The 829,623-nt window shown below is 46.5% G+C and carries 863 protein-coding genes, 17 tRNA genes, 1 rRNA gene, 1 other RNA gene, 6 pseudogenes, 2 riboswitches and 5 other annotated features (1 of these 895 only partly in view); of the genes and pseudogenes, 617 read left to right on the top strand and 271 right to left on the bottom strand.

Annotated elements, in window-relative coordinates; genetic code table 11:
• From rrf to BW42_RS08710, 20 genes are all read left to right on the top strand, one after another.
• Positions 1–108 (top strand): 5S ribosomal RNA (gene rrf / locus BW42_RS08805); the annotation flags it as partial.
• 6 nt (positions 109–114) lie between these two features.
• Positions 115–189, top strand: a tRNA-Asn gene (locus BW42_RS08800).
• A gap of 26 nt (positions 190–215) precedes the next feature.
• Positions 216–306: transfer RNA gene (locus tag BW42_RS08795), tRNA-Ser, on the top strand.
• A 21-nt stretch (positions 307–327) separates the two neighbouring features.
• Positions 328–402 (top strand) — tRNA-Glu (locus BW42_RS08790).
• Positions 403–412: 10 nt separating this feature from the next.
• Positions 413–486, top strand: a tRNA-Met gene (locus BW42_RS08785).
• Between the two features lie 8 nt (positions 487–494).
• Positions 495–568 (top strand) — tRNA-Asp (locus BW42_RS08780).
• A gap of 9 nt (positions 569–577) precedes the next feature.
• Positions 578–653 (top strand) — tRNA-Phe (locus tag BW42_RS08775).
• Between the two features lie 31 nt (positions 654–684).
• Positions 685–768, top strand: a tRNA-Tyr gene (locus BW42_RS08770).
• Between the two features lie 4 nt (positions 769–772).
• A tRNA-Trp gene (locus tag BW42_RS08765) sits at positions 773–843 on the top strand.
• 9 nt (positions 844–852) lie between these two features.
• A tRNA-His gene (locus tag BW42_RS08760) sits at positions 853–925 on the top strand.
• Between the two features lie 10 nt (positions 926–935).
• Positions 936–1,007: transfer RNA gene (locus BW42_RS08755), tRNA-Gln, on the top strand.
• 8 nt (positions 1,008–1,015) lie between these two features.
• A tRNA-Gly gene (locus tag BW42_RS08750) sits at positions 1,016–1,090 on the top strand.
• Between the two features lie 6 nt (positions 1,091–1,096).
• Positions 1,097–1,170 (top strand) — tRNA-Cys (locus tag BW42_RS08745).
• Positions 1,171–1,206: 36 nt separating this feature from the next.
• A tRNA-Leu gene (locus BW42_RS08740) sits at positions 1,207–1,287 on the top strand.
• Positions 1,288–1,291: 4 nt separating this feature from the next.
• Positions 1,292–1,362: transfer RNA gene (locus tag BW42_RS08735), tRNA-Gly, on the top strand.
• Positions 1,363–1,400: 38 nt separating this feature from the next.
• Positions 1,401–1,471, top strand: a tRNA-Gly gene (locus BW42_RS08730).
• An 87-nt stretch (positions 1,472–1,558) separates the two neighbouring features.
• The gene (gene queG, locus BW42_RS08725; protein WP_035409457.1) at positions 1,559–2,719 is read left to right on the top strand and encodes a tRNA epoxyqueuosine(34) reductase QueG; all 1,161 of its coding nucleotides are present in this window, start codon (positions 1,559–1,561) and stop codon (positions 2,717–2,719) included.
• On the top strand, positions 2,694–3,173 hold the full coding sequence (locus BW42_RS16655) for a methylated-DNA--[protein]-cysteine S-methyltransferase (protein WP_035409455.1): 480 nt from the start codon (positions 2,694–2,696) through the stop codon (positions 3,171–3,173). Before queG ends, BW42_RS16655 begins: the two co-directional genes overlap by 26 nt.
• Before the next feature lie 3 nt (positions 3,174–3,176).
• Positions 3,177–3,650, top strand: a complete 474-nt coding sequence (trmL, locus tag BW42_RS08715) for a tRNA (uridine(34)/cytosine(34)/5-carboxymethylaminomethyluridine(34)-2'-O)-methyltransferase TrmL (protein WP_023467320.1) — start codon at positions 3,177–3,179, stop codon at positions 3,648–3,650.
• Between the two features lie 238 nt (positions 3,651–3,888).
• On the top strand, positions 3,889–4,455 hold the full coding sequence (locus tag BW42_RS08710) for a DUF5366 family protein (RefSeq protein WP_035409453.1): 567 nt from the start codon (positions 3,889–3,891) through the stop codon (positions 4,453–4,455).
• 1 nt (position 4,456) lies between these two features.
• Here BW42_RS08710 and BW42_RS08705 read toward each other — a convergent pair whose 3' ends face one another.
• Positions 4,457–6,232, bottom strand: a complete 1,776-nt coding sequence (locus tag BW42_RS08705) for a transglycosylase domain-containing protein (RefSeq protein ID WP_035409451.1) — start codon at positions 6,230–6,232, stop codon at positions 4,457–4,459.
• A 206-nt stretch (positions 6,233–6,438) separates the two neighbouring features.
• Between BW42_RS08705 and BW42_RS08700 the strand changes: the two genes are divergently transcribed.
• Genes BW42_RS08700 through BW42_RS08685 form a run of 4 tightly spaced genes read left to right on the top strand, consistent with a single transcriptional unit; the run spans position 6,439 to position 12,631 of the window.
• Positions 6,439–7,599, top strand: a complete 1,161-nt coding sequence (locus BW42_RS08700; RefSeq protein WP_035409448.1) for a glucose-1-phosphate adenylyltransferase — start codon at positions 6,439–6,441, stop codon at positions 7,597–7,599.
• 13 nt (positions 7,600–7,612) lie between these two features.
• Positions 7,613–8,713 (top strand): glucose-1-phosphate adenylyltransferase subunit GlgD, encoded by a 1,101-nt coding sequence (gene glgD / locus BW42_RS08695; RefSeq protein ID WP_035409446.1) that lies wholly within the window; start codon positions 7,613–7,615, stop codon positions 8,711–8,713.
• Between the two features lie 14 nt (positions 8,714–8,727).
• Positions 8,728–10,179, top strand: coding sequence for a glycogen synthase GlgA (gene glgA, locus BW42_RS08690; protein WP_035409444.1), 1,452 nt, complete (start codon positions 8,728–8,730; stop codon positions 10,177–10,179).
• A 28-nt stretch (positions 10,180–10,207) separates the two neighbouring features.
• On the top strand, positions 10,208–12,631 hold the full coding sequence (locus BW42_RS08685) for a glycogen/starch/alpha-glucan phosphorylase (RefSeq protein WP_035409442.1): 2,424 nt from the start codon (positions 10,208–10,210) through the stop codon (positions 12,629–12,631).
• A 41-nt stretch (positions 12,632–12,672) separates the two neighbouring features.
• Here BW42_RS08685 and BW42_RS08680 read toward each other — a convergent pair whose 3' ends face one another.
• The gene (locus BW42_RS08680; RefSeq protein WP_035409440.1) at positions 12,673–13,491 is read right to left on the bottom strand and encodes a sulfurtransferase; all 819 of its coding nucleotides are present in this window, start codon (positions 13,489–13,491) and stop codon (positions 12,673–12,675) included.
• A 92-nt stretch (positions 13,492–13,583) separates the two neighbouring features.
• On the opposite strand from BW42_RS08680, the gene BW42_RS08675 reads away from it, so the two are divergent.
• Both BW42_RS08675 and BW42_RS08670 read left to right on the top strand, forming a co-directional pair.
• On the top strand, positions 13,584–15,320 hold the full coding sequence (locus BW42_RS08675; RefSeq protein ID WP_035409437.1) for a phospho-sugar mutase: 1,737 nt from the start codon (positions 13,584–13,586) through the stop codon (positions 15,318–15,320).
• Between the two features lie 137 nt (positions 15,321–15,457).
• The gene (locus tag BW42_RS08670) at positions 15,458–16,354 is read left to right on the top strand and encodes an aldo/keto reductase family oxidoreductase (protein ID WP_035409436.1); all 897 of its coding nucleotides are present in this window, start codon (positions 15,458–15,460) and stop codon (positions 16,352–16,354) included.
• A gap of 174 nt (positions 16,355–16,528) precedes the next feature.
• On the opposite strand, the gene BW42_RS08665 is transcribed toward BW42_RS08670, so the two are convergent.
• The 5 genes from BW42_RS08665 to BW42_RS08645 form a co-directional block, all read right to left on the bottom strand.
• The gene (locus tag BW42_RS08665; protein WP_035409434.1) at positions 16,529–16,717 is read right to left on the bottom strand and encodes a hypothetical protein; all 189 of its coding nucleotides are present in this window, start codon (positions 16,715–16,717) and stop codon (positions 16,529–16,531) included.
• Positions 16,718–16,858: 141 nt separating this feature from the next.
• A complete protein-coding gene (locus BW42_RS08660; RefSeq protein WP_035409432.1) occupies positions 16,859–17,509 on the bottom strand; it encodes an amino acid ABC transporter permease in 651 nt (216 codons plus the stop codon).
• Complete coding sequence (locus BW42_RS08655) at positions 17,506–18,273, bottom strand: transporter substrate-binding domain-containing protein (RefSeq protein ID WP_035409429.1); 768 nt, start codon at positions 18,271–18,273, stop codon at positions 17,506–17,508. The genes BW42_RS08660 and BW42_RS08655 overlap by 4 nt, the downstream gene beginning before the upstream one ends.
• 164 nt (positions 18,274–18,437) lie before the next feature.
• Positions 18,438–19,544, bottom strand: a complete 1,107-nt coding sequence (locus BW42_RS08650; protein ID WP_035409428.1) for an ABC transporter ATP-binding protein — start codon at positions 19,542–19,544, stop codon at positions 18,438–18,440.
• A 117-nt stretch (positions 19,545–19,661) separates the two neighbouring features.
• Complete coding sequence (locus BW42_RS08645; RefSeq protein WP_035409426.1) at positions 19,662–20,495, bottom strand: CdaR family transcriptional regulator; 834 nt, start codon at positions 20,493–20,495, stop codon at positions 19,662–19,664.
• Between the two features lie 78 nt (positions 20,496–20,573).
• Here BW42_RS08645 and BW42_RS08640 point away from each other — a divergent pair, with 78 nt between their 5' ends.
• On the top strand, positions 20,574–21,710 hold the full coding sequence (locus BW42_RS08640; protein ID WP_035409424.1) for a DUF445 family protein: 1,137 nt from the start codon (positions 20,574–20,576) through the stop codon (positions 21,708–21,710).
• Between the two features lie 20 nt (positions 21,711–21,730).
• On the top strand, positions 21,731–22,105 hold the full coding sequence (locus BW42_RS08635) for a YlbF family regulator (protein WP_023467337.1): 375 nt from the start codon (positions 21,731–21,733) through the stop codon (positions 22,103–22,105).
• A 53-nt stretch (positions 22,106–22,158) separates the two neighbouring features.
• Here the strand turns inward: BW42_RS08635 and BW42_RS08630 are convergent, their stop codons facing one another.
• The 3 genes from BW42_RS08630 to BW42_RS08620 all read right to left on the bottom strand — a co-directional run bounded on the left by BW42_RS08630 (position 22,159) and on the right by BW42_RS08620 (position 24,478).
• Entirely contained in the window at positions 22,159–22,371 is a 213-nt protein-coding gene (locus tag BW42_RS08630; RefSeq protein WP_035409422.1) for a YhzD family protein, read from the bottom strand.
• 58 nt (positions 22,372–22,429) lie between these two features.
• Positions 22,430–23,509: a DNA polymerase IV gene (gene dinB / locus BW42_RS08625; RefSeq protein WP_035409420.1), complete on the bottom strand. Its 1,080-nt coding sequence runs from the start codon at positions 23,507–23,509 to the stop codon at positions 22,430–22,432.
• A gap of 63 nt (positions 23,510–23,572) precedes the next feature.
• The gene (locus tag BW42_RS08620; RefSeq protein ID WP_035409418.1) at positions 23,573–24,478 is read right to left on the bottom strand and encodes a magnesium transporter CorA family protein; all 906 of its coding nucleotides are present in this window, start codon (positions 24,476–24,478) and stop codon (positions 23,573–23,575) included.
• A 104-nt stretch (positions 24,479–24,582) separates the two neighbouring features.
• Here BW42_RS08620 and BW42_RS08615 point away from each other — a divergent pair, with 104 nt between their 5' ends.
• Positions 24,583–25,503 carry an HD domain-containing protein gene (locus BW42_RS08615; protein ID WP_035409417.1) on the top strand — a complete coding sequence of 307 codons (921 nt, stop codon included), beginning with the start codon at positions 24,583–24,585 and terminating at the stop codon, positions 25,501–25,503.
• A 12-nt stretch (positions 25,504–25,515) separates the two neighbouring features.
• On the top strand, positions 25,516–26,547 hold the full coding sequence (namA, locus tag BW42_RS08610) for an NADPH dehydrogenase NamA (protein WP_035409415.1): 1,032 nt from the start codon (positions 25,516–25,518) through the stop codon (positions 26,545–26,547).
• A 174-nt stretch (positions 26,548–26,721) separates the two neighbouring features.
• On the opposite strand, the gene BW42_RS16030 is transcribed toward namA, so the two are convergent.
• The 5 genes from BW42_RS16030 to BW42_RS08585 form a co-directional block, all read right to left on the bottom strand.
• The gene (locus tag BW42_RS16030) at positions 26,722–27,342 is read right to left on the bottom strand and encodes a hypothetical protein (protein ID WP_052019077.1); all 621 of its coding nucleotides are present in this window, start codon (positions 27,340–27,342) and stop codon (positions 26,722–26,724) included.
• Positions 27,343–27,753: 411 nt separating this feature from the next.
• Complete coding sequence (locus tag BW42_RS08600; RefSeq protein ID WP_035409413.1) at positions 27,754–28,668, bottom strand: peptidylprolyl isomerase; 915 nt, start codon at positions 28,666–28,668, stop codon at positions 27,754–27,756.
• A 265-nt stretch (positions 28,669–28,933) separates the two neighbouring features.
• Entirely contained in the window at positions 28,934–29,503 is a 570-nt protein-coding gene (locus BW42_RS08595) for an HTH-type transcriptional regulator Hpr (RefSeq protein WP_035409411.1), read from the bottom strand.
• 83 nt (positions 29,504–29,586) lie between these two features.
• Positions 29,587–29,928, bottom strand: a complete 342-nt coding sequence (locus tag BW42_RS08590; protein WP_035409409.1) for a hypothetical protein — start codon at positions 29,926–29,928, stop codon at positions 29,587–29,589.
• A gap of 114 nt (positions 29,929–30,042) precedes the next feature.
• On the bottom strand, positions 30,043–30,468 hold the full coding sequence (locus BW42_RS08585) for an HIT family protein (protein ID WP_035409407.1): 426 nt from the start codon (positions 30,466–30,468) through the stop codon (positions 30,043–30,045).
• A 130-nt stretch (positions 30,469–30,598) separates the two neighbouring features.
• Here BW42_RS08585 and BW42_RS08580 point away from each other — a divergent pair, with 130 nt between their 5' ends.
• A complete protein-coding gene (locus BW42_RS08580; protein WP_035409406.1) occupies positions 30,599–31,651 on the top strand; it encodes a hypothetical protein in 1,053 nt (350 codons plus the stop codon).
• A gap of 57 nt (positions 31,652–31,708) precedes the next feature.
• Here the strand turns inward: BW42_RS08580 and BW42_RS08575 are convergent, their stop codons facing one another.
• Together BW42_RS08575 and BW42_RS08570 are read right to left on the bottom strand one after the other, a co-directional pair.
• On the bottom strand, positions 31,709–31,960 hold the full coding sequence (locus BW42_RS08575) for a GlsB/YeaQ/YmgE family stress response membrane protein (protein WP_023467348.1): 252 nt from the start codon (positions 31,958–31,960) through the stop codon (positions 31,709–31,711).
• Between the two features lie 33 nt (positions 31,961–31,993).
• The gene (locus BW42_RS08570) at positions 31,994–32,242 is read right to left on the bottom strand and encodes a GlsB/YeaQ/YmgE family stress response membrane protein (protein WP_035409405.1); all 249 of its coding nucleotides are present in this window, start codon (positions 32,240–32,242) and stop codon (positions 31,994–31,996) included.
• 316 nt (positions 32,243–32,558) lie between these two features.
• Here BW42_RS08570 and BW42_RS08565 point away from each other — a divergent pair, with 316 nt between their 5' ends.
• Together BW42_RS08565 and BW42_RS08560 are read left to right on the top strand one after the other, a co-directional pair.
• Complete coding sequence (locus tag BW42_RS08565; RefSeq protein WP_035409404.1) at positions 32,559–33,293, top strand: ABC transporter ATP-binding protein; 735 nt, start codon at positions 32,559–32,561, stop codon at positions 33,291–33,293.
• Positions 33,290–34,426, top strand: a complete 1,137-nt coding sequence (locus tag BW42_RS08560; protein ID WP_035409403.1) for an ABC transporter permease — start codon at positions 33,290–33,292, stop codon at positions 34,424–34,426. The genes BW42_RS08565 and BW42_RS08560 overlap by 4 nt, the downstream gene beginning before the upstream one ends.
• A gap of 62 nt (positions 34,427–34,488) precedes the next feature.
• Here BW42_RS08560 and BW42_RS08555 read toward each other — a convergent pair whose 3' ends face one another.
• Positions 34,489–35,787, bottom strand: a complete 1,299-nt coding sequence (locus tag BW42_RS08555; protein WP_035409402.1) for an ammonium transporter — start codon at positions 35,785–35,787, stop codon at positions 34,489–34,491.
• Positions 35,788–35,904: 117 nt separating this feature from the next.
• Here BW42_RS08555 and BW42_RS08550 point away from each other — a divergent pair, with 117 nt between their 5' ends.
• The 7 genes from BW42_RS08550 to mscL all read left to right on the top strand — a co-directional run bounded on the left by BW42_RS08550 (position 35,905) and on the right by mscL (position 42,673).
• On the top strand, positions 35,905–36,207 hold the full coding sequence (locus BW42_RS08550; protein WP_035409401.1) for a MerR family transcriptional regulator: 303 nt from the start codon (positions 35,905–35,907) through the stop codon (positions 36,205–36,207).
• 142 nt (positions 36,208–36,349) lie between these two features.
• Positions 36,350–37,396, top strand: a complete 1,047-nt coding sequence (gene hemE, locus BW42_RS08545) for a uroporphyrinogen decarboxylase (RefSeq protein WP_035409400.1) — start codon at positions 36,350–36,352, stop codon at positions 37,394–37,396.
• Positions 37,393–38,325: a ferrochelatase gene (gene hemH / locus BW42_RS08540; RefSeq protein WP_023467355.1), complete on the top strand. Its 933-nt coding sequence runs from the start codon at positions 37,393–37,395 to the stop codon at positions 38,323–38,325. Before hemE ends, hemH begins: the two co-directional genes overlap by 4 nt.
• Positions 38,315–39,724 (top strand): protoporphyrinogen oxidase, encoded by a 1,410-nt coding sequence (hemG, locus tag BW42_RS08535; RefSeq protein ID WP_035409399.1) that lies wholly within the window; start codon positions 38,315–38,317, stop codon positions 39,722–39,724. Before hemH ends, hemG begins: the two co-directional genes overlap by 11 nt.
• A gap of 135 nt (positions 39,725–39,859) precedes the next feature.
• A complete protein-coding gene (gene cls / locus BW42_RS08530; RefSeq protein WP_035409398.1) occupies positions 39,860–41,311 on the top strand; it encodes a cardiolipin synthase in 1,452 nt (483 codons plus the stop codon).
• 75 nt (positions 41,312–41,386) lie between these two features.
• Entirely contained in the window at positions 41,387–42,268 is an 882-nt protein-coding gene (locus BW42_RS08525; RefSeq protein ID WP_035409397.1) for a Cof-type HAD-IIB family hydrolase, read from the top strand.
• Positions 42,269–42,280: 12 nt separating this feature from the next.
• Positions 42,281–42,673: a large-conductance mechanosensitive channel protein MscL gene (gene mscL / locus BW42_RS08520; RefSeq protein ID WP_035409394.1), complete on the top strand. Its 393-nt coding sequence runs from the start codon at positions 42,281–42,283 to the stop codon at positions 42,671–42,673.
• Between the two features lie 51 nt (positions 42,674–42,724).
• Here mscL and BW42_RS08515 read toward each other — a convergent pair whose 3' ends face one another.
• A complete protein-coding gene (locus BW42_RS08515; protein WP_035409392.1) occupies positions 42,725–44,887 on the bottom strand; it encodes an ATP-dependent helicase in 2,163 nt (720 codons plus the stop codon).
• Positions 44,888–45,134: 247 nt separating this feature from the next.
• Between BW42_RS08515 and BW42_RS08510 the strand changes: the two genes are divergently transcribed.
• Positions 45,135–45,632, top strand: coding sequence for a GNAT family N-acetyltransferase (locus BW42_RS08510; RefSeq protein ID WP_035409789.1), 498 nt, complete (start codon positions 45,135–45,137; stop codon positions 45,630–45,632).
• A 49-nt stretch (positions 45,633–45,681) separates the two neighbouring features.
• On the opposite strand, the gene BW42_RS08505 is transcribed toward BW42_RS08510, so the two are convergent.
• From BW42_RS08505 to BW42_RS08495, 3 genes are all read right to left on the bottom strand, one after another.
• On the bottom strand, positions 45,682–47,148 hold the full coding sequence (locus BW42_RS08505; RefSeq protein ID WP_035409786.1) for a sucrose-6-phosphate hydrolase: 1,467 nt from the start codon (positions 47,146–47,148) through the stop codon (positions 45,682–45,684).
• A gap of 86 nt (positions 47,149–47,234) precedes the next feature.
• A complete protein-coding gene (locus tag BW42_RS08500) occupies positions 47,235–48,818 on the bottom strand; it encodes a diguanylate cyclase domain-containing protein (RefSeq protein ID WP_035409390.1) in 1,584 nt (527 codons plus the stop codon).
• A gap of 26 nt (positions 48,819–48,844) precedes the next feature.
• On the bottom strand, positions 48,845–49,315 hold the full coding sequence (locus BW42_RS08495) for a GNAT family N-acetyltransferase (protein WP_052019076.1): 471 nt from the start codon (positions 49,313–49,315) through the stop codon (positions 48,845–48,847).
• A 152-nt stretch (positions 49,316–49,467) separates the two neighbouring features.
• On the opposite strand from BW42_RS08495, the gene BW42_RS08490 reads away from it, so the two are divergent.
• Together BW42_RS08490 and BW42_RS08485 are read left to right on the top strand one after the other, a co-directional pair.
• Positions 49,468–50,385, top strand: coding sequence for an ABC transporter ATP-binding protein (locus tag BW42_RS08490; protein WP_035409389.1), 918 nt, complete (start codon positions 49,468–49,470; stop codon positions 50,383–50,385).
• On the top strand, positions 50,363–51,106 hold the full coding sequence (locus BW42_RS08485) for an ABC transporter permease (protein ID WP_035409387.1): 744 nt from the start codon (positions 50,363–50,365) through the stop codon (positions 51,104–51,106). Before BW42_RS08490 ends, BW42_RS08485 begins: the two co-directional genes overlap by 23 nt.
• A 56-nt stretch (positions 51,107–51,162) precedes the next feature.
• Here BW42_RS08485 and BW42_RS08480 read toward each other — a convergent pair whose 3' ends face one another.
• Complete coding sequence (locus BW42_RS08480) at positions 51,163–51,735, bottom strand: hypothetical protein (RefSeq protein WP_231496882.1); 573 nt, start codon at positions 51,733–51,735, stop codon at positions 51,163–51,165.
• A gap of 239 nt (positions 51,736–51,974) precedes the next feature.
• Between BW42_RS08480 and BW42_RS08475 the strand changes: the two genes are divergently transcribed.
• The 14 genes from BW42_RS08475 (at position 51,975) to BW42_RS08415 (ending at position 65,354) form a co-directional block, all read left to right on the top strand.
• A complete protein-coding gene (locus tag BW42_RS08475; RefSeq protein WP_023467370.1) occupies positions 51,975–52,538 on the top strand; it encodes a glycerol-3-phosphate responsive antiterminator in 564 nt (187 codons plus the stop codon).
• A 196-nt stretch (positions 52,539–52,734) separates the two neighbouring features.
• Positions 52,735–53,559 (top strand): MIP/aquaporin family protein, encoded by an 825-nt coding sequence (locus BW42_RS08470; protein ID WP_035409382.1) that lies wholly within the window; start codon positions 52,735–52,737, stop codon positions 53,557–53,559.
• A 30-nt stretch (positions 53,560–53,589) separates the two neighbouring features.
• The gene (glpK, locus tag BW42_RS08465) at positions 53,590–55,080 is read left to right on the top strand and encodes a glycerol kinase GlpK (protein WP_035409380.1); all 1,491 of its coding nucleotides are present in this window, start codon (positions 53,590–53,592) and stop codon (positions 55,078–55,080) included.
• A gap of 133 nt (positions 55,081–55,213) precedes the next feature.
• Positions 55,214–56,869: a glycerol-3-phosphate dehydrogenase/oxidase gene (locus BW42_RS08460; RefSeq protein ID WP_035409379.1), complete on the top strand. Its 1,656-nt coding sequence runs from the start codon at positions 55,214–55,216 to the stop codon at positions 56,867–56,869.
• Between the two features lie 146 nt (positions 56,870–57,015).
• Entirely contained in the window at positions 57,016–57,696 is a 681-nt protein-coding gene (locus BW42_RS08455) for a DsbA family oxidoreductase (RefSeq protein WP_035409376.1), read from the top strand.
• A gap of 39 nt (positions 57,697–57,735) precedes the next feature.
• Positions 57,736–58,725, top strand: a complete 990-nt coding sequence (locus BW42_RS08450) for a lipoate--protein ligase (RefSeq protein WP_035409374.1) — start codon at positions 57,736–57,738, stop codon at positions 58,723–58,725.
• A 50-nt stretch (positions 58,726–58,775) separates the two neighbouring features.
• Complete coding sequence (locus BW42_RS08445) at positions 58,776–59,663, top strand: glucose 1-dehydrogenase (RefSeq protein WP_035409372.1); 888 nt, start codon at positions 58,776–58,778, stop codon at positions 59,661–59,663.
• A 124-nt stretch (positions 59,664–59,787) separates the two neighbouring features.
• A complete protein-coding gene (locus BW42_RS08440) occupies positions 59,788–61,335 on the top strand; it encodes a fatty acid--CoA ligase family protein (protein WP_035409371.1) in 1,548 nt (515 codons plus the stop codon).
• A 66-nt stretch (positions 61,336–61,401) separates the two neighbouring features.
• Positions 61,402–61,836 (top strand): methylglyoxal synthase, encoded by a 435-nt coding sequence (mgsA, locus tag BW42_RS08435; protein ID WP_029340960.1) that lies wholly within the window; start codon positions 61,402–61,404, stop codon positions 61,834–61,836.
• 96 nt (positions 61,837–61,932) lie between these two features.
• Positions 61,933–62,088, top strand: coding sequence for a hypothetical protein (locus tag BW42_RS16435; protein ID WP_197026224.1), 156 nt, complete (start codon positions 61,933–61,935; stop codon positions 62,086–62,088).
• 134 nt (positions 62,089–62,222) lie between these two features.
• Complete coding sequence (locus BW42_RS08430) at positions 62,223–62,885, top strand: response regulator transcription factor (protein ID WP_023467381.1); 663 nt, start codon at positions 62,223–62,225, stop codon at positions 62,883–62,885.
• The gene (locus BW42_RS08425) at positions 62,882–64,264 is read left to right on the top strand and encodes a HAMP domain-containing sensor histidine kinase (RefSeq protein WP_035409370.1); all 1,383 of its coding nucleotides are present in this window, start codon (positions 62,882–62,884) and stop codon (positions 64,262–64,264) included. Before BW42_RS08430 ends, BW42_RS08425 begins: the two co-directional genes overlap by 4 nt.
• A gap of 110 nt (positions 64,265–64,374) precedes the next feature.
• Positions 64,375–64,848 carry a competence protein ComK gene (locus tag BW42_RS08420; protein WP_035409368.1) on the top strand — a complete coding sequence of 158 codons (474 nt, stop codon included), beginning with the start codon at positions 64,375–64,377 and terminating at the stop codon, positions 64,846–64,848.
• A gap of 98 nt (positions 64,849–64,946) precedes the next feature.
• Positions 64,947–65,354, top strand: coding sequence for a hypothetical protein (locus tag BW42_RS08415; protein ID WP_035409366.1), 408 nt, complete (start codon positions 64,947–64,949; stop codon positions 65,352–65,354).
• 44 nt (positions 65,355–65,398) lie between these two features.
• Here the strand turns inward: BW42_RS08415 and BW42_RS08410 are convergent, their stop codons facing one another.
• Together BW42_RS08410 and BW42_RS08405 are read right to left on the bottom strand one after the other, a co-directional pair.
• Positions 65,399–65,740 (bottom strand): hypothetical protein, encoded by a 342-nt coding sequence (locus BW42_RS08410; RefSeq protein ID WP_029340963.1) that lies wholly within the window; start codon positions 65,738–65,740, stop codon positions 65,399–65,401.
• Between the two features lie 60 nt (positions 65,741–65,800).
• Complete coding sequence (locus tag BW42_RS08405) at positions 65,801–66,178, bottom strand: truncated hemoglobin (RefSeq protein ID WP_231496881.1); 378 nt, start codon at positions 66,176–66,178, stop codon at positions 65,801–65,803.
• A gap of 138 nt (positions 66,179–66,316) precedes the next feature.
• On the opposite strand from BW42_RS08405, the gene addB reads away from it, so the two are divergent.
• The 9 genes from addB to BW42_RS08360 all read left to right on the top strand — a co-directional run bounded on the left by addB (position 66,317) and on the right by BW42_RS08360 (position 81,867).
• Positions 66,317–69,748 (top strand): helicase-exonuclease AddAB subunit AddB, encoded by a 3,432-nt coding sequence (gene addB, locus BW42_RS08400; protein WP_035409364.1) that lies wholly within the window; start codon positions 66,317–66,319, stop codon positions 69,746–69,748.
• A complete protein-coding gene (addA, locus tag BW42_RS08395) occupies positions 69,745–73,296 on the top strand; it encodes a helicase-exonuclease AddAB subunit AddA (protein WP_035409363.1) in 3,552 nt (1,183 codons plus the stop codon). Before addB ends, addA begins: the two co-directional genes overlap by 4 nt.
• A 198-nt stretch (positions 73,297–73,494) precedes the next feature.
• Positions 73,495–73,872 (top strand): response regulator, encoded by a 378-nt coding sequence (locus BW42_RS08390; protein WP_035409361.1) that lies wholly within the window; start codon positions 73,495–73,497, stop codon positions 73,870–73,872.
• Complete coding sequence (locus tag BW42_RS08385) at positions 73,853–76,396, top strand: sensor histidine kinase (protein WP_035409359.1); 2,544 nt, start codon at positions 73,853–73,855, stop codon at positions 76,394–76,396. Before BW42_RS08390 ends, BW42_RS08385 begins: the two co-directional genes overlap by 20 nt.
• A gap of 84 nt (positions 76,397–76,480) precedes the next feature.
• Positions 76,481–76,861 (top strand): DUF1516 family protein, encoded by a 381-nt coding sequence (locus BW42_RS08380; RefSeq protein WP_035409357.1) that lies wholly within the window; start codon positions 76,481–76,483, stop codon positions 76,859–76,861.
• A 139-nt stretch (positions 76,862–77,000) separates the two neighbouring features.
• Positions 77,001–77,999 (top strand): trans-aconitate 2-methyltransferase, encoded by a 999-nt coding sequence (locus tag BW42_RS08375; RefSeq protein WP_035409355.1) that lies wholly within the window; start codon positions 77,001–77,003, stop codon positions 77,997–77,999.
• Positions 78,000–78,105: 106 nt separating this feature from the next.
• Positions 78,106–79,596: an NAD(P)/FAD-dependent oxidoreductase gene (locus tag BW42_RS08370; protein ID WP_035409353.1), complete on the top strand. Its 1,491-nt coding sequence runs from the start codon at positions 78,106–78,108 to the stop codon at positions 79,594–79,596.
• A complete protein-coding gene (locus BW42_RS08365; RefSeq protein ID WP_035409351.1) occupies positions 79,593–81,074 on the top strand; it encodes an NAD(P)/FAD-dependent oxidoreductase in 1,482 nt (493 codons plus the stop codon). The genes BW42_RS08370 and BW42_RS08365 overlap by 4 nt, the downstream gene beginning before the upstream one ends.
• The gene (locus BW42_RS08360) at positions 81,034–81,867 is read left to right on the top strand and encodes a phytoene/squalene synthase family protein (RefSeq protein ID WP_035409348.1); all 834 of its coding nucleotides are present in this window, start codon (positions 81,034–81,036) and stop codon (positions 81,865–81,867) included. The genes BW42_RS08365 and BW42_RS08360 overlap by 41 nt, the downstream gene beginning before the upstream one ends.
• A gap of 421 nt (positions 81,868–82,288) precedes the next feature.
• Here BW42_RS08360 and BW42_RS08355 read toward each other — a convergent pair whose 3' ends face one another.
• The 7 genes from BW42_RS08355 to BW42_RS08325 form a co-directional block, all read right to left on the bottom strand.
• Positions 82,289–83,761, bottom strand: coding sequence for an NAD(P)/FAD-dependent oxidoreductase (locus BW42_RS08355; RefSeq protein ID WP_035409346.1), 1,473 nt, complete (start codon positions 83,759–83,761; stop codon positions 82,289–82,291).
• 15 nt (positions 83,762–83,776) lie between these two features.
• Positions 83,777–84,853, bottom strand: coding sequence for a glycosyltransferase family 2 protein (locus BW42_RS08350; protein WP_035409343.1), 1,077 nt, complete (start codon positions 84,851–84,853; stop codon positions 83,777–83,779).
• Entirely contained in the window at positions 84,850–85,551 is a 702-nt protein-coding gene (locus BW42_RS08345; protein WP_035409341.1) for a lysophospholipid acyltransferase family protein, read from the bottom strand. Before BW42_RS08345 ends, BW42_RS08350 begins: the two co-directional genes overlap by 4 nt.
• Positions 85,520–86,275, bottom strand: coding sequence for a carotenoid biosynthesis protein (locus tag BW42_RS08340; protein ID WP_035409339.1), 756 nt, complete (start codon positions 86,273–86,275; stop codon positions 85,520–85,522). The genes BW42_RS08345 and BW42_RS08340 overlap by 32 nt, the downstream gene beginning before the upstream one ends.
• A 136-nt stretch (positions 86,276–86,411) precedes the next feature.
• Positions 86,412–87,158 carry a CDP-diacylglycerol--serine O-phosphatidyltransferase gene (gene pssA / locus BW42_RS08335; protein WP_174316042.1) on the bottom strand — a complete coding sequence of 249 codons (747 nt, stop codon included), beginning with the start codon at positions 87,156–87,158 and terminating at the stop codon, positions 86,412–86,414.
• Positions 87,159–87,179: 21 nt separating this feature from the next.
• Positions 87,180–87,647 (bottom strand): aminoacyl-tRNA deacylase, encoded by a 468-nt coding sequence (locus BW42_RS08330; RefSeq protein ID WP_035409337.1) that lies wholly within the window; start codon positions 87,645–87,647, stop codon positions 87,180–87,182.
• Entirely contained in the window at positions 87,607–88,989 is a 1,383-nt protein-coding gene (locus BW42_RS08325) for an MATE family efflux transporter (RefSeq protein WP_035398439.1), read from the bottom strand. Before BW42_RS08325 ends, BW42_RS08330 begins: the two co-directional genes overlap by 41 nt.
• 194 nt (positions 88,990–89,183) lie before the next feature.
• Between BW42_RS08325 and BW42_RS08320 the strand changes: the two genes are divergently transcribed.
• A complete protein-coding gene (locus BW42_RS08320) occupies positions 89,184–89,957 on the top strand; it encodes an enoyl-CoA hydratase/isomerase family protein (protein WP_035409335.1) in 774 nt (257 codons plus the stop codon).
• A 68-nt stretch (positions 89,958–90,025) separates the two neighbouring features.
• Here the strand turns inward: BW42_RS08320 and BW42_RS08315 are convergent, their stop codons facing one another.
• Positions 90,026–91,177, bottom strand: coding sequence for a cation:proton antiporter (locus BW42_RS08315; RefSeq protein WP_035409333.1), 1,152 nt, complete (start codon positions 91,175–91,177; stop codon positions 90,026–90,028).
• A gap of 140 nt (positions 91,178–91,317) precedes the next feature.
• Positions 91,318–93,105, bottom strand: a complete 1,788-nt coding sequence (locus BW42_RS08310) for a glycoside hydrolase family 13 protein (RefSeq protein ID WP_035409331.1) — start codon at positions 93,103–93,105, stop codon at positions 91,318–91,320.
• A gap of 455 nt (positions 93,106–93,560) precedes the next feature.
• On the opposite strand from BW42_RS08310, the gene BW42_RS08305 reads away from it, so the two are divergent.
• The 7 genes from BW42_RS08305 (at position 93,561) to BW42_RS08275 (ending at position 103,311) form a co-directional block, all read left to right on the top strand.
• On the top strand, positions 93,561–94,817 hold the full coding sequence (locus BW42_RS08305; RefSeq protein ID WP_035409778.1) for an extracellular solute-binding protein: 1,257 nt from the start codon (positions 93,561–93,563) through the stop codon (positions 94,815–94,817).
• A 126-nt stretch (positions 94,818–94,943) separates the two neighbouring features.
• Entirely contained in the window at positions 94,944–96,299 is a 1,356-nt protein-coding gene (locus tag BW42_RS08300) for a carbohydrate ABC transporter permease (RefSeq protein ID WP_035409329.1), read from the top strand.
• 1 nt (position 96,300) lies between these two features.
• Complete coding sequence (locus BW42_RS08295) at positions 96,301–97,134, top strand: sugar ABC transporter permease (protein ID WP_035409327.1); 834 nt, start codon at positions 96,301–96,303, stop codon at positions 97,132–97,134.
• Positions 97,135–97,156: 22 nt separating this feature from the next.
• Positions 97,157–98,680 (top strand): alpha-amylase family glycosyl hydrolase, encoded by a 1,524-nt coding sequence (locus BW42_RS08290; protein WP_035409325.1) that lies wholly within the window; start codon positions 97,157–97,159, stop codon positions 98,678–98,680.
• 34 nt (positions 98,681–98,714) lie between these two features.
• Positions 98,715–99,746 (top strand): LacI family DNA-binding transcriptional regulator, encoded by a 1,032-nt coding sequence (locus BW42_RS08285; protein ID WP_035409775.1) that lies wholly within the window; start codon positions 98,715–98,717, stop codon positions 99,744–99,746.
• Between the two features lie 225 nt (positions 99,747–99,971).
• A complete protein-coding gene (locus BW42_RS08280) occupies positions 99,972–102,272 on the top strand; it encodes a glycoside hydrolase family 65 protein (RefSeq protein ID WP_035409323.1) in 2,301 nt (766 codons plus the stop codon).
• A gap of 187 nt (positions 102,273–102,459) precedes the next feature.
• Positions 102,460–103,311: a YitT family protein gene (locus BW42_RS08275; RefSeq protein WP_035409321.1), complete on the top strand. Its 852-nt coding sequence runs from the start codon at positions 102,460–102,462 to the stop codon at positions 103,309–103,311.
• Between the two features lie 50 nt (positions 103,312–103,361).
• Here BW42_RS08275 and BW42_RS08270 read toward each other — a convergent pair whose 3' ends face one another.
• Positions 103,362–104,171, bottom strand: a complete 810-nt coding sequence (locus BW42_RS08270) for a Cof-type HAD-IIB family hydrolase (protein WP_035409319.1) — start codon at positions 104,169–104,171, stop codon at positions 103,362–103,364.
• A 198-nt stretch (positions 104,172–104,369) separates the two neighbouring features.
• On the opposite strand from BW42_RS08270, the gene BW42_RS08265 reads away from it, so the two are divergent.
• The 15 genes from BW42_RS08265 to BW42_RS08195 all read left to right on the top strand — a co-directional run bounded on the left by BW42_RS08265 (position 104,370) and on the right by BW42_RS08195 (position 116,696).
• Positions 104,370–104,564: a YjzD family protein gene (locus BW42_RS08265; RefSeq protein WP_035409317.1), complete on the top strand. Its 195-nt coding sequence runs from the start codon at positions 104,370–104,372 to the stop codon at positions 104,562–104,564.
• Between the two features lie 63 nt (positions 104,565–104,627).
• Positions 104,628–105,761: a beta-aspartyl-peptidase gene (gene iadA / locus BW42_RS08260; protein WP_035409315.1), complete on the top strand. Its 1,134-nt coding sequence runs from the start codon at positions 104,628–104,630 to the stop codon at positions 105,759–105,761.
• Between the two features lie 13 nt (positions 105,762–105,774).
• Positions 105,775–106,263, top strand: a complete 489-nt coding sequence (locus BW42_RS08255) for a thioredoxin family protein (RefSeq protein ID WP_035409313.1) — start codon at positions 105,775–105,777, stop codon at positions 106,261–106,263.
• Positions 106,256–107,035, top strand: coding sequence for a phosphatidylserine decarboxylase (locus tag BW42_RS08250; protein ID WP_081780405.1), 780 nt, complete (start codon positions 106,256–106,258; stop codon positions 107,033–107,035). The genes BW42_RS08255 and BW42_RS08250 overlap by 8 nt, the downstream gene beginning before the upstream one ends.
• Before the next feature lie 59 nt (positions 107,036–107,094).
• On the top strand, positions 107,095–108,435 hold the full coding sequence (locus BW42_RS08245) for an ArsB/NhaD family transporter (RefSeq protein WP_035409769.1): 1,341 nt from the start codon (positions 107,095–107,097) through the stop codon (positions 108,433–108,435).
• A gap of 136 nt (positions 108,436–108,571) precedes the next feature.
• Entirely contained in the window at positions 108,572–109,156 is a 585-nt protein-coding gene (locus BW42_RS08240; RefSeq protein WP_035409311.1) for a YqeG family HAD IIIA-type phosphatase, read from the top strand.
• 143 nt (positions 109,157–109,299) lie between these two features.
• Complete coding sequence (gene yqeH, locus BW42_RS08235; RefSeq protein WP_023467421.1) at positions 109,300–110,409, top strand: ribosome biogenesis GTPase YqeH; 1,110 nt, start codon at positions 109,300–109,302, stop codon at positions 110,407–110,409.
• On the top strand, positions 110,409–111,197 hold the full coding sequence (aroE, locus tag BW42_RS08230; protein WP_035409309.1) for a shikimate dehydrogenase: 789 nt from the start codon (positions 110,409–110,411) through the stop codon (positions 111,195–111,197). The genes yqeH and aroE overlap by 1 nt, the downstream gene beginning before the upstream one ends.
• A gap of 2 nt (positions 111,198–111,199) precedes the next feature.
• A complete protein-coding gene (gene yhbY / locus BW42_RS08225; protein ID WP_023467424.1) occupies positions 111,200–111,493 on the top strand; it encodes a ribosome assembly RNA-binding protein YhbY in 294 nt (97 codons plus the stop codon).
• Positions 111,490–112,059 (top strand): nicotinate-nucleotide adenylyltransferase, encoded by a 570-nt coding sequence (nadD, locus tag BW42_RS08220; RefSeq protein WP_035409307.1) that lies wholly within the window; start codon positions 111,490–111,492, stop codon positions 112,057–112,059. Before yhbY ends, nadD begins: the two co-directional genes overlap by 4 nt.
• Entirely contained in the window at positions 112,049–112,624 is a 576-nt protein-coding gene (yqeK, locus tag BW42_RS08215; RefSeq protein ID WP_035409306.1) for a bis(5'-nucleosyl)-tetraphosphatase (symmetrical) YqeK, read from the top strand. The genes nadD and yqeK overlap by 11 nt, the downstream gene beginning before the upstream one ends.
• Entirely contained in the window at positions 112,621–112,968 is a 348-nt protein-coding gene (gene rsfS / locus BW42_RS08210; protein ID WP_023467427.1) for a ribosome silencing factor, read from the top strand. Before yqeK ends, rsfS begins: the two co-directional genes overlap by 4 nt.
• Positions 112,968–113,696, top strand: a complete 729-nt coding sequence (locus tag BW42_RS08205) for a class I SAM-dependent methyltransferase (protein WP_035409303.1) — start codon at positions 112,968–112,970, stop codon at positions 113,694–113,696. Before rsfS ends, BW42_RS08205 begins: the two co-directional genes overlap by 1 nt.
• Before the next feature lie 229 nt (positions 113,697–113,925).
• On the top strand, positions 113,926–114,534 hold the full coding sequence (locus BW42_RS08200) for a helix-hairpin-helix domain-containing protein (protein WP_035409301.1): 609 nt from the start codon (positions 113,926–113,928) through the stop codon (positions 114,532–114,534).
• Complete coding sequence (locus tag BW42_RS08195; RefSeq protein ID WP_035409299.1) at positions 114,534–116,696, top strand: DNA internalization-related competence protein ComEC/Rec2; 2,163 nt, start codon at positions 114,534–114,536, stop codon at positions 116,694–116,696. Before BW42_RS08200 ends, BW42_RS08195 begins: the two co-directional genes overlap by 1 nt.
• Positions 116,697–116,732: 36 nt before the next feature.
• Here BW42_RS08195 and BW42_RS16170 read toward each other — a convergent pair whose 3' ends face one another.
• Entirely contained in the window at positions 116,733–116,894 is a 162-nt protein-coding gene (locus BW42_RS16170) for a YqzM family protein (protein WP_023467431.1), read from the bottom strand.
• Positions 116,895–116,994: 100 nt separating this feature from the next.
• On the opposite strand from BW42_RS16170, the gene holA reads away from it, so the two are divergent.
• On the top strand, positions 116,995–117,996 hold the full coding sequence (gene holA / locus BW42_RS08185; protein ID WP_023467432.1) for a DNA polymerase III subunit delta: 1,002 nt from the start codon (positions 116,995–116,997) through the stop codon (positions 117,994–117,996).
• 12 nt (positions 117,997–118,008) lie between these two features.
• The gene (locus tag BW42_RS08180; RefSeq protein ID WP_035409297.1) at positions 118,009–118,452 is read left to right on the top strand and encodes a GNAT family N-acetyltransferase; all 444 of its coding nucleotides are present in this window, start codon (positions 118,009–118,011) and stop codon (positions 118,450–118,452) included.
• 127 nt (positions 118,453–118,579) lie between these two features.
• Here the strand turns inward: BW42_RS08180 and rpsT are convergent, their stop codons facing one another.
• Entirely contained in the window at positions 118,580–118,840 is a 261-nt protein-coding gene (gene rpsT / locus BW42_RS08175; protein ID WP_023467434.1) for a 30S ribosomal protein S20, read from the bottom strand.
• Positions 118,841–119,072: 232 nt separating this feature from the next.
• Between rpsT and lepA the strand changes: the two genes are divergently transcribed.
• From lepA to BW42_RS08100, 15 genes are all read left to right on the top strand, one after another.
• Positions 119,073–120,896, top strand: a complete 1,824-nt coding sequence (gene lepA, locus BW42_RS08170; protein WP_035409294.1) for a translation elongation factor 4 — start codon at positions 119,073–119,075, stop codon at positions 120,894–120,896.
• Positions 120,897–120,960: 64 nt separating this feature from the next.
• The gene (hemW, locus tag BW42_RS08165) at positions 120,961–122,100 is read left to right on the top strand and encodes a radical SAM family heme chaperone HemW (protein WP_290773627.1); all 1,140 of its coding nucleotides are present in this window, start codon (positions 120,961–120,963) and stop codon (positions 122,098–122,100) included.
• Positions 122,101–122,426: 326 nt separating this feature from the next.
• On the top strand, positions 122,427–123,461 hold the full coding sequence (gene hrcA, locus BW42_RS08160) for a heat-inducible transcriptional repressor HrcA (RefSeq protein WP_035409289.1): 1,035 nt from the start codon (positions 122,427–122,429) through the stop codon (positions 123,459–123,461).
• A gap of 24 nt (positions 123,462–123,485) precedes the next feature.
• A complete protein-coding gene (gene grpE, locus BW42_RS08155; protein ID WP_035409287.1) occupies positions 123,486–124,043 on the top strand; it encodes a nucleotide exchange factor GrpE in 558 nt (185 codons plus the stop codon).
• Between the two features lie 48 nt (positions 124,044–124,091).
• Entirely contained in the window at positions 124,092–125,918 is a 1,827-nt protein-coding gene (gene dnaK / locus BW42_RS08150) for a molecular chaperone DnaK (protein WP_035398411.1), read from the top strand.
• Positions 125,919–126,050: 132 nt separating this feature from the next.
• Entirely contained in the window at positions 126,051–127,157 is a 1,107-nt protein-coding gene (gene dnaJ, locus BW42_RS08145; RefSeq protein WP_023467442.1) for a molecular chaperone DnaJ, read from the top strand.
• A 25-nt stretch (positions 127,158–127,182) separates the two neighbouring features.
• On the top strand, positions 127,183–128,130 hold the full coding sequence (prmA, locus tag BW42_RS08140) for a 50S ribosomal protein L11 methyltransferase (RefSeq protein ID WP_035409285.1): 948 nt from the start codon (positions 127,183–127,185) through the stop codon (positions 128,128–128,130).
• 4 nt (positions 128,131–128,134) lie between these two features.
• Complete coding sequence (locus tag BW42_RS08135) at positions 128,135–128,881, top strand: 16S rRNA (uracil(1498)-N(3))-methyltransferase (RefSeq protein ID WP_035409283.1); 747 nt, start codon at positions 128,135–128,137, stop codon at positions 128,879–128,881.
• Positions 128,882–128,886: 5 nt separating this feature from the next.
• Entirely contained in the window at positions 128,887–130,221 is a 1,335-nt protein-coding gene (gene mtaB, locus BW42_RS08130) for a tRNA (N(6)-L-threonylcarbamoyladenosine(37)-C(2))-methylthiotransferase MtaB (protein ID WP_035409280.1), read from the top strand.
• A 107-nt stretch (positions 130,222–130,328) separates the two neighbouring features.
• Positions 130,329–131,024, top strand: a complete 696-nt coding sequence (gene rluF, locus BW42_RS08125; RefSeq protein ID WP_035409278.1) for a 23S rRNA pseudouridine(2604) synthase RluF — start codon at positions 130,329–130,331, stop codon at positions 131,022–131,024.
• A 54-nt stretch (positions 131,025–131,078) separates the two neighbouring features.
• Positions 131,079–131,954, top strand: coding sequence for an EamA family transporter RarD (gene rarD, locus BW42_RS08120; protein WP_035409277.1), 876 nt, complete (start codon positions 131,079–131,081; stop codon positions 131,952–131,954).
• A gap of 16 nt (positions 131,955–131,970) precedes the next feature.
• A complete protein-coding gene (rarD, locus tag BW42_RS08115; protein ID WP_035409275.1) occupies positions 131,971–132,855 on the top strand; it encodes an EamA family transporter RarD in 885 nt (294 codons plus the stop codon).
• 75 nt (positions 132,856–132,930) lie between these two features.
• Positions 132,931–133,596, top strand: a complete 666-nt coding sequence (gene deoC, locus BW42_RS08110; protein ID WP_035409273.1) for a deoxyribose-phosphate aldolase — start codon at positions 132,931–132,933, stop codon at positions 133,594–133,596.
• A 137-nt stretch (positions 133,597–133,733) separates the two neighbouring features.
• Entirely contained in the window at positions 133,734–134,708 is a 975-nt protein-coding gene (locus BW42_RS08105) for a BMP family protein (protein ID WP_035409271.1), read from the top strand.
• Positions 134,705–136,354, top strand: coding sequence for a methyl-accepting chemotaxis protein (locus BW42_RS08100; protein ID WP_035409269.1), 1,650 nt, complete (start codon positions 134,705–134,707; stop codon positions 136,352–136,354). Before BW42_RS08105 ends, BW42_RS08100 begins: the two co-directional genes overlap by 4 nt.
• Before the next feature lie 63 nt (positions 136,355–136,417).
• Here BW42_RS08100 and BW42_RS08095 read toward each other — a convergent pair whose 3' ends face one another.
• Complete coding sequence (locus BW42_RS08095; RefSeq protein ID WP_035409266.1) at positions 136,418–137,665, bottom strand: murein hydrolase activator EnvC; 1,248 nt, start codon at positions 137,663–137,665, stop codon at positions 136,418–136,420.
• A 335-nt stretch (positions 137,666–138,000) separates the two neighbouring features.
• The gene (locus tag BW42_RS08090) at positions 138,001–138,750 is read right to left on the bottom strand and encodes an SDR family NAD(P)-dependent oxidoreductase (RefSeq protein ID WP_035409264.1); all 750 of its coding nucleotides are present in this window, start codon (positions 138,748–138,750) and stop codon (positions 138,001–138,003) included.
• 136 nt (positions 138,751–138,886) lie between these two features.
• On the opposite strand from BW42_RS08090, the gene BW42_RS08085 reads away from it, so the two are divergent.
• The 3 genes from BW42_RS08085 (at position 138,887) to BW42_RS08075 (ending at position 140,661) form a co-directional block, all read left to right on the top strand.
• Positions 138,887–139,321 (top strand): YkvA family protein, encoded by a 435-nt coding sequence (locus BW42_RS08085; RefSeq protein ID WP_035409261.1) that lies wholly within the window; start codon positions 138,887–138,889, stop codon positions 139,319–139,321.
• Positions 139,322–139,451: 130 nt separating this feature from the next.
• On the top strand, positions 139,452–140,015 hold the full coding sequence (locus BW42_RS08080) for a DedA family protein (RefSeq protein ID WP_035409260.1): 564 nt from the start codon (positions 139,452–139,454) through the stop codon (positions 140,013–140,015).
• Positions 140,016–140,028: 13 nt separating this feature from the next.
• The gene (locus BW42_RS08075) at positions 140,029–140,661 is read left to right on the top strand and encodes an HAD family hydrolase (protein ID WP_035409257.1); all 633 of its coding nucleotides are present in this window, start codon (positions 140,029–140,031) and stop codon (positions 140,659–140,661) included.
• Between the two features lie 86 nt (positions 140,662–140,747).
• On the opposite strand, the gene BW42_RS08070 is transcribed toward BW42_RS08075, so the two are convergent.
• Complete coding sequence (locus tag BW42_RS08070) at positions 140,748–141,806, bottom strand: PTS transporter subunit IIC (RefSeq protein ID WP_231496880.1); 1,059 nt, start codon at positions 141,804–141,806, stop codon at positions 140,748–140,750.
• Between the two features lie 187 nt (positions 141,807–141,993).
• On the opposite strand from BW42_RS08070, the gene BW42_RS08065 reads away from it, so the two are divergent.
• Positions 141,994–142,989: an NADP-dependent oxidoreductase gene (locus tag BW42_RS08065; protein ID WP_035409255.1), complete on the top strand. Its 996-nt coding sequence runs from the start codon at positions 141,994–141,996 to the stop codon at positions 142,987–142,989.
• Positions 142,990–143,044: 55 nt separating this feature from the next.
• Here the strand turns inward: BW42_RS08065 and BW42_RS16430 are convergent, their stop codons facing one another.
• Positions 143,045–143,209, bottom strand: coding sequence for a hypothetical protein (locus tag BW42_RS16430; protein WP_197026223.1), 165 nt, complete (start codon positions 143,207–143,209; stop codon positions 143,045–143,047).
• 287 nt (positions 143,210–143,496) lie between these two features.
• Between BW42_RS16430 and BW42_RS08060 the strand changes: the two genes are divergently transcribed.
• The 13 genes and pseudogenes from BW42_RS08060 to pulA all read left to right on the top strand — a co-directional run bounded on the left by BW42_RS08060 (position 143,497) and on the right by pulA (position 160,995).
• Entirely contained in the window at positions 143,497–146,121 is a 2,625-nt protein-coding gene (locus tag BW42_RS08060; protein ID WP_035409253.1) for a glycosyltransferase, read from the top strand.
• The gene (locus BW42_RS08055; RefSeq protein WP_035409251.1) at positions 146,118–147,122 is read left to right on the top strand and encodes a bifunctional 2-polyprenyl-6-hydroxyphenol methylase/3-demethylubiquinol 3-O-methyltransferase UbiG; all 1,005 of its coding nucleotides are present in this window, start codon (positions 146,118–146,120) and stop codon (positions 147,120–147,122) included. Before BW42_RS08060 ends, BW42_RS08055 begins: the two co-directional genes overlap by 4 nt.
• The gene (locus tag BW42_RS08050) at positions 147,017–148,333 is read left to right on the top strand and encodes a glycosyltransferase family 4 protein (protein WP_231496879.1); all 1,317 of its coding nucleotides are present in this window, start codon (positions 147,017–147,019) and stop codon (positions 148,331–148,333) included. The genes BW42_RS08055 and BW42_RS08050 overlap by 106 nt, the downstream gene beginning before the upstream one ends.
• Positions 148,330–149,583 (top strand): glycosyltransferase, encoded by a 1,254-nt coding sequence (locus BW42_RS08045; protein WP_035409247.1) that lies wholly within the window; start codon positions 148,330–148,332, stop codon positions 149,581–149,583. The genes BW42_RS08050 and BW42_RS08045 overlap by 4 nt, the downstream gene beginning before the upstream one ends.
• A 278-nt stretch (positions 149,584–149,861) precedes the next feature.
• A complete protein-coding gene (locus tag BW42_RS08040; protein ID WP_035409245.1) occupies positions 149,862–151,154 on the top strand; it encodes a nucleotide sugar dehydrogenase in 1,293 nt (430 codons plus the stop codon).
• Positions 151,151–151,951, top strand: a complete 801-nt coding sequence (locus tag BW42_RS08035) for an ABC transporter permease (RefSeq protein ID WP_035409242.1) — start codon at positions 151,151–151,153, stop codon at positions 151,949–151,951. Before BW42_RS08040 ends, BW42_RS08035 begins: the two co-directional genes overlap by 4 nt.
• Before the next feature lie 11 nt (positions 151,952–151,962).
• A pseudogene (gene tagH, locus BW42_RS08030) lies at positions 151,963–152,703 on the top strand (teichoic acids export ABC transporter ATP-binding subunit TagH); the annotation flags it as partial.
• Positions 152,704–152,815: 112 nt separating this feature from the next.
• Positions 152,816–153,916 (top strand): non-hydrolyzing UDP-N-acetylglucosamine 2-epimerase, encoded by a 1,101-nt coding sequence (gene wecB, locus BW42_RS08025; RefSeq protein WP_035409238.1) that lies wholly within the window; start codon positions 152,816–152,818, stop codon positions 153,914–153,916.
• On the top strand, positions 153,913–154,398 hold the full coding sequence (locus tag BW42_RS08020; RefSeq protein ID WP_035409236.1) for a hypothetical protein: 486 nt from the start codon (positions 153,913–153,915) through the stop codon (positions 154,396–154,398). The genes wecB and BW42_RS08020 overlap by 4 nt, the downstream gene beginning before the upstream one ends.
• Positions 154,388–155,776: an MBOAT family protein gene (locus BW42_RS08015; RefSeq protein ID WP_035409233.1), complete on the top strand. Its 1,389-nt coding sequence runs from the start codon at positions 154,388–154,390 to the stop codon at positions 155,774–155,776. The genes BW42_RS08020 and BW42_RS08015 overlap by 11 nt, the downstream gene beginning before the upstream one ends.
• 15 nt (positions 155,777–155,791) lie before the next feature.
• Positions 155,792–156,964 (top strand): DHHW family protein, encoded by a 1,173-nt coding sequence (locus BW42_RS08010; protein ID WP_035409231.1) that lies wholly within the window; start codon positions 155,792–155,794, stop codon positions 156,962–156,964.
• 13 nt (positions 156,965–156,977) lie between these two features.
• The gene (locus BW42_RS08005; RefSeq protein ID WP_035409229.1) at positions 156,978–157,904 is read left to right on the top strand and encodes an LCP family protein; all 927 of its coding nucleotides are present in this window, start codon (positions 156,978–156,980) and stop codon (positions 157,902–157,904) included.
• A gap of 178 nt (positions 157,905–158,082) precedes the next feature.
• Positions 158,083–160,995 (top strand): type I pullulanase, encoded by a 2,913-nt coding sequence (pulA, locus tag BW42_RS08000; RefSeq protein WP_035409228.1) that lies wholly within the window; start codon positions 158,083–158,085, stop codon positions 160,993–160,995.
• Positions 160,996–161,062: 67 nt separating this feature from the next.
• On the opposite strand, the gene BW42_RS07995 is transcribed toward pulA, so the two are convergent.
• Positions 161,063–162,316 carry a dicarboxylate/amino acid:cation symporter gene (locus tag BW42_RS07995; protein WP_035409227.1) on the bottom strand — a complete coding sequence of 418 codons (1,254 nt, stop codon included), beginning with the start codon at positions 162,314–162,316 and terminating at the stop codon, positions 161,063–161,065.
• 313 nt (positions 162,317–162,629) lie between these two features.
• On the opposite strand from BW42_RS07995, the gene rpsU reads away from it, so the two are divergent.
• The 21 genes from rpsU (at position 162,630) to BW42_RS07890 (ending at position 181,788) form a co-directional block, all read left to right on the top strand.
• Positions 162,630–162,803 (top strand): 30S ribosomal protein S21, encoded by a 174-nt coding sequence (gene rpsU / locus BW42_RS07990; RefSeq protein WP_012369719.1) that lies wholly within the window; start codon positions 162,630–162,632, stop codon positions 162,801–162,803.
• Positions 162,804–162,824: 21 nt separating this feature from the next.
• Positions 162,825–163,271: a GatB/YqeY domain-containing protein gene (locus BW42_RS07985; protein WP_035409225.1), complete on the top strand. Its 447-nt coding sequence runs from the start codon at positions 162,825–162,827 to the stop codon at positions 163,269–163,271.
• A 182-nt stretch (positions 163,272–163,453) separates the two neighbouring features.
• Positions 163,454–163,963 (top strand): NfeD family protein, encoded by a 510-nt coding sequence (locus BW42_RS07980; RefSeq protein WP_035409223.1) that lies wholly within the window; start codon positions 163,454–163,456, stop codon positions 163,961–163,963.
• Positions 163,960–164,943 (top strand): flotillin-like protein FloA, encoded by a 984-nt coding sequence (gene floA / locus BW42_RS07975; RefSeq protein ID WP_035409222.1) that lies wholly within the window; start codon positions 163,960–163,962, stop codon positions 164,941–164,943. The genes BW42_RS07980 and floA overlap by 4 nt, the downstream gene beginning before the upstream one ends.
• A gap of 13 nt (positions 164,944–164,956) precedes the next feature.
• Positions 164,957–165,427, top strand: a complete 471-nt coding sequence (locus BW42_RS07970) for a hypothetical protein (protein WP_035409220.1) — start codon at positions 164,957–164,959, stop codon at positions 165,425–165,427.
• Between the two features lie 171 nt (positions 165,428–165,598).
• Positions 165,599–166,561, top strand: coding sequence for a PhoH family protein (locus BW42_RS07965; protein ID WP_052019074.1), 963 nt, complete (start codon positions 165,599–165,601; stop codon positions 166,559–166,561).
• 36 nt (positions 166,562–166,597) lie between these two features.
• The gene (locus tag BW42_RS07960; protein ID WP_052019073.1) at positions 166,598–168,655 is read left to right on the top strand and encodes an HD family phosphohydrolase; all 2,058 of its coding nucleotides are present in this window, start codon (positions 166,598–166,600) and stop codon (positions 168,653–168,655) included.
• The gene (ybeY, locus tag BW42_RS07955) at positions 168,652–169,128 is read left to right on the top strand and encodes an rRNA maturation RNase YbeY (RefSeq protein WP_035409215.1); all 477 of its coding nucleotides are present in this window, start codon (positions 168,652–168,654) and stop codon (positions 169,126–169,128) included. Before BW42_RS07960 ends, ybeY begins: the two co-directional genes overlap by 4 nt.
• A complete protein-coding gene (locus BW42_RS07950) occupies positions 169,125–169,475 on the top strand; it encodes a diacylglycerol kinase family protein (RefSeq protein ID WP_035409213.1) in 351 nt (116 codons plus the stop codon). Before ybeY ends, BW42_RS07950 begins: the two co-directional genes overlap by 4 nt.
• A gap of 48 nt (positions 169,476–169,523) precedes the next feature.
• Complete coding sequence (locus tag BW42_RS07945) at positions 169,524–169,922, top strand: cytidine deaminase (protein ID WP_023467498.1); 399 nt, start codon at positions 169,524–169,526, stop codon at positions 169,920–169,922.
• A complete protein-coding gene (gene era, locus BW42_RS07940) occupies positions 169,915–170,823 on the top strand; it encodes a GTPase Era (RefSeq protein WP_023467500.1) in 909 nt (302 codons plus the stop codon). The genes BW42_RS07945 and era overlap by 8 nt, the downstream gene beginning before the upstream one ends.
• Before the next feature lie 3 nt (positions 170,824–170,826).
• On the top strand, positions 170,827–171,576 hold the full coding sequence (gene recO / locus BW42_RS07935) for a DNA repair protein RecO (RefSeq protein ID WP_035409211.1): 750 nt from the start codon (positions 170,827–170,829) through the stop codon (positions 171,574–171,576).
• A gap of 288 nt (positions 171,577–171,864) precedes the next feature.
• Positions 171,865–172,755, top strand: coding sequence for a glycine--tRNA ligase subunit alpha (gene glyQ, locus BW42_RS07930; RefSeq protein WP_029341034.1), 891 nt, complete (start codon positions 171,865–171,867; stop codon positions 172,753–172,755).
• Complete coding sequence (glyS, locus tag BW42_RS07925; RefSeq protein WP_035409209.1) at positions 172,748–174,808, top strand: glycine--tRNA ligase subunit beta; 2,061 nt, start codon at positions 172,748–172,750, stop codon at positions 174,806–174,808. The genes glyQ and glyS overlap by 8 nt, the downstream gene beginning before the upstream one ends.
• 21 nt (positions 174,809–174,829) lie before the next feature.
• Positions 174,830–175,459: a helix-turn-helix transcriptional regulator gene (locus BW42_RS07920; protein WP_029341036.1), complete on the top strand. Its 630-nt coding sequence runs from the start codon at positions 174,830–174,832 to the stop codon at positions 175,457–175,459.
• 12 nt (positions 175,460–175,471) lie between these two features.
• Entirely contained in the window at positions 175,472–176,281 is an 810-nt protein-coding gene (locus BW42_RS07915; RefSeq protein ID WP_035409206.1) for a pyruvate, water dikinase regulatory protein, read from the top strand.
• Between the two features lie 146 nt (positions 176,282–176,427).
• A complete protein-coding gene (dnaG, locus tag BW42_RS07910; protein WP_035409205.1) occupies positions 176,428–178,224 on the top strand; it encodes a DNA primase in 1,797 nt (598 codons plus the stop codon).
• A 34-nt stretch (positions 178,225–178,258) separates the two neighbouring features.
• A complete protein-coding gene (gene rpoD / locus BW42_RS07905) occupies positions 178,259–179,344 on the top strand; it encodes an RNA polymerase sigma factor RpoD (protein WP_023467512.1) in 1,086 nt (361 codons plus the stop codon).
• Positions 179,345–179,497: 153 nt separating this feature from the next.
• The gene (cccA, locus tag BW42_RS07900; protein ID WP_035409203.1) at positions 179,498–179,839 is read left to right on the top strand and encodes a cytochrome c550; all 342 of its coding nucleotides are present in this window, start codon (positions 179,498–179,500) and stop codon (positions 179,837–179,839) included.
• Between the two features lie 120 nt (positions 179,840–179,959).
• On the top strand, positions 179,960–180,676 hold the full coding sequence (locus BW42_RS07895) for a tRNA (adenine(22)-N(1))-methyltransferase TrmK (protein ID WP_052019072.1): 717 nt from the start codon (positions 179,960–179,962) through the stop codon (positions 180,674–180,676).
• On the top strand, positions 180,676–181,788 hold the full coding sequence (locus tag BW42_RS07890; protein ID WP_035409201.1) for a Nif3-like dinuclear metal center hexameric protein: 1,113 nt from the start codon (positions 180,676–180,678) through the stop codon (positions 181,786–181,788). The genes BW42_RS07895 and BW42_RS07890 overlap by 1 nt, the downstream gene beginning before the upstream one ends.
• Positions 181,789–181,886: 98 nt before the next feature.
• On the opposite strand, the gene BW42_RS07885 is transcribed toward BW42_RS07890, so the two are convergent.
• Positions 181,887–182,834 (bottom strand): 4-hydroxy-3-methylbut-2-enyl diphosphate reductase, encoded by a 948-nt coding sequence (locus tag BW42_RS07885; protein ID WP_035409199.1) that lies wholly within the window; start codon positions 182,832–182,834, stop codon positions 181,887–181,889.
• A 145-nt stretch (positions 182,835–182,979) separates the two neighbouring features.
• Here BW42_RS07885 and BW42_RS07880 point away from each other — a divergent pair, with 145 nt between their 5' ends.
• The 5 genes from BW42_RS07880 (at position 182,980) to BW42_RS07860 (ending at position 188,732) form a co-directional block, all read left to right on the top strand.
• Complete coding sequence (locus tag BW42_RS07880) at positions 182,980–184,743, top strand: nitrogen regulation protein NR(II) (protein ID WP_035409197.1); 1,764 nt, start codon at positions 182,980–182,982, stop codon at positions 184,741–184,743.
• On the top strand, positions 184,740–185,693 hold the full coding sequence (locus BW42_RS07875; protein ID WP_035409195.1) for a sugar ABC transporter substrate-binding protein: 954 nt from the start codon (positions 184,740–184,742) through the stop codon (positions 185,691–185,693). Before BW42_RS07880 ends, BW42_RS07875 begins: the two co-directional genes overlap by 4 nt.
• Positions 185,694–185,740: 47 nt before the next feature.
• The gene (locus tag BW42_RS07870) at positions 185,741–187,093 is read left to right on the top strand and encodes a DEAD/DEAH box helicase (RefSeq protein ID WP_035409194.1); all 1,353 of its coding nucleotides are present in this window, start codon (positions 185,741–185,743) and stop codon (positions 187,091–187,093) included.
• Positions 187,094–187,191: 98 nt separating this feature from the next.
• Positions 187,192–188,094 (top strand): deoxyribonuclease IV, encoded by a 903-nt coding sequence (locus tag BW42_RS07865; protein WP_035409192.1) that lies wholly within the window; start codon positions 187,192–187,194, stop codon positions 188,092–188,094.
• 20 nt (positions 188,095–188,114) lie between these two features.
• Complete coding sequence (locus BW42_RS07860; protein ID WP_035409190.1) at positions 188,115–188,732, top strand: hypothetical protein; 618 nt, start codon at positions 188,115–188,117, stop codon at positions 188,730–188,732.
• 120 nt (positions 188,733–188,852) lie between these two features.
• Here BW42_RS07860 and BW42_RS07855 read toward each other — a convergent pair whose 3' ends face one another.
• The 3 genes from BW42_RS07855 to BW42_RS07845 are packed head-to-tail and all read right to left on the bottom strand — an operon-like array spanning position 188,853 to position 192,766.
• The gene (locus BW42_RS07855) at positions 188,853–189,023 is read right to left on the bottom strand and encodes a XapX domain-containing protein (RefSeq protein ID WP_023467523.1); all 171 of its coding nucleotides are present in this window, start codon (positions 189,021–189,023) and stop codon (positions 188,853–188,855) included.
• Between the two features lie 54 nt (positions 189,024–189,077).
• A complete protein-coding gene (locus tag BW42_RS07850) occupies positions 189,078–191,231 on the bottom strand; it encodes an RNA degradosome polyphosphate kinase (RefSeq protein WP_035409188.1) in 2,154 nt (717 codons plus the stop codon).
• Positions 191,228–192,766: a Ppx/GppA family phosphatase gene (locus BW42_RS07845; protein WP_035409186.1), complete on the bottom strand. Its 1,539-nt coding sequence runs from the start codon at positions 192,764–192,766 to the stop codon at positions 191,228–191,230. The genes BW42_RS07850 and BW42_RS07845 overlap by 4 nt, the downstream gene beginning before the upstream one ends.
• Before the next feature lie 215 nt (positions 192,767–192,981).
• Here BW42_RS07845 and BW42_RS07840 point away from each other — a divergent pair, with 215 nt between their 5' ends.
• The 5 genes from BW42_RS07840 (at position 192,982) to BW42_RS07820 (ending at position 198,525) form a co-directional block, all read left to right on the top strand.
• Positions 192,982–193,749 carry a metal ABC transporter ATP-binding protein gene (locus tag BW42_RS07840; protein ID WP_035409184.1) on the top strand — a complete coding sequence of 256 codons (768 nt, stop codon included), beginning with the start codon at positions 192,982–192,984 and terminating at the stop codon, positions 193,747–193,749.
• Positions 193,746–194,615, top strand: coding sequence for a metal ABC transporter permease (locus BW42_RS07835; RefSeq protein ID WP_035409182.1), 870 nt, complete (start codon positions 193,746–193,748; stop codon positions 194,613–194,615). The genes BW42_RS07840 and BW42_RS07835 overlap by 4 nt, the downstream gene beginning before the upstream one ends.
• A complete protein-coding gene (locus BW42_RS07830) occupies positions 194,587–195,018 on the top strand; it encodes a Fur family transcriptional regulator (protein ID WP_035409180.1) in 432 nt (143 codons plus the stop codon). Before BW42_RS07835 ends, BW42_RS07830 begins: the two co-directional genes overlap by 29 nt.
• A 95-nt stretch (positions 195,019–195,113) precedes the next feature.
• Positions 195,114–196,544 (top strand): bifunctional ADP-dependent NAD(P)H-hydrate dehydratase/NAD(P)H-hydrate epimerase, encoded by a 1,431-nt coding sequence (locus BW42_RS07825; protein ID WP_035409177.1) that lies wholly within the window; start codon positions 195,114–195,116, stop codon positions 196,542–196,544.
• Positions 196,545–196,695: 151 nt separating this feature from the next.
• Positions 196,696–198,525 carry a GGDEF domain-containing phosphodiesterase gene (locus BW42_RS07820; RefSeq protein WP_035409175.1) on the top strand — a complete coding sequence of 610 codons (1,830 nt, stop codon included), beginning with the start codon at positions 196,696–196,698 and terminating at the stop codon, positions 198,523–198,525.
• Positions 198,526–198,585: 60 nt separating this feature from the next.
• On the opposite strand, the gene BW42_RS16025 is transcribed toward BW42_RS07820, so the two are convergent.
• From BW42_RS16025 to BW42_RS07800, 4 genes are all read right to left on the bottom strand, one after another.
• Positions 198,586–199,665: a diguanylate cyclase gene (locus BW42_RS16025; protein ID WP_052019071.1), complete on the bottom strand. Its 1,080-nt coding sequence runs from the start codon at positions 199,663–199,665 to the stop codon at positions 198,586–198,588.
• Positions 199,666–199,763: 98 nt separating this feature from the next.
• Positions 199,764–200,333, bottom strand: coding sequence for a hypothetical protein (locus BW42_RS16425; RefSeq protein WP_231496878.1), 570 nt, complete (start codon positions 200,331–200,333; stop codon positions 199,764–199,766).
• A 98-nt stretch (positions 200,334–200,431) separates the two neighbouring features.
• The gene (gene ispG, locus BW42_RS07805) at positions 200,432–201,541 is read right to left on the bottom strand and encodes a flavodoxin-dependent (E)-4-hydroxy-3-methylbut-2-enyl-diphosphate synthase (RefSeq protein WP_035409173.1); all 1,110 of its coding nucleotides are present in this window, start codon (positions 201,539–201,541) and stop codon (positions 200,432–200,434) included.
• 167 nt (positions 201,542–201,708) lie between these two features.
• On the bottom strand, positions 201,709–202,194 hold the full coding sequence (locus tag BW42_RS07800; protein WP_035409172.1) for a hypothetical protein: 486 nt from the start codon (positions 202,192–202,194) through the stop codon (positions 201,709–201,711).
• 207 nt (positions 202,195–202,401) lie between these two features.
• Here BW42_RS07800 and BW42_RS07795 point away from each other — a divergent pair, with 207 nt between their 5' ends.
• From BW42_RS07795 to BW42_RS07690, 22 genes are all read left to right on the top strand, one after another.
• Positions 202,402–204,045 (top strand): Na/Pi cotransporter family protein, encoded by a 1,644-nt coding sequence (locus BW42_RS07795; protein WP_035409170.1) that lies wholly within the window; start codon positions 202,402–202,404, stop codon positions 204,043–204,045.
• A 126-nt stretch (positions 204,046–204,171) separates the two neighbouring features.
• A tRNA-Met gene (locus BW42_RS07790) sits at positions 204,172–204,245 on the top strand.
• A gap of 11 nt (positions 204,246–204,256) precedes the next feature.
• Positions 204,257–204,330: transfer RNA gene (locus BW42_RS07785), tRNA-Ile, on the top strand.
• A gap of 115 nt (positions 204,331–204,445) precedes the next feature.
• Positions 204,446–205,906 carry an alpha-amylase gene (locus BW42_RS07780; RefSeq protein ID WP_035409168.1) on the top strand — a complete coding sequence of 487 codons (1,461 nt, stop codon included), beginning with the start codon at positions 204,446–204,448 and terminating at the stop codon, positions 205,904–205,906.
• A 93-nt stretch (positions 205,907–205,999) separates the two neighbouring features.
• Positions 206,000–206,608, top strand: a complete 609-nt coding sequence (locus tag BW42_RS07775) for a superoxide dismutase (RefSeq protein WP_035409166.1) — start codon at positions 206,000–206,002, stop codon at positions 206,606–206,608.
• A 133-nt stretch (positions 206,609–206,741) separates the two neighbouring features.
• The gene (locus tag BW42_RS07770) at positions 206,742–208,814 is read left to right on the top strand and encodes a penicillin-binding protein 2 (protein ID WP_035409164.1); all 2,073 of its coding nucleotides are present in this window, start codon (positions 206,742–206,744) and stop codon (positions 208,812–208,814) included.
• A gap of 226 nt (positions 208,815–209,040) precedes the next feature.
• Positions 209,041–209,985, top strand: a complete 945-nt coding sequence (locus BW42_RS07765) for a PstS family phosphate ABC transporter substrate-binding protein (protein ID WP_035409162.1) — start codon at positions 209,041–209,043, stop codon at positions 209,983–209,985.
• Between the two features lie 89 nt (positions 209,986–210,074).
• On the top strand, positions 210,075–211,016 hold the full coding sequence (gene pstC, locus BW42_RS07760) for a phosphate ABC transporter permease subunit PstC (RefSeq protein WP_035409160.1): 942 nt from the start codon (positions 210,075–210,077) through the stop codon (positions 211,014–211,016).
• 1 nt (position 211,017) lies between these two features.
• Positions 211,018–211,926 carry a phosphate ABC transporter permease PstA gene (gene pstA / locus BW42_RS07755; protein ID WP_035409158.1) on the top strand — a complete coding sequence of 303 codons (909 nt, stop codon included), beginning with the start codon at positions 211,018–211,020 and terminating at the stop codon, positions 211,924–211,926.
• A 95-nt stretch (positions 211,927–212,021) separates the two neighbouring features.
• Positions 212,022–212,798, top strand: a complete 777-nt coding sequence (pstB, locus tag BW42_RS07750) for a phosphate ABC transporter ATP-binding protein PstB (RefSeq protein ID WP_052019099.1) — start codon at positions 212,022–212,024, stop codon at positions 212,796–212,798.
• A gap of 18 nt (positions 212,799–212,816) precedes the next feature.
• Entirely contained in the window at positions 212,817–213,479 is a 663-nt protein-coding gene (gene phoU / locus BW42_RS07745) for a phosphate signaling complex protein PhoU (RefSeq protein ID WP_035409154.1), read from the top strand.
• Positions 213,480–213,586: 107 nt separating this feature from the next.
• Entirely contained in the window at positions 213,587–214,312 is a 726-nt protein-coding gene (locus BW42_RS07740) for a DUF4912 domain-containing protein (RefSeq protein WP_035409152.1), read from the top strand.
• Between the two features lie 31 nt (positions 214,313–214,343).
• Positions 214,344–216,527 carry a 1,4-alpha-glucan branching protein domain-containing protein gene (locus tag BW42_RS07735; protein ID WP_035409150.1) on the top strand — a complete coding sequence of 728 codons (2,184 nt, stop codon included), beginning with the start codon at positions 214,344–214,346 and terminating at the stop codon, positions 216,525–216,527.
• A gap of 104 nt (positions 216,528–216,631) precedes the next feature.
• The gene (gene rpmG / locus BW42_RS07730; RefSeq protein WP_012369771.1) at positions 216,632–216,781 is read left to right on the top strand and encodes a 50S ribosomal protein L33; all 150 of its coding nucleotides are present in this window, start codon (positions 216,632–216,634) and stop codon (positions 216,779–216,781) included.
• 57 nt (positions 216,782–216,838) lie between these two features.
• Positions 216,839–217,384: a 5-formyltetrahydrofolate cyclo-ligase gene (locus tag BW42_RS07725; RefSeq protein WP_035409149.1), complete on the top strand. Its 546-nt coding sequence runs from the start codon at positions 216,839–216,841 to the stop codon at positions 217,382–217,384.
• A complete protein-coding gene (locus BW42_RS07720) occupies positions 217,378–218,157 on the top strand; it encodes a DUF92 domain-containing protein (protein ID WP_035409147.1) in 780 nt (259 codons plus the stop codon). The genes BW42_RS07725 and BW42_RS07720 overlap by 7 nt, the downstream gene beginning before the upstream one ends.
• A 163-nt stretch (positions 218,158–218,320) precedes the next feature.
• Positions 218,321–219,277, top strand: coding sequence for an L-lactate dehydrogenase (locus tag BW42_RS07715; protein ID WP_035409145.1), 957 nt, complete (start codon positions 218,321–218,323; stop codon positions 219,275–219,277).
• A 254-nt stretch (positions 219,278–219,531) separates the two neighbouring features.
• On the top strand, positions 219,532–220,041 hold the full coding sequence (locus BW42_RS07710; RefSeq protein WP_035409143.1) for a GNAT family N-acetyltransferase: 510 nt from the start codon (positions 219,532–219,534) through the stop codon (positions 220,039–220,041).
• Positions 220,042–220,201: 160 nt separating this feature from the next.
• The gene (locus tag BW42_RS07705; RefSeq protein WP_081780393.1) at positions 220,202–221,239 is read left to right on the top strand and encodes a M42 family metallopeptidase; all 1,038 of its coding nucleotides are present in this window, start codon (positions 220,202–220,204) and stop codon (positions 221,237–221,239) included.
• Positions 221,223–221,426 carry a YqgQ family protein gene (locus BW42_RS07700; RefSeq protein ID WP_035409139.1) on the top strand — a complete coding sequence of 68 codons (204 nt, stop codon included), beginning with the start codon at positions 221,223–221,225 and terminating at the stop codon, positions 221,424–221,426. The genes BW42_RS07705 and BW42_RS07700 overlap by 17 nt, the downstream gene beginning before the upstream one ends.
• A gap of 83 nt (positions 221,427–221,509) precedes the next feature.
• Positions 221,510–222,460 carry an ROK family glucokinase gene (locus BW42_RS07695; protein WP_035409137.1) on the top strand — a complete coding sequence of 317 codons (951 nt, stop codon included), beginning with the start codon at positions 221,510–221,512 and terminating at the stop codon, positions 222,458–222,460.
• A gap of 216 nt (positions 222,461–222,676) precedes the next feature.
• Positions 222,677–224,602, top strand: a complete 1,926-nt coding sequence (locus BW42_RS07690) for an LTA synthase family protein (RefSeq protein ID WP_035409136.1) — start codon at positions 222,677–222,679, stop codon at positions 224,600–224,602.
• 106 nt (positions 224,603–224,708) lie between these two features.
• Here BW42_RS07690 and BW42_RS07685 read toward each other — a convergent pair whose 3' ends face one another.
• Positions 224,709–224,888 (bottom strand): DUF2759 domain-containing protein, encoded by a 180-nt coding sequence (locus BW42_RS07685; protein WP_035409134.1) that lies wholly within the window; start codon positions 224,886–224,888, stop codon positions 224,709–224,711.
• A 168-nt stretch (positions 224,889–225,056) separates the two neighbouring features.
• Here BW42_RS07685 and BW42_RS07680 point away from each other — a divergent pair, with 168 nt between their 5' ends.
• Positions 225,057–225,674: an MBL fold metallo-hydrolase gene (locus BW42_RS07680; protein WP_035409132.1), complete on the top strand. Its 618-nt coding sequence runs from the start codon at positions 225,057–225,059 to the stop codon at positions 225,672–225,674.
• A gap of 42 nt (positions 225,675–225,716) precedes the next feature.
• Here BW42_RS07680 and BW42_RS07675 read toward each other — a convergent pair whose 3' ends face one another.
• Positions 225,717–225,980: a DUF2626 family protein gene (locus BW42_RS07675; protein WP_023467555.1), complete on the bottom strand. Its 264-nt coding sequence runs from the start codon at positions 225,978–225,980 to the stop codon at positions 225,717–225,719.
• Positions 225,981–226,204: 224 nt separating this feature from the next.
• Between BW42_RS07675 and BW42_RS07670 the strand changes: the two genes are divergently transcribed.
• The 12 genes and pseudogenes from BW42_RS07670 (at position 226,205) to gcvPB (ending at position 235,009) form a co-directional block, all read left to right on the top strand.
• Complete coding sequence (locus BW42_RS07670; protein ID WP_035409130.1) at positions 226,205–226,591, top strand: Spx/MgsR family RNA polymerase-binding regulatory protein; 387 nt, start codon at positions 226,205–226,207, stop codon at positions 226,589–226,591.
• Between the two features lie 62 nt (positions 226,592–226,653).
• Positions 226,654–227,496: pseudogene (locus BW42_RS07665) on the top strand (ATPase, T2SS/T4P/T4SS family).
• 14 nt (positions 227,497–227,510) lie between these two features.
• Positions 227,511–228,452, top strand: a complete 942-nt coding sequence (locus tag BW42_RS07660; protein WP_052019070.1) for a type II secretion system F family protein — start codon at positions 227,511–227,513, stop codon at positions 228,450–228,452.
• A 17-nt stretch (positions 228,453–228,469) separates the two neighbouring features.
• Entirely contained in the window at positions 228,470–228,781 is a 312-nt protein-coding gene (locus tag BW42_RS07655) for a competence type IV pilus major pilin ComGC (protein ID WP_023467559.1), read from the top strand.
• The gene (locus BW42_RS07650; RefSeq protein ID WP_035409128.1) at positions 228,750–229,211 is read left to right on the top strand and encodes a prepilin-type N-terminal cleavage/methylation domain-containing protein; all 462 of its coding nucleotides are present in this window, start codon (positions 228,750–228,752) and stop codon (positions 229,209–229,211) included. The genes BW42_RS07655 and BW42_RS07650 overlap by 32 nt, the downstream gene beginning before the upstream one ends.
• Positions 229,212–229,216: 5 nt before the next feature.
• A complete protein-coding gene (locus BW42_RS16165) occupies positions 229,217–229,576 on the top strand; it encodes a type II secretion system protein (protein WP_081780392.1) in 360 nt (119 codons plus the stop codon).
• Positions 229,577–229,858: 282 nt separating this feature from the next.
• Positions 229,859–230,131, top strand: a complete 273-nt coding sequence (locus BW42_RS07640; RefSeq protein WP_231496877.1) for a hypothetical protein — start codon at positions 229,859–229,861, stop codon at positions 230,129–230,131.
• Entirely contained in the window at positions 230,124–230,609 is a 486-nt protein-coding gene (locus BW42_RS07635; protein WP_035409124.1) for a shikimate kinase, read from the top strand. Before BW42_RS07640 ends, BW42_RS07635 begins: the two co-directional genes overlap by 8 nt.
• The gene (locus tag BW42_RS07630) at positions 230,606–230,920 is read left to right on the top strand and encodes a hypothetical protein (RefSeq protein WP_035409123.1); all 315 of its coding nucleotides are present in this window, start codon (positions 230,606–230,608) and stop codon (positions 230,918–230,920) included. Before BW42_RS07635 ends, BW42_RS07630 begins: the two co-directional genes overlap by 4 nt.
• A gap of 184 nt (positions 230,921–231,104) precedes the next feature.
• Positions 231,105–232,187 (top strand): glycine cleavage system aminomethyltransferase GcvT, encoded by a 1,083-nt coding sequence (gene gcvT / locus BW42_RS07625; protein WP_035409121.1) that lies wholly within the window; start codon positions 231,105–231,107, stop codon positions 232,185–232,187.
• A gap of 13 nt (positions 232,188–232,200) precedes the next feature.
• Positions 232,201–233,547 carry an aminomethyl-transferring glycine dehydrogenase subunit GcvPA gene (gene gcvPA / locus BW42_RS07620; RefSeq protein ID WP_035409120.1) on the top strand — a complete coding sequence of 449 codons (1,347 nt, stop codon included), beginning with the start codon at positions 232,201–232,203 and terminating at the stop codon, positions 233,545–233,547.
• Entirely contained in the window at positions 233,540–235,009 is a 1,470-nt protein-coding gene (gene gcvPB / locus BW42_RS07615; RefSeq protein WP_035409117.1) for an aminomethyl-transferring glycine dehydrogenase subunit GcvPB, read from the top strand. The genes gcvPA and gcvPB overlap by 8 nt, the downstream gene beginning before the upstream one ends.
• A gap of 64 nt (positions 235,010–235,073) precedes the next feature.
• Here the strand turns inward: gcvPB and BW42_RS07610 are convergent, their stop codons facing one another.
• Entirely contained in the window at positions 235,074–235,454 is a 381-nt protein-coding gene (locus BW42_RS07610; protein ID WP_035409116.1) for a rhodanese-like domain-containing protein, read from the bottom strand.
• Between the two features lie 138 nt (positions 235,455–235,592).
• On the opposite strand from BW42_RS07610, the gene BW42_RS07605 reads away from it, so the two are divergent.
• From BW42_RS07605 to hpt, 3 genes are all read left to right on the top strand, one after another.
• Positions 235,593–236,423, top strand: coding sequence for a lipoate--protein ligase family protein (locus BW42_RS07605; RefSeq protein WP_035409114.1), 831 nt, complete (start codon positions 235,593–235,595; stop codon positions 236,421–236,423).
• A gap of 24 nt (positions 236,424–236,447) precedes the next feature.
• Entirely contained in the window at positions 236,448–236,870 is a 423-nt protein-coding gene (mntR, locus tag BW42_RS07600; protein WP_035398709.1) for a transcriptional regulator MntR, read from the top strand.
• A 148-nt stretch (positions 236,871–237,018) separates the two neighbouring features.
• The gene (gene hpt / locus BW42_RS07595; RefSeq protein WP_035409112.1) at positions 237,019–237,546 is read left to right on the top strand and encodes a hypoxanthine phosphoribosyltransferase; all 528 of its coding nucleotides are present in this window, start codon (positions 237,019–237,021) and stop codon (positions 237,544–237,546) included.
• Between the two features lie 56 nt (positions 237,547–237,602).
• Here hpt and BW42_RS07590 read toward each other — a convergent pair whose 3' ends face one another.
• Both BW42_RS07590 and BW42_RS07585 read right to left on the bottom strand, forming a co-directional pair.
• Positions 237,603–238,004, bottom strand: a complete 402-nt coding sequence (locus tag BW42_RS07590; RefSeq protein ID WP_035409109.1) for an SA1362 family protein — start codon at positions 238,002–238,004, stop codon at positions 237,603–237,605.
• Between the two features lie 20 nt (positions 238,005–238,024).
• Positions 238,025–238,957 (bottom strand): DUF1385 domain-containing protein, encoded by a 933-nt coding sequence (locus BW42_RS07585; protein WP_035409107.1) that lies wholly within the window; start codon positions 238,955–238,957, stop codon positions 238,025–238,027.
• 156 nt (positions 238,958–239,113) lie between these two features.
• Between BW42_RS07585 and aroQ the strand changes: the two genes are divergently transcribed.
• The 15 genes from aroQ (at position 239,114) to spo0A (ending at position 252,915) form a co-directional block, all read left to right on the top strand.
• On the top strand, positions 239,114–239,542 hold the full coding sequence (aroQ, locus tag BW42_RS07580; protein ID WP_035409105.1) for a type II 3-dehydroquinate dehydratase: 429 nt from the start codon (positions 239,114–239,116) through the stop codon (positions 239,540–239,542).
• Between the two features lie 14 nt (positions 239,543–239,556).
• Positions 239,557–240,621, top strand: a complete 1,065-nt coding sequence (locus BW42_RS07575) for a Xaa-Pro peptidase family protein (protein WP_035409103.1) — start codon at positions 239,557–239,559, stop codon at positions 240,619–240,621.
• A 35-nt stretch (positions 240,622–240,656) separates the two neighbouring features.
• Positions 240,657–241,223: an elongation factor P gene (efp, locus tag BW42_RS07570; protein ID WP_023467577.1), complete on the top strand. Its 567-nt coding sequence runs from the start codon at positions 240,657–240,659 to the stop codon at positions 241,221–241,223.
• 168 nt (positions 241,224–241,391) lie between these two features.
• Positions 241,392–241,841 carry an acetyl-CoA carboxylase biotin carboxyl carrier protein gene (gene accB / locus BW42_RS07565; RefSeq protein WP_035409101.1) on the top strand — a complete coding sequence of 150 codons (450 nt, stop codon included), beginning with the start codon at positions 241,392–241,394 and terminating at the stop codon, positions 241,839–241,841.
• A 15-nt stretch (positions 241,842–241,856) separates the two neighbouring features.
• A complete protein-coding gene (gene accC, locus BW42_RS07560) occupies positions 241,857–243,209 on the top strand; it encodes an acetyl-CoA carboxylase biotin carboxylase subunit (protein WP_035409099.1) in 1,353 nt (450 codons plus the stop codon).
• Positions 243,210–243,332: 123 nt separating this feature from the next.
• Positions 243,333–243,734, top strand: a complete 402-nt coding sequence (gene nusB / locus BW42_RS07555; protein ID WP_035409747.1) for a transcription antitermination factor NusB — start codon at positions 243,333–243,335, stop codon at positions 243,732–243,734.
• 71 nt (positions 243,735–243,805) lie between these two features.
• On the top strand, positions 243,806–244,639 hold the full coding sequence (folD, locus tag BW42_RS07550) for a bifunctional methylenetetrahydrofolate dehydrogenase/methenyltetrahydrofolate cyclohydrolase FolD (RefSeq protein ID WP_081780391.1): 834 nt from the start codon (positions 243,806–243,808) through the stop codon (positions 244,637–244,639).
• Positions 244,636–245,958 carry an exodeoxyribonuclease VII large subunit gene (xseA, locus tag BW42_RS07545; RefSeq protein ID WP_035409097.1) on the top strand — a complete coding sequence of 441 codons (1,323 nt, stop codon included), beginning with the start codon at positions 244,636–244,638 and terminating at the stop codon, positions 245,956–245,958. Before folD ends, xseA begins: the two co-directional genes overlap by 4 nt.
• 2 nt (positions 245,959–245,960) lie before the next feature.
• Positions 245,961–246,182 carry an exodeoxyribonuclease VII small subunit gene (xseB, locus tag BW42_RS07540; protein ID WP_023467583.1) on the top strand — a complete coding sequence of 74 codons (222 nt, stop codon included), beginning with the start codon at positions 245,961–245,963 and terminating at the stop codon, positions 246,180–246,182.
• The gene (locus tag BW42_RS07535; protein ID WP_035409095.1) at positions 246,179–247,048 is read left to right on the top strand and encodes a polyprenyl synthetase family protein; all 870 of its coding nucleotides are present in this window, start codon (positions 246,179–246,181) and stop codon (positions 247,046–247,048) included. Before xseB ends, BW42_RS07535 begins: the two co-directional genes overlap by 4 nt.
• A 118-nt stretch (positions 247,049–247,166) precedes the next feature.
• The gene (gene dxs / locus BW42_RS07530; RefSeq protein ID WP_035409092.1) at positions 247,167–249,053 is read left to right on the top strand and encodes a 1-deoxy-D-xylulose-5-phosphate synthase; all 1,887 of its coding nucleotides are present in this window, start codon (positions 247,167–247,169) and stop codon (positions 249,051–249,053) included.
• 6 nt (positions 249,054–249,059) lie between these two features.
• Positions 249,060–249,866: a TlyA family RNA methyltransferase gene (locus tag BW42_RS07525; RefSeq protein ID WP_035409090.1), complete on the top strand. Its 807-nt coding sequence runs from the start codon at positions 249,060–249,062 to the stop codon at positions 249,864–249,866.
• Between the two features lie 154 nt (positions 249,867–250,020).
• On the top strand, positions 250,021–250,470 hold the full coding sequence (gene ahrC / locus BW42_RS07520; protein WP_035409088.1) for a transcriptional regulator AhrC/ArgR: 450 nt from the start codon (positions 250,021–250,023) through the stop codon (positions 250,468–250,470).
• Positions 250,471–250,482: 12 nt separating this feature from the next.
• Positions 250,483–252,189: a DNA repair protein RecN gene (gene recN, locus BW42_RS07515; protein ID WP_035409085.1), complete on the top strand. Its 1,707-nt coding sequence runs from the start codon at positions 250,483–250,485 to the stop codon at positions 252,187–252,189.
• Between the two features lie 3 nt (positions 252,190–252,192).
• Complete coding sequence (gene spo0A / locus BW42_RS07510; RefSeq protein WP_035409083.1) at positions 252,193–252,915, top strand: sporulation transcription factor Spo0A; 723 nt, start codon at positions 252,193–252,195, stop codon at positions 252,913–252,915.
• A 156-nt stretch (positions 252,916–253,071) separates the two neighbouring features.
• Here the strand turns inward: spo0A and BW42_RS07505 are convergent, their stop codons facing one another.
• Both BW42_RS07505 and BW42_RS07500 read right to left on the bottom strand, forming a co-directional pair.
• Entirely contained in the window at positions 253,072–253,656 is a 585-nt protein-coding gene (locus tag BW42_RS07505; RefSeq protein WP_035409081.1) for a dihydrofolate reductase family protein, read from the bottom strand.
• 675 nt (positions 253,657–254,331) lie between these two features.
• Positions 254,332–254,586: a DUF2627 family protein gene (locus BW42_RS07500; protein ID WP_023467590.1), complete on the bottom strand. Its 255-nt coding sequence runs from the start codon at positions 254,584–254,586 to the stop codon at positions 254,332–254,334.
• Positions 254,587–254,708: 122 nt separating this feature from the next.
• Between BW42_RS07500 and BW42_RS07495 the strand changes: the two genes are divergently transcribed.
• The 15 genes from BW42_RS07495 (at position 254,709) to trpA (ending at position 271,311) form a co-directional block, all read left to right on the top strand.
• Positions 254,709–256,364: a sigma-54-dependent Fis family transcriptional regulator gene (locus tag BW42_RS07495; RefSeq protein ID WP_035409079.1), complete on the top strand. Its 1,656-nt coding sequence runs from the start codon at positions 254,709–254,711 to the stop codon at positions 256,362–256,364.
• A gap of 145 nt (positions 256,365–256,509) precedes the next feature.
• The gene (gene yqiS / locus BW42_RS07490; protein ID WP_035409077.1) at positions 256,510–257,430 is read left to right on the top strand and encodes a phosphate butyryltransferase; all 921 of its coding nucleotides are present in this window, start codon (positions 256,510–256,512) and stop codon (positions 257,428–257,430) included.
• Positions 257,431–257,443: 13 nt separating this feature from the next.
• Positions 257,444–258,568 carry a Glu/Leu/Phe/Val dehydrogenase gene (locus BW42_RS07485; RefSeq protein WP_035409075.1) on the top strand — a complete coding sequence of 375 codons (1,125 nt, stop codon included), beginning with the start codon at positions 257,444–257,446 and terminating at the stop codon, positions 258,566–258,568.
• A gap of 16 nt (positions 258,569–258,584) precedes the next feature.
• On the top strand, positions 258,585–259,688 hold the full coding sequence (buk, locus tag BW42_RS07480; protein ID WP_035409073.1) for a butyrate kinase: 1,104 nt from the start codon (positions 258,585–258,587) through the stop codon (positions 259,686–259,688).
• Complete coding sequence (gene lpdA, locus BW42_RS07475; protein ID WP_035409071.1) at positions 259,658–261,079, top strand: dihydrolipoyl dehydrogenase; 1,422 nt, start codon at positions 259,658–259,660, stop codon at positions 261,077–261,079. Before buk ends, lpdA begins: the two co-directional genes overlap by 31 nt.
• A gap of 13 nt (positions 261,080–261,092) precedes the next feature.
• A complete protein-coding gene (locus tag BW42_RS07470) occupies positions 261,093–262,106 on the top strand; it encodes a thiamine pyrophosphate-dependent dehydrogenase E1 component subunit alpha (protein ID WP_035409069.1) in 1,014 nt (337 codons plus the stop codon).
• Positions 262,103–263,086 carry an alpha-ketoacid dehydrogenase subunit beta gene (locus BW42_RS07465; protein ID WP_035409067.1) on the top strand — a complete coding sequence of 328 codons (984 nt, stop codon included), beginning with the start codon at positions 262,103–262,105 and terminating at the stop codon, positions 263,084–263,086. The genes BW42_RS07470 and BW42_RS07465 overlap by 4 nt, the downstream gene beginning before the upstream one ends.
• 14 nt (positions 263,087–263,100) lie before the next feature.
• A complete protein-coding gene (locus BW42_RS07460) occupies positions 263,101–264,369 on the top strand; it encodes a dihydrolipoamide acetyltransferase family protein (protein WP_035409065.1) in 1,269 nt (422 codons plus the stop codon).
• Between the two features lie 56 nt (positions 264,370–264,425).
• Positions 264,426–264,677 (top strand) — a binding site (T-box leader).
• 48 nt (positions 264,678–264,725) lie between these two features.
• Positions 264,726–264,975: a binding site (T-box leader), on the top strand.
• Between the two features lie 50 nt (positions 264,976–265,025).
• Positions 265,026–266,420 (top strand): anthranilate synthase component I, encoded by a 1,395-nt coding sequence (gene trpE, locus BW42_RS07450; RefSeq protein WP_035409061.1) that lies wholly within the window; start codon positions 265,026–265,028, stop codon positions 266,418–266,420.
• Positions 266,417–266,983, top strand: a complete 567-nt coding sequence (locus tag BW42_RS16580; RefSeq protein WP_035409060.1) for an aminodeoxychorismate/anthranilate synthase component II — start codon at positions 266,417–266,419, stop codon at positions 266,981–266,983. The genes trpE and BW42_RS16580 overlap by 4 nt, the downstream gene beginning before the upstream one ends.
• A 6-nt stretch (positions 266,984–266,989) precedes the next feature.
• Entirely contained in the window at positions 266,990–268,006 is a 1,017-nt protein-coding gene (trpD, locus tag BW42_RS16575) for an anthranilate phosphoribosyltransferase (RefSeq protein WP_035409058.1), read from the top strand.
• The gene (trpC, locus tag BW42_RS07435) at positions 268,003–268,770 is read left to right on the top strand and encodes an indole-3-glycerol phosphate synthase TrpC (RefSeq protein WP_035409056.1); all 768 of its coding nucleotides are present in this window, start codon (positions 268,003–268,005) and stop codon (positions 268,768–268,770) included. Before trpD ends, trpC begins: the two co-directional genes overlap by 4 nt.
• Positions 268,767–269,330, top strand: a complete 564-nt coding sequence (locus BW42_RS07430) for a phosphoribosylanthranilate isomerase (RefSeq protein ID WP_035409055.1) — start codon at positions 268,767–268,769, stop codon at positions 269,328–269,330. Before trpC ends, BW42_RS07430 begins: the two co-directional genes overlap by 4 nt.
• A gap of 2 nt (positions 269,331–269,332) precedes the next feature.
• Positions 269,333–270,529, top strand: a complete 1,197-nt coding sequence (trpB, locus tag BW42_RS07425) for a tryptophan synthase subunit beta (RefSeq protein WP_035409053.1) — start codon at positions 269,333–269,335, stop codon at positions 270,527–270,529.
• A complete protein-coding gene (gene trpA, locus BW42_RS07420; RefSeq protein ID WP_035409051.1) occupies positions 270,529–271,311 on the top strand; it encodes a tryptophan synthase subunit alpha in 783 nt (260 codons plus the stop codon). Before trpB ends, trpA begins: the two co-directional genes overlap by 1 nt.
• 50 nt (positions 271,312–271,361) lie before the next feature.
• On the opposite strand, the gene BW42_RS07415 is transcribed toward trpA, so the two are convergent.
• The 6 genes from BW42_RS07415 to BW42_RS07390 all read right to left on the bottom strand — a co-directional run bounded on the left by BW42_RS07415 (position 271,362) and on the right by BW42_RS07390 (position 278,880).
• Positions 271,362–271,832, bottom strand: coding sequence for a GNAT family N-acetyltransferase (locus BW42_RS07415; protein ID WP_081780390.1), 471 nt, complete (start codon positions 271,830–271,832; stop codon positions 271,362–271,364).
• 19 nt (positions 271,833–271,851) lie between these two features.
• Positions 271,852–273,825: a penicillin-binding transpeptidase domain-containing protein gene (locus tag BW42_RS07410; RefSeq protein WP_035409048.1), complete on the bottom strand. Its 1,974-nt coding sequence runs from the start codon at positions 273,823–273,825 to the stop codon at positions 271,852–271,854.
• Between the two features lie 116 nt (positions 273,826–273,941).
• Positions 273,942–274,658, bottom strand: coding sequence for a peptidoglycan DD-metalloendopeptidase family protein (locus BW42_RS07405; RefSeq protein WP_035409046.1), 717 nt, complete (start codon positions 274,656–274,658; stop codon positions 273,942–273,944).
• A 245-nt stretch (positions 274,659–274,903) separates the two neighbouring features.
• Positions 274,904–275,797, bottom strand: coding sequence for a diacylglycerol kinase family protein (locus BW42_RS07400; RefSeq protein WP_035409044.1), 894 nt, complete (start codon positions 275,795–275,797; stop codon positions 274,904–274,906).
• 67 nt (positions 275,798–275,864) lie between these two features.
• Positions 275,865–277,721, bottom strand: a complete 1,857-nt coding sequence (abc-f, locus tag BW42_RS07395; protein ID WP_052019068.1) for a ribosomal protection-like ABC-F family protein — start codon at positions 277,719–277,721, stop codon at positions 275,865–275,867.
• A gap of 277 nt (positions 277,722–277,998) precedes the next feature.
• Positions 277,999–278,880: a DUF1002 domain-containing protein gene (locus BW42_RS07390; RefSeq protein ID WP_052019067.1), complete on the bottom strand. Its 882-nt coding sequence runs from the start codon at positions 278,878–278,880 to the stop codon at positions 277,999–278,001.
• Between the two features lie 193 nt (positions 278,881–279,073).
• Positions 279,074–279,180, top strand: a riboswitch (TPP riboswitch).
• Positions 279,181–279,252: 72 nt separating this feature from the next.
• On the opposite strand from BW42_RS07390, the gene tenA reads away from it, so the two are divergent.
• On the top strand, positions 279,253–279,948 hold the full coding sequence (gene tenA, locus BW42_RS07385) for a thiaminase II (protein WP_035409043.1): 696 nt from the start codon (positions 279,253–279,255) through the stop codon (positions 279,946–279,948).
• Between the two features lie 51 nt (positions 279,949–279,999).
• Positions 280,000–280,296 carry a hypothetical protein gene (locus BW42_RS07380; protein WP_035409041.1) on the top strand — a complete coding sequence of 99 codons (297 nt, stop codon included), beginning with the start codon at positions 280,000–280,002 and terminating at the stop codon, positions 280,294–280,296.
• A 30-nt stretch (positions 280,297–280,326) separates the two neighbouring features.
• Here BW42_RS07380 and BW42_RS07375 read toward each other — a convergent pair whose 3' ends face one another.
• Together BW42_RS07375 and BW42_RS07370 are read right to left on the bottom strand one after the other, a co-directional pair.
• Complete coding sequence (locus BW42_RS07375) at positions 280,327–282,243, bottom strand: glycoside hydrolase family 3 protein (RefSeq protein ID WP_035409039.1); 1,917 nt, start codon at positions 282,241–282,243, stop codon at positions 280,327–280,329.
• A gap of 202 nt (positions 282,244–282,445) precedes the next feature.
• Positions 282,446–283,219 carry a sporulation protein gene (locus BW42_RS07370; RefSeq protein WP_035409037.1) on the bottom strand — a complete coding sequence of 258 codons (774 nt, stop codon included), beginning with the start codon at positions 283,217–283,219 and terminating at the stop codon, positions 282,446–282,448.
• 110 nt (positions 283,220–283,329) lie between these two features.
• On the opposite strand from BW42_RS07370, the gene BW42_RS07365 reads away from it, so the two are divergent.
• The 7 genes from BW42_RS07365 (at position 283,330) to BW42_RS07335 (ending at position 288,707) form a co-directional block, all read left to right on the top strand.
• Positions 283,330–284,514, top strand: coding sequence for an SAM-dependent methyltransferase (locus tag BW42_RS07365; protein WP_035409035.1), 1,185 nt, complete (start codon positions 283,330–283,332; stop codon positions 284,512–284,514).
• Positions 284,515–284,544: 30 nt separating this feature from the next.
• Positions 284,545–284,970: a BrxA/BrxB family bacilliredoxin gene (locus tag BW42_RS07360; protein ID WP_023467616.1), complete on the top strand. Its 426-nt coding sequence runs from the start codon at positions 284,545–284,547 to the stop codon at positions 284,968–284,970.
• A gap of 288 nt (positions 284,971–285,258) precedes the next feature.
• Entirely contained in the window at positions 285,259–286,032 is a 774-nt protein-coding gene (locus tag BW42_RS07355; RefSeq protein ID WP_035409033.1) for a transporter substrate-binding domain-containing protein, read from the top strand.
• A 57-nt stretch (positions 286,033–286,089) separates the two neighbouring features.
• A complete protein-coding gene (locus BW42_RS07350; protein WP_035409731.1) occupies positions 286,090–286,749 on the top strand; it encodes an amino acid ABC transporter permease in 660 nt (219 codons plus the stop codon).
• Positions 286,750–286,762: 13 nt separating this feature from the next.
• Entirely contained in the window at positions 286,763–287,485 is a 723-nt protein-coding gene (locus tag BW42_RS07345; protein WP_035409728.1) for an amino acid ABC transporter ATP-binding protein, read from the top strand.
• 65 nt (positions 287,486–287,550) lie between these two features.
• On the top strand, positions 287,551–288,087 hold the full coding sequence (locus tag BW42_RS07340; protein WP_035409031.1) for a GNAT family N-acetyltransferase: 537 nt from the start codon (positions 287,551–287,553) through the stop codon (positions 288,085–288,087).
• A complete protein-coding gene (locus BW42_RS07335) occupies positions 288,069–288,707 on the top strand; it encodes an HD domain-containing protein (protein ID WP_035409030.1) in 639 nt (212 codons plus the stop codon). The genes BW42_RS07340 and BW42_RS07335 overlap by 19 nt, the downstream gene beginning before the upstream one ends.
• A gap of 63 nt (positions 288,708–288,770) precedes the next feature.
• On the opposite strand, the gene BW42_RS07330 is transcribed toward BW42_RS07335, so the two are convergent.
• The 4 genes from BW42_RS07330 to BW42_RS07315 form a co-directional block, all read right to left on the bottom strand.
• Positions 288,771–289,484, bottom strand: a complete 714-nt coding sequence (locus tag BW42_RS07330) for a ZIP family metal transporter (protein WP_035409029.1) — start codon at positions 289,482–289,484, stop codon at positions 288,771–288,773.
• A gap of 298 nt (positions 289,485–289,782) precedes the next feature.
• The gene (fadH, locus tag BW42_RS07325; RefSeq protein WP_035409027.1) at positions 289,783–290,547 is read right to left on the bottom strand and encodes a 2,4-dienoyl-CoA reductase; all 765 of its coding nucleotides are present in this window, start codon (positions 290,545–290,547) and stop codon (positions 289,783–289,785) included.
• 84 nt (positions 290,548–290,631) lie between these two features.
• Complete coding sequence (locus tag BW42_RS07320; protein ID WP_035409025.1) at positions 290,632–291,567, bottom strand: manganese-dependent inorganic pyrophosphatase; 936 nt, start codon at positions 291,565–291,567, stop codon at positions 290,632–290,634.
• A 57-nt stretch (positions 291,568–291,624) separates the two neighbouring features.
• Positions 291,625–292,701 carry an N-acetylglucosaminidase gene (locus tag BW42_RS07315; protein ID WP_035409023.1) on the bottom strand — a complete coding sequence of 359 codons (1,077 nt, stop codon included), beginning with the start codon at positions 292,699–292,701 and terminating at the stop codon, positions 291,625–291,627.
• Between the two features lie 86 nt (positions 292,702–292,787).
• Between BW42_RS07315 and BW42_RS07310 the strand changes: the two genes are divergently transcribed.
• Entirely contained in the window at positions 292,788–293,741 is a 954-nt protein-coding gene (locus tag BW42_RS07310; RefSeq protein ID WP_035409021.1) for an aromatic acid exporter family protein, read from the top strand.
• Between the two features lie 231 nt (positions 293,742–293,972).
• A complete protein-coding gene (locus tag BW42_RS07305; protein ID WP_035409019.1) occupies positions 293,973–295,097 on the top strand; it encodes a M20/M25/M40 family metallo-hydrolase in 1,125 nt (374 codons plus the stop codon).
• A 61-nt stretch (positions 295,098–295,158) separates the two neighbouring features.
• Here BW42_RS07305 and BW42_RS07300 read toward each other — a convergent pair whose 3' ends face one another.
• On the bottom strand, positions 295,159–295,338 hold the full coding sequence (locus BW42_RS07300; RefSeq protein ID WP_023467629.1) for a hypothetical protein: 180 nt from the start codon (positions 295,336–295,338) through the stop codon (positions 295,159–295,161).
• A 108-nt stretch (positions 295,339–295,446) separates the two neighbouring features.
• Here BW42_RS07300 and rnz point away from each other — a divergent pair, with 108 nt between their 5' ends.
• Genes rnz through BW42_RS07265 form a run of 7 tightly spaced genes read left to right on the top strand, consistent with a single transcriptional unit; the run spans position 295,447 to position 300,198 of the window.
• Positions 295,447–296,352, top strand: coding sequence for a ribonuclease Z (gene rnz / locus BW42_RS07295; RefSeq protein ID WP_035409018.1), 906 nt, complete (start codon positions 295,447–295,449; stop codon positions 296,350–296,352).
• Positions 296,353–296,355: 3 nt separating this feature from the next.
• Positions 296,356–297,252, top strand: a complete 897-nt coding sequence (locus tag BW42_RS07290; RefSeq protein ID WP_035409016.1) for a hypothetical protein — start codon at positions 296,356–296,358, stop codon at positions 297,250–297,252.
• Positions 297,249–297,653 carry a DUF4430 domain-containing protein gene (locus BW42_RS07285; RefSeq protein WP_035409014.1) on the top strand — a complete coding sequence of 135 codons (405 nt, stop codon included), beginning with the start codon at positions 297,249–297,251 and terminating at the stop codon, positions 297,651–297,653. The genes BW42_RS07290 and BW42_RS07285 overlap by 4 nt, the downstream gene beginning before the upstream one ends.
• On the top strand, positions 297,631–298,350 hold the full coding sequence (locus tag BW42_RS07280; protein ID WP_035409011.1) for a hypothetical protein: 720 nt from the start codon (positions 297,631–297,633) through the stop codon (positions 298,348–298,350). The genes BW42_RS07285 and BW42_RS07280 overlap by 23 nt, the downstream gene beginning before the upstream one ends.
• Complete coding sequence (locus tag BW42_RS07275) at positions 298,286–299,239, top strand: ABC transporter ATP-binding protein (protein ID WP_035409009.1); 954 nt, start codon at positions 298,286–298,288, stop codon at positions 299,237–299,239. Before BW42_RS07280 ends, BW42_RS07275 begins: the two co-directional genes overlap by 65 nt.
• A complete protein-coding gene (locus BW42_RS07270; protein ID WP_035409007.1) occupies positions 299,236–299,799 on the top strand; it encodes a hypothetical protein in 564 nt (187 codons plus the stop codon). Before BW42_RS07275 ends, BW42_RS07270 begins: the two co-directional genes overlap by 4 nt.
• A 27-nt stretch (positions 299,800–299,826) precedes the next feature.
• On the top strand, positions 299,827–300,198 hold the full coding sequence (locus BW42_RS07265) for a hypothetical protein (RefSeq protein ID WP_035409004.1): 372 nt from the start codon (positions 299,827–299,829) through the stop codon (positions 300,196–300,198).
• Positions 300,199–300,240: 42 nt separating this feature from the next.
• On the opposite strand, the gene BW42_RS07260 is transcribed toward BW42_RS07265, so the two are convergent.
• Entirely contained in the window at positions 300,241–301,056 is an 816-nt protein-coding gene (locus tag BW42_RS07260) for an SDR family oxidoreductase (RefSeq protein ID WP_035409002.1), read from the bottom strand.
• 145 nt (positions 301,057–301,201) lie between these two features.
• On the opposite strand from BW42_RS07260, the gene BW42_RS07255 reads away from it, so the two are divergent.
• Entirely contained in the window at positions 301,202–302,662 is a 1,461-nt protein-coding gene (locus BW42_RS07255; RefSeq protein ID WP_035409000.1) for an MDR family MFS transporter, read from the top strand.
• Positions 302,663–302,705: 43 nt separating this feature from the next.
• Here BW42_RS07255 and BW42_RS07250 read toward each other — a convergent pair whose 3' ends face one another.
• Positions 302,706–303,605, bottom strand: a complete 900-nt coding sequence (locus BW42_RS07250) for a DMT family transporter (RefSeq protein ID WP_035408998.1) — start codon at positions 303,603–303,605, stop codon at positions 302,706–302,708.
• A 44-nt stretch (positions 303,606–303,649) separates the two neighbouring features.
• On the opposite strand from BW42_RS07250, the gene BW42_RS07245 reads away from it, so the two are divergent.
• From BW42_RS07245 to BW42_RS16020, 5 genes are all read left to right on the top strand, one after another.
• Complete coding sequence (locus BW42_RS07245; protein ID WP_035408996.1) at positions 303,650–305,767, top strand: type IA DNA topoisomerase; 2,118 nt, start codon at positions 303,650–303,652, stop codon at positions 305,765–305,767.
• The gene (locus BW42_RS07240) at positions 305,767–306,186 is read left to right on the top strand and encodes a hypothetical protein (protein ID WP_035408994.1); all 420 of its coding nucleotides are present in this window, start codon (positions 305,767–305,769) and stop codon (positions 306,184–306,186) included. The genes BW42_RS07245 and BW42_RS07240 overlap by 1 nt, the downstream gene beginning before the upstream one ends.
• A 71-nt stretch (positions 306,187–306,257) precedes the next feature.
• Positions 306,258–306,704, top strand: a complete 447-nt coding sequence (locus BW42_RS07235; RefSeq protein WP_035408992.1) for a hypothetical protein — start codon at positions 306,258–306,260, stop codon at positions 306,702–306,704.
• Between the two features lie 207 nt (positions 306,705–306,911).
• Positions 306,912–309,467 (top strand): sensor histidine kinase, encoded by a 2,556-nt coding sequence (locus tag BW42_RS07230; RefSeq protein ID WP_035408990.1) that lies wholly within the window; start codon positions 306,912–306,914, stop codon positions 309,465–309,467.
• 144 nt (positions 309,468–309,611) lie between these two features.
• Entirely contained in the window at positions 309,612–310,721 is a 1,110-nt protein-coding gene (locus BW42_RS16020) for an MFS transporter (RefSeq protein ID WP_081780388.1), read from the top strand.
• Positions 310,722–310,773: 52 nt separating this feature from the next.
• Here BW42_RS16020 and BW42_RS07220 read toward each other — a convergent pair whose 3' ends face one another.
• From BW42_RS07220 to BW42_RS07195, 6 genes are all read right to left on the bottom strand, one after another.
• Positions 310,774–311,946, bottom strand: a complete 1,173-nt coding sequence (locus tag BW42_RS07220; RefSeq protein ID WP_035408988.1) for an MFS transporter — start codon at positions 311,944–311,946, stop codon at positions 310,774–310,776.
• A 114-nt stretch (positions 311,947–312,060) separates the two neighbouring features.
• The gene (locus BW42_RS07215) at positions 312,061–313,089 is read right to left on the bottom strand and encodes an ABC transporter permease subunit (RefSeq protein ID WP_035408986.1); all 1,029 of its coding nucleotides are present in this window, start codon (positions 313,087–313,089) and stop codon (positions 312,061–312,063) included.
• Positions 313,089–313,949, bottom strand: coding sequence for an ABC transporter permease subunit (locus tag BW42_RS07210; RefSeq protein WP_035408984.1), 861 nt, complete (start codon positions 313,947–313,949; stop codon positions 313,089–313,091). The genes BW42_RS07215 and BW42_RS07210 overlap by 1 nt, the downstream gene beginning before the upstream one ends.
• A 29-nt stretch (positions 313,950–313,978) precedes the next feature.
• Positions 313,979–315,046, bottom strand: coding sequence for a DUF58 domain-containing protein (locus tag BW42_RS07205; RefSeq protein WP_035408980.1), 1,068 nt, complete (start codon positions 315,044–315,046; stop codon positions 313,979–313,981).
• Positions 315,047–315,052: 6 nt separating this feature from the next.
• A complete protein-coding gene (locus BW42_RS07200) occupies positions 315,053–315,976 on the bottom strand; it encodes a MoxR family ATPase (protein WP_035408977.1) in 924 nt (307 codons plus the stop codon).
• Between the two features lie 17 nt (positions 315,977–315,993).
• The gene (locus BW42_RS07195; protein ID WP_035408976.1) at positions 315,994–316,683 is read right to left on the bottom strand and encodes a hypothetical protein; all 690 of its coding nucleotides are present in this window, start codon (positions 316,681–316,683) and stop codon (positions 315,994–315,996) included.
• Between the two features lie 181 nt (positions 316,684–316,864).
• Between BW42_RS07195 and BW42_RS07190 the strand changes: the two genes are divergently transcribed.
• Positions 316,865–317,479, top strand: a complete 615-nt coding sequence (locus BW42_RS07190; protein WP_035408973.1) for an NAD(P)-dependent oxidoreductase — start codon at positions 316,865–316,867, stop codon at positions 317,477–317,479.
• 46 nt (positions 317,480–317,525) lie between these two features.
• Here the strand turns inward: BW42_RS07190 and amyS are convergent, their stop codons facing one another.
• Positions 317,526–319,049: an alpha-amylase gene (amyS, locus tag BW42_RS07185; RefSeq protein WP_369792031.1), complete on the bottom strand. Its 1,524-nt coding sequence runs from the start codon at positions 319,047–319,049 to the stop codon at positions 317,526–317,528.
• A gap of 355 nt (positions 319,050–319,404) precedes the next feature.
• On the opposite strand from amyS, the gene BW42_RS07180 reads away from it, so the two are divergent.
• Positions 319,405–320,229 carry an endonuclease I family protein gene (locus BW42_RS07180; RefSeq protein ID WP_035408967.1) on the top strand — a complete coding sequence of 275 codons (825 nt, stop codon included), beginning with the start codon at positions 319,405–319,407 and terminating at the stop codon, positions 320,227–320,229.
• 149 nt (positions 320,230–320,378) lie between these two features.
• A complete protein-coding gene (locus BW42_RS07175) occupies positions 320,379–320,963 on the top strand; it encodes a YdcF family protein (protein ID WP_155960166.1) in 585 nt (194 codons plus the stop codon).
• A 53-nt stretch (positions 320,964–321,016) separates the two neighbouring features.
• Here BW42_RS07175 and BW42_RS07170 read toward each other — a convergent pair whose 3' ends face one another.
• On the bottom strand, positions 321,017–321,568 hold the full coding sequence (locus BW42_RS07170) for a hypothetical protein (protein WP_035408962.1): 552 nt from the start codon (positions 321,566–321,568) through the stop codon (positions 321,017–321,019).
• Between the two features lie 134 nt (positions 321,569–321,702).
• A complete protein-coding gene (gene ytzI / locus BW42_RS16300; protein WP_155960165.1) occupies positions 321,703–321,876 on the bottom strand; it encodes a YtzI protein in 174 nt (57 codons plus the stop codon).
• 126 nt (positions 321,877–322,002) lie between these two features.
• Here ytzI and BW42_RS07165 point away from each other — a divergent pair, with 126 nt between their 5' ends.
• On the top strand, positions 322,003–323,106 hold the full coding sequence (locus BW42_RS07165; RefSeq protein WP_035408959.1) for a PP2C family protein-serine/threonine phosphatase: 1,104 nt from the start codon (positions 322,003–322,005) through the stop codon (positions 323,104–323,106).
• Positions 323,107–323,187: 81 nt separating this feature from the next.
• Here the strand turns inward: BW42_RS07165 and BW42_RS07160 are convergent, their stop codons facing one another.
• The gene (locus BW42_RS07160; RefSeq protein ID WP_023467658.1) at positions 323,188–324,123 is read right to left on the bottom strand and encodes a magnesium transporter CorA family protein; all 936 of its coding nucleotides are present in this window, start codon (positions 324,121–324,123) and stop codon (positions 323,188–323,190) included.
• 122 nt (positions 324,124–324,245) lie between these two features.
• On the opposite strand from BW42_RS07160, the gene BW42_RS07155 reads away from it, so the two are divergent.
• Positions 324,246–324,614, top strand: a complete 369-nt coding sequence (locus BW42_RS07155; protein WP_035408957.1) for an Hpt domain-containing protein — start codon at positions 324,246–324,248, stop codon at positions 324,612–324,614.
• A 53-nt stretch (positions 324,615–324,667) separates the two neighbouring features.
• Here BW42_RS07155 and BW42_RS07150 read toward each other — a convergent pair whose 3' ends face one another.
• Complete coding sequence (locus tag BW42_RS07150; protein WP_035408954.1) at positions 324,668–325,546, bottom strand: chemotaxis protein CheV; 879 nt, start codon at positions 325,544–325,546, stop codon at positions 324,668–324,670.
• A 218-nt stretch (positions 325,547–325,764) separates the two neighbouring features.
• On the opposite strand from BW42_RS07150, the gene BW42_RS07145 reads away from it, so the two are divergent.
• The 11 genes from BW42_RS07145 to BW42_RS07095 all read left to right on the top strand — a co-directional run bounded on the left by BW42_RS07145 (position 325,765) and on the right by BW42_RS07095 (position 335,229).
• A complete protein-coding gene (locus tag BW42_RS07145) occupies positions 325,765–327,204 on the top strand; it encodes an NADP-dependent glyceraldehyde-3-phosphate dehydrogenase (RefSeq protein WP_035408951.1) in 1,440 nt (479 codons plus the stop codon).
• Between the two features lie 173 nt (positions 327,205–327,377).
• Complete coding sequence (locus tag BW42_RS07140) at positions 327,378–328,349, top strand: MBL fold metallo-hydrolase (RefSeq protein WP_035408946.1); 972 nt, start codon at positions 327,378–327,380, stop codon at positions 328,347–328,349.
• Complete coding sequence (locus BW42_RS07135) at positions 328,349–329,107, top strand: SDR family oxidoreductase (protein ID WP_035408943.1); 759 nt, start codon at positions 328,349–328,351, stop codon at positions 329,105–329,107. Before BW42_RS07140 ends, BW42_RS07135 begins: the two co-directional genes overlap by 1 nt.
• 19 nt (positions 329,108–329,126) lie before the next feature.
• The gene (locus tag BW42_RS07130) at positions 329,127–330,323 is read left to right on the top strand and encodes an ABC transporter substrate-binding protein (protein WP_035408940.1); all 1,197 of its coding nucleotides are present in this window, start codon (positions 329,127–329,129) and stop codon (positions 330,321–330,323) included.
• Positions 330,310–331,068, top strand: a complete 759-nt coding sequence (locus BW42_RS07125) for an ABC transporter permease (protein ID WP_035408937.1) — start codon at positions 330,310–330,312, stop codon at positions 331,066–331,068. Before BW42_RS07130 ends, BW42_RS07125 begins: the two co-directional genes overlap by 14 nt.
• Complete coding sequence (locus BW42_RS07120; RefSeq protein ID WP_035408934.1) at positions 331,065–331,811, top strand: hypothetical protein; 747 nt, start codon at positions 331,065–331,067, stop codon at positions 331,809–331,811. Before BW42_RS07125 ends, BW42_RS07120 begins: the two co-directional genes overlap by 4 nt.
• Complete coding sequence (locus BW42_RS07115) at positions 331,783–332,670, top strand: ABC transporter ATP-binding protein (RefSeq protein ID WP_035408932.1); 888 nt, start codon at positions 331,783–331,785, stop codon at positions 332,668–332,670. Before BW42_RS07120 ends, BW42_RS07115 begins: the two co-directional genes overlap by 29 nt.
• A 1-nt stretch (position 332,671) precedes the next feature.
• Entirely contained in the window at positions 332,672–333,253 is a 582-nt protein-coding gene (locus BW42_RS07110; protein ID WP_035408929.1) for a CDP-alcohol phosphatidyltransferase family protein, read from the top strand.
• On the top strand, positions 333,250–333,840 hold the full coding sequence (locus BW42_RS07105) for an NUDIX domain-containing protein (RefSeq protein WP_035408926.1): 591 nt from the start codon (positions 333,250–333,252) through the stop codon (positions 333,838–333,840). The genes BW42_RS07110 and BW42_RS07105 overlap by 4 nt, the downstream gene beginning before the upstream one ends.
• 155 nt (positions 333,841–333,995) lie before the next feature.
• Entirely contained in the window at positions 333,996–334,532 is a 537-nt protein-coding gene (locus tag BW42_RS07100; protein WP_035408921.1) for a PadR family transcriptional regulator, read from the top strand.
• Between the two features lie 79 nt (positions 334,533–334,611).
• Positions 334,612–335,229, top strand: a complete 618-nt coding sequence (locus BW42_RS07095; protein ID WP_035408918.1) for a DUF5320 domain-containing protein — start codon at positions 334,612–334,614, stop codon at positions 335,227–335,229.
• 66 nt (positions 335,230–335,295) lie between these two features.
• Here the strand turns inward: BW42_RS07095 and BW42_RS07090 are convergent, their stop codons facing one another.
• Together BW42_RS07090 and BW42_RS07085 are read right to left on the bottom strand one after the other, a co-directional pair.
• Entirely contained in the window at positions 335,296–335,955 is a 660-nt protein-coding gene (locus tag BW42_RS07090; protein ID WP_035408915.1) for a type 1 glutamine amidotransferase domain-containing protein, read from the bottom strand.
• Between the two features lie 67 nt (positions 335,956–336,022).
• On the bottom strand, positions 336,023–336,877 hold the full coding sequence (locus BW42_RS07085; RefSeq protein WP_035408912.1) for an aldo/keto reductase: 855 nt from the start codon (positions 336,875–336,877) through the stop codon (positions 336,023–336,025).
• 167 nt (positions 336,878–337,044) lie between these two features.
• Between BW42_RS07085 and BW42_RS07080 the strand changes: the two genes are divergently transcribed.
• The 11 genes from BW42_RS07080 to BW42_RS07030 all read left to right on the top strand — a co-directional run bounded on the left by BW42_RS07080 (position 337,045) and on the right by BW42_RS07030 (position 346,143).
• Positions 337,045–337,575, top strand: coding sequence for an NUDIX domain-containing protein (locus tag BW42_RS07080; protein ID WP_035408909.1), 531 nt, complete (start codon positions 337,045–337,047; stop codon positions 337,573–337,575).
• Between the two features lie 101 nt (positions 337,576–337,676).
• Positions 337,677–338,159: a Fur family transcriptional regulator gene (locus BW42_RS07075; protein WP_023467675.1), complete on the top strand. Its 483-nt coding sequence runs from the start codon at positions 337,677–337,679 to the stop codon at positions 338,157–338,159.
• A gap of 125 nt (positions 338,160–338,284) precedes the next feature.
• Positions 338,285–339,169, top strand: a complete 885-nt coding sequence (gene xerD / locus BW42_RS07070; RefSeq protein ID WP_035408906.1) for a site-specific tyrosine recombinase XerD — start codon at positions 338,285–338,287, stop codon at positions 339,167–339,169.
• 118 nt (positions 339,170–339,287) lie between these two features.
• Positions 339,288–340,460: a phosphopentomutase gene (gene deoB / locus BW42_RS07065; protein WP_035408904.1), complete on the top strand. Its 1,173-nt coding sequence runs from the start codon at positions 339,288–339,290 to the stop codon at positions 340,458–340,460.
• 18 nt (positions 340,461–340,478) lie between these two features.
• Entirely contained in the window at positions 340,479–341,291 is an 813-nt protein-coding gene (locus BW42_RS07060; RefSeq protein ID WP_029341181.1) for a purine-nucleoside phosphorylase, read from the top strand.
• Positions 341,292–341,338: 47 nt separating this feature from the next.
• Entirely contained in the window at positions 341,339–342,640 is a 1,302-nt protein-coding gene (locus BW42_RS07055) for a pyrimidine-nucleoside phosphorylase (RefSeq protein ID WP_035408901.1), read from the top strand.
• Positions 342,641–342,744: 104 nt separating this feature from the next.
• The gene (locus BW42_RS07050; RefSeq protein ID WP_035408897.1) at positions 342,745–343,389 is read left to right on the top strand and encodes a hypothetical protein; all 645 of its coding nucleotides are present in this window, start codon (positions 342,745–342,747) and stop codon (positions 343,387–343,389) included.
• Between the two features lie 83 nt (positions 343,390–343,472).
• Positions 343,473–344,477: a S66 peptidase family protein gene (locus BW42_RS07045; RefSeq protein WP_035408893.1), complete on the top strand. Its 1,005-nt coding sequence runs from the start codon at positions 343,473–343,475 to the stop codon at positions 344,475–344,477.
• A 103-nt stretch (positions 344,478–344,580) separates the two neighbouring features.
• Positions 344,581–345,018, top strand: coding sequence for a peptidylprolyl isomerase (locus BW42_RS07040; protein ID WP_023467682.1), 438 nt, complete (start codon positions 344,581–344,583; stop codon positions 345,016–345,018).
• 97 nt (positions 345,019–345,115) lie between these two features.
• Complete coding sequence (locus tag BW42_RS07035; RefSeq protein ID WP_035398198.1) at positions 345,116–345,643, top strand: type 1 glutamine amidotransferase domain-containing protein; 528 nt, start codon at positions 345,116–345,118, stop codon at positions 345,641–345,643.
• Positions 345,644–345,795: 152 nt separating this feature from the next.
• Positions 345,796–346,143, top strand: a complete 348-nt coding sequence (locus BW42_RS07030; protein ID WP_023467684.1) for a GNAT family N-acetyltransferase — start codon at positions 345,796–345,798, stop codon at positions 346,141–346,143.
• Between the two features lie 17 nt (positions 346,144–346,160).
• Here BW42_RS07030 and BW42_RS07025 read toward each other — a convergent pair whose 3' ends face one another.
• Positions 346,161–346,625: a DUF309 domain-containing protein gene (locus tag BW42_RS07025; protein WP_035408890.1), complete on the bottom strand. Its 465-nt coding sequence runs from the start codon at positions 346,623–346,625 to the stop codon at positions 346,161–346,163.
• 93 nt (positions 346,626–346,718) lie between these two features.
• Here BW42_RS07025 and BW42_RS07020 point away from each other — a divergent pair, with 93 nt between their 5' ends.
• The 38 genes from BW42_RS07020 (at position 346,719) to BW42_RS06835 (ending at position 389,202) form a co-directional block, all read left to right on the top strand.
• The gene (locus BW42_RS07020; protein ID WP_035408886.1) at positions 346,719–347,474 is read left to right on the top strand and encodes a segregation/condensation protein A; all 756 of its coding nucleotides are present in this window, start codon (positions 346,719–346,721) and stop codon (positions 347,472–347,474) included.
• Positions 347,464–348,036 carry an SMC-Scp complex subunit ScpB gene (gene scpB / locus BW42_RS07015; RefSeq protein WP_023467687.1) on the top strand — a complete coding sequence of 191 codons (573 nt, stop codon included), beginning with the start codon at positions 347,464–347,466 and terminating at the stop codon, positions 348,034–348,036. The genes BW42_RS07020 and scpB overlap by 11 nt, the downstream gene beginning before the upstream one ends.
• On the top strand, positions 348,036–348,797 hold the full coding sequence (locus BW42_RS07010; RefSeq protein WP_023467688.1) for a pseudouridine synthase: 762 nt from the start codon (positions 348,036–348,038) through the stop codon (positions 348,795–348,797). Before scpB ends, BW42_RS07010 begins: the two co-directional genes overlap by 1 nt.
• Before the next feature lie 126 nt (positions 348,798–348,923).
• Positions 348,924–349,514 carry a redoxin domain-containing protein gene (locus tag BW42_RS07005; protein WP_035408882.1) on the top strand — a complete coding sequence of 197 codons (591 nt, stop codon included), beginning with the start codon at positions 348,924–348,926 and terminating at the stop codon, positions 349,512–349,514.
• A 22-nt stretch (positions 349,515–349,536) separates the two neighbouring features.
• Complete coding sequence (locus BW42_RS07000) at positions 349,537–351,084, top strand: cytochrome c biogenesis protein ResB (protein ID WP_081780387.1); 1,548 nt, start codon at positions 349,537–349,539, stop codon at positions 351,082–351,084.
• Complete coding sequence (gene ccsB, locus BW42_RS06995) at positions 351,081–352,247, top strand: c-type cytochrome biogenesis protein CcsB (protein ID WP_035408879.1); 1,167 nt, start codon at positions 351,081–351,083, stop codon at positions 352,245–352,247. Before BW42_RS07000 ends, ccsB begins: the two co-directional genes overlap by 4 nt.
• A gap of 171 nt (positions 352,248–352,418) precedes the next feature.
• A complete protein-coding gene (locus tag BW42_RS06990) occupies positions 352,419–353,135 on the top strand; it encodes a response regulator transcription factor (protein ID WP_035408876.1) in 717 nt (238 codons plus the stop codon).
• 2 nt (positions 353,136–353,137) lie between these two features.
• Complete coding sequence (locus tag BW42_RS06985; RefSeq protein ID WP_035408873.1) at positions 353,138–354,865, top strand: ATP-binding protein; 1,728 nt, start codon at positions 353,138–353,140, stop codon at positions 354,863–354,865.
• A gap of 33 nt (positions 354,866–354,898) precedes the next feature.
• Positions 354,899–355,447 carry a cob(I)yrinic acid a,c-diamide adenosyltransferase gene (locus BW42_RS06980; protein WP_035408870.1) on the top strand — a complete coding sequence of 183 codons (549 nt, stop codon included), beginning with the start codon at positions 354,899–354,901 and terminating at the stop codon, positions 355,445–355,447.
• Positions 355,447–356,700, top strand: coding sequence for an EF-P 5-aminopentanol modification-associated protein YfmF (gene yfmF, locus BW42_RS06975; RefSeq protein ID WP_035408867.1), 1,254 nt, complete (start codon positions 355,447–355,449; stop codon positions 356,698–356,700). Before BW42_RS06980 ends, yfmF begins: the two co-directional genes overlap by 1 nt.
• Positions 356,697–357,968, top strand: coding sequence for an EF-P 5-aminopentanol modification-associated protein YfmH (gene yfmH, locus BW42_RS06970; protein WP_231496875.1), 1,272 nt, complete (start codon positions 356,697–356,699; stop codon positions 357,966–357,968). Before yfmF ends, yfmH begins: the two co-directional genes overlap by 4 nt.
• Positions 357,968–358,672 carry an elongation factor P 5-aminopentanone reductase gene (ymfI, locus tag BW42_RS06965; protein WP_035408860.1) on the top strand — a complete coding sequence of 235 codons (705 nt, stop codon included), beginning with the start codon at positions 357,968–357,970 and terminating at the stop codon, positions 358,670–358,672. The genes yfmH and ymfI overlap by 1 nt, the downstream gene beginning before the upstream one ends.
• A gap of 94 nt (positions 358,673–358,766) precedes the next feature.
• Positions 358,767–359,549, top strand: coding sequence for a DUF3388 domain-containing protein (locus BW42_RS06960; protein ID WP_035408857.1), 783 nt, complete (start codon positions 358,767–358,769; stop codon positions 359,547–359,549).
• Between the two features lie 27 nt (positions 359,550–359,576).
• Complete coding sequence (locus tag BW42_RS06955) at positions 359,577–360,476, top strand: RodZ family helix-turn-helix domain-containing protein (protein WP_035409716.1); 900 nt, start codon at positions 359,577–359,579, stop codon at positions 360,474–360,476.
• Between the two features lie 64 nt (positions 360,477–360,540).
• The gene (pgsA, locus tag BW42_RS06950; RefSeq protein WP_035408854.1) at positions 360,541–361,119 is read left to right on the top strand and encodes a CDP-diacylglycerol--glycerol-3-phosphate 3-phosphatidyltransferase; all 579 of its coding nucleotides are present in this window, start codon (positions 360,541–360,543) and stop codon (positions 361,117–361,119) included.
• A 71-nt stretch (positions 361,120–361,190) separates the two neighbouring features.
• Entirely contained in the window at positions 361,191–362,423 is a 1,233-nt protein-coding gene (locus tag BW42_RS06945; protein ID WP_035408852.1) for a competence/damage-inducible protein A, read from the top strand.
• 111 nt (positions 362,424–362,534) lie between these two features.
• Positions 362,535–363,578 (top strand): recombinase RecA, encoded by a 1,044-nt coding sequence (gene recA / locus BW42_RS06940; protein WP_023467702.1) that lies wholly within the window; start codon positions 362,535–362,537, stop codon positions 363,576–363,578.
• A 193-nt stretch (positions 363,579–363,771) separates the two neighbouring features.
• Positions 363,772–365,334, top strand: coding sequence for a ribonuclease Y (gene rny, locus BW42_RS06935; RefSeq protein ID WP_023467703.1), 1,563 nt, complete (start codon positions 363,772–363,774; stop codon positions 365,332–365,334).
• A 49-nt stretch (positions 365,335–365,383) separates the two neighbouring features.
• Positions 365,384–366,178 carry a TIGR00282 family metallophosphoesterase gene (locus BW42_RS06930; protein WP_035408850.1) on the top strand — a complete coding sequence of 265 codons (795 nt, stop codon included), beginning with the start codon at positions 365,384–365,386 and terminating at the stop codon, positions 366,176–366,178.
• 29 nt (positions 366,179–366,207) lie between these two features.
• A complete protein-coding gene (locus tag BW42_RS06925) occupies positions 366,208–366,468 on the top strand; it encodes a stage V sporulation protein S (protein ID WP_023467705.1) in 261 nt (86 codons plus the stop codon).
• A 191-nt stretch (positions 366,469–366,659) separates the two neighbouring features.
• On the top strand, positions 366,660–368,408 hold the full coding sequence (locus BW42_RS06920; RefSeq protein ID WP_035408849.1) for a 2-oxoacid:acceptor oxidoreductase subunit alpha: 1,749 nt from the start codon (positions 366,660–366,662) through the stop codon (positions 368,406–368,408).
• Entirely contained in the window at positions 368,395–369,261 is an 867-nt protein-coding gene (locus BW42_RS06915; RefSeq protein WP_023467707.1) for a 2-oxoacid:ferredoxin oxidoreductase subunit beta, read from the top strand. The genes BW42_RS06920 and BW42_RS06915 overlap by 14 nt, the downstream gene beginning before the upstream one ends.
• Before the next feature lie 99 nt (positions 369,262–369,360).
• The gene (tdh, locus tag BW42_RS06910) at positions 369,361–370,449 is read left to right on the top strand and encodes an L-threonine 3-dehydrogenase (RefSeq protein ID WP_035408847.1); all 1,089 of its coding nucleotides are present in this window, start codon (positions 369,361–369,363) and stop codon (positions 370,447–370,449) included.
• Positions 370,449–371,624: a glycine C-acetyltransferase gene (locus tag BW42_RS06905; RefSeq protein WP_035408845.1), complete on the top strand. Its 1,176-nt coding sequence runs from the start codon at positions 370,449–370,451 to the stop codon at positions 371,622–371,624. Before tdh ends, BW42_RS06905 begins: the two co-directional genes overlap by 1 nt.
• Before the next feature lie 148 nt (positions 371,625–371,772).
• Entirely contained in the window at positions 371,773–373,386 is a 1,614-nt protein-coding gene (locus tag BW42_RS06900; RefSeq protein WP_231496874.1) for an alpha/beta hydrolase, read from the top strand.
• Complete coding sequence (locus BW42_RS06895) at positions 373,383–374,837, top strand: NAD(P)/FAD-dependent oxidoreductase (protein WP_052019065.1); 1,455 nt, start codon at positions 373,383–373,385, stop codon at positions 374,835–374,837. Before BW42_RS06900 ends, BW42_RS06895 begins: the two co-directional genes overlap by 4 nt.
• A gap of 124 nt (positions 374,838–374,961) precedes the next feature.
• Entirely contained in the window at positions 374,962–375,249 is a 288-nt protein-coding gene (locus BW42_RS06890; protein WP_029341204.1) for a hypothetical protein, read from the top strand.
• 105 nt (positions 375,250–375,354) lie between these two features.
• Positions 375,355–376,623, top strand: coding sequence for a DUF445 domain-containing protein (locus BW42_RS06885; protein ID WP_035408840.1), 1,269 nt, complete (start codon positions 375,355–375,357; stop codon positions 376,621–376,623).
• Complete coding sequence (locus BW42_RS06880) at positions 376,620–377,447, top strand: DNA-3-methyladenine glycosylase (protein WP_035408837.1); 828 nt, start codon at positions 376,620–376,622, stop codon at positions 377,445–377,447. The genes BW42_RS06885 and BW42_RS06880 overlap by 4 nt, the downstream gene beginning before the upstream one ends.
• Before the next feature lie 112 nt (positions 377,448–377,559).
• Positions 377,560–377,997, top strand: a complete 438-nt coding sequence (locus BW42_RS06875; RefSeq protein WP_023467714.1) for a RicAFT regulatory complex protein RicA family protein — start codon at positions 377,560–377,562, stop codon at positions 377,995–377,997.
• 62 nt (positions 377,998–378,059) lie between these two features.
• The gene (gene mutS / locus BW42_RS06870) at positions 378,060–380,591 is read left to right on the top strand and encodes a DNA mismatch repair protein MutS (RefSeq protein WP_035408834.1); all 2,532 of its coding nucleotides are present in this window, start codon (positions 378,060–378,062) and stop codon (positions 380,589–380,591) included.
• Between the two features lie 10 nt (positions 380,592–380,601).
• Complete coding sequence (gene mutL, locus BW42_RS06865; protein ID WP_035408831.1) at positions 380,602–382,434, top strand: DNA mismatch repair endonuclease MutL; 1,833 nt, start codon at positions 380,602–380,604, stop codon at positions 382,432–382,434.
• 431 nt (positions 382,435–382,865) lie between these two features.
• On the top strand, positions 382,866–383,255 hold the full coding sequence (locus BW42_RS06860; RefSeq protein WP_052019064.1) for a CidA/LrgA family protein: 390 nt from the start codon (positions 382,866–382,868) through the stop codon (positions 383,253–383,255).
• Positions 383,248–383,931 carry an LrgB family protein gene (locus BW42_RS06855; RefSeq protein ID WP_035408827.1) on the top strand — a complete coding sequence of 228 codons (684 nt, stop codon included), beginning with the start codon at positions 383,248–383,250 and terminating at the stop codon, positions 383,929–383,931. The genes BW42_RS06860 and BW42_RS06855 overlap by 8 nt, the downstream gene beginning before the upstream one ends.
• 99 nt (positions 383,932–384,030) lie before the next feature.
• Entirely contained in the window at positions 384,031–384,555 is a 525-nt protein-coding gene (locus BW42_RS06850) for an AAA family ATPase (RefSeq protein ID WP_035408824.1), read from the top strand.
• A gap of 101 nt (positions 384,556–384,656) precedes the next feature.
• Positions 384,657–386,696, top strand: a complete 2,040-nt coding sequence (locus BW42_RS06845; protein WP_035408821.1) for an ATP-binding protein — start codon at positions 384,657–384,659, stop codon at positions 386,694–386,696.
• Positions 386,697–386,936: 240 nt separating this feature from the next.
• A complete protein-coding gene (locus BW42_RS06840) occupies positions 386,937–388,766 on the top strand; it encodes an anaerobic ribonucleoside triphosphate reductase (protein ID WP_035408818.1) in 1,830 nt (609 codons plus the stop codon).
• Positions 388,738–389,202 carry a 4Fe-4S single cluster domain-containing protein gene (locus BW42_RS06835; RefSeq protein WP_035408815.1) on the top strand — a complete coding sequence of 155 codons (465 nt, stop codon included), beginning with the start codon at positions 388,738–388,740 and terminating at the stop codon, positions 389,200–389,202. The genes BW42_RS06840 and BW42_RS06835 overlap by 29 nt, the downstream gene beginning before the upstream one ends.
• Before the next feature lie 40 nt (positions 389,203–389,242).
• Here BW42_RS06835 and BW42_RS06830 read toward each other — a convergent pair whose 3' ends face one another.
• Complete coding sequence (locus tag BW42_RS06830; RefSeq protein ID WP_035408812.1) at positions 389,243–390,715, bottom strand: DHA2 family efflux MFS transporter permease subunit; 1,473 nt, start codon at positions 390,713–390,715, stop codon at positions 389,243–389,245.
• A 162-nt stretch (positions 390,716–390,877) separates the two neighbouring features.
• On the opposite strand from BW42_RS06830, the gene BW42_RS06825 reads away from it, so the two are divergent.
• The 10 genes from BW42_RS06825 to BW42_RS06780 all read left to right on the top strand — a co-directional run bounded on the left by BW42_RS06825 (position 390,878) and on the right by BW42_RS06780 (position 402,759).
• Positions 390,878–391,786 (top strand): TetR/AcrR family transcriptional regulator, encoded by a 909-nt coding sequence (locus BW42_RS06825; RefSeq protein ID WP_035408809.1) that lies wholly within the window; start codon positions 390,878–390,880, stop codon positions 391,784–391,786.
• Positions 391,787–391,858: 72 nt separating this feature from the next.
• Positions 391,859–393,301 carry a SulP family inorganic anion transporter gene (locus BW42_RS06820; RefSeq protein ID WP_035408806.1) on the top strand — a complete coding sequence of 481 codons (1,443 nt, stop codon included), beginning with the start codon at positions 391,859–391,861 and terminating at the stop codon, positions 393,299–393,301.
• A 196-nt stretch (positions 393,302–393,497) separates the two neighbouring features.
• On the top strand, positions 393,498–393,950 hold the full coding sequence (locus BW42_RS06815) for a hypothetical protein (RefSeq protein WP_035408802.1): 453 nt from the start codon (positions 393,498–393,500) through the stop codon (positions 393,948–393,950).
• Positions 393,951–394,211: 261 nt separating this feature from the next.
• Positions 394,212–395,036 carry a fumarylacetoacetate hydrolase family protein gene (locus BW42_RS06810; RefSeq protein ID WP_035408799.1) on the top strand — a complete coding sequence of 275 codons (825 nt, stop codon included), beginning with the start codon at positions 394,212–394,214 and terminating at the stop codon, positions 395,034–395,036.
• 287 nt (positions 395,037–395,323) lie between these two features.
• Entirely contained in the window at positions 395,324–396,070 is a 747-nt protein-coding gene (locus BW42_RS06805; RefSeq protein ID WP_035408796.1) for a DeoR/GlpR family DNA-binding transcription regulator, read from the top strand.
• The gene (pfkB, locus tag BW42_RS06800) at positions 396,067–396,987 is read left to right on the top strand and encodes a 1-phosphofructokinase (protein WP_035408794.1); all 921 of its coding nucleotides are present in this window, start codon (positions 396,067–396,069) and stop codon (positions 396,985–396,987) included. The genes BW42_RS06805 and pfkB overlap by 4 nt, the downstream gene beginning before the upstream one ends.
• A gap of 17 nt (positions 396,988–397,004) precedes the next feature.
• Entirely contained in the window at positions 397,005–398,939 is a 1,935-nt protein-coding gene (locus BW42_RS06795) for a fructose-specific PTS transporter subunit EIIC (protein ID WP_035408791.1), read from the top strand.
• Between the two features lie 107 nt (positions 398,940–399,046).
• Complete coding sequence (locus tag BW42_RS06790; protein WP_035408788.1) at positions 399,047–400,192, top strand: aromatic acid exporter family protein; 1,146 nt, start codon at positions 399,047–399,049, stop codon at positions 400,190–400,192.
• Positions 400,193–400,262: 70 nt separating this feature from the next.
• Positions 400,263–400,467: a binding site (T-box leader), on the top strand.
• 60 nt (positions 400,468–400,527) lie between these two features.
• Positions 400,528–402,177, top strand: coding sequence for an aromatic amino acid hydroxylase (locus BW42_RS06785; protein ID WP_035408785.1), 1,650 nt, complete (start codon positions 400,528–400,530; stop codon positions 402,175–402,177).
• Between the two features lie 51 nt (positions 402,178–402,228).
• Positions 402,229–402,759, top strand: a complete 531-nt coding sequence (locus BW42_RS06780) for a hypothetical protein (RefSeq protein WP_035408781.1) — start codon at positions 402,229–402,231, stop codon at positions 402,757–402,759.
• 60 nt (positions 402,760–402,819) lie between these two features.
• On the opposite strand, the gene BW42_RS06775 is transcribed toward BW42_RS06780, so the two are convergent.
• The 3 genes from BW42_RS06775 to BW42_RS06765 all read right to left on the bottom strand — a co-directional run bounded on the left by BW42_RS06775 (position 402,820) and on the right by BW42_RS06765 (position 404,684).
• Complete coding sequence (locus BW42_RS06775) at positions 402,820–403,116, bottom strand: MGMT family protein (protein WP_035408778.1); 297 nt, start codon at positions 403,114–403,116, stop codon at positions 402,820–402,822.
• Entirely contained in the window at positions 403,113–404,081 is a 969-nt protein-coding gene (locus BW42_RS06770) for a cation diffusion facilitator family transporter (RefSeq protein WP_035408776.1), read from the bottom strand. The genes BW42_RS06775 and BW42_RS06770 overlap by 4 nt, the downstream gene beginning before the upstream one ends.
• Before the next feature lie 117 nt (positions 404,082–404,198).
• Complete coding sequence (locus tag BW42_RS06765) at positions 404,199–404,684, bottom strand: pyridoxamine 5'-phosphate oxidase family protein (RefSeq protein ID WP_035408773.1); 486 nt, start codon at positions 404,682–404,684, stop codon at positions 404,199–404,201.
• A 163-nt stretch (positions 404,685–404,847) separates the two neighbouring features.
• On the opposite strand from BW42_RS06765, the gene BW42_RS06760 reads away from it, so the two are divergent.
• Complete coding sequence (locus BW42_RS06760; RefSeq protein ID WP_035408770.1) at positions 404,848–405,858, top strand: LLM class flavin-dependent oxidoreductase; 1,011 nt, start codon at positions 404,848–404,850, stop codon at positions 405,856–405,858.
• Positions 405,859–405,877: 19 nt separating this feature from the next.
• Here BW42_RS06760 and BW42_RS06755 read toward each other — a convergent pair whose 3' ends face one another.
• Positions 405,878–407,146: an MFS transporter gene (locus BW42_RS06755; protein WP_035408765.1), complete on the bottom strand. Its 1,269-nt coding sequence runs from the start codon at positions 407,144–407,146 to the stop codon at positions 405,878–405,880.
• A 120-nt stretch (positions 407,147–407,266) separates the two neighbouring features.
• On the opposite strand from BW42_RS06755, the gene BW42_RS06750 reads away from it, so the two are divergent.
• Positions 407,267–408,457, top strand: a complete 1,191-nt coding sequence (locus BW42_RS06750) for a helix-turn-helix domain-containing protein (protein WP_052019062.1) — start codon at positions 407,267–407,269, stop codon at positions 408,455–408,457.
• 29 nt (positions 408,458–408,486) lie between these two features.
• On the opposite strand, the gene BW42_RS06745 is transcribed toward BW42_RS06750, so the two are convergent.
• Positions 408,487–408,666, bottom strand: coding sequence for a hypothetical protein (locus BW42_RS06745; protein WP_035408763.1), 180 nt, complete (start codon positions 408,664–408,666; stop codon positions 408,487–408,489).
• An 88-nt stretch (positions 408,667–408,754) separates the two neighbouring features.
• Positions 408,755–410,188 carry a C40 family peptidase gene (locus tag BW42_RS06740; RefSeq protein WP_035408760.1) on the bottom strand — a complete coding sequence of 478 codons (1,434 nt, stop codon included), beginning with the start codon at positions 410,186–410,188 and terminating at the stop codon, positions 408,755–408,757.
• Positions 410,189–410,386: 198 nt separating this feature from the next.
• On the opposite strand from BW42_RS06740, the gene BW42_RS06735 reads away from it, so the two are divergent.
• Positions 410,387–412,099 (top strand): ABC transporter ATP-binding protein, encoded by a 1,713-nt coding sequence (locus tag BW42_RS06735; protein ID WP_035408758.1) that lies wholly within the window; start codon positions 410,387–410,389, stop codon positions 412,097–412,099.
• Positions 412,100–412,222: 123 nt separating this feature from the next.
• Positions 412,223–413,083, top strand: a complete 861-nt coding sequence (locus tag BW42_RS06730; protein WP_035408756.1) for a DUF4003 family protein — start codon at positions 412,223–412,225, stop codon at positions 413,081–413,083.
• A gap of 80 nt (positions 413,084–413,163) precedes the next feature.
• Here BW42_RS06730 and BW42_RS06725 read toward each other — a convergent pair whose 3' ends face one another.
• Together BW42_RS06725 and BW42_RS06720 are read right to left on the bottom strand one after the other, a co-directional pair.
• Positions 413,164–414,411, bottom strand: a complete 1,248-nt coding sequence (locus BW42_RS06725; RefSeq protein ID WP_035408754.1) for a lysine N(6)-hydroxylase/L-ornithine N(5)-oxygenase family protein — start codon at positions 414,409–414,411, stop codon at positions 413,164–413,166.
• 76 nt (positions 414,412–414,487) lie between these two features.
• A complete protein-coding gene (locus BW42_RS06720) occupies positions 414,488–415,618 on the bottom strand; it encodes a S1C family serine protease (protein WP_035408750.1) in 1,131 nt (376 codons plus the stop codon).
• 205 nt (positions 415,619–415,823) lie between these two features.
• Between BW42_RS06720 and BW42_RS06715 the strand changes: the two genes are divergently transcribed.
• On the top strand, positions 415,824–416,174 hold the full coding sequence (locus tag BW42_RS06715; RefSeq protein WP_035408747.1) for a membrane protein: 351 nt from the start codon (positions 415,824–415,826) through the stop codon (positions 416,172–416,174).
• A gap of 38 nt (positions 416,175–416,212) precedes the next feature.
• Here BW42_RS06715 and BW42_RS06710 read toward each other — a convergent pair whose 3' ends face one another.
• The gene (locus BW42_RS06710; RefSeq protein ID WP_035408745.1) at positions 416,213–416,977 is read right to left on the bottom strand and encodes an SGNH/GDSL hydrolase family protein; all 765 of its coding nucleotides are present in this window, start codon (positions 416,975–416,977) and stop codon (positions 416,213–416,215) included.
• A 126-nt stretch (positions 416,978–417,103) separates the two neighbouring features.
• On the opposite strand from BW42_RS06710, the gene BW42_RS06705 reads away from it, so the two are divergent.
• Together BW42_RS06705 and BW42_RS06700 are read left to right on the top strand one after the other, a co-directional pair.
• Positions 417,104–418,024 (top strand): ABC transporter ATP-binding protein, encoded by a 921-nt coding sequence (locus tag BW42_RS06705; protein ID WP_023467748.1) that lies wholly within the window; start codon positions 417,104–417,106, stop codon positions 418,022–418,024.
• The gene (locus BW42_RS06700) at positions 418,017–419,015 is read left to right on the top strand and encodes an ABC transporter permease (protein WP_035408742.1); all 999 of its coding nucleotides are present in this window, start codon (positions 418,017–418,019) and stop codon (positions 419,013–419,015) included. Before BW42_RS06705 ends, BW42_RS06700 begins: the two co-directional genes overlap by 8 nt.
• 36 nt (positions 419,016–419,051) lie before the next feature.
• On the opposite strand, the gene BW42_RS06695 is transcribed toward BW42_RS06700, so the two are convergent.
• The gene (locus BW42_RS06695) at positions 419,052–419,579 is read right to left on the bottom strand and encodes a hypothetical protein (protein WP_035408739.1); all 528 of its coding nucleotides are present in this window, start codon (positions 419,577–419,579) and stop codon (positions 419,052–419,054) included.
• Positions 419,580–420,088: 509 nt separating this feature from the next.
• Between BW42_RS06695 and miaA the strand changes: the two genes are divergently transcribed.
• Positions 420,089–421,015 (top strand): tRNA (adenosine(37)-N6)-dimethylallyltransferase MiaA, encoded by a 927-nt coding sequence (miaA, locus tag BW42_RS06690; protein ID WP_035408737.1) that lies wholly within the window; start codon positions 420,089–420,091, stop codon positions 421,013–421,015.
• Between the two features lie 48 nt (positions 421,016–421,063).
• A complete protein-coding gene (hfq, locus tag BW42_RS06685; protein WP_023467753.1) occupies positions 421,064–421,312 on the top strand; it encodes an RNA chaperone Hfq in 249 nt (82 codons plus the stop codon).
• A gap of 150 nt (positions 421,313–421,462) precedes the next feature.
• On the opposite strand, the gene BW42_RS06680 is transcribed toward hfq, so the two are convergent.
• On the bottom strand, positions 421,463–422,434 hold the full coding sequence (locus BW42_RS06680; protein WP_035408734.1) for a tyrosine-type recombinase/integrase: 972 nt from the start codon (positions 422,432–422,434) through the stop codon (positions 421,463–421,465).
• A gap of 139 nt (positions 422,435–422,573) precedes the next feature.
• On the opposite strand from BW42_RS06680, the gene hflX reads away from it, so the two are divergent.
• The 6 genes from hflX to BW42_RS06650 all read left to right on the top strand — a co-directional run bounded on the left by hflX (position 422,574) and on the right by BW42_RS06650 (position 427,630).
• A complete protein-coding gene (gene hflX, locus BW42_RS06675; RefSeq protein WP_034785946.1) occupies positions 422,574–423,815 on the top strand; it encodes a GTPase HflX in 1,242 nt (413 codons plus the stop codon).
• A 2-nt stretch (positions 423,816–423,817) separates the two neighbouring features.
• Positions 423,818–425,095 carry a methionine gamma-lyase family protein gene (locus BW42_RS06670; RefSeq protein WP_035408732.1) on the top strand — a complete coding sequence of 426 codons (1,278 nt, stop codon included), beginning with the start codon at positions 423,818–423,820 and terminating at the stop codon, positions 425,093–425,095.
• A gap of 141 nt (positions 425,096–425,236) precedes the next feature.
• On the top strand, positions 425,237–425,635 hold the full coding sequence (locus BW42_RS06665) for a MerR family transcriptional regulator (RefSeq protein WP_023467758.1): 399 nt from the start codon (positions 425,237–425,239) through the stop codon (positions 425,633–425,635).
• Between the two features lie 45 nt (positions 425,636–425,680).
• The gene (gene glnA, locus BW42_RS06660; RefSeq protein WP_035408729.1) at positions 425,681–427,027 is read left to right on the top strand and encodes a type I glutamate--ammonia ligase; all 1,347 of its coding nucleotides are present in this window, start codon (positions 425,681–425,683) and stop codon (positions 427,025–427,027) included.
• Positions 427,028–427,143: 116 nt separating this feature from the next.
• On the top strand, positions 427,144–427,380 hold the full coding sequence (locus tag BW42_RS06655; protein WP_050678346.1) for a (4Fe-4S)-binding protein: 237 nt from the start codon (positions 427,144–427,146) through the stop codon (positions 427,378–427,380).
• A complete protein-coding gene (locus BW42_RS06650) occupies positions 427,355–427,630 on the top strand; it encodes a GNAT family N-acetyltransferase (RefSeq protein WP_035398130.1) in 276 nt (91 codons plus the stop codon). Before BW42_RS06655 ends, BW42_RS06650 begins: the two co-directional genes overlap by 26 nt.
• 313 nt (positions 427,631–427,943) lie before the next feature.
• On the opposite strand, the gene BW42_RS06645 is transcribed toward BW42_RS06650, so the two are convergent.
• Complete coding sequence (locus BW42_RS06645; protein ID WP_035408727.1) at positions 427,944–428,270, bottom strand: AzlD domain-containing protein; 327 nt, start codon at positions 428,268–428,270, stop codon at positions 427,944–427,946.
• Positions 428,249–428,950: an AzlC family ABC transporter permease gene (locus BW42_RS06640; RefSeq protein WP_035408725.1), complete on the bottom strand. Its 702-nt coding sequence runs from the start codon at positions 428,948–428,950 to the stop codon at positions 428,249–428,251. Before BW42_RS06640 ends, BW42_RS06645 begins: the two co-directional genes overlap by 22 nt.
• A gap of 154 nt (positions 428,951–429,104) precedes the next feature.
• On the opposite strand from BW42_RS06640, the gene dhaK reads away from it, so the two are divergent.
• Genes dhaK through dhaM form a run of 3 tightly spaced genes read left to right on the top strand, consistent with a single transcriptional unit; the run spans position 429,105 to position 431,061 of the window.
• Positions 429,105–430,073 carry a dihydroxyacetone kinase subunit DhaK gene (dhaK, locus tag BW42_RS06635; protein WP_035408722.1) on the top strand — a complete coding sequence of 323 codons (969 nt, stop codon included), beginning with the start codon at positions 429,105–429,107 and terminating at the stop codon, positions 430,071–430,073.
• Between the two features lie 24 nt (positions 430,074–430,097).
• Positions 430,098–430,700, top strand: a complete 603-nt coding sequence (gene dhaL / locus BW42_RS06630; protein ID WP_035408719.1) for a dihydroxyacetone kinase subunit DhaL — start codon at positions 430,098–430,100, stop codon at positions 430,698–430,700.
• Positions 430,693–431,061, top strand: coding sequence for a dihydroxyacetone kinase phosphoryl donor subunit DhaM (gene dhaM, locus BW42_RS06625; protein WP_035408716.1), 369 nt, complete (start codon positions 430,693–430,695; stop codon positions 431,059–431,061). Before dhaL ends, dhaM begins: the two co-directional genes overlap by 8 nt.
• An 87-nt stretch (positions 431,062–431,148) precedes the next feature.
• Here dhaM and BW42_RS06620 read toward each other — a convergent pair whose 3' ends face one another.
• The 5 genes from BW42_RS06620 to lexA all read right to left on the bottom strand — a co-directional run bounded on the left by BW42_RS06620 (position 431,149) and on the right by lexA (position 435,098).
• Complete coding sequence (locus tag BW42_RS06620; protein WP_035408712.1) at positions 431,149–431,469, bottom strand: hypothetical protein; 321 nt, start codon at positions 431,467–431,469, stop codon at positions 431,149–431,151.
• A 78-nt stretch (positions 431,470–431,547) separates the two neighbouring features.
• Positions 431,548–433,050 carry a glycerol kinase GlpK gene (glpK, locus tag BW42_RS06615; RefSeq protein WP_035408709.1) on the bottom strand — a complete coding sequence of 501 codons (1,503 nt, stop codon included), beginning with the start codon at positions 433,048–433,050 and terminating at the stop codon, positions 431,548–431,550.
• A gap of 43 nt (positions 433,051–433,093) precedes the next feature.
• Positions 433,094–433,795 carry an MIP/aquaporin family protein gene (locus BW42_RS06610; RefSeq protein ID WP_035408708.1) on the bottom strand — a complete coding sequence of 234 codons (702 nt, stop codon included), beginning with the start codon at positions 433,793–433,795 and terminating at the stop codon, positions 433,094–433,096.
• A 186-nt stretch (positions 433,796–433,981) separates the two neighbouring features.
• Positions 433,982–434,452 carry a metal-binding protein gene (locus BW42_RS06605; protein ID WP_035408706.1) on the bottom strand — a complete coding sequence of 157 codons (471 nt, stop codon included), beginning with the start codon at positions 434,450–434,452 and terminating at the stop codon, positions 433,982–433,984.
• A 31-nt stretch (positions 434,453–434,483) separates the two neighbouring features.
• Positions 434,484–435,098, bottom strand: a complete 615-nt coding sequence (gene lexA / locus BW42_RS06600; protein ID WP_023467770.1) for a transcriptional repressor LexA — start codon at positions 435,096–435,098, stop codon at positions 434,484–434,486.
• A gap of 211 nt (positions 435,099–435,309) precedes the next feature.
• Between lexA and BW42_RS06595 the strand changes: the two genes are divergently transcribed.
• From BW42_RS06595 to BW42_RS06565, 7 genes are all read left to right on the top strand, one after another.
• Entirely contained in the window at positions 435,310–435,597 is a 288-nt protein-coding gene (locus BW42_RS06595) for a hypothetical protein (protein ID WP_023467771.1), read from the top strand.
• A gap of 45 nt (positions 435,598–435,642) precedes the next feature.
• Positions 435,643–436,296 carry a recombinase family protein gene (locus BW42_RS06590; protein ID WP_035408704.1) on the top strand — a complete coding sequence of 218 codons (654 nt, stop codon included), beginning with the start codon at positions 435,643–435,645 and terminating at the stop codon, positions 436,294–436,296.
• Positions 436,297–436,409: 113 nt separating this feature from the next.
• The gene (locus BW42_RS06585) at positions 436,410–436,646 is read left to right on the top strand and encodes a DUF896 domain-containing protein (RefSeq protein ID WP_035398122.1); all 237 of its coding nucleotides are present in this window, start codon (positions 436,410–436,412) and stop codon (positions 436,644–436,646) included.
• 278 nt (positions 436,647–436,924) lie between these two features.
• Entirely contained in the window at positions 436,925–438,913 is a 1,989-nt protein-coding gene (tkt, locus tag BW42_RS06580; RefSeq protein WP_035408701.1) for a transketolase, read from the top strand.
• A gap of 123 nt (positions 438,914–439,036) precedes the next feature.
• Positions 439,037–439,267 carry a YneF family protein gene (locus tag BW42_RS06575; protein WP_012370001.1) on the top strand — a complete coding sequence of 77 codons (231 nt, stop codon included), beginning with the start codon at positions 439,037–439,039 and terminating at the stop codon, positions 439,265–439,267.
• A gap of 120 nt (positions 439,268–439,387) precedes the next feature.
• Positions 439,388–441,139, top strand: a complete 1,752-nt coding sequence (locus BW42_RS06570; protein WP_035408699.1) for an ABC transporter transmembrane domain-containing protein — start codon at positions 439,388–439,390, stop codon at positions 441,137–441,139.
• Positions 441,136–442,899, top strand: coding sequence for an ABC transporter ATP-binding protein (locus BW42_RS06565; RefSeq protein WP_035408695.1), 1,764 nt, complete (start codon positions 441,136–441,138; stop codon positions 442,897–442,899). The genes BW42_RS06570 and BW42_RS06565 overlap by 4 nt, the downstream gene beginning before the upstream one ends.
• Positions 442,900–442,958: 59 nt before the next feature.
• Here the strand turns inward: BW42_RS06565 and BW42_RS06560 are convergent, their stop codons facing one another.
• The 3 genes from BW42_RS06560 to BW42_RS06550 form a co-directional block, all read right to left on the bottom strand.
• Positions 442,959–443,861 carry an SH3 domain-containing protein gene (locus BW42_RS06560; RefSeq protein ID WP_035408692.1) on the bottom strand — a complete coding sequence of 301 codons (903 nt, stop codon included), beginning with the start codon at positions 443,859–443,861 and terminating at the stop codon, positions 442,959–442,961.
• A 304-nt stretch (positions 443,862–444,165) separates the two neighbouring features.
• The gene (locus BW42_RS06555) at positions 444,166–444,585 is read right to left on the bottom strand and encodes a hypothetical protein (protein ID WP_035408690.1); all 420 of its coding nucleotides are present in this window, start codon (positions 444,583–444,585) and stop codon (positions 444,166–444,168) included.
• A gap of 73 nt (positions 444,586–444,658) precedes the next feature.
• Positions 444,659–444,853 (bottom strand): aspartyl-phosphate phosphatase Spo0E family protein, encoded by a 195-nt coding sequence (locus tag BW42_RS06550; protein WP_023467779.1) that lies wholly within the window; start codon positions 444,851–444,853, stop codon positions 444,659–444,661.
• Between the two features lie 220 nt (positions 444,854–445,073).
• Between BW42_RS06550 and BW42_RS06545 the strand changes: the two genes are divergently transcribed.
• A complete protein-coding gene (locus tag BW42_RS06545) occupies positions 445,074–445,772 on the top strand; it encodes a cytochrome c biogenesis CcdA family protein (protein ID WP_035408688.1) in 699 nt (232 codons plus the stop codon).
• 16 nt (positions 445,773–445,788) lie between these two features.
• On the top strand, positions 445,789–446,268 hold the full coding sequence (locus BW42_RS06540) for a CcdC family protein (RefSeq protein ID WP_035408686.1): 480 nt from the start codon (positions 445,789–445,791) through the stop codon (positions 446,266–446,268).
• A gap of 42 nt (positions 446,269–446,310) precedes the next feature.
• Here the strand turns inward: BW42_RS06540 and BW42_RS06535 are convergent, their stop codons facing one another.
• On the bottom strand, positions 446,311–446,736 hold the full coding sequence (locus BW42_RS06535) for a DUF2621 family protein (protein ID WP_035408684.1): 426 nt from the start codon (positions 446,734–446,736) through the stop codon (positions 446,311–446,313).
• Between the two features lie 91 nt (positions 446,737–446,827).
• Between BW42_RS06535 and BW42_RS06530 the strand changes: the two genes are divergently transcribed.
• On the top strand, positions 446,828–447,151 hold the full coding sequence (locus tag BW42_RS06530) for a hypothetical protein (protein ID WP_023467783.1): 324 nt from the start codon (positions 446,828–446,830) through the stop codon (positions 447,149–447,151).
• Between the two features lie 43 nt (positions 447,152–447,194).
• On the opposite strand, the gene BW42_RS06525 is transcribed toward BW42_RS06530, so the two are convergent.
• The 3 genes from BW42_RS06525 to BW42_RS06515 form a co-directional block, all read right to left on the bottom strand.
• The gene (locus BW42_RS06525) at positions 447,195–448,499 is read right to left on the bottom strand and encodes an LD-carboxypeptidase (protein WP_052019061.1); all 1,305 of its coding nucleotides are present in this window, start codon (positions 448,497–448,499) and stop codon (positions 447,195–447,197) included.
• Positions 448,500–448,525: 26 nt separating this feature from the next.
• Positions 448,526–449,539, bottom strand: coding sequence for a hypothetical protein (locus BW42_RS06520; protein ID WP_035408681.1), 1,014 nt, complete (start codon positions 449,537–449,539; stop codon positions 448,526–448,528).
• Positions 449,540–449,631: 92 nt separating this feature from the next.
• Entirely contained in the window at positions 449,632–450,072 is a 441-nt protein-coding gene (locus BW42_RS06515; protein ID WP_035408678.1) for an Rrf2 family transcriptional regulator, read from the bottom strand.
• A gap of 140 nt (positions 450,073–450,212) precedes the next feature.
• Between BW42_RS06515 and BW42_RS06510 the strand changes: the two genes are divergently transcribed.
• Entirely contained in the window at positions 450,213–451,010 is a 798-nt protein-coding gene (locus BW42_RS06510) for a hypothetical protein (RefSeq protein ID WP_035408676.1), read from the top strand.
• Between the two features lie 57 nt (positions 451,011–451,067).
• Here the strand turns inward: BW42_RS06510 and BW42_RS06505 are convergent, their stop codons facing one another.
• A complete protein-coding gene (locus BW42_RS06505) occupies positions 451,068–452,312 on the bottom strand; it encodes an MFS transporter (RefSeq protein WP_023467788.1) in 1,245 nt (414 codons plus the stop codon).
• A gap of 402 nt (positions 452,313–452,714) precedes the next feature.
• On the opposite strand from BW42_RS06505, the gene BW42_RS06500 reads away from it, so the two are divergent.
• The 5 genes from BW42_RS06500 (at position 452,715) to BW42_RS16295 (ending at position 456,836) form a co-directional block, all read left to right on the top strand.
• The gene (locus tag BW42_RS06500) at positions 452,715–454,295 is read left to right on the top strand and encodes a peptide chain release factor 3 (protein ID WP_035408673.1); all 1,581 of its coding nucleotides are present in this window, start codon (positions 452,715–452,717) and stop codon (positions 454,293–454,295) included.
• Between the two features lie 125 nt (positions 454,296–454,420).
• Entirely contained in the window at positions 454,421–454,882 is a 462-nt protein-coding gene (locus BW42_RS06495; RefSeq protein ID WP_035408671.1) for a general stress protein, read from the top strand.
• A 119-nt stretch (positions 454,883–455,001) separates the two neighbouring features.
• Complete coding sequence (locus BW42_RS06490) at positions 455,002–456,090, top strand: MBL fold metallo-hydrolase (RefSeq protein WP_035408668.1); 1,089 nt, start codon at positions 455,002–455,004, stop codon at positions 456,088–456,090.
• Between the two features lie 220 nt (positions 456,091–456,310).
• Entirely contained in the window at positions 456,311–456,619 is a 309-nt protein-coding gene (locus BW42_RS16015) for a hypothetical protein (protein ID WP_052019060.1), read from the top strand.
• Positions 456,620–456,674: 55 nt separating this feature from the next.
• Positions 456,675–456,836, top strand: coding sequence for a hypothetical protein (locus BW42_RS16295; RefSeq protein ID WP_155960163.1), 162 nt, complete (start codon positions 456,675–456,677; stop codon positions 456,834–456,836).
• Positions 456,837–457,083: 247 nt separating this feature from the next.
• Here the strand turns inward: BW42_RS16295 and BW42_RS06480 are convergent, their stop codons facing one another.
• Positions 457,084–458,322 (bottom strand): purine/pyrimidine permease, encoded by a 1,239-nt coding sequence (locus BW42_RS06480; protein ID WP_035408666.1) that lies wholly within the window; start codon positions 458,320–458,322, stop codon positions 457,084–457,086.
• A 107-nt stretch (positions 458,323–458,429) separates the two neighbouring features.
• On the opposite strand from BW42_RS06480, the gene BW42_RS06475 reads away from it, so the two are divergent.
• The 3 genes from BW42_RS06475 to BW42_RS06465 are packed head-to-tail and all read left to right on the top strand — an operon-like array spanning position 458,430 to position 461,099.
• Positions 458,430–459,251 (top strand): LysR family transcriptional regulator, encoded by an 822-nt coding sequence (locus tag BW42_RS06475; protein ID WP_035408665.1) that lies wholly within the window; start codon positions 458,430–458,432, stop codon positions 459,249–459,251.
• Between the two features lie 27 nt (positions 459,252–459,278).
• Positions 459,279–460,463 (top strand): RNA-splicing ligase RtcB, encoded by a 1,185-nt coding sequence (locus BW42_RS06470; RefSeq protein WP_035408663.1) that lies wholly within the window; start codon positions 459,279–459,281, stop codon positions 460,461–460,463.
• A 33-nt stretch (positions 460,464–460,496) separates the two neighbouring features.
• Entirely contained in the window at positions 460,497–461,099 is a 603-nt protein-coding gene (locus tag BW42_RS06465) for a hypothetical protein (RefSeq protein ID WP_035408660.1), read from the top strand.
• A 33-nt stretch (positions 461,100–461,132) separates the two neighbouring features.
• Here BW42_RS06465 and BW42_RS06460 read toward each other — a convergent pair whose 3' ends face one another.
• Positions 461,133–461,627, bottom strand: a complete 495-nt coding sequence (locus BW42_RS06460; protein ID WP_035408657.1) for a hypothetical protein — start codon at positions 461,625–461,627, stop codon at positions 461,133–461,135.
• 257 nt (positions 461,628–461,884) lie between these two features.
• Here BW42_RS06460 and acnA point away from each other — a divergent pair, with 257 nt between their 5' ends.
• From acnA to BW42_RS06410, 10 genes are all read left to right on the top strand, one after another.
• The gene (acnA, locus tag BW42_RS06455; RefSeq protein WP_035408655.1) at positions 461,885–464,611 is read left to right on the top strand and encodes an aconitate hydratase AcnA; all 2,727 of its coding nucleotides are present in this window, start codon (positions 461,885–461,887) and stop codon (positions 464,609–464,611) included.
• Positions 464,612–464,668: 57 nt separating this feature from the next.
• Positions 464,669–465,133 carry a DUF3939 domain-containing protein gene (locus BW42_RS06450; protein ID WP_035408653.1) on the top strand — a complete coding sequence of 155 codons (465 nt, stop codon included), beginning with the start codon at positions 464,669–464,671 and terminating at the stop codon, positions 465,131–465,133.
• A gap of 190 nt (positions 465,134–465,323) precedes the next feature.
• Positions 465,324–466,031 (top strand): hypothetical protein, encoded by a 708-nt coding sequence (locus BW42_RS06445; protein WP_035408650.1) that lies wholly within the window; start codon positions 465,324–465,326, stop codon positions 466,029–466,031.
• A gap of 76 nt (positions 466,032–466,107) precedes the next feature.
• Complete coding sequence (locus BW42_RS06440; protein ID WP_035408647.1) at positions 466,108–468,351, top strand: AAA family ATPase; 2,244 nt, start codon at positions 466,108–466,110, stop codon at positions 468,349–468,351.
• A 12-nt stretch (positions 468,352–468,363) separates the two neighbouring features.
• Complete coding sequence (locus tag BW42_RS06435; RefSeq protein WP_035408645.1) at positions 468,364–468,801, top strand: thioesterase family protein; 438 nt, start codon at positions 468,364–468,366, stop codon at positions 468,799–468,801.
• A gap of 238 nt (positions 468,802–469,039) precedes the next feature.
• A complete protein-coding gene (locus BW42_RS06430) occupies positions 469,040–470,107 on the top strand; it encodes a D-alanyl-D-alanine carboxypeptidase family protein (RefSeq protein WP_035408643.1) in 1,068 nt (355 codons plus the stop codon).
• Between the two features lie 17 nt (positions 470,108–470,124).
• Complete coding sequence (gene plsY, locus BW42_RS06425; RefSeq protein ID WP_035408639.1) at positions 470,125–470,739, top strand: glycerol-3-phosphate 1-O-acyltransferase PlsY; 615 nt, start codon at positions 470,125–470,127, stop codon at positions 470,737–470,739.
• A 192-nt stretch (positions 470,740–470,931) separates the two neighbouring features.
• Positions 470,932–471,696: a DeoR/GlpR family DNA-binding transcription regulator gene (locus BW42_RS06420; protein ID WP_035408636.1), complete on the top strand. Its 765-nt coding sequence runs from the start codon at positions 470,932–470,934 to the stop codon at positions 471,694–471,696.
• A 25-nt stretch (positions 471,697–471,721) separates the two neighbouring features.
• The gene (locus BW42_RS06415; RefSeq protein ID WP_035408634.1) at positions 471,722–472,384 is read left to right on the top strand and encodes a copper homeostasis protein CutC; all 663 of its coding nucleotides are present in this window, start codon (positions 471,722–471,724) and stop codon (positions 472,382–472,384) included.
• A 185-nt stretch (positions 472,385–472,569) separates the two neighbouring features.
• Entirely contained in the window at positions 472,570–473,199 is a 630-nt protein-coding gene (locus BW42_RS06410) for a DUF975 family protein (protein ID WP_035408632.1), read from the top strand.
• Positions 473,200–473,251: 52 nt separating this feature from the next.
• On the opposite strand, the gene BW42_RS06405 is transcribed toward BW42_RS06410, so the two are convergent.
• Positions 473,252–474,133, bottom strand: a complete 882-nt coding sequence (locus BW42_RS06405) for an NAD(P)-dependent oxidoreductase (RefSeq protein WP_035408629.1) — start codon at positions 474,131–474,133, stop codon at positions 473,252–473,254.
• Complete coding sequence (locus BW42_RS06400; protein WP_035408627.1) at positions 474,130–475,875, bottom strand: ABC transporter ATP-binding protein; 1,746 nt, start codon at positions 475,873–475,875, stop codon at positions 474,130–474,132. Before BW42_RS06400 ends, BW42_RS06405 begins: the two co-directional genes overlap by 4 nt.
• Before the next feature lie 124 nt (positions 475,876–475,999).
• Between BW42_RS06400 and BW42_RS06395 the strand changes: the two genes are divergently transcribed.
• The 4 genes from BW42_RS06395 to BW42_RS06380 all read left to right on the top strand — a co-directional run bounded on the left by BW42_RS06395 (position 476,000) and on the right by BW42_RS06380 (position 480,267).
• On the top strand, positions 476,000–476,431 hold the full coding sequence (locus BW42_RS06395; protein ID WP_035408624.1) for a YaiI/YqxD family protein: 432 nt from the start codon (positions 476,000–476,002) through the stop codon (positions 476,429–476,431).
• Positions 476,432–476,514: 83 nt separating this feature from the next.
• The gene (locus BW42_RS06390; protein ID WP_231496873.1) at positions 476,515–478,149 is read left to right on the top strand and encodes a cell wall metabolism sensor histidine kinase WalK; all 1,635 of its coding nucleotides are present in this window, start codon (positions 476,515–476,517) and stop codon (positions 478,147–478,149) included.
• 32 nt (positions 478,150–478,181) lie between these two features.
• On the top strand, positions 478,182–479,936 hold the full coding sequence (locus tag BW42_RS06385) for an EAL domain-containing protein (protein ID WP_231496872.1): 1,755 nt from the start codon (positions 478,182–478,184) through the stop codon (positions 479,934–479,936).
• 61 nt (positions 479,937–479,997) lie between these two features.
• Entirely contained in the window at positions 479,998–480,267 is a 270-nt protein-coding gene (locus tag BW42_RS06380) for a hypothetical protein (RefSeq protein WP_035408622.1), read from the top strand.
• An 83-nt stretch (positions 480,268–480,350) separates the two neighbouring features.
• Here BW42_RS06380 and BW42_RS06375 read toward each other — a convergent pair whose 3' ends face one another.
• Positions 480,351–481,316 (bottom strand): DUF4003 family protein, encoded by a 966-nt coding sequence (locus tag BW42_RS06375; RefSeq protein ID WP_035408619.1) that lies wholly within the window; start codon positions 481,314–481,316, stop codon positions 480,351–480,353.
• Positions 481,317–481,370: 54 nt separating this feature from the next.
• Positions 481,371–481,886 (bottom strand): DUF1836 domain-containing protein, encoded by a 516-nt coding sequence (locus BW42_RS06370; protein ID WP_035408615.1) that lies wholly within the window; start codon positions 481,884–481,886, stop codon positions 481,371–481,373.
• Positions 481,887–481,998: 112 nt separating this feature from the next.
• Here BW42_RS06370 and BW42_RS06365 point away from each other — a divergent pair, with 112 nt between their 5' ends.
• From BW42_RS06365 to BW42_RS06320, 8 genes are all read left to right on the top strand, one after another.
• A complete protein-coding gene (locus tag BW42_RS06365; RefSeq protein ID WP_035408614.1) occupies positions 481,999–482,646 on the top strand; it encodes a hemolysin III family protein in 648 nt (215 codons plus the stop codon).
• 120 nt (positions 482,647–482,766) lie between these two features.
• Positions 482,767–484,491 (top strand): M3 family oligoendopeptidase, encoded by a 1,725-nt coding sequence (locus BW42_RS06360; RefSeq protein WP_052019058.1) that lies wholly within the window; start codon positions 482,767–482,769, stop codon positions 484,489–484,491.
• A gap of 42 nt (positions 484,492–484,533) precedes the next feature.
• Positions 484,534–485,232, top strand: a complete 699-nt coding sequence (gene rpiA, locus BW42_RS06355) for a ribose-5-phosphate isomerase RpiA (RefSeq protein WP_035408611.1) — start codon at positions 484,534–484,536, stop codon at positions 485,230–485,232.
• 21 nt (positions 485,233–485,253) lie between these two features.
• Positions 485,254–485,514, top strand: a complete 261-nt coding sequence (locus BW42_RS06350; protein ID WP_035408609.1) for a hypothetical protein — start codon at positions 485,254–485,256, stop codon at positions 485,512–485,514.
• 257 nt (positions 485,515–485,771) lie between these two features.
• Positions 485,772–486,824, top strand: a complete 1,053-nt coding sequence (locus BW42_RS06345) for a LytTR family transcriptional regulator DNA-binding domain-containing protein (RefSeq protein WP_162236126.1) — start codon at positions 485,772–485,774, stop codon at positions 486,822–486,824.
• A 122-nt stretch (positions 486,825–486,946) separates the two neighbouring features.
• Positions 486,947–487,795 (top strand): ABC transporter ATP-binding protein, encoded by an 849-nt coding sequence (locus tag BW42_RS06340; protein ID WP_035408605.1) that lies wholly within the window; start codon positions 486,947–486,949, stop codon positions 487,793–487,795.
• Positions 487,792–488,502, top strand: coding sequence for an ABC transporter permease (locus BW42_RS06335; RefSeq protein ID WP_029341298.1), 711 nt, complete (start codon positions 487,792–487,794; stop codon positions 488,500–488,502). The genes BW42_RS06340 and BW42_RS06335 overlap by 4 nt, the downstream gene beginning before the upstream one ends.
• A gap of 1,855 nt (positions 488,503–490,357) precedes the next feature.
• Positions 490,358–490,912, top strand: a complete 555-nt coding sequence (locus BW42_RS06320; protein WP_035408597.1) for a hypothetical protein — start codon at positions 490,358–490,360, stop codon at positions 490,910–490,912.
• A 150-nt stretch (positions 490,913–491,062) separates the two neighbouring features.
• Here BW42_RS06320 and BW42_RS06315 read toward each other — a convergent pair whose 3' ends face one another.
• From BW42_RS06315 to BW42_RS06310, 3 genes are read right to left on the bottom strand one after another with little or no spacing between them, the layout of a single operon-like run.
• Positions 491,063–491,467: a DUF350 domain-containing protein gene (locus BW42_RS06315; protein WP_023467822.1), complete on the bottom strand. Its 405-nt coding sequence runs from the start codon at positions 491,465–491,467 to the stop codon at positions 491,063–491,065.
• Between the two features lie 13 nt (positions 491,468–491,480).
• Positions 491,481–491,648 carry a hypothetical protein gene (locus BW42_RS16420; RefSeq protein WP_197026221.1) on the bottom strand — a complete coding sequence of 56 codons (168 nt, stop codon included), beginning with the start codon at positions 491,646–491,648 and terminating at the stop codon, positions 491,481–491,483.
• A 55-nt stretch (positions 491,649–491,703) separates the two neighbouring features.
• Positions 491,704–492,819 carry a diguanylate cyclase gene (locus tag BW42_RS06310; protein ID WP_052019057.1) on the bottom strand — a complete coding sequence of 372 codons (1,116 nt, stop codon included), beginning with the start codon at positions 492,817–492,819 and terminating at the stop codon, positions 491,704–491,706.
• Between the two features lie 240 nt (positions 492,820–493,059).
• On the opposite strand from BW42_RS06310, the pseudogene BW42_RS16690 reads away from it, so the two are divergent.
• From BW42_RS16690 to BW42_RS06275, 8 genes and pseudogenes are all read left to right on the top strand, one after another.
• Positions 493,060–493,705, top strand: a pseudogene (locus BW42_RS16690) (GntP family permease); the annotation flags it as partial.
• 86 nt (positions 493,706–493,791) lie between these two features.
• Positions 493,792–494,499 (top strand): annotated as a pseudogene (locus tag BW42_RS16685) (GntP family permease); the annotation flags it as partial.
• Positions 494,500–494,523: 24 nt separating this feature from the next.
• Entirely contained in the window at positions 494,524–495,225 is a 702-nt protein-coding gene (locus tag BW42_RS06300) for a CoA transferase subunit A (RefSeq protein WP_029341303.1), read from the top strand.
• Between the two features lie 13 nt (positions 495,226–495,238).
• A complete protein-coding gene (locus tag BW42_RS06295; RefSeq protein WP_035408593.1) occupies positions 495,239–495,901 on the top strand; it encodes a 3-oxoacid CoA-transferase subunit B in 663 nt (220 codons plus the stop codon).
• A gap of 5 nt (positions 495,902–495,906) precedes the next feature.
• Positions 495,907–496,683 (top strand): 3-hydroxybutyrate dehydrogenase, encoded by a 777-nt coding sequence (locus BW42_RS06290; RefSeq protein ID WP_035408589.1) that lies wholly within the window; start codon positions 495,907–495,909, stop codon positions 496,681–496,683.
• Positions 496,684–496,696: 13 nt separating this feature from the next.
• The gene (locus BW42_RS06285) at positions 496,697–497,890 is read left to right on the top strand and encodes an acetyl-CoA C-acetyltransferase (RefSeq protein WP_035408587.1); all 1,194 of its coding nucleotides are present in this window, start codon (positions 496,697–496,699) and stop codon (positions 497,888–497,890) included.
• Positions 497,891–498,173: 283 nt separating this feature from the next.
• The gene (brnQ, locus tag BW42_RS06280; protein WP_035408585.1) at positions 498,174–499,514 is read left to right on the top strand and encodes a branched-chain amino acid transport system II carrier protein; all 1,341 of its coding nucleotides are present in this window, start codon (positions 498,174–498,176) and stop codon (positions 499,512–499,514) included.
• Positions 499,515–499,668: 154 nt separating this feature from the next.
• Positions 499,669–500,778, top strand: coding sequence for a glycerol dehydrogenase (locus BW42_RS06275; RefSeq protein ID WP_035408583.1), 1,110 nt, complete (start codon positions 499,669–499,671; stop codon positions 500,776–500,778).
• A gap of 42 nt (positions 500,779–500,820) precedes the next feature.
• Here BW42_RS06275 and BW42_RS06270 read toward each other — a convergent pair whose 3' ends face one another.
• The gene (locus tag BW42_RS06270; RefSeq protein ID WP_035408580.1) at positions 500,821–501,765 is read right to left on the bottom strand and encodes a peptidoglycan DD-metalloendopeptidase family protein; all 945 of its coding nucleotides are present in this window, start codon (positions 501,763–501,765) and stop codon (positions 500,821–500,823) included.
• A gap of 256 nt (positions 501,766–502,021) precedes the next feature.
• Positions 502,022–502,762: a peptidoglycan DD-metalloendopeptidase family protein gene (locus BW42_RS06265; RefSeq protein WP_035408577.1), complete on the bottom strand. Its 741-nt coding sequence runs from the start codon at positions 502,760–502,762 to the stop codon at positions 502,022–502,024.
• A 316-nt stretch (positions 502,763–503,078) separates the two neighbouring features.
• Here BW42_RS06265 and BW42_RS06260 point away from each other — a divergent pair, with 316 nt between their 5' ends.
• The 8 genes from BW42_RS06260 (at position 503,079) to BW42_RS06225 (ending at position 508,191) form a co-directional block, all read left to right on the top strand.
• Positions 503,079–503,558, top strand: a complete 480-nt coding sequence (locus BW42_RS06260; RefSeq protein ID WP_052019056.1) for an NUDIX hydrolase — start codon at positions 503,079–503,081, stop codon at positions 503,556–503,558.
• Between the two features lie 87 nt (positions 503,559–503,645).
• Positions 503,646–504,521, top strand: coding sequence for an SDR family oxidoreductase (locus BW42_RS06255; RefSeq protein ID WP_035408573.1), 876 nt, complete (start codon positions 503,646–503,648; stop codon positions 504,519–504,521).
• A 10-nt stretch (positions 504,522–504,531) separates the two neighbouring features.
• Positions 504,532–504,723 carry a hypothetical protein gene (locus BW42_RS06250; protein WP_231496870.1) on the top strand — a complete coding sequence of 64 codons (192 nt, stop codon included), beginning with the start codon at positions 504,532–504,534 and terminating at the stop codon, positions 504,721–504,723.
• 155 nt (positions 504,724–504,878) lie between these two features.
• Entirely contained in the window at positions 504,879–505,259 is a 381-nt protein-coding gene (locus BW42_RS06245; protein ID WP_023467846.1) for a GntR family transcriptional regulator, read from the top strand.
• Positions 505,252–505,929, top strand: a complete 678-nt coding sequence (locus BW42_RS06240) for an ABC transporter ATP-binding protein (RefSeq protein WP_035408568.1) — start codon at positions 505,252–505,254, stop codon at positions 505,927–505,929. The genes BW42_RS06245 and BW42_RS06240 overlap by 8 nt, the downstream gene beginning before the upstream one ends.
• Entirely contained in the window at positions 505,926–506,741 is an 816-nt protein-coding gene (locus BW42_RS06235; protein WP_035408565.1) for a hypothetical protein, read from the top strand. Before BW42_RS06240 ends, BW42_RS06235 begins: the two co-directional genes overlap by 4 nt.
• Positions 506,742–506,979: 238 nt before the next feature.
• The gene (locus BW42_RS06230) at positions 506,980–507,819 is read left to right on the top strand and encodes a hypothetical protein (RefSeq protein WP_155960162.1); all 840 of its coding nucleotides are present in this window, start codon (positions 506,980–506,982) and stop codon (positions 507,817–507,819) included.
• Positions 507,820–507,897: 78 nt separating this feature from the next.
• Complete coding sequence (locus BW42_RS06225; RefSeq protein WP_035408560.1) at positions 507,898–508,191, top strand: hypothetical protein; 294 nt, start codon at positions 507,898–507,900, stop codon at positions 508,189–508,191.
• 28 nt (positions 508,192–508,219) lie between these two features.
• Here BW42_RS06225 and BW42_RS06220 read toward each other — a convergent pair whose 3' ends face one another.
• Both BW42_RS06220 and BW42_RS06215 read right to left on the bottom strand, forming a co-directional pair.
• Complete coding sequence (locus BW42_RS06220) at positions 508,220–508,708, bottom strand: DoxX family protein (protein ID WP_052019055.1); 489 nt, start codon at positions 508,706–508,708, stop codon at positions 508,220–508,222.
• A 126-nt stretch (positions 508,709–508,834) separates the two neighbouring features.
• Positions 508,835–510,019 (bottom strand): MFS transporter, encoded by a 1,185-nt coding sequence (locus tag BW42_RS06215; protein ID WP_035408556.1) that lies wholly within the window; start codon positions 510,017–510,019, stop codon positions 508,835–508,837.
• 190 nt (positions 510,020–510,209) lie between these two features.
• Here BW42_RS06215 and BW42_RS06210 point away from each other — a divergent pair, with 190 nt between their 5' ends.
• From BW42_RS06210 to BW42_RS06175, 8 genes are all read left to right on the top strand, one after another.
• Positions 510,210–510,635 carry an OsmC family protein gene (locus tag BW42_RS06210; protein WP_023467853.1) on the top strand — a complete coding sequence of 142 codons (426 nt, stop codon included), beginning with the start codon at positions 510,210–510,212 and terminating at the stop codon, positions 510,633–510,635.
• A complete protein-coding gene (nagZ, locus tag BW42_RS06205) occupies positions 510,632–511,852 on the top strand; it encodes a beta-N-acetylhexosaminidase (protein ID WP_035408554.1) in 1,221 nt (406 codons plus the stop codon). Before BW42_RS06210 ends, nagZ begins: the two co-directional genes overlap by 4 nt.
• A 56-nt stretch (positions 511,853–511,908) precedes the next feature.
• A riboswitch (TPP riboswitch) is annotated at positions 511,909–512,011 on the top strand.
• Between the two features lie 86 nt (positions 512,012–512,097).
• Positions 512,098–512,688, top strand: a complete 591-nt coding sequence (locus BW42_RS06200) for a thiamine phosphate synthase (RefSeq protein WP_231496869.1) — start codon at positions 512,098–512,100, stop codon at positions 512,686–512,688.
• Positions 512,685–513,629 carry an FAD-dependent oxidoreductase gene (locus BW42_RS06195; protein ID WP_035409687.1) on the top strand — a complete coding sequence of 315 codons (945 nt, stop codon included), beginning with the start codon at positions 512,685–512,687 and terminating at the stop codon, positions 513,627–513,629. Before BW42_RS06200 ends, BW42_RS06195 begins: the two co-directional genes overlap by 4 nt.
• Positions 513,626–513,826, top strand: coding sequence for a sulfur carrier protein ThiS (gene thiS / locus BW42_RS06190; RefSeq protein ID WP_035408549.1), 201 nt, complete (start codon positions 513,626–513,628; stop codon positions 513,824–513,826). The genes BW42_RS06195 and thiS overlap by 4 nt, the downstream gene beginning before the upstream one ends.
• A 2-nt stretch (positions 513,827–513,828) precedes the next feature.
• Complete coding sequence (locus BW42_RS06185) at positions 513,829–514,593, top strand: thiazole synthase (protein WP_035408546.1); 765 nt, start codon at positions 513,829–513,831, stop codon at positions 514,591–514,593.
• Positions 514,590–515,597 (top strand): ThiF family adenylyltransferase, encoded by a 1,008-nt coding sequence (locus BW42_RS06180; protein ID WP_035408544.1) that lies wholly within the window; start codon positions 514,590–514,592, stop codon positions 515,595–515,597. The genes BW42_RS06185 and BW42_RS06180 overlap by 4 nt, the downstream gene beginning before the upstream one ends.
• Before the next feature lie 122 nt (positions 515,598–515,719).
• Positions 515,720–516,076 carry a hypothetical protein gene (locus BW42_RS06175; RefSeq protein ID WP_035408542.1) on the top strand — a complete coding sequence of 119 codons (357 nt, stop codon included), beginning with the start codon at positions 515,720–515,722 and terminating at the stop codon, positions 516,074–516,076.
• Positions 516,077–516,207: 131 nt separating this feature from the next.
• Here the strand turns inward: BW42_RS06175 and BW42_RS06170 are convergent, their stop codons facing one another.
• A complete protein-coding gene (locus tag BW42_RS06170; RefSeq protein WP_035408540.1) occupies positions 516,208–516,579 on the bottom strand; it encodes a hypothetical protein in 372 nt (123 codons plus the stop codon).
• 231 nt (positions 516,580–516,810) lie between these two features.
• Between BW42_RS06170 and BW42_RS06165 the strand changes: the two genes are divergently transcribed.
• The 6 genes from BW42_RS06165 to BW42_RS06140 all read left to right on the top strand — a co-directional run bounded on the left by BW42_RS06165 (position 516,811) and on the right by BW42_RS06140 (position 523,841).
• On the top strand, positions 516,811–517,050 hold the full coding sequence (locus BW42_RS06165) for a hypothetical protein (protein WP_035408538.1): 240 nt from the start codon (positions 516,811–516,813) through the stop codon (positions 517,048–517,050).
• Between the two features lie 210 nt (positions 517,051–517,260).
• Positions 517,261–518,382, top strand: a complete 1,122-nt coding sequence (locus BW42_RS06160) for an exonuclease SbcCD subunit D (RefSeq protein WP_035409684.1) — start codon at positions 517,261–517,263, stop codon at positions 518,380–518,382.
• A complete protein-coding gene (locus BW42_RS06155) occupies positions 518,364–521,369 on the top strand; it encodes an AAA family ATPase (protein WP_035408535.1) in 3,006 nt (1,001 codons plus the stop codon). Before BW42_RS06160 ends, BW42_RS06155 begins: the two co-directional genes overlap by 19 nt.
• Before the next feature lie 13 nt (positions 521,370–521,382).
• Entirely contained in the window at positions 521,383–522,174 is a 792-nt protein-coding gene (locus BW42_RS06150) for an aminoglycoside N(3)-acetyltransferase (protein WP_035408533.1), read from the top strand.
• Positions 522,175–522,231: 57 nt separating this feature from the next.
• A complete protein-coding gene (locus BW42_RS06145; protein WP_035408531.1) occupies positions 522,232–522,969 on the top strand; it encodes a Bax inhibitor-1/YccA family protein in 738 nt (245 codons plus the stop codon).
• Positions 522,970–523,295: 326 nt separating this feature from the next.
• Complete coding sequence (locus tag BW42_RS06140; protein ID WP_035408529.1) at positions 523,296–523,841, top strand: methyltransferase domain-containing protein; 546 nt, start codon at positions 523,296–523,298, stop codon at positions 523,839–523,841.
• Between the two features lie 40 nt (positions 523,842–523,881).
• Here BW42_RS06140 and BW42_RS06135 read toward each other — a convergent pair whose 3' ends face one another.
• On the bottom strand, positions 523,882–524,757 hold the full coding sequence (locus BW42_RS06135) for a LysR family transcriptional regulator (protein WP_035408527.1): 876 nt from the start codon (positions 524,755–524,757) through the stop codon (positions 523,882–523,884).
• 117 nt (positions 524,758–524,874) lie between these two features.
• On the opposite strand from BW42_RS06135, the gene BW42_RS06130 reads away from it, so the two are divergent.
• Genes BW42_RS06130 through BW42_RS06115 form a run of 4 tightly spaced genes read left to right on the top strand, consistent with a single transcriptional unit; the run spans position 524,875 to position 527,047 of the window.
• On the top strand, positions 524,875–525,441 hold the full coding sequence (locus BW42_RS06130; RefSeq protein ID WP_035408524.1) for a DapH/DapD/GlmU-related protein: 567 nt from the start codon (positions 524,875–524,877) through the stop codon (positions 525,439–525,441).
• A gap of 49 nt (positions 525,442–525,490) precedes the next feature.
• The gene (locus BW42_RS06125; RefSeq protein ID WP_052019053.1) at positions 525,491–525,883 is read left to right on the top strand and encodes a cyclophilin-like fold protein; all 393 of its coding nucleotides are present in this window, start codon (positions 525,491–525,493) and stop codon (positions 525,881–525,883) included.
• Between the two features lie 25 nt (positions 525,884–525,908).
• On the top strand, positions 525,909–526,655 hold the full coding sequence (locus BW42_RS06120) for an SDR family oxidoreductase (RefSeq protein WP_035408522.1): 747 nt from the start codon (positions 525,909–525,911) through the stop codon (positions 526,653–526,655).
• 17 nt (positions 526,656–526,672) lie between these two features.
• On the top strand, positions 526,673–527,047 hold the full coding sequence (locus BW42_RS06115) for a cupin domain-containing protein (RefSeq protein WP_231496868.1): 375 nt from the start codon (positions 526,673–526,675) through the stop codon (positions 527,045–527,047).
• Between the two features lie 43 nt (positions 527,048–527,090).
• On the opposite strand, the gene BW42_RS06110 is transcribed toward BW42_RS06115, so the two are convergent.
• Positions 527,091–527,396 carry a hypothetical protein gene (locus tag BW42_RS06110; protein WP_035408516.1) on the bottom strand — a complete coding sequence of 102 codons (306 nt, stop codon included), beginning with the start codon at positions 527,394–527,396 and terminating at the stop codon, positions 527,091–527,093.
• A gap of 130 nt (positions 527,397–527,526) precedes the next feature.
• On the opposite strand from BW42_RS06110, the gene BW42_RS06105 reads away from it, so the two are divergent.
• The 6 genes from BW42_RS06105 (at position 527,527) to BW42_RS06080 (ending at position 532,011) form a co-directional block, all read left to right on the top strand.
• Entirely contained in the window at positions 527,527–528,261 is a 735-nt protein-coding gene (locus tag BW42_RS06105) for a nuclease-related domain-containing protein (RefSeq protein ID WP_035408514.1), read from the top strand.
• 75 nt (positions 528,262–528,336) lie between these two features.
• The gene (locus BW42_RS06100) at positions 528,337–528,759 is read left to right on the top strand and encodes a MarR family winged helix-turn-helix transcriptional regulator (RefSeq protein ID WP_035408512.1); all 423 of its coding nucleotides are present in this window, start codon (positions 528,337–528,339) and stop codon (positions 528,757–528,759) included.
• Between the two features lie 68 nt (positions 528,760–528,827).
• Positions 528,828–529,838, top strand: a complete 1,011-nt coding sequence (locus BW42_RS06095; RefSeq protein ID WP_052019052.1) for an ABC transporter permease — start codon at positions 528,828–528,830, stop codon at positions 529,836–529,838.
• A 136-nt stretch (positions 529,839–529,974) separates the two neighbouring features.
• A complete protein-coding gene (locus tag BW42_RS06090) occupies positions 529,975–530,307 on the top strand; it encodes a PadR family transcriptional regulator (RefSeq protein ID WP_035408510.1) in 333 nt (110 codons plus the stop codon).
• The gene (locus BW42_RS06085; protein WP_052019051.1) at positions 530,297–530,824 is read left to right on the top strand and encodes a DUF2812 domain-containing protein; all 528 of its coding nucleotides are present in this window, start codon (positions 530,297–530,299) and stop codon (positions 530,822–530,824) included. Before BW42_RS06090 ends, BW42_RS06085 begins: the two co-directional genes overlap by 11 nt.
• A 209-nt stretch (positions 530,825–531,033) precedes the next feature.
• Positions 531,034–532,011, top strand: a complete 978-nt coding sequence (locus tag BW42_RS06080) for a hypothetical protein (protein WP_197026220.1) — start codon at positions 531,034–531,036, stop codon at positions 532,009–532,011.
• A gap of 312 nt (positions 532,012–532,323) precedes the next feature.
• On the opposite strand, the gene BW42_RS06075 is transcribed toward BW42_RS06080, so the two are convergent.
• On the bottom strand, positions 532,324–532,962 hold the full coding sequence (locus BW42_RS06075) for an SDR family oxidoreductase (protein WP_035408505.1): 639 nt from the start codon (positions 532,960–532,962) through the stop codon (positions 532,324–532,326).
• Between the two features lie 264 nt (positions 532,963–533,226).
• Here BW42_RS06075 and BW42_RS06070 point away from each other — a divergent pair, with 264 nt between their 5' ends.
• A complete protein-coding gene (locus BW42_RS06070; protein WP_035408503.1) occupies positions 533,227–534,057 on the top strand; it encodes a transporter substrate-binding domain-containing protein in 831 nt (276 codons plus the stop codon).
• Positions 534,050–534,847, top strand: coding sequence for a transporter substrate-binding domain-containing protein (locus BW42_RS06065; RefSeq protein ID WP_035408501.1), 798 nt, complete (start codon positions 534,050–534,052; stop codon positions 534,845–534,847). Before BW42_RS06070 ends, BW42_RS06065 begins: the two co-directional genes overlap by 8 nt.
• Positions 534,848–535,134: 287 nt before the next feature.
• Here BW42_RS06065 and BW42_RS06060 read toward each other — a convergent pair whose 3' ends face one another.
• From BW42_RS06060 to BW42_RS06040, 5 genes are all read right to left on the bottom strand, one after another.
• Positions 535,135–536,502 (bottom strand): amino acid permease, encoded by a 1,368-nt coding sequence (locus tag BW42_RS06060; RefSeq protein WP_035408498.1) that lies wholly within the window; start codon positions 536,500–536,502, stop codon positions 535,135–535,137.
• Between the two features lie 166 nt (positions 536,503–536,668).
• A complete protein-coding gene (locus BW42_RS16010) occupies positions 536,669–537,553 on the bottom strand; it encodes a hypothetical protein (RefSeq protein ID WP_052019050.1) in 885 nt (294 codons plus the stop codon).
• 60 nt (positions 537,554–537,613) lie between these two features.
• Complete coding sequence (locus BW42_RS06050) at positions 537,614–538,207, bottom strand: DedA family protein (protein WP_035408496.1); 594 nt, start codon at positions 538,205–538,207, stop codon at positions 537,614–537,616.
• A gap of 124 nt (positions 538,208–538,331) precedes the next feature.
• On the bottom strand, positions 538,332–539,651 hold the full coding sequence (locus BW42_RS06045; protein WP_035409669.1) for a Na+/H+ antiporter family protein: 1,320 nt from the start codon (positions 539,649–539,651) through the stop codon (positions 538,332–538,334).
• Between the two features lie 313 nt (positions 539,652–539,964).
• Positions 539,965–540,516, bottom strand: coding sequence for a carbonic anhydrase (locus tag BW42_RS06040; RefSeq protein ID WP_023467896.1), 552 nt, complete (start codon positions 540,514–540,516; stop codon positions 539,965–539,967).
• Positions 540,517–540,852: 336 nt separating this feature from the next.
• Between BW42_RS06040 and adhE the strand changes: the two genes are divergently transcribed.
• The 3 genes from adhE (at position 540,853) to BW42_RS06020 (ending at position 548,216) form a co-directional block, all read left to right on the top strand.
• Complete coding sequence (adhE, locus tag BW42_RS06030; RefSeq protein ID WP_035408492.1) at positions 540,853–543,447, top strand: bifunctional acetaldehyde-CoA/alcohol dehydrogenase; 2,595 nt, start codon at positions 540,853–540,855, stop codon at positions 543,445–543,447.
• A gap of 191 nt (positions 543,448–543,638) precedes the next feature.
• Positions 543,639–545,039: a hypothetical protein gene (locus tag BW42_RS06025; protein WP_035408491.1), complete on the top strand. Its 1,401-nt coding sequence runs from the start codon at positions 543,639–543,641 to the stop codon at positions 545,037–545,039.
• Positions 545,040–545,495: 456 nt separating this feature from the next.
• Positions 545,496–548,216, top strand: a complete 2,721-nt coding sequence (locus BW42_RS06020) for a bifunctional 2',3'-cyclic-nucleotide 2'-phosphodiesterase/3'-nucleotidase (protein ID WP_035408489.1) — start codon at positions 545,496–545,498, stop codon at positions 548,214–548,216.
• Positions 548,217–548,254: 38 nt separating this feature from the next.
• Here the strand turns inward: BW42_RS06020 and BW42_RS06015 are convergent, their stop codons facing one another.
• Positions 548,255–549,136 carry a LysR family transcriptional regulator gene (locus tag BW42_RS06015; RefSeq protein WP_052019049.1) on the bottom strand — a complete coding sequence of 294 codons (882 nt, stop codon included), beginning with the start codon at positions 549,134–549,136 and terminating at the stop codon, positions 548,255–548,257.
• Positions 549,137–549,237: 101 nt separating this feature from the next.
• Here BW42_RS06015 and BW42_RS06010 point away from each other — a divergent pair, with 101 nt between their 5' ends.
• The 8 genes from BW42_RS06010 to BW42_RS05975 all read left to right on the top strand — a co-directional run bounded on the left by BW42_RS06010 (position 549,238) and on the right by BW42_RS05975 (position 558,513).
• Positions 549,238–550,257 carry a ketopantoate reductase family protein gene (locus BW42_RS06010; protein WP_035408487.1) on the top strand — a complete coding sequence of 340 codons (1,020 nt, stop codon included), beginning with the start codon at positions 549,238–549,240 and terminating at the stop codon, positions 550,255–550,257.
• Positions 550,258–550,270: 13 nt separating this feature from the next.
• The gene (locus BW42_RS06005; RefSeq protein WP_035408485.1) at positions 550,271–551,008 is read left to right on the top strand and encodes an acetoacetate decarboxylase; all 738 of its coding nucleotides are present in this window, start codon (positions 550,271–550,273) and stop codon (positions 551,006–551,008) included.
• A 101-nt stretch (positions 551,009–551,109) separates the two neighbouring features.
• Positions 551,110–551,628, top strand: a complete 519-nt coding sequence (locus BW42_RS06000) for a GrpB family protein (protein WP_035408483.1) — start codon at positions 551,110–551,112, stop codon at positions 551,626–551,628.
• Positions 551,621–552,067 (top strand): DinB family protein, encoded by a 447-nt coding sequence (locus tag BW42_RS05995; protein WP_035408481.1) that lies wholly within the window; start codon positions 551,621–551,623, stop codon positions 552,065–552,067. The genes BW42_RS06000 and BW42_RS05995 overlap by 8 nt, the downstream gene beginning before the upstream one ends.
• 19 nt (positions 552,068–552,086) lie before the next feature.
• A complete protein-coding gene (locus BW42_RS05990; protein WP_035408479.1) occupies positions 552,087–552,971 on the top strand; it encodes an alpha/beta fold hydrolase in 885 nt (294 codons plus the stop codon).
• Between the two features lie 257 nt (positions 552,972–553,228).
• Positions 553,229–554,350 carry a GTP-binding protein gene (locus tag BW42_RS05985; protein WP_035409665.1) on the top strand — a complete coding sequence of 374 codons (1,122 nt, stop codon included), beginning with the start codon at positions 553,229–553,231 and terminating at the stop codon, positions 554,348–554,350.
• Positions 554,351–554,461: 111 nt separating this feature from the next.
• On the top strand, positions 554,462–555,985 hold the full coding sequence (locus tag BW42_RS05980) for a cardiolipin synthase (protein ID WP_035408477.1): 1,524 nt from the start codon (positions 554,462–554,464) through the stop codon (positions 555,983–555,985).
• A 152-nt stretch (positions 555,986–556,137) separates the two neighbouring features.
• Positions 556,138–558,513, top strand: coding sequence for a glycoside hydrolase family 31 protein (locus BW42_RS05975; protein WP_035408475.1), 2,376 nt, complete (start codon positions 556,138–556,140; stop codon positions 558,511–558,513).
• Positions 558,514–558,588: 75 nt separating this feature from the next.
• On the opposite strand, the gene BW42_RS05970 is transcribed toward BW42_RS05975, so the two are convergent.
• The 3 genes from BW42_RS05970 to BW42_RS05960 form a co-directional block, all read right to left on the bottom strand.
• Positions 558,589–559,389: an SMI1/KNR4 family protein gene (locus BW42_RS05970; protein ID WP_035408473.1), complete on the bottom strand. Its 801-nt coding sequence runs from the start codon at positions 559,387–559,389 to the stop codon at positions 558,589–558,591.
• A gap of 110 nt (positions 559,390–559,499) precedes the next feature.
• Positions 559,500–560,081, bottom strand: coding sequence for a DUF1643 domain-containing protein (locus BW42_RS05965; RefSeq protein ID WP_035408471.1), 582 nt, complete (start codon positions 560,079–560,081; stop codon positions 559,500–559,502).
• 15 nt (positions 560,082–560,096) lie between these two features.
• Positions 560,097–560,780, bottom strand: coding sequence for a lytic transglycosylase domain-containing protein (locus BW42_RS05960; RefSeq protein ID WP_035408468.1), 684 nt, complete (start codon positions 560,778–560,780; stop codon positions 560,097–560,099).
• Between the two features lie 107 nt (positions 560,781–560,887).
• On the opposite strand from BW42_RS05960, the gene BW42_RS16005 reads away from it, so the two are divergent.
• The 5 genes from BW42_RS16005 to BW42_RS05935 all read left to right on the top strand — a co-directional run bounded on the left by BW42_RS16005 (position 560,888) and on the right by BW42_RS05935 (position 565,124).
• Entirely contained in the window at positions 560,888–561,562 is a 675-nt protein-coding gene (locus BW42_RS16005; RefSeq protein ID WP_052019048.1) for a CPBP family intramembrane glutamic endopeptidase, read from the top strand.
• A 147-nt stretch (positions 561,563–561,709) separates the two neighbouring features.
• Positions 561,710–562,132: a hypothetical protein gene (locus BW42_RS05950; RefSeq protein ID WP_035408466.1), complete on the top strand. Its 423-nt coding sequence runs from the start codon at positions 561,710–561,712 to the stop codon at positions 562,130–562,132.
• Between the two features lie 413 nt (positions 562,133–562,545).
• The gene (locus tag BW42_RS05945) at positions 562,546–563,226 is read left to right on the top strand and encodes an ATP-binding cassette domain-containing protein (RefSeq protein ID WP_035408464.1); all 681 of its coding nucleotides are present in this window, start codon (positions 562,546–562,548) and stop codon (positions 563,224–563,226) included.
• Positions 563,223–564,041, top strand: coding sequence for a hypothetical protein (locus tag BW42_RS05940; protein WP_035408462.1), 819 nt, complete (start codon positions 563,223–563,225; stop codon positions 564,039–564,041). The genes BW42_RS05945 and BW42_RS05940 overlap by 4 nt, the downstream gene beginning before the upstream one ends.
• A 12-nt stretch (positions 564,042–564,053) precedes the next feature.
• Positions 564,054–565,124, top strand: a complete 1,071-nt coding sequence (locus tag BW42_RS05935) for a hypothetical protein (protein WP_035408460.1) — start codon at positions 564,054–564,056, stop codon at positions 565,122–565,124.
• Positions 565,125–565,221: 97 nt separating this feature from the next.
• On the opposite strand, the gene BW42_RS05930 is transcribed toward BW42_RS05935, so the two are convergent.
• The 3 genes from BW42_RS05930 to BW42_RS05920 form a co-directional block, all read right to left on the bottom strand.
• Positions 565,222–566,115 (bottom strand): hypothetical protein, encoded by an 894-nt coding sequence (locus BW42_RS05930; protein ID WP_035408459.1) that lies wholly within the window; start codon positions 566,113–566,115, stop codon positions 565,222–565,224.
• Positions 566,116–566,204: 89 nt separating this feature from the next.
• A complete protein-coding gene (locus BW42_RS05925) occupies positions 566,205–566,411 on the bottom strand; it encodes a DUF2922 family protein (protein ID WP_035408457.1) in 207 nt (68 codons plus the stop codon).
• A 35-nt stretch (positions 566,412–566,446) separates the two neighbouring features.
• Positions 566,447–566,674 carry a hypothetical protein gene (locus BW42_RS05920; RefSeq protein WP_035408455.1) on the bottom strand — a complete coding sequence of 76 codons (228 nt, stop codon included), beginning with the start codon at positions 566,672–566,674 and terminating at the stop codon, positions 566,447–566,449.
• Between the two features lie 68 nt (positions 566,675–566,742).
• Between BW42_RS05920 and BW42_RS05915 the strand changes: the two genes are divergently transcribed.
• The 4 genes from BW42_RS05915 (at position 566,743) to BW42_RS05900 (ending at position 570,366) form a co-directional block, all read left to right on the top strand.
• A complete protein-coding gene (locus BW42_RS05915; protein ID WP_231496867.1) occupies positions 566,743–567,738 on the top strand; it encodes a TrkA family potassium uptake protein in 996 nt (331 codons plus the stop codon).
• A 69-nt stretch (positions 567,739–567,807) separates the two neighbouring features.
• Positions 567,808–568,500, top strand: a complete 693-nt coding sequence (locus BW42_RS05910; protein ID WP_035408451.1) for a hypothetical protein — start codon at positions 567,808–567,810, stop codon at positions 568,498–568,500.
• Between the two features lie 59 nt (positions 568,501–568,559).
• Positions 568,560–568,973, top strand: a complete 414-nt coding sequence (locus tag BW42_RS05905) for a hypothetical protein (protein WP_023467922.1) — start codon at positions 568,560–568,562, stop codon at positions 568,971–568,973.
• A gap of 49 nt (positions 568,974–569,022) precedes the next feature.
• Positions 569,023–570,366, top strand: coding sequence for a S8 family serine peptidase (locus tag BW42_RS05900; RefSeq protein WP_035408449.1), 1,344 nt, complete (start codon positions 569,023–569,025; stop codon positions 570,364–570,366).
• Between the two features lie 46 nt (positions 570,367–570,412).
• On the opposite strand, the gene BW42_RS05895 is transcribed toward BW42_RS05900, so the two are convergent.
• On the bottom strand, positions 570,413–570,856 hold the full coding sequence (locus BW42_RS05895; RefSeq protein WP_029341396.1) for a hypothetical protein: 444 nt from the start codon (positions 570,854–570,856) through the stop codon (positions 570,413–570,415).
• 134 nt (positions 570,857–570,990) lie between these two features.
• On the opposite strand from BW42_RS05895, the gene rnpB reads away from it, so the two are divergent.
• Together rnpB and BW42_RS05890 are read left to right on the top strand one after the other, a co-directional pair.
• Positions 570,991–571,364: RNase P RNA component class B (rnpB, locus tag BW42_RS16155), an RNA gene on the top strand.
• Between the two features lie 111 nt (positions 571,365–571,475).
• On the top strand, positions 571,476–572,621 hold the full coding sequence (locus tag BW42_RS05890) for a class I SAM-dependent RNA methyltransferase (RefSeq protein WP_035408447.1): 1,146 nt from the start codon (positions 571,476–571,478) through the stop codon (positions 572,619–572,621).
• Between the two features lie 71 nt (positions 572,622–572,692).
• Here the strand turns inward: BW42_RS05890 and BW42_RS05885 are convergent, their stop codons facing one another.
• On the bottom strand, positions 572,693–573,838 hold the full coding sequence (locus tag BW42_RS05885) for a site-specific integrase (RefSeq protein ID WP_035408445.1): 1,146 nt from the start codon (positions 573,836–573,838) through the stop codon (positions 572,693–572,695).
• Positions 573,839–573,921: 83 nt separating this feature from the next.
• The gene (locus BW42_RS05880; protein WP_035408444.1) at positions 573,922–575,172 is read right to left on the bottom strand and encodes a hypothetical protein; all 1,251 of its coding nucleotides are present in this window, start codon (positions 575,170–575,172) and stop codon (positions 573,922–573,924) included.
• Between the two features lie 562 nt (positions 575,173–575,734).
• Between BW42_RS05880 and BW42_RS05875 the strand changes: the two genes are divergently transcribed.
• Positions 575,735–576,325, top strand: coding sequence for a hypothetical protein (locus BW42_RS05875; protein WP_035408443.1), 591 nt, complete (start codon positions 575,735–575,737; stop codon positions 576,323–576,325).
• 29 nt (positions 576,326–576,354) lie between these two features.
• A complete protein-coding gene (locus BW42_RS05870) occupies positions 576,355–577,200 on the top strand; it encodes an SMI1/KNR4 family protein (protein WP_035408442.1) in 846 nt (281 codons plus the stop codon).
• 56 nt (positions 577,201–577,256) lie between these two features.
• Here the strand turns inward: BW42_RS05870 and BW42_RS05865 are convergent, their stop codons facing one another.
• The gene (locus tag BW42_RS05865) at positions 577,257–577,445 is read right to left on the bottom strand and encodes a hypothetical protein (RefSeq protein WP_029341400.1); all 189 of its coding nucleotides are present in this window, start codon (positions 577,443–577,445) and stop codon (positions 577,257–577,259) included.
• 187 nt (positions 577,446–577,632) lie between these two features.
• Between BW42_RS05865 and BW42_RS05860 the strand changes: the two genes are divergently transcribed.
• The 4 genes from BW42_RS05860 to BW42_RS05845 all read left to right on the top strand — a co-directional run bounded on the left by BW42_RS05860 (position 577,633) and on the right by BW42_RS05845 (position 579,237).
• Entirely contained in the window at positions 577,633–577,923 is a 291-nt protein-coding gene (locus BW42_RS05860; protein ID WP_035408441.1) for a hypothetical protein, read from the top strand.
• A gap of 25 nt (positions 577,924–577,948) precedes the next feature.
• Positions 577,949–578,449: a GNAT family N-acetyltransferase gene (locus BW42_RS05855; protein ID WP_035408439.1), complete on the top strand. Its 501-nt coding sequence runs from the start codon at positions 577,949–577,951 to the stop codon at positions 578,447–578,449.
• 19 nt (positions 578,450–578,468) lie between these two features.
• Positions 578,469–578,687 (top strand): hypothetical protein, encoded by a 219-nt coding sequence (locus tag BW42_RS05850; RefSeq protein WP_035408437.1) that lies wholly within the window; start codon positions 578,469–578,471, stop codon positions 578,685–578,687.
• A gap of 73 nt (positions 578,688–578,760) precedes the next feature.
• Entirely contained in the window at positions 578,761–579,237 is a 477-nt protein-coding gene (locus BW42_RS05845; RefSeq protein WP_035408435.1) for a glutathione peroxidase, read from the top strand.
• 79 nt (positions 579,238–579,316) lie between these two features.
• Here the strand turns inward: BW42_RS05845 and BW42_RS05840 are convergent, their stop codons facing one another.
• Entirely contained in the window at positions 579,317–579,778 is a 462-nt protein-coding gene (locus BW42_RS05840; RefSeq protein ID WP_035408433.1) for a hypothetical protein, read from the bottom strand.
• Between the two features lie 3 nt (positions 579,779–579,781).
• Positions 579,782–580,693, bottom strand: a complete 912-nt coding sequence (locus BW42_RS05835; protein WP_035408431.1) for an EamA family transporter — start codon at positions 580,691–580,693, stop codon at positions 579,782–579,784.
• A 156-nt stretch (positions 580,694–580,849) separates the two neighbouring features.
• Between BW42_RS05835 and BW42_RS16570 the strand changes: the two genes are divergently transcribed.
• The 8 genes from BW42_RS16570 to BW42_RS05800 all read left to right on the top strand — a co-directional run bounded on the left by BW42_RS16570 (position 580,850) and on the right by BW42_RS05800 (position 587,305).
• The gene (locus BW42_RS16570) at positions 580,850–581,290 is read left to right on the top strand and encodes an SMI1/KNR4 family protein (protein ID WP_231496866.1); all 441 of its coding nucleotides are present in this window, start codon (positions 580,850–580,852) and stop codon (positions 581,288–581,290) included.
• Between the two features lie 138 nt (positions 581,291–581,428).
• Positions 581,429–581,803, top strand: a complete 375-nt coding sequence (locus BW42_RS16565; protein WP_231496865.1) for a hypothetical protein — start codon at positions 581,429–581,431, stop codon at positions 581,801–581,803.
• A gap of 36 nt (positions 581,804–581,839) precedes the next feature.
• Complete coding sequence (locus BW42_RS05825) at positions 581,840–582,268, top strand: BsuPI-related putative proteinase inhibitor (RefSeq protein WP_035408429.1); 429 nt, start codon at positions 581,840–581,842, stop codon at positions 582,266–582,268.
• Positions 582,269–582,712: 444 nt separating this feature from the next.
• On the top strand, positions 582,713–583,606 hold the full coding sequence (gene murQ / locus BW42_RS05820; protein WP_255344363.1) for an N-acetylmuramic acid 6-phosphate etherase: 894 nt from the start codon (positions 582,713–582,715) through the stop codon (positions 583,604–583,606).
• Positions 583,607–583,618: 12 nt separating this feature from the next.
• The gene (locus BW42_RS05815) at positions 583,619–584,992 is read left to right on the top strand and encodes a PTS transporter subunit EIIC (RefSeq protein ID WP_035408424.1); all 1,374 of its coding nucleotides are present in this window, start codon (positions 583,619–583,621) and stop codon (positions 584,990–584,992) included.
• An 82-nt stretch (positions 584,993–585,074) separates the two neighbouring features.
• Positions 585,075–586,121: a DUF871 domain-containing protein gene (locus BW42_RS05810; RefSeq protein ID WP_035408422.1), complete on the top strand. Its 1,047-nt coding sequence runs from the start codon at positions 585,075–585,077 to the stop codon at positions 586,119–586,121.
• Positions 586,118–586,645 carry a hypothetical protein gene (locus BW42_RS05805; protein ID WP_035408421.1) on the top strand — a complete coding sequence of 176 codons (528 nt, stop codon included), beginning with the start codon at positions 586,118–586,120 and terminating at the stop codon, positions 586,643–586,645. The genes BW42_RS05810 and BW42_RS05805 overlap by 4 nt, the downstream gene beginning before the upstream one ends.
• A gap of 102 nt (positions 586,646–586,747) precedes the next feature.
• A complete protein-coding gene (locus BW42_RS05800; RefSeq protein ID WP_035408419.1) occupies positions 586,748–587,305 on the top strand; it encodes a DUF1349 domain-containing protein in 558 nt (185 codons plus the stop codon).
• 71 nt (positions 587,306–587,376) lie between these two features.
• On the opposite strand, the gene BW42_RS05795 is transcribed toward BW42_RS05800, so the two are convergent.
• The 6 genes from BW42_RS05795 to BW42_RS05770 all read right to left on the bottom strand — a co-directional run bounded on the left by BW42_RS05795 (position 587,377) and on the right by BW42_RS05770 (position 593,518).
• On the bottom strand, positions 587,377–588,483 hold the full coding sequence (locus tag BW42_RS05795) for a citrate synthase/methylcitrate synthase (protein WP_035408417.1): 1,107 nt from the start codon (positions 588,481–588,483) through the stop codon (positions 587,377–587,379).
• A gap of 492 nt (positions 588,484–588,975) precedes the next feature.
• Positions 588,976–589,671 (bottom strand): FAD-dependent oxidoreductase, encoded by a 696-nt coding sequence (locus BW42_RS05790; RefSeq protein WP_035408415.1) that lies wholly within the window; start codon positions 589,669–589,671, stop codon positions 588,976–588,978.
• 28 nt (positions 589,672–589,699) lie between these two features.
• Positions 589,700–590,452 (bottom strand): ABC transporter ATP-binding protein, encoded by a 753-nt coding sequence (locus BW42_RS05785; protein WP_035408413.1) that lies wholly within the window; start codon positions 590,450–590,452, stop codon positions 589,700–589,702.
• On the bottom strand, positions 590,449–591,513 hold the full coding sequence (locus tag BW42_RS05780) for an iron chelate uptake ABC transporter family permease subunit (protein ID WP_035408411.1): 1,065 nt from the start codon (positions 591,511–591,513) through the stop codon (positions 590,449–590,451). The genes BW42_RS05785 and BW42_RS05780 overlap by 4 nt, the downstream gene beginning before the upstream one ends.
• Entirely contained in the window at positions 591,510–592,505 is a 996-nt protein-coding gene (locus BW42_RS05775; protein ID WP_035409660.1) for an ABC transporter permease, read from the bottom strand. The genes BW42_RS05780 and BW42_RS05775 overlap by 4 nt, the downstream gene beginning before the upstream one ends.
• Before the next feature lie 20 nt (positions 592,506–592,525).
• Entirely contained in the window at positions 592,526–593,518 is a 993-nt protein-coding gene (locus tag BW42_RS05770) for a siderophore ABC transporter substrate-binding protein (protein ID WP_035408410.1), read from the bottom strand.
• A 382-nt stretch (positions 593,519–593,900) separates the two neighbouring features.
• On the opposite strand from BW42_RS05770, the gene BW42_RS05765 reads away from it, so the two are divergent.
• On the top strand, positions 593,901–594,857 hold the full coding sequence (locus tag BW42_RS05765) for a sensor domain-containing diguanylate cyclase (RefSeq protein WP_035408408.1): 957 nt from the start codon (positions 593,901–593,903) through the stop codon (positions 594,855–594,857).
• Between the two features lie 55 nt (positions 594,858–594,912).
• On the opposite strand, the gene BW42_RS05760 is transcribed toward BW42_RS05765, so the two are convergent.
• A complete protein-coding gene (locus tag BW42_RS05760) occupies positions 594,913–595,470 on the bottom strand; it encodes a hypothetical protein (RefSeq protein ID WP_035408407.1) in 558 nt (185 codons plus the stop codon).
• A 253-nt stretch (positions 595,471–595,723) separates the two neighbouring features.
• Between BW42_RS05760 and nikA the strand changes: the two genes are divergently transcribed.
• From nikA to BW42_RS05735, 5 genes are read left to right on the top strand one after another with little or no spacing between them, the layout of a single operon-like run.
• A complete protein-coding gene (nikA, locus tag BW42_RS05755) occupies positions 595,724–597,334 on the top strand; it encodes a nickel ABC transporter substrate-binding protein (RefSeq protein WP_035408405.1) in 1,611 nt (536 codons plus the stop codon).
• A 12-nt stretch (positions 597,335–597,346) separates the two neighbouring features.
• Positions 597,347–598,288, top strand: a complete 942-nt coding sequence (gene nikB / locus BW42_RS05750) for a nickel ABC transporter permease (protein WP_035408402.1) — start codon at positions 597,347–597,349, stop codon at positions 598,286–598,288.
• Positions 598,285–599,130 carry a nickel ABC transporter permease subunit NikC gene (nikC, locus tag BW42_RS05745; protein WP_081780379.1) on the top strand — a complete coding sequence of 282 codons (846 nt, stop codon included), beginning with the start codon at positions 598,285–598,287 and terminating at the stop codon, positions 599,128–599,130. The genes nikB and nikC overlap by 4 nt, the downstream gene beginning before the upstream one ends.
• On the top strand, positions 599,127–599,933 hold the full coding sequence (locus BW42_RS05740; protein WP_035408401.1) for an ABC transporter ATP-binding protein: 807 nt from the start codon (positions 599,127–599,129) through the stop codon (positions 599,931–599,933). Before nikC ends, BW42_RS05740 begins: the two co-directional genes overlap by 4 nt.
• On the top strand, positions 599,930–600,727 hold the full coding sequence (locus tag BW42_RS05735; protein ID WP_035408398.1) for an ABC transporter ATP-binding protein: 798 nt from the start codon (positions 599,930–599,932) through the stop codon (positions 600,725–600,727). The genes BW42_RS05740 and BW42_RS05735 overlap by 4 nt, the downstream gene beginning before the upstream one ends.
• A gap of 46 nt (positions 600,728–600,773) precedes the next feature.
• On the opposite strand, the gene BW42_RS05730 is transcribed toward BW42_RS05735, so the two are convergent.
• The 3 genes from BW42_RS05730 to BW42_RS05720 are packed head-to-tail and all read right to left on the bottom strand — an operon-like array spanning position 600,774 to position 602,649.
• Positions 600,774–601,544: an ABC transporter permease gene (locus BW42_RS05730; RefSeq protein ID WP_035408395.1), complete on the bottom strand. Its 771-nt coding sequence runs from the start codon at positions 601,542–601,544 to the stop codon at positions 600,774–600,776.
• The gene (locus tag BW42_RS05725; RefSeq protein ID WP_035408394.1) at positions 601,541–602,425 is read right to left on the bottom strand and encodes an ABC transporter ATP-binding protein; all 885 of its coding nucleotides are present in this window, start codon (positions 602,423–602,425) and stop codon (positions 601,541–601,543) included. The genes BW42_RS05730 and BW42_RS05725 overlap by 4 nt, the downstream gene beginning before the upstream one ends.
• Entirely contained in the window at positions 602,422–602,649 is a 228-nt protein-coding gene (locus tag BW42_RS05720) for a PLD nuclease N-terminal domain-containing protein (protein WP_035408392.1), read from the bottom strand. Before BW42_RS05720 ends, BW42_RS05725 begins: the two co-directional genes overlap by 4 nt.
• A gap of 183 nt (positions 602,650–602,832) precedes the next feature.
• Here BW42_RS05720 and BW42_RS05715 point away from each other — a divergent pair, with 183 nt between their 5' ends.
• The gene (locus tag BW42_RS05715; protein ID WP_035408390.1) at positions 602,833–603,183 is read left to right on the top strand and encodes a hypothetical protein; all 351 of its coding nucleotides are present in this window, start codon (positions 602,833–602,835) and stop codon (positions 603,181–603,183) included.
• Between the two features lie 232 nt (positions 603,184–603,415).
• Here the strand turns inward: BW42_RS05715 and BW42_RS05710 are convergent, their stop codons facing one another.
• Together BW42_RS05710 and BW42_RS05705 are read right to left on the bottom strand one after the other, a co-directional pair.
• On the bottom strand, positions 603,416–604,498 hold the full coding sequence (locus BW42_RS05710) for a hypothetical protein (protein WP_035409655.1): 1,083 nt from the start codon (positions 604,496–604,498) through the stop codon (positions 603,416–603,418).
• Between the two features lie 76 nt (positions 604,499–604,574).
• Positions 604,575–605,093, bottom strand: coding sequence for a hypothetical protein (locus BW42_RS05705; RefSeq protein WP_035408389.1), 519 nt, complete (start codon positions 605,091–605,093; stop codon positions 604,575–604,577).
• A 150-nt stretch (positions 605,094–605,243) separates the two neighbouring features.
• Between BW42_RS05705 and BW42_RS05700 the strand changes: the two genes are divergently transcribed.
• Positions 605,244–605,492 carry a hypothetical protein gene (locus tag BW42_RS05700; RefSeq protein ID WP_035408387.1) on the top strand — a complete coding sequence of 83 codons (249 nt, stop codon included), beginning with the start codon at positions 605,244–605,246 and terminating at the stop codon, positions 605,490–605,492.
• 55 nt (positions 605,493–605,547) lie between these two features.
• On the opposite strand, the gene solA is transcribed toward BW42_RS05700, so the two are convergent.
• The 3 genes from solA to BW42_RS05685 all read right to left on the bottom strand — a co-directional run bounded on the left by solA (position 605,548) and on the right by BW42_RS05685 (position 609,462).
• Positions 605,548–606,690: an N-methyl-L-tryptophan oxidase gene (solA, locus tag BW42_RS05695; RefSeq protein WP_035408385.1), complete on the bottom strand. Its 1,143-nt coding sequence runs from the start codon at positions 606,688–606,690 to the stop codon at positions 605,548–605,550.
• Between the two features lie 70 nt (positions 606,691–606,760).
• Positions 606,761–608,506, bottom strand: coding sequence for a methyl-accepting chemotaxis protein (locus tag BW42_RS05690; protein WP_035408383.1), 1,746 nt, complete (start codon positions 608,504–608,506; stop codon positions 606,761–606,763).
• Positions 608,507–608,991: 485 nt separating this feature from the next.
• Positions 608,992–609,462 (bottom strand): DUF2975 domain-containing protein, encoded by a 471-nt coding sequence (locus BW42_RS05685; protein ID WP_035408382.1) that lies wholly within the window; start codon positions 609,460–609,462, stop codon positions 608,992–608,994.
• A 146-nt stretch (positions 609,463–609,608) separates the two neighbouring features.
• On the opposite strand from BW42_RS05685, the gene BW42_RS05680 reads away from it, so the two are divergent.
• The 3 genes from BW42_RS05680 (at position 609,609) to BW42_RS05670 (ending at position 610,556) form a co-directional block, all read left to right on the top strand.
• On the top strand, positions 609,609–609,833 hold the full coding sequence (locus BW42_RS05680; RefSeq protein ID WP_035408380.1) for a DUF2188 domain-containing protein: 225 nt from the start codon (positions 609,609–609,611) through the stop codon (positions 609,831–609,833).
• A 137-nt stretch (positions 609,834–609,970) separates the two neighbouring features.
• Positions 609,971–610,180 carry a helix-turn-helix transcriptional regulator gene (locus tag BW42_RS05675; protein ID WP_035408378.1) on the top strand — a complete coding sequence of 70 codons (210 nt, stop codon included), beginning with the start codon at positions 609,971–609,973 and terminating at the stop codon, positions 610,178–610,180.
• Positions 610,173–610,556, top strand: coding sequence for a hypothetical protein (locus tag BW42_RS05670; protein WP_035408375.1), 384 nt, complete (start codon positions 610,173–610,175; stop codon positions 610,554–610,556). The genes BW42_RS05675 and BW42_RS05670 overlap by 8 nt, the downstream gene beginning before the upstream one ends.
• 310 nt (positions 610,557–610,866) lie before the next feature.
• On the opposite strand, the gene BW42_RS05665 is transcribed toward BW42_RS05670, so the two are convergent.
• A complete protein-coding gene (locus BW42_RS05665; protein WP_035408373.1) occupies positions 610,867–611,781 on the bottom strand; it encodes a hypothetical protein in 915 nt (304 codons plus the stop codon).
• 109 nt (positions 611,782–611,890) lie between these two features.
• On the bottom strand, positions 611,891–612,442 hold the full coding sequence (locus tag BW42_RS05660) for a GNAT family N-acetyltransferase (protein WP_035408371.1): 552 nt from the start codon (positions 612,440–612,442) through the stop codon (positions 611,891–611,893).
• A gap of 83 nt (positions 612,443–612,525) precedes the next feature.
• Positions 612,526–612,771: a binding site (T-box leader), on the top strand.
• 57 nt (positions 612,772–612,828) lie between these two features.
• Between BW42_RS05660 and BW42_RS16000 the strand changes: the two genes are divergently transcribed.
• Positions 612,829–613,116: a hypothetical protein gene (locus tag BW42_RS16000; protein ID WP_052019046.1), complete on the top strand. Its 288-nt coding sequence runs from the start codon at positions 612,829–612,831 to the stop codon at positions 613,114–613,116.
• Here the strand turns inward: BW42_RS16000 and BW42_RS05650 are convergent.
• Together BW42_RS05650 and BW42_RS05645 are read right to left on the bottom strand one after the other, a co-directional pair.
• Entirely contained in the window at positions 613,095–613,346 is a 252-nt protein-coding gene (locus BW42_RS05650; protein WP_052019045.1) for a hypothetical protein, read from the bottom strand. The two genes, BW42_RS16000 and BW42_RS05650, sit on opposite strands and share 22 nt — an antisense overlap.
• Before the next feature lie 58 nt (positions 613,347–613,404).
• Positions 613,405–614,061, bottom strand: a complete 657-nt coding sequence (locus BW42_RS05645; RefSeq protein WP_035408369.1) for a hypothetical protein — start codon at positions 614,059–614,061, stop codon at positions 613,405–613,407.
• Between the two features lie 132 nt (positions 614,062–614,193).
• On the opposite strand from BW42_RS05645, the gene BW42_RS05640 reads away from it, so the two are divergent.
• The 4 genes from BW42_RS05640 (at position 614,194) to BW42_RS05625 (ending at position 616,719) form a co-directional block, all read left to right on the top strand.
• Positions 614,194–614,880 carry a glyoxalase gene (locus BW42_RS05640; protein WP_231496864.1) on the top strand — a complete coding sequence of 229 codons (687 nt, stop codon included), beginning with the start codon at positions 614,194–614,196 and terminating at the stop codon, positions 614,878–614,880.
• A 31-nt stretch (positions 614,881–614,911) separates the two neighbouring features.
• The gene (locus BW42_RS05635; protein ID WP_035408367.1) at positions 614,912–615,322 is read left to right on the top strand and encodes a hypothetical protein; all 411 of its coding nucleotides are present in this window, start codon (positions 614,912–614,914) and stop codon (positions 615,320–615,322) included.
• 20 nt (positions 615,323–615,342) lie between these two features.
• Positions 615,343–615,819, top strand: a complete 477-nt coding sequence (locus BW42_RS05630) for an NUDIX hydrolase (RefSeq protein ID WP_035408365.1) — start codon at positions 615,343–615,345, stop codon at positions 615,817–615,819.
• A 267-nt stretch (positions 615,820–616,086) separates the two neighbouring features.
• Positions 616,087–616,719 carry a hypothetical protein gene (locus BW42_RS05625; protein WP_035408363.1) on the top strand — a complete coding sequence of 211 codons (633 nt, stop codon included), beginning with the start codon at positions 616,087–616,089 and terminating at the stop codon, positions 616,717–616,719.
• 45 nt (positions 616,720–616,764) lie between these two features.
• Here BW42_RS05625 and BW42_RS05620 read toward each other — a convergent pair whose 3' ends face one another.
• Genes BW42_RS05620 through BW42_RS05610 form a run of 3 tightly spaced genes read right to left on the bottom strand, consistent with a single transcriptional unit; the run spans position 616,765 to position 618,708 of the window.
• Positions 616,765–618,135, bottom strand: coding sequence for a CDP-glycerol glycerophosphotransferase family protein (locus BW42_RS05620; protein WP_035408361.1), 1,371 nt, complete (start codon positions 618,133–618,135; stop codon positions 616,765–616,767).
• Between the two features lie 12 nt (positions 618,136–618,147).
• Entirely contained in the window at positions 618,148–618,378 is a 231-nt protein-coding gene (locus tag BW42_RS05615; protein WP_035408360.1) for a hypothetical protein, read from the bottom strand.
• 42 nt (positions 618,379–618,420) lie between these two features.
• Complete coding sequence (locus tag BW42_RS05610; RefSeq protein ID WP_035408358.1) at positions 618,421–618,708, bottom strand: hypothetical protein; 288 nt, start codon at positions 618,706–618,708, stop codon at positions 618,421–618,423.
• A 379-nt stretch (positions 618,709–619,087) separates the two neighbouring features.
• Between BW42_RS05610 and BW42_RS05605 the strand changes: the two genes are divergently transcribed.
• The 5 genes from BW42_RS05605 (at position 619,088) to BW42_RS05585 (ending at position 623,620) form a co-directional block, all read left to right on the top strand.
• Complete coding sequence (locus BW42_RS05605; RefSeq protein ID WP_035408356.1) at positions 619,088–620,584, top strand: glycosyltransferase; 1,497 nt, start codon at positions 619,088–619,090, stop codon at positions 620,582–620,584.
• 34 nt (positions 620,585–620,618) lie between these two features.
• Positions 620,619–621,485: a UTP--glucose-1-phosphate uridylyltransferase GalU gene (gene galU / locus BW42_RS05600; RefSeq protein WP_035408354.1), complete on the top strand. Its 867-nt coding sequence runs from the start codon at positions 620,619–620,621 to the stop codon at positions 621,483–621,485.
• A gap of 132 nt (positions 621,486–621,617) precedes the next feature.
• The gene (locus tag BW42_RS05595; RefSeq protein ID WP_035408352.1) at positions 621,618–622,430 is read left to right on the top strand and encodes an ankyrin repeat domain-containing protein; all 813 of its coding nucleotides are present in this window, start codon (positions 621,618–621,620) and stop codon (positions 622,428–622,430) included.
• A gap of 126 nt (positions 622,431–622,556) precedes the next feature.
• On the top strand, positions 622,557–623,027 hold the full coding sequence (locus BW42_RS05590) for a DinB family protein (RefSeq protein WP_035408351.1): 471 nt from the start codon (positions 622,557–622,559) through the stop codon (positions 623,025–623,027).
• Between the two features lie 62 nt (positions 623,028–623,089).
• Positions 623,090–623,620: a GNAT family N-acetyltransferase gene (locus BW42_RS05585; protein ID WP_081780403.1), complete on the top strand. Its 531-nt coding sequence runs from the start codon at positions 623,090–623,092 to the stop codon at positions 623,618–623,620.
• A gap of 46 nt (positions 623,621–623,666) precedes the next feature.
• Here BW42_RS05585 and BW42_RS05580 read toward each other — a convergent pair whose 3' ends face one another.
• Complete coding sequence (locus BW42_RS05580) at positions 623,667–624,650, bottom strand: ketoacyl-ACP synthase III (protein WP_035408347.1); 984 nt, start codon at positions 624,648–624,650, stop codon at positions 623,667–623,669.
• Positions 624,651–624,819: 169 nt separating this feature from the next.
• Between BW42_RS05580 and BW42_RS05575 the strand changes: the two genes are divergently transcribed.
• Both BW42_RS05575 and BW42_RS05570 read left to right on the top strand, forming a co-directional pair.
• On the top strand, positions 624,820–625,494 hold the full coding sequence (locus BW42_RS05575) for a permease (RefSeq protein WP_035408345.1): 675 nt from the start codon (positions 624,820–624,822) through the stop codon (positions 625,492–625,494).
• 204 nt (positions 625,495–625,698) lie between these two features.
• The gene (locus BW42_RS05570; protein ID WP_052019044.1) at positions 625,699–627,726 is read left to right on the top strand and encodes an acyltransferase family protein; all 2,028 of its coding nucleotides are present in this window, start codon (positions 625,699–625,701) and stop codon (positions 627,724–627,726) included.
• 58 nt (positions 627,727–627,784) lie between these two features.
• Here BW42_RS05570 and BW42_RS05565 read toward each other — a convergent pair whose 3' ends face one another.
• The 5 genes from BW42_RS05565 to BW42_RS05545 all read right to left on the bottom strand — a co-directional run bounded on the left by BW42_RS05565 (position 627,785) and on the right by BW42_RS05545 (position 635,996).
• Entirely contained in the window at positions 627,785–631,309 is a 3,525-nt protein-coding gene (locus BW42_RS05565) for a CDP-glycerol glycerophosphotransferase family protein (protein WP_035408343.1), read from the bottom strand.
• A 161-nt stretch (positions 631,310–631,470) separates the two neighbouring features.
• A complete protein-coding gene (locus BW42_RS05560) occupies positions 631,471–633,045 on the bottom strand; it encodes a glycosyltransferase (RefSeq protein WP_035408342.1) in 1,575 nt (524 codons plus the stop codon).
• Positions 633,046–633,192: 147 nt separating this feature from the next.
• Positions 633,193–635,085: a glycosyltransferase family 2 protein gene (locus tag BW42_RS05555; RefSeq protein ID WP_035408340.1), complete on the bottom strand. Its 1,893-nt coding sequence runs from the start codon at positions 635,083–635,085 to the stop codon at positions 633,193–633,195.
• Positions 635,086–635,260: 175 nt separating this feature from the next.
• A complete protein-coding gene (locus BW42_RS05550) occupies positions 635,261–635,647 on the bottom strand; it encodes a hypothetical protein (RefSeq protein WP_035408338.1) in 387 nt (128 codons plus the stop codon).
• Between the two features lie 109 nt (positions 635,648–635,756).
• Complete coding sequence (locus BW42_RS05545) at positions 635,757–635,996, bottom strand: hypothetical protein (protein WP_035408336.1); 240 nt, start codon at positions 635,994–635,996, stop codon at positions 635,757–635,759.
• Positions 635,997–637,087: 1,091 nt separating this feature from the next.
• Between BW42_RS05545 and BW42_RS05535 the strand changes: the two genes are divergently transcribed.
• The 17 genes from BW42_RS05535 to BW42_RS05465 all read left to right on the top strand — a co-directional run bounded on the left by BW42_RS05535 (position 637,088) and on the right by BW42_RS05465 (position 647,449).
• The gene (locus BW42_RS05535) at positions 637,088–638,383 is read left to right on the top strand and encodes a suppressor of fused domain protein (RefSeq protein ID WP_035408332.1); all 1,296 of its coding nucleotides are present in this window, start codon (positions 637,088–637,090) and stop codon (positions 638,381–638,383) included.
• A gap of 16 nt (positions 638,384–638,399) precedes the next feature.
• Entirely contained in the window at positions 638,400–638,939 is a 540-nt protein-coding gene (locus BW42_RS05530; RefSeq protein WP_035408330.1) for a hypothetical protein, read from the top strand.
• A 31-nt stretch (positions 638,940–638,970) separates the two neighbouring features.
• Entirely contained in the window at positions 638,971–639,693 is a 723-nt protein-coding gene (locus BW42_RS16150; protein WP_081780377.1) for a DUF2750 domain-containing protein, read from the top strand.
• 1 nt (position 639,694) lies between these two features.
• The gene (locus tag BW42_RS05520) at positions 639,695–640,279 is read left to right on the top strand and encodes a hypothetical protein (RefSeq protein ID WP_052019043.1); all 585 of its coding nucleotides are present in this window, start codon (positions 639,695–639,697) and stop codon (positions 640,277–640,279) included.
• Positions 640,280–640,325: 46 nt separating this feature from the next.
• Positions 640,326–640,931 (top strand): hypothetical protein, encoded by a 606-nt coding sequence (locus BW42_RS05515; protein ID WP_035408328.1) that lies wholly within the window; start codon positions 640,326–640,328, stop codon positions 640,929–640,931.
• A gap of 86 nt (positions 640,932–641,017) precedes the next feature.
• Positions 641,018–641,497 (top strand): hypothetical protein, encoded by a 480-nt coding sequence (locus BW42_RS05510; RefSeq protein WP_035408326.1) that lies wholly within the window; start codon positions 641,018–641,020, stop codon positions 641,495–641,497.
• A 15-nt stretch (positions 641,498–641,512) separates the two neighbouring features.
• On the top strand, positions 641,513–641,875 hold the full coding sequence (locus tag BW42_RS05505; protein WP_035408323.1) for a hypothetical protein: 363 nt from the start codon (positions 641,513–641,515) through the stop codon (positions 641,873–641,875).
• A 55-nt stretch (positions 641,876–641,930) separates the two neighbouring features.
• Complete coding sequence (locus tag BW42_RS16415) at positions 641,931–642,143, top strand: hypothetical protein (protein WP_197026218.1); 213 nt, start codon at positions 641,931–641,933, stop codon at positions 642,141–642,143.
• Between the two features lie 22 nt (positions 642,144–642,165).
• Positions 642,166–642,648: a DUF2691 family protein gene (locus tag BW42_RS05500; protein ID WP_035408322.1), complete on the top strand. Its 483-nt coding sequence runs from the start codon at positions 642,166–642,168 to the stop codon at positions 642,646–642,648.
• A gap of 58 nt (positions 642,649–642,706) precedes the next feature.
• A complete protein-coding gene (locus tag BW42_RS16560) occupies positions 642,707–643,711 on the top strand; it encodes a DUF2716 domain-containing protein (RefSeq protein ID WP_052019042.1) in 1,005 nt (334 codons plus the stop codon).
• A gap of 14 nt (positions 643,712–643,725) precedes the next feature.
• A complete protein-coding gene (locus BW42_RS16410) occupies positions 643,726–643,893 on the top strand; it encodes a hypothetical protein (protein WP_197026217.1) in 168 nt (55 codons plus the stop codon).
• Positions 643,883–644,659, top strand: a complete 777-nt coding sequence (locus BW42_RS05490; protein WP_231496863.1) for a hypothetical protein — start codon at positions 643,883–643,885, stop codon at positions 644,657–644,659. Before BW42_RS16410 ends, BW42_RS05490 begins: the two co-directional genes overlap by 11 nt.
• A gap of 33 nt (positions 644,660–644,692) precedes the next feature.
• The gene (locus BW42_RS05485) at positions 644,693–645,127 is read left to right on the top strand and encodes a hypothetical protein (RefSeq protein WP_035408320.1); all 435 of its coding nucleotides are present in this window, start codon (positions 644,693–644,695) and stop codon (positions 645,125–645,127) included.
• Between the two features lie 348 nt (positions 645,128–645,475).
• Positions 645,476–645,916, top strand: coding sequence for a hypothetical protein (locus tag BW42_RS05480; protein ID WP_035408318.1), 441 nt, complete (start codon positions 645,476–645,478; stop codon positions 645,914–645,916).
• Between the two features lie 57 nt (positions 645,917–645,973).
• Positions 645,974–646,591 (top strand): hypothetical protein, encoded by a 618-nt coding sequence (locus BW42_RS05475; protein WP_035408316.1) that lies wholly within the window; start codon positions 645,974–645,976, stop codon positions 646,589–646,591.
• A 31-nt stretch (positions 646,592–646,622) separates the two neighbouring features.
• Positions 646,623–647,018, top strand: coding sequence for a hypothetical protein (locus BW42_RS05470; protein ID WP_035409635.1), 396 nt, complete (start codon positions 646,623–646,625; stop codon positions 647,016–647,018).
• Positions 647,019–647,068: 50 nt separating this feature from the next.
• Positions 647,069–647,449 carry a DUF5412 family protein gene (locus BW42_RS05465; protein WP_035408315.1) on the top strand — a complete coding sequence of 127 codons (381 nt, stop codon included), beginning with the start codon at positions 647,069–647,071 and terminating at the stop codon, positions 647,447–647,449.
• 558 nt (positions 647,450–648,007) lie between these two features.
• Here BW42_RS05465 and BW42_RS05460 read toward each other — a convergent pair.
• Together BW42_RS05460 and BW42_RS05455 are read right to left on the bottom strand one after the other, a co-directional pair.
• A complete protein-coding gene (locus BW42_RS05460) occupies positions 648,008–648,607 on the bottom strand; it encodes a DUF624 domain-containing protein (RefSeq protein WP_035408312.1) in 600 nt (199 codons plus the stop codon).
• Between the two features lie 30 nt (positions 648,608–648,637).
• Positions 648,638–649,762, bottom strand: coding sequence for a GntR family transcriptional regulator (locus BW42_RS05455; protein ID WP_035408310.1), 1,125 nt, complete (start codon positions 649,760–649,762; stop codon positions 648,638–648,640).
• Between the two features lie 372 nt (positions 649,763–650,134).
• Here BW42_RS05455 and BW42_RS05450 point away from each other — a divergent pair, with 372 nt between their 5' ends.
• The 13 genes from BW42_RS05450 (at position 650,135) to BW42_RS05395 (ending at position 664,889) form a co-directional block, all read left to right on the top strand.
• The gene (locus BW42_RS05450; protein WP_155960175.1) at positions 650,135–651,478 is read left to right on the top strand and encodes a sugar ABC transporter substrate-binding protein; all 1,344 of its coding nucleotides are present in this window, start codon (positions 650,135–650,137) and stop codon (positions 651,476–651,478) included.
• Positions 651,479–651,545: 67 nt separating this feature from the next.
• Positions 651,546–652,442, top strand: a complete 897-nt coding sequence (locus tag BW42_RS05445; protein WP_035408306.1) for a carbohydrate ABC transporter permease — start codon at positions 651,546–651,548, stop codon at positions 652,440–652,442.
• A gap of 72 nt (positions 652,443–652,514) precedes the next feature.
• Entirely contained in the window at positions 652,515–653,357 is an 843-nt protein-coding gene (locus tag BW42_RS05440) for a carbohydrate ABC transporter permease (RefSeq protein WP_081780401.1), read from the top strand.
• 73 nt (positions 653,358–653,430) lie between these two features.
• On the top strand, positions 653,431–654,828 hold the full coding sequence (locus tag BW42_RS05435) for an arabinan endo-1,5-alpha-L-arabinosidase (RefSeq protein WP_035408304.1): 1,398 nt from the start codon (positions 653,431–653,433) through the stop codon (positions 654,826–654,828).
• A 278-nt stretch (positions 654,829–655,106) separates the two neighbouring features.
• A complete protein-coding gene (gene araB, locus BW42_RS05430) occupies positions 655,107–656,798 on the top strand; it encodes a ribulokinase (protein WP_035408303.1) in 1,692 nt (563 codons plus the stop codon).
• Positions 656,792–657,490 (top strand): L-ribulose-5-phosphate 4-epimerase, encoded by a 699-nt coding sequence (araD, locus tag BW42_RS05425; protein ID WP_035408302.1) that lies wholly within the window; start codon positions 656,792–656,794, stop codon positions 657,488–657,490. Before araB ends, araD begins: the two co-directional genes overlap by 7 nt.
• Positions 657,491–657,523: 33 nt before the next feature.
• Positions 657,524–659,011 carry an L-arabinose isomerase gene (gene araA / locus BW42_RS05420; protein WP_035408301.1) on the top strand — a complete coding sequence of 496 codons (1,488 nt, stop codon included), beginning with the start codon at positions 657,524–657,526 and terminating at the stop codon, positions 659,009–659,011.
• Positions 659,012–659,054: 43 nt separating this feature from the next.
• Complete coding sequence (locus tag BW42_RS05415; RefSeq protein ID WP_052019041.1) at positions 659,055–660,581, top strand: alpha-N-arabinofuranosidase; 1,527 nt, start codon at positions 659,055–659,057, stop codon at positions 660,579–660,581.
• 1 nt (position 660,582) lies between these two features.
• Positions 660,583–660,822 (top strand): DUF6171 family protein, encoded by a 240-nt coding sequence (locus BW42_RS16405; RefSeq protein ID WP_197026216.1) that lies wholly within the window; start codon positions 660,583–660,585, stop codon positions 660,820–660,822.
• Positions 660,823–660,839: 17 nt separating this feature from the next.
• Positions 660,840–661,838, top strand: a complete 999-nt coding sequence (locus BW42_RS05410; RefSeq protein ID WP_035408300.1) for an aldose epimerase family protein — start codon at positions 660,840–660,842, stop codon at positions 661,836–661,838.
• Complete coding sequence (locus BW42_RS05405) at positions 661,835–663,004, top strand: sn-glycerol-1-phosphate dehydrogenase (RefSeq protein ID WP_052019040.1); 1,170 nt, start codon at positions 661,835–661,837, stop codon at positions 663,002–663,004. Before BW42_RS05410 ends, BW42_RS05405 begins: the two co-directional genes overlap by 4 nt.
• Positions 663,001–663,948 carry a family 43 glycosylhydrolase gene (locus tag BW42_RS05400; protein ID WP_035408299.1) on the top strand — a complete coding sequence of 316 codons (948 nt, stop codon included), beginning with the start codon at positions 663,001–663,003 and terminating at the stop codon, positions 663,946–663,948. The genes BW42_RS05405 and BW42_RS05400 overlap by 4 nt, the downstream gene beginning before the upstream one ends.
• On the top strand, positions 663,945–664,889 hold the full coding sequence (locus BW42_RS05395; protein ID WP_035408298.1) for a family 43 glycosylhydrolase: 945 nt from the start codon (positions 663,945–663,947) through the stop codon (positions 664,887–664,889). Before BW42_RS05400 ends, BW42_RS05395 begins: the two co-directional genes overlap by 4 nt.
• A gap of 145 nt (positions 664,890–665,034) precedes the next feature.
• On the opposite strand, the pseudogene BW42_RS16680 reads toward BW42_RS05395, so the two are convergent.
• Positions 665,035–665,175, bottom strand: a pseudogene (locus tag BW42_RS16680) (hypothetical protein); the annotation flags it as partial.
• A gap of 87 nt (positions 665,176–665,262) precedes the next feature.
• Between BW42_RS16680 and BW42_RS05390 the strand changes: the two are divergent.
• The 5 genes from BW42_RS05390 to BW42_RS05370 all read left to right on the top strand — a co-directional run bounded on the left by BW42_RS05390 (position 665,263) and on the right by BW42_RS05370 (position 671,280).
• Positions 665,263–665,448 (top strand): hypothetical protein, encoded by a 186-nt coding sequence (locus tag BW42_RS05390; RefSeq protein WP_035408297.1) that lies wholly within the window; start codon positions 665,263–665,265, stop codon positions 665,446–665,448.
• A gap of 791 nt (positions 665,449–666,239) precedes the next feature.
• The gene (locus tag BW42_RS05385; RefSeq protein WP_231496862.1) at positions 666,240–667,910 is read left to right on the top strand and encodes a DUF6044 family protein; all 1,671 of its coding nucleotides are present in this window, start codon (positions 666,240–666,242) and stop codon (positions 667,908–667,910) included.
• 24 nt (positions 667,911–667,934) lie between these two features.
• Entirely contained in the window at positions 667,935–668,891 is a 957-nt protein-coding gene (locus BW42_RS05380; RefSeq protein WP_231496861.1) for a glycosyltransferase family 2 protein, read from the top strand.
• Positions 668,888–669,265 (top strand): GtrA family protein, encoded by a 378-nt coding sequence (locus tag BW42_RS05375; RefSeq protein ID WP_052019038.1) that lies wholly within the window; start codon positions 668,888–668,890, stop codon positions 669,263–669,265. Before BW42_RS05380 ends, BW42_RS05375 begins: the two co-directional genes overlap by 4 nt.
• A 779-nt stretch (positions 669,266–670,044) precedes the next feature.
• Entirely contained in the window at positions 670,045–671,280 is a 1,236-nt protein-coding gene (locus BW42_RS05370; RefSeq protein WP_035408295.1) for an MFS transporter, read from the top strand.
• A gap of 256 nt (positions 671,281–671,536) precedes the next feature.
• Here the strand turns inward: BW42_RS05370 and BW42_RS05365 are convergent, their stop codons facing one another.
• Together BW42_RS05365 and BW42_RS05360 are read right to left on the bottom strand one after the other, a co-directional pair.
• Complete coding sequence (locus BW42_RS05365) at positions 671,537–672,580, bottom strand: Fic family protein (protein ID WP_035408293.1); 1,044 nt, start codon at positions 672,578–672,580, stop codon at positions 671,537–671,539.
• 283 nt (positions 672,581–672,863) lie between these two features.
• Positions 672,864–673,703, bottom strand: coding sequence for a helix-turn-helix transcriptional regulator (locus tag BW42_RS05360; RefSeq protein WP_035408292.1), 840 nt, complete (start codon positions 673,701–673,703; stop codon positions 672,864–672,866).
• A gap of 118 nt (positions 673,704–673,821) precedes the next feature.
• Between BW42_RS05360 and fabF the strand changes: the two genes are divergently transcribed.
• The gene (gene fabF / locus BW42_RS05355) at positions 673,822–675,060 is read left to right on the top strand and encodes a beta-ketoacyl-ACP synthase II (protein WP_035408290.1); all 1,239 of its coding nucleotides are present in this window, start codon (positions 673,822–673,824) and stop codon (positions 675,058–675,060) included.
• A 416-nt stretch (positions 675,061–675,476) separates the two neighbouring features.
• Here fabF and BW42_RS05350 read toward each other — a convergent pair whose 3' ends face one another.
• The 3 genes from BW42_RS05350 to BW42_RS05340 all read right to left on the bottom strand — a co-directional run bounded on the left by BW42_RS05350 (position 675,477) and on the right by BW42_RS05340 (position 677,412).
• Entirely contained in the window at positions 675,477–675,746 is a 270-nt protein-coding gene (locus BW42_RS05350) for a type II toxin-antitoxin system RelE/ParE family toxin (RefSeq protein ID WP_035408288.1), read from the bottom strand.
• Positions 675,743–675,967 (bottom strand): type II toxin-antitoxin system RelB family antitoxin, encoded by a 225-nt coding sequence (gene relB, locus BW42_RS05345; protein ID WP_026829710.1) that lies wholly within the window; start codon positions 675,965–675,967, stop codon positions 675,743–675,745. The genes BW42_RS05350 and relB overlap by 4 nt, the downstream gene beginning before the upstream one ends.
• Before the next feature lie 500 nt (positions 675,968–676,467).
• On the bottom strand, positions 676,468–677,412 hold the full coding sequence (locus BW42_RS05340; protein WP_035408286.1) for a DUF2268 domain-containing protein: 945 nt from the start codon (positions 677,410–677,412) through the stop codon (positions 676,468–676,470).
• A gap of 238 nt (positions 677,413–677,650) precedes the next feature.
• Here BW42_RS05340 and BW42_RS05335 point away from each other — a divergent pair, with 238 nt between their 5' ends.
• Positions 677,651–677,974 carry a hypothetical protein gene (locus tag BW42_RS05335; RefSeq protein ID WP_231496860.1) on the top strand — a complete coding sequence of 108 codons (324 nt, stop codon included), beginning with the start codon at positions 677,651–677,653 and terminating at the stop codon, positions 677,972–677,974.
• A 269-nt stretch (positions 677,975–678,243) separates the two neighbouring features.
• Here BW42_RS05335 and BW42_RS05330 read toward each other — a convergent pair whose 3' ends face one another.
• Complete coding sequence (locus tag BW42_RS05330) at positions 678,244–679,119, bottom strand: LysR family transcriptional regulator (protein WP_035408284.1); 876 nt, start codon at positions 679,117–679,119, stop codon at positions 678,244–678,246.
• 148 nt (positions 679,120–679,267) lie between these two features.
• On the opposite strand from BW42_RS05330, the gene BW42_RS05325 reads away from it, so the two are divergent.
• The 6 genes from BW42_RS05325 (at position 679,268) to sstT (ending at position 685,229) form a co-directional block, all read left to right on the top strand.
• Positions 679,268–680,401, top strand: coding sequence for an NADH-dependent flavin oxidoreductase (locus BW42_RS05325; RefSeq protein WP_035408282.1), 1,134 nt, complete (start codon positions 679,268–679,270; stop codon positions 680,399–680,401).
• Between the two features lie 31 nt (positions 680,402–680,432).
• On the top strand, positions 680,433–681,347 hold the full coding sequence (locus BW42_RS05320; RefSeq protein WP_155960159.1) for a DMT family transporter: 915 nt from the start codon (positions 680,433–680,435) through the stop codon (positions 681,345–681,347).
• 381 nt (positions 681,348–681,728) lie between these two features.
• The gene (locus BW42_RS05315; protein WP_035408278.1) at positions 681,729–681,986 is read left to right on the top strand and encodes a hypothetical protein; all 258 of its coding nucleotides are present in this window, start codon (positions 681,729–681,731) and stop codon (positions 681,984–681,986) included.
• Positions 681,987–682,029: 43 nt separating this feature from the next.
• Entirely contained in the window at positions 682,030–682,674 is a 645-nt protein-coding gene (locus BW42_RS05310) for a hypothetical protein (protein ID WP_035408276.1), read from the top strand.
• Positions 682,646–683,329 carry a hypothetical protein gene (locus BW42_RS05305; protein WP_035408273.1) on the top strand — a complete coding sequence of 228 codons (684 nt, stop codon included), beginning with the start codon at positions 682,646–682,648 and terminating at the stop codon, positions 683,327–683,329. The genes BW42_RS05310 and BW42_RS05305 overlap by 29 nt, the downstream gene beginning before the upstream one ends.
• A gap of 628 nt (positions 683,330–683,957) precedes the next feature.
• Positions 683,958–685,229, top strand: a complete 1,272-nt coding sequence (gene sstT, locus BW42_RS05300) for a serine/threonine transporter SstT (RefSeq protein WP_035408270.1) — start codon at positions 683,958–683,960, stop codon at positions 685,227–685,229.
• 113 nt (positions 685,230–685,342) lie between these two features.
• On the opposite strand, the gene BW42_RS05295 is transcribed toward sstT, so the two are convergent.
• Both BW42_RS05295 and BW42_RS05290 read right to left on the bottom strand, forming a co-directional pair.
• On the bottom strand, positions 685,343–685,729 hold the full coding sequence (locus BW42_RS05295; RefSeq protein ID WP_035408269.1) for a hypothetical protein: 387 nt from the start codon (positions 685,727–685,729) through the stop codon (positions 685,343–685,345).
• Positions 685,730–685,933: 204 nt separating this feature from the next.
• Complete coding sequence (locus BW42_RS05290; RefSeq protein ID WP_052019037.1) at positions 685,934–686,185, bottom strand: hypothetical protein; 252 nt, start codon at positions 686,183–686,185, stop codon at positions 685,934–685,936.
• Positions 686,186–686,263: 78 nt separating this feature from the next.
• On the opposite strand from BW42_RS05290, the gene BW42_RS05285 reads away from it, so the two are divergent.
• The 3 genes from BW42_RS05285 (at position 686,264) to BW42_RS05275 (ending at position 688,645) form a co-directional block, all read left to right on the top strand.
• A complete protein-coding gene (locus BW42_RS05285) occupies positions 686,264–687,538 on the top strand; it encodes an alkaline ceramidase (RefSeq protein ID WP_035408266.1) in 1,275 nt (424 codons plus the stop codon).
• Between the two features lie 299 nt (positions 687,539–687,837).
• Entirely contained in the window at positions 687,838–688,086 is a 249-nt protein-coding gene (locus BW42_RS05280) for a hypothetical protein (RefSeq protein ID WP_069201460.1), read from the top strand.
• Between the two features lie 79 nt (positions 688,087–688,165).
• A complete protein-coding gene (locus tag BW42_RS05275) occupies positions 688,166–688,645 on the top strand; it encodes a DUF4825 domain-containing protein (protein WP_035408264.1) in 480 nt (159 codons plus the stop codon).
• Between the two features lie 54 nt (positions 688,646–688,699).
• Here BW42_RS05275 and BW42_RS05270 read toward each other — a convergent pair whose 3' ends face one another.
• Both BW42_RS05270 and BW42_RS05265 read right to left on the bottom strand, forming a co-directional pair.
• A complete protein-coding gene (locus BW42_RS05270) occupies positions 688,700–689,605 on the bottom strand; it encodes a TerC family protein (RefSeq protein WP_035408262.1) in 906 nt (301 codons plus the stop codon).
• A 256-nt stretch (positions 689,606–689,861) separates the two neighbouring features.
• Positions 689,862–691,064 (bottom strand): MFS transporter, encoded by a 1,203-nt coding sequence (locus tag BW42_RS05265; protein ID WP_035408260.1) that lies wholly within the window; start codon positions 691,062–691,064, stop codon positions 689,862–689,864.
• Positions 691,065–691,374: 310 nt separating this feature from the next.
• Here BW42_RS05265 and BW42_RS05260 point away from each other — a divergent pair, with 310 nt between their 5' ends.
• The 6 genes from BW42_RS05260 (at position 691,375) to BW42_RS16675 (ending at position 695,061) form a co-directional block, all read left to right on the top strand.
• Complete coding sequence (locus BW42_RS05260) at positions 691,375–691,704, top strand: helix-turn-helix domain-containing protein (RefSeq protein ID WP_035408258.1); 330 nt, start codon at positions 691,375–691,377, stop codon at positions 691,702–691,704.
• Between the two features lie 385 nt (positions 691,705–692,089).
• Positions 692,090–692,308 carry a hypothetical protein gene (locus BW42_RS05255; RefSeq protein ID WP_035408256.1) on the top strand — a complete coding sequence of 73 codons (219 nt, stop codon included), beginning with the start codon at positions 692,090–692,092 and terminating at the stop codon, positions 692,306–692,308.
• 55 nt (positions 692,309–692,363) lie between these two features.
• Positions 692,364–693,092, top strand: coding sequence for an ATP-binding cassette domain-containing protein (locus tag BW42_RS05250; RefSeq protein ID WP_035408255.1), 729 nt, complete (start codon positions 692,364–692,366; stop codon positions 693,090–693,092).
• 58 nt (positions 693,093–693,150) lie between these two features.
• Positions 693,151–694,413, top strand: a complete 1,263-nt coding sequence (locus tag BW42_RS05245; protein ID WP_231496859.1) for a hypothetical protein — start codon at positions 693,151–693,153, stop codon at positions 694,411–694,413.
• Entirely contained in the window at positions 694,410–694,685 is a 276-nt protein-coding gene (locus BW42_RS05240) for a hypothetical protein (protein ID WP_035408250.1), read from the top strand. Before BW42_RS05245 ends, BW42_RS05240 begins: the two co-directional genes overlap by 4 nt.
• On the top strand, positions 694,675–695,061 hold the full coding sequence (locus BW42_RS16675) for a metalloprotease family protein (RefSeq protein ID WP_081780372.1): 387 nt from the start codon (positions 694,675–694,677) through the stop codon (positions 695,059–695,061). Before BW42_RS05240 ends, BW42_RS16675 begins: the two co-directional genes overlap by 11 nt.
• A gap of 101 nt (positions 695,062–695,162) precedes the next feature.
• On the opposite strand, the gene BW42_RS05230 is transcribed toward BW42_RS16675, so the two are convergent.
• Together BW42_RS05230 and BW42_RS05220 are read right to left on the bottom strand one after the other, a co-directional pair.
• On the bottom strand, positions 695,163–695,855 hold the full coding sequence (locus tag BW42_RS05230; protein WP_035408246.1) for a hypothetical protein: 693 nt from the start codon (positions 695,853–695,855) through the stop codon (positions 695,163–695,165).
• 243 nt (positions 695,856–696,098) lie between these two features.
• Positions 696,099–696,398 carry a hypothetical protein gene (locus BW42_RS05220; protein ID WP_035408243.1) on the bottom strand — a complete coding sequence of 100 codons (300 nt, stop codon included), beginning with the start codon at positions 696,396–696,398 and terminating at the stop codon, positions 696,099–696,101.
• Positions 696,399–696,689: 291 nt separating this feature from the next.
• On the opposite strand from BW42_RS05220, the gene BW42_RS05215 reads away from it, so the two are divergent.
• Positions 696,690–697,022, top strand: a complete 333-nt coding sequence (locus BW42_RS05215) for a zinc-binding dehydrogenase (RefSeq protein WP_052019035.1) — start codon at positions 696,690–696,692, stop codon at positions 697,020–697,022.
• 356 nt (positions 697,023–697,378) lie between these two features.
• On the opposite strand, the gene BW42_RS05210 is transcribed toward BW42_RS05215, so the two are convergent.
• Both BW42_RS05210 and BW42_RS05205 read right to left on the bottom strand, forming a co-directional pair.
• The gene (locus BW42_RS05210) at positions 697,379–698,281 is read right to left on the bottom strand and encodes an NAD(P)/FAD-dependent oxidoreductase (protein WP_035408240.1); all 903 of its coding nucleotides are present in this window, start codon (positions 698,279–698,281) and stop codon (positions 697,379–697,381) included.
• A 76-nt stretch (positions 698,282–698,357) separates the two neighbouring features.
• A complete protein-coding gene (locus tag BW42_RS05205) occupies positions 698,358–698,765 on the bottom strand; it encodes an Rrf2 family transcriptional regulator (protein ID WP_035408238.1) in 408 nt (135 codons plus the stop codon).
• A gap of 196 nt (positions 698,766–698,961) precedes the next feature.
• Between BW42_RS05205 and BW42_RS05200 the strand changes: the two genes are divergently transcribed.
• On the top strand, positions 698,962–699,711 hold the full coding sequence (locus tag BW42_RS05200; protein ID WP_052019034.1) for a collagenase: 750 nt from the start codon (positions 698,962–698,964) through the stop codon (positions 699,709–699,711).
• Positions 699,712–699,737: 26 nt separating this feature from the next.
• Positions 699,738–699,998 carry a hypothetical protein gene (locus BW42_RS05195; protein WP_035408236.1) on the top strand — a complete coding sequence of 87 codons (261 nt, stop codon included), beginning with the start codon at positions 699,738–699,740 and terminating at the stop codon, positions 699,996–699,998.
• 94 nt (positions 699,999–700,092) lie between these two features.
• Here BW42_RS05195 and BW42_RS05190 read toward each other — a convergent pair whose 3' ends face one another.
• The 15 genes and pseudogenes from BW42_RS05190 to BW42_RS05120 all read right to left on the bottom strand — a co-directional run bounded on the left by BW42_RS05190 (position 700,093) and on the right by BW42_RS05120 (position 713,534).
• Complete coding sequence (locus BW42_RS05190) at positions 700,093–700,419, bottom strand: hypothetical protein (RefSeq protein WP_035408234.1); 327 nt, start codon at positions 700,417–700,419, stop codon at positions 700,093–700,095.
• Positions 700,420–700,904: 485 nt separating this feature from the next.
• Positions 700,905–701,258, bottom strand: a complete 354-nt coding sequence (locus tag BW42_RS05185) for a hypothetical protein (RefSeq protein ID WP_035408232.1) — start codon at positions 701,256–701,258, stop codon at positions 700,905–700,907.
• Positions 701,259–701,420: 162 nt separating this feature from the next.
• Positions 701,421–701,873 (bottom strand): GNAT family N-acetyltransferase, encoded by a 453-nt coding sequence (locus BW42_RS05180; RefSeq protein ID WP_035408230.1) that lies wholly within the window; start codon positions 701,871–701,873, stop codon positions 701,421–701,423.
• Between the two features lie 210 nt (positions 701,874–702,083).
• The gene (locus tag BW42_RS05175) at positions 702,084–703,259 is read right to left on the bottom strand and encodes a hypothetical protein (protein ID WP_035408228.1); all 1,176 of its coding nucleotides are present in this window, start codon (positions 703,257–703,259) and stop codon (positions 702,084–702,086) included.
• 37 nt (positions 703,260–703,296) lie between these two features.
• The gene (locus BW42_RS05170; RefSeq protein WP_035408226.1) at positions 703,297–703,629 is read right to left on the bottom strand and encodes a hypothetical protein; all 333 of its coding nucleotides are present in this window, start codon (positions 703,627–703,629) and stop codon (positions 703,297–703,299) included.
• An 18-nt stretch (positions 703,630–703,647) separates the two neighbouring features.
• Positions 703,648–703,929: a hypothetical protein gene (locus BW42_RS05165; protein WP_035408225.1), complete on the bottom strand. Its 282-nt coding sequence runs from the start codon at positions 703,927–703,929 to the stop codon at positions 703,648–703,650.
• 33 nt (positions 703,930–703,962) lie between these two features.
• Complete coding sequence (locus tag BW42_RS16545) at positions 703,963–704,205, bottom strand: hypothetical protein (protein ID WP_231496858.1); 243 nt, start codon at positions 704,203–704,205, stop codon at positions 703,963–703,965.
• A gap of 416 nt (positions 704,206–704,621) precedes the next feature.
• Positions 704,622–705,476 (bottom strand): NmrA family NAD(P)-binding protein, encoded by an 855-nt coding sequence (locus BW42_RS05155; RefSeq protein WP_035408222.1) that lies wholly within the window; start codon positions 705,474–705,476, stop codon positions 704,622–704,624.
• A 53-nt stretch (positions 705,477–705,529) separates the two neighbouring features.
• Positions 705,530–705,949 (bottom strand): Rrf2 family transcriptional regulator, encoded by a 420-nt coding sequence (locus BW42_RS05150; protein ID WP_035408220.1) that lies wholly within the window; start codon positions 705,947–705,949, stop codon positions 705,530–705,532.
• A 36-nt stretch (positions 705,950–705,985) separates the two neighbouring features.
• Positions 705,986–706,279 carry a hypothetical protein gene (locus BW42_RS05145; RefSeq protein ID WP_023468121.1) on the bottom strand — a complete coding sequence of 98 codons (294 nt, stop codon included), beginning with the start codon at positions 706,277–706,279 and terminating at the stop codon, positions 705,986–705,988.
• Complete coding sequence (locus BW42_RS05140) at positions 706,266–707,144, bottom strand: NAD(P)H-binding protein (RefSeq protein ID WP_035408218.1); 879 nt, start codon at positions 707,142–707,144, stop codon at positions 706,266–706,268. Before BW42_RS05140 ends, BW42_RS05145 begins: the two co-directional genes overlap by 14 nt.
• 372 nt (positions 707,145–707,516) lie before the next feature.
• Positions 707,517–707,690 (bottom strand): annotated as a pseudogene (locus BW42_RS05135) (EamA family transporter); the annotation flags it as partial.
• A gap of 140 nt (positions 707,691–707,830) precedes the next feature.
• Positions 707,831–711,559 carry an ABC transporter permease gene (locus BW42_RS05130; RefSeq protein ID WP_052019033.1) on the bottom strand — a complete coding sequence of 1,243 codons (3,729 nt, stop codon included), beginning with the start codon at positions 711,557–711,559 and terminating at the stop codon, positions 707,831–707,833.
• A 207-nt stretch (positions 711,560–711,766) separates the two neighbouring features.
• Positions 711,767–712,288, bottom strand: a complete 522-nt coding sequence (locus tag BW42_RS05125; RefSeq protein ID WP_035408214.1) for a GNAT family N-acetyltransferase — start codon at positions 712,286–712,288, stop codon at positions 711,767–711,769.
• Between the two features lie 19 nt (positions 712,289–712,307).
• Positions 712,308–713,534, bottom strand: coding sequence for an MFS transporter (locus BW42_RS05120; RefSeq protein ID WP_035408211.1), 1,227 nt, complete (start codon positions 713,532–713,534; stop codon positions 712,308–712,310).
• 65 nt (positions 713,535–713,599) lie between these two features.
• Positions 713,600–713,856 (bottom strand) — a binding site (T-box leader).
• 200 nt (positions 713,857–714,056) lie between these two features.
• On the opposite strand from BW42_RS05120, the gene BW42_RS05115 reads away from it, so the two are divergent.
• Positions 714,057–714,536 carry a hypothetical protein gene (locus BW42_RS05115; RefSeq protein ID WP_035408209.1) on the top strand — a complete coding sequence of 160 codons (480 nt, stop codon included), beginning with the start codon at positions 714,057–714,059 and terminating at the stop codon, positions 714,534–714,536.
• A 46-nt stretch (positions 714,537–714,582) separates the two neighbouring features.
• Here the strand turns inward: BW42_RS05115 and BW42_RS05110 are convergent, their stop codons facing one another.
• From BW42_RS05110 to BW42_RS05100, 3 genes are all read right to left on the bottom strand, one after another.
• Positions 714,583–715,020 (bottom strand): hypothetical protein, encoded by a 438-nt coding sequence (locus tag BW42_RS05110; protein ID WP_035408207.1) that lies wholly within the window; start codon positions 715,018–715,020, stop codon positions 714,583–714,585.
• 319 nt (positions 715,021–715,339) lie between these two features.
• Complete coding sequence (locus BW42_RS05105) at positions 715,340–715,834, bottom strand: hypothetical protein (protein WP_052019032.1); 495 nt, start codon at positions 715,832–715,834, stop codon at positions 715,340–715,342.
• Positions 715,835–715,859: 25 nt separating this feature from the next.
• Entirely contained in the window at positions 715,860–716,201 is a 342-nt protein-coding gene (locus BW42_RS05100; RefSeq protein WP_052019031.1) for an alpha/beta fold hydrolase, read from the bottom strand.
• A gap of 11 nt (positions 716,202–716,212) precedes the next feature.
• Between BW42_RS05100 and BW42_RS16290 the strand changes: the two genes are divergently transcribed.
• On the top strand, positions 716,213–716,440 hold the full coding sequence (locus tag BW42_RS16290) for a hypothetical protein (RefSeq protein WP_155960156.1): 228 nt from the start codon (positions 716,213–716,215) through the stop codon (positions 716,438–716,440).
• Here BW42_RS16290 and BW42_RS05095 read toward each other — a convergent pair.
• The 3 genes from BW42_RS05095 to BW42_RS05085 form a co-directional block, all read right to left on the bottom strand.
• Positions 716,429–717,040 carry a YdeI family protein gene (locus tag BW42_RS05095; RefSeq protein ID WP_035408205.1) on the bottom strand — a complete coding sequence of 204 codons (612 nt, stop codon included), beginning with the start codon at positions 717,038–717,040 and terminating at the stop codon, positions 716,429–716,431. The two genes, BW42_RS16290 and BW42_RS05095, sit on opposite strands and share 12 nt — an antisense overlap.
• 62 nt (positions 717,041–717,102) lie before the next feature.
• On the bottom strand, positions 717,103–718,188 hold the full coding sequence (locus BW42_RS15990; protein ID WP_052019030.1) for a GGDEF domain-containing protein: 1,086 nt from the start codon (positions 718,186–718,188) through the stop codon (positions 717,103–717,105).
• Positions 718,189–718,343: 155 nt separating this feature from the next.
• Positions 718,344–718,727: a hypothetical protein gene (locus BW42_RS05085; protein ID WP_035408203.1), complete on the bottom strand. Its 384-nt coding sequence runs from the start codon at positions 718,725–718,727 to the stop codon at positions 718,344–718,346.
• Between the two features lie 348 nt (positions 718,728–719,075).
• Between BW42_RS05085 and BW42_RS05080 the strand changes: the two genes are divergently transcribed.
• Entirely contained in the window at positions 719,076–719,579 is a 504-nt protein-coding gene (locus BW42_RS05080; protein ID WP_035408201.1) for a hypothetical protein, read from the top strand.
• 107 nt (positions 719,580–719,686) lie between these two features.
• On the opposite strand, the gene BW42_RS05075 is transcribed toward BW42_RS05080, so the two are convergent.
• The 3 genes from BW42_RS05075 to BW42_RS05065 form a co-directional block, all read right to left on the bottom strand.
• A complete protein-coding gene (locus tag BW42_RS05075; protein WP_035408199.1) occupies positions 719,687–720,109 on the bottom strand; it encodes a MarR family winged helix-turn-helix transcriptional regulator in 423 nt (140 codons plus the stop codon).
• 19 nt (positions 720,110–720,128) lie between these two features.
• A complete protein-coding gene (locus tag BW42_RS15985) occupies positions 720,129–720,548 on the bottom strand; it encodes a MarR family winged helix-turn-helix transcriptional regulator (RefSeq protein ID WP_052019029.1) in 420 nt (139 codons plus the stop codon).
• A gap of 141 nt (positions 720,549–720,689) precedes the next feature.
• Positions 720,690–721,229 (bottom strand): hypothetical protein, encoded by a 540-nt coding sequence (locus tag BW42_RS05065; RefSeq protein WP_052019028.1) that lies wholly within the window; start codon positions 721,227–721,229, stop codon positions 720,690–720,692.
• 193 nt (positions 721,230–721,422) lie between these two features.
• On the opposite strand from BW42_RS05065, the gene arr reads away from it, so the two are divergent.
• From arr to BW42_RS16285, 3 genes are all read left to right on the top strand, one after another.
• Complete coding sequence (arr, locus tag BW42_RS05060) at positions 721,423–721,824, top strand: NAD(+)--rifampin ADP-ribosyltransferase (RefSeq protein ID WP_035408197.1); 402 nt, start codon at positions 721,423–721,425, stop codon at positions 721,822–721,824.
• Positions 721,825–721,840: 16 nt separating this feature from the next.
• Positions 721,841–722,356 (top strand): hypothetical protein, encoded by a 516-nt coding sequence (locus tag BW42_RS05055; RefSeq protein WP_052019027.1) that lies wholly within the window; start codon positions 721,841–721,843, stop codon positions 722,354–722,356.
• 106 nt (positions 722,357–722,462) lie between these two features.
• A complete protein-coding gene (locus BW42_RS16285) occupies positions 722,463–722,639 on the top strand; it encodes a hypothetical protein (RefSeq protein WP_155960154.1) in 177 nt (58 codons plus the stop codon).
• Between the two features lie 11 nt (positions 722,640–722,650).
• On the opposite strand, the gene BW42_RS05050 is transcribed toward BW42_RS16285, so the two are convergent.
• Entirely contained in the window at positions 722,651–723,088 is a 438-nt protein-coding gene (locus tag BW42_RS05050; protein WP_035408195.1) for an Rrf2 family transcriptional regulator, read from the bottom strand.
• Between the two features lie 163 nt (positions 723,089–723,251).
• On the opposite strand from BW42_RS05050, the gene BW42_RS05045 reads away from it, so the two are divergent.
• Both BW42_RS05045 and BW42_RS05040 read left to right on the top strand, forming a co-directional pair.
• Positions 723,252–723,887 carry an NAD(P)-dependent oxidoreductase gene (locus BW42_RS05045; protein WP_035408193.1) on the top strand — a complete coding sequence of 212 codons (636 nt, stop codon included), beginning with the start codon at positions 723,252–723,254 and terminating at the stop codon, positions 723,885–723,887.
• A gap of 128 nt (positions 723,888–724,015) precedes the next feature.
• Complete coding sequence (locus tag BW42_RS05040) at positions 724,016–724,198, top strand: hypothetical protein (RefSeq protein WP_035408191.1); 183 nt, start codon at positions 724,016–724,018, stop codon at positions 724,196–724,198.
• A 57-nt stretch (positions 724,199–724,255) separates the two neighbouring features.
• Here the strand turns inward: BW42_RS05040 and BW42_RS05035 are convergent, their stop codons facing one another.
• The 4 genes from BW42_RS05035 to BW42_RS05020 form a co-directional block, all read right to left on the bottom strand.
• A complete protein-coding gene (locus BW42_RS05035) occupies positions 724,256–724,537 on the bottom strand; it encodes a hypothetical protein (RefSeq protein ID WP_035408189.1) in 282 nt (93 codons plus the stop codon).
• A 91-nt stretch (positions 724,538–724,628) separates the two neighbouring features.
• On the bottom strand, positions 724,629–725,024 hold the full coding sequence (locus BW42_RS05030; protein WP_035408187.1) for a hypothetical protein: 396 nt from the start codon (positions 725,022–725,024) through the stop codon (positions 724,629–724,631).
• The gene (locus tag BW42_RS05025) at positions 724,990–725,793 is read right to left on the bottom strand and encodes a hypothetical protein (RefSeq protein ID WP_035408185.1); all 804 of its coding nucleotides are present in this window, start codon (positions 725,791–725,793) and stop codon (positions 724,990–724,992) included. The genes BW42_RS05030 and BW42_RS05025 overlap by 35 nt, the downstream gene beginning before the upstream one ends.
• Before the next feature lie 25 nt (positions 725,794–725,818).
• The gene (locus BW42_RS05020) at positions 725,819–726,361 is read right to left on the bottom strand and encodes a GNAT family N-acetyltransferase (RefSeq protein ID WP_035408183.1); all 543 of its coding nucleotides are present in this window, start codon (positions 726,359–726,361) and stop codon (positions 725,819–725,821) included.
• 214 nt (positions 726,362–726,575) lie between these two features.
• Between BW42_RS05020 and BW42_RS05015 the strand changes: the two genes are divergently transcribed.
• From BW42_RS05015 to BW42_RS05005, 3 genes are read left to right on the top strand one after another with little or no spacing between them, the layout of a single operon-like run.
• Entirely contained in the window at positions 726,576–727,205 is a 630-nt protein-coding gene (locus BW42_RS05015; protein ID WP_035408181.1) for a DedA family protein, read from the top strand.
• A gap of 54 nt (positions 727,206–727,259) precedes the next feature.
• Positions 727,260–728,387, top strand: a complete 1,128-nt coding sequence (locus BW42_RS05010) for a glycosyltransferase (protein ID WP_052019026.1) — start codon at positions 727,260–727,262, stop codon at positions 728,385–728,387.
• A gap of 16 nt (positions 728,388–728,403) precedes the next feature.
• Positions 728,404–729,090: a polysaccharide deacetylase family protein gene (locus BW42_RS05005; RefSeq protein WP_035408179.1), complete on the top strand. Its 687-nt coding sequence runs from the start codon at positions 728,404–728,406 to the stop codon at positions 729,088–729,090.
• 46 nt (positions 729,091–729,136) lie between these two features.
• Here BW42_RS05005 and BW42_RS05000 read toward each other — a convergent pair whose 3' ends face one another.
• Genes BW42_RS05000 through BW42_RS04990 form a run of 3 tightly spaced genes read right to left on the bottom strand, consistent with a single transcriptional unit; the run spans position 729,137 to position 730,917 of the window.
• Complete coding sequence (locus tag BW42_RS05000; protein ID WP_035408177.1) at positions 729,137–729,382, bottom strand: hypothetical protein; 246 nt, start codon at positions 729,380–729,382, stop codon at positions 729,137–729,139.
• 33 nt (positions 729,383–729,415) lie between these two features.
• Entirely contained in the window at positions 729,416–729,790 is a 375-nt protein-coding gene (locus tag BW42_RS16670) for a YkvA family protein (protein WP_035408175.1), read from the bottom strand.
• A 17-nt stretch (positions 729,791–729,807) separates the two neighbouring features.
• Positions 729,808–730,917 (bottom strand): GGDEF domain-containing protein, encoded by a 1,110-nt coding sequence (locus BW42_RS04990; RefSeq protein ID WP_035408174.1) that lies wholly within the window; start codon positions 730,915–730,917, stop codon positions 729,808–729,810.
• Positions 730,918–731,071: 154 nt separating this feature from the next.
• On the opposite strand from BW42_RS04990, the gene BW42_RS04985 reads away from it, so the two are divergent.
• A complete protein-coding gene (locus BW42_RS04985; RefSeq protein WP_052019025.1) occupies positions 731,072–731,605 on the top strand; it encodes a DUF402 domain-containing protein in 534 nt (177 codons plus the stop codon).
• A 317-nt stretch (positions 731,606–731,922) separates the two neighbouring features.
• Here the strand turns inward: BW42_RS04985 and BW42_RS04980 are convergent, their stop codons facing one another.
• Positions 731,923–732,387: a hypothetical protein gene (locus tag BW42_RS04980; protein WP_035408172.1), complete on the bottom strand. Its 465-nt coding sequence runs from the start codon at positions 732,385–732,387 to the stop codon at positions 731,923–731,925.
• Positions 732,388–732,601: 214 nt separating this feature from the next.
• On the opposite strand from BW42_RS04980, the gene BW42_RS04975 reads away from it, so the two are divergent.
• On the top strand, positions 732,602–733,087 hold the full coding sequence (locus BW42_RS04975; protein ID WP_035408170.1) for an NUDIX hydrolase: 486 nt from the start codon (positions 732,602–732,604) through the stop codon (positions 733,085–733,087).
• 40 nt (positions 733,088–733,127) lie between these two features.
• Here the strand turns inward: BW42_RS04975 and BW42_RS04970 are convergent, their stop codons facing one another.
• On the bottom strand, positions 733,128–733,619 hold the full coding sequence (locus BW42_RS04970) for a DinB family protein (protein ID WP_035408168.1): 492 nt from the start codon (positions 733,617–733,619) through the stop codon (positions 733,128–733,130).
• A 91-nt stretch (positions 733,620–733,710) separates the two neighbouring features.
• Between BW42_RS04970 and BW42_RS04965 the strand changes: the two genes are divergently transcribed.
• From BW42_RS04965 to BW42_RS04950, 4 genes are all read left to right on the top strand, one after another.
• Positions 733,711–734,466 (top strand): helix-turn-helix domain-containing protein, encoded by a 756-nt coding sequence (locus BW42_RS04965; protein WP_035408165.1) that lies wholly within the window; start codon positions 733,711–733,713, stop codon positions 734,464–734,466.
• Positions 734,466–735,101 (top strand): M15 family metallopeptidase, encoded by a 636-nt coding sequence (locus BW42_RS04960; protein WP_035408163.1) that lies wholly within the window; start codon positions 734,466–734,468, stop codon positions 735,099–735,101. The genes BW42_RS04965 and BW42_RS04960 overlap by 1 nt, the downstream gene beginning before the upstream one ends.
• Positions 735,071–735,343 carry a phage holin gene (locus BW42_RS04955; RefSeq protein ID WP_081780369.1) on the top strand — a complete coding sequence of 91 codons (273 nt, stop codon included), beginning with the start codon at positions 735,071–735,073 and terminating at the stop codon, positions 735,341–735,343. The genes BW42_RS04960 and BW42_RS04955 overlap by 31 nt, the downstream gene beginning before the upstream one ends.
• Positions 735,344–735,477: 134 nt before the next feature.
• On the top strand, positions 735,478–736,614 hold the full coding sequence (locus BW42_RS04950) for a GGDEF domain-containing protein (RefSeq protein ID WP_035408160.1): 1,137 nt from the start codon (positions 735,478–735,480) through the stop codon (positions 736,612–736,614).
• A 55-nt stretch (positions 736,615–736,669) separates the two neighbouring features.
• Here the strand turns inward: BW42_RS04950 and BW42_RS04945 are convergent, their stop codons facing one another.
• Both BW42_RS04945 and BW42_RS04940 read right to left on the bottom strand, forming a co-directional pair.
• Positions 736,670–736,963, bottom strand: coding sequence for a hypothetical protein (locus tag BW42_RS04945; protein ID WP_035408158.1), 294 nt, complete (start codon positions 736,961–736,963; stop codon positions 736,670–736,672).
• Positions 736,964–737,167: 204 nt separating this feature from the next.
• Positions 737,168–737,851: a hypothetical protein gene (locus tag BW42_RS04940; protein WP_035408156.1), complete on the bottom strand. Its 684-nt coding sequence runs from the start codon at positions 737,849–737,851 to the stop codon at positions 737,168–737,170.
• Between the two features lie 124 nt (positions 737,852–737,975).
• Between BW42_RS04940 and BW42_RS04935 the strand changes: the two genes are divergently transcribed.
• Complete coding sequence (locus tag BW42_RS04935; RefSeq protein WP_035408153.1) at positions 737,976–739,049, top strand: low specificity L-threonine aldolase; 1,074 nt, start codon at positions 737,976–737,978, stop codon at positions 739,047–739,049.
• On the opposite strand, the gene BW42_RS04930 is transcribed toward BW42_RS04935, so the two are convergent.
• Positions 739,019–739,426 (bottom strand): MerR family transcriptional regulator, encoded by a 408-nt coding sequence (locus BW42_RS04930; protein WP_035408151.1) that lies wholly within the window; start codon positions 739,424–739,426, stop codon positions 739,019–739,021. The two genes, BW42_RS04935 and BW42_RS04930, sit on opposite strands and share 31 nt — an antisense overlap.
• Before the next feature lie 82 nt (positions 739,427–739,508).
• Between BW42_RS04930 and BW42_RS04925 the strand changes: the two genes are divergently transcribed.
• Positions 739,509–740,258 (top strand): SDR family oxidoreductase, encoded by a 750-nt coding sequence (locus BW42_RS04925; RefSeq protein ID WP_035408149.1) that lies wholly within the window; start codon positions 739,509–739,511, stop codon positions 740,256–740,258.
• 526 nt (positions 740,259–740,784) lie between these two features.
• Entirely contained in the window at positions 740,785–741,126 is a 342-nt protein-coding gene (locus tag BW42_RS04920; RefSeq protein ID WP_035408148.1) for a DUF3139 domain-containing protein, read from the top strand.
• Between the two features lie 443 nt (positions 741,127–741,569).
• On the opposite strand, the gene BW42_RS04915 is transcribed toward BW42_RS04920, so the two are convergent.
• A complete protein-coding gene (locus tag BW42_RS04915; RefSeq protein WP_035408146.1) occupies positions 741,570–741,896 on the bottom strand; it encodes a DUF3139 domain-containing protein in 327 nt (108 codons plus the stop codon).
• Positions 741,897–741,967: 71 nt separating this feature from the next.
• The gene (locus tag BW42_RS04910) at positions 741,968–742,477 is read right to left on the bottom strand and encodes a hypothetical protein (protein WP_035408144.1); all 510 of its coding nucleotides are present in this window, start codon (positions 742,475–742,477) and stop codon (positions 741,968–741,970) included.
• A gap of 137 nt (positions 742,478–742,614) precedes the next feature.
• Here BW42_RS04910 and BW42_RS04905 point away from each other — a divergent pair, with 137 nt between their 5' ends.
• Together BW42_RS04905 and BW42_RS04900 are read left to right on the top strand one after the other, a co-directional pair.
• Positions 742,615–742,896 (top strand): class I SAM-dependent methyltransferase, encoded by a 282-nt coding sequence (locus BW42_RS04905; protein WP_035408142.1) that lies wholly within the window; start codon positions 742,615–742,617, stop codon positions 742,894–742,896.
• A gap of 134 nt (positions 742,897–743,030) precedes the next feature.
• Complete coding sequence (locus BW42_RS04900) at positions 743,031–743,963, top strand: cation diffusion facilitator family transporter (protein WP_035408140.1); 933 nt, start codon at positions 743,031–743,033, stop codon at positions 743,961–743,963.
• Positions 743,964–744,010: 47 nt separating this feature from the next.
• On the opposite strand, the gene BW42_RS04895 is transcribed toward BW42_RS04900, so the two are convergent.
• Positions 744,011–744,328 (bottom strand): hypothetical protein, encoded by a 318-nt coding sequence (locus BW42_RS04895; protein WP_023468204.1) that lies wholly within the window; start codon positions 744,326–744,328, stop codon positions 744,011–744,013.
• A gap of 175 nt (positions 744,329–744,503) precedes the next feature.
• On the opposite strand from BW42_RS04895, the gene BW42_RS04890 reads away from it, so the two are divergent.
• The gene (locus BW42_RS04890; protein WP_035408138.1) at positions 744,504–745,703 is read left to right on the top strand and encodes an MFS transporter; all 1,200 of its coding nucleotides are present in this window, start codon (positions 744,504–744,506) and stop codon (positions 745,701–745,703) included.
• A 376-nt stretch (positions 745,704–746,079) separates the two neighbouring features.
• On the top strand, positions 746,080–746,820 hold the full coding sequence (locus tag BW42_RS04885; RefSeq protein WP_035408136.1) for a sugar nucleotide-binding protein: 741 nt from the start codon (positions 746,080–746,082) through the stop codon (positions 746,818–746,820).
• 49 nt (positions 746,821–746,869) lie between these two features.
• On the opposite strand, the gene BW42_RS04880 is transcribed toward BW42_RS04885, so the two are convergent.
• Together BW42_RS04880 and BW42_RS04875 are read right to left on the bottom strand one after the other, a co-directional pair.
• Positions 746,870–748,009 (bottom strand): globin domain-containing protein, encoded by a 1,140-nt coding sequence (locus BW42_RS04880; RefSeq protein ID WP_035408134.1) that lies wholly within the window; start codon positions 748,007–748,009, stop codon positions 746,870–746,872.
• Positions 748,010–748,148: 139 nt separating this feature from the next.
• Positions 748,149–749,780, bottom strand: a complete 1,632-nt coding sequence (locus BW42_RS04875; protein ID WP_035408132.1) for an ABC transporter substrate-binding protein — start codon at positions 749,778–749,780, stop codon at positions 748,149–748,151.
• A gap of 102 nt (positions 749,781–749,882) precedes the next feature.
• Between BW42_RS04875 and BW42_RS04870 the strand changes: the two genes are divergently transcribed.
• Both BW42_RS04870 and BW42_RS04865 read left to right on the top strand, forming a co-directional pair.
• On the top strand, positions 749,883–751,118 hold the full coding sequence (locus tag BW42_RS04870) for an MFS transporter (RefSeq protein ID WP_035408131.1): 1,236 nt from the start codon (positions 749,883–749,885) through the stop codon (positions 751,116–751,118).
• Between the two features lie 15 nt (positions 751,119–751,133).
• Complete coding sequence (locus BW42_RS04865) at positions 751,134–751,697, top strand: GNAT family N-acetyltransferase (RefSeq protein WP_035408129.1); 564 nt, start codon at positions 751,134–751,136, stop codon at positions 751,695–751,697.
• A gap of 91 nt (positions 751,698–751,788) precedes the next feature.
• On the opposite strand, the gene BW42_RS04860 is transcribed toward BW42_RS04865, so the two are convergent.
• The 5 genes from BW42_RS04860 to BW42_RS04840 form a co-directional block, all read right to left on the bottom strand.
• Positions 751,789–752,304 carry a DinB family protein gene (locus tag BW42_RS04860; RefSeq protein ID WP_035408126.1) on the bottom strand — a complete coding sequence of 172 codons (516 nt, stop codon included), beginning with the start codon at positions 752,302–752,304 and terminating at the stop codon, positions 751,789–751,791.
• Positions 752,305–752,380: 76 nt separating this feature from the next.
• Entirely contained in the window at positions 752,381–753,286 is a 906-nt protein-coding gene (locus BW42_RS04855) for a YafY family protein (protein WP_035408125.1), read from the bottom strand.
• Positions 753,287–754,315: 1,029 nt separating this feature from the next.
• On the bottom strand, positions 754,316–754,729 hold the full coding sequence (locus BW42_RS04850; protein ID WP_035408123.1) for an SRPBCC domain-containing protein: 414 nt from the start codon (positions 754,727–754,729) through the stop codon (positions 754,316–754,318).
• Positions 754,730–754,855: 126 nt separating this feature from the next.
• A complete protein-coding gene (locus BW42_RS15980; RefSeq protein ID WP_052019024.1) occupies positions 754,856–755,614 on the bottom strand; it encodes a hypothetical protein in 759 nt (252 codons plus the stop codon).
• A gap of 1 nt (position 755,615) precedes the next feature.
• A complete protein-coding gene (locus BW42_RS04840) occupies positions 755,616–755,939 on the bottom strand; it encodes a PadR family transcriptional regulator (RefSeq protein WP_035408121.1) in 324 nt (107 codons plus the stop codon).
• Positions 755,940–756,080: 141 nt separating this feature from the next.
• Between BW42_RS04840 and BW42_RS04835 the strand changes: the two genes are divergently transcribed.
• The 3 genes from BW42_RS04835 to BW42_RS04825 are packed head-to-tail and all read left to right on the top strand — an operon-like array spanning position 756,081 to position 758,399.
• The gene (locus BW42_RS04835) at positions 756,081–756,746 is read left to right on the top strand and encodes a GntR family transcriptional regulator (protein WP_035408119.1); all 666 of its coding nucleotides are present in this window, start codon (positions 756,081–756,083) and stop codon (positions 756,744–756,746) included.
• Positions 756,746–757,678, top strand: coding sequence for a multidrug resistance efflux transporter family protein (locus BW42_RS04830; protein WP_035408118.1), 933 nt, complete (start codon positions 756,746–756,748; stop codon positions 757,676–757,678). Before BW42_RS04835 ends, BW42_RS04830 begins: the two co-directional genes overlap by 1 nt.
• A 16-nt stretch (positions 757,679–757,694) precedes the next feature.
• Complete coding sequence (locus BW42_RS04825; protein WP_035408116.1) at positions 757,695–758,399, top strand: DUF554 domain-containing protein; 705 nt, start codon at positions 757,695–757,697, stop codon at positions 758,397–758,399.
• Between the two features lie 44 nt (positions 758,400–758,443).
• Here the strand turns inward: BW42_RS04825 and BW42_RS04820 are convergent, their stop codons facing one another.
• Both BW42_RS04820 and BW42_RS04815 read right to left on the bottom strand, forming a co-directional pair.
• A complete protein-coding gene (locus BW42_RS04820; RefSeq protein ID WP_035408114.1) occupies positions 758,444–758,914 on the bottom strand; it encodes an 8-oxo-dGTP diphosphatase in 471 nt (156 codons plus the stop codon).
• Positions 758,915–758,919: 5 nt separating this feature from the next.
• Complete coding sequence (locus BW42_RS04815; protein WP_052019023.1) at positions 758,920–759,663, bottom strand: arylamine N-acetyltransferase; 744 nt, start codon at positions 759,661–759,663, stop codon at positions 758,920–758,922.
• Positions 759,664–759,846: 183 nt separating this feature from the next.
• Between BW42_RS04815 and BW42_RS04810 the strand changes: the two genes are divergently transcribed.
• From BW42_RS04810 to BW42_RS04800, 3 genes are read left to right on the top strand one after another with little or no spacing between them, the layout of a single operon-like run.
• On the top strand, positions 759,847–760,767 hold the full coding sequence (locus tag BW42_RS04810; protein WP_035408112.1) for a Fe(3+) dicitrate ABC transporter substrate-binding protein: 921 nt from the start codon (positions 759,847–759,849) through the stop codon (positions 760,765–760,767).
• Between the two features lie 58 nt (positions 760,768–760,825).
• The gene (locus BW42_RS04805; protein WP_035408110.1) at positions 760,826–761,809 is read left to right on the top strand and encodes an iron ABC transporter permease; all 984 of its coding nucleotides are present in this window, start codon (positions 760,826–760,828) and stop codon (positions 761,807–761,809) included.
• Between the two features lie 5 nt (positions 761,810–761,814).
• On the top strand, positions 761,815–762,774 hold the full coding sequence (locus tag BW42_RS04800) for an iron ABC transporter permease (RefSeq protein WP_035409590.1): 960 nt from the start codon (positions 761,815–761,817) through the stop codon (positions 762,772–762,774).
• Between the two features lie 105 nt (positions 762,775–762,879).
• Here BW42_RS04800 and BW42_RS04795 read toward each other — a convergent pair whose 3' ends face one another.
• On the bottom strand, positions 762,880–763,455 hold the full coding sequence (locus BW42_RS04795; protein WP_035408108.1) for a hypothetical protein: 576 nt from the start codon (positions 763,453–763,455) through the stop codon (positions 762,880–762,882).
• Positions 763,456–763,530: 75 nt separating this feature from the next.
• Between BW42_RS04795 and BW42_RS04790 the strand changes: the two genes are divergently transcribed.
• Positions 763,531–763,863 (top strand): hypothetical protein, encoded by a 333-nt coding sequence (locus BW42_RS04790; protein ID WP_035408106.1) that lies wholly within the window; start codon positions 763,531–763,533, stop codon positions 763,861–763,863.
• A gap of 118 nt (positions 763,864–763,981) precedes the next feature.
• On the opposite strand, the gene BW42_RS04785 is transcribed toward BW42_RS04790, so the two are convergent.
• The 3 genes from BW42_RS04785 to BW42_RS04775 are packed head-to-tail and all read right to left on the bottom strand — an operon-like array spanning position 763,982 to position 766,042.
• Entirely contained in the window at positions 763,982–764,911 is a 930-nt protein-coding gene (locus BW42_RS04785) for an ABC transporter ATP-binding protein (protein WP_035408104.1), read from the bottom strand.
• A complete protein-coding gene (locus BW42_RS04780; protein ID WP_035408101.1) occupies positions 764,911–765,600 on the bottom strand; it encodes an ABC transporter permease in 690 nt (229 codons plus the stop codon). Before BW42_RS04780 ends, BW42_RS04785 begins: the two co-directional genes overlap by 1 nt.
• A 28-nt stretch (positions 765,601–765,628) precedes the next feature.
• A complete protein-coding gene (locus tag BW42_RS04775) occupies positions 765,629–766,042 on the bottom strand; it encodes a DUF4064 domain-containing protein (RefSeq protein WP_035408100.1) in 414 nt (137 codons plus the stop codon).
• A 187-nt stretch (positions 766,043–766,229) separates the two neighbouring features.
• On the opposite strand from BW42_RS04775, the gene BW42_RS04770 reads away from it, so the two are divergent.
• The gene (locus tag BW42_RS04770) at positions 766,230–766,532 is read left to right on the top strand and encodes a DUF2089 family protein (RefSeq protein WP_035408098.1); all 303 of its coding nucleotides are present in this window, start codon (positions 766,230–766,232) and stop codon (positions 766,530–766,532) included.
• A complete protein-coding gene (locus BW42_RS04765; RefSeq protein ID WP_035408095.1) occupies positions 766,529–766,813 on the top strand; it encodes a hypothetical protein in 285 nt (94 codons plus the stop codon). Before BW42_RS04770 ends, BW42_RS04765 begins: the two co-directional genes overlap by 4 nt.
• 135 nt (positions 766,814–766,948) lie before the next feature.
• Here BW42_RS04765 and BW42_RS04760 read toward each other — a convergent pair whose 3' ends face one another.
• Positions 766,949–770,170: an ABC transporter permease gene (locus tag BW42_RS04760; protein WP_035408094.1), complete on the bottom strand. Its 3,222-nt coding sequence runs from the start codon at positions 770,168–770,170 to the stop codon at positions 766,949–766,951.
• Between the two features lie 445 nt (positions 770,171–770,615).
• Here BW42_RS04760 and BW42_RS04755 point away from each other — a divergent pair, with 445 nt between their 5' ends.
• Positions 770,616–771,089: a hypothetical protein gene (locus tag BW42_RS04755; protein ID WP_035408091.1), complete on the top strand. Its 474-nt coding sequence runs from the start codon at positions 770,616–770,618 to the stop codon at positions 771,087–771,089.
• Positions 771,090–771,154: 65 nt separating this feature from the next.
• On the opposite strand, the gene BW42_RS04750 is transcribed toward BW42_RS04755, so the two are convergent.
• The 3 genes from BW42_RS04750 to BW42_RS04740 are packed head-to-tail and all read right to left on the bottom strand — an operon-like array spanning position 771,155 to position 773,693.
• The gene (locus tag BW42_RS04750) at positions 771,155–771,532 is read right to left on the bottom strand and encodes a VOC family protein (protein ID WP_035408090.1); all 378 of its coding nucleotides are present in this window, start codon (positions 771,530–771,532) and stop codon (positions 771,155–771,157) included.
• A 17-nt stretch (positions 771,533–771,549) separates the two neighbouring features.
• Positions 771,550–772,713, bottom strand: a complete 1,164-nt coding sequence (locus BW42_RS04745) for a sugar MFS transporter (protein ID WP_035408088.1) — start codon at positions 772,711–772,713, stop codon at positions 771,550–771,552.
• Positions 772,710–773,693, bottom strand: coding sequence for an ROK family protein (locus tag BW42_RS04740; RefSeq protein ID WP_035408086.1), 984 nt, complete (start codon positions 773,691–773,693; stop codon positions 772,710–772,712). The genes BW42_RS04745 and BW42_RS04740 overlap by 4 nt, the downstream gene beginning before the upstream one ends.
• A 260-nt stretch (positions 773,694–773,953) precedes the next feature.
• Between BW42_RS04740 and BW42_RS04735 the strand changes: the two genes are divergently transcribed.
• The 4 genes from BW42_RS04735 (at position 773,954) to BW42_RS04720 (ending at position 776,529) form a co-directional block, all read left to right on the top strand.
• On the top strand, positions 773,954–774,859 hold the full coding sequence (locus BW42_RS04735) for a methyl-accepting chemotaxis protein (RefSeq protein WP_035408084.1): 906 nt from the start codon (positions 773,954–773,956) through the stop codon (positions 774,857–774,859).
• Between the two features lie 110 nt (positions 774,860–774,969).
• Positions 774,970–775,458 (top strand): GNAT family N-acetyltransferase, encoded by a 489-nt coding sequence (locus BW42_RS04730; RefSeq protein WP_035408082.1) that lies wholly within the window; start codon positions 774,970–774,972, stop codon positions 775,456–775,458.
• A 34-nt stretch (positions 775,459–775,492) separates the two neighbouring features.
• Positions 775,493–776,071: a GNAT family N-acetyltransferase gene (locus tag BW42_RS04725; RefSeq protein WP_035408080.1), complete on the top strand. Its 579-nt coding sequence runs from the start codon at positions 775,493–775,495 to the stop codon at positions 776,069–776,071.
• Entirely contained in the window at positions 776,053–776,529 is a 477-nt protein-coding gene (locus BW42_RS04720) for an N-acetyltransferase (protein ID WP_035408078.1), read from the top strand. The genes BW42_RS04725 and BW42_RS04720 overlap by 19 nt, the downstream gene beginning before the upstream one ends.
• A 39-nt stretch (positions 776,530–776,568) precedes the next feature.
• Here the strand turns inward: BW42_RS04720 and BW42_RS04715 are convergent, their stop codons facing one another.
• On the bottom strand, positions 776,569–777,621 hold the full coding sequence (locus BW42_RS04715; RefSeq protein ID WP_035408076.1) for a C45 family peptidase: 1,053 nt from the start codon (positions 777,619–777,621) through the stop codon (positions 776,569–776,571).
• Positions 777,622–777,783: 162 nt separating this feature from the next.
• Between BW42_RS04715 and BW42_RS04710 the strand changes: the two genes are divergently transcribed.
• Positions 777,784–779,490, top strand: a complete 1,707-nt coding sequence (locus BW42_RS04710; RefSeq protein ID WP_035408074.1) for a methyl-accepting chemotaxis protein — start codon at positions 777,784–777,786, stop codon at positions 779,488–779,490.
• 142 nt (positions 779,491–779,632) lie between these two features.
• Here the strand turns inward: BW42_RS04710 and BW42_RS04705 are convergent, their stop codons facing one another.
• Positions 779,633–780,136, bottom strand: a complete 504-nt coding sequence (locus BW42_RS04705) for a DNA topology modulation protein (RefSeq protein WP_035408072.1) — start codon at positions 780,134–780,136, stop codon at positions 779,633–779,635.
• A 477-nt stretch (positions 780,137–780,613) separates the two neighbouring features.
• On the opposite strand from BW42_RS04705, the gene BW42_RS04700 reads away from it, so the two are divergent.
• The 6 genes from BW42_RS04700 to BW42_RS04675 all read left to right on the top strand — a co-directional run bounded on the left by BW42_RS04700 (position 780,614) and on the right by BW42_RS04675 (position 785,660).
• The gene (locus tag BW42_RS04700) at positions 780,614–781,054 is read left to right on the top strand and encodes a VOC family protein (RefSeq protein ID WP_035408070.1); all 441 of its coding nucleotides are present in this window, start codon (positions 780,614–780,616) and stop codon (positions 781,052–781,054) included.
• Positions 781,055–781,133: 79 nt separating this feature from the next.
• Complete coding sequence (locus BW42_RS04695) at positions 781,134–781,463, top strand: helix-turn-helix transcriptional regulator (protein WP_052019022.1); 330 nt, start codon at positions 781,134–781,136, stop codon at positions 781,461–781,463.
• Positions 781,464–781,482: 19 nt separating this feature from the next.
• Entirely contained in the window at positions 781,483–782,778 is a 1,296-nt protein-coding gene (locus tag BW42_RS04690; protein ID WP_035408067.1) for an arsenic transporter, read from the top strand.
• 15 nt (positions 782,779–782,793) lie between these two features.
• Positions 782,794–784,452: an FAD-dependent oxidoreductase gene (locus BW42_RS04685; RefSeq protein ID WP_035408065.1), complete on the top strand. Its 1,659-nt coding sequence runs from the start codon at positions 782,794–782,796 to the stop codon at positions 784,450–784,452.
• Between the two features lie 108 nt (positions 784,453–784,560).
• Complete coding sequence (locus tag BW42_RS04680; protein WP_035408063.1) at positions 784,561–785,178, top strand: flavodoxin family protein; 618 nt, start codon at positions 784,561–784,563, stop codon at positions 785,176–785,178.
• Positions 785,175–785,660 carry a YusW family protein gene (locus tag BW42_RS04675; protein ID WP_035408060.1) on the top strand — a complete coding sequence of 162 codons (486 nt, stop codon included), beginning with the start codon at positions 785,175–785,177 and terminating at the stop codon, positions 785,658–785,660. Before BW42_RS04680 ends, BW42_RS04675 begins: the two co-directional genes overlap by 4 nt.
• A gap of 478 nt (positions 785,661–786,138) precedes the next feature.
• Here the strand turns inward: BW42_RS04675 and BW42_RS04670 are convergent, their stop codons facing one another.
• The 3 genes from BW42_RS04670 to BW42_RS04660 all read right to left on the bottom strand — a co-directional run bounded on the left by BW42_RS04670 (position 786,139) and on the right by BW42_RS04660 (position 787,283).
• Positions 786,139–786,615, bottom strand: a complete 477-nt coding sequence (locus BW42_RS04670) for a hypothetical protein (protein ID WP_035408058.1) — start codon at positions 786,613–786,615, stop codon at positions 786,139–786,141.
• Positions 786,615–786,821, bottom strand: a complete 207-nt coding sequence (locus tag BW42_RS04665; RefSeq protein ID WP_035408056.1) for a helix-turn-helix transcriptional regulator — start codon at positions 786,819–786,821, stop codon at positions 786,615–786,617. The genes BW42_RS04670 and BW42_RS04665 overlap by 1 nt, the downstream gene beginning before the upstream one ends.
• A gap of 180 nt (positions 786,822–787,001) precedes the next feature.
• Entirely contained in the window at positions 787,002–787,283 is a 282-nt protein-coding gene (locus BW42_RS04660; protein WP_035408054.1) for a hypothetical protein, read from the bottom strand.
• 173 nt (positions 787,284–787,456) lie between these two features.
• Between BW42_RS04660 and BW42_RS16280 the strand changes: the two genes are divergently transcribed.
• The 3 genes from BW42_RS16280 to BW42_RS04650 all read left to right on the top strand — a co-directional run bounded on the left by BW42_RS16280 (position 787,457) and on the right by BW42_RS04650 (position 789,266).
• Positions 787,457–787,675, top strand: a complete 219-nt coding sequence (locus BW42_RS16280; protein WP_155960153.1) for a hypothetical protein — start codon at positions 787,457–787,459, stop codon at positions 787,673–787,675.
• A 114-nt stretch (positions 787,676–787,789) separates the two neighbouring features.
• Entirely contained in the window at positions 787,790–788,689 is a 900-nt protein-coding gene (locus BW42_RS04655) for a PhzF family phenazine biosynthesis protein (RefSeq protein ID WP_197026215.1), read from the top strand.
• Positions 788,661–789,266 (top strand): HAD-IA family hydrolase, encoded by a 606-nt coding sequence (locus BW42_RS04650; protein ID WP_035408052.1) that lies wholly within the window; start codon positions 788,661–788,663, stop codon positions 789,264–789,266. Before BW42_RS04655 ends, BW42_RS04650 begins: the two co-directional genes overlap by 29 nt.
• A gap of 40 nt (positions 789,267–789,306) precedes the next feature.
• On the opposite strand, the gene BW42_RS04645 is transcribed toward BW42_RS04650, so the two are convergent.
• The 3 genes from BW42_RS04645 to BW42_RS04635 all read right to left on the bottom strand — a co-directional run bounded on the left by BW42_RS04645 (position 789,307) and on the right by BW42_RS04635 (position 792,270).
• On the bottom strand, positions 789,307–790,488 hold the full coding sequence (locus BW42_RS04645; protein ID WP_035408050.1) for an MFS transporter: 1,182 nt from the start codon (positions 790,486–790,488) through the stop codon (positions 789,307–789,309).
• An 8-nt stretch (positions 790,489–790,496) separates the two neighbouring features.
• The gene (locus BW42_RS04640) at positions 790,497–791,099 is read right to left on the bottom strand and encodes a TetR/AcrR family transcriptional regulator (RefSeq protein ID WP_231496856.1); all 603 of its coding nucleotides are present in this window, start codon (positions 791,097–791,099) and stop codon (positions 790,497–790,499) included.
• A 118-nt stretch (positions 791,100–791,217) separates the two neighbouring features.
• Entirely contained in the window at positions 791,218–792,270 is a 1,053-nt protein-coding gene (locus tag BW42_RS04635; protein WP_035408048.1) for a hypothetical protein, read from the bottom strand.
• A 291-nt stretch (positions 792,271–792,561) separates the two neighbouring features.
• Here BW42_RS04635 and BW42_RS04630 point away from each other — a divergent pair, with 291 nt between their 5' ends.
• The 3 genes from BW42_RS04630 (at position 792,562) to BW42_RS04615 (ending at position 795,975) form a co-directional block, all read left to right on the top strand.
• Positions 792,562–793,854 (top strand): globin-coupled sensor protein, encoded by a 1,293-nt coding sequence (locus tag BW42_RS04630; RefSeq protein WP_035408046.1) that lies wholly within the window; start codon positions 792,562–792,564, stop codon positions 793,852–793,854.
• 78 nt (positions 793,855–793,932) lie between these two features.
• On the top strand, positions 793,933–794,628 hold the full coding sequence (locus BW42_RS04625; protein ID WP_035408044.1) for a hypothetical protein: 696 nt from the start codon (positions 793,933–793,935) through the stop codon (positions 794,626–794,628).
• Between the two features lie 405 nt (positions 794,629–795,033).
• Positions 795,034–795,975, top strand: a complete 942-nt coding sequence (locus BW42_RS04615) for a sensor domain-containing diguanylate cyclase (RefSeq protein WP_231496893.1) — start codon at positions 795,034–795,036, stop codon at positions 795,973–795,975.
• A gap of 51 nt (positions 795,976–796,026) precedes the next feature.
• On the opposite strand, the gene BW42_RS04610 is transcribed toward BW42_RS04615, so the two are convergent.
• On the bottom strand, positions 796,027–796,647 hold the full coding sequence (locus tag BW42_RS04610; protein WP_035408039.1) for a serine/threonine protein kinase: 621 nt from the start codon (positions 796,645–796,647) through the stop codon (positions 796,027–796,029).
• Between the two features lie 155 nt (positions 796,648–796,802).
• Between BW42_RS04610 and BW42_RS04605 the strand changes: the two genes are divergently transcribed.
• The 5 genes from BW42_RS04605 to BW42_RS04585 are packed head-to-tail and all read left to right on the top strand — an operon-like array spanning position 796,803 to position 800,973.
• Positions 796,803–798,281, top strand: coding sequence for a carboxypeptidase M32 (locus BW42_RS04605; protein WP_035408037.1), 1,479 nt, complete (start codon positions 796,803–796,805; stop codon positions 798,279–798,281).
• Positions 798,281–799,003, top strand: a complete 723-nt coding sequence (locus BW42_RS04600; protein WP_035408035.1) for a glycerophosphodiester phosphodiesterase — start codon at positions 798,281–798,283, stop codon at positions 799,001–799,003. The genes BW42_RS04605 and BW42_RS04600 overlap by 1 nt, the downstream gene beginning before the upstream one ends.
• Positions 799,004–799,016: 13 nt before the next feature.
• Entirely contained in the window at positions 799,017–799,466 is a 450-nt protein-coding gene (locus tag BW42_RS04595; protein WP_035408033.1) for a hypothetical protein, read from the top strand.
• Between the two features lie 10 nt (positions 799,467–799,476).
• Positions 799,477–800,034, top strand: a complete 558-nt coding sequence (locus BW42_RS04590; protein ID WP_035408031.1) for a guanylate kinase — start codon at positions 799,477–799,479, stop codon at positions 800,032–800,034.
• Between the two features lie 51 nt (positions 800,035–800,085).
• Entirely contained in the window at positions 800,086–800,973 is an 888-nt protein-coding gene (locus tag BW42_RS04585) for an aminoglycoside phosphotransferase family protein (RefSeq protein ID WP_052019019.1), read from the top strand.
• Between the two features lie 74 nt (positions 800,974–801,047).
• Here the strand turns inward: BW42_RS04585 and BW42_RS04580 are convergent, their stop codons facing one another.
• The 4 genes from BW42_RS04580 to BW42_RS04565 form a co-directional block, all read right to left on the bottom strand.
• Positions 801,048–801,296, bottom strand: coding sequence for a hypothetical protein (locus BW42_RS04580; RefSeq protein ID WP_231496855.1), 249 nt, complete (start codon positions 801,294–801,296; stop codon positions 801,048–801,050).
• Positions 801,297–801,376: 80 nt separating this feature from the next.
• Positions 801,377–801,862 (bottom strand): tetratricopeptide repeat protein, encoded by a 486-nt coding sequence (locus BW42_RS04575; RefSeq protein ID WP_035408026.1) that lies wholly within the window; start codon positions 801,860–801,862, stop codon positions 801,377–801,379.
• Positions 801,863–801,934: 72 nt separating this feature from the next.
• Positions 801,935–802,378, bottom strand: coding sequence for a MarR family winged helix-turn-helix transcriptional regulator (locus BW42_RS04570; protein WP_035408025.1), 444 nt, complete (start codon positions 802,376–802,378; stop codon positions 801,935–801,937).
• A gap of 71 nt (positions 802,379–802,449) precedes the next feature.
• Positions 802,450–803,526, bottom strand: coding sequence for a GTP pyrophosphokinase family protein (locus BW42_RS04565; RefSeq protein WP_231496854.1), 1,077 nt, complete (start codon positions 803,524–803,526; stop codon positions 802,450–802,452).
• Between the two features lie 140 nt (positions 803,527–803,666).
• Between BW42_RS04565 and BW42_RS04560 the strand changes: the two genes are divergently transcribed.
• Positions 803,667–804,803 (top strand): hypothetical protein, encoded by a 1,137-nt coding sequence (locus BW42_RS04560; protein ID WP_035408023.1) that lies wholly within the window; start codon positions 803,667–803,669, stop codon positions 804,801–804,803.
• Positions 804,804–805,149: 346 nt separating this feature from the next.
• On the opposite strand, the gene BW42_RS04555 is transcribed toward BW42_RS04560, so the two are convergent.
• Positions 805,150–805,572 (bottom strand): organic hydroperoxide resistance protein, encoded by a 423-nt coding sequence (locus tag BW42_RS04555; RefSeq protein WP_023468292.1) that lies wholly within the window; start codon positions 805,570–805,572, stop codon positions 805,150–805,152.
• Between the two features lie 108 nt (positions 805,573–805,680).
• Here BW42_RS04555 and BW42_RS04550 point away from each other — a divergent pair, with 108 nt between their 5' ends.
• On the top strand, positions 805,681–806,112 hold the full coding sequence (locus BW42_RS04550) for a MarR family winged helix-turn-helix transcriptional regulator (protein ID WP_023468293.1): 432 nt from the start codon (positions 805,681–805,683) through the stop codon (positions 806,110–806,112).
• 17 nt (positions 806,113–806,129) lie between these two features.
• Here BW42_RS04550 and BW42_RS04545 read toward each other — a convergent pair whose 3' ends face one another.
• Positions 806,130–806,585, bottom strand: coding sequence for a hypothetical protein (locus tag BW42_RS04545; RefSeq protein ID WP_023468294.1), 456 nt, complete (start codon positions 806,583–806,585; stop codon positions 806,130–806,132).
• A 126-nt stretch (positions 806,586–806,711) separates the two neighbouring features.
• Here BW42_RS04545 and BW42_RS04540 point away from each other — a divergent pair, with 126 nt between their 5' ends.
• The 5 genes from BW42_RS04540 to BW42_RS16535 are packed head-to-tail and all read left to right on the top strand — an operon-like array spanning position 806,712 to position 810,414.
• Positions 806,712–807,203, top strand: a complete 492-nt coding sequence (locus BW42_RS04540) for a PH domain-containing protein (RefSeq protein WP_035408021.1) — start codon at positions 806,712–806,714, stop codon at positions 807,201–807,203.
• Positions 807,200–808,648, top strand: a complete 1,449-nt coding sequence (locus tag BW42_RS04535) for a PH domain-containing protein (protein ID WP_035408018.1) — start codon at positions 807,200–807,202, stop codon at positions 808,646–808,648. Before BW42_RS04540 ends, BW42_RS04535 begins: the two co-directional genes overlap by 4 nt.
• Positions 808,649–808,682: 34 nt before the next feature.
• A complete protein-coding gene (locus BW42_RS04530) occupies positions 808,683–809,603 on the top strand; it encodes an alpha/beta hydrolase (protein ID WP_035408017.1) in 921 nt (306 codons plus the stop codon).
• Positions 809,604–809,621: 18 nt separating this feature from the next.
• Positions 809,622–810,206 (top strand): protein phosphatase 2C domain-containing protein, encoded by a 585-nt coding sequence (locus tag BW42_RS04525; protein WP_231496853.1) that lies wholly within the window; start codon positions 809,622–809,624, stop codon positions 810,204–810,206.
• Complete coding sequence (locus BW42_RS16535; protein ID WP_231496852.1) at positions 810,193–810,414, top strand: hypothetical protein; 222 nt, start codon at positions 810,193–810,195, stop codon at positions 810,412–810,414. The genes BW42_RS04525 and BW42_RS16535 overlap by 14 nt, the downstream gene beginning before the upstream one ends.
• A gap of 35 nt (positions 810,415–810,449) precedes the next feature.
• On the opposite strand, the gene BW42_RS16275 is transcribed toward BW42_RS16535, so the two are convergent.
• Positions 810,450–810,596 carry a hypothetical protein gene (locus BW42_RS16275; RefSeq protein ID WP_155960151.1) on the bottom strand — a complete coding sequence of 49 codons (147 nt, stop codon included), beginning with the start codon at positions 810,594–810,596 and terminating at the stop codon, positions 810,450–810,452.
• Between the two features lie 148 nt (positions 810,597–810,744).
• Between BW42_RS16275 and BW42_RS04520 the strand changes: the two genes are divergently transcribed.
• Both BW42_RS04520 and BW42_RS04515 read left to right on the top strand, forming a co-directional pair.
• Positions 810,745–811,341, top strand: coding sequence for a hypothetical protein (locus BW42_RS04520; protein WP_035408015.1), 597 nt, complete (start codon positions 810,745–810,747; stop codon positions 811,339–811,341).
• Positions 811,342–811,362: 21 nt separating this feature from the next.
• Positions 811,363–812,547: a hypothetical protein gene (locus tag BW42_RS04515; RefSeq protein WP_035408013.1), complete on the top strand. Its 1,185-nt coding sequence runs from the start codon at positions 811,363–811,365 to the stop codon at positions 812,545–812,547.
• Between the two features lie 46 nt (positions 812,548–812,593).
• Here the strand turns inward: BW42_RS04515 and BW42_RS04510 are convergent, their stop codons facing one another.
• Positions 812,594–813,004 carry a hypothetical protein gene (locus BW42_RS04510; RefSeq protein WP_035408012.1) on the bottom strand — a complete coding sequence of 137 codons (411 nt, stop codon included), beginning with the start codon at positions 813,002–813,004 and terminating at the stop codon, positions 812,594–812,596.
• 82 nt (positions 813,005–813,086) lie between these two features.
• Positions 813,087–814,550 (bottom strand): potassium/proton antiporter, encoded by a 1,464-nt coding sequence (locus BW42_RS04505; protein WP_035408010.1) that lies wholly within the window; start codon positions 814,548–814,550, stop codon positions 813,087–813,089.
• A gap of 160 nt (positions 814,551–814,710) precedes the next feature.
• On the opposite strand from BW42_RS04505, the gene BW42_RS04500 reads away from it, so the two are divergent.
• The 11 genes from BW42_RS04500 (at position 814,711) to BW42_RS04450 (ending at position 825,669) form a co-directional block, all read left to right on the top strand.
• The gene (locus BW42_RS04500; RefSeq protein WP_035408008.1) at positions 814,711–815,583 is read left to right on the top strand and encodes an SDR family NAD(P)-dependent oxidoreductase; all 873 of its coding nucleotides are present in this window, start codon (positions 814,711–814,713) and stop codon (positions 815,581–815,583) included.
• Between the two features lie 222 nt (positions 815,584–815,805).
• A complete protein-coding gene (locus BW42_RS04495) occupies positions 815,806–816,291 on the top strand; it encodes a GNAT family N-acetyltransferase (protein WP_035408006.1) in 486 nt (161 codons plus the stop codon).
• A gap of 73 nt (positions 816,292–816,364) precedes the next feature.
• Entirely contained in the window at positions 816,365–817,414 is a 1,050-nt protein-coding gene (locus BW42_RS04490; RefSeq protein ID WP_035408005.1) for an oxidoreductase, read from the top strand.
• A gap of 183 nt (positions 817,415–817,597) precedes the next feature.
• A complete protein-coding gene (locus tag BW42_RS04485; protein WP_035408002.1) occupies positions 817,598–818,674 on the top strand; it encodes a C39 family peptidase in 1,077 nt (358 codons plus the stop codon).
• 139 nt (positions 818,675–818,813) lie between these two features.
• Positions 818,814–820,517, top strand: coding sequence for a DUF2339 domain-containing protein (locus tag BW42_RS04480; protein WP_035408000.1), 1,704 nt, complete (start codon positions 818,814–818,816; stop codon positions 820,515–820,517).
• A gap of 134 nt (positions 820,518–820,651) precedes the next feature.
• On the top strand, positions 820,652–821,470 hold the full coding sequence (efeO, locus tag BW42_RS04475) for an iron uptake system protein EfeO (protein ID WP_035407998.1): 819 nt from the start codon (positions 820,652–820,654) through the stop codon (positions 821,468–821,470).
• Positions 821,471–821,472: 2 nt separating this feature from the next.
• Complete coding sequence (efeB, locus tag BW42_RS04470; protein WP_369792028.1) at positions 821,473–822,705, top strand: iron uptake transporter deferrochelatase/peroxidase subunit; 1,233 nt, start codon at positions 821,473–821,475, stop codon at positions 822,703–822,705.
• Positions 822,689–824,362: an FTR1 family protein gene (locus tag BW42_RS04465; RefSeq protein WP_035407994.1), complete on the top strand. Its 1,674-nt coding sequence runs from the start codon at positions 822,689–822,691 to the stop codon at positions 824,360–824,362. Before efeB ends, BW42_RS04465 begins: the two co-directional genes overlap by 17 nt.
• 86 nt (positions 824,363–824,448) lie before the next feature.
• Complete coding sequence (locus tag BW42_RS04460; protein ID WP_035407992.1) at positions 824,449–824,910, top strand: general stress protein; 462 nt, start codon at positions 824,449–824,451, stop codon at positions 824,908–824,910.
• Positions 824,911–825,004: 94 nt separating this feature from the next.
• Entirely contained in the window at positions 825,005–825,370 is a 366-nt protein-coding gene (locus BW42_RS04455) for a YciI family protein (protein WP_035407990.1), read from the top strand.
• Positions 825,367–825,669: a putative quinol monooxygenase gene (locus BW42_RS04450; RefSeq protein ID WP_035407987.1), complete on the top strand. Its 303-nt coding sequence runs from the start codon at positions 825,367–825,369 to the stop codon at positions 825,667–825,669. The genes BW42_RS04455 and BW42_RS04450 overlap by 4 nt, the downstream gene beginning before the upstream one ends.
• A 40-nt stretch (positions 825,670–825,709) precedes the next feature.
• Here BW42_RS04450 and BW42_RS04445 read toward each other — a convergent pair whose 3' ends face one another.
• Together BW42_RS04445 and BW42_RS04440 are read right to left on the bottom strand one after the other, a co-directional pair.
• Positions 825,710–826,027 carry a hypothetical protein gene (locus tag BW42_RS04445; RefSeq protein ID WP_035407985.1) on the bottom strand — a complete coding sequence of 106 codons (318 nt, stop codon included), beginning with the start codon at positions 826,025–826,027 and terminating at the stop codon, positions 825,710–825,712.
• Positions 826,028–826,106: 79 nt separating this feature from the next.
• Complete coding sequence (locus tag BW42_RS04440; protein WP_035407983.1) at positions 826,107–826,643, bottom strand: flavodoxin family protein; 537 nt, start codon at positions 826,641–826,643, stop codon at positions 826,107–826,109.
• Between the two features lie 145 nt (positions 826,644–826,788).
• Between BW42_RS04440 and BW42_RS04435 the strand changes: the two genes are divergently transcribed.
• Positions 826,789–827,457: a hypothetical protein gene (locus BW42_RS04435; RefSeq protein WP_035407981.1), complete on the top strand. Its 669-nt coding sequence runs from the start codon at positions 826,789–826,791 to the stop codon at positions 827,455–827,457.
• Here the strand turns inward: BW42_RS04435 and BW42_RS04430 are convergent.
• Positions 827,445–828,296 carry an alpha/beta fold hydrolase gene (locus BW42_RS04430; RefSeq protein ID WP_035407979.1) on the bottom strand — a complete coding sequence of 284 codons (852 nt, stop codon included), beginning with the start codon at positions 828,294–828,296 and terminating at the stop codon, positions 827,445–827,447. The genes BW42_RS04435 and BW42_RS04430 overlap by 13 nt on opposite strands.
• Before the next feature lie 113 nt (positions 828,297–828,409).
• On the opposite strand from BW42_RS04430, the gene BW42_RS04425 reads away from it, so the two are divergent.
• A complete protein-coding gene (locus BW42_RS04425) occupies positions 828,410–829,414 on the top strand; it encodes a YafY family protein (RefSeq protein ID WP_035407977.1) in 1,005 nt (334 codons plus the stop codon).
• Positions 829,415–829,568: 154 nt separating this feature from the next.
• Positions 829,569–829,623: the 5' end (the start) of a hypothetical protein gene (locus tag BW42_RS04420; RefSeq protein ID WP_035407975.1), read on the top strand. 272 nt of this gene lie beyond the right edge of the window; only the first 55 of its 327 coding nucleotides appear in the window; the start codon lies at positions 829,569–829,571; its stop codon lies beyond the right edge, outside the window.

The following is an 829,623-nucleotide window of genomic DNA, read 5'->3' as shown; positions in this document are numbered from 1 at the left end:
CGATAGCCAAGTGGTCACACCCGTTCCCATGCCGAACACGGAAGTTAAGCACTTGAACGCCGAAAGTAGTTGGGGGCTTCCCCCTGTGAGGATAGGACGCTGCCAGGCGATCGTTCCGCAATAGCTCAGCGGTAGAGCAACCGGCTGTTAACCGGTAGGTCGTAGGTTCAAATCCTACTTGCGGAGCCATTTATTACTTCTTCACCACGTACAATGGAGAGCTGTCCGAGTGGCCGAAGGAGCACGATTGGAAATCGTGTAGGCGTCAAAAGCGTCTCAAGGGTTCGAATCCCTTGCTCTCCGCCATCATCACTTTCAATTCAGAATGGCCCGTTGGTCAAGCGGTTAAGACACCGCCCTTTCACGGCGGTAACACGGGTTCGAATCCCGTACGGGTCACCATTTATAGCGTCGCGGGGTGGAGCAGTCTGGTAGCTCGTTGGGCTCATAACCCAAAGGTCGTCGGTTCAAATCCGGCCCCCGCAATTACATACGGTCCTGTGGTAGCGGTTAACATGCCTGCCTGTCACGCAGGAGATCGCGGGTTCGAATCCCGTCAGGACCGCCATTTTAAATCGGCTTTGTAGCTCAGTTGGTAGAGCAAAGGACTGAAAATCCTTGTGTCGGCGGTTCGATTCCGTCCAAAGCCACCATCTTTATTAACAACATGATTTTCCCATTTGTGGGGGGGTAGCGAAGTGGCTAAACGCGGCGGACTGTAAATCCGCTCCCTCGGGTTCGGCGGTTCGAATCCGCCCCCCCCCACCACCATAGGGGCATAGTTTAGCGGTAGAACTACGGTCTCCAAAACCGTCAGCGCGGGTTCGATTCCTGCTGCCCCTGTTTACCATGGCGATTGTGGCGAAGTGGTTAACGCACCGGATTGTGATTCCGGCATTCGTGGGTTCAATTCCCATCAGTCGCCCTCTTATTATTGGGCTGTAGCCAAGTGGTAAGGCACTGGATTTTGATTCCAGCACGCGAAGGTTCGATCCCTTCCAGCCCAGCTTTTCAAGCGGAAGTAGTTCAGTGGTAGAATACGACCTTGCCAAGGTCGGGGTCGCGGGTTCGAATCCCGTCTTCCGCTCCAATGAGTGGCGCCATAGCCAAGTGGTAAGGCAGAGGACTGCAACTCCTTTATCGTCAGTTCGATTCTGACTGGCGCCTCCAACTATTTCTCAATTAAATAGTTTTGCAAGAGATTGTGCCGGTGTGGCGGAACTGGTAGACGCGCACGACTCAAAATCGTGTTCCTTTGGAGTGTCGGTTCGATTCCGACCACCGGTATCTTGCGGGTGTAGTTTAATGGTAAAACCTCAGCCTTCCAAGCTGATGACGAGGGTTCGATTCCCTTCACCCGCTTTATACTTTTTACACAATCTGATGTTTCACCTGATCATGCGGGTGTAGTTTAATGGTAAAACCTCAGCCTTCCAAGCTGATGACGAGGGTTCGATTCCCTTCACCCGCTTACCTAAAAAGAGCAATGTGTCGTTTTCGCTGACACCTTGCTCTTTTTGTTTAGGAAGGAATCTTAAGAGGAAAGGAGCGTGTCGTAATGGATGGTGTACAATTGAAATTGGCTTTACAAGAGTACGCAGTTGAGATTGGAATCGATGAGCTGAAGGTGACGACGGCTGACCCTTTTCTTGTCTTAAAACGTCGACTTCAAGCACAACAGGAGAAAGGATTTGCTTCTGGTTTTGAAGAGCCCGATCTCGATCTACGAACGACTCCTTCGTTACTCGTAGAAGATGCGGCTTCGATCATTGCCATTGCGGTCGCGTATCCAAGTACTCTCAAAAATGCACCTCGTGGCAAGGAAGGGGAGCGGCGGGGTATTTTTTGTCGATCGTCCTGGGGACTGGATTACCATCAGGCGTTGCGACAACGTTTGACGTTGCTTGAAGAAAAAATTCAAGAGTTGAGTCCAGGTGCAAGGACGCGCTCGATGGTCGATACAGGAGAACTCGTCGATCGTGCAGTAGCAGAACGAGCAGGTATTGGATTCAGTGGTAAAAATTGCTCGATCATCAGTGAAGAGCACGGATCGTATCTTTATCTTGGTGAATTGATTACTGACCTCGTCTTGCCGCCGGATCAGCCAGTCGAAGAATTATGTGGAACATGCAATAAATGTATCGATGCTTGTCCGACGGATGCGCTAGTTGAACCTGGTGTCATCGACGCTAAACGATGTATCTCGTTTTTAACACAGACGAAAACGTTACTGCCAGAACCGTTTCGGATGGCGCTTGGGAACCGTCTGTATGGGTGTGATACATGTCAGCAAGTATGTCCATATAACCGGAAGAAGAATGCGACACATCATGTTGAACTACAACCGGATCCGGAGCAGGTCAAACCGCTCCTTGTTCCACTCTTATCAATGAGTAACCGTGAGTTCAAGAGTCGTTTCGGAACATTATCCGGAGCATGGCGTGGTAAGAAGCCGATTCAACGTAATGCGATTTGTGCGCTTGTTCATTATCGAGACAAGAGTGCTATTGACGCGCTACGGTTAATGACGGAAACAGATGCCCGCGAAGACATGCGGGCGCTTGCACTCTGGGCAGTCGGTCGGATTGGCGGAATTGATGAGAAGTCGTACATCGAATCCCGTCTTTTAGCGGATACTGCAGTGGATGTTCAGACAGAAGGACAACGGTTAATTGAAGAGTGGGGGGAAGCAGATGCCATTTCAACAGCTCACTTATAAGTTCGGTACATTGCTCGTCGCATGGGAAAAAGAGCAAATCGTGTACCTCGACTTTGGGTTGAATAAAGATCGTGCTCGGACCTATTTAGCAGAAGAGACAGACGAAGGTACATTACCGAAAGCTTGGCGTATGGCGTTTGATCGTTATGCACAAGGAGAGGTACAAGCGCTTGATGCGCTTCCTTGTCAGTTGCGTGTCACACCATTTGCAGAGAAAGTGTTACAAGCTTTGCGAACCGTTCCGTTCGGTCAGACGATCAGTTATGGTGAACTGGCTCGAATGATTGGAAAACCACAGGCAGCACGAGCTGTTGGCGGTGCCTTGAATCGGAATCCGATCGCATTGATTTATCCATGCCACCGTGTCATCGGGGCGACCGGTAAATTGACGGGTTTCGCAAGCGGAATTGCCCATAAAGAAGCGCTTTTAGCGCATGAGATAGGAGAGAATTGAACCATGGCTATTCATGTCGTTATGTATCAACCGGAAATTCCTCAAAATACAGGTAATATTTCGCGAACATGTGCAGCGACGCATTCCGTCCTTCACTTGATCCGACCGCTCGGCTTCTCGACAGACGATAAGCAACTTAAACGTGCAGGTCTTGACTACTGGGAATTTGTCGATGTCCGTTATCATGATTCGTTAGAAGAACTGTGGGAAAAACATCCGGAAGGTATTTTCTACTATATTACGAAATACGGGGAACAGTACCCAAGTCAGATTGACTTATCGGACGTTGAACAGGACTATTTCTTCGTCTTTGGTCGGGAAACAAAAGGATTGCCGCTTGAAGTCATCGATGCAAACGCAGAACGGTGTATCCGTTTACCCCAATCGAATCTCGTTCGTTCACTGAACGTCTCGAACACGGCAGCGATCATCGTCTATGAAGCATTACGTCAGCAAGGATACGCAGGTCTTCTGTAAAGCAAAAGCTCCATCCTGATTCAGGATGGAGCTTTTATGAGTTATTCGTTACCTTCAGGTTTTTTGTTGTAGCCTGCAGTGAAGATTGCTGTCAAAAACGCAAGACTTACGCCGACCATTAAGATAAATGCCATTTTTGTTTCCCCCTTCAGTCTCTTGAACCGATATAATCTATTATAGTATACCTGTAAGTGAAATTGTGTGCTACATATGAATTTTCTATGAATGGAGACTCCACATGCGTACGAACGTTTACCTATTAAGTTATGCCCCACTGATCAGCATCTTGTTATTTAGTACATCCCTTGCGATCGCGACGACGGAACTTGCATTGCATTGGCTCGATCAAGTCGGCGTGTACGATGAACTGCTCCAGCTACTGACGGCACGTGATACGAAGCTCGTCGTTTGGCTTGGTTTTTTGATCGTCTATTTCATGATCTTTAGTTCGCTTAAACTACTATCGGACACGATCAATCAGCTCGGTTTCGCCTTTTTCATCAAAGAACAAGAGGGAACGACACTCGGTATGTTACGTCCGGGCAGTATTCTCCTGCTCGTCGGAGGATGTGTCAGCTTTGCTTTCATGACGTCCTTCTTGCACGTTGGGATCGTATTGCTTGTATCCTTCTTCATCTATTTTATCTTTTACACGGTACAGATTAGTAAAATGACGAGTGCGGCTGGAGCTGTTGGGTTAATCATCTTCTCCTTCTTAGCCTGGGGCGTTCTACTCGCTGGTCTATCATGGGTTGGTCTGACCTTATTCAATTCCTTTGGAGAAGCAATTTTATTTCCGAGTTGACTCAAGGACGTAAAATCGTCGCCCACGTCTGGACCTGTAACGTTGCATTGGCTTCAGCAGGGAAAGGGCGGGGACGGTCAGCTCCTAACCAAATACCCCCGATGTGTTGATTTTTGATACCGACGAACCACATATCCTTATTATCATTCGTTGTTCCTGTTTTTCCTCCGATATAGCGCGCGGAAGGATCGTATCCTTTGCGCCCTGTTCCATACGTCATGACATTCTTTAAACCAGCCCGTAATTCACGGTTCGTCTGACTGGACCAAATCCGTTGTTCCTTTTCCTGCGGTCGTTCGACCGTTCCGTTTCGAAACGTAATACTTTTAATCATCGAAGCCGGTCGATAGAGCCCGTCATTTACGAATACGGTATAGGCATTTGTCAGTTCAAACGGACTAATGCCGTACTGCAAACCGCCCAAAGCGCTCGTGAAGGCATCATCCTTCCGTGTCCACTGACTGAAATGGAACGGACGGATGGACTTCAATCCTTCTTGGAAAGAAACAGCAAAAGCACGGATCGCTGGTGTGTTATAAGAATAAGCGATCGCATCGGCAATCGTCACTTGTCCAAGGATTCGATTTCCGCTATTTGATGGACAGTATCCATCGATACAGACAGGACTACCGTCTAACGTACTCGACAATCGAGCTTTCGTCTTCTCGAGATAAGGACCATAGACAAGTAAAGGTTTGATGGATGAACCAGGTTGTCGGTACGACTGCACTGCTCGGTTGAACTGACCGGTCAAATTTGATTTGTAGCCGACTAAAGCCGTAACCCCGTGTGTTTGTCCATCAATGCCAACATAGGCTCCCTCAATCGGGTCTGGTAGACGACGAAGAGCTTCCTTAGCCCGTCGTTGTTCTGCTGAGTCGAGATATGTCGAGATGATCGCACCTTGTTGATGTAGATATTCCGAAGCATGCTTCTCACTCCATCCGTGCTGTTGAGCGGTCATCCGGATGGCAGCTTGGACGGTTGCATCGATATAGTCCGGATAAGGAACCCGCGGCTTATAGGATCGAGGTGTCACATGAGAAATAGTAAAATCTTTCGTCAGTACACGATCGCGCACTAATGCTTGAGCGATTCGTTGCTGACGTTTTTTTGTATTTTCAGGAAAACGAAGCGGATCGTAGAGTGACGGATTGTTCGGAATCGCTGTCAAAAAGCTGATTTCAGACCAATTCAACTCGCGCGCTGGCTTATTGAAATATGATTTTGCGGCCAGTTCGATCCCGTAAATATTATTCGCGAAATATGCTTGATTGACATACGCTGTCATCAGTTCTTTTTTCGAATATTTTTGCTCCAAAGACACAGCAATTAGCAACTCTTTTATTTTTCTAGTATATGTTTTTTCGTTTGTTAGATATGTCATTCTTGCTAGTTGTTGTGTGATCGTACTGCCACCTTGAGATTTAGAATCAGACTGGTTTTTCGTAAACGCGCGTAAGATTCCTGTGATGTCATATCCGTCATGTTGATAGAAACGCTGATCTTCGATAGCAACAAACGCTTGCTCGACTTTTTTCGGCAATGTTCGAGGCGTTAAGTCATCCCGTCGCAATCCGTCATAGAGCTCGACCCGTTTGTTTTCATAGGTTACGGTGATTGGTTGGTAGGAGGTCAGTGGATGTCGTGTCGTCTGTTCATCGGCCCAGAAAAAAAGTGTGCGTGCTGTTTTTAACTCATCTTTAATTGAAAATAAGGAAAACAGAAGCATCATCGTAAGACCAAGTAAGACGAGATATCCTGTCGTAATTCGCATGAGAACTCCTTTCAAAAAGCCATTTCATTCCTATTATCGGTCTTTTATGGAGAAATCAATAGATTTTTTTTCGATTTTTGTATTTTAATAAACCTATTTTGCAGGAATGTTATATTAAAAAGAGAAAAGATTGGGTATATAGAAGTATCTGTGGATTTTAGAACGCGAGTCATCTGTAAAAAAAGAGCATAAATGGAGGGGACGAAATGGCTAAAAAGAATGTCGTTGCGATGTTACTTGCAGGCGGAGAAGGGAAACGTCTGGGAGCTTTAACGAAACACACTGCGAAACCAGCTGTTGCATTTGGAGGAAAATACCGGATCATTGATTTCCCACTTTCGAACTGTACGAACTCAGGAATCGATACAGTTGGCGTGTTGACGCAATACGAACCATTAGAGTTGAATCGATACCTTGGCATTGGAAGTCCATGGGATTTGGATCGCCGTAATGGCGGATTAACGATTCTTCCACCATACCAAGCACAGAACGGCAAAAACTGGTATGAGGGCACAGCAAATGCTATTTATCGAAATATGAGTTATATCAATCAATTTGACCCTGAATATGTTCTTGTTCTATCAGGCGACCATATTTATAAAATGGATTATGAAAAAATGATCGAGGAGCATCGACTTGGTGGAGCTGACGTGACGATTTCCGTACGTGAAGTACCATGGGACGAGGCACCGCGATTTGGTATCCTCAATACGGACGATGACTTACGAATCAATGAATTCGAAGAAAAACCAAAAAATCCGAAATCAAATCTTGCATCGATGGGGATTTATGTCTTTAACTGGGATATCTTAAAACGCCACTTGATTCAAGATGCCGGCGATGCGGAATCAAGCTTTGACTTCGGTAAAAATATCATCCCGAACATGCTTTTTGAAAATCTCAATATCCGTGCGTATAAATTCAAAGGATACTGGAAAGACGTCGGGACGATTCAATCCCTTTGGGAAGCGAACATGGATCTATTGACGGCAGAGCCTGAATTCGATTTGTATGAACCGTCATGGAAAGTACATTCGGTCAACCCGAATCAGCAACCACAATATATCGGGAACGCTGCAACGGTCGAGACATCGATCATCAACGAAGGATGCCACATCGAAGGAGAAATCAATCATTCGGTTCTCTTCTACGGTGTCGATGTAGCAGAAGGATCACTCGTCAAAGACTCGGTCATCTTCCCGAACGTCAAAATCGGACGAGACGTCACGATTCACCGGGCGATTTTAGCAGATGGTGTCATCGTTGAAGATGGTGCGACGATTGGATCTCCGGACGGAGAAGTCTTCGTCATTGAAGCAGACAGCATCGTTAAAAAGAACGAAGTCATCAAAGAAGCAATTCAATAAGGGGGATATTCGAATGAAGGTCGATTTATTAGGCGTCATCAATCTAAGTGGTGAAGAAGGATTTTTCAAAGAACTAACAGAGCATCGTAACTTGGCAGCTGTGCCATTTGCGGGTCGTTATCGATTGATCGATTTTACATTAACGAACATGGTACAAAACGATATCGCGAACATCGGGATTTTTACGCTCGAGAAATATCGTGGCATGATGGACCATCTTGGATCTGGTAAAGAGTGGGATCTTGACCGTTCAAACGGTGGACTCTATATCTTCCCACCTGCATTGTCACAAGATGCGAACGAGTTCCGTGGGGATCTATCGAACTTCCACCTTCACCGTGATTTTTTCCTTCGCAGTAAGGAAAACTATGTCGTCGTCTCTGGTTCGAACATCTTATCAGCCGTAGATTATCGTGATGTCTTGCGCGAACATAAAGAATCGAATGCGGATATCACAGTCGTTTATACGAAGCGTGAACTGCCTTGCAAATACTGCCGTCCAATTCGCTTTGGCGAGCAGAACCGCGTGACTGCAATCGGATCACGAGGGTTCCAGCCGACTGATGAGACGTTCTACATGGAAACGGTCGTTCTATCGAAGAACCTATTCGTTCGTTTGATTGATGAGGCGATTGCGCGTGGTGAGTACGATTTACTACAAAGCATCATCCGTTCGCAGCTAAATCGCTTGCATGTACATGGTTATGAATATCGTGGTACATCACAAGTCATCCATTCACTTCGTTCATACTACCGTGAGAGCATGCTATTGCTTGAACAGTGGGGAGCAATCAACGACTTCCAGCATGTCTACACGAAAATCAAGCATGAACCGCCGACACGTTATTTGCCAGGTTCAGCGATTAAGAACTCACTCGTCGCAAACGGCTGTAAGTTAGAAGGCACGACGACGGATAGCATCCTGTTCCGTGGTGTTAAAGTCGGAAAGCATGCGCGCGTCAAAAACTCGATCATCATGCAAAAATCGGTCATTGAAGAAGGCGCGGTCGTTGAGTACGCGATTCTCGACAAAGAAGTGACCGTCAAACGCGGTCAAGTCATTCGCGGTACGGCAGAAGAACCAATCGTCATCAAAAAACAAACAATCGTTTAAAGGAGATGTCATTCATGAAGGTATGGTTTGCTGCCACGGAAGCGACACCCTTCATCAAGACAGGGGGGCTAGCTGACGTCGTCGGCTCGCTCCCTTTAGCGCTTGCTGAGGAAGGGGCAGACGTTTCGGTCGTCTTACCCAATTATGGTCAAATCAAGGAACAATACAAATCAGAGATGGAGTTTTTATTCGACTTCATCGTACCAGTTGGCTGGCGACAGCAATTTGGTGCTGTCCTCCGATTAAAACAAGATGGTGTAACGTTCTATTTCATCGATAATGAGTACTATTTCAAACGCGATGGTGTCATTTATGGACATTACGATGATGCGGAACGATTTGCGTATTTTTCACGTGCCGTTCTTGAGATGATTCAACATCTCGATCGGAAAGAAGTACCGGACGTCATCCATTGTCACGATTGGCAAACAGGTGTGATTCCGGCGTTCCTACGAATCCATTATCAGCACCTAGAGCGCTATCAAGATATTAAAACGGTCTTTACGATTCACAATCTACAATATCAAGGTGTTTTCCCGGAGGAAGTACTCGGTGATTTACTTGGATTGAGTCATGAACACTTCACAGCCGATGGTATTGCTCATAACGGTCTCGTCAATTACATGAAGGCAGGACTCGTCCATTCCAATCAAATCACGACAGTCAGTCCATCATATCGTGATGAGATCATGGATCCGTATTACGGTGAGACGCTTGAACCCGTCTTACAACATCGCGCTGTCGACGTACGCGGAATCTTGAATGGAATCGACTATCGTCAATTTGATCCTGCACATGATCCGCATCTCGTTGAGACGTATTCGGTCGATACCGTCACGGAAGGAAAAGCGAAGAACAAAGCTGCCTTACAAGAAGAACTAGGTCTCCCCATCAATCCGGATGTACCATTGTTTGGTTTCGTTTCTCGTCTCGTCGACCAAAAGGGGATTGATTTGCTCGCGCATATCTTGCCAGATTTGTTTGAACTCGATGCGCAGTTCATCATCCTTGGATCAGGTGAAGCGGAATATGAAGGGTTGTTCCATCATGCGACATCGATTCGTCCAGACAAAATCGCTTCTTACATCGGGTTCGATGTTGGTCTCGCGCAACGAATCTATGCGGGCAGTGACGCCTTCTTGATGCCTTCGCGTTTTGAACCATGTGGTCTCAGTCAGTTGATTTCGATGAAGTACGGCTGTTTACCAGTCGTCCGGGAAACAGGTGGTCTTCGTGATACGGTCAAGCCATTCAATCAGTTTACGTTAGAAGGAAATGGATTCTCGTTCGCGAATTATAATGCACATGAGTTTTTAGAAGCGATTAAACGTACCATTGAGGTCTATCATGATCGCCCGGTCTTTGAGCACTTGATTGAGACGGCGATGAATGAGGATTTCAGTTGGTTGCGTTCAGCCGACGAATACTTGGCGTTATATCGTTTGATTGCACCGTCCGCCACTTGATCGTATCACTGGGAAAAGGAGTTACGTCATGTTCAAAGATATAGAGAAGTTCAAGGAGAGGTTTACGGAACGATTCGTTTCGATGCATGGCAAGGCAATAACGGAAGCAACAGAAAACGATATCTATCAGACACTTGCTTATCTGGTACGTGAGACGGTCACGACCGATTGGTTACGGACAAAGGAAACATATACCCATAAAAAAAGTAAGCAAGTCTATTACTTTTCACTCGAGTTTTTGCTCGGACGTTTCTTGCATAATAACCTATTAAGCCTTGACGTCTTAAAGGATGTGGAACGGGGACTGGAAGAACTCGGATATCAGCTCAGTGACCTGACAGAAGAAGAGCCGGAACCAGGACTCGGAAACGGAGGTCTCGGTCGTCTCGCAGCCTGTTTTCTTGATTCCTTGGCTGCGCTTGGTCTACCGGGACATGGGAACGGTATCCGATACCAATATGGTCTGTTTAAGCAAAAAATCATCGATGGCTATCAAGTCGAGCTACCGGATAACTGGCTGAAGAACGGAAACATGTGGGAAATTAGACGTTCTGATAAAGCGGTCGATGTTTCATTCGGTGGACATGTGTGGCTCGAAGAAGTCGGTGATGGGTATCGCGTCCATCATGAACCGACTGAAATCGTCCGTGCTGTTCCGTACGATATGCCGATCGTTGGCTATCAAAACAAGGTTGTCAATAACCTGCGACTCTGGAGTGCTGAGTCTCCACTTGATGATGATGAATTACTTAGTCAATACCGTGGGAACTATAAAGATTTACTGGCACATAAACAATCGATTCAGACGATTTCAGAGTTCTTGTATCCGGATGATACGACGTACGAAGGAAAAGAACTCCGTCTGAAGCAACAATATTTCTTCGTCTCTGCAGGATTACGGAGTATCTTGACGTCCTTTAAAAAACGAAACCATTCATTGAAGCAACTCGGGAATCATATTGCCATTCATATCAATGATACGCATCCGGTCGTCGCGATTCCGGAATTGATGCGGATTCTTGTTGATGAAGAAAGGTTTGGATGGGAAGAAGCGTGGCGGATCACGAAGAGTGTCATGTCGTTTACGAACCACACGTTATTATCAGAAGCACTCGAACGTTGGCCGGTTGATTTGTTCCGTCGCTTGTTGCCACGCATCTATCTCATCATCGAGGAAATCAACCGACGCTTCTGTAAAGATGTGCTGGCGAACTATCCACACATGGAAGCACATATGCGAGATATCGCCATCATCGCGGACGATCGGATCAACATGGCGAATCTGGCTGTCGTCGGCACGCATTCAACGAACGGTGTCGCTCAGATTCATACTGAGATTCTGAAGCAGCGCGAGATGCGACTATTCTATGAGATGTTTCCGCTTCGATTTAATAATAAGACGAACGGGATTACACATCGTCGCTGGCTTCTCTCATCGAACCCAGCACTGGCAAACCGTGTGACAGAAGCGATCGGGGATGGTTGGATTCAGCATCCGTCCGATTTGCAAAAATTGACGAAATGGGCAGAGGATTCAGCACTGCAGAAGGACATCGCCGAGATCAAGCTTCAACGTAAGGAAGAATTAGCGTTGCTCATTGAAAAGGAAACAGGTATCGTCGTTGATCCAACCTCGATTTTTGATGTTCAAGTCAAGCGATTGCATGCGTACAAACGTCAACTCTTAAATGCGTTACACATTCATTCGCTCTATTATCGTCTGAAGGAAGACCGTTCCTTTACGATGACACCGCGGACATTCATCTTTGGTGCAAAGGCAGCGCCAGGCTATCATTATGCAAAAGAAGTCATTCGTTATATCAATGCGTTAGCTCGCTTAATTAATCAGGATCCAGAGGTCAGCCCATACTTGAAAGTCGTCTTCCTAGAAAACTATCGTGTATCGCTTGCTGAAAAGATTTTCCCGGCAAGTGATGTCAGTGAGCAGATTTCGACTGCCAGCTATGAAGCCTCTGGAACCGGCAATATGAAGTTCATGATGAATGGCGCCTTGACGATTGGAACGCTCGACGGAGCGAACATCGAAATTCGAGATGAAGTTGGGGATGCGAACATCTTCATCTTCGGCTTAACGCCGCAGGAAGTCATGAATTATAAGCAATACGGCGGTTATAGTGCGTATGATCAATACAGTGCCCAACCCGAGTTGCGACGAATCATCGACAGTCTCGTCGACGGGACATTATTTGCTCCGGGTGAATTCCAAGCAATTTACGATTCATTATTGACGTATAATGATGAGTATCTGATCCTGAAAGACTTCATGTCGTATCAACAAGCGCAGGAACGTATCGATCGGATGTATCAGCAACCGGAAGAATGGTATAAACGTGTCATTCTTAATATTGCTCGGTCAGGTGTGTTCTCAAGTGATCGAACGATTAAAGAGTATGCGAATGCGATCTGGAACATCAAACCAATTCAACTCTAAACAAAAAGACACTGACAGATAATTCTGTCAGCGTCTGATGTTTACGAACGGGAGACGTCTTCACCGCGGCTGACCCAATCACTATAAGAGCCGGCGTAAAGCCGGACATCGGTTTTCCCGAGTGAGTGGAGAGCGATGACATTGACGCACGCTGTCACACCGCTTCCACAGTAGAGGATAGGTGCCGTGACCGGCAGGATGTCGGCGTATAGTTCTTTCAGATCTTCCGCATCTCGTAAACGACCATCTGGTGAGAGTGCTTGTTCAAAGTAACAATTTACGGCACCCGGAATGTGTCCGGCGACATGATCGAGTGGTTCGATTTCTCCGCGATACCGATCGGGCGCACGGGAATCGATGACCATCGTTTCTGTCAGCTGATCCTTTAGCTCTTCGAACGAGACGAGCATCTCGTCTTGGAAACGCGGCGTGTACTGAGAGGGTTCATAAGTAAAAGTCTCGTCTGTAACCGGAAGATCGAACGCTAGGTAAGAGGAGAATCCGCCCTCGAGAACGACGACACGCTCATGTCCGATCCATTTAAATAACCACCACGCACGAGCGGCATACGGAAAACCATCATCATACAAAACGACGAAGTCTTCCGGGGTCACACCATGCTGTTCCAGTGTGTGTTGCCACGCTTCTTTTGAAGGAAGCGGATGCCGACCGCCGACCTCATCGATTGGACCAGAAAGGTCAGTCGTTAAATCCAGGTGCTGTGCACCTTCGACGTGTTGTTCCAAGAAAGCATTTCGTCCATATTCAGGTTGTTGTAAGTCATAGCGGCAGTCAAACCAGCGAATCTGATCCGTACGGACGAGCTGTTGAAGGTCTGCCATTTGAATCGTAGGAAACATGCCTCATCACCTTACCCTTTCTAGTGTTAATCATATGAAAGGTATCGCATCATCGCAAGTCTTACCCTCATTCAAAAAGGAGTCGATTTACTATGTCATGGAAAGAAACCTATCGAAAATGGGATCAGTTCGCTGATCTTGACAGTACATTAAAAGAAGAACTCGTCACGCTAGCAGCGGATGAAAAAGCAGCTGAAGAAGCATTCTATAAAGAACTCGAGTTTGGAACAGGTGGTATGCGCGGGGAGATCGGTGTCGGAACGAACCGGATGAATGTGTATACGGTTCGAAAAGCATCACAAGGGTTCGCAGCATTCATTAAGGCATCAGGAGAAGAAGCGGCAGCAAAAGGAATCGTCATCGCACACGATTCACGGCATTTCTCACCAGAATTTGCGCTGGAGGCGGCGCGGACGCTCGCAAGTAACGGCATCAAAGCGTATCTGTTCGACGGTCTACGTCCGACACCAGAACTTTCGTTTGCGGTTCGGTCTTTACAAGCAGCGGGCGGGATCGTCATCACGGCGAGTCACAACCCACCAGAATACAACGGATATAAAGTGTACGGAGACGACGGTGGACAACTTCCACCAAAAGAAGCGGATGAACTCGTATCGTACGTCAGTCAAATCGAAGACGAGCTGTCGATTGAACTTGAGCAAGAAGAAGTCCTTCGTGCGAACGGTTTAATCGTCCGTGTCGGCGAAGAACTTGACGAAGCGTATCAAGAAAAATTACAGACGATTCGTGTCTTACCTTCAATCCAATCGGAATTAGCCGATCCACTAAAAATCGTTTTCACTCCACTTCACGGAACAGGTCTTGTACCGGTAACAGAAGGCTTGAAACGTTACGGTTTCGAACACGTGACAGTCGTCAAGGAGCAAGCAGAGCCAGACGGTGCATTCCCGACCGTGACGTCACCGAACCCGGAAGAACATGCTGCCTTTAAGCTGGCGATCGAATACGGAGACCGTACAGATGCCGACATCTTGATTGCGACAGATCCCGATGCTGACCGCGTCGGAGTAGCAACACGTGATGCAGACGGAGAATGGACAGTCTTGACAGGGAATCAGACGGGGGCATTGTTGCTTGACTACATCCTTTCACAAAAAGCGGCGCAGGGGACACTACCAGAGAACGGATTTGTCGCGAAGACAATCGTTACTTCAGAACTAGGTGCGTTGATTGCACGTCATTATGATCTCCATGTCGAGAACACGTTGACAGGCTTTAAGTTCATCGGGGAAAAAATCAAACAATACAATGCATCGGGTCAATATGAGTATCTCTTCGGCTATGAAGAGAGCTATGGATATCTCATCGGGGACTTCTGCCGCGACAAGGATGCCGTCCAAGCGTGCTTGTTAGCTGCTGAGATGGCTGCGTATCACAAAAAAGAAGGACGGACGCTCTATGAAGCATTACAGTCGATTTACGAGCAGTTCGGGTACTTTGAAGAGTCACTCCGCTCTCTGACGCTCAAAGGGAAGGATGGCGTGGCACAGATCGGTCGTATCATGGATACGTTCCGTGAGAATCCACCAAAACAAGTGGCTGGAGAACAGGTCGTCTTGTTCGAGGATTATGATGCGAGCATCGCTCACGATCTGAAGACACATCAACCCTCACCGATCAATCTGCCAAAATCCAATGTCTTGAAGTTCACGCTCAGTGATGGATCGTGGTTCTGCCTTCGTCCATCGGGCACGGAACCAAAAATTAAGTTCTATTTCAGCGTCACGTCACCAGATGCTGCTGAGACGACACGAAAACGTCAGCAAATCGAAGATGAAGTCATGCAGGAAGTCGAGCAAATTCAATAAGTCCTAAACAGGATTCCGTCGATGACGGAATCCTGTTTTTTGTCTTAGAGCATTGAAAATTGAAATTCGTGCAACCGTTACCATTTTGAGGTACAGTAAACGAGATAGAGTTCATACGATAGAGGAGTGGAAGAAACATGGAACGGATTCAGCTAACAGAAGATTTATCATTCTCACGGATCATTCATGGTCTGTGGCGATTGAATGAATGGGAAATGACGAAGGAAGAGCGTCTTGAATTGATTGAAGCATGCCTTGCTTTAGGAATTACGACGTTTGATCACGCAGATATCTATGGCGATTATACGAATGAACGCTTATTCGGGGAAGCTCTTGCCTTAAAACCGGAATTACGTGACCGGATGGAGATCGTCACGAAGACGGGCATCAAAATGAAAGGGAATCATTTCTCGGATCAGTCATTATCGTTCTATGATACGACGAAAGAGCATATTATCAAACAGGTCAATCGTTCCCTGCAAGAACTCGGTGTCGAGTACGTCGATACGTTGTTGATTCACCGTCCAGATCCATTGATGGATCCGAACGAGATTGCAGAAGCGTTCGTTGAGCTGAAGGACGCGGGTAAGGTACGGACATTCGGTCTATCGAACCATACACCTGCACAACAGAGTCTTATACAATCACGCTTACCGTTCATGCTCGTGACGAACCAACTCGAGTTATCGGTTTCGGAACTGAAACATTTCGAGGATGGATCCGTCGATCTGTGTCATGAAAATGAGATGCCATTGATGGCATGGAGTCCGCTTGCGGGCGGTCGTCTCTTTAAGGACGAGCGATACGCACCGTTACGTGAAAAATTAGCTGAGATCGCTGAAAAGATCGGGGCAAAAGAAATCGACGAAGTCGCATATGCATGGTTACTTAAACATCCAGCACGTATCATGCCGATCGTTGGTTCTGGTAAGATTGAACGCATCGAATCTGCTGTTCGTTCGACGAAGCTGTCGTTGACGCGCGAGCAATGGTTTGAGATTTTGAAGGCATCACGAGGTCGTGATGTCGATTAATCTAGACTGTGAGACAGAAATAAACGCATAAAGTATTTTCTGTTTAAGAAATGAAGCGAGAGGATCGACCAGTACACGATCTGGAAACGATCCTCTCTTTCGTTTATGAATAGAGTAACAGTAAACAAAAAAAGTCCCATCTCAAGGGGGAGGAGAGATGGGAGATCTATGAGGTTAAGCTTCTAAGCGAAGCATCTCCTGACGATATTTATCTAAACGATCTTTACTTGCTGACATGCCAGCTTGGTCATTGGCTTGAATCGCATCGAAGAGCGTACTGAGCTCATAATCGATTTCGAGACGTAGCACTGGAATTCGCTGCTCTGCATCTTGTCTACGGAAAGCTTCAATTACTTGTTTCATCTCGGCCACGCTCCTTTGTAATTTGTCAGATAATTCTGATTTTTATTAGTATACTTGATTATTCCCGGATTGACTAGTGCTAAACCTCAAAAAATCTAAAAAAACACACTTGAAATCCTAACGGTTCCAAGTGTGAAAAATTCATTCTGGAATGCTGAAACGTGCTTCTAAACGATGTTGGACGCTTTGAATAAGTGTTGACATGATCCAGTAAATCGCAGCGGAGAACAAAAGTAGCGGCATGACGAGGTATGTCGTCGCTGAAATCTGGTCAGAGACGTACGTTAATTCCTCGACAGCAACGATCGTACCGAGTGATGTCGACTTGATGATATCGATGACAGAGTTCGAAAGCGGTGGAATCGCCCGAGATAGTGCTTGCGGCAAGATAACGTCCTTGAATGTCTTGCGACGCGGAATTCCAAGTGAGTCAGCAGCTTCCCATTGTCCACGATCGACAGAGGAGATGGCAGCGCGGAACGATTCCGAAATATATGCGGAAAAGTGAAGCGACAAACCGAAGGCAAGTGCTTGGAATCCAGTCAATTGAAGCGTGACGAGACCATTATAAAGAATCAAGATTTGCAACAAGAGTGGCGTTCCGCGGAAGAACGAGACGTATAAACGTGCAAAACCGCTGAAAACGGCAACGCGGCTATCACGCATGACGGCAAGAATCAACCCGAGAATAAGCGCAAAGACGATGGCGAGACCACTTGCTAGAAGGGTCGTGCCAATCGCCTTTGCGTAGACGTCCGAGTTATCCCGAACGATCGTCAGTAATTCACTCACTTACTGATATCCTCGTTGAAGTACTTCTTACCGATTTTTGCAAGAGTGCCGTCTTCTTGCATCTCAGCGAGTGCTTTGTTGAAGTCTTTTGTATACTTGCTATTTTTCGCCATCATGAAGCCTGATTCGTTCTTGTCAAATGTCTTATCAACAGCTTTAACTTTATAATTAGTTTTTTTCAACTGCGTCAAAACGAAGAGGCGATCGTTCAGTGCTGCATCAACGCGACCTGCTTCAAGATCTTTCAGGACTTGGTTCGCACCTTTATAGTATTTTACTTTAGCGCCTGCTTTTTCAGCCGTTTTCGCATAAAGTGAACCTTGTGTCGAACCGACTGTCTTTCCTTTTAAGTCGTCGAGTGTTTTGATGTCGTTCGTTTTATTGTTGACGATGATCGTTGAACCAGAGACCGTATACGCATCAGAAAAAGCATACTTCTTTTTTCTATCCTTGTTTATGCCCATTTGGTTCGCGATGACATCGATTCGTTTTGAATCAAGTGCCGGGATGAGTCCTTTAAAGTCCATCGCTTTGTAATCGACTTTATAGCCGGCACGTTTTGCGACTTCGTTCATGACGTCTACGTCATAACCTGTCAATTTTCCTTTTTCTTTATAAGTGAAAGGTGGGTATGTTGCTTCCGTTCCGACTGTAATGACTTTTGACTCTTTACCAGAACCTGCGTTGTCGTTCGAAGCGCCGCATGCTGCAAGCACCCCCGCTGTCGATAATGCTGCTACAGCTAATTTCAAACCGTGTTTCATAGCGCTCTCTCCTTTTATAAATGAATGATTTCAATTCCTAGTTTTCGAATAGGATTAATTTTAAGCTACAAGCAGTATCATACAAAGTTACAGGAACGTCTGTCAATAAAAAAGACTGCCCTTAAATGGACAGTCTGAAACATCATAACTGATCGATGATGTGATTAACGAATCGTTGCTTCTGTTGAAGCATCGAAGAAGTGTGCTTTTGTCATATCGAAGAAGAGATCAAGCTGTGATCCCATCTCGACATGTGAACGTGAATCGACACGTGCCGTGAATGCTTGTTGTCCGACTTTTGAGTAGAGATAAGACTCTGCACCCATCAATTCAGAAACTTCGATATGCGCTGGGAAACGATGTGCTGTTTTAGTGTCTTGGTAGATCAATTCCGCATGGATGTCTTCTGGACGAATTCCGAGGACGAGATCTTTATTCGTGTAACCGCGGTCGCGGAGAACTTTCATTTTTCCTTCTGGTACTTCGAATTTCTCTTCTGTTCCTGAAACATGGAAGAGACCGTCTTCTGCCAGTTTACCTGTCAAGAAGTTCATCGATGGTGAACCGATGAATCCAGCAACGAACATGTTATCCGGGTGATCATAGACTTCCTTCGGCGTACCGACTTGTTGAATGATTCCGGCTTTCATGATGACGATCCGTGTCGCAAGCGTCATCGCTTCCGTCTGATCGTGCGTGACGTAAATCGTCGTCGTCTCAAGACGTTTGTGTAACTGAATGATCTCCTTACGCATTTGTACACGTAATTTAGCGTCCAAGTTCGAGAGCGGCTCATCCATTAAGAAGACTTTAGCATCACGAACGATGGCGCGACCAATCGCGACCCGTTGACGCTGACCACCAGAGAGTGCTTTTGGCTTCCGCTCGAGATATTCTTCAAGACCAAGGATACGAGCTGCGTTATCAACGCGTTGCTTGATTTCATCTTTCGGGAACTTCCGAAGCTTTAATCCGAACGCCATGTTATCGAAGACGTTCATGTGTGGATACAAAGCGTAGTTTTGGAAGACCATCGCGATATCGCGATCTTTTGGCGCTACATCATTCATGCGTTTACCATCGATGATAAAGTCTCCACCTGAAATTTCTTCAAGTCCAGCGATCATCCGGAGTGTCGTCGATTTCCCACAACCAGATGGTCCAACGAAGACGATGAATTCCTTATCTTTAATATGCAGATTGAAATCATCAACCGCTTTTGCATCACCTGAGTAGATTTTATCGATATGTTCAAGACGAATTTCAGCCATGTTGTAGTTCCCCCTAGTAAATGATGAAATAATAACGCTTACAAGAAATAGTATAAAAGAAGTCAGGTAGTCTGCCTATGGACAACCTGACTAAATGCAAACGTTTTCAATTAGGCATCATGCTACAAGTAGCAAGGTATAAAGGAAAGTAGCTCCTTCAAACGACCGGACATCGATTTCCGTCTGTTCCGTCAACCGGTCAAGTCGATACTGGAGACTGTTCCGATGTAAGAATAGATGTTTTGCTGTCAAAGAGACATTCAAGTTAGCTCGGCAAAAAGCGAGGATCGTCTCACGAGACTCTGGCTCGAGGGACAGGATGAACTGATCGACGAGTGTTGCCCGATATCGGTCATCTAGACTTGCAAGACGAGTCATGGCAGGTAAAAAACGTTCGATTTGCATGGAAGGGACGGAGGTGAGCGCTGCTTGTTCGAGTTGGAATTGAACGGCAATGTCGCCGGTAGCACGCTGTTGACCAAGCAACACCTTACCATCGAGCACAAAATCAGATTGTAGTGCTAAAAATAAATCGTGTAGTTCTGCCTCAATAACGAATTCTTCTCGTTCGATGATCGTAAAACGATGAGTACTGAAAGGAATGAGCGTACTGGTCTGCGAAAAGAAAGAGGAGAGCAGTTGTTGGATTTCCTCACTCATACGTTCATCAGTTGGATTAAATAAAAAGTGGACAAGTCGAAATGGTCGATCTTCCACAGCATGAGCAGATTGGAGACGTTCTCGCCATAGATCGATATCTGACCGCGACGTCGTGATGATGCGCTCGGCAAATACATCAAGCAGTTGTTGTTCACGGTCGGAGATGGCAGTCGTCTTGATCCCAAAACAAAGCCCATCTGTAAGACGATATACGCTATACTGTTCCTGGCAATACAGATTCGGATCGGTCGTAAGCTGGTCATTGAATACAGTCATCAGTTGTCGTAACACACGGCATCACTCCTAAATCGTACATAACTAACTATCTCGACTTTACCATAAGTCGAAAATCGGAAGGAATGATAACTTATGTCAGATACTTTGTTACTCGTGTTGAAGCTTGTTGGAATCGTCATCATCGGTGCCCTCATCGGAGCGATCACGAACCATTTGGCGATCCGAATGTTGTTTCGACCACTTGAACCGAAATACATTGGAAAATTTCGCGTACCATTCACGCCTGGTCTGATTCCAAAACGACGGAATGAACTGGCAGCAAATCTCGGACGGACGGTCGTCAAGCATCTCTTGACGCCAGAAGGGATTGGGAAACGTCTCGCATCACCAGCTGTTCGTGGAGCCGTCACGCGTCTCGTCGAACAAGAAGTCATGAAATGGACACGCTCGGAAGAGACGACGGAAGCGTGGATTAGTCGATTCATCGACGAACCAAAACAACGGATCCAAGGGAAGATCAGTTATCAATTGGAGCAGGAGTTTTCGCGTCTGATGAATAAATGGCGGGAGCAATCTGTGCGAAACTTGATCGGAGCAAGCGGAGAACAAAAAATCGAAGAAGTCATGCCAAGACTCGTCACATCTGTATTGCACCAAGCAGAGGTATATTTTGATGGACCTGAAGGACGTCTACAACTCGAGGAAACCGTTGCTCGTTTCATCCAACAGCGACTGGGTGGCGGGATGTTCGGGATGTTGCTCGCAAATGTCAACATCGTCGATATGATTCAGCCGGAGCTGAAACGGGTACTTCAATCAGAGTCGACGTCTCAGTTCATTCTTGCCTTATTACGTCAGGAATGGCAAAAGGGACTGGATTGCCCGCTTTCATCCTATATGACGGAAGAGACGGAGTCGCGGATTCGACAGACTGTCAAAGAACAGATCATGGCACGTTTACCGATTGAATCGATGCTTGCTACACCGTTACGCGTCTGGTTGAATCCACTCGAGTCACAACTACTCGAGCAACATGTACCTGTCGTCATCGATCACCTATTCGAACGGACGACGAATCAAATCGGACAGATCCTACAGACGCTCGACCTCGAAACGATCGTTCGAGAAGAAGTCGATTTGCTTGATACTGCGTATCTCGAGGAAATCGTCTTATCGATTTCCAAGCGGGAATTCCGTGCTATCACTTGGCTTGGAGGGTTGTTAGGTGGTTTAATTGGATTGATACAGGCGGGACTTTATCTCGTCTAAACAAATTGGAGGTTTTACTCATGGCAGAAACAAATTTATACGATCACGCGTACACGCTGGAGCGTGCATTACGCGAAACTTCGGAGTACACGACATTAAAAGATTTGTATACGCAAGTTAACGCAGATCCGGAATCAAACGAATTGTTCGCGTCGTTCCGTAACATCCAACTCGAATTACAACAAAAACAGATGCAAGGTGAAGAAATTACACCAGACGATATGGCGTCTGCCCAAACAAAGATGCTTGAAGTACAAAACAATCCATTGATCAGTCAGCTGATGCAAGAAGAGCAACGGATGCACACGATGTTGACGGAAGTCACACAAATCATCATGAAGCCGTTAGAAGAGCTCTATGCGCCAATGATGGAGCAACAAGACGACGTGCAATAAGTAAACAAAAGGAAGACGTGCCAGCTGGCGCGTCTTCCTTTTTCATGTATCGCTCAAGATGAAGCAGGGACGATCCGTCGCAAGTAGGCGCGCTCGAAATGAATCAAACGGCCTGAACGTGTGACGCGAGCGGCATGATGGGCATAACCACTCTCATTGAGGCGTCGAATCCCTTCTTCTCGTGCCTGTCCATCCGACTCTGCTTCGAAGACGTCATCGAGTAACGTTTCACCACGATCTGAAAAGACTGTAATCGTATACTGCATACTTGTTCCTCCCTTGTCTGATCGGTCTTGTACTTAGTATAATGAATATCCGTTCATTTTACAAGCGCAAGTCCAAGTCCTGCCACGTCAGCTGTCTCGCAGCGGGAGGAGTAGTCAGGTGACTGACCGTCATACCAATCAAGCGGATCGGTCCGTCAAAGGTGATGCCATTGAACAGTTTCGTTGTTTCCTCAAGTAGTCGTTCTTCGTCCGCCGTCTCTTCTGCAAACGTATGCCGTTTCGAACGTGACTGGAATGTGTCGGTCTTCCACTTGATCGTAATCGTTCGGCAGACGAGTTCTTTTTTTTGAAGACTTGCAATGACAGATTTTGATTCTCGAATCAACGTCTCAAATATCGTATCGATATCCTCCGTATCTTCTTCAAAGGTCGTCTCAGAACCAATCGATTTTCGCTCGCGTTCCGGACGAACTGGTCGTTCATCGATCCCATGCGCCATCGCATGTAGTTCCGTTCCCCGATCGCGTCCAAGCAAAGCCCGCAATTGTTCGACGGGCATTGCTTGAACATCTGCGACGGTTTCAATCCCTTGTTTTCGTAACGCTTGTTCCGTGACTTTTCCGACGCCATGTAAATCTCCAATTTTCAATGGAGACAAGAAATTGAGAACTTCTTCTGGTGGGACGACGGTCATCCCGTTTGGCTTTTCATATCCGGAAGCGACCTTCGCGACGAGCTTAGAGTTAGAGACACCGGCAGAGGCTGTCAGACCCGTTCGTTCTTTAATTTGTTTCAGGATATATTGCGCAATATACGTCGCACTTTTTTGATCGAAATAATTTTCCGTGACGTCAAGATACGCCTCATCAAGCGAGAGCGGCTCGACGAGCGGTGTCACTTCTCGAAAAAGCGCCATGATTTGCGCACTGACGGTCCGGTAGACATCAAAACGAGGACGAATGAAGACGGCACGAGGGCACAGTTGGAACGCGCGTCTTGACGGCATCGCGCTATGGATACCGTATTTCCGTGCTTCATAGGAACAAGTCGCTACGACACCACGGGCATGAGGGGGTCCACCAACGACGACAGGAACACCTTTTAATCGAGGACGATCGCGTTGCTCGACGGAAGCATAAAAGGCGTCCATATCAATATGAATGATTTTTCGTTCCATCGGACAAGCATCTCCTTTCAGTGGATATGATACAATTAGTATAACGAACTTATGTTCTGATATCTATTTTTTTGGTCGACTATTCTTTGGCATACGCACAAGAGCGCCTAACCATCCACGCCAGCGCATCCAGTAAAAGATACCACTAGTCGATAAAAAGATTAGACCGAGGGATATGGCGTAGCCGTATTTCCAGTCTAATTCCGGCATGATTTTAAAGTTCATCCCCCAAATCGCACCGAGGGCCATCGTCGGTGTCGCGACGGCAGTAAAGATCGTTAATGCCTTCATAATCTCGTTTCCTCGGAAGTTCGAAACGGTCGTTGATAAGTCGAGAAGGACTTCAATGTCTTTTTGGTAGTGTTCAATGAGCATCAACAGACGGCGGACACGTTTCATAGCTAGTTTCAAGGAAATGTCCTCAAGATACGTTTCTTCCTCGAGAAACGACTCTTCGCCAGCCATGACGAGTTCTTGAAATGGAACGATCAAATCGGACCAGTTCTCAATCGTGTCGCGTAACGCGAAGATGCTATCAAGCGAATCTTCATTGATGCTGCCGCGTAGTTCATCTTGTCTTGAAAACAGTTCTGTCTCAAACTGATCGATACCGGCGAAATACGTATTCAACTGTAAAGCGAGAATCGTATAAAAAGCCGCGAATGGATGAGCGGGAGAATAGGGAGCGACCAGTGTCACAATCGATTCCGACAATCCGATCGTGATCAGTTTTTCTTTCGTTACATAAAAGCAAATCGAGCGGCGGTCACTTTTGTCGACAGGGTTTTGCCATGTGACGACAGCGCCATAGAGAACCCCTTTTTCTGAACGCGTGAAGTTCATATCTTTCGATCGCAACTGCGTGATCCAGTCCATTTCGGATTGGTCGACGGCAGCCGTCGGAAATATTTGTTCATAGTCAGCTAAATCAAGATAGCGGGACCAATTAAATTGAGGTTCCAGTTCCATGTTCATGACTCCCATATAGTAGAATGAAATAGTATATGCCTTAAGTGTAGTCAATGGAATATAAAAAAGACACCTATTTTACAGATAAAGGACGTGTTTCAAGAATGAAAGGAATCGGTAAATTAGCAGTTGGAGAAACGCTCGATCAACGAGCGATGATCAAGCAAGCAGTCAAAGGAATTGCAGCAAATGGGAAACCATACCTGACGCTCATCTTGACAGATAAGACAGGCGAAATCGAGACGAAGATGTGGGATACGAGTGACCTTGAAAAATATGCGCCAAAGTCAATCGTTCATGCTGCTGGAGAAGTCATGGACTATCGAGGACGGACACAACTGAAGCTCAAACAAATTACGGTCCTAGAGGAGACGAATGTCGAGGACTATGTTCAATCAGCACCTATTCCACGAGAGCAGATTGAGACGGAAGTACTCGCGTTCGTAGAATCGATTCAAAACAGTGACATGAAAAAGCTCGTCAAACATTTGATCACTTCACGATTTGACGCCTACTTCACGCATCCGGCAGCGGTCAAGAACCATCATGCCTTTTACTCGGGACTGTCGTACCACGTCCTTTCGATGTTGCGCTTAGCGGATCAAATCGCTCAACTCTATCCGACCTTAAACCGTGACGTGCTAATCAGTGGCATCATTCTACACGATTATGCGAAAATCAAGGAGTTATCCGATCCGGTTGCACCGGAATATACGTTGCCTGGTAAACTCGTCGGTCATATTACGATGATGGTAGCGGAACTCGAAAAAGTCGGAGCAGAATTACAAATTGACGTAGAAGTACTGACTGTCTTGCAACATCTCGTCTTAAGCCATCATGGACGACCGGAATGGGGATCTGCTGTAGCACCACAAATGCGTGAGGCTGAAGTCTTGTTCTTGATCGATAACCTCGATGCGCGAATGACGATGATGGATCGTCTTCTTGAATATGTCGAACCGGGACAGTTCTCGGAACGATCATTTGCACTAGATAATCGTGCTTTCTACCGTCCGAAGCTATAAGGGGGAAGAAAGATGAAGACGAAGTTGTTTGATACGGTTCAACTCGGAACGTTGACGTTCCGCAATCGGGTCATTATGGCGCCAATGTGCATGTACAGTGCAAAAGAAGATGGACTCGTTACGGATTGGCACGTCACACACTATGCAACCCGTGCAATGGGAGGCGTTGGTGGTGTCATTTTAGAAGCGAGTGCTGTCACGCCAGACGGTCGCATTTCAGCTGGGGACCTTGGGATCTGGTCAGATGCACATATTGAAGGATTACAACGAATCGCAGAGCAAGTCAAAGCAGCGGGCGCAAAAGCGGGGATCCAACTGGCCCATGCCGGGCGTAAAAGCACGACGGCAGAACCACCCGTCGCACCGAGCGCTTTACCGTTTGATGATACGTATATGCATCCACATGCATTGACACTTGATGAAATCGCGACAATCAAACAACAGTTCATCGATGCAGCATTAAGAGCGGAACGAGCAGGATATGACTTCATTGAAATCCATGGCGCACATGGTTATTTATTGAACACGTTCCTCTCTCCGTTATCCAATATTCGAGAAGACCAGTACGGCGGATCGACTGAAAATCGGATGCGCTTGTTGTTAGAAATCATTGATGGAATTCAAGCAGTCTCACAGCTCTCGATTTGGGTCCGGATTTCAGCAGCGGATCACGCAACAGGGGGAATGACGGCGACGGATTATATTCCACTTGCGAAAGAACTAGCTGCACGTAACATCGATCTACTCGATTGTAGTTCTGGTGCTGTCGTCGCCAATGCGGTACCTGAAGTGTATCCGGGCTATCAAGTCAGCTATGCGGAAGAGTTGAAACGAGAGACAGGTATCGCCACGGGAGCGGTTGGATTGATTACGACAGCTGCTCATGCAGAAGAGATCGTCTGTAACGGTCGAGCAGATATCGTCCTGCTCGCACGTGAACTACTTCGCCAACCATACTGGGTCTATCATGCGGCAGCCGAACTAGGGGATACGGTTGCCTTGCCGAAACAATACGAACGGGCACCGATTCGGACGGTTCGCTAAAGTAATCATTTTTTAAGGGAGCGAATTAAAAGAAAGTATAGTTTAGGGAACTTCTATTATAGTTTTTGTTCACTATAAAAAAGCCGCAAAATTAGTTTTTTTATCATCTATGTTTTCCAATACAACAAACCCTCATTTCAAAAAAATGAGGGTTTGTTGTATTGGAATTCTATTTTAACTTACTCCACCAGTTGTACTGCAATAAAACTCAACTGAGATATTATGTGAAGAAGTAAGACCATTTTGAGTATATTTTCCTCCAACAGTAATATCATAAGTTTTAGCTGCATCAATTAAATTTGCTGTGTACCCAGTTTGTTTCCAAGTTCCCTTTGAAGAAGTATCAGTAGAGCGAATTGAGTTTATACCTGAAAAAACTTGTCGCTTAGCAGATGATCTATACTCTGTATTAAAATCACCAGTTATTGCTATATTTACTGAAATTCCATTTGATTTAATGGTTTTTGTTTTTTTAGCAGTATCAGCAGACATTTTCATTGAGACATTATTAGATTGTTCAAATTTAGCATTAATACGCTTTTCGGCAATTTCTTTAAAACGTTTTGGTGTAATCCAATCGCTTTCTTTAAAAGATTTTTTTGGAGCTACTTCTAAAAGAGAAGTAGAAGTACTTTTATTAATTTTTTTTACTGTTAATAAGTATTGCTCATAATATGCATTTTTTTGCTGCTGTGATAATGCAGTTTGCTTTGAAGTTGCGTCTACGTTTCCCACTAGTGAAGCAGATAAAATACTACCTAAAGATAAAACACTAAGAACTTTTACAAATTTCATGATAAGACTCCTTTTTTATGTAAGTTTATGACTCTTACATAATTTATCATATCAAAAAAACTATTCCTATAGTTTTAGTTGGTATTTTTCTTAATTTTATCTTTTTAAGATAAAATTACTAATTTCTTATTTTTATCTTTAAATTAATGTTTTTAATTTCAAATAATCTTGTTCTTAAAGTTAATACATTTAAATTAAATATTATTAAGTTAAAAATGTATAACTAATCTAGATATTTAACGAATAAATATACAAATTGCGAACATGGGTACTAAGGCTCTATAAAAAACAGCACTAATTTTTGAAATGTGAATGCCTTAATCTGAAAAAGCTCTCCACAAAATGTACAGATTAATTCTTTAACCTGTACATCTTATGGAGAGTATATTGATACAAATGCTTCTTTTTTGATTATTGCTGTTGTTGCATCATTTGTTGTTGCATTTGTTGTTGTTCTTGTTTGTCTAGATCGAAAGCGTCTTTGAAGTCTTTATTTTCGACTTTGACATTGTATTCTTTCATGAGTGAACGATAAATATCGTTCGGGTTGACTTGTGCTGCTTTTTCTTCAGCAAGTGCTTTTTTAATACGTGCTTTTTCTTTATCGAGCGTGAAGTTTTTCTTCTCTTTACGATCGACTACTTTAATGATGTGATAGCCGAACTGTGTTTTGATCGGATCGGAGATTTTACCTTCAACGCCATCCTTGAACGCGTAATCTTCGAATTCCTTGACCATCTTACCTTTTGTGAAGTACCCGAGGTCTCCACCTTTTGCACCGCTACCTGTATCTGTTGATTTTTCTTTTGCAAGTTTCGCGAAGTCTGCGCCTTTATCCAATTGCTTTTTGATGTCTTTTGCTTCTGACTCTTTCGCAACAAGGATATGGCTTGCTTTGACTTCGACTTTTTCTTGATCGAAACGCTCTTGGATTTCTTTATCTGTTACTTTGGATTTCGCAGATTTTGCTTCTGTTAAGAGCATTTGTGTGCGAAGTACTTTTTCGAATTCTTTTTCGTTCTTAATTCCAGCAGATTTCAGTGTTGAGCTGAACTGCTCTTTATCCGGGAACTGGTCTTTTGTTTTCTTGACTTCTGCTTCGACTTCTTTGTCCGTGACTTCCTTACCGTATTTCTTTTCAAGCAATTTGTTCATCGTTTGCTGGAAGGCGATTTGAGCACCAGCTTTTTCGTATGCTTCATCTTGGACGTCAGCCTTGTTGACTTCGCCACCTTTGTAATTGATGACGGCTTCGTCATTTGATCCACATGCTGCTAACGTAAATACACTTGCGACTGCTGCTGCGCCTAGCAATTTCTTTTTCATACATACACCCCTAATTTACCATTTATTTCAACCGTTTTATCATATCATATTCTCGTTTGGTTGACAGCTGTATCTTGTCATGCCAAGAGATACTTGCTCTTTTCCATGCTATCACATCCAGGTAGTCGGTTGAGGATAATTTTTATGGGAAATTGTGAGGGAAATAACGCTCTTGAGACATAGTAGTAATGTCCCTGTCATGAGGAAATAAGACCTAAAAAAAGCATTCTAGCTGAAGGCTAAAACGCTTTTGATGATAGTATGCTTATGCTTTTTTTATCGAGTCCATGACAGGATCTTGCGGACGGCGATCTGCTTCTTCCGTGATCATCTTCGATGTCTCGGCAAAGATGTCCATGAAGCTGTCTCCGTACAAACGACGCACGATTGCAGAAATATCCGTCAGTTCTGGGAACTTACCGTACAATTCCTGAAGAGGAAGTGATGCGCGGAAGACGCCATTTTCTTCGGGACGGAATGCTTGGATCGTCTCGAGTAAAAGCGATTCGCCTGCCGGTGTCAACTGGACATAGGTATTTCGTTTATCGGTTTCCTTTTTCGAGAACGTCAACAATCCGCGGTCCTCTAACTTCTTCGAGAAGTTGAATGCCGTCGAGACGTGCATGACACCATACTTCGCGATCTCAGAAATCGAGGCACCACCTAGGGCATGCGAAATCCATAAAATATGGTGTTCGTTGATGTTTAGATCAAAAGGCTTGATCCAATTTTGCCAATCTTTTTCTACCGTTTTCCATAGTGCTTTGCTTAATTGGACAATTTTATGGCTATACAATAATGCTTCTTGTCCAGGATATAACTTTTCGTGTTCCATATCTGACTCATCCTTTCGAAAGGTGACAATGGCTCAAACGCGCAAAATGCAAACTATACAAAAACAAATCGAAGCAACGGATCTTACTTTTGTGGAGAAAGCTGGTCTGCTTCCTGTTTCGCTTCATCAGCGAGAGACTGGATCTTCGTGAGCGATGCTTGGACTTCCGTTTGGTATTCCGAGACGCTCTGCATGACTTCTTCCTTGAAGTGCATACCAGACACTTTTGCTGTCTCTACTAAGTTCTTGCCCTCGTGGGTCAAATCCTGCACATTCGTTACGATTGTAGAATAAGAATTTCGACGTTGATGACCGTTCGAAGAGTCGCTTTTCGTACCTTGGCGAAGCGCCTTTAGACCATAAAAAGTCACAAGTGTTAGCGTAGCACCAAAAGCGACCCAGTTACGGGCGGGACGCTTCGACATGATAAACCTCCTTTTTAATATTAAAATATTTGTTTCATATTATTTTACCGAAAATTGAGTGAAAGAAACCTATTTCGGCAATATTTTTCTAAGAAGAGAAGAAAAAGAACAGCCTTAGATATGCGAAGCGATTGAATTTGCGAGCTCAGCCAATTCTTCTGCCGTATACTCGTCGTTATGGACTTCCCACTTCGCGCTGAATCCGTCTTGCTTATCGTGACGAGGAATGAGATGCAAATGGAAGTGTGAGACTGATTGACCAGCTACTTTTCCTGTATTGGATAGAAGGTTCATACCAGCTGCATTTGTCTCTTGTTGAAGCGCACGGCTGATTTGCGGAATCGTCGCAAACACGTCCTGTGCCTGTTCAGGCGAGAGATCATACATATTATCGGCATGCTGTTTTGGGATAACGAGCGTATGTCCTTTCGTCACTTGTGACAAGTCGAGGAAGGCGAGAACGGTTTCGTTCTCAAATACGATATGACCAGGGACTTCTTTGCGAGCGATTTTACAGAAGATACATGATTCTTTTTGCATGGAACAGTCACTCCTTTGGGTAAGATAATATTAGTATACGGAAAGTTTCCGCCTTCCGCACGATTGACAGTAAACTTGAACCCGATACACTTAAGACCATACAGCTAATGGAGAAAAAGGAGCGAAGTGCATGGCATCACGAATAGCCTCAACGGCACAGAAAAAACGAAAACGACGTTTACTCATTGGTAGCGCCTTCATCGCCTGTCTGTTTTTGTTAGTTGCCTTTTGGTTTGGGCGCAACATGCAAGAGGCGGCAAAAATGGAGAAAACGGACGAGCGGCTTGCTACTCTATTGAAGGAAAAGGATCAGCGTGGATTCCAACAACTAGTCACGATGAACGATAAACCATTACCGATGAGTGAGGCGACACGACTCATTACTTGGTTGACGACTGAATCAGAACGAACAGATCGGGTCATCAAACAAGTCAAACAGGATCAAGACTCTGGTAAACAAGTAAAGGCACATCTATTTACGTTACAAAAAGAGGATGGATGGCTTTGGTATGACCGGTATTCTCTCAATCTGAATCCACAACGATTGATCGTTTCAAGTGATGTCCCTAAAACAGAAGTATCATTAGACGGGGAAGTCATTGGAACGATGGATGGAACATCACTAGAAATCAAGCGTTCTCCAGGAGAATATGATGTCCAGGTGAGTGCCGACCAATCAGGACAGACCGTTCAGGACTCAAAAACCGTTCAACTCGGTGATGAACCAAACACGGCAGTTGATTTTAAATTAGCTGATCAGTTCAATACGACTGTATCAAACGAATATGCAGTCGATATTAAAACATTACTTGAGACGGAAGTGAAAGCGCGGACTGGAAAAAGTATCGATACGATGACCAGCTATCTCGGGAAATCGCGCGATGCATTCGAGAACGCGTTCGGAACGCCTGATTCGACAGTTGCGAATCGAGCACGGTACGATGGATATGAAGTGACCTATCAGTCGGGACAGGTGGAGGAGTTATTAATCCGATTGAATAAAACTCCGGATGAATTGGAAGCTGTCGCTGGAAAACCAGAACGAAAGAAGCGAGAGCGCGTCGGTACGGTTTGGGAATATCCATCTAGCTTTCTCGAAGGCGTGTTCGAATGGTTGAATTTACGAGTGGAAAAACGTGTCGTCGAGCGAGAAGATGGCATGTGGTTACAATTAAAAGATTAAAGTATAAAAAACTAACGCATAAAAAATCCTCGGACATCATGTCCGAGGATTTTTTGTTTATCGTTTATTCACCGCACGGAGAATGAACGATACAATGAGGATGAGAATGATAGCTCCGAGTAAAGCAGGTACGATTGCGAATCCAGCAACCATTGGACCCCAATTTCCGAATAATGCCTGACCGATCAATGCACCAACGAAACCAGCGATGATGTTACCAATGATACCGCCTGGTACGTCTTTACCTAAAATTAGACTTGCTAACCATCCAATAATACCACCAACGATTAATGCCCATAAGAATCCCATTTCAAAACACTCCTTTTCGATTAGAATATATGATTACTTGCGTACTGCCCGGAGAATAAGTGAGACGATGAAGATCAAAATGACTGCCCCGAGAATAGCCGGAATGACTGCAAATCCGCCAATTTCTGGTCCCATTGAACCAAAGATAGCTTGACCAATCATCGAACCGATGAAACCAGCGATGATGTTACCGATGATGCCGCCCGGTACATCTTTTCCAATGATTAAACTTGCGATCCAACCGATGAGACCACCAACGATTAATGCCCATAAGAATCCCATTTTTAAACAACTCCTCTACATATTAGTTTTACCTGTTTTCAGGCAGTTATAAACACGTGTGAAAGTGAAAAAATTGAAATCATTCATTCATTGAAAGGACTAGAAGATTAGACCACTTGATAAAGATTAAATGAACGATTCATCGTTTTCACTTTCGATTTGCATGTAAATCGTTTTCATATATTGATGTAACGATTACACTTAGAGTAATTGCCGAAAAAACAAGTATTAAAACATTATATTTTTAAAAATGAGGCACGAAGCTAGAAAGTCTAAGAAGATCTACCTTACGATGAGCTTAAAGGGAGTGGCAAACATGTTATTAGAGATCAAGGGTTTATCAGGAGGATACGGATCTAAAACAGTCCTTCATGATATCAATATTGAAGTGGATCAAGGGGAACTCGTTGGTTTAATCGGTTTAAATGGTGCGGGGAAATCAACGACGATTAAACACATCCTCGGTCTATTACCGGTCAAAACGGGATCTGTACGAATCAATAGATTGGATTTAGCGACGAACGAAACCGAGTATCGTCGTCAAGTCGCGTATATTCCGGAACAGCCGATGTTATATGAACAACTAACGTTACGGGAGCACCTTCGCCTCATGGCACAAGGATATGATGTCGAAGAAGCAGTAGCGATAGAACGAGCAAATCATTATGCTGAACGCCTTCGAATGACGAAACAATTAGAGTGGTTTCCAAGTGTCTTCTCAAAAGGGATGAAACAAAAAGCAATGATCTTGTGCGCCCTTGTCACGGGGAGTGAATTGTTGATCGTTGATGAACCATTCGTTGGACTTGATCCACTGGCAATCCGAGAGTTGCTTCAGATTTTCAGTGAACTCAAGCAGGACGGTAAAGGAATTTTAATGTCAACGCATATCCTGGAGACAGCCGAGCGCCACTGCAACCGATTCGTTCTCTTACATGAAGGACATATTGCGGCGGAAGGGACAACGGCTGCTTTACGAGCTCGCTATGGACTACAAGATGGAACGCTGGATGATCTGTACGTTGCTGCGATCGAGGAGGCAGAACGATGAATAGCCAGTCCTTATGGAAGGAACGGTATCAGGCGGCGATGACGGAAACGGTGAAATATACACGATATATGGCGAATGGTGGACTGTTGTTCACCGTCTACTTTGTCATTTTATACGCATTAGTCGTCTACGGCCGTTTCCTCGACCAACTCGACCCATCGTTTCCAGGTCGATTCGTCATGGCAGCCCTATTTCTGATTCTGCCGCTCTACCGGACAAGTCGAACGTTTCTTGTCGAGGCAGATCAAGTATTTCTATTACCCGTATTAGCGAAGTTATCAAGTTTCATGCAACAGGTGCGCATATATAATGCGATTTTTGGCATCATTCGAGCCGTGATTCCGTTTCTAGCAGTCGTTGTCCTCTATGTTCGGACGGAACAGACGACGCCGTTTGAACTTGTCTTAATGGGCGTAGCTCTTGCCCTGTTCGGAGCGGCAGCGAATTTGTCGAAGCTTGAAGGCATCGCCCATCGGACGGTGTTATTGTATGCGTTTGGAGCAGCACTACTCGTCATCATCGATATGGCGTGGATGACGATCGTCGTTGCCTTACTGTTACTGGTCGTCCTCCATCTGAAGCGTCAGGATCATCTCCCGTTACGTGAATGGATTGCGCTCGAACAAGAATCACGTGATCGTTTTTATCGACTAGCTAACTGGTTCGTCGATGTGCCGCATTTATCGGCAACGTATAAACGGCGTCGTCTCTTAAGTAAGATGGTCGAACAAATTCCACATAGCGCTCAAACGACATTTGATTATTTATATGTCAAACAGTTCATCCGGAGTGGGGACGGCATCGGATTGATTGTTCGTCTCACGCTGATCGGGGCTGTGTTCATGTGGTTGGCAAGTGGTAACGTGTGGTTCGTCGCACTTGCGATCCCTGCGTTTGGTGGGCTGACGAGTTTTCAATTGGCACCATTCACGAAAGCGGTCGATCAGCATCTGTTGACTCGCTTACTGCCGTTTGGGAATGCCGTGCACGCTAAACGGAAAATCATCCGCTTCGCGGCAATCAGTCAATGTATCATTTTGACGTTACTTGGATTCTTCTTAAGCGGATCCATCTATGTCGTGGGTGGGGCAGCTTTGGCACTTATGATTGGTGAATACTACGCCCGAAAGTAATAAACACGAAAGAGCCTACGTGATGAATATTCATCGCGTAGGCTCTTATTCGTTATGAACCATTAATTGACACGTTCGTTTGATAGATCTTCTTCTTCAACCATATGCAATTCCTTGCTGACAGGAGCAGGAAGATCGTAAGAAGCTTGACCATGTTCCGCGACGTCAAGACCACGGAGTTCATCTTCGCGTGTGATTCGAAGTCCGATCGTAAGGTCGAGGACTTTTAAGAAAGCATAACTTAAGACGCTGACGATGACGATAGCAAAGACGACACCAAGAGCTTGAACACCGAGTTGCGTGAAGCCACCTCCATAGAAGAGTCCTGCTTGTCCGATACCTGTGATTTCAACGAGTCGAGGTGAAGCGAAGAATCCAGTTGCGAGTGTACCCCAGATACCAGCGACGCCATGAACGGAGAAGGCACAAAGTGGATCATCCACGCGACTTGCGAGAAGAATGCTCGTTCCATACGTGATCACACCAGCAAGGAAACCAATGACGACGGCTGCCCATGGTTCGACGAAGGCACAGGCTGCTGTGATGGCAACGAGTGCAGCTAACACACCGTTGATGATCGAAGGAATATCTGCGACGCGACGGTGCCAGAATGAGATGGCAAGAGCCCCGAGGGCACCTGCTGCAGTCGCGAGTAACGTCGTCAAAGCAACGTAACTAAAGAATCCGTCGGCAATCGTTAATGTCGAACCAGCGTTGAAGCCGAACCAACATAACCAGAGGATGAAGGCACCGACGACAGAATAAATGACATTGTGTCCAAGCAACGGTGTTTTTTCAGCACCGATTCTTTTCTTAAGCAGTAAAGCAGCAACAAGTGCAGCAATCCCACCTTGTAAGTGGACGACCGTTGACCCGGCGAAATCTTGCATTCCGAGCGAACCAAGGAATCCACCTGCCCAAACGGAACGAGCAATGATCGGATAGATGATAGCAACGAAAAACGTTCCGAACAACAAGTAAACGGATAATTTAGCACGTTCTGCGAATCCGCCCCAAGCGATTGCGAGAGAAACGGCGACAAACGAGAGTTGGAAGAGGAACTTTACATCAATCGTGATGTTCGACCAATCAAGGCTGCTGAATCCTCCATGTAAGAAGAATCCTTCTGTTCCGATAATGGAGTTACCATCACCGAACGTCAATCCGAATCCGATAGCCCAAAAGGCGAGAGCGGCAACTGAGAAGCTGATAATTTGTTTAACAGCGACGTGCCCCGCGTTCTTTGCCCGTAACATCCCTGTTTCCAGAAGTAAGAATCCGATTTGCATCGTAAAGACGAGCAGTGCTGCGAATAAGACATAAAACGTATCGACTGAAATTGCGAGTTGTTCCAGTTTCATTGTCGTTCCTCCTTTATCCATTTAAAGTATGTGTTTACTTTAGACGGAAATACTTTCAAAGAAACGTGTTGTGTCAGAAAATCTGACATGGTATTTTTGTGGAAAGGAGTGACGAAGATGAAGTACCGCGAAAAAAAGGTGATGTCGATCGGAATCGTCTGTGAATTGACCGGCTTGTCAGAACGTCAGATTCGTTACTATGAAGAACGGAAATTAATCTTTCCAGAACGGACAAATGGAAAGACGCGAAAATATTCGTTTACGGATGTCGAGCGACTCGTCGAAGTCGCGGAAAAAATCGAGGATGGTTGGCGCACGCACGAAATTCGAGAAAAAGAACGTAAGGTAACGGAACAGCAACGTTCTGACTTAATTCGTGGTCAGTTAAACGCTGCATTCGGTCTTTACAAGAAACAGTGAACATTTCATGAACTGGTAACAGAACTGTCATTTTGTAAACGATTTATTGGCACAGACTTCTTAATTTCAGATATAATGTTTCTGTGTTCACAAACTTATCGTACGTTTTTTGGGGCGTTAGAACGAGTATAAAGGGGTAGTTATGATGAAGAAATTCAATGATACGTTTTTGCGGGCGATCCGTGGCGAGCAGATTGATCACGTTCCCGTCTGGTACATGCGACAAGCAGGTCGTTATCAAGCGGAATATCGTGAAATCAAGAAGACACGGACGCTTTTCGAGATCACACATGACTCGGAGCTAGGCGCATATGTGACAGAACTACCTGTAAAACAACTAGGAGTCGATGCAGCGATTCTATATAAAGATATCATGACGCCACTTCCGTCGATGGGCGTTGATGTTGAAATCAAGAGTGGCATCGGTCCAGTCATTGCGAATCCGATTCGCACGATGGCAGATGTCGAAGCACTGCAACCGTTCAACCGTGAAGATATTCCGTACATTTATGAAACAATTCGTTTATTACGGGAACGACTTGAAGTGCCGTTAATTGGTTTTTCCGGGGCGCCATTTACACTTGCGAGCTATATGATTGAAGGTGGACCTTCAAAGGGATACCATAAAACGAAAGCATTGATGTATGGACAACCTGAAGTATGGCATGCCTTAATGGAGAAACTAGGTGACATGGTCATCGATTACATCAAATCACAAGTAGATGCAGGGATTCAAGCGTTCCAAATCTTTGATTCATGGGTCGGAACGACAAGCCGGAAAGATTATGTCCGTTACATCAAACCGACGATGGAACGCATTTTCACGGAACTAAAAGATACAGGCGTGCCGATGATCATGTTCGGTGTAGGGGCGAGTCATTTGGCAGAAGAGTGGCATAGCTTACCGTTAGACGTCGTTGGACTCGATTGGCGCTTATCGATCGATGAAGCACGTGAACGTGGGCTGACGAAACCCGTCCAAGGGAACCTCGATCCGTCTTATCTGTTAGCACCATGGGATATCCTTGAAGCGAAAGCGAAGGAGATTCTCGACATGGGAATGAAACAACCAGGGTTCATCTTTAACCTCGGTCACGGCATCTTCCCGGAAGTTGATCCAGAAGTATTGAAACGTTTGACTGCATTTATCCATGATTATTCGAAAGAAAAAATGGAGGTAGAAAAATGAAGACGTTAGGATTACTTGTCATGGCGTATGGTACGCCGTATAAACCTGAAGATATCGAGCGGTATTATACGCATATCCGCCGCGGACGCAAACCGTCTCCAGAAGCATTGGCAGAGTTGACGGAACGCTACGAAGCCATTGGTGGAGTCTCACCACTCGCACAAGTCACGATTGACCAGGCAGAAGAGCTGCACCGTCAATTGTCTGAGAAATATGCCGGTGAAATCGAGTTTAAGCTTTATCTTGGTCTAAAGCACATCGAGCCATTCGTTGAGGATGCTGTCGAGCAAATGGCAAAAGACGGCATCACAGAAGCGGTCACAGTCGTTTTAGCACCGCACTATTCGACGTTCAGTATTCGTTCATATAATGGTCGTGCGAAGGAAGTCGCAGATCAGCACGGTATTCGTCTCGCATCCGTTGAATCGTGGTACAAAGAAGAAGCATTTCTCGATTGGTGGGGGAAAGAAATCCGTAAGACGTTCGACGCTTTACCAGTTCCTGAAGAAAAAGCCGTTCTCGTCGTTTCGGCGCACAGTCTGCCTGAGAAAATCATCGCAAACGGCGATCCGTACCCAGAGCAATTGAAAGAAACTGCCGAATTGATCGCACAACGTGCCGGTGTACCGCATATGATCACAGGTTGGCAATCAGCTGGACAAACACCTGAGCCATGGCTCGGCCCTGATGTTCAGGATCTGACACGTGATGTTTACGAAGAAAAAGGATACGAAGCGTTCGTTTACGTGCCAGTCGGCTTCGTTGCGGACCATCTAGAAGTATTATTCGATAATGACTATGAGTGTAAAGTTGTCTGCGACGAACTTGGAATCCATTATGCGCGACCTGTCATGCCAAACGCGGATCCTGCTTTCATGAAAGCTGTCACGGAAGCCGTCGCGAAACAGGTGGGTAGTTATGTCCAGTAAACGTCTCGTCATCGTGGGTGGCGGTATATCAGGACTTGCGGCCGCCTATTATGCAGAGAAACAGTTTCCGGAAATGAACATCACGTTACTTGAGGCAGAAGGTCGTCTCGGTGGTAAGGTGGCAACATATCGGGACGAAGGATTGACGATCGAGCGGGGACCAGATTCGTATGTAGCACGAAAACACGTACTGACGGATCTCATCGAAGAGATTGGATTAGGGGAGCAACTCGTTCGTAATAACACGTCGCAAGCCTATATATTGGATGCGCGAGGTCTCCACCCGATTCCAAAAGGTGCCGTCATGGGTATCCCGACGGATTTAGAGTTATTTGCAGAGACTTCTTTGTTGACGGAAGAAGAAAAAGCAGAAGTGTCAGAACGATTGCTTCACCCGGCTCCTGATTTGACGATTCCAGAAACAGATATCCCACTAGGAGAGTATTTGCGTCCGCGTCTTGGAGATGCGCTCGTCGAGAAGCTGATCGAACCGCTTCTTTCAGGCATTTATGCTGGTGATATCGATCGGATGAGTACGTTTGCGACCTACCCGCAATTTGTTGCAAATGAACAAAAGGCAGGAAGTTTGTTTGAAGGAATGCGTCTCATGCGTCCGCTTGACCAACAACAAGGTCCGACGCTCAAAGCGACAGGTCAATTTTTATCGCTCGCTACTGGACTCGAGTCTCTCGTCGAGCGGCTAGAAGAGGTGCTTGAACGGACAGAAATTCGTCTTGAGACACCACTTCGCTCGATTAAACGGGAAGAAGATGGGCGGTATCGTCTCGAAACGGATCATGGTCCAGAGTATGCCGATGATATTTTGTTGACGATTCCGCATCGCCAAGTCGTGTCCCTGTTACCAGAAGCGACGCTGCCTGGGCTTGCGAACCTCTCGACACACTCGACAGCGACAGTCACGTTGATTTTCGATAAGGAAACAGCGTTGCCGATCGATGGAACAGGTTTCATCGTCAACCGTCAGGCACCGTATTCGATTACAGCGTGTACGGCGATTGATCAAAAGTGGAATCATGCAGCACCGAATCATACCGTGCTTCGTGCCTTCATCGGTCGTCCCGGAAAAGATGCACTCGTTCGTGAATCAGACGAAATGATTGAACGGGTCGTCTTAGAAGATCTTGAAGCCATCTGTGGTCGTCCGTTGCAACCGGAACGTGTCGTCATCAGTCGTCTATTAGACGGCTTACCGGCCTACACGGTAGGGCATGCACAGCGGATTCAAGAAGTGCGAGAAACCATCGCTTCGCACTATCCACACATTCATTTAGCCGGACTTGCTTATGATGGTGTTGGATTGCCAGACTGTGTAGCAGGTGTCAAAGCGACACTTGAACAAATGGCGTTACAACAACCGGAACCATGTCAAGAATCATGAAAGACCTAAACCTTTTTGAAGCCATTCGTGCTTTAAAAAGGTTTTTTTGTCTTCAAAAGAATGACGCGGAAGGAAACGGGAATAGGAGACAAGGGACCAAAATCGAACAATACCGTTGAAACGGGAGGGAATCGTATGGTGGAAGTATGGAGTACGTTCACGATCATCATCGTCTACGGATTGCTCATCATGAATATCTTGGCGGTCCTAACGGTTATTTTTCTCGAACGGCGCGATATTGGTGCGACGTGGGCATGGGTGTTCATCTTGTATTTCGTTCCGCTCGTTGGGTTTCTCGTCTATCTGTTTTTCGGAAGATTGTTGAAAAAATCGAATTTTTATCGTATTACGGAAGAAGAACAACTAGAACACGATAGACGGATTGCCTTACAGAAAAAGGAACTCGTGACGATGGGGCGGCACCCGATGATTCAAAAGCACCGGGATATGATTCGGATGAATCTGATGTCGAACGGTTCGTTACTCAGTCTCTCGAATCAACTGCAGATTCTTTCGGATGGAGAACAGAAATTCAATCGGATGATTCAAGGTATCCGCCAGGCAGAGCATGAAGTGAATATTCAATACTACATCATTCAGAAAGATCGTCTTGGGCTAGCGTTGATCGATACATTAACCGAATGTGCCCGTCGTGGAATCAAAGTCCGTCTATTATATGATGCTGTCGGATCACGTAGTCTCAAACGGACGGATTTCAAAGATTTACTGGTACATGGGGGAGAAGTGTTCGCTTTTTTCCCGTCGACGATTGGTTTCGTTAATTTTCGCTTAAATAACCGCAATCACCGTAAATCCTGTATCATTGACGGTCGAATCGGCTACATTGGTGGATTTAACGTCGGTACGGAATATCTAGGTATCGATGAAAAGTTCGGCTACTGGCGGGATACGCATTTTCGCTTGAAAGGTGATGTCGTTCACGATCAGCTCGACCGTTTTATTCTTGACTGGAATCAAGCGAGTGACGTCTATACAGAAAAATCATTGTTCTACTACGGGACACACAGGGTTCAGAGTATATTACCGATGCAAATCGTCACGTCGGGTCCGGATTCCTGTTCAGAATATCTGAAGCTTGCTTTGATCAAGATGATCAATGAGGCAAAGCGGACGATTTACATTCAATCGCCTTATTTCATTCCAGACACGAGTTATTTAGATGCATGTAAGGCAGCTCTTCTGTCTGGAGTGGAGGTGCGCATCATGATTCCGAATAAGCCGGACCATCCATTCGTTTATTGGGCGACGACAGCTGCTGTAGGAGAGTTGTTGTCGTACGGAGCTAAAGTCTACACGTATGAACCTGGATTTTTACATGCGAAGACGATTGTTGTTGATGGAGAGATTGCTTCAGTCGGGACGACGAATATCGATGCACGAAGTTTCCGTTTAAATTTCGAAATGAATACAATTGTCTATGATCAGGAAGTAGCAATTGAACTAGAACGGCTCTTCTTAGCCGATTGTGATGTATCAAAGCTCATGACGGTCGAGTCGTATGTTGCGCGTTCAAGAATGATCAAATTCAAGGAAAGTATTTCGCGTTTGTTGTCACCGATTTTGTAAACCGTGTTTACGACCAGTCAAATTGTGAAAAATGGTATAGTGGTATGGAAATAGAAAAAGAGGAGAGTGAAGACGATGGCAAATCCAATTAAATTACTCGTATCAGACATGGATGGTACCGTTCTTTCGGGCAAACAACGAATAGAACCGGAGACGATTCAGGCAATTGAAGCAGCACGCGAACAAGGTGTCGAGTTTGCAATTGCAACAGGACGTAATTACTTAAATGCTAAAGAATTGACGGATGCCGCAGGAATTCATTGTCCGATCATTGCTTCAAACGGGGCACGTGTGATGACCGTCGATGGAGAAGAGTTGAGTGCGACGACTCTGACGACAGAACAAGCACAGCAAATTTACGGCATCATTAGCCAGTACGAAGTCTTCTTCGAGATGTTCTGTGATCAAGGACTCGTGACAGCGCAAGGAGCGACGATTGATGCAGCCTACGATTCGTTAAAAGAATTAAGTGAAGAAAGTGATCGGGCAAAACAAGTGCTTGATTTCTTCCACGATCGCTATTATGTCCACGAAGACGTCAAGATGATTGATGGATTCCGGTCATACATTCGTAATCAAGCGGGAAAAGTATTCAAGTTCATTTCGTTCTCATTTGATCAAGAATTGATGAAAACAATCTGGCTGGAAATCGAGCAGAAAGTCGAGGGTGTCTATGTCACGTCGTCAGGACACGATAACATCGAAGTCATGGCAGTCGGTGCCGATAAAGGAACGGCAGTTAAAATCCTCGCGGACCACCTTGGTGTGCCGATCGAACAAGTCGCTGTCATCGGTGATAATCTGAACGATCTTCCCATGTTTAAGGTTGCTGGAAAGGCGATCGCGATGGGGAATGGTCATGATGAAGCAAAAGCGATTGCGCATCATGTGACGAAAACAAACGATGAGCACGGCGTCGGATATGCGATTCAGCAATTGGCGTCTCGTGCTTGGTAAGGGGGACGTTTCATGTTTAAGGCATTTAAGGAGTTTGCTTTTCGAGGCAATGTGATCGATTTAGCGGTCGGAGTCATTCTCGGTGCTGCGTTTAGCGGGATTATCAAATCACTCGTCGACAGCGTCTTCATGCCGTTGATCGGTATCATCATCGGTGGTATTGATGTCAAAGGATTATCAATCATGGTCGGAAATGCAAAATTACAGTACGGTCAGTTCCTTCAGGCGAGTATCGAATTCTTATTGATTGCCTTTGCTTTGTTCATCTTCGTCAAAGGAATCACTTCGTTCCGGAAGAAGGAAGAAGTCGTCGAAGAAGAAGCGGTACCAACGACAGAAGAAAAACTATTGACAGAAATCAGAGATGCCTTGATTCGTCAAAATGAGTCATCACCTAAAAACTGATATATACCAAAAGCCTGTCTCACATATTTATGTGAAACAGGCTTTTTTGGCTCATAAAATTTCGAGTAATGCATTTTCGGAGCAGACTTGTAACGAAAGCTGTTTTTTCATTCCTTGATCAAATGAAATTTCTAGCACGTCATCAACCAGGTGCAAGACGGTTCCGGGACCAAATGCTGTATGTGATACACGCATGTTCTCAGTGATCGGAAGTGGAGGAACTTTAGCTCGCGCTGCAATGGCAGGACGTTGACGTTCTATTTTTCGTTTTGCGGAATCCGGTGTAACAAGACGATGAACGTCTTCGACGAATGGTGAGACATCGAACGATTTCGATTTAAAACGATAAGACAGGAGATGCAGTTCGTGTCGTGCCCGTGTCATCCCGACGTAAAACAAGCGTGCTGCTTCTTCCATATCATCGAGTTGTCCATTCTTGTACGCCTTGATCGTGTCAGCCGATGGAAGAATACCAGCAACGAGATCAATCATAAAGACGCGATCAAATTCAAGCCCCTTTGCACTGTGAAAGGTCGAAAGGGTGACCGCATTTTGATTTTTGTTTTGTTTCGCATCACGCATCAACTGTTCGAGATGCGCGATCCGCTCACGAAAGGCGAGTAACGTCGGTACATCACTTGCGATGTTATCGATCGTATTTAATGTCTCAAGCAGGTGATCGAGACTAAAACCGAGACTCTCACTCATTTTCCGCAAATTCTTTTCGTAGCCCAGTTCATGACGAATCAATGAGAGGGCAGCAGACGGTCGAACGGTCTGAATGGAAGCGAATGTGCGCTTCATTTGTTGAAGTTGTTTCTTTTGATAAAACTTCATCTCGATTTTGTTTATGAGTAGATCAAATACAGATTCACCCGAACCAAACTGTTGCAATTGAGCCAGTTGAGCTTTTGAGATATATCCGGCGAACTTCGTATGGATGGTTGCTAGAATCTCGATATCTGTTGGATCTTGTGCGAATGTCATGAAATTTAAAATATCCTTCAAAATCCAATGACTGAAGAATTTATGATCAACATCCTTAATATAAAAAGGAATGTTTGCTTGATCTAACGCATTCATGACGTTGATCGAAGAAGCATTGTTGCGATATAAGATGGCGACTTCGCGGTAATTCGTTTCCGTCCGTAACTGATTCAATAAATAACGAGTCTGATCTTCATAAGTCGGTAGCGTCTCTAAGATAATTGGACGAACCGCAGCATTCTCCGTGAACATCTGTTTCGGATAACGTGCTTTATTACGTTGGATGAACTGATTGGCGACTGAGACGATGTCCTTTGATGAGCGATAATTTTGTTCCATGTAAAGAATCGTCGCATTCGGATACGTATCCTTGAAGTGGAGAATCTTGGATGCATCTGCGCCACGCCAACTGTAAAGCGTCTGGTCATCGTCCGCGACGACACAAAGGCGATTGTGGGGTAAGGCTAACTTTTCAACCAGTTGATGCTGAACGAGTGATGTATCTTGACTCTCATCTGTCAGAATATAATCGAAGCGACGTTGGTAATGTTGCAATAGACGACGGTCTTGTTCCAAAATCGTATTAGCATACGTCAACATATCATCGAAATCAAGTAACGGATGTAGAGGATCACGAGACTTGAATTGTTCATATGCGACGTAGATGTCAGGAAAGTGTTTGATCGTCGTCGGTACTGCCTTGATTTCTTTTAAAGAAAGAAGGCGATTTTTGACAAAGGAAATCATCCGTAACAACTCATCCATTTGATCATCGGTAATGACACTTCGATTAATTTCCTGGAAAATACGGCGCAGTAACATCCGTTTATGTGGCGCATTCGGATGTTGCTGATCCATCGGTCCTTCGATGATCGTATAGGAGAGGCGTTGTTGAGACGTATGGTCCCGGACGACTTGAAAAGCAAAACTGTGGATTGTCGAAAAAGCCGCTGTTGTTCCGATTAGTTCATGGAATAAATGATAAAATCGATCCGCCATCTCGCGAGCTGCCGCTTTACTGAAGGTCAGTCCAAGAATACGATGTGGTTCAATTTTTTTTTGTAAAATCAAATAGGCAATCTTAAAATTAAGGGTCGTTGTTTTTCCAGAGCCGGGTGAGGCGAGTAACAGCAACGGACCATGGTCATGTTCAATTGCCTGTTGTTGGACAGGATTCAATTGAATGCCGGTCAATCGCTCCATCTGTTCGAAAAAATCTTCATGCATGATACAGTTCACCTCGAGCGTTTAATTTCGTGTCCATTAAATCGAACTCTCCCTAGTGTAGCATTTTTAATGATCGGATTGGATTACTGAAAGACGAACCGTGGAATAAAGAGACAAAAGACTATTGGAAGCAATGTAAGAGGAGTGCCTTTAAAAGACTAGGCAAATGGACTCAAAAATATTAAAATGGGAATAGATGTAAGAGAGTACTCTCTTGTCCTGTACAAAGAGGGAAGGCGGAATGAGAATGTCTGTAGTGAAATTACACATGTATACAAATGAACATTATGAACAATGTGAGGCGTTCATTCTTCCGGAAGAACAAGTTCAGTTTACTTCTTTTCCAACGGATGTCGTTACGGATGCGGTTGCACATCCCGATAAGTTTCCGGTTGTTATTAAAAAAGACGAGCTCGTCGTCGGATTTTTTATTCTCCATCTCAATCCCCCTAAAACACACCGGACGGATGAACAAAGTGTCCTGTTACGTGCCTTTTCGATTGATGAACGGCATCAACATCAAGGATACGCGAAGGAAGCGATGATGCAGTTACCGGAGTTCGTTCATCATCATTTCCCGGAAGTCACATCGATTACACTTGCGGTCAATAAAAAGAATATCGCTGCAAAATCACTGTATTTCAAGACGGGATATGTCGATACGTTACAATCGGTCATGGGTCCAATCGGAGAGCAACATATTCTCGCCTTCGATTTAGAAAAGGAATCACGATTGAAGCAGTGAAGTAAAAAAGCATTTTCCTGATTATGTTCAGGAAAATGCTTTTTGTTATTTAAGATAAATCATAAATAGAGAGGTGGGCAGTCGCCTCACCAGAGAATCCGATACCTCGACTCGTTGCTTTTGGGAAAATACGTCCGCTTGCGACGGCTTCTCCATCATTGAGGAAAAGTTCGAACGAGGACCGGTCCACAAACAAACGTAATGTCTGCAAGTCTTTCGAAAGGACAGTCGATCGTGATGTACCAAATGATTCAGCAGGAACGTCCACACCCGAACGACTCCGGTCAATCGTAAATTGACGCGAAACGACATCATATTTAAATAGGGTTTCTTCTGTAGCGTCTTGACGAATTGAGAAGCGGAACGAATCCGACGACAGCTTCAAGTCTGTCATCACGAGTTCGAAAATCTCGGCTTCCGCAACCGTCACATCTTGCTCGAAAAGAATCGTTTCGTCAAATAAGGTTTCTTTTCGTAGCTGTGTCAGTTCATGGACAGGTCGTTGACGAAGTTGTCCCTGTTCGATCGTTAATTCACGTGGCAATGTCAAAGCATGTGCCCAGTTATAAATGTCAGAAGGATAACTAATGTCCGGTAAACCCATCCAACCAACAAGAATCCGTCGACCATCTGCCGCCTCAGTTGTTTGTGGCGCATAGAAGTCGAATCCGAAATCGAGTTCTTGGAAAGGTTCATGTGTGAATGTTAAGTTGGGTAAAGCTAACGGTTCCCCGATGAAGTAACCGGACTGGAAAATATTTTGATAGTTCGTACCATCTGGCTCAATCCCTTGAGGACTAAAGAGAAAGACGCCTTTTCCATTAAGCTCGAAATAATCAGGACATTCCCACATATAACCGAATGTCGGGTAGTTCGTCCGTAACTCACCGACAAACGTCCAGTGCTCTGCATCTTGAGACTGATAAATGACAGTACAACCTGTCAAGTCAGTGCGCTGTGCTCCAAGTATGCAGTACCAGATGCCCGATGCATCTTGAAAGACTTTCGGATCACGAAAATGTTCTGTATAGCCTTCAGGAACGGTTGGAATAGCAGGTGGTAAGTGTTTTTCAATCCGTCCATCCGAACGAAGGTGCCCAACGATTTGACTCGTATGGCGATTCCACTCTGCGTCCCGTTTGTTACCGGTGTACATGATGTGCACTTGATCATCTTTGATGAAGCCACTACCGGAATAAGCGCCGTGCGAATCAGGATCGTCATTTGGAATCAAGGCGGCCCCTTCATCGAACCAATGTACGAGGTCTTTTGATGTCATGTGATACCAGTACTTTAGACCATGAACAGGACCGAGTGGGAACCATTGATAAAATAAATGATAAAGACCGTCGTGGTAGACGAAGCCGTTCGGATCATTCAAAAGTCCGGTTGGAGGTTGGATATGGTAAGAAAATCGCCAAGGAGATGTTCTTACTTCTTCCTTCATCGCTTGGTATACGGTCGGATCGACATCCGAGAGGGGACGATATCGTGCTTCACGTGTCCATTGATTCATGCTGACAGCTCCTTGTTGAAAATTTATACGCTTCTCGTTCACCTTACGGAGGAGAACCGCGCTTGTCAATCCTCCGTTCCAAAAGGTCAATGAACGGACATACATCCTTTACCATCTTGCTTCGAACGATAGAGCGCTAAATCCGCATGGTGCATGACTTGCTCGAGCGATTCACCTGCTATCTGTTCAGCGAGTCCGATGCTCATTCCGATATGGACGGTCTGTTCTTCTAAATGATAAGGCATCGAGACATGGGCAATCCATTGTTCACCTAAGTGTTGTGCTTCTACTACAGACTGATGCGTTAAGACGATGATGAACTCATCGCCACCAAGACGAGCGACGAAGCCACCAGGTGGAAGTAACTGTTCGAGACGTTGACCGACCTCGATCAGGAGGAGATCACCAAGTGCGTGCCCATATGTGTCGTTAACTGCTTTAAAACCGTCTAAATCGAGACAAAGGTAGATGGAATGCGTTCCTATAGGTAATTGTTCGATGTATTGAGCAAGACCGTTTCGATTCGCAAGACCCGTGAGACTGTCACGTTGCGATAATCGTTCAAACGTCAGTTTTTCTTTTTCGGTATGCAGCAATCGACGAATCAGTTGCTGTAGGGCATCTGTCAATGTCTCGATTTCTCGGATTCCACGATGGTTCGGAAGTGATTTTGAAGGATCACCTTGCATTTGTTGTGCGGCATGCGTAATTTTTAAGAGTGGTCGAGTCAGCAGTTTCGCTAACATCCACCCAAGCAGAGCTGTAATGAGAGAGGCAATTAACCCAGCGATAAAAATCGTTTGGCGTAAAGCGTCGGCATCAGCGAAGGCAATCGATGTCGGTTGACGCACAAGAACCGTCCAACCTAGTCCATCATAGTCTTTGTAACCACGGCTCGTACTTTGACCAGAGACGAATTCTTTCTCTTTCCAAAAAGCGGTCGCAGGAGCATTCGAAGTGAGCGTTACACTAGTAGGCAATGTCTTACCACTCCATCCGTTTGGTCCAAGCAAAATCGTCTTTCGATCTTGACTAACGATGAAGACATCGACTTTTTGGAGAGAAGAGGTAGCGCTCTGGAAACTTTGTTCAATCGCTTTAGCCCATTCGAAACTGAGGTGTGTCGCGAGGACGCCGGAAAATCGTCCCTTATCATATAAAGGTGTACTTATATCGACAAATTGGAGTGGCTCACCACTTGGATTCGGCAATAATTTTGCGAGTAGGACGGCTTCATGAACATCACCGATGAATGGTTGCGATAATGCTTCTTGAAAAACAGGTCGTTCTTTGATCGATGTTCCTTCAAGAATCTGGTTCGTTGACGCAATGACTTTACCGTTCGCATCTAAACGACCAATCCAAGAAAAGTCGGGAATCTGTCGTTGTAACTCCTCTAGTGTCCGACGTGTTTCTACTTTTTGATCTGTTTGTTGAATCGTTGATAAAGAGCCAAGCAACTTCACTTCTGCATAGCGTGACCACATGTAATGATCGAGCTTGTCGGATAGTTGATGAGCAGTCGTTGACAGATTCATTCCGACTTCCGATTGGAGTCGGCTTGTCGCGTGTTGACTGATGAAGAAGGTCAACAACAGCGTCATGCTTAAAAATAATAGGGAAATCAATCCCGCTAACAGGATGTCAAAGCGAAGTGAGGGTCTGGACATTGTGTGATACTCCATTCATACGTTTCTCATTTGTTTTTGTTTGACTCATATACATAGACGTCTACTTGCTGTTTACGGTTCGAGATGCTCGTTCGTACATAGCGGAATCCATGTTTTTCCCAAAACCGTCGGGCTTTTACGTTATCAGGTAATACGGCGAGATGAATCTGTGACTCTCGACTTAAGAATTGATTGAAAAAGGCGGACAGTAACCGACTACCCGTTCCGGTGCCATGATGAGAAGCATCAAGTAAAAATAAACCAATCCACGTTGTACCGTCTTGCGGATGCTTTGGGAGGTAGTCAATCAGTAAGACAGGTTCTCCATCGATATACCCGATCAGCGATACAGTATCGGGATTCAAGAATTCCTCCTGTAAGATCGAATCAGAGAGTGGTAGCGCCCGTTCTTCTAGGCATGCATACTCTGGAACGCTTGCGTACAGTGATTGAACGATCGGAAAATGTTCACGTGTCATTTCTTCAAAAAGAATCATCTGAAGACTCCATTCCTTATTTAGTCTCAAATTTCTGCGTTAGCGGATTTTTATTTGGAATCAGATTACATATTTGTAAGAAAAGAAACTTTCGCAGGGAATTCACGTACACTATATAGCATAGACAAAATATGAATGAGGAGGAAGAGCAGATGTTAAAGATTGAAAATATCTCAAAGCGTCTCGGAAAAGAGCAAATTCTAAAAGACGTCAGTTTTGAGGTATCCCCAGGAGAAGTGTTCGGCTTCCTCGGACCAAATGGGGCAGGGAAGACGACAACGATTCGTATCATCACGGGTCTGCTTGAGCAGGATGCTGGGCGAGTCACGGTCAATGGCTATGATGTCGTAGAAGAGCGTTCGAAGGCATTGACGCAAATCGGAGCAATCGTTGAAAATCCAGCTTTTTATCCTTATTTAACAGGCAAACAAAACTTGATACATGCAAAAAACCTGATTCCAGGACTCGGACAAGTCGACTATGACGCACTTGCTCGTCTCGTTGGTTTAGAAGGAAAGCTTTCGAAGAAAGTTGGAGAGTATTCACTCGGAATGAAGCAACGTCTTGGAATTGCTCGCGCGTTGTTACATAATCCGCGCGTCTTGATTTTAGATGAACCGACAAATGGTCTAGATCCGTCCGGGATCGCAGAACTTCGTGAGTATTTACGACAAATGGCGCGTGAGCAGGATATCGCAATTTTGATCTCAAGTCATATGCTGAGTGAAATGGAACAAATCAGTGATCGATATGCCATCATTGATCAAGGTGTCATCAAGTCGGTCGAATCGGTTCGTAACGAAACCGGTGCAAAGGTGGCACTTCGCGTCAATAAGGAAGCGATGACTGACGTACTTGAAGCCCTTCGCATCGCGAACTATCCATCAGAAGTACTTGATGAACAAATCATCATCACAGCACCAGAAAGTGAGTGTCCGGCGATTGCCCGACTTGTCGTGCCGATTGCTGACTTACATGAATTGACCGTCAAACGCTTGACGCTCGAAGAACAATTCCTGCAAGTAACGAAAAAAGAGGGGGATTCACATGCTTTCGCTCATACAAAATGAATGGATGAAATGGTGGACGACTAAAAAAGCGAAAATCGTCTTAGCGCTATATGTCGTCATTGCGGTTGGTATTATCATTGTGGCGAAGACAAATGATTTTGAGTTCACACGCTATGATTACTATTCCTTAACATTTGTGTTGTTGACCTCCTTATTAGGGATCATCACGATCGTCTTCACGGCAGAAGCTATCGGGAATGAAGTACGGTATGATACGATGAAACATCTATTAATGAGTCCATATTCACGAATGACGATTTATTTCTCGAAGCTGATCTTCTCGATCTTGATCATGTTATTCCAATTCGTGTTCATTGCTGCGATCGTCTACGCAGGCTCATTTGTGTTTTCAGAGGTAGGAGATCCGATCCTGTTCCGCGACACGATCGTTGAGGTCGTCAGTCCGATTTTTACGATATTTATGACGTTGTTCTTCTCATTATTATTCCGCTCGGTCGGTATGATCATTGGCTTTACCGTATTAGCGCAGTTCTTTACGAGCATTGCGGGAAGTCTATTGATCGGCTTTAAACCAGCGATTGCCAAATGGATCGTATTCATGCACTTGGACTGGTCGATGTATTTCAAGGATTCTGTTTCCTATGGTATCAGTGAAGCAATGGGAACATCTTTAACATTCTCCGTCTTGTTCGTAATGGCGCATATCATCGTCTTATTAGGCGCGTCAATTCTTGTTTTCCAGAGAAAATCCTACACGTAAAGAAAAGAGTTGCTCACGGACGAATTTGTCTGTGAGCAACTCTTTTCTTTGAGTATTTAAGAACTAGTTCGTTTAGGCGGACGAGCCGTAATCGGGAACAGTCGCTGAAACCATTCAATCAGCGGACCATTCAATAGTAAGAAAATAAAAGTTCCGACTCCGATGCCGATCAATTGACGTTCAATCAGTGAAAAGAGACTGGCAATCAAAAAAGGAATCCCGAGACTAATCGTTGCTCCGATTGATGTACTTTTAAAGCGGGTGATGAGTGATTTCATCAAGTAATCTGGCGGCATCAACACGAAGCCGATTTGGAGATAAAGTGCAAGTCCAAGTGAAATCAACGGCATACCGATTAACATGTACAAGGCGCGCATCCATAGTCCTTGTGGTGTGTAGATCAATTGATGGATTGATAAGAAGAAATCAATTGCGGCGCCGAACAGTACGACGAGTGCGAAACTGAGGACGATCGTCCACCAACTGAAGCGGCTTCCAAGAGAAAGCGCTGCAATCAAGGCAAGCACATGTAAAACGATGATGGCCAGCCCGACAGTTAACGGTGAGATCGCCGCGACAGCTTCGCTTGCGGATGTCCAAGGTGCACTGCCGATCGAGGCGGTCACCATAAAGCTGTTACCTAGGGCATTAATTAAAATCGAGAATAAATAAATAGTGATCCGTTTTTGCTGACTCATTGACGTGCACAGACGGTAGGACTGCGCATTCACCTCCTGAAAATAAATCGTTTCGTTAAGCTATACCCTAATCGTAGCGCTCTTTTCACTTATTTTCATGAAAAGAGCATTGCCTAATACCTCAGTTTCACGACATACTTAGGACACATTACGAATCAGGGGGAGAACGCATGACATATTTTGGACAGAAGATCCTGCCTTCCGTTAGAAAATTAGAAGACTTTGAAAAGATGCTGAAGAGTCCATATGAGTATGGGGTCTTACTCGAAATGCACGTCTCGCGTTTAAAAGCAGTCTATGAGATGGCACATCGATACGATAAAAAAATGTTTTTGCATATGGATCTCGTCCAGGGGTTAAAAAATGATGAGTACGCGACGGAATATGTTTGCCAAGAACTGAAACCGTATGGCGTCATTTCGACGAAGGCGAGTGTTATCTTGAAGGCACGTCAAAAAAAAGTCAAGACGATGCAGCGTATGTTCTTACTCGATTCCAGTTCACTTGAAAAAAGTTATCAACTTATGGAACGCACACAACCTGATTACATCGAAGTATTACCAGGGTTGATGCCGAAGTATATTCAAGAAGTGAAGGAAAAGACAGGACGTCTCGTATTCGCAGGGGGACTGATTGATACAGTAGAAGAAGTCGAACAAGCGATTGAAGCAGGTGCCTCAAGCATCACGACATCGAATAAGGATTTATGGCGGCATTTTGAACCACGCTCTTAATCGGATTGTGAGAAAAATCATTTGGAACGTTTGACAGCGTTTTCACCGATTGTTATAGTGATATCAAGTTGATACAAAGTGACGGAGAAAAGGGAGATTCACGTGTGAGTTCTACTTGAAGAAAATTCAAGTATGAGCTGACGTGGATCTCCTTTTTATGTTGCTTTTTTCACATAATAAAAAAGGAGGAACACTTATGTCACCTTTATTAGCAGAATTTTTAGGTACAGCCTTGCTAGTCGCGCTTGGAAATGGTGTTGGCGCAGGCGTTAGCTTAACGAAATCGTTCGCGAAGGACGCAGGCTGGATCGTCATCACGTTTGCATGGGGATTTGCCGTAGCGATTGCCGCGTATGCCGTTGGTCAATTCAGTGGGGCACACCTTAATCCAGCAGTGACGCTTGGTTTAGCATTTGACGGCTCATTTGCATGGGCGGATGTACCAGGCTATATCGTCGCTCAAATCGCCGGCGGGATATTAGGTGCAAGTCTTGTTTTCGTGCACTACTTACCACATTGGGCGGAAACGAAGGATCCAGCAACGAAGCTTGGCGTCTTTGCAACGTCTCCAGCGATTCCATACACATTTGCTAATCTAATGAGTGAAATGATTGCGACGTTCTTACTTGTTATCGGGTTGTTATCAATCGGAGCGAATAAGTTCTCGGATGGTCTGAATCCTCTAATTGTCGGCTTCTTGATCGTCAGCCTCGGTATGTCATTCGGAGGTACGACAGGATATGCGATGAACCCGGCGCGGGACCTTGGTCCTCGTATTGCCCATTTCATCCTACCGATTCATGGAAAAGGATCATCGAATTGGGGGTACTCTTGGATTCCGGTTCTTGGACCAGTTCTTGGTGGAAGTCTTGGCGGATTGTTTTATCGTTCGGTCTTCACAGGAAAAGATACACCGGCTTTTTGGATTGTAGGACTTGTGACAATCATCATATTAGGCTTATGCTATAGATTCGGTGTTCGTCCGAACAAAACAACGTCAGTGAAGTCAAAGTCAGCTTAACTTATTTAGATACAAAAGGATGGGGAAGAGATGGAGAACTACATTTTGTCATTGGATCAGGGAACGACAAGTACACGTGCGATCCTGTTTAATCGTGCTGGTGAGATCGTACATTCAGCGCAACAGGAATTCACGCAGTATTTTCCAAAACCAGGTTGGGTCGAACACAACGCAAACGAGATTTGGGGAAGTGTCCTTGCGGTCGTGGCGACTTGTCTGACGGAAGCAAACATAAAACCGTCGCAGATTGCCGGCATCGGGATCACGAACCAACGTGAAACAGCCGTCGTCTGGGAAAAAGAAACAGGGAAACCGATTCACAATGCAGTCGTGTGGCAATCGAGACAAACGGCTGAAATTTGTGAAGCGCTTCGAGCAGCCGGTCATGCCGAGCTCTTCCGTGAGAAGACAGGTCTATTGATTGATGCTTATTTCTCTGGTACGAAAGTCAAATGGATTTTGGATCATGTCGAAGGAGCACGAGCGCGTGCTGAACGTGGTGAACTATTATTCGGGACGATCGATACGTGGCTCATCTGGAAATTATCTGGCGGAAAAGCACATGTGACCGACTATTCGAATGCGAGTCGTACGTTGATGTACAACATTCATGAATTAAAATGGGATGACGAATTACTCGACATCTTAGACGTCCCGAAAGCGATGCTTCCAGAAGTACGACCTTCTTCTGAAGTGTACGCAGAAACAGCAGGTTATCATTTCTTCGGAGAAGCGGTTCCGATCGCTGGTGCAGCGGGTGATCAACAAGCCGCCTTGTTTGGTCAAGCGTGTTTTGACACAGGAATGGCGAAAAACACATACGGTACAGGCTGCTTCATGTTGATGAACACAGGCGAAGAGGCTGTGAAATCAGATCATGGACTGCTCACAACGATTGCGTGGGGCGTCGATGGTAAAGTTGAGTATGCCTTAGAAGGAAGTATCTTTGTCGCAGGATCCGCAATCCAATGGTTACGAGACGGATTACGCATCATTGATGATGCAAAGGAATCAGAAGGATACGCAACGCGTGTCACGTCATCAGAAGGTGTCTACGTCGTACCGGCATTCGTTGGTCTTGGAACACCTTACTGGGATTCAGACGTTCGTGGTGCAGTCTTCGGTTTGACACGTGGTACGGAAAAAGAACACTTTATCCGCGCAACATTAGAATCACTCGCTTATCAGACACGTGACGTCTTATCTGCGATGGAGCAAGATTCAGGTATCGAGATGAAGACACTTCGTGTTGACGGTGGAGCGGTTAAAAATAACTTCTTAATGCAGTTCCAAGGTGACATCATTCAAGCGCCGGTCGAACGTCCGGAAATCAATGAGACGACGGCATTAGGTGCAGCCTACTTGGCAGGTCTTGCTGTCGGATTCTTTGAAAACCGTGAACAAATTGCTACGCAATGGAAAAAAGAACGCCGTTTCGAGCCGAGTATGGCAAAAGAAGAGACGGATGCGCTTTATGGCGGATGGCAAAAAGCTATTCAAGCTACGATGTTGTTCAAATGATGTGATCTATGTTATAGTAAGGTCAAGTTAATAAACCGGTCGGAGAATATGGAGAGACCACAGCAACAGTTGACATAGTCAACGTGTTTGTTGTGGTCTCTTTTTTTTCGAACCTAAACAGGAGGAACTATTCATGGCTAACCAACCATTCTCAAGCAAAAACCGTGCAGATGTCTATAATCGATTAACACGTGAAGAACTCGATCTACTTGTCGTAGGTGGCGGGATCACAGGTGCGGGAATCGCCCTCGATGCGGCGTCACGCGGTATGAAGATTGGCCTCGTCGAAATGCAGGATTTCGCATCTGGTACATCTAGTCGTTCAACGAAATTAGTCCATGGTGGTCTACGTTATTTAAAACAATTCGAAGTTCAAATGGTCGCTGAAGTCGGTAAAGAACGTGCGATTGTTTACGAAAACGGCCCACACGTTACGACACCAGAGTGGATGTTACTTCCGATGCATAAGGGCGGTACATTCGGACCGTTCAGTACGTCAATCGGTCTTCGTGTCTATGACTTCTTAGCAGGTGTTAAACGTTCTGAATGGCGTACGATGTTATCTGCAAAAGAAACATTAGCAAAAGAACCACTCGTTAAACAACAAGGTCTTAAAGGTGGCGGTTACTACGTCGAGTACCGCACAGATGACGCTCGTCTAACGATTGAAGTCATGAAAGAAGCAGTCGAACATGGCGCACGTGTCGTCAACTATACAAAAGCAGAAGAAATCATCTACGATGCTGGAAAAGTCGTCGGGATGCGTGTGACAGACCTCTTGACAGGTGACGTGCATGAAATCCGTGCGAAAAAAGTCGTTAATGCGACAGGTCCATGGGTTGATGAATTACGTGAAAAAGATGGCTCGAAAGTCGGGAAACAACTTCGTTTGACAAAAGGTGTCCACGTTGTCATCGATCAATCGAAATTCCCACTCAAACAAGCGGTCTACTTTGATACACCAGACGGTCGTATGATTTTTGCGATTCCACGTGATGGAAAAGCATACGTTGGTACGACAGATACGTTCTTCGATAAAGATACAGCACATCCGAAGTTCACAGTCGAAGATCAAGACTACGTCCTAGACGCGATCCACTATATGTTCCCAGATGTTAAAGTAACAGCGGAAGATATAGAATCAAGCTGGGCTGGTGTACGTCCGTTGATCTATGAACAAGGAAAAGACCCTTCTGAAATCTCTCGTAAAGATGAAGTATGGCAATCTGAGTCAGGTCTCATCACGATTGCTGGTGGTAAATTGACTGGATACCGTAAAATGGGTGAGCACGTCGTTGATCTCGTTGCAAAACTCTTGAAAAAAGAAGAAAATGTTGCGTATGCACGTTGCTCGACGAAAAACATGCCAATGTCGGGTGGACATGTCGGCGGAGCAAAAGGATTTGCTGAATTCCTAAAAGCTCAAACAGCAACGAATGGTCTAACAACAGAGGAAGTTCAATTCTTAGCAAAACGCTACGGTTCGAACCTACCGAAAGTGCTTGAATATGCAGCAGCATATGATGCTGCTACGACAGATCTTCCACGTTCTGTCTACGCACAACTTCACTATGGTATCGAACATGAAATGGTCGCTCGTCCGATCGACTTCTTCATCCGGCGTACAGGTGCTGTCTTCTTCGACATCGCTTGGGCTCGTGCTCACAAAGACGCGGTCATCGAAGAAATGAAAACTGTCTTGAACTGGACAGCAGAACAAACAGCTGCTTACACGAAAGAACTCGATATTGAGATCGAAGATGCAGCACACGCGCTTGTAACAGAATAAGCGATGAACGCACTAAAGAACCAAGATCAAAACGATCTTGGTTCTTTTTTCGCACATATTCGAATCGACCTGGGCGGAAAGATTGCAACTCTGTCTAGAGGCGACTATGCTTAATGTATGAAACTGCACAAAAGGAGAGAACACAGATGAAAGTAGAAGTATGGTCGGATTATGCATGTCCGTTTTGTTATATTGGGAAGCGTCGTTTAGAACAAACAATTGCGAACGAAAAGTTGGATGTTGAGGTCGAATTCAAAAGCTTTGAACTTGACCCAGATGCACCAGCAGTGCCGACGCAAGGGTTATACGAAATTCTTGCTTCGAAATATGGGACGACTCTCGAACAAGCACGGAATATGTCGCAAGGTGTCGTTGATACGGCACGTCAGGAAGGCTTGCACTACGAGATGGATCGTGTCATCCCAGCCAATACATTCGAGGCTCATCGCCTGACTCAATTTGCAAAAAAACATGGTAAGATGAATGCAGTATCGGAAGCTTTGTTCACAGCTTATTTCATGAATGGAGAAGATTTGAATGACCCAGCCATTCTGACGCGGATCGCAGTAGAAGCAGGACTTGCTGAAGCAGATGTCACAGCGTTTCTCGCATCAAAAGAACTGGCGACAGATGTTCGAGAAGAAGAGGCGATGGCACAACAACTTGGTGTTCGTGGTGTACCGTTCTTCGTCTTCGACCGAAAATATGCTATTTCCGGCGCACAACCAGTAGAAGCATTCGAACAAGTCTTCACGAAGATCCGCCAAGAACAAACACTTGAAATCATCGCTGAAGGTGATGCGTGTGGTGTCGACGGCTGTAACTGATCACATTATGATTCCATCACAAAGGAGCACGAAACCCTTATGAAATTCATCTTCCATCCTGAGATTCGCGATGCGCGAATCAATCTCGCTGTCGAAGAATTCATCTTGAACAACCTGAACGTCAATGAAGAAGACTATTTCTTGTTTTATATCAACGGTCCATCCATCATCGTCGGAAAAAACCAGAACACGAATGAAGAAGTTAATTTGAAGTATGTCGAGGAAAACGGCATCCACGTCGTCCGTCGTCTTTCCGGCGGTGGCGCTGTTTATCATGATGAAGGAAACTTGAACTTCAGTTTCTTGACGAAAGATGACGGTGATTCGTTCAACAACTATAAAAAGTTCACGGAGCCGGTCGTGCAAGCGCTGCATAAACTCGGTGTCGAAGCGGAATTATCTGGACGAAACGATATTCATGTCGGAAGCCGGAAAATCAGCGGGAATGCCCAGTTCACGACAAAAGGACGGATGTTTAGTCATGGTACGCTGATGCTCGATTCGAACATCGAAGAAGTCGTCAATGCGCTTGTCGTCAGTGAAGAGAAGATGCGTTCCAAAGGCATTAAATCGGTTCGGAGTCGTGTCGCGAACATCTCGGAATTCCTGACAGAACCGTTGACGATGGAACAATTCGTCGATCATCTCCTTGCCTCGATCTATGAAGGGAAAGAGATTGAACGGTATATCTTAACTGAAGAAGACTGGGATAAAGTACGTGCCATCTCGGCAGAACGTTATGGCAACTGGGAATGGAATTTCGGAAAATCACCGAAATTCGATGTCATTCAAAAAAAACGTTTCCCGATCGGAACGATTGACTTCCGATTGAATGTCAAAAAAGGCATCATTGAAGAAGCGAAGATTTACGGTGACTTCTTTGGCGTCGAGGACGCGGAAGAAATCGCACGGGCGCTTGTAGGTACACGTTATGATCGCGCGTCTCTTCGCGAAGTGCTCGGTCGGTACGAATTGAAAAAATATTTCGGCGCCGTCGAACTTGATGAGGTGCTAGACGTTTTAGCGTAAGTCTTTATGGGAAAACTCCTTCTATCAACAGCATAGGGGGAGTTTTTTTCATGGGCTATAATAAAGATAACTTTTTAGAAGGTTCGTTGACGGACTTTATCGATTTTGAACAGATTTCAAAACAATTACCGAAGACGGAGGACGAACAACCGTTACCTTATTATGAGCGTGATGATTATAAGGCAGCAGGTAAGCTTGAAGGAAAGGTCGCAATCGTCACAGGCGGCAATTCTGGAATTGGTCGTGCTGTCTCGATTGCTTATGTCCGTGAAGGGGCAAAGGTCGTCATTGCTTTCTATGGCGATCAAGAGGGAGCAGAAGAAACGAAGGCGCGTCTTGAAGAATTAGGAGGCGAAGTCCTACTTTCTAAAGGAGATATTGGGGACGCAGACTACTGTGAAACACTTGTTCAAAAAACGATCGACCATTTCGGTCGCTTAGATATCGTCGTCAACAATGCAAGTATGCAAAAACCAGAAGATAGTCTGAAGGATATCACGGATGAGTCGATGGAGAAGACGTTCAAGACAAATATCTTCGGAATGATGCGTCTTGCCCGTGCCGCACTACCGCACCTTTCACTTGGTTCTGCCATCATCAATACAACATCTTCGACAGCATACGAGGGGAACGCATTATTGATCGACTACTCCGCTACTAAAGGAGCAATCGTTAGCTTCACGCGGAGTCTTTCAATGAATCTGGCAAAAGAGGGAATTCGTGTCAACGCCGTCGCGCCTGGTCCGATTTGGACACCACTCATCACGGAGACGTTCCCGGATGAATCAGTCAAGACGTTCGGTAAGAATACACCTATGGATCGCCCAGGGCAACCGGCCGAGATGGCATCTGCTTATGTCTTCCTCGCCTGTAACGATTCAAGTTATATGACAGGACAGGTCCTTCACTTAAATGGTGGTGTCATCGTTAACGGTTAAAAAGAAACTCGGTGAAAACGTTTCCAAAAAGTGTTACACTATCCATACGGTCGCTTTTGACTACGTATGGATTTTTTTTACGTAAAAAATGAATAGTCATTCATTCGAAAGGGGAATTTTGCTCATGCTTGGATTGATTCAATCCGTTGAGGAGACAGCTCGAACACATCCGGACACAACGGCGTATGTGTTTGAGGACACGCAAGTCAGCTATCGTGAGTTCGTCGAGAAGTTTCACCGGGCAGCCGGCGCGCTTGAAGCAAATGGAATTCGAAAGGGCGATCATGTTGCGCTTATCTTAGGGAACAGTCCATCCTTCCTAGTCGCGTACTATGCCATCATGAAACAAGGAGCTATTGCAATTCCAATCAATCCTACATACACGCCGGATGAAATCGGGTATATCCTGATGAACGGTGATGTGAAAGGGATTTTAGGCATTGCTCCGCTTGTCGAAGCTGCAAAAGATCGTCTCGTTCATTTACCGAACCTCAAGATTGTCGTCTCTGTTCCCTATGCGGATCAGGAAGGACCAAACGAAACACATCAACAAGTTACGTTCATCACGCTCGATCGCTGGCTCGAAATCGAACATCCATTGACAGACGTGACGAATGAACTGGATGACATCGCCGTCATTCTCTATACAAGTGGGACGACAGGAAAACCAAAAGGTGCGATGTTATCGCATCGTAATCTGACGTCAAATGCGCGCTCAATCGGAGATTATCTACACGTATCAAGTAAAGACCGGACACTTGCCGTATTACCAATGTTCCATGTCTTTTGTTTGACAGTCGTCATCAATGCTTCGCTCGCACATGGAGCCTCAATCATCATTGCTTCACGGTTTTCACCACAAGAGACGTTTGAGTTAGCGAAAAAAGAACAGGTGACGATTTTTGCAGGCGTGCCAACGATGTATAATTTCTTACTGCAAACCGTGAAGGCACATCCGGAATACGCGACCTATTTTGAGTCAACCCGTCTATTCGTCTCAGGAGGAGCGAGTCTTCCAGTACCACTCCTTGAAGCGTTTGATCAGACATTCCAGTGTCATATCCTCGAAGGATACGGTTTATCGGAAGCATCGCCCGTCACTTGTTTCAATCCGGTCGATGGTGTTCAGAAACCAGGCTCGATCGGTACATCGATCGTCGATGTTGAAAACAAAGTTGTCGATGAACTCGGACAGGAATTACCAGATGGTCAGGTCGGAGAATTGATTGTTCGTGGACCAAACGTCATGACGGGTTATTACAAGATGCCAGAAGAGTCGCAAGCGACGTTACGCGATGGCTGGTTATATACGGGTGATTTGGCTCGTCGTGATGAAGATGGTTATTTCTATATCGTCGATCGCAAAAAAGATATGATCATCGTCGGTGGCTATAACGTCTACCCACGTGAGGTCGAAGAAGTGCTCTATCAGCATCCAAATATCATTGAAGCCGCTGTTATCGGCATACCGGACGAGGAGATGGGCGAAGCTGTCAAAGCATTCGTCGTTGTCCGTGAGACGATGACAGAAGAGGAGGCGCGGACATTCTGTGGCACATCACTCGCGAAATACAAATGTCCGACACAGATTGAGTTCATCGATCGATTACCTCGTAATACGACCGGAAAGATTTTACGGACCGTGTTGAAGAAGCAACCGACGAATTCATGAGTGTTTCAAGAACTTCAGGTTTCTGAAGTTCTTTTTCTGTGCATAGACAAGAAGGAGGGGATACGAATGAATATCGCATTGATCGCACATGATGAAAAAAAAGATGAGATGATGGGGTTTACACGAGCTTATGCTGCATTCTTCAAGAAAAATACATTGTATGCGACAGGAACGACCGGGCAACGGATCATGGAAGCGACAGATTTACATGTTCATCGCTGTAAATCTGGACCACTCGGCGGTGATCAAGAAATCGGAGCCCTCGTGGCGCAAGGAAAGATCGATATCGTGATTTTTTTACGCGATCCGCTAACGGCGCAACCGCATGAACCGGACGTCTCCGCACTCATTCGATTATGCGATGTGTACGATCTGCCGCTCGCAACGAATGTCGGAACTGCCGAAATTTTAATCAATGGACTCGAACAAGGACAATTCGATTGGAAGGAGATCATTCGAAAACGTCATGAACTAGAACAAAAAAAGTTTTTAGATGATTAATTTTGTGAGAACGCTTCTCATTTTCGTTTAAGCATGCTATAGTCAGTTTGAGGATGATACTGATTATCAATTGCGATGGAAAAGGTGGCGAAGAAAATGGAGATTCTATTAATGACGGGTGTAACAGTATTGCTAGGAGGCGGCGTTGGATTTTTGACGCACGTCGTGAAAATGGAACGACGTCAACAGGTGGCACCTGCGACTTCAAAGAACGAGCAAGTAGCGTATCCAGCGCTCCGTCTCGTCAAATAATAGAAAATTTATGACTTCGCCTTTCTTTTCTTTTGAAAAGAAAGGTTTTTTTGAATTATTATCCACTCTCCCATAATTTTGCGGAATTCCTTTGATACACTGAAACAAAGCACATTAGTCGAGGAGTGAGAGCCATGCATACAATCTATTTGGTTGATGATGAAGTGAACTTGAATCGTGTACTCGTAAAGTACTTGGAACAAGAAGGTTGGCAGGTTAAATCGTTTACATCTGGTGAGGCAGCTGCTTCTGCGATCGTAGAGAAGCCAGATTTGTGGATTTTAGATATCATGCTACCGGATATGGATGGTTTTCAATTGATTAAGCGAATCAAGGCGCATGATGAAACGACACCCGTCATTTTCATTTCGGCGCGTGATGAGGATATCGATAAGATCATTGGTCTTGAGATGGGATCGGACGATTATATTGCGAAGCCGTTCCTTCCGCGCGAACTGGTCATTCGTGTCAAAAAAATCTTAGCACGTACGTATGCGACACCGAAAAGTGGAGTCATTCAATACGGCGATTATATGATTTATCCTGAGAAACGAATCATCGAGGAGAACGGTCAAGAAATTGATCTAACCTCAAAAGAGTATGATCTACTGATTTTATTTGCGACACAAATCGGGACGCCGATGTCTCGCGAGCAGATTCTCGTCAGTGTCTGGGGTGACGATTATTTCGGTTCGGACCGCGTCGTCGATGATCTTGTCCGTCGTGTTCGTAAAAAATTATCGAAACTGGAACTCGAAACGATCTATGGTATTGGCTATCGCTTGGTGTCTGCATGAAAAATCGCAGTCTCGGATTTCAGATTTGGGCGATGTTTCTGCTCGTCATCGTCACATTATCTGCAGTCATTCTCCTTGTCATCCGCTCATCGATCGGAAATTTCATCGATGAACAGGTCTATTCGACGCTTGAGAATAGTGAGGTCTTCTTCTCGAAGGATGCCTCTGTCATCGAGATGCTACAAGATAATCCGATTGAATTCGATCGTCGAAAACAAGAATCTCGATCAGTTAATATCCTATTGCTATCTAAGAACGGAAAACTTTATTACGGTGGGGCACCGCAACAACTGATCAATCAGATGTACCGTGATGCAATTGATCAAAAAACAGTTACGGCAAAGTATACGACGCGTCTTGATAAAGAAGACGTTTATTATAGTATTCGTAAAATGGAAGAGAGCGGCGAAACCTACTATCGTGTCTCTTACGTCTGGGATGCTTATCGACAAGAACTGATTACACAACTGTTTTCAAAAATCGGCTTCGTCGTCATCATCGGTAGTATCTTTACGTTATTCATTGCCTTCTGGTTGGCGCGTCGTCTAACACATCCGCTCGTCGAAATCGAAAGAGCAGTCGGGAAAATCGCGGCTCAAAAGTGGGATACACCACTTCCGCTCGATCGTGGGGATGAAATCGGTCGACTGGCACGGTCCGTCGATGCGATGCGGATGGATCTTGAAAAGCAGGATAAGGCACAAAAATCGTTGCTTCAAAATATTTCACATGATTTGAAGACGCCAATCATGGTCATTCGAAGTTATGCTCAGTCCATTTCAGATGGGATCTATCCAGATGGTGATTTAACCGGCTCCGTATCGGTCATTGATGAGGAAGCGGAACGATTAGAGAAAAAAGTGGCGGCTCTTCTTTACGTCACGAAGCTCGACTATTTCGAGCTCGATCGTTCTACGTGGGATAATGTCGATATCGATCGGATGATACACCTGCTGAAAAATCGTTTTTCTGGAACGAAGTCACTCGAATGGCATGTTAGTGGAGAAGCGGGAATCGTCCTTGGTGAAGGGGAACAATTACGAGTTGCACTCGAAAACGTCATGGACAACGCGATTCGTTATGCTGAAACACAAATTGACATCCGACTGTCTGGGACAGCGGATCAGGTTCATATCGAAATTGAAAATGATGGACCGCCACTTGATGACTCTTCGCCCTTGTTTCATCAATTTTCACGGGGCAAAGAAGGGAAGTTTGGGCTTGGTCTTTACATTGTCAAAAGGATCGTTGAGCGTCATGATGGTACGGTAGCAATTGAGAATCGCCCTGCGGGAAATGGAGTCGGGAAAGTTTGTGTGATTTTTAATTTCCCACGTCACTTTATTGAACAAGAGGAAAAAAAGCCAGAAGAATTTTAAAAACGGGATCCTAGGATCTCGTTTTTTTGATTAGGAAATAATCGGTATACTCATGCAGAGTAGAAGGAAGTTTGATATAACCAATATAATTCAGGAAGGGAGTGAAGGAGATGTCATACCCAGTTACGGAAGAAACGTTAGCTTTGATTCCACGATATGGTCAATACGGTGAACCACAGACACTTGTCATCAAGGAGCATTCGGAAAGTATTTTAGAGGGTCATCCGATTAAGTTGATTGAAGAATCCTGTTTATATTTTGGTTCATCAATGCGTGGACGGATCGAAGCAGCGCGACATATTCTTGGTCCGAACCGAAAGACACCTGTTTTAGTAGATTGGCAGGCACAAACGATATTTTTTCCGACGACCGCAAAAGAAAAGGCGGAATGCATTTGGATCAATTTCAAGCAAATGAAGACTGTTCAAAAAAAGTCTGGAAAAGTACAGGTAGAGTTTCAGACAGGTCAATGTATTGATACGGACGCATCCGCATACAGCATCGAACGGCAACGAATCAAAACGTTGGAACTGGCGTATGAAATGCAACGGCGCTTCCAATTGCCGGAGTTTAAGAATCGATGAAAAGTGGAAACACATAACAGGAATCTTACTTATGTAAGGAGAAAGAAGTAGAGAGAGAAATCATAGGGAGGTGAAGCGGTAACTTTTACCGCGACACGATGAATGAATCATATGAATGGTTAAATCGCCGAAAATTGCAGCCTGGATTTGGTGCGACAGGTGGCAGACGCTTTATCAGTTCCCGCATCGTGCGTCCGGAAAATACACCGGGTAAACGAATCAAAGGAATCAAACGCGCGCGACAACTAGTCGTCGATGATGCCGGAAATCGCCGTTGGGTCACGAAACGAATCGTTGTGACGGATGCTGCGAAGCATGTCACGATGAATCGTCGAACATCGATCGCCTTAAAAGAGACGAATGAATCGCGACTTGAACAAGTCAAACAAAAACTAGCATCTAGTAAAAAAGTCTTACTTCCAATCTTGGCGGCAACAGGAATCGCTGTCGCAGGTGGCGTTCTTGCCTATGTCCTTCGTCGGAAAAAAAAACAATCCGATCAATAAAAAAGAAGCCGTTCTCCAGTTGGGAGGACGGCTTCTTTTATGTCTTAAAGGAATCGTTTCCGTAAAGAAGTCGAAAGTGCTTTGTCTGCGATTTCTTCTAGTTCCGTCAAGTTCGTCGGATCAAAGCTATCATTGTAGAACCGACCTACAAAGTCGACACGGTCGTAATCGAGTTCCTTGAAAATCAAGTGTTTATGATCGTCATAAAAAACGACACGGTAGTAATCAGAACCGCGTTCAAGGGTGACGAGACCTTTGATATGGTCCAATTTTTTTTGTTCTTCGGTTTGTTCTTCTTCGAGTGTATCGTCCTCGTTCGTCGATGCTTCTGCTTGCTCAATCGCATTCTTTACGAGTTCCGGTCGTTGTTCTTGTTCTTCCGTCATGTTATATCGCCTCCATTTATTATTTTACATGGAAATGGACAGATGAGAAAGAAAAATCCCTCAGTCCATCTGGTGTGCTTCGCAAACACGTAAGACATTCGTTGCGCCAATCCGTAATCGCTCGAGGAGTTGGAGTCGCGCTTCTTCATTTGGAATCGTATCAAGAGAAGCTATTTCCATCAGTTCCAACCAACGGATGGCATGCTCTTTTTGAATCGGCAATAGCCGGTGAATCATCGCTAAACTCGTCGGCGGTTGATTCGGATCGCGTGGACCTCCTGTCATTTGGGTCAAGAAGGCGAATTGTGCCTGTTCGACACGGTGTCGATCATCAGGGAATAACGGACGCAATAAGGAATCATGGTAGACTTGATGATAGAACGAATGAATCAAAGAGGTGAGTACTTGCTCGCCTCCAAGCATTTCATAGAGCGACAAAAATCATCACCTGCCTTACATTAGGATGTGTTCTGATTATAGCAAATCCATATCGAAAAGACATGCGTCGAAAACAGTACATTTGTTCTTATTTGTGCGATAATAATGATACATAAAAACGTAGAGGAGGTTTTCTTGATGAACCATATGCACATTGGTCGTGCTGGTAGTGGGAAAACGACACAATTGATTGAGCGCGTCGTACAAGAACTCGAGCAACGACCACTAGGCGAGAAGATGTATTTCATCGTTCCGGATCAGATGTCATTTGAAATGGAGCGTCGGATTGCGACAGATGAACGGATAGCAGGTCTTGTTCGTCTCGAAGTCATGAGTTTACGGCGCTTTGCGTTTCATATTTTACGCGATTACGGAAATCAAGCAATTCCATTTCTCGATGAGACAGGAACACAATTATTACTCCGACAGGTCGTCGAGGAATCAGAAGACGAGTTAAAGATTTTTAAGCGTACGAAAAATATGCCAGGATTTTTCCAAGGACTTGATGAACTCATCGCGTCGTTTAAACGCTCATTGATCGAGCCAGATATGTTGCGTCAAGTGAGTGATCGGTCTCTCGAACGGTCACCAAAATTGAACGACCTTGCGTTGATTTATGAGCGCTTTGCGGAACGAATCGTCGATAAGGCACTCCATGCGGATGATTATTATACGACGTTACTTGAGTTGCTTCCGAAAGCGCGACTGGATCAAGCGACGATCATCGTCGACGAATTTTATGAGTTTTCGCTTCAGGAACAACAAGTACTGCTTGCCTTGATGCAACAAGTGGCTGAAATGCATATTAGTTTTACAATGGACGCGGCGGATCCTTATGCAAAACAAACGTCTTTTGGTGTGTCCCAGCGTTGCTACATGCAGTTGATCGGGCAAATGCAGGAACAATCGATTCCGTACGAAGAAATCTTGTATGAACAGCCAATCAAATTTCAATCAGAAGGGCTACGGCATTTAGAGCAGGCCTTGTTAAAGCCAGGTTATCCATCTGTCGATCATGACGTTGACGGCTTTCAGATGACAGCTGCAGTCAACCGGCAAGTCGAAGCAGAATCAGCCGTGCGGAAAGCGATTCAACTTGTTCGACAAAAAGGATATCGATTTCATGAAATGGCATTCGTCGTACGACATCTTGAACCGTATGCGGATCACTTGGAACGAGCCTTCCACATGTATGATGTTCCGTATTTCTTGGATCAACGTGAGTCGATGATCCATCATCCGCTCGTTGACTTGATTCAATCTGCTTTAGACATCGTGACATCGGGTTATCGGGAAGAAACGGTCTTTCGTTTACTGAAGACGGAGCTCTTACCGATTCCAGCAGAAGATGCGCGTCTAGCGCTCGATCGTTTCGAGACGTTCGTGCTCGAACGCGGCATCAAAGGGTCGATGTGGCAACAACCGTGGCAATTAAAGCGACGCTTAGCAGAGGAAGTTCGCTTAACGGAAGAGGAAATCGCGCAAGAAGAGGAATTGAATCATCTCCGTACGTTCGTCGTCGACTTGATTGAACCGTTACACCGTCGGTTAAAGCAGGCAAAGACGATGAGCGCGTATACGAAAGGTCTTTATCAATTCCTCGAAGAACAAAAAATTGCAGAACATTTAATGGAATGGCGCAAGCAAGCATTAGAGCAAGATCAGTTACTTGCTGCTCGGGAACATGATCAAGTGTATGAAGCGATTCTTCACCTATTCGAACAGCTAGAAGCTGCTGCGCCTGAGCATACTTTATCAACGGACTTGTTCGTCCAAATGGTCGAGACAGGACTTGAGAGTCTGCGTTTTGCACTTGTCCCCCCATCGCTTGATCAAGTCATTGCGACGGATTATGTGCGTGGACGATTGCAACGAGTGAAAGTCGTCTTTTTACTGGGAGCGAATGATGGTCTGATTCCGTTCGTCCAAGATCAATCGAAGTTACTGTCCGAAAATGATCATGACTTTTTACATGAACATGGTATTCCGGTCGGAAAAGCGTCCCTCGATGTGTTTGATGATGAACTATTTTATCTGTATCAAGGGATGATGGCTCCAAGTGAAGCATTGTATGTCAGTTATGCGCTTGTCGATGAAGAAGGAAAGGCGTTGCAGCCGGCGGCAATTACGAAACAATTGAAGCGGCAACTGTTGCTTGATCGTCCGATCAAAACACAGTTTGCGGAGGCTGGCGAACATGCACCGCAAGAACAACTCGATTTCGTGACGAGTCCCGATCGCGCGGCAGCAGCGACGGCGATTGAACTCCGCCGTTTGCAACGACGTTATCCGATTCAGCCAATTTGGTTTCAAGTATATAATTCACTTCTTGAAAACGGACAAGGACGCGAACGAATGGGTCTATTCTCAAGTGCCTTGTTCTATCAAAATCAAGCGGAAGCGTTACCGGAAGGGTTGGCGCATCGCTTATATGGCGAGTCTCTGCAAGCGAGCGTTTCGCGTTTTGAAACGTATAATGCTTGCTCGTATAAACATTTTGCTCGGTATGGACTTCGTTTACGCGAGCGAAAGCTCTATAAATTCGAAGCGCCGGACATCGGAAATCTGTTCCACGGCGCATTAAATGATCTGTCGCTCAGTATCAAAGCTTCCGGACGGCACTGGCGCGAGCTCGATAGTGAGACATGTGGAACACTTGCGAAGGAAGCTGTTGAAAAGGTGACACCAGAAATCCAGAATGCAATTTTGATGAGCTCAAGTCGATTTGGTTATATCAAGAAAAAGTTGACGGATGTCGTCGAACAGACCGCTAAGATGCTCGTCGAGCAGGCGAAGCGAACGGATTTTGAACCAGATCTATTTGAAATCAGTTTTGGGAATGCGACGTTTCCACCTTTACGCTTTACGCTACCAGACGGAACGGAAATTGAATTCACAGGACGCATTGACCGTATTGATCAGGCGATGATCGGTGACCAGTTATACGTCCGTATCATAGATTATAAGTCGAGTGCACGAGGACTGGATTTTGCGGAAATCTATTACGGACTCGCCATACAGATGTTGCTGTATTTGAAAACAGTCGTGGAACAGTCAGAGCTGCTGTATCAACAGCAGGCAAAGCCTGCTGGTGCGCTGTATTTCCATGTTAAAAATCCGATGCTACGAGGCGATTTATCTGCTGATGAAGCAGAACGTAATCGACTATTACTCGAGTCCTATCAGATGCAAGGCGTCATTCTCGAGAATGATGAGGTACTGCGAGCGATGGATCATATTGCATACGATGAACGAAAAAAATCCCCACTCGTCAAAGTGACCTTCACGAAAAATGGACTGCATAAATCACAGACGAAGGGTGTTGTACAAGAGGCAGATTTATCGGCACTGATGGATCATGCGTGGGAGGCATTAAAAGACAGCAGTCAAGATATCTATGATGGGGATATTGCAATCAATCCATTCGATTATCAGGAACGAACACCGTGTAGTTTCTGCGAATATCGTTCAGTCTGTCAATTCGATGAATCACTCGGAAATCAATATCGTCCATTAAAACCGATGTCTGAAAAAGAGGTACTGGAACGATTGAAGGAGGATGAAGAATGAGCGTGCGTTGGACGGAAGAACAACAACAAGCCATTTCAGCAAGGGGAGGACATATCTTAGTCTCAGCAGCTGCTGGATCAGGGAAAACAGCTGTCCTCGTCGAACGGCTGACGCAACGATTGATCGATCCCGAAGATAAGTTGTCGGCGGATCGGATTCTTGTTGCTACCTTTACGAATGCAGCAGCGCGTGAGATGAAAACGCGAGTCATTGAGGTCATGGATCAGCGTATCAAAGAGGCACCGGATGATCTGTATTTAAAAAAACAACGTCAATTAATGAACCGGGCACAAATTACGACGATCCATTCATTCTGTCTATCGATTCTACGTGAGAATTATTACCGGATCGGTTTGGATCCGGCGTTTCGGATTGCTGACGAATCTGAACTGTTATTACTGCAAGATGATGTCTTAGAAGCGGTCTTTGAGTCGTTCTATGCCTCTGAGGATCCGGGATTCTATGATTTGATCGATAGTTATACATCAGATCGGGACGATCAAGCGATGCTTTCGCTGATTTCAAATCTCTACCGTTTTTCTCGATCCTTACCTGATCCGGAAGCGTTTTATGCGCATTTAATCAATCAGTACGATCAACCAATCGATCCGGATGAGTCTCCGCTCATGCAACGATTGGTCGAACTGGAATGGGAGACGTTGTCGAATCTACTAGGACGTTATCGAGAACTTGCTTTTGAATTGGAACAGTCCGGGTATACGGAAATGGGACAGATGATGCGACAGGATATCGCTCCTTTTGGAGTACTTGAAACGTCAGTACGGCAATGGTCGATGGTTGCTCTTGCGTTTCAAGCAGTAGAATTCGGTCGTTGGAAAAGTCCGCGCGGAGATGAAGGCATCAAACCGTTCCAGACAGAGCGGACACGACTCGTTGCAGAATTCAAGAAAATGAAAGAACTGTTTGTCCAAAAAACAGGTGTCGATTACTTGGAGGATTTACGATCACAGCTCCGACATGTAGAAACGATTGTTACACTCGTGCGTCAATTCGCAAATGATTATCTCGAAGCGAAACAACAACGTGGAATTGTTGATTTTTCGGATCTTGAACATTTTGCATTAGAGATCTTGACGGAAGAGGGACAACCGTCGGATGTGGCAAAACTTCTAAAGGAACGCTTCGTTGAGGTACTGGTCGACGAATACCAAGATACGAATGAAGTCCAGGAACGCATCATTCAACTGGTTTCGAAAACGGACGAGGCAACAGGGAATCTATTCATGGTCGGTGATGTCAAACAGTCCATTTACAAATTTCGACATGCAGAACCAGGATTGTTCCTGGAGAAATTCAAACGATTCCAGCAGACCGACGTCGGAACACGCATCGATTTAACAAAGAACTTCCGCAGTCGCCTCGAGGTGTTGGATGGAACGAATCAAATCTTCCGCCAAGTCATGGATGAGACAGTCGGAGAAATTGATTACGATGAAGCGGCGCACCTTCGACTCGGTAATTTAAGTTATTTAGAATCAGAGCAAGTCGACCCTGAATTACTCTTGATTGATCCACTTGATAGTGAAAAAGAAGAAGTTGAAGCACGAGCGATTGCAACACGAATTCTAGAACTCGTCGACTCTAAACATCCACATCTGATTTACGATGCGAAATCGAACCGATTCCGGACATGCGAATACCGTGACATCGTCGTCTTGGCCCGTTCGCGCGGCAAGCGTGTTCAGGCACTCGTTGAAGTACTCGAACAGTATGAGATTCCGGTCTATGCAGATACGACGGGCGGATATTTCCAAGCGACGGAAATTCAAATCATGATGGCGTTACTCAAGACAATCGATAATCCACTTCAAGATATCCCGTTCGCCAGTCTGTTACGATCGCCGATTTTCGGTGTGGCGGATCGTGATCTAGGGCGGATTCGAGCAAAACAAAAAGAAGGAAGCTTTTATGAGGCGGCACTCGCGATGGCGACAGAGGAATCAGCACTTGGTATTCGAATAGACGAGATCATCCGTCAGATTCAAGCATGGCGAACCGAAGCACGTGGGAGTGCGCTTCCTGCCTTCATTCGATCATTGTTTGATCAGACTGGCTATTTTGAGTATGTCGGCTGTCTCGCTGGAGGCAGAAGTCGTCAAGCTAACTTAAATGCCTTATATGAGCGGGCAAAGCAATATGAGACGTCCGGTTATCGTGGGCTATATCGTTTTCTACGCCTGATCAATCGGTTGATCGAACGAGGAGAAGACTTCGCAGAAGCCCGTTCGCTTGGAGAAGACGAGGACGTCGTTCGAATCATGACGATCCACCAATCAAAAGGACTCGAGTTCCCCGTGACGATTGTCAGCCAATTGACGAAGCAATTCAACAAACAGGATCAAATGCAGGCCATTCAGTTGCATAAGACGTATGGCATTGCTCTAGACGCCATTGATCCGATTCGTCGTTTGCGATCTGGAACGCTATTGAAGGAAGTCATCCGTCGGGAAATGGATCGCGAGATGAAGGCAGAAGAGATGCGCGTCTTGTATGTTGCGATGACTCGAGCGAAGGAAAAATTGATTCTCGTCGGGACAGTCAAGGATTTAGAAGATCAAATGGTGGCCTGGCAGATGACGCCACTCGACGAAGTCTTACTACCTGAAAATGACCGGCGCCAAGCGAAGAGTTATGCGGAATGGGTCGTTCCGGCAGTCTTACGCAGTAGTTTACTACGTCCGGATGAGACGAACTGGTCGATTCGCATGATGTCTTTAGAGGAGTTAGCACCGTATCAAGAAATCTCAACACTCGTGGAGCAACTCGAACACGTCCAAAAGCTTGAAAAAATTGATGTGCCCGTCAATACGCACGTCAAAGAAATCGTTGAATCGGCATTTTCGTATCAGTATCCGCATCTACTCGCGACAGAGACGGCAGCGAAACAGACCGTTACGGAACTGAAGCGCGCGGAACAGTTGGAACGCGCAGCATTTGAAACGACGTATCGCCAGACGACGTATTACCGAACGCCACAATTCCTTGGACCTGTACTTAGTGGAGCGGAACGAGGAACGGTCCTACACCTAGCGATGCAATTATACAAACCGGATACAGCGATTTCAGAACAGATCGATCAATGGGAAACGATGGAACGAATCACACCTATCGAAGCGACGACGATGCGGGAAGCAACACCACAGTTGCAAGAGTTCCTAGACTCCGAGATCGGACAATTGTTCAGCGAACGACTACGGACAAACCACGTCTATCGAGAGTTACCGTTTACGTATAAAATCGGAGCATCACGTTTTCGGAAAGACTGGACGGGTCCAGTGGATGACGCAGTCATGCAGGGAATCGTCGACTGCTTGATTCAGGATGGGGAGTCATATATCTTACTCGACTATAAATCGGATCAAATCGTTACGACGGAAGTCGGACAGACACCTGCTGATGTGTTACGTGAACGGTATGCGACTCAATTGAATCTATACCAAGAAGCATTAGAAGCTATTCTTCATATTCGAATCTCGCGGAAAGTCATTTATGCTTTTGCTTTAGGAGAAACGATTGATTTAGTTTAATTTTACGACTGAGACCTCTCTTGTCCTCCTACTTCAGGTAGAGGCGAGGGAGGTTTTAGTATAGTTCGAAAGAGGGATGAGGAATAAAGGAATAAAATCAAGGTATGGAGTGATTTCCGTTTCTTATTGTGAAAAAACTGTGTAAAATAAAGAAGATATGTCACTTTAATGATGGATAATTTTGGGAGGTTTTAATAGATGGCACGTATTTTATTAGCAGAAGATGAAGATGTCTTACGTATGTTGGTACTTGATACACTAGAAGATGAAGGATATACGATTGATGAAGCGACGGACGGAGACGAGGCATATCAAAAAATCATGAACACGGAATATGACCTCGTTCTGTTGGATTACATGATGCCTGGGATGACAGGAATCGAAGTCATCGAAAAAGTTCGACAACATCCAGATAAGCAACACTTGAAAATTATGATGTTGACCGCTAAAAGTCAACAATCTGATCGAGAGCGCGCGGAAGAAATCGGTGCAAACTACTTCTTTTCGAAACCCTTTAGTCCTCTTGAGTTGATTGATGTAGTAGGAGGAATATTGAGTGATCACCAAGTGGATTAATCGAAAAATCGGACGCCAACTTATGGCATCCTTTTATGTCGTATTAGCTACATTGATGATTTCATCATTGATCGTCTACAACTACACGGATACGAAATTGCAAGCGACACGGGCGAAATTAGAAGACATCCGAGATCGCAGTGCACGCGCAGGGGCTCTATGGGAAGAATGGCAGGATGTTCAATTCAACATGCGTGGCTATGCCTTGATGGGAAATGAAGAATTGTATACCCAAGTCATGGCTCAACAAGATAAGATTGCTCAGCAAACGGATTGGTTCGAAAAAAATGCAATCTACGATCAAGGAAAGGCATTCGCCCAGTCCTCGAGAGAACTATATCAATACTATTTCGATGCAATCTTGCCGCTTGTTCAATCCTATGTCAAAGCGAAAGAGTCAGGAGATATTACAGAATCCTTCTTGAAAGGAACGACGCTAGCTGAATTGCCACTCGGTCAAAAGTTGTTAACTGAAGGAAAGATTCAGTTAGATAGTCAAGGAAACATCGATGTATTATCAGAGATTAATAAAAGTGAACTGGCACTCGGCGGTTATCGTGAATTTTTGGAAGATTGGGCACAACGGACAAGTGATCAATTGGAGCAGGAAATCCGAACGACGCAACTGATTTGGTTAGCGAATATCGTCGTTTTGATCGCTGTTTTGATCTTCTTCATCTATCCATTCATTCGTCGCATCACGATTGAATTATTGTCTCTCGTTAAGAACAGTCAACGGCTTGCGAATGGTGAAGATGTTTTAAGCGTCAAAGTACCGAATCGTAAAGATGAGATTGGTATTTTAGCACTATCGTTTAATCAGATGGCAAGTTCGATTTCTGAGAATAAACAGCATCTATTGGCAAAAAATGAAGAGTTGCAAGCCCAGCAGGAAGAATTACAAGCGCAGCAAGAAGAATTGCAAGCACAACAACAGGAACTTGAAGAAGCATTGGAACTGACGATGCGCAATGAACAACACCTTCAGTACCGGAATGATCTGACAGAGACGCTCGCGGCACGTGAATCGTTGACCGCTTATCCGGAAATCATCGAGAAGCTCGTCACGATCACGGATTCTGAAATTGGTGCATTAGTATTCGTCGATGAGGAAGAGAGTTATTCCGTCGTCACCTATGGTATGACGGATGAACTGGCAGAGCAGTTACTTCAAAACGATGCGTCACTGTTAAAACGAGCAGAATCACTCAAGACACCAGTTCACTCCTCTAAACAAGTCGTGAGCAATCATCCGTTACCGTACCCGTACTATATGTATGAAACGGCTGTGCCGATTCTCGATCCAACCGCAGATGATATCATCGCGTATATCTATCTGGTCCGTTACCGCGATCAGTTTACGAATGAACAGATGCGGGATGTCATGTCCTTCTCTCGTCAATTGTCGTTATCCCTTCTCCGGATGCGTTTGTTTGACGAGATGACGAGAGAAAAAACGAAAACGGAACGGATTCTCGATTCAATTCGTGAAGCGGTCATCTATCTTGAGCCAGGGAAAGAAGAGGTTTTCGTCAATCGACCACTGTACGATCTATTCCCGGAACTGCGATATGGTGTCCAGGCGGAACAAGAAACACTTCAAACATGCTTAGAAGTCATTCAATCCGTCGTCGATGAACCGGAAAACTTCAGTCGATATGTTGATTCAGTTCTTCGGGGAGAATTACCGACAGATAGTCTACAGTTCTCGATTAGAAACGAAACGGTATTCATTCAATTTTATGTCGAGGTGATTCACATTCATCAGGTGCATAAAGGAACGATGCTTGTCATGCGGGATGTGACGAAAGAAACCGAAATGGATCGTTTGAAATCAGAACTCGTTTCGACTGTATCTCATGAACTTCGAACACCGCTTTCTTCGATTTATGGTTTTACAGAGCTCATGCTCAATCGAGATATTGAAGAATCGCGCCAAGATCGATACTTACGGACGATCCATTCCGAAACAGAACGTCTTGCGAATCTCGTCAACGATTTCTTAGACGTCCAGCGCATGGAGTCAGGTACACAATCGTACAAAAAGACATCTGTGAACATTCATGCGATTGCTGAAGAAACGACACACTTTTATGCGGCTTCGACACAAGCCCACCGGATTACGTTCCGTCACGAAGGAAATCAGTTGCCTGTCATTGAAGCAGATGAAGAAAAAATCAGACAGTTACTCAATAATTTATTGAATAATGCGGTGAAATACTCACCATCTGGTGGTGCGATTGATGTCGTACTCACGACATCACGTGATCAAGTCATTCTTCAAGTTCGGGATGAGGGAATCGGGATTCCGAAACAATCACTCAGTCGTCTATTCGAAAAGTTTTACCGCGTCGATAACTCGGATAGTCGGAAAATCGGTGGTACGGGCCTTGGTCTAGCCATCTGTAAAGAAATCGTCACCGGTCATGGGGGAGAAATTCATGTGGAATCGGTCGTAAGAGAAGGGAGTCTTTTCACTGTCAAATTCCCACTCGTTCAGTCCACACATGTGACAATCTCCTGAATAAACCATATAGCAACAAAATAACACTAGGTGTTCGTACGGAAATCAGATACGATGAAATAGGAAAAGAAAGGAGGAAATGAAATGCCAATCACAGCATTCGTTCACACACACGTCTTACTTTGGGTACTTTTATTGGTTACGTTCTTCGTCGCGTTTTCGATGTACAAGAACAATAAGAAAGCCGCAAAAGGCATTCATATGGCGTTCCGTCTTCTGCTTTTATTGACGTTCGCGACAGGTCTTTACCTGTACATTAAAATCATGGGGATGTCTGAAAATCCAGATCCACTCTACCATGCGAAGATCACAGCAGGTCTTTTGACGCTCATCTTCGGAGAATTGACACTCGTTCGTGTCAAAAAAGGAAAAGCCTATTCCGGTTTCGTCATCGGATTCATCGTGCTTGTCCTTGTGACAGTATTCCTTGGATATTCGCTTCCATACGGTATGAAGTTTTTCTAATTTTATGCGAAATCAAAGAGTCCTTTTCGACCTTTTGGGTCGAAAGGACTCTTTTTGTCGTGTCTGCTAGTAATTTTTGTTTACAAGTGGTTGTTATTTGGGAAAAGGGATGTATTACACAGTAGAGAGGGGAACGCTTGTGGCACAGTTGAAGGAATGGACGAAGGTCTTCCGGGCACGGAAATGGATGAAACGCGCAGAACCGGTGTTACCACTCTGGCATGGATACATCGGTTATAAATATGGGTTATTCGATGCTCTTCAATCGGGAGCGACGCAGGCGGAAGCGCAACTACGGATGCGACGTCCGCTGACACAGGAAGCGTTATCCCGCTGGTTTGAGGTTGGCGTAGCTGTCGGTCATTTAAAGAAAAAAGATTTACGTTATACGGCGACGCGTCATGTATTGCCAGAACTTTCTCAATCAGACGATCGTAGTATCGGTTTTATGTTATCTGAGATGATGGAGCTACATTTACCCGCCTTGTTCTCTTATCCACAATTCCTAGAAGAGGGGCAACAGAAAGTCTTTAATGGAGAAGAACATGGCGACATCGTTGCCGAAACGTCGGCACTTGTCGAGACCGTTGCTTTCCCGGCTGTACGTCATATCATTCGAAGTCGCAATCTGACATCACTGCTCGATATCGGCTGTGCCTATGGCGGTTATCTTCGCAAAATTCATGAAGCGTTACCTGAATTGCGGCTCGCTGGAATCGATATTGAAGAGTCGGTCATCGCCGAAGCCAGACGACGAGATACGAGTGGAGAGATTGACTTCGTCGTCGGAGACATTAAAACATTTGACGTAAAAGAAACGTATGATGGTGTCATGATGAATAATATTTTGTATTACTTCCCACAACCGGAACGTCTTGCTTTACTAAAAGGGGTACGCCGTTTCGTCAAAGATGATGGAACAGTCATTCTCGTCACTCCACTTCGTGACAGTTCACATGGTGCACCGTTCTCAGCAGCATTCAATGCCTTTATGACACTGCATGAGAATTTGTATCCATTACCAAGCCAGGAAGAATTGAAAGAAGATTTATCGAAAGCTGGGTTTGGAAATATTTCGATCACACCATTCTTAAAAGAAGGTGCTTGGTATATCGTGACTGCAAACGCCACTTCCTAAGCGAAGTCTGGCGTTTTTACAGTTGGAAGACAGTTCAAATTTGTCGCTCTTACTATGTGCTTAGTATAATAGTTGAAACGATGAGAGATAAAAAGGAGAGATTTGGGTGAAGCGACGCGTAGCAGTGATAGGAGCAGGACCAGGGGGACTTGCATGTGCCTTGTTATTAGCAGGAAAAGGAGTAGACGTCACCGTTTATGAAAAACAACCGCAAGTCGGTGGACGAACTTCTGCCGTCAAGCTAGGTGAATACACATTTGATCGAGGACCGACTTTTCTTAATATGCCGCATATTTTAGAAAACGTCTTTCACGAAGCCGGTCTACGGTTAGAAGATTATTTAGATCTAAAGGCACTTGATCCGATGTATACACTCTATTTCAAAGGTGGAACAGAACAGTTCACGATGACGACGGATCGGGACCGGATGAAAGAGACGATCGAGCGCCACTTTCCGGGAAATGGGGAAGGGTACGATCGATTCATGGCAGAGCAAGCGTTAAAGCTCGGTAAGTTGATGCCGATTCTACAGACACGTCATGACCGATTAACGGACTACTTGTCACCGCGTGTCTTAACAGCACTTCCGCGTCTCTCACTCGGGCGATCACTTTATGATGTCTTGTCCGACTATTTCACGAGCGAAGAACTGAAGTATGCCTTTACGTTCCAAGCGAAGTACTTAGGGATGTCGGCTTGGGAATGCCCAGGAGGTTTCTCCATCTTGTCTTACATGGAACATGCATACGGTGTCCATCATCCGATTGGTGGGATGCATCAGGTGCCACTTGCGATGCAACGTGCCATCGAAGAACTCGGTGGAACGGTTCAGTTAGGTACAGGCATCAAGCAATTGATCTTAAACGGCAAAGTCGTCGAAGGGGTCATCCTTGAGTCAGGTCAACATGAGTTATTTGATGAAGTCATCGTCGGTGCTGATTTCGCACATGCGATGAATCACCTTGTACCGGAAGGAGTACTGAAAAAATGGTCCCGACCAAAAATTGATCGCAAAAAATTCTCGTGTTCGACGTTTATGTTGTATCTTGGCGTCAATCGGACATTCGATGCGCCACATCACACGATTTATTTTGCGGAAGACTACGAGAAAAACGTTCGCGAGATGACGCAGACTTTAGAATTATCCGATGATTTTTCATTTTATGTTCAAAATCCATCCGTTCTTGATCCGACACTAGCACCTGAAGGAAAGTCCGCCATGTATGTGTTAGTTCCGGTTCCGAACAACTACTCGGAACTCGATTGGTCGATCGAAGGACCAAAATTACGTCGACGTGTTTTGGATACGCTTGAAACGCGTTCACCGTATCAAGGGATTGAAGCGGCAATCGAAGTCGAAGAGATGTTCACGCCGGACGATTGGGAAGCGATGGGGATCCATCAAGGAGCGACGTTTAACCTTGGGCATCAGTTGACACAGATGATGTATTTCCGACCGCATAACCAGTTTGAAGAGCTGGATCACTTGTATCTTGTCGGGGGAGGCACACACCCAGGGAGCGGCTTACCAACAATCTTCGAATCCGCGCGTATTACGGCAGAACTCGTGCTCAAAAAAGAAGGGGTGCGGACATGAAAATAGGATTCGTAGGAGCAGGCGTCGGAACACTGCATGCAGCACTTTTGCTGACAGCAAGACATCCGGGAGTCGAGATTACGATTTTTGAAAAAGAAGCGCATGTCGGTGGTCGATTACGATCCGTCGATTTTGAATCCGGTGGACGCATCGATGAAGGTCCGACAATCGTCCTGATGCCAGGTAAGTTGAAAGAGCAGTTGGCAGAAGCAGGCGTGACGGGAGTAAAACTCGAACGGGTGGATCCATTGTATGACCTTCACTTCGACGACGGGACCGTCGTTACGAAAGTATCTGATGTCGTGGACCAAGCCATTGCGATCGAACGCCAATTCGGCGAAGGTCGTGGATTTTATGAATTCATGCATCAAAAAGAAAAGGATTATAAGACGAGTGTATCGAAATTTTTAGAACGTGGTTATCGTCGGAAAACGGAGCTGTTGCACCCAGAAATGATGCGTCCATTATTACAGATGCACGCTTTAGAGACAGCGCATGATCATTTGAAGCGATACTTCAAGAGTAAATATTTGCGCATGGCATACAGTTTCCCAACATTTTATATCGGAGGAAATCCGTATACGACACCATCCATCTATGGTTTGATTCCATACCGGGAACAAGCAGAAGGTGTCTGGTATGTAAAAGGCGGTTATTTCTCACTTGCTGAACGCATGTATGACACATTAGTCGAACGAGGTGTCCGGTTCGTCTTCGAGGCACCCGTTGAACGAGTCGTCGTTGACCAGGGACAGGCGAAGGAAATCGTCTTACAAGGTGGAACACATGAAGCATTCGATCAAATCGTACTAAATGGAGAGTTTCCATTAATGGAACGTCTTGTGGAAGGTAAACAACCTAAAACATATACTCCTTCAGGCGGGACGCTATTGCTGTATTTCAAGATGAAAGGGAAAGTTGACTTACCGGTGCATCGATTTTTGATGCCGAATGACTTGGAACCACTCATGACAAACATCTTTAAAAAAGGACGATTACCTGAACATCCGGCAGTCTATCTGTTCCATCCGAGTCAGATTGATCGTAGTTTAACAGGAACGGACGATAGCGTCGTCTATTCATTAATTCCTTCTCCTCGTGGCTATGGTGTGAAAGATTATGAAAAAGTAGACTTCGTCGAGACCGTACTCGAAAAAATCGAGCATCATCATCCGGGATTTCGGGAAAAGATACAAGAAATGAAGATTCGTACACCGAATGATGCACAGGCATTTGGACTATACGAAGGTGGCAGTTTTGGAATTGCTCCGACGATTCGTCAATCAGCTGCCTTAAAGACACAGGCAAAACCATATCCAGATATCGATCGACTATATGCCGTCGGTGCATCGGTGCATCCGTGTGGAGGAGTACCAGTCGTCATGATGGGCGCAACGATACTCGTAAACCGAATGGAACAAGAGATGGGGTGGAAACATGAATTCAGTGACGATCCAGAACGCGTATATCAAATGTGAGGAAGTCATTCAGTCCGGGTCTAAAACGTTCTATAAAGCCTTTTCACTCTTACCAAAAGCAGATCGACAAGCTGTTTATGCGATTTATACATTTTGCCGGTTCCTTGACGATACCGTCGACGAATCGGATACACCAAAAGAAAGTTTAATGGCTTTTTTGAATGAATTCAAACGATTCCGCAATGGTGAAGTACTAAATAAACCGTTATGGATTGCGTTAGCAGATGTATTTGAACGTTACGAAATGGATGAGACACCCTTTCTCGAGCTCGCGGAAGGTATGCGTTGGGACATCGAGAAAAATCGTTATCAGACGCTTGAGGAGACAGAGCAATACAGTTATTACGTAGCGAGTACTGTCGGTTTAATGTTATTGCCCATCCTTGCACCGCAACAGCCTGATCTCCGTAAGTCTGCTATTGATCTTGGAATCGCGATGCAATTAACGAATATTTTACGAGATGTTGGTGAAGATGCAAAACGCGGGCGCATCTACTTGCCTCATTCATGGATGGAGACATACGGTGTCACAGCGGAGTCGTTACTCGCTGGTCGTCCTTCAGGAGACTTTATCGGTCTCTGGGAAGAAGTTGCACTTCGAGCAGAGCATCTGTATGATGCGGCGATTCCATCGTTTGATTGGTATCCGCGGGAGAGCAGACGCGCTTTAAAGGCAGCTGCCTTCTTATACCGTGGTATCCTCGATGCGGCACGGGATAATCATTACGACGTCTTTACGAAACGGGCGTACGTCAGCCGTTGGCAAAAGATGAAGTTGCTCGCAACGATTTAATACAAGACCATAGAAAAAAGACCTTGGCGGGGACCAAGGTCTTTTTTCTATGGTCTGAGACCGGGGAGTCTCAGATTACTTCTACACCAGAGCGAACATCTGGACTACGAGATAGGTCTGTTTCGACCACGGGGATGGTCTTTTCTTTATCGAGCTATCTGTGGACCATTCGGATGAGACGATCTAAGGGGGAACGTCGTAAGTCATGCGAATGGACACACGATGAGTCACGTGATGAAATGGGTGGGTCCCATTTGATTTCGCTGGTTAGAAAAAGTAAGTTCTTCAACGCTCTTGACTCGGGGAAGTCACCTTGCGCTTGATTGAGGATGTGGGGTCAATCACTACCTCTTGAACTCGAAGTAATCGTATCAAATCTTAGTTGTCCGTACAAGTGATTGATATGCAATTCACATAACGTTCACAGGGTAGCGGCGACAGCAGAGACGATTCGTTCACTTGCTAGTTTTCCTGAAAGCGTAACCATTGGACTACCACCACCAGGATGCGTTGATCCACCGGCAAAAAACAAATTGTGAACATTCTTTGAACGGTTGCTCGGACGGAGGAAAGACGACCGGATGCCATTGGATGACAAGCCATACAACGAGCCGTGATAAGCAAAGAAGGTTTGTTCGATATCCTGTGGTGTGACCCGTTGTTCGTAGACGACATCTGATGAAATATCAATTCCAAACGACTGCAACCGTTGATTGATCAGTTGATCATACGTATCAAAATCAATCGCATGTCCAGTATCTGTCGCAGGCGCGTTGACGAGTACAAACAGATTGTCACCCGCTTGTCCCATTTCTGGGGCTGTGACGGAAGAATTGGAGATATAGATCGTTGGTTCCTCCGCATAACGTTTTTCATCAAAAAGTGCTTTGAACTCTGCTTCGTAATCTGAAGAGAAGAAGACGTTATGATGAGCCAGTCCTTCGATTCGACGTGAGAGACCGATGCAACGGACATAGGCAGAAATGGACGGTTCGACTTGAGCAGGCGTCGGGTTTTTAAAATCAGGTCGTGCGGTTTCTGAGATCAGACGTGGATATTGTGTCAACAAATCACCGTTCATGACGACGAAGTCGACGGGTAGATACTCTAAATGATTCAATTCGATTTCCGTTGCTTGTCCGTCGACGACTTCGATCTGTGTCACCTCATCTCCAAGTCGGAAGACGACACCGAGTTCTTTTGCACGTCGAGCGAATCCTTCTGCGATTGCTGTATTGCCCCCATTCGTGAAGTAGACGCCGTCATTCAATTCTAAATGAGCGATTAAACTGAAGGTAGCAGGTGTTTGATACGGACTGCTCCCGATATATGTCGCATAACGATCAAGTGCCTGAATTAACTCTTTATCCTTAAAGTAGTGTTTATGCAGTCCATGGAGACTTTGAAAGGGATGCACTTTTAGCATGTCACGCCAAAGGGAAGGGCGGACATATGAATCGATATTTGTGAAAAATTGTCGTTTGGCGATCGTATGCAACTTCGCGACTTCCTCTTGGTAACCGGTAATATCGTTTTTCGCCAACTGACCGTTCGTGAAACGATCTACTTCTGTTCGCATCGCTTCTCGCCCAGACGAAAAGGTTAACGTGCGTCCGTCTGAAAAGTGATTGATCGTATGGCGCTCGAGTTTCGTAAATGTAAAGTATTCATCGGGATCTGCTCCGGACTCGAGAATGACAGACTGAAAGACTTCCGGCATTGTGATCGTATTCGGTCCGAAGTCGAAGCGATGTCCTTCTGTGACGATCGGCATCATCTTGCCGCCAATATGTGCATTACGCTCGACGACAGTGACACGAAACCCTTTTGCCGCTAATGAAATGGCGGCGCTGAGTCCACCAAGACCGGCTCCGATGACAGCTATATGTTTCATACTATTGATTCCTCCTTATGAATAGGTTCGACCCTTCCATGTGATTTCCCGTTTCCTAAAGCTTCGAATCATCGCACTGGCTAGCAAGATGACATAAAGGAGTACCGCCAGTGGATGAAGCCACCAAACATGTCGGATTTGTGCCGCACGATCGATCCGGAATCTTGCTAAGTAAAGAAGAATCAGTGCGCCACCCATCTGCCAGGATGGGTGAAGGATGAGATAAGGTAGGACACTTGCTTGAATCAAGTAAAAGAGTAGAAAGTATAATCCGACGACGTAGGAATCGTTCATCCCACGAAAGACATTCTTTAGAAAACCTTGCCAGACCTCTTCATTCGTGGCGTACATGTCGCAAGAAACAACTGGGGCGACTTCGACAAGTGTCGTTGTCCATCCATGTCGTTTAAATGTACGACAAAGCTCTAGGTCGTCTACAAGAGCCGTTCGAATGCTGTCATGTCCACCGACTTGTTCGTAAGCATGTCGTTCGACGAGGACGACCATTCCGTTCGCAGCGGCAAAAGCCGGATGTTTCACCTTGCGAAACGGAATCGGAAGATGCTGTGCGATAAGAACATGTTGTATCGGAATCAAACACTTCCCGAGAAACGTCGGTACAGGAAATGACGGAAAACCAGAAAGGAAAACGGCTCGTTCTGTTCGTAACGTTCCGTATAAGCGACAAATTGCATCAGGTGTCAGTGTCACATCAGCATCGAGAAATAATAGATAGTCCTCTGTCGTTCGTCTCGCGAGTTGATGACACGCATGGACCTTTCCTGCCCAGCCTACTGGTAAGGGAAGACCATCAATCACCGTAAAACGATTGTCTTGACCAATCCGATCGAGCAATAACTCACGCGTCCGATCGGTCGAACGATCTTCATATAAGTAGACGTGCATACCTGATGTCAAAGCGGGTTCCAGTGCGTCTAATAATTTTCGTACATTGCGCTCCTCGTTACGTAACGGGATGCAGATTGCTAGACTATCTGGTTGAACGGCATCCGTTAATCGAGGTAAAAAAGCTAAATTGACCCATGTGTAGAGACAGACAGCTAGAGCGAGGAAAAAAAAGAACCAACTCATGACCGAAGTGCCCGTAACCAGCGCTCCGTTCGCGCAGGGAGTGGTTCCCTTCGTTTTGAGATACAGCGATACAAATCAACACGCTCTGCCATCGCATCTGCTCGTATGTCGTCATATAGTGCTGTTAGCTCTACTGTCAGACGTTTTACTTGGACACTGGATCGTTCGTCAGACAATGGATAAAAGCGACGCGTCCTTACATAGACATCCGGTTGCTGTTCATGTCCGTACGAATAGTAGAAGGCGACGAGAGACACGGTATCCGCATGACGCATTAATTGCGTTGCTCCACTTGCTAAGTGCATCGGTCGTTCTTCTTGATGCCGTTCCTCACCTTGAGGAAACATCCAGACGCTGCTGCCGTTTTGGAGTCGTGCTTTTGCATAATGAAGGCTTTTCTTGATATCAGAGAACGATGTCCGGTCGACAGAGAAAGCTCCGAGACGGGAGAAGAATGGAAAACGGGCGAGTCCTGCCTGGTCAATCATGACATAGGGGTCGTGATGGAAACAGGTCTGATCCAAATGAAAGAGAATCATGCCGTCCCACCAAGAACTATGCGTAGCAAGCATGAGCCCTGGGACGGGTAGATCGTCTGCGCGGTATAAAACACGGTGAAAATGACGCTGAATCAAAGCATGATCAACATACGCATGAAATACGGATTCAGCTAATTTGCTTTTGTTTGCTTCTTTCAACGATAACCCCTCGTTTCACAATGAAATAGACGATGAACGCACTTAAGCTGACCAAAGTGACGCCATAGAGACCAGCAACTCCTGCTGTTACACCGAATAAAGTGTGCAACATCAAAAAGAGATACTGATTGTTTTGTTCGAGTGCGGCATCCGTCGCTTTGACTTGATAGCGATTGATGAAAAAGGAAAAGACGAGCGCCGTTCCATACCACCCGAAGAAATTCTGTGTCGGAATATCGTAATACCAGCCACCGTCTTGCCAAAGCCAATACGATTTCACGTTAGCAGCAACAGGATCGATCGCTAAATCGAGCCAAACGGCAAACAATGGAACGAGAATCAGTGTACTATAGCGAAATGAGAACAAACGGGAGAAAGCGAGACTCGCACCCATGACCGACAACCATGCAGCCCCAATCGTAATCGGCACACCTAATAACTGGACACCGAAATCCGACTCGTAACGATATGTTCCGAACGGCCAACCGGTATGGACCCCAATCGACTCAATGATGATCGAACCAAAGAAGATGAAGGGGATGACAAGACGTCCCTTCGGTAAGACATGCCAAAAATAGAGAGCTGCGTATAAGCCGGAAGCGAATAAAAAGACGGCATTGGCCCACTCGAGCCAAGGGGGAAGTAACGAAAAACCGACTAAGATCAAGCCAATGGCGAACCAAATCGAAAAGAAAATCCAAAGACGTTTATGAAACTGCTCCATGCGTGACATTCCTCCATTTCCAAAATAGCTTCTGTCATAAGTATACCCATATATCTTGAAAACGAGCGAGGGAGAAGCGGTCTTATAAAAAAAGTGGTCCGGCTTCTCGCAAGAGAAACCGAACCACTTCCTATCATCATCCGTTTGAATGTTGTTTTTGCTTCTTCTTTTTGATAAATGAGAAAAGGAGAAACGCGATATACAACGGAACAGCGACGAACCAAAATGTTGACCACTCATTGCTACGCGCAATCATGACATACGTCACGTACAGCAACGTAAAGGTGATGACGAACGTATGGCGCGGGACGGGAATGTCTTTAAAGCTTGGAATCTTGACACGACTGACCATCAAGAAGGCAAGACCTGTAAAGACGAGTGGGACCATCAAGTCGTTCATTCGTCCGCTAAACAACGTGACGACAGCCAAAATACCACCTGCCGCTGTAATCGGTACACCTGAAAAATAAGCAGATGCCACATTCGTTGCCGATAAATTAAACCGGGCAAGACGGAATGCGCCGAACAACGGGAACAGAGCAGAGATTAGTAAACCAACTTCTCCGAATTCATAGAAATACGTATAGTAGGCCATCATTGCAGGTGCGACACCGAATGTCACGATATCTGCTAATGAGTCCAGTTCTTTTCCGAAGTCGCCTGCTACACCAAGCATCCGAGCAAGACGTCCGTCCAGACTATCAAGCATCATCGCGATGACGATTAGTAAGGTGGCATTTTGAAAATCACCTTTTGCTGCCATGACGATGGCTAAAAAACCACAATACAGATTTCCGAACGTAAATAGGTTGGGTATTGAATTACGAACACGATCTTTCCACAAAATGATTCCTCCTGCCACTTCATCGATACTACTCATCATACCATAATTAGGAGATGGAATTCAGCCGTTCGTAAAGAGAATCCCCTGAGTGAAAGATAAAAAATCATGAGGATTCAATCGAACTTGATGTCCACGTTTTCCAGCGGATATGATGATGAATGGTTCATGGATAGCACGATCCGATAAAAGAACCGGAAAATTCTTCTTAGCACCGATGGCAGAGACACCACCTCGAATATAGCCAGTCAGGAATTCTAACTCCTTCATCGGAACAAGCGCGACTTTTTTCGAATGCAATGCTTTAGCCGCTGCCTTTAGAGAGAGTTCTTCTTCCCCCGAAATGACGACGAAGACATATTTATTTTCGACCATTTTCAAAACAAGGGTTTTAAAAATGGTCGAAAGGGGGTAATTAATCTTTCTAGCGACGGCTTCAGCAGATAAATCATCAAGATCAACAGGATAAGTGAGGGATTCAAAGTCAATCTTAGACTGCTTCAGAAGCCTCTCGACGTTCGTTTTGCTCATGTGTTTCTCCTTTGACGAGTGAGTATTGGACCCATTTCCGTCCGTGCCAACGTTTCATGGCGAAAATGCCACGGAACCATTCGTCAGCAGAGAAGGCAATCCAGATTCCAAGTAAACCGAGACCGAAACCAAGACCAAGCGTATAACTTAGGACGACCGCGATTCCCCACATCGATAGAATACCGATGGCGACAGGGAAACGAACATCTCCTGCCGATTTAAGAGTTCCCATGAGCACGATGTTCATTGCGCGACCTGGTTCAAGAATGACGCTTGCCCAGAGTAGTGGGATACCGATTGCAATGATTTCGGGACTCGATGTGAACGCTGATAGAATCGATGAACCGAATGAAGCAAGAGCGACAGCTGAGATGAAGCTTGCGAAAACAGCGATCTTCAATGTTTTCACAGCACGTCCGTATGCTTGTTCAAATTGTTGAGCACCAACTTGGCGTGCGACGAGTAATTGAGTTCCTTGAGCGATGGCAAGCGTAAATAGGAAACAAAGCATCGTGATGTTTGATACATAAACACGAGCAGACAACGCTGCTTCACCAATCGTTGCGATGAATCCTGTGATGATGAGTTGTGAGAATTGATACGAGATCCCTTCACCAGCAGATGGGATTCCGATGTTCATGATTCGTTTCACATCCTCACGATTGAAATGAATCAAGTCTTTTACTGTAAAACGTAAAGAAAGTTTGCGGTAAACGACAAAGAACAACACAAGGACAGCGATTGTCCGGGCGATGACGATCGACCAAGCGACACCAGCAACACCGAGAACGGGAATGCCGAAGAGTCCAAGAACAGCGATGACGTTACCAAAAGCACTAACGAAATTCATGAGTAGCGTGACGTACATAGCATTTTTAGTGAATCCATGACTCCGAAGAATCGCACCCAGTGTCAGTGAGATGGCTTCTAAGAAAAGGAACAAACCAACGATCTTAATGAACGTTTCGCCATAAACGAGGGTCTCTCCTTCTAATGAGAAAAATCCAAGAAGTTGTCTTCCGAACAAGACGACGGTCAGAGAAACGATGAGACCGGTATACAAGTTAATTGCAAAAGCGGATCGAGCAGTTTGGCGAGCATTTTGTGTCTTTCTTGCACCAAGATACTGACCAATGATGATCGTTGCACCGACCGATGTGATATTGAATAAAATGATGAAGATATTCAAAATTTGATTGGATACGCCGACTGCCGCAGCAGCGCTATCCGAGTAATAACTTAAAATCAACGTTGCAATGATTCCGAGACTCATATGCAGTGCGATTTCAATGAATAATGGCCACGTAATGTGGAATAAGCTTGGTTGCTTGACTGTTTTCATAAAATAAATCCCCTTTGTTTCATAAAACGAATAGTGTTTCTTTATCTTTTTGAAACTATACGCCTTCAATTTTCATAATGAAAGAGGGTTTTTTGTCTTTCATCGAAAAAATAGAGATTTAAAAGGATTTTCATAAAATATCACGAATACATCATAATGAACAATCATTCATTTTTAAAAGGTAGGGGAATCCGATGAAACGAGAACTGAATTATGTCGTCAAGGATCAGATTGCGACGTTAACGCTCGCTCGACCGAAACAATTGAATGCATTAACCTCGAATTTATTAGAAGAACTCGCAGACGCTTTAGAAGAAGCAAATCAAGATGAAGAAGTACGAGTCATCGTCTTGACTGGTGAAGGACGCGGTTTTTGCGCAGGACAAGATTTAAAAACTGTCTCTCCTGAGCTCGACCATGGTGAATATCTAAAGCAGTATTACCATCCTGTCGTTCGGGCAATCGCTAAATCGAAAAAACCGACGATTGCTGCCATCAATGGTGTAGCGGCAGGTGCCGGTTTATCATTGACGCTTGCCTGCGATTTCCGGCTCGTCCACGCGGAAGCGAAATTGTCGCTCGGATTCATCAATATCGGTCTTGTCCCGGATGCAGGAGCTCCGTATTTCTTACCTCGGCTAATCGGTGCAGCAAAAGCAACGGAGCTTGCGTTACTCGGTGATACGATATCAGCAGACGAAGCCGTTTCGCTCAATCTTGCGACACGAAGCATCGAATCAGAGAAATTTGGAGAAGAGGTCACAGCTTTTGCTCGTCAGCTAGCGAATCGTCCGACGAAAGTGATCGGGTACATTAAGCAGCTGCAAGCAGCGAGTTATGAAAATAATTTGGAGGAAATGCTCGCTCAAGAAATCGTCTACCAGTCACGTGCTGGAAAAACGGAAGACCATCGTCATGCTGTTGAATCCTTCATCGAAAAAAAACGCCCTGTTTTTGTCGGACGATGAATCGAAGAACATAGGAAGAACATATATAGAAGAAAGACGTCGGAAACGCACGATGCGCCGACGTCTTTTTAATTCAATTTCTTTTTGATTTTTCGTGCGGTCGCATGGGTGCGATTCGTTAATCCCGTAGAGATACGGAATAGTAAAATTCCAAGAAAAGCAGAAACAAAAATGTATATCCCAGTCAATGTCACGAATGCACCACTAGCGAGCGTGATGAAAAGTATCGAAAATTCACCACGTGGACCAAGACAGAAGCCAGATTCGATCGCATGATAATTCGATAGACCAAAGGACCTTCCGCCGAGGTAACCGACTAAGAATTTAGAGACGACTCCCCAAATGACAAGAGCGAAGAAAAATAGATCAATCGGTAATCCGTCAGTCAACTCGAATGACATTCCGAACGTGATAAAGAACAATGGTAATAATAAGTCTTGAAACGGCGTGACTAGTCGTCTAAGATAACGCGTCTCATCCAGTTCGGTTAACAGAATACCGATGATAAAGGCGCCAAGTACTTCTGACAATCCGAATAAAATACCGATACCGGAAAATAACAAGATTAACCCGATGATTCCGATGCCGGCATCAGGATGACGGTAGAGTGAATCGACGAGACGTTTCCGTCTTCGGATGAATAACGTCATGATGATTAAAGCAATGAAGAAGAAGGCGAACCCTAAAAAGATGATGCTGATTTTGGCAACCGAGAACGTCTCAGTCCCTAAAACGAACGGGGCCGTCGTCAGTAGGATCGGTGCCATCAAATCTTCGAAGACGAGTAAGGACAGCACGAAGCGATTCACATCCTGATGTTTATCCGGTTCCCGATCGAGCAGTCGAGCTGAAATCGAAGAACTCGTCGCATACAAGACACAGCCGATCAAAAACGATTCGGCGATGGAAAAACCGAACGATAAAGTCAACAGGATTGTTCCACCAAACGAAAGTAGAATATCGATGACTCCTGCTTTCCAAATGGAACGGAGCTGAATCAGCAAGTCCGCCACTGAAAATTTTAGGCCGAGTAAAAAGAACAGGACGATGATGCCCGCTTCTCCTCCGAGTTTCAGTTCTTCGGGAGGATCGTAATAAAATCCAAGGACGATTCCAATCAAGATGAAGGCCAGAATACTCGGGATGTGGAATCGTTCACTCAAGTAACTGATCGTAAACAATCCAATGAGGATGAGACCGGCGTAAAAGAAAATTTCCATGGAGGATGTCCTCCTTTCTGTACCCTATACCCTAATTCGATGGCATTCATTAACTTGTTTTTATCTTGGAGAACGGATACAGAAAAAAGCCTGTACACAAAACTTCTTTTTAGAAGGTGGGTGTACAGGCTTTTAGGTGGTTATAAGACTTGAACGATCGTTCCAGAATACGCGGGGAGAGAAACATCAAGTGTCTGCTGGTGCGTGTTCGTCAATAAATCAAGTCCTCGACCAGCTTGTGGAGCGGTCAGCGAAACAGGAACATCTGAATTGTTGAAGTAGATATAATACAATCCTTCCGGGCTCATGCGACGCATGATGATCGTATTCGTCTCATCATTCGCATGAACGAAAGAAATGTGACCTTGGTTCGCAAGCGTCTTATGCTGCTTTCGAAGCTGTAACAAGTGTCGCGTATAGGCGAATAACTCCTGATCCTGCTCCTCTGGATCCCATGGCATGCATTTCCGACAGCCTGGATCTTGATCGCCATCGAGACCGATTTCATCACCATAATAGATGACGGGACTACCCGAGAACGTCAACATCGATAACAAGAGAAGACGAAGCTTTTGTTTGTTATTGCCAGCACGCGTCAACGCACGTGGTGTATCGTGTGAACCGATTAAATTAAAGGTCACTTCATTGACATTCATCGTGTTTGAGAACAATACATGCGACATATCGTTCGCATACGAAGTTGCTTTAGTCTTATCTAAAGCAAAGAAATTCAAAGCGGCATTCGTAAATGGATAGTTCATGACGGCGTCAAACTGGTCACCGAGCAACCATTCCTGTGAGTCATGCCAAATTTCACCAAGGATATACGTGTCAGGGTTGACTTCCTTAACGACTTGACGGAAATCACGCCAAAATGCGTGATCGACCTCGTTGGCGACGTCGAGTCGCCAGCCATCGATTCCGAATTCCTCGACCCAATAGCGGGCGACATGGAGTAAGTATGACTTTACTTCATCGTTCTCGGTATTGAATTTCGGCATCTCAGGTACGAAAGCAAATGTATCGTAGTTCGGTAGCGGTTCGGTCACGAGTGGGAAATCGCGCAAGTGGAACCATTCCTTATATGTCGAATGACTACCATGTTCACGGATATCAGCAAAGGCTTTATGGTGGAAGCCAGCGTGATTAAAGACGGCATCTAGCATGATGCGAATACCATGTGCATGTAACAAATCAACCATTTCCTTGAATTTTTCTTTCGTGCCGAACTGTGGATCAATTTCTAAGTAATCAATCGTATCGTATTTATGATTCGATTTCGCCAAGAAGATCGGACAGAAGTAAATGCCAGTAATACCGAGCTCAACAAGGTAGTCGATATGATCGATGACACCCTGGAAATCTCCACCGAAGAGATTCGTCGTCGTCGGTGCCGTGCTGTTCCATGGAAGTGTACCAGCAGGATCGTTCGTCGTATCGCCATTTGCGAAGCGGTCTGGGAAGATTTGATACCAAACCGTATCCTGGACCCAATCTGGTGCAGTAAATACGTCGACTGCATTAAGGAAAGGAACGCAGAAATAATATCCAGTGTCATCAAGTGGTTTTTCGTCGAACCATCCACGCTCTGTAAAGATTTGGCTTGTCGCACCGTCATGGAGACGGAAACCATATCGTAGACGACGGAAGGGTGGAACGACATCAATGAACCAATAATCATATAGTTCATCAGAGCCACTACGCTTCATCGGCGTTTCGAATGTATTCCAGTAGTTTGATTTCGAGGGATCGAAGTTCCAGTCGGCGGCATCTGGGTTTTCAGTATGCCAATCATACGGATCGCCCCAAATCAAATCGACGCGATCAACGTCATTTTTTTTTGTTTGTAAACGGATGTGGATCGTTCGCTCGTCATACTTATAGACGAAGGGAGACATCGCACGGTGAAACACAGCTTCTTTGAACATGGCAGTCACTCCTTAACGCAATCGCTTGCATCGTATTGATTATATCTTCGACCTAAGAATAGTAAAGCGCTTTCTTAAAGTCAATTGCAATCCCATGAAATCAAGGATTCCTGATAAAAGTCGAGAGTATGATGCAATCGTTTGCATCATGTTGTGCAAACGATAAAAATGAAAACGTTTTCTTTTTGTTTGCTTATCCAACCTAGCATTTGATTCAAATAATGAAATCAGAAATAAAAAGTTTTTGAAATGTAAGAAAATAATTGATTAAAAGGTCTTGTCAAAAGGATTTTAGATTGTATAATAAAAATGTAAAGGTGATGCAAACGTTTTCATAAAACGCTTACAACCATTTGGTTGTTATCATGGGAAAATGGTTGTGCCTTTATGCAAACGTTGTGCATTAAAACGTATCATTCATAAGTTAACTTGGGGAGGAAATTTCAATCATGGAAATGAAAAAATTCGTAGCAGGTCTTTCTGTATCTGTCATGGCAATGGGTGCACTTGCAGCATGTGGCGGTGGATCAGATTCTGATTCTTCATCTTCAGAATCAGGCAGTAAAAAACCATCTAAAATCGTCGTCTGGGAAGATACAGACAAAGCTGAAACGACAAAAGCGGCAGCTAAAGCGTTCGAAGAAAAAGAAGGCGTGAAAGTCGAAGTCAAAGAAGTCAAAATGACGGATCAGCAAAAGAAAGTAGCACTTGATGGACCAGCAGGTAAAGGACCAGACATCATGCTTCTTCCTCATGATCAAATTGGTACAGTCGTTGACCAAGGGTTGATTGCTGAACTTAAAGACGGAGAAAAAGCACTTGAGCCGTTCCTCGATACTGCAAAATCAGCAGTAACGTTTGACGGGAAAGTCTACGGATATCCGAAAGCCATTGAAACACCAATCCTCCTTTTCAATAAAGATGAACTAAAAGAAGCACCAACTTCGATGGATGACTTATACAAACTGTCTACTGAAAAGAAAAAAGATGGTAAGTACGGATTCCTTGCTCTGTGGGACAACTTCTACTTCGCATACGGTCCAATCGGTGGATACGGTGGTTATGTCTTTAAAGACAATGGTGGCAAATTGGATCCAGCAGATATCGGCTTGAACAATAAAGGTGCCGTCGAAGGAATGGATTACATCGGTAAATGGTATAAAGAGGGTCTCTTCCCGAAAGGTCTCATCGGTGGTGGCGGTGGTCAAGCCATGGACCAACTCTTCGGTGATAAAAAAGCTGCAGCTGTCATGAACGGACCATGGGCTGTTGCAAGTTATAAGGAAAAAGGTATCAACCTTGGAGCTTCGGAACTTCCAAAACTTCCAAACGGTGAACCGATCAAAACTTTCGTTGGTGTAAAAACATACGCAATTTCAGCATACTCAGAAAATGCTGAGTGGGCTGAAAAGTTCTTGGCTTCTCTCACTGGTAAAGATAACGCGAAAGCAATGTTCGAGAAATACAACGAGATCCCACCAGTCACTGAACTTCAAGAAGATGCAACAATCAAGGACAATGAAGTCGCAGCAGCAGTCTTCGCGCAAGCGAAAAACGGTGTACCTATGCCGAACATCGCTGAAATGGGTCAAGTTTGGGAGCCGATGGCAGCAGCACTTCAACTTGTTGCAACGAACAAACAAGACGCACAAAAATCAGCAGATGATGCTGTCAAACAAATCAAGCAACAAATCGAAGCAAACAATCAATAAGCGTAAGTGGAACGCATGAATCCATGACAAAGAGATAAAGAGAGGGGGATCTTGGATTCCCCCTCATCTTTATGGTTGGAAGAGAAGCCTGAGGTCAGACATGACCTTTGGAAAGGAGAACGGACGATGGCTGCGATTGCAACACCACACCCGACGAATCCAACGCCTGAAAAAAAGACGAACCACCGCAAGATTGCGGCGCTGATGTCGATCATTCCAGGAGTAGGACAACTATACAATAAACAATTCCTTAAAGGCGCGACATTTTTTATTGTCGTACTTTCATATTTCCTCGTTAACTTTGAACTGTTCTTCAAAGGAGCCGGAAATGGTCCTGGCGATCGCGGAGCGATCTGGGGCTTGATTACACTCGGTGAGGTACCAGGCGTAAGGGGGGATCACTCGATCTTTCTAATGGTCGAGGGCATCATTGCCTTGATTTTACTTGTCTTTGGTATCGCCATTTACGTCTGGAACTTTATCGATGCGTATCGAATCGGTAAGTTACGTGACATGAACCTCGAAGTACCTTCCTTGAAGATGCAACTACGGAACTTCCGCGATAACGGGTTCCCGTACGCGATGTTGATTCCTTCACTAGTACTTTTAGTGTTCACGGTCGTCTTACCGTTGATCTTTACATTCTTGATTGCGTTTACGAACTACAAATTCAACAACTCACCACCAGCGAAGCTGGTCGACTGGATCGGCATCCAAAACTTCCTGAACATTTTCACCGTCGATATTTTCCGTGATACGTTCGTGAGCGTTCTTGGTTGGACGCTTGTCTGGACCGTCGCTTCGACGACAGGGGTCATCGCAATTGGAATCGGCCTTGCAGTCTTGCTGAATCAAAAAGGACTCAAAGGAAAACGTTTCTTCCGTTCGATCTTGATTCTTTCATGGGCAGTACCAGCGTTCATCACGATTTTGATCTTCCGCTCGATGTTCAATGAAACTTTCGGTGTCTTCAATACGACATTGTTACCAGCGATCGGTCTTGAGAATGGTCTCGACTGGATGACGGATCCGACGTATACGAAGCTTGCCTTGATTGGTATTCAGTGGTGGTTAGGATTCCCATACATCATGACGCTGACGACAGGAATCTTACAGTCGATTCCTGAAGATCTTTATGAAGCGGCGACGATTGACGGAGCAACAGCAGGCGAGAAATTCCGCCTAATCACGTTACCGATGATTCTATTTGCAACGGCACCAATCTTAATCACGCAGTATACGTTCAACTTCAATAACTTCAATATCATTTATCTCTTCAACAATGGTGGACCGGCAGTACCGGGACAATCAGCAGGTGGAACGGATATCTTGATTTCATGGATTTACAAATTATCGCTCGGCTCAAATCCGCAATACGGATTCGCAGCAGCCATCACGCTTGTGTTGTCGTTCTTCATCATGACGATTGCCGTCATTCAGTTCAAGCGTTCAAAATCATTCAAAGATGAGGATATGATCTAATATGAGAAAACAAAACCGAATTAATATGGCGTTGTCATATCTCATTTTGACGATCGCCTCCATCATTATCGTCTATCCACTTCTTTGGGTCGTGGGTACCTCACTGAACCCAGGGAAAAGCATTACATCGGATATTTTCCCAAGTAATCCGACATTAATTCACTATTTCGATTTGTTTGATCCAGCAAAAACGGATTACGGCATGTGGTACTTGAATACGATTAAGATCGCCGTCATCACGATGGTGGTATCCGTCGCTTTGATTACGTTAACAGGATATATTTTTTCACGTTATCGCTTTGTCGGTCGGAAAAATTCACTGATCTTGTTCCTCGTGTTGCAGATGGTACCGCAATTCGTTGCAATCATTGCGATTTATGTCCTGCTTAATATGTTAGAATTATTTGATACGCATCTGGCGCTTATCTTACTCTATTCAGGTGGCGCGATTCCAATGAATACGTATCTTGCCAAAGGATATTTTGATACGATTCCAAAAGAACTTGATGAGGCGGCACGGATGGATGGTGCCGGTCACTTACGAATCTTCTGGCAAATCATCTTACCGCTCGCAAAGCCGATGGTCGCCGTCATCGCGTTGTTCAACTTCATGGCTCCATTTAACGATTTCATCTTAGCATCGCTTGTGCTGCGTTCTCCTGAGAAACAGACGCTTGCGGTCGGGTTGTATAACATGGTGTCAGAGCAGTTCGACAACAACTTTACGTTATTCGCGGCAGGTGCCGTATTATCAGCAGTTCCAATCGTTCTTCTTTTCTTCGCATTCCAGCGTTTCTTCGTTTCTGGTTTGACAGCTGGTGGAACGAAAGGATAATCATAAGGGGGAAATCAGCGGCATGAGACGAGGCATAATGCTTCTCCTCTTGCCGCTTCTCTTGTCTATCGGACTTCAACCGATGATCGGGGAAGCAGCAAGTTGGGAAAAAGAACGGATGTATTTCATCATGGTTGATCGGTTCGAGAACGGAGACCCGAGTAATGACCGAGAGGCGGATCCTGAGAATCCAAAAGCCTTCCAAGGTGGAGATTTAGCAGGGGTGACGAAACGTCTTGATTACATCAAGAAAAAAGGCTTCACATCAATTTGGTTAACACCAATCTTTAAGAACCGTCCAAATGGGTATCATGGATACTGGACGGATGATTATTACGAGATTGATCCGCATTTTGGAACAAAAGAAGAGTTCAAGCGTCTCGTCAAGGAAGCGCATGACCGAGATATCAAGGTCGTTCTCGATCTTGTCGTCAATCACTTAGGACCGAATCACCCAATGGTCAAAGAAAAACCGGACTGGTTCCATAAAAATCAACCCATCATGAACTGGAATAACCCATCGGAAGTCGAAAATAATTGGTTATTTGATTTACCAGACTTCAATACGGAAAATCCTGAAGTTGTGAATTACTTAATTGATGTTGCGAACTACTGGGTCGATGAAACGGGTATAGACGGTTATCGACTGGATACGGTTCGCCATGTGCCAGCCGCATTTTGGAAAACATTCATTCCTGCAGTAAAGGAAAAGCATCCAAACTTATTCTTACTGGCTGAAGTGTTTGACGGAGATCCGCGAAAAATTGCCTCCTATTCAAAATTAGGCTTTGATTCCGTCACGAATTTCCCGTTTTATTATGGGGTTAAGGACCAGTTTGCCCGCAAAAATGGTTCAGCGGAAGAACTCGATTCAGTTTATAATCGAGATACTACGTTTAATCCGAATGCTAAAGGACTTGCAACTTTCATTGACAATCATGATGTCAAACGTTTCATCACGGAAGCGAAGATTAGTGGCGCAAAAGAAGAGGAGCGTCAACTTCGATTAGCGCTGTTTGCACTCTATGCTGCTCCAGGTATGCCAATCGTCTACCAAGGAACAGAGGTAGCGATGCCAGGCGGTGAGGATCCCGGAAACCGGATGATGATGACATTTGATCAAAACAAGAAGATGCAACAGTACGTAAAAACGTTGAATGAGATGCGCGAGGACTACCCAGCGTTTGCCACAGGGAAGCAACGCTTGATCGCAAAAACGGATCATATGGCGGTCTACTCACGGGAAACCAAACAACAACAAGTCGTTTATGCGATTAATCTTGGGGAGAAAAAAACGAGCTTACGTGTATCTGCGAAAGAAATCGGTAATGATCAGCGTTTGAGAGGTCTTTTATTCTCAGACTTGGTGCGTCAAGATGGTGACGCGTATGAAATCACGCTCGATGCAAGTAGCGCAAATAGCTACGTCATCGAAAAATCACAAGTCAATTGGTGGTCGATCGTCGCAATCGGTGCAATCGCTCCAATTTTAGCGCTCATACTTCTTCTCGTTCACCGTAAACGGATGCAACGTCAAACGAAATAAAATACTTAAGTAGGGGAAATGTGAGGTGAAGGGGATGCAGGTAACAATCAAGGATGTAGCACGGGAGGCAAATGTCGCACCCTCGACGGTGTCACGCGTCATCGCGAACAGTTCGCGTATCAGTCAAAAGACGAAAGAACGGGTACGACAGGCGATGGATGAACTCGGATACTATCCGAACGTTCATGCGCGCAGTCTAGCGAATCGGACGACACAAGCGATTGGTCTCGTCATGCCGAGTGCCGCAACAAAAACGCTTCAAAATCCATTCTTTTCAGAAGTCATTCGAGGGATTAGTACAAAAGCGCATCAAAATGGATATTCGCTTTATATGACGACAGGTGTCTCGGAAGAAGAGGTTTACGAAGGTGTCGTCTCGATGGTTCAGGGTCGCCGCGTCGATGGTGTCGTCGTTCTTTATTCCCGAACGGATGATAAAGTCGTTCAATTTTTGCAAGACTCGAAGTTCCCGTTCGTCGTCGTCGGGAAACCATTCAGTGATTCGTCGCACGTCACGTATGTCGATACGGATAATTATCTGGCAGGTCGAGAGGTAACGAAGTATTTACATCAACTCGGACACGAGTGCATCGCATTCGTAGGTGGCGCACAGGACTTAGCCGTGACGCAAGAGCGTGTCGGCGGATACAAGACGGCTCTCATGGAAGAGGGCATTCCAATTCAAGAGTCTTATATTGTCAGCGCACCATTTATGACGACAGGAGGGGCTGAAGCAGTCAAACGACTAATGTCACTTGAACACCCACCGACCGCTGTCGTTGTCAGTGACGACATGATGGCACTTGGTGTCATGAGTACGCTCAATGAGATGGGCATCAGTGTACCAGATCAAATGGCTGTCGTCAGTTTCAATAACTTGTTCATCGCAGAATTCTCAAGTCCACCGTTGACTTCTGTCGAAATCAATATCTTTGGACTTGGCTTTGAAGCAACGAATTGTTTGATTGAACAAATCAATGAAGATGCGACGCCTTATGGGAAACGCGTCATTGTCCCACACTATCTTGTCGTCCGTCAGTCTTGTGGCGGAGAATCCGAAGCATGAAACGAAAGTCTATGTTTAAACCGACGGGTTTAATCATAGACTTTTTTTGATGCAAGAGACATCTATTCCTAGTAAAAGGAAGCGGTTGCAGAAAAAGAAATTTATTTTCGTGCAAACGATTGCATTGAAGCTTTTTATGTGTACAATAAAGAATGTAGAGTATAGATGAAACGCTTACATGATCAGGCTAGCTGACATGTTTAGCATAAAAGGAGCGACTTGACGATGAAACGACTTTTTGAGGTCAATGAGTGGAAAATTACAGAACTTGGTTTTCATCCAGAAGATAATCGACTAGCAGAATCGATGACATCGATCGGAAACGGTCATATGGGAATGCGCGGTACATTTGAAGAAGAGTACACAGGTGACACACATCAAGGCATGTATGTCGCAGGTGTTTATTATCCAGATAAGACACGTGTTGGTTGGTGGAAAAATGGTTATCCGGAATACTTCGCGAAAGTACTCAATGCTGTCAATATCATGGGCTTAAAAGTATCCGTTAATGGAAAAGCAGTTGATTTGAACACGTGGGAAGTCGTCGACTTCAAACGCGAACTCGATATGCAACACGGTGTGTTGTCACGGACGATGCTGTTGAAACATGGGGAAGAGGAAATAAAAGTTGAATCCAAACGTTTCTTCTCGATTGTCGATAAAGAAATCGCAGCCTTGCAATATACGGTAACACCTGTCAATTTCGAAGCAGAGATCATCATTGAATCGTATCTCGATGCGGATGTTGAGAATGAAGACTCAAACTATGATGAGAAGTTCTGGCTTCCCGTTGAACACGGAATCGAAGAGCGTTTTGGTTACGTCACGTCGAAGACGAAAAAGCTTGATTGGCATGTGACAGCAGCTATGATCACGGATGTCGAAGGCGCACGTTGTGAAGTCGTTGACGGCAATACGCAGTATGTCGCGAATCGTTTTACGAAACAAGCAGTAGTCGGAGAAGGTGTCACTGTCGAGAAATTCGTTGCGCTCGTAACGAATCGTGACTATGACATCGACGCATTACTGGAACAAGCGATGAAACGGGTTCATACCGCTTTCGAATCCGGATTTGATACATTACTTGCGACACATGAAGCAGCGTGGTTGCATCACTGGGAAGAAGCAGACGTGAAGATTGAAGGAGATGTCGAAGCACAACAAGGGATTCGATTTAATATCTTCCATATGTTCCAGACATACACAGGCGAAGATTCACGCCTTAACATTGGACCGAAAGGATTCACGGGCGAAAAGTATGGCGGTGCGACGTATTGGGATACAGAAGCGTACTGCTTGAACTTCTACCTCGCGACGTCGAAGCCGGAAGTGGCTTGGAACCTACTCAAATATCGGCATAATCAATTACCGCAAGCAAAAGAAAACGCGGATAAGAATGTCGGGATGAAGGGTGCGCTTTATCCAATGGTGACGATGAATGGAGAAGAGTGCCACAACGAGTGGGAAATTACGCATGAGGAGATTCACAGGAACGGCGCGATCGCGCATGCGATTTATAATTACACGAACTACACGGGTGACACGTCGTATCTCGGACAATACGGATTTGAAGTGTTAGTCGAGATTGCTCGTTATTGGGCAAGCCGTGTCAATTATGTGGCGCATAAGGATGTCTACATGATTCTTGGGGTGACGGGACCAAATGAATACGAGAACAACGTGAACAACAACTGGTATACGAATCTGATCGCAGCATGGTGTCTCGAATATACACAGACCGTTCACCGTCATCTAGCACAAGAAGAACCAGAACGTTTGCAAGAACTCATGCATCAATTAGCGTTGACGGATGAGGAACTGGCGAAGTGGGCAGATATCGACGCGAAGATGTATTATCCAAAAGATGAAGCAGCTCCTGGTATCTTCATGCAACAGGATGGCTTCATGGATAAGGAACAAATTTTGGTCGCTGAACTCGATCCAAAACATCTTCCGCTGAACCAGAATTGGTCTTGGGACCGGATCCTTCGCTCTGTATTCATTAAACAGGCAGATGTCCTGCAAGGTCTCTACTTCTTGACGGATCGCTTCAGTCTAGAAGAGAAGAAAGCGAACTTCGATTTCTATGAACCACGTACGGTTCACGAATCATCATTATCTCCATGTATCTACTCGATCATTGCAGCGGAAGTCGGCTATGAGGAAAAGGCAGTTGAATTGTACCAACGTTCGGCACGACTTGATCTCGATAACTACAACAATGATACAGAAGACGGATTACACATCACGTCGATGGTTGGATCTTGGATGTCGATCGTCCATGGATTCGCTGGATTACGGGTAGCGAACGATACGTTGTCCTTTAAGCCGATGTTGCCAAAAGGCTGGACGAGCTATGCGTTCCGGATGCAGTGGCGCGGTCATCATATCCATGTCCATGTTCAGCCAAACGCCGTCGAAATCACTCAGACGGAAGGCGAAGCATTCAGCTTAAACGTTCATGGAACGACTGTAGAAGTTCCGGCAGGAGGAAATATTACGGTGCCAGCTTCGATGACAGTATAAATACGATGAAAAAGAACTGATGCCAAGTCGGTTCTTTTTTTTGTAACACGAATTAGAGGACACCTTTGTCACAAATGAAAACGCCATCATGAAAAAGAACATCAATCTTTGGAAATCTTGACTATCCGACGACATTTGAATGTGCTAAAGTGTTTCAAGATAGTTATGAATGAGAGGAGAACGGCATGTGACAGCAGTAGTAAAGGAAAGTATGTTAAAAGTGATCGTGGCTACGATCGGAGGATTCGTCATTGCCGTTGCCATGAACTGGTTTTTGATTCCAAGTGGTGTTTATTCGACTGGATTTACTGGACTTGCCCAAATCTTGACGCAAGTCCTTCAAAATACAGCGTTTGCGTTTGGTGAAAACGTTTGGTTCTTAGCGCTGAACTTACCTTTGATCGTGCTTGCATGGATCATGTTAGGTCGGAGTTTTACAATCGTCACGTTGATTTCGGTTCTGGCAACGACAATTTTTATTGGTCTTATTCCTCAATATGCTGTCATACCAGGTGATCAGACACTGAATGCAGTGTTTGGAGGGGTCTTGCTTGCGATTGGTACCGGTATCACGATTAAATTCGGTGCTTCAACGGGTGGGTTTGATATCGTCGCCCTCATCTTTGCCCGTTTCTCCGATCGCAGTGTCGGCTTATATCTGTTCGTGTTGAACTTTTTGATCGCATTATTGGCAGGTGCGTTGTTCGGCTGGTCGACTGCCTTATATACGATCGTCTTCATCTACGTGACTTCTAAGGTCGTCGATGAGATTCATACAAGTAACCAACGCTTGACGATTTTTATTGTCACGAATCATGCGGATGACATCACGACGGCTCTGCATCAGCACATCATTCGTGGAATCACGCAGATTCCTTCGATCGGTACGTATTCACGAGCTGAGAAAGCGACGTTGATGATGGTCATTGAGCGTCACGAATTGCGGGATATCGAACGGATTTGTCGGGAAGCGGACGAGACAGTATTCATCAACGTCGTCGCGACGGACTCGGTCGTTGGATACTTCCGAAAAGGATAATGAAAAGGCACTTGCTCTGCGATATGCAGCAAGTGCCTTTTCGTATCTCTTCATGCGAGTCCTAAGACATGTTTTAAATAGTACGCGATACCATCGTCCTCGTTTCGCTTCGTCGTGCCATTTGCCAGGTGTTTTAAGGCAGGGATGGCGTTTCCCATTGCAACACCATGACCAGCATACTCGATCATTTCCAAATCATTTTCCTCATCACCAAACGCGACGATCTGTCGGGAATCAATCCCGAGATGATGCGCGATGTGAGCAAGACCGATCGCCTTACTTGTACCTTTTCGCATCACTTCGACCATGAATTCAGGTTTCACCCATTGACGATTAAGTACTGTCTCAGCATGGACATCGGATAGTTCGGAACGAATCTCATCGACATGTTCTCCTTTAGCATGAATCAAAAGTGACGTTGGTTCATGCATAAGCACCTTTCGTAAATCTCCCGTTGTGACCGACAAGGCGTGATCGGTATAAAATTCATAGATACCGACAGGATCATATTGAAAATAGACATGATCCGTGACTTCACAAACGATATTTTGTGTTTTTGTTTCAGCGACGGATTCCAAAATATGTTGGACGGTCTTGAGTGGAATCGGATGGTGCTGGACTTCAAAATGAACATTCTGCGGGTGATGGACGAGACCACCGTTAAAATTAACGATCGGTGTCGTTAATCCAAGCTGTTCGTAATATTTTCGAGCGTGACGGAAGGGTCGTCCTGTCGCAATGACGACTTCGTGACCGTTTGCACGTGCACGTTGAAGCGCAGCGATGTTCGCCACACTGATCGTTTTATCATCCTTTAAAAGGGTGCCGTCGAGATCGACAGCAATTAAGTGACGAGTCATGATGAAATCCTCCGCTTTCTTTTCGTTAGTTCTACTGTAGCATACGAAGTGACAGTCGCCTGTATGAATTGATGAAGTTTTTCAAGGAAAAGAAAGCGTTTGAAAAAAACGGAGAAAGGCTGTTGCTTAGATTAAAAAATGGTATACTACAAATCGTAGGACAACACTATAGTACGTTATGGAAACGGAGGGGAAATCATGCGTTTTCTCGTTACATTCTTTTGGTCATTCTTACTCGTGAACACAGCCGTGTTCATCGTATCAGCGGTTGATGCAGTATCGTATAGCTTTGGATTCGCGACAGCGATGTCTGTCGTCACTTCACTTGTCGTCTTCGCACTCGATGCCGTCAATGAAGATTTAGGTCTTGGTCAAGGGACTAAGGCAGAATAAGGAAAAGCGAGATATCGTCACTTGGACGATAGGCTCGCTTTTTGTCTTAAGGAGGAATGAGCGATGATCGTTATCGAACAGGTCATGTGGCAACAGATGCCGCAAAATGTCTACATAGCAGGAAATCAGATCATCGAAATCGGTTCCTACACCATAGATGAAGCACTGATTACACACCGGATTGATGGTCGCGGCAAACGGCTAGTTCCTGGTTTCATCGACGGACACTTACATCCAATTGGTGGAGGAGGGGAAGGCGGATTTGCGACACGAACGGCTCCGTTGACTGTTCGTGACATATTCGAAGGCGGTGTCACGACAGTCGTCGGATTGCTCGGAACAGATGGCTGGACGCGAACCGGAATTGATCTACTGGCACACATACGAGGATATGCCGCATCCGGTATTCGTCCCTTTCTCTTGAGCGGAAGTTACATGGTGCCACCCGTCTTCCTGACACATTCGACAGGGCATGATATCGTCCTCATCAATGAAGTGATTGGCATCGGAGAGATTGCCATCAATGATCACCGATCGACACAGCCGACTGCCCATGAACTCGCGCGGTTAGCATCAGAGGCTCGAATCGCCGGCATGGTCAAAGGCGTGTCGGGAACGATGAACGTCCACATCGGAGACGGGAAACAAGGGCTTGATTTATTACATGAAGTGATTGAAACGACTGATATTCCAATAGGGCAATTTCTCCCGACGCATATCAATCGGAGTGAACGGATTTTTGAGGCGGGACTCGCTTGGGCGAAACAGGGCGGACGAATCGATTTCACGACGTGTACGACAGAAAGCTTCGTTGATGAAGGAGAGATTCCGGCAGGGCAGGCTGTTGCCCGTGCTCTAGCAGCGGGAATCCCACCCGAGCAGATCACGATGTCGAGCGACGCTGGTGCAAGTCTTCCGGCGTTTGATGATGCAGGTCGATTAGTGCGAATCGATACAGGAAAACCATCTTCCTTGATGCAAGCCGTGCGCGATGCAGTAGAGCATGGTGTTGATTTTGATCAGGCAATTTCGACGATCACGCGACATGTCGCGGATGCATATGGCGTTCCGGGTGGGCAGGTAGCGACCGGAGAACGTGCTGATCTGTTACTGATTGATGACGCTTTGCAAATCGATACGATTCTTGCGAATGGTCATGCTATAATGATTCAGAAAAAATGGCTTATACCAGAATGACGGAGGGATAGACGTGTCAAAGAAGTCGAAACGAAAAAACACGAAAAAACCGCAATCCAAAGCGAACTGGATTACAGCGGGAGTCATTGCCTTGATCGTATTGGTTGGGGGATTACTGCTCGTCTTCACGGATCGTGATGATTCCGCATCGAAGAATGGCAATCTAACAGCTACACAAGTCTCGGATAAAGTAAAATCCGGTGACGAATTCTATACGTATTTCTATCAAACGGGATGCGTGCACTGCGAAAAAGTAAAACCATATCTTGTTCCGCTTGGTGAAAAACAAGACATTCCGTTCGAACAAATCGATCTTGCTTTCGAACAGTCAGCTTGGGACACGTTTGGCATCGAGGGTACACCGACGGTCGTTCATTTTAAGGACGGTAAGGAAGTCGGACGGGTAGCTGGTGAACAAACAGAAGACAGCTACAAAGAGTTCTTTGCTGGAAAAGAAGTAAAGGATTCAAAAGAAGAATCATCCGGTGATCTCAATGATTAAAAAATGGTTCTACTCTCGCGTGTTCGAGTTAAATGGACACCCGCTTGTTGCCAAACAGCTGAAACGGTTTGCGATGAGCCGGATCAGTCGTCCGTTCATCGGTCCGTTCGTTCGGGCATATGATTTGAATATGGCAGAAGCGACTCGGAATTTAGAAGCGTATTCGAGTTTACATGACGTTTTCATTCGTCATGTCAAACCGGAAATGCGACCAATTGATCAATCAGAAGGCGCATTCGTCAGTCCGTGTGACGGTATGTTGTCTGTCGTTGACGACTTGACGGCTGATAGCCGCTTTACCGTCAAAGGACAATCGTATACGGTATCAGAGTTACTCGGTTCCCATCACGAGGCGCAACAATATGTCGGGGGACGTGTGATGATCTTTTACTTGAGTCCGCAAAACTACCACCGTGTCCATGTACCGATGGACGGAACGATCCGGACCAGTTATACGCTCGGTCGGGATTCGGCACCGGTGAATGAGATCGGTCTCACACATGCGCTTCGTCCATTGACACGGAACTATCGTCGCGTGACACGTATCGTCCAAGGAAAACATGCACTTGAACATGTCATGGTCGGTGCACTCAACGTCAACTCAATCGTTCGGACAAACGAAGCAAAGGAACTTCGTCGAGGAGATGAGTTCGGATACTTTTCTTTCGGTTCAACGGTCGTCCTGATCTGTCCGAAAGATGCATTGACATTAGATACACAAGCGATTGGACCAGTTTTAATGGGGCAACGCCTCGGACAATGGCATTCATGAGAGCGAGGCGCCCGTTCAGGGCGTCTCCTTACGTTTAGGAGGAATGAATCATGCCGGCAATGGCATTAGCAGAAATCGGAAGTACACAGGTCCAGACATATATCGCACTTATCATTTTTTTAGTGACCTATGGCTTCATCATCAGTGAAAAAGTAAGCCGGGCGATCGTCGCTCTACTCGGAGCGCTCGCGATGGTCATCGTCGGCATTGTGGATCTCGAGACTGCATTATTTGAATACATCGAGTGGGGAACAATCGTCTTATTAATTGGGATGATGATTCTCGTTACGATTGCCAATCAATCTGGATTGTTTGAATATATTGCGATTCGTGCAGCGAAGACAACAAAAGGCGACCCAATCAAAGTGTTGATTCTATTATCCGCATTGACGGCACTTGGATCTGCCTTTTTGGATAACGTCACGACAGTCTTATTGATTGTCCCGATCACTTTCTCGATTACAAAGATACTTAAAATCGCGCCGTTTCCGTTCTTGCTCGCAGAAGTCCTATTTGCGAACATCGGTGGGACGGCGACCTTGATTGGCGATCCACCGAACATCATGATTGGTGCCGCGAATCCACACTTAACGTTCAATGCCTTTTTGCTGAATCTTGCACCGATCATCCTGATCATTACGGTCGTGACGATCGGCATTCTGTACTTCGTCTTCCGGAAGCAACTGCATGTCGAGGCAGAAGATCGACAAAAATTGATGGAAATCGATGAAAAGAGTTATATTGTCAGTCGAAAACTCGTCACGCGGAGTAGTGTCGTACTCGTTAGTACGATTGCACTCTTCGTATTGCATCCGATGCTTGATCGAATCGGACTCCATCTCGAAGCACCAGCGATCGCAATTCTTGGAGCGACCGTCCTGATGTTGCTAACGATTGAAAACGATCATCAGCTAGAAGGAATCTTTGCACGTGTTGAATGGACGACGATTTTTTTCTTCGCCGGACTATTTGTACTTGTTGGTGGAATTCAGGAAGCCGGTATCATTCGATATCTTGCGGAGAAGACGATTGATTTGACAGGCGGTGACATTCAGACGACAGCAACTGCTGTTCTTTGGTTGTCCGGTATCGCGAGTGCGACGATTGACAACATTCCGTTTGTCGCGACAATGATCCCGCTCATCAATGATGTCGCTGCTGGGATCGGACTTACACCAGCAGATGCGAAAGTGGATGTTTTATGGTGGTCCCTCGCACTCGGTGCATGTCTCGGTGGTAACGGGACATTGATCGGTGCATCGGCAAACGTCATTGTCGCGGGTCTTGCGACACGACAAGGTGAAAAATTCACCTATATGCGCTTTTTGATTTACGGAGCACCGATCACGATTGTGACGTTGATCCTATCCCAACTCTATTTGTGGATTCGGTATTATTAAGAAAACGGGAGGTTCGCCTCCCGTTTTCTTTTGTGCGTCGCTCTTGCTACCTGATTGTGCTATAATCGAACGATAAGAGCATAACTGTTTCTTAAACTTAACTATAGAGCTAGACCATTATCTGGAGGTTTTATTCTTGTTCAAACGACTTTATCCGAAACATTTCGTGGCTTCGATCTACGATATCGACCTTGAAATGCTCAAACGAAACGGTGTCAAAGCTATTTTGACCGATCTTGATAATACGCTCGTCGCATGGAATATCGCAGATGCTCCAGACGAATTGGTTGCTTGGCTGGATATGGTGAATAATCAATATGGTTTTGACGTCATCATCGTATCGAACAATAACGGAGACCGCGTTAAGAAGTTCGCGGATCCACTCGGACTGCATTATATTGCGCCTGCTCGAAAACCGCTTCCTATCGGGTTTAAACGGGCATTGACGGAATTCGGCTATCACGCGAAAGAAGTCGTCTTCTTAGGAGACCAACTCTTCACGGATGTACTCGGTGCAAACTCCGTTGGAATCGAAGTCATCCACGTTCAACCCGTCGTTAAGACGGACGGTGTCGTCACGAAATTCAATCGCCTGATGGAACGTGTCATTTTCCACCGGATGAAACGCAAAGGAATCTATAAATTGACACAACGCGTCAAGGAAGATCCTTCTGCACTGAAGCATCCGATCGAAACACTTCGTCAGGATAAGCAACAATAACCCTGTCAGATCGGTAGATGAAAGGGAAGGCAGTAGTCGCAACATGTACGGCGAGAGGTCGGAAGTTACGCTCTTGGAGTAGCGAGCAGGGCGCTACGGTGAAAAGAGAAGGGAAATCATTCCCGCATGCGGCTCAACATAATATGATCGAAGAAATCCACTGCGCTGGTTGTGGTGTCGCCATTCAAACGGAAGACACAAAAGCACCAGGATACGCACCTAAATCTGCACTTGATCGTGAAATGGTCATTTGCCAACGTTGTTTTAAATTAAAGCACTACAATCAAATTCAAGATGTATCTTTATCGGACGATGATTTCGTTAAAATCTTAGACGGAATTGGTCAAAAAGATGCACTTGTCGTTAAAATCGTTGATATCTTCGATTTTAATGGAAGCTGGTTACCGGGATTACATCGGTTCGTCGGAAAAAATGATGTCTTACTCGTCGGGAACAAAGCCGATTTATTACCGAAGTCATTGAATCCGAACCGTCTCATGAACTGGATGCGTCAAGCATCGAAAGAACTTGGATTACGTCCAGTTGACGTTCATCTGATCAGTGCGAAAAAAGGTCACGGGGTCGATGAACTTGCTGAGAAAATCGATTATTATCGAAAAGGACGCGACGTCTATGTCGTTGGTTGTACAAATGTCGGGAAATCGACCCTGATCAACCAAGTCATCAAACGTTTCGGTGAAGAGGATGAGGCCGTCATCACGGTCAGTCACTTCCCAGGAACGACACTAGATTTAATCGACATCCCACTTGACGATAACTGTAACCTGTATGATACACCGGGGATCATTAATCATCACCAAATGGCTCACTACGTTGATGCGAAGGACTTGAAGCTGATCACACCGAAAAAAGAGATCAAGCCGCAAGTCTTCCAAATCCATCCGCAACAGACGCTCTTCTTTGGAGGTCTTGCGCGATTGGACTATATGGAAGGGAACAAGCGTTCATTCGTCATCTATATGTCGAACGAATTGAAAGTTCACCGGACGAAGCTTGAAAAAGCAGACGATCTATATGCGAACCATAACGGTGAGCTGTTGTCTCCGCCGAACGAAAAGACGCGTGAGATGCTACCTCCGCTCGTCCGTCATGAATTCAGTCTTCGCGACAACATGAAGACGGATATCGTCTTCAGTGGACTCGGGTGGGTTGCGGTTCATGGAAAAGGTGGACGTGTCGCTGCTTATGCCCCGAAAGGTGTCGCTGTATCTTTACGTGAGGCGCTCGTCTGATGCGCTTTGCCGTCATCGGTCATCCGATTGCCCATTCACTTTCACCTGAGCTGCATACAGCTTGGCTGGAAGCGGCTGGGCTTTTCGGCTGTTATGACCTTATCGATGTAACGGAGCATGAATTGCCACGAATCATTACGAAATTACGTACGCATCAGCTAGATGGAATCAATGTGACGATTCCCCATAAGACAGCAATCATTCCGTACCTGGATCGGCTGGAGCCGGCAGCTCAAAAAGCGGGTGCCGTCAACACGGTATACTGGAAGAATGGGCAGTTGATTGGTGCGAATACAGATGGAATCGGATTCGTCCGTGCGTTGACAGAACGTCGTCCGTCATTTCAAAAGACACTTGTCCTTGGTGCGGGCGGTGCAGCACGAGGAATCATTGCTGCGCTACCGGGAGATGTGACGCTCACGAACCGCACAGAAGAACGCTCTAGGGTGGTTGCCGATGAATTCGGAACACACGTTTTGCCATGGCACGAAACATTTGATTTAACGAGTTACGACGTCATCATCAATACGACCTCTGTCGGGATGGCGCCACATGTCGAAGCACGTCCGATTGAATTGACAGAGACGAACGCTTTGATTTGTGATATTATTTATCGACCGACGCCGACCCGTCTATTACGTGAAGCGACTGAAAAAGGTCTCGACACACTCGACGGCGTCCCGATGTTCGTCTTACAAGCGGCTGAAGCATTTGAACGTTTCACCGGACAAGCACCTGATCTCGCACTTGGCGAGCAGGTGATACGAAAGCAATTGGAGGAATTTTAATCATGTTAACAGGTAAACAAAAACGTTTTTTACGCGCGACAGCTCACGATTTAAACCCGATTTTCCAAGTCGGTAAAAATGGAGTCGGTGAAGCGATGTGCGCTGATTTGATGGATGCGCTCGAAAAGCGGGAGCTCTTGAAAGTACAAGTACTACAAAATTGTGCGGACGCACCAAAGGATGTCGCACAAGAACTCGTCGCAGGAACGAATGCTGAACTCGTTCAAGTCATCGGAAAAGTCATCGTTCTCTATAAAGAATCAAAAGAGAACAAGACGCTCGAATTGCCACGATGAAAATCGGACTGATGGGCGGAACGTTCGACCCTCCGCATATCGGTCATCTCCTGATTGCCGAACAAGCGCAGGAACAACTCGAACTTGATGCGGTCTGGTTTTTACCAGCAAATGTACCACCGCATAAACAACGTACTGTCACAGACGCAACTAAGCGTCTCCGTCTTGTAGAAGAAGCAATTGCATTGAACCCTGCCTTCTCTGTCTCTGCGATTGAATTTGAGCGAAAAGAACCTTCCTATACGTATGATACGATTCGTGCACTCAAGCACCGATACCCAGAGCATGAGTTTCTGTTTCTAATCGGCGCAGATTCACTCGTTAGTCTCGATACGTGGTATCAAGCTGAACGGTTATACGAGGAAGTCGTCTTTGGTGCCGTCGCTCGACCGGGAAGTCGGTATTTGATTCCGCGTGGTGCCCGTGTGAAAGCGGTCGATATGCCATTATTAGAAATTTCTTCGACGGATATCCGGCAACGGGTCGCGCGCGGACGGAGCATTCGCTACCTTGTACCGGAAGCCGTTCGACAACGGATTGAGGAGTGGAATCTATATGCGCCTTGAAGAAGCACGTCAAATCATTGAAAACACATTGCCTGAGCGACGCTATGTGCATACGTTAGGTGTCGTCGAGACGGCACGACACTTGGCTCTTAAATATGGTGTTGACGAAGAAGAAGCAACACTTGCTGCCATGCTCCATGATTATGCAAAATACCGCGATACGAATGAGATGCGTTCGATTGCCGTCGAATTGAATCAACGGATCTTACTTGACTATGATGACGAACTACTTCATGCGCCAGTGGGTGCGGAGCTTGTGCGTCGAGAACTTGGTCTTGATTCAGACGTGATTTATCAGGCCATCGCGAATCATACAACAGGGGCACCTGGTATGCCGTTACTTGATCAAATCATCTTCGTCGCGGATGCGATTGAGCCGAATCGTAGTTATTCGGGTGTCGAAGCGCTTCGTGAAGTAGCCGAGCAGGATTTGACGGACGCCGTCATCGCAACACTCAGTCAGACGATTCATTTTTTATGTACAAAACAAGCTATCATCTTTCCGCGAACGATTGAGACCTATAATGCCTTCGTCGCGGCCAAACGAAAGGGGACCGTCCTATGACAGTCGAACAAGAATTACAATTAATCGTAAATGCCATCGACGATAAACGTGCTGAAGATATCGTCGTCCTGAATATGTCGAGCATCTCACCAGTTGCCGACTATTTCGTCATCTGTGAAGGAAATTCAGAAAAACAAGTACAGGCGATCGCGCGTGAACTCAAAGAAGTCGCGCACGAACATAACCTGCCGATTAAACGCCTCGAAGGATTCGATGCGGCACGTTGGGTGTTGGCGGATCTTGAAAACGTCGTTGTTCATGTCTTCCACCGTGACGATCGTGATTACTATAACCTCGAAAAACTATGGGCAGATGCTCCAAAGGTTGAAGTCGAGGTCAACTAATGGCATACGAACAGTTCGCCTACATCTATGATGAATTGATGCAAGACGTCCCTTACGATCAATGGGTTGACTGGGTCAAAGCATACGTTCCGATTGGAAGTACAATTGCTGATATCGGATGTGGAACGGGTACGGCGACGCTTGCATTAGCAGCCCACTATGAGATGCTCGGGATCGATTTATCTGAAGAGATGCTCGAAGTCGCGCAGGAAAAAGCGATGGAAGAAGGATTGACTATTCAATTCTGGGCGCAAGACATGCGCGAAATCGAATTGCCGACACCTGTCGATGCCGTGACGATCCTATGCGACTCCTTGAATTATCTCCAGACGGAAGAGGATGTCAAACAGACGTTTACACATGTAGCAGCGATTCTAAAGGAGGGTGGACGTCTCTTATTTGATACACACTCCCCTTACAAAATGGAGACGCTGTTCAATGGGAAGACGTACGCGACACATGCGGAACAAAGCTCGTATATCTGGTTCGCGGATCCTGGTGAAGCGCCGCTTTCTGTCGTCCATGAACTGACATTCTTCATCGAGGAGGAGGATGGTCGCTATGAGCGTGTCGATGAAACGCATCATCAGCGGACGTATCCTCCGGCACAATACGTAACATGGTTACGCGAAGCCGGATTCCGGGTTCTCGCGGTCACAGGCGATTTTGGACCGGACGCTCCTTCTGAGACAGTCGAGCGGATCTTCTTCGTTGCCGAAAAAATGTAAAAGTGATTTCATCCGTCTTCTTTTAGCGATACACGTTCGTGTTGCTTGAAGGAGACGGATTTTTTTGTTCGTGAAACAGATGCTAATTCAAAGTAACGGTATGGATGGTAGGACTTTCATCCGACGAAACACTGCAGGATCGTGCTGTAAAGAATGGTTAGTGCGTATTCCTTCGTTTCCTGAAGTCTGTAGTGACCTGTTAGAGTCGTGGGAAAAGGAGGGATTCGTCTTGACCGTTCCACGTTTGCAACAGATAGCAGGTCTCGTCGTCGTCCTGCTGCTCATCATTTTATTGTTCGTACCATTACCCTCTTGTTCAAATGAAGCGATGGTCGATCAACCGTCCTTAACGGATAAACAACAAGAGGCAAAAGCAGAGCCAGCAGAAAAGGACACCTCGATTCGTGACAAACTCATCATGGTCGACGTAAAAGGAGCAGTAGAAGCGCCTGGACCTTATCAATTCCATTTGGGTGATCGAGTGAAGGATGCAATCGAAAAAGCAAAGACGACTGAAAAAGCCGATATTCGACAAATGAATCTCGCGGCACGTCTCATTGATGGACAGGAAGTCATCGTGCCGGTGAAAAAAGGGAAAGGTCAGCCAAAACCAACGAAACGCTCAAAAGCAGAGATACCGAAAGGATTGATTGACCTCAATGCGGCAACGGCGGAACAGTTGATGGAGGTTCCGGGAATTGGTCCCGCCAAAGCAGAAGCGATCTTAGCCTATCGTGAGGAGAAGGGGGGATTTGCGACATATGAATCACTCGGAGATGTGAAGGGCTTTGGGGAAAAGACGTTAGAATCGCTTAAATCCTACCTGATCGTCTACTGATGCCACTTCATGTGCTGTTCGTCCTCTTACTCATCGTTGCCATCAAAGAATCGATTTGGTGGTTAGTGCTCCTCATGCTCTTCGCTGTCTTGAAATCATGGTCTTTTTCAATCGGTCGTCTCTTTTTTCTGTTCATTCTGAGTTGCCTATTCATCGGAATGGGTCATCTGTCACCTGAACCGCATGACGTCTCGTCTGTTGACATCTTGTCAGGGAAGCGTAATGGGGATCGAATTCGTTATGAGGCAGAGAGTAACGGTCAATCGGTTCTATTGACGGCAACGATTACGGAAGAAGAAACAGGATACGAACGAATCGGGCACTCCTGTCGCGTAAATACGGAACCGCTCGATGTCCGCCAACAATCGAATGCTGGAGGGTTTGATGAACAGCAATTCATGCATACACATCGTTACGCTGGAAAGTGGGAAGTCCGTTCATTTGATTCCTGTCATCGGACACCTGGGTATGCGGCAGAAGGAAGACGGGTACGTGAAGTATGGCTAAAGCGGATCGAAGAATTGTTACCACAAAAGCAAGCATTCTACGTCGAAGCGCTTGTGTTTGGTGAGGATCGACTAATAGATCAAGTGACGCTCGAACGGTTTAAGAAATTCGGCTTATTACATGCAATCGTCATCTCAGGATCACATATTGCTTTTTTAGTATTTAGTTTGCTGTATGTCTTACGAAAAATCAGAATGACAAAAGAAAAACGACTCGATATCGTTCTTATCTTACTGCCGATTTACGGATGGTTGACGGAGTGGAGCCCTCCAGTCACACGAGCTGTTCTTGTCGCGATCATTCTGTTACTCGGTCGTCGTTTCCACAAACCGTTAGATCCGGTGGAGGTCATTGCAGGGGTCGCGGCTTTTCAATTGGCGATTCAACCGACTGTCATTTACGATATCGGATTTCAATTGACGATCGGACTGACGCTGTTTCTTGTGCTGTCGAGACGACTAATGGGTTCGGTTCGTCGTCCTTGGAACTGGCTGCTGATCAGTGCTTGGGCACAGTTTGGAACACTCCTCTTTTTGCAGGGGATTGAACAGACGACTGTTTCAATTTGGTCGCCATTGTTGAACCTATTGATTGGTAGCTGGATTGAATGGGTGATTCTGCCGGGATCGTTCATTCTCGCGACACTTCCGTTCTTACCGATTCGTTCAACGTTTCAGATCGCGCATCAGTATGCGATTCAATGGATGGATCAAGTGTTACGACTGGCGGAGGATTTACCGTTGGCGATGGTTGCCGTTCCGGCATTTTCTCCGATCGTCTTGACGATCGTCGTTGTCGGAATCGGAATTGCTTGGTTCATTGCTGAGCGGAGATGGTGGGGGCATGTTCTCCCGTTGATCCTTTTACTTGCGGCATGGGGCTACACCGAGTGGCGCGCATCTGAGCAAGTCACGTTTTTAGATGTTGGGCAAGGCGATAGTATCGTGCTTGAGAAAGCAGGAGAGACATTCGTCGTGGATACCGGTGGCGTTTATCAACAAACGACGCATCCACTGCTCCGTCCGTTTGATCCAGGTAGTCATATCGTCGCTCCCTTTTTATTCACACGAGGAGAAGCCGAAATTGACGGTCTGATCGTGACACATGCTGATCACGATCACGTCGGTGGACTTCTAGGTGTACTGCGCCAAGTTCGCGTGAAAACCATTTATTTAGGTGCATATGACAACATGGATGAGAAGCGAAATGATTTGATTCGTTCTATCGAAGCCACTGGAACGCGTGTTGAGTTCGTTCAAAAGGGGCAAACGATTCGTCCTTGGTTACAGGTACTTGCACCAACTGGACGAAAAGAAGAAGAAAACGATCGGTCTATCATATTACTCGCACAGATTGCCAAGCAACGTGTTTTACTGACGGGCGACGCTGGACTAGCAATCGAAGACGAGTTAAAGATTGGTCCGATCGATATTCTAAAAGCAGGTCATCATGGTTCGAACACGTCGACCGGTGAAGAACTCTTACGAAAGACGAATCCGAAGATTGTCATCTTGTCAGTCGGACGAAAAAATCGATACGGGCATCCACATCCGGACGTCCTCGAACGAATCGGGACAGATCGGATCGTCTTTCGAACGGATGAGGACGGGAGTGTAACTTGTTCTTCAGCGGGCTGTGAACCTATGATAAAATAAAAAAACAGCAACCCCCCAAGGTTGCTGTTTTACTGATTATAGACTTAAGAACTTAATTGCGACACCGATGATGAACAAGACTGCGAAGAAGCCGAATGATGCACCAAAACCAACGGCAGAGTCGAGCGCATCGTTGCGTTTTGATTGAATATCGTTCTCGAACGCGTTTTCACTTGGTGGGCGTACTGAATGTGCCATGCTGCATTCCCCCTTAATAGATTCCGCTTCTAGTATAGCGGAATAAAAGAGGATTATCTATGATGAAGTTAAGAACAAACTGTGAAATGTGGTGGGAATGATGAAAACTCCTTGGCTCGTCAACGGAAAATTAGCAAATTTATACTTATTATATGGAACGGAACGACATCTGTTAGAAGAATGGGAACGTGAAATCGTGAAAGCGGCTCTTCCGGACGGAGAACGCTTTGATTATATGAAAATCGATTTGAACGACCAACCGCTTGATGCGGTGCTTGATGAAGCAGAGACGGTGCCATTCTTGAGTGACTACCGTGTCGTCGTTGCAAAACCTGCAACGTTTCTGACAGGAGCAAAAGATAAAAAACAACATAACCTCGAACGGTTAGCAGATTATATCCTACAACCGGCAGACTATGCGGTCGTTGTCTTGATTGTCGAAGCAGAAAAGCTCGATGAACGAAAAACCGTCGTTAAACGATTGAAGGAGCGCGCGACGGTGCTGGAGGCGAAAAAACCGACGACCGAAGAGCTGTTCCGCTTCGTCCTGGATGCCGTCAATGACAAAGGGTACCGGATGGAACGTCCGGCGATCGAGCGGCTTATTTTCCTGACTGCTGAGATGTGGGGGACATTAGCGCACGAACTGGAGAAGTTGATGTTGTTCGCAGGAGATCGACCGACGATCGAAATCGAGGATGTCGATTTGTTGGTTCCGCGGACATTAGAGGACAACGTTTTTCAATTAACGGACTACTTGATGAAGCGTCAACTCGAACCAGCAATCCGTTTGATTCGTGACCTTGAAAAACAGGGACAGGAAGTGTTGGCCCTTCTTGGGCTGATGGCACGGCAATACCGGATGATGCTGTTATCGAAACGATTAGCAGAACAAGGATACGGAGAACGACAAATCGCATCGAAAGTCGGAGCCCATCCCTATGCGATCAAATTGGCATTACAATCTGCGAAGAGGTTTACCTTTGCGCAGCTCGAGCAAGCACTCATCGCCATCACGACGACGGATGAAGGCATGAAGACGGGGCGCGGTGATAAGAAGATTCTATTCGATGCGTTGATCGTTCGCTTAGCGACACTATAGAGGAGGAGAATGATGATGGAAGTCCAGCTCATAACAGCAGAAGAAGTCATCCCATTACGGCATGAAGTGTTGCGTCCGCATCAACCACGTGAAGCGTGTGTTTATCCAGACGATGCGCGTGCCTCGACGTTTCATCTCGGCGGGATAAAAGCACAACAAATTGTCGCGATCGGTAGTTTCTCGGAACAATCACATGAACAAGCGCCAGGAGCGACGTACCAACTTCGTGGCATGGCGTCGAGTGAACAAGTGCGTGGTGAAGGATATGGTCGGGCGCTGATCGAAGAAGCCCGTCGTCTCTTGAAAGAACGACAAGTGACAGCTTGGTGGTGTAACGCCCGCGTTACGGCCCTTCCTTTTTATGAGCGTCTTGGACTAGAACGTGTTGGAGAACCGTTCCTCATTGAAGGAATTGGTCTTCACTATGTCATGATCGACCGTCTAGACGACAACTAAGACAACAAATGGCGGACGAAGGAATCGTTTCACACGAGTCCTTCGTCCGCCATTTCACATCATATAAAAAAATCGCCACTGGAGATACCTCCTAGTGGCGACCCATCACCGTATTCTTCGGAAAGAATTAAAGTGCGTTTACGAGTTTAGCGAGACGTGATTTGTCACGACCAGCTTTGTTGCTGTGGATGAGACCTTTAGCAGCAGCTTTGTCGATTTTTTTAGAAGCTGTAGCGAAAGCAAGGACCGCTTGGTCTTTGTTACCTTCAGCTGCGAAAGTTTCGACTGCTTTAATCGCTGAACGCATTGCCGATTTACGTTGTACGTTAGCGACGCGGCGTTTTTCAGCTGTTTTAACGCGTTTGATTGCTGATTTAATGTTAGCCATGGATGATTCACCTCCAATAAAACTCATTCGAGATTTATATTCGCATATCTGCAGTTATCGTTCAACAGAACAAACACAATTGTAGCAAACGTTTTTCTTAAAAGCAATACGACGTCTAGGGAATCTTCACATTTTGTTTTTCGGGTAAAACAAAACGAGATAGTACAGTGAAGCGCTTTTTGGTATAATGAACCGTATGTACGTTTGAAAATAAGGTAAGGTGACTCTAAACATGACGAATGAAGACCGTTTAAAGCGGCAGAAGAGTATTCGTAACTTCTCGATCATTGCCCATATCGATCACGGGAAGTCGACACTCGCTGACCGGATTTTAGAAAAAACTGGCGCGTTGACATCGCGCGAAATGAAAGATCAGACACTTGATGCCATGGATCTCGAACGTGAGCGTGGCATCACGATTAAACTCAACGCTGTTCAATTGAAGTATACAGCAAAAGACGGGGAAGATTACATTCTTCACCTCATTGATACACCTGGACACGTCGACTTCACATATGAAGTCTCGCGTTCACTTGCAGCTTGTGAAGGGGCTGTCCTCGTCGTCGATGCGGCGCAAGGAATCGAAGCGCAGACGCTTGCGAACGTTTACTTAGCACTCGACAACGATCTCGAAATCCTTCCGATCATTAATAAAATCGATTTACCTTCTGCGGATGTCGAACGCGTCCGTCAAGAAATCGAAGATGTCATCGGACTCGATGCGTCTGAAGCTGTTCCGACTTCTGCGAAGGCAGGGATCGGCATTGAAGAAATTCTCGAACAAATCGTCGAGAAAGTACCAGCGCCGACGGGTGATCCGTCTGCACCACTCGAAGCATTGATCTTTGACTCCTATTATGACGCTTACCGTGGTGTCGTAGCATCGATTCGAATCGTCAACGGAACAGTTAAAGTCGGCGATAAGATTCGGATGATGTCGACAGGTAAGGACTTTGAGGTTCTGGAACTTGCCGTTGCGACACCAAAACCATTACGTCAGCAAGAATTGACGGTCGGTGATGTTGGAACGTTGTCTGCTTCGATCAAAACGGTCGGCGACGTACGTGTCGGGGATACGATTACGCTTGCGAAACAGCCAGCTGCTGAAGCGCTGCCGGGATACCGTAAGATGAATCCGATGGTGTACTGTGGACTCTATCCAATCGATGCTGCGAAATACAACGATTTACGAGAAGCGCTTGAAAAACTACAACTTAGTGACGCAGCGCTTGAGTTCGAACCAGAGACATCACAAGCACTCGGATTCGGATTCCGTTGTGGATTCCTCGGGATGCTCCACATGGAAATCATCCAGGAGCGGATCGAACGTGAATTCAACATCGATATGATCACGACGGCACCGTCCGTTATCTATCACGTGACGACGACAGCGGGTGAAGTCTTGCATGTTGATAACCCATCGAAGATGCCGGATCAGCAAAAAGTTGAATTCATTGAAGAGCCGTTCGTTAAGGCTGCTGTCATGACACCGAATGATTACGTTGGTGCAATCATGGAGTTGTGTCAGAAGAAACGCGGAACATTCGTCGATATGCAATACATCGATACGACACGTGTCAAAATCACCTATGAATTGCCGTTATCTGAGATCGTCTACGATTTCTTTGATCAGTTGAAATCGAGTACAAAAGGATATGCGTCACTTGATTATGAATTGATCGGCTATCAACAGTCGCGTCTCGTCAAGATGGATATCCTTCTTAATAACGAAAACGTCGATGCGCTCAGCTTCATCGTTCACCGTGACTTCGCGTACGAACGTGGAAAGGTCATCGTTGATAAGCTGAAGGAATTGATTCCGCGGATGCAGTTCGAAGTGCCGATTCAGGCAGCAGTCGGAACAAAGATTGTCGCGCGTTCGACGATTAAAGCATTACGGAAGAACGTTCTCGCGAAATGTTACGGGGGAGACATCTCTCGGAAACGGAAGTTGCTCGAGAAGCAAAAAGAAGGTAAGAAACGCATGAAGATGGTAGGCTCAGTAGAGGTACCGCAAGAAGCCTTCATGTCCGTTCTATCTATGGACGAAGATTAAACAGGTGGGGGGCGCTTGCGTCCCCTTTTTGGTTTTTATAGAGAAAGGATGAGGCGAAATGGGAATACGCGCCGCATATGTCCACATCCCTTTTTGTGAACATATTTGTTACTACTGTGATTTCAATAAAGTCTTTTTAAAGAATCAGCCCGTCGATGAATACCTCGATGCGCTTGAACGCGAAATCGAACTGACGCTGAAACAATACCCGACAGATCATCTCGAGACGATCTTCATTGGTGGTGGCACACCAACTGCTTTGAATGAACCACAGATGCAACGTTTAATGGAAATCATTCAAAAGCATTTGTTGCCACTAACAGGTGACGATTTAGAGTATACGGTCGAGTCGAATCCGGACGGTGTATCGGAAGAGAAACTTGATATCATGAAGACAGGTGGTGTCAATCGTGTCAGTTTCGGTGTCCAATCGTTTGACGATGGTTTGCTCGAACGCATCGGTCGAACGCACCGGGAAGCGAAAGTCGCGCAGACGCTCGATGCAGCAGCGAAACGATTTAATAACATCTCCGTCGACTTGATGTTCGGATTACCGAATCAGACGCTCGATCAGGTCCGCTACGACGTTACACGGGCGCTACAATTACCGATTACGCATATTTCATCCTATTCATTGATTTTAGAACCACACACGGTTTTTGCGATTCAAGAGCGAAAAGGAAAACTACCGCTACCGACGCAAGATCTCGAGGCAGAGATGTATCAAGTGATGATCGAAACGATTGAAGCAGGTGGTTATGCACAGTATGAGATCTCGAACTTCGCAGAAGTTGGAAAAGAGAGTCGTCATAATCGCGTCTACTGGGAAAACGATGAGTACTACGGATTTGGTGCAGGCTCACATAGCTATATCAATCAGACGCGTCGTGCGAACATCGCACCGATTCCGCACTATATCAAGGCGGAAGGGTTACCGGTTCGAAAAGAGACGCCGTTGACGAACGTTGAGCGGATGGAAGAAGAGATGTTCCTCGGTCTTCGAATGAAGGACGGCGTATCGCTCGAGCGTTTCCAGGAGAAGTATGGAGTAGCGTTTAAAGATGTATTTGGTGAAGTCATGAAACGGTTGTTGCCAAACGGTCTCGTCGAGCAGACGGAGACACATATCCGTTTGACGCCAGCCGGAATTCCGCTAGCGAACGAAGTCTTTGCAGAGTTCATTGGTGAAGCGCAAGTACAATGACATAAGAGTAGCTGAAATCAATGAAAATGAGAGAAGCGGTGTTTCCCAAATGTGGAACACCGCTTCTCTCATTTTTTCGACTTCCTTAAAAAATACGCAGTCGTTCCGATGACCGCGATGAACAGCCAGACAAAGACTCCCGCCATTGCCAATAATTCAATCATCCGATTCATCCTTTCCGTTCTTTGTTTCACTGTATCGCAGAATGGGAAACTGTTCAAAGGGTCACGCAATTCGGTTGACATCGGGCGGACAATTCCTTATAGTAAAAGATGTAATTAGCACTCGTTAAAAGTGAGTGCTAACAAAATAAGGTGGTGAAGAAGGTGCTGACGGATCGTCAATTGTTGATTTTACGTGCAATCGTCGATGATTATATCAAGACTGCTCAACCCGTCGGCTCACGGACGCTCTCAAAACGAGACGACGTGACGTTCAGTTCCGCGACCATTCGTAACGAGATGGCGGACCTCGAAGAGATGGGTCTGATTGAAAAGCCACACACTTCCGCAGGACGGATTCCTTCCGAACTCGGATATCGTTTTTATGTCGACCATCTGATTCGTCCGGAAAACATCACACCAAAAGAAGCACAGGCATTGAAGTCACTCTTTGCCCATTCCGTGAATGAGAATGATCGGTTGATTCGGCACACAGCAGACCTGTTGAGTGATTTAACCCATTACACGACACTTGTACTTGGACCAAAAGAAGACGGACAACGACTGCATCATCTAGAATTAATTCCTCTTGCCGAGGGTCGTGTCGTCATCGTTCTCGTCACAGAGACGGGACATGTTGAACACAAGACATTGCAATTGAATCAAGCGTTGTCCCAGGAAGCAGCGAGCCGACTGATGGAACGTCTGAACCAGACGTTGCGCGGTACGCCGCTCTCAGCCTTACGCAGTCGTCTGCTTGAGGAAATCCGTCGCTTCCGTTCAGAGCATTCTGAGCAGACGGTATTGCTCTCGAAAGCACTTGATCTCGTCTTGACGGATCAAGAGGAGCGACCGTTCATTTATTTGGGCGGGAAAGCCAACATGTTCGATCAGCCTGAATTTCAGGACGTCGCAAAACTACGACCTGTTCTCGAACTGATCGAACAGCAAGAAGCTGTTCTCGATTTCCTACGACCGAATCTCGATAATCAAATCTTGATTACGATCGGGAGTGAGAACAATATGGATGCATTAAAAGATTGTAGCGTCATCCGGGCCCATTATTCGGTCGACGGTGTCTCAATTGGGACACTCGCATTGATCGGACCGAAACGGATGGATTACAACCGGGGAATCAACTCGATCATCCATCTACTTCAAGCATTCCAAACCGAATTGCATAAGAACAATTTGGATTGAATATAGAAAGGGGCTCGATTCAGAGTGGAAGAAAAAGAACAGAATCAAAACCTCCAACAAGAAGAAAACGTGACAGAGCCGACTGAAACCGTCGAAGTCACAGAAGAAGAAGTCATCCAAGCGGATCTCGTCGAAGACGAGAAGCCGGACTTCGAAGCACAACTCGCAGAAGCAAAAGCTTCAGAATTACGCCTCCGTGCGGATTTTGAGAACTTCAAGCGTCGTAACCGTGTCGAAGCAGAGAACCGCGCGAAGTATTCTTCACAAGCGATCGTCGAAAAGCTGTTGCCACTCGTCGATAACTTGGACCGGGCGCTCCAAATCGAGACGGAAAACGAGGAGACGAAATCTGTCTTGACGGGTGTCGAGATGGTAAAACGTCAACTCGTCGAAACGCTTCAAAATGAAGGCGTCGTCGAGATTCCAGCTGTCGGTGAAGCGTTCGATCCGAACTTACACCAAGCGGTCGTTCAAGAAGCGAGCGAAAAACACGCATCAGGTGTCGTCATCGCTGAATTCCAAAAAGGGTACAAATTGCACGATCGTGTGATTCGTCCGAGTATGGTTAAAGTAGCTGAGTAATCAGCCTGTACTTCATTATTCCAATCATTGAAAGCGAGGAAATAGATCATGGCAAAAATCATCGGTATTGACTTAGGTACAACGAACTCATGTGTTGCAGTAATGGAAGGTGGCGAACCCGTCGTCATCGCTAACGCAGAAGGAAACCGTACGACACCATCTGTCGTCGCATTCAAAAACGGTGAGCGTCAAGTAGGGGAAGTTGCAAAACGTCAAGCAATCACGAACCCGAACACGATCATGTCGATCAAACGTCATATGGGTACAGACTATAAAGTAGAAGTTGAAGGCAAAGACTACACACCACAAGAAGTCTCTGCGATCATCCTTCAAAAATTAAAAGCGCAAGCAGAAGACTACCTCGGTGAAAAAGTCACAGAAGCTGTCATCACAGTACCGGCTTACTTCAACGATGCAGAACGCCAAGCGACAAAAGACGCTGGTACAATTGCTGGTCTTGATGTAAAACGGATTATCAACGAGCCTACAGCAGCAGCGCTCGCTTACGGTCTCGAAAAAGGCGAAGATCACACGATCCTCATCTATGACCTTGGTGGCGGTACGTTCGACGTGTCGATCCTTGAGCTCGGTGATGGCGTCTTTGAAGTAGTTTCAACTGCAGGTGACAGCCGTCTTGGTGGAGATGATTTCGACCAAAAAATCATCGATCATCTCGTAGCAGAGTTCAAAAAAGAAAACGGCATCGATCTTGCTCAAGATAAGATGGCGCTTCAACGTTTGAAAGATGCAGCTGAAAAAGCGAAAAAAGACCTTTCAGGTGTTTCTTCAACACAAATCAGCCTTCCGTTCATCACAGCTGGCGCATCAGGTCCACTTCACTTGGAAATGACGCTCTCACGCGCGAAATTCGACGATCTCACAGCAGATCTCGTTGAACGTACGATGGAACCAACACGCCGTGCTATGAACGATGCAGGTCTGACACCAGACAAAATCGACAAAATCATCCTCGTTGGTGGTTCGACTCGTATCCCTGCAGTTCAAAAAGCAATCCAAGACTTCACTGGTAAAGAGTCGTTCAAAGGGGTTAACCCGGATGAAGTCGTTGCCCTCGGTGCAGCGGTTCAAGGTGGCGTATTGACAGGAGACGTCAAAGACGTCGTTCTTCTCGACGTAACTCCACTCTCACTCGGTATCGAGACAATGGGTGGCGTGATGACGAAATTGATCGATCGTAACACAACGATCCCAACTTCGAAATCACAAGTCTTCTCGACTGCAGCAGACAGCCAACCAGCTGTTGACATCCACGTCCTCCAAGGGGAACGTCCAATGGCAGCAGATAACAAAACACTTGGTCGCTTCCAATTGACGGACATTCCGCCAGCACCACGTGGTGTGCCACAAATCGAAGTTAAATTCGACATCGACGCGAACGGTATCGTTAACGTTTCTGCGAAAGATCTCGGAACGAACAAAGAACAGTCGATCACGATTCAATCATCAAGCGGTTTGACTGAAGCGGACATCGAGCAAATGGTCAAAGATGCAGAAGCAAACGCGGATGCAGACAACAAGCGTAAAGAAGAAGTCGAATTACGCAACGAAGCAGACCAACTCGTCTTCGCAACAGATAAAGCAATCAAAGACCTCGGTGAGCAAGTCGCTGACGCTGATAAAGAAAAAGCAGAAGCTGCAAAAGAAAAAGTAACAAAAGCTCTCGAAGGAACAGACATCGAAGCAATCCGTTCTGCAAAAGACGAATTGTCGACAGTCGTCCAAGAGTTGACACAAAAAGTCTACGAGAACATGGCACAGCAACAAGCGGGCGCTGAAGGCGCACAAGCTGGTGGTCAAGACGACAACGTCATGGACGCTGAGTTCGAAGAAGTCGACGAGAAAGACAACAAGTAATTCATCCGACCGATTTTTCGGGCGCTAGAGAGAGCCAAAGCGTATCCGCGCTTTGGCTCTTTCCATGTCGCACGAAGTTCGGTAAAATCAAACAGTATGAAATGAATCGGAATAGAGAGAGGAAGACTGCACGTGGAAAAACGCGATTATTATGAAGTACTAGGCGTCGCGCGCGATGCCTCATCAGCGGAAATCAAACGCGCGTACCGTAAGCTTGCCCGGACGTACCACCCGGACGTCAACAAGGAAGCGGATGCGGATGCGAAATTCAAGGAATTATCGGAAGCGTATGAAGTGTTGTCCGATGACAATAAACGAGCACGTTACGACCAATTCGGTCACCAAGATCCATCACAAGGTGGCGGTGGATTCAGTGGAGCTGAAGGATTTGGCGACATCTTCGACATGTTCTTCGGTGGCGGACGTCGTCAAGATCCAAATGCCCCACGTAAAGGACAGGACTTACAATACGTCGAGGAAATCGACTTCATGGAATCGGTCACAGGCGTCGAGAAGACGATCACGATCCCAGTCGAAGAAGATTGCGGTACATGTCATGGTTCGGGTGCTAAACCAGGAACACATCCAGAAACATGTAAACGATGCGGTGGTTCGGGGCACATCAACGTCGAACAAAACACGATGTTCGGTCGTGTCGTCAACCAAACGACGTGTTCGACGTGTCATGGGCGTGGACAAATCGTCAAGGAGCCATGTGAAACATGTCGTGGAGCCGGTCGTGTCCGTAAAAACAAAGATGTCCGTGTCAAAATTCCAGCAGGGATCGACAATGGGCAACAAATCCGCTTAGCAGGCAAAGGGGAAGCCGGTGTCAACGGTGGACCAGCAGGTGACTTGTATGTCGTCGTCCGTGTCGCAGCACACGAACTGTTCGAACGTGTCGATGATCATATCGTCATGGATATGCCACTTACATTCGCACAAGCAACACTCGGTGATGAGATCGAAGTACCGACCGTTCATGGCAAGGTCAGTCTGAAGATTCCAGCGGGCACACAGACAGGATCACGTTTCCGTCTCCGCGGAAAAGGGATGCCGAACGTCCGGTCCGGTCATCATGGTGATCAATACGTCAACGTCGTCGTCATCACACCGAAGAATCTGACGGAACGTCAAAAAGAACTATTACGGGAATTCAATGAAATCAGCGATGAAAAAGGTGTCGAAGAGCAACACGAAGGTGTCTTCAGCCGGATCAAGACATTCTTTACAGGGTGATCACTACAGAGGAGCGTGACAAGAAATGAAATGGTCAGAGATCTGTGTCCATACGACACAAGAAGCCATCGAAGCAGTTTCAAACATCTTACATGAAGCGGGAGCAAGCGGAGTCGTCATCGAGGACGTCGAAGATTTCGAGATGATGTCCCACCGCGAAGATAACTTCGGTGAAATTTGGGATGAGACGAAACGGGACGAGTACCCGACTCAAGGTGTACTCGTGAAGGCGTATCTTGCAGAAAGCAGCGATTTGACGGACACGATCAAAGGCATCGAACAGGACATCCAACAGTTGACGAACTTCGGTCTGTCGATTGGCACGGGTGCTGTCACGCTGACTCAAGTAGATGAAGAAGACTGGGCACATTCATGGAAACAATTCTATAAGCCGGTCAAAATCAGTCGTCATCTGACGGTCGTCCCAATGTGGGAAGATTATACACCACAACCGGATGAAAAGATCATCGAGCTCGATCCAGGTATGGCGTTCGGAACAGGAACACACCCGACGACGGTCCTCTGCATTCAAGCAATCGAAAACTACTTGCAAGAGCAAGACCGTGTCGTCGATGTCGGAACGGGATCCGGTGTCTTAGCGATTGCAGCAGCGAAGCTTGGGGCAAAAGATGTCTTTGCACTGGATTTAGACGAAGTCGCTGTCAAATCAGCGACAGAAAACGTCGCTTTGAACAACGTCAGTGAGCAGATCACGGTCCGTCAAGGCGATTTGATGAAGGAATTGAGTGAGCCGGTCGAGTTGATCGTCGCGAATATCTTAGCGGAAGTCATCCTCCTCTTCGTCAAGGATGCCTATACGCTGACGTTACCAGGCGGGCATTTCATCGCTTCCGGTATCATTAGTCAGAAGAAAGATATGGTCGTACAAGCGATGCAAGAAGCAGGATTTACGATCGTCGAGACGACGAAGCTTGAGGACTGGGTCGCAATCATCGCGAAACGGGAGGCATAAGCGCATGCAACGGTATTTCGTCGAGCCCTCGATGCGTCAGGGAGATGTCTTTCATCTCCCGAAAGACGACGCACACCATATGAAAAACGTCATGCGGATGGAAGTCGGCGGAGAGATTCTCGTACTCGACGGGACAGGTCTTTACCGGTGTCGCCTGGAAGCACTCGATAAAGAAGCGGCTTCTGCCCGGATCGAAGAGACTTTACCGATCGAGACGGAGTTACCGATTCGTGTGACGATCGCCCATGGATTGCCAAAAGGCGATAAGATCGAACTCGTTGCCCAAAAAGCAACGGAACTCGGGATGCATCATCTACGGATTTTCGAAGCCGATCGTTCCGTCTCGAAATGGGATCAGAAGAAGGTTCCGAAAAAGATTGAACGCCTCGAAAAAATCGTCAAGGAAGCAGCGGAACAATCGTACCGTGCCCACTTGCCGACAGTCGACTTCGTGGCGTATGATGAAGTCTTACAGGATGCATCGAACTACACGGCTTGTCTGGTTGCCTATGAAGAATCAGCGAAACAAGGGGAGGCCTCCGTCCTCGCTATGACGCTTGCTGGACTGCAAGAAGGAGATTCCCTTCTTGTCGTCATCGGACCTGAAGGTGGGTTCGCTGAAGCAGAAATCGCACGTTTGACGGATGCCGGTTTAAAAAAAGCCGCTCTAGGGCGCCGCATCTTACGGACGGAAACGGCACCGTTGTATGTCCTTTCCGCCGTCTCGTATCATTTTGAATTGAAAGGGTGAACGAAATGGCAACTGTTGCCTTTCAAACGCTTGGCTGTAAAGTCAACCATTACGAAACAGAAGCTGTCTGGCAACTGTTCAAGGACGCTGGTTACGCACGCGTTGATTTTGCTGATCATGCGGACGTGTATGTCGTCAATACATGTACGGTCACGAATACCGGAGATAAGAAAAGTCGCCAAGTCATCCGACGGGCGATTCGCCAAAATCCGGATAGTGTCATCTGCGTAACGGGCTGTTATGCCCAAACGTCTCCTGCTGAAATCATGGCGATTCCTGGCGTCGATGTCGTCGTTGGAACGCAAGATCGGCATAAAATGATTGGATACATTGAACAATTCCGTGAAGAACGCATGCCAATCAATGCGGTCGGAAACATCATGAAAGCAAAAGTCTATGAAGAACTAGATGTACCGGCCTTTACGGACCGGACGCGGGCTTCGCTGAAAATTCAGGAAGGCTGTAACAACTTCTGTACGTTCTGTATCATCCCATGGGCGCGTGGTCTCATGCGGTCTCGTCAACCAGAAGATGTCTTGAAGCAAGCACAACAGCTCGTTGATGCGGGTTACAAAGAAATCGTCTTGACGGGAATCCATACAGGTGGATACGGAGAAGACTTGAAAGACTACAACTTAGCGAAATTACTTAAAGCACTCGAATCCGTCAATGGACTTGAACGCTTACGCATTTCGTCGATCGAAGCGAGTCAAATCACGGACGAGGTACTCGATGTCCTGAAGGACTCACCAATCGTCGTTCGTCACTTGCACGTTCCGATCCAGTCGGCTTCCGATACGGTCCTTCGCCGGATGCGCCGCAAGTATACGATGGCGGAATTCGGAGAACGGATCACGCGTCTGAAGGAAGTCCTGCCTGACTGTGCAATCACGTCGGATGTCATCGTTGGTTTCCCAGGTGAGACGGAAGAAGAGTTCATGGAAACGTTCAACTTCATCAACGATCATAAGTTCAGTGAGTTGCATGTCTTCCCGTACTCGAAACGGACGGGAACACCAGCTGCGATGATGGACGATCAAGTCGAGGAATCAATCAAAGAAGAACGCGTCGCGCGCTTGATCGCATTATCAGATCAACTCGCAAAGGAATATGCTTCGAAATACGAAGGGGAACTGCTTGAGATCATTCCGGAAGAATTCTCGGAAGAAGCAGGCGGTCGTCTCGTCGGTTACACAGATAACTATTTGCGTGTCGCAATCGAAGGCGATGAGTCGATGATCGGACAACTCGTTCGTGTCAAAATCACGAAAGCCGGTTATCCGATGAACGATGGTCAATTCGTTCGCATCATGCAGACACTTAAAGACGCTGTAGTCTAATCGAAAGGGCAAAGGGAACCTCTGGTTTTCTTTGCCACTTTTTTTGTTTTCATTTCAGGAATGCGCTACACTGAATACAGTTCAATTAAGGAAAGAGGATATTATTCATGCGAATCAACAAATTCATTAGTGAAACGGGCTTTTGCTCAAGGCGTGCTGCCGATAAATTAGTCGACGCAGGTCGTGTGACGATCAACGGTCTGACGGCAGAACTCGGCTCGCAAGCTGAAGAGACGGACGTCGTCGAAATCGACGGTCAGCCACTCCAAACGAAACCAAAACCCGTCTACATCGTCTTAAATAAACCGGTCGGCATTACGTGTACGACGGAGCTTGATATCGAAGGAAATATCATCGATTTCGTTAATCATCCGAAGCGGATTTTCCCGATCGGTCGTCTCGATAAGGATTCAGACGGTTTGATTCTGTTAACGAATGACGGTGATGTTGTCAACCGGATCTTACGAGCGGAAAACAATCACGACAAGGAATATATCGTGACCGTCGACGCACCGATTACGGATACGTTCATTCAAGGCATGGCGAGTGGAGTCGACATTCTCGGTACGACGACGAAGGAATGTATCGTTGAACCACTTGAGACACGGACATTTCGCATCATTTTGACGCAAGGGTTAAATCGTCAGATTCGCCGTATGTGTAAAGAATTCGGCTACCGGGTCAAACGGCTGCAACGCGTCCGAATCATGAACATCGAGCTCGGCGATTTACCAATCGGTTCTTGGCGTGATTTGACGGAAGCGGAATTAAGCGAGTTGTTTACGACGCTAGACGGGCAATAAGGTTCAATGAAAGTCGCCACCCGGCGGCTTTCTTCTTACATAAGGGGGATGACCGTGGACAAACGGGGTATGAGTGCGACATTCGTCGCCTATGTGATTGGTGGACTATTGCCGATCTATAAAGTATTTGCAACTGGAATTCCAGCATGGACGGTCGTTTCAATCCGGATTTTAAGTGCGTTCATCTTCGTGACACTATTGTTACGCTTGACGAAGAAGTTTCAATTCGTTCGTCACCTGTGGCAAAACAAACGCCAACGTTATACCGTGCTTGCGGCAGGTCTCGTATTAGGTGGGAACTGGTCACTCTATCTGTATGCCATCGGAGAAGGGTATATCGTCGAGTCGTCGCTCGGGTATTATATCAATCCGCTCGTCAGCGTCTTGTTCGGTTTGATCTTTTTTAAGGAACGATTAACGCGTCCACAAATCATCGCGATTGTATCAGCAATCACTGGTGTGATGATTTTAACGCTCGGTTATGGTCAATTTCCGATCATTGCCTTTTCACTTGCTATCTCGTTCGCATTTTATGGTGTGCTGAAGAAAAAGGCGGCAGCCGAGCCATTATCGGGATTATTTTTAGAGACGCTCGTCACGCTCCCGTTCGCTCTCTTGACGCTAGGCGTGACGGATAGTCAACCGCTTGCGATGCCGACGAGTGCACTGCTTGCAATCATCATGCTCGGAATCGCAACAGCAGTTCAATTGATGTTATTTGGATACGGGATGCCGAAAATCCCGTTCGTTTACGTCGGAATTCTGCAGTACATTGCACCAACGTTAACGCTACTCCTTGGAATTTATCTATTTAATGACGTCTTTACGACGATTCACTTCATCGCTTTCCTGTTCATTTGGATTGCCGTTGCTTTGTTTACGATCAGCGGTTTATCAGCAGGAAAGATACGGATGAAGAAGGTATCATAACGAAAGAAGGGATTATGTGAATCTACCGGGATTTTTTGCGACGCTTGTCGCATATATCATTTGGGGGCTCTTACCGCTTTACTGGAAGATGCTCGCTAATGTACCGAGTGAAGAGATACTAGCGCACCGGATCATCTGGTCGTTTCTATTTCTACTCATCTTACTGTCGTTTCAAAAAGCACTTGGAAAATGGAAGACGGCATTGCGTGATCCGTTCACGCGCCGACTCTTTTTCTTAAATGGACTGATCATCAGCTTGAATTGGTTCATCTACATCTGGGCTGTCAATCATCAATTTATCGTTGAGGCGTCGCTCGGCTATTACATCAATCCGCTCGTCAGCATCGTCTTTGGTGTCTTCTTCTTTCAAGAAAAGCTCTCACGGATTGAATGGATCTCGATTGTCCTTGCGACGATCGGTGTTCTGATTTTAACGATTGGCTACGGCGAATTTCCATGGATCTCGATTGCGCTTGCCTTAAGCTTCGGTTTTTACGGCGTCGTCAAAAAACGTCGTCCGCTTGAATCAACGGTCAGTCTGACACTTGAGACGATGGCGCCGCTTCCACTGGCTTTGATCTTCCTCGGATATTGGCAAGTACAGGGAACGTCTTCGATAACCGAATCTGTCGGTACGATGACTGGACTCATCTTAACGGGGATCGTCACCGCTGTGCCACTTTTGTTATTTGGATTCGGGGCACAACGAATTCCATTCACATGGGTTGGATTCTTGCAATTCGTCGCACCAACCTTATCACTTGGACTCGGTGTTTTGCTCTATCATGAACCGTTTACTAAAACACATATGGTGGCGTTTACATGTATTTGGACAGCAGCGATTGTCTTTACACTCAATGGAGTCTGGATTCGAAAAAAACAGCTTCGAAAAGTCGCGTAAAAAGATAGAAGTCAGACCTCTTGCGTGATAGAATAATATCAGAGTCAAAGGGAAGCCTTAAGGAGGATAACAATCATGAATTTAGCAGGAATGATCGACCATACGGCACTGAAGCCAGAAACATCACGTGCTCAAATCGAAACACTCTGTAAAGAAGCATTAGAATACAAATTCGCAAGCGTCTGCGTTAACCCGACATACGTCGCGTTAGCATCAGAACTCTTAAAGTCAGATGATGACGTGAAAGTATGTACAGTCATCGGGTTCCCACTTGGAGCAAACACGCCAGAAGTGAAAGCATTCGAAACAAAGGATGCCATTCAAAACGGTGCAACAGAAATCGATATGGTTTTAAACATCGGCGCACTAAAAGATGGAAATCTTGAGTTAGTAGAACGTGATATTCGTGCAGTTGTCGAAGCGGCGAACGGTACGCTCGTTAAAGTCATCTTTGAAAACTGTCTTCTTACAAAAGAAGAAATCAAAACAGCTGCTGAACTTTCAGTTAAAGCAGGTGCTAACTTTGTGAAAACATCAACTGGTTTCTCAACAGGTGGTGCAACAGTCGAAGATATCCGTCTCATGCGTGAGACAGTCGGTCCTGATATCGGTGTTAAAGCTTCTGGTGGCGTTCGTGACTTCGAAGGTGCAAAAGCAATGATCGATGCAGGTGCATCACGCATTGGTGCTTCAGCAGGAATCGCAATCGTTACTGGTGGTACGTCTGATAGCGACTACTAAGAATATGTCACATGTCCCTCTTTTTTAGAGGGGCATGTTTTTTTGTTGTGGGATTATTCTGAATTTGTATTTTGTATTAAAAAGTCAGACATCGCTTCCGATAATCAGATGTAGAATGTCGGAAGGGTGTGGAATGAATGAAACGATGGAGTGGAATCATACTGGCATCGACACTAAGCCTTGCAGGATGCGGTAGTGTCATCGATGATCCAGAACGGGCAGTCAAGGAGCGAAAGGAAATGGCGGTCGTCTTATCGGATGTTGGTCTTGGCGATCAATCATTCAGCGATGCAGCGATGAGCGGTATGGCGTTGTTACGGGAGAAGGAAGGCTGGTCGATCGATTACCGGGAATTAAACGAAACGAAGACCTATAAAACAGCATTTGAAGCGTTAGCGAAAAAGAAGCCGACCGTTATCGTCGGACTCGGCTACATGGGGCAGACAGATCTTGAGACCGTTGCTAAAAAATATCCGAAACAACAATTCGCCTTGATTGATGCCGTCTCGACGTTACCGAACGTACTCTCGGTTACGTTCAAAGAGGACGAAGGAAGCTACTTAGCGGGTGCCGCTGCAGGAATCCAAACCAAGACGAATACGATTGGTTTCGTCGGTGGGATGAAGTCGCCTTTGATTGAGAAGTTCGAAAAAGGATACATAGCTGGCGCTAAAGCCGTCAATCCGAAAACAAAGGTACTCGTCGAATATGCGGAGGACTTTGCGGCGCCCGAAAAGGGACGGACGCTTGCAAACGAAATGATGCAGAAAAAGGCAGACGTGTTATATGCAGCTGCTGGGTTAACAGGGAGCGGCGTCCTTGAGGCAGCGCAAACGAAGGGGAAAAAAGCTATCGGTGTTGATAGCGATCAGACCCCGATCGCGCCTGACGCCGTCATGACGTCGATGCTAAAACAAGTTGATTTTGCGATTACGAAAATCGGACAAGATGTGGATGCAAAAGGACTCCAATCTGGACAAGTCGTCCTTGGTGTCAAAGAAGGGGCAATCCAGTTGGCTCCAATCCGTAATACGAACTTTACGGACGGGGAACGAAAAAAATTAGAGCAGCTGCAACAAGATGTGCTCGAAGGTAAGGTGACGATCCAATGACGTTACGGAAACGATTTTTACTCTCAACATTAGTGACGATTTTGAGTGTCGTCATCTTGATGGGATGGACCTTGTTCCAACTCCGTCAAATTCAATCCTATAACGAAGACTACGGGAAACAACTCGTTGAAATTTCAGAACTCGAAACGAAGCTCTTATATGAACAGGCAGCATGGAACCGACTGGCAAGCCAACCGTCTGAGAGTCAGGCGGAGCAGGTTCAGGCTCTTAGTAAGAAGAACGAGCAAGCTTTGAATCAGCTACAGAAGACATATTTGATTCCAGCGTTTCAAGAAGAGTTGAACCGGGCGGATATGAAGTATAAGACGCTCGCTGCAAAACGGACGGAACTGACGGACGCGGTGAATCCGATTGACATTCGCTCCCATGCCGCACGAATTGAAGGTGTCCTCAGTGATCTCTATACGTTACATACGAAAAATGGGGAGTTTTATGATGTCTTACAACGTGAGGCAAAAGACGAGACATTGAATTTGACGCGGACCGTCCTAATCGCGACATTCCTCCTCTTGATTGGTCTAGCGTTATACAATTGGTACTTCGCACGTAGTATCACGCGACCAATCAGCCGTGTCGTCCGGACAGCAGAGCAAATTTCGGATGGAGACTTGTCACAGGAACTGGTCGTATCCGGTCGAAAAGATGAGATTGGTCGACTCGAGACGGCTGTTGCGCAGATGCAAGGAACTTTACATGAGGTCATCGGAACGATCAGTCGTTCGTCGAACACGATTCGTCAAATGAGTACGGAAGCGACGACAGAGAACGCGAACATCGTCGAAGTTTCTGGTAACATGACCCATGCGATTAATGAGATGGCGAGCGGTACACAAACGGTGTCGGATGATATACAGACAACGGTCAGTACGATGGCTGATATGCAACAACTCTTCGAGGAGAGCGAACAACGCGCACAAATCGCTTATGCAGAAGGACAGGCGGCAGATCACGTGATGGTTCAAAGTAGTTCTGTCATGGAACAACAGGCTACTTCATTACGCGCGTCAACAGAACAAAATCGTGAACTCGGTCAGAAATTAGAAGGTTTCCTTGAGCAAACGCAACAAATCGAACAGATGGCGCAACTCGTCGCTGGAGTCTCTGCGCAGACGAACTTATTGTCACTCAATGCGGCAATCGAAGCGGCGCGAGCAGGGGAAGCCGGTCGTGGATTTGCCGTCGTGGCGAGTGAAGTTAAAAAGTTAGCAGATGAGACACACGAAGCGACGCGTTCGATCTTCTCACTCGTCCGTTCGATTCGCCAAGACGGCGCTGTTTTACAAGAAGCACTCGTGCAAGCGGAGCGGGAACAGACGAACCAGGTCGAGAATTTTACACACGTCCAACAAGCATTCGGTGAGACGCGTCAAAAAGTAGCGAGTGTGACCGAAACACTCGATTATGTGACGAAACAACTCGTACATTCGAAACAACAAGCCCGCCATGTCGTTGGTCAAGTCAGTACAGTTAGTGGTGTCATGGAAGAACTTGCAGCCGGAAATGAAGAGATCGCTGCTTCGATGCGTGATCAACAGGCATCGTTCGAACAGATTCATCAATTGATGCAAGAACTCGAGTCGACGACGACGTCGCTTGACAGTCAGACACATCAATTCAAAATTTAATGAACACAGCAAAAGTGCACGCATTCTCAGGAAGAGAAGGCGTGCACTTTTTCTTGAATCGACTTAGAAGAAGCTTTCTGGATCGAGCTCATTCGTTCGTCCATTCGCATCATACTGGTATCCACCATCGTGGATTTCAAAATGCAAGTGTGGACCAGTCGAGTTACCGGTGCTTCCGAGAACACCGATTTGCTGTCCTTGTTTGACTTGTTGTCCCTGTTTAACGTTCAAGGCATTCATATGGGCATACACGGTCGTATACGTTTTTCCGTCGATATTATGAGAGATATAGACGTGGTTGCCGTAAGGACCACCGGAACTTGCTAAGATGACTGTTCCATTTGCAGACGCAACGATTGGCGAGTTGAGTGGACCAGCGAAGTCGGTTCCATTGTGGTACGCATAACCATTACTTCCGCTTGCTGCACCCATTCCTTGCGAAACAGAGCCTTGAGCAGGTTTGATGAATTTACCTTTTGCTTTTGAGATGACTTTCGTGCTGGCCTTGCTAACAGATGCTGGCACTGCCGATTGTTTTGCAGCTTTTGCTGCAGCTGCTTTCGCGGCACGTGCTGCAGCTTTTTCTGCCTCTTCCTGTGCCTTCAGTTGGGCCGATGCCTCTTTCAGGCTAAGGATACTGGATTCGATTTTTTTCTTTTGCGACGTCAGACGTTTCAGAAGTGCTGTTCGCTTTTGTTTTTCTTGTTTTAATTCACGTTGTTTCTTTTTTAAAACATTACGATCTTCAATCAAGTCTTGGCGTGTCTGCTTCAGTTCTTCTTTCGCAGCTGCCAGTTCTTTTTTGTTTGATTCGTAATCTTTTAATAAAGAAGCATCACTTTCCGCGATTGTATTGAAGGCGTTGAAACGGCTAATCATATCACCGACATCTTTTGCGCCGAAGACGGCTTCAAGCAGTGGGGCGTTATCGGCTTTCGACTGACGGACCGCTAGACGATCACCGAGCATTTTTTCTTGTTTCTTGATTTTCTTTTGCAACTTCTCGATTTTATCTTCTAATCGAGCAATCTGTTTCGTGTTTTCGTCGATTTTCTTTTGATTCTCGACGACTTGTAATGTCAGCCCATTAATCTGTTGATCCAGGGCGTAGACTTGTTGCTGTGCTTTAGATAATTGATTATTTTTTTGAGACAACGCCTCGCGTTGCTTCGATTGTTGTTGCTGGTTTTGTTGTTGCTTTTCTCTATATGAACTTGCTGCGTCGACGGGAGTTGTCGTCATGAGCGGACTTGCGAGTAAAGTGAGTGTCATGAGCGATAACCCGAGTGACTTTCCGAAAGGTCGTTTCATAAACTAAGCGTCATTCCTTTCCCTTGTGAAGTGTTACCTATCCCACTCTAACAAGAAAATCAGAAAATCCACTTTACAATTCTTTTAAAAAAATACAAGAGAAGCTAGCAGAAAGTATGAAGAATTTATGAAAATAATGATGCGTGAACAGAAGAATAAATAGAATATGTTGATATGAAAGGAAAAATCATTATGTAATTGATTGATTTCCGAATGATGTCAGAAGATATATTTTTGTAACATCGTATAAATAGAAGGTTTATTAATGCTTGAAAAAGGTATAAATATAGTTTTTTGTGAAATGAAAAAGTGCCCCGAAAGGCACTCCATCCGAATCATTCTTCATAAATCATCTTTCGCGTCATCCCACCGTCTAGGACCAGTGTTTCGCCCGTCAAGAAATCGTTATCCGGGTGTGTTAGATAGAGAGCCGCACGAGCGACATCACTTGGTTTTCCGACGCGACCAGCTGGATGTTGACTATGATCTTCAGGTGATAATTCTTGATAGTCACCGGTTTCAATCCAACCAGGAGCAATCGCGTTGACGAGAATTCCGTCTTCTCCGAGTGAGACAGCAAGTGCATGGGTCAGAGCAAAAATGCCACCTTTCGTCGATGCATAAGATTCTGTATGCGGTTCCGACATGAAGGCGCGGGTCGAAGCCAGGTTGACGATCCGACCACCACTTTTACTTTGTTTCAAATAAGGTGTAGCGGCCTTAGTCGTTAAAAAGATACTACGCAGGTTCGTATGATGAACCCGATCCCATTCCTCAAGTGACAATTCGAGTAAGGGTTTTCGAATCATGATACCGGCGTTATTGATGACGATGTCGATACGACCAGTATGTTCAATCGCTTTCTCAATCAACAGTTGAACGTCTTTTTCGTGTTGGATATCGAGGTGATAGAAGTAAGCCGTCCCACCATCTTCTTCAATTTGTTGAACTAATTCGTCTCCTGTCATCTGATCGATGTCAGCAAGAACGACATTTGCGCCATGCGCAGCGTAGGTGCGGGCGAGTTCTGCACCAATGCCATTCGCGGCTCCCGTAATGATGACGGTTTGATTAACATGATTCATAAAAATCATCCTTTCTGTAACGCTTCTCTCCCTTTTTTACCGTTCCATCATATCCTGAAACCTGACAGGATTATCATCCGTAGGAACAGGGAAATAGAAAAGCGTCGAAGTTACTTTAGAATGGGGGAAAATAGGAATGAAATTCTCGAATCAACAATTAGAAAAACAACAAAATCAATATGCCGAAGATGCAAAAGATTATATTGATCGCCCGAAAAAGACGAACTCGCTGTTACAACGAGCAACTGCAAAGGTAAACGGGAACTCTCGTTTGTCCGTCGTCTTTTCACCGTTGACGTTATTCGTCGATATGATTCGCGCGTACCAGTCAGGTGAATACCGTAACATTCGTCGTACGACGATCTTAAAAGTAATCGGCGCATTGGTTTATCTCGTGTCACCAATTGACCTCGTACCTGATTTCGTACTCGGATTTGGATTTGCAGACGATATCGCGGTCATCCTTTTCGTCACGAAAACAGTCTTTGAAGAATTGACACGTTTCAGCGACTGGCAAGATGAACAACAAAAACGTCGTACGCAACCATTGCAAAGCGAGGATGCGTATTGATCAAATAGATGATCCGAGCGACTTCACACAAGAAGTCGCTCTTTCTGATGTAAAAAGAGCCGTTTCCTGTACGCCCTCTTGAAATTTCGATACACTAGAAATAGTTGGTAAAGAGAGAGGGAGGGCGAAAATGGGACACCACTGGATGGAATCATACGGTTATATCGGGATCATGATGACGCTCATGTTTCCATTCATACCGAGCGAAGTACCGCTCGCGTATGCCGGATATCTCGTGCATACGGCACAGGCGAATCTGCTATTCATGGTGTTCCTTGCTGTAGTAAGCTTCGTCATTAGTCAGAACCTCTTTTTTACGATTGGACAGTTCGGGAGTGAACGGTTATTGAATCGTTTATTCAAATGGTTTCGGATTTCAGAAACAAAAATGCTCCAGTTTCAGACGCAAATGGAGACGAAAGGACGCTATATTCTTCTTCTTTCTCCGATGTGGCGTATCGGATTTGCGATTGGTGCCGGTCTAACTGGTGTTTCACGCTGGACGTTTACCGTCGTGACGACGATTTCCTTTTTCCTCTGGTCGACGCTCTTCATTTGGGGCGGGAAAGCTGTTGGTCATGAATGGCGAAAATTGCATCACCTCAATCATCCGATAGTTTGGATTGGTTTAGGCGTGTTGATTACGGTTGGCTATTTGATTCAGAAAAAGAGAAAAGCAAAAAAAGAGATGTAAAAGGAGTGGGAACATGGCAATTATCTTATTCGATATTGACGGTACATTGATTGACTCAACGGAACAAATGACAGAAGCAATCCATCGGGCGATGGAGGACATGCCGCATCTTCCAAAACCTTCGCAAGAAAGTGTTCAGGCAAGCTACGGTCTTGCAGGAAGCGCCTTTTGGCGAAAAGCGATTCCGGAAGCCTCAGAAGAGGATATTCGTTTAATTCGAAAAAAGAGACATGGTCATTTAGAAGATACGATGGTTGAACAGAATGTATTATTTGACGGAATTCGATCATTATTGCAAGCTCTTGTTTCAGCGGGACACACGGTCTCAACTGCAAGTAATTGCGGCAACCATTATCTAAACCTTGTGCTTGATAGTCAGGAAATCCGCTCGTTCTTCACAAGTCCGAAATGCTTGGAATCCGTCAATGGAAAAGAAAAATCGGATATCTTACGCGCTCACCGCGATGAGTTTGGAGAAGGATCTTACTGGATGATTGGAGATCGGTCTTCTGATGTCGAAGCGGCTCGTAAGGAACATATGCCGGTCGTCTTATGTCAATATGGTTTTGGTACGCCATCCGAGTGGAATTCGGCAGATCATGTCATCGAGACACCGCTTGATTTGTTAACAGTGATTGAAAAATAAAGAAGTAAAAAGCCAAGCTAGAAACGTCGATTTTTTCAGACGGTCGGCTTGGCTTTTTTGTGGTTAAAATATCAATCAAGATGCACTTACTCGAAATCGAGTCGGTACGATTCTGCGCTCATCCATGGACGGAACTTCCGGAAGAGTAGATGGAACAATAAACAGAGAATAATGGGTAAGACGATAAAAAGACCAAGCACGAATGTCATATTGAAGAGCGTCCATCCTCCTGACATCAGGTGTAGCGCATTGATTGGACCGATTAAACCAGACATTCCAAATCCGGCACTAAACGGTGTACCTTGAACACCGAGCATTCCTGCTAATGCACCAAGGATAGCGGCACTACACATGACAGGTAGAATCATCAATGGATTACGAATGAAGTTCGCCATCTGGATTTTAGGAGAACCAAGAAAATGAGCAATCGACGTTCCGCGTGAATTCGCTTGCCAACCGGCAATCGCAAGACCGAACCCAGCGGCACAGACACCTAGATTGGCAGCTCCGGCAGCAACACCCGATAAACTGATCGCGGTCGCAATGCCGACCGTCGAAAGCGGAGAGACGATGAGAACGGAAAAGGCGACCGCAATTAGAATGCCCATCAAGACGGGTTGAAGTGCCGTGAAGTCTGAGATGACATGTCCTATTGCTGTTGTGATCCGTGTGACGAACGGATACGTCAGAACACCAATTCCACCGGCACCGACAATCAAAATCGTTGGCATGACAAGCACCGTATATGTTTTGAAGCGTTCACCAATCAATAAGACGATTGCTGTTGCAATAACTGCCGTCAAACCAGCATTGATGACATCACCTGTACCGACGAAAACGAATGTCGCATCCGCACGGGTCGCAACACCTGAGCCGACGACCGTCGCGAGTCCAATCGATGTGGTGGCGATCGGTGTCACTTTAAATTGCATCGCTACGGCGACACCAATCACCATTGGTAAAAGTCGCATCGCGAGTGTCGTTGCGTCCAAAACGTGTTGGGCACCAGAAACGTATGGCAATAATGCCTTAGCGAGTTCACCGAGTAAGGCTCCTGGAATAAGGGCAACGAGAATTCCAATACTGAGACCGTTTAAAACATGCACTGCAAATTGACGTGGCTGACGCAAAATAGATGAATCCACAAAATCCTCTCCTTATGTAACGCTTTTGTGCATAACAGTATAAAAGTTATGAATTGTGTTTTATCTTACGGTAAGAACAGAAGGACGTCAAGGAAAAGTTAGAAAATTCCAAACGAGCAAAGGATTCGTCTTTCAGAAACGGAATTGTTACAGTGAAGAAGTATATTGAATGAGGAGGTCATGAATCATGTCAGAACAACGTATCGTATTAGCGGAACGACCAAACGGAAAACCAACAGGGGAAACATTCCGTTATGAATCATTTGAGTTAGCAGATTTACGAGAAGGGCAAGTCGCACTGGAGTCACTCTATATCTCAGTCGATCCATATATGCGGGGACGTATGAACGATACGCGTTCTTATTCGCAACCGTTTGAGATTGATGAACCGATTCACGGGGGTGTCGTAGCGCGTGTCATCGAGTCTAAAAGTGAGGCGCTCAAGTCAGGTGATGTCGTCGTGGGGATGCTCGATTGGGCAACGAAAGCAGTCGTCGATGCGAAAAGTGTCCGTAAAATCGATGAGCAGATCGCTCCGATCTCAACAGCGCTCGGTGTTCTCGGAATGACAGGGATGACGGCGTATTTCGGGTTGCTTGATATCGGGAATCCACAGCCAGGAGAAACTGTTGTCGTATCGGCAGCAGCAGGGGCTGTTGGATCGATCGTTGGTCAAATCGCTAAAATCAAAGGTGCACGAGTAGTTGGGATTGCAGGAAGTGACGAAAAGTTACAGCACTTAAAAGGAGATCTTGGTTTTGACGAAGTCATCAACTACAAAACGGAAGACATCCGGAAAGCATTAGACCGGACGTGTCCAGACGGCATCGATGTTTATTTTGAAAATGTCGGTGGAGAGATCGGCGATGCGGTTCTGGATCGGCTTAATCCATTCGCGCGAGTACCGGTCTGCGGCGCTATTTCTGGGTATAACGCACAACAGGACATCGGTCCACGTGTTCAATCGAAATTAATCATTGCGCGTGCGCGCATGCAAGGTTTCTTAGTGGGGGATTATGGCAAACGATTCAAGGAAGCGGCTGAGCAACTCGGTCAATGGGTCAGTGAAGGGAAATTACGATATGAAGAGACGATCTTTGAAGGCTTCGATCGTGTACCAGATGCTTTCCTCGGATTATTCGATGGCTCGAACACAGGGAAACTATTAGTAAAAGTTAAGTAATACGCCAAAAGAGGTTGCGGAATTATTCCGCAACCTCTTTTTTATGGCATGAGATTCATGAATCCTTTTGATCGCGCTTGAGTTCTTCTGGATCTGGATCCGGATGTTGTGTTTCCGCAGGCTTGATTCCGGGATCTGATGTCTCAGCTGGATCAGGGTCCGGGTGAAGACCAACGTCTGCCTTTTCATCTGGTAAATCATGATTTTTTTCGTTTAACATGTCCAGTCATCTCCTTTTATCAGTACGTAGTAATGTTTCCCCGTTTTTTAAATCCAAAACAATGAGAGTGCATAAGAGTCGTTTTCGAAAACGCGTAAATGATTTCCACGGACAAGAAAGCGAAACCGGTCGATTTCCTAGGAAATACAGGTTGACTGAAATGGAATGTAAGGAAAATCCAAAAAAGCTTCACTAAGTCTTTACAAAAACCTTGCAAGTCCTTCAAGTAGCCTTTGAATTGCTTCCGTAGACTAAAAAAGAGTTGAAAAGAGGAAGGGTGTTTACGTGTGAGTGATCAAAAATGGAAACGACAAATCATGCAACAACTAAATTGGGTTCGCGAAGAGAAAAAACGGCTCACAAGCGACACGACAGCAAGTAAAGAGTCACTCGAAAAACTTCGTCAGCTGGACGTCTTGCGTCTGCCAACGGTTCGAACTTCTAAAAACACGACGACACGTTATCAACAAAATAGCCAAGCGTCATTACTAGATCAATTGGATGTCTCACATATTCCGGTACGGACGACGACGCGTTATTATGAAAAACGACCAATCGAGATGGCAATCGTCTGCTCGGAATTCATGTATGCCTATTATGAAGATGCCGTTCATCTCCATTATGTCAATGCGAACACATTCGAAGAAGTTTTCGAGCGCGAGATTGATCTCTTTTTGGTCGTATCTTCATGGAAAGGATTACGAGGGGATGATTGGAAAGGTGTCGCCACACCAAATTCAAAGAAACGCCAACGGTTACTTTCGATGATGCAGGAAGTCAAAGCTAAAGGAATTCCAGTCGTCTTTCAATCGACGGAAGACCCGAGTAACCATGAACGGTTTCAAGACGTGGCTCAAGCTGCCAATTATGTCCTGACTTCAGATGAGGCGATGATTCCTGAATATCGTGTTTTATGTGGACATGATCGAATCATGGCGATGCCGTTTGGAGTCAATCCATTGATTCACAATCCGATTGGAGCGACACGTAGCCGAAAGAAGGGCGTTTTATTCGCCGGTAGCTGGATGGCGAAATATCCGGAGCGTGTGAAAGATACGGAGATGTTGTTTGATGGGGTCATGCAGTCTTCGCACGAACTCGATATCGTGGACCGGAATTATCATCTCGACTTACCAGCCTATCAGTTTCCGGAACGCTATCAATCACGGGTCGCACCAGCGATTCCTTATGATGCCTTACAACAAGTCAGTAAATGTTATGACTGGGTCCTGAACCTAAATAGCATCAAATATAGTAAGACGATGTGTGCCCGTCGCGTCTATGAATCGCAAGCACTCGGTAATTTGATCCTGTCGAATTACAGTATCGCCGTCAACAACGAGTTTCCGAACATCTTCACCATACATGACGCACAGGAGGCGACGGCGATCGTAGAACGCACATCGCAAGAAGAAATCGAACGTTTACGAGCAGAAGGACTTCGTGCCGTCATGACGGAGCATACAGTCTTCGAACGGATGGATCAGATTCTAGCGTTCATTGGACGAGTACCTGAAACACGAAAACATCGTTTACTAATCGTTGTCGCTCAGGATGGGGAAGTCATTCGTGACGTGATCAATCGTCAAAGTCTCACACCAGACGAAATCGTCTCAGCGGATGCATTGACGGAGCAAACCTATGATCAAGCGGATCTCGTTGCTTGGATGGATGGGCATGAATCCTACGGTGAATATTATTTAGAGGACCTCGTGAATGGCTTTAAATATAGCGATGCCAGCGTTGTCCGAAAGGGGAGCCAACATCCATATCATCTACATGAGATGAGCGGTAGCCGAAACGGTGCGATTATCTGGCGGTCAGATATCGGATATGACGCGTTTCAAGCAGGTGAATTGAACGGAAAAACGCTGTTGCTCGATCAATTTGAGTGGAACGAGCAGACAGTAGTTCCGACGGATCACACACCGCAACTGTCGGTCGTTGTTCCCATCTATAACAATGGGAAACATCTCACGTATAAATGCTTCGCCAGTCTAACACGGATGGATCGATTCATGGAGTCAGAGATTTTACTCGTAGATGATGGATCGACGGACATAGAGGCACGTCAAGCCGTAGAACGTCTCGCGCGACGTTATGGCAATGTCAGAACCTATTTCTTCGAGACAGGTGGTAGTGGTAGTGCTTCGCGTCCTCGCAACAAGGGAGTCGAGATGGCACGAGCTGACTATGTGACGTTCCTTGATCCAGATAACGAGGTACTCAGCGATCGTTATGCCTTTTTGCTTCAGGAATTAGAGAACGATCCATCACTTGATTTTGTAGCGGGTCATATGAAAAAACTTGCCGAGAAGACGAGTATCATCGCCTTGCCGACGATTCGCAAACAAGGACGAACGGTTTGTGAAGATCCAAAAGCTTTTCTATTGAAACATCGCTTTGCGGTACAAAGCATTCAAGCACTCGTCGTCCGTCGTACCTTCTTGCTCGAACATCAATTGGAACAGGTCGTCGGTGCAGTCGGTCAGGACTCCTTGTTTTTCCAGGAATTGATGCTTCGCGCCAATCGTGTCTTACTCGTCAATCGGGTCATCCATTATTATTATGCAGCAGTTGCAGGATCGACTGTGAATGCATTGACGATGAAATTTTTTGAACGCAGTGTTGTCCGAGAACGGGCACGAGCTGAGAAATTCGCTCGTTATGGAGTGCTTGAGGAATACAAGGAAACACGATTCGAGCATTTCTTCGAGCATTGGTATCTCGTTAAATTACGCTACTGCAGTGATAAGGATTTCGCACCAAGTGTCGCATTGTTGCGCACAATCATTGGTTTCTATGAGCCGATCACATTGACGAACCCGTTGATCCGTCGATTCATGGAGCTTGCAGACCGTCAGGAGACAGATCGCCTTCAACATCTATTACTTGAGGAGGTGCAGAAATGACGGCATCGATGAAGACAGCACGACCAAAAGATCAAATCCGAGCAGCTTACTACGATCAATTAGGGGGGGGATTCGGTAAAAAAGTGCGCGCGCGTGTTCACTGGATCGTTCGACAAGCAAAAGGGGAGCACATTTTAGATATCGGTTGTTCCGGTGGAGTTGTTCCGATTTTGCTTGGACGGGAAGGGAAACATGTCGTCGGAATCGATGTCTTACCAGAAGCGATTACTGAAGCCAAACAAGCATTGCTTGAGGAACCGGCATCCGTAAAGGAAAAAGTGGAATTACATGAAGCGAATGTCATGACGTATACACCTGACATTCAATTCGACACAGTCTTGATGACGGAAGTATTGGAACATATCGGGGAGCCGGAACGCTTCATCGCTCGTGCCGTCTCGTTCATCGCACCAGAAGGACGACTCGTCATCACAGTTCCATTTGGAGTGAACGATTATGCGGATCACAAACGGACGTATTATTTAAATCGACTGCTTGAACAGTTGACGCCCTTCGGTAAAATCGAGACGGTCGAGCGGCTTGATAAGTGGCTTGGAATCACGATTCAAGTCTATCCTGAACCACGAGATGGTCGAGCAATTGTACCAACGGAAGTCGAATGGCTCGAGGATGCCTTTGAAGAAGTGGAACGATTGCATCTCGCAACGATCATTGACTTAAAGCGCAAGCAACAGACTCTAGAACGAAAAGTTCAACGGTTAGCGGAACAAACAGATTTATTCGAGCAGGCACAAGCGGAATCACTACGTCATGAACAGCAACTACAGGAACAGCGTGAACAATATAAGATGCTCGAAGAACAATATGCCGCACTTCTTGATCGATTCGAAGCGTCATTGGTGTCAAATCTAGAATTGTTGGAGGTGAATGCATCATGGAAATCAAAATACCGCTCACTCGCGCGTTCAAAGCTCGGAAAAATCGTCGTCCGCTACTGGAAGTTCCGACGTCAACTCAAACAGCGCCGGAGTCGTCGATGAACGTCTTGATGATTTGTCAAAATTTCTATCCGGAAATTGGCAGTGCGGCAAACCGAATGAAGAATATCTTCAAGCGGATGGAACAAGCGGGAAGTGACGTTCATGTCCTGACGTCAGAACCGCTTTATCCGACGGCAGAACTCTATACGGACTCGATGTTCTGGGATGAACCGAGCCTCGACACGGCACATGTGACTCGTATCCAACCGCGTGACGTCCGGGCGACGAATAATTTATGGCGGCGCCTTCGCTTGTTCGTGGAACAATTCGTACTTGCGGTGAAAGAGGTTCGACATGATCCAAAATCCTACGCCTACATCTATGCGACGACGCCGTCTATCTTCATGGGGCTCGTCGGGGTCGTCGCGAAACATGTCAAAAAGGCTCCTTTGATTCTTGATGTGCGTGATTTATGGCCAGAATCGTTGATTGGCGTCGGCATTACGAAATCGCGTCTCTTATTGACTCCGCTCTACTGGCTTGAAAAGTGGATGTATCGACAGGCGGATCAATTGGTCATCAACAGTGAAGGTTTTCGATCGTATATCGAAGGACGAGGCATTGCACCGGAAAAAATTCATTATATCCCGAACTCGATCGAGGAAAACGAGTGGTTAATCAAACGTCGAAAAGTATCGGAACAAGTTCGCGTCGTGTATACAGGGAATATCGGACTCGCGCAAGATGTATTCTTGTTACTCGATGTCGCACAGGAACTTCAACAAGAACAGGATATCTGCTTTCAAGTCGTCGGTTACGGCTATCACAAACAAACGTTCGAACGACTCGTCAAGGAACGTGGATTGACGAATATCGAGTTTCTTGACGCGATGCCACGCTGGGATGCGTTGAAACAACTCGCGAAGAGTGACATCGCCTTTGCGACACTCGTCGAGAGTACAGCGTTCGATACAGTGACACCAGGAAAGATCATCGACTACATGGCGATGGGCTGTGCCATCGTCGGTGCGGTATCAGGTCATGCGGCGCATGTCATCGAAGAAGCAGGAGCCGGTTATGTGTCTGTCCAGCGGAAAAAAGAGGAGATCGTCGATCATATTCTCGAGTTATCACGAAATCCAGAGAAACGTGCAACGATGGGACGGGCGGGTGTGGATTACGTCCAACGCCATTTCGATTGGGAACAAAATGAACAGCGCTTGTTTGAAGCCATCGAACAAACGCAGTCACGAAAGGCGGTCGCAGAATGAAGCGCATTGGAATGTTTGTTTGGAATCCTTTTACGAATGACGCCCGTGTCTTACGTGAATGTACGGCACTCGTCGAAGCAGGACACCGCGTGGACCTATACTGTCTAAATGACGGCACACTTCCAGAAGTCGAATACCCGATGTCGGGGTTTCGCGTCATTCGAATCGACCGGACGCCACCTTTTGCAAGGTGGCTCCTGTTCTTTCGCAAACGAAAAAAACGGACACTTGCTATCGGAGTGATTGGTGCGCTTCTTGCACCTTGGCTCATTCCCGTGATGATCGTGCTCTTTTTGCTCATGCGAAGTCGATTCATCCGTTACGCCCTGTACAACAGTTTTGGCATTCTTCGCATGACACGTGCTGCCCGGAAGCATAATTACGACGTCATGCATGCGAATGATGTCAATACATTACCGCAAGCGATTGGGGCGGCACGTGGTACAAAAATCGTCTATGATTCACATGAAGTCCAAACCGATCGGACAGGTTATGGTAGCATGCAAGGGAAATTAGAACGCTGGTTGCTTCGATTCGTCGACCAGACCATCGTTGAAAATGACACGCGTGCAGATTATCATCAAAAATTATATGGAACCAGACCATCCGTCTTGCACAATTATCCGTTTTACGAACCGATTATTCCGCAACCGCGACCGTTACGCGAAGAGTTAGCACTTGCATCAGATGAGCCGATTTTATTATATCAAGGCGGGATCCAGGAAGGACGTGGACTGGAGCGACTCATTGAAGCGATGCCGTTCATCGATCGAGGAACACTTATTTTCGTTGGAGATGGAAAGTTAAAAGGGAAACTGATGCAACTGGCCACGCAATCATCGGAAAAGTCTCGTATCCGCTTCATTGATAAGGTTCCGCTTGCTGAACTACCCAGTTACACGGCAGCGGCGACGGTCGGCTTTCAAGTCCTCCAGAACGTTTGCTTCAATCATTATTCCGCTTCTTCGAATAAACTATTCGAATACATGGCGGCGTTGATTCCTGTCATCGCGGCAGACTTACCGGAAATCCGTCGTGTCGTCGAAACAGAAGGAATCGGTTTGATCGTCGATGTCGAATCGCCGCATAGTATCGCCGAGGCGGTCAATCGTCTAGTGAAGGATAAGAGCTTGCTCGGAGTGATGCAGGAGCGAGCAAGCGTAGCAAGGAGACAATACAACTGGGAGCAAGAAAAAGGCCGACTTCTTGCTGTCTATGACTCGATTTTCATGGAATCTGGGACAAAATAAGAAAAATAGTCAACGACTCGAAGGGAAATCCACGTGGAATGAAGGTGGATTCTTGACGGGTCGTTTTGTTTGATATGAATGGCAACGAAGTATTCGTGAAAGCTTCATAAGATTTACAAAAACAATAGAAAACGCTGGAAATGTAAGGTCTGTGAAGAATGGTTTAAGAGATGGTTAGAAGCATTGGAAAGCAAAGGAAATGTCGTTATGGTCTAGTTACAGCCAAGCCACAGACCGTTCGTTGGCTAGTATGACTAACTCGATGGAGGAATGACAAAATGAAACTTTGCACAATCGGACTAGGATATATTGGATTACCTTCTTCGGCGATGTTCGCGGATCACGGCACGGAGGTCGTCGGTGTCGACATCGATCCACACATCGTCAATCTTCTGAACACGGGAACGATTCATATTGAGGAACCAGGACTCGAGGATGTCATCAAACGAGTCGTCGCTAACGGAAAATTCCGAGCGACACTTACGCCAGAACGAGCAGATGTCTTTTTAATCGCCGTCCCGACGCCGAACTTGAACGATACGTATAAATCATGTGATTTAAAATACGTCGTGTCAGCCGTCAACAACATGTTGCCGTTCCTTGAAAAAGGAAACGTCGTCATCGTTGAATCGACGATCGCGCCACGCACTATGGACGATCATGTTCGTCCACTGATTGAAGAAGCCGGCTTTACGATCGGTGAAGACGTCTATGTCGTTCATTGCCCAGAGCGTGTGTTACCAGGGCAGATCTTACACGAACTCGTTCATAACAACCGGATCGTTGGAGGATTGACACCGGCATGTGCAGAGGTAGGAGCAGCCGTCTATGAAACATTCGTTCAAGGAGAAATCGTTCGGACCGACGCGAAGACAGCCGAAATGTCGAAATTGATGGAAAATACGTTCCGTGATGTCAACATCGCACTGGCAAATGAATTGACGCAAGTATGTCACCAGCTTGAGATCAACGTCTTAGATGTCATCGAGATGGCAAACATGCACCCACGTGTGAACTTGCATCATCCAGGACCGGGTGTAGGTGGTCACTGTCTCGCAGTCGATCCGTACTTCATCGTCGCAAAAGTCCCATCACTTGCACGCATCATTCATACGGCACGACAAACGAACGTCCAAATGCCACAATTCGTCGCTGAACAAGCCGCTCGTCTCGTCGGTTCACGTGTTCGTCCAAAAATCGCTGTGTTCGGTGTGACGTATAAAGGAAATGTTGACGATATGCGCGAGAGCCCAGCTGTCGAAGTCATTGAACAATTGCTCGATCGTGGACTCGATGTCGCGGTCTGTGATCCACACGTCGAGCATTCCATCTCGACACGCTTTGAACTCGTTGATGAAATCGAAGCGATCCAAGACGCCGATCTAGCACTCGTCTTAGTCGACCACGATGAGTTCAAACAATTCGATTCACGTCGTTTCGCAAACTACATGCGGACACCGTTACTCTTCGATACAAAAGGAATTGTCCGTGAACTCGATGCGGTCAAGGTCCTCAACTTCGGTAACTTGCATACGCACCGCGTGACGGAAGTGGATGCAAAAGCAATATGAACGCGTTACGAACGATTGGAGGGGAGCTGAAAGATCATCTGTATCTGATCTTTCGGCTGTCACTCTATGAAACAAAAAGTCAGTATAGCATGCAGTATTTAGGTTGGTTTTGGGAGATCATGACGCCACTCCTCCAGATCGGGGTGTACTGGGTCGTCTTTGGTTTTGGAATCCGTGGTGGACATCCTGTCGACGGAATTCCATTCGTCTTTTGGCTCGTTAGTGGACTGATCGCATGGTTCTTCATCGGAAGCACGATTCCAAGTGGATCACGGTCGATCTACGGTCGGGTCGCGCTCGTCTCTAAAATGCATTTTCCGTTGAGTACGATTCCGGCATATGTCATTTTGGCTCAATTCTATCGACATCTTGCGATGATTGCCCTGACGATCGTTTTAGGAAGTGCATTTGGTTACTTCCCAGGATGGCATACGCTCGAACTGTTTTATATCGTTCCAGCCGGCGTCATCTTTCTTTATGCCGTCTCGTTGTTATTGTCGGCTCTTGCTACGATGATCCGAGACGTCCAGAACATGGTGACATCCGCGATAAGGATGCTGATGTATTTAACGCCGATCATGTGGATTCCCCCAGAACATTCACTGTTTAAGATGCTATTGATGTTGAATCCACTCGTCTATTTGATTGAGGGGTACCGCTCCGCCTTGATCGGAACCGGTTACTTGATGGATCACATCTGGTATGGCGCTTATTTTTGGAGTGTGACACTCGGTATCCTGCTCGTCGGAGCAGCGGTCCATATTCGTTTCCGACGCTACTTCATTGATTATGTATAGGAGGAAAGACGATGAGTCACGTCGTGTTTGAGAACGTTTCAAAACGGTACATGCTCTATGAGCGTCCAATCGATAAATTAAAGGAAGTGCTCTTTGGAAAAGTGAGCGGAAAATCCTTTTATGCGCTCAAAAATGTCTCCTTCTCTGTTGAAGAGGGAGAAATCGTGGGTGTCGTAGGCATCAACGGTAGTGGGAAATCAACGTTATCCCATTTACTTGCTAACGTCACACCGCCTACGTATGGATGTGTCACGCTAGGAGGAAAATCAGCACTGATTGCCATCTCAAGTGGATTGAACAGTCAACTGACAGGTCGCGATAACATCGAGCTCAAAGGATTGATGATGGGACTGACCAAACGGCAAATCGAGGAGATCACACCGGAAATTCTCGAATTCGCGGATATCGGAGAGTTCATCGATCAGCCAGTCAAAACCTATTCGAGTGGGATGCGGGCACGTCTCGGTTTTGCTATCTCGATCAATATCAATCCGGATATCTTGATCATCGATGAAGCCTTATCTGTCGGCGATCAAACATTTACGGAGAAGTGTCTCGATAAGATGCGCGAATTCCGGGATCAAGGAAAAACGATTTTTTTCGTCAGCCATTCTTTGAATCAAGTCAAAAGCTTTTGTACGAAGATCCTTTGGCTGGAATACGGTGAAGTGCGTTTATTTGGTCCAACGAATGAAACACTCGCGGAATACAATAAATATTTATATTGGTACAAACAGTTATCCAAAAAGCAAGCCACTCACTATGTTTCGAAAAAACGAACCGGTCGAATCGGTGACATTGAGCAACAGATGAGAGGCGAGACGATCGAACGATCGTCATGAAATGAGATAGGGGATGAAGTAGATGAAACGTGTCATGCTCGTATTCGGAACACGACCTGAGGCCATTAAGATGGCACCTGTCGTAAAAGCACTTGAAAACCGCCCAGACGTCGAACCGATTGTCGTCGTAACGGCGCAACACCGGGAAATGCTTGATCAGGTACTCGAATTGTTCCAGATCACTCCGGACCATGACTTGGATTTGATGCGTCCGCGTCAAACGTTAGAGGAGATGACGGCACGTATTCTGAATGCGATGCGTCGTGTCCTCGAAAAGGAACAGCCGGATCTCGTTCTTGTCCATGGGGATACGACGACGACGTTCGCTGCTTCGTTAGCGGCATTCTATCAACAGATTCCAGTCGGTCATGTCGAAGCAGGACTGCGGACATATGAAAAGTATGCACCGTTTCCGGAAGAGATGAATCGTCAATTGACAGGTGTGTTGGCGGATTATCATTTTGCTCCAACCGAACAAGCGGCGATGAATTTACGTGCTGAGAACAAACAGACACCAATCATCGTAACGGGTAATACGGTCATTGATGCACTTAAGACAACCGTTTCTGCTAGCTATACGCATCCTGTTCTGACACGACTTGAGAAGTCGGGGCGAAAACTCGTCTTGCTGACGGTTCATCGTCGTGAGAACCATTTACAACTGGCAACGATTTTTGAAGCGATTGAACAGTTGGCAAATGATCATCCGGAAATAGAAATCGTTTATCCAGTCCATCCGAATCCAGTCGTGCTAGAAGCAGCAGCTCGCCTAGAGCATCATCCACGGATTCAGTTGATTGAGCCGCTTGATGTCTTTGATTTCCACAACCTGGCAGCTCGTGCTTCCTTCATCCTGACAGATTCAGGTGGGATTCAAGAAGAAGCGCCTTCACTCGGTGTTCCCGTTCTTGTCTTACGGGAGACGACGGAACGACCTGAAGGCGTCGAAGCAGGAACCTTGAAACTGGTCGGTACGAATCCAGAGCATATCTATGCGATGAGCCATCAATTATTGACGGACGAAATCTTCTATCAATCGATGGCGCAAGCCGCGAATCCGTATGGCGATGGACAGGCAGCAGAACGAATCGTCGATGCGATCATGAGTGAGGTACCGGTATGAATAAGGAGCTGACCGTCGCGAGCTATCAGTTTTTTCCGTTCGGTACTCAGGAAAAGATTTTGCTCGAAGATGCAGCGCCGGGGGTGTGTTTTGATTTTCAGGATGCGATAGCGACTGACAAACTGTATCTGCAACTGTTCGATCAAGGCTTTCAACATCCGCCTTCAAAACTGTATCGAAAAGATGCTGAACTGATAGGTGACATCATTCAGGTAACGTGCCGTTTTGAAGTGGCGGAACCATGTCTCGTTCAAGTATTCAAGATGCAGTATGGGCAAAAGAAGCGGATGGTCTCTGAGACGGAGCATCTGACGTTGACGAATGAGACGATCGTCCAGTTCGAGATGGAGCGTGTGCCAGGAGCGGTTTATTTCAAAATGGCCTGGAAGTTTTTAAACGAAGGGAGCTTCCGGGTCCATCTCCGCGAACTCGCCATCGCGCAATACGTCAAGGCAGAGGAGGAAGCAACCTATGCTGTTTAGTTCGACGATTTTTTTATTTTTGTTCTTGCCGACAGTACTGCTCGTGTACTACGTGTTGCCTCGGACATTCCGTAACGGCTGGCTGTTAGTTGCCAGCCTGTTCTTTTATGCATTCGGAGAACCACGCTTTGCCTTACTGATGCTACTCAGCGTCACGATCAATTACTTCTTTGCCTTATTCGTTGATTTCTACCGGCAACATGTCGGAGTGAAGTGGATCATGTTCAGCATGATCGTCGTCAACCTTGGATTGCTCGGTTGGTTTAAGTACAGCGGATTTTTCGTCCGCTCCGTCAACGAATCGTTTGGTCTGAGTTGGTTCGTTCCAGAAGTCGTCTTACCGCTTGGAATTTCCTTTTATACATTCCATGCGATGAGTTACGTCATCGACATTTATAAAGGGAAGGAAGCGGTGCAAAAGAATCCACTCGACCTTGCCCTTTATATCGCGTTTTTCCCGCAACTCGTCGCGGGGCCAATTGTCCGCTACAACACGATTGCGAGTCAGATCGAATCTCGTCAAGAGACGGTATCTGATTTTGCACGGGGTGTTCGCCGCTTTACGATTGGTCTATCAAAAAAATTGATTCTTGCGAACGGATGTGGTCAGGTCGCAGACGCTGTTTTTAATATGAAAGACCTTTCGATGGGGCTAGCATGGATTGGAATCATCGCTTATGCCTTACAGATCTATTTTGATTTTTCGGGCTATAGCGATATGGCAATTGGTTTAGCACTGATGTTCGGATTTCATTTCTTGGAGAACTTCAACTACCCATATATTTCAAAATCCGTGTCAGAATTTTGGCGTCGATGGCATATTTCGCTCGGCTCTTGGTTCCGCGACTATGTTTATATTCCGTTAGGGGGAAACCGTGTATCGCCGTGGCGGCAGTATCGAAATCTGGCGATCGTCTGGATGTTGACGGGCCTTTGGCATGGTGCGAGTTGGACATTCGTCGCGTGGGGCGCATATTACGGAGTTTGGATCATGCTCGAGAAGGCATTTCTCGGGAGATGGCTCGAGCGTATGCCTGTCGTCTCGACAGTCTGGACGCTCATCCTCGTGCTCGTCGGTTGGGTCTTTTTCCGCTCAGAGACGTTTCCAGAAGCCGTTATGTATATTCAAGCAATGTTCGTACCGGATGTGCTATGGGATGAACGGGCGAGTTACCAACTCGTTCAGAACGGAGTCCTACTACTTGTCGCGTGTATCGCTGCGACACCGATTCCGAAGTATCTCGGAGAACGTGTCGTCGTCTCTCTCGGGAAGATCGGAACGACGATGCAGTATGGGTACGCCATGTTGATGTTGTTCCTTGCGACATCGGCACTCGTTGCGAGCACGTTTAATCCGTTCATCTATTTCCGGTTCTAAAAAGGAGGACTATCCATGGAGCAGCCATTGATGAAAACGCAACAGGAGACGAATCAAACACCTTCTTTCGAGCGAATCATGATGTGGGTGACGACTGTCAGTTTTATTCTCGTCTTACTGACGATTGGACTCGGAACGCTTGTCCGGGAAGACCGTGTCCGGTCCCAGCTGGAAAATCGTACACTTGCCCAGTCCGTTGAGCCCACCGTCGAGGGAATCGCGACAGGCAAGGATATGCTCAAAATGGAGACCTATTTCACGGATCAATTACTGTTGCGAGGAACGTTCGTCGAGATACAGGCGCTTTTATCAAAAGATGTCTTTCGACAGCCGTTTCGTAATGGCATTTATACGGCAAAAAACGATTATATGATTGAACCGAGTGCATCAGGAAACGTAAAAATTCCGCAAGCATTCAAACAATTCGTTGGAGAAGTCGATCGTCCGGTCTATATGGCGTTAGCACCGTCTAAAACCGTCATCGCAGAACGGGACAAACTAATTCCGTCTTATGTCGCTTCCAATGCAAACGAGCGCTATGAAAAAATGGTACGAGACTTTCAAGCGGCGGGGATGACCAATCTTTCTTTGCAAGGATTGAAGTTAAGTGACTACTTTAAGACAGATCATCACTGGAACATCGACGGTGCAACAGAAGCTTACCAAGTCATCACGAAAAGAATGGGACTGTCAACGACGTTACCTGAGACGAAGTGGCGGAAGGAAGATCAACACGCCTACTATGGATCATTAGCACGAAAAACGACGCTCTCCTATGCGGCGTCCGGTGACCGTCTAGATTATTATGCTCCTGCGTTCTTCAACGGCATCGATGTTTGTTATGAAGGGAAATGTGGACGTCCTGTCATTGATGAATCATTCGTCAAACAAGAAGGTGATTATGTCGATCGATATGAAGTATTTCTTCGCGGAAACCACGACATCATGTCAATGAAGTCAGCGGCGAATCGAAATCGCCCGACGATTTTGGTTTTAAAGGATTCGTTTGCAAATCCTGTGTTACCATTGCTTGCGAAAAGTGCCAACTTAGAAGTCGTGGATATTCGATACGTTCCAAAATCATTTGATGTTTCCCGATTTGCCAAACAAAAGCAGATCGATTCGGTGCTGTTTCTGCACAACTCGAACATTGCCGGTTTGATGAAGACGTACGAGGACAAATTGTGAAGGAGAACAGAGTATGAAATCACGCATCGATAAACGAAGACCTCCGATCCTCTGTCGCGTCATCAGTGCGCTTCTGCTCGTGATCGTCTTGATTGCTAGCGCTTCGACGGGACTGGCATTTTTAAAAATCCAACAGACGGCGCATTCCTTTTTACAACCGTTGGGTGGGGAAAAAGCAAAGCCACTCGCATCGATGAAGCCAGTCAATGTCCTCTTGATTGGCGTCGACGAGCGAAAGAATGATAAGGGACGGGCAGATGCCATCATGTTGCTCTCGTTTAACCCGAAAACGAAGCAAGCAACTTCTTTGTCCATTCCACGCGACATGCAAGTTACGATACCGACAGGTGAGAAGACGAAAATCAATCATACGTATGCCTATGGTGGTGTGAAGGAGACGGTCGAGACGGTGGAACAAACGTTTGATGTCGATATCCCATATTACGCTAAGATCAATATGGATGGGTTGATTGAATTGGTTGATGCTGTTGGTGGTGTCACAGTGGATAATCCATCCGCCTTCAGCTGGAACGACCGTCGTTTACAAAAGGAGTATAAAAAAGGAAAGATTCATTTAACTGGTCTAGAAGCAAGTGGTTACGCACGTATGCGAAAACAAGATCCACTCGGCGATATGGGCAGACAGATTCGGCAACGTCAAGTTTTAGAAGCCGTCGGTGCTAAACTGGCTGGACCTCGTTTACTGACCAAGATGGAAGAAATCACGATTGTCATGAAGCATAATTTCGCGACGAACATCGGTTTTGACGTGGCGGCACAACTTGCTCAAGAAAATCAGCCGGGATTCAAACAGCTGAAACCATTAAAGCTAGACGGAGAAGGCTATATCGCAAACGATGGGGTATGGTACTTCTTTGCATCGGATGAATCCATGAGACAAACGAAAGCCAAGATTCATGCCATCCTCGCGTCTTCTTAAACCCGGTAAAAAGGACTGTCTACCACACGGACGGTTCTTTTTTTGTTGTTTTCCATCCAACCGAATCACTTTGGTTCAAAAGTCTTATTTTCTGTTCGAATCATCAAATAGGCTTTGACAGGACTTGTAAACGGATGCAAAATGAAAACGATTACATAACAAAGGAGATGGCTATCGTATGAAACGCATAAGATCCGTTTGTATCGTTGCGCTAACGTTTGCACTAATATTTAGTGGACTGTCTTTATCCGGTCAAGCACTGGAAAAAGGAAAGTCTACATTGGTCATCATTCACTACAAGGAAGACCCGAATGCCACGAAGGATTGGAACCTGTGGTTATGGACAAATGGTCCGGATTATTTTCCGAATAAAGCACATGCCTTTAATGGTGAAGATGCTTACGGAAAAATCGCAGCCTATGAATTTCCAGTCGATCAGCCGGAAAAAGTCGGCTTCATCGTGCGAGATGATAACTGGAACAAGGATGGGGGATCTGAGAACGATCGTTTCATCACGAAAGATATGATTAAAAACGGAATTGCTGAAATCTGGATCGAGTCGGGAAGCAAGGATATCTCGACGGTCAATCCGACTAATGGAGCAGACGTCGAAAAAATCGACACGAATATCCACTATTATCGGTATGACAATGATTATGATAAATACGGCGTCTGGTCTTGGCCGGAAGCGCAAGATGGCAAACGATTCGAATTCGATCAGCAGGATGAGTTCGGTGCCATTGCCAAAGTAACGCTTGATAACCCAACGAAAGCACGTCTTGCAGGCGTCATTCCTCATCTTGAGGGCTGGTCGGAAAAAGACGGAGCCGATCGTTTCTTTTATGCAGGTGCGAAGGACATCTGGTTGATCGAAGGGGACCAGACAGTGTACTACAGCAAACCGGAAATTGATCGGACGCCAAAAATCACGAGCTTTTTGGCTGATGACTTCCGGACGATGACGCTTAAAACGAATACACCGATGAGGGCAGAAGACTTAAAGGCATTTACGTTCGAAGGTGTGACGAATCCAGTCGTATCAGCGATCGATGCCAAGACGGCGAAAGTCGAAGTCGCTTCTGATATCGATTTAGCAAAAGTCGTCCGCGTGACGCATCCTGTTTTTGGAGAAGCAGTTCTTGAAGCAGGGAAGGTACTGCGTTCGAAAGCATTCGATCAAAAGTATGCCTATGGTGGTAAGCTCGGCGTCGACTATCAGAAATCGAAGACGACATTCAAGGTCTGGGCGCCGACAGCGCAAGCCGTTGAACTCGAGTTATATCGTTTACCGAAACAACAAGCAGCTACGACAAAAGATATCACGCGTGAAATCCAGATGAAACGGACGAATCGTGGTGTCTATCAAGTGACGGTCAAGGGTGATCTTGACGGTGTCGGTTACACATATGAAGTCAAACACGCAAAAGAATCGACGCGTGCCGTTGATCCGTATGCGACAGCGGTCGCTGTTAACGGAGACCAAGGTGTCGTCGTTGATTTACGCGAGACGGATCCAAAACGCTGGACGAATGGGAAAATGCCACTTCGTCACGCAACAGACGCGATCATTTATGAATCACATGTCCGTGATCTATCGATATTTGATGTGACGAATTCAGGTTACGATTCAGGTATCAAACAAAAAGGAAAATATCTTGGTGTCATCGAGCCAGGTACACGTTTAACGAAGGATGGAAAAAAAACGAAGACAAAGACGGGACTCGATCACTTAAAGGAACTTGGTATCACGCACGTCCAGTTCATTCCTGTTTATGATTTCAATACAGCGTCCGTCGATGAGACGAATCCGCTTAAATCATACAACTGGGGTTATGATCCGAAGAACTACAATGCACCAGAAGGATCGTATGCGACAAATCCATATGATCCAAAAGTCCGGATCACGGAAATGAAACAGATGATCCAAGGACTCCATGACAATGGTCTACGTGCCGTCATGGACGTCGTCTATAACCACATGTTTGACGCCAAAGCATCAAATCTTGATAAGATCGTACCGGGTTACTACTACCGCTATACAGAAGGCGGCGATTTAGCGAACGGTACAGGTGTCGGGAATGATACAGCCTCTGAACGTCAAATGATGCATAAACTAATCGTTGATTCTGTCTCGTACTGGGCAAAGGAATACCACTGGGATGGCTTCCGCTTCGACTTGATGGGCATTCACGACGTCAAGACGATGAACGCTGTCAAACAGGCGACGAAGCGAATTGATCCGTCGATTCTAGTGTTCGGAGAAGGGTGGAGCCTCGGAACTCCTCTTCCAGATTCAGAGAAAGCAAACCAAACGAACACAAAACAAATGCCGGGAATCGGACATTTCAACGACAACCTGCGCGATGCGCTCAAAGGTAGTGTCTTCGAAGACACGGATGCTGGATTCATCAACGGGAAAGCGGGTCTTGAGACACGTATCAAACGTGGTATCGTCGGCGAGATTGCTTACGATAAAGACATTCAAGGATTTACGCAAGAACCAGATCAAGCGATCACGTACGTTGAAGCACATGATAACCATACCCTCTGGGATAAGTTGAACCTGACGAATCCACAAGACAATGACGCAACGAAGACGAAGATGCACCGTCTAGCTTCAAGTATTTTGCTGACGTCACAAGGAACGACGTTCATCCATGCAGGTCAGGACTTCATGCGGACAAAAGGTGGCGATCATAACTCATATAAATCACCGGACTCTGTCAACCAGCTCGATTGGAAACGGAAGATGGATCGTCAACAAGACGTCGATTATATGACAGGATTAATCGAATTACGCAAGAAGAACCCTGCACTTCACTTAGCAACAGCGAAAGATATCCGTCGTTACTTGACGTTTGAAGCAGCACCGGCACAAGTCATTGCGTATCGACTAGATGACGACGCTCCACAACAGAAGAACGATTTATATGTCATTCACAATGCAAATCGAACAGTAGTTGACATGAAGCTACCGAAAGGGAAATGGAAGCTTCTCGTAGATGGTAAACAAGCAGGAACAAAAACGATCCGCACTGTTTCAGGTACGGTTCGTGTTGAGGGACTCAGCTCGTTCGTCTTAGCAAAATAATCAAACAAACGACAAAGGACGTTCCGCAAACTGCGGAACGTCCTTTCTTGGAGTAAGAGACATACGATTACGCATAGCGTTCATCGGTTTCTTCGCCTTCTTTGAGGTTACCTTCTTCTGATTTCGAGACGATGACGGCACATGCTGCGTCACCCGTGATATTGACGGCTGTACGCATCATATCCAGAAGACGATCGACACCGATGATCAAAGCGATCCCTTCTACGGGTAAATTGACCGACTGAAGAACCATCGTTAGCATGACGAGACCGACACCCGGAACACCAGCTGTTCCGACCGATGCGAGAACAGCTGTCAGAACGACCGTCGCAAGTTGCCCAGGTGTTAAATCAACCGCATAGACTTGCGCGATGAAAACAGTCGCAACTCCTTGCATGATCGCCGTACCGTCCATGTTGATCGTCGCACCGAGCGGTTGGACGAAACTTGAGACGGAGCGTGGAACTTTCAGCTCTTTTTGAGCCGTTTGCATCGCGACAGGAAGTGTTGCGTTCGACGAAGACGTCGAGAAAGCAAATAACATGACAGGTGCGAACTTTTTAAAGAAGAAGAACGGATTCATCTTCCCAAGAAGTGAGACGGTTGAACCGTACGTCAATAAAGAATGGATAATTAAAGATAAAACGACAACTAACATGTAGAAGAACATGGCTTTAATTGAAGACCATCCTTGTGAGCCAACTGCCGATGCAATCAAAGCGAACGCACCGAGCGGGGCCATCTTCATGACGAGCGTGATCAAGTACGTCATCAATTCGTTCCCTTGTTCGACGAATGTCCGTAACGTCGAAACTTTTTTACCAAGGAACGTGATTCCAAAACCGACGAACACACTGAAAACGATGATTTGTAGCATGTTGCCTTCCGCCATCGACGTGATCGGGTTCGTCGGGAACATACCGACGATTGTATTGATCAAGCTCGTATCTGGTAGATTGCCGTTATCGTATTCAAGACCTTGTGTCTCGAAGTTACCGAACGTACCCGGTTTAATCAATAATGACAAACCGAGAGCGATGACGATCGCGACAGCCGTCGTCGTCATGAAGTAAGTAATCGCTTTTCCACCGACTCGACCCAATTCTTTTGGATTACCGAGTCCCATGACGCCGAGGGTGATCGAGAAGAAGACGATCGGTACGACGAGCATCTTGATCAGGTTCAAGAATATCGTCCCGATCGGTTGTAGAGCATATTTATTCAATCCCTCATAAATCGACTTATCGGGCAATGCAGCGAGGATGATTCCGAGAATCAATCCGAGGATAAGTCCGAAAATGATACGTTTTGCTTCTTTCATACGTGATGTCACACTCCTTTGTTTGATAATTGTCTATATTTTGACATATCATCACCCTTTTTGACAAAACATTTTAAAAAATGCAGGGTAACGCTTACAAAAAAGTTTCTGAATTTTGATGCAGGAATGATCAGATTTTGTTGTCAAACGGATGCAAGCATGAGAGGATAGAAAAGAACAAAAAGGAACAGCGTAGGGTACAGAAAAGTCGCTTGAATCAACTGTTGACCAAATTGTATATTCCTACTATAATGTTGTATGACGTGTCTGACACGTTTCCTTTAGTCGGTAATATCGGAGGGAGGGAAAACTAGTGGAAACTCGTGTACGTAAAAATGAATCACTTGAAGACGCACTTCGTCGCTTCAAACGTGGTGTTTCAAAAGATGGTACGCTTGCAGAAGTTCGTAAACGTAAACACTACGAAAAGCCAAGTGTAAAACGTAAGCTTAAATCGGAGGCTGCGCGTAAGCGTAAGAAGTTCTAACGTTAGAGAGGGTGTATCCTCATGAGTCTTCAGGAGCGTTTGACAGCGGATATGAAAGATGCCATGCGTCTTCGTGAAAAAGATCGTCTTACGACGATTCGCATGGTGAAATCATCGCTGCAAAATGAAACGATCAAACTCGGTAAGCAAGAATTGACAGACGAGGAAGAATTAACGATTCTTTCACGTGAAATGAAGCAGCGCAACGACTCCCTCCGAGAATTCGAAAGCGCTGGTCGTCACGATCTCGTCGAGAAAATTCAAGCAGAGATTGTCGTGCTCGAAGCTTATATGCCAAAACAGCTTTCCGAGGAAGAAGTACAGGAAATCGTCGACGCAGCTATTGCGCAGACGGGTGCCTCTGCTCCTTCGGATATGGGGAAAGTAATGGGTGTCGTCATGCCGCAGCTTAAGGGCAAGGCAGACGGTGCCTTAATTAATCGACTCGTCAAACAACGTCTCGCTTAATACATGGAAAGGTGTCCCGAGGGACACCTTTTTTTGTCGTTCCTGTCACGTTTTTAAAGTTTCTTGATGAATTCAGAATAGTCATGAAACCTTTTTGTTTTGAAAGCGTATATAATTGTAGTAACGAATCAAAGTGCAAAAGAAGTAGCTTCTGACACGAATGAAAAGGGGTGAACGTACGCATGACGTTTAGCTTAGGGATGATTTTGACGGTCTTCATGATCGGGGTACTCATGTTACTGGTTGAAATATTCGTCACAGGGTTTGGAATCTTTGGCGTCCTTGGGATCGGTGCTGTCCTTGCTAGCTTGATTATGGCAGGTGCGACCGTCGGACAAGTCGGTTTAGCCGTTGGGCTTGCAGTTTTTCTGTCACTTGCGGCCGGGTTCTGGGCGTATCGCAGAATAAAATCAAATCAGTCATTGCTTTGGAGAGGTTTGATTTTGACGGATTCTACATCGTCTGAAAAGGGCTACCTTTCTCATCAAGACAAAGTACAACTGTTAGGACAAGAAGGAGTCAGTCTGACACCATTACGTCCGTCAGGAACGATTGAAATCGATGGGAACCGAATCGATGCCGTTACAGAAGGAACCTTCATTCAAGCGGGGGAAACGATCGTTGTAAAAGAAGTGACGCACGGACGCGTCATTGTTAGAGTCCAACATACGAAGGAGGAGTCCCACACATGACACCTGAATTATTGACCGTATTACTCATATCTGGAGGAATCTTAATTTTCCTCGCTATTTTCTTCACGCTCGTCCCGATTCCACTCTGGATTAGCTCGCTCGCAGCAGGCGTACGCGTATCAATCTTTACATTAGTCGGGATGCGTCTTCGTCGAGTAACACCATCAAAAATCGTCAATCCGTTGATCAAGGCAGTTAAAGCGGGATTGAACTTGAATACGAACCAACTGGAAAGTCATTTCCTTGCAGGGGGTAACGTTGACCGTGTCGTCAATGCCTTGATTGCAGCACACCGGGCGAATATCGAGCTGAGCTTCGAACGCGCAGCGGCGATTGATCTTGCTGGTCGTAATGTTTTAGAAGCTGTTCAAATGTCGGTTAACCCAAAAGTCATCGAAACACCGTTCATCGCCGGTGTCGCGATGAATGGGATTGAAGTGAAAGCGAAAGCCCGGATCACGGTACGTGCGAATATTGATCGTCTCGTCGGTGGTGCTGGGGAAGAAACAGTTATCGCGCGTGTTGGTGAGGGCGTCATCTCAACCATCGGATCATGTAATGACCAAAAAGAAGTACTTGAGAATCCAGAAATGATCTCACGGACAGTACTTGCAAAAGGACTCGATTCAGGAACGGCGTTTGAAATTCTCTCGATCGATATCGCGGACATTGATATTGGTAAGAACATCGGTGCGGTCCTTCAAACGGATCAAGCGGAAGCAGATAAGAACATTGCGCAAGCGAAGGCGGAAGAGCGTCGCGCAATGGCGATCGCAAGCGAACAAGAGATGAAATCACGTGTTGAAGAGATGCGAGCGAAGGTTGTCGCTGCTGAAGCGGAAGTACCACTTGCTATCGCAGAAGCGATGCGTGACGGAAATTTTGGCGTCATGGATTATGCGAACTACTTGAACGTGACAGCCGATACGAAAATGCGTCAAGCAATCGGTGGACAATCATCACCACATGACTCACAGTAAAGGGTGAGACGGTATGGATATCATATGGGTCGGATTGATGATCGCATTCGGTGTCATCTCCGTCATCTCAAAAGCAGCAGATAAAAAACCGAAGCAGACGAACCGGACACCTTCAAAAGAGTTCGGGGAGTATGTGAAGCAAATGGTCGAACAGGTGGATACGGTTCGACAAGAGACGACACCTCCACCTGTCGTTCGTAAAAAAGCACCTGCGAAGAAACAACCTGGGGTAACCCAAACGAAAGCACGACCAGTTCATGAACGAACGGAATTGCAACAACGTTTGGACCAACGTCAGAAACAACATTCGAAAAAAGGGGTGCCTTCTTCGAGTATTGGTGAAATCAAAGACAGCGTCGCAGACGGTGCTATTGGAACATCGAGTCGTTCGGCATCAGCAACGACGCTTTCGCAAGACGAAATGCGACGTGCGATCGTCTGGAGTGAGGTTCTCGGAGCGCCTGTCTCTAAACGAAAACGATGATGGTTGGACAGGAAGTCGATCCTACGAAACGTGTAGGATCGACTCTTTTTGTTTTCCAAAAGGTGGAAACGGGTTTTTCTTTCCATCTTTTCGGTGGAAGTGCTAAAGTGGAAGAGATTAGATATGAAGCGATGACAACTTGTTATCCATGACTAGGAGGCCATTCACAACGTGATATTCAACGAAAGAATCCCATTTGCATTTTCGAATTCAGAACAGATTCAAGCATTCGTCGGTCCGAATGACGCAGTCTTACGTACGATGGAAGCGGAACTTGAAGTCCAGCTTACACATCGAGGAGATGAGCTGTTGGCACAATCCGAACAGGAACAGTCTGTGATCTTGGCAGGACAAGTCGTTGGTGTCCTGAAGCAACTCGTCAATCGTGGAGCTGTTTTGACGGAGCGTGACGCAACGAGCGCCATTCAACTTGCACGTCAAGATCGGGTGGATGAACTACTGGAACTTTACGATACGGTCATCCATACGAATCATAAAGGAAAACCACTTCGTGCGAAAACGCTCGGTCAAGCACGTTACGTCCGCGGAATTGATCGCTGTGATTTGACATTTGGTATTGGACCAGCGGGGACTGGAAAAACATATCTCGCAGTCGTGATGGCTGCAAAAGCACTGAAGGAAGGACATGTCAAACGACTCGTCCTGACGCGTCCAGCAGTAGAAGCAGGAGAGAATCTTGGATTTCTTCCTGGTGATCTTAAAGAAAAAGTTGATCCATATCTACGTCCTCTATACGATGCGTTACACGACGTCCTTGGTGTCGAACATACGGCTCGACTACTTGAGCGTGGTGTCATCGAAATTGCGCCACTCGCTTATATGCGTGGGCGGACACTTGAACATGCCTTTGTCATTCTAGATGAAGCGCAAAACACGACACGTGAACAAATGAAGATGTTCCTGACACGTCTTGGTTTTCATTCGAAGATGATCGTCACAGGCGATTTGACACAAGTTGATCTTCCGCGCGGAAAAACGTCTGGTCTACAAGAAGCATTGCATCTGCTCGGAAATGTCAAAGGCATTCATTTCGAACACTTCGGCTCAGCTGATGTCGTGCGTCACCCACTTGTCCGGAAAATCGTTGATGCTTACAGTCAGGAATTGACATAAGCCGTTACGGGAATAATGGAAAAAGGGGGAGATGATATGCGCAAGGTTAGGGTCTGGGTTGGACTTTTGACAGTAGTGTTCTATCTCGTCGTATCGACGATGATGTATGTCAGTGTCCGACCAGAAGCCTTGTCCGCAGAACCGTTCTCGATTGCAGAAGAAGACATCCGGTCGCCATTGACGATGGAGGATCGGGTCGCGACGAATCAAATCAAGGAAAATGCGATTGCTGCAATCGAGAGTCAGTATACGATCAAACAAGAGTATGCAGCACAGCAAATTGATAAAGTCGAACAACTTTTTGCTAGTTTATCCGGCATTAAAAAAGCAGACGAGATCAGTAAAATCAAACAGCGTTTGCGTGGGACAGAAGCGGCAACTCTTTTAAAGGACGACGAACTACGTTTACTTGTAGCTTCAACGACAGCGCTTCGAGACACGACACGGGATGTCGTCATTACAGCAATCGAAGAAGCGATGCGTCAGCGCATCTCGTCTGATGGCGGCGAAGTGGCTGAAGCACGTGAAAATGCCCGAACTGACATCGAACGTTCACCGCTTTCTTTCTCGCTAAAGGCGATTGCCAAGGCGTTGACCGATCAACTGATCGTGACGAACTACGTCTATGATCCGGAAAAGACGGAACAGCTTCGTAAACAAACAAGTGATAAAGTGGAACCGGTCATCATCTCGGAAGGGGAAGTGATCGTGAAGCGAGGCGAAGTGATTTCGCAAGATGCTTACCGCCAGCTACAACTCGTCGGCTTGATTTCTGACCGTCAGTCGTTGAAACCGTTACTTGGAGCGATGCTTGTCAGTGCATTGATGACTGCTTTCCTATTCGGCTTCATTCATCGCTCGAAACTACGGTATGCACAGATGGGGCGGATCCGGTTGTTTGGGCTTGTCTACCTCGTCGTCAGCTTACAATTGCTTGTCATGTATGGCATGGCGTTTTTAGCAAACGATATCAATCCTGCACTTTACTTACTCACACCGACCGCTTTTGTTGCGCTTGTTCTGCGCAATTTATTAAACGAACGGATTGCATTGTCAAGTTCACTCTTCACGGCACTTGCCGGAACATTCTTCTATAGTACGAATCAAAACTTCAGCTTCAATATCGCGATCTATTTGTTAGTCGGTGGTTTAGTCGCAACGTTTTTCCTACAGTCTAGTTTGTCACGTCGTCGTATTTTCATGAGCAGTATTTCGATTGCCGGAGCAAACATCGCGATTTTCTTTGCATTCGTTCTATTACGTAGTGGCACATTCGAATTACGTGAAACATTGACTTTAGTCGGTTTTGCGATTGCTAGTGGGATCTTGAGTGCCATTCTTGCGATTGGGTTATTGCCGTTCCTCGAAATGACATTTGGTATCTTAGCACCGACGCGTCTGCTCGAACTGTTGAACCCGACGCATCCCTTGTTGAAGAAACTCTTGGTCGAAGCGCCAGGAACGTATCATCATAGCATGATGGTCGCGAACCTAGCAGAAACAGCCTGTGAAGCAATCGGTGCAGATGGGTTGCTTGCGCGAGTCGGTGCCTACTATCATGATTTAGGAAAAACACGACGACCACTTTATTTCATTGAAAACCAGCATGGACGCAATCCGCATGATCGATTGACGCCGGAAGAGTCGGCACGTGTCATCTTGGCACATACAGAGGATGGTGTTGAATTGCTCGAAAAAGCAAAACTCCCGGCAGCGATCATCGATATTTGTCGCCAGCATCATGGAACATCGTTGCTCCGATATTTTTATGTCAAGGCAGCAGAACAAGGTGAAGTCGATGAGGATACGTTCCGTTATACAGGACCTAAACCACAAACGCGTGAAGCGGCGGTCATCATGATCGTCGACTCGATTGAAGCGGCTGTTCGTTCAATGAAAGCTCCTTCGGAAGAAGGAATTCGGGACCTAGTCGCGAAAATCATTCGTGAAAAGATGATGGACGACCAATTTGCGGAATGTGACATCACGACACGCGAGATTTATCGCGTTGGTGAAAGTGCATGTCATACCTTATCCGGTTTGTTCCATGAACGAATCGAGTATCCAGAATTAAAGAAAGAGGCAACGAAATGAACATTTATATGACAGACGAAAATAATCGTCTAACGGAAGAGCAACGACAGCTTGTCGAATCGATTTTGATTTACACGGCGGAACAAGAAGAAGTCGATCCGAACAGTGAGTTGTCCGTGAATTTCGTCTCAAACGACGAAATTCAAGAGATTAATCGTGAATGGCGTGGGAAAGATCAGGCGACAGACGTCATTTCCTTCGCGATGGAAGAACTCGGAGAAGATGAAATCGATTTTGGATTATTGGAAGATGAACCAGTCGTCCTCGGTGATTTGATCATTTCAGTGGAACGATGTCGCGAACAGGCGGCTGAATATGGCAATCATTTCGAGCGTGAACTCGGTTTTCTCGCCGTCCATGGTTTCCTCCACTTACTCGGATATGATCACATTGAAAAGGCAGATGAGGAAATCATGACGAAGCGACAGGAGGAAATCCTGCATCACTTCGAGTTATTCCGGGGCACATTGTGAAAAGCTGGTGGCAACCATTTCGACATGCGATGCATGGGTTGCGCCAATCGATTCGAGAAGAACGGCATATGAAAGTTCATGTCATCATTGGCGGCATCGTATTACTTGTCGCCTTTTTATTACCGTTGACATCTGTCGAGCGAGCGATTCTTTTTCTGACGGTCGGGATCGTCATAAGTGCCGAGATGTTCAATACAGCGTTTGAGCGCGTCGTGGATCTCGTGACACAGGAGTGGCATCCACTGGCAAAAGCAGTCAAAGATATCGCGAGTGGTGCTGTTTTAGTGTTGGCGCTTACATCTGTTGCGATTGCGCTATGCATCTTCATCCCATATTTGGTACAATAAGAATCCGGCCTTTTTGGTCAATACCGTTCCTAAAAAGGGGATACTCACATGAAAACAGAACAATTACTCGAACAAGCTAAACGTGCACGCGAAAAAGCGTATGTTCCATATTCAAAATTCCAAGTCGGTGCTGCTCTCTTAACGAAAGACGGACAAGTCTTCCATGGCTGCAATATTGAAAACGCAGCGTATGGTCTTTGTAACTGTGCAGAACGGACAGCTATCTTCTCTGCGTGGGCACAAGATGCGCGCGAGTATGCAGCGATGGCTGTCGTTGCGGACACAGAAGGACCGGTCGCACCATGCGGACAATGCCGCCAAGTGTTATCAGAGATGTGTGATGCGGATATGCCAATCTATTTGACGAACCTTAAAGGGGATGTCACAGAAACAACAGTGGGCGCTCTATTACCGGGAGCATTCACGAAAGGAGATTTACATGTTTAAAGAAGGATTCAAATCGGGCTTTGTCTCGATCATCGGACGCCCGAACGTCGGAAAATCGACATTCCTCAACCGTGTCATCGGACAAAAAATTGCCATCATGTCTGATAAACCACAAACGACGCGTAATAAGATTCAAGGTGTCTACACGACAGAAGATGTTCAGACGATTTTCATCGATACACCTGGGATCCATAAACCAAAACATAAACTCGGCGATTTCATGATGAAGGTTGCGACGAACGCATTGCGTGAAGTCGATGCGATCTTGTTCATGGTCAACGTGACGGAACCAAAAGGAAAAGGTGACGACTTCATTATTGAAAAATTGAAGGAACTCGATACACCAATCATTCTCGTCATGAATAAAGTCGATTTGATTCATCCGAATGATATTCCACCGATCATCGAGTCGTACAAAAATGAACTCGAGTTCGCGGCAGTCGTTCCGATTTCGGCGCTACAAGGGAATAACGTCGGACCGTTACTTGAAGAAATCGCAAAAATTCTACCAGAAGGACCGATGTATTACCCAGCGGATCAAGTCACTGACCACCCAGAGCGCTTCATCATCTCAGAGATGATTCGTGAAAAAGTCTTGCAAAAGACACGCGATGAAGTACCACACTCGATTGCCGTCGCGATTGATCAAATCAAGACGCGTGAGAATGGAAATATGGTTGATGTCCATGCGACGATCTTGATCGAGCGCGATTCCCAAAAAGGAATCATCATCGGTAAACGCGGAGCACTTCTAAAAGAAATCGGCTCTGAAGCACGAACGGACATCGAGATGTTACTCGGGACGAAAGTTTACCTGAACTTGTGGGTCAAAGTCCAAAAGGATTGGCGCAACAAGGCCGGTCAATTGCGTGAACTCGGCTTCCGCGATGATGAGTATTAAGCGATGATCGATAAGGCGGAAGGGCTTGTATTACGAACGGTCGTATACGGTGAATCGAATAAGATCGTTACGCTACTGACACGTGAATTCGGCAAGCTCGCCGTCATGGCGCGAGGAGCGAAGAAGCCGGGTAGCCGTTTTAACGCGGCTAGTCAGCCTTTCGTCCGAGCTGTCTATATCTATCCACGTTCACGGGGTCTCGGTCAGTTAAAATCAGCAGACGTCATTACAAGTCATGCGCATATTCGGCAAGATGTCGTGTTGATGGCCTATGCGATGTATCTATTGGAGCTTGCGGATAAAGCGCTTGATGAACGGGTGCCGCAACCGGCGCTGTACGATTTATTCGTCGAAGGACTAGAGGCGATGGATGAAGGACTAGATCCTGACGTCGTCTCTTTCATCATCGAATTGCGTCTGTTGCGTCATCTAGGCATTGCTCCACATTTGAATGGTTGTACGATTTGCGGAAGTGCTGAAGCGCCATTCGCTTTTTCGTTACACCACGGCGGTCTACTCTGTCGCCGGCATCGCCATGAGGATGAACATGCTGTCTATATGTCAGAGGCAGTTGCGAAGATGCTCTATGTGTTTTCCGTCTATGATTTCTCACGGATTGGTACCGTGACGGTAAAGCCAGAAACGAAGCGTCTACTACGTCAAATCATGGATGCTTATATGGAACGCTACAGCGGGTTACGTCTGCGTTCAAAACGTGTCCTCGACCAGTTGATTGATTTCGGCAACGATTGACAGCAACAAGCGGGTTCGGTAGAATGAATGCGGAAGAAGTAACTAAATGAACACGATGACGAAAAGGAGTACCGTCTTTTTTCTCAATCAAGCGATTCCAGGGTGGTGTGAGCTGGGAGTGAGAGGGGCGCGAACGGCGTTTCGGAGTGTTTTTGTCAAAAAGAGTGGCATGCGATGCATGCAAGTAGGGTGGAACCGCGGGCTCGTCTCGTCCCTATGTGCAACGATTGTTGTACATAGGGGCGTTTTTTGCGTTCCTTAATCATTTCGGAGGTGAAAGTCGTGAAGATGACAGTACAAGACATGATCTTGACATTACAAAAATTTTGGGCAGAACAAGGCTGCTTGACGATGCAAGCATACGACGTAGAAAAAGGAGCCGGTACGATGAATCCGATGACGTTTTTACGGAGTCTCGGACCGGAACCGTGGAACGTTTGTTATACAGAACCATCACGCCGTCCGGCTGATGGTCGTTACGGGGAAAACCCGAACCGTCTGTATCAACACCATCAATTCCAAGTCATCATGAAACCATCACCTGACAACATTCAGGAATTGTACTTACAAAGTCTCGAGTTGCTCGGGATCAATCCACTCGAACATGACATCCGTTTCGTAGAGGATAACTGGGAGAACCCAACGTTCGGTGCTGCTGGTCTCGGCTGGGAAGTATGGCTAAATGGAATGGAAATTACACAATTCACGTACTTCCAACAAGTCGGTGGAATCGAGTGTAATCCAATCGCAGTAGAGATCACTTACGGAATCGAGCGTCTCGCTTCTTACATCCAAGATGTCGAGAGCGTCTTTGATCTCGTTTGGACAGATGGGTTCAAATACGGTGATATCTTCTATCAACCGGAATTCGAACATTCGAAGTATACATTTGAAACATCAGATGTCGCTTTACTCTTTACATTATTCGATCAATATGAAAAAGAAGCGAATCGTGCCTTGGATGAGAATCTCGTTTTCCCAGCATATGATTACATCTTGAAATGTTCGCATACCTTTAACCTTCTCGACGCGAAGGGGGCGATTTCCGTCACGGAACGCACAGGATTCATCCATCGTGTCCGGAACATGTCGCGCCGTTGTGCGCAAAGTTTCATCGAAGAACGGGAACGTCTTGGCTTCCCATTGATCAAGTCGAAAGCAGGTGAGTCACATGCATGAATTATTACTTGAAATCGGTTTAGAAGAAATGCCGGCTCGATTCGTCCTTCAATCCGAAACACAACTCAAGGAACGCGTGATGCGTTTCCTTGAAGAAGCACGGATTGAGTTCACAAGCGTCGAATCCTTCTCGACACCACGCCGTCTTGCAGTATATGTCAAGGGTCTCGCAGCACGTCAAAGCGACCTCGAAGAGACATTAAAAGGACCCGCAAAACGGATCGCGATGGACGAAGCAGGGAACTGGACGAAAGCTGCAGAAGGATTTGCGCGTGGTAAAGGACTCACGACGGACGATCTCTTCCTTGGGGAAGAAAAGGGAGTCGAATACCTCTATGCGACGCGTAAGGAAACTGGACAAGCGACAGCCGATCTACTTCCCGGATTAAAACAAGTCGTTGAAGCGATGACGTTCCCGAAAAATATGCGTTGGAGCACACAATCGTTACGCTACATGCGTCCGATTCGCTGGTTAATTGCTCTTCTTGACGATCAAGTCATCCCGTTTGAAGTCGCATCCGTCGAAACAGGTCGGACGTCTCGTGGGCATCGCTTCCTTGGGCAAGACATCACGATTCTTCGTCCGAATGCCTATGTCGAAGCGCTTGCAGGAGAGCACGTCATCGTCAGTTATGAAGCTCGTCGTCAATTAATCGAAGAACAAATCGCGGCGCTTGCGGCGCGTGAACAATTCGAAGTACCGATCGATGCGTCTTTACTTGAAGAAGTCACGAATCTCGTCGAATATCCGACAGCCTTGTTCGGTGCATTCGATGAAGCGTATCTTGAGTTGCCGGAAGAAGTCTTGATCACGACGATGAAAGAACATCAACGGTACTTCCCAGTCAAACGTGACGGTGCGTTGCTCCACTATTTCGTGACAGTACGAAACGGGAACGCAATCCATCTTGAAAACGTTGCTCGCGGAAACGAAAAAGTCATTCGTGCCCGTTTAGCAGATGCTCAGTTCTTCTATGAAGAAGATAAAAAAGCAGACATTGATGAACAGGCGAAACGTCTTGATAAAATCGTCTTCCATGAAAAATTAGGAACGACAGGTGAAAAAGTCCGTCGTGTACGTCAAATGGCACTCGCACTTGCTGACCGTGTCGGCGCAGACAAAACACGTGTCGAACGCGCGGGTCAGATTTATAAATTCGACCTCGTCAGTCAGATGGTCTATGAATTCACGGAATTACAAGGTCTGATGGGTGAACGTTATGCGAACATGAAAAACGAGGATCCGGAAGTCGCTGCTGCGATTCGCGAACATTACATGCCACGCTTCGCGGGTGATGCAAGTCCGGAGACACCGACAGGGACACTCTACGCGATCCTTGATAAGATGGACAGCGTCGCTGGATTCTTCGGTGTCGGCATGATTCCAAGTGGATCAGCGGATCCGTATGCATTGCGTCGTCAAGCACAAGGAATTGTGCAAATCTTATCGGATCGTAAGTTGAACTTGACATTGACTGAACTGATTGCCTTCGTCGTGTCTGAACAGGTAGCAGCAGGTCTTTATACGAAGGATGCCGAAGAAGTACAAGCCGCATTACAAGATTTCTTTGCGCAACGTTTGAAGTACCGTCTATCGGAAATGGACTTCCGTCATGATGTCGTCGAAGCCGCTCTTGACCATATGTTGACAGTCGAAGCGAATGAACAGCGTGCTGCCATGCTCGAAGAGGCGACGAAAAAAGAATCGTTCAAGAAAACGGTCGAACAATTAAGCCGTGTCTTGAACATCTCGAAAAAAGCAGAAAGTGTCACAACTGTTAATCCAGCGCTCTTTGAAAATGATGCGGAACGCGAATTGCATGAGGCGATTGAGAAAGCCTTACCAGAGGTCGATCAAGCTATCGCGTCACTTGACTATGCACGTGCACTTGAGGCACTTGAGGCAACCGTTCCATCGATCACAGCCTACTTTGACGGTACGATGATTATGACGGATGACGAAACGGTCCGTACGAACCGTCTTAGCGAAATGAAACGATTTGCAGAAGCAATCGAATCAGTCGCTCGGTTCAATGCACTCACTTTAGCGTAAAGAAAAAGGACGGATGAGCCGATGAAGTTAAATGAACGGCAAAAAAAGATACTCCAAATCGTCAAAGAGAATGGTCCGATCACGGGAGAGCAGATTGCTGCAGCGCTCTCCCTGACACGAGCGACGTTACGACCTGATTTGTCGATTTTAACGATGACCGGCATGTTAGAAGCGCGCCCACGTGTCGGCTATATGTATGTCGGAAAGAAAAATGCTTCCATGCTTCATGAGAAACTGGACACCTTGACCGTCGGCGAATTCATGTCATCAGCAAAGGTCATTCATGAAGGGATGACTGTGTATGATGCAATCGTCCATTTATTCCTAGAAGATGTCGGTTCGTTGTTTGTCGTCAGCAAGGACCATGCGTTGGTCGGTGTGCTATCACGTAAGGATTTTCTACGTGCGGCAATCGGTAATCAAGAATTAGACTCGTTACCGGTCAATATCATCATGACACGAATGCCAAATTTGACAGTCTGTGAAAAATCGGAAACGTTAATAGGTGCCGGCATGAAACTGATCGAAAAACAGATTGATTCGATGCCAGTCGTCGAAGAAGAGAACGGGGTCTTGAAAGTCGTCGGTCGAATGACGAAAACGAACATGACGAAAGTGTTGGTCGCTTTAGCACGTGATGAAGAAATTTAAGGGGGGCTCCTGATGCGTCAACGGATTTATGTCGTGAGTGATTCTGTCGGAGAGACGTGTGAACTCGTCGTCCGCGCAGCTGCTATTCAGTTCCCGGAACAAGCCATCGAAACGGTCCGCATTCCGTTCGTCGATGATGATCAAGTCATTTATGACTTGGTTCTTCATGCAAAAGAAGAACAAGCAACGATCGCTTTTACGATCGTTCATGCGACGCATCGTCGTTTGCTTGCAGACACAGCGCGTGCCCACGGTGTAAAGGCGATTGATCTACTTGGTCCATTGCTTGACACGATGGAAGACCGTTTGCAGATGCAACCGAAGGAAGAACCTGGATTAATCTATCGCTTAGATGAGGAATATTTCCGGAAAATCGAAGCGGTCGAATTCGCTGTTAAGTATGACGATGGACGTGATCCAAAAGGAATTAAACGCGCCGATATCGTTTTGATCGGTGTGTCGCGTACATCTAAAACGCCGCTCTCGCAGTATTTAGCCTTAAAGCGATATAAAGTAGCAAATGTACCACTCGTACCCGAATCAATTCCACCGGCAGAGCTATTCGATATTCCAAAAGAAAAATGTTTTGGACTACTCATCTCACCGGAAAAGTTGATCGATATCCGAATGGAACGATTGCGTTCATTAGGACTCAAACCTGAAGCAGCCTATGCGCAGATGGACCGAATCAATCGGGAACTTGAATACGCACGGAATTTATATGAACGAATCGGATGCCAAATTATTGATGTGACGAATAAAGCAGTCGAAGAGACGGCGAATTTGATTTTGACCGGAATTTCCGGGAAAGCGCATGACTAGTCAAGCAGTCAGGAACATAGTATACTTGTTTAGCTGATAAATGAGATAATGCCCTTTTTCTAATGAAACGGAACGAGTCATCGTTCCGTTTCATTGCGGGTATGGTCATGTAAGGATAAGTTCTCAAGGAAAGGGGAGAGGACGGAATGAAGCGAATTCCTGATGAAATCGTCGATCAGGTCCGCCAAGCAACGGACATCGTCGAATTGATTTCAGAACGTGTAGAATTAAAAAAACAAGGGAATCGATATTCAGGGCTTTGCCCGTTTCATTCTGAGAAATCACCTTCCTTTTCTGTTTCTCCTGATAAAGGGATGTACTACTGTTTTGGATGTGGTGCAGGAGGAAATGCAATCACTTTCGTCATGGAAACAGAAGGAATGAGTTTCAAGGAAGCCGTTTCGAAATTAGCCGATCGAAGCGACGTCACACTTCCAGAGCTAGAACCAGACCGATTCGAGCAGTCGGAATCGACGCCTGAACAGGAAAAGAAGTTCCGCATGCGCGAAGCGCATCGAATCGTCACCGAGCTCTATCACGAGGTGCTGATTCAAACGGAAGCAGGCGACGCCGGAAGAATCTATTTAGAAAATCGCGGTATACGCGAGGGGGCGATGCGTGAGTTTCGACTCGGGTATGCACCGGATCAAGATCGTTTTACAGTGGATTCCTTGGCACGACGTGGGTTTGATTTAGATGAGATGGTCGAAGCGGGATTGATTTCAATCGGACGTGATGGTGATTATCGAGATCGATTCAACGGTCGGGTCGTGTTCCCTATTTCCGATCGTGATGGCACGATCGTCGGATTTAGTGGTCGTTCGATTGACGGTCGTGACCCAAAGTATGTTAATACAGCGGAAACCCCTTTGTTCAATAAAAGTGAACTGTTATTTGGATTTGCTCAAGCACGAGGGGCGATGCGTAAAATTAAACAAGTCGTCCTTGTTGAGGGAAATCTTGATGTTGTGCGTGTTGCTCAAGCGGGTATACCTTATACGGTAGCTTCTTTAGGAACAGCGTTAACGCCTGTTCATGCCCAAAACCTGGCACGCATCGTCGATGAAGTCATTGTTTGTTATGACGGAGACAAAGCAGGACGCGCTGCGACGCTAAAAGCCTTACAGTTGCTTGAGGCCGTTGCCGTCGACTGTTCCGTCATCCGCTTACCGGATGGCGAAGACCCTGACTCTTTTATTGGGAACCAGGGAGAAGAGACGTTTTTACACTGGATCGAACAAAAACGGGTTTCAAGTCTTGAATTCAAATCTTTTTATTTTCGACAAGGAAAAAACTTGCGATTAGAAGGAGAACGCGTTCGATATATTGAAACTATGCTTGAAGAGATTGGTCGAACATCCAATCCGTTGTTACGGGACATCTATTTAGGAAAACTTTCTGAGGAATTTAAACTCTCGAAAGATTCCTTGATCGCACAAGTGCGTCCAACCGTTCAACAGCCGAAAAGAGAACAAATCGTTTCCGATCGCCCGACCGCTGTACCGACAGCACCTCCTGAACGAACGTTCGCGAACTGGAAAAAGGCAGAACGCTTCTTGCTTGCCTACATGATCCGTTCCGAAGAAGTATGTCTAGAAGTGCGTGAGCAGCTGGGTGTCCAATTCAATGATCCGGCACATCAATTGATTGCCGGCAAGTTATATGAATTTTACGGGACAGGTACGCAAGGAAGTTCCGATCGTTTTTTGACGATGCTCCATGATGCTTCCCTGCAACGAATCGTAGTGGATCTAGAGTTCATGCTGATGCCTGAATATGATCCTGACTTACTCAGTCATTACATTCGTGCCGTCCAGAACGAACAGCAACGTCGATTGCTCGAAGAAGAAAAATCACGATTGAATCAACAAACAGATATCCGTGCCCAAGCGGAACTGATGCAGGCGATCATTGAACGAAAGCGTCGTTTAAAAGATCGATGACCTGCTGCATGATGTGGAAGGAGTGTATGGTTCGATGGCAGAAAAAGCAAGATCAGAAGCTGAATTACTCCGTCTCGCGAAAGAGGAACTCATCGCGCTCGGACATAAGAATGGTGAATTGTCGCACCAGAAAATCGAAGACAAACTGAGTTCGTTCGAATCAATGGATGCTCAGCAATTCGAGGAATTCCTTCAATTGCTTGAAACAGAAGGTATCAAGGTTAACAATGACGGTACAGGAGATGAAAAGGAAGAGGCGGATTTGAACGATTTGTCTGTTCCACCCGGCGTTAAGATCAATGACCCTGTCCGGATGTATCTAAAAGAAATCGGACGCGTGGATTTGTTGAATGCAGAAGACGAAGTTGAACTCGCAAAACGAATCGAACAAAACGATGAGGAAGCGAAAAAACGTCTAGCGGAAGCAAATTTACGTCTCGTCGTTTCGATCGCTAAACGGTATGTCGGACGCGGTATGTTGTTCCTTGATTTGATTCAAGAAGGTAACATGGGTCTGATCAAGGCGGTCGAGAAATTCGACTATACGAAGGGATATAAATTCTCGACGTATGCAACGTGGTGGATTCGTCAAGCGATCACACGTGCGATTGCCGACCAAGCACGGACGATCCGGATTCCGGTTCATATGGTTGAGACGATCAATAAATTGATTCGTGTCCAACGTCAACTTTTGCAAGATCTCGGACGCGAACCTTCACCGGAAGAGATTTCGAAAGAGATGGAAATCACGCCGGAAAAAGTTCGTGAAATCCTGAAAATTGCGCAAGAGCCGGTTTCTCTTGAGACACCGATCGGGGAAGAAGACGATTCACACCTCGGTGATTTCATCGAGGATCAAGATGCGACAGCACCACAGGATGCTGCTGCATATGAACTCTTAAAAGAGCAACTCGAAGATGTGTTAGATACACTCACGGATCGTGAAGAAAACGTCCTTCGTCTTCGCTTCGGACTTGATGATGGTCGGACTCGAACACTCGAAGAAGTCGGCAAGGTGTTTGGCGTCACGCGTGAGCGGATTCGTCAAATCGAAGCAAAAGCACTTCGGAAACTTCGTCATCCAAGTCGTTCAAAACGCTTGAAAGACTTCCTCGATTAATTCAAAGTGTGAAGAATATATGAAATTTTAGTGGGAAGGGAGAAAAAAGTTTCGTTTTTTTCTTCCTTCCCTGTTTTTTTTACAGTAGAATAGTAACGGGGAATACCATTCAGTCACCAACTTGGTTGGGTATAGAATATGGGGGGAATCCAAATGCGTAATCCATTAGTACCGTTTGCGGCGATCGCAGTCATCGCCATCATCGCAATGATTTCATTGTCTTACTTTGGGGTCGATCAGGTGAAGGAAGCTCGCAAAGGGCCGTCAACTGCAGAAATGAAGCCAGAAGACTTGTTTGCATCTAAAGGATGTACAGGATGTCACGGTGGAAACTTAGAAGGCGGCGTTGGTCCGAACTTAACAAAGATCGGCGCGAAGCTGAAAGAAGATGAAATCAAGAACATCGCAATGAACGGTAAAGGGCAAATGCCTGGCGGTCTTGCGAATGACGAAGAAGCAGCTGTTCTAGCTAAATGGTTAGCTGCTAAGAAATAAGAACAAGAGCATCTATCTCGTTACGAGATGGATGTTTTTTTATGGGCGGATGGTTTCTTTTTTACTGTAAATCCGCTATTTTAAAAGAGAGTTTTTCGGAAAATAGGAAGGATGAAGAAGATGCAAATGAACGTCGTATTGGATCAACGACTCCAAAAAGTCGTGTCGTATATTCCACAAGGAGCCATTCTTGCAGATATTGGTTCGGATCATGCATTCGTACCGTGTTTTTGTATCCAACAAAATAAAATCGAACGCGCCATCGCGGGGGAAGTGAATGAAGGACCGATGGAGGCCGCAAAAGGACAGGTGGCACTTGTAGGACTCGAGTCCCAAATTGATGTCCGTCTCGGGAGTGGTCTATCGGTATTGAAACCGGGAGAAGCGACAGCGATCACGATCGCGGGAATGGGTGGAACATTGATTGCCTCAATCCTTGAAGAAGGGAAAGATCGATTGTCGGGAGAAGAACGTTTGATTCTACAACCGAATGTCGATGCAGTCGATGTCCGAAACTGGTTACTCGCACATTCGTATGCCTTATTGTCAGAAGCCATCGTCGAGGAGAATGGGAAGATTTATGAAATCCTTGTCGCGGAACGTGGCGAAGAAACCTTATATTCGGAAGATGAAACAACACGACAATGGGAACTCTTCTTTGGTCCTCAGTTGATGCGAGAGCGAGCGCCAGAATTCATTGCAAAGTGGCAAATGGAAAAACAAAAACATCAGTATATTTTGGAGCAGATGAAGCAAGGACAAACTACGGAAATCTTATCTGAAAAAATCATAGCGATCGAACGATTGATTCAAAAGATGGAAGAGGTGACAAGCTGATGGCGAATGGGAATTATGTCATTGAGCAGTTTGAAGCATTCGCTCCGAAAAAATTCGCGCTCGAGGGTGATCCGATCGGTTTGCATATTGGAACGTTGAACAAGGACGTAAAACGTGTGCTCGTGACACTTGATGTCTTGGAGTCTGTCGTTGATGAAGCGATTGAAAAAAAGGTTGATCTCATCATCGCGCATCATCCACCGATTTTTAGCAAGTTAGCGAATGTGACGGATCGTTCCGCAACAGGACGCATCGTCACAAAATGTATCAAGCACGATATTGCGGTGTACGCTGCGCATACGAACCTTGATGTGACACCAGGAGGGGTCAATGATTGGATGGCAGAGGCAATCGGTCTTGAGTCATGTGAAGTTCTCGCCCCCACATTTGAAAATACGCGCTACAAGTTGAGCGTTTTTGTACCGACAGAAGCTGCAGAGCGTGTCTCGACAGCACTTGCGAAAGCAGGAGCCGGGCAAGAAGGGGATTATAGTGACTGCCAGTTTCATGTCAATGGAACTGGGCAATTCCGACCGTCGCCTGAGGCTACGCCATATATCGGTGAAGCGAATCAACTCGAGCGGGTTTCTGAAGTCCGAATTGAGACGATCGTGACGGAATTGGATCAGAAACAAGTCATTCGAGCGATGAAGCAGGCACATCCTTACGAAGAGGTAGCCTATGATCTCATAAAGCAGGAACGTCCGGCAGCGCCACTTGGTCTCGGACGGATAGGTCGATTGCCGAAACCCATGACGTTGCGAGCATTTGCAGAGCACGTTCGGACGGTGTTTGGTGTTCAAAACTTGCGTTTCGTTGGAGACGAATCACGGGAGATCAATAAAGTCGCTGTTCTCGGTGGCGATGGGAATAAATATGTCTCGACAGCAGCTTTTGCCGGAGCCGATGTCCTTGTCACGGGTGATCTCTATTTTCATGTCGCCCATGATGCGATGGCACTTGGACTAGCGGTCGTTGATCCCGGACATCATGTAGAGTCGGTCATGAAAGAAGGCGTCGTCAACGAATTGAAGCGCCGATTCGATCAGAAAAAAATCGACGTTGAACTACTAATTTCAACAGCGAATACGAATCCGTTTCAGTTTTTGTGAGGCAACGAATCGAGTACGCTAAGGGTATCTTTTGAGCAGTAAAAAACCGAGTCGCGAATGATAATCGCGACTCGGTTTTGCTGTATCGATTGTTAGGATTAAAGTACTTTGACTTTAGGCAAAATCCGTCTTAGTTCAAGGAATGGTGTCTTGTCATGCGTACTAATATCAGTAGGATCATATTGTTGTAAGAAGTCGATGACTTTTTTCGTGATCGGTGTTGGCGTCGATGCACCTGATGTGACGCCGACTTGCTGTACACCTTCAAGCCATGATAAATCAAGCTCCGTTAAATCGCCGATTCGATGTGCAGGAGTTCCTGCGATATCAAAGGATACCTGTGCCAAACGGTTCGAGTTGTTCGAACGTGGGTCACCGACGACGATGACGAGATCACAGTCTCCTGCTTGATCCGCTACCGCTTCTTGTCGGACTTGTGTTGCGTTACAGATTTCATTGTGTACTTCCACATGCGGATATTTTTTCCGAACGTGTTCCATCAAAGCTTGGACATCCCATTGACTCATCGTTGTCTGGTTCGTGACGATGATTTTTTTATGAGCAAGCTGAGGAGGAAGTTCATCGATATCTTCGACTTTTTCGATGAGGTGAACATGTTCCGGCGCTACGCCGACGGCACCTTCAGGCTCCGGATGCCCATGTTTCCCGACGTAGATGACTTCGTAATCATCTGCGACGACTTGACGAATCAAGTCGTGGGTACGCGTTACGTCAGGACACGTCGCATCGACGACGTGTAAGTTCTTCTCTGCAGCACGAGCATAAACAGCAGGTGAAATACCGTGTGCTGTAAAGATGACCGTTCCCTCTTGAATCGTCTCTAAGGCTTCGAGGCGATCAGGACCATCAACAGTGATGACGCCCATGTTTTCGAACTCACGTGTGACGTGAGCATTGTGGACGATCATCCCTAAAATATGGATCGGACGTGGCAAATCTTTATTCAATGCCGCTTGTTGTGCAAGTTTCATTGCGTCGACGACACCGTAACAATAGCCGCGGGGGCTGATTTTTTTTACTAGCATAGTTGTAGATTCTCCCTTTGTGAAAAAGAATGATTAGTTAGAGTGTACCATTGATTGAAGCTGAATGAAAATAGAGGAGTCTGTTTCAGCCACAGAACATGCTATACTAATGAAGTTGTCAATTATTCAAAAGGGAGGCGAAGGGATGGAGTCAAAGAAAATGATGCGGTCGTATTTTTTCCAAATCACCGCCGTCTTATTCATCCTGATTTGTCTTGTCATTTCAGCGCTTGCCTTCACTGCAGACCGGGTCACGATTTCCCGAGTCGAACAACAAACAGAGAAACAGAGTGAAAAAAGTGTTGAAGTCTCTGGGAATGCGATTCGCGACAATGTCGGGAATTTGCATGAAGAAATCATGAGCTTGCAGTTGAATGTCAAAAACCCTAAAAAGTTGAGTCGGAAAATTGAGGAGTCTAAATTGTTAGACATTGATACAGGGTTTAAAAGTCTCTTTTATTTTGACCGAAAGACGAAACAAATCACCTGGTTCTCAAGCGATGATCGTCGAGTGGAGAATAGTACCATCCTAAAAGACGATGATTTTGTGCAAACGTTGACGAGTACGGATTTTCATATGAGCAAGCTATATACGATGGAGTCAGATGCTGTCACGTACATGTTCGTCCCGATTCGAGACGGCAATGAGCGTGTCGGAGTCTTTGGTGGTGGATTAAGCGTCATGAATTCGATTGTTTTTCGAAATTCACTTGAATCGTTCGACGATCAGACCATTGCTTACCTCTTCAATAGTAAAAAACAATTGTTAGCCACATCCAGTAATCTCGTGACAGATGAAGAGCGCGTATTATCGAGAAGTGTGGTTGACCGTGCTTTTAAATCGCTAGAACCTTCCGAGATTTTTAGTACGAATCAAGATATGTATTACTTTGCGAAAGATTTGAAAGTGACGGATTGGAAAATACTCGTTCGAACGCCGCGAAATGTTTTTTATGAACCGGTCTATACGACACGACAACAATATTTGATCATCGCGGCTTTAACGCTTGTCCTCAGTCTAATTGTCGGCTATTTGATGTCGAAGCAGTTGACCGCGCCGATGCTTGAACTTGTAAATAAGATCGAGAAAAGCACCTCACCCAAACCGATCGTTCTTGAGCGAGCGGGATCTAATGAGGTCAAGACACTCGTTGCCGCCTATAACGAGTATGCACAACGGATGGAAAATGCGCGTCTTGAGCAATTGAGTCAGCAACAAACGATGTTACATCAAGAAAAATTAGCATCGCTCGGTCAATTAGCAGCAGGAATCGCACACGAAATCCGTAATCCATTGACGCCTGTTAAGATGACCTTACAGTTGTTAGCGACGGAAAAAGATCGTAATGCAGAAATGCTCGTTCTTGCTTTATCAGAACTCGATCGGGCGAATGGTATGATTCAAACGATGCTCGATCTGTCAAAAGGTGAGAACAATGCGCTTCAAAAAACAACGATTGATATGAATGATTTAATGAAGAAATTGACATATATCCTCGAAGCTGAAGCACATCATTACGAGGCGGACTGCAAGATTTATACACCATCCTTTATGCCGAAGATTTATGCGTCAGAAGAGGGAATCTTACAAATTTTAGCAAACTGTGTCCGAAATGCCCTACAAGCTGTTGCGTTTAAAGGACCGGACGGCATATGTCATCTGCATGTCCATGTCTATCCAGAAGAGGTCGTATTCATTGTTCAGGATAACGGAATCGGTATGGACGGAGATCAAATCGAACATGTCGGTCAAGCATTCAAAACATCGAAAGTCGACGGAAATGGACTTGGGATCTTCATGTCGAAACAAATCGTCCGTGATCATAAAGGGAAAATGATCTTTGATAGTAAGCCGGGCGTCGGTACGACGATTCAAGTTCACTTGCCACGAAAGGAGCAAATGGAATGAAATTCAATAAGGCCTGGTTATTCGTCCTGATTGTCTGGATTTCATCCGTTCTGTTCATTTCCAACTTGTTCGTCAATCCAGATCCTAGTCCACGACGTCATCTCGTTGGATTTACGATCGTGAATGATAAGCATGAGTTCGCACAACGGCTCGTAGATGCGTTTAAAACGCAGGCAAAAATCAATAAATACGAAGCGGTCGTCACGACTTCCCATAACTCACGCATCAATGAACGGGAGCAGATTCAAGAGTTCATTCGGATGAAAGTCGATGCGATCTTCGTGACGACACTAGATGACGTCTATATCGCTAATACATTAGAAGAAGCGGCTCGTGCCGGGATTCCGGTTTTTGCCATCGATCGATTGATTCGTTCCGATGCAGTCGTCAGTTCAATCACTTCAAATAATCAATTGATTGGGGAACAACTTGCATCATTCATTAAACACGAACGTATCAAGCAGACGGGACGAGCTACCGCCAATATCATTGAAGTCGCAGGGACAGCAAACGTCAATACAACGAATGAACGACACCGAGGATTTTTGACTAGTCTTGAGCGTGAGCCGGAACTTCAGATTGTCGAATCCGTGAATGGGGATTACGACCCCATCACTTCAGAAAAGGTTATGACGCAGGTGATTGAGTCAGGAATTCCGTTTGATGCCGTCTATTGTCATAATGACGATATCGCGCTCGGTGTCCTCGAAGCATTGAAAAAAGCAGGCATCAAAGGAAAAATAATTGTCGGCATAGACGGGAATCGTGCTATATTAGAAGCTGTTGACATGAAATCGATGGATGCGACGGTCGTCCAGAGTGCTGATGAGATGATGAAAGTCGCCTTCAGTGCATTGAAGCTTCATACGAAAAACAAAAAGATTCCAAATCGTTTTTATACGTACTCCTATCTGTATGACGGTAGTAGACCCATAACCATGTTGAACTAATCGAGAGGCAGATGCCTCAGCAAATAAGGAAAGGACGGTGTCAATTCATGAATGGATTCAGCCATTATCAATTACACCCGTTCGTCATCGAAGCACTCGATGACGCCCGCATCACAAAACCGACCGACATTCAGTCGCGGATCATCCCAGCTGCAGTAAAGGGGCGCGATATCATCGGTCAATCACAAACAGGAACAGGAAAAACGTTATCGTTCCTTCTTCCAATCGTTCAAAACGTCGATCCGAAGCTTCAAGAATTACAGGCGATCATCGTTGCTCCGACGCGTGAACTTGCTTGGCAAATCCATGAAGAACTAAAATCGTTACTCGTGAAAGAACCTGACTTCATCAAAACGAGTCTCATTACAGGTGGGATGGATCGCGAACGTCAAATTGGTCGTGTTAAAGTCTCGCCACAAATCGTCATCGGAACACCGGGACGTATTTTAGATTTATTCAAGGAACAAGCATTGAAGCCGCATTTCGTGAAGCACTACGTCATCGATGAAGCGGATCAAATGCTCGATATGGGGTTCTTGCCAGAAGTTGACCGGATTGCTCAAGCTCTTCCAGAACAGCTTCAGATGATGGTCTTCTCAGCAACGATTCCTGAGAAATTGCAACCGTTTTTGAAAAAATACATGAACAACCCGCGTTACGCCCATGTGGATCCGAAACAGCAGACAGCGAAGAAAATCGTTCACCATACGATTCCAGTCAAGCACCGTGAGCGCTCAGAGTTGACGCTAAAAGTCGCGAAAGCGTTGAACCCTTATATCTGTCTGATCTTTACGAACACAAAAGCAGAAGCAATCGAAGTCGAAGCTTTGTTCCTAGAAGCAGGACTTAATGTTGGTTCTCTTCACGGTGATCTCCCGGCTCGTCGCCGGAAACAAGCGATCAAGGAAATCAACGATGCGAAGTACCAGTATGTCATCGTGACGGATCTTGCTGCACGTGGAATCGATATTTCAGGTGTCTCACACGTCATCAACCACGGTATTCCGAAAGACTTGGACTTCTACGTTCACCGTGTTGGTCGGACAGGTCGTGTCGATCAAGATGGATTGGCGTACACGCTGTTTGAAGATCACGAGAACGGTATGATCAATCGCTTAGAGGATCGTGGCATTCAATTTACGAACGTCGATGTCAAAGGCAGTCAAATCGTCGAAGTCAAAGAACGTCGCCGTGCGAAGCCGCACATGAAGACTGCCGTCTCGAAGACAGCGCATAGTCGCCTTTCGGGTGAAGCAGCAAAAGCGAAAAAACGTGTTAAACCAGGTTATAAGAAGAAACATCAATATAAGCTGAAAGAAACAGCAAAACGTGAACGCATCAAAGAACAACGTGGTGTCGGTCGCGCGCAACGTAAAGAAAACGCCCGCAAATCAAAATAACTCCATTGATGACACCCGTGAAATGAAAAAACATTTTTCGGGTGTCTTGTTGTTTTCAAGATTTGGTACACTGTAAAAAGAGAAAGGTGGAAAACAACATGAAAATAGGTTCACACGTCTCCGTTTCGGGGAAAAAAATGCTGTTAGGTGCCAGTGAGGAAGCAGCGTCTTATGGTGCAACGACGATGATGGTCTATACAGGAGCACCTCAAAATACACGCCGTAAGCCGATGGAAGAGTTACGAATTCCGGAAGCGTTGCAACATATGAGTGCGAATGGAATTGAAGAAATCGTCGTACACGCACCGTATATCATCAACCTGGGGAATACGACAAAACCCGAGACATTCGAACTCGCGGTTTCGTTTTTAGGAGCTGAGATCAAACGAGCAGAAGCTCTAGAGAAAGCACGACACATCGTATTGCATCCAGGTGCGCATGTAGGTGCTGGGGAAGAGGTTGGAATCAAACGGATCGTTGAAGGACTCAATGAAGTATTGACAGGCGAAGAACAGGTGAAGATAGCGCTTGAGACGATGGCTGGAAAAGGATCGGAAATCGGAAAAACCTTCGAGGAACTTGCTCAGATCATCGAAGGCGTCACACATCATGATCGTCTGTCCGTCTGTCTTGATACATGCCACGTGCATGATGCGGGATACGATATCGTGCACGACCTAGATGGTGTTCTCGAACAATTCGACCGAATCGTCGGACTGGATCGTCTTGGTGTCATCCATGTGAATGACTCGAAAAATGTCCGCGGTGCGCGGAAAGACCGTCACGAAAATATTGGTTTTGGTGAGATTGGATTTGATGCCTTACACCGTGTCGTGCATCATCCTGCCCTGGCTCATTTACCCAAAATTCTAGAGACACCTTACATTGGTCTCGATCCAAAGAAAAAAGTAGCACCGTATAAACAAGAAATCGATATGTTACGTTCGGGTGCATTTGATGCAGACTGGCGTCTACCGATTCTAGGAGCACCGGTCGAATAACTCATAAAGGGGTGTCAGTGATGTGTCATATACTCGTCGTCGATGAGACTAATTTTGCGATACGACAAGCTGTTGTCCACTATTATGAAACAAAGGAACCGTTTTATTTGCCGGCAGATCTGGCAGAGGGAGAAGAAGTATTTCTTGCGACGTCTGATGGAATCATTGCGTATGCAGAAGTCTTGTTCACGGAGTATACGACACGTCCAGAGGATCCGTTTTGGTTGACCGTTGCTGACGATTCGGAAGGATCTTATGTATGTCTTGATCTCATCAGTGTGGATTTACGACATCCGTTACTTGGACGACCACTCGATCAACTTAGTCTTAAAACCGGACCAGTCGAAAGCGCGTTTCGCACACGTCTGCTTGATTCATGGCAGTATGGGTATTTCGAAACCGATGTGCTGACACTCGAACAATCTAAACAACGTCGAATCGAGCGCTTCAAGGAGCGAAATCATCTAGAACAAATTGCGCGTCAATGTGTTCATTGTGAAGAGTCTAGGCAGTCGTTACTCGAATGGCATTTGACATCAGAAGGATACCAGACGGTGTGTCCGACATGTCACCGGTGGTTACATCAACGGGTATTGCATGCTATGGATACGGCGGCGGCGTCGGAAGATAGTGAGTAAAAGCTTTTTCTATTCAAGCAGAGCTCGTATGACTGATCATCCAATCATTAAAACCTTAAAAGAATCAAAAAAACAGTTCTCTATCTGCGCTGGCAGTAAAGAGAACTGTTTTCATTTAGATTAGAAAAAGCGTTCTACTAAAAACAGATAGATTTTCATCCCAAGGAAGACACCAAAGATCCCGACGACGGCTGGGAAAACGGGTGGAGCAGGGATTGGTAATTTCAATGCGGTGAACACGACTCCGCAGATGACGCCTGCGAGAAGGGATAACAAGATTTGCTGAAGCATACATTTCGTCCTTTCTGCTGTAATCAGCATTTGAAGTAAAGTATATCTTAAATGTCAGGTGGCATTTTGATCAAGAATGACTTTGTCATCCTTCTTTTCGATTGTGATCCACTTTTGTTTCAATGGAGCTGTAAAACTTGGTTTTTGTTTTAATTTGCCGCTCGTATAATCTAGAATCAGCAACTGTGATTCGCAGCTCTGTTTTCCGTCTTTAACGTAATAATAGGATCCAGCGGCTGTCTGCTCACGCGCTTTGACATTATCAGCAAGGGCGAGGGCGAGACAATCCTTTAGATATTGTTTATGTTCTTCGTCCATAATCGGGAACAAGATTTCAATCCGTTTTCGCATGTTGCGTGTCATCCAGTCAGCACTTGATCCATACATCAAATCCTGCCCGTTATGATGGAAGTAGAAGATGCGTGAATGTTCCAAATAACGATCAACGATCGAGATGACGCGAATGTTCTCCGAAACACCTGGAATGCCAGGACGCAGACAACAGACGCCACGAACGATAAGTTCGACTTGTACACCGGCGCGCGATGCCTTATAGAGACGTAAGATGATGTCTTTCTCCGTTAAACTATTCATCTTGGCGACGATTCGACCGTTTCCGTGTTTTTGATGATGATGGATTTCTTCATCAATCAATGACAGGAACTTCTCAAGCATCGCGTTCGGTGAAGTTTGGATGACGTTCCATTCGGGTTGTTCCCCGTATCCGGACAACCAGTTAAAGAAGTTTGTCGCATCTTCGGCGATTTCTTCTCGAGCCGTCAATAATCCGACATCCGTGTATAGTTTCGCCGTCGAATCATTATAGTTGCCGGTACCAAGATGGACGAAACGCTGAATCTTTCCTTCGTGGAGTCGGACGACGAGCGTGATCTTCGAGTGTGTCTTTAAATCACTATATCCGTAGATGACATGAGCGCCGGCTTTTTCTAGCTGCTTTGCCCACTCGATGTTCTTCGCCTCATCGAATCGAGCTTTGAGTTCGACGAGGACAGTGACCTGTTTCCCGTTCTCGGCTGCTGTTTTTAAGGCTTTAATGATCGGTGAGTCACCAGATACGCGGTAAAGGGTTTGTTTGATGGCAAGGACGTTCGGATCATTAGCCGCTTGGACGATGAACCGGACGATAGGATCAAACGTATGATACGGATGATGCAAGAGATAGTCGCGTTCCAGTAATTGATTGAACAGATTTTTTGAACTATCGAGTGCGGGTGGGTCGACCGGCATGATCGTCTGATAGATCAAATGATCATATTCAACACCGATTTGACTGTAGAAGGCGAAGGAGAAAGTCAAATCAATCGGACCATCCACAGCAAAGATATCGCGTTCCTGCAAATCAAGTACATCACGTAGCATGTTGAGTAGTTCAGTATTGATGGCAGCTTTTTGGACTTCAAGTCGAATTGCTACCCCCCAACGCCGTTTTTTTAATTCCTTTTCGATTAACTTCAATAAATCGTGTGTCCCTTCTTCGTGAAACGGAAGGTCGGCATTCCGGGTGATCCGAAATGGCATGGCAGACAACACGCGATAGCCTTTAAATAAACTGTCAATGAAGGCGATGATGACGTCTTCGAGTAAAATGACAGCCGTTGTCTCGTCATCTTCTACCGGTAAATCGACGAATCGCGGTAAAACAGCAGGTACTTGTACGAGTGCCAAATTTCGTTTCGTCCCATCTTCTGCTTCAAGAACCGTTGCGATGTTAAGTGATTTTGAAGACAACATCGGGAACGGACGATAGGCATCGACAGCAACAGGCGTGAGTACCGGAAAGACTTGTTCACGGAAAAAGGATTTTACATAGGTCGTTTGTTCTGAAGTCAGGGCGTCGTATTTTAAGAATGTAATGCCTTCATCTGATAACGTCTGATTGATTGCTTGAAATGCTTCGTATTGCCGATCGACTAACTCTTTTGTTTTCAACGCGATCGCACGTAACTGTTGCTTAGGTGTCATCTGTTGTTTATTTTCCGGTTTATTGAACCCAGCGAGCACTTCATCCTTTAAGCCACCGACCCTTACCATATAGAACTCGTCTAAATTGGAACTAAAGATACCGAGAAACTTAAAACGTTCCATTAATGGATTGCGTGTGTCAAAAGCTTCACCCAGTACACGTTCATTGAACTGGAGCCAGCTGAGCTCACGATTATTGAAATGTTCCGGTATGTCGAGCTTCATGAAGGAAGATCTCCTTTCGTTTCGAAGGTAATCGTACAATCAATGATTCGTTCCAGGTGTTTCTTTTGTTTTTCGGCTTTTTCGACTTCAAATCCATAATCGTGATCGCCTGTATCGAGGACGAATTGGAGTTGGTCCTTTTTAAGGAACAGTTCCAAATGATCGACAGCTTTTCGTTCCGTCACGTCGAGGGCATGGCTTAACTTGAGTAAAGAACCGAGTAAGTCGAAGCGGTCCAGTGATTCTTCCGTGAACCATTCTTTGAACGGCTTTGCTAATTGTTGCATCCGTTTCGCTGAAGAATAGGAGCTGACAAGGGAGAGTGCAACGCGATCCTTATGCGTCATGCCATTCATTTCGGTGTTCGTCAACAAATAAAACGTCTGGTCTGATCGCGTGTCCGGATTAATGTATTGACCGCAATAAAACAAACGACTTGCGGAATCGAGGAGGCGTAAATCGGACGCTCGTTCTGATACCAGGTCTAACGTGACGAGTTGACGGTACATCGATTTAGCAAGTGTTCCGATATACGACGCACGATCACGATTGACCTTATAATCACTTTCAAGCTGATAGAGGCTCTGCTCACGTACGTTTTCAATCCGGCGGTATGCTTCGTCCTGCACGTCGAACTCGTAAACAAGACCTTCACGAAGACCGAGATTGCTCATGATGAATTCTTCCGCTTCGATGTGTTGAGCTAACCCTTGGATCGCAATCAATGCCGGCAGGAAAATATCGATTCGATCCTTTGATAACCCTTCGATTTTCGATAGCTGTTTCGCTGATTTCCCTTCCAGATCATCGACCATCTTCGCGAGTTCCTTCGCCTTGATTTGATATTGATGAACGCTCCGAAGCGGATAATCCTGATTGGATTGATGGATACGAACGAAGTTTCGGGCAGAACCACCGACACCGATTAAAGGAAGCTTTTTATCACTTAGCCATGGTATCGATTCGAATTGTTCCCGTAAGAATTTCACCAACTTCTTCTTATCACTTGCACTAAGTGTCACGTCGGAAACGAATTGCCGTGTCAATGTGACGGCGCCAAATGGAAAGCTATGATACGCTACCATCTCGCGATTTTCGATCAAGGTGACTTCCATGGAACCACCGCCGATGTCGACAGAAAACCCATCTGTCAGGAAGGTCGAATTTATGATAGCAAAATAACCATAGTATGCTTCTTGTTTGTCTGTTAGAACCTGAATGGAAAAAGGTGTGTTTTCAGTAACGGATTTAACAATTGCTTCTCGATTCGTCGCATTACGAATAGCAGCGGTCGCGACACAAATCGTCTCCTCGACCTCATGGGTGACACCGACTTCGTAAAATCGATGTAACGTTTCTTCGAGTAACGAGATGCCTGCGTCGTCAAGTGCTCCGTCTTTATTGATATGAGCAGATAAACGCGCGACGACTTTAATGTTAATCTTCTCGATGTAACGACCAGAAGCGATCGGATGGAAGATGACATAACGAATTGAGTTGGAACCGATATCGATAACTGCAAGTTCTTGTTTCAAGTGACCTCGACTCCTCTCTGCGATGCGCGCATTAAAAGATTTCCCTTCCTGAACAAGCCGGAAACAGCTAGTTTCTGTCTTTATTGTACCTTGATTATTTTCAAAGGAGGATAGGAAGTTGCTAGAGTTGCACCAATAATTAGCGAACGCTATAATAAGACAGTTGATTAAGACGTAATTATTCCGTTTTACGAAAACGGAAGGAGTGAAAATAAATGGAAACACCAATCATCGAGATTGATCAAGTCAGCTATGATTATCCAGATCGCCGGGTATTGAATCAAGTTTCGTTTCAGGTTCAACAAGGACAATTCTTAGCAATCGTCGGGGAAAATGGATCTGGGAAATCGACGCTGATCAAATGTATCTTAGGTTTATTGCAACCGAAAGGAACGATTCGCTTATTCGGACAACCCCAATCGCAATTCAATGAATGGTGGCGAATCAGCTATGTCTCGCAAAAAGCAGCTTCGTTTAACTCGGGTTTCCCGGTAACTGTCGCAGAAGTCGTCGAGATGGGGTTGTATGCTAAAAAAGGACTTTTTCGTCGTTTGTCACGCGATGATCGAGACAAAGTACGGACTGCCCTTGAAACAGTCGGAATGTGGGAACGCCGTGATTCAAAAGTCGGCGACTTGTCCGGCGGTCAACAACAACGCGTCTTCATCGCGCGTGCGCTCGTCAACGATCCAGACTTAATGATTTTAGATGAACCAACTGTTGGTGTCGATCAGCGATACGTGAAAGAATTTTATGAAATTCTTGAAGAACTGCGTCGAGATAAACGGCGAACGTTCGTCCTTGTGACACATGATATCCATTTCGTCAGCAAACTCGTCACGGATGTCATTCATTTGGTCGATGGACGTTTAGGTTGTAACTGTGGCATTAAAGAGTATTGGGAACTAGATGAACAGACGATCCGCTCCCTCTATCCAGTTCCGGGACGTGTCCTCGTTCACGAAGGGAAGAGTGTCCAATGATCGAAGCATTCATGACGTTAAAATTTTTACAGTATGCTTTAGTGGCTGCCATTTTAATTGGATTCACGGCCCCATTGATTGGCTCGTTCGTCGTCGTCCGGCGGATGAGCCTGATCGCAGATGCACTTTCGCACGTCACGTTAGCTGGGATTGCACTCAGTCTCTTGATTTCTGGTATGGTCGCGCAATTAGCGGACTTAAATCCACTGTACTTAGGAATCGTGACGTCGGTCATCGCGGCACTGACGATTGATTGGTTGCGCGCTAAATATAAGCATTTTCAAGAACTCGCGATTCCGATCATCATGGCAACAGGGATGGGGCTCGGTGCGACATTCATTAGTCTTGCGAACGGCTTTTCAATGGATCTCGTCTCCTTCTTATTTGGAACGGTTTCGGCTGTTGCCTTAACGGATGTGTACACGATTCTTATCGTGACGGTCGTGGTCGTCATCTTCGTCTTTGCCTTTTATAAGGAATTGTTGTTCCTCTCATTTGACGAGGAACAGGCACGTGTCTCGGGAATCCGACTTCGTTTAGTTCACATTCTCTTTATGATCGTCGTTGCGCTTGTGATCGCGATTAGTATGCGAATCGTCGGGATTTTACTTGTCTCGAGCTTAATCACGTTGCCGGTTGCGGCAGCACTTCGAATTGCAAAAAGTTTTAAGACGACGATCTTTTTAGCTATCATCTTCGGTGAGATTGCAACAGTACTTGGACTCATCCTGGCTTATCAGTTTGATTTAGCACCCGGCGGAATGATTGTCCTACTTGCCGTGCTCGAACTGATCATCGTCATGCTATTAGAACGTTTTTGGATAGGAGGTAAAACACATGAAGACGAACATCGAACAAGCGCGTGAACGAATGAAGGCTTCTGGGTTTAAAATGACACCGAAACGTCTGGATTTGCTATCGTATCTGTTTGAAGTGAATCGGTATGTCAGTGCGCGGGAAGTGGCAGAAGCTCTCCGGACGTCTCATCCTTCGTTAAGTTATGATACGATTTATCGAAACTTGAATGATTTTTCGGAAATCGATTTATTAGAAGTGACGGAATTAGACGGTGAGATGAAATATCGGGCTGCCTGTGCTTCCGGTCATCACCATCATCATTTGATATGCCGAATCTGTGGCAAGACGGAGACGTTGAATGTCTGCCCGATGGAGTGGATTTCACCTGCTCAAGAGACTGGTTTTGAAGTCGAAGATCATAAATTCGAAATCTATGGACGTTGTGCGAATTGTCAACGCTTGACGTCTTAAATAGAAGGGAACGTCCATTCGGGACGTTCTCTTTTTTGTTTTTATACGACTAGTCCTGATTAAAACGGGAATAGTCGAACAGAGGTGATGAGATGATGATTTATGATACACAGGAAGCACGACAAATTGATGAGTGGGCACGGACATCTGGGCTACCGCTCGAGGTGTTAATGGAGCGAGCCGGAAGTCAGATCGCAACACAGATTAAAACGCGCCATTCGAAGAGGGAACGAATACTAATTTTGTGTGGAACCGGCAATAATGGTGGGGATGGTTATGTCATTGGTCGCGAACTGATACGTGACGGATTCGATGTCACGCTATTCACTCCGTTTGGAAAGAGTCGTTCGGATATTGCAACGATTCATACTCATTATGCAGAAGCGTTCGGACTTGTAGCCGAAAAACCATGTGGTCGATATGATGTCATTTTGGATGCCTTATACGGTACTGGATTTGATCCAGGTCGGATTAATCCGGAATTCGAGGCGCAGTGTACATTCGTATCGGAACAAAAGCAGCAAGGAGCACGCATCTATGCAATAGATGTACCGAGCGGTGTGCCAACGGACCATACTATAGGATTCAAAGAGATAGCGATTCGAGCAGATGCGACATTTCAATTGCATGCGATGAAACGATCTACCTTTTTGATACGGACGGCACCGTTTTATGGAGAATCAGAAACGCTAGATATCGGATTACCGGCTTTTGGTGAATGGCGCGTCTCACCGAAGGATCTGGCTTCCTTGTTTAAGCGGGAACCATACGGTCACAAGGGGACATACGGAACGGCATTATTGATTGGAGGAAGTGACACGATGCCGGGATCCATTCAACTTGCGACACGGGCAGCCCTAAGAACGGGAGTCGGTAAACTACAAGTCGCGACGACGTCACTTGCGAAACAGGGGATCGTCGTCCAAGCACCGGAAGCGATGGTCGTGGACCAGACGTTACCGGCGATTCAGAACGTGCTATCTTCCATATCAGCAGTTGGAATCGGTCCTGGTTTATCGCAAGAAGTAGCCGAAACATGGGTGGACCATCTACTTGAGAGTGATTTACCGGTAGTATTAGATGCCGGAGCACTAATAAAAGAAAGTTACCCAGAACGAACCGCGCCGATCATCGTCACACCGCATATTGGCGAATTCGCTCGGATGACGAATCAGACTGTTGCAAGTATTCAAGATGATCTATTCGGTCAAGCAACTGAGTATGCCGTCTTGCATCAAGTAACTGTCGTTTTGAAATCCCATGTCATTTTAATCGCTAAACCAAATGGAGGTGGGTTTGTCATCTCTGGTGCATCGAGTGGTCTCGCAAAGGGAGGAAGCGGGGATACCTTGTTTGGAATTTTAACGAGTCTCCTTGCGCAACATCCATCAGGAGATGTCGAAAAAACGCTAGCGCTAGGAGCGGAGTGGTATGCGTGTGCTTCAAAACAAGTTGAACGACGATTACATCCAAGTAGTTTGTTAGCAACGGATGTCATCGAAGAGTTAGGACGATTTGGGTTATAGGACAATAAATGTTAGAGAAAAGTCTTCCACGACATGTATGAGGGAAGACTTTTCTTTTTAGGAAAGAATTGACACATTCGATACGATAGGAGTATCATCAAGCGATGTCGAAACCTATATACGAAAAAACTAATGGAAAGGAGGGAAATACATGGAGGACATTGTTCGGAAACAACAATGGTGGATCGGAAATTTTGCCCTTTTCATGATGCTTGTTGGCGCTTTAATCATTTATACGACGACGGAAGAGACGATAAAGAATGCATATTTAAGTCGTTCTGTCATTATTTCATTTTTAGTCCTCATGGGGATTTTTATTTTTTATATCAGTCGACGTAAGATGGACGTGGTGTTGCAAACCCACTTATTGTCCTTGATGTTGCTCGTTTTTCCAATCACTTCGATTAGTTTTTTACCTTATGCGGCGGTCACCGTTTGGGCTAGCAGTTTTTTGTTTTTAATGATCGCTTTGATTTCGTATCAACGAATCATGATGTGGTACGCCATCATCCTTGCCATCGCAACTAGTTTTTACGTCATGTGGAATGCCGATACCGTGACGGTGAAAATTGATCCGACTGATCATTATGGACGAATTGGCATGATTATAATTGGTGTTTCCATCGCCCTTGTCATCAATCACTTGCATATCCGTAATTTAAATCGTTTGAATGATTTGGCGATACAACTACACGATACGGCACGCTGTGACGAAGAAACAGGTGTTTTGAATCGTCAAGGATTGAACGAAGTCGATTTCCCAAGACCTGAAAAACAGCTCATTTTTGTCGGGATTCATTTAGAAAATTATTATGAGTTGGCACGGTATTTTGGAGAAGACATTCAGTCACAAGTGTTACGAGCATGTATTGAACGGCTCAAGCGAAAACTACCTCCTTATCAAGCGTTTGCTCGAATCGAAGCAGGAACGTTATTGATCGTCATGAAAAAGCCGGACAAGGTGGCATGTAAGGAAGCGATGGAAAAATTGAGTCAAGAAATTTCCATACCTTACGAAATCGAAGGGCATCATGTCTACGTCAACATATCCATAGTCATCGATAATGGAGAAGGGGCGACGGACAATCGGAAGCGTCGAGTACAGCAGTTATTGACTGCGCTACAGGAAGCCGCTCAACAAAATGAACGTGTGATGTGCATTGACCAAGCCTGGCGAAAGGATCAAGAATTGCGAGTCAAAGCAGCACAATCATTAGCACAGGCTAATATTGAAACGGACTTTCACCTCGTCTATCAATTGCAGTACGATGTTCGATCAGAACAATTCATTGGTCTTGAAGCATTGGTTCGCTGGAAGACCTCGTTGCAAGGAGCTGATCGACCATCCGTCTTCATCCCGATTGCTGAAAAAAGTGACTTGATGATTCGTCTAGGAGAATGGATTTTTGAGGAAGGGTGTAAGACGCGTAAAGCATTGATCGGTCTCGTTCCGGATGAATTTACCTTATCGGTTAACGTATCGCCACGACAATTGACGAGTGAGTCATTCATGCCATTCATTGAACGAACGCTACTCAAGTATGCACTAAAGCCGCAACAGATTAAGATCGAGATCACGGAAAGTCAGTCGCTTGATTTTGAGAGTCAATCGATTCATCGAGCGCTCAAGCGCATCAAAACACTCGATTTTCCAGTTTCTCTTGATGATTTCGGGACTGGTCATGCCTCGTATCACGTCCTCGAACGTTTATTACCGTTACGTCAATTAAAGATTCCAAAGCAATTCATTGAACAAATCGGAGCATCAGAGAAACGACAATCGATCCTTGAGTCGATTTTTCAATTGAGTCAGTCGATGCATGTCGAATGTATCGTCGAGGGGGTAGAGACGGGAGAAGAAGTACGCATTGCCAAAGAAATCGGGATTCATTTGTTCCAAGGCTACTTCTTCGCTAAACCGGTACCACTCGAAGAAATCATCTGTCTACTACAAAAAACGAATGAAGGAACGATTCATTAATCCCTAAAAAGCCACTTCAGTCCGAACCTTTCGGAGAGAAGTGGCTTTTTCATACAGTATTTATGATTGGTACAGTCGATATTGATTTCGACCTTGTGTTTTTGCTTCATACAAAGCAATATCTGCTTGCTTGAAGACCGTTTCAGCGGGTTGATGATGAGCGTAAGCAATTCCAGCAGATACCGTGATCGATACAGCGTGATCCTGCATGACAAATGGCGTTTGTTGAACGGCTGCCACGATTGTTTCTGCTAAATGAATAGGTTCGTAAAGGTCACAATCTGGAATGATGACGATGAACTCTTCACCGCCATATCGACCAACCGTGATAGGTGCGGGACAATGTTCATTCAATACAATCGAAAAATGGCGCAAGACGGCGTCGCCGCCGGCGTGACCATGTGTGTCATTCACACTCTTGAAGTGATCTAAGTCAAACAAGATGACGCCCCAAGAAGCTCTGTTTTTTTCAAGCGTCGTGACCTTTTCCAAAATGACATGTCGATTCGCAAGCCTTGTTAATTGATCGGTCGAAGCGAGATAGGATTGATAAGAGTAAAGAACAAAATGTTGTTGCAGGAGTAGTGACAAACGATAAAACAAAACGGCTCCGCCAATCGTTAAGATGAAATAAGGAATATAAATCGTCCTCCAGGCATCTACAGGGGAATTACTCGTAATCAGTCGCCAAAGAACAAGTAGAGAACCGACTGTCACGATGGCGGTAAAAAAATATCCTTGCCGTGTAATGAACCGACGACAAATAAATGACAGCATCAAAAAACCGAGTAGCGTCATGACAGAACTAAGTAAGGCATTTATAGAATCGCCATTATTGATTAAAAAACGATAAATCAAAAGCATTAATCCCGTCACTGTGATACTGATGTTACCACCGAATAAAGCGGATAAAGCGAGAGGTAACAAACGCAAATCAATCAGTGCGCCGTTTAGATCAATCGCATGATGCATAAGAAGAATACCGGTGATCCCATTAGCAAAACCAAAATACAGCCGAGTAGATATCATCGAGTCGGGTTGAATCGGTAAACGATCACGAAGCAGATAAAAGGCGAACGTAGAAACGAGAAAAATAATACAAATATTAATAAAAAAGATATTCACTGTAGCAAGCATCATGAAGCACTTCCTATTTTAAAATTTAAAACGAAAATCATTGTAAGATATCTCAGAGTTCAATAACATGAAAAACGGAAAAAACAGCCTAATCGGCTGTTTTAACGAATCGGTGCAAATTTTTGAATCTCTTGAACAGCCTCATTCCATGAAGCGACACGAATAACATTATTCGGTACGGCTTTACGGTTATAAGGTGCGTCGAACAAAATCACAGGGATGAATGTATCTTCTGCAATCTGCACAGCATTCTCTAATCGATCTTCCATAAACAAATCGAGTGATAAATCACGGACGACTTGTACTTTGTCGTGTGATCCCGTCATGATTAAGGAATCAAGAGGAAGTTCATGTTGTTTGATCCACTCTTCAGTTACAGGACGAACGAGTTCCGATCGTGCTGTCACGTAATGGAGATCATATTGCTTCCGCAAATTCCATAAGTGGTGGCGAACATGTTCTTGAGGGATGGACTCACGATAAATTCCTGACTCGTGACCGGAGTTCACCATGTAGTCCCAAAATTCGATTTGATTCATATCCGTATACGTATGCAATTCATATTCAGACGCCTGATTGAAGTCAATCGACGTTCCGAGATGTTTATTCATGTAAGTGAAGCAAGAGGATGGATGTGTGATCGTTCCATCGATGTCGATTCCAATTTTCATTTACAGTCACCCACGTTCTAAGAATTTTTCTTCACTTAGTATAACATAGTCGAAATCGAGATACGAAAAAAGACTCCTCATCAAAGAGGAGCCCTATCTTATACGTGATTTGCTTTTTCGGCTTCTTTTTCAGCCTGTTTTTCGAGGACGATGGCATCGATCTCTTTTTTCAATTCTTCGACCATTGTTGCTTCTGGTACTTTACGAATGATTTCTCCGTGGCGGAACAACAATCCTTCGTTGCGAGCGCCAGCAATACCGATATCGGCTTCACGTGCTTCACCAGGACCGTTGACTGCACAACCAAGAACAGCAACTTTGATGTTCGCTTGGATATTTTCGATATAGTCTTCGATTTCTGCAGCGATCGACATCAAATCGATTTCGATCCGACCACATGTTGGACATGAGATCAATGTCGCAGCGTTGGCTGCGAGACCAAATGATTTCAAGACTTCTTTTGCGACTTTTACTTCTTCGACAGGGTCCGCTGAAAGAGATACACGAACCGTATTTCCGATTCCGCGTGAGAGGATCGCTCCAAGTCCTGCTGCTGATTTTAATGAACCAGAACGAAGTGGACCCGATTCCGTAATCCCTACGTGAAGTGGATAGTCAAACGATTCAGAAGCAAGTTGATATGCTTCAAGCGCCAACTGTACGTCTGATGCTTTCAATGAAACGATGATGTCATGGAAGTCGAGGTCTTCAAGGATCTTGATGTGGTGCAAGGCACTTTCGACCATACCACGTGCTGTTGGATAACCGTATTTTTCGAGAATGTGCTTTTCGAGTGAACCAGCGTTTACCCCAATACGGATTGGGATGTTTTTCGCTTTTGCTGCTGTCACGACGGCTTCGACTTTTTCGCGGCGACCGATATTACCTGGGTTGATCCGGATTTTATCGACGCCAGCTTCGATCGCCATGAGCGCGAGTTTATAGTTGAAGTGGATGTCTACGACAAGCGGGATGTTGATTCGGCTTTTGATTTCTGCAAGTGCGAGCGCATCACGTTCTTCTGGACAAGCGACGCGGACGATTTGGCAACCAGCTTCTTCAAGACGTAAGATTTCAGCGACTGTCGCTTCGACGTCGTGTGTTTTAGTTGTCGTCATACTTTGGATGATGACTTCATTATTTCCACCAATGACAAGGTCCCCTACACGAACGGGACGAGTCTTAGAGCGATGGACCATTTTCGGCATATCGAAAATCTCCTTTTGTGGCATACCGCCATATTGTTTATGTTTACCTTTTCTATCATATCGAACTATTCCCTAAAAATCGAGAAACAAGAACGAAAATCGAACATTTACAATTGTTTAATGAAAGTAAGGCGTCCGTCAATCCGTCGGACGCCTGATTTTGATACTCATCGAGATTTACGTGACGCGCGAGGTTTCGGGGAACGGGCAATCCATAATGGCACCAACGTGTAAATGAAGTGCCCGAGGATGAGTAAAGCAACTCCTATTTGATGATGCCCCAATTGGTAAAGAAGCATGCCAAGGGGGAAGGTCCATAGATTCGTTGCAACCGTATAAGGGAACGTCTGACGATATGCCCATGGACGGGGGAGTAACAGACGAACGAATCCTTTCGTCAGATATGCCATGAAGAGCAAATACAGTAAGACCGCAATAGCGATGAAGATGAAGTGGAGAACGAACCAAATCACGATTGGAATATTTTTTTGTAAAAAGAAGGAATCGATGATCGTCGTCCATAGTGAAATCCAAGCCAATCCACAGAAATACAAAGAAACATCTGATAGACGAAGTCGTAAAAACGAGCGGTTTGGAATTAATGAAGTTTGTAAGTAATTAATGAGTTGACGTAAAAAAGACAAGAATATCACTCTTTCCATTGTTTTATAACAGATTTTTTGGTTTGTCTATTTGTTCATAAATAAAGGAATTATTGTAGTGGTACAGATTAATAAAACCTTAACAATTGGATGTCGGGAAAACTGTTTACAAGTTCATTAGACCTTTACATAATAGGGGGGTCGAAAAAATAAACTTTACAAACACATCAATCCACATCAAATAAAGGAGCTGGCAAGATGAACTATGATTTGCAGGAAATGATTTTTACCTTCATCGGTGGACTTGGGATTTTCCTTTTCGGTATTAAGTATATGGGAGATGGTCTCCAAAAAACAGCGGGAGACCGATTACGTTATATCCTCGATAAGTATACGACGAATCCACTATTAGGTATCTTAGCAGGTATCGTCGTCACGATATTGATTCAATCGTCATCCGGTACGACTGTCATCGTCGTCGGACTCGTGAGTGCAGGTCTGATGAATTTACGACAAGCAATTGGTGTCGTCATGGGGGCGAACATCGGTACGACGATCACGGCCTTTATCATCGGGTTCAATGTTAAAGAAGCGGCACTTCCGGCAATCGCCATTGGTGCTTTCTTGATCTTCTTCTTCAATAAAGAACGTGTTCAGTATATCGGACAGATTTTCTTTGGTTTCGGTGCATTGTTTTACGGTCTCACATTGATGGGGGACGGGATGGCTCCGCTCGAATCAAGTGCCTGGTTCCGAGAGTTGACTGTCTCGATGTCGGATAACCCATTGCTTGGTGTATTCGTCGGAACTATCTTTACAGTTCTTGTTCAGTCGTCATCTGCGACGATTGGTATCTTACAGGAGTTGTATGCTGGTGACATGATCGATATCAAAGCGGCACTACCGGTCTTGTTCGGTGATAACATTGGAACAACGATTACGGCAGTACTTGCAGCACTTGGTGCGTCGATCGCAGCCAAACGGACAGCCGCCGCACACGTCATCTTCAATATCATCGGAACAATTTTGTTCTTGATCGCATTACCAGTGTTCTCAAGCTTCATCGCATGGATTACAGACGCGCTTGGTTTAGAACCGAAAATGCAAATTGCTTTTGCACACGGAACGTTCAATGTCGTCAACACATTGATTCAATGTTGGTTCATCGCACAAATCGCATGGCTCGTTCAAAAAATCGTACCAGGTACGGATACGACGATCGATTCAAAACCGCGTCATCTCGATCAAAACATCTTAAATCAATCTTCTGCGCTTGCCTTAAACCAAGCGAAACTTGAAGTTTTGCGTATGGGTGAATTCTCAAAAGACGCACTTGCAAAAGCACACCGTTACACGCAATCGCATGATAAAAAAGATGTTTCAGAATCCGAGCAGATTGAATATGCGATCAACTACCTGAATACAGAAGTGACGAGTTATCTCGTTAAAATAGCAGCACATGATTTATCAGAACGTGAATCAAACGATCATTCGTTATTGATGCACGCCGTCAATGACTTTGAGCGGATTGGTGATCATGTTGAGAATATCGTTGAATTAATCGACTTCCAGATCGTCAACCGGATTCAGTTCACCACATCTGCGAAGCGAGAGCTTGATGAGATGTATGTCCTGACACAAGAAATCGTCGCTTGTGCGATTCGCGCCGTCGAAGAAGACGATGTCACGCGGGCACGAAAAGTTCTTGAACTTGAAGGGAAACTTGATGCATTCGAACGTTCATTCCGTAAACAGCATGTACTTCGCGTGAATGCTGGTGAATGTACAGGACAAGCGGGAATGATCTTCGTCGACTTACTTTCAAACCTTGAACGAATCGGCGATCACGCGGTGAACATCACGGATCTCGTCCTTGAACAGCGGACAGCATTAATGAACTAAGCGTAGACTTATTTTAAAACAGCTGATTTCGAAAAAAATGAAATCAGCTGTTTATTTTTTTGAAATAGCATATTGACAAGTTTCGTCACATCTCGTAATCTAATAAGAGTAAGAAACATACATCATGGCGGTGTAGCTCAGCTGGCTAGAGCGTACGGTTCATACCCGTGAGGTCGTGGGTTCGACTCCCTCCGCCGCTACTATTACTTAAGGACCCTTAGCTCAGCTGGTTAGAGCTGACGGCTCATAACCGTCCGGTCGCAGGTTCGAGTCCTGCAGGGTCCATTTGGTTGAACGCTTCTCGTTGCAAACGGGAAGCGTTTATTTTTGTTCGCTCGGGGAATAGTAAAGGTATTGTAATAATATTCATACTATAGTAACTAAGGGAGAGCGAAGAGAGATGGAACGTAACCATACGATGATGCAGTTTTTCGAGTGGCATGTAGAGAATGATGGAAAGCACTGGCAACGTTTGAAAGAACGAGCGCCTGAATTGCGTGCTGCTGGCATCACGTCCGTGTGGATTCCCCCAGCATCGAAAGGTCAGTCGGATGAAGATACAGGATACGGCATCTATGATGTCTATGACTTAGGCGAGTTCGATCAAAAAGGAACGGTCCGGACGAAATATGGCACAAAGGATGAACTGGTCGAAGCAATCGAAGTTGCCCATGAGAACGATATCGCTGTTTATGCGGATGTTGTCATGAACCATAAAGCTGCAGCAGACGAACTCGAAACGATTAAAGTAGTGGAAGTCAATCCAGAAGACCGATCGAAAGAAATTTCAGAAGAGTTTGAAATCGATGCGTGGACGAAGTTTACTTTCCCAGGTCGTAATGGAAAGTATTCGGATTTCGTCTGGACACACGAATTCTTCAATGGAACGGATTTTGACGCGCGCGAAGAAAAAACAGGGATCTTTAAGATTTCCGGAAATAATAAAGATTGGAACAACCAAGTAGATGATGAGTTCGGCAATTATGATTACCTCATGTTTGCAAACATCGACTACAATCATCCGACGGTACGGGAAGAAATGATCCGTTGGGGACACTGGTTCAAGGACACGATCGATTGCCAAGGCTTCCGTCTTGATGCAATCAAGCATATCAACTATGAATTTGTCCGTGAATTCGCGAAATCGATGATGGAAAGCAGCGAAGGCGATTTTTACATGGTCGGCGAGTTTTGGAAGTCAGATCTCGACGATTGCCGTCATTTCCTAGACAGTGTCGACTACACGATTGATTTGTTTGATGTTCCGCTTCATTATAAATTCCATGAAGCTTCCAAGCAGGGAGAAAAATTTGATTTAACGACATTGTTTGCGGATACGCTCGTCGAGTCGCATCCGACGAATGCCGTGACGTTCGTCGACAATCACGATTCACAGCCTGGCGAGTCGCTAGAATCATGGGTGGATGACTGGTTCAAGCAACATGCCTATGCAGCGATCTTGTTACGTAAGGACGGATATCCATGTGTCTTTTACGGGGATTACTATGGCGTCCAAGGACCGACCCCTGTCGAAGGAAAAAAAGAGATGATCAATGCCCTGCTCTATACGCGCTATCATAAAGCATACGGAGAACAACAGGATTATCTTGATGACCCGCACTGTGTAGGCTGGGTTCGTCTTGGTGTCGATGAAATCGAGAACTCAGGTTGTGCCGTGTTGCTTTCGAACGCCGACATGTGCGAGAAACGCATGTTCGTCGGTGAAGAGCGTGCGGGTCAAGAATGGTTCGACTATACAAACCATCAAGATCATCCAGTCGTGATTGACGAAGAAGGATTTGGTGTCTTCCCGGTTCCGGGCGGAGGCGTCTCTGTTTTTGCTCCGCAAGAAGTCGAGTAAATCCGAGGGTCTTGACTTGCGTCAACACAGGTACTTTTGCTAGTCTTAAAGGGTATTGAAGTTTTCGAAAATAGCACAAAGGGGGACATGAACATGTCAAAATTTGAATTACCAGAACTCGGCTACGCTTATGATGCGCTTGAGCCACATATCGATGCTCGTACGATGGAGATTCACCACACGAAACACCACAACACGTATGTCACGAACGTGAATACGGCGCTTGAGGGTACAGAACATGAAGGAAAGTCACTTGAAGAACTTCTTCAAAACTTGGATGCTCTCCCAGCAAACATTCAAACTGCAGTCCGTAACAACGGTGGCGGTCACTGGAACCACTCATTCTTCTGGAAATTGTTGAAGAAGAACGATGGCGCTGCTCCAACAGGGGAACTTGCAACAGCAATCGACGAAGCATTCGGATCATTTGATGCATTTAAAGATGCGTTCGCAAAAGCAGCAACAACTCGTTTCGGTTCTGGTTGGGCTTGGTTGATCGTTGACGGTGGGAAATTGGCAGTCGTTTCGACTCCAAACCAAGATACACCAGTCATGGAAGGCAAAACGCCAATCCTTGGTCTTGATGTTTGGGAACATGCATACTATCTCAACTATCAAAACCGTCGTCCGGATTACATCAATGCATTCTTCAACGTCGTTGATTGGGACCACGTAGCGAAGCTTTACGCTGACGCGAAGTAATGGAAAGAAGCGTATCGTTCAATTGTGAACGATACGCTTTTTTTAATGCGGAAAATCATGGGATAGGTTGTTATGGAAAGTTTCCTTCTATATAATGAAACAAGATGACTTTTGAACGATAGGGGAGTACGCCATGGCTAAACGAATCACCGTACGAGGAAGACGGCGTAATCATCTGCCGCTTCGTCTGAATTTAATGTTCTTCGTCGTTTTTTTATTGTTTGCGATTTTGATTTTCCGTCTAGGAGTCGTTCAAATCGTCAATGGTGAAAAAATTTCGCGGGAAGTCCAAAAAACGGAGATGACTGCATCAAAGTATGAAGTACCACGTGGTAAGATTTATGACCGGGATGGTCGTCTACTTGTCGATACAATTTCTAAATACTCCATTGTATATCGTCGCGCACAATCGACGAAAGTAGATGAACGTATTGAAATCGCGCAGCGTCTCGCAGCAATCATTGATCTGCCTAAAAAAGACTGGAAAGTCACGGAACGTGACATCAAGGATTTTTGGGTCGCGACGAACACGAAAGAGTCGGATCGTCGTTACCAAGCAGCAGTGAAAAAGAAGTATCCTTCAACGGAAGCACAAAGTAAGCTTTCGATTGCGGAACAAGATCAAATCCGCCTGGATGCGATCACGAAAAAAGATATTGATTACGATGATAAGACGATGGAAGTCATTGCGATCAAACATAACATGGAAGTCGGTTATGCGCTTGATCCACAACTCGTCAAGCTCGGTGCGTCTGCAAAAGAGATGGCAATCATCGATGAAAATTTAGAAGATTTGAAAGGTGTATCGGTTGAACCGTTTTACGAACGCTCTTATCCGTATGAAGGAACACTTCGAAACATCTTCGGAAAGTACTCGAAGATTCCGGCAGAACAACAAGCGGAGTTCAAAGCAAAAGGATATAGTTTGAATGATCGTGTCGGGACTTCGTTCCTTGAGCAACAGTACGAAGATCTTCTGCGCGGGAAACCGGCATACGATGTGTACGAAACGTTTAATGGAGAACCGGTCGGTGATCCAAAACGTGAAGAAGGCGAGTCCGGGAAGGACCTCGTTCTAACCGTTGATGCGGAATACAATAAAAAAGTAGATCAAATCATGCAACAAGCGATCAAAATGGGTCGTGGCATGGGTAGTCGTTATTTAAAAGAAGGATATGCCGTCGTCATGAATCCACAAACTGGTGAGATTTTAGCGATGTCAGGTCAAAAGCTTGATCCTTCGACTGGGAAGTTCACGGATGTAGCGATTAATAATGTCTTGACGTCTCTTCAAATCGGTTCAACGATCAAGGGTGCGACAGTTGCGATGGGACTACAGGAAGGTGTCATTCGTCAAAACGAAGTCATCAACGATGCGCCGATCACAATCGGAGGTACAAAAAAAGGATCATATGTTAACATGGGACCGATTACGGATTTAACGGCGCTTGAGCGCTCGTCGAACGTCTATATGTTTAACATTGCGATGCGGATGGCGAAATATCCGAGCAATGGGATTGCTGGTGCGAGCGTGGATGGAGCAGCTGCCATCATGCAGAATTACTATAGTCAGTTCGGTCTTGGGGTGACGACAGGTGTTGATTTGCCTTACGAAGCAAAAGGTGTTCAAGGGACGCCAGACCGTGTCACGTTGTTGATGGACCGAGTCATTGGTCAGTACGATGCCTTTACGCCGCTTCAAGTCGCGCAGTACATTTCAACACTTGCGAACGGTGGTTATCGAGTTCAGCCTCACTTCTTAAAAGAAGTATTGGCGTCGAACTCGATTGAAAAGGGTACGAAAAAAGTCGATTACAGCTTTAAAACGAATTATCTGAACCGGATTGAAGTCAGTCAAGATAATATTGATCATGTCCGGGAAGGGTTGCACCGTGTTGTAAAAGGTGAGCGTGGTACAGCCAAAGTCATCGCACAAACTGGAATCGATGCTGCAGCAAAAACAGGTACTGCACAGGTCAGCGTCTATGGGGATGACGGAATCGCCTTACGTGACGGAAGCGGGCAACCGGTTCGTTCATTGAACTCGAATCTTGTCGGTTGGGCACCGTATGACAATCCAGAGATGGCGTGGGCCGTGTTCCTTCCTTATATGGAACAAGAGACTGTCAACTCGAAAATCGGTCATGATCTTGTCAAAGCGTACTTCAACGTAAAGGACGTACCATGGCAGACTAAGCCAAATTAACTAGAAACTAAGCGAGGGTGAGCAATCACTCTCGTTTTTTTTGTTTGTATTGACCTTTTTTTGTAATGGATTTCGAATTGTAAACACTAAAAAACACGCCTTTACAATTCTTTTACGTTGGATTCATTTCGTTTTAATAGTTCATCCGTAGTATAAGTCTTGTAAGGAAAACGGATAAAAAGTCGTAGCATCGTCAGCGACATACTTTCGAGGAGGAAAATTAATCATGTCTTGGATGAAAAAAACAGCACTCATTACAACGGTAGCATCAATCGCAGTAGTGGGGGCAGCATGTGGTAACGATAAAGGCGGTTCTGCTAGTTCATCTGATTTAAAAGGGAAAATCGCAATCGACGGTTCTTCTACAGTCTTCCCGATCATGGAAGCTGTCGGTGAAGAATATTCAACGGAACAACCTGACGTAAATGTCACAGTCGGTGTCTCTGGTACGGGTGGCGGATTCAAACGCTTCGTCGTCGGTGAAACGGATCTTTCGAACGCATCGCGTGAAATTAAAGAAGAAGAAGCAGCTGAAGCGAAAAAGAACAACATCGAATATACAAAACTTTCACTTGCATATGATGGTCTAACTGTTGCAGTCAGCAAAGATAATACATGGGTAAAAGAACTCTCGCTTGATCAACTCGAAAAGATTTGGCTCGATCCAAACGTTAAGACTTGGAAAGATGTTGATTCTTCTTATCCGGCTGAACCACTGAAGTTCTTCAGCCCAGGGAAAGATTCAGGAACATTCGACTTCTTCTCTGAAAAAGTACTTGAGAAGAAAGACATGCGTAAAGACGTTCAACTGTCTGAGGACGATAATGTACTCGTCAAAGGGGTTGAAGGAACGAAAGGTGCGATCGGTTACTTCGGTTATGCCTACTACGCTGAAAATAAAGATAAGTTAAAAGAAGTACCACTTTCAGCTGAAGGAAAAGATGCTGTCGATCCAACACCAGAAACAATCAAGGATTTATCTTACCCGCTGTCACGTGAAATCTACACGTACGTCAACAACAAATCATTGAACGATAAAAAACAGGTGGCAGACTTCGTGAAATTCACGAACGAAAACGCTGGAGATTTAGCTGAAGAAGTCGGCTATATCAAAATGCCACAAGATCGTTACGATGAAAACACAAAAGCAATCGAAGATGCAATGAAATAATCATCGAGTCATGAGGATGGCCCAACCGGGGAAGTCTGTACCGGTTGGGTCCCGTTCTCATGTCAAGAAGGAGTAGGGAGCGAAGAAGGATGAATTCAACACCCAATAAATCGGTTCGCGAGCTGATTCAACAGAACCGACAGCAAAAATTCAGTGTGAAAAACGTCATGGAACGCATCATGCCGATTGTTTTATTTCTGTGTGCGTTCGTCTCGGTCGTTACGACCATCGGCATCATTCTCACGTTAGTCATTGAAACCGAGCATTTCTTTGAAGTCGTTCCGTTCAAGGAATTTTTCGGCAGTACGAGCTGGTATCCACTGAACTCTCAACCAGAGTATGGGATTTGGCCGCTTGTCGTCGGTACACTTGAGATTACCGTGATTGCGATGCTAGTTGCCGTGCCGATCGGCCTCACGTCTGCGATTTATTTAAGTGAATATGCGTCAGACCGTGCACGCCGTATCTTAAAACCGATTTTAGAAGTCTTAGCTGGTGTTCCGACGATCGTTTTCGGATTCTTCGCGTTGACGTTCGTCACACCACTACTCGTTAAATTAATTCCAGGCATTCAAATCTATAATGCTCTCAGTCCGGGGATCGTCGTCGGTATCATGATCATTCCAATGATCGCCTCGATTTCTGAGGATGCGATGAGCTCTGTTCCTAAAAAAATTCGTGACGGTGCGCTTGCTCTTGGTTCGACACGTCTTGAAGTCGCATTAAAAGTCGTTGTTCCCGCTGCCTTGTCCGGAATCATTGCTTCAATCGTACTCGGAATGTCTCGGGCAATTGGTGAGACGATGATCGTGACGATCGCTGGTGGTTCGAATCCGACAGCTGCTGTTAATCCACTCGAGCCGGTCCAGACGATGACTGCGTATATCGTTCAGGTCGCTTTAGGCGATGCTGGATTTGGAACAGTTGAATATTACAGTATCTATGCGGTTGGTACGCTCTTGTTCGTCTTTACGTTATTGATGAACTTACTCGCGAACTGGATCACACGCCGCTTCAGAGAGGAGTATTAAGATGGCCTTACCAGAAAAGCAACCTGTCACAAAAAAATTCATCGACCCGGTCGCAGTTAAGAAATCCATTAGCCAACGCCTCGTCGTCAACAATGTAACGAAAGTCATTTTCCTCGTCGGTCTGTTTTTCGGTCTCGTCGTCTTAGGTATTCTCCTATTCGGCGTCATCCGTGACGGTGCTTCGTGGTTATCACTTGAATTTCTACAAAACGCACCATCTCGTCGTGCGGAACGTGCCGGAATCTATCCAGCGTTAATGGGATCGATCTTCTTGATGCTCCTGATCATCCCGATGATTTTCATCATTGGTGTTGGAGCAGCAATTTATTTAGAAGAATATGCAAAAAAGAGTCGGATGACATCGTTCATCGAGGTCAATATCTCGAACCTCGCAGGTGTTCCGTCGATCGTCTTTGGATTACTCGGATTAACGTTCTTCGTACGTAATATGGGCTTCGGTTCGACGTTGATTGCTGGAGCTTTGACACTCGCATTGATGAGTCTTCCGGTCGTCATCGTTTCTTCTCAAGAAGCAATTCGCGCCGTGCCACAAGCGATGCGCCATGCATCACTCGCACTCGGTGCATCGAAATGGCAAACGACGTTCAAAGTCGTTCTTCCGGCATCACTTCCGGGAGTCATTACAGGAATCATCTTAGCTGTATCCCGAGCGATCGGTGAGACAGCACCGTTGATCATGGTCGGAGCTGCCATTTTCATCGCCCGTGCGCCAGAAGGGATCTTTTCAGAGTTCACGGCATTACCGATTCAAATCTATAACTGGACAAGTCGTCCACAAGCGGACTTCCAAGGTCTTGCAGCAGCAGGAATCATCATCTTGATGGTCATTCTCTTGACGATGAACTCGCTTGCGATCTGGATCCGGAACCGATTTTCTAAACGCTATTAATCGAACGAGATAGAAGGGATTTCTTTTAAGGAGGAAGACAGATGATGGATACGAAGCTGAATACGAAATCAGTCGTCACAGAAGGGGCAGAGCGTATGAACCAACCAGTAGTAGCACGCGAGAGCGTCTATAACGTTAAAAATTTAAATTTATGGTACGGTGACGATCACGCGCTTAAAGATGTCAATCTTGATATCAAAAAAAATGAAGTTACGGCAATTATTGGGCCGTCAGGATGCGGTAAATCGACATTCATCAAAACATTGAACCGGATGGTCGAACTCGTTCCGATCGTGCGGACGAATGGTGTCATTGAGTATCACGGACGTAATATCTTTGAAAAAGAGTATGGTGTTGAAGAATTACGGACGTCTGTCGGAATGGTCTTTCAGCAACCAAATCCATTCCCAAAATCAATTTACGATAACATCGCATATGGTCCACGTGTCCATGGCGTTAAAAACAAAAAAATCCTTGATGAGATCGTGGAACGTAGTTTACGCCGAGCAGCGATTTGGGATGAAGTCAAAGATCGCTTAAATGAAAATGCCTATGGTCTTTCGGGTGGTCAACAACAACGTCTCTGTATCGCGCGTTGCCTCGCGATCGAGCCGGATGTCATTTTGATGGATGAGCCGACATCGGCACTGGACCCGATTTCTACATTAAAAGTAGAAGAACTCGTCCAAGAGTTGAAATCGGACTACTCAATTATCATCGTCACGCACAACATGCAGCAAGCTGCACGTGTATCTGACAAAACAGCATTCTTCTTGAATGGTGAAGTCGTCGAGTTCGATCAAACAGACCGGATCTTTGGAAATCCGACCGACAAACGGACGGAAGATTACATTTCAGGACGATTCGGATAAGAAGGGGAGACGAGACGAATGGCAGCGAACCGTACAATTTTTGGAGAAAACCTTGCAATACTCGATCAAAAAGTCTTTTTACTAGCACGAAAAACGATGCAACAAATCGCAACGACAGCAGAGGCGCTCGAAAAATATGATCAAGATATCGCACGTGGTGTCATTGCGAACGACAATGAACTCGATGATCTTGAACTCGAAATCAACGATGATGCGATCCTCTTAATCGCGAAGCAACAACCAGTTGCGACGGATTTACGACGGATCATCACGGCGATGAAGATTTCATCGGATCTCGAGCGGATTGCGGATTATGCAGGAAATATTTCAAAAGCAGTCCTTCGTGTCGAAACATTTCCATACGTCATCGATATCTCCTTGTTGAAGGAAGCGTTTGAGACATTACTCGATATGACGGAAACCGCAATCGTTGCATATCGTGATGGAGATGTCGAAAAAGCAAAAGCACTGTCTGATCTCGACAATGTCATCGATGAGACGACATACAAGGCGCTCCGTCAGTATATGCGTCATATGTCCTTGCAACCGATCGTTGTCGATGAAGTCATGCAATTCACGAACATTTGCCGATATATCGAGCGAATGGGTGACCACTTGACGAACGTCGGGGAACATCTGATCTATCTCGAAAAAGGAAAACATTATGATTTAAATGGGTGAACTAAGTAGGCAGGAGGAATTTCCTCTGCCTACTTTTTTTGTAAAGGGATTCGAAACACGTTTGTAGAATAGGAAAGAAGTGAATAATGACAGAGAGGTGATTGGGAATGCTTGAGCAAATCATTAAAATGAAAGAACAAGGGCTGACAACAAAACAAATCGCAGCTCAATTGGATACGACTGAAGGAAAAATTAAATATGCTTGGACCAAATATCGTAAATCATTGACAAATCAACCAACTGTAGAAGCACCGAAAGTAAAATCAAAAACTGTCAAACAGACCAAAAAGTCGACTGCACCGGTATTAGATGTCGTACCGTCTGTGCAAGTGATGCCATCACTCGAACGTGATGCGTTTGGAATGGCGACGCATTATGAAGATGATATTCTCCATGCGATCGTTCAGTCACCGACTGCGTTATATGTCTACTGGGAATTGTCTGAACTGTCGAAACAGTTGTTAGAAACGCATTATCACACGACATTTGATTCGTTCCGTAAAGAGTTACGCATCATTGACGTCACACTCGTCGATTACGAACAAGGACAAGCGAATCGTACGTATCAGTTCGAACTGCCTGAGATGACGAATGCTTGGTTCGTTCGACCAGTTGCCCCGAATACTACATACATCATTGAATGGGGCATTCAAACGATTGATGGAGATTTCGTTCCAGTACTACGTTCGAAACCAGTCGAGACACCACGTGACGAACCAGTCACAGACGGACGCTTCGCCGAAGTCGTGCATCATTGGCAATACGGTGAGGTCGAACAGCCGGAATGGGTCGAGGTATTACGCCCGTATTCTTATTTCGATCGCGTCCGATAATGGAATTAGAGAGAGGAAAGGAAGAGAAGCTATGCGAAAAGGATATTTTTCACTCGTCTTACATGCACACTTACCATATATCCGTCATGAAGAGGCGCATCGTCTCGAGGAACGGTGGATGTATGAAGCGATTTCAGAAACCTACATTCCATTATTGTGGGAAGTCGACCGCTTATCACGTCCGCTCGGTTGGACAGTCAGTATTTCACCGCCGGTCATCGAGATGCTTGCTGATCCACTGATTCAAGACCGCTACATCGAGCATATCGAGGACACATTACGTTTGATTCGTCAGGAACTGGAGCGAGAGCTTGACCAAAAGGAACGAGATGCTCTTTTATTCTATCAAGACCGCTATCAAGATTTATTGAATACGTTCCTTCACTGGGAAAAAGATTTGAACCGGGCATTCCGCCATTACAAAGAGCAAGGCTATCTTGATTTGATTACCTGTACGGCGACACACGGGTTCAGTCCTCACATGTTGTCTGAACAAGCGGCGCGCTCTGAAATTCAGACAGGCTTGAACTGTTTTGAACGCCATTACGGATTCCGTCCATCAGGTCTTTGGATGCCGGAATGTGCCTATACGCCAGGACTTGATCGGATTTTATATGAGGAAGGCATTCGCTATACGTTCGTCGATGAACATTCGATTTTAAACGCCGATCCAGCACCAAAACACGGAATCGGAGCACCCGTCTATTCTCCACACGGCGTAGCACTCTTCCCGCGTGATCAAATCATTTCCGGAAAAATCTGGAGTTCTGTCATCGGGTATCCGGGACATCCTGATTATCGTGAGTTTTATCGGGATCTCGCGTATGATCGGGAATGGGATCAAATTGCTGAGTTCATGCATCCGGAAGGCTTACGTTATGATACCGGTTTGAAATTGCATCGTGTAACAGGTGAGACGGATCAAAAAGACTATTACGTACGTGACTGGGCATGGCAACGAACAAGTGAGCATGCAGCAGATTTTGCTCAAGCACTTGGTGAACATTTAGATGCATATCAAGGACAAGACTTCCCGCCATTTCTCGTCACAGCACCATTTGATGCTGAATTGTTTGGTCACTGGTGGTTCGAAGGACCTGATTTCCTTGGTAAAGCGATGGAACGTCTAGAGGATCAGGCGATTGAGTCGATTTCACCAGCTATGTTCCTCGAACGTCACTTCCAAGACATCGATACGGCACATGTCGCGATGGGAACGTGGGGACGAAAAGGCTATGCGGAAGTCTGGATCAACGAGCGCAACGACTGGATGATTCGCCATCTCCACCAGCTCGAAAAGAGACTAGCAGGAATCGTTGCGCGAAATCGTCATCAAGATGCATTGACTGTCAAGGCGAAACGCCAGCTCATTCGAGAATATCTACTTGCTGTCTCAAGTGACTGGCCGTTCATTTTAGACGGACAGACGACAGCACAGTACGCTGCGAACCGGTTCCGTGAACATATCTTACGTTTTGAAGAAACCGAACGTCGTCTCGATGCACAAGAATTAACGATGGACTGGTTGGAAGGGCGTTATCAACAATATCCGTTCTTGCAAGATGAAGACATTGAACCAGATGTTTTCTTAACGGCTCATGACTATTATGTTGCGGTCAAACGCGATGCTGCTTTGAACAAGGATGGTATTCTAATGTTCACTCGGGATTACGAACAATCTCACCGTCCAGTTCGTGATGTAGCTAGACGACTAGCGGCAGCGGGAGAGAACGTCTACGTCGTAACGGAACATCCTGAAGCGTATCGATTCGAGGAGGGTGTGCATGTATACGGGGTACAAGTGACAGGTCTACCGCTCGTTCAAACATACAATCAACTGGCTGCGTTAAATCTAGCCTTCTTGCGTCAGGCGCAAGCCTTGGCGAAGATCGTTGACTTCCAAGTCGTCCATAACTTCAATATGGAAACAGCGTCAGCTGCCCAGGCAATCGCCAAGATGAAAGAGTTGCCACTCGTCAGTAATGTTTATGATGTCGAGAGTGAGCGTTCTCCGGATCGTTCAGGTGGTCTGGTCGTTGCGTTAAAACGACTTGAAGGAGACGCATTGCGTCAATCGGCTGTCGTTTATCTAGAACGGGAAGAGTCACGCAACGGGGTGGAACAGGAGTATCACGTTGAAAAGAAACCCCTTCGTTTTGAAGAGAACCTTGAAAAACCATATCAACACGTGACGAATCCGAAAAAGAACGGATGAACAGTTGCAATTCCTTTCCTTTCTTGGTATGATACTTGAGTATGCTTAACCTTATGTAAAGCAAAATCACTTGATACATCGAGAGCTAGATAGGAGGGAATTCCATGCGCGTTAAAATCACATTAGCTTGCACTGAAACTGGTGACCGTACTTATATCACTAAAAAGAACAAGCGTAACAACCCAGAGCGTCTTGAGTTGAAGAAATACAACCCACGTCTCCGTAAACACACACTTCACCGTGAAGTGAAATAATTGAGATGGAAGCCGTCACTTCGTGTGATGGCTTTTTTTGTGGAAAGGAAGACAGTTATGAACAAACAAGAAGTACGCCGTCTGATCAAAGAAAGATTAGATGTGATGGAGAACCGTGCTGAAAAGGAACGGTTAATACACGAACATGTTTTGTTATTGCCTGAATGGCAACAAGCGACTTGTGTCGCAATCACGTTAGCATTTCGAAATGAATGTGATACAAGCATATTGATTAAACAAGCGTGGCAAGAGGACAAGACGGTCTTGATACCGAAAGTAGTCGGAGAAGAGATGGTCTTTTATGAATACAGACCAGAAGATCAATTGCAGCATAATCAGATGGGGATCGCAGAACCAATGGATTCAGCTCGTCGCACTACACTTGATCAAGCGGGATTTTGTCTCGTTCCGGGACGCGCCTATCGACGGGATGGCTATCGCTTAGGGTGGGGAGGCGGTTATTATGATCGTGCACTCGTGACATACACAGGTTGTAAAGTATCCATCGCCTTTTCAGAACAGCTCTTTCCAGATTTTGAAGTGGAAGACTTCGATATCCCAGTTGATCTCATCGTCACGGATCAAGAGGTTATCCGATGTTAAGTGTTACGATTTTATTTTGTCTCATTCTCGCCTGGACTGGACGATATTTTCGCTTGTTGACGACAAGCGGGGCTGTCTTGACAATGCTCGTCGGTAGTGGTGTCTCATTTGGATTCGGCTTGAAAGGTTTAGTGGTGCTCTTACTCTTCTTTGGCAGCTCGAGTCTTTTATCGAAAATTGGGCGTTCTAGAAAAAAATCCGTGGACGCGATCGTCGAAAAAGAGGGTGCACGTGACGGATGGCAAGTACTTGCGAATGGAGGAGTAGCGTTCGTCGCTGCTATAGCCTACGCCATGACGATGAATTTTGCGTATCTCTTGTTATTCCTATTCGTCATCGCGGCATCGAATGCCGATACATGGGCTTCGGAAATCGGTCCACTCTCAAGACGTGATCCATGGTCTTTGAAAACATTACGACGGGTACCAGCAGGAACGAGCGGAGCGATGTCGTTAATCGGAACGATCGGAACAATTGCTGGAGCTGCGTTCATCGCTTTAGCAGCGCAGTGGATCTTCTCTCTTTCTTTGACAGAGGCCTTACTTGTGACAGGTATCGGTGTCCTTGGAAGTCTGCTCGATACACTATTTGGAGCAATGTGGCAACGCGTGTATGAATGTTCAGTTTGCGGGGAACGTACGGAAAAACGAGAGCATCATGGACAACCGACAGCTTACGTATCGGGTATTTGGTTTCTTGGAAATGATGCGGTAAACGTCATGACGAGTGGTCTAGCGAGTGGAATCGGGTTTATCATCGTCCGATTCTGGTAAGTGAAAAGTATGACAGGGTAATTCCTTATGTTAGGATATCGATGACACAAAATGGACAAATGTGATTAATTTCACATATTACAAAGAATGTGAAAGATGTTACAATTTATTTGTGAGATAGTTAACAAACTCTTAGAACGAATGAAAGGGTGGACATAACGAGATGGAATTACATGCGAAAGTAACACGGGTGGCGTTAATCGGAGCAGGTGCGGTCGGTTCAAGCTTTGCTTATCAGATGTCAACAGCCGGACTTTGTGAGGAACTTGTCATCATTGACGTCAATAAAGCAAAAGCAGAAGGTGAAGCGATGGACTTGAACCACGGAACCCCGTTTAGTTCTTCACCGATGCGGATCTGGGCTGGAGATTATATGGACTGCCGAGAGGCTGAGGTCGTCGTCATCACGGCGGGAGCTCCTCAAAAACCAGGAGAGACGAGACTCGATCTCGTCGCAAAGAATGCATTGATCATGAAAGAAATGATTCGTCAGATTATGGATTCTGGTTTTGATGGTCTCATCGTCGTGGCTTCCAATCCGGTTGATATCATGGCACATCTGGCTTGGAAATATTCCGGTCTTCCAAAATCACGCGTATTTGGATCAGGAACGGTGCTCGATACAGCACGTCTGCGTCAAATGCTTGGAGAATACTTTCACATCGATTCTCGCAATGCCCATGCCTACATTCTTGGAGAACATGGAGATACGGAATTCGCTGCCTGGAGTAATAGCCGTATTTATGGAAAAACAATTGATGAACTACTTGCTGAGGACGATCGTTATTCTCAAGCAGACCTTGATCAAATCTATATCAACGTTCGGGATGCTGCCTACCATATTATCGAACGTAAAGGAGCAACTTATTATGCGATTGGACTTGGACTTGTTCGAATCGTGCGTGCCATCCTTGGGAACGAGAACTGTTTGTTGACGGTCGGGGCGTATGTAGATGGGCAGTACGGGATTTCCGGCATTCACATCGGAGTACCGGCGATCATCAATCGTCAAGGTGTGCGGGAAATCATTGAAGTCGCGTTGACGGAAGAAGAAATGAAGAAGTTTCATCATTCTGCTGATGTATTGCGTCAGACACTCGAACCTGTCTTGCAAGATTAACGGCGCAAAGCATGACGAAAACCTCATAAATAGAGAGCTTAAAAACTCAAATGGTGATCCTGTATCTTAGTGTCCACCTTTGAGTTTTTGTTATGAGAAAAAAGAGGCAAACATCACTACTGTATTTAAGTGAAATTAAAAGAGAAAAAAATCTAGGTTTTATTTTACTAGAAAAGGGTTAAGTAAGAGATAGAAGCGTTTTTCCGTTATTATTTGTACGTCATGAAACCCAAAAAAGGAGAGAATCGACAGTCATGTATACTTTTCGAAAATTAACTAAAGAGGATGCAGAACAATACTGGAATCTACGCCTTGAGGGATTAAAGAATCATCCAGATGCGTTCGGTCATTCGTTTGACGATGAACAGCAAACCCCGCTCCGCGAAGTACGAGAAGGTCTAGAAGGAGAACCCGACTCCGATGAGATTTGGCTCGGTATGTTCGACGGCGATGTATTGTTTGGGTTTGGTCAGGTCAAGCCATATGAACTGTCACGTGAATCGCACAAAGCGATGATTTCCGGAGTATATGTTTCGCCTGCATATCGTGGAGGGACCGGTCGTGCTCTAATGGAGGCCTTGATCGACGAGGCGAAGAAGTTACCAGACGTTGAGCAAGTCATTCTTGCCGTATTATCAGGAAATGAAGCAGCGCAAAGTCTTTACGAATCGCTCGGCTTTGAAGTATATGCCGAAGATCCAGACTCCGTAAAATTAGAAGATGGCACATACCGCGATGATATTTGGATGAAAAAATACGTCTAAGTTCATTATATGGTGTGGACAAAAAGCTGTAGCAAAAAAGTGCTACAGCTTTTTCGCGTAGTTCATGTAGGATATCAGTACCGACAAAGAATGAATATTTGTTATCATGAAAACAAAGCGGATAGCACGTTGTAGTCCGATTGAAAGGGAGCGAATGAACATGAAAGAAGTCATACGTACGATTGAAGAGCTGGTCTCGATTCCAAGTCCGACAGGTTCGACGAAAGAAGCGATTACATACGTAGAAAAGCGATTGATGGCAGAAGGCATCACGTATCGAAAACTCGAGAAAGGAGCCATCTTAGCGACTTTGCCTGGTGCTTCAACTCGCACGCGGTTACTGACGGCACACGTCGATACATTAGGGGCAATGGTAAAAGAGATTTTACCAACGGGACGACTCAGTTTATCACAATTAGGGGGCTATGCTTGGACAGCGATCGAAGGAGAGAACTGTCTCGTGCATAAGATGGACGGTCAAACAATTTCCGGTACGATTGTTTTCCATCATTCGAGTGTCCATACGTCACGCGAGACGAACAAAACGGAACGGTCCGCTGATAATATTGAAGTCCGACTTGATATTCGTTCGACGACAGCCGAAGAGACGCGCGTCGCGGGGATTGAAGTAGGAGACGTCGTGACGTTTGATCCGCGTTTCCTCTATACGGAAACTGGGTTTGTGAAATCGCGCCATCTCGATGATAAAGCATCGGTTGCTTTGTTGCTTGAATTGATTAAAGAATGGAAAACCATCGACCTGCCACACACGGTCCAGATCCTGATTTCAAATTACGAAGAGGTTGGGTTCGGTGGAAATGCTGGATTCACGGAAGAAGTCGCAGAATATGTCGCGGTCGACATGGGTGCGTTAGGAGATGGTCAGCATTCTGACGAATTCACGGTCTCGATTTGTGCAAAAGATGGTTCCGGTCCGTATGACTTAGCGTTACGTCATCAGCTAACACGTCTAGCACAACGCAATAGTATCCCATATAAAGTTGATATTTATCCGTTCTATAGCTCGGACGCTTCGGCAGCAGTGCGTGCGGGACATGATGTTCGACACGGACTATTTGGTCCGGGGATCGAATCGAGCCATTCTTACGAACGAACACATGAGACGTCATTACAAGCGACCTATGATTTGCTACATGCGTATGTAAAGGAGCCGATGGTCGATGAAGACACTGTATGATGTACAACAGTTACTTAAGACGTATGGAACCTTCATCTATCTAGGAGATCGAGCATCAGATATTGCGATGATGATGCTCGAACTTGATGAATTGCAAGAAGCAGGCGTTTTGGAGCAACGTCAGTATGATTCAGCAAAACTCATCTTACGACATGAATTAAAACGTTCACAATCCGATAATGTTTAAGGTTGCGCAACCCTTTGCGCAATACGAGTGTGTCCGTTAAAATGAACAAGTAGACATTATATGAGCATAGGGGAGACAGAGCAATGAAATGGTTACTCGGCATTGATATCGGTGGAACGACAGTGAAGATGGCAATTTTGGATTTGCAAGGCATCATCGTAGAAAAATGGGAAATTGAGACGGTGATCCTGAATGATGGTGCACAAATTCCAGGAGATATTGCAAAATCATTTTTTGAGAAGTGTCAAGAAAGCAACAAACGACCAGAGGATTTTGTCGGAGCAGGTATTGGTGCGCCAGGATTCATCGACTTTAATACGGGTGTCGTTGAAAAGGCAGTCAACATCGGGTGGCATAATTTTGAACTCGTTGGTGAATTCGAACGGTTGACAGGTTTACCGGCAGTACTTGAAAATGATGCGAACGCAGCAGCGATCGGTGAGATGTGGAAAGGTGCCGGTAGTGGCGCAACAGAATTACTCGCGGTCACACTTGGTACGGGTGTCGGTGGTGGTCTGATCACGAACGGACAAATCGTTCACGGTACGGTCGGAATGGCAGGAGAAATCGGTCATATCACGATGTTGCCTGAAGGTGGCGTCATGTGTGGATGTGGACGTAAAGGATGCCTTGAGACGATTGCTTCAGCAACGGGTATCGCCCGTCTTGGTCTTGAGAAACGTAAAGGACAAGAATCGCTACTGAATGACATTAAAGCAGTGACGGCGAAAGATGTATTTGAAGCGTATGAGAAAGGCGATCGTATCGCAACGGATGTTGTAGAGGAAGTGACGTTCCACCTCGGACTTGCGATTTCAAATCTAGCAAATAGTATCAATCCGGAAATCATCGTCATCGGTGGTGGTGTCTCGAAAGCAGGTGAAACACTGCTTGCACCACTACGTCAGCAATTTGAACGGTTTGCGTTACCCCGTGTCTTTGGATCAACGACGTTCAAGATTGCTGAACTCGGAAACGATGCTGGAGTCATCGGGTGTGCATGGCTTGCTAAGCAAATGTTCTTGAAAAAATGATAATATTCAATTTCAATGAAAGGTTCGCTCCGGCGAATCTTTTTTTTGTTTACAAATGTATAGTAATTGTGTGATTGTTAAGTATCTTCCGGATTCCGGTTGCATTTTTGTAAAACTAAGCGTAAAATTTTCACGTGATATGGGTATATGTACATTATGATGTAAGTTGTGTGAACTGAAAGCAGAAGGCACATGTAAATTAGGAGGCAGGTTTTTATGCAGCAAGACGCAAACATCTGGTCGCGAATGCGCCTAAAGATGGGTCAAGGCGTTCGCAGTACTTATAAAGAGCATAAGCTTTTTTGGATTGCGACCTTATTGATTTGGTTAAAAACGTATTTAGCGTATACGCTTTTCTTCAACGTTCCCGTAACGAATTCCGCGCAAGCATTCATTCTACTAATTAATCCAATTAGTTCAGCGCTCTTCATGTTTGGATTTAGCTTCTTCTTCCGAGGAAATGTCCAAAAATGGTTCATCTACGGTACACTGTTCGTCGCAACCATCATTTTATATGCGGACATCATTTTTTTCCGCTTCTTTAATGATTACTTGACGTTGCCAGTATTGTTCCAAACTTCGAATGCAGAGACGGTTTCCGCTTCACTCGCATCGCTTTTAAGTTGGGCTGATTTACTGATCGTCGGCGATTTGATCATCTTACCATTTTTCTTACGGAAAATGGATATGTCCAAAAACGTCGCGTCACGTGGGCGCGCAATTCTTGCATTCGTCGCAGCAGTCGTCGTCTTCCTTGGAAACTTGACGCTTGCTGAGACAGAACGTCCAGAATTATTGACACGTGCCTTTGACCGGGAATTACTCGTTAAGAACATCGGAACATTTAACTTCCATATGTATGACGCACTCATCCAGTCGAAGACATCTGCGCAAAAAGCACTTGCGGATAGCTCTGAGTTATCAGAAGTCCAAAACTTCATCGATTCGAAGCATGCTGCAGCCAATCCGGCGATGTTCGGCAAGTATAAAGGTAAGAACGTCATCGTCATCTCGTTTGAGTCAGCTCAATCATTTGCCGTTGGTTTAAAAGCACCAAACGGTCAAGAAATTACACCGAACTTGAATAAATTGATCAAGGAATCCCATTCATGGGATAACTTCTATCACAACACAGGACAAGGGAAAACGTCAGATGCTGAGTTCATTCTTGAGAATTCAATCTATCCACTTGGTCGTGGATCTGCATTCTTTACGAACGGAGAGAACGAATTCCGTGCAACACCTGAGATGTTGAAAGAAGATGGCTATTACTCAGCTGTTTTCCATGCGAATAACAAGTCATTCTGGAACCGGGACATCGTCTACAACAGTTTCGGCGTAGATCGTTTCTTCTCGGAGACGGATTATGATTTAGGGGATCCAGCAGATTTGACGGAGTGGGGCTTACTCGATGACAAGTTCTTTGAACAGTCACTTCCGATGTTAAAAGATTTACCACGTCCGTTTTATTCGAAATTCATTACGTTAACGAACCACTATCCATTCGAGATGCCAAAACCAGAAGATGAACTCGTACCACCGCTTGAAACGAGTTCTACGACACTGAACCACTACGTTCAGGCGCTAGCGTATCAAGATATGGCACTCGGTAAGTTCATCGAAGGTCTAAAAAAAGATGGTACGTGGGATGATACGATCTTCATGGTATACGGTGACCATTACGGTATTTCAACAAACCATAATGCTGCAATGGCAGAACTCATGAACAAAGATGAGTTGACTCCGTATGATGTTGCGCAACTGCAACGTGTACCGTTTGTCATTCATTTACCGGGTCAAACGAAAGGTGTCAAACACGAAAATGTTGCGAGTCAAATCGATATTAAACCAACATTGCTTCACCTGTTAGGTCATGATTTCAAGAATGAGATCTTGTTCGGTACCGATCTCTTCTCAAAACAACATAAAGACTATGCGTTGTTCCGTGACGGTTCTGTCGTAACAGATAAGACGGTCTACACGCAAGAAACATGTTATGACCGTAAGACAGGAGAAGAAGTGAAGGACGGGGAACAAGCGGAAATGTGTAAACAATCTACGAAACAATCTGAGAAAGAATTAGGACTCTCAGATAAAGTCATCTATGGCGACTTGCTACGTTTCCTTCAAACTTCAAAATAAGTAAGATAATACTGAGAGTAGGTCTACGTTCTAGTAGGTCTACTCTTTTTATAAAATAACAAAAAAGAGAGATGCTCGAGGCACCTCTCTTTTTAGCGTACTCTGATTACGATGGAATACCGCCGTAAATCAATGTCGCAATCCCAAACCAGCCGAATAAGACGACAGTTAGGGCTGCGAATACGAGTGGAAACATTTGGCGTTTCTTAAGTGAACGAACGACGGCCCAAACACCGACGAGTGCGACGAAGAAGAAAAGCCAACCGATTGGTTGATCCAAATGCATGACGTACTCCCCCTTAAACAATCACGTTATGAATTTCACGAAGATTTCACTTAAATCTCACTTTTTAGTTTATCCGACTCTCGGGATAAAGTCGAGAGGGCGTTGCAGGAACTTTCGACAATTTCGTGTATAGTAGGGGAAGAGTCTATTGAAAAGGGGTTTTATAGAATGGAAATCGTCATGATCACTTCCGGTATGGCATCTGAGAATGGCTACTTGTTATTTAAGGACAAGGAGTGTCTCGTCATTGATCCAGGAACAGAAGATATGCGTTTTTTCGATGAAATTGAAAGTCGAGGAGCAACCTTAAAAGGAATCCTTTTGACCCATGCTCACTTTGACCACATTGGTGGTGTGGATATGTTACGACGCTTCACGGAAGCTCCTGTCTACGTTCATGCGGAAGAGGCAGGCTGGCTTGGTAATCCAGAATGGAATGGTTCGGCAAAATTCGGCATGCCGCCGATGCGCATGAAGCCAGCCGATCATCTGTTACAACCAGGACAATTGGCAATCGGTAACTTTTCAATGCATGTACTTGAGACGCCAGGACACTCACCAGGAAGTGTGACGTTCTATTTCAAGGGAGAACGAATCGCATTCGGTGGGGATCTCCTATTCCAACAAGGCGTCGGGCGAACGGATCTTTATGGTGGGAATCAAGACGTATTGATGCGTTCGCTTGATCGACTCATTGCGGAACTACCAGCAGACACGACAGTCTATCCGGGTCACGGTCCAAATACGACGATCCGACAAGAGATGAAAACCAATCCGTTTCTATAAGCAAAAAAACTCGCCATCCAAGAGGATGACGAGTTTTTTTCATTACATCTGGAAGTTCGACCAGTACGTAAAGACGATGAAAAATACAGTTAAGTAAGCTCCAAAGATATAGACATACGTTTTTTCAGTTAAACGCAAGTAACCAAGCGCTGCAAAAAAGACAGTTTGTGCCAAGAAGACGAAGCCCATGACTAAAAATGAATCCGTATGCTCACTTGAGCTTGCATCGCCACCCAATGCGCCGATAAATGCCATGACTGCGATGATACCAGTCCAGAAACCGAGTACGCGGTACATTCTCCCCATTCCTATAACCCCCTAAATCCGACAGATAGTCAATATACGTACTTATTTTACCAAGCAAACAATCATTCGTCTATCCTGTTCTAGTGATTGTTAAGGAATAACTGTGAACAAAAGATGAAGTTTCAAAAAAAGTTGTACAATAGTTGTACAAAAGGTGTACAAAGTCAAAATGTCGTGCTATAGTAACTGTAATGAAACCCCACACTTTGAGAGGAGGAGCAAAAATGGCGAATGAGTTAGTCTTTTTCACATATCCAAGCTGTACATCATGTCGTAAAACGAAATCATGGTTAAAAGAGGAACATGTTGATGTAGAGGAACGTCATCTGTTCAGAAATGCTCCAACAGTTGATGAACTCATGGAACTGTTAAAATTATCGACAGACGGGATTGAAAGTTTGCTCGCAACACGCAGTCAAGCCTTCAAAGATCTCGGCATTGATATTGAAGACATGAAACTCAGTGAGTTATTACGCCTCATGAGTGACAATCCGAAGTTGTTACGCCGTCCAATCATCACTGATGGAAAACAACTCGTTATCGGGTATGATAAACCGGGTCTTGAGACATTAGCGAAGCGTAAACATCGGACAATTGCACACGTATCATAAAGAAGCCGGTTTGGTCGGCTTCTTTTTTTTGTGTATTGTTTGCTGTAGGGAGGTGAGTAGAAATGAAGGAATGGACGACACAACTCATGGAACGATTCGAAGCACTCGGTGCAACAGATGTTCATTTCGTTCCGAACGAGACTCGCGTCCGAATCGTTTGTCGAACGAGCGATGGGCTGTGTGAACAAGATGACGTAGAACTGACACGTTACCGGACGCTTGTCAGCCATATTCGCTATGAGGCGAACTTAAAGGAACAAAATGAACGAATTCCGCAAAGTGGCTTGTATCCACATGGGAAAAAGGGAATGCGTGTCTCGTTGTTACCGAGTCGACAAGGGGATGCGATGTCGTGGCGTTTTTATCGTTCGACAGTCTCTCGAGAAACGGCTTTACAAACGTTACATGATCAATTGGACTTCGCATGGTTAGCTGAACAACGACATGGGTGTATCGTCATTTCCGGATCGACAGGTGCAGGAAAGACGACGATGTTATATTCCTTGATGAGTGCAATGGAAGAAAAACGAATCATCTCGATTGAAGATCCGGTGTAATGTACGGTACCAAACGTCTTACAACTGGAACTAAATGAAAAAGCAGGCTTCACTGCTACACGATGTTTTGAGGAAATACTGCGAGCGGATCCAGATTGGATTGCTTTTGGTGAGGTGCGGACAAGGGAGGCAGCACGTTTGACGATGAATGCCGCCCTTAGTGGTCACGTCGTGTTGTTTACGCTACACGCTGGAAGTATTGATGAAGCGCGATTACGATTGCGCAGTTTAGGTATCGAAGAGTCAGAGCTAGCTGTCTGTCAACGCATCATTCATCTCGAGCGAAAAGGAGAGGATGTCCGCTGTACCGTCAGAAACTTACAAGCCGCGATCAAAGTCGGTTCTTAAAACGATATCATCGCTTGTTATCAAAAGGAATTTCCGCGAAAGAGACGCTACTCATTTTAAAACGATTCGAGCGTCATCCGTTCTCGGAAGTGGTCGGAGAAATGGAGCAACGTCTTGAAAAAGGAGACTCCTTTGCAGCATCCCTTGAACCGCTTGCGTTAACGAATACCTTAAAACGACTTCTTTTTGTTGGAGAAAGGACAGAGCGACCGTTGCTTGTTCTTCGCCAAATCGTGAAACTGCTCGACCTCGAAACAGAAATGCGATCGAAGTTTTGGAAGATGATCCGATATCCGCTTGTTCTAGCGACCAGTCTATTCCTGCTGTTCTTCTTTTACGCCCTCTACGTATTTCCATCTCTCCTCGAGATGTCGGACCCGAAAACTCTCCCCTCATTTCTTCATCTTCTTCTTCACCCCTCTGCGAAATATATGCTCGCAAGTATTCCCGTTATTTTGTTAACCTCCGGTTACCTCTTCTTTCGCTTCTTTCCATTAAACCGTATTTTACGACTGAAACCGTTACAGCGTTTGATTCGTCTCTACTACAGCTATTTATTCACGATCGAAGTAGGATCGTTTATCGATGCTGGCTTTTCGCTCGAAGAGACCTTTCGTCATCTAGAGCAAGGACAAGCGAATAAAAAAGGTCATTTGTACGCTCGTTTGCATGCTAAACAACAGTCGGGGGAACCACTTGCAGAAGCGCTTGGTGAAGATGAGATCATCGAAGCCGAGACGATTGGAATCGTCCATTTAGCGCGAGAAAGTGGAGATCTTGGTCCGTTGTTGCTTGAACAAGCGACGCTCTTGCATGAGTCGATGGAAGAGGAGTTAGAGAAAAAGTTGTTATGGATCGAGCCGATTTTGTACGGGGGATTAACGATCATGACAGGAACGTTGTTTCTCATCTTATATTATCCGATTCAGCTAGCGATACAGCAGCTTCCATTTTAAACAGAGGAGACGATACGATGAAACAATTCTTAAAACGACAGGACGGATTCACTTTACTGGAGATGGCAGCCGTCTTATTAATCATTTCGTTGTTACTGCTCGTTTTGATTCCAACGATGACAAGTGGAAAGGATCAGGCGAAAGGTGTGAGTTGTGAGGCGAATATTCGAGTCATTCGTTCGGAGGTCAATCTCTATTATGCGAAAGAGAAAAAATACCCGGAATCGCTTCAGACGATCAATCGGGGAACCGCCGATAAACCGAATGCCCTCGTCTGTGATCAGGAGACGTATACGTATGATCCGAAGACTGGCGAACTTACGAAGTGAACAAGGATTTACCTTATTTGAGATGACGGCGGTACTGACAATCATTGCTTGTTTACTTGTTTTGTTGTTGCCGGCACTATTTGAAAAACGACCGGACTGGATTCCGCTTGAACAAGAGGTTCGTCTAATGGAACAAGATATTCAGACGCTTCGGCTCATGCAGTACTCGAAACAAGATCAAGCATTGATGCAGTTTCGATTTCGAGGAGACGGGACAGGATACCTTGTACTTGCGGATGACCGGCTGTTATGGCAACGAACGTTCCAGAATGGGCATACATGTGCCGTCCCCCCGTCAAACCGCATCATCTACTTTAAGAGCTATCACTCGATTTATGCAGCGACGTGGTCTTGCCGTTCGGCAACAGCCGAGTATGAAATTAAATTCTTACTTGGGAACTATCAAATGGCAATCCGTAAAGTGAGGTGAGAAGTATGCAGGACAAACGACAAGCGGGTTTCTCTTTGCTCGAAGTGATTCTCTCTATCGTTGCGATGGGTGTCTTCATGATGCTAGCGATCGATCCTTATCTCGATTTACGAACGAAACAAATCAAATGGGAACAAGAGACGAAACAGCTTGAGCAGATGGCGACGGATCAAGTTGAAAACCGAACAGTGTCCTATGTTCTGAAGCAAGGAGCGTGGTGCAATGAAACGACATGTCTTGCGAGCAGAATCCGGAATGACCCTCCTCGAACTATCGTTCGTCCTGTGGATCAGTCCGTTGCTCCTGTTGGCGATTTTGACGCTGACACCACTCGTTCGCCCACCAGAAGTCAATCGAATGAATGAGGAACTGTTCTTTCATACCGTAGAACGGCTCATGTGGCGGAGTACGATGTGTGAACGCGTTGGAGATGAGATTCGCGGAATGGACGTTAATCCGGGAGAGATGGCTGAGAAATGGCGTCTCGTCCGTGTGCAGGATCAACTACGCCTCAAGAAAGAACAAGGAGGTGAACTGACATACGCTCGCGATGTCAAACAATACACTGTGACAAGCACTGCCGAGATCCTCTCAATTCAGTTGAACGACAGCAAACGTTCCTTCCGATGCGTCAAGACGGATTCATCTTGATTCAGACCTTACTGTTGCTTCTAGGCATGGGAGTCGTGCTCTTAATCGCTTGTCAGCAAATTGACGAAGAAATGCGCCATCATCAGTTGGAACAAGAAGCACTACAACTCGAATCTCTCATCCGCGCGGCAAAAGCAGATTGTACGAAGGATGAGACCCTCCGCTATCCAATCGGGCAAGTCAGCTGTACAGTGACCGATAAAGGCTTTAAAATGGAAGCGAGATTAGATAATGGTCAAAGAATCGAGGCGGTCGTTACACATGAGTAAGGTTTATTTGATTGGCTTTATGGGAACTGGTAAATCAGCCGTCGGACATCGATTACGTGGACGATACACGGTCGACGAATTGGATGAACACTTCGAACAGAAACATGGACAAACGATTCCTTCTTTTTTTGCTGAGTATGGCGAAGCAGGGTTTCGTACACACGAGAGCGAATTGTTAAGGAACAGCAACGCGGAAGTAGTCGTCACGGGTGGTGGAATCGTCGAACGAGAAGAGAACCGACTGTTCATGAAAAAGGCAGGGACAGTCATTTGGATTGATACGCCTTTTGATGTCATCTGGAAACGGATTGCTTCTGACTCGAATCGTCCACTCGTGACAGAACGGGAACAGGTGAAGCATTTATTCGATCGTCGCTATTCTTTGTATGCTGGAGTTGCCACTGTTCGCATTGAAGGAACGACATCAATCGAAGGGTTGGTTCATGCGATTGAAACTGTATTGGAGGAAAAGTCATGATTTGGATTACGTTAGGTATTATTTTATTGTCCATCGTAGGACTTGTGTTGTTCGGATTCATTCTTTACAAAAAGAAGCTATCTCAGGATATTCAACAATTAAAGCAATTGATGGAGCGCTTTACGATTCGTCAGAAAACCTTGCAGACGAACATCGATCATACAACGCACCGAATCGATCAAATCAAAGGGAACATCAACCGGATCACCGAAGAAGGAAATCGTGTGAAGCAGGGAACAAGCCAATTGGTGACGGAAGGTCGTCGACTCCAGGAGGAAATCAAACGAACTGCCGGAATCAAACAATTTTGAAATGGCTTTCATGGGAAGAATATGAAACAATAGGAGAGAAGGGACAGGGTCCTTTCTCTCTTTTTCGTATGTTCCTTTTTCCGAATAATACTAGATAATTATGATTTTAATTGGTAAGATGGATTTGAAAATGGAACATTAAAGAGAAGAGAGAGCGAAAACGTTCGTAAATAGGGGGATTTGTATGAGTCAAACGACATTGAAAAGAACACCGTTATTCGAGACGGTTTCGCAAACCGGTAAGATGGTGGATTTTGCGGGATTTGAAATGCCAGTTTTGTTTTCCTCGATTAAAGAAGAACACGTTGCAGTAAGGGAGAACGTCGGCATGTTCGATGTCTCGCACATGGGAGAACTGTTCGTCAGCGGACCGGATGCTCTGACGTTTTTACAAGCTACATTATCGAACGATATTTCGAAGATTGCGGTGGGGCAAGCGCAATATAACGTCTTATGCCAAGAAGACGGTGGGACAGTGGATGATTTACTCGTCTATCGTTTGGCAGAAACGGACTATCTTCTCGTCGTCAATGCTTCGAACATTGAAAAAGACGAACAACATTTACGTCACTATCTAACAGGGGACGTCACGCTTGAGAATCAATCGGAACAATATGGTCAAATTGCGGTCCAAGGACCACGTGCGGAAGCCATCCTTTCCGGCATGACACCACTTGTCTTATCAGAGATCGGATTTTTCAAGTTCCAACGGGGGACGGTTGCAGGAGTGGAAATGATCGTCTCACGCAGTGGGTACACAGGGGAAGATGGATTCGAACTCTACATGGCAGCTGGTGACGCACCTGCTGTCTGGCAAGCACTGCTTGAGCAAGGTGTCGTACCATGCGGGCTCGGGGCACGTGACACATTACGTTTTGAGGCATGTCTGCCACTTTACGGACATGAATTATCAGCAACGATTTCACCCATCGAAGCGGGAATGGGCTTTGCGGTCAAACCACAAGTCAAACCGTTCGTCGGTTCAGAGGTATTGTTGCAACAGAAAGAACAAGGAGCACCGCGACGCTTGATCGGTCTTGAATTACTCGATAAAGGGATTGCGCGTCAAGATGCACCGGTTTGGCATGACGGGGAAGTCGTTGGTGTGGTGACGACAGGTACGTTGCCGCCGACAGTCGGAAAAGCTATTGCTTGGGCACTCGTTCCTGCAGAAGTAGCGGAACAAGAGCAATTTGAAGTGGAAGTACGCGGAAAACGTTTAGCAGCGAAACGAACAGCGACACCGTTTTATCGTCGCACGAAATAAGGGGGATATTTCTATGGATTTTCGTTATTTACCAATGACAGCAGAAGATGAGCAGGCGATGTTACAGACGATCGGTGCAGCATCGATCGAAGATTTACTCGCTGATATCCCGGCATCCGTCCGTGATAACGGTACATTGGAAGAAGTCGGTGTGCCACTTCCGGAAACAGACTTGATTCGGACTCTATCGAAGCTTGCCGACCAAAACATGAATACGAAACAATATCCATCGTTCCTTGGCGCAGGCATCTATGATCACTATGCACCTGCTGTCGTCAATCATATGTTACTGCGCTCAGAGTTTTACACTGCCTATACACCATATCAGCCAGAAATTTCGCAAGGTGAACTACAAGCGATTTTTGAATTCCAATCGATGATTTGTGAATTGACAGGGATGGACGTCGCGAACTCGTCAATGTATGACGGTATTACGGCGTTAGCGGAAGCGGCCATGCTTGCGTGTGCCCATACGAAGAAAAAAACGATCGTTCTTTCAGATGGCGTTCACCCGGAAGCGCACGATGTCGTCCGGACGTATGCGAATGGTCCAGGATTAAACGTCGAGACGTTGTCGCTTGAGCAAGGTGTGACGCGAATTGATCAACTCGATGCCATCGAAGACGTCGCCTGTGTCATCGTGCAGTATCCGAACTTCTACGGTCGTGTCGAAGAACTACAAGCATTGGCCGATGCGACTCATGCTCGTGGTGCGCTGTTCATCGTCTCTGCGAATCCACTGGCACTCGGTATCTTAGAAGCGCCAGGTAAACTTGGCGCTGACATTACGATCGGAGATTGCCAACCGTTCGGAATTCCACAAAGCTTTGGTGGACCGACATGTGGTTATTTCACGACGACAAAAGCGTTGATGCGTAAGATTCCGGGACGTCTCGTTGGACAGACCGTCGATGAGAATGGGAAACGCGGTTTCGTTCTGACGTTACAAGCACGTGAACAACACATTCGCCGTGACAAGGCGACATCTAACATCTGTTCGAACCAAGCGTTGAATGCACTCGCTGCTTCGATCGCGATGAGTGCACTCGGAAAACGGGGTATCCGGGAACTCGCGACACGTAACTTGCAAACGGCACATGCCTTAAAACAAAAGCTGAAACAGGCTGGCTTTACGATCGTTGACGATGGACCGAGCTTCAATGAATTCGTCGTTACGCTACCAATCGACGCGACACGTGCGAGTCAACAATTGCTCGATCACGGGATCATCGGCGGTTTGCCGTTAGGCGCTTATGACGCGGCACGTCAGAATGAAATGCTTGTTTGTGCAACGGAATTACGGACGAATGAAGAGTTGGATCAATTCGTGACAGCGTTAGGGGGACTCACACATGAATGAGCAAACATTGATCTTTGAAATTTCTAAACCGGGTCGTATCGCCTATAGCTTACCGTTACCGACTGTCGATGAGGTGGCAGTAGAAGAATTGTTACCGACCTCGATGTTACGGAAGGAAGACGTGGCACTACCGGAAGTGTCTGAACTGGATCTCGTCCGTCACTACACGGCACTTTCGAACCGTAACCATGGTGTGGATTCTGGATTCTATCCACTTGGTTCATGTACAATGAAATACAATCCGAAAATCAATGAAGATATGGCGCGCCTCCCTGGGTTTGCACACATTCACCCGCTTCAACCAGTCGAAAGTGTTCAAGGGGCACTCGGTTTGATGTATGATCTGCAAGAAAAACTCGCGGTCATCACAGGAATGGATGAAGTGACGCTCCAGCCGGCGGCGGGAGCACACGGTGAGTGGACAGGTTTGATGCTGATTAAGGCCTACCACCATGCGCGTGGTGACTTTAAACGGACGAAAGTCCTCGTACCGGACTCGGCACACGGAACGAACCCGGCATCGGCATCAGTAGCTGGATTTGATACCGTGACGGTCTTATCGGATGAACGTGGTCTCGTTGATCTAGCAGACTTAAAGAAAAAAGTCGGTGACGATACAGCGGCACTCATGTTGACGAATCCCAACACGCTCGGTTTGTTTGAGTCGGATATCGTCGAAATCGCACAAGCGGTTCATGAAGCAGGCGGAAAACTGTACTATGATGGTGCGAACTCGAATGCGATCATGGGCATTGCTCGTCCAGGGGACATGGGCTTTGATGTCGTCCACTTGAACTTGCATAAGACGTTCACAGGACCGCACGGTGGCGGCGGACCAGGATCGGGTCCAGTAGGGGTCAAACAAGATTTGATTCCGTATTTACCGAAACCAATCGTCCGCAAAGAAGAAGAGCGTTATGTCCTCGACTACGATCGCCCGGAAGCGATCGGTCGCGTCAAACCATTCTACGGTAACTTCGGCATCAACGTTCGTGCCTATAGCTATATTCGGACGATGGGTGGGGCAGGTCTCGCTCGCGTCTCGAAAGAAGCGGTCTTGAATGCGAACTATATGTTGGCTCGTCTCAAAGGTGCGTATGACGCGCCATACGACGTCTATTGCAAGCACGAATTCGTCTTGTCGGGTAAACGTCAAAAAGCATTAGGTGTCCGGACGCTTGATATCGCTAAACGTCTGCTTGACTTTGGATACCATCCACCAACGATCTACTTCCCGTTGAACGTCGAGGAGTGTATCATGATCGAACCGACGGAAACGGAATCGAAAGAAACACTCGACGCCTTCTGTGATGCGATGCTCCAGATTGCAAAAGAGGTCGAAGAGACACCGGATGTCGTCTTGAACGCCCCACACACGACGGTCGTCAAACGGATGGACGAGACACTTGCTGCTCGCAAGCCCGTCTTACGCTATGAACCAAAACAAGAAGTACATGTATAAGCAAGAACCATAAAAAAAGGATCTCTCCTTCCGGAGGGATCCTTTTTTTGCGATGAACGAAGCATCAGCTCCGTTTGATTTTTCCTGACCACTGCTTGAATCCGCCTTTTAATTGATACAGATTCGTATAGCCTGCTTTTTTCAAAACTTTTGCAGCCTGTGAAGAACGCATGCTACCTTGGCAGTACAAGTAAATCGGCATATCTTTCCGTAATTCCTTCGAGCGCATCTTCATTTGGCTGACCGGGATATTACGAGCACCAACGATGTGTCCACCTTTGAATTCCTGTGTCTCGCGGACATCGACGATTTGTGCTTTGCGATAGTTCGCACGGAATTCTTCCTGTGACAATTTCGTGATACCTTTGACCGGCATGAAACGCCAAGCGATGTAGGCGATCAGCGCGACCCATAATACGATCGTAACGATAGTTCCAGTTTCCATATTCGACTTCCAACCCCTTCGTTCGTTTAACCTCTGTTTCATTATAGTCAACGAAATCGATTTCGGCAATCGACTCGTGATTGCGCGACCGAGAAAGGGTTTGATACACTAATACGGAAACGTTTTGGGGGTGCTGAAGTGAACAGAGAGTGGCAAGTATTGACGACGCCGGCAATGGAGCCGGCAATGAACATGGCAATCGATGAAGCATTAATTCAGTTCGTCGGGCGGGGGGAGATCGCACCGACGCTTCGTTTTTACTCATGGGAACCACGTGGATTAAGTATTGGTCATTTCCAACGAGCAACCCGTGATATCGATCGAAAGCGGATCGCGGAGCTCGGCATTCCGATCGTGCGTCGGATGACAGGAGGGCGAGCTGTCTTGCATGCAGACGAGTTGACATACAGTATCGTCATCCCTGAAGATACGGAAGGGTTACCACGCACGGTCATCGAAAGTTACCGAATGTTGACGGAAGGGATTCGCAAGGGATACCATCACCTCGGCATTCCAGTCGAATTTTCAGTTCCATTGACGGAAGAGGAAAAAGAAGAATTACGGAAGCCAAAATCGGCTGTCTGTTTTGATGCAGCATCGTATTATGAACTCGCTGTCGGTAAACGAAAAGTCGCCGGAAGTGCACAAGTCCGTCATCAAGGCGTCGTCTTACAGCATGGTTCTGTTCCACTCTCTGTTGATGAAGGCGAACTGTTTGATTGCTTCTTGTACGATGATGAGTCGACGCGCGAGCGGATGAAGGCTCGTTTTTCAGGAAAGGCTGTCGCTCTGAACGAGTTAGCAGGTCGCGCTGTAGCATTTGACGAAGTAAGAGGAGCGTTCACGAAAGGGTTTGAAGAAGCACTTGATTTGTCGTTCGTTCCGTTGACATTCACTAGTGAGCAGTGGCAGGAGATTGAGCGTCTTGCCGAGAAATACCGTAGTGATGAGTGGAACTGGAAACGCTAATGAATGAAATGGGAAGGTGATGTCGTGCCAACTCCGAGTATGGAAGATTATTTGGAACAAATTTATAAGTTGATTGAAGATAAGGGATATGCCCGTGTATCGGATATTGCGGAGTCATTAGGTGTACATCCTTCGTCTGTGACGAAGATGGTACAAAAGCTCGACCGCGAGACCTATCTCGTTTATGAAAAATATCGGGGGCTCATGCTGACGCCTAAAGGACGTAAGATTGGGAAGCGTCTTGTAGAACGACATGCATTACTTGAAGATTTTCTTCGTCTCGTTGGTGTGGATGAGGAATTGATTTACAAGGATGTCGAAGGAATCGAACACCATATTAGCATCGAAGCATTGGATAAAATCAATGGGATGATTCAGTTCTTTGCGGAACGTCCTGGTCTGAAAGAAGAGTTACATCGCTATCAACAAGCCCATCCAGAGGATTGAGGCTTGTTTTTTTATATAATTTCTTATTAGATACACTTAAACACGAACAATCCATTATAATTTCATGGTAAAGTACGCATTATGAGGTAGATATGCTATACTGATCCTGAAAATGGACGAAGGGGGTGACGGGTGTTCGCACCTTGTCATGGAAATCACGATTAAAGAAAAGTTAGTGTCGGAATCACAACTGAAAGAAAAAGTTCGTGAGTTAGCACAGCAGATCGAAGCAGATGCGGCAGGACGTCAAATCGTTCTCGTCGTCGTATTGAAAGGATCGATGGTTTTTGCTGCGGATTTGATGCGCGAAATCAAAGGAAGCGTCCAAATTGATACGGTCGCGTGCTCTTCTTATGGTACAAAGACCGTTTCTTCAGGTCGTGTTCAATTGAAGAAGGACCTCGATCTCGATGTTCAAGGAAAATATGTCGTCGTCATCGAAGATATCATTGATACAGGACGGACGCTTCATTTCCTATGTGATCATATGAAATTGCATCAGCCAGGCGTCCTGAAGGTGTGTACGTTACTTGATAAACCGGCACGTCGTGAAGTAGAACTCGATGCGGACTATGTCGGGTTCGAGATTCCGGATTACTTTGTTGTCGGGTACGGGATTGATTGTGCTGAAGAATACCGCAATCTTCCTTACATCGGTTGGGTCGAAACGGAGTGAAAAATAAGGAGGTTCGTCATAGGCGACGAACCTCCTTAATTAATATGCTTTCAACATTAAAAAGCACGTTTTTTCTTTTTGCCTTTTTTTCCTTCAATGACCGTCAGATGAGGCGCTTTCGAACGATCACGTAACGGTCTGACTTTATTCGATGCAGGTGCTTTCGAAGACTTGACTGGTTTTTTCTTGAAGTCTGTCCGGCGAACAGAATTCGAAGGACCATGCATTTTTTTGGATTGAGCGACCGATTTACGGTACTGTGCGTTCGTACCGTTTCCGACGCTTCGATTACGAGTCAGGAACTTAAAGAGTAAGAAGATGATCCCGGCAGTAATGCCGAAGAACAGCAATTGTGAAAACAGACTACTTGGATTATTGACGAGTTTATATCCAAAGCCGACAAAAGCGAACAGTAACACGACGAGTGCGAATGTAGAACCAATGCGTTGTCTGATCATAATATCACCCCTGTTATCGATTAACCCAGTGCATTCTCATGTAGGTTATGTTCCTGTTTTTCTAAGGCTTCAAACGCATAAATCGCAACCTCAATTTGAGCATCATCCGGTTCTTTCGTCGTCAAGTACTGTAACCATAGACCAGGCAAGGCGATAACACGAAGTCCTTTGATATGTTGTGCTTTATTCGTTAGCTGTAAGACTTCAAATGAGAGACCGATGACGACCGGTAATAAAGCAATCCGGCAGACGAGACGCAACCAAAGCGGATCTGTTGGGACGATCAAGTAGACGAAAAAACCGACGATGACGGTGAAAATCAAGAAACTCGAGCCACACCGGTAATGGAGTCGACTGCTAACACGAACGTTTTCGACGGTGAGTGGACGTCCGGATTCGACACAGTTAATGACTTTATGCTCAGCGCCATGGTACTGAAAGAGTCGTTTGACGAGTGGAGTCAAAGAAATCACGTAGAGATAACTAAATAGTAACGTTAATTTAATCACTGCTTCGATGACATTTTGAACGACATGTCCCGATAAGAGCGGAAACACATCAAACAAAGACGCAAGGAAAGCAGGTAATAGCGTAAAGAGTAATTTCCCAAAGAAAAAGGAAAGAATTCCGACGACAGCCACTCCGAGCCATTTCGTCAATGGACTAGCCGTTGACTCTTCCGGTTGTTCTTCACCGGGTTTAACGCCGTAGCGATCACTTGCGAAATTCATGTGACTTGCGCCATTCGCTGAAGACTCCATTAATGCAAAGAGACCGCGCAGGAGTGGAATTCGTTTTCCTTTGGCGATTCGTGGTCGAATCGGTTTTTGTTGTGCAAACGTCTCAATCGACGAATCATTTCGACGAATCGCAGAGACCGCATGGGTCGCATTTTGGAACATGACGCCCTCGACGATGGCTTGACCACCGACCGGCGGATTAGTCGTTTTCATAATAGAACGCATCCCGTCTTCATTAAAATTAGGTGTATCGTCAGTGTACTTGATTTACGACAAAAAAACTATGTTCGACTCGTCAAAACGAGGTAATCTTTAGGAGTCGGAAATCGGGTTATGATACAATGAAAAAGAATTCGAGGAGGTGTTTTTTTGCGTGTCTTGATTTTAAACGGACCAAACTTGAATTTACTCGGAACACGCGAACCGGATACATACGGAACGGCAACGTTAGCTGATTTAGAACACGAGCTTCGCGCTTATTTTCCGAACATTCAGTTTCGGTTCGAGCAATCGAACCATGAAGGACGACTGATTGATGTTCTTCACGAGGAACGAGGGGCGGACGGCATCGTCTTCAATGCGGCTGCCTACACGCATACGAGTATCGCGTTACGTGACGCGATTGCTGCAATCGAAGCACCCGTCATAGAGGTCCATCTATCGAATGTCCATTCACGTGAATCCTTCCGGCATCATTCGATGATTGCACCAGTCTGCAAGGGGGTCATCGCTGGACTTGGCATGACGGGATATCGTCTGGCAACAGAAGCACTCCAAGCTTTACAACAATCGGAATAAGGGGGAAATCAATCATGAAACAACGGATCGAGGCGTTACAAGCAGCTTTAAAGGAACGGGACCTTCCAGGATTACTCGTCACGAAAGCAGAGAACATTCGTTATATTTCCGGCTTCACAGGTTCAAGCGGTGCATGTCTCGTAACAGAAGAGCAAGCGTACTTCGTGACGGATTTCCGTTACACGGAGCAAGCGGCAGACCAAGTCAAAGGAATGGAAATCGTCCAAATTGAACGTTCGATTCCAGAGACAATGGGTGAATTGATGGCAGGGGCACGTGTTCGCGCGGTCGGCGTCGAAAAAGATGCGATGACACTCGGTGCTTTTGAAGCGTATGATCAAGCTTCTTCGATCGAACTCGTTCCGACGACGGGAATCATCGAAAACCTACGCTTGATTAAGGATTCATCAGAGATTAAGATGATTAAGGAAGCGGTGGAGCTCGCAGATGCGACCTTCCAGCATATCTTGACGTACATTCAACCAGGACGGACGGAACTTGAAGTATCAAATGAACTAGAATTCTTCATGCGTAAGCATGGAGCGACGTCTTCTTCTTTCGATACGATCGTTGCATCGGGCTATCGTTCTGCCTTGCCGCACGGTGTTGCCAGTTCGAAGGTCATTGCGACAGGCGAACTTGTCACGCTTGATTTTGGGGCGCTTCTGAACGGTTATGTTTCAGATATCACACGGACTGTAGCAGTCGGTCCGATCAATGCTGAATTGCAGAAAATCTACGATACAGTCTTACAAGCGCAACTAGCGGGTGTTGATGGTTTAAAACCAGGTATTACAGGGATAGAAGCGGACGCATTGACGCGTGATATCATCAAAGAAGCAGGATACGGCGAGTACTTTGGTCACTCGACGGGACACGGCATTGGTCTAGAAGTACATGAAGGACCTGGTCTATCTTTCCGCTCTGAGACGAAACTTGAACCGGGCATGATCGTCACGGTCGAACCAGGTATCTACGTGCCGCAAGTCGGCGGATGCCGAATTGAAGATGACGTCTTGATCACGGAAACAGGTCGAGAAATTCTTTCGTCTTCACCAAAAGAACTGATCACTCTCTAATTCAGAGTGACGGGACATTTTAGGAGGAACCATTCATGGTATCAGTAAACGATTTAAAAACAGGATTAACGATCAAAACTTCAGACGGTATGATTTGGCAAGTACTTGAATTCCAACATGTTAAACCAGGTAAAGGGGCAGCGTTCGTTCGGACGAAAATGCGTAATATCCGTAACGGGAACATCCAAGAGATGACATTCCGCGGCGGTGAGCGTGTCGAGCGTGCGCACATTGAGCGTAACAAGATGCAATACCTCTACCCAATGGGTGAGACATATGTCTTCATGGATACAGAATCTTACGAGCAGTTGGAATTGACGACGGCACAAGTCGAAGCAGCTCTTCCATACTTGCTTGAAAACATGGAAGTTCAAATCGCTGTTTATAACGGCGAAATCCTCGGTCTTGAATTACCTAACACGGTCGTCATGACGATCGTTGAAGCGGAGCCGGGCGTTAAAGGCGATACAGCTTCGAACGTCAAGAAAAACGCGACAGTAGAGACGGGACACATCATTCAAGTGCCACTCTTCATCGAAGCGGGCGAAAAAGTAACGGTTGATACACGTACAGGTGATTTCACAGGTCGTTACAACGGATAAGAACGAAACGACAAGACGTCTTTCACCTTTTGTTAGGTCGAGAGGCGTCTTTTTTCATCCAGCGTGACTTGCATCCAATGGTATGACCAGTTAATATAAGTATTTGAGTAGGCATTAGCACCTGGTATAATAATTGTGAATACAGCATAGATGGGGGAAGAATGACAGATGAAAATCGATCAGTTGAAACAAGTACTCGAAATGCTCGATCAGTCGAGTGTAAACGAACTCACACTTGAGACGGATACGTATAAATTGGAGTTAAAGAAACAAGGAGAGACGGTAACGGTCTCACACCAAGCACCCGCTGCACCGGTAGCAACACCTGCTCCTGTGAAACAAACAGCAGCACCTGTTGAAGAAGAAGCAGTCGCTGACGATACGATCACAATCAATGCGTTAATGGTCGGGACGTTCTATTCTCGTCCAAATCCGGATAAACCGGCATACGTCAAAGTCGGGGATCAGATCGAAGTCGGTCAAGTCGTCTGTGTCCTTGAAGCAATGAAACTCTTCAATAACTTAAACTCGGAAGTATCTGGAACGGTCGTCGAGATTCTTGTCGCCGATGGAGATCTCGTTGAATTTGGTCAACCACTCTTCCGGATCCGTCCGTAAGCGGGGGTGAACAGCATGGAAAAATTATTGATTGCCAACCGTGGAGAAATTGCCGTCCGCATCATTCGAGCGGCAAAGGAACTTGGAATACAAACCGTTGCTGTCTACTCGACGGCGGATAAGGAAGCGTTACACGTTCGCTTAGCAGATGAGGCATATTGCATCGGTGAAGCAAGTTCTGCTTCATCCTACTTAAACGTTACGAACATCCTTGCGATCGCAACAAATCGTCAAGTCACGATGATCCACCCGGGTTATGGTTTCTTAGCTGAGAACGTCGATTTTGCCGAGATGTGTGAAGCGTGTGGGATTAAGTTCGTTGGTCCGACGTCGGATGCGATTCGTCAGATGGGGATCAAGGATGTCGCGAAAAAGACGATGATCGAATGCGGTGTACCCGTCGTGCCTGGTTCAGATGGAACGGTCACAGACGAAGAAGCGGTCGCGCTGGCGCAAGAAATCGGTTATCCGGTCATCATCAAAGCGACAGCAGGTGGCGGTGGTAAAGGGATTCGGGTCGCTCGTTCGGAAGAAGAGTTGATCAATGGTCTAAGTGAGACGCGCCGTGAAGCGAAACAAGCCTTCGGAAACGGAGACGTATACTTAGAGCGCTTCATCGAAGAATTCCGCCATGTTGAAGTACAGGTGCTTGCTGACCGTCATGGCAATGTCATTCACCTCGGGGAACGAGATTGTACCGTTCAGCGCCGGATGCAGAAACTGATTGAGGAAGCACCATCTCCTGCGGTCAGTGAAGCGACACGGTTGAAGATGGGAGAGGCTGCTGTAAAAGCAGCAAAAGCGATTCAGTATACAGGAGCTGGAACGATCGAATTCATCTTCGTCGAAGAGACGGAAGAATTCTTCTTCATGGAGATGAACACGCGCATTCAAGTGGAACATCCAGTAACGGAGATGATCACAGGATTCGATCTCGTTCAAGCACAACTCCAAGTCGCGCTCGATCATCCACTTGCCGTTAAACAAAAGGATATCAAGTTCCATGGTCATTCGATTGAGTGCCGGATCAATGCCGAAGATCCAGACCATGATTTCCGTCCGTCTGCTGGACGTGTCACACAATATGTGACACCGGGCGGAATGGGCGTGCGCATCGATAGCGCGGTCTATCCAGGGTATATGATTCCACCATACTATGACTCGATGGTTGCAAAGTTGATCGTTCATGCAGAAACACGGGAAGAAGCATGCGCGAAAATGGAACGTGCGCTAGCTGAATTTTGGATCGAAGGTGTTAAAACGACGATCCCGTTCCACGAACGGGTTCTCAGTCACCCGGTATTCCGTCGTGGTACATTTACGACGAAATTCGCAGAGCGTGAGTTAAAAGGTACGATCGTAAACTGAATCAGGACGGGAGTTTGTGCGACGAACTCCCGTCTTTTTTTGGCGTTCTCTATGTTTTTTAAAAGAGGAATGTGCTAAACTAACTGATTGAGAACGACAAAAAAAGGAGCACGCAAAATCATGATGAAACGACACATGGCACGCGAACTCGCAGTCCAATCTTTGTTCCAAATGGAACTTTCGGATCTGACTGCACAAGAGGCCATTGAATTCGCGGTAGAAGGTAAGGAATACGATACATTCGTCGAGCAATTGGTGAACGGTGTCGAAACGAACAAAGAAACAATTGATCAGCATATTCGAGAAGCACTCGTCAACTGGTCGTTCGAGCGACTTGGAAACATCGAGCGGACGATTCTTCGCTTAGCCGTCTATGAATTGTTGTTCGAAACGAACATTCCGGTTCGAGTAACGATTAACGAAGCCATCGAATTGACGAAGGCGTTCGCAGATGAAGAAGCAACGAAAATTGTGAACGGTGTTCTTGGTAAAGTGGCACAAGGCGTCGTCAAAGAAAATTCATAAACCGATTTAAAACCGAATAGAGACAAACAGACAGAAGAGTGAATCGAACTTTTTGGGGGAGTGGACAAATCATGGCAGTAGTAATCGATGGAAAACAGGTAGCCCATTCATATCGTATGAAGCTGAAAGAAGAAGTCGCACGTCTGAAAGAACAGCGGATTCAACCGCAATTGACTGTCATCTTGATTGGTGAAGATCCAGCTAGTCAATCTTATGTACGCGGAAAAGAGAAGGCAGCGAAGGAAATCGGAATGGATTCAGAGTTGATCCGACTTCCGGCAGAAACAACGGAATCAGAACTCCTTCATTTGATTGAACGCCTGAACGTAGATGCGAGTGTCCACGGGATTCTCGTTCAATTGCCGTTGCCAGACCATATTGATGAGAGCAAGGTCATTTTTGCGATTTCTCCTGAAAAGGACGTCGATGGCTTCCATCCTGTCTCTGTCGGGAAGATGATGATTGGTGAACCGACATTTTTACCATGTACACCAAATGGTATTCTCCATCTCGTAAAAGAGATGAATGTACCGATCGCGGGTCAGCACGTCGTTGTCGTCGGACGGAGTCAAATCGTCGGAAAACCCGTCGGTATGTTGTTCTTGAATGAATCGGCTACCGTTTCATACTGTCATTCAAAAACTGCAGACCTCGGTGCGATGACACGCCAAGCGGATATCTTGATCGTCGCAGTCGGTGTACCGAAGCTGATTACTGCAGATATGGTGAAACCGGATGCTGTCGTCATTGACGTCGGTGTCAACCGTGTCGATGGTAAACTCGTCGGTGATGTTGATTTTGATACGGTACAAGACGTTGCATCGATGATTACACCTGTTCCGGGTGGCGTTGGTCCAATGACGATCACGATGTTACTGCATAACACGATCGAGGCCGCGCAATGAGTGAACCTCTTCACGTTTCCGATTTAGTCCACTATGTCAAACGTGAACTAGAAGGTGACGCCCTTCTACAACAAGTCCAGGTGGTGGGAGAAGTGTCGAACTTTAAACGACACTCTTCCGGTCACCTTTATTTTACGTTGAAGGACGAACAGTCACGGATGAAAGCCGTCATGTTTGCTCGGGATGCGAGTCGGGTCAAGACAGACATACGCGACGGCATGCGTGTCGTCGTCACGGCACGCTTATCTGTCTACGTCTCTTCTGGAGAAATGCAACTCTATGTCGAACGGATGACGGAAGATGGTGTGGGCGCGTTATACGAGGCGTTTTCTCGCCTGAAAATGGATCTTGAAGAACGTGGTTGGTTTGATCCTGCGATCAAACAACCGTTGCCTGCTTTTCCGGATCGGATCGGGATCATCACATCGCCAAAAGGAGCGGCGCTTCATGACATTGCAACGACACTCCGGCGTCGTTATCCGCAAGCAGCCATCGTCTTCGCGCCGGTTCTTGTACAAGGAGCAGACGCGGCACCCCAAATCAGTCGTGCTATTCAACTGATGAACGAGCATGCTGCCTGTGATGTGTTGATCATTGGTCGTGGTGGCGGTTCGATCGAAGAGTTGTGGGCATTCAATGAAATGTCTGTCGTGACAGCCGTGTTTGAATCACGTATCCCAATCGTCTCTGCTGTCGGACATGAGACTGATTTTACGATCAGTGATTTCGTCGCCGACGTTCGTGCTGCTACACCAACAGCGGCGGCAGAACTTGTCACTCCGGAAGCAGAGGCACTCGTCCGTCGTGTCCAGGATGTAGAGCGACGTTTGGAACGAACGTATACACAACTCCTTAAGAGTAAACAGGAGCAAGTGACACGTCTAGCCGCGAGTTACGGTCTTAAATCGCCACGTGTTTTACTCGGACTAAAGCAGGAACAACTGGACCGGACGGAAATGTTGCTCCAAAAAGAGATGCAGTATATCGTGACTCAAAACCGACAGCAGGTGGAGCGTCTTCACACACGTTTAATGCGAATACCAGTACGTGATCGATTCGTACAACAACGAGCAACGATTGAACAGTCGCGTCGTCGACTCGAAATCGTGCGTCGGCTTTTGCAATCGAAACAACAACAAGTGCGTCATGTGCTCGCGCGACTCGACTCCGTCAGTCCGACGCATGTCCTGATGCGCGGCTATACGTATGTCGAACAGGATGGACAAATTGTTCGTTCCGCGAAGGCATTAACAGCGTCTTCGTTCGATATCCGATTCCATGATGGAACGATTCGTGCCAAACGAGAGGATGGGGAGTAAGGATGGAGACGGAACAATCTTTTGAAGAAGCACTAGAACGACTAGAAGAGATCGTCACGTTACTCGAAGAGGGCGAAGCTCCGCTAGAACAAGCGATGGCTCTTTATGAAGAGGGCGTCAAATTGACAGCTCTTTGCCAGGGAAAGTTATCAGTTGCTGAGAAAAAACTCGATCAGATCCTGGAGCAAGATGGTACGCTGCGGGAAAAAGGAGGAGCACAATGATTGCCTTGCATGAATGGAAGACACAAGTCGAAAACAAAATGGTAGAGTTCATGGAGCGACTCGATGCACCCGACCGTTTACGTGACTCAATGCGGTATTCACTTGATGCCGGTGGGAAACGGATTCGTCCGGCCTTGATTTATGCAGTACTCGATGCCTTTTCAATCGACCGCTCAAAAGGAGATGCTGCTGCTGCGGCACTTGAGATGATTCATACATATTCGCTGATTCATGATGACCTTCCGGCAATGGATGATGATGATCTCCGTAGAGGTCGTCCGACGAATCATATTGCTTTTGATGAAGCGACAGCGATTTTAGCAGGAGACGCATTGCTCACGAACGCATTCAGCTGCCTCCTTGAGACACCAGCTTCGCCAGAAGTGAAGCTTGCGCTCGTCGAACGATTAGCGGCGGCGGCAGGAGCTTCTGGTATGGTCGGTGGACAACTCGATGATATGCTCGGTGAGCGTGGTGGCATAAATGATGTAGCGGAGCTAGAATCGATTCATCGTCGAAAAACAGGAGCACTTCTCGTCTTTGCGGTCGAAGCAGGCGGGTTGCTCGCCGCGGTTAGTCCGACAGATCTTGAGCACCTGCATCAATATGGTCGCCATCTCGGCATTGCTTTTCAAATTCAAGATGACATCTTAGACGTGACAGGAGATGCTAAAAAAATCGGCAAGCCGGTTGGTAGCGATGAAGAAAATGAAAAAGCGACGTATCCGAAACTCCTCGGCCTTGAAGGTGCGAAACGTGCACTGACAGCTCAGGTAGAAGCAGCAGAACAAGCGATTGAAGCACTATCGGTCGAAGCGACGACACTTAAGGAACTGCTAGACTTCGTGGTCAAGCGTGACCATTAAGCAGGACGACGCATCGTGCGTCGTCTTTTTCTATGCTGACAATGGCGCTCGATAGATTGTTCTAGTACAATGTAGGGTACAAACCCTATAAGATTGTAAGGAAAAGAGGCGGTAAGGTATGAAATTGACAGAAATACAGGATCCGTCATTTTTAAAGCGTATGTCGGTCTCCGAACTCGAAGTTTTCGCAGGCGATATTCGACGCTTTTTGATTGAAGAATTAGCGACGACAGGTGGGCACTTGGCACCGAATCTTGGAGTCGTCGAGTTAACGCTTGCACTGCATCGTGAATTCGACAGTCCAAATGACAAGTTCGTCTGGGACGTCGGACACCAAGCCTATGTGCACAAGATTCTCACAGGACGCGCGAGCCAGTTTGATACGCTCCGTCAGCATAAAGGACTTTGTGGATTTCCGAAACGCAATGAAAGCGAGCATGACGTCTGGGAGACAGGGCATAGCTCGACGTCCTTGTCAGCAGCAATGGGGATTGCTGTTTCAAACGAATTGAGCGGTAAGGATGACCGCGCAGTCGCGATCATCGGTGACGGGGCGTTAACAGGCGGTATGGCCCTCGAAGCATTGAATCACATCGGAGCAGAGCAACAAAACGTCATCGTCATCTTAAATGATAACGAGATGTCGATTGCACCAAACGTCGGTGCGATGCATCAAATGCTAGGACGGATTCGTTCATCGCGAAAAGTACGTTTTGCGCAAGACGAGCTTGAAGCATTGATCAAAAAGATTCCGGTCATTGGCGGACGTTTGGAAAAAGGAAGCGAGAAATTGAAAGAAGCCGTCAAGGGAGCGCTCGTTCCTGGGATGTTCTTTGAAGAACTTGGTTTCAACTATTACGGTCCGGTCGATGGACACGATCTTAATGATTTGATCGAACAGCTCAATTACGTGAAAAAAGAAGAAGGTCCTGTCCTGCTTCATGTCATCACGAAAAAAGGGAAAGGCTATCGTCCGGCAGAGTTCGATGGTGTCGGCACATGGCACGGTCTTGGACCATACAAGATGGAGTCCGGCGAAGTCATCAAAGGAAAATCAAAAGCACCAAGTTATTCCTTTACGGTAGCGGATACCTTGACGAAGATGGCACGCGACGATGAAAAGCTGACGTTGATCACACCAGCTATGAGTGTTGGCTCAAAACTCGATTGTTTTGAAAAAGAATTCCCAGAGCGGATGTTTGACGTTGGGATCGCGGAACAACATGCTGTTACGTTCGCAGCTGGTCAAGCGACGCAAGGCATGAAACCCGTTGTATCAATCTACTCGACGTTCTTCCAGCGCGCATACGATCAACTCGTGCATGACGTGGCGCGTCAAAATCTGGACGTAACGTTTACGATTGACCGATCAGGTCTTGTTGGAGCAGATGGAGAGACACACCAAGGGGTCTTCGATATTGCTTTCATGCGCCACGTTCCGAATATTCGAATCGTCATGGCAAAGGATGAGAATGAACTACAGCACTTGCTCTATTCAGCTGTTAAATACGAAGGACCAATCGCCGTTCGTTTCCCGCGTGGCGAAGGACTTGGTGTACCAATGGATGAGACATTGCATGAAATTTCGCTCGATACGTGGGAAGTTGAACGTGAAGGAACAGATGTCGCCATCCTTGCATTCGGACCACAAGTGCAAGACGCGCTCAAAATCGCGGATCTCTTAGCAGGCGAATTATCAGTTCGTGTCATCAATGCCCGGACGATCAAACCGCTTGATGAGAAGATGCTGAACGCTCTTTACGCAGAGGGAATTCCACTTGTGACACTGGAAGAAGCCGTCCTAAAAGGTGGATTCGGATCAGCTGTCCTTGAGCATGCGAACGAGCAGGAAGCATTCCCACGCGTCAAACGCTTCGGTATTCCGGATTGGTATATCGAGCACGGCGGTGTGAATGAGTTGCTGGAAGAAATTGGACTATTACCTGGACAAATCGCAGAAGAAGTACGCGCTTTCGTCAATCAAGGAAAGAAACAGAGTGTGTGACGATTCATGGAAAATGTAAAGAAAATCCGCCTCGACGTTCTTCTCGTCGAGCGCGGTTTGTTTGAAACGCGTGAAAAAGCGAAACGGTCGATCATGGCTGGACTCGTCTTTAGTGGCACGGAACGATTGGAGAAGGCCGGTGAAAAGGTCAAGTCCGATATCGATTTGCACGTTAAAGGTCAGTTGATGCCTTACGTGGGGCGTGGTGGCTTTAAGATGGAAAAGGCACTTCAAGTATTCGATTTTGATGTCACGGGTAAAACAGGTCTCGATATCGGATCGTCGACAGGTGGTTTTACCGACTGCTCCTTACAAAATGGAGCAGCACATATGTATGCACTTGATGTCGGTTCCAATCAGCTGGACTGGAAGCTTCGCTCGGATGATCGCGTGACGGTGATGGAAAAAACGAACTTCCGGCATGCGACACCAGACATGTTCCCTGTCGCGCCGCAGTTTGCGACGATCGATGTCTCGTTCATTTCATTACGTTTGATGCTTCCGCCATTGAAGATGATCCTCGTTGAAGGAGGAGACGTCATGGCGCTCGTCAAACCGCAATTCGAAGCAGGTCGTGAGGATATCGGTAAAAAAGGCATCGTGCGTGATGAGCGGATTCATGTCCGAGTTCTCGATGAGATGATCGAATTCTTCATTCAACAAGGGTTCTATGTCAAGCAGCTCGACTATTCTCCGATTACCGGTGGAGAGGGCAACATTGAGTTCTTGTTGCATGCACGCCTTGGTCAACCAGGGCTTGATCCGTCCGTTCATGCGACGGAGACGGTCAAGCTAGCGCATGCTAGTCTTTAAACGAACAGATGATAACGAAGACGGATCCGGTTCATGGGTCCGTCTTCCTTGTTGTGTGGCACGATGAAAACCGGATAATAAAATGGGAAACGTGGACTTTTGATGATTTATTGGATTACAATAGTAACATCGAAGAATACTGTGAGGTGCAGGAATGACAAAGGGGCAACGGTTGATTAAGATTCGGGAGATCATCACCCAATCAGAAGTAGAAACCCAGGATGAATTGGTAGAGGAATTACGGAATGCAGGATATAAGGTGACACAGGCAACGGTATCACGAGATATCAAGGAACTCCATCTCGTGAAGGTCCCGTTGAATGATGGGCGTTATAAATATAGCTTACCCGCCGACCAACGCTTCAACCCACTCGGGAAATTGCGGCGTCTGCTCGGAGATAGCTTCATCTCGATTGATTCTGCTCAAAATCTGATTGTCATGCATGTCCTGCCGGGAAATGCGAATGCAGTCGCTGTTTTACTAGACCATTTGAGCTGGAGCGAACTGCTTGGAACGGTGTGTGGGGACGATACGATCCTATTGATTGCACGAAGTGAGGGACAAGCGAAAGAAGTGACGGAACGAATTTTAGAAATGCTGTAAGGAGTTGACAGGATGCTAGCTGAATTATCGATCAAACAATTTGCGATCATTGACGAGCTACAGATCGACTTTAAAAAAGGAATGACCGTCTTGACTGGGGAAACAGGTGCCGGTAAATCGATCGTTCTCGATGCGATCGGATTATTAATTGGTGGACGTGGATCCGCGGAATTCGTTCGATACGGGGAAGATCGGGCGGAACTAGAAGGATTGTTTCTGATTGAAGACGACCATCTCGTCTATGATCTTGCAGAAGAGTATGGCATCGATATCGAAGACGGATTGATCATCTTGCGACGTGATCTGTTCGCGACAGGAAAAAGTGTCTGTCGCGTCAACAATAAGCTGGTCACACTGACGATTTTACGTGAGTTCGGACGTGTCCTCGTCGATATGCACGGGCAACATGAACATCAGCATTTAATGGACAGTACGTACCATCAAGCGATTCTCGATGACTTCGCGCAAGAGGCGATCGCGCCACTCCTTCAAGCCTATCAGTCCGGTTATCAAACGTATGAAGAAAAACGGACGGCGCTACAATCGCTCGCACAAAGCGAGCAAGAACTCGCCCAACGGATCGACTTGTTATCGTTTCAGACCGAAGAGATCGAGGGCGCAAAACTTCGAGCACATGAGGAAGATGAGTTACTCGTCGAGCGGAATCGTCTTGCGAACTTCGAGAAGTTATATGCGTCATTGAAGACAGCCTATGACGCCTTACACGATGAGATGCGCGGCATCGATTCCGTTGGAGACGCGATGCGTGAACTACAACAAGCATCAAGCATCGACGAACAGTTTTCTCAGCAAAGTGACGCGATCGCAAGCGCCTTTTATGGACTAGAAGAAGTCGGTTATGCCATTCGAGATCAACTCGAAACACTTGAGTTCGATTCCAATCGACTCGATGAGATCGAACAACGTTTGTCCGTCTTCCAACAGCTGAAACGAAAATACGGAGCGACGATTGAGGAAGTCATCGCTTACGGTGAGAAAATTCGGATTGAACTTGATACGATGACAAATCGAGATGAACGAATTGAACGCTTAAAAACCGAAGTCGAACAGCTCGAAAGCGAATTGTTTGAAATTGGTGGTCGACTCTCACAACAGCGTCGCAAAGCGGCAGTTCAATTAAGTGAAGCGATTCATTTGGAGTTGCGTGAGCTTTACATGGAGAAGGCGCGGTTTGAAATTCGTTTTCTTCAAGACGGAAAGACACCGATGCTACGCAAGAACGGGATCGACCATGTGGAATTCTTCATCATGACGAATGCGGGAGAGCCATTCAAGTCGCTCGGAAAAGTTGCATCGGGCGGGGAATTATCTCGTATCATGCTTGGACTGAAGTCAATCTTCTCGCGCTCGGTCGGAGTCGCCTCAATCATATTCGATGAAGTCGATACGGGTGTTTCGGGTCGTGTTGCACAAGCGATGGCAGAAAAAATCTATCGTTTGTCGGTAGACGGACAAGTGCTTTGTATTACGCACTTACCACAAGTCGCTTCGATGGCGGATCAACATCTCTATATTCGAAAGATTGAGGAGACGGATCGTACGACGACCCAAGTCAACGTCTTGTCTCAAGCAGATCGAGGGAACGAACTTGGACGGATGATTTCCGGTGCCCATATGACGGATTTGACATTACGGCATGCCGAGGAATTGATGGATCAGGCGAAGACGATGAAAGAATCGCTTAAAAATGGGGTGTAAGGATTGATTAAAGTCGGGATAGCAGATGATAATCGCGAAATGGTCGAACTGATTCGCCAGCATATCTCTGCGCAAGAAGACATGGAAGTCGTTTGCGTCGCCTACAATGGCGAGAGTTGTCTCGAACGCATGAAAGAACATGAGGTGGATGTATTGCTCCTCGACATCATCATGCCTCATTTAGATGGGCTTGGTGTGCTCGAAGAATTGATGAAGAAAAAGAAGAATCCTGCTGTCATCATGTTGAGTGCTTTCGGTAAGGACGAGGTCTCACAACAGGCGGTCACCCTTGGAGCATCATACTTCTTACTTAAACCGTTCAGCATGGATCAGCTCGTTCAAAAAATTCGTCTCGTGACGAATCAAGGACAAGCTCCGGCGATCGAAACGATTGATCTAAAAGTCGGCTCGACGCTTCGAGAAGTGGGGATCGCTCCGCATATCAAAGGGTTTACGTATTTGAAAGACGCTGTCTTAATGGTGCTTGAAAGGGAAGATCTACTCGGATTGATCACAAAGGAACTCTATCCGACGATTGCGAAAAAACATCAAACAACAGCTTCTCGCGTCGAACGAGCGATGCGTCATGCCATCAAGTCCGCCTGGAACGAAGGAATGCAGCAACACGAGTTGTTTAACGGTCGGATCGAACAAGAGAAGAGTCCAAAGAACTCGGAATTCATCTCGTATGTATCGAGTCATATGAATCAAGAACAATCCGGTTGAAGCCATATACCGTCTAATTCATAAAAGGCGCCAGACTGAAGATAAAGTGCAGTTTTTCTCTTGACGAGAAAGATTGCACTTTTTTTGTCCATCTCGAATCGCTACGCTTCTTTCCTCTTTCTTTCTGGTAAAAGGCAGAATCTAAACGATAACGGTTTATATTTGATTCTTATTTCGTTCATAGCGAATGATTGACACTCCGTTATCAAACGTGTGTTGATCCATGACGTTCCAAGTGAGGGGAACCATTCTTTGATCGGGAAAGAGACGCTTACCGGAACCGATGATGACAGGATAATGGATCAAGCGAAGCTCATCGATCAAATCCGCTTGATAAAGTGTATGAACGAGTTCACTACTGCCCCAGATATGAAACGGTGGGCCATCCTGTTGTTTCAAAAGCTTTAGTTCAGAAGTCGGATGCTTCAAACAAGTTGTCGGCTGCCAAAGGACAGGTAGTGCATGACGCGTGGCGACATACTTCATGGCATGATCGGCAATCGGCCAGACATCTGAGTGGAGTGGCCAATAACTTGCCCATTGTTCGTAAGTCGCACGACCGAGCAACAGAGAGCAGTCCTCATGCATCCATCCGCGAATGACTTGACCGATCTCAGGATGTTGAAAAGGAACGGTCCAGCCACCATGTTCGAAATCGTTGCTTACATCCTCCTCCTTTCCACTCGGTGCTTGAACGACACCATCTAAAGATAGATGTTCGAATACGATGATTTTTCGCATACAAGATCTCCTTTCGAATGCACTCTTTCTACAGCATACCGTAGAGGTCAAAAAAAATAAAAGCGTTTGCAAATAAATATTGCATAAACTGAAATGTTTGTTATAATAAAGGTACCAAATGATTTGGCAAGACGTCAGATGAACGTCGAGTCGGCGAGGACTCCGGAAATCCCGTTGATGAATATCATCTCAGAACGCCAACTGTAAATGGCTCAAGAATGCCGGACGACATTCTCTTGGTAGAAGTCGTACCAAGGTATCTTGTTCATTCTAGATGGGAAATCTCGAATGAATGGGAGCTTCCATGATTTCGAAGCTAGGGAAAAGTGGAAGGTAACGGATCGTCTAAAATGAAAAGTACAGTTCGTGAAAAGGAGTGTTGTCTAGCAGTGATTGTTAGCAACCGAATGTTTGACTGCTTCAAGCGGATGACATTACGCTCCACCTAGGTCCCGAGTACAGTCAGATGATGGAACTGAAATACCATTCTATCGTTAGCTCGATAGCCAGATCTGATTTCTTTCCACCTCTTCATTAAGAGGAACACCTAAGGTTTTGGAGTACACGAATAGTTCTAACTATGAGAGGAGTTCATCCGTAAGTGAAACCAATTTTATACGAGTAAAAGGTCCCGCGCTTGAAATGAGTTCAAGAGATGGGGACCTTTTTCTGTGTTTATTTTTTTTGATAGCGGTCGGAGACTTTTCCACGTTTTCGATCGCGATAAAAGACATATCCTGCGACAAATCCAATACCACCCATCGCAAGAATCAACCCAACGAGACCTTGCAATACATATACGTAAGCCGCATCGCCTAAGTATTTAAACGGCACTTGCGCAATTAGAAAGACACTGTCGCGCATGAGCTTAATACCAATCGCGCCGATGATGCCGGGGATTAATAATGAGAGCAAACCAATGATACGCATAGGACGCCACTCCTTTCCAAGCGTATTGTATCAAAAAATCGATCGTTCTGCGAATCGGGTTTGCTTCCCTTTTTTATTCCGAGTAGGATAGAAATGTAAGCAGTTTCAAAGGGGGAATTTATATGCATCATCTACTCGTCGTCGGAGCAGGTCAAGGGGGAACAGAGGTCTTGCACGCATTTCAACGTTCACCACTATTAACGGTCATCGGTCTTGTTGATCCAAACATGGAGGCGCCTGGGGTAGCGCTTGCACGGCGCGCGGACATTCGGATCGAAACGAACTGGTCAGCATTCGAAGGAGCAGACGTCGATTTCATCATTGACGCTACGGGAGAAAGTGGCGTACTCGAACAATTAATCCATGATTTTCCGGGAGCGGCGGTCTTACCGGGTGAATTCGTCAGAGTGTTACTTGAGCGTCTGACTGAAAAAGAGAAAATGCTCGAAGCAATCATTCATTGTACGAGCGAAGCGATTTCCGTCGCCGATCAAGACGGACAGACGATGCTGATTAATCCGGCGTATACGCGAATGACCGGTTTCACAGAACGAGATGTCGTCGGAAAACCGGCTAGCGCCGATATCGGGATGCAAGAATCCGTTCATTTGAAAGTCTTGAATACAGGCGAGAACGTGCGAGATGTTCGTATGAAGATCGGACAAGATCAACGCGATATCATCGTCAACGCAGCACCTGTCATCGTCGATGGACAAGTCCGCGGTTCCGTTGGGGTCATTCGAGATATTTCGGAAATGAAGGCTCTAGCAAAAGAATTAAAGGCAGCGCGACAAAAAATCCGGACACTCGAAGCTAAATATACATTCGATGATATCATCGCCGAGAGTGAAGCAATGCGCTTCGTCGTCGATCAAGCGAAGCTTGCGGCAACGATGCCAGTCAACGTCTTGATTCGCGGTGAATCCGGAACCGGTAAAGAACTGTTCGCACATGCGATCCATGCAGCGAGCGAACGCAAATATGAACAATTCGTCCGCGTCAACTGTGCGGCGATTGCACCGACGTTACTCGAAAGTGAACTATTCGGGTACGAGGAAGGCGCGTTCTCAGGAGCGCGGCGCGGCGGGAAACGGGGATACTTCGAAGAAGCACACGGAGGTTCGCTATTCTTAGATGAGATCGGCGAATTGCCACTCGACGTCCAAGCCAAACTGTTACGGGTGTTACAGGAAAATGAAGTCGTCCGTGTCGGTGGCACGAAGGCGATTCCGGTTGATGTCCGCATCATCGCGGCGACGAATGCCAATCTCGAACAAAAAATCATCATGAATGAGTTCCGAGAAGATCTTTATTACCGGATTAATCGTTTACCGATTCACATACCGGCACTACGTGAGCGTCCGGATGATATCGCACCGTTAACCTTACACCTACTCCGCAAATTGAATCAAAGTTATGGACGATCGGTCGGACGGATCTCGGATGATGTACTCGAAGCAATGAAGAAGCAACCGTGGAAAGGAAACGTCCGCGAGCTTGAAAATGTCATCGGTCGCGCATTGATTTTTACGGATAAAACAGAAACGGTCTTACGAAAAGGACATCTTCAACTTGTCGTGCCACAAACAACAAAAGTCACGACGAGACAGAAAAAGGAAATCAAACATTTATCCGACGAGATGTCTCACGTCGAAGAACGATTGATCCGGGAAGCGCTTACTGCTTTTAATGGCAACAAAACAGAAGCCGCAAAACAACTTGGGATTTCTCTCCGGGCACTTTATTACAAAGTGGAACGATTTAACATTTATTCATGAAGCGCAAATTTTTGCGTGCAATATATTGCAAAAAATGCAAAAGCGTGCAAAATTAAAGACGTTCTTGCTTATCCTACCGTCTCTTTTGAATTGGCACGAAAATTGCTATTACTATTTATGTATGACAGGTAAAGGGGGGAATACAGTGAGATTCAGTGAAATGGTCGAGCAGGCAGCTCGACTCGAAGATTCCGTCGTTGCGATTGCAGCTGCGGATGACGAAGAAGTGATGGATGCTGTCGCATTAGCAATTGAAAACGATTTAGCGCGTTTTCATTTGTTCGGGGATGCGACACGGATTCAACAGATGATTCAAAAACGGACATTACGAGAGTCGCAGTTCGTGATCACCCACACCTCTACATCGCAAGAAGCGGCAGAGCGTGCCGCTCATGCCGTTCGCAAAGGGGATGCGAGCGTCTTGATGAAAGGTCTTGTTCCGACAGCGATGTTCATGAAAGCTGTCTTGAACAAAGAAACGGGTCTGCGTTCTGGAAATGTCCTGTCGCATGTCGCGTTGTTCGAAGTGCCAGGGCGTGAATCAGCGATCGGATTGACCGATGCAGCGATTCATATCCAACCGACACTCGAAGATAAGGTAAAAATTATCGAAAACGGTGTCTCCGCCTTACGAGCGCTTGGATACGGATTACCGAAAGTCGCAGTCTTAGCAGCCGTCGAAGTCGTCAATCCGACGATGCAGGCAACGATAGACGCTGCCCTACTGACGCAAATGAACCGACGTGGTCAAATCAAGGATTGCCTTGTAGACGGACCACTTGCGCTCGACAATGCCGTGAATCTCGTCGCTGCCCAGCAAAAAGGCTTGACGGGAGACGTAGCAGGGCAGGCGGATTTACTCGTCGTTCCGCAAATCGAAGTTGGGAACGTTATCTACAAATCGCTCATGTATTTCGCACATGCCTCGGTGGCGGCGATTCTCGTCGGAGCGCGGGCTCCAGTTGTATTGACAAGCCGCGCCGATACAGCAGAAGCAAAAATGTACTCACTAGCCTTTGCGCTATTAAATGCTCAACAGACGAAAAAAGTAAAACAAACAATCTGAGGAGGAACTTAAAATGGTCGAAACAAATGTAGAAGCACGCTTCAGTATCTTTGAAACAATGGAGATGGAAGATTACGAACAAGTTGTTTTTTGCCACGATAAAGTATCTGGATTAAAAGCAATCATCGCGATTCATGACACGACACTCGGACCGGCACTCGGTGGACTTCGTATGTGGAATTATGCATCTGATGAAGAGGCATTGATTGATGCGCTCCGTTTATCAAAAGGGATGACGTATAAGAATGCAGCCGCTGGTTTGAACCTTGGTGGTGGCAAAGCTGTCATCATCGGCGATGCGAAGACACAAAAATCAGAAGCACTCTTCCGGGCATTCGGACGTTACGTCCAGTCACTGAACGGTCGTTATATTACAGCAGAAGATGTCAATACAACGGTTGCAGACATGGATTATATCCATATGGAGACAGATTTCGTCACTGGTGTCAGCCCAGCATTCGGATCAAGTGGTAACCCATCACCGGTTACGGCATACGGTGTCTACCGTGGCATGAAAGCAGCGGCAAAAGAAGTGTACGGAACAGATTCACTTGGTGGCAAAACGATTGCGATCCAAGGTGTCGGTAACGTTGCCTTCAATCTATGCCGTCATTTGCATGAAGAAGGGGCGAAACTGATCGTCACGGACATCAATCAAGAAGCACTGCAACGTGCAGAAGAAGCATTCGGTGCCTTGATCGTCGCACCAGAAGACATTTATAGCGTCGAAGCGGACATCTTTGCGCCATGTGCCCTCGGTGCGACATTAAACGACGAGACGATTCCACAATTGAAAGTCAAAATCATCGCTGGTGCGGCAAATAACCAACTTAAAGAAGACCGTCACGGTGACATGCTCGAAGAACGCGATATCTTATACGTACCAGACTTCGTCATCAATGCGGGTGGTGTCATCAACGTTGCCGATGAACTCGACGGATACAACCGTGATCGTGCCATGAAAAAAGTTGAACTCGTCTACGACGCGGTCACAAAAGTATTCGAGATCGCAAAACGCGATCATTTACCGACATATCGTGCTGCTGAGAAAATGGCAGAAGAGCGTATCGCAACGATGCGTAGTGCCCGCAGCCAATTCTTACGTCGTGATAAAAACATTCTAGGATCACGCGGCTGATCAGAGGAGGATATCCATGAGCGAACGTATTTTGACAATCAATCCCGGTTCGACTTCGACGAAGATCGGTATCTTCGAAGGACCAAACCCGGTGTTCATGAAGACGTTACGCCATCCAGCGGAAGCGGTCAGAGGACCGCTTCCAGCGCAGCTGGAGATGCGTCGTCATGTAGTACTCGAAGTGTTAGCTGAAGAGCAGATTGATTTGAAAGCGCTTACTGCAGTCGTTGGGCGTGGTGGGTTACTCCGACCGCTTGTCAGCGGTACGTATGCGGTCAACAGAGAAATGCGAGAAGACTTACTCAGCGGTATTTTTGGCGTTCATGCATCGAACCTCGGTGGACTCCTTGCGGATGAGATTGCTCGGACACTCGACATCCCATCATTCATCGTTGATCCGGTCGTCGTTGACGAACTAGAACCGATTGCGCGTATTACAGGCTTACCTGAACTTGAACGAAAAAGTATTTTCCATGCCTTGAATCAGAAAGCTGTTGCGAAACGGTACGCGAAGGAAATCGGACGTCCATACGAGGAACTGCGCCTGATCATTGCACACATGGGTGGCGGCATTACAGTCGGCGTACACCATGAAGGGCGTGTTATCGATGTCAACAATGGACTCGATGGAGAAGGACCGTTTTCGCCAGAACGAAGCGGATCGCTACCTGTTGGTCAACTAGTAGAACTATGTTATAGTACCAAGTATAAACTTGAAGAGATGAAGCGTCTGGTCGTTGGGTCAGGCGGACTTGTTGCGCACTTAGGTACGTTTGACGCGGTTGAGATCGAGAGCCGGATTGAAGAAGGCGATGAAAAAGCGGCATTGTTATATGAAGCGATGGCGTACCGGATCGCGAAAGAAATCGCTGGTCAAAGTGCTGTCTTGTTCGGTCAGATCGACGCGATCATTCTAACAGGCGGACTTGCTTATAGTGATCGGTTGACGCGTATGATCGAAGAACGCGTCGCCCACCTTGGTCAAGTCGTGCGTAGTCCTGGTGAAGATGAGTTGCAGGCGCTCGCAGAAGGAGTGTTGCGTGTCTTACGTGGGGAAGAGGAAGTTAAGGAATATGGAGGCGAACCAACATGGCTAGAGAATTCGACGTCGTTGTCCTAGGTGGAGGACCCGGTGGATATGTCGCCGCGATCCGTGCAGCACAAGCCGGGAAGTCGGTAGCAATCGTAGAACAAGGAAAATTAGGCGGGACATGCTTACATCGTGGCTGCATCCCCTCTAAAGCCTTTTTGAAATCAGCAGCAGTCTATCAGACGGTCAAACACGCTACTACATATGGCGTGGACGTACCGGAATCGTTTTTACGATTCGAACAGGTCAAACAACGCAAACAAGAGATCGTAGATGGATTAGAGGCAGGCATTCAGCACCTGATGAAAAAAGGAAAGATTGAAGTCTTTCATGGTCGGGGTTCGATTCTTGGACCAAGTATCTTTTCACCGATGCCCGGAACAATCAGTGTCGAGCCGGAAGAAGGCGAAGGCGAGTTGATTCTTCCACGCCAATTGATCGTCGCGACAGGATCACGTCCACGTCCACTGAACGGTCTTGCTTTTGATTCAGAGTATGTCCTCAGTTCGGATGATGCGCTCGATATGGCAGATTTGCCAAAATCAATCGTCATCATCGGCGGCGGCGTCATCGGTGTCGAATGGGCATCGATGTTGACGGATTTTGACGTTGCAGTAACGGTCGTTGAATTCAGCGACCGGATTTTACCGACAGAAGATGCGGCAGTCAGTCGTGAAGTCGCCCGCCAACTAAAAAAGCGGGGCGTCAAGATTCATACGGGCGCAGCTGCACAAAGTGATACGTTCCGTATGTCAGAAGACGGCGTATCGATCGCGATCGACCGTAACGGAGAACAGACGACGCTTGAAGCGGATAAGTTGCTCGTCGCCATCGGTCGGATGGCGAATGTCGAAGGTATCGGAATCGAAAACACAAATATCGTCGTCGAAAATGGCTTCATCCAAGTGGATGACCATTTCCGGACGAAGGATCAACATATCTATGCAATCGGCGATGTCATCGGTCGCTTGCAACTCGCGCACGTCGCGTCAGCAGAAGGCGTCAAAGCAGTCGAGGCGATCGTAAACGGAACGACGACACCACTTGAATATGCGTTCGTACCACGTTGTATCTACAGCGTACCGGAAGCGGCATCGGTCGGTTTAACGGAAGACGAAGCGAAACGTGCCGGAATGGACGTTAAGGTCGGGAGCTTCTCGTTCAATGGTTTAGGAAAAGCGCGGATTGAAGGAGAAGCAGCAGGCTTCATCAAGCTCGTCTCGGATGCGAAGACAGATGATCTCGTCGGCGTTCACATCGTCGGACCAAAAGCAACGGAACTGATTAGTGAAGGTGGGTTAGCGCTCGTACTCAATGCAACGGCATGGGAAGTTGGACAGCTCGTGCATCCGCACCCGGCCTTATCAGAAGCATTTGGAGAAGCAGCACTTGCAGTCGACGGACTTGCGGTTCACGCCTAAGGAGGAATTACGGATGGAAAAGATAGAATTCAAAGAATTGGTAGAACTCGGATTAACGGAACAAGACGCGATTCACATGTTCGAAACGATGGTCCGTGCGCGGAAAATCGATGAACGGATGTGGAAGTTGAACCGAGCAGGTAAAATTCCCTTCCTCGTCTCGTGTCAAGGACAAGAAGCGGCTCAAGTCGGTGCAGCGTTCGCACTCGAAAAAGGAACAGATTACATTTTGCCATATTACCGTGATTTAGGTGTCGTCTTGCACTTCGGTCAAACGTCACGCGATATCATGCTGTCGGCATTCGCAAAGGCAGAAGATCCGAACTCAGGTGGTCGTCAAATGCCAGGACACTACGGTTCACGTGCCTTGAACATCGTGACAGGTTCAAGTCCGGTCACAACACAAGTCCCGCATGCTGTCGGGATCGCACTTGCTGCGAAGATGCGTAAGGAACCACTCGTTGCTTACGTCTCGTTCGGAGAAGGCTCTTCAAACCAAGGAGACTTCCATGAAGGAGCGAACTTCGCCGGAATTCATAAGCTCCCGGTCATCTTGTTCTGTGAAAACAATAAATACGCGATCTCGACACCTCTCTCGAAACAGCTGTCAGCGAAACACGTCGCTGATCGTGCGATCGGCTACGGAATGCCTGGTTATACGGTAGACGGCATCGATCCACTCGCTGTCTATAAGGTCGTCAAGGAAGCGCGTGAGCGCGGATTACGGGGAGAAGGTCCGACCTTGATTGAAGTTGAAGTCGAACGCCTCGTGCCACATTCATCGGATGATGACGATAAATCATACCGTTCTGCTGAAGAACTCGATGCCTTAAAAGCACGTGACGGCATCAAACTCTTCCGTGCGCGTCTGATTGAAATGGGTGTCTTGACGGAAGAAACAGCGACTGAAATCGAACAAGCGATGGAGAAAGAAGTCGATGAAGCAACGGCTTATGCGGAAGCAGCGGCTTACGATGCACCAGAAAATGCATTACGTTACGTGTACGACGAGGAGGAAACGAAATGACGACGTTAAGTTTAATCGAAGCGATCAATAGTGCAATCAAAGAAGAAATGGAACGCGACGAGTCCGTCTTCATCCTCGGCGAAGACGTTGGTGTCCGTGGTGGTGTCTTCCGGGCAACCCAAGGATTGCTCGAACAATTCGGAGAAGAACGTGTCATCGATGCACCGCTCGCTGAGAGTGCGATTGCCGGTGTCGGAATTGGAGCTGCGATGTACGGCATGCGTCCGATTGCTGAAATGCAATTCGCTGACTTCATCATGCCAGCGGTCAACCAAATCGTCAGTGAAGCAGCGAAGATTCGGTACCGTTCGAACAATGACTGGACGTGTCCGATCGTCATCCGCGCACCGTTCGGCGGCGGTATTCACGGGGCACTTTATCATTCTCAGTCGGTCGAAGCGATGTTCAACTCGACGCCTGGTCTGAAAATTGTCATCCCATCGAATCCATATGATGCAAAAGGATTGCTAAAGGCAGCGATTCGTTCGAATGATCCGGTCTTGTTCTTTGAGCACAAACGAGGCTATCGTCTGTTAAAAGGGGATGTTCCTGAAGGCGACTATACGGTCGAAATCGGTAAAGCAGACGTCAAGCGTGAGGGCGAAGACGTGACGATCATCACTTACGGGCTATGTGTTCATATGGCACTTGAGGCAGCAATACGCCTTGAAAAAGACGGAATCGACGTCCACATCCTTGACTTGCGGACTGTTTATCCAATCGACCGCGAAGCAGTCGTCGAAGCAGCGAAAAAGACGGGGAAAGTCTTGCTCGTCACGGAAGACAATAAAGAAGGTAGCGTCATGAGTGAAGTGTCGGCGATCATTGCAGAAGAAGCATTGTTCGATCTCGATGCACCAATAGAACGACTCTGTGGTCCAGACGTCCCAGCGATGCCATACGCTCCGACGATGGAGAAGTTCTTCAACATCTCAAGCGAGAAAATTGAAGATAAAATCCGGACGTTACACGCATACTAAGGGGGAACTGACCGATGAAGACTGAAACACTTACGATGCCACAACTTGGGGAAAGTGTTACTGAAGGAACGATTTCGATGTGGCTTGTCAAACCGGGCGATACTGTCAAAAAATATGATCCGATTGCAGAAGTCATTACCGATAAGGTAACGGCAGAAGTCCCATCTTCGTTTGATGGTGTGATTGAAAAACTGCTTGCAGAAGAAGGCGATACGTTGCAAGTCGGTGACGCGATCGTCACGATGCAAGTCAACGGGGGATCAACGGAAGTCGCTGCGACTGAACAAGAAGTACCGGCTGTCGAAGAGACGACGACGGCTGATACTTCGATGAAAAAGCGCTATTCACCAGCAGTCTTGAAACTATCGGGTGAGCATGGCATCGATCTCGAACAAGTGACGGGTACAGGAGCCGGCGGGCGGATTACTCGGAAAGATTTGTTGAAACTGATTGAGTCCGGTGCTATTCCTACACCACAAACAACTGAACCAAAACCGGAAGCGAAAACGGCTCCGGTAGCGCCTCCAACAGAAGCACCATCCGCACCAAAACGTCCGGTCAGCGCACCACAAGCGACTGAAACGGGCGACATCGAGATTCCGACTGCCGGTGTGCGTCAAGCAATCGCTTCGAACATGGTACGCGCGAAACACGAAGCGCCACATGCCTGGTTGATGATCGAAGTCGATGTCACGAACTTGGTCGAAGCACGTAATCGTCATAAAGATGCGTTCTTCAAACAAGAAGGGGTCAAATTGACGTTCTTACCATTCTTCATGAAGGCGACGGTCGAAGGATTGAAGAAACATCCAATCATGAACTCGACATGGGCGGGAGATAAGATCATTCAAAAGAAAGCGATCAATCTATCACTTGCTGTTGCAACGCAGGACGCTCTGTTCGTACCAGTCGTCAAGAATGCAGATGAACTAAGCATCAAGGGGATTGCACGCGCGATTGATGACTTCGGGAAACGGGCACAAGCCGGCACGTTGTCGTCTGCAGAGATGCAGGGCGGGACGTTTACGGTCAACAATACGGGCTCATTCGGTTCAATCCAATCAGCACCGATCCTTAACTTCCCGCAAGCAGCGATTCTATCCGTTGAATCAATCGTCAAACGTCCAGTTTGGGTGAACGGCATGTTCGCAGCACGCGACATGGTCAACCTCTGTATGTCGATCGATCACCGGGTGCTCGACGGACTCGTCGCCGGACAGTTCCTACAAACTGTCAAACAAGCGCTCGAATCCATCGATCCAAACCAACTTTCCTTATACTGAGATTTTCCAGTTGACAGGGAAGTAGAAGCATCGTAATATAAGAAACAATTCAACACACGATAGCAAAGACGAAGAGAAGTAACTTGTGAAACGATTTAAGAGAGCTGATGGGTGGTGTGAATCAGTATCGGGTAACAAGCGAATGGCCTTCCGAGCTTCAGACCGAATCCTTTAAGTGGGTAGTAGGCTCTGACGGGTTCCTCCCGTTATTGGGGTCGACGAATCAGGACAATGGTCCGGTTCGTTTCAAAGGGGACGATGTCAGCATCGTCAACGAAGGTGGTACCGCGGGTCTTCCCGTCCTTCATGTTCTACATGAATGGGCGAGAAGACCCTTTTCGTATACAATTGAATCGAATAAATCGTAGAGTGAGTTAAGTAGCGAGGCAACATCGGCGTTTCAGAGAGCGGAAGAATGGTGCGACTTCCGTACGGCGAGGTTTCGTGAATGGTCTCATGAGAGCGTGGCTGAACGAAGAAGTAGGTCACGACGGATGCCCCCGTTATCGTAGGCTATGATGTCTCTTATTTAGACGCATCAGACAGAGTGGGAACGATCGAACCGTTCCAATCGAGAGGTGGCACCGCGAGATCATCGTCCTCCATGCAGCATATGCTGTGTGGAGGACTTTTTTTATTCCAGGAGGCGAACAGAGATGGTTCAGACAGACACACTTATCATTGAACAACTTGAACTAAACGGCGACGAGATGACGCCGATCATGATTTTCCAACAACTGAGTGGAACACAGAAATGTTTACTTGAAAGCTCCGCCCATACGGATCATGGACGGTATTCGATCATCGGTGTCGATCCGGTGGAAATGATCCGCGCAGAAGGACGAACCGTGACACGGGAACAGTTGAAGACAGGTCGATTGACACAAGAAACAGGTGATCCAGTACGACTGATGCAACAGTTGATCCTCCGGGAGGGCGTCGAAGAAGATCTTCCGTTTTTAGCAGGCGGGATCGGATATGTCGGTTACGATATGATGCGGGCGTATGAGACACTCGGAGCGATTCCGGAACGAACGCGCCAACTACCGGACGCGCTACTCGCCGTCTACGACCAAATCATCCTGTTTGATCATCTCGAACATCGTGTTCATTTAATTCAAACGTCACTTGGTGGCATCACCGATCGTGATGAATTACGTCAACGTCTAGTAGATCGGAAAGCGCAACTCGAACAATCGCGAGAGCGAACAGACATCGAGCGTCCACTCCGGGATGTCGTTTATGAACCGTTGATGGATCAAGAGACGTTTGAAGGACTCGTCGAACAAGCGAAGAGACATATTCGGCAAGGCGACGTCTTCCAACTGGTTCTTTCGCAACGACTCGATGCGACGTTTACGGGTGACCCGTTCCAATTTTACCGAAAACTCCGTAAGGATAATCCGAGTCCCTATCTCTTTTATATCGACTTAGGCGAAGCAATCGTACTTGGGGCCTCCCCGGAAAGTTTGGTCCAAGTCAAAGGGAATCGAGTGACGACGAATCCGATTGCCGGCACACGTCGCCGGGGGAAGACGACAGAGGAAGATGAACGGCTAGCAGAAGAGTTGCTTCACGATGAAAAGGAACGGGCCGAGCATCGGATGCTCGTCGATCTTGGACGCAACGACTTAGGACGGATTTGTCAGATTGGTACCGTCGAAGTGACACGCTTCATGCAAATCGAACGATTCAAGAACGTCATGCACCTCGTCTCCGTCGTTGAAGGGACGTTAGCAGACGGGAAGACTGGAGCAGACGCACTTGTCTCTTGTCTACCGGCTGGGACGGTCACAGGAGCTCCGAAAATTCGAGCGATGCAGTTGATTGACCAGTACGAACAGGTCAAACGAGAAGTATACGCTGGAGCTGTTGGCTATTTCGACATTCGGGGGAATATGGATTTTGCTCTCGCTATCCGGACGATGGTCATCAAGGATGGTGTCGCTTCTGTTCAAGCAGGGGCTGGTATCGTCTACGACTCGATTCCACGCCTTGAGTACCAGGAGACGTTACACAAAGCGAAATCACTACTGGAGGTTTGGAAATGATCGTCCTGATTGATAACTATGATTCCTTTACCTATAACCTATATCAATACGCATCGGTTTATACGGCCGTCCACGTCATTCGAAACGATGCGGTTAGCATCGAAGAGCTCCGCGAGATGAAACCGGACGGTATCATCCTCTCACCCGGTCCCGGTCGCCCGGCTGATGCTGGCATCTGCATCGATCTAATTCGTCAATTATCGGGTCAAGTACCAATTCTCGGTGTCTGCCTCGGACATCAGGCAATCGGCGAAGCATTCGGAGGACGCATCGTTGAAGCACCGGTCATCATGCACGGGAAGACATCGATGATCCGACAATCGGGACAACTCTTCGACGAAATGACAGGAACGTTAGAGGTCATGCGCTATCATTCGCTGATCGTCGCTCGAAACGACTTACCGACGGAGCTCGTCATCACAGCAGAAACGGATGACCGGACGATTATGGCACTCGAGCACCGGACGCATCCGACTTTCGGAATCCAGTTCCATCCTGAATCCGTCGGAACACCACAAGGACAGCAGATGATTAAACGATTCATTGAATTGACGAAGGAGTGACGAACGATGAAAGAGACGTTATTGAAATTAGCAGAAGCAAAACATTTACGATATGAAGAGATGCAACAGGCAGCACGCGAACTGTTTGCAGAAGACGTGACCGATAGCGAAATTGCTGCTTTTCTCGTCGCCTTGAAAGCAAAAGGGGAGACTGCAGAAGAATTAGCTGGTCTCGCTTCAATCATGCGCGAGGTCGCCCTCGACATTCCGGTCACCGGCGATTTCATGGATAACTGCGGCACGGGAGGCGACGGCTCACAATCGTTCAACATCAGTACGACAGCCGCCTTCGTCCTAGCCGGTGCCGGTATGAAAGTCGCGAAGCACGGAAATCGGAGTGTCTCGAGTAAAACGGGCAGCGCTGATGTGCTCGAAGCACTCGGGGTGTCACTTGATGCGACACCAGAACGTTTAGCAGAACAGCTCGAGTCGAACGGAATCGCCTTCTTGTTTGCGCAACGGATGCACCCACGCGTCAAGCAAATCATGAAGGTTCGACGCGATCTGCGGATTCCAACGATCTTTAACTTGATCGGTCCGTTGACGAATCCGGTCCCACTCAAGACACAACTATTAGGAATTTACCGGGAGGATATGCTCGAGACGATGGCGTTGACTTTACATCGACTCGGTCGGAAGCGGGCAATCGTCTTGCATGGTGCGAATGGAATGGATGAAGCATCCCTTGCCGGAACGAACCAACTCGTCTTACTTGACGAAGGTGAGCTGATCCGCTTCAGTCTTCACCCGGAGGAAGTCGGACTGAAGACCGCACCGCTTGAAGCGATCCGTGGAGGTAGTGCACAAGAGAATGCGACGATTTTACTGCAAGTCCTTGGTGGCGAGCATGGTGCTTATCGCGACACGGTCCTACTCAATGCCGGAATTGCACTCTTTGCAGCAAATCGAGCGAAGACGATTGAGGAAGGGATTGCTTTAGCAGCAGATAGCATCGATTCAGGACGAGCGATGGAACGATTGAACCAATTACGACAAATGACACGGGAGGAAGCAATCGGATGAATATCTTAGATCGCATCATCGAAACGAAACGAGCAGAAGTCCTGCAATTAAAATTAAACGGGGTCGAACGAATTGATCGAGAGGCATTGAAGCCGTCGATTAAGCAACGACTAGCGGGAGCGGATTTATCCGTCATCGCGGAAATCAAACGAGCGTCGCCATCAAAAGGTGCCATCGCACTCGACGTCGATGTCGTCACTCAGGCAAAACAATATGAAGCGAGTGGGGCGACCGTCATCTCTGTCTTGACGGACGAGACGTACTTCAAAGGATCGATGGACGATTTAGCGGCAGTCGCTGCAGCGGTCGACATCCCCGTCCTCTGTAAGGATTTCATGATCGACCGGGTTCAGATCGACCGGGCAAAAGCACATGGAGCACGGTTGATTCTCTTAATCGTCGCCGCTCTCGAGCAGGAGACGCTTGCTGACTTGTATGCGTATGCTTACGCGGAAGGGCTTGAGGTCTTAGTCGAAGTCCATGACGAAGAGGAATTACGCCGGGCAGAGGCGATCGGTGCGCAAATCATCGGCATCAACAACCGGAACTTGAAAAAGTTCGAAGTTGATTTACAGACATCGGTCGGATTACTCGAACAGAAACAACCAGACGTCCGGTACATCAGTGAGAGTGGCATCAAGACGGTCGAGGAAGCACAGTTGTTACATGCTGCAGGTGCAGACGGGATCCTCGTCGGTGAGACATTGATGCGGGCAGACGATCCACAAGTCTTCATCCGAGAAGTGAGTGGCGTTCGCGTATGACACGGATTAAGTTCTGTGGTCTCCGGGAAAGAGAACATGTCGAAGCGGCAGTTCGCTTAGCGGACTACATCGGTTTCGTCTTTGCTAAAAGTAAACGACAGGTCACGCTAGAAGAAGCAGCGCGTCTTAGACGCGACATTCCAAGTACGGTCCAGGTCGTCGGGGTCTTCGTCTCCCCGACTTACCAGCAGGTGACCGACGCCGTCGAGCAAGTCGAACTGGACCTCATCCAAATTCATGGGACGATTCCGGACGGCAAGCTACCGGTTCCGATCATTCAAGCGATTCCCGTGACGGACATCGCAGAAGTAGAGCAACAGACGGAGTATTTACTCGTCGACGCACCGGTTGCTGGAAGTGGCGAGACATTCGACTGGTCACGAGACATTCAAGCAGAACGTCCACTATTCATTGCCGGTGGCTTGACAGCAGGAAACGTCGGAGAAGCAATCAAACGATATCGCCCGTTCGCCGTTGATGTCTCAAGTGGCATCGAGACGGACGGACGGAAAGATCCCATCAAAATGCAGGCATTCGCTGATGCCGTAAAGGAGAGATAAGCATGAGCTACGCACAACCGGACACACTCGGGCAATACGGTAAATACGGAGGACGCTACATCCCGGAAACATTGATGCATGCAGTGATCGAACTTGAAGAAGCATACGAAACCGTAAAAGAAGATCCAGCATTTCAAGCGCGAATGGACGAATTGCTGAAAGAATACGTCGGACGTGAAACACCACTTTACTTTGCCGAACATTTGACGCAAACGATTGGTGGCGCAAAGATCTATTTGAAACGAGAAGACTTGAACCATACCGGTGCCCATAAAATCAACAATACGATCGGTCAAGCGTTACTGGCTGAACGGATGGGGAAACGAAAAATCGTTGCTGAGACAGGGGCAGGACAACACGGTGTCGCGACAGCGACGGTCTGTGCCTTGCTCGACCTCGAGTGTGTCATCTTCATGGGCGAAGAGGACGTCCGTCGTCAAGAGTTGAACGTCTTCCGGATGGAGTTACTTGGAGCAACCGTCATCCCGGTCACACAAGGCAGTCGGACACTCAAAGATGCCGTCAATGAAGCACTCCGTTACTGGGTCAAACATGTCGAAGACACGCATTACTTGATGGGTTCTGTTCTCGGACCACACCCATTCCCACAACTCGTGCGTGATTTCCAAGCGGTCATCGGAAAAGAGACACGACGTCAAATCATCGAAAAAGAGGGGCGTCTGCCAGAGGCGATCGTCGCTTGTGTCGGCGGCGGTAGTAATGCGATCGGGATGTTCCATCCTTTCATCGATGATACAGATGTAAAATTGTATGGCATTGAAGCAGCGGGCAGCGGAATCGACACAGAAAAACACGCAGCGACGATGACAAAAGGAGAGGTCGGTGTCTTGCACGGTTCGATGATGTATCTCTTACAGGATGCACACGGTCAAGTACAAGAAGCGCACTCGATCTCAGCAGGACTTGACTATCCGGGCGTCGGACCCGAGCATAGTTTGCTCAAAGATATCGGTCGTGTTCAGTATGAAGCGGTGACCGACGAACAAGCACTCGAAGCACTACAGCTGTTGAGCCGCAAGGAGGGAATCATCCCGGCACTCGAGTCGGCACACGCGATTGCCTATGCGACTCAACTCGCTGCAGAGATGGACAAGGAAGAGATTCTCGTCATCTGCTTATCAGGACGTGGCGACAAAGATGTCGTTACTGTCAGAAACGCACTAAAGGGGGAAGAATGATGCGATTAGAAACAGCGATTCGTAACGTTACAAGTAAGGGCGAAAAAGCCTTCATCCCGTACGTCATGGGGGGAGATGGAGGGATTGATCGCCTTCCGGAAATCTTAGCGTTTCTCGCTGAATCCGGAGCGACAGCGATTGAAGTCGGCGTTCCGTTTTCGGATCCCGTCGCTGACGGTCCAGTCATTCAAGAAGCGGGACTCCGGGCGCTAGAAGCGAACGTCGGACTGAAGGATGTTCTTGAGGCGGTTCGCGTTGCCCGTCAGACCGTCGATGTTCCAATCGTCTTGATGACGTACTTAAACCCGATTTTCCGTTATGGATTAACAGCGTTTTTAGCGACATGTCGCGAAGTCGGGGTTGACGGATTGATCATTCCTGATTTACCACTTGAACAGAGTGAACAGTTCTTAGAACGAGAGGACAAGTCGGATATCGCGCTCGTTCAACTCGTTTCCTTGACGAGTCCAATGGAACGGATTCAAAAGATTGCCGATAAAAGCGAAGGGTTCCTTTACGCCGTTACGGTCAATGGGACGACTGGCGGACAGACGACGTTTGATACGGCGCTTAAAGAACATTTAGCAAATGTCGCAGCCCATAGCCCGGTACCGGTACTTGCCGGGTTCGGAATCAGTACACCGGAACACGTCAAACAGTTGAGTCGACCAGTCGCGGGTGTCATCGTCGGCAGTAAGATCGTCGACTTACTCCATCAAAACGATCGAGAAACGATTCAACAGTTGATGGCAGCACGGCTTGCGGCAACGCCGTCACATTAATGAAAAAGAGCAGATGATCATACGATCATCCGCTCTTTTTCGTATAGATGTCACTTTTGAACGAGTGACTTCTGCAAGTTCGTATACAGCGGTTCGAATCCGAGTTCTTCATAAAACGTTGCGGCCCGGTCGTTGACGGTCCAGACATTCAAGCGAACAGCATCCACCTTTTGCTCGAGTGCGAGTTCTTCCGCAACCTGCATCAACTGGCGACCGATTCCTGATGAACGATGGGAAAAGGTGACACCGACGTCAGTGATGTTCAAGATTCGGACAGGCGTAAACCGGTCGGGTGCCGGTGCCGTCCACTTACCAAACAAGTAACCAATGAGTGTTTCTCCATCGAGCACTGTCAGACAGAGGTGTTGTTCTGCTTCTATCATCTGACTTAAAGACTCTAGCGTGTATGGTGTCGTTACATCTGGGTGAAAGTGAGGCGACAACCGCTTGTGATGCGCGAATGTCTCTGCCGTCAGTGTAAGCAGGGCAGGGAGGTCTGAAGTACAGCTAGTGCGGATCATCAAGAAGCGATCACTCCGATCATCGATTTTGTTTGAGTACTTCGGCGACAAGTCCCGACACGTACGGACTGCCACGATCTTCTTTTTCGACTGACTCGATCATGATGGCAACGAGAAGATCTTTTTTGTCGTTGTCGTATCCAACGAAGAAGCCATTCTCTTTGCCGTCGGTTTCGCCTGCCTTTTTCAATTCTGCCGTACCTGTCTTACCGGCAACATCGACTTCTTTGATATCAGCCGGAAGCGTATAACCGTTATGAACGACATCATACAAATCATCGCGGATCATCTTCGCGTCGTCTGCGTCGAGTAAATCCTTCTTAAAGACTTGCTTCGTTTTTTCCTCTTGTAAGAGTGTCGGACGATAGATTGTTCCATCCGTCAGGAAAATTTCATACATCGATGCTAAGTGTAGAATATTCGTCAACATCTGACCTTGTCCGTAAGACGTGTCCATCAGCTGTCCATCAGAAGAAATCGTGCCGTCGTTTGAGATCTGTGAGGCACGTAATGGATACGTGAACGGTAGCTTTTCACCATATCCGAGCGCTTCAAGACCAGACGTAAATGCTTTCGTTCCGACTTGTTCGAGTGTCGAACGGGCGAAATAGATGTTGTCGGAATAGACGAGCGCATTATGCAGATTGACCGGGGCCGGTGTCTCATGAATGCGGGTGACGTTAAAACCATCGATCTTATTTTTCAGCCCATTGATTGTGTAGGCTTTTTCCGGGTCGAGCGTTTCGCTCTTTAATCCGACAGCAGCCGTCAATGGTTTTTGAGTCGAACCGGGTGCGAAGGCACTTGTGAATCGGTTCAATAATGGCTGGTCCGGGTCCTGCGTCAGTTCATCGAGTCGTGCTTGTGAGATTCCTGACATGAATTCAGAAGGATCAAAGCCAGGAGAGCTGAGTAAGACACGGGTCTCGCCGGTCCGCGGATCAATCGCTGATGCTGTTCCGGGATCATCCTGCATCGTTTCATAAGTCTTTTTTTGAAGAGTGGCATCAATTGTCAACGCAATATCTTCGCCATCCGTCGGTTTCGTTTCGGCAACAGTAACGTTTGAGCCGTCTTTTTTCTGTAAAGTGATTGTCGCACCGGCTTTACCACGTAAGCGCTCATCGAGTACTTGTTCAAGTCCACGTTTCCCGACTTGCTCGCCAGCTTGGATTTGATTTTTTGATTGTTTAATCTCGTCTGCTGTCGCTGAACCGATATATCCAATCAAATGAGAGGTTGCTTTACCAAGTGGATACGTTCGGACTTCCGTTTCTTGGACACTGATTCCAGGAATGTCACGCAATTTTTCAACCATTGCTTCGTCGGTCATCGTTTTGAGCGGAACGAACTGTCCATCTTTGACCCAACTTGCCTTTAAGGAATCTTCGACTGAAGAGGTCGGGCGGTCGAGCAATTCGGCAACTTTCTCGATGTCTTTTAATTGTCCGGCTGTCGCGCCGACAGCAAATCCTTTTCCAGAGGTTGCGAGCGGTTTCTCATTCGAATCGAGTAAATCACCACGTTTGCCTTCAACGGTTTGTAGCTGGACTTTGTCATCCTTTTTAAAATCCTTTAGGACAAAAGAAGTATCCCAGTCGATGAACCAGTTTTCGGTCTCACCTTGTTTCTCAAATGTCAGTGGAACTTGTTTATCGTAGGCAACGGTTCCTGCAACCGTATCAAAGGAAATCCGCACGGGAAGGGACGCTTTTTCGTCATCCGTTGCTTCCTCCGCTTTCTTTCGTTCGACGGATAACTTTTGAATATCAAGTGATTTCGACAATTGTTTCGTTCGCTCGATGAATTCTTTTTTACCGTATTCTTTTTTAGTAGCTGTACTCGCGTACGTATACATTTTATCGTAGTCCTGTTTCTCCCAAAGTTTGATATAGGCATCAAGACGTTCTTCAGGTGTCGGTTGATCTTGGCAACCGGCAAGCAGAGTCACGCCGAAAGATGCCGATAGAATCAAGGGAATGGTTCGTTTCATATGATTCGCCTCCTATATGCATGAGAGCCATGAATATACCGTACCACTCCTGTCAGAAGATTTCATCTGAAACAAAAAACCGGACTTCTCAAGATGAGAAGTCCGGCGAATCTGATTCAGTTGAAGTAATTGAGTGGATTAACGCTGTTTGCTGCAGACGTTCCACTGTAGACGTAAGAGCCGCGGTGCATTTCAAAATGCAAGTGAGCACCAAAGGCATTTCCTGTCGCGCCGACTGTCCCGATTTTTGTTCCTTTAGCAATCGTTTGTCCAACAGAAACAGCACGGCTGTTCATATGTGCGTAAACTGTCGTGTACTGGATGCCGTTAACCGTATGCGTCATCATGACATGATTACCGTATGCACCGTAGTAACGAGACGTGATGACCTTTCCAGCAGCTGAAGCATAGATGGGTGTACCCGTCGGAGCACCGATATCAATACCATTGTGGAACGTGTAACCATAAACACCGCTTGCCGCACCGTATCCTTGTGTGATCGGACCGCTTGCTGGACGCGAAAAACCAGTCGTTGCTTTTGTTGAAGTCGTCGTACTGTACTTTTTAACATATGTAGAAGAAACGTAGCGTGATGCGCCGCCGTATGAAATTTTTGTCCATGAACCAGAAACACCGAGATAATTGAATGTCTGTCCTGTATTGACGCTACCGACGATTTTATAAGCCGTTGATGGACCTGTCCGGACGCGTAGTCCGTCTGCCATGACTTTTACTTTATATGTCGTTGCGGCCTCAACTTTCGAAGCACTCGTTGTAGCAAAACCTGAAACTACCAAAGCTGTCATTGTCATTGTTGTAAGCAAACGTTTCATTAAGTGTATTTCCTCCTTAAAAATCTGAAGCGCCAGAACTGATCATTACAAAATTGTAAGATTTTATGTATATTTATTTATTTTAAAGAATGATTTTTCGCCTGAGATGATTATAGCATCGTCAATAACACAAAAATATTTCAAATATATTTCAAAATTACGCTTTGTTAACATATATTGTAATGGATTTTAAAGTAAAAAAAGAAACCGACAAATCGTCGATTTCTTTTTTTACTCGTATAACGTTAGTCAGCAGAGAATGGTGAATATACAGTGAGATGTTGAGGGAGTACCTCGACAGTCACAGGAACATGACCTGCCGTATCACCATCGGCATTGATTGGTAACTCTTCTTTCGAACGAATCTCGACACGTGTCGTCGTGAAGTGTTCGATTTGATCCGCCTTTGATAACCCACCCGTGATGAGTTTAGGTAATGCTTGAAGCGCATCAAAGAATCCGAGCTTCGTAATGATGAATCCATGCAGTAATCCATCGTCGACTTTTGCTTCTTCCGCAAACGATTCGAATCCACCAACGGAATTCGTCAAGGCGATGATTAACAAGTGGGCTTCTCCATCAAATTGTTTTTCGGCAGAGTTGATTTCGATTGGATAAGGACTATGATCCTTAAAGGCTTTCAGACCTTCAATGAAATAAGCGACCGATCCAAGTGACGTTTTCTGTTCGATGCTCACTTCTTCGACGGCTTCCGCAATCAGACCAACCGCAATGACGTTCATGAAGTAATGATCATCATATTTACCGATATCAAGCGGGCGGGCAGGGGCATCAGCTAATATCTGAATCGCCTCTTCGGGGTCCGTCGGGATGTGTAACGCGCGTGATAAATCATTGACCGTCCCAAGTGGTACGATCCCAAGTGTTGGACGATGTGGTTGCTCGGCAATTCCAGTAATGACTTCATTGACCGTTCCATCACCGCCCATGGCGATGACGGCGTCGTAATTAGACTGGGCGGCATGACGTGCGAATTCCGTTGCATCGTGTTCTTTTTCCGTGAATCGAACGTCGACGGTTTGAAAGCGAGTAGCAAGCGTCTCTTCAGCGAGCGTCGCGTGTTTTTTTCCGAGTTCTTTACCAGAAGACGGGTTGATGATCAACATAGCTTGAGACAAGATGAATTCCTCCTTTGACGTATCTGTTCCTATTTTCCCGAGTCAAAGAAGGACTAATCATTTTAGTTCAAGTTTCTAAAATTAAACGTTCATACAAACCTTCAATTTTTCGTAACAATGCTTCTTTTTCCATCTCGACCGTCATCCATTCTTCTTCCGCGGATACATGAGAAAGAACGGCATCAAGATGTACGACTTGAAGTTCCAGCTCTTCTATTTGCTGTTCAATGGACTGTTCTTTCGCAGGTGCTTTCGAACGCTTTGAAATTTTCGATTTCTTCTCATGATTTATCTGAGGTGGTGTGTCATGACTGGCATGTCGTTTCTCCACTGCGTAAGCATAGTTTCCAGTATACGAAGTAATTTGATGGTCAAGCCAAATGATTTTTGAAAAAAGACGATTCAAGAAATAGCGGTCGTGTGAGACGGCGATCAATGTACCAGAAAAATTCTCGAGTGCTTCTTCAAGCGTCTCTCTTGATTCAATATCTAGATGATTCGTCGGCTCATCGAGAATCAAAACGTTGATCGACGAATGAACGAGTACGGCAAGCTGCAATCGAACACGTTCTCCTCCGCTTAGTGACAAAATAGACCGAAAGACAGTCGGTCCAAAAAACAGGAACCGGGCAAGAATATGGCGGGCTTCCGCTTCTGGAACGGCAATGCGGTCTCTAAACCAGTCGATTAAGCGAGCATCCTCCTCGAAATGGGCATGCTGGGACAAGTAACCGATCCGGTTCGATGGTCCACGCGTGAGCGTGCCTGCGTCTGGTGACAATTCATCAAGCAACAGTGCGAGCAACGTCGATTTCCCGCTCCCATTCGTTCCGACGATTGCAACCCGATCTTGAGCCATGATTTCGAACGAGACAACATCGAAAATGCGACGGGAATCGTAAGCGAAAGAGAGCTCTTCAGCGCGAAAGACGACTTGACTCGTATGATCGGTAGAAGAAAAAGAGACATCAGCGGTTTTGGCTTCGAGTTGCGGTCGTTTGATCCGTTCGATTCGCTCGAGTGCCCGCTCCATCGATTTTGCTTTACGGAATAATTTCTCACTCGGTGGAGATGCTTCGTTTGCCCACTGCCGTAGTCGACGAATCGCTTCCTTCATCTTCTTGATTTTTTTCTGTTGTTCCTGATAGGCGTGGAACTGTTCCATCAAGCGACGTTCTCGTTCGACGACGAACGCACTGTAGTTCCCTAGGTAGGAGGTCAGTTCACCATCTTCAAGCTCGACGATCGAGGTGACGACGGCGTCTAAGAAGACCCGGTCGTGAGAGACGAGCAGGATAGTTCCAGTGTAGTCCCGTAAGAATTGTTCTAACCATTCAACGGCAGCTAAATCAAGATGGTTCGTCGGCTCATCAAGGATTAGGAGGTGTGGTTCCATCAGCAACATGCGACCGAGGCAAATCTTCGTTTGCTCACCGCCGCTCAACTGATGGAAAGGGCGAGTGAGTAACGGACGTAAATGTAATCCGTTCACCATGCGCTCGATCTTCGAGTCGAGTAGATAGCCATCTTTTTGTTCGAATGCATTTGTCGCTTCCGCATATCGAACGAGTAGTGCATCCAGATCATCTGGCGCTGTCGCCATCAAAAGCTCCAACTGTTGCATCCGAGAACGGATTGCGAGGATCTCTTCAAACGCCGTCCAAAGGACGTCGAGTCCGGTCATTGTCTCGGCATAAGTGGGAAGTTGTTCCAAGTAGCCAATCGTCAAACCGTTCTTTTGATAGATGACTCCACCGTCCGGTTGGTCAAGGCGAGCAAGTAAGCGGAGTAATGTCGTTTTACCACTCCCGTTTCGTCCAATCAGACCGACACGATCGTGTTCGTTTAAGAAGAGGGAAACGTCCGTTAAAATCGTTTCGCCTCCGAATTGTTTTGTCAGATGTTGAATGTCGCAAATCATCATAATAAGTTGATCCTTTCGCGCGCATTAAAAAAAGGGAGAGCGCAAATAGCACTCTCCCTAGTGTGTGAAAGATGCGCTTTGCTGTATTTTTCAATCATGAAGTTCTAAAAAAGGGCAGACGGGTGCCTTAGAACGCCATTCCATGAAAAATCGCGCGCAACAGATACAATTGTTCCATTAACCAATGTTTGCACGCAGCAAAGTCCATCATTTCACACCACCTTTCGTTTCAGATACAACCAGTTTACCATTATCTTGTTAATTGCGGAAGTCTGAATTATTTGAACACACCAGCAATCGAGCTGAAGAAGTCACTCAGACCATCAAATAATTTAGCGAAGAATCCTTTTGTCTCCTCGGACGTTGCAAACGCATGGATGTCTTGACCAGCATTTTTCAGTCCACTCTCGATTTGCCCCCAGTTGATGTTCGCTTGCTCCATTTGATTGAATAGATTCGTCAACCGATCCATCTGTGCATCAGACAGTTGGATGTTGTTGTTTTGAATGACTTGGACGATCAGGTTTTCGATCTCGACTTTTGTTTCCGGTTTTTGATTCGCGATTTCGGCCTTGATCTCATTCATCAAATCAGCGACTCTATCTGTCCCGACTGTCTTCCCGACGTCTGATGTGACCGATAATTCTTGCTGTGCTAAATCTTTCCGTTCGTCACTCAGCTTGATTCCGGTCTCAGCCGAAGTTTGATCATAGGCTTTCATGATTCCTGTCAGTGCCGATGTTCCAGTCACTTTATAAGGAGAAGTGATCGTGATGTCGGCATCTTTGACACCTGCCGTGACGAGAGCGTTCAAATACATATCCTTCGTCACCCACGTGATGTTTTCCGTCGCAACGGAAAGTCCGTCACCTTTTTCCGTCAATTCGATCTTAGCGGATGAATACATGTTGCCGCCCTTTTGTGACTGGGGGATGTTTTTCCCGAGGTATTTTTCTTCGTCTGCAGAGGTTGCGATGATCGGTGTGATACCTTCCGGTGCATTGAGACGTGAAAGCACCCAAGCCTTATCTTTTGCGCCGAGTGACTCACCGAGAGTGACGATTGTCTTATCGACGACCTGCTCGGCGGATGCGGCTGTCGGAAGTAATAAAGCAGAAGCGATAACGGCTGACGCCATGATTTTTGTTGGTGTATGCATAATGAAATCCTCCAATTGTAAGTAACAGAATGAATTATAGTATCAGGTACTAAAATTAGTGTACGAGAACGAAAGAAGTTCGGAATCGGTCTGTAGATGGAGACGATATCCGCCTTCTGACACTCCATAGTATAGCGAAAAGAGGACAACTTGACTTCCATTTTCAGCATGCTATAGTGGATTTGAATCGAATAATGACCACTAGGGGAGTCGGTAGGCCGACTGAGACGAACGAAGACGTTCGGACCCTTTGAACCTGATTAAGTTCGTACTTACGGAGGGAAGTGGCGTCAAGTCTTGTTCTTCTTGCGCCATGCCCGTGTGTTTCGGGGTGGTGTTTTTTCGTTTCATAAAAACAAGGAGGATGAGATCATGACATTCACACAAGAAATCAAACAAGCAGCACAAGCGTATTGGGACAGTAGTTTTACGCACCCATTCGTTCAAGGAATCGGCGAGGGAACGTTACCGCTCTCGAAATTTCGACATTATGTCATGCAGGATGCGTATTACTTAAAACACTTTGCGAAGATTCAAGCGAAGGCAGCGTCAAAAGCAGATGACTTTGCGACGATCGCGACACTTGCCGAGCACGCGACTTCGACATATGGGGCAGAACTGAGCTTGCATCAATCATTTTTCGAGCCGCTCGGTATCACGGAAGCAGACCTTGAAGCATTTGAACCGGCACCAACGGCATATGCTTACGTCTCACACATGCATCATGCGAGTGAAGGGACGCTTGGTGAGACGATTGCTGCCATCTTGCCATGTTACTGGTTGTATTATGAAGTTGGGCAACAATTGTTGACGTGTACACCGGATGAAAAAATCTATCAGCAATGGATCGACACATATAGTTCGGAATGGTTCGAAAAGGTCGTCTTTGAACAGATTGCACGGCTTGATGCGTTGGCGGAACAAGCAAGCCCGACTGAACGAGAGCGGATGAAACGGCATTTCGTGACGAGCTGTTATTATGAGTTGCTGTTTTGGCATATGGGATGGACGGAAGAAACGTTTACGTCGATTTACGAGACGATTCCAGCACGGACGGTATCTTCCTAAAGAGTTGAATGGTAGAATTAGGTATAACATTTAGCGGAAGTAGGGGTAGAAATGGAAATCATCGTGATCGTACTCGCGATCAGCGCCGCGTATGCCGTGCAACGAATGCTGGGTAAAGTCAAAGTAAAATTTATTGGATATATCATTCCAACGTTAATCGTGTTGTCCGGTATATCCGCTACGACTCGAAACTTCAAGGTAGCATATAGCATGGGGAGCTACATTTCTGCTGTTCTTGTCATTGTCGTCTATGCATTACTGACCTATTGGTTATACCGCGTCTACGATCGTGCGAAAGAAGAAGCGGAATATCCGTATCAATCATTAAAAGACCGAGGCATCCTTTAAAGGAGTCTCGGTCTTTTGTGTATCATGTTCTCATTTTTTCCAATTTTTAAAGCCGTCACCAAATTCGAGATGCAGTTGATCGGTAAAGATACCGTTCTGAAAGACTGGTACATCAACAGGTAGAGTGCCTTGGGGCTTAAACGTTCCGAAAATCGCTCGGATACCGGCAGGGAGGTTCGGTCCCGCTGATTTCAGATTGCCTGCTTCGGAGTCCGGTCCGTTCGGATCCCCTTTAAAACCATAGACGAGGACGTGTGCCGGTGCGTCCGGTTGAACGGCGACATCGTATGGATTGCGGAGGCTAAGCAAGACGGATGGTATATCTGTTTGTTTCGCATATCGGAAGATTGAAGCCGGAATCGCTTGTTCTGGTGCAGTAGGCAGTAGTTTGGCACTCGTATTGACGTTTGAACCGACGATGATGTAATCTGCTGCATCGAGTTGTGCCCGTAGTGTCGGGTTTTGGTCGAGCGGTAGCGTAGTAGCCGAGTAATTCGCTGTCGTTACGTGCCAGTTCCGGTTCTTAGGCAGGGAAGCAATCGTCTTTTTCATGCTGTCCGTTTGATCCGTCGCAGGGGCAATCACAAGAACATTTGCATTCTTTTTCGGCTTGAAGGGTAACGTCCGTTGATCATTTTTCACGAGTGTGACCGCGGCTTCCGTCATCGCGCGTTCTTTTACTTTATGTTCGGGACTACCGACGATTTGGTTCGCTTGCGCGAGTTTATCAGCTAAGGATGTCGTATCCGTCGTGCCATTCCATATTCCGCGTTCTGCCTTCAGCGTCAGGATCCGCTCGACCGATTGATCAATCCGTTCCTCTGACAGACGTCCGTCTTTGACTGCCGCAATCACGTCCTTGAAAATCTGGTCGAGTTTTATGACATCTTGCTCGGAACGAAGAATCGTCGGCATGAGCGCGATGTCGACACCGGCTTCAAATGTTTTCAGAACGGCTTCTGATTCCGTAAAATTGTCGGCGATCGCCTGCATGTTCAATGCATCCGTGATGACAATGCCATCGTAGCCGAGTTTTTCGCGCAGTACGCCCGTGATGACATCATCCGACAATGTCGCAGGTAAAGGGAAAGTGCCATTTTTTGACGTGACGACTTCAGACTCGATTTGCGGCATTCCGATGTGTCCTGTCATGATCATATCGATGTCTTCGGCGATGGCTCGCTTGAACGGGACGAGCTCGACTTGTTCCAGCTCCTCCAGGGACCGGTCGACAACCGGCAAGCCATAATGGGAATCGGTCGCGGTATCGCCGTGACCCGGGAAGTGTTTCGCGGTCGCTGCGACGCCTTCAGTTTGAATACCCTTCATCAAAGCGGAACCGAGCGTTCCGACGAGCTCCGGGTCACTTGAGAACGAGCGAACACCGATGACGGGATTTCCAGGGTTACTGTTGACGTCAAGAACCGGACCGAAGTTGACATTGATGCCAAGCGCATGCAGTTCGGAACCGATGATATGACCGGCATCATTGGCATACGCGCTACTACGGGTCGCACCTAACGCCATATTGCCGGGTAAGTTCGTTCCTGTTCCGAGCCGAGTGACGATGCCACCTTCTTGGTCGATCGTGACAAAGAGCGGAATATCGTTGCTGTCATCTTGTTTGACGACTTCTTGTAGATCATGAACGAGTTTTGCCGTCTGTTCGGTTTCACTGACGTTCTCAGCAAATAAAATGACGCCACCTAAATCATAGCGGTCGATGATGTTCGCGACTTCCGGAGCAAGCGACGTATGGTTACTGCCATTCCACTGCCGGAAGTCCGGCATGATCATCTGTCCGATTTTTTGTTCGAGTGTCATCGTGTCGATTTTTTGACTGATCCGATCTACTGAAGATCCTGCCTCTGCCATGACAGGCAAACTACTTGAAACGAGTACTGCTGCGAGTCCTGCTGTTAACGTGAATTGCCCGATCCTTTTCATGATGTACATCCTCCTCTAGTCAAACCACGACTGGAATTCTTTTCAATACGGACAGTATAGCAAGGTGTTTATTTTAAAACAATATTTTATTTGAAAACGATTACATTAGCAAATAAGTTTTAATAATGTTTTTGTGCATTCCGATTTGAACAAAAAAAAAGACTCCCCTTAAAGAGGAATCACTTTTTAGTCATTCGATCGATTAGCTATAGCGCTCCACGATGTTTGTCAGCTGGCGTTCGACAAATGACTGATCCTGCAGTTCACTATTGGATAGGCGTAGTTTGATCATCGACTCATCCGCTCCAGCCATTTCACTGAACAATGATCCGAGACTATGCGCACGACGATCGACTTGGACGATTAAATCAATCCCTGAGCTGTCTTGGAGCATGATGATTTCGATCTCATCCAGTTTATGAGCGTAGTGTGTATTGCGTGCTGAGTATTCAAGTTCCTGAGCAATCGGTAAATCTTTACGGAATCGTCCAGGTAATTTTTCTGTATCGGCTTTCTTTAACCGGAAGCCAAGTGACTCCATGGCATCTAAGACCGTCGTTTGGTAACGGTTTGCTTCGACGATGACAGCGTCACGGTCCGACGGATCAACGGATTGTGCGATGTCAAGTCCGGTCTCGATCCATGATTTCGATTGGCTGACGGAGAGTGGCGTATTTAGTGGCACACGTAATGTGAATGGAATTTCCCGCTCGACACCCGCTTCGATCGTGAACTTCGCTTCATTTAAGGCAAACCGGTCGAGCGTAAAGGTCGTAAACGTCGTACTATCATTGACTTCTTGTTTGTACTGCGTGTTGAATTCAAGATAAATCCGGTCAATTTCTTGATCGACGTTTCCACCTTTGATATGGACGACACCGTGGATTTGACCGCCTGGTTCACAGCGATCATCCGTCAACCGTGTGTCGACCGTTGCAGCACCGATTCCGATTTGTGAGAGAATTTTTTTGAACATGATGCATTCCTCCTTTTGATTACGTAAGAATGATGAAGCGTGTAAACTTGTCGAACAGGTACGAATTTGCTACAGTTTCGAAAGAACATTAGAAAAGGACGGGACGACTAGTGGAACTACATGAATTAAAAGCGAACCTTGCTTCGAAAATCACGCAAGGAGTACTGATCCATGCAACGATGAGCAATCCGCGTCAAAAATCCAATGATCTCCGACGAATCAAGGTAAAACCGATTCTATTAAGAGATACGGTGATGATGCAGGTTGAGTTTCAATTTGAACGCGTCATGAAGCATGAAAATATTTTAGTGGAGGATTTCATCGGTCGACTCGATGACTGGTTCACGGAATTCCGGCAATTCCTCTTCCGTTTTGAAGAAGAAGAATGGCAGTTCCAGCTCTCGAAAAAGATGAAAGTCGCGATCAAGACATCCCAAAAGGAACCGATGAAAGCACTCTTGTCGCATGACCGAAAAAAAACCTATCTATTAGAAGACGGTGTACCGGTTCCGTTTCTGATTCGTCTAGGTGTGATGACGGAAGCGGGGCAAGTCAAAAAACAGAAGTACGATAAGTTCAAGCAAATCAATCGCTTCCTTGAATTCGTCGAGGATAGCATCGCCGCCTTACCAACAGGAAAAAAACTGCGGATTTTAGACTTTGGTTGCGGGAAATCGTATTTGACGTTCGCTCTCTACCATTATTTAAAAGTCGTCAAAGGATTCGACCTTGAAGTGACAGGTCTTGATTTAAAGAAAGAAGTTATCGAAGAATGTACGCAAATTGCACGTGATCTGGATTATACCGATCTGACATTCCGCGTCGGGGACGTTCATGATTATACAGGGGAAACGGAAGTCGACCTGATGGTGACGCTTCACGCTTGTGATGTTGCGACGGACGTCGCACTCGCGCGAGCTGTCGACTGGAATGCATCAGTCATCCTAAGTGTACCGTGTTGTCAAAAGGAACTGAACCGTCAATTGGACTGCGCTCCGCTTGATGTCATGCTCCAGCACGGACTGATCAAAGAAAAATTCGCATCACTTGCGACGGACTCGATTCGTGCCGAGTTATTGACGCTTGTAGGATATGAAGCGCAATTGCTTGAATTCATCGATCTTGAGCACACACCGAAGAACATCTTGATCCGTGCGTACAAACAAAACAAGCGACCAACGGAAGAAAAAATCGACCGGTACATCGCATTCCGTGATCTGTTGCAGGCACGACCATTTTTAGAAAATGAATTAAGCGGCAGACTTGGACAGATTTCACCGAAACTCGTACAATAAGAAGGAGAACGAATCAAAGGAGGCAATACGATGGATTTCCAAATGTATTTTGAAGATGTCGTCCAAACAGCCCGCAAAGAAGCGCAAGCTGCTGGATTTGAAGAATTAACGACGCCAGAGAGCGTGGATGAAGCAATGAAACGGGAAGGTCTGACACTTGTCCTTGTCAATTCTGTTTGTGGATGTGCTGGCGGGATCGCCCGTCCTGCAGCAGCGTACGTCAATCGGAAAGAGGGCATCAAGCCCGATCATTTCGTCACGGTATTCGCTGGACAAGATCGCGAAGCGACAGACCGTGCGCGTGAATATTTCGAAGGTTATCCACCTTCATCTCCATCCTTTGCGTTAATGCAAGATGGAAACATCCTCTCGATGGTCGAGCGCTTCGACATCGAATCGTTCACGGCGGAAGAAGTCGTCGAGAAACTTGAATCATTAATTGAAATCTACGCCTAAGCGAAGAAGACTCCTGAAAAAGGAGTCTTTTTTTTGTGTATTCATAAGACTAAAATAATAAATTCTAAATTTGAAAACGTTTGCAAAATTGTATAAACAGTCATTTATGCATGATTTATGAATAGAAAGTCAAAAAAATTTATATATTTATGCTTTACAGTGAATAAATATTCGTATATCCTAAAAGCAATAGAACAGGTCAGGCTTTTCGGTATTGAATTGGACATACACATAAGTCATACTATTGTTAAAGTTCTGACAATTGAGCGTTGGAAGGGGAAAACTCGAATGAAAAAATTATTAGCAACGGCAATGGCAGGCATTCTGGCAGTCACAATGGCAGCATGTGGCGCGTCGGAAGAATCAACAGGTGGATCAAGTAAGGATGATAAAGTATTGACGATGGGAACATCAGCGGATTACTTCCCATTTGAATACATCGATACGAAAAAAGGAGAAGACATCGTCGGCTTCGACGTTGCGATCGCCAAAGAAGTTACGAAAAATCTTGGATATAAATTAAAAATCGAAGATATGGAATTCGGTAGTCTACTTGGTGCGCTTAGCTCAGGTCGTGTGGATTTCGTCATGGCGGGCATGACACCAACGGAAGAACGGAAGAAAAATGCTGACTTCACGGACATTTACTTCGAATCGAAAAACTTAGTCATGACGAAGGATAAAGCGATCAGTTCAGAAGATGAACTCAAAGGTAAAAAAATCGGTGTCCAGCTTGGTTCGATTCAAGAGGGACTCGCGAAAGACCGCTTTAAAGACAGCGAAACGGTTCCATTGAACAAAATTCCAGAAATCATTCAAGAATTGAATACAGGTCGGATCGATGCCCTCATTATCGAGGATGCAGTCGCCGTCAAATACATGGATCAAGATGCCTCCCTGAAAACGTACCAGATTAAAGAAGATGGTCCAGCTGGTTCAGCAATCGCCTTCAAAAAAGGGGATAAGATGCGTGACGATTTCAACAAAGAGCTGAAGAAAATGATTGACAGTGGTGAAATCGATAAATTAGCAGAAGAGTGGTTCCAAAAAGAAGCAAAATAAGTCAAGTGCATGGGGGTGGGGGTAACCTCATCCCTTTTGTGCGACGTTAGGAGATTGATTATGATAGACTTTACAAAGATTCAAGATTCAATTCCATATATTCTCGAGGGCATTCCGGTCCTCTTCCAAGTCGTCATCGTAGCAGCCATTGCCGGGATGCTGATCGGAATCGTCGTCGCGGCACTAAAAATCACAAAAAGTCGAATCCTCCGTTTTATCGGTCATGCCTACACAGCGATTTTCCGGGGTACACCACTGATTTTGCAACTGGCAATCGTTCACTTCGGATTACCGCAACTAACTGGATATGTCACGACAGGATACCAATCAGCAATCATCGCCTTCTCTTTGAACTCCGGAGCGTATATTTCGGAAATCATTCGGGCAGGGATTCAGGCTGTTGATCGTGGACAATGGGAAGCAGCAGACGCGCTCGGTATTTCGTATTTCAAACAACTGCGTTCGATCATTTTGCCGCAAGCCTTTAAAAATATCCTCCCAGCGATCATGAACGAATTGATCACGTTGACGAAGGAGTCGGCGCTTGTCTCGACGGTCGGCGTACTTGATGTCATGCGCCGGGCGCAAATCGTCGGAGGAGAAAAGGCAATCTATTTCGAACCGTTATTGTTTGCCGGATTCGTATATTTTGTTCTTGTCATGGGATTGAGCTTGATAGGCCAACAAGTCGAAAAAGCTATGAGAAAGAGTGGGTAATCAGATGGAACCTATGATCCAAGTCACCGATTTGCATAAGCAGTTCGGAAAATTAGAAGTATTAAAAGGTATCTCGACGACGGTTACACGCGGTGAAGTCGTCGCTGTCATCGGACCGTCGGGATCTGGTAAATCAACATTTCTACGATGTATCAATTTACTTGAACAACCAACGAGTGGGACGATCATCGTCGATGGTTTTGAACTGACAAAACCAAAGGCGAACATCTCGAAAGCACGTCAGAACATCGGCATGGTTTTCCAACAGTTCAACTTGTTCCCGCATAAGTCTGTCCTTGATAATCTGACGTACGCACCAATCAACGTCCTCGGAATTTCAAAGGACGAGGCGATTAAACGAGCAGAGACGTTACTGGAACGTGTCGGTTTAGCGGAAAAACGTGATAATTACCCGAATCAGTTGTCAGGTGGACAAAAACAACGGGTCGCGATCGCCCGCGCACTTGCGATGGAACCGAACGTCATGCTGTTCGATGAACCGACATCAGCCCTTGACCCAGAGATGGTCAACGAAGTGCTAGACGTCATGAAGCAGCTTGCTGAGAGTGGAATGACGATGGTCATCGTGACGCACGAGATGGGCTTCGCAAAAGAAGTCGCCGATCGTGTCTTGTTCCTCGATGAAGGAATTTTAATGGAAGAAGGTTCACCAGTCGAACTCTTCGACAATCCGAAGACGGACCGGGCAAAAAAATTCCTCGAAAAAGTTTTATGATCACCGTACGCTAACTCTGAAAAGGGGTTAGCGTTTTTCGATTTTTAATATAGAGGGGGATAAGAATGAAAAAACTACTGGAAGGTCATCATACTCGTCTGACACGTTTTCAACCGGAAGATACCGAAGTGATGCAACGATTGCTTGACGATGCGACATTCGCCCGTCATTTTAGTGCAACGCCATATCGTCATTTATCCATGGATAAGATTGAAAAGATGATGGCGACGGATGCACCGGAGACGTTTCGATTTGCGATTCGGAACTTTGAAGATGAACGGATGATTGGGGTGGTCGCATTAGAAGATATTTTACCGACACACGGAACGGCGTGGTTGATGATCGGCATCGATCCGGATTGTGAAGGGCAAGGGTATGCGACGGATGCGCTACAGACGATCCTCGAATACGCCTTCTTGGAGCTGAATCTGTACCGGATTCAATTGACGGTCTTTGATTATAATTTGCGTGCAATTAAATTATACGAGCGACTTGGGTTCGTGCAGGAAGGAAGATACCGTGCTTTTTTACGACGAGACGGAGAGCGGCATGACATGTTACTGTATGGATTACTTGAACCGGAATGGAGGGGTCGACAATGATTCAAGAAACGGAAGCGTTCGTCCGGTCGTTTCATGCGACGGACTTTTCAGGTCATGATTATGCTCACATTGAACGAGTTCGCCGTTTAGCGTTACATATTGCAAAACAGGAAGGCGGGAATACCCGGATCATCGAATTAGCAGCCTTACTTCATGACGTAGCAGATAGCAAACTCGGGGGAACGGCAGAGACGGTCGCCACCTTTTTGCAAGGAAAGGTGACAGAGGAGGAACAGGAACAGATTTTAAACATTATCACGAGCCTGTCCTATAAAGATGGCACACGTCCACCAATGCGAACGATCGAAGGACAAGTCGTCCAAGACGCCGACCGTCTCGATGCGATCGGCGCAATCGGGATTGCGCGAACGTTTCAGTTCGCTGGTCGGTTCGGGGAGCCAATGCATGTGCCAGGACTAACACCACGAAAGCCGGGTGATCGAACAGGCGAGACAAGTGCCCTGAATCATTTTGAAGAAAAGTTATTCCGACTAAAAGATTTAATGAATACGAAGACGGCCCATCATTTAGCGGAGGAACGGCATCGCTACATGGAAGAGTTCGTGGCTCGTTTTAAGGAGGAATGGGAGGGGGTTACGGGAGGAACAGGTGAGTTTTAAATTGTTTAACACATAAGGCGTGTTGTCCGGTTCGTTTTCCAGACAACGCGCCTTATGTTGTATTTAACTAAGGATGATGGCAGTAATTAACCCAAGTGCTGCGAACAGACCAACGATCGCGCCGCCTTCCTCGTGAGCTTCCGGCATCATCGTCGAAGCGAGCATCGCGATGATCCCACCACTTGCGAAGCCACCGATCATGGCGAACTGCATGTCTGGTAGTTCTGCGAGAACCGTATAGCCGGCGAGTGAGGCGAGGGCGGAGATTAACCAGACGACTCCCCACATCAGCAAGACTTTTTTCTTCGAAAAGCCATCTTTTCGTAACCCCGTCGTACTCGATAAACCTTCCGGGATGTTACTGACGAAAATTGCCGCGACGAGTGCCGCGCTGACATTTCCAGATAACAGACTGGCACCGATCATGATTGATTCTGGGATGGCATCAAGAATCGTCCCAAAGAAAATCGCCGTCCCCGTGCCCTCATTCCCACCAGACGAGCGTTTCCGTTTACTCGCGCCGCGTGACGAGACGAACAAGTCAAAGCCCGTAAAGACAAGTGCCCCGACGATAAAGGAAATCGCGACGACGAACGTTGTTGATTTCTTTAATGCCTCATCGAGCAACTCAAATGTCGCTGCTCCAATCAAGATTCCTGTTCCAAACGACATGATGTAACCGATCAGTCGTTGTTTTAAGGGTAAGTACAGTCCAAACAAGGCGCCAATGACAACGGCGCCACCTGCTAACGCACCCCAACCGAACGCACCCCACATATGATCGCCTCCTTCTTGTACTTTCTACCTGTTCTATATAATTCATAAACATAGCGAAAAGAAAGAAAAATAGTTCGAGACAAATGTAAGGGGCTGACTCCAAAAAAGAATGCCGCGTCTTTTCACGCTCTTTCCTCAGGCGAGACACAAGCTAGTTTTCCTGCTTCATTCAAGCAGGAAAGCAGATCTTGTTCGTCTCTGACAGCGCAAAAATGCGCTTTTTCCTGTAGGAGTGGCGTGAAACGCGTCATTCTTATCTTTGTGGAGAACGACTTCTTAAGTGATTAAATCTCAATCATCAGAATGGTTGTTTATTTAACCAATGACCACCGTCAAGAGCGATGCATTCTCCGTTCAAGTAGCGGGCTTGATCTGATACCATCCAGCTTGCGAGCGTCGCGATCTCTTCCGGTGTTCCGAATCGACCGAGTGGGACGTTGCGGCGAATTCGTTCCGCGTGTTCTGGTGATAAAGCGAGTTTATCGGCACCACCCGTTCGTTCGATCGGTCCCGGACTGATCGCGTTGACACGGGCTTGATATTTATAGCCCCATTCGACGGCAAGCGTCCGCGTCAAGTTCAGCACGCCGGCTTTTGCAGCAGCACTCGGAGCGACACCAGCGCCGGCCTGCCATGCATAAGAAGCGACGATATTGACGATTTGACCGCCAGCGACTTGATCTTCCTGCCAACCCTTGACAAGAGCGTGACAGCAGTTAAATGTCCCGTTGAGGACGATATCGATGACCGTCTTCCATCCATTCGGCGATAATTCGTCGGTTGGACAGATGAAGTTCCCGGCAGCATTGTTGATTAATGCCTCGAGACGACCGAACCGTTCGCGTGCTTGCTTGACAGCAGCAAGACAAGCGTCCGCGTCACGGACATCCATCTGAATCGTCAGATGCTCGCCTTGAATCTGTTCCAATGCTTCATCCATCAGTCGCAAGCGTTCTGCGTCACGTCCTGTAACGACGACATTCCAGCCAGCTTCCTTTAAAGCGATTGCCATCGCTTTTCCCATACCGTTTGTTCCACCCGTCACCATGATTGTTTGTGTCATATTGATTCCTCCTTTATGTAATGAATGAACGACCATTCATATTCTTTATTCAAAAAAGAAGGAGCGAACTCCTTCTTTTTTTACTTATTGTGTTGCAAGAGCTGTATCTGTTAAAACAGGAACGACTTGTTTCTTACGTGAAACGACACCTTCGAGGTAGACGAGGTTGTTCGTCGCTTCAAGACCATAAGCACGTTCGACGAGATTCGCTTCTTTCCCGAGGACGAGTCCGACTGAGTTGTTCGTCAAGATATCCGTGACGATGAAGACGAACAAATCAAGACCTTTTGCAAGGATGACTTCGTTGATCGCTGTTTCGAGTTCTTCTTGGCGAAGCAAGACTTCAGCTGTATCGACCGTGTTGACTTGAGCGATTTCGACTTTGAGTGTTCCCATCGTGAATTCTTTTGCGTCAAGTGAGATCAATTCAGGAACGGTTTTCTTCGAGAGATCAGCTCCAGCTTTGAGCATCTCAAGACCGTAGACGTTCGCATCGACACCGGCGATTTCTGCGAGTTCACGAGCTGCGATGATATCTTGCTCTGTGCAAGTCGGTGATTTGAACAGAAGCGAGTCAGAAATGATCGCTGATAGCATCAGACCAGCGATTTCTGGTTTGATTGCAACACCATGCTCTTTGTAGAGTTTGTTAAGGATCGTTGCTGTACAACCGACTGGTTCTGCCCGGTAATAGACAGGATCCGATGTCTCGAAGTTTGCGATTCGGTGATGGTCGATGACTTCTGTTACGGTAACAGCGTCGATATCGTTCGCACTTTGCTGACGTTCGTTGTGGTCGACTAAGATGACGTGTGACGCTTCTGTCGCGACTTCTGTCACTAGACGTGGTGCTGAAACTTTGAACGTATCGAGCGCGAATAACGTTTCATCATTCATCTCACCAAGACGGATTGCTTCGGCATTGACACCGAGCGCTTTCTTTAATTCTGCATAAGCGATTGCCGATGTGATTGTATCGGTATCAGGATTTTTATGACCAAATACTAAAACTTTTTCCATGACGTGTTCACTCCTCAATGATTGTTGTCTCGCCCTATAGTGTATCATATCTCGGATTTAGAAGGCGTTCATTTTCACTAGGATACCAGCGATTTTTTCACTCCAGAAGGGGTCTGACGCGTAAAAGACGTTCATGCCTTTTTGTTTGTTCCCGAGGTACGCCCCACGGAAATAACGTCCATCCCGATCGAGATAATCCTTTGCGATGAATCGGCCGGTCTGCTCGATTGAATCCGTCAAGGATTTATAAGCAGTTGCATCTTCTCCCGGGGCAGAATCCGTCGCATTGACGCCGAATAGATTATTTTTTTCGCGGGCAATCTCAGACCGTCCATAGTCGGATTCGTGGATGGCGTGTGCAAGCAGGTAGGCCGCGTTGACCCGGTATTTCTTTTCAACGGACTTAAAGACTTTTCCTTTCCCGACCAAAGGGCTGTCCGGCGCTTGCTCCTTAATGAACGCATCGAGTTGTTTGGCACTCAGGCGCGTCGGTTTCGTCAAATCACGTGTCAGTGTCTTCGATTCGACGTATTTGCTCGTCCGAGACGTCGCGTTCGTCGCTTCACCAGCGACAATCAATCCACCAAGTCCACCGTCAGCAACGATGTAGTGAAGGAGTCGATTTCCCTTCGTCTGATAGTACGACGGATTCGAGACACGTTCTGCCGGGAACGGACGTAAGCGATCCGTTGGGACATAACCAGTTGCGCCTGCGACGCTGACGCGACTCGTCTGTTCACCGAACTGAAGCAATTGGACGCGTGTGCCGGAAGCGACATAGGTAAGCCGTTTCTTTAAATCGGCGTCATGATGAATCGACAGAATACCGCGATCATCGACGATTCCGGTACCTTGTCCACCGAGATAGACGTAGCGGTCGTCCGATGAACGCTTGACAGCACCACGCTGACCCGCATACTCCTTTGCCTCGGCGAACGTTTGGAAGTCTTGTTCGTTGATTGTACCTTTCTCATAGCGCTCAGCTGTATAAGGAGCCGGTGGGGATAAAACTGTCTTCGGTTCCTCACGAAGCCAAAAGAACAAGAGAATGCCGATGAGGAAAAAGAAGAGTAATCCTTTTAGTGAGCTAGTCCGGCGCACGGGGCGACCAGGACGGATAGTGCGTGTCGTCAAAGAAAATCACGTCCTTTAAAAAGCAATGGACATTCGTGTCCAACGTAGGTAGTCTAACAAAGAAAAACAAAAGGGAGGTGAACCTGATGCAAATCGGTTATCGAACGCTGAAGACGGCAGTCGCTGCCGCGCTCGCGATGTGGATTGCGGAGCGACTTAAGCTCGATTATTACGTCTTTGCTGCGATCATTGCGATCTTGAGTATCCAATCGACACGAAAGAAGACGTTTCGGTCGTCTTACGAACGGATCATGGCGTCATTACTTGCCATCGTACTTGGATTCATTCTGTTCGAAGTCATCGGTTATCGTCCGGTTACGTTATTGATCTATTTCATTTTATTCCTTCCATCCGTTCAACGCCTCCGACTTCAGGACGGTTTCATCACGAGTGTCGTCATACTGACACATTTGTATACTGAACGTCAGCTCAACGCACACATCCTGTTGAATGAATCCTTATTGCTCGGAATTGGTGTTGGTGTCGGAATGCTTGTCAACATGTACATGCCAAGTCTTGATTTGTTGATCGACGACCGACGGGAAAAAATTGATCAACGGATCGCGTCCTTATTCTATGAAGTCGCGGCCGCGATCGAGACAGGGAGAGTCAATCATCATGCGTTGACGCTTGACGAGACGGAACGTCTGTTACATGAGGGAAAAGATGCTGCCTTAAAACGGATGGGGAATGCGATCGGTCGACGTAATGACGATGAGGACTATGCCTATTTCCGGATGCGCGAACAACAATTCGAGCTCCTACGTGGCATCGTCCATCATGCGGAGGAACTTGTTCTCGTTGTCGAAGAAGGAAAAAAAGTCGCCGCCTTCTTTCGGACGATTGGCGACAATGTCCGACCTGAAGCCGACGCAATGGTATACATTTTAGAACTAGAAGCGCTATTGACGCGTTTTCGTGCCTCTGCCTTACCCGTCACGCGGGAGGAGTTCGAGGTTCGATCTGCCTTGTTGCATATGCTGCAGGAAGCAGAGCAATATTTGCGTCTCAAACAACGCTACGTCAATCAAAAGAAATAGAACATCGTTGAAGCGAATGTTCCGAGTAGGAAAATCGCTAAGATTCCGATCGTCGTCCATTTAATGATCCGTTGTTGTTTCGATGGTCTTGCCATATCGTCATGTCCTCCTCTCTCATATCGACTGATTACTGCCATTGTACAAACAACCTTTCAGAAGTGCAAATGGCTGTCAGGATGGTATACTAATAAAGCGCTATTGGATTGAAGTATATTAGAGGAGGTTTTTGTCATGGTCAATGAACAACGCGTATTGGATACGTTTTTAGAGCTTGTCCAGATCGATTCGGAATCAAAAGAGGAAGCACGGATTTGTGCTCACTTGAAAAAAACGTTTGAGGATCTCGGATGTGACGTTTTTGAGGATGACGCTTCGTCTAAGACGGAACACAAAGGAAATAACTTGATCGTCACGCTTCCGGCAACAAAAGACGGGATCGATAAAATTTATTTCACTTCCCATATGGATACAGTATTCCCGGGTCAAGGAATCAAACCAATCATCGAGGACGGTTATGTCAAGACGGACGGCACGACGATTCTTGGAGCAGATGATAAAACGGGACTCGCTTCACTAATTGAACTCGTTCATGTACTCAATGAGACAAAACAACCACACGGAAAAATCCAGTTCGTCATTACAGTTGGTGAAGAATCTGGACTTGTTGGGGCGATGGTCCTTGATTCATCGAAAATTGATGCGGATTACGGTTTCGCACTCGATTCAGACGGAAAAGTAGGGGACATCATCACCGCTGCTCCAACCCAAGCAAAAGTCAATGCGAAGATTTTTGGAAAAACAGCTCACGCTGGTGTCGCACCAGAAAAAGGGGTCTCGGCGATTACGATTGCTTCAAAAGCCATCGCGAAGATGCCACTCGGTCGGATTGATGAAGAGACGACAGCTAACATCGGACGGTTCAGCGGTGGTGGTCCATCAACGAACATCGTTTGTGATTATGTAGAAATTTTCGCGGAAGCACGTTCACTTGTTGCTCCGAAGATGGAAGCGCAGACTGAGAAGATGAAAGCGGCGTTTGAAGAAGCAGCGGCAGAACTCGGTGGTCGTGCCGAAGTGGAAGTCAAAGTCATGTACCCAGGCTTCAAGTTCGAAGATGGAGATCAAGTTGTCGAAGTCGCAAAAGCAGCCATCACACAACTTGGACGTACACCACGTCTCTTGCATTCTGGTGGCGGATCAGATGCCAATGTCATCGCTGGTTTCGGTATTCCAACGGTCAACTTGGCGGTCGGATATGAAGATATCCATACGACGAATGAGAAGATGCCAATCGAAGAACTCGTCAAAACAGCGGAACTTTGTGTGACGTTAGTCGATTACATCACGAACAAATAAGCTGATGGAACACAAAAAGAGTGTATCGCGACATTGCGATACACTCTTTATCATTGTACGATTAAACTACTTGAGGACGATCCACATATTCCATAGACTCTAAAACGAGTTCTTCTGTACATAATAAGGTCGAAGCGATTTCATCGATTTGAATCGACTTTCCGTATTTTTGCCGATAACTCTCGTTTAGTTTACGGGCTTCCCGGACGATCCGGGCATATGTCCGTTCAATCTTAGTCATGGAAAAAACCACCTTCCAAATCTGAATAGGTACAGTTTACCATGCTTCAACAGACGAAAGGTGTATTTTGTGTATAAAAAATGCTAATTTTACGAAAAGGGGAAAAAGATGGAATTTTATTTTTTAGGGACAGGAGCCGGTATGCCGTCAAAACAACGGAACGTTACTTCGATTGCCTTGTTACACCCCAAAATGACCTGGTTGTTCGATTGTGGAGAGGCGACGCAACATCAAATCTTACACAGTCCGATTAAACCACGAAAAGTCAACGCGATCTTCATCACCCATTTACATGGGGATCATATTTTTGGATTACCAGGATTTATCAGTACGCGAGCTGCCTTAGAAGGAACGACACCGCTAACGATCTATGGACCGACAGGGATTAAGGAATGGATGGACGCGACATTAAGGATTACAGGAACATATTTACGTTATCCACTCCAGATCGTTGAAGTCGAAGATGGTCAAACATACGAACAAGATGGTTTCCGCGTGACGGTGCGGTCACTTGAGCACCGTTTTCCGGCGTTCGGGTACCGCCTAGAAGGACCAGAAGAGCGTGGGGCATTGCGTGTCGATGCACTGAAGGCACTTGGAGTTCCTTCCGGTCCACTCTATCGCCGAATCACACTGGAAGAAACCTTTGAATTCGATGGCACGGTCTACGCATCGTCTGACTTTTTAGAATCTCCCAAACCAGGTGTCAAGCTAGCGGTTCTTGGCGATACGATGCCGTGCGCGGCGTCGATAGAGCTCGCGCGAGATGTCGATGTATTAGTCCATGAAGCAACGTTTGCCGATCGAGAAGTCGAACATGCGGGACGCTTCGGTCACTCGACTGCTCGACAGGCAGCTGTCATCGCGGATACGGCGCAGGTAAAAAAGCTCCTCTTGACGCACGTATCTGCGCGTTATGTCGATCAAGAAGAAGTACTGGAACAAGAGGCACGAGAAGTATTTGCAAACAGCCATCTCATGTTTGATCACCGGGTCGTCCCGGTCAAAGGGTAAAAGATGGACTTTCTCATTTTATGGGCACTCTTTTTACTGGCTGCTAGTGGCTTAGCGTTTTTACTTGAACGGCGAACGGAAAAAGAAACATACTTGTATATGAAGTTCATTTTTTATGCGTGCCTCGGCGCCGTGTCGTTTCCAGTCTATGATATTCAATTACCGCTCGGCATCATCATCTTTTTGATCGTGTTGCATCCGAAAAAGAATTCACGTTATAAACGATACATGGCATTATTCGGGTTCTTGTTCTTCCTGTTTCAACTGTTCCTCGGACCGTTTGATGCCGGAACGTTGCGGGAAGAAACTCAACAGATTGGTCGCGTGACCATCACGGATGATTCGTTCGATCGCTTTCTCGCACAAGTCGAACGCCGTGTAGGAGAAGACGGATTACGGTTGGAACAAAGCCAGCTAATGTTCGATCGAGGCGGGAATCTACGGAATGCTTCGTTTGAGATGCTCGTCCAAACTCCGAAACGGTTCATTCGTTATGATGTCAGTTATCAAGAGTTGACCGGAACGATTTCCTATCGACCACGTGAAGAGTTGGCAACGAAATCATTGATATCGTATTATCAAAAACTGATTGATGCGAACCAATCGTTTGAGACGTTACGAAAACTCTCGATGCATGAGATTTTACATGATTCCAAAACCCCCTATGTCGAGATGGATCTCGATGGGCTCTACGAAACGTTTAGTCTGCAGGATGCGACAGTATTTTTGATTGATGACAAAGGAAAACTTATTCCGTATGTTAATACAGGGGACGATGTCTTAGCGAATGCGATTCGCCTGACCTATCTGCGGTCTGACGGTCAATCATTACGAGACAAAACCATTCTGTTATACAATTACAGCTTTGAGACCTCAAGGCGAAAAGGAGTCGTACGATGAAAAAATGGTTATTTGCTGCAAGTATCGTGTTACTTGCCGGTTGCGCAGAAGCAAAAGAGGAACAACAAACAGCGTCTTGTGAGACCGAAGTCAAGGTGTCGGTCGTGGATCACGTCAAGGATAAGACATTATTCGATAAAGACGTGTGTTTAAATAAAAAAGATACAGCACTGGATGCGCTTGAAGATACAACGCTTGATGTCGTTAAAACAGGTAAAGGTGAGATGGCATATGTAACGGCAGTCGATGGGATTCGTGAAAAGTCAGCTGGAGCAGGGAGTGGCTGGGTCTTCGGTGTCAACGGAAAACCCGGGGAAGTCGGTGCCGGGAGTTATGAACTGAAAAAAGGAGACCGTCTCGAATGGCGGTTTGAAAAAGATGCAATGGCTTATTTTGAGTAAACCAGAACGGGAGCGACTTCACCCAGTGAACGTCGCTCTCTTTTTCATCGGGATGATTACGATTCCATTCGTCCTCACACACGATCAAACGATCATCGTGGTCTATCATCTACTCTTGTTCTTATTCGTTCAAGAGCGGACTATTTTTCGATATCTCTTACTTCCTGCTCTCTATGCCGTCATGATGTGTGTACCACTCTTATATGGAGCAAGCATCGATTCGTTTGCCATATATGAAACGACGATCCAGGTGACATTATTCGTCACCTCAAGTCAATGGATCTTCACGTTAGTTCGACTTGATCAGATGGGACCGTTGTTTCGTTTCCTACCCCGACTAACACGATTGACGGGTATGGTCCTGGCACTAATTCCCTCGTTTTTACGGACTTGGCCGGAGGTTAAGATGAGTCATCCTGATGCGTCGCTTGGCATTCGTCTGGAACGGATGGCGGCCTATCATATCATCCCGATCGAAGCGGCACCGTCTCGTTTACGACCGTTCGCGCGACGGGATGTTCAGACCGGAGTCCTGCTAACAATGGGAGTCCTGCTTTGTTTCACATCATGGGCAATCGCTTCGGCTCTGTTGCTACCAATATCATTATTAGTTACAAAGGGAGGAATGCGGGATGCCTATCATGTATACCGACAACGATCGAGAAGAGCGACTGCGACATCAGGCAATCGAGCATGATCAATCAGTCTTGACACCAGAGCGCCTCCTACATGGACGTGTCCGGGACTTGCTTGCGACCGTCTCCTTGTTTCGAGCCGGAGAACTCGCGACCTTACTTGGCTTAGAAGCCTTTTTTGAAGCGGAGTCGAGTGAACTTTCGGCTGGGGAACAACAGCTCGTCGGACTCGGTCATGCCTTGTCTTCGTCACCAAATACCCTGTTCTTGTCGGAACCGTTCCTCTTTCTTGATCATGTCAGGCGAAAGAGATTAATGGGATTGCTTGAAGAAATCGAACGACGGTTTGGTTGTCAGATCCATTGCTCGATGACGATACAATCCGACTTGTCCATCACGAGTCGCGCCACTGAACTGACAGGTCGTATCCTGAATCGGATCGAAAACGTCCAACACCGTTATCCGTTACAGACACGCTATGCACTCGTGACAGAAAAATTGTCGTTTCACCAAGGTGAACGCATTGCGATCGTCGGTGCGAATGGTAGTGGGAAATCGACGTTACTACGACTCGCGCTCGGTGTCGAGCGCCCGCTATACGGAAAAGTCCGGCGGTCGGGGGAGACGCATTATGTACCAGCGCATCCGATGCTTGCGCCATTAGACGATCGAAGCGGTAGTTTTACGACGCAAAAAAAACGTCTCTTGGACGGTATCGAATGGAGTAAAGACAGCTATTACTTTGATGAACCGACGGCTGGACTTGATGACAGCGCACGAATGGATTTTGTCGCATCGTGGAAGAAGAATCCAACAAATCTGATCGTTATGGCGACGCATGATCCAGTTCTAATTCGGGCAGCACAGCGGATCATCTATCTCGTGCACGGAGAAGTGGCTTTCGATGGACCAACGAAGCACTTTTTACAAGAAAGTCGGTTGTTCGTATGATCGTCGTAACGGTTCTGATCGTTTCTTTGTTCTTGATCATGTTTGAGAGACTTCAGGTGACAGATCAACGATTACGGTTCATCGCTATCATGACGGCAGCGGCAATCGTTGGACGTTTGTTGTTTTCCAGTTTGCCGAACATTCAGCCGGCAACGGCCCTCGTCTTATTAGTAGCCGTCTTCGTTCATCCAATCGCCGGTGCTATCTCTGGGATGCTCATCGTCGTATTGACGAGTTTATTTTTAGGAAGCGGTCCGTTCGTCCTCTTTCAGGCGCTGGCGTATGCAACGATTGCCAGTTTAGGATTCATTCCGTTTCTTCGATCCCGAATCGTATTGACCGGGTATGGTTTTTTTGCTGGCTTTTTATATGGATGGGTGAGCAATCTCGGTTTCTTGGTATTAACCGGGTTCTCGTGGCAAGCCTTTTTGACATTACTTGTGACCGGGGGAACGTTTGACTTACTTCATGGATTCAGTAACGCGGTATTCATCTGGATATTGTTTCCGATTTTTTTACGAATTTTGCATTCATTCGATGAAAAGAGGGGTACAGAATAGTAACATACCGAACAGGAGGGAAGGCATATGCTGGGATCATCGATTTCGCTTGCTTATGTCGTCATGTTACTCATCGTCTCGAGCATCGGCTTAGTGTTTGGTAGTATTTTGTTGATGAAAGGTACCATTAGAGGACGCTACGCCGCTTGTTACTTACTCGCTGCCTCCGTTTTCCCGGGCGCCATGTTGATTACCTCATCAGAAGGATTACAATGGCAATATTTACGATTCGAGAGTTCATGGTTCCTCGCGATTGTTTCCTGGTTACTCGTCTTATCGACGGGGTACCTCGTCTCAATCACGGGTGCGCTCGTCGTTCGTTATCTGTATCATTATACGATGACATTTGATCGCGTCAAACGTTATGTGACGCGACGCTTTCGTCATCGCGAAGCGTAAATACAAAAACGGAAGAACCAGATATCTGGCTCTTCCGTTTTTTCATGAATTCGCGTACAGGAGATCTTCTTCTGTCGAGGATTCTTGCTGACGTGCAGGATTTTGGATTCTTCCTGTTACTTCCGTTAGGAGACGACGCGGCAGGAGACGAGACAAGGAAACCATGGCCCGGTTGCTTACACCTGGAACGACGACGCGGCGTCCTTTGAGCATGCCACGGTACCCAGCGAATGCGACGAGGTGTGACGGCATACTCTTGAACGGTAGCGTGATGTTCGCCCGGTCGAAGAAGTTCGTATCGGTCGGTCCTGGGCAGAGACAAGTCACACTGACACCCGAGCCGTCGACTTCTGTCGCAAGTGCTTCCGAGAACGACAGGACATAGGCTTTCGTTGCATAGTAGACACTCATGTATGGTCCTGGCATGAAGGCAGCGACCGACGCGACATTCAAGATGCGTCCGAAGCCACGTTCGACCATTCCCGGTAAGAGACGTTTCGTCAAATCCGTCAAGGCGACGACGTTGACCTGAATCGAGTTAATGTCTTCTGTTGGATCGATTTCCGCAAAGCGTCCCGACGTGGCGAAGCCGGCATTATTGAACAATAGATCGACCGTCAATTCTTGTTCCTCTAAGTATTGCACGAGACGATCAACGTTGTCGCTTAGTGATAAATCAGCAGCGAATACATAGACCTTGATCTGATAGCGTTTTTCAAGGATCTGTTGAAGCTCCTTCAATTTTTTCTCATTGCGGGCAATAAGGACACAATCAAAACCATCGCGCGCTGCGAGAACAGCGAGATCGAGTCCGATTCCACCTGATGCACCGGTAATCAGTGCCGTTTTTCGTAACATAGGACATTCCTCCATTCGAAATCGTGAATCTGAGTCTAGTGTATACCATTCCATACCGTTCCCGCGAATCCTGTTTAGTAAGCATTTACTTTTCTTATCACTGGTCCAACCAGTATGATAGAACAGTAGAGGGGAAGTGGAACAGATGAGGAAAAAAGTAACCGTCGCCTTGTTGCTCGCGACGTTTTTAGCCGCGATCGAGGGGACGATCGTTGCAACAGCAACACCTGTCATGGCGAGTGAATTGAACGGGGCGAAATTAGTCAGTTGGATCTTTGCCGGGTTCTTATTGTTCATGGCGGTATCAACGCCGATTTACGGCAAGATGGCAGATTTATATGGTCGAAAACGGGTTCTGTTATTCGGGATTGGCGTCTTCACCGTCGCTTCGTTAGCCTGTGGACTCGCTCAATCGATGGAGATGTTGATCGTTTTCCGCGCCGTTCAAGGAATCGGGGCAGGAGCTGTATTGCCGATCGCGATGACGATCATCGGTGATTTGTATACATATGAGGAACGAGGGAAAATCCAAGGAGTGCTCAGTGCCGTGTGGGGGATTTCGGGTGTCGCTGGACCACTTGTCGGTGGATTCCTCGTCGAATCGCTTTCGTGGCGGTATATTTTCTTACTAAACGTACCGTTTGCCTTGTTATCGTTTTTCATGATCGTCGTTTACTACAAAGAGACGGTCAGGGAAACGGAGCGGAAAATCGATTACCGGGGTGCCTTATTGTTTGCGCTCGGGATGAGTGCGTTTCTGTACGGTTTATTGTCGGGCAGTGAGTCGGAGACGTTCTTGCGGCCGATCATTCTAGCGAGCTTTTTCATTAGTTTCGTATTATTGTTCACGTTCTATCGGGTCGAGAAAAAGGCGAGCGATCCACTCTTGCCACCAGCAGTCATTCGCCATCCGGTCATTCTCGTGATCAACTTAGCGGTCTTCTTTTCCGCCTGGGTGCTCGTCTCGATGTCAGCGTATATTCCGATTTTTGCCCAAGGGGTACTCGGGAAGAGTCCGACCGAAGCTGGTTTCATGTTGATGCCACTGTCGCTTTTTTGGACGCTGACCGCCATCATCGGTGGACGGACGATTGGTGTCGCCTCACCCCGGTACCGGACTATGACAGGAATGGGGCTGCTGATCGTCGGTACAGTAATTTTATCGTTGATCACGCGCGAATCAAGTGATGTTTTCATCTATCTTGCCGTTTCGCTGATCGGAATTGGTTTTGGTCTCTCGCAACCCGTCTTTATGGTCGTCTTGCAGACTTCCGTCGATTGGTCACTTCGTGGCTCAGCGACGGCCGTCAACTCGTTCTTGAGTACGACGGGGCAGACGCTTGGTGTTGCGATCTTCGGTACGATCTTCAACCTATCCATCCTTCGTTCGTTTGCAGCGTCGGACACGCTTTCAGGGTACGCGATTGATCCATTCTTCCAATCAAGTACGGCTAAAAAGTTCGGGCAAGACGTGCAGTATGCGGCAGAAATTGCGTTGTCGCATGGATTACGTTACGTCTTCATTGGCGGAGTCCTTTGTGCGATTCTTGCGTTTGTGATGACATGGCGTTTACCGAAAGTTCGACCTGACGATCCACGATCGTAACGAAAAAGCGAACCAGGATGATCATCATCCTGGTTCGCTTTTGTCATGAGGAAGATTGACTAGTGGCACTTTCACGCTGGGCGAGCTGTTCACGAATATCACGTTCATTGCGTCGGAGGAACAATCCGATTCCAATCAAGAGTAAAGCAGCACCGGTGATTTGAATCCATGTTAACTTCTCGTTAAACAGATAATACCCAAAGATCATGCCCCAAACCGCTTCGCCAAGGATCGTGATGCTGACGATGCTAGCGCTGACACGAGCGAGCGCCCAGTTGAATAAATTGTGACCGAGTAACGTTGGGAAGACGGCAAGAAGAATATACAGCCACCAGTCTTGTTGGAACGCAGCGACGAGATTCGTTGATTGAATCAATGATAACAAAAGCAAGACGAGCGACGCGACAGCGTAGACACCGAACGAATAGAGATTCGTCGAAACGCTTGTGCGGACGTGTTGACCGAGCAACCAGTAACCAGCGACTAAAATCGTTGCGAGCAAAGCAAGACCGTCCCCGATCAAGGCGCGCATGCCGACGGCGATATCTCCGTAAGCGACGAGACCGCCACCGAACAAGGCGACAGCGACGAACAGGAGTGCCTTGCGCGACGGGTGTTGTTTGAAAAATAACGCGTTACCGGCAAGGACAAAAATCGGACTTGCGGTCACGAAGAGCGTTGAGCTCGCAACTGTCGTATAATCAAGAGAGAGAAACCACAGCCAAAAATGCCCGGCGAGCAAAATGCCACTTAATAGCATATGCCGAATCGTCGACGAACTGAGTTGCAAAAGTTCCTTCAAGCGAATGAGTGGGAGCAACAATAAGGTCGAGAACAGCATGCGGTAAAAGGCGACAGCCTCGATCGGGGTCTCCGCCCATTTGACGAAGATTGCCGATGTTGAAATAAAGAATAAAGCCATGAATAACGTAAAATAGGGCATGGGTACCTCCACATGTCTGAAGTAAGGAAATGAGGGTGAAGCGTGTGCAATTGATCATTGCTGAAAAACCAAAACAAGCTGAAAAACTGGCAGCTCCGTATCCGTCTGTGAAGCGGGACGGCTATATCGAAATCAAACCGTGTGACCGATTTCCGCAAGGGGCAAAACTCGCCTACGCGGTTGGACATTTATGCGAACTGCAGGAGCCGGCGCATTATGACGCCAAGTGGAAACGATGGAACTATGACCATTTGCCAATTATCCCGGAACGATTTGATTACCGACTGGCAAAAGGTAAAAGTAAACCGTACCAAGTCATCAAAAAATTATTGAATGAGCGGACGACGACTTCCATCATTATAGCATCGGATGCCGAGCGAGAGGGAGAGGCAATCGTCCGATTGATCTTACGTCTCGCGAACAACGCAAAACCACTGCAACGACTCTGGATTTCGAGTCTGACGCCGCAAGCCGTTGACCATGGGTTTGCGAATCTGCTTGATGGAAAGGAAACAGAGAACATCTTCCATGAGGCGATGAGTCGCGCTTGCGCCGATTGGCTGATCGGGATGAATGCGTCCCGTGCGTATACGACGTTACTGAAGAAGAAGGGCATCGCCGACGTCTTTTCCCTCGGACGAGTCCAGACACCGACGCTTGCACTGATCGTCGAACGGGAAAAACAGATCGAGGATTTCCGACCGGAGACATATTATGAAGTCGAGGCGGATTTTACGCGATACAAAGGAAAATATATCAATGCGCAGAAACAGACGAAGCTGAGTGATCGGGAACAGGCACAAGCAATCGTGGATCGGACGAAAGGAATCGGAATCGTCGCCTCCATCGAGAAAAAACGGCAGACGGAACGACCGCCATTTTGGTTCAGTTTATCGCTCTTACAAACCGAAGCGAGCCGACGGTTTGGTCTCGGTGCAAAAGAGACGCTCGATATCGCGCAAAAACTCTATATCCGTGGTTGGATCAGTTATCCGCGAACAGACTCGTCCTTCGTGACCAAAGAGGAAGCGGGACAGTTCCCAGTCATTCTTGATCGGTTATTAAAACAAGCGGAATATAGTCCAATCAAGGATGTCCTGACGAACAATCCAGCAAACGATAAACGCTACGTCAATCCGGCGAAGGTCAGCGACCACTATGCGATCATTCCAACAGAAGAGGCGGGTGCCGTCGCCAAGCTCTCTGGACGAGATGCGCAAGTCTACGATTTAATCGTTCGCCGTTTCCTTGCTGCCTTTGCACCGGACGCCGTCTCGGAGAAGACGGAAATCGTGACGACGCGTGAGATGGACCGTTTTTTGACACGCGGCAGTCGGACGATTGATCCGGGTTTTAAACAAGTCTTACAAATCGAGTCAAAAGAAGTCGAATTGCCAGCCGTCGAACGAAGACAAGAGATGCCGATCAAAGGCTGTCGTCTGCTCGAGAAACAAACGGAGCCGCCGAAACGCTATACGGAAGGGACGCTCATCCTCGGTATGAAAACAGCTGGTAAGTTGCTTGAAGACGAGCTGCAAGCGATCATGAAGGAAGTCGAGGGACTCGGGACGGAAGCGACCCGTGCCGGGATCATCGACGGACTAAAACGGCGGGAATACATCAAACTCGTCAAAAAAGAGATTCATCCGACGCCAAAAGGTCGGATCTTGATCGATGCCGTGACGGGGAGTATTCTTGCTTCGCCAGAGATGACAGCGAAGTGGGAGAGCCGTCTCGAGCAAATCGGTAAAGGGGAAGCGTCTGCCGCCCAGTTCATTGAACAGGCGAAGAAACTGTCGGAGCATCTCGTCGTTGATGCCAAGCAACGGATCGAACAACTCGCTGTTGATCCGACGCAAGTCAAGAGTAAGTCCCCGCGTGGTGCGACAAATCGTCCGGTTGGTCCGTGCCCGCTGTGCCAATCAGCGGTTCTTGATCGTGGGAAGTTCTATGGTTGTAGTGGGTATCAAAAAAACAACTGCGGCTTTACGTTACCGAAAACGATCCTTGGTGCTCGATTGACACAAACGGAAGTCAAAAAGGTACTCGCTGGACAAAAAACGAAGCCACTCGAGATGAAGAAGAATGCCCGCCAGTTCAAGGCGATGCTTTATCTCGAACGCGAACAATTAAAATTTGAATTCACGAAAGGGGAAGACTGATGCAATACGAACTGATTCAAAATCAAACGTTTCGTCCTGTCTTTGAACGACTTTTACAGGAAGGGCACCGCTTAACGGTCTGGTTTCCGGATCATATTGAGGTGCAGTCAGCAGAAGGACTCGTCGAAGAAGCAGAAGAACTATTCGGTGTGACAGCAGAAGTGATCGATGATCCACAATCATTCGGCAAGCATATCCTCCTCCCATACTTGACGGAAGTCGAGCACCGGGAAGATGGATTCATCCGCTATGAAGCTGAACTGACGGAGGAGTTACGTCAACTCGTACGCGAATTGACGTTACCGATGTTGACAGAGGGTGACTTTGAGGTGTTGTATTCGTATCAAATCGAGACGGAGACGGAACGGTTCTTCGTTGAAGACTGGTTCCAAGCCGAATTACAAAAACTACCTAACTAGGTGAAACTTTCTTGAAGAGGATAACGTAGGATAAGTGATCGTTATTATTCTATTCATTTGGAGGGCTCATCATGTTCACAGTAGCATTCATGGAAAGCGAACTGGGAGGCGACGGCTTCTTTTCAGGTATGCCGATTTTCATGGTCGGATTTTTCGTTCTCATCATCGGTTTCATTCTGTTCGGAGTCATCTCTTCAGCCTCAAAAGGAATCTCAACAAATTCATTGACGCAACAACTGCGCGAGCATGCAGCGCGTCTTGTCAGTCCAGTGGAATCAGATGCACTAAACTACGTCGCTTACTTAGAAACGCTAACAAGTTTTCCGGTCGAAAAGACGAACCTTGAACCGTTACGGATTGCGACCGGTATTTTAAGGCTCATTCAAGGAGCAGATCAGATTTCTGAAACGACTGAAAAACAAGTCTTAGCCCAGTATTTACGACTTGGCATTTTGGATGCGGATCATTTAGCGGATGAACAGCCAGTTCGGAGCCATAGTCACCACCATCATCATTGAAAAGAGTCCTGCTGGGCTCTTTTTTTGTTGGAAACGATTGAATCGTGACATCTAATTGTCATATACAACGATTTAGATTAAAGTTGTATGAAATTGAAATCTTTTTGAGCAGAATGCTGTGTATCGATTGAAAAAAGTTTACAATGAATGGACGGGAATACCTTTATTGCTGGAGAAAGATAAAGGGAAAGGAGTTGAATTCCTTTAATGAAAACATGGCTGAATCGAACGATTGGACGGCAAATCATGTCTGCGTTTTATGTGATTTTTCTGACACTGCTGCTAACGACAGGTGGTGTCTACCTATATACGAAACAACAGGTGGATGAATCACGCCAAGAATTAAAGATGTTAAACGAACATCGGACACGGGCGACCGATTTGTACGAATCATGGCAAAGCATGCAGTACGAGATGCGTGGCTTCGTCTTGCTTGGTGACGAAGAGATGTTAAAAGAAATCGAAGCAAAGAAAAATGGCATCAATCGACAAACGACATGGTTCGAGCGCAATGCACGCTTCAAAGAAGAACGGCAGTATGCAACGGACGCACGGGAACTCTATACAGCGTATACCCAACGCGTCATGCCGAGCCTCGTCAATTATGTCGCGGCGAAAAAAGACGGCAAAGTGACGGAACCGTTCTTGAAGATGCCGACGCTTGGAAAGGTTACGAAATCAAAACCACTCGATCCACAGCGGAAGTTCAACATCAAGACGAAGAGTGCGGCTGATATGAGTTCAAGTATCGTTGATATGGAGACGGTCTTCACAAAATATCGTAATTCCTTAAACGATCAAGAGATGGCGGCGCAAGAGCAGCTTGGTAAACAAGTCAACTCGTCGCAAATTCTCGGAGCCGTCAATATTGCAATCCTCTTATTGATTACTCTCGTTTTCGTCCGACCATTCGTCCGCCGCTTGACGCGTCAGTTGCGTCAGTTGAACCGGGAAAGTGGACGACTCGCTAAAGGTGAGGATGCGACACCGATCGTCATCACGAATCGTCAAGATGAGATTGGTGAGTTGACGACGACGTTCAACCAGATGGCAGCCGCCATTTCCGGGCAAAAACATCAACTCGTCGCAAGTAACGACGAACTACAAAGTCAACAGGAAGAATTAATTGCCCAGCAAGAAGAACTTCAATCGCAACAGGAAGAACTCGAAGAAGCACTCGACATCACGTTACGTAACGAGACCCATTTGCGTTATCGCAATGAGTTGACCGAGACACTTGCGTCTCGCGAAACGTTGACGGCGTATCCGGCGATCATCGAAAAATTGATTACGATTACCGATGCGGAGCTCGGAGCAATCGTCTTCCTAGAGCAAGACCGCTATACGGATCTCGTCTCTTACGGGATGACGGCAGCTCAGGAGCACCAGTTATTACATGCTTCGACGTCATTACTCGAACGCACACGTCAAAACAAGCGTGCTGTTCGCTCGACGAAACAAGTCGCGAGTCATCATCCGCTCCCATATCCGTACGCGATGTACGAAATCGTCGTACCGGTGATGGATCCAGCGACGAACACAATGATTGCAAGCATTTATCTCGTCCGTTACCGGGATGCCTTTACGGAAGAGCAGACGAACGAAATCTGGTCGTTCTCCCGTCAATTGGCACTCTCCTTGCTCCGGATGCGTGTCTTCGAAGAAGTCGAACGAGAACGGGAAAAGACGTCCAAACTTCTCCATTCGATTCGGGAAGCGGTCATCTATATCGAAGGAGAGACGATTTTTGCCAATAAACCATTGCTCGCTTTATTCCATCATCCGGCGCACGATCAAGTGGCGGAAGAAGGACTGATGACGCTCGACGTCAAAATCGAAGAGTTGGCAGTGCAAGTCGATCAACATGAGGCGTTCTTAACCTACATGGATCATGTCTGCAGTCAGGAAATTCCGACGGAGAGCTTGGCGTTGTCCTTAAATAAGGAAGAGCGATTCGTCACGCTGTATGCAGAGGAAATTCATTACGGTGGTTGTTTCCGCGGTACGATGCTCGTCTTACGTGACGTGACGGCAGAGACAGCGATCGACCGGATGAAATCGGAATTCGTCTCGACCGTCTCGCATGAGTTGCGGACACCGCTTGCCTCGATTTACGGCTACACGGAATTGATGCTCGCGCGCGACGTCCAGGAATCAAAACGTCAACGGTATCTCGAGACGATTCATGCGGAAACCGAACGGTTGACGAACCTCGTCAACGACTTCCTCGATGTCCAGCGCATGGAATCGAGTCAGCAGCAGTATGACTTCAAACCGCTTGATTTGACGAAAGTCATTCAGGAAACGGTCGAGTTCCATACGGCTTCGGCAAAAGATCACGAGCTAGTCCTTGATTTTGAAGAAACGACGACGGGGCGGATTCATGCTGATGAACAAAAAATGCGTCAGCTGTTCACGAACCTGATCAACAATGCAATCAAGTATTCACCGGATGGTGGTCAAATCACGATCACGATGCGTCAAGTCGAAGATCGTGTCCAGCTGAAGATCGAAGATGAGGGAATCGGCATTCCGCGTCACGCGTTACCACAACTGTTTAGTAAGTTTTACCGAGTCGATAATTCGGATAGTCGAAAAATCGGTGGTACCGGACTTGGTCTTGCGATTTGTCAGGAAATCGTTCGTTCGCACGAAGGAATGATTCATGTCGAATCAACGGAAGGTGTCGGGTCCGCGTTCATCGTCGAACTACCGATCGTCCAGTCCGTCGTACCGGTCACGGAATCGGCAGATGAATGTTAATGTCAAAAGCGTTCTTTGATTTTTTAATCAAAGGGCGTTTTTTTGTTGGTTTCATCTGCAAAACGGGAATTAACTACTATCAAATAGAAAGGAAGTGAGGAGATGCGGCGAAGCAGATGGCCTTGTTAAGTCCGACGATCGTTCATTCTTTGGATCCTGATCGAAGCCAGTAGTTCGTTCATTCCAGCGTATGTGATTGAGCGCTTTTACTGGGAAGACCGGGGAATGAGCATTTCCGACGTCGTCATCGCAGAAATCGTCTTTGCTTGGGTCATGTTGATTGGTGAGGTTCCGTTCGGTTTGTTATCCGATCGGTGGGGCAGAAAGACGTTCATTCTGGCTGGTTTCGTATGTGAGTGGTTATCGTTTACGGTGTTGCTTGAAGCCTACTCATTACCTGCTTTCCTCTTGGCGATGGTCCTTACTGGCATCGGTGGCGCAGCACTTAGTGGAGCGCTTGAAGCCCACGTCTATGAAACATTGCGAATGCATAGGAGAGAAGAGCGATTCGAGACGGTCTGGCGAGTGATTTCAATCGGTGGTTTGTTGACGTCTGGACTTGCGGCACTCGTCGGGAGTTACGCCGTGCGATCGGTAGACTTGATCTGGCACTATCACGTGTCTTGGTGGGTTTTGCTCGGAACAGTACTCCTGACGTTTTTCTTAAAGGAAGCAGCGCGAGAACAAGACGGAGAGACGAGTTCGTTGAAGACATTGCTAATAGGACTCTCGTTTCGACGCGTCTACGTCCGAATTCTTTGTCTTGTCTTGTTATACGGGGCGACGATTGATTTCGTTGATGAGTTTTGGCAACTCTATCTACGGGATCAAACGATACCGATGGTCCATTTCGGATTCGTCTTCGTGTTATTCCAAATCATGCAGGCGATTGGTGCGTCCTTATCTCGGTTCCGATCGCCCGTCGGATGGGCGATGATCTATATCGTGTGTCTTGCCGGATTGTCGGTTGCCTCTCCGCTCGTCAGTATCGGTTTACTCGGTATGCTGTACTTGTGCTATGGCTGGGCTGAGCCTTATGTGACCACGGTTATCCAAGATGTTGCGCCGACAAATGGACGCGCAACGTTTACGTCGCTGATCTCAGTCATTGAACGTTTAGCTGTGCTTGGAACCGGTACGCTATTCGTCTTCGTCGAACGTGTCTTCTCGCTTCAGATGACCTATGCCGCGCTCGGTCTCGTCTCACTTATGTTGCTTCTGTTGTATAGTGTGACGCGCACGCGTCAGAACTGAATCAAAAAAAGGACAAAGGTGCATTGACCTTTGTCCTTTTGACTGTCATTTATTACGACACGTGTCGTTGCTCCTGAGAGGAATGTGCCAATAGCTGGCGAGCCGGTTGCCACATCAACAAGGAGAGGGCTCCTGCGAGCGCATAGACAAGCTCGATCACAAACACATCGGCAAGCCATCCGAACAATAGACTGCCGAGGCAGAAACAGAGTGCATAAACGGTTTGTTGCACGCTATAGACATACGGTAACCGTTCGAGTGGTGTCGTCGTCTGCAACAACGTATTCAGCTCGATCGCCCGGACTTGACTGGCAAACCCTTGGAACAGACAAGCGATCACGGCAAGTGTGACGATTGGAGCGAAAGCAAACAAGAAGGTCGCAGCAATCGAAAAGCCGATGCTGCGATAAAGCAACGAACGCGTTCCACGATGACGTAACATCATGTAACTACCGGCAATCATGCTCAGCAGATAGAAGGCATTTAGAATGCCCCACCAGCGTTCCGATAGCTGGAAATGTGTATCGATGTAGACGAGGAACAGAGCAGAAATCCAAGCCGTACTGACGAACGCATCGATTCCGACGAGATACGTGTTGGCTTTCGCGAATGGATGCGCTCGCGTGTAGCGAATACTCGACCGGAAGGAAACGTCTTCCCCTTCCATCGAAGGGTCGGGTAGAGAGCGGACGCTTCGATAGAACAGATAGCTGATGAGACTCGCACCTAAAAACAGACCGGCCGAGACGGACAAGACGGAAAGCGGCGATAACCAGCTGACCAGAATGGCGCCGAGCGGCCACATGATGAGCTGAATCACTTGATTCGAACCTTGTACGAGACTGTTAGCCTTTTGGACATCCTGACACAGTCGAGGGATGAAGGCACTTTCGATCGGACGAGCAAATCCGTCGAAGAAAGCGATACATCCAACGAGTGCGAGGATAAGTGGCAGTGGTAAATCAAGTCCCCAGATGATGCCTAAGAGAATCGTCTTGAGGAGTTGACTGCCGAACAACAACGAGGCATGGGGAACACGTTGAGCGACTTGGGCGAATAAGAAGCCGCTTCCTGTCATGCCTGCTGTGACGAGAACGGGAAACAGGGCAGCGAGACTCGCTTGCCCTGTCGTTTGATAGATCATCGCGATCAGGGAGACGATATAGAGCGCATCTCCCGCATTCGCAATCCATTGACTGACCAATAAAAGCGTAAACCGGTTCATTCTGAATGACCTCCATATCGTACGTATTTAGTTAGGAGTGAGAATTCAGAATGACTTACATTGGACGCCCTCATTTCATGTTTTTTTCTAGTGTAAGAGGAAAAAAATGGATTGTCAATCAGAACCGTGACGGGAGTTCCGGGCAACGAGTGTAAAGGGATCAACCATCGATGTCGCGGCAGCTTCGTCTTGAGCACGAGATGCCGATAGCTTGATTGGTTTTAGTTGCTGGCGGAATCGGAAAGCCCGTTCGAGTCGACTCATGAATAGATTGCTGAAGAAGACAATCAATGCTAGTCCAATCAGTGGAACGAGGAACATATGGTTGAGCCACGACGTCGCTGAAAACTGGTTGTAGTAATAGCCGAACATCGAGGACCACTCAAAGATTGTTGGCATGACACCCTCATATAAATTGACTGTTCCGGCGAAGAAAATACCTAAGAGCGATAAATGGATCAGCAACATTAGCGTTTGGATGAATTGTTGCATGAAGACGATCATCAACGTCGGAATGAGGTGTGGCAAAATATGGCGTCTGAAACGATGCCATGGACTACCACCAAGCGTCTGGGCGACTATCATGAACTCTTGACTAAGCAACTGACGAGTCTCAGCAATCAGGTAGAGTGATAACGAAGGTAGACCGAGTAAAATCAGGATGATCAATTCAAACGAGACACGATCGAATAATGATGGAACCACCGTCGAATCTATGAAAACAAGAGATGAAAATAAAAGCAGTAAAGAAACGAGAGACAGTGGTAAAACTAAAAACCCATCAAGAATAAGTTTCAAGTATCGATTGACACGAGCAGTTCGAAAAGCTAGCGGAATCGCGATGACCAGTGAAAGAAACATCCGACTAAGAGCAACGAGGATACAAATACCGACCGTCCACTTGAACCCTTCAATCATCAATTGAAAGAGGTCGTTGCCGGAACGGTCCGTACCTAGCCATTGATCACTTGACGGTTTTAAGGGAGACGTAGCAAGAAATGTGCCATCTTCAGCGTAACGATTCGAGATTTGATCAACTTGACCATCACGTAAGATCGTATTTCCGAAACTTAGGATCAGTAAAACGGTGAACAAAAATAGACATAGCCAGAAGACAGGATCTCGCATTAGGGTGCGACGCATCAAATCCCTCCTTTCCAGGCGTTCGGGATCAACCATTCTGCAAGTAAATCCATGATGAAGATTGGTAAATAGATTAAGAACAAGACGACCATTAAAATCGGCATTTGCCCAAATTGAAGAACGAAACGAAACAGGCCTTGGACCTGAAAAGTGTACTCAATGATTAACAAACTTGATAGAATTGTAATAATATTGGCTCTGAAAAATAAATAAAACCGATAGACCATCGTCGGAAGTAAATGTTTCCAGAAAAGAGCGGTTGGCTGAATACCTTTTGCCCTTGCGAGTTCAAGGAACGGTGCAGATTCTTGTTCCAGTACTTGTGTCGTCAGCCATTTGATAAAGAAAAATAATGTTGTCAGCGTTAAGGTGGTAATCGGTAAGAAACGAATCGAGTCAGCATATGTTCCTGCAATCTCGATTTTGCTATATCCTGTCATTTTGAATAAATAGATGACGAGGAATTGCGAAAAAATGATCCAAAATAAGTCTGGAACCATCTCAAGTGTGCGTGTCGCCTGTTTCAATAGTGTCCGTGTTCGTTGACCACTTCGATAAAACAGATAGGCGTAAAGAATCGCACTGATCGCGGAAACGATCATTGCTATTGTAAAGATGATCAACGTCTCTTGAATATAGGGCTGTAAAGAAGGGAGTAATAAGACTTCTTTTTGAGCAGACACATTAAAATAAGTGATCTCATCAAGCTTTGCTAGTTGAGCGAATTGCTGTTTCAGACCTTCTATGTAGCTTGCTGGATTGAATTTCATTTGTGCGACGAGCGCCGGAAGGGCGCTGATCGCAATCAAGACAAAAAAAGCCACGATGAGCTGCATCGATTTTCGGGCGATAAAAGCCATGAAGTGAGAAACTCCTTTCTTTAGGGTCCTCAACCGATGGCGAGGATCCGGTCATTCCCAATTTGAATCAACTGACTATTCATATGCTTACGGCGAAGCACGTAGCGTTCGAACTGTTGTGTCGCGATGAACGAATCACGCGTCGAGACCGTCGAAAGGGTCATCAGGACATGTTTTAATTGCGGTTGTCCTTCTTGTAACGAGAGATGTGTCATCCGGTTTGCTCCGTCGAGTCGATTCAAGAACAGTTCAATCTTACAGCCCTCCTTGATTAATTCACTGATCAGGAATGCCGCTTGTTCGATGAACGTCTCAAATTGTTGGTGGAGTCCGTAACCGCTCGGGGCAGATAAGTTCAAGGCAATCGTAAACGTATCTTGATTGCTCGTTTCGAATACTTTTGCCTGCAAGCGACCGGTCTTCGCCGTCGCATACCAATCGATCTCTTTTGACGGTTCCGCCGTATAGGGTTTTGCACCGAGTTGAACCAGTTTGTTCTTGAGCGGTGAGTAACGGTCCGGTCGATCACCGATCCGTAAACGCTGTAAAAGAAGCGGCGTCGCTTGCGCCGTCAAGGACGGTAAGACTGTAAACGACGGATATGTATCGAACGTAAAGAGATAGACGCCCATCTTCCAAGGCAAACGAATCGTCAAGATGATTTCATCGAACTCCGCCGGTCCGCGGCGAACCGTCTGAATCGGTATCGTTACCGCGTCTTCAGAGTCAATCACCGCATGAAACGTCGCCGGATGCAGCGGGTCCATCTCCGGGAAGATGACCCCACCATCCGTATGCAAACGAAGCGTCGCTTCGAGTCCGAGCTGACTTAAAGATTCGACACCGAAGACTTGTAGATGGAGCGATGTCTGTTCTTGGTTGAACATCAACGCTTCATAATGCTTCCATTCGATTGCCACGTCCCGTCGGAGCTGTTTTTCTGTTCGACCGACGACGAAATGAATCGTCGCCAAGGCGGCGAACAGAAAACCGAGGATCGACAGACGTGGAATGAAGAGGAAGATGAACGTCATCGCGACGTACAGTGGAAAGAGTCGGCGTTCAAGCCAAAATGGGACGGAACGTTCAATCTGCATGATTCGTCACCCCATCTCGACCGGAACCGGCACGTCGTCCAGAATATGCGTCAAGACAGCCGCTTTCGTCGTCTTGATTCCACCTTCAAGTGTCAACGTCAAGCGGTGGGACAGAACGTGTTTTGCAAGATGTTTGATGTCTTCCGGGATGATGAAATCACGTTGATTCAAGAACGCATAGCTTTGGGAAGCACGGAGCAACGCAATCGCACCTCGTGGACTAACGCCAACTTCAACGAGGTCATGATTCCGTGTCGCTTGGACGATGTGTAATAGATAATCGAGCACATCTTGTGATGCATGGACGCGGCGTGCCTCTTCCTGCCAGGAAATCAAGTCACCGCCTGACGCGATGCCGACAGCTGACCGACGGACGTTCGTCAGAATCTCAGATAATAAGCGCCGTTCGTTCTCGAAATCCGGATAACCGACTTCAATTGCGACCATGAACCGGTCGAGTTGGGCGTCCGGTAATGGGAACGTTCCTGCTGACTCGATCGGGTTTTGTGTCGCGATGACGAAAAATGGGGCGGGCATCTGATAGGTCGTTCCACCGATCGAGACTTGACGTTCTTCCATCGCTTCAAGCAGTGCGGATTGTGTCCGCGGAACAGCACGGTTGATCTCATCAATCAAGACGACGTTCGCGAACAATGGACCGCGTTTATTCTCGAACTCCTGTGTCTTTAAGTTGAAGAAATCCGAACCGATGACATCGGACGGAAGCAAATCCGCCGTAAACTGAATCCGCGAGAAGGCACTTTCAAAGCTCTGAGCGAGCGCTTTGGCGAGCATCGTTTTCCCTGTTCCCGGTACATCTTCTAATAGAATATGTCCTTCTGCGATGAGTGCCGTCAGACAAAGATCGATGACGTCCGGTTTACCGAGATAGATGGAATTGAGTTGATCTTTTAATTGTTGTAGTTTCATAGGAAATCCCTCCAAGGTCAAATGGTTGAGTAGCGTGCTAGTTGTTGTTCGAAGCGTAGAATCTCATCGTCCGTGACGATCGTTTCCGACATGTCACCGTAGCGGATATTCCGATACAACTGAAAATCGACAGGGACCTCAATTCGACGTAACCAGTCTTCAAGCGTTTCGTTCGGACGACGTTGCTGACTGCGCGGTAAGTGTTGCTCAAAACGGATGACGAGATCACGGACACGTGAAGACGAATACGATGCATACAGATAAGATGATTTTCTTAAAGAAGCAGGATGAAAGATTGATTGAGCGAATGGAACGTCATCCGTTACGTCTCCTGTAGACCTGCGCCGTTTTTTCACGCGACGCGACTGAACGAGTTTCCAGACCATGAAACTAAATAAGCTGATTAAAATGACATATTGTAGATAAGAAAAAGGGGAGTCAGAGGCATCCGCTTTAAGGGATTTCCAGAGCTCTTTTGGACCAGGTCGTGGATCGATTGGTTCAAAAGGCATCTTGCCTTTTGTGTTAGTAGGTGAGTGACCGTTTTTAAAACTAATTTCGCCATTCGCTTCAGTTTCTGCAATCAATGGCTTTTTAAAAGGATCCGGCATGATGTAATGCGTGTAAATATACGTCGCGGTAGTTTGAAACAAGAACAGACTAATTAGAATGACACCAAGCGACATGATAAAGCGTTGCCGTAACACAAGCGATCCTCCTTCCTGTTTTTAAGGAAAAAATATCCATATGTACTTAGGAAGATTTTAGCATACACGCTTAACAAATAAAAACAATTTTCTGAAAATAAAGACAAGGTGAGACGATTCATTTTCAAGTGGTAAGGGTATGATTGAATCAGTGGATCTTGAAAGAGAAAGGATGTTTCGTATGAAACTGATTATTTTTGGAGCGACTGGTCAAACTGGACAAGAACTGGTCAAACAGGCGATTGATCACGGGCATGAGGTCACAGCATTTGTCCGCAGTCCAGAAAAACTGACACTACATGACGAACGGTTACAAGTCGTAAAGGGCGACGTGCTCGATCAAGAAGCGGTAACAGCTGCTGTTGCCGGACAAGATGCTGTCCTGACAGCTCTCGGCACAGAGAGTCTTGCGTATAGTGGTTTTTTAGAACGAAGTCTCGTTCGAATCGTGACAGCGATGAAAAAACAAGGAGTAGAGCGGATTGGTTATGTCGCGTCTGCCGGTGTTGATGATGAATTACCGGGTGTACAAGGGATGCTCGCTCAGCGGATTCTGAAAAATCCACTGAAGGATCACCGCCAAGCGATCGCGCTTTTGCAACAAGCGGATTTGAACTATACGGTGGCCCGACCACTCCGTTTACTGAACGGTCCGTTGACGGGGCTTTATCGTCAAGCAGATACAGGTGTTCCGGAAGATGCAAAACAAATCAATCGCGCAGATGTGGCGCATTTCCTCTTACAAGCAATCGAGACAGAAGATCATATCAAATCGAGTGTCGGTCTCGCTGAATGAAGAAGAAAGGTCTCTCCCGTCATACGGAAAAGACCTTTTTGAATGCTTATTGTTGACGATAGACGGAGACCGAACCACCATTGACGAAGAATTGACCGTAGCCATCTTGGTTGATCGTGACCGATGCCGTGTTGTTTCCAGTGATATCCGTCCAGACTTCTCCTTTGTTCTGAAGGCCGACGTACATCCATTTGCTACCGCCAGGGCCGTCTGAGAGGATTGTTGCAAGACCGGATTTTGCCCGATCCGAGACACCTTCCCGTGTCCAACCGATGATGTCTTGGTTATCGAGGTAATCATTTTGTTTCCCGAACGCGAAGTCCTTCCGTGCTTTGAGTAACGGATCAATCTTCGAAGCGAGTGCTGGAATTTCGCGATTCGACGTACCTTTTGTACCATAGTAGTCACCATAGAAGACCGACGGATACCCTTGTTCACGTGTCAGGATCATCGCGTAAGCAAGCGGTTTGAACCATGACTGAACCGTTGATTCAAGCGATTGTCCAGGCTGCGAATCATGGTTCTCTACGAGTGTGACGGCTTGGACTGGATTGCTCTTGACGAGAGTGCCATCAAAGATCGTCCGCATGTCGTAATACCCGCCGCCTTTACTTGCCTGTTCGAACTTATAATGAAGCGGCGCATCAAAGACGGATTGTTGATAATTCGTCCGGCTTAAGTAGTTTTGCAACGTGCCGAGATCGTTCTGCCAATACTCTGCGACTGTGAACAATGGTTTGCCCGTCGTCTGACGAACGTTCGCGAGCCAGTCCGCTAAGTAACCATGTTTGATATGCTTGACGGCATCGAGACGGAACCCATCAAGACCAAGTTCGTTGACGTACCATTTGCCCCAGTTCTTCATTTCTTGCTGGACTTCTGGATGATCGAAGTCGAGATCCGCGTACATCAAGTAATCGTAGTTACCATTTTCAGTTGAGACATCCGTATCCCATGCTTTACCGGTACCGCGGAACTTATAGATAGCGCTTTTTGAACGCGATTGATCCCAGTCCGTGCCGTCGAAGTGGTACCATTTCCACTTGAAGTTCGAGTAGAGGTTATTTCGTGCTGCAAAATTGAAGCCCGTCCATGCCTGGATTTGATAATCGCCCGAGACTTCCTGATTACGGTTACCCGGATTGACTTCGACTGCCGTGACGGCTTCCGTGAAATCGGCGCCACCTTTATGGTTCATGACGACATCACCATAGACATCGATTCCAGCGGTATGCAATTGTCCGATCGCCGTTTTTAATTGCGCCTTTGTGCCGTATTTCGTACGAACCGTTCCTTTTTGATTGAACTCACCTAAATCGTATAGATCGTAGGCGCCGTATCCGACATCATTTTGCGAGGTACCTTTGTAAGCAGGGGGAATCCAGACCGATGTGATTCCGAGCTGATCAAGCTTTGTTGCGTCACTCCCGAGACGGTTCCAGTGGTTACCGTCATTCGGCACATACCATTCGAAATACTGCATCATCGTACCATTGTCAGCTGTTGCACCGACTGCAATCGGTTGCGCAAGTGGCGCTAAAAATGCAGCTGAAGCGACGGTTGCTAAAATCCATCCTTTTTGTTTCACGAAAAGACCTCCTTATGATTTATGAAAACGCTTGCATTATTCATTATAGTGAAGCCTTAGAGGAAAGGAATATCGTCCCGGATTCTTATTTGTCAGTGTCTTTCGTTCGTGACTTTTGACCCTAGAATATTTCTTTCGAAGAATTATTTTGATGCAATTGATGTCTTGGACGAAAAAAATCAGGACCATCTAACCGTTGTCTTTCGATAAAGAATCTGAACGACGACTCATCTTCAAAAAAGCAGGTCTATCGTCCATCTTCCACCATGAATGGATTCGATGTGAAAATGAGCGTGTAACATCCGTTTTCATACATACCAATCGAGGGGGAACACGCATGAACTGGAAGTCAAAGGTCACAGGTGCACTTGCCGCAACACTTGCGCTCGGGTCAATCGTCTTTACACCGGTCACTGCAAAAACAGTCGATCCAAAACAAGTAGCGGCAGGTCCGCAGATGGTTACACCTCAATCGACGATCGATGCGTACTATCTACCGGCAGCAGGAAAGACAGGGGCAGCGTTGAAGGCATCGCTGCATGATATCATCGACAACCATACACAAGTGTCATACGACACAGTATGGACAGCACTGAAAGAAACGGATCAAGATCCAAACAATGCGAACAACGTTATCGAGTTATACACGGGGAAATCGATTGCGAAAAGTAGCAATGGTGGAAATGTCGGTCAATGGAACCGGGAACACGTCTGGGCAAAGTCGCACGGTGACTTTGGTACGACGAACGGACCGGGAACAGACTTGCATCATTTGCGTCCGGAAGATGTCGTCGTCAACAGCGCACGTGGGAATCTTGATTTCGACAATGGCGGTACGAAATATAGTGGATGCGATTGCTACCGTGATGGCGATTCGTGGGAACCACCGAACCGAGTCAAAGGTGACATCGCGCGGATGATCTTCTACATGGCAGTTCGTTACGAAGGTGGCGGAGAAATCGATCTCGAAGCCTCAGAAAACATCAACAATGGAACGAACCCATTACATGGAAAATTATCGACACTGAAAGCATGGAATAAGCTTGATCCAGTCGATAGCTTCGAAATGCGTCGTAACGACGTCATCTTCGAGAAGTGGCAAAAAAACCGGAATCCATTCATTGATCATCCGGAATACGTGACATCAATTTGGGGAAATTGATGACGAGTCAATCAATAGGAAAATGCGATGTTCTCGATTCAGAGAAGATCGCATTTTTTTGGAGGTAAAGCCCGTCAGGTTGAAACTTTTTGCAAGCATCATTCGTACAGCATACCGTAACCCATTTTTTAGCAGAAAGGTCGTACGGTATGATTAAACGCACGTTCAACAAACGAAATATCAAATGGATGGTTGGTGGAGGACTCGTCGCTTGTGTCGCCTTCTGGTACAGTGTCGGGATTTTTGTCAACAGAGGAGAACGACCACTTGCGGATGGGTCGTCGCCGTATGTCATCGTTCTTGGCGCAGGTGTCAAAGGGGAGAAACCGTCGCAAATCTTACATAATCGGATTCAGGCGGCAGCCGCATATGGGAAACAACACCCGAATGTCCGCTTCATCTTGAGTGGTGGACAAGGACCAGATGAGGATATCTCGGAAGCAGAAGCGATGCGACGCGGAATGGTGGCGTCTGGCATTGAAGCGGAGCGACTGATTCTTGAGTCCAGTTCGACATCGACGACGGAAAATCTACAGTATTCAAAAGACTTGTTACCAAAGAATGTCCGACGTGTCTCAATTGTCACGTCAGATTTTCATCTGTACCGCGCTCGAAAAGAGGCGAAACAACTGGGGTTACTGACGGACGCGATTCCGGCAGAGACACCTCTTTCAGGTGTCCTTCGTTTCGGGATGCGTGAACGCGTCGCGATTCTTGTTCAATTCCTACGTTAAAAAACCCCGACGTGTTGAACACATCGGGGAGAATGAAGAAGTACACCAAACGATTAGATGCCTTCACCTTTATTTTTTTCCTCAGAAGATTGAGCATCATTTGCTTGTTGATTAGAAGCATCGTGCTCAGCAGGTGGTTCTTCTTTGCCAAGTGCGACATCTTTCGCTTCGACGACTTTATTGCTGATAGAACTCAGGTCACCTTTTGTCTCATTGACTGTATCTTTCACAGTCGAAGCATCAGACTTCACTGTTTCAAGTTCTGTGTTCACTTTGTCATAGACGTTTTGAACGTCAGACGCCACTTCTTGGATGATACTTGAAGCACTCTTTACCTGATTGATAACTTGCGACGCTTTGCCCGACGGATCTTCCTTGATGGAAGACGCGAGTGTCGAGACGGAATCCTTCGCACCACGTAAGCTTTGTTTCGTGTTTTGACGGGACGAAGAACTAAGTAGCGTCAATAGTCCGCCGACAAGGGCACCGAATAACATCCCTGTGACAAGATTAACTTGACGACCTGATGATTCCTCCTGATCAAACTGACGATTCGGATGTTCTGCGTGCGTTGCGTGTGGATCATGTTGAAGATTCGGTTCCATAATAAACACTCCCTTGAGATAGTATTTAACCATGATATGGATATACCCTTGTGAGCAAATCAAAAACATCTAAAAAAAAACATGTATTTGAAATGAATTTAAAAAGACCACCGTGATATGATGGTCTTAGAGGTTCATTTGTTGGATGAATCATCATCATTTTCATTACGAAGTTTTCGGTTGATTTCATCATAATCGATTTCGATATCGTCCTTGTTGCCCTTATAGCCATATCCTTTTGAAATGACAATGATCGAGGCGACCAAGACGAATACGATGATGAGAATGGAGACGACATATAGCCACATAGTCCACTCCTCCTTTCATTCACTTTCTAGTATGACGGAAAAAGCAGCATCCGTCTAAACGAAATTGTAGGTTGTGTGCTAAACTGATTTCAGATAAACATGTTAAATAGAACGAGGTGACGACGGATGAGTATTTTGGTCGTAGATGACGAATTAACAAATTTAATGCTCTTAGAGCGATTGTTAGAAAATGAAGGATATGACGTCGTCAAAGCCATGAGTGGAGAAGAAGCAATCGAATTGATGGAGGATCCATTGTTCATTGAGCAATTAGATGTCGTCCTGCTCGACGTTGAGATGCCGGGAATCAGCGGAATCGAGGCAACACGTTTGATCCGAAAACGGTTTGGTCTTGATGAACTACCAATCCTGATCGTCTCGGGTCGATCAAACGAAGAAGATATCGTTGATGGATTGAATGCAGGGGCATCTGATTACACGACGAAACCGATTCGAAAAACGGAATTGCTCGCACGAGTTCGTAATGCGATCGGTCTGAAGCAAGCAATCGATGCACGAAAACGATATGAAAAAGTGCTACAAGAAGACTTTGATTTGGCGCAAAAACTGCAACAGAGTGTGCTTAGTGCCAATATCGAAGACGATGAGATCCGCATCATGGCGACCTATATCCCGTCTAAGAAACTAGCGGGAGACATGTATGCCTGGTATCGCATCTCTCAGAATAAATACGGCATCATCTTATTTGACGTCATGGGACACGGTGTCTCCTCTGCATTGATTACGATGGGGATGAGTTCAATCTTGTTTGAACTCGTGCACCGGATTGGTGATCCGGCTCAAGTGCTTGAAGAATTGAATCAACAGATGAGTCGACTGTTTCCGGGAGACGAGACAGAAATCTATTTCACGGCTGTCTACCTTTATATCGACTTAGATGAAATGAAACTCAGCTATGCGAACGCGGGGCATCCACCTGGTTTGTTGCGGATGAACGATCAAATCATTCCGCTTGAGAATACGGGACTTCCTGTTGGTATGTTCGAAGACTCGACGTATTCGAGCAAGACGATCGACATCGTCTCACCAGGATGTGTCTATCTGTACACGGATGGTTTCATGGAATTGTACAGTAAAGGTATTGATGAAGGAATTCACGCCATCCAAAATCTGATTGAACAACAAGGACCGAACATCCATCAGCTGATTCAACCGGATCAGAGCGATGAAGCGGATGATCTTTGTCTCGTGACAGTCGAAATCAATTAACATGTAAATGAAGAAGACTCAGCGACAGAAACACCGTCACTGAGTCTTTTTTGGGTCATACAAGTCTTACGCTTACTTGAACTAGAAGAACCTTCTCCGCCATAAGATGAATGCGGCAAGACCAGAGAAGAAGATCATCATGCCGAAGACGATCCAAAAACCGATGACTTCTCCTTCCCAAGGGACATGGACGTTCATTCCGAACATCCCTGATATCATCGTCGGAATCGAGATGACGATCGTAATCGAGGCGAGGAACTTCATGACGAAGTTGACATTGTTCGAGATAACAGAACCAAATGTATCCATCGTCGAACTGATGATGTCTTTATAGATTTGTGCCATTTCCATTGCTTGCCGGTGTTCGACGAAGACATCTTCGAGTAAGTCTTCATCGTCTTCGTGTTTCTCAAGACTCGGTGTCTTGATGATTCGGTCGAGGACACCATCGTTCGATTTCAAGGATGTCATGAAATAGACCAATGATTTCTGAAGGTTCATGAGTTGAAAGATTTCTTGATTTCGCATCGAACGTTGTAATTCTTCCTCGAGTTCATCCATCCGTCGATCGATTTGGCGTAGGAAACGGAGATACGAGGAACTGACTTTATAGAGAATCTGAAATACGAAGCGCGATCGATAATTCGTCCGGAATCCTCGCAACTTACCACTCGAGAATAACGTCAGGACATCGAGCTGTTGCGAACAAACGGTGATGAAATGACGGGATGTCACGATGATACCGAGCGGAATCGTATTATAACGGCGTCCTGATGATTCTTCTTCGATGTAGGGAACGTCGACGATCATCAGTAGACCTTCTTCATCTTTTTCAAAACGTGGTTTTTCTTCCACGTCCAAAGGGTCATAAATGAAATCCTCTGGAATATTCGTAGCAGCGATGACTTGGTCGGCTTCATCCTTGGTCGGATTGACAAGATGGATCCAGGAACCTTTCGTAAACTCCTGTATCTCGTTGACTGCCCCAGTGACATCGCTTCGATAAATCGTCAACATATTGTCTATCCCTCCTGCTCTTCACTGTCTCATTATAGAAATAGAAACGATGGCGTGTAAATGATTCTCCGATTTTTTTTTACGAAGATTAGTGATAAGATGAAAACAGAGGAGGGGAAGACATGCCTTTTTTTAATGCTAAGAAGCTCGAAGAACTTCAATCGATCGCGGGTGGGGATCACGCGTTCCTTCAAAAAATCGGAGAGACGTATATCGCACAGTTCGATCGAAAGTTTCCTGAACTAAAAGATGCCGTCGCCAAACAAGATGCTGAGCAAACTGAAAAGCTCGCTCACTTGCTAAAAGGTGCTTCCTATTCCGTTGCCGCTGATGATTTAGCCGATGATTTCGAACTGCTTGAAAAAGAAGCAGAATCCGGTTCCATGACCGGTACGCAAGAAATCGTCGATCGGATTGAAGACAGCATGGTTGAATTCCGGGTCATCTGGCTCGATGTGTTTACTGGAAAAAATCTTGACGTACTGCGTTGAGGAATCGAATAGATTAAAAAAGCCGACATCTCGTCGGCTTTTTTTCTTTTTTCTTATAAGACGTATGAATCAACCGTTTCGATCAATCGACCGATTTCCGGTTTCGTGATTTGTGCATTGACACCAACGGACTCGCCTTTATGGCGTAAATCGTCGGAAATCAAGGAGGAGAAGACGATGATCGGCAATTCCGCATAACGATCATCTTCACGGAGTCGTTTCGTCAAGTGTAGTCCATCCATCTTCGGCATCTCGATATCGGTGATCAGGAGGTCACAGTTGCTTCCGTTCTCAAACGCATCAAAAGCTTCCTTACCATTGATGAACCATTTTAGACCATGGTAACCGGCTTCCTCGAGTGTTTCGATGATCAACGTCCGGAGCATTTCCGAGTCTTCGGCAATCCAGATGATTTTATCGGACCGGTCACGGGACTGGACGCGACGTCCTTCTTCGCGGGCGAAGATATCCTTTCGTGAGAGCTCAAGAGCAATTTTTTCATAGTCGAGCAGGATGATCATCTTGTCTCCCGTTTTGACGACACCATTCGTTAACCCTTCGATGCCACGAGCGAGTTCGTTTGGTGTATCGATCTGTTCCCATGAGATACGGCGGATTTCCGTCACGGAATCAACGCGTAGGACACTCTTTTCCCCATTGAATTCACAGATGATCAGTCGATCCTCGGTTGCTTCGTCGTGGGGAACACCGATGACTGTAGGCAAATCGATCACCGTCATGACTTCGCCGCGGAGTTCGATCAATCCTTTGACAGCATCCGGTGTACCCGGAAGTGGTGTCATCGGGAGCGGAACGATGATTTCCCGAACCTTCATGACGTTGATACCGAACGTATACGGACCACAATGGAAGATGACGATCTCGAGTTCGTTCGTGCCGGCTTCTAATAAAATATCGTGCTGATTGTACATATGGTTGTGCCCCTTTCCATTACCTTCACTTCACTTCTGACTAGTTATCGGCATGCTACGTTAAAAATTCTAGTTCTGAATCGACAAAAAAAGTGTTGTAATCGCTTTCATAATATGTTAAGCAAAAAGTTTGGCATTTGTCAGACCAATTGATTACAATAAGCTATGCAGCCACACACTGAAATGAGAGAGATAAAAATAAATGGAGGTAGAGTGGAATGACTACAGCAACAACCTACACGTTTTTACTAGATGGAAAATGGCATGAAAGTGAATCAAAAGAGACGATTGAAATCTCTTCACCATATAAAGAGGATCTTGTCGGTCGTGTTCAAGCGATGACAAAACCAGAAGTCGATCGTGCCATCGCTTCAGCGAAAGCGGCACAAGCAGAGTGGGCAAAGCAACCAGCGAACAAACGGGCTGAACTGCTTCACGCTTGGGCAACGGAACTCGAGAAACGTGCGGACGAAATCGGTGAAGTCATCATGCGCGAAGTCGGTAAAGGACGTGCAGATGGCGTCAAAGAAGTCAAACGGACAGCTGAAATCATTCGCTACACTGCGGAAGAAGGTCTCCGTTTCGACGGTCAGATGATGCAAGGGGATTCGTTCCCAGGCGGTAGCGCGAAAAAAATTGCGGTCATCAAAAAAGCGCCACTCGGTGTCGTGCTTGCCATCTCACCGTTCAACTACCCAGTTAACTTGGCAGCAGCGAAACTCGCACCTGCACTCATGACAGGGAACGCCGTCGTCTTTAAACCGGCAACACAAGGTTCAATCAGCGGTATCTTAATGGTCGAGGCACTCGTCGCAGCAGGCCTTCCAGCTGGACTCGTAAACATCGTCACAGGTCGTGGATCAGTCATCGGTGATTACTTGACAGCTCATCCGGGAATCAACATGATCACATTCACAGGTGGTACAGGAACAGGACAACATTTATCACGTCAATCTGCAATGATTCCACTTGTCCTTGAACTCGGTGGAAAAGACCCAGCACTCGTTCTTGAGGATGCGAACCTGTCCCTTGCAGCAGATCACATCATCAGTGGTGCATTCTCTTACTCAGGTCAACGTTGTACAGCAATCAAACGTGTCTTCGTTCTCGATCACCAAGCGGATGCGCTTATTGAAGAACTTAAGACTCGAATTGCAAAATTGACAGTCGGTTCACCTGAACAAGAAAGTGTCGTCGTACCACTCATCGATACGAAATCAGCGGACTTCGTCGAAGGCTTGATCACGGACGCAACAGACAAGGGCGCAACGCTCGTCACAGGTGGCGGACGTACAGCGAACTTGATCGAACCAACACTTCTTGACAATGTGACACGTGACATGCGCGTCGCTTGGGAAGAGCCGTTCGGACCAGTTCTTCCAATTATTCGTGTTAACTCAGTCGACGAAATGATCGCATACTCGAACGAATCAGAATACGGTCTTCAAGCAAGTGTCTTCACGGAAAACATCGATGCTGCGTTTGCGGTAGCGGACGCGCTTGAAACAGGTTCTGTTCAAATCAATGGACGTACGGAACGTGGTCCTGACCACTTCCCATTCATCGGTGTTAAATCATCGGGTCTTGGCGTTCAAGGTGTCGGACGTAGCTTAGCTTCGATGACACGCGACAAATTAACAGTCCTCAACTTAAAATAAGTTTTTGACCGACCTTTCAATCTGCGGAAAGGTCGGTTTTTTGTGCATCCATTTCTTATACTCTAGCGTAAGCTAGACAACAAATATCATCCGTTGACGCACAAAGTTTGGCGCTATAGCTTCATTCTCTCTATAATGAAAGAAAATGGACGAGAGAAAAGAGGCGTGTAGGCATGACTGTATCAGACGAAATCATCCCGATTCCGATTCCCACACCATTTCCTGTAGGGGACGTGAACTGTTATGTGTTACGAACGGAAGGGGAAAACATCCTCATTGATTGTGGACCCGATACACTCGAGGCGTGGCAAATGATGCAACAGACGCTTGCGCGACACGATTTGCGGGTTGAGGATTTAGATCGTGTCATCGTGACGCATCACCATGCGGATCATGCTGGGATGGCACATCGATTTTCAGAGAAAGGCATTCCTGTCTATGGACATGCGCGGTTGCGCCCGTATTTGGAACAGGACGAGACGTTCCTAAACAATGGGGACGTGTTCTTACGTCGACTGGCGACTTCATTTGGTGTTCCGTCAGCGATTCAAGAGATGTTACCGAGCTATCAATCTGCCTTAAAATGGCTTGGAAAAGGTCAGCTTGATTTCATATTAAAGGAAGGCGACGCAATTACACCTTCTGGGCGATATCGCGTCATCGAACTGCCAGGTCATGCGAGTGACCAAATCGGAATTTTAAGCGACGATGGTATATTGTTCGCGGCGGACCATTTGCTGGACCGGGTCGAACCGAACCCGTTGCTTGAACAACCGCAACCGGGTGATGACGTGCTCGTGAAACGACCCGTTCTTGCGTATCTCGACTCCTTGGAAAAACTACAAGGAGAACAGATCCGAATTGCGTATACCGGTCATGGTGATCCGATTCGCGATGTCGCGGCACTCGTTGAAGAACGATTGATGCAACGCAAGGCACGCGGCGATCAACTGTTAAAGTATTTTTCAGAAGAGCATACGTTATTTGAATTAGCACAAGTGACGTATGGGAATCGATTGAAAAAATCATTCCCACTCGTCATGAGTGAAATGAAGGCACGTCTTGATACGCTCGTCGCACGTGGTGCGATTACGGTTGAGAAACGATCTGGTATCCTCTACTATTCGAAAATGGAGGAAGTTTAATGCAACTCATCAACCGGACGATCGTCATCACCGGTGCTTCAAGTGGACTCGGGGAAGCACTGGTGCGCACTCTGCATAAAGAAGGGGCAAACTTGATTTTAATCGCACGACGCGAGGATCGATTACAAACGTTAGCATCTGAACTCCAGGCAGACTACCTGGTCTACGATTTGGAAGTGGCGCCCGAAATTCTTGCGAAAACACTCGCAAATCGTTATGGACGAATCGATATTTTGATTAATAACGCAGGTTTCGGGGAATTCAGCTTCCTAGACGATACCTCGATTGAAACAATCGAATCGATGCACCGAATCAATGTCTTAAGTCCTGTTCGTCTAACGAAAGCGTGCCTTCCGTTACTTCGAGAAGGCGGCATGATCGTCAATGTCGCGAGTCAGGCAGGAAAGTTGCCGACACCGAAGTCGACGATCTATTGCATGACAAAAGCTGCTATGTTGCAGTTTTCGAATGCGTTACGTCTGGAGTTACGTCCAAAAGGCATCCACGTCATGACGGTCAACCCAGGACCGATTGCGACGGAATTTTTTGTTCGAGCTGACATCAGCCGAAAATATGAAAAAAACGTGGCTTCGATCGTCTTATCGAAAGAACAACTCGCACTGACCGTCGTTCGGGCGATGCGTCGCCGAAAGCGAGAGGTCAATGCGCCGTGGTGGATGGAGCTTTCCGCAAAAGGGTACGGCGTCATGCCGCGGCTGATTGAATGGTTAGGAAAATCAGGTTTTGACAAAAAGTGATGACGGAGGAGAACAACGAATGAAAACAAAAGTAATGAGCTTTCTTGCATTAGGTACCTTGCTTGCCGGGTGCGGGACACCGGATGCGACACCGGAACCGAAAAACGTTTTAGGAACCGCTTATCAGACGATTGAGAAAGAAGCAGAAAAATCAACGGTTCGGATGTACATGTGGGGGGGCGATGACGGAATCAACGCCTATATCGATGAATATGTGACGCCCCGTCTGAAGAAGGAACATAATATTACACTCGAACGCGTTCCGATCGAGACGGCAGACATTATTCAAAAATTACGTGCTGAGAAAAAGGCAGGTAAGGAAAAAGGCGTCATCGATGTCGTCTGGATTAATGGCGATAACTTCTTGAATGCTAAAAAAGATGAGTTACTTTATGGGGAAATTACAAAAGTTCTTCCAAACATGAAATACGTTGATGCTGCCGCCCAAAGTTCAGATAGCGGTACGAAAACAGACGGGCTCGAAGCCGCATGGGGAAAAGTCCAATATACGTTGCACTATGACGCAGCTGATGTAAAGTCGCCACCAAAGGACTTACAAGCGTTGAAGTCTTGGGTCAAGGAAAATCCAGGACGCTTCACGTATCCAGAAGTGACGGATTTTACAGGAAACGCCTTCGTCCGTCACGTCATGTATGGTGTCGAATCGAACGCGACCCTAAAAGACCCAAAAGCAGACTTCAAGAAGACATGGGCTTACCTGAACGAAATCAAACCGTACCTCTGGAAAAAGGGGAAGACGTATCCGAAGACGCTTGCGCAACTCGATCAGTTATACGCGAAGGGAGACGTCGACTTCACGATGGGCTTCAACGAACGACGGGCAGAACAAGAAGTGAAGTCAGGAACGTTTCCGAAACAAACGCGTCCGATTGTTTTGAAGGATGGCTCAATCGCATCGACCCATTTCCTTTCCGTACCATTCAATGCACCGAACCCGAGAGGTGCACTCGTTACGATCAATACGCTGTTGTCACCAGAGGCACAATTGAAAAAATATGATGCGACTTACTGGGGCGATGGAACGAGTCTCGATTTGTCGACACTTGATCAGGCAGAACAAAAGCAGTTCGCTGATGTACCGGCCGCACCGTCGACACCGAAGCCGAGTGTCTTTGAAGGGAAAGTCCGGACGGAACTAGATCCATCGGTCTTCGAGATGATCCGTAAGGAATGGCCGTCTCGTGTGGCGCGGTAACGTATATCCTGCTGCAATTCTGATGGCAGGGATGGTCTTATACGGGCTGTGGGTCAGTGTTTCAATGACGTCACCCGCCGACTATCATGAGCTACTGACGGATGACGTCTTTTTAGAGAGTCTAACCGTCAGTAGTTACATTGCCATCGTGAGTACGGGCATTGCCTTGATCATCGGTGTGATGCTCGCACGAATCTTGAGCAGAACACGGCTAGCGGCGTTGCTCGCGATTCCGTTATTCATTCCTCATCTAGGAGCGGCGTATCTCGCAATCCTCTACCTCAGTGATGTGCCGGTCATCGGACCGCATGAAGGGAACCACATCAGTGTCATCTTGACGTATCTATATAAAGAAATTCCGTTCGTCTTTTTTTATCTCTTACCGGTTGTACGACGTCTCGATCCACGTTACCAAGAACTCGGTATGATGCTCGATTTATCGCCAGTGCGCCGATTCTGGCATGCACGGGGTGTGTTCCTGCTCGTTCCCATGCTTGAAGCCGGCTTTATCTTACTTGCCTTCATCCTGTTCGCATATGAGATTCCAGCACTGCTCGGCGTGACCTATCCGAAATTACTTGGAGTCTATGCATTCGATTTGTATACACAAGGCGATTTATCGGAACAACCGCTCGCTTTTGCGATGAGTGTCGTCTTGACGGGTGGACTTTTCCTCTTACTAGTGCTCATGACGGGTTTAACCCGCCCGTTGGCAACGAAGATCAGTAGGGGGCGAAGTGAATGAAAAAAACTAGCGTCATCGTATGTATTGTTCTTCTTTTCAACGTTCCATTGATCGGTTTAATTCCGGGAGAATGGAATTGGAATCCGCGTCTTGAAGCAACGCTTGGTACGACCATTGCGATGGTCTGTGCCGTTATATTGTTAAATCATCTCTTCGGATACATGGCAGGAAAAGCGATCGCTTTTCAAACCGGGACACGCATTCGTATAGCAGAGTTCTTGATTAGTTTGCCGCTATTCGTTCCCGTCTTATTGTTGTCGTTCGGTCTCTATTTGACATGGATCCGGCTCGGTCTGGCAGATCGTTTTTTCGGTGTACTGCTCGTGTTGCTTCTGCCGACATTGCCATATACAGTCCGTTTGTACACGAACGGATTTCAGACGCTCGGTGAGCGGATGCTCGAACAGATGGTCTTGCTCGAAGGAAATCGATTCAAACGTTGGTTTTATTTGACGGGACCGATGTTACGATCGACATTACAGTCCGTGACGTTGCTCGTCACCGTGATCACGATCAGTCAATATGCTCTTGTTGCGTTGATTGGAGGCGGAATCGTCCGCATGATCGCACTGGAAGTGTTCCCGGCGTATTCTGGTAATTCCCAGGAGGTAGCTCGTCTGGCGACACTTTGGTTGATTGGATTACCTATTCTTTTTTATGTATTACAAGCCGTTATTTTTTCTAGCTGGATACGAATCGTACGGAGGCGTTTAAATGGAAGTCACGATACAACAAGTCAATAAACGATTTGGAAGCAAACAAGTGTTGTCTGATATCGATGTAAGCATCGCGTCTGGACAATGCGTGGCTTTAGTCGGACCGAGTGGTAGCGGGAAAACGACGCTTCTCCGCCTGATTGCGGGTCTCGAACGTGTGACGAGTGGAGTGATTCGATTTGGGGAACGAGACGTCACGACACTCTCTCCGAATCAACGAGGTGTAACGATGATGTTTCAACGCTCTTTATTGTTTCCGCATTTGAACGTTGAACAAAACATTCGCCTCGGTGCGAAACAGTTAACACCGATCGAACTTGATTCTTGGTTATATCGCGTTGGACTCGAGGGGAGAGGACGAAGTGCCATCCACGAACTTTCAGGTGGTGAACAGCAACGTGCGAGTCTAGCTCGTGCGCTGGCGAGTCAGCCGGACTTCTTGTTGCTCGATGAACCGTTCTCGAGTCTAGATGTACCGAGACGACGAGAACTTCGGACATTGATCCGAAAGTTGACCGAGGAACAAGGCGTCACGACACTGCTTGTCACGCATGACCGGGAAGAGGCAATGGCGATGGCAGATGTCATTTATGTTTTGGAACAAGGACGGATCGTGGATCGCGGCACACCGATCACGCTCAGTCAGACAAGTCCGTTTTTCGGTGAAGGCATCTACATCGAAGCGACTTGGTATCCGTTGACGTCAGTTAACTTGGTCTCAAGACCGACGAAGGAAACGGATGAGCGTGTTACGATTACGAAAGAACTCATTCAATATGGCGTTCGGTTCTACGAAGTGGAACGGCCATCAGGCGAACGGCTCGTACTTTCTTCAGACGAGACGATTCATTCGATAGAAGGGTATATCGTTAGAAAGGAGGGGTGACATGTTAGATACGCGTGCGCGTAAAATCGTTCAACCCCTGTTTGATCAAGGGGCGACCTTATTTAAGAAAATTGGATTATCAGCGACGCAGGTGACGATCATTTCGGGCATCATCGGTGGTGCGACAGGCTTTTTCGTCTATAACGACATGATGGGAACGGCAATTGTCCTATTGTGGATCTCGGGTATGCTCGACGTTATTGATGGCACGATGGCAAGAAAAGAGAAGACAACACCAATTGGTACGATCCTTGATCTTGTTCTCGACCGAATTGTCGAACTGTCAGTGTTAATTGGTCTCGCACTCCGGTTTCCGGAAACGCAGGTTGTGATTCTGTTACTTGTCGCATCATTCGTCATTGGGATGACGATGTTCCTTGCGATCGGAGCAGTTAGTGAGAACTACGGTTACAAGTCGTTTCAATATCAACCAGGACTCATCGAACGAACGGAAGGATTTCTATTCTTGACGGCGATGATTCTGTTTCCAAGTGCTATCATCTGGATCGCAAGTGTCTTCTTGATCGCTGAACTCTATACGGTTGGAGAACGATTCCATCAAGCATCGAAGGTGTTACGATGAGTGAACAAGAGATGATCATGACGGTGGACCGAGCTGGGAATCCGCTCGGACCGCGTCCGCGATCAGAAGTCCACGCAAAAGGTCTATGGCATGAAACGTTTCATTGTTTCGTCTATGATCCAACGCGGGACGTCGTGTTGCTCCAGCAACGTTCTGAACAAAAGAAGGACTTTCCGGGAATGCTCGATATCACGGCAGCCGGTCATCTGCTTGCAAATGAGACGGTTGAAGATGGTGTCCGGGAACTCGAAGAAGAGATTGGTTTAGCTTATACCTTTGATCAACTAATACCTCTTGGAGTTCAGGAGGAGGAGTTTCGGGATGCGACACTTTGGGATTGTGAACGATGCCATGTGTTTCTCGCACAAAGTGATCAAGCGTTAGAATCGTATATGCTCCAGGAAACCGAAGTGAAACGATTAATCGCTTTTTCGATTGAGCAGTTGGATCGCATCGCTGACGTGACGATTGAGCGTATTCAGGATAAAACAGGAGAATGGTTCGATCGTCATCAATTCGTTCCGCATCCTTCTTCTTACTGGAAACATGTCCAACAGGGAATCGAAAGATTACGTAACCTAAGCTAATCTTGAGAATCATGACACAGAACGACCTACGATCGAATGTGATGTCGACGTAGGTCGTTTTCATTCGTACATTTGTTCGACACGAGAGTAGCGAAATTCAGGTATATTTGAGATAATTAAGTATATATACAAAAGAAGGAAAGAAGGTGCAGCCAGTGGCATTACGATTTGCACTACTCGGGCTGCTGACCCAAGGGGAAGCGACCGGTTATGATTTGAGCGCGACTTTTAAAAAACAGATGATCCACTTCTGGACCGCACATCATACACAAATATACCGAGAGTTGTTGAAAATGGAAGAGGCAGAACTCGTGACGAGCGTTCATATCGTTCAAGAAGATCTGCCGGATAAGAAAGTCTATTCGATTACCGATAAAGGGCGGACGGAGCTCGTCGAATGGTTACGGACACCAAATGAATTCAAACCGAAGATGAAGGATGAGAACTTGATGCGTGTCTCGCTCTTGCATCTTCTCCCACCAGAGGAAGCTGTCGCTTATCTAGAAGAATCGAAGCGACACCATCAATTTGCCGTCGAGATGATGCAAAGTTGGCGTCACGACCATCTCGAGAACGGTGCGACACTAGGTGAGACCTTGACGAGTGAATACGGCTTGCGTATGATGTTGAATTACTTGGACTGGTGTGATTGGGCGATCGCGGAAATCAAAAAAAACGGAGCGAACGTCTAACAAAACTGGCTCGACTGTCATGTAGATGGCGGATTCGAGCCAGTCTTGTTTTTGATGAGATGAAGTAAGGAGTTAAACCATGTACTTTAATGATTACGAAGACTGGATCGAAGAAGAGGCAGAAGCGTTATTTCACCTACATGAAGAACCGTTGACGCGAGAAGCGACGTCGTATTCGCAATTTACGGCGTATGTAGAGGAGGCACTCCTCGAGCCATTATTACTCAAATTACGCTGGCTCGGAGAAGCGGAAGAAGAGGAGATTCTAGAACAGGCGGATCCAACCGTCTGGAAGAATGCTTCGGGCAATTCGGAAGCCTCACTTCGTCGAGATGTATTACGACGGGTCGTCGAGCGAGACTTGACGGCGCATATCCTTGCGTACCTGACACCGATTCTTGAAGCTAGACAAACAGCTTATGAGACAGAATTAGAACAGCTTCAATTGGCCCATGCTGAACAAATGGATGAGGTCAAACAGCATGAGCAACAGATTGAGATCGGACCACCACCTGAGAAAATTAAAAAGTGGTGGTATTTCAAAGAAAAAGAAGTAGCTCGTTCCTTTACAGAGGAAGAACGATCAATGCTGCGAGCCCAACAGCAACAACTCGAGAACGAGTTAAAGCGACTTGAACGAAAAAAGCGTGAGACAGAAGCCGATCTCGAACGATTGGATTCGCTTCACCGCTTATAATTTACGTCAAAAAATGGAGCAGACGACATGATGTCGCCTGCTCCATTTTGTATAGAGACTACTCGATTAAGCCTGTGTAGCCAGTTTCGCAAGGACTAGTTTTGCGACTGCTTCACTTGAAGCCGGATTTTGTCCTGTAACGACATTGCCATCGATGACAGCGAACTCTTTACCAGCATCCGATGTCAGGAAAGTAGCCCCTTCACCGCGAAGTGTCGTCTCGAGCAAGAATGGTACTTTATCTTCGAGACCTGTTGATTTTTCCTCTTCATCTGTAAAGCCGTTGATTTGACGACCTGATACGAAGGGTTTGCCATCGATCATGACGTGCGCGAAGGCAGCAGGACCATGACAGACCGATGCGACGACGCCGTCTTTTTTGATGACAGCTTCGATAGCACTCGCCACTTGTGGGTTATTCGGGAAGTCGACGACCGCACCGTGACCACCTGGGAAGTAGACAGCGTCAAATGATGCTGGATCTACTTCAGAAAGTGCTTTCGTATCGTGCAACGCACGGCGAGCATCTTGGAATTTCGGTAAGATTTCTTTGACGATCGATGCTTTATCAATTGGAACATCTCCGCCTTTGATGGACGTGACCGTCACGTCATGTCCTGCATCTTTGAACAGGTTGTAGGGTGCTGCGAACTCCTCGAACCATAATCCTGTTTTGTGACCATTCATGTCATCTGCACTTGTTGATACGATTAAAATACGTGCCATAATAAAACTCCTCCTCTGTATGAACGTTACAAAGAAGGAGATTCCCGGAGAAATGGAGTGTTAAACCTTACCGGTGTTCGGTATAGTGATGAACTGGCAGTGTAGCAAGCGCCTGGTCGATCTGAGCTTGCGAAACCGGCTCTCTCATCGCTTGGACGTTTGCTTGAAGTTGCGACACGCTTGACGCACCTGGAAGGACGATATCGACCTGTTGATCGATTGCTTGCAATGCAAGCGCTGGAAGCGGGAAGTTTTGTAATTGTTGTAGACTGGCTTCGAGCGTCTCTTTATCGAACTGTTCGAAACGATCAACCGACTGCAGGCGTGAGGCACTTTCGTGTGTCAACAGTCCTTTTGCTAGTGGACCGCGGGCAACGACTTGGATGTTTTTCTCTTTTAAGCGTGGTAACAACTCTTCGATGCGACGATCGAGCAATGAATAAGGCGTCATCAAGTAAGAGAAATTACTATGCTCAAGCCAATATTCGATGACGTTCGGTCGCAATGACGAGAGACCATATTCCTTGATTTTCCCCTCTGCTTTTAAGTCTTCCATCGCGCGAATCGATGCGTCGATATCGTCGTCCATCGTGCCACCATGGACGTAATATAGGTCGAGGTAAGGTGTTTCGAGTCGATTTAAACTTTCAAGACAGGCTTGCTTCAAATAGTCATAACTCGGATCCCATGTCCAACCGGTTCCGGTCGCATTCATTCGATTGCCACCTTTTGAGGCAAGAAACAATCGACTACGATCCTCTTGCGCGAAGGTTTGACCGATAATCGATTCGACGGCTCCGTTTGCATAGACATCCGCTGTGTCGAAATGGGTGATACCCGCGTCGAGTGCCGTCCGCAGGATTGCTGCCGCTTCTTCCTGTCCGCGTTTTAAGATCGTCATCGTACCTAATCCTAATGACATGTTCAATTCCCTCTTTTCTTAAATGAACTGTAAGTTTGGAACTTCTGCATTCTAGTGTATCATATCTTATGAAAAAGACGGCTTGAAGTCTTGCGGCAATACGTCGGAAACGGCATACTAATCATGACAGAGAACGTAAACTAGGATAGAAGAGGGGAACACTACCGATGGAAGAAAAAACGATTGAACGTGAAGTGATCTATGAAGGAAAAGTTTTTGATGTCGAGAAACATGTCGTCACGTTACCGAACGGTAATACCTCGGTTCGTGAACTGGTCTATCATAATGGTGCCGTCGCCATCATCGCTTTTGATGAACAAGGGGATCTGATTGTCGTTGAACAATATCGGAAGGCGTTCGAGAGTCTATCGATCGAGATACCAGCGGGCAAACTCGAGAAAGGTGAAGATCCACTCGATTGTGCCGGACGTGAATTAAAGGAAGAAACAGGTTACGTCGCGAAAGAGTTACGACATGTCTTTGATTTCTACGGTGCGCCTGGTTTCTGTAGCGAACGTGTACATATTTATGAAGCGATTGGTCTTACTGCCGGTGATCGTCAGCTCGATGAAGATGAGTTCCTTGAGAACAAAACATTGAAGCTTGAACAAGCGCTCGAACTCGTAGCAAACGGAACGATTGTCGACGCGAAGACGATCATGGCGATTCAGCATTGGCAGATCCGTACTTTAAAATGATTCTCATTTAAATGATTTTCAGTTGATAATCATTTTAATTTGAAAAAAGACTGAGTTTCAGCTATGATAATAGCATCAGTTCGAACAAAGGGGGCGCTATGATGGAAAGTCGTGTAGAACGCATCAAAAAACAGCTAAGCGGTAAAGGATATAAGCTGACTCCCCAACGTGAAGCGACTGTGCGTGTCCTGCTCGAACATGAGTCGGATCACCTCAGTGCCGAAAATGTCTTTCTCCTTGTAAAAGAAAAGAACTCCGACATCGGACTTGCGACGGTTTACCGGACGCTCGAATTATTGACGGAGCTCGAAGTCGTCGATAAGGTCAACTTCGGAGATGGCGTATCCCGGTTTGATTTACGACAAGAAGGTGCGAGTCATTCGCATCACCATCTCGTCTGTATCGAATGTGGATCCGTCGAAGAGATTTTAGACGATATGCTTGAAGAAGTAGAGAAAGAAATCGTGTCCCGATTCCATTTCAAAATCAAGGATCACCGCCTGACATTCCATGGCGTCTGCCGTGTCTGCCAAGAGCGTCACGCTCGGGAAGCGTTGGAACAATCGCAAACACAAACAGTCTGACCGTCCGAGGAAATTTCGGATGGTTTTTCTTTTTCGATTTTTATAGGTCAGACCTCTTCACAACGGTTTACACCTTTGATATGATGGGAAAGTAAGCGATTTCGTAAACGAAGAGGATGAGTTCAGTGCGTGAACAACTGGAAGCATTTATCAACTATTTAGTGATTGAACGGCAAATGTCCGCGAATACGGCAGCTGCGTATCGAAATGATTTGAATCAATACTTACAGACGCTCGAAACAGCGGAAGTTTCTTCGTTTGAACAGGTTCACCGACATCATATCGTCGACCACATTGAACGATTGCTTGAAGCTCGCAAGTCACGATCGACGGTCCGGCGGGCGACGAGCTCAATCCGTTCGTTCCATCAATATCTGGTCGAAGAGAAACTAACGACGCATGATCCGTCCCGTCATCTTGATTTACCGAAACCGGAGAAGAAGCTTCCCGTCGTCTGGAGTCAAACCGACGTCGAACGTTTACTTGATTCGGTCGTCGGTGTCGATCCGCTTACACGACGAGATGCAGCAATGCTTGAGCTTCTCTATGGAACAGGCATGCGCGTCAGCGAACTGCTCCAACTGAAGTTGAACGATTTGCAACTCGAACTCGGGTATCTGTCGTGTCTTGGGAAAGGGAATAAATCCCGGATCATCCCGATGAGTACGACATCGATTGAGAGCGTCAGAACATATCTTGATCTCGCGCGCAACAGTCTCGGTGGTCAACAGACGGACGATGTCTTCTTAAACAGTCGTGGTGATCGTTTATCACGGCAAGGATTTTGGAAGATGATCAAGCGACGGGCAAAGGAAGCGGGTATTGAAAAAGAGATCACACCACACGTCCTGCGCCATTCGTTCGCGACCCATCTACTTGAAAATGGTGCCGATTTACGCGTCGTACAAGAAATGCTAGGACACGCTGATTTGTCGACGACACAAATGTATACACACGTCAACAAAGCACGACTCCACGACGTGTATAAGAAACATCATCCACGGGCGTGATGGTTCTATCTTTTAAAGGTCTGACTTCAGACAAATGATGCGTTTTGTCTAGTCCCTTTCCGGGAAAAATCGTAACGGGAATCGCACAACTACAGCTCGTATATAGGAGGAACAGCAAATGGCTCAATCATTTAAACGTGTATTTTTGATCGTCATGGACTCCGTAGGAATCGGAGAAGCACCGGACGCTGAACAGTTCGGAGATCTTGGTTCGCATACGCTCGGTCACATCGCGCGTGAACGCAACGGACTCAACATGCCGAACATGGCAAAACTCGGTCTCTCGCATATCGAACCGATCGAAGGTATCTCAGCTGAAGAAGCACCGCTTGCGGCATACGGAAAAATGCAGGAAGTATCTGCAGGGAAAGATACGATGACAGGGCACTGGGAGATCATGGGACTGCGGATTGATACACCATTCCGTGTCTTCGAAAAATTCCCAGATGATTTGATTCATCGCTTAGAAGAGTTCTCAGGGCGGAAGATCATCGGGAATAAACCGGCTTCTGGTACGGAAATCTTAGACGAACTTGGACAAGAACATGTTGAAACAGGCGCCTTGATCGTCTATACGTCGGCAGACTCTGTCCTTCAAATCGCAGCTCATGAAGAAGTCGTTCCATTAGAGGAACTGTACCGGATTTGTGAATATGCACGCGATATTACGCGGGATGACCCGTACATGCTCGGTCGTATCATCGCACGTCCATTCCTTGGTGAGGCAGGAGCATGGGTTCGGACAGCGAACCGTCACGACTATGCACTTAAACCATTCGACCGGACAGTCATGAACGAACTTGAGACAGCTGGACTTGATGTCATCTCACTCGGTAAGATTGCTGATATCTATGACGGCGAAGGCGTGACCGATGCGATCCGTACGAAGTCGAACATGGACGGCATGGATCAACTCGTGAAGCAACTCGATCGAGACTTCAACGGACTCTGCTTCTTGAACCTCGTCGATTTCGATGCGTTATTCGGACACCGTCGTGATCCGCAAGGCTACGGACAAGCACTCGAAGAGTTCGATGCCCGTCTTCCGGAAGTGTTTGATCGCTTGAAAGAAGATGATCTCTTGATCATCACGGCTGACCACGGAAACGATCCGGTTCATGCTGGGACAGACCACACGCGAGAATACGTACCGTTGCTTGCTTATCACAAAAACAGTGTCGCAAAACCGCTCGGTATCCGTGAGACGTTCGCTGATCTTGGGGCAACGGTTGCTGAAAACTTCGGTGTCAAAATGCCGGCACACGGAACAAGCTTTTTAACAGAACTATAATTCGAGGGAGCGATTCAGATGACAGTCAACTGGAATGAAACACGTTCGTTTTTAGAAAGCAAGATGCAGGCGAAACCGGAAATCGGATTGATTCTCGGTTCAGGACTGGGTGTCCTCGCTGATGAGATCGAAAACCCGATCGCAATTCCATACCATGAAATCCCGAACTTCCCGGTCTCAACGGTTGAAGGACACGCCGGACAACTCGTCTTCGGAACACTTGAAGGGAAACAAGTCGTTGCGATGCAAGGACGATTCCACTTCTACGAAGGATACTCAATGGACATGGTCACATTCCCTGTCCGTGTCATGAAAGCGATCGGCGTCGAGACATTGATCGTCACGAACGCAGCCGGTGCTTGTAACGAAGCGTTCGAACCAGGTGATTTGATGTTGATCACGGATCACATCAACTTCTTCGGTACGAACCCATTGATCGGTAAGAACGTCGACGAGATGGGACCACGTTTCCCGGATATGTCGAAGCCGTATGATGCGGAATTACTTCGTCTTGCACAGGAAACAGCGGACGAGCTCGGAATTCGTGTCCGTCAAGGTGTCTACTTCGGAAATACTGGTCCGACGTATGAGACGCCAGCAGAAGTCAAGATGGCACGGATGCTTGGAGGAGACGTCGTCGGTATGTCGACGGTCCCTGAAGTCATCGTTGCCCGTCATTCAGATATGCGTGTCCTTGGGATTTCGTGTGTCTCGAACATGGCAGCAGGCATTCTCGATCAACCGTTACATCATGATGAAGTCATCGAAACGACAGAACGTGTCCGGGCACACTTCCTATCACTCGTTCGCGGTTCGATCAAAAAAATGTAACGACTGTTTATAAAACTCACAAACCACTCCTGAGGAGGAACTAGATTATGCGTATGGTAGATTTGATTGCAACAAAACGAGACGGTGGCGAACTCGCAACAGCTGATATTCAAGCAATGGTAAAAGGATTCACGAATGGTGAAATTCCAGATTATCAAATGTCAGCGATGTCGATGGCGATTTTCTATCAAGGAATGTCAGATCGTGAAATCGCTGATTTGACGATGGCGATGGTCAAATCGGGTGACGTGATCGACCTTTCCCGCATTCACGGAAAAAAAGTCGACAAACACTCGACTGGCGGTGTCGGTGACAAGATCAGTCTGATTGTTGCACCACTCGTTGCGTCAATCGGTATTCCGGTGGCGAAGATGAGCGGTCGCGGCCTCGGTCACACAGGTGGAACAATCGATAAACTCGAAGCGTTCCCTGGTTTTGACGTTGAACTTTCAGAAGAAGCATTCGTCTCACAAGTCAACGACATCAAGATGGCGATCATCGGTCAAACAGGTAACTTGACGCCTGCAGACAAAAAACTCTACGCACTTCGTGATGTCACGGCGACAGTAAACTCGATCCCATTGATCGCAAGTTCGATCATGTCGAAGAAGATTGCAGCAGGAGCAGACAGCATCGTACTCGACGTCAAGACAGGTTCTGGTGCCTTCATGAAATCGTTTGAAGATGCAAAAGCACTCGCGACAGAGATGGTTTCAATCGGTAAGAGTGTCAACCGTAAGACGGTTGCTGTCATTACAGACATGGATCAGCCGCTCGGCTTTGAAATCGGAAACGCAAACGAAGTCAAGGAAGCGATCGAAGTCCTTCAAGGGAAAGATGTCCGTGACTTGAAAGTCATCGCCTTGACGATTGCATCACACATGGCGGTCCTCGGTGATTTCTACCCGACATTCGACGAAGCATATGCGGATCTCGAAACACGTCTCGGTAACGGAGCAGCACTTGACGTCTTCAAGAAGTTCATCGCAGCGCAAGGTGGCGACGCGTCACTCGTTGACGATATGACAAAAGCACTTGAAACGAAATACGAAAAAACATTCGTCGCTTCAAAAGCAGGTTATGTCTCTGAAATCATCGCTGACGAAGTTGGTGTTGCAGCAATGATCCTCGGTGCAGGACGCGCGACGAAAGCAGATGAGATCGATCACGCAGCAAGCGTTACGCTGCATAAAAAAGTCGGCGATCGTGTCGAAGTCGGCGATGTCATCGCAACACTTCGTTCAAACAAAGATACACTCGATCAAGCAATCGAAAAAATGGACCATGCGTACCACATCAGTGAAATGAAACCGGCAGAACGTCCGCTCGTTCACGCTGTCATTCAATAATCCATCCGATAAGCAATATCTGAGTAGTGGACTTCGTCCGCTACTCTTTTTTTGTGATAAAATCGAAAGTGTAAAAATATGGATATATCTAAAGGAGCGATCGCATGAAACGTTGGTTCATAGTAATTGCCAGTTTAGTTGGAGTCATCGGGGGTGGCGCATTGATGATGACATACGCTTTTACACAGGACATAGACTCGGATGAAACGAGAGAGGCTGAAATACAACAAAAAGCAAAGACTTACTTAGAGAAGCATCTTCCGGAAGCGAAGGTGACCGGTAGTATTTACGACAATATGGGAAATTTTTCGTTTGAGTATGCAGCACGAGCGATTGACGAAAAAACGAATACTGAGTTTTTCGTATATCAAGATGAGGAGTCGGGAAGGTTCGTCGATACGTATCATGCGTCACTTTGGGAAGATCAGTTAGAACGACGGATCACGTTGCCTACTCTTAATGATGTGAACGCGGAACTAGATATGGTGGTACTGTTTGATAACGATAAGATTCAACAGCTTGGTAATGCGCGTTTTGATTCAAAGGCTTATTTACGTACGGAAGTCGCTCCGACGATTTTAATTAGCGTTCCACGCAAGCAAAGCGAACAGGATAAAACGCAGATTACAGCGTGGGCAAAGTCGTTGCGCGAACAAAAGATCCTTCAATACATGACGGTCAAGGTCGATTATGTTTCAGAAAAGGGTGAACTACTGGAAAACGGAAATTCACTCTTCGTGACGTTATAAAGTAGATTGAAAAAACGAGAGTGCGCGGTTCCCTTTCGATTTGTTATACTGGAAATACTTGTAATGAAAAAGGGGGAACTTTCATGAAACCACCACGCTTACAAAAAGGAGATAAGATTGCTATCGTCTCACCGGCGTCTGCAATTGCTGCATACGTGCCACGTCGTCTCGCTCGCGGTATCGCGACACTTGAAAAAATGGGGTTCGAGGTCGTCTTGATGCCGAACGCAACAGCTGTCCATAGTCATACGGCAGGAACGATCGGCGAACGGCTGCAAGATTTACATATGGCGTTTGCTGATCCGTCGATTAAGGCGATCATCTCGACAATCGGTGGGTTTAACTCGCACCAATTACTCGATGAACTTGATTATGAGTTGATCCGAAACAATCCGAAAATCTTCGTCGGATACAGTGATATCACCGCATTGTTTGCTGGCATCTATCAGCAGACAGGATTGACGACGTTCGTCGGACCAGCGCTACTGACACAGTTCGGTCAATTTGATGGTCTTGATCCGTATACGGAAGAGTCGTTTAATCGTACGTTCATGCAGACGGAACCGATCGGTCGAATCGAAGCATCGGAAGAGTGGACGGACGAGATTTTACGCTGGGACGTCGCAGATGACCGAAGACGAGAGCATCAAGTGAACGCGGGATATACGATCGTTAAGACCGGTGTCGCAGAAGGTCCGATTCTGACGGGGAACACGGGAACACTTTTGCTGCTTGCTGGGACATCATACTTGCCATCATTTGACGGTGTCGTCTTGATGCTTGAGGATGACGAAAGTGAGACACCAGAAACGATCGACCGGTATTTCACGCAATTGCGACACATGGGTGCGTATGACAAGATTGCGGCGCTCGTCGTCGGACGCTTCCCGAGCAAGGTCGATTTTGATCCGGACTTCCCGCTCAAAGACATCATTCTGCGCGCGACGCGGGGCTATGATTTCCCGATCATTCTCGATGCGGACTTCGGGCATACGGATCCTGTTGCGACACTCGCGAATGGAATTCGGATTCGTGTCGAAGCAACGGATTCGGTGACACTCGATGTGTTAGAGGCAGCCGTCGAGTAAAAAGGTCTGCACGACGTCCTGAAATTTGGTACACTGTACCATGGAATCACGATCTTGAATCGTGACGAATCTCTTGCTGAAAAGCACGAAAGGTTGGTCAAACATGCAAAAAACTGGTCATATCTTATTAGAAGATGGAAATAAAATCGAATTCGAATTGTTCAACGATGAAGCACCGATCACGACTGAAAACTTCGAAAATCTTGCAAACTCGAACTTCTACGATGGATTGAACTTCCACCGTGTCATCCCAGGCTTCGTCTCACAAGGCGGATGCCCAATCGGAAACGGTACAGGCGGTTCAGGAAAAACGATTCCTTGCGAAACGTCTACATCATACCCACACAAACACAAAGCGGGTTCACTTTCGATGGCACACGCTGGTCGTAACACTGGATCAAGCCAGTTCTTCATCGTACATGAGCCACAACCGCACCTCGACGGTGTACACACAGTCTTCGGACAAGTGACTTCAGGTCTCGAACATGCACAAAAAATGAAGCAAGGCGCTGGCATCAAAGAAATCCGCGTCGAAGCATAAGTTCTTGCTCCTCTTCAAACGTTTGAAGAGGAGTTTTTCTTTTTTTAGAAGCGGGTACAATCAGTAAGGGAACTCAACTTGTAAAGGAGTGTTTGTCATGCGTTTAGAAGGAAAACGAATCATCCAAGTCGTCAGCAATGACTTCGAGGATTTAGAATTATGGTATCCTGTCCATCGCTTGCGTGAAGAAGGCGCGATCGTTGACATCGTCGGTGAGAAGGCAGATGAGACGTATATTGGGAAGTACGGTGTTCCGATCAAATCGAATAAGACGTTCGATGAGATCAATCCAGCAGAATACGATGCGATTCTTGTTCCGGGTGGTTGGTCACCCGATCTGTTACGCCGCTTTGACTCTGTCCTGAACATGGTGCGTCATTTTGACCAGAACAAACAACCAATTGGTCAAATCTGCCACGCTGGTTGGGTGTTGATCTCTGCTGGCATCTTAAAAGGTGTTAATGTCACGAGTACGCCAGGAATCAAGGATGACATGACGAATGCAGGTGCGATTTGGCACGATGAAGCCGTCGTCGTCGACGGACATATCGTCTCGAGCCGTCGCCCGCCTGATCTACCAGATTACATGCGTGCTTTCATCCAAGTGATGGAAGAACAAGCATGATTCAGATGCAGGGGACGTCACATGACGGTCTCCTGCCTTTTTCATGGATTATGAAAAAAATGCAGTAATTCTGTGTGAGAAGGTGTAGAATGAATGAGTCTCAGTCGTTCATGCTCCTGAGAGTTGTTGAAATTAGGAAGGTGTAGAATCACATGCTAGTAAAATATAAGAAGTTGAATGAACGGACCGCGATGGGGCTGATCGCCTTTTCGTGCGAAGTGAAGGATCCGAAGTATTTGCTTGAAACGGTTCAAGCCTATGAACAGGAAGAAGACCAACGCTTGTATTTGTACAAACAAGATGAGGATTTCGTCGGTGTCATCGGGTTTCAATTAATGGATGGCCATGCTGAATTGAAACATATCGCATTATCACCGTCTTTCCGTGGAGAACGGATGTCGTATCTCCTACTCGATGAAGCAGCCAAATTGCTTCGAACGGATATTACGGGTGCGACCGAAGAGACGCAACGCCTCGTCGACAAATGGAAAAATCAATAAAAAGACCGGTCCATGGCTCAGATGGACCGGTCTCTTCGGTTTTGTAGCGCTTCTTGTCGTGCCGTGACGACATCCGTACGATCGCGCAAACGATGTTTATGCGTCACATAGTCGAGATCAGGTGCTGTCGCTTCCAAGGCGACGGTTCGGATGACGTCCGGGAAGACAGGTAACGGGATGTGCCGATAGACCGGCTCCGTAAAATGGTCGCGATGATCGAGCAAATATGAGACGTCGATCCCGGACACAATCAGTGTTGCCCGGTGGCGTTCGATTTTATCAAATGCTTTCGCATATGTCCGCTGTGCCCCAGTCGTATTGCCGCGGCGGTGATGATAGCGGGCGACGGCCAGCTGGATCAGACCGACAAGCGCTTCGTCCTGGCGTTGTCCTTCTTGCCAGACTTCCTCTAAGATTTCATGGCACTCGAAGTAATCGTGCCGGATATTGAATTCGAATACGAATCGCTCGATCGGATTCATGGAATCACCTCTTCCTTTTGAATATAACATAGTCGAACCCATCCGTTGTATGGTATACTAAGGCGCAAAAAACGTTGATGGGCAGGGAGAATCATGGAATCATACAGTGTAAAGATGGATGCGTTTGAAGGCCCGTTGGACTTGCTGTTACACTTGGTTGGTAAATTAGAAATCGATATTTATGATATATCCGTTTCCATGGTGACGGATCAATATGTGTCCTATATCCGTGCGATGCAACATCTTGAACTAGATGTTGCTAGTGAATATCTTGTCATGGCAGCGACGCTGTTGCAACTGAAAAGCAAACAACTCTTGCCGATCGAACAGACGGAATATGATGAGATTCCCGATTTCGAGGAAGAACCGACACGAGAAGGTCTGATTCAACAGTTGATCGAGTATAAGGCATATAAGGAAGCAGCCCTCGTCCTGAAGGAAAAGGAAGAGGCACGCCTTGAGCTGTTCTCGAAACAACCAGAGGATTTGATGCGTTATCTCGATACGGACGCACAAGAGTATAATGGTACGTTATCACTAAGTGATTTATTGCGTGCATATGAAAAAATGCGTCAACGGGAAGCTTGGAAGGTACGTCGTTCGAAGACGGTCAAACGGGAAGAACGGTCGCTTGAGCAACAGATGGAGTCTGTCGCCCGTTACGTCGCGACGCGTGAGCGTACGACATTCTTTGGCTTTTTTGTGGAGCAGCCGACGGTCGAAGAACTGGTCGTCAGTTTCCTCGCCGTCCTAGAACTCGTGAAGCAACGCGTCATTGATTGTGAACAAATGACCGATGACATTTTGTTGCGTAGCATGGTGAAGGAGGAGAGTCAGATTGGCGTATGAACAAATCATTGAAAGCTTGTTATTCGTCGTCGGCGATGACGGCATCGACCCACGTGGTCTCAGTCAAGCACTAGAGATCAGTGAAGCGGCGGCGCGTGAACAGTTACTGGCTCTTCAGACGACGTTCGAAGCGGAGCAACGGGTGTTGCAAATCGTGGAGTCAGGTGGCGTCTTTAAGATGGTGACACGAAAAGAGATGTCGCCATATATTCAGGCGTATGCGGGATCACTTGCAGAAGACTCCTTGTCTCGAGCAGCGATGGAGACACTCGTCATCATCGCGTACAAACAACCCGTCACGCGTGCTGATATCGAAGTCGTCCGTGGCGTCAAGACGGAACGCGTCATCCATACGTTAAGTGCAAAAGGTTTGATTGAAGAAGCGGGACGCGCCAAAGGCGTTGGTCGCGCGAAATTGTATAAGACGACGGATCATTTCCTGGACCACTTTGGTCTGAATAGTATTGAGGAGTTACCACCACTCGAGTTCGAAGAAACGTTCGAATCAGATGGAGATCTCTTCTTCCGGAATGATCCTTCATTAGAGGAGAGAGTGAATTAATGGAACGGTTACAAAAAATCATCGCACAAGCAGGTGTCGCTTCACGGCGTAAAGCAGAGGAATTGATCACAGCAGGTCGCGTCAAGGTCAACGGGAAAGTCATCACGGAGCTCGGAACGAAAGTTGGAGCGCGTGCTGAAGTCGAAGTCGATGGCGTCAAGCTCGAGCGGGAAGAACACGTTTATTACATGCTATATAAACCAACAGGTGTCGTCTCGACGGTTGAAGACGATAAAGGACGTAAGACGGTCGTCGATCTCGTACCACCAGGTCATCGTGTCTTCCCAGTCGGTCGTCTCGACTACAATACGAGCGGTCTTCTGTTGATGACGAATGACGGTGAATTCTCAAACCTTCTGCTTCACCCGAAGTATAAGGTACCGAAGCGTTACATCGTCAAAATCAAAGGCGTACCGGAATATTTCCACGTCAAAGGTCTTGAAAAAGGCGTCGTCTTGCCGGACGGCTTTAAGACAGGGAAAGCACGCGTCGAGATGCGTGACATCGATAAGAAGAAAAACACGGCTATCCTCGAAATGGTCATCTACGAGGGACATAACCGCCAAGTCCGTCAAATGGTCGAGACACTCGGTTCAGAAGTCTTGAAGTTGAAACGTGAACAGTTTGGTTTCTTGACACTGGCAGGCCTTACTTCTGGCGAGTGGCGTGAACTTTCAAAAAAAGAAGTCAATCAATTGCGTGAGCTAGCGGATCCAGCCGCTCCACCTACGAAAAGACGTAAGAACACAAAAAAACGTTAATTTGTAAAGCGAGAAGCTCATCCTCCGGGTTGAGTTTTCTTTTTTTGTGACAAAACGATTAACGAATTTCACATTTTATCAACGTTTAAGCGATTTCAAGTACAATATGGGTGGAGGCGGTAAAATATGAAAAAAACAAAACAAAATCCGGAAGAACGCTTAGCAGCGGCCCAGCAAAAAAAGAAGAAACGCTCCTTCTGGCGTCTGATGATCATGACGATGGTCTTGTTTGCAGGCGCAGTTGTCATCATGCAATTCGTCGATCAAGCGACACGCGATAAAAACGGACGTGTCATGGCAGGCGATGATGCTCCTGGTTTCGCGCTCGTCGATCTATACGGTGAGAAACAGCACTCAATGGATGAATACAAAGGAAAAGGACTTTTACTCAATTTCTGGGGTACATTCTGCGAACCATGTAAGAAAGAGATGCCTTTGATCAATGACAACTATCAGATGATGCAGGATCAAGGTGTCAATTTCGTAGCGGTCAATGTCGGAGAAACACCGGTTCGAGTCTCAAGCTTCATCAAAGATATCGGCGGAACGGATTATCCGATCCTCATGGATACGAATAGTTCGGTCGAGAAGGCTTACGGGATCTACAACTTACCTGTGACGTTCATCATCAACAAAAAAGGTGAGGTCGTCGAGAAATACGAAGGTGAGATTGATCAAGCGAAGCTGGAAGAGATGGTGAAGAAGGCGAACCAGTAACGCATCGAAGGGGGATTTTAGGATGCAGGAGCAAGAAGATTTTAAACAACTGGACATGCGTTACGAGGAAGCAGAACTTCGTTCGAAACGTAAAAATCCATCTTGGATCGACCGGGCATGGACGTTCTTCTCGTCCGTCAAGGTCGGGTTATGGCTGATCGGTCTGATCATCATCGCGAGTGGGGTCGGTACGATCTTCCCGCAAGAGATGTATATTCCGCAGGCAACACCACCGGAAGAATTTTATCAAAAAGAATACGGTACGGCAGGGGATATCTACTATACGTTAGGATTCCACAACCTGTTTGAATCATGGTGGTACATCGGATTAATCACACTGTTACTCTTATCGATCATCATCGTGTCGATTGACCGCTTCTTCCCGCTCTACCGAGCATTGAAGAAACAACCGGTCATCCAGTCGGACCGTTTCATGAATGGTCAGCGATTTGGCGCTGAAGCGACTGGAGACGTCAAAAAAATCGATGCGATCGCACCGTTACTTGAGAAAAAGGGCTATAAAGTTCGTCGGCAAGACGGGGCGCTCTTAGCGGAAAAGCAACGTTTTGGACGATGGGGTCCTTACATCAACCATATCGGTCTTGTACTATTCTTTGGAGGGGCGATGCTTCGGGTCGTACCGGGCATGCATGAAGATGAACTGCTTTGGCTTCGTGAAGGAGAAACATTACCGATCGAGGCGACGGACAACAAGTATTACTTGAAGAATGAGGCGTTCAATATCGAGTTCTATGATCCTGAGAAGGTGGACGCAAAATTCAAGAAATCACTTGAAGCAGCGGGCGGAAATGTACCGAAAAACTACGACACGAAGATGACGCTCTATAAAAGAGTCGGAGAGACAAGTGATTTCAAACCGAAACTCGAAGAAGTCAAATCAGGTGAGACGGCAGTCAACCGTCCATTCGAATTCGATGATTTCCAAGTCTTCCAAGAACAATACGCGGCAGATCCAGAATTTAAGACGATGTCGTTCAGCATCGTCAACCAAAAGACAGGTAAAGTCGTGGATACGATCAAGGTCGATTTACGTGAACCAAAAGAGACCTACAAGTTGAAAAACGGCTATGATGTCGAATTGAAGGATTTCTTGCCTGATTTCGTCGTCAAGGATGGACAGCCGACGACCAATTCTGGACGTCCTGTCAATCCGGCGTTCGTCTTTAATATCAAATCACCGGAGCACCCAAAAGGGGAGCGTAGCTTGATTGGTATCAAGCTGAATGTCGGTGGGGATGAGAACCAGTACAAGATGGCGTTTGCCGGTACGGAGCTCTCAAACATCTCAGGTGTCCGAATCAAGAAAGACTTGACGCTCCCATTCCTCTTTGCGGGTGGCATCATCTTCATGGCAGGTCTATTGATCGGGATGTACTGGCCGCACCGTCGTCTCTGGTTACGTGAGAAGAACGGTCGCATTCAGATTGCTGGATTTACGAACAAAAACGCATTAGGGCTTCAAAAAGAAGCCAATCTCGCGTTGACGGAAGTTGGTCTACCAGAACTTGAGGACCGACAAAAGTTGCGGGAAGAGGGGGAAGCTAAATGAACATGCTTCAGTTGAGCAGTAATCTGCTCCTAACGTCATTCATCGTCTACCTCGTCAGTACAGGTTTTTTCGCTGTTGCGACGAGTGGTAAAAAAGGTCCGACACGTTCTGGTAAGATCGCCTATACGCTCGCGATCATCGGTTTCCTGGCTCAGTTAGGGTATTTCTTTACGCGCTGGGCGGGTGCTGGACACGTTCCGGTCTCGAACTTATACGAATACACGACATTCTTTGGTATGATGATGGTCCTTGGATTCTTAATCGTCTATGCCATCTATAAAAACAATGTCCTTGGCTTGATTGCAATGCCGGTTGCCTTGCTCGTCATCGCTTATGCGTCGATGTTCCCGGATGAGGTCCAACCCTTGATTCCGGCACTTCAAAGTGTCTGGCTCAAAATCCACGTTACGACGGCAGCACTCGGTGAGGGGATTCTCGCTGTCAGTTTTGCGACCGGATTGCTCTATCTGGTCCACGCGACGGATTTCAATAAAGAATCGAAAACACGGACATGGCTTGAGATCGTCATGTTCTCACTCGTTTGTGTCGTTGGTTACATCCTCGTCGGCCTCTTGTTCAAAGCAACAGGTTCTGCATCAACGATCGAATACGTCGCGAAGAATGGTGCGAAGATGACACATGAATACACGATGCCGGTTCTGACAGGTCCTGAGAACGGAAAAGTCTTATCTGGTTCAGGTGCCGTCATTGAATTGCCGAACTTCTTGAATGCGAATAAGGTCAATACGGTCTTATGGTCAGTCATTGGTGGGGTCGTCTTATATGTGTTGCTACGTTTCGTAGTTCTCCGTAAGCGTGTCGCAGAGAGTCTGAAACCAATCGCGCGGAAGATTGATCTAGAAACAGCTGATGAGATTAGTTACCGTGCGATCGCGATCGGTCTTCCGATCTTTATCCTTGGCGGATTGATCTTCGCAATGATTTGGGCGCAAATGGCATGGAGCCGCTATTGGGGCTGGGACCCGAAAGAGGTTTGGGCACTGATCACGATGCTCTTCTACGTGTTCTATCTCCACATGCGCATCCAGCGTGGGTGGATCGGTAAAAAATCAGCATGGTTATGTGTTGGTGGTTTTGCCGTCATCATGTTCAACCTTGTCTTCGTCAACCTTGTCGTAGCGGGATTACACTCGTACGCATAAGGAAAAGAAAAGCAGCGGATCCGGAAACGGTCCGCTGCTTTTTCATGTTTCTCTGACAAAAGAGTATCATTTAGGGGAAATCAGCCAGTGCAAGCCATTCTTTTCGTTTCATAGTATACTAAAAGAGTAGTAGGATAGAGGAGTAGAGTTTAGTTTATAGGAGGAGACAGCATGTCAGAAGAAGCACGTATTTTAGTCGTCGACGATGAGGAACGAATTCGTCGCCTGTTGAAGATGTATCTAGAGCGGGAAAATTTCACGATCGAGGAAGCAGACAATGGAGAGACGGCGCTTGAAATGGCGCTTGAGACAGAATACGATGTCATTCTCCTCGACTTGATGATGCCGAAGATGGACGGGATGCAAGTTTGTGAAGAACTACGGAAAACGAAAGCGACGCCGGTCGTCATGCTGACGGCAAAAGGTGAAGAAACGAATCGCGTCCATGGGTTTGAAATGGGGGCAGATGATTATATCGTCAAACCATTCAGTCCACGTGAAGTCGTTTTGCGTGTCAAAGCAATCCTTCGTCGAGCGAGTGCAACGAAATTCCTCCATACGGATGCGAAAACAAAAGATGTCATCGTCTTCCCACATTTGACGATTGATAATGACGCACACCGCGTGACGGTTGAATCACAAGAAGTCAATTTAACACCAAAAGAATATGAACTCCTGTATTTCTTGGCAAAACAAACGGACAAAGTATTCTCACGGGAACAACTACTCAAGGAAGTCTGGAACTATGAATTTTTTGGGGATCTTCGGACGGTCGATACACACGTCAAACGTCTGCGTGAAAAGCTGAATCGTTTGTCTCCGAACGCTGCTCAAATGATCACGACGGTCTGGGGTGTCGGATACAAGTTCGAGAATAGTCCGACCTGACGATGAAATGGTTGCAAAGTGTAGTCATCAAACTATGGGGCACGATCCTATTGCTTGTCTCGGTCGTCTTGATCGCCTTGACGATCTTGTTACTTGAATTTTTCAACTCTTTTCATATCGAACAGGAGCGGGGGCACCTTGCAAAGCTCGGTCAACAAGTCGAGACCGTCTTTCAGGCGCACTCCGGTATCGAGGAAGGATCGAGTACTGCTGTCGAAATCACGGATATATATGGCGCGACATTAATTGCGAAGACCCAGGACGATTCTGTCGAAGCGAATATTTCACAAGCGAAAGCGAACCGGATCATCAAGGAGCTCGAACGTCAGAACTGGAAAGCGATCGATGGTGAAGAAGGTGAAACGGCAATCGGTAATTACGAGACCTTCGATGGAAAGGCGGCACTCGCGTATCGAGCACCGCTCATTACGAATAGCGGCAACGGAACGATCTACTTGATCGAACAATTGACGAATATCGAGCAAGCGAATGAAGGCGCACGTCAAATCATTCAGCTCTGTGTCTTGTTAGCGATCATCGGGACAACCGTCTTTGCTTTCTTCCTATCGACACGGATCACCGCACCACTACGGACGATTCGTCAAGCCGTCGTTGAGGCCGGTGAAGGGAAATTCGATCAAAGCCTGACGCAACGTTCACGTGATGAGATTGGTGACTTAGCGCTTGCCTTTAACGAGATGAGTAGCCAACTCAATCAATACGTCACGGATCTCGATAAGGAGCGGCATTTGCTCTCCTCGATTCTGCGCTGTATGGCAGACGGCGTGTTGACGTTCTCAAAATCAGGTGAGCTACTCGCGACGAATCCACCAGCTGAAGCATTTCTTGCAGGTTCTCCCGTACCGGATGAACTGATTGAACTGTTCCAGACAGTCATGAAGGAAGAGACGGAGATGACGGTTTCGTTTGAACGGGAAGGACGCTTTTACATCATCATCGTCAGTCCGTTACTCGAACAAGAAGAGCAGATCGGAGCGGTCGCTGTCCTGCGCGACATGACGGAAGCACAACAACTGGAGAAGATGCGGGCCGACTTCGTCGCGAATGTCAGCCATGAACTGCGGACGCCACTCGTCATGTTGCAAGGGTATTCGGAAGCGATCGTCGACGGGATGACGGAAAGTGACGAGGCGACGAAAGAATTTGCATCAATCATCTATGATGAATCGCAACGCTTGTCCCGTCTCGTCAATGATCTACTCGATCTCGCGCGGATGGAAGCCGGTTATCAGGAGTTACGGATTGAAGCCATCGAAACAGTCTCGTTTGCACAGCGAGTCATCAAGAAATTCAAACAAATGGGACGCGATAAGCAGGTCACTTTCTCGGTTTCCGGTCCGAACATCATATTTGACGCCGATCCGGATCAGATGGAACAAGTCTTGACGAATCTTCTTGGAAACGCCCTTCGTTATACGGAGAACGGAGAAATCAAGATTAAGATTGACGAAGATAGGGAAAACATTACATTATCCGTCATCGATTCAGGTGACGGGATTCCGGAAGAAGATTTACCTTTCGTCTTTGATCGTTTCTATAAGGCGGACAAGGCACGAACGCGCGGTAAGACCGGTACAGGAATTGGTCTTGCGATCGTCGCGAACGTCGTCCGTGCTCATGGTGGAGAGGTCGAAGTCGACAGCCGCTTAGGAGAAGGAGCGACTTTCCGAATCCGATTACCAAAAAAACAAAGGAAGCGAACATTATGAGTCGCTTCCTTTCGCTATAGGAGTGAATAAAACATGAAAATTTATACGAAATCAGGCGATGAAGGAGAAACATCCCTTGTCGGTGGGAGAGTCAAAAAAAATGATCGATTGATCAGCTTGATGGGAGAACTCGATGAATTGAATAGCTTCGTCGGACTTGCTCGGACCAAAGCATCATCGATCGAAGTACGAGAACAATTGACGGTCATCCAGCATGCGTTGTTCGACTGTGGCAGTGACTTGATGTATGTCGAACCTCGTCCATCACGGTTAAGTCAGGAAGCAACAGTTGATTTAGAAAGTTGGATTGATAGTTTAACGGAATTATCGCCACCACTCGACAAGTTCATCTTACCAGGCGGAACGGAAGCGGCCGCGACATTGCATGTGGCACGGACGGTCTGCCGTCGCGTCGAACGTTCGATGATCGATGTTCCCCAAGCGGCTCATTTGTTACCGTTCATCAATCGGCTCAGTGATTTCTTTTTTACAGCAGCCCGTTATGAGAATGCCGTTAACCAAAAAGCAGATATTGAATACGTTCGCAGTGCGCATGTGTTCAAACGAAAGGATGGAGAGTAATGAGTCAGTCATTTAGCACATGGAAAAAGGAAGGAACGAGCTTCCACCTCGTTCCGACCGATAAATTCAAGACGACGACGATCCTCGTCACGTTTTCAGCACCGCTAGAGGCGAAAACACTGACTAGCCGTGCGATTTTACCATACATCATGGAAAAATCGACAGCTGCTTATCCGTCGATGAAAGCATTACGTGAGCCACTTGAGACATTATATGATGCGGGGCTTTATGCGGACGCGTCGAAGTTCGGAGAAGAGCACGTCATCTCGTTCCAACTTGATGTCGTCCGTGGAGAACTCGTCCATCACCCGTCGTTATTAAAAGAAGCACTTGAATTGCTAGAGCAAATGGTGCTGTATCCAGACTTGACGGAAAGTGGTTTCCGCGAACAGTTCGTCAAACAAGAAAAGCGACTGCATGCCTTACGAATCAGCTCGCTGTACGACGATAAGATGCGCTACGCACAGCAGCGTCTCCTTGAATTGATGGCACCAGGTGAAGCCGTCTCGTTACCATCGCTTGGGACAATCGAAGAACTCGAACGGATCACTCCATCGTCCTTGCGTGATACATACCGTTCGATGATCGAAGACGATCGAATCGATGTCTTCGTCGTCGGACAGGTGACGAAGGAGGAAATGGAAGATGCGTTGTCCTTCTTGCCATCGCACTCAGAAAAAGTCAGCCATTACATCCCTGAACAAAAACCGGTCAACGGTGTGAAACGGTCGAGCGAAACGCAACCGATCAAACAAGGGAAGCTGCACCTTGGTTACCGGGTAGCGGTCGATCCGACGTCTGCCGATTCAATCCGGATGCAAATCGTCAACGGTCTGTTCGGTGGATTCCCACATTCGAAACTGTTCATGAATGTCCGTGAAAAAGAGAGTCTCGCGTATTATGCGGCTTCACGATATGCGGCATTAAACAGTGCACTCTACGTCTATGCAGGGGTTGACACAAAAGAAGCGGAACGTGCCGAGAAAATCATCCTAGAGCAACTCGTTGATTTGAAGGCGGGACAGTTCACGGATGAAGAATTGACACAGACGAAGGCGATGTTGATCAATGCGCGCCGTCAAATTCTTGATCAGCCGGGGCAATTGATTGGTTGGTTGAATGGTTCGAAGATGCGTGGACTGACACTTGAAGATGAGATCCACATCATCGAGACGGCGACACGTGAAGACGTCGTTCGATTAGCAACGGCAATCGATCTAGATGCCGTATATCTATTGCGAGGTGAAGCATGATGGAACAACTGACTTATCACGATACAGACGAAACGGTATACCACGAGCAACTCGATAACGGCTTATCCGTCTATCTGTTGCAAAAAAAAGGATACGAAAAGACGTATGCGACGTTTACGACACGTTATGGTTCGATTGATCAACGATTTAAAAAAGGAGAGGAATGGATCACGGTACCGGACGGCATCGCCCACTTCCTCGAGCATAAGATGTTTGAATCCGAAAAAGGTGACGTCTTCCAAGAGTTCGGTCGTCTCGGTGCCTCAGCGAACGCCTTTACCTCGTTCTCACGAACAGCGTACTTGTTCTCAGCCACGTCACTGATCGAACAAAACCTCGAGACATTGATCGATTTCGTACAAGATCCCTACTTCACGCCGGAAAGCGTTGAAAAAGAGAAGGGGATCATCACGCAGGAAATCCAGATGTATCAAGATAATCCGGGATGGCGCTTGTTCTTCGGTCTGATTGAATCAATGTATGCGACGCATCCGGTCCGAATCGATATCGCAGGAACACCGGAATCGATCAATCAAATCACAGCCGATGACCTATACACGTGCTATCGCACGTTCTATCATCCATCGAACATGGTGTTGTTCGTTGTCGGAAACATCGACCCGGAAGAGACGCTGGCATTGATCAAGGCGAATCAGGCGAAGAAGGATTATACGGATCGCCCGGCGATCGAGCGGGATTATGGTCAAGAACCGCACGGCGTGCATCGTCCACGTCTCGAACTCGAGCTCGACGTCAAGACACCGAAGGTATTAATCGGTTACAAGGACGAATCTGTCCGCGGCGAAGCACAAGTCCGTCGTGAGTTGACGAGTGAATTATTATTGCACCTCTTATTCGATCAAACATCATCGACGTATTTGGAATTGTATGAAGACGGTCTGATCGACGATACGTTCAGCTTTGATTACTCGAGTGAGGAAGAGTTCGCCTTCGCGACGTTCGGCATGGAGACAGAGGATCCAGACAAGTTTATCCAAGCATATGAGACACTTCTGCAAACGCGTCCTGACTTCACGGAAGACGAGGTCACGCGCAAGCGGAACATGATGCAAGGGAAATTCCTCCGTGCCTTGAATTCACCGGAATTCATTGCGAATCAGTTCTCGCGTCACGCACTTGCCGGTACGAATCTGTTCACGCTTCCGACATTGATTGCTTCGATTACGAAAGAAGAGATCGAAGCCCGTTTCGACGAGTTGTTCGCCATTGAAAACCGGGCGATCTCAATCGTCAAACCGTACGCGTGATGCGAATCCTCATCACCGGTGCGAGTGGCGCCATTGGTCTTGCGGCAGCAAAACAACTTGCTGCCGCCGGACATGAATTGGTGCTTCAGACGTATCGACAGCAAGCGGTTTTGGAACGGATGATAGAGGAGTGGCAAGGAGAGCACTACATCCTGACGGCGAATTTAGCGGATGATGAGGACTTGCAGGCATTTTGTACGGCGTTACCTGTCGTCGATGCCTTCGTCCATTGTGCCGGAACGAGTTATAGCGGTCTGTTGCTCGATCAATCGGCAACATCAATGAGTGAACTTTGGAGAATACATGTCGATGCGTTGATGCGCATCAGTCAAACCGTGACGCGGACAAAACCGTTTACGTCGCAGCTGGCGATCGTCGTCATCAGTAGTGTATTAGGGGAACAAGGTGTCGCGGGTGAAGTTGCCTATTCGACGTGCAAGGCAGCACAGCTGGGCTTCGTCAAAGCATACAGTAAAGAACTTGGACCAATGCATGGACGCATCAATGCGATTACGCCAGGATGGATTGATACGCCGATGAACGCGATTTTTTCTGAGGATGAAAAGGCAGAAGCGATTGCTGAAATCCCTGCCGGACGATTCGGAAAAGCAGAGGAAGTAGCTTCCGCGATCCGTTACTTGGTGCAACCAGAATCGAGTTATGTGTCGGGAGCCATCCTTAAAATAGATGGTGCGTGGATGTAAGCATTGGAATTTCAGTTCAGGAATGCTTTTCATTTTTCAAAAAATCATTTAACATGAGGAATGGATAATCGTATCAATAGAGGAGGATGGGCGCGTGAGTGAGTTCGGGCAATGGTATCTCGAATATGAATTAAAGGTCAACCGTCCCGGTATACTCGGGGACATTGCTTCGTTGATGGGAATGTTACATATTTCGATCGTGACGATCAATGGTGTCGATCATCAACGACGCGGTATGTTGCTCCAAACGAAACAACCGGATCAAATTCCACGACTCGCTGCTATTCTCAAGACGATGTCAACCATAGAGGTCATCAAACTACGAAAACCAAAACTGCGTGATCGGATCGCGATTCGTCACGGTTGTTATATTGATCAAAGCAGTGATGAACGAAAGACGTTCCGCTTCGTTCGGGAAGACTTAGGGATTCTCGTCGATTTCATGGCAGAGCTGTGTAAACAGGATGGGCACTTGTTGATTGGTGTCCGCGGTATGCCACGAGTCGGGAAGACGGAATCGATCGTCGCTGCAAGCGTCAGTGCGAACAAGAAATGGTTGTTCCTTTCTTCGACGCTGATCAAACAGACGGTACGAACGTCGTTATTCGATGACGAACGGACTGGGGATTACGTCTACATCATCGATGCCTTGGTGTCGCAACGGAATTTCGATGAACGGCACTGGCAGATTTTACGCGAAGTCATGCGACTACCGGCGACGAAAATCGTCGAACATCCGGATGCATTCGTCAAATCAAGTGAATATACGTGGGATGATTTTGATTACATCATTGAATTACGCAACACGACAGAAGAAATCATTGTGACTGAACTGCCTCGTTCCCATGGGGGAAATGATTGGTTCAACTTTGAATAAGTATGAAAAATGGAAGGTGTGTTACCGATGACCGAGCTCGGAACCTACTTAAAGGAACAACGAGAGGCGCTAGGCGTCTCTCTCGAACAAATTCAAACGACGACGAAGATTCAAAAGCGTTACATCGTCGCGATTGAAGAAGGCAACTATGATCAATTACCAGGTGCTTTTTACGCCCGGGCCTTCATCAAGACATATGCGGAAGCACTCGGTCTTGACGTCGACGAAGTCTTCACGACCTATAAGCGTGATCTTCCGGAACCGGAGGCACAACCGGTCGTCGAATTATCACGACGCGCGACGTATTCGAAATCAAGTGCACCGAAGAAAAGCGTTGCAAAGCGCTGGATTCCGAACATCATCATCATCGTGCTGATTTTTGCGATTGGTGCTGCCTTGTATTATGGACTTCAGATGTTCCTCGACGGTAACGAAGAGGCAAAAACGTCTGCACCGAAGCAAAACGATGTCACGATCGACCAAGGAGACGCACCGAGTAAAGAAACGGATGCGCCTGCGAAGACAGAAGAAAAGCCGAAGGAAGAACCGGCGAAACAAGAAGAAACAAAAGAAAAACCTAAAAAAGAAGCGCTTGCTGCGAAGTCGACATCTGGTCAAGATGTCACCTATGAAGTCGCAACGAAAGATACGATGAGTGTCTCGATTCAAATCAAGAAAGATGCCTCTCCATCACCATTCGTTGGTGTGCGTGATACATCCCTTGAAGGAGAAGCACTCGCGCCAGATCACATCAACGCGTCGGATCCGAATCCGATCGTCGTGAAGGACGCGAAGACGGACTTGATCCGGATCCGGATCGGTTCGATTAAAGGGATTGATAAAATCGTCGTCAATGACCAAGAACTGAAACTGAACCGTTCGCTTCTCGTCCAAAACATCTATCTGAAGAAAGTAGCCACGCCGTAAACCGGCGTGCCTTCTTTTAGATGGCATATTCATCTACATATGAAATGAAGGAGGAGGGCGTTACATGAACTTACCGAATCAATTGACAGTATTACGCGTTTTATTAATTCCCGTGTTCGTCATCGTACTTGCGATTGATCCGAACTGGGGACAGTGGGATGTACTAGGAGCTGAACTTCCCGTCTCACACTTCGTTGCAGCCATCATCTTCCTTGTTGCTTCACTGACGGATTGGCTCGATGGGTATATCGCCCGCAAACAAAATCTAGTAACGAACTTTGGAAAATTCATGGATCCACTTGCCGATAAGATGTTAGTCGCTGCTGCGCTCGTCTACCTTGTGGAACTTGACTTCGTTGCGGCATGGATCGTCGTCATCATTCTCTGCCGTGAGTTCGCTGTCACAGGTCTTCGTCTTGTCGCATCTGACGAAGGCATCGTTCTTGCTGCCGGAAACTCTGGGAAAGCAAAGACATGGGTCCAGTTGACATCGATTACAGCGTATTTATTGCACGATATCGTTTTTGCGATGTGGAATATTCCATTCGCAGACATCACGATGTGGCTTGCTCTTATCTTGACGATCTACTCAGGCGTCGAGTATTTCTCGAAAAACATCAAGTTAATTACGAAATCCATGTAAGTTGGATCAATTTAGACTGTTCGTCATACCGAACAGTCTTTTCTTATACTTCAAGAAGGTGAGGAATCGACATGAAAGCAGAAATCATCGCAGTCGGAAGTGAGCTTCTCCTTGGAGAAATCGCCAACACGAATGCACAGTACCTTTCCGAATGGCTAGCCAGTGCAGGAATTGACGTTCATTATCATACAGTCGTCGGTGACAACCGCGAGCGGATGCAGGAAACGTTCCGTCAGGCGCAACAGCGGGCGGATCTCCTTGTCATCACAGGGGGGCTTGGACCGACCGAGGATGACTTGACGAAAGAGGTGCTCGCTGACCTGCTTGGGCGCGATCTCGTTCTCGATCAAGCAGCGTACGAAAGAATCGAAGGATTCTTGAAGACACGTCAACGGGAGATGACGAACAATGAACGGAAACAAGCATTAGTCATCGCTGGCGCGACGGTTTTACGCAATGATGCGGGTCTTGCTCCCGGTATGTCGGTGCAGACGGAGCACCACCAGTATATCGTTTTACCCGGTGTGCCACGTGAGATGAAGCAAATCCTCAAAGATCACTTCAGTCATTTGTTCGGTCAAGAGACAATCCGTTCCCGAGCACTACGTTTCTTCGGAATCGGAGAATCGGCTCTAAACGATCGCCTGGAAACGTTAATCAAAGAAGCAACCAATCCATCGGTCGCCCCTTATGCGGAACTCGCTGAAGTACGGTTGCGTCTGACTGCTAAAGCACTCGATCAACAGGAAGCCGACCGTATGCTCGATGAACTGGAACAACACGTACTGGCTGAAGTGGGCATGTACTTTTATGGATATGGCGAGACAAGCCTGCCGGAAGTCGTACTGAAACGGTATCAAGAAGCAGGATTGACACTGTCACTCGCCGAATCACTGACGGGAGGAGCTGTCGCAAGTGGACTCGTTGATGTCAGCGGTGCGAGTCAAGTGTTGCGTGGGAGCGCCGTTGTGTATGATGATGCAGCGAAGCAAGGCGTATTATCGGTACCAGAAGTTTTGTTACGAGAGCATACTGCTGTCAGTAAAGAAGTCGCAATCGCGATGGCTGAAGGGGTACGCGAACTGTATCAATCCGATATCGCCGTCGCTTTGACAGGGGAAGCAGGTCCGACAAGCAACAGCGGAAAAGTGGTCGGAACCGTCTATTGTGCTGTTGCGGACGCACATGGAACACGCATCGTCGAATGGCAATATCCATCGTTCGACCGGGGAATGATTCGACTGCGCGCCGTCAAGGATACCTATTTCCTTCTACTGAAACATCTCGAAAAAGCATCCGAGTGAGAAAATTGGTCAAAGTGCAAGTATGCGAATAAATGTTCGTAAAATGCTTGTCATTCGGTCTCAAAAGAAGTACAATAATCTCAGTAAGATAATTAAAAGGAGGCCTGCTACGTGAGTGATCGTAAAGCAGCACTTGAGATGGCGTTACGCCAGATAGAGAAACAGTTCGGTAAAGGTTCCATCATGAAACTCGGAGAAAATGCGGATCAGAAGGTATCAGTGATCTCTTCTGGATCGATTACATTAGATATTGCCCTAGGTGCAGGTGGATACCCACGTGGACGGGTCATCGAAGTATACGGACCTGAATCGTCAGGTAAAACGACGGTAGCGCTTCATGCAATCGCAGAAGTTCAAAAACAAGGTGGACAAGCAGCATTCATCGATGCAGAGCACGCGCTTGATCCAGCATACGCAAATAAACTCGGTGTCAACATCGATGAGCTCCTCTTGTCACAACCGGATACTGGGGAGCAGGCACTTGAAATCGCGGAAGCACTCGTTCGTTCTGGTGCGGTCGATATTCTTGTCGTCGACTCTGTTGCGGCACTCGTACCAAAAGCAGAGATTGAAGGCGAGATGGGTGACTCACACGTCGGTCTTCAAGCGCGTTTGATGAGCCAAGCGCTTCGTAAGTTGTCTGGTGCAACGAATAAATCGAAAACGATCGTCATCTTCATCAACCAAATCCGTGAAAAAATCGGTGTTATGTTTGGTAACCCGGAAACGACTCCAGGTGGTCGAGCACTCAAATTCTACTCGTCTGTTCGTTTAGAAGTGCGTCGTGCGGAAGCGTTGAAAAACGGTACGGACGTCGTCGGTAACAAAACGAAGATCAAGGTCGTCAAAAACAAAATTGCTCCTCCGTTTAAACAAGCAGAAGTTGATATCATGTACGGTCTCGGTATTTCGAAGGTCGGTGAGTTGATCGACATCGGAACGGATCTGGATATCGTTCAAAAGAGTGGTGCATGGTATTCGTACAACTCAGAGCGTCTTGGTCAAGGGCGTGAGAACGCGAAGCAATACATGGTCGAGCATCCGGAAGTCGCAGCAGAGGTCGAACGTTTGATTCGTGAACATCACGGTCTCGTCGATCGCGAAGAGCCGGTTGATTTCGAAGCAGAACAACCAGAAGATCTATTTGCTGAATAAACCGTTTCAGAGAGGATTCGCATACGAATCCTCTCTTTTTTAGTGTAAAAGAGGAAAACAGTGGAATTCTTTCCCGTCCGTTCGTTGACAATGAACGAGTGCTATCCTTACAATATAGATGTACGTTTTTTAGACAGCTTCGATGAAATACCGAAATGAACTAAGAAACACCTTGCAAAGGGGAGGTGAACCCATGAGTACACTGACTTGGATTGTCATACTTCTCCTCACTTTGCTGATCGCATTCATCGTAGGCTACTTCTTGCGGAAATCGATTGCAGAAGCGAAAATTCAAGGCGCAGAAACGGAAGCGAATAAAATCGTTGAACGTGCGCGTGAATCGGCTGAGGCAACGAAAAAAGAAGCCGTACTCGAAGCGAAAGATGAAGCATTCAAACTTCGTAACGAAGTGGAAAAAGAATTGCGTGAACGTCGCCAAGAGCTAGCGAAACAAGAAGCCCGGTTGCTCCAGAAAGAAGAGACACTCGATCGCCGTGTTGACGCTATCGACCGTAAGGAAGATCAAATCAATACACGTGATGCAGAGATCGCGAAACGGAAGCATCAAGCTGAAGAACTAGAGCGCAAAGTAGAGGACCTGTATGAACAGGGACGTCAAGAGCTTGTCCGCGTCGCGAATTTATCGCAAGACGAGGCAAGAACAATCATCATGGATGAGACGAAACAGGCTGCTTTACACGACGCAGCCATTCTTCAAAAAGAAATCGAACAAAAAGCAAAAGAAGAAGCCGACAAGAAAGCACGTAACATCTTGTCACTTGCGATTCAACGGTTCGCCGCTGAACATATCGCAGAGACGACTGTATCGGTCGTCAACTTGCCGAACGATGAGATGAAAGGTCGCATCATCGGACGGGAAGGCCGCAACATCCGTACGCTCGAGACCTTGACTGGGATCGACTTGATCATCGATGATACGCCGGAAGCCGTCATTTTGTCTGGTTTTGACCCAATTCGTCGCGAAGTCGCTAAAATGGCGCTCGAGAAATTGGTTCAGGATGGTCGGATTCACCCGGCTCGTATTGAAGAGATGGTCGACAAATCCCGTCGTGAAGTCGACGAGCGGATTCGAGAAATCGGGGAAGAAGCGACGTATGATGTCGGAATCCACGGCATTCATCCGGACCTTGTCAAAATTCTCGGTCGCTTGAAGTACCGTACGAGTTACGGACAGAACGTCCTGTATCACTCACTTGAGGTTGCCCACCTTGCAGGTATGATGGCAGCTGAACTTGGAGAAGATGTCACGCTTGCGAAGCGTGCAGGTCTTCTGCATGATATCGGGAAAGCGATCGACCACGAAGTCGAAGGCAGTCACGTTGAGATTGGTGTCGAGCTCGGTACGAAGTACAAAGAGCATCCAACCGTCATCAACGCGATCGCATCACACCACGGAGATACGGAAGCGACATCTGTCATTTCTGTCTTGGTTGCAGCTGCGGATGCATTATCTGCTGCTCGTCCAGGTGCACGTCAAGAGACACTCGAAAGTTATATCCGCCGTCTCGAACGCCTCGAGGAAATCTCGGAATCGTTCGACGGTGTCGAAAAATCATTTGCGATCCAAGCGGGTCGTGAAGTCCGCATCATCGTTCGACCTGACGTCGTCGATGATGTACTGGCTCACAAGATGGCGAGTGACATCCGGAAAAAAATCGAAGAAGAACTCGATTATCCGGGACACATCAAAGTCACGGTCATTCGGGAAACACGAGCAGTCGAATACGCGAAATAAGTGGAGTGGCGGGCGACCGCCACTTTTTTTAATGAACGGAGGAACAGCAATGAAGATTTTATTCGTCGGAGACGTCGTCGGTGCACCCGGTCGACATATCCTGCAACAATTTACAGCACGCTTGAAAGCGAAATACAATCCGAACGTCATGCTTGTCAACGGTGAAAATGCAGCACACGGACGCGGCATCACGAAGTCGATTTATCATCAATTCCTCGAACTCGGATTCCACGGCATCACGATGGGGAACCATACGTTTGATAACCGTGACATCTTTGACTGGATTGACGACGCGGACCGGATCATCCGTCCTGCGAACTATCCGGAAGGCACACCAGGTCGTGGGATGATGATCGTTAAGGCAGGCAATAAAAAGATTGCCGTCATCAACGTCCAAGGAACGGTCTTCTTACCACCTCTCGGTGACCCGTTCCGTACCGTTGATGAACTGATTGCGGAAGTCGAAGGAAAAGTCGATGCGATCTTCGTTGATGTCCATGCGGAAGCAACGAGTGAAAAAATCGCGATGGGTTATCACCTCGATGGTCGTGTACAAGCTGTCGTTGGCACACATACGCACGTCCAGACAGCAGATGAGCGTGTTCTTGACGGAGGAACGGCTTATATCACGGATGTCGGGATGACAGGTCCGTTGAACGGTGTGCTCGGGATGCGTCAGGAAGATGTCCTACGAAAATTTAAGACACAGCTCCCAACGCGGTTTGAAGTTGCCGAAGGACGGGAACAACTTAATGGAGTCTTGATTCATATCGATGACACAACAAAAAAAGCAACGAAGATTGAACGGATTCATCTGACGGATCAGTCAGTATTCTTCGACTGATTGCCATTTCTGGATGGGGAGGTACACGCATGGACGTCCTGAAAGTATCAGCTAAGTCGAATCCAAACGCGGTAGCAGGTGCACTCGCGGGTGTCATTCGAGAGAGAGGTTCCGTCGAGATTCAGGCCATTGGTGCGGGAGCGCTCAATCAATCTGTCAAAGCCGTCGCCATCGCACGCGGATTCGTGGCGCCTTCTGGCATCGATTTGATTTGTATCCCAGCCTTCACAGACATTTTAATTGATGGAGAAGAAAGAACCGCCATCAAACTCATCATCGAACCAAGATGATGAATTGGACATAGGTCCTATATTTACAAGTAGACCATTTACTCGACTGGAGTAGATGGTCTTTTTGCTGCGTCTTCGAATTTTTCTCACCTTTCCACCGAGGGAGCATTGTACTACTTCCGGTAAATCGGTATCATGAGGGAGGATAGAGAGAACTATCATTTCAGGGGACAGAGAAGGAGCGAACGTCGATGTATAATCAGTTATCATGGAAAGTTGGCGGTCAGCAGGGAGAAGGGATCGAATCAACAGGCGAAATCTTTGCGATTGCCTTGAATCGACTCGGCTATTACCTGTATGGCTACCGTCACTTTTCGTCACGTATCAAGGGAGGACATACGAATAATAAGATTCGTGTCGCGACACAGGAAGTCCGGACGATTTCCGATGATCTCGATATTTTGGTCGCATTCGATCAAGAGACGATCGACGTCAACTTCCATGAATTGCGTCAAGGTGCCATCATCATCGCGGATGCGAAATTCAATCCGACGAATCCGGACGAAGCACGTGCCTCATTGTATGCGATTCCATTTACGGAGATCGCAGCTGATCTCGGTACGGCTTTGATGAAGAACATGGTCGCGATTGGTGCATCGAGTGCGATTCTCGGCATTGTACCAGAGCGTTTCCAAGCCGTCGTCGAACAGATTTTCGGACGAAAAGGTCCAGATATGGTCGAGAAGAACTTAGCAGCAATCCGTGAAGGAGCAGCAGCGTTTGAAGCTCTTGCAGGAGAGGGCGAACGGTTCGTCTTGGAACCGGCTGACGGAAAACAACGGATGTTCATGATCGGAAACGATGCAATTGCTCTTGGCGCGATTGCCGGTGGAGCGCGTCTGATGGCAGCTTACCCGATCACACCATCATCTGAGATCATGGAATACTTAATCAAGAAATTACCGCAGTTCGGTGGAACGGTCGTCCAGACGGAAGACGAACTGGCAGCGGTCACGATGGCAATTGGTGCCAACTATGCAGGTGTCCGTGCTTTGACGGCGTCTGCTGGTCCAGGATTGTCACTAATGGCGGAAGCGATCGGATTATCCGGGATGACGGAAACACCGCTCGTCATCGTCGATACACAACGGGGTGGTCCGTCAACAGGTCTACCAACGAAACAGGAACAATCTGACTTGATGGCGATGATCTATAGTACACATGGTGAAATTCCAAAGGTCGTTTTGGCACCATCAACGGTCGAGGAAGCGTTCTACGATGCAGCAGAAGCATTTAACATTGCAGAAGAGTACCAATGTCCTGTCATTCTATTGACGGATTTGATGCTATCGCTCGGAAAACAATCGGTTGAGCCACCAGATATGTCACGCGTTGAGATCCGTCGCGGGAAGTTGATTCAGGAAGACTTACCGGAACTTGAAGGGAAAGCGTACTTCAAACGCTACGAAGTGACGGAAGATGGGATCAGCCCACGTGTCATTCCAGGCGTCAAGCACGGGATTCATCACGTGACGGGTGTTGAGCACAATGAGGAAGGGCGTCCGTCGGAAGCGACGAAGAACCGGGTCGATCAAATGACGAAACGACTTCGCAAGCTGAATACGTTCCGCTTACAGGATGCCGTTCTTGTAACGGAGCATCATGCAGAACCGGATATCTTATTTGTTGGTTTCAACTCGACACGTGGAACGATTGAGGAAATCATGCCACGACTCAAAACACAAGGGATCAAGGTCGATCACTTGCATATCCGTCAAGTCCATCCGTTCCCAAGTGAACTCGTCACGCCGCACTTAGAGCGGGCAAAACGAGTCATCGTCGTCGAGTACAATGCAACAGGACAACTGGCGAAGCTGATCCAGATGAACTGTGGACATGCATCGAAGATCGAGCATATCCTGAAATTCAATGGCGACCCGTTCTACCCGGCAGAGGTCGTCGAGCAGGTCGTAGGAGGGGTATATCATGGCAACCTTTAAGGATTTTAGAAATGATGTCAAACCAAACTGGTGTCCAGGGTGTGGAGACTTCTCGATTCAAGCAGCGATTCAGCGTGCTGTCGCAAACGTCGGGCTCGAACCAGAAGAGTTAGCATTGATTTCCGGGATTGGCTGTTCTGGTCGGATTTCCGGTTACATCAATACGTATGGCTTCCACGGCGTTCATGGACGATCTTTACCGATCGCCCAAGGTGTCAAGATGGCGAACCGCGAATTGACGGTCATCGCGTCTGGTGGCGACGGTGATGGATTCGCGATCGGCATGGGACATACGATTCATGCATTCAAACGGAATGTCGACATGACGTATATCGTCATGGACAATCAGATTTACGGCTTGACGAAAGGACAGACGTCACCTACTTCTGCACCTGGATTCAAGACGAAATCGACGCCAAAAGGATCGATTGAAAAGAGTGTTTCACCGGTTGAACTTGCTTTGACGGCTGGCGCGACGTTCGTTGCCCAGAGCTTCTCGAATGATTTGAAGGGCTTGACGCAACTGATCGAGCAAGCGACGGCACATAAAGGATTTGCGTTCATCAACGTCTTCAGTCCATGCGTCACATTCAACAAGGTCAATACGTACGATTGGTTCAAGCAGAACTTGACGAAGCTGTCCGATATCGAAGGATACGATCCGTCGAACTTGGATCTTGCGAAACAGACCGTTCATGCACACGATGGTCTCGTCATGGGATTGATCTATCAGGATGAAACACGTCCTGATTACCAGTCACAAATCGATGGGTACCAAGAATCCGGTCTCGCGTATGCGGATCTTGAGCTAAACGAAGAAACATTCGGTAAACTAGCGGCAGAATTCATGTAAGATAGAGGAAAGATGTGTTTGGTTTTTTGGGGATGCTAAACATTTGGAAGTTCGCCACATATAAATAAACGTGAGCTTCCGCGAAGGAGTCGGGGAAAGATGACGAAATTAGTAACAGCGGTAGAAGAGACGACAACGACGAAAACGATGCGTGCACTTGTCAAAGAAGAGCGCGGATTCGGTGCGGCACTGAAAGAAGTACCCGTACCCGTACCGGATCGTGGAGAAGTCTTGATTCGAGTCGAGGCAACATCAATTTGTGGGACGGACGTGCATATCTATGAGTGGGATGCGTGGGCAGCGTCACGTGTCAATCCGCCGTATGTCTTCGGTCACGAGTTCTCGGGCGAAGTCGTCGAGCTCGGGGAGGGTACAAAACGCTTGAAACTTGGTGACCGTGTCTCGGCTGAGACGCATATCGTCTGTCATCAATGTAAACAGTGTCTTCGTGGGCAATATCATATCTGTAAGAACACGAAGATCATCGGTGTCGATACACAAGGCTGTTTTGCGGAATACGTCGTCATGCCGGAAGAAAACCTCTGGGTCAACCCGGAAGATATGCCAGCGGGAATCGCTTCGATTCAAGAGCCGATGGGAAATGCTGTCCATACCGTTCTTGCGAGTGATGTCAGCGCTAAAACGGTCGCAATCGTCGGTTGTGGTCCAATTGGTTTGATGGCAGTCTCAGTCGCTAAAGCAGCCGGTGCGGCGGAAGTCGTCGCGATCGACGTCAATCCATATCGTCTTGAACTCGCACGGACGATGGGGGCGGATGTCGTCATCGATTCACGTCATGACGATGTCTTAGAGCGGATCGAGCGTATGACCGACGGCGACGGAATCGACGTTGTCTGTGAGATGAGTGGACATCCGGCTGCGATTCGTCAAGCATTCGAAATGGTGACAGCAGGTGGAGACGTCAACATCCTCAGTCTGCCGGTCAAACCGGTCGAAATCGATTTGACGAACCACGTTGTCTTCAAAGGCGTCCGGGTTCAAGGCATCACCGGTCGGAAGATGTATGAGACATGGAGTCAGGTTTCTGCTTTCTTATCAAGTGGAAAAGTTGATGTCCGACCGTTGATTACACACACGTTGCCGCTTGAGCGGTTCGAAGAAGGATTTGAATTGATGCGTCAAGGGAAATGCGGGAAAGTCGTATTACAACCAAGGGGGACGAATTAATGGGATTTGAACACTTACGGACAGAATTAGAAGAGATGAAACAGGCGGGCACGTTCCGCAACCTTGTAGCACTCGAGAGCGCGCAACACAATCGCGTGACGATTGACGGGAAGGAACTGATCCAACTGTCGTCGAACAACTACCTCGGACTCGCAGCACATCCGCGTCTTGCTGAACAAGCAGCGGAAGCAGCGCGGACGTTTGGTGCCGGAACAGGATCGGTTCGAACGATTGCTGGAACGCTCGAGATGCACCAAGCGTTTGAGCGGGAACTCGCGACATTCAAGCATACGGAAGCGGCACTTGTTTTCCAGTCGGGATTCGCAACGAATCTCGGTGTCTTATCAGCGTTACTCGGTCCTGAAGACGTTGTTATCTCGGATGAGTTGAACCACGCTTCGATCATCGATGGGATCCGTCTGACAAAAGCGAAACGCCGGATTTATAAACACGTTGACTTAGCGGATCTTGAAGCAGCATTACAAGAAACACAAGACGCACGGACGCGCCTCGTCGTCACGGACGGTGTCTTCTCGATGGATGGGAACATCGCACCACTTCCAGAAATCGTTGAATTAGCCGAGCGTTATGACGCGCTCGTCATGGTCGATGATGCGCACGCTTCAGGTGTTCTTGGGAAAGCAGGACGCGGTACGGTCAATCACTTCGGTCTTGACGGTCGTGTTGCCTTGCAAGTCGGTACACTCTCAAAAGCAATCGGAGTCCTCGGTGGATACGTTGCGTGTGAACAACACGTCAAAGATTACTTGATCCATAAAGGGCGTCCGTTCTTATTCTCGACATCACATCCACCAGCAGTCGTTGAAGCAAACCGGGAAGCACTTCGTGTCATGGAAGAAGAAACGGTCCTCTTTGATCGTCTGTGGGAAAACACGGAATTCTTCAAACAAGGATTACGGGATCTTGGATTCGATATCGGGACGTCTACGACACCGATCACACCGGTCATCGTCGGTGATGAGGCGCGTTGTCACGAATTATCCGATCGCCTCCGTCAAGAAGGTGTCTTTGCTCAAGGAATCGCCTTCCCGACCGTTGCAAAAGGAAAAGCACGTGTTCGGACGATCGTAACGGCGGAACATACACGCGAAGACTTGACGACAGCGCTTGCAGCGTTCGAAAAAGTCGGTCGTGAATTAAACTTGATCGGTTGATATCGATCACGGACGAACCAGGTCCGCATACTTTCAGGCAGCGGATCAGCGATCCGCTGCCTGAAGTGCGTCATGACGAAAGAATCAAAGTCGACCGTTTTTACTTTTGCGAGATAGGGAATAATAGATGAGGAAAGGATGTGACCTGATGAGTATGAAGAAGAAAGGGATACTGCTCTCATTTTTGATGCTGACACTACTCCTTGGGGGGTGTATTCGCATCCAGTACGATGCAACGATCCATACCGATCAGAGCGTCACCTTAAAAACGACATATGCCGCAAAGGAACATCCAGTGGCGCGTTTACTGAATCTAAATCCGAATTGGAAAGGTTATGTCAAACAGGCAGAAAAGAATGGCTATGCGGCAAAGACGTTCAAGACGAAGGATGACTACGAAGGCATCCGGATGCAGAAGACATTTGCGAACTTCAAGGACATGACGTCGATCAAAGACGAATGGAAGACGGGCATCGGTGGGATTCTCATTCCACCTGATACGAAGTTCGACATGAAAAAATCAGACGGATTTTGGTTTGATACGTATCGACTTGATACGAACATCGATCTAAGTATCGATCGCCTGAACATCAAAGGGTATCAACCGACGGGTCAAGTCAAGAAACTTGCTGATCGTTATATTCGCCAAGCCGATATCGAGATCAAGCTCCACGGTCCGAAAGTGATTGGTCTCCAAAACGGAGAAAAGATCGACTGGTCGAATTACCATGATGTGTCATGGAAATTATACGGAACGAAAGCAAACCAACTACAGTTGATTGCCTATGTACCAAATCCGACAGGCTGGATCATCACCGGTGTTGTATTATTGATCGGTGTTGGCTTATTGCTTTACTGGATCTTTCACCGTGTCCGTCGTTTGCGTCGGCAACAGTTGAAGACAATCAGTATTTCGCTCCTTGTCTGTTTGATTGTCGGAGGAGGGGCATGGTGGCTATTCGCGGAAGATACATCGAGTGCTCCACCGCCAACGCGTCAGATCGTTACGCAAGGAAAGAGTGAAATCGTACCGACGTTCCTCGTCCATGGATTGTTCGGTACAGAGCGGACGTTCGTCCCAATGATTCAGAACTTCACGAAAAAAAAAGTTGCCGATGATGGCGGTCGATGTGACGTGACTCGTTCTGGGAAAGCGACTTGTAGCGTCACACCCTCGCCAACCGGCTACCCGCTTGTCCGAATCGTCTTTGCAGACGACGAGGCGAGCCTTGCCGATCAACAAAAGTGGTTGAATGCAGCGATTGCTGCGTATGATGCGAAACAAAAAGCGACCTTTGCCGATATCCAGCTCGTCGGGCACAGCATGGGTGGTGTGGATGTCGTCGCCTATACGGTCCAAGAAGAGATGCCGTATCACGTCCGAAAAGTTGTGACGCTCGACTCACCAATCGCCGGCTCCGATTATGCAAAACTCGGGTTGACGCTCGCACCGCTTGGCACGAATACGAACAGTCCCGCCATTCGTGATCTCGCGAAGGGCTCACCAGCGATGAACAATTTAACTAAGCGGCTCGAGACGTGGCCGCGCGATGTACTCGTCTATTCGTTTGGTGCCAAAGGAGGCGATTTCAATCTGATTTCGTTAAAGAGTTCCTTTGCACTCGAGAACTACACGGATAATATCCAGACAAAATCGTATAAATATGATCACTTCACGATTCATCGCCGGGAGCCGGTCTTCCGCGAAATCCGCAATTTCCTATTTAAAGAAAATCGGGTCACGGAGGAGGAATCATCATGAAACACGTCGTCATCGTCGGCGGAGGAATTGCAGGTTTAACGGCTGCGGCTCTGATCGCACAAGAAGGCCATACTGTTACCGTCCTTGAAGGAAGTCGTGAATGGGGGGGATCAGCCGGGAAGTTCACGCGCCGGGACCTGACGTATCCGGTAGGGGCGACACTCGGAATGGGGTTTGAGCCCGGTGGTATTCACGCCCGTGTTCTTGATCATCTTGGAGTAACGCATCAGGTCGAGTCGCTCGACGTCGTCATGACGATTCGCATCGCAGGACGGACGATTCATTATTATCAGGATCGTGCTGCGTTTCTAACCGAATTGACGTCACATTTTCCGGAGCAGGCATCGTCGATTCAGGCTTTCTTTGCTGAAATCGAGCAGATTCACGAGATGATTCGTCCGCTAATGGCAGAACTTCCAGCATTACCACTTCAAGATCCAGCAGACGTCCGGCGGTTAGTCCGTCACGCGAAAAGTGTTGTTCTCTTGCCGTATGTTCCGCTGACGATTGGTCATTTGTTACGAAAACATCGACTAGCGGATACGTTATTCGCACAAGTGATCGATGGGATTTTGCTCGACAGCATGCAGACAGGGCAGGAGGCCTCAGCTTTACTAGGAGCCGTCGCCTTATCGATTTATCATGAAGGTGCCTATTATGTTCCGGGAGGCTTGTACCGACTAGCTGAGCAATTGAAAGAGACAGCAGAGGAGAGCGGGGCAACCTGTCTCCTTGGGCGAAAAGTCACGTCGATTCGAAAGACATCAGATGGATTTTTGATTGAGGATCGCCGAGGACGCTTGATGCTTGCTGATGCTGTCATCTGTGCGGTTCCACTTGAAGGCATCCGGGAAGTCGTCAGCATGGATATGCGACGAACGTTACGACGAACGTACCGACGACAGGAAAAATTACAGCAATGGGCGACCTTTACGTATTATGCGGCGATTCCAGAGGCACTCATTTTGTCTGACGAAGCATTCCGGCAAGTTCATGATCCGTCCTTACCTTCAGGTCATGCCTTCATCTCGCTGTCCCGTCCGGATGATCGATTACGTGCACCAGTTGGTCAGCGGACGCTGACGATGTCATGCCATGTTCCGATTGGTACGTTTGATAAGACGAACCGGAAACGCTATGACGGACAAGTCGAGACGATGTCGGCGATCTTCGAAGCCATTCTCGAACAGCAGTTTCCTGGCTTCGCGCAACAGGCAATCGAACGCCATCCGGGTGGACCAGGTGCATGGGTCCGCTATACGTTCCGTCCGGATGGTGGAGTCGGTGGATATCCGCAACGTCCGAGTACGAGTCTCCTATTCGCGGCACCGTTTCGAACAGGTGTCAATCACTTCTTTGCAATCGGCGATACCATCTTTCCGGGTGCTGGAACGATCGGTGCGACGACGTCTGCGATCCATGCTGCCCGACAGTTTGGAGTCAGATTGTGAGAAATCGTCGTAAAATGATGAAAGAAGCGACGCATCTGTCGCTTTTTTCACATTTGAGGATTATGATGAGGAAGAGTCGGGAACATGATATCCATGAACACAAAGAGAGAAGGAGTGAAGAACCATGGAGACATTCGAGCAAAAATGTCAGTCGTTCATTCAGGAACGACGACCTGAAGTCGGTCCGATTCAATTCGAGTCGGCGCGTACGTTTCTCAATGCACGCGGTTTAAGTGTCTACGAACGGATTTATCAAGGGAAAGAAGAAGTCCGATTAGCGTTCGTTGAACAGACAAATGGTCAACAACTCGTTTCATTAATGGAAAATACATTCGGCAACGGACTGGTCTATTTTGTCTCAACGGCAACCGCGACATGGGATGGCGACCGTTTTGGTGAATACACGTTTTAAGTACATAGGGAGTCCCAGTCGATGACTGGGGCTCTTTCGTGTCGAAACCTAATCCTTGTCCCGTTCGTAAGGTAGATAAGTGACTCAGTTGAAGGAGGAAACGATGTGTCATCATTTGAACAACCTAAAACATCGACACGGCGGCTTGCAACCGTTTCGTTGATTTTCATGGCGGTCGGATTCGTCGTCTCATTGCCATTTAAAGAAAATGCGTGGGTCTTTTGGCTCCAGAGTGGTTTTGAAGCCGGACTCGTCGGTGGGATTGCCGACTGGTTCGCGATCACGGCGCTGTTTCGTCATCCGCTTGGCTTAAAGATTCCCCATACGAACCTATTGCCGAAAAATCGGGAACGGGTCATCGAATCGATTGTTCATATGCTCGAGACGGACTTACTGAACAAAGAAAGTATCGTTGCGAAGCTGCAACATATGACGCTTGCAGATCGTGTCATCAAAATTTTACGTTCGATTCTGGTCTTACCTGCCTTTCGAGCAACCGTCACCGAGCTGTTGATGGGTTTGATTCGGAAACTACCGAAAGAGGCAATTCTTGAGTTTGCGAATACACGGGTGACGGAGACGATCAAAGCGTATCCGTCCAAACGGCTGGCGGTCCGGGCGATGGAGTTGAATGAGGAACGTCGACTCGACGAGTGGCTGATGGATCAGTTACTCGATTACGGCCAACGTCTTCTCGAAGATCCGATCATTCGCGATCAGATTGGCCGCCTTGCTTATACGGCAATGATTGACCAAGAAAAGAATACGTTTTTGCGGGTGACGGCGCGCACCGTCCAAAAAGTCTATTCGGAAGAAAAACTCAGTCTGGTCATTCAAGGCGTCTTGTTGACGGTCATTCAAGATATGCGACACGTCCATCATCCGAATCGACTCGCGATTCTCGATCATCTGCGTCGTAACCTGGCACAGTTGTCGATTGATGAAGAGCGTCTCGCGAAAATCGATGCTTGGAAGGCAAGTGAGGTCGACCGGTTTGACTTCGTTCCGGTCATTGAACGTGCATATGACGCTGGTCTGATCGAGCTCGAACGCTATTTGACGTCAGACGCTTTCTGGACGGAACGGGCGATGCCGATGCTTTCGCGCGCTTTAGACGACTGGGAACAGCATCCGACGTTCAAGGATAGCAGTGATCAGTGGATGAAGGAGCAACTCGTGCGTTTCGTCGAACAAAATCACCAAAAAATCGGCGGACTCGTGCGCGAGAACTTGAATCGGTTCGATACCGAGACACTCATTCACATGATCGAGGATAAGGTTGGCAGTGACTTGCAATGGATCCGGGTCAACGGAGCATTGTGTGGATTCATCATCGGTTTGATCCTCGGTGCCATCAAGGTGTTCGTCGGATGAGTCGGTGGACGTATGATCTGACGTTGTCGGAAGCATTTGATTTTAAAGGAATCGTGTCTCGTTTGACGGAAGACCCGTTACAAATCGAACAGAATGGGCGACTCGTTGTTCCAATCTTCGTTGAAGAACAGGCGTATATTACGACGGTTGAAGATATCGACGGCTTCACGTTACGGATTGACGGTTCAGGACCGCAAGCAGCGGTGTTGGCACAACTCAAGCGACGCTTTCGACTCAGTGAGCCGAATCCTGCGCAGCGTCTTAAGACGACGTCATTACATGCGATCGTCGAACAGTTCGGCGACGAACGGCTCGTTCTTGATCATTCACCGTTCACGGCCTTGATTCGTTCGATCATCCATCAACAAATCAATCTGTCGTTTGCGCATACGTTGACGGAACGTGTCTTTCGGACATTCGGAACGGTCAAGGATGGAATCATCCTACCGCCGATACCGCGCCAACTAGCGGCAGCGCGTCGCGAGGACTTGCTCGCTCTGCAACTATCAGGACGTAAAGTCGATTATCTACTCGGGGTAGCAACAGCAGAGATTAATTATGAGGAATTGACGTCAGCGACCGACGCAGAAATCGCTGAGACATTGATTGCACTGAAAGGTGTCGGACCATGGACGGTTCAAAACGTCCTGATGTTCGGGTACGGTCGTCCGGATCTTTTCCCGGCATCGGACATTGGGATATTACGGGCTTTTGAACGATTACTTGGATATCGACCGACAGTAGAAGAAGCGACGCGACTGGCAGAGGAATTCGCTCCTGTTCGCAGTCACGCTGCTTATCTATTATGGCGTTCGATTGAATAAGGAACTATTCTTGTCACTCTATCGTCAGAACGGTATAATGAATGCGATAGAACGAGGAATCGTTCAGAAATGCTAAGGGAAGCGACGTGTTCGCTAACGATAGAGGGGACGAATGTGGATGTATACAGATGAACAAATCATCGAAAAAGCCAATGAAATCGCCAAAATGATTTCAGAGACACCGGAAGTAGAACGATTCAAAGCGGCAGAAGCCAACATCAATGGGAATGAAAAAGTCCAAAAGATGATGAAACAAATCAAGTTCCTTCAAAAAGAGGCAGTTAACTGCCAACATTACGGCAAAACAGAAGCACTCGCACGTGTCGAAGCGAAGCTCGATAAATTGTTCGCTGAGCTTGATGAGATGCCTGTCGTCCAACAGTTCCAAGAAACGCAAGAAGAAGTCAACGGACTTCTCCAATACATCACGGTGACGATCTCGAACGGGATTACGGATCAAATCATCGAAGCAACGGACGGAGACGTTCTTGCAGGTAAGACAGGTAGCGGTATGGAAGCAGAAAACAAAAGCGGCGGTTGCGGCTACTAATCACGAAATGAACGAAAAGCCGACGGACATCCGTCGGCTTTTTCGACGAATGAGGTGGAAGAATGGAAGCAGTACACAACACACCGATGATGAAACAATACTTCTCGATTAAGGCAGATTATCCGGACGCTTTCTTGTTTTATCGGCTCGGTGATTTTTATGAATTATTTTTTGAGGATGCCAAGAAAGTCGCCCATGAACTGGAGTTGACGTTGACGGCGAAAAACGGTAAAAACGCGGAGCATCCGATTCCGATGTGTGGCGTGCCCCATCACGCGGCGAACGGCTACATCGAACAGTTGATCGAGCGTGGTTATAAAGTGGCGCTTTGTGATCAAGTCGAGGATCCAAAGTTGACGAAAGGACTCGTCAAACGCGAAGTCATCCAAGTCATCACACCGGGAACGTTGATGTCCGCCTTGACAGAAAAAGAAAATCGTTACTTAGTTGCGGTCGTTGAACAGGACGGTCGCTTTGGGATTGCCAGAGGAGATGTCTCGACGGGTGAGAGTGCCTTGACAAGCGTTGCAACACTCGATGGTGTAATCAAAGAATTAAGCATTATCTTGCCACGGGAAATCATCGTCACGACAGAGGAACATGAGACGGCACTTGCGTCCTTACGGATCCCGCTAACGCGCAGTTCACGACGCGAGACACATCCACATGGAGATCGCGCGATTGATACAGCCCAAGCGGAAGCCTTTGCTGTCCTCTATGCCTACATGCACGATACACAAAAACGAGCGTTGACACATCTGCAACCAGCCATTGTCTACGAAGCGAGCGATTTCATGCAACTCGAACCGAATACGGTCAAGAATCTTGAGCTCGTCCGCTCGGCACGGACAGGAGACAAAAAGGGTTCGTTGCTTGGTCTACTTGACGTGACAGGTACAGCGATGGGTGGACGGATGCTGAAACGCTGGCTGGAAAAACCGTTGTTATCGGAGCGAGTCATCACGGAAAGGCTCGACGCTGTCGAGGAACTGTTGCAACACTATTTCGAGCGTCAGCAATTAAAAGATACGTTACGGGAAGTCTATGATCTTGAGCGACTCGTCGCAAAAGTCGGTTACGGAACAGCGTCAGCGCGTGATCTCGTTCAATTGAAGTCGACGTTGCGATTGATTCCCCGTATCCAATCAGCACTTGAAGAGATGATGAGCGAACGTCTCGGTCAACTTAGTCTCGGACTCGATCCACACGACGAATTGAGCGATCTACTCGATCGTGCGTTCGTTGAAGCCCCACCGATCTCAACGAAAGAGGGCGGGATGATCAAGTCCGGTTATTCACCAGACCTCGACGAGTTACTTGTCGCTTCAAAAGACGGCAAGACGTGGCTTGCGACACTCGAAGCAAATGAACGAGCAGCAACCGGCATCAAGACGTTGAAGATCGGTTACAACCGTGTCTTCGGCTATTACATCGAGGTCTCGCGTGCAAATGCCAAACTGTTACCGGAAGGACGGTATGAACGGAAGCAGACACTCGCCAATGCTGAGCGTTATATCACACCGGAATTAAAAGAAAAAGAAGCGCTGATCCTTGGTGCGGAAGAGAAAAGTGTCACGCTCGAGTACGATCTCTTCTGTGGAGTGCGTGACGAAGTCAAAGGACATATCGAAAGCTTACAGCGCGTCAGTCGCCGGATTGCGGAACTCGACGTCCTCGTCGCACTGGCTGAGATTGCCGAAACACACGACTATGTCCGACCAATCACGACGACCGGCCGAACGGTTGATATTCAGGAAGGACGTCACCCGGTCATCGAGACAGTCTTACCGCGCGGTGAATACGTCGCGAACGGGATTACCTTAAACGAAGGACGCGAGATGCTGTTGATCACTGGACCGAACATGTCCGGTAAATCGACCTATATGCGACAGTTCGCCTTGATTGCTTTATTGCATCAAATTGGCTCGTTCGTACCAGCTGCTCAAGCGGAACTGCCGATCTTCGATCAAATCTTCACCCGGATCGGGGCAGCAGACGACCTCGTCAGTGGACAGTCGACATTCATGGTCGAGATGGTCGAGACACAAGAAGCCTTGACGCGTGCAACGGACCGGTCTTTGATCCTGCTTGATGAAATTGGTCGCGGGACCTCGACGTACGACGGGATGGCACTCGCACAAGCAATCGTTGAACACATCGCCCGGCACGTTGGAGCGAAGACGCTATTTTCGACCCATTATCATGAACTGACGGTGCTCGAAGAATCGATTGATCGATTAGCGAACGTTCATGTCCGTGCCGTTGAACAAGATGGGCGTGTCGTCTTCTTACATGAAGTACGCGACGGAAAAGCCGACCAATCGTACGGAATCCATGTCGCACGGTTAGCTGATTTACCAGATAGTCTGATCGAACGGGCGCAAGTCCTCTTGTCCGAGTTCGAGCAGTCTGAGCCTGTTCCGGTCGCAGCACCTGTAAAAGCTCCTGTTCAGGAGGAGCCGATTGATCAACTCAGTCTGTTCTCAGATGCGGATCCGCTGCGTGAGACGATGGCGAGTCTTGATTTGATCAATATGACGCCACTCGAGGCATTGAATACGCTGTATCGTCTACAAGCCGAAGCGAGAAAGTGAGGAGAATGCAGTGGGAATCATTCGTGAATTATCCGATAGTTTAGCGAACCGGATCGCGGCGGGAGAAGTCGTCGAACGACCAGCGTCGGTCGTCAAGGAACTGGTCGAGAACGCACTTGATGCCGGTGCGACCCAAATCGATGTCGAACTCGAAGAAGCCGGAATGAAACGGATGACGATCCGTGACAACGGACACGGGTTTTACCCGGATGACGCTGAACTGGCTTTCGTTCGTCACGCGACGAGTAAGATTAAGGACGAGCATGACTTGTTCCGAATCAAGACACTTGGTTTTCGCGGAGAGGCCCTTGCCTCGATCGCGTCCGTCAGTAAAGTGACGTTGAAGACGAAACGCGAGGACGCGGAAGGGATTCAAGTGACGCTTGAGTACGGGACGGTCGTTCAGCGGACACCAGCTGCCATGAACCGAGGAACGGAATTGACAGTCGAGCATCTCTTCTTCAATACACCGGCTCGGCTCAAATATTTAAAGACGACGCATACGGAGCTTGCCGCAATCACGGACGTGTTGAACCGAATGGCGTTCGCCCATCCGGACGTCAAGCTTCGGGCTACCCATGAAGGGAAGACGCTGATTCAGACGAATGGATCGGGAGACGTCCGGCAAGCACTGGCGAGTGTCTACGGTCATCAAACGATCCAAGGGACGTTGGTCGCTAAGGGAGCGAATGCCGATTATCAACTGACATGTCATCTCGTCAAACCGGAAGTGACCCGTGCCTCGAAGAATTACATCACGTTGATTCTTAATGGACGTTCGGTCAAAAACTTCGCCCTGACGCAAGCGGTCTTGAACGGTTACCATACGCTCTTACCGATTGGACGGTATCCGATTGCCGTCATTGAGGTGACGATGGATCCACTCCTGATTGACGTCAACGTCCACCCGGCGAAACGGGAAGTTCGTCTCTCAAAAGAGATGGAACTCTGCCAGTTGATTCAAGAGACAATCAAGATGACGCTCAGCCGAGAGACGTTGATTCCGAAGGTGACGCCACCGAAACCGAAAAAGGATCCGAGTAGTCAAGAGAAACTCGATTTTTCTTACGTCGCGGAACCGGTCGAGGAGACGTCATCGCGAGCAGTCTGGAATTATCCGATTCCGAAAAAACCGCAAGAGGACGATCGACCCTCTGTAGAGAAACCATTGCCATTTAGTAACGAGGATGATCTATTCGAGCCCATCGAACCGGTCAAGCAGGACGTTGTCGAACCGATGGAGGAATCCCACGCGCGTCCGCGCTTTCCACACCTCGACGTCATCGGACAACTTCATTCGTCCTATATCGTCTGTGCCGGAGAAGAAGGGATGTATATGATTGATCAACACGCGGCTCAGGAACGGATCAAATACGAGACGTATAAAGTCATGTTCGGTCGACCACCGGAGCAACGGCAGCAATTACTCTTACCATATACGTTTGAAATCTCGTCAGATGACATGAAACGAATGGAGGAAATCCTTCCGTTACTAAAAGACGTCGGCATTGAATTCGAAGCGTTCGGTCCACAGAGCTTCATCGTCCGAGAAGTCCCGACGTGGTTCCCGTCCCATCGACAGGAAGAGACGATTCAAGAATTACTCGATGAGGCATTGATGAAACGGAAAATCGATCTTGAGACGTATCGGGAAGATGCCGCCATCATGATGGCATGTAAGAAATCGATCAAGGCGAATCATCCGTTGAACGATGAGATGATGCGTCGGTTGATTGATGATTTAGCGAAGACAGAGATGCCGTTCACGTGTCCACACGGACGTCCAGTCATCATTGAATGGACGACATATGAACTCGAGAAGTTATTCAAAAGGGTCATGTGATCAAGAAGAGGAGTCGATCCCATTCAGGTGTCGTCTCAGATTATAGAAAAGGGAGCTGACTCAAAAGTTAGTTTCTACAAAGAATGACGCGTCATACGCAACTCCTACAGGAAAAAGCGCATTTATGCGCTTCAGAGACAAACAAGACCCGCTTTCCTGCTTGTATAAAGCAGGAAAACTGGCTTGTGTCTCGCCTGAGGAAAGTGCGTGAAAAGACGCGTCATTCTTTTTTGGAGTCAGCCTCTTTTTCGTTCGTCTCGAATCATTTATTGTACTGATACACGATTGAGTAGTTTTTGTTTGTTCTAATACAAAAAAAGTGTGGTTTTTCATGAGAACGGTTACCTCGGTTGATTCACTAGATTTCATTGATTGTTGAAGGAAAGAGGCGGATAATAGGACCCGAAACTGTTAACAAGGGGACCTTTATCATGCTGTCACGCGTTATGCGTATTATTCAAATCATTGCTCAAATCGCACTCATTTTTTGCTTTTCACTCAGTGGGGACTGGGTGAGCGAAACCTTTCAATTACCATTACCCGGTAACATCATCGGCTTGATTCTACTGTACCTGGCGTTAAAAAGCCGTCTGCTCCCACTCGTTGCTGTTGAACGGGGCGGGACATTTCTTCTGTTCGTCATGCCATTGTTCTTTGTTCCAGCACTGTCCGGAATCATGGATTATACCGTATTTCTCCGGACGTCCGGCTTACAGGTCGTGTTGATCGTCATCGTCAGTAGCCTTCTGACATTAGTCGGATCAGCATATATCGTCGATCGTTTAGCACACCGAAAAGAGGCGGTGACACGACATGAATGAGGCACTGTTTTGGATCATCCTGTCAATTGCATTGTTTAGTATCGCAATGTTCATCTATCAACGTTATCCTCGTGTCTGGACGTTACCAATCCTGACGGTAACGGTAGTTTTGATCTTAATTCTCGTCTATTCTGGAGTCTCACACGCAGAATACATGCAAGGTGGACAATATCTATCGAAGATGCTTGGTCCGGCAATCACGGCATTTGCGATTCCGCTCTACCGCGTCCGGCATCACGTTCGGCGTTTTCTACCAGAAATCGGACTTGGTGTTTTGCTTGGAACATGTATTGCCATGAGCTCTGATTTGTTACTTGGTCTATTGCTTCATCTTGAGCGGACAACGAATCTTGCTCTGTTACCGAAGTCGGTCACGTTACCTGTCGCCTTGGCAATTTCACAAAAAGCTGGTGGGACGACGACGCTGACGGCTGCCTTCGTTTTATTGACGGGGTTAACTGGATCGATCGTTGGTCCGAAGCTCATGACGGGATTGAAGATTCGCCACTTCGTCAGCCGTGGGGTCGGTTTAGCATCAATTGCTCATGTCATGGGCGCGACGAAGTCGATGAGTCTCGATCAACGGGAAGGAGCGGTCGGTCTATTGACGATGGTCTTGACGGCCGTCTGTGCCAGTGTCATCGCACCGGTTTTAATCACATGGTTATATGGGTGAACACTCTGTTCTTTAGCAGAGTGTTTTTTTATCGTCGATTGAAACTTGTCGACTGTTTTAGCAGTATAGTACAACAAAAACAGGGTGGAGGAGAACAAGATGATTATTTGGATTAACGGTACGTTTGGCGTTGGTAAGACGACTGCAGCAAACGGATTACAACAACGTTGGAACGGCTCGCACATTTTTGACCCGGAAGAGACGGGTTATTTTTTACGAGCACAGCTGCCGACAAACAAAGATGACTTTCAGGATGAGCCGTTGTGGCGTGCGTTCAATCGACAGCTCCTCGAGCAGCTCGATACGGAAAAGGCACGGATCATCGTACCGATGACATTGACGAATCCAGCGTACTTTCAGGAAATCATCGGGACGTTACGAGCGAACGGTCATGACGTCCGTCATATCGCCTTGATGGCGAAGGAGACGACTGTCAAACGTCGGTTGATTAGCCGCTTCGAGCATCCGAATTCATGGGGTGGTCAACAGGCAGAACAACGCTTACGTCAACTGACCGATCCATTGTTCAGTCAACAGATTCAGACGGATGATCTGACAAAAGGACAAGTTGTCGATGCGATTGCCCTCGTGACTGGGATCGGACTCTCGCCTGCCCGACCATAAAGGATTCAAGAAAGATGTTTCCGGGAATCATTAGATGATAATAGATGAGGAGGAAACAATCTTGAACGAAGGGCAACTTATTGCTAGGAGGATTTATGAATATGAAACACTGGATGACTGAGAAATTGGGCAGGCAGTTGATGGCGATTTTTTATAGTGTCTTTGCACTAAGTGTCATCACATCGGTTGCCAGTTATTTATACGTGGACAATGCAGACGGTCGGACGAAAGAACAGGTACTCGACCAGTTACAAAAGACACAATGGTTCTGGTTTTTGAACTTGATGGTTTTTTTATTTTGTCTATTGTTCATCGTCCGTCCGTTGATTCATCGTGTGACATCACAGCTCCGCGAATTGAATGTCAAAAGTCGTCGTCTTGCGGAAGGAAAGTCTATTTCGCTCGAGCATGATGTCGACAGCCATAATGAAGTCGGTCAATTGACGGCATCGTTTTACCAGATGGCACGGTCGATCTCATCACAACATGCGGAACTGTCAGCAAAGAATCAAGAAATGAAACGCAATCAGGAAGTACTGACGCAAAAGCAAGACGAACTTGAGCACGCTTTGGAAGTGACCCGGACGAACGAGTTGCATCTACAAGATCGGAACGAATTAATCGAAACACTTGCCTCAAAAGAGAGTTTATTTGATTATTCTTCTGTCATCAGTACGATCGTCCGATTGACGAAGACGGAATTTGGTGCCCTGTTGCTGATCAAAAATAATGAGATCGCCCAAGTCGTTCCTAAGGAGATGACGGAGGATCAGCAGGAGAGCTTAAAAACAGAATCATTGCTGCTGAAACGAGTCATGATTTCAAAGGAAACCGCACATTCCTCAAAAAAGGTCGCGAACGACGATCTCATCAAGTATCCGTATCACGTCTATGAAGGTGTTATTCCGATCATGGATCCGGCAAAAGAAGAATTGATTGCCTGTCTCTATCTAGCAAGGTTTGACGCACCATTCAACCAACAGGATCTAGCGGAACTGGAATCGTTCTCGAAACAAATCGCGATCTCATTGATGCGGATGTCACTCTATGAACAGATGGAATACGAACGAAAAGAGACGGCGCAACTGTTGAATTCCGTTCGGGAAGCGATTCTTTATATCAAACATGAGGAAAAGACGATCTTAGGGAATCAGGCATTATTTGATATCTTCCAGTCGTTACAGGTCGAGGAAGATAATGACTCAATGACGTTTCTTGAGGTCCAACCAGAGACGATGTTCGAGCAGATGGACCAGAAAGAAGCTTTTGAAGCGTACTTTGAAGAAGTTTTATCGGGAGAGATCCCTGAGGGCATGTTCTCTTTGTCGATCGACCAGGGTGAATATTTCATTCAAGTTTATGCCGAAGCCATCGCGCATGGAGAACAGTCGAAGGGAACGATCCTCGTCTTTCGTGACGTCACGGCTGAGACAGAGGTTGATCGGGTCAAATCAGAACTCGTCTCGACGGTTTCGCATGAACTTCGAACACCGCTCTCTTCGATTTATGGCTTTACGGAGCTGATGTTGAAACGGGATCTGGATCCCGAGCGGAACAAGCGATACTTGCAAACGATTCATGATGAATCGAAACGATTGACCAATCTTGTCAGCGACTTCTTGAACGTCCAGCGGATGGAGTCAGGAAAGCAAGAGTATGATAAACAAATCTTTGATCTGAAAGAAATCGTCAAGGAACAAATTCAGTTTTATCAAGCAGCGACGGAACAACATAGTCTGCAGCTTGATTTGAATGACGAACAGGACTTTATGGTCGAAGCAGATGCGAACAGTATGAAACAGCTACTTGGAAATCTATTGAATAATGCAGTCAAATACTCACCGGACGGTGGGGATGTCGTTGTGACGCTGACCCATCAGCACAATCAGATTGAACTAAGCGTCCGTGATTTCGGAATCGGGATTCCGAGTCATTCGATGCCGCATCTATTCAGCAAGTTCTATCGTGTCGATAACTCAGACAGCCGAAAAATCGGCGGAACAGGTCTTGGATTATCGATTTGTAAGGAAATCGTTCGAGCGCATGATGGCAACATCGAAGTCGAATCGATCTTGGGAGAAGGGACGGTTTTTCGGGTCAAGTTACCAAGTGCGACGGACGCGTTACTCGAAGCAGAATGAAGAGACGAAGAAGAGGCGATATCATGCGCCTCTTCTTTTTTGTCGTTTCACGTGTGAGATTCGTCCAAATTCATGCGCTTGGCTAAAACGAGTAAGATGCAGACATTTGAACGATAAATCGAACAGATTGATGACAGAACGGCTGAAACAGTTGAAAAAATCGTAAATTGTGCAGGGATTGCTAACGTTTCTGTACTCTCGCTATAGTGATTACAAAAAAGCGTGAGAGGAAGAAGAATCATGGAGAGCTTAGAAGCGTTACTCACACCACCGCAAGAGATCGAACAAGAGAATGCAAACATTGATGGCAAAACACCACTTGCGAAGTTACAACGGATTGCTGGGGAAGCAGCACGGCAGATGATGCGACGACATCTCGAAGCGGATGTCTTGCAGGCGCTTGACGACAACATTTTGTATATTCATGACGCCGATTATTATGTGACTGGGACGACGACTTGTGCCCAAATTCCGCTCGGTCAGTTACTCTCAAACGGATTTCAGACAACGCACGGTTCAATCCGTCCGGCGCAAGACATTCGTTCTGCCCTCGCCCTTGCGGCAATCATCGTCCAGGCGAATCAAAACATGCAGCATGGCGGACAAGCCTTCGCAACCTTTGATGATGATTTAGCGCCGTTCGTCGAAAAGACCTATCAACGGGAATGGACGAAACTAAATGACCTCGTTCCGCATTGGAAGCGGCGTAAGCGGGAGCGACATGCATGGCAGGAGACGTATGAAAAAACGTTTCAAGCATGTGAAGCATTCATTCATAATACGAATTCGATGCATTCGCGCGGTGGTGGACAGGTTCCGTTTTTATCCGTCAATTATGGAACGAATACGACGTATGCAGGGCGGCTCTTCCAACGTGCCTTGCTAACAGCGACGGAGCGTGGGCTGGGCAAGGGTGAGACACCGATTTTTCCGATTCAGATCTATAAAGTTAAACAAGGAATCAATCTGTCACCAATGGACCCAAACTATGATTTGTTTCAACTCGCTACACGTGTAACAGGAAAGCGATTGTTTCCCAACTTTGCATTTCTCGATGCACCATTTAATCACCAGGAGCAACCGGGAAAAGCGGAAGTCGCGTATATGGGATGCCGGACCCGTGTATTCGAGGATCGTGGAGACATACCGTCCGTCACAGGTCGTGGTAATTTATCCTTCACGAGCATCAATCTCGTCCGTTTGGCACTCCAGAGTCAAACCGTCGATCAAATGTTCGAAGTCGTCCAAGATACGACAAGACTTGCATGCCGGCAACTCATCGCACGGTATGAGTTCCAGGCAAGTCGAACGGCTGACGAGTTTCCATTTTTATATCAACACGTCTGGAAAGACGGTGAGACGCTAAGAAATACGGATCAGGTAGGTCCGGTCCTCAAACACGGGACGTTAGCGGTCGGCTTCATCGGACTTGCTGAATGTTTGTCCGTTCTGACGGGGAGTCATCATGGTTATTCCGAACTAGCACACCGGATTGGTCTTGCATTGATTCAAGCGATGCGGACGGTAGTCGACAATTTTGGCGAACAGACAGGGTTGAACTTTAGTTTACTCGCAACTCCGGCCGAAGGATTATCCGGTAAGTTCACACGTCGCGATGTCAGTGACTTTGGTGAGATCGAAGGAGTGACAGATCGACCGTATTATACAAATTCCTTTCACATTCCTGTCGATGCGCCCGTGACGATCCGTGAGAAGATTCAACTCGAAGCCCCGTTCCATGCATTATGTAATGGCGGTCATATCACCTATGTCGAGACGGATGGTGCGCTTGCTGGAAATCCGGAAGCAATCGAAGACATCGTTCGTTTAATGGCGGAGGCTGGAATCGGTTATGGATCAATCAATCATCCCGTCGATCGCTGTCTTGATTGCCGAACGGAGCAGACGATCGAGGATCAATGTCCAGTTTGCGGGAGTGGATCGATCGAACGCATTCGGCGCATCACCGGATATCTCGTCGGTACGCTGGACCGCTGGAATGAAGCGAAACGGGCAGAAGAGCAGAATCGGGTGAAACACGATGTTACGGGTCCTCTCGCTTCTTCCTGACTCCGTCGTCGATGGTCCCGGTTTACGAACGGTGTTATTTCTTGCCGGTTGTCCGCATCACTGTGCCGGCTGTCATAATCCGTCCTCCTGGGATCCTGCAGGTGGCGTAGCTTGGACAATTGACGAGACGGTCGCGCGGATTCAAGCAACCGGTCACCGGCGCCTGACGCTATCCGGTGGGGAACCGTTGTTACAAGCAATAGCGCTCTATCGGCTACTAGAACGACTCGGACCAGACTATGAAGTGATCTTGTATACGGGCTATGTGTTGGAAGAGATCATCAAGCATCGAGAATGGCACCCCTTGTTACGCCGACTAGATGGATTGATTGATGGTCCGTTCATCCTATCGAAACTTGACCGAACGACAAGCTTTCGGGGGAGTACGAATCAACGAATGTATGATCGACAGCATTTAAACAAACGTTTGGATTAGACAAAAACTCCCCCATCTTTTTAGACAGGGGAGAATCAAATCATGCATATTTTTGTTCTTGATCGACGGATTCGACGACTGCGAGTGTCGTTGTCCGTCGTTTTTTGATGAAAAACGATAAGATCAAAGCAGCAAGTGCGAGTAATGTCGCGATAAAGAACGTATCATTGATTCCTTCAATCATCGCCTGCATCTGCAACCATTCCGGATTTGCAGCTTCAGGTTGTGAAGCGAGTTCCGGAACGTGGTGTTTCGTCCGCGATGTCATGATCGTCACGAGCAGACCTGAACCAATCGCACCCGATACTTGTGACAACGTGTTGTTTAATGCCGTACCGTGAGGTGTCAAATGTTGTGGAATATGATTCAATCCGTTCGTCATGACCGGCATCATGACCATCGAGATTCCAAGGAAACGTAACGTATACATGATGACGAGGAACGCGTATGACGTATCCGCAGCTAGCTGACTGAATGAGAACGTCGTCAAGACCGTCAGTGATAAGCCGATGATGGCAAGGATGCGAGCACCAAATCGGTCGAAGAGACGACCTGTTATTGGTGACATGATCGCCATGACGATCGCACCCGGTAACATCAAGAGACCAGAGTGAAATGGTGAGATGCCACGAATTGTCTGGATGTAGATCGGCATCAAGATCATCGCGGAGAACATTGACATGTTCAAGACCATTGAAATCCCTTGCGATAAAGCGAACATCGGATACCGGAAAATACCGAACTCAAGCATCGGTTCTTCGAGCATGAATTGACGTATAATGAAGGAAGTCAAACTGATTACACCGATGATCAATGATCCGATGACCGTCCAAGATCCCCATCCGGCAGAACCGGCGGAACTAAATCCATACAACAAACCACCGAAGCCGAAGCTTGAAAGGACGAGTGAGAACAAATCGAGCTTAAGTGAACTTTGAACCGTCTCTTTCTTCAATAAGAAGGCACCCGTGAAGAGTACGAGCAATGCGATCGGTGTGACGAGATGGAACAACATCCGCCACTCATAATGTTCAAGAATCCACCCGGACAATGTCGGTCCGATTGCTGGAGCAAAGGTGATGACGAGTCCGAAGATTCCCATCGCTTGCCCACGCTTTTCGATTGGGAAACCGGTCAAGAGAACGTTCATTAACAGTGGCATCATGATCGCGGAACCCGACGCCTGCATCATGCGCGCACCGAGTAGAAGCGGGAAGATGTGTGCTTGTCCGGCGATAATCGTTCCGAGTGAGAACAATGTCATCGCCGTCAAGAACAGTTGGCGCGTTGAGAACTTTTGGACGAGGAATGCTGACGTCGGAATCATGATTCCATTGACGAGCATATATCCCGTCGTCAACCACTGGGCGGTGCTTGCCTGAATACCGAACGATTTCATGATCGACGGTAAGGCGATGTTGAGTAACGTCGAGTTTAGGACCGCAACGAACGCACCTGCCATGAGGACAGCTAAAATTAAATAAAGTCGTGATGATTGCTTGCTTGATTGCATTTCGTTATGCTCCTTTTGTACTACGAGTCTAAAATGTTAGACTTGAATTCTATGACTGACTTGGCTATCTTACCAGCAGAAGTCGAATGAGTTCAAATTATTTGCTTCATACACTAAAATAAGTGGTTGTCGAACCAATTATGAACAGAAAAGGACAAGACCATGAATCCAAAAAAGAAACAATTATTAGATGCTGCCTATCAACTATTCGTCGAAAAGGGTTATCAATCGACATCCATTCAGGATATTCTCGAACACAGTAACGTTTCTAAAGGGACGTTCTATAATTACTTCTCCTCTAAAAACGAATTATTCATTGATGTCTTTAATACCGTCTTTGAAAAAATGCGGATCGCGCGTAAGGAAATTCTCGTCGGACGGGATGTCTCGGATTACGAGACGTTCATTCAACAAGGAAACTGTTATTTGGAATTGATGCAAAAATATAAACTATATACATTGTTCGAAGAGGCCATTGCTTCGAACGAAAAAGAACTCAAGACGTTCATGGAAAACAATCGTCTTCTTGAGATCGAGTGGACGTTCGAACGATTACGTGATTTATTCGGTCAGACGAAGGAACCGTACCTTCTAGATTTAGCAGTCATTTACACGGGGATGTTGCAATATGCAATGTACTTCTTCCGTCAATCTGAGCCGAACACTCAACCGGAACGGGTCGTCCGCTATGTGTTCAATCGGTTGACGCATCTCGTCGAAGACGTCAGTCGGACGGAGGAACAATTGATTCCGCCACGATTCCTATCGGTCTGGCTCGATCGTCCACAAGATGAAGTCGTCATCCGGAAGGATTTATTCGAAAAGACGAGCGCACATATGAAGCGTTTGATCACCTTGTCTTCGATTTCCGAAGAATCGAAGGAAGCACATGAAGAAGTTCTCGATTTCATCTATGAGGAATTGCTCGAACGTAAGAAACCGAAAATCCATCTCCTGCGCCGGGCACTCGAGACGATGGATGAAGATCCGGTCTTTGCGGGCCAGGAAATCATGGCGACTTATAAAACGATGGTCGATGAGATTGCCCGCATTCGGACCAAAACTTCCTAAAAAGGTTGCTTTTTGGAACTAATCCCATTACACTGAGATCATTCATGTTAGAAAAGGGGTCTCAATCATCATATGTTTACTCAATGGAAAAAAGAGTGGTTCTTGCAACCAAAAGCGGATTTGTTGTCCGGAATCGTCGTTGCCTTAGCACTCGTCCCAGAAGCAATCGCGTTTTCGCTGATCGCTGGTGTCAACCCGATGGTTGGGCTATACGCTTCCGTTATCATTGCAATTGTCATCTCGATTGCTGGTGGTCGCCCTGGAATGATTTCGGCTGCGACTGGCGCGATGGCACTCGTCGTCGTTCAGCTCGTCAAAGATCACGGTGTTGATTATTTACTAGCTGCCGGTATACTTGCCGGAATTCTACAAATCGCGTTCGGCTTTTTAGGAATTGCCAAGTTATTACGATTCATTCCTCGAGCTGTCATGGTCGGATTCGTCAATGCGCTCGCCATTCTGATTTTCTCGGCGCAATTGCCACAGTTCGAAGGGCAAAACTGGATCATGTATGCGATGGTCGCCGCGTCACTGGCCATCATCTTGTTATTTCCACGGGTCACGAAAGCGATTCCGGCGCCACTTGTTGCGATCACGATCATGACGGTATTAACAGTCGTCTTTTCGCTTGATACCCGTGTCATCGGGGATATGGGACAAATCGAAGCGGCGTTACCAAGCTTCTTCTTGCCAGATGTCCCGTTCTCACTCGAGACGCTTCAAATCATCTTCCCATATGCCTTGTCACTCGCATTCGTTGGTTTGATCGAATCGTTACTGACAGCACGAATCGTTGATGAAATGACGGATACGACGTCGAACAAAGCGATGGAATCGCGCGGACAAGGAATTGCGAACATTATCGCCGGTATGTTCGGTGGAATGCCAGGTTGTGCGATGATCGGGCAATCAGTCATCAATGTCACATCCGGTGGACGCGGTCGCTTGTCGACGTTGACAGCAGGTGTGTTTTTGATGCTATTGATGTTTACGATGAACGATCTATTGATGACGATTCCAATGGGAGCACTTGTCGGTGTCATGTTCTTCGTCTCGTATGCGACGTTTGATTGGGGCTCATTCAAGATGCTCAAGACGTCACCGAAAAGTGATTCCGCGGTCATGCTCGCGACCGTGTTCGTGACGGTATTGACGCATGACTTATCGATGGGTGTCCTTGTCGGGATTTTGCTTGCAGCGTTATTATTCGCGTCAAAAATTTCTCGCATCCAAGTCGAGCGTGAGGAGCAAACAGAACGAGTCCGTTATACGATCCGTGGACCGTTATTCTTTGCGTCGACGACTGCATTTGCGGAACAGTTCCAGCTCGATGCTGATCTATCATCGATCATCACGCTCGATTTCTCAGCGTGTCACTTATTTGATGATTCAGCCATCGAAGCGATCGAGAACGTCGTCTTGAAATATGAACGACTCGGCAAAAAAGTTGAATTGGTAGGATTAAATGAAGAGTCTCAGGCTCTTGTTGATCGATTAGCGCAACGGATTGCATAATGAATTTTATCAAAGGGGTAGCATTCCTAGGTACATGGGAATGCTACCCCTTTCTATTATCTTGACGAGTCATATAAGTACTATATATCCGATAGTTGTATGATGTGATAAGGTGTAAACTATTAAAGAAAGTTATCTGAACTAACGTTAAAAATATTAATTAAACTCACTCTAATAAATAAACGAGGTTCACTAAATGAAAAATTACCACCTGAATAGAATAATCAATTTAAGGTCGGTCGAAGCATATTTTTTGAGAACTGGTTATTTAACACCACCTATTTATTGCATGATACTGATTGATTATCGACGTCCTAGCACAATTGACGATTTTCCTTATTTAAAAAATATTGATGGAATCTCGGAAGACGAATTCGGAGATGATAATTATATTAAGGCACTCCTTATTTCATCTGAGGAAGTTACTCAAGAAACGTATGATGAGTTATGTATAGTGGCGGGTGGTTTTTTTGAGGATAAAGAAGAATGTCGATGGAACTTTGATGTTGAAGTTATTGATGATTTTAAAAAAAAAAATAATTTGAACGACATTTTTCCATTACTTCAAAACATATTAGAAAAATACAATTGTTCAATAAACGTTGATCATATTCCTATAGAAAAGTTTAACTTCTTATCGCAAGAATAAACAATTTTAGGATGTTTCAATATTTAAATGTACTATTTGTTCAATATGATTCATGAGATAACTATTTATAACGGATGATTTCATAATTTTTCACCAGATAAAACGAACAACAAGATCGAGGAACGATTGAGTAACATGTATAGAGGGTGCTCTATCTTTGAAAATAATAGTAAAATGATTTTAGGACTGAATATAGGCTGAAGAGGTTAGGTGCGACGGGTTATCCGTTTCGCTATACTAAAAATAAAGGGGGCATTTAAGATGAAATGGTTTCGATTTGAGCAAGATGGAAAAGTTGGCATCGGGGTTGAACAACAGGGCACTACATATGATGTAACAGGGCAAGTCTACACCGATTCATTGCTTGAAGTGATTTCACGTGAGTTTGATGTTGATCTTGATTTAGATATCGCACCACTACTTAAAGGGGATGTGCGACAACTCGCACCGTATGTACCAGCACGAAATGTCATTTGCGTCGGCAAGAACTATGCTGATCATATCAAAGAGATGGATACGGCGGGAGCAGGGAAATTCGTCTTGTTCACGAAAGCACCGACGTCGATCGTCGGTCCGTTCGAACCAATCGAACGGCATGCGGATTTGACGAAGCAACTGGATTATGAAGGAGAACTCGCCATCATCATCGGCAAGACGGGGCGTGATCTGACACCAGAAAATGCGCTTGATCATGTGTTTGGCTACAGTATTGTCAATGACGTGACGGCACGGGATTTACAAAAAGAACACGTCCAGTTCTTCCGTGGTAAATCACTCGATGGGTTCTGTCCGTTTGGACCGGTCATCGTCTCAGCGGATAGCTTTGATCCAAGTGACGTCCTTGTCGAGACACGTGTGAACGGGCAACTCCGACAGTCAGGATCAACCGCCTTAATGTTGCGTGACGTCGTAACGATTTTAGTGGAAGTGTCACGTGGGATGACACTTGAAGCCGGAGATGTCATCGCGACAGGAACTCCAGCTGGTGTCGGACATGGTATGAAACCACCGGTCTACCTTCAGACAGGGGATGTCGTCGAAGTATCGATTGAAGGAATCGGTCGTTTACAAAATGAAGTCCAGTGAACGAAGATGACCGAATTGATTGAATTGCATTCACCGCTTTCCAAATTACTTTGGAAAGTGGTTTTTTATTTTGTGAAAATCGTCAAAAATTTAAAAAATGATTGATTTCAAAAAAAAAAACAGTCATAAAATGACCGTTTTTGATGTATAATGAAACTATAAGAACGGTTTCATGTCGAAAAAAGTCGTATTTTGAACGTTTTATAAAGAATTTATATAAATTTTGAACGTTTTTGATTGATTTTTATATGTAAACGCTTTATATTAAAGATGCGGAGGGAAACCTTATGTTAACCAAAAAACGCCATCAACTCATCCTTGAGCTTTTAGCCCGAGAAGAAGTCGTCAAGATGCAAAAGATCGTCGAACAAACCGGTGCGAGTGAATCCACGATTCGTCGGGATTTATCACAACTCGAGACAGCAGGTCACCTGCGTCGAGTGCACGGGGGAGCAACAGCAAACCATTTGCAAATTGAAGAACTGAGTTACTTCGAGAAGAGTGATCAGCATGTCGAAGAGAAGGAACGGATCGCGCGAGCGGCTGCCGACCTGATTGAAGACGGTATGTATGTCTATCTCGATGCCGGAACGACGACGCTTGCCATCGTTCCGTATCTCGAAGAGAAGGCGATTACGGTCGTAACGAACAGTCTTCCTCTAGCGAACACGTTACTCTATCACCGTATCCCGACGTTCGTCGTCGGAGGGCAACTCAAGCATTCAACGCAGGCACTCGTCGGTTACAACGCACGTGAAGGAATGTTGATTTACCATTTTGATGTCGCGTTCCTTGGGATGAACGGTGTTCATCCGGCACAAGGCTTCACGACACCAGATCCGGAAGAGGCACTCGTAAAGAAGACAGCGATCGAATTAGCAAAACAATCGTATGTACTCGTCGATGAGACGAAGCTGGATGCGATCAGCTTCAGTCGGGTGGCGTCCTTGCAAGCGGCGACGATCATCACGACGACATCCAGTGAGCAAGCAGCGAAATACAGTCAATACACAGAGGTGGTGAACGCGAAATGATTTATACACTGACACTCAACCCATCAATCGACTATTATGTCACGTTACCGGTATTTGAGGCAGGACAAGTCAATCGTGTCGAACAGGCGGAAAAAGTGGCCGGAGGGAAAGGAATCAACGTCTCTCTCGTCCTAAAAAACTATGAGGTAGAAACACAAGCACTCGGATTCCTTGGAGGAAGTACTGGACAATTCATCCGGACGGAACTCGAGAAACGAGGCGTGTTAACGGACTTCACACCGATTCAAGATGAGACGCGGATCAACGTAAAGATTCGTGCCGATCAAGAATCTGAGCTGAATGCAGCGGGACCGAAGATTCAACCGGAAGAGCTGGAGCATTTATTATCCCGATTCAAGACGATGCAAGCTGGTGACATCGTCGTCTTCGCAGGCAGTATCCCAAGCAGTCTACCGCATGATCTCTATCGTCATATCGCGACGATCTTGAATGAACGGAACGTCCGCTTCGCCGTCGATACGACGAAGGAAGCGATGCTTGAAGTCTTACCGCTCGGTCCATTTTTAATCAAGCCGAATCACCATGAACTCGGTGAAATTTTCGACGTCGAGATTACGTCGAAGGAGATGGCCGTTCCATACGCGCAACAGCTCGTCGAGCGTGGTGCCGAGAATGTCGTCATCTCATTTGCAGGAGACGGAGCACTGCTCGTCAATCGTCAAGGTGCCTACACGGCAAACACACCGGCAGGAAAGCTCGTCAATTCCGTCGGTGCCGGAGATTCACTCGTCGCTGGATTCGTCGCCAGCCACGCGCTCGGCAAATCACCAGAAGAAGCGTTCCGCTATGCGGTAACGACTGGCAGCGCGTCTGCTTATTCCTTCGGTCTTTGTACGAAAGAAGATATCGATCGTCTCCTCGTAGACGTCAACGTCGTTGAACTCATTCAATCCTAAAAGGAGTGTGACTACTCATGAAAATTACTGATCTCTTGACACGTGATACGATTCAACTTGATTTACAAGCGTCATCTAAAGCCGCTGTCATCGATGAACTCGTCAACGTCCTCGATCGGGCAGGAAAACTAAACGATCGCTCGGCATATAAAGAAGCAATTCTCGCACGGGAAGCGCAAAGTACGACAGGTTTAGGAGAAGGTATTGCCATCCCACACGCAAAAACAGCAGCGGTCAAAACACCAGCAATCGCTTTCGGGCGTTCGGCAGGCGTTGACTACGAAGCACTCGACGGTCAACCAAGTCGGTTGTTCTTCATGATTGCGGCGGGTGAGAACGCAGATAATGCACACCTTGAAACACTCTCGAAACTATCCGTTTATTTAATGGATATGAACTTCCGCGATACGATCCTTGCGGCTAAAACGAAAGACGAAGTCATCGCAGCAATCGAAGCGAAGGAACGCGAAGAAGAAGGTCCAGTTGACGTCTCAAGCGACAACGTCGATCAAGACGCACCATATATCCTTGCCGTCACAGCTTGTCCGACAGGAATCGCACACACGTATATGGCAGCTGATGCCCTTCGTCAAAAAGCGGAAGAGATGGGTGTCCGTATCAAAGTCGAGACGAACGGATCGACAGGCGTCAAGAACGGTTTGACACAACAAGATATCAACGATGCGACAGCCATCATCGTCGCAGCGGATAAAGCAGTTGAGATGGATCGTTTTAACGGTAAACACGTCGTTGAAGTACCAGTTGCACAAGGAATTCGGAAACCACAAGAATTGATCAACCGTGCGGTCAAACAGGATGCACCTGTCTACAAAGCAAGCGGTTCAAGCGAAAGCTCAAAACCAGCTCGTGGCGGATTCTACAAACATTTGATGAGTGGGGTATCCGCGATGTTACCACTCGTCGTTGCAGGTGGTCTCTTGATCGCAATCAGCTTCTTCTGGGGTATCAACTCTGCGAACCCAAAAGATCCATCGTACAATGAATTCGCTGCGCAATTGATGACGATCGGGAAAGCCGCGTTCGGTCTCTTGATTCCGATCCTCGCTGGATTTATCGCGATGTCGATCGCTGATAAACCAGGTCTTGCTCCTGGTCTAATCGCTGGTTTCCTTGCAAGCAACGGTAACGCTGGTTTCCTCGGCGGATTGATTGCCGGTTTCCTTGCCGGGTACGTCGTACTCTTGCTTGTTAAAGTATTCAAAGGTCTTCCAGCAGCACTTGAAGGAATCAAACCAGTCTTGCTCTATCCTCTGTTTGGTTCATTCATCACAGGAATGATCATGTTGCTCGTCATCAATGAGCCGATTGCGAAGTTCATGACATGGCTCACAGATTCATTGAACGGACTCAGTGGTGGAAACGCAATCCTCCTCGGTATGCTCGTCGCAGCGATGATGGCAATCGACATGGGTGGTCCAATCAACAAAACAGCATACGTTTTCGGTACAGCTGCTCTTACAGCAGGTAACACGGAAGTCATGGCAGCTGTCATGGCAGGTGGTATGGTTCCACCACTCATCGTTGCCTTCTCATCCACATTGTTCGCACGTAAGAAATTCACGCCGCAAGAACGTGAAGCAGGTATCGCTGCTTACGCAATGGGCGCATCGTTCGTCACTGAAGGTGCGATTCCATTCGCTGCAGCCGATCCACTGCGCGTCATTCCGTCAAGCGTCATCGGTTCAGCGATCGCTGGTGCGTTGACGATCGTCTTCGGCGTCTTGCTCCCTGCACCACACGGCGGTATCTTCGTCTTCCCGTTACTTGATGGTCCATCAGGTACGGTCATGGCAATCGTCGGTTACGCGGGTGCGATCCTCATCGGTTCACTCGTCGGTGCGGCAATCCTATCCTTCCTCAAAAAACCGCTTGTTGACCAATCGGTCGCGAAAGCGGAAATGACAGAAGGAACAGGTACGAAAGCATCATAATTCACCTAAATCTCCTCTCCGTTTTTAAGCGGAGGGGATTTTTTGTTGAATTTTGACGGCTAACGGTGAAGAATAGAGGGCATACTGAATAAGAAGGAGGGATGGACATGGGTGGACAATCCTTACAAATCGGACCACGGACCATTAAGACAGGTCTTGCGGTCATCTTGGCGCTGTTGATCAGTAACCTGTTCAACCTCAGCCCAATCCTGCCTGCGATCTCGGCAGCGACGACACTCCTGCCTTCGGTCTATCAGACATGGAAACAATTTCTCGAAGAAGCAGAGGCCAACTTGATTGGTGCCTTTTTGACGTTACTCGCACTTTGGATTTTAGGCGATAATCCGGCGAATCCGCTTGCGATCGGGATTGTCATCATGGCAGCAATTTCGATTTTGCTAGCTTTTGGTTTCGGGCGGACGATTCCACACGTCGTCTTGATGATCATCGTCATTCTCGAAAGTGTCGCGACTGCGACCGAACCACTTTGGCAAGTCGTTTTGATCCGCTACTTGCTCGTCATGCTCGGGATCGGTTGTGCACTCGGCATCAATGCGTTGATTTTCCCGCCACGTTACGGCAATGTCTATTACCAGAAAGCGACGAAACTCTTTGAGAAACTACTCGTCGTCACGCGAGCAATTGCCTTTGAAGGCAAGGTCACCCCATATCGGGCAGCAATCGATAAGATGGGGCGTTCGCTCCTTGAGACACAAAACCTGTTCAACCTACACAAGGAAGAAATTCGAGGAACGCGTCAGAAGCATGCCTCGCTTCTACGAAACCTGCTGATCCTCAAACATATGCAATCGTGCCTCGAACGTGGTGTCGCGACGGCAGAGCGCTTCAGAGAACGAGAGAAGGCACTTGATTCGATTGCAGACGATCTTCGAAGTGAACTGTTCTATCATTTGATGCATATCGCCCAGCGACAAGAGAAAGTCTTGCTGACATACGATCTCCTGTTGACGGAAGAACCGCTCGCGATGGAGGATCTCGTCAAAGAGAACATTGCCTTCGTCAAGCACTCTTTCCTCGATCGTGATGAACTCGAGGAAGAAGTCATCATGGAAATTTTACCGATCGTCGTCTCGATGAATGAGTGGATACAAGAACTCGAATCCTTTGAAAAACGCCTCAATGGTGGGCTTCGTCGCCATATCACATCATTGACGATCGAACAAAAATCAGTCCGTGATAAAACATTTAATCGATTTAAACGTAAAAAAGCCATTGACGAAAGTAAAAAGTAAGCGTATAGTCCTCCTTAACGATACTTTACTTGCTAAAAGCATAACAGTATAACAGCATAACAGAACGAAAGATTAAGCGATGATGAAACCGAAGTAAAGACCATCTCCCTGTTTCAGAGAGCACGTGGCGCTGCGAACGTGTACACAGATGGTGTTGAATTACAGTTTCTGAGCTTCTTGCGTAAGCGAGCGGAGCAAACCGTTATCCCAATCATGAGTGACTCAGTTGATGACTGGGTAATCAGGGTGGTACCGCGGCTTTCGTCGCCCCTGTCGAACGATACGTTCGGCAGGGGCTTTTTTGTTATCTTACATTCATTCAAGGGGGAACTCATATGTCTACACCAATCATTCCAAGTCACTTACGTCCACATGTCGCACCACAGCACTACGAAGACTACACGCCAACAGATCATGCCGTTTGGAGATACGTCATGCGACTGAATTTAAATACGTTACAAGATACAGCACATCCAGCATACCTCGAAGGGCTTGCTGCATCGGGCATCAGCCCGGAACGGATTCCAGATGTACGTGAGATGACAGCGAACCTAAGCCGTGGAGGCTGGGGAACAGTCGCTGTCGATGGTCTCATTCCTGGCGTCGCTTTCTTCGATTTCCAAGGACATGGTTTATTACCGATTGCAACCGACATCCGGAAGGTCGATAACATTCTCTATACACCAGCACCGGATATTCTGCACGAAGCAGCGGGGCATGCACCGATCTTGATGAATCCGGTCTACGCGGAATTCGTTCGTCGCTTCGGTGAGATCGGGGCACATGCCTTTAATCATAAAGCCGAGCATGACGTATTCAAGGCACTAAAGAAATTGACGATCGTCAAAGAGAGTCCATTCTCGACGTCAGCCGATATCGAACAAGCTGAAATTGAGCTTGCAGAGACACGGACACACGTCAAAGGGATTTCGGAAGCGAACGAAATCTCACGTCTGTTCTGGTGGACGGTTGAATTCGGTTTGATCGGTGATATCGACAACCCACAAATCTACGGGGCAGGTCTTCTATCATCAGTCGGTGAAAGTCGCCATTGTTTGACGGACGCGGTCGTTAAACATCCATTCTCGCTTGAAAAAGCACTTGCGACGAAACATGACGTGACGAGCATGCAAAAAGAACTCTTCGTCTGTGAATCGTTTGAACAACTCCGCGACGCACTTGAAGAATTCGCTCAATCGATGTCCTACATTCGCGGTGGCATCCACGGACTGACGAAAGCCGTTGAATCAGGCAACCTGTCGACGCTCGTTTTCGACAGCGGTCTCTCACTCGTCGGTGTTCCTGAAACGCAAGAAATTCACGATTCGCTGCATATCGTCAAACTGACTGGACCGACAGCGTTGGCTGCAAACGATGAAGTGTTGACAGGTCAAGGACTTGCAGATCATCCGGAAGGCTTTACACTCCTTCACGGCAAGGAATTGAACGAAGTATTGATGCAAGTCAAAGTCGGTGAACGTCTCGACTGGGCGGAAGGAAATGTTCACGTCACAGGTGACATCACAGCAATTCAAAACGTCAATGGAAATCGGGCACTCGTCGTCTTAGAAGCAGCAACGCTCTCTAACGATGGGAAAACGATGACGATGGACCGGATGGAATTGATCGTCGGTGACATCACGTCAGCATTCCCGGGAACGGAAGTTGAAGCACTGAAGCCAATTCCAGAAACGATGGAGTTCGAACGAATCGAGCGTCCGTTGACAGCGGCTGATCCAATCTTTGAAGTTGTTCGTGAGATTCGCGAAGGACGAGCCGGTCGGGAACGGTTGCCGCAACTAATCGACCAGACACTCGTCCAGTTACCGGACGCTTGGTTACTCCGCCTCGAATTACTTGAGTTAGCGGATGAAGTCGACCAACCACGTCTGGTCGCTGATCTCGAGCGTTTAAAAGCAACGTCCGCACAGCGAGATGAATTAATCACGCGCGGGATGGCATTACTCGACGTCGTTCATCAATGAGTCGAACTCCGGTTCTGAACCTGTTAGAATGGAGACATTCGGTAAAAGGGGATGATCGGTATGACAAATTATTATCAAGACGTAAAGGAATTCCACCGTGTGTTTTCACACCCTGGTGCAACGACGCCAACACCAATGACGGTCGATCGTGGAATCAAACGCTCGACCTGGACGGCAGAAGAAGCGGTCGTTGAGTTCTTGCATCAAACGGCGACAAGTGAAGCAGAGTTCCTCGAGGCAATCGAACGTTTCAAGTCAGGGCTTGATACAGCGGTCGAAAAATCGCTCCAGATGAAACAACCCGAAACAGATGTCGAACGACTCGTTGGACAAGGGGATGCCTTGACGGACGCGCTCTACTTCATCATGGGAAGCTTTGTTGAGATCGGGCTTGATCCGGCTCCATTGTTTGAGATCGTTCAACGTGCCAATATGGCGAAGCTTGGACCGGACGGAAAACCAATCTTCCGAGAATCTGACCAAAAGGTCATGAAACCAGAAGGCTGGCAACCACCGGAACCACAGCTTGAAGCAGAAGTACGTCGACAAATTGCTGCGGCTTCGAGTATGTCAAAAGCTTGATTCAAAACAACAAAAAGAGGGATGACTGGTACATACACCGGTCATCCCTCTATTTTTCATCTATTCACTTCTTACTTGATAACGCGATAAATCGAGTTGACGGATTGTAAGGAACTCGACACCTTCTGCTTCAAGTGCTAGCCGTTGTTCATCGCCTTCGAGCGATAGTTTTCCGCCAGCAGCAAGGACGCGGTGCCACGGTAGACGTTCCGTCGTACTCATGCTGTGAAGAATCCGCGCCACTTGTCGTGCGCTACGCGGATGACCGGCGAGTCGAGCGACTTGCCCGTACGTCATGACCCGACCAGCAGGGATTGAACGGATGATGGTCAGGACATCTTGCGTGAACGGTGTCATGACTCGTCAGAAGCAACGACATACTGTTGAATCTTATCGTCTTCGTCAAAGCCGATCGTCACATCGATGATGCCTTGTTGCAAACGGATCTGCAGTTCAAGGCGGTCCTTGATGTCGTCTGCTTGAGCGATCGTCAACGTCGGATCAACTTCGATTTCAACTTCGACGTGGAAATGATCGCCTTCTTTAATAACTTCCAGTTTACTAATGTCTTTGACGTCTGGGTCTTTCATGATCAGTCCGCCGAGACGTGCTGCCATCGTCTCATCGGCTTCACCAAGTGCACCAGCTGCGTTTTGCAGGAAGACGTTTCCGACGACGTAAAACATCATCAGCCCGATCAGGATCGAAGCAATTCCTTCTGCCTGATGAAACGGTGTCACATGTGAGATGATGACGGCGATCATCGCGACGATTCCGCCAGCCGTTGCGACTAAGTCTTCAAGGAACACAAGGCGTGTCGCTGGTTTTGCTTGCTTCAGTGACCGGAAGCTGTCGAGGATAAGGCGTGGTCCTTTTGAGTCCAATTTCGCATCATGCGCGATTTCCTGCATTGCTTTAAAGAACACACCACTTTCTAAGACGACCCCTGCGAATAAAACGGATAACGTGATCCAGAAGCCTGTCGATTCTGTCGGTTCGATGATGTGGGCAATCCCTTCATGAATCGTTTCGTAGGCCATGATGCCGACAAAGAGGATTGCGCCTAACAAGACGAGATTGACGAGACGACCAAAGCCATTCGGGAACCGTTTCGTTGGTGCTTTTTTACTGAGGGCAGAACCGATGAAGACGAAAAATTGATTGGCAGCATCCCCGAGCGTATGCATCATTTCGGCGAACATCGCGACATTTCCCGTCAGGACGTAGGCAATTGCCTTGATGATGGCGATGATAGAGTTGACGATGCCTGCCGTCAACGCAGACCGGTTACCCCGGCGTAATAACGTAAAAAATTCTCCCATGATTGTACTCCTTTTAGTTAAGTTACGTATTAGTTCATTTTATTATGTTACATCATTTTGAGAAAAACGACTATCTTCACATGAAAAAACCCACGCAAGCTGCGCGGGTTTAACTCGTCAAGATAAGTCGACTGTTTTATTGATTTCGTTCTCATCGTCTTTGCCGACGACTTTCTTCAAGACTTGTTTGACGGACTTTGTCGTGTTTCCTGTTTCCCAGTACTCAGCAGCTTCCGTGTTGACCTTGATCAAGACGACTTTCGGATCTTCGTATGTCGTTCCAAGATATGCTTCGTAACGTGGGCTCCAGAGCTCTTTTTTTCGTTCGATGTCTTCGACGAGTTCTGCTGTTCCACGAATCGAGACGTATGATTTGTCGACGTACGCGACGTTAACACTCGGATTCTTAAGTAATTCTTGATACTTGTCCGTTTCTTTTGAAGTGAGGAACCAGAGGTCACCATCAAATTCAATATCCTGCGTTTGCATCGGACGCGATACGAGTCCTTCTGCTGCAATCGTCGTCAGCATCGCTGTCTCGATTTTATCGATCAGTTTCTTGACCGTTTCGACTGCTTCTTGATTCGTAGTATGCGTTGACATGTAGCTCCACCTCATTCGTTAGATTTTTATGCTCACGTAAGGATTGTTCCCTGAATTTTAAAATAAAAACGTCCCCATGACAGAAAGAAGCAGTTTCGTTGCACGGTACAACGAGGAGGCGTACAGTGTAAGTACGCATTCGAAAGAAAAAGGAGAGACATATATGAAACTTAGTATTTTAGACCAATCCCCGGTCTCTAAAGGACAATCCCCATCTGATGCCTTACACGAAACGGTCGAGCTCGCGAAAATCGCGGACGAACTCGGTTATCATCGCCTGTGGGTATCCGAGCACCACTTTGCCAAAACACTAGCCGGTTCGAGTCCGGAAGTCTTGATCGCGTATATGGCAGCCGTGACAAAACAGATTCGCCTTGGTTCAGGAGGTGTTATGTTGCCACATTACAGTGCCTACAAAGTTGCGGAGAACTTCCGTGTCCTCGAAGGACTTGCTCCGAACCGGATTGATCTCGGTCTCGGTCGGGCACCGGGCGGTATGCCGCTTGCGACACGTGCGTTACAAGAAGGTTCGTCGCCACGGTTTGGTGGAGCTGATTATGGTGAGCAACTTGATGATCTCGTCGACTACCTGAAAGACGGGGCACCTGCCGGACACCGGTTCGCGGGACTCGTCGCCACACCAGAAGTCGATACGACACCAGAAGGCTGGTTGCTCGGATCAAGTGGTGGTAGTGCCTTGAACGCCGCACAACGCGGATTCGGATTTGCTTTTGCTCACTTCATCAATGGACAGGGTGGTCAGGAAGTAATGGATTACTATCGTCATAATTTCATGGCGACGTCGTTTAATGAGACACCACAAACACTCGTTTCGATCTTCGTGACATGTGCCGAAACGACGGAAGAAGCAGAACGTTTGGCGTCAAGCCTTGATTTATCTCTGCTCTTACTCGAAAAAGGGGTCTCGTCAACAGGAACGCCGACACCGGAAGAAGCAGCAGCGTATCCGTATACGTTCCAAGATCAGTTCCGGATTGCTGAAAATCGGAAACGGATGATCGTCGGTAACCCGGAATCCGTTGCGAAACAATTACAAGAGCTTGCCGATTCATATGGAACGGACGAAGTGATGATTGCTTCGATGATCGCAGACAAACAAGCAAAACAACAATCATTAAAATTAATCATGGACGCTGTCAAAGCGACAGTCTGATTTATACGCACGTCCTTTCTCACGAAGTGAGGGAGGACGTGTTTTTTGCGTCTACTACTGGAATGCGTTCGGATACGATGTCTTTACGCAATCGGAAGAATCCGAATAACGCTGCACCGAACAAGCCGACTGTACCGACTGCAAGTAGCACGATGATAGACACATGATCACTCAGTAAACCAAACAATAGGGTACCAATCGGCATCATCGCCATGGCGACCGATTCAAGGACACCGATGACACGCCCGAGGTAAGCTGGATCAGTCTGTTTTTGCACGATGAGTTGTAGCGGAATGTTCATCCGTAAGACGAGCATGCCGTCGATGAACAATAGAATCATGAAAAAAGGTAGTAGTAGAGCAGAGGGAACGTAGCCGAGTAAAGCAAGTGCAGGAAGCGCATAACAAGAGGCGATCAAAAAGAGCGACTCGAATATCGTCCGTAACGGACGTTTCACGGTAAAGCGAGGTAAGGCAAGAAGCAACGAAGCGACAAGAAGACCGGCACCTAGTGCGGACTCGACCAATCCAAACCGAAATGGCGTGAATTGCAGTCGATCGAGCAAAATAATCGGTAACAAGATTTCGAAAGCAACAAAAAAGAAGTTCAGGACGATCGCCATCAGGACGAGTGTCGTCAATACTGGTTGACGGAACAGATAGCGGTAGCCTTCTTTAAACTCCGAGATGAAAGACGGAGTATCGGTAGTAACCAGAGGAGAGGTATCCACTGCAAGAAAGCGGAGGCGGCTATTCCACCAGGCAGCAGAAGCAAACAAGAGAAACGGTAAGATCAAGAATTGCGTGATGGAGACAGTGGCGATAAGCAGTCCCGCAACGAGTGGAGCAGTGATCGTTGAGATCGATTGAATCGTCGAGAAGAGTGCGTTCCCGCGTTGTAACTCCTCTTCTTGTACGAGTCGCGGTAACGAGCTTGATAAGGTAACGGACAGGAACGTCGACAGGCTCGTCAAAAGGACACTAGCGATGATGTAATGAACGGTATGTAGAGGGGCTTGTAACGAATAGAGCAAAAGTCCAAACAAGACGAGTGCACTTAAGCTTTCGGTCATGACGATGATTCGTTTCCGGTTCCAACGATCAGCGAGGACACCAGCAACCGGTGAGAGCAAAATCCGTGGCACTGATCCTGCAAGCAGGACGAGCGCAAACTGAAAACCAGACGACGTTTCCCGTAAGACGGTCAGTCCGGCGACGAACGTAAAGAGACTAGCTGCGAATAATGAACAAAACTTTCCGAATAAGACACGCTTTAAATTAAATGACATCCTGTTCACTCCTTCAGAGTTAAATTTTATTGAACTTTAGTGTAGAATAAAGGAGTGGAAGAAAAATGTAAAGATAAAGTTCAATATAATTTAACTTTTATGATAAAAGGAGTGACCGGTGTGTTAGGGGAACGTATCAAACAGATCCGAAAACAGAAAAAAATGACGCAAACGGATGTTGCGACCGGCATCATCACGAAGTCAATGCTCAGTATGGTCGAGAACGGCAAAGCGACACCGTCTGTGCCCGCATTACAGGCGATTGCTAGGCGATTACAGGTGACAGTCGAAGAATTAATGCTCGATCCGCGAGATGTTCAGATGCGGGAACTCATCGAAACAATCCGTTCGCGGCATACCCCATATTTTTCAGACGAAAAAATTCAGGAACTTCTAGAACCTTACTTGGTTCCGGAAACGACTTCCTATTGGCAAGGGCAGGTCTATCATAAATACGGCGATGCCCTCCGAGCGTCTGACCCGGAGCTTGGTTTGATATATTATGAGAAAGCAGAGCGGATTTTTCAACAGCTCGGTCGTCAAGATGAGCAGTTGCTCGTTCAGATCTCGAAAGTCTATTTTTTATTCAATCTCAAACGGACAAAGGAAGCGTATGAGCTGATCGAAGCAATGGATGTACCACGCGAGATTCCACTGGCGCCAAAAACCTATTTAAATTTCCAAATCTTGCGTGCGCTCCGAGCAAGTTTGTTCGATGATCACTATACAGAAGCGATCGCCTTATTGCGTGAAGGGGTTCAGTATATGCGGGAGCAAGATGTCTATTATCATGTCATTTCGTTTCAACGTTTCCTCGGATTGTTTTTATATCTAGAAGGGGAAATCGAACAATCACGGCAAGAGTTTGATCGATTGGAGCAGTTTTTTGCATTTAGTGAAACGACTGCCGTTGGACGGATCGAAGTCGATTTGACGAAAGGACTCATCGCGATTTTCGAAAATGATACGAACGGCATGCAGATGGCGTGGGAAAGACTCGTTACTGTAGCGATCGATGACGCGAAACATTACATCGGACAACTCGAAGTCCATCTCCTTGTCAATGGCATCGAATTACCGAATCAGACGCTGCAGCAGAGCGTCGATAAGATATGGGAGATGCAAGATGCCTGGCTTGCTGCGAGTGGATTCGACCAAGCGATGATGTTACAGACGCTCGTACTGGCGATGCAACGAGGGATTGGTCAGGAACGACTGGAGGATGTTTTACGATTGAAGGATGACCTTCAAAGTGAACGGCTCAAAGGCGATCTTGAGCGAGAGATACAAGCATTGGTTAATGTTCAATGACGAAAAAACAGGCATGAAGCGCACTCGCTTCATGCCTGTTCGTGTGAGGATGTCGTTCTTCTGAAAATCAATAAGACGCATGCGGCGACGGAAACGATCAAGTGACCGATATAGACGTCTCCCGTCTGGATATAATGCAAGAGCATCGAACCACCAAAAATCAATAAGGTAAGAAAGAGCAGCCGGATATAAAGTGTTTTATAAGACATGCAGACACATCCTTTCCATATCCAGTATATCCAAAAGAGAAGCGGTAAGACAAAAAACATCCACCCCGAGGGATGGATGAAAAATGTCTTAAAGTGATTTAAAGCCTAATAGTTTTTGTGTCCAGTAACGTTCTGAAAGACGGCTGATGCCAAGAGCTGGTTCATTCGCATGGATGAACTGGTCGTTGTTCAGCATGATGCCGATATGTGTTGGACCAGCGGCATACGTGTTTTCGAAGAAGATGATATCGCCGCGTGTTGGCTGACGAAGTTTCGAAAGCTTTACCCCAAGATAACGGTCATCGTTCCAGTAACCGTTGACGTTCGTCCGTCCGACAGAATAGCCAGCAGCATTCAACGTGTAATTGATGAAACCAGAGCAGTCGAAGCCACCGTTGACTGGATTGCTTGAGCCCCAGCGATATGGCGTTCCAAGATATTGTTGCCCAATCGAAATCGCACGTTCCATCAATGTTGAACCAGGAACAGTCGTTACCGGGGGTGTCGTTGGAGTGACCGGAGGCGTCGTCGTGACGGATCCCGTCGTGATGTAACTCTTCGCGACATAGTAAAGACCAGTTCCAATCTTGATCTGGTACCAGCCGCTATCTTTTCCTGTCGTTTCACCCGTGACATTGACTGTCGAACCGTGTCCGACTTGTGTGAAGACTTTAGACGACGTCGAAGGTAACGTACGGACATTCAATCCAGTTGGTGCGTTGACGCGATACGTCTTCGAAGCATCAACCGGCGTCAAAGAGACTCCAGGCGTCGTCGGCGTTGTTGGTGGTGATGCTTTTGTTGAAGCTTTGACATAGGTCGAAGCGACATATGCTTCTTTTCCGTCGAGCTTGACTTGGTACCATGAATCAACGGCACCTGTGACATCAAGAACCGTTTGATGCGGTAATGTCTTGTAGATTTTTGCATTCGTCGCTGCAGCAGTCCGAGCATTCAAGCCTTCCTTCGCATTAACCGTGTAGACTTTCGATCGATCGACCGCTTTAACGACTTGTTTGACGGGAGTCGTCACTGGTGGTTTGGAATCCGTCATGACGTTTGATGTCTTTTTACTGACTAACGTCGCATGGACATAGGCCGTTTGTTTCTTATATGTGATTTGGTACCAATCACCTGATTGTTTCTGAACAGTCAAGACAGTATTCTTTGCTAGTTTTCCGAGTGATTTCGAACTCGTCGTTGCTTTTTGCCGGACGTTGACGGCATCGGTGTTCGTTATGTAGGTCGTAGTTGTCGGAGCCTTTTCCGTCGTTGCTTTGACGTATGCTGAAGTAATGAAAGCTGGTTTCGACTGATAGCGGATTTCATACCAGCTGTTGACTTTCTTGACAGCTGTCAGCTTCGTACCTTTTTTTAGAGTCGTGATGACCTTCGCGGAAGTCGAGGCAGCCGTGCGAATGTTGACGTTATCCGTCAAAGTCAGTGTCGTTGACGCGGCTGAAACCGGAATTGTGGTACCGACCAAAGCGAGCGTCGTGAGGGCTAGAACGGTCTTTTTCACGTGACATAGCTCCTTCCAAGAGATAGGTAAAAATCGTTGTTACCATTTTGTCATAAAAAGTGCTGATTCCCCTGAATTAAAAATATAATTTTTGTCTGGAAAACTGTAATACCGTTTTTCAAAAAAAAAACGAATAGGTAGAAGGAGTATTTTCAAAAAAGTTCAAGTACACTAGAAGTACTCGGAAGGAGGCTACACATGTTACACCGTTTTTATCAGTATTATATCCCACATAAACGTTTATTCTGGCTCGATTTCACGTCTGCCTTATTCGTCGGGGTTTTAGAACTTGCGTTTCCACTCGCAGTTAAATGGTTCATCGACTCCTTGTTACCAAACGGAGAGATGAACTGGATCATCCTTGTCAGCGTCGGATTATTAGCGTTATACGTCATCAGTACGCTGATGCAATTCGTCGTCAACTATTTCGGACATAAGCTCGGGATTAATATCGAGACCGATATGCGTCGTCAGTTGTTTAGTCATGTCCAGAAACAGTCGTTCCGTTTCTTTGACAATACAAAGACGGGTCATATCATGAGCCGGATCACAAATGACTTGTTCGATATCGGGGAACTAGCCCATCATGGTCCGGAAGATGCGTTCATTGCCGTCATGACCTTGCTTGGTGCATTCTCGATCATGCTGACGATCAATGTGCCGCTTGCCCTCGTGACGATCATTGCTGTGCCATTCCTGATCTGGTTGATCAGTTATGCGAACGTTCGGATGAATAAATCATGGGACCGGATGTACGGTAACATCGCGGAAGTCAATTCACGCGTCGAGGACAGTGTTTCCGGTGTCCGTGTCGTCCAGTCGTTCACGAACGAAGCTTACGAAATCGAGCGTTTTGAAAAAGACAACGCAACGTTCCGTCAGTCGAAGATCAATGCCTATAAGGTCATGAGTAAGAGCCTGTCCGGCATCTACTTGACGACTCGTTTGATGACACTTGCCGTCTTAGTCGTCGGTGCGTACCTGACATATCGCGAAGCCTTAACGGCAGGAGAACTCGTCGGCTTCATTCTCTACATGAATATCTTATTGAAGCCAATCGATAAGATTACGGCATTGCTTGAGATGTATCCGAAAGGGATGGCGGGCTTTAAGCGATTCCTTTCGATGATTGATGAAGATGCGTCCTTACCTGATGCACCAGATGCGCTCGTCGTTGATCGCTTGAACGGTGGCATCACGTTCAAGGATGTCGCATTCGGATATGAAGCGGATCGTCTAATCTTAGAACACATCAATCTGACGGTCGAACCTGGTCAGACGGTCGCATTCGTCGGAACATCCGGGGCAGGGAAGACGACGATCTGTTCGTTGATTCCACGTTTTTATGATGTTCTAGATGGCGCAATCACAATTGACGGAATTGATATCCGGCAAATGACGAAGGAGTCACTACGTCAACAAATCGGTATCGTCCAGCAGGATGTCTTCTTGTTCTCAGGGACGATTGCTGAGAACATCGCCTACGGTGATCTGAATGCAACGCACGAAGACATCGTGCAAGCGGCGGAACGTGCCCACCTCGGACCGATGATCGCGGATCTTCCAGATGGGTATGCGACACAAATCGGCGAACGGGGACTCAAGTTATCGGGTGGACAAAAGCAACGACTTGCCATCGCACGGATGTTCCTAAAGAATCCACCGATTCTGATTCTGGACGAAGCAACGTCTGCCCTTGATACGGAAACGGAAGCACTCATCCAAGAGTCGCTGGCCGAACTGTCTGAGAACCGGACGACCCTCGTCATTGCGCACCGTTTAGCGACGATCCGGAATGCGGATAAGATTTTCGTCGTCACGAAAGACGGGATCGTCGAAGAGGGCTCGCATGACGAGTTGATGGATCAAGGTGGTTATTTCTCCCGTTTGTTAGAGAGACAACGAGTTTGAATCGATTTGAAAGAATGTAAAAGCAATGGACATGTTCCATTGCTTTTTTGTGCGTTTAAAAATATGATTGTGCAAACCATTTTTAGGGAAAACGATGCATAGAAAAGAAGGAGAGGTGGAAGGATGTACGGTCAATTCTGTGAGAATTATGATGAGAGCTATCCCGTCTTGCGGGAGGAATCGTCACATGATTTCCATCGTTTTTTTGCGCTGTCCTACACGATTCACGATACTGTCTTTGAGCAGAATGTCTACGAACGTCTGATGCGAACGATCAAACACAAGACATCTCGCTTTTCAGCGTTACGGAGTCGCTATACACCATTGCTCGTTGCCCATGTTCAACTGAATAGCACGGATCCTGATGTCCTCATCGAAGAAATCATCGTCGCTGAAAAGAAGATTAAACATCGATTGATTCGTGATAAAGGAGTCCGACCATTTTTTGCACTCAATGAAGTACTGAACCGTCGACAAGGGATTGATGCGTTTCCCTACATGGAACGCTTACATGCGACACGACCACATCTGAATGCTGCGAAGCAGTATGTCGTGACATCGACTTTGCTTGAACAGCACCCACTACCAGATACGTTTTTAGAACGCGTTGATACGTTTGAAGAGTGGCTTGCGCAATATATGGAACGGACGAGTGAACGTGTCATTACGGCGCAGATCTTAGCAGCGCATCCGGATGCGTCAGCGCAACAAGAACGAATCGTTGCTTGGCGGGAACTACTTGAACGGCGAGAAATCATTATTTGGGATCGTTTAATGCCGCTTCTTGCGTTATTACCATCGATGGAACGTGTTGATTGGATTTACGTGACCCGGATCGTCGATCGGGAGCGAGCACGGAATCGTTTTTCAGACGAAGTCAACTGGTTGATTGCCTTTCATCTGTTACTGGCTAAATCAGGAGTGACACGGGTGCAAGCTACGTTATTGTTACTGGCTGCACTAGAACTAACGAAAAAACCGTGACGTGAAGCATTGAAATAGACAAAACGGACGAGGTATGGCGCGCACCATACCTCGTCCGTTTTACTGTATGCTCATCTGACTTAATCAAACGTCGTAAACGTCGCATGTTGTTCGACCGGATAAAGTTCCGTACCGGCGACAGCGTTCAAAATCAACTGATTCCGCGAAACAGACATGCCGAGATTATCAGCTGCTGGACCATGTGATAACTCTAAATTAGCGGTTGCGTAAAGATGATGCGCCGTCTCGACGGAACGCACGATTTGATAGTCCGCGTCGACTTTCCAAGCGTTGGGTGCTTCGAACACGATATCGAGTCGATCAATGAAGCTTGGAAGAGATGGCGAAAAGCCGGTTGCCGCGATGACAGCATCTGTTTTGGACGAGCGTTCATCTTCGAGCTCTTGATGTTGCATCGCAATCGTGAACCGTTCGTCATAGGTAATCTTTTTCACTTCAAGATTCGCGCGAATCGCGACTTGTTGCTGTTCTTCTTCCGTCAAATCATAGAGGTGGGCATAGATCGATTGCAGGGTCTCTGGACTGATGCCGTTCTGAGACCGGGCGAATTTCTTGACCGACTCTTGTCTTACTTCGAGTGGGAGTTGGTTGAAATACGTCACATAGCTCGGTGAAAAAATTTCTTCTCCGAGTTTACCGGTCTCGAGTGTCTCAAACAGTGTCGAACGCGCAATCCATTCGAGTTCAGGACGCTCTGGAGCAGGCGTCGTCAAAAGATCAAGGAAGATCTCGGCAGCACTTTGACCGGAGCCGACGATACTGATTTTTTTGCGCTGCAACAGTTCTGCCTTGTTCATAACATACTGTGTATTGTGAATGACACGCTCGTCAAACGTGTCTGGAATCGCGGGCTTTGAGCCAGTACCGATGACGACGTTCCGTGCTTCGAACGTTTCCCGTTTACCAGTTGTGACATCTTCGACGAGGACCTCAAAACTATCACCGGTATCTTGCACATCGACGACGCGGGTTGAAAATCGTAAATCATCAAGCTGTGTCGCCACCCAGCGTAAGTAATCATTGTAACCTTGTCTTGAAATCAGAAGTTTTTCATAGAAGTAAAACGTGTGGAGACGTTGGATCGATCGTAAGTAATTAAGGTAAGAAAATGCGCTCGTCGGATCAGCAAGTGTGACGAGATCGGAGATGAAGCTTGTTTGCATCATCGAGTCCTGAATCATCATGCCGGGATGCCATGAGAATTGTTCGCTTTCGTCAAAAAATAACGTTTTTAAATCTGTTGGATGAGCCAGTGCGCTCAACCCTAAATTCATCGGACCAATGCCGATGCCGATTAAGTCATACATAGAAAAAGCCTCCCAATTCGATATTGTTCTAAAACAATACCCGAAAAGGAAGGCGGACGAAACGTCAGGCTGAAGTTTACAGCTGGTCGGTCGTCGTTGTTTTTGTCTCGACCGTCATCGTTTTTCCGTCACGGATGATTGTCAGTGAGAGTGGACCGTCTGATTTGATGAGTGCCGTTTTGATATCGACGAATCCTTTAATCTCGGAGTCGTTGATTTTCGTGATCACGTCACCTGTTTTCAGTTTAGCCGCAGCGGCTGGACTGTTCGGTTCGACTGACATGACGACGACACCTGTTTTTTGACTGTCTGGTAAGTTAACTTGATCTTTTAAATAACCAGCAGGGAACGCCGCCACATCTTGTAAGGAAACACCGAGTGTCGGATGTTCGACTTTACCGTTCGTCTCAAGTTGTTTGAGGATTGGTAATGCATCATCGATTGGAATACTGAAACCGACACCTTCAACACCCGACTCGGCAATTTTCATCGAGTTGATACCGACGAGTTGTCCTTGTTCATTGATCAAGGCACCGCCTGAGTTACCAGGATTGATCGCGGCATCCGTCTGGATGACCGTTGTATTAAAGTCGTCTTGTCCATCGTTATTCGTATCGACCGGTACAGTCCGGTCTTTCGAACTGACGATTCCACGGGTAACGGAGTTTTGGAATTCACCAAGCGGATTACCAATCGCAAGGACAGTCTGTCCGGCTTTTAAGTCAGCCGATTTCCCGAGTGTGATGACGCCTGGAACGTCGTTTGCGTCGACTTCTAACACGGCTAAATCATACGTTTCGTCACTACCGAGTAATTTGGCTTGCAGTGTTTTACCGTTGTTAAGTGTGACATCGAGTTTTGATGCGCCATCGACGACGTGGTGGTTCGTAATGATGTATGCTTTTCCATTCTCTTTTTTATAAATGACACCAGATCCCGAGCCGGCAGCTGCTTCTTTTTGCGACATCGCATTACCGGTTTGATAATTCGTCACCGTTACAACGGATTTTTGAGCAGTGGCGACTGCATTCGTCACTGGATCATTCGACGTCGTCGAGACTTGTTTTGGCATTCCGTTTGAGAGTGGTGTGTCCGCGACCTGTTGTTCTTGATCGAGTAAAATCGGAAACGCGATCGTTGCCGTCAGAACGGCACCGATGATTCCTCCAGTCAATCCAGGTAAAAGTCCTTTTGTTTTTCCAGCCATAAGTCGTCATCCCTTCCTGTATGATTTCTGACTTCATCATAGCAAATGAAGCGACTTGTCACCTGATTACGGGAGACATTCCGAAATGACTCATCATTCCCCATAATTCGACGACAATTTCTAAAAGTTGAGATAATCGGATCAGTTCGATACACTGAAGCTGTTTCGAATGAATCCGTAAAGTGGAAAGAGAGAGTGAAAGATCATGCTATTACGTTTAGTCTATGGAGCAGGATTATTGTTTGCGGGAGTTGGTCATTTCCGCAACGAGAAAGGGTTTGTCAGCATCATGCCGTCGTTCATTCCGTTCAAGCGCTTTTTCGTCCAAGTAACGGGTGTGATTGAGATCGCTTATGGTCTCATGCTATTGACAGGAAAAGGAGTACATCTCGTTCGTAAGACGCTTCCGGCCTTTTTGTACGCGGTCTTACCGGCAAACGTCAATATGGCCGTCAATCCGAAACCGGTCAATGGGAAGCGTCTTCCATCATGGTTGCTCTGGACACGTTTGCCGCTTCAATGGGGACTCATCGCCTTGGCCAAACGCCTGAAATGAATCGGAACAAAAAGCCGCCATTTAGGCGGCTTTTTGTTTTAGAAACGTTTATTGACAGCAAGTAATGAGGCTTTTGCGATCTCTTCATAGGTAGAGTCGTTCGGATGGAACTGATCGCTTGATAAATCACGTTTGACGTCGCGAACGAGATTGAATGTGTCGATGATTTCGACGTCATATTCAATCCCGAGCGTCCGGGATTTAGCATTCCAGTCTTGCACGATCGCATCGAACGCCTCACCGTTTTCCGTTGCACGGAAAGGATTATAAAGTCCGACGTAGAAGATGACAGCATCCGGATTTTGTTCGCGCAGAATCCGGAACGTCTTTTTTAAGTTGTCTTGAGCCGTCGTAATCGTCGCGGCCGTTTTCTTTGCATCGAAATTCGTGACACCTTCGCCACGATTGAACAAGTCATTTCCGCCGATCGTCACCGAGATGACTTTCGCTTGACTGACTGAGCGTAGGACTTCTTTTTGTTTGAGTTGTTTTAATAAATTTTCCGTCCGGGCACCACTGACGGCAAGATTCTGAAAACGCTCGACCGTGTTCGCTTTGACAAGGTCGCGTCCGACAAGAGCAGCATAACTATTTCCGTTAGATGCTCCAACACCACGCGTCAAGGAATCACCAAGCGCGACGTACGTTCCGCCTTTTTTGACAGGTTCTTCCTTTGTTGGTGTGAGGACGGCACGCTTCGGTGGATTGACGACGTCACTATAGGCGTTGACGAAACCGTAACCAAACAGTGCGGTCAGTAAGAGTGAAACGGTTAAAAACAGGGGCCAGCGTAATCGCTTCATGAACGTTCCTCCTTCTAGGTTCTATCCTGATTGTAGCAAATGTAGAAAGAATGTGCGGAAATGAAGTGTTCTGACAAGTCAAATGATTCATTATTCCGCTAGAATAGACAATAAGAGGTGAGAGACGTGAAACCAACAGTTAAATTAGAAGGTGTAACAAAGGTGATCGGAAAAAAAACGATCATCGATAATATCTCGTTTGAAATTCAACCGGGTGAGGTCTTCGGATTCCTTGGACCGAACGGGGCAGGGAAAACGACGACGATCCGGATGCTCGTCGGACTGATCAAACCGACGTCCGGTAAAATCACAGTCTGTGACTTCGATGTCCGCAAACAGTTCGTCCAAGCGATGGAGCGGATTGGTTCGATCGTTGAGAACCCGGAGTTGTATAAATATTTGACAGGTCGTGAAAATTTACAAGTCTTTGCCCGGATGTTACCGAATGTCGACGAGGCAAGGATTCAGGAAGTCATCGATCTCGTCGATTTGACGGCGCGGGTCGACGATCAAGTCCGGACATACTCGCTCGGGATGCGTCAGCGTCTCGGTATCGCCCAAGCACTACTCGGACGACCAAGCGTCTTGATTCTCGACGAACCGACGAATGGTCTCGATCCGATGGGGATTCGGGATTTGCGTCAATTCATCCGCCGGCTCGTCGAGGAAACGGGACTGTCGGTCCTCGTCTCGAGTCATATTCTCGCTGAAATCGAGATGCTCGCCGATCGTGTCGCGATCATGAGTTACGGTAAAATCGTCCAAGTCGGAACGGTCAAGGAGCTGGTCGAGTCGCTTGCTCCTGGTGTTGATTGGCGTGTCGACGATGCCTTCAAGGCGAACGAGATTTTATCGGCTTCTGATTTAGTCCAAGTATCCGAAGTCGTCGATGCGAATACGGTCCATACCTTGATGGATGCTAGTAAGACGCCGGCACTCAACAAGCAGTTGCTTGAAGCAGGTGTTGAAGTTTGGACGATCGAACGGAAAGTCCAGACGCTTGAAGATCTGTTCATCACGTTAACGGGAGGCGATCACATTGCGTAATCCGAACATGATCGGTCTCGTCCGAAATGAAGTTACGAAAATCGCTTCGAAACGTCGGTTTGCTGTCGTTGCGATCATCCTCATCGTCCTCGTCTCAATGTTTACGTACGCACAGTATCGAGACATTCAAGAACAGATCAAAAAGCAAGGAACACTCGATTGGCGGGTTGAACTTCAACAAGATATCGTCGATACACAGAACCGTCTTGCTTCTAGCAGTATTCAAGATGAGTTCCGTCAGTTCCTTGAATTCGACCTAAAACAAAACCAATACTATCTCGATAACGACATCAATCCGAATTATCCGGGAGCCCCGACGTTCATCCGGATATTCTTTTCGCAAGGATTGACGCTGATTTTACCGCTGTTCATCATCGTCATCATGGCGGACATCGTCAGCGGGGAACAAAATGACGGAACGATCAAGACATTGCTGTCGCGACCGGTCCGGCGTTGGAAGATCCTCATGGCGAAATGGTTGACGGTGTTACTTTATACATCGATGCTGATGGCATTGACCGTCGTCGTCTGTTATGCGATATCCGGAATCGTCCTCGGTTATGACGGCTGGACCGCACCGATCTTGACCGGATTCCAAGCTTCACCGAGCGGAACGTTCTCGACTGAATTCGTGCATACGTTACCGATGTGGGAGTATCTGTTGATGGCGGTCGGTCTAGCCTGGATCGTCACGGCGGTCGTCGGGACGATTGCCTTGATGGTTTCCGTTCTCGTCAAGAATACGGCGACAGGCATCGGGATCATGATGGCAGTTTTGATTTCCGGTACTTTACTGACGACGCTCGGTTCAAGCTGGACGAGTTCGAAGTATCTCGTCAACGTCAACTTTGGACTGATTAACTACCTCGATGGTCAAGCGCCACCGATCGAAGGGATGACACTTCCGTTCTCGCTTGCTGTCCTCGGTTGTTGGACGGTCGCGGCACTAATCGTTGCCTTCTGGAACTTCACGCAAAAAGATATGTATTAAGAAAAACGGGTCCACCTGAAGAGGGGGACCCGTTTGTCATGATTTGTAAGGCAATTTGTCGTATGTTTCCATTATTTTTTGATACTGAAGCTGTGTTGGTATTGAAGCGTCTAAACTTAGAACGGGGGAAACCGACCGTTCCATTTGCAGTTGGTGTTCCGCGAACGTGCCGATCATCTTCGGGTCCGTCGCCGTATGATACGTCCGGCACCAGTCGAGGAACTCATTTGATCCTGAAAAGTCAGGATAACGTGCTGCTTCGCGTGCGATGAGCCGTTCCATCCGGAGCGATTCGTCGAGCGACAGGAAGACGAGCAAGTCCCGATTGGTGAAACCATCCGGGTGCCAGGCGAAGACGGAACCGGAGACGACGTAATCACGGTAAGACAGTATATCTGCTTCATACATGGAAAATCGCTCGGAGACGTCACGTTTTTCAGTGAACTTCGTATCTTTCCAGAGATAATGGTCAGTATCGATCCACGCAATCCGTTCCGATTGTCCGATGAATGCACCTAGTGTACTTTTTCCAGTACCAGACCCACCAATGATTTGAATGCGCACGAGAACCAGCTCCTTTCGAAATAATCTACTAGCACACAGAACAGGCCCGGGCATGATGCCGGACCTGTTCTGTGGAAGAAGGAAATCTTCCTATGTCGCCTCGTGCCAGCACAAGACATGGAATCGAGAGGCAGTGCCTCTAATAGGAAGCCGATGCAGGTCAGCCTCCGCGCTACGTACCAATCGTACTTTTATCATACTGATTCCAAGAATTGGTGTCAAACCTGCTCGAAAGGGTTTACAAACCATTCAAACCGTCAAAAGAGAGAATAACGATGACTAGAGGAGGAACGACCATGGCAGATTGGGGCATCATGCTGACAGGCGTCGTCATTTGTGGATGGTGCATCTTTAGTGCCATCTATGACGATTTCATCCGTCGCGTATAAGACAAGTAAGTGTGGAACCGTCCAAGGAGGGCGGTTTTTTTGTGGATTTTTTTAATCCGAGTAAGTGGCTGTGGTACACTCGAATCAAAAATGAAAAAGATAAAGAATGGGTGAAGCAGAATGAAGAAACAACCAGTTATCGTCATCGTCGGACCGACGGCAGTCGGAAAAACGAAGACAGGCATTGAACTCGCAAAACGACTAAACGGAGAGGTCTTATCCGGAGATTCGGTTCAAGTCTATCAAGGGATGGACATCGGATCGGCAAAAGTGACGACCGAAGAGATGGAAGGAGTGCCGCATCATCTGCTTGATCTCGTTACACCGGACGACGAGATGAGTGTAGCCCGTTTCCAAACGGTTGCCCGAGCAACGATCGATGAGATCGCGAGCCGTGGTAAGTTGCCGATCGTCGTCGGCGGAACAGGGCTTTACATCCGTTCAATTTTATATGACTACCAGTTTACTGAGCAGGCAGAAGATCCAGCCTTACGGGCTGAACTCGAAGCGTATGCGGCGACACATGGAGCAACTGCACTACATGATCAGTTAAAGGAACTCGATCCGGTGCGCGCAGAAGCGATTCATCCGAATAACATCCAGCGGGTCGTTCGGGCGATCGAGGTCGCGCGGACTGGTCAGACACAAACGACTGGCAGTCAACCGGCACTTTACGAGAGTTTGTTGTTCGTTTTACACATGAAAGACCGGGATCGTTTGTATGACCGGATTGATCAGCGGGTAGACATGATGGTCGACAGTGGCCTTCTAGAGGAAGTGGCGCGTCTGGACGCTGCCGGGTATCGACAGACGAAGGCGTTGCAAGCGATTGGTTATAAAGAGATGTTACCTGTTCTTGACGGAGCACCACTCGCTCCTGCTGTTGACATGCTAAAACGGAACACACGACGCTTCGCCAAACGTCAATTGACATGGTTCCGTCATCAATTTGATGGCGTTTGGGTAGATATGGGAAAGTTTTCATTTGAAGAAACGTTCAAAATTATCTATGATAGAACTGTAGAGTTTCTGAAAGCGGTTAAATAAGAGTTGCCCGAAGACAGAAACAGATAAAAAGAGGGGGCACGGGGAATCATGAAAGCGACATACAACATTCAGGACGTCTTTTTAAATCAATTACGGAAAGATGCAGTCCCAACGACGGTTTTCTTAATCAGCGGGTATCAATTACGGGGGCTGATCAAGTCATTTGATAACTTCACGGTCATTTTGGAGTCGGAAGGCAAACAGCAATTGATCTACAAACACGCAATTTCGACGTTCGCACCAGCGCGCAACGTGACGTTATATGAACAAGAAGAGACACAAGAAGTTTCTCGCTAATGAAAAAGACGACCGGGGGGTCGTCTTTTTTTTAGGTTTCATTCAGGTGTGGGTCGTATTAAAAATTCGAGACGAATAACGAAAGAAGAATGACGCTTCGCAAGTGAAGTGAAAAATGACAGCTACTTTGCTCTCAGCGTAAATGTGTCATTACAGTAATGGTGTCAGTTCCTCGACCGCCTCTTCATAACGTCGAAGCGAGACATCCTTATAAAGACACGTCTTCTGCAGGCGTTCTTCCTTCGTCATCTCGTCCTGATACGTTTTTAGGATGAAGCTGTTGCGTAACATCGACGGCGTCAAGACCCGCTTGTTGTCCGACCGTTCATTCAGCTGACGCATCATCTTCGTGATCATGACGATCGACAATTGCTTCGGTGCATTCTTACTGTAAACCCAGCGGAATGTCATCCGGGCGAAGTCGAACGCGACGAAAAAAGGGTCGGTACTGTGATAACGAGGACGGACGGGCTCCGGAATCGTCTTCAAGTAACGCAACATGATATCTTGATCTTCCCGCGCGAGATGGAGCAGGTAGCGGTTGCCGAGTCGATCGTGGACGGTCATCTCTTGCTGGGCGAAGTTGAGATCGTGCATCTTTAAGCCGATGATGTGATGGACGCGTAAACCGTAGCGATAAAACAGGCGGAGAATGAGTTCGTTTCGATCGATCAAATACGGACGGGCTTTCAATTGATGTTCCGTCAAGCCGCGATCGGATTGATTCGTTCGGACGAGTTGCTCGTATTCCTTAAAGGAAGCGACGTGTTTTGCCGTCAATTCATGTGTCGGTTGTGCGTATTCGATCAGCTTCGCCTTCGTTTGTCGAATTTGGTAATTGACTTGATTGATGACGGTGACGATTCGGGCGACCGTCGCTTGTTGGTAGAGTTTCTCTTCGATCAAGTACTCATTGATGAACGTCTTCCACGTCTCAATCGAAATCGCCTTGAAATCATCGATCGTCTCAAGTGGTTGATCGACATCCGTCATGTAGCGGTGGACTTCGATTAAATCGTACCGATAGCGCCGGACGGTCGAAAGTTGTCGTCCGCTTGTCGTTAAATAAAATAGGTAGCGTTCAATGAACTCTGGAAGCGTATACGACTGTTCGCGTGCCATCGTTTTCCTCCCTTTCGTAATGGTGTTTCTTCCATCATAAACCGAACGGATGTTTCCTGTCCAAAAAAGTTCAGACGAACCGGTGGCTGTGGTATGATAAGGGGCGCAGTACGTCTTTACTCGTGAAAGGAATGATATTATGTCAGAACGCGTCATCGTCGTTGGTTGCCAGCTCCCCGGTGTCCCGGATCATGTCTATGAAGAATCGGTCGCGGAGCTCGAAGCACTCGTAACGACTGCGCATGGTGTCGTCGTCGGTCGTTTGGATCAAAAACGACAAGCAATTGACCGCCGTACGTTCATCGGAAAAGGAAAGGTTGAGGAACTCGTTGCGTTAGCAGACGAACTTGAACCTGATTTAATCATATTCAATGCTGAAGTCACGCCCGGTCAAATGAAAAATATCCGGATTGCCTTATCAGACCCGGAAGCGATCAAGTTGATCGACCGGACGCAGTTGATTCTCGATATCTTCGCTGGACGTGCCCAATCACGCGAAGGGAAATTGCAGGTCGAACTGGCACAGATGAGTTATCTGTTGCCACGTCTTGCTGGGCAGGGAACACAACTGTCACGTCTTGGTGGCGGAATTGGAACACGTGGACCAGGTGAGTCGAAACTCGAGACGGATCGTCGTCATATCCGGCGCCGCGTCGATGAGATTTCGAAACAACTCGAGACATCCGTCGCGCATCGTGCCCGTTACCGGGAACGTCGCAAAGAGAACCAGACGTTCCAAATCGCACTCGTTGGTTATACGAATGCCGGCAAATCAACGATCTTCAACCGATTGACTCAAGCCGACACATACGAAAAGGATGAGTTGTTCGCGACGCTCGATCCGTTGACACGTCAAGTCGATTTGCCAGAAGGTGGGCAAATCCTCCTGACGGATACGGTCGGTTTCATTCAAGATCTGCCGACAAAGTTGATCGCAGCGTTCCGTTCGACACTCGAGGAAGTGCTAGAAGCGGACTTGATCCTCCACGTCGTCGATGCGTCGAGTGAGCATTACTTGAACCAGATGCAGACGACGAACGATGTTCTCGATGAACTCGGTGCCGGTGACATCCCGCAGCTAGAAGTCTACAACAAGAAGGACCAGCTGAACCGTTTGTTTACAGGCGGGAAACTGTTGATCTCTGCACTTGATCCGCAGGACATCGAGCGTTTGATTGAAGAGATCGAACGGTCAATCAGTGAGATCCTCGAGTATCTCGAGATCCGCATCCCGGTTGATGGTTTTGCTCATTACAATCCGGCAAAGGAAGTCATGATGAACTTGAAGGAATCGTTCGAAGAAGATGGTTCTGTCATTCTTAAAGGTTACTTGCGTAAAGATACGCGTCTATATGCGACATTGAAACAATACGAGGTGTAAACATGTTTTCAGAATTAACCCATTACGAAACGCTTCGTCCGCTCATTGACCGGGCGGAGGAACAGATCGCTCCGTACGTCAAGAAGGCGCAAGAGGTCGCGGAATACAATCAATTCCGTGTCCTCGATGCGTTTCGGCGTCACAAGGTCAGTGATTTTCATTTCATGCCGTCAACAGGTTACGGCTACAACGATGAAGGACGCGATACGCTCGAACGGATCTATGCCGACGTCTTCGGTGCGGAAGCCGGTCTTTGTCGTCCACAAATCATCAGCGGCACCCACGCAATCGGTATCGCATTGTTCGGTTTATTGTTGCCGGGCGATGAACTGCTCTATATCACAGGAAAACCATACGACACGCTCGAAGAGATCGTCGGAATTCGTGGTGATGGACGCGGTTCATTAAAGGAACTGGGCGTCCACTATGATGTCGTCGAGATGAAAAACGCCGAGACGATCGACGTACCGGCCGTTCTCGAACGGATCACACCGCAGACGAAGGTCGTCGGGATTCAGCGTTCAAAAGGGTATGCGACGCGACGCAGTCTACCGGTTAATGAAATCGGTGAAGCGATCGCCGCCATCAAAGACGCTCATCCCCATGTCTTGATTTTCGTCGATAACTGCTATGGTGAATTCGTCGAGACGATCGAACCGACGCACGTCGGGGCAGACTTGATGGCAGGGTCGTTGATTAAGAATCCGGGTGGTGGTCTTGCGAAGACTGGCGGTTATCTCGTCGGTCGAACGGACTTGATCGAACGGGCATCGTTCCGGATGACGACGCCAGGGATTGGCGCCGAAGCCGGTCCATCGTTATCCGCACTTCCGGATATGTATCAAGGTTTCTATATGGCACCACATACGGTTAGCCAAGCGTTGATGGGTGCGATGTTCACGTCAAGCATGCTCGGTCAGTTCGGCTTTGACACGGCACCGCACCATACGGCAGAACGGACGGATTTGATTCAATCGGTCTCGTTCCATGCGCCGGAGCCGATGATTGCTTTCTGTCAGGCGATCCAAGCTGCTTCACCCGTCAATGCACATGCGTTACCAATTCCAGATTATATGCCGGGATATGCGGACGATGTCATCATGGCAGCAGGAACGTTCGTACAAGGCTCATCGATCGAGTTGTCAGCGGATGGTCCGATCCGTGCACCCTATACTGCATACGTCCAAGGTGGTTTAACGTATAGCCACGTCAAGATCGCGATTATCTCAGCCGTCAATCACTTGATGGAAAAACAATTAATTCCAGAAAAAAACGTTTAATACTAGCATATCTCGTGAAAACGACCTCTGAACGACTTCGAGTAAAGTGATTAAAAAAGTTGTGTTAACTTTTCTTACATCGCTTGACAAGTTGCCTGACAGAGGTTTATTCTCATGGAGTAAGGAAAAAGGAGGAACCACATGGCAGACTCATCACGCCAGTCCAAGCCACTATTTCCCATCGGAGTCGTTCAAGAGTTGACCGCGTTATCTGCCCGCCAGATCCGATATTACGAAGAACAGGGACTGATTAAGCCGGAGCGGACAGAGACGAAGCGTCGCCTCTATTCGTTCAACGATGTCGATCGCCTGTTGTCGATTAAGGAATACCTGGATCAGGGACTGAATATCGCAGGGATCAAATTGATTTTTGAAAACGATCTCGTCAAACGCGAACGCGTTGCGGAGAGCGTCGTCGAGACGCGTCCGGAACTATCTGACGGCGAATTGTATAAACTCCTGAAAAATGAATTGAAGGAAGCAGGACGACATGGAAAGACGTCGCTCATCCAAGGTGAGCTCGGGCGTTTCTTCAAGTAAGGACCTGTAACCATATAAAAACGAATCGGAGAGGGGATTTGTCACATGACACGTCGCAACATTACACGAGAAGACATTTTGAAAATCGCTAAAGCTGAGGATGTACGCTTCATTCGCTTACAGTTCACAGATATCCTCGGAACGATCAAGAACGTTGAAATTCCAGTAAGCCAATTGGAAAAAGCACTTGATAACAAAATGATGTTCGATGGTTCATCGATCGAAGGATTCGTCCGGATCGAAGAATCAGATATGTATCTCTTCCCAGACTTAAACACATGGGTCGTCTTCCCATGGACAGAAGATGGAACAGGGAAAGTTGCACGTTTAATCTGTGACATCCATAATCCGGATGGCTCGCCGTTCGCAGGAGACCCACGTGGTCAGCTCAAACGGGTACTTAAAGAGATGGAAGAACTCGGTTTCACATCATTCAACGTTGGACCAGAGCCAGAATTCTTCCTCTTCAAGAAAGATGAAAAAGGTCGCCCGACACTTGAATTGAACGACCAAGGTGGATACTTCGACCTCGCACCAGTCGACCTCGGTGAAAACTGCCGTAAAGAAATCGTTATCGAGCTCGAGAACATGGGCTTTGAAATCGAAGCATCACACCACGAAGTCGCTCCAGGTCAGCACGAAATCGACTTCAAATATGCGGATGCGATCACGACAGCGGATAACATCCAAACGTTCAAACTTGTTGTCAAGACGATCGCGGCGAAGCACAACTTGCACGCGACATTCATGCCAAAACCACTCTTCGGAGTCAACGGATCAGGAATGCACGCGAACATGTCGCTTTTCAAAGGCAACGAGAACGTCTTCTTCGATGAAGGCAACGAAGACATGCAATTGTCGGGAGATGCACGTGCCTTCACAGCAGGTATCCTCAAACACGCACGTGCCTTCACAGCGGTTTGTAACCCGACAGTCAACTCATACAAACGTCTTGTTCCTGGCTACGAAGCGCCTTGCTACGTCGCATGGTCAGCCCGTAACCGTTCACCACTCGTCCGTGTTCCTGCAGCACGTGGACTCTCGACTCGTATCGAAGTTCGTTCAGTCGATCCAGCAGCGAATCCGTACCTCGCGCTTGCGACATTGCTCGCTTCAGGTCTCGACGGAATCAAGAACAACTTGAAAGCACCGGCTCCAATCGACCGTAACATCTACGTCATGGACAAACCGGAACGCGTTGCGAACGGAATCGATGATCTTCCATCAACACTCAGCCACGCACTCGAAGTCTTGAAAGCGGATGACGTCATCATGCACGCTCTCGGCGATCACATCGCAGAGCACTTCGTTGAATTGAAAGAAATCGAATGGGATATGTTCCGGACGCAAGTCACGGAATGGGAACGCGATCAGTACATGGTCTTGTTCTAATCCAACTCAAGCACTTCTGGACTTTTGTCTGGAAGTGCTTTTTTCATGTCGTCGACAGGAATTGAGTCAAGGATATGGAAAGATACAAGAGTACAAAGAAAGAGAGACGATACATCATGAAAAAAGGATATGAAGGCAAAGAGATCACGGTCTATTTTGATTCGGAAGTCTGCATTCATTCCGGTCATTGTGTACGAAGTCTACCGACCGTCTTTGATGTCAAACGGCGTCCGTGGATTGAAGCGGACGGGGCGCCGGTGGAAGACGTCATGCGCGTCGTCGATGGTTGTCCAAGCGGCGCCTTATCTTACGAACGGAGGGAAGCAAATGGAGCTGAAACGAGCGGAACGTAAAATCGAAGCCCATCAGGAAGGTGAAGTGATTGGAGAAATCACTTACAGCGATACGAACAACGGCATGTGGATCATCGATCACACGTATGTTGATCCCGCGCACAGGAACCAACAGATTGGGGAACAACTCGTTGCCGAGATCGTCAACTGGGCACGGGAAGCAAACGTCAAGCTACTGCCGTTATGTCCGTTTGCGAAAAAAGAGTTCGAACATCAATCGGATTATCAGGACGTACAAGCAAATACGTGATCACAAAAATCTCCTCCGGTCTCTCAAGACTAGAGGAGATTTTTTCGAGTCATTGTTTGTGATCTCTGACTTTCATTTTGCGAGAAACAACCATCGCACCGAAATAGGCGATGACGTACAACACGACCAGTCCTTGTTTTAGCATGTAAGGTAGATCCATTTGATTCACAAGTAGAAAACTAGCGCACGATAAAATTAAAAAGGGTATTAGCCACTTGTTCGGCACATCAGCACCTCCTTCACTATCTATGTATTTCTATTTTAAGGATAACACAAAATATTTACCGGAATATGTTAAAGATGAATAACTTGCTTACAGATAAATCCTTAGAAACGCCATCGTGACGACACCGGTGATGACCGTCCAAGAAAGACTTTTACTGAAAATCGCGACTGCCATCGTCGGTAGGGCGGCGAAGACATGAAGCGTCGAAATCGTCGGGAACGCGTTGTCTTGCGCGATAAGTAAATTTTGAAAGAAGAGGGCGCCAAGCAGGCAGACGGGAATGAACGAGAGCCATTCCGTTACAAGGCGCGGTAACGTCAGTCCATGAAGGACGAGAAACGGTAAGATACGTGGAATCCAAGTGACGAGTCCACAAGCTAAAAAGAGACCGATTAATTCTGGGCGGATTTCCATCGTGTGATCACGACTCCTATACTAGCGCCACCGAGTGTCGCGCAAAGAACGGCGACTTCCGCAGAAAAGTAGCGCATGGTGATGTAAAGCAAAAGTAAGACGATCAATAAGAGGCAACTATTCACGGCAATGCGGGTACGTTCTCCTTCAAATTGTAAGTACAATAAACCGATGAACATCGCCGTCAGAGCAAAGTCGAGACCGAAGCGCTCGGGATCAGGAAACCAGCTACCGACAAGTGCACCGAGAACGGTTGCGATAATCCAGCTAAGATACGCGGTCAGATTTAAGCCATGCATGAAGGACGGGGAGATCTTCCCTTTTTGCGCAGTATTCATTGCGACAGCGAACGATTCATCCGTCAGTAACGTCCCGGTACCGAGTCGATCACGAAGGTGGCGTGTCTCGACGTGCGGAGCGAGCGTCAGACTCATTAACAAGTGCCTGAGATTGACGATGAATGTCGTCAGAATGATGGCAGAGGCGGGACTATTCAACAGCAAGAGACTCGTGATGATGAATTGAGCGGCGCCGGCATAGATGAAGACGGACATGAATCCGACTTCAAGAGGGGATAAGCCGGAGGCACGACCGACGATCCCTGCGGAAAAGCCGATGCCGATATAGCCAAGGACGGTGGGTAGACAGGCGCGGACACCTGCTTGAAAGGCTGATGACATTTGATTCCTCCTCTTTTTTAAGAGCATAGCATTCGTGCGGTATATCGTCACCAACTGGTCAATATTTTCATGATTTTTTTCGACATACTCGACTTGATTTGGTGGTAAAGAGTAAGTGGTACGGCAAAATCAGTTAGGTAAAGGAGCGTTTTTCATGCACAAATTAATGAAAGATTCAAACCGGTTCGTTTCAGACATGGTCGACGGACTCGTACTTGCTCACCCTGATTTGTATAAAAAAGTCGAAGGTGTTAACGTCGTTGCGCGGAAAGTACCACTGGACGGAAAAGTCGGTCTTGTCTCTGGTGGGGGAAGCGGTCACGAACCGGCACACGCTGGATTCGTCGGGGACGGTATGCTTGCTGCGGCTGTTTGTGGGGAAGTGTTCACTTCACCGACACCCGATATGGTGCTTGAAGGCATCAAGGCAGCTCATGGGGGAAAAGGTGTCCTACTCGTCGTCAAGAACTATTCAGGTGACGTCATGAACTTCGATATGGCGAAGGAACTTGCTGAACTCGAGGATATTGAAGTTGATACGGTCGTCGTTAATGATGACATCGCGATCAAAAAGGAAGAGGATCGTCGTGGGGTCGCAGGAACCGTCTTCGTCCATAAGATTGCCGGTGCTGCAGCGGCAGAAGGAAAATCACTAAGTGAAGTCAAAGCAGTTGCGGAAAAAGTCATCAAGGGCGTTCGTTCGATTGGAATGGCACTCTCACCATGTTACATGCCGGAGAGCGGCAAGCCAGGCTTTGAGTTGCATGATGACGAGATGGAGATCGGAATCGGGATCCACGGTGAAAAAGGACTTGAACGAAAAGCAGTCGCTTCCGTTGATGCGATCGTCAAAGAGTTGCTCGATCGTTTGACGAAAGAAGTACCAGACAAAAAAGTCGCCGTCATGGTGAATGGGATGGGCGGAACACCAGAATCCGAACTGTACATCACGTATAAATATGTCGCGGAAGAACTTGAGGCGCATGGTTACGAGATTGCCCGCTCATTCGTTGGAAACTATATGACATCGCTTGAGATGCACGGGTTCTCAATCACGCTCTTACCAGTGGATGATGAACTGCTCGGATATCTCGATGCAGAAACGAAAGCGATTGGATTCTAATTCAAATAAACGGGGTGTAAAAACATGAAGTTGACGACGGAACAGTTGCAAAGCGCGCTCCTCAAAGCAGCGGAACAGATCGAACAGCATAAGGATGAATTGACGGACCTTGACCGGGAAATTGGTGATGGAGATCATGGAATTAACATGTCGCGTGGCTTCCAAGCAGTCCAGAAGACGCTAGAAGAACACGGCGAATATGAGGATTTAGGAGCTTTATCCAAAGAAGTCGGGATGACGCTGATCAAAACGATTGGTGGGGCATCCGGTCCTTTATACGGGACAGCATTCGTTAAGTTCGCCGGTGCATTCAAAGGGAAAACAGAAGTCGAAGGTGCGGATCTTGCAGACGCTTTCCGCGAAGCGACAGAAGGAATCAAATCGCGTGGGAAATCGGAATTCGGTCAAAAGACGATGGTTGATATCTGGACACCGTTCCAAGAAGCGCTCTCGCAAGAAGGGGACTTGAAAGCGGCAATCGATCAAGCACTTGCTGATACAAAAGCGCGTATCGCAACGAAAGGGCGCGCGTCCTACTTCGGTGAAGCGACGGAAGGCGTACAGGACCCAGGTAGTTTATCGAGTGCTTTGCTACTCGGCGAAATCGCGGAGGTGCTTCATGGTTAATCTTGTACTTGTTTCTCATAGTGAAAAACTCGCGGCTGGGCTGAAAGAACTGTTGGCAGAGATGGCACCAGATACGCCAGTCTTAGTAGCAGCCGGTCTTGAAGATGGTAGCATTGGAACAGACGCGACACGAATCGAAGAAACACTGAATACACTAGACGACGATGGAGTCGTCTTAACGGATATTGGTTCTGCGACGATGAACACGGAACTAGCACTTGAATTATACAGTGGCGAACGGACGGTACGTTTTATCGACGCACCACTCGTCGAAGGTGCTTTTCTAGCAGCTGTTTTAAGTGGACAGTCGAAATCCGTCGATGAGATTGAAGACGGATTAAAAAATGAGTTTGGCAAATGAGTAATAAATCCCCCATCGCGAATAGGCGAGGGGGATTTATTTCAATTACTTCTATTCAGATTAAAACTTAGTAGAGAGTCTCATGAATCAAAACGACCGGAGCCACTCTTCTAACCACTCCTTCGGTAAGCAAACTGTAGCTAAATCAAGTGTTTGTAATGCATCCAAAGAATACGTGTTATAAAGATAGAGATCCCATTGTGCATCGATATCGTTTACTACTTCAGTCGCTTGTTCACTTAATGGATAAGTTCCACGTCCGTCAGTTGCAAGATGATAATAATCATTATGGTAGACATTGATCATATACCGGTAACACCAATCTGCCAGTTTTTCATGCGTGATGTTGCCATCAAGCGCGAACTGAATGTATTCTTTTAGCTGTTGATCAGAATAAATGGTATTCATGAGGCACCTCACGCTATATTTTCTATAAGATATCAAAAACCCGGTCCCTCTGTAAAAGGGATCGGGTTATTAATTAACTTATTTCGATGGTTTAAAGACCATTGTCGCTTCCACTGCTTTTTGCCATCCAGCATAGCGTTGTTCACGATCGTCTTCTTTCATCTCTGGTTTAAACTGATGATCGAGCTTCCATTGTTGTTTGATTTCCGCTTTATCTTTCCAGTAACCGACGGCTAATCCAGCAAGATATGCTGCACCGAGTGCTGTCGTTTCGTTGATTTCTGGACGATCGACAGGAACGCCGAGGATGTCCGATTGGAACTGCATCAAGAAGTTATTGGCTACAGCACCACCGTCGACACGAAGTGTTTTCAGTTCGATTCCAGAATCTTGTTCCATCGCTGTCAACACGTCGCGTGTTTGATAAGCGAGTGATTCAAGCGTTGCCCGAACGAAGTGCTCCTTATCTGTTCCGCGTGTTAATCCGAAGATCGCCCCACGAACATCTGAATCCCAATACGGTGCACCAAGACCGACAAAAGCAGGAACGACGTAAACACCGTCTGTTGAATCGACTTTCGTTGCATAGCCTTCTGAATCTTTCGCGTGTTTCAACATACGGAGTCCATCGCGGAGCCACTGGATTGCAGAACCGGCGACGAAGATAGAGCCTTCGAGCGCATATTCGACTTTTCCATCAACGCCCCAAGCAATTGTCGTCAAGAGTCCGTGGTCAGAAGAAACGGCTTTCTCACCTGTGTTCATGAGCATGAAACAACCTGTTCCGTATGTGTTCTTTCCTTCACCTTCTTCAAAACACGTTTGACCAAAGAGTGCAGCTTGTTGGTCACCAGCGATCCCAGCGATTGGCACTTCGTAACCGAAGAAGTGATATGGTACCGTCTTGTCGTAGACTTCACTCGATTGACGAACTTCTGGTAACATTGATGCAGGAACACCGAGGATATCGAGCAACTCTTCATCCCATTTTTGCTCATAGATGTTGTACATCAATGTCCGTGAAGCGTTCGTGTAATCCGTGATATGCGTTTTTCCACCAGACAGTTTCCAAACGAGCCACGTATCGATCGTACCGAAGAGTAATTCACCGTTCTCTGCTTGCTCACGTGCGCCTTCGACATTGTCGAGAATCCATTTGACTTTCGTACCAGAGAAGTAGGCATCAATCAAAAGTCCTGTTTTATCGCGGAACTTCTGATTCAAACCTTGTTCTTTTAAGTCGTCACAGATACCAGACGTTTGACGTGATTGCCAAACGAGCGCGTGATAAACCGGTTTACCTGTTTCTTTGTTCCAGACCACTGTCGTTTCACGTTGGTTCGTGATTCCGATTCCGGCGATTTGCTCAGGTTTGATATCTGCTGTTCCGAGTGCTTCAGCCATAACAGCAAGAATCGAACCCCAGATTTCGTTTGCATCGTGCTCGACCCAGCCTGGTTGCGGGAAGTATTGCTTGAATTCCCGTTGTGCCGAGTTGACGATTTTCCCGTCGTGATCGAAGATGATCGCACGTGAGCTTGTCGTACCTTGGTCGAGTGCTAGGATATACTTGTTTTCCATTTCGAAATCCCCCTTGAGCGGTATGTGTTTGTGAAACGTGATCTTAGTAGATCAATTGATAGATGAACACGGCAAGCGCTCCGCCGATGATTGGACCAACAACTGGAATCCATGAGTAGCCCCAGTCAGATGACCCTTTATTCGGAATCGGTAAGATAGCATGTGCGATACGCGGTCCAAGGTCACGGGCCGGGTTGATGGCATATCCTGTTGTACCACCAAGTGATAGACCGATGACGACGACGAGTAAACCGACGATAAGTGGTTTTAAGCCGTCACCAAATGTCGTTAAACCGAGCGCCAAGATACCGAAGACGAGAACGAATGTCCCGATGATTTCAGAAATCAAGTTCGACGGCGTATGGCGAATCGCTGGACCTGTTGCGAACACACCGAGTTTTGCAGCTTGATCATCAGTCGCTTCAAAATGTTTCATGTAATGAAGCCAAACGAGAATGGCGCCGATGAAAGCTCCGACAAGTTGTCCGGCAATATAGACAGGAACGTCTGCCCACGGTAAATCAGAGTTTAAAGCAAGTGCAATTGTTAAAGCGGGGTTCAAGTGCGCTCCACTCTCAGCAGCGACGAATGCTCCTGTCATGACGGCAAGACCCCAAGCGAACGTGATGACAATCCATCCGCTGTTTTCGGACTTCGTCTTTCTCAAGACGACACCGGCGACGACACCATCCCCGAGCAGAATGAGGATCATCGTACCGATCATTTCCAATACAAAGTTATTCATGCAAAAACCCTCCCTTTGGATTAAAGCAAATAATGGTCTTTCTACTTTAAATTACTCCGATTTGATAACGTTTTCAATACATATAATTGAAATATAGGAATGGAAATTTTTTATTTTAATGTTTAAAGATACGAAAAAGTGGATAAGAAAACACCTCGTCTTGCCTGCAAGCAAGCAAAAGAGGTGTTAACGACGACGCTTTTTTCTTTTTTTAGGTCGAAACCAACTACTGGAATAATCTAGTAGGATATGAATTGTGCTAGCTACCATGATACCAATGACAAAAGCGGGTAGGGAAGCGAACCAGGAATCAATGGTCTCTGATGCGATGACTTGAAAATACAAGCTGAGAAATAATAAGGGAATCACAAGTGCAGCACTATAAAGGAGTCGGATGACATCCCCAATGATCAATCCGTGTGACCAGATCGAGCGGTGGGGCATGATCTTGACATAAGGCATCCACAGGACTCTAAATGGTCCAAAGCGATAATACGGTTCTGACTTTAAATCGAGGTCAGGTGACAACCAAAGCGTACCGACAGCGATACCGATGGCAGTCGGTAACCAATCCGTTTGTTGCGTTGCGACCGAATACGCAACGTAACCCGTCAGTGCGACGGTATTGACGGTATCATGTACATTTCCTGAAGGCATGAAAAAAGACCAGTCGTAACTGGTCCCTCCGTCAATGAATCGTCCGATACACGCCGATTACCTTACCAAGAATGGAGACATTATCGAAATACATCGGATCCATCGAGTCATTTTCTGGTTGTAGACGTACCTGTTGATCTTCTAAGAAGAACCGTTTCACCGTCGCTTCGCTATCTTCGGTCATAGCTACGACGATTTCTCCGTTTTCTGCTGTGTTTTGTTGGCGTACGATGACGCGATCGCCGTCAAGAATACCTGCGTTAATCATTGATTCACCATCGATCGTCAACATGAAGACCGTTTCGTTTCCTACATAATGTGCAGGGAGCGGGAACTGTTCTTCGATGTTTTCAATCGCTGTAATCGGAAGACCAGCTGTGACTTTCCCGATGACAGGAACATGAACGATAGCTTCCGTGATTTCTTCAGGCTTATCAAGCAATATCTCAATCGCACGTGGTTTCGTCGGGTCACGGCGAATCATTCCCCGTTTCTCGAGTCGATCCAAATGACCGTGTACCGTCGAGCTAGACGCGAGTCCGACTGCTTCTCCGATTTCACGAACTGATGGTGGATACCCCTTCAGTTTCACTTCAGAGACGATGTAGTCGAGAATCTCTTGTTGGCGCTTAGACATTTTCCGCATACGAATTGCCACCTCTTTCTGGATTGAAGTTTGAAATGTAAGAATATATGTTTCTAAATTCACTATAACATAGAACAAATGAGCGTACAAACAATTGTTCGACATTTTGTGTTGACCGAACACGGGTTCTGTGTTTATTATGAATTATGCGAACAATTGTTCCGCGAACGTTTATTCTAACTCATTCATTTCATATTTGGAGGGATTCATGATGATTCATACGATTCGTACTCATGCTTTTTCTATTCTCTTCTATGCATTAAGTATTGCCTTCGTGATCTTTTTACTCACACCACGCCCAGATGAAAAGGTAGCACAATTGATGACGGCTTCCGTTACGGTCGATGAGAACGCTACAGTCGAACAAATTGCTGAAGTCTACAATGACGGTTCGATGTCAGATGAGGAATACGTCAACTGGTTGATCAAAAATAATGATGTTGAGACAAAACATGTCATCTCAAAAAGCAAAATCGTTGTACCAATCGCACAACAATGACAAAATGGAAAAGTTGTGAAAGAACGAACAGGGATGTGAGGTACGATGAAGGTCGTGATTTATTGTCGAGTATCGACCGAAAAAGAAGCACAAGATAGTTCGATTGAACGCCAACGGATGGAGCTTTCGAAGGTTGCGTCTCAAAAGGGGTTTGATGTCGTAGATATCGTCTCTGAAAAAGAGAGTGGATATGATGTTGATCGGGAAGGGATGCTAACAGTTCTTGATTATGTGACACGCGATACGGTAGATGCGGTCCTCGTGACGGATGATACACGGATTGGTCGAGGGAATGCAAAAATCGCTATTTTGCATACATTCAAAAAACATGGGGTCCGCTTGATGACGCTTGATTCAGATGGAGAATATCAACTTGCGGATGCAGAAGCGATGGTCCTTGAGATCGTCTCACTCGTGGAAGAATACCAACGGAAACTGCATAATGCAAAAATCGCCCGTGGCATGCGGCGAGCAGTCGAACAAGGTTTTCGCCCGGAACGAAATCTCAATCGCCAAGGAGAGAACGCAGGACGTAGTCGAAAAGACGTACCGATCGAAGAAATTGTACGTCTTCGAGAACTCGGATTGACGTTTTCTGATATCGCCATCACCTTGCGGGGGATGGGGCATGATATTTCAAAAGCAACGGTCAATCGTCGATATCTTGAATACCGCGAACTGACACCTAGCCCGGAATGAGAAGCAAGTAACCCGTCGACTGACGCGGTTAACTTGCTTTTTTTTATAAGCTCTTTTACAGTAAGAATACAATTGAACTACTCAAGTTTGAGTCATAAAGAAAGAGGGATTCCATGTTATCACAAGAACAATTAGATCGAATTAATGCATTAGCGAATAAATCAAAAGTTGAGCCGTTATCGGAAGCGGAAACGGCAGAGCAAAAAGAATTACGTGCAGCGTATCTCGCAGCATTCCGTGGATCGTTCAAAAACCAACTCATGGGTATGAAAATCGTCGATGAAGAGGGAACGGACGTAACACCTGAGAAATTGAAACAAGCACAAGAAGAAGAACGGAATAAACAATAATCGTTCGTTTCTTTTATAGAAGAAAGAGGTCTCGCGTCAAGCGGACCTCTTTTTTGTTTAGAGCGAGTATCTTTTTTGTTTAAAGTGAGTAGATGAGGAAACATTGTACGATAGCAATACATCTTAATAGTGATCTTTCATGGATTCATGCATCCTGTATGAGTCGACAGAACGGCTATAGATAGCGCATTCATTTTAATGTGACATACTATTTAGAAAAGTTGTATCACATTTAAGAGTGTGCTAAAATGAGTAGGAATTTGTGAAAAAGAGAGAGGATGATTGTTTTGACGAACATGACGACAGTAGAACAATTAGCAATTAATACGATTCGTACCTTATCGATTGATGCCGTACAAAAGGCGAACTCGGGTCACCCAGGTATGCCAATGGGAGCAGCGCCAATGGCATTCTCGCTTTGGGCGGATCATATGAACCACAACCCTAAAAATCCAGAATGGTTCAACCGCGACCGTTTTGTACTTTCAGCCGGACACGGTTCGATGCTTCTCTACTCACTCCTCCACCTATCGGGATACGATCTATCGATGGATGATCTTAAATCATTCCGTCAATGGGGATCAAAAACACCGGGTCATCCGGAATACCGTCACACGGCTGGTGTAGATGCAACAACGGGTCCACTTGGTCAAGGGATCGCGATGGCAGTTGGTATGGCGATGGCAGAACGTCATCTTGAAGCAAAATACAACCGTGACGATCTCAACGTCGTCGATCACTTCACATACGGAATTTGTGGAGATGGAGACTTGATGGAAGGTGTCTCAGCTGAAGCGGCTTCACTCGCAGGTCACCTTGGTCTTGGAAAATTAGTCGTATTGTACGATTCAAACGATATCTCACTTGATGGCGATCTCGACAAATCATTCTCTGAAAACGTCCAGAAGCGCTTCGAAGCGTATAACTGGCAAGTCATTCGCGTAGAAGACGGAACGGATATCGATTCGATTTCGAAAGCAATCGCGACGGCACAGGCAGAGACGACAAAACCAACATTGATCGAAGTCAAAACAGTCATCGGTTTCGGTTCACCGAACAAATCAGGGAAGTCGGCTTCTCACGGTGCACCACTTGGTGAAGCAGAAATCAAATTGACGAAAGCAAGCTACATTTGGGATCACGAAGAGTTCTACGTACCTGAAGAAGTCAAATCATTGTTTGACGAGCGAATCGTCCAACGTGGTGCTTCTGCAGAAGACGCATGGAACGAGACAATGAAACAATACGAAGCAGCGCACCCAGAATTGCATGCTGAACTCGTTCGCGCGATTGCAAACGAATTGCCAAGCAACTGGGAAGCAGACCTTCCGACATACGACTTGTCGTCGAAAAAAGCAACGCGTCAAACAAGCGGTGAAGTCTTGAATGGTCTCGCGAAGAACGTTCCGACATTGTTCGGTGGTTCAGCTGACCTTGCAGGATCAAACAACACGATGCTTAAAGGCGAAGCAGACTTTGATATCGATCCAAGCGGTCGCAACATTTGGTTCGGGGTACGTGAATTCGCAATGGCAGCAGCTGTCAACGGTATGGCACTTCACGGCGGCGTCATTCCTTACGGCGCGACATTCTTTGTCTTCTCGGATTACCTCCGTCCAGCGGTTCGTCTTGCTGCATTAATGGGACTTCCATCAATCTTCGTCTTGACGCACGACTCGATCGCTGTCGGTGAAGATGGTCCAACACACGAGCCAGTCGAACACTTGATGAGCTTCCGTGCAATGCCGAACGTCACGATCTACCGTCCAGCAGACGGAAAAGAGACGATCGCAGCATGGAAAACAGCAGTTCAAGCAAAAGATAAACCGACACTCCTCGTCTTGACACGTCAAGGTCTTCCTGAACTTGAAGGTACGACGACAGAGGGTGCTGAAAAAGGTGGTTATGTCATCGCTGGTGACGTTACGAAAGCTGATACACTCTTGCTCGGTACTGGTTCAGAAGTTCACCTTCTTGTCGAAGCACAAAAAGAACTTGGTGAATCAGCAGCTGTCGTTTCACTTCCATCATGGGAAGTATTCGAAGCACAATCAGCAGAGTATAAAGAATCGGTTCTTCCAAAACACATCACGAAACGTGTAGCAATCGAAGCAGGGGCTTCACTCGGTTGGTACAAATATGTAGGAACAGAAGGACAAGTCATCGGAATCGATCGTTTCGGCGCATCTGCTCCTGGAGACTTCCTCTTGAAAGAATACGGCATGTCTGTTGAGAACGTTTTAGCGACTGTCAAGCAACTCGGATAATCATTTCCGGAAAAACGGGTCCGATCTTACGTCGGACTCGTTTTTCATCTATTATCATCTATGCAAACAATTGGAATTATAGTATAGTAAAAAGCGACGTTTTAAGTTAGAGGAGGAAGCAACTTGGCTACATGGATTTGGATTTTAATTGCCCTTCTTTGCTTGGTAGCAGGTGTCGCCCTTGGTTTCTATATCGCTCGTCGATACATGATGAACTACTTGGAGCAAAACCCACCAATCAACGAAGATATGATTAAGACATTGATGATGCAAATGGGTCAAAAGCCATCACAAAAGAAAGTCAACCAAGTGATGCGTTCAATGAGTGGTTCAATGAAATCACCTAAAAAATAAGCTGTACGAAAGGGGACCAAACGGTCTCCTTTTTATTTGCTATTTTTTAGAAAGAGAACTAATCTAAAATGTGAGACTATTTCAAATAATCATAGGATTTAAAAAAGGGGGGAGACTTGAATGGGAGTCTTCAGGAAACTCGGTTGGTTTTTCCGACGAGAATGGAAAGCGTATAGTCTTGGGGTCATCTGTTTGATTTTTGTAGCAGGGTTAGAACTTATTCCACCGAAGGTCATCGGAACGACAGTCAATGGTCTGAGTGAAGGAAGCTTGACGAAGAATGATTTGATTCGTCTAGCTGGTACATTGTTACTCATCGGGGTCGCGACGTATTTCATTCGTTATTTTTGGCGTTTTCACATTTTCGGTGCATCGATTCGCCTCGGGCGATTGTTACGCAGTCAACTGTATGGTCATTTTTCAGATTTGGATCAATCGTTCTATAAGAAATATCGCAGCGGAGATTTGATGGCACATGCGACAAACGACGTACAAGCTGTTTCGATGACAGCGGGAGCCGGCATTCTAACGCTCGTCGACTCGGTGACAATGGGGAGCTTTGTCATCATCACAATGGTCACGACGATCAGCTGGAAATTAACGCTCGTGTCACTTTTGCCAATGCCACTGATGGTCTATTTGACGTCACGCTACGGTAAGATGTTACATTCCCGTTTTCATGACGCGCAAGAAGCGTTCTCTGATTTGAACGATAAGGTCGCGGAGAGCATCAGTGGTGTCCGTGTCTTAAAAGCAACAGGGGAAGTCGAATCCGACGTGCAGACGTTTACCGATCTGTCTGATGACGTTGTTCAAAAGAATCGTCGTGTGGCGAAAATTGATGCACTGTTTGATCCGACGATTTTTGGATTAGTCGGTCTATCGTATATCATCGCGGTCGGCTATGGCGCCTACTTGTTACGACAAGGCGAAATCCGGATTGGTGATATCGTTTCCTTCACTACATATCTTGGTTTATTGACGTGGCCAATGCTCGCCTTCGGTTGGTTGTTCAACATCGTTGAACGGGGTCGTGCTTCCTATGACCGGATCGAACGGATGCTTGCGATCGAACCAGAAATTAAAGATGCGAAGGAAGCAGCAACGAGTGTCTCGTCACCAGAACTTCATGTCGGGATTAAACGATTCATCTATGACACGCAACCGGTCCTTCAAGAGATCGATGTGACGTTGAAGCCTGGGAAATCGCTTGGGATCGTCGGAAAGACGGGTGCTGGGAAATCGACATTCGTTCGTTTGTTATCGCGTGAATATGACGTTAAACAAGGCGCAATCACGATTGGCGGACGAGATATCAAACAATTGACACGAGATACCGTCCGTCGTCAAGTAGCGATCGTTCCGCAGGATCATTTCCTGTTCTCTGCTTCGATTGCTGATAATATCGCCTTTGCAAAACCAGATGCATCAATGGAAGACATCATGGAAGTGGCACGTATCGCAGCAGTCCATGAGGACATTCTCGGCTTTAAGGAAGGATACGCGACGATGGTTGGGGAACGAGGTGTCACGTTATCTGGTGGTCAAAAACAACGGATCTCGATTGCCCGGGCGTTACTAGCAGACTGTCCGATTTTAGTACTCGATGATGCCTTGTCTGCGGTCGATGCGAAAACCGAAGAAGCGATCATCCACCACTTCCGTACGGCGGATCACGATCAAGCGCAAATCATCGTTGCCCACCGATTATCGGCTGTGTCGCATACCGATGAGATCATCGTCCTTGAAGACGGTCGGATCATCGAGCGAGGAACACATGAGCAATTACTCGCTCATGACGGTTGGTATAAAGAGACGTACGATCGCCAGCAACTAGAATCACTTGTTGAACAAGGAGGGCGTTCTGAATGAATCATGATATCAATGAAAAAGCCGTCCTGAAACGATTGCTTGATTTCGTCAAACCGTTCAAAAAGCAAGTCAGCATCGCTTTCATCCTGCTGTTCATAACGACAGCGGCAAAACTCGGGGGACCGTATCTCGTCAAGATTTTTATCGATGAATATGTCGCACCGGGTACGTATCCGGTAAAGGAAGTTGCACTTTTGTTTACGGCGTACTTGTTATTGCATACGACAGGGATCATCGTCGATTACTTGCAAGCATTTGAGTTCCAAAAGATTGCCTTACAAGTCATTCAACGCTTGCGTATCGATGTTTTCCGACACGTCATGCACTTACGACTCGCTTATTTTGATCGAACGCCTGCTGGGGTACTCGTCTCCCGGATCACGAACGATACGGAAGCGATTAAAGAACTTTACATCGGTGTCTTATCGACATTCGTGCAAAGCGGTGTCCAGTTGATTGGGACATATATCTTCCTCTATCTGTTAGAACCGCGACTCGCGACGATTGCGTTATTGTTGTTACCACTGTTTTATTTCATCATTTGGATTTACCGGAAGTATTCGACGAAGTATTACGCGGAAGTCCGCGATTTACTGTCGAAAATCAATGCCCAACTGAATGAATCGATCAACGGGATGGCGATCATCCAGCAGTTCCGCCAAGAAAAGCGTCTAATGGCAGAATTCGAAGAGACGAACGTCGCTCATCAAAACGGTCGTTACAAGAACTTAAAGCTTGATAGCTGGTTACTACGACCCATCATCGAATTGTTACTGGCGATTTCGATTGCGACACTTGTGACGTACTTTGGTGTCTTATCATTCTCGCAAACAGTCCAAGTCGGTGTCGTTTACGCTTTCATCAGTTACATGGAGCGAATTTTCCAACCGGTTCAGCAAATCATGCAACAATTGTCTGAGTTCCAACAAGCTGTCGTCTCGGCAGACCGTGTATTCAAGGTGCTCGATACGGATGAACCGGAACCAACGAAACAGCTCGAAGGGGATGCACGTGTGTCGGAAGGACATATCGTCTTTGAAGATGTTCGCTTTAGTTATGATGGAGAGAAAGATGTTTTGAAAGGAATTTCATTCGAGGCGAAAAAAGGACAGACGATTGCCCTCGTTGGTCATACGGGAAGCGGAAAAAGTTCGATCATCAACATCCTGATGCGATTTTACGCTTACCAATCGGGTCGGATTTTGATCGATGGTCAACCGCTCGAGCAGTTATCGGAGGAAGAACTTCGGAAGCATGTCGGACTCGTCCTGCAGGATTCATTTTTGTTTACGGGTACGGTCGCGGATAACATTCGATTGTTCGACAGTTCGATTTCCTTTGATCGTGTTGAAGCGGCCGCGCAGTTCGTTCAAGCCGACGGATTCATCAATCAACTCGATCAGCAATATGACAGTCCCGTCGCCGAGCGGGGTGCGACATTCTCCGCTGGAGAACGTCAGTTGATTTCCTTCGCACGCACAATGGCACGGGATCCGAAAATCCTGATTCTCGATGAAGCGACAAGTTCGATTGATACGGAAACGGAAGAAAAAGTCCAAGTGGCGCTCGAACGGATGCGCGAGGGTCGGACGACGATTGCCATTGCCCACCGATTATCAACGATTCAAGATGCTGATTTGATTCTTGTATTGCATCAAGGGGAAGTGATCGAGCAAGGTAACCATCAAGAATTGATCGCGCAAGATGGACTGTATAAGAAGATGTATCAACTGCAATCTGGTCATGTCACGGTCTCTTAAAAAAATAGCTATAAAAAAAGCCTGCCAGGAGATCTCGCCCGGCAGGTTGTTTATTTTGATTAGTAGACTGTAACTGTGACGTTTTGGCGACCCCAGTTGAGTGCTTCTTGTTGTGAACCAACGAGAAGATCAAGACGGTTACCTTGGATTGCGCCACCACGGTCGAGTACGATTGCTTCACCAATGCCTTCGATGTGCATACGTGTACCGATTGGATATTGCGAAGAAGCTGCTACGATACGCATACCATTGTACGTGATCGTATTTGTAACGTCATAACCGCTTGCTGTCAACGCACGACCATTGTAGAGTTGGCTACCATTGTTAGATGGGTCGTTCGTGTAAGCACTGACGTTCATCGTCACTTTTGTACCTGATTTTGCAGGTGTTGATTGTTTTGTTGCAGTTGCTGGTTGAGCTGCTGCTTTTGGTGCTGGCTTCGCAGCCGGTTGAGCCGCTGGCTTCGCAGCTGGTTGAGCTGCTGGTGCTTTCGCTACGCTACCGAGTGTTGTATATGCACTGTGTACATAGCGTGTTTTACCGTCGATTGTTGTTTTGATCCATGCACCAACTTTACCTTCTACGTTGACTTTTTCACCTTTGTAGAGGTTACCGACATCTTTCGAGCTTGTCGTTGGTTGTGTGCGGACATTTAATACTGCCGTAGTAACTGTAGCTTTTTTAAAGTCGAATGAGCCTGCTGCAGACGTATACGCGCCATGGACATAACGTTTTTGACCGTTAATGTGTGTTTGGATCCATGCGCCAGAACGTCCTTCGACATTTAATGTTTGACCTTTATATACATTGCCTACGTCTGCTGATGCAGTTGTAGGTGCTGTGCGTACGTTGAGTACTGGTGTATTTACTGTTACCGTTTCTGAGGCAGCCTCTGTCTCTTGGGCAAATCCTACTGATAGAGCTGTTGCTGCAAGACCGGCAGCGAAAACTGCTTTTTTCATTATTGATGTCCTCCTGACATATGCTGTGTTTACTGTTCCTACTTTACACGGCAAATCTGACTTGTGCGTTTACAGGTCAATGTCATTCGAGTTACAAACTGAGCTTGTATGACAAGAAGATTGCAAAAGAACGGTTTTTGTCATCGGTAGGACATACTAATTATGAAAAATAGACATTTATAGGTCTTTTGACTTACTTTCGATGAAATATTCGAACAATTTAAAAGGAAAAAGACTTAAATATAGAAACTATGTCATCCTTTTATCGTCTAGTGATGAAAAAGTGAAATAGGTGATATGCAGATCAATACTTGACGATCGTCGTCACACCAAACGCTGTCAGATAGGAACGATGGTACAATTCCTGCATCCAATCGTTAGCGGAAAGCTGAAACGTGCCGTGAATCGTTTGGTATGTTCGTTGTTGAATATTGATGTCAATCGGCTCTACTAGTGGAGCGGACGGTAGATGGTCATGCATGCTGTCATTTTGATTTTCAATGTAGAGTAATTCGAGGACATCTCCTTCTTCCATATAACGCTCTAAGTAAATCATGAACTCCCATTGATCAGCACCATCAATCGTATAAAGGTAAGACATCGTGAATCGTCCTTGCTTCAAGGAGACATATTCAAGCGGTTCGACTTCATCTACGTATAATCGAGGAAGATCGTCAGGTACATAAAAGGGACGGGAACTAGCTAAGAACGTAAGAGCAGACATAAAACACCTCCATCAGAAATAAGAAGTCATAAAAAAGTCAGCATTCGCACTCGAATGCTGACTGGATCGTGCATTAGGATAAGAGCGGTTCGTTTGAACCGTGAATGGTATAGTTTTGGACCGTCCGTGAATATTCTAAAAGTAGGACGTCGAGTTCATGGCTAAGTTGCAAAACACGCGGGGAGGTGAAGCTGGACTGGTCAGCTTGATGATATAATTCGCTACGTTTGGCTTCAATGGCTAACGTCAATAGTTGTTGTGTCGTCATAGCGGTCTCCCTTACATTGGTGTCGTATCCATATTCTAGCAAGTCCATTTACTAGGTGCAACGAGATTTCAGTAAAATTGACGAAATGTAATTTTTTTGTAATTTTGGCGGACACGAATCTTTTGCAACTTTCTATGAGATAATAGGTGCTAAATGCAGAGGAGTTTGGCAAAATAGAGAAGGAACTTCTTCTATAGTAGTAAAGAAAGGGGATGCTCATATGGAGCTCTCATTGTGGTTAGCGTTCGGAGCCGGTTTGTTATCATTCGTCTCTCCGTGTACGTTGCCGCTGTATCCTGTATTTCTCTCCTATATTACAGGAGTGTCGGTCACGGATTTGAAGGAACGAGGGGTACGGGAAAGGCGATCCCTGTTTCACACGTTAGCTTTCCTCGTTGGATTTGCGATGGTCTTCGCTGTGCTCGGACTCTCGACATCCTTGTTCGCAGATGTCTTTATCACATATCGGGATACGTTACGGATGGTCGGGGCACTCGTCATCTTCGTGTTCGGTGTCGTTCTCGTCGGGTTATGGCAACCGACATTCTTGATGCGTGAAAAGAAACTGAATCTTGGGGAACGAAAAGGGGGATACGTCGGAACGGTACTCGTCGGAATCGGTTTTGCGGCTGGTTGGACACCATGTACAGGTCCGATTCTCGCAGGAGTCATCGGATTAGCTGCGACCAATCCGAGCCAAGGTATGTTCTACATGCTCGCGTACGTCCTTGGGTTCTCGATTCCTTTCTTATTAATGGCATTTTTCGTAGGTCGTTCGCGTCTGTTCGTGCAGTATAGTCTGAAATTAACGAAATTCGGTGGAGCTTTGATGATGGTCTTCGGTGTCATGCTGTATTTTGACGGTCTCAGTAAATTCGCGGCATGGATGAGTGACATCGTCGGATTCACAGGATTTTAATCAAGGAAGTGATCGGATGATTTGGATATCAACTGGGGTAGCGCTCGTCATGGGTTTGCTGATCAGCTTTATTCGCGTGAAGGCATCAGCAAAACCGACGAACGCTAAAAAAATCTTGATCCCACCGTTTGCGATGTCAACGGGAATGCTACAGTTTCTATACCCAGCTTCCCGTCTGACATGGACGGAGGTAGCAGAAGCATTGCTCATTGGAGCCATCTTCAGTATCTTTTTGATCAAGACATCCAATTTTTATGAAGCGGAAGGGCAGATTTATCTGCAACGTTCGAAAGCGTTTTTCATCGTCTTATTCGGCATCTTATTCATTCGGACGATTGCGAAATTCTTTATCGGAGGGCAAATCGACATCTTCGAGACAGGTGGGATCTTTTATCTCGTCGCCTTCGGTATGATTGCCCCGTGGCGCTTCGCGATGTATCTCAAATACAAAAAGGTGAAATCGGGCACCGTGTCTGTAGCACATTTACCCCAATAAAAAACCGCTGAAGGTGACTTCGGCGGTTTTTTCGTGCATCCTTCAATTTTGGAAATATAATGCGTAGTCTCGCCAGTCGATGGCGTGCTCCGTCAAAGCTTTTTTCAAGAATTTATGATCGCGTTTCGGCGTCGCAGAAATATACCCTTTGACGACCAGTTCAGATGTCATCTCTGTCGCCCGTTCCTCGAGTGCGAACTGTCCGATCCGCCCGGCAATCTTGCGGCGTGCGACATCACGAAATGCCGATGGGACCGGCATGACGAGAGCGTTCAATAACTCCATTGTCTCATCCGTCCAAAGGTGTCGTGTCTTGTCGATGTACTCATCTTCCCAGTCCATCATCGATTTACCGTCTTCTTTCGGCAACTTCTTAAGGAACTTCCGGAACATGAAAAACCCGCCGATTGCCATGAGTGTAATCATGATAAAGCCCCAGAGCAGAATCCCGTTCATGAACCATTCCATGCGCGACTCATCCCCCTTTCACATCAAATATAGATTAGCATAAATCAGGTGGACGTGCTATGATGAATGACGGAGAAAGTGAGGCGAAAAAATGCTGCAACCATATGTACAATTGGACGAGACCGGACAGCCCCGTAAAGGTGTCTTACCTGAAACAGCGGACGGTCGGATCGTTGAATTCTATTATGATACAAAGGGTGAGGAGATCACAGTCATCTTCGTCACCGTTCCGGCAGAAGATGCGAGCCGGAAGCGTGCGTTTACGGTCGGGAAAACGTTCAAGACGGTCTCGACACTCGAAGACTTCACATTACTTCACTATGAATGGGCAAATGACCAGATTTTTGCGACACTCGAGATGTTCGCGGATGGGTCGAAACGTCAAATCGACGCTTCGAGATTGCTCGACTATTAAAAAAGAAGGAGATGCGGATTGCCGCGTCTCCTTCTTTTGATATTTAAGAAATATGAAGTCGGATGACCTCGTCATGAAGGTCAACCTGTCCACCGATCGGGAACGTAAATAAAGGACTCGTATGTCCAAAATCGACATTCGCAAGGACCGGGATCTGTTTTAGTGATGGGTAAAGTGAAATCAAGTAGCGCAGATGTTCTTCCGTCATCTTCGTCGCGAGTTGGAACCGCCCAAAGACGAGCCCACGAATTGCCTCGGCGCCTGGTTGCGCCATCAAAGAGGCAAAATCACGGGCGAACGTCGCTGGGTGGACTTCGTAATCGTCTTCAAGGAACAAGATTGTATCCCGCAAATCAGGGAAGTGCGACGTGCCTTGAAGGAGGTTCAAGGTGCAAAGATTTCCACCAATCAGACGACCGCTCTCTTGTCCCGGAGATAAGAGTATCGGTCCTTTGTTCGGTAACGTGATGACATGTCCGCGATCCGAATCCCGCCAATGAATCGACGGCTTGATTGTAACCGGGTCCGTTCCGAATAAGACTTGTTTGAAATAATCAATCGTATAGGCGTCACGATCACGGAAAGCCCGTAACATTGGTCCAGAGTATGTCACTAAACCTGTATTCGTCAAAATGGCGTGACTGAGCGCCGTGATATCAGAGAAGCCACAAAGAATCTTCGGATGCGTCCGAATCAGTTCATAATCGAGTAAATCGACGAGTTCATTCGTACTGAACCCACCGCGAACGCAAAGGATCGCATCGACGTTCGGATCAGCAAACGCGGCGTGGAGATCTGCAACGCGTAACTCGGGATCACTGGAGCCGAACGGATTGACAGCACGCGCATGTTGACTGATTGAGACGCGTAATCCGAATGATTCGAGTGTCTCGATTGCATCGTCAATGATCCTCAGCTCGACTGTCGAGAGGCTCGAAGCGGGGGCGACTAGGCGGATATGTGAACCATCTGTCAGCTTCTTCGGCGTTAAGGTCGGAAGATGAGCGGAGATGATTTCCAATCGGTTACCGAATGGGTCCGCTGTAAAGAAACGACGGCGCGGAGCAAGTCGTGTATCATGCTCAACGGGATAACCTGCGGCTTGCAAGCGATCACTCATTTCTTCAAATGTAGCGACAGTCAATCCAGGATGCGCTTTTTTAGCAGGAGAGAATGGATCCTCGATGCCGAGGTGAAGCGCTGTACCGTGTTCTTTAAACCAGACACCACCACTTTTTTGAACACCAGCAGGTTTATCGACTTCCTTCATATGTAAAAGCCCGGCATAAAATGCACGGGCGCGATCTTCTTCGTTTTTCGGCATAGCGAGTTGGACATGATCTAACATGAAGACACTTCCTTTACGAATAAGATTTAAGCAACGAACTGGGTGATCCGTTTCAGTTCACGCTCGACGAGGTTCAAGTAGAAGGCACCTTCGATCCGACGATCAAGAGATTGAGCGATTTCATATAAGTTCGTCCGGAGCGCTGCGAGATACGACGCTTCCTCACCAAGGGATTGTCGATGGGCAAATGCATAGTGAGCGAGTAGGAACTGGAGATATCCACGATCGGTTAAGAATGGAATCAATTGTTTTTTCTCTTCCATCAACCAGGTATAGTTTGTGTCGTAATACATCTTCGCATATAAATGATAGGGCTCATCGCCACCGGTAAAGAGTGTTTCGCCACGTTTGACTTCTTCAATCAAGCGTTCGCTCCAATCAAAACGCTCTTTTTTGCGACTAAGGAATAATGGCAGGATGTATGGATGAGCCTGATCTGGCATCCGTGAACAACCGCGTTCATGTCGCAGTGCCGCATAAAGAAGTAAGGCGCGATCTTCGAATCCACGTTCGATTGCATACGTCATCCGGCTGAAGGCTTCACAGGATGGGCAATCACTGAGTTCGTCGCTTGGTGCGTCGACCCATTCCGATAAATAGTGATCGGCTTGCTCCTCGTCACCAAGCTTGCTGTAAACCATGAAGCTAATATAGTCGCGTGTGCGCGCGAATCCATGCGCGTCACAAAAATCGATGAAGCGGTCAAGATCTTCTTCGAGAAGCGATACCGTCACGTCTTCTTGTTCTGCCATATAGATCAAATAGGACTTATAGTTCCAGTACAAATCAAGTTCTTGTTTTGGAGTCAGTGTCATCTCGTCTTTTCGGATCCATTCCATTAAGAGTGTGAAGGACACGAGAAATGACCGGAAGTGTCCTAGGTCAAATTGATTTTGTGAAAACGTCCATAAGGAGAGGAAGCGGAGTGAATCATCAGCTGTTTCCTCAAAGATGGCCCATAAGGCCTCACCGCGTGTAACGGAGGGTTCTTCTTCCTTTAAGCGAAGATATAAAAGATGGAGTTCTTCTTGAGGGTTCATCTGTACCCCTCCTTTCTTATATAAGTATACCACGAGCGTTTTAAGAAATCGCAATTGAGCGAGGACGGAATAAAAAAAGATTCCGAACCCGCTCAATTGCGGTTCGGAATCATTTCAAGTATTTGGGGATGAGTATTAGCTGTCGGATGTAGCAAATCATGTACTGTGTAACTATTGAGTACTTGATGGAACGCCGCAATGGCATCATCGAAAGCATCACGTGCCGGATTAAGCGAAGGGACCTCGTGAATGCCTTCTTGCGGATCGAGAAAATGAACGGTTGGTTCAAACAGTTGTACGACGTCACCGATATGAATTGCATCCGGAGGACCTGCTAAGCGGAAACCACCTCCACGACCACGGACAGAATCAATTAGACCACTCTGTCCCAAACGATAGACTACTTTCATCAAATGATTCTTAGAAATGTCGTAACAATCCGCTACTTCCTGGATTCGGACTAAACGATCGGGATTGGCTGCTGCGAACAGCAGGGACCGAATCGCGTAATCCGTATAACGTGTCATGCGCATTTTCATCACCTACTTAACACACATACTAGGGGGGGACGCAAGCATTTACAACTTTCAATGTGCAAAAAATAAGATGCATTTTAGAGATTGTTTTTGAGAGTGGATTCACGCATAATGGATGGTGAAAGGTAGGTTAAATTATGCATTTCGATCAGGCATTACACCTTTTGCAACAGCTCGGTCCATCGATGGAGCAAAAGGGATTGCGGATCGCGACGCGCTTCTATGACTCGCTCGAGGCGACGTACGAAGAAGAATTGCGCGCGCTTCGAGAAGCGGGAGCTCAGGACGGAACTCGGGCACTGCGGATTTTACGCCTGAGTCAATTATTGAATCAGATTACAAACCAGCATGAATCGAGTGAACTGTTTAAATTGATTTTACTGAATGAAATCGATCAAACGAAATCGTTTCTGTTGACGTACCCGGATATTATCAGTCGTGAAATTCTTCAAGCTATTCAAATCGAATATGACCTTAAAGAAAATGCACCTTTACTTCAAGCATGGGCAATTGTTCACCATCAACTCGTCGATACATGTCGGCATTTTTGTAAATACCGCCGTGCTGAAAATTGGCGGCAACAAGATATCTTATTGATCGCAGAAGAACATCATCTAGGAGCCGTCATTGATGAAGCAAGGCATGCTCTCTTGAGCGGTCGGAAAACGACCTTATTACATGTCTCAGCTGAAGAACTGGCAGAACGAATGTTAGCAAATGTCCTCTCCTTGACGACGAAAGGCATGATCGTCCACCACATTCGTCAAGAAGGATGGGAACAGCAGATGCAGGAATTCCTGACGATGATCACAGCGAATGATCCGATCGTCTTCGTCAGTGGATCGACGAACTTCATTGCAGACATCCAGCAACGACTCGATCCGCTACCGGTCCTGTTCGGTCCGTTCGTAGCGGCAAATCAATTACCATCTTAACGAGAAAAGCGATGTGACAGGTTCTGACAGAAGTCGGAGCATGACACATCGCTTTTTTTAGGCTGATTTCGTTAAACGTTTCGCTCGTTGAATCGAACGATCGAGTGCGAGATAGACCCCACCTGATACACAGCAGAGCAGTCCGACGAATCCGAGAGCAAAATCACCTTTTCCGGTATCAAGGAATAAGGATCCGAGAAGTGGGGCGGTGACGCCACCGATCAACCACTGAAGACTCGCAGCACCGTTGTACGTTCCGCGGAGATGTTCCGGGGCAATTAAGGCAATGAATGTCATCTGCACAGGGGACATGATCATCTCACCGAGTGTATAGAATGCATAAATCGCAAGCAATACTGTCACGAGCACGACATAACTCGTTCCGAGTGAGAACAGGTAAGACGGCACGAATGCGAGGAAAATCATGCCGATTCCGAAGATCGAGGCACCAAGCAACATGACTTTTCCGAATGCCTTCCCTGACAAGCGAGCAGCAATCGGGAACTGGAATAAGACGACCATGATTCCGTTGAGTGCCATCAAGTAAGGAAAAGGATTTTGTTTCGTCGGTAATCCTGGCAGTGCTTCTTTCAAGAAGACCGGTAACATACTTTCGACGAGGGCAAACCCCATCGAAATGAAGACACCCGCACCGATGAAGATTAAAAAGACGTGATCCTTCCGCAATACAGTGAGCGGTGATACTTTGACTTCGTCTGTCTTTTCGATATACTCCGGTTTCGTTTCTTCGATGAAGAAGTAAAGAACGAGTCCATATAGGAAAAAGACGAAGGCAGCGGAGTAGAAGATGAGCGAACGATCGACGAACAGGACAGCACTTCCGAGAAGTGGTCCGAACGCTGCGCCGACATTATGTCCCATCCGAAGCAGACCGAACGATTCATTCAGGCGTTCTGGTGGTGTGACGTCAGCGACCATCGCGCTTGCTGCCGGATGGAACAGTGAACTCGATAAACCGAGCAACGCGTTCAAAGCGAGCAGCGGTCCGAATGAATCGGCGAACGAGAAACCGATTAGCGCGATGACGTCACCGATGATCGAGAGAACCATCAGTGGTTTTCGACCGAATTTATCAGCGAAGTGGCCACCGAGAACGGCGCCGACGAGTGACATGATCGGTCCAGTCGCCATGATGACGCCGACTAGGAAGTAGGAATCGAGTCGATCCGCGTAATAGAGAACTAAAAATGGTGCAATCATGAACATCATGATTCCGGTGATCGTTTCCCCGACGAACCGGATCCAGATGTTGCGATCAAGCTGTTTGAGTGCATTAAACATAGTGAAAACCCCTTATATTCCGTTTTTAGACAATAGAAAAGACGGATACGCACAAATATGGGCATACCCGTCCAAATATAAGAGGGCAGCATGTACGTATACGCATACGCACACCCTGCTTAATTAAAAATTAAACGATTGGGTGACGTACAGTTGTAGCCGATACAAAGACAGTGTGGACAGATGTCCGGGCTTGATGGAATACCATTGTACGTCTCCTCCTTCTGTAATAGTGAACTTCCTAGTCATCGTAAAGAAGATAGTGATGAATTGTCAACTTTAAATCTGAAAATTAAGTCAATGAAGTGAAATGGACGAGACCTTGAAAATTCGGTATGATAGACTAGTTGCGAAAAAGATTGATCGGACTTTTGAATATATCGGTGAAAGGAACTACCATACATGACAAATATTCTACAAACGGAAGTCGAAAAGCGTCGGATTTTCGGCATCATTTCCCACCCGGATGCGGGTAAGACGACACTAACTGAAAAATTCCTCCTACACGGAGGTGCGATCCGTGAGGCAGGTTCTGTCAAGGCACGGAAAAACTCGAAATTCGCGAAATCGGACTGGATGGAAATTGAAAAACAACGGGGAATCTCTGTTACGTCTTCGGTCATGCAATTCGAATATGATAAAAAAATCGTTTCCATCATGGATACACCAGGTCACTCGGACTTCGGTGAAGATACGTACCGCATCCTGACGGCTGTTGACTCAGCAATTATGGTCATCGATGCGGCGAAAGGGATCGAGTCACAAACGAAGAAACTGTTCCAAGTCTGTCGGATGCGCGGGATTCCGATCTTTACGTTCATCAACAAGATGGACCGTCAAGCGCGTGACCCACTCGAATTGATGGAAGAACTCGAAGAAGTCCTCGGCATCCCGTCGGTTGCTGTGACATGGCCAGCTGGTTCAGGTCAACAGTTCGAAGGGGTCTACGACCGCGTCAAAGGACAATTCCATTGTTTCAAGAACGATCGTAAGACGATCGAACTCGGCGAGGAAGGTCTCGCGAACGAAGAACTCGCGACGACGATCAACTCGGAAATGTACGAGACGTTGATGGATGAAGTCGACTTACTCGACGGCGCAGGTAACGAATACGATGAAGAATTGATCGCAAAAGGTGAACTGACTCCGGTCTTCTTCGGATCAGCACTCGTCGATTTCGGTGTCACACCACTTCTTGAACATTACTTGAACTTGTCTCCTTCACCGACACCACGTGAGTCAAACAAAGGAAAAGTCGAGCCGGCGCAAGACTTCTTCAGTGGTTTCGTCTTCAAGATTCAAGCGAACATGAACCCAAACCACCGCGACCGGATTGCGTTCGTCCGGATCTGTACAGGTAAGTTCGATCGTGGGATGGACGTCGTCCTGACACGGACAGGCAAGAAGATGAAGCTGTCGCAATCGACTCAATTCATGGCGGATGAGCGTGAAACGGTCAACGAAGCGTTCGCAGGAGATGTCATCGGGTTATATGACTCAGGCAACTATCAAATCGGTGATACGATCACGAATGGCGATCCATCGTTACAATATGAAGCACTCCCGACGTTCGCACCAGAACTCTTCCTGAAGGTCTACACGAAAAACGCCTTGAAGTCGAAACAGTTCCAAAAAGGTGTCGAACAGCTTGCACAAGAAGGTGCGATCCAGGTCTACAAAACGGAATACAACGAAATCATCCTCGGAGCGATCGGACAACTCCAATTCGAAGTCTTCGAGCACCGGCTCAAAGGTGAGTATGGCGTTGACATCTTGAAGGATGCCGCGAACTTCCAAGTCGCCAAGTGGATCAAGCCAGCAGAAGTCGCTGCTGTCAAACAATTGACGGATTCACGGACGGTTCTCGTCTATGACCGCTGGGAGAATGCCGTTCTGTTATTTGCGAATGATTTCGTCTACGAGCGATTCGTTCAGAAAAACGAAGGAACGATCACATTGGTCGATTCACCGCAACAACTTTAATGTTTTCACGGACTACTTTTCGAAGTGGTCCGTTTTTTCGTTCTGGAAATCTCGTTTGATGACAATCGAACAAGGGTAAAAATAGAGCGTGTTTGAATTCATATGAAAAAGGACGGTGTCATGTGATGGCGAAACGGTTTGTTGGGATTTATCAGGATCAATCGAGTCTGGAACGAAAAATTGAAGAATTGAAACAGCAAGGACATCATGATTCGGACTTTTCTGTCGTCGGTCGAGATGATGCAGCAGAAGAAGCATCAGGTGCGAGTTGGATTGATCAAGTCAAATCAACGTTCTCTAAAGAACCACCGCTCCGTGAGACGTTAAAACGTGTCGGACATTCGGATGATGAGGCAGAACGGCATTACGCGGAAGTCGAGCGAGGTGGTCTTGCACTGTTCGTCAAGGATCGAGATCATGACCACGATCACCATCATGACCATGAGCATCATCATAACCATGACCACGATCATCGGTACGACGATAATAAAGTCGAAAATCCAGGGAACAACGCCTATGAATCCAATCACCGTGAGGAAGGTGAGAAGAGCGACCGGGCGAAATGGAAAGCCGACGATCTCGACTAATACCTAGAAGTGAAGACGCCATATTGGTGATCTTCACTTTTTTTCGTATCCGAAGTCGCTGGGCAAGATATGTGAGGAATCGTGGTGCTATACTGAGAGCATCGAAGAGGTGATAAGACATGAAAAAAATAGTGACAGCTTTGGCAGGCATTGGTCTCGCGACTGCCTGGTTCATCAACCGATACCCGGTGTTCGGAAATCGACCAAGCCGTGCGGAACGACTGAGTTTTGAACGATCAGATCGTTTTGTTGACGGGAAATTCAAAAATGAGATGGACTTCCAGTTGAAAATGGAATGGGACTCGATGAAAAGCATCTTAAAGGACTACGGACGAAACATTCCAAATCTGCGTCCTGTCAAAGCGCTGCCGACGCTTCCATATCAGCGACGGCAAGACGATAGTGAGGCACCACGTGTGACATGGTTCGGACATTCGGCGTTTTTACTTGAACTCGATGGACAAACGATTTTTTTTGATCCGATGCTCGGTCGCGCACCGTCGCCATTCCCGAAACTGGGAGGGGGACGGTTTCAAACGACACAGAAAGTTGATCTTGAACGCCTTCCGTTGATTGATGTCGTCGTCTATTCACACGACCATTATGATCATCTGGACTATCCATCCGTCCTTGCCTTAAAAAATCGAGTCGGTCGCTTCATCGTGCCGCTCGGTGTCGGGAGTCGTCTCCGTGGATGGGGCGTCTCAGCGGACCGGATCACGGAACTCGACTGGCATGAGTCGACGCAAGTTGGTGGTGTTAAACTGACGGCAGCCCCATCTCGTCATTATTCAGGACGAAATGGTTTTGATCAATTTTCGACGCTATGGGCATCATGGGTCATCGAAGGCTCGCAAAAAGTTTTCTTTAGTGGCGATAGTGGGTATGGTCCGCATTTCAAAGCAATTGGTGAACAATATGGTCCGTTTGATCTGACGATGATGGAATGTGGGCAGTATGATGTCCGTTGGTCCAACTCGCATATGTTACCGGAACAAACAGTTCAAGCACATCGTGATGTCAAAGGTCGCGTCTTGATGCCGATTCACTGGTCTGCATTTATCCTCGCGTTTCATGCCTGGTTCGAACCGGTCGAACGGTTGCTCAAGGAAGCAAAACGCGATGAGATTCCTGTTCTGACACCAATGATTGGGGAGAGTGTGACACCCGAGAGCACGACACGAAAATGGTGGCGGGAAGTGCGTTGAATAGTTGATTTCCAATCTAATTCACAAGTTTTTATGAAAGAGCGCGGTTTAACAATCGCGTTCTTTATTATATCTAATAAAGGAGTGAGAAGATTGCAAGAATACTTCAAAGTGCTAGATGACTTATCAAGTTTTCGAAATAAAAAACAGATGGATGAATACTATAACTACATAAAAAGAAGAAGTTAGTAAAAATCGTCAGATCACTGAGTTAATCAGATTGAAAAAAGGAAGGTTTAAAGAGTTCATCGAGGAATACATTCCAGCTTATATTTTTTCGAAATCAGTTTATTTTCCTGAAAATGCTCAAATTAAGATTATCATTGGGAACCAAGGATATGATGCATTGATGAAATTAGAAGACGGTTTAATCGAAAAACTCGAATTTACATCTTATATAGATGGTCCGAGAGAAGTTGAAATTGCAAAATCCTTAAATGAAAAGGGTATATGGAGAACTCGTTTAAGCAGTTTGGATACATTAGAAGAGAGACGGAAACACTTTTTAGAAGAAACCAAAAAACATTGATAAAAAAGCTACAAAAAATTACAGTGATGTAAGTTTAGTTTTTAGTATTCACATCATGGAACTAGAACAAATTCCAGAACATCATGACTATCGTCTTCAAGATAAAGTGAGAGAATATATTCAAGCGACAACCTTTAACGCTAAGGAAGTATTTTTAATAATCGATGACGGTGGAAGGACGGAATTGATAGATGATCGTGTCATTCGAATTAAATAAGTAAACAGCAAGGGAGCTCGATAACTGAAATGTACTTCGGAATCGAACTCCCTTGCTGTTTGAATGATTTTGGATGAGACGTTCATCCTCGACTCTTACAGGAAAAGGGAGCGCGATTAACGCTTCCGTCAGGGAAAGGGAAGACCCGGCAGTATTGCATGGAATGCGAGATGCCGCGGCTTACTTCCCGCCTGAGGAAAGCGAGGATAACGAAATCGTCCGTCATCAAGATTGACTACCATTTAAATCAGCTCGCCAATCGATCCGCTTGTTTTGCACGACGTGAACGAACCTTTTCGACAATTTCGAAACCGAGCACAAGCATCGTTCCGACGAGCAATCCATTACTGAGAAACGGACGAAGCGTCAAAGGCAGGACTTCAGCGATGACGGTCGATTGCAACAAAATACTGATGCCGATGACGGCACTGATTGCAAACGCATGGCGACGACGGCTGTTCTCCATGTTACTTTCCGCTGACTGCCAGGCAATTAAAAACATATGCGGCAATGTCGCAAGCAACGCTGCACTCGCGACGCTCCGCGGCAATGTTGCTATGATCCCGATCAAGCTTGGGAAGAAACCAATCAGTGCGATGACGAGTGAGGCAATCAAGAACGGGCGACGTTTCCGGCTTCCCGTTTGTGCGATGAATCCACTCGTGATGGGTAATGGCACGGGAACGAGCGTCGAGAACGTAGCAGCGAGTAAATGAATGACACCTTCGATCGACAAGCCTTGGTGCAGACGTCCTTGTTTTTGAAGCGTTGCTTCGACGGCGCTTAAGGCAGCGATCAAATTGACGACGAGCAAGATCGCGAACGGAATCGCGACAAGGAATGCACTGCCGTCAAACTGTGGCCATCCGAACGGTAACGCTTGCGGTGGTGCAAACAAACTAGACGACGTAGGAAGTGACGGACGGCTGACGAGCCAACCGACGAGAATTCCGATCATCAAGGCGAACGGACGTAAGCGACTCGGTCCGAATTGGCTGAGTCCGAGCACAAGTAAGAACGTGATGATACCAGCGAGACGTGTTGCTTCGACGGCGAGGACGGCACCAAGCATGACGCCTGTTAATTGAATACATAATAAAAGCAAAAACGTTCCGCTGACGAGCGGTGTGAAGACGGGTAATAAGTATTTCGTCCATCCTGTCAAACCGAGAATGATAAGGACGATACCGGCAATTACAACGGCTGCCATCGCAATCGTAAAGGCTGTTTTTGAATCGACCGGTAGTGCGGCGATGACGACGAAGATACTGACCCATGATCCGGCAGGTCCCGATACGATTGGAAGCCGGTGGCCGAAAGCGCCGTGTAGGAAACAGGCAATCCCGCCTACAAAGAACGACCGTTGGACAAGGGCAGCTGTTTCGACTGAGGAGAGGTCGAACAGACTAGCGACGACGATCGGTAAGGCAATCGTGTTCGCAAGTAAGAAGACGATCCACTGGAAAGTAGAAGTCGTTTGTTTCATGAAAAAGCTCCTTTCTTAAACTGAAGATATTCCTGCATCATAGCATATGATTGATGTTATGATTCATATATCTTTATACATGAAAACATATGAAAGAGATGATGAGTATGGATTTACGTCAGTACCGCTATTTTTGTGCGGTCGTCGAGGAACAATCTGTCACACGAGCAGCGGAGCGCTTAAGAATGGCACAACCTGCCTTGACGCAACAAATCCGACGAATGGAAGAAGAGTTAAGCGTTCGTCTAATCGAGCGGGCAGGGCGCGGAATCCGGATCACACCAAGCGGCAACCGCTTATATGAAAGGGCGGTTTCATTGCTACAGTTTGAGCAGGAGACACGAATGGAATTAAGCGACATCGAAGCCGGACGAACAGGAATTTTGCGGATTGGTGTCAACACGTTATCAGCCAGTCGGCTTGTTGACTGGATCGAACAGATGAAACGACGACATCCTGGTATTATCTTACAAGTCCACCAAGGAGAATCGAGTGCGCTCATCGAACGGTTAAAAGAGCGGTCGCTTGATGCAGCGTTGGTCCGTCTGCCGATTGATGCGCAAGGCGTCTCGATTGAATGGATGGAGGAAGAACCGTTTCATCAAGTCTGGCATCCTGATCATCCGACAGCGGATCTCATCATTCCAAGTCAGGAAGGACTTGGTGTCTTTCAGACATTAAGTCAACGGCTTGGTGTCGTATCGCAAGAGACGTGTTCTGACGTCTTGACGCTAATCGGACTCGTTCGGAAGGGGAAGGCTGTGACCGTATTGCCGGAGAGTACGTTGCGGGAACTGGACACGGCAGGACTGCATCAGACATACCTGTCAGGTGCCGCGAGTACGACAGCCTTTGTCTGGTTGACGGAGACGGGACCGACGACACTGACGAAACAATTCATTGAAATCATGCAAGAAACAGCAAAATAATTAAATGGATAAGAAAGGAACAATCGAATGAAAACGATTCAAGGCACATATGGGGAAGCAAAGATTTTCACGGACAACGTCGACGAACTGACGATTAAGCAAGTAACAGCCATGTTGGAGGAACAATTTGCGACAGATAGTCGCGTTCGGATCATGCCGGATTGTCACGCTGGAAAAGGGTCCGTCATCGGAACGACGATGCATGTGACGGACGAGGTCGTACCGAATCTCGTCGGTGTCGATATCGGTTGCGGCATGTTATGTACACGACTTGCTGGACAGGGACCAATCGACTTTGCAGAGCTTGACGCAACGATCCAGCATCTCATTCCAAGTGGCATGTCGGTGCGTCAGCAAGCCCATCCATTGTCAGAACAGGTACCGTTTGATCAAGTACTTGCACCGTTCAACGAGACACGGGCACGGTTGTCGATCGGGACGCTCGGTGGAGGGAATCATTTCATCGAACTGAACCAGGATGCAGCAGGACAGCGCTATCTCGTGATTCATTCCGGCAGTCGCAACCTTGGGAAGACGATCGCTGAACATTATCAGGCAGAAGCCGAGACGGCACGCTTCCAATTTGATGCGGGTCAAATCATTGAGGAATTAAAGCAGCAGGGGCGCGAATCGGATATTCAGGCGACCTTGCAGCAATTGAAGGAAAAACGATCTACGTTTAACAAAGATTTAGCATCTGTTTCCGGAGAAACGATGGAGCGTTACCTCCATGATCTTAAGATCGCCCAACGATACGCAGCATTAAACCGTCAAGCGATGACCGAAGTCATTTTCGAGGCGATGGGATGGACGGTAGTGGATCAGTTCGATACGATCCACAACTACATTGATCTTGATGCGATGATTTTAAGAAAAGGTGCCATCTCTGCGAAAGCCGGCGAGCGGGCAATCATTCCGATGAACATGCGCGATGGCTCCTTGATCGTCGTCGGAAAAGGAAACCCTGATTGGAATTATTCCGCGCCACACGGAGCAGGACGCATCATGTCACGATCTAAAGCGTTCAAAACAGTTGAACTCGATGCATTCGAAAAGACGATGACCGATGTCTGGTCAAGTTCTGTCGTCGCGTCGACGCGTGACGAGTCGCCTTTCGTCTATAAACCGATGGACGAAATCATTCGCAATACGAAAGAAACGGTCGATGTCGTCGAGATCATTAAACCGCTATACAACTTTAAGGCAAAGTGATATCAGGGTGTTTTCAAAAGGGGAGGATAGTGTATGCGCTATAAGAGAAACATGGCGATCCTATTTTCGAGTGTATTTTTAAGTGTAGGATGTACGGATGAGGCGGTCACGACGGAACAGAAAAAAGTAGAAGTCAAAACTACTACTCATACGAATCAGAAGACAAAACATCCTATCTTACATCCTGTTCAGTATGAAAAGCTGTTCAAGTATATGGATGAACACCTGAAGATGGATCAATTTCAGTTGCAGGCAAGTACGATAGGTTCAGATTTCACGGCTGTAGATCGATCCTTGAGTTTTGGGAAGAGACGTTGGTTAACCGTTGACGGAACGATAGACACACCGTCGACACAAGAGACACTTTATTTTGAAAATCAAAAACAAGATACGCGGTTAGCGATCCATTTTACTTATACAGATCGATACATAGGCAATGACGTGATGCAGTATCAATCAAGTGATGGCTACAAAGGGCTTAATCAAAAGCTATCGAATCAGTCTGATCTTATCATCATCAGCTACAAAAACATCCTCATATCCGTGCAACAAAATGCTTTATATAAAGTCGATCCTGACACGACGCAGGAGGCAGCAAAACAGGTGATTCACGAATTAAAAAACGCTCCCGTTTAAAACGAGAACGTAAAGATGACAACTTTGATTTGATTAGACGGCACCATCCGGCAATGTCTCACCTGTCCGGCGAATCGTCGCTCCGAGTTCAGCGGCAATCGCATTGACGGCTTCTGAATCTTCGTTGACTTCACTGATCAAGATGACACCGTAATGATTGGGATTGATCTGATTCAGTGTCCGGTTAAACAAATCAAACGAATCTCGTTCGTTTTTCTCATCCCGATTCGCACCAATCAAGTAGCCAGCGACGGAACCGACGAGCATCCCGAACGGACCACCGATGACACCAATTGCCATGCCGATCAATGAACCCTTGAACGATTGATCCTGTTGCGTGAAGTCGATCGCATCGATGAAAGAGAACCCCTCTGCTTCGTCGCGTTTGGCGAGAACCATCTGGTCCATGTCGATTTCCTTGATCGCTTCGAGGTCTTTGATCATCGCGAAGCCTGTTTGCGCTTTTTCTAAATCATTGAAAATAATCGTCGTAATGACGTGCGTTGCATCGCTTTTATATTTCGCCATAATAAACGCCTCCACAAGAATCGGATATCATACTACACTTTTTAAGTACCCTGAACATTCTAAATGGAAACGCATGACTAGAAATATGGCAAGAACAGGACAACAGAATAATTTTCTAATATCGGCAATAAGTAAAACTTATCGAAAGTCTTTTGTTCTTTCAAATTGTAACGGAATCCATATTATACTATGATAGAACTGTACAAGTAAGCGGTATCAGGGGCTTGATGTCGTGAACACTTAAAGGGGGAATCACCATGAAGCAAACAGATGTGTCGCAAGATGTCTTTGGCGCACGCCGTTCGTTTGAAGCAAACGGTAAGAATTATCAGTACTACAGTCTTGAAAAATTGGAAGAACTCGGATTGACGGAAGTCAAACGCCTTCCATATTCGATTCGTGTCCTACTCGAGTCAGTACTTCGTCAACAAGATGGTCGTTCGATCACACGTGAACACGTCGAGAACTTGGCGAAATGGGGAACAGCTCAAGTTTCGAATGATGTCGACGTTCCGTTCAAACCGTCACGCGTCATCCTTCAAGACTTCACAGGTGTTCCAACGGTCGTTGACCTCGCATCACTTCGTAAAGCGATGCAAGATCTCGGTGGAGACCCATCGGTCATCAACCCAGAAGTACCAGTAGACCTCGTCGTTGACCACTCGGTTCAAGTCGATGCCTACGGTTTTGCTGGTGCACTTGCAGAAAACATGGATCTCGAATTCGAGCGTAACGAAGAGCGTTACAAATTGCTTCGCTGGGCAACGTCAGCATTTGACAACTACCGTGCCGTACCACCAGCAACAGGAATCGTTCACCAAGTCAACCTCGAGTACTTGGCATCTGTCGTCCTTGAAAAGGAAACAGCAGACGGTACAGTTGATGTCTATCCGGACACACTCGTCGGAACAGACTCACACACGACGATGATCAACGGTCTCGGCGTCCTCGGTTGGGGAGTCGGTGGGATTGAAGCGGAAGCGGGCATGCTCGGACAGCCGTCATTCTTCCCAGTACCTGAAGTCATCGGTGTTCGTATTACAGGTGAGATGCACCCAGGAACGACAGCAACAGACGTTGCCCTTCGTGTAACGGAAATGCTCCGTCAAGAGAACGTCGTTGGTAAATTCGTCGAGTTCTTCGGTCCATCACTCCACTTAATGTCACTTTCTGACCGGGCAACAATCGCAAACATGGCGCCAGAATACGGTGCAACATGTGGATTCTTCCCAGTTGATACAGAGACATTGACGTACCTTCGTTTGACAGGTCGCGATGAAGCATTGATCGAAAAAGTCGAGAACTATTCGAAAGCAAACGGTTTGTTCTACACGCCACAAAACGAAGATCCAACGTTCACGAAAACGGTCGAACTCGATCTTTCCACGATTGTTCCTGCGCTTGCTGGACCAAAACGTCCACAAGACCGGATTGATTTGACGGATGTCCATACATCATTCAAAAAAGCGTTGACGGCTCCACAAGGAAACGCTGGATTTGGTCTTGCAGAAGAAGAAGCAAACAAAGTCGCAGTCGTTCAGTTCGAAGACGAAGCGGTTGAGATGCGTACTGGTGATGTGGCGATTGCTGCAATCACGAGCTGTACGAACACATCAAACCCATACGTCATGATTGGTGCGGGACTCGTCGCGAAAAAAGCGATCGAACTCGGTCTTTCAGTTCCGAAATACGTCAAAACATCGCTTGCGCCAGGATCGAAGGTCGTTACGGATTACCTCGAGAAATCAGGACTCCAAACGTATCTCGACGAACTCGGCTTCAACACAGTCGGTTACGGCTGTACGACATGTATCGGTAACTCGGGTCCACTTGACCGCGCTGTTGAAGATGCGATCCTCGGTTCAGACTTGCTCGTTTCGTCTGTCCTCTCAGGAAACCGTAACTTCGAAGGTCGTGTCCACCCGCTCGTCAAAGCGAACTACTTGGCTTCACCGCCACTCGTCGTCGCGTATGCACTTGCAGGAACAGTCGACGTCGATATCATGAACGCGTCACTCGGGACAGGCAAAGACGGACAAGAAGTCTTCTTCGCTGACATCTGGCCTTCACGTGATGAGATCCAAACGATCATCAACACGGTCGTCACACCAGAAAGCTTCCGTGCAGAATACGATTCAGTCTTCACAGGAAACGAACGCTGGAACAACCTTGACGTGCCAACAGGCGATCAGTATGACTTCGACGGTGAGTCGACATATATTCAAAACCCACCATTCTTCGAGAACTTGGCGAAGGAAGCGGGTCAAGTCGAAGCACTCAACGGACTCCGTGTCTTCGGTAAGTTCGCTGATTCAGTCACGACGGACCACATCTCACCAGCTGGTTCATTCTCGAAAACGACACCAGCCGGTCAATACCTCGTCAACAAAGGGGTTGCACCAAAAGACTTCAACTCGTACGGTTCACGTCGTGGTAACCACGAAATCATGATGCGCGGAACGTTCGCGAACATCCGCATCCGTAACCAAGTAGCACCAGGTACAGAAGGTGGCTTCACGACGTACTGGCCAACAGGCGAAACGATGGCGATGTACGATGCTGCGATGAAGTACAAAGAAGATGGTACAGGTCTCGTCATCCTCGCTGGTAAAGACTACGGTATGGGTTCTTCACGTGACTGGGCAGCAAAAGGAACGAACTTACTCGGCGTCAAAGCCGTCATCGCGGAGAGCTTCGAGCGGATTCACCGTTCAAACCTCGTCATGATGGGTGTTCTTCCACTTCAATACGTGGCAGGCACAACAGCTGAAACACTTGGTCTAACAGGTGAAGAAGCGATCAGTATCGCAATCGATGAGTCTGTTCGTCCACGTGACATCGTTAAAGTCACGGCAACAGCGGCAGATGGAAAAGTCACTGAATTCGAAGCGATTGCTCGTTTCGACTCAGAAGTCGACATCGATTACTATCGTCACGGCGGGATCTTACCAATGGTCCTTCGTGAGCGTCTCCAACAAGCATAAGTTGTCTAATCAAAGGTGGGGGAAACCCCACCTTTTTTTGACGAGAGGAGGAATTCGATGAATCGATTCAAGAAGTGGTTTCAACCGAAGGAAGACCGACCGTTGCCGATGCGTGACGTGACGCTTGATGAAGTCAAACAAGCGACGCATGCGTTTGAATCTGAACTACCGAAAGGGACGAATCGGACAGTGCTTCTGGATAATGAGCAGCGGATCGACCTGAAACAGCTGGAGCCGTATTTGAAAGCACGCTCGACACAAGTGTTTTACATGTCGCGTGAGACATTCACCATCATGGAAGCAAAAGACCGGGAACTCGTCTATGAGATGGATCATGTCCAGGTTGCTGTCGATCGCTATTTTGACCGGGTGAAAAAACTTCCTTTAAAACCGTATAGCAAAACGTTTCAAGTCGACTGTGCGATGTTGTTTCAGGATGGTTATTTACGTGAAATGCCACATCATAGTTATTACTTGGTCGATGAGTCGATGATCGTCTCGCTGACGCCGAAGGAAGCGTAAACGTAATCAAGGGTGGACCGAATTCATTCGGTTCGCCTTTTTCTGTCGTCCTGAACGTTTTCTGATTTGTTCAAAAGTCTGACGAATTTACTCAGAAATCGTGAAATCTTGGACAAACCCTTTGTATTTCCCCTTTAAAACCGATACGATGATAGGGAATAGAGACTTGAGCTAGGAAGGTGTACATGGCATGACGAAACGAACGAGCACGTGGATTGCAGTAGCAATCGTGGCAATGGCGATTCTCCTTGCCTACAATTTTTATCTCTTGAACAAGACGCAGACCGCAAGCGATGAAAAAGCCGCAACGGTCAAACCGTTTTATACGATGACACGCATTCAATATGTCGAGAAGAAACTCGCAACGAAAAAAGATGAGCTCGAAGCCCGGACATATGAAGTCGTGTTTGACGACAAAGGGCATTTTCGGACAGAAGTCGTAGACGGACCGTCAAAAGGATCGCTTGCGATCTGGAACGGCACAATGTTCCGTGAGTATGATGCGACAGGGAAGTTAGTCAATGAGACGAAAGCAGGCAAAAGCGTCAGTGCGCCGCGTCCATTCCTCTCTCGTGGATTCAATGAACAGATTCTCGCCTTCATTAAAAAAGGGGACTTTGGACAAGTCGAGGGAGAAGCAGACATTGCAGGGATGGCTGCGGACGTTTACGTGAAAAAAGAACCATCGAGCACGGTTCCTGAAGAATGGATCAAACAGTATCCATCGATTTTCGATAAAGAAAACAACCAGGAACAAGCGACGTATTATATCGCATCTGACCGTTCGAAAGTCCTCGGTGCCGAATCACGCAATAATGGTAAATTGTTCTACTCTGTCAAGATGAAGAGTTTTGAGACAATTGATACGTTCGATAAGGAATGGCTAAAAGCAAAATAAACAAGAAACGACCGGCGATGACGCTACGAAACGGTAGCGGACAAAGTCGGTTTTTTCGAGACGCAGGAGGTTCAACATGGAAGCATTCTCGAAAGAGGAGATGTTCAATCAAATCAAGGCGTGGGAAGAGGGCGCGAAAGTTGAGGAGGTGCTTGCGCTACGTTATGCCCAAAGTAGTCGGCTACTTGGAGAAACGGAAGCACTCGTCCGTATCTTAGCGTTACTTGTCGAGCATCGCTATATCATGACAGGACGACTGGACGCCTTAGCTGAGAGCTGGATGCAAGAAATCCGTCAGCATGGTCGCTTGCCAGCACGTCTTGAGCAGTTATTAACGGAGCAACAACTACAAAGTACGTATCAGCGTCTCGTCGCGCATACGTTCCCGACGATTCGTGAGACGGACAATGCAAACGCGAAACGATCTGCGACAAAGGAACTGATTCTCCAAGCGAGCCAAATCGTCGAGGAGACGGATCAAATCGTCGAACTGACAGAACGACTTCGTCGGCTAGATGCCGAACGCTGGACGGAACTGTTCGATGCTGGAACGGCATTGCTACGTTCGAGTGCAACGCTCGAGCAGACGGCGCAGACATTCGTCGATAGCTTACAAGAACGCTTCTATTCCCGAGAAGCGTTCCGTGAGATGACGGAATTGAAGGCGACGACGATTCAGGATCTTAAGCGTGTCGTTGCCTTACTTCCCGTCGAAAGCAAACAAGTTGAACGATCAGCACTCGAGGAACTCGACGCGATGATTGGTCTCGAAGACATTAAACAACGGGTCCACCACATGTATCGTTTTTTGAAGTACCAACAAAAACGGTCGGAAGACGGCTATCGTTCAAGTGATCAACCATCGCTACACATGATCTTCATGGGGAACCCGGGGACCGGGAAAACGACGCTTGCCCGTTTGATGGCGAAGATCTATCATGAACTTGGACTACTCGAACGACCAGAAGTCGTCGAGACGGATCGTTCGTCGCTCGTCGGTGCCTTCGTCGGACAAACGGAAGAACAAGTCATGAGCAAAGTCCGGGAAGCTGTCGGAGGTGTACTCTTCATCGATGAAGCCTACGCCTTAAAGCGTGCCGGACAAAGTGGAAACGACTATGGGCAGGCAGCGATCGATACGCTCGTCGCTGCGATGACGAGTGGGGAATATGCGGGACGGTTTGCAGTCGTCCTCGCTGGTTATCCGGAAGAGATGCGTGATTTCCTGAAGGCAAATCCCGGACTACGAAGCCGTTTCCCGGAATCGAATCATTATCTGCTTGCAGACTATACGGATCAAGAGCTGCTCGCGATCGGACGCTCGATTGCGACGGCAAATGATTACGTCTTGACGGAACAAGCAGAGCGGGCGTTGCTCGGTCGGCTCGAGCGGGAGCGCGTCGACGCGAGTTTCGGAAACGGACGGGCGGTTCGCAATATCGTGCTTGATGCGATCTTCAAGAAGGGAGCAAGCCTTGGAGAGAGTGCCAGTCACGAAGACTTTGCCTTACTCGAACAAGAAGATTTCGAGATGGTGCAAGAACCGGACGCGACGGTGGAAGAACGGATCGCTTCGCTCGTCGGATTGTCTGATCTAAAGGATGAATTGAAACAGATCGAAGCCTTATTATCAATGCAAAAACGCCGTCGTGAAGCCGGTTATAAGGTATTACCGGTCGAACTGCATGCGGTCTTTAGCGGCAATAGTGGAACCGGTAAGACGACTGTCGCTCAGCTTTATGCCGATGTCTTACGACAATGCGGCTATTTAAAACGCGGACACTTGAAAGTCGTCAGCCGAGCTGACCTCGTCTCCGGATATGTCGGACAGACGGCGCAAAAGACACGCGACGCGATTCGAGACGCGCTGGGTGGTGTCTTATTCATTGATGAAGCCTATGCGTTAAATGGTGGAGCAAATGACTTTGGGAAGGAAGCAATCGATACGCTTGTGGATGAGATGACGAAACATCAAGACAATCTCGTTGTTGTTCTTGCTGGTTACGAGCAACAAATGAACGCCTTGCTCGCGAGTAATCCGGGATTGAAGTCGCGCTTCAAGCGGTCGTTCCACTTCCCCAATTATTCGCCAGACGAGTTGATTCAAATCATTGAAGGATATGCGGCACGATTCGGATATGAGCTGACGGAGGACGCGCGACAGACGCTTACCGAGAAAATCGATGTCGTTCCGAACGGAAACGCACGGGCGGCGATCACGATTGTCGAACAGGCGATCGCGAAACAATCGATGCGATTAATTGACAAAGTTAGCTTATCCGGTTCAGAATGGTCCTATCTTGAAAAAGAGGATTTTTAAGGGGGAAGCTACATGCATACGATTGAAATACCTGTTCGGTACGCCGAGACGGACATGATGGGCATCGTCTATCATTCGAACTATCTCGTCTATCTGGAACTGGCACGGACAGAATTAATCCAGTCCTTGGGTCTTAATTACAAGGAGATGGAAGATGCGGGTTATGTCTCCCCGGTTACGAATGTCAATCTCGATTATAAGCGCTCGTTGACGTACGGTGATACGGCGGTCGTCACGGTCTGGATTGATCATTACGATGGCTTACGGACGATTTATGGTTATACCGTCAAGCATCCAGACGGAAAACTTGCGGTATCGGCAAAGACAACACATGTCGTCGTCAAGAAGGAAAACTTCCGACCGATTCGTTTGCCGAAGGTGTTCCCAAACTGGCACGATATCTACGAGAAGATGAGTGAGACGGACGCAGCACTCTTAACGGAAGCGTGAAGATGTACAACAATAGCGGGATCGATTTTATTGAATCGGTTCCGCTTTTTTTTATTTGCACCCTGAACAGTAAAAATTAGCACTTGGTACTAACGACCGATGACAAAGTCAGAATCATTTGCGAAAATAAAGAAGCTGAAGTAAGGTAGGGTCTTAGTCCATCTGTTGGAAGTAGGCTCGACGGATGGAACAATTAGCGGTAACATAGAGAAGCATAAAAAGAAGAGGGGTCTTACTCATGAAAAAAATCGTAACCGTTAGTACGTTAGCGCTTCTCCTTGCAGGATGTAATCCTGGAGATCAACAAGCGGACGATACGACGAAAACTGAACAGAAATCAGATGAGACAACACAATCAAAAGACGAAACGAAAAAAGAAGACACAGCAAAAGACACGAACAAAGAAGAAACAAACAAAACAGACAAAACAGACAAAACAGATGAAACAACGAAAGACGATACGTCAGAAGATGCAAAACAAGAAGACAAGTCATCTGAAGACAAATCATCCGATGAGACGACACAAGAGGACCAAGGATCTACGGATGAGGCAACGAAGGATGAAACAGAAAAGAAAGAGGATACACCTGCAGCAGAGAACAAAACAGAAGACAAAAAGGACGAATCGACGGATAAACCGGATAGTTCGTCTCAGGATCCAGAGCAGGAAAAACCATCGAAACCAGAAGATGAGACGCCAGACGTCGATAAATCAGCAGATGCCAAAGCCGATCTTTCGCTTGGAATGCTCGTCGTCGTCAACAAGAAGTATAGCTTGCCAATCGACTACAAGCCGTCGGATCTCGTCGTTCCAAACGTCAGCTTCTCCTATTCGGGTGTACTTGAACAAAGCTACATGCGAGCACCAGCTGCGAAACAGATGGAAAAGATGTTCGCTGCTGCTAAAAAAGAAGGCGTGACATTGAACGCTGTCAGCGGATTCCGTTCCGGTGCACGTCAAAAAGTATTGTATAATAATTATGTCGCACGTGACGGCAAGGCAGCTGCTGATCAATATTCAGCACGCCCTGGTCACAGTGAACACCAGACCGGTCTCACTTTTGATATTTCGGCACCAAGCGTAGGTAATGGATTAACTGCCGCTCTTGGCGATACGAAAGAAGGAAAATGGATCGCGAATAACGCAGCGAAGTTCGGCTTCATCGTTCGTTACGACCGTGGTTTCCAGTCGCGGACGGGTTATACGTATGAGCCATGGCACATTCGTTATGTCGGAGTCGATGTCGCGACACAAATTAAAAATAACGGACAGACTCTTGAGGAATATATGAAAGTCGGTCACTAAGAGGTTGGAGGTTGACTATGATTGAAATCATAGGGATTTTGGTTCTTGGCTATCTGCTTGGTTCGATTCCGTTCGCATTACTTGTCGGGAAATGGGGACACGGAATCGATATTCGTCAACAAGGTAGCGGGAATCTCGGAACGACGAATACGTTCCGTGTCTTGGGGAAAAAGGCAGGAATCATCGTCTTGATCGGTGATCTTGGAAAAGGAGCCGTCGCGAGCCTTGTTCCGATCTTGATGGGCGCGGATGTGCATCCGCTGTTTGCTGGATTAGCGGCTGTCGTCGGTCATATCTATCCGATTTTCGCAAAGTTCAAGGGCGGAAAGGCAGTCGCGACGTCTGGTGGGATGTTGCTCGTGACGAGTCCGATTCTCTTCATCTTTCTGCTCGTATCCTTTTTGACGACACTTCGCCTGAGCCGGATGGTCTCGCTCAGTTCGATCGTCGCAGCAAGTGTCGGGATTGTCGTGTCGATCACGATCGGCGTCTTGACGAACGATTGGATCGTTCCGACCTTCTTTACGGTTCTTGCGTTGTTCGTCATCTTCAAGCACCGTGATAACATCCAACGGATTCGCCAAGGAACAGAGTCTAAGATTCCACTCTTTGCAAAGAAATCATCTGAATGAACGACTAATGACGCGTTTGCATCTCACTCATTGAGAGGCAGGCGCGTCTTTCGTTTGATGAAAGAGTCGGATAACGGACGAATTCAACGACATTTCATAGGAACTACACGTTTATTTACATCGGATTTACAAGACCTTTACAGACGTTCGCTACACTAGAACTAGAACTGGTCTGTAAAGGGGGAAGCGCACGTGTCGTTGTTAGGAGAAGAGCGGAAATCACGCATCATGGAATGGCTGGAAGAGGAAGGGAAAGTCATGACGAAGGATTTGATCGAACGTCTCGATGTCTCGGGAGAAACGGTACGACGCTACTTAGAGGAGTTGGAACGCGAACGTCAATTGAAGCGTGTCTATGGCGGTGCTATCTATCAAGGAGGAAAACGGGAGACGCCGATCTCACGGCGAACGGATCAGCTGTCCCGCCGTTTAGCGCGCTATGCGAAAGGGTGGCTCAGTGACTATTCCTGTATCTTTCTCGGACGGGGAGAACCGGTCGAGCATTTGTTACCTTATTTAACGGGAAACGCGACGATTGTCACGAATTCACTGATCGTCGCCAGTCATTTGGAGCAGTGCCGTAAGATGGGACCGTTCACTGGGGAAATTCGATTGTTAGGCGGAACAGTCGATGCATACGGACAGACGGTCGGGGTCGAGGTATTGCAAGCGCTGGATGCCTATGCTTTTGATGCCTGTTTCCTATCGTTTGATGGTGCTGAGATTGAGCGAGGCTTCGTCAGTGATGATATCGAATCGTCACTTATCCAAAAAGCGGTCATTAGTTGCACAAAAGATGTCTACGCCTTCTTAGCCAATGACGAGTTCCAAGGAAACCGAAAATATAAAGTGGCAGAGTTCCGACGCGCGAAAATCGTCCTCAGCCCAGCTTCCTATCCGCCATCATGGGAGATGAAACTGTTCAACGAACGCGTGAACTGGATGGTCGTCTCATGATACACTGATGCGGGAGGGATGTATCATGTTAGAAATCATTGCATCGACCGTAGAAGAAGCGGTCGCAGCAGAACAAGCCGGAGCGGACCGGATCGAGCTCGTTTCCGCATTATCCGAAGGGGGATTGACGCCGAGCTACGGACTGATCCGTCAAGTCGTCTCGACGGTTGAGATTCCGGTTCACGTCCTCGTGCGACCACATAGCAAATCGTTCGTCTACTCGAAATCAGATGAGGAGACAATCATCACGGATATTGACTTGATCCGTGAACTCGGTGCAGCCGGGATCGTCGTCGGCTCATTGACAGCAGACGGTCGTGTCGACGAAGGTTTCCTCGGTCGCATCATCAAACATAAAGGGGAACTGTCATTGACGTTCCACCGAGCAATCGACAGTAGTCGTGATATTCTTGAAGCGGCAGAAGTACTCGCTGATTTTCCGGAAGTCGACCGGATCTTGACGTCAGGTGGTCAAGCGACGGCACTAGAAGGTAAAGAGACGATCGCACGTTTGATTGTAGACTATCCGGACTTGATCATCTTACCAGGATCCGGCATCACACTTGAAAATGCAGAGGCACTTCTTGAAGCAACGAAGGCGTCCGAGCTGCATGTAGGATCGGCGGTCTTACAAGACGGTGCCATTCAAAAAGAACGCGTTGAGGCGTTGACACGACTCCTAGGATGATCATCGAGTGAATCAATCCATTTTTCTGATCTGTTGAGATGAGGGAAATGGATTTTTTCATGCGCTCGTGACGACTTTTCGACGATTCGCTTCAAGCAGATGAAAAGCAGAGTGGGAGAACTAGGTTTTTCAAAGGAACTGGGCTAAAATCAAAAGTGGAAATAGTGGATATAAAGGAGTACGACATGAACCCTAAACAATTGAAACAAGCTGCTCTTGGTACGTTAAAAGGACAATGGTTGGTCGGATTAAGCATCTCGATCATCTACTTCCTTATTTTTGCGCTCGCTGCAAGCCGGATGTCATTTGATCAAGATGACATTGATAGTATGGTTCGATTCATCGCACTGAACATGGTCGTCACGATCGTCCTGGCTCCAGTGACAGTTGGTCGAACGATTGCTTACTTACGTTTCACCCGCGGGGAGTCTGCCGGAATCGGAACACTGTTCGAAGGGTTCTCTTCGTTTCGACGTGCCTTCCGGACAATTGCCGCATATGCGATCGTAACGGTATTGGTCTATGTTGGATCATTTTTGATCTTACCGGCACTATACTTTTACCTAGCATATCGTCTCGTTCCGTATATTTTAGTCGATCGACCGGAATTATCGTTTTGGCAAGTACTTGGTGAAAGCCGCCGGATGATGAAAGGGCATAAGCGTGAACTGATCATGCTTTACTTGAGTTTCATCGGCTGGGGGATCCTCGCACTACTCAGTACAGTGGGTGTCATCTTCTTGACGCCATACTTCGATACGACGATGGCACACTTCTATGAACGCTTGAAACCAACACGTTCCGTTAAGGGATGAACGTAAAAAAGCCTGTACATTACGTCAGTAGACGTAGCGTACAGGCTTTTGCTTATTCCACCGAAGCGCGTGAACGCTCAGCAAGCAATAGATAAAGCGCTTGTGTACCGGAATCGGCGTGACCCAGCTCAGCAAGTTGTTCGTATAAGTCTTTCGTGAGTGCGAGACCAGGTGTCGCGACACCCATCTCAGCGCCGCGTTCGAGGGCAAGACGCATATCCTTGATGAAGTGTTTGACGAAGAAACCAGGTGAGTAGTTTTCGGCGATGACGCGCGGAATCAAGTTTTCAAGACTCCAGCTACCGGCAGAACCAGATTTGATCGTCTCGATGAACTGTGTCGGATCGATTCCGGATCGTGTGACGAACAACAACATCTCCGCTGTTCCAATCATCGATCCGGCGATTGCGATTTGGTTCGCGAGCTTCGCCGATTGCCCTTTACCAGGACCACCGAAGAGTGAAATCGATTTCCCCATCGCCTCGAATAATGGCTTCGCTTGTGCGAAAGCCGCTTCTTCACCACCGACGAGAATCGCGAGTGTTCCGTTCTTCGCACCGAGATCACCGCCCGTGACAGGTGCGTCAAGTGCCTGAAGACCGCGTGCTGTCGCTTCCTGCGCGATTCGTTCAGCAAGAGCCGGACTAGACGTCGTCATATCAATCAGAATCGTTCCTGGTGTCGCATGATCGAGTATGCCGTCTTCGAAGTAGATCTGCTCGACGTCTTGCGGATAACCGACGATCGAGATGACGACGTCGACATCCGTGACGACATCTTGAATCGTATCGACGATTTCGACACCATCTGCTTCAAGGACGAGTCCTTTCTCTTTCGTGCGATTGTATCCTTTGACTGTAAAACCTGCCTTACGCAGATTACGGACCATGCCTTGTCCCATGACACCTAATCCGATGAAACCGACTGTATTCATACGTGATTCCCCCTTGCACGTTCCGTGCCGATGAATTGTTGCGTTACGAGCTTATTATACAATGGATTGTCGACGACAAGTCGATCATGTGTCCCGATACCTGAAATCTGACCATCTTCAAGAACGATGATTTGATCGGCATGACGGACCGTCGCGAGACGATGGGCGATGACAAACGTTGTCCGTCCGACCATTAATCGCTCGAGTGCTTCTTGAACGACACGTTCCGACTCGGAGTCGAGACTGGATGTCGCTTCGTCAAGCAACAGAATTTCCGGATCACGGAGGAGTGCACGTGCAATCGCAATTCGTTGGCGTTGACCACCGGACAGTTTGACACCCCGTTCTCCAATCTCAGTCGCATAACCTTCCGGGAATCGTTCGATAAACGTATCGGCATTCGCCATCCGTGCAGCCGCACGGATTTTGTGTTCACTGATGTCATCTGTCAGACCGTAGACGAGATTGTCACGAATCGTTCCTGATAAGACGGGGGAATCCTGCGCGACATATCCGATTGCCTGTCGCCAAGACGATAACGTCAAATCAGAAATGGGTTGATCTCCGAGACGGATTTGTCCTGACGTCGGTTGATAAAATCGCTCAAGTAACGCAAATAATGTCGTTTTACCGGAGCCACTCGGACCGACGATTGCTGTCGTCTTGCCGCGTGGTAACGTAAAGCTGACATTCTGTAAGATCGACGTCTCATTGTATCCAAATGACAGGTGTTCGACCGTCACGTCCGTAAACGGACGAGATGCTACAAGCGTTCCAGGTGCTTCCGGTGATTCATCGAGAAGCTCGATGATTCGCTCTGTCGCACCGCGTGCTTTCTGTAACTTCGTGATGAATTCAGTCATCGTCACGAGCGGTGTCATGATTTGGAACAAATAGAGCGAAAAGGCGACGAGTTCACCCGCCGTGATCTGGTTCGTCGCAACGCGGTAGGCACCAAAACCGATGATCAAGATCAGCATCGTCGTTAGAGTGACGTTAAAGATCGGCAACAAGAGGGCTTGAATTCGTCCTTCCTTCACACCATATCCGTATAAGTTCTCAATCCGCGTTTTTCCTCGTCCCAGCTCATAGTCTTCTGTTGCTTGTGATTTGACGAGTCGGACCTCACCGAGCATCTCGGCAAAAAAACCGGATAATCCTGCAAGTTCCTTCTGAGTCTCACGAGAAATCTTGTGTAATTTGCGGACGAGCGGAATGATGATCAACAAGGTCACGGGGACAGCGATGACCATGACGAGCGTCATTTGCCAATCGAGGAAGAATAGGATCGTGATTGCTCCGATGATTGAGACGAGTGACGTCAGCAAACGGACGAGTTGTTCCGATAGCAATTGCTGAAGTGTCGTTGCGTCACTATTGAGTCGTGAGACGAGCTCACCGGATTTTGTCTCATCATAGAACGGAATCGATAGCGTCAATAGATGCTTCCATAGAAGCGTTCGTAAATTGGCGACGATCCGTTGACCGACGATCTGTAACCAATAGATCGATAAAGCGTTCGCGACGACTTGGACGAGGAAAACGATCACAAATAGACTGATCAATTGTGGTGTCAGTCGATCGACAGTAAAACCATCAATCAACGTCTTTAAGAACCAAGGAATGGCGAGCGCAGCCAGCGCTTGGATGACGGAGACGGAAACGGCAGCAGATAATAAACCGACCGGTGGTTTCGTTTTTTTCAATAACAGGTAAAAAGATTGGAACGTCGCAGCGTTCATTTCAACACATCCTTTCTTTTCTATTGTCCGGAAGAACGAAGAGACGGTCAAATGGGAAGCGCGACTTGACAAAAAATCTTTCGATTTGTGACACTGATAGTGGAAACAATAAGGGAGGATTCAAATGTCTATTTTCGTAGATGCGGACGGATGTCCCGTTGTCGATCTTGTCATTCGACACCGACAGGGACGTGACGTCTTTTTAGTTTGTGATACGGCACACCAGATGATCCGAGAAGGAGCGACGACGATTACCGTCGGACAAGGACCAGATGCCGTCGACTATGCGATCGTCAATCGGATGAAACGTGGCGATCTCGTTGTGACCCAGGATTTTGGTCTGGCAGCACTCGTCTTAGCGCGAGGGGGATTCGCAATTGATCAAAATGGTCGCCAGTTCACGAACGATAATATCGATTTATTGCTCCACACTCGCCATGTCGGACAACAAATCCGACGAGCAGGCGGGCGTACGAAGGGACCGAAAAAACGGACGCGTGATGCGGACCGTTCCTTTGAAGAATCATTTCGTACATTAGTGCAAACCAGCATGTAAGGAAGACAGTGCTGGAACTGTTGATACGGTACGGACCGTGATATAATTTGAAGCATGAATGAATTCAGAAAGGAGGATACACGTTGAAACGAATTTTACGCGACCACTCGAAGGATCGCCCTTACCGATTGCGCCAAGGAACGGTTCCGGCATCAACTGAGGCACGATTCACATCACTCGATCAACGTGAAATCAATCGATTACAACAGAATTTACGAAACGTCGAAGTGAAATTGAAGCAACGCAATGAAATCATGGAAGCGTTGGCGACACAAAATGTTGAAGCAGCCTGTGAGACTGTCTTGATGATCTTGTTGCAACTGCTCGAGGTAGAAGAAGGAGCTATCCTCTTGTACCGGCGGGAGCAGTTAAATCATTTCGTCGCACAAGGGATCGACGATATGGAGCTGATCGAAAAAGATCTCGATCAATATTCGGTCTTGCGTCGCGCATTCGTCATGCGTAAATCGGTCCAATTGCCACTCGGCGACCAGTTCGAGTCAGCAATTCCCGTGCAGTCTCCAAGCAACGGACAAGTCGTCGGACTGCTATACATCCGCCATGCCTTCGCCCAGTTCAATTTAGAACAAGTCGGGGATTTACTTGATCTATCACGAAAACTTGGGATGACGCTTGAACGCCATCTCCTGTTCCATCAAATGGAGCATGAAAAAATCAAGACGTATCAGCTACTTGATTCGATTCGGGAAGCTGTCCTATATATCGAGAGTAGCGGGGAGCAGATTTATGCGAACCAAGCCTTATTGAACATGTTTCCACCAAAGCTCGTCAATCAGGCGCAAGGGTTCCGTCACGCGTATGAACGGGCGACGTCGCTGTTTGAACATGTCGATCAGCCGGAAGCACTTCATGATTACATCGGTCAACTGATGAACGGGGATATTCCGGGAGAAACGATCGAGTTATCGGCATTCAGGGGGAACTTGTTGCTCAGTGCCTATGCTGAACGGATTGCGATTGCGAACGTTGAATGGGGGATGATGCTTGTCTTACGTGACGTGACGAAAGACAAGGAGCTCGACCTTAAGCAGGCAGAGTTCGTCTCGATCGTTTCGCACGAGTTGCGGACACCGCTTTCTTCGATCATGGGCTTCACGGAGTTATTGATGAAACGAGAAGTCGATCCGAAGCGGCAGAAACGCTATTTGCAGACGATTCATTCAGAAACCGTTCGATTGGCGGAATTGATCAATGACATCTTGGAAATTCAAAAAGGGGAAGACTCGACACACGGAACACAAAAAGAATTACTTGATTTAAAACAATTGATGTTCGAGATGAAGCCGATGTTCGATCTTGCGAGTCGCGCACATCGCATCAGTGTCCAATTTAGTCCGGGATCCTATACGATTTCAGCCAGCAGTGAGAAGATGAAACAACTGTTTACGAACTTGATCATGAACGCGATTAAATATTCGCCCGAAGGCGGCGCGATTCGGATCAAAGGATCAAATCAGTCAGATCAATTACGAATTGAGATTTCAGATGAAGGGCTTGGTATTCCAGAAAAAGCGCTCCCTTACATCTTTGATAAGTTTTACCGAGCAGATAACTCGGATACGCGCAAAATTGGCGGAACGGGCTTAGGACTCGCGATTTGTCGGATGATCGTCCTCGATCATGGCGGAGCAATCTCCGTCCAATCGACGGAAGGGGAAGGCAGTACCTTCATCATTCAACTTCCGATCGGCGTATGACCGACGACAGACTCAGAAAGGAGGAAGACACGGTGAATAACTCACATATTCGTTATGAAGCATTACATCCACTCGTTGAGGAAATTCTTGAAAAGCTGAGTGAACGAATTGGCGTCAATACGTTATTTTTTGCATTGAACGACTCATACAGCAACTTTGTCGTCAAGGCAATCAATCAAGAACGTCAGTTGATCGAAGAAGGCTCGACCCATGTCTTCCAACATGTCCTCTGTAAGCTGGTCGTCGATGAGATGGACGGGAAGGTCTCGATCAATGAATTGCTCAACGATCCATTGACCGTCAATCATCCGGTCACAAAAGCTCTTGGGAACGGTAGCTTTTTAGGAGTAGCGATCAAAAATGCGGAAAATGAAAAAATCGGGACATTATGTGCCTTTGATGATCAACCATTCGACTTCAAGGAGCAGGATATCGCACTCGTCGAGCGGTATGCGGATATTATTAGTAAATCGATCAACGTCGAAACGTATGTCATCAAGGATGCGCTAACAGATGTCTATAACGAACGATACATGAATCGACTGATCTCGAGTGTGACGATTCATCCTGCTTTCTTAATGGTGTTGAACCTCGACCGTTTCCATGCGATTAATGCGACGCATGGGTACCGGGCAGGGAACGAAGTGCTACGCGAAATCGCGAATCGGCTGAAATATGTTCCTTTACCGAATCATGTCGTCGGTCGAATGGATGGGAATGAATTCGTCGTCTTAGCAGCACTTGAACAGGAACAGGAATTCGAACAATATGCGGAAGATTACGCTCGCATCGTCACGGAAGCGATTGAGCAACCGATCGTTGGTGTTGCAGCCGAACCGATTCAGGTGACGGCATCATCTGGCGTCAGTCTTCTGACCGGTGATATGGCAAGTCGCCAGACACAAATCTACGCAGCAGAAGCCTTGATGCAACAAGTCAAACACGAGGGGAAACAGCGAACCTCATTTGTTAATCCAAATCGGAATGCGGAACAGCATCCATTTGCATCAGTTCTTGAATCAGAGCTTTCGCATGCACTAGAACGGGGACAATTCGAGCTCTACTATCAATGGATCGTTGATGCGAAACAAGAACGCTACGTCGCGGTCGAAGCGCTTCTACGCTGGAATCATCCTGTGCTTGGGTTCGTCAGTCCGACGGATTTTATTCCGATTGCCGAGAAGATGGAGATTTTCCCAGACATCGGTCGATTTACGATCTGTCAGGCGATCCTGGATCAACGGCGCTTGGAGGAGACATTTGGACGTAAGATTTCCGTCGCCGTCAATCTATCGGCAAGTCAGTTCGAGTCGGATCAACTCTTTTCAGAATTACTGAGACTGACAGAAGAATCGTATTTCCCGGGCGAACGACTCATTCTTGAAATCCGGGAGGAAGTATTGCAGACGCGTCGTCGTTTTGCAATCAAACGTTTGGAGCAGCTGCGCCAAGCAGGCTACCGTCTGACGGTCGATCATTTCGGTAGTCACTACGCGTCACTTAATTCGTTATTGCGTTTACCAGTCCAAGCAGTCAAGCTCGATCCAATCTTTACACGTCGACTCGTGCAAAATCAGTTAGAGCGTTCGATGATTCGCTCTGTTCATTCCTTGACGTCGACGTTAAACATCGCGCTCGTGATTCAGGAAGTCGAGACCGCGTCGCAATTGCAACAGATTCAAGTGTTGGATGAGCAACTTTATGTGCAAGGCTACGAGGTCCATCACCCTCAGCCGATTGAACAATTACTCATCGAGGACATCGTTCGAGGGCGTGCTGAGGTTTAACCGTTCTTCAGTCGGGAATACATTAAAATGTGGAACAAGTACATTTTAAGGGGGATGCCAAATGGCTGATCAACATGATAAAGAGACGGACCCGATTACTTCAGGAAACCGGATGACGAAGGATGAGATTGCCGGACGTGACCCGCAAGACAATACGGAGGTTCCGGAAAAATCGAAGGATGAAAAAGAAACGAAGCATCAAGATCAAGAAGCTGAGAAAACAGAACGACCAGATGACGAAGCTTCAAGTGAAGAGGCACCCGATTTGTCGCATGCTTCTGATGAAGATGGCGATGTCGAGCCATCCGATGAAGAGAACCAACAAGGTTAAAAATGACTAAAATAAAGGGCAATCGATGTCCGGCAGAAATGCCACACGTCGATTGCCCTTTTTAATGTATTATTTTTAAACGGTTACTCGCCACTCCCACCGCCATCACTTCCACCATCGAATCCACCGTCAATTCCGCCATCTGTCGCATGTGACGTATCGGTCAAATCAACAGGGAAGAGCAAGAACGGAGTCGCATCGGCGCTATCCGGCGGAAGAATCGAAGATGGGAAGAGTTGTTGCAGGATCGTTTGTTGACTCAAGTATAATCGGATCGCCGTCAAATAGACCAAGTCCCTCCGGTACTTAAAACGTAAATCGGAGCGTAACGTCTCTGCCATCTGTTGGAGTGCCGAAGCATGGATGTTGGGGTCGCCGAGTAGTGCAAGCATTCCGTGGAATGACAGCGGGACATGATGCTTACGATGTAATTTACGGGACGACTCCAATTGCGCGATATAACGATCCCAATCGTCCTCTGGTAATAAAGAGAATAACAAGGCGACGATATACGTCTGTTGAGCGCGACCGAAACGTCGTTTCAGTCGTTGATAGACTGCTTCAATACGCGAAGCGAGTTCGTCTAAATCACCGCGTGTCGCAGCATGAAAATAGACGAAGGAGGTCAACAGCGGTGATACGATGAAACGATGCTGTTTTTTAAGAAGAGTGTATAACTGAACGGTCCGCTCGAGTACCATGTCTTGTGGAGAAATACGACTAATGAACAGCGCAGTGGAGTAGGCATTCAGGGGATGCGACAAACGATGGGATTTAAAATAGCCGTGAAGCGACATCATCTCGGCGATGCGGCTCGGTGCATGAGCGTCAAAAGCATGGATTTTTGAAGCGAGCAGCAAAGCCTGCGTAGTTTGCGTGCGCAATCGTGTCGTTAAATCGTCTGCTGTCTCAAGTAACGTGCTTGCGGATACCTGCTCCGTTCCGATCGTCCGGTCAAATGCCAATTCGATGAGAATACCGTCCTGATACGTTCTGAATTCTGGTGCGATATGATCCAGTTGTCGCAAGAAAGTCGTCGCCATCTCCATGACTGTTCCTCCTCTGTTTTTTCTTATAGTGTATCACGCAGTGAAAGCGTTATCTTATTTTTTTAGTTGGGTATCGATCAATTGTTCCGCTGCACGCCGGTACAGATTACTCATATGAGCCAGCGCTAAAATCTGTTCCAGTGGATCGGTCGTCGAGGCGGTAAGAGCATCTTGTTCGGTGATGAAACGGGCTGTATTTCGTTCTGTCAGTTCAAGGTAAGTGCGATAAAAGTCTTCCAGATCGAGTTGATTCTGTTCGATGCCTTCGTTCAAGGGCGTTAGGATCGTCTTGATATCGTTAATCGAAAACGAACTTTTCAACTGATAAATCAAGCTAATTAAAATCAAATGCTCCTTCGTATACTTTTTATTCGTAACCGGAAAAAATAATTTTTTTTTGGCATAATTGTTGATCATCGTCTTCGTCAGGATTGTCTCATCCGCATTCCGCGTCGTTTCCTCGAATGTTCGCTCAAACAGTTGGATGACTTGATCCATATAAAGATCAATGTTCGGGATATCTGCGAGCTGTAATTGACGATCATGTCTCGTGTCGTCAGAACGTGTCATAAAAAAACCTCCAAAATCGTTAAAATAGGACTTTCTACTTCTTCATCATATGATAGAATATGTATATAACGCCATGTAGTATTCAAAACTACATATCAGGGGAGGAACAAAAGTGAAAGCTTATATGAGAGAACCGATTAATGGATTAACACATTTGGGAGGGGCTGTCTTTGCTTTTGTCGGATTACTCGCACTCGTCATTAAAGCATCGTTAGAACGCGGAGCATCACTCGCCATCGTCGCAGCGATTATTTTTGGGGTCAGCATGATGGCACTCTATGCTGTTTCGGCAACGTATCATATGGTCCTTGCGAGCGACCGGGCGATTGCGATCTGGCGACGATTGGATCACTCGATGATTTATTTGTTGATTGCCGGTTCCTACGCGCCGTTTTGTCTTGTCAGTCTGAATGGTCCGACGGGTTGGGTCTTGTTTAGCATCGTCATGTTGATTGCTGTTTCCGGAATTACCTTCAAATTAGTCTGGTTCAACAGTCCACGCTGGTTATCGACGACGCTCTACATCGGAATGGGCTGGATCATGGTGTTTGCGATCACACCACTCGCGCAAGTCTTATCACCGCTCGGCATCGGTCTATTGTTCCTTGGTGGTATCTTCTATACGATCGGTGGCATCATCTATGGATTCAAGCCGCGTGTCTTATCGTTTAAACATCTCGGATTCCATGAAATCTTCCACATCTTCGTACTACTCGGTAGTCTAGCGCATTTCCTATGTGTCTACTTCTTCGTGTTATGATGATGTCCTCCTTTAGTCAATGACTGAAGGAGTTTTTTTGTATCTATATGGAAAATACAGGAGAAGTCGAGTGTCCTCACGAATGAAAGAACGGAAAGATCACGAAGAGGGGGAAATCACATGCAACACACACGATGGCAATTAGAAACACTCTATATGATTGATGACGTCAAAGCAGGCATCGCTTCCATACAAACAGCATTGTCGAATCGGCCGATTGATGTGGCAGAACAGGTCGAGCGTTATCAGCAAGTCGCGCGCGACGTCGAGGAATGGAGCGACTTCATTTATTGCCTGTACGCTGAAGATGTCACGCGTGTTGAAGTCCATCCATTGCTTGAAGAGATCGAAGTCGTCCAAGCGATGGTACGCAGTGAAGTGGCAGCACTCGATACAAAGATCGCAGCACTGTCTCAAGAAGAGTGGGAAGCGCTCGTTACGGATTCACCGTACGCCTTTTTCTTAAACGAACGCCGTGACATCCAGTCCCGTCGTGCACCACTGATTCAAGAACAATTGTTACAGGATCTCGGTGTGGATGGATTCCAGGGCTGGGGACAACTCTACGATCAGCGCTTCATGGCGTTACGGGTCGACTTGAACGGAAAGCAGGTCACGATCGGTCAAGGATTGCATGAAGCGATGTTCGCGCCTGATCGTTCGGCTCGTCTAGCGGCAGCAATTGCAGTTGACGCCGCTTGTGCCAAAGAGGCTGACTTGTTTGCGACGATCTTGAACCGGATCTCCGGCTTCAGATTGCAATCCTACAAGATGCGGAACTGGGAGCAACCATTGACAGAGTTGCTTGAGCAGAACCGGATTTCAGAAGCGAGCTTAAAAGCGATGATCGAAGCACTCGATCAGCACCGAGACCTCTTTCACGCCTATTATGCCCGCAAGATTGCCCAGGCAGAGCAGGTGACGGGAGAATGGCATGATTTTGAGACGAATACGTATCGTTCCGCGCGGCATGTTCCGTTTGAGACGGCACAGGCAATCGTAAGCAAACAATTCAAACAGTTGAATCCAAAGCTCGGTGCTTTTGCTGAAAACGTGTTTAACGAGGGATGGGTCGATGCGGAGAATCGTCCCGGAAAAGCGGAAGGCGGATTCTGCGCTGCCTTTCCGATTGCAAAAGAGAGCCGGATTTTCATGACGTACCGTGACAGTTATCCAGACGTCGCGACACTTGCTCATGAATTCGGTCATGCCTATCATAATTATGTTCTGCAAGATGAACCGTATTTAAACCAAGTCAAAGGAACGAGTATCGCGGAGACGGCTTCAACATTCATGGAGAATCTCGTCCTCGATGCTGCGATCAAAGAGACGACGGAGCGCGAGGAAGTACTTGCTCTTCTAGAGGTCAAGATTCGAGAGGGGCTGAAATATGCCAGCATCGTTCCCGGAATGTTCCGTTTCGAGCAACGTTTTTATGCGGAACGTCAGCATGGTACGATCAATGCTGAAAGGTTGAGTGAACTCTTACAAGAGGAAGAGCGCTTAGCCTATGGTCCAGTGCTGCCTGAACCAGCGCGCTACAAATGGATGTACATCAGTCATCTGTTTAATCCGAACCTTGCGTTCTACAACATTCCGTATACGATCGGTTATCTGCTTAGCAATAGTCTTTATCAGACGGTTCAAGCGGATCCGAGTCAATTTTCGACAGTTTTTGATGCCGTCATGCACGATTCCGGTCAAGCGACGATCGATGAAATCGTTAAACGTCACCTCGACGCCGATCCAACATCTATCGCGTTTTGGGTCGAAGCTCAGCAACCGCTCGTCCAGGCGATTGAGCAGTATCTGTCGTTAACGGAATCCTCTCTCTCCGTCGATTGAAGACGAATCGAAACGGGAACAGAAAAGTAGGGAGGGATGCGGATGTATGAACAGGAGAAACAATTAGTCGCTGAGGCAGCACTAACTTACGTCAAGGATGGAATGATAGTGGGTCTTGGGACGGGTTCGACGACGGAACGGTTTATCAAGGCGCTTGGTCCACTCGTACAGGCTGGATTACAGATTCGTGGCGTGGCGACGTCGCTTGCGACGGTAAAGCTCGCTGATCAGTTACAAATCCCATTGATTGATCTGGAAGAGGGAATGGAAATCGATGTGACAGTTGACGGAATTGATCAAATCGATGGTCAGTTTCAAACCATTAAAGGCGGTGGCGGTGCACTATTTCGTGAAAAAATTGTCGCTCTGATGAGTCGCGAATTGCTCTATCTGACCGATTCCTCGAAGTTCGTCCATCATTTAAGTGGACCGTTACCTGTCGAACTGGATTCGTTTGCCTTACCTTACGTGCGGCAACGTCTACGTGATAAGCATGTATCAGCAACACTACGCGTGAAAGATGATCGTCCCTTCGTTACAGATGGAGGTCACGTGATTCTTGACGTTGATGTATCAGCCATTTCGGACGTTCGATTATTCGCAAAAGAAGTGAAGAGCTGGTCTGGAGTGCTTGAGACCGGTTACTTCGAGCGACAACCCGATCATGTCCTGACGGTCGAAGAGGGAAAGGTCAAACGCATCGCGCATCCTCGCCTGCGTGACGGTGGTGGGTTGGTTTAAGAAAAGAAAGAAGGAAACCGTATGGGCTTGAAAAAACGGTATTTATTTGGAGCTGGCATCATTGCCGGAACGAGTCTACTTTTGTTAAGGAAGCGGGAACAGGGCACACAAACAGATGCACTACGTGAATATTTAGCGCATCTCGATCAGGATCCGAGTCCGGATGCTACGAAGGACCCGGATGAGGTCGGATTGACGAAACTCGATTCCATCTATCGAGCTGAGTGGCAAGCGAATGGGTTCCCGCGTTCGCGGGTGGAGCTAGAAGAGCTTGAAAAATAGTAAAAGCAGCGAAAGTGTTTTTTTCTGTTAGTTGAAAAAGTATTTAAAGGATTCTTTAAACGGCTTAAGTTCGTTATTTAAACGGACCTAAGCTGTTTTTATTAACGTCTACAGTAATAAATCATAGATAGCTGTAACACATTATATTTAGTTATTGTTCTAGTATCCTCTATTTTATAATCCTAAATTATGTAATTTTTATGATAAGGTGGATGTATATTTTCAAGGGGGAATTCATCCCAGAGGGGGGGAATAGCGTGACTTTATTTATTAACGAACTTAATTACATAGACCAGAAAGATAAAACGACAGTACTCGAAAAACTCACGTTTTCTGTTTCTCCAGGAAAGTCATTGGCGATTAGTTCTAATATTACCCATCGTCAGCTACTCATAAAGATACTTGAAGGTCGTATCCGCAGTGCAAGTAAACATGTTCATGTAAACAATCATCACCCAGGAAATACTGTACAATATCGTTCGTCAATCAGTTTCTATTATGAGCATCCATATACATACGATAGATTAACCATCTTAGACCATCTTGCTTTTTATAAAAAATTGTATAACAGCTCAAAAGCGATTTCAGACACACTCGAAGTTACACAATTAATCGAGATAGCAAAGAAAAGAACAAATAAACTAGATCGTTCTCAAAAGAAACGTCTGCAACTCGCAATTCTTATTTTACAAGATACACCGGTGGTCGTTTTCGATGAGCCGGATCAAAACATTGATCAATATACCAAGAACATTCTATTTAAAGTTATCGAATTGTTGCTACAGGAAGAAAAATGTCTCTTAATACTTACAGGAAGTACGGAGAGTGCAATTACTTTATCCGAAGAATCTTATGTATTAAGTAGTGTTGGGCTTACACGCATCAATACAGAAATTGAGGAAGAAGAAGAGAAAGCAATCTCAGAAAATGATGAAGAGATCAATGGACTTGAAAAATCCGCTCCCTTTTCGCCTCTCGAACTGAACAAGGTTGTTGCTAAACTTGAACGTAATCTTATTTTACTAGATATAGATGAGGTCAAATTTTTCGAGAGCGCATCGGGAAATGTTCAAATTCATGTAGCGGATACGATGTTGCCCGGTCTATATACAATGAATGAGTATGAAACGACTCTTCAGGACCGGCATTTTTTCCGATGTCACCGTTCCTATCTTGTAAATCTGAAGAAAGTACGCGAGATTGTCACGTGGACACGGAACAGTTTTAGTCTGGTTCTCGACGATCGTACTGAAGTGCCCTTATCTAAGAATAAAATACACATTCTTAAAGAAATGCTCGGCATTAAGTGACGATCTTCTAGCAAGCTAATTACTCTTTTCATAAGCTTATTAACTCCATTCATCGTTAAAATAGTGCGATGTATAGCGCTCTCTACTATTCTAAGGTTAGAAAACGAGAGGAGAACTATACTATGGAAAAGGTAATCGAAATTGAATCATTGACGAAACACTTTTCAGATAAGACGGCTCTTGACGATTTAAGTTTCTATATCAAGCAAAAAGAAATTTTCGGGCTACTTGGTCCCAGTGGCTCTGGTAAAACTACCATGATCAAAATATTGACTGGTCAAATGAAACCGTCCACGGGTTCAACCAGTTTACTTGGAATTCCCTCTGAAAAACTCAAACAAAAGAACACTTTTCAGAAAGTAGGTATCATGACAGACAATAGTGGTCTCTACGATCGCTTGACGGTAAAAGACAATTTAAAGTTATTTTGCAAAATTTTTTCTGTCTCTGAAAACCGTATTCATCGTGCACTGGAGTTAGTCAATTTAGGTGATGAGCAGAATAAGAAAGTTGCCTTACTTTCGAAAGGGATGAAACAACGGGTACTGCTCGCTCGAACTTTTTTACATCAACCCGAAATCTTATTCTTAGATGAACCTACTTCTGCATTAGATCCTGTCAACACTCAAGCCATCTATTCTGCCCTTAAAGATATGAATCGAGACGGTGCGACGATTTTCTTAACGACTCACGATATGGTAGAAGCGGACACCCTTTGCGATCGTGTCGCCTTCCTAAATCGTGGTCATATCCAGTTGTTGGGATCACCAAAATCGATCAAACAGCGTTTTGCTGATCAGACGTTGACACTCGAATCATTAGACGGCCTAGAACACGTTTTCGAATCGAATGAGAAAGATGCTCGTCATATCTATGAAATGTTACGTACTAATCAGGTTGTATCTATCCATTCTAACGAACCGACTCTAGAGGATGTGTTCGTAAAAGTAACAGGGAGTGACCTCAGATGATCTTTTCAATCAATCGTACAATGGCCATTTTTCAGAAGGATGTAAAAGACGTGTCAAGAAACGTATTTGTTGGTACGACACTGCTAGTACCTATCTTGATGGCGATTGTCTATAAGAATATTGGCGAAGTGACGTTAGAAATTCACTACACCGTCATCAATTTGACATTCTCTTCAGTAGCAGCATTCGTTCAATGCACATTGATTGCAGAAGAGAAAGAGAAGAACACGTTACGAAGCTTGATGCTGTCACCTGCCTCCACTCTAGAGATTCTAGGTGGCAAAAGTATATTGACTGCACTGATCACACTCTTCACCATAGTCATCAGTGCCGTCATTACGGGTTATGCTCCGTCACATCCTTTCATCATAATAATTGGACTTCTCGTCTCTTGCTTGTTCTACCTTGCCTTAGGGACACTTCTAGGATTGATGACTTCCTCTGTGATGGAAGCTTCTGTCGCTGTATTACCTGTCATGTTTTTATTCGGATTCGGAACGTTACTCCAGCAGGTTTCTGATAAATATCCGTTACTTTCGATTGTCGATTATTTGCCGAACTTACAACTGTTAGAGCTAGCTGAAAAGGTTGAGAATGGTGCCTCTTTCTCTTCGCTATCCATTAATCTAATCGTTATTTTGATTGCTGGTATATTATCTAGTGCTTTAGTCTTCATGATCTATCGAAAGAGAACATTAAAAGATTAATAGTCATTACAGCACAGAATACAAAAATCGATGGGGGTAAGAAATGATGAAAAAAGTACTATTAGCAATTGTAGGTATGATTTGTGGCACACTTATCATGTACGTCATTCAGAATGGGTTATAAACCGTGTTCTCATGGATTGTAGGCAAATTTGTAGGAGTCATTAATAGTAATCCAATAATATGAAAGTGGAAACAATCATGCTGAACCGTGAGGTGGATATGTGAATAAAGGACTATTAATACGGTGTTATATTGCTTGTTTTATACTGTTTATCACGACAATGCTAATTGGTCGCTATGAACTCAACACAAATATTTTTATGATTTTAACATTTGGAGTTATTCTGCTCGTACTTAATTTACCTATCCGGCAGTTGGATCGGTATAACAGACAATCCTTATCTTACTGGGCATTTGTTTTCAAAATGATAACAGGTGCTATTTTAGCGGCTGTTGTATGTTTTTTCGTTATGGTGATGATTACTCCGTAAAATCATTTTACGTATCTATTCATTACAACGATGTTTGAAAAGCTTATCATGTACTGTGCAGATTGAATTCGTTCCTTACTCGAAACATTCATCTCAATAGCGTTAAAATGACCTGATTGCTACATCAGGTCATTTTAACGCTATTATTTTATTCTAATAAAAGCCCAGAGATGAGTACAGTCGCACATACTAGGAAAGACCAGATTAATATGTTTCTAAGTCGATTAGTTGCGATGTCATAGGTTACAAATAATATCATATAGATACTAATCGAGAGTGTTTTTACAAACGTGCTATATGTGGCACTATCTTTAAGTATAAAAAGCACGATACTTACTATAACAATAGATAAATTGACACCAATTACTAGTACTCGAAAATTTGGTTGCTCTACTTTTTTTGTAAAGGAAATAAGGATCGTAAGACTTGCAATAGCAAGATTGGTATACATTAGTATTTCGTTCATACTGTCTCCCTTAGTTAGATTTCATCGATAATTAACAAAATTGAATGTTTGACAACACTTTAGGTACAACGATATAAGATGCAGTCTTTAATTAATATATCATTTTCATCCCATAGACATCTAAGGATTCTAGTTTATTGAACGACACATTGGAAGGGAGTCATTTATTAGACGTACAAAGGAAGAGTCTTGACCGCGATTTAAAAGAGAACTATCTTACTTTAAATATTAAAAAAAGTGAAAAACAGCACTCAAAATCTCTTTTCCTAAAGCGCGGTCTGGTAAGATGTGGATTGTATCAATCATGATTCAAGGAAAAACATTGTTTTCGAAAGGAGATTCATTGAATGAAAACCTTTTTAAACATCAACATAGCTAGCTTTTTATATGCCATCGCTTTATTTGTTCCATTACAATTCATGCTAAATATCAATCGAATCATAAGACTTACTGATATGTCTTCAAGTATGTTTTGGACTCTGAATATCATGATCGGATGCATCACTCTAACCAGTATTCCATTTTTAATTAGACGGATCACCTTCAAGTCCACTCTACATAAGTCATTTGAACGAATCATCTGTCTTTCCTGGTTCGTCTATTTTGTTTTATTCACATATCTCATAAGTAGGATTATTCCAGTCACGAATGAGGGAGACATGCCAAGCCCTGGTTTAGGCTTCATTTTAATCACCATTGTATTAACGTATCCACTTTTTGTAATAGTTTCTAAATTTCTTATCGTGGATCAAAAGTCGATGAAGGATTGAAAAATTAGCAATTTGAAAGAAAGGAATGATGTTATGAGGAGTCTACTGCTCCCGAACATTTTTTACAGATCTTAATAGAAGGATGTAAGATACATAAAATTCCATAGCATTAAGGAGAGCGTATTTTGAAAAAACGATATTTATATTTCTATTCGACAGTCATTGTATTAATCGGGGGAAGCTTGTATTCGTATCAAGCAGGATATATCCCTTATACAACACCTTATATAGATAAAGAGCATGAGAAGTTGATGGATGCTAAGACCGTCAATTCAGTCAATCGAAAAGACTACATCGATAGATCGATGCGAGATATGGCTAACTTTGCACCTTATTCGACGGGTGATTCCATTACAAAGAATGTGACCATGAATGAACTGAGGTCGAAGATTGATACGATGCACCACATCGAAAAATCTTTCCAATTCAAGTCGAATGATCCAGAATCAAAATCCTTACAAAAAGTAGCGAAGAACTATACTACTTATATTGAGGCGCTTGAATATGTTGCAAGCAATATGCATCGTAAGGAATCGATGAACGTCGATCAAGCAAACTATCTGAAGAGTGCTTGGAATGAGGTCGTCGCACCTGTACATCATATAAAAGATGAGGTCGATCGTTCTCAAGAAGGAGAGGCCGTCATGTTTGAAAAAGAAATCACTTCAGTTTGGAATTAATATTGATGGGGTTTAGGATGGATAAATTTGAACGTTTCGAATGACACAGTTAGATTACGACCTTATAAAGCTAGAATCTATAATATGGATTAAATGATATACAATCTAAACAGCCCTAGATATAATGATCCAGGGCTGTTTTCATGCGTTTTAATATGTAAGCGACCCAGCAATGATCAAACCGATCGAAATCGATAAGAAGAGGAGCAGCAAGCCGACTGCTTCGTTGTTCGCATCAATCTCTTTCGTCATGCTCAAACGTGGGATTAGTAAATCCGCGAGATAGAATAAAACGATTTGTAAAACGATCGCAAGTGCACCCCACAACACCATATCGAGAATGCTGACAGAGTTCGAAATACTCGAATAGAGGACGATGGCGAGACCAAGAATACGTCCACCGAAGGCGTAGACGGCCGCTTTCTTCCCGTTACGGATGAGTTCGAGTTCCTTCGATTTCGTCGTCACCTCGAACAGGACAACACCGATGGCAAGGAGTACGGTCGCGACACCGATATACGAGAGCGTTGAAAGGAATAGATCACTGAATGTCATGCTGGTACCTCCATCATGATTTTTTATTTTTTTTGCGTTGTTCGTATGCAACATACAATTCAAGCAGTGCTCCGACGAGAATACCTGCTGATACATACAAATAGAAGTTGTCACCAATGAATCCGAACACGAGTCCTAAGAGAAGACCGATCAGTATATAAGGACCTTTTGTTAACTTCATATCAATCACCTGCCTCTACTTTAAAGGTAGCGGATTTTAGAGGTGACGTCCATCGTTATTCTTGGAAGCTGACGGCAGATTCTGCATTAGGAGAAAACAGGACGACTTGGTTCCGTCCTTGTTGTTTTGCTTGATAAAGCGCGGCATCCGCATCCGGTAAGAGATGGTCGATTTGAGATGTCGTCTCATCATACGCGGCTAAACCAAATGATGCTGTAAGTGGCAGATCGGTCGTCGCTAGTCGGAACGGGCTGCAGGCGATACGTTCACGTAATTGCTCTGCTAAAGGAATCACTTCAGCGAGCGGAACGCCTTCAAACAAGACGGAGAACTCTTCACCGCCGTTACGAGATAAATACCCGCTCTCTGCGACGCCATCACGCAGTCGGCTGGCAAACTGACGTAGCACTTCGTCACCCGCTTCATGTCCATACGTATCGTTGATCTGTTTAAAATGATCAATATCGATCGTCAACAACACGATGGACTGTTTGTTCAAGATCAATCGTTGTTTGAGATCCGTGAAGTATTCGTTAAAAGCACGTGAATTATTCAATCCCATCAAAAAGTCGAGTTGTGCTTTCTGCCGAAGCACCCGTAACGACTGTTTCGTCAGGCGGATATCACGAATGATCAAAAGGGCGAGCCAACTGCTAACGAAAGAAGCGGGAATGACGACCGACATGACCTCGAGTAAGAGGATTTGTTTCGGTAAGACGATCCATAAGACAAGGGCGTGCAAAGCCGTCGCATAGAGCGTCACGAGTGTAAAGGTCCGTTTTGCGTAAGGCGGCATTTCACGAACAATCAGACTCGTTCCGAGGGCGACAGCGACGATGAAACCAAATGCAGTGAATGCAGCCAAGTTTGTTCCCAGACTAAAGCGATAAACAATGATCGCGACCGTCACGATCGTTGTTGGAATAACGCCTCCAAAGTAGGCGGCGACAATGACCGGAACATGGCGCAAATCAATCATGACGCCGGGGGCTGCTTCGATTGTCATCTGCATGAGCAGTAAGGAGATCATGCTCAGGGCAAGACCATACAGTACGCGGGTGAGACGTGGAGATTCTCGCGTGATCGGAAGCGGTGATAATTTTCCAAGTAGATAAAAACCAGCCATTAATAGCGTCACGTTATGTAAGACGTCAAAAAGGATGCTTTTCATGAATCGTCCATCCTTTCGAAAAAAGTACGTTATTTAAGAAATATACGCCATAAACGGACTAACTCCTGTTTATCGAAAAAATAAACTATTCCCATCAATTGTGTCTATAATGTGAAATTATGATTTCTATAAGCTGTACTTATGGTTTTAGGGAATTTGATTGACCTCCTCGACACTGCATTGTTAAATGATGAAGAAGCGGTATGAAAGCGCTTACTAAATTTGAAGGAGATCTTACTCATGGAACTCGTCATCATTCTTCTTGCCTTATCTTTATTGATGTTCGTTGCCTATCGTGGTTTTTCGGTCATCCTATTTGCACCAATCTGTGCCTTGTTCGCCGTCTTACTGACGAACCCTGACTGGGTGTTACCATTCTTCTCGAATATCTTCATGGAAAAGATGGTCGGCTTCATCAAAGCATACTTCCCGGTCTTCCTCCTCGGAGCGATTTTCGGAAAAGTCGTTGAGATGTCCGGTATCGCGGAGTCGATCGCAAAGACAATCATTCGTATGATTGGTGCGAAACGCGCTATCCTTGCCATCGTCTTACTCGGCGCCATTCTTACATATAGCGGCGTCAGCTTATTCGTTGTCGTATTTGCTGTCTATCCGTTCGCTGCGAACTTGTTCCGCGAAGCAAACATCCCGAAACGACTCATTCCGGGAACGATTGCCCTTGGTGCGTTCACGTTCACGATGGATGCCTTACCAGGAACACCTCAGATTCAGAACGTCATTCCGACGACGTTCTTCAAAACAGATATCTATGCTGCGCCGATCATGGGTTCAGTCGGTGGCTTGTTCATCTTAGTCGTCGGCATGTGGTATCTCGAGTCACGCAAGAAAAAAGCGCATCAAGCGGGTGAAGGGTACGCTGGATTCGAAGCGACAGCGGCAAGTACTGCACCGCAAATGGAGTTAAAGAACGAACCAGAAATGACGCTCGAGACGGATCGTCAACCAGTCTATCGCCAAGTCCTTGCCTTTGTCCCACTCGTCCTTGTTGCCGTAATGAACAAAGTCTTTACACTCTCGATTCCGAAATGGTATCCAGAAGGATTCGATTTTTCAGCAATCGGTCTAGAAGCATTCGGAAAGATCGAGACACCCGCTGTTCTTGCGATCTGGTCCGTTCAAATGGCGTTATTGATCGGAATTCTCGCAGCGATGCTCTATGACTTCCGAAAGATCAAGACGAACTTCCAAGCTGGTCTGAACGTCAGTATCGGTGGTGCGCTCTTAGCGGTCATGAATACAGGTGCTGAGTATGGCTTCGGTGGCGTCATCGCGGCGTTACCAGGATTTAAGTCCGTCTCAAGCGGAATCTCGGAGACATTCACGAATCCGCTCGTCAACGGAGCCGTCACGACGACGACGCTTGCCGGTGTCACCGGTTCCGCATCAGGCGGGATGGGGATCGCGTTAAGTGCGATGTCGGATAAATATACGCAGGCAATCACATCGGGTGGCATACCACCGGAAGTCATGCACCGCGTCATCTCGATGGCGTCCGGCGGAATGGATACGTTACCGCATAACGGTGCCGTCATCACATTACTTGCCGTCACGGGCCTAACGCATCGTCAGTCGTATAAAGACATCTTCATGATTACGATCCTCAAGACAGTGACGGTCTTCTTGATGATCGGATTGTATAGCTTGACTGGTTTGTACTAAGAGTTTAGAAGGGGGCATCATCAGATGAAACAGGGGAAAGTATACGCATCATTCGCGGAAGCGACAGCAGACATCTTTGACGGGGCGACGCTAGTCGTAGGGGGCTTCGGACTCTGCGGAATCCCGGAAAAATCTATTACGGCGTTACAAGAGAAAGGCGTCAAGGATTTGACGGTCGTCAGTAACAATTGTGGCGTCGATGATTTTGGACTTGGTCTCCTCTTGCAGACGCGACAAATCAAGAAGATGATTTCGTCGTATGTCGGGGAAAATAAGACGTTTGAACAACAGTACCTCAGTGGCGAGATCGAAGTCGATCTCGTTCCCCAAGGTACGCTAGCGGAACGTATCCGTGCCGGTGGTGCTGGTATTCCTGGTTTCTATACACCAACAGGCGTCGGGACACCGATTGCTGAAGGAAAGGAACAAAAGGAGTTCGACGGGAAGACCTATCTGCTCGAAGAAGGAATCGTCGGCGATTTTGCGATTGTCAAAGCATGGAAAGCAGATCGTCTCGGGAATCTTGTCTTCCGGAAGACATCACGAAACTTTAACCCGATCGTCGCAACAGCTGGAAAAGTAACGATCGTCGAAGTCGAAGAACTCGTCGAGGTCGGCGAACTCGATCCGAACGAGATCCACACGCCTGCTGTCTACGTCCAGCGCATCGTTGTTGGAACGGATTATGAAAAACGCATCGAACGCCGGACTGTCCGGGAAGCTTGAGGAGGAGATCGATATGAAAACGACACGAGAGATCATCATTGAACGCGCGCTTCAGGAAGTTGAAGACGGGATGTATATCAACCTCGGAATCGGGATTCCGACATTGATCGCCAATGCGATTCCGGACGATATGCATGTCATGCTGCAATCCGAAAACGGACTTCTTGGCATCGGACCGTATCCACTTGATCATGAAGTTGATGCGGACGAGATCAATGCTGGCAAAGAGACAGTCACGGCACAATCCGGAGCTTCTTACTTCGACAGTGCTGAATCGTTCGCGATGATTCGCGGTGGGCACATCGACCTCGCGATCCTCGGTGGGATGGAAGTCGATCAGAACGGTGATCTCGCGAACTGGATGATTCCGGGCAAGATGGTCAAGGGCATGGGCGGAGCGATGGACCTCGTCAACGGAGCGAAACGCGTTGTCATCATCATGGAGCATGTCAACAAACACGGCGAATCGAAAGTCAAACAGTCGTGTACCTTGCCGTTGACAGGACGCGCCGTCGTCAACCGTCTGATTACGGACCGGGCCGTCTTTGATTTCACGCCGGACGGGATGGTCTTGATCGAGACGCTGAATGGTCATACGGTCGAAGACGTCAAACAAGTCACGGAAGCACGATTCACGGTCAGTCCGGAACTCGAGCGCTTGACGGTAGGGGAGTGAAGCAGATGGTTCAAGGAGATATCGTACTCGTCACAGGTGCAGGAAGCGGAATTGGTCTAGAAATCTCAAAGGCGTTCGCAACAGCAGGAGCGAAGGTCATCGTAACGGACGTCCGCGCGGAAGCAGCAGAGGAAGCTGCGGCAGCGATTCGCGGAGCTGGTCATGAGGCGGTCGGCATGACACTCAACGTTACTGATGAAGCACAGGTCGAAGCCGTCTTGAAGCAGACGGTCGAACAGTTTGGTCGACTTGACGTCTTGATCAACAACGCGGGTCTTCAACACGTCTCACCAATTGAAGAGTTTCCGACAGAGAAGTTCGAATTGATGATTAAGATCATGTTGACGGCACCGTTCATGGCCATCAAACATGCTTTTCCGATCATGAAGGAACAAGGTTACGGACGTATTCTCAACATGGCATCGATCAATGGTTTGATCGGTTTTGCTGGGAAAGCAGCATATAACTCGGCGAAGCATGGATTGCTTGGTCTAACGAAGGTCGCAGCCCTTGAAGGAGCGGAATACGGGATCACCGTCAACGCGATTTGTCCGGGTTACGTTGATACACCACTCGTTCGTAATCAAATGGAAGACTTAGCGAAAACGCGACACGTCGAGCTTGAGAAGGTACTTGAAGAAGTCATCTATCCGCTCGTTCCGCAAAAACGTCTGCTTGCTGTCGAGGAGATCGCGGATTATGCATTGTTCCTTGCGAGCCGCAAAGCAAAAGGCATCACTGGACAAGCGAACGTCCTTGATGGTGGATACACGATTCAATAAGGAGATGGAGCAGATGAGTGAAGCAGTCGTCATCGTCAGTGCGACGCGCACGGCGATCGGGAATTTCAATGGAAGTTTGAAGGACGTCAAAGCAACGGAACTCGGTGCGACAGTCATTCGCGCAGCACTCGAAAAAGTAGGTGTCGCTGGGAATCACGTCGATGAAGTCTTTTTCGGCAACGTCCTCTCAGCAGGACTTGGTCAAAATCCAGCACGGCAGGCAGCTCTCGCTGCCGGCTTACCGGAGACATGCCCCGCGATGACCGTCAATAAGGTCTGTGGATCCGGTCTCTCTGCTGTCCATCTTGCGTATCAGGCGATCAAGTCTGGCGAAGCCGATGTCATCGTTGCTGGTGGGATGGAGAACATGAGTCAAGCACCTTACGTCCTCGCGGGCGCACGGTCTGGACTAAAGATGGGTGACCAACCACTCGTCGATACGATCATCCAGGATGGTCTCGAGTGTGCGTTCAATGACTATCATATGGGGATCACGGCAGAAAATTTAGCAGACGCCTATGAACTCTCCCGCGAAGCGCAGGATCAGTTCGCCGCGACGAGTCAGCAAAAAGCGCAGACGGCATTAGCGGAAGAACGGTTCGTCTCGGAGATCACACCAGTGTTGATTCCACAACGAAAAGGTGATCCGATTCGTTTTGATCAGGATGAGTTTCCGCGCGCGGGAACATCTATTGAAACACTCAGTCGTTTGCGCCCTGCATTCAAGAAAGATGGAACGGTCACGGCAGGCAATGCATCTGGCATCAATGACGGGGCTGCGGCGCTCGTCATCATGTCAGAGGCGAAGGCGAAAGAACTCGGCGTGACACCACTCGTTGAGATCGTCGCGAACGGAACGTCCGGTGTCGACCCGAGCATCATGGGAATCGGTCCCGTCCAAGCGGTCCAAAAGGCACTCAATAAAGCAGGTTTGACGCTTGAGGAGATCGATGTCATCGAAGCGAACGAAGCATTCGCGGCACAATCTCTCGCGGTCGATGCGGAGCTACAGTTCCCGCATGAGAAGCTCAACCGCAACGGCGGGGCGATTGCTCTCGGTCATCCAATCGGTGCGAGTGGTGCGCGGATTCTCGTCACGCTGATTCATGAGCTCGAACGGACGGGTGAGACGCATGGTCTTGCGACATTATGTGTCGGTGGCGGTCAAGGGGTAGCGACGATCATTAAAGCATATGAAGTTAGCTAAGGAATGTTGAAAGCATCAGGCGTAGAGAGAATTACTTCCTATGTCTGATGTTTTTGCTGTTCTCATCAAGTCAGATGAACTTATGAATCCGGTTTCATACTTTGACGCGAAGACGTGACAGATTCTTTAACTTAAAGCTCTACCAAACTTTCTGTCAAATTTTCAGAATATTCTCCAGATAAACTCCTAGCACGAGCTCCTAAACGTATGTTATCCTTTCGAACGAAGTACTTCATCTGCTTAGGGAGCGGATGAAGTCGGAAATTATCAGTGGGGGTTTATTATGTCTAAAACTGTTCCAACATCATTTATCATCGTCATCGGCATGATGCTCTTCGCCTTGTTCTTTGGGGCAGGAAATCTCATCTTTCCGCCGATGCTCGGACAGCTCGCAGGGGAGCATGTCTGGGTTGCCAATGCCGGATTCCTTGTCACTGGTGTCGGTCTACCATTGCTTGCGATTCTCGCATTCGCGTTTTCAGGGGAACGCGATCTACAAGCGATGGCGTCACGTGTTCATCCTGCTTTCGGAATCGGGTTCTCGGTCATCTTGTATCTTGCGATTGGACCATTCTTCGCAATTCCACGTGCCGGAACGGTCTCGTATGAGATCGGAATCAAGCCGTTCTTCAGTGAATCGACGAGCCATTTGCCGTTACTGATCTTCACGATTTTGTTTTACACGATTGCTTGTCTATTGTCCTTAAACCCAACAAAGATCGTCGATGTCGTCGGGAAAGTACTGACACCGATTAAAATCACGTTCATCGGTCTCTTGATCATCGTTGCCGTTCTGCATCCAATCGGAAGTTTTCAGAATCCTTTGAAGACATATCGAACAAATGCTTTCTTTAATGGTTTCCAAGAGGGATATATGACACTTGATGCGCTCGGTGCCTTTGTCTTCGGTATCATCATCATCGCAGCGATCAAGGAAAAAGGTGTCACTTCGAAGCGGCAGTTGCTACTGATTTGTACGAAAGCCTCGTTGATTGCCGCAGCCTTGCTTGCAATCACATACACGGCGCTTGCCTTCATGGGCGCGTCAAGTGTCTCTGAGATCGGACAGCTCGCGAACGGCGCAGAGATTTTGTCTGCTGTGTCGGATCATTACTTCGGTGAGTATGGGGCGATTTTGCTTGGTCTGATGATCACAGTCGCTTGTATGACGACGAGTGTTGGTTTGATCACGGCATGTGCCGCGTTTTTCACGGCACTCGTCCCAAAAATCTCATACGTCAAATGGACGATTGGTCTATCGGTCTTCAGCGCACTCGTTGCGAACATCGGTCTGAATCAATTACTCGCTGTCTCTAAACCAGTCTTGATGACGCTTTATCCACTCGCGATCTGTCTGATCTTCTTAACGTTCTTGCATCCACTCTTTAAAGGGAAGCCAGCCGTGTATCAAGGGGCGCTATGGATGACGTTCCTCGTCAGCTTGTTTGATGGATTGAAGACAGCAAAGATCAACGTCTCAGCCGTCACAAAAGTGTTTGATGCGGTATTACCGTTTGCTTCTGTCAGTCTCGGTTGGGTCGTTCCTGCTATCATCGGTGGGGTGATCGGAGCGATCGTCGGTAAGAAAAAAGCGGAGACACGATCGTCGTCACGTGTGGCTTAAGTTGTCATGTATAAAGGGAAGCGGATTTTTGATCGTATGATCAAAGTCCGCTTTTTTTGTTCACTCGATTGTGGGTTTAAGCATAAGCGGAAACGGCAATTCCTCTACTGTATATCATTGACCATCGTGTCCCTTACAGAAAGGATGTTGAAACATGTCAGAACGTGTCTTCATTAGTCCCTCGAAGTATGTCCAAGGAAAGGATGTCATTGACCGGCTCGGTACATATGTGAGCCCGTTCGGTGAAAAAGCGCTCGTCATCGCGGACGATGTCGTCTGGAAAATCGTAAAAGAACGTGTCGAGCATTCGCTGTCCGGCGAAAACGTCAGTATCGAGAAGGCAGACTTTAGTGGTGAAGCCTCACGGCATGAAGTAAAACGAATCGCTGAGCAAGCAAAAGCAGCGGATGTTCGTTTCGTCATGGGAGTTGGTGGTGGAAAGACGCTCGACACAGCAAAAGCCGTCTCGGATGAGCTGAACGTGTCCGTCGTCATCGTACCGACCCTTGCTTCGACCGATGCACCGACGAGTGCTCTGTCCGTCATCTATTCCGACGAAGGGATTTTCGAAAGCTATCGTTTCTATAAGAAGAATCCCGATCTTGTTCTCGTTGATACGAAACTGATTGCCCAAGCGCCAGCACGTTTCTTCGCGTCCGGAATTGCCGATGCTCTCGCGACGTGGGTCGAAGTTCGAAGTGTCGTCGCCTTTGGTGGACAGACGATGGCGGGAGGACGACCGACAATTGCGGCACAAGCGATTGCCAAACGTTGTGAGGAAGTCTTGTTCGAGCACGGGCGTCTGGCGTATGAATCCGTTCAGGCACAAGTCGTCACACCAGCACTCGAAGCCGTCGTCGAAGCGAATACCCTCTTAAGTGGGCTCGGCTTTGAAAGTGGGGGACTAGCAGCGGCGCATGCGATTCATAATGGCTTTACGGCACTTGACGGTGAGATTCACCACCTGACGCATGGAGAAAAGGTCGCCTTTGGTACACTTGTCCAGTTGGCGCTCGAAGAACATCCACAAGAAGAAATCGAGCGCTATATCGCGCTTTACACGGATCTTGGTTTACCGGTGACACTCGAGGACGTCAAGCTAAAAGATGCGTCACGTGAAGATATCGTCAAAGTCGGAGAGGCAGCAACTGCTGAAGGTGAGACGATCCACAGCGGATTCAACGTCACGGCGGACGAAGTCGCTGATGCGATCATCGCTGCCGATCGCTATTCAAAAGCGTATCAAGCAAAACGAAAACACTAAGAAAAAATAACCCTTGCCGAGACGGCGAGGGTTATTGTCATTTTACAGATAATCGAGTGGATTGACACTGCTACCAGCAGAAGTTGCGCTGTAGACGTACGATCCTTTATGGAGTTCAAAATGTAAATGTGTTCCGAAAGCGTTACCTGTCTCGCCAACTGTTCCGATCTTTTGACCTTGCGTGACGGTTTGACCGACCGAGACCGAGCGGCTATTCATATGTGCATACAGACTGATGAACGGCGATCCGTTGATCGTATGTGAAACCATGACATAGTTGCCGTACGCGCCTTTGAGCTGAGACGTAATGACTTTACCGCTTGCTGTCGCATAGACTGGTGTACCTTTTGCTGCACCATAATCGATCCCGTTATGGAATGTGTAACCATAAGCACCACTAGAAGGTCCATAACCTTGCGTGATCGGACCGCTCGTTGGCGTCGCGAAGTTCTTTGATGTCGACGTTGACGCTTTTGATGCGCCACTGCTATTCGTCAGTGTCAAAACAGCGTATTTCGAGACATAGTCCGCATGGACGAATCGTTTATCTCCACCGTATAAGAACTTGATCCAATCGCCTGTACGACCGAGGTAGCGGAACGTTTCGCCCTTATCGACACTTCCGACGACTGTACTGCTCGTCGAACTGCTGCTACGAACACGAAGGTTGTCGACATTGACTTTAATCTTATAGATACGTGTTACAGAATATTTTTTAACATATGTAGAAGAAACATAGACTTTTTTTGAACCGTACAGAATTTTCGTCCAGTTGCCTGTCCGTCCGAGATACTTATATGTATCACCTTTTTCAAAGCTCGTGATCGTACCGTATGATGTCGAAGGACCCGTTCGAGCACGCAAACCGTCCTCCATGACTTTCACCTTATAGAACGTCGTTGCTGCATCCGCACGTGGGATGGCAAACGAAGCAAAACTTGCCACAGCGATGGCTGTCGCTGAAACACCTTTCCAAAAACCATGCATGATTCATTCCTCCTGAATATGTAATCTGTGTGACTAAACCGTTATGTAAATTTCATAGATGAGTATAACATTTACGAAAATGTTTAAATGTTACATTCACATTTCGATATTATTTCAATAAATTATATTAAACAGACTTAATTTTATTCATTATCCAATTATCCATAAAATTCTTTGACAAGATTGGATGTAATTGGATATGATGAAATGCCCATTAAAAATAAGAAAGGTACCCCGGTTGAGGTACCTTAAATGCTTATAAAAAGGCGAGTGGATTGACGCTGTTTGCTGCAGAAGTACCGCTATAGACATAGTTACCGCGATGGATTTCGAAGTGAAGATGAGCACCTGTCGAGTTACCTGTACTGCCGACTGCACCGATCGTTGCGCCTTTCGGGATCGTTTGACCGACGAAGACAGAGCGTTTGCTTAAGTGAGCGTATACCGTTGTGTACGAAATACCGTGCACTTTATGTTTGACCATGACATGGTTTCCATATGCTCCTTGGTAAGACGATGTGACAACTTTACCTGCCGCTGCTGCATGAACGGGCGTTCCGATTGGTGCACCAAAGTCGACGCCGTTATGGAACGTGTAGCCGAAGATGCCGCTAGTTTTTCCATAACCTTGTGTTACTGGACCGCTTGTCGGACGCGAGAAGCCATTTGATGAAGTCGAGAATGAAGCTTTCTTCGCTGTATGACCAGAAACGCGATATTTTTTCACATAACCTGAGTAGACGTAACGCTTATGTCCTTTATGAAGAATTTTTGTCCAGTTTCCGCGATGACCCAAGTATTTGAAAGTCTGTCCCGAATTGACGCCGTCGACGATCCGGTATTTAAGAGATGGGCCAGTACGAACGCGAAGTCCGTCTGCTTTGATTTTTACTTTGTACGTAGATTTCGTAGCTGCGTCAACCTTACCTGTACCCGTAGCTGCAAAACCTGAAACAACGAGCGCGCTCATTGCAAGTGTCGTGATTGTTCTTTTCATGAATGTTCCTCCTTGATGTAAATCGAGATCTTGTCGGAAATGACATGTATATAGAATGTGTGTGGTGTAAAGTGTGGTGAATTGAAGTAGATGATGCTGTCGTCATTTGACTAACGAGAGTATAGCATTGAAAAGTCAGACGTTTGTATTTCAATTCGATTGCTTAGATATATTCTAATAACAAATGTTGTAATATTGAATACATATTCAATCTCAGAATCCCTTAAAATCAAGAAGAATCCGTGTTACAACGAGATGAATTTGATGACAAAACGCAATCGTGGGAAATGATGAGAAAGTATGGGAGTCTAATAAAATGAGAGTAGGTAATGAGATGGATTTGACGTTTGCAGTAAATCAAAAAAAGCTTAACATTCGCGCAGTGGCGCTGTTGATTCAAGATGGACATCTCTTGATCCATCGGCAAGGAGAAGATGATTTTTGGTCATTACCGGGAGGACGGGTACAATTTGGTGAAAGTGGTGCCAAAGCGATTGAACGTGAATTATTAGAAGAATTAGGACAGTCAATCGAGCCACCGGTCTTCCGTTTCCTGCATGAAAATTTCTTTAATTACGCAGACCATCAGTTTCATGAACTGGGGATGTTTTATGAAGTGACATGTCGAGAACCACTACCACTTTCAACGGAAGACTTCTATGGTCCCGAAGGTGAAGAATTGACGTACCGGTTCGTTCCGTTCGATAAACTGGATCAATATACATTGTATCCAAGCGAATTATCAAAAATGCTTCAAACCAATATATTTCCAACGCTATTGACGAATGACATCTGACTTTTTCGGAAAAACGTTTATAGATGTATCGCAAGGGAATGGTTAATCATGTAGTTCATTCCATAATGATAAGGGAGCTGATCATTCATGAGAGAAGAGCAGTTCGAAGCGATGCATCAAGAAGCACGAGGGCAGACGCAGGAACAACAACCCGGTGTCGAGTACGCCATGAAACCGGAACCGATCTACGATGATCCGGATTATGTCGGTTCAGGAAAACTGACGGGTAAGGTTGCACTGATCACAGGTGGAGACAGTGGAATCGGTCGAGCCGTTGCTGTCGCTTATGCGAAAGAAGGGGCAAACGTCGCAATCGTATACTTAAATGAGGGAAAAGACGCAGAAAAGACGAAATCGTTGATTGAAGGCTACGGGGTCAAAGCCTTAAAAATCGCTAAAGATGTCAGTCAACCGGAAAATGCGCAAGCGATCATCGATACCGTCATTGCAGAATTTGGTCAATTGAACATTCTCGTTAACAATGCCGGAAAACAATTCCCGCAAGATGATTTCCTTGCGATCACACCAGATCAATTGAAGGAAACATTCGAGACGAATGTTTTTTCGATGTTCTATTTGATTCAGGCTGCGCTTCCACATTTGCATAAAGAAGATGCAATCATCAATACATCATCGGTGACAGCGTATCGCGGAGCACCGTCGCTGATCGACTACTCGGCGACGAAAGGCGCTATTACGACATTGACACGCTCGCTTGCTTCAAGTTTGATTGAGAAAGGAATCCGCGTTAATGCTGTCGCACCGGGACCGATTTGGACGCCTCTCATTCCAGCGACGTTCTCGAAGGAGAAAGTCGAGTCGCATGGGGAAGACACGTTAATGAAGCGTCGGGGACAACCGTCAGAAAATGCACCGGCTTATGTCTATTTGGCTTCTCGTGATTCGAGTTACATCACGGGTCAGACGATTCATATCAACGGCGGCGATTACATCACGTCTTAAGGGGGAAAACATGATGAAGAAAAATCCGAATGAAGTGCCTGAACGTGAACCGGATCATCAACCGGACGAAGTTCCGCAAGCACCACCGAGCGAGGTGCCAGACACACCACAGGAAGATCCTGTCCGTCAACCGGAACCGGATACGTTCCCAGAACCAACCGAGATTCCCGATACACCTCAGGAAGATCCAAATCCCTATTAATGAGTTGACCGTAGTCACCGTCCAAGAATCGGATGGTGACTTTTTCATGATTAAGAAGACAAACCAGCTTGACAGACAAACTGTATGGTGAGTATGATACAGAAGAGAAGTGTATTAATGTTTTAATACATTACACAGAAAAGGGAGGTCTACCGATGCAGTTCGACCAAAGAAGCCCGGTGTACCTGCAGGTCGTCCGTTGGTTCAAACAACGAATCGCGACCGAGGAATTGCAAAGCGGGCAAGAAATCCCGTCCCGCCGCGAAATCGCCGCACAGCTCGGAATCAATCCGAATACCGCACAAAAAGCATATAAAGAGATGGAGGAGCAGCAATTGATTACGACAGAACGGAATGTCCCGAGTAAGATTACACGCGATCCACAAGTCGTCCAAAAAGTACGTGCTGAGATGCTTGAAGAAGCAGTCTCTGAATTCATCGATGCCGTCAAGGCGATTCAAATTCCACTTGATGAGGTCGTCTCGAAAGTTGAGACCGTCTATCAGGAAACAGAACGGAGGAAGATCGATGCTTGAAGTTCACGGCTTGCAAAAGAAGTACGGAAAAAAACCAGTCCTTCAAGGCGTCTCGTTCTCGGTTCCGATGGATCAATTGACATGTCTGATCGGTTTGAACGGTGAGGGGAAATCGACGATCCTGAAGGCAATCGCAGGACTTGTTCCAGTCAACGCAGGAACGGTTCTCGTCGATGGCGAGATCAACCGAAATAAGATCGCCTTCGTTCCAGATATTCAGACGATGCCCGGCTACATGACGGTCGGTGACGCGCTGACATATATGGCGGATTATTATTCTGATTGGAACCAGGAGACTGCGAATGAATTGATGCGAATTTTCCAGCTACTTTCAACAGATAAGATTACCGACTTATCAAAAGGAAACCAGGCGAAGGTCAGCTTAATTCTTGGATTTGCTCTCGATCGTCCGTACTTATTACTCGACGAACCATTCGCAGGAATTGATTTGTTTACGAAAGAACAGATTGCAGGATTATTCTCAAGCCACTTCATGGAAGGGCGCGGTATCCTGATGACGACACACGAAATTCAGGAAATCGAGCATTTGATCGACCGGGTCGTCTTCTTACAGGACGGTCGAATCATCGATGAACATGAGACAGAAGAGATGCGAGAACTGTACGGGAAGTCGGTTCAGGACCGGATGCGGGAGGTCTATCAGCGATGAAACAATACATACAATTGACGAATGAAGAGATTAAGCGGAGTTTTAAGTTATATGTAATTGCCGTGCTTGTGATGGCAGTGATTGAGTTAGCATCAATCGTTGCGCAAGTCATGTACCACGAGCGGAAAGTCGAGAATTTCATGGAACTTAATCGAGTATCTGTCGCAGAAGCACTTAAACAAATCGATACACTCGGATACTCTGAGGCATCCTCTTTCTTTAGTTATATGACTCTGATCGGAATGGCGATTGTTGTCATCTATGCGATTCAAATTTGGTATCGGGATTGGTTAGGAGAAACAAAGTATATTTATCGTTTACTAATGCTTCCAGGAAATCGGGCAAGCATTTTCTTCTCGAAATTGACGACAGTCTTTTTAATCATAGTAAGTTTTATTGGCATTCAGTGGTGCGTATTGCAATCAGGTTTTTATCTATTTGATTGGTTGATTCAACCGGAATACCAAAATCGAAGTGACTTAAGTCCAGTCCGAAACGTGATGAACGATTTTTATACGATGAATCTGATCGACTTAGGAATCATTCTTGCCATTTCACTATTCATCGTCAGTTTTATTTTCTTGTTGGTTTTAATCGAACGTTCATTTCGTAAAGGAAAAGCCATTGTCAGAATTGGACTTGAAATTTTTGTTCCTGTTGCTTTAACCATTGGTATATTAGCATTTTTAGATGAAACACGTTACTTACTAGAGAAAGAGACGATGTTTCTTCTGATCGGATTAAGTCTGTGTTACTTCGTGTACATGATCTGGAAAAGTCTTCGGTTACTGCAACGAAAAATTACGGTGTAAGGAGTATACTATGCGAACCTATAAATACGTGTTATGTCTTGGAGTCATTTGTATTTTGACACTTGGAGTGTATGTCGTGTACTCTTCTTCAACAGAGGAACCTACATTCACGGTTCAAACGATACAGGGAAATCCAGAGGATCAATCTGTGAAACAGCTTCAATTTAAATTCAATGATCCTGAAAATTATAAAACAGACTACGAAGTAATGTTAAAAGGAGGAGTTGAAAAAAAGCGAATGAATTATTTATCTGAGTTCGCAAGAGATTACTCCGATGTGACGGATGCCCCACGTAGTTTTAGGCATTTCATGAGCCAAATCGAATTATCACGTTATGAGCAAGACAAAGAAGTATTTGGATTACACGTCAATAAAAACGGATCATGGGAGCTACAGTCATGGAAACGTGGAACGGAAAAGGTGCAGACCTATTCTTTACCGAAACCGGCAAAGACTAAAGGCATCTACTATAGTCCGTTTCAACGAACGAAACAAAAGTTATATGTTCAACGTATTGGCGATGTTGTACAAAAAACAGGTACAAATCATATCTATGCTATTGATTTAAAGAAAAAAACAGTCCGATTAATGGATTTACCGCTTCAACTAACAGAAGAGGATGAGGTACTCGCCATTTATCAGAACCGTGTCTTATACCGAAAGATGACTAATGATGCTAAGACTAGAGTTTATCTCAAAGACAACACAACATCGACACGATTAAAGTTCCTTGAAGTTGAAGATGCGTGGGAAACACGTGTGATAAACGAAGGGGCGGTCGTAGGGATGACAGAGAACATGACTGAAACGAAAGTGAAATGGTCGACATATGACTTACGAACGAAGCAATTCACGCAGCATCGTTATGATTTACCTAAACGAGATGCCAATGAAGTTCAACGGCATACGTCGACAATCATTGAGAACAACCTAGTTTATTCCTTTATCGAAACAAAGAAAAATGGCGTATCGGTAATCGTGCTAGATCCTCAGACAGAAGAGGTACGATATGAAGGAACGATTAAATACAATACACCTAAGAGTGACCTTCAGCTCAACGAGATGACCATCAACTGAATCATGAAAAAATAGTAAAATTTTTGAAACTTTTAGTTTTCTTCCAACGTATAAAGACTATACAAGGGGGGAACTCACATGCAATTCTTGATTTTTGTCATCTTCGCAGGTGCTATGTACTGGTTCTATTACAATTTCTTACTCGGATACCGTAAGAAAAACATCACGCTGACGTTTGACGATCGGTTTTATTCACTCGACGAACATGTCGCAGCAATCGAACAAAAGCTTGCAATGGATGGACGTTCAGCGCGTTATCTCGGTGACCGTCGCTTTGAAGTCGATGGCAAACCTTATCTGTTCCTCGAGCGGACAGTCCCAGTCGGCGGGGTTCCGACACAGCAGACGATTCTCGAGCAACAAAAAAAATAACTCTCCCGCGTTTGGGAGAGTTTTTTCGTTAGACCGGAATCCGGTCGAGGGGATGTGGTTGTTGCGACGAACGATACCAGCGCATGATCCAGTGATCAATACCGATTTGATACGCAAAGCGTCCTGCAGCAAGTAAGACGATTGAGGCTGCTAAGAACAACGGGTTTAACGCAATCGTTCCAGCAAGTAAGTAATTGAGATTCATGATGCTCCCGACGACCAGTGCAGGAACAGTCAACAGACTGAGAATCAACAAGATCCCGACGACGAGTTCCGCGAACGGAATCAAGACGTTGATCAGCCCGACGTTTGGTAAGGCGAGTTGCTCGATCCACGTCGCGTACCACGAACTGACGAGTGCGTCTTCGCCTATCGCTTTCGTTAGCGCCCCTTCAAGAAACGGTTTTGCATCAAAGCCATTGATGCACTTGCCGATTCCGGCGATGAACCACTGAATTCCGAGCCAGAGCCGGATGATTGTCAATAAACTGATTCCGATGATGTGTAATGATTTCACTTTCAGACACTCCTCTACTACAACATAGTCCCCATCATACTGAAAAATCATCAGTAAGATAGGGACTATCATCATAACGTCATCGAACCGTCATCGACCTGTTACAAAAAAGGATAAGGTAGCCATTCATGACCGCTGATCGAGACGATGACTGATTGCAGTTAATAAAGCAGCGACAAGCGCAACAAGCCCACCGACCAGTGCCGTGTTCATCATCGGACCGTTCGCATAAACGATGCCACCGAGTGCCGAACCGAAGGCAATCCCGACATTACTCGCAACCGGCATCAAGGAAGCGGCGAGTCCTTTTGCTTCCGGATTGAACTTTTCGGCGAGGTCAATCAAGTAGATTTGTGTCGAAGTCGTCAATAAAATCGACATCAATGACATCAAGGCGATGTTAAACAGACCAAGTGAAAGGGATACTGTCGTGAAGTATAATGCAGCAAGGACGATTGCTTGCACGACGAAGACGAACCGTAAGCGACCCATCGGATTTTTACTTGCAATCTTGCCGGCAAGGATGTTACTGAAGATCGAGACGACACCGTAAGCGAGCAGGATCGGACTAATCCATGTCTTCGCGATGCCGAGTTCCGTTTGCAGGATCGGCACGAGGTACGTGTAGACGACGTAAGTTGCTCCGAAGCCGAACGACGGAATGAAGAAGGCAATCAGGATCCGTGGATTAGCGAGCAATCCAAGCTGCTCCTTGATTGAACCGGAGCCCGTCGATTGCTGGACGGGAACGATCTTCCACACAGCGAGGAACGCAATCATTCCCATGACGGTCGTCAGCCAAAACGTGGCTGCGAAGCCAGCGTGTTGACCGATGAACGTACCGATCGGAACACCAAGGACGTTCGCGAGTGTAAAACCACCGAAAATGAACGAAACGGCGACACCGCGCTTCGCAACAGGTACGGCATCGCTTGCGACGACCATTGCGAGCGAGATCAAGACACCGGTCAGGATGGCTGTCAGGATGCGGGTGGCGAGCAATACTTCGTAACTTGGAGCAAAACTACTGGCAAGGTTCAGTAAGACCCAAACGAGTAACAGACGTAGAATCAGGCGACGCCGTTCCAAGTGACCGGTCAGCGACATGACAATCGGTGTACCAATCGCAAAGGAGATGGCAAATGCCGAGACGAGCGTACCGGCTGTTGCGATCGTGATATCAAGGGCTGAGGAGATTTCAGCGAGGATCCCGACGATGACGAATTCGCTTGTTCCGAGAACGAACGTCAGGAGCGACAACGTGGCGATCAACAGCCAATCGCGTCGACTTAAACGAGTAGTAGGTGACATGGATGATTCCTCAATTCTGGCGCTTGCGCGCGAAACTATGAGTAACAGGATAGCATGAAACGATTTCGTCGGGTATCGCAAAGCGAGAATTCGGGAAAAGAACCATTATTCGAAATAGCGTGTGAATTTCCAGGCTTGCTGTTTTTTGCGTATACTACAGAAGAGGACTACTGACAAAGGAGTGGAAACGATGCAAGCGACAGTGACATGGAACAAACAGATGGGGTTTAGTGGACAGACGGAATCAGGGCATCATCTTGCGATGGATGCAGCACCGGAGAACGGTGGCGAAAATCAAGCACCACGACCGACTGAACTGCTGCTACATGCCGTTGCCGGCTGTACTGGAATCGACATCGTCTCGATTTTAGAGAAGATGCGCTTGACGATCACTCATTTCGAAATGGATATCGAAGGGGAACGGGCAGAGGATCATCCGCGGCGTTTTACGTCGATCTCGATTCATTACCGGCTTGAAGGTGATCTCCCGGAAGATAAAGTCCGTCGCGCCATCTCGTTATCAAAAGATAAATATTGTTCGGTCTCGCAATCCTTGAACGCTGAAATTTCCGTCTATTATTCCATCAATGGTGTCCGGAGCGAGGATCCTTTGTGAAGAAAGTATTACTGATCGGTTGCCTGTTGCTTGCAGGGTGTGCGCAGGAGACGACGGAACCAACGAAACCATCACAACCAGCAACGAAGCAACCGACGGAGGCGAAGAAACCAAAGCCTGAGCCGACAAAGGAAGCACAACAACAAGCACGATTAAAGCAACAACTTGAAGCGATGTCGACGTCAGAAAAAATCGATCAACTGCTCTATATCGGAGTTGCCGGCACGGAACTTTCAGCAGCTGACCGGAAATTGTTGCAGACGCATGCGATCGGTGGGGTCTTACTGCTTGGTGGGAATATTACGTCAGAAGATCAACTCTTGACGTTCACGCGTGCCATTCAAGAAACGAACCAAAAACCGTATGCCTTCGTCGGGGTTGATGAAGAGGGCGGACGGGTCAGCCGGGTACCGGATCAACGGTTACGTCTCCCGACGAGTCAACGGATGGCGCAAGGTGCAGATGCTGCAAAAATGGAAGACGTCGGACGTACGCTCGGTCACCTGTCACGGTTTTATGGGTTCAACATGGACTTCGCACCGGTCCTTGACGTCAATAGCAATCCGAACAATCCAATCATCGGCGACCGTGCGTTAAGTGCTGATCCGAAGACCGTCGCGACTCTCGGTACGGCTCTGATGCACGGGATGCAAGAGACGGGAACGATTCCGGTCGTCAAACATTTTCCCGGTCACGGCAATACGAGTGTCGATTCCCATGTCGGGTTGCCGAAAGTGACAGCATCAAAGGAAGAACTGAAGCGGACGGAACTGTTACCGTTCCAAGAAGCGATTCAAGAGGGCGCCGAGATGGTGATGGTCGCCCATATTCTCTATCCCGCGTATGACGACCAAAATCCATCTTCGCTCTCGAAGCCGATCTTGACTGACCTCTTGCGTCAACAACTCGAATTCAAGGGCGTCATTATCACGGATGACCTTGTCATGGGGGCGATCACGAAACGATATGGTCTCGCGGAAGCGGCACGCCAGGCACTTGTCAATGGAGCTGATATGGCGATGTTTTCGGAAGCAGGTGCCTATCCGAAGGTTCACACCGAAGTGATGCAAGCGGTTAAAGAAAAAACGTTGTCGTCAGAGATGCTCGATGCTAAAGTGATGCGGATCTTAAAGCTGAAGCAGACCTATGCCGACAGCCAGAAGCAACAGCGACCGACGAAATCGGAGCTTATTCAGCAAGTGGAAGCGCTCAACTAGGACTAGCGAAGCAAAGCGACTCATGCTAGACTAATGGGGCAAGCCAATTAAACACGAAAAGACACTAGGGGAGTCTCGCAGCAGACTGAGACGGAAGTATCCGGACCCTTTGAACCTGATCTAGTTCGTACTAGCGGAGGGAAGTGGCTCGAAACCTTAGATATCCTTAGCGCTTCAGCGCATTTTCGGACCACTCCCTTCAACATCGGGAGTGGTCCTTTTTTCGTATCGAAAGGAAGAATATGATGCGTTTACATCTGATTTCGACGGGATCCATCAATCCACGTGATGGAGTGGAAACCTTTCAATCGCTTCAACCATATACGGATCAGCTTCATCTTCGAGAACCGAATTTGTCGGCAGCAGAATTGCTAGATTTGATTGAAGCGCTCCTTACGCAAGGGTATTCGCCTAATCAATTAACCGTTCATGACCGGGTCGACGTCGCTCATGTCGCTGGTATCGGTGTGCAGTTGACTCGACGATCCTTATGTGTCCGCGATGTTCGGCGTCACTTTCCGGATCTCATCATCGGGAAATCCGTCCACTCTCTGGCAGAAGCACTTGCGGCAGAAGCAGAAGGAGCCGACCGACTGCTGTACGGTCATATTTATCCGACAGCGTCGAAACCAAACGTGCCACCGCGAGGGATCGACGCTCTCAAACAAGTCGTTACTTTCACGACGAAACCAGTCATCGCAATCGGCGGGATCACTCCTGATCGCATTCCTGAGATCGCAGCGACCGGTGCAAGCGGAATCGCCGTCTTATCCGGTATTCTCGGTCAAGCGGACCCGCATGCTGCCATTCAGCGTTATCAGGGGGTACGGGTATGACGGATCACATCATCATCGGTGGTGGAGTCATCGGTTTGACGCTTGCTTACAGTCTCGCTTGTCAGAACGAATCCGTTCTTGTCCTTGATCGCGGAACATGCGGACAAGGGACGAGTCGGGCGGCTGCCGGGATGCTTGCGACGGACATCGAGCTGAGAGAAGAATTGCATACGCTTGCCGCGCGAAGTCGCCGTCTGTATCCGTTACTTGCGCGACGCCTCACGCGCGAGACCGGGATCGATTGTGGCTACCGGGAACAACCATTTTTATTGAAACGAAATGGGCAAGAATACTTATTTCCATCGGTCGGTCAAATCGATCCGCGACGACTAACGACTGCATTGATGCATGTCTTACGAAATCGTGGGGTACCAATCGAAGAACAGGTGGACGTCACGCGAATCGAGGAGAGTAATGATTTCATTAGGGTTGAGTCGAACACGGGAACGTGGACGGGACGAACGGTGACGGTTGCAGCCGGACGCGGGTCCCAAGCCTTGCTCGATACAGCTGGCATTTCGATAGCGACATATGGGGTCAAAGGGGAGTGTCTCGCAGTCCGTCTCGCGGGTCAGCCGTTACGCTCGATCCTGTTTGATGACGCCGTCTACCTCGTACCGAAAGCGGACGGACGGATATTGATCGGTGCGACCGAACTACCGCAAGACGAGACGATCGGTGTTAGTGTCGCAGGAGTCACGTCACTGCTTCAAGCAGCAGAGCGTCTCTATCCACCGATCCGTGATGCAATCATCGAAGAAGTCTGGTCAGGCGTACGACCACAAACAGAGTTCGGCTTGCCATATATCGGAGTCGCCGATTCATCCCGTCGGATCTTTATAGCGACGGGGCATCATCGGCATGGCATATTACTCGCACCGGCGACAGCGGAAGTTTTGGCAAACACATTACGGTTGATCCTAAAGGAGGAAGTCCGATGAATATTACGATTAACGGCAACGACCACACCATTGAACAGATTGAGACGATTGAGGATATGCTCACGCAACTTGGCTTAGGGGAAAAACTCGTCATCGTCGAACAGAACCGACAGATCATCGACCGCGGAGCTTACAATCAAACGGTCGTTCGGAACAATGACACATTCGAAATCGTTCATTTCGTAGGAGGAGGATAAAGATGTTGAAAATTGGAGAAAAGACATTCGAATCACGGTTATTACTCGGAACGGGGAAATATACGGATGCTACGGTGCAGCAAGAGGCAATTGATGCGTCCGCTTCACAAATCTTGACGTTCGCCGTCCGGCGGCTCGATCTCTTCGACAAACAACAACCGAATTTCTTGGAGTCGCTTGATTTAACAAAATATGATTTACTACCGAATACGGCTGGTGCGAAGACAGCGGAAGAAGCGGTTCGGCTAGCAAAACTTGCGCGGGCATCCAGTATGTGCGACATGGTCAAGGTCGAAGTGATTGGGTGCGATAAGACATTACTACCTGACCCAATCGAGACGTTACGGGCTTCTGAAGAGTTACTTAAAGAAGGGTTCGTCGTCTTACCGTATACATCGGACGACGTCGTCCTTGCACGACGACTCGAGGAACTCGGCTGTCATGCCATCATGCCGGCTGCGTCACCGATCGGTTCCGGGCAAGGCATCCTCAATCCGCTCCACCTAAAGTTCATCATCGAGCAGACGACGGTGCCTGTCATCGTCGACGCTGGCATCGGTTCACCCACTGACGTCGCCTATGCAATGGAACTGGGAGCGGATGGTGTCTTATTGAACTCCGCTGTCGCCCATGCCCAGGATCCAGTCAAGATGGCGCACGCGATGCGACTAGCCGTCGAAGCAGGGCGCTTCGGCTACGAAGCGGGACGAATCGAGAAGAAACAGTATGCAGTCGCGAGTAGTCCAACGAGTGGATTGATTCGATGACACGTTATTCACGTCAAACTCGATTTCAACCGATCGGAGAAGCAGGACAAGCACGCTTCGCAACAGCAAAGGTACTAATCATCGGGATGGGGGCACTCGGAACAGCATCGGCAGAACAACTCGTTCGCGCTGGTGTCGGCGTCGTCCGAATCGTCGACCGCGATTATGTCGAGTGGAGTAATCTACAACGGCAACAACTCTATACGGAGGATGATGCACGGCACAGCGTACCGAAGGCGATTGCTGCAAAAGAGCGGCTTGAAGCAATTAATTCGACGGTGACGATCGAAGCACATGTATTAGATGTCGACCGAGCAGCGCTGACGTGGCTTCTCGATGATATCGATCTCATCATCGATGCGACGGATCATTTCGATATTCGTTTACTGATGAACGATATGGCATTGTTGCGCTCGATTCCGTGGATTTACGGCGGCTGCATCGGCAGTTACGGGATTACTTTCACTGTTCGCCCGGGAGAGACGCCATGTCTGCATTGTCTGCTCGATCAATTACCACGTGATCAGGAGACGTGTGATACGGCGGGAATCATCGGTCCAGCTGTTCAGATGGTCGCCTCTCTACAAGTGACGGAAGCGTTGAAGTGGTTGAGCGGGAAGACGGACGCGCTGCGGACACGTCTGCTTGCCTTTGACGTGTGGTCGAATACATTCCAACAAATCAACGTCCAGTCACTGAAGCAAACAGAGTGTCCCTCGTGCGGCATCGAGCCGTCTTATCCTTATTTATCGAATCAAACGGTGCGTTTCACGGCACTGTGCGGTCGCGATGCCGTTCAAATCCGTGGAGACGGACAGCGAGATCTCGAACAATTAAAACAACGCCTCCAGCCGGTTGCGTCGATTTCCGCCCATAACCCATACTTGCTGGCGTTTACGACGGATGAGCATCGAATGGTCGCCTTTCGAGATGGTCGTGTCTTGATTCATGGTGAAGCGGATCCTGTTAAAGCAAAACGACTGTATCACGCCTATTTCGGATAAACGTTCATAAAACAGTAAAACTAATTTTAAAAATATATGTTTTAAATGTTTAAAAAACAGGTAAATAAGACTTCAGACATAAATCGGTCTACAGGTTTTGAACGTGAAGAGGAGTGATTCAGATGAAACAAGAATTCGATCCGATGAAGGATCAAGCACAGACGGAAGAAACACAGGCGGTTGTCCAGCAAGCCAACTGGAATCCGGACCGGTACCGGACGAACTTGAACCCATTCTATCTGTCACCTTGTAGTGTCGAACGTAGAGAAGATGTGCATCAGGATGCATCGAAGATTCTCGAAGTCGAGACGTCGTCGCCCCTCCAACAACTTTTTGAACACAATCAAGCAACGCATACATCCGAACCAACGGGCAAAAAATTTAAGACAGGCATCGTCGTTGGTGTCGGTGCGATCATCGGCGGATCAGTTTCTGTGATTCGTTCCGTCCAACGTTTTAGAAAGCAACGGACGAAGTAATACGCTCGTTGTGAAAGCGCAAAAAGCAGGAGGCATTTGCCTCCTGCTTTTTTTTGCAACCTCTTCATTTCACAAAGAAAAGAAGGGATTTTCGTATGTATATTGTTTCTATTTTGATATTTCTAGATTTATCAGTTAGTTACGTTATCAAACGCGGTAGATTTACCGTTTACGTAAACATCGATGATTTCATGTTCAGGATCTAATGTTAATTGATAGACGTGTTGTTGCGCATTCTTACTAGTATCGTTAGATTCATCTAATTTTATCTTCACCGTATCTTCTTGTGCTTCGAGATCAGTAGCAACTGATTTTTTTGTGTGATACACAACATAAGAAGTATCGTCCTTCGTGTTGATCAATTGCAAAGTAGAATCAGGATCAAGTTTCGTTTGTAAATCGTTAGGTATTGTCTTTAACTCACTAAAACTGAGTTTAGACTCGTTGATGCCACAGGCTGACAAAGTAGTACATAATACCGTCAACAGTATAAGTTTCTTCATGCTTTTCCCCCCAAGTTATCTAATGAGATGTATGTATTGTATTTTAACAGTTCTTTAAAGTATGCTGGTCTCAAAAAACAATAAAATTTTCTATAATAGACATATTATTGATTTATAAAAAACTGGATGATCGAGTACATATTTTTAATTTACTTCTTATTATGGTTATAAATAGAGATATAGTGTTAAAGTAAAACAATTATAAGTGAATTAGTAATTGGAGGGTTTGAATTGCGTAAGATGGGGTTCTGTTTTGTATTGGTAGCTTTAACTAAACTATGGCTATCTATATACTTAGCTGAGTTTTATTTTCTTAGAAAGCTAGAAGTATATAATAGTGTCGAAGGTGATGCGATAGATATGATTCCGAGTATTATTTGGTGGATCATTATTTTGGAATGTATCATTGGAATTGCTTTGATTGTTTCAGATGGGAAAATAAAACTAAAACATACTGTAGATAAAGCGTAAGCATTTTATCTATTATTTATTGAACATAAAGTGTAGTTTTTCTCTTAATCGAGAAGAACTACACTTTGTTTGTTTCTTCAGCATGTACGGCTGATTCATTATGCAACACAATAACTTCTGCTTTTAGTGTTCCAAACGGATGTTCGTCGCAGAACGAACGCTCGCATGCTACACTTAAGCTACTATATTTAAAAAGTGAGTGTGATGAAGATGAAATGGATACATACTGCCGATTGGCATCTCGGTAAAATCGTTCATGGCGAGTCGATGCTCGGGAACCAACGGGCGGTCCTGAGCGAGTTTTTGACACTCGTCGATCGCGAACAACCGGATGCAATCGTCATTGCGGGTGACTTATACGACCGTGCCGTCCCGCCGACAGAAGCCGTTGAACTACTCGATGAGACGCTCGCTGCTCTGATTCTTGACCGGGACATACCGGTCATTGCGATCAGCGGAAATCATGATTCAGCCGAACGGTTAAGTTTCGGAACGACGTTACTTCAACGGGCGGGTCTACACCTTGTTGGAAAATTGACGCCGGTCATCAAGCCGGTCGCGATCAAGGGAGTATCATTTTACCCGGTGCCGTTCGCTGATCCTGCGACCGTCCGGTATGTGCACAATGATGAAACGATTAAGACGCATGATGACGCAATGCGGACGATCCTTGCCGGATGTGTCCCAGACGGACCGAGTGTTCTCGTCGGTCATGCCTTTGTCATCGGTGGACTCGAGACAGATTCGGAGCGGCAATTATCCGTCGGAACGGCAGGGCAAGTTAGTGCGAGCCAGTTTGCACCGTTTACCTATACAGCACTCGGTCATTTGCACAACCCGCTTGCAATTCAATCCGAGACGGTCCGATACAGCGGATCGCTCTTGAAATATTCGTTTTCAGAAGCACATCACGTCAAAGGCGTCGATGTGTTGACGTTGAACGATACTGGTACGTTCGATCGTCGATTCGAACCGCTTGCACCAAAACGTGATTTGCGAGAACTGACTGGTAGTCTCGATGAATTGACGGATCCTGCGTTCGTTGCGACGCAAGTCACGGATGATTATTTAAAAATCAACCTGACGGACGGCGAAGCCTTGATGGATCCGATGGGCAAGCTGAAAAAAATCTATCCGAACATCCTGCACCTCGAGCGAATCGGATTCGTCCGCGAGAGTACGCGGGCGGTCAAAGCATCGCGTGAGCAGGTCAAGGATGCTTCTGTTGCGGATCTGTTCAGTGAATTTTATGAAGCAGTTCGTGAGAAGAAGCCGACGGAAGCGATGCGAGCCGTCTTGAAGGAGGAAGCGACATGCGCCCAGAACGACTGACATTACGCGCCTTTGGTCCGTTTGCTGGTGAAGAGACGATTGATTTCACGGCACTTGCTGGACGGACGATGTTCGTCATTTCCGGGAATACAGGGGCTGGGAAAACGACGATTTTTGATGCATTGACGTTCGCCCTGTATGGTGAGACGTCCGGTGGTGAGCGGGAAATGAGTGAGTTGCGAAGTCATTTTGCCGTACCTGAACAAAAGACGGAAGTCGAACTGGAGTTTACGCTCAAAGGGGAACGGTATCGCATCATCCGGCAACCGAGTCAACCGCATCCGGTCAATAAAACCGGCTATTCGCATGAAGCAGAGTTCGCTCGGTTCGACGGCGTGGCGTGGAAACCACTTGCCATCAAGATTCCGGAAATCAAGCAGCGCGTTCAAGAATTGATCCAGCTCGACCATAAACAGTTTTCACAAATTCTCCTGTTGCCGCAAAATAAGTTCCGGGAACTGTTGATGGCAGAGTCAAAAGATAAATTACAGATTCTCAAACAACTGTTCAAGACGGAACATTATGGTGAGTTCCAACAACGCTTGCACCGACAAGCGCTCGATCTTGCGGCACGCATCAAGGAAACGAAGACGAAACAATGGGCCAAGCTTGAGGAGTTACCCCTACAAGCAAACTGGAGTGAATTAACGGAAGCGGACATCCGGTTACGAATGGAAGCGTTGACGACGGAACGGGATGAGTGGTTGACAGCGGCTCATGAAGCGGAGCAACAAACACGTACGATCGTCGAGAACAAAACGACACGGTTGCAACAGGGCGAACAACTCGAAGCAGCTTTCCAAGAGCAAGAGCAACTTCAACGGACGGAGCAGTTGTTGCTTGAACGATCATCAGACATTAAGCGGATGCAAGAAGAAGCAACGGCTGCCGAACGTGCTCAAATCGTCGCACCACTTTTTGATCAATGGCAACAAGATCAAGAACAGCTAACACGAATCAAACGGCAACAGCAGGAAACCGAACAGCACGTCACGCGCTTGACAGAGCGGCAGGGCACCGTTCAAGACAAAGTGAATCAACTACTGGCGGAAGAACCGCAGATTGAACAACTGAGTCGTCGACTTGAGAAAATTCAAGAAGAATGCGAACGGTTGGAAGCGGAGACCCTTTTACGGCAACAACAGCAACAACTGACAGAACGCTTAAAGCAACTTGATCCGGAACCGTTCCGGAAACAACTTGAACAAACGCGGACGGAGCGAAAGACCGTTCAGGAACAGCTACGACCATTGCAGAACGTCGGAGCAGAACGCTTACAGGCGCAAGAACGACGCTTCACCCTGCAACAGTTGGCGACGAAGTTCGCAGAGTATGACAAATTGGAAGCAGAGCGACAGCAGTTGATCGTCCGCGGTACAAGCGTCCGGAATCAAAAAGAGGCGGCAGCGCGTGCGTATGAAGTAGCTCGTAAAAGTGAACGGGAACAACTGGCTGCTGAACTTGCGAAGGGATTGACGGACGGGCTGGCTTGTCCTGTCTGTGGCAGTACATCGCATCCGCAACATGCTATCGCCGTCGCACAGGAACTATCGGTCGATGTAGCACAACAACGGTTCTTAGAAGCACAACAAGCGCATCAAGAGTTACAAGCCTCTTACCGGACGGTTGCAGAGCGTCTGCAACAACTGACGATCGAGATTCAAAAGACGAGTGAAAACAAGTCATCTCATGCGGATGTTTCAGCACAGCTTCGGGAAGTCGAACAGACGGAAGCCCGATTAGCGTCAGCACAGACGGAAAAAGCGCGTCTTGAGACTCGCCTGCAACAACTCGAGCAATCCATGGATCAGCTACAACTGAAAATCGATGCAATGATCAAAGACCGGACCGTCATCGAATCGGAAATGGCACACTTGTCTGGTCGCCTAAGTCAATCAGGAGAGTCCACGAAATCGCTACCAGCACTCCGTGAGGAACAACAACAGGCAGAAACACGTATCGAGCAGTTTAAGCAAGACAAACAGCAACAGCTACACGAGAAGGAACAGCTCGATCGTGACTTCGCGGAACACCAAGGTCGATTCCGTCAATTGACTGAGGCATCTGCTGAACAAAGCGACCGATTAACGAAACGCGAAAAGGAATTACACGCAGTCTTGGCAGAAGAAGCGTTTCCGACGATTGAAGCCTTCCGCGATGCGAGACGGTCTCGTGACGAACTCCGTCACCTCCAAGAATGTTTGGAACAAGATCGTCTAGCGCGGCAGGAATTGAAGCTGAAACAGGAACAAGCTCGCTTGAAGACGGAAGGTCAAGTGCGTCCGGATCTTGAACTGTTGCGGATGGACTTGAAGACGGCGTCGCTCGAACTGACGGAGCGGACCGATCGACGTGTCGGGCTCGAGAAGGAACGCGCACATATTGATCAGTTGATAACGGCGTGGGAAAACTTGCAACGCCAAATCGAAGATGAGGATGCGAGATATGGGGTCATTGGTGAACTCGCTCGCGTCGGTGTCGGCGAGAACGCACAACGGATGACGTTCGAAACGTACGTTCAGACGGCATACTTCGATGAGATCTTGTTCGCCGCAAACCGACATCTGCATGAGATGACATCGGGTCGTTTTCAGCTCGAGCGAAAAACGGAGGCAGGAAAAGGACTCAAAAAATACGGACTTGATTTAAATGTCTTTGACGCGTACACGTCGCAAACACGTCACGTCAAGACGTTGTCCGGTGGAGAAAGCTTCAAGGCGTCCCTTGCACTTGCGCTTGGACTATCGGAAGTCGTGCAAGAAGCAAGTGGAGGAGTATCGCTTGAGACGATGTTTATCGATGAAGGATTTGGAACACTTGATCCGGAATCGCTTGAACAAGCGATCGAGACGTTGCTCTCGATTCAAGCGAGCGGCCGTATGGTCGGAATCATCAGTCATGTGCAGGAGCTGAAGTCACGTGTTGATGCGAAAATCGAGGTCAAGCAAGGAAAAACGGGGTCGACGATAGCATTAGTCGTCGAGTAAGGAGATCAGAACGATGGAAACACGAAACATGGTCACGAAATCACAAATCAAAGAGGCGTTACGCGAATTAGGTGTGACGCCCGGTATGAAACTGTTCGTCCATACGTCACTTAAACAAATCGGCTGGATTCCCGGTGGCGTACAAGCGTTGATCGAAGCCTTGCAGGAGGTCGTCACGACGGAAGGGTTAATCATGATGCCGGCGCAAAGTACCGATAATTCGGATCCGAAGAACTGGAGCCAACCGGCTGTACCGGAAGAATGGTGGGAAACGATCCGCCGGGAGATGCCGGCATATGACCCGGCAAAAACGGTCACACGCGGCATCGGTCGTGTACCGGAGGTCTTTCGAACGTATCCCGGCGTCGTTCGAAGCGATCATCCGATGTGGTCGGTGACCGCATGGGGGAAGGATGCGGCGACATTCGTTGCCGATCATACACTAGAAAATGGCTTCGGTCCGGGTTCACCGATTGAACGCTTCATCGAGGCCGACGGTCAAATCCTGCATATCGGTTCGCCTTGGGATACGACGACCGTCTGGCATTATGCCGAATACGGACTGAATCGCCCGGACGTCGAGGACGGTTGTAAAGTCAGAGAAGGAACGACGGAACGGTTCATCCATTACCGACACCGTCAAGTCGATAGTGATGCATTTGGTCCGATCGGGGAAGCGCTCGAAGGGTCGGACTTCGTGACGTCCGGTTTGATTGGGCAAGCGAAATCACACCGCATCGATGCCAAAGCCTCGATCCCAGTCGTTATGTTGCAATTAAAAGCACTCGATCAATGGTTATTTTGAAACTTTTTCGGGAAGCTTTCGTAATACAAAGCAGAATCATAAAAAGGAGTGAATGCAATGGCTTCACGTTTTAAAGTTAACCCGGCATTGCGTCGTGGCTTCGATACGGCACGTGTCGGAGAACGACCGATGACGAAAAGCGGGACGATGAGTAAGATTTTCTTACTGCTCGCTCTCGTCACGGCAGCAGCAGGTGGAAGTTGGTTCTTCCTCGCAGAAAACCAAGGATTGATGTTCCCAGCCTTGATTGGTGGACTGGTCATCGGTCTAATTCTTGCCTTGGTCATCACATTCAAACCGGCGACGGCACCGGTTCTTTCACCGGTCTATGCGATCGTTGAAGGGGTGGCAGTCGGAGCGTTATCGCTCATGTTCGAAAGCATGTATCCAGGAATCGTCGGGAAGGCAGTCGTTGCGACATTCGTCGTTGCATTTGCGATGTGGTTCGTCTACTCGACAGGCATGATAAAAGTGACGCAACGTTTCCGTTCTGCGGTAACAGCAGCGATTCTCTCGATCTTCGTCTTGTATGCAGTCAACTTGATTCTCTCGTTATTTGGTGTCGACCTCCCATTCATGACAGGTAGCTCACCGCTTGCGATTGGTATTCAGTTCGTCATCGTCATCGTGGCATCCCTGTCACTCGTGATGGACTTCGATTTTATCTCGCAACAAGTTCGTGCGGGTGCTCCGAAATCGATGGAGTGGGTTGCAGCATTCGGATTGATCGTGACGATCATCTGGCTCTATATCGAATTACTCGATCTCTTATATCGCCTCGCGGCGCGGGATTAACAGCAACGGAGCTGACTCAAAAGTCAGTCTCTACAAAGATAGGGGTGGCAGAATGATGATCTGCCACCCCTATCTCGTAATAAAAAAAATGACTCGTCACACGCAACTCCTACAGGAAAAAGCGCATTTATGCGCTGTCAGAGACAATCAAGACCCGCTTTCCTGCTTGAATGAAGCAGGAAAACTGGCTTGTGTCTCGCCTGAGGAAAGGGCGTGAAAAGACGCGTCATTCTTTTTGTTGAGTCAGCCTCGTTTTTTGTCGCAAGCAGGGATGATTATGTGAAATGAGAAATAAAAGAGTGGTGAAACGAGAAGGAGGATCCCATATGAAAGAACGTATCGTCATTGGAGCAGGACCGTACCACAACAATCCCGGTTGGTATCATACACAGGAAGATGAGCTGAATCTACTCAATCGGTCCGATTGGGAACGATTGTGTTCGAACGACACGTTGCAAGCGATTCTTGCGGAACATGTCTGGGAGCACTTGACGTTCGAAGAAGGAATTGACGCGGCACGTCATTGTTATACATACCTTGCACCAGGGGGATACGTCCGTTGTGCTGTGCCGGACGGTTATTTTCGGGATGACGCATACCAATCGATTGTTCAAGTCGGTGGACCCGGTCCAAATGACCATCCAGCGGCGAGTCACAAAATCGTTTATACGCACGAAACATTACGACAAGTATTTAAAGAGGCTGGATTTCAGGTGCGTCTTCTCGAATATTTCGATCAGGATGGAATCTTCCATCAAGCGGACTGGGATGGCGCAGACGGTGTCATTTTCCGTTCGAAGCAATATGATCCCCGGAATGCAGAACAGATGAGATTTCCTTCGTTGATTCTTGATGCAATCAAATCGAAATGACAAATAACGGTGAGCGCCCAAATAGGTGCTCACCGTTTTCTTATGAATGAAATCCTTCCTTGATCGTTCGCAGTAACACACGCGCACTGGGCGATAAAGTCGCCTCCTTTTTCCAAATCAAATGGACGTCCGAGACGACGGGAGGATCAAGGGGAAGAAAGATTAGATCGGAAGCGGTCGTATCGATGATGCCATCGATTGCTAGAGCGTGACCCACTCCTTGGCGTACGAGTAAGGACGCATTGAACAACAGATTATATGTTCCGATGATTTGACAATCCTCAAGCGTTAGACCACTCTGTTCACGGAAATACGTATCGAGTTGTGTCTGCTCGGATAAGAGTAATGGGAGGGTGACAAGTTGTTCTCGTGAAATCGACTTAGACTGTGCGATCGAGGCATCACGACGTGTTAAGATTCCCCAACGGTCCTGACCGGGCAACCGTAAGGAATGAAACGCGGATACATCAAACGGAGCAATGACAAGTCCGAAATCGAGCAATCCCTTTTCGAGCCGGTCGAGTACATCATTCCCATTGCCGCTATACATACGAATCGTTACATCAGGATGAATGGTGTGTAAGTCTCTAAACGCTTCCAACACCGTCGTCAATTGTTGAGTTTCGCCACCACCGATATGAATTTCACCCGTCAATACTTCTTTTGTGTTCAAGTCGACCAATACCTTATCTGCTAGTGTAACCATCTCGCGTGCGCGCTCTTCAAAGAATCGTCCCTTTTCAGTCAAACGTAGCCCTTGCTTCGAGCGTTCGAACAATTCGACCCCGATCGTATCTTCTAGTTGTTGCAGCTGACGCGATAATGCCGGTTGCGACAAACGAAGGATCCGTGCCGCCTTTGTAATGTTTTTTTCTTCGACTAAAGCTAAAAAATAGCGTAGTTGTTGTAATTCCATCATTTCACCTCTATCCATGCAAAAATCGTATGATTTATTACTTAATATTAGCATTAGACATGAATGGTTGTCAGCCGTAAGATGAGACCAAGCGATCGAGAGAAAGGAGGATGTACGATGACTGAACTGCAAACCTATGTAAGAGAACGTACGATTCTTCCAGCGGATCCGGTCCTTGAGCGCATTCATGCCATTCAAGATGAAATCGAACCGGAATTACAGCGATTGAATCAAGCGGTCTCACAAGAAGAGAGAAGACGGGCACTTGCCGTGATCACAGGGCAAGACATTGATTCGTCTGTTAGAGTCTTAACGCCTCTATTTACGGATTTCGGACGGCATCTATCCATCGGTAAGCATGTTTTCCTCAATCGAGGTGTCATGTTCACGGATCTTGGGTCGATTCGGTTAGACGATCATGTCTTAATCGGTCCATTCGCACGGTTGCTGACGGTCAACCATCCGGAAGCACCAACGAAAAGAGGTAGCGTTGAGACAGCACCGATTCATGTCGGGCGTAATGCTTGGATTGGCGCTGGGGCGACGATTTTGCCTGGCGTGACGATTGGTGAGGATGCGATCGTCGCAGCGAACGCCACGGTTACACGTGATGTTCCGCCCCGTACGATCGTCGCAGGTACTCCGGCGAGAATCATTCGAATGGTTGAGATGTCGGATGAGTAGATGGTACGGTTGTCTACTTGCATTTTTTCTATTGAGTGGATGCACCGACATGAAAGAATCGTCACGACCGAGTGAATTAGAACAAAAGGAGTTGAAAAGCGTCTTGCTCCAAATCGATGAAACAACCGTCCCGATTCGTTTTGCGGACAATGAGACAGCGATGGCACTGCAAAAAAGACTGCCGTTGACGATGCAGATGAAAGAGATGAATGGGAATGAAAAGTATCATTACGTTCCATTCTCGTTACCGACGAATCCAAAGAATGTCGGAACGGTCCAAGCGGGTGATCTCATGTTGTATGGATCAGATTGTCTCGTCCTGTTTTACGAGACGTTCCAGACAGATATTCCATACACACGAATTGGTTGGGTCGAACCGAATCGACTACCAGAACTATTATCAGCTGATACAGTACGTGTTCAAATGAGCACGGAACGATAAGAAAACAAGAGAGGACGTCATTAACATGGCCATTCAAGGTAAAGTCATTATCATCACAGGAGCAAGTTCAGGTATTGGAGAAGCAACGGCACGCTTACTCGCACGACAGGGAGCAAAGCTTGTCTTAGGATCGCGTCGTAACGATCGGCTGGCGAAACTCGTTGATTCGATTCAAGCGGACGGTGGGAAAGCAATATACCAAGAGACAGACGTCGTGAAACTAGAGGATAATCAACGACTTATCGAAGCAGCATTGACGGCGTATGGTCGAATTGATGCGATTTTCCTTAACGCGGGGCTGATGCCGAGTTCTCCACTATCTGCTTTACAAGTAGACGAGTGGAATCAAATGATTGACGTCAATCTCAAAGGTGTCTTGAACGGGATTGCAGCTGTCATGCCGACATTCACTTCCCAACGTGCGGGGCATATTCTGACGACCTCATCCGTAGCAGGTCTTAAGGCGTATCCGGGTGGAGCCGTATATGGCGCAACGAAATGGGCAGTACGTAACTTAATGGAAGTCTTACGGATGGAGTCGGCGCAAGAAGGAACGAACATTCGAACGGCAACGATTTATCCGGCAGCGATTCATACCGAATTACTCGAGACGATTTCACACGGAGAGTCACTTGACGGAATGACGGCACTGTATGACCAGTATGGTATTTCACCAGACAGTATCGCACGGATCGTCGCCTTCGCGATCGATCAACCAGAAGATACGAATGTGAGTGAATTTACGGTTGGTCCGACGACTCAACCATGGTAAAGAAAGGAGGAGTATTGATGTTTCCACGAGGTGAAAAGAACGAAGTGTATCAAGCGGTGTTCACGGGTGTCAGTTATTTAGCATCACTCGTCGACGAATCGTTACCCGTTTCCGTCTCGCACGTGACATTCGAGCCCGAGACACGGAATCATTGGCACATCCATGATGGAGGATATCAAATTCTACTCGTCACGGAAGGGGAAGGCTGGTATCAAGAAGAAGGACGACCCGCTCGACATTTGCAAGCAGGAGATGTTGTCGTCACGCATGATGGTGTGAAGCATTGGCATGGGGCAACACGCTCTTCCTGGTTTTCGCACATTGCGATCACTGCTGGAACTCCCATTTGGCTCGAGGCAGTTTCGGACGAACAATATGAAGTAACGGAATGAAGAAAAGACCATCTGACGCATGCGTGTCAGATGGTCTTTTTGTTCAAAGTCTGTGCTCGCTTTTTAGTTGATCAACATATTGTTTAGCTTCGAGTAAGGATAAACCGAGTGATTCGCGAACGCGTTTAACTGCTTCGACCATTTTGCCTTCTTTGAGCAACTGAACCAGTTCGACTTGTAACGCTGCTTCTTCTAAAGACACTTCGTTCAGACCGAGGTGTTCCTCGATTCGTTGCAATTTTTTTAGAATCGTTTGTTGGCGGCGTTTTGCTTCGTCCGCTTTTTGCGATAAGGACATCCAAATGAAGAATAAGACAATCAGTGGTGCGAACGTGACGACAGAATCCATAGTGAACACCTTCCTTTGTTTCACCGTACCATAGGATAGTCACCATAACAAATAGTGGAAAATGAGGTGGAAATTGATTATGCTGATATAGTGGAAAAGAAAGGGTTAATATGGAAAGGAGATAAATCTAGTGGACAATGTGTTAGTGACATTTTTGCCATTCTTGATTCAAGTTGGACTGCTCATGGTGCTGTTCTTCTTCGGAACGTTCGGTTTGTTCTTCTTCGTCAAACGAAGTTCATATCATAATAGCCGGTATTACCGACTGACACGCGAGCCGTTTTTACGGATTGTTCGTGATAAAGGAAAATGGGGCGAGTACTTGACGACACGTCAACTCGATCAAGTGTCCGGATACGGCACGTATGTCTTTAATACATACTTACCACGTGCGCGTGGAGAAGGAACGACGGAAATCGATGTGACGTTCATTCATGAAAGTGGCATCTATGTACTCGAATCGAAAAACTACAGCGGGTGGATTTTCGGACGCGAGCAGGACCGTCAGTGGACGCAGCAGTTCCAGAATCGCTTCAAACAACGGTTTTATAATCCGATCAAACAAAATGAAGGGCATCTCAAAAGCATGCAACGCTTCTTAGAAGGAACGGATCCTGCGCTCTTTCACTCCTTGATCGTTTTCAGCGAACGCTGTGAACTGAAAAAAATCACGGTCGATTCAGCGCATGTCCGTGTCTTGAAACGAAACATCTTACGTAAGACGATCGAGCAACTCGCGACAGAAAAGCCGTTGACACCGAGTCAAGTCGATACGATTGCAGGAAAACTCGGTGTTCATTCACAAGTCGATCGTGCCACCCAACAAGCGCATATCGATGGGATTCGTCAACGACAGGCAAAATGAGACCGTTGACGAGCTCATTCTCCTTCAGGTATAGTGAATAAATAATAAGTAGTGCAACTATATGGAGATGATGGGATGAAAGAATCGGAATGGTCGCTTGGAATGCAATTATCCCGTAGTTATTATGCGTTCAAACGTGCTGCTGCTAAACGGATGGAAGCGTTCGGTCTGACACCAGAGCAGTTTTCTGTCCTGAGCGAACTTGCTAAACAAGATGGTGTTTCGCAAAAGCAGCTGGCACTCGTGACAGAACGTGATCAAACGACGATCGGTAAGATTCTCGATAAGCTCGGTAAAAAAGAACTAATCGTTCGGACGCCGGACCCCCGGGACCGACGAGCGGTTCTGCTCTTGATGACACGAGAAGGACGCGACATCGTCGATCGCCTCGGGCCAGAGCTCGATCAGCTACAACTCGAAGCGTTCCGTGGACTATCGCGAGAGCAAATCGAGCAATTAAAAGTAACACTTGAGACCATTCACCGGAATGTGACGTGAATGGTTTTCCTTCGGACATATAGTTGCACGTGATATTATAAGTAATGCATGTAAAAGGAGATTGTAATATGAAAGCATGGAAAGATGTCTGGTCAATGACACAAACGAAAGTGGGGCTCGTCTTCGCAATCGTCGTACCGCTCTTGTTCCTCGTTGTCTGGATGACGGGTTACCAAGGAACGACAGAACGTCTTGATCAATTAAATGTTGGGGTCGTCGCAGAAGCGAATGATCCGTTCATCCAGTCGTTGCAACAAGCACCGTTCACGGTTCAGACGGTTGCAACAGAAACAAAAGGGTTGCAAGCACTTGATGCGAATGAAGTCGATCTCGTCTTACAAAAAGATGATGCAACGCATCAACTAACGGCACACGTCAGTCAGACGAATGCGGAATTCGCAAATGCAATCCTCGAGAGAGCAACGGAAACGATCAGCAAACAGTTGAATGGTGAGCCGACGTTCACGACGTCAATCGTTACGGAACATGCCGTCTCGGATTTTGCTTTATCAATGCTTCCGCTCGTTCTCGGTTTTGTCATTTACATCGCAATGATGACGATGGGGATACAATTTAATCTCGTCAGTACGATTTTAAAGAGTCGTCACACAAAATGGGATCTCTTTTGGAGTCGCCAACTCTTGCACGGCATCGTCTTACTCGTCGTACCGTTACTCCTCGTCTCGATGGCGCATCTATTGACAGATATCACGACACCGTTCGTGAAGTTATGGGCATTCGAGCTCCTCGTTGTTGCGACCTGTATCGCCGTCACGCAGATGAACTTTGCGATATTCGGACCGGTGGCGCCACTCATTAATGTCGCCTTGATTCCGTTCCAGTTGATGACTGCCGGAAATATTGTCCCGGCGAAGATGCTGGCACCATTTTATCAATCGCTCGGAACGTTCCTGCCTGTTCCAAATGCCGTCTCTGGTTTCGGTCGATTATTATTCATGGATGGATCAGTCGGGACGCAAGTCCTTCATCTATCCTTACTTTTTGTTGGTAGTTTCTTGGTGACGTGTCTCATTACAGTCTGGAAAAGAGAGGGCGTTAGGCAGCAAGCCATGGCTTGAAAAATAAAAAGATAAGTAAGAATCGGACATGTTTGAGCCTAGCTCAGACATGTTTTTGTTGTCAAATGATACAAAATAGGATATTTTTAGTATATCGGTAGCCGATATAACGGATGGTGTAATAAGGGGTGTGAAAATGTCACGTGCGGATCAAGCGACAGCATTAACAGAAGCTGTCTATTATATTTTGCTTTCGCTCCAACAACCGCGCCATGGTTATGGAATCATGCAATTCGTACAAGAGTTGAGTAACGACCGTGTGAAATTAGCAGCCGGTACCTTATATGGAGCACTCAGTAGCTTAGTGGATAAAGGATGGATTGAAGCCACTGATCAAGAAGCAGGTCGAAAGAAAGAGTACATCATGACGAATCAGGGACGAGATCGATTAATGCTAGAGCTGAATCGATTAAAAGAACTCGTACGACATGGCCAAGAAATGATGGGAGTGGAGCAAAGTGAGCAGTAAAACCGTCTATCGCTTTTATGCTGATTATGCAAAAGAAGAAGTGTGGTTAAATGAGATGGCAAACAAAGGCTGGTACTTACAGCAATTTCGATTCGGACGTTATGTATTCGTTGAAGGCGAACCTAGCATGTATACTTATCGAATCGAATTATTAGAAAACATGCCAAACCATCCGAAGTCGCAGAATTACTTTGAGTTTTTAGAAGAAATGGACATTGAAGTCGTCGATACATCATTCCGCTGGGTCTTCTTAAGAAAACGGACCTCGGATGAACCATTTCATTTGTACTCTGACTTTGAGTCACAGATCCATCACGAGCATCGGATTTTACAGCTCTATAAAGTCGTTCTTTTTGTTAATATCATCGCAGTACTTATTAACTTGTTTAATCCGATTACAGATACGATGATTTGGTTCAATCTTGCAATCGTGACGGGTCTATCATTCGTGATGCAACGCCATGAACGTAAAATTCAAACGTTACGTGGATTGCGTACTATTACAGAACAAGATTAAATTCATACAAGTCGATCTCTCAATCCCTCACGTTGCTAAAATGAACGTAAGGGATTTTTTTTTGACGTATTCAGAATTCAAAATGAAAGTTTTTAAAGTGGGTCAATCCTTCTAACAGTCTTGTAAGAATGACATTATGTGCTGATTTAACAGTGTATAACTAGAGAGAAAGCATTATACCAATCAAAGAGTCGGGAGTAATGAATAGAATGGATAAGCTTATCCGAAATAAGTGGATATATTTTAGTCTAGTATGTCTTGTATGTGGAAGTATTCTTTTAGCGACCTGGATGAAAGTGCAAAAGGATCGCGCAACCGCAAATATTCTACCGCGTTCTTCGATTACAGCGATCGATTTCAGTCCTCAACAAGATACCGTGATGTTAATTTACCCAGGACAGGTGCAAGGAAAAACGAATGATCCCGAACTTGCCTATAGTTCAATTGTTTCTATCAATATGAAAGGAAAGGTACTAAGTGAACGACAAATCCATGACCCTCGATTTACGAACCTGACGCTTGTACAAAAGCTGAGTACGCCGAATGTGTTATATGCTTCAGTACAAGGTTATCCAAATCATTTTTATACATTCGATTTTACGAAGCGACGGTTTGTTCAACATGATGTGACGTATTTCAAGCACGATCCCATGTTGGAATCGATCAAACACTTTGGAACGGATACATGGTTCAAAACGCTGAATTCATACAAAACCGGTTCACCACAGTCATCTCAAGGAACAAGATTTTCACATACCTTTTCTAATTTTGATACAAAAGAGAACTACGAGACGCCTGCACGATTCGAACCAGGCAACTCGATGATGATTGAATTAAAGCAGCATTTAGCTTATGCCAGTATAGGTAGCGAAGATGAACAAGGAGAAAAAGCAGCGATGATTTTTTTGGATAAACGGACTGAAAAACCGATCGTATACCGTAAGAAGGAAGAACCTTATGCATATTCAGCCCTTTATGGTAAGGACGATACGGCATACTTCGCTAGTACGGATGGTTGGATGATTCGGATCAATGAGGCAGGGGAACAAACCGAGCGATACTATCCGTTTCTTCAGAATACGAATTTTGATAGTACCGATCCGATTCGAATGATTGATGCAACACAAGGATTCAAGTCGCTCAGCAATTTTCTCATGATAATCAAAATCGGGATCGCCACATCCTAGTCAAATGGTCGTTCGGTCAATCGTTCTCGGTCCAGAAAATCAAACCGCAATTTTGGAAAGCAGACAAATGGTACAAGTACTTATATATTCATCCCAAGACGAAAAAATCATACTTCATCGAATTTGACCCTAATCACTCGGATAAAGGAAAACTGCTCATAACGAATCAAAAGTATGAGTTGCTTCACGAGATTCCGGTGGAAGGACCGATGGGAATTGATTTTGTAATTGAATGAAAAGTAAAAGCGTCATGTAAAATCGCGGGCATCCAAAAAAGCTCACGTCTCAATTTCCGAGACGTGAGCTTTTTTATTAGAACAACTCGTTGATCGGTGTGTCACCTTCGAGTAGTGTGACGACTTGTTTCGATGCTTTATCATGACCGATCGCAGCTAAAATGACACGGGCGACATCCTCGCGTGGAATTTTTTTAGTCGCTTGCTCGGACGGATCCGTCGTGACGTTTCCTGTGCCGGCTTCATCGGATAGTCCGCCTGGGCGAAGAATCGTGTAGTTGAGTGACGATTCCTTCAGGACACGATCCGCGTAGCGTTTCGCGATGTAATACGGCTTCATGCTGTCAGACCATGTTTCCGGCGAATCGGCGTTCAAGGCACTGACCATGATGAACTGTTTCGCCTTGATTGCTTCTGCTGCTTCAATCGATTTGACGGCACCATCGAAGTCGATCAGCATCGTCTTGTCGGCTCCTGTATGACCACCTGATCCTGCGGTAAAGACGATAACATCTGATCCTTGTAATGCTTCCGTGATTGTTGCGACGTCGGCTTCAAGATCAAGATGGACCGGGGTATGACCGAGTTTCTCAAAATCACTGAATTGGTCCTTGGAACGTAATCCTACTTTGACATCATGCTCCGAATCCTGCAGTAAACGAGCAGCGTGACGACCTACTTTACCATTTGCACCAATGATAAAAATCTGACTCATGTTCCATTCCTCCATTTCACGATTTGATGATTCTGTTTCAGTATGGAAAAGACGAGGGGATTCTGTAAAGAGAGACGACTTATGGAACTGTAACCGTCATCAAAACATCCTTTTAACGCTTTTATGCATAAAATCGTCAAATTATCTTGAAATCACGTGTAAGTGTGGTAGGATAATGACTATTACCCACACCGAAAATCGTTTAGGTTAAATTGTGGAAATATTCGGTGAATGGGCAACGACGAAACAGAAAGGAGAGATACGATGAGAAAGAAACCATGGCTATTAGCTGGACTTGTCCTGACAGGCGTTGCCGCTTGGATGATCTGGAATCAACAGACGAATGTCGAAGCACATGACATCTTCGAAGACCAAAAACTGGTTGTAGGAACGACGGGGGATTATAAACCCTTTACATACTGGAACGAGGAACGGAATCGCTATCAAGGCTTTGATATTGAAGTCATCCAAGCGTTTGCTAAAGCAGCGGATCTTGACGTGACGTTCGTCAAGACAACATGGCCGACATTATCGGAGGATACGAAGTCAGGTAAGTTTGATATCGCTGTCGGTGGGATTACAAAGAAAGTCGAACGCGAGGTCGTCGGAGACTTTACGTCGTCGTATTTCTCCTTTCAAAAAGCACCGCTCGTAAAGAAGGAAGATGTCAAACGCTTGAATTCGCTTGCTGCAATCAATGATCCAGCAGTCAAAATCGGTGTCAATCCGGGTGGGACGAACGAGGCGTTCGTGAAGAAACATTTTCCGAAGGCGGATGTGACTGTCTTTGAGAATAATTTAGACATTCCAAAAGCCGTCCAAAGCGGTCAAGTCGACGTCATGGTAACAGACGACATCGAAGCGTTGCATTACGCAACAGAACTGAATCTTGCGGTTCCCAAACTCACTGAAGCATGGGAACCAGCCGAGATGGCGTATTTGATGAAACCAGGACAAAAGCAGCTCGGAGACGTCTTCCGGGTCTGGATTGAAAGTGCGGAAGGACAAGAGCAGGTGCAACAACTGAAGGAAAAATGGAACATCGTCTCGACGCGTGAGACGGTCGGAGCGAAAGGAGCGGGAGCACATGAGTAAATGGGGATGGATCGTCGTCGGAGGTGGCGTCTTGTTTGCCAGCTTACTAACACTTTGGCAAACGGAGCAACCACGACGTGTACAAGCAAAGAACGTCTTTGCGACGAAAAAAATCGTCGTCGGAACGACCGGCGATTATAAACCATTCACCTACTTGAACCGGAAGACGAACGAGTACGAAGGATTCGATATCGAAGTGATCCGTTCTTTCGCGAAGACGACCGGCATCGATGTGGAGTTCGTCCCGACGACATGGCCGACGCTGTCTGCTGATCTCGCTAGCGGGAAATTCGATATGGTCGTCGGGGGAGTGACGAAAAACATCGAGCGCGAGATCATTGGCGACTTCACGTCAAGTTACCTGTCATTCCAAAAGACACCGCTCGTCCGTAAAGAAGATGCCGGACGCCTCGCTTCGATTGAACAGATCAATCGACCGGACGTGACGATTGGTCTAAATCCAGGCGGAACGAATGAACAATTCGTCCGCAAGACGTTTACGAAGGCGAACATCGTCATGTATGAGCAAAACCTCGACATCCCGCATGCTGTTGCCTCAGGCGAAGTTGATGTCATGATCACTGATACGGTCGAGGCGATTCATTATGAAGCACTCGATCAACGACTCGCGGCACCAAGAATTCAAGAAAAGTGGATTCCGGCGGAGAAAAGCTACCTCGTCCGGGAGTCAGAAGGGGACGTCGTCGATGTCTTTAACCTCTGGATGCAGTCGTATGAAGGACAGGAAGAGATGGAGCAATTAAAAGAGAAATGGCAAGTGGCGTCATAAGTGGATCGTGTCTCCTGATAGCAGGAGGCACGATTTTTTAGTGAAAGGAGTTTGACAGGAAAAGACGAACAAGTATGTAGAAGCAAACCAGGAGGGAACCGATATGTTGAAAAATGTGTCACTTACGCATGGCTCGTCATCGGAGATGTTTGGATTAATCCTACGTTAAATTGTTTTTAGACGTTCGGGAAATCACGATTATCATGAATAATATGTGACTTCAAAATAAAAATACAGTGAATGAAAAAACCTCCTCTCATTGTGTCATGAGAGGAGTAGCAACAGTTTTATTTTTCGATTTTCGGTACTTTTACGATGTAGTAGATCGTACTTAAAATCAAAAAGGCGATTCCGATTAAGATTGAGACGCGTGTCTCGTCATTGAACAGCATGCCGACGAGTACTGTGATCAGCGCGACGATCGATAAATAGTTCGTCACCGGCGCACCTGGCATCTTGAACGGATGCGAGGCTGTCCGTTCACTTTCGAGTTTTCGGTAACGGATATGACTGATTAATATCGCGAACCACGGCACCATCCCTGGTAGTACCGAAGCGCTGTAGACATAAACGAAGATGTTCGTATCCTTTCCGAGAACGTGCGGGAGAATGATATCGAGAATGACACCAAAGAAAATCCCGATTGAAATGGCTAGAACTGTATAGAGCGGAATCCCACGTTTATTGACCTTTAAGAAGAAAGACGGCATTTGCCCTTTTTCCGCTAATGCATAGATCATCCGACTGGCGCTGAAGATTCCTGAGTTACAACCGGATAAAGCGGCCGTGATGACGACGAAGTTAATGATGCCGGCAGCAATCGTCACACCGACCTTGGCGAATGTCGCAACGAACGGACTGCCGAGATCCGATAACTCATTCCACGGATACACCGTGACGATGATAAAGATGGATCCGACGTAGAAAATCAAAATTCGCCAGACGACACCATTGATCGCCTTCGTAATATTTTTCTCTGGATCTTTTGTTTCTCCAGCTGTTACGCCGATCAACTCAACACCGATGTAAGAGGCGAAGACGATCGAGAGCGCGAAGAAGAAGCCGGTGAAACCATTCGTGAAAAATCCACCGTTCGCCCAAAGATTCGAGAAGCCGACCGGGTTTCCATCATTCCCTAGACCAAAGAAGATGATTCCGAAGCCAGCGACGATCATCAGAAGAATCGTTATTACCTTGATTGAGGCGAACCAGAACTCGAGTTCACCGAACATCTTGACGGAAGCGAGGTTCGCGAGCGTCAAGAGAATGATAACGATGACCCCTGGAATCCATGTTGGTAGTTCCGGCCACCAGAAGCGTAAATATGTCCCGACAGCGATGACTTCACTCATTCCGACGACGACCCAGTTGAAGATGTTACTACTTGCTGTTAAAAAACCAGCAGCTGGATGGATATAATCGTTTGCGAACTTTGCGTACGAACCACTGTGCGGATGGGTGTAGACCATCTCACCAAGTGCCCGCATGATGAAAAAGATAAAGACTCCTGCTAGCATGTACGCGAGTAAGACGGATGGTCCCGTCCAAGCAATTGTACTCGATGCTCCAAGAAAAAGACCGACCCCGATCGTTCCTCCGAGTGCAATCATTTGTACCTGTCGTGCTGTTAAATCTCGTTTCAAATTCGAACTCATCGTTTCCCCCAAAAAAAATCTGTGACGTCATAATGTTCAGACAACTTGTCGTAAGAACTATAAAGCTGAGTATACTATCCTCGGATAGGGCTCGGCTAGTCTTTTTGAAAATTTGAAATAGAGTTTTCAATAATCAGATATTAATGAAACAAACATGTAACAGCTTTCATTCGCCCATTAGTAGAGTGTCAAGTTGTTGACCTAGTCTTCCAACATACAGATGCTCAGCAGTTGCTAAGACGATCAAATCATTACGCATTGTAAGGTCACCTGACAGGGAATTTCCTTGTTCGGTCATGAAACGAATCGAACGAATGCTCTTAAAACGTGTTCCGTTTCGTTCAAGTAACTGTACATCATCAGAGTATGCGGCAAGTAGATGGTCATCGTACCGAGCAAACTGAGAAAAGGCGATCGTAGGAGCCTCACAAACGAGATCATCCGCTTGATTGATACGGATGAAACGATAATCGGAGTAGTAGAAGAACCAGATTTCTGTTGATGAACAGACATTCAGAGCATAACAATCATCAATCGGATATTGGCGATTCTTATACTGCACTTCACCTGTATCGTCAAAAGCGACCAGACCGAAAGCACCATTTGAACTCGTGACGGCATCGGCATAGATACCTTCATCAAAATAACTAACCCAAATCCAACCTTGTTCGTCGATTTGCATATTCTGAATCCCATCATCTAAACAAAAGCTATTTAGTAACTGACCTTGAGAATCATAGATAAAGGCGTTCGGCAACCATGTGCCGTCGATATCATCATCACAACGAGAAGCGACGAGTAACAGCCGTCCGTCTGGAAAACGATCAACGAAGGAAAAGTCGATGTCGTTTCTTTCGACGATCGTCGTCTTTCGCCAATCATCTTTCAATTGATGAATGGAAAGCACAGATGTTTCGAGCAATTCGTCGATGGTTTCTTCAACGATTAAAATATGTCCGCTGACAGTGATGCCAGTCGCGACCGGGCTTCCAGAACGATAGGATGCGGTCAAACGACGTAACGGGAAATGGGCGAGCGGGTATGTGAGCATGGCAGGACCTCCTATGTGTTGTAAAAAAACAGTCCGTCGACAGACAGACTGCTTGATGAGTTAAACCGACCGTTGACGGCGTTTATAGAAGAAATAGACGATGATTAAGGCGACGGCAGCAATCAAAACACCATTCGTATATGGTGCAGCGACTTCCTTGATCGAGCGCCAGTTCGTTCCGAGTGTTTCTCCAAGATAGAGGAACAAGATTGACCATGGAATGATGGCAAGAACCGTGTAGAGCGAAAACTTCGTTTGATCCATTTTCGCAAGACCAGCTGGAATCGAGATGGCATGGCGGACGACAGGAATGAAGCGAGCTCCGAAGATGACACCTTGACCGTACTTCAAGAACCAGCGTTCAGCTAAATCCAGATGATGTTCAGAGATCAGGACATACTTTCCGTACTTCAAGATCAATGGACGACCGCCATAGCGAGCAAACCAATATAAGAACAATTGCGACAACAATCCGCCAATGACGGCGGCGACGACAGCGAGCGGCCAGCTAATCGTTCCTTGAGAAATCATGAATCCGCCGTATGAGAGAACGATTTCGCTCGGTATGATTTCAATCATCAACCCGAGGGCGATACCGAAATATCCGAGATCGGCAAGTGAAAGCAAAATCTGGTTGACGATTTGAGATAACACGTAAGACAACTCCTTTGTAATCAGTACATTCCTTTATTTTAGAGAACCGAAGATCAAATGAAAAGGAAAAAAACGGAGACAATTAAAAAGACGGATCCACCATGATAGCGAATCCGTCTTGTTTTTATAATACGACCGCAGCAATCGTACCGAAGATGAGCAACGGAATATTGTAGTGCAAGAACGTCGGAATGACGGTTTCTCGCATGTGATCGTGCTGACCATCGGCATTCAAACCACTCGTAGGTCCAAGCGTCGAGTCTGACGCGGGGCTACCAGCGTCACCAAGAGCACCAGCTGTCCCAATGATCGCAACCGTCGCTTCTAAGCTGAAGCCGTACTGGATACAAAGTGGAACGAAGATCGCAGCGATGATTGGAACAGTTGAGAAACTTGATCCAATGCCCATCGTGACGAGAAGACCGATCAAGAGCATGACGAACGCGGCAACAAGTTGGGAGTCGCCCATCAATGCTTTTGAGTTCTCAACGAGCGGTTCGATATCACCCGTCTTACGCAAGACGTTCGAGAATCCGTTCGCTGAGATCATGACAAAACCGATGAATGACATCATCCGCATACCACGCGTGATGACGTCATCGGCTTCACTGAATCGAACGAGACGAAGCAACAAGAAGAGGATGAGTCCCGTCGTTGCAGCAAGAATCATTGATTCCGTCTGCAGTTGAACGATCAATGTCGCAATGACGACGACACCACTTAAGATCAGTTTCGTTTTCGTGATGACCGGGATTTCATAGTCGTCTGGGGCGATATCACGAATTTCATACGTCCGCTCTTTCCGGTACGTATAAAGACCAATCAAGAGACCGACGACCATTCCGAGTGCTGGAATCGCCATCGCTTCGATGACAGAAACTCCCGTCGTATCAAGACCATTAGCTTTAAGGTTTTTCAGTAAAATCTGATTCAGATAGATGTCTCCGAATCCGATCGGTAAGAACATGTAAGGTGTGACGAGACCGAATGTCATGATGATCGCAATTCGACGTCGGTCCATCTTCAACTGAGAAAAGAGACCAAGAAGCGGCGGAATGATGATCGGAATGAAGGCGATGTGAATCGGTAAAGCATTTTGTGAACTGATTGCGAGTAACAGAATCGCAAACAAGACGAATCCTTTTAATTTTTTGACCGATGCGGCACTTGCGTTACCACGTGAACGTGCAATCAATGCGTGAGCGAGAGCATCCGGTAAGCCCGTTTTCGAGAGGGCAACAGCAAACGCACCAAGCATCGCGTAGCTAAGAGCGATTTCTGCCCCATCGCCAAGACCACCTGCAAATGCTTCGGTTGTTTTCGTTAAATCGAGACCGCCGACGAGACCGCCGGCGAACGCACTGATGACCATCGCGAGCACGATGTGGACGCGGAAGATCGCTAAGATGAATAGTAAAAAGACGGCAAACAATACGGCGTTAATCATTCGGTAAAACCACACTTTCTTTTGTTATCACTGCACTATACTAAAGTATCTTACAGCCATGGTGGAACACTGTCAAGGATAAAAGTCTGACCTCGTATTAAAGGACTTCACGATAGGCTTTCTAGCTTTGCATAAAAAGTCACATTTTTTTATACCCGGAAGCATGAGATGAAAAGCGTTTTGATCACTAAAAATGGCTCACACAAAAAAACGTGCCATCCTTCTCCTTTAAAAGAAAATGGCACGTTATCTTTAATTTAAGATGGAGTAGAATATCCAAATCTCGTTGAGTTTCTTCTATAGAGAGCAATCAGCAATCGACGACGTCGAGTTTACCGGTCCCTGGATCGATGACGAGTCCATGGACATTCGTACCAGGTGGCAGTAAGGGGTGGTTCTTCACGAGACTGACGGAGTGGGCGACACTCTCCTGAACTGACGTAAAGCCACGCAACCATTGATTTAAATCAACACCTGATACTTCAAGCGTGTGAAGAATCTGTTGGTCGATACCTCGATCCTTCATTTCGCTGATCATATGTTTAGGATCAATCGTGCTCATGCCGCAGTCGTGGTGACCGATGACGACGACTTCTTCGGCACCGAGTGCATACAATGCGACGAGAATCGAACGCATGACAGAACCGAATGGGTGCGATAGGATAGCACCGGCATTTTTGATGATCTTCGCATCCCCGTTCTTAAGGCCGAGTGCGTGTGGAAGAAGTTCCGTTAGGCGGGCATCCATACACGTCAGGATGACGACCTTTTTGTCCGGGAACTTATCCGAGACGAACTGCTCATACTGTTTTTCGGCGACGAATCGCTCGTTGAAAGCTAGCATTTCCTGTACAACTGACATTTAAGTGTCCTCCTTTAGTGGTAGCTCTTAATATGTACCCCATAATCAGAATACAAGATGATGAAATGGCTATCAAGTCACGAAAATGCGAGTGTGACAAATCGCACACGTCTTCGTACATAGAGCAAAACGATGAAAAAGGAGAATCCGCAATAGATGTAAACGTTACCAAGGATGTGAGGGAATTCACAGGATGGTCATGCACAAAACAGGAAAAAGGAGTTATGATTGATTTGTGAAGGAAAGCACAAACTATTGAAAAACAGCTTGGCATTCCTGACATAATGGTTGGCAAATCAAACTCAGATTCGTTCCACGACAGGGAGGAAACCACTCATGGCTGTGAAAGAAAAAACAAAATCGACGGTAACGCCGGTCGAACAATCAATTGGACAAATTGTTGAAAAAGGACAACGTGCATTACAAGAGTTATTGACATTCGATCAAGAAAAAATTGATACGATCGTCCGTGATATGGCACTTGCCGGACTAGAACGGCACGTCGAACTCGCTCGTCTCGCAACAGAAGAGACAGGGCGCGGTGTCTTTGAAGATAAGATGATTAAAAATATATTTGCGACAGAATACATCTACAACAGTCTACGTCATGAAAAAACGGTCGGGATTCTGGAAGAAGATGTCCAAAACGGCATCACATATATCGCTGAACCGGTCGGTGTCGTCTGTGGTGTCACACCAGTCACCAACCCAACGTCAACGACGATGTTCAAAGCATTGATTGCGATTAAGACACGTAACCCGATCATCTTCGCGTTCCACCCGTCGGCACAACGGTGTTCCGTCGAAGCGGCGAAAACACTTCGCGATGCAGCCATCAAAGCTGGGGCGCCGAAAGACTGCATTCAATGGGTCGAAGAACCATCACTTGAAGCAACGAAAGTCTTGATGAACCATGAAAACATCGCCATGGTCCTGGCAACAGGTGGTGCAGGAATGGTCAAATCAGCGTATTCAACAGGTAAACCGGCACTCGGTGTTGGACCAGGGAACGTTCCTTGCTACATTGAACAATCAGCAAAAGTCAAACGGGCAGTCAGCGATCTCGTTCTCTCAAAAACGTTTGATAATGGGATGATTTGTGCGTCTGAGCAAGCCGTCATCGTTGACCAAGAAATATATGCAACGGTCCGTGCTGAAATGGAAGCACTCGGTTGTTACTTCTGTACACCGGAAGAAAAACAACGCCTCGAATCACTCGTCATCAAAACCGATACATGTGCCGTCAATGCGGACATCGTCGGGAAACCTGCGACATGGATTGCAGAAAAAGCTGGGATCGATGTTCCGGAAACGACGGTCATGCTCGTCGCGGAACTCGGGTACGTCGGGGCAGCAGAACCACTGTCGCATGAAAAACTCAGTCCCGTACTCGGTGCGTACCGCGTTGCATCCACCGAAGAAGCGTTTACGATTGCTGAACAGATGCTTGAAATCGGGGGTCTCGGTCATACCGCCGTCATTCATACGACGAACGATGATTTGATGACAGCGTTCGGACTCCGCATGAAAGCCTGCCGGATTCTCGTCAACAGTCCATCTGCTCATGGCGGAATCGGTGATCTTTATAACGAGTTGACACCATCACTAACACTCGGTTGCGGCTCATATGGGAAAAACTCTGTTTCTGAGAACGTGACTGCGAAACACTTACTCAACGTCAAGAAGGTGGCGAGACGACGCGTGAACATGCAATGGTTCAAGGTACCTGAAAAAATCTACTTCGAAAAGAACTCCGTCCAGTACCTCCGGTCAATGACTGACGTCTCACGCGTCATGATTGTCACCGATCCAACGATGGTACAGTTCGGATATGCCGATAAAGTGATTCAAAACTTGCCACAGTCTGTCAGTTACCGGATCTTCGACCAAGTCGAACCAGATCCATCGGTGACGACTGTTCAGACAGGTGCCCAAGCCATGCGTGACTTCAAACCCGACTTGATCATCGCTCTTGGTGGTGGGTCAGCGATGGATGCTGCAAAAGGAATGTGGCTCTTCTATGAACAGCCAAACGAAACGTTTTCGAACTTACGTCAAAAATTTCTCGATATCCGCAAACGGGCGTATCAATTCCCAGCACTCGGTCGTCAAGCGAAGTTCGTCGCGATCCCGACGACATCGGGTACGGGTTCAGAAGTGACACCGTTCACCGTCATCACGGATAAAGAGAAAAACGTCAAATACCCGATTGCTGACTATGCCTTGACACCCGACGTCGCGATCGTTGATCCGGAATTCGTCATGACTGTACCGGCTTCGATTACTGCTGATACCGGAATGGACGTCTTGACTCATGCAACAGAAGCATACGTATCGGTTCTTGCGAACGACTACACGGATGGACTGGCACTCAAAGCAATCAAGATGATCTTTGACTACTTGCCACGAGCGTACGAGAACGGATCTGACGCAGAAGCTCGGGAGAAAGTGCACAATGCGTCAACGATGGCAGGGATGGCTTTCGCGAACGCCTTCCTCGGAATCAACCACTCGATCGCGCACAAAATCGGTGGGGAATTCCACACACCACACGGACGGACGAACGCGATCCTGATGCCACACGTCATTCGTTATAATGCGTCACGCCCAACGAAACTGGCAGCATTCCCAAAATACGAATCATTCGTCGCCGATGAACGGTATGCCGACATCGCACGTTACCTCGGTCTTCCGGCAGCAACGACAGAACAAGGGGTCGAATCACTTATTCAAGCAGTTGCCGATCTTGGACAACGTCTCAACATCAAGATGTCATTCAAGGCGCAAGGTATTCAAAAAGCAGACTTTGAGGCAAAACTCGATAAGATGGCAGTCGATGCTTTCGAAGATCAATGTACGACAGCGAATCCAAAGATGCCGCTTGTCGCTGAATTACGGACGATCATGGAACAAGCATACGAAGGCATCTAATAGAGAAAAAAATACTATGGCAAAAGATCGTTCAACCGGCTTCTCACTCTGAGAAGTCGGTTTTTGTTTTGGAAATCGATGGAGACAGTCAGAGAAAAGGTGGGATATAATGGCTGTTGAATGAATTTGATGTTTTTGGTTTCGTTGTAGCAGGAATATTCAAACATCAGACATAAAAAGGAGGAAATGGGATGGAGTCAAGGCAAGAAAGGAAACAACGACGGTTTTCCGTCTGGGACGTTCTGTATGGCGTCCTCATCGGTCTCATCTTTTTCGGTGTCATCTACGGTGTGATGGCATTTTTGACTTCACAAATCACCTCATCCTCAGACTATCAGGATCTCGTGAAGCAGATGCAACAGGCGGATATCACATGGAAAGAAACAGACATCACCGTTTCGTTGATGCTTCTGTTCGTCGGTGGGCTGTCGATCACGATGCCGAGCGCAGTCCGAGAAGGGATCATCAATCAGGTGCTTGATGCAAGTTCTGCCGGCGACGTCTTATCGTTGTTTGGGATTGACTTAAAACAAGTCCTCGCGCCATTGACGTTCGATGTCTCTTACGGCACGTTGCTTTATTCTGTTTTTGGTATCGGATTGATCGTCCTGTTATTTTTAGTGTTACGGATTAAGGCAAGTCGTCTTGGGTGGACGATTCGATCGGTCAGTTTCTTTTTAACGGTCGGCATCATCTGGTTCGTCCTTGCTGGACGCGGAAACAGTGTCCCATTCCTTGCGTTACAAGACGGCTATGCGATGAGCGGGATCTTACCACTTCTCGTCGTCAGTCTGCTTGGTTGGATGGCGTTTTTCCCGAAAAAGTTATCCGGTCTGACAGCTGCCGGACGTGCCAGCTTGCTGATTTTGATGTTCGCGAGTACGCTCCAACTTGTCTTTACGGTGCAGGACGAAGCGGAGTATGACGGTGATTCCTCACTACGAACGGCATTGACCGTTGCGAGTCTGAACGCCGGAAGTGGAGGGATGTATGACTGGATTCATGGTGGACAAGTCGTGTATCAAGCAGACGTCCTTGGAGCGAATGCGGAAATCCCGGTCTCGATGCTAAACGGGGAGACCTCAACGGAACAGCTCAATGACTCGATTCAGAAAGTTGTCGATGGGATCGATACGAATCGGGTGACGGAACAATTGCTGACGTTAGTCGGTGGAGAACGTCCTGATTTATCAGCGACACAATTGAAGCTTGATCCTGTTGATTACGGTGTCGCACGACAGACGATCCAAGCAATTGATGCTGAATCGGCCGGAACGACGGCACCAAACATCTCAAGTGAGAGTGCGTATTGGGTGTTGTTGCTCGTGACATTTGTGATTTACTTCGTCTGTAGTATCCGGAGTTTCAAGTCGATCATCGACCCATTCATTTTTGCGATCGCGATCGGTGTCATCAGCTTCATCGTCAGTCAAGCTTCATATGTTCAGTTCGCGATGAAGTGGCGGAGTGACGTCTTATTCGAGTTCGCTCAACAGACGGCAGGTTGGACGGTTCTTTTCGCAACAGGACTTGCGTTACTTGGTGGAATTCTTGGTTATGTCGTCCGGCGGAAACCAGAGAAAACGGTGTAAGGGACGTGGAGTGGTGAAAATCTTATGCCATGAATCTGATCGAAGAACGTTTCTGTCATTTTCGTTTTCCACAGTCGGGTAAGCCGCGGTATCCTAAACTATGTTTCGTCTACCGGGTCTCACCTGACCCTGACGAAAGCGAAAAACGTGCTTTCTTTTACTGTAGGAGTTGAGAATGAACAATTACGTTCTACATCAATTATAAACGATACGTTTTCAGGTTCATGTCCTGAAATGTATCGTTTTTTTATGTGGTTCATCTCATTTGTATCATCTCCTTTTTTTACCATATGAACCTGATTTGTAAAGGTAAAATCAACAATGTAAAGCCAGTATTTGGAATTGATTAAGTAGGTTAAATAAGACGGATGTCCGACCTATTTGAAAGGACTATTAGCTATAATCGAACCATGCTAAATTAATGAAGCAGTTAAAACTTCCTGGGGGGAAATCCATATGAAAAAAGCTACGAAACTTGTCATCGCATCGACATTGATCGCACCGATGCTCGTACCAGTCGTTCAAGTCAAGACACTTGCTGCCGACAACAGTGTCGTCAAGTTACGCTTCTTAGAAACAACGGATTTACATACGAACTCAATGAACTACGATTATTTCAAGGATGCACAGGACGAGACGATCGGTCTTGTCAAAGCCGCTACAGTCATCAAACAGCAACAAACGGAAGTGGGCGTAACGAATAGCTTCTTGTTTGATAACGGGGATACTCTTCAAGGAACGCCGTTTGGGGATTACGTGAAAAATCAGTACGACAAAGGAAACAAAGGCAAACATCCGATGTACGAATTGATGGAATACCTTGGTTATGATGCAGTCACGCTTGGAAACCATGAATTCAACTTCGGTCTTGATTTCCTTAAGTCAGCGATGAGTGCTTCGAGCGGTTCAATCAAGTTCGTCAACTCGAACGTATTGGATGCGGTCACGAAAAAGCCAATCGTCGCGGACTACAATAAAGATGGAAAAGACTATCAAATCATCGAACGTCAGGTCAAAGACCAGAATGGTGACATGAAAACAATCAAGGTTGGTGTGTTCGGAGTCGTCACGCCACAAATCATGGCATGGGATGCGGGGAACCTGACGGGGAAAGTCACAGCAGAGGATATCGTCCCAACTGCTAAAGCAACAGCGAAGAAATTAAAAGATGCAGGCGCAGACGTCGTCGTTGCGCTCGCACATACAGGTATTGGGGATACTGTGGATCAAAAAGATGGCGATGAGAATGTCGGTTACGCGTTGACGAAAGTCGCAGACATCGATGTTTTGATGACAGGTCATCAGCACGGGAAGTTCCCAGATGCGAAATCTGCATTTAACGGATTACCAAATGTTGACGCAACGAACGGTCTGATCAATGGCAAGCCGGTCGTCATGGCGAACACACAAGGGAAAAACGTCGGAGTCATCGATCTTCAGTTGAAGCAAGTCGACGGGAAATGGGTCGTTGATACGTCAGGCGCTAAACTAGCGGACGTGACGAAAGACACGACAGCAGATGCCGGTGCTGTCAAGTTGATCGAAAAAGCGCATGAAGGAACGCTCGCTTACATTCGTCAAGAAGTCGGGACGATCAATGATGATATCCAGAGCTTCTTCGCTCTCGCGCAAGACGATGATTCAGTTCAGTTCGTGACGAACGCTCAAAAATGGTATGTCGAGAAACAACTCAAAGAAAATGCCGATCTTGCGAAATATAAAGATCTCCCGTTGTTATCAGCAGGTGCACCATTTAAGACAGGTGGTCGTAACCAAGTCAACGCGTCCGATTACACATTGATCAAAAAAGGACCGATCGCGCTCAAGAACGTTGCCGATCTCTACGTTTATCCGAATACACTCGAAGTCGTCAAAGTAACAGGTGCTGACGTTAAAGACTGGCTCGAGATGTCTGCCGGTCAATTCAACCAAGTTGGTGGTGAGCAGACAGAGTTGTTGAACAAAGATTTCCGGAGCTACAACTTCGATATTCTCGATGGCTTGACATATGAAATCGATATCACGAAACCGGCGAAATTCGACTTTAATGGTGACTTATCGAAGGAATTTAAAGGTGAAAACCGCGTCCAAAACATCAAGTATCAAGGCAAAGCGATCACAGACGACCAAGAATTCCTCGTCGCGACGAACAACTATCGCGCAGGCAGTGCGACGTTCCCGGGTCTTGGGAAAGGTCAAAATATCGTCTACAAATCGGCTTACGAAACACGTAATGTCATCTCGGACTTCATCAAAGCGAAACAACCGGTCGACTATAAAGCGGACGACAACTGGTCACTCGTTGCAAGCAAACCGATGACGGTCAGCTTTGATTCAGCGGCTGCAGCTGCACCGTACGTCAAGCGGTATGAAGGTATCACGAATACAGGTGTAACACGTCCGGGCGAGACAGGTACGTTCCTTAAATTCAACATGAACGTGCCGATGAAAGACTTCACGGTCTCGGCAAAAGCAGTTAAACCAGGTGCGAAAGTCGTCACAGGTCAAGCCGTTCCGGGCGCAACAGTCACGGTCAAACTCGGTGATAAAGTCCTTGGTACAGCAACTGCAAACGAAGCGGGTCAATACGAAGTCGTGACACGTCCGCTCAAATTGCGTGATCAGTTGACGATTGTCTCTGAACTCAGCTTCATGAAGACAGAAACGAACGTCACGGTCGGCACAGGTGTCGTTGCGACACCAGCGATCGATAAAAAGTCAGCAGTTTACGGTTCAACGGTCCTCCGCGGTAAAGGAACGGAAGGTCTTGACGTCACGCTCTACAAAGGATCAACGAAGATTGCGAAAGCGAAAACGACGGCAAGCGGCTTCAAAATCGCGGTCAAGAACGGTCTAACGACAGGAACATACACAGTCAAGTCGACAGACATCTCGAACAAAATCACGAAAAAAGCGTCGTTTACAATCAAGAACACATACCCGGTTAAAAAATGGTCAGGCAAAAAGACGTTGACTGGTAAAGTCGAAAAACGACAAATCGTCCGCCTCTACCAAAAAACAGAGTCTGGTTATCAATTGATCGCTCAAGACGTGGCGGATCAGCACGGGAACTATGTCTTGAAGATGCGTCAGGCATTGACGAACGGCTCGTACAAACTCAACATCTATACAGCGAAAGATCATCTCGATCAGTCACGCTACTTCATCACGAAGTAATATCTCACACGGATGTCTGCATATGCAGGCATCCGTTTTTATTTGATTAGATACGTGCGTTGCGAGAACAGAAACAGTTTAATGCGTTCGTACATGATTGCTTGTTCGACCGTCAATTGATCCGTCGCATGCGACATGTAGAGTCGTGACTTTACTGTAAATACATCGTCCGTAATGAAGGGAAGTCCCATCTCCCGACAAACGGAAACAGGAACGAAGCTGAAATACCGTTGCTGGCGTAAGGCGAGCTGAAGTGAAACATCATCGATGTAGTGCGTGGTATCGGCATAGATGTTCAGTTCCGCCATCTTCAATTGGATGAAGCGGTTGTAGTCCTTATTGTGGGACGGAAACAAAAAGGCAGTCTCCGTTGCATCCGCATAGAGCGTCTTAATTGCTTCTTTCTCTGAATAGGAAGCAGGGTAGGTGATGACGATCTCCTCTTCCACGATCGGTTCACTCGTAATGAGCGGATGTTTGAGTTCCATGAAGCTGATTGAGAAATGGAATTCTTGATGAAGGAGACCGCTCAGGATTTCACGGTTCGAGAGGATGTCCGAGTTGAACAAGGGAGCAGTTTGTGGAAGAAGAAACTCCCGTAGAATCAATTGGATGAAGCGACCATGTGAACTGGCAAGACTAAGTGGTGTTTCCGTTGATGCATCGTTTCGTACCATTCGTTCCTGAACACGTGTCAACTCGTGTTCGATTTTTTCGACAGACTGAAGTAACAGTCGACCATTGTCAGTCAAACTGATTGTTCTACCTTTTCGATGAAATAATGTCGTGTTCAATTCACGCTCGAGTTTCTTGATCGTCGCACTGAGGGCAGGTTGACTGATGAATAATCGTTCGGCAGCACGCGTCACATTCAATTCTTCTGCGACGTGACGAAAATAATTTAAATGTAAGAGTTCCATGATATCCTCCTGACATAACCTATAGGTTATCAAAATATATAATTATATATATTTCTGTTTATGATGAAACTAGTATACCGTATATACCAGAGGTGATAGAAATGAAAATCGGAATTTACGGAGCAGGATCCCTTGGAACCATCATGGGAACTTATCTAAGTCAACAGTATGCGGATGTCGATTTGATTGATACGAACCGCGCACATATCGAGGCACTGAACACAACAGGGGCGCACGTCATTGGTCCGGATTTAACGCAAGCTGTTCATGCAATTCATCCGGATGACATCACAGAGACGTACGATATCATATTATTGCTGACGAAGCAGGTCTACAATGAACCGGTCCTCGCGAAAGTGCGGACGATCTTGAAGGAAGACGGCATTCTCGTCTCCTTGCAAAACGGTGTACCGGAAGAGTTCATTCAACAACAGATTCCAAGCGAACGTATCATTGCGGGATCCGTCGAGTTCGGAGCGACATACGTCGGACCAGGCAAGTCACGCCTGACATCAGATTACGAACATTTCAAGACGTATGCGATGCAAATCGGTGAACTGGACGGGAAGAAGACGGACCGGATTGTCCAACTGAAGGAAACCCTTGATCACATCGGTGGGACAGAAATCTCTGATAATCTACCGGGAACGAAATGGTCAAAACTCGTCATCAATAGTACGTTCAGTGGTTTATCCGCTGCGTGTAACGGTACGTACGGCGACGTTCTCGATCATCCTGTCTTGTTACGGGCAGCAATCCATACGATGCAGGAAGTCGTTGAGGTCGGTCACGCCCACGGCATCACATTCGCAATGATGAGTACGTTTGAGCCGGCAACCTACGCGACATTAGACGATATCGATGAAAAATTGATCACTGTACCACAGTTGATGCACGGATCGCGCGACTTAGAAGCGAGTATGTTGCAGGATTTACAAAAAGGACAACCGACCGAAATTCGTTTCATCAATGGGATCGTCACGATGTACGGCAAGACGTACGATATCGCAACACCGTTCAACTCACTCATTCAAGAAATCGTCGAAGAAGCGCAAGCAGCGAAGACAGTTCCTGATTTTGAAACAAGTGTCGCCCGCTTTGACACATTATTGAATGCATAAAGGAGGGATTCAGATGAGACAGGAAGATGTAAAAAATGTCGTTGCGACGCCGATCAATGCGCCGGTCTTTCCGGCAGTCGATATCTTCTTTCGGAATCGGGAATACTTGAACATCATCTATGAGACGGACATCGAAGCGTTACAAGCAGTCGTTCCGGAACCGCTTGAGGTGCTGAGCAATCAGATCAAGTTCGAGATCATCAATATGCCAGATAGCACCGGTCTTGGGAGTTATCTTGAGTGCGGGCAAGTCATTCCGGTTCGGTATCAAGGGGAAATCGGTGAGTTCTACCTATCGATGTATGTCAACAATCAGCCGGCGATCGCCTCTGGTCGTGAAGTGGCTGCTTTTCCGAAGAAGTATGGCTCACCTCGGCTTTATCTCGATAATGATGTACTCGTTGGTACTCTTGACTATCATTCGCTCCGCATTGCACAAGCAACGATGGGTTACAAATACGTTCCGATGGCAGTCGAAGAGGCACAGTCAATTGTCGGTGCGCCGCAGTTCATGCTCAAACAACATCGCGGTTATCAAGGCGAGTTGATCATCTCTGAACTGACACGGAGTCAAATCACGGATCTTGAGATTAAAGAAGCCTACCGTGGACCGGCTCGGCTTCAATTGTTTGAACATGTCATGGCACCGCTCGCTGACTTCCCTGTTCTAAAGATCGTCGATGCTCAGCATATCATCGCTGATCTCCGACTCGGTGGACCTGCGAAACTGTTTGACTATCTAAAGGACTAACCACTCTCTAACATCATGTGTAACAAAACGACCTCTAAAGCGGATGGTCGTTTTGTTTTACCCCAAAAACTGGCATACTAAGATGAGAGGGGGAGACGATCATGCGACAAGTCATTGTGTTACCTTATCAATCAGAATGGGCGAGTGAATACGAGCGAGAAGCGGACCGATTACGGGAGGTGTTCGGAGTACGTCTTAAGCAAATCCATCATATGGGAAGCACATCAGTTCCGGGACTCGCGGCAAAACCGATCATCGATATCCTGCCTGTCGTCGATGCGCTCGAGGGAATCGAGCAGTTTGATGAACCGATGGAAGCACTCGGTTACGAAGCGAAGGGGGAATTCGGCATGCCGGGACGCCGGTATTACCGAAAAGGCGGCGACGAACGGACGCATCACATCCATCTCTATGCGACGGGAGATCCTGATATCAAGCGCCATCTCGTCTTCCGGGATTACTTACGCAAACATCCAGAAGAAGCCGCCGCTTACGGGGCATTAAAGGAACAGTTAGCGGCAACATATCCGCTTGATATCGAAGCCTATATCGCCGGCAAGGATGCGTTCGTCAAGGAACTTGAACATCGCGCAATTGCTTGGGGGAACGCGCATGACTGACTGGGAACGTGCCCTCATTCGCCATGTCAGTGTTGGTGTAAAGACGTCGAAAGTCTTGTTTGAGAAGATTGAAGCAAAGGACTGGAACACGCAACCGATCCCCGGGAAGCGGACCGTCGGTGAAGTCGCCGCCCATCTCGCTGTATTGCTTGAAGCCGATTTGATGCTCGCAGAAGGAGCAACGGCAGAAGCGATGCAGGCATTTTATGCGGAACCGATCATGTGCAATCAGTTATCAGAGCGAATCGATCAAGCGTTTCGGGTCTATCAAGAAAAAGTCACGGCCGGATTTTCGACGCGTCCGACGTACTGGGGAGTTACCGATTCGATGAACGGCTGGGCGATCGAAGCAGCCGTGCATCTCTATCATCATCGATCCCAGTTATTTGATTACTTGAACATCCTTGGGTACGCACTAGAGATCTCGTTATTTGAATGAATGGAAGTAGGGATAGCGTATGGAATATATCGTCGAAACGTCAGCCGGTCGATTTGATACCCGGTTGACGGGAAGTGGGGACGTCACATTCGTCCTCGATCACGGGATGATGTCGAATCGGCATCAGTGGGGTTGGCTCCGAACTGAATTATTAAAACGGGGACGGGTCTTTGAATATTCGCGTCTCGGGTATGGGCGGTCGAGTCGTGGCAAAAATAAACGCCTCTTTACGCATCAGGCGGATGAGTTGACAGATGTTTTACGGATGCTTCGTGTCGAAGGACCGTATGTCTTCATCGGTCACTCGCTCGGAGCCTATATTTCGCTCGCGAGTGGACGATTGTTTGCAGACGAGACACGCGGCATCGTCTTGCTTGATCCGTCGCACCCGGATGTCGATGCGGCATTGCCGAACTGGTACGAACGAACGCAAGAAGAGTGGAATCGATTCCTCTATTTTCTTAGTCACATCCGACCGATTGCTTGGATGATTCCTGACCGTCTGGGAAAAAAGATGTTTAGTGTCTTACCGGAGGCTGATCAATTGCCGATGTGGCAGCATTTTGCGGCACCTGGGCATTGGCGGGGAACGCTCGATGAATGGCAATCGGTAGAGGAAAACAATCAGATGATTCTTTCGTTGATCGAAGGCGTGACGCAGCCAGTCCTCATTCTGTCTGCTTCGAACTGGGCGGGGGGCATGCCGGAAAGTTGGTTGAACCCGGCATTGACCGAACAAATCAATGCGGCTCATGCTGCATTCGCCGACAGTTTACCGAACGGGATGTATCATGTGATTGCAGATACGAACCATTACACGATCGCCGGATTTTCTCACGAGGCAGCGGAGCGGATCACGGATTTGATTGGCTCGACATGGGATTTACCGATTCAAAGTCAGTAGTAAGGTTACGCTTTTTCGTTTCGCTCGAATCGTTTTCCTGGAACAAGCATCGCGCCGGTACACTTCGTTGCAGGGTCGCTCCTGCTTATATTTCCCTAGGAAGCGATTCCGAGCTTACAAAACGATTCTTTTCTCATTCTTCTGAATTGCATCCTTTTTTATAGATCGGAATAAATCGGAATCATTCCGATTGACGGCAGATGAAAAGTCGGTTACTCTATAAAACGTAATGATTACGTTTTAGGGGATGAATGATGATGAAACCGATATCGATCACCGTTTTATCCGGTTACTTAGGATCCGGTAAAACGACACTATTGAACCATTTGCTACATAATCGCGAAGGGCGCCGCCTCGCGATCATCGTCAACGACATGAGTGAGGTCAACATCGACGCGACATTGATTGAGCAATGCGGATTCTCGCGGACGGAAGAGTCGTTCGTCACGCTCTCGAACGGCTGCATTTGTTGCACATTACGTGATGATCTATTGCTTGAAGTCAAACGCCTCGTTGACCAAGGAGATATTGACGCGATCGTCATCGAATCGAGCGGGATCTCGGAACCGATTCCGGTCGCACAAACCTTCACATACGAAGATCCGGACAGTGCGATTGACTTATCACACGTCACGAAAATCAATGCGATGGTCACGGTCATCGATGGGTACCGTTTCCTGAAGGACTTCGAATCCGGTGAGTCGTTGATCGAGCGCAGACAGGCAGTCGATGAGACAGACGTGCGCGAAGTCGTCGATCTACTCGTCGACCAAGTTGAGTTTGCGGACATCATCGTCTTAAATAAAGTCGATCGCCTGACACCGGAAGAACGCCATACCGTCATCGGCTATCTAAAGGCATTGAATCCAGTGGCTCGTCTGATTGAGACGACGTATGGTCAAGTCGATCCGACAGAGATATTAGACGTTGATCTATTTGACTTCGAACAAGCAGCAGCAAGTGCCGGTTGGATCCGCGAGTTGAATGCCGAAGCACATATTCCGGAAACGGAAGAATACGGAATCAGTTCATTCGTTTACAGGCGCGATATTCCATTCCATCCTGAGCGTTTGCTTGCCTTGATCGAAGATTGGCCGCAAGAAGTTGTCCGGGCGAAAGGATTCTTGTTCCTCGCGACACGTCCTGAGATGGCACTGTTGTTCCATCAGGCAGGATATGCGTCGAACATGGAATACGCCGGTCGCTTTGCATCAGACGAGGATCGACGGACGGAACTGGTCTTGATTGGGATCGGACTAGAACAAGAGAAGCTCGAAGCGTTGTTTGATGCGAGTCTCGTCCAGGAAGACGAAACAGACTGGGCATCTCTGAACGATTCGATACCCGGTCGTGAGATGTACGAAGAAAACTTTTTATAAAAGGTCAATCTTTAGAGAAACCGTATCTGCGGTTTCTCTTTTTTGTTATATTTTCATAGTGAATGGGAAAAGAATACTAGTGAAGGTATGTTAATTGAAGGAGGAAGGTCTGTGCGCAACCGGATTTTACAATTCGCGCTTGTATTTTTAGTCGCCGGCGGAATTATTTGGGGACTATATCAACTCGGCTATTTATTTTATGTCTTAACGATTTCAGCGACGGTTGTGCCGCTCGCCGTCATCATGATCATCTTCATCGAGAACCGGACAGCGGAATCAACGATCGCTTGGTTTCTCGTCCTGATTTTCTTACCGATTCTCGGTGTCATCATCTGGTTGATGTTCGGTCGGAATCCACGGCGTCGCCGCCGGAATCGTCGTTCGCATGACGAACGAAAATTGCTGAAACAAGCGATTCGTCCAGTCCGGTCGCTTGCCGTCAGTGAATTGCCACCGAATCACTTGAAGCTTGCGAACACGATTCGCAACTTCGGTGGTGGCGGGGTGGACGTTCATACAGCAAGTGAGATTCTGACGAACGGGGAAGAGACGTTCCCGGCGATTCTTGACGCAATTCGTCAAGCGAAACATCACGTCCACATCCAGTACTACATCTATCGCAACGATGAGACAGGCAAGGCAATCCGGGAAGCATTGATCGAGCGACTCGAAGCGGGAGTCGAAGTGCGGTTCATGTATGACGGACTTGGAAGCTATATGCTTGGTGAGAATTTCCTACGTCCGTTACGCGACGCTGGGGCACATATCGCAGCCTATGATCCAATCTCGAGTCCCTTATTCATCTTCACGGCGAACTTCCGCAATCACCGGAAAATCGTCGTCGTTGATGGGAAGGTTGGCTTCACCGGTGGACTGAACGTTGGTGATGAGTACGACAGCAAGAGTAAGAAGTTCGGGTTTTGGCGCGATACGCATTTACGGCTCGAAGGACGTGCCGTTAAGGAATTACAAGCGACGTTCCTCGACGACTGGATTTATGCCCAAATCGAATCGGACGACACATGGGAGACGTTTGCGGGGGAAGAGACAATCCACCAGTACTTCCCGAAACATGATGTTGCATCCGACGGAGCGATTCAAATTGTCACGAGCGGACCGACCTCAAAGGATCCCGCGATTCGCAATGCCTTGATTGCGGCCATCATCTCGGCGCAACGCTCGATCTGGATTGCGACACCGTATTTGATTCCGGACAATGAGACGATGACGCTACTTCGACTTGCTGCACGTGCCGGGCTTGACGTCCGCATCCTGACACCGGGGAAAGGCGATAGTTTTACGTCTTACTACGGCACCCGTTCCTACTTTGGACCACTCCTGAAAGATGGGGTCAAGATTTACACGTACAACCGTCACTTCATCCATGCCAAACTGTTTCTCGTCGACGGCAAGATTGGTGCTGTCGGAACGGCAAACATGGACATTCGCAGTTTTGTCCTCAACTATGAACTAATGGCGTTCCTGTACGATACGGAAAGTGCCGAACAGCTCGAGCGTGACTTCATTGCTGATTTCGACGTCTCGATTCAGTTATCATCGAATGATTACGTCAAACGCCCGCTCCGCTTCCGTATTTTCGAGTCACTTTCGCGCTTGATTTCACCCTTATTATGACGTAACGTCCCGCATCTATTTTCAGGTGCGGGACATTTTTAGGTTGATTCTTCCTTGAAGTGGGAACATGAACTCTTATACACTAGATGTGTAATCGGTTGCACACTACTTAGCCTGGAAGGAAGTGAAAGGGACGGAAGTCCCGAACCCGTATGCGAACAATTGATGAATCCCATTTCTACACGCGCGACATGAAACCACAAGCACGACCAGACGCTATCATCCAAGGAGATGTCTACCGTTTCACGGTCTTGACGAGTCGGATGATCCGACTCGAATACGCGGCGGATGGACAATTCGAGGATCGACCGACCCAAACGGTCTTCAATCGTGATTTCCCGGTACCTGCTTACCGCATCGTCGAAAACGAGGAAGAATTGCAAATCATCACCGAGCACGTCCATCTGCATTATACAAAGGGACCGTTCGCTGCGAACACACTTTATATCGATGTCTTAGGGAACTTCAGTACCTATTACAGCCGTTATACGTTCGGCGGACCACTCCGGACGTTAAAAGGAACGGCACGGACGCTTGACCACGCGGACGGTGTCATTCCTCTCGAGGAAGGAATTGTCTCACGGCAAGGATACGCGGCGATCGACGATTCGAACGCCTTCGTACTGACGGAAGACCACTTCGTCGAACCGCGTCGCTCTGGTACGCATGACATCTATTATTTCGGATACGGTCACGACTACAAACAGGCACTGCGTGACTTCTACCACCTGACAGGACCGACACCGATGTTACCGCGTCAGGTACTTGGCAACTGGTGGAGTCGCTACTGGCGATATAGTGAGAAAGAATATAAGGACTTGATGACACGCTTCAAGACGGAAGATATTCCGTTCTCGGTCAGCGTCATTGATATGGACTGGCACGTTACCGATATTCCGGAACGATACGGAAGCGGTTGGACGGGTTATACGTGGAACCGTGATTTGTTCCCGGATCCACGCGGATTCTTGCAATGGTTGAAGGACGACGATCGGATGGTCACGCTCAACTTGCATCCGGCGGACGGTGTGCGTGGGTTTGAGGAAGCATACGAGGCGATGGCGGTCGCGATGGGTGTTGATCCCGAATCGGATGTCCGGATTCCGTTTGATTTTTCGGACCGGACGTTTATCGAGAACTACTTCACGAAGTTGCATCATCCGCATGAGGCGGATGGCGTCGACTTCTGGTGGATCGACTGGCAACAGGGTGCGAACTCGAAGATGAAAGGGCTTGATCCGCTCTGGATGCTCAATCATTACCACGCACTCGATATCGCACGTGATGGTAATCGACCGTTGATCTTCTCACGTTACGCGGGACCCGGAAGTCACCGTTATCCGGTCGGTTTCTCGGGTGATACGATCATCTCGTGGGCATCACTCCAATTCCAGCCGTATTTCACGGCGACGGCGTCGAACATCGGTTACGGCTGGTGGAGTCATGATATCGGGGGGCACCAGCGCGGGGAAAAAGATGACGAGTTATCGACACGTTGGCTCCAGTACGGTGTCTTCAGTCCGATTATGCGTCTGCATAGTACGATGAGCATCTTCAATGGGAAGGAACCATGGCGCTATTCGACCGATGCGGCGAACGTCATGAAGAAATATTTACGACTCCGGCATCAGCTCGTGCCGTACATCTACACGATGAATGCCCGCAATCACTTTGACGGCTTGCCCCTCCTCTCACCAATGTATTATGAGCATCCAGAAGACGATCAAGCATACAATGTCCCGAATCAGTTTTACTTCGGAACGGAATTGATCGTCGCGCCGATGGTCACGCCGATGCATCGGAAACTGCACATGACGGCTGCGACTGCATGGTTGCCAGAAGGAGAATGGTTCGATTTCTTCAATGGGCACCGTTATCGAGGTGGCAAACAGATCCGTCTGTTCCGCTATCTCGAAGACCAAGGCGTACTTGCGAAAGCCGGTGCGATCGTCCCACTCGGTCGTCATCTCGAGCATTCGAATGCATTGCATAATCCGGACGATCTCGAAGTTGTCGTCTTCCCAGGAGCCTCGAACCGGTTTACGTTGTTTGAAGACGACAGCACAGGGGTCGCACACCGCGATGGCGTCAATGTTGAGACGACATTCGCGCTCGACTGGGAAGCGCGTGAACTGACGATCGCTGCACCGACTGGACATCGTGACTTGCTACCGGAAAATCGGTCAATCACATTGATTTTACGCGGGGTCCGCGAAGGTTACGTCCAGCGCGACGGGGAAAGTGTCACCGGCGTCTATGATCATGCGACGCAGTCACTTCGTGTCGAACTCGGTGAAGTGACGGAGACGATCACGTTGTCGCTTCAAGTCGAGATGTCGACAAACGAGAACAAGATGGACCGGTTGTATGCGTTTCTCGACCAAGCGGAAATCAGCTATGACCTGAAGGACCGTTTGTACCGTCTATTGTCACAAAAGCTTGATCCGGTCAATATGATGCACCAGTTGCAAGCACTTGAACTCGAGAAGGATCTCGTCGACTGTTTGCTTGAGTTGATGTTGTCTTAAATGATTTAATAGGCATATAAAAAAGCCAGTATTCGTCATCCGTTTGGACGAAGAATACTGGCTTTATGGTTTAGGTCATAACTCTTCGTCTTTCTTTTCGTCCATCCAAGACAACAAATCCTCTGCATCGAGATCGTCACCTTTGCTGAGGATCAAGGCAGTGACGACATCTCGTTTCTGGTCTAATAAATCCGGGTTGTTCGTCAAGACTTCCATGAGGTAATACGCATAAGAGCCAAGGAAATCAGGCTGGTCGTTTCGTTCGATCAGTGTCATGAACGCTTCGATGAGTTCTTCCTGTTCTTCATCGAGAATCATCCAGTGGGAGTAGGCGAGGAGTTTTTCGTTTTCATCATCTCCACGGAGAATGTCCTTGATTTCAGGTAACGTCAGAAATACGACATCCGGCATGAAGACTTCCGGAACATCGCTACTCAGCTTCGTTAACCACTCGTCGTAGGTTGACGCAACGAAATGGTTCGTCTCGTCCGAAATGTCGAGACACCAGACAGTCGGCTCAGTATCTTCCGTAAAGTGGAAGTACCAAAAATAGCTACCTTGTCCTTCAGCGAACATCATGACGTTCCCTTCGACGTCCCATTCCCGGAGGACCGACAATTCGTCCAGATACCGCTCGAATGTCAATGATGTCATCGAGCAGAGCGGAAGATGTAGACCCGTTTCTTCGTCCGACCATGTATTCTCGAACTCGACCATCACGACCTTCGCTTCTGGAACACCACCGTTTTGCTTTCGCATCTGTTTGAGGTAGCGAGCGGGGAGTCGACCGCTGACGGCTTGCTCGATTCGTGTGATGTCTGTTTCTTTGACTGAAATGATCGTTTCTTCTTGTAGATCTTCATCCCAAAATGGCATCATATGACCTTCCTTACTATGTAATGATTGATGTAGACCTTGATTATACGCAATATGTTTGGAAAATGTTTCGAAAAAAGACCCTATCCATTAAGGAAGGGTCTATTGTGTCATTTACGACGCAATTTTTTCGCTTTTTGTTTCATGTCGTTATACGTGATCATTGGACTATCGTCCATCGTCAAGCGCAGATGGTTCGGTTCACCTTTGTTCGTGATGCCGGAGCAATAGAGGATGTCAGCATATTGATCAAACAGTTCCTCGTATGCCGGCAGGTGGTGCATCAGACGACCAGGAGAACCCCAGCCACAGAGGACGACGCCATTTTTCGCTTTAACATCGGCAAGTGTCTTCGCGACGAACTCATAGTTCGTCTCATCGAAGCTTGCTTGAGCGAACGGTAGATCCTCGCTGACGAGAAGGTCCGGCATCAAACTGATGATGTCATATTGTTTGACGGGGTCATTGACATACTTCTTCATCAAATTGTACGCACGTTGTGTCGTCGTTCCAGAGAGAAAGGCGTCCGTCGTCCGTGGTGTGTAAATTAATGCGGCGACGTGCGTTCCTTCTGCGATGTCGTCAAAGATATAGCTGCGTAAATAGCGTTTCGTCTTGTCTCGATCAAACGTCGTCTGGACGCGGATCGACGATTCCTCAATCAAGAGTTCGGAAGAATCGGCTGGTGTCATGGGTGGTGCCTCCTTTTAATTGGTCAAACGTGAGCTGATGCGAAGGAAGAACGCGAGTGTCTTCTTCTTGAGGTCGAGGTCGTTCGCATCGATCGCCTCGACATGGTGCTGGTAACGATCGTATTGGGCGAGCACGTCAGAAACATATTGTTCACTGCGATTGTATTCAAACAGTGCTGTCGCGAGCGTGTCTCGGTCGGATGTCTTCGTGACATCATGTTGCTTCAGGTATTTCGCTGCCGTGTGGGCGCTGTCGACGAGACTCGTCGGATCAGCTTTCCCGTCGCCGTCCGCGTCCACTCCGAGACCACCATATTTCTCGATGGCTTCCGGATCCGTGACGTCAATGCCGTCATGCTCGATGTCACCGAGCGACGTGCCACCTTTGTATCCCCAACCGACCCATGTTTTCGGCATGAATTGGAACGGGCCGATGGCGCCAACGGACGATTGCATCGCTGACGAGTTCGAGAAGATCGTCTCGACGCGATGAATGGAGGCGAGTAGCTTCCAGTCGATGTCGTAACGTGCCGCGGCTTGTTCGTAGATGTCGATGTTCTCGGCAGGTACGCCATGCTGTCCATAATACGTACGATACATTTCATTTTGAACACGTTCCCGATTTTGCCAGTAGATGAAGCTACTGACGATGAGGGCGAACAGTACGAACAAGATGCTGATTCGAAAAACTTTTCGCATATTGTTCTCTCCTCTGTTTAGGATTCCACTGAATGGTATCATATTTTAGTAGGGTCTAATAGCACTTTCTGTGACGGGAGTGTGGAATCAAAAAAGGAGTCGAAGTCATGTATCTCTTCGTAAATGGGTTTTTACTCGGATTACTCGTCGTCCTTTCGATCATCGCGGCGGTCCGTCCGGTCGATTTGACGATCGTTCCTCGCAAGGAATTCTACCCCTCGATGGTCCAGTCGAGCGGCATCTTATGTCTGTTGCTCGTCGGTGGCACGCTGATTAGCGGTACGCTGTTGCCAGAAATCGGTTTGACGTTTTTTGTTCCAAGGGGTCCGGTCTGGTACGCGACGATCGGACTGATCGTCTTGCTTTGCATCGTCTTGCTTTTGACGGCGACCGTTCCGGCGTTTCGCAAACGTTTGTTGCCGCTTTATCAAAGTGAGGCGGAGCGACTGATTCTGCCACGAACGAAAGAGGAACGGACCGGGTTTCAGATGGTCGCGCTGATGGCAGGGTTGACGGAGGAGTTGATCTATCGCGGGTTTCTTTTTCATACGCTCGGATTATTTTTACCGTTTTCTAACGTCAGTTTCGTCTGGATCGGGGCAATCTTGTTTGGTGTCGCGCATCGTTATCAAGGGTGGTTCGCAATCCTCGTGACAGGACTGATCGGGGCGGGATTCGGTTACTTGTACCTAGCACTTGAGACACTCTGGCCGCTGATCATCATCCATGTCTTGATCGATCTCGTTGCTGTCTACATTTACAAGGACGATGTTAATTCCTGACATCGTCAAAAAGCGTTGAATTTGGTAGACTGAATGTCAAGCGAAGTCATCGTTTAAAATGGTCAAGTTGACGGTTGCAGAACAGGTCAAATGACAGGTAAAATGAGAAGGTAAACGCTTACACATCAAAAGGAGATGGATGAAACCATGCGAACGATCACTTCCACTGGCGAGCGAAAGAAGACGAGTTGGACATTGAATATCGGCAATCAGCCACATTTGATGATGGATGGTGTGACAGAACAAACGCTTGATGCCGAACAACGTGTCGTCTATAACGAATTTTTAATTCCGACGACGGACACTTTGATTCATCGGTTCAAAGCCCGCTTCCCGAACCATCTCTGCGAGAACGGGTATGATGTGTATGGCGCTGCCGCTTTTGACGAACAGGTCGTCGAACTGATCTCGAATTGGTTCATCGAGCTGGTCACCGTCTTAACAGCGATGCAGCGGACGAAAGGCATTCAGCATGTCCAGATTGAAGGCGGTGTCGCAAAACGGACCGACTTCTTACCGACCGTGCGTCGGACATGCCGGGCACTGGAGTCAACGATTGATATTTATTGAAGCACCAGTCACGTTTTCAGAGGGGGCGTCCATTAGGGCGTCCTCTCTTTTTTTAATCAACGAATCGAGAGAATTCGACGTCGTGAAGACAGCGTGCACTTTTTTGTTCATCTCGAATCGTTTTCCTGGGACAAGCATCGCGCCGCTTCACTTCGTTGCAGGGTCGCTCCTGCTTGTTTTTCCTTAGGAAGCGATTTCGAGTGAACCAAACGTCTCTCTTCTTTCATAAATTAAAAAGCAAAAACGAAGTCGAATACTCGCGGAGTCGGACGGGATTGTCCGGCTCTTTTTTCATTTTCTGGATAACATGAGGAAAAAAACAGGTTGACGCTAGACTGTATGGCATGTACCATACAGTTAACAGATGTACTATTGTCTTAATACAATGGTGATAATCAAGGAGGGTGAATCCGATGCTTGAGGTAAAAGGGTTACAGAAGCGATATGGACGAAAAAAACAGGTCTTACGTGACATGACGTTCTCCGTCGGTCTAAACGAAGTGACATGTCTGATCGGCTTGAACGGGGAAGGGAAGTCGACGATTTTAAAAGCAATTCTCGGTCTGATTCCGGTAGATGCCGGGACGGTGACGGTCGACGGTAAAACATCGCGCGGCAAAATTGCGTTCGTGCCTGATCTTCAGACGATGCCGAGCTACATGACAATCGGACAAGCGCTCGCATATATGGCAGATCATTATCCAGACTGGAATCAAGAGACAGCGGAACGGTTACTGCAGACGTTTCAGCTGTTTACGACGGATAAAATGGCGAACTTATCAAAAGGGAACAAAGCGAAGTTCAATCTCGTCTTAGGATTCGCCCTCGATCGTCCATACATATTACTCGACGAACCGCTCGCGGGAATCGATTTGTTCATGAAGGAACAGATTGCCTGGATTTTCTCAAGTGAGTTCATGGAAGGACGGAGTATCCTGATGACGACTCACGAAATCACTGAAGTCGAGCAAGTGATCGACCGAGTGTTGTTCTTACGAGACGGTCAGATCGTCGAAGTCAAAGAGACGGATGAACTGCGAGGTCATCATCATCAATCGGTCCAAGACCGGATGCGGGAGGTATATCAAGGATGAAACGCTGGTTGTTATTAACGAATGAAGAACTGAAACGAAGTACGAAAGTATTGGTGTTGTTGATTTCAGGCTTGATCGTCGCGGAAATCGCGTCTCTGCTCTATCAAATTTACGATTATCAAAGCACGATCGAGAAAACGATGCGGATTGAACAGATATCAGAAATGGACGCAATTGCGCGAGCAGGTGGTGCGTTGACATTTGCACAGGCAACGGATTTTTACGATTCAATCCTTGTATTAGCAATGGGGATGATCATCCTGTTTGCGTTTTGGATTTGGTACCGCGACTGGATAGGTGAGACGAAGTACATCTACAGATTGCTATTGTTACCGGGATCACGCCGGGCGATTTTTGGGTCGAAAATGACGGCACTCTTACTTGTCGTGACTAGTTTGATCGGAATTCAGTGGGGGCTGTTGTTGCTTAGTCGTAATCTCTACTTATGGTTGTTACCAGATGCTCAACAGGTCACAGCCAGCATCAATGAATACTCCATCTATATGAAGTTGTTCTATACGATGTATCCGAGTGATATTTTATTCATCTTACTGATGACATTCATCGTCATCTCGTTCGTCTTCATGACAGTATTACTTGAACGATCGTTCCGAAAGGGAAAAGCGTTCTTGCTCGTCGGATTACATGGGATTGCGTTGATTGGCGGTTATATCATTTTGGGCTTAGCATTGTCAGCTATTTCGAACGATTTGAGTCAACTGCACATGCAATTTTATCTCGGGTACATCGTGCTCTTAACGTTATATGTGTCGTACAAAAATCTGCGGTTAGTCCAGACGCGTCTATCCGTCTAAAGGAGAAATCTCATGAAACGATATCGTCAACTTCTGATCTATGGAGTGATCATTCTCATAACAATCGGAAGCTACATCGGCTACACGCTGTCGATCAAAGGAGCAGACTTTTCGCTCGAGACCGTCAGTGGAAAACCTTCGCAAATCGAAAATTTTAATTTACGTCTTCAGACGAAAGGCATGCGTTCGACGATTTATGATGTCAACGCTAAGGGAGACATCGAAAAACAGTCAAATTCTTACGTCGGACAACTATTCCGTGAAGATAGCATGACGGATTTGCCAGATAAATATTACGAATTCACGACGCATATGGAAACGAATGTAAGTGGAGATGGACAATCAGAGTATGCGATTCAGATCAAACACAATAAACTGCAATTCAAGATGTTTACGTTTAAGACGGAGGAGATGTTCGAGAAAACATTTCAGTATGATACAAAACTTGAGACGGGGATGGACATACAAGCCAGTGTCGTCGATAAACAGGCAATGAAGGTCTACATTCAACTTGATCGAGTCGATCAGCCAAGGGAAACGAAACTGCTTGTGCTCGATTTAACAGGCGACCGGGTTGAAGAGATCGTTCTTCAAAAGCCAGTAGCGCCTAAACACGCTCGTCAATTTTTAGCGATTCATCAAAATGAGGTCGTCTACACGGAACAACCGTCTGACAGCGATGAGGAGAACACTAAACTATCTTATTTCCTCGATGACGGGAAGAGCGTTCGTTCCATCAAGGAGTTGAATCAGCAACAAATCGGTTATACGCCCTATGCGAACGGTCGTTATCTCATCGGCTTCCGTCTGCCGGAAGGGGAGACGAAACGAATCGAATGGTCGATGTTCGACTTGGAAACGAAACGATTATCCGAGCATAGCGTAAGCAGTCCGCTCGTTTTGAAAAAGATTGATTGGTTGGATTCGAAGGACGAGATGCAGCTTTATCTCTCTTCCGAGACAAACGATGGATTCCAAGTGTCCGTGATCGATCTGAAGAATGAGCAACTGATGTATCAAGGAGAAATCAAAGATGCGAATCGTAAAAAAGGAACGCGTATCTATGATTTTGCGGTTCAATGATCCACGAAAAAACGCTTCGTCCCGGAAAAACTTATCCGGTCCGAAGCGTTCTTTTTTTCGTTTTGACTAGGAATCGATACGTTCTAGGGCGAAAGCATCAAGACGTGAAATTTTTCTCTGCCGCTTTACAGGCACGCAATAAGGCGTCCTTGAAGAAACGATCTTCCTGCGAAGCGAGTTGTTGTGTCGCTTCCTCGTCTCCGCGCAGTGAGCGAGCGAGCATCTGAATGACCTTGACCCAGCGCCGGACGTGATCAAGTTGTGGGCGACCCATCGCGACGTACACCGTGAACCAATCATTCTGATCGCGACGGATCATCCGTTGAAACAGTGATTTCGCGAGATCGACTTCTTCGGTCGTCGGGAGTTCGTTCGTCTCGAAATAACGACGTAACGCGGCAACGGCAGTTGCGTACGCTGCTTTGACGTCGTCTGACGGCTGATGCTTACCGTAGTCGGATGTCGACAGATGAAGTAAGGCAGGTTTTTTCTCGACACCCGTGATCCAGGCAGAGATCGTCTTATTGCCTTTATAGGCTTGACGGTTCGCGACCGGGAGCTTCGCCGTGACGTTTCCGACTTTCCCGATCAAGGTCACTTTGTTGTTGCGATCCTGAATTTCGGTCACTTTCAACTCGACCGTATCACCCATTTCATGAGGAATGGCTTTCGGCTGGAGCTTTTCTCCTGCCGAGAGCGGCGAACGCTTGCGGATCATCCGCAGTGCTTCTTGTTCAATCCGGTCGTCAAGCGACCACAGATGTTCCGGTGGGACGTTGCGGAACCGGCGACGTCGGACCTTGATGTACTGGTCAAGCGCGTCAGCAGCTTGCTCCCGCGTCGATTCACCACGTGCGACGGGGCCGATGATGTCTCGGAGCGTAATGGATTCGAGACGTTCCATGATGCCTTCGAACGGGATGAGTTCCATTACGTAGAGACTACAGACGACGAGTTCGCATTCGCGAGGAGTGAGTGGGCGTTTGGCCATAAATTGACTTCCTTTCAGCTGGTTGATGTTTCTAGTATACCAAAAAAAAGCCATCGTCACGTAATCCCGTGACGATGGACTGAAAAAGCTTACAAGACGAATGGCGATTCCGAACTATTTTGCAATTCAGCGGACGCGAGACGTGTGACACCGTTCATGAACGGGTCATGGGCGACGAACAAGTCACCGATTGCTTTGATCTCAGCCACGGTCGCATTTTCCTTCGCACCAGCGATCCGCAAGCGATACGGTTTTTTTGTCACCGTATCAAATGTCAGGACGATCGTATGTTCCATCAATGGTCACTCCTTTCATGAAATGTAGGGACGAGTTATGCCTTGAGTAGAGCGTAGTCACGGCTGATTTCCGTCAGCGCGTAGCGTCCGTCGAGTAAGCTGCCGACCGCTTGACCGATCGAAGCGACGACGTCTGCTGGAAGATTCGAACGTAAGCCGTTATAGCGGCGGCGAGCAACGACGGCATCACCGTTTGCTGTCACCTTGTCCTTCCGCTCGAAGACAATGACGAGACTCGTCTTGATTTCTTCTGCTTGTGTCATGTGTATCACCTCCTTCGCCCTTATTGACAGGGAAAGAGACCGGATTGTTCGAAAGGAATGAAAAAAAGATGGTCTGGTTACGTTTTTTACGAAAAGTATCGTTTTTACGCATGCGGACGCTCGGATATGCGTCTCTAATCTTCGTCTTTGGTGTCGCGGGCATCATGTATGCTCTTGAGCCAGAAACGTTCGGATCCTACTTCCGGGCCGTCTACTGGACGATGACGACCGTCGTCACGGTCGGGTACGGCGACTTCTTCCCGAATTCTGATACCGGTCGGATTCTGACGATTTTCGTCTTCATCTTTGGAATCGGGATCGTCGGGGGACTAATCTCAAAACTGGTCGACGGTGTCCAGTTGATTCGTAATCAAAAGGAAAGAGGGTTATTACAAGTGAAAGAAACAGGGCATACCGTCGTTTTCGGTTACAGTCGGCGTTCGAAGCACGTCATCGATTCATTACTCGAACATACGGATGTCGTCCTCGTCGATGATTTAGAGCGCGAGCCATTCAGTCACCCACGATTTCATTACGTCTGTGGTGATCCGGCACTGACATCGACGCTCGAACGGGCACACATCGAAAAGGCAGTTCGCGCGATCGTCCTCGCTGATCATTCGATTCCACCGGTCCATGCTGACGGACGGACATTGTTGATTGCTTCAAGCATCGAACGGGCGAATCCGAACATTTATACAATCGTCGAAATGATGCTTGAAGAACACCTCGACAGCTTCGAACAGGTTAAGGTTGATGAGGTGTTACTTGGTGACGAGACGATTGCCCGGATGGCGATCCTCGCGTCCCATCATCCTGGGGTGACGAAGGTCGTGACGGATTTGTTGACGAAGGACGGTGAGGGCATGTTCTCGATTCCGAGTAGACCGGAGTGGGGGACGTACCGTGACGCCTATCATGCTTTGCTAGAAGAAGGCGTCACGATCTTATCTGATGGAAAACGACTCGATTTGAACCGTCGACTCGATGAAGCGATTCCGAAAAACGGGACGTTGATCGTCTTGTGTTCGGAGGAAACTGCCCAACGAATCGGAGCGATTTAGAGAAGAAAGGATTTAACCAATCTTTTTTCGGGTATAGTAAATAAATTTACTAGACGGAGGAAAAAGATTATGACACAACCACAACCAGAATGGATTCAAGAATTATTTGAGACGGTCGATCAAGGCGAAATTAAAAATGCACCAAAATTACTCTATATGGCACTGACGCTTGAACCAAATTATTTTACAAAAGCAGTTAGCCGATTCAATCAACGGTTAGAAGTCGAACCATTAACGGACGTTTCGGAATTGTTGACGGTCTATCGTCAATTTTTCCTTTCAGCTAATCCATCAGAGGAGTACTGGTCACTTGCCTGGAACGAACTCATCCAGACGCTACAACATATGATTGACCGACCGGAAGCTCATCAATTACTTAAAGAGCATGTCGATTTACTCGACTGGTGGTCGAGCGAATCGTTGCTTTCACTCCCGAGCTGGTTGACGATTTTAGATGTCGCTGAACGAATTGACGCGCTTGATCAATTTAGCAGTTATCTTCCAGATATCTTCGAGAGTTACGCGCTTGAAACAGCGAAGGACGAACCGTTCGCCCGTCTTGCCTGGTATGCACTCGCAAGCAATCAACAAGAGTTGCTTGCCCCTTACAGAGACCGGATTGAAGCCGGTTCTTCAAAGGAAATTCAGTCTCTTCGTCAAGCGGATCTCGTCGATCAAATTGAAACGACGCGGGTCGTTATGTTAAAGTCGAAAGATAACGAGCCGATTGAATTAACATTTGATCGAAAATGGACATTATAAATTATCGAAGAAAAAATGACACCTAGAAGCCGCACGAATTCAGTCCGAGGGGTGTAGGGATGATTCACGTCAATTTACCGAGTGGTGACTATGTCGTGTTAGTAGAAATAAATCGTGAAGTGCTGCTGTGTCATTCGATTGAAGAAGCGGAACAAGCACAACGCGACCGGTATGAACTGGTCGGACGGATGAGCGAACGCTTGCCGGCAGAAGTGATTGGACCCTCGATTGCGGATTTTGTCCGCTTTTCGACCGGGTTCATCGGCGAAGAAGTGACGTGGCATGAGGAGGAAGAAGCCTTCTTTTGCCAACAGTTCGAGACATTCGACGGTTCCCCGTTAGGTGAAGACCTGACGGGGATCGATGCAACGCGTTGGCGTGCGGTCCTTGCACGCTATTATGCTTACGTGACGATCGGAAAGATCATTCCTTTTGAAGTCAGCGAAGAACCGGACGGCACGGTTCCGCTTTAGTCCAGACGATTCTTCGGTCGGCGCGTAATCAGAGAAGGGCAGGGTTCCCATGAAAAAGCAACTTGCACTACTCACGCTAGCGACAATCGTCGCCATGCCAACGTCTGCTTTCGCGCAGTCTCAATACGTACAATATGATCCGACGTTTACAGAACAACAAAAACAAGAGTGGTTGGCGAATCAGGGGCTGACCGAGATTCGTGCCTTGAAACAAAAAGGATTCTCGCTCGTCGAGCCGCTTGAGCATCTCGAAGAAAAGGATATCGATGCCGATTTGATTCCAATCACGGACGTCAAAAAAGCAACGGATTCTGCCCAGTTCCAACAAACGTACCTCGATCAGTCACGGATTCCGGCTTACTGGAAGTACAGCCGCGGGAAATCGGACGTTCGCGTTGCGATCATCGATGATGCAATCGATACGAAACACCGCGAGTTCAAGGACGTCATCTATAAGACGACGACGATTTCTGGAATCCGGAAACCTGACGATCACGGGACACACGTCGCCGGTATCGTCGCGGCGCGTGAAGACGGTCAAGGGATCGTCGGTGTCGCATCTGGTGTCAAACTGATCGGGGCCGATGTCTTCGATGGAGACTTTGCTGCATCAATCGACATAGGCGACGGTATTTTGTATGCAATCGAGCAGGGAGCAGATGTCATCAATCTCTCACTCGGACAATATGAGTTTGATCCGTACATGGAAGCAGCGGTCAAAAAGGCGGAAGCGAAGAACATACTCGTCGTCGGAGCGGCCGGAAACGACGGGCGCAATAAAGTACTCTTCCCAGGATCGATGAGTCAAGTCGTCGGTGTCGGGTCCGTCGGAACGCTGGGGCGTGCCTCGACGTTCTCGAACTACGGTAAAGGAGTCAACATCATGGCACCGGGGGAAGGGATCTACTCGACAATCGTCGGCAACAAGTACGGCTACTTGGACGGAACATCGATGGCGACACCGGTCGTCAGTGGTGTGTTGGCGCTCGCGAAATCGAAGAACCCATTCGTCTCGAACACGACGATGCGCAGTAAGTTATATGCTGCAGCGACGAAAAAATCAGGTGATACGAAGTTGCATTACGGAGCAGGTCGCTTGAATGCCGGAATCTTAGCGACACTGCCGGCACCGATCTCGAAGATCTCGTTACCGGCAACGGTTAAGCCGAATCAGGCGTTTACATTCTATTTTGATGAGTATGCGAGTGCGAAGACGACGACACGTCTCTATAAGGACGGGAAGGTCGTTAAGACATTCACGCAATCGAATTTAACGAACGGTACGCATAAGTTTACGTATAAGTTGAAAGACAAGGGGTCATATAAGCTTGTCTTTACAACGACAGGTGGACGGCATACGCGGACCGTCGAACGCTTACTGACAGTCAAATAAAAAAGCGCCTCCCACTGAGTGGGAAGCGCCGTACGAGACCTGAAGGTTACTTCGGGTCTTTTCCTTTTTTATAGACGGGCGTCGGAGGCGTCAATGCCTCTCCAGTCCATGTGATCATCGCTTCCATCTTGTATCCTGTGTCATCCTCATGGACGAACGACAGGCGACTGGAATCGATCAATTGGTATAAACCATAAGCGACCTGGTCGGCCCAAGAGCGTAACGTCATCGCTTCATCATACAACGGGATTTGCTCAGGGAACCGTTCGTTCATAAGCAAGATATCGTGTTGATCGAAATGATAGCTACGTTTTGAGAGTGCATCGGGCGCCTTGACGTTGAACGGCTCGAACGCGTGGATGAGCTCTCCTTGACGATAGAAGGCGAAGATGCCGTTTCGCAGATGAAGTGCCTTGATCTCGTCGATCTCGATCAGGAATGTCAACTTGCGAACCGTTCGCCGGTTCGTACCAGAGCGTCGTTTTTTCATGCTGCATGCCTCCTTCTGAACTCTTGTACTATACCGTGAAATGAGGCAGGGACGCAACTTTTTCGTTTGTAAAACGAGAATTACCTCTTGCAGGAAAGCGGCATCTACGCTACACTCATAAGCAGTGACTATGTTGGTTCGGACAATCGCGGGGCATTTCGATGCTTTGAGGAAAGTCCATGCTCGCACAGCCTGCGATGGCTGTAGTGATCGTGCTACACTAAAAGATAAGTGTAGGCAGCGTCAAGCTGACGGCAGAAGGAACGCCTAAGTCTTCGGATATGGCCGAAACTTCTTGAAGGTGCCACAGTGACGGAGCTTCATGGGAAACCATGAAGGTGGAACGAGGTAAACCCCACGAGCGAGAAACCCAAATTTGGTAGGGGAATTTCCGGAGCGGAACTGAACGCAATGGAGAGCGTATGCAAATACGGAGATAGATGATTGTCGCCTGCGTGTGAGGGTCAAACCGTTTGGAACACTAAGGAACAGAACATGGCTTACAGGACCACATAGGCTGTTATTTTTAAGTTGAACGAGAGTCCAGGTCCACCCTGGGCTCTTTTTTTATTGCAATGAAACGATACTGTGGAAGAAACGATAAAGGAGTGAACGCGATATGGCAAAACGCTTAGTCATCGCGACAGCGGCGATGGGAATCGAAGCGCTCGTCGCAAAAGAAGTCCGTGCGTTAGGATACGAGTGTACGGTCGAAGACGGAAAGGTCTACATCGATTGTGAGATGGAGGACATTCCCCGTTTGAACATGTGGCTCCGGACAGCGGACCGGATCAAACTTGTCGTTGCTGAGTTCCGCGCGACAACATTCGAAAAATTGTTCGATCAAGTCAAGGCACTACCGTGGCACGAATTGATGCCGTGGGATGCGAACTTCATCGTCAACGGTCGTTCGGTCAAATCGAAGCTGTTCTCGATCCGTGACTGTCAAAAGATCACTGAGAAAGCGATCGTCTCGCACATGCAAGAGCAGTACAACAAAGGAACGGAATGGTTGCCGAAGACCGGCGCAAGCTATCCGATCGAAGTCGCCTTGTTAAAGGATATCGCAACATTAACGATCGATACGTCAGGCGACGCATTACACAAACGTGGATACCGTGAATTCCACTCAGCAGCTCCACTGAAAGAAACGATGGCAGCAGCGATGCTGATGCTGACGAACTGGAAGCCGGATATGCCGCTTTACGACGTCTTCACCGGTTCAGGCACCCTGGCAATCGAAGCGGCGATGATCGGGCGTAATATCGCACCAGGCATCAACCGTGAGTTCGTCTCACAAGAGTGGAAATGCATTCCGAAGAAAGCGTGGTTCGATGCGATCAAGGAAGCGAACGAAAAAGCGGAGTGGGACAAACCACTGAAGATTTACGCAAGCGATGTCGATCCAGAGATGGTCAAGCTCGCGAAAACAAACGCAGAACTCGCAGACGTCCGCGATGCAATCAACGTCATGCAACGCGACGCAGCAGACTTCAAACCGAAGGAAGACTTCGGTGTCATCATCGGAAACCCACCGTACGGGGAACGTTTGGAAGACGCACGTGAAGTCCATCAGTTGTACCGCAAGATTGGTACGGCGTATAAAGAATTCCCATACTACAGTGTCTACATGATCACGTCGTATGTTGAGTTCGAAAAAGCGTACGGTCGCCCAGCGACGAAACGTCGGAAGCTCTATAACGGGAATATCGAAGTTCAATTCTATCAGTATTATGGTCTCCGTCGAAAAAGACCGCAGTCTTAAGCCATTTTTTGAGGGTGACGGACCGCCAGTTCACACTCAGTTCCCACTTTTTAATTTTTTTCGCCAAAATGTCATGAGCCGCTCGGTTGAGCGGTTTTTTTGTCGTCCAATAATGCTGCGAATTGATTGGCGGTATTTTCCTGTAATGTGTGAATTACATGGGCATACGTATCCATCGTCGTTTTGGCATCTGCATGACCGAGTCGTTCCTGGATGACCTTCGCGTGCGTACCCACTTCAAGCAGCAACGTCGCATGGGTATGACGCAATCCGTGCAGGGTGATCGAGGGAAGTCCTGCGGATTCGAGTGTCAAGTGATGCCGTCTCCGGAGTCCTGAGTGCCATAGGTAGGCACCGGTCACACCCGTACAGATGAGGTCCTCTTCGTTGCGCCAGCCGAGCCGGACTTGATCATACTTCTGTTCCCGTCGGATTCGCTTCAATTCTTCGATGGCGACATCCGGGATCGTGATGACACGGACCTTCTTTCCCTTCGTCTGCGAGAAGGAATACCCACCCGCCGTTTCGATTGCTGTCCGCATGACCATGATGCGTTTACGTTCAAAGTCGACGTCCGACCAACGGAGCGCCGTCGCTTCCCGTGCCCGCATGCCCGTGTAGGCAATCAACATGACAGCTGCATAGTTCCCCGTCGTCATGACCGTACGCGCTGTCGTCAGGTACTCGGATAACTGTTGCGCGGAGAGCGTCGCCATGTCCTTAACGCCTTCCTTCAACTTTGCCACTTCCGAGAAGGGATTTGAAGCGTGGTTCGTGAAGCCCATTCGTTTTGCCCATGTGAACAGACCGACCATGATCGCGCGACGGGAATTGATCGTCGATGCCTTCAGTCCTTTCTTGTCCCAGTCGACGAGCAGGCGTTGCGCGTGAGCAGGCGTCACTTCCTTCGACTGCATCTTCTTGAACCAGGCAGGGATTCCCTTGACGATGTTCACATATGAATGATAGGTCGTCTCTGCCTTACTCAGCCGGACGTGGTCCTCGAGCCACACGTCAAGCATGTCTCCGACGCGTCGTGTGTTAATCACCTTCCGGATGGACCCGTCCCGCCGTTGGCGCAATTGATCTGCGACCCAAAATTCGACTTCCTTCTTCAGCTCGGACGAGAAGGAACGCTGGATCCGTTTGCCGGTCTCGTCGAATCCCAGATTGAGCCGGACCTTCCAACGTCCGTTCGGTTGTTTGTAGATTTTCATGTTGTAACTTCCTCCTCTTGCGTACATACGTTCTATTCCTGTCTGTAAGAAAAGGCACCTGAGTGCCTTCAGTGTACACCTTTTTATGAGCCGTCTTCATCCGCATGACTCATAAAATATTTGGAGTATGCTTCAGTGTTCGGTCGAGTTAGTCGCTTCATGTTAGCAAGCGTATCTCTAATATCACTTGCTAACTTCTCGGCGTCCGGATAATCCTGTTTATCGATGCTATAAAATTGCTGTTGAAGTTCCGAATAGAGTCGATTCAATTCATCTTGATTTGCTACTAGTTGTTGAGTGGTCTGTTGGAGTTCTGGCGGGGAAGCAGTTTGCTGCATCGTCATGATTTCTTTTCCAGTCATATCAATCATCGATTTTAATTCAAATAGGCTTGAGGATACAGGCGCGACCACTTTCCCTTTGTCTGTTCCTATAGATGCGTTCAAATCATCGATTTTGAACATCATTTGATCGAATCCTGGAGAGATATTATAAATGGCTGCTAACAAAGTTCCGGTATCGTATGACGATTCAGTTACTTCATCTTCCACCTTAGTATCTTCTACTGTTGATTCTTCTGTAACTGGTTCTGCCACAACAGGTTCCTTGTCTTCTACAGAATCCGGTTGCTCCACTACGTCATTTGTAGCGTCGATGTTCATGTCGTAGCGAGTGTCATCCATGTTCTTAAAGTTGATTGGAGAATTCAGTTTTTTAATCATGTCTTTTTTTAGACTGTTAAACAGTCCTAGATGAATCCAGTAGCCGCTTGCTTTTTGAAAGTAGCGTTCCGTGTCCATCAAAACCATATCCGAAAAGTTATCGAGATTCATTTGATCGAGCTTATCGCGTGTGTAATAGGATTTAAGCACGGTTTCCATTTTTTCATTTCCGTTATCATCCGTCATGACGGTAGGGCGTTCGAACGCGAATAGATCAAAGTTTTTGTTTTTATATAGTTGTTTTATCAATCGAATAGAGTCGAGAGCATACGAATCTAGAAGCGTGTTCTCGCTCCAGAAGCCTGAATCCTTGTAAGTCACAATTAGCGTTTTGTTTCTTACTTTAGCGCCTTTGATGTCTTCGCTATACTTCTTTAGTTCACCATTGATCGTTTCTGGTGTCGCGTGTTCAAGATCCGCTGTAACTTCCGATTTCTTCTTCTTTTTCTTGTCTTCTGCCTTTACTTCTTTCTTCACTTCCGTCGGTTTCTCATTCTGCGCGCTGTAGATGCTGCCAAACATGCCTATGATGAGTACACCGAATATAGCGAACAGTGTACCTTTCCCGCCCATGCCGGACGGTTTCCTACCCGAACGTTTTCTCTCTTCCAATTTATATCCTCCTTTAGCAAAACACTTTAAGATTACTATTTTAACCATTTGTGTTATTTATATACATATTTATTCTAACCCAAATAGCTTTCTGATGCGACTCAGATTTAAGCGGTGGGACAACTACCTTCGCATCGACCAATCGAATACTTAGCGTATATGAATATTGAGATGTAGTTATTGCATTATTTTTAAAGAGTTATAGTCTCCGTCGGGAAAATTACAAGCTCAAGTTACAGTTGGTATTCGAGTGATCGCTGTTGGACAACCATTAAATAGTTGATGTGAAAATTCGAAAAAATTTCTTGAGAATCACTCTAGATTAAATTAAGGCAATATCAAAAATCCCTTTGAAATGACATACTTAAAAAAAGTACAAACTTCGAAAGAGTTTTTGATTAGCACAAAGTATATTTTTAAGCAGGATGATACGAATAGTAGTCAAAAGGTAAACATTAATGATGTACTTATACATACTGAGGGAGAAAAACATGACTAGGATCTGGATCGAAGAGTATGAAGTAACGGATGATTTAGGACGTCTATTTGGTCATTTTTAGATGTGGATGATTCAATTAAAACGGCATATTTAATAAGTCCGTCAGAGGGAGACGAATGTATTACACCGACGAAGAAAATTTTGTTTGAGTTTTTAGAGCATCGAAATGATTTTCCGCTGTATCTGTATTTTTCAGATGAATATGTATTAAGAGAAAGACGTCAGCAGTTATTTCAGCTACATGATATTGACTACACCATTCGAACAGTTTATCCGAATCGCAAACATCATATGGATCCGCTTGTCTATTTTACAGTCGAGTTAAAGAACAAGGAAGCACTCAGACGCGTCGTTCACGAGACGTACTGGTTAGGAGAAGAGAATGTCTTCTATGTGATTTCGAATTACGATAATTTAAAATTTACGTTTGTGGAAAGGCGGCATTGGGGGTTCCAACAATATCTGTCAGTTGCTTCGTTTGATCGAACCCATCCATCGGTACTTATCGAGCCTGGTCATGACGGTTGTGGTTTTTTCATATGCTCAAACGATGTATCGATGAACTCGTTAGAAAACGTCATCCAAAATATGCCGGAAGAAATAATTATTTATCAAATCAATGATGAACTGTATGAACCTGAGGATGAAGAGTAAATTCATTCTTCAACTATCGGAGGTAATATATGAAGCCAGCCATCAGACATATCAATCCATCGTCTAAACGCCCGGGTGTATCACTCGTCGAAATAAAACGAGCAGAAAAAAGCCTCGGCGTAAAATTTCCGATGGATTACAGTTCGCTTATACAGGAATCAAATGGTGCAATCTTTCATGACTGGATACTCTATTCGATACCGACCGAATCGAGTCATTCTGAAGTTAAAAATATCATCCACCATTACGCAAATCGTCCAGATGATTTACCGGAGGATATGATTTGCTTTGGCGAACATTTAGATGGTAGACGGTTATGCTACCGGATTCGACGCCGTTTTTTACAAGAACTCGTCTTTACGTGGCATCCGAAAAAAGGACTTGAAAAATATTGCGCTTCTTCACTTGACGCATGGGTGGAATCAGAGATGTTACGCGACCGGGCAAATAAAAAGATTTCAATTGGTACTTTTAATGTTAGTAGTCGAATGCTCGTGACGGATTCGAATGAACAGGACGCAGCATCGATTATCTTGGAACAAGTGAAATCTGGGGTATGGACGGCTTCTGTCACATATGCCTCGGATGGGACGATTCGTTTACTTACTGTGTATGAAGGGAATGACCAGCCGACGGGTAAATGGACGCGTTCGCATGAGATCGCGATTGATTCGGGATATGTACTGATAATTGATGAGATTGCATTTCGTAAGCAAGAACTATCCGAAGAACTCTTTTTTGGTCAAGAAGACGTCCATTTGTTGCGAGCCGGTATCATGACCGAGTCCGGATACGGAGACGGCATCTATGATCTGAAAGTAAAGAAAAATCGAGATAAACAAATCATCGGGGTACGGATTAATTTCATGGAGTAGTAATGGAAAGACCGGACGAAGGAATGCACCTTCGTCCGGTCTTTTGCGGTATGTAGTTATTTGATGTTGTCGATGGCGTTGCCGTCTTGATCGACTTGAGTAGAAAGTCCTGTCCAGCCACGACCTTTTGTCTCCAGCCAGCTAGTGAATTCAACGAGAAATTCCTCGTGTGGTACATGTCCGCCATCTTTTTTGACGACGACATATCCGTCAAGCTTTACATATGACTCCTTCAGCGATTCCATTCGTAATCTCCTCCTAAGTAGCGGATGTGAAAGTAAGAGTATATCGCTCGAAAGATTCGTTTACAAATGATATCCATTTGTCATTAAATCTATCAAAAAGTTGTGAAATCCAACTGAAGGCGGATATACCAATTAACAGATTCCAAATATAGTAAATAAAGAGGTGGAATAAGGAGGAGACGATTCAATGTGGATCATGCTTGGGTTAGTGGCGATTGGATTTACCGCGCTGAACATCATCTTTTATTTGATCGGTAAGGATTATCGTTTCCTGATGGTGCTCGGACTGAGTTTTACGGCACTTACTTTGTGCGCCGAATACCGACTCGTCGCGGAATTCGTGGCGCGGGAGGATTGGGCAGCGTTACAGGACGTCGTACCGGGCATGGAGCGGGAACTGTGGGTATTGACGTTCATTTCGATCGGATTAAACGTGTTGCCGCTACTGTTAGACTACCGAAAAAATCGATCTCGTTGACGAATCGAAGAGGAGCTGAATCCTGATGTGCTATACATTTTCACCGCTGACGCAACGACAGGCGGAACAGATTGCCTACGAATGGCAGTATGACGGACCGTTTGCGTTTTATGATATGCCAAACGACGTAGACGACTTAGCCGAATTTCTCAATCCAGAGGAGCGGACCGAGCATTACTTCGCTGTATTGAATAGGGATGAATTGATTGGCTACTATGTATTCGAACCAAACGCAGACGTCGTTGACGTCGGGCTTGGCATGCGACCAGATTTGACGGGACGAGGAAATGGAGTGGCATTTTTAGAAGCCGGTCTTGCGTTCATCATGGACCGGTTTGCACCTAAACAAATTGAATTAGCTGTCGCGACATTCAACGAGCGGGCGATTCGCCTGTATACGAAAAGTGGCTTTCTTCCCGTCGAACGATTCCAACAGGCGACGAACGGTGGAAGCTATGAATTTTTGAAGATGCGTTTACAACCCATCTACTCGACGAAACATTTTCCAAAATTTGTAAGTAGATAAATGAAAAGGAGATGATGTCATGGCACGTTGCACGAATTGCCAATATAAGTTCAAAACGAAAGAAGTGCTCGCTGTCGGATTTGCGAAACATGGGAAAGCGTGTCCGAACTGCGGCGTGAAGCAATACATTTCAAAAGACTCGCAACATTACTTATCGCTCGGATACGTCAGTCTATTGTTCGTCTTGATTCTACCGTTCGTCATCAAACTAAGCGATAAAGAAGAGACGATTTGGTAAAGCATTACGCACATGCTTGAAAACGACAGGTAGCGCGTTTCATTTTATACTCAGGACAAAGGAGTTGAAATGCATGCAAACCGTATATGATGCAATCGTACAAAATGCAGCAGGAGAAACTGTTTCGCTAAGTGATTATGCTGGACGAGTCCTCGTGATCGTCAACACAGCAAGTAAGTGTGGGCTCGTCAAACAACTTGGCGAACTACAGGCGCTTTATGATAAATATGAGAAACAAGGAGTCACAGTGCTCGGATTTCCGTGTGATCAATTCAATCAGCAGGAGTTCGGGAGTCAGGAAGAGACGATGCAGTTCTGTCAGCTGAACTATGGCGTGACGTTTCCGATGTTTCAGAAGATCGACGTCAATGGACCGGACGAGCATCCGCTTTATACGTTCTTGAAGAAAGAACAGTCCGGCTTGCTGTCGTCGAAAATCAAATGGAACTACACGAAGTTCCTCGTCGACCGGAAAGGACAGGTCGTCAAGCGCTTCAGTCCAATCGACTCTGTCCAGTCGATTGAAAAGACGCTGCCTGTTTATGTATAATAAAGGGAACCGTTTAGCGCGAGTAGTTGCAGCGGGACGAAGAAATACCCTACCTTTGGCGAGGTAGGGCTTTTTTATGTCATTCAGCGTTGAACGAATCAAATGAATACGTGACGATCGCATCACTTCGTTTATGTCCGAGGTCGGTCAGAACTGGTGGACGGGGAGACAAGACATGAAAATCCTGTTCGAACGCCCGGAGCCAGTAATGGATCCAGTCTTTTGTAGGATCGAGTCCCATCATTTCACGTGCGAACGTCAGTAGCTTTGAATCGGTCAGCGTCAGAAGTGGAATCGGATTGATCTCGACATCTTCTTTTAGTTCATAGAGGTCCGGTGAACGAAGCAGAATCGCATCCGCTTCGAAGGTCAATCGGAAGTAATTGCAACTGTAGTCACCAACGATGACCATCGTCTCCTCCGTATGCCCACGGAAATGAAATATCAATCTGTTACCATTTGCGACATCCATCAAGAACTGATCGAGTCCGATGTTGTAATCCTCGCGAAACTGCAGTTTTTCAAGCGTGATTTCTTGCATGATTTAGCCTCCTGTCCGAGTTTGTCGTTCTTCTATCAAAACGGTTTGGCGCGTTGCTAGGCGAGACGAACTGATTAATAAGACGATACCGAGTAACAATAACGAGATCCCGAACCAAGCCGTGCCACTTAACTGTTCGCCGAGGACGAACACACCGAGCAAAGCAGCCGTCAATGGTTCACCGAGCGAGAGAGTGACGGCAGTCGACGACGGTACGTTCGATAGCCCTTTTGCGAATAACCAGTAAGCAAGCCCGGTCGCAACGACGCCGAGATGGAGGCTGATTCCGGCACCACGTGACGTGAACAGCCAGGAGAGATCGAATAAGAAGAGTAAAGGTGACAACAGAACAGCGCTCGTCGTGAAAATGACGGCAACGACCGACAGCGGCGCGTGTGTCTTGACGAGGTCTCGACTGACGAATGTATACCCGGCAAACGATAGTCCGGCACCTAGTGCGAGGACGATTCCGATTGGATCAATTGCGACCGTTCCTTGATTGTTCAGAAGCAACAGACAACCGGTGATCGATAATCCGGTTGAAGCCCACCACAGCAACGCCGGACGTTTTTTTAGGAACAGCCACTCGATACATCCGGAAAAAATCGGCGCGCTACCGATCGCGACGACGGTACCGACGGCGACACCCGTCATTAAAACAGCCGAGAAGAACAAGGGCTGGTAAGCTGCCATGCTGACGGCAGCAAGTAAAATCGTCCGCACCGGCCAGTCGCGTAACGTCAGCGTTCCTTTGAAGAGAACGAGACAGAGTAAGAACAGTCCACCGACAGCCAGACGAACGGCACCAATTGCAATCGGGTGTGCATCATCCGGCGCAAAGGCTTGTGAGGTCCCCGTCGTGCCCCAAAAGATCGCAGCGAGTAATATGAGCAACATCGATGATGATTTAGACATGGGTCACCTCTTCGAATGCAATTTTTTAAAATGATATTAGAACGAGAATACCATAGAACGAGTAGGATAGAATACACCAAATAATTGAAAAAATGGTATGGTGTATAGGGTGAAGTCGTATCATTCACGAATACGAAAATGAAAAGGATGGGACCCATGAAAGAAATGAACCAAATCGAAGCGGTACTTGACGTCTTATCACAAAAAATCAATCACGGGTCGACCTTCATTCAGCGGCGATACGATACAGGAGTCGCTCAATTCAATTTAAATGATCCGGTGACGGAACAGGCGATTCAGTCATTTGAAAAACAGTTCAAACTAACGTTACCAAGTGAATATAAGACATTCCTTCGTTTACATGACGGAGCGGAGTTGTTCATGATCCAAGGTCTCGGCATCGAACTCTATTCACTTGAAAAAGTCATTGAAATGACGATCCAGGCTAAAGAGGACGACCTGATCCATGAAGACTATGATCACTTTTTGATGATTGGCGAAATGAACGAAGGATATGTCTTGATCCAGACGGAAGATGCAAAGACGGATGAGACACCGTATATGCACTGGATGTTTCATGAGTTATCGACAGAGTAGACAGACCCAATCGGACAGAACTTCGGCACGTTCCTCGAGTATGCGATTATTGCGCAAGGCGATATGTTCTGGGAGTTCAAGGACTTCTCGATTGCAACAGATGATTATTATGTAGAGAATCACAATTCTGAAGAGGAAGTGAGCAAACCTCGACCGATTCGCTTCGTCGACTCGGTTCGCGTTGAAATCGAGTATCCGACGGCGAAGCGGGATGCGTATTTCTCGGTTAAGATTTTCGAAGGGAAACAAGAAAAAGAACGTCTTGGCAGTAGCTACGACTCGGATTCGCGCTTTGAACAAGTGATGCAATCGGTTCGAGAATATCTAATGGCAGAGCGATTCCAGTATTCGTCAATCATGGTCTTTCAAAAAGAACACCGATTTTGGCAGAACGATGACGAGACGGGTGACCCGTTGATTCGCAACCATAATCCGCAACTTCAAGGACTGAGCTTCGATGGATATCGTGCTTTCGTCGAGGAGCCACCTCGCCCACTCCCAGGGTGGGAGTAACTCAGCAATTTCTTTATACAGAATGGAGTTTTATAGATGAAAAAATGGTTGTTGATCCCTATGATTCTTTATTTGACCGGTTGTATGATTCAACCGCAAAGTGGGAGTGAGACGAATGAGACATCCTTCAAAGGGACTACGAAAGAGGGACTCGTCTTTGAATACAAATTGACGAACACAGGAGACCATGCATTTGATGTCGTAGCTCGCTCTGGGCATTTGTTGAATGTCATCGTTCGTGAGAGCAAATCAAGGACTGTCGTCTTCGATTCAAGAAAGCAACAGAGTAAAACAAGCCAACAAAAGAAACGCGTCAAAGCATCAGAAACCGTCGTTCTCAAACAAACGGTACAAGGCGGTACGATCGAGCCGGGTACATATGATATCGAATATCTCGTTGAAGAGAAAGAAAAGAATAGCGACAGTTCTAGTTCAGTAGAGGATATGGAAGAGAAATTAAAATGATTTACGCCTCTGGTGAACGACTTCTTCAATAAATATCTTAGAGCCTCATGCAGGTTCCGGTACGAATGATGCTACTAGTAACATGAGATGTAAAAAGTGGTTTCATAGGAAGCTGATTTTTGTCCTTTAGGCAACTAACGGGTGAAAATCAGCTTTTTGTTTATTAATGATACTATGCGACGCTGCTCTATCAACTGACGATTGATCAACCCTAGGTCCACGAATCCCATTGCTCCTTGAAACGATCGGTCGCGACCAAGTCTGTTCCTTACTCGATTTTTCAAAAGAGATGGTCAGCGAAGCCCGCAGGAAATCTGCTGATCCATCCTGAAAAAGAAGAAAAGAACTTTATTATTGTATATAGAAATTTAATTTCAAAATTAAATAAAAAATATTGAATTAAAATTTCTTGATTGTATAATAAAGGGAGGGATAACAGAAAGGGTGAAGCAGATGTTAGATCAGTTAGCAACGGAACGTCGAAATGAGCGCACGATGCATCTCGACGATATGTCGGTCGAAGATGTGTTGCGCGTGATGAATGCCGAGGATCAGACGGTCGCAACGGTCATTCAAACGCAGATACCAGTCATTGCTGAAGTTGTCAAACACGTCATTACGTCATTTAATGCCGGAGGACGCTTGATTTACATCGGTGCTGGTACGAGCGGGCGGCTCGGGATTCTTGATGCAGCAGAATGTGTACCGACGTTCGGGGTCTCACCAGATATGGTCGTCGGTTTGATCGCTGGTGGCGAACGCGCGTTGATTAAAGCCGTTGAGGGAGCTGAGGATAGTCGGACACTTGCCGTCGATGATTTGAAAGCGCTCCAGTTAGAAGCACGTGATACAGTCATCGGGATCGCAGCAAGCGGACGGACGCCGTATGTCATCGGCGGGCTTGATTACGCGAAGGAAGTCGGAGCGGTGACGGCAGCGATTTCTTGCAACACGGATGCGGTCATCAGTGGGCACGCGCGTTATGCGATCGAAGTCGAAACAGGTCCGGAAGTCTTGACGGGGTCAACACGATTAAAGGCTGGAACGGCACAAAAGCTCGTCTTGAACATGGTTTCGACGGCGGCGATGATCGGTGTCGGCAAGGTCTATCAAAACCTGATGGTCGACGTCCAGTCAACGAACGAAAAACTGGAGATTCGGGCGAAGCGGATGATCCGTGAGGCGACAGGAGTCGATGCCGTAACGGCGGAGCGTGTCTTTAGTGAAGCACACGGGCACGTCAAGACGGCGATCGTCATGATTCTCGCGAATGTTCCGCATGCGGAAGCCGTCGAACGATTACAGCAAGCGAACGGATTCGTCCGAGACGCACTCTAAGGGGGAAACACGATGAAGAAGGAAGAAGTGCTGGCACATGCGATTCTCGAGCACGTCGGTGGAAAAGATAATCTCCGGCAGCTTGCGCACTGTATGACGCGGGTTCGTTTATCGTTAAAGGATCCGACGCAAGCCAATATCGATGCGTTAAAGCGGATTGATGGGGTCATGGGGGTCATCGATGACGAGACGTTGCAAATCGTCGTCGGTCCGGGAACGGTCAATCGGGTAGCCGACCACTTAAGTCGCGAGACGGGACTCGCGATCGGGGAAGAGTCCGTTGATCCGAACTTGACGCCAGAAGAACGAGCTGCCGTCGAACGGCAAAAAGTAAAAGCTAAACAACAGTCACCGTTCAAACGCTTCTTGCGCCGAATCGGGAACATCTTCATTCCGCTCATTCCGGGACTCGTAGCTTCGGGGATCATCAACGGTGGTGCGAACTTCGCAAAAAATGCGGGTGTCGATGCAACACAGACATGGATGCAGATTTTACTACTGATCGGTGGGACGGTCTTTTTATATCTCGCAATCCTCGTCGGGTGGAACACGGCGAAGGAGTTCGGCGGCACGCCGGTGCTCGGGGCAATCGCTGGTGGGATTCTATTCAACCCCGTGCTTGCGGATATCACGATTTACGGGGAACCGCTCGTTGCGGGCAGAGGCGGATTGTTTGGTGTCATCTTCGCCGCTTGGCTGATGACCTATCTTGAGAAACACATCCGTCGCTTCATGCTCGCATCGATCGATATCATCTTCACGCCATTGTTGACGGTGCTGATCGTCGGATTCGCCTCGCTCTATGCGATCATGCCGGTTGCTGGACTGTTGTCTGACGGTATCATGAAAGCAATCAATGCCGTGCTTGAGGTCGGTGGACCACTCGCCGGAGCCGTGCTGGCTGGCTTCTTCCTACCACTCGTCATGGTTGGTCTTCATCATGGACTGACACCGATACATCTCGAGTTCTTGAACACGATTGGCAACACGCCACTCTTACCGATTCTTGCAATGGCAGGAGCGGGTCAAGTCGGGGCGGCAATGGCGATTTTCGTCAAAACGCGTAACCCGCGTTTGCGTAACATCATCAAGGGTGCGATTCCAGTTGGTTTCCTTGGAATCGGTGAACCGTTGTTATACGGGGTCACGTTGCCACTTGGTCGACCGTTCGTAACGGCATGTCTCGGGGCAGCGGTCGGTGGTGCCTTCCAAGCGAAGATGAAGACTACAGCACTTGGTGTCGGCGTATCCGGTTTATCGTTAACACCGTTGATCGATAACGGAATGTACTTGACGTATATCGGTGGTCTCGTCATCTCATACGTCGCAGGCTTCCTGTTCACGTACTGGTTCGGTTTCAAAGAAGAGATGGCAGACGGTATTTAAAGTAATGAAAAGCAGTTGAATCCTTCGAAAAAGAAGGAATCAGCTGCTTTTTCCCTAAGTAGAGAAGTGAAGGAGTGAGTCGATGAAAGGATTATCGATCTATTTAAATGAACCGATCACGGATGAGACGAATGAGTGGTTGCAGCGGATGCGCACCGTCGGCTTTACGTCGCTCTTTACATCGCTTCATATCCCTGAGGATGATTCCTCACTGTACGTCGAACGCTTGCAAGCGCTCGGTCGTGTAGCAAAGACACTCGGGTATGAGCTCGTAGCGGACATCGCACCGGCGTCACTTGCGACGCTCGGCAAGACGTGGGAGACGGCAGCGACGCTAACGGACTGGGGTGTCACCGGACTGCGGCTTGATTACGGCATCAGTCCGCAACAAATCGCGACATTATCGAACCAGATGATGGTCGCACTCAATGCCAGTACCTTAACGGCAGACGAATTAACTGAGATGAAGGCACATGGTCTGCAACTCGAACGTACGGAAGCGTGGCATAACTTTTATCCGCGACCGGAAACCGGACTCGACCGGACGTGGTTTGACGAAAAAAATGCCTGGTTGCAGGCGCAAGGATTACGCGTCCAAGCATTCATACCGGGCGACGGAACACTTCGTGGACCGTTATTCGAGACGTTACCGACACTTGAAGACCATCGGGGAGTGGCACCGTTCGCAAGTTATCTGGACTTAATAGCGACTGTCGACCGAATCCTTGTCGGCGATCCACGGTTGACGGAAGCGACGATTCGGCAATTTGAAGCAGAGCAAGACGGAGTCATCGTACTTCGGGCATTCGCGAACGGACGACAAGAACAACGGGATACGGAAACGAATCGATTTGATCCGGCGCGGGATGTCATTCGATCCGTTGAATCGCGCATGAGTCCGTCGACGATTGATCTAACACCGCAAGATCCGTCTGCCCGCCCGCTTGGCACAATCACGATTGATAATGAACGCTACGGGCGATACGCCGGTGAGATGCAAATCACGAAGTGCGATCTTTCGGCAGATGAACGGATTAATGTCCTTGGACGCGTGATTGCAGAAGATCGTCCTTTGATTGCGTTACTTGGTCCAGGAAGTAAGTTCCGTATCGAATGGTTGGCGCCATGAGACAAATCGTTGCCGAGCGCTTCGTCTATCTATACCGAGGTGAATTGTTCACGGTCATCACGATTTTACCGCTGAGTTGGTTTGGCAATCGTGTCTTTCCGCAACTTCAATTATTTGAACTCAGTGCATTTTGGATGTCACTGTTTTTGTTCGAACTGTTGTTGATTCAGGGGGCTTGGTATTGGTATAGCAAGTGGAGACGTCTGAAGAAAGAAGGAACGTCGAATACCCCGAAACTGGTCGTCCGACGATTACGCCACTGTCGTGTCATCAATATTATTCTAATCGTTCTGACGACATGCACGTTCGGAATCGATTGGATGCGTTTTCAATCTGAGCTTCCGGTGTATGGATTACGAATCACCTTGTTTTTATATATTTTTGCGATTTTTGAATATATCAATTATTTCCATATCCAACTGATGTACGATAACCGGTCAGATGTGCAATACTTAATACGGAATCGACGTTTGAAACGATCAGCATTGAATAAGGATATGCAACGACTTCGTAAAGTAGTCTAAGGGTTCATAGAAAATAGGAGGGATTGTATGCTCGATATGCTCATTCGTGGCTATCGAAAGTTAAGGAAGTTAAGAGGGCGTTAAGAGGGAGGATACTAATCGATGAAGTGGATCAATCGACCGACACGTATCGAACAGGAGACACCGTTACGCTTCATGACGGATTCGGATACGGATTTTTGGCGCAACACACATTATCAGTTTAATCGTCAGACGGGGCATGCGTTGTTGCAGGATGCTCCAAATGGAGAATTCAAATGCCGGATTGAAGTGAAATTAAAACCGAATGCTACATATGATCAAGCGGGGATTTTGCTATATGTGAACGATGACCACTGGGTGAAAGTCTCGGCTGAGTTCATTCCGGATGGTCCATCTCATCTGGGTGCCGTCGTGACGAGCTTTGGGTACTCGGACTGGTCGTGTCGGGATGTCGACAATACACTATTTGATGCGCCGCTCGTCTTTGAACTTCATTATCTCAATCAAGACGTCACGTTGTATCACGTGACGGGAGAGTACAAAGAGCAACTCCGGATCGCACACTTACATGACGTGACCGATTTGAAGATCGGACCGTACGCCTGTAGCCCGGATGTAGAAGCGGCAGGATGTGAAGTAGAAGTATTGAATTTCACGTTAGAGAAAGTCGTTGAATAAAACATAAAAAAAGTGGGGCGATGCTATACATCGCTCCACTTTTTTTAAGAAATTGTTAAAAAGAAGGCGGATTAAAACTTAGCCGCTTTTTCTGGCATCGGACCCGTATACAACGATTGTGGTCTAAAGATTCGGTTGTCTCCTGCTTGTTCAAGGATGTGTGCCGTCCAACCGATGATGCGGCTAGATGTGAACGTCGGTGTGAACAGTTCTTTCGGAATATCGAGCCCTTTTAAGACGGCTGCTGCAAAGAACTCGACGTTCGTATAGAGTTTTCTGCCCGGTTTGTACTCTTCGAGTAAATCAATTGCTGTTTGCTCCATTTGTGTAATCAGATTGAACCAATCGCTTTCTTGCGCGAGATCTTTTGAGACGACTTTTAAAGCTTCTGAACGCGGATCACGTGTTTTATAGACGCGGTGACCAAAGCCCATCAGTTTTTCGCCTTTTTCTAATTTGTTCCGGATCCATGGTTCGATGTTGTCGATCGTTCCAATTTCATCAATCATCGCGATGACTTCTGAAGGGGCACCACCATGAAGTGGTCCTTTCATGGATCCGATCGCGGCACAGACGCCGGAAATCATTTCCGATTCCGTCGAGACGACGACACGAGAAGCGAACGTCGAAGCATTCATGCCGTGTTCGATTGTTAAGATCAGATACGCTGTCAGTGCTTTGATCTCAACGTCACTTGGTAAGTGTCCCTTGATCATATAGATATAATTCGCGACGTGATCAAGTTCCGGATTCGGTTCAATGAAGTCAGCGCCTTTATTTTTTTGATACTTATAGGCGATGATTGTTGGTAAGAGTGCCGTTAAGTGCATCGCTTGATCGATTGTTGGTGGCCAAGCGAAAGCGGGTGTACCAAGCGCAGAGATTGCCGTGCGCATCGTGCTCATGACATCCATCTCGTTCGGCAATGTATCGAGAATCGTCTTTACGTAAGAAGGAAGTTCACGATAGCTTGTCATCTGTTCCTTGAATGTCAAAAGTTCCGATTCAGTCGGGAATGCACCGTTCCAAATGAAATACGCCACTTCTTCGAATGAATAAGATAATGCGAGTTCCTTTGCCCAGTGTCCACGATAGATAAGATGACCTAATGTTCCATCGACTAAACCGATTTGTGTTTCAGCGGCAATGACGCCTTCGAGTCCTTTTTTGTATTCCATCTTCAACACTCCTTTTCTAATACCTACTGTCAGTATGACTTACAACGATATCAAATCACCAGTTATTTGAATGCGTTTACAAAATTATTCTTTGAAGCGCTATGATTAGAGTGCATTCTGTTTCAAGAAACAATCCAAATAGATAGTAGCTATGAAGGAGTACATATGAATAAAGCCAGATTATTCGCTTATTAGGATTTTTCTTTGTATTGAATGTCTTTTTAATGATCGATTTGTTCTTATCGATGAGCCGAACGATTCTTGAGCCACTAGCATTAGTCGTTGCTTCATTGACCATGCTCATTCCTATAAAACGGCTTCAGCCTTTAGAGGACGAAACGTTGTCGGTTTTCAAATCAAGTCTAGCTGTCCTAGTAGGGGTGCTCTTGATGGGCGTATTATTCTCACCTATCGTATTTATCTTCGGATAGGTGATCCTTTATCTATCAGAACAAAAAGAAGACCGGGACAGTGTGAATGTCCCGGTCTTCTTCATGCCAAAAACGTATCCAATTGGTCTTGGCGTTTATCAATCATAATCTGAGCCTTTGGAATGTTAGCACCTTGTAACACGTTAATCGTATCTCGGAGAAATTCATCACTACCAACGATGTAGAACAAACCTTCCTTGTCCGCTGTCATCGCTTTGATAGCATCGTAGTAAGTAGAGCGATTTTCGACATAAGCAGGGCTAAACTGCTCATGTGAAAGAAGCTGAGTCTTGAATAGTTCAGTTCGCGCAGAATCAACGTTCAACGAGTGCATGTGCGGAATGCCATTTTTGTCAGTCTGATATTGCAAGATGATTGGACGAAACGTTGCCAAACCAACGCCTGCTGAGAGTAAGTACACTGTACGACCTTCCCGACGCAGTGGAATATTCGAATGCGTCTTAAACAAAGCAATCTTCTCACCCATTTTTAGTTGCTGAAGTGTCTGCTTAAAGACGGAACATTCCGGTTTGATCCGTGTCGTGATCCCGATCGTTCCTTCATGAGGGAGCGTCGAGATCGACATATGCCGGATCAGACTGCGGTTCGGCTTTTCGCCTGCATTAAAACCTTCCAGTGCCATATGCGTGTGTGCGCCTTCCTCCCAAACGAAATCATCCGGGCGTTTCAAATGAAACGTGTAGGTGTGTTCGCCTTCTTGCGTTACTTGTTCTAGTGGTAGCCAATCGATCTGCATCGTTCATTCCTCTCTTCTATATAAAGTATCAATACACAGCAATTGGACCATACGGACCTTCGATGATCTCAAGCCGTGTCTCGAAAATCTCGGATAATAGCGCTTCATTCATGACTTCGGCGACTGTTCCGAAGGCAGCAATTTGTCCGTCCTTCATCGCACAGATGTGATCAGCGTATTTCGCAGCAAAATTGATATCGTGCAAGACGGTGATGATCGTCCGTCCAAACGTATCGGCGACGTGTCGCAGGTACCCCATCATCTGGACCGAACGGGCGATATCGAGATTATTGAGGGGTTCGTCGAGTAGAATGTATTCCGTTTCCTGGCAGAGTACCATCGCGACATAGGCCCGTTGTCGCTGTCCGCCCGATAATTCGTCGAGGTAGCGGTTCTCAAGCGACGTCAGCTCGAGAAAATCGATGTATTTCGAGATGATCGTTTCGTCGTCCGCTGTCAGGCGACCTTGTGAGTAGGGAAAACGTCCGAAGCCGACGAGCTGCCGGACTGTCAGCCGGGTCACGAAATGATTTTCCTGCCGCAGGATGGTGATGATCTTTGCTAAGTCTTTCGATTTGCTACTTGTCACGTCCATCCCGGCGACTTCGATCTGTCCGGCATCGAGATCAAGCAAACGGCCGATCATCATCAACGTCGTCGACTTGCCAGCGCCGTTTGGACCAATCAAAGCCGTGAAACCGCCTTTTGGAATCGTTAAGTCGATTGGACCGATTCTGACATCGTCTGTATACGATTTTTTAACTTGTTCGAGTGATATCATAGGGACCTCTTTCTAAGCAACACGATAAGGAAAATCAGCCCGCCAAACAGTTCGATGATGACGGAGACGACGCTTGGCGTGTTGAAAATGTGATACATGAAGAAATAGGCAGTCGTTAAAACGAAGAAGCCGATTGCGAATGCCATCGGGAAAACATATTTATGATCGTATGTCGCAGCGACTTGATAACTGAGCGTCGCCACTAAGAAACCAAAGAACGTCAATGGTCCGATCAGAGCCGTCGACATCGACATCAGGAGTGAAATCAAAATCAAGAAGTAGATGACACTGCCGCGATGATTGACACCGAACGATGTCGCGACCTCTTTTCCGAGTGCGACGACGTTGAGTCGTCCGGACGAAAAGTAGAGCAATAGACCAACGACGAGGACGACCGGAATGACGATCGGGAAGTAAGCTGCGTCGGCATTCGTGACCGAACCGAACAGGCGCGCTTGTAAGATATCGAACTCGGACGGCGCGAGCATCTTTCGCATGAATGACGACAGCGAGTTGAGACCAGTACCGAGAATGATTCCGACGAGTAACATCAATTGCAAGTTCGCGTACTTACCAGACAATAACCATCCGTATAACAAGAGGCTCATCGCGAGCATGATCGCGACCTGTGTCAAAAAGGCGCTCGTGCCGGTAAAGCCAACGAGTGCTCCCGCACCGAAGAAAAAGATCATCGATGTCTGGATCGTTGAGTAAAGGGCATCAAAACCAAGCAGGGACGGTGTGATGATCCGGTTGCTCGTGATCGAATGAAAGGCGACGGTCGCGAGACTTTGGCAAATTGCTGCAATCGCCATCGTGATGACTGCCGTGATCCGGCGTTCGACGACCGGCCAAAAGGACGGAGAATCAACCGGGACCGGATTATTGTAGAGCAAGAGACCAATCGTACTGAACACTCCGCCGCTAAGGAACAGGATGAGGAGAATCCAGTAGCGGCGCTCGAGTCGTTTCGACTGAAAGGCAGACGCCCGGCGATTGGTTTCACGTGTAACGCTCGGTTGATTTCTTGTATGTTCTTGTTGTCTAATCGCGGTACTCATCTGACACCTCCAGTCTTCCGCCGACGTAACAGAATGATGATGAAGACTGCTGCTCCGACCGTTCCGAGAATCAAGGAGACCGGCAGTTCAAACGGGCGGATGATCGTGCGTGAAATCAGATCACTAATTAGAATCGTTGCCATGCCAATCAGACAGACCCACGGCAAATTACTACGAAGATCGTCACCGCGAAACATCGAGACGATGTTCGGAACGATCAAGCCGAGGAAGGGCAAATTGCCAATGACAGTCGCGACGACACCGACGGATAGGGCAATTAGTCCGGTCGCAATCAGCATCAGCCGGTTGTAGTTGACACCGAGACTCGTCGCAATGTCTTCGCCAAGCCCAACGAGCGTCAAGCGACTCGCAAGGAAGAAGATACAGACCGTGACTCCGATGATAATCCAGAGATACTCGTAGCGACCGATCTGAACGGACGCGAACGAACCGACGAACCAGCCTTCGATTGCCTGACTGGCACGGAAGAACAAGCCGAGGAACGTCGAAATCGCAGAGATGACGGCTCCGAGCATCAGACCGATGATTGGGACGATTAATGATGACCGCAGTCGGACCGAACGGAGAAACCAGAAGAAGACCATCGTCCCGATGAATGCAAAAAGAATAGCACCGGTCATCCGCATCATTAGCGACGGTGCCGGAATGAGTAAGTAGACGGCTAACAGTCCGAGTCCTGCCCATTCGATCGTTCCTGTCGTCGTTGGTTCAACGAGCCGGTTTTGCGTGATCAGTTGCATGACAAGTCCTGCCATCGCCATCGCAGCACCGGTCAGCATCAAGGCGAGCGTCCGCGGAACGCGCGTGATCCAGAACATATCGAAATCGTTCGCGGCACTCCGTAGTTCGTAGACGCCCGTGAAGAGGGACGCCGTAGCGAGCGCTAAGACGAGACATAAGGTCAAGACGAACGGCTTCGTCCAAACGACAGAAAAGGAAGGTCGAGCGGGTGGCTCAACTCTTCCATTCATTTGTTGCTGTGCATGTGCCATTACTTCTTGAGCGCTTTCGCGATGTCAGTGAAGAATTCCGAGTACGTCTGAATCGATTCATTTAAGTACGTATCTTTTGGTGCATAGACGATGTTGTCGTCTTTGATTGCTTTCGTTTTTTGCAGAGCAGGCGCACGGTCGATGACATCTTGCGCCGGTACGGCACCTTCTGCGTTTCCGAGTGGCGCGTCACGGTCAAGGACGAGTAGCCAGTCCGGGTTACTTTGAGCGATCGCTTCGACCGAGACTTCATCACCTTGATCGTTCCCTGATTTTTGTTTAACTTCGAGCGCTGGTTTCCAGTCGAACAAATCATACATCGGTCCGAAGACACGTCCACTCATCGGCGCTGAGAATCCAATATCGCCACCCGAGACGATGACCGACATGACGCTGTCCTGTCCGTTATACGATTTTTTGACTTCTTTGATCGATTGCTCGAGCGTCGTCACGAGCTGATCCGCTTCTTGTTTTTTATCGAAGATCTGTCCGAGTGTCTCAGTCGTATCTTCAAGTCCTTTGACGAGTAACTCACCTGGCGTACCAGAGTTTTCCGGTAATGCGATGTCAAGATCGATGACAGCGGCGTTTGGAACGAGTTTTTTGATGTCTTCATAATGATCAGCGAAACGCTGCCCGACGATGACGACGTCCGGATTGACACCAGCGATCGCTTCGAGGTTCGGTTCGAAGTGCATGCCGACATCGACGATATCCTTATCTTTTGCATAAGGTGACTCAGCCGGGAGCAGTCCGACTGGTGCTGCAACAAGTTCGACGTCCCATGCGGCAAGCGTCTCAAATGTCCGGTTATCGAGTGCGACGACTTTCTTCGGATCAACCGGAACGTTGACCGTTCCATGTGCGTCTTTGATTTTGATCGTCTTTGGTGCCTCGGCGTCCTTCTTCGTGTCTGCTTCTCCTGCGTTCCCGCATGCTGCGAGTAAAACAGCAAGCGAACTCACGACGAGTGGTGTTTTCCATTTCCCCATGATGACTCAGCTCCTCATATTTGATTTGATAACACATAAATCACGGATTGAGCAGCAGATGGATTATGTATGTCTACGTGATTAATCTGTTCTCAATAAGTGATAATGATTATCATTGTCATGTTCACTGAGAATCATAGCAAACGAATTCGGAAGACGCAACGCCATTTTCCAAGGAATTACCTGGAATGGTTTTTTACTTCTATAAACTATACAAAAATAAAAAAATGATAATCCTTCTCATTTGGATATAGAAATAGGACCATCGGACGCTTTTGAGCAACAGAGGTTTAGACGACTTCAAAAAGAGAAAGTGGTAATATATGTATCAAATTTTCAAATCAGAGACACCGCAGAAGACGACTTTGGAATGAGGTGCTGTATGAATCAACCATTTGAAGAATTGAAGATGTATCAAAATTTTGATGAGCTCGCAGATGATGTACTCGATTTCGCAAAAGAAATTTTACCGGATCAGATGTTGTACTTATCAGCAATCGAAGCAGGACAACAACGGATGTTAAAGATTGCAAACGATAAAGCAGATATTCCGATGGTAGAAGGCATGCAGATTGAATTGAACCAATCATTATGTAAACTGGTTGATTTCGAGACGAAACAGCCGGTCGTCCTCGAAGATATTCCGAACGCGGAACAACTCGGCGACTGGCGAAAAGGCTTGGAGGAGGCTCACGTCCGGTCCTACTTAGGGATTCCGATCGTCTTGACGAGCGGAGAGACGTTCGGCACATTATGTGCGATCAATAATCGGGTCAGCTTGTATGAACAGAAGAATGTTCAGCTATTGCAACGGATCGTCCGACTCTTCTTGTACTATCTGGAGCTTGAGCGTCATGCTTGGAAGGATGCGTTGACAGGACTGTATAATCGGCGCTACTTAACGAAGCAGTTCGAGGATTATCCCGGACAGACAGGAGCGGTGTTCTTCCTTGATCTCGATGGCTTTAAGCAAGTCAACGACGTCTTTGGACACGAGACGGGGGACATTGTTTTGCAAGAGGTCGCGCAACGTCTGCGACAGTTCGTGCGCGAACAAGACGATGCGATGGCCGTGCGCCTAGGAGGCGATGAGTTCATCCTCCATTTCGGTCATGCTGATTCAAGGGAAGGGTGGGAGCGACTCGCGAAGCGGATCGTCACTTCGTTAAGTGAGTGGGAAACAGACTACCGAGTGTCAACAAGTATCGGGATTGTGATATATGACACCGAATTTCGTCCAGAGTTAAAAGTCTTGCTACAGCAGGCAGATGTCGCGCTATATGCCGCTAAGTCGTCAGGAAAGAATACGTATCAGTTTTATGAGATGGCGAAGAAATGACGAAATATTAAAAGACCTGACGCTTCTGAGTCTTCACAGAAACGATCAGGTCTTTTTAATTGCTATGTAGGCGATGGACGATCCGAATGATGTCTTTTTTCAGACGGTCAGGAAACCTGAGACACAACGTCTCGACACACTTCACAGGATCCTCATCTTCTAACAAGCACATGGCTTCTTGGACGATTGGATCATGTTGTGCGTTGTCTTCAGAAGACGAAGCAGTCGAATCTCCCGATCGATGAATCAGGTAAAACAATACCGTATGTACAGACACAAGTACGATTTTCGTCGCGAGAGAAATCGTGATGGACTCAATGTAGAGATCCATCCAAAGCAAGACACTTAAACTTACCCAAAAATTCACTACGGCAAAGAGTACGTTCGAGATAGGGCGCTTAAAAAGTCCACCGAACGCACGCATCGTTCCGTCGAAGATGACGCTAACAAGTAGACTCGCGAGATAGAAACATAAGAGAAACACAAGGCAACCAACGAACGAGTCGTAGGAAACATCTCCGACGGATAAAATCAGCCCATCGATCATTAGCAAAGGAAGCACCAAGAGGAGAGCGAGAAACACAAGCGAGACGGAGGAAACCAGTCGTGACATAACATCATCCTTTCAATACGAATCGTCTTGTTGCACAAGAGAAATATCCTACAGATTAGGATACCGTTTAACGTATTTGATTACAATTATTTACAAAAAAGAGACGTGCTCAGAACGTTCTCTGTTAATTGTGGAAACCCTGTCAAAAAGCGCTTAAAGTCCAGTCAACATCTAGATTATTCATTGACAATCCTTATCTTTCCCTCTTACAATTGAAAATGATTATCAATACAAGTTGGGGGATCTGCTTACCATGAACGTTAACCGTAAAAAATTACTGATTTCTACCGTCTCGATCCTGTCTTTGACATCATTATTGATCGGCTGCTCGAACCCGGGCGAGTCGACAGGAGAGCGAAAAGATAAAGATACATTGACGCTCGCGTGGCCACGCGACGTTGGAACGATGAACCCACACGTCTATAACCCATCACAACTGTTTGCACAGTCGATGATCTATGAGCCACTCGTCCACTACGGCGAAGGTGGAAAGCTTGAGCCATACTTAGCCTCATCTTGGAAGATTTCTGAAGACGGAAAAACGTATACGTTCACGCTCCGTGACGGCGTCAAGTTCTCAGACGGTTCGACGTTCGACGCAGCCATCGTCAAAAAGAATTTTGATGCGATCCTTAAACAAAAAGCCTTACATAGCTGGCTTGGGTTCATTACGAAAATCGAGAAGACGGAAGCGGTTGATGCGAAGACATTCCGTCTGACATTATCCGAAGCCTATTACCCGACGATTCAGGAACTCGCGGTCGTCCGTCCGGTGCGTTTCCTCGGAGAGGCTGGATTCCCGGAGAACGGCGATACATCGAAAGGTGTCAAAAAGGAAGTCGGGACAGGTCCATGGATGCTCGACGAGTACAAACCTGATCAGTACGCGACGTTTAAGGTCAACAAGAACTACTGGGGACCGAAGCCGAACGTCGATCACATCAAAGTCGACATCATCCCGGATGCGGAGACACGCGTCTTAGCACTCGAAAAAGGACAGGTTGATCTGATTTACGGGGAAGGGGCGATCAGCATCGATGCCTTCAACCAGTTGAAGACGGATAAGTCGTACAAAACGCAGATGTCTGAACCAGTCGCGACGCGTCTCCTCGTCTTGAACACGAAAAATAAACGTCTGTCTGACGAACGCGTCCGCCAGGCGTTACAGCACGGGTTCGATAAAGCCGCCCTCGTCGAAGGAATCACGTCAGGACTAGAATCCCCAGCTGACTACTTGTTGCCACCGAACATGCCGTACACGTCGAACCTGAAAGTGAAGCAACGGGAATATGACGTCAAGGAAGCGAATCGTCTTCTTGACGAAGCAGGCTGGAAACTGCCGAAAGGTGAGAAGGTTCGCGTCAAGGACGGTCAACCATTGCAAATCGGGATGATGTATGACGCAGCAGAACAGGTCCAAAAGGCGATGGCCGAGACACTTCAGTCGGAATGGTCAAAAATTGGTGTCGAGCTGAAGACAGAAGCCGTCGAACTACCGGATCAAGTCCAGCGCTTCAAGGATAACCGGTTTGATATCAACTTCTACAGTAACTTCGGTGCACCGTATGATCCGCATACGTTCGTGAACTTGATTGATACAGATGGCTTCGGCTTCAAGGAAGCGATTTCGGCTTATCCGAATAAAGAAAAACTCTTACAAGAGATCAAAGATGTCTTGAAGACGACGGACGAAACAAAGCGTCAGAAGATGTACGCTGACATTCTGCCATCGCTCCAAGATCAAGGTGCGTTAATTCCAATCTCGTACTTGAAGAAGATGGCGATCTATCAATCGGACGTGACGAACTTCCAGTTCCCAGCGAACCGAGACGAGAGTCCATTCGCGCGTATCGGAATCAAGTAAAGGAGGGATGACATGGGGGTCTTCCTCGTCAAACGTATATTATCCGTCATCCCGATCTTGTTACTTGCTGTCTTGATTCTGACCGGGTTGATTCATTTGTCACCGGTTGATCCGGCACAGGCCTATCTATCTGCTGCCCATATCCAGCCGACGGATGAACTGCTCGCGGCAAAACGAGCAGAATTCGGGCTCGATCAACCGTTCTACAAACAATATATTGATGCCGTCATCCGCTTGGCGCAGCTCGATTTCGGAACATCGTATCTATCGGGTAAACCGGTCCTTGAAGATGTCTTGTTACGCTTACCACCAACGGTCGAACTGGCTTTGACGAGTCTGTTGCTGGCGCTTGTCATCAGTATTCCACTCGGGTTCCTTGCCGGCATTAAGAAAAATGGCTTCTTTGACCATCTGAGTCGGGGAATCGCCTTCATCGGGGCTTCGATTCCGTCGTTTTGGCTCGGGTATCTGTTCATCTTCTTCTTTGCCGTAAAGCTGGATTGGTTTCCAGTCGGCGGGACAGGAAGTGTGATGCACTTGATTTTACCGGCATTGACACTCGCGTTTCCGTTGATTGCCCTTTATACACGCTTGCTGCGCGGAAGTGTGATTGAAGCATTGAATGAACCGTATGTCTTGTTTGCCCGGACGCGTGGATTAAAGGAAGGACGGATTCTTGGCAAACACGTCCTTCGGATGGCGATTCCGCCAATGATCACCGGTCTTGGGATGAACCTCGGGAAGTTGCTGACGGGAACGATCATCGTCGAGACCGTTTTCTCGTGGCCCGGCTTCGGTCGTTACTTCATTGAAGCAATCTTTGATCGGGATATGCCGGTCATCCAAGGCTACGTCTTTCTCGCGGCACTCGTCTTCATCGGCAGCAGTTTGCTCGTCGACATCATTCAAGCCGTGCTCGATCCACGCCTAGCGAAAAAAGGAGGGACGGTATGAATACTCCACTTCCAGCAACGATGATCCGGTCGCGGTATACGCCGCTTCTTTATCTCTGTGCCTTCGTCTTAATCGGGATGGCAGGCATTGCGTTGTTCGCACCGTGGATTGCGCCACATGATCCGAACCTCGTCGACCTGACGCAAAAGCTCCATGGACCTTCGTCAGCCTATCCGCTCGGAACCGACCAGCTCGGACGCTGTCTCTTATCGCGCTTGATTTACGGCGCACGGATTTCACTCGGCTGTGCCGTGTTGATTTTCGTCGCCTCACTTGCGATCGGACTGTTCGTCGGAACACTTGCCGGCTATCGTGGCGGTTGGGTCGATCAACTCTTAATGCGTCTGTGCGACGGCGTAATGGCGTTTCCGAGTCTGATACTCGTCCTCGGTCTCGTCGGTATCTTTGGTCCGGGTCTCAAGCAGGTCATCATCGCCTTGATGCTCGTCCAGTGGGTTTATTACGCGCGGATGTTCCGCGGAATGGTCATGACGTTGAAGACGGAAGCGTTCATCGCGGCTGCTCGCGTCAACGGTTCATCTTCATGGAAGATCATCCGGACGCACATCCTGCCGAACATCTTACCGCCGCTACTCGTCATCGGGACGCTTGAGATGGGCTGGGCGATCATGGATATCTCGGCGATGTCGTTCCTTGGGCTTGGTGTCCAGTCACCGACAGCCGAGTGGGGCGCGATGATTCATGAAGGAAAATCGTACATCCGGACGAATCCGGAGTTGATGATTTATCCAGGACTCGCGATCATGTTCGTCATCATTAGCTTTAATCTAGTAGGAGAACAGTTAGCAGAACGATTCGGTGTTTCGAAAACGATGAAATGAGAGGAGGTGCCCGTATCGAACCGATCTTAGCTGTCGACGGTCTGACCGTCCGTACGAAACAACAGATGACATTGATTGAAAAAGTAACGTTCTCGATTCAACCAGGCCAAATCCTCGGTCTCGTCGGAGAAAGTGGTTGCGGGAAGACAGTGACGAGTCTTGCGTTGATGCGTCTGCTTAATCCGCAAACAACAGACGTGACCGGTGATATCCGACTAAACGGAAAATCAATCTTTTCCTTATCGGAACGCGCTGTTCGGTCGATTCGGGGTGATGAGATTGCGTTCATCATGCAAAATCCGATGAGTGCCTTCACACCGGTCTACTCGATCGGGCACCAGATGATCGAGACCATTCAGACCCATTCACGTTGTTCAAAGCGTGAAGCGAAACAGCAAGCGATGACGGCACTTGAAGAAGTTAATCTAACAGATGCCGCCCGGTTGCTCAAAGCTTATCCGTTCGAGCTGAGTGGCGGGATGTTGCAACGGATCATGATCGCTTTAGCCGTCGCCCTTCGCCCGAGCGTCCTGATTGCCGACGAACCAACGACCGCACTCGACGTCTTCAATCAAAAGACGGTTCTTGAGTTACTTGAACGGATGCGGGCGACCTACGGAACGGCGATGTTACTCATCTCGCACGATCTTGGTGTGATCGCTGAACTTGCAGACGAAGTCCTCGTCATGCAACAAGGACGGATCGTCGAACAGGCGGATGTCTTTGAATTGTTTGATCGACCGCAGCATCCGTATACGCAGTCACTTCTCGCACAGCATATCGGAAGGGAGGCGCTCGGATGAGTCTACTGCAAATTGATCAAGTCTCGCATGTCTACAAGCGCCGGTTTCAACCAGCAAAGACTGTCTTACACGAAGTCTCATTGACGCTTGAAGCCGGACGCTGTCTCGGGTTGCTTGGGTCGAGCGGTGCCGGGAAAAGTACGCTCGGACGACTATTGCTTGGACTCGAACGTCCCTCGAGTGGTACGATTTGGTTTAACGGTGTCGATCGTTACGCGACAAAACGTCCGTTTCAAGGTGACGTCCAAGTCGTCTTTCAGGACTCGTTTGCTGCCGTCAATCCGAAACTGACAGCGGCTGATATCATTGCGGAACCGCTTGATAACTTCATTCGTTTAAAGGGAGATGCGCGGCAACGACGCTTGATGACGTTAATCGAACAAGTCGGGCTCAAGGCGACGGATTTGACGAAATATCCGGCGCAGTTCAGTGGCGGGCAACTCCAACGAATCGCGATTGCGCGAGCGATTGCTGCTGAACCACGTCTGATTGTGTTAGACGAAGCAGTCAGTAGCCTCGACATGGTCAACAAACGATTGATTCTTGCATTGTTAGCTGACTTGAAGCGACTACACGGTCTAACATATGTCTTCATCACCCATGACATTAAAGCTGCCGAGCAACTCTGTGACAGCTTTGCAATTTTGGAGCAGGGACGCCTTGTCGGTCATTACCCGAGTCTAGCGGCGTTCGATGCTGCAACGGATCCTGCCGTTGAACGGATGCGTCAAGCGAAGCTTGCCATGCACCCAAGACAACGAACGATTCGAAAGACACAACCAAACAAAGGATAACGGACTGCTGAACGCCTCCGTTATCCTTTTTTATTGTAGAGCCGGATCAGTAAGCCGTTTTTCGGAACCGAAGTGCCGACCAGCCGAGTGTGAGGACAATCCAAACGATACAAGAAATGACACCGAACAGATGGGACGAAGAAAAAAACGATGTGTTCGATGGAACTGACAGAAGCGCACCAGGCATGAAAAATAGAACGTCTGGCTTTAGAGAAGGAAGTACAACAAGAAGCAAGGAGACGACGAGCGATAGGATGCCAATCGGTACAGCGCGTTGCAAGAAGGTGCTGATCAGTAATGTCAGACTAACGACGAACAACGTCCAAAGACTAAAATCGAGGATGATGCGTAGCGCAAGCATCGGCGAAAGGAATCCGAACCAATAGACGGTCAGACAATAGGACGTGAGTGCCCCGATTAGAATTCCGAATAAACTGATCATACCGTGACTGAACCATTTCGATAGCAGATAGACATTCCGAGAAACGGGACGCGTTAAAATGAAATCCTGCATGCCGGTTTGGCGATCTGACGCTAACAGTCCCATGAAGCTCATGATCAGAACGATCAAGCCAAGCTGATTGAACTGTCCATGAATCGTTGCGCTGAAGACGTCAAGTGATTGCGGAGCAGGACGATTCGGGTCAACGATGATGCCATCCGCGTTTCCGACGTGTGCGAGCAAGACATCCATATACATCAACAGCAATGGTTGCGTCACGCCGAGAGCAATGAAAAACAGCGGTAACCAGACGATTTTCCATTCTTTCCACGCTTCCAACCACTCGGTCAGCGTCAGCGTATAAAACGTCCTCATACGTCCGCCACCATGTCGAGGAACCGTTCCTCGAGTCCAATCGGTTGATAGGCGATCGAAGCAATCGACCATCCCTGTTGAATCAAGGTGGTCGCTAACTCTGAAAGGTCAAGTGGCTGCTGTGCGGAGAACTGATAGCAGTTTGGGTTGATTCGATTAATCTCGACTCGTGGAAATAGCGTCGCAGAAAACGATAGGACAGGTGTAAGCGTCTCGACTTGAATCCGGTATGGATCAACGTTGCGTTGATTGTCGAGCGGACCAAGCAATTTTCCATGTTTGATGACGAGGAAGCGGTCGCAACACGTTTTCGCATCTTCTAAGAGGTGTGTCGAGACGATGATCGTCATCCGTTTCTTTAAACGGAGGATCAACTGATTGATATCATGCCGACCACTCAGATCAAGGGCGGAAGCTGGTTCATCGAGAATCAGAAATGTCGGTTCATGTAAAATCGCTTGGGCGATCCCGAGACGTTGGCGCATCCCGCCGGACAAGCGTTCGATGACTTCTGCTTGTTGAGCGTGGAGTCCAACTTCATGTAGAACGTCCGGAATCCGCTTATTTAACTTTGCACGATCAAGCCCCGACAAGTGACCGAAAAAACGCAGTGACTGTTCGCACGTCATCCAAGGTTTAAAGTCGGTCTGTTGGGATAAATAGCCGATCGATTGCTGCTGTTGCCGGATGGGGCGGGAAGACATCGTGATGGAACCACGATCACTCTCGATCATGCCGCTTAGACATTTCAGGAGTGTCGTCTTTCCGGCACCATTTGGACCAATCAGTCCGAGACATTCATGTTCGTGAATCGTAAAGGAAATATCGTCTAGAATGAGACGTCGTTGAAGTGAAAGCTGGAGATTGGAAATCTGAATCATGCTGTCATTCTCCTTCCGAGGACGAAGTAGAGAATCGAGCCAATCGGCTGGACGAGGAGAATGATCAATAACCAAGTAGTCGGTGTCGCGATCCGGTCCTTCCGTCTAAACCAATCGATACAGGCGCAGCTGAGTAGAATCAGATTGATGGAGAGGTAAATCAATAATAGGGGCAGAAGTCGTTCCCAGTCGATTTGTGATAAGGCAGAGAAATCTGTATTCATAAAAACCCTCCTTTTCTATTACCATTATCAATAATGAAAATAGAAAAGTCAATGACCGATGCGAATTACCGTTTGTTTTCAATCCATTACAGCTATGATAAACTTCTCTTATCAAAATTTACCAAATGACACATAGATTGATTAGTTTGAATGAAAGACGAATTATAATTTATAGGAGGTCATATGCAGATTTATCAATTCAAAAAAGAAGTTGGTAAAAAAATTTCGAAATTCGATTCGAACTTTGTGATGTCACGGATCATGCAGACGGAAAAAGTGACGCACATCGGATGTATTCATTTAGAAAAGGATGGTGTAGTCGGTTATCACCAGGCTGTCGTACCGCAACTTCTATTAATTGTAGAGGGTGAATGTTGGGTAAGAGGGGAAACGGATGACTACATAAACGTTCAGAGTGGGGAAGCCGTGTTTTGGAGTCAAGGAGAATGGCACGAAACGAAGACAGATACGGGTTTAACGGCGATTGTAATCGAAAGTGAAGAACTCGATACATCATCTCTCGTTTCCGTTTAACAAAACCTAGCATGATACATAAAGAGGCTGACTCAAAAAAAGAATGATTCGCTTTCTCACGCCCTTTCCTCAGGCGAGACACAAGCCAGTTTTCCTGCTTCATCCAAGCAGGAAAGCGGGTCTTGTTTGTCTCTGACAGCGCAATAATGCGCTTTTCCTGTAGGAGTTGCGTGTAAAGCATCATTCTTTTTATCTTTGTAGAGACTACAGTTTGAGTCAGCATCTACTCTTATTACGTACACCATTTTTCTAATTCTTCGAGGCATAGATGCAAGCGAGCAGTTATCATTTCTCGATTCCCCATCTGTTGCGTTGTTTTATGATTGAGATGAGGTTGCTGTAAGCTTTCATAGTGTTCATACGCTTCTTGCAATATCCATAATGTATATTCATCCAGTAATCGTCGAATTTGAGTGGTGCGTTCGTCTCCAACCACGTTAAAGAAGTATCCACTTATAAATCCATCAGCGATTTCTTTTAACACATTACTTTTTTCTTGATACGCTTGATTTATGTATCTTGGTGCATTCGAAAAGGCTGGTAACAGAAATTTGTAACAAAAAACAAAGTAAGCCGTATGTTTCAAATCAAAATCCAATCTTGGAAACGGATCAATGATTGCAATCTGCTCATTGTTTAAGATTAAATTTTCTGGGGTTACATCTTGATTCACGAGAGAGATATTTTGAATTTGAGTTCGTCTATTTTTAATTAAAGCATGAATATGTTTATCGACTTTTTCTTTATCAAAGCGAAGGCTAGAATGAATGAGTGTACTTAAAGCGGTTAAGACATGGTCATTTTCTTCCTGCCATAATGTATCACTGTTTCTTAAATCGCTACCTTGTAGAGTTTCTGCCTGCCAGCGCAGTTCTCCGAAACCTTTAATGGATGTTTTATGGTTATGTATATTGTGATAAATTTGTCCTAATTTCGTACCGTAAGAATGGGCTTTATTCTGATTGAGTAACAATAAATCTGTTCCACGACCCATGAAAGTCTCTACTGTGAATACTGTGTCATCTTCAATAAAATACTCATAAAAGTCAGGACAGACATGTTGGCCACTTGTATTGGCGTGTAAATAGTAAGCTTTTGTTGACTCATACTCTGTAGTTAACTCTTGTTCATCAATCTGTTGTAATTCGCCATAAGCCTTATTTTTTTTCATTCGAATTACAAGGTCTTGATCATCTACTCTCTTTAATTGATATACAGTATGCCAAGCTCCTTCACCAATCTTAAGAATCTGCTCTGCTTTTATGTTCAACGTGTCCATTACAATTGCATCAAGATCTTCTTTGATGTGTTTCATGGGGTCCATGTTCTCTCCCTCGTAATATGGTCTCGTTTCATTTTGATAAAAACACCCTCCTTAAAACAGAGAATAGTTATGGTAAGATGACGAGTGAGACGGTCCGTTCTTTTGCCTGGTCTTCCATCTCCAAGTGATGATATTTTTCGAGCAATGTCCGCATGTCCTGTTGGAAATCATTGAAGGTTTCATCCGTCAGCTGCAGTTTAACAATCGAGAACGTCGAGTGGTCCTGACCTTCCGTTTGAACGGTCTGTTCGAAGTATGTTTGGTACTGCTGTAAAACATACATGAAGTAGAACGAGACGAAATTCACTTTTTCGTCGTACGTCGCACTGTTCCAGTCTGCTTCGCTGATTTGATAACCGCTTGTGTTTAAAGCATATATTTTCTCCTCGACTTTTCCGACACGATGGACGGCGACGACTTTCAACAACTGATCGTCCATCATCGCATTGACTTGCCGGTATAAGGTCGACTGCGGTACATCCGTTAAGCGTTGATTCAATTGCATGATTGATAAACCATCTTCGAGATCAATCAATTCGAGTGCAATTTTAAAACGGACATGGTTTTTAAATAGATTAAAGTTCATGATGCATCTAACTCCTTCATCGATGAGATTCTGAAACTATCATATCATGCTACTAATGGTATTCTTAAAAATGATAATGTAAAAAGAAAGGAAATTTCAATTAAATCGAGAATAGTCTACAATGACACTAATTGGAAAAGGAGCGTTCCTATGAAAGATCCTAACTATCGATACGGTACATATGCACTTATCACAAGCTTTTTCTTATTTTTCATTGTTCAGATATTCCGAGCATATGTGGAATTATCACCGGAATTTGCTGGCGAAGCACTGGAAGAATATCATTTGATGTACTTTCCAATCATCGCATTAGTCGTTGGAGTTGTCTTATTTATCAACGGCTGGTGGAAATCGACGGAAGCACAACATAAAGCCTTGTCGAATTCAGAGCAAAAATAACGTATGCAAGTTAAAAAGACCGTCAACGAAATTCTCGTTGACGGTCTTTTTAGGTTTATTCACTGACTTTCGTAAATCGCTCAATCGAAAATGGTGCAATCGGTTCAGGAGTCGATTTTTCGATGACTAGTTCACTAAGGACTTTTCCGACTAAGCTGCTGAACTTGAATCCGTGACCGGAAAAGCCGGCGGCAATCGCGATGTGCGGATAGTCCGGGTGCAGATCGATGATGAAGTCCTCATCTGGTGTCATCGTATAAAGACATGCTTTACCATGAGATAAGGTATCGATCGAGGGGATGAATGTGTTCGTGAACTGTCGTAAATCTGCCAGATCACCGGCTTCTTGACCAAATGGACGGCGTGGATGATTCGGATCAACCGAGATACCACCATCGTGCCGTCCGATTTTCAGACCGGCTTGAGCGATGCTTGGAAAACCGTAATAATAACCGGCGGGTGTATCAAAGGCAAAAGCAGGGAACGCCGCATCGTTAAATACTTCTTCCGCTGCTTCAAACCAGGCAAACGTCTTTCGGACCGGGCGAAGCGGTAAGGAGAGTCCGGTCTGTTCGATCAACGGACCAGACCAAGCCCCGGCTGCGACGATCAACGCGTCAGCTGAATAGATGTCTGATCCAATCGTCACGTCAACACCAGTGGCATGAGCAGTAAGCGTCGTCACTGTTGCATTCGTCCGGATGTCGACACCGTTCGCGACAGCAAGATCGCGATACGCTTCAATACAATCCTCGCACTTCAATACACCAGACGTCGGTTCAAAACAACCGATATAATCGTCGGGCATCGTTAAGCCGGACCAGCGGGTTCTAACTTCCTCAGCCGTCAGGACCTCGAGCGGCAAATCGTATTGCGCTGCACTCCTGATGATCGTCTGCATCGAACGGGACGAACGTTGACCGGCATTCAAGACTCCGGTGTTTAGGAACAAGCTCCGACCACTGACCTGTTCTAACTCGTACCATAAGCGTTGCGCAGTTAACGCGAGCGGTACGTAAGCTTCCCCTTCACCATAGGCATGGCGGATGATCCGTGTCTCCCCATGATGACTTGCTTGATCATGCGGCGGATTGTGGGCGTCTAGTAGTAAGATTTTTTGATTGGTTCGTGAAAGATAGTAACCGGCAGCCATTCCCATGGATCCGGCACCGACGATGATGACATCATATTGGGACATGTGGTTCGACTCCTTCATATGTATATTCATACCAGTATAAAGTGAGAAACAAAACATGACAAATGTGATATCAGATCTCGAAGCGACGGGCTTCTTGTTCTAAGTGTTCCGTTCGTGCGTTTAAATCACCGACGAGCGTATGCAACGTCGTGATCGTCGCAATCATCTGTTCAGACGCAGCGGCGACTTCCTCGTTACTTGCCGTATGTTCTTCCGCGACAGCGGCAATTTCCGTCAAGGCATTACGAATGAACTGTTCTGCCTGCAAGACGTCTTCCATCTGTTGCGTCATCTGCTGTGTTGCTGACGAGACGTGCGTGACTTGATCCGTCAACCGTTCGAACGTTGTATCCGTATCAAGGACGATCTGCTTACCGGCTGCTGTTGCTTCAACCGTTGTCTTGAAACTGTGTTGCATCTGTTGCGCACTGTCTTCAATCGAGGTGACGATTGTTGCGATTTCACTGACACTACTTGCGACATGACTTGAGAGATTCTTGACCTCGGTCGCAACGACGGCGAAGCCTTTGCCTTGTTCGCCAGCCCGTGCTGCTTCGATCGCGGCATTGAGGGCAAGTAGATTCGTCTGCTCGGAAATACCGCGGATAATGCCGACGAGCGTTTGGATATCCGATGATTGCTGTTTCAGTAGATCAATCTGTTCAGCAGACTGGGTGACATGTTGATGAATGTGGCGCATCTGTTCGACAGAAGCAGACATTTGATCCCGTCCGACTCGTGTCAGTATTGCCATCTGATCCGTCGTTCCTTGAATTTCGACTCCAGACTGATTCGTCGTCTCGATTAATGCTGCGAACTGATTCATCTCGTCATTCAATGAAAGCGTGACTTGCGTCTGACTTTCAGTTCCCGTTGCGATTTCCGACATCGTATGAGCGATTTGCTCAGATCCGTCGAGTACTTCTGATGTACTTTGATCAATCGATTGACTCGTCGTCGAGACGAGAGTGGCTGTCTGTTTGATATCAACGATCATCGTCCGCAGCATCTCATTCATATCACGAATCGAGGTCGCAAGCGCATAGATTTCGTCCTTTGAAGCGATTGTCAAATCGCTCAACGTCTGTTTCGCCTGATTCAGTCGTCCGTCGGCAATCAAGGCGGCGACTTTCTGTAACGTCTCGAGCGGACGTAATTTTCGACCGAGCACGATGTAGAGCAAGACGAGGGTGATCGTTAACAGCAGGAGCATTAACCCGATGAAAATCGGAGCGTTTTGTTGTAATAGATCCGTCGTAAGCGCATCGACTTCCTTCGCAGCGATGTCTGTTCCAAGAATACCGATGACTTGACCGGACGCATCTTTTAACGGAACGTAGATGCTCATATACTGTCCATTCACAGGATCATTAATGATGTCCGTCGCATGTGTGTCGCCTTTTAAAACATCTTGCATATCCGCGACTTTTGCACCGCTTGCTGGCGCATCAATTTTAGCCGCATCTTTCTTTGGGAGACCGTCAATCAGCAAACGGACCTTATTTTGGTCGATGCGTACTGTGTATGCATACAGGAGTCCGTTTTGCTTACGTAATGTATCGAGTTCGTTTCGTAACGTTTCATATTGCTCAGACGCGATAGGCGATTGTAGAAATTCGCTGTAAGCCGCCGTGTCGAATGTCTTGCTGATGCGAAGCGCGTCCTTTTCGGCGGTCGCTTTAAGTGTGGAAACCGCAGTTTGCTTCGTATTGAAGTATAAGGCCAGACTACTAAAAACAAAAAAGGCAATCAAAATTAAACTAATCATTAATAAAAGGCGTGTTCGGATGGAATGGTTTTTGGTTGTGTTCTTCACGTGTAACTAGTCCTCTCAACTCATATTTTCTATCTATAATTCATTTATCGGTCGGTAAAATACATATTAAACAGGACCTTTTAACGATTTTTTTATGCCACCGCTGGAAGACAAACTATTTCTTCTAAAAAAAGGATTTATCAAGAATGATTCAGGGCACATATTAAATAGAAAAAAATACAAATTGAGGGAAGAGGGATCGAGATGGAAAGTGAAGTCGATCATCGAATCAAAGCAAGACATGTATATGAAAATGAATTACGAAGACACGCGGTCAGTACAAAAAAAGCGAGCTTTCGTCTGATGACATGTCTACGTTGTCAATCAAAAATCCTGTTAAAGCAGGGACATCAGGACAGCCATCAATGTGACACGAACTAAAAAATCCCACTCTTAAGAGCGGGATTAAATAAAGTGTTAGATAGAACAGGCAACAGTTAGAATAAAAAAATAATCATGAACGTTTATTCTTCGGTCGTGGACGTTTAGGATTTCATAGGCAACACATAGTGTAATAATAATTGCTGAATACAGGAAAGTAGTGTTCCGATTGTCAATGGAGCAAGAACTAAACCTATACCGATGATAATCACACCAGGTGCGTCGTCAATCTGACCGATATAGAAAAAGACGGGAAAAAGACATGTCATTAGAGCAGTAACGATATAAAAAGACAATTTCATCGATTGAAGGGAAGCCGTGATGAGCGGAAAAACCGGAGGAGCCGTCGACATGTATCGGAGGATGCGGAGCGCATGAAATAAAATCATAAGAGTCGGAATGAAAATAAGGTATGCGGTCAATAGAACACTGTAACCAGGTCGTTCGAGTAATAAATTTTTCATGATACCATGCCAGACAAGGGGAATACCAAGTCCAGCTAAGCCGAACAGACTGAAGATGACGCCGAAGACGATAAAGCGTAAAAACCGAACTTGCCAGACAAAATGATTCACGATATCAACCCCTTTCAAGATGGCGAACGTTTCTTTTAGTATACTTTATCTCCCGATAAGCTAGTAGAAAATTCAAGTGAAGAGACACTCGCACGACAAAACAATTTCATGAAAGTGAAATAGATTAAGTATAGGGAGGGCATAGGATGAAACGAGATCAACATGTCATGCCGCATCCTAAAGGTGGTTATCAAGTGAAAGCTGCCGGTGCGACTCGAGCAACGAAGCGATTCGCTACACAGAAAGAAGCGATCGCAGAAGGGCGTCGCATTGCGAAAAATCAGAAGACAGAGCTCGTCATTCATAACAAAGAAGGGCAGATTCGCGAAAAAGATTCCTACGGACATGATCCATTTCCACCACGAGGTTGAGCCATCATATACGACACGTTCTGGTTATGAGAGCGTGTCTTTTTAATGATTTTTATGTCAAAAGTTTTTGACATAATGATGGAAGTTCATTACAGTAAATATGTAAAAAGAATTTGACGCGTCGTGGAGGGATGAACGTGAGAAACCACATCAAGGAACGACGTCTAACGGCAAAATTATCGCAACAAGAACTGGCTGATCGTTGTCAAGTCAGTCGGCAGACGATTAATGCGATTGAAAACAACAAGTATGATCCGACTTTACAATTAGCGTTTAATATCGCCAAAGTCTTGCAGACGCAAGTCGATCATCTGTTCATTTCAGAACAGGAGGAGAGAAATGTCTAAGAAAAAAACGGGTTTATTTTTAGTAACGCTCGTGATACTTGCGAGTCTTACCGTCATTAGTATGATCATCGAAAACAACGTAACGTTCTTCTCGATTGTTCAATTGGCGATTCTGTTGATCATGCTCTTCTCGTATTTTACGTGGGCGCGGACGACGGAGGACGAGCGTCCGGTACCTGATGATGAACTTGGAGAAAAGATTACGATGGAGAGCGGGCTCGTTAGCTACAAAATTCTGATTGTCCTGATTTTTGGATTCATCTGTCTCGATTACTTTTTACATGAATCAGCGAATCTGTTATTGATCGTTTTGTTCGCGATTGCTTTAGTTACACTACCAATCATTGAGTTTATGAAAGCACGTTCCTATCGATGAAGCGGTTTGGAACGGAAAGAAGTAAAGCATGGAAGAACAACAATAATGATATCACTACTGATGGTACATCTACTATATTATATGGAATGTGCCTGCACGGTCAGTTTGCATCATGCACGAAAAGCGATTGAGCTTGCTCCACTAGATGTTGCTTATTATGAATTTATCTTGTTTTTTTGCGGGCAATCCTCATGTCTATCTGTTTAAAGAAGAAATAACTGATACCCACAAACGGATCAAAGGATTGCATAAATGATGAAAAAAATACCTAGATGAGATGACTAATAATCTCTTCTAGGTATTTTTTTTATTATTTTGTCAGTACTGGTGAAATCAATGTAGTAACTGTATTGTTTCCTTCTGCAGTTACACGAAGATTTGTCACACCCGTCACATCAACATCAAAGTCGATTGGGTCATCGCCATATACAACATCATAGCGACCAAGTTCTTTTCCGTTATTGTCGGAGAATACAAGTGTCATTTTGTCATCTGGATAAGCATGACTTAAGTGGCTAGAACTTTTTGTTAAGGATTCTTCTGTTAAAAGTGATAATTGTCCAGTTAACTTTTTATATTTACGATTCAAACTAAATGTAGCAAATTCATCATTGAAGAACCCTGATAAGATCACGTTTTGATTATTTAGTTTACCATTTACTAAAATGGATTGATTATTTTCAATCCAATCAAATGATGAAGCACCGTTATGAATCGATGAAAGTGATGTACCTGAAAGTGGTGTTCCGACTTCATAAGCGGTAGAAGTCTCGATTAGAGGTAATCCTGAAAGGTCTGCTAACAATTGTAATGGTACGTATGGCGTTTTACCAAGCATCAACAAACTTTCTGTATTTTTGTACTTACCAGTTACGACTGCTCCGTCTGTGACAAGTGATTTTGAAGATGCGAGAAGGCGATACCCAGTCGAAAGCTCTTTGATCTTCTTTTTGTTCCCTTCGTTCTCGATTTGAAGATTCTTGTACTTAGTATCAAGTGATTTATAAGACTTTGAAAGGCTCGTGTGCTGTCCTTGTAACGTCTTATAGGCGTTTTCCGACTTCTTTGTTTTTTTCTTTTCGTCGGCTAGTTGTTTTTGGAGTGCTGCTTTTTCCTTTTTCAGTTTAGCCACTTCTTTTGAACTTGAACTTGCTTCAACGATTGATGTCTGCATGACACCGAATGCTAATGATGATACAAGACCTGCTGCGATCCATTTCTTCAAGATGGTTCCCCCTTAAATGACAAAAATGATTTCTTACACCTAACAGTATATTCCAATATCATCTTTTTAGATTTCAATCATTTTGAAATGAAGGGAATGTTTTTATAGATTAAATTTGAAACCAATCACTTCGCAATATCGAGTACATATACAAATCATCGAACTGACTACGCGTTTTCTCATATTGACGAAGCAACCCTTCACGCTGGAATCCGAGCCGTTCAAGTAATCGTTGCGAAGCGGTATTCTCGGGTAACACGAGTGCTTCGATTCGGTTGAGCGAAAGTTCCTTAAAACCATATTCGATCACCGCAAGCGCTGCTTCCTTCGCGATGCCTTGTCCCTGATAGGCAGGGTTCAGCTCAAACCCGATTTCAGCCCGCTGATGGCGTTCCGATTGATTCAAGAAACCGCAACTACCGATGATGACATCGTCTTCTGATAAAGCGATCCCAAAACGGATGCCCGTACCCTCACGACGAATCGAAGCGTACCAATCAATCTCTTCGAGGGCGTCAGCTTCCGATTGAAACGGAGCGAGTCCCATCTGTTTGACGACGTGTTCGTCTGATAAATAAGCGAGGACACTCGTAGCATCTGTGGGTAATACTTCGCGTAAGGCGAGACGGTTCGTTTTAAGCGTTGGGAAAGTATGTAACATTCAAAAAACTCCTTTGCAAGAAAATGTAAAAAATATTGTGCAGTGTTTAAGGCATATGGTAAGATTCTCCACAACAAGAGCATATCATTTCGTTGACGAGAAAGAGTAATGATTGTTCCTCTGCCTTACAGAAAACCGGGATTGCTGAGAACCGGTAGCCAGATCAATCATGAAGATCCTCTCTGAGAAGTCACGCTGAACCATTCAGTAAGTGTGACCGGGTGTCCACCGTTACATGGAATGCACATGATAGTGTGCAACTAAGTGCTGTCGAGAACAAGCATTCTCGACGGAATATGGGTGGTATCGCGGTGAAGTCCGTCCCTGTCAAAGGGGGCGGACTTTTTTGTATTCTCTTAGTTACCGATTAAAGGAGCGAACAAGGGATGACGTCACAAAACCAAGCAGAAACCGTACAACAACGGGAGGACCGTATCCGAAACAGATGGAAACGAGACCAGGTCTTCGCACGATCGGTTGAGCAACGCACGGAAGCAGAATTTGTATTCTACGAAGGACCGCCGACTGCTGCGGCATGGGAACAGCGAACGATTCGCGAAGAGACGTGCAATTGTTATTTCTTTGAGAAGATGGGCTATCGATTGACCGGTGTCAGTCAACCGCTCAACGAACGGGCGACACTCGTTTCTTATCAAAAATCAGTTTCGGAATGAGCGGGTTTTGTCGGAAGGAAGAACCACCACAGATTCGTTAATAGAGCGGCAAGGACGGCAAAGTTAAACAGATAAAGGCAAAAGAAGAAGACGAACTCACCGATGTCCTCAAGGTTAGCTAACGGATTATCGACCAGGTACGATTCGTGACTGACTCCGAAGATGAACAAAGGAAAGAAGACATAGAAGTATCGTTTCCAAAAGAATGATGCACGACCTGTTTGAGACATATGAGTACCTCCTGAAGGAATGGCACGCTTCTTCTGACCGGAAGAAGCGTGTGTTCATTTACGATAAAGAGGGGGTACCGACGACTTCGATGTGACGCGTGACCGTATCAAACAGACGTGTCCGCGTATCGTTATGAGACAACAGCAACGGTTCACCGGTCTCGTCATAGATGAAGGCAATCGGAATCGAAAAGCCACAGTTGCGGTACGAACCATCGGCATGACTCGTTCCGATTATGAGCGCTTGTTGCGCCTGACTGATACTACGTGCTTCACCGGACCACTCAACGTACTGTTCCTCGCTGAACATGCCGACGCCAATCGGATTGAAGATGAGATCAAGTCCGGATTCCTCGCGTAGTCCATCTTTTCCTAAGAAGATTTCGCGGCAGAGGACGTATCCATAGCGGAATAACCCGTCGTTTGCTGTTGAAGGCGTATAAAGCGGTCCAGCTTCTGGTGTTTTTGCGCGATCAAGCAGAATCGTCCCGGTCGCATCGATGATGACAGCGCGATCGAGATTCGCTTCATCTTTGTAACCAAGGACGATTGCTGTTTCGAACTGCTTGGCAAGATGTTGCACGCGTTCGAGTTCTGAGACCGTACAATAGCCTTCCGGGTAGACAATCAGATCGACTTCAGGATAAGCGGCGATTTCACGTTCGAATTGCTCGAGTCCGGTCTCGCGTTTTGGTTGAGCGATTAATAATTTCATCAAAACATCCTCTCAGGCATAAATATATCTGAAAAATCAGACTTTACATTCGTAATGATTTTACCATTAGTGGTAAAATAAAGCATATCGCTTTTTGATAAATTTTACTGCAATTAAAGGAAGGTCATCAGCTTGAACATTTTAAAAACCATTCTTGTGACACGTCATCTACAAGCAATGAAAGATTCTTACATAAATCAGATCGGATTCCCGTTCGTCTCGGAAACGAACGATTCGTTTACGATGCAAATCGGTACGGATCAGCTGACATATCGACAGACGGATGATGTTGATACGCAATACCATATGGCGTTCAACATTCCGGAAAACGTCTTCCAACAAGGAAAAGCGTGGCTCGTAGAACGGACACCACTCTTGATCGAAGACGGACAGGATGGGATTTATTTTGACTTCACGGATTCGCATTCCTGTTACTTTTATGACCCGGATGAGAACGTCTTGGAACTGATCGCGCGGCATCAAATCAATCCGTCTAAAGCGGAACTGACGTTTGATGTATCCGACATCCTCGGAATCGGCGAGATGAGTCTGACGGTGAAAGACGTGCTTGAAGTGGGTGAGCAGTTAGCAGAAATCGGCGTTCTCGAGCGACGGGAACGTCCGCTCAACGGCGCGTCACTCAACTTCCTCGGACCGGTCGCGGATGGAACGCATATCTTGCTCGTCCCGGAAGGACGGACATGGTTGTTCTCACCGAAGACGGCGAAGGTCAGTCCGATCGAGATGGAACTCGACGGCAGACATCGGGTCCGGCTTGATGCAGCGGGCGTATGGCATCAAAGTGCCGTTTCTTCATAAATTCATTATTCTAAAAAGTGAGGGAAGTAAGATGAACAAAGCGGTGAATGCGAGTATTGCGTTCGGATTATTGTTGTTCGTGTGTGGATTCTTTTTCTTGTTTGGCTATTTGACCCGCTCAATGCCGATTCAGCAAGGCGGTGACCCGGTCATCTTACCGGTCGCAGCACTCCTCGTTCTCCTACCGTTCGTGATCCGTGAAGGCATGCGCGTTTTGACGTATGTTACGTTGACACGTCGACAGGTCGGCGTACTCATTTTATTTGCAATCAGTGGAATCATACTAAGTAGTTGGATTGAGGTGCAGCAGAATGTTGCCGTAATCGATTTCCGTTCCCTCTTTACGATTCATACGTACGTACTGTTCGTTTCGGGCATCATCTTGTTATGTCTCCTATTGACGGGACTCAAACGGATGCGCGTCCGAACGAAAGTGATTTAAATGGAAAAGGACTGAATGACATGGGATACATCTCAGAATTACGCAAACTCGTCGGCACACGACCGCTCGTCTTGGCAGGGGCGTGTGTCATCGTCGTCAACGATAAACAAGAAGTCTTATTACAACTTCGGCAAGATAACGGTTGCTGGGGACTCGCTGGTGGAGCGCTTGAGATCGGTGAGACGCTCGTAGAAACAGCCAAACGAGAATTAAAAGAAGAGACCGGTCTTGAAGCAGAGCACCTCGAATTGTTAAACGTCTATTCTGGTGACGCTTTTTACTACAAGTATCCGCACGGAGATGAGGTCTATAATGTCATTTCGGCGTTCCTTTGTACCGCCTTTACGGGCGAAATCGTTCGGGATCCACTAGAAGTCGTGGAGTTACGCTTTTTCGCTATGGATCAGTTACCAGAAAACCTTAATCCACCGGAACAACCAATTTTGATCGAGTATGTCAAAAAAAAGCAAGCAATAGCGCATCACGTTTCCGTCTGAAGCAATTGGTACGAATAAAAAATCTTGAATGAGCCTTTCATTCAAGATTTTTTATTCGTACCGGAACGCGTTCTAGTCTTTAGCCAATCAAACAAGAACTCGCCAATCCTTTGAACAACATCAACCGCTCTGGGCACTTGAAGAGAAATGGTATAAACAGTTTCTGGTCTATCCGATTGATACGACAGCGCAAACGCTGGAGCAAGTCCGAGAAGCAGCAGTTCATCAGCTGTCTTCCATCGGATTCTTAAGAAGGGAGAACGAGATATGAAATGGAAAAGGACGACCTATCCCCTTATCGAGGGACGAGACGAAAAACAGGTCTACTGGATAGAGCAAGGAGAATCGGTTCAGATCGGACAGACCTACGAAACGATTCGGTTAGAAAAAACAGCACATCAGTCCATTTTAGTACGGGAGCAAGAATTAGTGTCAGAAAAAATTGGCAATCGAACGATTCGTCTGATGATTGACGCTGAAGACTACGCACCACTCGAATTCGTCGAGTACCAAGATGGTGTCCAAACCGTGTATGCATCGTATGGGGGAGATGAAGTCGTGATCACGCGAGGAAATGAGCAATCTGTCTTGTCCATCCGTACGAAAAGTGTTGATCTGTTTTCAATCGAATTGTTGTTGCGAGTATTACCACTGGCTGTTGATTCGACGCTCTCGTTTAGCGGCTTCAGTGCCGTTTCCGGACGTGAGGTGCCGGTTCAGGTGCAACCTCTGCGGTACGATCTATTGATGACCGAGTCAGGCGAACACGTAGAGACACTTTGCGTTCACGTTGCGTTTGGTGAACGTGTTCAGTATTACTGGATTGATCCAGTCAAGCGGGAGCTGTTAAAGCAGTCCTCACAGATTGCGGACGGGATCTCGTTGGAATTTTGTCGATGAAAAAGGAGCAATGAAACGGTATACCGTCTCGTTGCTCCTTGTCTGTTATAGATGAAAATGATGTTGCATCGCTTCAAAAATCCGCTTACTCGCCTTTGTATCATCAAAAGCATAGATGTGACTGAGATTGCGCTTAAAGCGTTTCGGCATCTTCAATTCGCGTAACGACTCCATCAAGGCTTCTCTGGATTCGATGATGTCTCCTGGTAATAAGTCTGTCGATTCACCAGCGTTATCTTCACCGATCAAGACAGGTGGGCGATAGTAGAGTACCTTTTTGTGCATCAAGGAGAAATCGAGACCGACACTCGAATAATCTGTGATCAACACATGATGATTCTCGAGTAGCTCCTTGACTGTGAACACATCCTGACCGACGACATCGACGAAATCCGAATGGAACAAGTGGCTGAATTTTTGGAAATTACGATGGAGGTAGAACGAGACTTCATACTTGTTGTCCATCACTAAGTTTTTCAACCGTTCGTCCGTGATTAACGCTTGAAACTCCTGATAATAGTCACTTTCCATGAACTGCTCGTCCGGATATGTATCAAGTTTCGGTCGCCATGTCGGCATGATTAAAATCTTCTTCCGATTCTTATACCGCTTGAGCCAACGTGACCGTTCGGTGATCAATTGATCAAATCGGGCCATCCCTGTTACGACGATTTCATCCGCATCAAATCCGTAGTCGCGTTCAATCAGGTTTTTTTCTCTTTCCGAAGACACAACGAATAAGTTCGTAAAGGGATGGGGTAATTTTTTACCATAAATACTACTCACGTCTTTCGAACCTGTCACACCGTGTTGCAGGAAGATTTTGTGTTTTTCCTGAATGAACTGTTCTGTCCGATACGTCGAGAAGGGAAGGGCATAACTCGATGAATGCGTATGACATAAAACGTCCGCAGCCTGAACGACCTCGATATTCTCCGGAGATTTATAGAACACGATATGATTCTCATATCCGGCAAGATTTTTGAGGTCCGGACTCGATCGACTGATGATGTAGTAGATGTTGAAATGTTTCCGGTGCTGGTCAACAAGGTACTTGAAGAAAATCATCCCATTATCTTGTGCTTTATCCGGGTATTCATAACAGACGATCGTCTTCTTAGTGGGATCCAGTCCAAGTAACGGTCGGGGATCTGCGTAATATTCGACAGTCTCGACTGGCACCGGGATTAGACGCATTGCAAGGCGTTCCGACACGGTTGAATAGGGACGAACCAACACATCGTATTGCTCATTTAACGGCAACCAGTGCTCGTCATTCAAGAGTTCTGGATGATTTTTAAAGTGACGAATCCGAGGTATGAATCCAGATATCGGCATCTCACGAATCGAAAAGCCAAATAAAAGATCATAGATGTTCGCGTTAAAGGCATCGTATGTATACCGGTCACCGAGCAACTGCTCAACGAGTTATTTATCGATCACGGCTTCGACTTCGGTTCTGAAGCGACAGGCGTCGACTGGTGTGACGGTGAAGCGTTCGATCGGGAGAGCGATTTTTTGTTCCTGATGTCTGAATTTAACGAAACAACTCGGTTGCGCGACTGCGACATACTTCGAGTGAAACGAAAACTTCAACAGAAGCACGTCGTCTTGACGCGTCATGCCCTCAAACTGGACATCTCGGTCGTAAAAATTCATGATGGACGGTTTTTTGTTGTAGATCAGACTGAGCTCATCGTCTTAATCGATGAAAATGAAATAGGAATGTTTCCCTTGTTTGATGTAACTGTTCGGTGCGATGTCAAGGGGTTCGGAAAGATGTTTGAATGAGACTGGTGTTCCAAGTTCATCGACGAATTTAATAGGATGATTCTTTTTTCGGAAGATACTGAGTAACGCATCGACCGATAGCGAAAAACCTGTTTCTGTTTGTTGTACAGGTATATGTTGTTCGTTAATAGCTAAATATAGGGTTTGTTGCGGGAGATTCTCGATCAAAAACGTATGGTCACGACAGGTGATTTTCATTGATGCATGGCTTCCTTTCTCACTCTGAATCATATGGTATCTCTGTTACATCCTTCACCATACAATATCTTCCGATTTCTGCAAAGATGTAGTTTGAATGGAAATCAGTGAAGTGTCGTTTATCTTCTTAAACTTGTTGGGTAGAATCGACCGCTCGTTCAGCTTTACGAACTACTAGTTGCAGAACCATGACAATGATTGGATATTATGCAAAAATAATTGACTTTGTTCGTAAAAAAGGGGATAAATAGAAATTGTATTGGTTTTAACTGTCTGAACAAGACACGTTTAGGAAATAGTAGATTTGGTAACATATATAGGTTGACCTCACACAAAAAAAGAGAGATCGATCTTAAAGGGTAGAGGAGAGTAATTACAGATGCTGTATACTGTTACATCGACATTACCACCGAAACACGGTGGTAGAACGAAATCACTGTTGAGTCGGATTGCACTCATGGAAAAAGAACTGAGTGTTGGTTCGACGATCGTCACGACGAACTACAATGCCAACTATATGGAAGTGTACGAACAGTTCCGAGCTGAAGAAAAAGTCGGTCCAATGGTCCAGTTCGAAAACATTTATGATTGGTTATCCGATTATAAACTGTTGAGCATTCCGACAACCCGTTTTCGGAACAAGCCGATCGTCAAAGAATCGGCGCGTGAAATCGAAGGATTGAAAAGCGTTGAGAAAAAAGGCAGTGATGCCGTTCGCTATTATGATGAAGAGGATGAATACGTCCTCTATCGTAAATTCTATCCGGAGACGCAAGTCGTCGAATTCGAAGATTTCATGACGAAAGCATCTCCTAAAAAGGTCGAGCGCTGGGAATACAACGTCTACGGTCAATTGCACCGCAAGACGATCTACTCACCCGTCCACCACGGGAAAATGATGGAGGAGTTGTATGATTCAGAAGGTGCTGTCTATTGTAAGAAGTTCTACAATGAAATGGCACGTCCGAAACTCGTCTTGATTCAATTATATCGAAACGGCAGAATGTACAAAGCGTTCAAAAAAGAAAAGGATTTGTTTGAATACTACTTCAACCGTCTGTTTAAAGATGGCGATGTTTTGTTCGTCGATGCTCGTTTACTCGATCGCTCGATTCTCAACATCAAAGCAGCCGTCAAACGGGTCATGGTCATCCATAACTCGCATCTAGACGGATCAAACGTCAAAGGATCGTACGCGACGATGTTCTCAGAGTCCGATAAAGTGACACGTTTCATCAGCCTGACGAATCATCAAAAAGAAGACATCTTAGAACGGTATAATATCCCGGAAGAGAAAATCTCAATCATTCCGCACTTCATCGTTCCAGAACAAGCGCAACGACGCGACCAGGTCAAAGATCAATTCTGTTTCATCGGTCGATTCGGTTTGCAAAAACAGATGGATCATTTAATCAAGAGTTATGCACTTTTCAAACAGTCAGGTCACACGACGAAACTCGTCCTTTACGGCATGGATGAACAAGGGCAACTCGCGATGATGGAACGCTTGATTGAGGAGCTCGGTTTACAGGACGATATCGAAATCCACGGTTTTACGTCGAATCCGGCAGAAGTTTTCCGTGAATCGAAAGCCTCGTTGTTAACGAGTGAATTTGAAGGATTCGGGCTGACGGTCATGGAAAGTATCAATGTCGGCTGTCCGGTCATCTCCTATGATGTGAAATACGGACCACGCGAAATCATTGCCCATGGCGAAAACGGATATCTCGTTCCAGCCAATGACATGGAAGCCTTCGCACAAGCGATGGTACAACTCGTCGAACAACCACTCGAGCGGGTCGAGACGAAGCCATCCCTGTACCTTGAGACGGCTGTAAAGAACTATGGACGATTACTAGAAGAATTGAACAACTAAATCTACTACTTGAACGATGAAGAGGATGAACGATATGAAAAAGATCACAAAAGCCATTATTCCAGCAGCAGGACTCGGAACACGTTTCTTGCCTGCGACAAAAGCAATGCCAAAAGAAATGTTACCGATACTTGATAAACCAACGATCCAGTATATCGTCGAAGAAGCCGCAAAAGCCGGCATCGAAGATATCATCATCGTCACGGGGAAACATAAACGAGCCATCGAAGATCATTTCGATAACCAAAAAGAACTCGAAATTACGCTCGAAAATTCCGGTAAAACGGAATTGCTCGAGAAAGTTCAATTCTCAACGAACCTTGCGAACATTTTCTATGTCCGACAAAAAGAGCAAAAAGGTCTCGGACATGCCATTCTGACGGCAAAACAATTCATCGGGAATGAACCGTTTGCAGTCTTACTCGGGGACGATATCGTCGAGTCAGACAATCCGGCAATCAAACAATTGATGGATGTCTACGAACAGACGGAAAAATCGGTCATCGGTGTACAAGAAGTCCGTCCGGAAGATACGCATCGTTATGGCATCATTGATCCGGTCTCACAAGACGGACGACTGTATGATGTAAAACAATTCGTCGAAAAGCCGGCACACGGGACAGCACCGTCAAATCTTGCGATCATGGGACGTTATGTGCTGACACCGGATATCTTTGATTACCTTGCGAATCAAGGAGAAGGGGCAGGCGGCGAAATTCAATTGACGGATGCGATTGAACGCTTGAATGCGGATAGCCAAGTCTTTGCGTATGATTTCGAAGGCAACCGCTATGACGTCGGGGAGAAACTCGGCTTTGTCAAGACGACGATCGAATATGCGTTGAAAGATGCAGAGATGAAAGATGAACTGAAAGCTTTCATTAAATCATTAGACATCTAAAAAGGTGAACCACTCTGAAAAACTTCAGGGTGGTTCTTTAATGAATACTTCAGGATGGTTTTCGCGCATTACATCAGGTTGTTGTTGTAAAATGAGGAGGACAACGACGGAACAGGTAAGGGGCGAACGGACATGACGAAACGATCCATCCAAGATGCTGCTTTTTTAGGCAAACGAAAACAAGTAATGCGGTGTATCGAACGTGGTGACGATCTGAACGAACTGGATGAAGAAGGGTTTACGGCACTTCATTGGGCGATTCAGGAAGGATACTTGCGGATCGTCGAATTGTTGCTCGATCATGGAGCGGATGTGAATCTTCCAAATCAAGACGGGATGTCACCGCTGCATATTGCTCTGTATGATCAAAAGACGGACATTGCGTTGCTGTTGATTAAGCGCGGAGCCCATCTTGATTTAAATGAGTACGGCTTCTCAGCGCTTCACTTAGTAGCGGGGCGATCCGGCAATAAAAAAGTCTTACGGAAACTAGCGCAGAATGTGGAGTTGTTACATCAACGGACCGATGATGGAGCTGGGGTGACGCCGCTACATTACGCAGCGCAAGAAGGCAAGGCTAAAAAAGTCAAACTGTTACTTGAAGCGGGAGCAGAGGTTGATGTTATCGGATTAGACGGATTCACACCGCTGTATCTGGCAGTTGGGAATAATCATCCGAAAGCGGTCAAAGTACTCCTAAAGGCGGGAGCCGATATCGAGGCGGAAAACGTCGCAGATGGTGATACGGCAGTCCTTGCTTTAGCGAGTGCTTACGGTTATGAACGGATTGTCCGTTTACTTCTCTCTTATGGAGCCGATCCACTACATCGAAATGAAGACGGGCGGACAGCACGTGGTGCAGCACTTGATAATGGCCACCATCAGATTGCGGAAATTTTAAGACAAAAAGAGATTGATGCATTGTCTGAGGAAGAAAATAAGTGAGCGATTGACTACAACAGGAAACATCTGCGGATGCTTCCTATTTTTATTTTTAAAAGGACTTTCAAATCGCTTTGTCAAAATAGAGATAGGAGAACACTTATTCGTCATCGAAAGGAAGGATACATCATGAACGCAAAAGATTGGATGGTATGGAATTTAAATGAAGTGAGAAGAAGAAGCATCAAAGTCTGGTGTTCGATTCCTGAAGATAAGCTGAACTGGAAACCGGATGAGAACGCCATGACGTGTTTCGAAATGATTCGTCATGTGTTAGATAGCGAGTATTATTATTACTTAGCCTTACAAAATGAAGGCAGTCTATCGTCGTATGAGTCTCCGTTTGAAGGGCGTGACTTCGTATCAGTGCAAGAGGAGCTAGACTTTGCGGAGGTCTATCGGGAGGAATTCATGACATATGTCGGGCGACTACCGGAATCAGATTTAGCGACGGTCCAGATTGATCGTTCCGAATCAGGTTATGTCCGTTCGCTTGGTGATATGCTGTTACGAATTGCTTATCATGAAGCAGTGCATACAGGACAGCTACTCGATTATTTGAGAACAGCAGACATTGAGCGTGTACGGGTTTGGGACTAAGGTAGGTGAATGAGAAAATAATGGTAGTACTATGAGCTACCGATGCTAGGGGGATGAAATTCTTGAATATACGTTTAGCCACGTCCAAAGACATGAAGGTAATAGCAAAAATTTACGTTGATACGTGGAGGACGACATACGCCGGTTTAGTACCCGATGTATATTTGAAACAACTCTCGGTTCAACGAGCTGAACAAAAATGGACACAGTTTTTGAACGATTCCTCACAAGATACGTTCCTATATGTGGTATTGAACGAACAGGGAATCACAGTGGGATTCGCAGCAGCTCAGATTCATGCTAATGATGGAGTACGGATAGGCGAGTTATCTGCCCTCTATATATTACCTGAAGCGCACGGTTTAGGGATCGGCAAAAAATTGATGGCGACTATCGCTGCTCATTTCCTGAAAGCAGATGTCTTCTCGATGCTGGTTTGGGTGATGAAAAAGAATGAGCCGGGACGAGCCTTTTACAAACGACTCGGAGGTAAATACATAGATCATCGCCAGAGTCGTTTTGGGAATGTCACGGTTAAAGATGAAGCATATGAATGGCTGGATATTACCACGCTTGTCCGTCATCAGAATTAAAAACAAGGAGGAAGTACGATGCATCTGTACTTCCTCCTTGTATGAATCACAGACTCCATTTCATTAGTAATCCAGCTTGTGTCAAACCGCCACCAAATCCATATAGTAGAAGCAAGTCACCCGTTTTGATTTTCCCTTCGGTAACACCTATATCTAAAGATAAGGGAATGGAGGCAGCGGAGGTATTTCCGAAATGGATGAGACTGTAAAGCGCTTTATCAAAAGGAACATTGCTTTTTTCGCAAATCGATTGAATCATGCGTAGGTTTGTACTGTGCGGAATGAACCAATCGATTTGATCCAAAGTCATCGATGCCTGTTCCACTACTTGTTTCATTCCACGAGGAACCGTGCTGACCGCCCACTTGTAAACTTCGCGTCCATTTTGGATGAGTTTATTAGTGGGAATGATAGGATCTTCGAACAAGTGATTTGACAAGTTCGAGCAATAGAGACTGGCTCCTTTTTCCCCTTCCGAGTTCAAGTAGAATGAAATAAAGTCAGACTGGACTTCATCGCGTTCCACAAGAACCGCTCCACTACCATCTCCAAATAAAATGCATGTGTTTCGATCGGCATAGTCAGTGATGTTAGAGAGTGTTTCTGCTCCGATGACGAGAATTTTTTTATGAAGACCAGATGAAATTAACCCGTTCGCCAGGTGTAATCCGTATGTAAATCCTGCACATGCGGCGTTCAAATCAATTACACCCGCATGATTGATACCGAGTTTTGCTTGTACCAATGATGCAGTACTTGGTGTCTTAAAATCGGGTGTCATCGTACAGATGATGATCATATCAACATCTTGAAATTCTGTATTGTAACGCTGTTTTAAATTCATGGCTGCTTGATAGGCAAGATCACTTGTCGATTCAGTCTGACCCGCGATTCTTCGTTCTTTGATGCCTGTTCGTTGCACTATCCATTCATCATTTGTTTCTACTAGTTTCTCTAAATCATGGTTCGTCATGATTTGATTTGGAACGTAAGAGCCGATTGCTGTTACTCGAGCATGATATGCAGTCATAAATGGTTCCTCCCTGTAAAAAAATGTTATACTTGGTTTTAGTACTAGGTACTAATTTAAGCGAATTTTCTTTTAAACACAAGGAATATAACTTATCGTACACATCATCAATTCGATTAGATGAAAAAAAGAGCGGTCTTTAGCGGATGCTCGAAAGGAGTAAGGAAGGATGATTGGAATCAGCATCGCCACCACATGGGAGTTCGACGCGACGATTGCATATTTTCATGTCTCGCCTGAAGAAAGAATCGTCTATCCGTATGGTGAATACTTTACGCGCGAGATGAATGGGGAAACGCTCTTGTTTTACAGCACGGGCGTTCGAAAAGTAAATGGCATCGGAGCGAATCAATATATGATCCTCCGCTTTTCCTTGACGAAGGTCATCGTTGCCGGAACGTGTGCCGGGATTGACCCGAGGTACGACATACTCGATATCATCGTGCCAGATCGCGCTGTTCAATATGATTGTACGGTCAAAGAGATTGAACCACTCATTAAACCGTCATTCATCGTCAATCTCGACGTCTCAAAATATGGCAACGACTTTCATCTCGGAACGATCGGAACGGCTGATCGCGCTGTCGTCATGTGGCGAGACTATATCGAACTGCGAGATAACGGTCTGACGATTGCCGATACGGAGGCGGGGGCTGTCGCGTACATCTGTCAGAAAAATGCTGTCGAATGTATCATCATCAAAGGCATCTCCGATTTTCCGACCGAAGAGAAGAACGAGGATGCTGTCGAAGCAAACGTCGAACAGATGCGAATCTATATCGAGAACACACCGAAAGTCATGCGACGGATTTTTGACGACTACTTGCATCAATTTCTAATGTAATTTGTACCCGATGCACTTCTTTTACATATTTTCCAAGTTTCTTACGGCAATATAGTTCATTGGCATTGTATTTTTTGAAATATGTTCTATCATAGTGAATGGAAACGTTTTCTCGAAATGGTGAGTACATACCGAACTGTACAAGAAATGCGCTGCAATCGTCAGGATTCGTAGGTGTAGAAGTAGATGGAGGGACATAGAAGCATGCAAGAATGGAAAGCATCTGGTCAGTCTGGGCAGAAACGGATTGATATTGAAAGCCGGTTTCGCCCGGAAATCGAAGGGCTACGCACGGTAGCTGCCTTACTCGTCGCAATTTATCACATTTGGTTCAATCGTGTCTCAGGTGGTGTCGATGTCTTCTTCGTCATCTCGGGTTTTTTAATCACGACATCAATCATCTCGACGATCAACCGGACAGGAGAGTTCAAGTTCCTGCCATATGTGACAAAGTTACTGAAACGACTGTTGCCATCGGTTTTATTCATCTTAGGAGTCGTCTTGGTATTAAGTACGTTTTTATTACCAGCATCGATTCTCGGTAAAACGATTCGTGAAGTCGTCGCCTCGATGTTCTTTTATCAAAACTGGCAACTCGCCGTCTCAAGTACTGATTATTTGGACGCGACGCAAATGAAGTCACCCGTCGAACATTTTTGGGCACTATCGATCCAATGGCAATTTTATATGATTTGGTTCGTCTTGTTTTCGTTCATCTTATGGATGATGAACAAATATCAGATTCGGTCAATTAAAGCCGTCCTCAATGGTCTGCTTGGATTCTTGTTCGTCACGTCACTTGCGTACTCGATCTATCTGACTGAAGTCAATCAGCCATGGGCGTATTTCATTACGCCGACACGGGTTTGGGAATTTGCTTTAGGTAGCTTGTTATGCGTGAACTTATCGGCAATCCGTATCCCGAAATGGGTGGCAACGATTATCGGCTGGATTGGTCTGATCGGTTTGCTGACGACCGGCGTCCTGTTCAATGTCTCGCAAATGTTCCCTGGTTACATCGCACTCTGGCCGATGACATGCGCCTTGATGATCGTGTTATCAGGGACGCAAGAGACACGGTTCGGATTAAAACGGTTCCTCGGATCTAAACCAATGGTCAAACTTGGGGGGATTGCCTTCGGGATTTATCTCTGGCACTGGGTACTGCTTGAGTTCTATCGCTACAACGTCCAACAAACACCTGGTGTTCTTGTTGGCACACTGATCATCGTCGCATCGATCGGCTTATCGTATCTGATGACGGAATGGATTGAAAAACCAATCCGGACTTCGACCGTCAATCGGACAGCGTTCAAGAAATTAGGTGCGCTGTTGACGGTCAACGTCTTGTTAATCGGATCATTACTCGGATTCGCTTATATGGAAGAACAAGAGCTGAAACAAGCCGTCAGTAAGAATAAATATCCGGGTGCCTTAGCAATTGAACAGGCACTGTCTGTACCGAAGCAAGACCCATTCCCGTCATATGCGAACGTCTTCAATGACTTACCCCTCGTCCATACGGATGGTAGCAACCAAGGGCTGCAAAAGACGGAAGCAAAAGTCGGCGAATACGGGAAGACGAAGGATTATAAAGCAACGATCGCACTCGTCGGTAGCTCGCACTCGGAGCAATGGTTCGGTGCCTTACATGAAGCAATCAAAGGGACGGACATCCGTTTACTCAACCTGACGCGGTCAGGAACACGTTTTTCAACCGGCTATGAACCGGACTCGCTAAAAGGAATCTGGAATCAGAATGTCTTGAACTATTTGAAAGATGCCGATGTTGATTTGATCATCTCACACGTGACGGCAGCGGATGCTTCAAAAGACAGCATCCATCAACAAATGGTCGACCAGATGCAGTTCGTCAAGGACGAGTATGGCATTGATGGATTGGCGCTTCGAGACAATCCACGGTACGATTTTAATGTACTCGAGGCACTGGAGACGACAAGCATCGCTGACACGACGAAACAGATGAACGCGCAACCGAATCAAACGGATGAGGCGTATTGGAAACAATTCGAAAAAACGAACCAGTCGCTCCATAAGCTGGATTTGACGCGTTACTTCCACGTTAAAGGCGAGTATCGTCCCGTTATCGGCAATGTCGTCATCTATCGCGATAACAGCCATATGACGAATACGTATGCGGAAAGTTTTGCTCCGATGTTCAAGAAAAAGCTCAACGAGGTCCTCGCAGAAAAATTAGCAACGGACGAATAAAATATGTAAAACGGCTTGCATCCAGAAAAGGGTGCAAGCCGTTTTTTCGTATCATCGCTCAAACAGAGTAACTGCCGTCTGGTTGTTCAAGTAATTCAAGGGTTTGAGTGCGCATCGTTTGATCCGTTTTGAAGTACGCATCGACGACACGAGAAGCGGCAAACCCATCCTCCATCGGACCGTACGTCGCACGGAATGCATCAAGTTGCGCTTGATACATTTTCGTCAGACGCGGAATGTCCGATAAGGCGTGAAGCAATGCTTCTTCCGTTTCTAAGATCGGTCCCGGAAGGTCATTGTAGTAATCCAGGTAGAACCCGCGCAGCGTATCGCGGTAGAGATCAAGGTCATACGCATAGAACATCATCGGACGATTCATGTTCGCGAAGTCGAAGAAAACAGAAGAATAGTCCGTGATCAGTAGATCGGTGATCAAGTACAGTTCCTGAATATCCGGATAGGCCGTCACGTCGATGAATTGTTCCCGGTGCTGCGCTGGAATCTTCGGCTTTTTCGTGACGAGCACATGCGTCCGAATCAAGAAGACATACTCATCGCCTAACGCTTCCGCGACCCGGTCGAAATCAAACGGATAGTCGAAGTAGAACTTCCCTTTACCGAGCGAATGATGGTCACGGAAAGTCGGTGCATACAAGATGACTTTCTTGTCTTCCGGCAGTTGAAGCTGCGTCCGGATCCGTTCGATTGTCGCCGCATTATTCGCCGTAAAGAAGAGATCGTTTCGCGGATAACCAGATTCGACGACCGGTCCCCCATACTGGAACGCACTTCTAAAGATGTTCGTCGCATAGGGACTCGGAGACAAGAGGACGCTCCATTGCTGGATCGCGTTCGTTACACGCTCGACATAGCCTTCGTCCCGTCCATGGATCTCGTCTAAGTCAAACAACATCTTCTTCAAAGGTGTGCCGTGCCATGTCTGAATGTAGGTCGTCTCTTTTCGCCGCGTCATGTAGTGCGGGAAGTTCTGATTGTTGACCCAAAACTTCGCCGTCGCCATGTAATAGAAGTAGGCAGGAGATAAACGTTTGACGACTTTTGCGTTCGGATCTCCGAGATAAAGCTTCTTGTTATAGATCCAGACGACTTTGTAGCCGAGTGCTTGTTGCTTCAGTTCCTCATAAATGTAACGCGGACTGTCCGCGTAATGTTTACCGAGCCCACTCTCGAAGACAACGAGTTTCGGGTCGACCGGCAAGACGCGTTGCATGAGTCGATATCCTGCCTTCATCGTCGGGAAGTAGAACCGGCTACGACGATAGACCTTAAAGAGGATGTTCGCCGCCTCGTTCGTCTGAATCTTCTCTAAAAGACTCGTCTGTTTCGTATAATTAGCGATTGTTTGATAGACCTGATCAGAGTAAGTCGTATCCGTTTTCGTCAAGAAGACGTCAGCGCGTCGTTTGTATTCGTCCGCCATCTCAAAATTACGGCGTGCCGTCGCGTCGAGATCCTCGAACAAGTCATCGATTGTTTTTGAAATCCGACCCGGTAATTCGTTTTCTAGATCGAGATACGAACCGAGAGGACCGATGAAGCGTTTCGGGTCGAATTGCAGGTAATGGACCGGTCGCTTTAAGAAACTGAAGTCAAAGGCAACACTCGAGTAGTCAGTGACGAGCAACAGGCTCTCTTTTAACAACCCTTGGACGTCACGTTCGCCTTGGTGGATGACCGTGATCGGTAAGTTCTCGAAGTGACTCGAATATTGCTGCATGTTTGGATGCAGGCAAAGAACGATCTCGAGACGATGCTGTTTCGCGTACGCATGCAAACGATCACTCGATAGGAACGCTTGGTACTGCTGATAGTATTCTGATTCGAAGAACTGGAGTGGCGTCTGTAACCACGACCGCCACGTCGGAATGACGAGCATCTGACGTTTGACCGGGACGTCATTTTTCAAGAGTGCATCAAAGCGAGACAAGCCAGTAATTTTGACCTCGCGCTCAGCGTATCCCATATCTTGTGTGACGAGTCGCTTTTCCCGCTCCGAGCTGACAAGGAACAAATCCGTGTCGAAGGCAGCAGCAAATTTCCCGTATTGATTGTTCATGTTCTTCGTTCCGAGAACCCCGTGTTGGATGAAGACACGATCTGCACGCATCTTGCGTTTGAACGGCTCTGAGCGAAGCGGATACAAGTATTCCGCGTGGTGTGTCCCGATGACCTTCTTTGCCATCAAAGAGTGATAGATGTGTTCCTTCGATTTGATCGGCAAGACGTTTCCGAGCGGAGCGACTTGCGCATATTCGTTCGACGCCGGATCGATGACGTAATAGACCGGTCGCTCCGGATAGGTCTCGCGCATGTATTTGAAGAAGTGGTAACCATTGTCCTGCGCTTTATATGGACGTTCTCCGACGAGCCATGTGTTCTTCTCGGCAAACAGCCGGTAGAGCGGGGCGAACGTCATCAGATGATTCAGATAGGCGTAATTTTCATTCGTGAACTCGGTCATCTCAAATGATAGATTCCGGTGACCGACCGTGTAGTACGGAATGATATGCATCGTCGACGTCTCATCTTTCCCTAACGCTTCCGGTGTCAGCTGACGCGTGATATAACGGGCACGACCGAGACGGTGTAATTTCGGTTCCGATCGGTGATAGAAATCGAGCGTGATGAAAGCATCATAAACCCCTTCTTGCAATTGGGCTGCTTGATAGAGGTGCGACCAGTGAATCTTCGCCGTGTAATGATAGCGATACAATCCGAATTTTTTCGCACTTACCTCGTTTTGGTACAACCAATCGATTGGGATAGGGACTTGATCGCCACTCTCTCGGTGAACAAGGAGCAACCGTCCCGTCTTGATGAACGCATGACGCGTAAAGGCTTTTCCGCTGATGACTGTCGTCGCCTTCGTCTCATTATGGACCGCATCGATTTGAATCTTCGGCTTCATCTGCGGTTCTTTATTCAGCAATAGACGCAGATTGCCTTTTAAATCCGTATACAACTGGACGAATTCGTTGAACGTCTCATCCATCAACGGCGCGAGAGGCGCAGGAATCTGTGTATCAAGAAAGCGCCCCAACAGAATTTCGCGGGTGAAGACGGTCGCGTCGAGCGTAGCATGGCTCGGTAACCCGTCGGATTCCCATTTTTGTAATTGTTCCGGTGTGAGATGCTCGACTTTTTTTGTGAACGTTAGCCAGAGTGAAAAACGACCAATCGGATAGAGCGTATCTTGATCGGCTTCGACGGACTCGATCTCAGCGAGACCGTCCTCTTCGACCGTCGGAACGTCCGCCTCTTCTTGCATCTGAGCAACATGTTGACTCAATTGAGACACGATTGAATGCGACAGCTGAAAGGTGAAGCGATGATCGTCCAGTTGGTTCGGCACTTCAAGGACCGTCTCTTGCGATCGATCGCGGATACGTAACGACGTGATCGTCAGCAACGGATCATTCAATTGACCGGATAGCGTATAGTCTGTCGGCGAAGATTGAATCTGTAACGATTCTTTTAATGCCGATCGTTTAAGCTTTTTTTGTTTTTTCGGAAGTACGGAATGTCCAAATTGGAGCACCCGGAGAGCAGATTTAAAAAGCATGGAATCAAGGAACCTCCTACTAAAAGATGTTATATGAAAGCGTTATCTTCCCTTAGCATTCTATCATAATCAATAGCTAAAACATCCTAAAATTTGAAAAACAATGCGGACTTTGGTGGATAGACAAAAAAACCTCCTCACAGGGGGAGGAGGTCGACTAACTATTCGTCGAGCTGATTCAAAAGCATCAGCCAATTTTTCGTGAAAAGATCATCCGAAAAACGCTCAACCGAATGCAAGGCGGCTTCGCCCATTTGACGTCTTAGGGACGGTTGCTCCATCAAGCGAATCGCTGCGTCAGCAAAGGCTGACGAGTCACCAGGTGGAATGATAAATCCAGTCGTTCCATGCTCAATGATTTCACGGGGACCGTAACAAACATCGTAGGCAATGACCGGAACACCGTGACCCATGCTCTCAAGGATTGCCATCCCGAACCCTTCGGATTGCGACGTAAAGATCGTTGCGACAGCACCATGATAAGCGTCCTGAATGTTCGTAACGAACCCTTTGAAACGGATGTGCTTCGTTAATGACAATTCCTTGATCAAAGCATGGAGATCCTTTTCGAGCTGATCGTTGTAACCGAAGCCATAGAAATCAAGGAAGGCATTGGGGTGGTGGTCGACGATCTTCCGCATGACACGGACACTCGCAGCGACATCCTTTTTAATTTGAATGCGCGAGACGACAATGAACCGATTCGGATCAGGTTCAGGAAGTGACGTGTAATCCGCTTCCGGCACCGGACCAACACCGTGTGGGATCGCATGGAACGTTTCCGGATGACCGAACTGGTTGGTCATATGCGCTTGTTGACGAGGTGTTGCCGTGATGACTCGATCCCACTCGTCGATGCGACCGAATAATGTATCCCAGACACCACTGACGGCTGCTGTCTCATTGAAGGGCGACACGAAGTGATTGCTATGCCCGAAGGCAATCTTTTTAATATTCGGATGTTTGATGTCTAGTATGACCACATCCAAATTCTTTTTCGGTAGGTTGGCAAGACGATCCCGGTATTCTGATGAGATCAAGACCGCGTCATGCTGACCTAACAGCTTGTTCAAAATAAACGTATTAAAGGTCGCTGGATCATTGAACTGTTTTTCCTGACCGGCTTCGAAATAAAACAGATGGCTCCAATCCGCCGAGTTGATTTTATGCCAAATCGTCAAATAACACGACCCGTCACTGTGGAAGAAGGAGCGGGAGACCGGCTTGTTCGATGTAAACGAATACTGAATCGTTTGCACTAACTGCCCGTTATCCAGGTATTCCTCACGTCGCAGACGATGTCGATTCTCTGAAAAATAATCGATGAAGCTGAGCTGATCGTTGGTGTCAAACCGGGCGTACTGAACATATGTACCATTGTCGAACAATCGATACGAATCTTTTTCGGCACGGCTCGCATCGAGGAACAACGTATACCGTTTTTCCCAACGCGGAATCAATTCGGCTTTCGAAGAAACGACGGACCGTTTGTCTGCCTGTCGACGTGCTAAATAATTGATGACGTTGACGACCTGGATGCGAGGATCAAGCAAACACGCCTCGACCATCTCTTCGCGAATCGCTTCGAGGTTCGGTTGAATCCCTAACGTCACGAGTGTGACATTTCGCTCCGGATCAGCCGCGATGATCGCATTCGCTCGTTTAATAACGGCTTTCGATAAACCGCCACGCTGGGCAGCTAACGTATTCAATGTAAAAAACAAATCACGTTTCATAGGGCATCTCCTTATATATAGCGCTTACAATTTGAAATAACGGCTTAAAATATGGGTCACGTTGGTGAACCTTGCCCATACTATAGCATACTTTGTTGGAATAATAAGGAACCTAGAGACAAGAGGTTCATGTCTCTAGGCGTTTTGTTAAGCCTCATTGATTGGTTGAACAAAAGATCGATTGGCTGTGATATACGTATCATGAGCCGTTTTCAAGCGTGGTGTGCCTTTCGATGACAGGACGACCTTCTCAATTTGAAGCACTGTATCGGGTGTGTTTTTCGTCGGTAGTTCATTTTTAAAGTCACGATCGGCGTACTGTTTACATGTCTTCAAAATCCGGACTGTTGTTGGAGGCGCAGTCAGATACGTCTCGTTATCGATCACAGGCGGAAGATGGACATATTTTTTGTTTGCCGTGACGTAAGCCCCATCAGCCGTGACGAGTCGTGGTGTGCCAGCAATCGTCAACTGTAGATCACTGATCGTCAGGAGTTGACCGACTTCGAGCGCTGCTTGCTTATGCTCGAATTCGAGGTCATCATACAAAAAGGCTTTCTCGAGTACGACGACTTGCGTCGGTGCTTCGATATGATACTTCGTCGCGTCGATTTTCTGTAACGGTGATTTTTGTTCCTCGTGACGAAATTCGACTTTAAGTTGCTGATAATGCAAATGCATTTCGTCGACACTACTCGGTAACGTCATCCGGACGACGAACGGATGATAGTCGTCATGGATCAGCATCAATTGGAATGGATCTGAACGCGGTTCGAGTGCCTCCGTCGGAATAAACAATTCAGTCCCTTCGATATGGAACGGTACGTCGGTCTCCGTTGTTTCATCTTTGGGTGCGATTAAGAGAACTTGATCGACCGAAGACATGTCGTCTTTGAGTAATTGTACGACTTCATAGAAGAGACCATCAACGAGACGCGTGCCTGCATACGTAGCAAAGAATGGCTCAAGGACAGGACCGAGATGACTCAACGAAGCAGGCATCCGGTAATAAAGACGATTCTCCGATACATATCGCCGGGCTTTATGTTTTTGGACGAGCAGCGTGATGAAGGTGACGAAGCTGTCATAATCTTTTTGCTGAAGCAAGGTGTACTGTTTTTGAAAGATGTCATCAAAAATGAAATCCGCTGGATCTGCACCATGGCGTTCAAAAACGGCAATCATTTCGCGGAACAGGTCAAAAAAGGTCTGCTGTTGCGGATGCTCAAGGAAACGCTTGTTGTTGAACAGTCGGGAGAGGAAGTCCATCTCGATCAATCGACTCAAAGCATGGGTTTTAGCAACTGCCGGAATATCAAGTTCGAGCGTTTTCTCAAGCACTTGTAAATTGAAGGTCGTCTTTTCGAAAATACTTGTTTGTCCGACAAGCGAATCATTCATCGCGAAACGATTGACGTGATAGACCGGTGCCGGATTCATCGAAGCCGTTTGGCATTTCGAGATGGCTTCAAAGAAGAAGAGTTTATCTTCACCGTACTGCATCGCGCTGAACCGAATGTTATGTTCAAGCAAGACGGAGCGCTTCAGAATTTTCCCCGGAGGTCCGACCGCGCGGAACACTTTGTCGATTTCATACGGAACAAGCTGATTCGCTGTCGTAAACGATGCAAAGCGACCAACCTTTTGAATCGACGAGTCCGTATGTTTGATCGTTTGACCAAATGCGATATCGGCATCGTTCGAAGCGGCTTGTGCGACGAGTTGAGGGAATCCGACTGGATCGAGACGATCATCAGCATCTAAGAACGTGACGTACGTACCTGTCGCTTCTTCAATTCCGACGTTTCGCGGTTGTGCAGGACTGCCCGTATTTTCAGGAAGTTCGATGATGCGAATGAAATCCATCGTTTGTGCAGCCGTGCGAAGAATTGATAACGACTCGTCCGTCGAACCGTCATCAACGAAAATGGCTTCAATTGTTGAATGATCAAGTTTAAGTGCCTGAATCGACTCGATACATGTCGAGAGATACGTCGCCTTATTGTATACAGGAATGATGATTGATACGATTTTTTCCAACAGTAATTCCCACCTTAAACAAAATATTAAAAAAATACCATCTGAACTGTACCATAAAACGGTCGGCTGTATGAAAGAGAAGGGTGAGAAAACGCAAAAATAGTCGATGACTCCATTAAAGAATAGAGTCATCGACCATTTAAACAGGTAATACATCAGCCTTATAGGATTGGAATTACTTGATTCCAATATTCTCAAGGTATTTTTTTTCAGAGGAATCAATTTTACGGTTGATTTGTTTCGTATATGTCTTTCGCGCGTAATTTGATCCGTCTTTCTGATAAATGGCTGTCTCACGTCCAGATAATTGATTGTAATAGATTTCAATTAAATCTTGATCCTCATAGACGATGACACCCGTTTCATCAGTGTTTCGCTTTAGTTGGCGGTTGTCCTGTTGCTGCTTTAAGTACTGGTTTTCAGATTTAATGACTTGATCGATAGCTACATCATATTTCTGTTTTGCTTCCTCACTCGTCGTATTTCCGTCTTGATCGTAATCACTACATCCCGCTAGAATGACGATCGAAAATAGCAGGAAAGATAAAAGTTTCATTTTCAAATAGGAACACCTCCGAAGTACACGTTTTGTATTACCGACAGTGTACATCAAGGCAATACTTCATATGTAGCTTACTTAAGAAAAAGGGAAGTGTTTCATGTTGGTCGCACTATAGTTCGATGGCATCGATGACGCCTTCAGGATACTCCCAGACATTGCCTTCAATGAGCCATTGATGATGGCAGTTCGGACAAGCGACTTCCGAAGAAAAGTCATACTGGATTTCGAGACCTAAGCGCCGGTCTTCGTACGCTACACTATGTAAATCTTCAATGAGAATCTCATCCTTGAATTTCTCGCGACAACGTGGACATTTGAATTTCGAATAATGACTGATGACCGTATCCATTCGATTCAACTCCTAAATAAAGAATAAGTACCGTATACAGTATAATGATAACGCTTACATAAAAGTGTTTTAAATTAAAATTGTAATCAAAATGGAATATATCAACTAAATTGGATTTTGATTTATAGAGATTTCGAGGAAGGACTTTAAGAGGAATACCTGTACCTATACATCCGTTCAATCCAAATGAGGCATATTTTGATGTTAGCAGTTAGTTAGGATCACGCTAAGGTCGTTCAAGTGTTGCTACAGTACGGAGTAGATCCAAATCATCAGGATACAATGGGAAAACGGTCATTGATTATGCGAAGAAATATAAAAATAAAAAACTCCTCAAACTCTTCGATGGATTGCTTTGAAGGATTCGTAGCACATCTTCTTTTAACCATATTTTGAGTTCTAGCGGTTGTGCTATTAAAGCATCTACACATACTTCACATTTTCCGTTTATCACATGCTAAACTTAAACAATCTATTTCTAAGTAAAGGAATGATTTGGATGTGGAAGGCACTATTGTTTAATTCTATTTGGATGGGTATCACAATTCCAATTCTTTTGAGTGTCGTTTTTACAATTTTGCATCCTCTACTCGTTTTTGAATACAGTGGTGTTCTCATGATTGTTGTGACATTAATCATTGGCATAATTGATGTTTACCTAGCAATTCGGATTTGGACATGGATCGAAGGAAAGTTCTTCGAACGAAAACTGTACATGTGAGTACAGCCTAACAAATGGACGCTTTAAAAAAGTCGTTTTAACTTTTTACGTTACTATGAGGTGGCTTCGGTATTGAACCGGAGTCATCTTTTGACATTTTCAGATGTCTCGATATTCTTTACCTAAGTAAGAAATACCGCTTTACAGGATTTTATGCTTACAGTTCATCGATTTTCTAATCGTCTTTCATATGAAGCGCAGTTCTTATTTTCGAACTAAGGCGTCCATCTTGTGCAACTAAATAAAACATTAAAGTAACAGGTATAAAAAATAAAAAATCCCAAAAATGTATTATGAAATATATAATATATGGTAGAAGATACTTTTTGAAAATGACATTTTTTAATGTCTTGAAATGAGGATATAAAATATGAATTACATAGAACACTTAGAAGCTCATTGCGGTGAAATTACAGGTCATCTAGAGATTGAAGAATTACAAGAGCAGGCGATTCAATTGTTGCAGTTTCAAAATGCACCGTGTGCTAATGCTATCACGATGACTTCACTTGGACTGTTACGCCATCCGTTACAATTCGAAAATGGTGCTATCGTTCATCAAGAAGTGATGCTATCCGTCATGCAACAAGATGCTGAGTCGGACTTGATTGAATTGGTTTATCGCTTGACGCTAGAAGCATGGAAGACTGGACATGCTTATGATCTAGGTGAGTATTTACCGATGCCAGGTGGATTGTTATCGAAGTACGGCTTCGCTGCTCTATACGTGACGACACCATTCTACTTTGAAGAATCGTTTCAAGTCCATAAAGGAGACGCGGCATTCGGGGAACCGGAAACGGTACTACCGGTCTGGTTCGTACCGATCTTTGCTTCAGAAGTCGCATACATCGAACAATACGGTACTGAGAAATTTAATGAGATGTTACATGAAACTGAGATGCAGTTGCTTAATTTAAAGCGGCATCCGCTCGTGGGAGAAGAAGCAATCGAAGCATTGAACGCTAAAAGACAACTCCTCGTTCTCGAGTGTGAGATTACAGATAATCTTTTTGAAGATGAAATTCAACGACCATTATTGCTAGACGGACCATTAAAAAAAGCATATGCCATTGACCTTGATTCGGAAGCACAAGGGAATGCGGTCGAAACTCAAACCTTCCTATTTGATTTTCTAAATCATCAAAATCGTTTTCCGATCTACACGACCTTTTTTGCTTTTGAAGAAGACAAAGACAACAAAGCGTTCTTCACGCAACATCAAATGTCGTTCACTTCACATGTCTTGTCTAAGCAAAAACAAACGGACGGATGGTTACGCGGAAAACGAACATCGACAAGGGAGAGTCATTACTTCACGGTCAAGATTGAAGATGCTAAGATGCTCGAACTCATCCTTGAGCAAGCCTATGCAGCTGCATTAATGAACGAACTGTTCATGTTTTCATATTCCGATCGTTTGTCAATTCAACGAGAGGTCGAAACGACGTATCGAAAAACACGTGTCCTAGAAGATCGATTCGTTTATCCAGAGGAGACGACCGTCGTGATCGTCGGTCATGATGGTGGAATGCTTTATGTCCTCTCGAACGAAGAACACTTCGCGTATGATCTTCGTACAGACTGGGCGAAACGACTGCGACAACAGTTACCAAGCGATACGGTGATTCGCCAGCTGAATGGAGAATGGTTCGCAGACCTATAAGAACAGGAGGAACTGCATGCAACTCATTAAACAAATCAACGGTCATAATCATTTTTGGTTGTTCGAGAAGGATGGACGGACACTTTACACGTTTCACGGCATTATGGGAGAGCGGTTAGAAGAACCAATGAGCGAGCAGAAGTTCTCGCGATTTTTCAATCTGGATGCCTACATTCGGGAGCTCGTAGCGGAGAAAGAAAAAGACGGTTACTCCGCCGTTCAAGAAGCAGATTACTATGAGATTGTCGTCGAAATCTTTTGTCAGGATACAGAGTATGACATCATCTTTGAGCATCGTTCGAATATCGAAGACGACCTTCATACATTTCTTTTTCAAATCGGCAACGGTTATTTTGTTGAGGATGATTATGGTCCGGAAGCCATCGAATTCGTCCTTCATGTCCTCGAACCATCTCAGATCGTCCAACCCGTCATTGAATATTTTAAGAAACAGTATGGAGTGACACGGCTTCGGATGGGGCAGGCAAAAGTTCATTATGGCAGACGCTTGACCGGGCTCTATCCTGAAGGGAAAAACTTTAACCGAAAAAATTAAAGACAAAAATGTATAAGAAGGAGTCACATAGTTGACATATCAAATCGGTTTACCAGGCGTTACTGAAGAGAGATTACAAGAGGTAGAAGCAGAACTTGGCTTTAAGCTTCCGAAAGAACTACGAAATAGTTACAAGCACGAAAATAAATTCAGCATCGGCGAATGGGAGTTTCATCCGATCAAGGACGAGCAGTATATCAAGCGGACATGGGACGACCTTGTTCGTGTTAACACGACGGATGCGGAGGACTACCCATCCGGTTTCTTACGAATCGCACATGACGGAACAGGTGACGAACTCGGGTATCAGCTTCCGGATACAGAGACAATCGTCTTATGGGATCATGAGGAACAAGAATTATTTTCGGTAGCACCAACGTTGAAGATATTCATTGAAAAGGAACAACAAGTGGATCGCAGTGCAGAACAAGCAGAACTCTTCGTACAAACGGTCATCGAGACAGGCGCCGTCTATGGTCTATCAAAATTTGAACAGTCGGGTTGGGCCTATTGTCCTTCGAATCAAGAGGAATCGGATGTATTGTTATTCTTTTCGTCGAAATCAGCGGCGAAAGCGCTACAGACGAAGGAATGGGCGGACTATCACTTGATTCGCTTGGATTTGGATCTATTCATGGATGGCTGGTTGCCGAACATGATTGACGATGGACTGTATTGTGGCTTGAACTGGGGACCGGAGCTCGTTGGACTTGAGCTGGATCCAGAAGATGTCCTAGCAGATCTGGAGGGTTAACATGATTCGGACGCTTCATAAACAAGTCGATGGAATGACAGCCGTTTGGCTCATCTATCGCGATGGACGAAAATTGTATACGTATCACGGTGTCATGAACGAGATTCATCAGGACGATATGAAACAAGTGATGGAAGAGCGCTACTTGTTCAGATATCAAGCGAAACGTCGGATGAATACGTGGATTTCGGAAAAACAGGCAGAAGGATACATATTCGAGGACGTATTCGGACTGACACCGAACCGCAAGAAAAGACAGACGTTCAAGCGTCGAATGATAGGACTCGCGTCTCTACTGATTAGTGTCGGTTTGTTTCTGGTAGTGATGCCTTTTCTCGTCTCTCCAATTATCATCGCAGTGTTTGCGTTACTTCAAATGGGAATGGTCGTTTTCAGTAAAGACTATTTACCGGGCTGGCTACGCACGGTTTGTTTCATCAGTTGCTGTGTCATGAACATTGAATACCGAGAGGGGTTATATGCTGGTTTCGCGATTGGAACGGGTACACTCCTATTGTTTTATGTCCAAAACAGATACAATCAAACGGATTTTCTAGCGGAACAGCCGAACCATGCTTCTATTTAAAAAATTGCTACAGAAGACTAATTCAATTGATAAGGATGATAATTTAATGATTGTCACGCTCAGTAAGCAAGTGGATGGCATCATCTATTTCTGGTTCATGTACCGGGACGGTCGAACAATCCAGATGTATCACGGTGTCACCGAACAATGGAAAATCGATCAGGATGTCAGTGATTCAATTGAAGAACGATATACATTTCGGCGTCAAGCTAAACGACGACTGAAGAAATTAATTGCTGAGAAACAGGCTGAAGGATACAGGCAGGATGATATTTACGGGATGCAACCCGGACGGAAAGAGCGTGAGAAATTTCGCCGCCGGACGTCCTGGCTCGCATATCTTATTCTGGGTCTCGGTCTGTTCCAGTTAGTGACACCGTTCACTATATTACCGTTTGTTGTATTAGGTATCGGTATCGCTCTGATGTTCTTAGCGTTTCTTAGTAAAGATCAGTTTCCGATGTGGCTACGTGTCCTCTGTTTCGTCGATTATTTCTTAATGCATATCAGTTTTCGGCAAGAGCAGTACATCCCACATCTATTTCCGATTCTGTCAATTGGAACAGGATTGATACTTTTATTATATCTTCGAAGCAAATACAAACGTAAACTCGAGAATAACGCCAATGATGGAGATGGCTACATATTATAAATGAAACAAAGAAATACCAGACCCATTTAAAGAACTATCCTGATAGAATTTTAATGCATTGTACAAAAGAATGTGAGGATGATCTCATGAAAATAATCTATTCCCATGAAGACTTACTCGCTCTCGAAGATCCCTTTGAATATGAAGTGGGTTTGCCGATTCGCATCAGAGAACTGCCGGCTTCCGTCATCGAAGAGGAGCTTCCGGATAGCCGGGAACAATTAGATCGCCTTCTGAAAGAGGGCTATACCTTGGTCATTCAAAAACCGCTAATTCCAAACCCTCCCGTATTCGCAGGGTTATCCGTGATAGCGGAGAACACGGTCATGAAATTATATGTCTACGAGGCGAATCATTGTGAGGATGCGTTATGGGATGTTCTGTCCGAGAATGAATACAATCAGCACTGGGCATATTTTTTATTGAAAAAAATCGAAGGTGTCAGATTCGAATTGCCTTATACGAATAAAGCTCAAAGTTCGCTGAAACTGTCTAATCTCAAAACAAATGAACTCGTACATCTACGATTTGAAACCAATCAAAGCGTGACATGTCAGTGGGATTAAAAAAGGAGATGCTTCATGAAAACGTATCTTGAAGAGCATATCGATGCGACACGCATCTTTCCATGGCTTGCGGATGCGAGTTCATCAATTCGCTGTCTATGTGTGGTCGGTGAGATGCTTTTGGTTCCAGAAGACATCGTCCAATTCAAACAAATCAGTAGTGAGATGTTCCGTGATGAGCTAAAGCAAAAGCATGCGTTGAGTACCTATCGCTTTTATGTAGTAGTGTGTGTCGGAAATCAGTTCCAATCCAAAAGAATCTTTGAGTACTACAAGTTGTGGCGTTTGCTCGAACGAGAAGAGATGCTTGATGGCTTCACCTCCCGAATAGAAGTACCGGTTCAAGTGGGCAAAGAAGCGTACTACGGGGATTGCTGAATTTGGTATCGAACAGCTCACAACAGCCATCGAGATGATTAGTGATTCTCCAGCTATGTATACCATTATTTGTGGAAATCATGATCGCCCGTCACACTGTCAGGAGTTACTTGATCAGGTGCTCGACATCGGCTTAACAGAGAGTGGAGGTTTGCCAGTCGTCGAGATGGTCACGACACTGACCGCACAAGGTTATGCCGTCTGCACGTGGGGAAGTTCGAGTGAAGAACAGGAACTACAGTGTTTTTATACGGCAGCCTTCTTATAACAATGTAGAAAGAAGGAATTTGATGAGTCTGCGTGGCGTATCGTTTAAAATCTCGAATGAACCGGGACGTGTCTTGCTCGACATATTAAGTGCGATTGAAATGAAAGCGTATGACTGGTTTCTTCGTAACTTTGATTTTCCGATCCAAACCATGGATGGGGACTTGTATGACAGTTTAGAAGAGTTTTCAATCGATCGGATAGCGACAGGACATGAACTAGCGAAATGGCTAAGGGGACCAAGCAATTACCTGATTTTTGCTGAATTGTTTGCTTTTCAAAGTGGTCAGACTGAAGAAGTAGGAATGACGTATGAGTGGTTTCAGGAAAGCAATTGTCACATCGCGATGTTGGTGTATGACTGCACGTACGTCGATATTTATTGTAAGGAGCAGCACGTATCTGAAGCATTTTATGAGAACGCCGTGAGACGTGGATATACCGGAATTAAGTGGGTGACCGATGACAATGATCCTCGCACTCGTTTGTCGGTATGGTCAGAATAGGACGTTATTCGTACTAGCAGATGTAAACGTATTGTGATGGAAGGGAGCGAAACCACTCATGATCCAACTGACAAAACAAAGCGGCTCGGATACACTCTACCAAACAATCTATACGGAGGGACGCCTCATCATTCAACATCAAGGAATCGTTGGAGAGTGGGTGAGAGCGGAAGACATAGGACAGATGCGTGTCTCGCGCTTCAAACGATTAGGTGTACAGATTTTGCAGCTGATCGAGAAGTTTGAACGTCAAGGCTATCGCGAGCTGAACGAGGCAGATTACCGGGAACTAATCGTCCAGTTTCCTTATGACGAGGGTCAGGCAGAAGCAGCACTCGAGCGTCGCCATATGATGGAAGAGATAATCGATGAAGGTCTGCTTCATACAGGAAACGGCTACTGTGAAGGGGGAGATATAGGAAGTGGCACGACGAATATCTTTTACTATGTCCTTGATGTCGAGGCAGCCGTTTCTCTGATTTTTGAAGGGATAAAGGAACATGATGTGCAAGGCGAACTGATCATCGCGATATCAGAAGGAGAAGCGTACACCGTTCTATACCCTGAAGGAGCGCCGTTCGATTTAATTGATGAAGGTAAACCATGGAGCTGGATTCCGATGACGCAAGCGGAGGATGAGAAGGTATGGCACGTCATTGATCAACAATTTCAGTTCACACCCAGTACGAGAGTCTTCCCCTCATGCCATGCCCCAAGTCCGTTCATTACATACGAAGTGGATTATAAGAAACGAGAAGAAATCGAACGAGAACTAGGACGTATTCTGATCGAGCTGACTGTTGAAGGAGAACGCGTCATGGCTCTCGATTGGAATCATCAAGGGTATTGGATCGACCCAAGACGTCCGTTTCTTCGAAATGAAGAAGGAGACTGGATGATTCCAGCAGTTCCAGATGGCGATTACTCCTTTTTCATCGCTCGTGATTTTCGCTGGGGATATCTCGGTCATCCGTGGGAGGGTAGCATCACGTTGTTTGGAGAAGATCTAATTACTGCGTTCCAAGGGACGGACATTTTTATGAACGAAATCCGGAGAGGATAAAAGGAGGACCGGAAGTGAGAACACCATACGACGAGTATCAAGTAACCGCATTATGGCAGATCATCTCGGAGACAATCAATGAATTAGTCGACAATGATGATCTCGAAGAACTGACGACGCATGAACATATCGTGGGTTATCTCTGTAGCAAACTAGAAGGTCGGATGAAAGATGAAAAATAAGAATGGAATGCTACTTGAACGGGACGACTGGGTCGATGTGTTCTGGGAACTGCTGCCACGTGACGATTGGAAAGACCTCGTCCGTCTTCAAGTAAGTCAGCATTCGTATCCGTTTGAAGTGAAGTTACTAGAACGACCACTCAAGCAGAATCCAAATATTCATGATTTATCGGATTGGACGGTTCGTTCCCACTTCATCATGACCGATGCCGCGAAGCTTGACCGACTTCTCGAACATCTTGTCATCGAACAGCAAGAAATGGCAACTGAAGCAGAGGTGACGCTCATCATCCAAAAACAAGGACAAGGAATCGTCCGGGTTACGAACGATTGTGTCTCGATGTATGGAGTCGCATATGAAGAGCTCGATGACGTAGGGACAGAATATGAGAACTTTTTCAATGCGGTTTTACCACATGCCACGTTTCCAGTCGAGGTCGTCTTTTGTGGTCGAGATATTTTAGAAAATGATGATTCGATTCATGTGATGACGTTGCACGATTCCAATTGGCAAGCGGTGTTTGAAGAACATGTATTGCATTTGCTGAATCGAAAGGAAGTTACGTCAGGACTATTTTCGAAAGATGAACGTCCCACGCAGCAAACGCTTGAGAACTTCATGTCTGAATTCTCGTTATTGATGGCCTACAACTTCATCGTGACTCGCGATGCAACGGATCGATTTGGCATGCTTGATCACTTTTGTACGAATGGAAAAATCGCGCATTTTGGAAAGATAGACAATGGAAAGACGTCTTTCAATTAATGATGTAAACATCACACAGAAGGAGGAAGCATAATGAGCTTAGCATCATATATTTGTATGGAGAGACAAATTCCTGAACAGTATCTCAATTTAGATGAAAAAGGTGAAACCGTTCCTTTATATATCGGCCCCTGTTTTGCGGATCAAGACTGTCTGTATGAAGTAAAAACGAAGCATTTTCATAAATGGTATGTATATGAAATTTCGAGTCACTGGGGCATCGAGATCGTTGAACCTTTTGATTCCGAAATTGCACTGGAATCGAAAGAAAAGCTGCGTTATTTGTTTACGCTCATGAGTGACTTCTTAGACGAGGGCGAATCGTTTGAATTGTATACCTGTTGGATTGGGGAAGAGTCCGATCCGCAAGTGAAAAGTATGACGTTATCATTGGCACTTGATCAGTTAGAAGACATTGAGATTCCTGAAAGAACGCATATTTTAATCACGAAACAGAGTGAAAACTAAGAAGCCGCTGATTCATAGCGGCTTTGGTTTAAAAGGTTCACTTTGAAGTTTGAAATGACAAAAGTAAGACGGTGGTTAATTAAAAAAAGAGAGTAGTGCCAGTAATCGAATAGAAGCACTCTTTCCAGACGATAAAATCGAGCGGTAATAAAGTGATTGAGAGAGGAGTGGCATCGTGTTATATGTCTATTTTGAGAAGCGTATGGATCACGCACAAGTGTTTAAGGACAGATACTTGTACGTTGATCGACCAGAACGTATCGACTTTATCTATTCGATGGGTTGTCTACCGGATATGGAAACTAAAAGAGACTATCAAGGCGATTCAAATCGAGTCTTAAACAATTTTTGACGCGTCTCAATCGCTACCCGATTTTCGTCACGTTCGGTGGAGGTTTTACGGACGAGGAGGTCGAGCCGTTTTTTCAAAAGCACGATCTATCGTATACAAAGGTTCGACCAAATAAGAACTTATACTATAGCGTTCAGGTGCATGATGCGAGCGAACTTGAGCTATTGCTAGATGAGACCTATTGGTATGGGGCTGTGAACGAAAACTTCTTTATATCGTTTACGAATCTCTTGACGTTTGAGCTGAGAATGGTCAAAGGATGGTTTTTCAAAAAAGAACGTACCGTTCCCGTCATTCGTGCGACGAAAGAGATGTCGTTCATCACGATGGAGCATGATTTCATGGGCTATTATCTGTTTTCGAATGAAGCCTGTTTTAATACCGAGGACAAGGTGAAAGCCATCTTTCCTGACGATGGTACCATTGAATTCTATTGATGAAACAAGCAGTTGAATTATGTAGATGGATCTAGCAGAATACGTGGAGGAATTTTTATGTTATATATCTATCTCGATGAACATACGAATCATGCAAAAGTGATCAAAGACCGTTATCTCGAAATTGACCCACTGGGTGCTATTAAGTCGATTTATTCGATGGGATGTCTTCCGAATGACGAGAAACGAGACTATCAACGTGACTCGAACGATGTACTGAAGCATTTTTTGACGCGTCTGAATCGCTTTCCGCTATTTGTTACGTTCGGCGGTGGTTTTACCAATGAAGAAGTGGAACCATTTTTTCAGAAGGAAAATCTGTTATATACAAAGATTCAACCAGATAAGAGCAGCCCTTTTTATAGCGTTCAAGTGAACGATGCGAGCGAACTTGAGCATCTGCTGGACGAAACGTATTGGTATGCAGCTGTGAACGATTTTTATTTCATATCGTTTACGAATCTCCTGACGTTTGAGCAGAAAATGGTCAAAGGATGGTTTTTCAAAAAAGAACGTATCGTTCCTGTCATTCGTGCGACAAAAGAGATGTCATTCATCACGATGGAGCATGATTTCATGGGCTATTACCTGTTTTCGAATGAAGCTTGTTTTGATACTGAAGACAAGGTAAAAGCGTTTCTTCCGAAAGGAGACGGCATCGACTACTATGATTGACATCCGGTCGGATGATAAAAGGGAGGACATCATGTTTGGAATTAGTACAAGTTTAAAAGAAATGCCAGAAAATGAAAAAGAGATTCTCTGGTATCCGAGTAACGTCCAACGCTTTTTGAAAGAAGACTTCGCAAGGACATCTAATCGTTGCGATCTCTTAATTAATCTCGATCCTTACGGCGATAAGTTGTTCTCAGCAAGAGAAGTGAACGAGTTAATCGGAATTTGCGAGCTGCTTATTCAACGATATTGTATACCAAAGGAAGCGTGGATAATGAATCAAGCGAATCATTATGCGAATGAGCCGTGGATGATACATCAGTCAGATAAACGAATCATGGAACTACATCAATTTTTAGAATTGTTGAAGCGGATGTGCATCGCGTCTGTCAATCAGAATACGTTGGTTTGTTTTTGGGGCGATTGATTGAACGATTGAGGAGTCGCGCTAATAAAGTAAAAATGAGGGATTAAGAAGTGATTAAGAAACTGAAAATATTAGGAATTATACTAGGTACATGTCTTGCGTTATACGTAGCGTGGTATGTCTATCGTTTCATATTTGTCGAAGATATCAGTATGGTTCCAAAAGAAGAGTATATCTCGAAAAGTATTTCGCCCGATCAGGCGTATACGATTCGTTTTTACCGCGCAAATGGTGGGGCGACAGTAGATTTTGCTATGCTTGGCATCATGGAGAACAAGGACGGAGAAAAGCGTAGAATGTACTGGGAATATCCTTGTCGCGAAATAAAAGAAGTGAAGTGGACGAAGGATACAGTGACAATCAATGGCACAAAAATTAAGGTATGGAGTCAAGTGTATGACTTCAGAGAAGGGATATATGAGGCAGAATAGGGCTCCCGTCTCTTTGACGTGAACTATTCATGCAAAACGCGCTCCTGAACGCGTTTGATGAAGAATGATTTTTACTCTTTTGTTCTTTATCCATATTTTCATTTCTTTTGTACTCAATCTATCGTATATAGATCACTACATATATTCATGGAACGTATTTTTCCTGGTAAGGAGCCAAATCATGAACTACCTCTCTGCAGGATATTTTCTCCTTCTGCCAACCTCCCGAAAAGAGTACTTGGATAGGACGGTTGTTTCAGAATCCATTCTATCTGTAAGTGAATGTATCTGTACTCACTATCCTGATACGAGTATCTTATGGGGAGATTCGGAAGAAAAGAAGCGCTATATAGAGCAACCCGGTCTTTCTCTTAACACATTTCAGTTTCTCAAACAATGGAACGTTAAATGCCGTTACCGTGACGATATTTGCATCCGTTCAACACTTTCTCGGATCGTCCCTTTGGTAACCTAGAACTTAATAAGAAGCTCACGATTAAAATGAGATTTATACCGAAGTAATTGCTTGTCTTCATTTATATACCTTGTCAACAACGATTAAGATTCAAGCATCACGCGATCCAATTGATGCAAGTACAGTTTGGTAGTAAGAAAAATAACAAATGAAAAGCCGAACAGTAAATAAAGTGGTGATTGATATGTTAAGACACTCAATGTTGCTAGTAGAAGAAATGAAAACAATAAAATGTATCCATAGCGTACTAGACTAAAAAGGGCTAGCTTAAGGGCATCCCTTTTTTTCAAGTCGTAATGCGAGAGAATCGGAAATAAGAAAACGGAAATAGCCAAGAAGAACAGACTGACGATTGAAAGACTCGTAAATAAGAAGGTCTGTCCTGTCTCTAAGTGACGAATGATTAAAAAATCAAAAAGTAAAAACAGTAAGATGAAGGTCCACAAAATGCCGAATTTAAAATGGGATTGCATCGCTTCTTTAAAAAAACGAATGTAGGCTCGAAAAACACTGTAATCTTGATGAACTGACCACTGTCTTGTGACGGCAGTTAGTGCATAAAGAGCTGGGAAAATCGTGATGACTGGTAAAAGGGTGATAAAAAAAATGAAGTTCAACTGTACGAGTCCAGTAGTGAATTCAAGTAGCTGGAATAGTTTGTTTTGTTCATGTCTTAAGTTCATAAGTACCTCCCCCGAAGTTCTGCTCAAAAATTAACTAGATTTAGATTCGAGACGATTGAATGGTGCTGTTGAGTTACGAATAATTAATTCCGGTTCATAAATGTGAGATGGAGGGGCTTCTTTTTTTTCCACCGCTGCAATAATCCGTTCTGCTGCAGCGCGTCCAAGTTCTTGTTTCGGGTGAATGATCGAAGTCAATTTCACTTCCGTTGCTACTGCAAGTACGGAATCATCATAACCCACGAGAGAGACATCTCGAGGAACAGATAGATGTAGCTTCCGTAACTGATCCAAGACACTTAATGCCAATTGATCATTGTAACAAACCACAGCACTTGGTCGATGCTTTCCATTTTCAAAGAGACGTCCAATCGAATCATAAAAACTTGGAATTAACTCTTCCGTTGTATAGGTAATGATTAATTCTGGCTCTAAAGGAATGTTGTATTCACGAAACGCACGAAGGAATCCACGCATTCGATAAACACCCTGTAAATCATCCGTCTTAAACAAGCCTATGATCCGTTCATGACCAAAGTTGATTAGATGTTCCGCTGCTAAAAATCCACCTCTTTCGTCATCCATCATAAGATGAGGAGGCATTAGTTGAGAGTAATATTGGTTGATCATCAAATAGGGAATGTTTTGCTGCTCAAGTTCTAGATAGTATTTGATGTTCGGATTATAGTTACTACTTTTCGTGGGTTCAACAATTAATCCATCAATTTGACGATCTAACATCATTTCGAGGCATTGACGTTCTTTGTCTACATCATTGTTTGTGCACGAAAGTGTCAGCGTGTACCCTTTTGAAGCTAAATGCGATTCAATTCCTCGAATGATAGATGGAAAGATGTAATCAGACATATACGTTGTAATGACACCGATGTTTTTTCCATTATTAGCACGTTCAGTTATCTCAGCTTCTAGTGTAGGAAGTACTTGGGAGCAGTAAGTTCCTGATCCTTGTTCGCGGTACAGGTATCCTTCATTTACAAGTTCTCCAACTGCTTGACGAATCGTGTGGCGACTAACTTTAAAGGATTGTACAAGCTCACTTTCAGGAGGAATTTTTTCGCCCGGACGTACTGTGCCATCTTTAATCCAATCGAGAATATGATCTTTAACGATACTATATTTTGTCCGTTGTGCCATGAGGCGTCCCTGCTTTCTTTCTTGTAACAGCAAACTTATCCGTACAAGATGTGATAGTACTTACATATTAGCAAAGATTTGTCCGGTTTGCTATGGATTTAAGAGAAAATCTATAGATATACTAATTAAATGTACGTACAAAAAAGAAATAAATGACAAAAAATCAAATTGACATGTCCGAATGGGTGTAATAGACTCAAATTGTGCAGAAAACGCTTTCATTGTTCATTTAACTTGTTCTAATTGTCTTTCTTATAGCGTTGTGTGGGCTTCGCTATAAAAAACATTGTTTTTACTTAAATAAATATGTACGTACATCTTAATTCCGCTTTGACACTGAAAACTAAATCAATGGAGGAATTCACAATGAACATTAAATCAAAGAAAATGTTTGCGCTAACCATGACTGCCTTGATGACTACATCGATAGCATTAGCTGGTTGTTCGGGAGATGGCAAAAGTGCTGACGGGAAAGTCGAACTCACATTCATGTTTCGCGGGAATCCTGAAGAATTAAAAGCGTACAAAGCAACAGTAAAACGATTTGAAGAAGCCAATAAAGACGTTAAAGTGACAATGGTACAAACAGCTCCAGATCAATATGATACGAAATTAAAATCTGCAATTGCAGGACGGAAAGTGCCAGATGTCTTCTTTTACAATCCGGCTCAAGTCAAAGCTTACGTGAACTCAGGTGTACTACTAGATATTACAAAGAACGTCGAAGGATCGAAAGACATCCAGTTAGAAGACATCTGGAAAAAAGGGGTCGATAAGTACCGCTATGATGGAAAGGTACTTGGCAAAGGGGCTATATATGGTCTACCCAAAGATTTAGGACCATTTGCGCTTGGCTATAATAAAACGATGTTCGAGAAAGCGAAGGTACCGCTTCCGGATAAGGACAAACCGTACACATGGGACGAATTCATTCAAGTAGCTAAAAAGTTAACGAAAGATACGAATGGCGATGGGAAAATGGATCAGTACGGTACAGGATTTAATGTGAACTGGGCATTGCAACCGTTCGTTTGGAGCAATGGAGCAGATTGGATCAACGAAGAGGGAACGAAAGTAACGATTGACGATCCAAAATTCATCGAAGCTCTCCAATTTTTCGTAGACCAGCAACTAAAGCATAAAATCACTCCATCAATCGGAGAATCACAAACACTCGATACCTATCAACGCTGGATGAAGGGACAACTTGCGTTTTTCCCTGTTGGTCCTTGGGATATGGCAGCTTTTAAAGATCAATTGAAGTTTGAGTATAACCTTCTTCCGTGGCCAGCGGGATCAACAGGTAAACCAGCAGGGTGGGTCGGCTCACTCGGGATTGGTGTAGGATCAACGACGCAACATCAAAAAGAAGCAACAGAACTAGCCATGTACTTATCTGCTAACCAAGAAGGGCAACAAGCTTTAGTGGATGCGCAAGTTCAGTTACCAAACAGCATGGAAATCGCAAAAACTTGGGTGGAGGACACATCAATCAAGCCTGCCAACAAACAGGAATTCCTTGATTTGATTAATGATTATGGACGTGGTCTCCCGGCAGAAAAAACGTATACTGCTGAATGGTATGACGAGTTCTTCAAAAACATCCAGCCTGTACTCGATGGAAAAACATCAGTTGAAGACTATGTAAAAAAAGAGCAACCGAAAATGCAAAAGTTGCTAGATGATGCCATCGCACAAGAGAAACAAGCGAACTAACTAGAGATGATGATTTAGGTGGCGTAAGTCGCCACCTAAATCTCTAGCGTAGAAAGGATGGAAGACAATGAAGACAAAACCGATTCCCAAGTTATATCGTACGGAGCAACGGTATGCCTATCTATTCGTTGCGGCTCCGGTGATTGGGTTCTTTCTATTTGCGTTAATTCCGTTAATGTATTCCTTCTATGGTGCATTCACGAACTGGAACGGACTCGGACAAATGAAGTTCATCGGACTAGAAAATTTTATTAATGTGTTTCAAGATGAGTATTTTTATAAAGCCATGTACAACACGCTGTTCATGATGATCGGGATTCCAATTGGCATCGTATTAGCACTTCTCCTTGCCCTCGCGTTGAATCGAGGGATTTTTGGTACTAATACGTTCCGCGTCATCTATTACATTCCCGTTATCTCTTCCATCGCGGCTGTCTCGATTTTGTGGCAGTGGGCATATAACGGTGATTATGGTTTGGTGAATCAGTTCTTGGACTTGATTGGTATTGATGGTCCGAACTGGCTCCAAAATGCCAATACCGTTAAGCCGGCATTGATCGTCATGGCGATTTGGAAAGGTCTTGGCTATACGATGCTCTTGTATTTGGCAGCCTTGCAGAGTGTACCGCGTTCGTATTATGAAGCAGCAAAATTAGATGGTGCGAATGCCTGGCACTGCTTTTGGTATATTACGCTCCCAATGGTTAAACCGGTCACCTTCTTCATCATCGTGACAAATATTATTGGTGGGGCGCAAATCTTTACGGAAATCAACGTCATGACGCCGACAGGGGGACCGGAGTATTCCTCTGCTTCTGCCGTCTTCTACATTTGGCAAAAGTCCTTCGGAAACTTCCAGTTGGGCTATGCTTCAGCGATGGCACTCGTTCTCGGTCTTTTCATTTTCATCGTTACCTTGTTCCAATTCCGTATGAACGAAAAATCATCATTTGACTTGGATTGAGACATTCATACCTTAGAAAGGAGAATGACCATGCAGTTAGCCCTTACCCGTAAAAAAGAAAAAGTAGAGATGATGTCCGTGAAGAAAAAAGATCGAATTACTGATATATTCGTCTTCATCTTTCTGACGATGGGTGCAATCGTCATGATCGCACCATTATTGTGGATGGTATCGACCTCTCTGAAGTCAAAAGATGAAGTGTTTTCCCTTCCACCGGTTTGGATTCCCACAGACATATCGTTCAATAAGTATATGGAGATTTGGAATATGGGTCCGCTGTTGTCTGGTATATCGAACAGTCTGATCGTCGCCCTATCTGTCACGATAGTTGGAACGTTCACCTCGAGTCTTGCGGCATTCGCGTTCGCTAAGTTGAATTTCAGAGGAAAAAATAAAATCTTTCTTCTTTTGTTCGCGTCTGTCATGATTCCGTATCCTGTCCTGATGATTCCGCAGTTTATGATGTTCTCGGAAATCGGGTGGATCGATACCCTTCTTCCGTTGATCGTACCTGGTTTGTTCGGAAATATCTTCATGATTTTCTTCTTACGTCAATTCTTGAACAGTATTCCGAATTCTATCATCGAAGCGGCTAAAATTGACGGTTGTTCCTATTTTCAAATCTTTTATAAAATCGTCTTTCCATTGATCAAGCCCGCTGTAGCTGCACAATTGATTTTATGGTTCATGGCGATTTGGAACGATTATCTCGGTCCGATTCTTTATCTCAATTCTCCCGAAAAACAAACCCTGCAATTGGTCATCGCCAACTTTAATGCATCTTATGCTATTCAAAGTGATTATCCGTTAATCATGGCCGCGTCTGTTGTCGCCTTATTACCAATGCTGATCGTCTTCATGATCTTTCAAAAACAAATCATCGAATCGATTGCCATTTCTGGCGTTAAAGGTTGAGCTGTAACGAAAAGATGAAACACCCGTCTTAAGTAAAGGCGGGTGTTTGTGATTAAAGGAGGAAAAAAACAATATGAAAAAAATGATGATGGGGATCATTGTCTTATTCATTGCAGGGTGCTCTTTTTTTTGGTGGTCTACGAATGCGTCTCTCGAAGATTTGGAATTACCGAAAGCGCCATTCGATAAGGAAGTAGCAGACGTACAACCTGATATTTTGAATCAGGAAAAGAAATGGACTACAAACTTTGCGCATGACGGAGCGATCATAAAAGAAGGTGATACCTATTATGTGTTTTCGACAGATTATATGGTAGGAGGTCCACCGACACCGGGCATCCAGATTCGAAAATCAAACGATCTCATTAACTGGCAATTTACAGGACGTGTATTTGACGAAGTCTCTCAAGAAGCATTCAAATGGACAGGAGGAAATACGTTTTGGGCCCCTTCTATTACGAAGATCAAGGATACATTCTACCTTTACTATTCTGTCTCAAAAGTCGGGAGTCGTACCTCGTATATTGGAATGGCGAGCGCTTCAAATATTGAGGGTCCATGGCACGATCAGGGAGTCGTCATCGCCTCAAAAGAAGGAGATGGAAAAACGGTCAACGCGATTGATCCTCATGTGCTCCAAGATAAAACGGGGAAATGGTGGATGACGTATGGTTCCTATTTTGGCGGTATCTTCTTGACGGAAATCAATCCGAATACAGGAAAGCTGATGAAAAAGTCATCAGAAGGGGAGTTGCTGGCTAAGCGAAAAGATATGACGATGGGAATTGAAGGTCCAGAAATTCTTTTCAACGCAAAGACAGGTTACTACTACTTGATGGTTTCATACGGTTGGCTAGAAGATTCGTATAATGTAAGGATTGGGCGCTCGAAATCAATCAATGGACCTTATGTTGATTCACGTGGTCGTGATTTGCGTGATACTTCAAATGAATCTTTTGATACTGGTGTAAAAATTGTTGGTTCCTATCGTTTTGAAGGAGACGAGGGATATGTGGGAACTGGTCATTCTGCATTTTTACAGGATGGAAAAGATACCTTTATTATTCATCAAGCTCGACCAAGCGAAGATATCTACTGGTCGCAATTGCAGGTGAGGAAAGTGTATTGGACAAAAGATGGATGGCCAGTGGTTTCGCCCGAACGCTACGCAGGTGAAAAGAAAATCAATGTTCAAAAAGAGCAGATCGTTGGAGAATGGGAGATCATTGCTTTCCCGCGCTTTGATGACGGTCAGCAACAATCAAGAAAGCTAAAGTTGCAAAAGGATGGCAGTCTTTTGGGTAAGAAGGGTTCATGGCAACTAAAGGGAAGCATCCTTGAATTACGCATAGGACAGGAGACATACGAGTTACAGGTTGGTGCAGCATGGGATTGGGAAAATTGGAAATCAACGATCATCATGACAGGTCTTAGTAAGGATGGAACAGCAGTTTGGGCAAAAAGACGTTGAACCCATCATTTGTACGGACAAATGAATGTATTAAAGAAGGTTAATCATCTGATAGATAGAAAAAAACGTCAAAAAATGCGTATTTTTCTGAAAAATGATTGCATATTCTTAAATAATTGATACAATCATAGTGTAAGTTATACGTACAAATTTATTGTTTATTTAAATTTTCTGCATGGATTTTGATTATTTGTCCGGATGAAAACAAGAGAGTGCCCACACACTTTATTTTTTCTTCTGAAATGTAAGCGTATTCTTTTTGGGAGTAGGGTGATGAAATGTCGAAATATACAATCGGAATTGATTATGGCACGCAATCAGGTAGAGCCGTCTTGATTGACGTCGAAACAGGTCACGAAGTGGCGACTGCAGTCAAACCATACACACATGGAGTGATGGATCAATTTTTGCCTGATGGAAAAACACGGCTTGAACATGACTGGGCACTCCAACATCCGCGTGATTATTTAGAGGTCCTGGAAATGACGATCCCGGCAGTTGTCAAAGAGGCAGGTATCACGAAAGAACAAGTCATCGGGCTCGGCATCGATTTTACAGCTTGTACGATTCTACCGATCGATGCCGGTTTAAATCCGTTGTGCTTCCATGAAGAGTATCAACATAATCCGCATAGCTATGTGAAGTTGTGGAAGCATCATGCAGCTCAAGACGAGGCAGACGCTTTGAACCGTATTGCGACTGAACGCGAAGAACCTTTTTTAAAGCGTTACGGCGGGAAAATCTCATCCGAATGGATGATTCCAAAAGTCTGGCAAATTCTAAACGAAGCACCCTTCATTTACGAGGCTGCTCACGAAATTTTAGAGGCGACGGATTGGGTCGTTTCTCAATTGACTGGAAAAGTGGTACGCAATAGTTGTACGGCTGGCTATAAAGCGATCTGGCACAAACAGGAAGGCTATCCTTCAAATGAGTTTTTTAAAGCGTTAGATCCACGACTTGAGAACGTAGTTGAAGAGAAGCTTTCCAATGACATCGCACCAATCGGGGCCAAAGCAGGAGAATTAACGATATCCTTTGCAGAACGAATCGGTCTCCTTCCGGGAACTGCCGTTGCAGTAGGAAATGTTGATGCGCATGTTGCAGTACCTGCCGTTGGAATCACGGAACCCGGTAAGTTGTTGATGGTGATGGGAACCTCTACTTGTCATATCCTGCTTGGTGAAGAGGAGCAGGTCGTACCCGGTATGTGCGGGATCGTCGAAGACGGAGTCTTACCAGGGTATATGGGGTACGAAGCTGGTCAGTCCTGTGTCGGAGATCATTTCGAATGGTTCATCGAAAACTGTGTACCAAGTGACTATTTGCAAGAAGCAACTCTTCAAGGAGTTAGTACGCATCAATTATTGACCGATAAGGCAACGATGCAACGCGTCGGTGAACATGGATTGATCGCCCTTGATTGGTGGAACGGAAATCGTTCTACACTAGTGGATACAAATCTGACGGGTGTACTTCTAGGTGCAACATTACTGACAAAACCAGAAGATATCTACCGCGCATTGATTGAAGCGACGGCCTATGGCACGCGAACGATTGTCGAAGCGTTCCGCACAAGCGGTGTTCCCGTCCACGAAGTATACGCTGCAGGAGGAATTGCGGAGAAGAATGCCTTGATGATGCAGATTTATGCTGACGTTCTAAACATGGAAATCAAGATTTCAGCCTCTTCTCAAACCCCCGCTTTAGGATCTGCCATGTTCGGTGCCGTAGCCGCAGGAGCAGAACGAGGCGGTTATGCCACCATCACGGAAGCAGCGACGAAGATGGGACGTGTAAAAGAAAAAACATATCTTCCGATTCCAGAAAACGTTGAAGTGTATGAGGCGCTGTTCGCTGAGTATACGAAACTATACGATTATTTCGGTCGTGGAGAAAACGATGTGATGAAGCGATTAAAGAAAATCAAAGCTGAAGCGTCGCGTCAGAAGGGAGAACCTGTATGGTGAGTCGTCAATTAAAAGAAGAAGTGCTTGAAGCGAACCTAGCATTGCCAAAGCATGACTTAGTCACCTTTACGTGGGGAAACGTCAGTGGGATTGATCGAAATGCGGGTTTAGTCGTTATCAAACCGAGTGGTGTCCCCTATGACGCTTTGACGATAGAGGATTTAGTCGTAGTCGATTTAGAAGGCAATGTCGTCGAGGGTGATCTACGTCCATCTTCTGATACGCCAACACATTTGGCTTTGTATCGTGCTCTGCCTGAGATCGGAGGCATTGTCCATACGCATTCCCCTTGGGCGACAAGCTGGGCGCAAGCAAAACGAGCAATTCCTGCATTCGGAACGACACATGCCGACTACTTTTATGGAGAAATTCCGTGTACACGTGAACTATCTGATGAAGAGATCGAGACGGCGTACGAGTTAGAAACCGGAAACGTCATCATTGAGACGTTGAACGAACTACACTTGGAAGCTGTTGCTGTACCAGGCGTGCTGGTCGCAAATCATGCACCTTTTTGTTGGGGGAAGCATGCGGATGAAGCCGTGCACAATGCAGTCGTACTTGAGGAAGTAGCCAAGATGGGTATTCATGCCTTGAATCTGAATCCAGGATTAGCACCCATCAAACAAAGCATCTTAGATAAACACTACTTGCGCAAACACGGAGCAAACGCCTACTACGGTCAGAAATGATAGGTGCACATAGCTAGATGAGGGGGATTTTAAATGTTGACAGCAAACACACACGAATTTTGGTTCGTGACAGGAAGCCAGATGCTCTACGGTGAGGAGGTAATTCGTCAAGTCGAAACACATTCGAAAGAGATGGTCTCAGGATTAGATGTAGCGGACGTCTTCCGGGATCGAATTGTTTACAAGGGAGTCGTCAAAAATGCAGAAGAAATTCGGCAGATGATGTTGCAGGCGAATGCTGATGATGCCTGTGCCGGTGTGATCACATGGATGCATACCTTCTCACCATCGAAAATGTGGATTAGTGGGATGCGTGTGTTACAAAAACCATTGCTCCATTTTGGGACACAGTTCAATCGTGACATCCCGTGGGATGCGATCGATATGGATTTCATGAACCTCAATCAGTCGGCGCATGGTGATCGTGAACATGGTTTTATCACAAGCCGAATGAACGTGAAGCGAAAAGTGCTCGTCGGTCATTGGGAAGATGAACTCACACGTCAAAAGATGTCATCTTGGATGAATGTAGCACATGCGTTAGCGGAAAGTAAGAACTTAAAAGTCGCGCGATTCGGTGACAACATGCGGAATGTAGCAGTGACAGAAGGTGACAAAGTCGAAGCTCAGATTCAACTGGGCTGGACGGTTGATGGGTATGGTGTCGGCGATCTCGTCACCTACATGAATGCGGTATCGGAGTCAGATTTAGATGACTTGATGGAAGAATATCGCACGCGGTATGAAGTGACGAATACTGGAATGGAAGAAGAAGCATTCCAGGAATCGGTTCGCTATCAAGGTCGCATCGAACTCGGCATGAAGGCTTTTCTTGAAGCTGGTGGATACACTGCCTTCACGACAACCTTCGAAGACCTACATGGCATCAAGCAACTACCTGGGCTAGCCGTTCAACGATTGATGGAGCAAGGGTACGGGTTTGCTGGAGAAGGAGACTGGAAAACCGCAGCGCTTGTTCGTCTTATGAAAATCATGGCGAGCAACGAACGGACATCTTTCATGGAAGACTATACTTACCATTTTGAACCAGGCAACGAAATGGTCTTAGGGGCGCATATGCTCGAGATCTGTCCGACCATTGCGGTCAATAAACCTAGAATCGAGGTACATCCTCTTGGAATCGGAGATCGTGAAGCGCCAGCGCGGATGGTATTCGAAGGACAAAATGGTAAGGCATTGAACGCTAGTCTGATTGATTTAGGACATCGCTTCCGTCTCTTGGTAAACACAGTCGAGGGCATCCAACCGGATGAAGCAATGCCGAATCTGCCTGTGGCACGTGTTCTATGGAAAACAGAACCATCGATGGCTCAAGCTGTCGAAAACTGGATCCAAGCCGGGGGAGCGCACCATACTTGTTACTCCTATGAAGTAACAACTGAACAATTACGCAACTTCGCAGAACTTCTGAACATTGAAATTGCTGTCATCGATAAAGAAACGGAGACGGTTCGATTTAATAATGAGTTACGTTGGAATGAACTGTACTATCGACCATAATTTATAGGGACCTTCCTGGGTCCCTTTTCTTGGAGGAGATATTATGAATAACCAACTCGTCACATCAACACTAAATACAAAAGAAGCTGCAACACAACTAATCGTCAATGTAGATTTACCAAAAGGTAAAATCAGTAAGCATATCTATGGGCACTTTGCGGAACACCTTGGACGTTGTATTTATGAAGGGCTTTGGGTTGGTCCAGAATCATCCATACCGAATACAGATGGCATTCGAAACGATGTATTAACAGCATTGAAGAAATTGAACATTCCGGTTTTACGATGGCCGGGTGGATGCTTTGCAGACGAGTATCATTGGAAAGATGGTATTGGACCAAATGAAAACCGAAAGCGGATGGTCAATACACATTGGGGTGGCGTCGTCGAAAACAATCATTTCGGAACCCATGAATTTATGCGTCTTTGTGAATTACTAGAGTGTGAGCCTTATATTTGTGGAAACGTTGGAAGTGGGACCGTCCAAGAAATGTCTGAATGGGTCGAATATATGACGTTCAATGGAGAATCACCGATGGCGAACTGGCGTCAGGAGAATGGCCGTACAGAGCCGTGGTCGCTTACGTATTTCGGTGTTGGTAACGAGAACTGGGGTTGCGGTGGAAATATGCGTCCGGAGTATTACGCCGATCTATATCGTCGCTATCAGACATATGTCCGCAATTATGATGGCAATCAACTCTATAAGATTGCTGGTGGTGCAAACATTGATGATTACAAATGGACTGAAGTTCTCATGCGTGAAGCGGGTACGATGATGGATGGTCTTAGTCTGCACTATTATACGATTCCAGGCGATTTTTGGTTAGGTAAGGGATCAGCGTTAGATTTTACGGAAGATGAATGGTTCATCACCCTAAAACGTGCTTATTACATGGATGAACTGATCACAAAGCATGGACAAATCATGGACCAGTATGATCCAGAAAAGCGCGTCGGTCTCATTGTTGATGAATGGGGAACGTGGTTCGACGTTGAACCAGGAACAAACCCAGGCTTCTTGTATCAACAAAACTCAATCCGAGATGCACTTGTCGCAGCGATTCACTTCAATATCTTCCATAAGCATAATGACCGCGTTCACATGGCGAACATCGCACAAATGGTCAATGTGCTTCAAGCAATGATCTTAACGGAGGGTGACCAGTTCATTCTTACGCCAACGTACCATGTCTTTGAGATGTATCGCGTTCACCAAGATGCTGAACGAGTCGAGCTAGCAGCCATCACGCGTGACTATGTAGCTAAAGAAGAATCGATTCCTTCTGTAAACGCGACAGCTTCTCGCGATGCTGATGGTGTATTGCACATTAGCCTCTGCCAGCTTGATCATCAAAACAGCGATAAAGTAGAAATTGATTTGCGGGGAATGGGGACGATTTCTAACGTATCGGCACGTATTTTAACAGCAGATCATCTCAATGCCCATAACACGTTTGAACAACCAGATGTGGTTGCGCCGCGTGATCATGAGGTCCAGGTGACAGAAGACGGAAAGCTCATCATGGATGTTCCGGCGATGAGCGTCATCACAGTGGCGGTTCGCTAAGATGAAAGTCGTCGAGACAAGACGGTGTCGTACTTGTCCACCGACAAAAGTAGACACTGATTGGTTATTAACCATCGACTCGGAAGTCATGCCGCAAGTCACGGACGCTGAGTATCAGGAACGTCTTCGTCAATGTGCAGTCTGTCCGTTTTATCAGGACGATACCTGTTTGAAGTGCGGGTGCTATGTCTCTTACCGGGCACGCCTTGCAACAAAGCATTGTCCGGTGAAGGTTTGGTGAAAAAGGAGCGACTTGAGATGGAACGACAAGAAGTAGTAGATCAAACGGCGTTTACGCTCGAGAACGATATGTGTCGTTTACGCATTTTGACATATGGAGCAACCCTGCAAGAGTTTTCGATTCAAGATGAGGGATGGAAAAATCTCATTTTGTCTTACGATACGGTTGAAGAATACGAGACAGACACGTATTACTTGGGAGCGACTGTCGGACGTGTTGCTGGTCGAATCGAGGACGGGACATTCGATATGGATGGTGCAATGTACCATCTGCCTCAAAACGAAGGGAAGCATCATCTTCACGGGGGAGACGGTCTCCACTGTCAATTCTGGAAAATGGAAGACGTATCCAATACTCATCTCGTTCTTCGGTATGTAAGTCCTGATGGTGAGAATGGCTATAAGGGTACACTCGATGTCAGAGCATCGTTTGAATTGTTAGCTGACGGTGTCAAGATTACGTATGAGGCAATCAGTGACACGGATACGGTATGCGATATGACAAATCATACGTACTTTAATCTAAGTGGTGGAAGTCGTGATATTTTAGGACATGAATTGACGTTACCGGCTAATCAATTTGCTGAGCTGCGAGATGATTTGATTCCTACAGGATGCCTATTGGATGTCGATCAGACCCCGTTCGACTTCCGATCAGGACGAATGCTAGGAGATGGTTCAGCTTCAAGCCATCCACAAAATCAACTCGTCAATGGTTATGATCATCCATTTTTATTCGACGACCAACGAAAAGCGACGCTGTACGATCCTGAAAGTAAGCGTTCCTTGATGTTGTCTACGACTGCACCAGCTCTTGTGCTCTATTCAGGAAACCAGATGAATGAAGAAACGATCTTACGTGAGGGACGCTCTCGAAAATATTATGGTGTTTGTCTCGAGCCGCAACATCTTCCGGACGCCGTTCATCACAGTAATTTTCCATCCATTCGATTATTAGCAGGAGAGACGTATCGTTGGGAAACGGAATATCGCGTTGGGAAAGGAGTCAGTCGATGAACCTCGAACAGATACAAAAGCAGGTTGCTACTTGTTCGTGTGGAAATCTACATTACCCCATTACGATTGAACAAATCAGTGCCTCTGAAAAAGTATGGCAATCAGTGGTCAAGTTTGTGCAGCAAAAACAGTGGCGGCACCTCCTCGTCATTGGTGATGTCAATACGCAGATGGTCGGTTATTCTCCACTGAAGAAAGCATTACTGACAGTAGGAATTGACGTATCAATAGTCACGCTCTCGCCGAACAGGCAAGGGGACGTTTTAGCTGATGAACTATCAGTTGTACAAGTAATGCTCGAGTTGGACGATAGTGTGGATGCGTTGATTGCACTCGGAGCAGGGACGATTCATGATGTGACGCGGTTTTGTGCTGCGAAAGCAAAAATCCCATTTCTGTCTGTTCCGACCGCTCCTTCAGTGGACGGGTTTACTTCGAAAGGAGCTCCCTTAATTATAAGAGGGAAAAAAATCACCTATCAGCTCGTCTCACCAATTGCCGTATTCATCCCAAGTGACATTATCCGTGATGCACCTCGGGCGTTAATAGCAGCAGGTGTCGGGGATATGCTTGGGAAGTACACTTCCTTACTGGATTGGCGTTTTGGTGCTTTTGATGGACAAGAACCCTTTTGTCCTGTAGTTGCTCGATTGACAGAAATTGCTTTATCCGATTGTGTAAAAGCTCTACCAGATATCTATGCAGAAAAAGCGGAAGGTTTGGATCAACTGATGGATTCATTGATCTTATCAGGAATTGCGATGTTGATTTTTGGGCATTCACATCCTGCATCTGGTGGAGAACACCACCTCTCTCATTATTGGGAGATGGATTTCTTAACGCATGACCGTCCAGCCGTCTTACACGGTGCAAAAGTAGCGATTGCGACGATGGAACTTATCGATACTTATAGAGCGATGATCCAAGAACAACCTGATGTACCAAAGGAGCTAGGTGATTGGGTCACTCAAATGCCAACAAGACAGAAGTTGGAGTCCATTTTTAATTCGTTACAAGCGCCTCTTCAGCCAGAGGAAATCGGTATTTCGTCTCTTCTTCTAGCGAGTAGCAAGAGAGAAGCATATCGTCTTCGAGAGAGACACACGCTGTTAAAACAGATGAGCTTACAGACGAGCCACTTTGAAACAGAGGAGCGTTCATTATGACAGAGACAATCGTAAATCCAATCATAGAACAACGCGCGGATCCATGGATCATGCGGCATACAGATGGTTATTACTACTTTACGGCGTCCTTACCTGACTTTAGCGGGATTCCGCTGCGTCGTGCTCAGACGATCGGGGAGTTGACTAAAGCAGAAGAGAAAGTCGTATGGCAGAAGCGCTCGACCGGAATCATGAGCGCTAACATTTGGGCACCAGAATTACATCACATTCAAGGGAAATGGTACCTTTATTTCGCGGCGGCACGTGAAGATGCTATTTTTGATCATCGCATGTACGTTCTCGAAAATAGTTCAGCCAATCCGCTGGAAGGTCAATGGACGGAAAAAGGACAAATCAAGACATGGCAAGAATCATTCGCCCTCGATGCGACAACGTTCGAGCATGAAAACCGGTTATATTACATCTGGGCTCAGAAAGATCCAAAAATTGAAGGAAACTCGAATCTCTATATTTCTGAAATGGAGAATCCTTGGACATTGACAGGACCGCAAACGATGATTGCGACACCGGAATATGCTTGGGAAAAAGTCGGCTTTCTTGTAAACGAAGGACCTGCTGTCTTAAAGCGAAATGGCTATATATATGTCACGTTTTCAGCAAGCGCGACGGATCATAATTATTGTGTAGGTTTTCTTCGTATCAATGAAAAAGAAGATATGTTAGATGCTACTCATTGGGAAAAATACCCGCAACCCGTTCTTACGACGAATGAGTCAATCCGTGAATACGGACCAGGTCATAACAGTTTCACGACACTCGCAGATGGGACCGATATGATTGTTTATCATGCACGGAACTATAGAGAAATCGAAGGGGATCCATTATGGGATCCGAATCGTCATACGTATGTACGACCATTTTCTTGGCAGGGAGATGTGCCTGTTTTTGAAAACAGGATGGTCAACGAGGAGGTCACACGATGAACCAGACAGAGGATCGAAATCTTGTTTTAGAGCAACGGGCAGATCCATGGATGTATCTGCATTCTGACGGTTATTATTATTTTACAGCGTCTGTTCCTGAATACGATCGAATCGAATTGCGTCGTGCTAGATCTCTCCATGAACTAAGGGATGCAGAAGCGGTGACAGCATGGATTAAACCAAAAACTGGCCCTATGAGTGATCTGATTTGGGCACCCGAATTACATCGTATTCATGGGAAATGGTATCTTTATTTTGCGGCTGCGAAGTCACGCGAGATTGTAAACGGACTCTTTGATCATCGGATGTTCGTTTTAGAGAATAGTTCGGATAATCCTCTAGAAGGCGAATGGTTAGAACGCGGACAAATAAAAACGCAGTGGGATTCATTTGCTCTTGACGCGACCGTCTTCGAACATCAAGACGTTCATTACTTAGTGTGGGCACAAAAAGATCCTTCCATTGAAGGAAACTCGAACTTATATATTGCAACTTTAAAGAATCCATGGACCATTCAAAAGCCACAAGTCATGTTGACAAAGCCAGAGCTTGATTGGGAGACAAAGGGTTTTCTGGTGAACGAAGGACCGGCAGTCCTGAAGCGTCATGGACAAATCTTCATTACGTATTCCGCTAGTGCAACGGATGAGAATTATTGCATGGGTATGTTGAGTGCCTCAGAAGACGCAGACCTATTGAATCCGGATGCTTGGGAAAAATCATCGTCACCCGTATTTGCGACGAATGAAGAGGTTGGTCAATATGGACCAGGGCACAATAGCTTTACAGTAGATGAACAGGGACAAGATGTCATTGTATATCATGCACGGACCTACACTGAAATCGAGGGTGATCCTCTGTACGATCCGAATCGCCATACACGGGCACAGATCTTTACGTGGGGCATGGATAAAAAACCAAACTTTGATAAGCCAATCTGATTGCGAACAGAATCAACTTTTTTTATAAGAAAACGTAATTAATCTTTTACAGTTGATAATTTTTTGTTTAATAAACTTGAGGTCACAAAAAGCATCTCTTATGTAGATTTACTCTACAGAAGGGATGCTTTATCGCAAAAAGACGTTACTCTTCAATCTGGATTTTCACCTTCGTTTTCAGCGACATGCATAGAGGGATTCTTACATCAGAGGCGACAATGGAAAATCCTTTTTCTTGCTCAGCAGCTCGTGCTGGTTCGATCGCTACATTCAAGGCAGGTAGATTGGTTTGTTCAGAATATCATGAATGATAAAATAAGATTGAATTAGATGTAAATTACTTTATAGACAATATTTATTGGGGGTACTTTAAATGGAAAATAAAATTTGCTCATCATGCGGAAGTACTAATTTTCAAGAGGCAACAGATTATATTCCACTAAAGCCATCTAAAGGGTCATTTCATAGTGCTCAAAAAGTATTTTCGTTTTGTATGGATTGCGGTATCGTAGATGCGATTCGTATTGAGAACACAGAAATCTTTCAAAATAAAGAGTAAATATTCAATCTACAAAAAGAGCGTCCGATATGGATGCTTTTTTATAGAGAAAAAATGTAGTCGATCATGAAAAATAATTAGTTTTGTAAATAAGGAGTAATGTAGTGCCTATCTTTTTCTTAAATGGCACTGTAAATGCATATCTAACCAATGCAACCAGTCAGATGCACTTAACCAGCCAAGTTCATCATAATAAATCTTTTTTGAAGCATCTATAGTTTGAATATGCATTTTAACGCACTCCATTTGAGTAATTAATTATTTTGTGCTTTTTAGGAGAATAGCGTAATCCAGGTTACTTTCTAGTTCGATATTAAAATCATTTTTAAATTTACACGTACCTATGGAACTTCGTCATATAAAAAACAAAGTCTCCAAATCTTGTTCTCCTTTTCGAAGGCTGATGAAGTAAATTTAAGAACCCAAAAGCATCGTATCTTTTCTTAACAGAAATGGTACGATGCTTCTTTGTAGTTCCTCGATAGAATTAAAAAAATCTATAGTTAGTCATTCATAAAAGGGAAAAGTAGAAAAAGAAGAAGAGGTCTGGTCAAGATTGATTAATTCTTCTAATCTCCATTTAACTAATTTATTAATTGAATTAACTTTAATTCTGAAAAGTAAATTTAATAAATGTCACCTATCCTATTGTGATATAAGGTATCATTGGAAATAGTTTCTTAGGGAGTATATACCATAAAGAAAGTCATAAGAGGAAAAGAACAGGCAATTGATTTCTTGAAACTACTAACAAAAGAATTAAATCTTAAAGTAGATGAAGGAGAGGTATGATGAGAGAAAAAACTCGCATATTAATAGGGCTGCTACTAGCTTGCCTCTATATTTTACCGATGGTCTTACTGGGGGAACATGCACATGTCCGTATTCATGATAATCTAGACTCAAACATCACGTGGTATAAAACATTGGTCGATACCAATAGTATTTACGCAAGCCTTCATGCAAATGTTCCTGACTTATTGAATGGGATCGTCTCGAGAAATGCTTTCGTCAGTGAGTTTACAGGTATCGTGTGGCTATATCAATGGTTCCCACCATTTACGGCATACGTGATCAGTCAAACGTTGGTCCGAATCTTTGCTTTCTTAGGAATGTACTTATTACTACGTGATCATGCGAAAGGGGTTATTCCTAAATCATATGCGCTGTGGGTAGCAGTTCTATTTTCTTGGACACCATTCTGGCCATCGGGCATGCTCAGCACGCTTGGGATGCCACTCTTATTGTGGGCTTATTGGAATATCTGGCATGGACGGAAAATAAAATCGAGTGCATTCGTATTGTTAGTGGTTCCGTTCTATTCGAGCTTCGTGCTAGGAATCGTTTTCTTTTTAGCAACGCTTGCCATTTACCATATGGTGAAGGAGATACGCGCACGTAGTTTTCATAGCCGTTTTTGGATCGCCTATGGCCTTCAGGTCCTTTTATACTTATTAATTGAATATCGACTGGTCTTCTCGATGCTGTGGGAAGAAGAGCCTACGAGTCGAAATGACTTCGAAACAGGGAATAACGGATTTTGGGCAAGTATTCGTTTATTTTTTAAGAATTTGGTGTTTGGTCATACACATGATCGCGCAGTACAATCGCCCATCATCCTCCTAACACTTCTGATTGTTGGATTTCTAGTATTTCGTCAAAAAGATCATGCAGCAAGACGAATTCGAACTTTGATGTGGTTTCTATTTGGACTATCGCTGTGGTATGCGTTTTGGTTTTATGAGGGGTGGAATCCGTTAAAGCAACATGTCTCTCTCATTAGAACTTTCAATTTCTCACGATTCCACTTCCTTCAACCGATGTTGTGGTATGCATTGTTTTACTTGATGCTCGACTGGCTATGGCGAACTGCCAAACGAAAATGGGTGACTTGTTTGCTCGTAGCCCAAACCCTTGTCTTGCTTGCATGGAATCCCGAGTTCCTCTATCGTCATCATCCATCCTATGAAGCGTTTTATGCGACTTCTCAGTTTTCTGACATTAAACGCTTTATCAACCAACCAACGAAAGACTATCAGGTCGCTTCTCTCGGATTGCACCCTGCGATCGCACAATACAATGGTATGCAAACCGTGGATGGTTATGTGAACTTTTATCCATTACGCTATAAAGCATCTTTCCGAAAGGTGATTGCTGGAGAATTGGATAAAAGTAAGCTATTACAACGTTATTTTGATACGTGGGGAAATCGAGTCTATGTGTTTTCATCTGAACTCGGTAAGGAATACGAGTACACAAAGGAGCATCAAGTACCGGTTCGACATTTATCTATCAATACAGCACAGTTGAAGCAAATCGGTGCGACATATCTTTTGTCTGCTGTACCAATCAAAAATGCTGCAGCCATTGGATTGCAGTACGAAAAAACGTTTGAAGATCAACATTCTGCTTGGAAGATTAGGTTATACCGTATCCAAGCTACTACAGAGAATACGAAGTAAGTTCATTTAAGGAGGAGTAATGGTATGACGATGACGACAATCCCTACGCTAGGCGTAATTATTCCGTGTTATAACGAGACGGAAGTATTACGCTTGACGGTCCATACGATGCACCGTTTCTTAACAGAGTGGCGAGAACGACACCTCATTTCTGAGGACTCCTTTGTCTTGTTCGTAGATGATGGAAGTCAGGATGATACCTGGTCCCAAATTGAAGATGTACACGCACAAGATGGTCGGTTTAGAGGATTAAAATTAGCACATAACGTAGGACATCAAAATGCTTTGTTCGCAGGTCTTGTCGAAGGACACACCGATGCGGATTGTGTTGTGTCAATGGATGCGGACCTTCAGGATGACGTAAAAGTGATTGAACAGTTTTTAAGTGAATTTGCGAAAGGGAATGATATCGTCTATGGGGTAAGAGAAGATCGTCAGACCGATAGCTGGTTTAAACGGTCGACTGCTCAAGGCTTTTATCGCTTCATCGACTGGTTGGGTGTAGAGACCATCTTCAATCATGCAGACTATCGTCTCATGAGCAAACGAGCTGTCGAAACACTTTGTGCACATCCGGAACGCAATCTCTTTTTGCGGGGGATGGTACCTTCGCTTGGTTTTCAAACAGCAGAAGTGACCTATACACGTCAATCACGTCCAGCAGGCGAATCAAAATATCCATTACGAAAGATGATGGCACTCGCATGGGATGGGGTGACCTCGTTTAGTGTTCGTCCGATTAAGTTGTTATTTTTAGTCTCACTATTCATGCTCATCGTCTCGATCGGTTTTGTCGGATATGCTCTTTATCGTAGATATGAAGGAGAAGCGATGGATGGGTGGACGTCTTTAATGATGTCGATCTGGTTCATCGGCGGGCTTCAATTACTAGGTATTGGACTGATAGGAGAATACATCGGTAAAATATATCAGGAAGTCAAACGACGTCCTCGTTATGTCGTCGAGAAAAAACGAGAATGATGACCTTTCTTCGTTTCTTATTAGTAGGAGTTCTTAATACGCTGGTTGGTCTGACGCTGACACTGATTTGTTTTCATGTCTTGCATACTGGTTATTGGGGAGCGACGGCGATCGGGAATGCATGTGGTGTTTGGGTCAGCTATATGCTAAATCGTCGCTTCACCTTTCGTCAAGAGGCTGGAGGATGGCACTATTGGATACGTTTTTTGATCGTCGTTTCGATTAGCTATCTCATCGCTTATCGTCTTAGTTTATGGGGAGTGCATTACGTATTGCCAAATCTACAAGAGACTGGAGCGATTCTGATCGGGATGATTATCTATACGGGGTTAAATTATCTAGGTCAGTCTTATTGGGTATTTCGCAAATCATGATGATAAAACAAGCTATCTATAGAGGTAGCTTGTTTTTTTATCCTCTCAATTGCACTTGCAAAAGCACAGTAGCAAATCAAAAGACTGACAAATGAATTTTCAAATTATAGAAATCAACTACTCAGATTAGAGTGAGGAAAGTCATTTACAATTTGATAAGATGACGCATTCAACGTATGCATCACATAGTTATATGGGTGGATATGCTATTTCTCATGTAATCGACCATGCCTATTCCTTATTCATCGACTCCCTTCAGTCCACCACATTAAATGATCGTTGATGAACGAATCCCAAAAGAAGAATGAAAGTAAAGTATCCGTGAAATCTAATTTACAGACTTAAATTTATTACAAACGACATCAATAAATCGCAATTTCTTCTTGTAGTAAATAATTCTGTTAAAAATAAGAAATTTTTATTTTTTAGTTGGTCCGTTATTACTCCTTCTCGATAAAGTAAAAGTCTATGAACTTAAACGATAAGAAGCAGTTCCTGTCATGTAAAGACAGGAACTGCTTCTTATCGAACAATTATATCGTCGGTAATTCTAAAATTCTTAAGAGATAGAAAAAAGTAAGGCAGAAAGATATGTCAATTCGTTTCAAAACAAACATACGTTCGTTTTACGTGACAATTTAAATAAAAGTGTCCTTACTTAATTTTCATAATATTAGTATAATCCATATCAAAATATAAGTCTATATCTTGGTAACTATCTTCTCTATAGTAAAGCTACGAAAAGAAGACGCTATTCGTTAACTATGAGAGGAGTTATTATGAACAAAACTACATGGAATCCTAATGTGAAAGTCAGATTGATAGGAGAAGGGATTTTCAATCTGCTATTTTGGATGTACTTTCCTTTTTTAACGGTCTATTTTGGTAAAGAACTTGGGTTACAGACTGCTGGATTAATAATGGCACTGCCCCCCTTAATAAGTATTGTCGGAAGTTTAACCGGAGGAAGCTTTGCGGATACGTTAGGGAGACGTCCTGTCATGCTGATCGGAACATTTTTGCAAATGAGCATGTTTATTCTATTTGCTGTCTCTTCTTCTCCTTGGATTAATTACGTTGCCTTTATCGGAATTAATATAGGCGCAGCATTTTATCGTCCTGCTAGTTCAGCGATGATAGCGGACACAGTTCCAAAAGATGAATTGCGACAAGTGTATGCGACATTTATGACCGTGAACAATATTGGTGCCGTTTTAGGACCGATCATTGGAGCAGTCTTCTTTTTTCAACATCGTCAACTGTTATTGTGGACCTGTGCAATAGTTCTCTTTCTTTACTTCATAACGATCTATTTTATTGTTAGTGAAACCTTACCTGTCCAATCCAAGCAAAAAGATGTAACGACCCCACTTAAATATGCGTTTCAGTCTAAGTGGTCTGGCTATCGACTTATTCTCAAAGATCGTATTTTTCTGCTATACGTAATTGCGGGAACCTGTTCACTCTTCCCAGTGATGCAACTCGATCTCTACTTACCAGTTTACGTGATAGAGAATGTGCCTAAACAACCTCTCGTACCGCACTTGCTGGATTCTTTTCAGCTCACGAGCCAATCCATTTTTGGCTATCTGGTAGGCTTTAATGGTCTTTTGTTTGTCATCTTGATCCTTCCCGTAACGAATCGACTTAAAAATTGGTCAGAAAGACGTCTCTTCGTCGTTTCGACCTTACTTGCAGGAGGAGGTACATTTTTAATCGGATGGAATAACAACATCTGGTTTTTGTTTGGTTGTACGCTCATCTTCACGTTAGGTGAGATCATGCGTACACCAGTCACGCAGAGTTTCATCGGTCATTATGCTCCAGAGGAGGCAAGAGGTCAGTATCTAGCTGCTGATAGTCTTCAAAACACACTTGGTAAGACGCTAGCACCTCTCGCTATCTACGCATCAGGATGGATCGCCCCGCTTGGTATCTTCACTATCATTCTCCTTTTTGCTATCATTGGAGCTTGTTTATATCTGCAATTATTTAGACTGTATTCTCCCACTTGACAATCAGGTTGATAATACAAAGTGTACGATTACAAATAAAATATTAATTTAGGCTTTAGAATGATTTCACAAAAATAATAATTACTATAGATAATTAATATCAGATAAATGCTATCTAAAATATCTTAAATCAGCATGAACGAGATGATTTCAACATTTCGCGACAATGAGTTGTCGACGTCAAGTAGAAATTGACGTTTTCTGCTCGATTGATAAGTTATTTATTCTTCACGGATGTTCTTGATACCATGTAGTGTTATTGTTTCGTCCATTTCGCACTCCGACCAAGACCGGATGGGGCAATGATCCCCTCGTCACGTAAGTCACGCAATACGCGATTGATTGTCGCCTCACTGATGTCGGGACAAGCCTTCCTTACGTCTGCTTTCGTGAACGGTGTGATTCGTCCTTCAACGAAACGACGAATCCGATTGTTCTTGTTCTGACTACCCGTTGTGACCAATCCGACGCGATCTTCAAGCTCCTTATAAGCAGCAAGAATCGTGCTCAGCAAGTAGTTGATCCATGGAAACGGATCTTGTTGGTTTTGGTGCCAACGCACGGAAGAGAGACAGAGTGACTCATAATAATCTTCCTTCCGCGATTCGACGATCTTCTCAAGACTGATGTAGCGTCCGACCTCGAAGCCATACTGATAGAGCAGCAAGAGGGTCAACAATCGTGCCATTCGACCATTCCCGTCATTGAACGGATGAATGGATAGGAAATCGAGGACGAACAAGCTCGTCAGGATGAGCGGGTCGACGTCCTCTTGTTGCCGACGCTCTCGTAGGCTGTCGCATAACGCCTGCATCGCTGCCGGTGTCTCGAACGCAGGGACGGGGATGAAGCGAGTCCGGCGCGTGCCATCCGGGAACGTCTCACTAATCTCGTTGTCGACATTCTTCCACCGCCCACCTTCGACGGGGACGAACTTATAGAGTTCCTTGTGTAGTTGCAACAGAATATTCGCATTGACCGGGATGTCCTCGGCTGAAGCGTGGATCAGGTTAAGTACGTCGCGGTAACCAGCAATCTCTGCTTCTGAACGGTCGGCAGGGTCGGCTGACTTTGACATGATGGTCTGAAGACGACTTTCCGTGACGATGATTCCTTCGATCGCATTCGAGGCTTTCGTCGACTGGATGACGGCGACATCGCGTAAGGTGTTAAGGATTTGAGGCGCTTGCTGTTTATAGAGATCTTGTTTGCCTTTATACTCATTGATCCGTCCAATCAAGCGGACGGTCTCCATCGGCAGGGCGAGCTCTTTGAGATAGGTATATGTATAGTCGCGCATTCGTCGAACTCCCTTCGCAAAATAGATCACTTTAGATTAAATATACTCATTTTTATATTATTTGACTATGTTTAAACTCATTATAATGTATTTAAAGTCGTTCAAACACATATAAACATAGTCAAATTATCATATTTAGACTATGTTTATTTATTTATGACCATAATTACTTGTCAATCCGAAAGTCGGACAATCCTGACTGATTTGAACGGAACAATCCTGACATGGAAAGCGTCTCATCGATTGCTTCCATATTTTTAGCAGTTTTTCACTTCATTTGAATTCATCGAACTAAAATCAATCGTTTCAGTTTTTCTTCTGTACCGGATTCCTCGACAGGTGTATAGATGCTACATCGCAAGTCGTCTTCTCCCTGCACTTGAAGAGAGGTCAGGTCGAATAGCATCTTGCCAACTTTTCCATGACGGAATTCAATCAGGATTTCCGGAGCCTTACTGACCTGACTCTCCATCCAGAGTGATTTGAATTCAGGATATGTATTACTCATCTCCTGTATGAAGGACGTATACCATTCATCACCAGAGTATTGACCGTAGTATGTACGGAAAATGGACAAGAATCCTTTGGCGAAGTGTTCCCAATTCCCGGCAAGTACTTTAAATTCTTTCTGTGAGAACAAGAGGCGAATGAGGTTACGTTGTGATTCTGGAATGGTCGCAAAATCTACGAACACATGGGCCGCTGCAGGATTCCAGCCGACGATATGGCAGTAACGATCCGTAATGATCGTCGGGCACGTCGTCAAGGCAGAGAGAATTTTTTCGAGTGACGGACTGATAGTCATAGGGGAAGCTTGAATTTTCATACTGACGACCTGCGTCCCTAATGCTAAATCGTTCAAATATTCGTGTTCATCCCTGTTTAAACATAACGCCTGGGCGATACAGTCTAAGACGCTTCTAGATACCTTAATATCTCTTCCTTGTTCTAACCAGGTGTACCATGTCGTACTGACTCCTGCTAATTGAGCAACTTCCTCTCTTCTCAAGCCAGGTGTTCTCCTTCTTGATCCAGGCGGTAGCCCCACTGATTCCGGTTTGAGCTGTGCTCTTTTCGTCTTCAAAAAATAGGATAGAGCTTCTAATCGATTCGAGTCGTCCATATACGTTCCTCCTGATTTCTCTCCATCCAAGTATCAATTATAATAGGATAAATGAACACTTGTAATAGGATACATGACACGTATGATTATCTCATACTATTACAAGGAGTGAAGAAAAATGGAGCGCGTAGTGATTACAGGAATGGGTGTCGTCTCACCAATCGGAAACGATGTGGAGTCCTTTTGGAATAATATGATTGCTGGAAATTCAGGCATCACGGAAATCGATACGTTTGATACGACTGATTTCAAAGTAAAGATTGCAGGGAGTGTAAAAAACTTTGATGCGGAAAAGGCGATTGGTAAAAAAGCCTCTCGTAACCTGGATCGCTTCGTCCAGTTCGCATTAGCGGCTGCTGATCAAGCCTGGAACGATTCTAAGCTAGGAGAATCTGATCTGGATCGGGAAAGACTTGCTGTATATGTGGGTTCAGGTGTAGGAGGGATTGAAACGTTAATTGACGGTGTTCATGCTTTACACCAAAAAGGTCCGAGAAGGGTCAGTCCAAGTCTCGTACCTTCCATGATGTCTAACGCAGCAGCCGCTCAAATTAGCATCAAGTGGCAAGCGATGGGACCTTCCATGTCACCTGTATCCGCTTGTGCAATCGGAAACACGGCTATTGGTGAAGCATATCGACTCATTCGAATGGGAGAGGCTGATGCTGCATTCGCTGGTGGAACAGAAGCGGGTATCACTGAATTGTCTATAGCAAGCTTCGGTAATGCGACGGCATTGTCTACAAGAAACGAATCACCCTCTAAAGCGAGTCGTCCTTTTGACGCGACACGCGATGGTTTCGTGATGTCGGAGGGAGCGGGCATCTTGATACTGGAATCGTTATCGCACGCAAAGCAACGAGGTGCGTCCATCTATGCGGAAGTCGTCGGATACGGAGCAAGTTCCGATGCCTATCATATAGTAGCGACTCATCCAGAAGGTCAGGGAGCATACCTCGCTATGAAGCGGGCCGTTCAACAGGCAGGGATTGAGACGAATGACATCGATGTGATCAGTGCCCATGCGACGAGTACGATCGTCGGCGATCAGTCCGAGACACGTGCGATTAAAAAATTGTTTGCAGAACATGCGAACACACTCCCGGTGACGGCGAACAAATCAATGCTAGGTCACATGCTCGGTGCTGCCGGTGGAGCGGAAGCGATCGCGCTTGCGAAATGTTTACAGGAAGGAATCATTCCACCGACGATTAATCTTGAAGTCGATGATCCAACGTGTGACCTGGATTATGTAGCAGGAGGGGCTCGTTCGCTGGAGATGCAGTACGGACTATCCAATTCTTTCGGATTCGGTGGTCATAACGCCGCCATCGTCTTGAAAAAATATATGGATTAAGCATCAGAGTTTGAGTTCGGACAAGAGAACTCAATGAGTAAGTACTCGCTGAAAATGGATTGTATACATTTCGACGTCGAAATGTATACAATCTTTTTTGTGTATCCAATTCTTATTAAATGTTAGTGATTCGGAAACCTTCACTATTGCTGTGTCGTCATTCATCCAACGATTCATGACACGTTCTATCTATTTTACATAAAACGCGAATCATCAGTTCTAGTCAGAGTTTGCCTTAACTAGGACATCATGATCTTTATTTTAGTAATCCACCCTCTGAAGGGAGTTTTGAATCCACACCTAAAAAAATAACTGTATATGTTGTCATTCTAATTCTAGCTTTTTCATCATATCGTTAAAAGAGAAGGCTTTTGATTGATTATCATGTACTTCCTAAGATATGAGTTTTGGATGCTTTATTTATAGATATCCCGACGATGTCCAATCTCAAGAATCAATATCACGACTTTCTCATCCTGGATGTCAGCAATCAGACGATAGTCGCCGATGCGATACCGCCATTCGCCAGAGCGATTCGAGACGAGTCCTTTCCCATGACGACGCGGATCATCCGTCCCGACAAGGTTCTTCTTGATCCAGGACATGATGATCCGCGCTTGTTGTGGGTCCATCTTCTTGAGAGATTTTTGAGCCCCGCGCTCGAATTCTACATTATAAGCTGTCATTCTAAATCAAGTTCCTTCATCATGTCGTCGAAAGATATCGCTTCTGATTTTTTACGGTGTGCTGCCATAGAATCATGATAGAGTTGCAAATCGATTTCGTCTTCGATACGGTCGAGGACGGCATCGCGAACGAGTGTAGAAATCGTGATGTTCTTTGCCTTCGCATATTCCTTGATAAGTCGTGTATCCTGATCATCCAGACGTACGGAAATGGTACTCATGATTATCAGCTCCTTTGTAATACATTGTAATACATATTAAGGTTTTAGTACACAGGATTGAGAGCGGAAACCCTGAACGAATATTCTTTGAAGTGCTGAAATTCGGCTTTTAAATATCGTGGATGAGTACGATTAGATTAAAAAAGTGAATGAAATTATGTTCAAATTAAAGTAAACATAGTCATTCATCTTCAATTTGACCATGTTTAGGAAGGTGATGATCATGATAATTCCTTACATTCTCCTCGTTTGCGAAAAAAAGATATGCATCCAGACGGCGCCGTGTATTTATTACAAGAAAACAAAGAGTGTTTTGAATTGAAGAAAGATCAAGGTACAGATCTGTTTAAAGCATCTGTACCTTGATCTTTTTTTGTATAGATATTGGTCCATATTAAGATGTTATTGAGTGCGATAGAGAAATTTTCCTACGATACGTAAACTGATATTGTTATTTCATCTGTCTGTTTTTTATGGAATGTATCAAAAATATAGTTCTCTCACTGAAGTAACTTTTGGTATTTGTATCCTTTCAAAAGATCAGCTTCACCTTTAAAGGACCATTCCTCTATTTTAGAATCTGGATGTAATTTAAAATAATGGTCGAGGATATCGTGTCCTAAATTATAGTTACTCCAGCGGGGAATGTCTTTTTGGGGACTACCGCCCACAAGGTCCTCGTATGTAGCTTCACCAGATTGAATCAATTTTGCGACATGTTTTTTCGTCTTTTCATCCATTGGAGTATCCCATGGGGCCTTCACATCTTTGAGGACTCGGTCAGCAAAAGCATCCGCTTTTCCCTCGATAATGACCGAATCGAGTAATTTGTTCATCTGATATTTATTTCTGTCATGGAGAATCAAATGATGGTATTCATGCGCAACCGTATAAGCTAAAGCATCCTTATCGAAATTCGAATCCATATATAGAACAACCGCATCTTTATATGCCCCTGCTGCTACTCCGCCCATAGGTTCGGTCATCGACGTATATTCTGAGTTGATCGGCACGATGAAAATCGTGCTTTTTTTCTTCGGAAGTACTTTATGTGCAGCAGTGTAATTTTTTGTGATGATTTTTTTAATCTCGTCTTGCTGTTCCTCCAATGCCTCGATTCGATCAAGTAGCGCTTGCGGATAAGCAGTTGATTGCATCATGAAGAAACCTTTTAAGGAAGTAGTTTCAAAATCTTCTTTTTTTCCAATTTTATCGATATCGCTAAGTACATAGTTCATGTAATTTTTTTTGCTCACTTCAGTATCATCATCAAGTGAAGCTTTTAAGTACTTTTGATAGGGTGAGTAAAGTGGAACGATATTCAATTCACTGTCATGATTAATCTTAATGGACTCAGGTTTAACTTTTTCGCTCTGATTCTCTTGCGAACATGCGGTTAAAACGATTAATGGAACACATAAGAAAGGTACAAGTATTTTCTTCAAAACATAATCATCCTCTCACCTTATACATGAATAAAATGGAAGATTATTTAAAAAAATAAATAATCAATAGAATAAAAATACCACTTAATTTCTTAATAGTCAAAATATGTAGTTTAGTATGAGAGGTTCATTTATAATGATTTTATCAAGCCGTAGCGGAACCTCGTTCAATCTTATAAAACGGACATCCAATGTAAGACTCAATTTTCGGTAATCGTCTGGAATTACCTAAACTCAAATGGGTCCGCTTCGCCAACTTGAGTTAGGTCGTGGGAAGATCCTGAATGCCACCATCCGATGTAACGCCTCTGAAAAATACTCCGTCTCTCTGCTCGTCGAACAGGAGGTTCACGAACTGCCGAAGACCGGTTCATCCTTCTGCGTCGACGTCGGACTGAACAACTTCGCCATCTTATCGGATGGCACGGTATACAAGAACGACCGCTGCTTCCAAACGCTTGAGAAGAAGATCACATGTGAACAGCGCAAACTGTCTCGCCGTCAATTGCTTGCTTTGAATAAGAAAGTGAAACTCTCTGAGGCTAAAAACTACCAGAAGTAGAACCGTTGGGTTGGATAACTCACGAATCCTCCACCTCTAAGCAACGCGTAGGTGAAGGTAGATCAACTATGTCTCTACTCGATATAGCGTATCAAATCCATTATATATACTCACTGCGTGATAAGGAGGCGAATCGTGTGCTACCTATCTGCAGAATGTTATCTTATCTTACCAACTCTTCGAAAGGAGTACATGGACAAAGCGCTTGTTCCTGAATCTGTGCTATCCGTAAGTGAATGTATCTGTACGCACTATCCTAATATCAACAATTAGATTTCATGACTATCGAAATGTGCTTTCACGATCTTGACAAATTCTTTGGAAAGAGGCGTCATTTTGTCTGATGACTTGACAATTAATCCGAGATGTCTAACCACAGGAGGATGTAAGGGTAATAGATGAACATGAGTCTCTCGTTTAGGGACTGCCAGGTTTGGCATAATACTAATACCTAATTTTCCTTTCACCATAGACAGTACAGTTTCATTCTCCTTACTATTATATGAGGTACGTAATGAAAGACCAGCTTTACGACATTCCTCCTCGATAAGGACTTCACATCCAGATCGTAACATGATGAATGATTCCTCTTCGAAATCAGCTATCGTAACAACATCTTTTTCTATAAAAGGGTGTCCATCATATACGACAACAGATAAAGGATCTTGCGTCAGAGCTATACTCTCGAAACCTTTAACTGGTAATGCTGTAAAACCGAGATCCACCGTACCTTCTTCCACCCACTTTTCAATATCATCATAGCCACCCTCATACAACACCAATTCAACATTCTGGAAACGTTCTTTGAATATAGAAAACAAAATCGGTATAAAGGTAGCTGTAAAACTTGGGAAACTCCCAACAGCAATCTTTCCCAATTCTAATCCTTGCAAAGAAGAAACTTTTTGCTCTATATGAGCCATGTTTGTCACAATATTGCGTATGTGTGGAATAATATATTCCCCTGCAGTAGTTAACGATGTACCACCTCGTCCTCGATTCAAAAGTGTTACTCCTAGTTCAGATTCCAGTGTTGTAATGTTATGACTTACTCCAGATTGTGTCAGTCCAATCTTTTGACCTGCTTTCGTAAAACTACCACTTTCCACTACGTTTAAAAGCACTTCTAATTGAAATAAATTCAATGTACTTCACATCCTTTTCTGTATTATACATGAGAGATACAAATGATTAGAATGAAAAACATTCATTTTACTTATTTTATTTTTACAAATACACTAAAAACAGACAGATTGAATCAAAAAATAAAAGAATTGGAGAGTGGATGTATTGATGAATCAGAAGTATGAAAAAATCCTTTCACCTTATACCTTGTCGAATGGAGTAACTTTGGCGAATCGAGTCGTTGTTGCACCGATGACCACCTATTCAGGAAATATAGATGGAAGCGTCTCTTCCGGAGAGTTGGATTACTATAGCAGAAGAGCACAAGGACCAGCTATGTTTATTACCGCGGCTGCGACCATTTCATCACTCGGGACTAGTTTTCCTCGTCAAATGAAAGCATATGGAGAACACAATATACCAGGTCTTACGCAGTTGGCTAATAAAATAAAAGAAAAGGGAGCAAAAGCAATCCTTCAGCTTCATCATGGAGGCAGCGAGAGTCTAATCGGATACATAAGTGAAAGGCGAATGGTTAGCCCGAGTGGTATCGTGGCGAGCCTTTACAAGGATTCAAGTGATGATTACGTTCCACGTACGTTAGAACACGAAGAAATTCTATCTACTATTCAGGATTTTGGACGAGCAACGGAGATAGCTATACGTGTAGGGTTTGATGGTGTGGAAATTCATGGAGCCAACGGATATCTGATTCAACAATTTTTTTCAAGATATTCAAATCTTCGAACAGATATGTGGGGAGGAACACTAGAAAAACGGATGTCCTTTCCATTAGCTGTTATTGAAGAAGTAAAACGAGTCCGAGATCAATATGCGAACAATAATTTTATTATTGGTTATCGCTTCTCACCAGAAGAACCAGAAAAGAATGGTTTGAACATGGAGGAAACAATCGCCTTGGTAGATCAATTGTCTAATCAAGGCTTATCGTACCTACATCTTTCAGTCAAAAACGTTTGGTCCATGCCTCGAAGTGGTTCAAATCAAACAAAAACAAGATCAGAGATTTTTCGGGATGTGATTGCGGATCGAACAAGTTTTCTGTCACTCGGTTCTATACACACACCAGATGATGCCTTGAACGTATTAGAACAAGGAATTCCATTATTCGGATTAGGAAGAGAGTTATTAATGGAACCAGATTGGGTTCGAAAACTAATAGCAGGAAGAGAGGAAGAAATTCGTACGACCTTGTCACGCGATGATCAACAAATGCTCTCCATTCCGGACGAAATGTGGAAAAATATCCTTTCTCGTGATGGATTGCCTGCACAAAGATGAATAAATGTGTAAGCAAAAAGGGGAAATAGACGTGAACAAGAATGCTTTGTTTCAACTAAGTATAGCTATGACTATCTTTGGATCAATTGGCTTTTTTTCAACTTTTACAGGTCTTCCGGCAATTGAATTAGTGTGGGTTCGATGTATTTGTGCTGCTGTATTTCTTATAATGGCATGGATCGTATCTGGACGCTTTAAAAGGGAAAAGTGGAATAGGAAAGAACTCATATACATTGCTTGTTGTGGTATTACGAATGTTTGTAATTGGGTGTTTCTTTTTAAAGCATTTGAGAGAACGTCCATTACAATTGCCATAACCTTATATCATCTAGCTCCTATTATTGTTCTTGTGATGGGTAGCCTTTTCTTTAAAGAAAAAAAGACGAAACTCATGTATGTATCTATGTTAGTTTGTTTTATTGGAACATTGAGTATTATAGGTACCGATGGTGTGCGGTTTGCTTCAGAAAGCTGGAGGGGTATCGTGTACAGCATCATCGCAGCATGTTTCTATGCAGCAACAATGCTGCTAGGAAAGAGTATTACAAAAACTAGTGTATATGCGACCACTTTTATTCAAATGGTGATCGGTCTGATTGTGTTACTTCCATTCATTCATTTTAATAACTATCAAGCAATTGATACTTCTCAGTGGATGTACGTCACTGTAACCGGAGTTATTCATACAGGTATAGTTTATTTTCTGTTTTTCAATAGCATACGTCATTTACCAACAACAGTTGTCTCTTCTATGGTTTTTGTCGACCCTACAGTCGCTATTTTATTAGACGTTTTTTTCGGAAATGTGTATCTAAGGTGGCTACAGCTATTCGGTATATTGTGTATCTTCATCGGATTGTTTTATTCGCTTAAAGCAAGCAGTCATATTGCTAGTATCACTGAAGAGAACTATATTACTCGAACAGGAAAAGTAAGAAGGCAGTAATCTATATTCTTTTAAGAACCATTCTTTCTTTTTGATTTAAATAATCCTAAGAGACCTATGAATGTATGCAGAAAATCTATTCCATAAAATTAGGAATAGATTTTTTGTTTATTTCTACAAACTTGACGTCATGTTGAAACAAAATCCTTCATCTTATCACTAAAGAATAGTTTTCAATTTTATATGGTAGTCATCTGACTAATTTATTATTTTAGGCAAAAAGATACATATGAAACCAAAAATAAATTATCCATTTAATAGAAAAGTTAGTGATTGAAACTTAATAAAGGAAAATATCGTATATATTAGTCGTATAATAACTTTTATGAAAACATAATGACTTACTAAACAAAACAAATACATTTGCCGGAGGGAACATCTATGGTATTAGCTTTCCTTGGCCATAGTATCGGATTCTTTTTATTAACGTTAGGCATCTATTTCATTCGGTCGAAGCATGCGTTGAAAACGCCTTTAGCAGGACACGGAGATAGCGTCGACACGGTGGATTCATTCGTACTCAGTATTATTTTGTCGATTGGTGTTATCCTATTTTGTTCGTTGACCGTCAGACATTACGGTTACGTTTGTGTCTTAGGTGGTCTGTTCATTTTATACGCCGTCAGTGCAGCTTGGTGAGACCTAAAAGAAGTTAGAAAGCAAGATAAAGGGAGCTCAAATCATGATTCAATTACTGAAACAAGTCGACGATCATGTGTATCACATCGTCTTTCACCAAGAAGGGCGTACTTTATTCTGCCGGGAAGGGGTTGCTCGAAAAGAGCAGGCGATTGATAGCGAGGACATGATGGAAACGAATGAGGAGTCCGCAACGAAGCGGATCGTCTTCAAAAGTCCCTTGCGCGCGTATCGTCAGAAAAAAGCATGGGTACGTGAAAAATTAGACGATGGATACATGCGATCACCTTTTGCTCTGTCTGAAGTGATGGATTTTCGTTCAGATCGACGGATCATAAAGTTGCGCATTTTAAGCGCTTTACTCGTCCTATTGAGTGGATTACTGACGCTGACCGATATCTTACCGATTCCGGGATACATAACACTCGTCGTTCTGATGCTTTTCTGGCCGATGCATCTCGAAGGGAAATCCGCGCATGTTCGCATGTATCGATGGTCAGGAGCACTTTTCATGTTCGCATTAGCCGGCTCATCGAAAAACTATTTATCACCGATCAATCTCTCAATTAACGGAATGGTCTGTCTCATCTCAGGGTTCATTCTCCTGTTGTATGCGTCAGAACAATTACAGGAACTTGCGACGAAAGGAATCACATATCATGACGAATCAACAAACGAAGGTGATTGAACTCAAACGCGACAATGGTCAAACGACCGATTACTGGGTCAGTTACTGGATGGGGCGCACGCTGTATCAAGTATCCGTACAAGAACAAGCGGATGGTCAAACGGATGAAGGAGAGGTTGTCAAAGAACGTTTTCCGTTCTATTTCGGAATGAAAAAGCGGATGCTCGAGTTAGCAGAAGAGAAAGAAGCACTTGGTTTTAGACTTTTGACCGAAGAGGAAAAAGCAACGCCTGTCATCGAGGAAGAAGAACCGACGCTCGATCCTGCTTTCTTTAAGCCAGCTATTCGTTATGCCTGGTGGATGCTTGGTCTCGGAATCCTCCTGTTTCTCCTGCCTTCACCGATCCTAAACGGACTCGCGTTTGGACTCGGCTTATTCGTCTGGTATGAGACGTTTGGACAAGCCGGAATGCCGCGCAACTACCAGAGATATTTCCACGGGATGTTAGCTGGATTGACGATTTTACAGGTGTTATCTGCGATTGAGTTGGAACGATTTGCTCAACCGTATTATGCGACGATTTGTGTGATATCAGCAGTCGTGTTGGTTTTTCTCGTCGTCCAATATCGTTTGGAAGAAACCGATCACATCGGTCAGGAGAAAAGTGTTCGAGTTAGGAAAATGAAGGACTATCCGGATGACTTAGATCTTTAAAAACGTATTCACTTAACTTTCGGAAGACTGGAAGACTTTTTGATGCTGTAAAATATAGGCATCACTTAAATCATTTTAGTCAGTCTATTGTAAGAAACATATGGATGTCATACCAAATGATCAATATACTTTAGAACTGATTTTACTTGTATGGGCGATTGGTGCACTCGTCAATCATCATTACGCAAGCGCGAAACACATTTGGTGTTTATTCCTTTGTGGAGATATTTTTGATTCTTAAGATTTTATTACTTGTTGTTCTTTTGATTGCCAAATGCAAAAAAATAATGGTCTCTTAAGTAGTAAAGGAAGGTCAGTTAGCACTCATACATAAAGATTTAGTTAACATAATGAAGTAGGAGACAGTATGATCCGTTTCCTACTTTTTTTGTAATTATGCAATCGATTGCATTCGTATTCTTATTTAACATCCAGGAAAAGGAATTATATTTCTTGCAAAAAACTAGTTTTTATTTCTTAGGATTTATGTAAAAATAGAAAACAATAAACTGAGAGAATTTTTTGAAAAGTGAGCGACCAGATCATTCATCGTTTTGGAATGAGAGAGAGAAGTCATCATTTTTCGAATTCTAAATATCTTATTTTTTGAAAGCCTGGAGGGGAATGTATGAAATTGTTGAAGATGTGGAACCAAATCAGTTTAGTGAAACAAATCGCGATCGGCTTAGTTATTGGTATTATTTTAGCTGTCACGATTCCTGAAGTAGCGAGTTCATTGACCATCTTTGGAACATTATTTGTCTCCTCACTAAAGGCAGTCGCGCCGATTTTGGTCTTTTTCCTAGTCATGGCTTCGATTGTGCAACATAAAAAGGGACAGCAAACGAACATGAAATCAATCATCTTCTTATACCTGCTCGGTACTTTTTTAGCGGGTGCGATTGCGGTCATCGTTAGTTTCTTGTTCCCGGTTTCGATAACATTGACAGAGAGCACAGAAAAGCTGACAGCTCCTGGGAATGCCATCGAAGTCCTGAAGACGCTTGTCTTGAACATGGTCGATAACCCCGTCAATGCATTAGTCCAAGCGAACTACATCGGCATTCTGACGTGGGCGATCATCTTAGGATTAGCGCTTAAAAATGCGTCGGATTCTACAAAAACGTTCATCTCGAACTTCTCAGATGCACTTGCGAAAATGGTTGGATGGATCATTAAGCTTGCTCCGCTCGGTATCATGGGGCTTGTCATCGGTTCGATTACGGAGAACGGTCTCTCGTCACTTCTTGACTATGTGAGCCTGCTAGGGTTACTGATCGGGACGATGCTTGTCGTTGCACTGATCGTTAATCCATTGATCGTCTATATCAACGTCCGTCAAAATCCGTATCCGCTCGTTTTCAAATGTTTACGCGAAAGCGGCATCACGGCATTCTTTACTCGTAGTTCGGCTGCGAACATTCCGGTCAACATGGAACTATCGAAAAAGCTTGGACTTGATAAAGAGACGTACGGCATCTCGATTCCGCTTGGTGCAACAATTAACATGGCAGGGGCTGCAATCACGATTTCCGTCTTGACGCTTGCTGCAGTAAACACACTCGGTATCCAAGTTGATCTTCCAACAGCCATCATCTTAAGTGTCCTCGCTGCCGTCTGTGCGTGTGGCGCCTCTGGTGTCGCTGGGGGATCGCTTCTCTTGATTCCACTTGCGTGTAGCTTATTCGGGATTCCGAATGACGTCGCGATGCAAGTCGTTGCTGTCGGATTTGTCATCGGTGTGTTGCAAGATTCATTTGAGACAGCATTAAACTCGTCGACAGATGTCTTGTTCACTGCGACAGCTGAATATCGAAAACGGTTGAAAGAAGGCGAACACCTCTCGATTAATCGTCAATCGATGAATGAGGAAGTAGCAGAAAAAGTCGTTAACGGCTGATCAGATTCGCTATTATCTTAATAAGAAAAGGCATCCCAGTTGAGGATGCCTTTTCTTATAGACAACCCTCGTTTCGTGATTGAAATAAGGGGTTTCTACAAGTTGTAATCCATTTAACCTTCTCCTAAAGCAACGTATTTTTTTACTTTCCCTTTAAAACTCACCAAAAGAATTTCATTCCTTTCTTTCGTAGAGTATATGACGGTACCCTTTGAGAGCTTTGTAGCAGTTCCATTATCAAAATCGTATTGATCAGAACTCATTTTCTTGATTTCTCCGACTTTTTTACTCTTAGTGACTTCTGTTTTCTCTGCCCATTTTATATCTGATTTGTAGATCGTATCATTTAGTTGAAAAATGTCAGCAGTAGAATCTTCTCCTAATACGTCTAGTGCTGTCGGTTTTTCACTTGTATATTGCATTTTCACTTCATTACTACAAGCAGCTAACGGCCATACAGTTATAATTGAGAGAGCGCATAACAAAACGATTCTTTTCATGACATAACCTCTTTCCCGTTTTTGTATGTTACTCCATGTCGACCATTTAACAACGGACTATCGGCAAAACAGGTCACAGGTTTCTGTTGTTCCATTCGTTTTAAATCCTGTCCGATGTATGCCCATCTGCTCACAAAACAGTCGAAGTGGGGCTCACCCGTGACACGCGCGTTTCAGGAAATCGTCTTGGAACAATTCTTGAAGTCAGAGTGAATCAATTATCTCTACCCAGACTTGATAATAGATCTCTTGATCGAGGTGGACCGTTGCCGAACGTACACGATAGTCTAGATTTTCCGCTAAATAAAAAGCAAGAATCGATGCGACTTTAAAGTCAGGGGTGCAATAACCAGTGATTGAACGACCATGGATCTCATTCGTGATCGACTCCGCCCAAACTTCGGCTTCACGGAATGTCTCGAACTGAAGCATCTCTTCCTTCCAACGAATCGACATCTTTTATGTCCTCCTCTACTGTAGTTAATGTTAGTATATGGAAGAAATAGTATGTTGTTCAAGGGGGGAACGTCAGCCATGAGTCGTTTTGGAATGCATCAGGAAGCAATCAATCCGCCGCTCGGTGCTGCCTTCATCGGTTATCACCGAGAAGTCGGTATCGTAAGCATACACGATCCGCTATATGTCACAGCGAGTATCTTCGAAAGCGAGCAGACGACATCGATCTTCGTCAGCATCGACAACATCGGCATGCTCGTCGCCGATACGGATGTCATCCGTGAAGGCATTGTGGACCAGCTGGACATATCGAAGGAACAGATCATAGTCGTTTACACGCATACGCATTCGGGACCAGCGACAGCAGGAAACGAACCGTTGACCGTCGCCTATAAAACGATTTTGACGCAACAAGCGATTGTATCTGCGGTCAAAGCAAGCGAAGTGATGCAGACGGTCGAGATTGGTTGGGGTGTGACGTCTGGAAAACTCGGCGTCAACCGACGGGAGAAAATAAATGATCAGGCGGTAATGGGAACGGATCCGCTTGGGGTGACGGATGACCGAATCGGGACCCTGTTAGTTCGCCGTGCCGATGATGCGTGTCTCGTCGGTGCCTTCGTTTTCTGTACAGCGCATCCGAACGTCTTGAAATCAGACAGTGTCGTCTTATCCGGTGATTATCCGGGTGTCGCTCGAACGCTACTCGAACAGGCACTCGGCTGTCCGGTCGTGATCGTCCAAGGCGCGACGGGAAACATCAATGCGAAATATCGTGGTGACATAGAGAGTCTTCAAAAAATGGCGTTTACTTTAAGTGGTCATGTCTTGACGACGATTCCAGCCGTGTCGTTTCAACCGTTAACGCACCACCGGATTCAGTCATGCATTCATCCGATGCGCTTAACAGAAGTACCGGCTATGAACGTATTACGAGACATGGCGGATTACGCTGAACAGACATGGGGCGTCAGTGCAGCACGCTGGTTGGCATACGTTCAGGAACGATTGGGAAAAACACTTACCATCCCAGTCGAAATTCAATTGTTTGAACTAAATGAAGGTTCGTTCTCAGGCATCCCGATGGAGCCGTTCTGTGAGACAGCGCTACAGATAAAGCAAACCCGTCAAACGGAATTCGCTTTTTTCGGAGGCTATACGAACGGTTATATTGGTTATTTGCCGACAGCGGAAGAACATCCGTATGGTGGGTACGAAGTGGCAATCAATCCCGTCGTCTACGGTCCGCTGACTGGTCTTTGGATGCCACCTGTACCGGAAACGGCAAACGACATCGTGAATCGTATTCAACAACTCTATGAAACGAACAACAACCCGGCTTCTCTCCTTTGAGAGACCGGGTTGTCGTGATTAAGATTTGATTTTTTTGATGATCCAAAATAAAGAAAAAACGAGTCCGGTTGTCAGTAAAACGAATAAAAGAAGCAGAATGAGTAAGTTAGACAGTTGTAGCATCGGAGACCTCCGTGGATAGGTACAGCTAGATTTTCGAACTTTTCGAATAGTAATAGAGTAACATAGTAATTAACAAAATATAGGTAAATAGGTTGTTGTTTTAGATATTTCTTAATTTATTTACTTATTATATAAAAATAAGTTATTTTATTACATTTAGAAAAAGAGGGAATAACATGATCATCAAAAGATTTATTCTTAGTTTTGTCATCACTTATTTATTCCTCAGTTTGCTTTTATCCTTTAGCATCGGATATACGATTGATTGGATTCCCGAAGCAACTTTGACTCAAAAGATAAAAGGGTACGTCATTGAAGGGTTCACTCGTTTTAATATTATAAAGCTTTTGATTGCTGCAGGTGGAGGTACTGGGTACGGCCTACTCTACCTAAAACCAGGATCACCGAGTTCTCCAAAGCGTTGATTTCCTTTATTTTGAAACTTTTCTTTGTGTGATTCGTTTATAAGGATTAGAACAAGTCAACGTATTGGGGGAAATAAAAATGAAAAAGACAGTTGGTGCAATCATTTTAGCGAGCGGCATGTTGATACTCGGTGGTTGCGGAACAGCAGCAACGCAAACCGATTTATTTGAGCAACAAGGTACATATCTTGGCGATAACAGTAACGTGCGCGACATCGTTCAACAACTACCTCACGGTGATCATTTAAAGAAGATGGAACTGTCGACAAAGGAAAAGCCGTATCAACTGACGTTGTGTTACGGTGGGTATACAGAAGGACAGGTCGAACAAAAAAGTACTCGTACAGCAATCTATAATGCGACGGCACTGTTCACACTGATTCCGAACGTCGATCAAGTCAACATGACGATCGAAGATGCTTCGTATCACTTCACGAAACAAGAGCTACGCGATTGGTATGGAAAGGACTTTACGGCGTACGATAATGAAAAAGCCTTAAAGGCATTCACGAAGCCTTTTATTGAGGATGAACGGAAAGTAAAAGAAATACTAAATTGAAACGAAAAGTGGAAGTAGATGAATTGTTCATCACTTCCACTTTTTTGATATTGATTATTTTCCCGGCTTCGTCTTGTAGAAGCTGTAGAAGACACTGATCAGGATGACGAGGACGATCGTACCGAGCGACATCCAGATTGGCATTTTGTAGACGTCACTGAAAATCATCTTCGCTCCGATGAAGACGAGCATGAAGCTTAAACCGTGTTTCAAGTAGTAGAAACGATCAATCAAGTTCGCGAGGACGAAGTAGAGACTACGAAGTCCAAGGATTGCCATGATGTTCGCATAGAAGATGATGAACGGATCACGCGAGTACGCGAAGCTTGCAGCGACTGAGTCGACGGCGAAGACGATATCTGATACTTCGATGAAGAGTAGGGTGATCAAGAGAGGCGTGAAGAACAACTTCCCATCAATTCGTTTTGCGAACTTACCAGACGAGATGTCTTGTGTGATCGGTAAACGTTTCTCTAACCAACGAATCGTTCTGTTCTCTTCGAGCGACGTCTCTTGACCGATATTCTTGTACATCATCCAACCTGTGTAGACGAGGAACGCTCCGAAGATGTAGTACACCCAAGCGAAGTTCTCAAGTAGCGAGACACCAGCGACGATGAAGATGACGCGGAAGAAGATTGCGCCGAGAATACCCCAGAACAAGACTTTGTGCTGGTACTTCAATGGAATTGCGAAGTACGCGAAGACGAGTGAGAAGACGAAGACGTTATCAATCGCGAGAGCCTTCTCGATGAAGTACACACTCGTATATTCGACAGCAGCGGCGCTACCTTGATCAATATAGAGCCAGCCTCCGAAGGCGACAGCGATCGCGATCCAGACGAACGTCCATGTCCAAGCCTCCCGAAGCGAAACTTCATGTGCCTTGCGATGAAAGACTCCAAGGTCAAGGGCGAGCATGATGAAAACGATGGCTAGAAAAGCAATGAGTAGTGTCAACAGCGCTTCCTCCTTTGAAGTAATTTGTTATCTTGAATTTATTATAAGTTCATAAGAACTCAAAAGTAAAGAGGTAAGTGTGTTCTTTTTTGAAATTGTGAACAAAATCCGCCAAAGGCACTGCTCATGCGAACAGTGCCTTTGGCGGATTACGTGAGTGGTAGAGAATGCAGTTCAACATACAGAGCGAGCGTATCGATGATTGTAGCCGAGCTCATCGTACACTCATGCGATCGTTAAACATGAAAATCTTCTTTTACTGCTGTTCGAGACGACGTGAGAAACCAGTCAAGATGACGGCAAGAATGACCATGATAGCGCCGACCCATGGCGTGTGGACGAGTCCGATCGTATCGGTGACGAGACCACCGATCGTTGCCCCAAGTGCGATTCCGATATTGAAAGCTGCAATATTTAAGGCAGAGGCGACATCGACTGCTGCTGGGACGTATTTTTCAGCCAACTGGACGATATAGAGTTGGAGTCCAGGGACGTTCATGAAGGCAAGAAGTCCCATTAAGATGATCCCGATGATGCCAGCGACCTTGAACGGAATCATGAATGAGAGGGCAATCATGACAATGGCATGGATGATGAACATATAGAACAATGCTTTAATCGGGTTACCATTCGCGAGTTTTCCGCCAACCGTGTTCCCGATTGCGACGGCGATTCCGTAGACGAGCAGAATGATACTGATTAAGCTCGGACTGATTTTCGTGACGTCCTGCATGATCGGCGTTAAATAAGTAAACGCGACGAACGTCCCACCGTAACCGAGGGCAGTGATTAAGAAACCGAGCATCAATCGTCCGTTCGTCAATAGTTTGAACATGTCGGAGAACTTCGCAGGTGGTGATTGTTTCAAGTCTTTTGGAATCAAGAAGAAGCTTGCGATGATTGCAATGATTCCGAGTGCAGCAACCGCGAAGAACGTCGCGCGCCAGCCGAACGATTGACCAATGAATGTACCAAGCGGGACACCCGTGACGGTCGCGACCGTCAGACCGGTAAACATCAAGGCGATGGCACTTGCTTTTTTATGCTCCGGTACGAGCTGGACAGCAATCGTCGCACCAATCGAGAAGAAGACGCCGTGCGAGAAAGCGGTAATGAAACGGGCGACGATCAACAATTCAAATGTCGGTGAGATCGCGGAGATCAGGTTACCGGCGATGAAGACGACCATCAACGCCATCAGTAACGTTTTCCGATTCATCCGGTTCGTTAGTGCCGTCAAAATCGGTGCTCCGACGGCGACACCGATTGCGTAACCAGAGATGATGAGACCAGCGAGTGTGATACCGATATTCAAGTCACCAGCGATTGCTGCGAGCAGTCCGACGGGAACGAATTCCGTCGTACCGATCCCAAAAGCGCTGATTGCTAGAGCGAGCAGGGCAAGTCCGCCGTTTCTTGGAGCCTGTTCCTCCTGTACCTGTTGATTTAATTGATTCATGGGGATTCCTCCTAAAAATGATTTCAGTAGGGATCGTGTTCAGTGGGCCCGCCGAACGTGATCCGATTGACATGACCCCAGCATAACGGGGGTGTTTCCTTTCGGGAAGTACGTACTTTAAAGTGCGATAGGCACTAAAAAGTACCCTACTCCTTCTTTTAGATGCAAGGTCTAAAAGGAGATTGTACTTTCCGTTGACAATTGCTATCATATAGCCAGCCAATCCGCTTGGGAAGTACGCACTTTCAAGTACGATAGGCACTAAAAAGTGCCTATGTTCTCAACGGAATCTCGAAAGGATGGATCATATATGGCATACAATATCCCGGTCGAAGCAACACTAGAAGTCATCGGTGGAAAGTGGAAGGTCGTCATCATGTGTCATTTGATCAAAGGTGAGCGTCGGACGAGTGAGCTCCGTAAGCTGATGCCGACGATCACGCAAAAGATGCTGACGCAACAATTACGGGAGTTAGAAGAAGACGGTATCATCATCCGGACGGTCTTTGAACAAGTCCCACCGAAAGTCGTCTACTCGTTATCCGAGTACGGCTGGTCGCTGAAGCCGATTCTTGACGCGATGTGCGCATGGGGTGAAGGACATATCAATTTGACAGGCGGAGAGGTTGTTTCGTCTTAATCGCCAGAAAAAAGGTTCGACATTATGGTCGATCCTTTTTTTGCGCTCAAATTTTCTGGAAATAAATAAGTTGTACAGTAAGTGATCATTAGAAAAATCTTTTATTATATTTACTCCATCAACTGTGAAAAATCCTTAAATTTTTTGGGCGGTTTTTATCAGATATCAATAAAACAAGTCAATAAAGTACTAGTATTGAGAAATCCCTTGATAAGAAAGTCATGAATACAACATGATTGATTTGAGTCTATAGGGCAGGTTCCTGATTTTGGAATATTTGTTACGATCAAGTGGAAGAAAGTTTTAATTTTCTCTTTCAAGAACTAATGCCATGTTTCATCAGAGTGAATGACTTTCTATCTTGACAGAGAAAGGAGGAGTTCGGATGTCTGCTATGTTCGTGTCGTATCAATTATCTTTGGAAGAAAAGTTCTTCAACATGATCGAAAACAAATGGTTCTGGATGGTTTTCGCTCTTGTCATTTTAGTAGGAGTATTCGCATATGCGTTCTATTGCACGAGCCGAGGTTATAGCTTTAATGGAAACGTAAAATTAAACTGGCCAAAGTTCTGGCAAATGGGAATTGGCTGTAAAGCCTCGTAACGTACTTAACTGGCGGGGGCTCCTTGAGCTCCCGCTTCTTTCAGGAGGTAGAAACATGATTGAAATCGATGGTTTGAAAAAATCATTTAAAAAGAATCGCGTTATCGATGCGTTATCAGCATCATTTTCTTCAACGGGTGTCTCTGTCATAGTTGGAACAAATGGCAGTGGAAAGACGACACTATTGAATATGTTGACGAATTTGCTAGAAGCTGACGGTGGCGGCATTCGAATTGATGGTATTACACCTGGTAGTCAGGCATACAAATCTAAATTTTTCTATCTTCCTTCTGACTTTTATTTACCAGGCTACATGACTGGTAAGGAATATGTACAGTTCGTTTTAAGTCGATATGAGACAAGTGAAGAGGATAAAGCTCCTCTTTTAATGGACTTACTCGATTTGGCGGACGGTCAAAATAAAACCATTGAGTCGTATTCCTTTGGTATGAAGAAAAAAATTCAAATTGTCGCAGCCATTGCTGCCAATACTGACTATATAATTGCTGATGAAATTTTCGGCGGACTTGATTTTGATACGTCTTTGCTCGTTCAGGAACTGTTTGCAGCAGTCAGCACGACGAAAAAAGTGATTATCGTCTCTCATGAACGAAATACGATTGATCGTTTTCCCGAAGATATACGACTTATGAGACAAGGTTCACTTGTCAATTTTGAAGGAACTCCAGAGGAATTGACGGATGTTATTAAACAAGAGGAGGTCTTACGTGAAAAGCTCGACATCGTCAGCAAACATTTTATGTCTACTGAAATTCTTCTTTAATGATACGTTTCATGGACTTTTCAATCGTCCTTTTTTTAAAAGTCGGATGAATCGGTACGTGTTAGGTATTCTTCTAATGGGTCTCTATCTTGGATACTTTTATCTAAACATGGTTCAGCTCTCCACCCTATCGAATAATGCAGTGGAAGCAGATGAGACAACACGATTGCTGGCAGGGAAGATGACGCTCAGCAGTTATTTTAATGTCGTCTTTATTTTAGGTACCTTTATGTTCGTTTTAATTAATGGAACCGTCTCATTGAATCGGAACTCTTTATTTTTTGCGAAGACACTTCCATTCTCAGAAAGAGAAGTCAATATCAGCCAGCGATTATTTAAACTCTCTGTTGCCCTAGTCTTTTTCGAATTTCTGATGATCATTGTTGCACCAGCACTGAAACTAATTCCTATGCGCTTGGGAACGGCACTGCTTGTTTTACTAACACTCCATACTGTATTCATCAGTAGCTTTTGGTTATTGGATTGTCTCCATGCAGCAGTATTGCATCGTTTATCAGGTATGAAGCGTACTATTTTCAGTTTCATTCTTGATCTAGTATTAGTGGGTCTCGTGACACTTCATTTATTAAAAACACGATTTCAGGTTGATGTATGGGTTAGTACGTTACCGTATTCGATTTTAACGATCACGTTAGTTATGTTGATGACGAGTCTTGTCGTTGGCACGATTGCCTATACTCTTCATGCAGTTTTCTTTGCTCGAAACCATTTGTATGTCCGGCAGAATTACTTCAAGTTAGGATTGCCTGCTTTCAATATTGGTTTAGCGACTACTATGCCTGCAATCATCCGAAGTAAAAACTTTCTGTACTTTTGGGCATTACTTGGTGTGATGTCAATCGGAGCATGGTACCAAGTCGGGTGGGGGGGAACTTTTCAACTCTGGTTGTTCTTATTGCCGATACTTGGAGTAGTGACGATTACATATGCAGACGCAACATTAGCAGTTAGAAAGTTGTACGGACTGTACCGGATCCATCCCTTGATGGAACTCATGTCACTCCTTGCTGTCGCCATCATCTTGATGGCACCTGCACTATATGTCGGTATCATTGAGACAAACAGTTTGAATCCATATATGTATGGAATCAATATCTTTTTCGCGGCTACAATTGCAGGATTTTTATTTCCGAAATCTCAAAGTAATATCAATGAGACGATTGCATCCGTGTTGACGATCATTTTAATTGTCTTACTGTCTGTCCTCGTCAGTATCGATGGGGCATTGTATCCGACATTAGCGATCTTACTTGGTGTTTTATATCTCATTTTAAAGAAAGAATACGAGGTGGCAAAATGAAAATCACGAAATTAATTGGTGTTGGTACTGTTTTGTGGGCAATTATTTTTTTAGTCGATTATATTTATGAATTGTTTCAAATCAATGAAACGAGTGTCGTGACGACGATGACAGGATTAAAAATTACAACGGTAATGACAAAAGAAGAATTAAATACACACTTCGCGTTGACACTTCAAGCGCTTGTTCTCTATTTGGTATTTATCGTTTTATTCACATTGTTTGGTGTCTTCTTACAGAAGCGGCGAACGTTAGCGCGTCATGACAGCTGAGACAGGTTTGCATCTCATCAGCTATATTCTTCTGATTTTCATTGTCGTAGCGATACACGAAATGATCCATTTATTGTTCGCATGGGTGTTTCGACGGCGACCGACAGTGAAACTCGATCGATTTTTAACGCCAATCGTCCGCTATGAGAATAATCAGAATGACTGGCAAAATTTAATCATTGCTGCTTCTGCACCTGCGATTTTATTTTCGTTCGGTATTTGGATAGAAGGAGATGGCGGTGGATGGGTCTTAGTTAAAATTTTATGTTTATCAAATGTATTTAATTTTTTCCCGGTGACAACAGACGGCCAGATGATCATGTTATCTTGCTTAAGAATAATTAGAAAAGAAAAGCGCAGAAATGACGCTCTGTAATATTTGTGCATTTCCATGTAAATAACCCCTCATTCCTCGAGCGGAATGAGGGGTTATTTACATGGAAAAGATTCTAGCGAAGATAAATTTGGTGTCCGGCGTTATTTTTGAGCGATATACCTCTTTTGATCGAAATCATATTTAAATGCAACGATCATTAATGCATCACCCGTTGGATTTCGATACGAGTAGAGAAGCGTCGCCTGTTTTTCTCGGTACACGACTGTGCCTTCAGCATAGACTTCTCCAATCGTAGAGTAATCTTCTGTATGATGAAGCGTCATGACACCAAGTCCTATACCTGAAAGAACACAATCGACGTCAGCTAGCGTCATGCCGGGCTTGATCTTCTTTCCAGGTAAGAGTCGTTTCTTTGACGGTGTTTTAGGGATGTATTCCTTCTCTGCAAGGTATAAGGTGTGACCGTTTTGTTTCGTCTTGAAAATCAGATGCATTCTTTGCTTAAACCAATGATCGTCTGTTACTTCATAGGGATAAAAGGCAAAAGCGTACAAAGCATAGTCATCTTCAATTTCTCGTAATGCAGCTTTTTGTTTGAGTGTTGTGACGCCATGCTCTTTCTTTATGTATTTCCTATATGATTTTCCGTAGAGCGATTTTGCAACGTTTGTCGCAGTCATGCCGAGTTTTAGCTTCTTGTAAGACGCATACTCCTTTGTCGCTGCGTCGACAGAATGAGGTGCGAAAACAGCACCAATCATCGAAAGTGTGAACAGAAGCGCGAAGAGTACTTTCAACTGAACACGGTGTGACTTTTTCGGACGTATCATCATAATTGTGTCTCCTTTGATGAGCTTATTAAAAACCGTGCGATTCTTTTCGTTTGAGATACCAGAGTAGTCCTGTGGTAATGCAAAGACCCATCGCACCTAGTATTCCGATGTACAAGAAACCATTGAGATCATTTCCGATATTCTTTTGAAAAAAATAGGATGAACCAAAAATCGCAGTGGCAAGCATGAAAATATTGCGTAGATGGCGAAGTATTTGGAGCATTGTGGACAATCCCTTCTGATTCAGTTGTCTGCTCGACGGATTTCAATCGCGACAGTCGAGTCCTTTGCAAACGTCACTTGAATCGTGTCACCCGTCTGAATGTCAGCCGTGTTATCTATTTTGCCATACACGATCGTATCCGTTGTGACGCGAATCTTTGTCAAAGCATACTGTTCGTCCGGTTTTTGTTCGCTCGGAGCGACGAATAACGTGTCCCCTGTAATCTCTTCGACAACACGTGCATCGTTCTCGTGTGTACAGGAACCAAGCGGCATACAAAGGAATAGAATAAAAGCGAAAAGCCAACGACGCGTCGGCATGAACCAGGCACCTACTTTCGTCAGTTAATAGGGTTAGATGAAATCGTATTATTATATAAATTTTACCAGTTGTGACACCGATTGATGCAAATCAGAAAAATCTTTCTTGCTTTGAAATGAAAGGAATTCAAGCATAAACTACGTATGATTGATAAAATACCCTCATCTCGATCAGGGGAGGAATTACGATAAAGCTAGCCATCTGTACCTGCTACGAACCACTGGATGTTGTGCATATTAGAGTGATACCTCGTTTGGATCCGAAATCAACTGTAGTACTCATCAAAGTGTATGCATCTGTCGTCCACTCCAATCTTGATTTACGTTGCATCGTGCGCTGCCGGAACGGCTGCTGTTCGAATCGCAAAAGCAAAAGGGCTTCAGGTGACGGCTGTCTGTAATGGACAAAATGCGGAGCGGGTCAAAGCGCTCGGTGCCGATCACGTCATCGATTATACAAAGGACGGCTACGATGGATTGTTGCTGAAGTACGATGCCGTCTTCGATGCGTCTGGAAAGATTAATAAGACGAAAGCGAAACGGCACGTCAAACAAAACGAGTCTTTGTATCCGTCGCGGGATAAGGTGTGGCGAGAGAACGGAAAGAAGATATACACTATTTGAATAAACTGTTTGAAACGGGACGATTTAGAGCCGTCACGACCATATCTGTTCACTTGATGAAATCGTCGAAGCGCACCGTTATGTCGACACCGGGCGAAAATTCGGTAACGTCGTCGTGATGATTGCAGAAGAAATAAAATGATTCAGTAGCTTGGAAGTCATTGTTTTTGAGTGTTCATTGCTTGAGAAGAGTGTATAAATTACAAAGAAAACGAATGGAACATGACATCGTTTAGTATAGATAATATCATTCAAAAAAGACCTTCTCGATTGTATCAAGAAGGTGTTTGCTTTAGTTTCGCTTCGGCAAACTGATCGTCATATTCATTTACTGCCTGTATCATCTTGTTGAAGTCTTAAAATCGATTAGATGATAAATCGAAATTAATGCTTGCAGCTGCACGGGAACCATCAGCGGCTGCCATCAATAAAGAAGAAGGACCTCGTTTTTCGGTCTCTCCGGCAACGTATACCCCTTCGACGGATGTACGACCAGTTCCATCCGTTACGATGGCTCCACTCTCATCGAATGTACATCGTAATTGTTGAGCCAAACCGTTTGAACGATGGAATTTAGGAACGACGAATCCACCTTGTCTTGCAACCATTGTTCCATCTTCTAATTCAATATGTTCTAGAATACCTGCCTTTCCATGTAGGCGTTTAATTTTTGTGGTGTATGCTTGAATGTGATTACGATCTAAATCGTTCCGAACGTCTTCAGATAGTGCAAAACCATTTGTAAAAACAACTAAATCGTTCGACCAATTGAAAACGAGCTTTGCTAAATGGTGAGTAAAGGCTGGATCTTCGGCAATGACAGCTAAGGGTAAGTCTCGCATCTCCCAGCCATCGCAATAGGGACAACTGAACAAACTTTTTCCATAATACTCCTTGATTGTCTCCAGGGGAAATTCTTCTTGAATTCCGGTTGCGAGTAGTAGCGTTTCAGTTATATAACGATGCTGACTGGTTGAAACTTCAAACAGATGATTCTGATTATCTTGTTTTACTTCGATGACTTTTTCGTTGCAAATCGTAATGGACGGATATGCTTGTAGTTCTTTTAATCCAATCTCTCTAAACTCTGACGGTGTAATTCCATCTCGAGTGAGATAACCATGTGATTCTTGTGTGACACGATTTCGATTTGTAGCATCATCGAAAATCACAACATGTCTTCGGGCTCTTCCTAATGTTAAGGCAGCAGCTGATCCGGCGGCACCTCCGCCAATCACGATGCAATCATATACGTTCATGAACATTTCCTCCTTTTAGATAACAGATATTAAAGAGTCATAGTGTCTGTAATTAAAGCAAAAGACATCACTTGTTTCAAATGGATGATGTCTCATTAACTTGATTAGATAAGTCACTAATAAGCGTGTGTCTTAATGAATCTAAAAATTTGTGTTCAGCAGTTTCGATTGATTTCTGAATCAAGCAGTTCGGATTGTTGTTCAGACAAGCGTCAGACATGGATGGTACGCCTTCAATTGCAATGATGACATCAAGCAATGAAATCTCTTCCCAACTTGGTTTTAATTTGTATCCACCTGTAGCTCCAGTAGTCGAGATCACCATACCCGTTTTGACTAGCTTAGTTAAAATCTTCGAGAGGTATGTGGGTGAAACGCCTTGTTGCTTGGCTAACGAGGCTACACCAATATGATCATGAGGCTGATTTACAGCTAAAAATAACATCGTATGGAGTGCATAATTGGTTGCTTTTGATAATTTCATATTCTCACCTTAATTACAGACTTGATATGTCTATAATACCGATATTCGTACGAATATCCAAATGTTATCACTTCAAACTAATGAAAGAATGATTTATCTACAATCCACGACCACCTGCGGAAGGTAGTTTTTTAGTCGTTATCCAATATATGTTAAAATGAAATCGTATATTTTTTGATGGAGGGTGATAGAGATCATGAAACAACTGTTTGCGTTTGAGACAAAAACGGACTATGACAAATACGAAGCGGTCACGCATCGCTTTCAAGCACGGTTAGACGAGTATCAAACGATCTTACAAGAGAAGTATCAACTGATCGACGTGCCGAAAGGAATCATTTGGACGTCAGCGGAACTCGCGACGACCGTCTTCTCGGACATTCCAATCCCAGCATTTACGAATAAGGACTTAATTTACATATCACCAGACGTTGCAGAATGGCGAACGTTATTTTTGTCTCAACTCGATGGGAAGGACGTACCGCATATTCGAGCGTTTTATGAAACGCTCGCGGAAGATCACGTCTTGACGATTGCTGGTCATGAACTGACGCATCACTTGGATTTGTTCGTTGATGAATTCGACGATGAGAGAAAAGACGGAATCTGGTTCGAAGAGGGGATGTGTGAGTATCTACCCCGGAAACATTTGTTGTCGGACAAAGCATTCAAGCGAATTACGACAATTGAGACAGAGCTGGTCGAGCTCTTTCAGGAGGAGTATGGAGCGCGCTCGATTGATCAATTTGGGAGTGCCTCCTATGCCGGTAGTCTGTCGAGTATCATGTTTGATTATTGGCGGAGCTTTCTCGCAATCCACCATCTCATCGAGGAAAGATATGACGGGGACGTCTTACGCGTTTTCGAAGCATATCGGAACTGGCATGAGCAGGGGCGGATCGTGCCGCTCTCGACATACTTTAATCTTCAGTCGGTAAATCGCTAAGTTGTATTTGTAGTGGAGGAGGGCTTGTGAATCGTTACAGTATTCTTTCGTTATCTGCATTCATCTGTTTTTGTTTCTTATTTTTCTTGATGAAGAGCGGAGTCAGTCTGAAAGGGTTTGGAACTGTCTATATCCTGCTTCTGTTTATCGTTCCGTTAGTTGGTGTATACACAGGGTACAAAACGAAGCATCGAGTACTCAAGTGGGGATTCGTCGGCATCCATCTCATTACGTTCTGCATGATGTCATATTTGCTGTTACTGGCTTATGGTATTTCTGAGCCTTAAAAAGGTTAAACAAAAAGGTCAGTTGATTCCGAGTAAAAAAGAATCTTCTGACCTTTCATGATATGTAGTGTGAAATAAGAAAGCATCTCGTGATTTAGTTTCGCTTGGGCAAACTGGTCGTCGTGCCCATCTCGACGACGTGATCATCTTGAAGACGATACAAGAAATATTCCTCTTTTTGAAGTCCTTGCCCCTGTACTTTTACGGCAATCTTATAGCGTTTCTCTTTATCGCGGTGTTTGTCGTCATAAGCAGAGTGGAGGGAGACGACATGAGCTGGACCGTATTTTTTCTCGACATAGGTCTCAACTTTTGTGCTGACGTGCTGCTCGAATCGTTCATCGTATCGGACGTCTAAGTAAAACAGCAGTCCACCTAATAGGAGAAAGGCAACCAAAACGTTCATTCCGACTTTTTTCAATTCATCACTTCCGATCGTTCCACAGCATTAAACCTAGAAAAGCTGTTACAGATGATCGGAAGACGATACATCATAACAGCGATTGAATCATTGATTTAAAAATCTACATCATTTGAGTGATTGCTTTAGAGATCGACTCCAACTAATTTAAGAATGATGACGATTGTGATAGCTGAGAGCGCAAAAGAACCGGCAAAAGCAAGCTGTTTTTTCAAAAGTATCTCCTCCTCATGAAAAGGTTACCATTATTATGCCATTAAGTAATGTATCTGTAAAATTAATTCCAATTAGAACCGTGGATTTTCATCACAATGTTTCAGAAAGGAATAAAAACATCCTTTTGTTTCGTCAAGAAAGTGAGAAGATTAGTTGGAGACTTAAAAATAGTGATAGCGTGTCTTTAAAATCATGTAGTGATAGATATAATGTATTAAAAAGCATATGTGAACGTTCTGAACGCGTCATATAAATGAATTTTATTAGTTTTACACCAAGTTTAGTAATAGTTGAGGCTGTTGGGAGAGTAAGTAATCGTTTGCGACGTAGTGATGATAGGACAATGACGAATCGTTCATATGAAAGAGCGTCAACTGCCGACTCTCGAAGTCGACTTCTTCTATGTAGACAAGTTCTGCAGCGCCACCGGAGTGATGGAGAGGAAGCAGTTTTAAGGATAATCTCTCCCGTAAAGCGATGAATAACATGACTTCCATTTTATAAGTCGTCGAAACGGGAGAATCATTGTGAAGAATAACGGATGAATCGATGGAGAGATAAATAAGCGGATTCATAGTAGATAACGATACCGGATGAGTCATTTCTTTTTGAAGGTGTTGCATGGTGGACCTCCTTATAATAAGAACGTATGTTCATATTATGGAGTATGAATCCATTTTTTGCAATCCTATATAACGCTTATAGCCTAATGATGTTTTATCCATAATCGTTCGAGTTTTACTATGAAGTAGCGGAATATGCTTTTCGAAAAAATGCTGAAATTCTTATATATCTTGCGATAACCGAATCATATCCGTGCACCGGATCCCGTTTTCGATGATCACCTCTTCATAGTGTCTCAAGAAGAAGTTTAAATCGACTCCAACGATTCTGAATCCACATTTTTGGTAAAGTGCTAGCTGTCCAATGCTTGAATTGCCCGTCCCGATTTCAACGGTCGTATACCCCAGTGTTTTCGCTGTGCGAATCGCATGTCGTAAAAGATTTTTTCCGATACCTTGTCCTTGATGCGACTCATCTACTGCGATATTTACGATTTCTATCGTTTGAGGTCTTGTCGGGAGAAGTACATATACACCAATCCATTGGTCATTCCTTTCAGCGACAAAACAATAACCTCTTTTTGCATAGCTTTCGACTAACTTTTGAGACGGGTCCGCTGCTAGCAAGAGGTCCATCGGTGGATTTTCATGGACGGATAATTGTCGGATGTTCATATTCATTCTCCTCACGGATCGATTGATATATGTTTGTCTTAGGCTTCAGTTTCACTCTGCTGCCACAATAGCTGATGTAGAAGCGTTACGAAAGAACCTGTGAACTTCTGTCCTTCTTAAGAATACAAAACAGCATGTAAGAAAAAAAGTCGTCATCCGTATCGAGTAACGGAAAACGACTTTCTTTTGTTAGATTAAGATCATGATCGTTTAGTTAGACGGGAGAAGCTTTACGACATGCAAGGTGGATTTTTTCCCATTCGTGATGGAGTAAGTGAGTTTCCCATCTTGCAGTAGAGGAAACGATACCAGCTCTTCAAAGTCCGTCAGAGGAGCGACGGTCTTCGCTTTTAAGTCCGCATATATCAACTGATGGATGCCTTCTCGGAAGACGATTTGTGTGTTCGAAAGGAATTGAATGCCGTTAATCAACGTCTGGGCACTGGAAGCAGAATAGTTCAGCGTCTGTTCGTCTAATCCGATGGGTTGGAATATGGCGTCGCCTTCTGTGCCGAGAGCGAAATAGGTGCCACTACGAGTGAAATCAATTAATCCGGACATCTCTTTTTTGTAGGCACCATCCAGAGTTTCAAGCACACGGACGTTCTTTCCGTTGTTAAAGTGAGACGTGTATAAGGTCACGCCGTCATCGCTATCGCGGTGCTCGTATGTGAATAGACCGTCTTGTACCTTTCCTGTTTTTAAGATGAAGGACTGGAGTGGTGTGATCTTTCCGGTTTTTAACGAATACGACTTTAACGTGGAAACCGTTTTTTGTGCAGTCGCTTCTTGCGTGATCCAGGACGCACGAGTTGACGTGACATCGATTCTCGGAGGAGATGTATCGAAGCGACTTTCGCCAGTATCCAGCGTTGTCACCTGATTCGTTGTAATTCTTAGTTGACGAATCGACCATTTCACACCTGTCTTTGTCGGCTGTTCCGTTTCGACCCATAGTAAAAACGCACCTGTACCCGTCATCATCGGGATTGCATTCTTCGTCGCATGAACAATTTTGTTATGCTGTCGTTTCGTATCGTATGTATAGATGACACTCTTGTTTTCTTGTAGGTCAAAGTAGAAGATCTGGTTTTGGTAGAAATACTGTGGATCGATCGAGACACGGTGTTTGCTCAGTAATGAAGAAAGGTCGTACGTTTTCGTTTGACCTAACGTGACGCGCTTCGTTTGCTTTTCTAATTCGATTGCTTGTTGGTTATTGGAGTCGGTCGTTGCTTTCTTCAAGGAAGTGTTTACTTGTTCAGGTGACGCGATATTTTTTTGTGCTACACGCGGTGTCGCTTGTTCTTCCATCATGGTACAACCCGCTGTCGTCCAAACGATGGTCGAGAGGAAAAAGACGGATGCGAATCGATGTAATTTCATATCGGATAGCTCCTTCGAAGATTTTCGGAAATGTAGTTCATTGCTGTACCTCATGTGAAGAGGGACTCGGACGACGGGTGTAAAGAAATACGAGATACCACCACTTTAATGTGTAGGCGAATAAGAAGATACACATCCATGCCCACGATCGCAGTGTCGTCAATCCTTCGTAAAAATGTCTGAATTCTGTAATGTCAAGACGGTACAAAGAGTTCCAAATGAATAGTGCATACAGGAAAAGCATCGCTACCACCGCTCGGATCGACGCTTTTCTCAAGGCTGGATGCTTGATCGCGACGAAGATTGCACTGATAAGCGTGATGAAAAAGAATGCGTAGGAAAGTACCCACATGTCATTGGTTGGTCCCATATGTATTTTCCTCCTCAGTTAATCATGGATGCGTCTAGACGATCGTCTAAACAAAACAGAAAGAATGACATCAATCAGTAAGCCAATCAAGAACCAACTGATCAAGGTCAGGATGTAGATCAGAAAAAGTGGGACATGGAAGGAATCTAGCCATGTTCCAAGAAAGGATTGTGATTCAAGAAGCCAGAAAACAGGGCTCGTCAGAAACAACAAGATGTTTTTATCATCGTAGCCGAAGGCATTGAACAGACAGACAACAAGTGAAAGTAAGGGAAGCCAGAGTCGAAAACCTTTACGCATTATTATTCATCTCCTGTTTGAGTGAGGTTGGTTTTATCGGACCTGAATCAAAAAGGCGGATAGACCGTCACCATGTTCGTTCCATCCGGCAACGACCTCATAGGTATACGTACCTTGAGCAGACGGTGCGCTAAGAATGTCGTTTTTTAATGAAACCTGTTCACTTTTCGTTTTCGAATCCCAGCGTACGACTTCGAGCGAATCGGGTTTACGATCAAACGAGAGATGAATTTTGTCAGAGGGTGAGACGATGACGGGTTTACTTTTTTCAGTCATGTGTAAAGCATCCACATAGATCATGTCCGCACATTGAGCACTGAACAAACTGGACCAGCAATAAGAACCTTGGACAGTCGGAATTGGTTTACCGTTTACTTCGACGTCGGGGTCGTAGGGTTCAATACGGAATGGCTCAAAATAGATGAAAAAAGCAATCACGACAAGTAGTGAACCAATCAAAATGAATTTAAGGATACCAACTCCTCCTTTATTGAATAAATAATAGTGTTAAATCGGAAATTAAAATCAATCAAATCATGTATCGTGGAGAAGAATCCTTACATAGAATCATTTTCCACAAAAACTATAAAATCCCTTCAAATGGATGAAGGGATTATGAATGAGGCACACGTGTCTCTTTGAGATGACTAGGTTTTGGGGAAGTCATGTTCCTTTTACGAAGAATAGAGGAATCAATGCTTCTCCCAGTGGGCTTGATAATCGAGAATATATTGACTTAGGGGAATCGGCTCAGTACCAGTCACCTCGCGGAACTGACGGTTCGTTCGTTTCGTGAGTCCAAGACTAATCGGGAGGTGTAACATGATGACTTCATTGACGTAGCTTTTCGGATATCCTTTTTGAACCATCTTCATTTGGAAGAATGGAATCGAAGGGTTCGTGTAACGGATCGTCTTTCCTAAGAGTAGCGTCATCAGACTTGCGATTTCATGGAAGCCGAAAACTTCCTCGCCATGCAACGTATAGACACGATTGAAATAGGGGGCAGGATGTTCGAGGCAATGGATGACGAACGTCGCGATATCCCGGATGTCAATCATGCTTGTCTTCCCAAGACCAGCGGGCGTAACGATCTGCTCGTGAAAACGGATGTCATCACGCATGAAGAGATTCAAATTTTGCATGTAGTATCCGGGACGGATGATCGTAAACGAGATACCGGTCTCTTGAATGATCTTTTCGATCGTATGGTGAGGTGTCAGCGGAAAGACTGGAACATCCTTGAACGAGAGATAAACAATGTGCCGGACTGAGGTGAAGCGCAAATAGCGCAGAAAGAGATGGAACTGTCGTGTTGATACTTGGGACGGATACATCAAAAAGAGTTGATCGACGCCTTTTAACGCTTGTGAAAACGTTGAGATATCGGCGTAGTCCAGGTGACGATAGTGAAAAGCATTGCCGAATTTCTCTGAAGCAGCTGCTGGGTCGATGACAGCCGCATGAAAGGGAATATGTCGCTTCATCATTGCATGACCGACGGCTAGTCCAACGTTTCCTGTGAATCCTGTTACTAAAATCGTCATGTGTAACGTCCTTCCTGTACACTTGACTGAACTGCTGTTTGATGAGAAGTAAATCATGATATGTCTAAGAAAAAGTGAGGTGGTAAATCGTCCGCTAATTGCTTTATCGTAACTTGATTGAGCGTATTAAAGAATGAAATCAGTGCAACATCTAATAGTTGATCTAACGCACATACCTGATAACGCGTTCCCGGAAAAAGCGGACGTTCGAATAACGCGACGACATCTCCGACCCGGACAGTATGACTCAATGGGAGGAGTTGAACACCGCCTTCTCGTCCAGCACGGGTTCGTAAAAGACCTGCTCTTCCTAAAATTGAAATGATTTTCGTGAGATGCTCGTACGAGATGTTACATTGAAGCGAAATGTCTCTCGTCTTTACGTATTCTCCTCTTCGTGTCATCGATTTTGAGGTGTGTGCCAAAAAAAGTAATGTCAGTAAGCCATGTTCCGTAGCACGTTTCAACCGCACGACCGCATCTCCTTTCATTTTTGACTGACGATGATATCAGACAATCAAGAGACAATATCGCGTCATGGAGGAAAAGGGCGCTTTCGTCATGTAAACATGCGTGTAGGAATCATCGAATGTGATCAAAGCAGAAATGAGGTGGGCGCGAATGTACCGACAGGAGAGGCTTCGCCGTTGAGGCGTAATCAGTTCATCTCTTCGAGAATCGAAGTCGAGCAACAATTGCAATGGGTACTCTGTGAATATCGTCACCTGACAATGAATGCCGAGCCGGTGATAATAATCGACGATGCATTGACGAACGAACAGTGCTCGTTCATGAGTAATCATATGCTTTGCCCTCCTCTTCATTTACCCAATCGGATAGGTGGTCTTTTATATATTGCCGAAGGGTGATCGGTCGTTCACCAATTAGTTCTAGAAAGTGGTTATCCGTCTCATCCGCTAGACCTAATAAGATCGGCACATGAAGTTTGATGATTTCATTGGTTTCTTCGTAAGACAATCCATGTTGCATCATAAAGGACCGGAAAAAATCAATAGACGGGTTCGTATACATGATCTCTGTTTCAAGTTCTTCTCCGAGAAGCCGGGCGACTTCGTAAAAATTGTAAGCCGCTTCACCGCTGATCGTATAGATTTTATTGAAGTGAGTGGATGGGTTTTCAAGACACGTCATCACGACGGTCGCTACGTCACGGGCATCAATCATGCACGTCTTACCAATTCCTGCCGGTGCGAAGAGGTGTGAATGATCTCGTAACATATCTCGCATGAACATGTTTAAATGCTGCATGTAGTAGCTAGGACGAATGATCGTGTAGGGAATGTCGGTTTGGCGAATGACGACTTCAATACGATGATGTGGCGTGAATGGGAGGGATAGTGCGTCTTTGGCTGAGAGGTAGACGATGTGTTGTAGGGCAGTCTGTCTGAGATAATGAATAAAATATTCGAATGTCTCCAAGTCCGCGTTTGCAGGAAATTCGAGAAAGATTTGATCGCATCCTGCGAGTGCTTCTACGAACGTCGAGGCATCCTGGACATCGAATCGACGAAAGTCAAAATGCTCTCCATATAATTCGGAAGCGGCTTGTGGATCGGATACCCCAATGCAAAAAGGCTGTTCTTCCGTGCGCATACGTTGGCTGACGAGCTGCCCGATCGGTGAAGAAAAGTCCGTAATGAAAATCATGGGAAAATTCCTTTCCTCTCTTAGATGAACGAGGCATCACTGATGTTGGAAAGTGGTAAATAAAATACTTGTATTAGTTATATAATACCCTAATTATCTTTCAAATACCGGATAGATGATAGTTCCTGCTAAAAACATAATTAAGTATTCCATTTATTCAATATATGAACCTTAATATTCAAAAAAATTAATTATTAATACTTATGTTTACATATCTAGGTTTATTATGAATATTACTCGACGTATTTTTCGTGAAAGCTATTGTAAAGTTCCGCGTATGTTTCCTTGAGTGTCCTAATCGCATTCACGTCTGTTCCGATGACATCCACTACATCAGTCGACACATACAAAAGGAAATCCGAGTCAAAGAAGACTAGGTTTGTTCGTTCGTTTAACGAATAACGCGAATAGGATGAAAAGAACAGCGGTCATCGCTAATCGATAGGTCAGGGATACTTCCAAGGCGACGGGTGTTCCTTGGATTTTGACAGCAATGAAGTTCAGTCCCCAGACGATTAAACAAAATAGATACATGAAGTATGTCATAGCAGGTCCTCGTTTACGTAGTTTACTTCCAATTCTTTTCCTGTATTTCATCTTACCAAAAGTAGAACGTTAAGAAATTAATTTCGGTATAAATAGAAAAATCACTGACCGTCATATGACAGCCAGTGATTAAGTAGTAATCATAATTTGATTTTAACGGTATAGAGAAAACTAGTAAATCCTGTTTCTACGTTCATGACAAAGGTATTCTCAGTCTTCGGTACGATGTAGATGACATCGATTTTTGAGTGTAAAGGAGCATAGTAACCTAAGCTATCTGAATAGGCTTTTTTGTTATGATTGATTGTTTCTACAGGCGTGTAGCTTTTCTTTTGACCGTCAATCATTGGGAAAGTAAACGGTTTATAGTCGATGTAAGAGTCAGCTGAATCTTCACCCTTTACTTGCATCTCAAGTCTGACGGACACGGCTTGTTTATTTTGCGGAAAATCTTTAAGTTGAATACGTTTCGCCGAACTGACCATGAATCCACGTTGCTCCAGTAATCTTTTATCGCCAGGATAAGTTTGGAGACCACCTTTATTCATCAATTCTTCGATGGCATCTTTATTTGTTTTTTTCGACTGCTTTTTTTGTCCGGTCTTCACGGTGGTTGAAGTAGCATTCACAGCATCGACTTCAATTTTGACGGTCGTCGGTTTCGCAATGGCTTCGCTTGTCGCGAGAAGCACATACGTATTTTTATCACTTGGAACACGGAACACAAGATCGACGCGAGAAACGAAAGGTGGGAAATAGCGATAGCCGTCCTTCCATACATCTGGATTTCGGTTCTCATAATCGACAGCTTCGTATACGTTTCCGTTTGTATCCTCTAACGTGAATAGATTTGGCTTATAAATAGCATATCCGTCATCTGCGTCTTTATCTTTGTAGTTTTCAAGGATGACGGGAACGGTGACATATTGTTCATTATCAAGAGTTGGTAATTTCAACTCTTTTGGAGGGGATGAGAGAAGTTTATTAACATGAAAAATATTACCTTGTGTTTTAGGATCTCCCGGATAAGTTTGAACGACACCACGATTCATCAGTTTATCGAGATTACTCGAATTGACTTTCTTCGAGGATGATTTTTTCTTTTTAGACTCATTTACATCTGCCAATTTCGTACCTGTCGTCTTGATTGATGGTGAAGCTGTTTGCGCGGGTTTTGTTGGTGTCGGTCCTTCTTCGGTCGTAGCAAAGAAGAATAGGGAAGCGACACCGACGACAAGGGCACCACCGACTGCGGATAAGGCGAGTCGGAAACGTCGTTCCGTCGCTTTCGTATTCGTTGCGACGCTCCCGATCGCCGCGTTCGGTGTAATGCTGACGGCGCGTTGTGCCGGTAAGAGGGCACCGAGGACGCCAGTTATCATTGGAATCAATAACATGATACTCAAGAAACCAAGTTCGCTAGTCGGGAACTGGTTATAGACAAAACCGATCATTGCAAGGGCGATCAATAAGCCAATGATTCCGGCGAAAAGTCCGGTCATCAATCCTTCACTTAAGACGAGCGTCCTGATTTGACCGTTCTGCCAACCGGTCGCTTTTAAGACAGCGAGCTGACTCTTTCGTTCGTTAACGTTTTGCCACATAATTTCGGTTGTCGTCAGGATGGCGATGAGTAAAGCGACGCCCATCGCCACGTAATGCATCGTGCCAACTTCCAGCGCGACATATTCACCGAGCCACGTCGCGTACAGGACACCTTTCAGTCGAAAGGTGATGAACAAGAAGAAAATAAAGAGACTAGTTGGCAGGGCGATTGCAATTGTTGAAAGGATCGTCCGTTGCCAATACGTCACGAGCTGGTTGATGCTCATTCCGAGGACACCTTGCGCCCGGACGAAGCGTCGTCCTTTTGAGACTTCACCAGAGCGCATGCTCTCGAAAGGTTGAATCAGGCGGATGAGCGTCATCGGGACGAGCGTACCGCCCCAATAAATCAATAGACCAGCGAGCCCGATTAAAAGGATCCGCGTAAGCCCAATCGGATGATCCGTCGTCAGCCAGAATGAACCAAGAATCGTCCAAGAAATCAAGGCGACGAGTGTGCCGAGCAGGGTCGCTTCGAGGAACAGCAGTTTTGAAAGTTGACGCGGACGCCAACCGAGCGACAGTAAAATTGCGAACTCTTTTTTTCGCGCATAAAGTAAGATGATGTTCGAACTAAAGACATAAACGAGCGCGACAGCGATGACGCTCAAGATAATACCACTCATCCCGACTTTCGCTTCCTGGAAAATTGCCATCGATGAACCAAGTTTGATCCACGGTTGCTGGACCCAGCCAAGTGCTGATTCACCTTTTAATCCAGGGAGGTATGTCAGCGCGAGTTGTGGTGAGGAGCCGAGCGTAACATCCGTAATCAAACCGGTCTTATCCTCGATCTCTTGAGCGACAGATTTCAACGTTTTCTCACTCGTTGCATTCATCGTCTCAACACCTTTGACGTTGACACGAATGGCGGAAATTGCTTTATCACCTCGTAACTTAAAGGCAGCGTCAAGTGTCGTCAGCATCGATGGTGGTTTTGTCAAGAAATCATACGGGTCATTCGTAGGCTTAACTTCCCGAACCGGATTGACCGGTTTTTCATTCTTATCCATGACCCATTGGGCTTTCGCGGGGAAATAGGTCTCCATCGGCAGTTCTGTCAACGGATCCTTCGAGATGTTCAATTTTTTTGGATCAAAGACACCAATAAAGTTCAAATGCATTTTCGGAACGTTTTCTAGGCTACCTGTGCCGTCACCGAAGATACGAGCTTTTCGATACATCGATCGTTTCGAAATCAGGACTTCTTTTGCAACCTCTTGAGGCGTTACTTGATAAGTAAATGGCCAACGTTTTGCAAACGGACTCGCAATTGTTTGATACTCGACGGCTGATGGTTTTAGATACATCCAGTCAAAGCTACCAGCAGCATTTTCTGGAACCTTATCTTCAAGAATATTCTTTACGAGTTGTTTTGACGCTTGCTTTGTCGAAATATAGTATTCTTTCGTATCTTTGACAGGAAGCGTCTTGAGATAGGATTCGCCACCTTTTTTCATGATACTGCGCACCGTTTCAGTCATTGAATCTTTGACGAGCGGGATATCGACTTTCTCGTAGCGATAGGTCCGCGATGCATTGACGTATTCCTGACTGTTCATGATCAATGGGATGTCCCAAACACCGTCACCATAATCGTTGACAATATCTTCTTTCGTGAAATAACGACTATGTGTTGCCTTCTTAGTTGCTTGATCGAGTCCTACCAATCGTGCTTCTGCTTCCGGATCAATCCCGGCAAGCATAACCGAACTCCCGTAACCGTAAATAGGAAACTCGCCTAATTCTTGTGGTGAAATATCTCGATTCAATCCGTCACTCTCAGGAGGGAACCATCCGGCTCCAGCAAAGAAGGAGTGAGACTCTGTTTCTTTTTTTAGTCCAGTATCTTGCATATCTTTGAATGAAATCTTATAAATGCCTGGCTCTTTGAAGTTATACGTATCCTTCACAGCATCTGTATTGTAGTTTCCGATCATCGCAATCGGTGCGGCGACTTCGACGTCTGCGATTTGCTTGATCGTCTCGTACTGCTTGCGGGTGATCCCGCCGTCGAGCCCACTCATGTAATTTGGCTCGAGCAGGTTCAAGTCTTCTGTCACGCTCCGACTGCCTTCCGGTCGAACGACGATATCGTAGGACGATCCCCAGCGTTTTTGCAGTTCATCGACGACCGTTCCATTGTTCGCTTGCGTCGTACCGATTAAATAACTAAGTCCTGTACTGACGATCAGGACACCGACGAGCAGCAGGATGAACCGCTCCTTGTTACGCCACCAAGAGTTCCAGATGAATCTCAGCATGTTCTCCACCTCATTTCGATTTGGTTAATTGAGCATTGCAAAAGATGCCTCAGGATAAGATATTCTTTTATCCATATATTTCTTTTTATTTTTCCATTATATACAAATAAAAGTGAATTGACTAAAAAATCTGTTAATTATGGATATTAGTTTTAAGGAAATAGAAATAGCACCTCACGGAGTAGGTGCTACATCAGGATTGACTCTTTAAACAACGCGTGGATTCCGTTTCCGCATGATGATTTCGTCAAACGAAACGCCATCGTACAATAAAGCATCAGGGATCATTTCAATGATTTGAAAACCGGCTTTCTTATAAGCTGCAATTGCTCGTTCATTGTGCGAAAACACTTCGAGTTCAAGTTGACTCAGCTGAAGTTCTTCGAAACAAAATCGAAAGATACACGCGATTGCCTCTGTCCCGTATCCTTGACCGGTCCAGGGGAGGGCACGCAGTGAAATCCGAAAGCCAGCGATTCCTGAATCCAAATCGATATCAAGTATCGAACACTCACCAATCATCTCACCCGACGTCAGGCAAATTGCAAAATCATGACGCGTCGCATCAGCTTGAATCGAGAGAATATGCTGTTCAATCTGTTCGAGCGAAAACGTCACTGTCGTTCCGGTCAGGTAACGTAATGTCTCATTTTGTGTTTGTTCGAAGAAGACGTGCGCGTCCGTCACGTTAATCAGTCGTAGAAAAATTCGTTCTCCAGTCAACTGCATGAATATCTTCCTTTCCTTCTCATGACGAAAGTTTAATCGTTTCATCGGTTTCGGTCGTAAAATATTGACGTTTCGTTCGGTCTTGCACGATGAAGACGATCAAGCCACCAATCAGGAGGAAACTAACTGAAGCAACGGTATACGTCAAGCGGATCGAGGTCTCGGCATATAGACCGATCAAGGCAGTCAGTAGAATGACACTAGTCGATTGTACAACGTGGATGCTACTGAGGAACCGTCCCATCAATTCGACCGGAATGTGTGTTTGAGCAAACGTCATGAAGCCAGTGTTTGCGAATGCAAGGGCAAAACTTAGCAAGAAAAAGCCGATCGCTGCAATCAAGAATGACGTCGCCGAGGCAAAGATCAAGTAACCGACAGGCGTCATCAGTGCCCCAAACTGGATCAAGAACCGGAGCGACAAGCGATGCGTAAAGGTTGCATTGACCGCGGAACCACAGATGATGCCGATTCCGGCGATACTGACGAGGAATCCATACGTACTCTCGTCCATCTGCAAAACGATCGTCGCAAACGAGGCTTCAAGCGAATCGAGTCCGCTCATCAAGACGATCATCAGCGCATAGAAGGCGTAGACGAGCGTGATGTAGCGCCGAGTCCGTGCAAACTGAAAGGTTTCTTTCCAGTCCTTAAGAATCACTCGGAGTGAGAAGGGGACTGCTGTAGTCGCCGCCAAGCGGACGTCAGGCAAGACGGACAATAAAGTGGCAGAACACAACAGTGCTCCCGCGTTGAGGACAATCGCCGTCTCAGGAGAACCGATTAAAAATAAAAAGCCGGCAATCGATGGTCCGAGAATGAAACCGGCCGACTGAATGAAATTCTTTAATGCATTGAACCGTTGGCGACTCGTCTCCGGAACGAGCTTCGTCATGTAGATCAATGAGGATGTCTCAAATAGCGTGTTACCGATGTTCAAGATGAAGACGAGCGCATAAAGAACATACAATGAATCGATCAATGTCAGTGAAAAGACGAGCACGGCGCGCCCGACGTCAAGCATTACGAGCAAGCGACGTTGATTGATTCGATCGACGACACTGCCGGACCAAAGACTCGTCAACAGCGCGGAGATCGGTAACAGGATATAGAGAACGGAGACGGCGAACGCCGATCCCGTTCGTTCGAGGACGATTAAATTCAAAGCGATGAAGTAGACCCAAGCTCCAATGTTCGAGACACCGACACCAAGTAACAGCAATCCAGGGTATTTCCAATTCGACATATAACACACTCCTTTTTTAATTGTGTTTTAAGCCAATAAAAAAATCCCACCTCCAAGACGTTGGTCTTGGGGACGAGACTGTGCGTGTCGTGGTGCCACCCCTGTTCGCGAAACCGTCACCGGTACCGCCTTCATCGGTACGACCGCTTTCAAACGGTAAATACCTGAGCTCGATAACGGGAGCACCCGTCACTATATCCCCGATTCGGTTCCACCGTGCTGCTCAGAGGCTTGGTTCGGTCAATGGCTGATGCTCCTTCCCACCAATCGGAGCTCTCTAGGAAAAGCCGAGATGACGTACTGTTCTCTTCGACGCGTTTGATTCATGTGATTTGTCTCATCCTAGCATATGCCAAATGAAACCGCAAAGAATTTTATCAAATTTTTACAATTATTGAAAATGATACATAGATATCAGAATTAGAAAAGTGATTGAATTGGTGAAAGATGTAACAGGTTGTATGATACATTGTCATGGTCACGCGTTCACTTTCAAGAAAGTCATATGAAGGAGGGAAAGAAATGAAACGTTTGATTTTTTTCATATCTCCACTCCTGGTTCTTACCGGAGCTGTCTTTTTTACGACGTTCCGTCCGATCGAGCAAGCGATCTATTTCTTAATCTTATTTTTACTGACCTGTCTGTCAGCGATGACAGTAGTGGAGCGACTCGTCAAACATCATGATGTGATCCGGCGACTGAACACAATCCATCCACTTACCGGGATCGTACTGGGTACTCTCATGCTTGCCGTATTCATTGGTAGTATCTTGTGGCTAGCACCTTCACTAACGCACCCAAGTCCCGTCGGTCTTCTCGTCTCGTTCCTCTTCATGTATGGCGGAATCTTAGTCCTCGGTTTCATCGTCAGTTGTTTCTTCGAAGGCATTACGCGTCAACCGAAGGATCAATTGATTCGCCCAGTCTTTCTGTTCATCGGAACAGGATATCTCATCTTGACCGTTTTCGGAATCTTGCAACTGTATCGTCAAACCGGATGACAGCAAACCCCACTGAAGTCATGAGACGACAGTGGGGTTATTGTATTTACTGCACTTTCAGTAAGAATCCGAATTGTCCGTCTCCTTGTTTCCAGCGCGAATTTAATTCATACGCATAGAGACCGGGTTCTGTTGGGGCGTTGAATTGATTTTTTTTCAAAGCGACGGGGGATCCCTGTTTTTGATCGTTCCATTGCGATAATTTCACGCTTTTAAGATCACCGGATAATTCGATACGGACGGATGCTCCAGCAGAGACAGTAACTGGCGTTTTTCTCTTTGCTAGATCAAGACCGTCACGGTATGTCTTATCGACACATTGACTGCGGAGTAAGCTATTCCAGCAATAAGACCCTTGGACGGTCGAAACATCCTTTCCGTTTGCCTTAACTTCAGGGTTCGGTGGCGCACCACGGAACGGTTCGAAAGCAATGAAGCAGACGACTAAGATGAGAAGAACGGCTAACACTAAGGTACGTTTCATGAGACACCTCCATTTGTTTTTATTTATTTTATCAAAATAAAACAAAGCAAGCGGAGGTGTCTTTCAAAAGAAAGGCTATTCCTTTCTTAAATTTCGAGAGTCCGTTTCCCATGACTTTACATACAAGAAGTCGGTTCGAACGAAGACGATTCCGTTCGTCATCGATCGAACGTTTTCGCTCGCTGAAGCACGAGAAGTTCAAGCATACGTCAAACAAGCCCGTAAATTCGGCAAGGTCATCTTGCTATCATAAGAGAAAACGAACAAAACGAGCTATCCTATTCTTGTTAAAGAAAGGGTGGCTCGTAGTCGTATCCATTTAAGAATTAGGCAAGATGTAAAAAAGCGTGACGATTGAGCTGACAGGCTCATCTTCCGTATAGTCAACAAATTCCTCTTGTGATTCATGAAACGTATAACGGTTGCTCGGAAAGAGTTCCGTTACCCAGGTCGGAACATGTAAAGAAAGAGGGAAAGACTGAACCCGCTCGAGTGGGAAAGGAGTCCCGTATGGATTCGACGTGTGGACATGCAGTGCGTCTTGTGAAGCATCTTCGAGGGCAATCGTCATATATATCTGATGTTCAATCTGTTTTTTCGCTAGGTGTTGCCGCATGTCCTGCAAAGCGCCCAACGCAATCCGAAGATGGGCTTTTCGAATACGAAGACTCGCGTTGCCGTGCCCATAAAAGTCAGGGTGTACATGCCAGTCGTTAAACCAATCGTCTATATCGATATAGGAAGGAGAAGAGAAGCTTTTGAACTCAAGTTCTAGATTTTTAAAATAACGGCGTTTACCGCGAAATTTTTTCATGGTTCATCGACCTTTCACGTATAAATTATTCTATTCTAGCATTATTGATCAAATCTTGTTTATCGAACGACCAATGATGCCGAATCGCCTCGATGATGACATCGGGACGATCCCAGTGCAACATATGTCCTGTACCCGGCACATGGTGAATGGTTGCTTGCGTCATCTCATGTAATAGATTCGTCGCCTGCTGACGGATGGGTGCTTGATCTGGAGGTAACGTTGCGACGTACAACTGAATGTTTGTTAGTGGAACATCCGGGAGAAAATCAAGGACATCATCATGGTGAAGCGCACGTATGATCGCAGCGGCCGTCGTACCGCGCGCATGCCAGTGGAATCGTCCGCTCTGGAACCGTTGCGTCATTACAAGAAGCGATGAGGCAGGAAATTCAAATCCGTATTAGGACTGTTCCGCGATTAGCGCCATCGCATCTGCCAGCATACGCTCGGTTTTTGTCGCAAGCTGATGATTGTACACGGCTTGATTTATCGACGGAAGAGGATATTCCAGAGTTACTCGTCATGCTTGCGCAACAAGACGTCAAAGTCTACGAGGTGCAGATTGAACGCCAATCGTTAGAAGAGATTTTCTTAGCGGTCTGACCGATCAGCCTCTGATTCCGTCTCCGGAACATCTTCGAGTAAAAGACGACCCCCGTCGTTCCACTGACCGTACATCTGATTCAGTTTCGTTTTTTCAATCAACGTTTGCAGACGTTTTTCATAGAGAGCGGGATCCTTACGTACACTTTGAATCGTATCAATCCGGATGCGTCGATAGAGCTCCGGGAAGTCATTAAACTGTTCATGGACGATTGGGTCTTCTTGTAGACGCGCCTGGATGGTGTCATCGATGACGAACGCATCCGCACGCATGTCTGGTAGAACCTGTCGTCCGGACGGTTGCATCAAGCCGAGGCGCTCTAAGCGACGGACCCGTTCCTTGTTCAGTTCGGTCCAGTTACTGTTCTTTCGACGCGGGGTGAACCGTTGCGCCGGTTCACCGTCTTCGGTCTTCTTTGCAATTCCATCAATCCAGCCAAAGCAAAGTGCCTCTTCGACGGCATCGAGATAAAGTAACCCATTCCCGACTTGTTTTCGACTGAGAATCACCCAACAGAAGGTCGCGTGATCTGCGTTGTTCGTCAGCCACTGTCGAAAGCCATCGCGATTGGTAAAGCGTAAGACATTCGTGATTTCCACGTTCGTTCCTCCATTTCAGATAGCAGTGCCCCCTCGACGTCACGCGAGGGGGCACTTTTTCTTTAACGTAATGGGTCATGATGAAAGACACAATTCCGACCACTCTTTTTCGCTTGATAGAGAGCGGCGTCTGCCTGCTGGATTGTCTGCAGAAAATTATAGCTCTCAGACGGTTGATGGGTTTGGCGAGACACACCAATCGATAACGTCACTTGTAGCGGTTCCGTCGCTGATAACTCATACGTTCGCGTGGCACTAGCTATACAAATTTGTTCCGCGATTCGACGCGTCTCAGGCAATGAATATTCCGGTAACAGCATCATGAATTCTTCACCGCCGAATCGCCCGAGCACACAAGAAGGGGGACAATAGGACGTAAGCAAGGCACTGATTTGTCGTAAGATATGATCCCCTCGATCATGACCGTATGTATCATTGACCTGTTTGAAATGATCGACATCGATGATCATGATTGAAAAGTTCATCTGTTGTGATTTATATCGTTGGACCGTCTCTTCTAAATGGCGCCTATTATCAAGTCCCGTCAACATATCCGTCAAGGCGAGACGCCGATGCATCCGGACTTGATGGAAGTGCCAGCGGACTTGATGCAGAATACTGTGTAGCAGGAGACCGGCACAGCCGTTTCCGACGAGAAATACCGTCATCGCCGTCACGTCATTCGGACGAACATGTTGAACGAATGGTAAACAAAGAATGAGTGCGATTGAAAAAATGATCGGAAACGAGATAAAGCGATCCGGTGCTTCATTTTGTAAGTATAAGACAACGATGCTGACGATTAGATACGTACCGACAAGCCAAAATGCATGATTGGAATGAAAAACAAACGTTTGAAGGGAAGCGAAGACGAGCGTCGTAATGAAGCCGCTACTGATGCCTCCATAGATGAAGGCGATGACGATTAAAGTAATCGACAAATCGAAACGAAATCCCTCATAGGTGATGGCATTGTGAATGACCCAGTAGCCGGCACCGGTTGCAAGAATGAGCACTAACAGATTTTTTTTCAGCCAACTGTCGAGCGTATTTCGGAATTGAAACCGCTTAAAAAAGAATAGAGAGATGAGCACGAAGAAAAAGGTTAAAGCGACGTTGAGGATGAGATGATTCAATGTATTCCACATGTTCGTGTTCCTCTCGAATGGTTTCTGAAAGATAATTACAATAAAATGATTTATTTAGTAAATATTTATTCTATACAACCAACGATACCCTAAAGGTGTATTAAAGTATCGTAATTACCTTATCTTTAAAAAAAGATAACAGGTTCTCTTCTAAATCAATAATACTCTGAGATTTTCTCGCGTGAAGACTCGATTAGATAATCAAGTGAGACGAAATTATGAATGAATGCAAACGAGCCAATTTCCTTGATGGATACCCCTAATCTCTCTGCATCTTGATTGCGGACATCTTCATTCGAGTGCAGAATTTCAAAACCTGCTGCTTGCATTCTCTCCCCGTCGAATTCGAGGGTGACGATATCTCCATCTTGCCACTCACTCTTTAATTGATGAAAGTGCATTTGGTACGCTTCGCTTGGAGGATCGACTTCAAACGCGATCCAGCCTTTTGGTGCATCGACTTGGAATGCCGGCGATAATCCTCCGCGTGACACGATGGATTTCATATGATGCCGATGTGTCATATGACGTAATAGCATGGTCAGACCACTCCTTTTCATCTATTATTACGCGACGGCGTCAGAATATCGAGAAAAATTTACAAAAGAGAAGGAAGAATCTTGGATTTTTCTGGTATACAACATTCGATTAGTCTGCACTGACCGTCTGCTTCGCTCGTTTACGTCCCGGTTTCGATTTATGCGGGAGAGATCGATGCAAGCGGTATCCTGCAAACATGATTGATTGAAAAATGAAATCGATAGATAATCGAAATCAGATAATGCATACCCTTTATTCCTGAAAAAGGAAATTTCAAATATCCCCTTATTGTATAATGAAGGTAGTCATATTGATTAGGAACACTTTTTAAAGGAGGGTATGATTGGATGAGAATCGTGAAGGTAGACCGATTGATAGTAGCATTGAGCATCTTTAGTGGACTTCTTGTATCCTTGGGTCGCTCGACGCAAATATATCCACAACAAATTAGTGGCAATGGGAATCTAGGGTTTCTTCCGCTTCTGTTACTTCTGTTACTTTTTCCGATTGGGATCGTTCTGATGTTGAAATGGATAAGAGAAGCGCAGTTACGTTTTTTATCCTTGATTGGTCTATCCACCAGCACGACAATCTATCTTGTGTGTGGCATCCTTTATCAAATCGAACAGTTCAGCCAGTATCAAGTGTTGGTCAAACAACAAGTCATTGCAGATCGTGGAACGATTGATGGGGACTATTTAACGAGTATTACGTCGATGCCTTCGCCCTATATGAACAGTCAATACTTTAACGGCAATACCTTCTTGATTTACTGGGCAAGCATCTTATTAATGGCGAGCTTGATCGCATGGTGGACTCGAGAGGAATGGCAAATGTCTGAGTCAGATTAAAAAATCGCGCGACATGATGTTACCAATGAACAACAAAAAGAGTCCTTCTCTCTCCTGTACCGTGCAGAAGAGAGAAGGACTTGCAAAGTTTTAGCGACTAGAAGTATTTAAAAATGATCGCTCTGCATCTTATGCAGCAATTGATCAAACGTTTCGTGGTCCTTTGATGTAAAGGCGCGGAAATAACGATCATCGATTTCCTCGATTTCAGGAGCGGACGTTTGGATCAACTTCGTTCCCTGTTCTGTCAACAAAACCCGCTTTTCTCGATTGATCCGTTTCCGGATGACGAGATGTTCAGCAAGTAATTTCTTGACCGTTTGTGAAATGGCGCCACTTGAGAGTTCAAGCGTTCGTTCAAGTGATTTTTGCGTCGCACTTTCTTGGTGATACAAGGTCATCAATAAATCGAATTGGGACTTCGAGAGTCCTTTTGGTTTCAACACATCGTTGACTTCTTTCGAATAACGGCCATGGAGTCGCTGAATGGCGTTCCAGTGCTGCATCGAGGATTCGAATGTGAAGGTCATATTTTTTCCTCCTCTTTCGTCACGCAGGGTTGAGCTTATCGAAGAAACGGATCAATTCTTCTTGTTGTCGAGCCGTCAAAGCGGCGAATTGTTCTTGTTGAAAACGTTCGTAGGCGGGCACCACTTCTTGTAGGATGGCTGTTCCTTTTTCCGTCAGCAGAAGATAGTTCGTCTTCCATTTCCGTTGACGCGTGATCAGTTGCCGGTCGAACAGTCGTTTGATTCCGTGTGAAATCGTGCCATCGGTCACTTGGATCCGTTCGGCGATTTCCTTCTGACTCGTGCATGAGGTCGTGTGTAAGCAACGTAATACTTCCAGATTCGTATGGGACAGATCCCAGTGTTTTAAGAAAGCGTTGACGCGCTTGATTTGTTGATTATGATAGGTCGCAATTGTATGCCAGCATGCCATTGGATATGTCTCTGTAGTTGTTGTCATGGAGAACCTCTTAAATATAGAATGTACTGCTGTTGAACTAGTTTCACCATACCATATTAAAAATATCTCATGCTACTAGTTTGAGCGAAAAACCATCACTTTCCATTATTTCGATATACCTATAAAAAAATCCTGATCGAATCAAATCCGATCAGGAAGTATACCGCTTGATAACGTGAGATACGAATCCTTCAATTGGAATCCATATTTCGTAAAGCACTTCTCAGAGACGCGTCCTTGTAAGGTGATCGTCGCATAGTCGCCACGAATGACAAAAGACTTAAATTTTTTCACAATGTCTTGAATCAAAGCCTCGAGCAACAAACCGCGTTCGCCAAGACCTTCTTCTCTGACATTGATTTCAATTAAAGAAAACGTACCATATTCTGTATTTTCCGTCTGTTTCGTACCTTCATAAAGAACGGTCAAATAGGATCGTTTCGAGACAAGCGACCGACTATTCGGTGGTTCAAGAATCGTAACGTAATAACTTAGTGAAGGGAGACGTAAGTTTCGAGTGACCTCAACAATCTGGCGTTGATTATTATATGCAAGCCCAACGATTTGTTCTTGTGGATGATTCGGCACTGTCAATCCTTCTTGCTTACAAACGGTTTGCCACTCGGCTTCTGGAATCCAGACAGCCTCTTCGGTTTTCGCTAAAGCTTTAAAGAACTTCACGTTAAACGGATGACCTCCTATATAAAATGACTAATCCCATCATGCCTGACGGGTAGATGAAAAACGAGTTACAATCTGACGACAAATTTGTCTTCTTTTGCTATAAGTATACCTTGAAATTTCGTTTTGAAACAGACTACATCTCGATGAATCTACTGTCTATACTGAATGTATCAAGTCAGGAGGCGAGTATATGAAAACAGTCGAAGGTCCATTTTTCCATGGTACGAAAGCGACACTTCAAATCGGTGACGAATTAAAGCCGGGACATGCATCGAATTTTCGAGAACATCCGCTTCAACATATTTATTTCACGGCAACGCTCGATGCAGCGAAGTGGGGCGCGGAGCTCGCACAATCTGACGCTCCAGAGCACATCTACCTCGTCGAGCCGCTCGGAGCGTATGAAGATGATCCGAATTTGACGAACAAACGATTTCCAGGCAATCCGACCAGGTCGTATCGTTCGACTGAACCTGTGAAGATCATCGCTGAACTCGGAACGTGGGAACGGCATACGGACGAAGAGATTGAGACGATGAAAGCATCGCTTCAGCGGTTACGAGCAGAAGGGAAGGATACAATCATTGACTAAAAGACGGGGAGAAGACGTGTCTATACATGATTTCAAATCGATCAAGCCAAAGACCATGATCGCTATTGATCAATTACTAGTCGATCACTTTCATGCCATTCGCCTGGATCGAGACGACGAGCTATTGATCACGATTATGGAAGATCCGTTCGTTCCACCTGTTGAAACGATCTTTGGAGTCTATTGTATCTACCGGAAATCAATTCTCGAACTTTTGCAAGGTAGGATTTTCAACATCGATTCGTATGACTTTCAGAAAGCATCTGCAAAAGACAAATTCCTGACAGCAGAGGATGTCGAAGGGGTCCTTGATATGGCGACATTCGTCGTCATTGCTTCAGAAGACAAGGCATATATGTCCCACTATTTCATCGGTGGTGACACAGAGAAACTCAATTCGATATTGAATGTATGCTTTGGTCACCCGAATTTATTAGCGGACCAAGCATCGAAACGTTCAATCAAACGTTTTGAGCAAGATGTTCTGATCGTTGAAAAGATCGGGTGCATGAAATTGCTTCGAAATGAATAATGAAACTAATTAAATTTAAGATAAGCAATACCGCGTATTCTTTTTGGCATAATGCACTACAAAGTGAGTATGGAATGGTACAATATGTAAAAAGGGGGTTATTCGATTGTCTCGCTACAAACAAGAAAAGAAACAAACACTCGATCATCTACGCGATGGTGTTGATCAAGGTCTTGGTAGTGCCGTACCTCGTGGACAAAACGACGGAATGCGCGGACTTGAGATGCTTGCAGTCGTCGTAATCCTTGGTGGAGGATATTTGCTATACCAATGGTTTTTCTAAAGTAAGAAGCATCATCCTTTCGAGGACGATGCTTCTTTTTGTTCGATTTCATTGACGATATCATCAAGCGTGACATGAGCCAGCACTTTCTCAAGGGCGGATTGCGCAAGCTCGAAGATTGGCGTGACCGTTGACTGGATGTTTCGTCCGACCGGGCAGTCTGGATTCGGTGCGGCATGGACGCCGAACAATTCCTTGTCCGGTACGACAGCGACAGCGTGATAAACGTCAAGCAGCGTGATGCTAGACAATGGACGGGCGAGTCGCGCACCGGCGACACCCGGACGAACTTCGATCAAACTGGCTTTTTTAAGCATGCTCATGATTTTACGGATGACAACCGGATTCGTATTGACGCTGCCGGCAATCAAGTCGGATGTCATTTTCTCGTCGGTCGCAATCAACGAGAGAATGTGGATGCCGACGGAAAAACGTGTACTGATGGCCAACGGATGACCCTCCTTCTTAACAACAGTGTTCTCTCATTATACGCTGTATCATTCATTTGGCAAGAAACAGGGAATAGAGACAATAATGTTGACAAACACTTTATTTGTAACTATATTGGTTACATGTAATCGAAGTAGTTACATATCAAAAGGAGGAATCATCATGAACATTGGAGTTATCGGTGCAACAGGAAAAGCAGGGCAATTGATTCTACAAGAAGCAATCGAGCGCGGGCATGACGTCACAGCAATCGTCCGTAATGCGGCAAAAGTGACGGCTAACGTCACGATTCTCGAGCGCGATGTCCTCGCGCTGACGAAAGACGACTTGAACGGGTTTGACGCAATCGTCAATGCGTTTAACGCAGCACCCGGTGAGGAGACGAAACATATCGAAGTCGGGCGTCACTTGATCAATCTGTTAGCAGGTAGTACGACGCGCCTATTCGTTGTCGGTGGAGCAGGAAGCCTATTCGTCGACGAGAGTCATTCGACACGCGTCATGGAAACACCTGATTTCCCGGAAGCGTATTATCCGACAGCCTCGAACATGGGGAAAAATCTGATCGAACTACAAGGACAGCAAGACGTGACGTGGACGTATCTCAGCCCCGCTGGATTCTTTGATCCGAGCGGTAAACGAACAGGAACGTATTCGGTCGGCGGCGAGCAGATGATTCTAAATGCAAAAGGGGAGAGCTACATCAGTTACGCGGATTATGCCATTGCTGTAGTGGATGAGCTTGAAAAGGGACAACACCTCAACGAACGGTTTTCCGTCGTTGGTGAACAAGGATAACGTTGTCAGACCGACGTATCTAGTCGGTCTTTTTTGATGGGCGGAGTGAGAGATACAGCGGAGGACGGATGGCGAATCAGCGCAGTTTGCTTAAAATGAGAAGAGAAATAACAAAAGGAGCATACATTATGATGCGACGATATTTTAGTATCATCAGTCTGTTAGCTGTCTTGATCGTCTGTACGACGTCAACGCAACCGTCTCGGTTCGAACGTTCGGAACCAGTCGCGACGATTGAAGATCATTACGCAGGACAAATCAATTGGCCGAGTGACACCGATCCGTTGCTAGAGCTTCATGCCAAACCGTGATCTACATATGACCGATCAAAGCCCGTCTTCTTAAAGAAGACGGGCTTTTTGGTGACGTTAAATGACAGTCATTGCGCTCAAGAAGACGAAGAAGAACGTGATGCCGCTCGTCAAAATCAAAAAGGGAAGGACGATCAGTAATTCGAGATGCGGACGAAGACCGTAGTAAAGCAGAAAGAACAAAGTTAAACAGGCGGTCGTGATCGTCAACGCAAGAGAAGTCATCAAAAGATGAAGGGGTTCGAAAAACGGAAGGTGAGACGATCCTGTGATCGTATCGAAAGCTAAACCAAAGGACAGAAAAATGAGTAAATACAGAAGCGATTTTTGACGAAACATGTGGCATGTCTCCTTTTACTAAACGATACATTTAGTATAAAGCGTAGGTCTTCTTGTTTTACCTAACAAAAATGTAAGAAAGTGGCTGATTTCAAACAGCTGAATCTTTCTTGTATAACAATGTCAAACGCGTCATCAAAAAGTAGAGGAAAGCGGCGCTACTCGCGATTGCCTGAAAATAGATCGGTTGAAACAGACCATTGAACACCATTAATAAGATTCCACCGATTAGGAAGGCGATGCCTTGATTCAGGAGGAGGTGTGTTATCCAAGGTAGTGGACGTGAGCGAAAGCGGAAGTAACGAATCGCGTCGGTCAGGATGCCACCGACCGTGATGACGATCACAAACGACAACAAGGTCTCAAAGACACCTGGATAATAGCCGACGTCCGGATCGGGCATGAGACGTGGTGATGACGGAAGGTGTTGATAAAGCATCAGAAAAATCCAATTACTCATCAGTAGTCGAAATGACAGACGGATCATGGTACTCCTCCTTTCCAGTCTTCATGAGGATGAATAGACGGGTGATCATTACATATAAAAAGGTAGCGACTACGTTTCCGATGAAAAATAGCGCGGGAAGTGAACTGAACAAGATGAACGCACCGGCAAACACGAAGACCGTACCTTGATGAACGAGGAGATGCGTCATCCACGGTGGCGAACGTTTCGTGAAGCGGACAGCTAAAAGAGCGTCAGCAATCACGGTACCGCTGAAGAATAATAGCATGACAGCATCCAACTGTTCATTGACGAGCTGCACCGCGTAAGACAAAAACGGAACTATCATCGTCATCGAGCCAAACAATTGGAGAAACAGAAAAAAGCTGAAGACGGTCCGACCGAGCCACCCGAACAGATAGGGGAGGAAAGACGGATACTTTCGCGCCGACTCGGAGACGATGTAATAAATCAACGCTACACCAGAACAGAATAAGATGAGAACGAGCGAAAACGAATTTGGTTGCATGAGCAGATAGAGGACGATGCTTGCGAATAACGCGACGATTTGATTGAGGATGACCCGTTGTGCAAATGAAATATCCGAACGAAATAACAGGCGCGGAAGCCCTTCTGTTAAGAGTGCACCGATCAGAATGGCGGGACCGGCAAACAATAGACCACTCATAAAGAAGTCAGTGAAGGAAGTGCCGTATATTGCTGGGTCACCCATCTCAAACCCAGCAATGAGTGCATACAAGAAAACGAACAATATCGCGGAAATGAAACTGTTCTTAACGATAGATAACATGAGATAAGCCCTTTCCGACTGACGTTCAAAATAGTTTATACCAATACAATGTCAGGTCAATATGTGGATTGGCGAATTGTTTTAAACTATCGACACCGCCGAGCACGAAACCTTCTCGTTCGTAAAAACGGCAAGCAATCAAGTTATCGTCCTGTGCTTCGAGTGACAGACCACTCAACTCACGTTGCTGTGCCCATTTTGACGCAGCGACAAGCAATTGGTGTCCGACCCCTAGTTTACGAAACGCTTGTTTGACCGCGATGTTTTCGATGTAGGCGAAACGGTTCCAGTCACGAACAAGACGAATCTGTCCGACACAAGAAGTGCCGGAAAAGGCGAGGAGGACGATTCGATTCTCGTTTTCGATATACGTCGCCCAATCGAGTCGATCGTCAGGAAAACGGGTTTCAGTAGCGGTTTCATAGAGTTCTTCCGTATAAGACCATGCGGTACCAGAAAACTGCGGAACGATGCGTCCGATGATCGGGAATGAATCGTTGGAATGATTGACGAATGGAATGCTCTCGAACGATAGCGGTTGAATCGTCAGCTTTTCAGTCTCTTTCATTGTCATCCTCCTTCTTTCTATAGAGATCTACTTTACTCTATTCATCATCTCCTACAGACTGAGCATTGTCACGAGGAGAGATGCGAGAACAGGTCAATTTTCGAATGAACCAGGTTTTAATTTTTCTAAAAAAGGAATTGCTTCAACAGGAACGAATACATAGTCAGAAGACGTTGAAACAGTACAGAAAGACAGCAGTAGAGGACGTGACGACATGAACATGGATACGGTCAATCAGTATCTCGATGCCTATGGATACGGCGTTATTTTTATTTTTTTATTTTTTGGCATCGTCGGGATTCCAGCACCGGAAGAATCTTTACTCGTCCTGATTGGCATCTTAAGTGGTCAAAACGAAGAACGTTTAATCTATTCGATCTTGACTGCGTATGCTGGGACGTTCGTCGGTATGCTGACGGCATATGGAGCGGGGCGCTTCTTCGGACCGACCGTCCTACGGTACGGTCGATTCCTCGGATTGACGAAGGAACGCTGGGAGCGGGTGTCAAACGGCTACATGGAACGAATCAATCGAACGATCATCGGCGGTCTTTACATTCCGGGTGTGCGGCAGATCAATCCGTATTTTGCGGGCATGAAGCGGATTTCGTTCGGTCGGTACTTTTTTGTGTCAGCAATCGGTTCCGCGCTGTGGGTCGTCCCCTTTGTCTTACTCGGTCACTTTGCAGGAAAGACATTTCATATCAAGCCGGAAGTCGTACCGTATTTCGGACTTGCCTTACTCGTATTGTTCCTGCTCGGAGTGCTCGTGAAATGGCTCAAGCGGAAGCGACTTGAGAAACGCGTCGTTTCAGGGAAAAACGAAGCGGGAAAAGAAGACTAAACGTTACTTCTTTTTTGAAGGAACGTCGGAACAGTTTGAAGGAGTGGACAAACGATGCAAAAAATAGTGATCTTTCCTTTTTTAAGGATGCGATCCGGTCATCATCTGGTTGCCGAAGCGATCGCCGAACGATTGCAAGGACCAGGGATTGAAGTCAAGGAAGTAGAATTGCTCAGTACGATCAGTCCATTTGCGGAATGGGTGACATCAAAGTTTTACCTGAACTGGATCCGACACTTCTCAAACGGCTACAGTCGTTTTTATCACCAGCATATTGCCGGACGTTCGAGCAATGCCCGGTCGACAGGATGGACGTCGCATTATTTCCAACAACAGATGTTACGAATCATCCGGACGGAACAACCGGACGTCATCATCTGTACACATGCGTTTCCCTCCTATCTCTTGAATCAATTAAAAGAACGAAACCTTTGTGACGTACCGGTCATCAATGCCTATACCGATTTATTCGTCAGCCGCGTCTGGGGAAAGACGCATATCGAGTATCATCTGTTGCCGAATCGTGAGGCAAGGCAAGAATTGCACGAGCATCATGCTGTACCCATTGAGCGCTTGTTCGTGACGGGTATCCCCGTCCATCCAGCAATCGCTGGCGGTTCCATTTTTCGCTCGACGCAGTCACGCAAACAAATTCTTGTCGCAGGCGGAAACGGTGGACTAGGTCAACTCGAGACCTTACTGACGCAGATCGAACAGTGTCCAGAAGCAGATTTCCATGTCTTATGTGGGAAGAACCAAACATTGTATAAACGACTAGCTTCGCGACGTCATCCACATATCCATCCGCTCACCTATATCGATTCACGGGATGAGATGAATCAGCTGTATGAACGAATGGATGCGATCGTCACGAAACCAGGTGGCGTGACGGTCAGTGAAGCATTCGAAAAACGTGTACCGTTGTTCATTCAACACGTCCTACCGGGACAAGAAGAGATCAATCGTACGTATTTGATGGAGAAAGGACTTGCGTTCGCATTTCATCAAACGGATACACTCGCGGACGTCATCCGTCGGACGCTTGAGAACCCAGACGTCATGCATGCTTGGCAACAAGCAGTCACGCAGTATCAAAATGATCGCGTCATGGCCGATCAGCGGTTCTTCGCGGAACGGATTGCGGGTTGCCTGCAAGACCGTCGCCGAAAAGTAAATGAATAAAAGGGAGTTAGTTTCTATGCGTTCACGTCTTATCACAGCAGGAATTCTCGCGACACTCGCCTATACGGTCGTCCCGTACGTGGCGTCACGCGTCTTTGGATGGCGCGTGACAAAATCACTGAACTCACGATACGTCGCCTTGACGTTCGATGATGGTCCAGATCCCGTCTTTACGGCAGAACTGCTCGATCTCTTAAAACAAGAAGGCATTCAGGCGACGTTTTTTGTCGTTGGTCATAAAGCAGAAGCACATCCGGACCTCATTCGCCGGATACACGACGAAGGGCATCAACTCGGTATCCACAATTACGTCCATCGACCGAACTGGTCGATGCGACCGTCGACGGTCCGGGCAGGAATCGAGCGGACGGCTATGATCATTGAACGGATCACCGGTGAACGTCCGACGGTCTATCGTCCACCGTGGGGTGCACTCAATGCCGGAGATGTCCTCTGTCCAACCGCTTACAAGATGATTCTCTGGTCGAAGATGGCGGAAGACTGGAAGGTAGAAGGCGGGACAACAAAAATCAAGAGGCTACTATCGAATGTGTCAGAAGGAGATATCATCTTGCTCCACGATAACGGGGATACGTTCGGCGCGGACCCACAAGCACCTGTGCAGACGATTGAAGCGCTTCGTGAACTCTTGCCGAACTGGAAAGCACGCGGCTTACAGTTTCGTCGCATTGATCAAACGTAAAAAAAGAGGAGCTATCCGGTGCCGGATAGCTCCTCTTTTGCATGGATTATGCTTCGCGTGACAAGTCCTCATCTTCTTGACTATGATGGAGAATCAAGCGCCGCACGACGAACGAGCGTAAGAATAGGATGAAGGTGATGACCGGAAGTAGTAACCACCAAGATTGCGTCAAAAATAAGTCGTCGAACGTCGTGATCATGACGAAATGACGACCAATGTAAAGCCACATGAAAAAGGAACTGACGAATAGAATTGCTTCCGCCGTTGTCATGAACTCAAACTCATTTTTCATTGAACTACTCCTTGTGGATGTATTTGGTTTATTTTACACTATCCACCATATCACAAGACCGATACCAATGCCCCAACAACCTAATACGAACGCTAGACCATAACGTCGGAGCAATGGAAAGGAACGAGTTCCTTGTTGTTCAAGTCGTCGTTGTGCTTGTGTCAAGATCTCTTTAGGAATCGAACGGATGATGAAGTAGATACCGAGTGGAACGAGTAAGAGATCGTCGAGAAGACCGATGACAGGCAGAAAATCTGGTATCAAGTCGATTGGACTGACAGTATAGGCGATTAAGGCGATGATTCCCCATTTGATATGACGAGGTAAACGAGGATGTTCGATTGCATAAGAAAGGACTGATAATTGTTGCTTCATCCGTCTAGCGATGCGTTTCATTCGCTCTAACATAGGCGAGTACTCCTTTCTTATGAGCGAACCGGTTCCCGTTCGTTTGTCGTGACGGCTGCCTCTTCATCCGCTTCATACAGAATGACACGATTTCGTCCTTGTTCCTTTGAGGCATATAATGCGTCGTCCGCAAGAATATTCATTCTTTGAATGGCGATATGTTTCCCGTGAGCGATCCCGACGGATGCCGTGATGGCAATCGACGGGGATCCGTCGAGCTGAAAGTGTGTGTTCGCGATCCGTTCTCGAATCCGGTTAGCGACTTTCGTGACTTTTGGAGGCGTGAGATCATAGATGAGGACCATGAATTCTTCGCCGCCAATTCGAGCAGTGATATCATGCGGACGTGTCTCTTCCTGCAAGATCCGTGCAAACTGTTGCAAGACGAGATCACCGTTCGCATGACCGTACGTATCGTTGACATGCTTGAAATGATCGATATCGAGCGCGAGCACATTGTAGACGCGTCCTTCTGCTTCAAGCAATGTCGTCCGTTCGTCCCAGACACGCCGATTGTACAGTCCTGTCAAGTGATCGAGTTCTGCTGATTGTTTATAACGCTGGACCTTTTCGTTGAGCAACTGAAAGTCGATCGTCAAGAGACTCGATAACAGTCCAACCGCAAGTCCGATCGTCCACGTTGAAGCAAGTAAACGAAGAGCGGCGTCACTGAAGCCGAGATTGATCGAGACAGCGATCGAGATCATGAACAATGACCAGACGTTCATGATCAGGTTTTGCAAGAGCGGTCGATGGAGTAACCGCTTATGAATGAAGTACATCCCGGTGCTGATGCCGAGGACTGCGAGAAAGGCGACGATTGATTGCGGGGTCCAGCCGAAGTAAAATCGAGAACAACCGATGATCAGCGTCGCGATGATGAGAGGCGAGCGAACGCCATAAAAAGCGAGCAGGACGAGCGGTAAATGACGTAAGTCCATCCGTAACGATTCATTGACTGCAATTCCTTTAAACATCAATAGCACACCTAGTAGTCCGGTCGCAAGACCAACGATGAGGGACTTCATTCTGCTCGATGCGAGGCGTTGACTATAGATGATTTTAGCAATCAAATAAAAGCCGGTGAAGGCGATACAAGCATTCAATAACAACTCGGCAATGAACATGAGTTCCACATCCTTGAGTATGATACTTTCACGATAGCAGTTTAATAAAGGATGTCAACGAGAGAGACTCAAAATTTTAAAGATTCAGGAAAAGTCTTGCTCGATTTAAAGTATTTGGTAAAATAAGAGAGCTTCAGGAAAAGGGAGGGATGAAGTGAAATTAAAACGTCTTATGATTGAGGCACGGAAACTTGACGGACGTCCGCACTATTCGTGGGATGGATATGTCCTAAAGCAGACAAAAGACTATCTACTCGTCGCGAATATTCCAGTGCGGACGCTTCATCATCATCGTCGCGCAACCGTTTATACATACGACAACTATAGTCTCGAATTCTATCCGTTTGAAGCTGATTTCACGGTTGGTCTCGATATAGAACGGACGGGAGAGATGAGCTATTACTGCAATATCTGTCTTCCGTCAGTCCTTCAAGATGAAACATTATCGTTCATCGATCTGGATCTTGATCTCGTCTATCAAAACGGAGTGTGGCAAGTCGTCGACGAGGACGAATTTATGGAGAACCAACGGCTCTATCACTATCCGGTCGAATTGATTGAACGAACCCGTGCGTCATTGCTGAACCTTCAAGAACGGATCGCGCAGCAACAGTTTCCGTTTGACGGCTATTTAGATGCTTTCATCCCGACCGTCATGAACATGAATGATGGAAAGGATACCCAATAAAAAAACCACGATATCACGCATTTAGTCTGTTCGCTTTTTGTCGCAAGACGTTTGAGTCAGTCTATACGTTGACTCTCTTGATTCTATCATTAAAGCTAGGGGTCCTCCTGTATGTCTCGTCTTAGTAGAGTAATCCGATGTAGTTCAATGAAACATCCTGTAGTGAGATTAACGTCGTCTACTTAATAATATAGAAGTCGCTGAACCTTCGTTTGTGATCCAAGCGTACTTTAAACAACGAACAAACGGCTTGAGTCCGGTAAAGTACCGAATTCAAGCCGTTTTAAGGGACATTCGTTCATCTGTTAACGATTCATTCATGAAGTAACAATATGTTTCTTCATCATGTATTGCATGCAATTAAAAAAGGCACTGATGGCTAGTGGGATGATGACGATACTTATTCCTACAAGCACTAATCCAGGAGCATCATCTAACTGACCTATATAAAAGAATACGGGAAGAATAGAAATCGCTAAAACAGCAATCACGAGGAATGCCTTTTTAATGCTATTCGACGATGAAGAAATACGAATAGCCGCGTCCTGACTTTTTGTAAAGGCGCTTAAAATGCGGAAACCGTGAAAAATAGAAGCCAATAGCGGTATAAGAGCAATATAAGCAACGATCAATACGACATATCCTGGTTTTTCAAAAATGATTGAACTCTTGATTCCGTTCAGCAATGTAGGGATTGCATAGCCCGCTAAACCCAGTAGACCAAGAGATAGTACAAATAGGCATGACTTTAGTAAAAAAACACTTAACTTTGGGGGATTCATGGTAGCAATCCTTCTTTCCATATGACTTTTCATTTAGTGATCCATGTAAAGTGTATGATGAGATACGAAATATTACGTTAGACTTTAGACTGATTTTGTAACGATTAATATAAAGCTAACCGCATTACCGCGTTCTTTAGATATCAATATGTTTAAGTGTCATTGTGATAAAAAATAAAAAAATGTAAAAGAGAAGTAAAGGGAGGTATGATGAATGAAAACGATTCGTTGTCACCGTGCATTTGGAGTCTATGGCTTATTAATGAAAGAGGATGCTTTACTCGTCATCGATAAAAATGGTGGACCGTATATCAATCGCTATGATTTACCAGGGGGTAGCCTAGAAGAAGGGGAGACGCTCGCTACGGCGATGCGCCGTGAATTTACGGAAGAGACAGGGCTTGAGGTAGCACTCGAACGACAGATCGGCGTCGCTGACTTCAAGCTCCCGTGGGACTGGCGAGAGTTCGATGAAGTCCATCATATCGCCGTCTTTTATCTCGTTCGACAGACCGGTGGAACGCTTGGCATTCCCGAGCAATTCGTCGGACAAGACTCACTCGGTGCGCGTTGGGTCAAGGCGAGTGAAGTTTCAATCGACAATGCGTCACCGCTCGTACTTGAAGCATTCCGCTGGATTGAGGAACAACAACTCGATCTTGAGGCACGACACTTTTCGAATTGGGATGTCTTAAAATGAATCGAAGCGCTCTTCGCATGCGGAGAGCGCTTTTTCATGTTCAATTGGCTAGCGCAGCGTCGAGTCGTCGTTTTTGATGCCGGTGATGCGCGAGATGGTACGAGACGAGGGCATACCACTCGGCAGCGTTCAACCAGCCCATCCCACCGTGTTGCGTCTTTTGATCAACGGGTGTCGCCTGAGCAATCGTTGCGAGCGTTACGTGACGATCAATCAGTTGCAACCAACGTGTCCTTATTTGTTCAACCTGATCCGTCTCATCCGGTGGAGCGTTCATCGCATCCGGTAACCGGATCGGTGTCGCCGGAAATGCACCGACAGTAAATAACTGTTCACCGAACGGTGACTTCCCGGACGTGGTTACGGGTGCGAACTGGCACGACTCGACTTCATCCAAATATTCATGACTGACGACGATCAAATGATCGTACATTTGACTAATCGACCACGTGTCACGGTCGAGATGATGAATCAACGCCTCCGGCTGATAGCGATCAAGTTCTTGTAGATAATAGGTGAATAGTTCGTTCATCCTGTCACTCCTCTCAAAAAATATCTTCTTCACTCTTTTCGAACAATCTTCGACTTCTTCCTGTCATATTTCCTAGAAAGGAGGAATCACCATGCAAGCTCCATATCTTCCGGTTCCCCATACGCTCTTACGGAGCGGGACGGCATTCGCGTCCGTCCATGAAAAAATGATCTACCTGATCCTTGAAAGCTTCAGTGGTCAAGATGGTCAAGCATTTCCGTCCTATCAGACGATTGCCGATGCTGTTCCGTGCAGTAAATCGACAGTCAAGTCGTGTATCCAGTCCTTGATCGCAAGTGGTCGGATCGAGAAAGTCGAACGGTTCACGAAACACGGAGGACAGACTTCGAATGCTTATCGTGTCCTGCCCCATGTCGATACGCCATCCCCGGCGAGTCACGAGACGACTGCCCCCGAGACTTCTGCTGACTCCGAAGAAGAAGTCTTGAAGAAGACGTCTTTAAAAAAGGAACTGGTGCAGCAGTATGAGTCGAATCTCGGAAAGGTGTCACCACGAATCGAACAAGAATTGCTGTTGCTTGCGAACGAACATCCAATCGAGCGAATCCAGTACGCAATTGAAGAAGCGGGGCGGGCGAACAGTCGTCATTTCGGTTACATTGAACAGGTCGTTAAGCGCCTTGCAACCGGATCCGCGTCAGAACGTCCGAAACAAGTAACCAAACGTTCGAGAAGGAACAATTCATTATTTCAATTACCGAATTGGTTAGAACGTGAAAAAGAAGCACAACGCGCTTACGAGGCAAAACAACAGGAACGACAAGTCATTCCTGACGATGACGAGATTGCTGCTTTATTACATACATTGACCAGGGAGGGAGCCTGATGCAACTAGAAGAATTACTGCGACGCGCGAATCAAAAACTAACCGTTCCCGGCATGCATCCGTCGGTCGTCCGGATTGCCCGTGACGTGATTCAAGAGCTTTATCCACATGGAATCAAACTCGGTATAGCCCAAAGTTTTCGGAGCATCGCGGAACAGAACGCGTTATACGCAAAAGGACGGACGACCCAAGGACCGATCGTGACGCAAGCCCGTGGTGGACAATCAAACCATAATTTTGGTGTTGCAATTGACGTCTTCCTTTACGAAGATGGTGCATTATTTCTTTCTCCACCGGACGCGCGACTTCGTCGAATCGTTGCGGCAATGAAACGGCGCGGAATGGACTGGGGAGGCGATTGGTCACGTTTTCCCGATTATCCACATTTTGAATTGTACGATCATGTCAGTCTTGCGCGGCATCACGTGCCAAAACCAGGACACTATCTACGCGAACGAATTCAAGCACCGGAACTCGTCCGAGCGATTGAGAAGCGATTGGGTCTGATGGTGACAGGAATCTTTGATATACGTTTGACGCGAGCCATCCAAGCGTTCCAGCAGACATCTCGACTTGCGGTTGACGGGATTGTTGGACCGCAAACATGGCGTCGTCTCTTTCCGGTGTCGCCATGATTCGTTTTCAAGCATGGCTCCGCCTTATGATACCGCTCTATGTCTTTCTAGAGTTATTCTTACCGACGCTCGGATTTACCGCTTTACCGGTGTCATCGAATGACGTCGAACGATTCGTGACCGGTCTGGTTGGGGTAATCGGTTTGTTCGTCGCTTGGTGGAAGAATAACGACGTGACCGAGCGGGCATTAAGACGACGTCAGTCGCAAGTACAGCTGGAAAACACATCCTTAACCGATTGAACGGTCGGGAAGCGTTTGGATTGTGTCAGCAACGGGCATTATTTCATACAAATGACTAATTGTTTGACTTCAAGATACTGATAGAAGAAATTGACTTTAGTCAAGTAGATAGAGAAAGAAAGGTCGGTCTTCTTGTGAAATGGTCAACGTTGCAACGGTATTTGTTTTTGGCACTCTGTGCGCTTTTATTTACAAGTGTTTGGAGCTATCAAGCTTTCCTAAAAATCGAACGAGAAAACGCCCGTATCTTAAAAGAAGCTATTCCGATCTCGACGGAAGCAGCAGAACTGTTTCCAGCGTTGTTGAATCTAGAACTCAGTGTCCGGAGTTACATCCTTTCACCGAACAAAACGGATCTAGCACAGTATGAACGGACGATTAATCAGATGGATCAAACGATCACGCGGCTGAACCGGCTCGATGCGAACCATCCCATCATGCGAAAACTCGTTCGGACGGAGGCAATTCCCCGTATCGAGAAGGCGACGCAGTTTTACGACACGCAATTTGAACTCGTCAAGGACGGTGACAGAGCTTCAGCAGAGGCAAGACGATATCAAGGAATGCAGTTCATCGAAACGTTCCGACCGATTGATGCCCGTTTGCGAACAGACGTCAACCGAATCATTGCGGAAGCAACACAACGCTCCGAGCAAGCATCGAGTGCTGCGAAATGGGTTATCGTTGTCGTCGCGAGCATCGCTGTTCTTGTTTTGATTGCCTTCATCCAGACGTTTCGAATGGAACGTAGCAAACAAGTCTTGATTCATCGTTCCTTGCATGATGCATTGACTGGCATCCCGAATCGGCGAGCGTTCGATGAACGATTGGAGAAGCTTCTCGAAGAAGCCAAACAAGAGCAGACACCGCTCTCCTTAATACTGATTGATGTCGATGCCTTCAAGTCCTACAATGACACGTATGGTCACTTAAAAGGGGATGAATGTTTGAAGGAAGTGGCTCGCGTCTTAAAACGGCAGGCTCGGCATGGACAAGTCGCACGATACGGAGGAGAGGAGTTCACGGTTTTACTGACGCGTGGTATAGAAGAAACCCGTCATATCGCAGAACGGATTCGACAGGACATTCTTGATTTGAACATCACACACGAGCAGTACGAACCCCTTTGCCGGGTCAGCGTCAGTCTTGGCTTGACGTCACTTGTACCCGAAGCACAGACGACAGAAAAGGAAATCATCGACCAAGCCGATCAAGCACTGTATCGAGCGAAAGAGAACGGACGGAATCAGATTGGGGACTTGGCAGGGTGAATACGATAAAATCCCCCGCGTGAGTGTTTGCTTCTCACACGGGGGATTTTTCATTTCATTGTAAGATGACGCAATACGATCGATCGGAAATGAGAGGCGCCGATATGACATAAACCGTCCTGACAGGTTCACCACCGACACGCGCATTAAGTTGTGTGAGCTGGGAACGAATCTTACGGCTTAAGCCATATCGTAATTCAGTACTGAGCTCATCAACATCTTCCTGTACGTGCAAGAGAAGTTGAAACGGTTCAAGCGAAAAGATTGAAAAATCACAGGAAATCCGCGGATCCTCGAATTTTTCATTCAATTCCTTCTTAATGTAATAGGCTTCTTGTGCACTAATCAACTTTTCTCACCTCACTCTCCTGATAAATCAGCTCTTTCTCTACTATAGTCTATATTACCCATTTTTCTGGCAAATAATCGTCTGATTTTGAAAAAAAGTCAATCCGAATTTTGAAATCATCCAAAATCTATTTTCAAGAAATCCTCTTAAACTCCGCCAAAAAAACGCCAAGCTTCAATGAGCAAGGCGGAAGGAGAGAAAAATTCAAGATATCGAAGACTGGACATGGCATTTCTTTAAATATTGTTCCATAGCTTGGACGAAAAAGGTCAGTTGATGAGTGGAGATGACGGGTACCTTTCCGTACCGCACTTCAAAATAAAGCGGATCAACAGGTGACGGAAAAGCGATTCGCTCGAACCATTCCGTCACGGTCTCATGTGTCCTGCGCTGTAATGAAAACGGAAGTTGCTCATTAAAACGAACGAGTTGTTTTCGAATCGAGTCAGCAGGTAGGTCTTTTGTCTCGTAAACGAAAATCGGGAAGCGTGGTGGAAGTACATGACCCGATTCATCTAGTCGCGGACGACGCAACCACTGGAGATAGTGCCATAAAAACCAGCTACAAAACAGGAGAACGAGACATAAGATGAGAAGATAAGGAGGTGTCGTCACCGAAGAGTCAAAACCGGTCCGGAACCAAGGAGTAGGAGGATCGGCTTCACTAATCGTGACAGTACTTCCGTCTCCGCCGTATGAGGTTCCTTCCTCGACTGCACTAAACATCGATGCTTTCGGACCACAGCGATCAATGCAGTATGTATTTGTTGCTGGATCGATTCGTCCAAGTAGTGACGTGTAGAATGACGGGACGAATTGTTGGATGGCAAGCAGTAGAAGACAGACGATTGGAATAAGAAGCAACAGGCGAGTGCGGAGCGTTTGCACGATAGGGACACCTCCTTTGACGAGTACGTTTAACAGACGTTCGCTACACAGTATAGCAAAAGTGGAGATAGAATATTTTGATTTTTTCAAAAAATAGTCATTGATTTAGAAAGGAATGAATAGTATGGATTTACGATTGAGTTACCAAAAAACGACAAAACGATTGGATGGACACGGAAGTCGAACCATCGGAATATTACAAGAAGCGTTGCAAACCGTTTCTGCCGATCAACCAAGCGATATGTATGGAAACGGCGAATTGATTAAAACGTTCGAACGTAAGATAGCAGACTTACTCGGGCACGACGATGCGATCTTTTTTCCGAGCGGTACGATGGCGCAACAAATTGCGTTACGGATCTGGTCTGATGAACGGAATAATCGTAAGGTTGCCTACCATCCCCTTTGTCACCTCGAGATTCATGAGCAGGATGGGTTGAAGGAATTACACGGGATTAAACCAGTACTAGTCGGAGAAGTCGATCGCTTAATGACGATAGACGACGTCAAAGCCTTGCCGGACGTCAGCTGCCTGTTACTCGAACTGCCACAACGCGAACTCGGCGGACTGCTTCCGTCGCGTGAGGAACTTGAAATCATTTGCGCATATGCACGGGAACAAGGAATTCGTTTGCACTTGGATGGGGCACGCCTACTTGAAATCTTACCGTACTATGAGGCATCGGCAAAAGAAATCGCAGAGTTATTTGACAGTGTCTATATCTCTTTTTATAAAGGTCTTGGCGGCGTCGCAGGAGCGATCTTAGCCGGACCGGAAGCATTTTGTCGCGAGGCTCGCATCTGGAAACGTCGCTATGGCGGTGATTTGATTAGTCTCTATCCGTATATTCTATCCGCGGATCATTATTATGAACAACGAAAAGACCGGATGGCGGAGTACTATGTAGCCGCAAAAGCACTAGCGAGCAGCTTGAATGCGATACCAGGCATCTCGACTCGTCCCCTTGAGCCGGTCTCAAACATGTTTCATCTTTACTTTGAGGCAGATAAAGCAGTCGTCGAGGAAAAATTGATTGAAATCCAGTTGCACGGAAAAGTTGGTATCGCCGGCTATCTTGTCAAGAAAGAAAAAGGCTGCGCAACGGAAATCAATATCGGCGATAGTTTTCTTGCATTGACGACTGACGAACGCGAAAGCGTCTTTCGTCAATTGACGGAGGCGTTCTCAGAGGATTGAATGACATCAGGAGCGGGAATCGTAGGATGGAGGCGACGATAGGTGTCGACTTTTTCTGCGATCATTCGCTCCGTTTCTTGTAATGCTGCCAGTTGAGCTAAGACGTTTGCATGGTGTGCTTCAAGCAACGCAAGGCGTTCGCGGGTCGTATCCTGCTCGCCGTGAGCAAGAAAAAGTGACACATACGTACGGATTTGCTCGATCGGCATATGCGTTTCACGTAAGCGGAGGACAAATCGAAGCCACGTCACGTCTTGGTCGTCATAACGTCGTTGACCATTCTGGCGCTTCGGAAACAGTAATCTTTCTTTCTCATAATAGCGAATCGTATGGGCACTCGTCATCGTCAGTCGACTGATTTCAGAAATCGTATACATGAATCTCACCTTTCTGCTTGACTTAGAGTTCACTCTAAGGATTAGACTCTGACTATACCAAATCGAAAAGGGGATATGCTAGATGAAGTACACGGTCATTACAGGAGCAAGTTCAGGAATCGGGTATGAGACGGCAAAACTACTCGCAGGAAAAGGAAAGTCACTCGTCCTCGTCGCGCGCCGGACGTCAGAGCTCGAAAAACTTCGGGATGAAGTCAAACAGATTTCACCAGACAGTGATGTCATCCTCAAGTCGATCGACCTTTCTGATAACCAAAACGTTCATGATCTTTATGAAGGCTTAAAAGAACTTGAAATTGAAACATGGATCAATAATGCTGGGTTTGGTGATTTTGATCTCGTCCAGGATATCGATCTCGGGAAAATCGAAAAGATGCTCCGCTTGAACATCGAGGCACTGACGATTTTGTCGAGTCTGTTCGTCCGCGACCATCATGATGTCGAAGGAACGACGCTCGTCAATATCTCGTCAGCTGGCGGCTACCGGATTGTACCGAACGCGGTCACGTATTGCGCGACGAAGTTCTATGTCAGTGCCTATACGGAAGGACTCGCGCAAGAACTGCAAAAAGGCGGCGCAAAACTCCGGGCGAAAGTGCTCGCACCAGCTGCGACCGAGACAGAGTTCGCCGATCGTTCGCGCGGGGAAGTAGGGTTCGACTACAGCAAGAACGTTAAGAAATATCATACGGCGGCTGAAATGGCAGGCTTCCTGCACCAGTTAATCGAAAGTGACGCAATCGTCGGCATCGTCGACGGCGAAACGTATGAATTTGAATTGCGTGGTCCATTGTTCAATTACGCAGGATAAAAACTAAGTAAGGTCCCTTTCTCAATTGAGAAAGGGACCTTACTTATGTAAACATTATATATACGAATTTCATGAATGCATCCAAAAAGACATCAATTACTTATTTTTTTAAGAGTTTCTTCGCAAGCTTCCATACGACATAGACGACTGCGCCGATAATCAAAAGATTTATTAGAGCGCCGAAAATCATAAATTGTCCCACGATTACATACGTTTTTTGAGGCGTAAGCATTCTATTTACGTTTTCGTTTTGAGAACCTTAAGCCTATAAAGAATAACGCCATTAGAACTATTGCAATGTTCACGGCTAATGTTAATCGCTCATTATCAATCACTTGACCATTTAAGAAGTTCAAAGTAAGAACAATCACCATAAATAACAATAAAAAGTATTTTATGGATTTTTTATCATAAATAACTTCCTTTTCTTGTGTTCTTCTATTAGTTTAAACATATCGACATTTTAAAAACAAGGAGAATGTCTAATACGAAGAATGACACAGAAACGATACTCAGGAGTGATGAAATGAAACGAACCTTTATATCGATTACGTTATTGATGATTCTAGGAGTCGGCATCATCGGTGCTTCAGCCTATAAGTCGTTGTACTATGATGAAAAACAAGAGGTCACTCAGTCAATCAATCACTATCTGACGCGACAGAATTATATGACACACGTGAAGAACAAAGAAATTCGCTATGATACGAGCACAGGTGAATTCTTCGCACGCGTCGTGTTCGAAGATGAACCGAATAATGAATATGAGATTTATCAATCGGGATCGAGTCATATTGACGTCACTGGATATAAAGACGGCGTACAGATTACGAACAAACAAGAAGGACGGTATATTTCAAAGGATTGACAACACGTTAAATCCATTGAAGAAACGAGGTGATAGAATGAAAAACATGATCTTTTTAGGAAGCGTCGTTGCTCTACTAACGGTACTTTTTTCGCTTCATTACGGAGTACACCTTATTGATGATACAACGCTTAAAATATCTCTGTTGATTTCGCTAATCGTTGTATTGATTGCGCGGAAGAAATGGAAGATTACGTTTACTACAGCGGAATGAGTAAGTGAATGTATGAAAGATTAGGAAAGAAAAAGAATGAGCGTCAATGAATTTTTGCGTTGAAAAAATACTTTGGATGACGAACTGTATGCCGTCACTGATGAGAAGGCAAGAAAAATCGTAGTCATGAGAAACTTCATTGAACATGAAAGAAGAATGTTAAGTTATCAAAAACGAGTCCATTCACGAAATTCGTGGAGAGGACTCGTTTTTGATTTGAAAAGACAAGTTACTTTAATTCATGTTGACCAGGGACAGTCACTTCAACATTATGCTGGTCGTATACGGTCGTCAGTACATTCCCCTCAATGATTTCATAGTAGTATGTATGATCCAGTTCATTCGTGTATGTGATTTTCATCTCATATCTTCCGGTTTTTGAATCATAGACCGTTTCTTTTTTATAGATATCCTGATCGTATCCTGTTTCAGCCAACAAACGTTCAATCTTGATTTCCATAATCACCTTAGATCCTAATCGATACGTTGGATAGGCGGCAATTAGCATGACGAGAACGACAAGGGTATAGACTAGTGGACGTACTTCTTTTTTCATGCGATCACTTCCCGTCAATTTGATGGTATAGGTATAAAAGTCGTTTGAAAAAGGTCGCTCGTCTGCGTCATTTAACGAAATCGAATTATTTGTATCAAACGAATCATGGTAGAAAGAAGAAGATACAAAGCGGACGCGGTCATTAATACCAAACAGATATATATCAGAAATGTGTTCAGATTAAAAAATTGTGAGTTTAGATAAATGGAGAATTCGACTAAAACATCATCGATGTAATCTAAAGCTAATCCGGCATCGATCATTTGTTGTCTTTTAAGATGCTGATATGTAACGTAGCTTTCCCGCTGATGAAAATAACCGATGTAGGTATAGATAGCGGCTAAAATGATCGTAGTCATCAAAGAGAGGGGACGAGCGTCAATCAAATAAAAAAGAACGATGATTCCTAATACGATAAGTGGAAACAGGAAAACGATGATGTAAGCAAATAAAATTCCTGGATTGCCGTTTCCGCTGATCTGATGAGAACTTACTTCAAATCCATGTCCTGCCCAGAAGAAAAAAGCACAAATCGTTATTAACACTAACAAGACAATCTGTAACTGTTTCAAACGGTTCATTTGCTGACTCCCTCCATAAAAAAACGTCTATGTATAGTATTGCATGTTTCTCTGATTTCATAGTGTTAGGTTTCAGTGATAAGGGATATCGGAAATTTACTTTTCAATCATTCTCCTTTCGCAAACGGACGCAACGCATGTTACGGGACTTGATCTCTTCGAAGACAATGGTTCGTTCTGCGACGCTTCGTAATCGACAAGCCATTCAAGCAAACCGAGCGACGATTCATACGATCTATTTTTGGGAATCCGTCGATCGAACGCTTCAAGAAATGTATCGAGCCTTACGACCAGGCGGACGATTCGTTTTAACATACTGTGATGGAAAAGCAGGGGAAGAGGGGGAAGAACTACATGAGCGGATCGAACGGGAATTCATCCCGCTTGCAAACAAAGGGGATTCGAATCAGTCATTTTGAAACGTAGACCAGTCATTCGTTCGTTTCATACGGTAGCGCTTGTGGGATATAAAGGATGAGCCCGTTGACCAAAGAACAGTGGCACGTTATAATTCAAATAGACGTTTGAATGAAAGGTAAAAGGGGGCAATGTCATGGCACATGATCATCATCACCATCATCATACGGACAATAAAAAGGTACTCGGCCTGTCGTTCCTGATCATTACTGTGTTCATGATCGTCGAGGTCATCGGCGGAATTTGGACGAACAGTTTGGCATTATTATCAGACGCCGGGCACATGTTAAGTGATTCGATTTCACTTGCGATTGCCCTGTTAGCCTTCCAGTTCTCGAGTCAAGCACCGGATGCGAACAAGACGTTCGGTTCAAAACGCTTTGAAATCTTAGCCGCAATCCTAAATGGCGTGACGCTGATAGTCATCGCTCTCTATATTTTCATTGAAGCCATTCAACGCTTCATCGATCCACCCGCTGTCGCAACGACGGGGATGCTGATCATTAGTGTCCTCGGGTTGCTCGTCAACATTTTAGTTGCCTGGATCATGACACGCGGCGGTGGGCACGAACATAACCTCAACATGCGCGGTGCGTATCTGCACGTCTTAAGCGACATGCTCGGATCGGTCGGTGCGATTGTAGCCGCCTTGCTGATCCTATTCTTCGGTTGGGGATGGGCGGATCCACTTGCGAGTATCATCGTAGCGATCCTCGTCTTACGGAGCGGTTATTACGTGACGAAGGCGTCCGTACATGTCTTGATGGAAGGAACACCGAGTGATGTCGACATTGATGAGGTCGTTTCGACGATTCAGACGAACGAAGCCGTTCTCGGACTACATGATCTACACATCTGGTCGATCACGAGTGGGTATAACGCGTTATCGTGTCACGTCGTCGTCAAGGAGAACATGACCGTCCGGGAGTCGGAGTCGATTCGCGAACAGATTGATCACGACTTAAAACATGTCGGTATTACCCACGCGACCATCCAGGTCGAGACGAATCAACATGCACATGGCAATACGTTATATTGTGACGGAAAACACGAATCGCATACGCATTAAAAAACGAGCACTCGTCCAAAGTCGGACATGTGCTCGTTTGCTTATGCTCAAATGATCGGCACCGTTGGTAGAAACAGCGTCGCGAATAGACTGATACTCAAGAACATCGAATATCCGAAAAAGGTCGTTTTAGCATTTCCAGCAGCTCGGTTACCTAAGTACATGAAAAAGACGATGGATAAGAACGTCAAACCCGTCAATACGGACGAGTGGTGTTGATCCGGCGAAGGAGCAAGCGACTGGACAAGATGCGCGAGACCAAGCGGCAGGACAATCAAAAGAAAGTAGTAGCCTAGACGTGCCTCAGACGGGACGTCGACCTGTTCCTGTTCGGTTTCATAGTCATAACGCGTTTGCGTTTTCATGGATCTTCACCTCCCTATGCGTTTTAGTATAGCGAATGAACATGTCGGCTCTGTTACAGATGGGTAAGAATGCCTTAACAGACGATGACGATGTGATGACGAAAAAAGAATGGGCAGCAATTGAGAAAAATTGTAAGATGAACAAGAAGTCGTTTTAGGAAAGGAATAAAGCATCATGTCACGTGCGTTTCGTTTTATGTATGTCTCCGATTTGTTATCGACTGTCGGGACGAGTTTTGTTTATATTGCGATTTACTGGTTGAGCGCGGAACAGATTAGTGCTTCTGGTGTCGCCTTGCTTGCAACAGGTGTGTTTTTGATTCGTTTTCTCGTCTCAACGTTCGTTGGACCGTGGATTGACCGTTTCGTCAGCGCATCGTTGTATCAAACGTCCTTACTCATTCGCTTGCTAGCGCTTAGTATTACGTTAGCGGGAATCAGTCTGACAGACATCGTCTTACCGTGGTTACTCGGCTTGCTCGTCGTTCAGACGATCCTGCAAATCGTTGGTGGAAATGCTGTCTTCACGTGGGTCGTTGATCTAGTCGAAGATGACCAATTGCCGCAAGCGAATGCCTATCTCGCAACAATCGAACGGATCGGGACGTTAAGCGGATTCTTACTTGGTGGGATGATGGTTGCCCACTTCTCGATTGCGAGTATCTTGTGGCTCGATCTGGGACTGCATCTCGTTGCCTGGTTGCTCGTCCGACACATGACGGGACAGGTCGCAGAAGGAGCGCGTGTCGGATCGTACCGCGAAGCGTTACTCGAAGGGATTCATTACGTCGCGCGTGACGGTCGCTTAAAATGGATCCTTGGTTGTGCGATCCTTGCGAACTGGATGATCACACCGATGAATACTTTACTTGCACCATATGCCAAGGATGTCTTGTCGGGAAATGCCCAGACGTTTTCTGCACTCGAACTGGCGACGGTGATTGGGGGGATCACGATGTCGCTCCTTTACGGCAAGTGGGTCGTCTCGATCAGACAGGATAAGCTGTTTCGGATCGCAGTCGTACTGCAAGGACTCGCGATTGCAATCGTTGCTTATATGTCGTCCGTGCCCCTTGCGATTGGCGGATTCGTTTTACTCGGCATGGCGCTGACATTGTTCGGGATTCCGTTTGCGACATTGTTACAACGCTCGACGCCTGCGCACTTGCTTGGACGGGTTCGAACGGCGATGGTCGCAACATCAACGGCGTGTTCTGCACTCTGTTACGGATTATCATCGTACTTGACGTCGCTCTTTAACATCTCATTTGTTTTCCTACTGTTTTCCTTAAGTGGTCTCGTGTTGACAGCTATCTGGTTACTCATTCATCGTAACGTTTCCTTTACCGAGGCACGACAGGACAAGGTCGGATGAAATATCCGCCTTGAGGTGGAGGTAAGCGGTTTCGCGCTTATATACACTAGAGATAGAAATGAACGATGAGGAGTGGAGTCGATGGAGAGTTTATGGATCACGGCATTATTGTTTTTGATTCCGATCAGTGGGATGACGGTCTTTTTGAATGTACTATGGCGTCGAATGGCAACGGAAGGCGTTTCGGAGTAATCATGAACTAAACAGTGCGCCTGCTTACCGAGATTAGATCGGATAGCAGGCGCTTTTTTCATTTGAGTCATGACTGGTCGTAGAAGAATAACCTCAGATTCGTTAATACAGCGATTCGCGTGTAAACTGAAGTAGCAAGTGGTTTTATGATTTTTTCGATCGAAACTAAGGGGGATGAATCACAATGAAAGCAATCATTACAGGCATGAACGGAACGGTGGCACCCGTCGTTGCGGACGTCTTAGCAAAGCACGATATCGAGACAGTCGCGTGGGATCGGACGAAAGTCTCAACGACTGACGAGTCTCAGATGCGGACGTTTTTAGAAACGGAACGACCGGATTATTTCCTACATATAGGTATGGGGTCCGTCAGTTGGACGGAAGCGCTCGTCCGTTTGTGCCAGGAATATCAGATTCCGTTCTTTTTCACGAGTACAGTATCTGTTTTTTCGGACGACGTACCAGCACCGATTGAAAAGGACGCTGTACCGGATGCGACCGATGAGTATGGTGCCTATAAGATTGCTTGCGAGCAAGCGATTCAAGCAATTGATCCTCAAGCAAAAATCGTCCGAATCGGCTGGCAGATCGGGACGGAGGCAGGTTCGAACAACATGGTCGACTTCTTCACGAACGAGATGAAGCAACACGGTGTCATTCAAGCAAGTCGAAACTGGTATCCGTCGAGTTCGTTGCTTGAAGATACAGCAGAAGCGCTCGTTACGATTTTACTTGAACGCGAAGCGGGGCTTTATCAGTTGAACGGAAACGATCGTTATTCGATGTACGATTTAGCGCATGCCTTAAATACACTCCACGCGAAAAACTGGACGATTGAACCAGTCGATGAACCGCGCCGGGATAACCGGATGGCGACAGATGTCGTTTTGGTCCGTTCGTTGTCAGAACGATTGCCACTCTAATCAAACATCCCGCTCTCCTTGACCTGTATCAAAGAGAGCGGGATGTTTTTTACTGCGTGACTGGCGTTTCCGCGGCAAAAGCGAGTGCAGGTCCAAAGATTTCGTAATGCAGTTTGTCCGAAGACGCCGTGAAGTGTTTAATGACGTATTGAATCATCGCTTCCGGCCCACAGACGTATGTCGGATCCGTGATGCCTGCGATAACGTCTTTCGGCAGGCGACCTACTTGATCCGTCGCCTGATGCTCTGCGTAGCGAATGACGCGTGCGCCACGTTGCTCAAGCAAGGCAAGTTGCTCGTTAAATGGACGATTGCGTTCGTCTTGGACGGCGTGATGTAACGTTACCTGTCGACCAGCAGCTAAAGATTCGTCTGCCATCGCAAGCATCGGTGTGATGCCGATTCCACCAGCAATCAGAACGACGGGTTCACCTGATGCATCAAGCGTGAAGGCCCCAGCTGGCGCACTGATTAACACCGTGTCACCGATTCGAGCTGCATGTAAGTAGTTCGAGACGATGCCTTCTCGTTTGACACCAATCGTATAAGTCGTCGTGTTTGATGCCGTCGTCAGACTGTACTGACGATTGTGCCATAAGCCGTCGCTATCCTGAATCCGTACCGTGATGTATTGTCCTGCTCGATAATCAGGGAGCGGACTGTCCGTTTTGAAAGTCAGCGAGCGGATGCCGTCTGCTTGTTCCTGGATATCCGAAATCTTGACGGACTGATAACCGGAAAAGTCTTTCGCCTGTTCGTCCTGCGTGTATAGTTCGGCTTCGAGTGTGATGAACAAATCGGCAATCTCCCCGTACGCTTCACCCCACGCTTGCAGGATTGCAGGCGTTGCGGCTTCCCCTAAGACGTCTTGCATCGCTCCGAGTAATTCTTGACCGACGAGTGGATACATCTCCGGCTTGATTTGAAGACTCCGGTGTTTATGCAGCACTGGTAATAAGACTGGTTTTAACGTCTCGAGTCGATCGATGTGAGCAGCAGCGGCATAAACGGCTGTAGCGAGTGCTTGCGATTGTCGGTCACTCCGTTGATTCGATTGATTGAAGACATGTTTGAGTTCTGGATGAGCTTGAAATAAACGTTGATAAAAGACTTTCGTAATTGCGGCGCCATGCGATGCAAGGACCGGGACGGTTGATTGAACAATTTGAATGGTAGAGGTTGATAACATAAGACCACTTCCTTTTCACTAAGTAATGAACACAGTCTTAGTATTTCGTAGCCTCGTCATTAATACAACATTTAAAATACTAGATTAAAGAACTTCGTGCGTTTTGTCACAAGCAAGTCAAAATATCGACAAGGATTCGTCACGATTGATTGGATATCCAGAGCTTTGAGAAATCAAAATAACCGAACGAGTCGATCGTGATATTTTGCAGCTCGATCGGATACGGAATTAGTCGTGTATCGTGATAGAACGGGATGAAATACGATTCGTTAATCAAGTAGCGTTCGATTGCTTGATGAATCGGAAGCCAGTCTTCGAACGGTGTTGCATCGTATTGTTCAATCCATGTCAGCATCTCGGGCATCTGCTGAAATAGCCGGATCGGTGGTGAAAAAGTATTCGTCATGAACTGATAGAAGGCGTACTGGACATTCCGCTCGAACACTTCGGCATGAATGGCGAGATCGATCGTATCGTAGACATGAAAATCCGTAATACTCTCTTCGAATCCGACTTCGACGAACTCATACGGAATCCCGTCCTGATCAAATCGCTGACAGAGCCAACGTGTTACTTTGTCCGTAAAATCAGTCAACTTGATCCGAATTGGTTGCGTGAACAAAACAGCAGGACCGTCCGGGACGGTATACGATGGACTATAGGACTCAAGAAAACCAGAGTCGTTCGGTTGTGTCCGTTCATGGAAGTCATGAATGCCATCACGGACTTCCTTGATGAGCCGATGGATATAATGTCGCGCTGCTTTTGATTCAAACGGACCACCGGCGCGTGGATGGAGAAAGACGAGACCAAATCCGGACTGCGTCGCAATCGTATCAATCGGACTGGAGTCAGATGCTGATGTCCGGTAGACCGGGTCATATTGCTCCGGCATCTGGATGAACTCAATTCGGTCGAGCAGGGCGCGGATGCCAAAGTAATTCGGAAATGCCGTCAGAACGGTTTTCTTATCGTCATGTTGCGTGAGTTGAAATGGTCCCGTTCCAATGCCATCTTTGATGATGCTCGTATGTATCGAGGCGAGCTGCGGCAAAATCGAACTCCTGCGCTGATCGAGTGTGAGATCGACCCGGTACGGACCGTTTGAGACGATATGTTTGACGTGCCGATAAGAAGAGGCATAAGCCGGATAGTTGATCAGAGCACGGAGACTCTTCGTCACTTCCTTACTCGTCAGGAGGGAACCATCATGAAAGCGGACGTCCTTACGTAAGAAGAGACTGAGCATCGGACCATTCCAGGCATAGTGATGTGCCAGTTCGCCTTGGATGTTGCCGTCGACGTCAATCGTAAACAAACGGTTGAAGACGTTTTGGACGAGGTGAGCACTATGAATGTCAGCTGCTTCTAACGGGTGTGTCGTCAAGAAGTTGCGTTTCCGAGGAATCAGCAAGGCGTCCGATGTCGTTTGCGTATAGCCAAACTTTCGCTCGAGTTGGCGCATGAAGCGTCCTGCTTGTGCCGGTGACCAGTCCCACGACAGTTCTTCCGTCACTGATTCGATCGAATCACGGTCGATCCGCTCGAGCATCCGTTTCGCATACTCCCGTTCGACGTGGCGTAACCAGACGAGTTCACTTAAGTTGCCCCGTCCGCGACCACTCGTGTAATTCATCCAGCCGTCTTCCTGCCATTTATTGAGATATCGTTTCGTTTGTTTAGGACTGAGATGGATGGCCTCGGCAAGCGTCGCAATCGAGTAGTGTCCATTTCGGCAAGTCTTCCATAACATAAAAAGATAAGCATCCATCGTCCTTCTCCTCCTTAAAAGGGGACATCTTTTTTAAATGACGTCCATTTTTCCTGTGTCTTGTCTTGTTTATGATACATGTAGAGAATGGAAGGTGACAATATGAAATGGAAAGAAATACCGAAACCAATTAAAGTACGTCTCATCACATCGTTTTTCAACCGCGCTGTCTCGTTTTCGATCATGCCGTTCATGGCTCTCTTGTTCGTCAAGGCATTCAACGAAGTCATCGCCGGTGCGTTTTTGATCGCGATGGTCTTCGTCAGCTTCATCACCAATCTACTCGGCGGATATCTCGCCGACCGTTTCTCTCGTAAACGCCTACTCGTCACGACATCTGCGCTCACGGCGTTGACTTTCATCACGATGGCGATCTCGTTGACGCTCGACTGGATGCTGCTGTTCATGGTCATTTACGCCGTCTTCTCGGTGACGAGTAATCTTGGTCGTCCGGCAATGGGGGCGATCATCATCGATGCGACGACGAAGGAGAACCGCCAAGCGGTCTACGCGCTCGACTACTGGTTGATCAATCTCTCGATCGCCATCGGAACGGCGCTCGGGGGCTGGCTCTACGTCAGCAATCAATTGCTGTTGTTTTGGATCTTGAGCTTTACGTCGTCCGTTTTACCAATCGCTTACTACCTGTTTCTCGACGATACGCCACGAACGTGGCAACGTCAGAAACTACGTGGTGTCATCACGGATATCTTTACAAGCTATCAACTCGCTTGGCGGGACCGTCCGTTCGTTAAGGTCGTCTTTGGTTCGATGTGTATCTTAGCGGCTGAGTTTTCGATGGGGAGTTACGTCGCTGTCCGCCTCGCTGATTCGTTTGAACCACTATCGTTTACCGGGTGGTCGATCAACGGGGTCCGGATGATGAGTATCATCAACATCGAAAATACGTTGCTCGTCGTCACGTTGACGTTCATCGTCCAGCGGCTTGCGAAGCGTTTGTCTCCGCGCCGGACGCTCGCTGCGGGTCTCATGCTATACACGATCGGTTACGTCGTCGTGACGAGTGCCAACAGTATGACGGCACTGATGGTCTTCATCTTCATCGCAACGATTGGCGAGTTGCTCTACTCCCCGGTCTTGAACACTCAAAAAGCAAATATGATGCCAGCCGATCAACGCGGAGCGTACTCAGCCTTCGCCGGAACGTCGTTTGCTGGAGCAGACTTACTCTCTCGGTCGACGATTCTAGTCGGGACATTCTTGATCCCGTCGATGATGAGTGTATACCTCGGATTGATCCTCTTGACGGGATTTGGATTAGTCTATACGAGTCTGTTCGTGAAGGAATCGGTCGAACGACAGCGAAACGTATCTTAATAAGGGGGAATACAGATGAACTTACCAGATACTATCGAAACACCACGGCACCTGTTACGCCGTTGGCAAGAAAACGATGCAGCCGCATTGTATGCTTACGCCAAGGATCCAAATGTTGGACCAAAAGCAGGTTGGGCGCCGCACGCGTCACTTGACGAAAGCCAGGAAGTGATTGGCATTTTCCAAGCGTCACCTGGTGAATATGCCGTGACCGATAAGGAAATGGGTGAAGTGATTGGGAGCTTCGGTTTTCACTTCAATCGTCGACCGGACGAAGCAATCACGCATGACCGTCAAGTCGAGATCGGCTATGCCCTCGCGCCTAACTACTGGGGAGAAGGGCGGATGCCGGAAATCGTCGAAGCGATACTTGATTTCATCTTCCGGGAACTGCCGATCGATGTCGTTTGGTGTGGTCACTTTGATTTTAATGACCAGTCACGCCGTGTCGTTGAGAAACTCGGTTTTACACCTGTTCTTGACCGACCATTCGTATTAGAACGAATTGACGGACGGACCGTAACGAGTCATGTCTATAACTGGACGCGTGAGCGGTATGAAGCAATACAAGGGAATTGATAAATAGATAAAATAAAAGGCGTGCACCGGTGCACGCCTTTTTATTTTATATAGTGATGTCTAAATAGACATTAAAAACGAATACATTCTGTTATGGCTTAACTTTCATATCTTCATACCAAAAAAGAGAATAATCCATCATCAATGAGGATTCATTTTGCTGCCTTAACATGGTAGTAATGTTCCCCAGGTGATACGTACCGTGATTGGCTACATGTAAAAGAATTTCTTCAAAAGTCGTTTCCCGTGGACCAGACCAAGGATTATCCACATGTATCGTCATAGTAAGATTTGAGTTCTGATTTATAAATAGTTGATACTTTGATGCTATATTTTTGAATGCTGTTTTGAATTCTTCAATTGTATATGCATCAGTTAATGGTAATTGACTCATCGCATCTTGTAGCGCTTGTTGAAATTCTACTTTTTCTAAAACATGAATCCACATAGTATCAACTGCAAGAATATGACTAAGTGTTTTAGCGATTGTCGGATAAGAGCTTTTCACCTCTTTATTTAAAAGATTTTCAGGTAATGCATCCATATGATCTAACATCAACTGCATCGCCCAGTTGTGATATTCATACATCGTTTTTCCGGCATTCATCCAAATCGCTCCTTTAATTGTAGTAAGAACTGTCTAACTACGTTCATTATAAAAAAGGATATATGACATCTGAGTGTCATATATCCTCATATAGATTAACTATTTTTTTGGCTTCATTTCTTAATATGTCTTGTAAGTACAAGGGATGAATAACAACTACACCTGATCTGAAGCTTAATAAAATGTTGATTAACCATTCCGCATGTAAAGGTGAAGGTAACAATAAAGTCATCGTAACACTACCATCTTCTTCAAAAACCATCGATTGATGCTGAAAATGGTTTAAGACTACATGAATGGATTCAGGATGAACTCTTAACGTGATACTTTCCCGTGCGGGCTTCACGACAGCTCTGTCTCCAGGAATGGGATGGTTATCCTGAATAGATGTTGAAAGTCTTTGAAGGTTGAGCATATGTGACACTTTGAATTCGCGGTAATCATTTCTTAAATAACAATAAGCATAAAGGTACCATGTACGAAATTTATATCGTAGAAAAATAGGATCTACTTCTCGAATGGTCTGTTCCTTTTGAGCACTGATGTATTGAAACAGAACTCTTTTTGATTCTTTGATACTCTTTTGAAGATCAATTAAGAAAGTAGGCTCAATGGATTGATCAGCTAAATCAATGTGTAAATGGTTATTTTGTTCTTCTGTCGTAAGAATCGATAGCCGTTCTAGCGTATTTTTTAAATCTTGATCATGTAATTGCGCTGATAAACTTTTCATTAAAGATAGAACATCGACCATAGAAGACGCATTTAAAAAGGTCTTATCCCATTTATAATTCTCAATAATACCGAAACCTCCATTAGTTCCATGATAAGAAGTAACGGGAATTCCAGCTGCACTAATGGTTTCGATATCTCGATAAATCGTTCTCTGAGAGACATTTAATTCACTAGCTAATTGAGCGGCCGAGATCGTAGAGCGATGCAGTAACTTAAATATGATAGTCAGTAATCGTTCGAGTTTCAAAAAATTCTCCTTTGTATTAAGCACGACTATAGTGTGAACCGTCATTCCATACAAATAATTACGTTTAGTATAATTGATTTATTCGTTCTATGAAGAGATTAAAAAGTACTTCGTAATGAATTGAATCAAAATCCAAAGAAAAAAGTATGCATCGCGCATACTTTTTGTGGTTTTCCTTATCTTATTAGATATGTTTGAGTTGTGAATCTAATTCAATATGTAATTTTGACCTATTTCTTTAAGAATTTATTCGGCGATAAGACAGCTACCACTTTGAAGTCGGGAAGCTAACACCAAAAAAATGAAAATTACTTATGAATCATAAAAATGTAAAATCAAGGGTTACGTATGGAAAAGGAAGTATGTTAAAATTCGGTTCAATTCAAATAAAGTCCTTATTTAAATTAAGAAGGAGAGTGGGAAAAAATGAATCAGGTTGCAGCCATAAGTATGCTAGGAAACGTCTTTATTTTTATAGTCGTTTTATACTTTATTTACAAAATGATTCAATACATTCGACTGAAATGATCCGTCATCCTATAAAATGAACAATGGATGGTTCGAATAAAAATAATGAGATACATTTTAATGAAACATAGGTGAAAGTGAACGCTAAAGAGCAAAAAAAGTATGCGCCGGCGCATACTTTTTTGTAGAGCATGACAAGAGATCTCTGCTAAAAATATATTATGGAGATACGGGACGCTTAAGCGTTAACAATTCATCGTCGAGTGACGCGAATGACTTAACACAGCCGCATGAGCGTCTTGAATTCCAATATTATAAAAGTGAATAGCAACTGACTCTTTGATGAAATCAAAACACGTTCTGCGGCGAACTCAGATGGCACTTCTAAGAAAAAATCTTAAATAGACTGGATAATTTGTTATTTTTCTTTACTAAATCGATTGAACATAACGACACTCTCTTTATTTTTGTTGATCTCTGAATGATCTAAAAAAATTACAAGAGAATGTATTTTAAAATCACAGTCTATATTTTGTCGTAAAAAAATGTACATGCCTTCCTTTAAAATGTTGCTTTTAATTTCTGAAGCATCCCATCCCAACCTTGGTCCATAAAGTTACGGACACGACCTTGTGGCTGATTTGCTTTCGGCACAAGGTCATCAGCGTTTTTCCATCCGCTGTGTGTCACAGTGAAAAGGGTAAGGTCGTTCAATGGAGTAAGGGAGAAGGTCACGATCCATCCATCTTCATCCCAACTAAACGATAATTCTCTTTCTGGTTGTACGTTTAATACCGTGCAAGGAGATGGACCAAAAGGAGATTGAATATGAAACACACATCCTGTTTGTGCGACAAGGTCGTTTGGCATAAACCATTTAGATAAAGAGCGAGCCGTCGAGACATTCGCCCATACCTGTTCAATGGGATTGTTGATCTTAATGGAATGTTGAATATCTTTCACAGATTGATTCATCGTTTACAACCACCTATTCTTTTTTAATATATTTTATTCTAATTCTATCCTCAATTTTTTCTCAATGATATACAAAAATGATCTTAGCGCTGAGGTCATTTTAAGTATCAGAACCAAATCGTTGCTTCAGTGCTTTGAGACGTTTGACTGATCTTGTTTAGATTCGCGAATAAAAGCGACTGTCATTGTAATGGCAGCAACAGCATATCCGACAAGTCCAGAGGTCAATTCCGACCAATCAAATACAGAACGGAGAATGATTTGGGGAACAAAATAGACGAGCAATGCAATCGGCAAAATCCATGTCTTCGTCTTCCATGCCGTGACAAGAATCCAGATAATCAATAGGGCACCAATCATCCAGCTGACGCTTGGGGATAACGTGATCTTTGGTGAATCGACAAGTCCGTTGACGATCAATAGTCCGATGATTAACAGAAAATGAATACTACCATGAATGCCGTAACGCATGATACGAGGGCGCGCGCCATCACGTAAAGCATCTTGACGGAAGAGAAACGCCAAGGTGGTCAGGTAAACGGCACTAATCAACAGGAAACCGCCAACGAGCAAGATAGTGAACGTCGTTGTACCATTCAAGAGGTTTTGAAGATAGAGAAAACTGGATGCGCCGAGAAAAACTTGCAAGACGACCCAAAACGCTTCTTTTGGATCAAATGCCATCTCTTTAGAAATCGATTGGATGTAATCGGCGGGACTATCACCCGTGATCGCGCGAACGGATTTTCCGTCCGCTTCCGCTTCGATCAGGTGATCTTCGAGTTCGTTGACAATCTCCTTCGTCGCCAATTCATTTTTACCCGAAGCAAGTAGGTATACCTTTAAGTCTTCCAAAAATCGTGTTGATTCCGTCGATAAGGTCATCTCATTCGTCCTCCTTTAAAATGCTTTCGACACTCGTTGAAAGGTGATGCCATCTTAGTTTGAAAGCGGCGAGTTCTTCAACACCGCTCGTCGTGATCGAATAATACTTTCGTTTTGGACCGGACGGGGAGACGCGAGAGGTTGCTTCGATCCAGTCCAGTTTTTGCATCCGAATCAATAGAGGATAGATCGTTCCCTCACTGATGTCAGCGAATCCGAACGCTTTCAGTTTCGTCGCCAGTTCATAGCCATAAATCTCTTCTTCCGCAATTAGTGCGAGTAAGCAACCGTCGAGAATTCCTTTTAACATTTGCGTCGATGACATCCGCATCTTCCTTTCGCTACTTGGTATTACAAGGTAATGATACGCTATGCTATTTTGTATTGCAAGGTAGCGAGTAAAATAAATCCAATGAATTTTACGAAGGTGCTTTTACAATGAATTAATATGTAATATATTACTTGTATGAAACCTACAAATGATTTTGCCATTGCACGACTTCCTTTAAGTGAGGAAGTGTATCGACGCTTGCAACACCACATCATCACCTTACGTCTTGCCCCAGGAGAAAAGGTGAACGATCAAGCACTCGCGGAAGCGTTCGGTGTCAGTCGGACACCGGTCCGCGAAGCCTTGAAACGACTCGAAGAGGAGGGATTGATTTTAGCAAAACGGGGTTCACGGACGATCGTGACGGAACTCGATGCCGAACAGGCACAGCAAACCTATCCAATCATTGCGACACTGCATGGGTTAGCGGCGCGTTTAGCAGGACCAATGCTGACGGATGACGATCTAACGAGTCTAAAGTCGATTCATCAACAATTCACGACGGCAATTGATCAGCAGGATACAGAGGCGGCACTAGCACTTGACGATGCCTTTCACGATGTCTTCGTGCAGCGCAGTCAAAACGATCAACTACGAGAGACAATCCGTCGATTGACACCGTTGATCCGCCGGCTCGAATATGCTCAGTTTGATCGTCTCGGACGCCAGTCGATTGCCGATCATGCAGCGATTTTAGATGCATGTCAACAACAGGATGTCGAGCAACTCGTCCAGGCGACGGAGCATAATTGGAACGGGCTCGGACGTCTACTCGTCTCGACACTAAAGGAGGAGAGCTGATGCGACCGATCATTTATGGAATTTTAGCGGCAATGTTTTTTGCCGTCACCTTCATCTTGAATCAATCGATGCAAGGGGCAGGCGGTCACTGGATTTATAGTGCGTCGCTCCGCTTTTTCCTGATGTTGCCGTTCTTTATCGTCATCGTCATGATCCGACGGGGGATCGGGCGCGTCTTCCAGGCGCTTCGAGCCGATATCGGCTTTTGGTTACTGTATGGAACGATCGGCTTCGGACTGTTCTATGGCAGCATCTGTTTTGCTGCTGACTACGCACCAGGCTGGTTGATTGCCGGGACATGGCAGTTGACGATTTTAGCGGGACCGTTGCTTGCCCCCTTGTTCAACCAACGGATCCCGTGGTCAGCACTGAAGTATTCCGTCCTGATTGTCCTCGGGGTCGTCGTCATGCAACTATCGGTCGCGGAAAGCCTATCGCTACAGTCACTGTTGTTCGGTGCCTTACCGGTCCTCGTCGCGGCAATTGCCTATCCACTCGGGAACCGGAAGATGATGGAACGCTATGGGAACGAGCTCGATGTGTTTGAACGGATTCTCGGAATGACACTTGCCAGTCTACCGTTTTGGATCGTTCTTTCTGTGATTGCCTACATACAGGTCGGCTTGCCGAGTGTCAATCAAGTGACCCAGTCCGGATTCGTCGCGTTGTTCTCCGGCGTCATCGCAACGTCGCTTTTCTTCTACGCGACGTCGCTCGTTCGGACAGATCCGGTTCGGTTAGCAGCGATCGAAGCAACGCAATCGTTCGAGATCGTCTTTACTGTTCTCGGAGAGATTCTTTTCATTCACGCCGCACTACCAACGGGACTCGCGACACTCGGGATCATCCTCGTCATGCTCGGGATGACGTTGCATAGTTTGAATCAGGCAGAGCGAACCGTCGTTCGTTCCGCTAAACGAAAAATCAATTGAGAAAGTAGGCTGTCAGATGGTTTTAACAGGTACACTCGTCAATACCGTCCTGATCATCATCGGGACGTTGCTTGGATTAATGTTCCACCGGATTCCGGAACGCATGAAGGAGACCGTCCTGCAGGCGATTGGACTTGCTGTCGTCGTGCTCGGAATGCAGATGGGGATGAAAAGCACGAACTTCTTGATCGTCATCGGTAGTCTTGTTCTCGGTGGTGCAATCGGCGAGTGGTTCCGGCTCGATGAGAAACTCGACCGGATGGGAGCGTGGCTCGAACGTAAGATCAGTCGCGGTCGTCCGTCGAACATCGCGGAAGGATTCGTGACAGCGACGTTAATTTTCGTCATTGGCGCGATGGGTGTGTTAGGAGCCCTCGACGGTGGATTACGTCAGGATCACGACGTCCTTTATACGAAAGGATTGATTGACGGTTTTACGGCACTCGTCCTTAGTTCAACGCTCGGGATCGGTGTCATGTTCTCAGCGATTCCCGTCTTTCTCTATCAAGGGGCGATTGCATTAAGTGCTGTTGCGATCACGAAATTCATTCCCGACGCCGCACTGCAGGAATTTATTCTTGAGATGACGGCGACTGGTGGGGTGATGATTGCGGCAATCGGTCTTAATCTCGCTGGCATCACGAAGATTCGTGTTGCGAACTTGTTACCGGGAATCGTCATCGTCGCAGTTATCGTCACCGGTCTCCATCTGTTCTCATGAAAAATCCCCACTTATCCGATAACGGACGAGTGGGGATTTTCTGTTTATGTCTCGATCAATTCGTGTGTCTCGTAAGCAGTGATTGTATGTCCATCGTAATGGAAGTCATGCAACAACGGTTGATCCGTTGACAAAGCGACCGGTAAGTAATGCCGGAGATTGCTGATGATTCCCATGTTTTCATCGTTTAAGATCCAGTCAAGTGTTTTCCAATCAAGGATACCTTCGATCGTCATGACCGGTGTCGGAAACGGGCGGTCTTCTAGTTCAGCAAGATAGAGATACATGCCAGACGTTTCTTCCCCGTGTAAGCGAACGATGCCTTTTGCTGTCACTTTGTTGAGCGTGATGCCCGTCTCTTCGAACGTCTCGCGGATGACAGCAACTTCCGGTGTCTCGCCCGGTTCAATCTTGCCGCCGACACCGTTCCACATGCCCATCGCTGGTCGTTTTTGGCGGTTGACGAGTAAAAAACTATCCGCGTGGCGAATTAAACAAAGCGTATATCGATCCATGTTCATTACTCCTGTCCTAAAAAGTGAGACTGATACAGCATCTCGAATTGAGCGGGACCTGCGACCGGTAACTCGGTTGTCGTCGCTTCTTCAATTCGTAACGTCCGCTCAGTCAACGTCTTTTGACCGCTTGGAGTCCGCATTGCGATGAGACGACCTTTGTTGAACGGTGAAGCTTCGCTCTGTTGGATGATCTGTTCCATCTTCGATAAGTCACCCTTTGTAATTGCCTTCTCACGGTCGAACTTGTAGCCAGTCACGAACTCGGCTTGTCCTGTCCGTTGCATTTCGAGAACATCACCTTTGCCAATCCGGTAACTACCGCTAGCGGAATGAACCGTCTCCCCACTCAAGGGAACCGGAACGAGCGGTAAATTGACACCGAAGCCGGTATCAAGTAGGTGTGTCTCATTCCAAATGATTGCAACGTGTGTCGGCCCCGTCGCTGACCAGGCTGCTGATTTCTGATCATAGACGGTCGCTTGTACGAGGCGAACGGGACAATTCAGTTCTTGTAGGACACGATGCAGCAGTCCGTTCAAGTCATAACAGACACCACCACGTCGCTCCGTCAGAAACGTTTCAATGAAGCGCTCGTCGTTAAACGGACGGATTCGTTTCTCAAGTACAGTCGTATTCTCAAACGGTAACTGGTAGGCAAAGGCTTCGAGTAAGCGAGGTAACTGATCAAACGTGATCGTCTCAAGCGGAAATCCGAGCCGTTGTTCCAAGTCCTTCATCCAATCCATCTGTAATCCCTCCTTTATATACTACCTGATTATCCCATATTGCTTCAGAAAATGTGGATTTGAGCATATATTATCTGAAAATAAGGATAACCCTTTTGTTCGATGGGAATCTTTGATATGCTGAAATAGGATTAATTAAGAATGATTCTCAATGTCGAATCACGAACTAAAGGAGGTCTCATCATGAGACGGAAAACTTGGATGACAGCGTTGACGCTCCTCGTGTTGAGCAGTTTGATGCTTGCGGCCTGTTCAGGTCAAGCAGAACAAACAAACGAAAAGACGCGGACGATTACGCATGAGGCAGGAAAAACGAAAGTGCCGGAGCACCCGAAGAAGGTCGTCGCACTTGAATACTCATTCGTTGATGCGTTAGACGAACTTGGGATTACACCAGTCGGAATCGCACAAGAAAATAAGACCGATGTCTCCGGATTACTCGGAAAAGACATCGCGTTCACGGAAGTCGGTACACGTCAACAACCGAATCTTGAAGTAATCAGTTCCTTGCAGCCGGATTTAATCATCGGCGACTTCAACCGCCATAAAGGAATCTACAAGCAACTGCAAAAAATCGCACCGACGATCATCTTGAAGAGTCGGAATGCGACGTACGAAGAGAACATCGAATCGTTCAAGACGATTGCTGAAGCAGTCGGGAAAACTAAACAGATGGATGACCGACTTGCCCTGCATGAAGAACGATTGAATGCAGCGAAGAAAAAGGTGGATCCAAACGACGACCGAAAAGTGATGGTTGGTGTCTTCCGCGCCGATTCACTGACGGCACACGGTGAGACGTCGTTTGATGGTGAATTACTCGAGAAGATCGGTATCGAGAACGCTGTTACGAAAACAGCGGAACCTACCGTTACGATTACGTTAGAGCAGGTGGTCAAATGGGATCCGGACGTCATCTTCATGGCGGAAGCCGATCCGAAACTGCTGAAGGAGTGGAAAAACAATCCGCTCTGGAATCAGATCACAGCGGTTAAGAACAAGGAAGTTTATGAAGTCAATCGTGACCTTTGGACACGCTATCGAGGACTTGACGCTGCAGAACAGATCGTTGACGAAGCGATTCAATTGTTACAACAGAAATAATGAACGACAAAAGCCGGAGCAATCTGGCTTTTCGTCTTGATGAAAGGGGAACCATCCGGTGCAGCGGAAACGTCTGATTTTTGTACTCTTATTACTCGGTTGCTTGGCGGTTTATAGTAGCCTGTTCTTTGGCATCACACAGATGAATCCGATTCACTTAGTCCAAGAGTGGATCAGTGGCACGACATCAAAAGCAGGGCTCGTCCTGACAAATCTGCGCTTACCGCGGCTCTTACTCGGATTGTTGCTCGGAGCGAATCTTGCCGTTGCAGGGGCAATCATGCAAGCCGTGACACGAAATCCGCTCGCTTCACCGCAAGTCTTTGGTGTCAATGCCGGTGCGTCATTTCTCGTCGTCTTAAGCCTGCTCGTCTTTCCGTCGCTCGGAACGGCAAATTTGATCTACTTCGCCTTTGCCGGTGCCTTAGTCGGTGGAGTGCTAGTCTTTTCGTTCGCCTCCGTTCGCGGGATGACAGCATTAAAACTTGCCCTCGTCGGGATGGCGATCCATCTCTTGTTGACGTCGCTGACGAAAGGCTTGATCTTGTTCAACGACCGGATCACGAACGTCTTGTACTGGTTGTCCGGTTCGCTCAGTGACGCGAGCTGGCTCGAACTACGGATCGTCCTCCCATGGTCGATTGCTGGTTTGCTTCTTGCGGCGAGTCTCGCGAAATCACTCGCTGTCTTCCAACTGGGGCAAGACGTCGCGGTCGGTCTCGGGCAAAAAGTGACGCGAATCCGTTTGCTTGCCGGCATCAGTGTCGTCTTACTCGCAGGCGTCACCGTTGCCGTCGCCGGAGCGATCGGTTTCATTGGATTAATGGTTCCGCACATCACGCGGCGCCTCGTCGGGGAAGATTACCGGATCGTTCTGCCGGTCGCTGCCGTCATCGGTGGACTTCTGCTGACGTATGCCGATGTCCTCGCGCGGTTCATCGCCTATCCGTATGAGTCACCAGTCGGCATCGTGACGTCATTGCTCGGTGCACCATTCTTCCTTGTTCTGGCACGTCGTCAGATGAAAGGGGGATTACGATGAAAGACATGCGTCGGATTTTGATTGTTGCGGTGCTCGTGTTCTTCGCGAGTTTTGCCTTACTGTCGGTCGGCTCGATTCAGTTATCGTTATCGGAACTATGGCAGTCGTTCTTTGGTGGAAAGGATGCCTTCATCGTCCAAAATTACCGTCTGCCGCGAACTGTCCTTGCTTTCTTAGCAGGTGCGAGTTTCTCACTTGCAGGAGTCATCTTACAAAGTGTCATCCGTAATCCATTGATTTCGCCTGACGTGATCGGTGTGACGAATGGTGCGTCACTGTTCGCCGTCTTAACGATTGCCCTCGTGCCGGATGGTCCGCTCTTGTTAACACCAATCGCTGCTTTCATCGGAGCAGCACTCGTCATGCTGGCATTGATTATGCTTGAGCGGGGTGGGAATGTATCCCGCAGTTCGTTTGCGTTACTTGGTATCGCGGTCAGTGCGATTTGTGCTTCAGGGACGGAATACTTGTTGATCAAGTTTCCGCTCCAAACGAACGATTCACTCGTCTGGCTCGCTGGGAGTCTGTTCGGGAAAGGGTGGCAGGAAGTGATGATCTTAGCGCCCGTGCTCGTCGTGATTGGTGCAATCATCTTCTATCGCCATCGTCAACTCGATGTCTTATCACTCAGTGAAGAAGTCAGTATCGGTCTCGGATTACCAATTCAGCGGACGCGGCACATCTTCTTGGCGCTCGCGGTCATTCTAGCTGGTGTTGCCGTCGCGACGGTCGGTGCGATTGGTTTCATCGGACTGATTGCGCCACATATGGCACGGCGTCTCGTTGGTCATAAGCATCTTGCTGTGTTGCCGATGGCGCTGTTGCTCGGCGGAGGGTTACTCGTCGTCGCGGATGCACTCGGTCGAGGGATACATCCACCACTTGAAGTACCAGCCGGATTGATCACAGCGATCATCGGTGTGCCGTATTTCCTGTATCTTTTACGGAGAGAACGGACGGCATGATGTTCGATCTACCAAAATGGAGTCCTAGCGATTACGCGAAGGACTCCATTTTTATGAAAGGAAAGAAGTACGCACTTGACGAATCATGGCGACATCTTTCTATATTTATTTGGCTTCAAGTTGGTTTGATTTTTCTACTTCCTCTTTATACTTTTCTAAAAATTCATCAACTGAAACGTTATTAGCGTTTGGATTCGATTCAATGGTTAATTTACTCGAAGAAACAGATGTGCTTTGATCGTCTACATGTGATGGAATTTCAAGTACCAATTGATCACCTAAACCCGTTTCAAGACCACTTTTTCCGAAGTTAAAAGTTCGTGTGACATACGCTTCAGCATAATTTTTTTGATTCTCTGAATAGACTTTGACATCAGAAATGTTGTATTTGAATGAATTCAGCTGAATTTTATCGACTTCCGTAGTGGATAGAAAAATCAATACAGCCTCGTCCCCTTCAGATAACTTTGAAAGGTTAGTATGCGCTAACGGAGTATTGTTCAAGAAATCTGCTTTTTGTTGCTCAAGCACTGTAGTGAAAAAATTGAAGGCTTGTTCCTCTGTGATGCTACTCTTAGATTTTTCTTGTGCAACATTAGAATCGGCAATCGCATTACTCCATAAGAAACCAGCATATAGGATGACACCTAAAGTGAGGGATGAAAAAATAGTTTTTTTCACGATCGCGACCTCTTTCTATTGTTTGATTCATGTTATTATATAACAAAAAAAACCAAAAAAGGAAAGGGTATAAAAATGAGTAAGTCGAATTTTAAGAAAAAAAGGAAAAAGAAATTTTTGGCACTATTTTTAGGAGTTATAGCCCTCATTGTATTACTCATGCCGGTACTATCACCTATTCTGTTTACAGATGCTACGCCTAAAGGTGCTCTTAGACACGAACTATACAAACAAGGCTATTACTATCAAAATTACTTTGCGGTCATTACGGAACAAGATCCTGTTGCAGAACGGTACCATATGTTTTGGTATGATTGGAAAAGTGAAACGGGAGGAACACCTTTTATCTGTTATTCAAAGAAGGTCAACGCGGAAAAGTATGCTGTTTCCTGCGGTACGGGTCCTTAAAGTAGTATCTTATATAAAATAGAATTGAGCTACATAAATCAGGCTTCCTGACATCGTATATTCACGATGCTAGGAAGCCTGATTTTTAATTCATAATGTATCGATTCAAAACGAGTGTTTAAGCCGAGCGACTTTCTGTGCCTAGATTCAAGAAGATTTCTTCTAAGGACGCTTCTTCTACTTCGAGTCGATAGACATGGATCTGTTGTGAGACAAGATAAGAATTGATCGTCGCAATATCCTGTTCACTTTGGACGATGAACGTTGACTGAGTCGGGGAGACATTGACGTCTTTCGCAAGCGTCGACAACTTGGACTGCAAGTGTAGTTGCATCTCATTGTCGAGCAACGCATGTTTGACATGAACAGTGATGTTTTTCTCATATTGTTCCCGTAACTCCTCCATCGTACCTTGCGTTTGGATTGATCCAGCCTGCATGATTGCAATCTCCGTACATAGTTTTTCGACCTCGTCCAAGTTGTGGGACGTTAGAAATATCGTCGTTCCGTCTGCTGCAATCTTGCGAATCAAAGAGTGAATTCCGAGAATCGAGTTGGCATCAACGCCAGATGTCGGTTCATCTAAAAATAAGATATCCGGTCGATTGATTAAAGCTTGGGCAATGCCAAGCTTTTTTTTCATCCCGAACGAGTAGTTCTTCGTTTTCATATCGATCGCGTCTTCGAGTTGTACATCACGCAGAAGTTGCTTCAACTCGTCGATCGTCGTCTTCAGACCAAGGACTTTACTGAAATACTTCAAGTGATCGAGCGCCGTGAAGTTTTCGTAAAAGGTCGAGTAATCCGGTAGAACACCAATCCGTGTCCGGACATCTTTCAAGGAATCGTTCGGCGCTCCGAGTAACTCGAATGTTCCGGACGTCGGACGGACCAGTCCAGTGATCATATTGATGAAAGTTGATTTACCGGCGCCATTTTGACCAAGGAATCCGAAGATGGCCCCTTGCTCGATCTCGAGATTCAACTGGTTGACGACGGTCTTATTGCCGTATTGTTTCGTTAAATTGGTTGCACGAAGGGCTAACATCAGAGATCTCTCCTTTTAAAGATAATCAGAGTCGTCAAGACGAAAACAGCGATATGAATCAAAACAAGGTAAGTATAAGCAGTGTTTTCTTGCGTATAGTAATAATACGGCGTTAAGTAAGACAACGTATCAACGATGACATTCTTCGAAATAAGACTCCACATCCCGATGACCGGAAGCGCGATCGAGATGAAGATTCCGACGAACATCGTCATCGAGGAATTATTGACGACTGTTGAAAGAAACAACGACAATCCAATGAAATAAGAGACGAAGATGATGCTTTGAATCAAATCGACGAAATGAAACGACTTTGAAAATGGAACGATTAATATGAGGGCAACTGTCAGGCAGAGGACCCAAAACGATACGTTGCCTAAAAACTTCCCGAAAATGATGTTTTCACGGGACGTTTTTGTTGTAAGAAAACGAATCGTCTTCGACTCGATCTCTTTATTGACACTACTATGAGAAATACTTGTCACGAATAAAGGAGCAGCTAAAAACAGAAGTAACATCAATCCGATGATATACGCATTGTTACCTAGACCAAGATCACTGAGTTGCCCTTTGAACTGGCTGACGAGTTTAGCAGAACCAGTCGTCACGCCGAACAAGACGACGATGATCAGGATGGCGCGGATGCTTTGAAAAAGTGATTTGAATTCGCGAAGCGTAATGGCAAACATATGTAGACGCACCTTTCTCTAAGTAAGATTAATATTGTCGCGCTAGCTTCTTATTCTTTGATACATTCGTGATACCGGCAATCAAGTAAGCGATTGAACCGAAGGCGCCGGCGAGTAACGTAAAGATTCCTCCGAGAATCGCTGTAATGATCAATAGCTTTCCAGCAGAACCGTTTTTGCGAATCCGGACGATTGAGAAGATGCCTCCTAATGTACATAAGAGCGAGACGGCACCAAGGTACAAGAAGAATTGTTGGAAGGATATGAGGATTTGATTAGCCGTGACATCCGTGATGTTCTCATCGCGAATGAATTGATCGACCAAATCTTTCATGCCAGCGTGATCCGCAATCGAGCCAGACAATAGAAAACCGCCTAAGCACAATGATCCAAACAAAACGATACCGATGACTGCAAATATGTACTCTGTTGTTCTTTTCAAGTAAAACACTCCTTTTCCTTATTTTTCCGATTTGACATTCCTAAACTACCATGACTTGAATCTCTATGACAAGTGGGAAAATGAATATATTTTAATTTTTTATTGGTTAAATCTTTAATTAAAATCAAAAATACTTTAACTTTATTTAAATAAATGCTATTGTGAATACATAGGAGGGAAATGGTAAATGAAGAAAGATGATGTTCCCGATTGGGTTTTATCTCTAGAATTGGAAGAAGTGGAATTCGTGAAAAAATTCATCGTAAGCTCAGGTTCCTTGAAGGAACTAGCAAAACATTATGATGTGTCCTATCCGACCGTCCGAATTCGTGTCGATCGTATCATTCAGAAAATCGAAGTGAATGAGAAAATCGAGAATGAACCGTTCATCACATATATTAAACAAATGGCAATCGAGGATCGCATCACGATTGAGGATGCAAAAAAAATCATCGAAAAATATCGACTTGAGAGGGGTAACAATCAATGAATTTCTTCGTTTCTGCTCTACTTATCAGTATCTGTTTAGGAATACAGTATTTCTTATCGAGTCGTCACAATCCATATCTCGGCATCATCATGCCGATCATTTTAGTGATCGTGATGACGTGGCGTTACTTTGATGGTAGATATAATAGCCTATTAGCCTACGTGTTGATTTTAGGAATCGGGTTGATTTCACTTTGGGAACAATGGTCGCGTGGTCGAAAAGCTTTAAAAAAGAATCAAGAAAAAGAACTGGAACGAATGCGCGTGCACGATACGCTGTAAAGTCGTACATATCGTTTCACATGAAGACGATCTTGAGAGAGATCGTTTTTATATAAAAGAGAGTAGCCTCTGTTTTGATGAAACAGAGGCTACTCTCTTTTACGTGTTACGGGCTAGATTTATATTCCGTTCATTTTAATCGAGTTCAACCTTCACTGTCGTATTCTTTGGAAAAGCTTCATCTGCCGCGTAGAGAACAAATGTTTTTTTGTCGACAGGTACTTGATAGACTAAGTCGACAAGTGACTCATACGGAGCGAAGTATTGATAGCCGTTCTTGAATGCTTTTTCATTGTGATTGACATAATCAACGGTAGAATATTCTTTACCATCTAGTGAAGTCAACGTAAATGTTCCCGGTCTATAAGTTGAATATGCACCTTTACTTTGTGTATCCGAGTTGTGCATAAAGACAGGAATCGTAACATACCGATAACCAGGCTTTTCTTTTAAATTCAAATCTTTTGGCGTCGGAGCGAGTGATTTAGCATAAAATAGTTCATATTTTGCTTCCGGGTCACCTGGGTAGGTTTGGATGACGCCTTTCTTCATCAGTTTTTTAAGTGCCGCCTCCTGCTTGGTTGTTTTCTTGTCAGCGGATGTTGTCGTATCAGAAGCCAAATCCTTTAATTTTTGTCCGTTCGTTTGTTGCTGAGGAGCACTCTGTGGTGTAGTCGTCGAGGATTCGGTTGAGGCGAACAAGAACAGGCTCGCAACCCCGATACACAAGGAAGCAGCAATCGATCCGAGAGCCCATTTGAAACGTCGTTCTGTCGCCTGTGTATTTTCAACGACACTACCGAGTGCCGCATTCGGTGTGATGCGGACAGCGCGCTCAGCAGGAAGTAAGGCACCTAATACGCCAGTGATCACAGGAATCAAGAGCATGACGCTAAGGAAACCGAGCTCTTGAACCGGGAATTGTCCGTAAATGAAACCGATCATTCCAAGTGCAGTCAAAAGACCAATCACACCAGCACAGAGTCCCGTCATCATCCCTTCACTCAATACAAGTAAACGGATTTGCACGTCTTGCCAGCCTGTCGCTTTAAGAACAGCAAGCTGACTCTTCCGTTCATTGACGTTTTGCCACATGATTTCGGTCGTCGTTAGAATAGCGATTAATAGAGCGACGCCCATCGCGACGTAATGCATCGTCCCGACTTCAAGCGCGACATATTCGCCGAGCCACGTTGCGTACAAGACGCCTTTTAAGCGGAACGTGATGAAGAGAAAGAAGATGAACAGACTCGTCGGTAAGGCAATCGCGACGACCGAGAGTCCTGTCCGTTGCCAGTACGTGACAAGCTGATTGGTACTCATCCCAAGCACGCTACGCGCGCGGACGAAACGACGACCTTTTGAGACTTCACCAGAACGCATGCTTTCATACGGTTTGATCCGTCGGATGAGCGTCATCGGTACGAGCGTTCCACCCCAGTAAATGAGTAAACCAGCAAGACCGATCAATAGAATCCGATCGATTGCAATCGGATTGTCCGTTGTGACCCAGAACGAACCGAGAATCGTCCAAGCAATCAAGACGACAAATGTACCAAGTATTGTTGCTTCGAGGAACAGCAGTTTCGAGAGTTGACGCGGGCGCCAACCGAGCGATAGTAAAATCGCGAACTCTTTCTTTCGAGCGTAGAGCAAGATGATATTCGAGCTGAAGACATAGACGAGTGCGACGGCGATGACACTGGCGATGATGCCGCTCATCCCAACTTTTGCTTCCTGAAAGATCGCAATCGACGAGCCGAGCTTAATCCACGGTTGCTGAACCCAGCCAAGCGCTGATTCGTCTTTTAGCCCCGGTAAATAGGTCAAAGCGAGTTGCGGCGAGGAACCAAGTGTCACATCCGTGATTAGACCTGTCTTCTGTTCGATTTCTGTCGTCACCTGTTGGAGCTTTTTCTCGCTAGCAGCGTTCATTGTCTCGACACCTTTGACGTTGACGCGGATGGCTGAAATCGCTTTGTCGCCACGAATTTTGAACGCAGCATCGAGCGTCGTCAGCATCGACGGTGGTTTCGTCAGGAAATCATACGGATCATTCGTTGGTTTAACGTCTCGGACCGGATTGACGGGACGTTCATTCTTGTCCATCACCCACTGGGCTTTTGACGGGAAGTACGTCTCCATCGGCAGTTCTGTCAGCGGGTCTTTCGAGATATTCAATTTCTTCGGATCGAAGACCCCAATATAGTTCAAGTTGACTTTGGGCCAATCCACGCTATCTTTTCCAAACATGCGCGCTTCCCGGTACATGCTGCGTTTAGCGAGCAAGGAATCTTGGTCGACTTGTTTTGGTTGGACTTGATAGGTGAACGGCCAACGTGAAGCGTAAGGACTTTTGATCGAACGGTAGTCGATCGGAGACGGTTTTAAGGCAATCCATGTAAAGGAATTGCTGTTCGTCTCTTCAGCGGTCGGTAACGTGTGTTTTAAAATATCATTGACGAGCTTCTTCTGGACATCTTGTGTCGTGATCGTATAACGTTTCGCATCGCTTGTCGGTAAGGAGTCTAAGTATTCTTTTCCACCTTTTTGTTCGACTTGTTGTACCATGTCGTTGATGGATTTCTTTTTAGACGGAAGCTCGACTTTTTCGTACGTGTAGATGCGTGACGCATCGACATATTCACGATTGTTCAACAAGATTGGGATTTGAACACCGTCTTCCCCGAACGAGATGACCTGATCATCTTTTGAAAAATAGTTACTATAGGTTCCTTTTGTCGTCGCTTGGTCCAAGCCGACGAGTGCGGCTTCCGCTTCGGGATCAACCCCTGCAATCATGATTTGGCTCCCATACTCAAAAAGTGGCTGCTTTCCAAGGAGGAGGGGAGACACCCCTGATTTTTTTGCATCCCCTGTGGGTTCCCATCCTGCTGCTAAGTAGGTGACCCCACTCGATGATTCGTTTTGTAATCCGGTATCTTGCGTATCTTTGATCGTCAGTTTATAAATCCCTTCTTGATCGATCGTGTGCGTACCGACACTCGAAACTGTTTGATTGTAGCCGATCATCGCGATCGGGGCAGCGACCTCGACGTCAGTGACTTTTTTGATCGTCTCGTATTGTTTGCGGGTGATCCCACCATCGAGACCACTCATATAGTTGGGCTCAAGTAACTTCAAGTCTTCCGTTACGCTCCGGCTGCCTTCCGGGCGGACGACGATGTCGTAAGAAGATCCCCAACGCTTTTGTAGCTCATCGACGACAGTCCCGTTATTGGCTTGCGTCGTACCGATCAAATAACTCAGTCCGGTACTGACGATCAGGACACCGACGAGCAGCAGGATGAAGCGCTCTTTATTGCGCCACCAGGAATTCCAGATGAACTTAAGCATCGGCAAAAACCTCCTGCGTTTGAATGTACGGTCTCGTTATTAACGGATTTCGATGAGTCGATCTTGCGTTAAGCATCGACTGAAGTGAAGTATGACTGAATGCGTGTAACGAATTGGTCATACGTAAAACCTCCTTAATGACGATTTAAATTCCATATGTAAGTAAATAAATCCAATACCTACCTAATTATAACCATAGATAAAATGAAAAGAGAAAGTTAATAACTGAAAAATTAGTCAATTTACATATTTACCAAATAAATGGACTAGGATGAGCGACTGTTTTTCTGAAATGTAATGGATGAATTATTAAACGAACGTTGTCAATGTTTTACAGAACTATACGTTATGTTAAGATAGGTGAATCGAGCGATAAAGACAGTAGGAACCTCAGTTCATAGAGGCTTTTACTGTCTTTTACTATTTTCGAAAGGGGGAGGCATCTATGAAAAAGCGAGTATTGCAGAAAATGAAGGCAATTCTGTTGATGAGTCTTCATTTTGGATTCATCTATTTATTGATGAATCCAGTGAACCTCGGGAGTGTTGAAGAAAATCTGTTCATGACGATATTCGTTCTGATCGAGGTCTATGTCGTGACGGTCTTTTATACGAGTTTGATTTTTTTAGGGATCGGGACACCGCTATCATTAGGGATTGAATATATCGTGAGTCAGCAAAAGCATAAGCGTAGATGGTCGATCGTCCTGCACCTGCTGTTAGGAGGAGTTCTGACATTATTAATTCTTCTTCTATTTGGCATCTTGCCACCATTTTCAGCGTGGATGGATACGGAGATTCTATTGAAAGTAATCTTCTTATTGTTCTACCCAGTAGGGTCTCTTCTCGTATTTGAACGAATGATCAATCGTCGGAAGTCTGCTCGTCAAGAGAAATACCAACAAGCAGAAAACAATTGAACAGTCATCGACCGACAAACAATCCCTCACTCTAATCAGAATGAGGGATTGTTTCGTTTCATCTATTAGACCGTCAATTCAATCACATTACCTTCCGGGTCCGCGATCGTACTTTCATAATACCCGTCACCCGTCGTCCGAGGACCGTCAAGATGTTGTATACCTTCATCCTGTAACCGAGCTGTCCAGTCATCGACTGCTTGTTTACTGCCGAGCGAAAAGGCGAGGTGGGCATAACCGAGCGCATTCATCGTCCGTTCCGTGATATCCGTCCGTTGCATCAATTCAAGACGCGCACCACTCGAGAACGTCAGGAAATATGACGTGAACCCTTTCATCGGATTATGATATCGCTCGCCTGTCGTAGCATTAAAATGTGTTTCGTAGAATTGACGCATCCCTTCCAGATCTGCCACCCAAAGGGCGATATGTTCAATCTTCATCTTCATTCCTCCTTTTTTCAAGACGCTTTTGCCAATCGCTGTCTGAATAACATCCGGTTCAATCCTTCCGTAGCGATCAGCATCAAGAAGATGAGACTGATCGTGAACCAATGGAACAACGATAAGGAGTAGGACGTCGCCAGCCATCCGAACAATGGCGGCATGAAGGTACTACCGGTATAGGCGAATGCCATTTGTACCCCCATCAGCCGTTGCGCCGCGGCCTCCCCGAAGCGAACCGGCGTCTCATGGAGCATTGCCGGATAAATCGGTGCGAGACCAAGCCCGACAAGTACGAAACCAAGCGGCATCCAGGCAGCAGGTGCGAGGATGAAACAGGTGGCTCCGACGAATGCCGTCCATTGACCGACACGAATCAAACGACGATTCGACCAGCGCAGCGATAGAAAACCACTGATGAAGCGCCCCGCGGTGATACTTCCGTAGTAGACGGAAATCCACGTCGCTGCTGATGTTACGGAAAAGGACCGGACTTGGACAAGATAACTGCTGCCCCACAGCCCGACGACCGCTTCGGCTCCACAATAAAAGCAGAAGGCAGCGAGAGCGGCAATCAATCCGCGTGGTTTTCCTGACGACGTACTCACGGTCTGAACCTGTTGAGACACATGTTTCGGAGCCCGCTTCCAGAGGGGTAAGCTGACGATTAAGACAATCATCAAGACGAGTTGCAATGCGCCGACGACGAGGTAACCAAAACGCCAGCCGGAATCGAGCAATACGCCAGCCATGATGAGCGGACCAGCCGTCGCACCGATGCCCCAGAAGCAATGGAGCCAGTTCATGTGATGCGCTTGATAATGCGTGGCGACGAAATGATTCAACGCCGCGTCGACGACTCCAGCACCCAGTCCGAGCGGGATCGCAAGGACAAATAGCCAAATCAAGGAGGGAGCAACGTAAAAACCAATCAATGCCAGAGCCGTCAAACCGGCAGAAGCTGCCGTGATCGGACCTGTTGAATAACGTTCGATCAGTCGACCGCTAAACAGACTCGAGACGATCGTTCCGGCAGCGATCGTCATGAAGAGCCAACCTGCCATGTCGAGCGGGGCGTCGAGATCGAGCCGCATCACAGGCCACGCCGTACCGAGTAACGCATCTGGAAGACCAAGACTGATAAAAGCGAGATAAATCAAAGGTAATAGTAGACGGGTCATCGGGCGAGACCTCCTAACGGAATTTGTTCAATGAACGACTGGATGCTGAGTTGCATCAAACCATCTAAATAATCGGTTTCCCAGTCGCCTTTTCGCAACTGAGGTAATTTGCTGAGCGGAAAGCGCTTGGCGCATCGATCCGTCAATCGAGCTAACCCGTCATCCGAGACATCTGACGCTGCGAACAAGATAACATCCGGATTTAAGGTGGCGCTAAACGAGAGGATGATTCGACTTAACGCCTCATACCAGTCGTCAGAGTGTGGTGTAGTCGTCGCGAGGGCTTGTCCGACATTTCGCTTGTCGTCAAACGGGATGAACGAGATCTCTCCAGCGAAGTGATGCGCTCCGTGGACGATATGACCTGAAACGGCGACACCGGCTCCCGGTCCGTTCGTTCCGAGATACATATAGACGGTCGTCTTGTTATCAGAAGCTTGCGCACGGACCGCAGCGTTCATATCATTTTCGACGATGACGGGTCGCCCGAACCGTTCAGTCAGTTCTTGTTGTAAGGGGCGACCGTCTAGCGTCGGATAATCCGGGGCGAATAGGATTGTGCCGGTCGTATCAACGGCACCGGCGACACCAATCGAAAGCGTCTGAATACGTGGATGATCGTTAAGTAATGCTGTCAGCGTGCTCAATAAAACAGATACATGATCCGTCGAATCGAAGTTCAGGCGATCCGTTGCGATCACATGTCCACCGACGTCGTGGATGCGATACTGCAGATACGTTCGTTCGAGATAAAGAGCGAGTCCGTGAAAGTGATTCACGCGATAGCGATACCGTTTTGCCGGACGACCACCGCGAACCAATTCAAGTGGTGTCTCTTCAATTTCCCGAGCAGTGATCATCTGATCAATCTGTTTGCTCGCAGTCGGAAAACTGACGTCTAGGACGTTCCGAATCACCGGAATCGTATCGAGATGGTCGATCAAAAAAGCGTGACGAGTACGAGAGAGGACTTCAGTCAAAGGATAAACCTCCAATTTGGATTACTTATTAAAATATTTTAATAAGTTTTGATTTAAGTATAGCAGGTCGGGAAATATAGACAACAAAAAAGAGGGAAGAAATAAATCTACTGAAAATCATGTTTCATTCTTACTCTCTCTGGATAATAATAAAAGAAGTGAAAAAATTTTAGTCATATATCTTTAATTCATACTATTCCGATTTGTAATATCTTGGATAGCCTGTAACGGGAGGTAGATGGCGAGAGGAGCTTGTAATCATGACCACACAACTATCAACCGACCTAGGATCCCAAGATATTGTAGCCTCCCTGCGCGATAACGTCGCGATGATTCGATTCGATCGGCAACGTCGTGTCGTTGATGTCAATGGCTTGTTCGCGAAGACGATGAAATATAAACGAGAAGAGATGATTGGGATGCAACATCATCTATTCTGTACGACGGAGTTCGCAATGAGCGACAATTATCAAGCATTTTGGCAGAAGCTTTTTAGCGGCTTCAGTACGGCGGATAAAATTGAACGGATCGATGCGTATGGTCAATCGATTTGGCTAGAAGCGACCTATATGCCGATATACGATGGAACAGAAGTGACCGGTGTCTTGAAGATCGCCTCTGATATCACCGATCGTCAGCAGACGATTCAACAATTCGCGACTTCGTTTGATGCGATCGCCAGTGATCTGAACACGCGGTCGACGCATGGCGAGCGGGAGAGCAAAGCGTTACGGCAAACAATCGAGCAGATGGCTGAGACGACCCGTGATAACCATCAGACGATTGAACGCTTGCAGCGCCAGGCGCAAGATATCGCCCAAGTGACCGAGACGATTAAAACGATCGCGTCCCAGACGAATCTCTTGTCACTCAATGCCTCGATTGAAGCAGCACGAGCCGGTGAACACGGGAAAGGGTTCAATGTCGTCGCGACAGAGGTCCGCAATCTCTCGAAACTCGTCGAGCAAGCCGTCGTTGATGTCCGGCAAACGACACAGCGAATGAACGATGAACTACAGCGGATTGCCCGTGCGATGACGCAAGCAACGACCGATGCACAAGCAAGCGTCATCGTCGTTGCGGAAACGGTTGATCGTTTCCATGACGTGCAGAGTGCAGCATCGTCGTTAACGGAGACAGCGCGAGATTTTACAAAAGCAATTTAAGTGAGAGACGGCATTCCGATAAAACGGAGTGCCGTTTTGTATAAAAAGTACCCCTACACTTTGGAATAATATGTTAATATACTACAAAACGAAAAGGGAGCGAATTTCTGATGAATATCCGTACTGCCCGCCCTGACGATTTTCAGGCGTTGATTCCGCTATTCCAACAAATTCATGAGCAGCATGTAGCTTTACGCCCCGATCACTACCGTCCGCACGAGATGCCGGTTTCGGAAGACTTATTTTTGTCGCAACTCGACCGATCAGATTTCGAAATCCTCGTCGCGGAATACAAAGGACTTGCCGGTGTGATCGTCTTAAAGGAAGATATCATCGAAGGGAGCGGCTTCGTCTTTGATAAACATTACTTACGGGTCATCAGTCTCGTCGTTGCGGATACGCATCAGAAGCAAGGCGTAGGCAAGCGATTGATGCAAGCCGCTTACGCGCATGCGAAAACAATTGGTTGCGACCGGATCGAACTCGGCGTCGATGACGCCAATCAAGAAGCGATCGCCTTTTACGAGGCACTCGGAATGTCTGTCCGCTCAAGACGGATGGAATGGAACGTGACGTCTAGCAGGGAAACGACGTCGTGACGTCAAACAACAGTTACTAGAAAGGGGAGAGGTCATGTTCAGGTTACAAGTGTCCGATCACGTATCGCTTCAATTGTTCGAACGGCACCATGCGGAAGAATTATTCGCCCTTGTCGATGCCAATCGCGCACATCTTCGCGAATGGCTCGGTTGGGTTGATGGTGCAACAGAGACAAGTACATATCAGGAAGTAGTCATCCCAGCATGGTTGCAACAGTTTGCCGATGGTAACGGGTTTACGTGTGGCATCTATCTTCAGGAGGAGCTCGTCGGAACGATCGGTTTGCATGCAATCGATCGGCACCTCGGACAAACGTCGATCGGCTATTACTTAGGAGAAAAGGGACTCGGGAAAGGTGTCATGACGGACGTCGTCCGGTTCGTCACGCATTATTGTTTCGAGACGCTCGGCTTGAACCGCGTCGTCATCGAGTGTGCGACTGGAAACGTCCGGAGCAGACGGATCCCGGAACGACTCGGGTTCACGGAAGAAGGCGTCTTACGGGACGCTGAGAAATTGTACGGGACTTATCACGACCTCCAGGTCTATGCGATGTTACGACGGGACTGGACGAAAACGCAGGAGGTAGCAGCATGCGCATCGAGCCAATGAAACAAGCGACCTATGAGGTGTATCTACCCGTGGCAATCGAGGAGTATGCGGCAGATAAGTGTCGCGCCGGTACGTGGTCAGAGAACGAGGCGCATAATAAGTCGACAGATGAGTTTGCGACGTTGTTGCCTGAAGGTCTGAAAACGAAGGATCATTATTTGTTTACGTTTCGTGACGAGACAGACAGCGACATTGGAATGGTCTGGGTTCACGTAAAAGAAGAATCACGCGGACGTTCCGCTTTCATCTTCGATGTCAAGATTACGTCCGATAAACAAAACCAAGGGTACGGCAAAGAAGCACTCCGATTACTGGAAGTGATGTTAAAACGGATGAACGTCAAAAAGATTTCGTTACACGTCTTCGCGCATAACGAACGGGCGATTCATGTCTATGACTCGCTTGGGTATGAGAAAACGGATTATCATATGTCGAAACGACTAGACGTTTCCCAGTAAAAAGATGCCTCTTGCGCAAGCAGGAGGCATCTTTTTCGTTTAACGCCATGTCTGAAGTGTATTTGCAAACTGGATGGTCGTCTCAAGTTCTCCTGTGATTTCACTTGCTGTGAAGTCATTGCCGGCGAGCCAGTCAGCAAAGTCGAACGTGACCGGCTCCTGATCACCACCGAGCGCGAACCAGACCTTTAACTCTTCCGGGAAGTAGGCAGACGTATGAATCGTTCCCGCCCACTGCGCATATAAATCAGCGAAGACGCCTTTATCGGTATCGTTGAGTAGTCGGAAAGCGGACTCCGCATCTTGAATCATGTGTTGATGGGTCTTCAACTCCATCATCCGACGTTTCGAGTCATCCAGGTGATAGCGGTTTTCGTGTTGCAGCAAATCGAAGTGATTGGTGCACATGTTCGATTCCCGCACTTGGACGTCGCGTGCCGTCGCCTCGATGACGAACGAACGCGCGGATTTATCGTGGACGACGTACGTGAACGATCCGCGATGTGGAATCTCTTTGACGAGTGAGATCGCATCGTCGACCGACGTACACATCTCGAGGATGATCCGCCCGATCATGAAACTGACGAACCCGTCGCCCGGCCGACGGCGATTGATGAAATTATAGCCCATCGCAAGACCGTGTTCGTTCATCCCGTCCATTCGACCGGTCACCCGAGATGCCGGGCCGATGATCGCTGAACCGCCATCGTTCGGTTGAAAGACGGAAAATCGTCCGTCGTACGTCATCGGATGATAATCATAATTGCGAACGAGAAAATTATCACCGGTCATGATCGAACAACCACTTTTAGGACCTTCAACACGGTAATGTCCAAAATGGAGTAAGGTGTCTGGTAATGATAGTTCGAGTTCATCTTGCAATCCGAGCAACTCGTCCCAGATGTGCGGAGCATACCGAAGGAACATCTCCTTCGTCTCGACCGGATCGACTTGAAAGCGAGGAACACGGATTTTCCAGTTGTCCTCTCGGTTATGGAGCAACTGATTTCGTTTGACGTAACGCCCTTGTTCGCGACCGAACTCATAATGACTGCCGCGGAATTGCGTGATTTCATTGGCTACTCGTTGCATGGGACTCATCCTTTCTTCAACTGCTGTATGCTGATTATATCGAACGCAAGGGAGAAAGTCGTATAGCAAGTCTTTACTAAAGCACATCTAAAGTATGGGAATATTGAAAAAATAGTCAACTTTTTCAATCCTGAACCGATAACAAAAACGGGAGGGGATGGAATGAAACATATGTCAGTCAGACGGAAGATACAAGCTTTGATCGCAACAGCCGTCGTTGCGATGCTACTCATTGCGGGAGCAGGACTCTATTTCTTGAACCAGATGTCAAACGCTTCCCGAGCGATGTATCAGGAGAACTTGATTCCGATCCAAGAAGTGGCACAGATTCGGATCGATACACGGGCTCTCGATTCCTTTTTAGTGGAGATGATCCTAACGAAGGATGAAGCACGAATCACGGAACTCCAAGCCGATATCGATACACGACAGGCTCAGATTCGGTCGTCGGTCACGAAGGTTGAAAAAACGGGACAATTTGATGCGCGAGAAAAGAAACAACTCGAGGAGTTGAAGGATAATGTCCTCGCCTACGACAACTCGATGACGCTCGTTCAAGATGCGGCGACACGAAATGAAGAGGAAGAAGCCTACACGGCGTATTCCGATGGTTTGGAACAAGTCCGGGATAACGTCGCGAACTCGGCAAAAGCATTAATGGCCTCAATGACGAAACAAGCGAAGATGTTAGATGCCCAGAATCAAGCGGAAAAACAAACCGCCTTTTACTTAATGCTCGGTATCTTTTTGCTGGCGGTCCTCTTGTTTGCAGGACTTGCCTTATACATCACACGTCTCATCACACGTCCGATTCGTCAACTGCAGGGTTGGATGAATCAGTCAGGTAAGGGTGACTTGACTGTCCGAGGTCACTATGATTCGAAAGACGAACTTGGTCAATTGACGACATCGTTTAATGAAATGATCGCCTCACAACAACAAGTCGTCCTTGAACTTACGGGAACGGCAGACCGCGTCGCCGTTGCGTCGGATGAGCTTAGCGTCAATGCGGAATCAACGACGAAAGCAACAGAGATGGTCGCTGTGACGATGGAAGAGATGGCAAGCGGTGCAAGTCAACAGCTGCATCAAGTGTCCGATGCTTCACGGACGATTGAAGAGTTGACGACGTCCGTCCGCTACGTCGCCGGCAATGCGCAACAGATGACGGAACGGACGGCGGACGCGATGGAAAAAGTCGCACTCGGGGGGAAGGTCGTCGGATCACTCGGAACACAGATGGGACGTATTCAAGAAGACGTGTCGCGTCTCAGCCAAGTCATTGATGGTCTTGGCAACCGATCACAGGAAATCGGTCAAATCACGGATTCGATCAAAGGTGTCGCGGCACAGACGAACCTCCTCGCTTTAAACGCAGCAATCGAGGCAGCACGCGCTGGTGAACAAGGACGCGGATTTGCCGTCGTCGCAGCGGAAGTCAAGACGCTTGCGGAACAATCGGCGGTCTCGGCAAAACAGATCGAGTCCTTGATTCGGGTCATCCAACAAGAGACAGAAGCATCGGTCGCCTCGATGGAGAAGGTCTCGACCGAGATGACGAGCGGGATTGCCGTCGTCGATCAGGCAGGGACATCCTTCTCGGAAATCGAGACAGCGATCACCGACGTGACAGGGCACGTCGAAGAAGTGTCCGGCGCCGTTCAGGAAATGGCGGCAGCGAGTGAACAAATCGCTTCTGTCATGCGGACGATTCAAGCGGTGACGGAAGGAACCGCTGCTGGGACACAAAACATCTCCGCTTCGACCGAGGAGCAGATGGCGTCGATGGAAGAAATTTCGTCTGCATCGCAATCGCTCGCGACGATGGCGGATGATTTAAAACAAGTCACAGGCAGATTCAGCGTGTAAGATATTGCACTACGACCATGAGGGGTAACCGTCATGGTCGTTTTTTTATTTGTGGTAATGACTGGAAAACGGGCAGGAGAGTAAGTTTGTTTCGTCGTATGTACATCACTAAGGATGACGAAAGGTAACAGATGGACGGATGTTATGAAAGTGATTGAAGAAACTGTTTGACAGCGCGGCGGGACCGCAAATGAACGATTTGTTTATCGGACGTCGCTTTAAGCGTTGAAAGGATACTCGGTCGCTTATCGATCGGAAACCGCCAAATCCATTTCAGAAAATCAAGCGACAGTTTCTCGGGACAGCCTGCCGCCATATCCGGTCGGCCGGTCTTACGATAGCGCAAGGTCCGTTTCAGCGCACGGTACAGACAAAGCGTCCGCGGCAGATCAAGGAAGATGACCGTATCAGCGGCATCGATTCGTAAGTCAAGCGTTCCACCGTAATTACCGTCGATGATCCATGTATCACGCGATATGAGTGTTTGTTGAATCTGGCGTTGTTCCTCACGCGAAACCGCCTCCCAGTTCGGACGCCACAATAAGCTGTCGAGGTGATCAACGGGATAACTTAGTTTTTTTCCCATCTCGCGGGCAAGCGTCGATTTACCGGACCCACCAGAACCAATCAGGATGATTTTTCGCATCATAGACCTCCTATTTTTTGTCATAGGAATTGATCATATCACGGTTTTCTAGTCGAGGATAGAACGAAAGGAGTGAATGAGATGGTACCAAATTTCATAATCGAAGGGATGACGATCGTTTTTCTATTTCTCTTACTGGGATGCAGAACAAGCGTATCTGAAACAAAGCTTTATGAATCGGTGTCGGGTTATCTTGAGCAGCTTTTGTGACATTCGTAAACAGCAGTTAAGTGATATATAACTAAGCGATACAACTGATGACATATTCAAGAGGAGCGGGGTCGTCACGAGCCAGTCGATGTAGAGAATTTCAGTCAGAAAGCCATCAATTTTCGATAATGATCCGGAGTCACCAACGGCTTGTTTCATGAAATAGCAACTGACGATACAAACTTCAGCCACCACTTCGAAACGCTCTAGATGTGCTTTCTATCACCGTTTTGAAAACATTTTGACACACTTGAGGAGGAATGACGGATGCCAATTAAACGAACGGATCATATCAGTCTGAACGTCGTGAACCTAGAAGAAGCGATTCACTTTTTTTCGCTTTGCGGGCTCGAAGTACGTGGACGATGGGAAATGGAAGGGAAGTTGCTCGATCGTTTGTTGAATCTAGACGGGGCAAAGACGGAATGTGTCGCTCTTGGGTTACCAGGTGAAGCAATCTGGCTCGAACTGGTTCGGTTCAAACGACCAGTTGAGACGTCCACTGTCGTTCAGCCCGTTTATGCCAGCGGATTGCGTCATCTCTGTTTTGAAGTGACAGGACTCAATGCACTCCTCGAACGATTAGCGGATCAAGGATATCAACCGATTGGGAACGTCGCGAATTACGAAAATGAGTATCGCCTATGTTACGTAAGAGGACCTGAAGGTGTGATCATAGAGCTAGCAGAAAAAATCGATTCCGTATAAACACGGGATCGATTTTTTATTTCTTGTTGTATAACCAAATGGTTATATTATATCCTGATGAAGAAAGGACGGGAAACTCATGACACGATTTGATCCAGAAATAGAAACGATGAGTCAGTATCTCAAAGGGTTAAGTGATCCGGTACGGCTGGATATCTTACGTCGATTACAGGTGCGCGAACACTGTGTCTGTGATTTGACCGCGGCATTCGATATTTCACAACCCGCGATCAGTCGACATTTAAAACGACTTCGAGAACAAGCGATCATCTCCGAACGCCGCGATCGGCAATGGATCTATTATCGCTTAAATCGGGAACATCCTTATTACGGTCAACTGGAATGGATGCTAAGACGGCTGGATACAGCAGATGTGCGCTCCAGTTCCTGTACCGTATTAGAAATCTAACAGAAATGAAGTGAATTAATTGACAGCATCACAATGGCTTGCGATCGGAATATTTCTGATCACCTTATTTTTAATCATCAAACAACCGAAAGGGCTCGGTATCGGATACTCGGCGATCGGAATGGCGATTGTCGCACTTTTAACGGGCGTCGTCGAACTGGGAGACGTCGCGACCGTCTGGGGGATCATCTGGAACGCGACGTTCACCTTCATCGCCTTGATCGTCATCTCATTGATCTTAGATGAGATCGGCTTCTTTGAATGGGCCGCGTTACATATGGCCCGAATCGCCCGCGGTGGCGGTCTGAAACTCTTCATCTACATGACGTTACTCGGTGCCCTTGTCTCGGCCTTGTTCGCGAATGATGGGGCTGCCTTGATTCTGACACCGATCGTCCTCGCGATGGTCCGTCACTTGAAGTTACCGGATGCGGTCGTCCTGGCATATGTCTTCGCCTCCGGCTTTATCGCCGACACGGCAAGTCTTCCGTTCGTCATCTCGAACCTCGTCAACATCGTTTCGGCGGACTTCTTTCACATCGGCTTTACGGCGTATGCGGCGCGGATGGTCTTCGTCAACGTCTTTTCAGTCGCGGGAAGTCTGCTCGTCTTGTATCTCTATTTCAAGAAGCAGATCCCGAAAGTCTATGCCGTCGAGGATTTGGCGCAACCGACGTCTGCGATTCGCGATATGCGGATGTTCCGTGCTTCATGGATCGTCCTTGGCTTGTTGCTCGTCGGATACTTTACGAGTGATGCGATTGGCATTCCGGTCAGTCTCGTTGCTGGTATCATCGCTGTCTTTTTCTTATTCCTGGCGCAAAAATCACCGAGTGTTCCGACGAAGAAGGTCCTTGCCGGTGCCCCGTGGGCGATCGTCTTCTTCTCGCTCGGTATGTATATCGTCGTCTACGGTCTGCGCAATGCGGGACTGACGCAAGTCCTTGCGGAGTTGATCGAGTGGATGGCGACGAACCTCGCATCGGCGACGTTTGGAATGGGCTTCCTTGCCGCTCTGTTGTCTTCTGTCATGAACAATATGCCGACCGTCATGATCAATGCGTTGTCGATCGAGCATACGGCAACGACGGGAGCGATTCGTGACGCCTTAATCTACGCGAATGTCATCGGTAGCGATCTCGGTCCAAAGATCACGCCGATCGGAAGTCTTGCAACCTTACTGTGGCTCCATGTCTTGCGCTCGAAAGGGGTCCGGATCGGTTGGGGACAATATTTCAAAATTGGTACCGTCTTGACGATTCCGACGCTCGCCATCGCGTTGCTCGGGCTCTACATCAGTTTATTACTCTATTAAGAGGAGGACATGAATATGGCGAAACTACTTATCATCGGCTCGGTCGCTGCCGGCACATCAGTTGGGGCGAAGGCACGCCGTAATAGCGAAGACTTAGAGATCACGATCTACGACCGGGACGAGGACATTTCCTATTCCGGTTGTGGGATTCCCTATTTCGTCGGCGGTGAAGTCGCTGAGCTCGATGAATTGACGCCACGCGACGCAGCGTTCTTCAAGAAACGTTACAACATCGACGTTAAGACGCGTCATAACGTCGAAGCGATTGATCACGAGACGAAGACAGCGACGATCCGTCATCTGGATTCGGGTGAGACATTCACGGATACGTACGATACGCTCGTTTTCGCGACTGGTGCCTCTAGCATCATTCCGCCGCTACCGGGCGTCGATCTCGAAAACGTCTTCCCGGTCCGTAACATCCGCAATGCGGAAGCGATTCGTCGGTACGTCGACGCGCAAGCTCCAAAACGTGCTGTCATCGTCGGCGGCGGATTCATCGGACTCGAGATGGCAGAACAGTTGACATATCGCGGAATCGAAGTGACGCTCGTCGAACGGTTGACGCAAGTCATGCCACCGCTAGACGTCGATATGGCAAAACGCGTCAGTGACCATCTCGAAGCGAACGGCGTCATCTTACGTCTCGGTGAGTCCGTCACTTCGTTCGAAGGGGAGAAGACGGCTCGTACAGTCGTTCTTGCAAGTGGTGAGACGATCGAGACGGATCTCGTCATCCTGTCGGTCGGTGTCAAACCAAACACGCAACTCGCACAAGAGATCGGTGTGACGATTGGGCAGACGGGTGCGATCGCCGTCAATCGACAGATGCAGACGAACATCAAAGGCGTTTATGCGGTCGGCGATGTCGCCGAGAGCTTTTCGCTCATCACCGGTCAACCCCTTTACCGCCCGCTTGGTTCGACAGCGAACAAGATGGGGCGGATTGCTGGGATGGTCATCACTGGTGAAGCGATTGAACACCGGGGAATCCTTGGAACGGGAATTTTTAAAGCATTCGATTTGACGGTCGCCCAGACCGGATTGACTGAAAAAGAAGCCCGCGACGCCGAGTATGATATCGAAGTGTTACACAACATCAAGCCGGATCGCCCGGAATATCTCGGCGGGAAAGAAATGGTCATCAAGGCGATTGCAGATCGGAACGATGGTCGTATCCTCGGTGCCCAAATCGTTGGTCCGCAAGGGGTCGATAAACGGATTGATGTCCTTGCGACCGCAATCAGCTTCAAGGCAAAAGCGGAAGACTTATTCCATCTTGATCTGGCCTATGCGCCGCCATTCTCGACGACGAAGGACCCCATTCTTTACACCGGGATGGCCCTCGATAACGCGATCAAACGAACGGCCCGTCTGAAAACACCGAATGCTTTGATGGAAGAGGTCGCTAAGGGTCAGGTCTTCCAAATCATCGATACGCGCTCACGCGCTCAGTTCGAGAAGAGTCATGTCGACGGGGCAATCCATATTCCGCTCGGTGAGTTACGTGAGCGGGCGCAGGAACTTGATCCGACGGTACCGACAATCGTTTACTGCAATAAAGGTGTCACAGGAAACGCGGCACAGAACGTCTTGAAGAATCTCGGGTTCAGGGACGTCTGTAACTTATCCGGTGGCAATCAAAACTATCAACACATCAAGTCATGTCTCTGACGAGGAAAGTCTTCGCGAAAGCGGAGGCCTTTTTTGTTTACTTCGGATTAGAATCAGGAAAGGATTAAGGACGAGGAACATGTCAATTCAAAAGGGGAGGATGAACGGATGGTACGCGCTTTATTTTTGAACTGTACTTTAAAAGCATCACAAGAACCATCGAACACGGAAGCGTTGATTCGCGACGTGATTTCGTACTGGGAGCATGAGGACGTCGATTCAGAAATCGTTCGAGTCGTCGATCATCAAGTCGCATTCGGTGTGACGGAAGATGAAGGGAACGGCGACGAATGGCCGGTACTCTTCGACAAAGTCAAACAGGCAGATATCGTCGTCATCGGGACGCCGCTGTGGCTCGGTGAAAAAAGTAGTGTCGCGACACAAGTCATCGAACGGTTATACGGGGGAAGTGGCTTGACGAACGACGTTGGACAAGCCATCTATTATAACAAGGTCGGTGGTGTCATCGTCACCGGCAACGAGGATGGGGCGAAACACGCGTCCGCGTCGATTTTATACGGTCTGTCGCACATCGGATTCACGATTCCCCCCAATGTCGATGCGTACTGGGTCGGTGAAGCGGGACCTGGACCGTCTTACATCGAAGCCGGACGTGACAATGACTTCACGAAACGGCATGCCCAGTTTTTAGCTGCCAATCTTTTGCATCTTGCTCGGCTATTGAAAGCGCACCCGATTCCAGCAGAAGGGAATGTGATGGAATGAAGAGAGGATATGTTACAGGATACGGTGTTGCGACCTTATTTGCGATGAGTCTAATGGTAGCAGGATGCGGGAACGACGAAACGGCGTCGGACAAGGTCGAGGACGGATCTACAAACTCGAATACGACCGACAATATGATGAAAGATAAGGATGCGGTCACGAAAAATGCAGATACGGATTATGGATTCACCAGTTTATCGATTGAAGCGGACGTCAACGGGGATATGGACGCAATCGACATCAGCTATGACCGAGAGAATGACGGCACGGAAGCCGAATACCAGTATAAAGATGAAAACAAACGCGGGGACGCGGCGATGACGGAACTCGACGCGAAGTTCAAGAACTTAAAAGTAGATGCGGATACATCTGAGAAAGATGTCATCGCGGAAGTGGAGCGTGTATTTGCGATTCAAGATGCGTCCCGCCTCGAGGTAGAGATCGACTTCTCGGACGGAACAGAAAAAGAATATAAAAAATAAACGACGGGGCTGACTCACATGTCGTCCTCTAAAGATAAGGGTGGCAGAATGATGATCTGCCACCCTTAGCTCGTAAAAAAATGACGCGTCACACGCCACTCCTACAGGAAAAAGCGTATTATGCGCTGTCAGAGACAAACAAGACCCGCTTTCCTGCTTGAATGAAGCAAGAAAACTGGCTTGTGTCTCGCCTGAGGAAAGGGCGTAAAAAGACGCGTCATTCTTTTTTGAGTCAGCCTCGTCGTTTTAGTGAATCGTCATATGAGCGAGGACCCCATAATGATCACTTGGTATGACGTGATGGGGCAGTCGTTCATGTCCGATCAATTGAACGCGTTGTAAGGTTACTGGTGCCGGTGAGCGTTGACACAGCAACCAATCGTACCGGATATGCTAGGGAAACGGTGTATCACGAAGAGGGTCAACTGACGGACCATCCGGAGCAGGCGCAAACTCAATAGTCCTTCGTCAAACGATGTTAGCGGCGAACGTGGACGATCCAAGCGGTCATATAGGTAAAGGTTCCGACCGATAGGACTAGCGCGATCGCATAAAACGGAAACGAAGGATACCGTTCAAGTAGTGGCTGTTCAAACAAAAAGGCAATCATCAGGATAGGAAGACTGATCAAAAAAGCAACGTACGCTGCGCGGGTCGCCTTACCAGTGATGAGGGCCTCTCGTTCGTCCGAGTCAGAGAATTCTGCTGTTGACGTCGACCATTTTGAAAATGACCGGGAGCGATCCGTTCGTGAGAGATAGCCAATGCATGAGACGACAATAGCGATGATGATCAGTGGTAGCATGATGCTGAGATCGAGCTCAAACGACAGACCGGTACCGGATACAGGATCATCTTGAAATAATTGAAGTTTGTCATGAATCGCACTGATGAGAGACGCAGCTAAAAAATAGAGACAACAATTTAAAACAGATTGGGTTATGACGCGGTTCATCAAGACTCCTCCTCTAATTGAAATAATTCCTCTACTGGTCGATCGAAGACGCGAGCAATTTGCATTGCGAGTAGTAAGGATGGCGTATAGCTGCCTTTTTCAAGCGAGATGACGGTCTGGCGTGTCACGCCGATCCGTTCAGCGAACTGTTCCTGCGTCCACTTCTGTTGTTGGCGGTAAATCCGGACTTGATTCGTCAGCTTCATCCAGCGACCTCCTTTCCAGTTGGTTATATTGTAAAGTCTGTTTTACATTTTGTAAAGTGAACTTTACTTTTTAAATGGGAAAAAGCCAATGAATCAAGACGATCCATTGGCTTAGTCGTAAGCGATACATTCAAATTGGTTTATATTGCAATGGGAATGAAGCGAGCCATTTGCAAAACATTACATGATGTGCGGCGTTACAATGATGGCTACGAGACACACGAACGTCGTAATGACGTGATGTTGTCGTAAGGACAAGGGAAGCAAAACAAGCCCTGCGATCGTGACACCAGTAACGATCCATCCTAAAAGAAATTCCGTGTCATGGGAAGCGATCGGAATACTCAATAGATACGCTGTCGCGTGCGGAAAGTAGCCCAGTGTTTGAAAAAGGATCCCGCTAAAAACACCAATCAATAGCAAACCGATCGCTAGCTGAAACCGTTTTTTGGATTTAATCATATAGATGCTCCTCATCTGTTTGTTTGACGCATGACTTCGTGATCGGTGCGTCTACCTTCTAGTCATTCGTCAAAATGAATCGAATTCCTGTCTGTTATCTTTCTTGGAACTTTATCAAAAATCCTTGCTTCTATGCACCAATCGGAATATTCAGATAATAATCGGGTATCATCATGAAAACACCATCGCCGATTCAGTGGAAAGGAGAAGAGAAGATGATGCCTGAACTGATACCGGATGACCGGGAGCTCGAACGAAGGATTCGAATCGTCCATCTGTTGCGAAAACTGGGTAAAACAGACGAAGCAATTGCAAGGTCCCTCTATGTACCGATTGAATGGGTCCAGTCGATTTATGAAGAAGACGACTGGCAGCAAATGCAATCATCCTAAGGCAAGGGCGTCTCGTCCTTGTTTTTCATCTGTTCTGGTAGACTTATCTTATAAAAATGAAATCAGGATGTCAGAAATCAAAGACACATAACAACACGGTGCGTGATCTGAATATTGCACTATGATGTGTTTACGGCGACACCCGGAACCGGTAATCCAGCCGGAGTCGTCTTAAACGCCAATCGATTGTCGGAGCTTGAGATGCAACGGATTGCTCAGGCGAGTGGATTCACGGAAACGACATTCATCCTCTCTTGCGAGCAGGCAGATTATCAAATGCGTTTCTTTGCACCGGAACGGGAGATGGACTTGTGTGGACATGGTACGATCGCTGCATTGACGGCGATCGATTCACATATTGGTATACCTGCAACATGTCACATCAAGACAAAATCAGGCATCTTGCCTGTGATTCGTTTAGCGCATGGCATGTTTCGTTTACGACAAGGGCGACCTTGTCTGCACCCATTTGATGGTGACGTTGAAGCAGTCTTAGCATCGATTGGATTAGAAATGAAACATTTAGATGAACGATTTCCGGTCGTTTATGGAAGTACCGGGAATTGGACGCTTGTGTTGCCTATTCGTCATCTCGTCGATTTTCAACGGATGATGCCAGATCATCAACAATTTGCACCCGTTTTGACTGACTATCCTCAAGCATCGATTCACCCTATCTGTTTCGATACATATGATGCGCAGGCGACTTTACACGGGCGTCACTTCTCAGCAACGGGATCAGGTAGCGTCGAAGATCCGGTAACAGGAACGGCGAGTGGTGTGATGGGTGTCTATTACCGAAAATTCATGAAGCCATCCGTCTCAGGAACGATGATCACTGTCGAGCAAGGACATGAGATAGGACGATCAGGTCAGGTGAGAATCCATGTCTCCGGTGAAGGACTTAATCACAACGACTGGAAGGTCGAGATGGACGGGCAAGCCGTCTTTGTTGAAGTAAAGAAAGTGGGAGAGGAAGAGGCAGATGTTGAAACACTTCATTTGGGATTTTGACGGCACTTTGTTCGATACATATCCAGTGTTGATCGATGTTTTTGTGGACATGCTCGAGAGCGAGGGGCAATCGGTCGATCGAGAACGTGTCGCTGAGCTGATGGCGATCTCGGCAAAGACGATGTATAGGGCGTTTGCGGTGTCCGAAGCGTTCATTACGAACTACAAACAACAAAAGGCGACGATTGAGCGCGAACGGTCCGGTCCGTTTCCAGGAATTCATGAATTGCTTGAGACATTATCGGCAAGTGGTGCGACGCATCATATCGTCACCCATCGCGGAACATCCATTCATGCGTTGCTTGCAAAACACGAATTGACGCATCATTTTCAAGACATCCTGACTGCAGCACATGGCTTCGTCCGTAAGCCGGATCCGGAAGCTGTCACGTACTTGATTAATCGGCATCAGATGGCTCTAGACGAGACGATCATGATCGGGGACCGGGAACTCGACGTCTTAGCGGGACATCGTGCGGGTATTGCCACATGTCTGATCAACGAACGACCAAATGAGACGGTTGCGACCTATACGGTACCGACGCCTGAACAATTACACGAACGATTGCTGACATAACGACAGCCCCGCTTCCAGTGATGGGAACGGGGCTGTTTTTTTAAGAAGACAAACGATCCGATTCAGTTACTTCAGTGCGTGGTGCATGCCAGAAGTATGTCAGTAAAATACCGACCGTAAGCATCATCGTCGCGAAATAAAACGGATAGTTGAGGTTGACGTCAAACAATAATCCGCCGACGATCGGTCCAAGAATATTTCCGATACTCGTAAACATCGAGTTCATTCCACCGACAAAACCTTGTTCATCCCCGGCAATCTTCGAAAGATAGGTCGTGACGGCTGGTCTCATCAAATCAAAGCCAACGAAGACGACCATCGTCACGAGAATGATCGAGACATAGTTCGTCACGAACGTCATTAAGACGACGAGCAACGTCGAACCGATTAAGCTGTAACGGATCAAGCGAATCTCGCCGAACCAACGTGTCAAACGATCGAACAGCCCGACTTGGACGATGACGCCGACAATCGCACCAAGGGAGATCGCAAGCGCGATATCTTTCGCCGTGAAACCGAACTTCCGGTCAACGAAAAGCGCGAACAAGGACTCGAACGAGGCGAGGCCGAACGACGAGATCAATAGGACTAGGAAAGCGATGAAATAGAGTGGACTAAATACTTTCCGAAAACCCGTCTGTTGTTTAATGGTCGTCGCCTCATAATGACGGTTAGGTTCCTTGAGCGTAAAGATAGATAACACCATTGCCGTCAGACCGAACGCGGCAGCAAAGAAGAACGGCGTCCGCGTGCCGAGGTCAGCAAGGAACCCGCCGATCCCGGGTCCGATGATGAAACCGGTCGAGATGGCGGCAGACATATAGCCAAGCGCTTTCGGACGGGTTTCGTTCGTCGTGATGTCAGCGATGAAAGCGGTGACAGCTGGCATGATGAAGGCCGCACTGACACCACCGAGAATCCGCGACGCGAACAGGACTTCGACCTGTTGACCGAGACCGAACAAGAGCTCAGACATGCTAAAGATGAATAAACCGATGATGATCATTGGCTTGCGTCCGTACTTATCGACGGCGCGTCCTGCAAGCGGGGACAGAATCAATTGCGCGAAGGCGAAGGCAGATACCATGTAACCGACCGTCGCCCCGGAGATGCTTAACTCATTCATGATCGTCGGTGTGACAGGAATGACGAGTCCGATTCCGAGAAAAGCGATGAATAAGTTGAGCAGGAGTGTACTTAAAATCAATGTATTGTTTTGCATAGGTCACCTCAATTGTTTGGAATCGTTTTCGACATGCCACGCCAGACGATTGGCCAGACGGCTTGCTGTCTAGCGTGAAAGGCGTCGACGCCGTTATAGACAAGTTCTGTCAGCGTACCTTCAGCAACCGTCAAATAAGCAAGCGCTGCACTTTTGTAGTCCGTCGAATAGAGAATCTGTTCCGTTCGGTCACGTTCGCGTAACAGACGCGTCAAGACATCATGCAGTGAATCGAAGAACGGGTTGAAGCGCTCTGTCATCTCTTGTTCGAGTTTTTCTGGTGGAAAATAGGCTGCCCGAAGGATGAATCGCATCAGGACATCATCTTGTTGCTCTAAAATGAACCAATCGAAGAAGCCGTGCAAGGATTGCTCGAGCGGTTGCTGTCGTGTTTTTGTGAAATACGTAGCGAAACGACGCTTTTGTTCCTGCAAGGCATATGTCGTCGCTTGCAAAAATAGGTCGTCTTTGCCTTTATAATGCGCGTAGATGGACGGTTTTTTGATACCGACTTCTGTTGCGATCTCTTGTAGCGATGCTCCTTCATAACCATGCGCTGCAAAATGATGGATGCTCGTCTGTAACAATTGTTGCGCTTTCAGATAAATCACCTTCCTAACGGTCGTTAGGTAATACTGTAACAGGAAATTTCATGGACAGTCAATGAGAGTGTCCTACCGCACAAAAAAACTGACTCCGCCATGGCGGAATCAGTTTTATAAGGAATCATTATTTATTCATGACACGACCACGTGTTGCGACGCGTGAACCGACAATCCCAGCGAATGATGTGAAGATCAGTGTCAGAAGGAGACCGACGAACGCCCAGATCGAAACTTTCGATGCCGTTTGTGTCGCTTGTTCCGTTTGCTGACGAACATCTTGAACCGTTTTCTTCAAGTCAGCTGATGTCTCGTCAAGTGTTTGTTTCGCATTATTGATTTGTTGCGTTGTTTCTTTTGTTGCCGTGTTTAAACCATCGACAATGTTTTGCGTCGCTTTATCTGCCTCGGCGCCTGTAAGATCCGTGTTCTTCGCAACAGCGTCAGCGATTTTCTTTTCATCGACGGATTTCTCGATTTTCTCAGATCGTGCTGTCAATGAATCACCGAGATCCTGAACGATTTTGTCGAAGTCTTCTGGTTTCGTAATAGCCTCTTTACCGGCAGACGTGACGTCATCTTTGACAGCATCCAGTTGACTTTGCAGGTAGTTAGGTTGTAATTCTTTGATGTCTGTATCCTTAAGAATTTCTTCGACGTTGCCATCAAGTTCCTTCGTATCGATATTTGAGACGTTCTTCGTAACGGAGTCGAACCCTTTCGTCGCAGCATCTTTTGCAGTCGACGCGACAGACCCGATGCCGCTACCGGCAGCTCCACCGACTGTTCCGAGTAATGAACCGACCGATTGTAACGTATTGACGGTCGTAAACGTCAAGAGAGCGAACAAGAGGATGACGCTCGTCGACCAAGTCAAAAATCCGTGAATGAGACCGGCTCGAGCTGACGTCACACCAGAGACGAATCCAGCAACGAATAACGAAATGAGCAATGACAGAATCGCCCAGATGATCAAGCCTGTTCCGACGCCATCGAATGGGTTATTCGACGTGACGTCCGTGACGCCGAGACCGATCGCCGATCCAATCAGACTGAAAAGAATTAATAAAGATAAGAATGATACCACACCGGCAAAAATTGAACTCCATGAAATGTTACGACCCGCACCGTCCGCTTCCGCTCGGAAGTGGGATGAAAAGCCTTTATTTGTTTTTTCCATAATCAGCACTACCTCTCCCAAAATTAATCTTTCAAGTTTGAGATGTTCATGAATAGCAAAGCTTCATCTCAAGTTTCTTACGCGCATAGCTCTTATATTTCCGGAAAGTAACAAAGAGAAACCTAGTATTACAGTTACATGATTAATGATCGTATGAACTTCAAAATATACGGAATATTCCAACATGTAGTTACCATGACATGTAGAAAGAGACTAACGTTTCCCTTTAAAGGTCAATCAACGGTGACGATATAAGAGGTGAAGTGAAATTAAAAACAAGGAGATGAATATATGAATTGGTTTAAGAAATCACCTTCACCTTCCTTTGACGCGCTCATTGAAGTCGAACGCACTCATGTCATATTGAATGTTCCAGCATCTTTACATGAACAATTACGTCTAATCGGTCTACAAGCCATCGATTTACAAATTGCACGAGTCATCCGCGAGGATGTTTCCCGTTGGATGCCGAGCATGGTCGATGCGTTCTACGAGGAGTTAGTCCGGGTTCCGTCTCTCCGTCAGTTGATTGAAAAACATTCGACACTTGAACGGTTGAAAGGCACCCTCGCTCGGCACATCTTACAAATGTTCGATGGTCAGGTGACAATGGACTACATCGAAGCCCGGCGCCGGATTGCTGAACGGCATGTTCGGATTGGTTTGCACAATAAATGGTACATCGCTGCCTTCCAGAAAGTCTGGAACGTTCTCAGTGAGAAGATTGACGACAGTGCTTGGCCGGAAGCAGAGCGTGTCCGAATCATGCGGGCAGCGGGAAAACTATTCAACCTCGAACAACAGATCGTCATGACGATGTATGAGGATCAAATCGATGAAGAACGCCAAGCGATCGCGACAGCAAAACAACATGTCGGGGATGGCGTTCAAAAATCGACCGAGGAACTCGCTGCGATGAGTGAGGAGTCGTCAGCGAACTTCCAAGAGATTGAACGGCACGCTAAACACGTCTCAACGACGACAAACGCGATTTCGATCCAGTTGACGGAAGCGGTCAGTGAAGCAGAAGCGGGTGTCGTCCTGGTTGAAGAAGAGACACGGCGCTTTGAGCATGTCGTTGCAGATTTATCACGGACGACCGAACAAGTCGCTGAACTGTCTCGTCTGTCGCAGGAAATCGAACGGATCGCTGGGATGGTGACGACGATTTCTGATCAGACGAATCTACTCAGTTTGAACGCCTCCATCGAAGCGGCACGTGCCGGGGAGATGGGACGCGGGTTCACCGTCGTTGCGCAAGAAATTCGGAAGCTTGCCGAAGAGAGTAAACAGTCGGCAACAGAGACGTCGCGGATCGCCCAAGAGATTACGCAAAAGATGCTCGTCGTCTCAGAGCGGATGGGAACGACGGAGACAGCGGTCGTCCGGACGACGACAGAGATGCAACAAGTCGTCCGTGCCTTCTCACGGATTTCGGAACAGACCGACAATGTCTCGCGGCAAATTCACGAACTATCGACCGATACAAAGGATGTCGCCGGTACAATCGAAGACATGCGTAAGATTGCAGAAGCGATTGCTGAGACAGCAGATGACTTACAAGAAGTCGCCGCGACCCTCTGATTTAGTCCTCCTTTCCATGTGAAAGGAGGACTTTTTTGACGTTTTATGGAAAAATAAAGTTGGAGGTGTGGAAGGTTTATGGTGCAGAGTCTATTATTGATTATTTTATGCTTTTTCGCTTTGATCGGACATTACCTGACGACAGGGGAACTTGCTCCACGTGAGTTATATGGATTACTTGGTTTAACGGGCGTCGCTTTCTTGATCGGTGGAGTCGAATGGTGGCAAATCCGGCGTGATTTGCGTTATCGTGGACGAGAGGCAGGGGTGTCCGTTCGCTTAGCGGACCGGGCGACCCAAAAGACGAATACGGTTTTTCTCGCGCATGAACAATGGCTGACGTTCTCACGACGTTATGCCACGTGGTGGCAGGCGATCCTTGTGCGCTTCAAGAAGTTTGAATCGTTTTTCCTCGATGTAACGTTCGACGGAGAAGGAACTCGTCTTCAAATTAAAGAAACGAGAACAGAATGGCTTCGCAATACGACACATTTCGTGATTCGTAAAGATGGACGTGACATCGGTACAATCCGTACCGATCCGGCACTTCGTCAGCAAATGCGGCTACAAGAAGTCTTACTCGTCTCGTATGCCGGTCAGGAGTATCAAATTCGTTCCTCAACAGTCACGAGAAAGATCGGCGTTTATCAAAACGAGGACTGCATTGCGACGAGTTCACGACACGGGGCGCAACTTGACTTTGATTGTGATACGAATAAACGTCTATTTGCTGTCGCAAGCATGATCGTCTTTCGACTTGTTTATTCAAAATGATTTTATTTCAAATACCTTATGATAAGAAAAATAGAATGACCTAGTTTCAAGGGAGTACGGCGTTACATACTAAAATGCTCTTATTACGAAAAATCCGACTGGCTGATACGGAAGCCATGTTTAGAACGGATTGTGGAACAATGGAAATGGTAGCGAGGCATTAGCTGCAGTCCTTGCCTTTGGTTTTCAAAAAATGCTCCTTTATAAGGTTTCAGTCGCCCATAATATTGATAAAGCTCCAAGAGGAATCGTGCAAAAGGCCGGTATGATTCAAGAAGGACTGTATGGGTGATGATTCGCAATGCGACTGGAAAATATAAGGATTGTGCAATCGATGGGCTGCTTCATGAAACATATGATTTAAAAAAGAACGAATAACGAATGAGGTGTGGTACGTTGCAAGAAATGACACTGTATCGGAATTTTAACGAACTGGCAGATGATGTATTGGAATTAGCGAAAGAGATTCTACCTGATCAATTGTTGTATTTAACGACGATCGAAGAAAACCAACAGATGATTTTACGACTCTCAAATGATCATCAACGAATCGAGATTCGAGCAGGACAAGTGTTCGAGATGGAAAAGACACTTTGTCGTCACATCAATTTCGAACAGAACGAACCCATCTGGTATGAGTCCATCAGCGATGACGAGCGCTTAGAAGATATGCAGGACGCATTAAAAGCGTTACAGATCGAGTCCTATCTCGGGATTCCAATCAGTTTAACGAATGGTCAAACCTTTGGTACGTTGTGCGCTGTCCATGATGAAGCAAGTCAATTCGAAGAGAAGAGCATTCAACTTCTCCAACGGATCGCGAAACTGTTTTCGTATTACCTTGAGCTCGAACAGTTTGCTTGGAAGGACACGCTAACACAATTGTATAACCGACGTTATTTGACGAGACAGTGGGAAACGGAACAGCAACACTCCGGTGCGCTGTTTTATCTTGATCTCGACGGATTCAAGCAAGTGAACGATGTGTATGGGCATGAGACCGGCGACCAAGTCTTGATCGACGTCGCGAGACGACTACAGGATAGTACACGTTCTTATGAAGACGCGTTTTCTGTCCGGATCGGGGGAGACGAGTTCTTGATTCGTTTCACCCGTCAGATGACGAAAAAGGAGTACGAACGAATTGCGCAGCAGCTCCTTCAGAAACTTGGAACATGGCAGACGCCATACGCTGTCTCGACCAGCATCGGGATTGTGCTATTTGATGATGAAACCATTAAGCTAAAAACGATCATTCAACAAGCAGACCGTGCGTTATATGCCGCAAAAGGAGACGGTAAGAATACGTTTCGTTTTGCGGATGCTATCTCTCACGGCGTCCAATAACCAACGAAAAAACGCGATGTTTCCTCACAAGGAGGAGCATCGCGTTTTCAATTAACCGGTCTTTCGAATCGATTCGAACAAGCGTCCCTTATAGACATCAGCGATCGTATTGAGGAACGTCTCGCTCAGTTTTTTCGGGAAGAACGGTTTTGCATAGACATACTGATAGGCTTTCTTCAAATCATCCCATTGTGTACACGGTTCGGTTTGACGGAACCTTGCGACATCGATGATCCGTGTCCCATTTGTCGTTAACAAAATATTGCGTAGATGAATATCTGATGGATTAAGACCTACGGCGCGTGCCTCTGCTAGCGCTGCATCGACTGTCGTCAAGACGGATTCTGGAATATAGGTCCCGCTGACGAGGCATTCGAATAACGTTTGTCCCTCGATGTATTCGAGCACAAGGTAATCGGGTCCATATTCGAACATCCTCGCATACGTCGAAAACGTCGTAAGTTGTTCATAAATACCGCCTTCTAACTCAGCGAGAGGACGAAAAGACGGATAGAACTTCTTGATGACGCGGTCGGTGCCACGAACCCGGAATACATAGGCGCTACGACCGGTGCCGATCCAGTCGAGCTCTTTTGGGAGATGTTCGATCGTACAGACCGGTCCCGTTTCCTTCAACTGAATCAAATCGGCTAACTCAGCGTCTGTCTTCACTGTTGCCACTTCCTTTCGCTCTGCTTGATCGTATGTTCATTATACGCTCATCTGACGGGAAAAGTTTCAAAAATCATTCGTGTGTGAAAGTTTTGAACATTTTGTGATATGCTAAAAATGCTACACTGTTACATACTTCAAGGGGGTCTCTAATCATGTCAACGACACAACAATGGCGCGACCATTTTGATGGTCTTCGCGCATACGAAGAAGCCGTCGCATTACTATACTGGGATATGCGGACATACATGCCGGATCAAGGTGCAGGGAATCGTTCCGCTTCGATCGGATTCCTCTCAACAGAGAGCTTCCGTCGCCGGACAGGAAAAACGTACCAACAATTACTGGCAGCGATGGAGCAAGAGACGCTGACGGGCATCGAAGCGATCTCGTTCGCGAAAGCAAAAGAAGCATTCGATCGCGACTCGAAGATTCCAGAAGCCGAGTACCAAACGTTCATCACGTTGATTTCGGAAGCCGAGAGTGTCTGGGAAAAGGCGAAGGACGCGAATGATTGGTCGATGTTTGAACCATACCTCGAAAAAATCGTCGCAATGGAACGCCAGTTTGTTGAGTATTGGGGTTATGACGCGCATCCATACGACGCATTGCTGCATGACTATGAGCCAGGGATGACGGTCGCAACACTCGATCCATTGTTTGCGGAACTTCGTCAAGCAATCATTGGTTTGCTTAGTCAGCTGGAAGGAAAAGACTTCCCGACGCTTGACTGGTCAGCGGACCGCGAGACACAGATTGCCTTGAATCAAGAATGGCTGCGCGATATCGGTTATGACTTCACGTCTGGTCGCTTGGATGAGACGGTTCACCCGTTCCAGACGACGATCAACCGGAAGGATGCGCGGATCACGACGAAATATGATGAGAACGACTACCGGAACTCCGTCTTCGGCACGATGCATGAAGCCGGGCACGCGACGTATGAGCAAGGTATTGAACCGGAACTCGATTCACTTGGTCTCGGTGAAGGTGCTTCGATGGGGATCCACGAATCACAATCACTGTTCTTCGAGAATTTCATCGGACGAAATCAAGGCTTCTTATCAGCGCGTTATCATGGTCTACAACAAGCAATCCCGTCGCTTGCTGATGTCCCGTTTGAACGCTTCTATGCAGCGGTCAACGAAGTCAAGCCGTCACTCATTCGGATCGAAGCCGATGAATTGACATATGCCCTTCATATCATCATTCGGTATGAGCTTGAAAAGCGCCTGATGACGAAAGAACTCGAAGTGAAGGATCTCCCGCAAGAATGGAACCGTCTCTATAAAGAGTATCTCGGCGTCGATGTCCCGAGTGACGATAAAGGGGTCTTACAAGACGTCCACTGGTCAGGAGGCTCGTTCGGTTACTTCCCAAGTTACGCGCTTGGTCTCGTCTACGCGGCACAATTGAACGAAGCGCTTCGTCGTGACGTCGAAAACGTCGATGGTCTGATTGCAGCTGGTACACTCGCACCGATCAAAAGCTGGCTGAAAGAAAACATTCACCGTCACGGGAAATCGAAGACACCGGCTGAACTGATCGAAGCAGCAACGGGTCGATCGATCTCGGTCGCACCCCTCGTCAACTACTTGACGAAGAAATACACGCGTGTCGTCGAGGCACTCTGATGTTATGGTTTGCACACCGCGGTGTCAGTGACCGTTTTCCTGAGAACACGCTTGAAGCAATCGCCGCTGCGATCGAAGACGACGTCGATGGTGTCGAGTTCGATGTCCATTTCTCAAAGGATGGTGTTGGTGTCATCATTCATGACGAGACTGTCAACCGGACGACGAACGGGACAGGGCGTGTGATCGACATGACGGTCGCTGAACTGCAAGCACTCGATGCCGGAGCACGTTTCAAAGGGGAAGCGATCAAAACGAAGATCCCGACGCTTGACGAAGTACTCGCAATCCTCGCACCAGCGACACTGCGGCTCAACATCGAGCTGAAGACGGATACGATTCGCTATGATGGCATTGAGGCGTATGTCCTCGAGCGTTGCGCGGCGCGCGGCATTGCGACGGATCGGTTGTTGTTCAGTTCGTTCAACCATTATTCGGTTGCTCTGATTCGCAAGCTTGACCCGAGCGTCGAGACGGCGATTCTGTATCCGTATCCGATCTATCATCCGGAAGAACAAGCCCTCCGGATCGGTGCGACAGGGATTCATCCCGATTACCGACGCGTGACGGAGGCGGATGTCGCGTTCGCTCACGCAAAAGACGTCACGGTTCGGGTCTATACCCCGAAGACGATCGACGATGTCCATCAGATGCAAACGATCGGTGTTGACGCCGTCATCGTCAATGATCCAAAAGGAATGCGCGACACACTCGAAGGATGAGGAGGAGGAAGGGATGCGCAAGGAATACGTATTCGTCATCAGCTTGTCGCTCGTCGCTTTATTCGTCGGTCTCCAGCTCGGCTTTGCCCGCTTGCCGGAACCAAAACCGAAGCAAGTGACGACGACACCGATGCGTCCTGCGGATTATGAGGCAGGACTTGCATCAGCGAAACGTGAATTGAAGCAGATTCAGCGCTTCACCTTGAAAAGCACCCTTCCTGCTAATGGAACGACGGTGACTTGGATCTATGAGACCCCATCCGATGAACGGATTGCGGTCGATTGGTACTATGTTGAGAGTTACCCGGAAGCTCAAGTCCAGATGACACGTAATGAGACGTCCCGGATCATCTCGTATGAACGCTACTTGATCGTCATCCGACCAATATACGGGACGGTCGTTGATAGTGAACTAGAACAGTTCGCGCTCCGCTTTACAGGTTATTTCACGACACAACAATAGGGGGAAAACGATGTCAGGTAAAATCATTCTCTTGATTGGTGGATCGGGCAGCGGAAAGTCTTCCCTAATCAAACGTCTGCGGACGGAATACGCACACGTCCGGTTCATCCCGTCAGTGACGACACGACCGAAACGTCCGACGGAACTTGATGGAGCAAGCTATCACTTCGTCGACGTCAAGACGTTCCAGCAACTGATCCAAGAGGACGGGTTCATCGAATACGCCCATGTTCACCGCGCGTGGTACGGAACACCACGGCAAGCGTATGTCGATGTCCTCGAACAGGATCAAATCGTCATCAAGGACATCGATCCAAAAGGAGCAGCAAACTTTAAACGTCTGTTTGGTGACCAAGTCATCACGATCTTCGTCTCGGTCCCACCCGATTTGATGAAGGAGCGATTGTTGATGCGCGGTGATACACCGGAGTTCGAAGCGCGACTCGTTGATTACGAGGAAGCGTGGAAAGACCGCGATCACTACGATTATATGATCGAAAACATCGATTTCGAAATGGCGTATGCCGATCTGCTTGAGATCATTGCCAGCTATATCCCACAGGCATGACGAAGAGGACGCAAGTAAGCGTCCTCTTTTTGTCTTCAGAAAGGAGTCTTCATGCTACCAGATCATCCATTACTGATCGATATCGATAGTGTTAGACGGCTTGCCGGACGCTCGCACCAAGCCGTCTGGTTCGTCAAGACAATAACAGCACACTACATCGTCAAGGTCGTGACGGACCCATTAAGTCGTCAGTTTGAACGAGAGGCGGCTTTAATGATTCCAGAACAAAAGGGAATTTCTCACGCCTTACCGCTAGCGACCGGACGGACTGCGACGACCGCGTACGGCATTTATCCATACCTACCCGGACGAACCGTTCGAAGCGTGCTTCTCGAGTCACCAGAATTAGCCCCTCGACTCGGTCAGGAGGCAGGGCGAGCGTTGAGAAGCATTCATGACGTGATAGCACCGAGCGGGACGGCGGCATGGAAGGAACGTTGTCAGGCGAAACATGACCGCTATCGCGCAGCGGTTGATGGGTTGCTTGAGCCAGAATGGATCGAGCGACTCGATCGGTTCATCCTTTTGAAGCTCTCCCTTTTAGCTGAGCGTCCGAATCATTTGCAACATGACGATGTCCATCTCGATAATCTCCTTGTTGAGAATGGACATCTCTGTGCCTTCCTCGATTACGGGAACCATGATTACGGCGATCCGTGGCATGACTTCGTCAAATGTGGGTTGTTTCAAGTCGAGACGAGTCCCGTCTTTGCCCGTCACATGATCGATGGATACTTTGAGAACGAAGTACCTTCTAACTTTTGGCAAATCTACAGCTTTTATATGGCGATGGTCGTCTTTTCGGCTCTCGTCTGGGCAAAACGGTTCGATGTAGACGGATTGGAGGCAATGCAACGACGCGTTCAGCGGATCATCCGAGACCACGATGGGTTTCAGTGTGAAACACCGCTTTGGTATGAGAGGCAAAGCCATGACTAAAAAAATGGATTCGTCTCTCACTTGAAGAGAAACGAATCCATTTTTTTGAGTGGACCTTTAAATGAAAAGGAAGATTACCATTCGAATCCTTCTTCACTATACTTGCCGTTCGAATTGAAGAACCGTTCTTCAGTTTTACCGTTTACCGTATTCGTATAAATCACGTAGACGTCGAGATGATCATTTTGATCCGCCATCTTCTTAGCGGCTTTCTTAGCATCCGCTTCAGTCGTATATGTTTCTGACTTACTTGCCTTGCCGTGTTTTTCTTGCCCTTGTTCTTCATAACCTTCTACTGTCCATACTTTTTTTGATGACATCATTAACTTCCTTTCCTGCCAAAAGCGAGTCCGCTTGGCTGTTACATTATGCTGTGCGAACTAATCCATCGTCAACTGTTGCTTTATTCCGTGTCGATCTCGTCCAAATGATCGGCATAATAACGAAGTGCCCGGTTAAATGTCTGAATCGAGGCGTCCGACGACGTTGCAGCAAGACTCTTGAGTAACCGACCGACCGCTCGATCGGCTTGACCGAGGTTGTACTCCGTCATCGCGAGGAATGCTTGTAAGGCGTGGGCGTCTGGAAATTCAAGCAACGCGCTTCGGAAAACGCTTGATGCTTCTTTGAACTGACCGATGACGCGGTATGTACTTCCGAGCCCGATATAAGCTTGCAAGCGGTCCTCACCAGCAAGACCGAGCGCAAGTGCTTGTTCATAGTAGGGCACAGCAGCCTGTTCCTCACCAAGACTATCATGACACCAGGCCATCTGATAGAGGACCGTCGGATCGTTAGGGGCTGTTTCGACATACTGACGGACGAGTTCCTTTGCTGCTTCATACTGCCCTGTCTTTCGTAAGTGTTGCACTGATTCGAAATCAAACATCGTGTTTCCTCCTAATCGATTACTAAAAAACGGATCCGATCGCTTTTGACCGGATCCGTTCCATCGAACAGCTTAGACTGTTTTTTCAAGCTTCGTTAAGAGCGAACGGAACAACTCCAGTTCCTGATCCGAGAAGTCCTCGAAGACGTCTGCAAGGTAATCCATCTTCATCGACTCGAGTTTTTCGTAAAGCTCAATGCCTTTCGGTGTTGCCCGCAGTTCGACGACGCGACGATCGAGCTCGCTCCGCTCACGTGAGATCAACTCTTTTTTCGTCAATTCGTCTGCCAGAGCTGTAATCATGCTTGCTGAAAACTGGAACTCTTGTGAGAGCGCTGAAGCAATTTGAGGACTGTTCGCACAAAGTGATTTTAAGATGAAGAACTCGTTACGTGTCAAGTAAGTCGTAAACATGCTACGTACGTCCTTTTTGATCGCGCGGTAGTTCATCCGTAATCCTTTTTCCGTATCAACGATCAGCTGATCGCGTAGTGCTACTTCTAGTGTAGTTGCCATGTATCCTTCACTCTTTCTATACCGTAGTTTCTTTCACTCGTGATTTAGTATAGTGAAAAATTTTAGTTTAATCAATATTTTTCTCTTGAATCATCTGACTCGACGACACGGGCGACTTGGGCGACGATTTCTTCGACGTTACGTAACTCCGGATAGAAACGGCGAAAGAAGTAGTCAATGCGGTGCGTATCTTCGCCAGCGATCGTCAATGCCATACAGATATAGGCGATCCCGATTCCTTGACGAGGCAAGAATGGGTTCGGCATGACCTTTGCACAACGTAAGGCGAGCGGACTATGTGTCGAGACCGCTTCAATCAGTTCACCGTACGTCCGGATATCGACGTAATGGAACATCCGAATCAGTTCGTTGATCAGTTGTTGATCGGAATCGAGCATCATTTGTGACGTGACGAGACGTTTATCGAGCTCGTTGATGACCGGGGAGTGATCGATGAAGTAGTTCAAGTTATCTGCCGTGATCCGGACTTGATGGGGGTCAGACAAGATTTGTTGAACGGTCTCGTCTTCAAATTGTTTCAACTGTTTCTTGATGTTGACGAACTCCTGATCGGCGATCTCTAGAAGTCCTGCCACTCGACTGAAGCTGCGCCGGACTTCTGCTGGGACACTGTTCGGATTTTTATATCCGAGATCATGTTCGATCTCCGCCCAAGCGTGTTGCAGGATCGAGCGGATCTGAATCTCTGCCGTATAGTCCTTGAAACGTCCATACTCGCTCAAGGCAAGCCGCTGTTCACTGAGTGACGCGACGAAGTGGACCGAGAGGTAACCAAATTCCGTCGTATCGAGCAACGTTGACTTATCGACCGATTGATCGCGATCGATTGCGAACTCATTCTCGATGATGCGTGCCGCTTCCCGGACATCGTCATGGAAATAAGTGACGATCCGGATCCCGGTCAAGTCATGGACGTCCTTAAGTGAACGGTATTTGTTCGGTTGCCGTAAGACCTTTTGATACAGACTCTCGGAGTCCTTCGTCCGGGCGACGATTGAGTGGTATTTGATGCCTGCCGCGTCGAGCAACTCGGACAAGAGCATCTTCAACTTGTCGGCGTAGGCATCGTATTCTTCCTTATCGTTGACATATTCGAGCATCATCGTATTTAAATCTTGTGATTGCACCGTTTTGCACCTTCCTCATCCTGTAGTCATCTAGCCATATTGTAGCACTCTGCTTCACTAAACGCACAAGAAGACCCTGTTTGAAGCAGTACGATTCGTGGGAAAAAGACAAGTAGTACTTGTTCAGGAGGAGATTGAAAATGGAAATAGTGGATGCCCGTGCTTTACCTGCCGATCATATGGATGTCTTGCATGTCACACCGTCGTCGATCTATTTTCGACGTCGCCTCGATGACGCCCGTTACCACATCAGTCGGTATGATCTTGAAGATCAAGAACAAGTCGATCTGACCCAGCAGGCTTTGACGGATCACGGACCGACCCGTCCGTTTGTTCGTCATGGAAAGGTCTATTGTCTGAATGAACATACGCAAGAGCAAGGCGGTGAGACGGAAGTGCTCGTCCTCGATCTCTTGTCCGGGAAACGCGAGCAGATTGCGTCGTTTTACGTGGAAGGGGATTTGACGCTCTACTGGGTGCTCAACGACAACTATCTCGTATTCTTGCAGACGACGGATACGACATCTGCGTTTCTGTATGACGTCAAGGATGAATCACGGCAGACGATTCGCGATCCACGGCTCTACGGGATGACAGAGAACTACCGGGAGCTTTATTTCTTTCTCGTCACGCTCGAAGATAAGGAGTATATCGTCTGTAATGCCCGGCTCGATGAGTTCTCGTTCTATGACGCCCTTGAAAGTGGCGTCATCTCACCAGAAGATCCGATTGATCACTCCGAAAGTCTGTTGATCGCACCACTGTCGACCTTAATCGAAGAAATCGAACACGGTGTCGAACATTTATCATTTGCGACACTACTGAAATTAGATGGGGAAGGGGATACCGTCCAGTATCTTGGAGAACAAGAAGGGCATCTCATTTTCAGTGCCTATACCGATCGTTTGAACGAAGAAATCTTTTACCGGATCGACACGGAAGCGAGTGTCGAAGAGGTCGCCCGGATTCAGTGGAGTGACTACGAACCGCTCGATTTCACGTACGATGACGTTGAGTCGACGATCTTCATCGTTAATGACCGTTCCGAGCACCATCATGAAGTAATCAACTTACGTAACGGGGCCCGATTCCTTGATAAAGAACCGTTCGAACGTGTCTTACGCGGACGTTTCTATCTACACGAAGCGGTTGGAGACAACGCGGAACCAATGGTCACCGTCTATGACGCAGAACACAATGAACGATATCGCTTTGAGGATGCCTATTATGTCACTGTGTCCGGGGAACTTGTCATCTTATCAGTCCATCAACTATAAAAAGGTGGGGCTGACTCAAAAAAAGAATGACGCGTCTTTACACGCCCTTTCCTCAGGCGAGACACAAGACCCGCTTTCCTGCCTTATTCAAGCAGGAAAGCGGGTCTTGTTTGTCTCTGACAGCGCAAAGATGCGCTTTTTCTGTAGGAGTAGCGTGTGACGCGTCATTCTTTTTGTTACGAGATAAGGTTGGCAAAATGATGATCTGCCAACCTTATCTTTGTAAAAACTGACTTTTGAATCAGTCCCGTCTGTATGAACATATAATTATTTCAGATACCATAACTAATATAAAAAACAAAAAACCAGCCAAGAGTAAACCTCAGGCTGGCTAGAAATGCTACACTTATTCTGCGTCAGTCGTACGTGTGTAGACGTCGACTTGAATGTTTCCAGCAGTTGCACGTGAGTAAGGGCAGACCGTATGCGCGACTTTCGCAAGTTCAGCCGCCGCTTCTTCCGAGATCCCACGGACGAGAACATCGAGTTCGACGGAAAGCATGAATCCGTCAGCTGCTTCGTTTAATGTCACGTGTGCTGTGACTTCACTGCCATCGTGTTTGATCCCTTGTTTGCGAGCGACCATGTTCAAGGCAGAGTCGAAGCAAGCAGAATATCCTGCAGCAAAGAGTTGTTCTGGGTTCGTTGCTTGTTTTTTCGATCCTGGTACTGGCATTGCGAGGGCGACGTCAAGGATTCCGTCCTCCGATACGACGCGTCCGTCGCGACCTCCGACAGCTGTTGCAGATGATGTGAACATTGGTTTCATGTGTGTAACTCCCTTTCGTTGTTAGATTCAAATAAGTAGCTTACAATTAGATTGTATACAATTTAAATCGAAATGCAACTCGTTTGCTCACGATAGGAGGAATTTTTTATGAACCCGTTAGCTTTAGATGAACAACTCTGTTTTCCGTTTTATGCGATTTCGCGTGAGATCACGCGTCGTTATCGTCCGTTACTTGAACCCCTCGGTCTGACGTATCCACAATATCTCGTCATGCTCGTCGTCTGGGAGGAGGAGGGACAATCGCTTAAAGCCATCGGCGAACGGCTCCATCTTGACTCCGGTACGTTGACGCCGTTACTAAAGAAACTCGAAGCAGCAGATTTGTTGCGACGCGTCCGTAAGCCGGAAGACGAACGACACATCCAGATTTTTTTGACAGATGCCGGTCGTGCGTTACGGAAACAAGCAGAGACCGTTCCGCTTGATCTCGTCCAAACACTCGACGTCGATGAAGAAGACTTACGCGTCGTCAAAGCGGCACTGAATCGTCTCGTCATGAAAATGAGCGACCCGGATTAACCGGATCGCTCATTGTCTTATTTACGGCGGAAGCCTTCTTCTTCAAGATAATTCGCTGCTTCCTTATACGAGTTGAATGCACCGTCTAAAAGATCACCGGCGTAGACGAGCCACGTGTCGATGTCTTCATTGAGTAACGTCAATTCGAACTGATTATCGTTGACCCATGTTTCTTCGAGTGTTTCGACCGATTGGACTGTTGAGAGTGCTTTGATTGCATCTTCTAATAAGAGAATTAAAGCAGGCTCTGAGAATTCACGGATGTTGACGAACCCTTTTTCGTCCGTTTCATAACCTGGTAGACCAGCGGCATAGACGAAGCCGTTACCGTTCGGATGTAAATGATAGACGAGATTCTTCTTCTCGTACTGACTGTCCGGGAATTGGAAATTGACACGCTTCAGTGAGACATCTTTTCGGACGAGTTGCGGGAACGTCTCGATAATTCGTAATTTTTCTTCAAAAGTTAACATGGTTCCTCCTTGGTGTTACAGTTCTTCACTTCTATATATGCGATGAATTCAAACAAAATGTCAACCGCTGTCTGAAACCAAGCGACGTTTTTAACCGTAAATGGAAACGAAAGGAAGTGTTTTTTGATGTCTACTGTACAATGGCATACGCTGCCAGAACGATCGATTCGAGCAGAACGGCTCGGATTGTTGCCGTTACACGGCTTAATCGCCGTCATCTTGATCGGAACGACGATCACCCAAGTCATGTGGCTCGACCTGACACCTTGGTGGATGGGCATCGTCGGTCTGCTTTGGCTGATCTATTTCATTCCCCGTATCGTCTACATACCCGTTCTTCGCTTGAAGTATATGCGTTATCGCATCGATGAGGAATTTCTCGTCGTCCGCAACGGCATCTTCTTCCGCCGCGAAGTCACCGTGCCGCTCGTCAAGGTGCAATTGATCGATAGCCAAACGGGACCGATCCTGCGTCGCTATGATTTGATCACACTTGATATTCGAACGGCATCCGGCTTCGTCACGTTGTCAAGACTCGATCGTGCTCAAGGAGACGCGCTACGCACACAAGTCGAACGATTCGCGAAACTCGAGGAGCGGGAGGAGGAATCGTTATGACCCGGCGCGTCCACCCGCTGTTCATCGTGATGTCGAGTATCTCGATCATCCGCTCGCTCCTGATTCCGTTCGCCGCCTTGATTTTAAATGCGATCCGAAAAGGCGAGATCAACAACTATACGTGGATTGGGATCAGTGTCGGGATTGTGTTCGTCCTCTTATACGGGATCGCCTCCTGGTATTTCTATACGTTCACGATTGATGCCGAGACGATTCGGGTCCGCAAAGGAATTCTCCAAAAAAGTGAACGGACGACGCAACGTAAACGGATCGAGTCGATCGGCATTCAGCAAAACGTCATTGAAAGACTGTTGCGTCTTGCGACGTTGACCGTCGAGACATCGTCCGAGAGCGGAACACCGGAAGTCGAACTGAAGGGGATCCGTCTTGATTTTGCGAAAGAACTGAAGTCGTCGATCAAAAACGAGGGACAGCTCGTCGTCGAAGAACAACAGGCGGAAGTCGCCTATACGATCCCTGTCCGCGATTTGGCATTAGCCGGTGCCTTGTCAGGACGCGTCGGACTAGCGCTCGTCGGGATCGGGACCGCCTATCAATTCATCGATCAGTTCATTGAACGTTATGTCGATCGACTGTTCTCAGAACTCGCTCATTTATCGTTGTTCGTTTTGACGGGACTTGGCGTACTCGTCTTACTCGTCATCTACATCGGCTCGATCATCGTCTATATCTTGAAATACGGTTCGTACCGTGCCGTCTTGCAACACAACCGATTGTTGATCGGGTACGGGATGTTGAACCGGACCGAGGTCGCGTTTCATGCTGATAAGATTCAAGCCCTAGTCATTCAGGAAAGCTGGATTCAGCGTTTGATCGGACGAGCGAGCCTGTCCTTGCACATCATCTCGGCGACCGGAGAGAAGGAGCGACTGTTGCTCCATCCGTTCATCCGGACGAACGAGATTGATCCGTTTCTGGCGACATATCTGCCGCGCTTTCGACAGTTCAGCCCGCAGCATGAAGTCGCACCGATTGGCTTTCGCTACCGGGTTCGTTGGCCGTTACTCGGTTATGCGCTGTTGTTTACTGCACTAAGCAGTGTCGTCATCATCGTCCTTGATTCATCATGGCGCTTCTTGATCTTGCTTCTGTTCATCTGGTTACCGTTCTATTACTTCGCTGTGCGCAGCGGTTACCGAAAGACCCGTTTCGGAACCGGCCACGATCTCTTGATGTTACGCAAACAATGGGTCCAAAAAGAGACCGTCTATACGCCACGACTGAAAATCGAGGAATTGACCTGGTCCGTTTCTCGCTGGCTCGAAGCAAAGGAGATTGCCCGGATTGAGATTCAACTCCGGGGCAATACTGCTTTTAACGCGCTTTATTTTGAACGAACGGATATCGATACCTTACAGCGCTGGTATAAACAATCGTTCCTTTCGACCCCGTTAGCAGGGGAAGTGAAAACCGACGACGAATAAGGAAAGACTCACTGTCGGAAAGGAAGCGAAGCACATGCGCAAATGGGGAATCGGCATCGTGTTGCTCGTCACGTGTCTGCTACTGTTCATCGTCTATGATGGATACCGGATGCAAGAAACATTGATCGGTCAGTCGGACGCTTCTCCGATCCTGAAGACGACGAGAACGGACGGACAGGTGACGAAAGACGAGACATGGTTCAAACAAACGAGCGAGACACAGCAATGGTCGAAGGACGGGCTCGTCCGCTTCGGTCGTTATCTACCGGTTGACGGTAGCAAACAGACAGTCCTCCTCGTCCCGGATGAGATGATGTTTTCACAGACCGGTGTTTATGCGCTTGCCCGCTATTACCATGAGGCTGATTTCAATGTCCTACTCATCGAACGGCGTGGGCAGGATCGAAGCGGTGGCGTCCGGAACTACGGTTGGCTCGATCGACTGGATGTCTTGGAATGGACGAAACGCCTGCTTGCTGAAAACGGAGACGATACACGGATCGTCTATCACGGACTCGGTGTCGGCGCAGCGACCGTCTTACTCGCTTCTGGCGAGACCGTACCAACCCAAGTACGGGCAATCGTCGCTGAAGGAGCTTACGCCCGACTCGACGACTGGTTCAGTCTACTCGCGGACGAACAGATCCGTTACCCGGCACTGCCGTCTCTGACGGTCGCGAGCATGTGGAACAAAGGTGAGCAGGATTTCTTTTATGGCGACGTCTCGGTGACGCGCCAAGCAACGAAGAGTCGGGTTCCGACGATGTTCATCCACGGACTGAAGGACGATCTCGTCCCGGTTCGGATGATGTACGAACTGTATCAAGCAAAAACGGGATTAAAGCAATTGTATCCGGTTCGTGATGCCGGTCATGACGAGACGTATACGATGGACCCGGATAACTACGAAAAACGATTACGCTTATTCCTGCAACCGTACTTGCGGGAGATGTAAAGAAGGGAAGACTGATGCATGCAGACGACACAATCATCCTACTACTGGGTCGGATCCGACGAACCATTCGTTGACACGAAGCAGATTGACCAGATTGGTCGGGTGACGCTCGGTCGATTCGGAGGCTGCTCAAGAAGCGGTCAATATAAAAACGAAGACGGGGCTGCCATCTTGATCGGCGACGATTGGGAGATGACCGTCGTCTTAGACGCTCATAAGACAGCGGATAGTGCAGCACTTGTCTTAGAGCAGTTGGCACAACACGAGTCGCGTATTCGGACTGATCTTGATGCACCACTTACGGAAGCATTCCGACGGATCGAGACGACCGTGCTGGATCTATTTCAAGACCCGGACTTTTTAGAGGCGTGTGCGATGTTGCAAGGAGAAACCGCTTGTTTGATCGCCGTCCGCAAAGGACGTTTCATCTGGTGGTTCTCCGTTGGTGACGTCGTCTTGTATCTGTTTCACCCAGAGTTGATGAACATGGGACAAGCTGCTTTAAACCAGCGTCAATTCTATGAATGGATCGGTCCGTGCAAATACGTTTGCCTTACCGGTACCAAGTTACGCGCGTGGGATCCGCGAATTGCGTCAAGGTGAGAACCAATTGTTCGTGACGACGGATGGTCTGCTCGAATGCCCAGGTACACCGTATGTCGAAGCAATGCAAATCGATAAAGCCTTACAGTCAGGGGGTGTCGAAGAACTCTTTGCGACGATTGAAGCGTTGGGCGTACGCGACAGCACGACCGTCGTCACGTGGAGGGTCACGATTGAGGAACACGCCACGCGACCAAGCGATACATAACACACCCCGCGTTCCTCTTGGAGCGCGGGGTGTTGTCATTCTATTTCAGTTGGTTGTTCCTGCTGCTGATCAAGTTCGACCGGTTCTTGGTCGACCGGTGTTTTGGCTTCAATCAATGGGAAGGCGATGCCCGCACTGGTCAACAAGGTGATCAAAGCGGCGCTCGTCAATGTTTGGCGCATGATCCGACACGTCCTTTCTATCTAATTCCGACACTATATTTTAATAATTCTGAACATTTTTCATCGTTTCGTCAAGCAATCTTTTACTTCCACTACGTATTTTTCCCAAAAACCCAGTATACTTAAACATGAAAAAGGGGGAAATCGATTGAAATTAACGAAAGCCAACACACGTTTATTAGAAACCGTTTTACCACGATTGAATCTGAACGTTGCAGAACCGGACCGGACGGAAATTGAAGACCGTCTGCGGGCAGATATCTACGAAGCCCAGCGGAAGCAGCGTCCATTCGAAGAGATTCACGGTCGATCCGTCGAAGCACGCCTCGATCAGATGATCGCTGAGTTACCACAACGACATCGGATGGAGACGCAAAAACGCTGGACACGAAACTATGTCTCCTCAATTCTGATGTTCATCTTCATCGAAGGGATCGACGGATTGTTCCAATTCGCCCTGATCGATTACTTATTCTTCTCAATCATCGCTCTTTTCTTGATCGATGCGATGTCACAAGTCATCACGGCACCTAAGATCAAACAAGTCAAGTCGCGGGTCTGGATTCAATTCGTCATCAGTTTCATTTTATTCTCAACCTATAAGGCACTGCTCGTGACGGTCTTCCCGGCACCGGACGTCTTGATTCAAGTCAGCGGAATGCCGTCTTATCTCATCGGCATCGCGGGACTCGTTGGTCTCTACATCTACTGGTCAAAGAATCCGTTACGAAAACGCGGCGCATAATTCGCGAGAGGGGATGGTTGCGTGGAGTTCACACATTGGAAACGACGGTTGCAAGATCATTTCGAACGAATGGGCTTTTCCTTACTGACGGAACGCCTAGCGATGCAAGACATGGTCAAACTCGAAGCGACACATGGTGCCTTCCTGTTCTTCCCGGTGACGATTCATCTCTATGAACGGTCCGGCTGGAAGATGGTCGCGTTTGAGGCAGAGACGGGGGAGGATCCGCAACTCGTCGAGCAGCAGATTGCCTCGTTGTTCCAACTCTTGATGGTGACGTTCCAAGAAGAAGAGCGCGAGTTCTTACTCGGATTTCATGCGAATACCGGTCGTTACCTGACGGACCGTAATGCACCCGTCGGACGGCTCGTCCGTCTGATCGAAGAGTGCTGGTATGACGGTGACGTCCTGCGAGTCGACACATTCGATCCGTTTCCGGGACTGTTCGTCGCACCACCTTTTGCCCATCAAAGTTATGCCTTCATGCCGGAAGAACGGACGTGGCGCTTATCCGTCGGGCGTACTGGACGTCCGGCGAACGATTATCGTTTCGACGGAACGATTTTGTCCCCACACCGCTTACCGGAATCGGAATTATTTACTGTGACACCAAAGTCGGTACCGTTAGAGGATGAAGAGGCGATCCGAAACTTACTGGAAACGGAACGACAGACGATCGCTAAGTTCCATGATCGTGCCATGGCGACGATTCGGGCGTACGACCCATCATTTGGTTTTGCTTGGCGCGGGACGCAGACATTTTTCCACGGTGTTCCGGTCAATCCATTCGCACAGCGCTTGTGGCTCGAGAACGGCGTGACGCGTTACCGGATTCTACAACAAGGATCGACGCGATTGCTTGCTTCCGGTGAGACTTGTGACGCTGTCATCGAAATGCTCGATGCTGCCGTCAGCAGTGAAGAACCGGATGGTCAATCCGTCAGTCCGATTGGTCAACTGATCCTCGGGATTTGGCAACAGATCGAGTCGGACGAAGCAACGTATATCACGAACGTTGATTGCCGCGGCATCTCGCGTACACAAGCCGATAACCGGATCCGCCACGCGCTAGCAAGGCAAGAGACGATCGAGTGGGTGCACCGGGCACCGAACGAAGATGATATTTGTCGCTTTGCCGGTCTGACGTTGACCTTCCCGCATCGTCCACCGGGTGTCATCACGATTGAACGAACGGAAGCAGAATAACACGAACAGACACGTCCGCGAGTAAGCAGACGTGTCTGTTCGTTTTTTAGTGCGCGTGCTGTGACAATCGATTAAAGACGACGGACAGACTGTAATAGATCATTGCTGTCAGAGCAGCGATTGTAAAAGAAAGTGGCAGATCAAATGCGTCCTTCGTCGTCAATACGATGAGAAGACTCGCGATCACGATACCGTACACTCCGTAACCTAAGACTGTCGGCACATACGCTAATGTCGTCGATGACCGGTTGATGATCATACCAATGAAGAAGTCGAGTAAGAACCCAGAAAGCAGGATGATGGGCAATGCCAATAAGACGTATGACATAAACGTTGAACCGAATGATTCATACATCGTATCCGATGTCCGATCTCGGAGCGGTGTATAGGATATGTATGCTAGGACGGTGCAAACGAGCGTGGTGGTCAAGATGACGGCAAGTAATCGTTTCAACATCAAGGTTCCTCCTTTATTTTCCTTTTTGAGTATATCAATCTACATCAAAAAACACACCCTACTGGAGGATGTGTCAAATGATCTATATTCCGAGTGACGCGATCAACCGTCGCACGTCCTGATCCGCTTGTTTAGGTGTTAAAATCAACAGTTGATCGTCTACGAGGACACGTGTCTGACCACGCGGCGTCAGGATTTCATCTTCACGAATGATCGCAACGACGAGCACATCCTGGGGCATCTCGATATCCTGTAACGTTCTTCCGGCAATCACACTGTTTGTCGAGACCCTGACCTCGATGATCTCCGCTTGCGGATGGGTGACGGTCATGAATTTCAGGAACGGTTCGACCGTCGTGTCGGGCTGTGTCTCTAGCCCCATTCGCCGGACGATCCACGGCAAGGCCGTCCCTTGCAAAAGAGCAGACGTCATGACGGTGAAGAAGACGATATTGAAAAGAAGCGGCGCTTCAGAAAGACCACTCGAAAGCGGATAGGTCGCGAGAATGATCGGAACGGCGCCCCGTAATCCGGCTGCCGTGATGACACTCTGTTCTTTGACCGTGTACCGAAACGGAAGCAACGACAACACGACGGCAAGTGGACGAGCGAGTAGGATTAACGTCAGGACGATGACGGCCGAGACGAACAAGGTCCGAGGATCGAGTAATTGTTTTGGAAAGACGAGCAGTCCGAGCATGATGAACATGCCGATCTCTGCTAGATGCGACAAGCTACCACTGAATCGTTTGAGCGTCTCGCGGTAGATCATGTCATGATTGTTGATCCAGATTCCGGTCAGATAGACGGCGAGAAACCCACTGGCGTGCAAAATCGTCGCGAGACCATACGAGAAGAGCGCCCCACTGAACAGAAGCGTCGGATAAAGGGCGGACGATGGCAACTCGATACGGTTCAGCAGTTGCGTGACGAGATACCCGATCGCAAGACCAACTAGTGTCCCAAGTCCCATCTCGTAGATGAAGGAAAGAATACCCGCACCGATCGAGAACGATTCCGGTGCCAATGCAAACGATGTGAATAAGATCGTGAGAAAGACAGCCATCGGGTCATTCGTTCCAGACTCCGCTTCAAGCGTATGTTTGACCTTAGCATCGACCGGTCGTCCACTTAACAGAGAAAAGACAGCCGCCGCATCGGTTGAGCCGACGAGTGCGCCGATCAGTAACGCGACCGGCCAAGAAAAATCAAGCAGATAATGTGCGACGAAAGCGATGATTCCTGTCGTTGCGAGGACTCCGATGGTCGCGAGCGACAGGGCGGCGGGGAGAATCTTTCGGAAATGTGTCCATTTTGTATGCAAGCCGCCGTCAAATAGAATCAAGACGAGCGCCATTGTCCCATAGAGACGCGCTTGTTCAAAATCACCGAAGTTGATGATTCCTGAAACGTCGGACCCTGCGACGATACCGACAACGACGAATAGGATCAACGTCGGTACATTTAACCGGACAGCGAACTTCGTCGTGATGATTGCAATCAGTAATAGTGTGCCTGCGACGAACAAAATCGTACCTTCTTCCATCCCACCACCTCTTTCTTGATGACATGCTCTCTTCTTAGTATACGATATTTTTCGAAAATTTCGAAAAATAACACCAGAATAAGGTGTATAAACGAATAGAAAAAGGAAAACTAGAAGCAGGACTAGTGCGTTCAAAATGGAACATCAAGGAGGAAGAGGGATGAACATCTGTATCGTCACGGGTGCCAATTCTGGTATGGGAATGGTCACGATTCAAGAATTACTGGAGCGGGGAGATCGTGTCATCGCGACCGTCCGGTCTCAGAAAAAAGCGACGGCACTCGTTCAACTGTTGCGGGAAAACGGTGTATCGCATACACAACTGGAAATCGAGATCGTTCAACTCGATCAACTGGACTCCGTCCGTCGTTTTGCGGATCGCCTGTTCGACATGGTGGGTCGAATCGACCGTTTGATCCTAAATGCTGGAGTCATGGTACCGCCGTATCATGTCACGAAGGACGGTTTTGAATCGCAATTCCAAGTCAATTACTTGAGTCACTTCTACTTGATCGAGCGATTGTTACCTTTACTCGAAAAAGGACAAGATCCGCGCGTCATCTCGATTTCGTCGCTCGCAGGTGAAGGCGGCTTGATTCGGACCGACGTCGAACTTGAGGCGATCGCCCACGTCAAAAAAGAACACTATAGCCCGATGCGTTCTTACCGCGAATCAAAGCTCCTACAAATGATTCATATGCGTGAACTGGCTGAGAAGCACGGCGACCGGATCACGTTCGTCAGCGTCCACCCGGGGATCGTCAATACGGATCTGTTCTATCGCGGCAAGTACGGCAAAGTGATGAAGACGTTACTCAAACCAGTCGCGCAAGTCGGATACTGGACCGGAAAACTTTATACACCGGAATACGGTGCGAAGACGGCGCTCTATCTCGCAACAACCGACGATCCACTTGACAACGGCGGCTATTATGCGGATTCCGCTCCTCGACTCAGCAATCCGATCGTCGAAGATGACGAGTACCGGGCACAAGCACGGAATTTGTCGCGCCGCTGGGTCGAATTATCCTGAACGCCAAAAAAACGACCGACTCGTGGGAAGCCGGTCGTTTACCGTTGTGACGACTGGGGGTCAGATCACTCCTAAAGAATCCGTTACATCGAAATAAAATTGTGGAATATGAAAAAAATCACAAAATAATGGGCAAACATGAAATCTTGAAGCAAAAAGGTTTTCTTCTCGCTTCGCATTCGTTAGGATAGAGAAGAATTTTTTTGTAACAGGAGGAATAACATGATACGACAAGCTACATCAAAAGACGTTCGAAACATCGCAACCCTACTTGAGCAAAAAGCGCTCTCCCTTAAAGCCGGTGGCAGTAGCCAGTGGTCTGCTTATCTTGAGCAAGACATCGAACAACTCGTCGCGCGAGATTTAGAAGCCGGCCGCCTGTATGTCTTTGAGGATCAGAACGAGCTGCTTGGTTCCGTTGCCCTGCTTCCTTCGCTCGAATGGGATCAATCCTTGTGGGATGATGTAGAAGGTCTGTATATCCATCGAATCGTCGTCAGCGACCGCGCAAAAGGACGTGGAGTCGGTCGGAAACTGCTGGAACATGCGATTGCTGTGACAGAGGACGAAGGGGAAATCCTACGACTCGACTGTGTCGCTTCAAACGAGTTTCTCAATGCGTATTACACGTCATTCGGCTTCGTCTATCAAGGAACACGGGACGGGTTCGCGATTTACGAGTATGAACGCATCGAAGCGACAGCCTGAAGCGGTTCAATCAAGACAACGGTCGTTTCGTTTGGTATGGTAAGAGAAAAAGAACGGTTCAAGGAGTGATCGGATGCGATTGAATATCGGCTTCATCGGCTTTGGCAAAAGTACGACCCGTTACCATTTACCGTACGTGATGATCGAGGACAACTATCACGTCACCTGGATTTACAATCGGAAGGAAAAACCGGAGCTGTTCGCGTCCTATCAGGATCGACTGCCAGATGCACGTTTTACGACGGATGTGTCTGAGATGCTCGCTGACCCGGCACTTGATGTCGTCGTCATCAATACACCACCGGCGACACATTTCGAATACGCGTTGCTCGCCTTGCAACATCAAAAGCATGTTCTCGTCGAAAAGCCGTTTACCGTGACTGAAGAGGAGACGAAGCGTTTATTTGCGGAAGCACATGCGCAAGGCGTCAAAATTCTCGCTTATCAAAACCGCCGTTACGACAGCGACTTCCAAGTCGTCGCCCAAATCATCCGTTCCGGAAAACTCGGACGACTTGTCGAAGTCGTCTCGCAGTTTGATTTGTTTCGTCCCGAAGCAGCGTCAGCTGATGCGCGCCATGAGAACGGCGCACTCTACGGACTCGGTGTTCATACGCTTGACCAAATCATCGCCTTATTCGGAAAACCGGACAAGGTCGCCTTTGACGTGCGCAGTGTTCGACTGCCGCACAATCCCGATGACGCGTTTGCGATTGATCTCTATTATCCGGAGCTCAAGGTCAGCGTCCGGACAAGTCATGTCGCACTCGCCCCGGCACCCCGGTGGATGTTACACGGCACGAACGGCACGTTCATCAAACAACACGTCGATCGGCAAGAGCTTGATCTGAAAGCGAACTACTTCCCGGGAGAAGAGGGGTTCGGTGAGGATTCAGAAGACGATTACGGTCGTTTGATCTATCACGACGAACACGGTCATCTGCAAGACGTCCGGATCCCGAGTCCTGTTGGTGATTACGGTAAAATATATCGCGCCTTTTACCGCAGTATCGTCGAAGATGCACCGCTTCCGGTGAAAGAAGAAGATACCTTGTTTGTTGCCCATCTGCTCGAACAAGCTTTTGCGCAACCGTCACCTTATATCTTGACGATCCAAAATTAAATTTTAATTTGATTGCAGGTTGATGACAACTCGACTGTGCCCATAGGCATGGTCGGGTTTTTTTGATATAAAGAACAGGTGCATTCCTTATTTTTCAGATTTTTCTAAAGAAATGTTGATTATTTTTTCAAAAAGTTGGGAATAAGGGAATGTCTCACCAAATTTAAACATAGGGGGTCTATCATGAAACGATTCTTATCCGCATTGCTCGTAGCGGTTGTCATCGTTGGCGTACTCAGCCCTTCGTTGATCGCTGAGGCCGCGACGAAGTTGACCGTGACGACGGATGTCTTACGCGTCCGCGAGAAACCGTCGACATCGAGTAAGATTCTCGGTAACGTCTACAAAGGGAACGTCTACACATCAAAGGGAACGTCCGGCAGCTGGTATAAAATCAGCTACAAATCCCGCACCGGCTACATACACAAGAACTACGTCAAATCGTCTTCGTCGAAATATACGTCGACAGGAACGAAGTATACGACGGTCGGCACACTCAACGTCCGGACGGGTGCTGGAACGAAGTATAAAGTCGTAGGACAGCTGAATAAAGGGGTTGCCGTTGCGACATATGGCACGTCAGGGAGCTGGACACGGATTCTCTACAAGGGAAGCTACCGCTATATCTCGACGCAGTACGTTTCGAAGTCAAAGCCATCAACGTCGACGAAGCAGTTAAACGTCCCATACTACAATCAATATTCACTCGGATATCCGTCTGGTTGTGAGTTCGTCTCACTGAAGATGGCACTCGAATACAAGAAAAAAGCCGTTTCTGCTGCGTCACTCTATAATCAAATGCCGAAAAGCATGAAGAACGCGACGTATAAGAACGGGAAGTATTACTGGGCAGATCCACAAAAGATGTTCACAGGTAATCCCGCTGGAACGCTCGATTACTACAAGAACTGGGGCATCTATCCGAAAGGAATTCTACCTCTCGCTAAAAAATACCGCAGCGGGTCCGTTGATATTTCAAAACAAGGTGTTTCAAAGATTGAGAGTGAGATCCGTAGCGGAAACCCGGTCATCGTCTGGGCAACGGTCGATTTCAAAAATCCATACGGTTACTTCTCTTGGATTAAACCAGACGGTAAAACATTCACAGGGTACCGTAATTATCATGTCATGCTTGTGACGGGTGTCTCGAGCGGTTCGTTCTACGTTTCAGATCCATATCGTGGCAAGTATAGTGTCAGTCGTTCGCAGTTCACATCCGTCTTCAATCAAACGGGACAATATGCGTTATCTGTTCGTTAATTCCTCATCCGGTCGCCCCGACGCGACCGGATTTTTGTCATTTTCAGGCATATTGATACGAAAACTACTGTAAAATGAAGGAGTTCACCTGCTAGGTGTGTAAAAGAATGACAATGTATCCACGAAAGGAAGTGAAGAGATGGAAGATCCACGGATCACGCGTCTCGAGCAGGAGGTCGCGGCGTTACGACAACGAGTAGCTGCCCTTGAAGGACAGCACACTTCGCCTGTCGCACCTGAACCGAGCGAATCAGAAGTGAGTACGGTCGCTCGCCCAGCCCCGCGCCCTGCTTATACGAAACGAAAACCGGTTGTTCCTCCACCAACATTTAAGGAAAAGCGCTCCCGCGAAGAATGGGAACAGGTCATCGCAACTGTCTGGTTACCCCGAATTGGAGCAATATTCGCCGCACTTGGGGCTTTGTTCCTCTTTTCCTACGCCTCGGTTGCCGGTCTGATCAGTCCGCCTGTCCGCATCGGATGTGGGGTATTGATCGGTTTACTCGTCATCGCCCTTGGAGAATACCAGTATGAGAAGAAGCGACGTGAACTTGGGGTCGGGCTCGTCGCGACCGGTACGATCGTCGCCTTGGCGGCATTGTTCGCCGGAATGGCCTTATATCAATTCTATCCACCGTCATTAGCTTTCTTACTTGAGCTCGTCGTCGTTTTCATCGCGTACGGTCTGATGCTCTGGATGCGATCGCAAGCCTTGCTCGTCCTCGTATCCATCACCGGTTTCTTATTACCGTATCTACAATTATCGGACGACCCGAACTTACCGCTCTTCTTATTGTACGAAGTCGTCTTGTTCGCAGCGATCTTCTTTGCGGTTGACCGACTGAAGGCCAAAAAAGCGTTTGTCTTCGCTTGGGTGATCTTTACGATCGCACTCGCGTTCGGTCTACTCTCGTTAGAGCTCTACTGGCTTGATGAACAGGTACCACGACTTGATGAATGGTCTCTCTTACTTGCGACATTCTTCGGCTACGGTGCGACTTCCTTCGTCGGAAAACGGATTCAGTTTGAGAAGAACGTCCCAAGTTGGCTCGCTGGGGGTGTCGTCTTACTGACGTTACTGATCCTTGACTGGTCGTTCGGTACGCTGATCGCGATTCTGTTCGCTGGCACTGCCTACCTGCTCGCTGAACGATTGAAGGATTCCGCTCAAAACGGTGTCGGTCACGTCGCCTTACTCGTCGCCGTCCTCTTGATTCCGGCAGATGCCCTCAGCTGGACGTATCAACTGCGCTACTTTTTGATTGCTGGATTAATCGCTGCATTCTGGTTCGTTCCACGAGCGCGAATGCCACACCAACGGTTATTTAACGTCGGATTGTATGTCGTCTTCATCTTCTCGGCTGTCGTTGACTATGAAACCTACCAAAACCTAGGTTTGTCCTACGCCTTGACCGTTCTAGCGATGATCCTAGCTTCGACGGCGTTCGTCTTACTCCTCGTTCAGACACATCGTGATCCGGGCTGGAAAGGGTCGTGGCAACTTGTACTTGTCCTAGCGGCGATCGGTGTTTTTACGACCTATACGTTGATCATCATGGAGTTACCGTTCTATCGCGGTCTTGAAGAGACAGCGCGTAGTACGACGTTATCCGCGGCTTATATCGTCCTTGCCCTCGTGCTCGTCGCGATCGGTCGGATGCGGACGTCGTCGACATGGCGGTTATCCGGGTTGTTGCTCCTGACGATCAGTGCCGTCAAGCTTTTATTGTTTGACTTGTCATTCCTCACCTTGTTCCAAAAAGCGTTCGTCTTCATTGGCTTTGGGATTGTCACGTTCATAATTTCACGGACCTATTTCAAAAAACGAAAAAAAAATACCTGACAAAGCGCTTGGATTGGTCAAAAATGACTAATTCAAGCTTTTTTTATTACGCAAAAATTTTTATTGATAACGATTATCATTGTCGTCTATACTGATGAAGGAACTGACTTAACCATTTACAGGGGGAACGATAGATGAAACAAGCATTGTTGATGACAGGCGCACTCGCGGTCGTCTTAGCGGGTTGTAGTGAAGCCAAACAAGCGGAGAAACCAGCACCGAAAAAGGAGAATTTCGATCAGGTCGTCACCGATTACCGGACGTATGCAATCAATGAAATCGATACGTTCGTTCGTGAGACAGAAAAATTCACCGATGCCGTTCAAGCGGGCAAACTGGAAGAAGCGAAAGCATTGTACGCACCGACGCGGATGTATTACGAACGCGCGGAACCGATCGCGGAAGTGTTCGGTGATCTCGATCCGAAAATCGATGCGCGAGCAGGCGATGTCAAAGCGTCGGAGTGGGGTGGCTACCACCGGATCGAACAAGGGTTGTTTGAAAAGGGAACGACAAAAGGCTATGAAGCGTACGCGAAGCAATTGATGAAAGACGTTCATTTACTGCGGGCGAAGGTCGAGACGGTCGAGGTGACACCGGAATTACTCGTCACGGGGGCGACGGATCTATTAAACGAAGTCTCGACGTCAAAAGTGACAGGCGAAGAAGACCGTTATTCGCATACGGACTTATATGACTTCGCAGCAAACGTCGAGGGGGCTGAAAAAATCTATGACTTGTTGAACCCGGCGCTGAAGAAACAAGATGCGACGTTATCAAAAGAGATCGCTGCTCGCTTCAAGGATGTCCATGCATTACTTGACGCGAAGAAAAAGGGTGACGGGTATGTCCTCTACACGAGTCTCTCGAAACAAGACGTCAAACAGATGAGTGTCGCAATCAATGAACTCGCGGAACCGCTCTCGAAGATGGGCATCGTACTGGAGGGATAAGCATGAAACCAATACAAGAAGGCGTCACGCGACGGGATGTCCTGAAGGTCGCAGGCTTGACGAGTCTCGGGGCCGCCCTGTATGCCAGTGGTCTTGAGAAGTTTCTTCCGCGGACATTAACTGTTGAAGCAAGTGATCAAGAGCCGTTCTACGGGACGTATCAAGCAGGCATTTTGACACCACCACAAAACCACGTCCAAGTCGTAGCGTTTGATATCAAGACGGAGCGACGCGATGAACTCGTTGATTTATTAAAACGCTGGACACGGTTATGTGCCCGACTTGCGGCTGGGTTACCATATGGCGATTCCGACTCCCGTTACGTCCCACCGGAAGATACGGGGGAAGCGGACGGATTATCTGCCGGTCATTTGACGTTTACGTTCGGGTGTGGTCCAAGTCTATTTGACGGTCGCTTTGGTATTCAGCATAAACGACCGGAGGCGCTTAAACCGTTGCCGACGTTCGATCTCGATCGTTTAGATGAAAAATGGGGCGGAGGTGATCTTGTCGTTCAAGTTTGCGGTGATGATGCGCAAGTCGTCTTCCATGCAATTCGTAACCTCGTCCGTGTTGGGCGCGGAACGGTCGCGATGCGATGGTCGCAAGCTGGCTTCCAGCGCAGTAAAGCAGCAGATGCCTCTGGCGGGACGCCGCGCAATCTATTCGGCTTCAAGGACGGCACGGGAAATCCCGACGTCTCGAAGCAACAAGTCCGGAAAGAATCGCTCTTTTGTCAGTGGCAGGACGGGACGCCGTGGTTAACGAACGGCTCGTTCCTCGTCGTCCGCCGCATTCAGATGCATCTCGAAGTTTGGGACCGGACGATCCTGAAGGAACAGGAACGGACTTTCGGACGCGAACGTGCTTCCGGGGCACCGCTCGGCTCAACAGACGAGTTCGCTTCCGTCACCCCAGCGAAACGACAAGCTCGTGGCGAAGCTGCCTTACCGGTTGACTCGCATACCGCTGTCGCGCATGGAGACGGGAAGACAGCGATCCTACGCCGTTCCTACTCTTATCAAGACGGCATTGATGAGAAGACAGGTGCCCTCGATGCTGGACTACTCTTTTTATCGTATCAGCGTTCGCCAAAACAATTCATCGCGATTCAGCGCCGTCTTGCCGCACAGGATCGACTGAATGAATACATCACGCACCGTGGAAGTGCCATTTTCGCCTGCTTCGGTGGGATCTCGAAAGGAGGCTACATCGGTGATGCGTTATTTGCGTAATCTTGTCCTTTTACTTGTACTCCTTGTAGCTGGTCAACACGCGGTGCCTGTCCATGCTGCTTCGACGGATGATCTCTATGTCGCAATCGGACAAGCTCTGTCTGCCGTCGCAAGTGAAGATCGCACGGCACTGAATCAAGCCATCGATGAATTAGGGCAAGCTGCTCAAGATTTACCTGATCAACAAGCGGCAATCACGAAAGCCGTCAAACAGGTCGATGCAAAACGATCGGCAACGTTTCCTGAAGTCCGCGAGCAACTGACGGCACTCTCTGCTGCCGTTCGGAAGCAGGAAGAAGCCACGAAACCGAAGACAGATCCGGTTGCGAAAGCAAAGGTGAAGCAATTGCTTTCGTTGACAAAAGAGATGCGTCAAGTCAAAGCGAGCGATCGTCCGGCAGCGGAACAACGATTGTTGACCGCTTGGGCAACGCACGAAAGTCTTGTCCGTAATGACAGTATCGGTCACTATGGCAACATCGAGATGGCGCTTGCGTCGATTCGGATCGCTGCGGCGCGAAAGCCTGCGGATACGAAGGAGTGGAAGTCGGCACTTGATCAATTCGACAATGCAGTCCAGTCCTTCCTCGACGGAGAACAAGTCCAAGCGAAGAAAACAGGACTGCAGTCACTGCTGACACCGCTTGAAGAGGCGCAGACCGCGCTTGCAGCAAGTGATTTGCCGCAAGCGAAGCTGGCACTCGAATCGTTTCTGAAGACCTGGCCGCGAGCCGAAGGTGAGGTCCGGACACGAAATGAAGGTCTCTATTCCCAGCTTGAATCAGACGTACCACTGCTACTTGCTCGGCTGACGCCGGAAACTCGGCAAAAGACGGCACAAGAACTCCAGTCGTTCGAGAATGCTATTGCACAATTACAAACAAAGACGCATTATACGTTCATCGACGCGATGCTCGTGATGCTCCGGGAAGGTTTGGAAGCATTATTAATCGTCAGTGCACTTGTTGCCTTTGCACGGAAAAGCCGAACCAAACAAGAAGGTAAGGTCTGGGCAGGTGCCGGGCTTGGTCTGATTGCAAGTGGTCTGTTAGCCCTCATCCTGCAGACAGTCTTTCAAGCCTCATTCGCAGCAACAGGTCGCGAACAAATCGAGGGCTATACGGGAATCGTCGCGGTCGTCGTCATGCTGTTCGTCGGCTACTGGTTGCACTCGAAAAGCGCCGTCGCGAAACGCAAACACTTTTTGTCGACGCTCTCAACGACGTCCTTGTTCTTCGTCAGTTTCTTGACGATCTTCCGGGAAGGTGCCGAGACGTTGTTATTCTACATCGGAATGGCACCAGCGATGACGAAGACTGCCTTGTTGTCCGGGATTGGTCTTGCAATCGTCATCATCGGACTCGTCTCGTATGCGGTCATCCAGATCGGTGTTCGTTTACCGATCCATCGTTTGTTCCAAGTTGCATCCTGGTTAATTTATCTGATGGCATTCAAGATTCTTGGTACGAGTCTGCACGCGTTGCAGCTGACAAACGTCTTACCGATCCATCCGATCAATGGACTCGGAACCGCCGGCTGGATCGGCTTCTATCCGACGATCGAGACACTCATCCCGCAAGTCGTCCTGATGATTTTGATTGCGATGTTTACGATCTGGCAAAAACGACGCACAGCAGCAATCCAGACGGCTGCTTAATCCATTTTTCAATTTCAGGTTTTAACTATTATGTTTCGGGTATAACTTCTTATCAGCAGCTTGCTGCATGAAGGAGAGGGATTTTTATGCTTGAAACGCGCATCGTACGAAACATGACCGCTGTCGACGCAGAAGTGACGAGCCTTAAATCAAGTGGTTATTCGAATAAACAGATCTATATCTTTGCGAAAGACGAAGAACTCGCGGAACGCATCGCGAACGATACGCAGACGTTACCGTATCGCGTGACGAAGAAGTCGTTCTTCGAGACCTTATTATCAGCCGTCCGGAGTAACCGGAAAGACCGGATCGCTCAGTTGTCCGAGCTTGGTATGACGAAGGATGTCGCCGAGGACCTAGAAGATGAAGTCCGACACGGTCGGATTGTCATCGTCGGTTCGAAGTCTGATTTACTGAATCCAGCATTTGCGGCATCGTATGTGGCGGATGAAGCAACCGATTATGGTGCTGGCGTTCCGAAACTCGAAGATGAGGAAACGACAACAACATTACCAGCCGATCAAAATGTCAAATTAAAAGATGAATGATACGTAAGCCTCCTGTTTCTCAGTATAGAGACAAGGAGGCTTTTGTTTAACCTTCTCTTGGAAGGGAATGGAAAGGATGAAAGGAGGAAAGATGATGCAATTCTTATATGTTGGCTATTACGATGCAGACCAGATGGATGCTTTATCGAAGGAAGAGATTGACGCCTTGATGTCGCGTTGTGATGCGTTGATGAACACCTTTAATAAACAAGTGAACGTTTTATCAGACTGGCACCCGGGTCTAGCGACACAAGCATTTTACTGGCGAGATGGTGTCGTGCAGACGAATGATGAACCAGATCGCTCGAGTGGGGAGCAAATCGGCAGTTTGATCGTCTTTGAAGCACGTGATTTAGATCATGCGATGGAACTAGCTTTCCTTCATCCGACGACTCAAGTCGCAGAAGGGGAATCTTACGGTTGGCGAGCGGAAGTTCGACCGTTATCAGGTACCTCATGATGTATGGATTATGGACGACATTTACGACTCAAAACGGACAACGCGACAACGTCATTGCCCTGTTGCTTGAAGCTGCGGCTTCTCTTGCGACGCATCCGGGCTGCCTGCACTACATCATCAGCCGTTCTGACGAGCCAGATGTTTTGCATGTTCGCGAAATTTGGACGGATTCGGCTACTCATCAAGCATCCTTAACTTTACCGGTGACGCAGCACTTGATTATGCAAGCGCGTCCGTTACTTGAACATGTTGAACGTGTACTGGAAGATCAACCGCTCGGTGGCAAAGGACTCATATAAATCAAAACCCCTTCTCTCATCGAGAAGGGGTTGAATGCTGTTAAGTTGCCTTCCAATTGATATCGATGACGTCCGACGCTCGCACCATTCGGCGCATACCTGTCGATGTGACGAGTTCAATCGTTCCACGGTCATGAAAAATCGCTTGGATTGAACCGGATACCGTATCCAGTTGTTTCAATCGGACGTGGACCGTCTGTCCGGTCCGGACTGCACGTTCCATGATGTGTTGCAAGGAGAGGCGATCACGAACAATCGTCTCTTCGCGTGATTGATACAAATGTTCAAGATGAAGGATATGCTGGCGTGAAGTCAGTTGTTTCCACTTGCGATTCGATCGTTTTTTAGATGCGAACATGGCTGACCACCTCCTGAATTGAGTCGTACGCTAGACAGTCGTGCGCTCTGCTTTAAATAATTCCCTTCAAGATCCGTGCTTAAACACGTGCACCTGACATTTTTTCGCGAAACGCCTCGATTGCCACAATTGCTTCTTGATCGTGTTCGACCTCACCCGGTGCATTCCCTTCGGCAAGAATCGTTGTCTCAAGCGTCGCACCGAGGAACGACGCGATATGCTTGAACTGCGTGACGAGTGCCTGTCCTTTGACGCGCGGATCGTCTCCACCGACGGCAATCAAGTGGAATCGTTTCCCTGCCATTCGGCTTTTAAAGTCGAGCTCTTCGTCGCGAAGTGACTCGCTGAATCGGTCGATGAATAATTTCATCTTCGTCGACATCGAGTACCAGTAAATCGGCGTGATGAACAGGATGTCATCGTGTTCAAGCATCGCTTCGACGATTCGGCGATAATCATCACCAATCGGCAAAAAGCCACCATGATGACGGCGGTCTTCAATCGGCTGAATCGAGACGTTCGCCAAATCGACAGCCACATGAGGGATGCCTTTCAACGCTTGTTCACCGAGCCATTCACTGTTTCCTTTACGTGAGCTACCATAAATCGTATACATATCGTGCATCTCCTTTTGAATTCGATTGTTTTATTCTATTCCAAACTTCACTGTCAATACACCGATATGCTCACAATTGGTTTTGAATAAGGGTTTTGCGGAAAAAGACAAGAAGACGAAAAACAAATAGGGGAGGAACTGTCGAATGGAGAGAAGTACGCTCATTGCGCTAGAAAAACACTTATATGCCATCCACCTCGAAATGGATGGACTGGCGCGGCTGATTACGAAACAATTAATTCATTTGAGCCAAGTGGCTGCATCCGTCGAACATTTTCGGCGGATGAGCTTTGATATCTATAAACATCGGACGTCGCTCGAACAGATTCCGTCACAAGTCTTATATGAGACGGCTCTCGATTACGAAGATTGGCTCGAGGAAGAGTTTGATGAGATCCCTGTTAATTGGCAACTGGCGACGAAAGAAGAAGAGGCACTCGAGCAGCTCTGGTGGTTCGAATTCTCACGGATTCTAGCGGAACTCGAAGAATGGCTCAGTCTTTATCTGATTCGCCGAATTCGAGAAGATGTCCGCTATATGCCACCGGTGATCGAGAAGAACGCCTACGCCTTGTCGGAAGATGCCCGACACGTCTTTTGGCGACTTTTACAACGTTCAGTTGCGAAGCCTTCATCAAAAATCAAGGCCAATCAATTATCGTGCCGAATGGGGATCGCCGAGATTGCCCGCTGTGCCCGCCTCAATCAAGATCGAACACGTCGTGCGATCGGTGAACTGAAGAACCGGGGACTGGTTGCGATCGAGGAGGACGACGAGAAGTTGAAGATGCGGCTTCGGCTTCAAGTCATCTGATTGAAAGCGATGAAGCGTTCAATCATGCGTTCATCCCGACGCGCGGATGGACCAATCCAAATGAGATGACCGGGGCTCTTCGATTCGATGAACTGTGCATGCGGAATGCTTCGTCGAGCGTGTTCGGCGTGTTCGAACGGAACAGCACGGTCTGACTTTGAATGGACGATCAAAACCGGACACGTGACGGCTTCGAGTCGCTCTTGTCCTAAGTCTTGCGTGATATCGAACAACACACCCCGTCCTGGACCATTTTGAAGACCGACCTCATATAACAACGAAGCATCCGTCTCACTGATGTGAGTACGGATCGTTTCGCGTGGTAAAAGACTCGTCATCTCGACCATCCGGACGGCCGCTTCTTCAGGAAACTTCCGAATTTTATCCTTCACATACGCCCAAATCCCCCATTGAATGAACTGCAAGGGACGCTGCAAGACCGGTTGGATGAGTAGGCGATGATAAGGAAGTGAAATCCGATGCGTCATCGCACATGCTAAGACGAGGGCATGAACGCCCGTATCCATTCCGGCAAGGGCGATCGCCGTCGGTCCTCCGGCTGAGATGCCGTAAACGGTATAGTGTTCGATTTGACGGGATGCGAGCCACCCGGCGTAAAATGTCGCGAGCGCCTCTGGATTATCTGCGAGTTGAAGTGGTGTTCGCCCATACCCCGGACGAGATGGTACGATGACACGATACCCTGCAGCAATCAATTTCTCGACATGGTAGATTTCCCGATAGTCCGACTGCGTCCCATGAATTAAAAGAATGACGGGACCGCTTCCGCTATCCCGGTAATCAAAGCGCTGACCGTTCCATTCTGCGATACAATGCATCCAAATTCTCCTATCTCTTAATATTTACCATTTTATTGTTAATCTAATTTTCTTTTTCATGTATACTGTAAAGTATAACCAAACCATTGTGACTTAGGAAATGAGGATGCGTAGTGTCAAACGAAAAATTAACAAACCGTGACCGCTTACTTGCTGTACGAGAAATCTTCGAACGTCAGTCGGATGAAGATCATACGTTGACGCTTGAGGAATTAAGCATGGAACTCTCGAAACGAGGCTTAATCGAGAAGCTATCCCGAAAATCGTTAAAGGATGATATTGCAGCACTTGCTAAATCAGGCTTCGACGTCGTGGCGGAAGAGACGAAGAATGGACTTGCCATTCCGTATCATCTCGTCAGTCGTCCTTTTGAACATCATCAGCTCCGATTGCTCGTCGATGCCATCGCTAGTGCGAAGTTCATCTCGGAAAGTGAGACAACATCTCTCGTCAAGACGCTTCAATCCCTGACGAGTGATAAGATGGCGGAGTCACTTCAGCCGGTCCTACATACTGTCAAAAAACCAAAAGGGATGACGTCCCGCTCAATCGATACGATTCAGAAAGCAATCAGCGAAGGTTTCGTCATCAGCTTCCAGTACCAAGGGAAATTCAACGAACGGACGCGAAAGTTCGAGTTACGCAAGGATGGCGAGCATTATCTCGTTTCACCAGCACATCTATTGATGGATAACGGTAATTACTATTTGATCGGAAGAGACGAACGGATCAAAGAGGTTCGAACGTATCGGGTCGACCGAATCGTTGATTGTAAAGCATTCGAACCGATGGAAGAACCGGTCTATGTCGAGCCAAGTTACTTAAGTAATATGTTCAACATGTATGGAGGAGAGAACGAGCAATTGACGCTTAAATTCCAGGAGAGTCTGATGCCGACCGTCGTTGACCGGTTCGGAACCGATATCCGTTGTCGTCGTCTCGATGACCTCTGGTTCGAGGTTAAGGTCGATGCGCTCTTTTCTGACGGCTTCATGATGTGGCTGATCCAGTTCGGCAACCAAGCAGAAATCATCGCACCTGTCGAACGCCGAGAGACATTCAAGAATAAAGTAGCGGGTCTTGCGACGATGTACCAAGTCGAAACACCTGCTCTTTAAGAGGTAAAGCAAGGTTCATTTGACCATGGATCTTGCTTTTTTAATTATTGAATAAAAAAATGTCGTTTTTTGTCGGATATTCATATTTGAATATTTTAAGCGAATAGTTCCAGTTACTATTATAGGTATCTGATACTTATGTAGGAGGAACGACATGCAACAGATGGAAAAAAGCCGATCAAACGGGATGCGGAAACTAGGTGTTTTCC

Origin of the sequence: Exiguobacterium sp. RIT341, assembly GCF_000632205.1 — a bacterium.
Lineage (GTDB): Bacteria > Bacillota > Bacilli > Exiguobacteriales > Exiguobacteriaceae > Exiguobacterium_A.
Note: the sequence above shows the minus strand (reverse complement) of the source record. Positions and strands in the feature narration are given on the sequence as shown.

Excerpts from the sequence above, each read along its gene's own strand:
- BW42_RS06475 (WP_035408665.1), top strand. The coding sequence starts at position 458,430 with ATGGATTTACGTCAGTACCGCTATTTTTGTGCGGTCGTCGAGGAACAA.
- BW42_RS05310 (WP_035408276.1), top strand. The coding sequence starts at position 682,030 with ATGATTCAATTACTGAAACAAGTCGACGATCATGTGTATCACATCGTC.
- BW42_RS05085 (WP_035408203.1), bottom strand. The coding sequence starts at position 718,727 with ATGCTATTACGTCATATGACACATCGGCATCATATGAAATCCATCGTG.
- BW42_RS06125 (WP_052019053.1), top strand. The coding sequence starts at position 525,491 with ATGAAAGAATCGTCACGACCGAGTGAATTAGAACAAAAGGAGTTGAAA.
- adhE (WP_035408492.1), top strand. The coding sequence starts at position 540,853 with ATGGCTGTGAAAGAAAAAACAAAATCGACGGTAACGCCGGTCGAACAA.
- BW42_RS08015 (WP_035409233.1), top strand. The coding sequence starts at position 154,388 with ATGCTGTTTAGTTCGACGATTTTTTTATTTTTGTTCTTGCCGACAGTA.
- BW42_RS08430 (WP_023467381.1), top strand. The coding sequence starts at position 62,223 with ATGCATACAATCTATTTGGTTGATGATGAAGTGAACTTGAATCGTGTA.
- cccA (WP_035409203.1), top strand. The coding sequence starts at position 179,498 with ATGCGTAATCCATTAGTACCGTTTGCGGCGATCGCAGTCATCGCCATC.
- BW42_RS07260 (WP_035409002.1), bottom strand. The coding sequence starts at position 301,056 with ATGTTACGAAAAACGGCACTGATTACCGGTGCATCAGGTGGAATCGGA.
- BW42_RS04680 (WP_035408063.1), top strand. The coding sequence starts at position 784,561 with ATGGTACGCGCTTTATTTTTGAACTGTACTTTAAAAGCATCACAAGAA.
- era (WP_023467500.1), top strand. The coding sequence starts at position 169,915 with ATGTTTAAAGAAGGATTCAAATCGGGCTTTGTCTCGATCATCGGACGC.
- BW42_RS04720 (WP_035408078.1), top strand. The coding sequence starts at position 776,053 with ATGCGCATCGAGCCAATGAAACAAGCGACCTATGAGGTGTATCTACCC.
- BW42_RS07775 (WP_035409166.1), top strand. The coding sequence starts at position 206,000 with ATGTCAAAATTTGAATTACCAGAACTCGGCTACGCTTATGATGCGCTT.
- BW42_RS07460 (WP_035409065.1), top strand. The coding sequence starts at position 263,101 with ATGAAGACTGAAACACTTACGATGCCACAACTTGGGGAAAGTGTTACT.
- BW42_RS08305 (WP_035409778.1), top strand. The coding sequence starts at position 93,561 with ATGAAAAAATTCGTAGCAGGTCTTTCTGTATCTGTCATGGCAATGGGT.
- BW42_RS07865 (WP_035409192.1), top strand. The coding sequence starts at position 187,192 with ATGAAAATAGGTTCACACGTCTCCGTTTCGGGGAAAAAAATGCTGTTA.
- BW42_RS07165 (WP_035408959.1), top strand. The coding sequence starts at position 322,003 with ATGAGTATTTTGGTCGTAGATGACGAATTAACAAATTTAATGCTCTTA.
- iadA (WP_035409315.1), top strand. The coding sequence starts at position 104,628 with ATGATCGTTATCGAACAGGTCATGTGGCAACAGATGCCGCAAAATGTC.
- BW42_RS06890 (WP_029341204.1), top strand. The coding sequence starts at position 374,962 with ATGGAGACATTCGAGCAAAAATGTCAGTCGTTCATTCAGGAACGACGA.
- BW42_RS08105 (WP_035409271.1), top strand. The coding sequence starts at position 133,734 with ATGAAACGATGGAGTGGAATCATACTGGCATCGACACTAAGCCTTGCA.
- BW42_RS06815 (WP_035408802.1), top strand. The coding sequence starts at position 393,498 with ATGAAAAATTACCACCTGAATAGAATAATCAATTTAAGGTCGGTCGAA.
- gcvT (WP_035409121.1), top strand. The coding sequence starts at position 231,105 with ATGAGTCAAACGACATTGAAAAGAACACCGTTATTCGAGACGGTTTCG.
- BW42_RS07825 (WP_035409177.1), top strand. The coding sequence starts at position 195,114 with ATGATTTATGATACACAGGAAGCACGACAAATTGATGAGTGGGCACGG.
- BW42_RS04455 (WP_035407990.1), top strand. The coding sequence starts at position 825,005 with ATGCAATTCTTATATGTTGGCTATTACGATGCAGACCAGATGGATGCT.
- lepA (WP_035409294.1), top strand. The coding sequence starts at position 119,073 with ATGACGAATGAAGACCGTTTAAAGCGGCAGAAGAGTATTCGTAACTTC.
- BW42_RS05470 (WP_035409635.1), top strand. The coding sequence starts at position 646,623 with ATGTTTGGAATTAGTACAAGTTTAAAAGAAATGCCAGAAAATGAAAAA.
- BW42_RS06145 (WP_035408531.1), top strand. The coding sequence starts at position 522,232 with ATGGCTTCACGTTTTAAAGTTAACCCGGCATTGCGTCGTGGCTTCGAT.
- BW42_RS07415 (WP_081780390.1), bottom strand. The coding sequence starts at position 271,832 with ATGATCCGCACTAGCTGTACTTCAGACCTCCCTGCCCTGCTTACACTG.
- BW42_RS04590 (WP_035408031.1), top strand. The coding sequence starts at position 799,477 with ATGTCAGGTAAAATCATTCTCTTGATTGGTGGATCGGGCAGCGGAAAG.
- BW42_RS06415 (WP_035408634.1), top strand. The coding sequence starts at position 471,722 with ATGTTAGAAATCATTGCATCGACCGTAGAAGAAGCGGTCGCAGCAGAA.
- BW42_RS07145 (WP_035408951.1), top strand. The coding sequence starts at position 325,765 with ATGACTACAGCAACAACCTACACGTTTTTACTAGATGGAAAATGGCAT.
- BW42_RS05410 (WP_035408300.1), top strand. The coding sequence starts at position 660,840 with ATGGAACGACAAGAAGTAGTAGATCAAACGGCGTTTACGCTCGAGAAC.
- BW42_RS05710 (WP_035409655.1), bottom strand. The coding sequence starts at position 604,498 with ATGAAACACATCAAAGAAGATCTTGATGCAATTGTAATGGACACGTTG.
- BW42_RS06565 (WP_035408695.1), top strand. The coding sequence starts at position 441,136 with ATGAATCATGATATCAATGAAAAAGCCGTCCTGAAACGATTGCTTGAT.
- BW42_RS06340 (WP_035408605.1), top strand. The coding sequence starts at position 486,947 with ATGGAAAAGGTAATCGAAATTGAATCATTGACGAAACACTTTTCAGAT.
- BW42_RS06060 (WP_035408498.1), bottom strand. The coding sequence starts at position 536,502 with ATGAGTTCGAATTTGAAACGAGATTTAACAGCACGACAGGTACAAATG.
- BW42_RS06270 (WP_035408580.1), bottom strand. The coding sequence starts at position 501,765 with ATGCATGGTTTTTGGAAAGGTGTTTCAGCGACAGCCATCGCTGTGGCA.
- BW42_RS08700 (WP_035409448.1), top strand. The coding sequence starts at position 6,439 with ATGGCTAAAAAGAATGTCGTTGCGATGTTACTTGCAGGCGGAGAAGGG.
- BW42_RS05170 (WP_035408226.1), bottom strand. The coding sequence starts at position 703,629 with ATGGGACCAACCAATGACATGTGGGTACTTTCCTACGCATTCTTTTTC.
- BW42_RS05575 (WP_035408345.1), top strand. The coding sequence starts at position 624,820 with ATGATTGGAATCAGCATCGCCACCACATGGGAGTTCGACGCGACGATT.
- BW42_RS08365 (WP_035409351.1), top strand. The coding sequence starts at position 79,593 with ATGAAAATAGGATTCGTAGGAGCAGGCGTCGGAACACTGCATGCAGCA.
- BW42_RS05625 (WP_035408363.1), top strand. The coding sequence starts at position 616,087 with ATGAAATGGAAAAGGACGACCTATCCCCTTATCGAGGGACGAGACGAA.
- BW42_RS07780 (WP_035409168.1), top strand. The coding sequence starts at position 204,446 with ATGGAACGTAACCATACGATGATGCAGTTTTTCGAGTGGCATGTAGAG.
- BW42_RS06725 (WP_035408754.1), bottom strand. The coding sequence starts at position 414,411 with ATGTATGACTTAATCGGCATCGGCATTGGTCCGATGAATTTAGGGTTG.
- BW42_RS07470 (WP_035409069.1), top strand. The coding sequence starts at position 261,093 with ATGGAAAAGATAGAATTCAAAGAATTGGTAGAACTCGGATTAACGGAA.
- BW42_RS06925 (WP_023467705.1), top strand. The coding sequence starts at position 366,208 with ATGGACGTCCTGAAAGTATCAGCTAAGTCGAATCCAAACGCGGTAGCA.
- BW42_RS04525 (WP_231496853.1), top strand. The coding sequence starts at position 809,622 with ATGCAGACGACACAATCATCCTACTACTGGGTCGGATCCGACGAACCA.
- nadD (WP_035409307.1), top strand. The coding sequence starts at position 111,490 with ATGAAAATCGGACTGATGGGCGGAACGTTCGACCCTCCGCATATCGGT.
- BW42_RS08310 (WP_035409331.1), bottom strand. The coding sequence starts at position 93,105 with ATGTTCAAAGAAGCTGTGTTTCACCGTGCGATGTCTCCCTTCGTCTAT.
- BW42_RS08180 (WP_035409297.1), top strand. The coding sequence starts at position 118,009 with ATGATGGAAGTCCAGCTCATAACAGCAGAAGAAGTCATCCCATTACGG.
- BW42_RS04440 (WP_035407983.1), bottom strand. The coding sequence starts at position 826,643 with ATGTATACGATTTATGGTAGCTCACGTAAAGGAAACAGTGAATGGCTC.
- BW42_RS04715 (WP_035408076.1), bottom strand. The coding sequence starts at position 777,621 with ATGCAACGAGTAGCCAATGAAATCACGCAATTCCGCGGCAGTCATTAT.
- BW42_RS07715 (WP_035409145.1), top strand. The coding sequence starts at position 218,321 with ATGGAATTACATGCGAAAGTAACACGGGTGGCGTTAATCGGAGCAGGT.
- BW42_RS06650 (WP_035398130.1), top strand. The coding sequence starts at position 427,355 with ATGGAGCTGAAACGAGCGGAACGTAAAATCGAAGCCCATCAGGAAGGT.
- BW42_RS05720 (WP_035408392.1), bottom strand. The coding sequence starts at position 602,649 with ATGAATACAGATTTCTCTGCCTTATCACAAATCGACTGGGAACGACTT.
- BW42_RS06265 (WP_035408577.1), bottom strand. The coding sequence starts at position 502,762 with ATGAAAAGAACAATCACGACACTTGCAATGAGCGCGCTCGTTGTTTCA.
- BW42_RS08490 (WP_035409389.1), top strand. The coding sequence starts at position 49,468 with ATGTTAAAGATTGAAAATATCTCAAAGCGTCTCGGAAAAGAGCAAATT.
- BW42_RS08575 (WP_023467348.1), bottom strand. The coding sequence starts at position 31,960 with ATGGGATTCTTATGGGCATTAATCGTTGGTGGTATTATTGGATGGTTA.
- BW42_RS06930 (WP_035408850.1), top strand. The coding sequence starts at position 365,384 with ATGAAGATTTTATTCGTCGGAGACGTCGTCGGTGCACCCGGTCGACAT.
- BW42_RS05025 (WP_035408185.1), bottom strand. The coding sequence starts at position 725,793 with ATGTTATCTATCGTTAAGAACAGTTTCATTTCCGCGATATTGTTCGTT.
- BW42_RS06075 (WP_035408505.1), bottom strand. The coding sequence starts at position 532,962 with ATGAGTCAGATTTTTATCATTGGTGCAAATGGTAAAGTAGGTCGTCAC.
- BW42_RS05400 (WP_035408299.1), top strand. The coding sequence starts at position 663,001 with ATGACAGAGACAATCGTAAATCCAATCATAGAACAACGCGCGGATCCA.
- BW42_RS05545 (WP_035408336.1), bottom strand. The coding sequence starts at position 635,996 with ATGGATACGGTCATCAGTCATTATTCGAAATTCAAATGTCCACGTTGT.
- BW42_RS06080 (WP_197026220.1), top strand. The coding sequence starts at position 531,034 with ATGGATAAGCTTATCCGAAATAAGTGGATATATTTTAGTCTAGTATGT.
- BW42_RS08055 (WP_035409251.1), top strand. The coding sequence starts at position 146,118 with ATGACGGCATCGATGAAGACAGCACGACCAAAAGATCAAATCCGAGCA.
- BW42_RS06380 (WP_035408622.1), top strand. The coding sequence starts at position 479,998 with ATGGCTGATCAACATGATAAAGAGACGGACCCGATTACTTCAGGAAAC.
- BW42_RS06510 (WP_035408676.1), top strand. The coding sequence starts at position 450,213 with ATGCATTTCGATCAGGCATTACACCTTTTGCAACAGCTCGGTCCATCG.
- BW42_RS07870 (WP_035409194.1), top strand. The coding sequence starts at position 185,741 with ATGAATGGATTCAGCCATTATCAATTACACCCGTTCGTCATCGAAGCA.
- BW42_RS07980 (WP_035409223.1), top strand. The coding sequence starts at position 163,454 with ATGACGTTTAGCTTAGGGATGATTTTGACGGTCTTCATGATCGGGGTA.
- BW42_RS08330 (WP_035409337.1), bottom strand. The coding sequence starts at position 87,647 with ATGAGCAAAACGAACGTCGAGAGGCTTCTGAAGCAGTCTAAGATTGAC.
- BW42_RS07685 (WP_035409134.1), bottom strand. The coding sequence starts at position 224,888 with ATGCATTTGGATCAACCAATCGGTTGGCTTTTCTTCTTCGTCGCACTC.
- BW42_RS05230 (WP_035408246.1), bottom strand. The coding sequence starts at position 695,855 with ATGATGATACGTCCGAAAAAGTCACACCGTGTTCAGTTGAAAGTACTC.
- BW42_RS06230 (WP_155960162.1), top strand. The coding sequence starts at position 506,980 with ATGAATTATTTATCTGAGTTCGCAAGAGATTACTCCGATGTGACGGAT.
- BW42_RS04560 (WP_035408023.1), top strand. The coding sequence starts at position 803,667 with ATGGAAATAGTGGATGCCCGTGCTTTACCTGCCGATCATATGGATGTC.
- BW42_RS08460 (WP_035409379.1), top strand. The coding sequence starts at position 55,214 with ATGGCTAACCAACCATTCTCAAGCAAAAACCGTGCAGATGTCTATAAT.
- glnA (WP_035408729.1), top strand. The coding sequence starts at position 425,681 with ATGACACGTCGCAACATTACACGAGAAGACATTTTGAAAATCGCTAAA.
- BW42_RS07205 (WP_035408980.1), bottom strand. The coding sequence starts at position 315,046 with ATGCAGATTGAACGTTCCGTCCCATTTTGGCTTGAACGCCGACTCTTT.
- BW42_RS04885 (WP_035408136.1), top strand. The coding sequence starts at position 746,080 with ATGAAAGCAATCATTACAGGCATGAACGGAACGGTGGCACCCGTCGTT.
- BW42_RS06855 (WP_035408827.1), top strand. The coding sequence starts at position 383,248 with ATGAATGAGGCACTGTTTTGGATCATCCTGTCAATTGCATTGTTTAGT.
- BW42_RS07150 (WP_035408954.1), bottom strand. The coding sequence starts at position 325,546 with ATGTACAATCAGCACGATATTTTATTAGAAGCCGGCACGAACGAACTC.
- BW42_RS06765 (WP_035408773.1), bottom strand. The coding sequence starts at position 404,684 with ATGTCAACGCATACTACGAATCAAGAAGCAGTCGAAACGGTCAAGAAA.
- BW42_RS08350 (WP_035409343.1), bottom strand. The coding sequence starts at position 84,853 with ATGAGTTGGTTCTTTTTTTTCCTCGCTCTAGCTGTCTGTCTCTACACA.
- cls (WP_035409398.1), top strand. The coding sequence starts at position 39,860 with ATGGTGGAAGTATGGAGTACGTTCACGATCATCATCGTCTACGGATTG.
- BW42_RS08665 (WP_035409434.1), bottom strand. The coding sequence starts at position 16,717 with ATGAAACAAGTAATTGAAGCTTTCCGTAGACAAGATGCAGAGCAGCGA.
- BW42_RS05580 (WP_035408347.1), bottom strand. The coding sequence starts at position 624,650 with ATGACTGCATATCATGCTCGAGTAACAGCAATCGGCTCTTACGTTCCA.
- BW42_RS05990 (WP_035408479.1), top strand. The coding sequence starts at position 552,087 with ATGGAATATATCGTCGAAACGTCAGCCGGTCGATTTGATACCCGGTTG.
- BW42_RS04930 (WP_035408151.1), bottom strand. The coding sequence starts at position 739,426 with ATGTATACGATTTCTGAAATCAGTCGACTGACGATGACGAGTGCCCAT.
- efeB (WP_369792028.1), top strand. The coding sequence starts at position 821,473 with ATGAAACCAATACAAGAAGGCGTCACGCGACGGGATGTCCTGAAGGTC.
- fabF (WP_035408290.1), top strand. The coding sequence starts at position 673,822 with ATGGAGCGCGTAGTGATTACAGGAATGGGTGTCGTCTCACCAATCGGA.
- BW42_RS05760 (WP_035408407.1), bottom strand. The coding sequence starts at position 595,470 with ATGTCACGACTGGTTTCCTCCGTCTCGCTTGTGTTTCTCGCTCTCCTC.
- BW42_RS05380 (WP_231496861.1), top strand. The coding sequence starts at position 667,935 with ATGACGATGACGACAATCCCTACGCTAGGCGTAATTATTCCGTGTTAT.
- BW42_RS05180 (WP_035408230.1), bottom strand. The coding sequence starts at position 701,873 with ATGAACATCCGACAATTATCCGTCCATGAAAATCCACCGATGGACCTC.
- BW42_RS16675 (WP_081780372.1), top strand. The coding sequence starts at position 694,675 with ATGACAGCTGAGACAGGTTTGCATCTCATCAGCTATATTCTTCTGATT.
- BW42_RS08075 (WP_035409257.1), top strand. The coding sequence starts at position 140,029 with ATGGCAATTATCTTATTCGATATTGACGGTACATTGATTGACTCAACG.
- BW42_RS06480 (WP_035408666.1), bottom strand. The coding sequence starts at position 458,322 with ATGAAACAAACGACTTCTACTTTCCAGTGGATCGTCTTCTTACTTGCG.
- BW42_RS05945 (WP_035408464.1), top strand. The coding sequence starts at position 562,546 with ATGCTTGAGGTAAAAGGGTTACAGAAGCGATATGGACGAAAAAAACAG.
- nikB (WP_035408402.1), top strand. The coding sequence starts at position 597,347 with ATGGGGGTCTTCCTCGTCAAACGTATATTATCCGTCATCCCGATCTTG.
- BW42_RS08590 (WP_035409409.1), bottom strand. The coding sequence starts at position 29,928 with ATGTCGAAGCGTCCCGCCCGTAACTGGGTCGCTTTTGGTGCTACGCTA.
- solA (WP_035408385.1), bottom strand. The coding sequence starts at position 606,690 with ATGTCCCAATATGATGTCATCATCGTCGGTGCCGGATCCATGGGAATG.
- BW42_RS05775 (WP_035409660.1), bottom strand. The coding sequence starts at position 592,505 with ATGAATGGAAGAGTTGAGCCACCCGCTCGACCTTCCTTTTCTGTCGTT.
- BW42_RS05000 (WP_035408177.1), bottom strand. The coding sequence starts at position 729,382 with ATGAAAAATGAGTTTGAGTTCATGACAACGGCGGAAGCAATTCTATTC.
- BW42_RS05035 (WP_035408189.1), bottom strand. The coding sequence starts at position 724,537 with ATGTTTCGTCAAAAATCGCTTCTGTATTTACTCATTTTTCTGTCCTTT.
- dinB (WP_035409420.1), bottom strand. The coding sequence starts at position 23,509 with ATGGAACGAAAAATCATTCATATTGATATGGACGCCTTTTATGCTTCC.
- ybeY (WP_035409215.1), top strand. The coding sequence starts at position 168,652 with ATGAACATTTATATGACAGACGAAAATAATCGTCTAACGGAAGAGCAA.
- BW42_RS07850 (WP_035409188.1), bottom strand. The coding sequence starts at position 191,231 with ATGAAGCTCGACATACCGGAACATTTCAATAATCGTGAGCTCAGCTGG.
- BW42_RS04630 (WP_035408046.1), top strand. The coding sequence starts at position 792,562 with ATGAATTGGTTTAAGAAATCACCTTCACCTTCCTTTGACGCGCTCATT.
- BW42_RS06840 (WP_035408818.1), top strand. The coding sequence starts at position 386,937 with ATGGAGAGCTTAGAAGCGTTACTCACACCACCGCAAGAGATCGAACAA.
- BW42_RS06130 (WP_035408524.1), top strand. The coding sequence starts at position 524,875 with ATGACTGAACTGCAAACCTATGTAAGAGAACGTACGATTCTTCCAGCG.
- BW42_RS06820 (WP_035408806.1), top strand. The coding sequence starts at position 391,859 with ATGTTTACTCAATGGAAAAAAGAGTGGTTCTTGCAACCAAAAGCGGAT.
- BW42_RS06605 (WP_035408706.1), bottom strand. The coding sequence starts at position 434,452 with ATGCCTTCAGGAAATGTACATGATACCGTCAATACCGTCGCACTGACG.
- BW42_RS08560 (WP_035409403.1), top strand. The coding sequence starts at position 33,290 with ATGAATAGCCAGTCCTTATGGAAGGAACGGTATCAGGCGGCGATGACG.
- BW42_RS08500 (WP_035409390.1), bottom strand. The coding sequence starts at position 48,818 with ATGTCCAGACCCTCACTTCGCTTTGACATCCTGTTAGCGGGATTGATT.
- araB (WP_035408303.1), top strand. The coding sequence starts at position 655,107 with ATGTCGAAATATACAATCGGAATTGATTATGGCACGCAATCAGGTAGA.
- mtaB (WP_035409280.1), top strand. The coding sequence starts at position 128,887 with ATGGCAACTGTTGCCTTTCAAACGCTTGGCTGTAAAGTCAACCATTAC.
- wecB (WP_035409238.1), top strand. The coding sequence starts at position 152,816 with ATGAAACGTGTCATGCTCGTATTCGGAACACGACCTGAGGCCATTAAG.
- BW42_RS05175 (WP_035408228.1), bottom strand. The coding sequence starts at position 703,259 with ATGAAATTACATCGATTCGCATCCGTCTTTTTCCTCTCGACCATCGTT.
- BW42_RS06850 (WP_035408824.1), top strand. The coding sequence starts at position 384,031 with ATGATTATTTGGATTAACGGTACGTTTGGCGTTGGTAAGACGACTGCA.
- BW42_RS04450 (WP_035407987.1), top strand. The coding sequence starts at position 825,367 with ATGATGTATGGATTATGGACGACATTTACGACTCAAAACGGACAACGC.
- BW42_RS07465 (WP_035409067.1), top strand. The coding sequence starts at position 262,103 with ATGACGACGTTAAGTTTAATCGAAGCGATCAATAGTGCAATCAAAGAA.
- BW42_RS06505 (WP_023467788.1), bottom strand. The coding sequence starts at position 452,312 with ATGTTTAATGCACTCAAACAGCTTGATCGCAACATCTGGATCCGGTTC.
- BW42_RS04920 (WP_035408148.1), top strand. The coding sequence starts at position 740,785 with ATGAAACGAACCTTTATATCGATTACGTTATTGATGATTCTAGGAGTC.
- BW42_RS04965 (WP_035408165.1), top strand. The coding sequence starts at position 733,711 with ATGCAAGCTCCATATCTTCCGGTTCCCCATACGCTCTTACGGAGCGGG.
- BW42_RS04505 (WP_035408010.1), bottom strand. The coding sequence starts at position 814,550 with ATGGAAGAAGGTACGATTTTGTTCGTCGCAGGCACACTATTACTGATT.
- araA (WP_035408301.1), top strand. The coding sequence starts at position 657,524 with ATGTTGACAGCAAACACACACGAATTTTGGTTCGTGACAGGAAGCCAG.
- BW42_RS06495 (WP_035408671.1), top strand. The coding sequence starts at position 454,421 with ATGGCGAAACGGTTTGTTGGGATTTATCAGGATCAATCGAGTCTGGAA.
- BW42_RS05935 (WP_035408460.1), top strand. The coding sequence starts at position 564,054 with ATGAAACGATATCGTCAACTTCTGATCTATGGAGTGATCATTCTCATA.
- BW42_RS06825 (WP_035408809.1), top strand. The coding sequence starts at position 390,878 with ATGAATCCAAAAAAGAAACAATTATTAGATGCTGCCTATCAACTATTC.
- BW42_RS05040 (WP_035408191.1), top strand. The coding sequence starts at position 724,016 with ATGATGCGACGATATTTTAGTATCATCAGTCTGTTAGCTGTCTTGATC.
- BW42_RS16280 (WP_155960153.1), top strand. The coding sequence starts at position 787,457 with ATGAAAACACCATCGCCGATTCAGTGGAAAGGAGAAGAGAAGATGATG.
- BW42_RS07915 (WP_035409206.1), top strand. The coding sequence starts at position 175,472 with ATGCGTCAACGGATTTATGTCGTGAGTGATTCTGTCGGAGAGACGTGT.
- BW42_RS08195 (WP_035409299.1), top strand. The coding sequence starts at position 114,534 with ATGCCACTTCATGTGCTGTTCGTCCTCTTACTCATCGTTGCCATCAAA.
- BW42_RS07135 (WP_035408943.1), top strand. The coding sequence starts at position 328,349 with ATGCAACTCATCAACCGGACGATCGTCATCACCGGTGCTTCAAGTGGA.
- BW42_RS16435 (WP_197026224.1), top strand. The coding sequence starts at position 61,933 with ATGGAGATTCTATTAATGACGGGTGTAACAGTATTGCTAGGAGGCGGC.
- BW42_RS05785 (WP_035408413.1), bottom strand. The coding sequence starts at position 590,452 with ATGATATCACTCGAACAAGTTAAAAAATCGTATACAGACGATGTCAGA.
- BW42_RS06335 (WP_029341298.1), top strand. The coding sequence starts at position 487,792 with ATGATCTTTTCAATCAATCGTACAATGGCCATTTTTCAGAAGGATGTA.
- BW42_RS04765 (WP_035408095.1), top strand. The coding sequence starts at position 766,529 with ATGAATTTCTTCGTTTCTGCTCTACTTATCAGTATCTGTTTAGGAATA.
- BW42_RS06090 (WP_035408510.1), top strand. The coding sequence starts at position 529,975 with ATGTCACGTGCGGATCAAGCGACAGCATTAACAGAAGCTGTCTATTAT.
- BW42_RS07700 (WP_035409139.1), top strand. The coding sequence starts at position 221,223 with ATGAAGACACTGTATGATGTACAACAGTTACTTAAGACGTATGGAACC.
- namA (WP_035409415.1), top strand. The coding sequence starts at position 25,516 with ATGAAGACGAAGTTGTTTGATACGGTTCAACTCGGAACGTTGACGTTC.
- BW42_RS04915 (WP_035408146.1), bottom strand. The coding sequence starts at position 741,896 with ATGAAAAAAGAAGTACGTCCACTAGTCTATACCCTTGTCGTTCTCGTC.
- BW42_RS08505 (WP_035409786.1), bottom strand. The coding sequence starts at position 47,148 with ATGAATCAATGGACACGTGAAGCACGATATCGTCCCCTCTCGGATGTC.
- BW42_RS05515 (WP_035408328.1), top strand. The coding sequence starts at position 640,326 with ATGATTGTCACGCTCAGTAAGCAAGTGGATGGCATCATCTATTTCTGG.
- folD (WP_081780391.1), top strand. The coding sequence starts at position 243,806 with ATGGCAGTAGTAATCGATGGAAAACAGGTAGCCCATTCATATCGTATG.
- BW42_RS05275 (WP_035408264.1), top strand. The coding sequence starts at position 688,166 with ATGAAAAAGACAGTTGGTGCAATCATTTTAGCGAGCGGCATGTTGATA.
- araD (WP_035408302.1), top strand. The coding sequence starts at position 656,792 with ATGGTGAGTCGTCAATTAAAAGAAGAAGTGCTTGAAGCGAACCTAGCA.
- BW42_RS08495 (WP_052019076.1), bottom strand. The coding sequence starts at position 49,315 with ATGATTCTTTTTGAAGAAATGACACGTGAACATTTTCCGATCGTTCAA.
- BW42_RS05940 (WP_035408462.1), top strand. The coding sequence starts at position 563,223 with ATGAAACGCTGGTTGTTATTAACGAATGAAGAACTGAAACGAAGTACG.
- pstA (WP_035409158.1), top strand. The coding sequence starts at position 211,018 with ATGGCCTTACCAGAAAAGCAACCTGTCACAAAAAAATTCATCGACCCG.
- deoB (WP_035408904.1), top strand. The coding sequence starts at position 339,288 with ATGGCTCAATCATTTAAACGTGTATTTTTGATCGTCATGGACTCCGTA.
- BW42_RS06990 (WP_035408876.1), top strand. The coding sequence starts at position 352,419 with ATGTCAGAAGAAGCACGTATTTTAGTCGTCGACGATGAGGAACGAATT.
- BW42_RS08090 (WP_035409264.1), bottom strand. The coding sequence starts at position 138,750 with ATGAATCATGTTAATCAAACCGTCATCATTACGGGAGCCGCGAATGGC.
- BW42_RS07060 (WP_029341181.1), top strand. The coding sequence starts at position 340,479 with ATGACAGTCAACTGGAATGAAACACGTTCGTTTTTAGAAAGCAAGATG.
- BW42_RS05615 (WP_035408360.1), bottom strand. The coding sequence starts at position 618,378 with ATGAATTTTTACGACCGAGATGTCCAGTTTGAGGGCATGACGCGTCAA.
- BW42_RS05645 (WP_035408369.1), bottom strand. The coding sequence starts at position 614,061 with ATGAAATTATTAATCGCTCAACCAAAACGCGAGACCGGACTCGAGCAA.
- BW42_RS06835 (WP_035408815.1), top strand. The coding sequence starts at position 388,738 with ATGTTACGGGTCCTCTCGCTTCTTCCTGACTCCGTCGTCGATGGTCCC.
- mgsA (WP_029340960.1), top strand. The coding sequence starts at position 61,402 with ATGAATATCGCATTGATCGCACATGATGAAAAAAAAGATGAGATGATG.
- BW42_RS05255 (WP_035408256.1), top strand. The coding sequence starts at position 692,090 with ATGTCTGCTATGTTCGTGTCGTATCAATTATCTTTGGAAGAAAAGTTC.
- BW42_RS04665 (WP_035408056.1), bottom strand. The coding sequence starts at position 786,821 with ATGAAGCTGACGAATCAAGTCCGGATTTACCGCCAACAACAGAAGTGG.
- BW42_RS16295 (WP_155960163.1), top strand. The coding sequence starts at position 456,675 with ATGGAACTAGAACAAATTCCAGAACATCATGACTATCGTCTTCAAGAT.
- BW42_RS06120 (WP_035408522.1), top strand. The coding sequence starts at position 525,909 with ATGGCCATTCAAGGTAAAGTCATTATCATCACAGGAGCAAGTTCAGGT.
- BW42_RS05900 (WP_035408449.1), top strand. The coding sequence starts at position 569,023 with ATGAAAAAGCAACTTGCACTACTCACGCTAGCGACAATCGTCGCCATG.
- ymfI (WP_035408860.1), top strand. The coding sequence starts at position 357,968 with ATGCGAATCCTCATCACCGGTGCGAGTGGCGCCATTGGTCTTGCGGCA.
- BW42_RS07220 (WP_035408988.1), bottom strand. The coding sequence starts at position 311,946 with ATGAACCGGTTTACGCTTTTATTGGTCAGTCAATGGATTGCGAATGCG.
- BW42_RS05970 (WP_035408473.1), bottom strand. The coding sequence starts at position 559,389 with ATGCCATTTTGGGATGAAGATCTACAAGAAGAAACGATCATTTCAGTC.
- BW42_RS05885 (WP_035408445.1), bottom strand. The coding sequence starts at position 573,838 with ATGAAAATCTACAAACAACCGAACGGACGTTGGAAGGTCCGGCTCAAT.
- BW42_RS07250 (WP_035408998.1), bottom strand. The coding sequence starts at position 303,605 with ATGCCCTATTTTACGTTATTCATGGCTTTATTCTTTATTTCAACATCG.
- BW42_RS08100 (WP_035409269.1), top strand. The coding sequence starts at position 134,705 with ATGACGTTACGGAAACGATTTTTACTCTCAACATTAGTGACGATTTTG.
- BW42_RS06610 (WP_035408708.1), bottom strand. The coding sequence starts at position 433,795 with ATGAATAACTTTGTATTGGAAATGATCGGTACGATGATCCTCATTCTG.
- BW42_RS04800 (WP_035409590.1), top strand. The coding sequence starts at position 761,815 with ATGCGTCGGATTTTGATTGTTGCGGTGCTCGTGTTCTTCGCGAGTTTT.
- BW42_RS05660 (WP_035408371.1), bottom strand. The coding sequence starts at position 612,442 with ATGTTACATACTTTCCCAACGCTTAAAACGAACCGTCTCGCCTTACGC.
- BW42_RS08615 (WP_035409417.1), top strand. The coding sequence starts at position 24,583 with ATGAAAGGAATCGGTAAATTAGCAGTTGGAGAAACGCTCGATCAACGA.
- BW42_RS06275 (WP_035408583.1), top strand. The coding sequence starts at position 499,669 with ATGTCAGAACGTGTCTTCATTAGTCCCTCGAAGTATGTCCAAGGAAAG.
- BW42_RS06755 (WP_035408765.1), bottom strand. The coding sequence starts at position 407,146 with ATGTCATTTAATTTAAAGCGTGTCTTATTCGGAAAGTTTTGTTCATTA.
- BW42_RS04660 (WP_035408054.1), bottom strand. The coding sequence starts at position 787,283 with ATGATTAAATCCAAAAAACGGTTTCAGCTAGCGATCGGTTTGCTATTG.
- BW42_RS16010 (WP_052019050.1), bottom strand. The coding sequence starts at position 537,553 with ATGCTCACATACCCGCTCGCCCATTTCCCGTTACGTCGTTTGACCGCA.
- BW42_RS07030 (WP_023467684.1), top strand. The coding sequence starts at position 345,796 with ATGCTAGTAAAATATAAGAAGTTGAATGAACGGACCGCGATGGGGCTG.
- BW42_RS08550 (WP_035409401.1), top strand. The coding sequence starts at position 35,905 with ATGAAGTACCGCGAAAAAAAGGTGATGTCGATCGGAATCGTCTGTGAA.
- BW42_RS06730 (WP_035408756.1), top strand. The coding sequence starts at position 412,223 with ATGTACGGTCAATTCTGTGAGAATTATGATGAGAGCTATCCCGTCTTG.
- BW42_RS04780 (WP_035408101.1), bottom strand. The coding sequence starts at position 765,600 with ATGTTTGCCATTACGCTTCGCGAATTCAAATCACTTTTTCAAAGCATC.
- BW42_RS07130 (WP_035408940.1), top strand. The coding sequence starts at position 329,127 with ATGAAAACAAAAGTAATGAGCTTTCTTGCATTAGGTACCTTGCTTGCC.
- BW42_RS05210 (WP_035408240.1), bottom strand. The coding sequence starts at position 698,281 with ATGAACGTATATGATTGCATCGTGATTGGCGGAGGTGCCGCCGGATCA.
- BW42_RS05700 (WP_035408387.1), top strand. The coding sequence starts at position 605,244 with ATGAAAGATCCTAACTATCGATACGGTACATATGCACTTATCACAAGC.
- BW42_RS06360 (WP_052019058.1), top strand. The coding sequence starts at position 482,767 with ATGCAACACACACGATGGCAATTAGAAACACTCTATATGATTGATGAC.
- BW42_RS07010 (WP_023467688.1), top strand. The coding sequence starts at position 348,036 with ATGGAACGGTTACAAAAAATCATCGCACAAGCAGGTGTCGCTTCACGG.
- BW42_RS06525 (WP_052019061.1), bottom strand. The coding sequence starts at position 448,499 with ATGTTAGATCATGTCCAACTCGCTATGCCGAAAAACGAAGAAGATCGC.
- BW42_RS05205 (WP_035408238.1), bottom strand. The coding sequence starts at position 698,765 with ATGAAATTATCAAAAGCAACCAATTATGCACTCCATACGATGTTATTT.
- trpB (WP_035409053.1), top strand. The coding sequence starts at position 269,333 with ATGAGCTACGCACAACCGGACACACTCGGGCAATACGGTAAATACGGA.
- BW42_RS05240 (WP_035408250.1), top strand. The coding sequence starts at position 694,410 with ATGAAAATCACGAAATTAATTGGTGTTGGTACTGTTTTGTGGGCAATT.
- BW42_RS05185 (WP_035408232.1), bottom strand. The coding sequence starts at position 701,258 with ATGCAACACCTTCAAAAAGAAATGACTCATCCGGTATCGTTATCTACT.
- BW42_RS07985 (WP_035409225.1), top strand. The coding sequence starts at position 162,825 with ATGAGTCTTCAGGAGCGTTTGACAGCGGATATGAAAGATGCCATGCGT.
- BW42_RS04980 (WP_035408172.1), bottom strand. The coding sequence starts at position 732,387 with ATGAATCCCCCAAAGTTAAGTGTTTTTTTACTAAAGTCATGCCTATTT.
- acnA (WP_035408655.1), top strand. The coding sequence starts at position 461,885 with ATGAAGCAAACAGATGTGTCGCAAGATGTCTTTGGCGCACGCCGTTCG.
- BW42_RS06095 (WP_052019052.1), top strand. The coding sequence starts at position 528,828 with ATGAAAGCATGGAAAGATGTCTGGTCAATGACACAAACGAAAGTGGGG.
- BW42_RS08420 (WP_035409368.1), top strand. The coding sequence starts at position 64,375 with ATGTCATACCCAGTTACGGAAGAAACGTTAGCTTTGATTCCACGATAT.
- rpsT (WP_023467434.1), bottom strand. The coding sequence starts at position 118,840 with ATGGCTAACATTAAATCAGCAATCAAACGCGTTAAAACAGCTGAAAAA.
- BW42_RS04605 (WP_035408037.1), top strand. The coding sequence starts at position 796,803 with ATGTCAACGACACAACAATGGCGCGACCATTTTGATGGTCTTCGCGCA.
- BW42_RS04535 (WP_035408018.1), top strand. The coding sequence starts at position 807,200 with ATGACCCGGCGCGTCCACCCGCTGTTCATCGTGATGTCGAGTATCTCG.
- pstC (WP_035409160.1), top strand. The coding sequence starts at position 210,075 with ATGAATTCAACACCCAATAAATCGGTTCGCGAGCTGATTCAACAGAAC.
- BW42_RS05460 (WP_035408312.1), bottom strand. The coding sequence starts at position 648,607 with ATGAACTTAAGACATGAACAAAACAAACTATTCCAGCTACTTGAATTC.
- BW42_RS07505 (WP_035409081.1), bottom strand. The coding sequence starts at position 253,656 with ATGCGAAAAATCATCGTATTCGAACATCTATCTTTAGATGGTGTCGTT.
- BW42_RS08680 (WP_035409440.1), bottom strand. The coding sequence starts at position 13,491 with ATGTTTCCTACGATTCAAATGGCAGACCTTCAACAGCTCGTCCGTACG.
- BW42_RS08270 (WP_035409319.1), bottom strand. The coding sequence starts at position 104,171 with ATGACTCGTCACTTAATTGCTGTCGATCTCGACGGCACCCTTTTAAAG.
- BW42_RS08355 (WP_035409346.1), bottom strand. The coding sequence starts at position 83,761 with ATGAAACATATAGCTGTCATCGGAGCCGGTCTTGGTGGACTCAGCGCC.
- BW42_RS08360 (WP_035409348.1), top strand. The coding sequence starts at position 81,034 with ATGAATTCAGTGACGATCCAGAACGCGTATATCAAATGTGAGGAAGTC.
- BW42_RS07860 (WP_035409190.1), top strand. The coding sequence starts at position 188,115 with ATGTGTCATATACTCGTCGTCGATGAGACTAATTTTGCGATACGACAA.
- trpA (WP_035409051.1), top strand. The coding sequence starts at position 270,529 with ATGCGATTAGAAACAGCGATTCGTAACGTTACAAGTAAGGGCGAAAAA.
- BW42_RS04465 (WP_035407994.1), top strand. The coding sequence starts at position 822,689 with ATGCGTTATTTGCGTAATCTTGTCCTTTTACTTGTACTCCTTGTAGCT.
- BW42_RS04825 (WP_035408116.1), top strand. The coding sequence starts at position 757,695 with ATGGTTTTAACAGGTACACTCGTCAATACCGTCCTGATCATCATCGGG.
- tenA (WP_035409043.1), top strand. The coding sequence starts at position 279,253 with ATGACATTCACACAAGAAATCAAACAAGCAGCACAAGCGTATTGGGAC.
- BW42_RS04880 (WP_035408134.1), bottom strand. The coding sequence starts at position 748,009 with ATGTTATCAACCTCTACCATTCAAATTGTTCAATCAACCGTCCCGGTC.
- BW42_RS04865 (WP_035408129.1), top strand. The coding sequence starts at position 751,134 with ATGAACTTACCAGATACTATCGAAACACCACGGCACCTGTTACGCCGT.
- BW42_RS16030 (WP_052019077.1), bottom strand. The coding sequence starts at position 27,342 with ATGAAATTTGTAAAAGTTCTTAGTGTTTTATCTTTAGGTAGTATTTTA.
- BW42_RS06155 (WP_035408535.1), top strand. The coding sequence starts at position 518,364 with ATGCGCCCAGAACGACTGACATTACGCGCCTTTGGTCCGTTTGCTGGT.
- BW42_RS07005 (WP_035408882.1), top strand. The coding sequence starts at position 348,924 with ATGAAAAAAACAAAACAAAATCCGGAAGAACGCTTAGCAGCGGCCCAG.
- BW42_RS04600 (WP_035408035.1), top strand. The coding sequence starts at position 798,281 with ATGTTATGGTTTGCACACCGCGGTGTCAGTGACCGTTTTCCTGAGAAC.
- arr (WP_035408197.1), top strand. The coding sequence starts at position 721,423 with ATGAAAACAGTCGAAGGTCCATTTTTCCATGGTACGAAAGCGACACTT.
- BW42_RS06195 (WP_035409687.1), top strand. The coding sequence starts at position 512,685 with ATGACGGATCACATCATCATCGGTGGTGGAGTCATCGGTTTGACGCTT.
- BW42_RS07285 (WP_035409014.1), top strand. The coding sequence starts at position 297,249 with ATGAAAAAATGGTTATTTGCTGCAAGTATCGTGTTACTTGCCGGTTGC.
- BW42_RS04495 (WP_035408006.1), top strand. The coding sequence starts at position 815,806 with ATGATACGACAAGCTACATCAAAAGACGTTCGAAACATCGCAACCCTA.
- pfkB (WP_035408794.1), top strand. The coding sequence starts at position 396,067 with ATGATTTATACACTGACACTCAACCCATCAATCGACTATTATGTCACG.
- BW42_RS05960 (WP_035408468.1), bottom strand. The coding sequence starts at position 560,780 with ATGCGAAAAGTTTTTCGAATCAGCATCTTGTTCGTACTGTTCGCCCTC.
- xseA (WP_035409097.1), top strand. The coding sequence starts at position 244,636 with ATGAGTGAACCTCTTCACGTTTCCGATTTAGTCCACTATGTCAAACGT.
- BW42_RS05490 (WP_231496863.1), top strand. The coding sequence starts at position 643,883 with ATGAAAAATAAGAATGGAATGCTACTTGAACGGGACGACTGGGTCGAT.
- BW42_RS06670 (WP_035408732.1), top strand. The coding sequence starts at position 423,818 with ATGTTTTCAGAATTAACCCATTACGAAACGCTTCGTCCGCTCATTGAC.
- BW42_RS07500 (WP_023467590.1), bottom strand. The coding sequence starts at position 254,586 with ATGCGTATCATTGGTTTGCTCTCATTATTAATCCCCGGCATCATCGGC.
- BW42_RS04570 (WP_035408025.1), bottom strand. The coding sequence starts at position 802,378 with ATGGCAACTACACTAGAAGTAGCACTACGCGATCAGCTGATCGTTGAT.
- BW42_RS05200 (WP_052019034.1), top strand. The coding sequence starts at position 698,962 with ATGAAACAACTGTTTGCGTTTGAGACAAAAACGGACTATGACAAATAC.
- BW42_RS05920 (WP_035408455.1), bottom strand. The coding sequence starts at position 566,674 with ATGACACAAGCAGAAGAAATCAAGACGAGTCTCGTCATTGTCTTCGAG.
- BW42_RS06655 (WP_050678346.1), top strand. The coding sequence starts at position 427,144 with ATGAAAAAAGGATATGAAGGCAAAGAGATCACGGTCTATTTTGATTCG.
- BW42_RS06500 (WP_035408673.1), top strand. The coding sequence starts at position 452,715 with ATGACAAATATTCTACAAACGGAAGTCGAAAAGCGTCGGATTTTCGGC.
- BW42_RS04485 (WP_035408002.1), top strand. The coding sequence starts at position 817,598 with ATGAAACGATTCTTATCCGCATTGCTCGTAGCGGTTGTCATCGTTGGC.
- BW42_RS05130 (WP_052019033.1), bottom strand. The coding sequence starts at position 711,559 with ATGCTGAGATTCATCTGGAACTCTTGGTGGCGTAACAAGGAGCGGTTC.
- BW42_RS05895 (WP_029341396.1), bottom strand. The coding sequence starts at position 570,856 with ATGAAAAAACGACGCTCTGGTACGAACCGGCGAACGGTTCGCAAGTTG.
- BW42_RS06150 (WP_035408533.1), top strand. The coding sequence starts at position 521,383 with ATGGAAACACGAAACATGGTCACGAAATCACAAATCAAAGAGGCGTTA.
- BW42_RS06020 (WP_035408489.1), top strand. The coding sequence starts at position 545,496 with ATGAAAAAAGCTACGAAACTTGTCATCGCATCGACATTGATCGCACCG.
- BW42_RS06830 (WP_035408812.1), bottom strand. The coding sequence starts at position 390,715 with ATGCAATCAAGCAAGCAATCATCACGACTTTATTTAATTTTAGCTGTC.
- dxs (WP_035409092.1), top strand. The coding sequence starts at position 247,167 with ATGAAATTGACAGAAATACAGGATCCGTCATTTTTAAAGCGTATGTCG.
- brnQ (WP_035408585.1), top strand. The coding sequence starts at position 498,174 with ATGTCTAAAACTGTTCCAACATCATTTATCATCGTCATCGGCATGATG.
- BW42_RS05570 (WP_052019044.1), top strand. The coding sequence starts at position 625,699 with ATGCAAGAATGGAAAGCATCTGGTCAGTCTGGGCAGAAACGGATTGAT.
- BW42_RS07890 (WP_035409201.1), top strand. The coding sequence starts at position 180,676 with ATGGCGAATGGGAATTATGTCATTGAGCAGTTTGAAGCATTCGCTCCG.
- BW42_RS04905 (WP_035408142.1), top strand. The coding sequence starts at position 742,615 with ATGTTACGGGACTTGATCTCTTCGAAGACAATGGTTCGTTCTGCGACG.
- BW42_RS06175 (WP_035408542.1), top strand. The coding sequence starts at position 515,720 with ATGAAACAAGAATTCGATCCGATGAAGGATCAAGCACAGACGGAAGAA.
- BW42_RS04445 (WP_035407985.1), bottom strand. The coding sequence starts at position 826,027 with ATGTTCGCATCTAAAAAACGATCGAATCGCAAGTGGAAACAACTGACT.
- hemH (WP_023467355.1), top strand. The coding sequence starts at position 37,393 with ATGAAGACGTTAGGATTACTTGTCATGGCGTATGGTACGCCGTATAAA.
- BW42_RS05855 (WP_035408439.1), top strand. The coding sequence starts at position 577,949 with ATGTGCTATACATTTTCACCGCTGACGCAACGACAGGCGGAACAGATT.
- BW42_RS05890 (WP_035408447.1), top strand. The coding sequence starts at position 571,476 with ATGGCAAAACGCTTAGTCATCGCGACAGCGGCGATGGGAATCGAAGCG.
- BW42_RS04575 (WP_035408026.1), bottom strand. The coding sequence starts at position 801,862 with ATGTTTGATTTCGAATCAGTGCAACACTTACGAAAGACAGGGCAGTAT.
- BW42_RS05390 (WP_035408297.1), top strand. The coding sequence starts at position 665,263 with ATGGAAAATAAAATTTGCTCATCATGCGGAAGTACTAATTTTCAAGAG.
- BW42_RS06540 (WP_035408686.1), top strand. The coding sequence starts at position 445,789 with ATGATTTGGATATCAACTGGGGTAGCGCTCGTCATGGGTTTGCTGATC.
- pstB (WP_052019099.1), top strand. The coding sequence starts at position 212,022 with ATGAACCAACCAGTAGTAGCACGCGAGAGCGTCTATAACGTTAAAAAT.
- BW42_RS06875 (WP_023467714.1), top strand. The coding sequence starts at position 377,560 with ATGTGGATGTATACAGATGAACAAATCATCGAAAAAGCCAATGAAATC.
- BW42_RS06915 (WP_023467707.1), top strand. The coding sequence starts at position 368,395 with ATGGCAACCTTTAAGGATTTTAGAAATGATGTCAAACCAAACTGGTGT.
- BW42_RS07345 (WP_035409728.1), top strand. The coding sequence starts at position 286,763 with ATGATCCAAGTCACCGATTTGCATAAGCAGTTCGGAAAATTAGAAGTA.
- BW42_RS05500 (WP_035408322.1), top strand. The coding sequence starts at position 642,166 with ATGAGTCTGCGTGGCGTATCGTTTAAAATCTCGAATGAACCGGGACGT.
- aroE (WP_035409309.1), top strand. The coding sequence starts at position 110,409 with ATGCGCTTTGCCGTCATCGGTCATCCGATTGCCCATTCACTTTCACCT.
- BW42_RS04645 (WP_035408050.1), bottom strand. The coding sequence starts at position 790,488 with ATGCAAAACAATACATTGATTTTAAGTACACTCCTGCTCAACTTATTC.
- BW42_RS08300 (WP_035409329.1), top strand. The coding sequence starts at position 94,944 with ATGGCTGCGATTGCAACACCACACCCGACGAATCCAACGCCTGAAAAA.
- BW42_RS07680 (WP_035409132.1), top strand. The coding sequence starts at position 225,057 with ATGGAAATCGTCATGATCACTTCCGGTATGGCATCTGAGAATGGCTAC.
- BW42_RS05265 (WP_035408260.1), bottom strand. The coding sequence starts at position 691,064 with ATGAATCAATTAAATCAACAGGTACAGGAGGAACAGGCTCCAAGAAAC.
- hpt (WP_035409112.1), top strand. The coding sequence starts at position 237,019 with ATGGAAATCACGATTAAAGAAAAGTTAGTGTCGGAATCACAACTGAAA.
- BW42_RS08485 (WP_035409387.1), top strand. The coding sequence starts at position 50,363 with ATGCTTTCGCTCATACAAAATGAATGGATGAAATGGTGGACGACTAAA.
- gcvPB (WP_035409117.1), top strand. The coding sequence starts at position 233,540 with ATGAATGAGCAAACATTGATCTTTGAAATTTCTAAACCGGGTCGTATC.
- BW42_RS16025 (WP_052019071.1), bottom strand. The coding sequence starts at position 199,665 with ATGATGCTTGCTACAGTGAATATCTTTTTTATTAATATTTGTATTATT.
- BW42_RS07725 (WP_035409149.1), top strand. The coding sequence starts at position 216,839 with ATGAACAAACAAGAAGTACGCCGTCTGATCAAAGAAAGATTAGATGTG.
- BW42_RS07310 (WP_035409021.1), top strand. The coding sequence starts at position 292,788 with ATGCAAATCGGTTATCGAACGCTGAAGACGGCAGTCGCTGCCGCGCTC.
- BW42_RS06070 (WP_035408503.1), top strand. The coding sequence starts at position 533,227 with ATGAGAAAGAAACCATGGCTATTAGCTGGACTTGTCCTGACAGGCGTT.
- BW42_RS06100 (WP_035408512.1), top strand. The coding sequence starts at position 528,337 with ATGAAAGAATCGGAATGGTCGCTTGGAATGCAATTATCCCGTAGTTAT.
- ytzI (WP_155960165.1), bottom strand. The coding sequence starts at position 321,876 with ATGTGGCTATATGTCGTCTCCATTCTCATCATCGTATTCGTCTTGGTC.
- BW42_RS06745 (WP_035408763.1), bottom strand. The coding sequence starts at position 408,666 with ATGTCTTATAAAACACTTTATATCCGGCTGCTCTTTCTTACCTTATTG.
- BW42_RS08555 (WP_035409402.1), bottom strand. The coding sequence starts at position 35,787 with ATGAAACTGGAACAACTCGCAATTTCAGTCGATACGTTTTATGTCTTA.
- miaA (WP_035408737.1), top strand. The coding sequence starts at position 420,089 with ATGAAGAAACAACCAGTTATCGTCATCGTCGGACCGACGGCAGTCGGA.
- trmL (WP_023467320.1), top strand. The coding sequence starts at position 3,177 with ATGGCTATTCATGTCGTTATGTATCAACCGGAAATTCCTCAAAATACA.
- BW42_RS07110 (WP_035408929.1), top strand. The coding sequence starts at position 332,672 with ATGTTAGATACGCGTGCGCGTAAAATCGTTCAACCCCTGTTTGATCAA.
- BW42_RS06535 (WP_035408684.1), bottom strand. The coding sequence starts at position 446,736 with ATGGAATGGTTCATGAACGGGATTCTGCTCTGGGGCTTTATCATGATT.
- BW42_RS08565 (WP_035409404.1), top strand. The coding sequence starts at position 32,559 with ATGTTATTAGAGATCAAGGGTTTATCAGGAGGATACGGATCTAAAACA.
- efeO (WP_035407998.1), top strand. The coding sequence starts at position 820,652 with ATGAAACAAGCATTGTTGATGACAGGCGCACTCGCGGTCGTCTTAGCG.
- BW42_RS05610 (WP_035408358.1), bottom strand. The coding sequence starts at position 618,708 with ATGAAAATCACCTGTCGTGACCATACGTTTTTGATCGAGAATCTCCCG.
- BW42_RS05605 (WP_035408356.1), top strand. The coding sequence starts at position 619,088 with ATGCTGTATACTGTTACATCGACATTACCACCGAAACACGGTGGTAGA.
- BW42_RS08265 (WP_035409317.1), top strand. The coding sequence starts at position 104,370 with ATGCGTTTTCTCGTTACATTCTTTTGGTCATTCTTACTCGTGAACACA.
- BW42_RS04785 (WP_035408104.1), bottom strand. The coding sequence starts at position 764,911 with ATGTTAGCCCTTCGTGCAACCAATTTAACGAAACAATACGGCAATAAG.
- BW42_RS08065 (WP_035409255.1), top strand. The coding sequence starts at position 141,994 with ATGTCAGAACAACGTATCGTATTAGCGGAACGACCAAACGGAAAACCA.
- BW42_RS07120 (WP_035408934.1), top strand. The coding sequence starts at position 331,065 with ATGAAAAAAACTAGCGTCATCGTATGTATTGTTCTTCTTTTCAACGTT.
- BW42_RS06710 (WP_035408745.1), bottom strand. The coding sequence starts at position 416,977 with ATGAAGCGATTACGCTGGCCCCTGTTTTTAACCGTTTCACTCTTACTG.
- BW42_RS05325 (WP_035408282.1), top strand. The coding sequence starts at position 679,268 with ATGAATCAGAAGTATGAAAAAATCCTTTCACCTTATACCTTGTCGAAT.
- BW42_RS07360 (WP_023467616.1), top strand. The coding sequence starts at position 284,545 with ATGGATTTCCAAATGTATTTTGAAGATGTCGTCCAAACAGCCCGCAAA.
- efp (WP_023467577.1), top strand. The coding sequence starts at position 240,657 with ATGGTATCAGTAAACGATTTAAAAACAGGATTAACGATCAAAACTTCA.
- BW42_RS05365 (WP_035408293.1), bottom strand. The coding sequence starts at position 672,580 with ATGCGCGACTATACATATACCTATCTCAAAGAGCTCGCCCTGCCGATG.
- BW42_RS07880 (WP_035409197.1), top strand. The coding sequence starts at position 182,980 with ATGGAGTCAAAGAAAATGATGCGGTCGTATTTTTTCCAAATCACCGCC.
- BW42_RS06470 (WP_035408663.1), top strand. The coding sequence starts at position 459,279 with ATGAAAACGATTCAAGGCACATATGGGGAAGCAAAGATTTTCACGGAC.
- BW42_RS08515 (WP_035409392.1), bottom strand. The coding sequence starts at position 44,887 with ATGCATGAAGATTTTTTCGAACAGATGGAGCGATTGACCGGCATTCAA.
- BW42_RS05740 (WP_035408401.1), top strand. The coding sequence starts at position 599,127 with ATGAGAGGAGGTGCCCGTATCGAACCGATCTTAGCTGTCGACGGTCTG.
- BW42_RS05870 (WP_035408442.1), top strand. The coding sequence starts at position 576,355 with ATGAAGCCAGCCATCAGACATATCAATCCATCGTCTAAACGCCCGGGT.
- BW42_RS08295 (WP_035409327.1), top strand. The coding sequence starts at position 96,301 with ATGAGAAAACAAAACCGAATTAATATGGCGTTGTCATATCTCATTTTG.
- glpK (WP_035408709.1), bottom strand. The coding sequence starts at position 433,050 with ATGGAAAACAAGTATATCCTAGCACTCGACCAAGGTACGACAAGCTCA.
- thiS (WP_035408549.1), top strand. The coding sequence starts at position 513,626 with ATGAATATTACGATTAACGGCAACGACCACACCATTGAACAGATTGAG.
- BW42_RS05630 (WP_035408365.1), top strand. The coding sequence starts at position 615,343 with ATGGGATACATCTCAGAATTACGCAAACTCGTCGGCACACGACCGCTC.
- BW42_RS05995 (WP_035408481.1), top strand. The coding sequence starts at position 551,621 with ATGACTGACTGGGAACGTGCCCTCATTCGCCATGTCAGTGTTGGTGTA.
- BW42_RS08380 (WP_035409357.1), top strand. The coding sequence starts at position 76,481 with ATGCCAATCACAGCATTCGTTCACACACACGTCTTACTTTGGGTACTT.
- BW42_RS05795 (WP_035408417.1), bottom strand. The coding sequence starts at position 588,483 with ATGGAATACAAAAAAGGACTCGAAGGCGTCATTGCCGCTGAAACACAA.
- BW42_RS08470 (WP_035409382.1), top strand. The coding sequence starts at position 52,735 with ATGTCACCTTTATTAGCAGAATTTTTAGGTACAGCCTTGCTAGTCGCG.
- BW42_RS05840 (WP_035408433.1), bottom strand. The coding sequence starts at position 579,778 with ATGCAAGAAATCACGCTTGAAAAACTGCAGTTTCGCGAGGATTACAAC.
- BW42_RS05260 (WP_035408258.1), top strand. The coding sequence starts at position 691,375 with ATGGCATACAATATCCCGGTCGAAGCAACACTAGAAGTCATCGGTGGA.
- BW42_RS06200 (WP_231496869.1), top strand. The coding sequence starts at position 512,098 with ATGCGTTTACATCTGATTTCGACGGGATCCATCAATCCACGTGATGGA.
- BW42_RS05650 (WP_052019045.1), bottom strand. The coding sequence starts at position 613,346 with ATGTCTCAAACAGGTCGTGCATCATTCTTTTGGAAACGATACTTCTAT.
- deoC (WP_035409273.1), top strand. The coding sequence starts at position 132,931 with ATGAATTTAGCAGGAATGATCGACCATACGGCACTGAAGCCAGAAACA.
- BW42_RS05215 (WP_052019035.1), top strand. The coding sequence starts at position 696,690 with ATGCATCTGTCGTCCACTCCAATCTTGATTTACGTTGCATCGTGCGCT.
- ahrC (WP_035409088.1), top strand. The coding sequence starts at position 250,021 with ATGACAAAGGGGCAACGGTTGATTAAGATTCGGGAGATCATCACCCAA.
- dhaK (WP_035408722.1), top strand. The coding sequence starts at position 429,105 with ATGCACAAATTAATGAAAGATTCAAACCGGTTCGTTTCAGACATGGTC.
- BW42_RS06435 (WP_035408645.1), top strand. The coding sequence starts at position 468,364 with ATGCATACGATTGAAATACCTGTTCGGTACGCCGAGACGGACATGATG.
- BW42_RS07105 (WP_035408926.1), top strand. The coding sequence starts at position 333,250 with ATGAGTGAACAAGAGATGATCATGACGGTGGACCGAGCTGGGAATCCG.
- BW42_RS05290 (WP_052019037.1), bottom strand. The coding sequence starts at position 686,185 with ATGTCGATTCGTTGGAAGGAAGAGATGCTTCAGTTCGAGACATTCCGT.
- BW42_RS05735 (WP_035408398.1), top strand. The coding sequence starts at position 599,930 with ATGAGTCTACTGCAAATTGATCAAGTCTCGCATGTCTACAAGCGCCGG.
- BW42_RS07330 (WP_035409029.1), bottom strand. The coding sequence starts at position 289,484 with ATGTGGGGTGCGTTCGGTTGGGGTGCGTTAGCAGGTGGCGCCGTTGTC.
- BW42_RS16420 (WP_197026221.1), bottom strand. The coding sequence starts at position 491,648 with ATGAAGTTAACAAAAGGTCCTTATATACTGATCGGTCTTCTCTTAGGA.
- BW42_RS06400 (WP_035408627.1), bottom strand. The coding sequence starts at position 475,875 with ATGAACGCTGCGACGTTCCAATCTTTTTACCTGTTATTGAAAAAAACG.
- BW42_RS08245 (WP_035409769.1), top strand. The coding sequence starts at position 107,095 with ATGGCATTAGCAGAAATCGGAAGTACACAGGTCCAGACATATATCGCA.
- BW42_RS06000 (WP_035408483.1), top strand. The coding sequence starts at position 551,110 with ATGCGACAAGTCATTGTGTTACCTTATCAATCAGAATGGGCGAGTGAA.
- BW42_RS04755 (WP_035408091.1), top strand. The coding sequence starts at position 770,616 with ATGAAAAAGCGAGTATTGCAGAAAATGAAGGCAATTCTGTTGATGAGT.
- BW42_RS05810 (WP_035408422.1), top strand. The coding sequence starts at position 585,075 with ATGAAAGGATTATCGATCTATTTAAATGAACCGATCACGGATGAGACG.
- BW42_RS07650 (WP_035409128.1), top strand. The coding sequence starts at position 228,750 with ATGATCCGAAGACTGGCGAACTTACGAAGTGAACAAGGATTTACCTTA.
- BW42_RS08580 (WP_035409406.1), top strand. The coding sequence starts at position 30,599 with ATGGCATCACGAATAGCCTCAACGGCACAGAAAAAACGAAAACGACGT.
- BW42_RS04430 (WP_035407979.1), bottom strand. The coding sequence starts at position 828,296 with ATGCATTGTATCGCAGAATGGAACGGTCAGCGCTTTGATTACCGGGAT.
- BW42_RS05140 (WP_035408218.1), bottom strand. The coding sequence starts at position 707,144 with ATGATTTTCATTACGGACTTTTCTTCACCGATCGGGCAGCTCGTCAGC.
- BW42_RS06545 (WP_035408688.1), top strand. The coding sequence starts at position 445,074 with ATGGAGCTCTCATTGTGGTTAGCGTTCGGAGCCGGTTTGTTATCATTC.
- BW42_RS08045 (WP_035409247.1), top strand. The coding sequence starts at position 148,330 with ATGAAGCGCATTGGAATGTTTGTTTGGAATCCTTTTACGAATGACGCC.
- BW42_RS06515 (WP_035408678.1), bottom strand. The coding sequence starts at position 450,072 with ATGCGCATGACACGTTATACGGATTACGCGATTCGGTCCCTGCTGTTC.
- BW42_RS16570 (WP_231496866.1), top strand. The coding sequence starts at position 580,850 with ATGAAAGAAATGAACCAAATCGAAGCGGTACTTGACGTCTTATCACAA.
- BW42_RS06790 (WP_035408788.1), top strand. The coding sequence starts at position 399,047 with ATGGGTGGACAATCCTTACAAATCGGACCACGGACCATTAAGACAGGT.
- BW42_RS07235 (WP_035408992.1), top strand. The coding sequence starts at position 306,258 with ATGTTCACAGTAGCATTCATGGAAAGCGAACTGGGAGGCGACGGCTTC.
- BW42_RS06520 (WP_035408681.1), bottom strand. The coding sequence starts at position 449,539 with ATGAACCCTCAAGAAGAACTCCATCTTTTATATCTTCGCTTAAAGGAA.
- BW42_RS06530 (WP_023467783.1), top strand. The coding sequence starts at position 446,828 with ATGCTGCAACCATATGTACAATTGGACGAGACCGGACAGCCCCGTAAA.
- BW42_RS05565 (WP_035408343.1), bottom strand. The coding sequence starts at position 631,309 with ATGCTTTTTAAATCTGCTCTCCGGGTGCTCCAATTTGGACATTCCGTA.
- trpD (WP_035409058.1), top strand. The coding sequence starts at position 266,990 with ATGAAAGAGACGTTATTGAAATTAGCAGAAGCAAAACATTTACGATAT.
- BW42_RS05835 (WP_035408431.1), bottom strand. The coding sequence starts at position 580,693 with ATGTCTAAATCATCATCGATGTTGCTCATATTACTCGCTGCGATCTTT.
- BW42_RS05790 (WP_035408415.1), bottom strand. The coding sequence starts at position 589,671 with ATGCAGATCGATTGGCTACCACTAGAACAAGTAACGCAAGAAGGCGAA.
- BW42_RS06180 (WP_035408544.1), top strand. The coding sequence starts at position 514,590 with ATGACACGTTATTCACGTCAAACTCGATTTCAACCGATCGGAGAAGCA.
- BW42_RS05020 (WP_035408183.1), bottom strand. The coding sequence starts at position 726,361 with ATGAAAGAGACTGAAAAGCTGACGATTCAACCGCTATCGTTCGAGAGC.
- BW42_RS07355 (WP_035409033.1), top strand. The coding sequence starts at position 285,259 with ATGAAAAAATTATTAGCAACGGCAATGGCAGGCATTCTGGCAGTCACA.
- BW42_RS04435 (WP_035407981.1), top strand. The coding sequence starts at position 826,789 with ATGGAGAGAAGTACGCTCATTGCGCTAGAAAAACACTTATATGCCATC.
- BW42_RS06440 (WP_035408647.1), top strand. The coding sequence starts at position 466,108 with ATGGAAGCATTCTCGAAAGAGGAGATGTTCAATCAAATCAAGGCGTGG.
- BW42_RS07535 (WP_035409095.1), top strand. The coding sequence starts at position 246,179 with ATGATTGCCTTGCATGAATGGAAGACACAAGTCGAAAACAAAATGGTA.
- BW42_RS07735 (WP_035409150.1), top strand. The coding sequence starts at position 214,344 with ATGCGAAAAGGATATTTTTCACTCGTCTTACATGCACACTTACCATAT.
- BW42_RS08450 (WP_035409374.1), top strand. The coding sequence starts at position 57,736 with ATGAAATTCATCTTCCATCCTGAGATTCGCGATGCGCGAATCAATCTC.
- BW42_RS06860 (WP_052019064.1), top strand. The coding sequence starts at position 382,866 with ATGCTGTCACGCGTTATGCGTATTATTCAAATCATTGCTCAAATCGCA.
- BW42_RS06780 (WP_035408781.1), top strand. The coding sequence starts at position 402,229 with ATGATCGGTATGACAAATTATTATCAAGACGTAAAGGAATTCCACCGT.
- BW42_RS07020 (WP_035408886.1), top strand. The coding sequence starts at position 346,719 with ATGGAATCATACAGTGTAAAGATGGATGCGTTTGAAGGCCCGTTGGAC.
- BW42_RS06015 (WP_052019049.1), bottom strand. The coding sequence starts at position 549,136 with ATGGAACTCTTACATTTAAATTATTTTCGTCACGTCGCAGAAGAATTG.
- BW42_RS05370 (WP_035408295.1), top strand. The coding sequence starts at position 670,045 with ATGAACAAAACTACATGGAATCCTAATGTGAAAGTCAGATTGATAGGA.
- BW42_RS08205 (WP_035409303.1), top strand. The coding sequence starts at position 112,968 with ATGGCATACGAACAGTTCGCCTACATCTATGATGAATTGATGCAAGAC.
- BW42_RS04555 (WP_023468292.1), bottom strand. The coding sequence starts at position 805,572 with ATGAAACCAATGTTCACATCATCTGCAACAGCTGTCGGAGGTCGCGAC.
- BW42_RS06370 (WP_035408615.1), bottom strand. The coding sequence starts at position 481,886 with ATGACACGTTCTGACGACACGAGACATGATCGTCAATTACAGCTCGCA.
- BW42_RS04850 (WP_035408123.1), bottom strand. The coding sequence starts at position 754,729 with ATGAATCAATCTGTGAAAGATATTCAACATTCCATTAAGATCAACAAT.
- BW42_RS07370 (WP_035409037.1), bottom strand. The coding sequence starts at position 283,219 with ATGTTCAAAAAAATTCTCTCACAAATCGGAATCGGTGCTGCAACGGTC.
- BW42_RS08285 (WP_035409775.1), top strand. The coding sequence starts at position 98,715 with ATGCAGGTAACAATCAAGGATGTAGCACGGGAGGCAAATGTCGCACCC.
- BW42_RS07200 (WP_035408977.1), bottom strand. The coding sequence starts at position 315,976 with ATGAAACTACAACAATTAAAAGATCAACTCAATTCCATCTATCTCGGT.
- BW42_RS06785 (WP_035408785.1), top strand. The coding sequence starts at position 400,528 with ATGTCTACACCAATCATTCCAAGTCACTTACGTCCACATGTCGCACCA.
- BW42_RS06315 (WP_023467822.1), bottom strand. The coding sequence starts at position 491,467 with ATGACATTCAGTGATCTATTCCTTTCAACGCTCTCGTATATCGGTGTC.
- BW42_RS07995 (WP_035409227.1), bottom strand. The coding sequence starts at position 162,316 with ATGAAAGAAGCAAAACGTATCATTTTCGGACTTATCCTCGGATTGATT.
- BW42_RS05975 (WP_035408475.1), top strand. The coding sequence starts at position 556,138 with ATGCGAACAATTGATGAATCCCATTTCTACACGCGCGACATGAAACCA.
- BW42_RS04700 (WP_035408070.1), top strand. The coding sequence starts at position 780,614 with ATGCCAATTAAACGAACGGATCATATCAGTCTGAACGTCGTGAACCTA.
- BW42_RS07380 (WP_035409041.1), top strand. The coding sequence starts at position 280,000 with ATGGAAATCATCGTGATCGTACTCGCGATCAGCGCCGCGTATGCCGTG.
- lpdA (WP_035409071.1), top strand. The coding sequence starts at position 259,658 with ATGGCTAGAGAATTCGACGTCGTTGTCCTAGGTGGAGGACCCGGTGGA.
- BW42_RS05680 (WP_035408380.1), top strand. The coding sequence starts at position 609,609 with ATGAAACGAGATCAACATGTCATGCCGCATCCTAAAGGTGGTTATCAA.
- BW42_RS04970 (WP_035408168.1), bottom strand. The coding sequence starts at position 733,619 with ATGAACGAACTATTCACCTATTATCTACAAGAACTTGATCGCTATCAG.
- BW42_RS06640 (WP_035408725.1), bottom strand. The coding sequence starts at position 428,950 with ATGTCATCAGCCTTTCAAGCAGGTGTCCGCGCCTGTCTACCCACCGTC.
- BW42_RS05250 (WP_035408255.1), top strand. The coding sequence starts at position 692,364 with ATGATTGAAATCGATGGTTTGAAAAAATCATTTAAAAAGAATCGCGTT.
- glpK (WP_035409380.1), top strand. The coding sequence starts at position 53,590 with ATGGAGAACTACATTTTGTCATTGGATCAGGGAACGACAAGTACACGT.
- BW42_RS08670 (WP_035409436.1), top strand. The coding sequence starts at position 15,458 with ATGGAACGGATTCAGCTAACAGAAGATTTATCATTCTCACGGATCATT.
- BW42_RS05455 (WP_035408310.1), bottom strand. The coding sequence starts at position 649,762 with ATGGCACAACGGACAAAATATAGTATCGTTAAAGATCATATTCTCGAT.
- BW42_RS06375 (WP_035408619.1), bottom strand. The coding sequence starts at position 481,316 with ATGGAGATGGCGACGACTTTCTTGCGACAACTGGATCATATCGCACCA.
- BW42_RS06550 (WP_023467779.1), bottom strand. The coding sequence starts at position 444,853 with ATGACGACACAACAACTATTGACGTTAGCCATTGAAGCCAAACGTAGC.
- BW42_RS06430 (WP_035408643.1), top strand. The coding sequence starts at position 469,040 with ATGAAAAAAATCGTAACCGTTAGTACGTTAGCGCTTCTCCTTGCAGGA.
- BW42_RS15980 (WP_052019024.1), bottom strand. The coding sequence starts at position 755,614 with ATGACCTTATCGACGGAATCAACACGATTTTTGGAAGACTTAAAGGTA.
- BW42_RS05305 (WP_035408273.1), top strand. The coding sequence starts at position 682,646 with ATGACGAATCAACAAACGAAGGTGATTGAACTCAAACGCGACAATGGT.
- BW42_RS06775 (WP_035408778.1), bottom strand. The coding sequence starts at position 403,116 with ATGACACCGTTCACGCAAGATGTCCTGACCATCATCCGTTCAATCCCT.
- BW42_RS05510 (WP_035408326.1), top strand. The coding sequence starts at position 641,018 with ATGAAAATAATCTATTCCCATGAAGACTTACTCGCTCTCGAAGATCCC.
- BW42_RS06295 (WP_035408593.1), top strand. The coding sequence starts at position 495,239 with ATGAAAACGACACGAGAGATCATCATTGAACGCGCGCTTCAGGAAGTT.
- BW42_RS05770 (WP_035408410.1), bottom strand. The coding sequence starts at position 593,518 with ATGGGGAAATGGAAAACACCACTCGTCGTGAGTTCGCTTGCTGTTTTA.
- BW42_RS08710 (WP_035409453.1), top strand. The coding sequence starts at position 3,889 with ATGCGTACGAACGTTTACCTATTAAGTTATGCCCCACTGATCAGCATC.
- accC (WP_035409099.1), top strand. The coding sequence starts at position 241,857 with ATGGAAAAATTATTGATTGCCAACCGTGGAGAAATTGCCGTCCGCATC.
- BW42_RS06250 (WP_231496870.1), top strand. The coding sequence starts at position 504,532 with ATGATGAAGAAAAATCCGAATGAAGTGCCTGAACGTGAACCGGATCAT.
- BW42_RS16290 (WP_155960156.1), top strand. The coding sequence starts at position 716,213 with ATGAGGCAGGAAATTCAAATCCGTATTAGGACTGTTCCGCGATTAGCG.
- BW42_RS07740 (WP_035409152.1), top strand. The coding sequence starts at position 213,587 with ATGCTTGAGCAAATCATTAAAATGAAAGAACAAGGGCTGACAACAAAA.
- nikC (WP_081780379.1), top strand. The coding sequence starts at position 598,285 with ATGAATACTCCACTTCCAGCAACGATGATCCGGTCGCGGTATACGCCG.
- BW42_RS07090 (WP_035408915.1), bottom strand. The coding sequence starts at position 335,955 with ATGGCACGTATTTTAATCGTATCAACAAGTGCAGATGACATGAATGGT.
- plsY (WP_035408639.1), top strand. The coding sequence starts at position 470,125 with ATGATTGAAATCATAGGGATTTTGGTTCTTGGCTATCTGCTTGGTTCG.
- BW42_RS08035 (WP_035409242.1), top strand. The coding sequence starts at position 151,151 with ATGAACGCGTTACGAACGATTGGAGGGGAGCTGAAAGATCATCTGTAT.
- BW42_RS07055 (WP_035408901.1), top strand. The coding sequence starts at position 341,339 with ATGCGTATGGTAGATTTGATTGCAACAAAACGAGACGGTGGCGAACTC.
- BW42_RS06570 (WP_035408699.1), top strand. The coding sequence starts at position 439,388 with ATGGGAGTCTTCAGGAAACTCGGTTGGTTTTTCCGACGAGAATGGAAA.
- BW42_RS05520 (WP_052019043.1), top strand. The coding sequence starts at position 639,695 with ATGATTCGGACGCTTCATAAACAAGTCGATGGAATGACAGCCGTTTGG.
- BW42_RS07720 (WP_035409147.1), top strand. The coding sequence starts at position 217,378 with ATGTTAAGTGTTACGATTTTATTTTGTCTCATTCTCGCCTGGACTGGA.
- BW42_RS07300 (WP_023467629.1), bottom strand. The coding sequence starts at position 295,338 with ATGACTAAGATTGAACGGACATATGCCCGGATCGTCCGGGAAGCCCGT.
- BW42_RS08685 (WP_035409442.1), top strand. The coding sequence starts at position 10,208 with ATGTTCAAAGATATAGAGAAGTTCAAGGAGAGGTTTACGGAACGATTC.
- BW42_RS06310 (WP_052019057.1), bottom strand. The coding sequence starts at position 492,819 with ATGAAAAGCATCCTTTTTGACGTCTTACATAACGTGACGCTATTAATG.
- BW42_RS04730 (WP_035408082.1), top strand. The coding sequence starts at position 774,970 with ATGAATATCCGTACTGCCCGCCCTGACGATTTTCAGGCGTTGATTCCG.
- BW42_RS04895 (WP_023468204.1), bottom strand. The coding sequence starts at position 744,328 with ATGAAAACGCAAACGCGTTATGACTATGAAACCGAACAGGAACAGGTC.
- BW42_RS08630 (WP_035409422.1), bottom strand. The coding sequence starts at position 22,371 with ATGCAGTATACGATTACAGTCTTTTCAGATCGTGGTGAAACGTTACTC.
- BW42_RS07610 (WP_035409116.1), bottom strand. The coding sequence starts at position 235,454 with ATGGAAACTGGAACTATCGTTACGATCGTATTATGGGTCGCGCTGATC.
- BW42_RS05005 (WP_035408179.1), top strand. The coding sequence starts at position 728,404 with ATGCGTTCACGTCTTATCACAGCAGGAATTCTCGCGACACTCGCCTAT.
- BW42_RS05360 (WP_035408292.1), bottom strand. The coding sequence starts at position 673,703 with ATGGACGACTCGAATCGATTAGAAGCTCTATCCTATTTTTTGAAGACG.
- phoU (WP_035409154.1), top strand. The coding sequence starts at position 212,817 with ATGGCAGCGAACCGTACAATTTTTGGAGAAAACCTTGCAATACTCGAT.
- BW42_RS05385 (WP_231496862.1), top strand. The coding sequence starts at position 666,240 with ATGAGAGAAAAAACTCGCATATTAATAGGGCTGCTACTAGCTTGCCTC.
- ispG (WP_035409173.1), bottom strand. The coding sequence starts at position 201,541 with ATGCCGAAAATGGTCCATCGCTCTAAGACTCGTCCCGTTCGTGTAGGG.
- BW42_RS15990 (WP_052019030.1), bottom strand. The coding sequence starts at position 718,188 with ATGTGGAATACATTGAATCATCTCATCCTCAACGTCGCTTTAACCTTT.
- queG (WP_035409457.1), top strand. The coding sequence starts at position 1,559 with ATGGATGGTGTACAATTGAAATTGGCTTTACAAGAGTACGCAGTTGAG.
- BW42_RS05475 (WP_035408316.1), top strand. The coding sequence starts at position 645,974 with ATGTTATATATCTATCTCGATGAACATACGAATCATGCAAAAGTGATC.
- rpiA (WP_035408611.1), top strand. The coding sequence starts at position 484,534 with ATGTATGAACAGGAGAAACAATTAGTCGCTGAGGCAGCACTAACTTAC.
- BW42_RS04830 (WP_035408118.1), top strand. The coding sequence starts at position 756,746 with ATGCGACCGATCATTTATGGAATTTTAGCGGCAATGTTTTTTGCCGTC.
- BW42_RS04635 (WP_035408048.1), bottom strand. The coding sequence starts at position 792,270 with ATGGAAAAAACAAATAAAGGCTTTTCATCCCACTTCCGAGCGGAAGCG.
- glgA (WP_035409444.1), top strand. The coding sequence starts at position 8,728 with ATGAAGGTATGGTTTGCTGCCACGGAAGCGACACCCTTCATCAAGACA.
- BW42_RS05015 (WP_035408181.1), top strand. The coding sequence starts at position 726,576 with ATGAACATGGATACGGTCAATCAGTATCTCGATGCCTATGGATACGGC.
- BW42_RS04925 (WP_035408149.1), top strand. The coding sequence starts at position 739,509 with ATGAAGTACACGGTCATTACAGGAGCAAGTTCAGGAATCGGGTATGAG.
- BW42_RS05905 (WP_023467922.1), top strand. The coding sequence starts at position 568,560 with ATGATTCACGTCAATTTACCGAGTGGTGACTATGTCGTGTTAGTAGAA.
- BW42_RS07695 (WP_035409137.1), top strand. The coding sequence starts at position 221,510 with ATGAAATGGTTACTCGGCATTGATATCGGTGGAACGACAGTGAAGATG.
- BW42_RS07920 (WP_029341036.1), top strand. The coding sequence starts at position 174,830 with ATGAAGTTAAATGAACGGCAAAAAAAGATACTCCAAATCGTCAAAGAG.
- pulA (WP_035409228.1), top strand. The coding sequence starts at position 158,083 with ATGAAACGCATAAGATCCGTTTGTATCGTTGCGCTAACGTTTGCACTA.
- BW42_RS05080 (WP_035408201.1), top strand. The coding sequence starts at position 719,076 with ATGAGAATCGTGAAGGTAGACCGATTGATAGTAGCATTGAGCATCTTT.
- BW42_RS07410 (WP_035409048.1), bottom strand. The coding sequence starts at position 273,825 with ATGAAACGAACCATTCCCTTGATTCTATCGGCATCTTTCGGCGTGACT.
- BW42_RS16545 (WP_231496858.1), bottom strand. The coding sequence starts at position 704,205 with ATGACTGAAAAAAGTAAACCCGTCATCGTCTCACCCTCTGACAAAATT.
- BW42_RS06115 (WP_231496868.1), top strand. The coding sequence starts at position 526,673 with ATGTTTCCACGAGGTGAAAAGAACGAAGTGTATCAAGCGGTGTTCACG.
- BW42_RS05815 (WP_035408424.1), top strand. The coding sequence starts at position 583,619 with ATGAAGAAGGAAGAAGTGCTGGCACATGCGATTCTCGAGCACGTCGGT.
- BW42_RS05825 (WP_035408429.1), top strand. The coding sequence starts at position 581,840 with ATGAAAAAATGGTTGTTGATCCCTATGATTCTTTATTTGACCGGTTGT.
- BW42_RS07115 (WP_035408932.1), top strand. The coding sequence starts at position 331,783 with ATGGAAGTCACGATACAACAAGTCAATAAACGATTTGGAAGCAAACAA.
- BW42_RS05220 (WP_035408243.1), bottom strand. The coding sequence starts at position 696,398 with ATGCCGACGCGTCGTTGGCTTTTCGCTTTTATTCTATTCCTTTGTATG.
- BW42_RS06405 (WP_035408629.1), bottom strand. The coding sequence starts at position 474,133 with ATGAATACAGTCGGTTTCATCGGATTAGGTGTCATGGGACAAGGCATG.
- BW42_RS08320 (WP_035409335.1), top strand. The coding sequence starts at position 89,184 with ATGAAACGAGAACTGAATTATGTCGTCAAGGATCAGATTGCGACGTTA.
- BW42_RS07855 (WP_023467523.1), bottom strand. The coding sequence starts at position 189,023 with ATGCTTCAGCAAATCTTGTTATCCCTTCTCGCAGGCGTCATCTGCGGA.
- BW42_RS06880 (WP_035408837.1), top strand. The coding sequence starts at position 376,620 with ATGAGTCGGTGGACGTATGATCTGACGTTGTCGGAAGCATTTGATTTT.
- BW42_RS06560 (WP_035408692.1), bottom strand. The coding sequence starts at position 443,861 with ATGAAAAAAGCAGTTTTCGCTGCCGGTCTTGCAGCAACAGCTCTATCA.
- BW42_RS16405 (WP_197026216.1), top strand. The coding sequence starts at position 660,583 with ATGAAAGTCGTCGAGACAAGACGGTGTCGTACTTGTCCACCGACAAAA.
- BW42_RS04695 (WP_052019022.1), top strand. The coding sequence starts at position 781,134 with ATGACACGATTTGATCCAGAAATAGAAACGATGAGTCAGTATCTCAAA.
- BW42_RS06955 (WP_035409716.1), top strand. The coding sequence starts at position 359,577 with ATGACCGAGCTCGGAACCTACTTAAAGGAACAACGAGAGGCGCTAGGC.
- BW42_RS06895 (WP_052019065.1), top strand. The coding sequence starts at position 373,383 with ATGAAACACGTCGTCATCGTCGGCGGAGGAATTGCAGGTTTAACGGCT.
- BW42_RS04480 (WP_035408000.1), top strand. The coding sequence starts at position 818,814 with ATGGAAGATCCACGGATCACGCGTCTCGAGCAGGAGGTCGCGGCGTTA.
- BW42_RS04460 (WP_035407992.1), top strand. The coding sequence starts at position 824,449 with ATGCTTGAAACGCGCATCGTACGAAACATGACCGCTGTCGACGCAGAA.
- BW42_RS05285 (WP_035408266.1), top strand. The coding sequence starts at position 686,264 with ATGAGTCGTTTTGGAATGCATCAGGAAGCAATCAATCCGCCGCTCGGT.
- tdh (WP_035408847.1), top strand. The coding sequence starts at position 369,361 with ATGACGAAATTAGTAACAGCGGTAGAAGAGACGACAACGACGAAAACG.
- BW42_RS05800 (WP_035408419.1), top strand. The coding sequence starts at position 586,748 with ATGAAGTGGATCAATCGACCGACACGTATCGAACAGGAGACACCGTTA.
- BW42_RS04675 (WP_035408060.1), top strand. The coding sequence starts at position 785,175 with ATGAAGAGAGGATATGTTACAGGATACGGTGTTGCGACCTTATTTGCG.
- BW42_RS05505 (WP_035408323.1), top strand. The coding sequence starts at position 641,513 with ATGAAAACGTATCTTGAAGAGCATATCGATGCGACACGCATCTTTCCA.
- BW42_RS08020 (WP_035409236.1), top strand. The coding sequence starts at position 153,913 with ATGAATAAGGAGCTGACCGTCGCGAGCTATCAGTTTTTTCCGTTCGGT.
- BW42_RS08315 (WP_035409333.1), bottom strand. The coding sequence starts at position 91,177 with ATGGAAATTTTCTTTTACGCCGGTCTCATCCTCATTGGATTGTTTACG.
- BW42_RS05595 (WP_035408352.1), top strand. The coding sequence starts at position 621,618 with ATGACGAAACGATCCATCCAAGATGCTGCTTTTTTAGGCAAACGAAAA.
- BW42_RS06590 (WP_035408704.1), top strand. The coding sequence starts at position 435,643 with ATGAAGGTCGTGATTTATTGTCGAGTATCGACCGAAAAAGAAGCACAA.
- BW42_RS07835 (WP_035409182.1), top strand. The coding sequence starts at position 193,746 with ATGATCGAAGCATTCATGACGTTAAAATTTTTACAGTATGCTTTAGTG.
- BW42_RS07085 (WP_035408912.1), bottom strand. The coding sequence starts at position 336,877 with ATGTCATTAGGATTAGGTACGATGACGATCTTAAAACGCGGACAGGAA.
- BW42_RS06040 (WP_023467896.1), bottom strand. The coding sequence starts at position 540,516 with ATGTCAGTTGTACAGGAAATGCTAGCTTTCAACGAGCGATTCGTCGCC.
- BW42_RS05725 (WP_035408394.1), bottom strand. The coding sequence starts at position 602,425 with ATGATTCAGATTTCCAATCTCCAGCTTTCACTTCAACGACGTCTCATT.
- BW42_RS05910 (WP_035408451.1), top strand. The coding sequence starts at position 567,808 with ATGACACAACCACAACCAGAATGGATTCAAGAATTATTTGAGACGGTC.
- relB (WP_026829710.1), bottom strand. The coding sequence starts at position 675,967 with ATGAGTACCATTTCCGTACGTCTGGATGATCAGGATACACGACTTATC.
- BW42_RS05805 (WP_035408421.1), top strand. The coding sequence starts at position 586,118 with ATGAGACAAATCGTTGCCGAGCGCTTCGTCTATCTATACCGAGGTGAA.
- BW42_RS08475 (WP_023467370.1), top strand. The coding sequence starts at position 51,975 with ATGACATATTTTGGACAGAAGATCCTGCCTTCCGTTAGAAAATTAGAA.
- BW42_RS04595 (WP_035408033.1), top strand. The coding sequence starts at position 799,017 with ATGCGCAAGGAATACGTATTCGTCATCAGCTTGTCGCTCGTCGCTTTA.
- BW42_RS04975 (WP_035408170.1), top strand. The coding sequence starts at position 732,602 with ATGAAAACGATTCGTTGTCACCGTGCATTTGGAGTCTATGGCTTATTA.
- BW42_RS07320 (WP_035409025.1), bottom strand. The coding sequence starts at position 291,567 with ATGGAAAAAGTTTTAGTATTTGGTCATAAAAATCCTGATACCGATACA.
- BW42_RS05850 (WP_035408437.1), top strand. The coding sequence starts at position 578,469 with ATGGCACGTTGCACGAATTGCCAATATAAGTTCAAAACGAAAGAAGTG.
- BW42_RS06025 (WP_035408491.1), top strand. The coding sequence starts at position 543,639 with ATGGAGTCAAGGCAAGAAAGGAAACAACGACGGTTTTCCGTCTGGGAC.
- recO (WP_035409211.1), top strand. The coding sequence starts at position 170,827 with ATGATCGATAAGGCGGAAGGGCTTGTATTACGAACGGTCGTATACGGT.
- BW42_RS07430 (WP_035409055.1), top strand. The coding sequence starts at position 268,767 with ATGACACGGATTAAGTTCTGTGGTCTCCGGGAAAGAGAACATGTCGAA.
- buk (WP_035409073.1), top strand. The coding sequence starts at position 258,585 with ATGAGCGAACGTATTTTGACAATCAATCCCGGTTCGACTTCGACGAAG.
- hflX (WP_034785946.1), top strand. The coding sequence starts at position 422,574 with ATGTCAGAACGCGTCATCGTCGTTGGTTGCCAGCTCCCCGGTGTCCCG.
- BW42_RS08390 (WP_035409361.1), top strand. The coding sequence starts at position 73,495 with ATGGCACGTATTTTATTAGCAGAAGATGAAGATGTCTTACGTATGTTG.
- BW42_RS05120 (WP_035408211.1), bottom strand. The coding sequence starts at position 713,534 with ATGTCGAATTGGAAATACCCTGGATTGCTGTTACTTGGTGTCGGTGTC.
- BW42_RS08040 (WP_035409245.1), top strand. The coding sequence starts at position 149,862 with ATGAAACTTTGCACAATCGGACTAGGATATATTGGATTACCTTCTTCG.
- BW42_RS05440 (WP_081780401.1), top strand. The coding sequence starts at position 652,515 with ATGTCCGTGAAGAAAAAAGATCGAATTACTGATATATTCGTCTTCATC.
- BW42_RS05155 (WP_035408222.1), bottom strand. The coding sequence starts at position 705,476 with ATGACGATTTTAGTAACAGGATTCACAGGAAACGTTGGACTAGCCGTC.
- BW42_RS08650 (WP_035409428.1), bottom strand. The coding sequence starts at position 19,544 with ATGGCTGAAATTCGTCTTGAACATATCGATAAAATCTACTCAGGTGAT.
- BW42_RS07050 (WP_035408897.1), top strand. The coding sequence starts at position 342,745 with ATGAAACGTTGGTTCATAGTAATTGCCAGTTTAGTTGGAGTCATCGGG.
- rsfS (WP_023467427.1), top strand. The coding sequence starts at position 112,621 with ATGACAGTCGAACAAGAATTACAATTAATCGTAAATGCCATCGACGAT.
- BW42_RS07895 (WP_052019072.1), top strand. The coding sequence starts at position 179,960 with ATGCAAATGAACGTCGTATTGGATCAACGACTCCAAAAAGTCGTGTCG.
- BW42_RS07175 (WP_155960166.1), top strand. The coding sequence starts at position 320,379 with ATGATTAAACGCACGTTCAACAAACGAAATATCAAATGGATGGTTGGT.
- glgD (WP_035409446.1), top strand. The coding sequence starts at position 7,613 with ATGAAGGTCGATTTATTAGGCGTCATCAATCTAAGTGGTGAAGAAGGA.
- BW42_RS07270 (WP_035409007.1), top strand. The coding sequence starts at position 299,236 with ATGATCGTCGTAACGGTTCTGATCGTTTCTTTGTTCTTGATCATGTTT.
- yfmF (WP_035408867.1), top strand. The coding sequence starts at position 355,447 with ATGAGTCAGTCATTTAGCACATGGAAAAAGGAAGGAACGAGCTTCCAC.
- BW42_RS07970 (WP_035409220.1), top strand. The coding sequence starts at position 164,957 with ATGGATATCATATGGGTCGGATTGATGATCGCATTCGGTGTCATCTCC.
- BW42_RS06680 (WP_035408734.1), bottom strand. The coding sequence starts at position 422,434 with ATGGCACGCGAACAGTCGTATACGCTTCCAGAGTTCATTGAACGCTAC.
- BW42_RS06665 (WP_023467758.1), top strand. The coding sequence starts at position 425,237 with ATGGCAGACTCATCACGCCAGTCCAAGCCACTATTTCCCATCGGAGTC.
- BW42_RS08135 (WP_035409283.1), top strand. The coding sequence starts at position 128,135 with ATGCAACGGTATTTCGTCGAGCCCTCGATGCGTCAGGGAGATGTCTTT.
- BW42_RS06010 (WP_035408487.1), top strand. The coding sequence starts at position 549,238 with ATGAAAATCGGAATTTACGGAGCAGGATCCCTTGGAACCATCATGGGA.
- BW42_RS04815 (WP_052019023.1), bottom strand. The coding sequence starts at position 759,663 with ATGGATTGGATGAAGGACTTGGAACAACGGCTCGGATTTCCGCTTGAG.
- BW42_RS04820 (WP_035408114.1), bottom strand. The coding sequence starts at position 758,914 with ATGGATCGATATACGCTTTGTTTAATTCGCCACGCGGATAGTTTTTTA.
- pgsA (WP_035408854.1), top strand. The coding sequence starts at position 360,541 with ATGAACTTACCGAATCAATTGACAGTATTACGCGTTTTATTAATTCCC.
- BW42_RS08080 (WP_035409260.1), top strand. The coding sequence starts at position 139,452 with ATGGGACACCACTGGATGGAATCATACGGTTATATCGGGATCATGATG.
- BW42_RS06225 (WP_035408560.1), top strand. The coding sequence starts at position 507,898 with ATGCAATTCTTGATTTTTGTCATCTTCGCAGGTGCTATGTACTGGTTC.
- BW42_RS07190 (WP_035408973.1), top strand. The coding sequence starts at position 316,865 with ATGAAACTGATTATTTTTGGAGCGACTGGTCAAACTGGACAAGAACTG.
- BW42_RS04875 (WP_035408132.1), bottom strand. The coding sequence starts at position 749,780 with ATGGATGCTTATCTTTTTATGTTATGGAAGACTTGCCGAAATGGACAC.
- BW42_RS07390 (WP_052019067.1), bottom strand. The coding sequence starts at position 278,880 with ATGCATACACCAACAAAAATCATGGCGTCAGCCGTTATCGCTTCTGCT.
- BW42_RS06445 (WP_035408650.1), top strand. The coding sequence starts at position 465,324 with ATGACGAAACGAACGAGCACGTGGATTGCAGTAGCAATCGTGGCAATG.
- BW42_RS05985 (WP_035409665.1), top strand. The coding sequence starts at position 553,229 with ATGAAACCGATATCGATCACCGTTTTATCCGGTTACTTAGGATCCGGT.
- BW42_RS07025 (WP_035408890.1), bottom strand. The coding sequence starts at position 346,625 with ATGAATCCGATCGAGCGATTCGTATTCGAATTCAATATCCGGCACGAT.
- BW42_RS04900 (WP_035408140.1), top strand. The coding sequence starts at position 743,031 with ATGGCACATGATCATCATCACCATCATCATACGGACAATAAAAAGGTA.
- BW42_RS08005 (WP_035409229.1), top strand. The coding sequence starts at position 156,978 with ATGAAATCACGCATCGATAAACGAAGACCTCCGATCCTCTGTCGCGTC.
- BW42_RS08525 (WP_035409397.1), top strand. The coding sequence starts at position 41,387 with ATGGCAAATCCAATTAAATTACTCGTATCAGACATGGATGGTACCGTT.
- BW42_RS07690 (WP_035409136.1), top strand. The coding sequence starts at position 222,677 with ATGCAGCAAGACGCAAACATCTGGTCGCGAATGCGCCTAAAGATGGGT.
- BW42_RS05845 (WP_035408435.1), top strand. The coding sequence starts at position 578,761 with ATGCAAACCGTATATGATGCAATCGTACAAAATGCAGCAGGAGAAACT.
- rpmG (WP_012369771.1), top strand. The coding sequence starts at position 216,632 with ATGCGCGTTAAAATCACATTAGCTTGCACTGAAACTGGTGACCGTACT.
- BW42_RS06300 (WP_029341303.1), top strand. The coding sequence starts at position 494,524 with ATGAAACAGGGGAAAGTATACGCATCATTCGCGGAAGCGACAGCAGAC.
- hemG (WP_035409399.1), top strand. The coding sequence starts at position 38,315 with ATGTCCAGTAAACGTCTCGTCATCGTGGGTGGCGGTATATCAGGACTT.
- BW42_RS08325 (WP_035398439.1), bottom strand. The coding sequence starts at position 88,989 with ATGAAAACAGTCAAGCAACCAAGCTTATTCCACATTACGTGGCCATTA.
- BW42_RS05350 (WP_035408288.1), bottom strand. The coding sequence starts at position 675,746 with ATGACAGCTTATAATGTAGAATTCGAGCGCGGGGCTCAAAAATCTCTC.
- BW42_RS16430 (WP_197026223.1), bottom strand. The coding sequence starts at position 143,209 with ATGTTAAACGAAAAAAATCATGATTTACCAGATGAAAAGGCAGACGTT.
- BW42_RS06210 (WP_023467853.1), top strand. The coding sequence starts at position 510,210 with ATGCAAGCGACAGTGACATGGAACAAACAGATGGGGTTTAGTGGACAG.
- BW42_RS04750 (WP_035408090.1), bottom strand. The coding sequence starts at position 771,532 with ATGAAGATTGAACATATCGCCCTTTGGGTGGCAGATCTGGAAGGGATG.
- BW42_RS05915 (WP_231496867.1), top strand. The coding sequence starts at position 566,743 with ATGGTCTGGTTACGTTTTTTACGAAAAGTATCGTTTTTACGCATGCGG.
- BW42_RS04840 (WP_035408121.1), bottom strand. The coding sequence starts at position 755,939 with ATGTCATCGACGCAAATGTTAAAAGGAATTCTCGACGGTTGCTTACTC.
- BW42_RS07705 (WP_081780393.1), top strand. The coding sequence starts at position 220,202 with ATGAAAGAAGTCATACGTACGATTGAAGAGCTGGTCTCGATTCCAAGT.
- BW42_RS08050 (WP_231496879.1), top strand. The coding sequence starts at position 147,017 with ATGGAAATCAAAATACCGCTCACTCGCGCGTTCAAAGCTCGGAAAAAT.
- BW42_RS07045 (WP_035408893.1), top strand. The coding sequence starts at position 343,473 with ATGAAACCACCACGCTTACAAAAAGGAGATAAGATTGCTATCGTCTCA.
- BW42_RS08600 (WP_035409413.1), bottom strand. The coding sequence starts at position 28,668 with ATGAAAAAGAAATTGCTAGGCGCAGCAGCAGTCGCAAGTGTATTTACG.
- BW42_RS07525 (WP_035409090.1), top strand. The coding sequence starts at position 249,060 with ATGGAAAATGTAAAGAAAATCCGCCTCGACGTTCTTCTCGTCGAGCGC.
- yqeH (WP_023467421.1), top strand. The coding sequence starts at position 109,300 with ATGATCGAAGAAATCCACTGCGCTGGTTGTGGTGTCGCCATTCAAACG.
- hemE (WP_035409400.1), top strand. The coding sequence starts at position 36,350 with ATGATGAAGAAATTCAATGATACGTTTTTGCGGGCGATCCGTGGCGAG.
- BW42_RS06555 (WP_035408690.1), bottom strand. The coding sequence starts at position 444,585 with ATGTCTGCTCTTACGTTCTTAGCTAGTTCCCGTCCCTTTTATGTACCT.
- BW42_RS07170 (WP_035408962.1), bottom strand. The coding sequence starts at position 321,568 with ATGGAACCGAATCTTCAACATGATCCACACGCAACGCACGCAGAACAT.
- BW42_RS07590 (WP_035409109.1), bottom strand. The coding sequence starts at position 238,004 with ATGATCAGACAACGCATTGGTTCTACATTCGCACTCGTCGTGTTACTG.
- BW42_RS07275 (WP_035409009.1), top strand. The coding sequence starts at position 298,286 with ATGCCTATCATGTATACCGACAACGATCGAGAAGAGCGACTGCGACAT.
- fadH (WP_035409027.1), bottom strand. The coding sequence starts at position 290,547 with ATGACACAAACAATCATGGTGACGGGTGGAACAAACGGTATGGGAAAA.
- BW42_RS04835 (WP_035408119.1), top strand. The coding sequence starts at position 756,081 with ATGAAACCTACAAATGATTTTGCCATTGCACGACTTCCTTTAAGTGAG.
- BW42_RS05925 (WP_035408457.1), bottom strand. The coding sequence starts at position 566,411 with ATGGAACATACGATCGTCCTGACATTTGATACGGTGACAAAAAAACCG.
- BW42_RS05860 (WP_035408441.1), top strand. The coding sequence starts at position 577,633 with ATGTGGATCATGCTTGGGTTAGTGGCGATTGGATTTACCGCGCTGAAC.
- BW42_RS05530 (WP_035408330.1), top strand. The coding sequence starts at position 638,400 with ATGCAACTCATTAAACAAATCAACGGTCATAATCATTTTTGGTTGTTC.
- BW42_RS15985 (WP_052019029.1), bottom strand. The coding sequence starts at position 720,548 with ATGACAACAACTACAGAGACATATCCAATGGCATGCTGGCATACAATT.
- BW42_RS06450 (WP_035408653.1), top strand. The coding sequence starts at position 464,669 with ATGAATCGATTCAAGAAGTGGTTTCAACCGAAGGAAGACCGACCGTTG.
- BW42_RS05105 (WP_052019032.1), bottom strand. The coding sequence starts at position 715,834 with ATGAAAAAATTTCGCGGTAAACGCCGTTATTTTAAAAATCTAGAACTT.
- BW42_RS05670 (WP_035408375.1), top strand. The coding sequence starts at position 610,173 with ATGTCTAAGAAAAAAACGGGTTTATTTTTAGTAACGCTCGTGATACTT.
- nusB (WP_035409747.1), top strand. The coding sequence starts at position 243,333 with ATGAAACGACACATGGCACGCGAACTCGCAGTCCAATCTTTGTTCCAA.
- BW42_RS08595 (WP_035409411.1), bottom strand. The coding sequence starts at position 29,503 with ATGGAACACGAAAAGTTATATCCTGGACAAGAAGCATTATTGTATAGC.
- BW42_RS16170 (WP_023467431.1), bottom strand. The coding sequence starts at position 116,894 with ATGGCACATTCAGTACGCCCACCAAGTGAAAACGCGTTCGAGAACGAT.
- BW42_RS07075 (WP_023467675.1), top strand. The coding sequence starts at position 337,677 with ATGGAAAGTCGTGTAGAACGCATCAAAAAACAGCTAAGCGGTAAAGGA.
- BW42_RS06735 (WP_035408758.1), top strand. The coding sequence starts at position 410,387 with ATGTTACACCGTTTTTATCAGTATTATATCCCACATAAACGTTTATTC.
- BW42_RS06795 (WP_035408791.1), top strand. The coding sequence starts at position 397,005 with ATGAAAATTACTGATCTCTTGACACGTGATACGATTCAACTTGATTTA.
- BW42_RS04580 (WP_231496855.1), bottom strand. The coding sequence starts at position 801,296 with ATGATGTCATCAAAAAAAGTATGGACAGTAGAAGGTTATGAAGAACAA.
- BW42_RS05635 (WP_035408367.1), top strand. The coding sequence starts at position 614,912 with ATGAACAAAGCGGTGAATGCGAGTATTGCGTTCGGATTATTGTTGTTC.
- BW42_RS05535 (WP_035408332.1), top strand. The coding sequence starts at position 637,088 with ATGAATTACATAGAACACTTAGAAGCTCATTGCGGTGAAATTACAGGT.
- BW42_RS06980 (WP_035408870.1), top strand. The coding sequence starts at position 354,899 with ATGAAAATTTATACGAAATCAGGCGATGAAGGAGAAACATCCCTTGTC.
- BW42_RS06460 (WP_035408657.1), bottom strand. The coding sequence starts at position 461,627 with ATGGCGAAATATAAAAGCGATGCAACGCACGTCATTACGACGATTATT.
- BW42_RS08415 (WP_035409366.1), top strand. The coding sequence starts at position 64,947 with ATGAATGAATCATATGAATGGTTAAATCGCCGAAAATTGCAGCCTGGA.
- BW42_RS06350 (WP_035408609.1), top strand. The coding sequence starts at position 485,254 with ATGGGCTTGAAAAAACGGTATTTATTTGGAGCTGGCATCATTGCCGGA.
- abc-f (WP_052019068.1), bottom strand. The coding sequence starts at position 277,721 with ATGATGATTTGCGACATTCAACATCTGACAAAACAATTCGGAGGCGAA.
- BW42_RS05965 (WP_035408471.1), bottom strand. The coding sequence starts at position 560,081 with ATGACACCAGCCGATTCTTCCGAACTCTTGATTGAGGAATCGTCGATC.
- BW42_RS06110 (WP_035408516.1), bottom strand. The coding sequence starts at position 527,396 with ATGGATTCTGTCGTCACGTTCGCACCACTGATTGTCTTATTCTTCATT.
- BW42_RS07485 (WP_035409075.1), top strand. The coding sequence starts at position 257,444 with ATGGTCGAAACAAATGTAGAAGCACGCTTCAGTATCTTTGAAACAATG.
- BW42_RS06160 (WP_035409684.1), top strand. The coding sequence starts at position 517,261 with ATGAAATGGATACATACTGCCGATTGGCATCTCGGTAAAATCGTTCAT.
- BW42_RS06620 (WP_035408712.1), bottom strand. The coding sequence starts at position 431,469 with ATGAATACCATTTATTCTGATCAACAGCTAAAAGAATACATTCAGTTC.
- BW42_RS07210 (WP_035408984.1), bottom strand. The coding sequence starts at position 313,949 with ATGGCTTTTATCGCCCGAAAATCGATGCAGCTCATCGTGGCTTTTTTT.
- BW42_RS07655 (WP_023467559.1), top strand. The coding sequence starts at position 228,470 with ATGAAACAATTCTTAAAACGACAGGACGGATTCACTTTACTGGAGATG.
- BW42_RS08340 (WP_035409339.1), bottom strand. The coding sequence starts at position 86,275 with ATGGAGCAGTTTCATAAACGTCTTTGGATTTTCTTTTCGATTTGGTTC.
- BW42_RS08510 (WP_035409789.1), top strand. The coding sequence starts at position 45,135 with ATGTCTGTAGTGAAATTACACATGTATACAAATGAACATTATGAACAA.
- BW42_RS05865 (WP_029341400.1), bottom strand. The coding sequence starts at position 577,445 with ATGGAATCGCTGAAGGAGTCATATGTAAAGCTTGACGGATATGTCGTC.
- BW42_RS05295 (WP_035408269.1), bottom strand. The coding sequence starts at position 685,729 with ATGAAAAGAATCGTTTTGTTATGCGCTCTCTCAATTATAACTGTATGG.
- BW42_RS07280 (WP_035409011.1), top strand. The coding sequence starts at position 297,631 with ATGCAATGGCTTATTTTGAGTAAACCAGAACGGGAGCGACTTCACCCA.
- BW42_RS05280 (WP_069201460.1), top strand. The coding sequence starts at position 687,838 with ATGATCATCAAAAGATTTATTCTTAGTTTTGTCATCACTTATTTATTC.
- BW42_RS08640 (WP_035409424.1), top strand. The coding sequence starts at position 20,574 with ATGTCAGATACTTTGTTACTCGTGTTGAAGCTTGTTGGAATCGTCATC.
- BW42_RS06715 (WP_035408747.1), top strand. The coding sequence starts at position 415,824 with ATGCTATTACGTTTAGTCTATGGAGCAGGATTATTGTTTGCGGGAGTT.
- BW42_RS05335 (WP_231496860.1), top strand. The coding sequence starts at position 677,651 with ATGGGTCCGCTTCGCCAACTTGAGTTAGGTCGTGGGAAGATCCTGAAT.
- rpoD (WP_023467512.1), top strand. The coding sequence starts at position 178,259 with ATGGCAGAAAAAGCAAGATCAGAAGCTGAATTACTCCGTCTCGCGAAA.
- BW42_RS06215 (WP_035408556.1), bottom strand. The coding sequence starts at position 510,019 with ATGTCACCTACTACTCGTTTAAGTCGACGCGATTGGCTGTTGATCGCC.
- nikA (WP_035408405.1), top strand. The coding sequence starts at position 595,724 with ATGAACGTTAACCGTAAAAAATTACTGATTTCTACCGTCTCGATCCTG.
- BW42_RS16580 (WP_035409060.1), top strand. The coding sequence starts at position 266,417 with ATGATCGTCCTGATTGATAACTATGATTCCTTTACCTATAACCTATAT.
- BW42_RS05780 (WP_035408411.1), bottom strand. The coding sequence starts at position 591,513 with ATGAGTACCGCGATTAGACAACAAGAACATACAAGAAATCAACCGAGC.
- BW42_RS06645 (WP_035408727.1), bottom strand. The coding sequence starts at position 428,270 with ATGGAAATCCGCCCAGAATTAATCGGTCTCTTTTTAGCTTGTGGACTC.
- BW42_RS06395 (WP_035408624.1), top strand. The coding sequence starts at position 476,000 with ATGTCTATTTTCGTAGATGCGGACGGATGTCCCGTTGTCGATCTTGTC.
- BW42_RS06490 (WP_035408668.1), top strand. The coding sequence starts at position 455,002 with ATGAAAAAAATAGTGACAGCTTTGGCAGGCATTGGTCTCGCGACTGCC.
- BW42_RS07675 (WP_023467555.1), bottom strand. The coding sequence starts at position 225,980 with ATGGGGAGAATGTACCGCGTACTCGGTTTCTGGACTGGTATCATCGCA.
- BW42_RS06140 (WP_035408529.1), top strand. The coding sequence starts at position 523,296 with ATGAAAGAACGTATCGTCATTGGAGCAGGACCGTACCACAACAATCCC.
- BW42_RS16415 (WP_197026218.1), top strand. The coding sequence starts at position 641,931 with ATGTATACCATTATTTGTGGAAATCATGATCGCCCGTCACACTGTCAG.
- BW42_RS05765 (WP_035408408.1), top strand. The coding sequence starts at position 593,901 with ATGAATCAACCATTTGAAGAATTGAAGATGTATCAAAATTTTGATGAG.
- BW42_RS05375 (WP_052019038.1), top strand. The coding sequence starts at position 668,888 with ATGATGACCTTTCTTCGTTTCTTATTAGTAGGAGTTCTTAATACGCTG.
- BW42_RS07405 (WP_035409046.1), bottom strand. The coding sequence starts at position 274,658 with ATGAAACGTTTGCTTACAACAATGACAATGACAGCTTTGGTAGTTTCA.
- BW42_RS05950 (WP_035408466.1), top strand. The coding sequence starts at position 561,710 with ATGCGAACGATCACTTCCACTGGCGAGCGAAAGAAGACGAGTTGGACA.
- BW42_RS04990 (WP_035408174.1), bottom strand. The coding sequence starts at position 730,917 with ATGTTCATTGCCGAGTTGTTATTGAATGCTTGTATCGCCTTCACCGGC.
- BW42_RS04955 (WP_081780369.1), top strand. The coding sequence starts at position 735,071 with ATGGCGTCGTCTCTTTCCGGTGTCGCCATGATTCGTTTTCAAGCATGG.
- BW42_RS04935 (WP_035408153.1), top strand. The coding sequence starts at position 737,976 with ATGGATTTACGATTGAGTTACCAAAAAACGACAAAACGATTGGATGGA.
- BW42_RS07710 (WP_035409143.1), top strand. The coding sequence starts at position 219,532 with ATGTATACTTTTCGAAAATTAACTAAAGAGGATGCAGAACAATACTGG.
- BW42_RS04540 (WP_035408021.1), top strand. The coding sequence starts at position 806,712 with ATGTCTACTGTACAATGGCATACGCTGCCAGAACGATCGATTCGAGCA.
- BW42_RS05395 (WP_035408298.1), top strand. The coding sequence starts at position 663,945 with ATGAACCAGACAGAGGATCGAAATCTTGTTTTAGAGCAACGGGCAGAT.
- mscL (WP_035409394.1), top strand. The coding sequence starts at position 42,281 with ATGTTTAAGGCATTTAAGGAGTTTGCTTTTCGAGGCAATGTGATCGAT.
- yqeK (WP_035409306.1), top strand. The coding sequence starts at position 112,049 with ATGCGCCTTGAAGAAGCACGTCAAATCATTGAAAACACATTGCCTGAG.
- BW42_RS06135 (WP_035408527.1), bottom strand. The coding sequence starts at position 524,757 with ATGGAATTACAACAACTACGCTATTTTTTAGCTTTAGTCGAAGAAAAA.
- BW42_RS08455 (WP_035409376.1), top strand. The coding sequence starts at position 57,016 with ATGAAAGTAGAAGTATGGTCGGATTATGCATGTCCGTTTTGTTATATT.
- sstT (WP_035408270.1), top strand. The coding sequence starts at position 683,958 with ATGAAATTGTTGAAGATGTGGAACCAAATCAGTTTAGTGAAACAAATC.
- BW42_RS07635 (WP_035409124.1), top strand. The coding sequence starts at position 230,124 with ATGAGTAAGGTTTATTTGATTGGCTTTATGGGAACTGGTAAATCAGCC.
- BW42_RS04530 (WP_035408017.1), top strand. The coding sequence starts at position 808,683 with ATGCGCAAATGGGGAATCGGCATCGTGTTGCTCGTCACGTGTCTGCTA.
- holA (WP_023467432.1), top strand. The coding sequence starts at position 116,995 with ATGAAAACTCCTTGGCTCGTCAACGGAAAATTAGCAAATTTATACTTA.
- BW42_RS06920 (WP_035408849.1), top strand. The coding sequence starts at position 366,660 with ATGTATAATCAGTTATCATGGAAAGTTGGCGGTCAGCAGGGAGAAGGG.
- BW42_RS04685 (WP_035408065.1), top strand. The coding sequence starts at position 782,794 with ATGGCGAAACTACTTATCATCGGCTCGGTCGCTGCCGGCACATCAGTT.
- BW42_RS07155 (WP_035408957.1), top strand. The coding sequence starts at position 324,246 with ATGCCTTTTTTTAATGCTAAGAAGCTCGAAGAACTTCAATCGATCGCG.
- BW42_RS05435 (WP_035408304.1), top strand. The coding sequence starts at position 653,431 with ATGAAAAAAATGATGATGGGGATCATTGTCTTATTCATTGCAGGGTGC.
- BW42_RS05315 (WP_035408278.1), top strand. The coding sequence starts at position 681,729 with ATGGTATTAGCTTTCCTTGGCCATAGTATCGGATTCTTTTTATTAACG.
- prmA (WP_035409285.1), top strand. The coding sequence starts at position 127,183 with ATGAAATGGTCAGAGATCTGTGTCCATACGACACAAGAAGCCATCGAA.
- BW42_RS08085 (WP_035409261.1), top strand. The coding sequence starts at position 138,887 with ATGAAATTCTCGAATCAACAATTAGAAAAACAACAAAATCAATATGCC.
- BW42_RS06410 (WP_035408632.1), top strand. The coding sequence starts at position 472,570 with ATGAACCCTAAACAATTGAAACAAGCTGCTCTTGGTACGTTAAAAGGA.
- BW42_RS05145 (WP_023468121.1), bottom strand. The coding sequence starts at position 706,279 with ATGATTACTCATGAACGAGCACTGTTCGTTCGTCAATGCATCGTCGAT.
- addA (WP_035409363.1), top strand. The coding sequence starts at position 69,745 with ATGAGCGTGCGTTGGACGGAAGAACAACAACAAGCCATTTCAGCAAGG.
- BW42_RS05010 (WP_052019026.1), top strand. The coding sequence starts at position 727,260 with ATGCAAAAAATAGTGATCTTTCCTTTTTTAAGGATGCGATCCGGTCAT.
- BW42_RS07795 (WP_035409170.1), top strand. The coding sequence starts at position 202,402 with ATGAACTATGATTTGCAGGAAATGATTTTTACCTTCATCGGTGGACTT.
- BW42_RS08440 (WP_035409371.1), top strand. The coding sequence starts at position 59,788 with ATGCTTGGATTGATTCAATCCGTTGAGGAGACAGCTCGAACACATCCG.
- BW42_RS07140 (WP_035408946.1), top strand. The coding sequence starts at position 327,378 with ATGACTGTATCAGACGAAATCATCCCGATTCCGATTCCCACACCATTT.
- BW42_RS05405 (WP_052019040.1), top strand. The coding sequence starts at position 661,835 with ATGAACCTCGAACAGATACAAAAGCAGGTTGCTACTTGTTCGTGTGGA.
- BW42_RS05560 (WP_035408342.1), bottom strand. The coding sequence starts at position 633,045 with ATGAAACGTGATTTGTTTTTTACATTGAATACGTTAGCTGCCCAGCGT.
- BW42_RS04710 (WP_035408074.1), top strand. The coding sequence starts at position 777,784 with ATGAAACATATGTCAGTCAGACGGAAGATACAAGCTTTGATCGCAACA.
- floA (WP_035409222.1), top strand. The coding sequence starts at position 163,960 with ATGACACCTGAATTATTGACCGTATTACTCATATCTGGAGGAATCTTA.
- BW42_RS16670 (WP_035408175.1), bottom strand. The coding sequence starts at position 729,790 with ATGTTAGAGCGAATGAAACGCATCGCTAGACGGATGAAGCAACAATTA.
- BW42_RS05445 (WP_035408306.1), top strand. The coding sequence starts at position 651,546 with ATGAAGACAAAACCGATTCCCAAGTTATATCGTACGGAGCAACGGTAT.
- rnz (WP_035409018.1), top strand. The coding sequence starts at position 295,447 with ATGGAATTTTATTTTTTAGGGACAGGAGCCGGTATGCCGTCAAAACAA.
- pssA (WP_174316042.1), bottom strand. The coding sequence starts at position 87,158 with ATGATGAGTAGTATCGATGAAGTGGCAGGAGGAATCATTTTGTGGAAA.
- BW42_RS08635 (WP_023467337.1), top strand. The coding sequence starts at position 21,731 with ATGGCAGAAACAAATTTATACGATCACGCGTACACGCTGGAGCGTGCA.
- accB (WP_035409101.1), top strand. The coding sequence starts at position 241,392 with ATGAAAATCGATCAGTTGAAACAAGTACTCGAAATGCTCGATCAGTCG.
- BW42_RS04725 (WP_035408080.1), top strand. The coding sequence starts at position 775,493 with ATGTTCAGGTTACAAGTGTCCGATCACGTATCGCTTCAATTGTTCGAA.
- BW42_RS04550 (WP_023468293.1), top strand. The coding sequence starts at position 805,681 with ATGAACCCGTTAGCTTTAGATGAACAACTCTGTTTTCCGTTTTATGCG.
- BW42_RS04670 (WP_035408058.1), bottom strand. The coding sequence starts at position 786,615 with ATGAACCGCGTCATAACCCAATCTGTTTTAAATTGTTGTCTCTATTTT.
- BW42_RS06065 (WP_035408501.1), top strand. The coding sequence starts at position 534,050 with ATGAGTAAATGGGGATGGATCGTCGTCGGAGGTGGCGTCTTGTTTGCC.
- BW42_RS05115 (WP_035408209.1), top strand. The coding sequence starts at position 714,057 with ATGAAACGTTTGATTTTTTTCATATCTCCACTCCTGGTTCTTACCGGA.
- mutS (WP_035408834.1), top strand. The coding sequence starts at position 378,060 with ATGGAAGCAGTACACAACACACCGATGATGAAACAATACTTCTCGATT.
- BW42_RS07765 (WP_035409162.1), top strand. The coding sequence starts at position 209,041 with ATGTCTTGGATGAAAAAAACAGCACTCATTACAACGGTAGCATCAATC.
- BW42_RS04500 (WP_035408008.1), top strand. The coding sequence starts at position 814,711 with ATGAACATCTGTATCGTCACGGGTGCCAATTCTGGTATGGGAATGGTC.
- BW42_RS07160 (WP_023467658.1), bottom strand. The coding sequence starts at position 324,123 with ATGTTGACGATTTATCGAAGCGATGTCACTGGGGCAGTCAACGAGATA.
- BW42_RS16560 (WP_052019042.1), top strand. The coding sequence starts at position 642,707 with ATGATCCAACTGACAAAACAAAGCGGCTCGGATACACTCTACCAAACA.
- BW42_RS06170 (WP_035408540.1), bottom strand. The coding sequence starts at position 516,579 with ATGAAGAAACTTATACTGTTGACGGTATTATGTACTACTTTGTCAGCC.
- BW42_RS08250 (WP_081780405.1), top strand. The coding sequence starts at position 106,256 with ATGATTAAAAAATGGTTCTACTCTCGCGTGTTCGAGTTAAATGGACAC.
- BW42_RS06770 (WP_035408776.1), bottom strand. The coding sequence starts at position 404,081 with ATGGGAGAATTTTTTACGTTATTACGCCGGGGTAACCGGTCTGCGTTG.
- BW42_RS08280 (WP_035409323.1), top strand. The coding sequence starts at position 99,972 with ATGAAACGACTTTTTGAGGTCAATGAGTGGAAAATTACAGAACTTGGT.
- BW42_RS06845 (WP_035408821.1), top strand. The coding sequence starts at position 384,657 with ATGAAACACTGGATGACTGAGAAATTGGGCAGGCAGTTGATGGCGATT.
- BW42_RS04870 (WP_035408131.1), top strand. The coding sequence starts at position 749,883 with ATGAAATGGAAAGAAATACCGAAACCAATTAAAGTACGTCTCATCACA.
- BW42_RS06900 (WP_231496874.1), top strand. The coding sequence starts at position 371,773 with ATGAGTATGAAGAAGAAAGGGATACTGCTCTCATTTTTGATGCTGACA.
- BW42_RS07575 (WP_035409103.1), top strand. The coding sequence starts at position 239,557 with ATGAAACAACGGATCGAGGCGTTACAAGCAGCTTTAAAGGAACGGGAC.
- BW42_RS04760 (WP_035408094.1), bottom strand. The coding sequence starts at position 770,170 with ATGCTTAAGTTCATCTGGAATTCCTGGTGGCGCAATAAAGAGCGCTTC.
- BW42_RS08675 (WP_035409437.1), top strand. The coding sequence starts at position 13,584 with ATGTCATGGAAAGAAACCTATCGAAAATGGGATCAGTTCGCTGATCTT.
- BW42_RS05485 (WP_035408320.1), top strand. The coding sequence starts at position 644,693 with ATGAGCTTAGCATCATATATTTGTATGGAGAGACAAATTCCTGAACAG.
- BW42_RS07885 (WP_035409199.1), bottom strand. The coding sequence starts at position 182,834 with ATGCTAGTAAAAAAAATCAGCCCCCGCGGCTATTGTTACGGTGTCGTC.
- trpE (WP_035409061.1), top strand. The coding sequence starts at position 265,026 with ATGGTTCAGACAGACACACTTATCATTGAACAACTTGAACTAAACGGC.
- BW42_RS05045 (WP_035408193.1), top strand. The coding sequence starts at position 723,252 with ATGAACATTGGAGTTATCGGTGCAACAGGAAAAGCAGGGCAATTGATT.
- galU (WP_035408354.1), top strand. The coding sequence starts at position 620,619 with ATGAAAAAGATCACAAAAGCCATTATTCCAGCAGCAGGACTCGGAACA.
- BW42_RS07305 (WP_035409019.1), top strand. The coding sequence starts at position 293,973 with ATGGTCAATGAACAACGCGTATTGGATACGTTTTTAGAGCTTGTCCAG.
- BW42_RS07095 (WP_035408918.1), top strand. The coding sequence starts at position 334,612 with ATGTACTTTAATGATTACGAAGACTGGATCGAAGAAGAGGCAGAAGCG.
- BW42_RS04490 (WP_035408005.1), top strand. The coding sequence starts at position 816,365 with ATGCGATTGAATATCGGCTTCATCGGCTTTGGCAAAAGTACGACCCGT.
- BW42_RS07340 (WP_035409031.1), top strand. The coding sequence starts at position 287,551 with ATGAAAAAACTACTGGAAGGTCATCATACTCGTCTGACACGTTTTCAA.
- BW42_RS16005 (WP_052019048.1), top strand. The coding sequence starts at position 560,888 with ATGTATCTCTTCGTAAATGGGTTTTTACTCGGATTACTCGTCGTCCTT.
- BW42_RS04770 (WP_035408098.1), top strand. The coding sequence starts at position 766,230 with ATGAAGAAAGATGATGTTCCCGATTGGGTTTTATCTCTAGAATTGGAA.
- BW42_RS08655 (WP_035409429.1), bottom strand. The coding sequence starts at position 18,273 with ATGAAACACGGTTTGAAATTAGCTGTAGCAGCATTATCGACAGCGGGG.
- BW42_RS04585 (WP_052019019.1), top strand. The coding sequence starts at position 800,086 with ATGCTACCAGATCATCCATTACTGATCGATATCGATAGTGTTAGACGG.
- BW42_RS04910 (WP_035408144.1), bottom strand. The coding sequence starts at position 742,477 with ATGAACCGTTTGAAACAGTTACAGATTGTCTTGTTAGTGTTAATAACG.
- BW42_RS04860 (WP_035408126.1), bottom strand. The coding sequence starts at position 752,304 with ATGAATGCCGGAAAAACGATGTATGAATATCACAACTGGGCGATGCAG.
- BW42_RS08620 (WP_035409418.1), bottom strand. The coding sequence starts at position 24,478 with ATGGAACTGGAACCTCAATTTAATTGGTCCCGCTATCTTGATTTAGCT.
- BW42_RS04615 (WP_231496893.1), top strand. The coding sequence starts at position 795,034 with ATGACACTGTATCGGAATTTTAACGAACTGGCAGATGATGTATTGGAA.
- BW42_RS05100 (WP_052019031.1), bottom strand. The coding sequence starts at position 716,201 with ATGACGCAACGGTTCCAGAGCGGACGATTCCACTGGCATGCGCGCGGT.
- xseB (WP_023467583.1), top strand. The coding sequence starts at position 245,961 with ATGGAGACGGAACAATCTTTTGAAGAAGCACTAGAACGACTAGAAGAG.
- BW42_RS07290 (WP_035409016.1), top strand. The coding sequence starts at position 296,356 with ATGGACTTTCTCATTTTATGGGCACTCTTTTTACTGGCTGCTAGTGGC.
- BW42_RS06805 (WP_035408796.1), top strand. The coding sequence starts at position 395,324 with ATGTTAACCAAAAAACGCCATCAACTCATCCTTGAGCTTTTAGCCCGA.
- BW42_RS07375 (WP_035409039.1), bottom strand. The coding sequence starts at position 282,243 with ATGAAAAGGATCGGGCAATTCACGTTAACAGCAGGACTCGCAGCAGTA.
- BW42_RS06465 (WP_035408660.1), top strand. The coding sequence starts at position 460,497 with ATGCGCTATAAGAGAAACATGGCGATCCTATTTTCGAGTGTATTTTTA.
- rluF (WP_035409278.1), top strand. The coding sequence starts at position 130,329 with ATGCGAATCAACAAATTCATTAGTGAAACGGGCTTTTGCTCAAGGCGT.
- glyS (WP_035409209.1), top strand. The coding sequence starts at position 172,748 with ATGCATGAATTATTACTTGAAATCGGTTTAGAAGAAATGCCGGCTCGA.
- BW42_RS06945 (WP_035408852.1), top strand. The coding sequence starts at position 361,191 with ATGAAAGCAGAAATCATCGCAGTCGGAAGTGAGCTTCTCCTTGGAGAA.
- BW42_RS08585 (WP_035409407.1), bottom strand. The coding sequence starts at position 30,468 with ATGCAAAAAGAATCATGTATCTTCTGTAAAATCGCTCGCAAAGAAGTC.
- BW42_RS06260 (WP_052019056.1), top strand. The coding sequence starts at position 503,079 with ATGAGAGTAGGTAATGAGATGGATTTGACGTTTGCAGTAAATCAAAAA.
- dhaM (WP_035408716.1), top strand. The coding sequence starts at position 430,693 with ATGGTTAATCTTGTACTTGTTTCTCATAGTGAAAAACTCGCGGCTGGG.
- BW42_RS04735 (WP_035408084.1), top strand. The coding sequence starts at position 773,954 with ATGACCACACAACTATCAACCGACCTAGGATCCCAAGATATTGTAGCC.
- BW42_RS07215 (WP_035408986.1), bottom strand. The coding sequence starts at position 313,089 with ATGCGTCGCACCCTAATGCGAGATCCTGTCTTCTGGCTATGTCTATTT.
- BW42_RS06290 (WP_035408589.1), top strand. The coding sequence starts at position 495,907 with ATGGTTCAAGGAGATATCGTACTCGTCACAGGTGCAGGAAGCGGAATT.
- recN (WP_035409085.1), top strand. The coding sequence starts at position 250,483 with ATGCTAGCTGAATTATCGATCAAACAATTTGCGATCATTGACGAGCTA.
- BW42_RS07180 (WP_035408967.1), top strand. The coding sequence starts at position 319,405 with ATGAACTGGAAGTCAAAGGTCACAGGTGCACTTGCCGCAACACTTGCG.
- BW42_RS07040 (WP_023467682.1), top strand. The coding sequence starts at position 344,581 with ATGCAAAAAACTGGTCATATCTTATTAGAAGATGGAAATAAAATCGAA.
- BW42_RS04890 (WP_035408138.1), top strand. The coding sequence starts at position 744,504 with ATGTCACGTGCGTTTCGTTTTATGTATGTCTCCGATTTGTTATCGACT.
- BW42_RS08290 (WP_035409325.1), top strand. The coding sequence starts at position 97,157 with ATGAGACGAGGCATAATGCTTCTCCTCTTGCCGCTTCTCTTGTCTATC.
- BW42_RS08410 (WP_029340963.1), bottom strand. The coding sequence starts at position 65,740 with ATGACGGAAGAACAAGAACAACGACCGGAACTCGTAAAGAATGCGATT.
- BW42_RS04790 (WP_035408106.1), top strand. The coding sequence starts at position 763,531 with ATGAGTAAGTCGAATTTTAAGAAAAAAAGGAAAAAGAAATTTTTGGCA.
- BW42_RS05705 (WP_035408389.1), bottom strand. The coding sequence starts at position 605,093 with ATGAACTTTAATCTATTTAAAAACCATGTCCGTTTTAAAATTGCACTC.
- dhaL (WP_035408719.1), top strand. The coding sequence starts at position 430,098 with ATGAAGTTGACGACGGAACAGTTGCAAAGCGCGCTCCTCAAAGCAGCG.
- BW42_RS04960 (WP_035408163.1), top strand. The coding sequence starts at position 734,466 with ATGCAACTAGAAGAATTACTGCGACGCGCGAATCAAAAACTAACCGTT.
- BW42_RS07035 (WP_035398198.1), top strand. The coding sequence starts at position 345,116 with ATGCGTTTAGAAGGAAAACGAATCATCCAAGTCGTCAGCAATGACTTC.
- BW42_RS06595 (WP_023467771.1), top strand. The coding sequence starts at position 435,310 with ATGATTCATACGATTCGTACTCATGCTTTTTCTATTCTCTTCTATGCA.
- BW42_RS07670 (WP_035409130.1), top strand. The coding sequence starts at position 226,205 with ATGGCGAATGAGTTAGTCTTTTTCACATATCCAAGCTGTACATCATGT.
- BW42_RS06985 (WP_035408873.1), top strand. The coding sequence starts at position 353,138 with ATGAAATGGTTGCAAAGTGTAGTCATCAAACTATGGGGCACGATCCTA.
- yhbY (WP_023467424.1), top strand. The coding sequence starts at position 111,200 with ATGTTAACAGGTAAACAAAAACGTTTTTTACGCGCGACAGCTCACGAT.
- BW42_RS06760 (WP_035408770.1), top strand. The coding sequence starts at position 404,848 with ATGAAACTTAGTATTTTAGACCAATCCCCGGTCTCTAAAGGACAATCC.
- BW42_RS07585 (WP_035409107.1), bottom strand. The coding sequence starts at position 238,957 with ATGAAAACGACTAATCCGCCGGTCGGTGGTCAAGCCATCGTCGAGGGC.
- BW42_RS05125 (WP_035408214.1), bottom strand. The coding sequence starts at position 712,288 with ATGCAGTTGACTGGAGAACGAATTTTTCTACGACTGATTAACGTGACG.
- BW42_RS16275 (WP_155960151.1), bottom strand. The coding sequence starts at position 810,596 with ATGCGCCAAACATTGACGAGCGCCGCTTTGATCACCTTGTTGACCAGT.
- BW42_RS16165 (WP_081780392.1), top strand. The coding sequence starts at position 229,217 with ATGCAGGACAAACGACAAGCGGGTTTCTCTTTGCTCGAAGTGATTCTC.
- lexA (WP_023467770.1), bottom strand. The coding sequence starts at position 435,098 with ATGCGGAAAATGTCTAAGCGCCAACAAGAGATTCTCGACTACATCGTC.
- BW42_RS05165 (WP_035408225.1), bottom strand. The coding sequence starts at position 703,929 with ATGCGTAAAGGTTTTCGACTCTGGCTTCCCTTACTTTCACTTGTTGTC.
- BW42_RS05075 (WP_035408199.1), bottom strand. The coding sequence starts at position 720,109 with ATGACCTTCACATTCGAATCCTCGATGCAGCACTGGAACGCCATTCAG.
- BW42_RS05730 (WP_035408395.1), bottom strand. The coding sequence starts at position 601,544 with ATGAGGACGTTTTATACGCTGACGCTGACCGAGTGGTTGGAAGCGTGG.
- BW42_RS16655 (WP_035409455.1), top strand. The coding sequence starts at position 2,694 with ATGCCATTTCAACAGCTCACTTATAAGTTCGGTACATTGCTCGTCGCA.
- BW42_RS07770 (WP_035409164.1), top strand. The coding sequence starts at position 206,742 with ATGGCTAAACGAATCACCGTACGAGGAAGACGGCGTAATCATCTGCCG.
- BW42_RS08010 (WP_035409231.1), top strand. The coding sequence starts at position 155,792 with ATGGAGCAGCCATTGATGAAAACGCAACAGGAGACGAATCAAACACCT.
- hfq (WP_023467753.1), top strand. The coding sequence starts at position 421,064 with ATGAAAGCGACATACAACATTCAGGACGTCTTTTTAAATCAATTACGG.
- BW42_RS07960 (WP_052019073.1), top strand. The coding sequence starts at position 166,598 with ATGCGCAAGGTTAGGGTCTGGGTTGGACTTTTGACAGTAGTGTTCTAT.
- BW42_RS06720 (WP_035408750.1), bottom strand. The coding sequence starts at position 415,618 with ATGGCTGGAAAAACAAAAGGACTTTTACCTGGATTGACTGGAGGAATC.
- BW42_RS08445 (WP_035409372.1), top strand. The coding sequence starts at position 58,776 with ATGGGCTATAATAAAGATAACTTTTTAGAAGGTTCGTTGACGGACTTT.
- BW42_RS06810 (WP_035408799.1), top strand. The coding sequence starts at position 394,212 with ATGAAATGGTTTCGATTTGAGCAAGATGGAAAAGTTGGCATCGGGGTT.
- BW42_RS04510 (WP_035408012.1), bottom strand. The coding sequence starts at position 813,004 with ATGTTGAAACGATTACTTGCCGTCATCTTGACCACCACGCTCGTTTGC.
- gcvPA (WP_035409120.1), top strand. The coding sequence starts at position 232,201 with ATGGATTTTCGTTATTTACCAATGACAGCAGAAGATGAGCAGGCGATG.
- BW42_RS04810 (WP_035408112.1), top strand. The coding sequence starts at position 759,847 with ATGAGACGGAAAACTTGGATGACAGCGTTGACGCTCCTCGTGTTGAGC.
- BW42_RS07840 (WP_035409184.1), top strand. The coding sequence starts at position 192,982 with ATGGAAACACCAATCATCGAGATTGATCAAGTCAGCTATGATTATCCA.
- BW42_RS08095 (WP_035409266.1), bottom strand. The coding sequence starts at position 137,665 with ATGAAACGACCTTTCGGAAAGTCACTCGGGTTATCGCTCATGACACTC.
- BW42_RS05030 (WP_035408187.1), bottom strand. The coding sequence starts at position 725,024 with ATGATCCGTCTGTCATTTCGACTACTGATGAGTAATTGGATTTTTCTG.
- BW42_RS04545 (WP_023468294.1), bottom strand. The coding sequence starts at position 806,585 with ATGTTAACTTTTGAAGAAAAATTACGAATTATCGAGACGTTCCCGCAA.
- addB (WP_035409364.1), top strand. The coding sequence starts at position 66,317 with ATGAACCATATGCACATTGGTCGTGCTGGTAGTGGGAAAACGACACAA.
- BW42_RS06585 (WP_035398122.1), top strand. The coding sequence starts at position 436,410 with ATGTTATCACAAGAACAATTAGATCGAATTAATGCATTAGCGAATAAA.
- BW42_RS06905 (WP_035408845.1), top strand. The coding sequence starts at position 370,449 with ATGGGATTTGAACACTTACGGACAGAATTAGAAGAGATGAAACAGGCG.
- dnaG (WP_035409205.1), top strand. The coding sequence starts at position 176,428 with ATGAAGCGAATTCCTGATGAAATCGTCGATCAGGTCCGCCAAGCAACG.
- BW42_RS06245 (WP_023467846.1), top strand. The coding sequence starts at position 504,879 with ATGCAGTTCGACCAAAGAAGCCCGGTGTACCTGCAGGTCGTCCGTTGG.
- BW42_RS06185 (WP_035408546.1), top strand. The coding sequence starts at position 513,829 with ATGTTGAAAATTGGAGAAAAGACATTCGAATCACGGTTATTACTCGGA.
- BW42_RS08480 (WP_231496882.1), bottom strand. The coding sequence starts at position 51,735 with ATGGTGACCGCCTCGATCGGCAGTGCACCTTGGACATCCGCAAGCGAA.
- BW42_RS05590 (WP_035408351.1), top strand. The coding sequence starts at position 622,557 with ATGAACGCAAAAGATTGGATGGTATGGAATTTAAATGAAGTGAGAAGA.
- BW42_RS16425 (WP_231496878.1), bottom strand. The coding sequence starts at position 200,333 with ATGAAAATTGGAATCGACATCGATGGAACGATCACACATCCATCCTCT.
- BW42_RS08570 (WP_035409405.1), bottom strand. The coding sequence starts at position 32,242 with ATGGGATTCTTATGGGCATTAATCGTTGGTGGTCTCATCGGTTGGATC.
- BW42_RS06240 (WP_035408568.1), top strand. The coding sequence starts at position 505,252 with ATGCTTGAAGTTCACGGCTTGCAAAAGAAGTACGGAAAAAAACCAGTC.
- BW42_RS07230 (WP_035408990.1), top strand. The coding sequence starts at position 306,912 with ATGAAAACATGGCTGAATCGAACGATTGGACGGCAAATCATGTCTGCG.
- rny (WP_023467703.1), top strand. The coding sequence starts at position 363,772 with ATGAGTACACTGACTTGGATTGTCATACTTCTCCTCACTTTGCTGATC.
- BW42_RS07265 (WP_035409004.1), top strand. The coding sequence starts at position 299,827 with ATGCTGGGATCATCGATTTCGCTTGCTTATGTCGTCATGTTACTCATC.
- BW42_RS05930 (WP_035408459.1), bottom strand. The coding sequence starts at position 566,115 with ATGGCCAAACGCCCACTCACTCCTCGCGAATGCGAACTCGTCGTCTGT.
- BW42_RS04705 (WP_035408072.1), bottom strand. The coding sequence starts at position 780,136 with ATGCGAAAAATCATCCTGATTGGTTCTGGTGGGTCCGGTAAATCGACG.
- trpC (WP_035409056.1), top strand. The coding sequence starts at position 268,003 with ATGAATATCTTAGATCGCATCATCGAAACGAAACGAGCAGAAGTCCTG.
- yfmH (WP_231496875.1), top strand. The coding sequence starts at position 356,697 with ATGATGGAACAACTGACTTATCACGATACAGACGAAACGGTATACCAC.
- BW42_RS06255 (WP_035408573.1), top strand. The coding sequence starts at position 503,646 with ATGAGAGAAGAGCAGTTCGAAGCGATGCATCAAGAAGCACGAGGGCAG.
- BW42_RS07875 (WP_035409195.1), top strand. The coding sequence starts at position 184,740 with ATGAAATTCAATAAGGCCTGGTTATTCGTCCTGATTGTCTGGATTTCA.
- BW42_RS07000 (WP_081780387.1), top strand. The coding sequence starts at position 349,537 with ATGCAGGAGCAAGAAGATTTTAAACAACTGGACATGCGTTACGAGGAA.
- BW42_RS06235 (WP_035408565.1), top strand. The coding sequence starts at position 505,926 with ATGAAACAATACATACAATTGACGAATGAAGAGATTAAGCGGAGTTTT.
- BW42_RS06005 (WP_035408485.1), top strand. The coding sequence starts at position 550,271 with ATGAGACAGGAAGATGTAAAAAATGTCGTTGCGACGCCGATCAATGCG.
- BW42_RS16000 (WP_052019046.1), top strand. The coding sequence starts at position 612,829 with ATGACGTCACAAAACCAAGCAGAAACCGTACAACAACGGGAGGACCGT.
- BW42_RS06285 (WP_035408587.1), top strand. The coding sequence starts at position 496,697 with ATGAGTGAAGCAGTCGTCATCGTCAGTGCGACGCGCACGGCGATCGGG.
- BW42_RS07830 (WP_035409180.1), top strand. The coding sequence starts at position 194,587 with ATGAAGACGAACATCGAACAAGCGCGTGAACGAATGAAGGCTTCTGGG.
- BW42_RS05715 (WP_035408390.1), top strand. The coding sequence starts at position 602,833 with ATGCAGATTTATCAATTCAAAAAAGAAGTTGGTAAAAAAATTTCGAAA.
- BW42_RS04625 (WP_035408044.1), top strand. The coding sequence starts at position 793,933 with ATGGTGCAGAGTCTATTATTGATTATTTTATGCTTTTTCGCTTTGATC.
- glyQ (WP_029341034.1), top strand. The coding sequence starts at position 171,865 with ATGACAGTACAAGACATGATCTTGACATTACAAAAATTTTGGGCAGAA.
- BW42_RS07630 (WP_035409123.1), top strand. The coding sequence starts at position 230,606 with ATGATTTGGATTACGTTAGGTATTATTTTATTGTCCATCGTAGGACTT.
- BW42_RS05415 (WP_052019041.1), top strand. The coding sequence starts at position 659,055 with ATGAATAACCAACTCGTCACATCAACACTAAATACAAAAGAAGCTGCA.
- BW42_RS07240 (WP_035408994.1), top strand. The coding sequence starts at position 305,767 with ATGCAATACGAACTGATTCAAAATCAAACGTTTCGTCCTGTCTTTGAA.
- BW42_RS04650 (WP_035408052.1), top strand. The coding sequence starts at position 788,661 with ATGTTGAAACACTTCATTTGGGATTTTGACGGCACTTTGTTCGATACA.
- BW42_RS05110 (WP_035408207.1), bottom strand. The coding sequence starts at position 715,020 with ATGAAACGTACCTTAGTGTTAGCCGTTCTTCTCATCTTAGTCGTCTGC.
- tkt (WP_035408701.1), top strand. The coding sequence starts at position 436,925 with ATGATTGTTTTGACGAACATGACGACAGTAGAACAATTAGCAATTAAT.
- BW42_RS08425 (WP_035409370.1), top strand. The coding sequence starts at position 62,882 with ATGAAAAATCGCAGTCTCGGATTTCAGATTTGGGCGATGTTTCTGCTC.
- BW42_RS07080 (WP_035408909.1), top strand. The coding sequence starts at position 337,045 with ATGGAAGAAAAAACGATTGAACGTGAAGTGATCTATGAAGGAAAAGTT.
- BW42_RS07495 (WP_035409079.1), top strand. The coding sequence starts at position 254,709 with ATGCATCATCTACTCGTCGTCGGAGCAGGTCAAGGGGGAACAGAGGTC.
- BW42_RS04745 (WP_035408088.1), bottom strand. The coding sequence starts at position 772,713 with ATGACCCGTCTACTATTACCTTTGATTTATCTCGCTTTTATCAGTCTT.
- BW42_RS07945 (WP_023467498.1), top strand. The coding sequence starts at position 169,524 with ATGAAAACAGAACAATTACTCGAACAAGCTAAACGTGCACGCGAAAAA.
- BW42_RS07820 (WP_035409175.1), top strand. The coding sequence starts at position 196,696 with ATGGAGGACATTGTTCGGAAACAACAATGGTGGATCGGAAATTTTGCC.
- ccsB (WP_035408879.1), top strand. The coding sequence starts at position 351,081 with ATGAACATGCTTCAGTTGAGCAGTAATCTGCTCCTAACGTCATTCATC.
- BW42_RS08705 (WP_035409451.1), bottom strand. The coding sequence starts at position 6,232 with ATGCGAATTACGACAGGATATCTCGTCTTACTTGGTCTTACGATGATG.
- dnaK (WP_035398411.1), top strand. The coding sequence starts at position 124,092 with ATGGCAAAAATCATCGGTATTGACTTAGGTACAACGAACTCATGTGTT.
- BW42_RS07255 (WP_035409000.1), top strand. The coding sequence starts at position 301,202 with ATGAGGAAAAAAGTAACCGTCGCCTTGTTGCTCGCGACGTTTTTAGCC.
- BW42_RS07335 (WP_035409030.1), top strand. The coding sequence starts at position 288,069 with ATGGAGGGGTCGACAATGATTCAAGAAACGGAAGCGTTCGTCCGGTCG.